Source organism: Pseudomonas sp. GL_103, from assembly GCF_057835175.1.
This window is the reverse complement of record NZ_CM174420.1, coordinates 3,764,874-4,687,619: the sequence shown is the minus strand read 5'-3', so window position 1 is coordinate 4,687,619 and position 922,746 is coordinate 3,764,874. Positions and strand designations below refer to the sequence as shown.

The window sequence follows — 922,746 nt, the reverse complement described above, 5'->3', positions numbered from 1 at the left end:
GGGTGTCGGCCAGCGGGCCGACGATTGGCAAGTAGTCGGGGCTGGTGCAGCGAAAGGCAGCGCGACCCTGGAGACTTTCAGGCGCAAGTTTATCGGCCTGTAAACGCTCGACCAGATCGTGGGAAATTTCTTCGAGCATGGCCAGGTTGCCCTGGTGTTCTGCCGTAGTCGGCGTCAGGTCATCGCTCTTGAAATCGAAACTGGCCCCCAGAGTGTGTTCGCCCAAACGGGCGGGGGCGACATAGCCTTCGGCACATACCACGGTGCTCAGGGCCTGGCTTTGCGGGGTTTGCGCCAGGCGGGTGATTTGCCCGCGAATGCGCTTGAGCGGCAACTCGGCACTCTCGGGGAAACGCCGGATTTCGGCGGCCCCGGCGAGCACCACCACGGGGGCGTCGGCAAGCAATCGCTCGCCATCCCAGGCTTGCCAACGGCCTTCAACCTTGCGCAGTTCCAGCGCATCGTGATGGGTGAGCAATTGAATCTGTGGATGCGCAGCCTGCCACTGGCACAGCGCCGGTGGGTGGACCCAGCCGCCTTCGGGATAGAACAGGCCCCCCTGTGCCAGCCCGATACCGGCCACGGCCTCTGCCTCGGATTGATCCAGCAGGTGCAGCAAGTCCGCTGGAAACGCCGCGGCCAATTGCACCTGGCGTTCGGCTTCCTTGGCGTTGAAAGCCAGTTGCAACACACCGCAATCGTCCCAGTCGCGGCCCCGTTGCAAGTGTTCGAGCAGGCGTCGGGTGTAGCCGAATCCGCTGACGATCATTTGCGACAGCGCCGTGCCATGGGCGGATAACTTCAGGTAGAGCACGCCCTGCGGGTTGCCCGAGGCTTCCCGGGCGATGTCGTCGTGGCGCTCCAGCACTGTCACTTGCCAGCCCCGCGCGGCGAGGCTGGCGGCGCTGGCACAACCGGCCAGACCGGCACCGATTACCAGTGCCTGGCGCTCGCCGGTCAGCGCTGCCGGGCGGGCGAACCAGGGTTTATCCAGGGCCGGGGCCGGCGTTTCCTGGGGCCAGCCGAGGAACTCACCGCGCAGGATCTCCCATTTGTGGCCGATGCCGGGGGTGCGTTTCATCTTGAAGCCGGCGGCGTTGAGCAGGCGCCGCACCCACCCGGTGCTGGTGAAGGTGCTGATGGATGCACCGGGAGCGGCCAGGCGCGCCAGCTCGGCAAACAGTTCGGCGGTCCACATGTCGGGGTTCTTCGCCGGAGCGAAACCGTCGAGGAACCAGGCGTCGATTCGGGCATCGAGTTGCGGCAGTTGCTCCAGTGCATCGCCGATCAGCAGCGTCAGGGTCACGCGGCCGTGGTCCAGCGTCAGGCGCTGAAAGCCCTGGTGGATGGCCACGTATTGCTCAAGCAGTTGATCGGCAAACACCTTGAGTTCCGGCCACAGCGCCAGGGCCCGTTGCAAGTCGTCGGGGCTCAACGGGTACTTCTCGACGCTGACAAAATGCAGACGCGCACCGGCCGCCGCGTGTTGCTCGAACACCTGCCAGGCGCACAGGAAATTCAGCCCGGTGCCGAACCCCGTTTCCCCGATGACCAGCCGCCCGCCCTCGGGCAAGGCCGCAAAGCGCTCGGCCAAACGGTTCTGTTCGATAAAGACATAGCGGGTTTCGTCCAGCCCCGACTGGTCGGAGAAATACACATCGTCGAACACTCGCGAATACGGGCGACCTTGGTCGTCCCAGTCGAGCTGGGCGTGGGTCAATACAGGTTTCATGGCAGGCTCGGCAACGGCAAGGCCGCCATTCTAGCTGATCGACGGCGTGGTGCTTGATCCGTGGCAAGGCATGCATTGGCCGAGACCGGGAGAATCTCTGCTGGCCTTCAGTTCAATCCGCTAGTCTTGCTCACATCTGGAAGGGAGCCGCTCATGTTTGAATCTGCCGAAATCGATCACGCCATCGACAAAGAAACCTACGACGCCGAAATCCCGGCCCTGCGCGAAGCGTTGCTCGAAGCGCAATTTGAGTTGCAGCAGCAACGCCGCTTCCCGGTGATCATTTTGATCAATGGCATCGAAGGTGCGGGCAAGGGTGAGACGATCAAGGTGCTCAACGAGTGGATGGACCCGCGCTTGATCGAGGTCCGCACCTTCGATCAGCAAACCGACGAAGAACTGGCGCGACCGCCGGCCTGGCGGTACTGGCGGATGCTCCCGGCCAAGGGGCGCATGGGGATTTTCTTCGGCAACTGGTACAGCCAGATGCTGCAGGGACGGGTCCATGGCGAGTTCAAGGATCCGCGACTGGACCAGGCGATCAATGCCGCCGAGCGCCTGGAAAAGATGCTCTGCGATGAAGGTGCGCTGATCTTCAAGTTCTGGTTTCACCTCTCCAAGAAGCAAATGAAGGCACGCCTCAAGGCGCTGGCCGACGACCCGCTGCACAGCTGGCGCATCAGCCCGCTGGACTGGCAGCAGTCGCAAACCTACGACAGGTTCGTGAAGTATGGCGAGCGGGTGTTGCGCCGCACCAGCCGCGACTATGCACCCTGGCATGTGATCGCCGGGGCGGATGCGCATTATCGGAGCCTGGCCGTGGGGCGGATTCTGCTGGCGGGCCTGCAGGGCGCATTGAAGCGACCGACGATCCATCCGGAAAAGGTCAGCGCCGCGCCAGTGTTCCCCAGTGTCGATCAAGTGAACCTGATCGACAGCCTGGACCTGACCCTGCACCTGGACAAGGATGATTACGAAGAACAGCTGATCACCGAGCAGGCGCGGTTTTCCGGATTGATGCGTGACAAACGCATGCGCCGCCACGCGCTGGTGGCGGTGTTCGAAGGCAACGACGCGGCCGGCAAGGGCGGGGCGATCCGCCGGGTAGCGGCAGCGCTTGATCCGCGCCAGTACAGCATCGTGCCGATTGCTGCGCCCACCGAGGAAGAACGGGCGCAACCGTATCTGTGGCGTTTCTGGCGGCACTTGCCGGCCCGGGGCAAGTTCACCGTGTTCGACCGCTCCTGGTATGGCCGGGTGCTGGTGGAGCGCATCGAAGGTTTTTGCAGCCCGGCAGACTGGCTGCGTGCCTACGGTGAAATCAACGATTTCGAAGAACAGCTCACCGACGCCGGTGTGATCGTGGTCAAGTTCTGGCTGTCCATCGACAAACAGACGCAACTGGAGCGTTTCGAGGAGCGCGAGAAGATTCCCTTCAAGCGCTTCAAGATCACTGAAGACGACTGGCGCAACCGTGAAAAATGGGACGACTATCGCGCGGCGGTCGGCGACATGGTCGACCGTACCAGCACCGAGATTGCGCCATGGACCCTGGTGGAAGCCAACGACAAGCGCTGGGCACGGGTCAAAGTCTTGCGCACCATCAACCGGGCACTGGAAGAAGCGTTCGAAAAATCCGACCAGCATGAACGCAAGCGTAAGGACAAGAATTGAGGCGATGGTTACGCATACGCGAGGTGAATGATCGTCGCGGTCGGTGAAGCGCTGGACTTATGCTCGGTCCACTCTCAACCGACAACAACAATGAGGTATGTCATGCGTGAAGTGGTGATCGTCGACAGCGTGCGGACCGGCCTGGCCAAATCCTTTCGCGGTAAATTCAACATGACCCGCCCGGACGACATGGCGGCACACTGTGTCGATGCACTGTTGGCGCGCACCGGTATCGATCCGGCGAGCGTCGAGGACTGCATCGTCGGCGCCGGCTCCAACGAGGGTGCCCAGGGTTTCAATATCGGTCGCAATGTCGCGGTGCTGTCGCGCCTGGGTATCGGCACGGCCGGCATGACCCTCAACCGGTTCTGTTCCTCGGGCTTGCAGGCGATCGCCATTGCCGCCAACCAGATCGCTTCGGGTTGCAGCGACATCATCGTCGCCGGTGGCGTCGAGTCCATCAGCCTGACCATGAAAAGCGTCAACACCGACAACCTGATCAACCCGTTGCTCAAGGAACAGGTGCCGGGCATCTACTTCCCGATGGGCCAGACTGCTGAAATCGTCGCGCGTCGGTACAGCGTCAGCCGCCACGAGCAGGACCTGTACGCGCTGCAAAGCCAGCAGCGCACCGCAGAGGCTCAGGCCGCCGGGCTGTTCAATGATGAAATCGTGCCGATGGCGGTGAAGTATCGCGTCGAAGACAAGGCCACAGGTCAGGCACAGATCCTCGACGGCATCGTCGACCGCGATGACTGCAACCGCCCGGACACCACCCTGGAAAGCCTGGCCGGGTTGAAACCGGTGTTCGCCGAAGATGGCTCGGTCACGGCGGGCAACTCTTCGCAGCTGTCTGACGGTGCGTCCATGACCCTGGTGATGAGCCTGGAGAAAGCACTGGAACTGGGGCTCAGGCCGAAAGCGTTCTTCCGCGGTTTTACCGTGGCCGGTTGCGCGCCGGACGAGATGGGCATCGGCCCGGTGTTTTCGGTACCGAAACTGCTCAAGGCCAAAGGCTTGCAGATTGACGACATCGACCTGTGGGAACTCAACGAAGCGTTCGCCTCGCAGTGCCTGTACAGCCGCAACTGCCTGGAAATCGACAACGCCCGGTACAACGTCAACGGCGGCTCGATCTCCATCGGTCACCCGTTCGGCATGACCGGCTCGCGACAGGTCGGGCATCTCGTTCGTGAGTTGCAGCGACGCAATCTGCGGTACGGCATCGTCACCATGTGCGTGGGTGGCGGGATGGGGGCAACCGGGCTGTTTGAAGCGGTGCGTTAATTTTCATTGTTTTGTGTGACTTTTCAGATCGCATTCGCGAGCAAGCCCGCTCCCACATTCAACCGTATATACCTTGAGTACTCGGTCAAATGTGGGAGCGGGCTTGCTCGCGAATGCAGACGACGCGGTTTACCGGCTCATCCATAGCCCCCTCAAAGATTACGACCCGCACAGTTTCATTCGCGGCCAGACTGAAACTGTGCCTGTGTACGTCACGGCCGCGGGCCTAGAATGACGGCTCCTGTCAGTTGGCGTTGGGGTTCACATGCACATTTCATCGGGTCGCTGGGGTTACGGTCTGTTCCTGGCCTTGTTGACCGCGTTGTTGTGGGGAATCCTGCCGATCAAGCTCAAACAAGTGTTGCTGGTAATGGACCCGGTGACGGTGACCTGGTTTCGCCTGCTGGTGTCCGGCGGCTGCCTGTTCATTTACCTGGCGGCCACCAGGCGTCTGCCCAGCCGCAAAGTGCTCGGTCCTCGTGGCGGCTGGCTGGTGCTGATGGCGGTGCTCGGCCTGGTCGGCAACTATGTGTTGTATCTGATGGGCCTGAACCTGCTCAGCCCCGGCACCGCGCAACTGGTGGTGCAGATGGGCCCGATCATGCTGCTGATCGCCAGTCTGTTTGTGTTCAAGGAGCGTTTCAGCCTGGGGCAGGGGATTGGCCTGCTGGTGCTGCTGATCGGCTTTGCGTTGTTTTTCAATCAGCGCTTGAGTGAGTTGCTCACGTCGCTGACCGACTACACCGCCGGCGTGCTGCTGGTGCTGCTGGCGTCCACGGTCTGGACCTTCTATGCCCTGGGGCAGAAGCAATTGCTGACGGTGTGGAATTCGCTGCAGGTGATGATGGTGATCTACCTGTTCTGCGCGGCGCTGTTGACGCCGTGGGTGCATCCGCTCGAAGCGTTGCAATTGAACCCGTTACAGGGTTGGTTGCTGCTGGCGTGCTGTCTCAACACCCTGATTGCCTATGGCGCGTTTGCCGAGGCCCTGGCCCATTGGGAAGCCTCCCGGGTCAGCGCGACGCTGGCCATCACGCCGTTGGTGACCTTTGCCGCGGTTGCCATGGCTGCGTGGCTGTGGCCCGACTATGTGCATGCCGAGACGATCAATGGTCTGGGTTATGGCGGCGCGGTGCTGGTGGTGCTGGGGTCGGCACTGGTGGCGTTGGGGCCTTCGTTGATTGCCGGGCTGAAGGCGCGGAAGTTACGGATGGCCTGAAGATCAAAAGATCGCAGCCTGCGGCAGCTCCTACATGTAAATGCCTATCCCTGTAGGAGCTGCCGCAGGCTGCGATCTTTTCGCTTCACTGCAAATCTCAGCCCTTGGCCCCAGCCTCCAGCATATTCTCCGGCCTCACCCACGCATCGAACTCTTCGTCAGTCAGATACCCGAGCTGCAACGCCGCCTCGCGCAAGGTCAGGCCTTCGCTATAGGCCTTCTTGGCGATCTCCGCCGATTTGTCATAGCCAATGTGCGGGTTGAGCGCCGTAACCAGCATCAGACCGCGCTCCAGGTGTTCAGCCATTTTTTCCGCATCCGGCTCCAGACCGGCCACGCAGTGCTGCTGGAAGTTGCTGCAGCCATCAGCCAGCAAACGGATCGATTGCAGCAGGTTATGGATGATCACCGGTTTGAACACGTTCAACTGCAAGTGGCCCTGACTGGCGGCAAAACCGATGGCGACGTCGTTGCCCAACACCTGGCAGGCCAGCATCGACAGTGCTTCGCACTGGGTCGGGTTGACCTTGCCCGGCATGATCGAACTCCCCGGTTCATTGGCCGGCAGCCTGACTTCGGCGAAGCCGGCGCGCGGGCCGGAACCCAGCAGGCGCAGATCGTTGGCGATTTTCATCAGCGTCACGGCGAGGGTTTTCAGCGCGCCGGACAGCGTGGTCAGCGGCTCATGACCGGCCAGTGCGGCGAACTTGTTCGGCGCGGTGATGAACGGCAATCCGGAGAGGGCGGCCAATTCTGCGGCGATGGCCTCACCGAAGCCGTGGGGTGAATTCAGCCCGGTGCCGACGGCCGTTCCGCCCTGGGCCAGCTCGCAGACCGCGGGCAGCGCGCTGCGGATCGCCCGCTCGGCGTAATCGAGTTGCGCGATAAAGGCCGAGATTTCCTGGCCGAAGCTGATCGGTGTCGCATCCATCATGTGCGTACGGCCGGTCTTGACCAGTTTCATATGGCGGGCGGCCAGTTCGGCCAGCCCGCCGGACAGTTCGCTGATCGCCGGCAGCAAGTGCTGTTGCACCGCCTGGACGGCGGCGATGTGCATGGCGGTGGGGAAGCAGTCGTTGGAGCTCTGGGAGCGATTGACGTGATCGTTGGGGTGCACCGGGGACTTGCCGCCACGGGGGTTGCCGGCCAGCTCGTTGGCGCGACCGGCGATCACTTCGTTGACGTTCATGTTGCTCTGGGTACCGCTGCCGGTTTGCCAGACCACCAGCGGAAACTGGTCGTCGTGGTCGCCGGCGAGCACTTCGTCGGCCGCCTGCTCGATCAGGCGCGCGATATCGGCGGGCACGTCGCCGTTGCGATCATTGACCCGTGCCGCGGCTTTCTTGATCAGCGCCAGGGCATGCAACACGGCCAGCGGCATGCGTTCGTTGCCAATGGCGAAGTTGATCAGCGAGCGTTGCGTCTGAGCGCCCCAGTAGGCTTCATCCGGGACTTCAACCTGGCCGAGGCTGTCGGTTTCGATACGGCTCATCTTGCTCACTCCTGTAGGTCCGATTGCGCAGTTTAGGCCGTGATCGACGGCTGTGGTTCCATCAGTCTGAAATTGACCATTCAACCCCTCTAAATCAGGTGCGACAAGGCTTGGGGTTGAGCGACACACTTTTTTAGGCGCAGAATGGACGCCCTTGGGGTCTTACCTCGCCAGCTAGAAAAGGAAACTCGATGACTCGTCTTCGTGCCATCTGTACCGCCGTTGCTTTGGTCTGCGCCAGCGGCCAGGTTTTTGCCGACACCGCCAGCCATAACGCCAGTGCCGAGGCTTTCCTGACCATGGCGCACGCTGACAAACTGGGCACCCCGGTGTACATGCAAGTACAGCAGATGTTTGCCCAGCGTTTCGAACAGACCAAAGCCCCTGAGTCGAAAAAAGCCGTGCTGGAAACCTACCAGGCCAAGGCCAACGCCGCTTTGGACCAGGCCATTGGCTGGAACAAGCTGAAACCGGACATGGTCAAGCTCTACACCACCAACTTCACCGAATCCGAGCTCAAGGACCTGGTTGCGTTCTACCAGTCCCCACTGGGCAAGAAAGTCCTGGAAAAAATGCCTCAGCTGACCCAGCAATCGGCCCAGATGACCCAGGCCAAGCTGGAAAGCGCGGTGCCTGTGGTCAACAAGCTGCTGGCTGACATGACCGCCGAGCTGACGCCGAAAGACGCGGCCGCGCCAGCCAAGAAAAAGCCTTAAACGGAGTTCGGTATGACCATGCAACAACGCATCGAATCGACGCTGGCCCTGCTTCAGCCCGAGCATCTGCAAGTGCTGGATGAAAGCCACATGCACAGCCGTGGGCTGCAAACCCATTTCAAGGCTGTGGTGGTCAGCGCGCAGTTCGAAGGCCTGAACCGGGTCAAGCGCCACCAGAAGGTCTACGGCACGCTCGGCGAGCTGATGGGTGAGTTCCATGCGTTGGCGCTGCATACCTACACGCCGGAGGAATGGGCACAGATCGACGCGGCCCCTGCCTCGCCGACCTGTGCCGGCGGCAGCAAGCATTAAGCTCAAAAGATCGCAGCCTGCGGCAGCTCCTACAGGAATACGCACTCCCATGTAGGAGCTGCCGCAGGCTGCGATCTTTTTTGTTAGAATGCCCAACGCGCCGCTAACCCGGCGCGTTTTTTTTCGCATCCGGTTCACCCCTTACGAGGGTAGCCACCTGGAGATTTACCCATGACACAACAGATTGTCGTGGCGGCACTGTATAAGTTCGTCACCCTGGAAGATTACGTCGCCCTGCGCGAGCCCCTGCTGCAAGCGATGGTCGACAACGGCATCAAAGGCACCCTGCTGATTGCCGAAGAAGGCATCAACGGCACCGTGTCCGGCAGCCGCGAAGGCATCGACGGGCTGATGGCCTGGCTCAAGAACGACCCGCGCATGGACGACATCGACCATAAAGAGTCGTACTGCGATGAACAGCCGTTCTACCGCACCAAGGTCAAACTCAAGAAAGAAATCGTCACCCTCGGCGTGGAAGGCGTGGACCCGAACAAAAAGGTCGGCACCTACGTCGATCCACAGGACTGGAATGCGCTGATCAGCGACCCGCAAGTGCTGTTGATCGACACCCGTAACGATTACGAAGTCTCGATCGGTACCTTCGAAGGCGCCATCGACCCGAAAACCACCAGTTTTCGCGAATTTCCCGATTACATCAAAGCCAACTTCGACCCGGCCGTGCACAAGAAGGTCGCGATGTTCTGCACCGGCGGCATCCGCTGCGAGAAGGCCTCGAGCTACATGCTCAGCGAGGGCTACGGTGAGGTTTTTCACCTCAAGGGTGGCATCCTGAAGTACCTCGAAGAGGTGCCGCAGGAAGAAACCAAGTGGCAGGGCGACTGCTTTGTGTTCGACAACCGCGTGACCGTTCGTCACGACCTGAGCGAAGGCGACTACGATCAATGTCATGCCTGCCGCACGCCGGTGAGCGTGGAAGACCGCGCGTCCGAGCATTACGTGGCCGGCATCAGTTGCCCGCATTGCTGGGATAAGCTGAGCGAGAAGACCCGTCGCAGTGCGATCGACCGGCAGAAGCAGATCGAACTGGCCAAGGCTCGTAACCAGCCTCACCCGATCGGCTTCAACTACAAGCAAGCATCCTCCGAGGCCTGAACCATGTCTGCGCGCCTGCTCTATGTGATGGACCCGATGTGTTCCTGGTGCTGGGGGTTTGCCCCGGTGGCCAACGCACTGGTCGAGCAGGCGCAAGCCGCGGGTGTGGATGTGCATCTGATCGTGGGTGGTTTGCGCACCGGTAGCGGTGCGGCGCTGGAGCCGACCACCCGCCGCTACATCCTTGAACACTGGCAGGCGGTCACCGAGGCCACCGGCCAGCCCTTCGAGTTCGAGGGCGCGTTGCCCGATGGCTTTGTCTACGACACCGAGCCTGCCTGTCGGGCGCTGGTGACGGCGCGCGCACTGGCGCCGGATTGTGCCTGGACGCTGCTCGGGCTGATCCAGCATGCGTTTTATGTCGAAGGCCGGGATGTCACCCGCGCCAGCGTGCTGGTGGAACTGGCCGAGCAAGCCGGCGTGCCGCGCATCGAGTTCGCCGCCGCTTTCGACCGTGCCGACATGCACACTGCGACTGATGCCGATTTCACCTGGGTCCAGGACCTGGGCATTGCCGGTTTCCCCACTCTGCTGGCCGAGCGTAACGGCCAACTGGCGTTGTTGACCAATGGCTATCAGCCGTTGAGCGAGTTGTCCCCGCTGCTCGGCCGCTGGCTGGAGCGTGCTGCCTGTGCATGACCTGCCTGATGATGTCGCCCCCGCTAGACGTGTCGACCGTCTGAGCTGGGCGGAAATCCGCCGCCTGACCCTGCATCACAAGAAGTCCCTGTGGATCGCCAACGGCGTGGCCGTGCTGGCGACCTTGTGCAGCGTGCCGATTCCCTTGCTCCTGCCATTGCTGGTGGACGAGGTGTTGCTGGGGCATGGTGATGCCGCGCTGAAGATCATGAACCACGTGCTGCCCGAAGACTGGCAGAAGGCCGCGGGCTACATCGGCCTGATGCTGGTGGTGACCTTGACCCTGCGTTGTACGGCGTTGCTGTTCAACGTGGTGCAGGCGAAATTGTTCGCCGGGTTGGCCAAGGACATCGTCTACCGCATTCGCATACGCCTGATCGAGCGTCTCAAGCGTATCTCCCTGGGCGAATACGAAAGCCTGGGCAGCGGCACGGTGACCACACACCTGGTCACTGACCTGGACACGCTGGACAAGTTCGTCGGTGAAACCCTCAGCCGTTTCCTCGTGGCCATGCTGACCCTGGTCGGCACGGCGGGCATTCTGATGTGGATGCACTGGAAACTGGCATTGCTGATTCTGCTGTTCAACCCGCTGGTGATCTACGCCACGGTGCAGTTGGGCAAGCGGGTCAAGCACCTGAAGAAACTCGAGAACGACAGCACTTCGCGCTTTACCCAGGCGTTGACCGAAACGCTGGATGCCATCCAGGAAGTTCGCGCCGGCAACCGCCAGGGGTTTTTCCTCGGCCGCCTGGGGCAACGCGCACGGGACGTACGTGACTATGCGGTGAATTCGCAATGGAAAACCGATGCATCGAACCGGGCCAGCGGTTTGCTGTTCCAGTTCGGCATCGATATTTTCCGGGCCGCGGCGATGCTCACCGTGCTGTTTTCCGACCTTTCAATCGGCCAGATGCTCGCGGTGTTCAGCTACCTGTGGTTCATGATCGGTCCGGTTGAACAGCTGCTGAACCTGCAATATGCCTACTACGCTGCCGGCGGTGCGCTGTCGCGGATCAACGAGCTGCTGTCCCGAGCCGACGAGCCAGAATACCCGGGCGGCGTCGACCCATTTGTCGGTCGTGAGACGGTCGGGCTGGAAGTACAAGGGCTGAGCTTCGGTTACGGCGATGAACTGGTCCTGAACCAGATGAACCTGTCCATAGCCCCCGGCGAAAAGGTTGCGATCGTCGGCGCCAGTGGTGGCGGCAAGAGCACGCTGGTGCAACTGCTGCTGGGCTTGTACACGCCGTTGGCCGGAACCATTCGCTTCGGCGGTTCGACCCAGCAGGAGATCGGCCTGGAAACCGTGCGGGAAAATGTTGCGGTGGTCCTGCAGCATCCGGCGCTGTTCAACGACACCATTCGGGCCAACCTGACCATGGGCCGCGAGCGCAGTGACGAGGCCTGCTGGCAGGCACTGGAAATCGCCCAATTGCACGGCACGGTCCGGGATTTGCCCAATGGCCTGGACAGCATCGTCGGGCGCTCCGGGGTGCGGTTGTCCGGCGGGCAACGTCAACGCCTGGCCATTGCCCGGATGGTACTGGCCGAGCCCAAGGTGGTGATCCTCGACGAAGCCACCTCCGCGCTGGACGCCGCCACCGAATACAACCTGCATCAGGCTTTGGCGCGGTTTCTGAGCAACCGCACCACCTTGATCATCGCCCACCGTCTTTCGGCGGTAAAACAGGCCGACCGCGTGCTGGTGTTCGACGGCGGGCAGATTGCCGAGGACGGCGATCATCAGCAACTGATTGCCGACGGTGGTCTGTACGCCAAGCTTTACGGTCATTTGCAACGGTTGTAGCGAGATGACATCAAGGTTGCGGGGCGCCACTTCAATACTATAAAAAACATCATCGCGACCGAGTTCAGTGGCCGCGATACTCCCTCCGGGCATAGCTTGTCGCTTGCCGGGATCGGAATCGCAACCTAGTCTAGCTAAAGCGATTTCGTCCGGAAGACGAGCAAGCAGTGCTAATGCAAGGGACCTCATGAATCAAACGCGGACTCTCGGAACGCCACGGTTGTTGGGCATCGTCTGGCCATTTATCGCCGTTGTGGTGTTTCAAGCCTTGCTGGGCGGCGTTAGCCTTTACGTGCTGTCGGCGGTTCGCGGCTATGTTGCCGGCGAAAGCCTGTGGTCCAAGGGCCAGAAAGACGCCATCTATTACCTCAACCTCTACGCCGACAGCGGCGACGAAGCGATTTTTCATAAATACCAGAACGCCATTTCCGTGCCTCAGGGCGGGCATGAGTTACGTGTGGCGCTCGATCATCGGCCGCCGAACATCGAGGCGGCACGTGTGGCGATCCTCAAGGGTGGCAACCATCCGGATGACATCACCAGTGTGATCTGGCTGTACCTGAATTTCCGGCACTTCAGTTACCACGAGAAAGCCATCGACCTTTGGAGGGTGGGTGACGGGTATCTGGTGCAACTCGATGCCATTGCGCAGGAGATGCACCAGCGCATCACTACCAGGCAGGCCACCGATGCCGATATCAAGCGCTGGAAGGATCAGATATTCGTCATCAACGAAAGTGTGACACCGGCGGCGAAGGCCTTCAGCGATGCCTTGGGCGAAGGCTCGCGGATGATCCTGCGACTGTTGCTGGTGACCAACCTCGCCACCGCCCTGGGCTTGATTGCATTGGCCTTGATGCGCACCCATAAACTGCTAAAGCAGCGCCATGCCTTCGCCGATGCGTTGCAACTGGAGAAAGAACGGGCGCAGATCACCCTGCAATCGATTGGCGACGGAGTGATCACCACGGATGTTTCCGGTGCGATTGCCTACATGAATCCGGCGGCCGAGGCGTTGACCCACTGGAAGGCCGAGCAGGCGACAGGGTTGCCGCTGGCGGCGCTGTTCAACCTGCTGGACGAAAATGCCCAGACCGATGGCTTTACCCTGATCGAGCATATTCTCAGCGGCCAGCTCAGTGGCGGCAGTGAACACTCCAAATTGATTCAACGCCTGGACGGCAGCACGGTCTCGGTCACGCTGGTGGGCGCGCCAATCCGCAATGCCGGCAAAGTCAGCGGGACGGTGCTGGTGCTGCATGATATGACCCAGGAACGGCAATACATCGCCAACCTGTCGTGGCAGGCGACCCACGATGCCTTGACCGGCCTTGCCAACCGCCGCGAATTCGAATATCGCCTGGAGCAGGCGCTGCACAACCTGACCCGCTACTCGGGTCGCCATGCCCTGATGTTCCTCGATCTGGACCAGTTCAAGCTGGTCAACGATACCTCCGGCCACGCGGCGGGCGATGAGCTGTTGCGACACATCTGCGCGCTGTTGCAATCCGGGCTGCGCGAAGGCGACACCCTGGCGCGCCTGGGGGGCGACGAGTTCGGCATCCTGCTGGAAAACTGCGCACCGGAAGCGGCGGAGAAAATTGCCGAAAGCCTGCGCCAGACTGTGCAGAATCTGCATTTTGTCTGGAAGGGCCGGCCTTTCGTCACCACTGTCAGTATCGGGCTGGTCCATGTCGCGCAGAATCCGACAACGCTCGAAGCCTCGCTGCGTGCTGCCGACATGGCGTGCTACATGGCCAAGGAAAAGGGTCGCAACCGGGTCCAGGTCTATCATCCGGATGACTCGGAATTGTCCCTGCGCTTCGGCGAAATGGCCTGGGTGCAGCGTTTGCACATGGCGCTGGAGGAAGACCGCTTCTGCCTGTACGCCCAGGAAATTGTCCCCTTGGGTCATGTCGATCAGGACGGCGGACATATTGAAATTCTGCTGCGATTGCATGATGAAGCCGGGCGGATGATTTTGCCCGACAGCTTCATTCCGGCAGCCGAACGCTATGGCCTGATGAGCTCGCTTGATCGTTGGGTGGTGCAGAACGTGTTCAAGATCATCGCCCAATGCCGGGCCGAGCAAGGCAACGGGCCGCTGGCCATGTGTGCGATAAATCTGTCAGGCACGACGATCGGGGATGAGGCGTTCCTGGACTTCTTGCGCGAACAGTTTGTGACGTATTCGATTCCGCCTGAAATGATTTGTTTTGAAATTACTGAAACCAGTGCTATTTCAAATCTTGGCAGCGCCATTCGATTCATTAATGAACTCAAAGGCTTAGGCTGCCATTTTTCCCTGGACGATTTTTGTGCCGGAATGTCCTCGTTCGCGTACCTGAAACATTTGCCTGTAGACTTCCTGAAGATCGACGGGAGTTTCGTAAAGGATATGCTGGACGACCCGATTAACCGCGCCATGGTCGAAGTGATCAATCACATTGGCCATGTGATGGGTAAGCGCACGATTGCCGAGTTTGTCGAAACGCCCCAGATCGAGCAGGCATTGCTGGAGATCGGGGTAGATTACGCTCAAGGGTATGTGATTGAACGCCCGCAGTTGTTTACCTGCGATAGCTTGTTGAGTCGCCCTGCCAGGCCTCAGCCGCTGTTGTTCAAGGCGCCTGGCACGTTCCGTTGAAACTCCTGCCGGTCTGACAATCACAATCAAAAGGAGCTCGACAGTGATCGATACATTCAACCGAACCGGACCGCTCATGGAAGCTGCAAGTTACCCTGCCTGGGCCCAGCGCCTGATCCAGGATTGCAGCGAGAGCAAGCGCCGGGTTGTCGAACACGAACTGTACCAACGCATGCGAGACAACAAACTCAGTGCGAAGACCATGCGCCAGTACCTGATCGGTGGCTGGCCGGTGGTCGAACAGTTCGCGTTGTATATGGCACAAAACCTGACCAAGACCCGCTTTGCCCGTCATCCCGGCGAAGACATGGCCCGTCGCTGGCTGATGCGCAACATCCGCGTCGAACTGAACCACGCCGATTACTGGGTGCACTGGAGTCGCGCGCACGGTGTCAGCCTGGGAGAGCTGCAGGCGCAGCAGGTTCCCCCTGAGCTTCACGCCCTGAGCCATTGGTGCTGGCACACCAGTTCCGCCGACTCGCTGATCGTCGGGATTGCCGCCACCAACTACGCCATCGAAGGGGCGACCGGGGAATGGTCGGCAGTAGTGTGTTCCAACGGTATCTACGCCGCCTCGTTTCCCGAGGAAGATCGCAAGCGGGCGATGAAGTGGCTGAAGATGCATGCCCAGTACGACGATGCCCATCCATGGGAAGCCCTGGAGATCATCTGCACATTGGCCGGCACCAACCCCAGCAAATCCCTGCAGGTGGAGCTACGTCAGGCTGTTTGCAAGAGCTACGACTATATGTACCTGTTTCTCGAGCGTTGCATGCAAATGGAACACGCAGAGCGGGCACCGGTCGTGCGTGAGCGGATGGCATTGGCCGAAGGCTGATCCAGCTATTACGCAATAAAACTGTGGGAGCGGGCTTGCTCGCGAAGACGGGGTGTCATTCAGCTCAGATGTCAGCTGATACGCCGCCTTCGCGAGCAAGCCCGCTCCCACATTGGTTTGTGTCGTGGCTGAAAAATCAGCCCGCCATCTCCAGCCGGTTACGACCTTCGCGCTTGGCCACATACAGCGCGCTGTCTGCCCGTCGCAACAGGCTTTCGGCAGACTCGCCGGGCAACAGGGTCGAACAGCCGAGGCTGACCGTCAGCAGGATCCTGTGACCATCGGCCAGATACTCTTCAGACTGCGCTGCAAACCGCAGCCGCTCACCGACCATGGCCGCGGCCTCGCGACAGGTATTCGACAGCAGGATCAGGAACTCTTCACCGCCATAGCGGAACACCATGTCCACGTTGCGCAGCTGGTTTTTGATCGTGGCGGCGACCGCCTTGAGCACGTCATCGCCTGTGCTGTGGCCATGGGTGTCATTGACCAGCTTGAAATGGTCGATGTCCAGCATCAGCACCGACAGCGGTTGCAGATGGCGCCGGGACAGTTCGATTTCCCTTTGCAGCGTCTGGTCCATGGCGATGCGGTTACCGGCGCCCGTCAGCGGGTCGCGCAGTGCGCTTTGGGTGGCGGTACGGTAAAGCAGCGCATTGCGCATCGGGAAAAGCAGCGTGGCCAGCAGTGATTCGAGATGGCCCTGTTCCTGTTCGCTGAAACGCTGATTGCGACGGAAGATCAGCTCACCCAGGTGTTCGCCTTCGTGGCTGAGGCTGTAACTGATGGAGTGGTGGCCGCGCTGGCCGAACTCCAGGCGCAGGTCGCTGCTCTTGTGCAGGTAGCACAAGGCGTCCAACGGCACCAATCGCTGAATCTCGCGATAGAAAGTCCCAAGAATGCGTTGCGGCTCCAGACTGGTTTGCAACTGCAGGCTCAGTTGCTGGCGCAATTGCGCAAGGCTGACAGGTCTTTCCAGAAGGGGCGGTTGCTGACCAAAGCCCAGGCGCTGCAATTTGGCGCTATCGAAGTCAATTGCGTTGGTCTGGGAAGGTGGTTTCATAAGGCGTGCGCCCCTAAGCAGTAAGGCTGTCTTACAAGCTGGGTGAGAGCGGCTTAGGGCTGCGCGTCGTACTGGTCCGTCAGTCCCGTAGGACATTTCGTACAAGTTTAATCCGCTTTGTAGAAGATGAGTAATCTCTGCACTCAAGCTTCACCCCCGTCTGCTTTCACGTTACGTGTCTGAGCAAACTTAGAGCGAAAGTCGTGCCATTCGGTTCATCCGAATAAAAACTGTATTAAATCAAACGGTTGATGTTCATCTGCTACCTGTGTAGTGCAGGGAGTGACGTTTGTTTGACAGATGCCTGGTTCGAATCCGAGAGCCTTCGAGTGCCGCGACAGGAAGCTGGCGCGGCACCAGAAAGCGACGTACGGTCGTTACTGGGCGTTGAACGCCTGGCCATTGATACCAGTGCTGTCCGGGCCCATCAGGTAGAGGTAGACCGGCATGATCTCTTCGGGCGTCGGGTTGTTCAGTGGGTTTTCACCCGGGTAAGCCTGGGCGCGCATGCTGGTGCGGGTGGCACCCGGGTTGATGCTGTTGGAACGTACCGGGGCCACGGTATCGACTTCGTCAGCCAGGGTTTGCATCAGGCCTTCAGTGGCGAACTTGGAGACGCCGTAAGCGCCCCAGTACGCACGTCCCTTGCGACCGACGCTGCTGGAAGTGAACACCACCGAGGCATCCTGCGACAGCTTGAGCAGCGGCAGCAGTGTGCTGGTGAGCATGAACATGGCATTGACGTTGACTTGCATGACCCGCATGAAGTTTTCGCCGGAAAGCTGCTCGATCGGCGTACGCGGGCCGATGATCGAGGCATTGTGCAGCAGGCCGTCGAGATGCCCGAATTCGCTTTCGATCATCGCTGCCAGCTCATCGTATTGATGGGGCAGGGCGGTTTCGAGGTTGAAGGGGATGACTGCCGGTTGTGGATGGCCGGCGGCTTCGATTTCGTCGTAGACCTGGGTCAGGTTGGCTTCGGTCTTGCCCAGCAGCAGCACGGTTGCGCCGTGTGCCGCGTAGGTTTTTGCCGCTGCGGCGCCGATGCCGCGTCCTGCGCCGGTGACCAGAACGACCCGATCCTTGAGCAGTTCGGGGCGGGCGGAATAATCAAACATAAAAAACCTCAATCCATTACAAAGCTGGAAAAGATCGCAGCCTGCGGCAGCTCCTACGTCGATCGCGGTCCCCTGTAGGAGCTGCCGCAGGCTGCGATCTGTTGACTTTAATCAGCAACTGCAAAGCGCGCTATCAAGCACCTTGCGCAACTCCAGCGGATGATCGACCACCACGTCCGCACCCCAATGCCGCGGATTATCATCCGGGTGGATATAGCCGAAGGTCACCGCGGCAGTCTTGGTGCCGGCATCGCGGCCCGACTCGATGTCGCGCAGGTCATCGCCGACGAACAGCACGCTGGCCGGGTCCAGGTCGAGCATCTTGCAGGCCAGGATCAGTGGTTCCGGGTCCGGTTTGCTGTTCTTCACATGATCCGGGCAGATCAGCAGCGCCGAGCGTTCAGCCAGCCCCAGCTGTTGCATGATCGGCTCGGCGAAGCGCAGCGGCTTGTTGGTGACCACGCCCCAGATCAGGTTGGCCTTCTCGATGTCCGCCAGCAGTTCGCCCATGCCGTCGAACAGCTTGCTGTGGACGGCACAACCCACGAGGTAGCGTTCCAGGAACTCCAGGCGCAGTTCCTCGAACCCCGGCGATTCCGGGTCCATGGCGAAGGTCACTGCGACCATCGCCTTGGCGCCGCCGGAAATCTCGTCGCGAATGTGCTTGTCGTTCATCGGTGGCAAGCCACGGTCGGCACGCATCGCCTGGCAGATCGCAATGAAGTCCGGCGCGGTGTCGAGCAGGGTGCCGTCCATGTCGAAAAGAACTGCTCTGATTGGCATCGCCTTACTCCTCGCGCAGGGTCTGGATCATGTAGTTGACGTCCACGTCGGAGGCCAGTTTGTAGTGCTTGGTCAGCGGGTTGTAGGTCAGGCCGATGATGTCCTTGACGGTCAGGCCGGCCATGCGGCTCCAGGCGCCAAGTTCGGAAGGGCGGATGAATTTCTTGAAGTCGTGGGTGCCGCGCGGCAGCAACTTCATGATGTATTCGGCGCCGACGATGGCGAACAGGTACGCCTTCGGGTTGCGGTTGATGGTCGAGAAGAACACCTGGCCGCCGGGCTTGACCATACGGAAGCAGGCACGGATGACCGATGACGGGTCCGGCACGTGCTCAAGCATTTCCAGGCAGGTGACCACGTCGAACTGCTCGGGCATTTCCTCGGCCAGGGCTTCGGCGGTGATCTGCCGGTATTCGACGCTCACGCCCGACTCCAGTTGATGCAACTGCGCGACCGCCAACGGCGCTTCGCCCATGTCGATGCCCATCACGGTCGCGCCGCGCTGAGCCATGGCTTCGCTGAGGATGCCGCCGCCGCAACCGACGTCGAGGACCTTCTTGCCGGCCAGGTTGACGCGCTCGTCAATCCAGTTGACCCGCAGCGGGTTGATGTCGTGCAGCGGTTTGAATTCGCTTTCGCGGTCCCACCAGCGATGGGCCAGGGCCTCGAATTTGGCGATTTCGGCGTAGTCGACGTTGCTCATGGTTTAAGTCCTCTAAAACTTGAAAAATCCTGTTGCCCCGGATTGTGCTCCAGGGTGCTTACGATTCGGTGCGGCCGCTGATGCGCTGGCCCCAGGCCTTCGCGACAGTACTTAGCTGTTGTTCATCCAGGCGTGTCAGGCGACGGTCGTCGAGCAGCTGCTTGCCGGCAACCCAAAGGTGTTTCACGCAGTCCCGGCCGGTGGCGTATATAAGCTGCGAAACCGGGTCGTAGACCGGTTGCTGGGCCAGGCCGGAGAGATCGAAAGCCACCATGTCCGCCGCCTTGCCGATTTCCAATGAGCCGACTTCGGCCTCGATACCCAGCGCCCGGGCACCGTTTAGGGTGGCCATGCGCAAGGCACGATGGGCATCCAGCGCGGTGGCCGAGCCAGCGACAGCCTTGGCCAGCAGGGCCGCGGTGCGGGTTTCGCCGAGCAGGTCCAGGTCATTGTTGCTGGCCGCGCCGTCGGTGCCGACCGCAACATTGACCCCGGCCTGCCACAAACGCTCGACCGGGCAGAACCCACTGGCCAGCTTCAGGTTCGACTCCGGGCAATGAATCACATTGCTGTTGCTTTCTACCAGCAGCGCCAGGTCTTCTTCGCTGACCTGGGTCATGTGAACCGCCTGGAAGCGTGGCCCCAGCAAGCCCAGCCGCGCCAGTCGGGCCAGCGGTCGTTCACCGCGCTGCTCGACCGATTGCTGCACTTCAAACGCCGTTTCATGCACATGCATGTGGATCGAAGCGTCCAGTTCTTCGGCGATCACCCGGATTTTTTCCAGGTTTTCGTCGCCTACGGTGTAGGGTGCATGGGGGCCGAAGGTGACTTTGATGCGTTCGTGGTGCTTGAGATCGCCAAACAATTCGACGCCCTGACGAATGGCTTCGTCCGCTGTAGCGGCGCCCGGAATGGGGAAATCGAGGATCGGAATCGCGATCTGCGCGCGAATGCCGCTGTTGTGTACGCGCTCGCTGGCAACCTTCGGGAAGAAGTACATGTCAGAGAAACAGGTGATGCCGCCTTTGATTTGCTCGGCGATGGCCAGGTCCGTGCCGTCGCGCACGAAGTCCTCGTCGACCCACTTGGCTTCGGCGGGCCAGATGTGGTTTTCCAGCCAGGTCATCAATGGCAGGTCATCGGCCAGGCCACGGAACAGCGTCATCGCCGCGTGCCCGTGGGCATTGATCAGGCCGGGGCTGAGCAGCATGTCGGGCAATTCGCGGGTTTCGGTTGCGTTAAGCTTCAGTGCGGCGGAACGTGGGCCGATAAACACGATGCGTCCATCACGGATGCCCACGCCATGTTCCTTGAGGACAACACCAGCGGGTTCGACGGGTACCAGCCAGGTCGGCAGCAATAACAGGTCGAGCGCAGCGGCAGTGTTCGGCATCGAAGGTCGGTTCCAGTGCTTTTGTATAGGATGGCGAAGTATACCCGAGCGTCTTCGCGGGGGGATCGCTATAATCGGCGGCTTTTGTTCATGAGTGCGGGGTGAGGGATGCGCGATCGACTGTTGGCTGCGGAAAAGGTAAAGGCCATCGATTGGCGTGATGGCGCTCTCCATCTGCTGGATCAGCGTATTTTGCCGTTCGAGGAAACCTGGATTGCCTACACCAGTGCAGCGGGTGTGGCCGAGGCCATTCGCTCGATGGTGGTGCGCGGTGCTCCGGCGATTGGTATCAGTGCGGCTTATGGCATCGTACTGGCTGCCCGTGCCCGTATTGCCGAAGGTGGTGACTGGTACGCTGCACTGGAAGAGGATTTCATGCTGTTGGCCGATTCCCGTCCTACCGCCGTCAACCTGTTCTGGGCGCTGGGCCGCATGCACGACCGGCTTGATCGCCTGAAAGGCAATGCCGATCCGCTGGCGGTGCTGGAGGCCGAAGCCATTGCCATTCACGAAAGTGATCGCGAAGCCAACCTGACCATGGCGCAACTGGGTGTCGACCTGATCCGCAAGCATCAGGGCAACGCCCAGGCGATCCTGACCCACTGCAACACCGGCGCGCTGGCCACGGGCGGCTTTGGCACGGCGCTGGGGGTGATTCGTGGCGCTTTCATCGAGGGCATGGTCGAGCAGGTCTATGTCGACGAAACCCGCCCATGGCTGCAGGGCTCGCGGCTGACCGCGTGGGAACTGGCCAATGAAGGCATTCCCGTGACCCTCAATGTCGATTCCGCCGCGGCGCATATCATGAAGACCAAAGGCCCTACCTGGGTCATCGTCGGCGCTGACCGGATCACCGCCAATGGCGACGTGGCCAACAAGATCGGCACCTACCAACTGGCGGTCAACGCCATGCACCACGGCGTGCGCTTCATGGTGGTGGCGCCGAGTTCGACCATCGACATGAACCTGGCCAGTGGCGATGAGATCCCGATTGAAGAGCGTGATGGTCGCGAGTTGCTGGAGGTCGGCGGCAAGCGCGTTGGCGCTGATGTCCATGCCTTTAACCCGGTGTTTGACGTGACGCCGGCGGACCTGATCGATGCGATCGTCACCGAAAAAGGCATTGTCGAGCGCCCGGATACGGCGAAAATGGCGCAGTTGATGTGCCGTAAGCGTCTGCATTAATTATCTTTGGCGTCTATTCAAACGCTATCGCGGGCAAGCCTGCTCCCACAGTGATTGCGGTACGCACAAAACCTGTGGGAGCGAGCTTGCTCGCGATGGGGCCGTCAAACCTGATGAATCAGCCCGAATCAGCCACAAATTCTCCATTCAACACAGCTCTAAGCCCCTCTCGTCCCCTTCAAGCCTGTCACCGGTCAACTAACTACTCTCCATGCGCATCTGGGGGATAGGTGCGTGGCGGCTCTTGTGATAACATCCGGCGGTTTCCAGGGTTGCCCGAAGGGGCGACCCGTACTGCGCAGATCCATGGCATAACTCGTTGATTTGTCGTAAGTCGGTGCATGGCACTCAGCCTGTATCGGCGAGCTTCGTTGGTCCCATATGGATGTGACGAAGTTTCACCAGAAAAAGGAATCAGGCTTCTCATGGGCGAACTGGCCAAAGAAATCCTCCCGGTCAATATCGAAGACGAGCTGAAGCAGTCCTACCTCGACTACGCGATGAGCGTAATTGTCGGGCGGGCACTGCCGGATGCGCGCGATGGCTTGAAGCCCGTGCACCGGCGCGTGCTGTTCGCGATGAGCGAGCTGGGCAACGACTTCAACAAGCCGTACAAGAAATCTGCCCGTGTTGTCGGTGACGTGATCGGTAAGTATCACCCGCACGGTGATACCGCGGTGTACGACACCATCGTTCGGATGGCGCAGCCATTCTCCCTGCGCTACCTGCTGGTAGACGGCCAGGGCAACTTCGGTTCGGTGGACGGCGACAACGCTGCGGCCATGCGATACACCGAAGTGCGCATGACCAAACTGGCGCACGAGCTGCTGGCTGACCTGCATAAAGAAACCGTGGACTGGGTGCCGAACTACGACGGCACCGAAATGATCCCGGCGGTCATGCCGACCCGTATTCCCAACCTGTTGGTCAACGGCTCCAGCGGTATCGCCGTGGGCATGGCGACCAACATTCCGCCGCACAACCTCGGTGAAGTCATCGACGGTTGCCTGGCGCTCATCGACAATCCCGAGCTGACTGTCGACGAGCTGATGCAATACATCCCCGGTCCGGACTTCCCGACCGCCGCGATCATCAACGGTCGCGCCGGCATCATCGAAGCCTACCGCACCGGTCGCGGCCGCATTTACATGCGTGCCCGCTCGATGATCGAAGACATCGACAAGGTCGGTGGCCGTCAGCAGATCGTCATCACCGAACTCCCTTACCAGCTGAACAAGGCGCGTCTGATCGAGAAGATCGCCGAGCTGGTTAAAGAGAAGAAGCTTGAAGGCATCACCGAACTGCGCGACGAGTCCGACAAGGACGGTATGCGCGTCGTGATCGAGCTGCGTCGCGGTGAAGTGCCTGAGGTCATCCTCAACAACCTCTACGCCCAGACCCAGCTGCAAGCGGTGTTCGGTATCAACATCGTCGCGCTGATCGACGGCCGTCCGCGGATCCTGAACCTCAAGGACCTGCTGGAAGCCTTCGTCCGTCACCGTCGCGAAGTCGTTACCCGCCGTACCGTGTTCGAACTGCGCAAGGCGCGCGAGCGTGGTCACATCCTTGAAGGTCAAGCGGTTGCCCTGTCGAACATCGACCCGGTCATCGCCCTGATCAAGGCGTCGCCAACGCCGTCGGAAGCCAAGGAAGCGCTGATCAGCACGCCTTGGGAATCCTCGGCCGTGGTGGCGATGGTTGAACGTGCCGGCGCCGATTCGTGCCGTCCGGAAAACCTCGATCCGCAATACGGTCTGCGCGACGGCAAGTACTTCCTGTCGCCAGAACAGGCGCAAGCCATTCTGGAACTGCGTCTGCACCGCCTGACCGGTCTGGAACACGAAAAACTGCTGGCCGAGTATCAAGAGATCCTCAACCAGATCGGCGAGCTGATCCGCATCCTCAACAGCGCCACGCGCCTGATGGAAGTGATCCGCGAAGAGCTGGAAGTGATCCGTGCCGAATACGGCGACGTGCGTCGTACCGAAATCCTCGATGCCCGTCTCGACCTGACCCTGGGTGACATGATCCCGGAAGAAGAACGCGTCGTGACCATTTCCCACGGTGGCTACGCCAAGACCCAGCCGCTGGCTGCGTACCAGGCCCAGCGTCGTGGCGGCAAAGGCAAGTCGGCCACCGGCGTCAAGGATGAGGACTACATCGCTCACCTGTTGGTTGCCAACAGCCACACCACGCTGCTGCTGTTCTCCAGCAAGGGCAAGGTGTACTGGCTGAAAACCTACGAAATCCCGGAAGCGTCCCGCGCTGCCCGTGGTCGTCCGCTGGTCAACCTGCTGCCGCTGGACAGTGATGAATACATCACCACCATGCTGCCGGTCGAGGAATACACCGAAGGTCACTTCATCTTCATGGCTACTGCCAAAGGCACCGTGAAGAAGACCCCGCTGGAATCCTTCAGCCGTCAACGCAGCGTCGGCCTGATCGCGCTGGAGCTGGATGAAGGTGACGTACTGATTTCTGCCGCCATTACCGATGGCGAGCGCGAAGTCATGCTGTTCTCCGACGGCGGCAAGGTCACTCGCTTCAAGGAAACCGACGTTCGCGCCATGGGCCGTACCGCTCGCGGCGTCCGCGGCATGCGTCTGCCGGAAGGCCAGAAGCTGATTTCCATGCTGATCCCGGAAGAAGGCAGCCAGATCCTCACCGCTTCGGCGCGTGGCTACGGCAAGCGCACGGCGATCACCGAGTTCCCTGAGTACAAGCGTGGCGGTCAGGGCGTTATCGCCATGGTCAGCAACGAGCGTAACGGCCGTCTGGTCGGTGCGGTCCAGGTGCTCGACGGCGAGGAGATCATGCTGATTTCCGACCAGGGCACCCTGGTGCGTACCCGTGTCGACGAAGTGTCCAGCCTGGGTCGTAACACTCAGGGCGTGACCCTGATCAAGCTGGCCAACGACGAAACACTGGTCGGGCTGGAGCGGGTTCAGGAGCCGTCGGAAGTCGAGGGTGAAGAGCTCGAAGGTGAAGAGGGTGAAGGGTTTGTCGGGGAAGTCGTGATCGACGACGTTGCCGAAGACCAGCAACTCGACGCCGCCGCTGACGAAGAACCACAGGAATAAGCGGGTAAGCAGGGGGCGGATGAAAATTCGCCCCCTTGTTGTTTGTCCTCAAGGAACTGTGGAATTGATTTTAATGTAGGAGCTGTCGAGCGAAGCGAGGCTGCGATCTCTTGATCTGGCTCTTGCTATCACTTGGCATTAAAAGATCGCAGCCTCGCTCTGCTCGACAGCTCCTACAGATTTACTGCGTGATACCACCAAATCAGAGCGAGATTGGATGTGAGCAAGAGAGCCTATAACTTCTGTGCCGGTCCTGCGGCGCTTCCCGAAGCTGTCCTGCAGCGCGCCCAGGGTGAACTCCTCGACTGGCACGGCAAGGGTCTGTCGGTCATGGAAATGAGCCATCGCAGCGATGAGTTCGTGTCCATCGCCACCAAGGCCGAGCAGGATCTGCGTGATCTGCTGAATATCCCCTCGAACTATAAAGTGCTGTTTCTGCAAGGTGGCGCCAGCCAGCAATTCGCTCAGATTCCTCTGAACCTGTTGCCGGAAAACGGCTCTGCCGACTATATCGACACCGGTATCTGGTCGCAGAAAGCCATCGAAGAAGCGTCGCGCTACGGCCATGTCAACGTTGCCGGCACCGCCAAGCCTTACGACTATTTCGCCATCCCGGGCCAGAACGAATGGAAGCTGTCGAAAGACGCGGCCTACGTCCACTACGCGCCGAACGAAACCATCGGCGGCCTGGAATTCCAATGGATTCCCGAGACCGGTGATATCCCGCTGGTCGCCGACATGTCCTCGGACATCCTGTCGCGCCCGGTGGATGTTTCGCGTTTCGGCATGATCTACGCCGGCGCGCAGAAAAACATCGGCCCGAGCGGTATCGTGGTCAACATCGTTCGCGAAGACTTGCTGGGCAAGGCCCGCTCCCTGTGCCCGACTATGCTCAACTATAAGGTCGCGGCCGATAACGGTTCGATGTACAACACCCCGCCGACCCTGGCCTGGTACCTGTCCGGCCTGGTGTTCGAGTGGCTGAAAGAGCAGGGCGGCGTCGAGGCCATCGGTAAGCTCAATGAAGTCAAGCAGCGCACGCTGTACAGCTTCATCGATGCCAGCGGCCTGTACAGCAACCCGATCAACAAGTCGGACCGCTCTTGGATGAACGTGCCGTTCCGCCTGGCTGATGATCGTCTGGACAAGCCGTTCCTGGCCGGTGCCGACGAGCGTGGCCTGTTGAACCTCAAGGGCCACCGTTCCGTGGGCGGCATGCGCGCCTCCATCTATAACGCCGTCGACATCAACGCCGTCAATGCGCTGATTTCGTACATGGCAGAGTTCGAGAAGGAACACGGCTAATGTCTGAGCAAGAACTCAAGGCACTGCGCCTGCGCATTGATGCCCTGGACGAAAAGGTCCTGGAGCTGATCAGTGAGCGTGCGCGCTGCGCCCAGGAAGTCGCGCGAGTAAAGATGGCCTCGCTGGCCGAAGGCGAAGTGCCGGTGTTCTATCGTCCTGAGCGCGAAGCTCAGGTGCTCAAGCGTGTCATGCAGCGTAACCAGGGGCCGCTGGGCAACGAAGAGATGGCGCGGTTGTTCCGTGAAATCATGTCTTCGTGCCTGGCGCTCGAGCAGCCGCTGAAAGTGGCTTACCTCGGCCCTGAAGGCACCTTCACCCAGGCAGCGGCCATGAAGCACTTCGGCCACGCGGTGATCAGCAAGCCGATGGCGGCGATCGACGAAGTGTTCCGTGAAGTGGCGGCGGGGGCGGTGAATTTTGGCGTGGTGCCGGTGGAAAACTCCACCGAAGGTGCGGTCAACCACACCCTCGACAGCTTCCTCGAACATGACATGGTGATCTGCGGCGAAGTCGAGTTGCGTATCCACCATCACCTGTTGGTCGGTGAAAACACCAAGACCGACAGCATCAGCCGCATCTACTCCCACGCCCAGTCCCTGGCTCAGTGCCGCAAGTGGCTGGACGCCCATTACCCGAATGTCGAGCGCGTGGCGGTGTCCAGCAACGCCGAAGCGGCCAAGCGGGTCAAGGGTGAGTGGAACTCGGCGGCAATTGCCGGCGACATGGCGGCCGGCCTGTACGGCTTGACCCGTCTGGCCGAAAAAATCGAGGACCGTCCGGATAACTCCACGCGCTTCCTCATGATCGGCAACCAGGAAGTGCCGCCGACCGGCGACGACAAGACCTCGATCATCGTTTCGATGAGCAACAAGCCTGGTGCGCTTCACGAGCTGCTGGTGCCGTTCCACGACAATGGCATCGACCTGACGCGAATCGAGACTCGTCCGTCGCGCAGCGGTAAATGGACCTACGTGTTCTTCATCGACTTCGTCGGCCACCACCGCGACCCGCTGGTCAAAGGTGTGCTGGAAAAGATCAGTCAGGAAGCAGTGGCACTCAAGGTGCTGGGTTCCTACCCGAAAGCAGTTCTCTAAGGGGCGGTAGCAAATGAGTGGCAATTTCCTCGCTCTGGCACAGCCGGGCGTGCAACAACTTTCGCCTTACGTTCCGGGCAAACCCGTGGACGAACTGGCGCGTGAGCTGGACCTTGATCCAGCCAGCATCGTCAAGCTGGCAAGCAACGAAAATCCGTTGGGCGCCGGTCCCAAGGCGCTGGCGGCGATCCGCGATGCGCTGGTCGAGCTGACCCGTTATCCGGACGGCAACGGTTTTTCCCTCAAGAGCCTGCTGGCTGAGCAGTGCCGCGTCGAGCTCGATCAGGTCACGCTGGGCAACGGTTCCAACGACATCCTGGAGCTGGTTGCGCGTGCCTATCTGGCGCCGGGCCTGAATGCCGTGTTCAGCGAGCATGCGTTCGCGGTCTACCCGATTGCCACCCAGGCGGTCGGCGCACAGGCCAAGGTAGTTCCGGCCAAGGATTGGGGGCACGACCTGCCCGCCATGTTGGCGGCAATCGATGCCAACACCCGCGTGGTGTTCATCGCCAACCCGAACAACCCGACCGGGACCTGGTTCGACGCCGAGGCGCTGGACGAATTCCTGCAGGATGTGCCGGAGCATGTGCTGGTCGTGCTGGACGAGGCTTACATCGAATACGCCGAAGGCAGCGATTTGCCGGATGGCCTGGACTTCCTGGCGGCTTATCCGAACCTGCTGGTTTCCCGCACCTTCTCCAAGGCTTATGGCCTGGCAGCGCTGCGCGTGGGTTACGGCTTGTCCACGGCGGTGGTCGCAGACGTGCTGAACCGTGTACGCCAGCCGTTCAACGTCAACAGCCTGGCTCTGGCCGCAGCCTGTGCAGCGTTGAAGGACGAAGAGTATCTGGCGCAAAGCCGTCAGTTGAACGAGTCCGGCATGCAGCAACTGGAAGCTGGTTTCCGTGAGCTGGGGCTGAGCTGGATTCCGTCCAAAGGCAATTTCATCTGCGTCGATCTCGGTCAGGTCGCGGCCCCGGTGTTCCAGGGCTTGCTGCGTGAAGGCGTGATCGTGCGTCCGGTGGCCAACTACGGCATGCCGAACCACCTGCGCATCACCATTGGCCTGCCGGCAGAGAACAGCCGCTTCCTTGAAGCGCTGACCAAGGTTCTGGCTCGTGGTTGATGTCACTGCGCTGCAATCTGCTGAACCTATGATCGGTCGCCTGGTGGTGGTCGGTCTCGGGTTGATCGGCGGTTCGTTTGCCAAGGGTTTGCGTGAAAGCGGTCTGTGCCGCGAAGTGGTCGGGGTCGATCTCGATCCACAATCGCGTAAGCTCGCGGTCGAGCTGGGTGTGGTGGATCGCTGCGAGGAAGACCTGGGCGTTGCTTGTCAGGGCGCCGACGTCATCCAGCTGGCGGTGCCGATCCTGGCCATGGAGAAAGTGCTCGCGCGTCTGGCGGGCATGGATCTGGGGCAGGCGATCCTGACCGATGTCGGCAGTGCCAAAGGCAATGTGGTGCGTGCTGCCACCGAAGCATTTGGCAAGATGCCGTCATGCTTCGTGCCGGGGCACCCGATTGCCGGTTCCGAGCAAAGCGGGGTGGAAGCCTCCAACGCCGAGCTGTTCCGTCGCCACAAAGTGATCCTGACGCCGCTGGATCAGACCGATCCTGCTGCCCTGGCGGTAGTCGACCGTTTGTGGCGCGAACTGGGCGCCGATGTCGAGCACATGCAGGTCGAGCGTCACGACGAAGTGCTGGCCGCGACCAGCCATCTGCCGCACTTGCTGGCGTTCGGCTTGGTCGATTCCTTGGCCAAGCGCAATGAAAATCTTGAGATCTTCCGTTACGCTGCGGGCGGTTTCCGCGATTTCACAAGAATCGCCGGAAGCGACCCGGTCATGTGGCACGACATCTTCCTCGCCAACCGCGAAGCTGTCCTGCGCACACTCGATACATTTCGCAGCGATCTCGACGCCTTGCGCGACGCGGTCGATGCAGGGGATGGGCACCAATTGTTGGGCGTTTTCACTCGCGCCCGGGTTGCCCGCGAGCATTTCAGTAAAATCCTGGCCCGCAGGGCCTATGTGGACGCTATGAATTCCAACGATCTGATTTTCCTGGCTCAACCTGGTGGCCGCCTGTCCGGTCGGATTCGCGTACCGGGTGACAAATCGATTTCCCACCGTTCGATCATGCTTGGCTCCCTGGCCGAAGGCGTCACCGAAGTCGAAGGCTTCCTCGAGGGCGAAGATGCCCTGGCGACCTTGCAGGCTTTCCGTGACATGGGTGTCGTGATCGAAGGTCCGCACCATGGTCGCGTGACCATTCACGGTGTTGGCCTGCATGGTCTGAAGCCGGCGCCGGGCCCGATCTACCTGGGCAACTCCGGTACTTCGATGCGCCTGCTGTCCGGCCTGTTGGCTGCGCAGAACTTCGACAGCACCTTGACCGGCGACGCTTCGCTGTCCAAGCGCCCGATGAATCGCGTGGCCAATCCGCTGCGTGAAATGGGCGCGGTGATCGAAACCGCCGCCGAAGGTCGTCCGCCGATGACCATTCGCGGTGGCAACAAGCTCAAGGGCCTGACCTACACCATGCCAATGGCCAGTGCCCAGGTTAAGTCCTGCCTGCTGCTGGCCGGTCTGTATGCCGAAGGCAAGACCACGGTTACCGAGCCTGCTCCGACCCGTGACCATACCGAGCGCATGCTGCGAGGCTTCGGCTACCCGGTAACGGTCAACGGCGCGACCGCATCGGTCGAGTCCGGCAACAAGCTGACCGCGACCCACATTGAAGTGCCGGGTGATATCTCGTCCTCGGCGTTCTTCCTGGTGGCGGCATCGATCGCCGAAGGTTCGGAACTGGTGCTGGAACACGTCGGCATCAACCCGACCCGTACCGGTGTGATCGACATCCTGCGCCTGATGGGCGCCGACATCACCCTGGAAAACCAGCGTGAAGTGGGTGGCGAGCCTGTAGCAGACTTGCGCGTACGTGCAGCTAAACTCAAGGGTATCGAGATTCCCGAGGCGCTGGTCCCGCTGGCGATCGACGAGTTCCCGGTGCTGTTCGTCGCTGCCGCCTGTGCCGAAGGGCGCACCGTGTTGCGTGGCGCCGAAGAGCTGCGGGTCAAGGAGTCGGATCGCATCCAGGTCATGGCCGATGGTTTGCTGGCGCTGGGTGTCAAGTGCGAGCCAACCCCGGATGGCATCATCATCGACGGCGGCCAGATCGGCGGCGGTGAAGTGCACGGTCATGGTGATCACCGTATTGCCATGGCGTTCAGCGTTGCTTCGCTGCGCGCCAGTGCGCCGGTTCGCATTCATGATTGCGCCAACGTCGCGACGTCGTTCCCGAATTTCCTGGCGCTGTGCGCACAGGTCGGTATTCGCGTGGCACAAGAGGCACAGTCGTGATCAACATTGCACCGGTCATCACCATTGATGGGCCAAGCGGTTCGGGCAAGGGCACGGTAGCCGGGATTCTGGCCAAGCGCCTGGGCTGGAACCTGCTGGACTCCGGTGCGTTGTACCGACTGCTGGCGTTCGCTGCGCATAACCACGGTGTCGACCTGACCAATGAAGAGCTGCTGAAGAAACTCGCCGCTCATCTGGATGTGCAGTTCATCGCGGCGACGGACGGTCAGTTGCAACGCATCATTCTGGAAGGTGATGAAGTCAGCGATGTCATTCGCACCGAAAGCGTCGGTTCCGGCGCTTCCCAAGTGGCTGCGCTGCCCGCTGTACGCGAGGCGCTGCTGCAGCGCCAGCGGGCTTTTCAGGAGGCGCCGGGTCTTGTGGCGGATGGGCGCGACATGGGTACAGTGGTTTTCCCTGACGCGCCGCTGAAGATTTTTCTGACCGCCAGCGCCGAGGAACGGGCACGCCGTCGATATTTGCAGTTGAAGGGCAAGGTCGAGGGTGTTAGTCTGTCGAGTCTGCTAGATGAGATACGTGCGCGCGATGAGCGTGACACCCAGCGAGCGGTAGCCCCGCTCAAACCGGCGGCTGACGCCATACAGCTGGATTCCACGGAATTATCCATCGACCAGGTGCTGGAACGCATCATGAGCGAGATCGCCATTCGCGATATCGCCGGGTGACCAAGAAGGCCGCAGGGGACCAGTCATAGTCCTGCGGTGGCTTCTTTTAAATGAAACTAACCCACACCGTCTGGGGTGTGGAGATGGGCGTATTCTTCGCCCTCATCGACAGGAATTAAAATGAGCGAAAGCTTTGCGGAACTCTTTGAAGAAAGCCTAAAAACCCTGAACCTTCAGGCAGGCTCCATCATCACCGGTGTTATCGTTGATATCGATTACCAGGCTCGCTGGGTAACCGTTCACGCTGGCCTGAAGTCTGAAGCACTCATCCCGCTTGAGCAGTTCTACAACGACGCTGGCGAACTGAACATCAACGTCGGTGACGAAGTTCACGTTGCTCTGGACTCGGTTGAAGACGGCTTTGGTGAAACCAAGCTGTCCCGTGAAAAAGCCAAGCGCGCTGAATGCTGGATTGTTCTGGAAGCAGCCTTCGCAGCCGAAGAAGTGGTCAAGGGCGTTATCAACGGTAAGGTTAAAGGCGGCTTCACTGTCGACGTTAACGGCATCCGTGCGTTCCTGCCAGGTTCTCTGGTTGACGTCCGTCCAGTGCGCGACACCACGCACCTGGAAGGCAAAGAGCTGGAATTCAAGGTCATCAAGCTGGACCAGAAGCGCAACAACGTTGTCGTTTCCCGTCGTAGCGTCCTGGAAGCCGAGAACTCCGCCGAGCGCGAAGCTCTGCTGGAATCCCTGCAGGAAGGCCAACAAGTCAAAGGTATCGTCAAGAACCTCACCGATTACGGCGCATTCGTCGATCTGGGTGGCGTCGATGGCCTGCTGCACATTACCGACATGGCTTGGAAGCGTATCAAGCATCCTTCCGAAATCGTCAACGTTGGCGATGAGATCGATGTCAAGGTTCTGAAGTACGATCGCGAGCGCAATCGTGTTTCCCTGGGCCTGAAGCAACTGGGCGAAGATCCATGGGTTGCTATCAAAGCTCGTTACCCGGAAAGCACTCGCGTTACCGCGCGTGTAACCAACCTGACCGACTACGGCTGCTTCGCTGAGCTGGAAGAAGGCGTTGAAGGTCTGGTACACGTTTCCGAAATGGACTGGACCAACAAGAACATCCACCCTTCGAAAGTCGTACAAGTCGGCGACGAAGTGGAAGTCATGGTTCTGGACATCGACGAAGAGCGTCGTCGTATCTCCCTGGGCATCAAGCAGTGCAAATCTAACCCATGGGAAGATTTCTCTGGCCAGTTCAACAAGGGCGATAAAATCTCCGGCACCATCAAGTCGATCACCGATTTCGGTATCTTCATTGGTCTGGACGGCGGCATCGACGGTCTGGTTCACCTGTCCGACATCTCCTGGAACGAAGTGGGCGAAGAAGCCGTTCGCCGCTTCAAGAAGGGCGACGAGCTGGACACCGTTATCCTGTCGGTTGACCCAGAGCGCGAGCGCATCTCCCTGGGTATCAAGCAACTGGAAAGCGATCCGTTCTCCGAGTACGTTCAAGAGAACGACAAAGGCGCCATCGTTAAAGGCATCGTGAAGGAAGTTGACGCTAAAGGCGCCATCATCACTCTGGCCGACGATATCGAAGCGACTCTGAAAGCCTCCGAAATCAGCCGTGACCGCGTTGAAGACGCGCGCAACGTTCTGAAAGAAGGCGAAGAAGTAGAAGCCAAGATCATCAGCGTTGACCGCAAGAGCCGTGTAATTCAGCTCTCGATCAAGTCGAAAGACGTTGAAGACGAGAAAGAAGCAATCCAGAGCCTGCGCGACAAGCCAGTAGCTACTGATGCTCCTGTGGCCACCACTCTGGGTGACCTGCTGCGTGCACAAATGGAAAAACAGAACTAAGTTCTGACTTTCTGTAAAAAAGGGCGACTTCGGTCGCCCTTTTTTGTGCCTGGCGTTTGGTGAATTACGTGCGGATGTAGTTGCTTGGTTCGTGAACCAAAAACGTCGAATGGAGGTCTGATTGTTTAGTCGGATCAAGCGCTTATTTGCAGCTAGTCTTTAGCCTGAGGCTAATGATCGCTCGGTAGGCTTTCTGGCAAAGGGATGTGAATGAACAAGCTCATTGTCGCAGTAGCAGTGCTGGCATTGGCGGGTTGTACCACCAACGCCAAAACTCACGTAGTGCGTGGGGTTAGCGGTATTGAGATCGATTGTTCGGGGCTCGGTTCGAAATGGGAGAAGTGTTACAAGCGTGCGGCCAGGGAATGCAAGGGGGTGGGCTACAAGGTTGTGGCAAGGTCTGATGATCTCAAGGAAGAGGAGGAGGGGGAGCTTTTTGGGTTCAATCCGGCGGGTTTCCTGACGCGCACCATGTTGGTGATTTGCCGATGATACAGTGATAGTCCAGAGTCTTCCTGTTCCAGGAATCAAGCATCTTGGGGGGCTGGGACGGATGGAAAAACTCAGGCTGTTCAAAATCATGCGGGCGTGCTAAAACCTTTGAAGCGCTGACCTAGCTGCTTGAAAAAGAAGGGAAAAATATGACGAAGTCGGAGTTGATCGAACGAATTGTCACCCATCAAGGGCTGCTCTCATCCAAGGATGTGGAGCTGGCCATCAAGACCATGCTTGAGCAAATGTCCCAATGTCTGGCTACCGGGGATCGTATCGAGATCCGGGGGTTTGGCAGTTTCTCTCTGCACTACCGCGCACCACGGGTCGGCCGTAATCCGAAAACCGGCCAGTCTGTCAGTCTCGACGGCAAGTTCGTTCCGCATTTCAAGCCGGGTAAAGAACTGCGGGATCGGGTGAATGAGGATGAGGAGGGTTTAGGTGGCGATGAGTTGGCAAGATAAGAGTCGCATCAAGCGATTCATGATCACTGGGCTTGTCTTGTTAATATCAATTACATGCCTTCTCTTCGTACTGGAAAACCAGCAGCTTGTGGTCGTTTCCTTCCTCGGTTTTTCTTCGCCCCAGTTACAAATCTCGATGTTCGGAGTTGCTTCGTTCTTGGTGGGGATGATTTTTGGGGGGGGGATTATGGCAGTTCATTTCTTGGGAGTGAGGAGGCGCGGACGATAGTCTGAGCATAGACTCGCTTGGTGTTTTTTAATTCGCTCGTCCGAGGATTTAATACGGTATTTTGCGTGGGTTGAGAAAGGGGGGCGTTACAGTTTTCTTTATCAACTTGGACTTACGTTGATGATTCTCAAGTGGTCTGGCTTATGTAGTTAACGTAACCGTTTAAGTGAAAAAAAAGGCTAACATTATATGCGTGTCGATTCAAAAAAAGATAATGCTCTGGAAGATTTTGAGTTTCAGAGATTTGTTCGTGCTGTTTTTCGGCAAAAACTTGTTGTTATCGGCTTTACTATTGTAGGTGCTGTTCTCGCAGCGAGCTATGCTTTTCTTGCTACTCCCGTCTATGAGGCGAGGGCTTTTGTGATGCCACCGACTCAGAATGATATATCCAACTTTAACTATGGTCGAATGAGAGAGTCAGAGTTGGTTCCTTACACCGTTAAGGATGTCTATGATATTTACACGCGACATTTACAGGCAGAGTCGCTCCGCATGGATTTTTTTAGCAAGGTTTATTTGCCGAGTTTGTCCTCGGACGAGCGGAAAAAATCCCGAGATGTCCTGTATTCGAAGTTTTCTCAGGTGCTGCGTGTGGTTCCGCCGCTTAGGGAGGCATCTGACAGGTTTTCGGTTGTCGTGCAGATAGCCGATCCTCAGAAGGCCAAGGACTGGGTTACTGAATATGCGGCTCAGGCTGGTGAATTGGCCAAGAGGGAAATGATCAAGAACCTTTCAATTGAGTCTGAGGTTCGGGCTCGTAATTTGGAGCAGCAGATCAGCTCCGCCAGAGAGAAGAGCAGCAGGGCCCGAGAAGATTCGATTGCCAGATTGAGTGAGGCGCTACGGATTGCTGAATCAATCGGTCTGGAGAAGCCGCCTGCGATCACGGTGAGTCAATCAATTATTGCGGGTGGGGAGTCTGGTCAGCTTACGTACATGCGCGGCTCGAAAGCGCTAAAGGCGGAAATTGAGAGTTTGCAGGCTCGCAAGTCCGATGATCCTTTTACGGACCGTTTGCGCGATCTCCAGGACCGATACTATTTCTTTAAAGGACTGAAAACAGAGGCGGCATTGGTATCTGTCTATCGGCAGGATGGGGCGGTGGAGTTGCCAGACAACCCATTGAAACCAAACAAGACCCTGATCCTTGTATTAGGGGTTATTGCTGGCTTGATCACAGGTGTTGCTTTCGTGCTGCTTCGTGGGTTCTTTGCAGTGAGGCCGGAATAGCTGAAATTCAGTTCTTTGTCTGATGTGCATAGGTGGCATATCGCCCAAGGAGGGGTATTTCTACTCTTGGGCTAAGGGTACGGTCCTTAGCAGGTTAGTCGAAATAGATCGGATTTTTGTTGGGACATTGGTGCCAATGATCTCTCTGCTGTCAGTTCTGACAAGAATTTGCTCGAGTGGGAACTCCTTCTCCCAAGCTTCGCATATTTTTCAGGTGTATGGTTGAATGTGTGCAAATGTCGTGATAGGCGAATCTCGATCAGGCATTGGCTGTTGTGTTGCGGCGACTGGCTTTGCAGCTATGGCTCTCAGTGTGTGAGCAACCGAGTGGCGTTCGAGCTCTTCCTTGACTTTCTGGAAATTGTTATGGCTCCTTTAGACGCTTTCGGTATAATTTATGGTTTACACAGCCGTGATGTTCGTTTCTAAAACGCAGGTATTTGAGCGCTTTTTATGAACGACTTAATATTGATGAATGGCAAGGAAAAACAATGCTTAAACTCGAAGATGTAAAGTTGGCCATAGTGGGTCTCGGTTATGTGGGCTTGCCGCTGGCAGTTGAGTTTGGCAAAAAAATGCAAGTGGTCGGATTTGATATCAGTCAGCGTCGAATCGAAGCACTAAAAGCAGGTCATGATGCTACTCTCGAGGTGTCTGATTGTGAGTTGCTCTCTGCATCGGGTTTAAGTTTTAGCTCTGTGCTGGACGAATTGTCTGCATGCAATATATTTATTGTTACCGTTCCAACCCCGATTGATGAACATAAGAGGCCGGATCTGTCTCCTTTGGTGAAAGCCAGCGAGTCGATTGGTCGTGTTTTGAAAAAGGGTGATATCGTTATTTATGAGTCAACGGTCTATCCTGGCGCTACTGAGGAAGACTGTGTTCCTGTGCTGGAAAAAGTATCCGGACTGAAATTCAATGTTGATTTTTATGCAGGCTATAGCCCTGAGCGTATAAATCCTGGCGATAAAGAGCATCGTGTTACTACTATCAAAAAGGTAACTGCTGGGTCCACTCCTGAGGTCGCTGATCTAGTCGATGCTCTGTATAACACAATTATTATCGCCGGAACTCATAAGGCCAAGAGCATCAAAGTTGCTGAGGCAGCAAAGGTTATTGAGAACACGCAGCGCGATTTGAACATTGCCCTGATCAATGAGTTGGCGCTTATTTTTAATAAGATGGGTATCGATACTCAGGCGGTTCTGGAGGCGGCGGGGACGAAGTGGAACTTCTTGCCTTTCCGTCCGGGACTGGTTGGCGGTCACTGCATTGGTGTAGATCCCTATTACCTCACTCATAAAGCTCAGTCCATTGGCTATCATCCTGAGATCATTTTAGCGGGTCGTCGTTTGAATGACAGCATGGGGGCCTATGTGGTCTCTCAACTTGTCAAGGCGATGCTGAAACGTAAAATTCATGTTGATGGTGCTCGTGTCTTGATCATGGGGTTGACGTTCAAAGAAAACTGCCCGGACCTGCGTAACACTAAAATCATCGATATTGTTAATGAGCTCGCAGAATTCAATATTGTTGTTGATGTTTATGATCCGTGGGTAGATGCGGCAGAAGCAATGCACGAGTACTCAATCACTCCAATCGGCCAGCCACAGGTTAATTCTTACGACGGTATAATCCTGGCTGTCGCACATAATGAATTCTCTGCGATGGGGGCCGAGCAAATTCGGAGCCTGGGGAAGGCGGAACACGTTCTCTATGATCTCAAGTACCTGCTGGATGCCTCTCAATCAGATCTGCGTCTCTGAATATTAGGGTCCGTAAGGACCCTGATTCGTTACTGCCAGAAAAAACCAAGTCGAGAATTACATGATCCGTTTCGAAGAAGTTAAAGCTGAAATTCAACAATCCCCAAAGGTTTGGTTGGTTACGGGGGTGGCCGGATTTATTGGCTCCAATTTATTGGAGACACTGCTGCAATTAGATCAGCGGGTTGTAGGTCTTGATAACTTTGCAACAGGGCATCAACGTAATCTCGATGAAGTGCAATCGGTAGTGAGTCCTGAGCAATGGGCGCGCTTCGTACTGGTAAACGGCGATATCAGAAATATTGACGATTGCAGGAGTGCAATGACTTTCCCTGCGTCCACGGATATTTCAGTGGACTACGTTTTGCATCAGGCAGCATTAGGCTCTGTTCCTCGCTCCATCAATGATCCTATTACAACCAACAGCACCAATATCGACGGCTTTCTGAATATGTTGGTTGCGGCGAAGGATGCGAAAGTAAAAAGCTTTACTTATGCAGCCTCCAGTTCTACCTACGGCGATCACCCCGGACTTCCCAAGGTTGAAGGTGTGATTGGCAAGCCTCTGTCCCCTTATGCGGTCACCAAGTATGTAAACGAATTGTATGCTGAGGTTTTTTCCAGTACATACGGTTTCAATACCATTGGGCTTCGCTATTTTAACGTCTTTGGCAAACGTCAGGATCCTAATGGCGCCTATGCAGCCGTGATTCCTAAGTGGACGGCGGCCATGATCAATAACGAAGAGGTTTTCGTAAATGGTGATGGTGAAACTAGTCGGGACTTTTGTTTCGTAGAGAACGCAGTTCAAGCCAATATACTGGCTGCCTGTGCCGGTCCGGAAGCAAAGAATAATGTTTACAACGTCGCCGTTGGTGACAGGACAACATTGAACCAGGTTTTTGCCTGTATCAAGGATGCTTTGGCTCGCGTTGATGTCAAGTCTACTTCGGATATGGTCTATCGGGATTTTCGCGCTGGTGACGTAAGGCACTCGCAGGCGAACATTGATAAAGCAAAGAATCTGTTGGGCTACAAGCCGCTTTTCAATGTTGGTGAAGGTATGTTGAAAGCGGCAGGTTGGTATGTCTCGTTCTTTGCAAGAAGTTAAGACCAGTGATTAAGGAAATCTGCGCAATCACTGTCCTTGCAAACAAACTTTGCATGTTTGCATTGTTGTTCAGTTTGGCGCGAATTTTAGGCGTCGAACTGTACGGGGTATTCTCTTACCATTACGCGATCGTAACAGGTATCGCGACGGTGGTAGGAGAGTGCCTGAGCGTGGCGTTGAGTCGTTATGCGGTCCTAAATGCCGAAAAAGTAAATTACAAGACTTCCTTGGGGCTCATGTCGTGGGGGGGCATCATTGTCGGAGCCCTCTGCGTTATCGTATTTTTAATTTTTCCGGCGCCTGCTTCTTCTTACGAAGTGAACTCTGGTTACTTGCTGATCGGAGCATTTTTTCTAGGTTTCGCTTGTGTTTGCAATTTGACTATAACCGGGCTGATGTTCTCCCTTAATACCTCAGGGAGGTGGGCTGCTGCGCTGGCGGTTCATGGTCTGCTTGGATTGCTGCTGGTAGTTTCCATTGCGAAGATTGGGGGGAGGATAGAGGGCGTAATTCTAACCCTCGCAATTTGTACGCTAATCGCCCCAGCATTTGGGTTTTTTACCATAAAGAAAAGTAAGTTCAGCCACGAGGGGAAGGAGGGAGGGAAGCCTTCTTCGCTTCAACAAATGATGGAGCTGCTTTCACGCTCAGGGGCTCCAACTATCGCCGGTAGTATGCTTCTCGGGGCGCCCGTTCATATTGTTTGCCTGATGATATTTGCCAACTCAAGTTTGAACGTGTCTGAGGTTGGCTATTTTAATCTATTTTTTCTTTTTTATATTTTGGTGACTGTTCTACCTAGCTCGCTTGCATCCTATGCCATAGTAAAGCTGGCAGGGCGCGGAAATAGCTCCAGCAATTTGTACTTGATGCTCGGGCTAGCAATTTCAGTTTGTTTGCCTGTGTTTTTAGTATTGTCACAGAGCTATTGGTTGTGTCTGCTTGGTAGTAATTTTTGCAGAAAATACGATCTTCTGATTTACGCAGTATTGGCGGGTGGCATAGGGCTTATGACTACAATTGTTACTCAAATACTGCATAGTAAAAACATGACCAGAGTTGTTTTTCTTGGCAGTTGTGTCTATGCGTTTGCTTATTTGTCACTCACGCTTGTCGCAGGGTTCAAAGGCGATATGTTGGCGGTAGATCTTTTCAGGTCTTTTGTGTTGGCGCTGGCAGTTCAAATTGCTGTGCTGGCGGTCCTGGGTGGCCGTAAGTTGGTTCTATGATAAGTATTCTTGGTATGAGCTATATTGGTACAGGATGCATGGCTGAAAATAATAATGGGGCCAGTATTGAGTCTGGTTTGCAGTTCAGTTGCTTTGCTTTTGTTGGTCAGGGTTAATGGTTATATTACTGGTTTCAACGTGCTTACTGATTTTGCTCACGCAATGCATTCTGTGTCTGATATCCAAAAAATATCTGGTCGCGCTATACTCCGTCTGTTATTCGGTGCCTTTCCTTGGCCTTGGCAGTTGCCTGTGGGATGACACCGTTACTCTTTGGCCCATTGGGGACTACGATTTTTATCTGGATGATTTGTTTGTATTCCGACTTTCGCTCGTCTGGTTCCTTGGTGTCGCCGGCGCTCTCATTGCCTATCTCCTTTCACTTTTTGTACCGCCCAGAAGTTTGTATCCGCACCGGGAATCTTTTTTTTCTCCGTTGGAATTTAAATTAGCAGGTGTGATTTTTTTTGCGCTGTCCGTTTTTTTTATTAGCTTCAGGCTTGTCAACGCGGACGCAATGCTTGAAGTGTTCGCGGGTATTGAGTCCGTGGTGGTTTTTTCCATTATTGCGATTATTGCTTTGGCGTTTTCCTATCCATCCCGATTGATGTTTTTGGTGTCTGTCACTCTAGTAGTCTCTTATTGTGTCGCCAACGCAATGACAGGGGATCGGGATTTTGTTGTACTGGTTGTCGCTGCCATTCTTGGGTTGATGTTTCGCTATAATCAGTTTATTAAGTTTAAAACAATATTGTTTGTTGCTGTATTCATGGTTTTTCTGCTTGTCAGTGGTGTTGTTGTTTCAATGAGTCGAATGGATGTGGACTTGACGTCGGATAATATTGCACAATATTTTTTGTTTAACTCTTGGAATGCGATAATTTTACCGCTAGTTCAGCAGTTAACCAATTTCTGGGATGGGGAGCACCTACGTTACGGTCAGACCTATCTCGACATGTTTCTTTCGCTAGCGCCATCGCCTTTCTATTCGGCTTTCGGAATGGAAAAACCCATCATGGTGGATAATCCGGCCCTCTGGTATTACATTACCGGACTCGGTGGGATTCACGTTGCTGGCGTGGCTTTTGAGAATTTCGGATTATTCGGTGTTTTTCTGAACGGATTCATCAGTGTTTGTTTCTTGCGATTGATCGACTCACGATGCCGCGAGGATGATTTTTTACGAATTTTCTTATATATGCTATGTGCCGCTTCGGTTATGCACTGGGTTTGGTACGGTGAAATATACTTGCTGAACTCATTGGTTTTTTATGTGATGGCATTAGGATTATTCCTCACTATGAAGCTCGTTCGGGTTTTGAAGTGAGCTTAAATACTTTTACTGGATTGAGAGAATAGGTATGTGCGGAATTGCGGGAGTTGTCGGGTGGAAGTTGAATCAGCAAAACGCCGTTGCCGTTGGCAAAATGGTGGATGCGCTGATGCATCGTGGTCCCGACGATGGAGCAGTTTGGTCAGATGCCGATAGTGGAGTTTCGCTGGGGCACCGACGGCTTTCGATCCTGGAACTTTCGGTACATGGAAGTCAGCCGATGATTTCCGATGACGAGCGCTTTATTATTGTTTTCAATGGTGAAATATATAACTTCAATGAGTTGCGCGAAAAGCTGATTGAGTCAGGTTTGACTCGTGTTTGGCGTGGGCACTCTGATACAGAAGTGTTGTTGGCTGCAATCGGTGCGTGGGGTGTACAAAAAACCCTTGAAAACCTGGTAGGCATGTTTGCCTTTGCTGTCTGGGATAAAGTTTCCAAAACGGTTACCTTGGCCCGAGACAGAATGGGGGAGAAACCACTCTATTACGGTATTGTGGGCGACCGTTTTGTCTTCTCCTCTGAATTGAAGGCAATCAAGGCAGCATTTGGCCGCGATCTGAGAATTGATCGTCATGCGTTAGCGAAGTTCGTAAGGTATGGCTATGTTCCGGCTCCGGAATCTATCTACGAAGGTATTAAAAAGTTGCAGCCGGCGCATTACTTGAGTGTTGGCTCATTTTTCAGTGCGCCAGAACCCGTTTCTTACTGGTCGCTACCGGCGGCTGGCGAATTAAGAGACGAACTGTCGCAGGCCAGCGATAAGGAAGTTGTAGACGTTGTCGGTGAAAGATTGTCTGCTGCTGTAAAGTCGCAGATGATCGCCGATGTTCCACTTGGGGCATTTTTGTCGGGCGGCGTCGATTCAAGCTTGATAGTTTCGTTGATGCAGTCGCAAAGCTCTACCAGCATCAACACTTACACGATCGGCTTTAATGAACCTGAATTTGATGAGGCACCTTACGCTAAAGCTATTGCTAAGCACCTGGGGACTAACCACACCGAATTTTATCTGGGCGCCGACGATGCTGTTTCTATAATTCCGCACCTGCCAGAAATATACGACGAGCCCTTTGCTGACTCCTCTCAAATCCCGACAATCCTGGTCTCCAGGATGACAAAGCAGCATGTATCCGTAGCCTTGTCCGGTGATGGCGGAGATGAGCTTTTTGCCGGATATCCCCGCTATCAGATCACAGCAGGACTATGGGCGCGCATAGAAAAACTGCCGTTGCCTGTACGCCAGGTCATGGCCTATTCACTTCGCTCGCTTTCGTCCAAAGGTTGGGACAACGTCTGTTCGGTTTTGCCTGGCAGCCTTCGAGCCAAAGTTAATGGTCGGCGTATCTACAGAATGTCCGAGTTGTTGGGCTCTGAAAATCTGGCGCAGATGTATACCGGTTTGATGTCGCAGTGGCAGTCAACCGACAATGTGGTCCTAGGTATCGATGCTCAACATCAAGGCGTTGCTTCCTGGGAGTCGGCAGTGGATTACGTCGAGGAAATGCGTCGCTGGGACGTCTCTCAGTATTTGCCTGATGATTTGCTGGTTAAAGTGGACCGTGGCGCGATGAGCGCAAGCCTGGAAACCCGCGCTCCATTGCTTGATCATCGAGTTGCAGAGCTCGCGTTTTCCCTGTCGTCAGACCAACTGATAAAGAACGGTGTGGGGAAATGGCCACTTCGCGAGCTTCTTAAGCGATACGTACCGACTTCATTCTTCGATAGGCCGAAGGCGGGCTTCTCTATTCCACTGGCGCAATGGTTGCGTGGGCCGCTGAAAGAGTGGGCGGAGGAGTTGTTAACGGAGGAGCGACTCAAGAGAGAGGGCTACTTCGATTGTCAGAAAGTTCGCTCGGCATGGCTCCAGCATCAGAATGGAACATACGATCGGAGTCTTCATTTGTGGAATATTCTAATGTTCCAATCCTGGCTCGATAAAAATAGCCACTAATTTAGATTGAGCAGGAGGTTCTCCATGAAGATAGTTTTCAACGCGCTCTCTGCCCGTCTTGGTGGAGGTCAGACATACCTGATTAATCTTTTTCAGTTCGTGCCTGACAATGCGGATCTTGAGATTCTGGTTTTTGCCCCAGCGTCACTCAAACTGCCGGATCACCCGAGGATCAACCGGGTCGAACCAGCCTGGCCCACTGAAAACCCGATTGTGAGAGCCGTGTGGGAGCGGTGGGTGCTGCCCGGTATTTTGAAGGCCGAGAAGGCTGACGTCCTGTTTTGTCCCGGTGGCGTAGTGGGCACCTCTGTACCAGCAGGTTGCAAGGTTGCGACGATGTTTCGGAACATGATTCCATTTGACTTGCGAGTACGCAAAAGCATTCCGCTTGGGTTGCAGCGTCTGAGAAACTGGTTGTTGAATCGTATTATGCTCAAGAGTATGCGCGATGCTGATTTGACGATATTCATTTCCAATTACGCGCGAAGTGTCATTGAATCACTAACCAGGATTAAAAATCCAGTTACGATTCCTCACGGAATTGGCTCGGTATTTCGGACTCACGGTGATGCTGCCGTTCCTAGACCGGATTTTTTGCCAGTGGGTGAATATGTTCTGTACGTGTCGAGATTTGATGTTTACAAACACCATTATGAAGTGGTTAGCGCTTATGCAAACTTGCCAACTGAACTTCGTGAAAAGTTTCCCTTGATTCTTGTTGGCGAAGTAAACCTGCCCGAAGCCGAGCGGGTAAAGTCTCTGATTGCAACGCTAGGCCTCGAAACGCAAGTGCTGTTGCTGGGGGCGATTCCCTATCAGAGTCTTCCTCCTCTTTATCATCACGCCTATCTGAATCTCTTTGCTTCATCGTGCGAGAACTGCCCTAATATTCTGCTCGAGGCTCTTGCTTCTGGCCAGCCGATGATATGTTCGAACGTAATGCCGATGCCGGAATTCGGAGCAGATGCAGCCCTGTATTTTTCTCCGTTTGATCCAAAAGATATAGGGCGCGTACTGTCTGAGGCGTTAACGAGTCCGGATCTTTTGAAGAAACTGTCCTTAGCGGCAGTGACGCAGAGCGATAAGTTTGACTGGGAACAAACCTCAAGAAAAACATGGTCAGAGTTGTTGGCGCTGGCCGCGTGCCCGAAAAAAGGTGTTTGATAAATGAAGGTTCTTGTGGTGTCGCAATATTTTTGGCCAGAATCTTTTATTATCAATGATTTGGTCAAAACTTTATCTGCTCAAGGCCACGTCGTAAAAGTTCTTACCGGAAAGCCCAATTACCCGGATGGCGTAGTCTTTAGCGGCTATAGTGCTTCCGGGGCCCAGGAAGAGAAGTTCGAGTCCACTGTCAGTGTTTTCCGTGCACCACTCAGACCTCGTGGTGCTTCGGGTGCAAAAAACCTCGTGTTGAATTATTTGTCATTTATCCTGAATGGCTTGAAGTACTACTCCCGTGCAGTAAAAGGGGAGGCTTATGATGCGATTTTTGTATTTGCGCCATCTCCAATTACATCGGTAATCCCGGCGATTTATTTGAAGTGGAAACTCAAGAATCATCTGGCTGTGTGGGTTCAGGATCTCTGGCCGGAGAGCTTGAGTGCGACCGGGTTCATCAAGAACAAAGCAATATTGCGCGCTGTGGGCTGGATGGTGAAAGGTATTTATGCCTTCGTCGATACGCTTCTTGTTCAGTCGAGGGCATTTCGAGAGCCGGTCGCCCGTTACGCCAATCCTGGCAAGGTTGTGTATTACCCCAACTCATATCAGGACGTACCGCCGAGTATCGAGGAGACCCGGATTCCCGCACCCTTGCTCGCGGAGCTAGACAATCATTTCTGTCTGGTTTTTGCTGGAAACCTGGGGACCGCCCAGTCGGTCGAAACCCTCGTTGAGGTAGCTGACAAGCTTCGCCATTTGTCGGAACTCAGGATTGTTTTGGTCGGAAGCGGCAGTATGTCGAGCTGGATCGAAACCCAGAAGAAATCCCGAGGTCTGGACAACCTTATCCTCGCCGGACGCTTTGCAGCCACTGAAATGCCGCATTTTTTCAGCCGTGCCGAGGGATTGTTGGTGACGTTGAAGCAGGATGAGGCGTTCTCCTATACCATCCCTAGTAAAGTTCAGGCTTACCTGGCGGCGGGGAGGCCGATTATCGCCGCGCTGGACGGGGAGGGCGCGCGCGTCATTCAAGAGGCGGGAGCCGGTCTGACCACTGCGGCGCAAGACGCCGAAGGTATGGCCAATTGCATTGAGCAGCTCTTTCGCATGACTTCGGATGAGCGGGAATCGTTGGGGCGGGCAGGTCGGGTGTACTACCTCGAGCATTTCGAAATGGAGCGGCAAAGTCAGCGTCTGGTCGAAATCCTCAGTAGCAGGATCAATGAATTAAAAGGTAGCTCAAAATGAAAGTTCTCGTGTTAGGGGTCACCGGAATGCTGGGTAGCACAGTGTTCAGGCAATTCCATGGAAACCCGCATTACGAGGTGTGGGGCACTTTGCGCAATCCCGGTGGCGCAAGATACTTTTCTGAGGACATGCACAGTTCGTTGATCAGCAATGTCGACGTGCTTGACCAGGATTCGCTGGTTTCGGTGCTGGCACGGGTCAAGCCGGACGTCGTCATCAACTGCGTCGGGCTGATCAAGCAATTGGCCGATGCCAAGGACCCCCTTTCCGCGCTCCCTATCAATGCCATGTTGCCGCATCGCATCGCCAAATTGTGCGCGTTGTCCGGTTCTCGCCTGATTCATATCAGCACCGATTGCGTGTTTTCTGGCCGTAAAGGCATGTACACCGAGGAGGATATCTCCGACGCAGAGGATCTCTACGGTAAGTCCAAGTACATCGGTGAGCTTCACACGGACCTGAATGCCATCACTCTGCGGACCTCGATCATTGGTCACGAACTGGGGAGCCAGTATTCGCTGGTGGACTGGTTCCTGTCCCAGAACGGGCCGGTCAAGGGTTATGAGAAGGCCATTTTTTCTGGGCTTCCTACCGTAGAATTGGCGCGTGTCATTCGCGACTACGTGATCCCGAATCCAGAGCTCAACGGCCTTTATCATGTGTCAGTGGCGCCGATTGACAAGCTGTCGCTTCTGAAACTGGTAGCGGAAGTTTACGAAAAGAAAATCGATATCATCGCCGATAGTCAAGTTTCCATAGATCGCTCACTGGACTCCTCGAAGTTTCAGGCTGCAACCGGTTACGTTCCACCTACATGGTTGGAATTGGTTAAATCGATGCGCGCGTTGCGTTGATCATTAAATTCAATCAGGTTTGGGAAGGTCTTTATGTTCGATAATAAAGTTTTGATGATCACGGGCGGCACGGGCTCGTTTGGCCATACGGTGTTGAAGCGTTTCCTGGATACCGATGTAAAGGAAATTCGCGTATTCAGCCGTGACGAGAAAAAACAGGAAGATATGCGCATTGCCTTGTCGAATGACAAAGTGAAGTTCTATATCGGTGACGTCCGTGATCGCGATAGCCTTGATCAGGCTATGGTGGGGGTGGATTACATTTTCCACGCCGCAGCCCTGAAGCAGGTGCCTTCCTGCGAGTTCTACCCGATGGAAGCCGTGCGTACCAATGTCATGGGTACCGAAAACGTGTTGAATGCGGCCATTGCTTCGGGAGTGCAGCGCGTTGTCGTGCTCAGCACCGACAAGGCTGTTTATCCGATCAATGCGATGGGTATTTCCAAAGCCATGGCTGAGAAGCTGATGGTTGCCAAGTCGCGGATGATTCCGGCGACAGGTCCGGTGATTTGCGCAACGCGCTACGGTAACGTCATGGCATCCCGTGGTTCGGTGATCCCGTTGTTCATCAATCAACTGCAGAGCGGTGAGCCGCTGACCGTCACCGACCCGAACATGACACGCTTCCTGATGTCGCTCGAGGATTCTGTTGACCTGGTTCTGCACGCGTTCGAGCATGCCGAGCAAGGTGATATTTTCGTCCAGAAAGCACCTGCCTCGACAGTGGCGGACCTGGCGCAAGCGCTCAAGGAACTGTTCGCTCGTGACAATGCCATCAAGGTCATTGGTACCCGTCACGGCGAAAAACTCTACGAGTCGCTGATCTCCCGTGAAGAAATGGCCAAAGCCGAAGACATGGGGCGCTACTACCGTATTCCTTCGGACAATCGCGACCTTAACTACAAGAAGTTTTTTGTTGAGGGCGAACAGGAGATTTCCGATCTCGACGACTACACCTCACACAACACCGAGCGCCTCGATGTAGAAGGCGTAAAGAAAGTTCTGTTGAATCTGGAATACATTCAGGAGCAACTTGATGCTTAAGGTCATGACGCTGGTTGGTACGCGACCAGAACTTATCAAGATGAGCCGTGTTATTGCCGAGCTTGATAAGCAGGTTAATCATGTACTGGTTCACTCGGGTCAAAACTACGACTTCGAATTGAATCAGGTTTTTTTCGATGATCTTGAAATTCGTAAGCCTGATTACTTCCTGGGTGCTGCCGGCGATACCGCTGCCAAGAGCATTGCCGAAGTAATTTCCAAGGCGGATGAAGTATTTGAAGCCGAAAAGCCTGATGCGCTTCTGCTCTACGGCGATACCAATACCTGTCTGGCCGTGATCGCCGCCAAGCGCCGCAAGATTCCGGTATTCCACATGGAAGCCGGCAACCGCTGTTTTGATCAGCGCGTCCCTGAAGAGCTGAATCGCAAGGTGCTCGATCACCTCAGCGATATCAACATGGTCCTGACCGAGCATGCCCGGCGTTACCTGATCGCTGAAGGGATTCGTCCTGAAACCATCATCAAGACCGGTTCGCACATGGAGGAGGTACTCGACTATTACATGCCGAAAATCCTCACTTCCGACGTGCTGGCGCGAGAAGGCCTGGAGCAGGACAAGTTCTTCATCGTCAGCGCTCACCGTGAGGAAAACGTCGATACGCCGGAGAATCTTCGCGACTTGCTCAAAACACTGCGAGCCCTGGCCGACAAGTACCAATACCCCATCATCGTTTCCACGCATCCTCGTACCCGCAAGCGTCTGGAAGCGATCGGTGAATCGCTGGACCACCCTCTGATTCGTTTCTCGAAGCCATTCGGTCTGCTCGATTACATCAAGTTGCAGATGTCGGCGTTCTGCGTGCTGTCCGATAGCGGCACCATCACCGAGGAAGCCTCACTTCTGAACTTGCCTGCCATTACCATTCGTAATGCGCACGAGCGTCCAGAAGGGATGGATGAAGGCACCCTCATCATGAGTGGCCTCAAAGTGGAGGGCGTTCTGGATGCCGTACGTGTGGTAACCAGCCAGCATGATCGTACCCAACGCGTTATCCCGGTCGTGAGGGACTACCAGGCAGGTCCTGTGTCGAAGCAGGTAGTTCGGGTCGTTTTGAGTTACACCGACTACATCAATCGTACTGTCTGGTCGAAATCCTGAGCGTCGTCGAGGTTTGAAAAATGCGTGTTTTATTGACGGGTGCTACGGGTTTCGTTGGTCGTGCGGTATTGGAGCGTTTGGCGGCCTCTGACGATCTGGAACCAGTGGCAGCCATTCGTGGGCACGCCCTGCCTGACTGTCCTTCGCGCGTTACTACTGTTCGAACCGCAGGGCTCAGTGCGGATACCGATTGGTCGCAGGCGCTGGATCAAGTGGAGGTTGTCATTCATGGCGCGGCTCGCGTTCACGTCATGAATGACACCGAATCAGATCCGCTGGAGGCGTTTCGCAAGGTGAATGTCGAAGGCACGCTAAGCCTCGCTCGGCAAGCAGCCTCTTTGGGTGTTCGTCGCTTCGTGTTCATCAGTTCGATCAAGGTGAATGGCGAAGGCACGCCGCTCAATCAGCCTTACTTCGCCGACGCGACACCCGCGCCTGGCGATCCGTACGGCATTTCGAAAATGGAAGCCGAGCAGGGGCTGCGGGACATTGCGAGCGTCACCGGGATGGAAGTAGTGATCATCCGTCCGGTGCTGGTTTACGGTCCGGGTGTTAGAGCCAACTTTCTGAACATGATGCGTTGGCTGGACAAGGGCATTCCCTTGCCATTCGGGGCTATCCATAATCGGCGCAGCCTGGTCGCGCTCGAAAATCTTTCTGATTTGATCGTGACCTGCATCCGTCATCCGGCCGCCGCCAATCAGACCTTCCTCGTTAGCGACGGGGAAGATTTGTCCACGACACAATTGTTGACGCGGATGGCACGGGCGCTGGGTAAACCTGCACGCTTGTTGCCTGTGCCGAGCGTGTTGCTTGAGCGGGGCGCGCAGCTTCTGGGCAAGCAGGCGTTGTCGCAACGACTGTGTGGTTCGTTGCAAGTCGATATAAGCAAAACTCGAGAAATGCTGGGCTGGGCTCCACCGGTCAGCGTTGATGAGGCGCTTGTGTCGGCTGCCAACTACTACAAGGAAAGGCAGCGCTAAGCTGGCTTATGACCGGGTTGGTTCAATTGCAGAATTGATTTTGGCTGTTTCAGGAAGTTGACCTTTGAACACAATTTGGTTGTTGGCGTTGGTAGTGGGTGTTTCATTCTTGGGCACTGGTGCATTGCGCAAATACGCGTTGGCACGCAGCTTGATAGATGTTCCTAATGCGCGTAGTTCACATACGGTCCCGACCCCCCGGGGTGGTGGTGTGGCTATCGTCCTGAGCTTTCTGATTGCTCTGCCTGTCCTGGTCTGGACAGATGCCCTCGCCTGGCCGATGGCGCTGGCTCTGCTGGGGGCCGGCGCCTGGATTGCTATCGTTGGTTTTCTCGACGACCATGGGCATATTGCCGCGCGTTGGCGCCTGCTTGCGCATTTCGCTGGTGCCATCTGGGCATTGTTCTGGATTGGAGGGATGGCGCCGATCAATCTGTTCGGCCACGAGTTCAGTCTCGGCTGGTTCGGTTATGTCATCGCAGCGTTCTATCTGGTCTGGATGCTCAATCTCTACAACTTCATGGATGGTATTGATGGTTTGGCCAGCGTCGAGGCTATTTGCGCCTGTGTCGGTGCTTGCCTGGTCTACTGGGTCGCAGGCCACAGCAACCTCGCCATTGCTCCGCTTGTACTGGCCATGGCTGTCTTGGGTTTCCTGGTCTGGAACTTTCCGCCGGCGAAGATCTTCATGGGCGATGCCGGCAGTGGTTTTCTGGGCATCATGTTGGCGGTGATGTCGCTCTATGCGGCATGGACGAACCCACTGTTCCTCTGGGCCTGGCTCATTTTGTTGGGCGTCTTTATTGTTGATGCCACCTTTACCCTCATTCGGCGGCTGTTGCGAGGGGATAAGGTCTATGAGGCCCATCGCAGCCATGGATACCAGTATGCTTCACGAAAATATGGCAGTCATAGGACGGTCACGCTGGCAATAACGGCGATCAATTTGTTGTGGTTAGTGCCAGTGGCTATATTGGTCGTAATGCAGTATCTCGACGGCGTGGCGGGATTGGTCCTGGCCTATGTGCCTCTGGTGTTGCTGGCTTTCAAGTTTCACGCAGGCGAGTTGGAAATCGCTGGCAAGGCGTGATGGACGCATTGGTTTCTGAGTATTGCTTTGTCGGTAAGTGAGTTACCTAAAGCTGTAGTTGCTGTATCAATGCTAGGAGCTTCGAGAGGTGTTTAGAGGGGTTATGGATAAGATTCGGGCAAAGTTGTTAAGTCTGCCAAGGCGACATAAACGCATTCTGCAGGTTCTGACTGATATTTCGTTGGTCTGGTTTGCCCTGTGGATGGCGTTTGTCGTGCGTCTTGGGTTGGACGAATTGGTCAACCCGTTCACTCAGCACGTCTGGCTTTTTGTCAGTGCACCTGTCATCGCCATTCCTCTTTTCATCCGCTTTGGCATGTACCGTGCCGTCATGCGCTACTTTGGAAATGACGCGCTTATTGCCATTATCAAGGCGGTGACACTGTCATCCTTGATACTTGGGGTTGTGGTGTATTGGTACAGCAACCATCAAAACGTCGTTCCTCGCTCGATCATTTTCAACTATTGGTGGTTGAGTCTGATCATGATCGGCGGGCTGCGCCTGGCCATGCGTCAGTACTTTATGGGCGACTGGTTCAGCGCTGCCCAGCACGTGCCCTTCACCAGCCGGGATGACGGCTTGCCGAAAGTGGCTATCTACGGCGCAGGGGCGGCGGGTAATCAACTCGTTGCTGCATTGCGGATGGGACGCGTCATGCGGCCTGTTGCTTTTATCGATGACGATAGCGGAATCGCCGACAGGGTGATCTCCGGGTTGCAGGTGTACAAGCCCAAACATATCCAGCAGATGATCGACAACACTGGCGCTCAGGAAATCCTCCTCGCTATACCTTCGTCCAACCGTGGGCGTCGTCGCGAGATTCTCGGGTTTCTCGAAGGCTTTCCGTTACACGTTCGAAGCGTCCCGGGTTTCATGGACCTGGCCAGCGGCCGGGTCAAGGTTGATGATATCCAGGAAGTAGATATCGCCGACCTGCTCGGGCGTGACGCAGTCCCGGCCCAGGCTGATTTGCTCGAACATTGCATCACTAGGCAGTCTGTGTTGGTCACGGGCGCCGGGGGATCCATTGGCTCCGAGCTTTGCCGGCAAATTCTGGCGCTGCGCCCGACGACGCTTTTACTGTTCGAACACAGTGAGTTCAATCTTTACTCCATCTTGTCCGAACTGGAACAGCGGGTCGCTCGAGAGTCACTGTCCATCCGTCTTTTGCCGATTCTTGGGTCGGTTCGTAACCCGGAGAAGTTGCTGGATGTCATGAAAACCTGGCGAGTAGACACGGTGTATCACGCCGCGGCCTACAAGCATGTCCCCATGGTCGAACACAACATTGCCGAAGGCGTGCTCAATAATGTGATAGGCACGCTTAATACGGCCCAGGCCGCGCTCCAGGCAGGAGTGGCCAACTTCGTCCTGATTTCCACCGACAAGGCCGTGCGACCTACCAATGTCATGGGCAGTACCAAGCGCCTTGCCGAGTTGACACTGCAAGCGCTGAGTCGTGAGTTGGCTCCGGTATTGTTCGGTGATACGAGCAATGTCTCGCGTGTGAACAAAACGCGCTTCACAATGGTTCGGTTTGGTAACGTCCTGGGATCGTCGGGGTCGGTCATTCCGTTGTTTCACAAGCAGATCAAGTCAGGTGGTCCGCTGACGGTCACGCATCCGAAGATCACTCGATACTTCATGACCATCCCTGAAGCGGCGCAGCTGGTGATTCAGGCGGGTTCCATGGGGCAGGGGGGGGATGTTTTTGTCCTGGACATGGGCGAGCCCGTGAGGATCGTCGAACTGGCCGAGAAGATGATCCATTTGTCCGGCCTGAGCGTTCGTTCGGAAAAAAACCTGCATGGTGACATCGCTATCGAGTTCACCGGGCTGCGTCCGGGCGAAAAGCTTTACGAAGAGCTACTGATCGGTGACAACGTGGCAGCCACACAGCATCCGATGATCATGACGGCCAACGAGGATCACCTGCCCTGGGATTTGCTGAAGGGCAAGTTGACCGAGTTGCTCGCCGCGGTGGATCAGGACGACTATACGCGCGTCCGCCAGTTGTTGCGCGACACTGTCAGCGGCTACACCCCGGACGGTGAGATTGTCGACTGGATCTACCAGCAACGCCGCCTTGAGCCCTGATTGTTTCATATGCAGTAACGTACACATTTTTGACAGCCCCATGGCATAGCCTACGTTTGGAAAGCAGCTTCGGAAAAGCTGCTTTCTCAAACGACGGCATGGAGCTTCACTTATGCGTACAAGTAGTTTCCACTCTTTGGTTTTCGCCCTTCTCACCAGCGCCTCTCTTACGGCAATCGCCGCGCCTGTCAAGGCACCTGAGGTGACAAATGCGCCTCTGGTGCAGGATGTGGCCGTCAAGGCGCCATCCGGCAAAGTCGATCTCAATAGTGCTGATGTACCTACGCTGCAACGTGAGCTGGCTGGAGTGGGCGAGGCCAAAGCGAAAGCAATTGTTGCTTATCGTGAAAGTAATGGCGCGTTTGCGTCAGTTGACGAATTGCTGGAAGTGAAGGGTATCGGCAAAGCGCTTCTGGATAGAAACCGCGACAGGATCGAGGTGAACTAAGGGTGTGATTGAACGAAAAAGGCCGATCATTGATCGGCCTTTTTCTGTAGCGAGACTTATGCCTGGTGGGACAGTCGTCGGTACTTGTACAGTTCGATGTTGTCGGTCACCCGAGTTCAGCCAAAATACAGGTCGGCATCATTCAGCAAGGTGGTCTGCCCAAGTAGCGTGATGTTGCCACCGTGAGCACCATCTCCGGCTGTGTCGAAAGTCACAACCAGCCCATTGTCTTGCAGCGTTTGCGTCACTGCCTTGGTAGTCGTCCAGCCATAGGTATACAGGGTGTCCTCACCTTGTTTGAAATCCTGGATGCTGTCCGAGCCTGAGCCCGCGTTGAATACGAAAACGTCTCGCCCTTTTCCGCCAATCAACAGGTCGTTACCAGTGCCTCCGACGATGAAGTCGCTGCCGTTTCCTCCAGCCAACACGTCGTTACCATCTTGACCGTACAGCGAGCAGTTTGCATCCGAGTGAGACTGGATGACGTCATTGCCGCTGTTTACTCCGTTGGCGCTGCCAGCCAGTTCTGCGCCCCGCGTGCCGAGGTAGAGGATTTTGTCTGCCGCAGTGCCACCGTAGATTTTATCGGCGTACCCGGAACCAGGATTGCCTGCGACAGCAGTTGTGTTGAAGCCTTTGAGCGGGTCGGCGTTGAAAATAAAAGTAGCGTCGTTGGTGGTGAGCAGCGTCGTACGGCCTTCGATCAACATTCCGCCATCCAAACGTGCATCGCCATCGGTGTCATAGCGAAGATAGACGCCGTCCGAGGTCAGCTTCTGGTCAATCCTGAAATTGAACTCTTTTTCCGAAATTTGCGTACGGCCTGCACCGCCGGTCCCGCTAACGCCGAGGAAAACAAGTTGATCGGCAGCTACACCGAAACTGTCGATGGTGTCGTTAAAACCTTCGCCCTTCGAAAACGCATACTGGTCTGCACCTCCTCCGCCAGACATGTAGTCATCACCTGTACCACCGACCAGGAGATCTGAACGCTGCCCGCCAATCAGGACATCATTGCCCTCATTACCGTACAGTTGACCGCCGGAAAGACGTAGCGCGAGCGTGTCATTGCCCGCTCCACCGGCCAGCGTGGCAAAAACCGGGCTGATTGAACTGCCATCATATGAGATGAAGTCCGTGCCCGAAGTTCCGGTGATCGTGGCTCTCCCGTTGTTAGTGATGGCGTCGCTATCTGTAAGGTGCGTGAGGGTTAGATCGCTAATAGCGCTGTCTACCGTATAGTCAAAAACTCCACTAAGCGAATTGGAAATGCTGTCCAGTAAGGTATCACTCAGACTGTCATTACTGGTATAGAGCTTATGCTCCGAAGTAATCATTTGGGCCGCATAGAGATTGGCCAGGCGCAAGGCATCTGCGCCTGTTTCTATCCATCCGGTTTCATTTGCATTGTTAGGGATAAAACTTTCAACATCGTCTGCGTTCATCATGTCCATGACACCGACGCGTTCACCCGTGCGAACATCGGTGTAATAGACGTTATAGTCCGCGTCCTGAATTTCCCACTTGTTGGTTGTGGTATTGAAAATTTCCAGGTACGTATGTCCCTGAAAGAAACCCTGGGAGTCTGAATACGTCCAGATGCTGCGTTTTTGCAGGCCTAGCTCTGCGCAGAGGCCGCTGAACACGTTAACCATGTTGCCGCACAGTAGTTCTGCGCGTTCGGCGGTAGGGTCGCCTGTGACGGTTTTATAAATTTGCTCGGCGGTATAGAAGGGGTCATTGCCGTGGGTAGCCCACCAGGTACCATCCGAGTGAGTTGTATTGGTGGCCAATAGTTCGCGGGCGACGTCTTGAAGCAACATGCCGGTTGCAGCCGCTTCTTCCCGGACGATATCGGCGAGTAAAGAAAAATAATTGATCAAAAGTGACTCCGTACTGATTGGGTGGCCGCTCCCGATATCCGAATCGTTCTGCAAACGGCGTTGCTGGCCAAAATTTCACATATGTTACAGTCCTTTGGTCGGTGTGTTAAAGAATCATTATCAACTATAGCGGAATTACCAATCCTCAGTGAGTTACGACCAGCACTGCTCGTCGGTTGCCTTGCAAAGCCAGGGTACTGGCGATTTCATGCTGCAAACGGTGCTCAGGTGGTACACTCGCGCGCCCCGCAATACCCGATCAATACACCAGGTTGTCAGTCCCGAGATGATACGCAGTACACCCGAAAACAGCTTGCAAGTAGCCCTGAGGGCCTGCAGGAACAGTTTCATGTCGGTGGGTTTTTTTAGTCTGTTCATCAACGCGCTGATGTTGGTCCCGACCTTCTACATGCTTCAGGTCTATGGGCGGGTAGTCACGGGCGGTAGCCTGACGACGCTGGCCATGTTGACCATTATCCTGACCTTCCTGCTCGTGACGATGGGCCTGCTGGAGTGGGTACGCTCGCGGATCATGGTTCGTGTCAGCACCAGGCTCGACGTGTTGCTTGGCTGCGATGTCTACAGGGCCAGTTTCAAACGGGCCTTGGACAGCGGTGGCATGGATGCGTCGGCCCAGTCGCTCAGCGACCTGACCGGGCTGCGCCAGTTCATGTCCGGAAACGGTCTGTTCGCGTTTTTTGACGCGCCATGGCTGCCGATTTATGTGGCGGTGCTGTTCCTGTTTCACCCCTGGTACGGCTGGACGGCAATCGGTTGTGCGGTGATCTTGCTGGCGCTGGCCAGTATCAATGAGCTATCCACGGGCAAAATTCTGGCTGAGGCCAACAAGCAGAGCATTGGTGCAACACTGCATACCACCAAGAATTTGCGCAATGCCGAAGTGATCGAGTCCATGGGCATGCTTGACTCCCTCATGTCACGCTGGAGTCTGCGTCAAAAGAATGTGCTGCTGTTGCAGTCCCGAGCCAGCGATCGCAGCGGGATCATCACATCGATATCAAAGACTTTCCGTTTGCTCGTTCAATCACTGATTCTTGGCCTTGGCGCTTATCTGGCGGTCAGCCATGAGATTAGCCCCGGGCTGGTGATCGCAGGTTCCGTGCTGTTGGGTCGAGCGTTGGCGCCTCTGGACTTGATGATCGGCAGTTGGAAAGGATTCATCGCTGCCCGTTCACAATATGCGCGTCTGAACAGCGTTCTCGACCAACAAAGTGCCGAGCCTGAGCGGATGCAATTGCCCGCCCCAATCGGCCATGTGACGGTAGAGAACCTCACGCTGGGTGCTCCGGGATCAAGGACCCCGATCATCAAAGGCATCGGTTTCAACGCGCCGGCAGGCGCGATGATCGGTGTTGTCGGCCCAAGCGCCTCGGGCAAGTCGACGCTTGGCAAGGCCTTGATGGGTGTGTGGAAGCCACAGCATGGGGTCGTTCGTCTGGATACCGCCGATATTGCCAATTGGGACAAAAGCCAATTGGGATCGCACCTCGGGTATTTGCCGCAAGACATTGAATTGTTCGAAGGCACTATCAGCGACAACATCGCGCGTTTTGGTGTCGTTGATCCGGACAAAGTGGTGCTGGCAGCCAGGACCGCCAGTGTCCACGAAATGATTCTGATGCTACCCAATGGCTACGATACGGTCATTGGCGAGGGGGGCATCAATCTGTCGGGTGGGCAACGTCAGCGTATCGGGCTGGCCCGGGCACTATATGGCAGCCCGCGGCTTATCGTTCTGGATGAGCCGAATGCTCACCTGGACGAGATCGGCGAACGTGCGCTGGCGTTGGCGCTGCAACAGTTGAAACTCACGGGGGCGACGGTCTTCGTCATCGCCCACCGGACCTCGATCCTGGCCCAACTCGACCGCTTGCTGGTGATGAAGGCCGGCACCATCAGCCTGTATGGCCCGCGGGATCAGGTCCTCGCGCAACTCAATGCGCCACAATTGGCCGCCCAGCAAAAGCCGGCTGCCCGAGCCGGCACAGACGTCGCGTCGGCCGACGTTTGACAGGAAACCATCGATGAACCGCACGCTCACTACTCCTGCCGATACTTTCGCAGATCTGCCCACGTCCGACATATCTGTACGCCGAACAGGTTTTTTCATTGTGTTGGTGACGTTCGGCCTGTTCGGTGGGTGGGCGACCTTTGCTCCACTCGACGGTGCGGCCTACGCACCGGGCGTCGTTACCGTGCAAACGTATCGCAAGACGGTGCAGCATCTGGAGGGCGGCATCGTCAAGGACCTGCTTGCCCATGATGGCGATGTCGTTAAGAAGGGCGACCCGATCATCGTGCTTGATGACGCTCAACTGCGCTCCGAATACGAGATGACCCGTAGCCAGCTGATCGCTGCCAGGACGATGGAAGCGCGCTTACTCGCTGAGCGGGATAACCTTCCGACGATTGCCTTTCCGAACGATATCAATTCCGACAGTCGGCGCAATTCTGAGGCGCGTTACGGCGAGACTCAGGTGTTCAACGCGCGGCGTAGCTCGCGACTTGGGCAAGTCTCGGTCCTGCAAGAACGTATTGGCCAGCTGAATCAGCAAATCAAGGGAACCGACACCATGATCGGTACCAAGACCAGCTTGCAGGAATCCTACAACGGCGAAATTGCTGAGTTGAAAGAGTTGCTGGCCCAGGGTTTTGTCGACAAACAGCGGATGCTGGAACAGGCGCGCAAGTTGGACTTGCTCAAGTCTGAGGTGGCGGAACACCGCTCGACAAACATCAAGACCAGGTTGCAGATCAACGAAACCCAGCTGCAGATCCTGCAGATCGACAAGGACTTCAACGCCGACGTTACCAGGCAGTTGGCAGAGACCCAGACCAGGGCCTACGACCTGCAGGAAAAAGCCTCGGCGCTGGAGGATCGTCTGAGCAGGGTGGTTATTCGCGCTCCGGAAGACGGGATGGTGATTGGCATGACGGTTCACACCATCGGTGGCGTTGTGCGACCCGCAACGCCCTTGCTGGATATCGTTCCATCCGTTTCCGATCTGGTGGTCGAGGCGCAGGTCTCGCCCAATGACATCGACCGAATCGCTATAGGCAAGTTGGCGGACATTCGCTTCAGCGCCTTTAACACGGCCACGACACCGGTCATCGAAGGTCGAGTGACGAGTGTATCCGGCGATCGCTTGATCAACGAGAAAACCAGTGCACCGTACTACCTGGCCCGCATCAGTGTGACGGGGGAGGGCGCGCGGAAACTGGGAGATCGCAAGCTGTTGGCGGGCATGCCGGCAGACGTATTGATCAACACCGGAGAGCGCACCATGCTGCAATACTTGATGCAGCCGGCACGTGACGTTATCGCCCAGTCAATGATCGAGGAGTGATCGTGCGTCTGTTTCCCTGCCTGGTTTTGGGTTCGATGGCATTGCCTGTCCACGCCGCTGAAGCTCCCATAGCCCGACCCTCAATCACTACGCCGCAAACAGCTTCGGTCAGTAAACAGAGTTACTCGGTCGACTTGATGCAGTTGTACCGCGAGTCGCGCCTGGAAGACCCTCGGGTGATCTCCTCTTACTCCAAGGCTCAATCCGGGGTCGAGCAGCAAAACCAGGCGTTTGGCAGTCTGTTGCCCTCGGTGACGGCCAACGCGGGTTTCAACCGGATCAAACAGTCCAACCTTCAAATCGACGAGGCCTATGACAGTCGCAATTATTCAGTGGGGTTGACCCAGCCTTTGTATAACAAGGCTGCCTGGGAAAACTACCAGCGCTATAAAAGCCTGGCAAAGCAGGCTGACTCCGAATCAAAAGAGGCTCAGGCCGAGGCCACGGTGGATCTTGCACAGCGATATTTCGCTGCGCTGGCTGCCGATGATGAACTTGAATTGGTGCGGGCCGAACGCAGGGCTACCCAGAAGAACCTCGACAGGGTCAGTGCGCTTTACAGCAAGCAGTTGGCGATGGTTACCGATTTGCTGGATCTTCAGGCCCGAGTCGATTCGCTGGCTGCCCAGGAAGTCGAGGCGCGTAACCAGTCCAGCCTGAGCCGTGTTGCGTTGTCGGAAATTATCGGACGACCGGTCAAAGAGAAACTGAGTCGTGTGCGTAATGACGTCGAATTGAAGGTGTCCGCCGAAAGCCTGGAGAGTTGGGTCAATTTGGCGATCGCCGACAATCCGGCGATCAAGGCCAGTGAAAATGCACAGGAAGCAGCAGAGGCTGCCCTGCGCGAAGGTAAGGGCGGGCACTATCCCACGGTCAATCTGAACCTGAGTGCGCAGCAGACCAACGAAGGCTACAACAATTCGTTGGCGCCACAGACCGACAGCTATGTTGCGGGTGTGGGAGTACAGATTCCGATCTATAGCGGTGGCACGACGTCCGCGCGGGTAAGGCAGCTGTATCAGGATCAGCTCACCGCAGAACAACAATTGGTTGCGACACGTCGCCAGGTGGTCAAGGAAACGACAAACGCGTATTTGACTGCAGACTCAAGCGTGGAAAAGATCCACGCCAACCGCAATGCACTGGCCTCGGCCGAGCAATCGCGCATTGCGGCTGAAAAGGCATTTACCTATGGTGTGGTTAATGCCGTGGATGTTTTGACCGCTGTGCAGAACGAATTCAAAGCACGTCACGATCTGCTCAAGACTCAGTACGACTTTATAACCAACCTTTTTATCCTGAATCGCTGGGCCGGAAAGTTGTCGGGAGAAAGTGTCGAAAGCGTCAATCTCTGGTTGAGTGGAAATGATCAAGCGATCACTTCACCAGAGACGCTGCGGGAATAAGTTGTCGTCCGTTAAGCGTTTTTTGCGTAGCGGGATTGACAAGCTGTATCCCCCAAAAAAACGATTTTTGTTTTTTGAGGGGGATACAGGTCGGCACTAAAGCCATTGGTCAAGTCAGACTGCGCTTGAAGAGCAAGCGCAGCCCTCGACAATTAACGACGAGATGAATGCAGTGACAGAACGGCGCGACGAATGATGGCGACACCCAGGCCGAGCATGAATCAAAAGATCAGGAAAAATCCAACGATCAGGGCGTTCTTCGGTTTTATGGGCGCTTGAGGTTCCGTCGCATCTTTATCAAAATTGACCAGTTTTAATTGATCGAAGTTTACATTCAGTTGCTTCAGGTGAGTCAACTCACCGCTGATGTCCGCGAAGTCCTTGAGAAACAACTCAGGATGATTCCGCTCTTTGAGAAGTACTACTTCGCGGTTGGTAGCCAGCAGGCTGAGTTCTTTTTGAATCTCATCAATGCGCGGCTCGGTGAAGTCATCGGAATGACGAGCTACCAAGGTGGCACGCTCTGCTTCCAGTGCTGCCTGTCCCAGGAAGTACAGGGGTATTTTCTGATTGTTGACTTTCGTGCGGATCATGTTGCCTTGATGTACTTGCTCTCAATCTCCCAGCGCCGAGGGAGTGGTGGGTTTACAGTTCCGAGTTTCTTGGCGATGACGATGGCTTCATCAAGTTCTTTGATGCGGTTTTGCAGTTGTTGACGCAGTGCTTTGAGTTCGTCTTGAAGTACTTGCTTTTTTAGCTGGTCTTTTTCCAGCAAGTGGGAAATTTTGGAGTCTTTCTCTGCCTCATAAGCGGACTTTTTTGACTCCAGCTTCTTTTCAGCCTGGTCGATGCGGTTGGCAATCAATGTTTTCAAGTTTGAAGTAACTTTTTCCTTTTCGCCTTTGACAACGAAGTCGGTAAAGTCTCTCAAGATGCCTGCGCCATCTACACCCTGAGGATATCTGAGGCTAAGGTCAACGGCTTCCGAAAGAAGGCTGGAGCTTTTTAGGAACATTTTTTCAAGCGAAAATACTCTTTCGTTTAACTTCTCAAGTGTGTTTTCAATGGATTGCCCAAGCGCCTGCAATGGCGCAAAGTACTCGGATTGGCCTGGAAGAACTTCAGGCGGACATCATAAGACTGCATTGATGAGCCAATGTTGTTCAGTGCTTCTTTTGGCTGGAGTTTGTTAAGTCCGGACTCATTCAGTTCATCCGCCCCGCCATTTATCGGTCGGCTCGCAATACCGTTCGCTCCATCCCATAGGCTCGGCGCGGTTTCATGTTCATTCTGGGGCTACTCTCATTCTGGTCAGGCCACCGACGAGAGCCGACCGCTTCGTGGATATTGAAAATTACGACTATCATATTTCGTTTGGATTATGCCTATAATAAATAATGCTTGCGCCGAAATGCCTTGGCGTCAGGCGTCCTTCAGCATTCTTCAGGAGCACCGTCATGAATTCAGTTCAGTCCCAAGGTACGGCCCTCGTCACCGGTGCGTCTTCCGGTATCGGGGCGGTGTACGCCGAGCGGTTGGCAGCCCGTGGTTTTGATTTGTTGCTGGTGGCTCGTGATGAGCAGCGACTGGAGGCCGCGGCGAGCAAGCTGCGCTCGGAGCATGGGATCAAGGTCGAAGTGCTGAAGGCGGATCTGACCCAGAAAGAAGACGTGCTGCAGCTCGAACAGCGGCTACGCAGTGATTCGAGTATCAGCCTGTTGCTCAATAACGCCGGTGTGGCGGCGGATGGGCTATTGGCCAATGCCGATACCGACCAACTGGAGCGAATGATTCAGTTGAATATCACCGCTGTCACGCGATTGGCCTCCGCGGCAGCGGCCAGCTTTACCAAGGCCGGGCGCGGCACAATCATCAATATCGCATCGGTGGTGGCGTTGTTTCCCGAGCGTTTCAACGCTACGTACAGCGCCAGCAAGGCCTATGTATTGAGCTTGACTCAATCGTTGAACACCGAGCTGGATGGCACTGGAGTGAAGATCCAGGCAGTGCTGCCCGGTGTGACGCGAACCGAGATATGGGAGCGCTCCGGTATCGATGCTTCGCAAATTCCTGCGGAGATGGTGATGGAGGCGGGTGAGATGGTCGATGCTGCGTTATCGGGTCTGGATCAGGGTGAGTTGATCACTATTCCTTCGTTGCCCGATGCGGCGGATTGGGATGCGTTCGTGGCGGCGCGTCATGTGATGGCGCCTAATCTTTCCAAAAGCAAGGCCGCTGCCCGTTATCGGTAAGCGCCATCAATCGGCTTGAGGTGTGTTTGGTATGAGTGATCGTCGAGTGGTTGTAACGGGCATGGGCCTGGTGTCGCCGCTGGGGAGCGGTGTCGAAGCGGTCTGGGCGCGGCTGCTGGCCGGGCGTTCCGGGCTGCGCAATTTACCGCAAGAGGTGGTTGCCGATCTGCCGGCCAAGGTCGGCGGTGCAGTGCCTGCGCTGGCGGATGATCCGGAGGCGGGGTTCGATCCTGACCGGGCAACTCCACCCAAGGAACAGAAAAAGATGGACCGCTTCATCCTGTTCGCCATGGAAGCGGCGCGTCAGGCACTGGAGCAAGCCGGCTGGCAAGCGCTGGATGCCAATGCCCAGGAGCGCACAGCCACCATCATCGGTTCAGGTGTGGGTGGTTTCGGCGCGATCGCCGACGCTGTGCGTACCACCGATAGCCGTGGTCCGAGACGTTTGTCTCCATTCACTATCCCTTCATTTCTGGTCAACCTCGCGGCAGGTCATGTGTCGATCCAGCATGGCTTCAAGGGGCCATTGGGCGCGCCGGTCACGGCATGCGCCGCCGGGGTTCAGGCGATTGGCGACGCAGCGCGGTTGATTCGTGCGGGTGAGGCGGACATCGCAGTATGCGGCGGCGCGGAAGCGGCGATCGATCGGGTCAGCCTTGCCGGGTTTGCCGCTGCTCGCGCCTTGTCCAGCGCTTACAACGAAACGCCTGAACGCGCTTCGCGACCGTTTGACAGTGGTCGAGATGGCTTTGTCATGGGAGAAGGGGCCGGGCTGCTGGTCATTGAGTCTCTTGACCATGCGCTGGCACGGGGCGCCCAGCCCTTGGCGGAGCTGGTCGGCTACGGCACCAGCGCCGATGCCTTTCACCTGACCGCCGGGCCCGAAGACGGCAACGGCGCGCGGCGGGCGATGTCGTTGGCATTGGCACAGGCCGGTGTTTCACCGGCCCAGGTTCAGCATCTGAATGCTCATGCAACCTCGACTCCGGTGGGGGATCTGGGCGAGCTGGCGGCGATCAAGGCGTTGTTCGGTGCGCAAAACGGCATTGCCGTGACATCGACCAAGTCGGCGACAGGGCATTTGCTCGGTGCAGCGGGGGGAATCGAGGCGATCTTTACGCTGCTGGCGATCCGTGACCAGATCGCGCCAGCGACCCTCAATTTCGAGAACCCGGACCCTGCCACTGAAGGAGTGGATATCGTTCATGGAAACGCGCGGCCGATGGCCATCGAATACGCATTGTCCAACGGCTTCGGATTTGGCGGGGTCAATGCCAGTGTACTGTTCAAGCGTTGGCAGGGTTAATCCTGCGAGTGCTTGAGATGTTCGCGTGCGACGTCGAGAATCCGTTGGCCAAACTCGGCGTCGGCCACGCTGCGCGATAACAGCAAGGCGCCGACCAGCGTAGACATGATGACGATGCTGCGGTCGGCGGTGTGCTCACCATCAAGGTTGTGCTGGATTTGATCGAGTCGCGCCTGGAGCACGACGTCGCTGGTCGGGCTCGGTTGACCACGCAGCCCCAGTTCCGAGGAAATGGTCAGCAGCGGGCAGCCTTCGTGGGGTGAGGTTTGATGCCATTCGGACAGGTAAGCGTCGATGAAGGCTTCGAGTGGCTGTTCCTCGGCGAAGATTTGCGCGCACAACTCGTCGACTTGTGCGCCAGCCTCCTGCAAGGCTTTTTCTACCAGTTCGTCTTTGGACTTGAAGTGCGAGTAAAAGCCACCGTGAGTCAGGCCCAGTGCTTTCATCAGGGGTTGCAGCCCGGTCGCGCCGATACCGTCGCGTCGAAATCGCGCTGAAGCTTCCTTGATTATGCGTTGGTGGGTCTGGGCTTTATGGTCCTGCGAGTAACGCATCTGATATCTCCGCATCAATGCGGCCATATTAACCAATGAAAATTGCATGGTGACTGTACTTCTACTTCTAAAAAACATGCAGATGCTTCGATATGGGTGCAAAGCGGCGTGATTTCGGGAGATTTCACGCAAAAATAAACCCCGCCGTTCCAGGCGGGGTTTTCAGTCAGCGGTCCTGCGCTTCCTTGGCGTCCATTTCCGCATTGCGTTCGGCGACGCGCTTGCGTTGCTCTTCGGTCAGTTCGACCTTGTTGGCGGTGTCGCGCAGCAGCATCAGACCACCAACGATCGAGCCGATGGCAACGACCAGAATCAACCAGGCATACCAGGGCATAGGACTCTCCTTGAAAAGCAGGCGGTCGGCGAGGATTCGCCAACCGATCGTGCATACCACTTTGAGTGATGGGGTTTCATCGCAGTTCCATCGCTATCCCCCATTCTATGCCGGTTGTTCAAGGTTCACCCGAACGCTTTCAATGTCCGGTCAGCATCGCATCTGCCGGCGCTTCGGCGCGCAGTTGTGCGGTGAGCATGAAGTACACGAAACCTGCCGCCATGAAACCCAGGAAGATCAGGCCGATCAACGTGTTGAACCAGGCCATCGCCACCAGGCATACCACCGCCAGCATCAGTGCAATGAACGGCACCAGCGGGTAGCAAGGAGCGCGGAAGGTGCGTTCCAGGTTCGGCTCGGTTTTACGCAGTTTGAACAGGCTGAGCATGCTCATGATGTACATCACGATGGCACCGAACACGGCCATGGTGATCATTGCGGCGGTCAGCGTCATGCCGCCGAGGTTGATCAAGCCGTCGCTGTAGATGGCTGCAATGCCGATGACACCGCCGGCGATGATCGCCCGGTGCGGGGTTTGAAAGCGCGACAATCTGGCCAGGGACGCCGGCAGGTAACCGGCCCGGGCGAGGGCGAAGAACTGCCGCGAGTAGCCGAGGATGATCCCGTGGAAGCTCGCCACCAGGCCAAACAGGCCGATCCACACCAGCATGTGCAGCCAGCCCGAGCTTTCGCCGACCACGGTTTTCATCGCCTGGGGCAGCGGGTCGTTGATGTTCGACAGGGAGCGCCAGTCGCCGACGCCACCGGCGAAGAACATCACGCCCATCGCCAGCAGCACCAGGGTCAGGATACCGCTGATGTAAGCCTTGGGAATCGTGCGTTTCGGGTCCTTGGCTTCTTCGGCGGCCATGGCTGCGCCTTCGATGGCGAGGAAGAACCAGATGGCAAAGGGGATCGCCGCAAACATTCCGGCAATCGCCGGAGCACCGAATACATCGGACCCGGCCCAGCCATTGAGGGCGAAGTTACTGAAACTGAATGCCGGGGCAACCACGCCCATGAACACCAGCAATTCAGCAACCGCCAACACGCAGACCACCAGTTCGAAGGTGGCTGCCAGTTTCACGCCGAGAATGTTGAGGCCCATGAATACGATGTAGGCACCGACTGCCGCGTGTTTCGGGTCCAGGGCTGGAAACTGGACATTGAGGTAGGCGCCGATGGCCAGGGCAATCGCCGGTGGGGCGAAGACGAATTCGATCAGTGTCGCCAGCCCGGCGATCAATCCGCCTTTCTCGCCAAAGGCGCGACGGCTGTAGGCAAAGGGACCGCCAGCGTGGGGAATGGCGGTGGTCAGCTCGGTGAAACTGAAGATGAAGCAGGTGTACATGGTGGCGACCATGAATGAGGTCACCAGAAAGCCCAAGGTCCCGGCCACGCCCCAGCCATAGCTCCAGCCGAAATATTCTCCGGAAATCACCAGCCCGACCGCAATGCCCCACAGGTGCAAGGTACCCAGCGTGGGTTTGAGTTGTGTGTTCATGGGTTTGCTCCCTGAGTGGTTTGGAAAGCTCAGGAAAGGCCAGTGCAGTGGGCGTGCCATTTCACGATTTCGCGTCGTAATGGGCTGAAAGCTGTCGTATCGGGGATGTTCGCCACTGGATGCGCGAATGTTGTGCGTCAGTTAGGGGCGCGCTTGATTCAAATGCGGCTTTCGCGAGCAAGCCCGCATATCCGCCTCCAAACACCGCTGCACCGCGCAGGTTTGGTATTTCAATAATGCGGGTGCGGACAGCGTTTGATGCTCAGGCTTGTTCAGTAAGGCACTCGCGCAACGCCATTTGCCAGTCAGGTTGAGTGACGCCCCAATCGCGTTGCAAGCGACTGCAATCCAGGCGCGAGTTGAGCGGCCGGGCTGCGGGTGTCGGGTAATCACTGGACGGGATAGGTAGCAGGTCGGCGCAGGGTTTGCCTTGTTGTCGCAGCGCTTCTCCGATCGCCTGGGCGAAGCCGAACCAGGAGGTCTCGCCTTGAGCGGTCAGGTGATAAGTACCCCAGCTGGCAACCTGGCTCGTCTGCCAGCGTTCAATCAGGGCAAGGGTGCTGTTGGCGATTGTACCGGCCCATGTAGGTGCTCCGATTTGATCGGCGACTACACGTAACTCCGGTTTCTCTTGCAGCAAACGTTGCATCGTCAGTAGAAAGTTGCGGCCATGAGTTGAATAGACCCAGCTGGTACGCAGGATCAGGTGTTTACCTTGTACGTCCCTGATGGCCTGCTCACCGGCCAGTTTGCTCTTGCCGTACACCCCGAGCGGATTTGGCGTGTCGTCCTCGTTGTAAGGTCCGGCTTTACTCCCGTCGAATACATAGTCCGTGGAGTAATGTATCAACGGGATGTCGAGAGCCAGCGCTTCTTCGGCAAGGATGCCGGGAGCTACCGCGTTTATGGCAAAGGCTGATTGCGGCTCGCTTTCTGCCAGATCAACCGCTGTATGGGCCGCGGCGTTGATGATCAGATCGGGCCGGACGTTTTGCACCTGGCGGCGAATCTGATCGGGTTGTGCGAGATCGAGCTGATTGCGACCCAATACGATCAGTTCGCCGACAGCCCCCAGTCGCCGTTGCAATTCATGTGAAACCTGACCGTGTCGGCCATTGATGAGTATTTTCACGGGAACAGTCCAGTCTCGTTACCGGGCAAACCGGGCTCGCACAGGGTCATTGCTCTTCCCCCGCCAGTTTGGCCAGGTACTGGCCATACCCGGTTTTGCCAAAGTACCGGGCACGCTCCAGCAACTGTTCGCGGTCGATCCAGCCATGTTCATAGGCTATCTCTTCGAGACAGGCGACTTTGAGGCCTTGGCGGTGTTCGATGGTTTGCACGTACTGAGAGGCTTCGAGCAAGCTATCGTGGGTGCCGGTGTCGAGCCAGGCGAATCCTCGACCAAAACGCTCGACCTGCAGATCGCCACGTTGCAGATAGGCATTGTTGACGTCGGTGATTTCCAGCTCGCCGCGAGGCGAAGGCTTCACCGCCTTGGCAATCTCGATCACATCGTTATCGTAGAAATACAGGCCGGTAACGGCATAGCTGGATTTCGGCTTTTTCGGTTTCTCTTCGATCGAAAGCGCACGGCCATCTTTGTCGAAATCGATCACGCCGAAGCGCTCGGGGTCTTTGACCCAATAACCGAACACGGTGGCACCGCAAGTGCGTTTTGCCGCGTTCTGCAATTGTTCGCCAAAGTGCTGACCATGGAAGATGTTATCGCCGAGGATCAGGCACACAGGGTCATCGCCAATGAACTCTTCGCCAATCAGAAAAGCCTGGGCCAGACCGTCCGGTGAGGGTTGCTCGGCAAAGCTGAAATTCACCCCGAACTGACTGCCGTCACCCAGCAGATTGCGATACTGGGGTAGATCCTGCGGGGTGGAGATCAGCAGAATATCCTTGATGCCGGCCAGCATCAGCACCGAGATCGGATAGTAGATCATTGGCTTGTCGTAGACCGGCAGCAGCTGTTTCGACACTCCAAGCGTAATCGGGTGCAGGCGTGTGCCCGAGCCACCCGCCAAAACGATGCCTTTCATCATGCGAGCAGCTCCTTGGGATTGATGGCGCCAAGGCGTTCACCCTGATAACTGCCGTCTTGAACACGGCGGCACCATTGCATGTTGTCCAGATACCATTGAACGGTTTTGCGCAGGCCGGTTTCGAAGGTCTCTTCGGGTACCCAGCCCAGTTCGCGTTCAATCTTGCTGGCGTCGATTGCATAGCGCAGGTCATGACCAGGGCGATCCTGGACGAACGTGATCAGGTCGGCGTAATGCGCAACGCCCTCAGGCTTTTGCGGTGCCAGTTCTTCAAGCAGGGCGCAGATGCCACGCACCACGTCGATGTTCTTTTGTTCGTTGTGCCCGCCGATGTTGTAGGTCTCGCCGACGCTGCCGGTGGTCACCACTTTGAGCAGTGCCCGGGCGTGGTCTTCGACGAACAGCCAGTCGCGCACTTGCAGGCCATTGCCATACACCGGCAGCGGCTTGCCGGCCAAGGCATTGAGGATGACCAGCGGGATCAGTTTCTCGGGGAAGTGGAACGGCCCGTAGTTGTTCGAGCAATTGGTCAGCAGCACCGGCAGGCCATAGGTTCGCTGCCAGGCGCGGACCAGGTGGTCGGACGCTGCCTTGCTGGCGGAGTAGGGCGAGCTCGGCGCGTAGGGCGTCGTTTCCGTAAACAGATCGTCGACACCGTGCAGGTCGCCGTAAACCTCGTCGGTGGAAATGTGATGAAAGCGGAAGGCGCTTTTCTCTGGCTCTGGAAGAGCCTGCCAATAGGCGCGGGTGGCTTCGAGCAGGCTGTAGGTGCCAACGATGTTGGTCTGGATGAATTCCGATGGGCCGTCGATGGAGCGATCGACGTGGGATTCCGCTGCCAGGTGCATGATCGCGTGAGGCTGGAAACGCGCCAGCACTGCACTGACGGTCGCCTGATCAACAATATCGGCCTGAACAAACTCGTAGCGAGTGTCATTGGCAATGCTGGTCAGCGATTCGAGATTACCGGCATAAGTCAGTTTGTCCAGGTTGAGCACTTCATGCTCAGTGTGTTGAATCAGCTCGCGGACAAGGGCCGAGCCTATGAAACCGGCTCCGCCGGTAATAAGGATACGCACGTTGGGCCAGCCTTCTTCAGTAATGCGGATAGCGGTAGCTTGCAGGCGCGAGCGGGGAGGTGCAAGAGTTCTTGACCCCATTCGGTTGCGTCGCGCCAATCGGGCGGGATTATCCACGACTTGCAGCAGTCACTCACTACTCGCGCGCACAATTTAGAGTTCTACCTGCGACACTCCCGGTTTTTCCGCACCGGAGCTCCTCCCCCGCACCCTGTAACCCCGGCGTAAACCCACTCTTTACGCTTTTTTTATGCCTCTCCCGCACCCTCGGTCTCGTTCCTTTACAGCCTCCTTTCCGACAATGACTCCACACGCGGCAATACGCCGTAACACGGAGAACTTCCATGAGCGTTCTGGACGGGGTGTCGCTGCTGCTGGCAGTGGGGCTGTTCATTTATCTGTTGGTTGCGCTGCTGCGCGCGGACCGGAACTAGGAGCGGCTATGCACAGTTATGACTATTGGCTGATCCTCGGTTTTTTTGCCCTGGTTTTGGTCCCGGCGCCGTTTCTCGGGCACTTCTACTACAAGGTGATGGAAGGGCAACGCACCTGGCTGACGCCGATTCTCGGTCCGGTCGAGCGCGGTTGTTATCGTCTGGCCGGCGTCGATCCGCAAGCCGAACAGAGCTGGCAGAAATACGCCCTGGCCTTGCTCGCCTTCAACCTCGCGGGTTTCCTGCTGCTGTTCACGATCCTGTTGTTCCAGGACCACCTGCCGCTCAAACCGCAGAACCTGTCGGGTCAGGAGTGGACGCTGGCGTTCAACACCGCCGTCAGCTTCATGACCAACACCAACTGGCAGGCCTACAGCGGCGAAGCGTCCCTGAGCTACTTGAGCCAGATGGCTGGCCTCACCGTGCAGAACTTCGTCAGCGCCGCCACCGGCCTGGCGGTACTGGTCGCGCTGTGTCGAGGCATCGGTCGTAAATCCACCCGGACTCTGGGCAATTTCTGGGTCGACATGACCCGCGCCACCCTCTACGGCTTGCTGCCGCTGTGCCTGCTGCTGGCGCTGTATCTGGTCTGGCAGGGCGTGCCGCAAACCTTCGCGCAGTACGTGAATGCGGTGACGATGCAGGGTGTTGACCAGGTGATCCCGCTGGGACCGGCTGCTAGTCAGATTGCGATCAAGCAGTTGGGCACCAACGGTGGCGGTTTCTTCGGCGTGAACTCGGCGCATCCGTTCGAGAACCCTACGGCGTGGAGCAACCTGTTCGAAATGGCCTCGATCATTCTGATCCCCGTCGCGCTGGTGTTCACCTTCGGCCATTACGTGAAGGACCTGCGCCAGAGCCGCGCGATCATCGCCTGCATGCTGGCGCTGTTCCTGATCGGCGGCGCCACCTCGCTGTGGGCTGAATACCAGCCGAACCCGGCCCTGAACAATGTCGCCGTCGAACAGACTGCGTCGCTGGAAGGCAAGGAAGCGCGCCTGGGCACCACTGCCACGGTGCTGTGGTCGGTGACCACCACGGCCGCGTCCAACGGTTCGGTGAACGGCATGCACGACAGCCTCAACCCGCTGAGCGGCATGGTGGCCATGGTCAACATGATGGTGGGCGAAGTGATCTTCGGCGGCGTTGGTGCCGGGCTCTACGGCATGTTGCTCAACGTGCTGATCGCGGTGTTCCTCGCCGGGTTGATGATCGGCCGTACCCCGGAATACCTCGGCAAGAAACTGCAAGCCAAAGAAGTGCAATTGCTGGTGCTGACCTTGATGGTCATGCCGGTTGGCGTGCTGGTGCTCGGCGCGATCGCTGCCAGCCTGCCCGGTCCGATGGCCGCGGTGAGCAACCCCGGTCCACACGGTTTCAGCCAGTTGCTCTACGCCTACACCTCGGCCAGTGCCAACAACGGTTCGGCATTCGCTGGCTTCGGCGCCAATACCGCGTTCCACAACCTGATGCTGGGCCTGGGCATGTTGATCGGTCGCTTCGGCTACATCCTCCCGGTTCTGGCATTGGCCGGCAGCCTGGCGATGAAGAAAACCGCACCGATCGGCCAGAACAGCTTCCCGACCCACGGCCCGCTGTTCGTGACCCTGTTGACCGTGACCATTTTGCTGGTGGGCGGCCTGACCTTCCTGCCGACTCTGGCTCTGGGTCCAATCGCCGAACATTTGAGCATGGGCTTCTGAGGACTATTTGATGAATATACCCGTAACCAAAACCGTCGCCGCCAAGGCGCTGGAACAACCGAAAACTGCATTCTCGGCCCTATGGCGCCCGGCGCTGGTGCAAGCCTTCGTCAAGCTCGACCCACGGCAATTGCAGCGTGCGCCAGTGATGCTGGTGGTCGAACTGACGGCGATCCTGACCACCGTGCTGTGCTTCATTCCCGACACGGCGGTGCCGACTTTCGTCGCTGCGCAAATCGCGGTGTGGCTGTGGTTCACCGTGCTGTTCGCCAACTTCGCCGAAGCCCTGGCCGAAGGTCGCGGCAAGGCCCGCGCCGATAGCCTCAAGGCTGGCAGCGAAGGCCTCAGCGCCCGGCGTAAAACCGGCAACGGCAGCTTTCAGGTGGTGCCTGCCGCCAACCTGCGCAAAGGCGATGTGGTGCGCGTCGAAGCAGGGGAGATGATCCCCGGTGACGGCGAGGTGATCGAAGGCATCGCAGCGGTCAACGAAGCGGCGATTACCGGTGAATCGGCCCCCGTGATCCGTGAGTCCGGTGGCGACCGTTCGGCCGTCACCGGCAACACACGGCTGGTTTCCGACTGGCTGCTGGTGAAAATCACCGCCAACCCCGGCGAGTCGACCCTGGACCGCATGATCGCTTTGGTCGAAGGCGCCAAACGCCAGAAAACCCCGAACGAAGTGGCGCTCGATATCCTGCTGATCGGCCTGACCCTGATCTTTCTGCTGGTGGTCGTCACCCTGCAACCGTTCGCCCACTTCGCCAACGGTAGCCTGCCGCTGGTGTTCCTGGTGGCGCTGTTGGTCACGTTGATTCCGACCACCATCGGCGGTTTGCTGTCGGCCATCGGTATCGCCGGGATGGATCGTCTGGTGCGCCTGAACGTGATCGCCAAGTCAGGTCGTGCGGTGGAAGCGGCGGGGGACGTGCACGTCCTGCTGCTGGACAAGACCGGTACCATCACCTTCGGTAACCGTCGTTGCTCGGCGGTGTATGCCGCGCCTGGCGTGACAGCCAGGGAGCTGGCCGAAGGCGCATTGCTGGCTTCGCTGGCCGACGACACGGCTGAAGGCAAGTCGATCGTCGAGTACCTGCGCGGCACCCATCCGCAACCGGAGCCGTCCGCTGACGTGCTGACAGCCGTGCCCTTCAGTGCCGAAACCCGCTTGTCCGGTGTCGACTACCAGGGGCGCGTGTACCGCAAGGGCGCGGTGGATTCGTTGCTGGCGTTCGTCGGCCTGAAACGCGCCGACCTGGCACCGGCCTTGTCCCGTGAAATCGACAAGATCGCCCAAAGCGGCGGCACCCCGTTGCTGGTGTGTGCCGACGGCAAGTTGCTCGGTGCGATCCATCTCAAGGACGTGGTCAAGCCCGGTATCCGCGAGCGTTTCGCCGAGTTGCGCAAACTGGGGATCCGCACCGTCATGGTCACCGGCGACAACCCGTTGACCGCTGCTGCCATCGCCGCTGAAGCAGGTGTGGACGATGTGCTGGCCGAAGCCACGCCGGAGAAAAAACTGGCGCGCATTCGTCACGAGCAAAACGACGGTCGTTTGGTCGCCATGTGCGGCGACGGCGCCAACGACGCCCCGGCCCTGGCCCAGGCGGATGTCGGCATGGCGATGAACGACGGCACGCAAGCGGCCCGTGAAGCGGCCAACATGGTCGACCTCGACAGCGACCCGACCAAGCTGCTGGACGTGGTGCAGATCGGCAAGGAGTTGCTGGTCACCCGCGGTGCGCTGACGACCTTTTCCATCGCCAACGACGTGGCCAAGTACTTCGCGATCCTGCCGGCGCTGTTCGCCGCGATCTACCCGCAACTGGGCGTGCTCAACGTGATGCACCTGAGTAGTCCGCAGAGCGCGATTCTCTCGGCGATCGTGTTCAACGCCCTGATCATTGTGGTGCTGATTCCGCTGGCGCTGCGCGGTGTGCGGGTTCACGCGGCGAGTGCGGCGGCGTTGTTGCGACGCAATCTGCTGATCTATGGCCTGGGCGGGATCCTGGTGCCGTTCGTGGGCATCAAGGCGATCGACATGCTGTTGACGGCGTTGCATCTGGTTTGACTGCGTGGTGTGCCAGATAAGCCGCCATCGCGAGCAAGCTCGCTCCCACAAAAGCACCTCATACCCTGTGGGAGCGAGCTTGCTCGCGATGGATGCGCCACGGTGTACCTGACTTGTGAATTAGAGGATTTTGAAATGTCCACATTGATACGCCCGGCCCTGAGCCTGCTGGTCCTGATGACGCTGATCACCGGCGTCGCTTATCCACTGGTGGTCACCGGCGTGGCCCAGGTCGCGTTCCCGGATCAGGCCAACGGCAGCCTGGTGCGGGATGCCGAGGGCAAGGTCCGCGGTTCCTCGCTGATCGCCCAGGATTTCGTCGGCGACGCCTGGTTCCACCCGCGCCCTTCGGCCGGTGCCTATGCCACCGTGTCGAGCAGTGCCAGCAACCTGTCGCCGAGCAACCCGGCGCTGGCAATGCGGGTGATCGACGATGCCAGCAAACTGCTGGTGCCAGGCCAGGGGCCGGTGCCCCTGGCGCTGGTCACTACCTCCGGCAGCGGTCTCGATCCACACTTGCCACCGGCGGCGATTGCCTATCAACTGGCGCGTGTCGCGGCGGCGCGCAACTTGCCGGTCGCGACACTGCAGCAACTGTTGGACGCCCACATCGAGCAACCACTGATAGGCCCGCCGGTGGTCAATGTGCTTGAGTTGAATCGGGCGCTGGAAAACCTGTAGATCAAAAGATCGCAGGCTTCGCCAGCTCCTACAGGATGTACGCCATCTGGCGTAGGAGCTGCCGCAGGCTGCGATCTTTTAATGCCACTCCCAAATATCAAGTCAAACAAGGCAATGAAAATGAGCAACTCCGGCCGCGCCGACGCGCTGTTAGCAGACCTGCCCCGCGATGGCCGTGGCCGGCTCAAGGTATTTCTCGGTGCCGCGCCGGGTGTCGGCAAGACCTACGCAATGCTGCAAGCGGCCCACACCCAGTTACGCCAAGGGGTGAAAGTGATCGCCGGCGTCGTCGAAACCCACGGCCGGGCCGAAACCGAAGCACTGCTCGGCGGCTTGTCACAGCAGCCCTTGGTACGTTCCGAGTACCGTGGCGTGTTGCTCGAAGAAATGGACCTCGACGGTCTGCTCCTCGCCAAACCGAAACTGGTGCTGGTCGACGAACTGGCGCACACCAACGCACCGGGCAGTCGTCACGAAAAACGCTGGCAGGACATTCAGGAACTGCTCGCCGCCGGCATTGACGTGTACACCACGGTCAACGTCCAGCATCTGGAAAGCCTCAACGACCAGGTGCGCGGCATCACCGGCGTGCAGGTCCGCGAGACCCTGCCGGACTGGGTGTTGCAGGAAGCCTACGAACTGCTGCTGATCGACTTGCCGCCACGGGAGCTGCTGGAGCGCCTGCGCGATGGCAAGGTCTATGTGCCGGAGCAGGCGCGGGCGGCCATCGACGCGTTCTTTTCCCAGACCAACCTCACGGCCCTGCGCGAACTGGCGATGCAAACCGCGGCGGCGCAGGTCGATAACGATCTGGCCCAAGGGTATCGCCAGTTGGGGCAAGCGGCGCCGGCCGTGCGCGGGCGTTTGCTGGTAGGGGTTGACGGCGATGCCCAGGCCGAGCGTCTGGTGCGCCATGCCAGTCGCGTGGCCCAGCGGCGGCACCTGCCCTGGAGCCTGGTGCACGTGGACAACGGCCGCGTGCGTGACGAGCAGTCCCGCCTGCGTCTGCAGAGCGCCCAGCAACTGGCCGAGCGCCTGGGCGGCGAAGTGGTGTTGCTGCGCGCCGGTGAAGTGGCGAAAACCCTGATCCAGCATGCCGCCGAACGCCGCGCCAGCCTGGTGCTGGTTGGCCAGTCCCGGCCGCGGTTGCGCCGACGTCTGTTCGGGGGCGGGCTGGCGGCACGGTTGCTGCGTAATGCACGCGGACTGGAGATCAATGTTCTCGACAGCGATCATCAACAGCTTCAACCCCATCAGCGGTCGATGCATTCGCTGGTCTGGTTCGACTACGCATTGGCGGTTGTCGCGACGGTTCTGGCCAGCGCCCTGGCCTGGGCCGTGGTGAGCGTGCTGCCACTGCCGAACATCTCACTGGTGTTCCTTGCAGCGGTATTGCTGGTGGCGGTGCGCAGCAGTCTCGGGCCGGCGCTGGCCTGTGCGGCGCTGTCGTTCCTGACCTATGACTTTCTGTTCATTCCGCCGACTTTTTCCTTCAGGATCCAGCGCGAAGAAGACGTGCTGACCCTGCTGTTCTTCCTGTTGATGGCGGCCCTCACCGGCAACCTTGCGGCGCGCCAGCGCAGGCAATTGCAGGCATTGCGCGATACCCAGGAAGAGACCACCGAACTGCTCGACCTGTCACGCAAACTCACCGCCGCCACCGACCGCCAGGCCGTGGTCAGCGCGGCCGCCCAGCACCTGGATGGTTGGAGCGATGTGCAACTGTGCCTGCTCAATCGTGACGGGCAAAACGGCTGGAAAGTCGAAACCGGTGGCCCGCTGGAGTTCAGCGAAGCCGAGCGCGCCGCTGCCGATTGGGCCTGGCAACACGATCAACCGGCGGGTGCGGGCACCGGTACTTTGCCGTTCGGCCGCTGGTGGTGGTGGCCTTTGTCGGTGGAGGACGGTCCGCTGGCCTTGCTTGGCGTGTGCGCCAGGGAAGGCCAGACCCTGAGCGGCCAGCGCCGCCGCTTGTTGACCGCACTGAGCCAGCCGCTGGCCCAGGCACTGGCCCGGGCGCAACTGGCCGATGATCTGGAGGCGGCGCGGCTGCACGGCGAAACCGAGCAACTGCGCAGTGCCTTGCTGGCGTCGGTATCCCACGATTTGCGCACTCCGCTGACGTCCATGCGCGGCAGTATCGACAGCCTGCTGGCCCTGGGTGAAGCGATCCCGCTTGAGGATCGACGTGAGTTGCTTGAAGGCACCCGCGATGAAGCCGAGCGCCTCGACCGCTACATTCAAAACCTGCTCGACATGACCCGCCTCGGCCACGGTGCCTTGAAGCTGGCGCGGGACTGGGTGTCGCCGGCAGACATCGTCGGCAGTGCGCGCAATCGCCTGCGGGCAGTCCTTGCGCCGTTGCAGGTCAGCACCGACGTACCGGCCGAGTTACCGCTGCTGTATGTGCATGCCGCGCTGATCGAACAGGCACTGATCAACGTGATGGAAAACGCCGCGCGGTTTTCACCGCCCCACGGGCGCTTGCAATTGCGCGCCGGGGCCGATGACACTGAGCTGTTTTTCTCGGTCAGTGATGAGGGTCCGGGGATACCGGAAGAGGAACGAGCGAAGATTTTCGACATGTTCTACACCGCGGCGCGGGGTGATCGCGGCGGGCAGGGTACCGGGCTGGGGCTGGCGATTTGTCTGGGCATGGTCGGTGCCCATGGCGGGCGCATCAGCGTCGCCGACGGCGTCGAGGGGCGCGGCACCTGCATCACGTTGCACCTGCCGCTACAGGCTCAACCGGGATACGAAAGTGAAGCCTGATCGCACTTGCGCTACTCTCTTGCCACTTCTTTGTGTTGATGTGAATTCATGAGCCAGACCTCGACCATTTTGGTCATTGACGACGAACCGCAGATCCGCAAATTCCTGCGCATCAGCCTCGCTTCCCAAGGCTACAAAGTGCTGGAGGCGGGAACCGGCAGTGAAGGATTGGCGCAAGCGGCGTTGAACAAGCCGGACTTGCTGGTGCTCGACCTCGGCTTGCCGGACATGGACGGCCAACAGGTATTGCGCGATTTTCGCGAGTGGTCGACGGTGCCGGTGCTGGTGCTTTCCGTGCGCGCCGGGGAAGGGCAGAAAGTCGAGGCCCTGGATGGCGGCGCCAATGACTACGTGACCAAGCCGTTCGGCATTCAGGAATTCCTGGCGCGGATTCGTGCGCTATTGCGCCAGGCACCCGCAGGCGAGGTGCAACAGGCGGCGCTGAGCTTCGGTCCGTTGACGGTCGACCTGGCGTATCGCCGGGTGCTGCTCGACGATGTCGAAGTCGCGCTGACCCGCAAGGAATACGCGGTGCTGGCGCAACTGGCGCGGCATCCCGGGCGGGTGATCACCCAGCAGCAATTGCTCAAGGACATCTGGGGACCGACCCACACCGAAGACACTCACTACCTGCGTATCGTGGTCGGGCACTTGCGCCAGAAACTGGCGGATGACCCGACCCAACCCAGGTTCATCGTCACTGAGGCTGGGGTGGGGTATCGGTTGTTGAGTGAGGGTAGCCTTTAGTTTTGTGCTGAATGATCCGGCCCCATCGCGAGCAAGCTCGCTCCCACATGGGATCCTGGTCAGACACAAACTTTGTGTACGCCAAAGATCCACTGTGGGAGCGAGCTTGCTCGCGATGAGGCCCTTACATTCAATCGAGGGTTTTCAGGCGTTCAGTTCTGCTCATTTTCATACCGGTCCAGCGTATCCCGCGCAATCTCCCGTCCCAGCGCGATCAGTTCCGGCGCCTTGTAGAACTCGAAAAACCGACACACGCGTTTGGGCACGTTGATCAGGATGTCCGGCGGATACCCGGCAATCTTGTACTGCGCCAGCGACGTCTGCATCACCTCGAAACTCTGGTTGATCAAATCCAGCAAGGACGCTGGCCCGACGTTGTCGATGATGAACGAACCGGTGGCGGAGCGGGGTGCGCCACTGGCTTGCGGAGCGGCCGCGGGTTGCTGCGCCTCGGGCTCGGCGGATTCGATCCACGGGTTGAGCTCCGCACCTTCGGCCTTCAAGGCTTCCTGTTCCAGAATCAACAATTGCTCGGCCTGTTTGCGGCGGAACGGCAACTTCGAGCCGACGGAGTTGATCAGGCTGTCGAAGCGGGTCTTGAACGCGGCGGGACGCTGGATGACCGGCAATTGATAGTGGCGCTGGTTGGTGGAGTTGAGGTTGACCGCGATGATCAAGTCGCAATGGCTCGACACCACCGGCACGATTGGCAGTGGGTTGAGAATGCCGCCATCGACCAGCATGCGGTTGCCCTGCATCACCGGGGTAAACAGGCTGGGAATCGCTGCCGAGGCGCGCATGGCCTGATGCAGGCAACCTTCCTGGAACCAGATTTCCTGCTGGTTGGTCAGGTCGGTGGCAACCGCGGTGTAGGGGATACGCAAATCTTCGATGTTGACCTCACCGACGATCTTACGGATCTGCCCGAAGACTTTCTCACCACGAATCGCCCCCAGACGAAAACTGACGTCCACCAGGCGCAACACGTCGAGATAGTCCAGGCTCTCGATCCAGTCGCGGTAATCATTGAGTTTGCCGGCGGCGTAGATCCCGCCCACCACCGCGCCCATGGAGCAACCGGCGATACAGGCAATGTCATAGCCGCGCCGTTCGATCTCTTCAATGACCCCGATATGTGCATAACCCCGGGCTCCGCCCGAGCCCAATACCAGTGCGACACGCTTTTTCATGAATCGCCCTCGTTTCAATGGTTCAACAATGCACCCATCGAGGGCCATGCTTCAATCGCCATGGTCGTTCGATGCAGCAAGAGCGTCGTATTTTCGACACTCCATGGCGGCACATGGTTATTCTCGTCAGCGCTATAGTTTGCACAGCGGACCAACGGCACTTTTCAGGTGCCACAACGTCTTACCTGCACGACTGTTGACCTATTTTTGAGGAGTGAGTGATGAAAGCCTGGATCTGCGTGCCATTGATTGCCCTGGCGCTCGCCGGTTGTGCCGGCAAAACCGCTTATCGCGACAGTTGCGGTAGTAACCTGGATGCGGCATGGCATGAACTGGATCTGGCCAAAGCCGAAGGTTTCGCCGGGACCGTCAGCTACTCCAAGGCCCTGTCGCTGTTGACCGCGGCCAAGACCCAGCAGCAATTCGAGGGGTTCGAAGGCTGTACCAAGAAAGCCGAGAAGGCTCGTTTCTATATTCGTGAATCGCGCGCGGGGCGTTAAAAGCGAAAAGCGGTTACAAGCTCTAAGCTGCAAACTGCAAGACCCATCGAGCTTGCAGCCTGGAGCTTGTAACCTGGCGCTGTTTACGGAGTAACCCCCCATGATCGATCGGTTGGTGGCTCAGGTTCTGGGCCTGGAAGTTCGTCTGCTGGCCTGTCAGGCCCGCCTGAAAGAGCGTACTGACCCTGAAGCGTTACACGATCTGCGCACAACCATGCGTCGGTTGCGCAGCCTGCTGCGACCCTTGCGCGGGCTGCCAGGCGTCGAACAACTGGAAGCGGCAGCTTCTCGGGTGGGCGATCTGACCACGCCATTACGTGATCGCGAAGTGCTGGCGGCGTACCTGCTCCAGCACCATCAACCCCAAGCCGCACAGTGGCGCGTGGCGCAAATGGCCGAGGCCTATCCGGCTGTGGCGACCAGTCCCGAGCTCGCGCAAATGCTGATCGTCCTCGATGCGTTTCCGCGTTTTCTGCGTGCCGCTCAGCGCCAGGGATTGCTCAAGGGCTTGCGCAAGCGCATCGAAAAGCGTCTGGGCAAACAGTGGAAAAAACTCGACGAGGCACTGCACGACCCGGCCCACGACCGTCATCGGCTGCGGCTGCTGATCAAGCGTGTGCGCTATGGCATCGACGCTTACCCCGAACTGGATCGTTTGCCGAAAGCGGCCATGCCTCGGTTGAAATCGGCCCAGGGCGCGCTGGGCGACTGGCACGATTGCGTGCAATGGCTGGCCATGGCTGAAAGGGAAGCGGATTTGCAGCCCTGTGTTGCGGTCTGGACAGCCACCATAGCCGAGGCTGAACAGCGTGCGGACCGGGTGCTGGAAAAACTCAGTCGCGATTGCTTCAAATCCTGATATCACCCCTGCTCCCACAGGGTTATGTGTTCGGCACGAGATCTGTGCGGCTCTTCTGTCAGTACTTTTGGCCGGAATGGGTGCTGTATAGCCTTCGCTGGCTGGTTAAGATCCCTTCATCTTTTTCCGATCCCAGAGGTTTTCATGCGTTTTTCCGAACTGCTCGACGCTGTCCGCAGCCAGCCGCTGGAGCTGTCTATCCCGGCCTCCTGGGCCCAAGGGCGGGCCAGTTTCGGTGGCCTGGTGGTCGCTTTGCAGTACGAAGCCATGCGTGCCCGGGTTCCGGCGGATCGTCCGGTGCGTTCGTTGGCAATCACCTTCGTCGGCCCGGTTGAGCCCGAAGTACCGGTCAGTTTTGAAGTTGACGTACTGCGCGAAGGCAAGGCCGTCAGCCAGGTGCTGGGCCGGGTGGTGCAGAAGGGTCAGGTGGTGACGTTGATCCAGGGCAGCTTCGGCGCCTCGCGACCTTCGGAAGTGGCGGTGGCCGCTGAGCCGGCACCGGAAATGAAGCACTGGGACGAATGCCAGGAATTGCCTTTCGTCGAAGGCGTCATCCCGGAGTTCATGCGGCATCTGGCGATGCGCTGGAGTGTCGGCGGGTTGCCGTTCAGCGGTAGCACATCCCGGTATATGGGTGGCTGGGTACGCTTGCGCGGCGACGTAAAGGAAGAGGCTATCGGCGAGGCGCATATCCTGGCGCTGGTGGACGCCTGGCCGCCGGCCCTGATGCCGTTTTTGAAGAAACCGGCAATGGGCAGCACGCTGACCTGGACCATCGAATTCGTGCAGCCGCTGCTGGAACTGAACACCCTGGACTGGTGCAAATACCTCGTCGAAACCGAATACGCCGCCGACGGCTACGGGCATGCCGCCGCAAAAATGTGGAGCGCGGATGGCCGGTTGATCGCCATGAGCCGGCAGACGGTGACGGTGTTCGCCTGATCAGTGACGGCGGTGGCGCTCACGCCAGGCGCGCCACCAGCCGCCGCTGAGGAAGAACCGCGGAAACGTCAGGAACTGCTCGACCAACAGGCGCGATACCGCATCCTTGCGATCACTGAAGGGCTCGGAGGCTTGGATCTCCAGGCTGTGGCCGTGGCGTTGCAAGGCCAGCGCCGCAATCACACCGATCACGCCGATGGCGATGTTTGCCAGGCTCAGGCTGAACACCCCGGACACAATCAGCAGAAATGCCACGATGAACAGCGGCACCGCGATCAGGTGCAGCACCAGATTGGTCGGGTGCTGATGATTGTTCGGGTACGCTCGCCATTGCCAGGCGGGAAGGTTGGGGTGACGTTTGCCCATGATGCCGATCCTCGATCCATGTTGAACACATGTGATTAAGAATAGGCCCGGTCTATGCTGGCGGCGAATCAAGGCTGGCTATTGGCTTGATAGGTGTCATGACTGGAATAGATGGTGCCGGTTCTGACGCCTTCGCGAGCAAGCCCGCTCCCACATTTTGACCGTATTCCAATGAAAGAACGCGGTCACCTGTGGGAGCGGGCTTGCTCGCGAAGAGGCCCTCAAAGTTTGAGCTGACCGATAGCCTTGCTCAACTCCCCGGCCAACGCCGCCAGTTCATTGCTGGTGGTCGCCGAAGTCACCGTCTGCTGCACCGTGTTCTCGGTCACGTCACGGATGCTCACCACCGCCCGGTTCATCTCTTCCGCCACCTGGCTCTGCTGCTCGGCCGCCACCGCGATCTGCGTGTTGCTTTCACGCATCTGCGCCACCGCGCCGGTGATCTCGGCCAATGCCGCGCCGGCCTCTTGCGCCTGTTGTACACAGTCGTCGGCCTTGAACGAGCTCTCTTGCATGAAATCCACGGCGTCCCGCGTGCCGGCCTGCAACGCCGAGACCATGAGGGTGATTTCATCCGTGGAGGCCTGCACGCGTTTGGCGAGGTTGCGTACTTCATCGGCGACCACCGCGAAGCCGCGACCCATCTCGCCGGCCCGGGCCGCTTCGATCGCGGCGTTCAGCGCCAGCAGGTTGGTCTGCTCGGCGATGCTGTGAATCACGTTGACCACGCCATTGATCTTCTGGCTGTCTTCGGCCAGACGTTGAATCATCTCGGCGGTCTGCTGGACGCCGGTGGACAGTCCGGCAATCGACCGCTGCACCCGTGTCACGACCTCCTGCCCGCTGCCGGCCAGGGAATTGGCCGATTGCGAAAGGTCACGGGTGGCACCCGCGTGTTGGGCGATGTGATAGACCGTGGCGGTCATCTCATTGATCGCCGTGGCGGCCTGATCGGTTTCGCTTTGCTGGCCCAGCATGCCGTGGCGCACTTCATTCATGCTGGCCGCCAGCCGCGCGGCGCCGATGTCCAGCTGCCGGGCGGTGCTGGCGACGGTGTTGACCACCCGTTGATAACCGGCCTGCATGGCGTTGAAGGCGTTGGCCATTTGCCCGACTTCGTCGCTGCAAGCCAGTGGTACGCGGGCCGACAGGTCGCCGGTTTTCTCCACGTGCAACATGACGTCTTTCAAGGTATTGAGCTGGCTGAGCAGGAAGCGGATCAATAACTGCGATGCGCCGAGCATTGCCAGCATCAGGATGAACACCGCCAACGCGTAGTTGGGGAAGCGTTCGCTGAACACTTGGCTCAGGCTTGGACCATGGGCAATCACAGCGACCCGCTGGCCGTCGGCACGGGTAAACACTTCTGCACCCATCAACGGATTGTCACCGAACAGCGGCATCACGTTGATCTCGACCCAGCCGTTTGCATTGATGAGTTCGGGAATGGGTTGTTCATTCAGCGACGGCGCCTGTCCGCGATTGAACGTCAGCAGGTTGTCGGCGTGGGGCAGCGGTTGCCCGGCGGGCCAGGTTTCGAGCAATCGCGCCTGGGCCTGGGCCGAGGCCTGGGCGGCGTGACTGCGGGCCTGCTGTTCGAGTTGCACCGCGTACAGCACCAGCAACAGGGTGGTGACGAAAGCGACGGCGTTGACCGCCCAGAATTTGTATTTCAGCGAGATATTGCTAAGCCAGGCACCCATGGAGGTCTTCTCTGATAGCGGAAACAGTTTTGGCAAGGTGCCATTATTGTGCCGCTACTCAGGTGGCTGATTCTTGATGCAGATCAACTTCAAACCTGTGGTTACTGGGGGATTGATGGCAAGCCGTAGAACTCCCGTGCGCACGCGGTGGTGTGCGCCGCCAGATCTTCCTGGCTTTCCCCGCGATGCAGCGCCACTTCGCGCAGTACTTCGGTCAGGTACGCCGGCTCGTTTCGCCCGTTTTTCGGCTTGGGGCGCAGGCTGCGCGGCAGCAGGTACGGCGCATCGCTTTCGAGCATCAGGCGCCCGCGCTTGATCTCCTTGACCAGCGGATGCAAATGCGTGCCCCGGCGCTCGTCGCAGATCCAGCCGGTAATGCCGATGTGCAAGTCCAGGTCGAGATAGCTGAACAGTGCCTTCTGTTCACCGGTGAAGCAGTGCACCACGGCGGCCGGCAGTCGGTCGCGGAAGTCGCGCAGGATTTCCAGCAAACGCTGGCTGGCATCGCGTTCGTGGACAAAAACGGGCAACTGCAATTCAACGGCCATGGCCAGGTGTTCTTCGAAGACCTTTTCCTGCTGCGGGCGCGGCGAGAAATCACGGTTGAAATCCAGCCCGCATTCACCCACGGCCACCACATTCGGTTCCATGAGCAAGCTGCGCAAACGTTGGGCGCTGTCGGCGTTCCAGTCGCTGGCGCAGTGAGGGTGAATACCGGCGGTGGCGAACAGGCGCTGAGCGCTTTCGTCCAGTTGTTGGCACAGCTCAAGAGCCTGTTCACTGCCCTCGACACTGGTGCCGGTCAGCACCAGTTGGCACACGCCGGCCGCGTAGGCACGGTCGAGTACGGCCTGGTGTTTGTCGGCAAAACTGGCGTTGGTCAGGTTGACGCCGATATCGATGAGTTGCATGGTGCTACCTCGGCCCAAAGGCCGGAAAGCATATCAGAGCCGTGGATTTATAAGAAAAACCAAGAACTACAACGGGTTAACGCTGTCTCTTGAGCCGCGGACCAGGCCGGGTTGGTAGTTTTGCCATCATTGTGCCAGTCTTTCGCACTTTGCCAGCGCCTTGGGCGCTCTGTTTTTGTCGCCGCGCTTGATGGTTTTCGTCATTGAAGCGGGCCTCATATTCTTTCCGGAGAGTGGATGATTCGTCCCTCGGTTTTGCTACTGCTGTGTTGTTCGCTGCTACTGCCGATGTCGGCGGTCGCGCGTCTGCCCGGGCCGCTGCAAGCCGTACCGGCCAGCAAGGTGCGCGACCTTGTGGAAATTCGCAGCAGTCGTGTGCTGCGGGTGTTGGTCAACCAGAGCCGCAACAGTTCCGGCGAAGTCCAGGGGCAGGCGATCGGGGTCGAATACCATCGCCTGAGAGCGTTCGAGCACTACCTCAACGGCCACGCCCGTGACGGCCAGGAAATCACCCTCAAGATCATTCCCAAGGCCAAGGATCAACTGCTCGGCGCATTGCAGCGCGGCGAGGGAGATCTAGTGGCGCCAGGCGAGTTGCTCGATCTGCAACCGGGCTTCGCCGTCAGCACCAGTGAGCCGATTGCCAGCAACATCCCGTTGGTCCTGGTGGGCATCAAGGGCGAACGCCGCTACACCAGGCTTGAACAGCTTTCCGGCAAGACCCTGGCATTACCCGCCGGCAGCGCCGCCGGGGATGCCGTCAGCCAGATCAATCAAAAGCTCGCCTTGCACAAACTGCCACCGGTCACCATCGAATGGGTCGATCCGACCCTTGCCGTCGAGGACGTGCTGGAAATGGTGCAGGGGGGGATCTTCCATCTGACCATCGTCGAGCAGCCGATCGCCGAGCGCTGGGGCAAGATCCTGCCCAAGCTGCGTTTCGACAAGCAGGTACTCATCAGCGAGCCGGGAGAAGAGTTCTGGTTCGTGCGCCGTGATGCGTCGATGCTGCGGGCCAGCATTGATCGCTTCCTCACCGTCTACAAAAAACCATCGGATCAGGACGCCGCGTTCCTGCGGATCTATCGTCGTCTCTATCAAGTGCACTATCCACTGGCCAAGGCGGACCGGCAGCGCCTGGAAAAACTTCGCCCGGTGCTGCAGAAACACGCCGATGCCCAGGGCATGGACTGGCTGAACCTGGCGGCGCTGGCCTTCAAGGAGTCAGCCCTGCAACCCGCCGCCCGCAGTGGCGGTGGCCCCACCGGTCTGATGCAGATCACGCCTTCTGCGGCGCAGCGAGTGGGAGTCAACAATATTCAGGACCTTGACGGCAATGTGCAGGCCGGGGCCAAGTACCTGGCGATGATCCGGCGCAAATTCTTTGCCAGCCCCAAACTCAACGAGCGCGAACGCATGGCCTTCGTGCTGGCGGCCTACAACATCGGGCCGGAGCGGGTGCAAGGCATGCGCGCCGAAGCCCGGCGGCGAGGCTTGAATCCCAACCAGTGGTTCTTCCAGGTCGAACGCGTGGCCATGGAGCAAGTGGGTATGGGGCCCGTCAGCTATGTTAATAGCGTGAACAAGTATTACTTGGCATTCGACCGGGAGCGGGAGTCGTTGGAGCCCCAGGGGCAAAAGATTGCCTCACGCAAATGATCAACTAATCTGATTGTTATTACGGGTTTTTTGCGCTTTTAATATGTGAATTACTGATTAATATAGCGGCCAACCAACACACACACTTACAAGGAATGAAACAGCATGAGCACTCTGATCAACAAGGTAGTGTCTACCCGCGCCGGCTACGGCCTGACCGTTCTGCGCATCGTGGTCGGCATTGTTTTCGCCGCTCACGGCTCGCAGAAACTCTTCGGGGCATTCGGTGGCTATGGTTTGGCTGGAACCGCGCAGTACATGGAAAGCATCGGACTGACGCCGGGTTACCTGATGGCGGCACTGGCGGGCGGCACCGAATTCTTCGCCGGCCTGGCCCTGATCATCGGCTTGCTGGTTCGCCCGGCCGCGCTGGGCCTGATCTTCCTGTCACTGGTTGCGATTTTCTCGGTGCACATCAGCAACGGTCTGTTCATGGCCAACAACGGTTATGAATTCGCCCTGGCGTTGCTCGGTGGCAGTATCGCGGTATTGATCGAAGGTGCGGGCAAACTCTCGGCGGACCGTGCCATCGCCGATTGACCGCTCTGGTTCAACAAAAAAGGCCCGCATTGTGCGGGCCTTTTTTGTTGAGCGTCATTCTTGACACTGTCCAGTCAGCTTCTCTAGGATGTTGCTCATGCGCCGATTTAAACAGCTACTTGCGGGGCGCCAGGTGACTCATCCAGTTGCCGATAGAAGCCGGAACAGGCTTCGAAATACCGCTAAAGCGCTGGTTCGGTGTTGCCTCTCACCTGCCATGCAGACTTTTGAGGCAGAGACACGACACAATGAATGCACTAAACGCCGTTGTACGTCCCGCGCCGATCACGGCACATTTGACCCAGCGCAATCCAAAAATCCTGCTTGGCGGCCAACATCAGCCGACGCTCTTGCGTTATCTCGATGGCTGGCCACGTCGTACCGGCGGTCCTGCTGCCTTCCTGATCCAGTTTGTCGAAGACGGTGAGTCCCTCGCTCGTTTCGCCGACGACAGTTTTGATCTGGCAGTGATTCAGTCCCCCTGCCTCGAAGATGCGCCTGAAGTGATCCGGCAACTGACCCGTGTTGCCCGGCAAGGGCTGATTACCCGGCGTTAAAGCTCACGGGTAGTCGATCGCCACGATGTAGACGCACTGCTCACCGGTCGGTGTCTGGACCCGGACTTCGGCGTCCAGTGCCTTGCCGATCAGGGCGCGGGCCAAGGGCGAGTCAATGCTGATCAGGCCCTGTTTGAGGTCCAGTTCATCCGGCCCGACAATGCGGTAGCGCGACTCTTTGCCGTCCTCGTCTTCGATCGTGACCCAAGCGCCGAAATAGACCTTGTTCGGATCGCTGGGTTTTTCGCTGACAACCTTGAGCGCTTCCAGGCGTTTGGTGAGAAAACGCACGCGGCTGTCGATCTCTCGCAGCATCTTTTTGCCATAGGTGTATTCGGCGTTCTCCGAGCGATCACCCTGGGCCGCGGCTTCGCTGACGGCCTGGGTAACCTGGGGCCGACGTACATGCCACAGTTCATGGAACTCGGCGCGCATCCGCGCTTCACCCTCGGGGGTGATCAGCGCGGTGCCTGCGGTGCGGGGAGGGCGGTAACGGCTCATGACAGCTTCTTGTGGTGAGGATGGCAGGAGTCTATCAACCCTCGCGCAGGACTGTCAGCGGGCTGGCGTTCAATGCCCGACGGGTGCCGAACACTCCGGCACCACCAATGAGCACGGCGCCCACCAGTGGCAGCACCAACAGCCACGGGTGCGGATGCCACGGCAGGTCAAAGGCATAGCGGTAGAGCACCCAACTCACCACTTCCGAACCCAGCGCCGCCAGCAAGCCACTGACTGCACCCAGCAAACCGAACTCGATACGTCGAGCCTTGACCAGCAATTGTCGCTCCGCCCCCAGCGCACGCAGCAACGCACCCTGGCGAATGCGTTCATCCAGCGTCGCTTGCAGGCCGGAGAACAGCACCGCCATTCCCGCCGCCAACACGAACAACAACACGTACTCCACCGCCAGGGTCACCTGGGCGAGGATGCTGCGCAGTTGCTCCAGCAAGGCTTCGACCTGCAGGATGGTCACCGCCGGGAAGGCGCGGGACAGATCGACAATCTGCTGATCGTGACCCGGTGCCAGATAGAAACTGGTCAGGTAGGTCGCCGGCAGATCCTTGAGGGTGCCGGGCTGGAAGATCATGAAGAAGTTCGGCTGGAAGTTGTCCCAGTTGATCTCCCGCAGGCTGGTGACCTTCGCCTCGCGATTGACCCCGCCAACGCTGAAAACCAGATGGTCGCCGAGCTTGATTTTCAGGCTTTCGGCGACCTTGCCTTCTACCGACACGCCGGGAACATCGTCCGGCGTCTGTTCGCTCCACCAATTGCCGGCCGTGAGTTTGTTGCCCGCCGGCAGGTCCGCGGCCCAGGTCAAGCTCAGGTCGCGCTGGATTGCCCGATCACCTGCCGACTCCTTGGTGACGATTTGCTGCACCGGCTCGCCGTTGATGTTGATCAAGCGCCCCGGCACCACTGGGTAAAGCGGTGCCGATTGCGCCGACACGGCAATCAGGTGATCGGTGAAGGCCTGTTTGTCCGCCGGCAGGATGTTCAGGGCGAAGTAGTTCGGTGCGTTTTTCGGCAGCTGGTTCTGCCAGGTGTCCAGTAACTCGCCGCGCAGCAGCGCAATCAGCGCCATCGACAGCAGAATCAGGCCGAACGCCAGGGACTGGCCCGCCGCAGCGAGCGGATGGCGCAGCAGTTGGCCGAGTCCCAGGCGCCAGGGCAAGGACGCACGCGCAAGCATGCGCCGCAGACTCTTCAACAGCAGCAACAACAAGCCGCCCAGCACCAGCGCTGCAATCACGCCGCCGCCGAGCAGGGCAAAGGTCAGCACCAGGTCCAGGCTCAGGCGCCACATGATCAGGGCGAGGGCGCCCAGCGCGGCGCCGTAGACCATCCAGGTGCTGGAAGGGATCGGCAGCATGTCCCGGCGCAGTACGCGCAATGGCGGAACCCGGCCCAGAGCCGCCAGAGGTGGCAAGGCGAATCCGGCCAGCGCCACCAGTCCGGTGCCGATCCCGGCAACAGCCGGAAACAGCCCGCCCGGAGGCACGTCGGTCGGCAACAAGTCATGCAGCAGGGCAAACAACCCCAGTTGGGCTAGCCAGCCGAGCAGGGCGCCGCTGATGCTGGCCAGCAGCCCGAGTACGGTCAGTTGCAGGCTGAACAACACCATGGTTTCCCGGCGCGATAGCCCGAGGCAGCGCAGCAAGGCACTGGCATCGAACCGGCGGGTGGCGAAGCGGGTTGCCGACAGCGCCACCGCCACGCCGGACAGCAACACCGCCACCAGGCTGGCCATGTTCAGGTAGCGTTCGGCCTTGCCCAGGGCGCCGCCGATCTGCCGATTGCCGTCGCGTGCGTCCTGCAAGCGCTGGTTGGCGGCGAGCCCCGGTTTGATCAGTTGCCGATACGTCTCAAGTGCCTGAGCGTTGCCTCGCCATAATTCGCGATAGCTGACCCGGCTGCCGGGCTGCACCACGCCGGTGGCCGCAAGATCGTCGAGGTTGATCAGCACTCGGGGTGTCAGGCTGTAGAAATTGCCGGCGCGATCGGGCTCGTAAGTCAGCACCCGCGCCAGTTTCAGGGTTTTCATGCCGACATCGATGCTGTCGTCGATCTTCAGGTCCAGGGCGGTCAGCAGGCGTGCCTCGACCCAGGCTTCACCGGGTTGCGGTCCGCCCCCGACTGTTTCCGTGGCGAAGGGTGCGGGCGCGCTTTTCAATTCGCCGCGTAGCGGGTAGGTGTCATCGGTCGCCTTGATGCTGGACAGCTGGATGCTGTTGTCGGTGGCGATGACGCTGGAGAACTCCACCACTTGAGCGTGTTCCAGGCCCAGTTCGGTGCCGCTTCTTATCTGTTCGGGGCGCGCAGGCGAACTGCCTTCGAGCAGCAGGTCGGCACCGAGGAATTCGGTAGCGCGCAACATCATGGCGCCGTTCAGGCGCGCGCCAAAGTAACCGATGGCGGTGCTGGCGGCCACGGCCACCAGCAAGGCGAAAAACAACACGCGCAATTCACCGGCGCGGGCATCGCGCAGCAATTGGCGGATGGCGAGACTGAACAGGCGCAACAGCGGCAGACGTGCCATCAAGGCTCCAGAGGGGCGACCAGCAGGCCGGCTTCAAGACGGATCAGGCGCCGGCAGCGATGGGCCAGGCGTTCATCGTGAGTCACCAGTACCAGGGTCGTGCCGCGTTCCTGGTTGAGCTCGAACAGCAAGTCGCTGATGCGCTCGCCGGTGTGGCTGTCGAGGTTGCCGGTCGGTTCGTCGGCGAACAGTACATCGGGCTCGGCGGCAAACGCGCGGGCAATCGCCACGCGTTGTTGCTCGCCGCCGGAGAGCTGGCGCGGCGAGTGAGTCAGGCGTTGGCCCAGTCCCACCCGCTGCAGCAATTGGGTGGCGCGTTCGCGGGCGTCTTTGCGGCCATCGAGCTCCAGCGGCAGCATGACGTTTTCCAGGGCATTGAGACTGTCGAGCAGCTGAAACGATTGAAAGACAAAACCCACGTGCTCGGCGCGGATGCGCGCACGCTGGTCTTCATCGAGGTTGCTCAGGCCTTGCCCGGCGAGAGTGACTTCGCCGCTGCTCGGCAGGTCGAGGCCGGCGAGCAGGCCCAGCAGGGTGGACTTGCCGGAGCCGGAAGCGCCGACGATGGCCAGGCTATCGCCCTTGTTCAGTTCCAGGCTGAGTTGGTGCAGGATGGTCAGTTCACCTTCCGCGCTGGGAACCACTTTGCTAAGGTCCTTCGCGATGAGAATGCTTGCGCCCATGGAGAGTCCGATGCGTGTCTGGTTTTTGAGTGCTGGCCTGGCCTTGATGTGCATGGCCCAAAACGCAGCGGCGGGTACAGTCCTGATCGTTGGCGATAGTATCAGCGCCGGTTTCGGGCTGGATACCCGGCTGGGGTGGGTGTCGCTGCTTGAGCAACGGCTCAGGCGCGAAGGTTTCGACGACAAAGTGATCAATGCGTCCATCAGTGGCGACACCAGTGCCGGAGGCCAGGCGCGCCTGCCCGCGCTGCTTGCAGAGCATAAACCGGAACTGGTGATCCTCGAGTTGGGCGGCAATGACGGGCTGCGCGGGATGCTGCCAACTCAATTGCAACAAAATCTTGCTTCGATGATCGACAGCTCCCGGGCCAGCGGCGCCAAGGTGTTGCTGCTCGGCATGCAATTGCCACCCAATTACGGTGCGCGTTACACAAAAGCCTTCGCCGAGGTCTACAGCAACCTGGCCGATGAGAAAAAGATCCCGCTGGTGCCGTTTTTCCTCGACGGCGTGGGCGGCCATCCGGACTTGATGCAGGCTGACGGCATTCACCCGGCGGCCGGGGCCCAGGACAAGTTGCTGGAAAATGTCTGGCCTACTCTAAAACCGCTGTTATGACACTTTTCTAGAAGCAGGCTTTCGGCTAAGGTGGCGCCCCCGATTTGGAGCCCCCGATGCCGCGTCCCGCCTGGTCACTATTTGCCTATCAACTGATCGAGCCTGACGAACAGCTGGATCTGTTCGCCTGCCAGGAAGTGCGGGTGCATCTGGTGACCCGTCAACTGGAGTTGGGCGGTTCGGCGGACCGGACCCTGTGTGGCAGTCTGTTGCCGGCGCAACCGCGCTGGTCGAGTGTTGATCGCCGGGTGTTTCAGGATCAGCGGCTGTGTTCGTTGTGCCGGGCCATTCTTGAGTCGCAGAAGCGGGGTACGTCGCCGATCTGGCCTGAATTGCGGTTCGAGCTTTGATCCGTCAGGAGTCGAGGCGGCCTGATAGCCGGCCTTTGCTTTGTTGACTGAGTACATATCCATTCCTGCGGTCACGGCCACCTATGGTTTCGCCCTTACGGCGAGTCCCTTTTGGCAAACGCCCCAAAAGGAACCAAAAGGTCTCGCCGGTATGACTCACCCACATAGGTAACAAAACAGTTCAAGCACATAGGTAACAGTTTTTAACTGGCACTGGTCGATTCCGAGGATCTGACCATGCCGCGCCGAGGCGTCAATGCGCCACGGGGGCAGTCTAAGAAGCCATCGCGAGCAAGCTCGCTCCCACACCGGATCGAGGCTAATCGCAAAATCGACTTGCACTGCCTGCAATCGGGCCATCTCCCCGAAATAACGGACAGCGGTGTACAATCGCGCTCTTATATCTCTGTTGATCATGCGAAGGATTTTCCGGATGTTGCCGCGCTTTCCTGCCGTCACCCGCTGCCTGACTCTTGCCGCCCTCTTTGTGGCCGGTCCAGTCGCAGCATTGGAGCTTCCCCTGCCACCGCCCGGTGAGGACATCATCGGCCAGGTGCAGGTGATCAAGGCCAAGTACGAAGATACCTTCGCCGACCTTGGTACCACCTACGATCTGGGCTACACGGAAATGGTCGCGGCCAACCCGGGTGTCGATGCCTGGTTGCCAGGCGTCGGCACGGAAATCATCCTGCCGACCCGCTTCATCCTGCCACCAGGCCCGCGCGAAGGAATCGTGATCAACCTGGCCGAGTACCGCCTCTACTACTACCCCAAAGGCAAGAACGTGGTGTACACGTTCCCGCTGGGTATCGGTCGTGAAGGCTGGGGCTCGCCGATTGCCCACACCAACATCACCGCCAAGACACCGAACCCTACCTGGACGCCTCCGGCTTCGATCAAGGCCGAGCACGCAGCAGACGGTGATCCGCTACCCAACGTCGTGCCGGCCGGCCCTGACAACCCGCTGGGGCCGTTCAAGTTCACCCTGGGCACACCGGGCTACCTGATCCACGGTTCGAACAAGAAGTTCGGCATCGGCATGCGCACCAGCCACGGTTGCTTCCGCATGTTCAACAACAACGTGCTGGAAATGGCGGGCATGGTGCCGGTCGGTACGTCGGTGCGGATCATCAACGACCCGTACAAGTTTGGCCTGAGTGGCGGCAAGGTCTATCTGGAGGCGCATACGCCGCTGGACGACAAGGGCAACCCGTCGGTGGTCGACAAGCACACCGCGGTCATCAATGCGATGCTCAAGCGTGAAGACATCACCAACAACCTGCGCATGAACTGGGATGTGGTGCGTGATGTGGTCGCCGCTGAAGACGGCTTGCCGGTTGAGATCGCTGTGCCGGGCAACGGCGTTGCGCCGATGGTGTCCAGCATGCCGATCGACCCGCTGCAGTAACGATGGCAAAGAACCCGTCGGCGCGGACCGCGTCGACGGGTTTTTTATTGCCTGGAGAAACGCCGGGCAATAAAAAAGCCGACCCAAAAAATGGGTCGGCTTGATAACAATCCCGAAGGATTATTACTTGCGGCTAGCTTTGTCCAGCATGCGCAGAGCACGCTCGTTAGCTTCGTCAGCAGTCTGTTGTGCTTTTTGAGCAGCAGCCAGAGCTTCATCAGCTTTACGGTAAGCTTCGTCTGCACGAGCCTGGGAGCGAGCAGCTGCGTCTTCAGTAGCGGTCAGACGTGCTTCGGTTTCTTTCGATGCGCTGCTGCAACCGGTAGCCAGAACTGCGGCCAGAGCCAGAGCAGAGAATTTCAGAACGTTGTTCATCGTGTTCCCCTTCAAGGACTTTCTATTAAGTAGCTATCTCCTCCGATTGAGGAAATAGCCGGCGTACATACTACCCATTACTTGTAGTAAGTAAAACTGACGTGACGCAAGAAGCAAAAAAAATTGTAGGCGTTGATTCTTTTTCGAGCAACTTTTAACTGAATTGTTTAAAAAATATCCAGCTGCAAGGCCCGTGGCTGAGCGAGCTGACAAGAAAAAGTTCCTGCGGCACGGCGCTGTTTTTCAGTCTGGCTAAAGTCCGCCTACATGGATTCGTCTACACTTTTGTTCGGCTTTTGTGTGGCGCCTCTCAATATCTTTCACGATGTTCAGGTGACTTTAACAACGGGCGCTCGTCTTAAGTCTCAACATCCGGCAATGTACAGGCTATCGACCCGGAGTGATCTTCGGTCGAGCCAATCCTGCGTGATCCGGAGCAGCACCCGCCAACCCGCACGATGACGAGCGCACCTTGAGCATTTCTGCCAATGGTGCCTACTATTTGTACGTGCTCGGTAGCGCGAGATCGGTGCAGCTCTTCTCGGTGTCCATTCAGGCACGGGGTGGCGTAGATGTTCCTTCGCCGGAAAAACATCGGTAAGGTAGGGGTCGGAATTCCAGACCCGCGAGGAGTAGTGATGAGCGAGGCGTTGTCCATCCACCATGACCAGGCTGGTCATCAGTTCGAGACCAATGTGGACGGTCATCGTGCCTATCTGACCTATATGGATCTGGGGAAACAGACCCTGGATATCTATCGCACCTTCGTGCCCAACGCATTGCGTGGTCGCGGTATTGCGGCAGCCTTGACCGAGAAGGCGCTGGAGTACGCTGACGAAATGGGCTACACCGTCATTCCATCGTGCTCCTACGTCGAGCGCTACATGGAGCGTCACCAGCGGCATGCGGCCAAGCTGAGCCAGTGACCTTCAACAAAACGAACGCATAAAAAAACGCCGGGTTAAGCCCGGCGTTTTTTTGTGTGCGCTTTTTGCGGCGCCAACCAGGCGATCAGCTGCGATCGCGTTTAGGCAGCACATCCTTGAGCTTGGCATGCATGCTGCGCAAGGTGTTTTCGGTCGCGGTCCAGTCGATGCAGGCGTCGGTGATCGACACGCCGTACTGCAGGTCGGCAAGGTCTTTCGGGATCGCCTGGGCGCCCCAGTTCAGGTGGCTTTCTACCATCAGGCCGATGATCGACTTGTTGCCTTCGAGGATCTGGTTGGCGACGTTCTCCATCACCAGCGGCTGCAGGGCCGGATCCTTGTTGGAGTTGGCGTGGCTGCAATCGACCATGATGTTCGGCTTGATCTTCGCCTTGTTCAGCGCCTGCTCGCAGAGCGCAACGCTGACCGAATCGTAGTTCGGCTTGCCGTTGCCGCCGCGCAGCACCACGTGACCGTAGGCATTGCCCTTGGTGGTCACGATCGACACGCCACCTTCCTGGTTGATGCCCAGGAAGCGGTGCGGGCTGGAAACCGACTGCAGGGCGTTGATCGCCACGGTCAGGCCGCCATCGGTGCCGTTCTTGAAGCCGACGGCCGAGGACAGGCCGGAGGCCATTTCACGGTGAGTCTGGGATTCGGTGGTGCGCGCGCCGATGGCCGACCAGCTGATCAGGTCCTGCAAGTACTGCGGGGAGATCGGATCGAGGGCTTCGGTGGCGGTCGGCAGGCCTTTTTCGGCCAGGTCGAGCAGCAACTGGCGACCGATGTGCAAGCCGTCCTGGATCTTGAACGAGTCGTCCAGGTACGGGTCGTTGATCAAGCCTTTCCAGCCGACGGTGGTGCGTGGCTTTTCGAAATACACGCGCATGACCAGATACAGGGTATCGGACACTTCGGCGGCGAGAACCTTCAGGCGCTCGGCATATTCGTGGGCGGCCTTGATGTCGTGGATCGAGCAAGGCCCGATGACGACGAACAGGCGATGGTCGGTGCCATCCAGAATGTTGCGAATGACTTCGCGGCCCTTGGTGACGGTGCGCAGTGCTGCGTCGCTCAAGGGAATATCGCGCTTGAGCTGATCGGGAGTGATCAGTGTCTCGTTGGAGGCGACGTTTAGGTCGTTGATCGGTAAATCAGCCATCGTTTACTCGTCAGGTCACGGGTGCCGGCCGCCAGCGAACCCGCGCGGCGGAGCACAGCAAATTAAGCGCGTCGGGGAGCCGAACCTTAGCGCGTTACACCGTGGCTCGACAATGGGCAGACGCCGGTTTGGTGGGCTTTCGCAGTCAGTTTCCCTGCCGCGAGGGGCAAACCGATCAAGAACGCCTCTATTCCAGCACCGGTTGCGCAAAAGCCTTGCGTACCGAATCGTGAGAGAACTCGTCGGCATGCTCCTGGACCCATTCGAGGGCCAGGGCCTGAATATCCTGCAAGTCTTCTTGGGCGTCATGCAGGCGGCAGTAGCGTTCGATCTGGCACACCTGCTCGCCCATTCGGGCGCTGAACAGCGTTTGTTCGTCGACGAAGGCGATACCCACCAGATAACCGCGTTTGCGTCGCAGGCACCAGGCGACATAGCCCAGATAGCGCATGTCCGGGTTCACGGTCGGCATGCGTACCTCCAGCGCCGTGCCGTGGCGCCACGCGCGGTGATAATTGCAAGCCATGCCCCCGAGACTGATAGTGTGCAGCTGTCGTCGCGAAATACACTCAGGTTTCAGCAACGTTAACTCGACGGGCACATCGTCAGGGTGAGGAATGAATCGTCCCATGAACACAGACTCCATGTGTCGGCCATCTGACATTGTTCTCCCCAGTATAGTGGTCGAATTGGAACTGACCGATTTTGACGCCGACCAACGGCTGCTGGCGATGAGCGGTGTATCGCTGGTCATTTTCACCAGTGTCGGCTGCGCCAGTTGCCGTTTTGCCCGCGAGCAATTGCCGACACTCGACCTGGCAGTCGATCGACTGTGCTGGATCGATGCCGGCAACAACGGCGGGGTGGTCGAGCGTTATCAGGTCTTTCACTTGCCGGCGCTGTTTGTCGTTCGCGACGGCGAATTCTTTGGAGCACTGAAATCACGCCTGACCGACACCGAGCTCAATCGAGCCGTGCGCCAGGCGCTGAGTCGAACAGCAGAGGAGTTGCCATGATGGGAACAGTTGCCAGGCCGACGATCGGCATTATCGGGACCGGCGCAATCGGCGGTTTCTACGGAGTGATGCTGGCGCGTGCCGGTTTTGATGTGCATTTTCTGCTGCGCAGCGAGTTTTCCGCTGTGGCCGACCACGGGTTGCAAGTCGATAGCGCGCCCCACGGTGCGTTGAAACTGAATCCGGTGCAGGCTTATTCAAGCGCTGAAGACATGCCGCCCTGCGACTGGCTGCTGGTGGGGGCGAAAACCACCAGCAACGCCGACCTGGCACCCGCCATCCTGCAAGCGGCGGCACCGAACGCCAAGGTATTGCTGCTGCAAAACGGCCTGGACGTCGAAGACAGCCTGCGCGCGTTGCTCCCCGATTCGCTGCATGTGCTCGGAGGGCTGTGCTACATCTGCGTCCATCGCGAGGCGCCGGGCGTCATCACCCATCAGGCGCTCGGCGCGGTGCATGTGGGTTATCACAGCGGTCCCGCCGAAGGGCCGACACGCAGCGCAATAGTCGAAGAGGGCGTCGGGCTGTTTCGCAGCGCCGGCCTCGACTCCCAGGCCATGGCGAATTTACATCAGGCGCGTTGGCAAAAACTGGTCTGGAATATCCCTTACAACGGTCTCTCGGTTTTGCTGGGGGCGAGCACCACACCGTTGATGGCCGATGCCGACAGTCGCGAGCTGATCAAGGCGCTGATGGCTGAAGTGGTGCAAGGCGCAATCGCCTGCGGGCACGACGTACCGGCTGGGTATGCCGAGCATTTATTCATGGTGACCGAGAAAATGCCCGACTACTGGCCGAGCATGTACCACGATTACTTGCACAAGCGCCCGCTGGAACTGACTGCGATCTACGCCCGGCCTTTGGCGGCGGCGAAGGCAGCCGGATGTGAGATGCCACGCATCGAGGCCTTGTATCGCAGTTTGAGTTTCATTGATCGACGCAACACCTGAGTAGACCGACCTGAGGGGGAAGGGCATGCCAAAGGCAATTGACGACAAGCTGGTGCTGGCGATTTCTTCGCGGGCGCTGTTCGACCTGAGCGAAAGCCACAAGGTCTACCTGTCGAGTGGCGTCGAAGCCTACCGGCAATATCAGATTGAACATGAAGACGAAATCCTCGAGCCCGGCGATGCCTTCCCTTTGGTGCAGAAACTCCTGAACCTCAACAATAGCCTCGGCCGCGCCCGGGTCGAGGTGATTCTGGTGTCGCGCAACAGCGCCGACACCGGGCTGCGGGTGTTCAACTCGATTGACCATTACGGGCTTGCCATTTCCCGTGCGGCCTTTGTCGGCGGGCGCAGTCCGTATCCCTACCTCAAGGCCTTTGGCTGCGACCTGTTTCTCTCGACCCACGCCGAAGACGTACGCAATGCACTGGACGCCGGGTTCGCGGCCGCGACCATTCTGTCGGGTGGTGCCAGCCGTGCGGCCAGCGACGAGTTACGCATTGCCTTTGACGGAGACGCGGTGCTGTTTTCCGATGAGTCGGAGCGCATTTATCAGGCCGGTGGTCTGGAGGCGTTCCAGGCCAGCGAGCGTGAGTCCGCCCGCGAGCCGTTGCGCGGAGGGCCGTTCAAGGGCTTTCTCGCGGCCCTCAACCTGTTGCAGCGTGAGTTCCCGGAGGACACCTGTCCGATCCGTACCGCGCTGGTCACGGCGCGATCGGCGCCGGCCCATGAGCGGGTGATCCGCACGTTGCGCGAATGGGACATCCGTCTCGACGAGTCGCTGTTCCTCGGCGGCCTGACCAAGTCGGCCTTCCTCGAGGCCTTCGCGGCCGACGTGTTTTTCGACGATCAGGCCGGCCACTGCGAATTGGCCCGTGAAGTCGTCGCCACCGGTCATGTGCCCCATGGCATAAGCAACGAGCAAAAGGTTTAAGCCCGCCGTTCAATGCGTTGCGCCGGACGCCGTAGTCGCCACGGCACTGCTAAGCTGAATCAAATCTCCGCCATGTTGGCAGTCGAGGAGGTCATATGATTCGTACGATGCTGTATGCCACTGACCTTGGCCTGTACGCGCCCGTGGTGATGCAGCATGCCCTGGAACTGGCCAGGACCTTCAATGCCGGTTTGTATGTCGTGCATGCGGTTGAACCCATGGGGTTGTTTGCCGAATCGGTGCTGCAAAGTTATCTCGATGAACAGGCGCTGAACGAGTTTCACAGCCAGGGCCTGAATACAGTGATCGCCAGTATCGAGCAGCGGGTGCTCGACAGTTTTCGTGAGGAGTTGGGGGATGAAGGGGAGCACGACCTGGAGCGGATTCAGGCAGTACGGGTGCTGCAGGGCGATCCGTCGCAGGTGATTCTGGACCAGGCGCAGAAACTCTCCGTGGATTTGTTGATCGTAGGTAGTCACAGCCACGGTGCCGGTGCGGAAACGCCTTTGGGGCGAACCGCCGCCCGTGTGTTGCAACTGTCCAAGGTGCCGGTCTATCTGGTGCCGCTGGTGCAACGTCGTCGCCAAGGGGACCGCTAGGACACGAATAGTGGCAATCTGATAAAAAAGTTCTAGATTTATTCTTCGTGCCATTAATATAGTTATATACCGTCGCTGATGCCCGTGGCGTCTACCTGCTTTGAGGGATTCATATGAAGCTTCAACAATTGCGCTACATCTGGGAAGTGGCGCACCACGACCTCAACGTTTCCGCTACAGCCCAAAGCCTTTACACCTCTCAACCCGGCATCAGCAAGCAGATCCGTCTGCTGGAAGACGAACTGGGCGTCGAGGTTTTCGCTCGCAGCGGCAAGCACCTGACCCGCGTTACCCCGGCCGGCGAGCGCATCATCACCACCGCTGGCGAGATCCTGCGCAAGGTTGAAAGCATCAAGCAGATCGCCCAGGAATTCTCCAACGAGAAGAAAGGCACCCTGTCGATTGCCACCACTCACACCCAGGCGCGTTATGCGTTGCCGCCGGTGATCAGCAATTTCATCAAGCAATACCCGGACGTGGCCCTGCACATGCACCAGGGATCGCCCATGCAAATTGCCGAAATGGCCGCTGACGGCACCGTGGATTTCGCCATCGCCACCGAAGCGCTCGAGCTGTTCGGTGACCTGGTGATGATGCCGTGCTACCGCTGGAACCGTTGCGTGGTCGTGCCTCAGGGCCACCCGCTGACCAAGCTGTCGAAACTGACCCTCGAAGCACTGGCCGAATACCCGATCGTAACGTACGTGTTCGGTTTTACCGGCCGTTCGAAACTCGACGAAGCCTTCAGCCATCGCGGCCTGACGCCGAAAGTGGTGTTCACCGCTGCTGACGCCGACGTGATCAAGACCTATGTTCGCCTGGGACTGGGCGTGGGCATCGTGGCGAAAATGGCGGTCGATACCAAGCTCGATAGCGACTTGGTAGTACTCGATGCCAGCGAATTGTTCGAGTCCAGCGTGACCAAGATCGGCTTCCGTCGCGGCACCTTCCTGCGGGGTTTCATGTGCGACTTCATCGAGAAGTTCGCACCGCACTTGACCCGCGAAGTCATGGCCAAGGCCATTCAATGCCACAACAAGCAGGAATTGGAAGAGCTGTTCGAGGGCGTCGAACTGCCCGTTCACTGATAGCGTTTGCTACCGGTCAAACCACCTCGGTGACAGCGAACTGTTGCCGAGCGCCCGCCACCATGATCTCCACCTCGTCACCTTCGAACTTGCCCAGCAGGCTTTTGCCCAGCGGTGAGCGCGGGGTGATGACGGTAATCAGTTGCCCCACCAGATCGACCTTCAGCCCGGCTGCATCGGGGGCCAGAAACAGCCATTGTTCGCGCCCCTTTTCATCCTCCAGTCCCAGCAGCGCGCCCACTTCGATGCCCCGCTGATCGTCATAAGGGCGCAGGGCGAGGTTCTGGCAGAGGTTCAGTGACTGGCGAATTTCCTCGCCCCGCCTGGCTTGCCCGGCCGCGAGATAGGACGCTTCCAGCCCCAGGGTGTCGTACTTGTTCTCGGCGATGTTTTCTTCGTGGGTCGCCGTTTCGTAGGCGGTTTGCGCGGCCCGCTCGGCAATGTCGAGATCGATCCGCAGCTTGTCGAGAATCAGTTGGTGGACGGTTTGCTTATTCATGATCAGTCGCAGAATTGCAGGACGTTGGCGCGGCTTTTTTCGCTGGGTGCAGTCCGGTCCTGTTGCAGCCAGAACTGACAGTTCGGGTTGGCCAGGTTGCGACTGCTGCTGCGTGCCTGATCGAGCCGTTGCTGCTGCTCGTTCTTGCGCAGGTTTTCTTCATATTGCTCGAACAGCGGGCTCTGTGGCGGAATGCTCGGCACCGGTTGAGTCACCGCGGGTGGTTGGGCCAGTTGCTCTACTGCCGCCGCGACCGGGGCGAGTTGCTCGCTGAAAAGCAGGCGCGACGCGAGCCAGCAGGTCAGCACAATGGCAATGAACCCGAGCCACATGCCAAGGGCGATGCTGCCGGTCAGTTGCAGGGCGTTGAGGCTGATCGGGAAGGATCGGCGCGGAGTGGGGCGGTGGGGCATGGATGCCTCCTGGCGAAAGGTCACTGGCGGATGGCGATTGTCGCATGAAGAATAATCGCCGTCGGCTCTTCTGCACGGGGTAATTTATGCGGACAATCGGCGCCTTTGCCAACGGGAGCCTGGAATGCCTGAAATGAAAACCCGCTGGGATATTTTTTGCACCGTGGTCGACAACTTCGGCGACATCGGCGTGACCTGGCGACTGGCCCGGCAACTGGTGGCCGAACATGGACTGGCGGTGCGTCTATGGGTCGATGACCTGCGAGCGTTCGAGCGCCTGTGCCCGGAAATCGACATCCACGCTGCACAGCAGTGGCAGCACGACGTCGAAGTGCGCCAATGGCCCGCCGAGTGGCAGCCGACCGAAGCCGCCGATGTGGTGATTGCTGCCTTTGCCTGCCAATTGCCGAGCGCCTATATGGACGCCATGGTCGAACGGGAAAAAACGCCGCTGTGGATGAACCTCGACTATCTGAGTGCCGAGGACTGGGTGATCGGCTGCCACGGTTTGCCCTCGGTGAAGTACAAAAGCGTGCAGAAGTTCTTTTTCTTCCCGGGATTCCAGAAGGGCACCGGCGGACTGTTGCGTGAGCGAGGGTTGCTGGAACGGCGTCGGCAATTTCAGCAAAATCCGCAGGCTCAAAGAGAGTTCCTGCAAGGTATGGGGATTGATCCTGCGCCCGGCGCGCAGCTGATCTCATTGTTTGCCTACGAAAACAGCGGTCTGGCCAGTTGGCTCGATGCAATGGCTGGCGATTCTACGGCCACTCATCTGCTGGTGCCGGAAGGGCGGATTCTCGGCGATGTCGAGCGCTGGCTCGGTGTGCAGGGGCTGGCGGCCGGTGCCGTGCATGTGCGTGACGCCTTGACCGTGCAAGTGCTGCCATTCGTCCGCCAGGACCAATACGACCGGTTGCTGTGGTGCTGCGATTTCAATGCCGTGCGCGGCGAAGATTCCTTCGTGCGCGCTCAATGGGCGGGCCGGCCATTTCTCTGGCACATTTACCAGCAGGAAGAAGACATCCACCTGGACAAGCTCGAAGCCTTCCTCGAACTCTATGTAAAGGGGTTATCTGCGCCTGCGCGGGAGGCGATCAGCGGTCTCTGGCGGGCGTGGAACGCCGGTGAAAAAATAGCCGACCACTGGCAATTCACCCGTAAACACTGGCCAGAGCTGGAAAAACACGCCGAGGCGTGGTGTCAGGAACAGGCCTTGCAGGCCGATCTTGCCACGGCGCTGGTACAGTTTTATGGAAATTGGATATGATACGCGGCCTAGATTTTTGTAAATCCCATCCAAATTCGGATATTCGCAATGAAAACTGGTAAAGAACTGAAACCCGGGACCGTGATTCGTCTCGAAAACGATCCTTGGCTGGTTCAGAAAGCTGAATTCACCAAGTCCGGTCGTAACAGCGCGATCATGAAGACCAAGCTGAAGAACCTGCTGACCGGTTACAAGACCGAGATCGTTTACAGCGCCGACGACAAGCTGGACGACGTAATCCTCGACCGCAAAGAAGCGACCCTGTCCTTCATCAGCGGCGACACCTACACGTTCATGGACACCACCGACTACACCATGTACGAGCTGAACGCTGAAGACATCGAAGCCGTTCTGCCTTTCGTTGAAGAAGGCATGACCGATGTTTGCGAAGCGATCTTCTTCGAAGAGCGTCTGGTTTCCGTAGAGCTGCCGACCACCATCGTGCGTCAGGTTGACTACACCGAAGGTTCCGCTCGCGGCGACACTTCCGGCAAGGTAATGAAGCCTGCCAAACTGAAGAACGGTACCGAGCTGTCGGTTGCTGACTTCATCGAAATCGGCGACATGATCGAGATCGATACCCGCGAAGGCGGTTCCTACAAAGGCCGTGCCAAATAAGCACAGCTTCAGGAATGAAAAAGCCCGACCATTGAGTCGGGCTTTTTTGTGCCTGCGATTTCGGGTTCAACCAGAAACCCTGTGGGAGCGAGCTTGCTCGCGATGGCGTCTTTACATTCGATGTTTATGTCGACTGACACACCGCCTTCGTCGGAACGCCGCCCGGAGCAAGCCCGCTCCCACATGTTGTTCTGCGCTATTTCTTCAGGTGTTGCTTGAGTTCTTCAGACGCCTGCAGCATTGCCGAACGCACCGCTGGCACCTGGCTCACCACATTGAGCAAACCGTAGTCGTGGATCATGCCGTTGTAGCGAACCGAGGTCACCGGCACACCGGCTTCATCGAGTTTACGGGCGTAGGCTTCACCTTCGTCGCGCAAAACGTCGGCTCCGGCGGTCTGCACCAGCGCTGGAGGCAATCCTTTCAACTGGGCGCTGGTCGCACGCAGTGGCGAGGCGTAGATCTCGTTCCGCTGATTGGCGTCGGTGGTGTAGTTGTCCCAGAACCACTTCATCATGTTTTTGGTGAGGAAGTGCCCCTCGGCAAACTGGTTGTAGGACGCCGTTTCGAAGTTGGCGTCAGTCACCGGCCACAGCAGCACCTGGAACCTGATCGCCGGTGTGCCCTTGTCCTTGGCCATCAGCGCAACCACCGCCGCCATGTTGCCACCGACACTGTTGCCGGCTACCGCCAGGCGCTTGCCATCGACGTTGATCTCTTGACCGTGTTCGGCCACCCATCGGGTTGCCGCGTAAGCCTGGTTGATCGCCACCGGGTAATGCGCTTCCGGCGACGGCGTGTAGTTCACGAACACGGCCGCGGCACCCGAGCCCGTCACCAGGTCACGCACCAGCCGCTCGTGGGTCGGGAAGTCCCCCAGCACCCAGCCACCGCCGTGGAAGAACATGAACACCGGCAGCTCACCCTTGATCCCGGCAGGCCGGACGATGGTCAGGCTGATCGGTTGGCCGTCGACTTGAATGGTCTTCTGGCTGACATCGGCTTTTGGCAGTGTCAGCTTCACCCCGGCCTGCGCGCCTACCAGAACGGCGCGGGCCTCGGCGGGCGTCATTTGCTCCATCGGCTTGCCGGTGCCGGCATTCAGCGCATCGAGGAACGCCTGGGTGTTGTGTTCAACCCCGGTACTTGCGAACGCGTTCCCGATGGACAAGGCGAGAAGGGTACCGGTCAAGACTTTGCTGAAAGTGTTCATGTTCGTTTCCTGTTCGGGCCTGGGTAGTCAGCGCTTAGACGGTTACGTGCAGACGCACATCGACATTGCCACGGGTGGCGTTGGAGTACGGGCAGACCTGGTGGGCCGCATCGACCAGTGCTTGTGCGTCGGCCTGTTCAAGGCCCGGCAGGCTGATGTGCAGGTCGATGTCCAGGCCGAAGCCGCCAGGGATCTGGCCAATGCCGACGTGGGCGGTGATCGAAGCGTCGTTCGGGATGCTGCGCTTGGTCTGGCTGGCCACGAATTTCAGGGCACCGATGAAGCAGGCGGAGTAGCCGGCAGCGAACAGTTGCTCAGGGTTGGTGGCCGCGCCGCCGGCACCGCCGAGCTCTTTCGGCGTGGCGAGCTTGACGTCGAGGATGTTGTCGCTGGAAACCGCACGACCGTCACGGCCACCGGTGGAAGTTGCGATTGCGGTGTAGAGAGTTTGCATGATGAAAGCCTCGTTCAGGGTTTGGTTTATTTGCGCTAAATGTTTGCGCGCTAAGTAAGTGCGAGGTGAATGTATCGCGCAAATATTTAGTGCGCAATATAATTTTTCAAAGAAATTTGAAAAAAGCGAAAAGGCAGCGGGGGCGTTTTGGTTATAAGTGTTGAGTTAGAGCTATCGAGGGGGGATTTTTCAGTGGGAATTTTTTTCAGGAAGAGGTGGCAAGCCCAATTTTCTGGTGGGCCGCAGAGCTACTGTGGGAGCGAGCTTGCTCGCGATGGCGGTGTGTCAGTCAGCATCATTGCTGAATGTGACGCTGCAATCGCGAGCAAGCTCGCTCCCACAGGGGGATGTGCTGGCCTTGAAACTACAGGCTGTCTTGCAGGTGGCGACGCAGCTCCTGCAGCTCCGCTTGCAGCTTTTGCAGGCGCTCCACGGTCATCCCGCTGGCGCCGAGGATGCACTGGGGAACATCACGGGCCTTGTCGCGTAAGGCCCGGCCCTGTTCGGTGAGTTCGACGATCACCACCCGCTCATCTTCGCGGCTGCGGGTTCTGCTGAGCAGGCCTTCGGCTTCCAGGCGCTTGAGCAGTGGCGTCAACGAGCCAGGATCGGTCAGCAACCGCGTGCTGATTTCACCTACGGTCAAACCGTCCCTTTCCCACAGCACCATCATCGCCAGGTATTGCGGATAGGTCAGGCCCAGCGCTTGCAGCAAGGGTTTGTAGACCTTGGTCATCATCAGCGAAGTGGAATGCAGGGCAAAGCAGGCCTGATTGTCCAGCAGCAGGTTGTCGCAGTTGTCCGGGGTGTTGCGCTCGGTGGTCATGTCGAAGCCTTGATCTGTGATCTCAAGAATCTAGCGGGCGAATCTTTCATGCGCCAGATAATTTTGATCAGTGCCGTTGCAAATGGGTTTGCAGCACCAGATCCCAGGGTGGAATCGGGCTGAAGCGGGTTTTCAGGTACTCCAGCAACAAGCGACTGCGGGAGTTGGGCTGCTGTTCCAGGCGCAAGGCGTAGATGCCGGCGCTTTCCGGTTTCGGCAGGCCGCTGTCGCAGAACAGAGGCAGCAGCTCACCCCGCAACAGGTACTCGCTGGCCAGCCAGGTCGGCAAATGCGCGATACCCAGTCCGGCCAATGCGCCGCACACCAGCGCCTCGGCATTGTTGGCGCTCATGCGGATCCGCGCCGGCCGGTGCAACTGCATTTGCCCGTCGCGCTCGAAACGCCAGGCGAAGGGCGGGGCCAGGCCATCCCAGTCGAGTCCGTCGTGTTCAATCAGCTGTGTCGGCTCGGTCGGCACGCCGCGACGCCGCAAATAATCAGGGCTGGCGCAGGCGATACGCACCATGCTCGCCAATGGCGTGGCCACCAGCCGGGTATCGGCCAATTGCCCGGCGCGCAACACCAGATCGACCTTGCCGAGGTTCAGGCCCTGCATGTCGACGAAGCTGTCGATCAAGTGCAGTTGCACATCGAGCCCGGGGTAGAGCATCAGGAAATCGGCAATCACCGGTGCCAGGTGCCGGCGACCAAAGGCTGCCGGCGCATCGATACGAATCAGGCCTTCCGGCGCGCTGCTCAGGGACACGGCCTCGGCCCGGGCCAGGCGCAACTCGGCGACGATCCGCCGTGCGCGTTCGGCAAAGGCCAATCCCGCCGGGGTGGCACGTACCGCATGCGTGCTGCGGATGAACAGCTGACTGCCGACCGCGCTTTCCAGGCTGTCGATACGCCGTGCCACGGCCGAAGGGGTCAGCGGATGACGGCGCGAGGCGGCGGAAAAACTGCCGGTTTCCAGCACGTCGAGGAACAAGGCCAGTTGGTCAGTCAGTTGATTGGGGTTCATGGCAGGATTGCGCCTGTGCGAATTTGGCACAGCCATTGTGCGTTGCTGTGCGTTTCCGTGCCAGAAGCAACTGCGTAGGATCAAAGGCCTGACGGAAACGGGGAAAATGCTGTGATTGAGTTCTTGATGTATCTGGTGTTCGGCGCTGCGTTGGGCACGCTCGGCGGTTTGTTTGGCATCGGCGGCGGCCTGATCGCCATTCCGCTGCTGGGCGTGCTGTTCGGGCTCGATCAACAGATAGCCCAAGGCACGGCGCTGGTGATGGTGGTGCCGAACGTGATGCTGGCGCTGTGGCGCTATCATCAGCGCAACCGGATCGAACTGCGCCACGCGCTACCGCTGGCCATCATGGGGTTCTGCTTCGCCTGGCTCGGGTCGATCTGGGCGGTGGGCATTGATGCGCAAACCATGCGCATAGGTTTTGTCGCGTTTCTAATCGCACTGTCGGCGTACAACTTGCTTCGCATGTTCGCCGCCAGCGCCCCGGCGGCTTCGCAGATGAACTACTCATGGCCCTGGCTGGGCCTGCTTGGCGCTGCATCCGGCACGATGGGCGGGTTGTTCGGCGTGGGTGGCGCGGTGGTGGCGACACCGGTGCTGACCAGTCTGTTCGGCACCAGCCAGGTTGTTGCGCAGGGGTTGTCGTTGGCACTGGCCTTGCCGAGTACGGGGGTGACGTTGGTGACTTACGCCGCGCACCATCAGGTCAGCTGGGTGATCGGCTTACCCTTGGCGGTCGGTGGGTTGATGAGCATCAGTTGGGGCGTGAAGGTTGCCCACGCATTGCCGGAGCGGATGCTGCGCGGGCTGTTTTGCGGGTTCCTGGTGTTCTGTGCGGTGATGCTCGCCTTCAAAGTTTGAAGCCTTCGATGATGTGCTCGGCCAGGCACTCGGTGATGGGTGACGGGTTATGCAGGTTGCGCACGAGCATGATGCTGGCCTCGGGCAGCAGCGGCAGGTCCTCGGCTTCACCGAGGATGCGCATGTCCGCGGTGATCAGGCTTTCAAGTTGCGCCGTGACGGCCAGGCCGGCGCTGACCACCGCCATGATCGCCGACAGGCTGTCGCTGTTGTACGCCACCCGGTAATCGCGCCCCCGGGCATCCAGGGCGTTGCAGGCCCACAGGCGGCAGAAACAATCACTGTTGAACATCGCCAGTGGCAGCGGCGTCTGCTCATGAGCGCTGTAGCATTGCGCTTCGGCCCAGACAAAACGTTCCTTGCGTAACAACTGGCCGATTTCGCTGCCCGGTTCGCGGGTGACGATGGACAGGTCGAGGTCCTGGCGCATCAACAGTTGTTTTGATGATTCGCAGTGCACTTCTATCTGAATCAGCGGGTAAGACTGGGCAAACCGGCGCAGAATCCCCGGGAGGAACCGCATCACATAATCGTCCGGCGTGCCGATGCGCACCGTTCCGACCATGTCGGGCTCACGCAAGGTATTGAAGACCTCGCTGTGCAACTTGAGGATTCGCCGCGCATAGCCGAGCAACACCTGGCCTTCGGCCGTCAGCCGCACCTGCCGCCCGTCGCGCTGGAACAACTGGCGCTGCAGCACATCTTCTTCCAGTCGTTTCATCTGCATGCTGACGGCTGACTGGGTGCGGTTGACGATTTCGCCGGCGCGGGTAAAGCCGCCCTGGTCGGCGATGGCGACGAAGGTGCGCAACACTTCGGTATCGATACTCGGGTAGGCGGACATCCATCAATCTCCGAGATATGTGACATCAGAAACATTCGTTGGATTGATCTTAGACCCGGCGCGAGACTGGAGCCATCCAAACGGAGGGCAACAAGATGAAAGGTCAACACGAGTTCCAAGGATCAGAAAAACACTCGATTCACGTGATATCCGATCTGCTGCACAAGGTCGGCCGCTGGTACGAACTGCATCGCGAGCGCGAACTGCTGGCGAGCTTGAGCGACGAAGCACTCAAGGACATCGGCATGAGCCGTGCGGATGTGGAGAACGAGTCGATCAAACCGTTCTGGAATGACCCGATGCATAAATGATGAATGCCACGCTACACAAACCCCTTACCGGTGAGGTAGGTTGCGAGCAGACAAGGAGGCACCCATGCCCGCAACGTTGTCCTTTACCCTCAAACAGGCTCGGCGTCTGGCGCTGGCCGCCCAAGGGTTCAACGGGCGGTCGCCGCCAGCGGCGATCAAGGCTGTTGCGCTCAATCGCCTGATCGAACGGCTGGGCATTCTGCAGATCGATTCGGTTAATGCATTGGTGCGTTCGCACTACCTTCCGCTGTTTTCCCGCCTAGGCAATTATTCCTCCGATTTGCTCGACCAGGCTGCCTGGAGCCAGGGCCGGTGCCGTACGTTGTTCGAGTATTGGGGCCATGAAGCCTCGTTGTTGCCACTTTCCATGTACCCCTTGATGCGTTGGCGCATGCAGCGTGCGAGCCGTGGCGAAGACATTTATCAGCAATTGGCGCGCTTTGGCCGTGAACAGCAAGACACGATTCGCCGCGTGCTGGCTTCGGTCGAGGAGCAGGGCGCGTTGGGTGCCGGGAGTCTGTCGACCCGTCAGGAGCGGGCCGGCCCCTGGTGGGACTGGAGCGCGGAAAAACACGCGCTGGAATGGTTGTTCGCTGCCGGTGAAGTGACCGTTGCCGGACGGCGCGGATTCGAAAGGCTCTACGATCTGCCGGAGCGGGTGATTCCCCGGGCGGTTCTTGCGCACCCCGTCCTGAGTGAAGACGACGCCCAGCGCGGCCTGTTGCGGCATGCGGCAACGGCCTTGGGGGTCGGCACAGAGAAGGACTTGCGTGACTATTTCCGCTTGAACCCTGCGGACAGTCGTCCACGTTTAGCCGAGTTGGTCGAGGCCGGTGAATTGCAGACCTGCGAAGTCCAGGGCTGGCGGCAACCGGCCTATTGTCTGCCCGAGCCAAAAGTGCCGCGCAAAGTCGCCGCCAGTGCATTGCTCTCGCCGTTCGATTCGCTGATATGGGAGCGCAGCCGGACCGAGCGGCTGTTTGATTTTCGCTATCGATTGGAGATCTACACGCCGCAGGACAAACGGGTGTATGGCTATTACGTCCTGCCGTTTTTGCACAACGAGCGGATTGCTGCGCGGGTCGATCTGCGCGCCGAACGGACGGCGGGCCGTTTGGCCGTGCATGCGGTGCATGAAGAGGACGCGGGGCTGGATGGGGAGGGGATGCTGGCGTTGGCGGTCAATCTGCGGCAGATGGCGGATTGGCTGGGGCTGGCGCAGGTTCAGCTCAATTGCCCGCGGGCGAGTGCGGCAAGGTTGCGGGTGGCATTCACACAAGTAGGCGGTGACTGAGCTGGCCTCTTCGCGGGCAAGCCCGCTCCCACAATGACTGCGCCGGTCACAATTCATGTGTACGACGCGTACCCTGTGGGAGCGGGCTTGCCCGCGAAGGCGGACTATCAGGCAGCAAAAAGGTTACTGACTCACCGCCGAACCTGCTTCAGAGTTTCAGCAATCAAAAACGCCAGCTCCAGCGACTGATCGGCATTCATCCTTGGGTCGCAGTGGGTGTGGTAGCGATCCGACAAGCCATCCTCGGTGATCGGCCGCGCACCACCGATGCACTCGGTCACGTTCTGCCCGGTCATTTCGATGTGGATACCCCCGGCATAACTGCCTTCGGCTTCGTGCACCTGGAAGAACTGCTTCACCTCGCCAAGGATCTGCGCGAAGTCGCGGGTCTTGTAGCCGCTGCTGGCCTTTATGGTGTTGCCGTGCATCGGGTCGGAACTCCACAGCACCTGTTTGCCTTCACGCTGGACGGCGCGGATCAGTTGCGGCAAGTGATCGCCGACCTTGTTCGCGCCCATCCGCGCGATCAGGTTCAGGCGACCCGGATCGTTCTGCGGGTTGAGCACATCGATCAAGCGAATCAGGTCGTCGGGGTTCATGCTCGGGCCGACCTTGACCCCGATCGGGTTGTTCACCCCGCGCAGGAATTCGACGTGAGCGCCGTCGAGCTGGCGGGTGCGGTCACCGATCCACAGCATGTGGGCCGAGCAGTCGTAGTAGTCGTTGGTCAGGCTGTCGCGACGCACGAAAGCTTCTTCGTAGTTCAGCAGCAGCGCTTCGTGGGCGGTGAAGAAACTGGTTTCGCGCAACTGCGGCGAACTGTCCATGCCGCAGGCGCGCATGAACGCCAGGGTTTCATCGATTCGGTCGGCCAGGTGGCTGTACTTTTCCGCCAGCGCCGAGTTGGCAATGAAGTCCAGGTTCCACTTGTGCACCTGATGCAGATCGGCAAAACCGCCCTGGGCGAATGCGCGCAACAGGTTCAGGGTGGCGGTGGACTGGTGGTAGGACTGCAGCAGGCGTTCCGGGTCCGGCACGCGGCTTTTTTCGTCGAAACCGATGCCGTTGACGATGTCGCCACGGTAGGCGGGCAAGGTCACGCCATCGATGGTTTCGTCATTGGCCGAACGGGGTTTGGCGAACTGCCCGGCCATGCGCCCGATCTTGACCACCGGGCAGCCGGCGGCAAAAGTCATCACGATCGCCATCTGCAACAACACCTTGAAGGTGTCGCGGATTTTCGCGGCGGAGAATTCGGCGAAGCTTTCGGCGCAGTCGCCACCCTGCAACAGAAACGCGCGGCCCTGGGTCACCTCGGCAAACTGACGGCGCAACTCCCGGGCTTCGCCGGCAAACACCAGCGGCGGATAGCTGGCCAGGGTCTGCTCGACCTGCTGCAAATGCGCGGCGTCGGGGTATTGGGGTTGTTGCTGGATCGGCAGGGCGCGCCAGCTGTCAGGGCTCCAGGGTTGGCTCATCACGGTCTCTAGTGTTTTCGCTCGGACGTCCATGTTATCAGCAAATTAGTGCGTGACCTGTTCCTGTCGCTTCGCCGACAATCTCGCCTTTGCCGCTCTCTACACGCGGTGTTATTGCGTTGCCGGCCCCGGTGACGATCAGGAGATGAAATGACTGAGGAGCGCGTCGAGCATCTGCTCGCCGAGGTACAGGACGAGTTCGGCGTGATTCGTGTGTTGGAAGTGGCCGATTACCGTTTTCTCGAGTTCGGTGATGCCATCGAACAAAGCTGCGTGTTCACGGCCGATCCGAGCTGGCTCGAGTACGACTACACCCGGGCGATGCTGATCGGTGCGCTGTGCCACGAGCAACCGGAAAGTGCGCTTTTTCTTGGACTTGGCGCCGGAACGCTGACCCAGGCCTGCCTCAAGTTCCTGCCGCTGGAAGATGTCGAAGCCATCGAACTACGTCCGGACGTACCGCGCCTGGCCATCGAGTACCTGGGGCTGGATGACGATCCGCGCCTGTACATCCGCGTTGGCGATGCGCTGGAGCTGCTGGACACCGCTGAGTCGGCGGACCTGATTTTCGTCGACCTTTATACCGACGTCGGTCCGGGTGTCGGGCATCTGGCCTGGAGTTTTCTGGAAAACTGCCAGAAGCGATTGAATTCGGGTGGCTGGCTGGTCATCAACCAGTGGGCTACCGACGATGGAAAACCCCTGGGCGCCGCCTTGTTACGCGGTTTGTACCACCGACATTACTGGGAACTGCCGGTGAAGGAGGGCAACGTGATTCTGATCGTGCCGTCGGAGCTGGATCAGGAACTGGACATGGACGGCCTGATCGCCCGCGCCGAAGCGCTGGCGCCACGGTTGGGGTATTCGCTGGATTCGTTGATCAAGTGCATTCGTCCGGCGACTTGAGTTGTCTCTGATGGCCCCTTCGCGGGCAAGCCCGCTCCCACAGGTTTACGCAAATCCCTGTGGGAGCGAGCTTGCTCGCGATAGCTTTCCAACTGGCGATACAAGGCTAAAGTCCTTTGAAGACTCCAGGTCGCCGCTCCACCATCGACCGCACACCTTCCTTGACGTCCTCACTAGCCATCAACTTCTTGACCAGCAGAGGCAACGCCTGTGCCGCGGCGGTTTCCCCTTCATACCGGGCCTGTCGCGCAGACATCAGCGTCGCCTGCACCCCAAGCGGTGCCTGACGGGCGATCCGCTCGGCCAGTTCAATCGCCCGGGGTAGCAAGTCCTCACTGGCCATGACCTCTTGCACCAGACCCAAGTGCAAGGCATCACGGGCGTCGAATTCATCACCGGTCAACAACCAGCGCATGGCGTTCCCCCAACCGGCGACTTGATGCAGGCGCAGGGTGGCGCCGCCGAACGGGAAGAGCCCGCGTTGCACTTCCATTTGTGCGAACCGGGTATTGCTGGCGCACAGGTTGATGTCGGCGGCCAGCATCAATTCGATGCCGATGGTCAGGCAATAGCCTTGTGCGGCGACAATCACCGGTTTGCTGACCCTGGGACCTGCGAACACCGCCCACGGATCACAGCCGCCGGACGGAACCTGCCAGCCATCTGCCAGTGTGACGCTGGCATTGACCAGGTCGAGCCCGGCGGTGAAGTGCTCGCCATGAGCGAACACCACCGCCACCCGCGCCTCGCTGTCGGCTTCGAACTCGCCATAGGCCAGGCTCAACGCGTTGAGCAGGTCGAGATCGAAGGCATTGCGCTTGGCCACCCGATCCAGACCGATCAGGAACACATGACCATGCCGTTCGCGGCTGACTCGACTGGAACTGGGCTGATTCATGGAGCGGTCCTCGGGGTGGGAAAGGCGTGCCAGACCGGCGGTCTGCACGGCAAAGGGTGAACCGTTTTAGCGCCGTCACCCGCATGGCCGGGCCTTTGAAAAATAGACGGCTGATCGATTATTCGCAAAGCCTGTGACACAACGGTGTATCCGGTGAATTTTAGATAAAAAAAGCTCCCTTTTTGGGCAAATTCCGGTATAGTGCGCGCCGGCCTTTAACCGGGCCGCGTTTAGGTAGCGCAATTCCCCGAAGCCAGCTTCGGCTGCACGTCCGCCCAGCGGACTCTTCCTTGACGATTCTTTTCATTCATTCGTTTTCGCAAATCCCCGCCGACAAAGCTGCCAGGGCGACTCTTGAGTCTCAACACGGCACGCGCAGCTTTGGAGCATGGGTCTTTGCGGATGCACTTAGAGGCAGACCCATGACCCAGGAAACCGGCGGCTTCGCCGCTTTTAATCTTAATCCGAATATTCTTGCAGCCGTCACCGCGACTGGCTACGAAGAGCCATCGGCTATTCAGCAGCAATCGATCCCGATCATCATGGCCGGTCACGACATGATTGGTCAGGCGCAAACCGGTACGGGTAAAACCGCTGCGTTCGCCCTGCCGATCCTGCATCGCATCGATCCTGCAAAGCGCGAACCGCAAGCCCTGATCCTGGCCCCAACTCGTGAGTTGGCGCTACAAGTTGCAACCGCTTTCGAAACCTACGCCAAGCAAATGCCGGGCGTAACTGTTGTGGCTGTCTACGGCGGCGCGCCGATGGGCCCACAGCTGAAAGCAATCCGTAATGGCGCACAGATCGTTGTCGCCACTCCGGGCCGTCTGTGCGACCACCTGCGTCGCGACGAAAAAGTACTGGCGACCGTGAACCACCTGGTTCTCGACGAAGCCGACGAAATGCTCAAACTGGGCTTCATGGACGACCTGGAAGTTATCTTCAAGGCCTTGCCTGTCACCCGTCAGACCGTATTGTTCTCGGCCACCCTGCCGCAGTCGATCCGTGCCATTGCTGAACGCCACCTGCGCGATCCGCAACACGTGAAGATCCAGACCAAGACCCAGACCGTTACCGCGATCGAACAGGCTCACCTGTTGGTTCACGCTGACCAGAAGACTTCTGCCGTTCTCAGCTTGCTGGAAGTGGAAGATTTCGACGCCCTGATCATGTTCGTGCGCACCAAGCAAGCGACCCTGGATCTGGCCAGTGCCCTGGAAGCCAAAGGTTACAAAGCCGCTGCGCTGAACGGTGACATCGCCCAGAACCAGCGTGAGCGCGTGATCGATTCCCTCAAGGATGGCCGTCTGGACATCGTTGTGGCGACCGACGTTGCCGCTCGTGGCCTGGACGTTCCACGCATCACTCACGTGTTCAACGTTGACATGCCGTACGATCCAGAGTCCTACGTTCACCGTATCGGACGTACCGGCCGTGCCGGTCGCGAAGGTCGTGCACTGCTGCTGGTGACTCCGCGTGAGCGCCGCATGCTGCAAGTGATCGAGCGTGTAACCGGTCAAAAGGTTGCTGAAGTTCGCCTGCCAGACGCTCAAGCCGTTCTGGATGCGCGCATCAAGAAACTGACCAACAGCCTGTCGCCGCTGGTGGCTGATGCCGAATCGACCCACGGTGATCTGCTGGATCGCCTGACTGCCGACATCGGTTGCACCCCGCGTGCACTGGCCGCAGCCCTGCTGCGCAAGGCAACCAACGCTCAAGCGCTGACCCTGGCTGCAATCGAGAAAGAACGTCCACTGGTGCCGAACAACGCACCGCGTGGCGATCGTCCAGAGCGTTCCGGTGATCGTCCAGAGCGTGGTGACCGCGAGCGTCGCGCTCCGATGCCACTGGGCGAAGGCCGTGCACGTTGCCGTACCGCGCTGGGCGCGCGTGACGGTATCGCTGCCAAGAACCTGCTGGGCGCCATCCTCAACGAAGGTGGTCTGGCGCGTGAAGCCATCGGTCGCATCCAGGTGCGTGACAGCTTCAGTCTCGTCGAGCTGCCGGAAGATGGTCTGGAGAAGTTGCTGACCAAGCTGAAGGACACTCGCGTTGCCGGTAAGCAGTTGAAGCTGCGTCGCTACCGCGAAGATTAATCCGCTCTCGGGCTGATTGAACGAACATGAAAAATCCCCGACTGGTTCGGGGATTTTTTTTGCCTGCTGTTTTTTTGGGAGAGAGGGGGTTCGACGCTTGAGTCCTGTGGGAGCGAGCCTGCTCGCGATGGGGGCAACTCGGTCCATGGGCTAGCCGAAGCGATAGATGTCCATGCCCAATGCACCCATGGCGAACCCCTGATGGGCAATGCTGAACGGCCCGCCGGCGGCCCGGGCAAAGTACAGCGGCAACAAGTGTTCGTCGCTGGGGTGGTTGCGCACGGCATTCGGTGCTTGCGCGCGATAGTCGTGCAGCGCGGCTTCGTCGTTCGCGGCGAGTTTCTCGATCATCCAGTCGCGAAATGCCCGGGCCCAGGGCTCAACGCTCTCGGGGCCGGCATGCCAGTCCAGTTCCCGCAGGTTGTGAGTGATGCTGCCGGAGCCGATCAGCAGGACGCCATGCTCGCGCAGGCTGGCCAGCGCGTGGCCAACACGGGTCTGCAGGGCGGGGCCGGCACGGGTGGGCAGCGAAACCTGGACAATCGGGATGTCTGCCTGCGGATACATCAGCGATAACGGCACCCAGACGCCATGGTCGAAAGGCCGATTGCTGTCGATACGTGCTGCAAAGCCAGCGAATTTCAATAATTCGGCAACCTCTGCGGCGAGTGATGGGTCGCCGGGGGCCGGATACTGCACCTCGAACAGGGCTTTGGGAAAGCCACCGAAGTCATGCCAGGTTTCCGGTTGTGGATTGCCGCTGACCAGCAGCTCATTGCTTTCCCAGTGCGCGGAAACAATCACGATGGCTTTGGGCTTGGGTATCTCGGCGGCCAGACGGGCGAGTGCCGGCCCGCTGGCGCCGGGTTCCAGGGCGAGCATGGGGGAGCCGTGGGATATGTACAGGCTGGGGAACATGAACGAGCTCCTGAGAGTTAAGATGCAACATCTTCAGTCAGATCATTAATCTAAATCTAATATAAGTTTTAGGGTGTTTTGATCGAATTTTCGGGGTTATTTATGCAGCCGGAGTTTTGGCACAAAAAATGGGCGGCGAACCAGATCGGCTTTCATCTGCCGCAGGTGAACCCTTATCTGAAGCGGTTCTGGCCAGCGTTAAGCCTTGAAGAGGGCGCACGCGTGTTGGTGCCGTTATGTGGAAAAAGCCTGGATTTGCTATGGCTCGCCCATCAAGGCCATGAGGTCTTGGGAGTCGAGCTGTCGGAAAAAGCCGTCGAGGAGTTTTTCAGCGAACATGGCTTTGATCCGGCCGTCAGTGAGCAGGGGCCGTTCAAGGTGTATCGGGCAGGTTCCATTGAGCTGTGGTGCGGCGATTTCTTCGAGCTGACGGCAGGCGATGTTGCCGATTGCTCCGCACTTTATGATCGCGCGGCGTTGATCGCGTTGCCGGCGGAAATGCGAGAGCGCTATGCCGCCCATTTGAAGCGGATACTGCCGAAGGAGTCCCTTGGCCTGGTGATTACCCTGGACTATGACCAGGCGCAAATGCCCGGCCCGCCGTTTGCCGTACTCGATGATGAGGTGCGGCAGTTGTTCGGGGACTCATGGGCGCTGAAGATCCTGGAGGATCAGGATGTGTTGAGCGAGAGCGGGAAATTCCTGGAGGCGGGTGTTACGCGGCTGGAGGAGCGGGTGTATCGGGTTTCCACTCGCTAACAGATGTGTTGTTTTTGCTGGCCTCATCGCGGGCTTGATCGCGAAGAGGCCAGAATGAGCGCCGTGCCAATCTGCAGACAAAAAAAGGCCCGCATCACTGCGGGCCTTTTGCTTTGCTGTGGAGTGTATTAGCTGCGGCGACGAGCCAGAGCATCGATACGCTCTTCCAGCGGCGGGTGGCTCATGAACATGCGAGCGAACCCTTGCTTGATGCCACCGTTGATGCCGAAGGCGTTCAGGGTGTCGGGCATGTGCACCGGCAGCCCTTGTTCCGCCCGCAGGCGTTGCAGGGCGCCAATCATCGCGGCGGTGCCGGCCAGGTTTGCACCGGCTTCGTCGGCACGGAATTCGCGCTTGCGCGAGAACCACATGACGATGGCGCTGGCCAGGATGCCCAGTACCAGTTCGGCGAAGATGGTTGCCACGTAGTAGGCAATGCCCTGGCCTTCTTCGTTCTTGAAGATCACTTTGTCGACGAAATTGCCGATGATCCGTGCGAAGAACATCACGAAGGTGTTCACCACGCCCTGGATCAGCGCAAGGGTAACCATGTCGCCATTGGCTACGTGGCCGATTTCGTGGGCCAGGACGGCTTTCACTTCATCCGGCGAGAAGCGCTCGAGCAAACCCTGGCTGACCGCGACCAATGCGTCGTTCTTGTTCCAGCCGGTGGCGAAGGCGTTCGCCTCGTAGGCCGGGAAGATACCGACTTCGGGCATCTTGATCCCGGCTTCGCGGGACAGTTGCTCGACGGTTTGCAGCAGCCATTGCTCGTGACGGGTGCGTGGCTGGGTGATGATCTGGGTGCTGGTGCTCATCTTCGCCATCCACTTGGAGATGAACAGCGAGAACAGCGAACCGGCGAAACCAAAGACCGCACAGAAGATCAGCAGCTGATTGAGGTTAAGGTCAACCCCATTGGCCGCCATGAACCCGTTGAAGCCGAAAAGGCTCAGGGTGATGCTGGCAATCAGCACGACCGCCAGGTTAGTGGCCAAGAACAGCAGGATGCGCATCATGGTTGTAGAAATCTCCTCAAGCTAAAGATGTAGCGTACTGCGGGGTATATAAGGTGCTGCACCGGGGTATTCAACCGGGTGACTATTTCAAACTGTGTCCTACGGCAACAGTCTAGCTGCTTGCAGGGCATTTCCGACAAGTATGCGGGAAGTGTTTGTCAGTCAATTCGTGTCGAAGGCCCCGCCTTTGCTAGGCGAGAGCAGGCACGGCGCTGTCCGGCAGCGACAAAGCGACTGCCAGTGGCGCAATGCAAACAAATGTTGCCGGATGAATCACCGTGCGACCTGCGGGAACGTCGCACGGTGACAGATCGCTTACTGGCGGTAGGACTTGAGGAAGCCGCCGATGCGTCCGATGGCCATCTCCAGGTCATCGACACGGGGCAGGGTCACGACGCGGAAGTGGTCTGGCCATGGCCAGTTGAACGCGGTGCCTTGAACCACCAGCAGCTTCTCGGAGAGCAGCAGGTCGAGGACGAATTTTTCGTCGTTATGGATCGGGCAGACCTTGGGGTCGATCCGCGGGAACGCATACAACGCCCCCATCGGCTTGACGCAGCTCACGCCTGGAATGTCGTTGAGCAACTCCCAGGTGCGGTTGCGTTGCTCCAGCAGGCGGCCCTGCGGCAGCACCAGGTCATTGATGCTCTGATAGCCACCCAGGGCGGTCTGGATCGCGTGCTGGCTCGGCACGTTGGCGCACAGGCGCATGTTCGCCAGCATGTCGATGCCTTCGATGTAGCTCTGGGCGTGGTGTTTCGGGCCGGAAATGGCGATCCAGCCGGAACGGAAACCGGCCACGCGATAGGATTTGGATAGACCGTTGAAGGTCAGGCACAGCAGGTCCGGCGCCAGGGAGGCGGTGCAGATGTGCACGGCGTCGTCGTAGAGGATCTTGTCGTAGATCTCGTCGGAGAACACCACCAGATTGTGCTGGCGGGCCAGTTCCAGCATGCCCAGCAGGACTTCTTTGGAGTACACCGCGCCGGTCGGGTTGTTCGGGTTGATGATCACCAGGGCCTTGGTGTTCGGGGTGATCTTGGCCTTGATGTCGGCCAGGTCCGGCCACCAGTTGGCTTGCTCGTCGCACAGGTAATGCACCGGATTGCCGCCGGACAGGCTCACGGCTGCGGTCCACAATGGATAGTCCGGCGCTGGCACCAGCACTTCGTCGCCATTGTTGAGCAGTGCCTGCATCGACATCACGATCAGTTCGGAAACGCCGTTGCCCAGGTAGATGTCTTCAATGCCGACGCCTTCCACCTGCTTTTGCTGGTAGTACTGCATGACGGCCTTGCGCGCACTGAACAGGCCCTTGGAATCGCTGTAGCCCTGGGCGGTTGGCAGGTTGCGGATCACGTCCTGGAGGATTTCATCCGGTGCTTCGAAACCAAAGGGCGCCGGGTTGCCGATGTTCAGCTTGAGGATGCGATGGCCTTCCTCTTCCAGGCGCTTGGCGTGCTTGAGCACCGGGCCGCGAATGTCGTAGCAGACGTTGGCGAGCTTGTTCGATTTGCTGACCTGCATGGCGATGTGTTCCCGAAAATGAACGATCCAGACGGCGTTTGGGCAACCGTGCTGGGAATCCTGCGTATTCACACAGGCCTGACGCCTTGAGATGCAGCACCCATATTTCCGTTTGAATGCGCGTGGTCTGGCTGCCAGACTGGCGTTTGACGAGGCGCAATCATACGTGCCGCCCGATCCGTGGAAAAGGTACAGATCGGGCTTTTTCAGCCGCTGAGGTGTGATGATGGAAAAGTTGGAAAAAACCCTGGAAGAATGGAAGGCGATGCTCGACCCAGAGCAATACAACGTGTGCCGCCTCAAAGGCACCGAACGTCCGTTTTCCGGCAAATACAACGCCACCAAGACCGACGGTGTCTACCACTGCATCTGCTGTAGCGAGCCGCTGTTCGACTCCAGGACCAAGTTCGATTCCGGCTGCGGCTGGCCGAGTTTCTACGCGCCGATCGGCGACAGCGCCATGACCGAAATCCGTGATGTCAGCCACGGCATGATCCGCACCGAAGTGGTCTGCGCCAAATGCGACGCGCACCTGGGCCATGTATTCCCTGATGGTCCGCCGCCGACGGGCCTGCGTTATTGCATCAATTCGGTGTGCCTGGACCTGGTACCGCGGTAGGAGCTGCCGAAGGCTGCGATCTTTTGATCTGGCCTTTCTTGAGGCTGCCCGAAGGTCAGGATCATAAGATCGCAGCCTTCGGCAACTCCTGCAGTTGGTCAGCGTTTTGATTAATTAAATTGCACACAATTCAATTGCTCGCTATTTTGTTGATTCTTCCATTCATTCGGAACCTCAAACATGAGCGACAACCTGCTGAGCATCCCTTGCACCACGATCAAGGGTGAGCAAAAGACGCTGGCGGATTTCGCCGGCAAGGCCGTGCTCGTGGTCAACACGGCCAGCAAGTGCGGTTTCACTCCGCAGTACAAGGGCCTGGAAGAGCTGTGGCAGACCTACAAGGACCAGGGGCTGGTGGTGCTCGGATTTCCCTGCAACCAGTTCGGCAAGCAAGAGCCGGGCAACGAAGGGGCGATCTCCGAGTTCTGCGAGCTGAACTTCGGTGTCAGCTTCCCGCTGTTCAAAAAGATCGACGTCAACGGTGCCGACGCCCATCCGCTGTTCGTGCAATTGAAAAAGCGCGCACCGGGGGTACTGGGTTCCCAGGGTATCAAGTGGAACTTCACCAAATTCCTGATTGGCAAGGACGGGCAACTGGTCAAGCGTTTCGCTCCGGCGACCAAGCCGCAGGACCTGACCCGCGAGATCGAAGCCCTGCTCAAATGAACACCTTGTCAGTCGATTCCCTGAAGCTCGACAGCCAGCTGTGTTTCAAGCTGTACGCGGCTTCCCGAGCGGTGATTCGCGCCTACAAGCCCATGCTCGATCAGTTGGGCCTGACTTACCCTCAGTACCTGGCGATGCTGGTGCTGTGGGAGTGGCAGGAAGCGGCCCCGGAGCAGCCGACCGTCAAGGCGCTGGGCGAACGTTTGGCCCTGGATTCCGGCACGCTGACCCCCTTGCTCAAGCGCCTGGAACAACTGCAACTGGTGCAGCGTCAGCGTTCGGCGCGCGATGAACGTGAAGTGCACTTGAGCCTGTCGCCAGCCGGCACGGCCTTGCGTGACCAGGTCGGGCCACTCAAGGCGCGCCTGTTGTGCGACAGCGGGGTCGATCTGAATCGTCTCAACGACTTGCGCGATGGCCTCGATCACCTGTTGGGGCAGATCAAGGCGTTGTCGTAGCGGGGATCCACAGGTCCAGCAGGGCGGCCAGTTCTTCGCGCCGGAAGGGTTTGGCCAGGTAGTCGCTCATGCCCGCGGCACGACAGCGTTCGCGCTCCTCCGACATGGCGTTGGCCGTCAGGGCGACGATGGGCAGTTGGGGCCAGCGTCCGCTGCGGCGGATTTGCCGGCTGGCTTCATAGCCGTCCATTACCGGCATGTTGCAGTCCATCAGCACCAGATCGAATTCCCGTTGCTCGAGTTGATCCAGAGCCTCGCCACCATGAGCCGCGGTGGTGACTTCGCAGCCGAGTTTGCCGAGCATGCCCTTGGCCACCAACTGGTTGACCGGATTATCTTCCACCAACAGCACGCTCCCGCGGCGTTGCGGGCATTGCGTGTCGAGCCGGGCCTCGTTGATCGGGTGGGTCTGTGGTTGCAGGATCCGCCGCAATGTCTGAAGCAGCGTGTTGCGGGCCAAGGGGCGGGCCTGCTGTTGCAAGGGGGCGAGGGCGTTGACCTCTTCGCCGGGCATGAAGTTGCCATACGCGGTAATCAGCAGGATCGGCGCGCTGAGGGTGGGGCGCAGATTGAACAGGCATTCGGGGCAGTCGGTGATGAGCACGTCGGCTGCCAGGCCAAGCAGTGGGTCATCCATGGAACGCCGTTCATAGTCCAGCCCCCAGACAGGCAACAGGCTGTTCAACATTTCCCCCAGACCGCTGCTGGCGGCTGTGATGGCGATGACTTTTCCCTTGAGCGAAACGGCAGGCATTGCACGGGTATGGCTGGGCAAAGGCAAGTCCGCGCAGAACTGGCTGCCAAAACCCGGCTCGGAGCTGATCGTCAGGCGCCCCTGCATGGCTTCGCAAAGGTTGTAGGTCAGGGCCAGGCCCAGCCCGGTGCCGCCAAACTGACGGGTAATACCGGCGCCGGCCTGGGTGAAAGGCTGGAGGATCTTGACCTGGGCATCTTGAGGGATGCCGATGCCGGTGTCGCACACTTCGATCCTGACGCCGTCGCCGAACGTCGACAGGCGCACGTCGACCCGCCCGAAACGGGTGAACTTGAGGGCATTGGACAGCAGGTTACTGACGATCTGCCGCACCCGGGTCGGATCGCCGAGCACCAGTGCCGGGAAATGCGGATCGATCAGGCAGGTCAGTTCGACGCTGGGGGCGGCGTTCTGCGACAACAGGTTGGCGGTGTCTTCGATCAGCGAACCGAGGTCGAAGGGGATGTGTTCGAGTTCGAGTTGGCCGGCATCGAACTTCGACAAATCGAGAATATCGTTGAGCAATTCCACCAGCACTTTGCCCGAGTCATGGGCGATCGACAGTTGCTGCTGTTGTTCGGCATTCAGCGGCCCGTCGAGGGACAGCGCGATCATCCCGAGCAAGCCATTGAGAGGCGTGCGGATTTCATGGCTCATGTTGGCCAGGAACACCGAGCGGGCTTCGGCCATGTCGAGGGCGGTACTGCGGGCGACTTCCAGCTCCTCGTTGGATTGGCTCAGCCGGGCGTTGATCGCCTTGAGTTCGGCAGTGCGGGCCGAGACGATGTTTTCCAGTTGGCCCAGATACTCGGTCAGGCGATTTTCTGCGTTGCGCCGCTGCTGGATTTCGGTGGCGATGCTCTTGAATTGCTGGTTGGCAACCTTGACCAGCACACCGATCTCATCGTTGGCGTGCCCGGTGGGACACTCCAGTGAGGTCGATTCGGTGCTGCTCGGGTCGCGACCGCTGAGTTCACGGATGACCCGTACCAGGGGTTTGGTCAGCATCACATAGAACAGCGCCAGCAGGATGCCGGACAGCAGCAGGCTGCGGGCGAAGCCATTGAGCAGGGTCACTTCGGCCCGGCGCAGGAACCGGTCGCCGAAGGCGTAAGTGTCGACGCTCAGCCGCAGCGTACCCAGGGATTCGTTGGGCATATGATCCAGGTAAAGCCGGTCTTCGAACTGTCGGTTGGCGCCGAACAGGAAGTCACTGAGCATCCGGTAACCGTTTTCCACACCGGGTCGTTTGACGTTGGCCAGCACGGTGCCGTTGTTGTCGGTCAGTTTTGCGTTGATGATCGCCGGCGAGCGCAGCAGGCCCTGGGTCAGTTCCTTGGCGAGTTCGGCGTCGATGTTGTAGGCGATTCGCGAGGCCGGGTTGTGGCTGATTTCCAGCAATGAAAGGATTTCACGATTGATGGAGGCGTCTTCACTGGCATAATCGATGCCTATTTGCAGCAGGCTGAGCAGCGTGCCCAGAATGAAACCGACCAGCACGGTAAGCCGGGCTTGCTTGAATGACAGCCGGTTGGTGAATTTGATGTCCATGGGGGGGTGAACCACTTCCGTTTCCTTTCGCTGCTCAAGCATAGTCGATCATGCCTGCCTGCTGATGTTCTCGCGAGACCTGTACTGCGGGGCAGCCGCTTGTGTGACGCTGTGTTTCGTCGCTGTATCACCATCATTACTGTGAACGTGCCCGAGGAGAAGTCGTGGATTCCCGATTGAATGCTTTTCTTGAACGCGCCGATGCCGTTCTGGCCCGTATCGAGCCGTTGCTGCCGGCGCCACGGCCAGTCATCGACTGGACGCAATGCCTGGCCGCGCGCTGGCAGCGTGAGTCGCGCGGCGGTTATCTGATGCCGCTGGAGGTCAGCCTCGACATGCGTTTGTCGGACCTGATCGGCGTCGACCGGCAAGTCGAGCAGCTTGGGCGCAATACCCGGCAGTTCCTCGACGGCATGCCGGCTAACCACGCCTTGCTCTGGGGCTCGCGCGGCACCGGCAAGTCGTCGCTGGTGCGCGCCTTGTTGGCTGAGCACGCTCAAGCCGGTTTGCGCTTGATCGAGATTGAACGTGATCACCTGGCAGACCTGCCGCGAGTGGTCGAACAGATCGGTAAATTGCCTCAGCGTTTCGTGCTGTTTTGCGATGATCTCTCGTTCGAGTCGGGCGAGGGTGATTACCGGGTGCTCAAAAGCGTCCTCGATGGCTCGCTGGAACAGGCGCCGGACAACGTATTGCTGTACGCAACGTCCAACCGTCGCCACCTGGTGCCGGAAAAGGAAAGTGACAACGAAAACTGGAAACGGGTTGACGGCGAACTGCATCCGAGCGAGGCGGTGGAAGACAAGATCGCGCTGTCGGACCGCTTCGGCCTGTGGCTGTCGTTCTATCCGTTTACCCAGGAACACTTCCTCGACGTCGTCGAACACTGGATCGGCCAGTTGGCCGGCAAGGCCGGACTGGCGTGGCAGCGCACCGAAGAACTGGACATTCTGGCGGTACGCTGGGCCACGGGCCGAGGCAATCGCAATGGACGTTGCGCCTATCAATTTGCCCGTTACTGGGTCGGGCTGAAGCTGTTGGAGCACAAGGCATGATCGATTTACAAAAGAGCGGCCAGGGCCTCGAAGGCTACGGCATGCTGCACGCGCAGCTGGAATCATTGCTGGCGGACGAGCGGGATTTCATCGCCAATGCCGCACAGTTCTCGGCGTTTCTGTTCAACCAACTCGATGACTTGAACTGGGCCGGTTTCTACCTCAACCGTAATGAAGAACTGGTGCTGGGCCCGTTTCAGGGGCAGATCGCCTGCGTGCGGATTCCGTTCGGCCGTGGCGTTTGCGGGGCGGCGGCAGCCACCCTGCAGACTCAACGAGTCGAAGATGTGCACGCGTTTCCCGGTCACATTGCCTGCGACAGCGCCTCGAACAGCGAACTGGTGGTGCCGCTGGTCAAGGACGGTCGATTGATCGGCGTGCTCGACCTCGACAGCCCGGAGCTCGCGCGCTTCACCGCGCAGGACCAGGCTGGAATCGAACAGCTGGCGGCGATTTTCCTGCGCCTGACCGACTGCTGATCAAGACGCCAGACCGGCCTTGGCCAGCAGGCCAGAGGCGTCCACCGCATCGATCTGTCCGGGGGCGAGGAAGCGCCTGGCGTACTGCAAATAGATCTGTGCCTTGATGAACAGCCCGAACAGCTCCGGGTCGATGTGGGCATCACGGCACATGAACGCCATGATGCCCAGCGCCTCGCTCAAGGTCTTGGCTTTTTTGTAGGGGCGGTCGGCGGCCGTCAACGCTTCGAAGATATCGGCAATCGCCATCATCCGCGCCGGCAGGCTCATTTCTTCTCGCTTCAAGCGTTTCGGATACCCGGTGCCGTCCATTTTTTCGTGGTGCCCGCCGGCTATTTCCGCGACGCTGCGCAAGTGTCCGGGAAACGGTAGATGGTTGAGCATCAGGATCGTCTGAACGATGTGGTTATTGATGACATAACGCTCCTCGCTCGTCAGTGTGCCGCGGACAATGCTCAGGTTGTACAGCTCGCCCCGGTTGTATTTGTGGGGCGGAACGTCGAATTTGAAGCCCAGGGGATTGTCTTGCGGTATCACTTCGTTTTCGCTGCGCTCGAACAAGTGCTCGGGTTTGTCCGCCAGTAACGGTTCGCTGACGGGCAGGGCGGGGGCGGGCGTTCGGGCCTGACGCCGGTTTTCTTCCCAGGACACGCCCAACCGGTCATCCAGGGTTCGGGTCCAGGTGCGTTCAGCCAGTTGGCGCAGGCGTTGCAGGTCAGCGTCGGCCATGGCTTCGCCACCGAGATTGCAACGGGCCACGAATTCGAAATCATCATCCAGTCCGGCCAGGCTGGCATTGCGCAATTCTGCCAGCGCTTGCTCGTCACCACCCAGGGCGATGGCCTGCCAGTAGCTGATCCAGACGTCGCGCTTGAGTACCTCGAAACGGGTACGGATTTCGTGGATGCGATCGGTCAGGGTTTCCAGTTTCGTGGCTTTGTCGACGACGTATTCCGGGGTGGTGACCTTGCCGCAATCGTGCAGCCAGGCGGCGATGTGCAGTGCCTCCCATTCATCTTCGGTCGGCTGATAGGCGCTGAAGGCGGGCTCCTGGCTGTCTGCCGCCGCTTGGGCAAGCATCAGGGTCAGTTCCGGTACGCGCTGGCAATGGCCGCCGGTGTAGGGGCTTTTGGCGTCGATGGCACCGGCCAGCAGTTGAATGAAGGCGTCCAGCAGCTGTTTTTGCCGGGCTTGCAGGCGCTGGCTTTCGATACATACGGCGGCCGCGCCGGACACCGCCTGGAGAAACGCAATGCGGTCCGGCCGCAGTTTGTCCAGATCGCACTGCTCGCCGCTGTCGGCTAATAACAACACCAGCAGGCCCACGGTTTCGTTGTGGCGATTGTGCAGGCGGATTCCGATCAGATGGACCCGAGGACTTTCCAGCGCGAGCAGGATTTTCTGCAGGTCACCTGCCTGCTCGAAACCCAGGTTGCTGACAACATTGTCGACGTTGGCCAACTGGTGCAGCCATGGGGGGCTATGCGGGTTCTTGAGCGAGTGTCCGCGGATATCGAAGGCTTGCAGGTTTTCGGCGGTGTTGTTGATCACCAGTCCGTGGGGTTCCATGTGCTCGCCATCACCTTCGCGCAGATAGATCAGGCCGGCCTGGGCCTGACCGATTTTCACGGTTTCAAACAACACCCGTTCCAGCAGCGGGGCGAAACGGGTTTCGGCGCTGAGGCTGTCGGTGATCTGGAAGAAACTCGCCAGGGTGTCTTTCATCCGTGCCATCGACACACTCAACTGGTCGACTTCGAGCACAGGCGAGCGACGGGAAAGCGGAAAGTTGAAATCGAAACTGCGAATCGCGTCGGCTTCCTGCACCAGGGCGCGTAAGGGTTTGACCAGGACTCTCGACGTCAGCCAACCCAGTGGTACGCATAACAGCAGGGTTGCCAGGGTAATGAGTGCACCTTGCCAGCGCATCCGGTACGCGTCGACGAGCAACTCGTCTTCCGGTACCAGCAGCGCCAGTTGCAGGCCTTGGGGGCCGCCTTCCTGCATGCTGCTGCGGGCCACGATCCACTGCCGGCCGCTGGCGCTCAGGCGACTGCCCTGAGGGGGGCTGTTGAGCAAAGCACCCAGGCTGGGGCTCAGATCCGCCGCCTTGATCAGGCGGGACGTCTGATCATCGATGATCAGCCTGCGGCTGTCGGGGTAGGCAATGGCATTGCCTTCGGCATCGAACAGCACGATTTCGGTATTGGGGGTCACAACGTGCTTGGCCAGGGTTGCGCTGAGTTCGGCCAGGGTCAGGTCAGCGGCCAGGATTGCCTTGTCGCTGCTGCGCCGTGCCAGCGTCGTGCCGATGTTGTGGGTGGAAAAGAAGATATAGGGTTCGGTCGTGATCTGGTCATTGTCGCCGCGGGCGCTGGTAAACCAGGCACGATTGCGTGGGTCGTACGTGTCGTTCAGGTTGTCCTGACGGCTGACAAGTACCAGGTTCCGGTCGAAAAACAACGACTGGGAGTGGGCCTGGCCGCTGCTGTCGTGCTCAATGCTCCAGACTTGGAAAACCGCCGTGTCCGGTGCCTTGACCAGGGCTTTGACCTCTGGGGTGCGCAGCGGGCGGACCATGAAAAAGTCACCATTGTCGTAGCCCAGGTACAGCGAAGCCAGGTTGGGGTTGTCCTCGAGTGACTGGCTGAACGGTTCGAGCAGTGCCAGGCGTTGTTCCAGATCTTGGGACTGGCCCGCCGGATTGAGTGCCAGCAGGCTCAACAGATGGCGAATGGGGTCATAGGTCGCGTGCAGGTCCAGCCGGACATCCTGCTCAATGCGGTTGAAGAGTTTTTCACTGCTGGACAGTATGATCTGTGTGGTTTGTCGGTAGTTGAAAAGCCCCAGCACCGCCCCGGTCAGCAACAGCAAAAAGGTGAACATCACGCTGATATGGACATGCAGCGGAAACCGGCGTGGATCCGTGCGCAGTGGGTCAGGCATTGCGGGTTTCTCCATGATGGTCAACACACTGCCGAGGGACCAAGCATAGTTAAGGCTCTGGCATTTTGCCTTGGTCGTAATGCTCGATCTGACGTAGCAACGCGTCCTCCAGCTCAAGCATGGCGCGCTCCATGGATTTGCAGCATCCAGCCACTTTTTCGCGATCGAAATCCTCATGGCAGGCGGCTTCGAGTGCCTCGCAGCGGTCGATCAGACGGGAGGCCTGTACTATCCGGGCTGCGCCTTTGATTTTGTGGGCAATGTCCCGCAGCGCTTGCGTATCCCCAGAGCTGGATAGCGACAGCAGCGTTGGCAGATCCTGGCGGTTGCTTTTCACCAACTCGTTCAGCAATCGTCGGTTCAACATCGGGTTGCCCCCGGTCAGCAGCTTCAACCCGTGAAGGCTGAACGCCGGGGCTGCATGGGTTGGTTCAATGCCTTGCACCCATTGACTCAAGGCCCCGAGGCTGAGGGGTTTGAACAGGCAGTCATCCATTCCGGCCTGTTTGCAGCGTTGTATTTCTTCCGGTTGGGCGTTGGCGGTAAAGCCGAGAACGGTGCAGGAAGGGCGATGGAGTTGTCGCTCATGCTGGCGAATGGCACGGGCCAGCTCATAACCGTTCATGACCGGCATGTTGCAATCGGCGATCACCAGATCAAAAGGCTGGTCTTTCCATGCATCCAACCCCTCCTGTCCATTGGCCGCGACGGTAAATCGATGCCCAAGAAACTCCAGTTGCTGGCACGTGAGCAATCGATTGGCCGAGTGATCGTCGACGACCAGAACATTCAATGGGGTTGTCGCGACGACGACTTGCGTTTCGACCACTTGGGCTGACTGTTGCAGCGGCAACGTTTCCAGTTGCAACAACACCTCCACTTGGGTGCCGGTGCCCGGCTCGCTGCGCAATTGCAGGCTGCCGCCCATCATCTCGCAGAGATTGCGGCTGATCACCAGCCCCAGTCCTGCGCCTCCCCTGGCCGATTGCATGGCGTGGTCGGCCTGAGCGAAGGGTTCGAACAGGCGTTGTTGATCCTGTTCGTTGATCCCGATACCACTGTCGTGAACCTGCACCCGCATCTGCACACGCTCAGGTTGCGTTGCCGGGTGCAGGTCGACAATGACCCGGACCTGGCCTTGCTCGGTAAACTTGATGGCATTGCTGATCAGGTTGGACAGCACCTGCTTGAAGCGCAACGGGTCCAGCAACACATCGAAGGTCGGGTTCGCCGATGAAAACTCCAGCACCAGTTCGAGTTCCTTCTGTCGGGCCAGGCCTTCGAAAATCCGCACGACCGAGGTCACAAGTTCACCCGGATTAACCTGCTCCGGGCTCAGGCTCAAGCGTCCTGATTCGATTCTGGCGATGTCGAGAATGTCGCCGATCAATTCCAGCAACCCTTTCGCCGAGTTGTACGCGACATCGATGGCCGGACGCTCCGGGTGCTGATGATCAAGACGCTTGAGTGTCAGTTCAAGCATGCCGATGATTGCATTCATCGGCGTGCGAATCTCATGGCTCATCGTTGCCAGAAACGTGCTTTTGGCACGGTTGGCGTTATCGGCGCGTTCTTTCGCGCAACGCAGATCATCGAGCAGTTGCCGCCGTTCGCTGATGTCGATCCAGCCACCGATAATGCCTTGCACTTTTGCGCTGGAGTCCCGATAGGGAAGAATCCAGTGATAGATCGTCAGCCGCCGGCCACCAATGTGCAGCTCGCGATCGACGATCAATGGTCTGCCCTCGGCCACCACGCGCTGGTAGTCGGCCTGGTACTCCCGGGCTTCGAACACATTGCTCATCGATCCCTGCATGACGCTTTTGCCGATGACATCTTCACGCCGGGCGCAGAAGGCTTGCAGGTAACTGTCGTTGCAACTTTGCAGCAGCCCCTGGCGATCACGCACGTAGATCGGATGGGGCGTGCCATTGACCAGCGATCGCATGAACTCGAATTGGTCGTTCAGCGCACGCTCGGCGGCCTTGCGCTGCTTGATCTGGCGTCGCATGTAGTCGTTCCACGCAATGGAAATCAGCAATAGCACGCCTGCACCGATGACGATTTGGTAGAACAGTCTTTGATAGTTGCGCCAGGTACTTTGCGAGGACGCCGAATAGCCGCGCCAGCGACTGTTGATGATGCCCAGCTCTTCTGGCGAGATGCTCAGCAACGCCTTGTCGAGAATAGCGTTCAGCTCTTTGGCGCCCAGAGCGGTGGCAAGGGAAAACGCCGCCTGCTCGGTGCCGATGGTGGTGCTGATTTGCAATGTGTGCTCGAACAGCCGCGAGGAAATAAAGTAATTGGCAATGACCAGTGAGTTCACCGCGCCCTCTGCCTGGCCTTCGGCGAGTAACTCTACGGCGCTGAAGGTGTCCGGGGTTTCGATCAACTTGATCCGGGGAAACTCTCTGCGCAGGTAATCCATGAGTGGATTGCCGCGGGCAATGGCCAGGCGCTTGTCCTGTAACTGCGCGAGGTTGGTCGGGCTGTCGGCGGCTTTGCGGGTCAGCAGGACGTAGGAATTTTCCAGAAAGGGGCGGGTAAAGTTCAGCTGGGTTTGACGTTGTGCACTGGGAAGCAACGCGGCGATCACATCGGCCTTGTTGTCCTTGATCTGTTTGATCATCTCGTCATCGCTTCGACTGCTCCGGATGTCAAAGCGCAAGCCGGTACGCAGCCTGATCAGCTCAAGCAAATCCGCGGTGACCCCGCGAAAGTTGCCATTGCTATCGAAAAACGTCAGTGGCGCAAAGGCTTCGTTGACGACAACGCGCACAATCGGGTGGTGGCTCAGCCAGCGTTCTTCCCGGTCAGTGAGTTGCAGCTTTTGATCGGTCAGCAGAATGTCGCTGCCGGCGCTCCAGCGTTTGGCGATGTTTTCTCGTTCACTGGAGGGGATGGCCGTGATCATCGCGTTGATGATGCCGAGCAGCTCGGGGTTGTTCCGGTTAACGGCGAAGCTGAAACCAAAGGCTTCATGTTTGCCGAAGTTGGCCATGCGGATGTTGTTCAGGTACCCCTTGTTGATCATGTAGTGAGTTGAAATGGTGTCACCGAGAAACACATCCGCCTGATCGAAAGCAACGGCATTGATCGCATTCTGGTAGGACGGATAGGACGTGATGTTCGCCTTCGGGTACAACGCCTTGACTTCCGCCAGCGGCAAGTAGTGATACACCATGCTCAGGCGCAATCCGGCCAGGCCATCGGTGAGGGATCGGGTTTCCCCTTCGCGGGTCACCAATACGGGTTGGTCGACGGCATAGGGTATGGACAGTGCAATGTCGGCATTGCCGGCTTCGAATCCATTGGCGGTGCCGAGCAGATCGACTTCGCCGTTCTCCAGCGCAGCGATCGCGGCCCCTCGGGAATCGAAACGCTGAACCGTGACGGGCAGACCAGTTACTTTTTCCAGGAGACCGGCGTAATCGGCGGTAAACCCTTCATAGTCCTGGCCACTGGTGGTCAGGTCGAATGGGGGATAGTCCGGGGCCGACGTACCGAGCGTCAGTTGATTTTTTTGTGTTATCCATTGTCGCTGGGAGTCATCCAGTCGAACTTCCAGCGACCCGGCCTTCGAGCGGCTGAGCAGCGTGTAGTGTTCATTGCCCGGAGCCCCGAACAACGAGGTGCTCACGCATAGACCTGCGGTCAATTGAATCAGATAGACCTTCAAACGGCTGGGCATCCAGGTTCTCACACGAGTGCGTTACGTTTTGCCATCTCGATCAGTTCAACCAGGGATTTGGCTTTGAGTTTCTGCATGAGGCGCTTTTTGTAGGTGCTCACGGTCTTGTTGCTCAGAAACATGCCCTTGGCGATTTCCTTGTTTGTGCGACCTTGGGCAAAAAGTTGCAAGACCATCAGTTCCCGGTCATTTACCGATTTGAACAGTTCCAGTTCGATGCAGCGTGTTTCATCTCCGCGGACGGGGTTCAAGGCCTCGCTCGGGAAATAGTTGTAACCTGCAAATACCGCTTTTATGGCGCTGACCAGTTCACTGATGTCCTCTTGTTTGCAGACATAACCCGATGCCCCCGATTGCATGCAACGAATACCGAATAGTGTCGGGCATTGTGCTGTCAGTACCAATGTTTTAAGAGGGGTGCTCATTGCGTTGAATCGGGATAGCACTTCCAGGCCATCCAGTTTTGGAATGCTGATGTCGAGAATGACCAGGTCCGGCATGCATTCGCGAACCATCTGCATGGCGTCGACCCCATTGTCAGTTTCGCCGACGACTTTGTAACCTTCATGTTCCAGTAACATTCGAACGGCAAGGCGGATAACCGGGTGATCGTCGACAATAAAAACGGAGTTCATAATCAAGTCCCATGCGAGCTCAAATAAAGCGCGCACCATAGCTCAGATACTTGAAGGGACGCATGAACTGACCGACCTGTAGCAGCAATATAGGAAAAATCCTACAGATTAAAAAGAATGGGACTACGTATTAACTAGGTCTCTTATTAGGAAAGCTGAAAAAAGTCCAATGTGTGGGTGTGCTTTAAAAGGAAGTTGTTTGTAAGTTTTTCACTGTGTAATTGTCAAAATTTATATGTTTTTTTCTATAGCGGTGCTGAGGTCAACAAATCTCTAAATTCAGATTGTTTCAGTGGTTTTATCAAGTAACCCAATAATGGCAGCCCGTGTTCAGTGGCTGTTTTTTCAAGCTCATCCAGTTCAGACGTCGTCAGGCTGCTCAGAATAATCGCCTGCCTGATCAGCCCTCGCTGGCTGGCGAACCGGACCAGATCGAGTCCCGTCAGACCGGGCAGGCATTGATCGCATAAAAGGATGTCGAACGGTTGCTCGGCCCCGAGCAGTTGCAGCAAGGCGCCTTTGGCGCTGTCGGTGGTCGTCAGTCGGGTGAAACCATAACTTTCCAGCAGGCATTGAGTGGCTATTAGTTGGAAGGGATGGTCTTCCACCACAAGGATGCGTAGATCGTCTTCGGCCATGGGGCGCACTTCATCTGTCGAACAGAAGGGAGGGCGATTGTTTCGCGAGAGTATCGGGCAAGCGATCAGTTTGCTCGCCATGTGCTGTAGGGCGATTCGACGAAACTTGAGTGCTTTTGGATGTTGAAGGGGGGATCAGCCATAACGAATGTCGTAATGGCTGACCAACCGATTCACTTCAGTGACTGGCGCGGCCGGTCATTTCCAAAGCCATGTCACTGGCATAGCTGTCGGTCATGCCGGCGATGAAATCAATCATGCGCAAAAACGAAGTGTGCAACGGGCCGTGAGGATCGGGTGCATTGTTGCCCAGCAGATCAAGGATGCGGCGGCTCTTGAATGACGGGGTTCGACCGTTGTGCTGCTCCAGCGCTGCACCACAAAAGGCGTTGAGCAGGATTTCCAGCGTGGTGTAGGCGCCGATCTCGTGCAGGGTCTTGCGCTTGTCCTGGAAGATTTTCTTGCGGGCCATGTCCTTGGCATTCAGCACACAACGCTTGGCGGGACCGTGCATGTGCTCCACCAGATCGCCGGGCAGCGTACCGGCCAGCAGCGCATCCTGTTGCTCGACGAAGGCGCGGGCCGCGGCATTGGTCAAGTGCTCGATGGCTTTACCGCGCAAGATGGCCAGTTTGCGTCGGCGCGAATCGTCGGGACCGAGCTGGCGATAGGTCTCCGGCAAGTCATCGCCCACCAGGCCCAGCAGCAGGGATTCGACTTCGGCGTATTCCAGCAATTCCATTTCCAGGCCGTCTTCCAGGTCGATCAGCGCATAGCAGATGTCGTCGGCGGCCTCCATCAGGTACACCAGCGGGTGCCGCGCCCAACGCTGCTCCTCCAGTTGTGGCAGGCCGAGTTTATGGGCGATCTGCTCCAGCAGCGGCAGCTCGCTCTGATAACACCCGAACTTGTGTTTCTTGTAGCCCAGCGAGTCGGCGTGCCTGGCCGTCCATGGATACTTCAGGTACGTGCCCAGCGTTGCATAGGTCAGGCGGGTACCGCCGTCGAACTGGTGATACTCCAGTTGGGTGAGTACCCGAAAGCCCTGGGCATTGCCTTCGAAATTCAGGAAGTCATTGCGCTCGGCTTCACTCATTGCATCCAGCCAGCCACGGCCGGCGGCTTGCTGGAACCAATGGCGGATCGCGTCTTCACCGGAATGGCCGAACGGCGGGTTGCCGATGTCGTGTGCCAGGCAGGCCGATTGCACCACCATTCCCAGGTCGCTGGGTTCGCACCATTCGGGCAGCGTCCTGCGGATGGTTTCGCCGACCCGCATGCCCAGTGAACGACCCACACAACTGACTTCCAGCGAGTGGGTCAGGCGCGTATGAATGTGATCGTTGCTGGACACCGGATGGACCTGGGTCTTGCGCCCGAGGCGACGGAAAGCCCCCGAGAAAATGATGCGGTCGTGGTCTTTGTGAAAAGGGCTGCGGCCGAGTTCTTCAGGGCTGTGCAGAGGTTTTCCGAGGCGTTCGCGGGTAAGCAGGGTGTGCCAATCCAAGGCGGGTCTCTCCGTCAGGTTTCTGATGTCCTAGCTTCCCGTTTCGCGCCATGACCTGCAAGCGGAACTACAACCTGGCGGCGTCGATATCGAGACCTTCTTGCAAGATCTTTTTTTGGAGGGTGCCTGTTGACCGGGTAGGCGCACAGGATTGCACCTCTCGATAGAGGGGCGCATCCCGTCGACATTGCAAGAGTGCAAGCCAGAAAGAAACTGATCAGTCTTTGCGCGAAGAGCCCTGCATGATCAGTTTGATCAGCGGCCCCAGTGTGGTGCCGAGGCGTATCAGCCGGGTCAGGCTGCTGAGGCCACCGCCATTTTTTGCACCCTTGCCGGTCAGAAAGCCCAGCAGGGTGACGGCGGCCACGCCCCAGAGTGGAGCGTGCTTGATGCCGAAGCCGTCCTGCAGGTTTTGCGTCATCCCGCGCACCCGTTGCAAGGGCTGCAGCAGTTGCGCGGATTCGTGGCGGATTTCCTGACGATGCATTTCCATGCGCAGGCGGATCAGGGCCTTGCGCATTTCCGCGCGCGAGCTGTTTTGTGGCAATTCAGGCAGGCTCATGGCAGCAGGCGCTCCCGATCGTTGGCCAGCTCTTCCAGGGTGCCATGGAAGGGCGAGGACTCATCGAAAATCGCCGCTCTCAAGCGCATTCCACAGAATATGGCGGCGAGGGAGTAGAACACGCAGAGCCCGATGATGGCGGTCAGGCGATACGTGTCCCAGAACACGATAAGCACCAGCGTCGACAGCCCTACCAGCAGCAGCAACGCAAACACCAGCGCCAGACCGGCAAACAGCAACAGGCTGACGGTGCGGGCTTTTTGTTCCTGCAATTCGATGCCGAACAGTTCGACATGGCTGTGCAGCAACCCAAGGAAGGCAGCACCCAGGCGCCGCGATGAGGAGCTGGTTCCCGTCACGGACGGGCCGGATTCGCCGATCGACATATCAGCGCCGGCTGGCCAGCAGACCGATCAGGAAACCCACGCCGGCCGCGATCCCGACGGATTGCCAAGGGTTGGCCTGGACATAGTCTTCAGTGGCGGTGACAGCAGCCTTGCCGTGTTCGCGCAGGGAGTCTTCGGTGAGTTTCAGGGTTTCACGGGCACGCAAGAGACTGTCGTGGATCTGCTCGCGCAACTCGTCGGCCTGATCGCCGGCCAGGTTCGCGGTGTGCTCCAGCAAGCGTTCGGTGTCACTGACCAGTGTCTGAAAGTCGTTCATCAGGATTTCTTGAGCAGTCTTTGCCTGGGGGCGGGCCATGGTGGATCTCCTTAAGTGGCTATCTGATGCGTTCGAGTATGAGCCTTCGGCGAAGGTTCAGTACAAATGACTGGTACAACTTTTGCTGGGTCGTGGTGCGCCGGTCCGCACCATTGCGCTATTGCCGGGCATGATTTCAGTAAAACCGTAGGACCAACAATCAAAAACTCGCGTAAACGTCCGGGGCGCGTTTTTCCTGGGCGGCGTCCGTGCGCCAAAGTGGTTCAGCGGGATCAGTCCGCTGATGCCTTGAAGCTGCAACTTGGTGCATGGGCGGTCATCGCGAACTGCTTTGGTGCTTTTTTCTGCCATAAGGTCTGCCCATTCCATGGAAAATCTGCAAAGCGCTGTGGACACCCTGGTCCATAGCTCCAACACGCTGTTCATTCTGATCGGTGCGGTCATGGTTCTGGCCATGCACGCCGGTTTCGCCTTTCTCGAAGTCGGAACCGTGCGACAGAAAAACCAGGTCAATGCCTTGTCGAAAATCCTCAGCGACTTCGCCGTTTCGACAATGGCCTACTTCTTTATAGGCTATTGGATTTCCTATGGCGTGACGTTCATGCAGCCAGCGGCCGTGCTCAATGCCGACCATGGCTATGGACTGGTGAAGTTTTTCTTCCTGCTGACTTTTGCCGCGGCGATCCCGGCGATCATTTCCGGAGGGATCGCCGAGCGCGCCCGGTTTGTTCCCCAGCTGTGTGCAACCGCGTTGATCGTCGCGTTCATCTATCCGTTCTTCGAAGGCATTGTCTGGAACGGCAACCTGGGGTTGCAAGCCTGGTTGCTGGAGCGCTTTGGCGCTGGTTTCCATGATTTCGCAGGCTCCGTGGTGGTGCATGCCATGGGCGGCTGGCTGGCACTGGCGGCGGTGCTGTTGCTCGGGCCGCGTAATGGCCGCTATCGCGACGGTCGGCTGGTCGCGTTCGCGCCATCGAGCATCCCGTTTCTGGCACTGGGCTCGTGGATCCTGATTGTTGGCTGGTTCGGCTTCAACGTCATGAGTGCGCAAACCCTGCAAGGTGTCAGCGGACTGGTGGCGGTGAACTCGTTGATGGCCATGGTTGGCGGTACGGTAGCGGCGCTGATTGTCGGGCGCAACGACCCCGGCTTTTTGCACAACGGCCCGTTGGCGGGGCTCGTGGCAATCTGTGCCGGTTCCGACCTGATGCATCCTATGGGGGCACTGGTCACCGGTGCCGTCGCGGGGGCGCTGTTTGTCTGGTGCTTTACCGCGGCCCAAGGCAAATGGCGCATCGACGATGTCTTGGGTGTGTGGCCGTTGCATGGCTTGTGCGGCGTGTGGGGCGGCATCGCCTGCGGCATTTTCGGCCAGACCGCTTTGGGCGGGCTGGGCGGGGTCAGTCTGATCAGCCAGTTGATCGGCACTGCGCTGGGCGTCACTGTGGCGCTGGCCGGCGGATTTGCGGTGTATGGCGTGATCAAGGCGTTGCATGGACTGCGCCTGAGCCAGGAAGAGGAGTATTACGGCGCGGACCTGTCGATCCACAAGATCGGCGCCGTGAGCCAGGACTGACTCGGGTCTCTTTATCTTCGGTGGCATCAGGGCAGGGACCTCAATGGCTCGACGGTTTTTCGGGGCAGGCCTAGAATGGTCACTTCATTTTCTGGTTGAGCGCTCATGCTTCCCGAATGTCAGCTGTTCGGCACCCTTGGATGCCATCTCTGTGAAGTAGCCGAAGCCATGTTGATGGAGTTCGTCGAGCGCGGTCTGCTGGTGGAACTGGTGGATATCGCTGAGGATGAAACATGGTTCGCAGCCTACAGCCTGCGTATTCCGGTGTTGCGGCGAGTCGATACCGGTGCTGAACTGGGCTGGCCGTTCAGTGCCGATCAGGTGGTGGCGTTCCTGCATTGAGCGGTTCTTGCGCTGACGGCATGTCCCGCCTGTCGAACTTTGCGATTGATCCCCTTGGCTTATTCGGTGTTGATCGGATACTGTATGCGTATACAGTTATTCGCGGTGCCTGCCTTGCCGTTCCTGATTTTCGGGAGTGAGCAGGCAAGCCCGGGCGTCAGAGGGATGAATCGTGGTCAATGTCGAACAGTTGAAGAACAGCGTGAACCGGATGTCCGCGGACGTCGTGCGCGAGGCTGTCCTTGAATTGCGTCTGGATGGTCTGGTGACCGAGGGGAAAACGCCCTTCAACAAAACGCATTTCAATACCTGTTTCGCAGAAATCGAGGCCTTGTTTCAGCGTGCGGGTTATCACCGGCAACTCGATGTCGTGGGTTATCAGGGATTGTTGTACGCCCTGTATGACCCCGCCCGCTGGGAGGCGGTCGATGTACTGCGCTGGCTCAAGGAGTACACCGAAGCGGCGGCACGCGCACAGATCCCGGCTTGAGGAATCTTAGGGGGCGTTCTCAATTAGTTTTCACGCCGCGCCGGGCCTGCTGTTGTGCAGGGCAAGGCGCGAGAAGCGTGGTTTGGTCATTCCAAATAAGCTTCGAGCAACGCAGCCCTGCACAACAGCAGGCCCGGCCCTTCGGGTTGTGCCTTAAAACGGGCCAGGCTGCGTTGCAGGCCTTGGAAAGGGAACAACCATTTCCAGCGGCCTGCGCCTTGCCTGGCCCGCTTTAAGGCGACAACGCGACGGGAAAACTAATTGAGAACGCCCCCTAGGTTCATTCCCCTTGCTGTTGGATAATGCCGCTCTGCAATGAGGTTAGAGCTTTCGTATGTCCACTTCTTCTTTTTCCGCGGCACACAGTCAGGCCAGTACGCTCTACTTGCCACCTGGCCCGTGGCAGACCGTTGTCGATTGCCTGTGTGAGCATTTCAGCGCCATCGGTCGTGAACAATGGCTGGACAGAATTGCCCGTGGCCGGGTCCTCGATGGGCAGGGCATGCCGATTGCCCTCGACCTGGCCTACAGGGAAGGATTGCGGATTCATTATTTTCGCGAAGTGCCGGATGAAAAGCCAATCCCGGTGATCGAGTCGATTCTGTACGCGGACGAGCATCTGGTGGTGGCCGACAAACCGCATTTCCTGCCGGTGACGCCGGCTGGCGAATACGTCGAACAGACGCTGCTCAGGCGCTTGATCCGTCGCCTGGACAATCCGCACCTGGTGCCATTGCATCGCATCGACCGACATACCGCAGGGCTGGTGCTGTTTTCCGCCAATCCGCAGACTCGTTCGGCTTATCAGTCATTGTTTCCAACCCGGCAGATCGACAAGCGCTACGAGGCCATCGCAAAGGCATTGCCTGGCCTTTCTTTCCCGTTGGTGCATAAAAGCCGACTGGTCGATGGCGAACCGTTCTTCCGCATGCAGGAAGGTCCGGGGGCCAGCAATACCGAGACGGCGGTCGAAGTCAGGGAAAAGCAGGGGGATCTCTGGCGTTATGGTCTTTACCCGGTGACGGGCAAGAAACATCAGCTGCGGGTACATATGGCGGCGTTGGGCGCCGCTATCTGCAACGACCCGTTTTACCCCGAGGTGCTCAAGGATGCGCAGGATGACTACGCCAATCCTTTGAAGCTGCTGGCTCAGGGGCTGAAATTTATCGATCCGGTCACGGGCCAGACGCGTGAGTTCGAGAGTGAAATCACCCTGCAATGGTGATCAGGAAACGATCCTGAAACGCTGTTCTCCAGGCATGAAAAAGCCCGCATCAAGCGGGCTTTTCTGTATCCGGTGGCACCAGGATTACAGCTCCTTGACGGTACGAACCTGATCTTTGTTGATGCGGGTCTGTTTGCCATCGAGCTGTTCGAATTCGTAGAAACCGGAATCCTTGTCGAATTGTGGCGTGTCGACGGCCTGGATTTCGCGACCGTCATTCAAGGTGATCACCGTAGGCGATGCGCAACCGGCGAGGGTGGCGAGGCCCAGTGCGAGCATGAAAGTGGCGAGGGTCCGTTGAGTCATGAGTTGTGTCTCCGAATAAGAATTCTTTGGTTGCTGAACTTGAGACGTGCACCGACCGCGCAAGTTCCTGATCAATATCAGTCTGACACAGTGTCATGACCGCTTAAAAGTTCCGGTGTGTTGAGGTTGGCCAGTCGAGGGTCCTTGTCGGGGCATTGCAGCGCGGTCGCACCGAGTTTGCGCATCAACCGGCCAGGGCTGCGCTCACCCTCGATCCAGGCATTTTCAAATGCTGCCCTATGTAGCACGGGAATCACACACAGCAACGGCTCCCAGTGGTCATCATGCCGCACCATCAGCGGCTTGTCCGGATGCAGGTTGGCAGCCTCGCGCATACTGCCGATCAGCGCCACATCGATGCCCGGAACGTCACAGGGTATTACCAGCAGATGGCTATGGCGAGCAGCTTTCAGGCCTGCGCGGATACCGGCCAGCGGCCCGGGGAAGTCACCTTCATCATCGTGGACCAACTGGTCGGCGTAGGGTGCGTATTTCTCAAGGTTGCGATTGCACGAGATGATCAGGTCATCGCTCAGCGGGCGGGTCTTGCGATGCAGATGCGCAATCAGGGGTTCGCCGTGCCAGTCCAGCAACCCTTTGTCCCGACCACCCATGCGTTGGCCGCGACCGCCCGCCAGGAGCAGAATGGAGCAGGGTGGCAATTGTGAATTCGTGGTCATGGCAGGCCTCCATGGGGGCGGCGAAAAAACGGAGCGCTGTGATATAACACCGGGCTGTTTCTCCTACAACTGGACGAGCCTATGAAAGCCAAGGCTGATGTACCTTTCGCACCGCTGAATATTGCAGTGCTGACTGTCAGCGATACCCGCACACTGGAAACCGACACCTCAGGTCAGGTCTTTGTCGACGGCTTGACCGCTGCCGGTCATTACCTGGCCGCCCGGGTGTTGCTCAAAGATGACCTCTACAAAATTCGCGCGCAAGTCGCTAACTGGATTGCCGATGATGTCGTGCAGGTGGTGCTGATCACTGGCGGCACCGGTTTTACCGGACGTGATAGCACGCCGGAAGCCGTCGGTTGCCTGCTGGACAAACAGGTTGATGGATTTGGCGAGCTGTTCCGCCAGATATCGGTAGCCGATATCGGTACCTCGACCGTTCAGTCCCGGGCGTTGGCAGGTCTGGCCAACGGCACGCTGGTTTGCTGCTTGCCGGGCTCGACCAATGCCGTGCGCACCGGTTGGGACGGCATACTGGCCGAGCAGCTGGATTCGCGGCATCGGCCGTGCAATTTCGTGCCTCATTTGAAACAGGCAGCGCCTTGTGAATCCCGTGGGTAAGCCTGGCAAGTCTGGCAGTCTGATGCCTGTCGAGCAGGCGTTGGCGCGCTTGCTGGAAATGGCCGAGGCCTCGAGGATTGTCGAGCGTGAACGCTTGCCGTTGGCGCAGGCACAGGGGCGCGTACTGGCTGAAGATCTGGTGTCGACGCTTGATCTGCCGCCATGGCCCAACAGTGCCATGGATGGATATGCCCTGCGCATGGCCGACTGGACGGGAGAGCCGTTGCTGGTCAGTCAGAAGGTGTTTGCCGGCCAGGCCCCCGATCCGTTGCAGCCAGGCACCTGTGCGCGCATTTTCACCGGGGCGCCTGTTCCCGCCGGTGCCGATTGCGTCGAGATGCAGGAAAACGCCGAGGTTCAGGCCGATGAGCGAGTACGTTTCACGAAAGCCTTGACCCAAGGCCAGAACATTCGCCCGCAAGGCCAGGAAACCACCGTCGGCGAGTTGATTCTGCCGGCGGGTACGCAACTGGGGCCGATCGAGCAAGGATTGGCGGCCTCGTTGGGATGCGCTGAGCTGGAGGTGGTTCGCAAGGTGCGTGTGGCGGTGCTATCCACCGGCGACGAATTGATTGAGCCGGGGCAGACGCTGGGGCCAGGACAGATCTACAACAGCAACCGGGTGTTGTTGTGTAGCTGGTTGCAGCGTTTGGGGTGTGAGGTCGTCGATGCGGGAATTCTGCCGGACAATCTGGAAACCACTCGCTCCCGATTAGGTGAGTTGAAGGATGTCGACCTGATCCTCTCGACCGGTGGCGTATCGGTGGGGGAAGCCGATTTTCTGGGCATCGCCTTGCGCGAAGAGGGCGAACTGACGCTGTGGAAACTCGCCATCAAACCCGGTAAACCGCTGACGTTCGGGCATTTCCGCGGTGTGCCGGTGATTGGCTTGCCGGGCAATCCGGCGTCGACCCTCGTGACCTTTGCCTTGTTGACCAGGCCCTATCTCCTGCGCCGTCAGGGTGTAATAGAAGTTGAGCCGCTGAAGGTGCAGGTGCCGGCAGGGTTTGACTGGCTCCAGCCTGGTAATCGGCGTGAGTATTTGCGCGGGCGGCTGGAAAGCGGCAGGGCGACGATCTACAAAAACCAGAGTTCCGGTGTGCTGCGCAGCGCTGCATGGGCTGATGGGCTGGTAGAAGTCCTGGAAGGTCGCACGCTGGTTCAGGGCGATAGCGTTTTCTTCATTCCGCTGAGCGAAGTCCTGGGCTGATAGCTTCAGCGGCTTTGTCACACAAGACCCGGTTGATTGAACCGGGTCTTGTGTGAGTGGCCACTCAATGCGCCAGAAGCAATGAAATGACCTGCTCGAAACGGCTATTGGCGATCCAGCCAAGGAGGCCGAGGATCACGGCTGTTCCGCAGGCGGAATAGACAAGTCGGTGCTTGATGGATTTGACGTCATCCCGGGCTTCTTCCATGTCCCTGCGTATGCACTTGAGGTGTGTTTCCAGCTCGGTGACGCGAGGTTCCATATCAACTTCTCCCGTGGCTTTTGTGCTGTTGCGGCATTCAGTTCGATGGCCTGCATTTTTATTATCTGTGAGCGGCAAGACCGAAATGGTCGGTGATGCGAGGTTTTGGCGTTGCATGGCACGTCCTTGTGATGTCCAGCAGGCTCCTAAAACTCTATCAATTCAGATTTCCGGTCAATTGAGCCGATTCCTCATGTTTTGTAAGAAAAGTCCTGCCGTGTGGGGGGCAAGACTTTCCGGCTGGAAATAATTCGATTTCTCGCGACTTTTACCGGAGCCTTCGCGGTCAACATCTCCCAGATGCCATTCAAACCGGGAGTGAGTAATGAGCGATCGCAAGGCGCTATTGATTCTGCATGGCAAGCAAGCGCTCAACGAGGCGGTCCGCGCCGCCGTCGACAGCCAGCGCGAGCGAGGTTGGGAGCTGGCTGTTCGATTGACCTGGGAAGCCGGCGATGCGCAGAGGCAGGTGGGCGAAGCGTTGGCGGCCGGGTATCGATACATCATTGCCGGTGGAGGCGATGGCACCCTGCGCGATATAGCCGAAGCCATGGCGGAGCATCCGAAAAAAGCCAGTCTGGTCGTGATGCCGCTAGGTACCGCCAATGATTTTGCGCGTGCGGCGGGTGTGCCCCTGGAGCCCGATCAGGCGCTGGAGCTGCTTGATAACGTGCCGACTGCCATTGATCTGGGGGAGGTTGATGGGCAGATATTCCTGAACATGGCGACCGGTGGGTTTGGCAGTCATGTCACGGCGAACACCCCGGAGGATCTGAAGAAAATCCTCGGCGGTGCGGCGTATCTGTTCACCGGCTTGTCACGCTTCAATGAGCTGCATACCGCCTATGGTGAATTGCAGGGACCGGATTTTCACTGGAGTGGCGACCTGCTGGCTCTGGGCATCGGCAATGGCCGGCAGGCCGGTGGTGGGCGGGCGTTGTGCCCGCAGGCACTGGTTGATGACGGTTTGCTGGATATCAGCATCCTGCCGGCACCGCAGGAGGTGGTCGGGACATTGAAAAACCTGCTGACCGAAGGCTTTGGCATCGACAGCATGTTTGTCCGGGCGCGCCTGCCCTGGGTCGAGATCAAGGTTTCGGAAGGGCTTTACATCAACCTTGATGGTGAACCGCTGGAAGGGGACAACCTGCGTTTCTCGGTTCGCCCAGCGGCGTTACTCGTGCATCTGCCTGAGAATTCGCCGCTGTTACGTGCCGGTGAAGTGCCTAGTCATCAAGGCTGATGATTTGTTCGCGCACGGCAAACAGCACCAGGCCGGCCACATCGTAGATCTGCAAGCGTTTCATGATCTGCGAGCGGTGGGTTTCGACGGTCTTGACGCTCAACCCCAGGCCGTTTGCGATCTCTCGGGTGGATTTTCCGCGAACGATCAACCGCAGGATTTCCAGCTGACGTGCCGTCAGGTTGTGCGAGTCGGCAGGTTCGGATGGGTGCTTCTGGTTCCGGGTCAGCGCCTGGTTGATCACCGTGTGGGCAATGGCCGGGCTCAGGTAGCGCTCGTTGTTGCGCAAGGCTTCCAGCGCGTGCTCGAGTTCGGTCGCCGTGGTGTCCTTGAGCAGGTAGCCATGGGCTCCGGACTCCAGCGCCTGCATGATCAGGGCCGGGTCGGTGTGCATCGAGAGGATCAGGACCTTGCTCTGCGGGCGCACTCGCTTGAGCTGTTGCAGGGCTTCGAGGCCGCCGGTCTGGCGCATCGAAATATCCAGCAGGACAATGTCCGGGGACAGACGAACGACCATTTCCAGCAACTGCGAGCCGTCACTGGCCTCACCGATGACGGCATAGCCGGGCAGATCCATTACCAGGGCGCGCACGCCAGCCCTGATCAGCGAGTGGTCATCCACCAGTAGTAAATTACAAGTCAATGCATAACCTTATTCGAACTGGCCCGTTCGAGCGCACGGGGCGCCCAGGGAAAAAGAGCTTCGATTTGAGTGCCTTTGCCCGGCTCGCTGGTAACGGTCAGTGTGCCGCCCAGTTGATCGATCCGTTCCGACATCCCGGCCATACCGCGCTGCCCTTCACGACCAGGGTCTGTTGCGGGCGCGAAGCCCTGACCATCATCCCTGATCTGCAACTTCAGGCCTTGGGGCAGTCGCTGCAGGCACACTAGCAGGTTCTTGGCCTGGGCATGTCGCAGGATGTTGGTGACCGCTTCCTGGGTAATACGGAAAGCTGCCACGGCCATTTCCTCCGGTATGCCGGTCAGGCGCTGTTGGCATTCCAGGCTCCAGTGCACCGGGGTATTGGCCAGGGTCTTGAGCAGGTGTGCCCGCAGACTGGCTTCCAGCCCAAGGCTGGTCAACTGCCGGGGATTGAGAATGGCGGATACGTCACGAACTTTGGCCAGGGTTTCTTCCAGCGTGTCGCAGAGGACCGTGCATTGTCCCTGGAGCTCTTCGGGCATCCGGCGTTTGAGCCAGTCGCTTTGCAGTTTGGCGGCGGTCAGCAATTGACCGATGTCGTCATGCAGTTCGCGGCTCAGTCGGTGACGCTCGTTTTCCTGGACCTGCAACAGCCGGTCGGCCAGTTCCTGAGGCTGGAACTTGATGGATTTACGCGAGAGGCAGTACTGCACGGCAACACTGGTCAGCGCCGCAACGTTGAGTACCAGCAATGACAGGGGCAACGGGATGGACAAGCCATAGACCAGTAGACTGCCGAGGGTTGAGCAGGCGCATAGCGACAGCGTGAATGTGCGTGCATTTTCCCGGGAGGGTGGCCACTTGGCGATTGACTTGAGGCTGGCGTGCATAGCGGATGGAGCCAATGGATGTTCGCTGCGGGCTGACCGGTCATGCTGGCTGACAGGCCCCTGTTTTTTTATGTGGAGCGCCGACGAGTTCAGCTGCGAACTACAGCGAGCTGTATCCGGCTGCAATTCACACTGCCATTAATTGGCGTCAACTAACAGGCGGCATAGTAGCACTTAAGATACCGTTGGTCGCGTTCGTATGTTTGTCCGAAAAGTCAGGAGTCCGGTCGTCTGGACGATGATTCCATAATGGGACAGGTTGGTTGTTGCCGCCGCAAAATGCCGATTACCCCGGGTTCTTTTGTTGATATCAGGCAATACCCGGGTCAAGGCAGGAGCGCAATTGTCGATGGGCAAGAGTGGTTGTTTAAAGATGTCGCTTATAGCTATGAAATATTCATTTGCGACATGTGCGCACTCAAGTTACAGCGCGGAATTGATAACCAGGACACGCCATACGGCATGGTTTGGCAAGTTCAGGCCTGTCGCTCCGAATAGGATACGAGGGTGAAGGGCCTGGCGTTGACAGGTGGTTGAAACCGGCTTTGCCCGACCTGAAAGGCAAAGGCTTCGATCAGGGTGACCTGCTCGCTGTCGTCGAGACTGAGCTGTCCGGTGGTCTGGTCGATGAGTTCGAGTTGCCAGGCAATCAGGGTCAGGCAGTCTTTCAGGGCACTCAGCGCCTCGTCGTGCAGGCTCATGGTGTTCTGTGCGTGGTTCAGCAGGCCATGAATATGCAGAGAGAACTCAGACACGGCCGCCAACGCCAGGGCATCGGCCTTGTTGGCGAGCTTGAGCAGTGTGCTGAGCAGACAGTCGATGGCGTCCTTGTCATTGCTGATCAACTGCAGATGACTCAGGCATTCCTCGGTTTTAGCCAGGAGTGTTTCTGCCTCGACAAGAAACTCCGGGAGCCGCTGGGCCCACTCTTTACGGTCGTTCGGCATACTTATCTCCACAACGTCATGTCAAATGAGGGGATATCGTGTGTGTCGACGAGGGCGGTCGGGACCCCGGCATTGCCGAGTCGTCGGGTGAACGAACTGCGGCTGGCCCGAAGGCAGGCTGGGGAACACGAGAGGGTGGTTGGCCACTGACTTGCGATCGCACACAAAAGCCTGACTCCGTTCATGCAATGAGAATGGCGTCACATTAATGGCTATTGGATTTTGCGAATATCAGGTTGCACCTGATTGTTGATAGGGGAATCCCTTACGCAGGGGAACCTTTCACGCAAACAAGGGTCGCGCGGCGTAGAAGTTCAGCGGATGTAATCACGGCGCCAGTAAAGCATGATGTTAATGTGACATCAATGGCCGGGCGTGGCATTTTAGAGAGGGTCAAGCTTCGGCAAAAACAGCCGATAACCTTCCTTGAGTGAATTCATCCGAACAAGACCTGGAGTCATTGATGGCCGGCATTCTCGACACGGTAGACCAACGCACGCAACTGGTGGGTGAGAATCGCCTGGAAATTCTCATGTTCCGGCTCGCCGGACGGCAATTGTTCGCGATCAACGTCTTTAAAGTACAGGAAGTCCTGCAGCTGCCAAAGTTGACGCTGATGCCGCAGCGCCATCCTTTTGTGTGCGGCGTCGTTAACCTGCGTGGCCAGACCCTGCCGGTGATCGACCTGTCCCAGGCCATTGGCATGCGCCCGTTGGTGCCGGGGCCTGGCAGCACGATTATCGTCACCGAATACAACCGTTCGGTTCAGGCCTTCCTGGTTGGTGGCGTGGACCGGATCGTCAACATGAACTGGGAAGCCATTCTGCCGCCCCCGAGCAGCGCCGGCCGCCAGCACTACCTGACGGCCATCAGCAAGGTCGATGATCAACTGGTGGAAATCATCGACGTCGAAAAGGTCCTGGCCGAAATCGTCCCGTACAACGCCAAGGTCTCCCGCGACAAGCTCGAAGATCCGGTGCTGGAACGGGCCCGTGGCCGTGAGGTGCTGCTGGTGGATGACTCCAACGTGGCCCTGGCGCAATTGCGCGATACCCTGGGACAGCTCGGCGTGAAGATGCACATCGCCAGCGACGGGTTGAAGGCCTTGAACATGCTCAAGGCCTGGGCTGATACCGGCGTGGACATGACCGAAAAACTGCTGATGGTCTTCACCGATGCGGAAATGCCGGAAATGGATGGCTATCGCCTGACCACCGAGATCCGCAACGACCCGCGCCTGCGTGGCTTGTACGTAGTGCTGCACACCTCGCTGTCCGGCAGCTTCAACGACTCGATGGTGAAAAAGGTCGGCTGCGACAATTTCCTCTCCAAATTCCAGCCGGACAAACTCGTCGACGTGGTGCGCCAGCGCCTGATGCTTGACGAAGTACCGGCCTAAGCGGGTCTGCACAACTGTGGGAGCGGGTTTGCGGTGTCTGATCGTCAGTCTTTGATTCGGTCGTAAAGCTCGTATAGGGTGGCGTTTTTACCTACCAGGGAGCTGGCCATGTTGCGTCTGAGCGCGCTGTATCGTTATCCGTTGAAGTCCGCCAAGGGCGAGACCTTGCAAGCGATCGGTCTCGATAAACTCGGACTGGACGGCGATCGCCGCTGGATGCTGGTGGACGAGGCCAGCGGGCGCTTCCTGACCCAGCGTGCAGTGGCGCAGATGAGCCAGTTGTCGGCGCTGTGGAATGCCGAAGGCGGCTTGACCCTCAGCGCGCCCGGCCATTCGCCGATCGACGTAGCCTTGCCCGGTAACGATGCAGAACTGCGTGGCGTGACGATCTGGCGCGATACCTTGCGAGTCCCCGATGCAGGCGATGAAGCAGGGGCCTGGGTCAGCCAGTTCATCGGCAAACCGACACGCCTGGTGCAAGTGCCGCTGGATCGGGCGCGGATGACGGAGGCTGGCTACGGCAAGGATGACGACCAGGTGGCGTTCGCCGATGGTTATCCGCTGTTGCTGATTGGCCAGGCCTCTCTCGAGGACTTGTCGCAACAGGTTGGGCGTCCGTTGGAGATGCTGCGTTTCCGGCCGAACCTGGTGATCGAAGGCAGTGGGGCGTTCGCCGAGGACGGCTGGAAGCGTATCCGTATCGGCGAGGTGGAGTTCCGCGTGGTCAAGTCCTGTTCGCGCTGCATCCTGACCACCATCGACCCGCAAACCGGGGAGCGCAGCGACGATCGCGAACCCTTGGCCACCTTGCAGAAATACCGTTCCCAGGCGGACGGCGCAATGTTCGGCCAGAACCTGGTCAACGACGGCAACGGTCGACTCGAAGTCGGCATGCCGGTGGAGATCCTGGAGTAATTTTGCGCAGAATAAAAAATGCCCGTGTCAAAAAACACGGGCATTTTTATTGTGGCGACTATTTTGGTTGAGGCCCCGCAGGCTTAGCCGCGGTATTCGCACAGGTAAGCGGTGTCGACGGCGACTTTCAGCTGGAACTTGCTGTTGGCCGGCACGTTGAACTGGCTGCCGGCGGCGAAGGTTTCCCAGTCGCTGCTGTCTGGCAGCTTGACGGTCAATGCGCCGCTGACCACGTGCATGATTTCACGCTGGCTGGTGCCGAATTCGTATTCGCCCGGAGCCATGACGCCGATGGTCGCTGGACCTTCTGCGGTGCCAAAGGCGATCGACTTGACGGTGCCGTCGAAGTACTCGTTGACTTTAAACATGGGCGATTCCTCGAAAAGGGCTAAAAAGGGCCGGCCAGTATGCACAAGGCCCCGGGAGTCGTCACCTGTCTAAAGCGGAAGAACCAGCGGCAGCAGGCGTGCGGTATTGCGCGCATCTTCCAGCGCCCGGTGTTGCTGGCCGGTGAACTGCAGGCCGGCCAGTTGCAGGGCGCCGTTGAGCCCCAGCGGGCGTTCCAGGCGTCGGGCCTTGGCAAAGCGCTGTTTGAGGTTCATGTGCGGCACGTTGGCCAGCATGCTGGCGAGTCCCAGCTGCTGCCAATCCTGAAGCAGTTGTTTGCGATCGTAATCGCCCCAGCTGGCCCAGCCTTCAAGTCGCGTGTGGTGTTGGCCGAGCCAGCGTTCAAACGCCGGCCAGACTTCGCCCAGCGGTTGCGCGGCATCGATGTTGGCTTGGGTGATGTGCGTCAGCTCGCGGCAAAACGGCGTCAGCAACGGCCGCCGCAAAGGCCGGACGAAGCGCTGGAACTGGTCCAGTTCGCGTCCCTTGCGGTCCACCAGGGTGGCACCGATTTCAATGATTTCCATATCCGTTACGGGCCAACCCCCCTCATCGGTGGTGGCCTCCAGATCAATAACCAGCCAGTGAGGCATTGCAGGTTTCCTGGTATCCGCGTCCTGATAGGCTTTGAGCGTAGCCAAACCCGGCGGTTCCGCCTAGCGGCTTATTCGACCTCCAAAAGAATCTGCCGGTTTTTCACCTGATCCCCGATTTTGACTTGCAAGCGTTTCAGAACACCGTCGATGCCCGATTTCAACGGGTGCTCCATTTTCATCGCCTCCAGTACCACCAGCAGTTGGCCCTTGGTCACCTGGCTGCCTTCGTTGACGAGGACGTCGACAATTGCCCCGTCCATCGGTGCCTTGAGGGTGCCGGAGCTGATATTGGCCTGGCTGCGGACCTGCGCCTGAGTGCGATCCACGAACTGCAGACTCCCCGGCCGGGTAAACAGCCAGAGACGCCCGGCCTCCAGGCGATAAGCGTGGCGCTGGCGAACGCCTTCGATTTCGAGGGTGGCCCAGCGTCCGTCGCAGTGGATGATCTTCAGTTCGAGGCTGCGCTCGGCGACCTGAATGCGCAACGGCTCGCCCGGGATCGCCTGCAACGCTACCGGCCAGTCCTGATCTTCAAGGCCGATGCGATAGTGCAGTGGCACGCTGGCGTTGTTGCGCCAGCCGCCAAGCGGGGCCGGGTGAGCCTGCGCTGCAGCCTGATAGAACAGGGCGGCGGCGATGGCCAAGTGGTGCGCGCCTGGGGTTTCGCGATGCAGGCAGGCGTGGTCGGCGAAATGCTGCGCGATGAACCCGGTGCTGAAATCTCCGCCAGCGAACTGCGGGTGTTCCAGCAGGCTGGCAAGCAGGCGTTGATTGCTTTGCAGCCCCAGCAGCACGCTGTCTTGTACCGCCCGCAGCAGTTTGCGCCGGGCCTCTTCGCGGGTGGTACCGTGGGCGATGAGCTTGCCGAGCATCGGGTCGTAGAAAGGACTGATGACCTGACCTTCGATCAGGCCGTGGTCGATCCGTACGCCGTCCTGCAATGCCGGTTCCCAGGCCACGACGCGCCCGGTTTGCGGCAGGAAACCCTGGGCCGGGTCTTCGGCATACAGGCGCACTTCCATGGCGTGGCCCGTGAGTTGCACCTGTTCCTGGCGCAAGGGCAGCGGTTGCCCTTCGGCGATGCTCAACTGCCAGGCCACCAGGTCCAGCCCGGTGATCAGTTCGGTCACCGGGTGCTCCACTTGCAGTCGGGTGTTCATCTCCAGGAAATAAAACTGCCCGCGCGCATCCAGCAAAAACTCCACGGTGCCCGCGCCGACGTACTTCACCGCTCGTCCGGCCTTGAGCGCCGCTTCGCCCATGGCCTGGCGCAACTCAGCGGTCATCACCGGGCAGGGCGCTTCCTCGATGACTTTCTGATGCCGGCGCTGCACCGAACAATCGCGCTCGCCGAGGTAAATCAGGTTGCCATGCCTGTCACCGAACAACTGGATCTCGACGTGACGGGGTTCGACCAGTGCCTGTTCGAGGATCAGTTCACCGCTGCCAAAACCGTTCAGGGCTTCGGAGCGCGCGGTGCGAATCTGTTCCAGCAAGTCGCTGGTGTTGTGCACCAGGCGCATGCCACGTCCACCGCCGCCAGCGCTGGCCTTGATCATCAGCGGATAGCCGATGCGCTCGGCCTCGCGGCTCAGGGTGGCGTCGTCCTGCCCGGCGCCTTGATAACCGTTGATGCAGGGCACGCCGGCTTCGATCATGGCGATCTTCGACAGGCGCTTGCTGCCCATCAGTTCAATGGCCTCGGGGCTGGGGCCGATGAAGTTGATGCCGGCATCCCGGCAGTCAAGGGCAAACCCGGCATTTTCCGAGAGGAAACCGTAGCCCGGATGGATCGCATCCGCGCCCGTGCGCCGGGCCGCGTCGAGGATGGCCGGGATGTTCAGGTAAGACTGTTGCACCGGGGCCGGGCCGATGTTGACCGCCTCGTCGGCCATCCGCACGTGCAGTGCATCGGCGTCGGCGTCGCTGAACACGGCGACCGTGCGATAGCCCAGCGCCTGGGCCGTGCGCTGGATGCGGCAGGCGATTTCACCGCGGTTGGCGATGAGGATTTTTTTGAGTCCGGGCATGGGTAGGCTCTCTGATTTTTAGCGGTGTCTGGTCGGGCCTCATCGCGAGCAAGCTCGCTCCCACAGGGTTTATGAACGACACAAATCCAAGGTGGGAGCGAGCCTGCTCGCGAAGCTTTTAAATGGCCCACCCGGGTTTGCGTTTTTGCACGAAGGCCATCGTTCCCTCGATGCCTTCGGCTCCAGTCACCGCTTCGCTGAACCATTCAGCCGCTTGATCCAGCAGCGCATCCGAGGGCTGACCCGCACTCGCCAGCAAGAGTTTCTTGGTCGCCGCATTCGCCCCCGGGGCACAACACAGCACATGGGCCAACACCTCATCGAGACGTTCGGCCAGGGCCTGCGGATCATGCTCGACAAAATGCACCAGCCCCATGCGCCGTGCCTGGTGACCATCAAAACGCGCGGCCGTCAGGGCCAGGCGCCGAGCCTGGGTCAAGCCGATGCGTTGCACCACGAACGGCGCGATCTGCGCAGGCAACAGGCCGAGGCTGGTTTCCGGCAGGCCGAATTGCGCCTGGTGATCGGCCAGGGCGATATCGCTGACACAGGCCAGGCCGAGACCGCCGCCGAGCACCGCGCCTTGCAGCACCGTGATCACCACTTGCGGAGCGTGTTGCACCTCTTGCAATAGCGCGCCGAACACCCGGTTCAGATCCCGGTGCGCAGTCGAGCCCTGAGCGCGGGCGTTGGCCATGTCCTTGATGTCACCGCCGGCACAGAAGTGCCCGCCGACGCCGCCGATCACCAGTGCGCGAACCCCTGGTTTATCGCGTACCGCGGCCAGCACCGAGCGCAACTCGGCGACCATCTGCAAGCTCATCGCATTGCGGCATTCCGGGCGGTTGAGGGTGATGTGCAACACGCCGTTGTGCAGTTCCAGCAGCAAGGTCTGGCAAACCGGCAGGTTGTTCATTTCTTTTTCCCCGGCAGAATACCCATGAGTTTGCAGATGATCCCCAGCATGATTTCGTCGGCGCCGCCGCCAATCGACACCAGCCGTACATCGCGGTAAGCCCGGGCCACCGGGTTGTCCCACATGAAGCCCATGCCGCCCCAGTATTGCAGGCAGCTGTCACTGACTTCGCGGCCCAGTCGCCCGGCCTTGAGCTTGGCCATGGAGGCCAGGCGCGTGACGTCCTGGCCTTTGATGTATTGCTCGGTGGCCTGATAGACCAGCGCCCGCAGGCATTCGATTTCGGTTTGCAGTTCAGCCAGGCGGAAGTGGATCACCTGATTGTCGATCAGCGCGTTGCCGAAGGTTTTGCGCTCCTTGCAGTATTCGATGGTGCTGTCGACGCAGTACTCCAGGCCCTTGATCATGTTGGCCGCGCCGAACAGGCGTTCCTCCTGGAATTGCAGCATCTGCATCATGAACCCCGCGCCTTCATGACCGATGCGGTTGCGCTGCGGTACGCGCACGTTGTCGAAAAACACCTGGGCGGTTTCCGAGCTACGCATGCCGAGCTTGTCCAGATGCGAGCTCAGGCTGATGCCCGGCGTGTTCATCGGCACCATGATCAGCGACTTGTTGATGTGCGGTTTGTCGTCCGAGGTGTTGGCCAGCAGGCAGATGAAGTCGGCGCTCGGCGAGTTGGTGATCCACATCTTGCTGCCGTTGATCACGTAGTCGTCGCCGTCCTTGCGCGCCGTGGTTTTCAGCCCGGCGACGTCAGAGCCGGCGCCGACTTCGGAGACGCCGATGCAGCCAACCTGCTCACCGCTGATGGCCGGGCGCAGGAATTCCTCGCGCAATTCATCGGAGCCGAATCGGGCCAGCGCCGGGGTGCACATGTCGGTCTGCACACCGATGGACATCGGGATGCCGCCGCAATGAATAGTGCCGAACTCTTCGGCAGCGACGATCGAATAGCTGTAGTCGAGCCCCATGCCGCCGAATTTTTCCGGTTTGGAAATGCCCAGCAAACCGAGGTCGCCGGCCTTGCGGAAGATTTCGTGGATGGGGAAGCGCCCGGCCTTTTCCCATTCCTCGACATGCGGGTTGATCTCGTGCTCGACGAACTGGCGTACGGTGCGGCGCAGTGCTTCGTGTTCCTGGGTGAAGATCATTTTTATTGTTCTCCTTGAGCCAGCCTAGAGCCGGGCTACGCCAAAACTGTTGGCTTGCAATGGCCGCACCTCGGCCTCGTGACAGATATCCAGCAGATAACCAAGCAAGGTCCGGGTATCGCGCGGGTCGATCAAACCGTCGTCCCAGAGATTGGCGCTGCCGTAGAGCGCCGTGGACTGGCTGTCGAGTTTCTGCGCGGTGACCTGTTCGAGCATGTCGAGCATTTTCGGATCGGGCACCAGGCCGTCCTTGGCCTGTTTGGCCTCGGTGACGATGCGCAGCACTTTGCCCGCTTGCGCGCCGCCCATCACGGCGGTGCGGCTGTTGGGCCAGGCGAAGATGAAACGCGGGTCGAGACCGCGCCCGCACATCGCATAGTTGCCGGCGCCGTAGGAACCGCCGACGACGATGGTCAGTTTCGGCACCCGGGCGTTGGCCACCGCTTGAATCATCTTCGCGCCGTGCTTGATCACGCCTTGCTGTTCCGATTCGGTGCCGACCATGAACCCGGTGGTGTTGTGAAAAAACAGTAGCGGCGTCTGGCTCTGGTCGCACAGCTGGATGAACTGGGCGGCCTTGCTCGCACCTTTTGGCGTGATCGGGCCGTTGTTGCCGATGAAGCCACAGGCGCGGCCCTGAATTTTCAGATGACCGCACACAGTCTGCTGATCGAACTCGCCCTTGAATTCAAGAAAGTTCGAAGCATCGGCGAGACGGGCGATGATTTCGCGCACGTCGTAGGGTTTTTTCGGGTCATCCGGGATCAGGCCCAGCAGTTCGTCGATGGGGTAGAGCGGCTCCTCCCAGCGACGTTCGGGGAGTGGGGGCAACTGCTCGTTCCACGGTAGCAAGGCGATGATCTCGCGCACCTGGCGTACACCGTCGGCGTCGTTTTCAGCCAGGTATTCGGCGGTGCCGGCGGTTTGTGCGTGCATCTCGGCGCCGCCCAGTTCTTCATCTGTCGCGACTTCGCCGGTGGCGGCCTTGAGCAGTGGCGGACCGGCGAGAAACAGCTTGGCCTTGCCGCGCACCACCACCACGTAATCCGACAATCCCGGCTGATAGGCACCGCCCGCCGTGGCCGAGCCGTGCACCACGGTGACCTGCGGCAAGCCCATGGCCGACATCCGTGCCTGATTGGCAAAGCTGCGCGCGCCTTCGACGAAAATCTCCGCCGCGTAATTGAGGTTGGCGCCGCCGCTTTCGGCGAGAGTGATCACCGGCAGTTTGTTTTCCATGGCGATCTGTTGCAGGCGCAGGGATTTCTTCAAGCCGCTGGGGGAGATGGTCCCGCCCCTGATCGCGCTGTTATTCGCCACCACCAGCACGCGCACGCCGGACACGTAGCCGATGCCGGCGATCAAGCCGCCACCGGCGGAGCTGCCATCCTTGTCGTCATGCAGCTTGTAGCCGGCCAGGCTCGCCAGTTCGAGAAACGGCGCGCCGGGGTCCAGCAGCAGATTGAGGCGTTCCCGGGGCAGCAACTGGCCGCGTTTTTCGAACTTCGGCCTGGCTTCGGCAGCCTTGTTCAGCAGGTTCTGTTCGAGCACGCGAACTTGCTCGATGGCGCTCAGCATCGCCGCACGGTTCCGGGCGAACGACTCGCTGTGGGGGTCGAGTAACGACTGAATCACCGGCATGGGTTATTCCTTGTCCTTCAACACGTCTGGTATGTAGGCGCGGTGGAAACCGTTGTACGACTCGCTGTTGGTCGCTTTATGGATCGGCCAGGCGCGGCCGCCGAGGCTGGCCGCGCCGTCGATGCGCAAGGTGCTGCCGCTTACAAACGCCGCTGCCGGACTGAGCAGGAAAACAATCGCCGCGCTGACTTCCGATTCGGTGCCGATGCGCTTGAGCGGCACGTGTTCGCGCAAGGTCGGAATCGCAGCCTTGAACGCGCCTTCGTAGGTGTCCATGCCGCTGGAGGCAATCCACCCCGGCGCCACGGCGTTGACCCGCACCCCGGCATGACCCCATTCGTACGCGGCGGTCTTGGTCAGGTTGTCCATGCCCGAACGTGCCGCGCCGGAGTGGCCCATGCCCGGCATGCCGCCCCACATGTCGGCGAGCATGTTGACGATGGCGCCGCCGTGCTTGCTCATGGACTGGTTGAACACTTCCCGGGCCATCAGGAAACCGCCCACCAGATTGGTGCGCATCACGGTTTCGAAACCCTTCTGATTGATTGAGGCCAGGGGCGACGGGTACTGCCCGCCCGCATTGTTGACCAGGCCGTGAATGGGGCCATGCTTGCGGATCAATTCGCTGACCAGGTGCTGTACCGATTCTTCCTCGCGGATGTCGCAAACCGCCCAATCGGCCTTGCCGCCGTCGTCGGCGATCTCCGCCGCAACGGTTTTCAGCTTGTCGGCCTTGCGCCCGACCAGCAGCACATGGGCGCCGAGGGCCGCCAGTTCGTGGGCGGTGCAGCGGCCGATGCCACTGCCGCCACCGGTGACGATGATGTTTTGACCGGCAAACAAATCGGCTTTGAAAATCGAATCGTAGGCCATGGCGGCAATCCTCTAGTTGAACTGGTCGGCGATGCGCTGCGGCACCGGGATCTGGATTTCCAGCAGTTGCTGGGCGAAGGCCTTGCCTTGCGGATCGATGCGCAGGCTGGCGACACCGCCGCCGCCGAGGGCGTTTTCCAGCAGGAAATTCAGGCTGTGGCTGGCGGGCAAGTACCAGCGCTCGACCCGCCCGTGGATGGGATCGAGGACGTGGCCCATCCAGTCGACTATCACTTCCGGGGTCAAGGCCTCTGCAATCCATGGCAGGAATTCCGGCTCGCGGGCCATGACGCCGATGTTGCTGTGGTTGCCCTTGTCGCCCGAGCGGGCGACCGCCAGTTTGACCAGGGCCACACTGGCATCGGCCAGGCCAAGCGGTTTCGGTGGCGCGAGCGGGGCTGGCAGGTCCAGCGGGTCGAGCACGTCGAGGGCGGGCAGGGCACACGGGTGGCGCTGACCCATGAAATCAATGTCCAGCGTGCAAGCGGTTTTGTCGATCAGAAACGAGAACAGCCGGATCAGCGGATACACCGTCGGCCGGCCACCGACAATGCCGGTCAGCCCCGGCGCCATGCCGGTGGCGGCCTGGGCGATTTCCCGGGAGAACACGATCAATGCCTGCTTGTCCGGATGGCGTACCGCAAGTTTGATCACCACTTCGCGGCTGTCCTGGCGCTGGCCGTGAGGGCCGTAGGTGGCCTCGCTGCCCAGCAACTCGATACTCACATCGCTATATGGCGCCCAGCCGCGCTGGCGGAACATTTCCGAAGTCTTGTTGATGATCGCATCACCGACTCGCCGCGCCTTGTCGACGGCATCGATGCCGGCGATCAGGCAACTGGCGGTGCAGCGAAAACCATCGGGGTACGTGGCGCTGACCTTGTATTGAGCGGTCGGCGGCAGGCCTTTGGCTCCGTGCACCTGCACCGCGTTCTTGCCCTGTTGCAGCAGTTTGACCTGAGTGAAATCGCATACGACGTCGGGCAGCAGATATGCGCGGGGGTCGCCGATTTCATACAGCATCTGTTCGCCCACCGTCAGCGGCGTGACCAGCCCGCCCGTACCTTCGGGTTTGCTGACGATGAACTGGCTGTCGGCGCTGACTTCGACGATGGGAAAACCGATGTGTTCGTAGTCGGGCACGTCGCGCCAGTCGGTGAAGTTGCCACCCGTACACTGGGCGCCGCATTCGATGATGTGCCCGGCCAATGCTGCCTGGGCGAGCTTGTCATAGTCGTGCCACGACCAGCCGAACTCATGCACCAGCGCGGCGCTGACCACCGCGCTGTCGACCACGCGCCCAGTGATCACGATGTCCGCCCCCAGACGCAGGGCTTCGACAATGCCGGGTGCGCCGAGGTAGGCGTTGGTCGAGACGCACATCGATGGCAGGGGCGCGCCGCTGAACATTTCATGAATGCCCAGGTTGCCCAGCTGTTTGAATTGCGGCTGCAGGTCGTCCCCCAGCAGCACGGCGATCTTCAGCGCCACCCCGGCCTTGTCGCAGGCCGCTTGCAGGGCGGCGGCGCAGGCTTGGGGATTGACCCCGCCGGCATTGCTGATGACCCGGATGTTTTGCTGCGCGAGTTGCGGCAGCAAGGGCGCGAGCACTTCAATGAAGTCACCCGCATAGCCGGCCCGGGGATCTTTCATCCGTGCGCCGGCCATGATCGACAGGGTGATTTCGGCCAGGTAATCGAAGACCAGATAGTCCAGATGCCCGTGTTCGACCAGTTGCGCGGCAGCGGTCGAGGTATCGCCCCAGAAGGCGCTGGCGCAACCGATGCGAATTGTTTTAGGCGCAGTCCATTCCATAGCCACCTCCAACCGAAGTGCGTCGACATTACCAAGCAAGCGCTTGGTTTGTAAATGACTTGATTATCTTCTGCCCAAGCGCTTGCTTGGTTGCATCCATGCGCTTAAATTGCCCGCGCAACCCCGCTGTTTTCGGGGGGATCGGCGTTATTGATTGAACGACTGTAGGAGAGAACGGGTGGACGAGCAAAAAGCCCTGAGGGTGATGCGCCAATTGGTCGACGACGGCCAACTGACCGACCCGGACAGCGCCCGTGGCAAGCTGCTGCAAGTGGCGGCCCACCTGTTCCGCAATAAAGGCTATGAACGCACGACCGTGCGCGACCTGGCCGGCGCCGTGGGCATTCAGTCCGGAAGCATTTTTCATCACTTCAAGAGCAAGGACGAAATCCTGCGCGCCGTGATGGAAGAAACCATTCGCTACAACACCGCGTTGATGCGTGCGGCCATCGGCGAGGCCGGCAGTGTGCGCGAGCAGGTGCTGGCGCTGATCCGGTGTGAGTTGCAGTCGATCATGGGCGGCAGCGGCGAGGCCATGGCCGTGCTGGTCTACGAATGGCGCTCGCTGTCCGAAGAGGGCCAGGCCAAGGTCCTGGCGCTGCGGGACATCTACGAAGACATCTGGTTGCAAGTACTGGGCGAAGCCAAGACCGCCGGGTTTATCCGCGGAGATGTGTTCATCACCCGCCGCTTCCTGACCGGCGCATTGTCCTGGACCACCACCTGGTTTCGCGCCGGCGGCAGCATGAGTCTCGATCAGTTGGCCGATGAGGCGTTGATTCTGGTGCTGGAAGACCGGCAATAAACTTGTGTTGGCCAGCATTAAACTGGCTAACTGGACAAAACCGCCTAGCTTGAATGCATTGGTATCGTTTTATTGGGGAGTGGGGGCGTTTTGATGGATTCGTCAATTCGGACAGCCTCGCAGCTTTTGCTGGCGATGCTTGCGGCGTCAACGATGATGTCGTCCCAGGCTGCGCAACTGGTACGCATTGGTGCCGCGCACTTTCCGCCCTACACCGTGCGCCCGGAATCCGGGGCCGATACCGGGTTGCTGCCGCAACTGGTCGAGGCCCTGAACGCATCGCAAACTGACTACCAGTTTGTCCTGGTGCCCACTTCCATTCCCCGGCGCTTCGGTGACTTCAAGCAGGGCCGGGTCGACATGGCCATTTTCGAAAATCCAGCCTGGGGTTGGGAAGAGATCCCCCACACAGCCGTCGACATGGGGCTGGAGGACGCCGAGATTTTTGTCGCGCAACGCCTGCCCGATCGACAGCAAAGCTATTTTGCCGACCTGAGCGGTAAGCGCTTGGCACTGTTCAGCGGCTATCACTACGAGTTCGCCAACTTCAATGCTGACCCCCAGTACCTCGCGAAAAACTACAACGCCTCGCTGACCTATTCCCATGACAGCAATCTGCTGATGGTATTACGCGACCGGGCCGACATTGCCCTGGTCACGCGCTCTTACCTGAGCGATTACTTCCTGCGCAATGAAAAAGTCGCCGACGAGTTGCTGGTGTCCCGGCGCGTCGACCAGATCTATCACCACTACGCCATTCTGCGTCCGACCGCGCCCATCAGCGGCGAGGCCTTCGGCAAGTTGTTGCAAGGCTTGCGGGACAACGGCCAGATGCTGAGGATTTTCGAACCGTACAAGATTGCGCTGGTGCCGGTTCCGCGCAAAGCACCGGAACCACAAGTCGCCAATTGACGGTCTTTTGCTAAATTTCCCACCCTGGCTCACGTCACTTCGTTGAACTGTCGACGAATATCGTGAGCCCGACCCATGCCCAATCTGAATGACCTGACTGCCTTGTGTCTGCCGACAGGCAGTCGTCTTGCCGCTGATGAAACCGATTGCCGCCTGAGCCTCAGCCTGGAGGGGCAACCGTTGCCTGCCCTGCGGCTCAGTCGTGGCCCCGAGTTGCACGTGCAGCCGGAGGAGCGTTTCAGTCGCCCTGAAGGGCAGGCACTGTGGGCGGCCTGTTACTGGTTGTTCGCTCGAGCCCCCGACTGTCAGCGTCTGATCTGGCAACTGCAAGACGTGCCGGACGAAGCCGTATCCAGCGGTCTGCTGATTCCGACTCCCGTCAGCGGCCAGTATCACTGCGAGCGCACCGTGTTCTGGCAGTTGCCGCTGCCGTGGCTGGGGCATTCTCTGGCCGGCAGCTACCCACAGCAAATGCTCATCACCGACGGCAAGCGTCATCCACGGCGGCCGGTCAAGCCTCGTGGTGAAGTGTATCGACGCTTCGATGCGCGGCTGGGCGCCCGGGTTTCCCTGCGCACGCTGGACATCGAGCAAGACCTGGCACGCTTCAACCGCTGGCAGAACAACCCGCGTGTCGCGAGCTTCTGGCAGGAGGAGGGCAGCCTCGAACAGCATCGCCAATACCTGAGAAAACTCGAAGCCGACCCGCACACGCTGACGCTGATCGGTTGTTTCGACGATCAGCCCTTCGCTTATTTCGAGGCCTACTGGGCCAAGGAAGATCGCATTGCACCGTTCTATGAGGCCGGCGATTACGACCGTGGCATTCACATGCTGGTGGGCGAAGAAAACCATCGAGGTCCGCACAAGGTGGCGAGCTGGTTATCGGCGCTGGTGCATTACCTGTTTCTCGATGATCCGCGCACCCGGCGCGTGGTGGCCGAGCCGCGTGCCGATAACGCGAAGATGATCGGGTACATGCAGGAGCAGCGCTTTCACTGCGAGAAAGAGTTCGACTTCCCGCACAAGCGCGCGGCTCTGATGGTGTTGGGGCGGGAGCGGTTTTTTGACCGGTGCAGACTGGCTTGATAGGTAAGGCTCAAGCTCTGTATTGACCTTGAGTCCGCTATCGTCGGAACGCCGCCCGGAGCAAGCTCGCTCCCACAGGGGCCTGCGAACACAGGGCAAATGTGGGAGCGAGCTTGCTCGCGATGGGCGCGATGCAGATTTCAGAACTTAGTGGCGAGCAGCCATATCGCCACGGTTGCCCGAGACTTTGCGGCAGTGCACCAGCGCATCACGGATCATGAAGTTCACCAGGGTCGGCGAGACGCCGAGTTCCTTGGCGATGTCTTTTTGCGGTACGCCGTGCAGGCGATACATCTCGAAGGCGTAGCGGGTGCGGCTCGGCAACTCGGTCAACGCATCGGCAATGTGCTCCAGCGTCGAGAAATTGATGTGCGACGTTTCCGGTGACGCACCCTGGATCACCACATTCAGCCCTTCCTCTTCAGGACCGGAATACTTCTGTTCCAGCGCCTGCTTGCGGTAGTGGTCGATCGCCAGGTTGCGCACGATCTGGAACAGGTAGCTGAGCTGAGCCTTGATCGAACTGGTGATGGGCGGGGCCGATTGCAGCCGGAAGAAAGCATCCTGCACAACATCTTCGGCACGTGAGCGGCAACCGGTAATTCGGGCTGCGATCTTCACCAGAATCAGTCGATTGTCGACGAATGCCTGAAGTAGCGGTGTATCGCACCTGCTTGTGGATACTGGTTCCATCATGGAAATCACCCTGCTGCCAAAAGGTTAGTGGGACGGCGAAAAATCGGGGGGCCGTCCTACACATCGAGCGACAAATTAGGCTTAATGATAATGATTGTCAAATGAGAAAAAGAACTAATGCGCTGCAAGGGTAAAGAGTGAGAACTGCGACACGCTGACCCACTTCAGACCGCTTTGTGTTCCAGGCTGGCGATTAATTATTTCCAGACGTCATCCGTTCTCATTGGTGAATGGAACAGCGCAATCCTCATAACCCTGTAGGCGCGAGCTCGCTCGCGATGCTCGTCAACGATGGCGATGGGCGCCTGACACTCCGCGGCGTTCTCCTTTTTTTCGCGAGCAAGCTCGCTCCTACAGCCGAATTCAGGCAGGAAACCTCATGACCGACGCGTTCGAACTCCCCAGCACAATGGTCCAAGCCCTTCAGCGCCGTGCGGCCCTGACGCCGGATCGGGTGGCCCTGCGCTTTCTCGCCGAGACCCCGGATCAGGCAGTGGTGCTCAGCTATCGCGAACTGGACCTGCGGGCGCGGACGATTGCCGGTGCATTGCAGGCCCAAACGGATGTCGGCGACCGCGCGGTGTTGCTGTTCCCCAGCGGCCCGGATTATGTCGCGGCGTTCTTCGGTTGCCTGTATGCCGGGGTGATCGCAGTGCCGGCCTACCCGCCGGAGTCGGCACGCCGTCATCACCAGGAACGCCTGCTGTCGATCATCGGCGATGCCCAGCCGCGCTTGCTGCTGACCAGCGCCGGGCTGCGCGATGGGTTGCAGCAAATCGAAGGGGCGCCGCCGCTGCTGTGTGTCGATATTCTCGACGGTGCACTGGCCGAGCGCTGGGCCGCGGTGGACTTGCAGGACGATCACATCGCCTTCCTGCAATACACCTCCGGCTCCACCTCGCTGCCCAAAGGCGTGCAAGTCAGCCACGGCAATCTGGTGGCCAACGAACTGCTGATTCGCCACGGTTTCGGCATTGACCTGAACCCTGACGACGTCATCGTCAGCTGGCTGCCGCTGTACCACGACATGGGCCTGATCGGCGGCCTGCTGCAGCCGATTTTCAGCGGCGTGCCTTGCGTGTTGATGTCACCGGCGTACTTCCTCGGCCGGCCGTTGCGCTGGCTGGAGGCGATCAGCGAATACGGCGGCACCATCAGCGGCGGGCCGGATTTTGCCTATCGCTTGTGCAGCGAGCGGGTCAGTGAGTCAGCCCTGGAACGGCTCGACCTGAGTGGCTGGCGCGTGGCGTATTCCGGTTCCGAACCGATTCGCCTCGACACCCTGGAGCGTTTCGCCGGGAAGTTCGCGACCTGCGGCTTCACCGCGGACAGTTTCATGGCCTCCTACGGTCTGGCCGAAGCCACCTTGTTCGTGGCCGGCACAGCGCGCGGCCAAGGCATCGGCAACCTGCGGGTGGATGATCAGGCCCTGGCGCAGAACCGTGTCGAAGCGGGCGAGGGCAGCCCGATCATGAGTTGCGGTCTCAGCCAACCGGCGCACTCGGTGCTGATCATCGACCCAGTCTCGCTCAACGAACAGGCCGACAACGTCGTCGGCGAAGTCTGGGCCAGCGGGCCAAGCATCGCCTCAGGCTACTGGCGCAACCCCGAGGCGTCGGCCAAGACCTTCGTCCGGCACGCCGGCCAGACCTGGTTGCGTACCGGGGACCTGGGCTTCCTGCGCAACAGCGAGCTGTTCATCACCGGGCGCCTGAAGGACATGCTGATCGTGCGCGGGCACAACCTGTACCCGCAGGACATCGAGCAGACCGTCGAGCGCGAAGTGGAAGTGGTGCGCAAAGGCCGGGTTGCCGCCTTTGCCGTTACGGTTGATGGTCAGGAAGGTATCGGCATCGCTGCCGAAATCAGCCGCAGCGTGCAGAAAATCCTGCCGCCCGAATCCTTGATCAAAGCCATTCGCCAGGCCGTTGCCGAGGCGTATCAGCAAGCACCGAGCGTGGTGCTGCTGCTCAATCCGGGCGCGCTGCCCAAGACCTCCAGCGGCAAATTGCAACGCTCGGCATGCCGCAGTCGCCTGGCGGATGGCAGTCTCGACAGCTACGCGATGTTCCCGTCGGCCGCCACCGAAAGTGCAGGCCGGATCGAGTCGGGCTCCGAGCTGCAAAGCCTGATCGGCCGGATCTGGTGTGAGCAGTTGCAGGTGGGGCAGGTGAGCGCCGATGATCATTTCTTCTTGCTCGGCGGCAACTCCATCGCGGCGACGCAAGTGGTGGCGCGCCTGCGTGAAGAGCTCGGTCTGGAGTTGAACCTGCGCCTGCTGTTCGAAGCGCCGACCCTTGGCGTATTCACCGATGTCGTAGCCCTCCAGCAACAGGACGGTGGCCTGGCCCAGGGCGCGATCACTGCGCTGTCGCGCCAGCAACCGATGCCGCAATCGCTGGCACAAAACCGCCTGTGGATCACCTGGCAACTCGACCCGCACAGCAGCGCCTACAATATTCCCGGTGCCTTGCGCCTGCGCGGCGAGCTGGATGAGGACGCCTTGCGCGCCAGTTTCCAGCAGTTGATCGAGCGCCACGAATCCCTGCGCACGCGATTCTTCGAACGTGACGGCGTGGCGCTGCAACAGGTCGTTGCGGCGGCCGGGTTCAACCTGCAACTGATCGATATCAGCGACCTGCCGGCCGCCGAGCGAGAGACCCGGGCGCAGCAGATCCGCGAGGACGAAGCGCGGACTCAGTTCGATCTGGAAAAAGGCCCGTTGATGTGGGTGACGCTGGTTCGCCTCGACGACGAAGACCATCAGTTGCTGGTGACGATGCACCACATCATCGCTGACGGCTGGTCGCTGAATGTGTTGATCGACGAGTTCTCGCGCTTGTATGCGGCGGCTGCCCAAGGCCAGCAAGCGCTGCTGGCGCCATTGCCGACGCAGTACGCTGATTACGGCAGCTGGCAGCGGCAATGGCTGGCGCAAGGGGAAGGCGAGCGTCAACTGGCCTACTGGAAAGACCGCTTGGGTGATGAGCATCCAACCCTGAGCCTGGCCAGCGACCATCCACGCTCTGCACAACAACGACACAGCGCCGCTCGCCACACCGTGCGTCTGGGCGCGGCCCTGAGCGATGCGATTCGGCAGACCGCCCAGGCCCATGAATCGACCGCCTTCATGCTGTTGCTGGCTGCGTTCCAGACCTTGTTGCACCGCTACAGCGGCCAACGAGATATTCGCATCGGCGTGCCCAATGCCAACCGTCCGCGCCTGGAAACCCAGGGCCTGATCGGTTTCTTCATCAATACCCAGGTGCTGCGTGCCGAGGTGGACTCGCGTCTGCCATTCGTTGAGCTGCTGGCGCAGACCCGGCAGGCCGCGTTGGGTGCGCAAGCGCATCAGGACCTGCCGTTCGAGCAACTGCTGGAAGCATTCCCACAGGCCCGTGAACAGGGTCTTTTCCAGGTCATGTTCAACCATCAGCAACGGGACCTCAGCGCCTTGAAGCGCCTGCCGGGGCTGCTGGCCGAAGAGCTGCCATGGCATAGCCGCGAAGCCAAGTTCGATTTGCAACTGCACAGTGAAGAAGACCGCAACGGTCGCCTGACCTTGTCCTTCGACTACGCCAGCGAATTGTTCGAGGCCGCGACCATCGAGCGCCTGGCCGAGCATTTCAGCAACCTGCTGCGCGCTGTCTGCGAGCAAGCGGACACCGCCATCGGTGACCTGCCACTGTTGACGGCTGCCGAGCACCTTCAGCAATCGGACTGGGCCAGCGCACCCTGCGCAGCGGCCAGCCAATGGCTGCCTGAGTGGCTCAACCAGCAAGCCCGCCTGACACCTGAGCGCCCGGCGTTGATGTGGGACGGCGGCCAGATGGACTTCGCCGAACTGCACACCCAGGCCAACCGTCTGGCCCATTACCTGCGCGACAAAGGCGTCGGACCGGACGTCTGCGTGGCCATCGCCTGCGAGCGTTCGCCGCAACTGCTGATCGGTCTGCTGGCGATCATCAAGGCCGGTGGCGCCTACGTGCCGCTGGACCCGGATTACCCGGCCGAACGCCTGGCCTACATGCTCAGCGACAGCGGTGTTGAATTGCTGCTGACGCAAACCCGATTGCTTGAGCGCCTGCCAGAGACTGACGGCGTCAGTGTGATCGCTATGGATGCCTTGCATCTGGACAGCTGGCCAAGCCATGCGCCGGGGCTGCACCTGCACGGCGACAACCTCGCCTATGTGATTTACACCTCCGGTTCCACCGGCCAGCCCAAAGGCGTCGGCAACACCCACGCCGCGCTGGCCGAGCGCCTGCAATGGATGCAGGACACTTATCGTCTGAACGAAACCGATGTGCTGATGCAAAAGGCGCCGATCAGTTTCGACGTGTCGGTGTGGGAGTGCTTCTGGCCGCTGATCACTGGCGCACGTTTGCTGATCGCCGCGCCCGGTGAACACCGCGATCCGCATCGCATCGCGCAGCTGGTGCAGGCGTATGGCGTGACCACGTTGCACTTCGTGCCACCGCTGCTTTCGTTGTTCATCGACGAACCGCTGAGCGCTGAATGCACCAGCTTGCGCCGGGTATTCTCCGGGGGTGAAGCCTTGCCGGCGGAGCTGCGCAACCGGGTGCTGGCGCAGCTGCCGGCGGTGCAACTGCACAACCGCTACGGTCCGACTGAAACCGCGATCAACGTCACCCACTGGCATTGCTCCAGCGCCGATGGCGAACGTTCGCCGATTGGCCGGCCATTGGGCAATGTGATCTGCCGCGTGCTCGACAGCGATCTGAATCCCGTTCCGGCCGGCGTGCCGGGTGAGCTGTGCATCAGCGGCGCTGGCCTGGCCCGTGGTTACCTCGGCCGCCCGGCGTTGACCGCCGAACGCTTCGTGGTCGATCCGTTGGGCGAGCCGGGCGCACGGCTGTATCGCACCGGCGACCGGGCGCGCTGGACGGCGGATGGCGTGATCGAATACCTCGGCCGTCTCGATCAGCAGGTCAAGTTGCGCGGGTTCCGCGTTGAACCGGAAGAAGTCCAGGCGCGGCTGCTGGCTCAGGACGGCGTTGCGCAAGCCGTGGTGCTGGTGCGCGACACCGTGGCCGGGGCGCAGTTGATCGGTTACTACACCGCAGCGAACAATTCCGAGGACGAAGCCGAGCAAACCGCGCGCCTGAAAAGCGCATTGGCTGCCGAACTGCCGGAATACATGGTGCCGGCGCAACTGATGCGCCTGGAACAAATGCCCCTCAGCCCGAGCGGCAAGCTCGACCGCCGCGCCTTGCCGGACCCGCAGTGGCAGGTGCGCGAACACGTCGAGCCCGTGACAGGACTGGAACAACGCATCGCCGGTATCTGGCGCGAAGTGCTGGGCCTGGCGCAAGTCGGCCTGCGCGATGATTTCTTTGCCCTCGGCGGCCACTCCCTGCTGGCCACGCAAATCATCTCCCGCACCCGCCAGGCCTGTGACGTCGAGTTGCCGCTGCGGGCGCTGTTCGAACACAGCGAACTCGGTGCGTTTGCCAAACAGGTTCGCCTTATCAAGGCCAGCGGCAGCACCAATAAACAGCCGCCGATTGAAAAAGTCGACCGCAGCCAGCCGGTGCCGCTGTCCTATTCCCAGCAGCGCATGTGGTTCCTCTGGCAGATGGAGCCGGACAGCCCAGCCTACAACGTCGGCGGCATGGCACGGCTGCGCGGCGTGCTCGATGTGGCGCGTTTCGAGGCGGCGCTGCAAGCCCTGATCCTGCGTCACGAAACCCTGCGCACCACGTTCCCGAGTATCGACGGCGTCGCCCGCCAGCAAGTACACGCGCAAACCGGCGTGCGCATGGCGTGGAAGGATTTCACCGCGCTGGATGCCGAAGTCCGCGAATGGCAGGTCCAGCAACTGGCCGACGACGAAGCGCACCAGCCGTTCGATCTGGAAACCGGACCCTTGCTGCGCGCCTGTCTGGTCAAGACCGCCGAACAGGAACACTACCTCGTCCTGACCCTGCACCACATCGTCACCGAAGGCTGGGCGATGGACATTTTTGCCCGGGAACTCAGCGCGCTGTACGAAGCGTTCGTCGATGATCGTGAATCACCGCTGGCGCCGTTGCCGGTGCAGTACCTGGATTACAGCGTGTGGCAGCGTCAGTGGCTGGAGTCCGGTGAGCGTCAGCGCCAGCTCGATTACTGGACCACGCAACTGGGCCGCGAACACCCGCTGCTGGAGTTGCCGGCCGACCGTCCGCGTCCGCCGGTGCAAAGCCATCAGGGTGAGTTGTATCGTTTCGACCTGAGCGACGACCTCGCGGCAAAGGTCCGCGCCTTCAACGCGCAAAACGGCTTGACCCTGTTCATGACCATGACCGCCGCCCTGGCTACGCTGCTGTACCGCTACAGCGGCCAGACCGATCTGCGCATCGGCGCGCCGGTGGCCAACCGCATTCGTCCGGAAAGCGAAGGGCTGATCGGTGCGTTCCTCAATACGCAAGTGCTGCGCTGCCGGCTCGACGGGCAGATGTCTGTCGGCGAGTTGTTCGAGCAGGTGCGCCACACGGTGATCGAAGGCCAGTCCCATCAGGACCTGCCGTTCGATCATCTGGTGGAAGCCCTGCAGCCGCCACGCAGCACGGCCTACAACCCGTTGTTCCAGGTAATGTGCAACGTGCAGCGCTGGGAGTTCCAGCAAAGCCGCAGCCTGGCCGGCATGACGGTCGAGTACCTGGCCAACGATGCCCGCGCGACCAAGTTTGACCTCAACCTGGAAGTCACCGACCTCGATCATCGCCTGGGTTGCTGCCTGACCTACAGCACCGATCTGTTCGACGAGCCGCGCATTGCGCGCATGGCCGGGCATTGGCGCAACCTGCTGGAGGCGCTGATTGCCGATCCGCAGCAACGCTTGAGCGAGCTGCCGCTGCTGGCGTGCGGCGAACAACAACGCCTGCTCGACAGCCTCGGCGTCGAGCCGGGCGAGCATCGACTGGATCAATGCATTCATCATTTGTTCGCCGAGCAAGCCTTGACGCGCCAAGACGCTCCGGCCCTGACCTTCGCCGGGCAGACCCTGAGCTACGCCGGACTCGACAGCCGCGCCAATCGCCTCGCGTGGATGCTGCGCGAGCGCGGTGTCGGTCCGCAGGTACGCGTGGGCCTGGCACTGGAGCGCTCGCTGGAGATGGTCGTCGGCCTGCTGGCGATCCTCAAGGCCGGTGGCGCCTATGTGCCGCTGGATCCGGAATACCCGCTGGACCGCTTGCATTACATGATCGAAGACAGCGGCATCGGTTTGCTGCTCAGCGATGCGGCGATGTTCAAGGCCCTCGGCGAGTTGCCGGCGACTGTTGGCCGCTGGTGTCTTGAAGAAGACGCCGCTGCACTGGCCAGCTACCCAGCCACCGAGCTGCCGTTGATCAGCCTGCCGCAGCATCAGGCCTACCTGATCTACACCTCGGGCTCGACCGGTAAACCGAAGGGCGTGGTGGTGTCCCACGGCGAAATCGCCATGCACTGCCGCGCGGTGATCGAGCGCTTTGGCATGCGCCCGGACGATTGCGAACTGCACTTCTATTCGATCAACTTCGACGCCGCTACCGAGCGTTTGCTGGTGCCGTTGTTGAGCGGGGCGCAAGTGGTGCTGCGTGCACAGGGCCAATGGGACGCTGAAGAAATCTGCGGATTGATCCACACCCATCAGATCAACGTTCTCGGATTCACCCCAAGCTACGGTAGTCAGTTGGCGCAATGGCTGGCAACGCAAAATGAAACCCTGCCGGTGCGCATGATCATCACCGGCGGCGAAGCGCTGACCGGTGAACACCTGGCGCGCATTCGCGCAGCCTTCCAGCCGAGCCAGTTCTTCAACGCCTACGGCCCGACCGAAACCGTGGTCATGCCGCTGGCCAGTCTTGCCCCTGAAGTACTGGAAGAGGGCGCCGGCAGCGTACCGATCGGCAGCGTGATCGGCGACCGCGTGGCCTACATTCTCGACGCCGACCTGGCGTTGGTGCCGCAAGGCGCGACGGGCGAGTTGTACGTCGGTGGCGCGGGTCTGGCCCAGGGTTATCACCAGCGTCCGGGCATGACCGCGGAGCGCTTTGTCGCCGATCCGTTTGCCGCCAGCGGCGGGCGCATCTACCGCACCGGCGACCTGGTGCGCCAGCGCGCCGACGGCCAGGTGGAATACCTCGGGCGCATCGATCATCAAGTGAAGATTCGCGGCTTCCGTATCGAGTTGGGTGAGATCGAAACCCGTTTGCTGGAGCACGAATCGATCCGTGAAGCGGTGGTGCTGGCGCTCGATGCCCCGAACGGCAAGCAACTGGTCGGCTATCTGGTGACGGACGTCGCCGAACAGAACGAAGCACAGCAATCGGTCTTGCGCGAAGCCCTCAAGGCGCATCTCAAGTCGCAACTGCCAGACTACATGGTGCCCACGCACCTGATCCTGCTGGCGAGCATGCCGTTGACCACCAACGGCAAGCTCGATCGTCGCGCGCTGCCGGCGCCGGACCCGGAACTGAATCGCCAACACTACGTAGCGCCGAGCAACGAGCTTGAAGTCACCCTCGCGCAGATCTGGTGCGAAGCGCTGAACGTCGAACAGGTCGGTCTCAAAGACAACTTTTTCGAACTGGGCGGCGACTCGATCCTGTCGATCCAGGTGGTCAGCCGGGCGCGGCAGCAGGGCATCCACTTCAGCCCTCGCGACCTGTTCCAGCACCAGACCGTGCAGACCCTTGCCGCCGTGGCCACCCGCAACGAGCTGGTCAGCGCCGAGCAAGGCTTGATCATGGGCGAGTCGCGTCTGACGCCGATCCAGCACTGGTTCTTCGACACCGACATCCCGCAACGCCAGCACTGGAACCAGGCGTTGTTGCTGCAACCGACTGTCGCCCTCGAACCCCATCGCCTGGAGCAAGCGCTGCTGGCGGTGATCGAACAGCACGACGTCTTGCGCCTGCGTTTCAGCAAGGTCGCCGGCCAATGGCAGGCCACACACCAGTCGATTTCCGATGCGCCGGTGTTGTGGCAGGTACGCGTTTCGTCCATGGACAAATGCGCGGTCTTGTTCGCCGATGCCCAGCGCAGCCTCGACCTTGAAGAAGGACCGTTACTGCGCGTGCTGCTGGTCGATGGTCCCGAAGATCAGCAACGGCTGTTCATCGCGATTCACCATTTGGTGGTCGATGGCGTTTCATGGCGCGTGCTGCTGGACGATCTGCAAACCGTGTATCGCCAACTGGACGCGCAGCAGTCGGTGAAACTGCCGGCGAAAACCAGCGCCTTCAAGGACTGGGCCGCACGCCTGCAAGCCTACGCCGGCAGTGAGTCCCTGCGCGAAGAACTGGGCTGGTGGCAGGCGCAACTGGCCGGGGCCACCGTCGATCTGCCCTGCGATCACCCGGGGGGCGGGCGGCAGAACCGGCATGCGCAAAGCGTCAGCGTGCGCCTCGACAGCGAGCGTACCCGGCAGTTGCTGCAACAGGCACCGAGTGCCTATCGCACCCAGGTCAACGACTTGCTGCTGACCGCATTGGCCCGCGTGCTGTGCCGCTGGAGCGGTCAGCCATCGGCGCTGATTCAACTGGAAGGCCACGGCCGCGAAGCGTTGTTCGACGACATCGACCTGACCCGCACCGTCGGCTGGTTCACCAGCGCCTATCCCCTGCGCCTGACCCCGTTGAACATCGAAGAGACCGCCGGGCAGGGCGCGTCGATCAAGGCGATCAAGGAGCAATTGCGTGCGGTGCCGCACAAAGGCCTGGGCTATGGCGTGCTGCGCTACCTTGCCGATGAGCAGAGTCGCCAGCGCATGGCCGGGTTGCCGGTGGCGCCGATCACCTTCAACTACCTCGGCCAGTTCGACCAGAGCTTCGGGGCGGACGCGCTGTTCCATCCGCTGGATGAAGCCATTGGTGCGGCCCACGATGCCAATGCCCCGATGCCCAACGAGCTGAGCGTCGACGGTCAGGTGTATGGCGGTGAACTGGTGCTGCGCTGGACTTTCAGCGCCGAACGCTTCGATGGGCAAACCATCAACGAGTTGGCCGATGCCTACCTCGGCGAGTTGAACAGCCTGATCGAGCATTGCCTGCGCGACGACGCGGGTGGCCTGACGCCGTCGGACTTCCCGCTGGCGAATCTCAGCCAGACGCAACTGGATGCGCTGCCGGTCCCGGCCGCCGTCATCGAAGACGTCTACCCGCTGACCCCGATGCAGGAAGGCATGCTGCTGCACACCTTGCTGGAGCCGGGCACTGGCCTGTACTACATGCAGGACCGTTACCGCATCAACAGCGAACTCGACCCGCAGCGTTTCGCCCAGGCCTGGCAAGCGGTGATCGCCCGCCACGAAGCGTTGCGCGCGTCGTTCTGCTGGAACGTCGGCTCAGACATGCTGCAAGTGATCCACAAACCGGGCAACACGCCGATCGAATACCTTGACTGGCGCGATCTCGACGAAGCCGAACAAGAACCGAAGCTGCAAACCTTGCTCAAGACCGAACGCGAGGCCGGGTTCGATCTGCTCAACCAGGCACCCTTCCACTTGCGTTTGATCCGTGTAGGCGCGGCGCGCTACTGGTTCATGATGAGCAACCACCACATCCTCATCGATGCCTGGTGCCGTTCGCTGCTGATGAACGATTTCTTCGAGATCTACAGCGCCCTCGGCGAAGGCCGGGAAGCGCAGTTGGCGGTGCCGCCACGTTATCGCGACTACATTGGCTGGCTGCAACACCAAAGCCTGGCCGAAGCGCGGCAGTGGTGGAAAACCAACCTGCAGGGTTTCGAACGGACCACACCGATCCCGAGCGACCGGCCATTGCTGCGCGAACATGCCGGCGACAGCGGCGGCATGATCGTCGGCGACCGTTATACAAGGCTCGATGCCCGTGACGGTGCGCAATTGCGCGAACTGGCCCAGGCCCATCAGTTGACCATCAATACCTTCGCCCAGGCGGCGTGGGCGCTGGTGCTGTGGCGCTTGAGCGGTGATCGCGACGTGCTGTTCGGCGTCACCGTGGCTGGGCGTCCGGTGGACATGCCGCAGATGCAACGCACCGTCGGCCTGTTCATCAACAGCATCGCGCTGCGGGTGAAAATGCCCGAGGACGGCCAGCGTTGCAGCGTGCGCCAGTGGCTCAGCGGTCTGCTCGACCACAACATGCAACTGCGTGAATACGAATACCTGCCGCTGGTGAACATCCAGGAGCAAAGCGAACTGCCCAAGGGTCAGCCGTTGTTCGACAGCCTGTTCGTGTTCGAAAACGCCCCGGTGGAAGTCTCGGTGCTGGACCGTGCGCAGAGCCTCAACGCGACCTCGGATTCGGGTCGGACCCATACCAACTTCCCGCTCACGGCCGTGTGCTATCCGGGGGATGACCTGGGCTTGCACCTGTCCTACGATCAGCGCTACTTCGATGAGGCCACGGTCGAGCGCATGCTTGGTGAGTTCAAGCGTCTGCTGCTGGCGTTGGTGGAAGGTTTCCATGGCGACATGGCCGACCTGCCGTTGCTGGGGGCTGAGGAGCAGGATTTCCTCATCCATGGCTGCAACCAGAGCGAACAGGATTACCCGCTGGAGCAGAGCTACGTTGCACTGTTTGAAACCCAGGTCGCCCGATATCCGCAGCGGATTGCCGCCAGTTGTGTTGATCGGCAGTACAGCTACCTTGAGCTGAACCAGCGCAGTAACCGCCTCGGTCATGCGTTGATCGCCGCCGGTGTCGGGCGCGATCAACCGGTAGCCTTGCTGGCCGAACGCAGCCTCGATTTGCTGGGCATGATCATCGGCAGCTTCAAGGCGGGGGCGGGTTACCTGCCGCTGGATCCGGGTTTGCCGAGTCAGCGTCTGAGCCGGATCATCGATCTGAGCCGCACGCCATTGCTGGTGTGCACGCAAGCGTGCCATGCACAGGCGCAGGCCTTGCTCGACGAATTCGGCTGCGTCAGCCGGCCACGGCTGCTGGTCTGGGAGGAAGTCCAGGCCCTTGCGCTGTCGGCGGACAATCCTGGTGTCTACAGCGGCCCGGACAACCTCGCCTACGTGATCTACACATCCGGCTCCACCGGTTTGCCCAAAGGCGTGATGGTCGAACAGCGCGGCATGCTCAACAACCAGTTGAGCAAGGTGCCGTACCTGAACCTGAGCGACACCGACGTGATTGCGCAAACCGCGTCGCAAAGCTTCGATATTTCGGTCTGGCAGTTCCTCGCCGCGCCCTTGTTCGGCGCCCGGGTGGACATCGTGCCGAACACCATCGCCCACGATCCCCAAGGCTTGCTCGCCCATGTGCAGAGCCAGGGCATCACCGTGCTGGAAAGCGTGCCGTCGCTGATCCAGGGCATGCTCGCCCAGGAGCGCATGAGCCTTGACGGCTTGCGCTGGATGCTGCCGACGGGTGAGGCGATGCCGCCGGATCTGGCGCATCAATGGCTGCTGCGCTATCCGCAGATCGGGCTGGTGAATGCCTACGGTCCGGCGGAATGCTCGGATGACGTGGCGTTCTTCCGCGTCGATATGGCGTCGACTCGCGGCAGCTACCTGCCGATTGGCACGCCGACCGACAACAACCGTTTGTACCTGCTCGACGGAGCGCTGGAACTGGTGCCGCTGGGCGCGGTGGGTGAACTGTGCGTGGCGGGGACCGGGGTCGGTCGCGGCTATGTCAGCGATCCGCTGCGCACTGCCCCGGTGTTTGTGCCGAACCCGTTCGGCGCACCGGGTGAGCGCCTGTATCGCACCGGCGACCTGGCCCGCCGTCGCAGTGACGGTGTGCTGGAATACGTCGGTCGGGTCGACCATCAGGTGAAGATCCGTGGTTATCGTATCGAACTGGGTGAAATCGAGGCTCGCCTGCATGAACAACCGCAAGTCCGCGATGCGGCGGTGGGTGTGCAGGAGGGTGCGAACGGCAAGCATCTGGTTGGCTATCTGGTGGCGGTCGATTCAGCGCTCAATCCCGCTGAACGCCTGGAGCGCATCAAGCAGCGCCTGCGTGCCGAGTTGCCGGAATACATGGTGCCGCTGCACTGGCTGTGGCTGGACAAGCTGCCGCTCAACGCCAACGGCAAACTGGACCGCAAGGCCCTGCCGGTGCTGGAGATCGGCCAGATGCAAAGCCAGGATTACCAGGCGCCGCGCAATGACCTGGAGCAGACCCTGGCAGGCATCTGGGCCGAGGTGCTGAAGGTCGAGAAGGTGGGCGTTCGCGACAACTTCTTCGAGTTGGGCGGGCATTCGCTGCTGGCCACGCAAATCGCCTCGCGGGTGCAGAAAACCCTGCAACAGGAGGTGCCGCTACGGGCAATGTTCGAGTGCAGCACGGTGGAAAAATTGGCCCGGTACATCGACGGGTTGGCGGCCAGCGAGCTCACCGAGGAGAAGGTGGATCGCTTGAATGACCTGATGGCGGAGTTGGAGGGGTTTTGATTCCCTGGCGTCAGTAATGGCCCCATCGCGAGCAAGCTCCCAGTGGTTTGTGGCGATCACATCATCTGTGATCAGCATGAATCCCTGTAGGAGCGGCGGTGCGGCGATCCGACTTGCCCGCGAAGGCGGTGGCACAAACGCACACACTCCAGCGATTGACGAGGGACTACCTGCCGCTCAGTCTTCCGGCTCCATTTTTACTCGCGGAGACAGTCGATGCCCTTCGTAACGATAGACGGACAAGCCCTTCACTACATCGATCAAGGCACCGGCCCGGCGGTGCTGCTGGCCGGTAGTTACCTGTGGGACCAGGCCATGTGGGCGCCGCAGATTGCCGCGCTGTCGCAACAGTATCGTGTGATAGCCCTGGACCTGTGGGGGCACGGCCAATCCGGGCCATTGCCTGTCGGTACGACGTCGCTTGATGACCTGGCGCGTCAGGCATTGGTCCTGCTCGACCATCTGGACATCGAGCGGATCACGCTGGTCGGCCTGTCGGTCGGTGGCATGTGGGGCGTACGCCTGGCGTTGTCGGCAGCGCACCGGCTCAATGGCCTGGTGTTGATGGACACCTACGTCGGCGCCGAACCGGAGCCGACTCGCCAGTATTACTTTTCACTGTTGAAGCAGATCGAAGAGGCGGGTGTCATCACTCCAGCGCTGCTGGATATCGTGGTGCCGATTTTCTTCCGGCCGGGCATTGATCCGCAGTCGGCGCTCTACCGGGAATTTTATGCTTCCCTGGCGGCTCTACCCGCGGATCGCCTGCGTGAAAGCATCGTGCCGATGGGGCGGATTACATTTGGGCGGGATGACCAGTTATCGCGTCTGGGCGAACTGGACGCAGCGAATACACTGGTAATGTGCGGCGACCAGGACAAGCCTCGGCCGCCGAGTGAAGCCCGTGAAATGGCTGAGCTGATTGGCTGCCCGTGGGTACTGGTGCCGGAGGCGGGGCATATTTCCAATCTGGAGAATCCTGGGTTTGTCACCCAAGCGCTGCTGGCATTTTTGGCTGGGCGCAATCCGGCGTAGGGTTTGCGAAAAAGATCGCAGCCTTCGGCAGCTCCTACAGGAGTCGAGTGGTCTCTGTAGGAGCTGCCGAAGGCTGCGATCTTTTGATCTTGCTTACTTCGGTCCGAGAATCTTCGCCAGTTTGTCCGGCGACGGCGCGCCTTGCTGCTGTTGCAGATTGCCCTTGTCGTCCATGTAGAAAATCGCTGGCGTCGCCTGCAACTCCAGCTCTTCCATCAATTGCATGTTGGCCGCGAACTTTGCCTGAATCGCCGGCGGCACTTCCTTCAAGGCCTTGAGCGAACTGTCCTTGCCAGCGGCTTCGTGATCTTGCAGGGCTTTTTCCGGGTCTTTGGCTGCGAGCAGTGCGGCGGATTTCCCAGGGCTGTCTTCACGGATGATGCCCACCATGATGTGGCGCAACTGCACCTTGCCAGCCTTGACCCACGGCCGGGCCTGCTCCCAGAACACATTGCAGTACGGGCAGTTCGGGTCACTGAACAGGTACACCACGCGGGGCGCATCCTTCTTGCCGTCGCCGATCCAGTTGCTGGTTTCGAACTTGGCCCAGACTTCCTTGGCCATCGGGGCATACACCAGTTTCTGCAATGGCGCGCTGCTCAGGTCATTGCCCTCGGCGTCATACAGGTTGCCCAGCAACACGTGTTTGCCATCCGGGGTCAGGTACAGCGCCATGCCGCGGTTCTGGTATTGCGCGGCATAACCGCGCAAGCCGTCGGGAGCGTCGAACTGGCCGACGATTTTCGCGCCCTTGGCCTCGATTTTCTTGATCGCATCGGGCAACTCTTCGGCCTGCACCGATGGCAGGTGCAACAGGGCAGCACCGAGGCTCAGGGTCAGCAGGTGGCGGAGGCGGGGCATGGCAATTTCCTTGAAGAGGTGGCGGGTACGGTGTCGAAGTTTTCCAGTGCGCGGGCCAGGCTGGCTTCCGACAGCTCGCCCAGATGGCTGCCCAGCAGGCGACCCTCGGGGTTGTAGAACAGCGTAGTCGGCAACGCCATGGAACCGACGGCCTGGCTCAGACGCCCGCTGCCGTCGAACAGCACGTTGGACAGGCTCAGGCCCTGGGTTTCCAGGAATATCGCGACGCTTTGCATGCTTTCCGCCTGATTGACGAACAGGAACGTCAGGTCCGGCCGTTGTTGCTGGGCGTTTTCCAGCACCGGCATTTCCCGGCGGCACGGCGGGCACCAGGTGGCCCAGAGATTGATCACCAAGGGGCCGCCCTTGTAGTCGGCCAGTTGCACGGTTTCGCCGGCGGCGTTGCGCAAGGTGATTTCCGGCAGGCGTGTGCCTTGCTCGTAAATCGACAGGGAGAACGTCGCCAACAGCCAGAACGCCAGGCCACTGGCCACGCCAAAGCCCAATGGACGGCGCAGACCCGGGCGACGCCAGCCGCGATACAGGGTGGCGAGCAAAACCACAACTACCCCCGGCCAGGCGAGAAAACCGCCATCGCGCAGGTCGATGACCTGCCACGGATCATTGCGATAGTGCACCCAATAGGCCGCCACGAAACTGATTCGGGCTGCCAGCATGCCCAGCAGGAACAGGCTGAACAGCACCGATTCGGGGTTTTCACCACCACGCTTGGCAACCCGCCAGCCGACAAAAGTGGCCAGCGCCAGCGCACTGATCAGCAGCAGGTGATTAAGCGCGATGGCAAAGGTGCCGAGGGTGAAGGTCAGCATTAACGGGCGTCTCGGGTGATGGTCCAGCGTTGCAGGAAAGTATCGGCATCGACCTCGCCGGTGATGCGCTGGCTGCGCCGCTCTTCACCGTCCACGCCAATCCACAGCAGGCTCGGCGGCCCTGGCACTTTGTAACGGCCGAGCAGTTCGCGGCTGGCGGCATTGTCGGCGGTGACGTCCAGTCGGAGCAAGCGCACATCGCTCAAGGTTTCAAGGACACGGGCTTTGCCGAAGACCTGTTTTTCCATGACCTTGCACGACACGCACCAGTCGGCGTAGTAGTCCAGCAGCACCCACTGGCCCTGAGCGTGTGCGGCGTCGAGTTCCCGTTGCAGTGCCTGCGGATCCTTGACGGTGGTGAAGGCATCGTGGCCAACCGGCACGGCGGCCACAGCCTGGTTCGAGGCACGGTAGACCTGCAATGGCTTGAACGGATCATCGCCGCCACCGGCCGCACCGATCACCAACAGGCCACCCCACAAACCGAGCAGCAATGAGCTGGCGCCAAACAGATGCGCAATACGGCCAAAACCTTCCGACTGTTTCCAGGCGCTGTAGGCCGCGATCAACAGCAGTGCACCACACAAGCCCACCCATAGGGATTCGTCCAGCACCGGGCGCAGCATCAGCAATGCAGTGGCGAGGAACAGGAAACCGAAAATGCCTTTGACCAGGTTCATCCAGGCGCCGGGCTTGGGCATGAAGCGATTGCCGACGGTCACCAGCAGCAACAGCGGCACACCGATGCCGATGCCCATGACAAACAGAATCAATCCGCCATGCAACGCGTTGCCGCTTTGCGCGATGTAGAGCAGGGCGCCGGCCAGCGGTGCGGTCATGCACGGGCCGACCAGCAGACCGGACAGCGCCCCCAGCACCCCGGCGCCGATCAGGTTACCGCCGCGTTGATTGCGCGAGACGTTTTCCAGGCAATCACGCACGGCCACTGGCAGTTGCAGTTCGAAGAAGCCGAACATCGGCAGCGCCAACAGCACGAAAATCGCCGCGAAACTGCCCAACAGCCAGGGGTTCTGCAACCAGGCTTGCAGGTTCGCCCCGAGGGAGGCAGCCAGTACACCCATCGCCGCATACACCAGCGCCATGCTGATTACGTAACTGCTGGCCAGGGCAAATCCACGTTTGGGCGTGGCGCCGCTGCCGACGATCAACCCGGCCAGAATCGGCAGCATTGGCAATGAACAAGGCGTGAAGGCCAGCAACAGGCCCAGGCCGAAGAACAGCAAAAGGCTCCAGCCCAGTGCCCGTTGTTGCAGCCCGCTGGCCAGCGCCTGGTCCGGTGCTTCAGTTGCCGCATTCAGAGCATTGGTATTGCCCAGGTCCACGACTCTGGTTTGTGGCGGATAACACAAACCGGCATCGGCGCAGCCTTGGTAACTGACCTTGACCTGACCGCTCGCGCCAGCCGGAATCTTCAGTTCCAGGCCCTGTCGGTAGACTTGCTGCTCACCGAAAAACTCGTCGCTGTGGGCTTCACCTTCCGGCAACGCAGGATGCTGCCCGACAGGCAATCCGTCGAACTTCAAGCGCTTCTGGTACAGGTAATAGCCGTCGGTGATCTGCCAATAGAGCTGGGTTTCACCGGATTCCAGACGTTCAGAGGTCAGCGTGAAGGCTTTATCAACCGGGAGAAATTCAGGTTTGGTGTCGAACGGATTGGTTCCCGCCTGGGCCAGGCCCGCGATCAAGAGGGTAAAAAGTAAAAACAGACGACGCATGGATAAGCCTTTGCCCTGTGCTAATGAGGTGCACAGTGGCGGGTGGCGATTAACCGATGATTAACCGCCGCGGCCTTGTGGCGGTGGCGCTTGCGGCATAATGTCGACTTAATCGGTCAACGGCTTAATAGGCTTTATTTCTACGAGGCTCCCCATGCACGTACTGGTTTGCGAAGACGATGAATTGATCGCCAGCGGTATCGTCGCCGGCCTGACCGCCCAGGGCCTGACCGTGGAGCACGTCGCCACGGCGTCCGCCGCCCGGGCGATGCTCAAGGTCGCGGAGTTTGATGTCATGGTGCTCGACCTCGGCCTGCCCGATGAAGATGGCCTCAAGTTGCTGCAGCAGTTGCGTCACCATGGCCTGGAAATCCCGGTGCTGATCCTCACCGCCCGGGACTCGGTCACTGACCGCGTCGATGGCCTGCAAGCCGGCGCCGACGATTATCTGCTCAAGCCGTTCGACTTGCGCGAACTCGCTGCACGCTTGCACACGCTATTGCGGCGGGTGGCGGGGCGCAGTGTCAACCTGATCGAGCATGGTGCCCTGACCTACGACCCGAGCAGCCGCGAAACCACGCTCGCGGGACAGCCGGTGGATCTGTCGCGTCGCGAGCAGTCATTGCTGCAGGCCTTGCTGCATAACCGTGGCCGCGTGTTGTCCACCGAGCAGCTCAAGGACAGCGTCTACGGTTTCAACGACGAACTGGAAAGCAACGCCCTCAACGTCCATATCCATCACCTGCGGCGCAAGCTCGGCAACGGCATTGTCGAGACGGTGCGCGGCCTGGGCTATCGCCTGGGGCCGGCTGATGGGGGAGAAGAATCGAAGTGATGAGTCTGCGTTTGCGCCTGAGCCTGACGCTCGGCGCCGCATTTGCCTTGATCTGGGCCCTGGCCGCGGCCTGGATGCTCAGCGATTTGCGCAATCAAATGATGTTTTCCCTCGACCAGCGCCTGGTGGCGTCGGCGCGCATGGTCGCCGGCCTGATGGAGCAACTGCCGCCCGTGCCGAGCAAGGGCGAGGGCACCCATTTCAGCGCCGAACAACTGAACATTCCGGGCGGCATGGCCTGCCAGGTCAGCTCGTTGCGCGGTGAAATCCTCGCCCGCAGTCACACCGAGCCGCAGCAAACCCTGGAGGCCGAGAAACTCGGTTTTCACGATCAGATGATCGACGGCGCACCGTGGCGCAGTTTCACCTTGGCCCGGGGCGATCTGCGCATCACTACCGCCGACCGGCAGATCGAGCGCGAGGCGTTGAACATGTCGATCCTGCTGGCCGCTTCGGTGCCGGTGGGCGTGGCCTTGCTCGGATGCCTGTGCCTGCTCTGGCTGGGCATCGGCCAGGGTCTGGCGCCGCTCAACCGCATGCGCGACGCCTTGATGCGCCGCAGCGCCGATTCCCTCGAACCCTTGCAGATCCAGCCACTGCCCAGCGAGCTGCAACCCTTGCTGGAAACCCAGAACCAGTTGCTCCAGCGCATCGGCAAGACCATCGAGCGCGAACGTCGCCTGACCGGTGACGCGGCCCACGAACTGCGCAGCCCGTTGACCGCGATCAAGACCCACCTGCAAGTGGCGCGGATGACAGAAGGCAGCGCCCGGGATCAGTCCCTGGCCCGGGCCGAAGAGGGCGCCGACCGCATGCACCGGACCCTCGAACAATTGCTGTTGCTGGCGCGCGTCGAGGGCAGTCTGTCGTTTGACGACGGTGTGCAATGCAACGCCGAGCAAGTGGCGAAACTGGCGATCCAGGACGCGGCGAGCGGCGATCGCCAGCGCATCAGGTTTCAGGCACCGGGCAAGGTTTCCGCCGCGCCGGTACAAATGCCCGCCGTGCTGTCGATTGCCGCGCTGCGTAACTTGCTCGACAACGCACTGCGCCATACCCCTGCCGACAAAACGGTGGAGTTGAGCCTGGAAACCACCGGCAATCGTGTGCAGTTCGTGGTGCGCGATCATGGGCCGGGGATTGCCGAAGAAGATCTGCAACACCTGACCCAGCGCTTCTGGCGCAACGGCCAGAGCACCGGTTGTGGTCTGGGGCTGGCGATTGTCCAGGCCATCGTCCAGCGTTGCGGTTGCACGCTGCAATTCGATAGCCGACCGGACGGCTTGCGGGTTGAGCTGACGATGCCGTTGCAACCGGTCTGAAATACACCACCATACCCTGTGGGAGCGGGCTTGCTCGCGAAGAGGCCATCACATTCAACATCTATGTCGACTGTTACGCCGCCTTCGCGAGCAAGCTCGCTCCCACAGGGGAACTGTGACTGCCGTCGACTGTAACTTCTCTCGATCCGCCTAAATCCTTCCAGCGCTGATGCGTTTCCAGAACAGGAAAACCTGACAAGTGCGCCCCGTGACCGGAGCGCGTACCTGCCCGGTGTGCAGTTTTGGTCACTATCCACAGCGTATTGAGGGGTCGAGAGATGTCAGTCGCTACCAGCCTTATCGAAGAGCAGTCGGCGACGCCCGCCGAGACGCTTTATCAATTCAACGAATCGCCGCTGCTGGCCCGTCAGAGCCGGCAGGAATCCAACGCCCGCAGCTATCCACGGCGCATTCCCCTGGCACTCAAGCGCGCCAAGGGCCTGTATGTCGAAGACGTCGAAGGCCGAACCTTCATCGATTGCCTGGCCGGAGCAGGAACCCTGGCCCTGGGGCACAACCACCCGGTGGTGATCGAAGCCATCCAGCAAGTGCTGGCCGATGAGCTGCCGCTGCACACCCTGGACCTGACCACGCCGGTCAAGGACCGGTTTGTCCAGGACTTGTTCGGCTTGCTGCCACCAGCCCTGGCCGCTGAAGCGAAGATCCAGTTCTGCGGCCCGACCGGCACTGACGCCGTGGAAGCCGCACTGAAACTGGTGCGCACCGCCACCGGCCGCAGCACTGTGCTGTCGTTCCAGGGTGGCTATCACGGCATGAGCCAGGGCGCCTTGAGCCTGATGGGCAGCCTCGGGCCGAAAAAGCCCCTGGGCGCCTTGCTCGGCAGTGGCGTGCAGTTCATGCCGTACCCTTACGACTACCGCTGCCCGTTCGGGCTCGGCGGCGCGCAAGGGGTCAAAGCCAACCTGAGTTACCTGGAAAACCTGCTCAACGATCCCGAGGCCGGCGTGCAATTGCCGGCGGCGGTGATCGTGGAAGTAGTGCAGGGCGAGGGCGGGGTGATCCCGGCGGATCTGGACTGGTTGCGCGGTGTGCGGCGGATCACCGAGCAGGCTGGCGTCGCGCTGATCGTCGATGAAATCCAGAGTGGCTTTGCCCGCACCGGAAAGATGTTCGCCTTCGAGCATGCCGGGATCATTCCCGATGTCGTGGTGATGTCCAAGGCCATCGGCGGCAGCCTGCCGCTGGCGGTGGTGGTCTATCGCGACTGGCTCGACACCTGGCTGCCGGGCGCCCATGCGGGGACGTTTCGTGGCAATCAGATGGCCATGGCCGCCGGTTCCGCGGTGATGCGTTATCTGGTGGAGCACAAGGTCTGCGAGCATGCCGCCGCGATGGGCGAGCGCCTGGCCGAGCACCTGCGCATCCTGCAGCGGGATTTCCCGCAACTGGGTGACATTCGCGGGCGTGGCTTGATGCTCGGCGTCGAACTGGTGGACCCGACAGGCGCGCTGGATGCCCAAGGCCATCCGCCGGTCTTCGCCCGCCTGGCACCCCTGGTGCAGCGCGAATGCCTCAAGCGTGGCCTGATCCTGGAGCTCGGTGGCCGCCATGGCGCGGTGGTGCGCTTCCTGCCTCCGCTGGTGATTACTGCTGCGCAAATCGATCGCGTGGCCGAAATCTTCGGCCGGGCCCTGGCCGCCGCCACCGCCAATCCTTAAATTTTCCGCCCTGCGGAACGTTCTTTCTACATAACGGCTGCGCACACAGCGCAGCCCGCCCGAAAACGATGGAGAGACACCATGACGTCAGTATTCGACCGCGAGGACATCCTCTTTCAGGTCGTGGTCAACCACGAAGAGCAATACTCGATCTGGCCCGACTACAAAGCCGTGCCACAAGGCTGGCGCACAGTGGGCAAAAGCGGGCTGAAAAAGGAATGCCTGGCTTATATTGAAGAGACCTGGACCGACATGCGTCCGTTGAGTTTGCGGCTGAAGATGGACGAGCAGGCGGCTGTGGCGCACTGATCCGTCATGCAAAAAGAAGCCCGCTGGACTGGTGACAGTCGGCGGGCTTTTTCATGTCGTGCATTTGTGTTGTCTGTCCGGCCGCCTTCGCGAGCCTGCTCGCGAAGAACGATAACGCGGTCCAACCGAGGTTACACGCCACTAAGCCCCTTGATGACCAGATCCACATTCCCCTCCAGCTCCGCCACCGGATCCTCGGCATCGGTACTCAACACCACCAACCGGCTACCCGCTCCGGCAATCACCGCTTTCAGCGCATCTGACGGCTGCCGGTGATGCAGCACCACCGCGATGTCATTGTCCTTGAGCGTTGTGCCCAACTGCTTTAGCGCCTCCGGTGTCCACTCGGCATCGGCGCGTGGGTCCTGGCCGATCAATTCCAGATTGAGGCCGCCGATCAGGTAACCAAAGTGATCGCTCAGGCTCATCACACTCAGGTTGTCCGCATTGGCCAGCCGCGCTTCGCTGTCGGCGCTGAGCTTGAGCAAACGCTGCTTGAGCGCTGCCAGGTTGGCGTCGATTTTTGGCTTGGCCTCGGGGGCCAGGCGTACCAGGTCCGCCGCCATCACATCGGCCATGCGTCCCATGTTATTGCTGGAGAACCACGGCTGACTGTTCAGCCCGTCGACCTTGTTGTCGGGTTGCACGGCTATGCCGGGCAGGGCGCCGTCCACCGGGCGGGCGGCGTCGACTTCGACGATGCGGATATTGCTGCGCCGGGAGATCGGGTACAGCGGGTCATCCGGCCACAGTGAGCGCAGGCCGATCACCGCATCGGCATCGTTCGCCAGCTTGGCCAGCGCCGGGGCGCCACGGCCGGTGAAGTAGGCGGTCTGGCGGCTGCCGGGCAAATTGGCCGGGGCCGCGCGTTCGAGGCTGACATCGGTGCCCTTGAGCAAGACCTCACCCAGCCCATAGGTAATCGGCAAGGAGGCCAGCACACGCAGCGGTTTGCCGTTGTCGGCGGCGATGGCCGTTGTCGCCAGCCCGCACAGTGCAACGGCGAGGGTCAGTTGGCGCAGTGAAAAAGTCATTTATCCAAGGTTCCCTTTCAGGCTGGGGACGACGCCGCGCGCGAGGGCGGCCAGGGCGAAGGCGATACCGGCCACGAGGATGATCGCGGCGCCGGACGGGATCGGCAGGTCGAAGACGATCGGCGCGAGAATCCCGCACAGGGTGCTGACGGTGGCGATCAGCACCGAACACCAGAAAAAGCCCTTCAGCGATTGGCTGAGCAGGCGTGCCGCGGCGGCCGGAATCACCAGCAGGGCGCCCACCAGAATCGCGCCGATGACCTTCACGGCGGCAACGGTGATCAGCGTCACCAGAATCACGAACAGATAATCCAGGGTTTTCACCGCCACCCCGCGTACCGCCGCCAGTTGCGGGTTGAAACTGGCGAGCATGATGCGGTTGTACAAAGGCAAGGCCAGGGCCATGACCAGCGAACCGACGATGGCCAGCACCAGCAGGTCATTGCCGTTGACTGTCAACACTGAGCCGAACAGTACGTTTTCCAGAATGTGCACGTTTATCTTGCCCGCCAGAATCAGCAGCAGGCTCGCGCCCAGGGCAAGCGACACCGAGAGAAACACACCGATCAAGGTGTCCGGCGCCAGGCCGGTGCGGTTGCGCAGGTAGTTGAGCAGGATGCCGAACAGCAGACAGTAGCCGAACAGGCTGCCGTAAGGCCCGGTGTAGGGTTCGCCGAGCAGGATGCCGATGGCCACGCCGGTCAGCGCAGCATGACCGACCGCCTCGGAGAAAAACGCGAAGCGCTTGACCACCACCAGCGTGCCCAGGCCACCCAGCACCGGGCCGATCAGCAGCCCGGCGATCAAGGCGTTGACCACGAACCCATAGGCCAGCGCCTCGGGCAGATAACCCGACGACGCCCAGCCCTGGACCATCAAGCGAAAAGCTTCGTAACTCATCAGGCAAGGCTCCGTGGGTGGGTCGAGAACAGGGTCAGCAGACGCTCCGGTGTCAGCGCCTGTTGCGGCGTGGCGTCGAACAGCACCCGGCGATTGAGCCCGGTGACGTGATCGGCCAGGCGCCCGACCGCTTCCAGGTCGTGCTCGATCCACAGCACGGTGATGCCCGTTGCTCGCCAGTCGCCGAGCAAGCGTTCGAACACCCGGATGCCGGCCTCATCGAGGGCGGACATCGGTTCGTCGAGCACCAGCAGCTGCGGAGACGGAATCAGCCCCTGGGCGAGCAACACCCGCTGCCGTTCGCCGCCGGACAGTGCGCCCATGCGGCGCTTGCGTTTGTCCTGCATGCCGACCCGCTCCAGCGCCTCGCCAATCGCCGCCGCGTAGTGTTTGCTCAAACCGAGAAAGGCCGGGCGTCGCTGGCACATGGCGGCCATGAAATCGTCGACGGTCATCGGCAAGCCTCGGTCGAACTCCAACGCCTGTGGCACATAGCCGATGGTCCCAGGCACCGCGGGCCATTGCAGGCTCAAGCGACCCTGGTGCGGCATTTGTCCGAGCAGGGTCTTGATCAGCGAACTCTTGCCGCCGCCGTTGGGGCCGACCAGGGCGTGTACGCTGCCGGGGCGGACCTGAAAGGTTACGTTGTCGAGGATCGTCGTGCGGCCAAGGGTCAGGCTGACGTCAGCAAAATCCAGCGTCGGCCCCGAAACCTGTAGGAGCGAGCCTGCTCGCGATTGCGGTCTGTCATTCAATGATGATGTCGCCTGACTGGCCGCCTTCGCGAGCAGGCTCGCTCCCACAGGGGATTCTGCATCGGCCAGGATGGCTTCTTTCGATGTCATTGGCCGGATTCCTGAATCGCCCGCACCACGGTATTGAGGTTGCCGGTCATTTCCTTTTCATATTTGTCGGCGGTGTATTCGCCGTAGGAGATGTGCGACAGCGGATACAACTTCACCCCGGACTCGCGCTGGATGGTGTCGACGTAAGTGGAAGGAAAGTCCATTTCCGAGAAGATCACCTTCACGTCCAGATCACGCAGTTGATCGATGGTTTTCTTCAGCTGGCTCGGGCTCGGTTCGATGCCATGGGCCGGTTCGACCACGGCTGTCACTTCCAGGCCGAATTCGCGCAGCAGATAGTCGTAGGCCGCATGCACCGTGGCCACCCGCAGTTCAGCGTTCGGTGCCTGGGTCAGTTTGGCCAGGGCGTCGGCGCGCATCTTGCGCAGGCGCTTGCCATAGGCGCGGGCGTTCTCGGTATAGGTCTTGGCATTGGCCGGATCGAGCTTGCCCAACTCCCGGGCAATGTTGTTGACCTGGGCGATGGAAGCACTGATCGACAGGAAGGTGTGCGGGTTCACCACCTTGCCGGCACCGCGTGCGGCCACGCCGGTGGCGGCCAGTAGCGGCACGTTTTCGTTGGCTTCGATCACCGGGACGTTCGGGGTTTCGCTGGCGGCGATCATGCGGTCGGCGAAGTCGTCATGGCCGACACCATTGAGGACGATCACGTCCAGCCCGCTGATGCGCTTGATGTCTTCGGCGCGGGGCTCGTAGGCATGCGGGTTGAAACCGGCCGGAATCAGCGGCACCACCTCGGCCTTGTCGCCGACGATGTTCGCCACGTAGCTGTAGTAAGGATGCAGGGTGATGCCGATGCGCAGGCGCTTGGCTTCGTCGGCGCTGGCCAGTGAGGGCAGCAGGCAGGCGAGCAAGCCGACCAGCAGCAGGCGCAAAAAACAACGGTGAGATGAATTGGGCATGGGAAAGCGGTCTTCTCTCGGAAAAAGGCGAGGGTTCAGTGCCGGTGCTGGCGGGTCACGCCGGCATCGAATTGCGCGACGACCTGCTGCCAACCGGCGCTTTCGAGCGCGGCGTCGCTGAGGTCGGCAGGGGCCGTGAGCTTGCTGGCGCGGTTGAGCCAGATGTCCGGTGCATCATTGGCTGCGGCCAGGCGCATCAGGAACGAACCGGCAACCGTCGGTGTCTGGCTCTGGCCGAAATAGGCCTTGGCGTCGAGCAATTGCCAGGCATGGCCGCCCCGGCTGACGGAGCTGGCGTCCCGGGCAAACGGCGCAAACCCTTCCTCGGACAGCGCCTCGGGAGTTGGCAACGTTTGCTGCTCCTGGCGCATCAGGTGGATCTCGTCCAGCGTCACCCGCAGATCGGCGTAGATACCTTGTTCGGATGCACTGAGGTCGCGGCGCGCATCCAGTTGATGGCTGTCGACACTGCTTACCTCATGGGATTCACCGCGCCAGAGCACCACCGAGCCGGCCACCGCCAAGATCATCAGGCACAGCAGCAGAACATAGAGGGTTTCGTGACCGGCCCCGGCCGGGCGCACGACTTGGATCGTTGGAGTGCTCATGGCGCCTCGATGTCCGCTTGGTCGATTTCCACGACGTGACCGGGGCCAGCGTCGAACAGCACATAAAACTCGGCGCCGGGCTTCTTGAAGGTCAGGGTCGAATCAGGCCCGAGCTTGCCCGGCACCAGAATGGTTTCGTCGTAGCCGATCACATCGAGGGTCACGCCCGGAGCGCCGCTGCCGTCGGAAAAACCGCCGGTGCACTTGATCTGTTCGGCGTCGATGGCCTTGCATTCGCACATCGGGTTGTGGGCCAGGGCGCTGGCGCTGAAGCCGGCGCAGAGCACCAGCAACACGACTTTGAGCGGGCGAAGAGGGTTGATCATGGTTTGCCTCCTTGTTTGTTCAACCAGGCGATGGTGGCGGGGGAGGCCTGGCTCAAAGGAATGGATGCCTGATGCATGGCGCCGTCCCAGCCTTCCATGGTGATCCACAGTTCGGCGTCGGCCCTGGTCTTTTCCGGGACGGGCAGCGACGCGCCCATGCGGTACGGGGCGCCGAAGAAAATCACCCCGGCGGCGCGCAGGCTGCGGGGCTTGCCGATGCGCAGGTAAGTGGCCTTGACCTGGCCGATACAGGCCTCGCACAGTGCGGCGTTGAATCCCTTCATGTAGCCGGCGGGGCCTTCGAGCATCGGAGCTGAATTGCGCAACTCCGCCAGGCGCAGGCTCCAGGGACCGACCCGGACTTCGCCGACTTCCCGTTCGCCAAGGCCACTGTCGCCGCGCATCAATGCCTCGTCGGCGAAGTACTTGGGCATGAAACCGAGTGGGATCAGCAGCAACAGGACGTTCAGGTGAAAGCGCCATTTGTGCCAGAACACGCTCAGGCGCGAAGGTTGCGGGGCTGCAATGTCTTTGCTCACAGATCGACCTCCGACACTTCGTGGTTCGTGGCCGGTTGCGCCGCAGTGTTGCGCTGTTTCCTGTTGCTGCGTTTGAAGGCATTGGCCGTGGCCAGCGCCGTGCGCTTGGTCCAGATCAGCAGGCCGCTGAGCACCATCATGCTCAGCAACAGGCCGAAGAATGCCCAGATCAGCTTGATCCACAGTCCGCCGAAATCGCCGGTGTGCAGCGGGCGCATGGACTCGGTGAAGAACTCCAGGGCCGAACGGTCCGAGATCAGGCGCGAAGCGGCGATTTCGCCGTTGTACGGGTTGATCGTGGCGGTCTGGAACATCAACGGATACCAACCGCGCCCGCCGACATCCATGTGGCTGTAGGCATTGCCCGGCAGGCTGACGAAACTGGCCTCCAGCCCGGAGATTTTCTGTGTGGCGATTTCAACCGCGCGGTCGAGGTCGATACGCGGCGGGGGCGAGCCATCGGCTGACAGTGGCACCGCTTCGCGGGACATCGCCGGGATGATCTTTTCCGTGGAAATGGAAATCTGGTTATCGGACAGCAAGGCCTGGATCAGGAACCAGGTGCCGGTAATGGAAATCACCGCGATGAACCAGATCGACCAGATGCCGCTCAAGCGATGAAAGTCGCCCCAGAAAATCCGCGCGCCGTGGCGAATGCGCAGGGTCGGGCGCAAGAAGCCTTTCCAGAAGCGTTTGTAGACCACCAGCCCGGTAATTAGCGACGCCAGCAATGGCAAGCCGAGAAACGACACCAGGTACCAGCCCCAGCTGTAGCCATTGGTAAAAGGCACCAGCCACCAAGCGTGCAGGGCACGGGTAAAGGCGCGGAAGTTGAATTCCGGCGCGACACCCTGGATCACGCCGCTGTACGGATTGACATAAATCACCACCGAGCGCCCGTCGGGGTAGCTGACTTCGACATCCAGTGCGAAGTGCGACTCGTCGGGGCGGCTGATGCTCTGCACCACGGTCTGCGGTTCGGCCCTGTTGATGGCTTCAAGGACCTGCTGATAGCTGAGTAGTGGTGAATCGTCCGAGGGCTGGCTGGCGCGCATTGGCGGGTTGGCCAGCCAGACGATTTCATGGCTGATCACCGCCAGGGTACCGGTCACACAGACGATCAGCACGAAAAACCAGATCGGCAATGCCAGCCAGCTATGGACCAGGAACCAGATTTTTGAACGGGACTTCTTTGACATGTTGGAGGTCTTGGCTCGATGAGAGGCCGCTCGGCTGCGGGCTTCGCAGGGATGAGCGCCCTGAAGGTCCAGTCGTGGCTTTTGCCTACGCGAAGGGACTGCATCTATGTAGGACGGATGAGCAGGGGAAATCCCGAAAGGGGAAATGAAAGAAAATGTTTCTCATTGCCGACAGGTTAGGGGCGGGCATGCTTGCGCAAGTGATTAGCAAGTCGGCGGTGCTGTTGAAGGCGGGGCCCTGTGGGAGCGAGCCTGCTCGCGAAGAGGCCCGCTCCAGCACCAAGGATTTCAACCCTGGGCAAACATCTCCTTCGCCCGTTGCTCGATCTGTTCCTGGGTCAGGTCTTCCTTGCGTGTGGCCAGGAACCACAGGTGCCCGTAGGGATCTTTCAAGGTCCCTGAACGGTCGCCGTAAAACTGATCCTTGACCTCCGATACAACGGTTGCGCCGGCATCGATCGCCTGTTTGTAGGACTTGTCGACATCCGTCACGTACAAATGCAGACCCACGGACGGCGAATTGTCCGGGTTGCTCAGCGGTCCTTGATCACACGGTGTGCCCAGCATGATCGGGCAATCGCCGATGCGCAGTTCAGCGTGGCCGACACTGCCACCGGGCATGTCCAGGCGCATGATTTCAATGGCGCCAAAGGCTTTTTTGTAGAAGGCGATGGCTTCGGCGGCTTTGTTGATGCCCAGATAGGGGGTGACGCTGTGATACCCCTCTGGAATGGGTTTGACGCTCATGATGGATCTCCCTGTTGTTGTTTTGTGAATGGAAAGTACCTGTGCCGTTGTACGACCGAATAAATATAGGCCAGCCTCTTTCGCCTCACCGAGTGCCCGACGAGCAGCAGCGCCACTCAATTGCCATCAAGTCGGCTCCAACCAGTGCGCTCCCGGCCCGCGTTCCCCCAGCACATCGACAATGATCGCCATTCCTTGATAGCCACTATTGAAAGCGTTGATTTCTGCTACCCGGGAGGCACGGGTAGCCTGTGTTCATTGCCTCGAACCCAGTCGCCAGGACGCCAAAATGAAACCGATGATTGCCACTTTGCTGATGCTCGCCATCTCCGTACTCGCCGGATGTGCCAGCCATGTTTCCCCGGAGCTTCGGCCTTACACGGCTGAAGAAAGCAAGGAACTGGCACTGGAGGCGCTGAACCGCCGCGGATTGTCCTTCGACGAATACCACGCGAAAAAAGCTGAACTGCTCGGCCAGCCGCAAAAGTCGTTCAACTTCGACAACCAGGGTGAAATGAACGCCGGGCGATCTGTACAGCTTCACGGTCGTTCAAGCTGAAGCGAAACTGTACTGCTCCAAGTTTCGCGTAACTGTCCATGGGTTTCATCCAGGGTGTGCGATAGGGTCAACACCTGACCGACCCTGACGGACTGCCACCCATGACGCTCTCACTCGACCTGCTGCTGGGCTTCGCCCTGTTTGCCCTCGTCACCTCGATCACACCCGGCCCGAACAACACCATGTTGCTGGCATCCGGGGTGAACTTCGGCTTCAACCGCACGATTCCGCACATGCTCGGCATCACTTGTGGCTTCTTCGTACTGGTGGTGGCGGTCGGCTTTGGCCTTGGCGCGGTGTTCCAGACTTACCCTTTGCTCTACACCGTGCTGCGTTATGCGGGGGCGGCGTATCTGCTGTATCTGGCGTGGAAAATCGCCCATTCCGGGCCCATGTCGGAGACTAAGCAGGGCGAGGCAAAACCGATCAGCTACCTGGGCGCCGCCGCGTTCCAGTGGGTCAATCCCAAGGCCTGGATCATGGCCATTGGCGCCATCAGCACCTACACGCCGATGCAGGGTTATTTCACCAATGTGATCGTGATCGCGGCCGTCTTTGCGATCATCAACCTGCCGAGCGTCGGTGTCTGGGCCGCTTGCGGCACGCTGTTGCGCAATGTTCTGAAGGATCGCCGCTGGCTGCGCCTGTTCAATTGGGGCATGGCCGCGCTGCTCGTGGGTTCGCTGTATCCGCTGTTGCTCGAAAGCTTTAGCTGACGCATTGCTTCAACCGGTTGCCCGATGCCTGTTAAGCTGACTTTTCAGGAGCGTTCCTACGCACTTTTAAATGAAGTAATTCTTCTTTAACGGCATCCGATCAGGTATTGGTAGCGTTCTGAAAACAGCGCGCAGCTCACAAGGCTGCGTTTTGCCGTTTGCAGTCACGAGCTTCCTGATCCCGGAACACGCTCTGCGAGTCTTTTATGAATAAACGTCCGTTGTATTTCGATTACGCCGCCACCACGCCGGTGGATGAGCGGGTCATCAAGGTGATGGTCGAGTGTCTGGGCTTTACCGGCAATTTCGGCAACCCGGCCTCCAGCTCCCACGTCTTCGGCCAGCAGGCCCGGCAATCGGTCGAACAGGCGCGACACCAGGTCGCCGAACTGGTCGGCGCGACGCCCGGGCAGATCGTCTGGACCTCCGGCGCCACCGAATCCAACAACCTCGCGCTCAAAGGCGTGACCCAGGCCCGCGGCACTGGCGGCGGCCATATCATCACCAGCCAGATCGAACACAAGGCCATTCTCGACACCGCCAGGCAATTGCAGGATGCCGGTGTCGCGGTGACCTATCTGGTGCCGGACGCCGAGGGCCTGATCACGGCGCAAGCGGTCAGCGAAGCCATGCGCGAGGACACCTTCCTGGTGTCACTGATGCTGGTCAACAACGAACTGGGCACCCTCAACGACATTCCCGCCATCGGTCAGGTCGTGCGTGATCGCGGCGCGTTGTTCCATGTCGACGCCGCACAGGGCGCGGGCAAAGTGGCGATTGATCTCGGGCAGTGGCCGGTGGACCTGATGTCGTTTTCCGCGCACAAGCTCTATGGCCCCAAGGGCATCGGCGCGTTGTACGTCGGTCCGCGTGCACAACAGCGTTTGCAGGCGCAGATCCATGGCGGCGGGCATGAGGGCGGTTTGCGTTCCGGCACGCTGGCGACCCATCAGATCGTTGCCATGGGCGCGGCCTTTGCACTTGCGGCGGCTGGGTTCGATGAAGAGAAAGCCACCATCGTGCGTTTGCGTGAACGCTTGCTTGAGCAATTGCAGAGCGTTCCCGGCGTGCGTCTCAACGGCAGCCCGACCCGGCGCATTCCCCATACCCTGAGCCTGACCTTCGACGAAGGCGAGTTCAACCCGGCGGCGTTGCTGGCCTCGATCGCGTTTTCCGCGACCTCGGCCTGCAATTCCGCGAGCAATACCCCATCCCATGTACTGCTCGCCCTGGGGCACGATGCCCGCTCGGCTAGCCGCACCATCCGCTTGAGCCTCGGGCGTTTCACCACCGAGCAGGACATCGACAAGGCGGTTCAACTGATCAAGGCAGCCTGCGCCAGTGCTCCGGCATTCTGGCAATAGGGCGACGAAGCGCCGACATTGATCGGCACTCAACAATAATGATGAAGTGGTTAGCAGGAGACACGATGAATACGCAGCTTTCGATCAATGGATCGGTGCCCCAGCGCCTGGCGCAAACCCGCGAACTGATGAGCCGGGAGGGCATTCACGCCTTGCTGGTGCCGTCGGCCGACCCGCACCTGTCCGAATACCTGCCGGGTTACTGGCAGGGGCGCCAGTGGCTGTCGGGTTTCCATGGGTCGGTCGGCACCTTGATCGTGACCCCGGACTTTGCCGGCGTCTGGGCCGACAGCCGTTATTGGGAGCAGGCGACCAAGGAACTCAAGGGCAGCGGCATTGACCTGGTCAAGCTGCAACCGGGTCAACCCGGGCCGCTGGAATGGCTGGCCGAGCAAACCCCCGAGGGTGGCGTTGTCGCGGTCGATGGCGCGGTCATGGCCGTGGCTTCGGCACGTACCCTGGGCGGTAAACTGGAAGAACGTGGCGCTCGCCTGCGCACCGACATCGACCTGCTGAGCGGCGTCTGGAGCGACCGTCCAGGCCTGCCGAACGAACCGATCTATCAGCACTTGCCACCACAGGCGACCGTCAGCCGTGGTGAAAAACTCGCCAAACTGCGTGAAACCCTTCAGGCGCGGGGTGCCGACTGGCATTTCATCGCCACCCTGGATGACATCGCCTGGCTGTTCAACCTGCGTGGCGGCGACGTGTCGTTCAACCCGGTGTTTGTTTCTTTCGCCTTGATCAATCAGCAACAGGCCACGCTGTTTGTCGCCTTGAGCAAAGTCAGCACGGAGTTGCGCGCCATCCTTGAACAGGACGGCGTGACCTTGCGCGATTACAGCGAAGTCGCCGCCGCTCTGCGCGCCGTGCCGAGCGGCGCGAGCCTGCAAGTCGACCCGGCGCGGGTCACGGCAGGGTTGCTGGACAACCTCGACAGCGGCGTGAAGCTGATCGAAGGTCTGAACCCTACCACCCTGGCCAAATCGCAAAAAAGCCTGGCCGATGCCGAGCACATCCGTCAGGCCATGGAGCAGGACGGCGCAGCGCTGTGCGAATTCTTCGCCTGGCTGGACTCGGCGCTGGGGCGTGAGCGCATCACCGAACTGACCATTGATGAAAAACTCACCGCCGCCCGTGAGCGCCGTCCGGATTATGTGTCGCTGAGCTTCAACACTATCGCCGCGTTCAATGCCAATGGCGCGATGCCGCACTACCACGCCACCGAAGAAGAACACGCGGTGATCGAAGGGGACGGTCTGCTGCTGATCGACTCCGGCGGCCAGTACCTGGGCGGCACCACCGACATCACGCGCATGGTTGCGGTGGGCACACCGACCGATGAGCAAAAACGCGATTGCACCCGCGTGCTCAAGGGCGTGATTGCCTTGTCCCGCGCGCAGTTCCCGAAAGGCATCCTGTCGCCGCTGCTCGATGCCATCGCCCGTGCGCCCATCTGGGCGGAAAGTGTCGACTACGGTCACGGCACCGGTCATGGCGTCGGCTACTTCCTGAACGTCCACGAAGGTCCGCAAGTCATCGCTTATCAGGCCGCGCCTGCACCTCAAACCGCGATGCAACCCGGCATGATCACGTCCATTGAGCCGGGCACCTATCGTCCGGGTCGTTGGGGTGTGCGGATCGAAAACCTGGCGATGAACCGTGAGGCAGGCAAAAGCGAATTCGGCGAGTTCCTCAAATTCGAAACCCTGACCCTGTGCCCGATCGATACGCGCTGCCTGGAAACCTCGCTGCTGTCGAACGAGGAAAAGCAGTGGTTCAACGCCTACCACGCCGAAGTGCGCGAGCGCCTGAGTCCATTGGTCGAAGGCGCCGCGCTGGAGTGGCTCAATACCCGCACCGCGGCGATCTGATTGGCTGTAGCCGGGCGCTGTCTCCGGCGCCTGGCTCATTTAGTCGACAAAGGCTCTGACCCTGGCGAGTTGGCGACGATTCGCCGGGGCAAACAGCAGAAACCGCCCATCTACTGCTCTTTTCGGGAGCAGCAAAGGGGCGGTTGGTGGTCGGGCCTTAACTCAAGGCTTCGAGCACGAAGTCCAGTCGATCCTGGCCGAAATACAGCTGCTTATCGACAAACATGCTTGGTACGCCGAATACGCCGCGCTGCACCGCTTTCTCGGTGTTGTCCTTGAGTGTTGCCTTGACTGTTTCGTCGGCGGCCAGTGCCAGCACCTCATCGGGATCGAAACCGTTGCCGCTCAGCACCGCCGCCACGGTTGCCGGGTCATTGAGGTTGCGACCGTCGACCCACAGGGCCTTGAACAGGCAGTCAATGAAGGCGACAAAACGCTCGGGATGGTGCAGCTGAATGCCGGTCACGGCACGCATCAGCAACAGGGTGTTGATCGGGAAATGCGGATTGAACTTCAGTGGCACGCCGTAGCGCCGGGCATAACGGTCGAGGTCAAGAATCATGTGGCGGCCCTTGGCCGGAATGGTCGCCGGTGAGGCGTTGCCGGTGGCCTTGAACACACCGCCGAGCAGGATCGGGATGTAGATCAGCTGGCTGTCGGTTTGCTCACAGATTGCCGGTAGCTGTGTATAGGCCAGGTAAGTGGTGGGGCTGCCCAGGTCAAAAAGGAATTCCACGGTTTTGCTCATGTTCGGTGCACTCTGCTTATTGTTGTAGGGGGGGCTTACCAGCGTTCGCTCCAGGGGCGCAGGTCCAGTTCGAAAGTCCAGGCGTCGCGGGGCTGGCTGTGCAGGTACCAGTAATTCTCGGCAATGTGTTCGGGGTTGAGGATGCCGTCCTGATCCTTGGTCGCGTATTTCTCGGGGAAGCTGTCGCGGATGAAATCGGTATCGATGGCGCCGTCGACGACGACATGGGCAACGTGAATATTCATCGGGCCGAGTTCTCGGGCCATGCTTTGCGCCAGCGCACGAATGCCGTGCTTGGCACCGGCAAATGCGGCGAACCCGGCTGCGCCACGCAGGCCTGCAGTGGCACCGGTGAAGAGGATCGTGCCCCGCTGGCGCCTGGCCATGCGTTTGGCCACTTCACGCGCATTGAGAAAACCGGAAAAACAGGCCATTTCCCAGATCTTGAAATACTTGCGGGCGGTTTCTTCGAGAATGCTGCACGGCACATTGGCGCCGATGTTGAATACAAATGCCTCGATGGGGCCGATCTCTCTTTCGATCTGCTCGACCAGTGCTACCACATCGTCTTCCTTGCGGGCATCGCAGGCAAAACCGTGGGCCTCGCCACCATCGGCCTTGATGGCATCCACCAGTGGCTGGAGTTTGTCCGCACTGCGGCGGGTGACGCAGGCGACAAAACCCTCCCGGGCAAAACGCTTGGCAATGGCGCCGCCCGTGGCATCACCTGCGCCGACGACCAGTACGACCTTCTTGTTATTCATGGGTAGATCTCTGTTTGGTAAACGATCGTTAACTAAACGAACGTTATGCTATGATTCGACAGACGTCAAGGCGAGCAATCCAGGGGGGAAGGACAATGCGTTATTCGGCCAGTCACAAGCTGGAAACCAGGCAAAGGCTGCTGGAAAGCAGTGCGGTATCGGCCAAGAAGTCCGGATTTTCAACGGTGGGCGTGGACGGCCTGATGAAAGCGATTGGCTTGAGTGGCGGCGCCTTCTATAGCCACTTCTCGTCGAAAGACGAGTTGTTCGCAAGCATCGTCGAGCGTGAGTTGGGGCAAAGCCTGACGCGACTGGGGGAGGGGCAGGACCGTGACAAGCTTGAACGCTGCTTGAAGCAGTACCTGAGCATGTCTCACGTCGAGAATCCGGAAACCGGTTGTGCATTGCCGGCATTGGGGGCGGAAATTGCCCGTTCCGATGTGACTGTCCGCCAACAGGCAGAGCACTGGATTTGTCGGCTTCAGGAACGTTGGGCGGGTATTCTGCAAAGCGACAGCCTGGCGTGGGCGATTCTGTCGCAATGTATTGGCGCGCTGGTCGTAGCGCGCATGCTGGCTAGTCCGGATATCCAGCGCACTGTGCTGAAGTCCAGCTACGAGGAAATTGGCCGTCAGATCGCAAGTCCGAGAACCTGACGCGACGGCCCTGCCTATTTGCAGATGACAATCATGCTGCGGCTGGTATAGCCCGCAGGATTGAGGCCAAACAGGTAGTCGCCGGGCTCTTCCACGGCATCTCCCGACTTGGCGATGACCTTGTATCCCTTGGGGGCGCAGGAGTTGGCTGCGCTGGCGTAGCATTTGTCCCAGGATGAAGATAGTCCGGAACAGTTGATGTGTAGCCCTTTCTTGCCGTGCTTGATCTGTGTTTCCGAGGTCGCTGCGCAGCCCGCAATTGCAAGTACGGCGACCAGTATCAAAAATCGGTTCATTACTGTCCTTATAGCGTCCCCGGATCTTGTGCCCGGGTCTGGCTGCATTCGCTTTCGCTTGACGCGTACCGATATCCCTATCTGAAATGGTCCATGGCGTGACTCTGGATTGCGGAGCTAAACATGGCCTAATTGAGCGGCAAATACCAGACCCGTGTCACATCAGCTCTCAATCTGCTGCTACTGCTGGTCTGGCGGAGGTGCTCATGGTCATGGTTGCGCCGACGGAAGCCAGAATAATGCACATGATTGCCATCCATTGTGACAGCGAGAGGTATTCATGAAGGAACAGCAAGCCAGATAGCGCGCCGAAGGCTGGCTCGATACTCATCAGTGTGCCGAACGTTCTGGCCGGCATGCGGGTCAGCGCGACCATCTCCAGGGTGTAGGGGAGGGCCGTGGACAGGATGGCGACGCCGAAGGCTATAGGGATCAATGACGGGCTCAGCAGAGCGGAACCTGCATGGACAATACCGATGGGGGCTACGAACAGCGCAGCGATCATTACCCCTAGTGCGGCGGTTTGCACGCCATTGTCGGCCCCGGCTTTTTGACCAAACAAAATGTACAGTGCCCAGCAGACCCCTGCACCCAAGGCATAACCGGCGCCTACCAGATCGATGCCGGAGGTCGCTTCCCCCGTCGGTATCAGTAACAGTAAGCCGACGGCAGCCAGGGCGATCCACAAAAAGTCGATCGCGCGACGCGAGGCGTAGATCGCCACCGCCAGTGGGCCGGTGAATTCAAGCGCCACCGCGATGCCCAGCGGGACGGTTTGCAATGACATATAGAAGAGGAAGTTCATGCCGCCCAGCGCCATGCCGTAGACGATGACGGTGCGCAGGGATCTTGCGGTGAGTTTTGCCCGCCATGGACGCAATATCAGCATCATGATCACGCTGGCAAAAATCAGTCGTAATGTTGTCGTCCCCTGAGGGCCGACAACCGAGAACATGCTTTTGGCCAGGGAGGCTCCGGACTGGATCGACGCCATGGCTATGAGCAGCAGCCCAACCGAGAACAGGGTAGAGGCTAGGCTGCGAGGTTGGTCATTCATTACGTGGCATCGTCCGAAATGTAGGAGTCAAGGGTATTTCTATTTGTGTTGGGCAATATACTGCGCATTCCCTGCAGGCGCGTCTATATATAAGCAGTGTTTTTGCACATTTCGGTAGAAACCCGAATCAGTGCTTGACGGCAGATTCTGGAAGCCTATAATTCGCCCCACTTCCGGCGCAGTCGAAACGGAAAACTCCTTGGTAAACAAAGAGTTACGCAGGTTTCGGCAGCAGGTCGCTTCAGTTCATCGAAGCCGAAAGGGAGTTGAAAAAGAGGTGTTGACAGCAGCGTGTAACGCTGTAGAATTCGCCTCCCGCTGACGAGAGATCTGAAGCGCAAGTGGTTGAAGTTGTTAGAGATTTCCAAGCGAAACTTTGAAAACTTCTGAAAAATACCACTTGACAGCAAGTGAGGCTGCTGTAGAATGCGCGCCTCGGTTGAGACGAAAGATCTTAACCAACCGCTCTTTAACAACTGAATCAAGCAATTCGTGTGGGTGCTTGTGGAGTCAGACTGCTAGTCAACAGATTATCAGCATCACAAGTTACTCCGCGAGAAATCAAAGATGTAACCAACGATTGCTGAGCCAAGTTTAGGGTTTTCTCAAAACCCAAAGATGTTTGAACTGAAGAGTTTGATCATGGCTCAGATTGAACGCTGGCGGCAGGCCTAACACATGCAAGTCGAGCGGATGACAGGAGCTTGCTCCTGAATTCAGCGGCGGACGGGTGAGTAATGCCTAGGAATCTGCCTGGTAGTGGGGGACAACGTTTCGAAAGGAACGCTAATACCGCATACGTCCTACGGGAGAAAGCAGGGGACCTTCGGGCCTTGCGCTATCAGATGAGCCTAGGTCGGATTAGCTAGTTGGTGAGGTAATGGCTCACCAAGGCGACGATCCGTAACTGGTCTGAGAGGATGATCAGTCACACTGGAACTGAGACACGGTCCAGACTCCTACGGGAGGCAGCAGTGGGGAATATTGGACAATGGGCGAAAGCCTGATCCAGCCATGCCGCGTGTGTGAAGAAGGTCTTCGGATTGTAAAGCACTTTAAGTTGGGAGGAAGGGCATTAACCTAATACGTTAGTGTTTTGACGTTACCGACAGAATAAGCACCGGCTAACTCTGTGCCAGCAGCCGCGGTAATACAGAGGGTGCAAGCGTTAATCGGAATTACTGGGCGTAAAGCGCGCGTAGGTGGTTTGTTAAGTTGGATGTGAAAGCCCCGGGCTCAACCTGGGAACTGCATTCAAAACTGACAAGCTAGAGTATGGTAGAGGGTGGTGGAATTTCCTGTGTAGCGGTGAAATGCGTAGATATAGGAAGGAACACCAGTGGCGAAGGCGACCACCTGGACTGATACTGACACTGAGGTGCGAAAGCGTGGGGAGCAAACAGGATTAGATACCCTGGTAGTCCACGCCGTAAACGATGTCAACTAGCCGTTGGGAGCCTTGAGCTCTTAGTGGCGCAGCTAACGCATTAAGTTGACCGCCTGGGGAGTACGGCCGCAAGGTTAAAACTCAAATGAATTGACGGGGGCCCGCACAAGCGGTGGAGCATGTGGTTTAATTCGAAGCAACGCGAAGAACCTTACCAGGCCTTGACATCCAATGAACTTTCCAGAGATGGATTGGTGCCTTCGGGAACATTGAGACAGGTGCTGCATGGCTGTCGTCAGCTCGTGTCGTGAGATGTTGGGTTAAGTCCCGTAACGAGCGCAACCCTTGTCCTTAGTTACCAGCACGTCATGGTGGGCACTCTAAGGAGACTGCCGGTGACAAACCGGAGGAAGGTGGGGATGACGTCAAGTCATCATGGCCCTTACGGCCTGGGCTACACACGTGCTACAATGGTCGGTACAGAGGGTTGCCAAGCCGCGAGGTGGAGCTAATCCCACAAAACCGATCGTAGTCCGGATCGCAGTCTGCAACTCGACTGCGTGAAGTCGGAATCGCTAGTAATCGCGAATCAGAATGTCGCGGTGAATACGTTCCCGGGCCTTGTACACACCGCCCGTCACACCATGGGAGTGGGTTGCACCAGAAGTAGCTAGTCTAACCTTCGGGAGGACGGTTACCACGGTGTGATTCATGACTGGGGTGAAGTCGTAACAAGGTAGCCGTAGGGGAACCTGCGGCTGGATCACCTCCTTAATCGACGACTCAGCTGCTCCATAAGTTCCCACACGAATTGCTTGATTCATTGAAGAAGACGATATAGAAGCAGCCCGAAATTGGGTCTGTAGCTCAGTTGGTTAGAGCGCACCCCTGATAAGGGTGAGGTCGGCAGTTCGAATCTGCCCAGACCCACCAATTTTGTGTGGGAAACGCCTGTAGAAATACGGGGCCATAGCTCAGCTGGGAGAGCGCCTGCCTTGCACGCAGGAGGTCAACGGTTCGATCCCGTTTGGCTCCACCACTAACTGCTTCTGATTGTATAAAGCTTAGAAATGAGCATTCCATCGGTGCGATGGTGAATGTTGATTTCTAGTCTTTGACTAGTTCGTTCTTTAAAAATTTGGGTATGTGATAGAAAGATAGACTGAACGTTACTTTCACTGGTAACGGATCAGGCTAAGGTAAAATTTGTGAGTTGCTCTTTATGAGCAAGAATCGAATTTTCGGCGAATGTCGTCTTCATAGTATAACCAGATTGCTTGGGGTTATATGGTCAAGTGAAGAAGCGCATACGGTGGATGCCTTGGCAGTCAGAGGCGATGAAAGACGTGGTAGCCTGCGAAAAGCTTCGGGGAGTCGGCAAACAGACTTTGATCCGGAGATGTCTGAATGGGGGAACCCAGCCATCATAAGATGGTTATCTTGTACTGAATACATAGGTGCAAGAGGCGAACCAGGGGAACTGAAACATCTAAGTACCCTGAGGAAAAGAAATCAACCGAGATTCCCTTAGTAGTGGCGAGCGAACGGGGACTAGCCCTTAAGTTGATTTGAGATTAGCGGAACGCTCTGGAAAGTGCGGCCATAGTGGGTGATAGCCCTGTACGCGAAAATCTCTTATCAATGAAATCGAGTAGGACGGAGCACGAGAAACTTTGTCTGAATATGGGGGGACCATCCTCCAAGGCTAAATACTACTGACTGACCGATAGTGAACTAGTACCGTGAGGGAAAGGCGAAAAGAACCCCGGAGAGGGGAGTGAAATAGATCCTGAAACCGTATGCGTACAAGCAGTGGGAGCCCACTTTGTTGGGTGACTGCGTACCTTTTGTATAATGGGTCAGCGACTTATTTTCAGTGGCGAGCTTAACCGAATAGGGGAGGCGTAGCGAAAGCGAGTCTTAATAGGGCGTCTAGTCGCTGGGAATAGACCCGAAACCGGGCGATCTATCCATGGGCAGGTTGAAGGTTGGGTAACACTAACTGGAGGACCGAACCGACTACCGTTGAAAAGTTAGCGGATGACCTGTGGATCGGAGTGAAAGGCTAATCAAGCTCGGAGATAGCTGGTTCTCCTCGAAAGCTATTTAGGTAGCGCCTCATGTATCACTGTAGGGGGTAGAGCACTGTTTCGGCTAGGGGGTCATCCCGACTTACCAAACCGATGCAAACTCCGAATACCTACAAGTGCCGAGCATGGGAGACACACGGCGGGTGCTAACGTCCGTCGTGAAAAGGGAAACAACCCAGACCGTCAGCTAAGGTCCCAAAGTTATGGTTAAGTGGGAAACGATGTGGGAAGGCTTAGACAGCTAGGAGGTTGGCTTAGAAGCAGCCACCCTTTAAAGAAAGCGTAATAGCTCACTAGTCGAGTCGGCCTGCGCGGAAGATGTAACGGGGCTCAAACCATACACCGAAGCTACGGGTATCACTTAGGTGATGCGGTAGAGGAGCGTTCTGTAAGCCTGTGAAGGTGAGTTGAGAAGCTTGCTGGAGGTATCAGAAGTGCGAATGCTGACATGAGTAACGACAATGGGTGTGAAAAACACCCACGCCGAAAGACCAAGGTTTCCTGCGCAACGTTAATCGACGCAGGGTTAGTCGGTCCCTAAGGCGAGGCTGAAAAGCGTAGTCGATGGAAAACAGGTTAATATTCCTGTACTTCTGGTTATTGCGATGGAGGGACGGAGAAGGCTAGGCCAGCTTGGCGTTGGTTGTCCAAGTTTAAGGTGGTAGGCTGGAATCTTAGGTAAATCCGGGATTCTAAGGCCGAGAGCTGATGACGAGTGTTCTTTTAGAACACGAAGTGGTTGATGCCATGCTTCCAAGAAAAGCTTCTAAGCTTCAGGTAACCAGGAACCGTACCCCAAACCGACACAGGTGGTTGGGTAGAGAATACCAAGGCGCTTGAGAGAACTCGGGTGAAGGAACTAGGCAAAATGGCACCGTAACTTCGGGAGAAGGTGCGCCGGTGAGGGTGAAGGACTTGCTCCGTAAGCCCACGCCGGTCGAAGATACCAGGCCGCTGCGACTGTTTATTAAAAACACAGCACTCTGCAAACACGAAAGTGGACGTATAGGGTGTGACGCCTGCCCGGTGCCGGAAGGTTAATTGATGGGGTTAGCTAACGCGAAGCTCTTGATCGAAGCCCCGGTAAACGGCGGCCGTAACTATAACGGTCCTAAGGTAGCGAAATTCCTTGTCGGGTAAGTTCCGACCTGCACGAATGGCGTAACGATGGCGGCGCTGTCTCCACCCGAGACTCAGTGAAATTGAAATCGCTGTGAAGATGCAGTGTATCCGCGGCTAGACGGAAAGACCCCGTGAACCTTTACTATAGCTTTGCACTGGACTTTGAATTTGCTTGTGTAGGATAGGTGGGAGGCTTTGAAGCGTGGACGCCAGTTCGCGTGGAGCCAACCTTGAAATACCACCCTGGCAACTTTGAGGTTCTAACTCAGGTCCGTTATCCGGATCGAGGACAGTGTATGGTGGGTAGTTTGACTGGGGCGGTCTCCTCCTAAAGAGTAACGGAGGAGTACGAAGGTGCGCTCAGACCGGTCGGAAATCGGTCGTAGAGTATAAAGGCAAAAGCGCGCTTGACTGCGAGACAGACACGTCGAGCAGGTACGAAAGTAGGTCTTAGTGATCCGGTGGTTCTGTATGGAAGGGCCATCGCTCAACGGATAAAAGGTACTCCGGGGATAACAGGCTGATACCGCCCAAGAGTTCATATCGACGGCGGTGTTTGGCACCTCGATGTCGGCTCATCACATCCTGGGGCTGAAGCCGGTCCCAAGGGTATGGCTGTTCGCCATTTAAAGTGGTACGCGAGCTGGGTTTAGAACGTCGTGAGACAGTTCGGTCCCTATCTGCCGTGGACGTTTGAGATTTGAGAGGGGCTGCTCCTAGTACGAGAGGACCGGAGTGGACGAACCTCTGGTGTTCCGGTTGTCACGCCAGTGGCATTGCCGGGTAGCTATGTTCGGAAAAGATAACCGCTGAAAGCATCTAAGCGGGAAACTTGCCTCAAGATGAGATCTCACTGGGACCTTGAGTCCCCTGAAGGGCCGTCGAAGACTACGACGTTGATAGGTTGGGTGTGTAAGCGCTGTGAGGCGTTGAGCTAACCAATACTAATTGCCCGTGAGGCTTGACCATATAACACCCAAGCAATTTGCGCTTAAAAGCCAGATTGCGGTGTGTGAAGACGAAACGAACCGAAAGTTCGAGATACTCACAAAACACCAAACTATCGCATACCCAATTTGCTGAAGCGAGGCCATCTGGTCACGACTCAGTACCCGAATTTCTTGACGACCATAGAGCGTTGGAACCACCTGATCCCATCCCGAACTCAGCAGTGAAACGATGCATCGCCGATGGTAGTGTGGGGTTTCCCCATGTGAGAGTAGGTCATCGTCAAGATTAAATTCCGAAACCCCAATTGCGAAAGCAGTTGGGGTTTTGTTTTTGTCCGCAGAAAAGCAGGGGCTAGCTGGCTCGTCCGCTCAAGTTCAATTGTAAAAAAAATCACACGAACATGACTCCACGGTTTTGCTAAGGTGCAGCTCATTTTTAATGGACTGAGTTTGCGCCCACGGATCGGCATTCTTTTCAAAGAGTTGCTGCACAAGTGCCTGAACCAATACCGATCAAGGACCACGAAAAAGAGACAAGCCTGGTCAACAAGAGACTCATGGCCTGCGCCTTGTTCGTTGCTGCCGTTACCTGTGCTCTGGTGGTACGCCTGTACGTCCTGCAAGTAGTCGAGTTCGACTATCACTCGACCATCTCCGAAAACAATCGCGTACATGTCCTGCCGATTACACCGACCCGCGGGTTGATCTATGACCGCAACGGCGTACTCCTCGCGGATAACCGCCCCAGCTTCAACCTGACCATCACCCGCGAACGTGCTTCTAACGTAAACGAAGAACTGGACGAGGTAGTCAATCTCCTGCACTTGCCCGCTGAAGATCGCACGCAGTTCGACAAGGCGATGAAGCAGGCACGTCACCCCTTCGTACCCGTGACGCTGTTCTATGAGCTGAGCGAAGAACAGATTGCCGTACTCGCCGTCAACGAGTTCCGCCTGCCGGGCCTGGATGTCGAGCCGCAGTTCGTTCGGCACTATCCATTGGCCGAGCACTTCGCTCATTCGGTCGGCTACGTCGGACGTATCAACGAGAAAGAGTCAAAGGCTCTGGATACCGTCGAGTACCGAGGCACCCAATCCATCGGCAAGACCGGGATTGAAAAATTCTACGAGTCGCAGCTGCACGGCCATGTCGGTTACGAGGAAGTCGAAACCAATGCCCAGGGCCGCGTGTTGCGAGTGCTCAAGCACACTGACCCGGTGCCCGGCGAAAACATTGTCCTGAGTCTCGACATCAAGCTTCAGGAAGCCGCCGAGCAAGCCCTGGGGGATCGCCGTGGCTCGGTGGTCGCGCTGGATCCATCGACCGGTGAAGTGCTGGCCATGGTCAGCAACCCGAGTTTCGATCCGAATCTGTTCGTCACCGGTATCAGTTCCAAGGAGTACTCCACGCTACGGGACTCCATTGACCGACCGCTGTTCAACCGTGTGCTGCGCGGTCTCTATGCGCCGGGTTCGACCATTAAGCCGGAAGTGGCAATCGCCGGCCTCGATGCCGGTGTCGTCACGCCACAGACACGTGTGTTCGACCCCGGTTATTACCAGCTGCCGGATTTCGATCACAAGTACCGCAACTGGAACCACAGCGGCGACGGCTGGGTGGATATGGACGCGGCGATCATGCGTTCCAACGACACCTACTTCTATGATCTGGCACACAAGCTCGGTATCGATCGCCTGCACGACTACATGGCCATGTTCGGACTGGGTGAGAAAGTCTCCCTGGACATGAATGAAGAATCCCCCGGCCTGATGCCATCCCAAGCCTGGAAACGCGCCACCCGTCGTCAGGCCTGGTTCCCGGGCGAGACGGTGATTCTCGGTATCGGCCAGGGCTACATGCAGGTCACTCCGCTGCAGTTGGCCCAGGCGACGGCGCTGATTGCCAACAAAGGCGTGTGGAATCGCCCGCACATGGCCAAAACCGTGGACGGTGTCGCGCCAGTGGATGAGCATCCGATGCCGAACATTGTGCTCAAGGACCCTCGCGACTGGGAGCAGGTCAACCACGGCATGCAGATGGTGATGCACGATGCCCGTGGGATCGCCCGGGCCGCAGCCGCGGGCGCGCAGTACCGTATCGCCGGCAAGAGTGGTACCGCGCAAGTGGTGGCGATCAAGCAGGGCGAGCGTTACAACCGGGAGAAAACCCGCGAGCGTAACCGCGACAATGCCTTGTTCGTCGGTTTCGCCCCGGCCGAGCAACCGAAGATCGTGATTTCGGTGATGATCGAAAACGGCGAGGCCGGTGGTCGCGTCGCCGGTCCTGTCGTGCGGGAGATCATGGACGCCTGGCTACTCGATCAGGACGGGCACCTCAAGCCGCAGTACGCCGCGCCAAGCAAGGCACCGGACGATCCTCACGCCTGAACCCCCATGGCTTCACAGCACAGGCTCACGGATGCTGAGCATGTGCTGGAAGCTCTCGAGGAACACGGTTTCGGCCTGGCTCATCTTCTGTTCGCGATTCCACAACAGCTGGATATCGAAATCCACCACCCCGTCTTCCGGCGGCAAGCGCCAGAGCAGACCTTGCTCGACATCCCGGCGCACCAGGTGGGTGGGCAAGGCGCCGATGCCGTAACCCGCGCAGATCAGGCGGTAAATTTCTTCGAAACTGGTGGAAGAGGCGACGATCTTGCCGGTGAAACCTTGTTGGTCGCGGAACAGCGTCAGGGGTGAAAGATTGCCGCCCAATTGATCACTGGTGAAGCTGACAAAGTTTTCCGCCGCCAGTTGTTCCAGGGTCAGGTTCTCTTGCCCAAACAACCGGTGACGCTGGCCACAAAAGTAAGCATAGGTCTCTCGAAACAGTACCCGTTGCTCCAGCCGCGGCTGTGGCAAGCGGCACAGGCCGACGCCGATGGTTGCGGTCTTCTGCAGCAGCGAACTGATGATGTTCGAACTGCCCATCACCTCGACTTCCAGCTCGATTTTCGGGTGGGTTTCATGGAAATCCGCGAGGAAGTCATCGTAATGGCGCGCCTGCACGCCGCTGACGGTAAGGATGCGGATCTTGCCCACCACGTCGTCGTGACGGCTCTCCACCACCGTCCCCAGGCGTGAAATGTCCCCGTAGATATCCGCCGCTATGCGCAGGACTTCTTCCCCGGTTTCCGTCAGCTCAAAGCGTCGTCCGCTGCGGGCAATCAACACGCATTCCAGTTGTTCTTCCAGCCGTTTCAGCGCCTGGCTGACCGCCGACTGGGTGATGTGCAGTCGCGCGGCGGCGCGGCTCATGCTGCCTTCCTGGCCGATGACCAGATAGGTGCGCAGCAGGTTCCAGTCGAGGCGGTCATTGAGAAAGCGCCGGCCGACCCACGGGTTGGAAGTGGAAGGCATAAAACCTCATGCAGTAGCAGAGCTAATAGTAAAGATAAGAATTTGAAAATTGACTAATCCTGGCATGGAAGCGATAAAGCCCACAAGCGCCACAGAGCGCAACCGTCATCAGCCTTAACACCTGCCCAAAAACTATAAGTACACAGGGTCCTTGCATGCACACTACTCCCCAACCGCGCCGAGCCGCGGCCGCTGCCTTCATTGGCACGACCATCGAGTTCTACGACTTCTACATCTACGCCACCGCGGCGGCGCTGGTCCTTGGGCAAGTGTTCTTCCCCAGCAGCGACCCGGTCATGAGTACCCTCGCGGCATTCGGCAGTTTCGCGGTCGGCTTCATTGCCCGGCCCATGGCCGGTATGGTGTTCGGTCATCTGGGCGATCGTCTCGGGCGCAAGAAGATGCTGTTGGTGACCATGGCCCTGATGGGGATCGCCACCGCCGGTATTGGCTTGCTGCCGAGCTACGCCAGCGCCGGCATCTGGGCACCCATTGGCCTGATCGCGCTGCGTTTGATCCAGGGCATTTCGGTCGGTGGCGAGTGGGGTGGGGCGGTGCTGATGGCCAGCGAGCATGCGCCGGCCAGGCGCAAGACGTTCTACGCGTCGTTCGCGCAACTCGGCAGCCCGGCCGGTTTGTTGCTGGCTCTGATTGCCTTTCGACTGGTGACGTCCCTTGAGCCAGAGGATTTCCTCGCCTGGGGGTGGCGCCTGCCGTTCCTCGCCAGCGGCGTGTTGATGATGGTCGGCCTGCTGATCCGCTCCGGCGTTCACGAGTCGCCGGAATTCGCCAAGGCCAGGGACAACAACGAGACCGCCAAATACCCGGTGATGGACGTGATCCGCACCTGCTGGCGGCAGATCCTGTTCGCCGCCGCTGCCGTGACCATTGGCTCGGCCGGGTTCTTCTTCACCAACACCTTCATGATCACCTACGTCACCCAATACCAGGGCATTGCCCGCTCGACGATTCTCGATTGCCTGTTTCTGGTGACCGTCATCCAGTTGCTCTCACAACCGCTCTCGGCGCTGATCGCCGAACGTATTGGCGAAGATCGTTTTCTCAAATGGGTCGCGCTGCTGTGCATGGTCACGCCATACCCGATGTTCCTGCTGGTAGGCACGCAGAACATTGTGTTCATGACAGCCGGTATTGCCCTGGCGGTGGTGATTCTCTCGGCGCTGTACGCGGTGATCGCCGGCTACATGACCCAGGCCTTCCCGGTGCACCTGCGCTACTCGGGCATTTCCATCGCCTACCAATTGGCTTGCGCCGTGGCCGGTGGCACCACGCCGCTGATCGGCACCCTGCTGGCCAGCAAGTTTTCCGGACAATGGTTGCCGCTGGCGGTGTTCTTCACCTTGCTCTCGGCCCTGTCCCTGATCGGTGTTTGCGGCCTGGCCCGCCTGCGCGCCAACCCGGTCGTCACCCAAGCTGCCAAAGAGGTGTATTCGTGAGTAAACCTGCACACATCGACCCGGTTGAATGGCAAGCCCGTTGCGAACTGGCTGCGCTGTATCGACTGGTCGCGCACTTTCGCATGACCGACCTGATCGACACCCACATCACCCTGCGGATACCGGGGCCCGAGCATCACTTTCTGATCAACCGCTACGGAGTGATCTTCGACCGCATGCGCGCCTCGGACCTGGTGCGCATCGATCAGGAAGGGCGGGTGGTCGACCCGGAGTACGCAGGCCATCGGGTCAACGCCGCCGGCTTCGTGATTCACTCGGCGATCCACATGGCGCGCCCGGACCTGAACTGTGTGATCCACACCCACACGGCGGCCGGCATGGCGGTCGCGGCGCAGAAACAGGGCTTGCTGCCGATCAGTCAGCACGCGCTGAAGTTCTACGGCAAGCTGGCCTATCACACCTACGAGGGCATCGCGCTGTCGCTGGATGAGCGCGAGCGCTTGATCGCCGACCTCGGTCCGCACCGGGCGATGATCCTGCGCAACCACGGTTTGCTGGTCGGTGGTTCGGGCGTGGCCCAGGCCTTCCAGGAAATCCACTTCCTGGAGCGCGCCTGTCAGGCCCAGGTGCAGGCGCTGGCCGGTGGTTCGGCACTGCATTACCCGGCGCCGGAAGTGTGCGCACACACCGCCGAACAGTTTGACCGTGATGAGCAGGACAATATTATCGACCTGGCCTGGGAGGCCGCCCTGACGTTGATCGAATCCCAGCGCGAGTCTTATTTGTCATGAACGCCGTCATCAATACCGTGGTTCTGCTGTCCCGCGACACCTTGCTGCTCAAGCAATTGCAGGCGGCGTTCGCCCGCAGTGCGCCGCAGCTCACTGCCGTGCTGGCCGATGATTCCCGGGCCGCCAATGCGCAGATGGCGGCGTGCTGGTTTCCCTTGCCGGGCAGTCTCGGCGCGTTGCCGAACCTGCAGGTGATTCACTCGGTGGCCGCCGGTATCGATCACCTCGATCACGATACGTCATGCCCGGACCTGCCGATTTGCCGCGTGGTCGACCCGGGCCATCGCCAGGGCATGACCGAGTACGTGCGCTGGGCGGTGATTCACTATCACCGCGGTTTCGACCAGGTGTTGTCGCAACAGCGGGAGCAACGCTGGGAGCGGCCGCTGCAACGGGCGGCGGGGCAGTTCAAGGTCGGTGTGATGGGGCTCGGATCGCTGGGCAGCGCGATAACTCTGGACCTGGTCGCAGCCGGTTACGACGTGCGCGGCTGGGCACGGCGCGGCAAGGACTTGCCGGGTGTGCGCACCTTCGCCGGGGCTGATGCGTTGCATCCGTTTCTCGACGGCGTCGAGTTGCTGATCAACCTGCTCCCGCTGACCAGCGAAACCCGCGGCATCCTCGGGCGAGCCACTTTCGAACAACTCGCCAACGGCGCGGCACTGGTCAACTGTGGGCGCGGCGGTCATTTGAACATCGATGACCTCGAACAGGCCTTGGCGAGCGGGCACTTGCGCGGCGCCTTGCTGGATGTCTTCGAACAGGAACCGCTGCCGGTCGAACATCGGCTATGGAATATGCCCGGTGTCACCATCACCCCGCACATGGCTTCGGCGGCTTCCCATGACTGTATTGCCGAACAAGTGGCGGAGAACTTTCGTCGATTGAATATCGGTGAACCGTTATTGAACTGTGCCGACCGATTACTGGGTTATTGAACCCAGCGCTATTCAACCAATAAAAAGTGCCCTGCGAACTCTCCCGCTCAGTTGGGCGAGCCATAACAACAACCTTCGCCTCAACCGTTTTACTGCCAGTCAAAACAATTAAATAACGAGTTCTTGAAGAATTCCTGGAGACAGTGATGAGCGATCTATCGTCCGCAGAAAAGTCCGGCGCACCACCAGAAGTTGCAATCAGCATGAAAAAAGTCGCGGTGGCCAGTGTGATCGGCACCACCGTGGAGTGGTACGACTTGTTCGTGTTCGCCACGGCTTCGGCGCTGGTGTTCAACAAAGTGTTCTTCCCGGATTTCGTGCCGCTGATCGGAACGCTGCTGGCGTTCGGCACGTTCGCTTCGGCGTATCTGGCGCGGATTGTCGGTGCGGCGTTGTTCGGGCATTTCGGTGATCGCCTGGGGCGCAAGTCGATGTTGTTGATCTCGCTGCTGACCATGGGCGCGGCCACCTTCGCCATCGGCTTGTTGCCTGACTTTGCGACCATCGGCATCTGGGCTCCAATCCTGTTGTTGCTGCTGCGGGTCGTGCAAGGCCTGGCACTGGGTGGCGAGTGGGGCGGGGCGGTGTTGATGGCGGTGGAGCATGCGCCGGCCAACAAGCGCGGCTTGTACGGTTCCTGGGTGCAGATCGGCGTACCGGCCGGGACCATGATTGCCAACCTGGCCTTTCTGTTGATCGCGGCGTGGCTGTCCCCGGAGGATCTGTTGGCATGGGGTTGGCGCGTTCCGTTCCTGGCCAGCGTGTTGCTGATCGCCGTCGGCTTGTACATCCGCTTGAACATCTCGGAAACCCCGGCCTTCAACAAGGTCAAGGAAGCCGAAGTGCAAGTGAAAATGCCGCTGGCGGAAGTGTTCCGCAAGTACTGGAAGCAAGTGGTGCTGGGCGGTATTGCCACCATGTCCACGGGTGCTTCGTTCAACATTATCGTGGCGTTCGGCTTGACGTATGGCACGCAGAATCTCGGCTTCAGCCGCAGCGTGATGCTCGGTGTGGTGCTGCTGTCCTGCGCCTGGTGCATCGTCATGTTGCCGGTGTTCGGCGCGCTCTCGGACCGCTTCGGCCGCAAGCCGATCATTGTCGGCGGCATCATCGCCGAAGCGCTGGTGGCGTTCCCGATGTTCTGGCTGATGGACACCAAAGAGCTGTCGATGGTGGTGTTCGGTTACCTGTTGTTGATGACAGCGTTCGCCGCCAACTACGGGCCGATCGCGACCTTCCTCGCCGAACTGTTTGGCACCCGGGTGCGTTATTCCGGGTTGTCCATCAGCTACATGTTGTCCGGCCTGCTCGGCAGCGCGGCGACGCCCATCGTCACCACCGCATTGCTGGCCGCGACGGGCAAAGGTTCGTCGGTGGCCTGGTACATGATCGGTGCGGCACTGATTTCCCTGGTGGCACTGTTGCTGTTGACCGAGACCTTCAAGAAGGACATCAGAGAAATCCCCAGCGTCGTCCCGACAGACGATCCAGTCCCCGGCAAACCCTTCAAATCGGCTACGGCCTGACATCTGGAGTTCTACAACATGCGCAGAGTTCAATCGGCCCCGGGCTACATCGGCCCGGTCGGCCCTTACTCCCAGGCCGTGGTCAGCGGCCACCTGGTGTTCACCGCCGGGCAGATTCCAGCCCAAGGCAGTCTCGACGAACAGCCCGCTGATTTCCCCGAGCAGGTACGGCAAACCTTGCGCAACCTCGAAGCGATCCTGATCGAGGCGGGCTCCGGTTTCAGTCACGTGATCAAGGTCAACGCCTACCTGACCGATCCCGCGCAACTGGAGCCGTTCAACGCCGTGTACCGCGAGTTCCTCGGCCATGCGCCACCGGCGCGCACCACGGTGTGCGTGGCGCTGTGGGGCGTGTCGCTGGAGATCGACTGCGTTGCCGAACTGATTGCCGGGGAGCCGCAACATGGATGAGTCGCAACTGATCGAACAGCTCAAGGCGGTGAGCTTTCCGACCCTCGGGCACTTTCTCGAAGAGGGTTTTGCCGATCCGCAACTGCGGGCCATGGTGCCCAATGTCAAAGTCGTTGGCCGTGCATTGACCCTGAAACTGCTGGGCGCCGATGCCATCGCCGTCAACCGGGCCCTGGCGCAAATCAGGCCGGGCGACGTGCTGGTGATCGACACCGGTGGCGATCATCGGCACGCGGCGGTCGGTGCGGTGACCAGTTGCGCGGCGCGCTGTGCCGGGGCTGTGGGTATTGTAGTGGACGGTGCGGTGACCGATCTTCTGGAACTGCGGGAGGCCGGTTTGCCGGTGTTCGCCCGAGGCACCAGCCTGTTGACCACCAAGCTGCACGGTCGCGAGGACAGCGCCATCAATCAGTCCATCCACTGTGCCGGGGTAACGGTGCAACCGGGGGATTGGGTGCTGGCGGACGACAACGGCGTGTTGTTTCTCGACACGGCATCGGCGGTGGCTGTGATCGAGCAGGCGCTGGCCTCGGATCGCGCCGAGCCGCGCTTGCTCGAACGCTTGCAGGCCGGTGAGTCGGTGGCGCAGGTCTTGCGCGTTTAGTCCGTCAGCCGTTGCTGCAGGCTTTCGAGAAAGATCGTCTCGGCCCGGCTCATGCGCTGTTCGCGGTTCCACAGCAAATGAATGTCGACATCGGCAATACCTTCGTGGGGCGGCAGGCGCCAGAGCAATCCGGCGTCGACGTCCGCCGCCACCACGTGCTCGGGCAGGCAGCCGATACCGAAGCCGGCGATCACCAGTCGCCGGACTTCCTCCAGGCTCGGTGAGGACGCGACGATGCGGCCACTGAAACCCTGCTGATCGCGGAAAATCGTCAGCGGCGAGAGCATGCCGCCGATCTGGTCGCTGGTGAAACTGACGAAATTCTCCCGCTGCAAATCCCCTTCGGCGACGTCCTGTTGACCGAACATTCCATGGTGCTTGCCGCAGAAAAACGCATAGCGCTGACGCAGGAACAAGCGCTGCTCCAGGCGTGGCTGCGGGCGCCGATTGAGGCTCAGGCCAAGGGTCGCGGTTTTTTCCTGGAGGGCGCTGACGATGTCGGAACTGCGCATCACATCGACTTCCAGATCCACTCGCGGGTACTGGCGATGGAAGTCGGCGAGGAAGTCATCAAAGCGCTCGGAGAAGATCCGGCTGATGATCAGCAACCGCACTTTGCCGATCACTTCGTCGGCCGGTTGTTCCAGCACGCTGCTGACCTGGGACATTTGCCCGTAGATTTCCCCGGCCAGGGCGAAGATCTGCTCGCCGACTTCAGTCAGGGCAAAACGTGGCCCGCGACGGGCAATCAGTTGGCGGCCCAGTTGTTCTTCCAGGCGCTTGAGTGCCTGGCTCACTGCCGGTTGCGTCAGGTGCAGGCGGGCGGCGGCGCGGCTGATGCTCTGCTCCTGGCCAATCACCCGAAAGGTGCGCAGCAGGTTCCAGTCCAGGCGGTCATTGAGCAGGCGTTGCATAGGCGGTCAGCAGAAAGTCAGGGGCCAATAGGGAGAGTCGACGGCTTGCACACATCGTGCGCAAGCCATGGAAAATCTGCAGTCGCGGGATCGTAACACTGTTGGAGCGCAGCAGCAGAGGCAACTCGGATCTGCAAAAAAATCTCATGCGTAGGCGAGGGCTTTTTCGTCCAGCAGTTCCTCATACAGCGCTGCCCATTTGCGGCCCATTTCGTCCGCCGTAAACAGATGTTGATAACGGGCCTGCGCTTTCTCGCCCATTTGCGCCGCCAGCGCCGGGTTTTCCCAAAGCGTGCGCATCGCCTCGCGAAACGCCGATGGATTACTCGGTGGCACCACCAGCCCGGTCTCGTTATGGATGTTGATGTAGCTGGTGCCAGTGCCAATTTCACTGGAGATCATCGGCTTGCCATACATCGCGCCCTCCAGCAGCGAAATGCCGAATGCTTCGGAGCGCAGGTGCGATGGGAACACGATGGCGTAGCTCAGTTGCAGCAGCGCCACTTTGTCCTCGTCCCCCAGACGCCCGAGGAAGTGAACATTGCGTAAACCCAAGGCGGCCGCCTGGGCATGCAGCTCTACTTCCAGTGGGCCGGCACCGACAATCACTGTCGGGTAATCCAGGTCCTTCAGGGCGTCGAGCAGGATGTGCAAACCTTTGTAGTAGCGCATCACACCCACAAACAGAAAAAACTTGTCGCCGAGTTTTTGCCGCCAGTGGGCCGTTCGATCACTGTCAGGCTGTGGGTAACCTGCCTTGTTCAGTCCATAGGGAATCACTCGGGTCTTGTCCTGAAACTGTTGCAGCACATCACTGGTGTGCAGGTAATTGGGCGATGCAGCGACGATCCGGTCGGCGCTGTGCAGAAAGCGATTCATCAGCGGCCGGTAAAGTTTGAGCAGGTGTTTCTGGCGAATAATGTCCGAGTGGTACGTCACCACGCTGGGTTTGTTCAGGCCGTTGGCGAAATGCACCAGGTCCATGAACGGCCATGGGAAGTGGTAATTGACCACGTCGGCCTCGGCTGCCAGCTCGCGAAACTGTTTGAAGACGCTCCAGGAAAACCCTGTGGAGGCGAACTGAATGTCGAGTCTGGCTCGATGGACTTCATGTTGGGCGATCTGCATCACCGGCGGTGTCGGATCGGCACTGAGTGTCAGTACCTTGCCTTCAACGCCGTGCAGGGCACCGCTTTCGCACAACTGGAAAATCACTTGTTCGATCCCGCCAACCGAGTCAGGCAGGTACGTCTTGAAAAAATGAAGAACTCGCATTCAACCTCCCATTGCCTGGCGGTAAGCGCTGGCCGTGACTTGCGCGCAGCGTTCCCAGGTAAAAAGCCTTGCCTGTAGCAATCCGGCTTCTCGGCATGCCTGCCAATGCGCTAGATCCTCGATCAGACGACTCATTGCATCGCGCAAGCCGTCGGTTTCATCCGGTTCAACATAGTTACCCGCAGAGCCTGCCACTTCGGGCATGGCCGAGCGTCTGGTCAGAATGACCGGCGTGCCGCAGGCCATGGCCTCCAGCACCGGCAGGCCAAAACCTTCGTAAATCGACGGAAAAATCAATGCCCGGGCACCGGCCAACAGCTGCGCAACGTGCTCGTCAGGCAGATAACCGAGCAAACAGACATGACCGCAGGCCAGCGCTTGATGCAATTCTTCGCTGAATTGCTCGCGCTGCCAGCCGGCCATGCCGACGATCAGCAATGGAAAACGCTGACGGACTGATTCCGGCAATCGGGCGTGGGCGCGCAGGGCCAGGGTCAGGTTCTTGCGCGGTTCCAGGGTGCCGACACAGAGGAAGTATTCCCGCGCTTCGACGCCATGGGTCTTGAGTACGGCGTCGATAGCCTCGGGGGACCGCGGGTGAAAACGCGCGGCTACACCCAGCGGTGCGACGACAAATCGCTCGGCCGGTAACCCGAAATGCATCTGGGCTTCGTCAGCAATGAACTGTGAGTCGGTAAGAATCAGGCTTGCCTGTCGCACGCCGTCGGCCACGCGCCGTTCGATTTCTCGCAAGCGCGCCGGTGGCTGCGTTTCGGGATAGTGCAGGTGAGTCAGGTCATGCAGGGTGATGACTGTCGGGCCGTCGAACGACAGCGGCCACAAACTCGGTTCGTGGTAGAGGTCGATGGCTTGCGCGCGGCCTTGATCGAAGCGTTTCTGCTCCAGCCACCGTCGGGCCTGATAGGCCCCCGGAATCTGCCGCAGCAATGGCGTCAGTCGGGAATAACCGGGCATGGCCGCTTCAGGCAGCACAGCACTCCAGCCCCAGCCATGAAACAGCACCAGTTCAATATCCGGTTCACCCGCCAGGGCGTTCGCCAGTTCGGCGACGTAGTGGCCGATGCCGGTGCGCGGCGCCTGGAGGATGCGGGCGTTAAGGGCAATGCGCATGTTGCCTCTCTTGTACGAGCGGCACGTCCGAGAGATTGCGCAGGGTGCGTTCGGCCAATTGCGCACTGGCTTCACGCCAGCCGATCCAGCGCCAGTCCGCGACGTCGCGAGTGGCCGGGAATTGACCGCTGCTCTCGAAACGAATGACCAGATCAGCCAGGCTTTGTGGCTCGGCCAGATCGAAGTACGCCATGAACTCGCCGCCGATTTCGCGAAAGACCGCAATGTCGCTGCCCATGGCCGGCAGTCCACGCTGCATGGCTTCTACCAGCGGCAGGCCAAAGCCTTCCACAAAAGACGGAAACACCAGTGAGCTGGCATGGGTGTAGGCATGTTCGAGGCTGGTGTCGCTCAGGTCATTGAACATGAACAGTCGTTGGTTCAGCTGTGGGTGATTACGGACCCGGGCCAGCAGTGCATCGCATTTCCAGCCGACTCGTCCGGCAATGCACAGCCGGGCATTTGAGCCTGCCGCCCAGGCCCGTTCGAAGGCATCCAGCAGGTAGTCGTGGTTCTTGCGCGGCTCGATGGTGCTGACCATCAGAAAAACAGGATCCGGCGTTTTGAAAATGCGCGTCAGGCGCGGCTCGACGGCGGTCGTGGCTTCGCTCAGGTCCAGTTCGGAGCCGAGGTGGAAATAGTCGAACCACAATTCACTGGCCTTGGCAGGACCCAGGCGGCGCTGCAATTCATCACGCACCTGATCGCGCACCGTGGCGGAAATGGCCACATAGCCATCGGCGGTTTTGGTGATCCAGTCAAACCACTCGTTGAAAACCTGCACCAGCCGCGTGTCGTAAAACTGCGGATGCGTCACGGGAACCAGGTCGTAAATCACCGAAACGATGCCCACGCCTTCACGTTTGAGTTGTTCGGCAAACGGGAAAAAATCGGTGTGCCAGGATGAATCCAGCAGCACCAGTTGATCCCCCGGTTGGTGCTGCAGCGGCGTGCAGCGTTTGGGCAGTTGATACTGGTTGATGCCCTCGATCGCACGCAGCGGAAGGCTGAAACAGGTGACCGCTGTCACCCGGTAGGCCACGTGCAGCAAACGCTTGATCACCCGCGAGTTGCTTCGGTTGTGCAAGCGCTGATGCAGTTGCCAGAAGCGGTGGGCCAAGCGCCCAAGTCGTCCACCAAAGATCATCAAGGCATCGAAAAACGGAATGTTCAGCGCACCGAGTTTCAGTACCCGATAGAGTTTGCCCTTGAGCATCACAACCGGGATGCATTCAACACCGTCGACCGATTCCGGTAGCTGGTTGACGACGTTGCGCACCACCCGCTGAATGCCCGAATTGACCTTGGGGTGCTGGAATACGTGCGTGCATTCCACCAAAAGACGCGTCATGGCGTGCTCCCCGAGGTGACCGGCGCGCTCGAGCGCGTGACGGTGGTCTTCGCGCCGAGCCACGAGCAGCCGACAAAATCTTCCTGGCGGTTGTTGATCACATGGAACACCAGCCCGTAATCGCGCCACTCGAAGTTGCGGTCCAGGTGCGAATCCAGGCGTGACAGGCTCAACGCCACGGAATAGTTACCCTTGCCCAGCCCCATGACGAAAGCAAAGCGATAGGTCACGCGCTCGCCAGCCTGCAAGTCGGTCAGCGCCTGATCCTGGCGATGGGTGTTGATGCCGTACATGGCCTGGCCCAGGCGATCCTTGATCATGAAGCCCAGTACCAGCCGTTCGATGTCCTGGCGAACCTCGACATTCACCTCCAGCACGACCGGCTGGCCGACTTCGGCGGCGTCGATGGAGCGTTCATGCTTGTCGAGCAAGCGCACGGTCAAAATTCTGGCTTCACCCGTTCCCGAAATGGTACTGACCTGGCCGCCTGCGAGCGCTTCTTGGCGCACGGTCTGGCCTTCACGCTTGGCGAGCAGGGCGTTGTAGTAATCCATGACGGTTTCGGGTGTGTCGTGCATGGCCATGTGGCCGTTTTCCAGGAGGATCGCCGAGTCGCAGATCGACTGAATCGCCGAGCGGTCATGGGAGACGATCAACAGCGTGGTACCGGCTTTGCGAAAACTGCGGATGCGGTCGAAACTTTTGTGCTGAAAATAGGCGTCGCCCACCGACAGTGCTTCGTCGACGATCAAAATGTCCGGGCGCCGCGCGGTGGCCACGCTGAACGCCAGACGCATTTGCATACCGCTGGAATAGGTGCGTACCGGATGGTCGATGGCGTCGCCTATTTCCGCGAAACGTTCGATTTCCGGCATCAAGGCTTGTATTTCTTCGACCTGCATACCCAGCAGTTGCCCGGCCATGACCGCATTCTGGCGGCCGGTAAAGTCCGCATGGAAACCCATGCCCAATTCCAGCAGGGCGGCGACGCGGCCTTCGAGCTCAATGGTGCCGCAGGTGGGTTGGGTGGTGCCGGTGATCATCTTCAACAAGGTGCTTTTGCCGGCGCCATTGACCCCGACGATACCCACCGATTCTCCGGGGGCAATCTGGAAGGCCACGTCCTGCAGCACCCAGTGCTGGTGATGGCGGATCGGCGAGAACGGGACCAGCCATTCAACCAGTCGACTCCAGCGGGTAGGGTATTGTTTATAGGCCTTGCCCAGGCCGGTGACGCGTATGTGCCCCATCAGAGTTCATCCACCATTTCACCGACCCTCTGCCGAAACAGCCGCAGGCCGATGACGAAGAGCAATACGCTGGCGACCATGATCGGCAGCAGCGAACTCCAGACGGGCCATTGGCCGTACAGGAAGATGTTCTGGTAGCTGGTGATCAGGTTGGTCAGGGGGTTGAATTGCAGCAAGCGCTGCACCCAGTCGGGCAGGATGCTCATCGGGTAAACGATTGGCGTCAACCAGAACCAGAATTGCAGACAGATGGCGAAAAATTGCCCGACATCGCGAAAAAACACATTCAATACGCCAAGAATAATCCCCAACCCGGCACAGAACATCACCTGTAACGCCAACAGAGGAATGAGCGCCAACAGTGCCAGGCCAGGTAGTCGACCGGTGACCAACAGAAAGCCGAGGAACAAGCCGATGATGATTGCGAAGTTGATACCGGCATTCAACAGCACGATCACCGGCAGGCAGATTCGTGGAAAGCTGATTTTTTTCAGCAGGTTGGCGTTATCCAGAAACATGTTCTGGCTGCGCACGGTGATTTCTGCGAACAAGCCCCAGGTCAGCAACCCGGCGCAGAGGTAGATGCTGTAGGCCATGCCGTCATCTACCCCTGGCAAACGCGCGCGCATGATCTGGGAAAAAATCACGGTGTAGACAATGATCATCGACAGCGGATTGAGCACGGTCCACAGGGCACCGAACAACGAATTGCGATAACGCGCCTGAAACTCTCGCTGGACGCTACCGAGGATGAACCCTCGATAGCTGCTCAGCGTGCGGTAAAGGGAAAGCAGCATTCAATCCGTCCTGCCGTATTGATCTTCGAAGCGGACGATGTCGTCCTCTCCCAGGTATTCGCCGCTTTGCACTTCGATGATCACCAGGTCAATCACGCCGGGATTCTCCAGGCGATGCTTGTGACCGGCAGCAATGAAGGTCGATTCGTTCTTGGCCACCAGGTGCGTGCCGGTGCCATTGTTGGTGACCTTGGCCATGCCTTCGACCACCACCCAGTGTTCATTGCGATGATGGTGCATCTGCAGCGACAACTTGGCGCCGGGCTTGACCACGATGCGTTTGATCTTGAAGCGCGGGCCTTCCTCGAGCACGGTGTAGGTGCCCCATGGCCGGCTGACCGTACGGTGCAGGCGATAGGCTTCGTGCTCTTTGTCCTTGAGTTGCCTGGCCACCCGGCGCACATCCTGGGCGCGGTCGGCGTGGGCCACCAGCACCGCGTCGGCGGTGTCGACGATGATCAGGTTATCCACGCCCACGGTCGCGACCAGACGGTTATCGCTCTGGACGAAATTGTTGTGGCTGTCGATGAAAATCGACTCGCCGACGGCGCGGTTGTTTTGTGCATCCGCCGGTACCAGCGCAGCCACCGCACCCCAGGAGCCGATGTCGCTCCAGTCGAAACGGGCCGGCACGACGACCACCTTGTCGGAGCGTTCCATCAACGCGTAGTCGATGGAAATCTCCATGATTTCGCCAAACAGGGCCGGTGACAGTTCCTGTTGCAGGCTCCCGGCGTTTTCCACCGCAGCGCTGGCGGCCATGCAGGTCTGCGTCTGCTCCAGCAAGGCGGGCGCATGGGTTTGCAGTTCGGCCAGCAGGCTGGCGACCGAGAAGCAGAACATCCCGGAGTTCCACAGGAAGTTGCCGCTTTCCAGGTAATGAGTCGCGGTTTGCAGGTCGGGTTTTTCGACGAAGCGCCGCACGCTGGCAGCGCCTTTATCGTCCAGCGATGTGCCGGCTTCAATGTAACCAAAACCGGTTTCCGCAGCGGTCGGCACGACACCGAAGGTCACCAGGTGACCGCGCCTGGCCAATGTCACGGCATGCTCGACTGCGTCCTTCAGCGCGTCGACATTGACGATCAGATGGTCGGCGGGCATGACCAGCATGATCGCGTCATCGCCATGCAGGGCCTGGAGGGAGAGGGCGGCGGCGGCAATGGCCGGCGCGGTATTGCGACCCGTCGGCTCCAGCAGGAAGTGCCCGCGATGACGGCCCAGGTGCGCGTCCCGAAAGTGATCCTTGCTCTGGAAGTAGTACTCGCGGTTGGTCACCGTGACGATATCGCCCCAGCCGTCGAGCAGGTCCGCGGCACGCCGATAGGTCTTGCCCAACAGCGACTGGCCGTCAGGCAAGGCCATGAACGGTTTGGGATGGCCTTCACGCGACACCGGCCACAACCTGGTCCCGGCACCGCCGGAGAGAATCACGGGAATCAGCATGGCCTACTCCTTGGCGACGCGTTTCATGTCCGCATCCATCATCATGCGGATCAAGGTATCCAGATCGGTTTTTGGTTTCCAGCCCAGCACACGCTGGGCCTTGGCCGGGTTGCCGAGCAGCACTTCGACTTCGGCCGGGCGGAAGAACGCCGGGTCGATCTTCACGTAATCGCGGTAGTTCAGGCCCACGTGATCGAAGGCGATCCGGCACATCTCGCGCACGGTGGTGGTGACGCCGGTGGCCACCACGAAGTCGTCGGGCTTGTCCTGTTGCAGCATCAGCCACATGGCTTCGACGTAATCCCCGGCAAAGCCCCAGTCGCGTTTGGCGTCGATGTTGCCCAGGCGCAGTTCCTGCTGCTTGCCCTGCTTGATGCGGGCGGCGGCGTCGGTGACTTTGCGCGTCACGAATTCGATGCCGCGCAGCGGTGATTCATGGTTGAACAGAATGCCGCTGCTGGCGTGCAGGTTGAAGCTTTCGCGGTAGTTCACGGTGATCCAGTGGCCGTACAGCTTGGCCACGCCATAAGGGCTGCGTGGATAGAACGGCGTGTTCTCGTCCTGCTGCTCGGCCTGGATCAGGCCGAACATTTCGCTGGTCGACGCCTGGTAGAAACGCGTGTGCGCACTGAACTGACGGATCGCTTCGAGCAGGTGGGTAACGCCCAGGCCGTCGACGATGCCGGTGGTCACCGGTTGATCCCAGGAGGCCGCGACAAAGCTTTGCGCAGCGAGGTTGTAGACCTCGTCCGGCGCCGACTTGATCACCGCGCGCTGCACTGAACAGGCATCGGCCATATCGCCGTCCAGGTAGACGATGTCCGCCTCGACTCCCATCTCGCGCAGGCGCCAGCGCGAGTCGCTGCTGCGACGCGCCACCAGGCCGTGGACTTTGTAGCCCTTGTCGAGCAACAGTTTCGCCAGATAAGCGCCATCCTGGCCGGTGATACCTGTGATCAATGCACTTTTAGTCATTCTTGTCGTACTCGCTTCTCCCAGTCGGACAGGATCGCCCGCAGGGATTGTTGTGTTGTGATTTCAGGCTTCCATTCGGTGGTTTGGGCCAGCCTGGCAGGGCTGCCACACACCCGACGCTGATCCGCGCGGCGAAGGCGCGCAGGGTCCTGGACCAGTTGCAGGTCGACCTGGGCAAGATCTGCCAGCTGTTCGATCAAACTGCGAATGCTTTGCTCGCGTCCCGAGCAAATGTTGTAGACCTGCCCCGGCGTACCTTTTTCCAGCAAGGCCAGGTAGGCCGAGACCACGTCCCCGACATCGAGGAAGTCGCGCGTGACGTCGATGTCCCCGACCTCCAGTTGTGGCCCTTGCAGGCCTTGCTTGATCCGGCAGATCTGACGTGCGGCGCTGGCGATGACGAAGCTGTCTTTCTGCCCGGTTCCGATGTGGTTGAACGGGCGGGCAACCAGTACGGGCCAGTCTTCGCTCAGGCCCCATTGCAGGCTCAGGAACTCTGCCGACAGTTTGCTTACGGCATATGGGTTGCGCGGGCAGGGTGGTTGCAATTCAGTGATGGGCAAATCGGCTTCAGTGACCTGGCCATAGACATCACCGGAGCTGACGTACAGGAACGTGCCGGTGAATCCGCGCGCCTTGAGGGCTTGCAGCAGGTTCAGGGTGCCCAGCAGATTGATGTTCAGGGTGCGCGCCGGATCACGAAAGGCCTCCGGGACGAAAGTCTGGCCCGCCAGGTGAATCACCGCATCGGGCATTTGCGGCCACAAGCCTTCGAGGCTGTCCGGCGCGGCGAGATCGTAGCGGCAAGGAACAGGCAGAAGCTCCCATTCCGAGGCATCGGCCTGCAAACGCGATTGGATGTGTTGCCCTGTGAATCCAGTCAGGCCCGTGACAAACAGACGTTTTTTCAACAGCGACCCCCCGGTCATACATTTCATCCAGTCCTATAGACCTGATGGAAGGGTCTCACGAATCAACAGGATCGCTCGCAAAGACAGATGAAATGTTTGTTGTAGTTGTTTGGTGGTCAATCTGTGCCATTTGCTCGGCAATTTCAACAGGTCCAATCGTGACCGATCAGTTCTCGTCAGCGTAGCCTGATTTATTCTCGTCGGGCGGTTCACGAATCCTCAACGGATGTGGTTAGAATGCCCCTCGTCACGATTACCCGGGGTTCGGCAGCGTCGTTTCGAAACTGCGAGAAACTGACCACTAAAACAAGAACGAAGACGGGCAGCAAGACGATGGGCGAGCGCCAGTAAACACTGACTCGAACCGTATCCTCCCCGTCATAGCGTGAGGCTGCCGGGATGGCGGCGTCACCGTGGGATGCCATGAATTTCATTCTTTACTCCGACGTCAACGACAGCTCCATCAGCCAGAGTCTCGGCCGTCCCGAGTACAGTTACTACTTCGTGCTCAAGGCGTATCGCCCTGTACTCGAAAGCCTTGGGCGAGTGCATGTGGTGTCCTCCACCGCCGAGGTCGATGCGCTCTACAAACAATTATTGGCCGCTGGCGAAGACAGTCTGTTCCTGTCGTTTACGCCGCCGCAGAAAACCCCGAACGACCTTGAGTGCCCGACGATCTGCGTGGTGGCCTGGGAGTTTGATTCGATTCCCGATGAACAATGGGATAACGACCCGCGCCAGGACTGGACGCAAATGCTGGCGCGGCAGGGCCGGGTGATCACACTCTCCAGCCATACCGCCCGGGCGATTCGCCGGACGATGGGCGAAGACTTTCCGGTGTTGGTGTTGCCGACGCCGTTGTGGGAAAACTTCGCCGACATTCGTAGTCGCCACACCAGCGTCCCGATCAGCGCCGGCTCGACCCTGGACATCAAGGGTTGCATCTTCGATACGCGCACACTCGGGCTGAGTGCCGATGCACTGATTCCCGTCGTGCCGAGCGCCGAGGAACTGGCGGCGCTCGAGGCTGAGCTGGAGGCATTGAAGCCACCGCCGCTGACGCTCAAGCGCCGCTTGGTGATTGCTCGCCACTACCTGCATATGTGGCGCCTGGACAAAGGTAAATCGCTGCCGGTCCCGGTGCATCGCACGCATTTTCTAAGCCAGTGGTATTGGGAAGGCATTCGCGACTTGTTGTCGCAAGCCGCCCATGAGCGTCTCGCCGACTGGTTGCCGGCCATCGCCGGCCCGCAGACGATTGCAGTACCCGAGCCAGAACCGCGACAGTGGCCGGATACCACCGCCCAGGTCGAAACACAGGTTGACGGTGTGGTGTACGTCACCGTGTTCAACCCGCGTGACGGTCGCAAGAACTGGCATCAACTGATCACCGCTTTCTGCTGGGCGTTCCGCGAAACGCCTGACGCGACACTGGTGCTGAAGATTACCCAAAGCGATCTGTCGTCCTACCACGACGAACTGATGACGTTGCTCGCACAGCTTTCGCCGTTCGCCTGTCGGGTGGTGGTCATGCACGGCTACCTGGACGACCCGCAATACGCCCGGCTGTACGAAGCCGCCAGTTACTACGTCAATGCCTCGCGCTGCGAAGGGCTGTGCCTGCCGCTGATGGAGTTCATGGCCAGCGGTAAACCGGTGATTGCCCCGGATCACACGGCCATGGAGGACTACATCGATGAACGTGTGGCGTTTGTGGTCAAGTCCAGCGAAGAGCTGACCATCTGGCCGCAGGATACTCGCATCATCTACCGCACCCTGCGTTACCGGCCGGATTGGGGTTCGCTGAAAAGCGCTTACGAAAACAGCTACCGCCTGGCCAAGGAACAACCCCTGGAATATCAGCACATGTCCGGCGCCGCCGTCGAGCGCATGCACGATTACTGCTCTTTCGCCCCGGTGCAGAAACGCATGGCGGATTTTTTCGGGCTGGCGCCACAGGCTTTGCCGACAGCAAATGTGACGGATACCGCCTCATGCTGATCATCATTCATTCGGAAACCAACCAGCACACTATTGCCCAGAACCTTGGCCGCTCGGAGTACAGCTATTACTTCGTGCTCAAGGAGTATCGACCCGTGCTGGAGCGGTTGGGGCGAGTGGTAGAAGTCAGCGACCCGCAGACCGAAGTCGATGCCTTGTACATGGACTGTTTGTCCCGTGGTGAAGCGTGCGTGTTCCTGTCGTTTTCACCGCCTCATCGCACGCCGGTCAATTTCACCTGCCCGACGCTGCCGGTGTTCGCGTGGGAATTCAGCACCATCCCCAACGAACCCTTTGCCGGTGATCCGCTCAATGACTGGCGCACGGTGTTGCGGGCAGCGGGGGCGGCGATTACCCATTCCAGCTACACCGTGAATGCGGTGCGCGAGGCGATGGGCGCCGACTATCCGGTCATCGCGGTACCGGCCCCGGTATGGGACCGGTTTTCCGAGCGCGGCGCCCACTTGCAACGTCAGCCCTTGGCCAGTCAGGTGCGGTTGACGCTCAGGGGGTTGCTGGCAGACAGCCGCGAACTCGACTTGCGAGCCTTCGGACCCGTGGCCACTCGCGAAGGTGTGGGTATTGATTTCGAGGCCCCGCCGAGTGAACACGAGTTGGTCCTCGACGGCGTGATTTACACCTCGGTGTTCAACCCCGGTGACGGGCGCAAGAATTGGGAAGACATGCTCAGTGCCTTTTGCGTGACGTTTCGCGAGGTGGAAGACGCAACGCTGGTGCTCAAATTGACGCACCACGATGCCGAAGAAGCGCTGACCGACATCCTTCACCACTTGTACAAAAACCAGTCTTACCGCTGCCGGGTCGTGCTGATTTACGGCTATCTGGCTGACGCGGACTATGAGCAGCTGGTGCAGGCCACAAGTTACGTGGTCAACACGTCCTACGGCGAAGGCCAATGTCTTCCGCTGATGGAGTTCATGTCCTGTGGCAAACCGGCGGTGGCGCCACGGACCACGGCGATGATCGACTATCTGGATGCCGATAATGCTTTCCTGATTGACTCCACCGATGAGCTGACGGCCTGGCCTCATGACCCGCGCAGGGCGTTTCGTACCTTGCGCTACGTCACCAATTGGGCGTCGTTGTGCAGGGCTTACCAATCAAGCTATGACGTGGCCAAGGGTGATCCCGGGCGTTATGCACAGATGTCCGTGCACGCAGTAGCCAGCCTCAAGAAGTTCTGCAGTCAGGCCACTGCCGAGCAGCGGCTTGACGTATTTTTTGAGCGCCTGTTCGAGAACCGTGTCGTGGAAACCCCTGAGGCATGATTCGCGCATTGGTCAGACGTTTCTTTCCAGAGACGAAACCCGAGCCCCGGCCCGCGCCGTCGCCGGTCGAGCAATCCCGTGTGTCGCCAAGAGATGTGGGCTTGCACGATGCAATGCATGACGGCTGGTTTTCGGGCGGCAGCGGCGAATTGCTCAAGGGGTTTGCCATCACTGCCGACGACACCTTGCTGGATGTCGGCTGTGGCGAAGGGGTCGCGACCTTGTTTGCGGTGCGTCAAGGCGCGTCGGTGATCTTCACCGACAGTGAGCACGACAAGGTCCGCGAGCTTGCCCGGCAAGTGGCGGCTCAATCGGACAAACCGAACCTGGGGCTGGTCAGCAACAGTTTGCCGCTGCCATTGGCCGACGGCTGCGCCAGCAAAGTCGTGTGCATGGAAGTGCTGGAACACATCGATCAGCCAGAACCCTTCATGGCCGAACTGGTGCGCATGGGCCGCCCCGGCGCGCTGTACCTGCTGAGCGTACCGTCCCCGGTGGGCGAGCATCTGCAGAAAGGCATCGCCCCGGCCAGCTATTTTCAATCGCCCAATCACGTGCAGATTTTCAGCCCCGAGCGATTCGCCGCGCTGGTGGAAGACGCGGGCCTGGTCATTGAACATCGCCAGGCCACCGGGTTTTTCTGGGTCATGGGCATGATTTTTTTCTGGGCCAGCGAGCGGGCTGCCGGGCGTGAATTGGGTGGTGCGGTTCGCGACCGGATTCAGGCGCCGTATCCGCCGCTGATGGAGAGCTGGGCGAAAACCTGGCAGGACTTGCTGGCCCAGCCCGACGGGTTGGCGATCAAGCAGATGCTGGACCGGTTCATGCCCAAGAGCCAGGTGATCATTGCTCGCAAACCTCATGTCCAGGAGGGCGCATGAGCAACGAAAAACGGATCATGGACATCGAGTTGCTGCGTGGGATTGCGGTGCTTGGCGTGCTGTTTCATCACCTGCAGGACAGCCTGTTCGCGGTGGCTGTGCCGTTGTTCCAGGCCATCACGCTGTACAGCCAGCCGTGGTGGGGCGTGGATCTGTTTTTCGCGATCTCGGGCTTCGTCATTGCCCGCAGCCTGATCCCGGCCTTGCGCCGTTGCACAACGCGTCAAGAGTATTGGCAACAGACGCGCAATTTCTGGTTGCGACGGGCCTTTCGATTGCTGCCGTCGGCCTGGTTATGGCTGGCGCTGATGTTGCTGGCGTGCCTTTTTCTCAACCGCTCCGGCGCGTTCGGCGCCCTGCACGCGAACCTTCAGGCGACCCTGGCCGGCATCGCCCAGTACGCGAACTTTCGCTTTGCCGACAGTTTTTATCATTACGAATACGGCACCAGTTTCGTGTACTGGAGCCTGTCGCTGGAAGAGCAGTTCTACCTGCTGTTTCCGTTGATGATCGTGCTGTTTCGCAAACACCTGGTGTGGGCGTTGCTGGCGCTGGTGGCGGTGCAGTTGTTGACCTTGCGCACGCCGATCCTGATGGTGGTACGCACCGACGCGCTGGCCCTTGGCGTACTGTTGGCGATGTGGAGCGTGCAGCCTTCGTACCGGCGCTGGGAGCCGACCTTCCTGCGGCGCCCCTGGGCCGGCTTGTCGGCACTGGTCGGGATTGCACTGGTGCTCGGTTTCATGGCGACGGACCGTTTCACCTTTACCCATTACCGAATCGGTGTGATTGCGCTGTTGTGTGCGCTGCTGGTGTGGATCGCGTCCTACAACCGCGATTACCTGATGCCCAAAGGGGCGTTCAAGAACCTGATGATCTGGGTCGGCAGTCGTTCCTACGGGATTTACTTGATCCATATCCCGGCCTACTTGCTGGTTCGTGAGTTCATTTTCCGTTTACAGGCTGCCGGGCTGCCCAGTCCGGCTGGCCATCCGATTCTGATGTTGCTGATGGCTGGCGGCCTGATCGTGCTGCTGAGCGAACTCAACTATCGCTTCATTGAAATGCCCATGCGCAACCGCGGCGCCTCGCTGGTCAAACGCCTGGGCACCTCCCGAACAGCCGTCCCATCCTCTGGAGCCACCTCATGCTGAGCCTTTTGAAGAAACTCACGGCGGGCACGCCCGCGCCTGTGCAGCCAGAGACACCGCCCGCGGCGCCAGTGGCGGAGAAAGTCGACCCCTACATGCTCGGTCTGCACGACGCGATGCTCAGCGGTTGGTTCAATCAGCAAACCGGCGAACTGTTCACCGGCTTCCCGGTGACCCCCGAGGACACGCTGCTGGATGTCGGCTGTGGCGACGGCGGCAACGTGCATTTCTGCGGGATGCGCGGGGCGAAGATCATCATCGCCGATATCGATGCGGCCAAGGTCGAAGCGACCCGACTGCGCCTGGGCGATACACCGGCCCGCGACGTGGAATGTCATGTCACCGATTGCAACCCGCTGCCGATTGCCGATGCGACCGCCACGCGGGTGGTGTCCACCGAGGTCATCGAGCACGTGGACGATCCGGCGCAGTTCCTCGCAGAGCTGGTGCGCGTTGGCAAACCGGGCGCGTTGTACCTGCTGAGCGTCCCGCATCCCAGCTCCGAAGACCTGCAGAAAGATATCGCGGCGGCCGAGTATTTCCAGAAGCCCAACCACATCCGCATTATCAGCGAAGAGCAGTTCAAGGCGATGGTCAGCGATGCGGGCCTGGAAGTGATCAGCCACAGCCAGTACGGATTCTACTGGTCGATGTGGATGCTGTTGTTCTGGGAAGCCAAGGTCGATTTCAGCAACCCGGACCATCCGTTGCTCAACCACTGGGCGGATACCTGGCAGGCGATCCTGGCCTCGCCACGGGGCACGCAGATCAAGCAGGCGCTGGATGCGGTGGTGGCGAAAAGTCAGGTGATCATTGCGCGCAAACCCTGATTAGCCAGATGTGGGAGCGACGGCCTGCAACAGGACGTCCGGCACCGCCATGCGGTGCCGATCCGGTTGGCGGCCCATCATTGACTGGAGCGAACGGCCCCTCCATCAATCAACAGGTTCTGCCCGGTCAGGTAGCCCGCATGGCTGCTGCAGACGAAGGCACACAGAGCACCGAATTCCTCGGGTGAGCCGAAGCGTTTGGCAGGGATTTCGCTGCGGCATTGGTCAAGGAAGACCTCGCTGTCTTGCCCCGACTCCCGGGCCGCAGCGACCAGGTTGTCACGCAGTCGATCGGTGTCGAACGAGCCCGGTTGCAGGTTGTTGATCGTCACATTGCGACTGGCAATGTTTTCTTGCCGGGCGAGCCCTGCGACAAAACCCGTCAGGCCACTGCGCGCGCCATTGGACAGACCCAGGCTTTCGATAGGGGACTTCACGGCACTCGACGTGATGTTGATGATTCGACCAAATCCACGTGCCGCCATGCCGTCTACCGTTGCCTTGATCAACTCGATAGGCGTCAGCATGTTGGCATCCAGCGCCTTGAGCCAGGCGTCGCGATTCCATTCGCGAAAATCCCCGGGGGGAGGGCCTCCAGCGTTGTTGATCAGGATATCGAAATGCTCATGGGCCTTGAGCGCTGCCGCTCGACCCTCGGGCGTCGAAATATCTCCGGCGACGGCGATGACCGTCACTTCAGGGTTTATCGCCCTGAGCTGCCGGGCTGTTTCATTGAGCGTGTGTTCGCCCCGTGCGGTGATCACCACGTTCACGCCTTCGTTAACGAGTGCCTGCGCACAGGCTTTGCCCAGACCTTTGCTGGCGGCGCACACCAGTGCCCAGCGTCCTGCTATTCCCAGATTCATGTACGTTTTCCTGAAAGAAGGAAGTTCGAAGAAAGTGGTTGTCTGTTCACGCATGATCCAGCGTTGCAGACAGGTTCGGCGATCGGGTACTGATGCCCATGAAGCGCCGCACGCGTTCTCCTTCGGCATCGCATCGTATGGTTTGCGGTGCGGCATCCAGTTGGATATTACCGTTCTCCATGAATACGACCCGGTCGGATATCGACATGGCAAAGTCCATTTCGTGGGTCACGATCAGCATGGTCATGCCTTCCTTGGCCAGGTCGCGGATCACGTTCAGCACGTCGTTGACCAGTTCCGGGTCGAGGGCCGAGGTCGGCTCGTCGAACAGCATGATCTGCGGCTCCATCGCCAGGGCTCGAGCGATCGCCACGCGCTGTTGCTGCCCGCCGGAGAGCTGGTGCGGGTACTTGTGGGCATGGGCCAGCAGGCCGACCTTGTCCAGTAGCGCATAGGCACGATGCTCACTCAGCTCGCCCGGCTGGCCGTGGTAACGCGGCGCCAGGGTGACGTTGTCGAGAATGGTGCGGTGCGGGAACAGGTTGAAGTTCTGGAACACCATGCCGATGTGCCGCACGCCTTTGCGCAGGCGGGAGCTGTTGGGTTTGTCCGACGCTTCGATGAATTTTTCGCCGAACAACAGAATGTCGCCGGTATCGATGGTTTCCAGGCCGTTGACCGTACGGATCAGCGAAGTCTTGCCGGAGCCGGATGGCCCGATGATCGAGACCACCTGGCCATATTCGACATTCAGGTCGATACCCATCAGCACCTGGTGGGTGCCATAGCTCTTCTGGATGTTCTTCAGTTGCAGGATGGGCGTCGCGTTGTTGCCGGCGGCTTTGCGCGCAGTGTCGGGCAAGGCTTCGGCGCAGGCCTTGAACCTGGCGATGGCGGCCGCGTCGAGTGTGTGGGGCTTGCGGAAGTTCAGGTCCAGATAGCGCTCAAGGCGCTGCAGGAAATAGCCGAACACGGTGACGATCAACACGTAATAGACGCCTACCGCCGCCAGGGTTTCCATGACCAGGAAGTTGGTGGCATAGAGGCGTTGGCCGACCGTGAGGATTTCGGTCAGGGAGATGACCGAGACCAGCGAGGTCAGCTTGACCACCGTGATGTATTCGTTGATCAGCGTGGGCAGCGAAATACGGAACGCCTGGGGGATCACGATCAGGCGTTGCATGCCGAACAGGCCGACACCCAGCGCGCGCCCGGCTTCCTTCTGGCCCTTGGCCACGGAGATCAGGCCGCCACGATGGATTTCCGCCATGTACGCAGCTTCAGTGACCACCAGGGCCAGCAACCCTGCGTAGAAGGGGTTGGACAGAATCGGTCCGCTACCGGGAAACAATTGCGGCAGGTTGTAGACGAAGACCACCAGCACCAGCAACGGGATGCTGCGGAAGAACCAGATGTAGACCGCTGCGGGAATGCGCAGCAAGGGCGATTGGGACAGCTTGGCCGAGGCCAGGACAAAACCCAGCAGCATGCCGATGAACCAGGCCAGGGCACTGAGCTGGACCACCGTGACGCAGGCCTTCCAGAAGTCCGGCAGGGAGAACAGGGATAAGAAATACGACCAATCGAATTGCATGGGGCACCTCGATCTGCCGCCCCGGTGCAGGGGAGGCAGATGACCAGACTACAAGGACAGGTTCTTAGTTGGCGGTCGGTTCTTCCAGGCCATATTTCTGGAGAATTGCCGCGTATTCACCGCTCTTTTTGCTCTCCTCGAAGGCCTTTTGCACGGCCTGGTAGGTTTCGTCGTTACCCTTCTTGACGAAGATCCCCAGGGTTTGCTGATAAATCGGATGCTCGGTGGTGATCACTACCCGGCCGTTGGTCTTTTCCGCGATCATTTTTGCCGCGCCAGCGATTTCGACCTGGGCCTGAATGTTTTTGGACAGCAGGGCCTGGGTCACTTCGGGTGCCGAAGGGTACTCGCTGACGGTGATGGCGCCTTTGTTGTTCGGCACGCAGTAATCATCGGAGAGCTTCTTGAATTCCTTGACCCAGGTGGTGCCCTGTTCCAGGCCCAGTTTCAGGCCGCACAGGTCTTCAGGCTTCTTCGCGTTGATCTCGCTGCCCTTGGGCACCATGACGGCGGCACCGGTGTTGGCGTAGGCGATGGTCTGGGCCTGGGTCTGGCGCTCCGGTGTGATGTACATGCCGGAAATGATCGCGTCGTACTTGCCGGAGTTCAGGCCCAGGATCAGGCTCGGGAACTTGGTGTCGACAAACTCCACCTTGGCGTTCATGTGCCTGGCCAGTGACGTTGCCAGTTCGGGGTCCGAACCCACCACATTCTTGTCCTTGTCATAGGACTCGAAGGGCGGGTAGGTGATCTCCATGCCGACCTTGAACGTGTCTGCCGCGGCCATGCTCACCGAGGCACCGAACATACCGGCTGCCAATACAGCCAGGCTCAAAAGGTTTTTCTTGTTGTTTTTCATGATGTGCTGACTCCGGCGTAGTAGGGGTTTAGCTGAAAACTTCAATCAGGACGGTTGCGCCTGATTTTTCAAATGTCCGAAACTGGCGGGCTTGCGTGCCTTGCCTGGCAGTTGAACGTCCCCGTTGGCCACCCTTTGGCGCAGATACTGATAGGTCTGCAGCGCCTGACCATACATATGTTCGCCGATGGTGATTTCTTCGTAGTCGTTGCCTGCCTGGGCGAAACCGGGCAGCGGTCTGATCTGGGTGTGATAGTCGCAGGCATAAAACAGCGGGAAGGAATAACGCTCCTCCTTCACGCTGCGCACCCGGTGCGCGGTGGCAACGAAAGCGCCTGCCGTCATCACTTCCAGCATGTCGCCGATGTTGACGACAAAGGCATCGGCGATCGGTGGTGCATCGATCCATTGACCAAGATTGTTCATCACCTCAAGGCCCGGTTTGTCGGCCAAAAGGATGGTGAAGCACTCGTAGTCAGTATGGGCTCCAAGACCCGGTGCGTCATGGGCGGCGCCGTCGAAGGGATAGTGGATAAGGCGCAGCTTGGACGGCGGACGGGTCACCAGGCTGTCGAAATAGTTTTCTTCCAGTCCTAGGGTCAGGGCGAAGCCGCCGAACAGGCGCCGGCCCAAGGCGAAGATGGCTTCATAGTAGGCCTGCACCGACGCCTTGAAACCTTGCAGCTGCGGCCAGTCGTTGGGCCCCAGCAATGGGGTGTTGGCCAGCACCAGCGGGTCATCGGCCGGGACTTCGAAGCCGACGTCGAAGGCTTCCTTGTGGTCCGGCTTGCCCTTGGAATAGACCTCTTCGCCTTCGGGTACAAAACCCTTGTGGGTTTGCGAGGTGCCGATGTAGTGCCGCATCTTGGTGTCGATGGGCTGGTCGAAAAAGTCCTTGGCAGCCTTGCGCAGGTTGGCGATCAGTTGCGGGTCGATACCGTGATCGGTGATGTAGAGGAACCCTACCTCACTGGCGGCACGCCCCAATTGTTCGGCCACGGCCAGGCGGTGTTCCAGTTCAAAGCTGAACAGACCGGCGATGTTGACCACCGGGATGCTATTGAAGTTGGCTTTATGTGTGTCAGTGCTTGCGCTGTTGTTTTTGTTGTCAGGCATGACGCATCGGCTCCCTAAGGATTGCTTGAGTGGCTGAAACGGTCGAAGTGTTCACGCTCGGTCTGGCCCATCCACACGTTCAATGACCACAGGTCGGCGACCGGGACATTGGTGAAGGGCAAATGATGCAGGTAGCCGTCGGCGCCGAATTCCGGGGTCAGGGTGCTGACCTGGTAACCGCGGGCTTGCTGCGAGCGCCAGATGCTTTCCCAGTGCTGCTGATGGAAGGCCAGTTCCCTTGCATATTCGGGAGCCGCCGGGTGCGGAACCTGCGGTCCCTGGTCATAACCGACCCGGGCCTGGATATGGTGAACCCGCTCGATGAAAGCGCTCAGGTCATCGGCCGGGTCATTCAACAGGCGCTCGCAGGTCACCACCCAATGGCTGATGTCACTGGTGAACAACAGATCGGGCAGTTGCCGGATCAACTCCAGGGTCACCCAGGGGTTGAATAGCGAACGCGAACGGTGGGTTTCGAAACTGCAGACCTGGCCGTGCTTGCGCGCCAGATCCAGCGCCTGGCCGAAAAACTCCACTTGTTGTGGCAAGGACCAGCGATCATTGCCCGCCAGCACGTTGACGAAGCACGGGCCGAGTTCCGCGGCCCAGGCGAGTTTCTGGTCGAGGTCATTGAGGTGGATGGCAGGCGTTGCCGACTGCTCCGGCAGCACGTCGTACGCGGTGAAGACTGTGCTGATATAGCCCAGGCGATTGGCCTGCAGAAAAGCGCCAAACTCGGCCCGTTCCCGGGCGTCCAGTGGCAGGCGCGCTTCCATGCCATCAAAGCCCGCTTGCAGCAACTCCTCGAGCGCTTGAGCCTTGCTGGCGGTGTAACCCCACAGCGTGCGGAAAATTTCCAGCTTCATCGGTGATCCTCAAAAATCCCAAGGCCTACTGCAAATGCACTTCGACGGCGCCAGGCTGCCAAGAGGCTGGTTCGCTGTGGAGCCGATGTTAGGCACAGGCCGCGCGCTGAAAGAATCTGAAAGTTCAAATGAATACTTCAGACTTTCATCAATAAATAGCTTGCTACTTATAGCGCTGGCCAGGAGGAGTTTTATGGGCGAGAACGTGTCTACGTTGGCTATTAGCGAGAGATGCCATTATTACGGCATCATTTTGAAGAGTCCCAAGCGACACCAGGTCGACGAAGTTCCAGGCTACTTGCCATTCCTGGCATGCGCTACCTTCGCTCGAATGCCATCAAGATATTGGGACTTCAGCTCTGTCGTTAACGGCCCAAGGATGGGGTTTGCCTTGAACCGGGCCAACAGATGCTCAATCACCCGATCTACCTTGGCGTAGGCGGCGGTGACGCTTGAAGGAACCAGCGGATCAAACTGAATCCCTTCCATCTCGATATCGAGTCGTTTCAACACGGGTTGTGCGTCCAGGATCTGGTGGCGTATTTCATCCAGTGAACATTGCATTGTCGACCTCCTTGTAATGCCATAAGTACAGGCACGCCTATCGTTGACTGCATGTCGGATGACGCAGTCAGGGAATGGCAGTTGCTGTCTTAAAAATGAAACAAAATTGTCGCTTAGAAATATTGCTGAAATGTTTCAATCCTATGATCGAGGGAGATCTTTTTCAGGTTATCTCCCCCATGCGTCGAGTTGTGTTCAATCAAAAAGGAGGCGTTGGCAAATCAAGCATCGCCTGCAATCTCGCGGCTGTCAGTGCTGCCGAAGGCTACAGGACGCTGCTGGTGGATCTCGATCCCCAGGCTAACTCGACCCACTACCTGACAGGGCTGACAGGCGATGATATCCCCATGGGGATTGCCGATTTTTTCAAGCAAACCTTATCCAGCGGTCCGGCCAGCAAAAAGAATCGGGTGGCCATCACGGATACTCGCTACGACAATCTGCACCTGGTCACCGCTAGCCGCGAGCTTGCCGACCTGCAGTCAAAGCTTGAGTCGAAATTCAAGATCAATAAGCTGCGCCGCTTGTTGGTGGAGCTTTCCGAAGATTACGAACGCATTTATATCGATACGCCACCGTCCCTGAATTTCTATACCTTCAGCGCACTGATCGCCGCCGACCGCGTGCTGATTCCATTCGATTGCGACAGCTTTTCCCGTCAGGCGCTCTATAGCGTCATCGCGCAAGTGGCCGAGTTGCGGGCTGACCATAATGAGTCGTTGATCGTGGAAGGTGTGGTGGTCAACCAGTTTGTGGCGCGTGCCAGCGTGCACCAGATGCTGATCGACGAGTTGCTGGCCGAAGGCTTGCCCGTGTTGCCGGATTATTTGAGCAGCACGGTCAAAATGCGTGAGTCCCATGAAGCGTCGGTGCCCATGATCCATCTGGCGCCACGCCATAAGCTGTCATTGGAGTTCGTCAGCCTGTTTTCCGCTTTGGAAAGAGCCGGTTGATCCGTGCGCTGAACATAAAATTGCAATCGAAATGCCAGTACGATAACTCGCGCGCAATCGCTAGCTCCTGCTTCGAATCAACACCTGTTTTCCTGGCCGCCTTTGGGGCGGCCTTTTTTTTGCCAGAGATTTTTGGACGCAGCATTTTCAGTTTTTGCATTTCGTCCTCGGCTTGTCGAAGTTCACAGGTGGATGCTGCTCTCTATTATAAGTTGTAGTAATACTTCGAATAATAAATAGAAAATTGACTAATCATGGTCCCGGAACGAAAAATCATCCCCAGACCGGCGCCGCCAGAGCGCCGCGGATTTGCCGTTTCTCTCCTGCCAGAAAAATAACCAAAGGAGTCCCCCATGAAGCCTCCCGCTTCGTCCCAGCCGCGCCGTGCTGGTGTTCGGCGCGTTGTTCTTTCCCTCCGACGACAAACTGTTCAGCACCATGGCCGCTTTCGGCACGTTCGCCGTGGGTGGCGAGTGGGGCGAGGCGGTGTTCTACAGCCTGATCGCCGCGACTTCGCTGCTGTATGTGCTGTCCCTTGCCCGTCGCCATGCCAGTGCTGAACGCCTGGAACTGGCCAAGGCCTGACCCCTGAATTTTCCTGGAGAAACACATGTTGAAGATCAATGGTGAACGCCTCTGGGCGAGTCTGATGGCGATGGCCGAAATCGGCGCCACCGCCCGTGGCGGCAGCTGCCGACTGGCCTTGAGCGACGAGGACAAGGCCGGTCGCGAACTCTTTGCCCACTGGTGCCGCGAAGCCGGCATGACCCTGAGCGTGGATGCCATCGGCAACCTGTTCGCCCGCCGCGCCGGCACCGATCCTGATGCGGCACCGGTGATGATGGGCAGCCACCTCGACACCCAGCCCGAAGGCGGGCGGTTCGATGGCGTGTACGGCGTGCTCGCCGGCCTGGAAGTGGTGCGTTGCCTGAACGATCTGGGCATCCAGACCCGCAAGCCGCTGGAAGTGGCGGTGTGGACCAACGAAGAAGGCGCACGCTTCACCCCGGCGATGTTCGGCTCGGCGGTGTTCACCGGCATCATGGCGCTGGACGCCGCGCTGGCGGTGCGCGACATCGAAGGCATCAGCGTCGCCGAGGCGCTGCAACGCACCGGTTATGCCGGCGAGCGCCCGCTGGGTGGCGCGGTGGATGCGTACTTTGAAGCCCACATCGAGCAAGGCCCGATCCTCGAAGACAACGCCAAGAGCATCGGTGTAGTCAGCGGCGGCCAGGCGATTCGCTGGCTCGACGTACGGGTCGAAGGCATGGCGGCCCACGCCGGCACCACGCCTATGCCGCTGCGCAAGGATGCCTTGTACGGCGTGGCGCAGATGATCCAGGCCATCGAAGGCCTTGCGGCGGACTTCGCTCCGGAAGGCCTGACCACGGTCGGTGAATTGAGCATCAACAAGTCGTCGCGCAACACCATTCCGGGGCTGGTGAACTTCACCGTCGACCTGCGCCATCACCGCGATGAAACCATCGAGGCGATGGAGCAACAGGTCCGTGCGCGGCTTCAGGCGATAGCCGACGCTCGCGGTTTGAAACTGGCGATCACCCCGCACTGGATCAGCCCGGCGACGCCGTTCGACGCGGACTGCGTGGCGGCGGTGCAACAGGCCGTGGATGGCCTGGGCTACGCTCAGCAATCGATTGTCAGCGGCGCCGGGCATGACGCGATCCACCTGGCGCGGTACTGCCCGACGGCCATGGTGTTCATCCCGTGCGTGGGCGGCCTGAGCCACAACGAAGCCGAAGACGTGCTGCCCGAAGACGTGCGCCAGGGCACCGATGTGTTGCTCAACGCCGTGTTGGCCCGCGCAGTAATCGTTGAATAAACACAATTCCAATGTGGGAGCGAGCCTGCTCGCGATTGCGGTGGATCAGTCGCCTTCAATATTGAATGTGCTGACCTCATCGCGAGCAGGCTCGCTCCCACAGTGGGTCGCGTCCGGTTTCAAGATTTTCGTTAACTGACAGGAATTCATCCCATGCGCAGTTTTTTCCACCCAGAACAATTGCTTCACTATCCACGCAGCTACTACTCCCGTGGCCAGATGCGCACGCCGCAGGAAGTGCCGGAGCGTGCGCAGCGCCTGGTGCAGGCGTCTCATGCATTGGGTTTCAATGTCGAGCAACCGGCCGATGCCGGGCTCGATCCGCTGCTGGCGGTGCACGGCGCACCGTACCTGAGGTTCTTGCAGGAGGCCTATCAGCGCTGGAAAGAAATTCCCGAGGATTGGGGCGACGAGGTGATGTCGAACATCTTTGTCCGCGAGCCCAATGCCCTGCGCGGGATTCTCGCGCAAGCGGCGCGCTATCTGGCCGATGGCAGTTGCCCGGTGGGCGAGCAAACCTGGCGTTCGGCCTACTGGTCGGCGCAAAGCGCCATCGCCGGGGCCCGGGCGTTGCTCGATGGCGAGCCGGCAGCCTATGCCCTGTGCCGTCCACCGGGTCACCACGCCCGGGCCGAAGCGGCGGGTGGTTTCTGTTATGTGAACAACGCGGCGGTGGCGGCGCAGGTATTGCGCGCCGGGTTTTCGCGGGTAGCGGTGCTGGATACCGACATGCACCACGGCCAGGGTATTCAGGAGATTTTCTACGACCGTGATGACGTGCTCTACGTCTCGGTGCACGGCGATCCGACCAACTTCTATCCGGGTGTCGCAGGTTTTGCCGATGAGGGCGGCGTCGGGGCGGGCGAGGGTTTCAACCTCAACCTGCCGATGGCCCATGGCGCCAGCGAGGCGGATTTTCTCGGGCAATTGGATGTAGCGCTGAAAGCAGTGACGGACTTTGGCGCCGAGGTGCTGGTGCTGTCCCTGGGCTTCGATATTTTCGAACTGGACCCGCAAAGCAAGGTGGCGGTGACCCGGGAAGGGTTTGCCGTGCTTGGTGAGCGGATTCGCAGTTTGGGGTTGCCTTGCCTGATCGTGCAGGAGGGCGGGTATCACCTGGAGAGCCTGGAGGATAATGCGCGGGCATTTTTTGTCGGGCCTGAGGTTTGGCAGCTCTGAGTTTGACGGCGTCTGAGAGATTGCTATCGCGAGCAAGCCGCTCCCACACTGGTCGGTGTTGAACGCAAATATGCGGTTCACCTCGGTCAAGTGTGGGAGCGAGCTTGCTCGCGATGAACGATAACGCGGTCTGTAAGCGCCCTACGGCACTTGCCATAGCCCTTACGTTAACGTAAAGATTGCTCCAGGGCGCCGACGTATGAAGGCGCAGGGCGGACGACCCGGAGCGCTTGATGACGCTAATAAAAACAAACTCCCCCAAACTGCATCGCGAAGCCCGGCTGGCCCGGGAAAAGCTGCACCTGGAAGGCGAAGTGCCGGATGGCGTCCTGCGTGCGGAAATCGATGCCTCGTGGCGCCGCAGCCTCAGCCATGGCGTGCATTTCAACGCCAAGCACGAGCTGGCGCTGGAATCGAGTGCCAGCCTCGACGTGTTGCTGGCCAGCAACCGCTTGCTGATCGACGCCGCGCTGCCGGCCATCGATTACCTGGCCGAGCGTCAGGGCAAGGAAGGGCTGATCATCCTCGCCAACTCCGACGCCACCATCCTCGCCGTCGAAGGCCGCGCCGACCGTCTCAAGGGCAGTGGCCTGCAGGACATCACCCTCGGCGCCTGCTGGAGCGAAGCGGTTCGCGGCACCAACGCCCTCGGCACGGCACTGGTGGAAGCCCGGCCGACCCTGATCGATTGCGGCGAACATTATCTGGATCGTCTCAGTGATTTTTCCTGCACTTCGGTGCCGATCCATTGCCCCCAGGGCGACATTCTTGGCGTCCTCGACCTGACCCGCGAAGGCCCCCTCGGCCGCGCCCACGACAGCACCGCGCTGCTGGCCATGGCGGTCAGCCAGATCGAAAGCCGGGTGTTCAACGCCAGCTATCCGGACGAAATCGTCCTGGCCTTCCACAGCCGCAGGCAATACCTGGAATCCCCGTGGCAGGGTCTGCTGGCCGTGAGCCTCGGCGGGCAGATCCTGGCGGTCAGTGCCCAGGCCTGCCAGTTGCTCCACGCCGAGCGTTCGGCCCTGGTCGGTCGGCGCTGCGAAGAATTTCTCGGCGTCGACGGCCTGCAGTTGTTGGCGCGTCTGCATCAAGGTGGGGCCGGCAGTCTGCAAACCGCCAAGGGCGAGTTCTTCTACAAAACCCTGCGCGCGCCGCAACGCTCGATCAATGTCAGCAGCCCGCCGCGCACTGTCGCGAAACCGACCAAGGCGCAACCGGATCTGGAAGCGCTGGCCGGCAGCAATACCCGCTACGCCCGTGCCTTGCGCATGGCCCGTCAAGGCCTGGCCAACGAGTTGCCGGTGTTGTTGCTGGGTGAAACCGGCACCGGTAAAGAGGTCATCGCCCGCGCCCTGCACATGGCCGGAAGCCGCTGCGACAAACCCTTCGTGGCGGTGAACTGCGCGGCCATTCCCGAAGGCCTGATCGAGTCCGAACTGTTCGGCTACCGCGAAGGCGCGTTCACCGGTTCACGCCGGGGCGGCATGGTCGGGCGCTTGCAACAGGCCCATGGCGGCACCTTGTTCCTCGATGAAATCGGCGACATGCCATTGACCTTGCAGGCCCGGCTGTTGCGGGTGTTGCAGGATCGCAAGGTCGCGCCGCTGGGCGCCGGCGAAGAACAGGAAATCGACGTCGCGCTGATCTGCGCCACCCACCGCGACCTCAAGCGTCTGGTGGAAGAAAAACACTTTCGCGAAGACCTGTTCTACCGGGTCAACGGCATCAGCGTGATGCTCCCGGCCCTGCGCGAACGCGAGGATTTCGGCGCGCTGGTCACTCGCATGCTGACGACACTGGGCGCACCCGCCGTGGTCCTGCACGACGATCTCGATCGCTTGCTCAGCGGCTATCACTGGCCGGGCAACATCCGCCAACTGGAGATGGTCCTGCGCACCGCGCTGGCCATGCGCGAACCGGGTGACACCGTGCTGACCCTCGACCACTTGCCCGACAGCATGCTCGACGAGTTGACCGCCAGCGAACGGCCCCAGGCCGGCAGCATCCGGGAAAACGAACTGGAGCTGATCCGTCAGTCCCTGGACACGCACCAAGGCAATGTCTCGGCCGCCGCCGACGCTCTGGGCATCAGCCGCGCGACCCTGTATCGCAAGCTCAAACAGTTGCGTTCGTGATGCAGCGCTTGATCGTTCGGCTGATCGACAGCCAGAACCCCGAGGTCCTGCAAGCGTCACTGCGCTGGCTGTACAGCTTTGTGCGACCCCATCGCCTGGCGATTGCCGGGCTGTTGGGCCTGTCGGTCTGCGCCTCGGCGCTGGTGCTGGTGCAGCCGTGGTTGACCAAACTGCTGATCGACGATGGCCTGTTGGCGCGCAACTTCCCGATGCTGGTGTTGATTGCCGGGCTGATGATCGTTGCCGGGTTGTTGGGCACAGCGCTCTCGGGCATCAACCGCTACCTGCACACACGACTGTCCGGGCGCATGCTGTTTGCCTTGCGCGACGACCTGTACCGGCATTTGCAAACCCTGTCGCCGGGCTTTTACGGCCAGCGGCGCATCGGTGACCTGATGTCGCGCCTCGATGGCGACGTCGCGGAAATCCAGCGTTTCGCCGTGGACTCGCTGTTTTCGGCCGTGTCGAGTGTGATCGGCCTGGTGGTGGCCGTGGCGATGTTGCTGACACTGTCCTGGAAACTCTCGCTGCTGGCCCTGGTGCTGATTCCCCTCGATGTCCTCTGGCTGCGCTGGATGCGGCGCAAGGTCGAGCGCGATGTGCGGCAGTTGCGCGAGCGTTCGGCGGACATGTCGTCGTTCATGGTCGAGACATTGCCGGTGATGAAGTTCATCCAGTCCGCCGGCCAGCAACAGCGCGAAGCGCGTCGCCTCGAGACGCTGGGGCAGGGCTACATGAGCCAGTTGCTGCGCCTGCAAGTCACCGAGTTTTTCACCCAGGCGGTGCCCGGTACCCTGACCTCGCTGTCCCGGGCCTGCGCATTCTTGATCGGCGGTTACTGGGTGGTGCAGGGCACCTGGCAACTCGGCGCCCTGATTGCGTTTTCCACCTACCTGGGCATGGCCGTGGGGCCGGTGCAGAGCTTGCTCGGGCTCTACGTCGCCATCCAGCGGATGACCGTCAGCCTCGGCCGGGTCATGGAGTTGCGCGGCGAACAACCGACCGTGTTGACACCCTCCACGCCACGGGCGATGCCCACTGGCGGCGATCTGTGGTTCGACAACGTGCACTTCGCCCATCCCGGCCGCCAATCGACCCTGCGCGGCATCGAAGCGCGGATTCCCTACGGTATGAAAGTGGCCCTCAGCGGCGGTTCCGGCGTGGGTAAATCCACCCTGATCGACCTGCTGCAACGTCATCACGATCCGCAATCGGGCCGGGTACTGCTGGGCGACGTCGATCTGCGCGAGCTGGATCTGTTCCAGTTGCGTCGGCGCATCGCCATCGTCAGCCAGGACATCGTGCTGTTTCGCGGCAGCCTCGCCGACAACCTGGCCTACGCGGTGCCGGACGCCAGCCGCGAGGCGATTGCCGACGTGGCGCGACTGGCGCAACTCGATAACCTGATCGAGTTGTTGCCCGAAGGCCTCGACAGCCCCCTGGGCGAGCGGGGCCAGCAGTTGTCCGGCGGGCAGAAGCAACGCATCGCGATTGCCCGGGCGCTGTTGCAGGACCCTTTGATCCTGGTACTGGATGAAGCCACTTCCGCGGTGGATGAGGCCACAGAGCGCGAAGTCATCGACGCCATCGACCGCTTGTTTGCCGGACGTACGCGCATCCTGATCAGCCATCGCCCCTCAACCCTGGCCGATGCCGATCTTCGGTTCGAGTTGCTTGACGGCGTGCTGACCTCGAAGACGGTGCTGCATGAAATCTGAACTGCGCATTGGTGTGGTGGACAGCGGACACTCGGCCGCGCAACGGGTGCAAGTGATCGCCGGTCGGCGCTTTTCATTGCTCGAAGACGGCCTGGCCGAGGGCGACTTGCGCGAAGACCCGTTGGGGCATGGCAGTGCGGTGATCGAGGCAATCGGCCGGCGTGCACCCTCGGCGCTGTTTTGCGTGGCACAGGTGTTCGACCAGCGGGGTGTCACCAGCGCCTTGCAGATCGCCACGGCGATTGACTGGCTGCTGACGCAGGACGTGCGACTGATCAATCTGAGCCTTGGCCTGCGCCAGGATCGCAGCCTGCTGCGCGCGGCCTGCGCGGCGGCGGTGGCGCGGGGCGTGCTGCTGTGTGCATCGAGCCCGGCCCAAGGGGAAGGGGTGTTTCCGGCGAACTATCCGCAGGTGTTGCGGGTGACCGGCGATGCGCGGTGCGCCGAGCAGGAATGGTCGTGGCTCAACAGCGCCCAGGCGGATTTCGCCGCCTGTGTCCATGGCACCTACCCGGGGCAATCCGGGGCGAGCCTCGGTTGTGCCGCATTGAGCGGGCACATCGCCGGGTTCCTCGCTGAACAGCCTGACGCCAGCAACGAGCAAGTCATCGAGTGGTTGCGCGAACATGCGCGTTACCGTGGCCCGGAACGGCGTTTCGGGCCATGACCGACATCGTCATCCTCGGTGCCGGACCGGCAGGGGCCGCGGTCGCGCTGGGGTTGCGGCGGCTGGGCCACAGCGTCACGCTGATCAGCGAGTGGCGCCGGTTTGCCGCGCTCGAAGGCGTCTCGGTGCGGGTGCTGGAGGCCTTGCGCAGCGCAGGTTTGCAGCACGCACTGGCGGATGCGACGTTACCGTCCCAGCGCCAGGTTTCATGGAATGGCCAGCAGCATGCGCAGAACATTGAATACTTGCTCGACCGGCCGGTGTTTGACCGCGGCCTGCGCGAGGATTTGCGCCTGGCGGGGGTTGAGCTGATCGAAGGCCGGGTGCTGACGGTTCACTCATCGGCCACTGGCCATCGAATCGAAATCGACGGACGCGAACCGCTGTTCACACCATTTCTCGTGGAAGCCCGAGGACGTCAGGCCCCCGCTATCGGCAAGGGCATGCGTGGCCCCGAGACCGTCAGCTTGCTCAATCGCTGGCAGGGTTCGCCGGGCAACACCGCCAGCGCCGTGGAAAGTCTCGAGGACGGTTGGGCATGGATGGCGCGGCGCGCCGACGGCCAGTGTTACTGGCAATGGACGGTGGACGTGGCCAGCGCCGGGTTGCCGGGCAAGGCCATGTTGCTCGATTACTGCCGGCAGCGGCGCCAGGGTTCGAAGTTGGCCGCCGCATTTTTTGCTGACGAAGCAGAAGATGATCTACAGCTGCACGCCCGCAGCAGCACGGCGATTCTGAGCTCGCAGGTGTGTGGCGAAAACTGGATTCGGGTCGGCGATGCGGCAATGGCGGTAGACCCGCTGTCGGGCAACGGGATCTTTCAGTCCTTGTCTTCGGCGTTGCAGGCGCCGGCGGTGATCAACACGCTGCTGTGCAAACCCGAGCGGGCGGCTCTGGCCCAGCGTTTTCACAAGCAGCGAGTGGAACAGTTGTTTTTGCGTTTTGCGCGGATCGGCCGGGATTTTTACGCCGATGAGCAGCGTTGGCTGGATCAGCCGTTCTGGCAGGCACGACAGAACTGGCCGGACGCCGAGGTGGCTCATGCCGAGGCGGATTTCAATGCGCTGAGGATTGAGCGGGCGCCGGTGTTGCGTGATGGGCTGGTCGATGAGGCCGAGGTGGTGATCACGGTGGATCAGCCGTTGGGGATCTGGCATGTGCATGGGGTTGAGGTGGCGGCGTTGGTGCGGCGGTTAAAGCAGGGCGAGCCGGCGGATCAGGTGTTGGCCGGTTTGACGGTGGAGCAGGGAAGGATGGTCAGGAGTTGGTTGTTGGCTCAGGGGTTCAAACCCTGAGATTTGAGCTGTCTGGACCGGCCTCATCGCGAGCAAGCTCGCTCCCACAGTGGTTTTGCGTCGTACACAAATCCCCTGTGGGAGCGAGCTTGCTCGCGATGGCGGCCTGAAGAACGCCGCTATTACAACTTGATCAACACCGACTTCAACTCGGTGTAATGCTCGATCGCCGCATACCCCATCTCACGCCCGACCCCGGACATCTTGTAGCCGCCGAACGGCAGCGCCGGGTCCAGGGCGCTGTGGCAGTTGACCCACACCGACCCTGACTTGATCCGCGGAATCATCCGGTGCACCGCCGCCAGGTCGTTGGACCAGATACTCGCGCCCAATCCATACGGACTGTCATTGGCCATGCGCAATGCATCGGCCTCGTCATCGAACGGAATCGCCACCAGCACCGGCCCGAAGATTTCTTCCTGCACCAGTGAGTGCTTCTGATCGACGTCGACAATCACCGTCGGCTTGACGAAGAACCCCGGGCCGAACTGCTCACCGCCGCAGGCGATGGTCGCGCCGCTTTCCCGGCCCTTTTCGATGTACCCGTAGACGCGCTCCTGCTGACGCGCCGAGATCAACGGCCCCATGTCGACGCTCGGGTCCAGACCGTTGCCGAGTTTCATGGCGTTGGCGATGTTGCTGATGTCCGCCACCACATTGTCGAAGTGCTTGCGCTGCACATACAGCCTGGAACCTGCGCAGCAGACCTGGCCCTGGTTAAAGAAAATCGCGCTGGCAGCCCCGGCTGCGGCGGTTTTCAGGTCGGCGTCGGCCATGACGATGGTCGGCGATTTGCCGCCCAGCTCCAGGGTGACCCGGGTCATGGAATCCATGGCGATCTTGCCGATCTGCTTGCCCACGGCGGTGGAGCCGGTGAAGGTCAGCTTGTCCACCAGCGGGTTGTGGGTCAGGGCCGAACCTGCGGTGATGCCGGTGCCGGTGACCACGTTGAACACGCCTTCGGGATAACCGGCCTCCAGCACCAGCTCGGCGAGTTTCAGCGCGGTCAGCGGGGTTTCGTCGGCGGGCTTGAGTACCACACTACAACCGGTGGCCAGGGCCGGACCGAGTTTCCAGCAGGCCAGCAACAGCGGGAAGTTCCAGGCAACGATGGCGCCGACCACGCCCACCGCTTCGCGTCGAATAAAGCTGTGGAACTGGTCGTTGGGCATCAGCGGTGCCGACACGTCAACCGTAGAACCTTCGATCTTGGTCGCCCAACCAGCCATGTAGCGCAGGAAATCGATGGCCAGTTGCACGTCCATCACCTGGGCGACCGCCGCGCTTTTACCGTTGTTCAGGCATTCCAGCTGCGCTAGCAGTTCGGCGTCGCGCTGCATCAGGTCGGCGAGTTTCCACAGCAGGTTCTGTCGCTCCCGGGGGCGGGTGCGGGTCCAGGCCGAATCGTCGAACGCCTGGCGGGCGGCGAGCACCGCGCGGTCGACATCTTCCGGGGTTGCCCGTGGTACCACGCACAACACCTCACCGGTGGCCGGGTTGTGCAGGGGCATGGTCTGGCCGTCGGCAGACTCGACCCAGTCACCGCCGATAAGCATGCGCGGGGCGCGCTGGATGAATGCCGAAGTGGCGGGAAGCAGGTTTGGAAGCGACATGATGAAACCTCGTCTTGTTCGTGTGGCGAGGTCTATCGCAACGGTTGTGCCAGTTATGTTTATTGGGAGGCAAGAGCCGGATTAGCGGGGCTTGCGGGTTATGGACCCAAGGTAAAAAAAACGGGGCGGGCGTCGCAAATTGCGACGCAGTGAGACGCCGGTGACGCATGGTGAAAATCAAAAGATCGCAGCCTGCGGCAGCTCCTACAGAGGGAGCAACGTTCACCTGTAGGAGCTGCCGCAGGCTGCGATCCTTTGATCTTGATCCTATGCTTGTCTCAGGGTGAAACAGTTGTCGCGAAATTGAACGTGCCGCCGCGATGACATGACAGGAAAATCTCCTGTCGATTCCGGCAAATCATTGATTCATTGAGGTATTCATAAGCTGGCACGCTCTGTGTATTGCTCATCGCAGACGTTTCTCTTGCCTCCGTCAGCGGTTCACCGCCGGCGGCAGAAACCATAAAAACGATAAGCCACAACAATAAGAACGCACCGTGCGAGGTTCGACGTTGATGAAGAGAAAACTCCGATCAGGCATGAGCGCCAGCCTGCTGGCCGTAGCCGCTTGCGTAGCGCTGCATTCGCCTCATAGCCTGGCAGCCCGCGACGCCCAGACCATCCTCAAGGAAACCTGTCAGGGCTGTCACACCCCCGAAGCCGATAACGCTCTCAGCCGTATCAGCCACCAGCGCAAAACGCCGGAAGGCTGGCTGATGAGCATCGCCCGCATGCAGACCATGCACGGTTTGCAGATCAGCGATGACGACCGTCGCACGCTGGTCAAGTACCTGGCCGACACCCAGGGCCTGGCGCCGAGCGAAACCGACGGCGTGCGCTATGCGCTGGAGCGCCGGCTCAATACCGTCGAGCAGTTCGACGACCAGACCAGTCAGATGTGCGGCCGCTGCCACTCCGGTGCGCGGGTCGCCCTGCAACGGCGTCCGGCCCAGGAGTGGGAACGCCTGGTGAACTTCCACCTCGGCCAATGGCCGTCGCTGGAATACCAGGCGCTGTCCCGGGACCGCGACTGGTTCGATATGGCCCGCAAAGAGATGGTGCCGCTACTGGCCAAGCGTTATCCGCTGGACAACCCGGCCTGGAAAAAATGGCAGGGCGCCGCGCCGAAAGCCGAGACCCTGGTGGGCGACTGGAGCTTCAGCGGCCACTTGCCGGGCAAGGGTGAACTCGCCGGTGTCATGACCGTGAGTGCCGATGGCAGCGACACCTTCAAGGTCAGCGTCAAAGGCCAGTACGCCGACGGCAGCCCGTTCAATGGCGACGGCAGTGCGATTCTCTACACCGGCTACGAATGGCGCGGCAACGTGACCATCGATGGCGTGACCATGCGCCAGGTGTTCGCCGCCCAGGGCAATGCGATGCAGGGCCGGATGTTCGAGGCCGAGCATGACGAGCGCGGCCTGGACTTCGTCGCCGCCAAGCAAGGTTCCAGCCGTTTGCTGGCAGTGCAGCCGGGTTATCTGAAGGCCGGCAGCGAAACCGAAGTGACCCTGATCGGCAGCGGCCTGACTGGCAAGCCGGACTTCGGCAAAGGCGTGGAGGTGGTTGAAGTCATCGAGCAGAGCCCCGAGCGGATCAAGGTCAAGCTCAAGGCGGCGGCCAATGCCCAACCCGGCGTGCGCGCGGTCAGCGTCGGCACGTTGAAAGGCCCGAGCCTGTCGGTGTACAGCAAGATCGCCTCGGTCAAGGTGGTGCCGGAATTCTCGGTGGCGCGGATCGGCGAGGGCGGTGGTTCGACGCCGAAAGTCCAGGGCCGTTTCGACGCGGAAGCCTGGGGCAAGGGCGCTGACGGCAAGCCGTATCGCATCGGCGTGTTCCCGGCGCAGTGGAAGGTCGAGGCCTTCGACGATCGCGCCAAGGAAGACGAAGACGTCAAGTTCGCCGGCACCATGCAGGCCGACACCGGCGTGTTCACCCCGGGCGATGCCGGGCCGAACCCGGCACGCAAGATGTCCACCAACAATGCCGGCAACCTCAAGGTGATCGCCGCCGTCGACGACGCAGGGAAATCCCTGACCGGCGAAGGCCACATGATCGTGACCGTGCAACGCTGGAACAATCCACCCATTCCATGAGTTGGCTGACAGCACAGGCTTCAGACACTTTTCGGAATGATCGCAAGCCCCGCCAAGCGGGGCCTGCACAGGAGGTTGGTTATGGGCGCTATCTTGAATCTGGTCGAACGCAACCTGCACGAAGTACAGGTCGATGCCGATCGCATGCTGTTTCACATCCCCAGCAGTTCGCTGTTTGCCAGCGATGAACTGACGGGCACCATCATCGACACCTTGCGCGGGCCCGGTTGTTCCTCGGACGACCTGATCCAGCGCCTGGCCGCGCGCTTCAACGGCGAGGAAATCACCGAGACCCTGCGCGAGCTGATGGCCCTGGAACTGGTCAGCGACGGTTCGCCGCTGACCCCGGACATCGCCACCAAGCGCGTCGAGCGCACGGCGATCAATACCGTGGTGCTCAACGTCAACACCGGCTGCAACCTGAGCTGCACGTATTGCTACAAGGAAGACCTCGACAAGCCGTCGGCGGGCAAAAAAATGGACGTCGAAACGGCGATTGCCTCGGTGGAAATGCTGTTGCGCGAATCCCCGGACGAAGAGCGTTTCACCGTGGTGTTCTTCGGCGGCGAACCGCTGAGCAACCGCAAGCTGATCGAGTACATGGTCGACTACTGTGAGAAGCGTTTTCGCGAGGCGGGCAAGTTCGTCGAATTCGTCATGACCACCAACGCCACGCTGCTCACCGAAGAAACCGTGGATTACCTCAATGCCCACCGCTTCGGATTGTCGGTAAGCATCGACGGGCCGAAGACAGTGCACGACCGCAACCGCATCACCGTGGGCGGGCAGGGCACGTACGACGTGGTGCGGCGCAAGGCCGAGATGCTGCTGTCGCGCTACAACAGCCGCCCGGTCGGTGCTCGCGTAACGCTCACCACCGGCGTGACCGACGTCGAAACCATCTGGGATCACCTGTTCAACGAACTGGGTTTTGCCGAAGTCGGCTTCGCCCCGGTGACCTCCGGCGACATCAGCAGCTTCAACCTCACCAGCGATGAACTGGTGCAGGTGTTCGCCAATATGAAGGCGCTGGGTCGTCGTTACCTGGAAGCGGCGCTGGAGCACCGCAACATCGGTTTCTCCAACCTGCACCAGCTCATCACCGACATCCACGAAGGCCACAAGAAAGCCCTGCCATGCGGCGCGGGCCTGAAGATGCTGGCGGTGGATCACAAGGGCGAGCTGAACCTGTGCCACCGTTTTACCGGTTCGAGCCTGCCGACCTTCGGCAACGTCCATAGTGGTGTGAAACAGGTGGAGTTGAACGACTTCCTGTCCCAGCGCCTGGACCGCACCAACACTGGCTGCGAAGACTGCCAGATCCGCAACCTGTGTTCCGGCGGCTGCTACCACGAGAGCTACGCCCGCTACGGCGACCCGACCCACCCGACCTATCACTACTGCGAACTGATGCGTGACTGGGTCGACTTCGGCATCGAGGTCTACACCCGGATCATGGCCAACAACCCTGCGTTCATCAGCAGTTACATCACTCCGCGCAAGGCTCACTGATATGAAACATCTCAAGGCAATCAATAATAAAGCGTTGAAACTCGATGTGGCCGCGGCCGAAAATCGCATCGAAGAAGTGGTGGCGATGAGTTCCGTGGCGGGCTGTGCCTCGACCACCGACCCGGGCTGGGAAATCGATGCGTTCGGCGGTGTGTCGTCGCTGTGCCAGCCGATGGAAGCCGACCTCTACGGTTGCTCCGACCCCTGCTGGTGGCCGGCCCAGGTGCCCGACATGATGAGCACCTACCCGGACTGGAACAAGGATGCCCAGGCGTCCAACGACAACTGGCGCAACCTCGGCACTGTCTTCCCCAAAGACAAGTGATCACAGAAGAAGGATTCCAGCATGCGTAACATCAAAGCCTGCGGCCTGGCCGCGTTCGCCGTCCTGAGCAGCTGTTCTGTCAGTGTTCTGGCCGATGAAAACACCGCGCTGCAAGTCGGTCACGAATACATGGTGACCACCAACTACCCGAACAACCTGCACGTGATCGACCTGGCCACCGACACGCTGTTCAAGACCTGCAAGATGCCCGACGCCTTCGGCCCCGGCACCGTGCAACTGTCGCCGGACCGCAAGACCGCCTACGTGCTGAACAATCACTATGCGGACGTCTACGGTGTCGAACTGGACAACTGCAAGCAGGTGTTCCACGCCAGCATCGCCCAGAAGCCGGGGGAGAAAGCGCGCTCGATGTTCGCCTTCACCCTCAGCCACGACGGCAAGGAACTGTACACCGTCGCCAACCCGACGCTGATGATGAACGATCGCTACGAAGTGCAGCAGCCCCGGCTCGACGTGTACAAGACCGACGCTGGCATGGACGCCAAGCCGCTGCGCAGTTTCCCGGCGCCGCGCCAACTGACCATCATGCAGAGCGGTGACGACGGCACCTTGTATGTAGCCGGGGCGGACGTCTACAAGGTCAATGTGCAAACCGGCAAGTTCGATGTGCTGATCCCCAGCCGCCACTGGAAGCGCCCGAACTACAGCGCGCCGGACGTGCTCTACGTGTGGAACCAGCAGACGTATCGGCATGACTTCTCGCTGCTCTACACCGCGGCGAAGTTCAAGGACAAGAAACAGGACCCGGCCACCGCCGAATACCTGTATGGCCTGTTCAGCGTCGACCTGAAGACCGGCAAGACCGAAACCACCGACTTCGGTCCCTTGACCGAAATCTACTTCAGCGGCATGCGCTCGCCCAAGGACCCGAACCTGATGTTTGGCGTGCTCAACCGCTTGGCCAAGTACGACATCAAGCAGAAGAAAATGCTCCAGTCCGCCACGCTCGATCATTCCTACTACTGCATTTCCTTCAACAAGGATGGCAGCAAGATCTACCTGGCGGGGACCTTCAACGACGTGGCGATCTTTGATGCCGACAGCCTGAAGCAGACGGGCAGCATCAAGTTGCCGGGCGGGGACATGGCGATTACCACGGCGCAGATTTTTGTCCGGTAATTGCAGCGCCTGAACTGACGCTATCGCGAGCAGGCTCGCTCCCACAGTGGATTTTCAGTGTGACCACTATTGTGTGAACACCGCTGAACCCTGTGGGAGCGGGCTTGCCCGCGAAGAGGCCCTCAAAAACACCACCAAAACAGCAAAAATCAAACCCCCGGCACCGGACAACTCAAATCCCCCTCCTGACACTTCAAGTACTGCTTGAACGTCTGAACCCGTGCCTTGGTCAGCTCCGTGGTGCAGTTGCTGTAGATCAGCGGATACACACTCCCGCCTTCCACCCCGGACGCCGAGAACTTGCACTCGGCATCGCGGAACGCAACCCACGCCCGCTGCGCACCCACCAACTGCTTCCTGCTGTCCGGGTTGCTCTTGAGTCGCGAAGTGATCTGCTGGTACAGCGCATTCAATTCCTTGTCGGCGGCCGCATTCTGCTGCGCCGCGCACTGGTTCATCGTCGCCTGGTCGCTGGCATTGTCGCAGTCCACGGCGAACGCCATGGAGGTGAACATCAGGGGCATCAGCGCCAATAGTAAGCGTGGGTTCATGCTGGAGTGCTCGTCGTGACCGAAAGAGAGGGGCAGTGTAGCGCCGAGGGGCACAGGCAACTGCCGCGCAGGTTTTTCATGTCGCTATCCTTTTCGATGCTGTTTCGAGGCAGAACGTTAGCAGTTTCGACCCCCTGACTTTGCGATAGCCCCAGAACTTATCCGCGCAAATGCAACCGAATATCTCAGGCATGGTTGATTACACATCCCCATTGGTACAACTTTAAAGTTGGTCTTGTGGTCTTACTGACCTACTGTTCATGTACAGGAGGTGACTTATGAACCCAGCATCTGATCGCATCGAAAGGAAAGTCCTGCTCAAGGCCAAGCGTTCGCAGGTCTGGCGTGTGCTGGCCAATGCCGAAATGTTCGGACAGTGGTTTGGCGTGGCGCTGGAGGACAAGCGTTTTGTGGCAGGCGAATGGACCCAGGGGCAGATTACCTATCCCGGTTATGAGCATTTGCGCTGGAATGTACTGGTAGAGCGGGTGGAGCCGGAGCGGTTGTTTTCGTTTCGCTGGCACCCGTATGCCGTGAACCCTGAAGTCGATTACTCCCAGGAACCCACCACACTGGTGAAATTCGAGCTCGAAGACATGGACGACGGCACGTTGCTCAAGGTCTCCGAGTCCGGTTTCGATCACGTTCCCCAGGCCCGTCGCGAAAAGGCTTTCCGCATGGACAGTCGTGGCTGGGAAGAGCAAATGAACAATATCGAGCAGTTTTTGATCGACAACGCCAAGTCCCACGAGCAACAGAGTGGCTGAAGTTGGCTCGAAACCTGAGGCGTCTAGGGGTTTTCGGAAGGTGGTTTATAGCGAATGTCTTACACGCGATGGTAGCGATATCGCCTGTTACAAATTGGATCCGAAGCGTAATCTGGCCTTACCCACTGAAGCACAGGATGTGCTCAGGATCATGGATGATCGACCATATGCAAGGAACGCTACGACAAGGAGTCGTCATGGTCTTGGAAAAACCCGCTTCGGCGGGTTTTTTTGTGGTCGCATGAAAGGTCGTGGTGGCAGGAACCGGGTTCCCGCCACCATTTTTTCACTGTCGGTCGAGTTTCGCCGCCGCGCGCTCGGTGATCTGCGCCCGCAGTTTCAACGAGCCGGCAGCCCGTTGGCGAGCCTCCTCCAGCACACTGGCCGGGGCCGTCTCCGGGCTGCCCGCGGCAAAAGGCGGGGCCGGGGCGTATTCCAGCTGCAACTGCACCAGCTCGGCGGTGGCCTGGTCGAACAGCTCGGCGGCCAGGGTCAGGGCGAAGTCGATACCGGCGGTGATGCCGCCACCGGTCAGCAGATTACCGTCACGAACCACTCGGTCTTGCACCGCGATTGCGCCCAGCGGCTTGAGCAATTCGTGATACGCCCAGTGAGTGGTGGCGCGTTTGCCCTTGAGCAATCCCGCCGCGCCCAGCACCAGCGAGCCGGTGCACACCGACGTGACGTACCGGGCGTTGGCGGCCTGGGCCTTGAGAAACTCCAGGGTCTGGTCATCTTCCATCAAGGGGCCGACGCCACTGCCTCCGGGAACGCAGATCACGTCCAGTGCCGGGCAATCATCGAAGGTGGTGGTCGGTTTCAACAGCAGGCCGGTACTGGCGGTGACCGGCATCAGGTCTTTCCAGATCAGATGCACTTTCACATCCGGCAGCGAGGCCAGTACGTCATAAGGGCCGGTCAGGTCCAGTTGCTGGACCTGTGGAAACAACAGAAAGCCGATCTGCAACGTCATGGTGTTTTTTCTCGTGAAGTGGGTGGACGGTTTGACTCTAGGCTCGTAGGCTTTGGCGCATACGCCAATATCCCCACGAATTACGCCAAATGTCGAAAACCATCCATGTGCTCGCTTTCGCCAACGTGCAATTGCTCGACGTCACCGGGCCGTTGCAGGTATTCGCTTCGGCCAACGACATTGCCCGCCAGCAAGGCCTGCCGCCACCCTATGCACCGACGGTGATTGCCAGCGGCGGCGGAGCGGTGATGTCGTCGGCGGGGTTGGCGCTGTTGGCCGAACCGTTACCGGATGACGGCACTGATACCCTGATCATCGCTGGTGGCTGGGGTGTCTACACAGCGGCGGAAGATGCGCCGTTGGTCGCCTGGGTGCGCGAACATGCCCGTGGCTGCCGGCGGGTTTCCTCGGTGTGCACCGGCGCGTTCCTGCTGGCGGCCAGCGGCTGGCTCGATGGCCGGCGGGTGGTCACCCACTGGACCCGTTGCGAGCAACTGGCGCAGCAGCACCCGCGACTGCACGTCGAGCCCAACCCGATCTTCATCAACGACGGCCCCGTCTGGACCTCGGCCGGGGTGACCGCCGGCATCGACCTGGCGCTGGCCATGGTCGAAGAAGACCTCGGGCGCACCATGGCCCTCGAAGTCGCCCGGCAACTGGTGGTGTTTCTCAAGCGTCCGGGTGGCCAGTCGCAATTCAGCGTGACCCTGTCACTGCAACAGGAAGGCAACCGTTTCGACGAACTTCACGCCTGGATCAGCGAAAACCTGACCCACGACCTTGGCATCCCGACCCTGGCCTTGCAGGCCGGCATGAGCGAACGCAGCTTCGTGCGCCACTACCGCGCCGACACCGGCCAGACCCCGGCCCGGGCCATCGAACTGATCCGCGTCGAAACCGCGCGGCGTTTGCTCAGCGATACCGGCGTGCCGATCAAACGGGTGGCGGTGCAATGTGGTTTCGGCAGCGAAGAAACCCTGCGCCGCAGCTTCCTGCGGGCCATGGGCGTGACGCCACAGGCTTATCGGGAGCGGTTTTCGGTCAGTGTTGCAGCAGATCCGGTGTCCAGTTCACGTCAGGTTTCCGCTTCCGCCACCTGATTGAAATATTGTCGCGAAACTCCGGGAACCAGGGGGCCTAAGTAGCTGACTGGTTTGGGTGGCCGAGAGTTCACTTGGTGGGCGAGGAGAGGTGTCTGTGAAGGCCCCTTCGCGAGCAAGCCCGCTCCCACATTTGAGTGGTGTACGCCGGCTATTGTGGGAGCGGGCTTGCCCGCGAAGGGGCCTTCACATTCAACCAACAATTCCACGCTTCCCCGGCAATCAGCCGTTATGGCAACGTGCAGTCCCCTGATGAGACCCGTCCCATGGCAAACCCCTATCGCGAGTTGTTCAAAGCCCCCGGCAGCGGCGCATTCGTGCTGGCCGCAATGATCGCGCGCATGCCGATTTCCATGACCGGCATCGGCCTGATCACCATGCTCTCGCAGTTGCAGGGTGGCTACGCAATGGCGGGCGCGGTGGCGGCGACGTTTGCCCTGGCGACGGCCTTTTGTGCGCCGCAGGTCTCGCGGCTGGTGGATCGATATGGCCAGGGGCGGATTCTGCCGGTGGCGGCGTTGCTGGGCGGTGGGGCGCTGTTGCTGCTATTGCTGTGCACGCGGTTGCAGGCGCCGCACTGGACGCTGTTTTTCTTCGCCGCGCTGGCCGGTTGCATGCCGAGCATGTCGGCGATGGTGCGGGCGCGCTGGACCGAGGTGTATCGCGGCCGCCCCGAGTTGCAGACCGCCTACGCCCTGGAGTCGGTGCTGGACGAAGTCTGCTTCATCGTCGGGCCGCCACTGTCGGTGGGGTTGTGCGTGGTGGCATTCCCCGAGGCCGGGCCGCTGGCGGCCTTGTTGGCGCTGGCCATCGGCGTCACCGCGTTCGTGTTGCAGCGCAGCACGGAACCGCCGGTGCATCCCCATGAAACCCATCACCAGGGCTCGATCATTCGTTCCCGCGACATTCAGTTGCTGATGCTGTTGATGGTGGCCATGGGCACCATCGTCGGCGTGGTGGACGTGGTCAGCGTCGCCTTCGCGCAACATCAGGGCCAACCGGCGGCGGCGAGCATCGTGCTGTCGGTGTATGCCATCGGCTCGTGCATGGCCGGGTTGGCGTTCGGCGCATTGCGCTCGAAAGTGCCGCTGGCGCGCCTGTTCCTGTACGGCGGGGTAGCGACGGCGGTGACCACCTTGCCGTTGCTGCTGGCGACGAACATTTTCGGTTTGTCCCTGGCGGTGTTTGTCGCCGGCCTGTTTTTCGCCCCGACGCTGATTGTCGCCATGGCCCTGGTGGAGCAGATCGTGCCGCCGGCCAAACTCACCGAAGGCCTGACCTGGCTGGTGACCGGCCTGAGTATCGGCGTGGCGATCGGCGCCGCCGGCTCCGGCTGGCTGGTGGACGCCTTCGGCGCACGCAGCGGGTTCTGGCTGGCGATTGCGGCGGGGGCGGTGGTGCTTGGTTCCGCGATCCCGAGTTACCGCCATCTGAAATGAAGATCCAATGCTGGAAGCAGCCCCCTGTGGGAGCGAGCTTGCTCGCGATAGCGGAGTATCAGTCGAAATCATCAGTGCCTGACACACCGTCATCGCGAGCAAGCTCGCTCCCACAGGGTTATTCATATGGCTAATTTTTTGGGCACCTCGTCCGTTCTCCAAACAGGCAACTTTCGAGGAAAGCCGGTGACCCCGCTGACATTGCTGTGCCTGCCCTATTCGGGCGCGAGTGCCATGGTCTATAGCCGTTGGCGGCGCAAGCTGCCGCAGTGGCTCACGCTGCAACCGGTGGAACTGCCGGGGCGGGGCGCGCGGTACGGCGAGCCCTTGCACACCGACATGCGCCGCCTGGCGCTGCAATTGGCCCAGGAACAAAAAGCCACGCTCAAGGCGCCGTACGCGCTGTTCGGCCACAGCATGGGCGCGTTGCTGGCCTGCGAGATGGCCCACGCATTTCGCTCGCTGGGTTGCCCGGAACCGGTAGCGCTGTTCGCCTCGGGCACCGCCGCGCCGACCCTGCGCGCCGACTACGACCGGGGTTTTGCCCAGCCCAAGACCGACGCCGAACTGATCGAGCAACTGCGCACCCTCAACGGCACCAGCGAAGAGATCCTGGCCAACGAAGAGTTGATGAGCCTGACCCTGCCGGTGCTGCGCGCGGATTTCCTGCTGTGCGGGCGGTTCGAGCCAGTGCAGCGGCCCTTGCTCAAGTGCCCGGTGCACGTGCTTGGCGGCAAGAGCGATCGCGCCACCGCCGAACAGTTGATCGGCTGGAGCCAGGAAACCCGTGGCAGTTTTTCGGTGGACATGCTGGCGGGCGGGCACTTCTTCATCCATGAGCACGAAGCGAAGGTACTGCGGGTGATCAAGGATCAGCTTGAGGTGCATCATCGGCGGCTTTCCATGGCTGCCGTGGGTTAACACCACTCCAAAATTTCACCCGATCCCACAGGTTTTTCATTGTTCTGTATTCCGCGTTTCACCTCCCGCCTGATCCACTAATTTTTCCCGCCTGCATTCGTTTTATAGGGACGACGCGCCCTTGCGCCTGCTGCCTACTGATGCGGATGCCGATAGATGAATGCTGAAGACTCCTTGAAACTTGCTCGCCGGTTTATCGGGCTGCCCCTGGAAAAGCGCCAGATGTTCCTTGCGGCCTTGCACAAGGAGGGCGTGGATTTCGCCCGTTTTCCGATTCCGGCCGGCATCGAGGCCGAGGATCGCCAGGCGCTGTCGTACGCCCAGCAACGCATGTGGTTTCTCTGGCAACTGGACCCCCACAGCGGTGCCTACAACCTGCCGGGCGCGGTGCGGCTGACCGGGCGTCTGAACCTGTCGGCGCTGGAACAGGCGTTCGCCAGCCTGGTGGCGCGGCATGAAACCCTGCGCACGGTGTTCCAGCGTCAGGCCGATGACAGCTTGCTGCAAGTGCCGGCCGCTGCGCCGCTGCGGATCGAACACGAGGATTTCAGCGCATTGCCTGCCAAGGAGCGCGAACGTGCCGTGGCTGAAACCGCCGAGCAGCAATCGATACTGCCGTTCGATCTGTCGACGGGGCCGCTGCTGCGGGTGACCTTGCTCAAGCTCGCCGAGCAGGAACATGTCCTGCTGCTGACCCTGCACCACATCGTCTCCGACGGCTGGTCGATGAACGTGCTGATCGACGAATTCATCCGCTGCTACGACGCCTTCGATGCGGGCACACAACCGCAGCTGGCGTCATTGCCGATCCAGTTCAGCGACTACGCCCTGTGGCAGCGCCGCTGGCTGGAGGCGGGCGAGCAGGCGCGGCAACTGGCGTACTGGCAGGCGCAGTTGGGTGACGAACACCCGGTGCTGGAATTGCCCCTGGACCATTCGCGCCCGGCGATGCCGAGCTATCGCGGCACCCGCTACGAATTCGCGGTCGAGGCGCAACTGGCCGAGCAACTGCGCAGCACCGCGCAGAAACACAACATCACCCTGTTCATGCTGTTGCTCGGCGCCTTCAACGCTTTGCTGCATCGCTACACCGGGCAAACCGACATCCGCGTCGGCGTGCCCATCGCCAACCGCAACCGCGCGGAAATCGAAGGCCTGATCGGCTTCTTCGTCAACACCCAGGTGCTGCGCACCCAACTGGACGGCCAGACCCGGGTCGACGACCTGCTGCGCACCATCAAGGAAACCGCCCTCGGCGCCCAGGCCCATCAGGACCTGCCGTTCGAGCGCCTGGTCGAAGCGCTGAAACTGGAGCGCAGCCTCAGCCACACGCCGCTGTTCCAGGTGATGTACAACCACCAGCCGCACGTGGCCGACATGGCCTCGGTCAGCACCGCGTCCGGCCTGGAGCTGGGCAGCATCGACTGGCAAAGCCGCACCACCCAGTTCGACCTGACCCTCGACACCTGGGAGAAGGGCGGCAAGCTGCACGCCGCGCTGACCTACGCCAGCGACCTGTTCGAGGCCGATAGCATTGCGCGCATGGCCGGGCACTGGACGCGCCTGTTGCAGGCGATAGTCGACGACTCGACGCAAAAAATCGGCGAGTTGCCGATGCTGACGGCGGATGAGCAGCAAGTGCTGGTGCAGGACTGGAACCGCACCGCCGAGACCTATCCGGTCGAGCAGTGCATGCATCAGCTGATCCAGGCCCAGGCCCGACGCACCCCCGACGCGCCGGCGCTGGTGTTTGGCGATCGTCAGCTCAGCTACGCGCAACTCGATGCCCGCAGCAATCAACTGGCGCACTGCTTGCGTGAGCAGGGCGTCGGCCCGGATGTGCTGGTGGGGATCTGCGTCGAGCGTTCACTGGAAATGGTCATCGGCCTGCTGGCGATTCACAAGGCCGGTGGTGCCTACGTACCGCTGGACCCTGAGTACCCGGCCGAACGCCTGGCCTACATGATCGAAGACAGTGCGATCGGCTTGCTGCTCAGCCAAAGCACCTTGCTCGGCGCACTGCCCACCGAGGGCGTCAAGGTCATCGCCCTGGATCAGGAACAGGACTGGCTCGACGGCTACAGCGAGACCTGTCCGCAGGTTGAAGTGCATCCGCTGAACCTGGCCTATGTGATCTACACCTCCGGCTCCACCGGCAAGCCCAAGGGCGCCGGCAACAGTCACTCGGCGCTGGTCAACCGCTTGTGCTGGATGCAACAGGCTTACGGGCTGGATGGCAGCGACTCGGTGTTGCAGAAAACCCCGTTCAGTTTCGATGTGTCGGTATGGGAGTTCTTCTGGTCGCTGATGGCCGGTGCGCGCCTGGTGGTGGCACCACCGGGGGCCCATCGTGAACCGGCGCAGTTGATCAGGATCATCGGCGACCAAGGCATCAGTACGCTGCACTTTGTGCCGTCGATGCTCCAGGCGTTCATCCATGAGCCGGGTGTCGAGGCATGCACCGGTCTCAAGCGCATCGTCTGCAGCGGTGAAGCCTTGCCGCTGGATGCCCAATTGCAGGTGTTCAAAAAGCTGCCGGGCGCCGGGTTGTACAACCTGTACGGCCCGACCGAGGCGGCCATCGACGTCACCCACTGGACCTGCATCGACGAAGGCGCCGACAGCGTGCCCATCGGCCGGCCCATCGCCAACCTGCGCACCCATGTGCTGGATGCGCAACTGCTGCCGGTTCCGGCCGGCGTAGCGGGGGAGTTGTACCTCGGTGGCGCCGGGCTGGCGCGCAGTTATCACCGGCGTCCGGCGCTCAGCGCCGAGCGTTTCGTGCCGTGCCCCTTCCATGACGGCGCGCGCTTGTACCGCACCGGCGACCGCGTGCGGCAGCGTGCCGACGGTGTGATCGAATACCTCGGGCGCCTCGACCATCAAGTCAAATTGCGTGGCCTGCGCATCGAGCTGGGGGAAATCGAAACCCGCCTGATGCAGCATGCCCTGGTGCGCGAGGCCGTGGTGCTGGTGCAGGGCGGCAAGCATCTGGTGGCCTATCTGGTGCTGGAAAATTCCGATGCCGATGAGCAGTGGCCACAAACCCTCAAGGCCTGGCTGCTCGGCAGCCTGCCGGAATACATGGTGCCCACCTACCTGATGCCACTGGACGCCTTGCCGGTGACCGCCAACGGCAAGCTCGACCGCAAGGCCTTGCCGCCACCGGACGCCGCGCCGCAACAGGCATTCGTCGCGCCGCAGGATGCGATGCAGACCGCGCTGGCGCAGATCTGGCAGGACGTATTGGGCGCCGGACCCGTGGGCCTCGAAGACAATTTCTTCGAACTCGGCGGCGACTCGATCATTTCCATCCAGGTGGTCAGCCGTGCCCGCCAGGCGGGTATTCGCCTCAGTCCGCGGGATCTGTTCCAGTACCAGACCGTGCGCAGCCTGGCGTTGATCGCGGCGTTCGACAGCCGCAGCACTGTCGATCAAGGCCCGGTCAGTGGCGAGGTGATCCTGACCCCGGCGCAGCATTACTTCTTCGAACAGGCCATCGCACAGCGTCAGCACTGGAACCAGTCGCTGCTGCTGACACCCAGGGAAGCGTTGAGTCCTGAGGCGTTGGAGCGGGCGTTGGTTACCGTCATCAACCACCACGACGCCTTGCGCCTGCGCTTCATCGAGGGGACCGACGGCTGGCAGCAGCGCCATGCAGCGCCGGTCGAGTCCGCGGGGCTGTGGTTGCGCAATGCGTCTTCAGCCGAAGCCGTGACCGCCCTGTGCGATGAAGCGCAGCGCAGCCTCGATCTGGCACACGGGCCGCTGCTGCGTGCCTTGCTGGTCAGCCTCGACGATGGCAGCCAGCGCCTGCTGCTGGTGGTCCATCACCTGGCGGTGGACGGGGTGTCGTGGCGGGTGTTGCTCGAAGACTTGCAACAGGCTTATCGGCAAGTGGCGTTGCCCGAGAAAACCAGCGCCTACCAGGCCTGGGCCGCGCACCTGCAACAGCATGCCGGCACCGCGCCTGGGCAAATGCCGTACTGGCAGGCGCAACTGGCGGATGCCCGGGACCTGCCGTGTGACAACCCCCGGGGCAGTTTGCAGCAGCGCCACGGGCACAAGATCGAGTCGAAACTGGACGCCGAACTGACCCACCTGTTGCTGCAACAGGCCCCGGCGGCCTATCGCACCCAGGTCAATGATCTGTTGCTCACGGCGCTGGCGCGGGTCGTCTGCCGCTGGAGCGGGCAGGGCTCGACGCCGATCCAGCTGGAAGGCCACGGCCGCGAAGACCTGTCCGACGACCTCGACCTGAGCCGCACCGTCGGCTGGTTCACCAGCCTGTTTCCAGTGCGCCTGCAACCCGAGGCCGAGGTGGCGAATTCGATCAAGTCGATCAAGGAGCAACTGCGCGCCATTCCCGACAAGGGCCTGGGCTACGGCTTGCTGCGCTACCTCGGTGAACCGGCACAGCGCCAGGCCCTGCAAGACCTGCCGGCGCCACGGATCACCTTCAACTACCTGGGACAGTTCGACCGTCAGTTCGACGACGCTGCGCTGTTCGTCCCGGCCCCGGAAAGCGGCGGTCAGGCCCAGGGCGACGATGCACCGTTGGCCAACTGGCTGACCGTGGAAGGCCAGGTCTATGGCGGACAGCTCTCGCTGCAATGGGGCTTCAGCCGTGACCTGTTTGCCGAGTCCACAGTGCTACGACTGGCCGCTGCCTACACCGAAGAACTCAAGACGCTGATCGAACATTGCTGCGCGACAGCGGCAGGCCAGGTCACGCCGTCGGACTTCCCGTTGGCGCGCATCACCCAGGCACAACTCGATGCCTTGCCTGTTGCGGCACCGGCCATCGAGGACGTTTACCCGCTGACGCCGATGCAGCAGGGCATGCTGTTCCACACCCTGTACGAACCCCAGGCCGAGGCCTACATCAATCAACTGCGCCTGGACATTCAGGGCCTGGAGCTGGCGGCATTTGGCCGGGCCTGGCAGGCGGCGATCAACCGGCATGACATCCTGCGCAGCAGCTTCCACTGGCTGGGGCTCGAGTGCGCGCATCAGGTGATTCATCGCCAGATCGACCTGCAACTGCAAGTGATCGAAGCGGCCGACATCGACCTCGATGCACTGGCCGCCGAGGAGCGCAGCCGCGGCTTCGAACTCAGCGCCGCGCCGTTGTTCCGCCTGCTGCTGGTGCGTCGGGGCAGTGAAGACTGGCACCTGATCCATACCAGCCATCACATCCTCATGGACGGCTGGAGCAACGCCCAGTTGCTCGGCGAAGTGATCCAGCACTATGCCGGCCAGACGTTGGCCAGGCCGTTGGGGCAATACCGCGATTACCTGGGCTGGATTCAACAGCAGCCGCTGCTGGCCGCCGAGCAGTTCTGGAAACAGGCGCTGGCGCCGCTGGAAACGCCGACGCTGCTGGCGCAAGCCTTGCCGACGCCCGCCGAAGGGCACGGCATGGGCGAACATCAATTGACCCTTGAAAGCGCCGCGCTACAGCGCCTGAGCGATTTCGCCCGCCAGCAGAAAATCACCCTCAACACCTTGCTGCAAGGCGCCTGGGGCCTGCTGTTGCAGCGCTACACCGGCCAGTCCTGTGTGGCGTTCGGCGCAACGATTGCCGGACGCTCCGCGCCGTTGCCGGGCATCGAGCAGCAGTTGGGGCTGTTCATCAACACCTTGCCGATCATCGCCGCGCCGCAGGCAGGGCAGTCGGTGGGCCAGTGGCTCAACGACCTGCAAGCCTTGAACCTGAGCCTGCGCGAATTCGAGCACGTGCCGCTGTATGACATTCAGGGTTGGGCCGGGCAACAGGGGGCGCTGTTCGACAGCCTGCTGGTGTTCGAGAACTTCCCGGTGGCCGAAGCCCTCAAGCAAGGAGCGCCGGCGGGCCTGACCTTCGGCGCGCTGCACAATCACGAAATCACCAGTTATCCGCTGACCCTCGGCATCGAAGTCGGCGCGAGCCTGCGTCTGGATTTCAGTTTCGACCGCACCCGGTTCAGCGCCGCGCAGATCAGTCAGTTGGGCGCCAGCCTGTTGCAGGTGCTGGAGCAGTTCGTCGCACAGCCACAACAGGCATTGGGCGCGGTCAGCTTGCTGGATGCACAGGCCCGAGCAAAGGTGTTGGCGTATTCCCGTCCGCCTGCGCCGCCAATCGACAGCCCGTTGCTGGCCCATCAGCGTTTCGAGCAACAAGCTGCACGCACCCCCGATGCGCTGGCGGTGATGGTCGGTGACGAGCGCCTGACCTACGCCCAGCTCAATGCGCAAGCCAACCAGCTCGCCCATCGCCTGCGCGCCCTGGGTGTGGCGCCGGGGCAGCGGGTTGGCCTGTCGGTGCGGCGCAATGCGCAGATGATCGTCAGCCTGATGGCGATCCTCAAGTCCGGCGCCGGGTATGTGCCGCTGGACCCGGATTACCCGGCCGAGCGCCTGGCCTGCATGATCGAAGACAGCGGCATGGACCTGCTGCTGGCGCAACCGGGGTTGCTGGCCGATGTCGCACTACCGCAAGGTTTGCCACGTCTGGCGCTGGAGCCAGACGCAGGCACCGGGTATTGCACCGACAACCTGGTCAACCTCGCCAGCGCCGAAGATCTCGCCTATCTGATCTACACCTCCGGCTCCACCGGGCGGCCGAAAGGCGTGTGCCTGGCCCACGCCGCGCTGCGCGAGTTTTGCGTGATCGCGGCGGACTATTCACAACTCACCCCGCAAGACCGTGTGCTGCAATTCGCCACGTTCAGCTTCGACGGCTTTGTCGAACAGTGCTACCCGCCACTGTGCGTGGGCGCGGCGCTGGTGATGCGCGGCGATGAGTTGTGGGACACCGACACCCTCTATCGCCAGATCATCGAGCAGGGCGTGACCCTGGCGGATTTGCCGGCGGCCTACTGGTTCCTGCTGGCTCAGGAGTGGGCCGCGCATCCGCAGCGGGACAAGGGGCGCTTGCGTCAGGTCCACGTCGGCGGCGAAGCCATGTCGCTGGAGGGCCTGAAGCTGTGGCACGCCGCCGGTTTGGGCGATGTGCGCCTGCTCAACACCTACGGGCCAACCGAAGCCACGGTGGTGTCCAGCACCCATGAGTGCACGCTGGCCGATACCCGCAATCACATTGGCGTGCCCATCGGCAAAGCGCTGCCGGGTCGTGCGCTGTATGTGCTGGACAGCGAAGGGCACCTGCTGCCGACCGGTTGCGTCGGCGAATTGTGCATCGGCGGCGACGCCGGCCTTGCCCAGCGTTATCACCGGCGACCGGGCCTGAGCGCCGAGCGCTTCATCGCTGATTCGTTTTCCAGCACCCCGGGGGCACGGCTGTACCGCAGCGGCGACCTGGCGCGCTATCGCGAAGACGGTGCGCTGGAATACCTGGGGCGCATCGATCATCAGGTGAAAATCCGTGGTTTCCGGGTCGAGCTAGGTGAGCTGGAAGCGCATCTGCAAGGCTTGCCGATGATCAGCGAAGCCGCGGTGCTGGTGCACGAAGGCGTCGGCGGCAAGCAATTGATCGGCTATGTGGTGCCGGCCGATGCCGGGCTGCTGGCGGCGGATGCGCGTCAACTCACCGACAGCGTGCGCCGTGCCCTGGGCGAGCGCCTGCCGGACTACATGCTGCCGGCGCAACTGGTGTTGTTGGCCGCATTGCCGCTCAACCGCAACGGCAAACTCGACCGCGCCGCGCTGCCGGCCCCGCAAGTATGGGAAGCTGAAGCCGGCAGCGCACCACAGGGTGCACTGGAAACCGAACTGGCGCAGATCTGGCGGCAGGTGTTGCAGGTCAGTCGCGTCGACCGGGAAAACAGCTTCTTCGAACTGGGCGGGCACTCGTTGCTGGCGACGCAAATCGTCTCGCAGATCCGCCAGCGCCTGGGCCTGTCGGTGAGCCTGCGCAGCCTGTTCGAACACCCGCGCCTCGAGGATTTCGCCGCTCAGGTGCAGACCCTGCAACACAGCTGTGAGCGCCCGGCACTGGTGGCGGACACCTCCGGTGAACGCCAGCCGTTGTCCTTTGCCCAGCAACGCTTGTGGTTCCTGTGGAACCTCGAGCCGGACAGTTCGATGTACAACATGCCGGGTGCCTTGCGCCTGCGCGGCGAACTGAACCTCGACGCCCTGCGCCTCACCTTCGAAAGCCTGGTGCAGCGTCACGCCGTGTTGCGCACCACCTTTTACGAAGAGGATGGCCAGGCCTGGCAGCGGGTGCACGGGCAATTGCCGTTGAGCTTCGAGGCCAGCGACCTGCGGCATCGGCCGGCGCCGGACGTCGAAGCGCAGCAACTGGCCCGCGAGGAAGTCGCCCGGCCATTCGACCTGCGCCACGGTCCGTTGCTGCGGGTGCGGGTGCTGCGGGTCGCGGATGACGAGCATGTGCTGTTGCTGACGGTGCATCACATCGTCGCCGATGACTGGTCGTTCCGCGTGCTGATCAATGAATTCGTCACGCTCTATCCAACCCTCAACCGTGGCCAGACCCCGCAACTGCCGGCGCACAGCGTGCAGTACGCCGACTTCGCCAGATGGCAGCGCCAGTGGCTGGAGCAGGGCGGCGAGTTGCAACGCCAGCTCGACTACTGGCAGCAGCGCCTTGCCGAGCCACAAGCAGTGTTGGAGTTGCCCGCCGATGGCGACCGGCGCACGGCGCAAGAAGGTGCCAGCGCCCATTTCACCTTCAGCGGCGAGCTCAGCCAGCAGTTGCGCGATTTTGCCCAACAGCGCGATCTGTCGCTGTTCATGCTGCTGCTGGCCGGTTTCACCCTGGTCCTGCGCCAGCGTACCGAGGTCAGTCGGGTGCGCATCGGCACCGATATCGCCAACCGAAATCAAGCCGAGCTTGAAGAAATGGTCGGCTTCTTCGTTAACCAATTAGTACTGCAAGTGGAGGTCGATGCCGAACAGTCGGCGGCGCAGTTGCTGGAGGCCTGTCGCCGGGCGGTGCTGGAGGCTTCGGACCATCAGGACCTGCCGTTCGAGCGCCTGGTGGAAGCCTTGCGCCTGCCGCGCCGGGCCGGCCGTTCGCCGCTGTTCGACATCAAGCTGATCTACCAGGAAGGCGTCGGTCGCGTGCCGTCGATGGAGGGCCTGCAGGTCGAGGACTTCCCGTCCGGGCGTCAGGCCGCCGAGATCGGCATGGTCGCCGCGTTCTACAACGATGCACAGCACATTCACTTGAGTTTCGAAACGCCGGTGGGCCAGTACCTGCCGAGCACGCTGGAGTCTTTGTTCGAGCAGATCCGGGCGGTGCTCGAAGCGCTGATACGCGCTGATGGGGTTCAGGTCGGTGAGTTGCTGGACCTGGCCGCCGAGGTGCAACGCCGTGCCGATGCGCGCTTGAACGAGCAGCGCAAGGCCTTGCTCGGCGGCGCCATGGCGATCAAGCGTCGCTCGGCGAACCGTGGCGCACCTGCAGCGCAATCTGCGGCGGACTGATTCAGTCGGCGGCGCCCTTGAGCGCCGCCGTCATTATTTTCTGGAGGGGTTTATGACCGTTTCAACGACCAAGTCCATTCCCAAGATGGGTCGTGGTGCCCGCAAAAGCCTGTCCACCGATCCGACGCGGCTGGTGAGTTTTGCGCCGCTGTTCGAAGGCCTGAGCATGCCGCTGGTGTGCCGTCCGGCCGTGTCCGGCGTTAGCCTGGCGGAATGGGCGACCCAGAATCGCACGCTGATCGAAAGCAAGCTGCTGGAACACGCGGTGATCCTGTTCCGTGGCTTCCAGGTGGCCGATATCGGCGAGTTCAACCGCTGCGTCGACGGCATTTCCGGCGGTGCCCTGGAGTACCTGTTCCGCGCCTCGCCACGGACCCAGATCAGCGGTCAGTTCAAGATCTACAGCTCCACCGATTACCCGGCGCCGGAAAAAATCTTCCCGCACAACGAACACTCGTATTCGCCGGTGTTCCCGCGTCACCTGTATTTCTACTGCGACACGCCGTCGGCCACCGGCGGCGAAACGCCGTTCGGCGATACCCGCCAGATTCTGGCGCGGATCGACCCGGCAGTGCGCGAGGAATTCCAGCGCAAACGCATTCAGTACGTGCGCAACTACGGCGACGGCATGGGCCTGCCATGGCAGACCGTGTTCCAGAGCGAGGATCGCGGCGAAGTCGAGGCCTACTGCGCGAAAATCGGCATCCAGGCCGAGTGGAAACCGGGCAACCGCCTGCGCACCCGGCAGAACGGCCCGGCCATCGTGCGTCATCCACTGAACGGCGAGCGCATCTGGTTCAACCACGGCACCTTTTTCAACGCACTGACCCTGCCGGACAGCATCCGCGACAACCTGCTGCGTGAATTCGGCCCGCAGGACCTGCCGCAAAACACCTTCTTCGGCGACGGCTCGCCGATTCCCGACGATGTGATTCGCCACCTGCAAGGCATCTACCGCGAGGTGATGGTCGAGTTCGCCTGGGAGAAGGGCGACGTGGTGCTGCTCGACAACATCCTCAGCGTGCATGCGCGCAACGAGTTCACCGGCTACAGAAAAATCCTCACGGCCATGGCCATCGCGCAGAAAAGCGCCGACCTGGATCAGGAATAAGGACACCCGACATGAACACCACCGCCCTCGAACCTTCGGTAGACGTATTCCAGACTTCGGCCCAGCAGGCCTTTTATTTGCGTGCCCAGGAACTGGGCGCACGGCCGCTGTTCGCCACCCTGACGCTGCCGGTCGCCAGGCCAGTGGACGCTCAGGCGTTGCGCAGGGCACTGGAAACCCTCGGCCAGCGCCATGAAATCCTGCGCACGCTGTACCGCCGCCTGCCGGGCATGAAGTGGCCGGTGCAAAGCCTGTGCGATGCGCTACCGGTCACGCTGCTGGGCAACCAGCCTTCGGTGGCCGAGGCCTTGAGCCGCAGCCGTGAAGTCATGGTTGAAGATTCGAATCAGGCGCTGGTGGTGGCGCAGGTCGAAGACGGAGCAGGGCAGACTTTCATCTCCTTGCTGGCCCCGGCATGCAGCTTCGACGAGGCATCGTTGCGGGTGCTGGCGAGTGAACTGGGCAGTCTGCTGCGTGGTGAAACCCTGGGCGACGACGAGGACGCGTTGCAATACCTGGACTACAGCGCATGGCAGGAAGAACTGCGCGAGGAAGACATCGGCCACCAGGGCGCGGCGTTCTGGCGCAACCTGCAACAGCAATTCGCGGTGGCCCATCGCTTGCCGTTCGAACGAGCCGTCGAGGTCACACTGGCTCGTCGTCAGGCAAGGTTGATTGACGCCCCATGGTTGGCGGGCGTGCAACGGGTCGCTGCCGAAACGGGCGTTGAGGCAGAGCAATTGGCGCTGTTGCTGTGGACTGCATTCGTTGCGCGCATCGGCCATCAGGAAAAGCTGCTGATGGGCTGGGAGGTGGAGGGTCGCAACGAACAAACCATCGCCACCCTCGGACGCTTCGCCCGACGCTTGCCGGTGGCCTTCGAGCACCGCAGCCAGCAGACCCTGGCGCAAGCGCTGGTGGCGTTTGCCGCCAGCGTCGAACAGTCGCTGTCGTGGCTCGATTGCCTCAATGAATTCGAACTGAGCGCCGAAGGCACCGCGCCGCTGCGTTACGGCTTCGTCTATCAGGCCGTGATTGAAAGCGCTATCGAGGTGGACGACGGCAACCCCGAAGTCCTGCGCCTGCGGGTGCAGGGTGATCAGTTGCAGTTGTCGTGCCTTGACGGTGCGCTGCCGGAATCGATGCTGGCCGAATGGCTGGAGCAGTTTGTCGAGTTCAGCCGCCAGCTACTGGCGTCGCCCGAATTGACCCTGGGTCAGGCTGATCTGTTGAGTGCTGCGCAACGGACTCGCCTGATCGAAGGCTTCAACCCGGACGCGACCGAACAGGCATTGCCGTGCCGCTTCCTGCAAGAATTGTTCAACGAACAGGCGCGTTTGCATCCGCAACGCATCGCCGTAAGCGTCAACGGTCAGCGTCTGACCTACGCCGAACTGGATGCGCGTTCCAACCAGGTGGCCAATACCCTGCGTGTTCAAGGCGTGGCGCCGGACCAGATCGTGGCGGTCTACGGCCAACGCTCGCTGGAAATGGTCATCGCCCTGTTGGGCACGCTCAAGGCCGGCGCTGCGTACTTGCCGCTGGACCCGAACTACCCGATCGAACGTCTGGCGTTCATGCTCGCCGATACCGGCGCGCGCCATGTGCTGGCCTGCCAGGCGCTGCCGGATGCATTACGCAGTGAGCGGACAATGTCCCTGATGCCTGGGGCCGAAGTCTGGTCCGCCGCGCCAAACCGGCCTGAGCCACAGGGCGACAGCGCCAACCTGGCCTACGTCATCTACACCTCCGGTTCCACCGGCAAGCCCAAGGGCGTGATGATCAGCCATGCCAACGCCGTGGCCTCGACCCTGGCGCGCAACGCTTTCTATCGCCAGCCGCTGCGGGCATTCCTGATGCTCTCGTCGTTCTCTTTCGACAGCTCGGTGGCCGGGGTTTTCTGGGCGCTGGGGCAGGGCGCGACCCTGTGCCTGCCGGATGAAGACAGCTACAAGGATCCGGCCCGACTGGCCGAGTTGATCCAGTGCGAAGAGATTTCCCATTACCTGACCCTGCCGTCCTACCACGCGCAGATTCTCGAGCACCTCGACCGTCAGGCGTTGGCCTGTGTGATCGTCGCCGGCGAAGCCTGCGGCAATGCACTGGTGCAGCGACATCGCGAGGCATTGCCGGGGGTGGCGCTGGTCAACGAATACGGTCCGACCGAAGGCACCGTGTGGTGTTCGGCCTGGGAGCTGCCGCTTGATCAGGACGATGACAGCATCCCGATCGGCCAGCCGATTGCCGGCATGCGCCTCCACGTGCTCGGCCCGGACCTGCAACCGGTGGCCGTGGGCGTCGAAGGTGAGTTGTACGTCGGTGGTGCCGGCATTGCCCGGGGTTATCTGCAACGGGCCACGCTGACCGCCGAGCGTTTTGTCCCGGACTTGTTCGCGAAGGCGGCGGGCCAGCGCCTGTACCGCACCGGTGACCTGGCGCGTTATCGCGCCGATGGCGTGCTGGAGTATCTGGGCCGGGTCGATCACCAGGTGAAAATCCGTGGCTTCCGCATTGAGCTGGGGGAAATCGAGTCGGCCATTCGCAACGCGCCGGGCATCGAAGACGCCGCCGTGATTGCCCGGGAAACCCCGACCGGCCCGCAATTGCTGGGCTTCGTGGTGTCCCCGACCGACACCGCCGACATCCGCCTCAACGAATTGCGCAGCCATCTGGCCGAAGCGCTGCCCGAGCACCTGCAACCGGCGCGCTTGCAGGTGCTGGAGCGTTTCCCGCTGATGCCCAACGGCAAACTCAATCGCCAGGCCTTGCTCGATCTCGATGTGCGCCGCAGCGTCTTCATCGCGCCGCGCAACGACCTGGAAAAAACCCTGGCGGCGATCTGGGCCGAAGCGCTGCACGTCGAGCGCGTCGGCGTGCACGACAACTTCTTCGAACTCGGCGGGCACTCGCTGCTGGCCACGCGCATTCGTGCGCGGATTCAGGAAGAACTGAACCTGGCGATCCCGCTCAAGCTGTTTTTCGACGGTGACACCCTGGAACGGCTGGCGGCGCAGATCGAGCAGTTCCGTGAGCACAGTGAACATAAAGAAAACGATGTAGACGCCCTCGAAGCGTTGTTCGATGAAGTGGATGAGGAACACGCGCGATGAGTGCTGCACCGGACAGAATGATGACCCTGGCCCAGCGTTTCTGCGGCTTGAGCGCGGACGCCCGGCGTGCGTTGCAACAGAAGATGCACGCCCAGGGGCTGACCCTGGAACTGCTGCCGATCCCGCCCCGGGACCGCGGCGTCGACACGCTGCCGGCGTCCTACGCGCAGCAGCGCTTGTGGTTCCTCTGGCAGATGCAGCCCCAGGCCACGGCCTACAACCTGACCGGTGCCTTCCGCCTGAACGGCGAGCTCAACCCTGAGGCGCTGGCGCAGACCCTGGACGCGCTGGTGCAGCGTCATGAAGTGCTGCGCACCACCTTCGTTTTCGATGAGCAGCAAGTGCTGCAAAAGATTCACCCACGGATGGATGCGCCGCTGGTTGAAGTCAGCGCTGGCGACGAGGTCGACCTGCAACGGCAGATCGCCCTCAATGCCGAGCAACCGTTCGACCTGCAGCACGGCCCGTTGATGCGCTGCCGCTTGATCCGCCTCGATGCGCAGCAACATGTGCTGGTGCTGACTTTCCACCACATCGTCACCGACGGCGGCTCGCTGCCGATCCTGTTGCAGGAGTTCACCCGGCTCTATGCGCAGCTCAGTGCCGGGCAGGCCCCGCAACTGCCGGAACTGGACATTCAATACGCCGACTTCGCCCGCTGGCAGCGCCTGTGGCTGGAGGCCGGCGAGGCCGAGCGCCAACTCGATTACTGGCGCGAACAGTTGGGCCGCGAGCATCCGCCACTTAACTTGCCGACTGACCGTCGTCGCCCGGCGATCCCGAGTCAGCAGGGTGCCAGCGTCGAGCTGGATATCCCTGCCGCGTTGACCACTCAACTGCGTGATCTTGCCCGCCGCGAAGGCTGCACCCTGTTCATGCTGTTGATGGCGGCACTGCAGACGCTGTTGCACCGCTACAGCGGCGAGCAGGACATCCGTGTCGGCGTGCCGATTGCCAACCGCACCCGCCAGGACGTGGAAAACCTCCTGGGCTTTTTCGTCAACACCCAGGTGTTGCGCAGCCAGCCACGGGCCGACCAGCCGTTTGGGCAATTGCTGGCCGAGATCAAGGCCGCGGCACTCGGCGCACAGGCCCATCAGGACCTGCCCTTCGAGCAACTGGTCGATGGCCTGGGCGTGGAGCGCAGCCTGAGCCACACGCCGCTGTTCCAGGTGATGTTCAACCACCAGCGCGACAGTGGCGGCCCGCAACGCTGGGGCCTGCCGGGGCTGGGCGTCGAACCGCTGATCTGGGATGAGAAAACCACCAAGTTCGACCTGATGCTCGACACCGTCGAGGGCGACGAGGGCATCCACGCGTCGTTCGTCTACGCCACCGAACTGTTCGACGCCTCGACCATCGAGCGCCTCGGCCGGCACTGGCTGAACCTGTTGCAGGCGATTTGCGCTGACAGCACGGTTGCCCTGGCGGACCTGTGCATGCTCGACGCCGCCGAACTGCAGGCGACCTTGCTCGACTGGAATAGCACTGCCGGGTTGAACAGCGATCAGGCGAACCTGTTGTGCGCCCATCAACTGATCGAGGCCCAGGCCGCCGCGCACCCGAACAACATCGCCGTGACCTGCGACGGCGTCACCCTCACTTACGCCGAACTGAACCGCCGCGCCAACCGCATCGCCCATCGCCTGCGCGAGCGCGGCGTCGGGCCGGACGTGTTGGTGGGCATCGCCCTGGAGCGTTCGCTGGAGATGATCGTCAGCCTGCTGGCGATCCTCAAGGCCGGCGGCGCCTACGTGCCGCTGGACCCACAATACCCGCAGGATCGCCTGGCCTATATGCTCGCCGACAGCGGCACGCGCTTGTTGCTGACAGATTCCGCACTGTTGCCGCGCCTGCCATTGAACGAAGGCATCGAAGTGATCTGCCTCGATCACGGCAGCGACTGGCTGTCCGAGGCCAGTGCCGACAACCTGCCGAACCTGACCGCTCCAGAAAACCTGGCCTACGTCATCTACACCTCCGGATCCACCGGCAAACCGAAAGGCACGCTGCTGCCCCACAGCAACCTGACGCGGCTGTTCAGCGCCACCGAACATTGGTTCGGTTTCAATGAGCAGGATGTGTGGAGCCTGTTCCACTCCTATGCCTTTGACTTTTCCGTGTGGGAAATCTTTGGCGCGTTGTTCTACGGCGGCAAACTGGTGGTGGTGCCCCACGCGGTCAGCCGCTCCCCGGAGGACTTCGCCCGCTTGCTGCGTGACGAGCGCATCACCGTACTCAACCAGACTCCCTCGGCCTTCCGCCAGTTGATGCCGTTCGCCTGCGCCAACGCGCAAGGCATGGCCCTGCGCTGCGTGGTGTTCGGCGGCGAGGCGCTGGACGTGGCCAGCCTGCGTCCGTGGTACGACGCCTTCGATGACCGGCAGCCGTTGCTGATCAACATGTACGGCATCACCGAAACCACGGTGCACGTGACCTATCGACCGCTGTCCCGCGCCGACCTCGATGGCGCCAACAGCTCGCCGCTGGGGGAGCCGATCGCCGATCTGCGCTGGTACGTGCTCGACCCGCGCCTGAACCCGGTGGCCAAGGGCTGCGTCGGAGAGTTGTACGTCGGCGGTGCCGGCCTTGCTCGCGGCTATCACCAGCGTGCCGACCTGACCGCCACGCGGTTTGTCCCGGACCTTTTCGCCGCCGAGTCGGGCGCGCGCCTGTACCGCACCGGCGATCTGGCGCGGTACTGCGCCGATGGCAGCATCGAGTACGCCGGTCGTATCGACCATCAGGTGAAGATCCGTGGTTTCCGCATCGAACTGGGGGAAATCCAGGATCGCCTGCAAAGCCATCCGGCCATCGAACAGGCGCTGGTGCTGGCGCCCGAGGTCAATGGCAGCCAGCAGTTGGTCGCGTGGTTCACCGCGACCGGCGACGACAGCGATCTGCGCCAGTCCCTGCGCGAACATTTGCAGGCCGGTTTGCCGGATTACATGGTGCCGGCGCACCTGATCAAACTCGACCAATGGCCGCTGACCGGCAACGGCAAACTCGATCGCGCTGCATTACCCAAGCCCGACGCAGCGCTGGCGCAGCAGGCGTACACGGCACCAATGGATGAGCTGCAAACCGAGCTGGCGGCGATCTGGCAAGACGTGCTCAAGCTTGAGCGCGTGGGCATCGACGACAACTTCTTTGAGCTGGGCGGCGACTCGATCATCTCGATTCAAGTCGTCAGCCGCGCGCGTCAGGCCGGGATTCGCATCGCCCCCCGGGATCTGTTCCAGCACCAGACCGTACAGAGCCTGGCGAAGGTCGCGGTACGCAGCGCCGGATTGGTGATCGATCAGGGGCCGGTGCGTGGCGAGGTACTGCTGACGCCGATCCAGCACTGGTTCTTCGAGCAGGACATCGAAGCCCGTCATCACTGGAACCAGTCGTTGCTGCTGGAACTGCGCGAGCCGCTGGACAGCGCCAGCCTGCAACTGGCCTTGGCTGTGTTGGTGGAGCATCACGATGCATTGCGCCTGCGTTTGCGTAATGTCGACGGCGTCTGGCAGCAGGCTCAAGCCGAGCAGTGGAACAGCGACGAGGTGCTGTGGCAGCGCCAGGCCGCCAATACCGATGAATTGCTTGAGCTGTGCAACGCCGCGCAAGCCAGCCTGAATCTGCAGGACGGCCCGCTGTTGCGCGCCTTGCTGGTGGACATGGGCGCGGCCGGTCAGCGGCTGTTGCTGGTGGTGCATCACCTGGCGGTGGACGGCGTGTCCTGGCGATTGCTGCTGGAAGATTTGCAAACCGCGTATCAACAAGCGCAGCAAGCTCAACCCCTGCGTCTTCCAGCGAAAACCAGCGCCTATCAGGCCTGGGCCGCTCGTCTGCAATCTCATACGCAAAGTGCTGAGCTGGTCAGCCAAGCCGCTTACTGGCAAGACCAGTTCCGCGACGTGCAAGTTGAACTGCCCGCCGACAACCCCCAAGGCAGTCTGGCCAGCGAGCATGCCGTGAGCGTGGAAACGCTGCTCGACAGCACCTTGACCCGGCAGCTGTTGCAGGACGCTCCCGCGGCGTACCGCACCCAGGTCAACGACCTGTTGCTGACGGCGCTGGCGCGGGCGCTGGGCCAATGGACCGGTCAAACTTCGACCCTGGTGAAACTGGAAGGCCACGGCCGCGAAGACCTGTTCGACGACATCGACCTGACCCGCACCCTGGGCTGGTTCACTTCGATTTTCCCGGTGAAACTCACCCCGGCCACTGATCTGGCCGGCAGCATCAAAGCGGTCAAGGAACAGCTGCGCGCCGTGCCCGACAAAGGCATCGGTTTCGGCATCCTGCGCTATCTGGCCGACGCAGGCCTTGAGGATCTGCCGTCGCCGCAGGTCACCTTCAACTACATGGGCCAGTTCGACGCCAGCTTCGACGAACAGGCGCCATGGCGCCCGGCCCGGGAAAGCGGTGGCGCCGAGCAGGGCGCATCGGCCGAACTGGACCGGGGCCTGAGCATCAACGGTCAGGTCTACGCCGGGCAACTGCGCCTGAGCTGGACCTTCAGCGGTGAAGTGTTTAACCCGCAGACCGTGCAGCGTCTGGCCGATGCCTACGCCCTGGAACTGCAACAGCTGATCGAACATTGCCTGAGCGGTGCCGGCGGGTTGACCCCGAGCGACGTGCCGCTGGTGCGCGTCGATCAGGCACAGCTGGATGCCTTGCCGCTGGCGGCCAGCCAGATCGAAGACATCCTGCCGCTGTCGCCGATGCAGCAAGGCATGTTGTTCCACAGCCTGTTCGCCCCGGATGCCGGGGCCTACGTGCCACAGATGCGCGTGGATGTGCAGGGGCTCGACGTCGAGGCGTTCCGCGATGCCTGGCAGCAGACGCTGCAGCGCCATGAAGTGCTGCGCGCGGCGTTCTTCAACGAAAGCAACGGCTCGCGGCCGTTGCAAGTGATCCTGGCCGACGCCACGTTGCCGTTGACCGTGCTCGACTGGCGCGATCAAACCAAGGTCACTGAAGCGCTGGATCGCCTGGCCGAGGACGACCGTTTGCGCGGTTTCGACCTGACGGCGGCGCCATTGCTGCGCCTGACCCTGGTGCAGACCACCAGCGACACTCATCACCTGATCTTCACCAACCACCACATCCTGCTCGACGGCTGGAGCACTTCGCAGTTGTTCGGCGAAGTGCTGCAGCGGTATTCCGGCGTCATACCCGCGCCGAGTGTTGGCGGTTATCGCGATTACATGACCTGGCTGGGCAGCCGTGATCGCGCCGCGTGCGAAGCGTTCTGGCTGGAGCAATTGCAGTCGTTCACCGAGCCGACCCGTTTGGCCGGGGCCTTGCCGGGACCGGTTGCAGGGCAAGGCGATGCTCATCGCACCCTGCACCTGAGCCTGGACAGTGCGGCCACCGAGCGTCTGAGCGGCTTTGCCCGTCAGGCCCGCGTCACGCCCAACACCCTGCTGCAAGCGGCGTGGCTGTTGCTGTTGCAGCGCTACACCGGGCAGCAGACGGTGGCGTTCGGCGCCACGGTGTCGGGGCGTCCGAGTGAGTTGCAGGGGATAGAGCAGCAGATCGGTCTGTTCATCAACACCTTGCCGGTGATCGCCACACCGCACCCCGAGCGCACGGTCAGCCAATGGATCGATGAAGTCCAGGCGCTCAACATCAGGTTGCGCGAAGTCGAATACACGCCGCTGGCGGATGTGCAGCGTTGGGCCGGTCACTCTGGCGAAGCGCTGTTCGACACGCTGCTGGTGTTCGAAAACTATCCGGTGGCGCAAGCGCTGGAGCAGGGTAACGCCAGCGCGTTGAAGTTCACCGGCATCAGCAACCACGACCAGACCAGCTTCCCCCTGGCCATCGCCGCCGAGCTGGGTGAATGCCTGGATTTGCGTTTCAACTACGACACGGCGCTGTTCAGCGCCGAGGCCATCGAAGGCTTGAGCACACGTCTGCTGGCGTTGCTCGATGCCATGGTCCGTGCGCCGCAGCAGCCATTGGGGCGCTTGAGCCTGCTCGATACCGCACAAACGGCGCAGCAGGTCGAAGGCTTCAACCGCACCGCGCAGGCCTGGCCGGATGTGCGCCCGGTCTACCAGTGCTTCGAAACCCAGGTGCTGCAAACCCCCGAGGCCCCGGCCCTGGTGTTTGCCGGCCAGACCCTCAGCTATCGCGAACTCAACCAACAGGCCAACCGGCTGGCGCACTACCTGCGTAGCCAGGGCGTCGGCGCCGAAGTGTTGGTGGGCATTGCCGCCGAGCGTTCGCTGGAACTGGTGATCGGCCTGCTGGCGATCATGAAGGCCGGTGGCGCCTATGTGCCGCTGGACCCGGACTACCCGCGCGAACGCCTGGAACACATGTTCGACGACAGCGGCGTGCACTTGCTGTTGACCCAGCGGCATCTGCTGCAACAGTTGCCGATTCCAGCCGGCACAACAGCAATTTGCCTGGACGACATGGCGCCATTGCTTGAAGGCCTGAGCGAGGAGAACCTGCCCTGCGTGGTCGAGCTGCAATCGCTGGCCTACATGATCTACACCTCCGGTTCCACGGGCAAACCCAAGGGTGCGGCCAACCGTCACGATGCCTTGTACAACCGCCTGGCGTGGATGCAGGGCGCGTACCCATTGGACGGGCGCGACACCGTCTTGCAGAAAACCCCGTTCAGTTTCGACGTGTCGGTCTGGGAGTTCTTCTGGCCGCTGATGACCGGCGCACGCCTGGCCGTGGCCGAACCGGGCGCCCATCGCGATCCGGCGCAACTGGTCGGCCTGATCGAGCAGTACCAGGTCAGCACCCTGCATTTCGTGCCGTCGATGTTGCAGGCATTTGTCCAGGGCGAAGGCTTCGAGCGTTGCGCCAGCCTGCGGCAGATCCTGTGCAGCGGCGAAGCCTTGTCGGCGGACTTGCAGCACAGCCTGTTCCGCGTGTTGCCCAACGTTGGCCTGTACAACCTCTACGGCCCGACCGAAGCGGCCATCGACGTGACCCACTGGACCTGTGTCGACGACGGAGGCTTCAGCGTGCCGATCGGTTATCCGATTGCCAACCTGGTGACCTACATCCTCGACGAGAGCCTGCAACCGCAGGTCCAAGGTTGCGTGGGTGAGCTGTATCTGGGCGGCATCGGCCTGGCCCGTGGTTATCACAACCGCCCGGACCTGACCGCCGAGCGCTTTGTCGCCAGCCCCTTCGGTGAGCCGGGCGAGCGCCTGTACCGCACCGGCGACCTGGCGCGTTACCGCGAGGACGGCGTGATCGAATACGTCGGGCGCATCGACCATCAAGTGAAGATCCGTGGCTTGCGCATCGAGCTGGGGGAAATCGAGGCCTGCCTGCTGGAGCATCCATCGGTGCGCGAGGCGGTGGTGATCGCCCTCGACGTTGGCAAGTCCAGGCAACTGGTGGCTTACGTCACAGGTGATGCCGCACTCGATCCACTCAAGCAACACCTGCGCAACGCGCTGCCCGAGCACATGCAGCCGAGCCACGTGCTGCTGCTCGATCGGTTGCCGGTGACGCCCAACGGCAAGCTCGACCGCCGCGCATTGCCGCAACCGGATCAGCAAGTGCGTGAATACATCGCGCCGCGCAATGCCGTGGAAACAGCGCTGCAAGCAGTGTGGCAAGCATTGTTCGAAGTGCCGCAGATTGGCATGCAGGACAACTTCTTCGAACTGGGTGGCGATTCCATCGTCTCGATCCAGGCCGTCAGCCGCGCACGCAAGGCCGGGTTGAGCATTTCCCCCAAGGACGTGTTCAGCCACCCGACCATCGCCGAACTGGCCACGGTCGCTCAACCGCTCACGGCGGATCAAGCCGTACCGGCTGTGGTTGAACCGGCAGCAAAAATCGAACTGAGTGAAGCGCAGTATCAGGCGCTGGAACTGACGGCGGACGAAGTCGAGGATGTTTATCCGCTGTCGCCGATGCAGCAGGGCATGCTGTTCCACTCGGTGCAGGACGGCGATTCGGGTCTGTACGTCAACCAGATCGAAGTGGGCGTGCGCGGGGTTGATGGCGCGCGTTTCCGCGAAGCCTGGGCCGATGCCGCCCGACGTCACGGGATTCTGCGCACCGCATTCCTCTGGGAAGGCGACAAGGAGCCGCTGCAAGTGGTGCTGCGTGATGCGCCGTCACTGCTGACCGAACTGGACTGGCGTGGTCTGGATAATCAGCCCGGGCGCGTCCGCCAACTGGCCCTCGAGGAGCGCGAACGCGGCTTCTCGCTGAACCGCGCGCCGCTTTTACGCCTGTTGCTGGTGCGCCTGGAGGACGACCGCTATCGCCTGATCTGGACCTACCACCACATCCTCATGGACGGCTGGAGCGTGTCGCGCCTGATCGGTGAAGTGCTGCGCCATTACAGCGGTGAGGAGCACGAGCCGGTGGCCGCCTATCGCGACTACATCGACTGGCTCGGCCAGCAAGTCGCCGAGGCCAGCGAAGCGTTCTGGAAAGACAAACTCAATAATCTCGAAGGCGCCACCCACCTGGCCCGCGCACTGCCGGTCAAGGCGCCGCAAGCGGGTTATCACGCGATCTACACGCACCTGAGCGCCGGGCAGACTGCGGGTTTGCAGGCGTTTGCCCAGCAACAGCAAGTGACCCTCAACACTCTGGTGCAAGCCGCGTGGCTGCTGCTGTTGCAGCGCTACACCGGCCAGCGCACGGTGGCCTTCGGCGCCACGGTGTCCGGCCGCCCGGAGACTCTCAATGGCTCGGAGAACATGCTCGGGCTGTTCATCAACACCTTGCCGGTGGTCAGCACGGTGCCGACCGAGGCCAGCGTCGGTGACTGGCTGCGGGAGATCCAGGCTTATAACCTCGACATCCGCGACTTCCAGCAAACCCCGCTCAGCGATATCCAGCGCTGGGCCGGGCAGGGCGGGCAGTCGTTGTTCGACAGCATCATCGTGTTCGAAAACCAGCCGGTGGACCGCACCCTGCGCGAGTGGAACGGCGATTCGCTGCGCTTCGAGGACGTCTCCGATTTCGGCCTGACCAGCTTCGCCATGGACCTGATGGTCAGCCTCGACGAAGGGCTGCGCATCGAGTACATGCACCAGCGCGATCAGTTCGACCTGGCCACCGTCGAAGTGCTGCGCAACCACATGGAAAGCCTGATGCAGCGCCTGTGCGACGACGCCGGGCGCGCCGTCGGTGAGCTGGGCCTGCTGACGCTGGACGAAGGCCGGGCGCTGGACGGCGAACTGCCGGTGGTGGCTGAGGGTGACGAGACGCCGGTGCATGAACTGATTCGTCAGCGAGCGCGACTGCAACCGGAGCACACGGCGCTGGTGCTCAGTTATGCCGATCGCGACGCCGAGCAGTTGAGCTACGCCGAGCTGGACCGGCGCTCCGATGCTTTGGCGATGCATCTGCTTGAGCAAGGCGTGCAGGCCGAAGACGTGATCGGCGTGTTCATGGAGCGCTCGCTGGAACTGGTGGTGTCGCTGCTGGCGGTGATGAAGTGCGGGGCCGCCTACGTGCCGCTGGACCCGCAATACCCGCAGGAACGCCTGCGCTACATGATGGCCGACAGCGACATGCGCCTGTTGCTGACCCAGGAACGGCTGTGCGATAGCGCGCAACTCAACCCGGGCACGGCGATGGTCGCAGTGGATCGCCTGAACCTAGACGTCGAGGTGCCGGCACCGCAACGCGCAGTGCACGCCGAGCAACTGGCCTACCTGATCTACACCTCGGGCTCCACCGGCAAGCCGAAAAGCGTCGCCGTCGCCCATGGGCCATTGAGCATGCACGTGCAAGCCATCGCCGAGCTGTACGAGATGGACCCGGACAATCGCGAGCTGCATTTCATGTCGTTCGCCTTCGACGGTGCCCATGAACGCTGGATCACCGCGCTGATCAGCGGCTCGACCCTGGTGATCCGCGACAACACCTTGTGGACCGCCGAACAGACCCTGGCGGTGCTGCACCGCCAGCGCATCAGCGTCGCCTGCTTCCCGCCGGCGTACCTGCTGCAACTGGCCGAGCACGCCGAATTGCAGGGCGGTGATCCGCCGCCGGTGCGCATCTATTGCTTCGGCGGCGATGCAGTGCCGGACGCAACCTTCGAGCGGGTCAAGCACACACTCAGGCCGCAATACCTGGTCAACGGCTACGGCCCGACGGAAACCGTGGTCACGCCGCTGCTGTGGAAAGTCGCCGCCGACGGCCACTGCCAGGCGATGTACGCGCCGATTGGCCAACGCGTCGGCGCCCGCAGCCTGCACGTGCTGGACATGGACCTCAACCCGCTGCCGGTGGGCATGGTCGGCGAGTTGTACATCGGCGGACGGGGTGTCGCGCGCGGCTACCATCGCCACCCGTGGCAGTCTGCCGAGCGCTTCGTCGCCGACCCGTTCAGCACCGAGGGCGGGCGCCTGTACCGCACCGGCGACCTGGTGCGCCGTCGCGAGGATGGCGTGTTCGATTACGTCGGGCGTATCGACCATCAGGTCAAAGTGCGCGGCTTCCGCATCGAACTGGGCGAAATCGAAGCCCGTTTGCGCGAGCAGGCCGGGGTCAACGATGCGCTGGTGGTGGTGCGTGACAACGGGCAGGGGCCGCAATTGGTGGGCTATGTGGTGGCGGAGCAAGACGATGGCCTCGGCCCGCGTTGCCAGGCGGCATTGCGCGAAAGCCTGCCCGACTACATGGTGCCGACGCAGGTCGTGGTGCTGCCGCGCTTCCCGCTGACCCCCAACGGCAAGCTCGACCGCAAGGCCTTGCCGGACCCGGCCTTCACCGGTCGCGACTACGTGGCCCCGCGCACGCCGCTGGAATGGGCGCTGGCGGACATCTGGCAGCAGGTGCTGGGCATCGAGAAAGTCGGCATCACCGACAACTTCTTCGAGTTGGGCGGTGATTCGCTGCGCACCCTCAAGGTGATCTCGAAAGTCCGCGCCCTGAATGAGCCTGGCTTCCAGCTCAAGCTGCGGGACATGATGGCCAAGCCGACGATTGCCGGGTTGTCCGGTGTCGATGAACAGCCCGTGCGGCAGAGTCCACAACCACTGTTGCTGCTCAACCAGCTGGTGAATGATCAGCCGCCGCTGTTCTGCCTGCACGCCGGCTTCGGCACAGTGTTCGACTACGAGCCATTGGCCCGGCGCCTGGAGGGCGAGCGCACGGTGTACGGCGTGCAATGCCGGATGCTGCTCGACCGGCAGTGGCACGACACCTCGCTTGCGCAGATGGCCGCCGACTACGTCGAGGCGATCCGCGCCCGGCAACCCCAGGGGCCGTACCACCTGCTGGGCTGGTCGCTGGGCGGGGCGTTGGCGTTGATGGTGAGTGACCTGTTCGAACAACAGGGCCAGCGGGTGGCATTCGTCGGTCTGGTGGACAGCTTTGTGCCGACCCAGGCCAATGCCGTCGCCAGCCCGGATGAGTGGCGCGCCGATCTGGCCGAGTTCCTAGGTGCAACTTTGGGCATGGACGACGCAGTGATCGCCCAGGCATTGAATTCCGAGAGGGCGGGGGACCACGACGCCGTGACGCGGATCATTCGCATGGTGATCGATAGCCAAAGCGATCAGGCCAGCGGTTACGCGCTGCTCGGCGCCGACGAGTTGGCCCAGACGTTCATGGTCAGCACACGGTTGAAGGCGCTGTCGCGGCAGGTCGAAAGCCTGCCGATTCCTCAGGCCGAACTGCATTGCTGGTGGGCCGATGGCAACCCGACGGCCGAACGCGCGACCCTGGAGCGTCAGCAACCACGGCTGCGCAAGGTGCAAAGGGTAACGGCCGGCCACTTCGATATCCTGCAGCAGGATGAGTGCCTGGACGCTGTGGTGGCGGCGCTGGGTCGGGAGGTGGTGCCGCAGCTCTAGGGCTAACCCGCGACAAAAACAGGCTCGCCCTAATGAACGGCCCTCACGGTTCGTTTATTGGGCGAGCCTGTTTATTTTTGGAGACTACCGCCCATGGCACTGCACCCGGACATCGAAGGATTTCTAGAGCTGGCCGAGTTCGGCCGGCTCAGCGGCAAAAGCCAACCCATGCATGGGCTGAGCCCTGGCGAAGCACGGCAGCAGTTCGAACAGACTTCGCAATTGCTCGATGCGGCGCCAACGGGCGCGTTGACGGTGAAGTCGGTCAGCATTCCTGCGCGGGACGGTCATGTGCTCAACGCGCGGCTGTACGCCAAACCGCAACCGGACGGTGAGTCGCGCCCGGTGTTGCTGTACTTCCATGGCGGCGGCTACGTGGTGGGCAGCCTCGACTCCCACGACACCCTGTGCCGGCGCCTGGCGCTGGCGGGGGAGTTTGCCGTGTTGTCGGCGGATTATCGCCTGGCGCCGGAACACCGTTTTCCCACCGCTTACCACGATGCCGAAGACATCACCCGTTGGCTGGCCATCACCGGAGCCAAGGCCTTGGGCCTCGACGCCAGGCGCATTGCGCTGGCGGGGGACAGCGTCGGCGGCAGCCTGGTGGCATCGCTGTGCATCGCCATCGCCCAGGACCCATTGGGCTGGCCGCTGGTGCCGCGCTTGCAAGTGCTGCTGTACCCGGTGATCGACGCGGTAAAAAAACGCCCGTCCCTTGAGCGATTCGCCGAAGGCTACCTGCTGGAAGCCACCACGCTGGAGTGGTTCTATCAGCAGTACCAACGCACTGAAGCGGACCGCGCCGACTGGCGTTTTTCGCCGCTGTACGCCGAGCACCTGCAACGGCTGACACCGACGGTGCTGTGGCTGGCCGAGTACGATCCGTTGCTCGATGAAGGCCTGGCCTGGGCCGAGAAACTGCGCACGGCGGGGCAACCCGTGGTGCTGGAGGTCAAGGCCGGCATGACCCACGACTTTGCGCGCATGGGCGAGATGGTCCAGGAAGTGCCGGGGATGCTGGTGCAACTGGCGGCGCAGATCAGCGAGAGCCTGGCCTGACATATTAGTGATCAGCGACGCCGTACCCCTGTGGGAGCGGGCTTGCTCGCGAAAGCGATATTTCAGCCGACACATAAGTTGCCTGACACACCGCCTTCGCGAGCAAGCCCGCTCCCACAGGTCTATCGGTGATCTGGAGATTGTGGTCAGGGCGGATCAAGCCGATCCAGCGCCCGATTCACCGCCAGTTCCCCCAACATGATCACCTGCGCAATCACCAGCAGCGCATTGCGACTCGTCCCCTCCAGATGATCCACCAGATCGTTGGCCATGACATTGGCCGACGCAAGGGATTCGCAGGCATGCACCAGCAGGGTTTCGGTACTGAGTTCGGGGTTGACGATGAACATGGTGCTGGGTGTGCGCGGGGTGGCCATGATGTTGGCGCCCGGGTTGAGGTAATGATTGAGCGCGCGTTCGGCGGCTTCGTGGAATTGTTTTGAGTCGGGGCTTTCGTACGGGGAAGCCGGGTCGGAGTCCGGCGGATTTGGAGTTACTTTGAACATGATTTGGGTCCTGTAAGTATGAGCTACCACCGCTTCTCTACTAATAAGAAGGGTGGTAGCTGTGCGCAGGTTAGTAGACCGGGGACCCAAGGAGCCGGCGCGCCCGAGGGCGCCCTGCACACAGCCACCATAAAGTGCAGGGATGGGATACCTGACTGTTTGATGGGCTATGCGCCTTGAGTAACCACGGGCTACTAAACCCGATCACTGACAATCAGTGACGGACTCAAGTTACCGACGACCCCCAAGGCGCACAAGCCAGCGGATTCTGGCGTACCTGTAGGCAACGGCGCAAGGCGTTGTGGCTTTCACGAAGTAACCTGTAGTCCACTTAAACAGGCACTATCGAGTGGTTTTTAGCCTGCTGTCATGCCTTGTCAGAGAGCGTGAAATCCTCGGAATCGGCAGGAAGAATCCTACGAAAGATTGCGGTTGGCCGTCGGAAGTACAGCCCTTACGATCTGACGCGACGCAATGGCCGGCCAAGCCAATGACATTCATCATTGCCAATGACGACAGCGGCTCTGGAGGCCATTATGAGCGCCGAACTTTCCCCCATCGTTTCAGGGCTTGAGACCGAAGAGCAGGCCGCCAGCCATGACCGTTGGTTCCGCGCCAAGGTGCAAGCTTCGATAGACGACCCGCGCCCGAATGTCCCACACGATCGGATGATGGCTGATATGCGAGCCCTCATCGAACGGAGCTCTGAAAAAACCAAGGACGATTCAATGATGGATCTTAAAAAAAACCTCATCAGTTGCCTGATATTCCCCATCGCTCCTGTCGCAGTCATTTATCTGATTTTCGCCCTGTGCAGGGACATCTGGACAGAAAGCTTCTACACGCCCGGCGAGGACGGCGGAGAAGTCGAGCCCATGCTGGCTCTCTTTATCATTCCACTCTTGTTGGTCATTGCCGCATGTTTGCTTGCAGGGCTGACAGCGTTGACTCGATGGGGAACGCGGCGCTTTGAACCCGGTGCCTGGTGGCGATGGCTGATGGCGATTCCACGCATCGCCCTTGCAGCCGTCGCATTGTTTCTGTTTCTGCTTTCAAACGGTTTTCTGATGGGAGACGTGCTCGGTCCGCTCAGGCATTGGCAGGTGGCTTGCGCATGGGCAGCCAGCGCGGTGACCGTCGGGGCATTTGTGGTTCAGCAACTTTCACGCCTGAAGGAATAGTCATCAGGCCTCGGACAGGGTTCTGCCGAGCCATCTTCCGCATCCCCTATCGGCTATGTATCATCGACATCGGTCTGATGCTGCCCGCCGCTCGCTCCCGTTGGGAAAGGTGAAAGCATCTCCTTCTTGTACGACCCCTGTCACCTCTCTTGACGGTCGAGGTTTGGCAATGCGAGCACCAAAGCATCTCGGCTACAGGAGCAGTCATGTTTTCAATTGAGCAAGCCAAGCAAATGGCCAAACAGTTGCGCGCCTCGCTGGAGGAGCGCAATCAGGCGGTGACCCATTCCACCGCGCTGGAACTGGTCGCGCAACAACTGGGCTACAAGGACTGGAACACCGCGTCGGCGATGCTTTCCCAGGCAAGTACGCCGTCCACGCCTGCTGTGACTTTCGACAAACCCATTCCAATCCTGCGCAGTTTCGACGAAGCCAAGGCGCGCGAGTTCTATCTGGATTTCCTCGGGTTCAGCGTCGAGTTCGAGCATCGTTTCGAGGCTGATCTGCCGCTGTACCTGGGCATCAGTCGCGACGGCCTGCAACTGCACCTTTCCGAGCATCACGGTGATGCCAGCCCGGGCTCGACGGTGTTCGTGCCCATGCAAAACATCGAACTGCTCAGGGACGAATTGCAGGGCAAGCGCTACGGGTATGGACGCCCTGATATTGTCCAGCAGGGCTGGGGTAAAGAGCTGCAAGTCTACGACCCGTTCGGCAACCGGATTCGCTTCTGCCAATATTGATCAGGCGCTGCGGGCCGGGGTGACCCGGTCCGCTTTCAACCACCCGGTATTAAGGATGGACACGGTATGACCACGCAGGACACTTCGCTTCAAGACATCGCCGCGCCTGAAGGCGTTTGTTATGGCTGCGGCAGCCAGAACCCGCACGGGCTGCACATCAAGAGCTTCTGGCACGAAGACGGGGTGCATGTCATGGCGCAGCATATGCCGGATGAAAAGTACTGCGGCTGGCCGGGTCTGGTTTACGGCGGTTTGATCGCGATGCTGGTCGATTGCCACTCCAACTGGGCGGCGATGGCTTATCACTACCGGGCAGAACAGCGCGAGGTGGGCAGCCTGCCCCACGTTACGTGCGTCACCGGTAACCTGGGCATCAAGTACATCAAGCCCACCCCGATGGGTGTCCCCCTGACACTGCGTGCAAGAGTCGAGGGCGAGGTCGGGCGCAAAAGCCGTGTCATCTGCGAGGTCTTCGCCGGGGATGTCCTGACCGCTGTCGGGGACTCCACGTTTGTCCGCGTCGATACCGAGCAACTCAGGGCCGACGCGCACGAGCGCAAGGTCGACTCCTGAACCCGGCGCAACAAACGCGCATTACCTTTGCGGTTCGTCAGCGAATCAGCACCGGGCCGCAAGCGGCCCGGTGGGGTGTGGCTGTTGACGCTGCCGACAATCAGTACTGCGCGCGCAGGCTCAGGGTCAGGGTGCGCGGGTCGCCGTAGAAGTTGGTGCCCCAGGAGGCATCGACGCGGTCGTAGTACTTGCGGTCGAACAGGTTGTTGGCGGTCAGTGTCGACGAAAGGTGTTCGTTGAACTTGTAGCCGACCTGCGCCGAAGTAACGGCATAGCCGCCTTGTTTGAACTTCACGTCACGCTGGTAGTAGGTGTCGCTGACCACACGCACGCCACCGGCGACGCTGAAGTCCTTGAGCGCACCGTCGGTGAACTCGTACTTGGTCCACAGGTTGTAGTTGTGCTTGGGCGTGATGGTGCTGAAGGTCTTGCCTTTGTTGGCCTGATCGCCGTCCAGGAACTTGGTGGAGGTGTAGGCGTAACCGGTGACGATGCTCCAGTTGTCGGTCAGGTTGCCGCTCAACTCGGTTTCCCAACCCTGGCTGCGTGCCTTGCCTTCGGTCATGTAGGCACCGGAGGTGTTGTCGTATTCGGCGCGGTTTTCATCGTAGATGCGAAAGGCGGCGAGGCTGGCGTTCAGGCGACCCTCGTAGAACTCGCGCTTGAGGCCGATCTCGTACTGCTTGCCTTCGCGCGGGCCGACCGGCTGGCCGTCTGTGCCGATTTCGCTCTGCGGCTTGAACACGCCGGTGTAGCTGAAGTAGGTCGACAGTTCAGGGGTGATCTTGCCGATGATGGCGCCGTACGGCACGACCTTGCGGTTGATGCTGGTGTGGGCTTCGCCGAAGTTGTTGAAGAAAGCGTTGGCGTTCTTCGCATCGCTTTCGTACCAGGTGACGCGGCTGCCGCCGATGACATCGAGCCAGTCGGTGACGTTGAACTTGGCGCGGGTGTAGACGCCGTACTGATCGGACTTGGACCAGTTGCCGTTGACGTGTGCATAGTCGTTGCGGGGAATGTCGATGCTGTCCGGATCGTACACGTTGATCGGGAAATACTCGCCGCCACCGTAGGTGAAGTCCTTGTCCAGGTGCTGGTACTCGGCGCCCACGGTGAACTCGTGCCGGCGATCGCCGAACTCGAACGGCGTGGTGACGAAGCTGTCGACGCCGATGGTCTTGATATGGGTGTAGTAGTCGTAGGCCACGGCCCAGCTGTCACCGGTGGCCGGGTCGACCGCGCCGTCGGCCCAGGTGAAGTTACGCTCCGGGGTTTCGGCATCGCGGTAGGTCAGGGTGGTCTTGAACTGACCGCCGTTGTCCAGTTCATGGTCGAGTTCGGCGAAGGATTCCCAGACTTTTTCGTTGAGGGTGTTCCACTTGGCATCGACGAAGGTCGAGCGCGACACGTCGAGCAATGAACCGTCGGCGTAGGCCGGCAGGCCGAAGGCCGGGGTGGAGTTGTTCTTCTGGTAAGCGCCGCCGACCGACAGGGTTGTGGCCGGGTCGAGGTCGAATTCCAGGCGACCGTAGACCATCGGACGTTCGTTCTGCGCGTAGTCGACGAAGGACTGGTTGTTCTCATAGGCGGTGATGAAACGACCGCGCACGGTGCCCTGTTCGTTCAACGGGCCGGTAACGTCCACCGAAGAACGGTAGCGATCGTAGGAGCCTGCGGCCAGTTCGCCACCGAGGGCGAATTTGCTCAGAGCACGCTTGCGCACCACGTTGATCGTACCGCCGGGTTCGCCAGCGCCCTGGTACAGGCCCGACGGGCCGCGCAGCACTTCGATGCGGTCGTACATCGCCAAATCGAAACTGGTGGCCATGTCGCCCTGGCCGGTGGGCTGCGAGACGCCGTCGACCTGCACCTGGTCGACGAGGAAGCCACGCATGTAGACATCGTTGAGGCTGGAGCCGGAGTTGTAGGTCTTGATGGTCACGCCGGTGACCTGGCGCATGGCGTCCTGCAGGCTGTTGAGGTTCTGGTCGTCCATACGCTGGCGCGTGACGACGGACACCGACTGCGGGATGTCCTTGACCTTGATGTTGCCTTTGCCGATGGTCACTTCATCGCTGGTGTAGGAGTGCGTGCCTTCGGTGGTCGGCCCCAGCGCCACGCCGGTGATGGACGTCGCACCCAGTTGCAGTGCGCTGGAGTCACCGGCCGATGGCACCAGCGACACGGTGTTGCCATTCAACTGAAAATTGATGCCGCTCCCCAGCAGCAAGGTTTTCAGTGCCTGTTCCGCTTCCATGTTGCCGGACACCGCCGTGGACTTGATGCCGTTGACCATGTCCTGGCTGTAGAGAATCTGCAGGTTGGTCTGCTGGCCCAGTTGGCGCAATGCGCTGGCCAGCGACTGAGCCGGTACATTGACGTTCACCGGGGCTGCCTCGACCTGGGACGTACCCAGCAACAACAGGGTCAGCAGCGCGCCCGGCACGACCGTTCGGAATTTCTTTTGCCGTTCGATGGCTAACGCCAAGGGTGCGCGGGACAGAGTAAGGCTTTGCATTGCTCGAATCGCTCCAGAATGGTGTGTGCAGTTTTTTAGTTAATGATAATTATTATTAGACGGACCACTTTGGCTAAACCGGAAAACAAACTTCAAAAAACAATGATTTGCGTGCGGCAACGGCACTCAGGCGGTTGCGCGCTCGGTGACGACCCGGCCCGATTCCATGCGCACCAGTTGATCGGCCATGTCGAAATAGCGGTCGTCGTGGGAGATGACGATGATGGTCTTGCCCAGGCGTTTGAGGTCCGGCAGCAGCTCGGTGTAGAAGATGCGGCGGAAGGTCGGGTCCTGGTCGGCGGCCCATTCGTCGAACACCAGCACCGGGCGTTCTTCCAGCCAGGCATTGACCAGCGCCAGGCGCTTGCGCTGGCCGGTGGACAGGTCGGTGGTGGTGAAGCTGCCGTCCCTGACGCTGACCTTGTGCGCGATCTCCAGCCGTTGCAGGTATTTGTTGGCATCTTCGGGGATGTGCTGGTCGCCCTGGACCACGTCATCGAACAGGTAGTAGTCGGCAAAAATCGTGGTGAACAATTGGCGGTAGTCGTCGCGATTGTGCGCATCGATGCCTTGGCCGTTGAGCAGGATCGAACCCTGCTGCGGCGCGTAGAGGCCTAGCAGCAACTTGATCAGGGTGGTCTTGCCGCAGCCGTTTTCGCCGACGATGAAAATGATCTCGCCTTGCTCGATGGTCAGGTTCACCGGGCCCAGGCGAAACGCGTCGCTGCCCGGTGCGGCGGGGAAGGCGTAGCTGACGTTGTCCAGTTGCAGGCGGTTGACCACGGTCGGCGAGGTGCCTTTGTCATTGAGCAGCAGGTGCGGCTCGGGCGAGGAAAACTGGCTGGACAGTTCGGCAATGCGGCGAAAGGCAATACGCGCGCGACTGACGATCGGCAAGGTGCTGACCAGGTGCTCGATCGGGCCTTTCATGTACAGCAACACCAGCACGAATCCGCTCATCACCGCCTGGTCGGCGCTGGGCCAGAACGATTGCAGGGCCAGCGCCAGGCCGATGACCACGAAGAACAGCATCGAGCCCAGGGTCTTGGCGATCACGAAAGTGTTGATCGAGCGCACCTGGGTGTTACAGATGAAATCGGCGGTGCCCTGGATGCCCGATTCGAACATTCGCTGGCGGCGCGGGCGGTGGATGCGCAACTCCTTGGCGCCACCGGCAATGGCGTTGTAGTGTTTTTGCAGATCGTCCTCGGCGTCGCGGGCGGCCATGAAGCCCTGGATGCCCTTGCCCTGGGCGTAGAACTGGATGCCGCTGCCGATGGCAATCGCCAGCACCATCATCAGGAACATCGGCCACGACAGCATTGCCAGGTAACCCATGCAGCCGAGGGTCACGGTCAGGGAAATCGCCAGCGGCGCGAAGGCGAAGGCAAAGTCGCTGATGGTGTCGACATCGTGGGTCAGTACCGGGATCAAGCGGTGGCTGCGGTAGCGCTCGATCTGTTCGATGGGCGCCGAAAGGACTTTCTCCCCCAGCGTTTTGCGCAGCCTGGCGATGATGTGCTGGCCGACGTAGTTGGTGCCGATGTCCGAGCAGATTGAACTGCCCAGGGCCAACAGACACAGGCCGCCGAACAGCGCGACCACGCCTTGGGTCAGGCCGTCCGGCGAGTGCAGCGCGTTGTTGATGGTGGCCAGCAACACCGTCACGCTCAGGCCACCCACCATGCCCAAAAGGATCGACAGACTGACGACGAGCCGGAACGGTTTGAGGAGGGTGAACAATTCATGAATTGCACCGCGCGTTGGCTGGGTCATGAGCAGAGGGTTCCTTGGGTCTTGAGGCAGATACCCAGTAGAACGTGCGGTCAGGCGTTTAATTTAGACGGCCACCGACTGGCGGTGGCCGCTGGAGATGCCTTTGAGAAAGGCAGTCAGAGGTTGGGTGTCAGGTCGCGCACGACGCGAAATCCGATCCAGTCGCCACGGGTTTGCGGGTCGATGTCATTGCGGTTGCCCGAGCGGGAAAACACCGGTGCTTCGCCCCAGTCGTTGCCACGGATGCGCAGGGTGTCGCAGTTCGGTTCGGTCCAGGCGCTGCCGTCGGTGGGCGCGCCGACGTAGTCCGGGTGGTAGCAGTCGGCGATCCACTCGTAGACGTTGCCGTGCATGTCGTACATGCCGAAGCCATTCGCCGGATAGCTGCCCGCCGGTGAGGAATAGCTGTAGCCATCGGTGGGGCCGTAGGTGTTGGCGTGGGTGGCGATGCTGTACTCGGTGCCCGGGTCGAACGGGAAGGGGAACGCTCCCTTTGACCCGGCACGGGCCGCGTACTCGCGCTGGGCCTCGCTGACGATGTGGTAGTGCTGGCCGGTTTTCATCGACAGCCAGGCGACGTAGGCGCTGACTTCGGCGAAGTTCATGCACACCGCCGGCTGGCGCGGGCCCTGTGGATAACGCGGTTTGCTGTTGATGCACTCGCGGCCGGGGCGGGTGTCGCCATCGGGCAGGGTGATTCCGGTTTCCTTGAGGTACTGGTCCCATTCGCCAGCGGTGACCTGGTAGCGGCTCATGGCGAACGGCTGGTCGAACGTCACCTCATGCATCGGGCCTTCATCAGGTTCGCGGCCGACCTCGTCGTCCGGGGTGCCCATGGTGAAGGTGCCGGCGGGCAGCACGACCATTTCCGGGCAGTTACGGCAATCCTTGAAGACCTTGCCGAGCAATGGCGCGGTGTAGGCCTGGGCGAGGCCGGGCAAAGCGCTGCCGAGTACGGCCAACAGCGTCAGGGCGCCGAGTTTTTTCAGGGGGCTTTTCATAATGGCTCTCGCTCAGTCAGACCTGGTTGGCCAGCAGTTCCATCAGGCGGTCGATATGCGCTTGGGTATTGAGCAGACCCGGCGACACACGAATGATCGGCCCGACATCACGGTCCACGGCGTCACACACCACGCGCTGATCCATCAGGTAATTGGCGACTGCTTCGCAATCCCGGTTCTTGATGCGGAAGAAGGTGAAACCGGCGGAATACTCCGGCGACAGCGGCGTGACCAGCTCCACCGACGGGTGTGCCTGCAAGCGTTTTTTCAAGTAGCTGTTGATTGCGTGAATGCGCGTCGCGACCTCGGCCTTGCCCAGCTCCAGATGCAATTTGAAGGCTTCGGTCAGTGCCCAGCGGTGTTCGAACGAGTGGTAGCCGCCGTAGGTCATCACCGTGGAGAACTGGGTGGCTTCGGAGAAGGTCGGGATGGTCGGGGTCACGTCCTTGAGCTCGTCGGAACGGGCGCAGATGATCCCGGTGCCCCGTGGGCCGAACATCCATTTGTGGGTGCCGGCGATGAAGAAGTCGCAGTGCATGTCCGGAAAGTCGACGTTTTCCACGCCGAAACCGTGTACGCCATCGATCACGTAGAGGATGCGGTCCTTGTCGGCGCGGCCACGGTTTTTCTCCTCCACCAGTTTGCCGATCTCGCCGATGGGCAGCTTCACGCCGCTGCCGGAGTGCACCCAGGTCATGCCCACCACGCGGGTTTCGGGGCGGATGTTGCGTTCAATCGCGGCCAGCACTTCGGCGGTCGAGACCTTGTACGGGTCTTCGAACAATTTGATCTTGCGAACCCGGGTGCCGTCCTTCTGGGTGCGGTACTCGAACACGCTGTTGGCGGCGTAGTGCTCGTGTTCGCTGGTGAGGATTTCCTGGTCCGGGCGCACGTGGATGCCGGCGTAGATCATCGCCAGGCCTTCGGTGGTGCTGCCGGTCAGGGCGATCTGCGACGGCTTGGCCTTCAGGTAACGGCCGGCCCACACGCGCACCTCTTCTTCGCGGCGTTCGGTTTCGCCGCGATGCCAGTCCATGGCCAGGCCTGGGTTGCGGTCCAGATTGGCGCGGTGCATCTCGATGGCTTCACGCACGGGAAGCGGGTGCGAGGTCACCAGGAAGTTGGCGAAGTGCAGGTAGTTCGGGTCTTGGGTGAAGAGTTGGCGCAACTGGTCCCATTTGTCCTTGGGCAGTGGCGCGGGGCTGGCGGCCCGTGCCGGCAGGCTCACGGCGGAGGCCAGGGGGATGCCGGCCGCGAGGATGCCGGCCTGCTTGAGGAATGAACGACGGTTGGTCATGGATTCGGTTCGCTCTGGCAATAGATAGGAATCAGTTCTGGACCACAGGCCGGGAAGACTTCTGCACCTGGTCCCAGACCCGCAGGAAGTTGCCGCCCCAGAGCTTGGCGATGTCGGCGTCGCTGTAGCCGCGGCTGATCAGTTCGGCGGTCACGTTGCGGGCCTCGCTGACGTCTTTCCAGCCGTCCAGGCCGCCGCCGTCGTTGAAGTCGGAACTGATGCCGACGTGGTCGATGCCGATTTTTTTCACTGTGTAGTCGATTGCATCGCCGTAATCCTTGAGGGTGGCCTTGGGTTCTTCGTCGAGGATCGAATAGAGCTGGCTGGCGTATTCGCCGAAACGCTGCTCGGGCCAGACGGTGATCACCGGGTCGCCGGGCATCAGGGCCATCTCCAGGCCTTGCAGCGGTTGCAGGTCGAAACGGGCGCGCAGGGCGTTGAGCTTGTCCTGGGTGGCCTGGCTCAGCGGGCGGATGTAGGTCGGGAAGCCGACAATCTGCACCACGCCGCCGCTGTGCTTGATCAGTTGCATTTCCGGGTCGCTGAGGTTGCGCGGGATGTCCACCAGGGCGCGCGGCGCCGAGTGGGAGGCGACCATCGGCGTGCGGCTCAGTTGCGCCACTTGCTCCAGGGCCTTGGTCGACATCTGCGATACATCGATGATCACGCCCAGGTCGTTGAGGCGATGCACCGCTTGCTTGCCGATGTCCGACAGCCCGCCCAGGGCATCCCGCGAATCGTTGAAGAACGGCAGCGGCCGCGACGAGTCGGCCCAGGCGTTGTTGCCCACGTAGCTGAAGCCGAACATGCGCATGCCGCGCGCGGCCCACTTGTCCAGGGCGTTGAGGTCATTGCCCAGCGGGTAGGCGTTGAGCATGCTGATGAACACCGCGAACTTGCTTTCGCCGTGCAGGCGGCGGAAGTCGTCGGCGGTGTAGGCGATGGCCACCTGGTTGGGGAAGTCACGGACCATCGCGCTGATGATTTTGTAGCGGGTTTCCTGCTCAAAGCGGGCCTCGTCGACGAAACCGGCGGTAGGGCGATGGGGGGCGTTGGGACCGTTCCAGATTTCCGGCCAGCCGAAAATCGTCAGCGCCGCCCCGGACAGGCGTCCGCGACCGGTCTTGACCAGGTCGAACTGGCCTTCACCGTCCTTGTCGACTTCGTTGCCGGCGGTGCCGAAGTCCATGGGCACGGTGATGTGGCTGTCGAACGAGAGGATGCGTTCCTGCAACTGATCGGCCTGTTTCATCACCTTGACCGGGTAGCCGGGGTTGTCCCTGAACCAATAGTCCCAGACCGCGAAGCCTGCCCCCGCGCTGATCGCCAGGGCCAGCGGCAGGCCGATGAAAAGAGCCTTTTTCGAACGTGGTTTTGTCATTGCCGTCTCAGTCAGGTTCGCCGTCGAGGATCAGGCGCGGGGGCCTTTGCTATCTGGGGGGAACGAGTGGCTGGCCATGGAATTTAGGTTGATCCAAAAAGATCGCAGCCTGCGGCAGCTCCTACATTGGATCGGCATACACCCGTAGGAGCTGCCGAAGGCTGCGATCTTTCAAAGCACCATAAATTTGTCGGCGCAACAAACGTTCTAGCTTGGATAAAGCCTGCTCCATGGCTGACACAGGTAGGGCAATGACGATTTCTCGACGATGGTTCCTCGCGGGTCTGGCGCTGACCGGTGCCGCCGTGCCGGCGGCGTATTACGGGCATCGCGAACTGACCAGGCCGGACCCGACCATCACCCCCGGTGAAGCCTCGTTCGACGTGGCCGATGTTGCCGGTCAACGCTTGGCGGATACCTTGCGCGGGGTCTGGCAGATTCGTTTCGAAGGTCGTGACGCCGGTATCGAAGGCTTGCCCCTCGAAGGCCTGGAGGTGTTCCTCGACATCGGCCACAAGGGGCGCGGCTTCAGTGGTTATCTCGACACCGCCGAGCGTTTGCGCTCTACCGAAGAGCCCCGTTACCGGGTGCTCGGCGATCTGTCCGGGGCCAACCCGAAGCAGCTGGCCTGGCGACTGCTGGGTGCCAGCGGCTGTTGCGAATACGAATTCGACATGACCCTGGACGAAGTCTGGGCCGGTTTCGGTAACGCCGGCAGCGGCAGTCTCAGTGGGCGCGTGCTGGACCTGAAGCGGCCGCTGATGCTGACGGCCCAGGACAATCGATTCATTGCCGTCAAACGGGTGTTCCCTGAAGCCCGCGAGCGCGCCGGCCTCAATCCGACCTTGCTCGCCTGGCTGGTATCACCGGAACATCGGCTGTTCCACCAGCTCTGGCATGCCTCCCGGGACAAGTGGCACAAGCTGTCCGAAGACCAGCGCGGCGCCTTGCGCGGCGTCGGCTGGCAGCCCGGCCCGCGGGACCAGGAGCGCGATGCTCGTGGCGAGCGCAAGGATCGCAACGGCTCGGGCGTGGACTTTTTCTTCATGCACCGGCACATGCTCGGCACCGCGCGATCGATGCAGGATCTGCCGTCCTGGACGCACTTCCCGTTGCCGCAGCCGGAGCTGGCGCGGGACCGGCTCGGCTTTGCGCGTTACTTCGACAACCACGACGGCACCGCTTTGCCGCCGACCTGGCTGGCCGAGGACGATGACGAGTACACGCAATGGGTCAGCGACATCAAGACTGGCGAGACGTATCACAGCAATTTCCAGGTCTGGGAATCCCGCTATCGTGATCCGCGTTACCTGTCGACGCTGACCCTCGGCCAGTTCGGCTCAGAGGTCGAACTGGGCCTGCACGACTGGCTGCACATGCGCTGGGCTTCGGTGCCCCGTGATCCGTCCAACGGTCAGCCAGTACCGTTCGCCCGGGATCCTGCGGACTTTTCCGCACGCTGGTTTGCACCGGAAAACGATTTTCTCGGCGACCCGTTTTCTTCCCATGTCAGCCCGGTGTTCTGGTATTTCCACGGCTGGATCGACGATCGCCTGGAAGACTGGTTCCGCGCCCACGAGCGCTTCCATCCGGGGCAGGTCAGTCGGCTGCAGGTCAACGGCGTGCAATGGTTCGCGCCCGGGCGCTGGGTCGAGATCAATGACCCCTGGCTCGGCCCGACCACCCATGGCTGCAGCACCACGCCGGGGTTGCAGGCGGGCAAGTCAGTGGAAATGGACCCGGAAACCATGAAGCTGGCGCTGCGCATCACCTTTGGCGAGGACGAGAAGAAGCTGAAGGATTTGTTCCGCAAAGTGCCGCAGCGACCGTGGTATGCGCGCAATCTGAAGGCTAAGCAGAACCAGGCTTGATACCGCGTTATCGTTCAATCGCGAGCAAGCTCGCCCACAGGTCATGCGTCGTGCCCGGATCATGCGGCAAATACAAAACCCTGTGGGAGCGAGCTTGCTCGCGATGGCGTCCTGACAGGCACCACAACTAAAGGACCTGCCACCCCCCACCCAACGCCTTGTACAGCGCAATACTCGCCTGCATCCGCGACAACCGCAGTTGCACGTTCAAATCCTGCGCCGCATACAGCGTGCGCTGGGTCTCCAGCACCGTCAGCAGATCCTCGGCCCCGGCCTGATAACGGCTTTGCGCGATGTTGAACGCGGTCTGTGCCTGGCTCAGTTCTTCACTCTGCCACCCGCGCTGTTCATCCAGTCCGCGAATGCTGTTGAGGGCTTTTTCGACGTCGGCGAAGCCATTGATGATCGCGCCGCGATAGGTCTCCAGCAGTTCTTCCTGGCGCGCCGTGGCCTTGTCGCGCTGGGCGCCGAGGCGGCCGTTGTTGAACACCGGCGCGAGCAGCCCGGCGGTGAGGTTGTAGAAGGGGCTGCGCAGAATGTCGTCGGCCCGGTCGGCGCCGGAGCCGATTTCGGCGGTGAGGGTCACGGTCGGCAGCATCGCGGCCCGGGCGACGGTGACGTCGGCCTGGGCGGCGGCCAGTTGCGCCTCGGCCCGGGCAATGTCCGGGCGGCGGCTGAGCAATTGGCTGGGTACCCCGGCGTCAATCGCAGGCCAGGTCAGTTGATCGAAGCGTTCCTGACCCAACGACAGCGCCTGAACCGGGCGGCCGAGCAGGGCGGCGAGGCTGATCCGTGCATCCTCGGCCTGTTGCTGCACCAGCGGCAGCTGGCGTTGCTGCGCCGCCACCAGGCTTTTTTGCTGCGCGAGCTCCAGGGCCGTGGCCGAACCCGAATCGAAACGGGTCTGCACCAGTTTCAACACGCTTTGGGCATTGGCCAGATTCAACTCGGCGATGCGGCTCTGCTCCTGCAATGACAAGGCTTGCGCGTAGCCGTTGGCCACACCGCTGAGCAACGTCAATTCCACCGTGGCCTGATCGAACTCGCTGGCTTTGAGACTGAATTGCGCGCTGTCGCGGCTGGCCCGTTGGCCACCCCAGAAATCGATTTCGTAGCTGGCAACCAGGTTCGCCGTGAAGTAGTCGACGGCGTCGTTATTGCTGTCGGCATCGAGCTGACTGTAGCCGCTGCCGCGCAGCAGCTTCTGGCGATTGGCGTTGACCCCGGCCTTGACCTCGGGCAATTGCGAGCCGCCGGCAATCACCGTGTCGGCCTGGGCCTGGCGCACTCTGGCGATGGCGGCGGCCAGGTCGTAGCTGCCGAGCCGCGCCTGTTCGATCAGGCGACCCAGTTGCGGGCTGCCGAAGCGGTTCCACCATTGCTGGTTGTCATGGACAGCGCCGGCGGTGTGCGGCGATTGCCAGGCGGCCGGCGGCTGGATGCCGCTGTCGGGGCGCTGGGCCGGGGTGCCGCAGGCGCCGAGCAACAGGCACAGGGATAACACACTGAGTGGCGGCTTCATCAATCGATCATTCACTGGTAAGGGCCGTGACCGGGTCGAGTCGGGCAGCCTTGCGGGCCGGCATGTAGCCGAAAACGACACCGGTGACCAGGGCGCAGCCGAAAGCGCCCAGCACCGCTATCAGGGAGAACGCGACAGCGACTTCGCTGAAAATCAGCACGCCACCGACGATCAACGCCAGGGCAATCCCGGTGAGGCCGCCCACCACCGAAAGCATCACCGCTTCGGTGAGGAACTGGCGCAGGATGTCGCGCTGGCGGGCACCGGTGGCCATGCGGATACCGATCTCGCGAGTCCGCTCGCGCACGGTCATGAGCATGATGTTCATCACGCCGATCCCGCCCACCAGCAGCGAAATCGCCGCAATCGAGCCGAGCATCAGCGACAGGGTATTTTGCGTGCGCGCCTCGGCCTGGATCATCGCCGCGTTGTTGGTCAGTTCGAAATCGTGCTTGCCGTCGTGCAGGCGCAGCATCAGTTGCTCGATGGCTTTTTCGGTCTCCTTGACCTTGCGCGCATCGGCGGCGGCGATGGCGATGTACTCGGGATTGTGGGTGCCGAACAGCCGAACGCTGGCGGCGGAGTAGGGGATGGCGATACGGTCGTCGCTGTCGGAGTCGCCGGAGCTGGCGCCTTTTTCCGCGAGCACGCCGACCACCTGGAAGGGCACGTTTTCGATCAGGATGTACTGGCCGATCGGGTTGGCCACGTCCTTGAGCAATTTGCTCCGCACCTTGTGCCCGATCACCGCGACCGCCGCGGCGTTCTGTTCATCGGCGTGGGTGAAGTAGCTGCCTTCGACCACCGGCCAGTTGAAAATGGCCGGGAAGTTGGTGTCGTTGCCACCGACGTAGCTCAAGTGGTCGAGGTTGCCAAAGCGCACCCCGGCCTCCTGGCCGTTGACCGGCATGATCCGCATCACCTGGGGCAAACTGGCAATCGCCGCGACCTCATCGAGGGTGACGATGCCCATGGGCGTGCGCGGGTTGGGCGCCGAGCCGCTGAGGTAAATGATGTTGGAACCGAACGCGCCCATCTGCGCCATCACCTGGCGCTTGCTGCCTTCGCCGACGGCCAGCATCACCACCACCGAGGCCACGCCTATGATGATCCCGAGCAGGGTCAGCGCGGTGCGGAACTTGTTGATCCACATCACTCGCCACGCCGCGTGCACGGCATCGACCAATTCACCTTTCCAGGCGCCGGTGGCTTCGGCGCCTTCGCTCAGGCGCTTGCGCAAATCGACGGCTTGCAGGGCGCCGGGGTTGGCCGAGTTTTGTGCGGTCGGGTTTTCGTCGGCGCTGTCGCTGATGATCTCGCCGTCGCGAATTTCGATGATGCGTTTGGCCCGGGCCGCCACTTCGCGGTCGTGGGTAATGAGGATCACCACGTGGCCCTGGCTCGCCAGTTCGTCGAGCAGGGCCATGACCTCGGCGCCGCTGTGGCTGTCGAGGGCTCCTGTGGGTTCGTCGGCCAGGATGATGTGGCCGCCATTCATCAACGCGCGGGCTATCGACACCCGTTGCTGCTGCCCGCCGGAGAGTTGATGGGGGCGGTTGCCGGTGCGCGAAGCCAGGCCGAGGCGCTCGAGCAGGGCGGCGGCGCGGGCGTGGCGTTCGGCGGCGGGTAAGCCTGCGTAGATCGCCGGCATCTCGACGTTTTCCTGGGCCGAACCGGAGGGAATCAGGTGGTAGCCCTGGAACACAAACCCGAAGGCTTCACGCCGCAGCCAGGCCAGTTCGTCACTGTCCAGCGCAGCGACGTTTTCCCCGGCGAAGCGGTATTCGCCCGAGGTCGGGCGGTCGAGGCAGCCGAGGATGTTCATCAGCGTCGATTTGCCGGAGCCGGAAGCACCGACAATCGCGACGAACTCCCCGGCATGGATCGACAGGTCGATGCCACGCAGCACGTGGACTTCAGGCGCGTCGCCACCGCCGTAGGCTTTGCGGATGTCCGAAAGGTCGATCAGGGGCGTGTGCATTCAGCCGCCACTCCCGTCGACCGGGCCGATCAACAGGTGATCGCCTTCTTGCAGGCCGTCGAGGATCTGTACCCGCAGGCGGTCGCTGATGCCTGTGCGCACGTTGCGCTGCTCGATGCTGCCGTTACTGGCGACCACTTGCGCGGTCTGCTGGTCTGTCTGCGTACCGGCCTGCAGGGCGGCGATGGGTGCGGTGAGTACGTTCTGCGCCTGATTGGCGACGAAAAACACCTGGGTGGTCATTTCCGCCATCAGCGCGTTGTCGGCGTTGTCGACGTCCAGCAACACGGTGTACAGCACCACGCGGGCACTCCCGCTTTTGCTGGTGCTGGCGGGGCTGCCGCCGCCCTGGCTGGTCTGGTCCAGCGGCTTGGGCGGGACGGGGAGAATTTGCCGCACGGTGCTGGTCCAGCGCCGGGTGCCGCCGCTCAGGGTGGTGAACCAGGCGTGCATGCCGGGTTTGACGTGGCCGATGTCGGCTTCCGAGACCTCGGCCCACACGGTCATCGGCGACAGTTTGGCGATGCGCAGGATCAGCGGTGTCTGCTGCTGGGCGTTGAGGGTCTGGCCTTCCCGGGCATCCAGCGCCACGACGGTGCCGGCCATTGGTGCATAGATCCGCGTGTAGCCGAGCTCCGCCTGATCACTGCGCAGGCTGGCTTCGGCCTGGCGGATCTGCGCCTGGAACATGTCGACCCGTGCCTGGGTGGCGCGCAGTTCGGCCTGGGCGGTCTGCACGTCTTCCTCACGGGTGGCGCCGCCGGCGGCGAGGTTCTGTTGACGCTGGTATTTCTGCCGGGCCAGGTCGTGTTGCGCCCGCTGTTCCTGCAGCTGCGCCTTGAGATTTTCGACGGAGAAGCGCCCTGCATCGAGTTTGGCCTGTTGCGTGGACGGGTCGATTTCCACCAGCAACTGGCCTTCCTTGACCACGTCGCCGACTTCCACGTGGATTTTCTGAATCTGCCCGGAGGCCTGGGCGCCGACGTCGACATAACGCCGCGGTTGCAGGGTGCCCAATGCGGTGACGCTGCTTTCAATGTCGGCGCGGCTGACCTGGACGGTGGCGAACCCGTCGCGGCCCGGCGGGATGAACTGCCAGGCGGCGACGGCAACCACGGGGATCAGACAAAGTGCTGCAAGCAGGGCGCGTCGGGTCTGTCGGGGACGTTTCATGCAGGGTTCCGGCCTAGGAAAATCGGCCCGTCGTGCAGCCGCGGGACGATGGCTGAACGCTGTCGGCAGGGCCGGACAGGGACGGGGAGCTGTCCTGTAAACGATGAACCGGGCGGGAAATTTAACCGGCGACACAAGGTGTAACACCTGTAGGAGCTGCCGAAGGCTGCGATCTTTTGATTTTCGACGTAGCTGAAAACGCTGAGGATCGCAGCCTGCGGCAGCTCCTACCCTCAGAGCGGTGCACAGCCGCTAGACCATGACTATTTATCGGGCAAGGCGACGCAGTACTTTAAATCTATATGAGAATTACTATAAATTACGCGACTCGAACTGCCACTATCGTGCCACTGTGTGATTCAGCAGTCGCCGAAACGGCTCAAGGACAGAAACCGCACCCCCGTGCGGACGGGAGTCATGTTGGAAAACTACTATCGCGAACTGGTGTGTTTCCTGAACGCCAGGCTGGGCAACCGTCAGGTGGCCGAAGATGTGGTGCATGACGCTTACCTGCGGGTCCTGGAGCGTTCCAGTGATACGCCGATCGAGCAGCCCCGGGCATTCCTTTATCGCACCGCCCTCAACCTGGTTATCGACGACCATCGACGCAACACCCTGCGCCAGGCCGAACCCCTGGACGTGCTCGACAATGAGGAGCGCTATTTCACCCCATCGCCGCAAAACGTGCTCGATCAAGGCCAGCGCCTGGAAATGCTCCAGAGTGCCCTGGCGGAGTTGCCGAGGCTGTGCCGCGAGAGTTTCCTGCTGCGCAAGATCGAAGGCCTATCCCATCCGCAGATTGCCGAGCAACTGGGCATTTCCCGGGCAATGGTCGAGAAGCACATTGTCAACGCCATGAAGCATTGCCGTATACGGATGCGACAGTGGGACGCCCAGTGATCCTGCGCGGTTAAATTTTTTTTCACGGTCCTCGTTCCTACTCAACAGACGACCTGTTGTGCGGCCCTTGGCGGGTCAGGTCACTTAGGTTCAATGCCCCCGCCTTTGAGGGGAACATCCAGAGGACACTGGAAATGACACAGGCAATTGCTTCGCCCCTCGTTCACGACCTGATCGGCGTCGGTTTCGGCCCGTCGAACCTGGCACTGGCCATCGCGCTGCAAGAGCGCGGGGCGAGCCAGGGCAACCTGGATGTGCTGTTCCTCGACAAGCAGGCCGACTACCGCTGGCACGGCAACACCCTGGTGACCCAGAGCGAGTTGCAGATTTCCTTCCTCAAGGACCTGGTGACCCTGCGCAATCCAACCAGCCCTTACTCGTTCGTCAATTACCTCAAGGCCCACGGGCGCCTGGTGGACTTCATCAACCTGGGCACCTTCTATCCGTGCCGCATGGAGTACAACGACTACCTGCGCTGGGTTGCCGGGCAGTTCACCGCGCAAAGCCGCTACGGCGAAGAGGTGCTGACCATCGAGCCGGTGCTGCACAACCATCAGGTCGAGGCGTTGCGGGTGATTTCCCGCGATGCGAGCGGGCATCAACAGGTGCGCACCACCCGTTCGGTGGTGGTCAGCGCCGGTGGCACGCCACGCATTCCCGAGGTGTTCAAGGCGCTCAAGGATGACGGCCGGGTGTTCCATCACTCCCAGTACCTGGCGCAGATGGCCAAGCAGCCGTGCGTGGACAACCGGCCGATGAGCATTGCGATCATCGGTGGCGGGCAGAGCGCGGCGGAGGCCTTCATCGATTTGAACGACAGCTTCCCGTCGGTGCAGGTGGACATGATCCTGCGCGGCTCGGCACTCAAGCCGGCCGACGACAGCCCCTTCGTCAACGAAGTGTTTTCGCCGGAGTTCACCGACCTGGTGTTCCAGCAGCCAGACAGCGAGCGCGAGCGGCTGGTGAACGAGTACCACAACACCAACTACTCGGTGGTGGACATCGATCTGATCGAGCGCATCTACGGCATCTTCTATCGGCAGAAAGTCTCGGGCATCGCCCGTCATGCGTTCCACACCCTGACCATGATCGAAAAGGCCACCGCCAACGAACGGGGCATCGAACTGGTATTGCGCAACAACGCCACCGGCGAAGTCTCGGTGCGTCACTACGATGCCGTGGTGCTGGCCACCGGTTACGAGCGGCAGATGCACCGCAAGCTGCTGGCACCGCTGGAAGAGTACCTGGGCGATTTCGAGGTCGATCGCCACTACAAACTGATCACCGATGAACGCTGCAAGGCCGGCCTCTACATGCAGGGCTTCTGCCAGGCCAGCCATGGGCTGAGCGACACCTTGCTGTCGATCCTGCCGATTCGTGCCGATGAGATTGCAGGCTCTTTGTATGAGCATGGCAAGCATCGCGGGCAGGGGCGGTCGGTGGTGGATTTGTTGTTGGCGACGGCGAGCTAGGATCTTCAGCGCCTGTCAGGCCGCCTTCGCGAGCAAGCCCGCTCCCACATTTTGACCTGTGTTCGCAGATCAATTGTGGGAGCGGGCTTGCTCGCGAAGGGGCCATCACAAACACCACCAAACTTGAATCCTGAACCCTTCCTGAAGAACCCCGCGATTCCCCCTGCAAGCTTTTGTAACGGGTTTACTCTCCAAACATCGGGGCGTAAGCTTCGCGCGTTTTCATCCATTACGGAGACCCACAGTGGGTACTTGTTCGAGTGACAGTTGTCGGCCGGTCTCGGTAACCGGCATTTTCTCGGCAAGATAACGCGCAGTCTCCTGTGCCGTTGTCTCGCCGACAAGCGAGCAGCGGCATCCCGATCATGGCCCGTCCCGGCCGTGTCCCGACGTCCCTCTCATCGACGCTGAACAGTGCGTGGTTTCGACTTTTTGTCGTGGCCGCCGCTCTATCGACACGCCTGTCATTCGTGACCGGCGTGCCAGGCCTTGCTTTGCCGGTTGTTCCGGCGGCAGTGGCGTGGACCTGCCTGCTCGACGGTTTCCCGGCTGACCAAAGGGGCACCAGCCATGAAACTTACCCTCAAGGAATTCTTCGCAGGTTTCCTGCGTAACCGCCACATCGCCCGGCACTTTCGTCGCCTGGCGTTGCTGGAAACCTTCACCGACACTACGGTCAGCCGTGAAGTCCCGCCCACCCTGGCGCAAACCCTGGTGGCCGCTGCCGGCAGCGACACCGGTCAATTGCTCAACACCCTGGGCAGTCACACCGACGGCTTGAGCGAACTCGAAGCCGATGCCCTGCGCGAGCAATTCGGCCTCAATGAAGTCGAGCACGAACAACCGCTGCCGTGGTGGACGCACCTGTGGCACTGCTACAAGAATCCGTTCAACCTGCTGCTGACGTTGCTGGCGGTAATCTCCTGGCTGACCGAAGACATGAAAGCCGCCATCGTGATTTTCTCCATGGTGGTGCTCTCGACCTTGCTGCGCTTCTGGCAGGAAACCAAATCCAACCAGGCCGCCGATGCCCTCAAGGCGATGGTCAGCAACACCGCCACGGTAATGCGCCGGGACCTTGAGGACCGCGGCGCGCAGCGTATCGAATTGCCGATCAGGCAACTGGTGCCGGGCGACCTGATCGTGCTGTCGGCCGGTGACATGATTCCGGCCGATTGCCGGGTGCTCAGCGCCAAGGACCTGTTCGTCAGCCAGGCGGCCATGACCGGTGAATCGATGCCGGTGGAAAAGTTTCCCCGCCAGCAGGACCGCGACACACTCAACCCCCTGGACCTGGACAACATCCTGTTCATGGGCACCAACGTGGTGTCCGGCACGGCCATGGCGGTGATCCTCACCACCGGCAACAGCACCTATTTCGGTGCCCTGGCCCAGCGCGTGGGTGCAACCGACCGGGCGCCGACTTCGTTCCAGACCGGGGTCAACAAAGTCAGCTGGCTGCTGATCCGCTTTATGTTCGTGATGGCGCCGCTGGTGTTGTTCATCAACGGTTTCACCAAGGGCGACTGGACCGAAGCGTTGCTGTTCGCGCTGTCGATTGCCGTGGGCCTGACCCCGGAAATGCTGCCGATGATCGTCACCTCGACCCTGGCCAAGGGCGCGGTGTTCCTGTCGCGCAAGAAAGTCATCGTCAAACGCCTCGACGCCATCCAGAACTTCGGCGCCATGGACGTGCTGTGCACCGACAAGACCGGCACCCTGACCCAGGACAAGATCTTCCTGGCGCGCAACGTCGACGTCTGGGGCAACGACTCGGATGACGTGCTGGAAATGGCCTACCTCAACAGCTACTACCAGACCGGCCTGAAAAACCTGCTGGATGTGGCGGTGCTCGAACATGTCGAGATCCATCGTGAGCTGAAAGTCGGCACGGCGTTTCGCAAGGTCGACGAGATTCCGTTCGACTTCACCCGCCGGCGCATGTCGGTGGTGGTCGCCGAGCGCGATCAGCCACACCTGCTGATCTGCAAGGGCGCGGTGGAGGAAGTGCTGGCGGTCTGCTCGCGGGTGCGTCACGGCGAAGTCGATGAAGTATTGACTGAAGAACTGCTGGCGCGCATCCGCCAGGTCACTGCCTCGTTCAACGCCGAGGGCTTGCGGGTGGTTGCGGTAGCGGCACGGCCAATGGCCAAAGGGCGCGACACCTACAGCCTGGCCGATGAACAGGCACTGACGCTGATCGGTTACGTGGCGTTTCTCGATCCGCCGAAAGAAAGCACCGCGCCCGCCCTCAAGGCTCTGGCTGCCCATGGCGTGGCGGTGAAAGTGCTGACCGGCGACAACGAACTGGTGACGGCGAAAATCTGCCGCGAAGTCGGCCTGGAGCAGCAAGGCCTGCTGATGGGCAACGACATCGAACGCATGAGCGATGCCGAGTTGGCGAAGGCGGTGGAAACCACCAACGTCTTTGCCAAGCTGACGCCATCGCACAAGGAGCGCATCGTCCGGCTGCTCAAGGGCAACGGCCATGTGGTCGGTTTCATGGGCGACGGCATCAACGACGCCCCGGCCCTGCGCACCGCCGACATCGGTATTTCGGTGGACAGCGCGGTGGACATCGCCAAGGAAGCGGCCGACATCATCCTGCTGGAAAAGAGCCTGATGGTGCTGGAGGAGGGCGTGCTGGAAGGGCGCCGGACCTTCGCCAACATGCTCAAGTACATCAAGATGACCGCCAGTTCTAACTTCGGCAACGTGTTCTCGGTGCTGGTGGCCAGTGCGTTCATTCCGTTCCTGCCGATGCTGCCGATGCACCTGCTGGTGCAGAACCTGCTCTATGACATTTCGCAGATCGCCATCCCGTTCGATAACGTCGATGACGAAATGCTCAAGCAACCGCAACGCTGGCAACCGGCGGATGTCGGGCGCTTCATGCTGTTTTTCGGGCCGATCAGTTCGATCTTCGACATCACCACGTTCGCCTTGATGTGGTACGTGTTCGATGCCAACACCCCGGATCACCAGACCCTGTTCCAGTCCGGCTGGTTCGTGGTCGGGCTGCTGACCCAGACACTGATCGTGCACATGATCCGCACGCCGAAGATCCCGTTCCTGCAAAGCCGCGCGGCCATGCCGTTGCTGGTGATGACGGGATTGATCATGGCCGTGGGGATTTTCCTGCCGATGGGACCGCTGGCCCATTACTTCAAATTGCAGGCGTTGCCGTCGCTGTACTTCGTGTTCCTGCCGGTGATCCTGCTGGCGTACATGGCGCTGACCCAGGCGGTGAAGGGGTTCTACATTCGCCGGTTTGGCTGGCAATAAAGCCACAAGGCTGGCCAATCAACGCAGCCCCTGTGGGAGCGAGCTTGCTCGCGATGACTGAGTGTCAGTCGATATCCATGTCAACTGATACACCGCTATCGCGAGCAAGCTCGCTCCCACAGGGGATCGTGTGTTTTTCAAAGGATTCATCATGCAAGCACTTAACAACCTCAACCTGACTTCGCTGCTCGACACCCTGGTCAGCCTCAGCGCGGCCTTCATCCTCGGTGGCCTGATCGGTTTCGAACGCCAGTACCGGCAACGCACCGCCGGCCTGCGCACCAATGTGCTGGTGGCGGTGGGCGCGGCGATTTTCGTCGACATGGCCAACCGGCTTGCCGGTGCCGAAGGCGCCGTGCGGGTCGTAGCCTACGTGGTTTCCGGCATCGGCTTTCTCGGTGCCGGGGTGATCATGCGCGAAGAGGGCAATGTGCGCGGCCTCAATACGGCTGCCACGCTCTGGACCTCGGCGGCGGTCGGTGCCTGCGCCGGTGCCGACCTGCTGGCCGAGGCGCTGCTTGGCACCTTGTTTGTACTGGCGGCAAACACGCTGCTGCGGCCGATCGTCAACAACATCAACCGTCAGCCGCTGGATGTGATTTCGGCGGAAGTCACCAACATCGTCTATGTCATCGCTCGGCGCACCCAGCAGAAAACCGTGCTGGCCTTGCTCGAAGCCGAGCTGGAACGCAGCAACTACCCGGCCAGCGATGTCGATGTGCACGCCTTCGGCACGGATGAAATTGAAATCGAAGCCACCCTGGCCACCACCTCGGTCGATGGTGATGAACTGGATGCGCTGGTGGCACGGATTTCGACCTCGACCCTGGTGGTGCAGGCGTTCTGGAGTCCGAGTACCACGGAGTAAAGTCAGATTGACCGGCATTTATTTAGGAATATTCCTACATAAACCTAGGAAGGTCTTCCGTAGGCTTTGCGACCTCTTGAAACCGACATCCTTTTGGAGGTCACCATGCCGAACAAATCCTTGCGCATCCTGATCGCTGATGCGCAGCACTTCAACCGTCTGCGGATCGAGCGGCTGTTCAATCAGCTCGGCTACTTTCGCGTGGCACCGGTGCAGAGTCTCGACGAGCTCCTTCCACTGGTGGAGTACGGTTGCGAGCCTCTGGACCTGGTGCTCATCAATGGAGCGATGGCCAGCGAAGGGCTGGACCTGTTGAATTTCCTTGGCGACAACCCGCAGGTTCATCACGCGTTTATCTTCAACGGACAGCAGGCGTCGTTGTCGCCAGTCGCGGGCAATGTCCAGGTCAGCCAGGCCGCCCTGCCTGACCTGGCGTGCATCACGCAGTTGATGAACGTCGTCGATTGTCGGCTACCGTTCGTCGGAACTGTCATTTCTGTCAGGTAGTTCTTTCCAGCCTTCCATGCAAAAGTCTATGCGCAGCGTTGTGCCCAACCGCTGCGGTGCCTGGAGGGCATTTTTTGCCCGATCGTGTTGTTTTGCACGGGAGTTGTCATGAAGTCAGCACTGATTGTGGAAGATCATCCGGTGGTTCGCTCCATGATCAAACTCGTACTCAAGGGCGAGGGGTTCACGCAGATTTACGAGGCCTCTCGTGGCGATGAGGTCCTGGCGTTGATCCGGGAGCATCAACCGGATGTCGTGCTGCTTGATCTGGGCCTTCCCGGTGTGGCGGGGCTTGAGGTGATGGACCGTATCAAGGCCGAAAACACGCGATGTCGCGTGGTGGTGTTCACTTCACTGGAGGCCCAGTTCTATCAGGACCGCTGCATGCGTGCCGGGGCCGTTGCCTATGTTTCCAAGAGCAAGGACCTGGATGACTTGAAGGCGGCGGTGAATTCCGTGATGGCCGGCTATACCTATTTCGCCCAGATTCCCTCGAGCTCCGTGTCGATGGGGGAGTTGCAACGCAGCGAAAAGCAGTTGATCGAAAAGCTCTCCAATCGTGAGTTGACCATTTTGCAGTACCTGGCCCGGGGTTCGAAAAACCTGGAAATCGCCGAGATCATGCACCTGAGCTACAAGACCGTCAGTACCTACAAGACCCGGCTCACCCTCAAGCTCAATGTGAGCTCGTCGGTGCACTTGAGGGATTTCGCCCTGCGCAATCATCTGATCTGAATGAACGCACTCCGACGACTGGCAGGTGGGGTGCTGATCGGCCTTTTTCTCTGGGCATCGACGGTCTGTGCACAACAGTCGTTGACCCTGTTGGGGCGCTCGAGCGTCGAAGGCCTGAGCGTCAGGTTGTCGCAAACCGAGTTGCGCTGGCTACAGCAAAAGGGCCGATTGGTGCTGGCTGTCTCGGCGCCGGACTATCCCCCCTTTGAGTTCAACACGGCGGGCAAGGTATTCGAAGGCGTGACCGCCGATTACGCCGGGTTGCTCGAACAATTGTTGAACATCGTCATCGAGGTCCGACGTTATCCGTCGCGGGCCGACGCGGTGCAGGCCATCAAGGAAGGGCAGGCAGACCTGCTGGGAACGGCCAATCGGTTTGAAGCCGAAGATCCACAGCTACAGATGTCCAGTGCCTATGCGGTCGATCAACCGGTGCTGGTCACCCGCACCGATTTCCCTCCGGTGCTCGACCCGACACTGGCCGGCAAGCGGCTGGTGATGCTCTATCACTACCTGCCCGAATACAGCGTGCAACAGTTCTATTCCAGGGCGCAGGTCCAGTTGTTTCCCTCGACACTGGCGGCGATGGGCGCCGTGGCTTTCGGCCAGGCCGATGTCTATCTGGGGGATGCGATCAACGCCCATTACCTGATCAGCAGGAATAACCTGAACAACGTGCAACTGACGGACTTCTCGCCCATGGAGTCCGGGCGTTTTGCCTTTGCGATGGCACGCGACAACGAATCGCTGTTGCGCATCGTCAACAAGGCGCTGGCGGCCATCACCACCAATGAACAAATGAACATCCTGCGTCGTTGGGGGGCAAACGGGGTGTCAATCCCCGGCACCCAATCATTGCAATTGAGCGTGGCCGAACAACACTGGCTCGAACGCCACCCGCGGGTGAAGGTCGCGATCAACGAAAATATCCCGCCGATTTCTTTTATCGACAGCGAAGGCAAGTTCCGCGGTATTGGCGTCGATGTGCTGATGAAAATCAGTTTGCGCACCGGCTTGCAATTTGACATCCAGGGCATGAAGTCGGTGGCCGAGATGATGACCGCCATCAAGAGCGGGCAGATCGATGTACTGGCCGGTATCGGACTCAGTTCCCAGCGTGAAGATGAATTGCTGTTCACCCGCGCGTTCCTGAGCAGCCCTTCGGTGCTGGTGACCCGCGTGGATACGGACAGCCCCAGGACGCTGGAAGACATGGCGGGAAGGACGTTGGCGCTGACCCGGGGCAACATTGTTGGCGAGTACCTTCGCCAGCATTACCCGCAGATCCAGTTGGTGGATGCGCCCCTGTCGACGGACGCTATGGAAATGGTCGACCAGGGCAAGGCCCAGGGCGGCATCAACTCCTTGATCAGCGCCCGTTACCTGATTTCCCGGCAGTATCGCGATCGCCTGCAAGTGACCAGCACCGTGGGCACCGACCCTGCACGAAGTACCCTGGCGACCAGTCGCGAGGCCACTGAGCTGCATTCGATCCTGGACAAGGCGCTGTTGAGCATCCCACCCGAAGAAATTGACGAGCTGACCCAACCCTGGCGCTATGACGCGATGGTCGAGCAAAGTTACTGGCTGCGACACCGGCAGGCGATCGTGCAGGCGTTTGCGGTGGCGGGTGTCTTGCTGTTGCTCGCGTTGGCCGGGATCGTCTGGCAGCGGCGGCAGATTCGCCAGCGTCAGCAATTGCTCGGGCAATTGCAGGAAGCCAAGGACGCGGCGGACGACGCCAACCGGGCCAAGACCACGTTCCTGGCCACCATGAGCCATGAAATCCGCACGCCGATGAACGCGTTGATCGGCATGCTCGAACTGGCGCTGAAACGGGCCGATGAGGGGGAGACCGACCGCGCCGCCATCGAGGTGGCGTCCAACGCCGGGCAGCAGTTGCTGGATTTGATCGGCGACATTCTGGACGTCGCCCGGATCGAGTCCGGGCATTTGTCGCTGGCGCCTGAGCGGGTCAATCTGCACGCGCTGGTGACGTCGGTCTGCCGGGTTTTCGAAGGGTTGGCGATACAGAAGAATCTGCAGTGGCGGGTCGAACTCGACGAGCACAGTGACCGCGACGTGATGCTCGATCCCACGCGCTTCAAACAGGTGCTGTCCAATCTGCTGAGCAACGCGATCAAGTTCACCCGAGAGGGCCAGGTGAGCCTGACGTTGCGAGTGCGACCTCAAGCCCTGGCGCACCTCGCCGTCAGCGTACAAATCGAAGACAGCGGCATCGGCATCAGCGCTTTCGACCAGCAACGCCTGTTCAGCCCGTTCGTGCAGGCCGGCAACAACCAGCAGAGCGCCCGGCAAGGTTCCGGCCTGGGCCTGGTGATCAGTCGTACCCTGTGCGAAATGATGGGCGGTCGGTTGCAACTCGACAGTGAGCTCGGGCGCGGGACGCGGGTGGACATCAGCCTGGTGCTGCCTGCCCTGCAAGCGTTACCCGCGGGGGGCAAGCCCCTGGAGCCGGCGCAACTCACGACCCGGGCGTTGTCGATTCTGGTGGTCGACGATTATCCGGCCAATCGCCTGTTGCTTTCGCGGCAGCTGAGCTACCTGGGCCATCGCGTGGTGCTGGCTGAAGACGGGGTGCAGGGGCTTGAACAGTGGCGCGGGCAAGGGTTCGATCTGGTCATCACCGACTGCAACATGCCGCAGCTCAGTGGTTACGAATTGGCGGGTGCGATACGCGAGCAAGAGCGGGTGCAGGGGTTGTCGTCGACGCTGATTCTGGGCTTTACCGCCAATGCGCAGGCTGAGGAGAAGGCCCGGTGCCAGGCGGCGGGCATGGACGATTGCCTGTTCAAGCCCATTCGCCTGGTGGATTTGCAGGCGTGGCTGGCCCAGCGGTTTTCCAGCGCACCCTCAACGGCTATCGACGACCATGGCGTCGCCGAGTTCGATTTGAGTGGGCTGGAACGCTATGCGGATGCGGACCGTGAGCTGATCGATCAACTGTTGCACGACCTGGCGCTGACCAACCGCGAGGACCGCGTGCATTTGCTGGCCTTGCACGCCGGCGGCAATCGCCCGGGCTTGCAGGAGCTGGTACACCGGATCAAGGGCGGGGCGCTGATGGTGCGAGCACTTGCCCTGGTCGAGTGTTGCGAACAACTGGAGCGGGCGTGCAATGACGGCCGCGCGGCACTGATCGACGACGCCGTCGACCAGTTGCAGCAAGCCATGGCCCGTCTGGACCAGCGTCTGGGGCAGGATTGAGGCTCAATCCCAGTTCGGTGCGATGCCTTTGGGACTGGTCAACCGGTGGCCGCGATCCAGTGTTGCGATCAAGGCCATGTCGGCCTCACTCAAGGTCAGCTCGCGAGCCTTCAAGTTGCTTTCGAGGTTGGCCCGACGCGTGGAAGACGGGATCACCGCGTAACCCGATTGCATGGCCCAGGCCAGGGTGACCTGCGCCGGAGTCGCGTGCAGGCGTTCGGCGATCTGCTGGATGAGCGGGTCCTTGAGGACTTCGCCGTAGGCCAGGGTCATGTACGAGGTGATGCCGATGCCCTGGCTTTTTGCGAAGGCGACGACGTTGCGGTTTTGCAGGTACGGGTGCAGTTCGATCTGGTGGGTGGCGATGTGCTCGGCACCGATGGCCGCGATCGCCTGTTTCATCAGGTCGATGGTGAAGTTGGACACGCCGATCTGCCGGGTCAGGCCCAGGCGTTTGGCTTCGAGCAGGGCGCCCATGAACTCTTCGACCGGCACTTGATCGTCCGGCGACGGCCAGTGGATCAGGGTCAGGTCCAGGCAGTCGGTCTGCAGTTTGCGCAGGCTTTCTTTCAGGCTGTCGATCAGGCGATCACCGGCCAGGTTGGCGACCCAGATTTTGCTGGTGATGAACAACGCTTCCCGGGCGATGCCGCTGGCGGCGATAGCCTCGCCGACATCGGCTTCGTTCTCGTAGATTTGTGCGGTATCGATCACCCGGTAGCCGAGCGCCAGGGCGGTGCTCACCGAATCGATGACCACCTGGCCTTGCAAACGAAAGGTACCCAGGCCGAAGGCGGGAATAGACATCAATGACTCCAGAGGTTGCAGTGGGAATGGACGGCAGTATCCGTGCCTGCATCCGTGAGAAAAACCGCTGGATCGGCAAAGCAATGTTTACCGCAAGTCATGAATCGGGGCAGGAAGATGTGTTGATGGTGTTTGTACCGGCCTCATCGCGAGCAAGCTCGCTCCCACAGGGGATTTGTGGCGCATATAGATCCAATGTAGGAGCGAGCCTGCTCGCGATGGTCTGCCTTCAGGCAATATCACTGCGACTGAATTCTTCCCCGAGAAAATCGATCAACGTGCGCACCGAAGGCAGCAAGCCCCGGCGTGAGGGGAAGATCGCATGGATGACTCCGCTCTTCGGTGTCCAACCCGGCACCAGTTCCACCAGTTGCCCGGCAGCGATTTCATCGCGCACCACCACACTGGGCAGGTGCACGATGCCGATCCCGGCGAGTGCCGCATGGCGCAAGGCCAACAGGTCATCGGTGACCATGCGCGGTGCATGCCGGATCATCGCGGTGCTGCCGTCGGCCCCGAACAGTTCCCATTGATACTCGCGCTGCGCCGCGCCCCAGTGCAGGCTCGGCAAGCCGCTGAGGTCGGCCGGGGAGGCCGGTGTCGACAGGTGCGGTAAAAAGCTCGGGCTGCCGACCACGCTCTGGGTGCTGTTGCCCAGTACCTTCATCACCATGTCGGTGTTTTCCAGCGGCGGAAAACGTACCCGCAGGGCAATGTCGAAGCCTTCGTGAATCAGGTCGACCCGGCGGTTGGTGCTCTCGATGAACAACTCCACCAATGGGTACTTGAGCATGTAGCGGGTCAGCATCGGCCCGACCCAGGAATTGAGCAGCGCCGTCGGGCAACTGACACGCACCAGGCCTTGGGGCTCGGAGCGGTTGCGCTCGATCAGTTCGGCGGCGCTTTCTGCCTCCACCCGCATGGCCAGGCAGCGCTGGTAATAGGCCTGGCCGATTTCCGTCAATGAACAATGCCGGCTGGTGCGGTGCAGCAGGCGCACGCCGAGGCGTTCTTCAAGCTCGGCAATGCGTCGGCTGAGCTTGGACTTGGGCATGTCCAGTGCCCGGCCGGCCGCGGCGAAACCGTGATGCTCCACCACCTGGGTGAAGTAGTAGAGGGTGTTGAGGTCTTCCACCATCGTTCTCCAAATAGAACGCTAAAGCTGATTTTTGCAGTCTAGCGCACCAATGGTCACGGTTTTAAGCTTTGTCCATGGCTTCACTCACCTCATCAGGAGACACCATGAAAAACATCATCGGTATCTACACCAGTCCACGGACCCATTGGGTTGGCGACGGTTTTCCGGTTCGCACGCTGTTTTCCTACGACAACCTGGGCAAACACATCAGCCCGTTCCTGTTGCTGGATCACGCCGGCCCCGCTGAATTCACCCCGACCGGCGAGCGACGTGGCGTTGGTCAGCATCCTCACCGTGGCTTCGAAACCGTGACTATCGTTTACAAGGGCGAACTGGAGCACCGGGACTCCACCGGCAGCGGCGGCAAGATCGGCCCCGGCGATGTGCAATGGATGACCGCGGCCTCGGGGATCCTGCATGAAGAGTTTCACTCCGAAGGTTTCGCCAAGAGCGGTGGCACCCTGGAGATGGTGCAACTGTGGGTCAACCTGCCGGCCAGGGACAAAATGGCCGAGCCCGGCTACCAGACGATTCTCGACCGTGACATCCCGAGCATCGCCTTGCAGGACAACGCCGGCAGCCTGCGCCTGATCGCCGGTGAGTTCGACGGTCACAAGGGCGCGGCGCGCACCTTTACCCCGGTCGACGTGTGGGACATTCGTTTGAATGCCGGCAAGTTGCTCACCCTTGATCTGCATGAAGGGCGCAACACCGCACTGGTGGTACTGCGCGGCACGGTTCAGGTCAACGGCCTGGAATCGGTGCGCCAGGGGCAACTGGCCCTGTTCGACCGCAAGGGCGATCAGGTGACCCTCGAAGCCAGCGAAGACGCGGTGGTGCTGTTGCTCAGCGGCGAACCGATCGACGAGCCGATCGTCGGTCACGGCCCGTTCGTGATGAACACCGAGCAAGAAATCCACCAGGCCTTCGCCGACTTCCAGTCCGGTCGCTTCGGCCGGATGCACGGTTAATTCGCAGCGCTTTTACACCCGACTCTACACAGGATGAGTAGGCCGGTTTTCAGGCCAGGGATGGCTGTTGCCCAAAAGAAAGAGGAAACGCACATGAACACTGTCTACGCGGCCAACTTCAACGGCCAGAAACCGACCATCGACCCCAATGACAGCGCGATGCTGTTGATCGATCACCAGAGCGGACTGTTCCAGATCGTCAAGGACATGGACGTGCCCCAATTGCGCGCCAATGCCATTGCCCTGGCCAAGGCCGCGACCCTGCTGAAGATGCCGGTGATCACCACCGCTTCCGTTCCCCAGGGGCCGAACGGGCCGTTGATCCCGGAAATCCACGAGGCCGCACCCCATGCGCAGTACGTGGCGCGCAAAGGTGAAATCAACGCCTGGGACAACCCGGAGTTTCACGCGGCGGTCAAAGCCACCGGCAAGAAAACCCTGGTGATCGCCGGCACCTTGACCAGCGTGTGCCTGGCGTTCCCGTCCATCGCCGCCGTGCATGAAGGCTACAAGGTGTTTGCGGTGGTCGACGCCTCCGGCAACCACTCGAAACTGGCCACTGATCTGACTGTTGCCCGTTTGGCCCAGACCGGGGTGGTGCCGATCGACATCATGGCGACGCTCTCTGAGCTGCAAGGCTCGTGGAACCGTCCGGATGCCGAGCAGTGGGCCGCTGTCTACGCCCAGGCCATGCCGCATTATCAATTGCTGATCGAGAGTTACCTCAAGGCTCAGCAAGTGGCGAACGAACACGAGGCGCTGGACTCCCAGCGCTGACCGGTGACCCCACGCCGATTTCCATTCGGCATCGATAACACGCGAGGACTACTGCAATGACTACTTCCTATAAGCGTCTGGACAAGGACAATGCCGCGGTTCTGATGGTTGATCATCAGGCGGGCCTGCTGTCACTGGTGCGCGACATCGACCCGGATCGATTCAAGAACAACGTGCTGGCCCTGGCCGACCTGGCCAAGTACTTCAAGCTACCGACCATCCTCACCACCAGTTTCGAAACCGGTCCCAACGGACCGCTGGTGCCCGAGCTCAAGGCACTTTTTCCGGACGCGCCGTACATCGCTCGCCCGGGTCAGATCAACGCCTGGGACAATGAAGATTTCGTCAAGGCGATCAAGGCCACCGGCAAGAAACAACTGATCATCGCCGGTGTGGTAACGGAAGTGTGCGTGGCGTTCCCGGCGCTTTCGGCCCTGGCCGAGGGCTTTGAGGTGTTCGTGGTCACCGACGCGTCCGGCACTTTCAACGAACTGACCCGCGAATCGGCGTGGAACCGTATGACCGCTCAGGGCGCGCAACTGATGACCTGGTTCGGCCTGGCCTGTGAACTGCACCGCGACTGGCGCAACGATATCGAAGGGTTGGGCACATTGTTCTCCAACCATATTCCGGATTACCGCAACCTGATGACCAGCTACAGCACGCTGGCCAATAGCAAGTAACTTCGGCATCACGCATCCCCCCTGTGGGAGCGAGCTTGCTCGCGATAGCGGCCTGACAGTCAGAACATCAGTGACTGTTTTGCCGCCATCGCGAGCAAGCTCGCTCCCACAGGTTTTTTGGGTGTCCAGCAAGACGTGTTCATCCCGCCAAATCAATTGCTCCTACACTATGGCCAATCCATGCGATCTTCGCGTAATTGGCCCTGGCTGGAGTTGCTAGATGCTGTCATTGCTCACTGAACACCCGCTGATTTGCGCGATGGCGCTGATCCTGATCGATCTTGGGTTGTGGTACTTGCTCAGTGCCTTTGGCAGCGCCTGGCGGCTGTTGGTGCGGGTGGTGATTTTTTCGTTGTTCAGCCTCCTGTTGTTCAACGAAGGCCTGAACCCGATGGAGCCGCCGCCCTGGCCTGACAACGTACCCTTGCATCTGGCGGCCACCGGCTTGCAGATCGGCTGGTGGTTGTTCGGTGCGCGGACCCTGACCGTGCTGATCGGCGCGGTGATGATGCAACGGGTCGGGCATACCGGGCGATTGCTTCAGGATTTGCTCGGTGCAGTGATTTTCCTGATCGCGGTCATTGCCGCCCTGGCCTATGTGCTCGATCTGCCGGTCAAGGGCGTGCTGGCGACGTCCGGCGCGTTGGCGATCATTGTCGGCCTGGCCTTGCAAAGTACCCTCAGCGACGTGTTTTCCGGAATCGTCCTGAACACCACCAAGCCCTATCAGCTGGATGACTACATCTCCATCGATGGCATGGAGGGCAAGGTGACCGACATCGACTGGCGCGCCACGCGCCTGCAGACCTCCCAGGGTTGCATGGCGGTGATTCCCAACTCCCTGGCCGCCAAGGCCAAGATCATCAATTTCAGTCGGCCGAGCGATATGTTCGGCATCTCCGTTTCGTTGGAAGTGAGCCCCCACGCGCGGCCGAACACGGTGATCGAAGCCCTGGAGCGGGCCATGCAAGGTTGCCGCTTTCTGCTGGACACACCATCGCCAAATGTCGGCATGAAAAGTGCCAGCAACACTGGCGTGGTCTATGAAATCAGCGGATTTGTCGCGCAGATGGACCAGAAGCGTTCGGTGCGCAATCAACTGTTCGACCTGGCCTACCGGCACTTGCAGGCGTCCGGCGTGAACCTGCTGTCGAGCGTGGAGCCCAATCCGCCAGGCAACCTGTCGCGGGCCCGGGCGTTGCTCGACAGTTCGCCGATTTTCTCCACCCTGCGCCAGGAAGAGAAAGACACCTTCAGCCAGAACATGACCTTGCAATCGTTCCGCGCCGGGGAAACGATCCTGGAGGCGGGGGAGGTCAGTGATCACCTGTTTATCATCGAGTCCGGGGTGGTCACGGTGACGCTGACCCGGCACGGCGAACCTTTCGAATCCGGGAGAATGGGACCGGGGGAAGTGATAGGCGAAGCCGGGATCCTGGACGACAGCTCGGTGCCTGCGCAGTTTACCGCCAAGACTTTCTGTGGCCTGTACCGCATCGAAAAGTCCTACCTCAAGCCATGCCTGGATGCCCGTCACGACATCAGCGATGCAATGAAAACCTTGCTCGATTACCGGCTGCACAAGGCGAAAACCCTGACTCAGGACCTGCCGGTGGCGGTGGCGAAAAAGGGCTTTTTGCAGTGGTTGCGCAATCGGGTGTGAATGGCCGCTGCGCGGTTCGCGAGCAGGCTCGCTCCCACAGGGAAATGCGGTCAAATGTGGGAGCGAGCTTGCTCGCGATGACGGCAGTGAACTCACCAAAAGTGAAGAGTGAAACCCATCACACCCACGCCAATGGCCTCCTCGACTTCTGAAAGATTGGCTATTTGTGCAGACCGGTCGTGGGACTAACGTAGTGACACACCCACTTGCCCTGGAGCACACCATGAAACCCCGTATCGATTTCTACACCGCTTCCCCTGATGCCCTCAAAGCGATGATCGCCCTGGAAACAGCGGTGTCGAAGCTGCCGCTGGAAAAAAACCTGATCGAACTGGTCAAGCTGCGCACCTCGCAAATCAACGGCTGCGCCTTCTGCCTGGACATGCACAGCGCCGATGCACGCAAGGGTGGTGAGTCCGAGCGTCGCCTGGCGACACTGTCGGCCTGGCGCGAAACGCCGTTCTTCACCGAGCGTGAACGCGCCGCCCTGGCCTGGACCGAATCCCTGACCCTGATCAGCCAGACTCATGCCCCGGACGAAGACTATGAGCTGGCTACTGCCCAGTTCGATGCCAAGGAATTGGTCGACCTGACCGTCGCCATCACCACCATCAACGCCTGGAACCGCCTGGCCATCGGCTTTCGCAAAATGCCCCAGGCCTGACCCGCACAAGCATCAATGAGCATCGGCGCTCGGCGCGGCCGGTGGTTGCACCTTGCGCATCAGGGGCACCATCGCCGTGGCGATAATGAAGCAGACCATGATCATCAGGAACGCGTCGCCATAGGTTTGCGTCTGGGCTTCGCGGTAGGTCAGCAACCATAGCTGATGCAGGCTGGCGGTGACCCCGGCGTCACCGCTCTGGCCGAGGGCGGCGAAGTTGTTGCTGACCTGGGACAGCCATTGGTTGAGCGCCTCGTTGGTGCTGTTGAGGTTCTCCGCCAGCCGGGTGAAATGCAGGTTGGTGCGGTCGTTGAGGATGGTCGCGCACGCGGCGATGCCGATGGCCCCACCCAGGTTGCGCATCAGGTTGAACAACCCCGACGCATGCTTGAGCCGTGCCGGCGCCAGGCCGCCGAGGGTCAAGGTCACCGTCGGCGGCACCGCCAATTGCTGGGCAATCCCGCGCAGGGCTTGCGGCAGCATCAACTCTTTGGCCCCCCAGTCATGGGTGATCGGGCTGAAATCCCACATCGACAAGGCGAACAGCCCAAGGCCGGTCATCATGATCCAGCGCAGATCGACGCGGTTGGCCAGAAAGGCATACAGCGGAATCGCCATGATCTGGAACACCCCGGTGGAAAAAACCGCCAGACCAATGTCCAGCGCTCCGTAGCCGCGCACCCGGCCGAGGAACAGCGGCGTCAGGTAAATGGTGGCGAACAGGCCGATGCCGGTGACGAACGAGAAGAAACAGCCGAGGGCAAAATTGCGGTCCTTCAAGGCGCGCAGATCGACAATCGGGTTGGCCACATGCAGGGTCCGGCCGATAAACGCCAGCCCGGCCAGGCCGCTGATCCACGCGGTGGTCAGGATCGTGCGGTCGCTGAACCAGTTCCAGCGCGGGCCTTCTTCGAGGGTGTATTCCAGGCAGCCGAGGAACAGCGCCAGAAACACCATGCTCAAGTAATCCGCGCCTTTGAGCAGCGACAGTTCCGGCTGGTCGATTTTCACCAGCATCGGCACGGCCACGGCGACAAAGATGCCGGGGACCAGGTTGATGTAGAACAGCCAGTGCCAGGACGATATGTCGGTGATCCAGCCACCGATCACCGGTCCCAGGGTCGGTGCCAATGAGGCCACCGCGCCGATGGTCGCGGCGGCGATGACCCGTTGTTTGCCGGTGAAGAACACGAAGGCCGTGGTGAACACCAGTGGAATCATCGAGCCGCCCAGAAACCCTTGCAGGGCGCGGAAGGCGATCATGCTCTGGATGTTCCAGGCCAGGCCGCACAGCAGGCTGGTCAGGGTGAAACCCACCGCCGATGCGCAGAACAGCCAGCGCGTCGAAAATACCCGTGACAGCCAGCCCGACAGCGGGATCACGATGATTTCGGCGATCAGATAACTGGTTTGCACCCACGCGGTTTCGTCGGTGCCGGCGGAGAGCCCGCCGCCGATGTCACGCAACGAAGCCGAGACAATCTGGATGTCCAGCAGCGCAATGAACATGCCGATGCACATGCTGGCAAAAGCGAAGACCTTGGTCGCCGTCGCCATGTTCGCGGCATTGAACGGTTGTGCCGGGGCGGCGAGGGCGCTGCTCATGGCGCGCTGGCCACGGCTGGCGCTTCAGGCTCCTTGCGGGTGTCCACTTCTGCGGTCACCGACAACCCCGGACGCAGGTGGCCGAGCACACTGTCGGCCGGGTCGAGGTGAATCCGTACCGGCACCCGTTGCACGATCTTGGTGAAGTTGCCGGTGGCGTTTTCCGGTGGCAACACACTGAATTGCGAACCGCTGGCGGGGGCGAGGCTGTCCAGGTGACCGTGGAATTCCTGCCCCGACAGCACGTCGGCACGGATCACCACCCGTTGCCCCGGCACCATGTGTGCCAGTTGGTCTTCCTTGAAGTTGGCATCGACCCACAGACCGCTGGTCGGCACCACCGAGAGCAATTGCGAGCCGGCCTGGGCATAGGCGCCGACCCGTGCCCGGCGATTGCCGATCACACCGTCGACCGGTGCCTTCAGTTCGGTGTAGCCGACATTCAATTGCGCCAGGTCGCGCTCGGCCCTGGCCTGGATCAAGGCGGCCCGGGCTTGTTGTTTCTGGGTGTCGATCACATTCAACTGGCGCTGCGCGGCCAGCAATTCAGCCTGGGCGCGGTTGCTTTGGGCCTGGGCCGTCTTGAACGTGGCGTTGGCGCGCTGGGCGCTTTCCACCGAGACGGCGTTTGTGGTGACCAGTTTTTTGTAGCGGCTATCGTCGTCCCGGGAGCGGGCGGTTTCGGCACCGGCGGCGTCGATGCCGGCGCGGGCCTGGCCGATGACGGCCTGTTGCAGTTGTTCGGTGGCGTCGAGGTTGGCCAGCAGGGCTTCTTCGGCGGCCACCGCGCCTTCGGCCTTGGCCAGGTTGGCGCGGTAGTCGCGCGAATCGAGACGGATCAGCACGTCGCCAGCCTTGACCTTCTGGTTGTCGGTCACCAGCACTTCGTCGATGTAACCCGCCACTTTCGGCCCGATCACCGTTACGTCGCCGCCGATGTAGGCGTCGTCGGTTTCCTCGATGAAACGTCCGGCAGTCCACCAATGCGCGCCATACATACCAGCCAGCACCAGTGCTGCGATGCCCACTGTTGGCAACAGCAGGCGTTTGAGCAGGGGAGGTTTTGCCGGTTTCACCGGGGAGTCCAGATCGGGTTCTACGGTGGACATGCTGGTCATGGAGGGATACCTGTCAGGGCGGCGGTTAATTATGATAGCTGTAATATGATGTATGTAATATTTTGTGGCAAATGGTTTTTGCTGCCGGTCGTCAGGTGGAGTTCTGATCAGGAAGACTCATTCATGGCCGTTGTCGAGATGCCGAGGATTCTTTTGCTGTTGTAGGTAGAGTCTTAGGGCGTTGTGGCCTGCTGCATTATTCGGAAATACCCTACACGCTTATTAGAAGCGTCCTATATCAACCATTGTCAGCTTCTTGAAAGCTTCCCAGCGCTCGAGCGAGGGTGGCAACGAAGCCTCCCCGTCCGCTTCAAAAGCCAAGGGAGGCCTGATTTTGTCCAACACACCGCGCACCTTCTTCGACCACAGCCGCCACAAACTACAGATCGATGGCCTCGACACCCACCTCGACGTCCTCACCTTCGAGGGCCATGAGTACCTTAGCCAACCCTACCGCTACCGCATCGAATTCACCGCCAGCGACCTCGACATCGGCGCGGAAAAATTCATCGGCCAGTACGCCGAGTTCAGCCTGTACGACGCACCGTCCAACGTGCCCGTGTTCGACTGGGAAGTGCCCAGGCCGCCCAAGCCCCTGCGCACCGTCTATGGCCGCATCACCGCCTGCCAGCGCCTGTCCGGCTCAATCGACGAAGCCCGCTACGAAGTCACCCTGCAACCGCGCCTGGCCCTGCTCGATCGCGGCCAGCAAACGCGGATCTATCAGCACCAGTCCGTGCCAGACATCGTCAAAAGCATTCTGCGCGACCGCCACGGTCTCGACACCGGGCACTTTCGCTTCAACCTCAAGCGCGAGTACCCGCAGCGCGAGCAGGTGATGCAGTACCAGGAAAGCGACCTGGCTTTCATCAGCCGGATCCTGGCCGACGTCGGCATCTGGTACCGCTGCATCCAGCACGAAGAGCTCGCCTTCGACGTCGTCGAGTTCTGCGACGACCAGCGCTGCTACCAGTTCGACGTCGAACTGCCGCTGCGCTCGCCGTCGGGCTTCAGCAACAGCGAGCAGGACAGCGTCTGGGCCCTGAAAACCCGGCACCGGGTGGTGGAACAGCAGGTCAGCGTACGCGCCTATCACCCCGACGACAGCCGCGCCTACCTCGACGGCGAGGTCGACCAGACCCTCGGCGAGCCCACCACCCACGGCGTGGCCACGACCCGCGGCGTCGCCGACAACACCTACGGCGAGGCCTACCACTACGCCGAACCCTACCGCGTGCTCGGCAAGTCCCACCTGCGCGACGAAGACCTGCAAAGCGAAAGCGGCTTTTTCTATGCGCGTCTGCGCCACGAACGCTACCTCAACAACCAGACCCACCTCAGCGGCACCAGCAGCAGCGCCACCCTGGCCCCGGGTCAGGTCCTGAGCATCAGCGGCGGCGCCCCCAAGGCCTTCACCTCCCGCGTGGTGATCACGAAGATCACCACGCGGGCCGCCCGCGACCGCAGCCTGACCTGCGATTTCGAAGCCATGCCCTACGCCTTGCGCTTGTGCTTCCGCCCAGAGGTCCCGCCCAAACCACAAATCGCCGGCACCCTGCCGGCGCGCATCACCCACCCCCAGAGCAACCCCCTGTACACCGAAATCGACATGCAAGGGCGCTACCGGGTCAAGTTTCTCTTCGACCGCGACACCTGGCCCACCGGCCGCGAAAGCAAATGGCTGCGCCAGGCCCGCGCCTACGCCGGCGACACCTACGGCCTGCACCTGCCGCTGATCGCCGGCACCGAAGTGGCGATCGCCTTCGAACAGGGCGACCCGGACCGCCCCTACATCGCCCACGCCCTGCACGACGACCAGCACCCCGACCTGGTGACCCAGCGCAATGACCACCGCAACGTGCTGCGTACGCCGGCCAACAACAAGTTGCGTATGGACGACACGCGGGGGCAGGAGCACATCAAGCTCAGTACCGAGTATGGCGGCAAGAGCCAGTTGAATCTGGGGCATCTGGTGGATGCCGAACGCAAAAAACGGGGGGAAGGGTTTGAGCTGCGCACCGATGACTGGGGCGCCATTCGTGGCGGAAAGGGTCTTTTCATCAGCGCGGACAAACAGGAGAAAGCTCAGGGTGTGCAACTCGACATGGATGCTGCCGTCGCCCAATTGGAAAGTGCCTTGTCGCTGGCGCGCTCCCTGGCCGATGCGGCTCGCGCGGCCAAAGCAACCCCCGGCGACACCGCCAGCCAGGAACGGCTCAGACAAGTCCTCGATGGCTTGAAGCAACCGGGTCTGTTGCTGCACGCCCCGGCAGGTATAGGCATGGTCAGCCCGGAGGCGGTGTGCCTGTCCTCGGGAAGCGAAAGCGTGAGCGCCGTTGCCGCGCACAACGTCGACCTCAGCGCCGGGCAGAACATCACCGCCACCGCCGAGGACGGCATCAGCCTGCTCGCTCACAGCGCGGACATGCAGCTCAAGACGGCCAAGGGCAACATCGATTTGCATGCTTTGGAGGGCCTTCTGCACGCCCTGGCGAAGGGCGACATCAAGATTGAGAGCGTGGATGGCCGGGTGCACATCCGCGCTGAGAAAGAGCTGATATTGGAATGCGGAGGGGTCTTTGTCCGCTTGAAAGACGGCGACCTCGATCAGGGCGCCCCCGGCAATATCTATCAACGGGCCAAGCATGTTCAAAAGTTTGGCAGCGCCAGGCTGGATACGCCGGCAACACCGTTACCCGGAGGTTACTCCGCGAAATACGTCCTGAAAGATGAGGCCCAGGCACCGCTGGCGTTTACCCGCTACCGGATCACCACTGAACAGGGCGAGGTGTTTAACGGCGTAACCGACAAGGAAGGGCGAACCATGAGCGCTCATACCTTGTTGCCGGGTGGGCTGAAGATTGAGTTTCCGAACACCACCTCTTATGACGAACAACTTCGACTGCTTGGCCCGGATGGCGAATTGGCAAGCAACATCAAGTACTCGGCCACACTGGCTGACGGCCGAATCCTCGATGGCGTGACTGATGAGCAGGGTTACACGCAGCGGTTGGTGACCCAGAAGCCGACGCAGATCACCCAATTGCTGCTGTTTCCACCGGAGGGTGCGCAACCGCTTTGTTGTGCGGCGCAAAACGCCCAAGCGCCGATGCAGGTTGACCTGACCTCCAATGATGTTTCGACTAACGATACGGATGTTGGCCACTCGACTAAAGATGTTCGCCTGCCCAAAGGCAAGAAGCGTTCCCTGACGTCCGGCGAAATCGCCATGGCGCAAACCGTCTTTAAAGATGCAGTCAATTACAGCAAGGTCAAAGTGCATCACGGCGGATGGTGGTTGTTTGCCGGATTCCAGAATACGGCGGTGACGCCGAATGGGGAGATGTATTACCCGGCAAGCACTAATTACTACAGAGATGATTTTTCCAATACCGCTGATGATCGACATAAGGCGTTATTCATGCATGAGATGACTCATGTATGGCAGCACCAACTGGGTTATCCGGTAAAGAAACAGGGTCTGGCGGTTAGTAGTCGAGGTGCTGAGGCGTATGAATACACATTGTTTAATGATGGTAAGTTTTCAAATTACAACATGGAGCAACAGGGGGAGATAATTTCGGACTATTATATAATTTGTGTAATTGGAAATCCTCTCGGAGTGTGGGATTGGAAGAATGAAGGGAAAAGTCCAGAACTTCTTTCTGCTACGCTTGAAAGCTTCCTGAAAGATCCCTTCAGCAAGAAAAACCTTCCAGGATAAAAGTGCCCATGAAATCGATTTCATTGTTGCTGGTTGCGCTACTTTGCTTTGTGGATGAGGCGAACGCTACGTCTTTTGGCTTGCTTGGTGAGGGCAAGATTGTTGCTATCAATAATAAGCCGGCTATTTGTTTGCCGAATGATGCAGGCAAAAGTTTTGCAGTTGGCTGGATATCAGTGTCCGAAAGTTATGTGCGAAATGCCCCTGGCTGGAGTGTTGCGTTGAAATCGGATGCCAAGCCTCTGGTGTTGCAGCCTGGGGAGTGCATTGAATTTGGTATCGTTCCAAATGGTTATGAGTTATACGATGGGAAAATAAAAATACCTTCACTTAAGTTTGAGGAAAATAAAACCTACATCTTTGGGCTGAGTGATGCATACAGGACTACTGACACTTATCGGGCTGCTTTTTGCGTGAAGAAAGCCGTGAGTGGCATTTTTGAATATCTTCAGTACGAGCGCCTTCCTGATGGCACAGAAATAACTCCAGCCTGTGGTCGGGGAAAAGCATGATCAAGTCTAATACTTCACAGCTAAAGCTTGAAATCGCTGTATTGGAAAGTTGCCATGAAAAATACAGTGCGTTTTAGTCTTGGGTTAATCTTTTTTTCCAGTTTGGCTCAGTCCACTCCATGGGGGCTGCCTGGGAACGCTGTTATTGCTTCTGAATATGGGCGATTATTAATTTGTGTTCCGCAAGAAATATCAGAAGCTGTGGGGGTAAATTCTATATCGGTATCTGAAAGTAAACCCTTGGTCGGTAGAGGGTTAACCATGTGGAAGTTGGAACTTGAAAATACTGGGGAGACCATGCTGCTCGAATCAGGTGGCTGCATTTTTTATGGGGAAAATCCTTCCGGGTATCGACCTGTAGTAGATGCAAAGCCCTTGAGTGCTGGGGGTGTTTATTACACGAGAATCAATATAGCCGTTACGAATCCAACACGACAAAGCATCTTATTCTTCGATGCGGTTTTTTGTGTGGCCAAGAAAAGTAACGACGGGCCTTTGTATCTGCAATACATATATGATCAAGCCGGAAAGGAAGTCAGGCCTTCACTTTGTCTGGTGTCAGGTGAAGGAAAATGAAAATGAACGTAAAGTGGCTTTACTGGTTCTGGGGTGCGATGGATTTCTTTTATATTATCCAATTCGGCTACCTCAATTTTTCCCAGGGCAAGGTGCCGTTTTATAGCGATATTCAATCCTATGTTCAGTTAAGGTCAGAGCATGGGGTGAGTTCGGATGTGCTCTTATTGTTGTCAGTTCTTCTGAACGTGTCGATAGTTGTTTCAATGGTTTTGTTTTTCGTCGGTTCGCGAACGATTCCGTATCTAATTTACGTTCAATTACCACTTCGGTTATTGCTTGTTGTGCCTTCGCTATCGATTTTTTTATGGCTTTCGAAAGCGGCAGGCGCAACGTCAGTTATATGGTTGATTACCCTGCTGTTGTTTTCTGAGGCTATTAAATTGTTTTCCATTTTATTCAGGGGGAAATGGTGTGTTTAGTTGTTTTGTGCAGATCAATTGCTGGCGACTTGCGGCGGTTTCAGAAAAAATAACTAACAGCATTAAAGGACTAACATGAACAATAGGTTGCACCGTACGGACACACTGGGCTCCTGCAAGACTGTGGTCTGCGGCAAACAGAAAATGCAATGGATCGAGTTCCAGTTGCTCGATGAACAGGGCGAACCCCTGGCAAACCTGCCCTATCGCGCGTGCAACGAGGCGACCCGCAGCGACTTCATCCCGGAGTACAGAGGCCGCACCGATGCCGAGGGAGTGATCCGCCTGGACGGCCTGCACCCGTTGGCCATCACCTTGCTGATAGACGCCGAGCTCTTGGCGGAGATACTGCAAAATCGCCGCCTGCGTGCCCAGCGAGCCGAACCTGCACGCCCCGGCTTCGCTGATCGCACGCCGCTGTATGGTCCGCAGCGTTCGGGCTTCTCGCCCATCGAACAGCAGGCGGTCGCAGCCGGGCATGGCTATCACTACCTGCGTATCGGCCAATTGTGCGATCGGCTGCCGACATTCGACCCGCCCTTGGCGGACGCCAGGCAACCCCCGGCCTACCATTTTCCAGACCCGAAGTTTGGCGGGTTCACCATTGGCGACGATCAACTCGATCGCCGGCATGTGCTGGAAGTCTGCCCGTTGCGCGCCTGGTCGCTGACGTTGCATCACCATTCGGAGTACAGCCTGGTCAATGCTTATAACCTGGCTCTGATGAGTATTCTGGCGTACAGCACGGAACCCGAGAATGCGTTGGGTTCCGTCAAGGAGTTCTTCGAGCAGCAATGCCTGGACTTATCTCGTACACCGATAGTTTTCGACAGCAGGCAGAAATTGCCGTGCGTAGTTACCGATGTTCCCTTCGATGGTCGCTACACCATCGCCAAACCATTAGACACAACACAAGCACGACCTCCAGAGGGCGACACTCAACTTTTTTATGCCATCAGTGCCATCCAGGTACTCGTAGCTTGGCGAGGCACGGAATTAAACAAGAAAGCAGATCTCGTTACAGATGCGACTTTCCGCCCGGTAAAACCGCAAGTGCAGGCCTTGTGCGAACCCAAGGTGCCCTGTGACGATCTGACCCCGGAGGGCCGCGTGCATTTGGGGTTTCGCGAGTCGTTCGATTTGGCCTGTAGGATTTATGCCAAGGAGCTTGGCGAGATAATTCCTGAAAAAGCCGCTGATCGAAAGGTGTTCATTTGTGGTCACAGCCTAGGGGGCGCCCTTGGGTTAGTTCATGCAGCTTCACTGAAAGCACAGAACCCGCTGCTATACACCTACGGCATGCCACGCACCTTCACTCTTAAGGCCGTTAAATGCCTCGACGAGATCGTGCATTTCCGTCACGTCAACGACATCGATCCAATCCCCAGCGTGCCACCTGAAGCGGCGTTGGATAACTACCTTTACGACCTCTATGGCCCCCTGGGCACTACTCTAGGGGTTGGCTGGTCGATGCTGCAGTTGACCGCCAATCAGTTGTTCCGCCATGGCGACCCCTTCTGCCACCACGGCGAAATCGCCATGTTCTTCAGGGCCGAACAGCACACCCGCCAGCGAGGCTCGTCATACCCCGCCTACCGCAACAAGGACGGGCTAGGCGCGCCTTACCACACAATCATCGCTTATCGCCTATCGGAGAAAGTCAAATTTTACCTGGTCCCGAGTCTGAGCCCTGACGACGACCAGCAGGCCGAGCAGGCACAGCAGCGCCTCACCACCTCCTTGACCGCCGAGAGTCGGGCGAGGTTTTTCCCACCCTTCAGCAATCCCAAGACAGGCCGGTTTGTGGGCTTGGGCAACCACATGATGGGCAATTACCAGCCGTACATCTATGGCCAGTTGCTGGAGTCAATCAACCCTGAACGCTCGCCGTTGTTGAAGCGGCAACTGGATCGACAGAATTTCGAACAGCAGACCAAGGACAACTACGCAAGCCTTGTCGAAGACGAGCTGGAACGCAACAAAGTATTCCTCGATTTGCAGAGTCGTCTTGGTGAAACCCTGCGGGTGACGCAACAGGCCGATGGCGGCGCCGAGGCGTTGCAACGCTTCGACGCCGCGGCCGACCCGAGCGCCTGCTACGAAAGAGCCCACTGTTGAGCCCGGCCAGCGCCGGCAAGGATCCGAGAATGATCAAGAAAATGCCCATCGCAATACTCACTCTGTGCGCCAGTCTCATTGGTTGTGCCAAGGATCAGAACATGGCACCTCCGCCGGGTGGCGAGTCAATTACCGTGACTGTGAAAGTGCCAAAGGAACTGGTCGCGGAGACCTTGCAGGTGGTGTATCGCTCAACCCTGTGTACCTTTACTGATCGCTCCGCCTTCGGCGAAACCTATCAACGCGATGGCTATCAAAGTACCGATCTGCAACTCGTGCGTGAGGGACAAAGCGATCTTTATGTGGCCAAACTGCCAATCGATGGTGGCGGTGCATGCCAGTGGCGATTGAGCAACGTGACTTTTGGTGTCGCTTATGGTCGCCCTGCCAACTTTGGTGAAAACGTGACTTATGGAGCAGGCGGTGGAGTGGTGGTGATCTTCGATCACAACAACTCGCCACGTGGAGGCGCGGACATCAAGGTCGAAGGTGATTTGACGATCAAGAAGGACTATTACCCGTGGTTGAGTGAATCCTTTCTTGGAAGCTATAGAAAAAGGATCAGCTTGGCAGGTGAAGGCCATATCTACTTAATGTATCAGGCCCTGCAAGCCCGGCAGGTATATTTCGAGCCCATCTTGCATCCTGATTTTGTCGTGTATTCGGCCGGGCCAAAGGTAAAGAAAGAAGGCAACCACACTGTCATTACCTATCCCGATGGCAGTATCGAACCGGATGGCCGTTGGGGACCGAATTTCCGTAAGCTGCAAGCAATCCGCCAAGCAGCGGAGAACCAACAATGAGCCTTTTTTCTCTTGCCCAGATCAACCCCTTCGAACTGGCACGCAACCAGGCGTTGCTCGATTTGCAAAATCGTCTCGGCGAAACCTTGCAGGTAACGCAACGGACCTATGGCGGTACCAAACGGCCGCTGCGCAAGCGTCCCGCATTGAACTCGGCCCACGACCTCAAGGTACCGGCCATGATCATGAAAATGCCCGTAGCGTTACTCAGCCTGTTCGTGAGCCTCAGCGGGTGCGCCAAGGATCGAAGCTTGTCGCCACCGCTAGATAGCGAAAAGATGACCATCACAGTGAAAGTGCCTCTGGAACTCGAAACGGAAACCCTGGAGGTGATGTACCGCTCGGCAGTGTGCAAGAACATCACCCACGGAGCGAGCGGTGTGCGCATCGAGTTGGAGGGTTATCACGGTATTGATGTGCAATTGCAGCGTCTGGGGGGGAGTGATCTCTTCCAGGCCAAGTTGCCAATTGATGGCGGCGGTGCTTGTCAGTGGCATCTGAGCAACGTGATGTTTGGTGTCGCCTATCGCAATCCCGCGCGCTTTGGCGAGAACGTTACTTATGGCGCAGGCGGGGGAGTGGTGGTCATGTTTGACCATAATCGGCCCTCCAGAAGTTCTGGATTACCGATAAAAGTAGAGGAAGATTTGACGATCAAGAAGGACTATTATCCTTGGGTTGATGAAGAATTTATAGGCCCCTACAAAAAAACTGTCAGCTTAACAAGCGAGGGCGATATTTATGTGATGTATCAGGCCCTGCAAGCCCGGCAGGTATATTTCGAGCCCGTCTTGCATCCTGATTTTGTCGTTTATTCGGCCCGGCCAAAGGTAAAGAAAGAAGGCAACCACACTGTCATTACTTATCCCGATGGCAGTGTCGAACCGGATGGCCGTTGGGGACCGAATTTCCGTAAGTTGCAAGTGATCCGCCAGGCAGCGGAGAGCAAACAGTGAGCATCGCTTCTCCTGCCGCGCACAGCCCTTTTACTCAGGTACGCAACCAGCTGTTCCTCGATCGGCAGAGTCTTTTCGATCATATCTTGCGAAACCCAACAGCCCTTCAGGTCACGAATAGGAGACTGTTTCCGTAACAATGACTGATACCCATAACGAGTGTCGCTGTTGTCCGTGTTTGGTCAGTGTCTTGAATGTAAAAAATCAATGTTGGAGTTGAGTTAATGAAGATGTTTGTTTTTACTCTGTCTGGTTTGTTTGTGCTTTCCATTTCAGGGTGTGGATCTATTGGGGCGGGACTTGCGTACGGACCAAACTGCCCTTATCAGGGAGTTCAGTTTGATTTCAAAGCTGCGACTAGTTGGAACTTTATTAAGGAAACGTATGGGTTTGTTATTCCTCTAGCTATTATCGACTTACCATTTTCTTTCGTTTTTGACACATTTGCACTCGAGCGCGCCCTGGAGCGCACCAATGGCGGTGACAGTTGTCCTCGAAAATTCGAGTTTTAAAGGGCGGGCGTCAAAGAGCATGGGGAGCGTGTTCGTTAATTACTCTGTTGAAGGAGAAGATGCTTCATCAAGTAATTTGGTTGCTTGTTCCAGTTTGTAATCCAGGGCTGATTTTGGAGAAATTAATATGTACCAGGGATTTGTGTTGTTGGGTGATAGCACCACACACGATGGAGAAGTGATATCCGCTTCGTCCACCACATTTGTTAATGGCAAGCCCGTGGCTTTGGTGGGGGATGAGGTCAGTTGTCCAGCCCATGGCACCAATCCCATCGTTGAGGGCTGTTCCGACTGCTGGGAAGATGGCCGGGCAATGGTGATCGATGGCTGTCGCAGTGAATGCGGATGCCAGGTGATTTCCAGCGCGCCTGACTGTGGGGTGGGTTGAGCCATGGGCTGGGATAGAAAGGCACCCTTTGTGGTGCAAGCTCCGGTGCCGCCGATGCTGGGTCGTTGGGTACTGGCGGCCGTCGTCGCGGTGGTGGTGGGTGTGCTGTTGTTTCTGTTGCACGCCTCAATGCAGTTAGCGCAACTGCAGGCGATCAATGTCTGGTTATTGACTGGCTCGCCACTGCTGGTCTGGGTGTTGCTGTTCGGTACCCGTGCCTATTTCTACGGTGGGGCGCTCAGTCAGCATCAATTTCTCGAGGAGGAAGCGGTCAATGCGCAGCTGGCCTGGCAAGACTGGGCGCAACGCTATCTGGCCGTGCATACCAGCTGTGTGCTGCTGCCGGATCAGGTATCTGCCAGTGGGCTGCAAGGTCGGCGAGATATGCCACTGCGTACAGGGCACGCCAGGCGCATAGCCGCTCTGCCCGAGCAGGGCGATCGCGCGCAGGCGGGGTTGCAGTTGTTATTGCCAGTGCTCGCGCCGGCCTTGCAGGCCTTGCCCGCTGAACAGGCGTTGCGAGTCACGCTGTTGAGTGATGTTGAGCCTGATCAATACGCTGCACTGCGCGACGTCTGGCAGCAGTGGCAAACCGCCCAACTAACACAACCTGCAACGGTCACCCTGACCGATGAATTGTCGTGCCAATGGATCGACGACACGCTGAAGTCTGCCCGCGCAGCCCTCGACTTGATTTTGGTCGTGCAGGTAAACGGCGGGGAGGCGTACTCCGATGGGCTGGCGGCCTTGTTGATATGTCCAGACCAGTTGGCCTTTGCTTGGGACCTTCCTGTGCAAGGTCGCTTGTTGCGCCCGATGCCTTTGGACGTCGCCACATTGAACAGCGAGCTGGTGCTGTTCCTGCAAACCCAGACGATGGCGCTTCAGGCTACGGGGGTGTTGGCGGACAGCGCTGACTGGCAGCCGCTGACCGGCAATGTCTTCGCCACTATCGGTGCTCAGGCTGTCTCGTTGAGTGCGCAGCAGCTGTGGGTTCAGGAGCACCTGTGCGGACTGCCGGGACCTTTTGGGCATTGGTTGGCAGCCGCCTTCGGGTTGGAAATGGTTCAACACCAGCAGCAGCCAGTGCTGCTGCTCGCCAAAGAAGAGTCACGGTATTGGATCAGTACCGTTAGCGCGGGAGAGCTGGCATGAAAGCATGGAGCAACCCATGGCGTCGCGCGGGTGCGGCGGTGTGGATCAGTGTATTGATGGCGGCCCTGGCCTGGATGATACAGGCCTATGGTGAGCGGATGGGGCTGGTGGAAAACCATCACCGGATGCTCGCTTTCTTGTTGATCGTTCTTATTGCGGCTATCGCGCAACTTGCCCCCCGGTTGTTGATGCAGTTGAAACAGCGAAGTCATCGCGATCAGGGACAGGTAGACAAAGTGCTCCCACGGGCGGACGCGGGTTTGATACTGCCTAAGTCTACTGAATTGGATAGCTGCAGATTGCATGCGTACTTGCGCCGCAATTATGGCTCGCTGTGGCACCGCAAAGTACGCCTCCTGCTCGTCGTAGGCGAACCTCAGCAGATCAAGGCCATTGCCCCCGGCCTGGGCACCGACCATTGGCTGGAAGACGAGGGCACTGTGCTGCTGTGGGGTGGCAGTGTGCAGCAAGAGCTGGACGACAAGGTGATCGTTCAGTTCCGCCGCCTGACCCGCTGGCGTCCCCTCGACGGCGTGATTTGGGCGTTGAACGCCGAGCAAAGTGCCGATGGCTATCATATGGGTAAAGGCGCGCGGCACCTTCAAGACCTCGCTCGTAGGCTGGGCTGGTCGCTGCCGCTGCACCTCTGGCAGGTTTGCGCCAGTCACTGGTTGCAGGAGAAACGCCCGAGTCAGGCGGTTGGCTGCGCACTGTCATCTCGTCTTACCGCCACAGACCTGGAAACGTCGCTGCACAGTCTACTGGGCCCCATGCGTCAGGAAGGCTGGGCGCAGATGAACCTGACGATGGCGCATGATTTTCTGGTGCGCCTGGCGCGGGACCTGCAAGTTGAAGGCGTGGCCCGCTGGCGTAAGGCACTGACGCCGTGGTTCGGCAGTTCCAGGCAGGATGTTCCGTTGCGCGGCCTGTGGTTCAGCCTGCCGTTGTCCAATACAACGCAGAACAAGGAAGAGCACTTCTGGCCCATGGACCCTGCCTGGCAAGGCGTGCTCGGCGAGCCAAAACGGCGGAACCGTCGCCTGGGCTGGAGCGCCCCGCGCGTCGCTTATGGCTTGGTGTTGGCCGTGGCCCTGGTCTGGAGCGCAGGCCTGCTGCTGTCGTTCCTCAGCAACCGCGTGCAGATTCACCATTTGCAAACCTCGCTGACCGCACTGCAGCAAGCCACCCCCGGCGACGCGCAACTGAGCGCTCTCAACGAACTGACCCGCGAACTCGGCCGCCTGGATTACCGCGCCAGCCACGGCTCACCATGGCATCAGCGTTTCGGCCTGAACCAGAACGACGCGCTGTTGGCTATGCTGTGGCCGCGTTACGTCGAGGCCAATCAGCGCCTGTTGCGTGACCCGGCAGCGGCCACCCTCAAGGCCCGCCTCAACGCCCTGGTCAAGCTGCCACCGGACAGCCCCGAACGCGCCAAGCGCGCCCCGGCCGCCTATGCGCAGCTCAAGGCTTACCTGATGCTGGCGCGCCCGGAAAAAGCCGATCCGGCCTTTCTCACCCAAGCCTTGGTGGAAGCCGAACCGCAAAGCACCGGCTACTCACCAGGCCTCTGGCACGCGCTGTCACCGACCCTGTGGGCCTTTTACGCCGAACAACTGGCCGCCCACCCAAACTGGCGCATCGACGCCGATCCCAAGCTGGTCGCCCAGGTCCGCCAGGTCCTGATCAGCCAGCTAGGCCAGCGCAACGGCGAAGCCAGCCTGTACCAGACCGTGCTCGACAGCGCGGCCAATCACGCGCCGGCGCTGGCCCTGCAACAGATGGTCGGCGACACCGAGGCATCGGCGCTGTTTGCCACTTCAGCCGAGGTGCCGGGCGTGTTCACCCGCCAGGCCTGGGAAGGCCAGGTGCGTCCGGCCATCGACGCCATCGCCGAGGCGCGACGCGAGGAGATCGACTGGGTGCTCAGCGACAACCCGGCCCGTCTTGCCGCCGACCTGAGCCCGGAGCAGCTCAAGCAACGCCTGACCGAACGCTACTTCCAGGACTACGCCCACGCCTGGCTGGATTTTCTCAACCAACTGCGCTGGCAACCGGTGGACAGCCTCGGCGAGGTGATCGACCAGTTGGCGCTGATGAGCGATGTGCGCCAGTCGCCGCTGATCGCCCTGATGAACACCCTGGCTTATCAGGGCCAGGCCGGCACCCGTCGTCAGGCGCTGGCCGACTCGCTGGTGCAGTCGGCGCAGCAGTTGCTCGGCAAGGAGCCAGTGCCGGTGATCGATCAGGGCATGCCCGGCAGCGGCAGCCCGCTGGACGCCACCTTTGGCCCGCTGTTGACCTTGCTGGGCAAAGACGTCGACAGCCAAAACGACAACGAACGCCTGAGCCTGCAAGCCTTCCTCAACCGCGTCACCCGGGTGCGCCTGAAGCTGCAGCAGGTGAGCAACGCGCCCAACCCCCAGGCGATGACCCAGGCCCTGGCGCAAAGCGTGTTCCAGGGCCACAGCGTCGACCTCACCGACACCCAGGCCTACGGCAGCCTGCTCGCCGCCAGCCTCGGCGCCGAATGGGACGGCATCGGCCAGACGCTGTTCGTGCAACCGCTGGAGCAGGCCTGGCAGCGAGTCCTGCAACCCTCGGTGGCCGGCCTCAACAGCCAGTGGCAGCGGGCGATCGTACGCGACTGGCAGGGCGCGTTTGCCGGGCGCTACCCCTTTGCTGCCACCGGCAGTGACGCCTCGTTGCCGATGCTCGGGCAGATGATCCGCGCCGACGCCGGGCGCATCGACCAGTTCCTCCAGCAGCAATTGGGCGGTGTGCTGCGCAAGGAAGGCAGCCGCTGGGTGGCCGACGCGCGGCACAGCCAGGGTCTGCACTTCAACCCGAAGTTCCTGACGGCGATCAACCAGCTCAGCCACCTCGCCGACGTGCTCTACACCGACGGCGGCATGGGCCTGAGTTTCGAGCTGCGCGGCAAGCCGGTGCGCGACGTGGTGCAGACCACTTTCATCCTCAACGGCGAAAAGCATGAGTACTTCAACCAGAAGGAACGCTGGCAGCGCTTCAGCTGGCCGGGCTTCAGCCAGCACCCGGGCACGCGCTTGCTGTGGATCAGTGTGCTGGCCAATGAACGCCTCTACGGCGATTACGAAGGCACCTGGGGCCTGATCCGCCTGCTCGAACAAGCGAAAGTCACCGCCCTGAACGACACCGATAGCCAGTACCGCGTGCAGCTTCGGGCCCCGGACGGCCTCGACCTGACCTGGCACCTGCGCACTGAACTGGGTGCAGGGCCGCTGGCGTTGCTCAAGTTGCGCGGCTTTGAATTGCCGGCGCAGATATTTCTGGACAAGGGGGAAAAGGCGCCGCTTTGATTTTGATTGGTGGCCGTAGGAGCCGGCTTGCTGGCGATGGCGGCCTCAGGGTCGTGTTGTCCTTGAGGTCGTCATCGCTGGCAAGCCAGCGCCTACAGTTTTGCGTAAGGCAGGGTGATTACACGCGTTCAAAAATCGCCGCAATCCCCTGGCCACCACCGATGCACATGGTCACCAGCGCGTAACGGCCGCCGGTGCGGTGCAGTTCGTGGATGGCCTTGGTGGCGATGATCGCGCCGGTTGCGCCCACCGGGTGGCCCAGGGCGATGCCCGAACCGTTCGGGTTGACCTTGGCCGGGTCGAGGTCCAGTTCCTGGCTGACGGCGCAGGCCTGGGCGGCGAAGGCGATGTTGGCTTCGATCACATCCAGGTCGGCGACGGTCAGGCCGGCGCGCTTGAGCGCCAGACGCGTGGCCGGGATCGGGCCCAGGCCCATGAACTCCGGTTCGACGCCGGCGTGGGCGTAGCTGACCAGGCGGGCGAGCGGTTTCAGGTTATTGGCCTGGACCGCGTTGCCGCTGGCCATGACCAGAGCGGCGGCGCCGTCGTTGAGGCCCGAGGCGTTGCCGGCGGTGACCGAGCCGTCCTTCTTGAACGCAGGCTTCATCGCAGCCAGTTGTTCCAGGGACGTGGCGCGCGGATGCTCGTCGACGCTGAACAGTTTGACGCCCTTGCGATCCTGGATTTCCACGGTCGCGATCTGCTCGCTGAAGTAGCCGTTGGCAATCGCGTGGGCCGCGCGTTGCTGGTCTTCGAAAGCCAGGGCGTCCTGCATTTCGCGGGTGATGCCGTTGCGCGCGGCGACGTTCTCGGCGGTGATGCCCATGTGGATGCCATGGAAGGGGTCATGCAGGATGCCGAGCATGTAGTCGATGACCTGGGCGTTGCCCATGCGCGAACCCCAGCGGGCGCTCGGCATCAGGTACGGGCCACGGCTCATGGATTCGACACCGGCACCGACGACGATGTCGGCATCGCCGAGCATCAGGGTCTGGGCGGCGTTGATGATGGCTTGCAGGCCCGAACCGCACAGGCGGTTGACGTTGTAGGCCGGGGTTTCCTTCGGGATGCCGGCGTTCATCGCCGCGACGCGGGAGATGTAGGCATCGCGGGTTTCGGTCGGGATCACGTTGCCCATCACCAGGTGGCCAACGAGCGCCGGGTCCACGGCGGCTCGCTCCAGGGCGGCTTTCACGGCCGTGGTCGCGAGGTCGGCCAGTGGCACGTCCTTGAGCGAGCCACCGAACGTACCGATGGCGGTACGGGCGGCGCTGACGACGTAGATTTCTGGAGTGTTCATGGCTGGTTTCCTTTCGGTGGATTCTTATCTGTACTGCGATTGAGCAGGGCGTTCAAGGCGGTTTTCGCCTCGTCGGTATTCAGGCGTTGAATGAACAGCGTGTTTTCTTCGCGCAGGGTGGCTTCCAGTTCGGCCAGTGAAGCCTGTTTCATCAATTGCCGGGACTGGCGCAAGGCTTGCTGGGGCATGGCCAGGAAGCGCTGGGCGATTTTTGTCGCCGCCGCCAGGCATTGTGCGCCGTCATCGAAGGCTTCGTTGGCCAGGCCCCAGGCCACCGCTTCATTACCGTCCAGGCCGTTGCCCAACAGCAGCAGGCTCGCGGCGCGGGCATGGCCGAGGCGGCGTGGCAGCAACAGGCTGGCGCCGAATTCGGGGCACAGGCCGATGTTGACGAACGGCATGCGCAGCTTGGCGCTGCGGGTCACCAGTACCTGGTCGCAATGCAGCAGCAACGTGGTGCCGATGCCGATGGCAGCCCCGCAGACTGCCGCGACCAGCGGTTTTTGCAGGCGCGTGACGACCTTCATCAGGTGGAATGCCGGGGCGTCCAGATGAGTGGGCGGATTCTGCAGGAAATCCACCAGGTCATTGCCGCTGGTGAAGCACGCCGGGCCACCGGTGAGGATGATCACGCCGGTCTGCGGGTCTTCGTCGGCGGCCAGCAACAGCTCGGCCAGTTGCGTGTACATGGCGTTGTTCAGCGCATTGAGCTTGTCTGGGCGGTCGATGGTCAGCGTCAACACGCCGTCGCGTTGCTCGTGTTTGATCAGGTCGGTCATCACAGGCTCTGCAGGGTCGGTTCAGGGCTGCCACTTTAAGCGCCGGACAAACTCCGGATCTATGGCAAAACGGGTCAACTGCACTGCCGCTTTTTGCCATGCCGGTGTGCCAAAAAGCGACACACACCCATTCGGGGTATGGCTGCGCCCGGCGAATCGACCAATAGTGGGGGCATCCGCTCATCCAGAGCCGAACTCGCTATAAGGTGCATTTGCTATGGGCAAGACGCTGCTTAAGGTGATTTCCAGTCTGTTTGTTGTACCGCTGACATTGAATGCCTACGCCGCTCAAGTGGACGACAGCAATACGCTGCGGTTGTACAACTGGGCGGATTACATCGGTGAAAAAACCGTGGCCGACTTCGAAAAGGCCACCGGCATCAAAGTCATCTACGACACCTTTGATGCCTACGAAACGGTGCAGGCCAAATTGCTCACCGGCCACTCCGGTTATGACCTGATCGTGTTGAACGCGTCCCTGGCGCCGCCGCTGATCAAGGCCAAGGTGTTCCAGCCGCTGGACAAGAAACAGCTGCCGGGCTGGACCAACCTGGACCCGAAAGTCCTGGAGGATCTGCAAGGGTATGATCCGGGCACCCAGTACTCGGCGCCTTATACCTGGGGCAGCAACGGCGTCACCTACAACGTCGACAAGATCAAGGAACGCATGCCGGACGCGCCGATCGGCTCGCTGGCGATGATCTTCGATCCGAAGATCGTCTCGCGCTTCGCCGATTGCGGCGTGACCCTGCTCGATGCCCCGACCGAAGTCATTCCCATGGCCCTGAAGTACCTGGGACGTGATCCACGCAGCGCCGCACCGGAGGATCTGAAAGCCGCCCAGGACTTGCTGCTGTCGGTGCGGCCGTACATCCGCAAATTCGACTCGGTCAATTACCTGACCAGCCTGCCCAACGGCGACGTGTGCATGGCCATGACCTGGTCCGGTGACTACGCCACCGCCATGGCCCGCGCCGCAGAAGCCAAGAAGAAGATCGACCTGGCCTACTTCATCCCCAAGGAAGGTTCGCTGATCTGGTTCGACAACATGTACATCCCGGCCGACGCGACACACGTCGCCAACGCGCACAAATTCCTCGAATACCTGATGCAGCCGCAGGTAATGGCCGATGTGAGCGATTACATCAATTACGCCAACAGCAACGCGGCGGCCACGCCCTTGTTGAACGCCGCTGTGCGTGACAACCCGGCGATCTACCCCGATGCACAGACCCGCGAGCGCCTGTTCCCGCAGAAGACCCAGGACGCCAAGGACATGCGGGCGATCACCCGGGTCTGGAGCACCGTGAAAAGCGGCATCTGATTTGTTTCGATCGTTAGTCAATTTCGGTTAGAGGTTTATTTATGGCGACGCCAACACGCAGCGTTTTTTCCCCAGCGGACGAGTCCCGGCTGGTCAAGGCCGACAAGGCTCACCATATGCATGGCTATCACGTGTTCGACGAACACGCCGAGCAGGGCTCGCTGAACATCGTCGCCGGTGATGGCGCCTACATCTACGACACCCAGGGCAACCGCTTTCTCGATGCGGTGGGCGGCATGTGGTGCACCAACATCGGCCTGGGCCGTGAGGAAATGGCCGAGGCCATCGCCGATCAGGTGCGGCAACTGGCTTATTCGAACCCGTTTTCCGACATGTCGAACAACTTGGCGATTCAGCTGTGCGAAAAACTCGCCAGCCTCGCTCCCGGCGACCTCGACCATGTGTTCCTGACCACCGGCGGCTCCACCGCCGTGGACACCGCCTACCGGCTGATCCAGTACTACCAGAACTGTCGTGGCAAACCCGAGAAGAAGCACGTCATTGCGCGGTTCAACGCCTATCACGGCTCCACCACCCTGACCATGTCGATTGGCAACAAGGCCGCCGACCGGGTGCCGGAGTTCGATTACGCCAACCCGCTGATCCACCACGTGTCCAACCCGAACCCGTACCGCGCGCCGGACGGCATGGACGAAGCGCAGTTCCTCGAGTTCCTGGTCAAGGAATTCGAAGACAAGATACTCTCGATTGGCGCGGACAAGGTCGCCGGGTTCTTCGCCGAGCCGATCATGGGCTCGGGCGGGGTGATCATTCCGCCACGGGGCTATCTCAAGCGCATGTGGGACGTGTGCCAGCGCTACGACATTTTGTTCGTCGCCGACGAAGTGGTGACCTCGTTCGGGCGCCTGGGCAAGTTCTTTGCCTCCTATGATGTGTTCGATGTGCAGCCGGACATCATCACCACCGCCAAGGGCCTGACCTCGGCCTACCTGCCGCTGGGAGCGTGCATCTTTTCCGAGCGCATCTGGAAAGTCATCGCCGAGCCGGGCAAGGGCCGCTGCTTCACCCACGGCTTCACCTACAGCGGGCATCCGGTGTGCTGCACGGCGGCGCTGAAGAACATCGAGATCATCGAGCGGGAAAACCTGCTGGCCCATGTCGACACGGTGGGCGCTTATCTGGAAGAGCGCCTGGCAACCCTGCGGGACTTGCCGCTGGTGGGGGATGTGCGCTGCCAGAAACTCATGGCCTGCGTGGAGTTCGTCGCCGATAAACGCACCAAGGCGCTGTTCCCCGACGAGATCAACATCGGCGAGAAAATCCACGTGCGGGCCCAGGCCCGGGGCTTGCTGGTGCGGCCGATCATGCACCTCAACGTCATGTCGCCACCGTTGATCCTGACGTTTGTCCAGGTCGATGAAATCGTCGAGACCCTGCGCGAGTGCATTCTGGAAGTGGCCGCCGAGCTTGAAGCGAGCGGACAGTACGCGGGCCAATGATTTCGTCAGTCAGGCTGTTACCAAGGGCGTGTCCAGCCGCTAGACTGCGGGGCATGAGCAAACCAGACGACGATACGCTGATCGCGGTGCCCTTCGGGGCATTGCACAAATGGCATGGGGGAATGCGCGAGGCATTCGCCCATATCGATGAGCCCGACGCCCTGCAACACCTGGCGTCGGCGTTGGCGCAGCTGGTGTCCGTCGAGTCGATGATGATCAGCCTGGAGCGCAAGGACCGTGCGCCCCAGTTGCTGCATCAGCGCGGGATTGCGCAGGAGTATCAGGTCTCGATCCTGGAGCGCTATTTTGCCGGCGGCTATTTGCTCGACCCGTTTTGTCTGGCGGTGGAGCAGGGCTTGGCGCAAGGCTTCTATCACCTGGAGGAAATTGCCCCGGACAATTTCTTCGACAGTGACTACTACAAATCCTATTACCTGAAGGCGGGCTGCTCGGAAGACAGCTACTACATCGTCGATACCGGCAATGACACGAAGATTTCCGTCAGCCTCTATCAGGGTTTCGGCGGTGAATGCCTGAGCGCCGAACAGCTGAATCTGCTGCGCGCCGTGGAACCGCTGGTGCGCGAATTCATCAGTGAGTTCAGTCAGCGTGGATTGCTGCGCAGTGGCGAGATCCAGTGCGATAAAGACCAAGGCGTGCGCGATGATCTCAAGCACCGGGTGCAGTCGGCTTTCGAGCATTTCGGCAGCGACTTGCTCACCGAGCGTGAGCGGCAAGTGGCGCATATGGTGTTGCGCGGGCATTCGGTGAAATCCACGGCCAGCCAGATGAGCATCTCACCGGAAACTGTACGCATGCACCGCAAGAACCTGTACCTGAAACTGGAGGTGGGGTCGCAGTCGGAGTTGTTTGCGCTGTTTATCGAGTGGTTGCGCAGGCACTGAGAGGTGACCACAGGCCTTTAGCCAGCAGAGATCAAATGTGGGAGCGGGCTTGCTCGCGAAAGCGGTGTGTCAGTCAACATCAATGTTGAATGTCAGTCCGCTTTCGCGAGCAAGCCCGCTCCCACAGTAGTTAAAGGTTGACCACAGGTTCGTGATCAATCCTCGCGCTTGACCACCAAAGTCAAAATGTCATAGCTCGCCACCAGTTCTCCCAACTGGTTGGTCACTTCCACATCCCACGCCACCACCCCTTGCGGGATGCCCTGCGGGCTCTTCTTGCCCTGGTCGATCTTGCGCTTGCAGGTCAGGCGCGCCTGGATGGTGTCGCCGATGCCCACCGGGTTGATGAAGCGCAGGGTGTCGAGGCCATAGTTGGCCAGTACCGGGCCAACGCCGGGGGACACGAACAGACCGGCCGCCGCCGACAGTACGAAGTAGCCGTGGGCGATGCGCTTGCCGAACTGCGATTCCTTGGCGGCGATGTCGTCGAAGTGCATGTAGAAGTGGTCGCCCGACAGGCAGCCGAAGTTCACCAGGTCCGCCTCGGTGACGGTGCGGCGGTGAGTCAGCAGCGATTCGCCGATCTGCAGGTCCTGGAAATGGCGACGGAATGGATGCACGTCGGTTTCGATGACCTTGGCGCCGCGCACGTATTCGCCGGTGACCGCCGCCAGCATAGTCGGCGAACCTTGCACCGCCGCGCGTTGCAGGTAGTGCTTCACCGCGCGCAGGCCGCCAAGTTCTTCACCACCGCCGGCACGCCCGGGGCCGCCGTGCTTGAGTTGTGGCAGCGGCGAGCCGTGGCCGGTGGATTCGCCGGAGCAATGGCGATCCAGTACCAGCAAACGGCCGTGCCAGGCAGCCGCGACCGGGATGGCCTTGGCGGCGATTTGCGGATCCTTGGTCACCAGGCTGGCCACCAGGCTGCCTTTGCCGCGGGCGGCCAGGGCCAGCGCTTCGTCGAGATCGTCGTAGGCCATCAGGGTGCTGACCGGGCCGAACGCTTCGATGTCGTGGGCGCCGCCCTCGGCATTCGGGTCGCGGGCCTGCAACAGGGTCGGGGCGAAGAACGCGCCTTTGTCGACATTTACACCACGGGGTTCGAAACCGTCGCGGGCGCCGAACAGCATGTCGCTGCTCTGCAACAGTGCTTCCAGGCGCTCGGCCACGTCTTTCTGCTGATCGTGGGAAGCCAGTGCGCCCATGCGCACGCCTTCCACCGACGGGTCGCCGACCACCACTTTGGCCAGGCGATCGCGCAGGCGGGTAGCAACGGCATCGATGTGCTTGGCCGGGACGATGGCGCGACGGATGGCGGTGCATTTCTGTCCGGCCTTGGTGGTCATTTCCCGGGCGACTTCCTTGATGAACAGCTCGAACTCTTCGTCATCCGGGGTCACGTCCGGGGCAAGGATTGCGCAGTTCAGCGAGTCGGCTTCGGCATTGAACGGCACCGAATTGCGGATCAGGTTCGGGTTGACCCGCAGCTTGGCCGCGGTGTCGGCGGAACCGGTGAAAGTCACCACGTCCTGGCCTTGCAGGCGGTCGAGCAAGTCGCCGGTGCTGCCGATGATCAGTTGCAGACTGCCCGCTGGCAGCAGGCCGGATTCATCCATCAGGCGCACCACGGCTTCGGTCAGGTAGCTGGTGGCGCTGGCCGGTTTGACGATGCACGGCATGCCGGCGAGGAAGCTCGGGGCGAACTTTTCCAGCATGCCCCAGATCGGGAAGTTGAAGGCATTGATGTGTACCGCGAGGCCACCGCGAGGCACCAGAATATGGGTACCGGCGAAGGTGCCCATTTTGCTCAGCTGCATCGCCGGGCCTTCGTGGACGATGTTGCCCGACGGCAGTTCGCGGGAGCCGAGGCTGGCGTAGGTGAACAGCGTGCTGTTGCCGCCTTCGATATCGATCCAGCTGTCGGCACGGGTCGCGCCGCTGTGGTGGGAAATCGCGTACAGCTGTTCCTTGCGCTCGCTCAGGTACAGGGCCAGGGCCTTGAGACGCTGGGCGCGCTGCTGGAAGTCCAGCGCCATCAAGCCGCTGATGCCCTGGCGACGGCCGTGTTCGATGGCCTCGGCGAAGTCCGGGCGCTCCTCATGGGTGCGGGCGATTTCATGGCCGTCGATGGCACTGCGCAGCACTTGTGCGCCCTGTTGGCCGATCCAGCGACCGGCGATGAAACTCTGCAGGGTAGGGGCATGCAGTGTAGGTGAAGAGGACATCACGATTGCTCCTGGTTATGAAAGGTTGTGGCGCGGCCTCGACCGCGCCATTCAGGGATTACCAAAGCGCCAGGGTGTAGCCGACGATCAGCCGGTTCTCATCCAGGTCGGTCGTCAAGCCATTGCCGGAACGGAAGGTCACGTTGCGCCAGCGCAGGCTGACGTTCTTCAACACACCGCTCTGGATGACGTAGTTGATATCGGTGTCGCGCTCCCATTCGCTTCCGTTGTCGACGCTGCCGGCCTTGACATGGCTGCCGTCGGTGTAGCGAGTCATGAAGGTCAGGCCGGGAATGCCTAGCGCCGCGAAGTCATAGTCGTATCGCAGCTGCCAGGAATCCTCCTCGGCGCGGGTGAAGGTGTTGAAGGTCACCAGGTTGACCACGTACGGATCGCCGCCGTTGAGGAACGGAAAGGCGCTGTCGCCGGACAATTGCTGGTAGGCGGCACTGACCTTGTGGGCACCGTGGGACACCGTGAACATGCTGTTGAAGTTGCGGTTGTCGATGCGCCCGGCCCGTTCGGCGCCGTCGCCCCGGCTGTCGAAATAACGCAGGTCGCTGCGCAGGTTGAAACCGTTGCCCAGCGGTTGCGTATGCACCAGTCCGGCGTATTGCTGGCGATAGATCTGGTCGAGCTTGCCGTAGTAGTAGCTCAGGCTCAGTTGCGGATTGAACGCGTAGCTGCCGCCACCGAAGTCGAAGCTATCGCTGGTGGCGGCGCCGAAGCCGATGTCATCGTTGCTGGAGGAATCCCGCAGGTTGGCCTTGGTCAGGCGTCCGGCATTCACCGTCAGGCCGTCGATTTCCTGGCTGGTCAGCAAGCCACCTTCAAAGGTCGAGCTCAGCAAGCGTGTGTCGTTGTAGGTCGCCACTGGCAACAAGGGTTGCAGGGTGCCGAGTTTCAACACGCTCTTGGAGACCCGCAATTTGCCGGTCAGGCCCAGTTCGCTGTAATCGTCGTCGGGCTCATGGCTTTGCGGGCCAAACGGCAGCAGCCCGGTGCCACGGCGGTCCGGGCTGGAGTCGAGCTTGAGCCCCAGTTCGCCCAGTGCGTCGAGACCGAAACCGAAGGTGCCGTCGGTGAACCCGGACTCGATGCGCGCGGTGAATCCCTGGGCCCATTCTTCGGCCTTGGATTGCGGCGCGTTGTCCTGACGGAAGTCGCGGTTGATGTAGTGGTTGCGCATATCAATACGTGCCTTGCTGTCGCCGATGAAGTCGGCCATGGCGCTAGGGGCGATCATGGGCAGACTCAATGCGGCGGCCAGCGAAAACAGTGATGGGTAAGACGTGGTACGTGCGGGTGTCATTATTTTTGTTCCCTGCCAACTGTTCGGTCGTCGTTTAGTGTTTGCTGGCGCCGGTGGCACCGATGCCGGTCATCGAGCGGATGAACTGCGCCAGATAACGGCCACGCTCAAGGGCTGCACGGGGCGAGGTGTCGGTGACGGAAAACAGCCATGCACTAAAGAACGCCAGGCTCATGGAAAACAGCGCCGGGTTGGAGTACGGGAACAGTGCCTTGTCGTGATGCATCACGTTGACCCACACCGCCGGGCTCAGCACCAGCAACACAATCGCCGAGACCAGTCCGGACAGACTGCCGAGGACTGCGCCACGGGTGGTCAGGCCTTTCCAGTACATCGAAAGGAACAGCACCGGGAAATTCACCGACGCGGCGATGGCCAGCACCAGCCCCGAGAGGAAGGCGATGTTCTGCGATTCGAACAGCAGACCGAGGATGATCGCCAGCACACCGATGCACAGGGTGGCGATTCGCGACACGCGCATCTCCTGTTGCTCGCTGGCCTGGCCCTTGCGCATCACGCAGGCATACAGGTCATGGGACACCGCCGAGGCGCCGGACAGCGCCAGCCCGGCAACCACCGCCAGGATGGTGGCGAAGGCGACCGCCGAGATGAAGCCGAGGAACAGGTTGCCGCCTACCGCGTGGGCCAGGTGTACGGCGATCATGTTGCCGCCGCCGATGATCGCGCCGCTGGCGTCACGGAACGCTGGATCGGTGCCGACCATGACGATGGCGCCGAAGCCGACGATAATCAGCAGCAAGTAGAAGTAGCCGATGAAACCGGTGGCGTAGAACACGCTTTTACGCGCTTCCCTGGCATCGCTGACGGTGAAGAAGCGCATCAGGATGTGCGGCAGGCCGGCGGTGCCGAACATCATGCCCAGCCCCAGGGAAATCGCGTCGATCGGGTTGGACAGCAAGCCGCCGGGGGCCATGATCGCGTTGCCCTTGGCATGCACGGCGGTGGCACCGGCAAACATCGCTTCAGTGCTGAAGCCGAAGTGCTTGAGCACCATGAACGCCATGAAACTGGTGCCGAACAACAGCATCACCGCCTTGATGATCTGCACCCAGGTGGTGGCGAGCATGCCGCCGAAGGTCACGTAGAACACCATCAACACGCCGACCAGCATCACCGCATAGAGGTAGTCGATGCCGAACAACAGTTCGATCAGCTTGCCGGCACCGACCATCTGCGCCACCAGGTACATCAGGGCCACGGTCAGGGTGCCGAAGGCCGAGGTCAGGCGCACCGGGGTCTGTTCCAGGCGATAGGAAACCACATCGGCAAAGGTGTATTTACCGAGGTTGCGCAGGCGTTCGGCAATCAGGAACAGGATGATTGGCCAGCCGGCCAGCACGCCCAGGGCGTAGAGCAAACCGTCGTAGCCATTGAGGAACATCATCGCCGAGATGCCGAGGAACGAGGCTGCCGAGATCATGTCGCCGGCAATCGCCAGACCGTTCTGGAAACCGGTCATGCCGCCGCCAGCGGTGTAAAAGTCGCTGGTGGAGCGGGTGCGAAGTGCCGCCCAGCGTGTCACGCCAAGGGTGAACAGCACGAACACCAGGAACATGCCGATGGCATTCCAGTTCAATGGTCGGGACGCGCCGTCGGCGGCCATCGCAAAATCAGTGACGGCCGCCAGCGGCAGCAGGAACAGCGCGATAAGGCGGCTCATCGGGCGCACTCCTGCTTGAGTTTTTCATTCAGCGGATCGATCACGTTGTTGGCGCGATAGACATAGAAACCGGTCAGCGCAAAGGCCAGCCCGACGATGACGACACCCACCAGCATGCCCACGGTGGTCACGCCGCCGCTCAGGGATTGGCCGAGGGTAGAAGGGGAGAAAGCCACCAGCAGTACGAAGCCGTAGTAAATCACCAGCATGGCCAGGCTCAGTGACCAGTACAGCTTCTGTTTACGACGAACCAGCTGGATGAAATCCGGGTGCTGGCGAATGAGTTCTACTTCCTGGGGTGTCATGACGCGCGCTCCTTTGTTGTTTTTGTTTTGGGTGAAACGGTTGAAAAGATCGCAGCCTGCGGCAGCTCCTACACAGGCATCCGGGCAAGCACATCCCCTGTAGGAGCTGCCGAAGGCTGCGATCTTTCAGAGCTGATCGAAATCCAGCACTACCTTGTCGCTGATCGGGAAGGCCTGGCACGACAGCACATAACCGGCGGCCACTTCGTAGTCTTCCAGGGCGTGGTTGCTGTCCATTTCCACTTCGCCCTCGATGACCTTGCACTTGCAGGTCGAGCACACGCCGGCCTTGCACGAGTAGGGCAGTTCCGCACCTTGCTCGTTACCCGCTTCGAGGATGCTCTGGCTGTTGCGCGGCAGGTCGAACGCCAGGGCGCGGCCGTCGCTGATGACGGTGATCTGGCTGACCGCCGCATCCACTTGACGGGCGGCTTCGCGGGCGGCGCGTTTCTGCTCGCTACCGGCGGCGGCGAACAGTTCGAAATGGATGCGCTCAGGTTGCATGCCCTTGGCCTTGAGGCTGTCGCGCACGGTCTCGGTCATTTCCTGCGGGCCGCAGATGAAGGCGGCGTCGAGGGCCTTGACGTCGAGCCAGCGGCTGAACAGTTGCTCGCATTTCTCGGCGTTGATCCGGCCGTTGTACAGGTCGACGTCCTGCTGCTCGCGGCTGAACACGAAGATCAGGTTCAGGCGTTGCAGGTAGCGGTTTTTCAGGTCTTCCAGCTGCTCGCGAAACAATGCGCCGGAGCTGGAGCGGTTGCCGTACAGCAGGGTGACGCGGCTGTGGGGCTCGGTTTGCAGGGTGGTCTTGATGATCGACAGGATCGGCGTGATGCCGCTGCCTGCGGCCACAGCGAGGTAATTGCCATGGCGCGCCGGGTCGAGTTCGACGCAGAAGTGCCCGGCCGGTGGCATCACTTCCAGGGTGTGCCCGGCTTTCAGCTGTTCGTTGGCAAACGCCGAGAAACGTCCGCCGGTGACACGCTTGACCGCGATGCGCAGTTCACTATCGTTGACCCCGGTGCAGATTGAATAGGAGCGACGCACTTCTTCGCCGTCCAGTTGGGTACGCATCACCAGGTGCTGGCCCTGGGTGAAGTGGAAGCTGTCCTGCAAGTGCTGCGGAATCTCGAAGGCGATGGACACCGCGTCACGGGTTTCGGTGCGCACGTCCTTGATGGTCAGGCTGTGAAATTTGCTCATTGTTGTTCTCCAGCTGGGACGGCCGATTCGCCGCTCAGATGCACTTGAAATAGTCGAACGGTTCCCGGCAATCGACGCAGCGGTACAGCGCCTTGCAGGCGGTGGAGCCGAACTCGCTGAGGACCTCGGTGTGGGCGCTGCCGCATTGCGGGCACACAACCTGCGGGCTTTCGCCGAGCAGGCTGCGCTTGCTGGTGCTGCCCTCGGGCGGTGCGATGCCATAGGCGCGCAGGCGTTCGCGACCGCTGTCGCTGATCCAGTCGGTGGTCCAGGCCGGGGTCAACTTGCGCTCCAATTGCGGCGCCTTGAATCCGGCCAGTTCCAGGGCTTCGCGGATGTCGCTCTCGATCACTTCGGTGGCCGGGCAGCCGGAGTAGGTCGGCGTGACCACCACGTGAAGGTGACCGGCCTGCCAGCCCAGATCGCGGACGATGCCCAGGTCAACCACGCTGACCACTGGCACTTCCGGGTCCATGACCTCTGCCAAAATCGCCCAGGCGGTAGCCAGGTCGGTCGGTTGTGCCGGCCGGGCGCCGAGGTCGCTGGCGATCAGCTCACCAGGTTGCATCGGGGTACGCTCGTGGCAGGAACTGCATTTCGGCCAGCAGGATGCCCAGGTGTTCGGTGTGCAGGCCCTTGCGAGCATTCAGGTAGAAATAGCTCGGTGCGGCAGGCACGGGCAGGGTGGCGCTGCTGAAGATCTGCTCGACCTTGGCCTGCCACTGCGCGGCGACGCTGGCGATGTCCGGGATGATGCCGGCTACGTTCAAGCGCTGTTCGCTGTCATCGGCGGCGATCAGTTCAACGGTGAAGCGCCAGACTTCGGGGGTGGCCGCGAGCATGCGCTTGTGGCTTTCCTCGGTGCCGTCGCCCATACGCTCGATCCACTCGCCGGAGCGGCGCAGGTGATAGGTCACTTCCTTTACCGCCTTGGCGGCGATCCCGGCAATGCGTTCGTCGCTGGACTGGCTCAGGCCCTGCAGCACCGGCAAATGCCAGGCGTCGTAGAGGAACTGCTTGAGCATGGTCACCGCGAAGTCGCCGTTGGGTTGTTCCACCAGCAGCAGGTTGCGATAGGCGCGCTCGTCGCGACGGAACGCCAGGTGATCGGCATCGCGGCCGTCGTCCAGCAGTTCGGCGGCGTACCCCAGCCAGTTGCGTGCCTGGCCCACCAGGTCGAGGCCGACGTTCATCAACGCCAGTTCTTCTTCCAGCGCCGGGGCCTTGCCGCACCATTGGCACAGGCGCTGGCCCTGGATCAGGGCGCTGTCGCCGAGGCGCAGCAGGTATTCGATCAGATCAGTCTTGTTGTCCATGGTCGACCTCACATGTGCCCGACTTCGGCCGGCAGCTCGTAGAAGCTGGCGTGGCGGTAGACCTTGTCGTCCGACGGATCGAACAGCGGGTCTTTTTCATCCGGCGACGAGGCGGTGATCAATGCCGAAGGCACCACCCACAGGCTCACGCCCTCGCTGCGACGGGTGTAGAGCTCGCGCGCGTTCTCGATGGCCATGGTGGTGTCGGCGGCATGCACGCTGCCGACGTGCTTGTGGTTGAGGCCGTGCTTGCTGCGCACGAAGACTTCGAAGAGGGTCCACTCGGACATTTCAGTTACTCCACATCGATTGCTTCTGTAGGAGCTGCCGCAGGCTGCGATCTTTTGGCGGCTTCGAAACCGCTGAAGATCAAGATCAAAAGATCGCAGCCTTCGGCAGCTCCTACAGGGGGTCGGATTGCCTTATGCGGCGTTCTTGTTTTGTTTTTTGCGGGCGTGGGCGACGGCGGCTTCACGGACCCAGGCACCGTCTTCAATCGCCTTGCGGCGGGTGGCGACGCGTTCCTGGTTGCACGGGCCGTTGCCCTTGAGCACTTCGTAGAATTCGTTCCACTGGATGTCGCCGAAGTCGTAGTGACCGCGCTCGGCGTTCCACTTCAGGTCCGGGTCGGGGCAGGTGCAGCCCAGCAATTCCAGTTGCGGAATGGTCTGGTCGATGAAGCGCTGGCGCAGTTCGTCGTTGCTCTGGCGCTTGATTTTCCAGGCCATGGACTGGGCACTGTTCGGCGAGTGTTCGTCGCTCGGGCCGAACATCATCAGCGACGGCCACCACAGGCGGTTGATCGCGTCCTGGACCATGTCTTTTTGCGCCTGGTTGCCGTGGCGCATCATGGTCAGGAGGATTTCGTAGCCCTGGCGCTGGTGGAAGCTCTCTTCCTTGCAGATGCGCACCATGGCCCGGGAGTAGGGGCCGTAGGAGGTGCGCTGCAGCACCACCTGGTTGACGATCGCCGCGCCATCCACCAGCCAGCCCACCGCGCCCATGTCGGCCCAGTTCAGCGTCGGGTAATTGAAGATGCTCGAGTACTTGGCCTTGCCGCTGTGCAGCTTGGCGACTTCTTCATCACGGTCGGCACCGAGGGTTTCCATAGCGCTGTACAGGTACAGGCCGTGGCCGGCTTCGTCCTGGATCTTGGCCATCAGTTGCAGTTTGCGTTTGAGCGACGGCGCGCGGGTGACCCAGTTGCCTTCGGGCAGCATGCCGACGATTTCGGAGTGGGCGTGCTGGGAAATCTGCCGGATCAGGGTCTGGCGGTAGGCATCTGGCATCCAGTTCTTGGCTTCGATCTTGATTTCTGAATCGATTTTTTCCTGGAAGGCGCGTTCCTGTTCGGACATTTCCGAGAGGTCCTTGATGCGCTTTACGCCGGTTTCTACGAGCTGTGCGTACATTTTTGAGTTCCCGCCTTGAATCTGTTCTGGGGCATGGAGAACTTTATAAGCGATACAGAATTTAATATCAAACACAAAATGACGTGTCGCATTTGTTTTTTGTATCGCTTTGGGTGTGGGGAGCAGTTTTGGGTGTGCAGGGTGGTCGGTGTACATATCCATTGCTGCGGTAACGGCGACTTATGGTTTCGCCCTTACGGCGAGTCCCTTTTGGCAAACGCCCCAAAAGGAACCAAAAGGTCACGCCCCGAACGTACGGCCCCTCGCTTAGGCTCGGCGTTCCTTCGCTCCGGCATTCATCCGGGGGCATTGCCCTCCGGTCGGCTTCGCTTCGACCTACATGCAATGAGTTCGACTGCGTCGAACGGCGCTGCGCGCCAATCCCCGGATGAACACCTCCACTCAGCCTCCCGAGGGGGCGGGTGGATCAAGATCAAGAGCTGCAGGCGAGCTAACGCTCGACCTGATGAGTGGTGAGACGCGTGGGGGTACGCCGATCAACTGTAGGAGCTGGCTTGCCAGCGAAGGCGGCCTGACAGCCGACCAATTTCTCTCAGATATACGCCGATCCCCTGTGGGAGCGGGCTTGCCCGCGAAGACGGCCTGTCAGCCGATCAATCTCTCGCAGGCATATCCGGATCAACTGTGGGAGCGAGCCTGCTCGCGAAGGCGGCCCGACAGCCGACTGGAACTTTGTGGATGTATCACCTCTAAAAGATCGCAGCCTCGTTGCACTCGACAGCTCCTACAGGGGAACGCGCACGTATCAGAACCAGGCCGGCCGGTAGGCCGCCTCGGACGCTTTTGCGGTGTACGCCCCCTCGTGAGGCCGAGTGGAGGTTCTGCGCAGTGGGCAACCCGGCATGGATGCCGGGTTAGCCGCCCCCGGCCATGGATGGCCGATGGCGGCGGGCCCACGGAGCAGGACCGGAGCGAGGGAATGCCGAGCCACGGCGAGGCACCGAATGTCAGGGGCAAGAGCCCTTGGTTACTTGGGGCTTTTCCAAGTGACCCGCTGTAAGAGCGGAACCCTAAGTGGCCGTTACCGCAGAAACGGATATGTACACCTACAAAATACTCATCGCCTGATACAAAGCCTTCGCGAGCAAGCCCGCTCCCACAGGGATTGTGCTCGGCTCCAGAGTCCCGGCAAAAAAAAGCCCCGCAAAAAGCGGGGCCATAAAGGGTGCAGCAGTCATGCTTTAGGACGTTTATCCAACACGTGGCAAGCCTTGCCCTCCGACCGTTTGATCGAATGAAACGGCTGCAAAACAATCCGCGAACTGATCCCGATGTACGTCTTGATGTGCTTGCTCAACTCCCCGCAAACAGCCTTCTGCTGTTCATCGCTAAGGTGCTGGTGCTCAGCCTTGAGCTCGACATGCACATCAACGCTGTCCAGGTTGCCATTGCGATACAGATGAATCTCATAACACTCGGCAAGTTGTTTGACTTTCAGAACCTGCTCCTCGATCTGCGTCGGAAACACGTTAACGCCGCGAATGATCAGCATGTCATCGCTACGTCCGGTGATCTTGTCGATGCGCCGCATCGGCCGTGCGGTGCCCGGCAGCAGGCGCGTCAGGTCGCGGGTGCGGTAGCGGATCATCGGCAGGGCTTCTTTGCTCAGGGAGGTGAACACCAGTTCGCCCATCTGCCCGTCCGGCAGCACTTCGCCGGTGACCGGGTCGATGATTTCCGGGTAGAAGTGGTCTTCCCAGATGGTCGGGCCGTCCTTGGTTTCGGCGCATTCCATGGCGACGCCCGGGCCCATGATTTCCGAGAGGCCGTAGATGTCCAGGGCGGTGATGCCCAGGCGCGCCTCGATGGCGCTGCGCAGTTCGGCGGTCCACGGCTCGGCGCCGAAGATGCCCAGGCGCAGGGCCAGTTTGTGCGGGTCGATGCCCTGGCGCTCGATTTCATCGGCGATGTTGAGCATGTAGGACGGCGTGACCATGATGATGTCCGGTTGGAAATCCTTGATCAGCTGCACTTGTTTTTCGGTCTGGCCACCGGACATCGGAATCACCGTGCAACCCAGGCGTTCGGCGCCGTAGTGCGCGCCGAGGCCGCCGGTGAACAGGCCGTAGCCATAGGAAATGTGCACTTTGTCGCCACGATGGCCACCGGCAGCGCGGATCGAGCGGGCGACGACGTTGGCCCAAGTGTCGATGTCATTCTGGGTGTAGCCGACCACGGTCGGTTTGCCGGTGGTGCCGCTGGACGCGTGCAGGCGCACGATGTCGTGCATCGGTACGGCAAACATGCCGTAGGGGTAGTTGTCCCGCAGGTCGGACTTGGTGGTGAAAGGGAATTTCGCCAGGTCGTCGAGGGACTTGATGTCATCGGGGTGCACGCCCAGCGCATCGAAACGCTGGCGGTACAGCGGCACGTTGTTGTAGGCGTGGTTCAGGCTCCAGCGCAGGCGCTCCAGCTGATGCTGGCGCAACTCGTCGATGCTGGCGGTTTCCAGCGGGTCCAGCACGGGATCCAGCACGGCTTTGGCTATTGGCATGTTCATGTGTTCACTCGAATTGTTTTTGTGTTCCAGCCCTTTTGCACAAGGGCTTTGAGTGCATGCCCCAAGGATACCTCTCGGCTCCTTGGGAATCGCGATTCTTTAGTGGGATAGACGCTCGATGATCAGCGCGATCCCCTGGCCGACACCGATGCACATGGTGCACAGGGCGTAGCGGCCATTGCGTTCCTCAAGCTCATGCAGGGCGGTGGTGACCAGGCGTGCGCCGCTCATGCCCAGTGGATGGCCCAGGGCGATGGCGCCGCCGTTGGGGTTGACCCGTGGGTCGGTGTCGCTCAGGCCCAGTTCGCGCAGCACCGCCAAACCTTGTGCGGCGAAGGCTTCGTTGAGTTCGATCACGTCCATGTCGGCCAGGCTCAGGTTGGCCACCTCCAGCACCTTGCGCGTGGCCGGCACCGGGCCGATGCCCATGATTCGGGGCTCGACGCCGGCGGTGGCCATTGCTACAACGCGGCCCCGGGCGGTCAGGCCGTGGCGCTTGGCGACTTCCGGGCTGGCCAGCAACAGTGCGCAGGCCCCGTCGTTGACCCCGGAGGCGTTGCCGGCGGTGATGCTGCCGCCTTCGCGGAACGGCGTGCCCAGTTTGGCCAGCTGTTCAAGGGTGGTGTCACCGCGCGGGTGTTCGTCGTGCTCGACCACTTTGGCCGGGCCTTTGTGCTGCGGAATTTCCACCGCAACGATTTCCCTGGCCAGGCGTCCGTTGGCCTGGGCGGCGGCAGCGCGTTGCTGGCTGCGCAGGGCGAACGCATCCTGATCTGCCCGAGAGATGTTGAACTGTTCGGCGACGTTCTCTGCCGTTTCCGGCATGGAGTCGATGCCGTAGGCCTTTTTCATCAGCGGATTGACGAAGCGCCAGCCGATGGTAGTGTCGAAGATCTCCGCCGAGCGGGAAAACGCCTGTTCGGCCTTGCCCATCACCAGCGGCGCGCGGGACATCGATTCGACGCCGCCGACCAGCATCAGCCCGGTTTCGCCGCTGCGAATCGCCCGGGCGGCGGTGCCGATGGCATCGAGCCCGGAGCCGCACAGGCGATTGAGGGTGGTGCCTGGCACGCTGACCGGCAACCCGGCCAAAAGCGCCGACATGCGCGCGACGTTGCGGTTGTCTTCGCCGGCCTGGTTGGCGCAGCCGTAGATCACGTCGTCGACGCTGTTCCAGTCCACTTGCGGGTGGCGGCGCAGCAGTTCGCGAAGCGGCACCGCACCGAGGTCGTCGGCGCGCACGCCGCTCAAGACACCGGCGTAACGGCCAATCGGGGTGCGGACGGCGTCGATGATCAGGGCGTCATTCATTGGGGGTCTCCTGCGCCAGCACCGGGCCGCGCACTTTGTAGGATTTGCCGTGGAACAGGGCGATCAACTGGCCCTGCTGGTTTTCGATGCGCACGTCGTAGTTGCCGGTGCGACCGGAACGGCTCTGCTCGATGCAGTCGGCGTTCAGCGTGTCGCCCAGGCGTGCCGGGGCGATGTAGTCGATGCTGCAACCGATGGCCACGGTGGCTTCGTTGTAGCTGTTGCAGGCAAAGGCGAATGCCGAATCGGCCAGCGCGAACAGGTAGCCGCCGTGGCACGTGCCGTGGCCCTGGACCATGTCGGCGCGCACGGTCATGCCGACCCGGGAGCAACCGGGGCCGGCCGAGAGCAGGCGCATGCCCATGGCCTGGCTGGCGGCGTCGCGCTGGAACAGCGATTGCGCGCATGCACTGGCCAGGGTCATGGCTTCATGGTTAGTCATGGAATGTTCTCCCTTCGGCGACGTGACGGCGCAGCAGCAGCGACGGCCGGTAGCGTTCTTCGCCATAACTGGCTTGCAGGTTTTCCAGCGTTTCAAGAATGTGCGCCAGGCCAAAGGCATCGGCCCAGGCCAGCGGCCCTTGCGGATAATTGACTCCGGCGCGCATGGCCAGATCGATGTCGGCGGCCGAGGCCACGCCTTGCAGCAGGGCGTCGGCGGCTTCGTTGGCGAGCATGGCCACGGTGCGCAGGACGGCGAGGGCCGGGCTGTCGCTGAGCAGGCTGACCTTGAGGCCGGCCCGTTGCAGCAGGGCAACGCCTTGTTCGAGGGCCTGCGGATCAATGCCAGCCGCATGGCTGATGGCGATGCGTTTGGCATTGCCGTAATCGAACGCCAGATCCAGCAGGATCAGGTTGCGCAGCCCGTCTTCGCGAGCCCGCTGGCAGGCCATGCGGCCGTCGCTCAAGGCCAGCACGGCATCACCGACCCGCAGCAAGCCTCGACCATCGCGCTGGATGATCTCGACGCCTTGTTCATGCAAACGTGCGAGCAAGCCTTTGGCGATACCGAGGTCGCCTTCCACGGCACAAACCTCGACCTTCGCAGCGCTGCTGATTTCAGCGGCTTGCGGGCGCTCCGCACCTTGGGCGTAGCTGTAGAAACCCTGGCCGCTCTTGCGTCCCAGGCGCCCGCCGTCCACCAGTTCTTTCTGGATCAGCGACGGCAGGAAGCGCGTGTCCTGGTAATAGGCGTTGAACACCGAGCAGGTCACGGCGTAGTTGACGTCGTGGCCGATCAGGTCGGTCAGCTCGAACGCGCCCATGGCAAAGCCGCCGGCCTCGCGCATCAGCGCATCCAGTGTCGGGCAGTCGGCCGCGCCTTCCTGGAGCATCCGCAGGCTTTCGGCATAGAACGGCCGGGCCACGCGGTTGACGATAAAACCGGGCGTCGAACGGGTGTGCACCGGTTTTTTGCCCCAGGCCTTGGCCGTGTCGTACAGGCACTCGGCGAGTGCCGGATCGCTGGCCAGGCCGGAGACGACTTCCACCAGCGCCATGACCGGTGCCGGGTTGAAGAAGTGCAGGCCGAGCAGGCGCTCTGGATGATCAAGCTGCGCGGCGATGCTGGTGATCGACAGCGACGAGGTGTTGCTGGCGAGGATGCAATGCTTGCCGCAGATGCCTTCGAGCTGGCGGAACAGCGCGCGCTTGACCTCCAGGTTTTCGATGATGGCTTCGATGATCAGATCGCAGTCGGCCAGGGTTTCGATGGCTTCCGCTGCTTGCAGGCGGGCAATCGTCGCGCTGCGCGAGTCGGCGGACAGTTTGCCGTTCTCGACTCGCTTGCCCAGTTGGCGGTCGATGCCTTCAATCGCTTGAGCTGCAGCGCCGGGACGATTGTCCAGCAGCAATACCGGATGGCCAGCCTGGGCCGCGACCTGGGCGATACCGGCACCCATGGCCCCGGCGCCAATCACGGCGATGCGTGCGTTGGTGTTCAGTGCGGTCATGACTCAGCGTCCCTTGAAGCTTGGGGTGCGTTTTTCCATGAAGGCGCCGACGCCTTCGCGATAGTCCTCGCTGCGCCCGGCCAGGCGCTGCAGGTCTTTTTCCAGCTCAAGCTGTTCGTCGAAGCTGTTGCTCAGGCTGGCATTGAGGCTGCGCTTGATCAGCGCCAGACCGTAGGTCGGCTGGGTCGCCAGATGGCGGGCCAGTTTCAGCGCTTCGTCGCGCAAATTGGCGTCGTCCACGCACTGGTAGATCAAACCCCATTGCTCGGCTTGTTCGGCGCTCAGGCGATTGCCGAGCAGTGCCAAAGCCTTGGCCCGAGCCATGCCAACCAGGCGCGGCAGGGTCCAGGTGCCGCCGGAATCGGGGATCAGGCCGATCTTGCAGAACGCCTGGATGAAACTGGCCGAGCGCGCCGCCAGTACCAGATCGCAGGCCAGCGGAATGTTGGCGCCAGCCCCGGCGGCCACGCCGTTGACCGCGCAGATCACCGGCATCGGCAAGTCACGCAATTGGCGGATCAGCGGGTTGTAGAACTTCTCGATGGACTCGCCCAAATCCGGCACGGCGCTGCCTGGCGCGACATTGCGGTCGCTCAGGTCCTGGCCGGCGCAGAAGCCGCGGCCTTCACCGGTCAACAGCAGCACGCGCACGTCCGGGTTCTGCCGCACTTGCTTGAGCGCTTCCTTCACTTCGCCATGCATCTGGGTGTTGAAACTGTTGAGCTGGTCCGGACGATTGAGGCTGAGCAGGGCGACGCCAGCGTCGATGGAAAACAGGATGTGTTCGAAGTTCATGGTCTTGGCGTTCTCTTGGCAGTCGTTCGAATTCGGATGTCAGTGGCCGCTTTATTGCCCGGTGAAAGTCGGGCTGCGCTTTTCCTGGAAGGCCGCGATGCCTTCGTCGCGGTCTCGGGTGCCGGCCAGCACGGTGAAGGCGTGGCGCTCGAAACGCAGGCCGCTGGCCAGGTCGGTGTCCATGGCCTTGAGCAGCGCTTCCTTGGCCAGGCGCACCGCGAGCGGTGCTTTGGCCGCAATGCTGCGGGCGATGTGCAGGGCGCGCTCGACGGTGAATTCCGGTTGGGTCACTTCACTGACCAGCCCTGCGCGCTGGGCCTGGCGGGCGTCGATCGGCTCGCCGGTCAGCACCATCTGCATGGCCATGGATTTGCCGACGGCGCGCAACAGGCGTTGGGTGCCACCGGCGCCGGGCATGATCCCGAGGTTGATTTCCGGCTGGCCGAAGCGGGCGTCTTCACCGGCAATGATGATGTCGGCGTGCATCGCCAGTTCGCAGCCACCGCCGAGGGCGAAGCCGTTGACGGCGGCGATCAGCGGTTTGCTGAAGCGGGTAATGGTTTGCCACGAGGCCTGGCGCGGGTCGTCGAGGATGCCGACCAGGTTGCGTTCGGCCATTTCCTTGATGTCGGCACCGGCGGCGAAGGCCTTGCGGCTGCCGGTAAGGATCACGGCGCGGGTGTCGGGGTCGGCTTGCGCGATGTTCAGTTCAGCGGCCAGTTCGCCCAGCAACTCGGTGGTCAAGGCATTCAGGGCTTGCGGGCGCTGCAGGGTAATCAGGCGGACGCCAGGCTCGATCAATTCGACGGCAAGGGTCAGAGGCATGGCGGATGCTCTCACGGTGCACGCTCGGCGTGGTGCCGGCTCGTTATTGGATCGGCCGCAGGGGCCGGTTTTGCCCAAGTATAGCTATAATGTGATACGTAAATGCAATACTAAAATAGATTTAATGTGTCTTATTGGTGTTGGTTTCGATTTTTTGGCGTTCTGGTGAAGGGGTGCTTATGGCGGGTTTTGCCCCGAATATATTGGGTTTTATAGCGATTTTAGAAGCGCATTGACATTCGTCGGAAAGGTGCATTTCAAGTGATACGGTTTTTAGTCTTTGTGCTGTTAAAATTGATGTGATACAAAATGAGCCATTATTTGCATCGCTTTGTGAAGGAAGCTTCCATGACCTGCTACAGCCTTGATGGCCTGACTCCGGTGGTTGATCCGAGCGCTTATGTGCACCCGTCCGCCGTATTGATCGGTGACGTGATCATCGGCCCCCATTGCTATGTCGGTCCGCTGGCCAGCCTGCGCGGGGACTTCGGGCGGATCGTGCTGGAGGAGGGCGCCAACCTGCAGGACACCTGCGTGATGCATGGTTTCCCCGACAGCGACACCGTGGTCGAGCGCAACGGCCACATCGGCCACGGCGCGGTGCTGCACGGTTGCCGGATCGGCGCCGATGCGCTGGTGGGCATGAATGCGGTGGTGATGGACAACGCCCGGATCGGCCCGCGTTCATTCGTTTCGGCAGCGGCTTTCGTCAAGGCCGGTTTCGAATGCCCGGAGCAGTCGCTGGTCATGGGCGCACCGGCCAGCATCAAGCGCAGTCTCAGCGATCAGGAAGTTGCGTGGAAACAGGCCGGCACCCGGGAGTATCAGCAACTGGCCCAGCGTTGCCTGACGCAGATGCAGGTCTGCGAACCGCTGAGCGAACCGGAGCCGGATCGCCCGCGGATCAGTGACAGCGGGTTGCGGCCAAAGGACAGTACCTCATGAACACCACCCCCTGTAGGAGCTGCCGAAGGCTGCGATCTTTTGATCTTGATCTTTCAAAAAACAAAATCAAAAGATCGCAGCCTTCGGCAGCTCCTACGGAGTTTCGGTATATTCCTTTTCTTTTTTCGCACGGAACGCCCATGTCGTCCCTGACTCCCTTGAACCATCTGATTACCCGCTTCCAGGAGCAGACGCCGATCCGCGCCAGTTCCTTGATCATCACGTTGTACGGGGATGCCATCGAACCCCATGGCGGCACCGTCTGGCTGGGCAGCCTGATTCAGTTGCTCGAGCCCATCGGCATCAACGAACGGCTGATCCGCACCTCGATTTTTCGCCTGACCAAGGAAGGCTGGCTGACCGCCGAGAAAGTCGGTCGTCGCAGCTACTACAGCCTGACCGGCACCGGCCGCCGCCGTTTCGACAAGGCCTTCAAGCGGGTCTACAGCACCACGATGCCGGCCTGGGATGGTTCCTGGTGCCTGGTGATGCTCTCGCAACTGACCCAGGACAAACGCAAACAGGTGCGCGAAGAACTTGAGTGGCAAGGCTTCGGCGCGATTTCGCCGGTGGTGCTGGCGTGTCCGCGCAGCGACCGTTCCGACGTCAACGCGACCCTGCTCGACCTCGGTGTCCAGGAAGACACCATCGTCTTCGAAACCACCGCTCAGGACGTACTGGCCTCCAAGGCCCTGCGCCTGCAAGTGCGTGAGAGCTGGAACATCGAGGAACTGGCCGCGCACTACAGCGAGTTCATCCAGCTGTTCCGGCCGCTGTGGCAAGCCCTGCGCGAGCAGGAAAACCTGCAACCGGCCGACTGCTTCCTGGCGCGGGTGCTGCTGATTCACGAGTACCGCAAGCTGCTGCTGCGCGACCCGCAACTGCCGGACGAGTTGCTGCCCGGCGATTGGGAAGGCCGCGCCGCCCGCCAGTTGTGCCGCAACATTTACCGTTTGATCTACGCCAAGGCCGAAGAATGGCTGAACGCCGCACTGGAAACGGCCGATGGCCCGTTGCCGGATGTGGGTGAAAGCTTCTATCGGCGTTTTGGCGGACTGAAATAGCACGTCATGGTTCAGGGAGTGGTGCGGTTCAGGAGACTCGAAGCATCCGATGTCGTGTGGAGTGACGTAGACAATAAAAATAAGCCTGCGTGAGGCCTGACATGATTTCTACAACAGCACAGCGCCATGATGGGTTCGACCAGTGGATCCATCAGATCAACCAGATCTGTGGTGCCTTCAACGCACAACCCCTGGGCAGCGAATTTGCCGGGCGCATCCGCGAATACCAGAGCGATGCGCTCAAACTCAGTTTCGTCGACGCGTGCCAGGCGCGGCTGTTCCGCACGCCCCAGGAAGTCGCGGCAGGCGAGGGCGGCAAGTATTTTGCGGTGTTCCAGCTCGACGGCACGGCGGGCATGGCCCAGGGCGACGACAAGGTCTTGCTGTCCCCCGGCGACATCACGCTGATCGATGCCGCGCGGCCCAGCGACTTCACCTACGGCGAAAACTCCCGGCAATTGTCGCTGATCCTGCCGTATCAACTGGTCGAGCAAACCCTGCGCTTCAATCAGGTCAAATGCGGCCACCGGATCGCCGCCACATCGCCCATTGCGATGCTCTCGCACCGCCTGATCCTCGATGCCACCCGCCAGCAGCACCTGACCCGCCAGGAAAGCGAAGCGACCCTGGAGGCGATTGTCAGCCTGCTGCGCCCGGCGATCAGCCAGGCCGACGACAGCAGCGACTCCCATGAGCGGATCTTCCGCAAGACGCTCACCTGCATCGACGACAACATTCGCTCCGAAGACCTGTGCCCGGAATGGCTGGCGCGGGAAGTCGGCATGTCCACCCGTGGCCTGTACCGGATGTTTGCCAAGAAGGGGTTGGTGGTGGCGCGCTACATCAAGAACCGTCGCCTGGACCTGTGCGCCGAATCCCTGCGCCGCTCAGGCAGGGAGGAGAAGTTGTCGGTGCTGGGTTACTCGTGGGGGTTTTCTGATTCGAGCTATTTTTCGACGGCGTTCAAAACGCGCTTCGGCATTGCGCCGGGGGAGTATCGCAAGCAGTACGCTTGAAGCTTAAAAGATCGCAGCCTTCGGCAGCTCCTACATTGACGGTGTGTAAACCCGATCCTGTAGGAGCTGCCGAAGGCTGCGATCTTTTTGTGGTTACTTCGGTGTGCTGAGGTTCAACGTCGGCGTTTCATCGAAGAAGTTCCACGGCTTGAGCAGCACATGCACCCACTCGGTCGGCATGATCGGCCATTCCTCGGCACGGGCGATGTGGGTGGTGCCGGTGGTCAGCCAGACCACGTCGTCGGTGTTCTCGATGGAGTGGTTGTCCTGGGTGAACTGCCCCAGGCCCGAGTCCTTGTCCGAGCGGTTCGGGTACTTGCCTTCCGGGTATTTTTCCTCAGGGTTGTATTGCGTCACCCACAGCTGCTTGTCCATGAAACTCAAGCGGTGGTAGAGCCATTCGTCCTTGCCGAAGTTGGCGCCCTTGGCCACCGGGTGCGTGCCGCCGGCGTAAGGAATCAGCTGATAGGAAACCGGGTTGCCGACCTTGTTTTCCTTGCTGAAGTTGGTCAGCAGGCGCACGGTCGACGGGTCGAATTTCTGCGCCGCCTGTTGCTCGGTTGTGACGACTTTGGTTTCGGTCTGCATGGTGCTGGTGCGCGGGCCGCCACGGTCGTTGGGCAGCACCACCGGGTTCACTTCCACCAGTGAGTTCTGCTCGCCGTCCACGTCCATATCGAGGCGGAAGTTGTAGATGTGCTGGTGCGTGGTGCCGACGATGTTGTGGTCCAGCAGGGTGCCGTAGCGCGTGTCTTCCTTGGCGGTGTCTTCGTGCATGGTTTTGGATTTCACGCCCTTGACCGCTTCGATGCCGGTGGCGCCGGCGTCGATGCCGATGGTGCCGTTCTGCTGGAAGACCCAGTCGAAGATGTAGTCGTAGTTGCCCACGGTGCTGATCCAGCGCACCACCAGTTCACGACGCTCGGTGCTGAGGTTGGGCTGGCCCATTTCCTGGTGTTTGTATTCGGGGCCGGCGTAGCGCTCGAACACCGCCATGGCGCGCGGGATCGCGGTGGGTGCGCCGGTGTAGTCGGCGATGGTGGCGTCCAGCAGCACGGCGTTTTGCGGGGCGTCTTTGCCACGGGCAATCGGCGAAGTCAGGGTGCCCATGCCGTAGTCGCCGGAGTCGAGGTAGGCCTTGAAGTACCAGCCGATGTCCGGGTCGCCGTAAGGCACGATCATGCCGCCCAGCGAGCCTTCGTACATGATCTTGCGTTTCTTGCCCTTGTCGTCGTAGGTGACGGTGGACAGGATCGGGCCGACCCGCGAATCGAGGCGAACGTGGAAGTCCCAGTTCTGCCAGTGAATGCTGTTGCCGCTGATGGTGTAGTTCTTGCCCTCGGGCTCGATGATTTCCAGCGGTTTGACTGCGACGCCCTGGCGCCCGCGCCCGTCATAAGGCGTCGGTTTCATCGGTACCGGAATGAGCGCTTCGTCTTCGATCTTGATCAGCTTCTTCTGTTCCAGGTCGACAATCGCCACCAGGCCCTCGATCGGGTGCGCCCAGTAGTTGCCGTCACCGGTGTTGAGGTAGCTGACGATTTTCAGCAGGCGCTTGTCCTGCGCCAGGCCGTCCTTGCCGTCGAAGTAACCGACGGTCAACGGCGTGGCCACAACCTTCTTCACGTCATTGATGCCGCGCTTGGCCAGGGCCTGGGCGTATTCCGGGCTGGTTTCCACAGCCGTCTGCACCGTGGCGAAATCGTCCAGCAGCACCATGCCGTGGGCGCCTTCGATCGGCTTCCAGGACTTGAGTGCTTTGGTATCGAGGTCGACCAGGGCTTCGATCACGTGCTTGCCGTCGAGCACCACGATTGAGGCCTCACGCGCCTGGGTGACGTTCTGCCCGGTGAAGACGAAGTTCCACACCTGATCCTTCGGCGGCTCCTTGACCGAGACTTCGGTGAAACGGAAACCGGGCTTGTAGTTTTCCGATTTCTTGACGATGTCCACGGCCGTGGTGATTTCGACAGCGCTCAGGGGGTTGAGCGGGTTGGGGCGGGTCTCGACGACGAAGGTCTTGTCCAGCCCGGACTGGAACACCTGGTTGATAAAGTCCTTGGGCATGAACGCCGTGTGGTCCTTGAACACCACCGGCACCGTCAGCTCGATACGCTTGCCGTTGAGCATCGCCACTTTGCTGTCGGGCTTGACCTTGAGATAGACCCCGTCCTTGGCGATGGTGAACAGATTGGCGTAGTCGTCCCATTTCACCGTGGCGCCAAACTCCTCAAGGCCCGCTTGCAGCGGCACCATGTCGGCGTGACCGCCGTGGGCCTGGGCATTGCCTGCCCAGAAAGGCAGGCCGAGGGCGCTCAGGGTGATGGCCAGGGCCAGGCGGGCAAGCGGGGTTCTCTTGGGCGATGCTTTGGGGCTGAACATGGGTGAATTCCTGGGGAAAAGCCGGGTACGGGCATTCCTGCACTTTGTTACAACCCGTCAATGGATGCTTTTGAATGCCTGCCAGATTTCTTTGGTTCCGTGCCGCGATCCAGCTTTCCTGACGAAATGCACTATGGCAAGGGGATAAAGTGCCCGGTGTGGCGGCCGTAAACCATTGCTTCAAGTTAATAGGAAGCATTACTATTCACGCCCCGTCTCCACAGCACACCGCAATGACCCTCAAGCTGCCCCGCAGACACGGCTTTTTCGAGCATTACGAAGAGTTGGTTGGCACCTGGACCCGTCGCCTGAGGAATCGTCAGCAGGCCGAGGACCTGGCCCACGATACCTTCGTGCGGGTGCTTGAGTCCGATTCGGCGGTGGTGCAGCAGCCCCGGGCGTACTTGCACCAGACCGCGCGCAACATTGCCGTGGATGGTTATCGGCGTGAGGACCGGCGGGGTGCCATGGAGTCAGAGGCGATTGATCTCAGTGAGTCGCCGACCGGCGACCCGGAGCATTTCATGCACGCGATCCAGTTGGCGGATTCCATCGAACGGGCGCTCACCGAGTTGCCGGTCAACTGCCGCAAGGTGTTTGTCTGGCAGAAAATCGAGGGCCTGACCCAGGCAGAAATCGCCGAACGCCTGGGGCTGTCCAAGAACATGGTGGAAAAGTATATGATCCGCACGCTTCGGCACCTGCGTGATCGCCTTGAAGGACAGCAATCATGATGTGTGGTGGCTTGCGTAGGAGCTGCCGAAGGCTGCGATCTTTTGATCTTCAGCAGTCTCAAAGCCGCCAAAAGATCGCAGCCTGCGGCAGCTCCTACACCAAGACGCGGCATGAATTCTCCTCCCCGGCCAAACAGGAACTTCCATGATGGATACTCGTGATTGTGCGTGCGGGCAAACAGCGGTTCGCGATGATGCGGCGCAGTGGTTTGTGCGTTTGCAGGAGCCTGTTGCGGATGTCGAAGTGCGGCGCCGGTTTCAGGCCTGGCTGGACCAGCACCCCCAACACCGAAACGAATTCGAAGTACTCCAGGGCTTGTGGAGCGCCGCCGACCTGGTGCCGGCGACGCGTTTGCGGGCCCTGTGTGAAACCCCGCCAGCCCTGAAAAAACGTCGTCCGGTGCTGCGTTACGCAGTGGCCGCCAGCGTGCTGGCCGTGGCGCTTGGCCTGGGTTTGTTCAGCGTCTCGAATCATCCGGCGCCTTACACCGCCGAGTTTTCCACGGCGCTGGGGGAGCGGCGGCATGTGGAGCTGCCGGATGGCTCGGTGGTGGATCTGGACAGCCGCAGCCGGATCCAGGTGCGCTTTGAAACGGATCAACGCAACGTTGAGCTGAGCGAAGGCGAAGCGATGTTCAGCGTCGAGCACGACACCAGCCGACCCTTTGTGGTCGCGGCGGGCAGCGGCAAGGTCACGGTCACCGGCACCCGATTCGACGTGCGCCATGGCGCCAGCGAAACCCGGGTGGTGGTGGAGCAGGGCACCGTCAAGGTTCAAGGACGCGATGCCGCCGATAATGATTTCATCAATCTGACGGCAGGCCTTGGCACCCACGTCGATGCCCAGGGCAAAGTTGTCGCCGCCTATGCCGTCAACCCGGCGGAAATGACCGCCTGGCGCAGCGGCAAACTGGTGTTCAACAACGCCAGCCTGGCCGATGTCGCCGAGCAGGTCTCGCGTTATCGGGAGAAGCCGCTCAAGGTCGCCAGCGCAGCGGTGGGCGATCTGCGCCTGACCAGCGTGTTCAAATCCGACAACACCGATGCGCTGCTCAAGGCCTTGCCGAGCATCCTGCCGGTGGCCGTGCGCACCCTTGGCGATGGCAGCCAGGAAATAATTTCAAAATAAAATTCAGGTTTTTTTCGAGTTCATCGTCTTCCTGTTCAACTGCAACTGGTTTGCATTAACAAGCGCACACTCTTGCGATCCACAGGATTACGTTCGACGTGAAAAACTCCACCGCTAAAAACAACAAACTCCCCTGGTTGCCGCTGGCCCTTGCGCTGGCGGTCAATATTGCGCTGCCCCAGGCCTTTGCCGCCGACGGCATCCGCATCCCGGCGCAACCTTTGGGGCAAGCCCTGAGTCAGTTGGGCCAGCAAACCTCGCTTCAGGTGTTCTTCAGCCCTGAACTGGTCGCTGGCAAGCAGGCTCCGGCGGTGGATGGCAACCTTTCCCCGGAAGACGCGCTGCGCCAGTTGCTGCAAGGCAGTGGCCTGCAATACCAGATCGATGAAGGTTCGGTGACGTTGATGCCGGCGCCGAGTTCGGCGGCCAACGGCCCACTGGAACTGGGCGTGACGGATATCAAGGTGGTCGGCGACTGGCTCGGCGATGCCGATGCCGCTGTGGTGCAGAACCACCCCGGCGCACGAACGGTGGTCCGCCGTGAAGCCATGATCGAGCAGGGTGCAATGAACGTTGGCGACGTGTTGAAACGCGTTCCTGGCGTGCAGGTGCAGGACGCCAACGGCACCGGTGGCAGCGACATTTCCCTGAACGTGGGCGTGCGCGGCCTGACTTCGCGCCTGTCGCCACGCTCCACCGTGCTGATCGACGGCATCCCGGCAGCGTTCGCGCCTTACGGTCAGCCGCAACTGTCCATGGCGCCGATTTCCTCCGGCAACCTCGACAGCATCGACGTGGTACGCGGTGCCGGCTCCGTGCGTTACGGACCACAAAACGTCGGCGGCGTGATCAACTTCGTGACCCGCGCGATCCCGGAAAAAGCCTCGGCTGAAATCGGCACCACCCTGGAAACCTCCCAGCACGGTGGCTGGAAGCACATCGACACTGCGTTCATGGGCGGCACCGCCGACAACGGCATGGGCGTGGCGCTGTTGTACTCCGGGGTGAACGGCAACGGTTACCGTGAAAGCAACAACGGCAACGACATCGACGACGTGATCCTCAAGACCCATTGGGCGCCGACCGATGTCGACGATTTCAGCCTCAACTTCCACTACTACGACGCCAAGGCCGACATGCCCGGCGGCCTGACCCAGGCGCAGTACGACGCCGACCCGTTCCAGTCCGTGCGCGACCATGACAACTTCAGCGGCCGGCGCAAGGACGTGTCGTTCAAGTGGGCGCGGCAGATCGACGATCGCACCCAGGCCGAAGTGTTGACCTACTACACCGACAGTTTTCGTGGCAGCACCATCGCCTCGCGGGACCTGAGCACACTCAACTCCTATCCGCGCAGCTACTACACCTACGGTATCGAACCACGTGTGTCCCATGTGTTTGATGTGGGCCCGACCACCCAGGAAGTCAGCGTCGGTTATCGCTACCTGAAAGAGGCCATGCACGAAGAGGCCAGCCGTGTGGCGCTGGTCAACAACGAGCCAGTGGTGCGTCCGGGGTCTGACGGCCATGTCTATCAGGACCGCACCGGTGGAAGCGAGGCCAATTCGGTCTACGTCGACAACAAGATCGACGTTGGCAACTGGACCGTTACCCCGGGTATTCGCTTCGAGCACATCAGCACCGACTGGCATGACCGCCCGGTGCTCGACACGGCCGGTAAACGGGTGCCGGAGAAAAAACGCAGCATCGAGAGCAACGAGCCGCTGCCGGCCCTGAGCGTGATGTATCACATGTCCGATGCCTGGAAACTGTTCGCCAACTACGAAACCTCGTTCGGCGCGCTGCAGTATTTCCAGCTGGGGCAGGGCGGTATCGGTAATGAGCCCGCCAACGGCCTGGAGCCGGAAAAGGCCAAGACCTACGAAATCGGTACGCGCTACAACGATGATGTGTGGGGCGGGGAAGTGACGCTGTTCTACATCGACTTCGACGACGAACTGCAATACATCAGCAATGACGTGGGCTGGACCAACCTCGGCGCGACCAAGCACCAGGGTATCGAAACCTCGGTGCACTACGACATGGCCGCGCTGAACCCGATGCTGGACGGCCTGACCGCCAACGCCGGCTTCACCTACACCCGTGCCACCTACGAAGGTGAAATCCCGGGCTTCAAGGGCCGTGACCTGCCGTTCTACTCCCGTCAGGTGGCCACCGCCGGCCTGCGTTACGACATCAACCGCTGGACCTGGAACCTCGATGCGTTCGCCCAGTCCAAGCAGCGCTCGCCGGGCACCGGCGTGAACGCCGATGGCAGCTTCAACGGCAACTACATCACCGAAGGCACCGCCGACGGCCAGTTCGGTGATATCCCGGGTTACGTGCTCTGGAACGCACGTGCCGGCTATGACTTCGGTCCGCAGGTGTCGAACCTGAAACTGGGGGCGGGGGTGAAGAACATCTTCGACAAGCAGTACTTCACCCGTTCCAGCGACAACAACTCGGGGATGTACGTCGGTGCGCCACGCACGTTCTTTGTGCAGGCCAGTGTCGGGTTCTGATAGACCGAGGTGAATTCATCGCAGGCAAGCCCGCTCCCACAGGGATCACACGGAACCTGTGGGAGCGAGCTTGCTCGCGATGCTTTTCAGATTTTCAGACTTTCAGCACCTTCCCGCCAATCGCCACCGCCACCAGCAGCACCGCCATCAAGGCAAAGGCAAAGCTCAGGCTGCTGCCATGGGCGACGAAGCCGATGACGGCGGGGCCTGCCAGGATGCCCGCATAACCCAGGGTGGTAATGGCCGGCACGGCGATGCTTTCGGGCATGACCGTCTGTTTGCCGACAGCGGTATACAGCACCGGCACAATGTTCGAGCAACCGGCACCCAGCAGCGCATAACCCACCAGCGCCGCCTCCCAACTTGGCGCGAACGTCGCCAGAAACAAGCCTGAAGCGGCTGCCAGCCCGCCGAACACAATCACCCGCGTCGCGCCCAGTCGTCGTACGATTTTGTCACCGGTCAAACGCCCGGCCGTCATGGTCAGGGCAAACGCCGCATAACCAAGCCCCGCATACGCCGTGTCGATGCCACGCTCCTGTGTCAGGAACACCGCGCTCCAGTCCAGTGCCGCGCCTTCGGCGAGGAATACGATGAAGCACATGCCGCCGATGAACAGGACGATGCCGTGGGGCACCGCAAACGCCGGCCCCGAACTCTCGCTGCCGTAGGGCAGCAGATGCGGCACGGCCCTGGCCAGCGCGATCAGCAGCAACACGATTACCACCAGCATGGCCCCCAGGGGTGAAATCCCCAGGCCAAGCAAGCCGCTGACACCCGCCGCACCGACAATCCCGCCCAGGCTGAACAGGCCATGGAAACCCGACATCATGTTTTTGCCGCTGGCGCGCTCGACGATCACCGCTTGCAGGTTGACCGTCGAATCCACGGTGCCGAGCCCCGCGCCGAACATGAACAATGCGGCGATCAGCGCCGGAATCGACGACACCGTCGCGAGCAGCGGCAGGGCGGTACAGATCAGCAAAGTACCGCCGGTCGTCACCCGCCGGCAGCCGAAACGTGTGGCCAGGATCCCGGCCAATGGCATCGCCAGGATCGAACCCACCCCCAGGCACAGCAGCAACAATCCCAGGGTGCCTTCATCCAGCCCGGCCCGGGCCTTGGCATAGGGCACCAGCGGTGCCCACGCGGCGATGCCGACCCCGGCGATGAAAAAGCCGATGCGCGTGGACATCTGTTCCAGGCGGCCGGGAACGAAGGTGGTTTGGCTGTTGAGGCTGGTCATAACAATCCTTGGCAATAAGCGTCGCGTCCTCAACGGACAGTGACCGGCCTGTGAGGGTTCGATCAGTGCCCGGAAAGTTTTACGGTCAAACAGGGCGACATCCTTGCACAACGCCGTTGTTTTTCGCGATATGTTGAGCCATTCCAATGACACACGGAGGGCGCCATGGCGCAGCGGTACGATGCACGGGGCAACATTTACATCGTGGTAGCGCCCGAAGAACTGCGCCGCCAGGGCATCGACCTGCCCGATCAGGCCAGCCAGGCAGCGCAAACCCTCGACGCCTGGGCGGTGGCCGCGATCGAGGCTTGTTGCAGTTGGGCTCCAGGCACTCAACCGCCCGGCAGCAAGGATCATCGCAGCGACGGTTTGCTGGTCGGACCGTTTCAGTCGTCGCCACCCTTTGATCTGTTGATCGTCAACACCGACGGTACCCTGGCCGAGCGCAGCGGCAACGGGCTGACGATTTTTTCCCAGGCCCTCAGCGATCAAGGGCTGTTGCCGCAGAACGAAGCCTGTCTGCTCAGGGTTCACCACGACAAGGCTGATACGCCTTCGCCGGGGCAGACTTCAGTGAAAGCCTCAGAGGTCGAGGGCGTGAAGGGTTTCTGGCTCGACCTGGGCCAGCCGGGATTCGGACCGTCGGCGGTCAGTGCTCACGGGGTTGCAACGGCGATGTTCAACGGTCGCGAACTCAGCCACGTTGAACCATTGTCGGCACTCAATAGCGCATGGTCGCGCAGCCAGTTCGTGCGGGTCGGCAATCCCCATTGCGTGACGCTGGTGGAAAGTGCCGGGGATCTGCCGGGCAACGAGCAGATGCGCGAGCCGGCGCTGGGTGAGGGGCTGACGCGAATCGCCTACGCCATGCCGGTCGGCGCAGGCAAACCTTGTCCGGCGGGAATCAATCTGCAATGGGCATTGCGCGTGTCCGAAGGACAGATCGCCGCGCGGGTATTCGAGCGGGGCGAGGGGCCGACGGCGTCGTCGGGGACCAGTGCCAGCGCAGTGGCCTGTGCGGCCTGGCGGGCAGGTTGGGTCCGCGCCGGGGAGGTGAAGGTGACGATGCCAGGTGGCACGGCGCCGATCTTGCTGGAAGAGGAGTTGGGGGCATTGAGTCGGGTCAGCCTGTTTGGTACGGCTCGAATGATCGATTGATTTTGATATCGCCATCGCGAGCAAGCTCGCTCCCACAGTTGATCTTCAGTGAATACAGCGTCTGTGTACGACAAAGATCCAGTGTGGGAGCGAGCTTGCTCGCGATGGGGCCAGTCCAGTCAGTGCAAGTTTCAGCTCTGCCCACTGAACTCCACCACCGGCATCGTCCGCTTCATCAACACCTTGCCCTCGCGCACCGAGTACAGCGGCAACCCCTGGCTGCGGATCATCTCGTAATCACTCTCCGCCGACAGAATCAGCAGGTTCGCCGGTCGCCCGCGCTCCAGGCCATAGCGATCGCCGAGGTTCATGGCTTTGGCGCTATTGTCCGTCACCAGGTCCAGCGCACTTTGCAGGTTGCGATAACCGAGCATGTGGCAGATGTGCAGGCCGGCTTCGAGCACCCGCAGAATGTTTCCATTGCCCAGCGGATACCACGGATCGACGATGGAATCCTGGCCGAAGCACACGTTCATGCCCGCTTCCAGCAGCTCGTTGACCCGGGTCACGCCTCGGCGTTTCGGGAAACTGTCGAAGCGACCTTGCAGGTGGATGCTTTCGGTGGGGCAGGAGACAAAGCTGATCCCCGAATGCCCGAGCAAGCGAAACAGTTTGGCGCAGTAGGCGTTGTCGTAGGAGCCCATGGCCGTGGTGTGGCTGGCCGTGACCCGCGAACCCATGTCGCGGCTGCGGGCCTCTTCGGCGAGCACTTCGAGAAAGCGTGAATGCGGGTCGTCGGTTTCGTCGCAATGCACGTCCACCAGGCAACCGCTGCGCTCGGCCAGGTCCATGAGGAACTTCACCGAGCTGACGCCCTGATCGCGGGTGTACTCGAAATGCGGAATGCCGCCCACCACGTCGGCGCCCATGCGGATGGCTTCTTCCATCAGTTCGCGACCATTGCGGTAGGACTCGATGCCTTCCTGGGGGAAGGCGACGATTTGCAGGTCGACCAGGTGCCGGCTCTCCTCGCGCACTTCGAGCATGGCCTTGAGCGCGGTCAGTTGCGGGTCGGTGACGTCGACGTGGGTGCGCACATGCTGGATGCCGTGGGCGGCGAGGGTCTGGATGGTTTTCTTGGCCCGGGCCTTGGTGTCTTCCTCGGTAATGGTCGCCTTGCGCTCGCCCCAGCACTCGATGCCTTCGAACAGCGTGCCGCTCATGTTCCAGCGCGGCTCGCCGGCGGTCAGGGTGGCGTCGAGGTGGATGTGCGGCTCGACAAAGGGCGGCACCACCAGATTGCCACCGGCATCCAGATCGTCAGGGCCCAGGGTCGGGGCTTCGATCTGGCGGCCGATGCTGCTGATCAGGCCGTTTTCCAGGTACAACTCATGCAGGCCTTCCTGGTTGCGCAGACGGGCGTTGATGATGTGCATCGGGCGAGTCCTTTTGGTGAATCGTGTAGGCAATATCCTTACGTTAGCTCGCCTGTGGCGAATCCCGCCAGTGACATTGATCACCACAATCCAAATGTGGGAGCGGGCTTGCTCGCGAAGGCGGTGTGACTGTCAGCATTGATGGCGACTGACACGGCCTCTTCGCGAGCAAGCCCGCTCCCACAGGGGATCGGGTTTGTTCAGGAGGATTTTTGCAGGGGTAAAAATCGCATAAGAGCCGCGACTATGGCTTCGGGCGCGTCTTCCTGAACCAGATGACCAGCGTTGGGTATCGGATAAAACTGCGATCCGGGAATCATCCGATGCAGCGCCCGCCCGCGTTCGATGGGAATCCACTGGTCGTCTTCACCCCAGAGAATCTGCACCGGGCAGCGAATCGTCGGGTATAGGCCCTCCGCCTCGCAGGTATAGCGCTCGTCCATCTGCGCGATCTGCCGGTAGAACGCTGCTTGCCCTGGCTCTCCCAACCAGGGCTGAACGTAGGGGGCGAGTTCGGCGTCGGGAATTTCCCGCTGGATGGCCCCGCGAATATAGGTCGGCACGATGGCGCGCTGGATGTGATCGGGCAGCCCGCTGAAGGCCGCTTCATGCTGGCGCACATGCTGCACAAACGGTGAACCCCAGGGCGTGAGCGCCACCGGGTCGATCAGCGTCAGGCTGCGGTAGTCCTTGCCATTGAGCAGGTGCGCGCGCAGGGCCGTGGCACCGCCAAAGTCATGGGCCACCACGTCGGGGCAGTCCAGGCGCCAATGCTCCAGCAACTGCGCCAACAACAGGTTTTGCACGCCGAGCGAGACATCGTCGTCGGGTTGTGCCGACTGCCCATAGCCCAGCAAATCGAAGTAGTGGACGCGGTGAGTCGTCGTGAAATATGGCGCGATCCGGTGCCACACACAGGAAGAAAATGGCGTGCCATGCACGAACACCAGCGGCGGGCCGTCGCCGCGTATGGCGTAGCGCACTTGATGTTCGTTGAAGTCGAAGACCTGATCCAGCGGCCAGTCAGTCATGGGCTTGTCCTCTTGGCGGGGGAAGAGGCAAAAAGCTTAGGCATAAAAAACAGCCGATGAAGGCTGTTTTTCATGTCACTGACGAAACGCATTCCCTTGTGGGAGCAGTGTTGTCTGAAGATTACTCGCCGCGATAGATGCAACCGCTGGTGCAGGTCTCGTGGATACGGATCGAGCTGAGCTCCGGCAGCAGAGGCTTCATTTCCTGCCAGATAAACTTGGCCAACACTTCGCTGGTCGGGTTTTCCAGGCCGGGAATGTCGTTCAGGTAGTTGTGGTCCAGGCGTTCGTACAGCGGCTTGAAGATCGCCTTGATTTCCGAGAAGTCGCGGATCCAGCCGGTGTGCGGGTCGAGGTCGCCGCTCAGGTGGATCGCCACTTTGAACGAGTGACCGTGCAGGCGCCCGCACTTGTGGCCGTCCGGTACGTGGGGCAGGCGGTGGGCGGATTCGAAAGTAAATTCCTTGAAAATTTCCACAGTGATTTCAGCTCTGTTCAGGTGGCGTTCGCCGCAGCGATTCGGGCAGGCGGCGAGTTTACCAGTTTGTCCTGACTAAAGGGTCAGCAAGCGCTCGCCGAGGCGACCGTTGGCGGCCAGTTCGAGGAATTCGTCGCCCAGGCGGCGGCTTTCGTCCATGGTTGTGCGCCAGTATTTCTGCCGGCTCGGGGCATCGCCCATGAAGCGCTTGAAGTCGTTACGGTCCGGCAGCTTGCCGTAGGGCAGGCGCGCCAGGTATTCCTTCGACGGCGCCAGCAACAGCACATTCTGCAAGCGAGCCGGACAGGCGCGGCGCCACGGCAGGGTCTTGTCGAACCAGCCGGGAATCACCCGGTCGGTGAAGTGCGGGTACAGCACGATGTCGTTGCCGCTGTAGGGCAGGTCCAGGTGGTAATCCAGCAGACCGCCGTCGCGGAACGTCCCGGCGCCGGCGCCCGGCAGGTCGCGCACGCCTTCCATCACCATCGGGATCGAGCCCGACGCCAGCAGGGCCTGGCGCAAATTGCCGGCATTGAGGGCGACGAAGCGCGACGGAAAGTCAGTCAAGGCATCGACCGGCGGCGCCAGGCGCGGGTCGTGGATGATCAGGCGTTCGAAATGCCGCGCCAGCCGCGCCCGGCCGCGCAGGTTGTCGGCGATGACCGATGACAGGCCCAGCCCCAGGCGGCCGCGATGATCGTCGGCCAGCAGGCCGTGGCTTTTGACCACCATGATGTTCAGGCGGTAATCGTTGTTGCCGAGGATCGAGGCATCGCGACCGTCGAGCAGGTCATTGAGCATGCGCTGTGAGCTCTGGCTGATCTGCGCCATGGTCACGCCCTTGGCGAAGTGTTGCTCGGTGTACAGCTGCCCGAGGCGCCGGATGCCCTCGGCGGCGTCCGGCAGGCAGGCGCTGGCGAAGCGCCAGGAACCCACCGATGCGCCAATCAGCGAGCGTTCCCGCGGTGCCGCCGGCAGCCACTCACCGAACAGCGCCAGGTCCAGCCCCTGAATCCCCAGCGCCTTCGGACCGCCAGCCGCGCCAGGCAAGGTGCCGACGTCGGCGGCGCTCAAGCCGTTGTCCCGGATGCGCGCAAAGGCTCGTGGACCGGCCTTGAGGGTCAAGGACGGGAACTTGATGTGGATGGCGGTCATACCGGTCTCGATTGGTGTGTAGGAGCTGCCGAAGGCTGCGATCTTTTGATCTTTTGCCTGGCGACTCAAGTGAAAGTGAGAAAGGATCGCAGCCTTCGGCAGCTCCTACGGGGTTGCGGTGTCAGCAATGATGGCAATTCAGTTTCAATTAAGTTCAGCGGGTTAAGGTGGCTCGCCTGGACCCCGACGCAACGCTGGGATAGCGCATCGCTGGTACCATTGTGGCTTTCGAGAAGCTCACACCACTGGCACTGGGCATGGATTAGACCCGGTCAGCGGGCAGTGACTCAAGGATCATCAGGATTGGTAATGAAGGTGTTTCTACTCAATCGATGTTTCGCACGCAGGATGGCGCTGTTGCTTCTGGCGTTTTGCTCGGTGGCGATGGCCCGCGACCTGGATCAGGATGAAGCCCTGCGCTTGCGTCAACAGGGTGTGATCCTGCCGCTGGAGCAACTGCTGCAGCAAGCGATGGATCGCTACCCCGGCGCAAAACTGCTGGAAGCCGAACTCGAAGAGAAGCACAGCATCTACCTTTATGATGTCGAATTGCTGACCCCCGAAGGCGTGGTTCGTGAGCTGCACATCGATGCGACTGACGGCCGAGTATTGAAAGACAAGGAAGACTGATCCATGCGTTTGCTCCTGGTGGAAGACCATGTGCCCCTGGCCGACGAACTGCTGGCCGGCCTCAACCGCCAGGGCTATGCGGTGGACTGGCTGGCCGATGGTCGCGATGCGGTGTATCAGGGCAGTACTGAACCTTACGACCTGATCATCCTCGACCTCGGTCTGCCGGGCGTGCCGGGGCTTGAGGTGCTGGCGCAATGGCGTGCGGCGGGGCTGGCCACGCCGGTGCTGATCCTGACAGCCCGGGATTCCTGGGCCGAACGCATTGAAGGTCTCAAGGCCGGCGCCGACGATTACCTGACCAAGCCATTCCATCCCGAAGAGTTGTTTTTGCGCATCCAGGCGTTGCTGCGCCGCTCCCATGGCCAGGTCAACCAGCCAACGCTCAAGGCCGCCGGGCTGCATCTGGATGAAGGTCGCCAGTGCGTTGTGCGCGACGGTGCGGACATTCAGCTGACCGCCGCGGAGTTTCGCCTGTTGCGTTATTTCATGCTGCATCCCGAGCAGATCCTCTCCAAAAGCCACCTCGCCGAACATCTCTACGACGGTGAAACCGAGCGCGATTCCAATGTGCTGGAAGTCCACGTCAACCACTTGCGCCGCAAGCTCGGTAAAAGTGTGATTGAAACCCGTCGCGGCCAGGGTTATCTGTTCGGCGGGCAGGCCCGGTGAGATCGATCCAGCGCCGCTTGAGCCTGGGCCTGATCAGCGTGATGGTGGTCGTTGGCCTGGTGCTGGCGCAAACCAGCCTGTGGCTGTTCGAAATGGGGTTGCAGCGCTACCTCGAAGCCGGGTTGCGCAATGACAGCGAGAACCTGCTGGCGGCGCTGGTGCGCGGGCCGCAAGGTTTGCAACTGGATGAGCGACGCCTGTCACCGGCCTATCAGCGGCCGTTCTCCGGGCATTATTTCCGCATCGATTTCGCCGACGGCCACTGGCGTTCCCGTTCCTTATGGGATCAGGAACTGCCGGTGCTCGATCAACCCGGCCTGCACGGGAACCTGCAACTGGGGCCGGAAGGGCAACAGTTACTGGTGCTGCGTACGGACTATCGACGTTCGGGGTTGCCGATCTCCATCAGCGTCGCCGAGGATTACACGCCGATACGCGAAAGCTTCCGGCGCATGCAACAGCTCGGGTTCGGCCTCGGTTTGACAGCGCTGCTGCTGATTCTGCTGCTGCAACGGATTACCGTGCGCCGGGCCTTGCGTCCGCTGGAGCAGGCCCGCGAGCAGATTGCGCAGTTGCAACAGGGCCAGCGCTCGCAACTCGATGATCAGGTGCCGGTGGAACTGGAGCCACTGGTGGCGCAGATCAACCATTTGCTGGCCCACACCGAGGACAGCCTCAAGCGCTCACGCAATGCCCTGGGCAACCTCGGCCACGCCTTGAAAACCCCGCTGGCGGTGCTGTTGAGCCTGGCTTCAAGCGAGCAACTCGACGCGCACCCGCAACTGCGCAAAGTCCTCAAGGAGCAACTGGAGCAAGTCCAGCAGCGGCTCAATCGCGAACTCAATCGTGCGCGGTTGTCCGGCGATGCGTTGCCGGGCGCACTGTTTGATTGCGATGCCGAGCTCCCCGGATTGCTGGCCACCCTGAACATGATCCATGGCGAACACCTGGCGCTGAGCTACCGAGCACCCACCGGCCTGCAATTGCCCTGGGATCGTGAAGACCTGCTGGAACTGTTGGGTAACCTGCTGGATAACGCCTGCAAGTGGGCGGATGCCGAGGTTCGCCTGAATGTGGCCGAGACTGCAGAGGGCTTTGAACTCAGCGTGGAAGATGACGGCCCGGGCATTCCCGAAGAGCGTCGCGATCAGGTGTTCGGTCGAGGGACGCGGTTGGATGAGCAAACCCATGGGCATGGTTTGGGGCTGGGTATCGTGCGCGACATCGTCGATAGCTGGGGCGGCAAACTGTCGTTGCTGGAAAGCGAGTGGGGCGGGCTGAAGGTCGTCATCGAATTGCCCAAACACACTTGAAGTCACACCCGGAACTCTGTGGGAGCGAGCTTGCTCGCGATGGCGATCTGTCTGTCACATTGATGTTGAATGTGCTGATGCTATCGCGAGCAAGCTCGCTCCCACAGGTATTTTGTTCGACTTGCAAGGCTTAGACGCGGAACTGATCCATCAAACTCTGCTGCTGGTTCGCCAGGCTGTTGAGCGACTGGCTGACCCGCGCCGATTCATTGGCCTGGCCCGACAGCGACTCGGTCACGTCGCGGATGGTCGCCACGTTGTTGTTGATCTCCTCGGCCACCGCGCTTTGCTCTTCGGCGGCACTGGCGATCTGCATGTTCATGTCGTTGATCACGGTCACCGCGTCGCCGATCTGGCGCAGCGCCGTCACGGCCTGGCCAACCTGCTCGACACTGCCCTGGGCCTGACGATGGCTGTTGTTCATCGAACCCACCACCTCCTGGGTGCCGTTTTGCAGTTGTTCGATCACCAGACGGGTTTCTTCGACGGATTCCTGGGTACGCCGGGCCAGGTTGCGCACTTCATCGGCCACCACGGCAAACCCGCGTCCCGCTTCACCGGCACGGGCCGCTTCGATCGCGGCGTTGAGGGCCAGCAGGTTGGTCTGTTCGGCAATCGCACGGATAACTTCCAGTACCGTGCCGATCTTTTCGCTGTTGGCGGCCAGGCCTTCGACCTGGACCATGGCCGCGCTCATGTCGGCGGCGAGGTTGTCGATGCTGGCGGTGGTGCGGTCGATCACGGTCAGGCCCTGACGGGTCGCCTGATCGGCATCCCGCGCGGCATGGGCCGCTTGCGCGGCGCTGCGGGCGACATCCTGGGCGGTGGCGCTCATTTCGTGGGAGGCGGTCGCCACCTGGTCCACCTGACGGTACTGCTGTTCCATGCCGGCGCTGGTCTGGGCGGCGATGGCGGACGACTGGTCAGCCGTACTGCGGGCGTCCTGCACCGAGCGTTTCACTTCGGCAATGATCGGTTGCAGCTTGTCGAGGAAACGGTTGAACCAGCCGGCCAGCTGGCCCAGCTCATCCTTCTTGTCGTAGGCCAGTCGGCGGGTCAGGTCACCTTCGCCGCTGGCGATGTCTTCGAGCATGTGCGCCACGCCGAGGATCGGTCGGGTGACGCTGCGGGCCATCAGCCACACCAGCACCAGGCCGAGCAGCGCGGCGAGTCCCCCCAGGCCGAGTTCGACTAGCGTACCGGCGGTGTTGCTGTCATCGAGTTGTTTTTTCAGGGCTTCGGCGGGGCCGACCAGGACTTTCTCCGGCACGTCGAGCAGCACGCCCCAGGATTTACCGCCGGGGATCGGCTGGAAGGGTGCCAGCACTTTCAGTTGCTGATGGCTGTGCAGGCTGGCGGTTTTGCTGCTGGCGGCGAGCATGCGCAGCAGTTCGGCGCCACTGGCCTTGTCCACGGCGTCCAGGCGCTGGCTGAGTTTGCTGGCGTCCGGGCTGTAGCCGGCGAGCAGGCCGGCCGGGCTGATGATGCTGACGCTGGTCTGGCCGTCATAGAGCTTCTTGCTCGCGCCCAGGCTGACCGCTTGCAGGCTGTTGAGGTTGATGTCCACCGACAGCGAGGCGATGACCTTGCCATTGACCATCAGCGGGAAAACGATGCTGGTCATCAGCACGTTCTGACCGTCGATCTCATAGAAGTAGGGTTCGATCACACACGGCTTGAGCGTGGTGCGCGGACAGGTGAACCAGGTGTTGGCCGCTTCGCCGCTGGGGCCGGTGCTGGTATCGGCCATGTCCTTTTCCGGCAACGCCATGGACGTTACCTTACCCGGCGTCGGCTGCGACCAGTAGAGCGCGAAACGGCCCTTGTCGTTGCTGCCCAGTTCGGCCTGACCGGCGAACAGTTCGTCCTTGCCGTCCAGCCCATTGGGTTCGAACACCAGGGACAGGCCGAGCAGGTCCGGGTTGGCTTGCAGGGCCGACTTGACCTGGCGGGTCAGGTCTTCGCGCAGGTCGAAGGCATCGAGAAAGCGCTTCTCGGCCTGGTCACGCAGGAACAGCACCTGCCGCGAGAAGCCGTGGCCGTACTGATAGGCGTCCATGAACTGCTGGCGAATCACCAGCGCCTGGTTTTCGCCCTGGGACTCGATCCGGGCCTGGGCCGCTTCGGTCAGCATCTCCATGCTCGAGGCTTTCACCAGCTCGGAGCTGTGCTCCATGCGGTACAGCGAAAGACCCACCAGCAGGGTCACGATGCCCGCCAGGCACAGCCCGGCCAGCAGGGTGATTTTCCATTGAATGGAAAGTTGTCTGAGCGACATGGAGACGTCCTTATTCGATAAATATCTGAGACTTTGCACTGTAGCGGCCGTGATTCGGCTTTCTTTATGCTGAGCCAATGAATATCGAATACCCCCGCGTAGGAGCTGCCGCAGGCTGCGATCTTTTTGCTTTTCATTGCCTTGATGCCGTTGAAGATCAAAAGATCGCAGCCTGCGGCAGCTCCTACCGGGAATTGAGTTGGCTTTGACAAGGCAGCAGCGGTCCGGCAAAGTGCGCGCCCTCTAATAAAACCCATTCCTTTTATCCGCTGGCGGCTCTCGCAGACTGCCGGCCGGACTCTTTTCGCTTGCCCAGAGGTATGACAATGAATGCAGTAATTGCCGCGGTCGGCATCATGCTGATCCTCAGCCTGTCCCGCGTGCATGTGGTGATCGCCCTGATCGTCGGTGCGCTGGTCGGTGGCTTGACCGGTGGCCTGGGGATCGAGGCGACGCTCAAGGCTTTCAACAGCGGCCTCGGCGGCGGGGCGACGGTGGCGTTGTCCTACGCCTTGCTCGGCGCTTTCGCCGTGGCCATTGCCAAGTCCGGCATGGCCCATGCGCTGGCCGACAAGGCCCTGGCCATGGTCGATCGCCAGCACGCCAGCGGCGGTGGCCAGGTCAAGTGGCTGCTGATCGGCCTGCTCTGGGTCGTGGCCATCGCCTCGCAGAACATCTTGCCGATACATATCGCGTTTATTCCGTTGCTGGTGCCGCCGCTTCTTTATGTGCTGACCAAGCTGCAACTGGACCGTCGCCTGATCGCCTGCGTCATGACCTTCGGCCTGATCACGCCCTACATGTTCCTGCCGGTGGGCTTCGGCAACATCTTCCTCAATGAGATCCTGCTGGCCAACGTCGCCCGCAGCGGCGTGGACATCAGCGGCATCAATGTGACCCACGCCATGGGCATTCCGGCCCTGGGCATGGTGGCGGGCCTGCTGATCGCGTTCGTCAGCTACCGCAAGAAGCGTGTCTACGACCTGGCGAAGATCGAACAGGTCGAGCAAGTGGCGGTGCAATACAACCCGCTGAGCCTGATGGTGGCCGGCGTGGCCATCGCGGCGGCGTTCATCATTCAGTTGTTGCTCGATTCGATGATCATCGGTGCACTGGTCGGCTTCCTGATCTTCTCGGTGTCGGGCATCGTCAAGTGGCGCGACACCGACGACCTGTTCACCGAAGGCATGAAAATGATGGCGATGATCGGTTTCATCATGATCGCCGCCTCCGGGTTTGCCGAAGTGATGAAGGCCACCGGTGAGGTGCAGACGCTGGTCGAGTCGTCGGCGTCGTACATTGATCACAGCAAAGGCATTGGCGCCTTGCTGATGTTGCTGGTGGGGTTGCTGGTGACCATGGGCATCGGCTCGTCGTTCTCCACCGTGCCGATCCTGGCGGCGATCTTCGTGCCGCTGTGCGTGCAACTGGGCTTCAGCCCGTTGGCGATCGTGTGCATCGTCGGCACGGCCGGTGCCCTGGGCGACGCCGGTTCGCCGGCTTCGGACTCGACCCTGGGCCCGACCTCCGGCCTGAACATCGACGGCCAGCACCATCACATCTGGGACACCGTGGTCCCGACCTTCCTGCACTACAACCTGCCGCTGCTGGCGTTTGGCTGGGTGGCCGCGATGGTGCTGTGATCTAACAAGCAAAAGATCAAAAGATCGCAGCCTTCGGCAGCTCCTACATGGGAAGGGTGTTCACCTGTAGGAGCTGCCGAAGGCTGCGATCTTTTTGGGGCGTTCAACTTTTGACCCGGGGTGCCGTTAAAGCTTTTAACCACGCCAACAAAATCAAAAGAGTGAACGTCATGCGCATGAGCCTCAAGGCCAAAGTCCTGTCCCTTGCCGTCCTCCCGGTGTTGCTGTTTGCGCTGGTCATCAGCCTGACCACGCTGTTCATTCTGCAGGATCAGGCGCGCAAGGAAGTCGAGCAGACCCGCGAGCGCTTGCTCAGCGATGCCAAGTCGACCTTGCAAAGCTACGTGGCCGTGGCCCTGACCACGATCAAACCGCTCTATGACGCGGCCGCCCCCGGCGATGGGGCGGCGCGGGCCCAGGTGATCAAGCTGCTGTCGAGCATCACTTATGGCAAGGACGGCTACTTCTTCGGCTACGACTCCAACACCGTGCGCCTGTTCAAGGCCAACAGCCCCGAAGGCGTGGGCCAGAGCTTCAAGGACAACCGCGACCCGAACGGTGTCTACGTCAACCGCGACCTGGTGAAAGTCGCCAAGGACGGTACGCACTACCTGCAATACAGCTCGCCATTGCCCGGCAACACCCAGGTGCTGGTGCCCAAGCTCGGGTACACCGAATACCTGCCGAAGTGGGACATGGCGGTCGGCACCTCGGTCAACCTCGACGGCATCGAAGCACAAGTGGCCGTGGTCGAAGCCAAGGTCCAGGAGCGCATGCAAGGCATGGTGCTGAGCATCGTCGGCGTGGCGGTCGTGGTGCTGCTGGTGATTGCTGCCGCCGGGATGCTGCTGGCCAACACCATTCTGCGTCCGCTGCATTTGATGAAGGCCAACCTCGACGACATCGCCGCGGGCGAGGGCGATCTGACCCGCCGCCTGACCATCACCAGCCAGGACGAACTCGGTGAACTGGCCGGCTCGTTCAACCGTTTCGTCGACAAGATCCACGGCCTGGTGCGGCAGATCACCGAAATGACCTCGCAACTGACCGGACTGGTGAATCAGGTGTCCGACCAGGCCAACCGTTCGGATCAGGCCATGGAACGCCAACGTCACGAAACCGATCAGGTGGCTACGGCGATCAACGAAATGTCGGCCGCCGCCCAGGAAGTGGCCAAGAGCGCGCAGAACGCCGCGGTGGCAGCCCAGCAGACCGACGAAGAAGGGCAGGCGGCTAAGCGCGTGGTGGCCGGCAGCATCGAGAAGATCCATGCATTGGTGGACGACATCCGCAGCAGCGGCGTGTCCCTGGACAGCCTGCAAAAAGACGTGTCGTCGATTGTCAGCGTGCTGGGGGTGATCCGCTCGATTGCCGAGCAGACCAACCTGCTGGCGCTCAACGCGGCCATCGAAGCCGCCCGCGCCGGCGAGGCCGGGCGCGGCTTTGCGGTGGTGGCCGATGAAGTGCGGGCGCTGGCCAGCCGCACGCAAATCAGCACCCAGGAAATCCAGGGCATGATCGACCGCTTGCAGGCCGGCACCCGGTCGGCGGTGGAGGCGATGCGCCGCTCCAGCGAAGCCGGCGACGGCACCTCGGCCCAGGCCAACGAGGCGGGGGCTTCGCTGGACACCATGGCCCAGCTGATCGCGACCATCAACTCGATGAACGCGCAGATCGCCAGTGCCGCCGAAGAACAGACCGCCGTGGCCGAAGAGATCAATCGCAGCGTGCACCAGATTGCCGTGGCGGTGGACAGCGTCGCCGACGAAACCCAACTCGGCGCACAAACCTCCCGCAGCCTGGCCGACCTCGGTCAGCGCCTGGGCAGTCTGGTCGGGCAGTTCCGGATCTGACAGAACAACTTTTTGTGGCGAGAGGACAAGCTTCCTCGCCACAAAAGATCGCAGCCTGCGGCAGCTCCTACACTTACGGTGTGCATTTGAGCACTGGCGACCACACAAGAGGAGTCAGACCCATGATTGACCGTGAAAGTATCTGCGATTGTCCGAAATGTACCTGCAAACTCGGTGAACATCCGATTGCCCGTCACGGCAAGCACTATTGCTGCGAAGCCTGTGCCAAGCATCACGAGCACGGCGAGGAGTGTGCTTCCCAAAGCTGCAAGTGTGCCCACTGAAAACCACGGCACACGCAAAAGTGGAGCCTAATCCGGCTCCACTTCCAGCCTGAGGCTGTCATCTTCCAGGCGTTCGCTGTGGCGCACGGTGCCTTGCAAGCGCCGCCCTTCGACCCGCAGCACCAGGGTCTTGGCCTGCTCCAGATCTTCCGGCAGTGGTGCCGGGACGCGTATGGCGAAGCAGAATGGGTCATTTTCGACCTGTTCCAGCCCGATCCGGCACTCGGCGCTCCTGGTGATGCGGCCGAACAGCGTGTCCAGACCGTAGTCCAGCTGCGCAGGGCTGTTGACGGGTGTTGCGCTCATATCCCTTCCCCCGAACCTGATGGTTACCGGATACTAGTTCGCCGGCCGCCACTTGACGTTTTCCACGCCGAATTTTTCAGCCATCGGCTTGCTGGTCTTTTGCACCTTCTCGCGTCCGAATCGGGGGATTCGCCCCACCCCCGCATCACAGCTCGCCCAATGCCAGGCTTCTGCGTTATCCAATTTTTCCAGGCGGATGATGAATGACTTCGCAGCGCCATGGAGGGTGTACTCGATGACGAATAATTTTGCACTGTTCATAAAGCCCCGATTCCTCCCTGTTGTACATAAAAGGATCGCGCGCCATCAGGAAAATTCATTCGGATTGTCGGACGGCCGCGGTTGCTGGCGACAAATTCGGCGCCCCGTTACCATTGGGCCATCCCGCACCCCAATGAACATTGACCATGGCCCTCGCCGCACCGCCTGACCTGAGTGACACCGATGTGCCTGTGCAACCGCTGGCGCGCACCTATCCGCGCGGGTTGTACATCGAGCCTCATGAGCACGTCTGGGGCCAGTTGCTGTATGCGATGAGCGGAGTGATGTGGGTCGAGACGCCGCACGAGGCACTGGTGGTGCCACCGCAGCGGGCGGTGTGGTTGCCACCCGGTGTGCCCCACGGGATTCGTGTGGTGTCCGACCTGCAAATGCGCAATATCTACCTGCGACCTACTTTGGCGGCGACCCTGGATGACAGCGTTCAGGTGATCGAGGTCGGCGGCTTGCTGCGCGAACTGATCGTCGGTCTGGTGGAGCAGGGCAACGACGGGGCGCCCGAGTACTACGACGCACTGGTGGGCCTGGCGTTACTGGAACTCAAGCGGGCCAGGCGCTCGTTGCTGAAAATCCCGCTGCCGGACGATTCCGACCGGCGATTGATGAGTTTGTGTCAGGCGGTCATGGCCGCGCCTTCACTGGACATTCCTTTCGAACAACATGCGGATAACGCCGGAGCCAGCGTGCGCACCCTGGCGCGGCTGTTCAAGGACGGTTTGGGCATGGGCTTCGCCGAGTGGCGGCGTCAGGTGCAATTGGCGACGGCGGTGGCCGAGCTGATCCAGGGCGTACCGGTCAGCGCGATTGCCCGGGAGCTGGGCTATTCTCCGAGCAGCTTCAGCGACATGTTTCGTCGTGAACTGGGCGTTGCCCCTTCGCAGTTTCCTGCGGCGCAACGCCAGGACTGAATTCGTCGAGGCCGGGCTTTGGCCGAAATTCAGAAGCACTTGGCCGATGCTCGCAAGCGTCGCCCCCTAGACTCAGCGCATACCTCAATTGCCCCCGGAGTCTGCCATGAAAGCTCTGCAATTCGATAAAACCGGTGATCTCTCGGCCCTGCGCTACGTCGAGGTGCCTACGCCTGTGCCAGGCGCCGATGAAGTGCTGGTCCAGATCAAGGCCGCCGGCCTCAACCCCAGCGATGTGAAGAACGTGCTGGGGCGTTTTCCCTACACCACCTTGCCGCGGATTCCCGGTCGTGACTTTGCCGGTGTTGTCGTGGCCGGCCCGCAGGCGCTGATCGGTCAGGACGTCTGGGGCACGGGCAAGGAACTGGGCTTTTTCGCCGACGGTTCCCACGCGCAATTCGTCAAGCTGCCGGCCAACGGCGTGGCGCTCAAACCCACGCACCTGAGCTTTGCCCAGGCCGCCAGCCTCGGCGTGCCGTACACCACGGCGTGGGATGCTCTGGAGCGCAGCCTGGTGACGGCCGAAACCCGATTGCTGGTCATCGGTGGCGGAGCGGTCGGCAGCGCCGCGCTGGCCTTGGCCAAGGTGCGCGGTGCCCGGGTGCTGGCGGCCGCGCGACGTCCGGAACAGGTCAAGGACTTGCAGGATCAGGGCTATCAGACCCTGCAGCTGGATAAACCCGAAGACCTCGGGGCTCAGGTCAACGCAGTCTATGCCGGCGGTGCCGACGTGATTTTCGACACCACCGGTTTCTGGCTGCCGGCCTCGGTACCTGCCTTGGCCGCGTTCGGCCGCATCGCGATCATCGCGGCGCCCGTGGACGGTCACGTGCAGTTGCCGGCCCTGGCGTTGTATCGCAAGGGCGGCTCGGTGGTGGGGATCAACTCGTTGCTGTACGGGGTACAGGCGTGTGCGGTGATGCTTGATCAGTTCGGCAGGTTCTTCGATCAGGACCTGCTGCCGTTGCCGCAGGGACTGTTCGAATCACCATTGGCCGAAGGCCTGGAGCGTTATGCCGAGGTGAATCAGGGCAGTGGCGACAAGGTGATTCTGCTGCCCTGACCCAACCCCTGTAGGAGCGGGCTTACCCGCGAAAGCGGTCTGTCAGTTACGTTGATGCTGGATGGACCGGCCTCTTCGTCGGAACGCCGCCCGGAGCAAGCCCGCTCCCACAAAGTCCGTGGCTGTGCAACGCCTGCGCATGCCTCGCTCTGCTAGAATCGGCCCCATTGACCCAATGAGGTACCCCTATGAGCGAGCCGATTCGCCTGACCCAATACAGCCACGGCGCCGGTTGCGGCTGCAAGATCTCCCCCCAGGTGCTGGAAGTGATCCTGGCCGGCAGCGGGGCGCAGAACCTCGACCCGAAACTCTGGGTCGGCAATGCCTCGCGCGATGATGCAGCGGTGTATGCCATCGATGAAGAACGCGGTGTGGTCTCGACCACCGACTTTTTCATGCCGATCGTCGACGATCCCTTCGATTTCGGCCGAATTGCCGCCACCAACGCCATCAGCGACATCTATGCGATGGGCGGCGATCCGTTGATGGCGATTGCGATTCTGGGCTGGCCGGTGAACGTGCTGGCGCCGGAAGTTGCCCGGGAGGTGATACGCGGCGGCCGTGCGGTGTGTGATGCGGCGGGTATCCCGTTGGCAGGCGGGCACTCCATCGACGCGCCGGAACCGATCTTTGGCCTGGCTGTCACCGGCCTGGTGGAAAAACGCCACATGAAACGCAACGACACCGCCACTGCCGGTTGCCTGCTGTATCTCACCAAGCCTCTGGGGATCGGCATCCTTACCACGGCTGAGAAAAAGGGCAAATTGCGCAACGCCGACATCGGCCTGGCCCGGGACTGGATGTGCACCCTGAACAAACCCGGCAGCCGTTTCGGCAAGCTCGACTGCGTGACCGCGATGACCGATGTCACCGGTTTCGGCCTGCTCGGGCACCTGGTGGAAATGGCCGACGGCAGCCAGCTCACGGCGCGCATTGAATACGACCGCGTACCGCGCCTGCCGGGGGTCGAGTATTACCTGGAACAGGGCTGCGTACCGGGCGGGACGCTGCGCAATTTCGACAGCTATGCCAGCAAGCTCGGACGCCTTCAGGAGCTGCACAAACGCGTGCTCTGCGACCCGCAGACCAGCGGCGGCCTGCTGATTGCCGTGACGCCGCAAGGCAACGAGCAATTCCTCTCGGTGGCCTCGGAACTGGGCCTGAGCCTGGAACCGATCGGTGAACTGGTCGAGCGACAGAGCAACGCAGTTGAGGTGTTCTGATGTTCGTCGACTGCACTGATTACCGCGACATTTTCCTTAACGACCGGCCAATGATGGACGCCCGCGCGCCCGTCGAATTTAACAAAGGCGCGTTTCCCGGCGTGATCAACCTGCCGTTGATGAATGACCATGAACGCCAGCGGGTCGGCACCTGCTACAAGCAGCACGGCCAGCAAGCGGCCATCGTGCTGGGGCATCAACTGGTGTCGGGCGCGGTCAAGGCCGAACGCATCCAGGCCTGGGCCGATTTTGCCCGGGCGCATCCGGATGGCCTGCTGTATTGCTTTCGCGGCGGCCTGCGCTCGCAGATTGTCCAGCAATGGCTCAAGGACGAGGCCGGCATCGACTATCCACGGGTGGGCGGCGGCTACAAGGCCATGCGTACCTTCCTGCTGGACACCCTTGATCAAGCCGTGACCCAGTGCGATTTCGTCCTGTTGGGCGGGATGACCGGCACCGGCAAAACCGAGGTGCTCACGCAACTGGGCAACGCCGTGGACCTTGAAGGTCATGCCAACCACCGCGGCTCCAGTTTCGGCAAGCGCGCCACGGGCCAACCCTCGAATATCGACTTCGAAAACCGCTTGGCCGTGGACGTGCTGAAAAAACGCGCCCGGGGTATCGAGCAGTTCGTATTGGAAGACGAAAGCCGTGCGGTGGGCAGTTGTGCGCTGCCGTTGCCGCTGTACCAGGGCATGCAGCAGTTCCCGATGGTGTGGCTGGAAGACAGCCTGGAAGGTCGGGTCGAGCGGATCCTGCGCGATTACGTGGTGGATCTGTGCGCCGAATTCATCGACGTGCATGGCGATGACGGGTTTGCGTTGTTTTCCGAGCGGTTGCTGGCGAGCCTGAACAATGTGCAGAAGCGCCTGGGTGGCGAACGTCATCGGCGCATGCTGGTTTTGATGGAGGATGCATTGGCCGAGCAGGCCCGCAGTGGCGCGGTGGATCTGCATCGGGGCTGGATCGAAGGGCTGCTGCGCGAGTATTACGATCCGATGTATGCGTTTCAGCGGGAGAAGAAAGACGCGCGGATCGAGTTTGCCGGGGAGCGGGGGGCGGTTCTCGAGTATCTGCAGGAACGAGTGAATCAGAAGGGTTGAAGGTATTTTTGCTGGCCCTATCGCGAGCAAGCTCGCTCCCACATTGGATCTGCGTTGTACAGAGTATCTGTGTTCATTGAAGATCTACTGTGGGAGCGAGCTTGCTCGCGATGAGGCCCAATCAAACAATGCACAACGTCAGGTCGGGCAAGTTTCAGCGCCATTATCCAGGCCCTGCTTGTACACATGGCTCTGCAAGCTGGCCTTGCCGTTGTGCCAGGTCAGGGTCAGCACATACAGCGAGTCGTAGTCGCTGGACTCCCAGTCATCCGTGATGGTCATTTTCTTGCCGGTGGCGTCGCCGGCCACCTTGTTGATCAGCTCCGGCAAGTAGCCGTGGGACCAGGCCGTGTAGATGACCGCGTTGTGATACTTGTCGTGGATCAGTTCATTCGCCAGGTCACTGGTGTCATTGGCGGAAAAATTGATGTTCACCGGCAGGCCCAGCTTGATGGCGCTGGGGCTGATGGTCATCAGTGGGCGGATGTAACTGTAGGAATTGTCGAGCTCGCCTTCCTCGACGTTACGGGTCGGGTTGGCCGCGAACACATAGTTGGCCTTGCCGAACTTTTCCGGCAGGAGCGTGGCCAGGTCGATGGCGCGGTTCAGTCCCTGGCAATTGAGCTGGCCCAGGCCACCGTCGGGTTTTTCCCCGTGGCGCAGGAAAACCAGGGTCTGGGTGCCATCCATCGGCTGGGCGCGACTCAGGCCGGACTCCAGCAACAGAAACACCGCGCTGACCACCAACAAGGCGGGCAACAATAGGTAAGCGCGATGTTTGAAGCGTTTGGCAAAATTGAACAGGTTCATGAGTAAAGGGTCTTCAGCGCAATTCGATTAAGGCTGACAAACCTTTACACCACGATTGTCCTGCGTCGGGTGTTTTCCATGTCATTGAAGCCGGTCCGTTTCCAAAGGGGTGGTGCTCAGAGTCCCCTGAACCCGTTTGGTTCGATTCCGGCCGAGTGCGCGGCAATTTACCGGTAACCTTCATGGGTTTGCAGCGAAGGTTATCGACAGGATGTTGCACAATTGTGGACACGCTACACCGGATGGCGTTCAAACAGTCGTGATCTCTTTTGATCTCGCCTATCAGCGAGATTGATGGCTTCAAGGGCTCGCTGAGCCGATATCTACATTATGATCGTCGCTCTCAATGTCTTCGTGGATCCCGCCCATGACCGATTTGTCCGCATTCCCCATCACCGGCAAATGGCCTGCCCAGTACCCGGAGTGGATTCAGCTGTACTCCTTGCCGACCCCCAACGGCGTCAAGGTCTCGATCATGCTCGAAGAGATCGGCCTGCCGTATGAACCTCACCGGGTAGGCTTCGACACCAACGACCAGATGTCCCCGGAATTTCTTTCACTCAATCCCAACAACAAGATTCCGGCGATCCTCGACCCCCACGGTCCGGACGACCAGCCGCTGGCGCTGTTCGAATCCGGGGCGATCCTGATCTACCTGGCCGACAAGAGCGGACAACTGCTGGCCCAGGAATCGGCAGCGCGCTACGAAACGATCCAGTGGCTGATGTTCCAGATGGGCGGCATCGGTCCGATGTTCGGCCAGCTCGGGTTTTTCAACAAATTCGCCGGCAAGGACTACGAAGACAAGCGTCCCCGTGACCGCTACGTCGAGGAAAGCAGACGCCTGCTCAAGGTGCTGGACGGCCGGCTGCAAGGGCGCGACTGGATCATGGGCGAGCGCTACACCATCGCCGACATCGCCACCTTCCCGTGGGTGCGCAACCTGATCGGTTTCTACGAAGCCGGCGATCTGGTGGGCATCCAGCACTTCCCTAACGTCACGCGGGTGCTGGAACGCTTCCTGGCGCGGCCGGCGGTGGTGCGCGGGTTGCAGATTCCGAGCCCGGTCTCCAACTGATCCACTGCAAAACCTGTGGGAGCGAGCTTGCTCGCGATGGCGTAGTGTCAGGCAGCATTTGTATCGACTGACCCAACGCTTTCGCGGGCAAGCCCGCTCCCACAAGGGGATATGGTGTTCTCAGGAAGCGCCAAAAAACGGCCGGATCCCGTGATCGCGGAAATACCGTTCGATCACTTTCGGGTCCGCACACGTCTCGGCAATCGCCACATAGGTATCGGGCCGCAACAGATAAAAGCCGTTGCGCCCCAGGCCCGCGGCTTCGAACGCCGGCCGCCAGTCGAACACATGCAGTGGTAGATGGTGCTCATTACACCAGGCGATCATCTCGTCGCTGGTGTCGCCATAGACATGCACCTGCCAGGTCAGGCACTTGAGCGACTCAAAATTATCCCCCTCACCGTCATGGGCCCAGGGCAGGCGATCACCACCATGCACGTGCCCGGCAACGCCCGTGCTCAGCGGCATTCCACGATAATTCAGGGTGATCTGCGACACCGTGCGAAACATGAACTCGCGGGAGGTTTCGAACGAGGTTATTTTCGGTATCAAGAAGGGTGCCAGGCGGGTACGCAGCAAATCGGCAATCGGCCCGTCGGCGGTGACGAAAGTGAAGACCCGGTCGGTGGTGGCCACCAGTTTGCGGGCAAACGCGATGCGCTCGGTTTCATAGGTGTCGAGCAGCCTGGCCTCGGCACCGCCGCTCAATACGGCCGCCAGTTTCCAGGCCAGGTTGATGGAATCGCCAATCCCGGTGTTCATGCCCTGGCCGCCCGCCGGGCTGTGCACATGGGCGGCATCGCCCAGCAAAAACGCCCGGTCCTTGCGGAAGTGATCCGCCACCCGATGATGCACGCGGTAGGTCGAAAACCAGTTCAGTTGCTCGATCTTCACTTTCATATGCTCGATGGCCCGGCTGCTGACGTCCTCGAAGCGCAGGGTCTCGGCGTGTTCGGCGCGCTCGTCGCGCACCGTGCCGATCAAGCGCGCGCGACCACTGGCGGCCAACGGGAATACGGCGAGGAAGTCCGCCTCGTCGAGATCCACATGCAGTTCGCCGTTGAATGCCGGGCCGCTGGCCTGCACGTCGGCGACGTAGAAAATCTGCTGGTAGGTCCCGCCGGGAAATCCGGTATCCAGAGTCTTGCGCACAATCGAGCGGGCACCGTCGCATCCGGCCAGGTAACAGGCCTGGCAGATTTCCTGCTGGCCGTCGGGCAGGTGCAGCGTGGCCGTGATGCCGTCTGCGGTTTGCTCGAAGCCTGCCAGTTCGGTGTCGCGTTCCACCGTGATACCGAAGGATTCCAGGCGCTCGATCAGCAGCCGTTCGTGTTCGTCCTGAGGGAATATCTCGAGAAACGAGTAGGGGGTCAGGCCCTCACCGATCTGAGACAGGGGCAGGCGCGCCACGGGCTCACCCTTGACCCAGAAGTTGCCGGCCGCCACTTGATGGCCGTGTTGCACCACGGCGGCGTCCAGTCCGAGCTGGCGATACAGCTCCAGCGTCCGTGCCTGGACGGCCAGCGCCCGGGACGTAGTGCCGGGGGCCGAGGTTTTGTCGACGATCCGCACGCGCACGCCCAGTTTGCTCAGCCACAACGCCAGGACCAGCCCGGTCGGGCCGGCACCGATGATCAACACATCGCTGCGGTGCATGAACCTGTCCTCCTCGCTGTGTGAATCAAGTATGGTCCAGTCGGGGAGGGCGGCAACCGTCGGACTGCCACGGACGTAGCCGCTGACCTGCCATTGGTCGTATGGTTGGCCCGGACCAACGGATTAGATGGAACGACATGCAAATCAGATTGATCACAAGCGTCGCCGTGTTGCTGGTATTGGCCGGTTGCGGCAGCCAACGGACCCAGGAACCGGTGGCGCGCAGCCCGGCCGAAGTGAAGGCCGAGATTGTGCGTTTGCTGCCGGCCAAGGCCGCCGATCCCCAGGGTTGGGCCTCGGATATCCAGGTGGCGTTTACCGCGCAAGACATCTCGCCGACCACGCAAAACCTGTGCTCGGTACTGGCGGTGACTGAACAGGAGTCGACCTTTCAGGTCGATCCGAACGTACCGGGCCTGGGCAAGATCGCCCGCGACGAGATCGACCGCCGTGCCGCCAAGGCACACATTCCCGGCCTGCTGGTGAGCGGTGCGTTAATGCTCGATTCGCCCAACGGCAAAAGCTACAGCAACCGCCTGAATGCCGCGCGCAGTGAAAAGGAGCTGAGCGCTGTTTTCGATGACTTCATCGGCATGGTGCCGATGGGCAAGAAGCTGTTCGGCGGCTTCAACCCGGTGCATACCGGCGGGCCGATGCAGGTCAGCATTGATTTTGCCGAGCAGCAGGCCAAGGGCTATCCGTACCCGGTGAAGGGCTCTATTCGTCATGAAGTGTTCACCCGGCGCGGCGGAATGTATTTCGGCATCGCGCATCTGCTCGGGTATCCGGTGAGTTACCCACAGCCGTTGTACCGCTTTGCGGACTTCAACGCGGGTTGGTACGCCAGCCGTAACGCCGCGTTCCAGAACGCGGTGAGCCGGGCTTCCGGTATCCCGTTGGCGCTGGATGGCGACCTGGTGCGCTACGGTTCGATCATGCCGGGCACCACGGAACTGGCCGTGCGTACCCTCGGCAAGCAACTGGACATGCGCAATCCGACGATCCGCGCGCAACTGGAAGAGGGGAATACCCTGGCGTTCGAAGACAGCAAACTCTATCGGCGGGTTTTCGAACTGGCCGAACGGGCCGAGGGCCGGCCGTTGCCCCGTGAAGTGTTGCCGGGGATCGTGCTGCAAAGCCCGAAAATCACCCGCAAACTCACCACCGCGTGGTTTGCCAAGCGAGTCGATGAACGCTACCAGCGCTGCATGGCGCGGGCAGGGAAGTAATCGCGGTGCAAAAAAGCATAAAAAACCCGGCGGATGAGGCCGGGTTTTCATTGAGTCCTGCGGTAAAGCACCGCATTCAGACAGCGCGGCTTTCGATCAGACGGTCCGAGCCACCTTCGGCGACGCGGTTTTGCAGCAGTTTGTCGGAACCGCCTTCAGCGACGCGGTTTTGCAGGAGCTTGTCGGAGCCACCTTCGGCAACACGTTTTTCCAGCAGGCGATCCGACCCACCTTCAGCCACACGATTTTCGATCAGGCGATCGGAACCACCCTCGGCCACACGGCTTTCAATCAGACGATCCGAGCCGCCTTCAGCGACCACAGGTTGAGCAGACGTTGCGGCGAAAGCGTTAACTGCGAAAACCGAGAAAGCGATGCTGAGGAGGGTCTGGCGTTTCATGATGGTGTGCTCCGGGGTGCTTATGGGTTGGTATGGAGCAGATGTTACGCCGGGGATTTTTTAAGAGAACTTCATTGAGGTGATGGTGAACATCGACGGCAATGATAGGACTTTCGCCACACCCCTGGTGAGGGTGATGGTGCGATCGTCGGATGATCGCTGTGTGGCGGGTGGTGGCTTCTACACTGGATAGCTGGCGCGTTCCTCTACCGCGACGGAGACGTTTATGTACCAGCTCTACGGCCATCAGAACTCCGGGGCGGCGGCCATCGAGGCCGCCCTTGAGCTCTGTGATGTTCCTTATCGCTTCATCGATGTCGAGACGTCCGCGGAGGCGGCCCAGGCGCTGGAGAAGCTCAACCCGCTCAAACAGATTCCGACCTTGCAGCTACCCGATGGCGCTGTCCTGACCGAGAGCGCGGCGATCCTGATCCACCTCGGGCTGACCTTTCCCGCATCGGGATTGTTGCCGCAGGATCCGGCCGAGCGAGGCCAGGCCATTCGCGGCATGGCGTACATCGTCAGCAATTGTTATGCGGCCATCGGCATCATCGATTACCCCGAACGCTGGCTGGCCGAGGCGGATGAGTCGTCCAGGCAGAACCTCATGGAGGGCGCCCGCCGACGCCTGCACTGGAGTTGGGAGGTGTTTGCCGATCAGTTCTCGGGCGAGTTGTACCTGGGCAGCGAGAAGCCAGGGGCCCTGGATGTACTGGCGGCGGTGATCTCGCGGTGGGCGGGCAGTCGGGAACATTTGCGCAACGCCCGGCCGGGGTTTTTCGCCTGGCTGGAACGCATCGACCGCCACCCGGCACTGGCACCGGTGTTCGCCCGGCATTGGCCGGCCTGAAAACCCTGAAAACCAAATGTGGGAGCGAGCAGGCTCACTCCCACAGGAGGAAAGCAAGGTGTCCGGGTTTATTCCCCGCGAATGTACTGTTCCAGCTGCTTGATCAGTTCCGCCTGTTCGGCAATGGCTTCCTTGACCAGGTCACCGATCGACAGCAGGCCGATCAATTTGCCGCCTTCGACCACCGGCAAGTGACGCAGGCGTCTATCGGACATGATGCCCAGGCAGGTCTCCACGGTTTGATGGGTGTCAACGGTAATCACCGGCGATACCATGATGTCGCGCACCGGCGTGCCCACCGAAGAGCGGCCGTGCAGCACCAGTTTGCGCGCATAGTCCCGTTCGCTGATGATGCCCAGCACTTCATCATTCTCCACCACCAGCAAGGCGCCGACGTTTTTCTCGGCCATCTTCATCAGTGCTTCGAGCACCATGTGATCGGGTTTGATCTGGTGCACTTCCTGGTTTTTCTGATCTTTGAGCTTGAGCAGTTGGGCGACGGTTTTCATGGTGGTTACTCGGGTGTTGTCGTTGTTCTTGAAGAATCGTAGACGCGAGCCTTCAGGGCAAGGGCGAATGCGGCAGATAACACGCAAAAAACGTCATTTGGCGGTTTTTTTCGGCAAACCTCACATTTCCGGTCCGGCACACCTCCCACAGGATAGGTGTCTGCCTGATAGACCGGCGACGAACGCGCTATCGCGACTGATGACGGGTAGAATCACCCTCTGAATCAGTTTCGAGGTTTGCAGTGGTGGATCTACAGCAGGGCTTCGTCCTGACCCGGCATTGGCGCGACACCCCGGCCGGTACGGAAGTCGAGTTCTGGCTGGCGACCGACAGCGGTCCCCGGCGTATCCGCCTGCCTCATCAACCGTCGGTGGCGTTCATCCCCGCTGCGCAGCGCCAGCCCGCCGAAAGCGTTTTGCATGACGAGAAGAGCGTCGAGCTCAGGCCTCTGGCCCTGCAGGACTTCGAACATCGCCCGGTCCTCGGGCTTTACTGCCAGCAACATGGCCAGTTGATGCGCCTGGAAACCGCGCTGCGCCGGGCCGGTGTCGAGGTGTTCGAGGCCGACGTGCGCCCGCCGGAACGCTACATGATGGAACGCTTCATCACCGCGCCGGTGCGCTTCAGTGGCACGCCGAATGCCGAGGGCTTGCTGCTCGACGCCCAGATGAAACCCGATGCCGATTACCGTCCGAGCCTGAAACTGGTGTCCCTGGACATCGAGACCACGGCCCAGGGCGAGTTGTACTCCATCGCCCTGGAAGGCTGCGGCGAGCGTCAGGTGTACATGCTCGGTCCACCCAATGGCGACGCCAGTCAGGTGGATTTCCAGCTTGAATACTGCGATTCGCGGACCCTGCTGCTGAAAAAGCTCAACGACTGGTTTGCCCGGTTCGACCCCGACGCGATCATCGGCTGGAACGTCGTGCAGTTCGACTTGCGGGTGCTCCACGAGCACGCCCGACGCCTGGCGGTGCCCTTGAAACTGGGGCGTGGCGGCGAGGAAATGCAGTGGCGTGAACACGGCAGCGGCAACCATTTCTTCGCTTCAGCCGCTGGCCGCTTGATCATCGACGGTATCGAGGCCTTGCGTTCGGCGACCTGGAGTTTCCCCTCGTTCAGCCTGGAAAACGTCGCGCAAACCTTGCTCGGCGAGGGCAAGTCCATCGACAACCCGTACCAGCGCATGGACGAAATCAATCGCATGTTCGCCGAGGACAAACCGGCGCTGGCCAAATACAACCTCAAGGACTGTGAACTGGTCACGCGGATTTTCGCCAGGACCGAGTTGCTCACCTTCCTGCTGGAACGGGCCAGCGTCACCGGTTTGCCGACCGATCGCATGGGCGGTTCGGTGGCGGCGTTCACGCACTTGTACATGCCGCTGATGCACCGTCAGGGTTTCGTTGCGCCGAACCTTGGTGGCAAGCCACCGCAAGCCAGCCCCGGCGGTTTTGTCATGGATTCGCAGCCGGGGTTGTACGAGTCGGTGCTGGTGCTCGACTACAAAAGCCTCTATCCGTCAATCATCCGCACCTTCCTGATTGACCCCGTGGGGCTGATAGAAGGGCTCAAGCACCCGGACGACAGTGAGTCGGTGCCGGGTTTTCGAGGTGCGCGCTTTTCTCGCACCCGGCATTGCCTGCCGTCCATCGTCGCCCGGGTGGCTGAAGGCCGGGAAACCGCCAAGCGTGAACACAACGCGCCGCTGTCCCAGGCGCTGAAAATCATCATGAACGCCTTCTACGGCGTACTCGGCTCCAGCGGTTGTCGCTTCTTCGACACGCGCCTGGCGTCGTCCATCACCTTGCGCGGGCACGAAATCATGCTGCGCACCCGCCAGTTGATCGAAGCCCAGGGGCATGCGGTGATTTACGGCGACACCGACTCGACTTTCGTCTGGCTACGTCGCGCCCATGGCCAGCAGGAGGCGGCGCAGATCGGCCATGCGCTGGTGGCGCACGTCAATCAGTGGTGGCGCGAGCACGTGCAGCAGGAATACGGCTTGCAAAGTGTTCTCGAATTGCAGTTCGAAACCCACTACAAGCGTTTTTTGATGCCGACCATTCGCGGCGCCGAAGAGGGCAGTAAAAAGCGCTACGCCGGACTGGTCACCCGTGACGACGGCAGCGATGAAATGATCTACAAAGGCCTGGAAACCGTGCGCACCGACTGGTCGCTGCTGGCCCGGCAATTCCAGCAGGAGCTGTATTCGCGGATCTTCCTGCGCAAGCCCTACCAGGATTATGTGCGTGACTACGTGCGCAAGACCCTGGCCGGTGAATTCGATGACCGGCTGATCTACCGCAAACGCCTGCGCCGCACCCTTGATGACTATCAGCGCAACGTACCGCCCCATGTGCGCGCGGCGCGCCTGGCCGACGAGTACAACGACCGGCAGGGTCGCCCGCGCCAGTACCAGAACGGCGGCTGGATCAGCTACGTGATCACCGTCGCCGGCCCTGAACCGCTGGAAGTGCGCAGCGCGCCCATCGATTACGACCACTACATCACCCGGCAGCTGCAACCGGTGGCGGACGCGATACTGCCGTTTGTCGACGACGACTTCTCAACCCTGATTGGTGGGCAACTGGGCCTGTTTTGAGTCCATCAGCGACAGGGTCCAGTCATCCAGGATGCCGTGGAAGTACTGGTTCAAGGCTTGCTGGAAAAGACTGTCGGCGGCGGTGACTTGCGCAAACAGGGTCATCGAGGAGTGAAACTTCAGGTCGTCGGGATGGCCGAAAATCCCGGCTACCGAGCGCTCCCTGATGTTCAGCACTTCCTGGGTGCAGGTACGTAGCCGGGCGCCCAGCAACGGATGCTCAAGGTAGGCCAGGGCTTCCTCCCGCGAGCGGATGGCAAAGCGGCGCGACATCTCGCTGTCGCCGAGCCCGGCAAACTGCGGAAAAATGAACCACATCCAGTGACTGCGCTTGTGTCCGTTGTTCAGCTCGTTTTGCACCCGGTCGAATACCGGGTCCTGAGCCTGGAGAAAGCGTTGCAGATTGAACGGGTCCAGGTGGTCGGTGCTTCTCATGGCGAAGCTCTCTGACTGCGGTGGTTCAGACCATGGCCAGCCGCTGTTTGCGTTGTGGCGCGTGAAACGCTTGGTCCAGCGCCTCCAGATCCCCGGGCTCAAGCTGCAACGTGGCGGCCTGGGCGTTGAGGCGTACATGTTCGAGTCGGACCGCCTTGGGGATGGCGATCACTCCGTCCTGACGCAGTATCCATGCCAGTGCTACCTGTGCAGGTGCGACGCCGTGATGGGCGGCTACCTGCTTGAGCGTGGCATCGAAGAGCATTTTACCGCCCTGGCCAATCGGGCAGTAAGCCATGACCGGCAACCGCCGTTGCTGGCTCCAGGGCAGTAAATCAAATTCTATGCCCCGTTGTTCCAGGTTGTAGAGCACCTGATTGGTGGCACAGGCCGGGGCGTCCAGTTCCAGCAAGTCGTCGAGGTCGAAATTGGACACGCCCCAACGGCCGATCTTGCCGGCTTCGCGCAGGCGCTCGAAGGCGTCGACGGTTTCCTCCAGGGGATACTGGCCGCGCCAATGCAGCAGATACAGATCGATGTAATCGGTGCCAAGCCTGCGCAGGCTTCGCTCGCAAGCCAGGGGAATGCCCTGGCGACTGGCGTTGTGCGGGTACACCTTGCTGACCAGAAAGACCCTGTCGCGCTGGCCGGCGATGGCATCGCGGACCACTTCCTCGGCGCCGCCTTCGGCGTACATCTCAGCGGTGTCGATCAGGGTCATGCCCAGTTCGATACCCAGGCGCAGTGCCGCGACTTCTTCCGTGTGCCGTGAACGGTCTTCGCCCATCTGCCAGGTCCCCTGGCCGATGACCGGGACCCTGGTGCCAGCCAGTTCAAGCGTGCGCATGCAAAGCCTCCTGTGTGTATTCGGTGAATAGTGTAGGAGCTGCCGCAGGCTGCGATCTTTTGACTTTGATTGTTCAAGATCGAAAGATCGCAGCCTGCGGCAGCTCCTACAGGGAGTGTGTACCGTCCCCACGATTTTCTGATCCGTTTTTACTTTGAACATTCCCCTGCCAGTGATCGATTGGTACCGCCCGATACTGCACTTTTTCTAAATGTCCGGCTCTATCCATGGCAGCCTGCGGCGATCCCCACCGCCGGCCCATGCCCAAGTCCAAGAACCCATGGCTCGAGTTTCACCCGCGATCACCACTAAAATCCGCCGTCATTGCCTGCTGCTGGCAGGTCTGTCGATGTTCTTCGTCACCGGTTGCAGCCAGCAGCAGGGCGGCGACATCATCAATCAGATGCGCGAAGGCAAACCCCAGGAGTTCCTGCAGACCAGCGTCGACCGCATGGCCACCCTGACCATGCGCGACAACCTCAACAGTCTTTACCTGCTGATGAGCAAGCTCTACCTGCGTAACCCCGATGAGCTGAAAAAGTCCGGCTTCCTCGATGCCCGCACCGCCGGCAAGCAAGTGCGCATGGCCATTGAGCTGCAGCAGCCATTACCGACCCTGGGTGGAAAAAAGGACCTCGCGGCCCTGCGTTTTGCCATGAGCCCGGAGTTTCTCGGCGACCGGGTCGGGGCGTTCATCTATGCCATCGGCAGCATGCTGGTGACCGCCCATGGCAATCGCCTCGAGTTCTACATGACCGATACGATCAACCCGGTATTCGTCAGCAATGCCGCGCGCAATATCGAGATCGCCACCTGGATCCTCAGCCAGCGACAGAACAAAGAGGGCCAGCCCTTGCTGTTCTCCAACGAGATCTCGGAGGAGGGCAGCAACCTGAGCTTTGCCGTCGAGTTCGGCAAGATCGTCGCCCGGCTGGACCTGCTGACCCAGATGCTCGACGAACGCTACCGGCGCATCGGCCTGAACTATGCCCAGAGCCTGCTGTTCCTGAATTTCCTGCCAGTGCAGTGAATCCAGTAGAGAACCCTGTGGGAGGGGGGGCTTCTGGTATAAAGATAGATCGCATCGATATAGATGGTTATAAGAAATGCCGCTATGCTGCGGTCCGGATTTCCCCTGCGATCGTTGTGGACGTATTCATGGATTTACTGAACATCGGGTTGGTCGTTGCCGGGCTGGTTGTCGGCTTCATCGTCGGCATGACTGGCGTAGGTGGCGGGTCGCTCATGACCCCGATCCTGCTAGGGTTCGGCATCAACCCGGCGACGGCGGTCGGTACCGACCTGCTGTACGCCGCCATCACCAAGTCCAGCGGCGTACTGGTTCACCGCAAGAACAACAACATCGACTGGGCGATCACCGGCTGGCTGACCTTGGGCAGCGTGCCTGCGGTGGCGTTGACGCTGTGGTTCCTCAGTACCCTGCACAGCGCCCCCGAGGCGATGAACGCGATCATCAAGCAGGCCCTCGGTTTTGTGTTGTTTGCCACGGCACTGGCGATCCTGTTCAAGAAGCGCCTGCTCGACTTCGCCCACAAACGTGCGGGCGGCAACTACAACCCCAGCGGACTGCGCTTGAACGTGATGACAGTCATCACCGGGCTGGTCCTTGGCACCATGGTCGCGCTGACGTCCATCGGCGCCGGTGCACTGGGCACCGTGGCACTGTTCATTCTCTATCCGATGCTGCCGACCCGCCGCCTGGTGGGGACTGAAATCGCCCACGCCGTGCCGCTGACCCTGGTCGCGGGCCTTGGCCATGCCAGCATGGGCAACATGGATTGGCACGTCCTGGGTTACTTGCTGGTGGGCTCGTTACCGGGGATTTACCTGGGCAGCCACCTGACCGGGCGCATCTCCGACGAACTGCTGCGCCCTTGCCTGGCGACCATGCTGTTGCTGATCGGCTACAAGCTGGCGTTCTGATTCAAGCCGCCACGCCAGCTTCATTCGCGGGTGAATATTTCCAGCAGATGCCCGTCCGGGTCATCGAAATACACCCGCCGTCCTCCCGCGTAATCATTGATCTCCCTCAGTCGCTGCTTGCCCGGGTCGGCCCACCACGGCTGACCGTTGGCTTGCAGGCGTGCGAAGGCTGCATCGAAATCCTCGTCGCCCACCAAGAATGCGTAGTGCTGAGACGCAATCGGCGGGTCGTTGTCGTAGAAATCCAGTGACACGCCGTTATCCAGTTTGACGATCAGCATGGGCCCGAAGGGCTGCGGGGCGGGCAGGCCAAGGAGGCTGGCCAGGAAATTCGCCGAAACCTGCTTGTCCCGGCACCAGACGATGGTGTGGTTCAACTGAGTGCTCATGGGCCAGTCCTCGCGACGGATCAGGCGGGTTGTCATGAGTCTTCAGATTAGCCCAGCCTGTTGCGCAATGACCGCCCTGACCTAAGCTTGGGGCAAGGCGAAAAATATTTGCGGTACGTCACCCGGAACGATCGCCGCGATGCGCAATCATTAGAGCGTGGATATCAAAAGGAGATGCGCATGCTCATCAGGTCACTGACCCTGGCTACTTTGCTGGCGATTGCCGGCACCTCGTTCGCCGCCGATGGCGACTCACCGCTGGACATGGACAAAGGCAGGGCCCGGCCACTGATTGTCATCGCTCCAAGCACCGTTGATCCCAACTGGGTCAGCCTGAAAAAGTCCCTGGATGAGCCGGCCAATCGCAAGGGATTCACTGACCGCAACATGGTGCTCTACACCGTACTCAACCTGATGGGCCAACGCGACGGCAAGGACCTGGGGCCGCAGGACACCGCGGCGCTGATCCGCTCGCTCAAGCTGGGTGCCGGCGCCAAGACCAAGGTGATTCTGGTCGGCAAGGACGGCGAAAAGAAACTTGAACAATCGGATACCTTCAAGCTGGACGAGATTTTCAGCGCTGTCGATCAGTTGCCGGCGGCCGAGAAAGAATTTACCGCGACCGTGGCTGTTCCCGTCGCGGAAGCGGAGCCGGCGGCCAAAGGCGCCAAAGGTACAAAACCTGGCAAACCGGCCAAGCCCGCCAAGCCGCCTGAAATGCCGGATGATTGATCCGACACTGAGTTCGGGCGGGGAGCAGACGAGACAGGAACTATTGGGCAAGGGCACTCAAAATCCGATGAGCAATCCTGACCCGCTGCGCATTCGGGTAGTTCTTGTTGGCCAGCATCACAATACCGATGTCCTTCGCTGGCACGTACGCCACGTAAGCACCAAAGCCACCGGTTGAACCGGTCTTGTTGATCAGCACGTTCTCTGGCTGCGCTTGTGGCGGGTTCAGCCATTGGACCTTGTGCACCTCCATGGCCATCGGCGTGGAGTTGCCGTCCAGCAAGCGATCCAGTGTAATCGGGTAGCGATACATCTCCCAACCGAGGCCCTGGGTCATATTGCCGACGGTGTAGTAACCGCTATGGGTCAAGGCGATAGCTTGCTGCAACGGCTTTTCCAGGGACGCCGGCTTCATGTTTGCGCCGACGTAGGCCAGTAAGTCGGCGGCGCTGGTTTTCACCCCATACGCCTCGGAGTCCAGCGCACCCGGGGTGACACGTACCGGTTTGCCGTCCTTGTTGTAGCCCTGGGCGTACAGCGCCATCTGATCCTGCGGCACATGCACATAGGTGTGCTTGAGGCCCAGTTTCGGCAGCAGGGTTTTCTCCATCAGTTCATCGAACGGCTGGCCCATGCTTTGCGCGGCGAGGTAGCCGAAAAGGCCAAGGCTGGGGTTCGAATACAGTCGGTGGCTGCCGGGGGCGTAGAGCGGTTTCCATTGTTTGTAGTAGCCGAGCATTTTGTCGGCCGAATCATATTCAGCGGGGAATTGCAGCGGCAAGCCGCCAGCGCTGTAGGTGCCCAGTTGCAGTACGCTGATGTGGTCGAACGCACTGCCGCGCAAGGCCGGCAGGACCTGGCTGGCCTTGTCCGACAGCGACAGCTTGCCCGTGGCCTGGGCGTAGGCGGCGAGGGTGGCGGTGAAGGTTTTGCTGACGGAGCCGATTTCGAACAGGGTGTCTTGCGTGACGGGGTTGCCGGTTTCTATCGAGGCGACGCCATAGTTGAAGTAATGCGCCTGGCCGTTGACGGTGACTGCCACGGCCATGCCGTGAATGCCCTCGGCTTGCATCACCGGTTGTACAGCGGCGTTCACCAGTGTCTCGATTTGATCCTGCGCCACGCATTGACCTGCGGCGAATATCGCCATGCAAGCGGCGATGGTTTTCAGCCTGTCCATGTTGGTTTCATCCGTCGTTGATTCAGTTGCGCGTCATTTTAGGGTGTGAAGCGCCATGCTCCGAGCGCTTTTTAAAATAGGCGGCCAACAGGCGGCCACGCGCAACCGTTGATTCAACGCACCAGGCAAGGCCGCTTGTTATTGAACTTCCAGCCGGGAATCAGGAACTGCATCGCCACGCTGTCATCCCGCGCCCCCAGGCCCATGCCTTTGTATAGCTCATGGGCCTTGGCCAGTTGATCCATGTCCAACTCGACCCCCAGCCCCGGTTTCTGCGGCACCTGCACGCAGCCGTCGACGATTTGCAGCGGGGCCTTGGTCAGGCGCTGGCCGTCCTGCCAGATCCAGTGGGTGTCGATGGCGGTGATCTCGCCCGGCGCGGCCGCCGCAACATGGGTGAACATCGCCAGGGAGATGTCGAAGTGGTTGTTGGAGTGCGAACCCCAGGTCAGGCCCCATTCGTGGCACATCTGCGCTACGCGCACCGAGCCTTGCATGGTCCAGAAGTGCGGGTCGGCCAGGGGAATGTCGACTGACTGCAACTGGATCGCGTGGCCCATCTCCCGCCAGTCGGTGGCGATCATGTTGGTCGCGGTCTTCAGGCCCGTGGCCCGGCGGAATTCAGCCATGACTTCGCGTCCCGAGTAACCGTTTTCCGCCCCGCACGGGTCTTCGGCATAGGCCAGCACGCGGTGCTGATCGCGGCACAGGCGGATGGCTTCTTTCAGCGACCAGGCGCCATTCGGGTCGAGGGTGATGCGCGCATCGGGGAAGCGTTCGGCCAGGGCCGTGACCGCTTCGATTTCGGCGTCGCCGCTGAGCACGCCGCCCTTGAGCTTGAAGTCCTTGAAGCCATATTTGGCGTGAGCCGCCTCAGCCAGGCGCACCACCGCATCGGCGGTCATGGCTTTCTCGTGACGCACGCGGAACCAGTCGTTGTCTGCGTCCGGTTCGCTGCGATAGGCGAGGTCGGTTTCGTTGCGATCGCCGACATAAAACAGATAGCCGAGCATCTTCACTTCATCGCGCTGCTGGCCTTCGCCGAGCAGGGCGGCCACTGGCACATCCAGGTGCTGGCCGAGCAAGTCGAGCAACGCGGCTTCCAGGCCGGTGACGGCGTGAATGGTGATGCGCAGGTCGAAGGTCTGCAAACCGCGGCCACCGGCATCGCGGTCGGCGAAGGTCTGGCGTACCTGATTGAGAATCTTCTGATAAGTGCCAATCGGGCTGCCGACCACCAGGCTTCGCGCGTCTTCGAGGGTCTGGCGGATGCGCTCGCCCCCCGGCACTTCGCCGACACCGGTGTGGCCGGCGTTGTCCTTGAGGATCACGATGTTGCGGGTGAAAAACGGGCCGTGGGCGCCGCTCAGGTTGAGCAGCATGCCATCATGGCCGGCCACCGGAACAATCTGCATGCTGGTGATGGTCGGGGCCTTGGCGATTTCTTGTGCAGTCATTTTTTTATCCTTTCAAGCGTGGCGTGGCGCAGCTTTGGCCGATTCGACGGCAGGCGCGGACTTGGGTTTGTTGCGGGCGGCAAACACGATGATGGCGGCAATGATCGAGGTCGCGGCCAGGCCGTACAGCCCGCCTTGAATGGAGCCGGTGCGCTCTTCCAGCAGGCCGAAAGTGGTCGGCGCAACGAAGCCGCCGAGGTTGCCCACCGAGTTGATCAGCGCGATGACGCCAGCCGCGATTCGTGCGTCCAGGTAGGCCTGGGGAATCGGCCAGAACAGCGACGAGGCCGATTTGAAGCCCAGTGCGGCAAAGCAGATCGCAACGAAGGCGAAGACCGGCCCGCCGGTGGTGGACATGAACATCCCGGCCGCGGCGATCAGCAGGGCAGTGGCGACCCAGGCTTGCTGGTGTTTCCATTTGGCCGACAGGGAGGCGAAGGCGTACATGCCGACAATCGACAGCAACCACGGAATCGAGTTGAACAGCCCGACCTGGACATCGCTCAGGTCGCCCATCTTCTTGATGATGCTCGGCAGCCAGAAGGTCGCGGCGTAGATGGTCAACTGGATAAAGAAGTAGATCAGGCAGAACAGGATGATCTGGCGATCCTTGAGCAATTTGCCCAGCGACGGCTTGATCGGCGTGGCGGCTTCCCGGGCCAGTTGTTCGTCGTCGATGGCCTTGACCAGCGCGTCCTGCTCTTCGCGGCTCAGCCATTTGGCGTCGTGGGGCCTGGAGTCCAGCCAGAACCAGACGAACACGCACAACCCCACCGAAAACATGCCCTCGATGAAGTACATCCACTGCCAGCCGTGCAGGCCCAGCCCTTCGATTTGCAGGAGCAAACCGGACAGGGGGCCTGAGATCAGCGACGCGAACGCCGAGCCACTGAGGAAGATGGCAATCGCCTTGCCGCGCTCCACACCGGGCAACCAGCGGGTGAAGTAGTAGATCACTCCGGGAAAGAACCCGGCTTCGGCCACGCCCAGCAGAAAACGCAGGATGTAGAAGTGGGTTTCGTTCTGGATGAACGCCATGCCCGCGGCGACCAGGCCCCAGGTCAGCATGATCCGGGTCAGCCAGATGCGTGCGCCGACTTTCTGCAGAAGGATGTTGGAGGGCACCTCGAACAGTGCATAACCGATGAAGAACAGACCGGCACCCAGGCCGTAGGCGGCCGCGCCAATGCCCAGGTCGTGTTCCATGTGGGCGCGGACGAAACCGATGTTCACGCGATCAATGTAATTGACGATGAACATGATGACGAACAGCGGCAAGACGTGTCGTTTGACTTTGGCGATGGCGGACTTCAGCGCTGAATTGGCGTCGTCGTGCATCCCGGGGATGGATGTATTCACTGCGTTTTTCTCCCACTCGTTATTTTTATGCGGGGTGAAGCTGGGTGCTGCGTTGTTGCTAGACATCATACAACTAGATTTTTTGATCTTGCAACCACGATTATTCAATGAAATGGCGTGTTGCCAGAGGTTTTTTATTCTATTGGTGGTGGTTGATGGCCTTTGAAATGAATCAATATGGGCTGGTTGTTGAGTGTTGTCATACAAGTTGAGCGATGTTTTTCAGGATTCCCGCCCGGCACGGTGCTACGATTCGATAGCCCTGATTTCCGGACACCCTCATGCAAGAAGACCTCGAAGTACCCGCCCGCAAGCGCAGCCACAACCTGGCCCATGACCTGGTGGAGAAACTGACCCAGCGCATCCTGCTCGGCCAGATGTTGCCCGGCGACAAGTTGCCGTCGGAAAACACCATCGTTCAGGAACACGGGGTCAGTCGCACGGTGGTGCGCGAGGCGATCTCGAAGTTGCAGGCCTCGGGGCTGGTGGAGACCCGGCACGGAATTGGCACGTTCGTGATCGAGCGCGCACCGGAGCAGGGGCTGCGGCTGAATGTCGATACCGCGTTGGGGGTGCGCAGCATTCTGGAGTTGCGCATGGGCCTGGAAACCCAGGCGGCGGCGCTGGCGGCAGCTCGCCGCACCGATCTGCAACTGGCGCAGATGCGTGAAGCGCTGGATGACTATCAAAGTCTGTTGGCCAACAACGACAGTTGTGTCGAAGCGGACCGGCGTTTTCATCTGCTGATCGCCGAAGCCACCGGCAACCTGTGTTTCACCGAAATCATGCAGCACCTGGGCAGTGCGATGATCCCGCGCACCCGGGTCAATGCCGCCGAGCGTGGCGCGGTGGACTTGAGCAAGCTCGGCCAGTTGGCCAACCTGGAGCACGAGGCGATTCTCAACGCCATCAAGCGCCAGGACCCGGACGCGGCGCGGGCGGCGATGTGGCTGCACCTGACCAACAGCCGTGACCGGTTTTCGGCTAGCTGAGGTTGTCTGTTTTTCAGTTGCACCGTGTCATCGTTCTTCGCGAGCAGGCTCGCTCCCACATCGATTGTGTGAGCACTGCAACTCCCCTGTGGGAGCGAGCTTGCTCGCGATAGCGCCAGACCTGACAGCGAAAAACATGGATCAGACCCTGACAGCTTGAACAACCACAGCCCGCCGCTCCAGATTCAACGCCAGCACACTCGCCAACACCACCAGCCCGCCGATCACGATCATCAATGTCGGCCGCTCGCCAAGCGCATAGGACGCAATGACCATCGCCGTCGGCGGCGTCAAATACAGGGTCATCGTCGCCCGGCTCAAATCGACATGCGCCAGCACATAGGCCCAGGCCAGGTACGCCAGGGCGCTGGGGAATATCCCCAGGGCAATCACCGCAAACTGCACGCGCATCGGTGCCAAGGCGACTTGATCCAGCAGGCCGGGCAAGAAAACCAGCAACAGCGCCGTTCCGGACCACACCGTGTAACACACCAGCGTCAAGCCGTCGTAACGCCCGGTGTGATGCTTTTGCAGGGCAAAGTAGAGACTCCAGGACACCGCCGCCAACAGGATCAGCAGGCCGTGGGCATCGATGCTGCCCAGGCCATGATCGCCCGCCACCACAATCACCACGCCAAACAACCCGAGCAGCACACAACCCCAGCGCCACGGGCTCACCTGATCCTTGAACACGAAGCGCGCGATCAATGTGCTGAACAGCGGCGTGGTCTGGGCCAGGACACTCGAAGCGCCAGCGCTGACACCCTGCTGCCCGAAGTTGATCGCCACGTGGTGCAGGCTCACGGCAAAGAAGCCCAGGCCAAACATCAACGGCAAGTCTCGAATATTCGGCAGGCAAATGCCCTTGAACATCGCGACCACGGCCATGAACACGGAAGCCAGCAGGAAGCGCAGGAGCGCCAGATGTACGGGGTCGTAGGCCTGCAATCCGATATGGATGCCGGTCGGGGAATAGCCCCAGCACGCCACGACAAACGCCATGGCCAGGATGATTTTCCAGGGGGAAACGGGGGAGGGTGTGAGCGGCGTCATGGTCGTGCACCTGTGGGTGGATGCACCGAGTATCAGAAAGCGGATCGTTCGCCACAACTGACTTATACTGCGCTAATCGTTCACTGTGGGTGATGTATGGAGCTGGCACAGATTCGCATGTTCAAGACCGTCGCCGACGTCGGCAGCATCGCTCGCGCGGCCGAGCTGTTGCACTGCGTGCCGTCGAACATCACAGCACGGATCAAGGCCCTGGAGGCCGAACTGGGTGTCGCGCTGTTTCTGCGTGAGGGCCGAGGGTTGCGCATCAGCCCGTCGGGGCAAACCTTCCTGGCCTACGCCTCGAAAATTCTTGCCCTCACCGCCGAGGCCAAGCGCGCGGTCGACCCGTCGGCCGAACCCTCGGGGCCGTTGCGCATCGGGGCCATCGAGTCGTCCGCCACCGGGCGATTGCCGCGCCTGCTGGCGAAATTCCACAAGCGTTTCCCGCAGGTGGCGCTGGAGCTGACCACCGGCACCTGGGCCCAGTTGCTCGACGACACGCTCAATCACAAGCTCGACGGTGCAATCGTCGCGGTCGACGTCGAGCGTTCGCACCTCAAGCGCACGCCGATGTACCGCGAGGAGTTGCTGTTGATCGCCTCAACCTCCCTCGGGCCGTTGCGCGACGTGACGGACCTGCATGACAAGACGATGTTCCTTTGGCCTCAGGGCTGTCCTTACCGGGCGGCGATGGAGCATTGGTTACTGCGCAATGGGTTGGCGCTGCCGATTGTCAGCCTGGCCAGCTATGGCGCGATTGTCGGTTGCGTCAGCGCCGGGGCTGGTGTGGCGCTGGTGCCCAAAGGCGTGTTCGACCAATACGCCAAAGGCGCGGGGTGCGCGGGGTTTGAATTCCCCGATCTGACCGCCGTCGACAACCTGTTTTACTGGCACGAAAACGCCGGGGTGCACCCGGCGCGGGAGGCGTTTGTGGCGATGCTCCGCGAGGAATTCGCCTGACACCGTACCTGTGGGAGCGAGCTTGCTCGCGATAGCGGTGTATCAGTCAATATTGTTAGCGACTGACACTCCGTCATCGCGAGCAAGCTCGCACACAGGGTTTTGTGTGTATTTGAAGATCAGTTCACGTTCACATCCCGCATTAGCAACCCAAACTCCAGATCCACCGCATCCGGTATCGGCAAATACACCGTATGCCCATCCCCCGGTGCAACCTCGATCACTTCACCCTTGGCGTTTTGCAGCTGATGCAGATCGAAGTGGAAGTTGCCCTTGGGCGTCATCAACTCCATGTGATCGCCCAGGCCGAAGCGGTTCTTCACCTTGACCTCGGCCAGTCGATCTCGCCGCTGCCCGGTCAACTCACCGACAAACTGCTGGCGCTCCGACACCGAGCTGCCGTTCTGGTAGTTCTGGTATTCGTCATGCACGTGCCGGCGCAGAAAGCCTTCGGTGTAGCCGCGCTGGGCGAGGGATTCCAGGTCGGTCATCAGGCCGCGGTCGAAGGCTCGGCCTGCCACGGCGTCGTCGATGGCGCGGCGATAAACCTGGGTGGTGCGCGCGCAATAAAAGTGCGATTTGGTCCGGCCTTCGATTTTCAGGGAGTGCACGCCCATGTGGGTCAGGCGTTCGACGTGCTGCACGGCGCGCAGGTCCTTGGCGTTCATGATGTAAGTGCCGTGTTCGTCTTCAAAGGCCGGCATCTGTTCGCCGGGACGATTGGCCTCCTGCAACAGGAACACCTGTTCGGTAGGCGCGCCGATGCCCAGGGTCGGTTCGGGATCGAATGCCTGCACGATCTCGCCGAGATTGTTTTCCGTGGCCGGTTGCGCCGAATATTTCCAGCGACAGGCATTGGTGCAACTGCCCTGATTGGCGTCACGCTTGTTCATGTAGCCCGACAGCAGGCAGCGCCCGGAATAGGCCATGCACAACGCGCCGTGCACGAACACTTCCAGTTCCATGGCCGGCACTTGCTCGCGGATCTCGGCGATTTCTTCCAGGGACAGCTCCCGGGACAGGATGATCCGGCTCAAGCCTTGCTGTTGCCAGAACTCGACGCTCGCCCAGTTCACCGTATTGGCCTGCACCGATAGGTGGATTGGCATCTGCGGGTAGTGTCGGCGCACCAGCATGATCAGGCCGGGGTCGGACATGATCAGTGCATCCGGGGCCATGGCGATCACCGGTTCAAGGTCCTTGAGGAAGGTCTTGAGCTTGGCGTTGTGCGGCGCGATGTTCACCACCACGTAGAAGCGCTTGCCCTGGGCCTGGGCCTCGCGAATGCCGAGGGCCAGGTTGGCGTGGTCGAATTCGTTGTTGCGCACCCGCAGGCTGTAGCGCGGCTGGCCGGCGTACACGGCATCGGCGCCGTAGGCGAAGGCGTAGCGCATATTTTTCAGGGTGCCGGCGGGGGCGAGTAGTTCTGGCGCGGAGAGGTTCATGGCGGTGTCGGTCGCAAAAGCCGCGCAGGGTAAACGTTCGGTGGCGAGGGTTTATTGACCTGGATCTATGCTTGTTCAACAAACCGATGGCACTCGCGCGAGCCGTAGTGGACTAAACATCAGGGCGGAAGTCTTTCGTCCTCTCTGGCACGGATCGGACATGAACGAAACGCCCCTACAAGACAAATCACTGACGGTTTTGCTGGTGCTGGTGAGCGCTGCCTTCATCTGGATCCTGCTGCCGTTTTACGGCGCGGTGTTCTGGGCGGTGATCCTCGGCATCGTCTTTGCGCCACTGCAGGGCCGACTGCAACTGAAGTTCGGCTGGCAACGCAACCTCACGTCGCTGTGCACATTGAGCATTTGCCTGGTGATCGCGATTCTGCCGGTGATCATCATCAGCGCCTTGCTGGTTCAGGAGGGCTCGGCACTCTACAAAAGCATCGAGAGTGGCGAACTCGACATTGCCGGGTACGTGTCGCAGTTCAAGCACAGCCTGCCGCCGTATTTCCAGCTACTGCTGGATCGCTTCGGCATGGGTGAGTTGAACGGGCTACGGGAGAAAATCGTCAAAAGCGCGATGACCGGCGGTCAGGAGCTGGCGGCTCAGGCCTTCATTTTTGGCCAGGGTACATTCGAGTTCATCGTCAGCTTTTTCATCATGCTGTACCTGCTGTTCTTCTTCCTGCGCGACGGTGCGGAACTGGCGCGCAAGGTGCGTGCGGCGGTGCCATTGCAGGAGCAGCAGAAACGCCGTTTGCAGCTCAAGTTCAATCGTGTGGTGCGGGCCACGGTGAAAGGCAACCTGCTGGTGGCGGTCACCCAAGGCGCGCTGGGCGGTCTGATTTTTTGGTTTCTGGACATCCCCAGCGTTTTGCTCTGGGCGGTATTGATGGCGTTTCTGTCGCTGCTGCCGGCGGTGGGGGCGGGAATCGTCTGGGTGCCGGTGGCGGCGTTTTTCCTGCTCACCGGGGCGATCTGGCAGGGCGTGGTACTGGTATTGTTCGGGGTCTTCGTGATCGGGCTGGTGGACAACCTGCTCCGGCCGTTGCTGGTGGGCAAGGACACCAGGATGCCGGACTACATGATCCTGGTCTCGACCCTCGGCGGCCTGGCGATTTTCGGGCTGAACGGTTTTGTCATCGGCCCGTTGATCGCGGCCCTGTTCATGTCGAGCTGGGCCATTTTCGTTGAAACCAAACCGCGGGTGCAGCTGCCTTAGGCGCTGAACCTGCCGGACTGGCCGGTGCCGATGCGTTGTGACAGCTCCCGGGCAGCGGGTAGCGAAGTGAGCGGGCCGCTGATCTGCACGCCATCCTGCACCAGATACCAGCAGGCGAGCATGCCCAGCTCCCTGAGCTGTGCGGGGACGGCGCTGCCGATAACGGACATGATCTGAACCTTGGACATGACAAGTATCTCCATCAATCTGTGGAGTTACTTTAAGGTCCGGGTGCCTTGAGGGGTAATCAACGCTTTCGATAGTGGTCATTGATGCCAGAGGGGGCAAACGACCGTTGGTCGGTCAGCTGACCACCTGATCGAGCATATGAACCACTTCCTGCTCGTTGAGCAGGCCCTTGCGCACCAGGCTTTGCGTCAGCAACGAGAGAAACTTGGCGCTGCGATGACCTTCCAGGTGCTTGAGTTCGGTCAGTGCGTTGTAGACCTTGCTGGAGGTGCACAGACCGACGATGCGGTGCGGGTTTTGCGTTGGCATGTGGTCGTCCTTGTTGTTTTCAACTGTTATCGACGGACAGCACCGAGCTTGCGGAACTGTCATGACAAAAATATGACCGTTTTTTGCCACACGGCAGAAAACAGGTCGAGTCCATCTTGCCCGTTTCAGCCACGGGCACTGTCCCGATAGCGACCTTGGCGAGATTTATCCAGACCAGCACCGACAAACGGGCATAAAAAAGCCCCGCTGTTTCAGCGGGGCTGGATGAGTTCGTTACCAGCGACCGTGGCCGTGGCCGTAGTAGCCCCGTGGCGGGCCATAGTAACCACGGGGTGGACCGTAGTAGCCACGGGGTGGGCCGTAGTACACCGGGGCCGGCTGGTAGTAAACCGGAGGCGGTGGTGCGTAATAAACCGGCGCGGGCTGGTAGTAGACCGGTTGCGGAGCGACATAGACCGGGCGGTTGGCGTTGATCAGAGCCGAGCCGACGATGGCAGTACCGACGATCGCTCCAAATACCGCCGCATCATTACCACCACCACCATGGGCTTGCGCCTGACCTGCGATAGCGAGGGCGCCGATCAGCAAGGCTACTGTGGGGACTTTACGGATCATGATAGTTCCTCGGTTCTTCAACCCGGCGCTTGTGTCTGCAATAGACCCAAGGATTGTCGCGGGGATACTTCTAAGACAGCGTTTTTCTGAAAAACAGCACGGCCGCGAGGTAAATTTTGTGTAAGGTCTGTACCGACTTTCTTACCGACCCGTGTAAGGCCGCGCTAACACACTTACATGATCGATCAGAACCCGATGGAGGGCTAATCCCGTCCATCCGAAAAGTGCACTTGAAGGAGCTTGCCCATGCAGATGAACCCCAACAAAGACACCCAGCTGTGCATGTCCCTTTCAGGACGCCCCGGGAACTTTGGTCTGCGTTTTCACAATCATCTGTATGAACAGTTGGGCTTGAATTTTTACTACAAGGCCTTTGCCAGCCAGGACCTGACGGGGGCCGTTGCCGGCATTCGCGCCCTGCGGATTCGTGGTTGTGGCGTGTCGATGCCGTTCAAGGAAGCCTGCATTGCCCTGGTGGATGAACTCGACGCGTCTGCAGCGGCCATTCAATCGATCAACACCATCGTCAACACCGACGGACATCTCAAGGCCTACAACACCGATTACATCGCCGTGGCCCAGTTGCTGGAAAAACACCAGGTGCCCAAGGACTCGACCTTTGCCTTGCGCGGCAGTGGCGGCATGGCCAAGGCCGTGGCGAGCGCCTTGCGCGATGGCGGCTATGAAAACGGCCTGATCGTGGCCCGCAACGAGCGCGCCGGGCAGGCGCTGGCGCAGTCTTTGGGGTATGAGTGGCAGGCCGAGCTGGGGAGTCGTCGCCCGCAGATGCTGGTCAACGTCACCCCGATCGGCATGACGGGAGGACCGGAGGCCGAGCAACTGGCCTTTGAGGCTGACGTGATCGAAAAGGCGGAAACTGTCTTCGATGTGGTGGCGATTCCCTCGGAAACACCACTGATCGTGCGTGCTCGTGCCGAAGGCAAGCGGGTCATCACCGGGCTGGAAGTGATCGCGATCCAGGCACTGGAGCAGTTTGTGCTCTATACCGGTGTACGGCCGACGGACGAGCAATTCCAGAAGGCCGTGGCGTTTGCCCGCAGCTAGGAGGTGTCCATGCATCCCCCGATTCTCAATCTGGATTCGGTCGAACTTGAACCGCTGCCCGAAGCGTTTGCGCCGAGCGGTGAAACCGCCGGTCGCTATCAACAGCGCCTGGCCCGTGTCGGTCAGCAACTGGGGGCGCAAAAGCTGGGTTATCGCCTGTATGTGCTGGAGCCAGGCATGCGCGGCAGCCCGTTTCACAGTCATCGGGTCAATGAGGAAATGTTCTACGTCGTGGCCGGGGAAGGGCAAGTCCGCCTGGGAGCCGAACGTTTTCCGATCCGCGCCGGTGATGTGATCGCCTGTCCACCGGGCGGCCCGGAAAAGGCGCATCAGATCATCAATACCAGCAACGGCGAGTTGCGCTACTTGGCCGTCAGTACCCAGCAATCACCGGAGATCTGTGAATACCCGGATTCCGGTAAATACGCCGTGATGGATGACTTCAAGGTGGATGCCGAGGGTAATGCTTCGGGTTTTGTTGCGGTGGCCCGGCAGGCGGATGGGGTGGATTACTGGGACGGTGAATAGGCGCAAACACCGCAAAACCCCTGTGGGAGCGGGCTTGCTCGCGAAAGCGTCGGCCCATCCGGCATTGATGTGACTGACAGTCCGCCTTCGCGAGCAAGCCCGCTCCCACATTGGGATCTCTGTAGCCTGATTATTCGAGCCGAGCGAGTCTTTCTTCCAGCGCCGCAATCCGCGTTTCCAGTTCTTCGATCCGTTCAACCGAAACCCCGTTGCTGCCACGCTCGGTCGGGTTGTTCCGTGCCGCCATGATCGCTTCGATATCCGCCGGGTCCCCCAGGGCGTGGGTGTACCGGTCTTCGCGCTGGCCGGCCTGACGCGGAATCAGTACCGCCAGGCCTCGGGCAATCAGGCGTTCGAGTTGATGCACCACCTGTTCGGCATCTTCGAATTCATGCATGCGGCCGCTGCGGGTCAGTAGTTCATTGACGGTCTGCGGGCCGCGCAGAAACATCAGCCCGGACAGGATGACCTGCGCCGGCACCAGTTCCAGGGCTTTGTCGACCTTGTGTTCCCAGCGGTCGGCGCGGCTGCCCATCACCAGTCTGGCAAAGCCGCGTCCTTCGAGGGCGCGCAGGCTCTGGCCGACCTGGCCCGGTGTCAGGTTCATCACTGGCTCGCGGCTGGTTTTCTGGTTGCAGGCAATCACCAGGGCATTGAGGGTCAGGGGATAGGTTTCCGGGCTGGTGGCCTGTTTCTCGATCAGCGAACCCAGAATGCGGATTTCCGTACTGTTGAGCCGCGGCTCGTCGAACGTCGTCTCTTGCTCAGTGCTCATGGTTCTGCATCCTTAGCCGATTCATGTTTTTCACTTGCGTAAGCGCACTTTGACATCGCCCGTTCGGACTAGGCAAGGCTAACGATTCTGCCGCGTCCGACCGGCGCCAAACTTCATGCTCAAAGGGGTGTTGCACCACGCGCGCCCCGCCAAACGAGCAGAAGGCGCCGCGATGGAGTTTGCATTCAGCGACGAACAGGAAATGATCCGCGCATCGGCCGAGGGCTTCCTCGCCGATGTCTCGGATTCTGCCGCCGTGCGCGCGGCAATGGTCAGCGAACGGGGTTTCGACGAAGCCCTGTGGCAGCGTCTGTGCCAGGAAATGTACTGGCCGGCCATTCATATCCCCGAAACCTATGGCGGCCTGGGCCTCGGCTTTGTCGAGTTGACGATCCTGCTGGAACAGATGGGCCGGCGTTTGTTGTGCTCGCCGTTTTTCGCCACCGCCTGCATGGCCACCCCTGCGCTGTTGCTGGCGGCCAATGATGAACAGAAGCAGCGTTGGTTGCCGTCGATTGCCGATGGCAGCGTGACCGCAACGCTGGCGTTCAGCAGTGCCAATGGCTGGTCCGCCGACGATGTCCAGGCAACGGTGGTGGCCGAAGGCGACGGGTTTGTCCTCGACGGCACCCTCAAGCATGTGCTCGATGGCCATGGCGCCGACCTGTTGATCATTGCCGCACGACAACCCGGAACCACTGGCGAAAAGGGCATCAGCCTGTTTGCAGTGAACGCCGTCCGCGCAGGCATCGAGCGGCAAATGCTGCCGACCATGGACCAGACCCGGCGCCAGGCGCGGATCCAGCTCAAGGGCCTGTACCTTGAAGCCGACTGCCTGCTGGGTGAGTTCGGTAACGGCTGGCCGCACCTTGAGCGAGTCCTGCAACTGGCCTGCATTGGCCTGGCTGCCGAGCAGACCGGCGGCGCGCAGCAGGTGCTCGACCTCAGCGTGGCCTACATGCAGGAACGCCAGCAGTTCGGTCGCCCGATTGCCAGTTTCCAGGCCCTCAAACACCGCGCCGCCGACATGATGCTGCAAGTCGAATGCGCCCGTTCGGCCAGTTACTACGCTGCGTGCGTGGCCCAGGAAGTCCTCGATCCCCAGGGTGATCCCCAGGTTGCGGCCGAACTGCCGCTGGCGGCGGCGCTGGCCAAGGCGCAGTGCTCCGAAACCTACTTCTATTGCGCGTCCGAATCGATCCAGTTGCATGGCGGTGTCGGTTTCACCTGGGAGTACGACCCGCACCTCTACTTCAAGCGCGCCCGCGCCAGCGAGAGTTTCCTCGGGCTACCGGCCTGGCATCGCGAGCGCATTGCTTCGGTGATTCTGGGAGAGCAGCCATGAAAATCAGTTTCAGCGAGCAGGACGAACGCTTCCGTCGGGAAGTCGCCGACTGGATGAGCGCCAACCTCTGCGGCGAGTTCGAAGCCCTGCGTTTTCGCGGTGGCCCGGGCGACGAGCACATGTTTCCCGAAGAACGCAAAGCCTGGGAGCGCAAACTCGCCGAAGGCGGCTGGACCTGCGTCGGCTGGGCGCCGGAGCATGGCGGGCGCGGCCTGTCGATCACCCAGCAGGTGATCTTCAACGAGGAGTACGCCCGTGCCGGCGGCCCAGGCCGCATGGGCCATATCGGCGAAGGCCTTGCCGGGCCGACCATCGCCGCGTTCGGCACGGTCGAACAGCAACAGCGCTTTTTGCCGGGGATCGTCAGCGGTACGACGTTCTGGTGCCAGGGCTATTCCGAGCCTGGCGCCGGTTCCGATCTGGCCAACGTCAAGACCCGTGCAACGCTGGATGAAACGACCGGCCAATGGCTGATCAACGGGCAAAAAGTCTGGACCTCCCTGGCCCACGAATCGGACTGGTGCTTTGTGATCGCCCGCACCGAACCGGGCAGCGTCGGCCATCGCGGTCTGTCGTTCCTGCTGGTGCCGATGGCCCAGACGGAAATCACCGTACGGCCCATCGAACAATTGACCGGCACCTCGGAATTCAACGAAGTGTTCTTCGACGATGCCCGCACCGACGCCACCAACATCATCGGTGCGCCGGGTGAAGGCTGGAAGATCGCCATGGCGCTGCTGGGTTTCGAGCGGGGAGTCTCGACCCTCGGCCAGCAGATGCAGTTCCAGAACGAACTCAACGAAATCATCGCCAAGGCCCGCGCCAACGGCGCCGACCGCGACCCGATCCTGCGTCAGCGCCTGGCCGAAGCCTGGAGCGGGCTGCGGATCATGCGCTACAACTCGCTGCGCATGCTCTCGGGTAGCCAGGACGGTGCGCTGCGCAAAGAGGCGACCATCTACAAGCTGTTCTGGTCGACCTGGCACGCCAGCCTCGGCAAGTTGGCGATGGACGTCCTTGGCGCCGAGGCGGAATTGCTCGAAGCCGCGCCTTACCAACTGACCCGATTGCAGTCGCTGTACCTGTTCAGCCGCGCCGACACCCTGTACGGCGGCAGCAACGAAATCCAGCGCAACATCATTGCCGAGCGTGCCTTGGGCATGCCCAAAGAGCCGCGTCCGCGCGCCTGAAAGGAGAGAGTTCATGTCTGTACCTCAATATGTTGAAGGTCGCGGCCTGTTGCGCGGCAAGTCGGTACTGATCACCGCCGCCGCCGGCGCCGGGATCGGTTTTTCCGCCGCCGTGCGCGCTGCCGAAGAAGGCTGCCGCGCGCTGATGATCAGCGATATCCACGAAGGCCGGTTGGCCGAAGCGGTGCTGAAGATCCGCGAAACCACCGGGCTGCAACAAGTGTTCGGCCAGGTCTGCAACGTTGCCGACGAAGCCCAGGTGCAGCAGTTGATCGCCAGCGCCGAGCGTGACCTGCAAGGCGTCGATGTGTTGATCAACAACGCCGGCCTCGGTGGTTCGCGCTTGCTGGTGGACATGGCCGACGAAGAGTGGAATCGGGTCATCGACGTGACGCTCACCGGCACCATGCGCATGACCCGCGCCATGCTGCCGAAAATGATGGAGCGGCGTGCCGGGGTGATCGTCAACAACGCCTCGGTACTGGGCTGGCGCGCGCAGAAAGAACAGGCGCACTACGCCGCCGCCAAGGCTGGCGTGATGGCGCTGACCCGCTGCGCAGCGGTCGAGGCCGCCGACTACGGCATCCGCATCAACGCGGTCAGCCCGAGCATTGCCCTGCACGATTTCCTGCGCAAATCCGCGCCCCAGGCGGTGCTCGATCAACTGGCCGCCAACGAAGCATTCGGCCGTGCCGCCGAGGTCTGGGAAGTGGCCAACGTGATGATGTTCCTGGCCAGCGACTACAGCTCCTACATGACCGGCGAAGTGTTGTCGGTGTCCAGCCAGAGGGCGTGACCATGCCACGTATTTTCGACACGCCGATGGCCTTGTTCGATGCCGTGGGCGAATCGCTTGGCGCCAGTGACTGGCTGTTGCTGGAACAGGACCGCATCGACCAGTTCGCCGACGCCACCGGCGATCACCAGTGGATTCACGTCGATCCAGTCAAGGCCGCCAGCGGCCCGTTTGGTACCTGCATTGCCCATGGCTACCTGAGCCTGTCGCTGGTCAATCTGTTCTTGCCGCAGATCGTCGAGGTCCGTGGCCTGGCCATGGGCGTCAATTACGGCTGTGAGCGGGTGCGCTTCCCTTCGGTGGTGCGCGTCGGCTCGCGGGTGCGCGGCAGTGCGCAATTGATCGCGGTCGAGGAAGTGAAAGGCGGCGTGCAGGCGACCATCCGCGTCAGCGTCGAAATCGACGGCGAGGAACGACCCGGCTGCGTGGTCGACACCATCAGTCGCTATTACCCGGCCTGACCTTCAACAGCATTTTCGAGGAATCCAGCATGAAAGAAGCCGTCATCGTTTCCACCGCCCGCACTCCGATCGGCAAAGCCTTTCGCGGTGCGTTCAATGACACCGAAGCGCCGCAACTGGGCGGCCACGTGGTGCGCGAAGCCGTGCGCCGTGCCGGCATCGAGCCGGGTGAAGTGGACGACGTGATCATCGGCGCCGCGGCACAGCAGGGTACGCAGTCCTATAACCTGGGCCGCCTGTGCGCGATCGCCGGCGGCTTGCCGACATCGGTTGCCGGGATGGCCGTCGAGCGCCAGTGCTCTTCGGGCCTGATGAGTATCGCCATGGCCGCCAAAGGCATCATGTGCGACGAAATCGACATCGCCGTGGCCGGTGGCCTGGAGTCGATTTCCCTGGTGCAGAACAAGCACAAGAACCTGTATCGCAACCAGTCCAGCCTGGTGCTCGACCTCGATCCGCACGCTTACATCCCGATGATCGAAACCGCCGAGATCGTCTCCGCGCGCTATGGCATCTCCCGCGACGAGCAGGACGAATACAGCTACCAGAGCCAGCTGCGTACCGCACAGGCCCAGAGCGCCGGGCGCTTCGACCGTGAACTCGCGCCGCTGGCCAGCCGCAAGGCACTGTTCGACAAGGCCACCGGCGAAACCAGTTATGAAACCGTCACCTTGCTGCGTGACGAGTGCAACCGCATCGACACCTCTCGCGAAAGCCTGAACGCCCTGGAACCGGTATGGCCGGGTGGTCAATGGAGCGAGAAGGGCCGCTTCATCACCGCCGGCAATGCTTCGCAGCTATCCGATGGCGCATCGGCCTCGGTGTTGATGAGCGCCAAAATGGCCGAGAAGCGTGGCCTGGAGCCGCTGGGGATCTATCGCGGCATGGCCGTCGCCGGCTGCAATTCCGACGAGATGGGCATCGGCCCGATCTACGCCATTCCCAAGCTGCTCAAGCGCCACGGCCTGACCATGGACCACATCGGCCTGTGGGAGTTGAACGAAGCGTTCGCCTGTCAGGTGCTGTACTGCCGCGACACCCTGGGCATTCCGGCCGAACGCCTGAACGTCAACGGCGGGGCGATCTCCATCGGCCATCCGTTCGGCATGTCCGGGGCGCGGATGGTCGGCCACGCGTTGGTCGAAGGTCAGCGTCGCGGCTTGCGTTACGTGGTGGTGAGCATGTGCATCGGTGGCGGCATGGGCGCTGCTGCTCTGTTCGAGGTGGTCTGAATGATCAGCGCACAACAGATTCAGGCCACCATGGCCCGCTACGTGGAGCTGGTGGATGCCAGCGACATCGACGGTATCCTCGCGCTCTACGCCAAAGACGCCTCCGTTGAAGACCCGGTCGGCCAGGCGCCGTTGCAGGGCATCGACGCCATCGCGCGCTTTTACCGTGAAGGGCTGGGGTCGATGAAGGTCTCCGCAACCCAGACCGGCCCGGTGCGCGCGACACTCAACGGTTACGGCGCGATGCCATTCCGGGTCGACATGGAGTGGGGCGGGCAACCGTGCTCGCTGCATGTGATCGACGTGATGGAGTTCGACGTCGACGGCAAGATCCGCTCGATGAAAGCCTTCTGGAGTGAGGTCAATGTGACGACGCGAGGTGCAGCATGAACCTGGAACAGCGGATCGCTCGCCTGGAAGCGCTGGAGGACATCCGCCAGCTCAAGCATCGCTACCTCAATGCCTGCGACCTCAAGCAGGTCGAGGTGATTGCCGACTGCTTTGCCGAAGGTGAAGTGCTGATCGATTACGGTCCGTTGGGGATCTTTCGCGAGCGCGACAGTTTTGTCGCGCTGTACCGCGAACTGGCTTGCCATGAGCGGGTGATCGACCTGCATCACGGCGCCAACCCGGAAATCGAGGTGCTGAACGAGGATCAGGCCCAGGGCCGTTGGGCCCTGTGGTATTTCAACCTGGATGGCGAGAGCGGGGCGACGCGGCAGTTGGGTGGGTTCTATCAGGACCGTTACCAGCGTATCGCCGGGCAATGGAAGATCGTCGCCACCCGTTTTACCGCTCACTCGGAAGTGGCGCGTTCCTGAAGGCGGGTTTCGATCCGGTCGGGGTTCTGTGTCCGGCCGGTTTCGTAGAAGGCCTTGAGGTTCTCGGCAATCTGCTGCACGACCTTGTTGAAGGCTTTTGCCAGCAACCATTCAAACAGCCTGCCACCGCGCAGGCTGTAATTCATTTGCAGGGTGATACGGGTCGCATTGCCTTCGGCTTGCAAGGCATAACTGAAACTCGCCTCGCGAAACGGAAAGGGCGAGTCATTGCCGCCCTTGTGCAACCGCAGCACGAACCCCGTGCCTTCCTGCCACTGCACCACGCTTTCATCCAGATACTGACCGCCCTTGCGCAACACCCGGCGGCTGGCGCCCAAGCCTTCGATTGCGCCAGGATGAAACTGACAGCCAGTAAGGCCCGGCACGTAGTGCGGGGCCAGGCTCAGGTCGCGCAGTTTGGCCCAGGCGGCTGGTGGTGGGAGATCGAGCAAAACACTGTGGCTGGCGATTGCGGGCATGTCGGAAATCCTCTTGTTATTTGACTGCTTGAAAGATCGCAGCCTCGTTTCACTCGACAGCTCCTACAGAGATTGAGGTTCAACCGTAGGAGCTGTCGAGTGAAACGAGGCTGCGATGTTTTCAGGATTGGGCTGCGTCGAGAAACGCTGGGCGTTCGCCCGCGCCATGCACCGCGATGTCCGCGCCGCTGACGTAACGGGCCAGTTTCGAAGCCAGGTACAGGCAGGTGTCGCCAATGTCCTCCGGGGTCGCCAGACGTTGCAACGGAATGGTCGCCGCCACCCGGGCAATGCCCGCGTCGTCACCATAATGCATGGCCGCCTGCTCGGTGAGAATCAGCCCGGCAGTGACGGCGTTGACCCGCACCTTCGGCGCCCATTCCACCGCCAGCGAGGTGGTCAGGTTCAGCAGACCGGCCTTGGCCGCGCCGTAAGCGGCGGTGCCGGGGGAAGGGCGGGTGGCGCTGACGCTGCAGATGTTGATGATCGCGCCGCCGTCGGTCTGGGCCTGCATCACCTGGTTGGCCTGCTGGCACAGGTTCAGCGGTGCGATCAGGTTCAAACGGATGATTGCCTCGCTGAAACGCGGCGAGGCGGTGGCTGCGTCGGCATTTGGCGAGCCACCGGCGTTGTTGACCAGCACATCGAGGCGGCCGAAGCGCTCGACGATTTGTGCGATCAAGCGCCCGGACTGCTCGACATCCCGCAGGTCACAGGGCAGGAACAGCGCCTCGCGTCCGGCGCTGGCAGGCAAGGTTTGGGGTGCTTCGCGACCACAAATCACCACCTCGGCGCCGCAGTCGAGGAAGCGCTGGCTGATGCCGCGTCCGACACCTTTGCCACCGCCGGTGACCAGTACCACTTTGCCGTGAAAGTCCGTTGGATCAAGCATGGGAGTTCTCTTTTTGTCGCTCGGGAATGCCGTCGATGCTAGGTCCGCAGCCTTGCGCAGGCCAACGTCCAAAGGGACTAGGTAGTCTTGTCGGACGATGTTGCGCACCCGGCCCCTCGGAATAATCCGGCTACAACAACAGGCCGGGAGGACACCTTATGGGCGCTTCAGCGCAAGGGCACTTCGTTACGCTGCCGGATGGTTTGCAGCTGCACTACAAAGACATCGGCGGGCAAGACACCGGCAACGGCGAGCCGGTGATTTTCATCCATGGCAGCGGGCCGGGCGCCAGCGGTCACAGCAATTTCAAGCAGAACTACCCGGTGTTCGCCGAGGCTGGATACCGGGTGATCGTCCCGGATCTACCGGGCTACGGCGCTTCGGACAAACCCGACACCCTCTACACCCTGGACTTCTTTGTCGCAGCGCTGAGCGGTTTGCTCGATGCCCTCGACATCCAGCGCTGCGTGCTGGTCGGCAACTCCCTGGGCGGCGCGATCGCGATCAAACTGGCCCTCGACCAACCGCCGCGTGTCAGCCGTCTGGTGCTGATGGCGCCCGGTGGCCTGATGGAAAAGGAACAGTATTACCTGCAGATGGAAGGCATCCAGAAAATGGGTGCGGCTTTCGCCAAGGGTGAGTTGAACGATGCGGCGGGTATGCGTCGTCTGTTGGCCCTGCAACTGTTCGATGAAAGCCTGATCAGCGACGAAACGGTCAACGAGCGCGTCGCCGTGGTGCAACAGCAGCCGGTGTGCGTGCTGTCGACCATGCAGGTGCCGAACATGACGTCGCGCCTGGGCGAATTGCAGTGCCCGATCCTCGGTTTCTGGGGCATGAACGACAAGTTCTGCCCGTCCTCCGGTGCCCAGACCATGCTTGAAAACTGCTCCGGCATCCGTTTCGTGATGCTCAGCGAGTGCGGGCATTGGGTCCAGGTCGAGCACCGTGACTTTTTCAACCGCCAGTGCCTGGCGTTTCTTCAGGAGGCCCGCGGATGAGCGTGCAATTGCGCCGTGAGTTCGGCGAAGAGCTTTATCAGGCGCTGCTCAGCGGCTCCACCCTGGCGCCGCTGACCGAGCGCTGGCCGTCGATCAGCATCGAAGACGCCTATCACATTTCCCTGTACGCCATTGAGCGTCGGGTGGCGGCCGGTGACCAGATCGTCGGCAAGAAAATCGGTGTGACCTCGGCGGCGGTTCAGCAGATGCTCAACGTGCATCAGCCGGATTTCGGCTTCATCACGCGGCAGATGTCGTTCGATGACGATGCCCGGATTTCCCTGTCCGCCAACAAACTGATCCAGCCCCGTGCCGAGGGCGAGATTGCGTTCAAGCTCAAGCATGATCTGGTCGGCCCCGGTATCACCGAAGCCGACGTGCTGGCCGCCACTGAATATGTGATGCCATGCTTCGAGATTGTCGACTCGCGGATTCATGACTGGCGCATCCGCATCCAGGACACGGTCGCAGACAACGCTTCTTGCGGCGTATTTGTGCTGGGCGATAGCCAGGTCGACCCGCGCGAGCTGGACCTGCCGAACTTGCGCATGCGCGTGTTCAAGAATGGCGAGCCCTTGAGCGAAGGCCTGGGTTCGGCGGTGCAGGGCAATCCGCTGACCGCCGTGGCCTGGCTGGCCAACACCCTCGGTGCCTTCGGCATTCCGTTCAAGGCCGGGGAAATCATCCTGTCCGGCTCGCTGGTGCCGCTGGAACCGGCCCGCGCCGGCGACTGTTTTGAACTGACTATTGATGGCCTGGGCAGTGCCCGGGTGTCTTTCTGCGCCTGACTTTTGGAGTTTGACCCAATGAGCAAAAAACTCAGAGCGGCCATTATCGGCCCGGGCAACATCGGCACCGATCTGCTGATGAAAATGTGCCGATCGGAATGGATCGAGCCAGTGTGGATGGTGGGTGTCGACCCTGAATCCGAGGGCCTGAAACGTGCTCGGGAAATGGGCATCAAAACCACCGCCGGTGGTGTCGACGGCTTGCTGCCCCACGTCCTCGACGATGACATTCGCATTGCCTTCGATGCCACCTCGGCCTACGTGCATGCGGAAAACAGCCGCAAGCTCAACGAACTGGGGGTGATCATGATCGACCTCACGCCGGCGGCCATCGGCCCGTTCTGCGTGCCGCCGGTCAACCTCAAGGAGCATGCGTCGAGCCTGGCGATGAACGTCAACATGGTCACCTGCGGTGGCCAGGCGACTATCCCGATGGTGGCAGCGGTGTCGCGGGTGCAGCCGGTGAGCTACGGCGAAATCGTCGCGACGGTTTCTTCCGGTTCGGTCGGCCCGGGCACGCGGCAGAACATCGACGAGTTCACCCGCACCACCGCCGGTGCGGTGGAGAAGATCGGCGGCGCCCGACGCGGCAAGGCGATCATCGTGATCAACCCGGCCGAGCCTCCGTTGATGATGCGCGACACCATCCACTGCCTGACCGATGACGAGCCGAACCAGGACGCGATCCGCACCTCGGTGCTGGAGATGGTCCGCGAGGTGCAGCGCTATGTGCCCGGCTACAAGCTGATCAACGGGCCGGTGTTCGACGGGCGCAAGGTGTCGATTTTCATCGAGGTCGAAGGCCTCGGCGATTTCCTGCCCAAGTCCGCCGGCAACCTCGACATCATGACCGCTGCCGGTTTGCGCACCGCCGAGATGTTCGCCGAAGAAGCCCACAAGGGCACCCTGCAACTGCCTGCCCGTTGAGTGGAGAATCTCTATGAATTTGCAAGGTAAGAGCGTCCGTCTGCATGACATGAGCCTGCGCGACGGCATGCACGCCAAACAGCACCAGATCAGCATTGAACAAATGGTCTCGGTGGCCACCGGCCTCGATGCGGCCGGTGTGCCGCTGATCGAAATCACCCACGGCGATGGCCTGGGCGGTGCTTCGCTGAACTACGGTTTCCCGGCCCACAGTGACGAGGAGTATTTCGCCGCGGTGATCCCGCAGATGAAACAGGCCAAGGTTTCGGCCCTGTTGTTGCCGGGGATCGGTACTCTCGACCATCTGAAAATGGCCCACGAACACGGTGTGTCGACCATTCGTGTGGCGACCCACTGCACCGAGGCTGACGTGTCCGGCCAGCACATTGGCATGTCGGCGAAGATGGGCCTGGACACCGTCGGCTTCCTGATGATGGCGCACATGGTCAGCCCGGAGAAACTGCTGGAACAGGCGCGATTGATGGAGAGCTACGGCGCCAATTGCATCTACTGCACCGACTCGGCCGGCTACATGCTGCCCGATGAAGTGACGCAAAAGATAGGGGCCCTGCGTGCCGGACTGAATGCCGGGACCGAAGTCGGTTTCCACGGCCACCACAACATGGGCATGGCCATCGCCAACTCCCTGGCCGCCATCGAGGCCGGTGCTGCGCGCATCGACGGTTCGGTCGCGGGCCTTGGCGCGGGGGCGGGCAATACGCCGCTGGAAGTGTTCGTCGCGGTGCTGGAGCGGATGGGTGTCAACAGTGGTATCGACCTGTACAAGATCATGGACGTGGCCGAGGACCTGGTGGTGCCGATGATGGACCAGCCGATCCGCCTCGACCGCGATGCCCTGACACTCGGTTACGCCGGGGTCTACAGCTCGTTCCTGCTGTTCGCCAAGCGTGCCGAGCAGAAGTACGGGATTGCTGCTCGCGAGCTGCTGGTGGAGTTGGGCCGACGCGGTACAGTGGGTGGTCAGGAGGACATGATCGAAGACCTGGCGCTGACCCTGTCGCGGGCCAGGGGTGTACTGCCTACCTGATTATTACGGCAACGAAAAAACCACCGATGATTCGGTGGTTTTTTATGCCTGGTGTACTCCTCGCTCAGGGCAGCAAGTTGCGCACCAGTGGCGGATAGCAGTTGATGGCCGTGCTCGCACAGCTGAAGTACGCCGTGGTCGGTCGGTAGGCTTCGTTCTTGAACAGCTGGCACAGACTGGTGGAAGCACCCGCACAGAGGATGATGAACAGAGCACAAGTAGATTTGCGCATGATGAGTCTCGACACGGTTTTATTGTTGTAGAGACAGGGTATGGCGACGATTCGCGAATGGCTTCGTCCGAATGGACTAGCTGATGACATTCCATTGTTCTGTGATCAATTGTGGCGAGGGAGCTTGCTCCCTCGCCACAGGTGCGGCAAGTCATTCGAGACTGGCATCAGTCGCGGCGGGCGAGGGCGCCCATGGCCATGAACAGCGCCGCAATCGCCCTGGCTTCATGCAGGTCGCCACGGGCCACCAGTTCGGGGATCTGCGCCAGAGGTACGCGAAGGCATTCCAGGGGTTCGGGTTCGTCGCCTTGCAGTTGGCAGGGGCTCAGTTGTTCGGCCAGTACCACCCGGTAGCGATGGCACAAATGCCCTGGTGCCAGTGTCAGCTCGCCCAGTTCGGTGAGGCGGGCGGCGCGCATGCCGACTTCTTCGCTCAGCTCGCGCTGCGCCGCCTGCAAATAGTCTTCATCGGGCTCGGCACCGCCCTTGGGCAGGCCAAGAATGGTTTTTTCCACACCGACCGCGTATTCGCGCACCAGCAGCACATGCTCTGGGTCGGGCATCGCCACCAGCATCACCGAGCGATAACCGGTGCCGCGCAGGCGTTCGTAGACCCGCTGCTGGCCGTTGCTGAATTGCAGGTGCAGGGCTTCGATCTGAAAGTGGCCGCTTTGCGCCAGCAGTTCAGTCTTGAGGATGGTTGGGCAGTTGCGCATGGGGCAGTCCCCTGTTTGGGATAAAGACACTGTGCGCCGTACAACGGGAGCCGCCATCGTCCGAGCGGACGAGGGCGGCAAGGAGGGTTAGCCGAGGGTCGCCACGCTGCGCAGGATCAGGCGCACCAGCATGGTCTGGCGGGTCACGCCGGTCTTGGAGAAGGTCGAGCGCAGGTGTGCCCGCGAGGTGTTACGGCTGATGCCCAGCTCTTCCGAGGCTTCGTCGAGGGTCAAGCCGTTGGCCAGCAGCATCGCCAGCTGGGTTTCCGCCGGGGTGAAGTCGAACAGTGCGCGAACGATTTCCTGCGGTGCGGTGGATTGCTGCTCCGGGTCGCTGATGAAAATCACCACGGTCGGGCACTGCTTGCCTTCGCTCCAGTCGGTCAATGGCACCGAGCGCACGATGATACCCAAGTCCGCTTTCCCGGACGGTCGCTGCACACGCAGGGCTTCGACCACCGACGGGTTGCTGCTCTTTTGCGACAGCAGCGACTGCTTGACCAGTCGGCGGAACTCCTGGGTATCCCGGGCCGTACCGACCTGCAGGCCATCGTTGACCAGTTTGATGCCGTCCTTTTCCTGGATCAGCCGGTCGGCGACCTGGTTGGTCTGCAGCACCTTGCCGGATTCGTCGAGGATGATCGTGCCGACCGCCATCTGGTTCACCGCGCCGGCGTACAGGTTGCGCTCGGCTTCGATGCGGTTGAGTTGCATGTGGATCTTGATCGAACGTTCCAGGTGCGGAATGAAATGCGTGAGCATGGCCTTTTCTTCATTGCCGAAAGGCTTGTCGTCACGTCCACGGCTGATACGAATGCGGCACTGGGCGCCGTCGACGGTGTTGATGTCGGCACCGAGGATGTGGAACACGTCCACCGGTTCAAGGAAGTTCTTGTAGAACTCGGAATTCTGCCAGTCGTCGTTGGAGACGAACTCGGCGAGGGTCACGACCTGGCGGTTGGGCAGGTCGACAAACGGATCCAAGCTGAAAAAGTGTTTGTTGTACGACGCGGTCGCCTCGGTCGAGGTGCCGGTGGTGTTGACCATCAGGCCGTCCACGTGGGCGCTGGGCGGACGCAGGATGAAGGTCACGTACTTGCTGTTCAGATGCACATTGAGCTGATTGAGAAAAGTAGCCCAAGGAATGGTTTCCAGCGGCCCCTGATAGAGGTTGCCGATCAAATCACTGAACGTATCGAGGCTGAGGCTCTGCTGCATGGGGAAAAACCGTTTTTATTATTAGCATTGGCGGTGGCCGAGAATAAGCGCCGGTATCGACTCCTTGCAACGCTTGGGCTCAGGGCCTGACAGGCGGCTGCCGGTCAGGCCCGGGGCGGGCGAAAAGCCGCTGACGTCAGACCCGTTCGCTGGCCCGCACGACAAACTTTTTGTGTTCGGCAACGTCGGCCGACAGCGCTTCCACATCGGTGTAGAACTGCTCGTACCAACGACGCAACTGGTAGACCGGACCGTCGCCGTCACACAGCAGCGGGTTGTCGACGCGGGTCTTGCTGTGCCAGATGGCCACGTCTTCGTAGAAGGCTGCCTGCGCCTGCGCCACGTAGGCCTTGGCCATCGCCTGGTTCTGCTCTTCGCTGAGCCCCGGGATCTTCTTCACCAGCACGCCGTAGCGCAGGGTGAAGCTGTCCAGATCGATCGGTACGTGGCAGTTGAGCAGGATCGAGTGGATCGGCTGGCCGTTCATAGCGCCGTTCATTTCGGTGATCTGATAGGCCGGGCCGAAATAGGTGGCTTCGGTGGTCAGCACGCTGTCGCCGGACAGGCGCTCACTGCGGGCTCGCATGATCTGGGTGGCCAGGTGGCCGTGGAAAATGTTGATGAACTCGTCGACCGGCGCGCCGTGAACGGTGCCGAAGTGCGCCATGTCGGCGATGTTGTCGATCAGTTCGCGGCAGTTGGTGCCAATCTGCAGTTCGGCGACTTCCCACGCCGCCCATTCGTCGCTGTAGCAGGCATCGATGCGTGGAATGCACTGTTCCGGCAGCGGCGGGTTGCCTTCGGGGTCGTTCCAGACGAACAGCAGCTGGTTCTCTTCCATGATCGGCCAGCTCTTGATCTTGGCTCGTGGCGGGATGCGCTTGGCATAAGGGATGTCATCGCAAACACCATCGGCGCCCCAGCGCCAGGCGTGGAACGGGCAGCGAATCGAGTTGCCTTCAACGCAACCGGTGCTCAGGTCGGCGCCCATGTGCGGGCAGTAGCCATCAAGAATATGCAGTTCGCCGTCTTCACCCTGGAACGCCACCAGGCGGGTGCCGAACACCTCCAGGCGATGGGCCTTGCCGTCGCGGTATTGCGCGGCCAGGCCCAGGCAATGCCAGCCGCGGGCGTAACGGTCTTCCAGCAGTTTGGCTTCGATGCGGTGCAGGGTACTCATCTTATTATTCTCCCAAGGGATCACGGGTTTGGCGCATGTAACGGATTCTGCCGCCCCTGTAAAAGCGGGCATCGTCTGAATGGACGATGGCTGCTTTTGGCTGGCCCGCTCTACTGGCGACATTGGACCCATGGCAGGAGTAGGCGATGAGTAATGAACAAGGGCCGGTAGCGGTGATTACCGGAGCCGCCAGTGGTATTGGCCGAGGCTTGGCCGAACACGCGGCGAAACTGGGCATGCGCCTGGTGCTGGCGGATCGGGATGCAGCGGGCCTGCAAGCCCTGTGCGACGAATTGAAGACCAGCGGTGCGCAAGCGATTGCCTGCGTCACCGATGTCGGTGATGTGAAGCAGGTCGAGCGCTTGCGTGACCGGGCTGTCGAGCACTTTGGCGGGGTCGACCTGCTGTTCAACAACGCCGGGGTGATGCAAACCGGCTTCAGCTGGGAAATCACCGAGGCGCAATGGCAGCGCATACTGAACGTCAACCTCAATGGCGTGATAAACGGCATTCGCAGCTTTGTGCCGCTGCTGCTCAGTCAGGGCCGGGCAGCCCATGTGATCAACACGGCGTCCCTTGCCGGACTGGTCAGCAGTCCGTTGATGGCACCGTACAACGTGACCAAGCAGGCCGTGGTCGCGCTCTCGGAAACCCTGCATTACGAACTCGCCATGATCGGTGCACCGGTGTCGGTTTCGGTGCTGTGCCCGGGGCCGGTGGCCAGTGAAATCATGGCGTCGAACCAGGTGGCGGGTACCGCCGGATCCGACTTCAATCAATTGCTCGACAGCACCGTTCGCCTGGGTATGACCCCGGCGGAGCTGGCCGCGCAAGTGTTCGACGCCGTCGCGCAAAAGCGTTTCTGGATCCTGCCCCACAAGAGTTTCAAACCGGCCCTTGAACGCCGTCTGCAAAGCATCCTGGAAGAAACCAATCCGCAGTTTCAAATGACTGACGTAGAGGACGATGTCCATGCCGCTCGATAAGCAGATCGCTGGAGTACTCCAGCAGTTTCGCGACATCCCGGAGCCCGATTTCAGTCAGGTCGATGCCGCACAGTACCGGCAGTTCTCCGACAACCTGCTGCCTGCCATCCCCGGCGAACCGATGAGCGAGGTGCGTGACCTGCGGGTGGCCGGCGCGGACGGTGATCTGGACGCACGGCTGTACCGGCCATCGGAAGAACCCAACCTGCCGTTACTGGTGTTTTTCCATGGCGGCGGATTTGTCATGGGCAATCTCGATACCCACGACAATCTCTGCCGCTCGCTGGCCCGCCAGACCGAAGCGGTGGTGGTGTCGGTGGCCTACCGACTGGCTCCGGAAAACAAGTTCCCGGCTGCACCGCTCGATTGTTATGCGGCCACTTGCTGGCTGGTTGAGCACGCGGCTGAACTGCGCGTCGATGGCAGCCGGCTGGCCGTGGCCGGGGACAGTGCGGGGGGCAATCTGGCGCTGGCTGTCAGTCAGTTGGCGGCACGACGCCAGGGGCCGAAGATCAGCTATCAGTGCCTGTTTTATCCGGTCACTGACGCAGGTTGCGACTCTCAGTCCTTCGAAGACTTTGCCGAGAGCTATCTGCTTTCCGCCGGGATGATGCGCTGGTTCTGGCAGCAGTACCTGCAAGACGTCGGACAGGCGGAAGATACATTGGCCTCGCCGTTGCGCGCCGAGAGTCTGGCGGGATTGCCGCCGACGACCCTGATGACCGCCGAATTCGACCCGTTGCGCGATGAGGGCGAGGCAATGGCCGAGTGCTTGCGCGAGGCCGGTGTGCCTGTGCGGGTGCAGCGTTGTGACGGCATGATCCACGGCTTTATCAGCATGGCGCCGTTTGTCGAAGGGGCGGCGCATGCCTTGTCCGATGCGGCGGCCGACTTGCGTGGGGCGCTCAAATGAGCGGCCTGGCTTTCAACACGGTGCCGCAACTGATCGAGGCCATTGGCGCAGGTCACATGGTGGTGATCACCGACGACGAACACAACGGCGAAGGCTCGTTGCTGATGGCCGCCGAACAGGCCGGGGCCGAGGCCGTCACCTTCATGGCGGTGCAGGCACGCGGGCTGATTTGCCTGGCCCTGACGGAGCAGCGCTGCCGCGCGCTGGGCCTGGACCTGATGGTGCCCAACTCCCGGGCGCAACATGGCGTGGGTTTTACCCGCTCGATCGAAGCCGCTACCGGGGTGTCCACGGGTATCTCGGCGGCAGACCGGGCGCGGTCGATCCAGGTGGCGGTCGACCCGGCCAGTGTTCCGACGGACCTGGTGCAACCGGGGCATATCTTCCCGGTGCAAGCCTTGCCCGGCGGCGTGATGCAGCGGGCCGGACATGTCGAGGCCGCTTGCGACCTGACGCGACTGGCGGGGCTGCAACCGGCGGCAACCCTGGTGGGCATTCTCAACGAAGACGGCGAACTGGCCCGTGGCGCCGAGTTGCATGACTTCGCCCAGCGCCATGGCTTGCGGATCGGCACCATTGCCGACCTGATTCACTACCGGATCCTGCATGAAGGCACGATCGAGCGCGGCGGCGAATATCCGTTGTATACCCGCCACGGCGAGTTCCAGGTGACCACCTATCAGGACACCTACCAGGGCTCGTTGCACCTGGCGCTGGTCAAGGGCCGGATCGACAGCACGCAACCGGTGCTGGTGCGGGTGCAAAGCATCGAGACGTTGCGTGACGTGCTGGGGTGTGAAGGCGAAGGCGGGCCGCAACAGTGGACCCTGGAGCGTTCGCTGGCCAGTATCGCGGCGGCCGGTAGCGGTGTGCTGGTACTGCTGGCGAAAAAGGAAACTGCCGAGGGCGTGCTTGAACAACTGCGTCAGCGCAATGGAGGAAAACACCTGGCGTCACAGTTTCCGCAACGGACCCTGGGCATCGGCGCGCAGATCCTGCGCGACCAGAACGTGCGCAAAATTCGCCTGATGAGCTCGCCTGTGCCGTATAAGGCCGTTTCCGGGTTTGATCTGGAAGTGACGGAGTTCGTGCCGTTCCAGCCGGCAAACTGAAGCAAACACAAAACCTGTGGGAGCGAGCTTGCTCGCGATGGCGGAGTGTCAGGCGCCATCGATGTTGAATGGGCCGGCCTCACCGCGAGCAAGCTCGCTCCCACAGGGTTAAAGGGTGTATGCAATATCTGCGAGCAGCCGAAATCATTGTGGGAGCGAGCTTGCTCGCGATAGCTATCGATTGGTCACATCCAGTCAAAAGCTTACCCAACGCTCAAGCATCTACCGGTCTAGCCTTCCTCCTGAATTCACCATGGAGAGGGCAAAGGAATGCCGGATTTACCCGCCTCACATCGCCTGCGCACAGGCCGCTATCCTGAACCGAACAGGATTTACCTGCTGACGAGCAACACGCTGGACCGAGAACCGGTTTTCAAGGATTTCGGTTTGGGCAGGCTAGTCGTCAATCAATTTCAATATGCACAGGAACAATACTGGGCGAACTCTTTAGCCTGGGTCGTCATGCCCGATCATTTTCATTGGTTGATCGAGTTGCAGCAGTGCTCACTCAGTCAGCTGATGTAAAAAACCAAATCATTGAGTACGCGGGCCGTGAACATGTCCGTCGGACGTAAAGGCAGTCTTTGGCAGCAGGGCTATCATGATCGGGCGTTGAGGCGTGATGAGGACCTGGTAAAGCTTGCTCGATATGTCGTCGCCAACCCGTTACGTGCTGGATTGGTGGAGAAGCTGGGCGATTATCCGCTGTGGGACGCGATATGGGTTTGATCCGTAACCGCGTTGCCACCATCACGAGCAAGCTCGCTCCCACAATGATTTTTGGATAGCCGCAGATGTTGCGCACACCAGATAACCCTGTGGGAGCGAGCTTGCTCGCGATGGCGGTCTGTCAGGCGACATCGATGTTGGATGTGCCGGCCTCTTCGCGGGCAAGCCCGCTCCCACAGGGATTTGGGTGGTTCACAGAAGTTGCGTACACCCCATCTGCATTGGCTTAAGGCTTGATCCCGCGCAACATCTTCTTCGCCTGGTCCTGCATCGCCTGCGGCGCGGTCATGTTGCCGTCGATCACGGTGATCACCGCGTGGCCTTGCCACAGTTGATAGGCATCAGCCTTTTGTTGGGCTTCGGTCGGTGTCGACGGTGGGGCCAGGTTGACGTGGACCACGCCGTCGGCGCCGCGCTGTGAGGTGAAGTTCACCCGATCCCAGTTGCCGATAGGCGCAAAGCTCACGCCTTTGACTTCTTCGGGTTTCAGGGGCGGGTAGTTGAGGTTCAGGCCGCTGACACCTGGCAGGCCGAGCACGTTCAGTGCGCAGTCATGTTTGTTTTTGGCGCAGGATTTTTTCGCTTCGGTACCGGCCAGGCTCGCCTGTTCTATGACCTTCACGGCAAAGCGCGCCGTGTCGTCCATGGCACCGAGGGTCTTGCGATACCCGGCTTGCTGATCGCGGATGATCAGGTCCATGTCGATGGCCGTGGACACCGCTACCGCCGGAATCCCTTTGAACATCGCGCGCACCGCAGCGTTGAGGGTGCCGGACATCTGCGTCAGCGGACCTACGTTTTCGCCGAAGTTGCTGCCGGACACCACCAGGTCTGGCGGCGAATCCTTGAGGATCACATCAAGGCCGACATTCACCGCATCCACTGGCGTGCCGATGGCAGAGGTCTTGCCGGCGGGCGGTGTATAGCCATCCGGCGGGCCGACACAAAACCGGCCCGGCGCTAGCTCGGTCACCGCCAGGGCCTGGCCGGGTACGACCACGCTGGCGGCACTGATGCCGCTGCTGTCGTTCAACGGGCCGACCAGGGTGACCTTGTGCCCGGCAGCGGTCAGGGCGCGGTACATCGCATCGATGCCGGGCGCGCGGCAGCCATCGTCGTTGGTCAGCAAAATGTTCAGGGCGTTGGCTTGCATCGACAGGCCAACGCTGGCCATGGCGATGATGCCGGTGAGGAGTTTGTTCATGGCGGAGTCTTCCGTGGAAGGAGCGGATTTTACAAAGCACAACGCCCCGACCGAATGATTCGGTCGGGGCGCGGTGAGTTTAGCGGGTGCCGAGTTTGCGCAGGTTGCCAGGGGTGAATTCGTCTTCGGTGAAGGCGGTGGCGTTGAGCTTGGCCGGTTTCTGATCGACCAGCATCCGGTCAACCAGGTAGGAGCCGGCGATCAGGTCATGGTAGATCCCGAGGCGAGCGTGGTAGCGCTGTATCTCGTAGGCGTAGATCGAGGTCTGCATGTTGGTGCGCCACAACTGGCCGCGGCTGTCGTAGTTGTCGGCCATGGTTGCGGACCAGCTGTCCTCATCCAGGTACATCACTCGCTTGGCGTACACATGGCGGGCACCTTCCTTGAGGTTGGCCTGCAACACCCAGACGCGGTGCTTCTCGTAGCGCATGTACTGCGGATCGACGTGACCGGTGCTGGCCAGGATCTGGTCGGCCGTTACGCTCGGGTCGTCGATCTTGTAGTTGTGGTACGGAATGTAGATCTCTTTCTTACCGACGATGGTCCAGTTGTAGCGGTCCGGCGCACCGTTGAACAAACGGTCTTCGTCGTACACGCGAAAACCGCCAGCACCTGTCGGCGAGTCGTAGCCGACGGTCGGAGCGCGACGTACCCGGCGTTGACCGGGGCTGTACTGCCAGGCCTGGCGCGGGGAGGCGGTCGGGTTGATGAACTCGTGACCGACCACGATCTCGCCTTTCTTGCGCACCGGTTCCAGGGTGGTGATCAGGAAGTTGGTGAGCACGCCGTTGGCCGTCTCCAGGGATTTGTCCGGACTGGACCAGATCGAGAAGATCTTGTAGTTGACCTCTTCGAGCACCTTTTCCTTGTTGGAGTACACCACCGCCTGGCCGTAGTTGGCCTCTTCAGTGTTGGCGCGTGACTGCAAGGTATGGTTGAACATCAATTCGCTGCCGTTCTTCGGGATCGGGAACGGAGAGGCACCCCAGGCGTTTTTCGTGTCGTTGTTGTCATTGTCGAGTTCGGCAGTGACGGCGTTTTTCTTGACCAGGTCTTCCATGCGCTGTTCGAGGCGGAAGTCGCGGTGGCTTGGGTACACCGGGATCTTGAAGGTATCCGGGTAACGCTTGAGCAGCGCTTTCTGGCCATCGGTCAGGTTGTCGGCGTACTTGTCCATGTTCTTCGAGTCGATCACGAACAGTGGTTTTTCCGCGGCGTACGGATCCGGGTACGGCGTACCGGGGCCGGCGTATTTGAGACCTGGTGGCAGGCCGCGCCATTTGCCGGACCAGGCCGGGATGCTGCCATCGGCGTTGCCGGCTTTTTCGGCGCCCATCGGGGTCAGGTCCTGGCCCAGGCGGGCGGCTTCTTCGGGGCTGACCTTGGCGTAGGACTGGCCGCTGCCGAGCAGACCGACGGTCAATGCCGTGCTCAGTAAGGTTTGGGTGAATCTGGACATGCTGTGCTCCTCCGACAGGGGAATCAGAACCGGTACTTGAAGTTGAGCGCGACGTTGTCGCGGTCGGCCAACGGGCTGTTGTTGGCACTGGCGAGGTAGGCGTTGTAGCGGGCCTCGACGGTGAAGTTGCCCAGGTAGCGCCACGAACTGCCGATGCTGGCGCGGTTATCGTTCTGGCCGGCGTTGATCGAGCCGACCATCGAGCTGTCGCCGTGGGCGGCGGCGCTGAAGGTGACAGGCACCGACATGTCCCATCCGCTGAACACGTCGTTGTAGTCAAAGTTCGCCTGCACCGTGTAGCCCCAGGCATCGCGGTCATAGACCAGGCTGTCGGTTCCCGGCAGCGCGAAGCCCGGCGCCAGGGTCACCGGCTGCGACTCGTCGTTGCTGACCACGGTGTTGTAGACCAGCTCGCCGGTCAGGCTGGTGTTGTCGGCGAAGGCGGTCGGGCCGAGCACGTAGATCATCGACGTTTGCGCTTGTATGGTTTTGCCACGCACGGGGCTGGAGAAACCGTTGTCGACCATCACCGGCGTGCCGTCGCGGTAGCTGACTTCACCGGCCCAGCTGACGTCGCCCAGCACGGTGGCGAAACTCGCGCCGAACAAGTCGATGTTGTCGAAGTAGCGCACCTGGTAGCGGCCCAGGGTCGATGCGAAGTCCAGCGACGGCGTCTTGTCGTGATAACGCGAGTAGTAGATGCCGAACTCGGTGTTGTTCAGCGACTCGGCGGCGTAGGTGAAGGCCAGACCGTACTGGCCGCTGTCGCTCGGTTTGTCGTCCTTTAGACGGGTGACGAAACCGGAGGCGTCGTTGAAGCCGCCCTCGTCGATGAAGTCGGTGGTGGAGAAGTAGCTACCCACGCCGAACAGCTCGGTCTTTTCCCACTTGTATTGGTAGTAGGCCTGGATACCCAGGCTTTCAGTCAGGGCGAACTGGGTGAACAGTTGGCCGACCGGCAGCAGGATTTCCTTGACCTCGACGCCCGGGGTGGTCGCCTTGGTCGCGTCCACCGGGCTCTGGGCCGCGGAAATACCCGGGTAGAACAGGCTTTCACCCCAGCTCACCACCTGGTTACCCAGGCGCGCGTTGAGGGCATGGCCGCCCACGTCCCAGGTGCCATAGGCGTAGTAATCGAGCATGCGCAGTTCATTGCGGTGCTGGTCGATGGTGTCCTGGGAGAAACGGTCGGGCTTGCTGCAATGGCCGCCGGCGAAGCAGTTGGAAGTGCCGGTGGTGTTGTCGTTGTCCTGATCGTAGACGTTGTCGTAGAAGCCCGTTGCCCGGACGAACACGCCGTAGTCGTCTTGCCACTTGATGTTGGCTTCGGTGAGAAAGCCACTGCGGTTGTTGATCAGGCTGCCTTTGTCGAATGCGTTGTCGCCGTCGTTGCCGTTGGCATTGGCGGTCAGTTTGTGATCGCGAGACTCGGTCCGCCAGGCGAGGCTGTACGTCAGTGTGGTGTCCCAGTCGATGCTCAAGTCTTCGCTTGGCTGAAAGCTCATGGCGTTAACTTGTGCGCTAAGTCCGCCAGCCAGCATCAGTAGAACAAGCTGTGTGCGAGGGTGCTGTGTTGGTGGGGCGATTATTGTTTTTATCATGTCGTCCTCATGGCCCAGGTCAGACCTGCCCGACCTGCATTTCAGGGGGGTGATTGGTGTTGTGGGCGACTATGGAGTCACGACTTGCGCGCAACATCGTCCAAGCGGACTAAGCGATTTGTACGGCACAGCGGTTGCTGTAGGAGCTGCCGAAGGCTGCGATCTTTTGACCTTGCTTTGAAAAATAAAAAGATCGCAGCCTCGTTGCACTCGTCAGCTCCTACAGGAGAATTGGGGGGCGGCCTTCGCCTTAGTCCCATCGGACGATGAACACCCGGCGCGTGCGGCGAACAATCCCGAGACCGACTGCACCGGGCGAAGATCCGGCGGTGGCGGTTTCTGCCTGATGGGCGCTGAACAAGGGTGATCGCATGAACGCTGCCGGGATCAAATGGGACGAGTGCTGTGATGTGTTGGTGATTGGCTCGGGAGCCGGGGGCATGACCGCTGCGCTGCGCGCCCACGACCTGGGGCTGAATGCGCTGCTGATCGAAAAGAGCGGCGAGTACGGCGGCACCTCGGCGGTGTCCGGCGGCGGCATCTGGATCCCCAACAACCACCGGATCAACGCGATCGGCGGCAGTGATTCGGCGGCCGAAGCGATTGCCTACATCCGCGCCGTGACCCATGGCGAGATCGACGACGGACGCATCGAAGCCTATGTCGAGCACGGCCGGGAGATGGTCGAGTACCTGGAACAACACACTCGCGTGCGCTTCGAGGCGCAACCGCGCTACGCCGATTACTACCCGGAAGTCGAGGGTGGCAAACCGGGCTATCGCTCGATGGATCCGCAACCGTTCGATGCCGCCGAACTCGGCGAAGAATTCTTGCGCATGCGCGCACCGTCCCCCGGCACCCTGATGATGGGGCGCATGGCGATGACCATGAAAGAGGCGCAAGTGCTGCTGTGCCGTGGCCCCGGCTGGTTGCGCCTGACCCTGCGGGTGATGTGGCGCTACTGGCGTGATCGCGAGGGGCGGTGTTTGTCCCGTCGCGACCGTTTCCTGACCCTGGGCAATGCCTTGATCGGTGCCTTGCGCTGTTCGTTGCAGGATCGCGGCAAGTCGCTGTGGCTCGACTGTGCGCTGGAAGAACTGCTGCTGGTCGGCGATCGGGTCGGCGGGGCGCGGGTCAATCGCAACGGTCAGTTGCTCAACGTCAAGGCACGCTACGGGGTGATCATTGCCGCCGGTGGTTTCGAGCGTAACCAGGCGATGCGCGAGCAGTACCTGCCGCAGCCGTCCCAGGCCAACTGGAGCGCCACGCCACCGAACAATACCGGCGACGGCATCCGCGCCGGCCAGGCCCTCGGCGCGCGGACCGCGCTGATGGAGCACAGCTGGTGGGCGCCGACCACTTACGTCAAGGGCGAAGAAAAACAGCGCGCGCTGTTCGTTGAACGCACCTTGCCGGGGTGCGTGATGGTCAACGCGGCGGGGGAGCGTTTCGTCAACGAAGCCGCGCCCTACACCGATATCGTTTACGCGATGTACGCCAACAACCGCGAAGGTGCAGCAAGCGTGCCGTGCTGGATGGTGTTCGACGCCGAGTTCCGCCGCAAATACCCGTGCGGCGCCTTGCTGCCGGGCTATGCCCAGCGTGATTGGCAATTGCCCGAGCATTTGCGTGATTACTTCCAAAAGGCGTCGAGCCTGGAAGAACTGGCGACGAAAATCGGCGTCGACGCTGGCGGGCTGGTGCGTACCGTGCAGCGCTTCAACGGCATGGCCGTGCAGGGTGTCGACGAGGATTTCCACAAGGGCGAATCGCTGTTCGACCGCTACTACGGCGACCCCAACGTGCAACCCAATCCGTGCCTGGCGCCGTTGCTCAAGGGGCCGTTCTACGCCGTGCGCATCGACGCCGGCGACATCGGCACCAAGGGTGGCCTGCTGACCGACGTGCACGCCCGCGTGTTGCATGAAGACGGCGAACCGATCAACGGTCTGTACGCCATCGGCAACAGCGCCGCCTCGATGATGGGCCGCACCTATCCGGGTGCCGGTTCGACCATCGGCCCGGCCATGACCTTCGGTTACCTGGCCGCCAATCACATCAAGCGCCAGAGCGAAACCGCTTCGGCGAAAACCTTGTTCGGGAGTGTCGAATGATCAGTCAGCATCCACAGATCGCCGTAGTGACCGGCGCCAGTCGCGGAGTCGGGCAGGGCATTGCCCTGGCCCTCGGGGCGGCGGGCATGACGGTGTATGTCACCGGTCGTGCCCCGGCGCAGGGCGGGTCGAATCTGTATGGGCATGCCTTGCGCGGTTCGCTGGAGGACACCGCTGCTGCGATCACCGCCGCCGGTGGGCGCGGTATCGCGGTGGTCTGTGATCATGCCGATGACGCCCAGGTACAGGCGCTGTTTAGCCGTGTGGAAGATGAGTGCGGGCATCTGGATCTGCTGGTGAACAACGCCGCGTTCATCCATGACCGGTTGATCGAGCCGGGGCCGTTCTGGGCCAAGCCGCTGGAGCTGGTGCGCATTCTCGACGTCGGTCTGCGCTCGGCCTACATCGCCAGCTTCTACGCCGCGCCGCTGTTGCTGAAAAGTGCCCAGGGGCTGATTTGCTTTACCTCGTCGTTCGGTGCCGGGTGCTACATGCATGGCCCGGCGTACGGCGCGCAAAAGGCCGGGGTCGACAAACTGGCGGCGGACATGGCGATCGATTTTGAAGGGCCGGGCGTGGCGGCGTTGTCGCTTTGGCTCGGCCCGCAACTGACCGAACGCACGAAGATTGCCGGTGAACAGCATGGCGAGCAGTACCAGGCGTTTCTGGCCCAGGCCGAGACCCCGCAATTCAACGGGCAGGTGATTCATGCCTTGCTCAATGATCCGCAGTTGATGGCGTTGTCCGGGCAGACCCTGATCACCGCTGAAATCGCCCCTGGCTACGGCATCAGCGAAGCCGAAGGCCGCCAGCCACCGTCCCACCGCGCCATGCTCGGCGACCCGCGCCAGCAGCATCCGGCGCGGGTGGTCTGAAACAAGCAAAAAATCGCAGCCTTCGGCAGCTCCTACAGGGATCGGTGTACACCTGTAGGAGCTGCCGAAGGCTGCGATCTTTTTTGAGGCCCCGGTCTTAATTGACTGGCTGCAGCGCCCACTCGCGCAACACATTCTTGGTTACTTTGCCCGCCGCATTGATCGGCATCTTCTGCAGCACCTGCACCCGGCGCGGAACCTTGTAGTTGGCCATCTGCTCACGGCACCAGGCGAGGAACCGTGCCTGTTCGATTTCCATCCCGGGAGCAGGCAGCAGGAACGCCATCGCCACCTCACCCATGCGCTCATCGGGAATACCGATCACTGCTGCCTGGGCCACGCCCGGATAGGTCAGCAGACACTGCTCGATCTCCGCCGGGTACACATTGAAGCCGCCGGTGATGAACATGTCCTTGAGGCGGTCGGTGATGCGCAGGTAACCCTGTTCGTCGAGCATGCCGATGTCGCCGGTGTGCAGCCAGCCGTCGGCGTCGAGAATCTCCTGGCTGGCTTCGGGGTTGTTGAGATAACCCTGCATCAGGTTGTAGCCGCGAATCTGCACTTCACCGGGAATGTTCGCCGGCTGGCTGCGACCGTTGTTGCCGACACAACGTACTTCCACCCCCGGCATCGCCCGGCCGCTGGTGTTGGCGACCAGTTCCGCAGAATCACCGGAGCGGCAGATCGTGGCGAAACCGCAGACCTCCGTCAGGCCATACGCGGTGACGATGGTGGCGAACCCTAGTTCGTCGCGCATGCGGTGGATCATCTCCACCGGGATCGCCGCCGCCCCGGTCACCGCCACGCGCAATGAGCTCAGGTCGAAGTCACTGCGTTGCGGATGGGCAAGCAACGACTGGTACAGCGTCGGCGGCCCTGGCAGCACGGTAATGCGTTCGCGTTGCACGCATTCGAGCACGGCCTGCACGTCGAACACTTGCTGCGGCAGGAGGGTGCAGCCACGCATCAAGGCTGCCAGCCAACCGGCCTTGTAGCCGAAGGAATGGAAGAACGGATTGACGATCAGGTAGCGATCGCTCTCGCGCAAACCGACGATATCGCTCCAGTCGCGCACGATGCGCAGGTTCTGGCCGTGGCTGGTCATCACACCTTTGGGTTTGCCGGTGGTGCCCGAGGTGAACAGCACGTCGGACAAGGCTTGTGGGCCAACGCTCTGTTCGCGGGTGCGCAGGGCCAGGTGCGGCACGTCGGTCCCCAGGTCCATAAACCGTTCCCAGGCCAAGGTGCCCGCATTGGCGCTGCGCAAGCTGACGATGTGGCGCAGTTCAGGCAGGTCCTCGGACGCCAGCATGCCGGGGTAGTCCGCGCCGAGGAATTCGCCGATGGCAAACAGTACGCAGGTGCCGCTTTCGCGCAGGATGTAGCCGGCCTCGCTGCCCTTCATCCGGGTATTGAGCGGCACCAGGGAGGCGCCGACACTTTGCAGGGCGCCGGCGGCGACGATCCATTCCCACACGTTGGGCGCCCAGATCGCCACACGGTCCCCGACCTGTACGTCGAGGGCCAGCAGTGCGCGGGCAGCCTGGCGACGCAGTTGGTCCAGTTGTCGGTAGCTGATGGCGTGGCCCGCGTCCTCGATGGCCGGGCGGTCGCCGTAGGCCTGGGCTGCGTTGGCAAACAGTTGAGCGATGGTCAGTGCGGTGGCGACAGGCGGCATGGGGCCTCCCCGGTTAGAAGACAAGTACGAAAAAGGGAGTAGGCCGGGCAGGGCGCCCGGCCGGATTGCGAGTTACTGGGCGGGCGGGGCGAAACGGCGACCGGCGGAGAAACCACCGTCCACGGCGATCATCTGGCCGCTGACAAAGGACGCTTCGTCCGAGGCCAGGAACAGCGCGACGTTGGCCACTTCTTCCGGTTGCCCGGAGCGGCTGAGCATGTGCTGCGAGGCGAAAAACGCGTGGAACGCGTCATTGTCACGGACCATGCTGGTCATCGGCGTTTCGATCAGACCCGGGCACAGACCGTTGACACGAACGTTGGCGTAGCCGTAGTCGATGGCCATCGAGCGGGTCAGCTGGTTGATGCCGCCCTTGGATACGTTGTAGGCGACGTTGCCGTCGCAGCCTTGCAGGCCGAAGATCGAACCGACGTTGATGATCGAGCCGCCGCGTTGCGACACCATCGATTCCAGCGCGTACTTGCTGGTGAGCATGCTGCCGGTCAGGTTGATGTCCATCACCCGTTGCCAGTTGGCGGTGGTGGTCTGGGTCACGCTGCCCTGGTCGGCGACGCCAGCGGCGTTGACCAGTACATCGATGCGCCCGAGGCGGCTGATGACTTCTTGCATGACCTGCTGCACCTGCGCTTCGTCGCGCACGTCCAGGGTCATGAACAGGCCGGGAAAGTCAGCCGGTGCGCTGCCGATGTCCAGCCCGACCACTTGCGCACCTTCGGCAGCGAAACGGCGCACGCAGGCCAGACCGATACCCGAAGCGCCGCCGGTGACCACCGCGACCTTATTCTGCAAACGAGCCATAACTGTACCTCTTTTATTGTTGTGGGCTAATGCTGGGGCCGAGTCTAACCGCAGACCGGGCAGGACATGATCGTCCGTTGAGACTATGGCGACAGAGCGTCTCGATCGACCCCTGTAGGAGCTGCCGCAGGCTGCGATCTTTTGATCTTGCTTCTAAAAAATCAAAAGATCGCAGCCTGCGGCAGCTCCTACAAGGGGGGAGGCGAAGCCTCAATCGGGGAATTTCAGGCGTACCCGGGCTCCCGTCGGTCGACTCTGGCAGGCCAGTGTCCAGCCGTCGGCGAGTTCCTTGGGGGTCAGCACGTCGTTGCGCGCCAACTGAACCTCACCTTCCTTGACCACGCACATGCACGCCCCGCAAAAACCTTCTTCACAGGACGACGGCACGTCAAGGCCGGCGGTCTTGCAACTTTGCAGCAGGGTGTCGCCGGGTTTACAGGCAATTTCGTGTTGCTGGCCATCGAGTTCGACGATCAGTGCTTCACAGTGCGAATCCATGGCCGCCGCTCGTGCCACGGCGTCTTCGGCCAACAGCTCGTCGGGGTCCGGCGGCGAGACGAAACGTTCGACATGGATCCGCTCGGCCGCTTCGCCCAGTGCCAGCAGCGTGCGCTCCACGGTGTCCATGAACGGTCCCGGCCCGCAGATGAAGTAGTCACCGTCGGCCGAGCCGCGCAGCAGATGACGGACCTGATGGTCCGTCAGGAAACCCTGCACCGAATCGAGGACGTGCACCACGTGCAGTTGATCAGGATGCGCCTTGATCAACTGACACAGCTCGTCCTTGAAAATCACCGAGGCCTCATCGCGGTTGGCGTAGATCAACTTGATCGGCCGCCGACTGCTGTGCAGCACCGATTTGAGAATGGAAAACACCGGGGTGATGCCAGAACCGCCACCGAACAAGACCAAGGGCTTTTCGGTGTCCGCCTGCGGGTCCAGGCAGAAATGACCGGCCGGTGGCAGCACTTCCAGCCAGTCGCCGACCTGCACTTCGTTCATCCAGTTCGACACCCGGCCGCCGTCGACCCGTTTCACCGTGACCTTGGGCAGCGCGTCCGCGAGGGGCGAGCTGGCCATGGAATAGCAACGGGTCAACAGTTTGCCGGCCAAGGGCACGCGAAAACTCAGGAACTGGCCCGGTTTGTAGCGAAAGCGCTCACGCAGGGTTGGCGGTACGTCCAGCACCAGCGAGCGCGCATCGGCGGTCTCGTCGATCACCGCGCACACTTGCAATGAGACACTTCCCGTCGTGTGTTCGGCCGGGGTCAGGTTCTGTTGTTGCGTGCCCATGTTCACCTCGGCCTCAGAGCCCGCTGATCAGTTGGGCGTTGTCGACGCGGACCTCGGCACCATTGACGAATCGCGACTCGTCGGCGGCGAGGAACAGCACCACGTTGGCAATGTCCCGCGGGGCGGCCATGCGGTTCATCGGGTCCTGGTCCAGCGCTTCCTGCGGGATTGGCTGACCACCGGCCAACGCCTGGGTCATCGGCGTGTTCACGCCATCGGGGTGCACGCTGTTGCAGCGGATGCGGTAGCCCTGCTGCTTGCAGTGCAGGGCAATGGAACGGGTCATCGCCGCCACCGCGCCTTTGGACGCCGAGTAGGCGCAGAACATCGGCATCGCGCCCAACGCGGCCACCGACGACATGTTGATGATCGAGCCGCCACCGGTTTCCTTCATGGCCTGGATCGCGTACTTGCAGCCGAGGAAGTAGCCTTCGCCGTTGATCTTCTGCACCTTCTGCCACAGCTCCAGCGTAGTGTCTTCGATGCTGCCCAAGGCCAGGATCGCGGCGTTGTTGACCAGCACGTCGAGACGACCGAAGTGTTCGACGGTGGTTTTAACGACGTGTTGCCAATCGCTTTCGCTGGCGATGTCGTGGCGGATGAACAGCGCGTTGGCGCCGATTTCTGCAGCCACCTGGCGACCGGCTTCTTCGTTGAGGTCGGTCAGTACCACTTTGGCGCCTTCGCGGGCCAGCAGCAGGGCGTCTTCGCGACCGATGCCGCTGGCGGCGCCGGTGATGATGCAGACTTTGCCTTCTACACGTTGCATTGTTGTTCTCCTGATCGTGCGGTTTGAAGTGCGAATTGGTCGGCCACATGGGCGGCAGCCCGGCGACCGGAGTAAATGCAGTCGGCCAGGGACAGGCCGGAGACATACAGGTTGGAAGCGACCCCGACCGCATTGCGGCCGGCGCTGTAGAGACCGTTTATTGGCTGGCCGGCGTGGTCCAGCACCCGGCCGCTGCCTTCGCAGACCTTCAGCCCGCCCAGGGTGATGACCGGGCAGGGGAAGAGTTTGCTGTCGAAGGACAAATCGAGGGCGTACCACGGGCCTTGGTCGAGGTCGGTGAGCATCGCGGCGGATTTGCCGAACTCGTCGGCGACCTCACCCCGTGCAGCGCGGGAATAGCGTTCGACGCTCTGGCGCAGCAGTTCCGGCGGCAGATTGCAGCGTTTGGCCAATCCGGCCAGGCTGTTGCTGCGTTTGGCGTTGAACAGCAGATTGAGCAGGACCGGCAGGCGCTGGAAATTCCAGACTTTGCCGGGGCCGACCTGACTGAGTGCCTCTCGAACCAGCGCCCGATTGAGAATCAGAATGGCGCGGCCGTCCTGTTCTTCGACCATGGCGTGGCCGAGGGTTGCGCCGTAGATTTCTTCGTTGGCGTAACGCTGTCCGCGAGCATTGACGATCAGCCCGCGAGCCCAGGCCAGTGGCGGGTTGATGAAACGCCAGGCGCTGACCTTTTCCATCCGCGCCACGCTGCCACCGGCGCTCTGGCCCAGGGCGATGCCGCTGCCATTGCACCCGGTGGCGCCCAGGGGCAGACCGGCCAGGTACTGCGGCGCGTGTTGGCGCACCAGATCGCGATTGAAGATAAAACCGCCGCTGCTCAACAGCACCGCCTGTTCGGCGCGAATCAATTGGCGAATGGCGCTGGTCTGTTCGATGCGGCGCTGACGGGCGCGCAAGCGGTCGGCCAATGCCGGGGCGTACATATGAATGGCAGCGGCCCAGCGTGACAGACGCGCATGTTGTTTGGCCGCGCGGCTACCCGACGGCAACTGCCAGGCTTCGACGCCAATGACCTTGTCGTCGAGGTCGAGCACCAGTCGCCGCACTTCGCACTGGCTGCGCAGGCGTGCGCCATGACGCAAGGCGCTGGCCTTGAGCGGGGCGAACAGGCTGGCGCCGGACATGCCCGGACCTTTGGTGCGGTGGCCGCGGGGTGCCGGTTTGGCGCTGGCGGCATAGACCGGCACGGCTTCGTTGCCGGAGTAATAGAGGTAGTACTGGTCACTCGGGTACGAGGTTTTATGCGGCGGCACGCTGGCTTCGAAGGCCGCGCCTTGTCGCTCCAGCCAGGCCAGTTGCTCGCGGCTGCCGTCGCAGAAATTGCGCAATGTCTCGTGGCTGACCGCTTCGCCGACTTCCTGGCGCAGGTAATTGAACATGGCTTCGCTGGTGTCTTCATAGCCAGCCTGACACTGATACGGCGTACCGCCGCCGGCATACACCACGCCGCCGCTGAGTGCCGTGGCGCCGCCGCCTTCGAAGCGATCCAGTGCGAGCACCGACAGGCCGCGAGTGCTGGCTTCGATGGCGGCACAGGCACCGGCTCCGCCAAACCCGACGATCAGCAAGTCGCAGCGGTCATCCCATGGCAACTGGTCGGCGCTGTTCACTCGCAACGCCGTCAACCGGTTCAGGCTGTCCATGTTCGGGCCTCAGCCAGCAGCAGCGAGAGAAGGTGCGGGTTTGGCGGTGGTGGTGTAGCTGCCGTCGAGGTAGACCAGCGGGGTGATGGCGTCAGTGGTGTGAATCTGCAGGATGCGCCCGATGAACACGGTGTGGGTGCCGTAGCTGAAGTGGCCGTCCTGGCGGCAGAGGATCGCCGACTGCGCGTCACCCAGGTAGGGAATGCCGCCGGGGCTGGTCAGCCAGTTGCCACGGTCGAAGCGCGCTTCGCCCTTGATCGCGCCGCTGCACAGGTTGGCCAGGTCTTGTTGTTCGACGCCGAGGATGTTGACGCAGAAGTCGGCGCCGGTCGCCAGTGCGGCATGGGGCGAGGCGGTCTTGTTGACGCAGATCAGCAGCGATGGCGGCTCGGTGCTCAGGGAGTCGACCGCGGTGGCGGCCATGGCGAAGCGTTCGGAGCCGTTGCTGGTGCTGATAATGGTGACTGACTTGGCCAGGCGGCGCATGGCCTGGAGCATGTCGGCTTTGAGATTGACGTCGTTCATCGCACTGGGCCTTTTTGTTGGTTGGGGAGTGCGATGGATTCTTGCTCTGGCTCTTGTCTGGGGCATCGTCCGAGGGGACTAGGCCTTGGCGGCCTCTGGGCCGACCAGGCTGGTTGTTTGAGTTGAGTACATATCCGTTTCTGCGGTAACGGCGGCTGGCGGTTTCGCCCTTACGGCGAGTCCCTTTTGGCAAACGCCCCAAAAGGAACCAAAAGGTCTCGCCCCTTACGTACGGCCCCTCGCTTAGGCTCGGCGTTCCTTCGCTGCGGTATTCATCCGGGGGCATTGCCCTCCGGTCGGCTTCGCTTCGACCTACATGCAATGAGTTCGACTGCGTCGAACGGCGCTGCGCGCCAATCCCCGGATGAACACCTCCGCTCAGCCTTCCGAGGGGGCGGGTGGATCAAGATCAAGAGCTGCAGGCGAGCTAACGCTCGGCCTGATGAGTGGTGAGAAACGGCGCGGTGTGGGCTGCTCTGCCTTTGCTCTTCTGTGGGAGCGAGCTTGCTCGCGAAGGCGGCCTGCCAGCCGACCGAAGTCTTGCAGATGTACTGAGTACCTGTGGGAGCGAGCTTGCTCGCGATGGCGGCCTGCCAGCCGACCAGGTACCTCACAGACGAACGAACCCAACAAACAGGCCGGCCGGTAGGCCGCCTCGGGCGCTGTTGCGGTGTACGCCCCCTCGTGAGGCCGAGCGCAGGTTCTGCGCAGTGGGCAACCCGGCATGGATGCCGGGTTAGCCGCCCCCGGCCATGGATGGCCGATGGCGGCGGGCCCACGGAGCAGGACCGGAGCGAGGGCATGCCGAGCCACGGCGAGGCACCGAATGTCAGGGGCAAGAGCCCTTTGGTTACTTTGGGGCTTTTCCAAAGTGACCCGCTGTAAGAGCGGAACCATCAGTGGCCGTGACCGCAGCAACGGATATGTACACCCACAAAACACTCGTCGCCTGACACAAAGCCATCGCGAGCAAGCTCGCTCCCACAGGGATCTTCAGTGGCCACAAGTCCCGAGTAAAACCGGGGGGCCAATGTGGGCCTGCCCGCGAAGACGGCCTGCAAGCCAACACATCACTTTCTGATTCACCCCCCAGATACCTGTTCCCCAAAACCACATGGTCCGTTTGAGGGATGCCCGCCGCTTTGCGCATTGTTTGAATGCCAGTGTAGGGGCGCTACACCCGCCCCGTTGCACGCGCGCCCCGGCGGATGGGGTGAACAAAGGAGAACAATAAAAATGCTCAACCAAGACCTGATTCGCCAGCGTCTGAGCCAACGTGCCCGCGAGTTGGTGCCGATCCTGCGTGAACGCGCCCTGAATGCCGCGCAAGCAGGCCAGTTGCCTGAAGAAACCCTGAAGGATTTCCACGACGCCGGGTTCTTTCGCATCCTGCAACCGTCCCGTTGGGAAGGTTATGAACTGGAGCCCAAGGATTTCTTCGACGTACAGATGACCCTCGCCGAAGGCTGCATGTCCTCGGCCTGGGTACTGGGGGTGGTGGCGATCCACAACTGGCAACTGGCGCTGTTCGACGACCGCGCGGCCCAGGATGTCTGGGGTAGCGACTCCAGCGTGCTGATCTCCTCTTCCTATATGCCGGTGGGCAAGGTCGAGCGGGTCGAGGGTGGCTTCAAGTTGAGCGGACGCTGGGGCTTTTCTTCCGGCAGCAAGCATTGCGACTGGGCGTTTCTCGGTGCGCTGGTGCCGCCGGCAGAGGCGGGCGGGGCGCCGGATTATCGGACCTTCCTGGTGCCGCGCAGTGACTACCAGATTCTCGACAACTGGAACGTCATGGGCCTGGAAGCCACCGGCTCCCACGACATCCTGGTGGAAAACGCCTTCGTTCCCGAGTACCGCACCCATCGCGCGTTCGACGGTTTCATGCAGAACAGTCCGGGCAACGAGGTGAACACTGCGCCCTTGTTCCGCCTGCCGTTCGGGCAGATTTTCGTGCGAGCGGTTTCGTCCTCGGCCATCGGTGCCTTGCAAGGCGCGGTGGATCAGTTTGTCGAGCACAACCGCGCCCGGGTCGGGGTCAATGACGGTCGCAAAATGGTTCAGGACCCGGCCGCGCAATCGGCGCTGGCCAACGCCATGGTCTGCGTCGACGAGTGCAAGACCGTGCTGCATCGCAACTTCGCCCTGATGCTGGAGCGTGCGCAAAAAGGCGAGCCGTTGAGCATGCCCGAGCGGGTGAAGATGCGTTACGACTCGGCGCTGGTGGCCGACAAGTGCGCCAAGGCCGTTGGCGACCTGATGTTCAACAGCGGTGCTTCGACGATCTTCCGCAGCCATCCGATCAACCGTGCGTTCCGCGACATTCACACCGGTCGCGCCCACGTCGCCAACAGCCCGGCCAAGTACGCCTGGAACCTTGGCGGCGTGAGCATGGGGCAGGACAGCAACGACTTTTTCCTCTGATTTTTTAACCGAATCGGCTAGTCCGTTTGCGTGATTCGAGCGCCCTGCCAATACCTGAGCATGGGCGCAAGGCGTAGGTCTCTGGCGCCGACTGCGCATCCAAATAAGCACAAGGATCAACCATGAAATTTTCCCTGATTTACGAAGCCCAGACGGTGGACTCCAGCCGCGAAGGCGACCGCAAGATTTTCGAAGACACCGTCGAGCAGGCCGTGCTCGCCGACAAGCTGGGCTTCGACACCTTCTGGTGCGTGGAACACACGGCGCTGAGCAACTACTCGCACATGTCCGCGCCGGAAACCATGTTGGCGTTCGTGGCCGGTAAAACCGAACGCATCGGCATCGGCCACGGCGTGGTCTGCCTGCCGCCGGCGATGAACCACCCGGTGAAAGTCGCCGAGCGCATCGCCACCCTCGACCTGCTGTCCAAGGGCCGTGTGCACTTTGGCGTGGGCAAGGGCGGCACCCAGCAGGAGGCCGGCACTTTCGGCTACGACCTGGCGACCTTGCAGCCGCAGATCGACGAGATGATGTACCTGATCCCGAAAATGTTCGTGCAGGACGAGATCGAGCACAACGGCGACTTCGTGCAGATCCCGAAACGTCCGATCCATCCAAAGCCTTACCAGGATCCGCACCCGCCGATGTACCTGGCGTGTACCAACACCGAGTCGCTGAAGAATGCCGGCGGTCGCGGCATGGGCGCGCTGGTGCTGGGCTTCGGTGGCCCGGAAGAGATCGCCAAGAAGGTCGAGGTGTATCACACGGCCTACGACAGCCGCGATGAGAAGAAGCAGGTCGGTTTCCGCCCTAACCGCCACATCGCCGCGCTGTGCCCGGCCATCGTGCTGGACGACAACGAAGAAGCACGCCGCATCGGTATCCGTGGTCAGCGCTACTTCATGGAGTCCCTGGGCTACTGGTACGGCGGTGGCGAGCGTCCGGACCCGGAGAAGTGGAAGGACGACACCTTCGTCGATGGCAACGGCCAGAGCGTGATCAAGTCGCGCTTCGCCTCGGAAGAAGTCAGCGTCGACTTCTCCGACCCGACCATGGCGATGATGAACCCGAACCACGCCTACGGCACCGTCGAGGATTGCATCGGCTACGTGCAGCGCCTGATCGATGCTGGCGCCGACGAAATCCTGTTCATCTGCCAGATGGGCACCGTGCCGCAGTGGGCGCAGCTGGAGACCCTGAAGAACATTGGCGAGAAGGTGATTCCGCACTTCCGCAAGGGTTGATTTGAGATAGCGCAAAACTGTAGCAGCTGCCGAAGGCTGCTACAGGTTTATCAGGCCTGGCACGGACGTCAGGCCAACTTTCCAACGGGTCCCCAAGGCCCGTTTTTTTATGCCTGCCGATTTCTCCCCGGTCGATTTACCTGTGTATAGCTGCCCCTTGTTTAACTCCGAGAACATCGCAGTCAGCGATAATTCCTACAGGGATTTCCGAGTCTTTACGAAAAGACCCACGTGCCCATTATTTCGTCGGCCTTTATTGGAAATAACTACTGCTGCAATTGTTGCAAATATATACCAGGGTATTGTGAGTGACTGATATCGGTCCTATATTCCATCCGCTGATCGCAGTGATCAATTTCCACGACAACAAAAAACAAGCGTCACCTCTAAACTCATCGAGGAATTATTCCATGCGAAAATACAACTCAATGTTTATAGGTTTGCTCCTCGCTGGACTACTCTGTCCGCTTGTCAGTCATGGAAAACAGATGGAGGATAAGTCTGATATTCAAGCATTGGCCTCATCTCCTCAATGGCTGACAACCAAGGTTTATGTAGAGGGGGTCCCTGAAGTAGATGTGAAGGAAAAGTATCCGGGTGTTGTTGGAATTTCAATGTGGGATTCCGGACGTAATCGCTATGAATTTTTTTATACCGAAACCGGGCGATCAAAGTATGACAATGGTGGCGGCGGTTACTTCCTTGTCACCGGTGACAAAACAACGCATATCCTGGTACCTGATAAAGGAGCGGTCAGAACTGTGGTCAGAAGACTGGAAAAATTGAATGACGAAGAGTTCACCTATTCGAGAGAGGTGCCTCGCGACATGGTAGATACCAATGCCCTTGTCCGGATTTATGTGGTCCATGCACCCTACAGAGGCCCTATAAAGACCTCGATGTCACACTAAATACGTCCTGCAGTCTTTTCAAACCACTGTTTCGACATTTTAATGCGTCCACGTTATTGACTCGGCCCTGAAATAACATTCATAGAAATCCAAAAATTAAAGGCACAACATGAGTATTAAATTCAGAACACTATTAATGTCTACGTTACTGCTGGCTGGAATATACTCGGCTGGCGCCAATGCACAGCCGACAACGCCTTCGGTTTCAAAAGAGGCTATCGCCACACCAGATAATGCACTCATGTTGACTGTTTTCCTGAAGCACGATCAGTCACGCCCATTAGGTGAGTTGAAAGCGCAACTCGCCAAACAGGAGTTTTACAAGGTGTTCCCTCCTGCCGGGGTGGAGGTTGTCAGCTGGAATATAACCATGGGTATAGGACAGGTCATCGTCCTACGCTTACCTGCCTCGCGTCTCGCAGCGGTAAATCTCGCACTCGAAAACACCGCGTGGGGAAGTTACCGGACAGAATTCTTTCCTACCTATGATTTCAAAGAAGTAGCTTTGGCAGAGCAAAACAAAGTGCGAGAAGCCAAATCTACTCAGTAACTACAGAGCAGACGTGCAACGCCATGTCTCGCGCTACAATATCAGCAGATTTCACAGCTACAACGACTACCGGTCGCAAGTCGTGAAGGAGAGACTGGCGGCGTAAACCTTAACGGATGTCCAAGATTACTTGACCAGTTCAAGCCCGCTCCCACAGGTTCAGTGTCATGCCCTGATGCCTCAATTTTTTAAGGCCTGGCGCGGACGTCAGATCTACTTTCCAACGGGTCCCCTAGGCCCGTTTTTTATGCCTGCACCAATCTTGACCGCCACATATTCCCTGTGGGAGCGAGCTTGCATTCAACATCGATGCTGACTGTTGTGGCCTCATCGCGAGCAAGCTCGCTCCCACAGGTTTTGGGGACAGCTCCAACCACCGATTTGGCCTTTGAATAGAGCCTGTTTAACGGCTGTCAGTGTTACTTGATGAAAGCTACAGCGCCTTGCGTCGTTGCCTACAGGTACGCCAGAATCCGCCGGCTTGTGCGCCTTGGGGCCCCTCGGTAACTTGATTCGTGTCACTGACTCCCAGTGATCGGGTTTAGTAGCCCGTGGCTTAATCCGAGACGTACGACGCATCAATCAGGTTTTGTGCCTGCATTTTGATGGTGGCTGTACGTAGGGCGCCCTTGGGCGCGCCGGCTTCTTGGATTCCCCGGTCTACTAACCTGCGTACAGCTGCCACCCCTTCTTTTAGTAGAGAAGTGGTTTCCAGCCCACATCAGGAATCCACACTATGTTCAAGGTCACACCCAACCCGCCGGATACCGATCCAGCATTCCCGTACGAACCCGATTCAAAAAAACTGCACGAGGCCGCCGAGCGTGCCCTCGCTTACCACTTCCCCTCGACAGCCGACATCAAAGCCACCCCTCGAACAATCAGCACGCTGTTTACCGTCGACCCGGAGGCCACGACCAAAACCCTGGTGGTTTATCTGGTCGAGACGCTGGCCTCGGTGGATGTGATGGTGCATCAACTGGTGGATCATCTGGAGGGCGGTGACCGCAATGCCCTGCTGGGTATTTCCAATAGCGTCATGCTGGCCGAAATCACGGCGAACCGTGTGCTCGATCAAATCGAACCATCTGAGTAACGCCCCCTGTAGGAGCTGCCGCAGGCTGCGATCTTTTGATTTTGTTTTTCAGATAAAGATCAAAAGATCGCAGCCTTCGGCAGCTCCTACAGGGATTGCGTTCTGCCTGTTTTCCGCTAGTCCCATTGGACGATGTTGCCCCTCCCCGAACCCGTTTGAATAGGCCCTACATAAAGTCTCCCCCGGCAGTCGCCGAAGGGCGGCACCGCCTGAGAAAAACGAGGAGTGCATCCATGGATATCCGTGGTCTGGGTTACGTCACCCTGTTATCCAGCGACCTGGCGCAATGGCGCCACTACGCAAGCCAGGTGCTGGGCATGATGGTCATCGGCAACGATGACGACGGCCACCTGTACCTGAAGATGGACGAGCGCCACTACCGCATCCTGGTGCAGAAAACCGCCGAGAACAGCTTCGGTGCCTGCGGCTGGGAAGTCGCCGGCAAAGCAGCGCTGGAACAGGCGGTCAGCGAGCTGCAGCAAGCCGACGTGCAAGTGACCCGTGGCACCGCAGCCGAAGCCGAGTTGCGCAAGGTCCAGGAGCTGGTGCACTTCAGCGACCCGGATGGCAATCGCCACGAACTGTTCTGGGGCCCGTTGCAGGACTTCGCCCGCTTCGTCTCGCCGGTGGGCGTCAAAGGTTTCGTCACCAACGACCTTGGCATGGGCCACGTCGTATTGCCGGCACCGGCCTTCGAACGCTGCCGCGATTTCTACGAGCAGGTGATGGGCTTTGGCCTGTCCGACCTGATGAAAGTCCGCTTCACCCCGGACCCTGCCGAGCCGCAAAAGCGCATTCACTTCCTGCACTGCAACAACGGCCGGCACCACTCGCTGGCGATTTTCGAGTGCCCGATGCCCCACGGTTGCGTGCACATGATGGTCGAGGTCAATGCGCTGGACGAAGTTGGCCGTGCGCTGGACCGCGTCCACGCCAACGGCGTGAAGCTGTCGGCCACCCTCGGCCAGCACACCAACGACCAGATGATTTCTTTCTATATCAAGACCCCGTCCGGGTTTGACCTGGAGTACGGCTGCGATGGCCTGGTGGTCGACTGGGACCGCCACACGCCGTTCGAAAGCACCGTGGTCAGCCACTGGGGCCACGACTTCAGTGTCGGTCGCCAATGAGGAACAAGACGATGGACAAGCAAATGACCCCCTTCGAGATCGTCGGCCAACTGCGTGACGGCATGACCATCGGTATCGGTGGCTGGGGCCCGCGCCGCAAGCCGATGGCGCTGGTACGCGAGATTCTGCGCTCGGACCTCAAGGAGCTAACTGTTGTTGCATACGGTGGTGCGGACGTCGGCATGCTCTGCGCGGCCGGCAAGATCAAGAAACTGGTGTTCGCCTTCGTTTCCCTGGATTTCATTCCGCTGGAGCCGTACTTCCGTAAGGCGCGCCAGGAAGCGGCGCTGGAAGTGATGGAGATCGACGAAGGCATGCTGCTGCTCGGTCTGCGGGCGGCGGCGATGAATGTGCCGTTCATTCCAACCGCTGTGGGCTTGGGCACCGATGTGCTGCGCCACAACCGCCAGATCAAGTTGATCGCCTCGCCTTATGCCGATGGGAAGGATTGGGTCGCCATGCCGGCGCTCAAGCTCGACGCTGCGCTGGTCCACGTTGACCGTGCCGACAAACGCGGCGTGTGCCAGATCAGCGGTCCCGATCACTACATGGACGACCTGTTCGTGCGGGCCGCGACCCACAGCTACGTGACCTGCGATGAGCTGGTCGACAGCGAGTATTTCCATCAGGACAGCGCCCACGCCCATCAAGTGTTCTGGGAACGCAACCTGACCACCGCCGTGGCCCACGTGCCGGGCGGGGCGCATCCGTCGTCCTGCGCGCCGCTGTACGGTTTCGATGTTGCGCACTTCAAGGCCTACAACGCCACGGTCCAGGCGGCCGATGGCTGGGAAGGCTATGTGCGCGACTACGTCGACTGCACCCACGAACAGTATCTGGAAAAGGTCGGCGGCCTGGCTGCGATCCGTGAACTGCCGTTGCCGATTTTCTAAGGAGCCTTTCGATGAGCACTACTGATTTCAGCCTCGCTGAGTTGATGATCTGCGCGGCCTCCGAAGCCTGGCGCGAAGACGGCGAAGTACTGGCCTCCGGCATCGGCGTGATCCCGCGTCTGGCGGCGTCGCTGGCCATGTTGACCAGCAACCCGCAACTGCTGATGACCGATTCCGAAGCCTACATGGTCGCCGAGCCTGTGCCGTTGGGCGCGCGCAAAGGCTATGAACCCAAGCGCGACAGCTGGATGGGGTTCTCGCGGATTTTCGACAACGTCTGGGGCGGCAAGCGCCATGCTCTAGTCGGCCCGACCCAGATCGACCGTTACGGTCAAGCCAACATTTCCTGCATCGGCGACTACGCCAAACCCAAGGCGCAGATGCTTGGCGTACGCGGTTTCCCCGGCAACTCGATCAGCCACGCCAACTCGTTTTGCGTGCCGAGCCATAACCGCCGAGTGTTCGTCGAAGGCGAGGTCGATATGGTCGCCTCGGTCGGCTACAACCCGGCGCGCCTCGCTCGGGGCTGGTCGCTGGACGACATCGACATCCGCCTGATCATCACCGACCTCTGCGTCCTGGATTTCCAGGGCCCGCAGCGGCAGATGCGCATCCGTTCGCTGCACCCCGGCGTGACGGCGGCGCAAGTCCAAGACAACACCGGTTTCGAGCTGCACGTGCCGGATGACTGCCCGACCACGGCAGCACCGACGGCCGAGCAGTTGCAGCTGATCCAACGTCTGGACCCGCACAACCTGCGCGCCCTGCAACTCAAAGACAACCCGCCAGGCCAACGCTGAGCAACGCGTTGCGGAGAAAAGTGATGGCTGAACATAACGATAACAATCAGGCCGAGGTGGTGCTGTACGAAGTGCGTGGCGCGGTGGCCCTGGTCACCATGAACCGCCCCGAGTTCCACAACGCGCAGAACTCGCAGATGACTTATGCGCTGGACGCGGCGTTTCGCCGGGCCTGCGATGACGATGAGGTGAAGGTCATTGTGCTGCGTGGCGCCGGCAAGCATTTCTCCGCCGGGCATGACATCGGCACCCCGGGCCGCGACGTCGACAAGACCTTCGACCGCGCCAGTCTGTGGTACGACCATGTGAACAAACCGGGCGGCGAGTTTCTCTATGCCCGGGAACAGGAGGTTTATCTGGGCATGTGCCGCCGCTGGCGCGAAATGCCCAAGCCGACCATCGCCATGGTCCAGGGCGCGTGCATTGCCGGTGGATTGATGCTGGCCTGGGTCTGCGACCTGATCGTCGCCAGCGAGGATGCCTACTTCGCCGATCCGGTGGTGCGCATGGGCATTCCCGGTGTGGAGTATTTCGCCCACGTGCATGAACTCAATCCGCGCATCGCCAAGGAGTTCCTGTTCCTCGGCGAGCGCATGCCGGCGCCGCGTGCCTATCAGATGGGCATGCTCAATCGGGTGGTGGCTCGCGACGAGCTGGAGCAACAAACCCTCGACATCGCCGGGCGCATCGCCCAGATGCCGCGCCTGGGCCTGCAGCTGAGCAAGCAAGCGGTGAACAACGCCGAAGACCTGATGGGTAAGCGCGCAACCATGGACATGGTGTTCGGCCTGCATCACTTCGCCCATGCCCACAATGAACTGGTGTCCGGGGACCGTCTCGGCGGCTACGACGCCAAGGCCATGGCCAGTTCCCAGCGCAAAACGGGCGAGGCGTGAGCATGGCGATCTCGTTGAATACCCGTTTGACTGAACTGCTCGGTTGCCGCTATCCGATCATCCAGACCGCCATGGGCTGGGTCGCCGACCCGAAACTGGTGGCGGCCACGGGCAATGCCGGTGGTTTCGGTTTTCTCGCCGGGGCGACCATCGAACCGCAGCAGATGGAAGCGGCGATTATCGAAACCCGACGCCTGACCGATCAGCCGTTCGGGGTGAATTTCCACATGTACCAGGCCAATGCCGGCGAGATCGTCGAGCTGGTGTTGCGCCACAAAGTCCGGGCGGTCAGCTACAGCCGTTCGCCGGGCAAGCAAATGATCAGCCGCCTGAAGGATGCCGGCGTGGTGTGCATCCCCACGGTGGGCGCGCTCAAGCATGCGCAGAAAGCCGTGGAAATGGGCGCCGATGCGGTGACCGTGCAGGGCGGCGAGGGCGGGGGACACACCGGTTCCGTACCGACCTCGATGCTGCTGGATCAAGTGGTCAATGCCGTTTCGGTGCCCGTGGTGGCGGCCGGTGGTTTCAAGGATGGCAAAGGTTTGGTTTCGGCGCTGGCCTACGGCGCCGAAGGCATCGCCATGGGCACGCGTTTCCTGATGTGCGCCGACAGCCCGGTGCCCCAGGCGACCCTGGCCCGTTACCTGGCGGTCAAGGACCCGGCGGCGATCATCATCAGCCGCGCCATCGACGGCATGCCGCAACGGATGATCCGCAACGAATTGCTTAACCAACTGGAAAACAGCGGGGGCCTCAAGCGCCTGTTGCTGGCGTTGCAGAGTGGCCTGGCCTACCGCCGCCACACCGGCATGAGCCTGACGCAACTGCTGACCAGCGCGCTGAAGATGCGCGGCAGCGGAGAACTGACCGCCGCGCAAAGCATCATGGCCGCCAACGCGCCGATGGTGATCCAGAAAGCGATGGTCGACGGACGTCCGGCCGAGGGCGTGTTGCCTGCCGGACAAGTCGCTGCATCCATCGACAGCTTGCCCAGCTGCGCCCAATTGATTGAACAGATCGTCCGCGACGCCGAAGCGCGCCTGGGCGAGCTGTGCCGCCGTGTGTCGTAAGGGGCCATGCATTGTGAAGGAAGGAAACCATGAAACCATTTAGCGTCAGCATCGAACACGGCATTGCCGAACTGGTCTTCAACCGACCACCGGTCAACGCTTTCAGCTGCCAGGGCTGGGCCGATATCGCCAGCGAGATCGAAAGCCTGGGCCGCAACAACGACGTGCGGGTGATCGTGATCCGTGCCGAAGGTCGCGGCTTCTGTGCCGGGGTCGACATCAAGGAACTGGCCGCCGACGGCAACCTGATCGTCGCGGTGAACAAGGGCAACTACGACAGCTTCAAGGCCATCCATCGCAATCCGAAACCGGTGATCGTCGCCGTGCACGGCTTCGTGCTGGGTGGCGGCATCGGCATCTGCGGCGCCGCCGACATCATCGTCGCGTCCGAGTGCGCCACCTTCGGCGTGCCGGAAGTGGATCGCGGGGCCATGGGCGGCGGCGCGCATTTGCAGCGTCTGTTCCCGGTGCAGAAAGTCCGCCACATGTACTTCACCGGCGAGGCCATCGACGCCGCCGAAGCCTACCGCCTGGGCGCGGTGGAGCGGGTGGTCAAGCGCGAAGACTTGCGCGAAGCCGCGTTGCAAATCGCCCGCACCATCGCCGCCAAGAGCCCCGGCATGATCAGCTTGGCCAAGGAAGCGTTGAGCGGCATCGAAGACGGCAATCTGGAAGACAAATACCGCTGGGAGCAGGGCTTCACCCTCGAAGCCTACCGCTCACTGGACTCTCAGGAAGCACGCGACTCGTTCGTCGAGAAACGCGATGCCCGATTCAACGGCTGAAGGCATATCCATGGACCTGACCTATACCCCGGCCCAGCAGGCCTTTCGCGCCGAGGCGCGGACCTGGCTGGCGGCCAATGTACCAAGTGAACCGCTGCAATCGTTCGACACCGAACAGGGCTTTGCCCAGCACCGCGCCTGGGAAGCCAAGCTCAACGAAGGCCGTTGGGGCATGGTCACCTGGCCGACCGAACTCGGCGGACGCGGCTGCGACCTGATCGAGTGGCTGATTTTCGAAGAGGAATACTACCGTTCCGGGGCGCCGGCACGGGTCAACCAGAACGGCATCTTCCTGCTCGGCCCGACCTTGATGGAGTACGGCACCCCGGAGCAAAAGGCGCGCTTTCTGCCGCGCATGGCCACCGGCGAAGACATCTGGGCCCAGGCCTGGTCCGAGCCGGGCGCCGGTTCCGACATGGCGGCGATCCGCTCCAAGGCTGAACGGGTGGGTGACCACTACGTGATCAATGGCCAGAAAACCTGGTCGACCCGCGCGGTGTGGGCCGACTGGGCGTTCGGTATTTTCCGTACCGACTCGCAGTCCCAGCGTCATCACGGCCTGACCTTCATCCTGCTGCCGCTGGACACGCCGGGGATCACCGTGCGGCCGATTCCGCAGCTCAACGGTTTGCCGGGCTTTGCCGAAATTTTCTTCGACGACGTCAAGGTGCCGGTGGAGAACGCCCTCGGTGGCGAAGGCATGGGCTGGCACGTGGCGATGTCCACCGCCGGTTTCGAGCGTGGTTTGTTGCTGCGTTCACCGGCGCGCTTCCAGGAAACCGCCAAGCGTCTGGTGCAGTTGTACCTGGCCAACCGTGAGCACGCCGACCGCGACCCGGCCATTGGTGAGGCCGTGATGCGCGCCTGGCTCGATGCCGAGGCCTACACCCTGAGCACCTACATGACCGCCTCGCAACTGGTGCAGGGCGGCAAGATCGGGCCGGAGTCGTCGACCAACAAGATCTTCTGGTCCGAACTCGACCAGCGCATGCACGACACCGCCATGAGCATTCTTGGATTGCGCGGTGAACTGTTGCCGCATGCCCCGGCCGCCGGTGACGTCGGTCATTGGCTGGAAGGTTTCCTGTTTGCCCAGGCCGGGCCGATCTACGCCGGCACCAACGAGATCCAGCGCAACATCATTGCCGAACGCATGCTCGGCATGCCGCGTGCCTGAGGAATAGACCATGGACTTTAGTTTCAGCCGCGACCAACTGCTGTTTCAGGACAACGTCCGCAGCTTCCTGATCAACGAAGTCACCCCGGAACGCATTCGCGAACTGTGGCAGAGCGACAGCGGGCGCAGTGAACAACTCTGGGCGCAACTGGTGGAGCTGGGCCTGACCGCCCTGACCGTGCCCGAGGCGCAGGACGGCATGGGCATGAATGAGCTGGACTTCGTGCTGATCGCTCAGGAATGCGGTTACGCCGGGCTGCCCGAGCCGCTGGTGGACACCATGCTGGTTGGCGTGCCGTTGCTTGCCGCCCTCGATGAGCAACACGCGCCGCTCAAACAAAAATGGCTGTCACGCGTTGCTGAGGGCCGTGCACGTCTCGCAGTTTCCGAGCCGGGTAATCCGCTGGTCAGCGATGCCCATGTCGCCGATCTGCTGTTGCTGGCCAATGGCGATGAAGTGCACGCCCTGGAGCGTGACGCGGTGCGCCTGACCCGCAACGAGTCGGTCGACCCGAGCCGTCAGCTGTTCCAGGTCGAATGGACGCCAACACCCGCTACTTGCGTGGCCAGCGGCGAACAAGGACGGCGCTTGTGGACAGCCGCCTTCAACCGTGGCGCCCTCGCCAGTGCCGCGCAACTGCTGGGGCTGGCCAAACGCATGGTCGACCTGGCGGTGGACTACACCTTCGAGCGCAAACAGTTCGGCAAGCCGGTGGGCTCGTTCCAGGCGGTCAAGCATTTGATGGCCAACGTCGCGGTGCAGATCGAGTTCGCCAAAGGCCCGCTCTACCGCGCTGCTTATGCGCTGGCCGAGCAGCAACCCGGGCATGACGTGCTGGTGTCCCACGCCAAGCTGGTGACGGCGGAAGCGGCGATGCTCGCCGCGAAGAACACCATCCAGGCCCACGGTGCCATGGGGTACACCTGGGAAGTCGATTTGCACCTGTTCATGAAACGCGCCTGGGCGCTGGACAAGGTCTGGGGCGATCGCGGTCTGCACAAAGGGCGGATTCGTGCGGCCCTGTTTGACGGCAACCCAGAGCTGGGTGCGGGCAGTACGTTCTAATCAGTCAGTAAGGGTGACTAAATCCCTGTGGGAGCGAGCTTGCTCGCGATGAGGCCGGCACATCCAACATCGATGTTGACTGACACTCCGCCATCGCGAGCAAGCTCGCTCCCACAGGTTTTTCGGCGCTCTCAATACCAGATTTCAATTTTTTACCGAGGTAGACCATGCCTGAAGCTTATATCGTCGACGCCCTGCGTACGCCCACCGGGCGGCGCAAGGGTGGTCTGAGCCAGATCCACGCCGCCGACCTGGGCGCCCATGTGTTGCGCGCGCTGGTCGAGCGCAACGCCATTCCCGACGAGGATTACGACGATGTGATCTTCGGCTGTGTCGACACCATCGGCCCGCTGGCCGGTGACATCGCCCGCACCAGTTGGCTGGCGGCCGGCCTGTCGCAAGCGGTGCCGGGCACCACCATCGATCGCCAGTGCGGTTCGTCCCAGCAAGCAGTGCACTTCGCCGCGCAAGCGGTGATGAGCGGCACTCAGGACGTGGTCGTCGCCGGTGGCGTGCAGACCATGACCCAGATCCCGATTTCCTCGGCGATGATCGCTGCCGAACCCTTGGGCTTCACCGATCCATTCAGCGGTTCCGAAGGCTGGGTGCGGCGCTATGGCGCTCAACCACCGACGCAGTTTCGTTCTGCGCAGATGATCGCCGAGAAGTGGGACCTGTCCCGGGCGCAGCTTGAAGCCTATTCGCTTGAGTCCCATCGACGTGCCTTGCAAGCCATCGAGCAAGGCCGCTTCAATCGCGAAATCGTGCCGCTGGCCGGTGTGCTGCATGACGAAACCCCGCGCCAGACCAGCCTGGAAAAAATGGCCGAGCTGGAATTCCTGTTCGGCTGCGATCGGGTGACTGCTGCGGTATCGAGCCAGACCTGCGACGCGGCCAGCGCGATGCTGATCGTCTCGGAGGTGGCGCTCAAGCGTTACGGCCTGACGCCACGGGCACGCATCCATCACCTGAGCGTGCGCGCCGAAGACCCGATCTGGATGCTCACCGCGCCGATCCCGGCCACCGCCTACGCACTCAAGCGTGCCGGCATGAAGCTCGAAGACATCGACCGGGTGGAGATCAACGAAGCCTTTGCCGCGGTGGCCATGGCCTGGTTGAAAGAGACTGGCTATCCCCATGAACAGACCAACGTCAACGGCGGCGCGATTGCCCTCGGTCATCCATTGGGCGCCACCGGCACCCGCTTGATGTGCACCTTGCTCCATGAACTGGAGCGCAGCGGTGGTCGCTACGGCATGCAGACCATGTGCGAAGGCGGCGGCCAGGCCAACGTGACGATCATCGAACGTTTGTGACTCCAGGACGTGCACTGAACCTGTGGGAGCGAGCCTGCTCGCGAAGGGGCCATCAGATTCAACATTGATGATGACTGACCCACCGCTTTCGCGAGCAGGCTCGCTCCCACAAGGGGATGTGTCGACTAGTAATGAATTTGAAGGAATAGCCTGATGAAAATCTGTGAAAACCGCGTCGTGATCATCACCGGTGCCGGCGGTGGCCTGGGCCGCGCCTACGCGCTGGCCTTCGCTGCCGAAGGCGCGAAAGTGGTGGTCAACGACATCAACCGCGAAGCGGCGCTGGCCGTGGTCGGTGAAATCCTCGGCCAGGGCGGCAGTTCCGTGGCCAACAGCGACGACATCACCCGCTACGACTCGGCGGGCCTGATCGTGCGTCAGGCCATCGAAACCTTCGGTGATCTGAACGTGGTGGTCAACAACGCCGGCATCTGCCGCGACCGCATGTTCGCCAGCCTCAGCGAAGCCGACTGGGATGCCGTGGTCGCCGTGCACCTCAAAGGCCACTTCTGCATTTCCAGCCACGCCGTGAAGTACTGGCGCGAGCAGGCCAAGGGCGGTGCCAAGGTCGATGCGCGGATCATCAACACCAGCTCCGGCGCCGGTTTGCAGGGCTCCATCGGTCAGTCCAACTACGCGGCGGCCAAGGGCGGTATTGCCTCGCTGACCCTGGTGCAGGCGGCTGAACTGCGCCGCTACGGGATCACCGCCAACGCCCTGGCGCCGGCCGCGCGCACCGGGATGACCGAGCAAGTGTTCGCCGACACCATGAAAAAGCCGGAAGAGGGCTTCGACTACTTTGCCCCGGAAAACGTCGCGCCGCTGGTGGTGTGGCTGGGCTCCGAGGCTTCCGCCGAGGTGACCGGGCAGATGTTCGAAGTCGAGGGCGGCAAGTTGTCCATCGCCGACGGCTGGCGCCGTGGTCCGCAACTGGATCGCCAGGGCCGTTGGGCGGTCGGCGAGATGGGTGATGCCGTCGCACAGCTGGTGGCTCAGGCCGTTCCGGCGGCCAAAGTGTACGGCAGCTGAAAAAGTCCGGTCTCGGGAGGGCGGCGCGCGGCTATAATCGGCCGACGTTTCCCTCTGTCACCACACGAGACCTGCCATGACCATTTCCCTGTACGACGCTTCGGTGCCTGTTTTCCAGCAAATGCTCAACGCCCTGAGCGATGTGCTGAAGAAAGCCGAAGCCCACGCCACCGAAAAAAACATCGATCCTAACGCCTTCCTGCAAGCGCGCCTGTTCCCGGACATGTTCCCGCTGGTGCGTCAGGTGCAGATCGCCGTTGATTTCAGCAAGGGCGTTACCGGTCGCCTGGCCGAAGTCGAATTGCCGAAGTACGACGACACAGAAACCACCTTCGCGGATCTGCAAGCGCTGATCGCCAAGGCCCTGGCCTTCATCGGCAGCATCAAGCCAGAGCAGATCAACGGCAAGGAAGGCATCGAGATCGTCACCCGTCCGGGCACGCCTAAAGAGAAGCGCTTCAGCGGCCAGTCCTACCTGCTGACCTACGGCCTGCCGCAGTTCTTCTTCCACGTCACCACCACTTATGCACTGCTGCGCCACAACGGCGTGGAAGTGGGCAAGCGCGACTACATGGGCGCGTTCTAAACCGTCCAGGTACAAAAAAGCCCGCCAAGGTTTGCGCCTTGGCGGGCTTTTTCGTTGGTGGAGCAAGAGATCGCAGCCTTCGGCAGCTCCTACAGGGTGTACGGCGATCCAATGTAGGAGCTGCCGCAGGCTGCGATCTTTTGATCTTCGTTAGGCCAGGCGTTCTGCTTTTGCCTCTTCACGCAGGCAGGCCGCCGCGGTGAACAGCACATCGGTGGAGGAGTTCAGCGCGGTTTCCGCCGAGTCCTGCAGCACGCCGATGATGAAACCGACCGCCACCACCTGCATGGCGATTTCGCTCGGGATGCCGAACAGGCTGCACGCCAGTGGAATCAGCAACAGCGAACCACCGGCCACACCCGAAGCGCCGCAAGCACAGATCGCCGCAACGACGCTCAGCAGGATCGCGGTGGGAATGTCCACGGCGATGCCGAGGGTGTGCACGGCCGCCAGGGTCAGCACGGTGATGGTGATTGCCGCGCCGGCCATGTTGATGGTCGCGCCCAGCGGGATCGATACCGAGTAGGTGTCTTCGTGCAGGCCCAGACGCTTGCTCAACTCCAGGTTGACCGGGATGTTCGCCGCCGAGCTACGGGTGAAGAACGCCGTGATGCCGCTTTCGCGCAGGCAGGTCAGCACCAGCGGGTATGGGTTGCGACGCAGTTTCCAGAAAACGATCAGCGGGTTCATCACCAGCGCCACGAACAGCATGCAGCCCAGCAGCACGGCCAGCAGGTGCGCGTAGCCGATCAAGGCGCCGAAACCGGAAGTGGCCAGGGTCGAAGCCACCAGGCCGAAGATGCCCAGCGGGGCAAAGCTGATCACCAGGCGCACGATCACTGTCACGCCGTTGGACAGGTCGCCCAGCACTTCACGGGTGGTGTCGCCGGCGTGGCGGATGGCAATGCCCATGCCGATGGCCCACGCCAGGATGCCGATGAAATTGGCGTTCATCAGGGCGCTGACCGGATTATCGACCACGCTCAGCAACAGGCTTTGCAACACTTCGCCAATCCCGCCCGGCGCTGTGACCGCGACGTCCTGGGTCGACAGCACCAGGCTCGACGGGAACGTCATGCTGGCAACCACCGCGACCACAGCGGCGGCGAAAGTGCCCAGCAGATACAGGAATAGAATCGGCCGTATATGGGTTTCCTGACCGTGCTTGTGGTTGGCAATCGACGCCATGACCAGCACGAACACCAGAATCGGCGCGACGGCTTTCAGTGCCGAGACAAACACTTTGCCGATGAACGCCGTGGACTTCGCCATGTCGGGGGCAAACAGCGCCAGGGCAATACCGGCGATCAGGCCGATCACGATCTGTGTGACCAGGCTCAGGCGTTTAAGGCGTTGCAATAGAGAAGGGGATGAAGCAGTCATAAAACGGCATCTCTGATTTTTTATAAGTGCAAGGTTTCGCCGCGCGTGCAGCCCGCAGGAAACCGAAGAGGATCGTGTCATCGACGCCAAAAATGGCCGATAAACACAGGGTGTACGTTTTTCAGGGCGCGGACTTTATCACAGCGCAGGATCGATCTTTCAGACCTGTGACGAACTGCCACCCTGGTATTCAACGTCAATTGCAGGTTCGTGCAACCGCATCCGAAAACACTCTGTTAAGATTCGCCATCCTCATTTTCATGTCTGCCAGTGGGCCTTCGGGCTATCGCTGGTGTTTTCGTTTTCTGGAGTTTTGCATGCTGTTGCCCATTCTTCTGTTGTCCGCCGCCGGCTTCACGGTGCTGACCACGGAATTCATCATCGTTGGCCTGTTGCCAGCTATCGCCAGGGACCTGGAGGTCAGCATCCCGCAGGCCGGTTTGCTGGTGACCCTGTTCGCCTTCACCGTGGCCGCGTTCGGGCCGTTCCTGACGGCATACTTCGCCCGCTTCGAGCGCCGCAAGCTGTTCATCTCGGTGTTGATCATGTTTGGCCTGGCCAACACGCTAGCGGCGCTGGCGCCGAACATCTGGGTGATGGCGTTCGCGCGGTTGATCCCGGCGCTGGGGCTGCCGGTGTTCTGGGCCTTGGCCAGCGAAACGGCGGTGGACATCGTCGGGCCGGAGTACGCCGGTCGCGCCATCGCCAAGATCGGCTTCGGCATCGTTTGCGCCACGGTGTTCGGCATTCCCGTGGGCACGCTGATTTCCGATGCGTTCGGCTGGCGCAGTGCCTTCGCGATTCTGGCGGTCATCGCCTTTGCCAAGGCGTTACTGCTGTTTATCTATCTACCCAGGACCAACCTGCACCAGCATCAGGTGAGTTTCCGGTCGCAGTTCAAGATCCTGCGCAGCCCGCTGATGCTCGGTCACGTGCTGCTGTCAGTGATTGTGTTCAGCGGCATGTTCACCGCCTACACCTATCTGGCGGACATCCTTGAGCGCCTGGCCGGCTTCAACGGCACTGTGGTCGGTTGGTGCCTGATGGGCTTTGGCGCGGTCGGGCTGATCGGCAACTCCCTGGGCGGCCGGGCGGTGGATCGTCACCCGCTGATGGCGTCGATGATGTTCTGTGCGTTCATGATCGCCGGCCTGGTGGCGCTGGTGCCGAACATTCATTCGCCACTCGGTCTGGCGGCGGCGATGGGCATCTGGGGCGTGACCCAGGCGGCGTTGTTCCTGGTCAGCCATGTGCGCCTGATGAAAGCGGCGCCCGAAGCGCCGGCCTTCGCTGCGTCGCTGAACATCGCCGGGGCCAACCTCGGTATTGGACTGGGCGCGATGATCGGTGGTCGGGTGATCGACAGCGTCGGCCTGCAAGGCCTTGGCTTTGCAGCCGCCGCTTTCATTCTGGCTTCGATCCTGTTGGCCATCGCGCTGATGACCTTCAAGCCCCGGGAAGAAATCACAGCGCTGTAAACAGCTCGCGTCGGGCACCTTCGGTAATGGCGACAATGCCGGGGTGCTTGACCTTGCGTTCCACTGAGATGGCGTAGAACGACTCGCTCACCGCGTCGGTCTGGCCAATCACCTCCACGCCGTATTGGCGTTGCACTTCATCGGCAATCACGCTCGGGCTGATGAAGATCCCGCTGCCGGATTGGCCGAAGGCCTGCATCAGGGCGCTGTCGTCGAACTCCCCGACAATTTTCGGCTGGATCTGTTGCTCGGCGAACCAGCGTTGCAAGCGGCTGCGAACCACGGTTTCCGGGCCGGGAATCAGCAGCGGCGCGCCGTGCAGATTGCGCGGAAAGTCCCGGCCGTAACGGGCCGCCAGCTCAGGGGTGGCAAAGAAGCTGATCCCGCACTCACCGAGTTTCTGGCTGTAGCCCTTGATGTCCAGGTGCGACGGCATCGGGCTGTCGGAGATCACCAGGTCCAGGCGCTGGATCGCCAGGTCGGCCAACAAACGTTCAAGCTTGTCTTCGCGGCACGTGATGCGCAGCGGTTCGCTCAGTTCCATGGTCGGTGCGATCAGGCGATAGACGATGGACTTGGGCACCACGTCGGCCACACCGACGCGAAACAGGATCTGCTGTTCATTGGGTTGTGCCCGCAGCATCAGTTCCAGTTCGCCACCCAGCTGAAACATTTGTTCGGCGTAGGGCAGGGCCTGGCGGCCGGCCTCGGTCAGTTCGAGTTGCCGTCCGACGCGCCGGAACAACTCGATGCCAAAGGTTTGTTCCAGCAATGAAATCTGCCCGCTGATGGTTTGCGGCGTGAGATTGAGCTGCTCGCAGGCGCGCACGATGCTGCCGGTCTTGGCCACCACCCAGAAGTAATGCAATTGCCGATAGTTCAACATACACGGTCCCCTGTAGGAGCTGTCGAGTGAAACGAGGCTGCGATCTTTTGATCTGCCCGTTAAAAACAAAATCAAAAGATCGCAGCCTTCGGCAGCTCCTACATTCGTAAAAACCGAAGTATACATGGCAAAAATACGAATTTTCCTGAAGTATCCGCTTCCCTAGAATGCCTCGCTATCAACGGGCCATCGTTTCGGTCTCGTTCGTTATATCGAGGGAAGCATCATGAAAATTAAAGCCACGGCGTTGTTGATCACATCTTTACTGGTATTGGCCGGTTGCGACCAGGCCGAGAAAAGCGCGCAACAATTGATGGGCAAGGCTGCCGAAAGCGCCAAACAGGCGATTGACGATACCCACAAGGCCGCCGAGCAAGCACTCAGTGACGCCACCAGCGGGTTGATCAGCAAAAAAGAATCATCGGAAAAAGAATCGGAAAAAACCGAATCTTCCTCCCAGGAAATCTAAACCGTATTACAACGAGTCAGGACTGACCCATGGACTACCTTTTACAACTTGCCGCCAGCCCCACCGCCTGGGTCGCCCTTGCTACCCTGATTGTGATGGAGATCGTGCTCGGTATCGATAACCTGATCTTCATCTCGATCCTGACCAACAAGCTGCCCTTGCACAATCGCCAGCGGGCACGGCGCATTGGTATCGGCATGGCGTTGATCCTGCGTCTGGGCTTGCTGAGCACCATCGCGTTCATCGTCCAGTTGACCAATCCGGTGATCGAGATTCTCGGCCACGCGTTTTCCTGGAAGGACATGATCCTGATTGCCGGTGGCCTGTTCCTGTTGTGGAAGGCGACCACCGAGATCCATCACAGCATGGACCCGGCACCGGAAGATCCGAAGTCGGCGACCTCGACCGTGACCCTGGGCTTCGCTGCCGCGATCGGTCAGATCCTGATGCTGGACATGGTGTTCTCCATCGACAGCATCATTACCGCTGTCGGCATGACCGAGCATTTACCGATCATGGTCATCGCGGTGGTGGTGTCGGTACTGGTGATGTTGCTGGCGGCTGATCCGCTGGCCAAGTTCATCAACGACAACCCGACGGTGGTGATGCTGGCCCTGGGCTTCCTGATCATGATCGGCATGACGCTGATCGCCGAAGGCTTCGGCGCCCATGTACCGAAAGGCTACGTCTATGCGGCCATGGCATTCTCGGCTTCGATCGAGGTGTTGAACATGATGTCCCGCCGGTCCAGGCAGAAACGGGTAGCCACTGAGGCTTAACCCACGCTAAAAGAAACGGCCGTCTGAACTCCATGGAGTGCAGGCGGCCGTTTTTGTTGGTCTCGTGTAAAGGTGTGGTCAGTGAGCGTTGGCGTGTTGGTTCGGCGTATTGTCCGCTTCCGGCGCAGGGGTCGGCTGGACAGGGTGATGGTGGCGGCGAGTAATGCGCAGTACGCCCCACAGCATGGCGGCGGCTACCGCCAGCCAGCCGCAAACCAACATTACAATGATCATGGTCAGGCTCATCTGTGCCTCCTCTTTGCCCTTCTTTGGGCACTCACGCTTCGCTGTCGTCTCTTCAGGGAACAGTCTAGCCCTTGCTGCATTTCAGGCTATTGACCGAAAGTCGTCTGTCACCAACCAGTTCGCTCTATCGAATGCACGCGACTACCGTTTAGAGCTATACCGTAGCGGCGCGGCGACCTATGATCGACGCCCAAGCCGGGAATGGGATTGCCTGGCGTCTGAACCTGAACAAGAGAGAGATGATGGTGCGGGTATTTTCTCGAATTTTGTCGACCATGCTGATCGCCGGTTGCGTGGCAAGCCTGGCGGGCTGTGCCGGGAGCGTTGCGCCCGAGATCAAGCGCTTGCCGGAGCGTGTCGAACTCAGCGGCCGGTTCTACCGGGGCGATGCGTATCAAAGCGGGCCGCAGGTGCTGGCCAGCATGCTGTCCCAGCAGGGCATCGTAATTACCCCGGGGCTGCTCGACAAACCCTTGCATTTGCCGGGGGGCGAAGCCCAATTACAACAGAACATGCAGAACCTGGCCCGCGATTACGGGATGGTCGTTTACCCCCTCGATAGCAACCTTGCGGCCTTGTTGACCCAAGTCGCCGCCGGTTATCCGGTGATGGTGCGCTTTACTGAAGGCTCGGCCATGTGGGCCGAACCGCGATACGCCATTCTTGCCGGCTATAACCGCCAGAAGCAGACGGTCCTGCTGCGGGCCGGGATGAATCGCCGCGAACTGATGAGCTTCAGTTCCTTCGAGTCGGCGTTCAAGGACGCCGGTGGTTGGGCGGTGCTGATCCAGAATCCGACGCAAATCCCGGCCCAGGTCGATCAGCAGCGTTGGCTCAAGGCCGCCAACGATCTGGCCCAGGCCGGTCAGGAACAGGCCGCCGCCAGGGCGAAAAAGGCCTTGGCCAGCCAGTAAGTCCGTTGGTCACCCGTCGGGCACCTTCGCCCATCGCCAGCCTCTGATCTTTAAGGGCCCGGAACATTACTCGGGCCGAGATCAGGAGGCGCCCATGGCTCATTCCACAACGCCCGTCGGTCCGCACTCGTCTGAACATTCCTCCGGTAATGAGTTGGGGTTCGACCCGGATTCCCCGGACCTTGCCGATCCTCAGGTCGACCCGATCGGGCCCGCCAAGGCACCGAGGGACGTGAAACCGGGTGATAACCCCAAGGCTCCCGCCAAGCCCTACGATCCACTGGGTGACCTGAAGCCTTAGGTCCAATGGAGGTGTGTATGTCTACCGATTCCAGTTTCGACGACAAACGTCCGGAAACTGTCCCTACAACCCCCGAGCAAAGCACCGATCCGGTGATGGATCCCGACAGCCCGTTGAGGGATCCCCTGGCGCGACCAACGGTGGTGCCCACTGAAAAGCCGAAGGGGTGGAGAGATCCAAGTGTCGGCGACGGCATCCCGGATGACGACCAGATGCCGCTGCCCAACGACTGAATGTCGGGCGAAAAAAAGCCCCGAATGTTCGGGGCTTTTTCATGGGTTTGCAGCAAGGTTACTTCGACGCTTCAACCACGCCGCTTTGGCGCTGCTTGAGGTTCTTGTCTGCCTTGTACTGCAAGGCTACGGAAGGCACGTCCGCGCTCTTTCCGCTCTCTACCCAATTACGCATGCGCGTGGCATCGGCAAAATGGGTGTACTTGCCATAGGCGTCAAGGATCACCAAGGCCACCGTGCGGTTACTCATTCGGGTCACCAGCACCAGGCAGTGACCTGCTTCGTTGGTGAAACCGGTTTTTGTCAGCTGGATGTCCCAGTCCGGCTTGCGGACCAAATGGTCGGTGTTGCGGAAACCCAGGCTGTAGTTCGGTTTGCGAAACGAAACGGTCTTTTCCTTGGTTGTACTCAACTCGGTCAGCAGCGGGTACTTGTGCGCGGCGATCAACAGTTTGCTCAAATCGCGAGCGGTCGAAACGTTGCGCGGCGAGAGACCTGTCGGCTCGACGAAATGGGTATTGGTCATGCCCAAGGCCCGGGCCTTGGCATTCATTGCAGCAATGAACGCGACATAGCCACCCGGATAGTGGTGGGCCAGGCTTGCAGCGGCTCGGTTTTCAGATGACATCAGGGCAATCAGCAGCATTTCCCGGCGCGGCAGTTCGCTCTTGAGCTTGACCCGGGAGTACACACCTTTCATTTCCGGTGTGTCGCTGATGTTGATGTTGATGTACTCATCCATGTTTTGCCGGGCTTCAACCACGACCAGGCCGGTCATCAGTTTGCTGACGGACGCGATGGGGACGACGACGTCCGGATTGCTGGCATAGATGACTTTGTTGGTCTGCATATCCAGCAGTAAAGAGCTGCCGGAAGCGAGCTTGAGTTGCGAGGTATTTCGAGGCGCTGCGGTGGTTTCGCCAGCGTTGGCGATTGGCGTGATGAAAGTCCCTGTAACTGCAAAAAATAGGCTCAGGATGGAAAGACGGATTTTCACGCTGGCAGACTCATAAAGTGTTGATAAGCCGTTTTGTAACGGGCTATTCCGTAAAAAGCGCGACATTCTGGAGTATGGCTGAATAACTGTCGATGGTTGATCAAGTAGCAGGTGAAAGTCCTGAGAAACATGAAAAAAAAATCATTTTCCGTCGGGTGGTCGAGATCGTTTCGCAGGCAAAAAAAACCCCGCCAAGGGGGGCGGGGTTCTTCGTCACGCTGTCAGCGTGCGCAGTGAAACTCAGCTGTGCAGGGTTTCAGCGGCGTACAGGGTGTTTTCCAGCAGGCAGGCACGGGTCATCGGGCCTACGCCGCCCGGTACCGGAGTGATCCAGCCGGCGCGGGGCAGGGCGGTTTCGTAGATCACGTCACCGACCAGCTTGCCGTCGTCCTGACGGTTGATGCCGACATCGATCACGATCGCGCCTTCCTTGATCCATTCACCCTTGACCAGGCCTGGCTTGCCGGCGGCGACGACGACCAGGTCCGCACGACCGACATGGCCGGCCAGGTCCTTGGTAAAGCGATGGGTGACCGTCACGGTGCAACCGGCCAGCAGCAATTCCATGGCCATCGGGCGGCCAACGATATTGGACGCGCCGACAACCACGGCATTCATCCCGTAAAGGTCGACACCGGTGCTTTCCAGCAGGGTCATGATGCCTTTGGGGGTGCATGGGCGCAGCAGCGGGATGCGCTGGGCCAGGCGACCGACGTTATAAGGATGGAAGCCGTCGACGTCTTTATCCGGACGAATGCGTTCCAGCAGCCTGGAGGCGTCCAGGTGTTCGGGAAGCGGAAGCTGAAGCAGAACGCCGTCGATTGCAGGATCGTCGTTCAGGCGATCGATCAGCTCGGTCAGCGCTTCTTGAGTGGTTTCGGAAGGCAGGTCGTAGGCTTGGGATAGAAAGCCTACCTCTTCACAGTCTTTACGCTTGTGCGAGACATAAACCTGAGAGGCAGGATCGCTGCCGACCAGGATCACCGCAAGGCCGGGCGTGCGCAGGCCTTGCTGGCGACGCTCGGTGACACGTTGGGCGATCTGCTGGCGCAGGCTGGCGGCGATCGATTTGCCGTCGATAAGTTGTGCAGTCATTGCGCGTGATTAACCATCGAGAGGGGAAAAAAAGAGAACGCATTCTCGCATGTCATGCGGTGAGGGCAAAGGCGCTTGGTCTGCAAATTCCCCTAACTCCTTTAATTAAATGAATTTTTTTTAAAAAGGATTTGACGACCTTCGGGTGGCTCTATACTATTCGTCGCACTTGTCGGGCACAGCCTAGCACTGGTTAGGAAGGTTGAGCGGGATTACGATTCTGCGAGACTGGAAAGCACTTAGTTTGTAGTCCTCCAAGGTTACAGCTAACAAGGCGCCCGTAGCTCAGCTGGATAGAGCATCCGCCTTCTAAGCGGATGGTCGCAGGTTCGAGTCCTGCCGGGTGCGCCATTAGGCAGCTTTGGCACAAGTAGCGCGATATGGTGGGCGTAGCTCAGTTGGTAGAGCACGGGATTGTGACTCCCGTTGTCGTGGGTTCGATCCCCATCGTCCACCCCATATTTAGAAAGGCGCCAGATTAACAGTCTGGCGCCTTTGCTTTAAAGGCTTCACCCGCGGATGTGGTGGAATTGGTAGACACACTGGATTTAGGTTCCAGCGCCGCGAGGCGTAAGAGTTCGAGTCTCTTCATCCGCACCAATTAAAGCTTCACTCAGGCTGCTGGCCTGGCTGGAGCTTGATAAAGAAGTTGTTTGGCTTCTTTAACAGGCAATATGGTGGGCGTAGCTCAGTTGGTAGAGCACGGGATTGTGACTCCCGTTGTCGTGGGTTCGATCCCCATCGTCCACCCCATATTTCGAAAGGCGCCAGATTGAAAAGTCTGGCGCCTTTTTTGTTTCAGCGGCCGCAGGTTCCGGGTCGCAGGGGCAGGGCGTTTCGTCGTATTTATGTTTCTCGATGATGCGGTCCTGCCCGCCGGCCTTGCTTGCGAGTTCGGGTGTCAGGGAGATGATTGGCGACCTCCTCTATATATGGAAAGGTTGGCGCAGAGCCCTGGCGTGATTGGTTGTATTTGCCATCGGGGCGAGGTGCATTCGTGCATTCGCACCTATAAATTGCCTGCTGCGTTTTTACCCGTTTTCAGTAGGGTGACTTCTTGAGTTTGACCCACTAGAATGCATGCCCTTGGTGCGACACGCGTGGCGTGTCTCCTAAACTTCGAGGTGTAGAGTCATCTTGAAGGGTTCTCGAAAGAGAGCCGAGAGCTTGGGTACCCAATCCCAAGAAACAAAACCCTCCCAGAAGTCCAATGCCTTCAAGGACTTGCCGCAGCGGCGGTGGCAAACTCAAGGTCGATTAGCGCTCGGTGGCTCGACCGCAGTACTGGATTTCCGGTATTGGAGTGCCTACTACACATCAGCCCTATTCAGGGCTAAACCCATGCGGGAGAGAATCCCCGCTGGGGTTCCCTCCTGCTTTTGAAACAGGAGGTAACAATTCTTTGAGCATGCTGCCTCGGCAGTCCCTGTTCACATCAAACCGGAGACATGAGCGAAAGCTCTGTCTGTCATTGTCCAACCATTGCCTGTTTGGAGTGGCAGCGGACTCGTTGTGCGACCAACGATAGCCTAGGAAGTCATGCGTCACTGGTAACGGTGGGGTGTGAAGCTCTTCCAACAATGTAGCCCCCGTATGGGTGCGTCTTCGCCGTGAGGCGGAGCGCAGATGCTCGGAGCAGTACCGGGTTGAGGCGCTAGGCTGGCTGGTATGGGTAACACAAGTGAACTGCTAATAAACGTCGTCAGCATTACGGTGCCTAATCTGCTGATAGGCATTAACCAAAAAGGTGATGCGACCGGTTGTTCTGGTCAAGGGTCGGAACACGTCGTCACATAAGGTCGCCGGCGAATAGGCAGACTCTAACCCAGTCGTGTGACAGGCAGGGAACGTGGTAAGCCCGTATAGCTGCCTTCGGGCAGGTGAACCGCAAGGTGATCCGTTGGCTGTGCGGGTATGGGATCGCAGAGAAAGCGAAAGCCGGGCTGTAATGGCCCGGATAGGGGCTGGAACATTGCTCCACGGGAAACCGGGCAGACTTCTGCGTGGTCTTTCGTCGCATGAACTCTGATTGAACCTGTCTCAATGAGACTAGAGGTCCAGCTGTAACGGATCTTTTATTAATCTAACCCTGACGGGAGCGTCCATTCCCGTCAGGGGATGCGTGCGTCTTTCGCTTGGGGAAACTTGAGAGGAAGGCAGCATGTTAGAACATAGCCAAATGGCCGTGTCTGCGCCTTCCGGCGCTCCGCAGCACTGGCATGACATCGATTGGTGGCGTGTCCAGCGGAATGTCCGGGCGATGCAGATACGGATTGCGAAGGCTTGTCGGGAAGGCAACTGGCGCAGGGTGAAAGCCCTGCAACGGATGCTGACCCGCTCTCGCTCGGCCAGATACTTGGCTGTACGGCGAGTCACTGAAAACCAGGGTAAGCGCACGGCGGGAGTCGACCGCGTGCTCTGGGATACACCCGATGCCAAATGGAAGGCGGCAAATGGGTTGAAGCGCCACGGATATAAGCCGCGGCCTTTACGGCGTGTGTTTATTCCGAAGTCAAATGGAAAGGAGCGTCCTCTGGGCATTCCAACCATGACGGACAGGGCTATGCAGGCGCTATATCTGCTGGCTCTGGCGCCTATTGCAGAAACCACGGGTGATCCAAATAGCTACGGCTTCAGGATCGAACGCTCTACGGCGGATGCGATGGGACGGCTGTTCGTTTGCCTATCCAAGAAGGTTTCGGCCCAATGGGTTTTGGAGGCGGACATCAAAGGCTGTTTTGACCATATCAATCATGACTGGCTAATTGCCAACGTCCCAACGGACAAAGTGGTTCTCCGGAAATGGTTGAAAGCTGGTGTGATTCATAAAGGCCAGCTACAGGCAACGGATGCCGGTACGCCACAGGGCGGGATTATCTCGCCCACCTTGGCAAATTTGGTGCTGGATGGGCTGGAGTCACAACTTAAGCAACATCTGGGTGTGACCAAGGCCAAGAAGCTGAAAATCAATGTGGTGCGTTACGCGGATGACTTTGTGATAACCGGAACCTCGCGAGAGGTGCTGGAAACTGAAGTCAGACCTTGGGTAGAGCAGTTCCTAGCAGTGCGGGGGCTGCAGTTGTCACTCGAGAAGACGCGTGTCGTCCATATAAAGGAAGGCTTTGACTTTCTAGGTTGGAATTTCCGCAAGTACGATGGGAAGCTTCTGATCAAGCCAAGCAAGAAAAACGTGAAAGCGTTCTATAGCAAGGTAAGGGAGGTCATCAGCACCAGCAAGACGGTAAGGCAGGAGGATCTGATCCGACAGCTGAATCCGATACTGCGTGGTTGGGCGTTTTATCACCAGCCAGTAGTCGCCAAGAAAGCGTATAGCCGCATGGATCACATGATCTTTCTGGCTTTATGGCGTTGGGCGAAACGGCGACACCCTAAGAAAACGCTCCAGTGGATCGGAGCGAAATACTTTAGACCCATGAAGGGGCGCAAAGGGGTGTTTGCCACCGCGACGATGAATGACAAGGGAGAGATGCGAACGATCGAACTGTACTCGCTAGCGAGCACTCCGATCGAGCGACACAAGAAGGTGAGTGGGGAGTACAACCCCTTCGACCCTTCTATGGAGGAAATGGGCGAGAAAAGGCGTATGGAACAGATGCTCAAAAGGCTGGCGTACCGTAAGCAAATCTTGAGCCTTTTCCAGAGTCAGAAAGGATTGTGTCCAATGTGTAAGTTACCGATTACGAAGGAGACGGGGTGGCATGATCACCACATTCTGTACCGCACAAAAGGCGGTGGAGACTCCCTAAATAACCGGGTACTATTGCACCCCCTTTGTCACCAGCGGCTACACGCTCGCGGATTGACAGTGAACAAACCGGCTCCCCTTACCGGGGGTTTTGATTAGGCCCGAGCCGTATGCGAGGAAACTCGCACGTACGGTTCTTAGGGGGAGGTGGGCCAGTAATGGCCCATCTCTACCCGACATTCTGGGGTCGGAAACGGCCGGCTAACGTCTGTGCAACGAGGAATATCCATGCAAGTTTCTGTTGAAAATACTACTGCTCTTGAGCGCCGCATGAGCGTCACCGTGCCGGCTGAGCGCATCGAGAGCCAGGTCAACAAGCGTCTGCAGCAGACCGCCCAAAAGGCCAAGATTGCTGGCTTCCGTCCAGGCAAAGTGCCAATGAGCGAAATCAAGCGCCGTTTCGGTGCTGACGCTCGCCAGGAAGCTGTAGGTGACGTGATCCAGTCTTCCTTTTACGAAGCTGTGGTTGAGCAGAAGCTGAACCCGGCTGGTCAGCCTTCGATCGAGCCAAAATCCCTGGAAGCGGGCAAGGACCTGGAATACGTAGCCGTATTCGAAGTGTTCCCTGAGTTCACCGTTGCCGGTTTCGAAGGTATCACCGTAGAGCGCCTGAGCGCTGACGTGTCTGATGCCGATCTGGACAAGATGCTGGACATCCTGCGCAAGCAGAACACCCGTTTCGAAGTGGCCGATCGCGCTGCCCAGAACGAAGACCAGCTGAACATTGACTTCGTCGGCAAGGTCGACGGTGAAGTGTTCGCTGGCGGTTCCGCCAAGGGTACTCAGCTGGTTCTGGGTTCCGGTCGCATGATCCCTGGTTTCGAAGATGGTCTGGTTGGCGCAAAAGCCGGTGAAGAACGCGTTCTGAACCTGACTTTCCCAGAGGACTATCAGAACCTGGACCTGGCTGGCAAAACCGCCGAGTTCACCGTGACCGTCAACACCGTTTCCGAGCCAAAGCTGCCAGAACTGACCGAAGAGTTCTTCGCTCAATTCGGCATCAAGGAAACCGGTCTGGAAGGTTTCCGCGCCGAAGTTCGCAAGAACATGGAGCGTGAGCTGCGTCAGGCGATCAAATCCAAGGTCAAGAATCAGGTAATGGACGGTCTGCTGGCCACCAACCCGATCGAAGTGCCAAAGGCCCTGCTGTCCAACGAAGTTGACCGTCTGCGCGTGCAGGCTGTTCAGCAGTTCGGCGGCAACATCAAGCCTGACCAGCTGCCGGCCGAGCTGTTCGAAGAGCAAGCCAAGCGCCGTGTAGTGCTGGGCCTGATCGTGGCTGAAGTGGTCAAGCAATTCGACCTCAAGCCTGACGAAACCCGCGTTCGCGAGATGATTCAGGAAATGGCTTCGGCCTACCAGGAGCCTGAGCAAGTTGTGTCCTGGTACTACAAGAACGACCAGCAACTGAACGAAGTTCGCTCGGTTGTGCTGGAAGAGCAAGTTGTGGATACTGTTCTGCAGAAAGCTAGCGTGACCGACAAATCGGTCTCTTACGAAGAAGCGGTCAAGCCGGTAGAAGCTCCACAAGCCGACTGATTGTTTTTGCGGTAAGAAGCAAACACCATAAGCCAGCCTTCGAGCTGGCTTATGCGTATTCAAGACATAACTATTTGGGAGTGACTGCAGAGCATGTTCCGTAATTCGTATATTCAGCAGAACTCTGATATCCAGGCCGCAGGCGGCCTGGTCCCGATGGTTGTCGAGCAGTCCGCTCGTGGCGAGCGCGCCTACGACATCTACTCGCGTCTCCTCAAGGAGCGGGTGATCTTTCTGGTTGGTCCGGTAGAGGACTACATGGCCAACCTGATCTGTGCGCAATTGCTGTTCCTTGAAGCGGAAAACCCGGACAAGGACATCCATCTCTATATCAACTCCCCGGGCGGTTCGGTGACGGCGGGCATGTCGATCTACGACACCATGCAGTTCATCAAACCCAACGTATCGACCACCTGTATCGGTCAGGCGTGCAGCATGGGCGCGTTCCTGCTGACGGCCGGTGCACAAGGCAAGCGTTACTGCCTGCCGAACTCGCGTGTGATGATTCACCAGCCACTGGGCGGTTTCCAGGGCCAGGCGTCGGATATCGAAATCCATGCCAAGGAAATCCTCTTCATTCGCGAGCGTCTCAACACGCTGATGGCCCTGCATAGCGGGCGTACTCTTGAAGAAATCGAGCGCGATACCAACCGCGACAATTTCATGAGTGCAGAAGCCGCGCGTGAGTACGGGTTGATCGACGAAGTGATCAGCCAGCGCCCTGCTTAAAATAAGCAGCTCAAAATAGGGTTGGTCGGCGGGTCCGATCACCAGCGGGCTTGAAAAAGCCCGCAATAGCCTTCATCTTGTGTTGCAAGCCTATCGGATTTGGATCGAACGAATGACTGACACCCGCAACGGCGAGGACAACGGCAAGCTGCTCTATTGCTCCTTCTGTGGCAAAAGCCAGCATGAAGTACGCAAATTGATTGCCGGCCCCTCGGTCTTTATCTGCGACGAGTGCGTCGACCTGTGCAACGACATCATCCGCGAGGAGGTGCAGGAAGCACAGGCCGAAAGCAGCGCGCATAAATTGCCTTCGCCTAAAGAAATCAGCGGCATCCTTGATCAGTATGTGATTGGTCAGGAGCGTGCGAAAAAGGTTCTGGCCGTAGCGGTGTACAACCACTACAAACGCCTGAACCAGCGTGACAAAAAGAATGACGACGTCGAACTCGGCAAGAGCAACATCCTGCTGATCGGCCCGACAGGCTCGGGTAAGACCCTGCTTGCCGAAACACTGGCCCGCTTGCTGAACGTTCCGTTCACCATCGCCGACGCAACCACCCTCACCGAGGCGGGTTACGTGGGTGAAGATGTCGAGAACATCATTCAGAAGCTGTTGCAGAAGTGCGATTACGATGTGGAAAAAGCCCAGATGGGCATTGTCTACATCGATGAAATCGACAAGATTTCGCGCAAGTCTGACAACCCGTCGATCACCCGGGACGTTTCCGGTGAAGGCGTGCAGCAGGCCCTGCTCAAGTTGATCGAAGGCACGGTCGCTTCCGTTCCACCACAAGGTGGTCGCAAGCATCCGCAGCAGGAATTCCTGCAGGTCGACACCCGTAACATCCTGTTCATCTGCGGTGGCGCGTTCTCTGGTCTTGAGAAGGTCATTCAAAACCGTTCCACCAAGGGTGGCATCGGTTTCAACGCAGAAGTGCGCAGCAAGGAAGAAGGCAAGAAAGTCGGTGAGTCCCTGCGTGAAGTCGAGCCTGACGATCTGGTCAAGTTCGGTCTGATCCCGGAATTCGTCGGTCGTCTGCCGGTACTTGCCACGCTGGACGAGCTTGACGAGGCTGCGTTGATGCAGATCCTCACCGAGCCGAAAAATGCCCTGACCAAGCAGTATGCCAAGCTGTTCGAGATGGAAGGCGTGGATCTGGAATTCCGGACCGACGCTCTGAAATCGGTCGCCAAGCGTGCCCTGGAGCGTAAAACCGGTGCCCGTGGCCTGCGTTCGATTCTCGAAGGTGTATTGCTCGACACTATGTATGAAATCCCCTCGCAATCCGAGGTGAGCAAAGTAGTGATCGATGAAAGCGTGATAGAAGGCAAGTCCAAGCCACTGTATATCTACGAGAACAGTGAGCCGACCGCCAAGGCCGCGCCAGACGCTTAAGCGTCACGCAGCTTGAATAAAGAAGGGGCCTTCGGGCCCCTTTGCTATTTCGGGACCTGGCCTGCAGGCGTTGGCTTGCCAGAGATGGCGGTCCTCGAAGACGTATCCGGCCGATCCCGGCAGCTTTCGTAAGCTGCAATCTTTCAAGTGGTTCTTTTATCCGCTTGTTTTTTTCCAAGGCAGCCCCCATCTTGGTTTCAAGCTTACTTCCATCTGTTTACGGCCTTACGGCCGCCGTAGAGGCGAAATCATGAAGACAACCATCGAATTGCCTCTCCTGCCATTGCGTGATGTCGTGGTTTATCCGCACATGGTTATCCCGCTGTTCGTGGGGCGCGAGAAATCCATCGAAGCCCTCGAGGCTGCGATGACGGGTGACAAGCAGATTCTTCTGCTGGCCCAGAGAAACCCGGCTGACGACGATCCCGGTGAAGATGCCCTGTACCGCGTTGGTACGATTGCCACTGTTCTGCAGCTGCTGAAGCTGCCTGACGGAACGGTCAAGGTTCTGGTCGAAGGTGAGCAGCGGGGCGCCGTTGAGCGCTTCAGCGAAGTGGATGGCCACTGCCGTGCCGAAGTCTCCCTGATCGACGAAGTTGAAGCACCAGAGCGCGAGTCGGAAGTATTCGTTCGCAGCCTGCTGTCTCAGTTCGAGCAATATGTGCAGTTGGGCAAGAAAGTCCCGGCTGAAGTCCTGTCGTCGCTCAACAGCATCGATGAGCCAGGCCGCCTGGTGGACACCATGGCCGCGCACATGGCCCTGAAGATCGAGCAGAAGCAGGAAATCCTCGAAATCATCGATTTGTCGGCCCGGGTCGAGCACGTTCTGGCGTTGCTGGATGCCGAGATCGATCTGCTGCAAGTCGAAAAGCGCATTCGCGGCCGCGTCAAGAAACAAATGGAGCGCAGTCAGCGCGAGTACTACCTGAATGAGCAGATGAAGGCCATTCAGAAAGAGCTCGGCGACAGCGACGAAGGTCACAACGAAGTCGAAGAGCTGAAAAAGCGTATCGATGCCGCCGGCCTGCCGAAAGACGCGCTGGCCAAGGCGACGGCCGAGCTGAACAAGCTCAAGCAGATGTCGCCGATGTCCGCGGAAGCGACCGTGGTGCGTTCGTACATCGACTGGCTGGTTCAAGTGCCGTGGAAGGCCCAGAGCAAGGTGCGCCTGGACCTGGCGCGTGCAGAAGACATTCTGGATGCCGACCACTATGGTCTGGAGGAGGTCAAGGAACGCATCCTCGAATACCTCGCCGTGCAAAAACGCGTGAAAAAAATCCGTGGTCCGGTGTTGTGCCTGGTCGGTCCTCCCGGGGTGGGTAAAACGTCCCTGGCGGAGTCGATTGCTCACGCCACCAACCGCAAATTCGTGCGCATGGCCCTCGGTGGTGTGCGTGACGAGGCGGAAATTCGTGGTCATCGCCGTACCTACATCGGTTCGATGCCAGGAAGATTGATTCAAAAGATGACAAAAGTGGGTGTCCGCAACCCGCTGTTCCTGCTCGATGAAATCGACAAGATGGGCAGCGACATGCGTGGCGACCCGGCATCGGCGTTGCTGGAAGTGCTCGATCCCGAGCAGAACCACAACTTCAACGATCACTATCTGGAAGTCGACTACGACCTGTCCGATGTGATGTTCCTGTGCACCTCTAACTCGATGAACATCCCGCCGGCGTTGCTGGACCGGATGGAAGTGATCCGTCTGCCGGGCTACACCGAAGACGAGAAGATCAACATCGCCGTCAAATACCTTTCGCCAAAGCAGATTACGGCCAACGGCCTGAAAAAAGGCGAGCTGGAGTTTGACGCAGACGCGATCCGCGACATCATCCGCTACTACACCCGTGAAGCCGGTGTGCGTGGGCTGGAGCGCCAGATTGCCAAGGTCTGCCGCAAGGCGGTCAAGGAGCATGCGCTGGAAAAACGCTTCTCGGTGAAGGTCACCGCAGACATGCTGGAACACTTCCTGGGCGTGCGTAAATTCCGCTATGGCCTGGCCGAGCAGCAGGATCAGATCGGACAGGTGACCGGGCTGGCGTGGACTCAAGTGGGCGGCGAATTGCTGACCATCGAAGCCGCTGTCGTGCCGGGTAAAGGCCAGTTGATCAAGACCGGTTCCCTGGGTGACGTGATGGTCGAATCGATCACCGCGGCCCTGACCGTTGTGCGCAGCCGCGCGAAGAGCCTGGGGATTCCCCTGGACTTCCACGAGAAGCGTGACACTCACATCCACATGCCGGAAGGGGCAACGCCGAAAGACGGTCCTAGCGCCGGTGTAGGCATGTGCACGGCGCTGGTGTCGGCATTGACCGGCATTCCGGTGCGCGCGGATGTGGCCATGACCGGTGAAATTACCTTGCGTGGTCAGGTGCTGGCGATTGGTGGTTTGAAGGAAAAACTGCTCGCTGCTCACCGTGGCGGAATCAAGACCGTGATCATTCCTGAAGAGAATGTGCGCGATCTCAAAGAGATTCCGGACAATATCAAGCAGGATCTACAGATTAAACCGGTTAAATGGATTGACGAGGTCCTGCAAATTGCGCTGCAATACGCGCCGGAGCCCTTGCCGGATGTGGCTCCGGAGATAGTCGCGAAGGATGAGAAACGCGACGCAGATTCTAAGGAAAGAATTAGCACGCATTAGTACGTATTTGCCTGGGGGGCTTTCTTGACAGCTTTTTAGAGCCCTTGTTATAAAGCGGCTCTTAAGTGTCTGTAGGCCATTCAGCACTCGTTTTTGCTTTCACCAAAAAAACTTAGAATCATACTCAAATAGATATAAGGGGACTTAGAGTGAACAAGTCGGAACTGATTGATGCTATCGCTGCATCCGCTGATATCCCGAAAGCTGCTGCTGGCCGTGCGCTGGACGCTGTAATCGAATCCGTCACTGGCGCTCTCAAGGCTGGCGACTCTGTTGTTCTGGTTGGTTTCGGTACCTTCTCCGTAACTGATCGCCCAGCTCGCATTGGTCGTAACCCACAGACCGGTAAGACGCTGGAAATCGCAGCAGCCAAAAAACCAGGTTTCAAAGCCGGTAAAGCACTGAAAGAAGCTGTCAACTAAGTTCGATTCAGGTTTTTACCCATCCGGGTCGGGGTCATGCCTGACTTGGCAGCGGAGCGGCAGTCCTGACTGCAGGTCGCCGGTTCAAGACACCGAGGGTCGCCAGTTCGAGCCCCTCGATCCGCTCCGCCAGTTACGAGAAGGCGCATCCTCGGATGCGCCTTTCTTCTATCCGGATTCTACCCACGCTCCACGGTTGCCTAATTTTTGAAGTTCAACCGTTTCTGGGGGACGCATGCTGCAGAATATCAGGGACAATTCACAAGGCTGGATTGCCAAGACTATTATCGGGGTCATCGTTGCACTGATGGCTTTGACCGGTTTCGACGCCATTTTTCAGGCCACGACGAACAAGAATGAAGTGGCGAAGGTCAATGGCGAAGAAATCAGCCAGAACGAGCTGAGCCAGGCGGTCGATATGCAACGCCGCCAGCTCATGCAACAGTTGGGTAAGGATTTCGATGCTTCCTTGCTGGATGAAAAAATGCTGCGCGAATCGGCTCTCAAAGGCCTGATCGATCGCAAGCTGTTGCTGCAAGGCGCAGAAAACTCGAAATTCGCTTTTTCCGAAGCGGCTGTGGATCAGGTCCTTCTGCAAACGCCTGATTTTCAGGTGGATGGCAAGTTCAGCTCCGAGCGTTTCGATCAGGTCATTCGTCAACTCGGCTACAGCCGCATGCAATTCCGCCAGCTGATGGCTCAGGAAATGCTGATTGGTCAGCTGCGTGCCGGTCTGGCCGGTAGCGGTTTCGTGACCGATGCACAGGTGCTGGCGTTTGCCCGTCTGGAAAAACAGACCCGCGATTTCGCCTCCCTGAACATCAAGGTCGACCCGGCAGCAGTGAAGTTGACCGACGATGAGGTCAAGGCCTACTACGACGAGCACGCCAAGGAGTTCATGACGCCGGATCAGGTGGTCATCGATTACCTCGAACTGAAGAAGGCTTCCTTCTTCGATCAGGTCAGCGTCAATGACGAAGACTTGCAGGCGGCCTATCAGAAAGAAATCGCGAACCTGTCCGAGCAACGCCAGGCGGCGCACATTCTGATTGAAGTGAACGACAAGACCACCGAGGCGCAAGCCAAGGCGAAGATCGAAGAGATCCAGGCCCGTCTGGCCAAGGGCGAGAAGTTCGAGGCGCTGGCCAAGGAATTCTCCCAGGATCCGGGTTCGGCGAACAACGGCGGTGACCTGGGTTATGCCGGTCCTGGCGTCTACGACCCGGCGTTCGAGAAAGCCCTGTATTCGTTGGCCAAGGACCAGGTTTCCGCGCCGGTTCGCACCGATTTCGGGTTCCATCTGATCAAGCTTCTGGGGGTGGAAGCGCCTGAAGTACCGACATTCGCCAGCCTGAAAGACAAGCTGACCCGCGAATTGAAGACCCAGCAGGTCGAACAGCGTTTTGTCGAGGCGACCAAGCAACTGGAAGACGCCTCGTTCGAAGCCTCCGATCTGGCTCAGCCAGCACAGGACCTGAAACTGACTGTCCACACGTCCAAGCCGTTCGGTCGTGAAGGCGGCGAGGGAGTTGCGGCCAACCGTGCCGTGATCACTGCAGCGTTCAGCCCGGAAGTCCTGGATGAGGGCGCGAACAGCACCGCCATCGAGCTCGATCCGGAAACCGTGGTCGTGTTGCGTGCCAAGGAGCACCTGAAGCCTTCGCAATTGCCGCTGGAAAGTGTCTCTGCCGCGATCCGTGTGCAATTGGCCAAGGAGCACGCCAGTGCCGATGCCAAGACCAAGGCTGAGGCCCTGATTGCTAGCCTGCGCGACGGCAAGACCCCGCTGGATCAGGCGATCGACGGCCAGGCCTGGAAAGTCACCGAAGCGGCGACCCGTGCTCAGGAAGGGGTCGACCCTGCGGTGCTGCAAGCGCTGTTCCGCATGGCGAAGCCTGCGGCCAAGGACAAGCCGACCTTCACCAGCGTGACGCTGACTGATGGCAGCCTGATGATCGTGCGCCTCAATGGCGTGAACGAAGCCGCGGCGCCGACCGAAGAAGAGAAAGCACAGTATCGTCGCTACCTCGCTTCCCGCATCGGCCAGCAAGACTTTGCGGCCTACCGCAAGCAGCTGGAAAGCCAGGCGGAGATCAAGCGTTACTGATGCCTGAACAGGTTTAGCGCTGCACATGAGACCCCGGCCGCAAGGCCGGGGTCTTTTTGTTTTGCCGTACGTCATTTACCGCGGTGACTTTTGCGCAAAACCGGGGTCAATCAGCCTGTAACCGTTTTAAGACACGATCGATGCTCCGCTAAGCATCGATCTGTTGCACAATACGCCCCGAACCGTTTTCCTCAGGATGTTCAATGTTTAAATCACTTCCCATGCGGGTTGTCGGGCTGGCAGCCGTGCTTGCCACTGCGGCCGGTTGTTCATCGAACAAGACCGCCATCTATGAGCATGAGAATTTCGACGACTCCGGTACCTTTTCCCGAAACTACCCGGTCACCGATACCCAGAGCTGCGAAGCCGCCCGTCGCGCCTTGCTCAGCCAGGGTTACATCATCACCAGCAACGATCCGAAGCTGGTCAGCGGTCACAAGAGCTTCCAGCAGACCGGCGAGAATCACATGGAGATCAGCTTCAATGTGGTGTGTACCGATGACGGCAGCGAAGGGCACCGCGCGACCGTGTTCGCCAATGCCCTGCAGGATCGTTATGCGCTGAAGAAGACCAACAACTCCGCCAGTCTCGGTGTGGGTGTGTTGGGCTCGGTGTCGATGCCGATCGGCTCCTCCGATGACTCGATGGTCAAGGTCGCCAGCGAAACCGTATCGTCTGCAAAGTTCTACGAGCGTTTTTTCGCACTGGTCGAGCTGTTCCTGCCGCCGGAAGCGAAAAAGGCTGCGCACATCCCCGAAAAGCCGAAAACCGACCTGGGCATGCCTGAAGCCAAGGCTGCACCGGCTCCTCTGGCGCCAACCCCGACCGCCGCACCGGCCGCAGAGCCAACCTCGGCCGCCCCGGCACCTGCTCCAGTGGAACTGGCTCCAGCGGCCTCTGAACCGGTTGCTCCGCCGCCTGAAGCGGCACCGATTACCCCGGTTCAGAACACAGAGCCGGCACCATTGGCAGAAACCATTACGCCACCGACGAACCCGACGGACATGCCGCCGCCGAGCGAGCCGATTCCGGCGATTCCTGTCTCTGGCCAGTGATCGATCGCGTTACGGGATCGGCCAACGAGTAACGATCCCGTAGCGGGCGCAAAGATTGACCCTCATCAACAAGGTCCGCTGTTCTGCGACCTTGCGCGAAAAAAACCAATGATAAATTCCTGACCAGCTGCTACGTTTTATTCAGTAGCGACAGAGTGTCGTGTCCGCGTCATTTTTCCTTCACGCGGGCACTTTATGCTCAGGGAATTGGTTATTTATTCAGGCGGTTGGGGGATTCAAAAATGGACGATTATCAAGAAGAGCTGCTCGAGTATCAGGCTTTCGAACTGGACCCACTGGAGCCGGCGGAAGACGCTACCGAGTTGTAGGCATCAGGCGGATTGGCGATGACTGCGGCGAAATTCGCCGGGTGTCTGCCCGTTCCAGCGTTTGAATGCGCGTTGAAAGGCTTCGGCTGAGGCAAAGCCCAGCAGGTAGGCGATCTCTCCGAACGCCAGTTCGGTGTCGCGTATGTAAGTCATGGCCAGGTCGCGACGGGTGTCGTTGAGAATCGCACGAAACTGCGTGCCTTCTTCGGCGAGCTTGCGGCGCAAGGTCCAGGTGGGCAGCTTCAGGCGTGCCGCCACCTCTTGCAGGTCGGGCTCCCGGCCACCATTGAGCAAGGGTCCCAGCAGCGCGATGATGCGTTCACGCAGGCTGCGGGTGCGTGTCAGTTGCTCCAGTTCCCGCTCACACAGTTGCAGTAAATGCCGCCAGGTACTCGGGCAATGCTCGGGGTTGCGCTGGGCGAGACTTGCCAGGCTCAAGCGCAGTTGATTGCGTTCGCCGCCAAACTGAATCGGACAGTCACCCAACACGTCATAGGCCGCGCGGTAGCCGGGCTCCTCGAATTCGATCTCGATGCGTTCGGCGCGCAGTGGGGCAGGGCTGACACTGGACAAATGCTGCAACCAGCCAGCGATGATCGAATCCACCACAAAGCGGTTGTAGGCGTTATAGGGGCTGATCGAATAGAAGCGCAGCCAGGCACCCTGGGCGTCTTCGTGAAAGCTTGATTGACCCCGATAATTGGAGCCGTACAAGGCTTCGAATCGAATCAGGCAGCGCGCGGCTTCTCGTACCGTCGGCGCCTGAGCCGCAGTGACGCCGGCAAGGCCGATCTGGCTCAGGCGACTGAGCTGACCCATGCGCAAGCCAAGGGCCGGGTTGTCGGTCAGTTGAATGGCGCTGTGGCCCAGGCGCATGTAGCGCGGTATCGACAGTCGGGCACCCGCTTCGCTCAGGCGCGCGGCATCGAGACCGTATTGATCGAGCAGTGGCTGTGGATCGACGCCATGACTGCGCACGGCATCGGCCAGGCTATGAACAAACCCCACCGACAGATCGCCGAGGCGCATCGGCTGTGGATTCATGGCTTACAACCAGAGGTTCAGCAAGCGCGCACCATGGGCGTTGCCATCGGCAAAGTGCTGGCCGTTGCTGCTGAGGAAACTGCGTCCGGCGCTGCCCTGGTCCCAGAACTGACCCCGCAGGAACACGCTCATGCCAGCGACAGCCTGACTGGTCGGCATCCGGGTCGTGAGGGTCAGGTGCTGCCAGGCCTGGCCTTCACTGACTTCTCCAGGCTTCAAGTTGACCGATGTCGGCGCCGAGGCCCCCCTGTAGCCGCGCCAAGGTTGATCCCAGGTGCCACGGCCGGCAACAAAGGCCGGTACCGCAACCAGCTGTACGCTTTGGTCGTTGAGCTTGAGGTAGTTTTCCGGGTACCAGCTGTCGTGGCCAATCAATACGCCCAACCTTCCTGCGGGGGTATCAACGACGTTGAGCGAGCGCTCGCCGTTGGCCTTGATCCCGTTCTGATCGGCGAAGAACGGGTGCATCTGGCGCTGGGGCTGGCCGATCGGCAGGCCTTCGCTGTTGAACACCACGCTGCTGTTGTACAGCGCGCCGCGGCCGATTTTCAATGTGCCGTCGATGATGCTCGGTTCGGGCAGCACGATGGAGCCCGCCACCAGCGTTACGTGGAATTCCCTGGCCAACCCTCCGAACAAGGCCTGGTAGTCCCTGGCCATTGCCTTGGCTTTCATGCGCAGGTGGGCATCGTCCAGACGGTTGCCGCCCTCGGCGCTGATCAACGCCTTGGCGAACTTCAGGGGATTGCTCACCGCCAGCCAGTTCATGGCCTCCTTGAGGGTGCTGGCCTGATACAGCTCATCCTTCTCGCCGCTGACCATCAGCCAGGTACCGACGTGCTCCGGCAACACGACGACGGTCTTGCCGTTCAGCAAACCCTGGTCCCGGGCTGCTTGCAGATAGGCCGCGAGCTTGCGGTGCAAACGCTCGGGACTTTGATAGTCGGTAGGAAACAGTTCGGGCTGGATGCCCAACAGATTGCCACGGTCCGCAGGCGTGCCCTGGTCGACAGCCAGGCTGATCCGCAGGTCCGAAAGGTAATGACCCGCCGGCCGGTCTGCGGCCCACATCGCGTAGGTCGTGAGGGCGGCGAGCAATGCCATGGAAAATGTCAGGTACAAAAGTTTGCGCATGGGGAAACAGTTTACAGCCTGGAGCTGGGCGTTGCTTTTGATTTGGAGCTGGATCGAGCATAAAAGGAATCAAGGGCTTAGCGGGCAACTGTCAGCGTTGACTGTTTTTTCGCTGGCGGCTGCCTTTCTGCGCTCAGACACGGCAATGAATGGCTGGGTGGGGATCATGGGAGGAGGGGCGCCGGTCAGCCATCATTTTGCGCGACCGGCCGGCAGGTGAGCGTCAGTTGGTGACCAGCAGTTCCGGGCCGAGGTAGTTGTTGATCTGGTCGATATCGTCGTCGCCCAGGCTGCCCACCGAGGAGGCAAGGCGCAGGCGCGACATCAAATAGCGCAACTTGGCATCGAACAGGTCGTGGCGCGCCACGAAGAGCAGCTCTTCGGCATTGAGGACATCCGAGTTGGTGCTGGTGCCGCCTTCCTTGAAGCCCTTGCGTGACGATGCCAGTGAGCGTTCGTTGGACGCTACGGCCTTCTCCAGCGCGCGAATGCGTTTGGCGCCGCTCAGGATGCCTTGATACTCGCGGGTGGTTCCAGTGATGACTTCCTGTCGTGCAGCGTCCAGTTCATCCGTGGCCTTGTCGCTGTTGGCACTGGCCTGGCGTGTCAGCGCGCTGACGCCCCCACCGGCGAATAACGGGATATTGACTTCCAGTCCCACCGAACCGTAGCGGTTGCGTTGATTCAGCTCGGAGAGTGATTGGCTCTCACCCGCGGTGTAGCCGGCAACGAAATCCAGGGTTGGCCAGTGGCCAGCCCTGGCACGGTTCACTTCTTCTTCAGCGAGGTCGCGGCTGTACCGGCGTGCATGGAGCAGCGGGCTATCGACCTGGGCTTTGACCAGCCAGTCCTGCAGGTTGCTTGGTACCAATGGTGGTGTATCGAAACTCGGACGCAAGGTGGTCAGCGATTCGGGGGTTTCACCGATGTATTCCTCGAGCTTGCGGCGCGCGTTGACCAGGTTGTCTTGCGCTTCGATCAATTCGGCTTCGGCGAGGTCGCGGCGAGCGGTCGATTCGTCGACGTCGGTAACGGTGCCGGCCCCCAGTTCCAGGCGCCGTTTCGCCGAGGCGAGTTGTTCGTCGAAGGCGGTGAGCTTGGACTTGGCCAGGGTGATGGTTTCGCTGGCCAGGAGCACATCGAAATAGCTTTCGGCCAGGCGCACTGCGGCGTCCTGGCTCTTGGCATCGAATACCGCGTTACTGTAGTCGGCACGCTGCTGACCCTGGCGGTATTCGGCCATTTTCTGTTTGTTGAACAGCGGTTGGCGCAGGCGCACGTTTGCGCCCTTGGAGTCGTAGTCGAGATCCCTTTCGATGCCACTCTGGCGTTGTGTGCCATTGACCTTGTTGTCGTAGGCCGAGGCGTTGATCTGCGGTAGCAGTCCGGCCGTGCCGATGGCGCGGTTTTCCCCGCCGGCCTCTTTCTCATGCATGGCGGCCTGGTAGATAGGGCCCTGGAACTGCAACAGATCCCAAGCTTGCTTGAGGTCCATTGCGTCGGCCGGCAAGGCCAACCCCATCAGGCAGAAGAGCAGGCAATGACGGTCCATTTCATTGTTCCTTGAATGAGCTGTCCACACGTTCGAGCATTGGTTTAAGAAGATAGCTCAACATATTGCGTTCGCCTGTCTTGATGGTGACGCTGGCGGGCATGCCGGGGCGAATATGATTGGTTCCAAGCAGGCTCATGCCATCGGGGGTGACCTCCACCTGGGCCAGATAGAACGGCTGCTTGCTTTCCTCGTCCATCAGGCGGTCGGCGGAGATGGTCATCACGCGACCGGGGATGTTTGGCGTCTGGGCATGGTTGAAGGCCGGGAAGGAAATGTCCACGGGCAGGCCGGGGACCATCTTGTCGATGGCCTGCACAGGAATCATCGCGTCGACCTGCAAGGGTTCGTTGAGCGGAACGATTTCCATGATCTTGAACCCGGGCTGAATGATCCCGCCGACGGTGGCGATGCTCAAAGCCTGGACCATGCCATCGATCGGCGACCGAATCACCGTGTGGGTCACTTCGTAGTCGAGCGCGCGCAAGCGGTCGGCCAGGGTGGTGTTTTCCTTGGCGGTTTCCGTCAGTTGCGACTCGACTTCCTTCAGGTAATCGTGCTGGCGTTGCAGGATGCGCAGCTTGATTTCGGTGGTCTGGCTACGCACGCGGGCGATGTTGTTGAGGTTCTCGGCCTGGCCGGCGGAGAGGTCGGCATTGCTGCGTTCCAGCTCAAGCAGGCGGTTGCGTGGCACATAGCCTTCGGCCGCCAGCACGCGGGTGCCTTGCAGTTCCTGGTTGAGGAAGCTGATCTGCGAGGCACGGGCGCCATAGACCTGCTGCAGGCCCTTGAGCTGCACGGCCGACGCCGCCAGGTTCTCCTGCAGGATGCTGATTTCGCCAGCGAGACCGGCGCGCCGGGTGTCGAGCAGGCGCTGTTGCAGGTCCATGGCGGCTTCCAGGCGGTAGTCATCCTTGAAGCGCTTGAGCAGTTCAGGGTCGAATTTCACCACGTCGCGGTTGTCACGTTCCGCTTCCAGACGGTTTTCCACCGTCTTGCTGACGATGTACTGGGCGCTGACCGCACCCTGTTCGGCAAGGGCACGCAACGAGTCGAGGCGGACCACCTCCTGGCCTTTTGTCACCAGATCGCCTTCGCGAACGAGAATGGCGTCCACGGTACCGCCGCTCAGGTGCTGCACGGCTTTGCGATTGCTGGTGACCTTGACCGTGCCTGTCGCTACCACGCCGGCATCCAGCGGCGCCAGCCAGGACCACAGGAGGAAGCCGCCGAAGCCGGCAAGCACCAGCCATACGCCCCACCGTGCGGGTTTGCCGACGTCCAGATCTACCACGCTCCTGGAATCGGCTGTAATCATCTCGGTATGTTGGCTCATTTGCATGATCGGTCACTCCCGTGCTTTGACGGAGGCCAGCGGAGTCGACGCGCCTGCAGGGATCACACTGGCCTTGCGCAGCGCTGCGAATACTTCATCGCGCGTGCCGAGCATCTGCACGCCGCCGTCGCGCAGCATCAGCACCTTGTCGACGGCACAGAGTACGTTGGGACGGTGAGAAATCAGAATGACGGTGGCGCCACGGCCCTTGAGCTCGGCCAGGGCATCGACCAAGGCCTTTTCGCCGACGTCGTCGAGGTTGGCGTTCGGCTCGTCCAGCACGATCAGATTGGGCTCGCCATACAACGCGCGGGCCAAGGCGATGCGCTGCTTCTGGCCGCCGGATAGCGGGCTGCCATCGGTGCCCAGGCGGGTGTCATAACCCTGTGGAAAACGCAGGATCATCTCGTGCACGCCAGTGATCTTGGCGGCGCAGATGACCGCTTCGCTGTCCACTTCGCCAAAGCGCGCAATGTTGTCGGCGATGGTGCCCTCGAACAGCTCCACATCCTGTGGCAGGTAGCCGAGCCAGGGGCCAAGTTCGCCCTTGTTCCAGTTGAAAATGTCCGCGCCGTCCAGGCGCACCTTGCCGGCCTGCGCCGGCCAGACGCCAACCAGCAGGCGGGCGAGGGTGGATTTACCCGAGGCGGACGGACCGATAATGCCGAGGCTTTCGCCGGGGACGAGGCTGAAGCTCACCCCGCGCAGAATCGTGTTGTTGGTACCGGGGGCACCGGCATACACATTCTCCACCGCCAGCATGCCCATTGGCCGCTGCAGCGACATGCTCGGTGGCCGGCGCGGAAAGTCTTGCAGCATCTCGTTGAGCCGGCCCCAGGCCGAGCGGCAGCCGAGCAATTGCTTCCACGACGCGATGACCTGTTCCACCGGACCCAGTGCGCGGCCGGTGAGGATCGAACAGGCAATCATCATCCCCGGAGTGATCTTGCCTTCAATTGCCAGCAGCGCACCGGCGCCGAGGATCAGCGACTGCAACGTGATCCGCACGAAACGCCCGGTGCTGCTGATCAAGGCAGCGCGGTCGGAGGCCAGGGTCTGCATTTCCAGAATACGCAAATGGCTTTGGAACCAGCGCTTGCTGATTGACGGCAGCATGCCCATGGCCTCGATGACCTCGGCGTTGCGCAGGTTGTTGTTGGCGTACTGGGAGGAGGAGAGGGCGGCCTGATTGGCTTCGGCCAGCGGCTTCTGCGTCGCCTTTTCAGTGAGCCAGGCCAGGGCCACCAGGATCAGCGAGCCGATCAGCGTGATCAGTCCGAGTATCGGGTGGATCAGATAGGCGACCAGCAGGTAGATCGGCGTCCACGGTGCATCGAAGAAAGCGAACAGGGAGTTGCCGGTGACGAACTGACGAACCTGGGCGAGGTCTTGCAGGGCCTGGGCCGGGTTACCTCCAGCGCGATTCAGGTTGCGCTCGAATGCAGCGGTGAAAATGCGTCGGTTGAGGTCCATGTCGAGGCAGTTGCCCACCCGGATCAGCACGCGGGTGCGGACCATCTCCAGCGTGGACATCAGCAGGAACAGACCCACCACCAGGACCGTCAACATCGCCAGCGTCGTGACGTTGCGACTGACCAGGGCTCGATCGTAGACCTGCAGCATATAAATAGCTGGCGTCAACATCATGACGTTTATGACGCCGCTGAACGCTGCCAGCGAATAAAAACTGCGGCGCAGGCGAAAGAGCGCGTCGGCCAGTTCGGAACGGATGCTCGACTGCTTGGGCATGTTGGTCCTCCCACTGCGAAAAGCCGATTGCCCTTGGGGCGCAACAGCTAACAGTAAATGTAGTCCTGTAAACAGCTTATGGACACGCAGGCTGGTCGCTCTATGGATGGCGAGTCTTCCGAAATCGCTGCGTTGCTCCCTTATGCAGCAGCGTAGGTGGCAGTTAAACAGTCCGAAATAACATTTCGCTCTATACCAGCACACAACTTTCTATATGTCTTTTAAAAACAGTCACTTGGGATTGCTACCACCAGTCGTCTGTTTTAACGACGTAATATTGACAAAGATTTGCTATGGAACTTTAGTCTTAGTTATCGGGGGGCCCGCCCGCCTGAAGCCTGCCAGCGCTTTGGCAGTGCAAGGCGCGGTGATTCTCCTGAGAGGAGCCGAATCATGTCGATCATTTCGTTCTTTTGCAGAGGGAAGGGGCTTTCCAGGACGTTTGCCTTCACTTCCAGATTCCATGGCCCGCCCAGGGCTCGAATCCGCTCTGCCTGATCGCCCGGCGAGCAATTCATATCGCGAATTCCAGGCGCGAATCCCGGGTCCCGGGTAACGCCAGCTCTCGCAAAAAAACATAACCAACAAACTGCGCAAGCCAGCACTTGACTTGGCGCGGGAGGATTTTCTCGTCCCGTGCCTTTACCCAGACATATCGAGGGCAATTCAAAATGGCCAATTTCAGCAAGTCGGACCTGGAGTTCATTCTCAAGCAAATCTTTATCGCAGAAGCGAACGCCGACGGCGCCAGCCTCATTGATTTGCTTCCCAATACCCAGGTGCCGTTCGGCCTGCGTACCGTCGATGGCAGCTTTAACAACCTGGTCACCGGCCAGAGTGAGTTTGGCGCCGCGGACAGTGCCTTCCCGCGCCTGCTCGATCCTTCCTTCCTATCGGCGGCATACGCCGGAACAGGGACGGTGATCGACCCGCAACCACGAATTATCAGTAACCTGGTCGTCGACCAGACCGCCAACAACCCGGCGGCCTATGCCTCAGCGTTCGACCCGGGCCTGGATGGTGTGCTCAACTTCGGCACTGTGGGTAATGACGACGTACTCAAGGATGGCGTACAGATAGTCACCAGCCCCGGACTGGATGGAGTGTTCGGCACGGCTGATGACAAGGACGTGTTCTTCATGCCCAACGTGTCGCCGGACGTCGGCCTCACCGCCAGCTTCAACTCGTGGATGACCTTCTTCGGCCAGTTCTTCGACCACGGTCTCGACCTGGTCACCAAGAGCACTACCGACGTCGTGTTCATTCCGCTGCAGGCGGACGATCCGCTGTTCGTACCGGGCAGCCCGACCAACTTCATGGTGCTGTCGCGTGCAGTGCATACTGCCGGCGCGGACGGCGTAGTCGGCACGGCCGATGATGGCCAGACCAATACCACCTCGCCGTTCGTCGACCAGAGCCAGACCTACAGCTCGCACCCGTCGCATCAGGTGTTCCTGCGTGAATACGTACTCAACGCGGCAGGCGATCCTGTTGCAACGGGACGCTTGATTACCAATCGCGACCTCGGCCCGGATGGCCGGTTCGGCACGGCCGATGATGGCGACGGCGAAAATGGCGGCATGGCGACCTGGGCAGTGGTCAAGGCCCAGGCCCGTGACATTCTGGGCATCAACCTGACTGACGCCGATGTGCACAACGTGCCATTGCTGGCAACCGATGCGTACGGCAACTTCATCCGCGGGCCGAACGGCATGCCGCAGGTGGTGATTCGCATCAGTAACGGTGCTGACGGCATCGCCGGGACGGCTGATGACGTCACTCAACTGGTCGAAGGCAACCTGGCAGCTCCCATCAGTCTGGCCAGTGCCGTGAGCACCGGGCATGGTTTCCTCGACGACATCGCCCACAATGCCGCGCCGGTAGTCGTCGGCGGGGTTCTGCAGGCGGATGCTGACATCGCTATCGGCAATGCGCAGCCTGTTGGCCCTGGCGGCAACAACCTGACCTATGACAATGAACTGCTCGATGCCCACTATATTGCCGGTGATGGCCGGGCGAACGAGAACATTGGCCTGACCACCGTGCACCACGTGTTCCACTCCGAGCACAACCGCCTGGTCCAGCAATCCAAGGACACCATCATTGCCTCCGGCGACCTGGCCTTCCTCAATGAGTGGCTGGTGGACGACGTGGCTGCAATTCCGACTACACCTGCCGAGATTGCGGCATTGGTGTGGGATGGCGAACGCCTGTTCCAGGCCGCCAAGTTCGGCACCGAAATGCAGTACCAACACCTGGTGTTCGAAGAGTTCGGGCGGACCATTCAGCCGCAGATCGACGAATTCCTTGCACCCAGCGGGTATGACACCTCGATCAATCCGGCAATCCTCGCCGAGTTCGCCCACGTGGTGTACCGCTTCGGTCACTCGATGTTGACCGAAACTGTCGATCGCTTCGATCCCGCATTCAATCCGCTGCTCACTGACCCGACCAACCCGGACTCGCAACTGGGTCTGATCGCGGCCTTCCTCAACCCTCTGGCGTTCGCCAGCAGCGGGTTGACTGCGGACCAGGCGGCAGGGGCGATCATTCGCGGTGTAACCCGCCAGGTCGGCAACGAAATCGATGAGTTCGTCACCGAAGCGTTGCGCAACAACCTGCTCGGTCTGCCGCTCGATTTGCCGGCCCTGAACCTGGCACGTGGTCGCGACACGGGCATCCCCACCTTGAATGAGGCACGCCGGGAGTTCTACGCATCAACCGGTGACAGCCAACTCAAGCCGTATATCAGCTGGGCTGACCTGGCAGACAGCCTCAAGCACCCCGAGTCGCTGGTCAACTTCATCGCGGCCTATGGTACGCATAGCACGATCACGGCGGCGCTCACACTGGCAGACAAACGCGCTGCAGCCCTGGCGCTGGTATTGGGTGGTGTGGGTTCGCCGGCTGACCGCCTGGACTTCCTCAACAGCACCGGTGCCTACGCCAACGTAACGCAGGCCGGCGCAGATGGGGTACTGGGTACTGCGGACGACCTGACCGGTGTGACGGTCACGGGTGTCGACGACATCGACTTCTGGGTCGGTGGCCTCGCCGAACAGAAGATGCCGTTCGGCGGCATGCTCGGCTCGACCTTCAACTTCGTGTTTGAAACCCAGATGGAGGCGTTGCAGAACGGCGACCGCTTCTACTATCTGTCGCGTACCGCGGGCCTGAACTTCGGCACCGAGTTGGAAAACAACTCCTTTGCCAAGCTGATCATGCTCAACACCGATGTCACCCACCTGTCGAATACCGTGTTCCTGACGCCGACGTTCACCCTCGAGGTGGATCCGACCGCTCAGTTCACCGGCCTTGGCGTGGACGGCCGCGCCGATCCGACCGGCGGCATCATGATCAACGGCGTGGAAGTCGTGTCGCTGGTGATTCGCGATAACCCCGACACCGTGGGGCCGGACGCCAATTATCTGAAGTACACCGGTGAAGACCATATCGTCATGGGCGGCACCGCTGGCAATGACATCATCATTTCCGGTGAAGGCGATGACACCCTTTACGGCGACGCCGGTAACGACCTCCTCGAAGGCGGTGCCGGTAACGATGCGGTACTGGGCGGCGCGGGCGATGACATCATCAGCGACTCGTTCGGTGACAACCGTCTGGAAGGTAACGACGGTAACGATGTGATCGTGGCTGGCAGCATGCTGGTTGGTGGCAACCTGATCCTGGGTGGCGATGGCCAGGACTTCATCATCACCACTGAAGACATCTCCCTGACCTTCGGCGGTCAGGGTGACGACTTCATCCTGGGTGCCAAGACCAACCTGCCGGCTACCGGTGGTGAAGGTGATGACTGGATCGAAAAGGGCACCCAGGACGGTGCGCCTGGCGATAACGCCTCGCCGTTGCTCAATGACGATGTGATCGGCAACGACATCTTTACTGGTGGTGGCGGCTTCGACGAAATGCTCGGCGAGGGTGGCGATGACATCTTCGTTGGCAGCGATGCCCAGGACAAGATGGACGGCATGTCCGGCTTCGACTGGGTGACCTACAAGAACGACAGAGTCGGCGTGACCGCCGACCTGAGCATGGCCGCGCTGGCGCAGCCCCACGGCAACACGCCAAACCAGAATGCCGGCGTATTTAATCCGGTCGGTGCCTCGCCTGCCTCGATTCTTGACCGTTTTGCCGAGGTCGAGGGCTTGTCCGGTTCGAGCTTCGGCGATGTGCTCAGGGGCGATAATGTCAATGCGGACACCATCATCAACCACGGTGGTACCACGGGCAGTGCGCTGACCAATGTCGCATTGATCCGCGGACTGGACCAGTTCCTGGCCGATGCCGGTCTGCCGGTCACCGGCTTTGCCACTGGCAACATCATCCTCGGCGGTGATGGCAGCGACCTGATCGAGGGCCGCGGTGGCGATGACCTGATCGACGGCGACAAATGGATCAACGTCAGGATTGCCGTTTATGACCCGGCTGACGTCAACCATGTCGGCCCCGAAATCGCCTCCTTCGACAGCATGGTCGATATGATCCCGCTCATGCTGGACCGCACCTATAACCCTGGTCAGCTCAAGGCCGTGCGGGAAGTCATGCCCGGCACCTCGACTGGCGGGGCGGCCTTCGACACCGCCATTTTCTCCGGGCTTGAAGCCGAGTATGCGGTGACTGTCGACGACCGTGGCACGGACGATGTGACGGACGATGTCTGGACAGTGGCAGATAGCGTGGTGGGTCGCGACGGCACCGATACCCTGCTGAATATCGAACGCCTGCAGTTCGCCGATAACCAGCAAGTGCTGGTGGCGGGGCTCAATGCCCAACCGGATGGCAGTCCGACTGTTGCGGATGGCAACGGCGGCGCGATCACGGTGGGCGATATACTGACTGTCAGTGTTGCCGGGGTGACCGATGACGACAACGTCGCGGCGGGTAATCCGCAGGGGTTGATCACCAACTCCTCGGTATCCTACGTCTGGCAGTTCGAGGCCGATCCAGGCACTGGCGTATTCGAGGACATCATCCTGTTGCCGGCAGGCGACCTGGCGTTCCAGAGTGCCGACGGCACTGCGTTCAAGGTCTCTCCTGACCTCGCCGGGTTGTCGTTGCGGGTCAAGGCGATCTATCAGGACGGTCACGGTACCACGGAGATCCTGTTCTCCACGCCGACGGCTGCGATCGTTGCCGGTGCACCGGTTACGCCAACGGCGCAGGTACCTGTTGTCGATGCCACTGCGGGTGGCGCAGGCCTGCATATGGTCCGCTCCGACCTCAACTTCATTCTTGACCAGATCAAGATTGCCGAGGCGGATGCGGCCGGTCAGGACATCCTCTCGCTGATCCCGAATATCCGCGCGCCGCTGGGCCTGCGTACGGTCGACGGGTCAAACAACAACCTGATGAACCTCAACGGCATTAACAACACCGAGTTTGGTGCCGCCGATAACGTCTTTCCACGCTTGACCGATCCGGTCTTCAATCCGGCGGAAGGGGGAACGTCGTATACGCAGAACAGCGGCCTTGTGATTGACTCGCAGCCGCGCACCATCAGTAACCTGATCGTCGACCAGACGGCGAACAACCCGGCGGCCTATGCCACGGCTTTCGACCCGGGCCTGGACGGTGTGCTCAACTTCGGCGCGGTGGGTAACGACGACGTGCTCAAGGAAGGCGTACAGATTGTTGCCAGCCCCGGGCTGGATGGTCAGTTCGGTACTGCCGATGATCACGATGTGTACTTTTTCGAGAACACCACGGCAGATGCGGGATTGTCCGCGCCGTTCAACGCCTGGATGACGTTCTTCGGGCAGTTCTTCGATCATGGTCTGGACCTGGTCACCAAAGGTGGTTCGGGCACCGTCTTCATTCCGCTTCAGCCGGATGATCCACTCTTTGTTCCAGGTAGCCCGACGAACTTCATGGTCCTGACCCGGGCGACCAACCTGCCAGGGGCGGATGGCGTTCTTGGCACCGCCGACGACATCCATGAACACACCAACACCACCTCGCCGTTCGTGGACCAGAACCAGACCTATAGCTCGCATCCGTCGCACCAGGTGTTCCTGCGCGCTTATCAGATGACCGACAGCGGCCCCGTAGCGACCGGCAGGCTGATCACCAACCGTGATCTGGGTGTGGATGGCACGTTTGGTACCGTGGACGACGTCGAAATTGGTGGCATGGCGACCTGGAAGGTGGTCAAGGCGCAAGCCCGCGACATCCTGGGTATCAACCTTACCGATGCCGATGTCGACAACGCCCCGCTGTTGGCGACTGACGCCTATGGCAACTTCATCAAGGGGCCGAACGGCTTCCCGATGGTGGTGATGACAGGGGATGACGGTATTGGTGGCACGGCGGATGACGTCCTTGTCGAAGGCAATCCGCTTGCTCCACTTGACCTGACCAATGCTGTGCGCACCGGTCACCAGTTCCTCGTCGACATCGCCCACAATGCCGTGCCGGTAATCGTCGGCGGGGTTCTGCAGGCGGATGCCGACACCGCTGTCGGCAATGCGCAGCCCGTTGGCCCGGGGGGCAACAACCTGACCTATGACAACGAACTGCTCGACGCTCACTACATGGCTGGCGACGGCCGGGTCAACGAAAACATCGGCCTGACCGCGGTGCATGCGATCTTCCACTCCGAGCACAACCGTCTGGTCCAGCAAACCAAGGACACCGTGCTCGATTCGGGTGACGTGGCCTTCCTCAACGAGTGGCTGCTCACTCCGGTGGCTGCATTGCCAACCACCCAGGCCGAGTTCGATGCGCTGCTGTGGAATGGCGAGCGCTTGTTCCAGGCTGCCAAGTTCGGTACTGAGATGCAGTACCAGCACCTGGTGTTCGAGGAGTTTGCGCGGACCATCCAGCCCAACATCGACCTGTTCTTCGCACCGACCCAGGTCTACGACGTCGACCTCGATGCCTCGATCGTCGCCGAGTTCGCCCACACCGTGTACCGGTTTGGCCACTCGATGCTGACCGAGACCGTCGATCGCTACGATATCGACTTCAACGTGGTGAGCGATCCGAACAGTGCTGATCCTACTCAGCAGTTGGGCCTGATCGCGGCGTTCCTCAACCCGTTGGCGTACGCCGCCAGTGGCGTGTCGCCAGAGGATGCGACCAGTGCGATCATACGTGGGGTGACTCGGCAAGCCGGTAACGAAATCGACGAGTTCGTCACCGAGGCGCTGCGCAATAACCTGCTCGGCCTGCCGCTCGACCTGCCGGCGATCAACATCGCCCGTGGCCGCGACGTGGGGATTCCCTCACTCAACGCGATCCGCCGCGACATCTACAGCCAGACCGGTGATACCCAACTCAAGCCGTACACCAGCTGGGTCGATCTGGTGCAGTACCTCAAACATCCGGAGTCGTTGATCAACTTCATCGCGGCCTATGGCACGCATGACACGATCACGGCGGCGACCACGCTGGAAGGCAAACGCGCTGCAGCTCTGGCGCTGGTATTCGGTGGTGTGGGGGCGCCGGCTGACCGCCTGGACTTCCTCAACAGCACCGGTGCTTTTGCCAACGTAACGCTGGCCGGCAGCGATGGGGTACTGGGTACTGCCGACGACCTGAGGAACGTGACGATCACGGGCGTCGATGCCATCGACCTCTGGATCGGCGGCCTGGCCGAACAGAAAACCCCGTTCGGCGGCATGCTCGGCTCGACCTTCAACTTCGTGTTCGAGAACCAGCTGGAAAAACTGCAGGACGGCGACCGCTTCTACTACCTGGAGCGTACCGCTGGCCTGACGATGAATGCCGAGCTTGAAAGCAACTCGTTCGCCAAGCTGATCATGGCCAACACCTCGGCCACTCACTTGCCGGGCCTGGTGTTCTCGGATCCGGGGTTCTATCTGGAAGTGGACCAGGGCAGGCAATTCAACGAAGGTCTGCTCTCCGTCGATCCGCTCGGCCCGAACGGCGAGCAGGTGGTGTTCCGCGACAACCCGCTGACCGTGGGGGCGGACACCAACTACATCAAGTACACAGGTGACGAGCACATCGTGCTGGGTGGCACCGACAACGCAGACATCCTCATCTCCAGTGAAGGCGATGACACGGTCTGGGGTGATGGCGGCAACGATCGCATCGACGGCGGTGCCGGCAACGACCAGCTGCGCGGTGGCGCCGGCGACGACATCATTACCGACACCGGCGGCGACGATAACCTCCAGGGTGGCGACGGCAATGACGTGCTGCACGGAGGCAACGGCGTCAACCTGCTCATTGGCGGGTTCGGCAACGACTTCATCATTACCGGTGAGGACGCCTCCGAGGCCATTGGTGGCCAGGGCAATGACTTTATCCTGGGCAGCAAAGCCAACGAACAGGACATGGGTAACGAAGGCGACGACTGGATCGAGAAGGGCACCTCGGACGGTGCGCCTGGCGACAACTTCGATCCGCTGGGCAACGACCCGGTCATCGGTCACGATGTCTACATCGGCGCCAGCGAGAACGATAAGTTCAACGGCGAAGGCGGTGACGACATCATGGTCGGCAGTCTCGGCTTCGGTGATCGCTATATCGGCGGCTCGGGCTATGACTGGGCGACCTTCAAGGGGCTGGCCCAAGGCGTGAGCGTCGATTTCAGCGACCGCTTCTTCGATGTGCCACCGATGCCGGGTTCAGGAGCCTCGGCGCTGGTGCGTTTCGACATCATGGAAGGTCTGTCGGGCTCGTCCCACGGTGACTTCCTGCGCGGCGATAGCACAGATGCGACATCGCTACCTACCGCGGGTGCAACCGGCAGTGTGCTGACCAACATCAGCCTGATCAACGGTCTGGCGGCTCTGCTGCCAGCCGGAGCGACGTTCTTCGACGGCGGTAACATCATCCTCGGTGGCAGCGGCAGCGACCTCATCGAAGGTCGCGGTGGTGACGACATCATCGACGGTGACAAGTGGCTGAACGTACGCATCAGCGTACGGGCAAACGCTGATGGCACCGGCGCGGAAATCGCCACGTTCGACAGCATGGAACCGTTGGTGCCGTTCATGCTCAACGGTACCTACAACCCGGGCCAACTGGTCATCGTGCGGGAGATTCTGACCGGCACTGACAACTTCGATACTGCGTTGTATTCCGGTAATGCGTCGGAGTACACGGTCGCTGTCGAAGGCAACGCCGTCATCGTGACCGACCTGGTGGCCGGGCGTGATGGCGTCGATCGCCTGACGGGCATCGAGCGCCTGCAGTTCGCTGACCAGGCGCAGGCCTCCGGTGTTGGCACCGTCTTGAACAGTGCTCCTGTGGGGCGTCTGGCGATCCTCGATGCTACCACTGGTGCGCGTGAAGAGACTCCTGTCGCCGGCCAACTGCTGCGCGTCAGCAGTCAGTCGATACGCGACGCGGACAGCGTCAGTGCGGCCAATCCGACCGGCGCGGTTACCGGTCCCGTGTCTTACTACTGGCAGGTCGAAAACATCCCGGGTTCGGGCGTCTTTGAAGACATCACCGTTATCGCCGCCGGTGAGGCATCGCGGGCGACGGGCACCACCTATCGGGTGGCGGATGATGTCGCCGGTCTGAACATCCGCGTTCGCGCGGTGTATCAGGATGGCAATAGTACGCTGGAGTTCGTCGACTCGTCGGGGAACAACGCACCGACCGCTGGGCCGGGGATCCTCGGGCTTCCGGTGCAGAACCAGGTGTTGACCGCCGACCTGTCGACCATCGTCGACGTCGATGGCCTCAGCAATCCGCAGTTCACCTTCCAGTGGCAGGAGACCAATGGGGTCACCTTCGTCGACATCGTGGGAGCCACCGCCAGTACGTTCACGCTTGGCCAGGCTCAGGTCGGCGATCAGGTGCGCGTGGTGGTCAGTTACGTGGATGACTTCGGTGCGGCCGAAAGCGTTGCGTCCGACGCCACGGCGCCGGTGGGCAACGTCAACGATGCACCGACAGGCGCATTGCTGGTCAGTGATACGACACCGACTCAAGGGCAGGTGCTGACCGCGCTGACGGCCGGGATTGCCGATCCGGACGGGTTGGGCACATTCAGCTATCAATGGCAGCAAGGTACCGGGACTACCTTCACCAACATCGCTGGCGCAACGGGCGTGAACTTCACTCCTGGCGCGGCGCAGATCAACCAGCAAATCCGGGTGATCGCGCGCTACACCGATGGCTTCGGCACACTGGAATCGGTGACCTCTGCGGCGACGGCGCTGGTAGTGCTGCTGGGGGCGGTGCAAACGGGCGACGCCTTGGCGAACACCCTCAACGGTACCGCGGGTAGCGATGTGCTGTTTGGCCTGGGCGGGAACGATACGCTCAATGGCCTGGGCGGTGTCGACCAGTTGTTTGGCGGCACTGGCGACGACGTTCTTAATGGCGGGGACGGCGACGACTTCCTCAATGGCGAGGAAGGCAACGACGTGCTCGATGGCGGAGCGGGTAATGACCAGATGCTGGGCGGAATCGGCAACGATACCTACCGCATCGATTCAGCCGGCGACGTGCTGGTCGAGTTGACGGGTGAGGGTCAGGACTCCATACAGACCTCGCTGGCCAGCTTTACACTGGGCGCCAACGTCGAGCATCTGCTCTACCTTGGAGCGGCCAACTTCGCCGGCACCGGCAATGCGTTGAACAACGTCATCACCGGTGGGGCGGCTAATGACACCCTCAACGGCGGTGATGGCAACGACACATTGATGGGTGGCGCCGGCAATGACGTTCTCATTGGCGGTGCGGGTAATGACGCGATGGTCGGCGGAGCCGGCAACGATACCTTCCGCGTCGATTCAGCCGGGGACCTGGTGGGCGAGGCGGCGGGTGAGGGTGCGGATTCCGTACAGACGACGCTGGCCAGCTACACACTGGGCGCCAATGTCGAGCATCTGCTCTACCTCGGAACCGGCAATTTCGTCGGCAACGGCAACGCGTCGAATAACGTCATGACTGGTGGGGTGGGTAATGACACCCTCAACGGCGGTGACGGCAACGACACCTTGGTGGGTGGCGCCGGCAACGATGTCCTGACTGGCGGTGCGGGTAATGACGCGATGGTCGGCGGAGCCGGCAACGATACCTTCCGCGTCGACTCAGCCGGGGATCTGGTGGTCGAGTTGGCGGGTGAGGGTGCGGATTCCGTACAGACCACGCTGGCAAGCTACACACTGGGCACCAATGTCGAGCATCTGCTCTACCTCGGAACCGGCAATTTCGTCGGCAACGGCAACGCGTCGAATAACGTCATGACTGGTGGGGTGGGTAATGACACCCTCAACGGCGGTGACGGCAACGACACCTTGGTGGGTGGCGCCGGCAACGATGTCCTGACTGGCGGTGCGGGTAATGACGCGATGGTCGGCGGAGCCGGCAACGATACCTTCCGCGTCGATTCAGCCGGGGACCTGGTGGGCGAGTTGGCGGGTAGCGGTGCGGATTCGGTACAGACGTCGTTGTCCAGTTACACACTGGGTGTCAATGCCGAGCATCTGCTCTACACCGGCGTCGGCAACTTCGTTGGCACCGGCAACGCGTCGAACAACGTCATCACCGGTGGGGTGGGTAATGACGCCCTCAACGGCGGCGCCGGCAACGACACATTGCTGGGTGGTGCCGGCAACGACGTCATCAATGGCGGTGCCGGTAACGATAGTGTTGCCGGCGGTGCTGGCAACGACACGTTGGTTGCCACTGCTGGCGACGATGTCTTCGTGTTCGCAGCGGGCTTCGACAACGATCGGATCATCGGCTTCGATGCCAACGCGGCGGGAGGTCAGGATCTGCTCAATTTCACCGCGCTCAACATCACGGCTGCGACCTTTGGCAGCAGTGTCAACCTCGTTGATCTCGGTGCGGATACGTTGCTCAACTTCGGTGCTGGCTCCATCACCCTGGTAGGTGTGGGCGATCCAAACACCGTCTCGGCCTCAGACTTCATTCTGGCCACTTGAGGTCCTGGTCAGTACTGTCGCAAGGAGCGTGGACAGCGGAGGGGAGGGCAATGGATGCCCTCCCTTTCTCCTTCCATTCAATTGCCCATTGGCTATCGGGGTGCCAGCAGCGTACTGGAACTCATCAAAGCAGGTTGGAACCGAACTGCGAAATCAAAGAATCAATGGAAAAAGGAAACCCGGCCTTGAACATTTCAGCCATCTGCCTCTTGAGCAGCCTATTGGTTTCGGTCACGGCTTCTGCTACCGGGGTTAATCCGGTGTTCGACCTGGATTTCACCAGGTCAGCCACGGAAACGCTGAAAAAACTGGACATCAACGACGCTTGTATTATCGCCATCTCAAGTCCTGCTGCGTTTACGTTCTGCCGAGAAGGATCATCAACGCTCTGGAAGTATCAGGCGCTGGATCTGGAGCAACAGGCGCTGATCCAGATTGGCCAAAAGCGGTCTTCGGCGGACTATCAGCAAATAACCCTTGTGGAAGTCGATAGCGTTGCTTGCGAACAGGATCACCTTGTGGAAATGGTTAAACCGGCTATCAGGCATGGACTTGTCCTCGGTCTGATCACCCTGTTTCTGCTGGCCGGCCTGCGATATACCTACCGGGCAATCATGCATAGCTTTTATGGCCAGGCCGGTTTTTCGAAGCCCGGTTTACAGCGATTGGGCGAATCCCGGTCAATGCAAAATTCAACGGTAATGGCGTTGGCCGCATGGGGTATCGTGGCAGCCACGGCATTTGTTTACTTCGGTTTTTGAACATGATCACAATTAGTGGATGTGTCGTTTCAAGGCGTTCGCCATTCGATGTACTTTGACTGCATGCAGTTTCATTCGCTGACGACTGATTGACTTGGTTAATATCCTGTTAGTTTCAGTTGATCCTGCGTTGCTGTCTGCCTGAAAGGGTGGCTGGATCACCGCGAAATCCGCAGTTGAAGTTTGCTCTGGATGAGAGTCGCTCGCTATTGCGCGGGTTGTGAGATGTATAACAACTAGCGGATCCAATATGCAATTGTCGAAGTGCAACTAGTCAAGCAGGCCAGTTGTCGTGGGCAATAGCGCGGAAGTTGACTCATTACTGTCGCGTCAGGCGAACTTGCGCTACGCACCGTTTGTCGGTGGCTTGTGCGAAAAATGAACATTGTAGCGTCTGTGGCCTCTGATCATTGAGCACGTCAGCCATGACCTGCCCCCGCGATTGCAAAAAAAGAAGTGGAAATAGAATCTCAAGTGCAGTGAATGCAAATGGGGGTTTTATCTGAAACTCAGGGAGGTGATAAACCAGTCGGTCATTGATTCGCAAGGTGAGTCAATGAGGTTTACAGTGCCGAGTCCATGATTTGGCTTATCTTTTAGAAGTAAGGTCGTACAGGATTTTTAATAATTAAAGATTCTGTCAAGTGGTCGATCCGTACTCTCGAATAAGGTGGAGAAAATACCGTGGCGATAAATACCATTATGAGTCTGCTGGAAAATAAGGAATTCCTGGAGTTTTTGCGTCTGGGTGTTATTTACGTTCATTTGGTGGCGTGTTGTGTGGCCATCGGGCTGGTGTTGACCAGTGATGTTGCGATGGTCAGGGATCTTTTAAAACGGAAAGTATTTACTGAGCATGATAATGCTCACATGGAAAGTCTTCAAAGGTCTGTCATCGTTGCACTAATAGCGCTGTGGGTAACGGGCATCGCTGTCGTCGGTATCGATTACCTGGAAAAAGGTGTCGAGTACTTCATGAATCCAAAGCTTCAAGCCAAAGTCATTATTGTGGCGTTGCTGACTTATAACGGCATCTTGCTGCATCGCCTGGTATTGCCGGCCCTGCAAAAGGCAGGCTCCTTGCTCAATCTCGGATTCAGTGCACGAATGCTGGCGTTGGCCTGCGGGTCGTTGTCGGCAGTTTCCTGGATGTATGCCGCCCTGCTGGGTGTCGGGCGTCCTTTGGCCTGGAAGTATTCCCTTTCCGAACTGTTGATGGCTTATCCGGTGCTGATTGCGTTCGGGTTCCTGACGATGCTGGTGCTGACTCAGCGAGCGAAACAACAGGACGACTACGTTGCGCCTGCGCGGGCAGTAGCAAGCGCATGCTAAGCCGGTTCTGCGCGTAAATCTTGCGGGCTTGTCCAGAGCCCGAAAGGAAGCGGCCTTCTGGGTGCAGATTTCAATCCGGACCTGCACCGCAAGGTCGTTTTTGTTTTGAATCATTCCCGGTTGGCCAAAGTTTCTGCACATTTCGATCAATAATTTGTCAGTTACGGTCATTGAGGGATGGCGGTGCGACTCTTAGTCTGTCGAACATGACTGATGGGGGCCGTAGAGCTCCTGCACTTTTCGTGATCGCTCGATGTGGAGTTACCGATGACCGCCGCTCAATACCCGCACCTGCTGGCTCCGCTGGACCTGGGGTTCACCACGCTGCGCAATCGCACCCTGATGGGGTCGATGCACACTGGCCTTGAAGAAAAACCGGGTGGTTTCGAGCGCATGGCGGCGTACTTTGCCGAGCGTGCCCGTGGCGGTGTCGGCCTGATGGTCACCGGCGGTATCGGCCCGAACGAAGAGGGTGGCGTGTATTCCGGCGCGGCCAAGCTGACGACCGAAGAAGAGGCGCTCAAGCACCGTATCGTCACCCGTGCCGTGCATGACGCGGGCGGCAAGATCTGCATGCAGATTCTCCATGCCGGTCGTTATGCCTACAGCCCGAAACAGGTTGCGCCCAGCGCGATCCAGGCGCCGATCAACCCGTTCAAGCCAAAAGAGCTGGACGAGGAAGGCATCGAGAAGCAGATCAGCGATTTCGTCACCTGCTCGGTACTGGCGCAAACCGCCGAGTACGACGGCGTGGAAATCATGGGCTCCGAAGGTTATTTCATTAACCAGTTCCTCGCCGCTCACACCAACCACCGCACCGACCGCTGGGGCGGCAGCTACGAAAATCGTATGCGCCTGCCGGTGGAGATCGTCCGTCGCGTGCGTGAAGCGGTAGGCCCGAACTTCATCATCATTTTCCGCCTGTCGATGCTCGACCTGGTCGAAGGTGGCAGCACCTGGGAAGAAATCGTGCAGTTGGCCAAGGCCATCGAGCAGGCCGGTGCGACCATCATCAACACCGGTATCGGCTGGCACGAAGCGCGGATTCCGACCATCGCCACCAAAGTGCCGCGCGCGGCCTTCAGCAAGGTCACGGCCAAGCTGCGTGGTTCGGTCAATATTCCGCTGATCACCACCAACCGTATCAATACCCCGGAAGTCGCCGAGCAGATCCTGGCCGAGGGCGATGCCGACATGGTGTCCATGGCGCGGCCGTTCCTCGCCGACCCGGATTTCGTCAACAAGGCCGCTGAAGGTCGCGCCGATGAAATCAACACCTGCATCGGTTGCAACCAGGCCTGCCTCGATCACACCTTCGGCGGCAAGCTGACCAGTTGCCTGGTCAACCCGCGTGCCTGCCACGAAACCGAGCTCAACTATCTGCCGGTGCAGCAACTGAAGAAAATCGCCGTGGTCGGTGCCGGCCCGGCCGGTTTGTCTGCCGCGACCGTGGCCGCCGAGCGTGGCCATCAGGTGACGCTGTTCGATTCGGCCAGCGAAATCGGCGGTCAGTTCAACATCGCCAAGCGCGTTCCGGGCAAGGAAGAGTTCTACGAAACCATTCGCTATTTCAACCGAAAATTGCAGACCACCAACGTCGAGGTGTGCCTGAACACCCGAGTCGACGTGGCCAAACTGGTCGAAGGCGGCTACGACGAGATCATTCTGGCCACCGGCATTGCGCCGCGCGTGCCGGCAATTCCAGGGGTGGAAAACGCCAAGGTGCTGAGCTACCTGGACGTGATCCTGGAGCGCAAACCGGTTGGCAAGCGCGTCGCGGTGATTGGTGCCGGGGGAATCGGTTTCGACGTCTCCGAGTTCCTTGTGCATGAAGGCGTCGCCACCAGTCAGGATCGCGCCGCGTTCTGGAAGGAGTGGGGCATCGATACGCACCTTGAAGCACGCGGCGGTGTCGCTGGTATCAAGGCCGCGCCCCATGCCCCGGCCCGCGAGGTATTCCTGCTGCAACGCAAGAAATCCAAGGTCGGTGATGGCCTGGGCAAGACCACTGGCTGGATTCATCGTACCGGCCTGAAGAACAAGCAGGTGCAGATGCTCAACAGCGTTGAATACCTGAAGATCGACGACGAAGGCCTGCACATCCGCATCGGCGAAACCGGCGAACCTCAGGTGCTGCCGGTGGACAACATCGTGATTTGCGCCGGGCAGGATCCGCTGCGCGAGTTGCATGACGGCCTGGTGTCGGCAGGGCAGAACGTGCACTTGATCGGCGGCGCGGATGTCGCGGCAGAACTGGATGCCAAGCGGGCGATCAATCAGGGTTCGCGGTTGGCGGCGCAGTTGTAACTCACATCGTTTGGGTTCACAGCACAAGTCGGCTGTTAAGATGCCGGATCTTTCCATAGATCCGGCATCATGCTTTCTCCTTCAGACAATTGGCTTCTTCAAGCCCCCCTCGACCCCCTTCGCCTCGACTGGCTCACTCAATCCGGCATCGAAGTGGCGGTCCTGCGGCTGGACCAGATCGACCCGCTGATCAGCGGCAACAAATGGTTCAAGCTCATCGAACACTTGAAGACCGCCGACCGCCTGGGTGCCGAAGGCATCATCAGCCTGGGTGGCGCGCACTCCAATCACCTCCACGCGTTGGCGGCGGCGGGCAAGCGCTTCGGCTTTTCCACCGTCGGCCTGTTGCGCGGGCATCCTCAGCAAACCCCGACGGTCAAGGACTTGCAGGCGTTCGGCATGCAGTTGCACTGGCTGGGCTTCGCAGGTTATCGAGCGAGGCATGAAGCAGGCTTCTGGCAACCCTGGCAATCCCGCTACCCGACGTTGCATCCGGTGCCTGAAGGGGGAGGCGGTTTGCCTGGCGCCCTTGGTTGCATGCAACTGCGGGCCGGCGTTTGCGCGCAATTGGAGGGCTTGGGCTGGCGCGACTACGACGGCTGGTGGCTGGCCTGCGGAACCGGCACGACCCTGGCCGGCCTGGTGCTGGCCGAAGCGGGGGATCATCCGGTGTACGGTGCCCTGGCGGTGCCTGATAACCACGGGGTGGCGCAGCAGGTCGAGAGGATCGTGCAGGAAGCGGGTGTGATCGATGCGGCGTATGAGCTGTTCGAGGCCAGTCGCGGCGGTTTTGCCAAAGTTGACCCACTGCTGCTCGACTTTATCGAAAAGACAGAGCAGACCGGGAATATTCCATTGGAGCCGCTGTACACCGGTAAGGCACTCATGGCCCTCAAGCAACAAATCGCGGCGGGCAAGTTCGCCCGGGGTACGCGGCTGATCTTCGTCCACACGGGCGGCTTGCAGGGGCGGCGGGTATTTGACTCACAAGCCTGAAACGCACCGCAAATCAATGTGGGAGCGAGCTCGCTCCCACATTGGAATTCATTGGTCTGAGGAGTCGCGGTTCACGCGCTTGGGCATCATCCGCAGCAAGGTGTTATCGCCCACCACATAATGGTGATACAGCCCGGCTACGGCATGCAGGCCGATCAGCCAATAGCCGATAGTGCCGCCGAGCTCGTGCCAGTCCTGGAGTTGTTTGGCCAAGTCCTTGTTTTCCGCTACCAGCATCGGCAGGTCGATACCGTAGAACATCACCTGATTGCCTTTGGCGCTGGTGACCAGCCAGCCGAGAATCGGCGTGACGATCATGAAAATGTACAGCGCCCAGTGCATCAGCCTGGCCAGCGTCGTTTGCCAGTGCGGCGAGGCCGGGAAGATCTGCGGCGCCGGGCCGAGGCTGCGCGCGAACAATCGCAGCCAGACCAGAACGAATACGGTCAGGCCGAGCATGAAGTGTGATTCGACGATCAGCGTGCGCCCGCCACTGCCCTTGGGAAAGAGCCCGCGAAACTCGATACAGGCATAAACCAGCACCAGCAGGACCAGCATCAGCCAATGCAGCGCGATCGATACGGTGCTGTAGCGCGACTCGGAGTTTTTCCACGGCATAGGGTGTTCCTCAGAGGTCCGGTTTAAAGCCACCGTTCTTGTCCGACGGTGTGTTCTAACTGTAATCCTGTTTCACCGGGATTGCCTGAGGCGATTGGTCGCTGGATGCTCTGATTCGGGTAATGGACAGAGAAAAAACCTGTGGGAGCGAGCTCGCTCCCACAGGTGTATTACGGGGATTTATCAGCTCGACTGAGGCATTTCGCCGTTGGCCAGGCGCTTGTTGATGTCGGCGATCACTTCCGGCAGATCAGTGATGGTGTCGATCATGTAGTGCGGGCGCGAACCTTCGAACATCCCGTGGATGCGCTTGCGCTCGCTGTCCAGTTGGTCGCTGCCCAGGGCGCGATAGCCTTCGTAGTCCAGGCCCAGGGCGTTGCCCGAGCAGATCAGCGCCACGGTCCACATGCCCGCGCGGCGACCCTCGAGAATGCCTGGCACCGTGTCATCGATCTTCACGCACGCGGCGACATCGTCGATGCCCAGGGCGATGACGTTGGCCAGCGCCTGGGCGGGCCATGGGCGACCATTCGGGACTTCATCGGTGGCAACCACGTGATCGGCCACGTAGCCGTTGGTGGCGGCCAGTTCGACCACTTTGTCCATGACCTGTTTCGGGTAACCGGAGCAGGAGCCGATCCTGATCCCTTGCTGGCGCAGGTTGGCGATGGTCTCCAGCGCCCCGGGAATCAGCGCCGAGTGTTCGGCGATTTTTTCGATCTGCAGCGGCATGAAGCGCTGGTAGATGGCGGTCACGTCATCGTCGGTCGGCGTGCGGCCGAACACTTTACGGTAACGCTCTGCAACTTGCGGCTGATCGCACAGGGTACGGATGTGGTCCCACTTGCCCATGCCCATCGGGCCACGGGCCTCTTCGATGGACACCTGGACGTCGAACTCGGCGAAGGCCTCGACGAAAATCTGCGTCGGGGCGAAGGAGCCGAAGTCGACCACGGTGCCGGCCCAGTCGAGGATGGCGGCTTGCAGTTTGGTTGGGTTGGAGTAGTTCATGGCGTTTGGATTCCTGTGATATCGATCGATTCGGATATTCAGCTTTTCTGTGGGAGCGAGCTTGCTCGCGATAGCGGTCTTGCATTCAACATGTGTGTCGACTGACCAGGCCTCATCGCGAGCAGGCTCGCTCCTACAGGGGGATTGCGGTGTGGATCAGATTTCCAGCACTTCCATCTCGCGCAGTACTTCGCCAATCGCCGCCACGGCTTCGCGCATTTCGGCCGGTTGGACATGGCCGATGCAGCCGACGCGGAAGGTTTCGACCTGGGTCAGTTTGCCGGGGTAGAGGATGTAGCCCTTGGCCTTGACCCGCTCGTAGAATTCCTTGAATGCGTAGCGCGGATCTTTCGGGGCGTGGAAGGTGGCGATGATCGGCGCCTGAATCGCCGCTGGCAGGAAGCTGCGCAGCCCCAGTTTGCCCATCTCCTCCATCAATGCCTGGCAGTTGGCGGCGTAGCGTTCGTGTCGCGCCGGCAAGCCGCCTTCTTCGTTGTATTGCAGCAGGGCTTCGTGCAGCGCGGCGACCACATGGGTCGGCGGGGTGAAGCGCCACTGGCCGGTCTTGGCCATGTAGGCGTGCTGGTCCTGCAAGTCCATCGCCAGCGAATGCGAGTTACCGGCGGCGCTGGCCAGGGATTCTTTGCGAGCGAAGACAAAACCCATGCCCGGTACACCTTCCAGGCATTTGCCCGAGGCGGCGATCAGTGCGTCGAACGGCACTTGCTGTGCATCTACTGGCAGGGCACCGAAGGAGCTCATGGCGTCGATGATCAGGCGTTTGCCGTGATGCGCAATGACCTGCGCGATCTCCGGCAGCGGGTTGAGGATGCCGGTGCTGGTTTCGCAGTGAATCAGGGCGACATGGGTAATGTCTTGATCGGCACGCAGCAGGCGGTCGACGTCGGCGGCGGTGGTCGGCTCATCTTCAGCGGTTTCGAAGGTGCTGAAGGAGCGGCCCAGCACTTCGCAGATTTTCGCCAGGCGTTTGCCGTAGGCGCCGTTGATCAGTATCAGGATCTTGCCGTCCCGAGGCACCAGCGTGCCGATCGCCGCCTCGACCGCGAAGGTGCCGCTGCCTTGTAATGGCACGCAGTGGTGAGTGGCGGCGCCGTTGATGATCGCCAGCAGTTGCTCGCAGAGGCTGGCGGTCAGTTGATTGAAGCGGTCATCCCATGAACCCCAGTCAACCATCATTGCCTGACGGGTGCGGGCCGACGTGGTCAACGGGCCGGGGGTGAGCAGGATGGGTTCGGCAGTACTCATTCTCGTGTCCTCGCAATCGATGGGATGAAGCGTTGGTGCCTAAATTGCAATTTGCCGAGCTATCAATCAAATTGTTTGTTGTTATGCCAGCCATCAGTGAGGGTTATTAATGAACCTGTTTCAGCTCCGCGCCTTTGATGCCGTGGCCCGGGAAGGCAGCTTTACCCGGGCGGCGGCGCGGCTGTTCATCAGCCAGCCGGCGGTCACCGGGCACATCAAGGCCCTGGAGGAGCACTACCAGATCACCCTGCTGCGCCGCACCGCCCGACGCGTGGAACTGACGGAGGAGGGCACCAAGCTGGCGGCAATCACCCGGGCGATGTTCGGCCTGGCCGAAGAGGCGCAGGTGATGCTGGAGGCCAACCGGCAATTGCTGACCGGGCGCCTGGAGGTGGCGGCGGACGGTCCGCACATGGTCATGCCGATGCTCGCCAGCCTGCGTGCGCGCTATCCCGGGATCACGGTGAACCTGCGCCTGGGCAACGCTCAGGAAACCCTGGCGGCGCTGCTGTCCGAACATGCCGACGTGGCGGTGCTGACCGAGGTCGAGCCGCGCAAGGGCTTGCATCTGCAGGCGCTGAACGAATCACGGATTTGCGCGCTGGTGCCGGACGGGCATCCTTGGGCGCAGAAGACCAAAGGTGTGCAGCTCAAGGAGCTGGATCAGGTGATCATGGTGCTGCGCGAACCGAGTTCGATTACCCGGCGCACCTTCGATGAGGCGTGCGCCCAGGCCAGGGTCAATCCACGGGTGTTGCTGGAACTGGACAGCCGCGAAGCGGTGACCGAGGCGGTAGCCGCCGAACTAGGGGTGGGGGTGGTGTCATCGGTGGAGGTCAGTCACGATCCACGGGTGGCGGCGGTACCGATCATTGGCGAGGGGTTGGTGAATCGGCACATGATTGGCTGTATGGAACGGAGGCGGGATTTGCGACTGATACAGGCGTTTTTTGGGTTGGCACCGGTGTAGGAGCTGCCGAAGGCTGCGATCTTTTGATCTTCGCTTTTAAAAACAAGATCAAAAGATCGCAGCCTTCGGCAGCTCCTACGGGGGGATGCGGTCAGTTAAGGCTCTCACGCACCATCTCAAGAAACGTCGCCACCACCCGCCGCGAACTCTGCTCACGCAAACACACCAGGGTTTCAGTCAACCGTCGCTTGCAATCAGTAATCGGCAACGCACACACTCGCGAATCCGCACCAAACTCGGCAGCCGACACCACGCCCACCCCAATCCCGACCACCACCGCCTCACGCGCTGCCTCGCGACCTTCTACCTGAATCGCCGGCCGAATGCGGAACCCGGCCCCGGCCATTTCCTCTTCCAGGGTCTGTCGGGTCACCGAACCGATTTCCCGCAACACCAGCGGCGTGTCGTCGAGGTCGGCGAGGGTGATGGATTCGCGCTCGGCCCACGGATGATTGCGCGACACGAACGCCACCATCGGGTCGTTACGCAGGGGCAGGGAAATCAGGCGTTCATCGCTGACGTCACGGCCCAGCAACGCCAGGTCGGCCTGATAGTTGAACAGTCGAAACAGCGATTCATCGGTGTTGCCGGTTTCGATCTTCACGCTGATCCCGGGGTAGCGCTCGCAGAATCGGGCAATCTGCGGCAGCACGTGGACCGGTGCATCCACCGCCAGAATCAGGCTGCCGGTCTGCAAGGCCTGGGAATCCTGGAGCAGTTCCTGGGCCTCGGCTTCGATGACAAACAATTTCTGCGTCACGCTCAACAGGCGCTCACCCAGGTCAGTCAGGCGCACGGAACGCTTGTTACGGTGAAACAGCAAAACCCCATAGCGCTCTTCGAGTTTGCGCACCTGGTCGGAAATCGCCGGTTGCGTCAGAAACAGGCGCTCGGCGGCCTTGGTAAAGCTTCCATGCACTGCCACGGCATGGAAAGCTTTGAGCTGGGCGTGGGACACCGACATGGGAATCTCCAGTAACAATCTGAACTTATATTTGAAATACGATAAATCGATTTCACTTATTAATCAGTAATTGTTTTTATCCACCTCAGCCCCGGTGACTGGTCAGTCGAACAGCAGCGGGTGCCATGAGCCTGTGCGTGTGAATGCAGGACTCATCTGACCGGTATCCGCCGTAAGGACAGGGCGATATCGAAGTGCTCAACAATAAAAACACAGGCGTTTTATTCCAATTCTGCCGGCACACTCACACCCTGAGGTCAGAACCACAATGAACAAGCACATCGGCACCATCAAGCGTTGGCGCGTGCAGATCTTCGCGATCACCTGGCTCGCCTACGCCGCGTTCTACTTCACCCGCAAAGCCTTCTCGGTCGCCAAACTCGGTATTGGCGAAGACCCGACCTTCATGCTCGACAAAATGGCCATGGCCAACCTCGACGCCATCTACCTGACGGCCTACGCCTTTGGCCAATTCACCTGGGGCATCCTGGCCGACCGCTTCGGGCCGCGGGTGGTGGTGCTCGGCGGGTTGGTGATTTCCGCCGCCGCGGCGCTGGTGATGGGCAACTTTGCAACGATACCGATTTTCGCTACCTGCATGCTGATACAAGGCCTGGCGCAGTCCACCGGTTGGTCGGGGCTGTGCAAGAACCTCGGCAGCTTCTTTCCCTCCGAGCAACGCGGACGGGTATTGGGCCTGTGGAGTTCGTGCTACGCCTTTGGCGGTCTGGTAGCCTCGCCGTTTGCCGGTTGGTGGGCGTACACGCTCATCGGCAGCTGGCATGCGGCGTTCATTTCCAGTGCGGCGGTGGTTGGGCTGGTCGCCGTGCTGTTTTTTATTTTCCAACGCAACAAACCGGAAGACGTCGGCTTGCCGGCGGTGGAGCCGGAACCCGAGCTGACCGCCGAAGAGGCTGACGCGCAAAGCAAAATCAGCATGTGGGAGCCGTTGAAGGAAATCCTGCGCAACCGCACGGTGCTGGTGCTGGGGTTGGCGTACTTCATGCTCAAGCCGGCGCGCTACGCGATTCTGCTGTGGGGGCCGGTGATCGTCTTCGAACAGATGCCTTCGGTGGGCAAGGTCGGCGCGGCGATCATCCCGACCGCGTTTGAGCTGGCCGGGTTGCTCGGGCCGATCCTGATTGGCCTGGCCTCCGACAAACTGTTCGGCGCCCGGCGCATGCCGGCCTGCGTGATCAGTCTGTTGGCGTTGACGGTGTCCCTGGCATTTTTCATGGGCGCCCTGCATACCGGCAGCGTGCTGCTGGTGGTGGCGCTGCTTTTCGTCATGGGTCTGACCCTCTATGGGCCGGACTCGATGATCAGCGGCTCGGCCGCCATCGATTTCGGCACGGCCAAGGCCGGCGCCACGGCAGCCGGTTTCGTCAACGGCTGCGGCTCGGTCGGGGCGATCCTCGGCGGGCTGCTGCCGGGCTACTTCGACACCGTTACCGTGTTCATCGTCTTCGCCGGCTGCGCCATGTTCTCCGCGATGGTGTTGATCCCGCACTGGAACAGCCGCCCCGGTGGCCTGGGTACACACTTCGCCTATGTGCCCAATCAAGCGATGACCATCAAACCCCTGCGTACCTGAATCCTGTCCCTCGTCGCCTGCTGCACCTGCGGCAGGCTGGCGTGTGGGCCACTGATCGGAGATTGACCCCATGAGACCCTTTTGGCTGGACCAGGCCTTGAAGGCTGATACATCCGAAACCTGTCCGCCACTGGAAGGCGACACCCGCGCCGACGTCTGTATCGTCGGCGGTGGTTACACCGGGTTGTGGAGCGCGATCATGCTCAAGGAGCAGAACCCCGAGCTGGACGTGTTGCTGATCGAAGCGGACATCTGCGGTGCCGGAGCCAGTGGACGCAATGGCGGTTGTGCATTGTCGTGGTCGGCCAAGTATTTCACCCTTGAGCGTTTGTTCGGCGTCGAAGAGGCCGTGCGTCTGGTCAAGGAGTCCGAAAGCAGCATCCATGCCATTGGCGCCTTCTGCGAACAGTATGGGGTGGATGCCGATTACCATCTCGATGGCACCCTCTATACCGCGACCAATCGCGCTCAGGTCGGCTCGACCGACGCGGTAATCGCGGCGCTGGAGCGCAACGGCATCAACTCATTCACCCAGCGGCCGGTGGCCGATGTGCAGCGCATGGCCGGTTCCAGCAAGCACCTGGAGGGCTGGTTTTCCCCGGCCGCGGCCAGTGTGCAACCGGGCAAACTGGTGCGTGGCTTGCGCCGGGTAGCCCTGCAGTTGGGGGTGAAGATTCATGAGAATACCGCGATGACCGGACTGGAGGAGGGTCGGCCAGCGGGCATTCAAACCCCCAGCGGCACCATTCGCGCCGACCGCGTGGTGCTGGCGATGAACGCCTGGATGGCCCGGGCGTTCCCGCAGTTCGAACGCAGCGTGGCGATCGTTTCCAGCGACATGCTGATCACCGAGCCGCGGCCGGATTTGCTCGACGAAATCGGTCTGACCAGCGGCGTCACGGTGCTCGATTCGCGGATTTTCGTGCACTACTACCACAACACCCCGGACGGCCGGATCATGCTTGGCAAGGGCGGCAACACCTTCGCCTATGGCGGGCGCATGCTGCCGGTGTTCGACCAACCATCGCCTTACGCCGGATTGTTGCAGAGCAGCCTGGCGGATTTTTTCCCGGCGTTTGCCGACGTCAAGGTCGAAGCAACGTGGAACGGTCCGTCGGATCGTTCGGTGACCGGGCTGCCGTTTTTCGGGCAGATGAGTGCCAGCGGCAACGTGTTCTACGGTTTTGGTTACTCCGGCAGCGGCGTCGGGCCGTGCCACATGGGCGGACAGATCCTGGCGTCGATGGTCCAGGGCCTGGACAACCCCTGGACCCGTTCGCCGTTGGTCAACGGACCGCTGGGGTTTTTTCCGCCGGAGCCGATTCGCTATATCGGCTCGCTGATGGTGCGCAACGCCATCCGCCGCAAGGAGCGCGCGGAGGATCACGGGCATCGGCCACGGCATCTGGACGTGCGCCTGGCGAAGTTCGCTGCGGCGGCCGGCAAGGCTGACAAGGGCTGAGCATCAGGGCGCAAGCTCCGAGCGGGTGAGCAGCCAGTCGAACAGCAGGCGGGTATCGCCACGGGGTTCACGCGGGCGAGGGCGGTGAGGTTGTGGCCGAGGACCCATGGCCGTACATAGCACCGGGCGATCCGGGTCACTGTCGAGGAAAACCACCAGCACGTCGCTGCCAGCCACGGGCAGGCGGGCCGGATCGATCCAGTCCTCGGCGGTGGTCAGCGCCAGCGGTAGCCACAGGCCGTCGGCCCCCTCTGTGGCTGATGGTGTGGCGGGCCAGAGGTTCACCTGAACCCGGCCATCTTCGTCCACTGTCGCCGGTTGCCCGATCGGGCCACACACTTGGCCGGGCTGATACCCGGGGATACTCGGCCTGGGTTGTTTGAGTTCGGGCCTGAACACCGTCGACCAGGGGATGGCGCTGAATTGATTGCGGTATCCCGGGGCCATGCCCGGTGTGTCATCGAGCAGAATGGATGAATGACGGCCCTGATGGCGGATTTCGGTAACCAGCCATTGATCATTGAAATTCGCCAGCGGGTGCTCTGCCACCTGCAGGATCCCGCCACTGCGCAATGCCCCCTGGTTACTTTGCCCGTGGATCTGCAGGTGTCGGCAGCGCAGGCGTTCCAGTTGTCGACGGCTGAGCTGGTCGCGATGTTGTTGTTCGCCAGCGGGACAGTGCCTCGCCGTGGCGAACGAGTGATTGGCCGCGCCTTCGCTGATGTCCGCTGCACCCGGATTCCTGGTGCCTGGGCGCACAGGCGAGAGCGGGGCGTCATGGCGCTGGAACAGTTCGCTGATCACCGGTTCCTGGTGTTCGCCTGGGGCGTCGCTGCTCATCGACATGAGCAGCGGGGCCTGGGGAAAACTCAGGCTGTCATCGGCCAGCACCAGCACATGGCCGTCGCGTTGATGCTCGAAGTGATAGTGGATGCCTTCCTCCTCGCACAGCCGTTGCAGCAACGCCAGGTCGGTTTCTTCGTACTGAATGCAAAAAGGTCGCAAGGGATAGTGCCCGGTTGCCAGTTCAAAGCGATAGCTGCTGGCGGGCAACCCATTTTCCTCCAGCAACTGGCGCAGGATCATGGGCACGCTGGCGCGCTGGAAAATACGTCGGCATCGTTGCTGATCCAGCGCCAGGACACGGGGTACCAGCACCAGCTTGTAAGCGACCCGGTGTCCGCTTCGATGTTCACAACTGGCGCTGTGCAGCACGCCATGAATGCCTTGATCGTGGCCAAATTCGAGCAGCGCCGGTTGGTGCAGCAATCGCTCAAGGCTCAGGGCCGGTGCCAGCCCGATCACCTCGATGTCGAATCGATAGGTCTGGTTGAGAGCTTCATGACCACTGAACCGGACCACCTGGAAGCCCAGGTCGTCGTCGAGAAGCGTCAGGGTGGTGGGACTTTCCTTGTCGTTGTGCATCGAACGCGCTACCGCCGTGGAGTAGGGTGCAAAGCGTACGAAACCCCAGAGCATTGCGGGCACGCTAAAGCGACATTTCCGAATCGCCCTACAACCGCTGGTGAAGATGTCGATGCAAGTCGGGATTTTTTGGTCGATTGCCAACTTTAGGCCGTATAAACTTGCGCAAAGCGTCGGCCAATAGATGTCTCGGCGCCACAGATGCCACAGATAAGAGAGTGAGAAATGGGCGCACAGTGGAAGGTTAAACACAAAGAAGCGGCAGCCAATGCCAAGGGCAAGATCTTCGGCAAACTGGTGAAGGAAATCACCATTGCTGCGCGCAACGGCGCTGATATTGCTACCAACGCGCACTTGCGCCTGGTGGTTGAACAGGCCAAGAAAGCTTCGATGCCCAAGGAAACACTGGATCGCGCCATCAAGAAGGGCGCGGGCCTGCTGGGCGAAACCGTGCAATACCATCGCGTGACCTATGAAGGTTTCGCCCCGCATCAGGTACCGTTGATCGTTGAGTGCGTGACCGACAACATCAACCGCACCGTCGCCGAGATCCGCGTAGCGTTCCGCAAGGGCCAGTTGGGGGCTTCCGGTTCGGTGGCCTGGGACTTCAACCATGTCGGCATGATCGAAGCGTCGCCGGACACCCCGGACGCCGATCCGGAAATGGCCGCCATCGAAGCCGGTGCACAGGATTTCGAGCCGGGTGAAGAAGGTGCAACCCTGTTCCTGACCGAGCCGACCGACCTCGACGCGGTACAGAAAGCCCTGCCGGAACAAGGCTTCACCGTGCTGTCGGCCAAGCTGGGCTACCAGCCGAAAAACCCGGTCAGCGGCCTGAGCGATGAGCAGATGGCGGAAGTCGAAGCGTTCCTCGAAGGCCTCGATAACCATGACGACGTGCAGGACATGTTTGTCGGCTTGGCGGGTTAAGTCTTTGTGTCAATGACGGCTCTGTTGTCTGGCAGGCCGTCATCGCGAGCAAGCTCGCTCCCACAGGTTTAGCGCTACCCTTGTGGGAGCGAGCCTGCTCGCGATTGACCGCGCAGCGGTCACAGACTCTCCAATTGCCGCACGACTTCGCCAAACCCCGGCCGCGCCAGCACCTGCGGCTGACAGCAACGCCGCTCCAGATCCTCCAGCACCCCACGCTGTTCAGCGCTCAAACCCGAATCAACTCGCTCCAGCAATTCCCCCAACAACACCCCGAACGCCCGCACCTCAATCCGTTGCAAGGCACGGCTTTCCAGGCTGTCGGAAATCCCGTGGAACGACGCCGCGCCAAAATCCCCCAGCAAGCAGTCACCCTGTTCATTCCACAGAATATTGTGTCCGTAGAGATCGCCGTGGGTGATGCCATGGCCGTGCAAGTGCTCTGCCACCGAGGCAATGCCCGAGGCAATGCGTAGCGCCACCACGGCACTGAAACGCAAATCGTCTGGGTAGATGTCGCGGCTGCATGACGCCAGGCTCGGCAGGCTGGCGAGGTTGCGAAAACTCGGCGGGATCAACTGCATGACCAGTCCGGCGGTTTGCTGTGGGTGATCGACAATCAGCCCTTCGACGCGAATCAGGTTCGGGTGCAGCCCGGCGGTGATGCAGGCGTTCATCTCGTGCAGCGGTGAGCCATCGCTGGTCATTTCGCCTTTGTAGAGCTTCACCGCAACTGGCGCGGCCGGTTGGTCGGCCGGTTGCCAGACGGCCTGATGAATCACCCCGGACGCCCCTTCGCCGAGTTTTTTCTCCAGGTGCAATGCCGACCAGTCAATGCGCGGTGTGGCGTCGAGGGCGGCGGCATCGGCTTCGGTTTCCAGCGGATTACCGGCGTAGGCCAGCCAGGTCAGGCTCGGCAGCGTCAGTAGCCATTGTGGCAAGTCGGTGAGCTGGTTGGCGGCGATGCGGATCAGCTCCAGCCGATGACAATTGCCCATCGACTCCGGCAACGCCTGCAGGCGGTTACCGGCAAGCATGAGTTTTTGCAGGTATGGCCGCTCTCCCAACTCGCTCGGCAGCGTCTCGATGCAATTATCGGTCAGGATCAGCCAGCGCAGCAGCGGTGGGAGTGCCGCTGCGGGCACGTGGGCAATACGGTTGGCCTTGAAGCCGATCATCGTCAGTGCGGTGCATTGGCCAACACAGGCCGGCAACTCGGTGAAACGGTTGTCGGAGCAGAACAGCACGCGCAAACGGGTCAGGCGATGCAAATCCTCTGGTAGCGCGCTCAGAGCATTGCCGCTGAGGTTGAGCACTTCCAGCGAATCCGCCAGATCGAAGATCTCCCGGGGAAACTCGGTCAGGCCTTCGGCCAGATCCAGCCGCGTGATGCCCGACAACTCGCCGGCGCGCAATTGAGCAAGGGTGTGCATGAACAGATTCGCCATTAACCAAGGGGAGGGCGCGGGGGCCCTGGAAATGGGCGACATGATAGCGGGAAAGATGTGGCGACTGTCAGGCCGCCTTCGCGAGCAGGCTCGCGAAGAGGCCCTTCAATACAGCAAAAAGCTATCGATCAGACCGGTTCGCTGACTTCGACCAGTTGCCCCAATCGGCTGCGCGTGCGCGCCAGATCAATGGCATCGCCACCCAGGCTTTCGTGCAATGAGTGCTGCCCGAGCAACGTCAGGTGCTTGTCCTGGTCGTACAGCACGTCGATGAGATTGATAAAACGCTGCTGGGCGGCAATCGTGCAATCGCCCAGCAGTGGCAGTTCATCGATGATCCAGCGGTCGAACTGGCGGCACAGCTCCAGATAATCCATCACCGCCGTGGGCTGATCGCACAACTCGGTGAAGGTGAAACCGATGCCGCGCCCTTCGCACAAATGCGCTCGCAAATGCCGGGTGCCCACCGGCAACGAAACAGGCGTGGCATTGCGCCTGGGCAGGTTCAGCGATTGTCGTTGCGCCACGCTCGCCGGCCAGATGTAGTGACCTTGAGTGAACAACTGATGCGCATGGGGTCGGGCCTGACTGCGGTAGTCATGAGGCCCGCCGACTTCCATCACCTGCATGCGCGCATGGATCAGGTCGATCACCGGTTTGAAGCGTGCGTGGTACAGCGGATTGGGCAGCAGGCCTTCGGGCGGGTAATTGGAGGTGACCAGCAACAGGATGCCGCGCTGGAACAGTGCCTTGAACAACCGGGTGATGAGCATCGCATCGCCGATGTCGTGCACATGGAACTCGTCGAAACACAGCACCCGGCAATCGCTGAGCAGTTCATCGAGGGTGATCGCCAGGGCGTCGGCCTGTTCGCGGTGCTTGAACATGCCCTGGTGCAGTTGGGCGAAAAACTGATGGAAGTGCAGGCGTTGTTTCTGCGCGAGGGGTATGGCCCGGAAAAACCCGTCGAGCAGCCAGCTTTTGCCGCGCCCCACGGCACCATGCAGGTAAAGGCCGGGAAGGGGTTTGGCCGCTGTGCCCATCAGCATGCAGGCATGTCGGGCCATGCAGTCGATCACCCGCTGTTGGCTGTGACTGAGGGTGTAGCCCTGGGCATGGGCCTGGTGGCGAAAGTAGTCGTGGATGACTTGGCCTGCCACGGCGCTGCCGGCAGCCGGTACCTTGCCAAGAAGGCGACGCAACGTTTGCCAGCGCGATTTGATTGGCGAACGGTTGGGCGGTCGAACGGCCACTGGAATATCACCTCTGGTGTGCGGGCAGGCTCTTTGTGTTGCGGCGCCATAGTGTAACCAGAGCAGGGAACCCGCTTCCAGCAGTGTCGGCATATCCGGGCCACCGTCACGGGGTTCTAAAGGAACACCGCAAACCCTGTGGGATCAGAACTGAGTGGTCTGTTTGAGCATCCGCGCCGCCGCTGTATCCGCCGGGCTGACCATCGCATAGTTGTAGCCACTTCCCGACCAGTACTCGGCCTGCAACTCGCCATCACTGCGACTGCCCCTGGGCAGCAGGAAGTTTTTCGGCCCTGGCGGGCGCACATAGAAGCTGATTTTCTGCCCGCCCTGATCCTCGTAGACCACCATCGCCGCCGGGCCTTGCTCGGTACTCAGCAAACGCCCGCTGACCGGTTTGAATCCGGCATCGGAAAGGTCGGGCAGGCGATTGGCCCGGGTGAAGTAACGGTCGAGCCAGCCTTGCATATCGCCGTCGTCAGCGACTTTGTAATCGGCCGGCAGCATGCCTTGCTGGGCGATCAGGCGATACGCCTGCAGGGCATCGGTCATTGGCAGCTGGGGATTCGCGAGTGTCATCTCCCGCGCTTGCCAACCGCTGAATCCGCCGACGCTGACGGCGATGAGTAACACTGCCGCACTGGCCAGGTGTCGACGGGATTGGCTTTTGAGGTGCTGGCGAATCACGGCCGGATCCAGGTCCGGGTTCGAGGGTTGTTGCAAGGCACCACCCAGGGCTGCGCGCAGTGTCTGGGCATCCTGCTGCCAGGCACGCACTTGCGCGGCCACCTGCGGGTTAGTGGCCAGAAAAGTCTCCACCAGGCGTCGGTCGGCGTCGCTCAGTTGGTGGTCGACGTAGGCGTGCAAGTCTCGCTCACTGGGGGGCATGCTGATCATTTGAGTCTCCGCAGGGAAGGGCGATTGATTTCGCCTTCGCTGAGTTGGCGCAGGGCCTGGCGAGCCCGGGACAGGCGGGACATCACGGTGCCGGTGGGAACGTCGAGAATCTCGGCGACCTCTTTGTAGCTCAAGCCTTCCACCGACACCCAGAGCAGCAGCGCGCGTTGCTCGGTGGGCAGTCGGTCGAAGGCGTTGAGGGTCGATTGTGCAATCACGGTGCGCTCCACCGAGGGCTGGGCATCGTCACGCCCGGTGAAGAATTCGAGCATGCGCGCATAGCGCCGGGAGCGGCGGTGCGCGTCGAGAAACTGCCGATAGAGAATCGAGAACAGCCAGGCGCGCAAGTCGCCCTCGGCGCGTTTGCCGGCCCAACTCGACAGCGCCCGCTCCAGGCTCGCCTGCACCAGGTCGTCAGCGCTGCTGGTATTGCGCGTCAACGACACGGCAAACCGCCGCATTCCGGGAATGATTTCCCTGAGTTGTTCGTCGATATCGTTCATGAAGTTCTGGCGAGTCACTACGCTGGACTGTGGACCAGGAAGACGCCCGGCATTCGAGGTTATTCCACGTCAGAAAAAATAAAAACCGCATGTGGGAATAAACCTGTGTGCGGCTCGTCTGCTTGATTCTTCTCATTTGTGGCCGATGGCCCTGGAGTCTTTCATGGTAGATCGATCATCACCGCCAACCCGGCCTCCCTTGAGTGCGGCGAGCCTGACGTTGCGTCTGGCCGGCATTGCCGTGGTCGTTGCCGTCGTGGCAGGGGCGTTTGCCTACGTCAACGGCACCTTCGACCCACAACGCCTGACCCCGAAGAAACTGATCAACGTGCTGGAAACCAACAACGGCGTGCATCCGGGTTTCCGTCGCAACCATTCCAAAGGCGTGTGCGTGATCGGGCATTTCGAGAGCAGCGGTGAGGCACGCAGCTATTCCACCGCTCAGGTGTTCAACGAAGCGCGGACGCCGGTGGTCGGGCGTTTCGCCTTGCCGGCCGGTAACCCCTATGCGCCGGACAGTGCCGTGCCGATCCGCAGCATGGCCTTGCGCTTCACCCAGGCCAACGGCCAGCAGTGGCGCACAGGAATGAACAGCATGCCGGTGTTCCCGGTGGGCACGCCCGAGGCGTTCTATCAATTGCAGCAGGCGCAGTCGCCAGACCCGGCCACCGGCAAGCCGAACCCCACCGCGGTTCCGGCGTTTTTCGGTGCGCATCCGGAAGCCGCACCGTTCCTGGCCTGGATCAAGACCGCCAAGCCGTCAGCCAGTTACGTCACCGAGACCTATAACAGCGTCAACGCGTTTTATCTGGTGAGCGCCACCGGCCAGCGCCAGGCCGTGCGCTGGAGCATGGTGCCGGTGGCTCAAGATGCGCCGGGGGCTACGGCGCCGCAGGGGAGCGACTTTCTGGAGAAAGACCTGGTTCAGCGCATAGCCGCAGGACCGTTGCGTTGGCAGTTGAACATCATCCTGGCCAATCCTGGCGATCCGGTGAACGACGCCAGCAAAGCCTGGCCTGAAGGGCGCAAGGTGCTGAACGCGGGCACGCTGGTGCTGGAAAAAACCCAGCCGCAGCTCAATGGCGAATGCCGTGACATCAACTACGACCCGCTGGTTTTACCCGTCGGCATCGAAGGGTCCGACGACCCATTGCTCGCCGCTCGCTCAGCCGGTTACGCCAATTCCTACCTGCGTCGCACCAGCGAAGTCAGTCAGTTGCCCGCCGCCAAACAGGAGGCCCAGCAATGAGCACTCAACCGAACCACTTCGCACCCTTGGCGCGCCTGCTGCACTGGCTGATGGCGCTGATGATCATCGCCATGCTGTTTATCGGCGCCGGTATGGTCGCCTCGGTGTCCGAGCGGCATGAATGGCTGATTCATCTGCACAAACCCTTGGGCGTCGCGATCTTGCTGCTGGTGATCGTGCGGCTGGTGGTGCGTTTCTCCACCACGCAACCACCGCTGCCGGCGGATCTGCCAGGTTGGCAAGCGCTGGCGGCCAAGGCCTCGCATGTGTTGCTGTACGCCTTGATGCTGGTCTTGCCGCTGCTGGGCTGGGCGATGATTTCGGCCTCCGGCGAACCGGTGATGCTCAGCAGCTCGCTGCAGTTGCCATCGATTGTGCCGGCCAATGCGCAAGTGTTTGCGTTTCTGCGCAAGGCCCATGGGTATCTGGCGTACCTGCTGTTTCTGACGGTGTTGCTGCATTTGGCGGCCGCGTTGTTTCACGGCTGGGTGCGTCGGGATGATGTGCTGGACAGCATGTTGCGGGGCAAGGATCGCGGCTAGTTACAATGGAGAAAAAGATCGCAGCCTGCGGCAGGCGGCGATCTTTTGATCTTGAAGGGTGATCAGCGCAGGGTATCGACCATATCCGCAATGGTGGTGAGTACATCCTTGCCCAACTGCTTCGACCGCTTGCCCGACCAACCCGTCAACGGATTCGGATGATCGTCGTGGTCCTTGAACGGCATTTCCAGGGTCAATGACAGGCAGTCGTACTTCTGCCCCACACTGTTGCAGGCCAGTGTCATGTTGGCCTGGCCCGGTTCGTCGCGGATGTAGCCGTGCCTGGTCTGGAAGTCTTTGGTGGTGTGCTTCAAATGGCTGCGGAAATGTTCTTCGAGCTTTTCGATCCGCGACGTGTAACCCGGATTGCCTTCGCAAGCGGCGGTGAACACGTGAGGGATTTCCTCGTCACCGTGCACGTCGAGGAACATATCGACGCCATACTTTTCCATCTGCTGCTGTACGAAAAAGACTTCCGGGCTGATTTCCTGGCTGGCGTTCTGCCAGGCGCGGTTCAGGTCCTGGCCCATGGCGTTGGTGCGCAGGTGACCGTGGAAAGCACCATCCGGGTTCATGTTTGGCACCAGGTACAGGTCGGCGCTGGCCAGCAGCTTGTTCAGCACCGGGTCGTCGTGCTTTTCCAGGCGTTCGATCACGCCTTCCATGAACCACTCGGCCATGTGTTCGCCCGGATGTTGCTGGGCGATGATCCACACTTTGCGCTGGCCTTCGGCGCCGGTGCCTTTGCGCAGTAACTGGATGTCGCGACCTTCGACACTCTTGCCGGTGGCCAGCAGTTCGGTACCGGCCTTGGTCAGCGCCTGCTCGATCAGCCAGTCGTGGCGACCACGGCTGTAGGGTTCGAAGTAGGCGAACCAGGCATGGGTCTGCTCGGCTTCGAGGCTGAAGCGCAGGCAGTCGCCTTCGAAGATGGTGGGTATGCGGAACCAGTTGACGTGATCGTAGGACGCCACCGCCTGATAGCCGGTCCAGGCCTTGTTATAGGAGGATTGGCTGGCATTGTTCAGGCGAAACCAGTGCTCCTGGCCGACATGCAGGCCGCTGGCCTTGAAGTGGAACCATTGGAAATGGTTGCTTTTGGTATCGGGGCGGATCGCCAGCAGGGGCCTGAGTGGATCGCTGACGTCGATCACCTGGATGTTGCCGCTGTCGAAGTTGGCACTGATGTCGAAAGAGGATTTAGCCACGGCCATAATCGGGTCCTGAATATGATTTTTATGGTGGCTACTTTACACGCAAGAGTGGGGTGAAACCGAGGGGAATTGCGGGGTGTGAGGGTGGGGGCGTCCTCCTTGACGCCGCCGCAGCTTAGAGACTGTGCGACTGATTCTCAAGTGCTATCTGTCGCTGGTTTGAACCAATGATGCCGGGCTTCTCTTGCCAACTGGAATTCTTTTGATATCATCCGCGCCATCGAATTTGCGGTACCCAAAGACTTCATTAGCCTGAAGCCAAAGCCAGGAAAAACTGGCAAAAAAAAGACCCGGCAAAAAGCCGGGTCAAAAACCGTGATTAGCCTGATGAGGAGATAGTCCAGGAGACCGACCTAAGGTCACCTGGTCCATCGACTGATCTCGCGATCAGTTGATGAAATAATAATCATTCTCGTTTACAGGTCAAGCGTTTTCACCTGCGCGACAGGAAAATTCTTTCCTGTCCTCTCGATTCGCCTTCTCGCCTCAACCGTTTTCATACTTCTCCAGCGATCGATCGACCATCGCCTTGGCCATGTCGATCATGTGCACCGTCGAAAACGCCAGGTCGCGGCTTGCGCCTTGCAGGTGACTGGCGGACTCGTACGCGGTGGCGGCAGCACAGCGCAACAGGTCCAGGGCATGGACCAGCGCCTCTTCGCCGCTGATATTGCGATTCACATCAAAAAAGCGCGGCTCGGTCACTTCCTCCGAAATAGCTGGTTTCAAGTAATAGTCCAGCGCGCGTTGTGCCGCCGCAGAGTCCAGGGGCGAGGTGAAGGTATTGTCGATTTGCATGTCCGGGCGGTCATTGGTGGGTTGGTTCATGGCGATGGCAAGCTCCGTGTTAGATTCAGATCCGTGGATCGATCCTAATACGAACTGTATTTGTGACGACAATTTAAATACTACATTTTGTGTTTTGATGGCTGGAGTCGCCCACGTATCGTGCCGCACATGGATAAATGGATTGAATTGGTCAAGGCCAAAATGAGTGAACTCAAAATCACTCAAGAGATACTCGCCGAGCGCCTCGGGATGTCCCAGGGCGGTATCGGCCACTGGCTCAATAAACGTCGTGAACCCGGCATCGACGACATGAACCGTGTGCTGCGGGCGCTGGGCCTTGAGTTTCTCGAGGTGGCGCTGGTGATCCGGGAGCCGCAGGCGTCAACGGACGACGAAATTCCCCTGACACAGAAGTACAACCCGTACTTTCGCTACCCAGTCAGTGACTGGCGAGAACCTGCCGTAGTGCGCGACGGCGAGGTCCCGGCGTACGGAAAAGGACACTTTGAACTGTCCGATTACCACGCCCGGGGGCCGGCATTCTGGTTGAGAGTGGCAGGCGATGCGATGACCGCACCCAATGGCATCAGCATCCCGGAAGGCATGCTGATTCTGGTGGACCCGGCGGTGGACGCCGAGCCTGGAAAACTGGTCATTGCCCAGTGGCCGGGCAGCGCCGAAGCCACGTTCCGCAAGCTCATCGAAGAGGGCGGGCAGCGTTATCTGGTCCCGCTCAATCCGACGTATCCGAAAGCCTTGTACGCCGAAGAATGTCGAATCATCGGCGTAGTGGTTCAGGCAACAGCCAGGTTCTGATCAGATCGGTCCTCGCGACGCGTAGGACCGATCTTCATTTCACGCTTCTTCCAGTTCGACCAGCGCACTGCCTTCGCTGACCATCTCGCCTTCCTGGCAATACAACGCCTTGATCACCCCGGCGTGGGGCGCGCGGATACTGTGCTCCATCTTCATGGCTTCCAGTACCACCAGTTGCGCCCCGGCTTCGACCGATTGCCCGGCCTCCACCAGCACCCGGACGATGCTGCCGTTCATCGGTGCGGTCAGCCCGCCCTGATGGCTGTGGCTGGCCTCGACAGCGCTGATCGGGTCGTAAGTTTCGATGCGATGCAACTCGCCATCCCACTGCAAATACACATGTTCGCCACGGCGTATTGCGCGGTGTTGACGACGCACACCCGCCTGCTCGGTCAGCAGATGCTCGCCCTTGAGCAGAGCGCTTTGGGCATTGATGTCGCCCAGGGTCAGCGCCCGGTCCTGGCCTTCACAGCTCAGGTGAAGGGTGATTTCTCTCGGCAAGCCAGCACGCAGCCCGTTACCCGCCGCCCATGGCGAACTCGGGTCATCGGCGCGGGTGGCAGGCGGCTGGCTCTGGGCAAACGCCTGGGCGGCGGCTTGCCAGAAATCATCGCTGAGTTCCGCAGGGGCCGGCAGCAACTGTTCCTGATAGCGCGGAATGAAGCCGGTATCCAGTTCGGCAGCGGCAAATGCCGGGTGGCCGATGATGCGCCGCAGGAAACTGATGTTGGTCTTCAGTCCGCCGATGGCGAATTCGTCGAGCATGCTCAGCAGGCGCAAGCGCGCCTGTTCACGATCTTCGCCCCAGGCAATCAACTTGCCGAGCATCGGGTCGTAGAACGGCGAGATCTCGTCGCCTTCTTCAACGCCGCTGTCCACCCGACGTCCCGGCCCCTGGGCGGATTCGCGATACAGCTCCAGGCGACCGGTCGCCGGCAGGAAATCATTGCCCGGGTCTTCGGCATACAGCCGCACTTCGATCGCGTGGCCCACCAGCGGTACCTGGTCCTGAGTCATCGGCAATGCTTCGCCGCGTGCCATGCGAATCTGCCAGGCCACCAAGTCGAGACCGGTGATGGCTTCGGTGACCGGGTGTTCCACTTGCAGGCGGGTGTTCATCTCCATGAAGAAGAACTCGCCGCGCGCATCCAGCAAAAACTCTACGGTGCCGGCACCGACATAACCAATGGCCTGCGCCGAACGCACGGCGGCTTCACCCATGGCCCGACGTAACTCCGGGCTCAGGCCAGGCGCCGGGGCTTCTTCGACGACTTTCTGGTGGCGGCGCTGAATTGAGCAGTCGCGTTCGTTGAGGTACAGGCAGTTGCCGTGTTGGTCGGCGAACACCTGGATTTCCACGTGACGTGGCTTGAGCAGGTATTTCTCCACCAGCATCCGCGAGTCGCCGAACGACGATTGCGCCTCACGCTGGGCCGAGGCCAGGGCTTCGGCCAGTTGGCTGACGTCCTCGACCACTTTCATGCCTTTGCCGCCACCACCGGCGGTGGCCTTGAGCAGCACCGGGTAGCCGATGCGCTCGCAGGCACTGCGGAAGGTCTCGAGGTCCTGGGCTTCGCCGTGATAACCCGGCACCAACGGCACACCGGCGGTTTCCATCAGGGCTTTGGCGGCGGACTTGCTGCCCATGGCGTCGATGGCCGAGGCGGGCGGGCCGAGGAAAATCAGGCCGGCGTTTTCAATGGCACGGGCGAACCCGGCATTCTCCGACAGAAAACCGTAGCCGGGGTGAATCGCCTGGGCCCCGCTGGCCTTGGCGGCGGCGATCAGTTTGTCGATCTGCAGATAGCTGTCGGCGGCCTTGCTGCCACCGAGGTCGACCCGAATGTCGGCTTCGCGGCTGTGCCGGGCGTCACGGTCGGTGGCGCTGTGCACGGCCACGGTGGTCAGGCCCAGGGCCTTGGCGGTACGCATCACCCGGCAAGCGATTTCGCCACGGTTGGCCACCAGCAGGGTGGTGAGGACAGGTGCGCTCATCAACGGGGCTCCTTGGTGGTTTCGGCTTGCCAGCTCGGCGGACGTTTTTGCAGGAAGGCGCGCAGGCCTTCCTGGCCTTCGGGGCTGACGCGGATGCGGGCGATGGCGTTTTCGGTGTAGCGGCGCAATGCCGGGGTCAGTGAGCCGTCGCCGACTTCGCGCAACAGGTCCTTGCTGGCGCGCATCGCGGCCGGACTGTTGAGCAGCAGATTGTCGATCCACTGCTCGATTTTCTGTTCCAGCTCGGCACTTGCATAACTCTCCGACAACAAACCGATTTCCCGTGCCCGTTGCCCGCCGAAGCGCTCGGCGGTCAAGGCATAACGACGGGTCGCGCGCTCGCCGATGGCTTGCACCACGAACGGGCTGATGACTGCCGGCGCCAGGCCGATGCGCACTTCCGAGAGGCAGAACTGTGCGTCATCGGCGCCGATGGCCATGTCGCAGCAACTGATCAGGCCCAGCGCGCCGCCAAAGGCTGCGCCTTGTACCACCGCCAGGGTCGGGACTTTCAGTTTGGCCAGGTTGTACATCAACTCCGCCAGTTCCCGGGCGTCATCGAGGTTGGTGGCGTAATCGAGCTCGGCCGATTGCTGCATCCAGGCAAGGTCGGCGCCGGCGCTGAAATGCTTGCCGCGACCGCGCACGATCAGAAACCGCAGGCTGGCATCGCTCGCGACTTTGTCGAGGGCGAGGATCAGTTCGCGGATCATTTCGGCGTTGAAGGCGTTGTTCTTTTCTTCACGGCTGAGCCACAGCGTGGCAAAACCACGGGGGTCGGTCAGCAGTTCGAGGGTGTTGAAGTCGCTCATGTTCTTCTCCCGATCACATCCGGAACACGCCGAAGCGGCTCGGTTCGATTGGCGCGTTCAACGACGCGGACAAGGCCAGGGCCAGTACGTCGCGGGTCTGGGCCGGGTCGATGACACCGTCGTCCCACAGGCGCGCGCTGGAATAGTAGGGGTGACCCTGTTCTTCGTACTGGTCGAGGATCGGTTGCTTGATCTCGGCTTCCTGCTCGGCGCTGAAACCATGGCCACCGCGTTCGGCCTGTTCGCGTTTGACCTGCACCAGCACGCCGGCCGCCTGTTCGGCACCCATCACGCCGATGCGCGCATTCGGCCACATCCACAAGAAGCGCGGATCGTAGGCGCGACCGCACATGCCGTAGTTACCGGCGCCGAAGCTGCCGCCGATGATCACGGTGAACTTCGGCACCTTGGCGCAGGCCACGGCGGTCACCAGTTTTGCGCCGTGCTTGGCGATGCCGCCAGCTTCGTACTTCTGGCCGACCATGAAACCGGTGATGTTTTGCAGGAACAGCAGCGGGATGCCGCGCTGGCAGGCCAGTTCGATAAAGTGCGCGCCTTTCTGCGCCGCTTCAGCGAAGAGGATGCCGTTGTTGGCGAGGATCGCGATCGGGTAACCGTGCAGGTAAGCAAAACCGCAGACCAGCGTGGTTCCGAACAGCGCCTTGAACTCGTCGAACACCGAACCATCCACCAGCCGCGCAATCACTTCACGCACGTCAAAGGGTTGCTTGGCATCGGCCGGTACCACGCCGTACAACTCGTCGCTGCTGTAGAGCGGGGCGATGGGTGTGCGCTGCTGAACCTCGCCCTGCTTGCGCCAGTTGAGGTTGGCGATGCTGCGACGGGCCAGTGCCAGGGCGTGTTCATCGCTCTCGGCGTAATGGTCGGCCACACCGGAAACCTTGCAGTGCACATCGGCCCCGCCGAGTTCCTCGGCACTGACCACCTCACCGGTCGCGGCTTTCACCAGCGGCGGGCCGGCGAGGAAGATCGTCGCCTGTTCGCGGACCATGATTGCTTCATCGGCCATCGCCGGTACATAGGCGCCGCCAGCGGTGCAGGAGCCCATGACCACGGCAATCTGCGGAATGCCCATGGCGCTCATGTTGGCCTGGTTGAAGAAGATCCGCCCGAAGTGCTCGCGGTCCGGGAACACTTCATCCTGGCGCGGCAGGTTGGCGCCGCCCGAATCCACCAGATAGATGCACGGCAGGCGGTTCTGCTGGGCGATGGTCTGGGCGCGCAGGTGTTTTTTCACCGTCAGTGGGTAATACGAGCCACCTTTCACCGTGGCGTCATTGGCGACGATCATGCACTCGACGCCTTCCACACGGCCGATCCCGGCAATCACGCCAGCAGCGGGGACGTCTTCGCCATACACCTCGTACGCCGCCAGTTGGCTGATCTCCAGAAACGGCGAACCCGGATCGAGCAAGCGATTGATGCGCTCGCGCGGCAGCAGTTTGCCCCGCGAGGTGTGACGTTCCTGAGCCTTCGGGCCGCCACCTTGCGCCACTTGGGCGAGCAGGGTGTGCAACGCGTCGACCTGCTTGAGCATCGCCGCGCTGTTGGTCGCGAACTCCGCTGAACGGGGGTTGAGCTGGGTATGCAGGGTAGCCATGGACAGCTCCGTTTAGCGGGTTTCGTTGAACAGTTCGCGACCGATCAGCATGCGACGGATCTCACTGGTGCCCGCGCCGATTTCGTACAGCTTGGCGTCACGCAACAGACGACCGGCCGGGAATTCATTGATGTAGCCGTTGCCACCGAGAATCTGGATCGCGTCGAGGGCCATTTGCGTGGCGCGTTCGGCGCTGTAGAGGATCACCCCAGCGGCGTCCTTGCGCGTGGTTTCGCCGCGCTCGCAAGCCTGGGCCACGGCGTACAGGTAGGCGCGGCTGGCGTTGAGTTGGGTGTACATGTCGGCGACTTTGCCCTGGATCAGCTGGAATTCGCCGATGCTTTGGCCGAACTGTTTGCGGTCGTGGATGTACGGCACGATCAGGTCCATGCAGGCCTGCATGATCCCGGTCGGGCCACCGGACAGAACGACGCGCTCGTAGTCGAGGCCGCTCATCAGCACCTTCACACCGCCGTTGAGTACGCCGAGGATGTTTTCTTCCGGCACTTCGACGTCATCGAAGAACAGCTCGCAGGTGTTCGAACCACGCATGCCGAGCTTGTCGAATTTGTTGCTGCGGCTGAAGCCTTTCCAGTCGCGCTCGACGATGAAGGCGGTGATGCCGTGGGGGCCCTTTTCCAGGTCGGTCTTGGCGTAGATCACGTAGGTGTTGGCGTCCGGACCGTTGGTGATCCAGGTCTTGCTGCCGTTGAGCACGTACTTGTCGCCGCGTTTTTCGGCGCGCAGTTTCATCGACACCACGTCGGAACCGGCATTCGGCTCGCTCATGGCCAGGGCGCCGATGTGCTCGCCGCTGATCAGCTTGGGCAGGTATTTGGCTTTCTGCTCGTGGTTGCCGTTGCGGTTGATCTGGTTGACGCAGAGGTTGGAGTGAGCGCCGTAGGACAACGCCACCGATGCCGAGCCACGGCTGATTTCTTCCATCGCCACCACGTGGGCCAGGTAACCCAGGCCGGCACCGCCGTACTCTTCCGGCACGGTAATGCCCAGCAGGCCCATGTCGCCGAATTTGCGCCACAGGTCGGCGGGGAACAGGTTGTCGATGTCGATCTGAGCGGCGCGCGGGGCGATCTCCTTGGCGACGAAGGACTGGACCTGATCGCGCAGCATGTCGATGGTTTCACCGAGGGCAAAGTTCAGGGATGGATAGCTCATGGGTCACCTTTTGGCTTTTTTGTCGGTTGGTGAGACTGTCAATGGGTTCTCACCTTTACGTTAACGTAAGCCTGTGACGAATGGCTGTCAATCACCCTTTACGTTAACGTAAACTTGAGCGAGAGTAGAGCCAGTTCAAGATAGAACGCGGACCACGCCTGTGGGACCGCCGGTAGCCCATAAATAAAGACAATAGGGGTCGTCATGGATCAACCCAGTGCAAGCCCGCAACGCAGTTACACCCGTGGTTCCCAGGACAAAGCCTTGCTGGCGATGACCATTGGCCAGGCGTTCGACAACACGGTTGCGCAGTACCCGGACGGGGAGGCGCTGGTGGTGCGCCATCAGCAGCTGCGTTACACCTGGCGGCAATTGGCCGAGGCCGCGGACCTGCACGCCAGAGCTCTGCTGGCGCTGGGGCTGCAAGCCGGGGACCGCCTCGGCATCTGGGCGCCGAACTGTGCGCAGTGGTGCATCACGCAGATCGCCACCGCGAAAATCGGCGTGATCCTGGTCAACATCAACCCCGCGTATCGCAGTTCCGAACTCGAATACGTGTTGAAGCAGTCCGGCTGCCAATGGCTGGTGTGTGCCGGGGCCTTCAAGTCCTCGGACTATCACGCGATGCTGCAAGGCCTGGTGCCGGAGTTGGCCGAGCAATCCATTGGCAAGTTGCAGAGTGAGCGGTTGCCGGAGTTGCGTGGCGTCATCAGCCTGGATGCGCAGCCACCGTCAGGGTTCCTGCCATGGTCGCAACTGGCCGATCTGGCGGGCAGCGTGACAGTCGAGCAACTGCATGAGCGTCAGGACAGCCTGCATTTCGATCAGCCGGTGAATATCCAGTACACCTCCGGTACCACCGGTTTCCCCAAGGGCGCGACCCTCAGTCACTACAACATTCTCAACAACGGCTACATGGTCGGCGAAAGCCTGGGCCTGACGGCGGCCGATCGCCTGGTGATCCCGGTACCGCTGTATCACTGCTTCGGCATGGTCATGGGCAACCTCGGCTGCATCACCCATGGCAGCACGATGATTTACCCGAACGACGCATTTGATCCGCTGCTGACCCTCAGCACCGTCGCCGAAGAAAAAGCCACCGCGTTGTACGGCGTGCCGACCATGTTCATCGCCATGCTCGATCAACCTCAGCGTGCCCAGTTCGACCTGTCGAGCCTGCGCACCGGGATCATGGCGGGCGCAACCTGTCCTATCGAGGTGATGCGCCGGGTCATCAGCGAAATGCACATGAGCGAAGTGCAGATTGCCTACGGCATGACGGAAACCAGTCCGGTGTCGTTGCAGACCGGTCCTTCAGACGACCTGGAGTTGCGCGTGACCACCGTCGGCCGCACCCAGCCGCAACTGGAAAGCAAGATCATCGACGAAGCGGGCAACCTGGTACCGCGCGGCACCATCGGCGAGCTGTGCACCCGTGGTTACAGCGTGATGCTCGGCTATTGGAACAACCCCGAAGGCACGGCGGACGCCATCGATCAGGCCGGGTGGATGCACACCGGTGACCTGGCGAGCATGAACGACGAGGGTTATGTGTGCATTGCCGGGCGCAACAAGGACATGATCATCCGTGGCGGTGAGAACATCTACCCACGGGAGCTGGAAGAGTTTTTCTTCACTCACCCGGCCGTTGCCGACGTGCAGGTGATCGGTATTCCATGCTCGCGCTACGGCGAGGAGATCGTCGCCTGGATCAAGTTTCACCCCGGCCACAGCGCCACCGAGCAAGAGCTGCAAACCTGGTGCAAGGAGCGCATCGCGCATTTCAAGACGCCACGTTACTTCAAGTTCGTCGAGGAGTTTCCGATGACGGTGACTGGCAAGATCCAGAAATTCAGGATGCGCGAGATCAGTATCGAGGAGCTCAAAGCGATACGGTAGGAGCTGCCGAAGGCTGCGATCTTTTAGGGTTGGCGAAGGTCAAGATCAAAAGATCGCAGGCTGCGCCAGCTCCTACAAGGTTGTGATTCTCTTGGAGATCTCAAACGCCAGACAGCACAAAGGGGAGCCGAAGCTCCCCTTTAATTTTCGTTGCGCGTGCTCTTTTTTTATTATTGAGGGTCGGTCTGTTGTTGTTTTTGGCAACCGTTGCCCTTTACCGCTGTTTTTGGCGATCCCCATCCGGGATCAAGAGCAAACGTATTTTTTTGAGCGCTGATCTACTTTCTCGCTGAGCGATCCAACCAGTACGGGAGCTACCTGAAGGTAGTTTTATTATTCTCTGTCCGGTTGCGGGTAACTCCGAAAAGCACCCTGAAAAGCACATCTTCTCCAAAAAAATCTGTTAGCTGCGTCTCTGCCGTGTTGTTTTTGTTATGTCAGAGTCGTTACGTCTTGTTTTTATTAGGTTTGCCGCAATTTTTTTATTCTTGTTGTGCGATAGAGATAGCAGGAGGCGTGCCAACTTTTTAAAATCCTTTAAAATCAATGGTTTGCAAATTTGTAGGGTTTTGCGCCTCAGGCAAAGCCCTACAATTTGTTTCCGTGTTACTCGCTTCGGCCCACGTTTCAGACACGGCGGTAACACCCGGACACACTCCGCGCACTCACTGTGCGCTGCGGGCCCTGGCTACGCGGGAACCGGTAGGGCGACCCAATACCGTGCAAATCTGCTGGCCGGCGAGCATCAAGGCGTCGAGGTCAATTCCGGTGTCGATGCCCAGGCCGTTGAGCAGGTAAACCACGTCTTCGGTGGCGACGTTACCGCTGGCGCCCTTGGCGTAGGGGCAGCCGCCCAGACCGGCGATGGAGCTGTCGAACACCGAGATGCCTTCCAGCAGACTGGCGTAGATGTTGGCCACAGCCTGACCGTAGGTGTCGTGGAAGTGCCCTGCGAGTTTCTCCCGGGGCACATACTTCGATACCACTTCAAACATCTTGCGGGTTGCGCCAGCGGTGCCGGTGCCGATGGTGTCCCCCAGCGAAACCTCATAGCAGCCCATGGCATACAACTCGCGGGCGACCACGGCGACCTGCTCGGGGGCGACGTTACCTTCATAGGGGCAGCCCAGCACGCAGGACACATACCCGCGCACCGTCACCCCATGTTGTCTGGCGGCGTCCATGATCGGCCCGAAACGCTCCAGGCTTTCGCTGATCGAGCAATTGATATTGCGTTGGGAAAACGCCTCGGACGCCGCGGCGAATACAGCCACCTCCTTGACCCCGGCGGCGAGGGCATCTTCGAAACCGCGCAGGTTGGGGGCGAGCGCGCCGTAGACCACGCCCGGTTTGCGCTGGATCTGCGCGAAGACCTCGGCGGAGCCGGCCATCTGCGGCACCCACTTGGGCGAAACGAAACTGCCGACTTCTATATAGCCGAGCCCGGCTGCGGTCAGCGCATCGACCAGTTGTACCTTGTCGGTAACACTGATGGGCCGGGCTTCATTTTGCAGGCCGTCGCGTGGGCCGACTTCGACAAGGCGTACGTGGGTGGGGAGGGACATAAGGTTCACCTGAAGCAATGGGTGAGTGGTGATCTACTGTGGGAGCGGGCTTGCTCGCGAATGCAATTGTTCATTCAATGCTTGTGTTGACTGACCCAACGCCTTCGCGAGCAAGCCCGCTCCCACAAATGATTTGCGTAGTTTACTGAACCGATTCCTGGCTTTTGAGCGTCTGCTCCAGCGCCTGCACGCAGCGCTCTTCGGCGGTATCCAGCTCCAGTTTCATCTGTTCGATGTCCAGCATTTGCTGTTCAAGCTGTTCACGGCGCTCGCTGATTTTCGCCAGCATGCTGTGCAACTGTTTGGTGTTACCGCTGGACGGGTCGTAAAGCTCGATCAGCTCGCGGCATTCAGCCAGGGAGAAACCGATGCGTTTGCCCCGCAGGATCAGCTTCAGGCTGACCTTGTCGCGGGGCGAGTAAATGCGTTCCTGGCCACGGCGCTCGGGGCTGAGCAGGCCTTGCTCTTCATAAAAGCGAATGGCGCGGGTGGTGATGTCGAGCTCGCGGGCGAGGTCGGAAATGCTGTAGGTCTGGCTGCTCATGGGCGCGCTCGCAAAAGGTCATGGCGCTAAGCTAATGGCAGGTTGACGTTTACGTCAAGGGGCAGAGGTTTTCGCTGTTCTGACTGGCCTCATCGCGAGCAAGCTCGCTCCCACAGGGATTGATGTCGTACACAAGTATTGTGTTCGCTGGATACCTACTGTAGGAGCGAGCTTGCTCGCGATGGGGGCACCTCGGTATCAAGTCCTACACTTTTTCGAGCTTTTTCTCCTGCGCCGTCACCTGCTGGCACAACTCGATCATCTGCTCGCGCATCCAGCGGTTCGCCGGGTCCTGGTCAGTGCTTTCGTGCCAGTAAAGGTGGGTTTCCACCGGCGGTACGTCGTTGACCGGCAGATAAAATGCGTGCAAATCGTTACGGCGGGCGAAGCGTTCCGGCACGGTCATGACCATGTCGGTTTGCTGCAACACTTGCGAGGCCATCAGGTAATGCTGGGAGCGCAGGGCGATCTTGCGCTGGATGCCCATCTTGCCCAGGGCCAGGTCGACATAGCCGAGGCCGCTGCGACGACTGGAAATATGGATGTGGGTCAGGCCCAGGTAATCATCCAGCGTGAGTTTCTCCTTGCCCGCCAGCGGATGTCCCTTGCGCATGGCGCACACATAGCGATCCTCCATCAATTTGACGTGACGCACCTGCGGGTCGGTGTTGAGCGGCGCATCCACCGCGAAGTCGAGACGACCGGCCGCCAGTTCCTTGGTGGTTTCGCGACGCTTGGACAGGAAGCTTTCGATGATCACCGCCGGCGCCAGGCGGCGCAGGCGCTGGAACAGCGGCGGCAGGATCACCGCTTCGGTGAGGTCGGTCATGCTGATGCGGTAGGTCTTGACCGCTTGCTGCGGGTTGAAAATGCGGCTTTCCTGCACCGACACGCGCAGCAGCGAGAGCGCATTGCGCACCGGGCCGATGATGTTCTGCGCCATGGGCGTGGGCACCATGCCCTGGGCCGTGCGCACGAACAGCGGGTCGTTGAAGGTTTCGCGCAACCGGGCCAGAGCGTTCGACACCGCTGGCTGGGTAATGCCCACAATCTGCCCGGCACGGGTCAGGTTGGCTTCGGTGTAGATCGCGTCGAAGACGATGAAAAGGTTGAGATCGACCTTGCTCAGATTCATTACGCGGCTCTCTTATTGTGTGGGCGGGCTGACCGTGACGATCAGTCGATCATATATCGGTGATGAATGTTTATACACGCCGAGAATAGGCTAGGTAAATTATCAACGCTGTTCTAGCATCGATACATGACCTAAACAACCTCCCCCAAGAAGGTATCTCGCTCATGGATTTCGCTTATTCGCCCAAGGTTCAGGAACTGCGTGAGCGCGTAACAGCGTTCATGGACACCTACGTCTATCCCGCCGAAGCCGTGTTCGAGCGCCAGGTCGCCGAGGGCGATCGCTGGCAGCCGACCGCGATCATGGAAGAACTCAAACTCAAGGCCAAGGCCGAGGGCCTGTGGAATTTGTTTCTGCCTGAGTCTGAACTGGGTGCCGGGCTGACCAACCTCGAATACGCGCCGCTGGCGGAAATCATGGGCCGCTCGCTGCTCGGACCAGAGCCATTCAACTGCTCGGCACCGGACACCGGCAACATGGAAGTGCTGGTGCGTTACGCCAACGAAGAGCAGAAAAAGCGCTGGCTCGAACCCTTGCTGCGCGGCGAGATCCGCTCGGCATTCGCCATGACCGAGCCGGACGTTGCGTCCTCCGACGCCACCAACATGGCCGCCCGAGCCGTGCGCGATGGCGACGAGTGGGTGATCAACGGCAGGAAGTGGTGGACGTCGGGTGCTTGCGACCCGCGCTGCAAGATCCTGATCTTCATGGGCCTGAGCAATCCGGATGCGCCACGTCACGCCCAGCACTCGATGATTCTGGTGCCGGTGGACACCCCCGGGGTAAAAATCCTGCGTCCACTGCCAGTGTTCGGCTATGACGATGCTCCTCACGGTCACGCCGAAGTGCTCTTTGAAAACGTGCGGGTGCCGTACGAAAACGTCCTGTTGGGCGAAGGACGCGGCTTCGAAATCGCACAAGGTCGCCTCGGCCCTGGCCGGATTCACCACTGCATGCGTTCGATCGGTATGGCCGAGCGCGCACTGGAACTGATGTGCAAACGCTCGGTGAACCGCACGGCGTTCGGTAAGCCTCTGGCACGCCTGGGCGGCAACATCGACAAGATCGCCGACTCGCGGATGGAAATCGACATGGCACGCCTGCTGACGTTGAAAGCGGCGTACATGATGGACACCGTCGGCAACAAAGTGGCGAAAAGCGAGATCGCGCAGATCAAGGTCGTCGCGCCGAACGTGGCGCTGCGGGTGATCGACCGGGCGATCCAGATCCATGGCGGGGCAGGGGTTTCCAACGATTTCCCGCTGGCCTACATGTACGCGATGCAGCGCACCCTGCGCCTGGCCGACGGCCCGGACGAAGTGCACCGTGCGGCGATCGGCAAGTTCGAAATCGGCAAATATGTGCCGAAGGAGATGATGCGCAGCGGGAATTAAGAAAAGCTAAAAGTTCGCAGCCTTCGGCAACTCCTACAGGATATGCGTACATCTGTAGGAGCTGCCGAAGGCTGCGATTTTTTCAATACACCCAAACCTCAACCCGCCGATTCTTGATCCTTCCCTCATCGGCGCTATTGGCCGCCACCGGCATTTCGGCACCGAATCCGCGAATTTCGCGAAACACCACGCCGCTCTTCACCAACTCCCGCCGTACCGCCATGGCCCGCAGCTTCGACAACAGATCGGCGCGCGCTGGGTCGCTCTTGGCATCGCCAAACCCCACCAGCGTCACTTGCCCAGACATTTTGTCTTGCTGCTTTATATAGTCGAGCACGCGCGTCAGGTCTTGCCGCGCCTTGTTGTCCAGGCTGGCACTGCCTTCTTCAAAGCGAAAATTCACCGACAGCCGCTGGGCATGACGACTGAGGGACTGGTATCCCTCGGGCATCAGCGCATTCGGCGTGACGGCCATGGCCTGGACGGTCTGGGCAATAAACCCGTTGGCGGCGACAATCGCTTGCCCTTTGCTGCTTTGGGCGTAGGCCACCAGCGCTTGGGCCCAGGGATTTTTCCCCGTCGGTGGCAGGTAGAAGAACAGCCGACGGGACAGCGGATAGTCCTCAGTGGCAATCAGGCTGTTGAGCGGCAGCATGGCTTGCGATTGACCGTCGACAATGGCCACCGCTTTGGCCTGGCGCACGTAGGGCAAACCGATAAAACCGATGCCTTGCGGGTCGGCGCTGACCGCATCGGACAGTTGCTCGCTGGACTCGAAGCGTTTCGCTGCACTGCCGAGGGTTTTCCCACGGCCGCTGAGGACCAGTTCCTTGAAGGTGTCGTAGGTCCCTGACTGATCATCCCGCGCATACAGATGAATCGGCCCGCCGCGACCGCCGATGTCTTCCCAGGTCTTCACCTCGCCACTGAAGATACGCGCCAGTTGCACAGTGTCGAGCTGGTTCAGCGGATTGTCCGGGTGAAGGATGATCGCCAGGCCATCGATGGCAATGACCTGTTCGGCGCTAGGGCTTTTCAGGTCACCGAGGGATTGCAGGCTGGCCAGTTCGCTGTCCTTGATCGGGCGCGACGAGGCGGCAAGATCGGCACTGGCGGTTTTCAGCGCGGTGAAACCGGTGCTGGAACCATGGGCCGCCACCTCCACCACGACCCGATGGCCTTGAACGGTTTCGCCGACGATGCGCAGTTCGTTGGCGGTGTCCGGGGTTTCGCGGTGAATCTTGCGCAGGCCCTGTTCACTGAGCAGGCCCTCGACCAGCGCCGGTCCCAATGCCGCGCCGATGGTGTTGGAACCCTGAATCCGCAGCACCGTGCCGTGTTCGGGTGTCGGCAAGTCGCCGGCCGAGGCCGCCTGCGGCAAGCCCGTGCACAGCATCAACAGGAACAACACGCGCAGCATCATGCCGGCACCTTACATAACCAAAGGAGGTGTCGGGAGATTAAGTCAGTAAGGTTTCCGAAAGATGACAGTCAAAAGATCGCAGCCTGCGGCAGCTCCTACAAGTATATGTAGGAGCTGCCGCAGGCTGCGATCTTGTGCTTTTTAGCTCAACTCAAGCCAGATCGGCGCATGGTCCGAAGGTTTCTCCATGCCACGCAGTTCGTAGTCCACACCGGCGGCCTTCACCCGTGGCAGCAAGCCGTGGGAGGCGAGGATCAGGTCGATGCGCAGGCCACGCTTGGGCTCGTCTTCGAAGCCACGGCTGCGGTAGTCGAACCAGCTGAAGGTGTCGGTCACGTCCGGGTTCAGGTGGCGGAAACTGTCGACCAGGCCCCAGTTCTTCAGGCGGGCCATCCACTCGCGCTCTTCCGGCAGGAAGCTGCATTTGCCGGTTTTCAGCCAGCGCTTCATGTTGTCCGGGCCGATGCCGATGTCGCAGTCTTCCGGGGAAATGTTCACATCGCCCATCACCACCAGCGGCTGGTCGTTCTTGAACTGGCTTTCCAGCAATTGCTGCAAGTCACCGTAGAAACGCTCCTTGGCCGGGAACTTGGTCGGGTGGTCGCGGCTTTCACCCTGTGGGAAATAACCGTTCATGATGGTCACCGGCACGCCGTTGGCGTCGGCGAAGGTGCCCCAGATGAAGCGCCGCTGGGCGTCTTCTTCGTCGGTGGCGAAACCTTTATGCAGGGCCAGCGGCTCCTGGCGCGAGAGCAGGGCGACGCCGTAATGGCCTTTTTGCCCGTGGAAGTACACGTGATAACCCAGGGCCTGCACCTCGGCCAGCGGGAACTGTTCGTCGTGGACCTTGGTTTCCTGCAAGCCGATCACATCGGGCTGGTGCTTTTCGATCAGCGCCGCCAGCTGATGGGGACGGGCGCGCAGCCCGTTGATGTTGAAGGAGACGATCTTCATGGTCGGCAGTCCTGGCAAAAGGGCGATGCTAGCTGACATGTGGGAATCGGGCCAGTGTGGGGTGAGGGGATTCGGTTTTGCCTGTCAGTTGTGTATGGGCAGTGATGGCCCTTTCGCGAGCAAGCCCGCTCCCACAAAAGCAAAGGCCGGCTCATTAACTGTGGGAGCGAGCCTGCTCGCGAAGGCGATTTCATTGCCTACACTCATTTCGGATCTGTAGGGGACTGTGTCAGTGCCGACAGGCTCGTAACGACAAGAGCGCAGCCACCCGAGCTGTGCCGGGGAGATCAACCGTCATGCCCGAAACCTCGACCGCCATCGCCGATATTCACATGCTCGACAGCGGCTACGCCCGCGAAGCACGTTCGCTGCTGTACCAGGCTTATCGACACGAGCCGACCTTCGGCTATCTGTTCGAAGCCGAGCGCCCCGGCTACGAACAGCGGGTTCGCGCCACCGTGCGTGAACTGGTGACCCAGCACTTTTTTCAGGACCTGCCGGCCATCGGCCTGCTGGTCAACGACCGCCTGATCGGCATCGCCCTGATCGCGCCGCCGCAACGTCGCCTCGGCGTCACCGAAAGTTGGGCCTGGCGCCTGCGCATGGTGCTCAGCACGGGATTTCGCTGCACCCGTCGCTACCTCGAGTATCACGCCGCCGTGGAGGCCTGCGTGCCGAACGAATCGGTGCACGTCCTGCCGTTGCTGGGGGTTCATCCGCAGTTCCAGGGCAAACATTTCGGCGAACAATTGTTGCAAGCCGTGCACAACTGGTGCGCGGTGGATGAAAACTCACAGGGCGTGATCCTCGATACCGGGAACCCTCGCTATCTGGAGTTCTATAAGCGTCAGGGCTACGAGGAAATCGGTGAAGTTGCCGTAGGACCGGTTCGCGAGCACGTGTTTTTTCACCCCAATCCCCAGGTGTTACATACTGCAACGGCTTGAGCAGAGAACTTTCCGGGCATGTCAGGCTCTATCACGCTCTCAAGCTCGTGATAGCATCCGCGCCTATGAAGTTTCCAGGAAGAATTACCAGCGGTGTGCTGATGCTGATGACCAGCTGCGCAGCGCTGGCACAAAGTGAATTGGATGTACGGATCAAACCGTCCAATGACGAGCTGAAAGCCAATATCGAAGGCTATATCGGCAGCCTCGGCGATCGCGATGAAGAAGCGCTGCTGCGCTTCAGCCGTGGCGCCGAAGAACAGGCGCGCAAGGCCGCCCAGGCCCTGGGTTATTACCAGCCGCACATCGACAGTGAAGTGAAGGGCGGCGAAAAGCCGCGCCTGGTGCTCACGGTCGACCCCGGCGAGCCGGTGCATCTGCGCAATGTCACGGTGCGTGTCGACGGTCCGGCGGCTTCCCTCAAGGCCTTTCGAATCCCCAAGAGCGACGCGCTCAAACCCGGTGCCGTGCTCAATCATGGGCATTACGAGGACGCCAAGCGCCTGATCCAGAATCAGGCTTCGCGTTATGGCTTTTTCAGCGGCAGGTTCACCCGTTCAAAACTGTCGGTCGACCCCCGTGCCGGCGTCGCCGATATCGAGCTGATCTATGAAAGCGGTCCGCGCTATACCTTGGGCAAGGTCAGTTTCGAGGGGGATACGCCGTTCGATGACGAGCTGCTGCAACGCATGGTGCCGTTCAAGACCGGCACGCCGTATGACTCGGAACTGATCGCCGAACTCAATCAGAACCTGCAATCGAGCGGCTACTTCGAAGGCGTGCGCGTGGACGCGGCACCTGCGGCGTCCAGGGACGAGGCGATCCCGGTGGACGTCAAGCTCGAAACCCGCAAACCACGGACCATGGGCCTGGGCCTTGGCTTTTCCACCGACGTCGGTCCACGGGCCAAGGCCAACTGGACCCGGCACTGGGTCAACGCGCAAGGGCACAGTTATGGCTGGGAAACCGAAGTCTCGGCACCTCGGCAAAACGTCGGGCTGTTCTACGACATTCCGCTGGACCCGCCACTGACCGACAAACTGCGTTTTGCCGGTGGCTACCAGAATGAAGAAATCGCCGATAAGGAAAGCCACAGCAAGCTGCTGACCCTCGGCCCCGAGTGGCACAGCAAGTTGCCCAGCGGCTGGCAACGGGTGGTGTCGCTGAAGTGGCAGCGCGAGGACTACCAACTGGGCGACGACTCGGGACTGAGTACCTTGCTGATGCCAGGTGTGAGTTATTCGTACCTCAAAAGCGACAACCGCATCGACCCGCACAACGGCTATCGCCTGCAATTCGAATCCAAAGTGGCCAAGGAAGGTTTGGGTTCCGATAGCAACCTGCTCTACGGCACGGCATTGGTCAAAGGCTTGACCACGGTGTTCGATAAACACCGCTTCCTCGGGCGGGTGCAGGTCGGCGGCAGTGCCACCAACGGCTTCAAATCGGTACCGCCATCGTTGCGCTTCTTCGCCGGTGGCGACCAGAGCGTGCGTGGCTACGACTATCAGAGCCTGTCCCCGGAAAACTCCGACGGCGACCGCATCGGTGGTCGCTACATGGTCGCCGCCAGTGCGGAATATCAGTATTCCGTCGCCGAAAAATGGCGGGTCGCGACCTTTGTCGATCAGGGCAACTCCTTCAACACTCTCGAACTGCCGAACCTCAAGACCGGGGTCGGTATCGGCGTGCGCTGGGTATCGCCGGTGGGGCCGATCCGCCTCGACCTGGCCCACGCGCTGGACGACGATGGCGGCATTCGACTGCACTTTTCCATGGGGCCTGAGCTGTGAAGCGTGGTTTGAAAGCAACACTGCTGACGATCGCGGCGCTGGTGGCAGTGGTTGTCCTGACACTGGCCATGGTGCTGGGCACGGCGACGGGCAGCCGCTGGGCGTTGGGCTTCGTACCGGGCTTGACCCTGGAAAACTTCCAGGGCCGGTTGGGTGGGCAGTGGAGTGCCGAGCGGGTGCTGTGGCAGCAGGACAGCAGCCGGGTTGAACTGAGCAAGGTGATTTTCGCCTGGTCGCCGTTGTGCCTGACCCGTATGACCCTGTGCATCGAGCAGTTGCAGGCCGATCAGGTCAGCCTGACGTTCCCGCCGGGTGCCGAAGAGCCGGACAGCGGCCCGATCACGCTCCCGGAGCTCAAGTTGCCATTGGCCATCGAACTGGGGGAGATCAAGGTCGGCAGCCTGTTGTTCAACGGCAGCGAAGAGCTCAAGGGCTTGCAACTGGCGGCGCACTGGACGACGGCCGGTTTGAAGATCGACGCGGTGTCGATACAGCGCGATGACCTGAGCCTGAGCCTGTCCGGCCTGCTGCAACCCTCCGGCAACTGGCCCCTCAGCGCCTCCGGCAAGCTGACCCTGTTGTCGACGCCTGAGCCTCTGGCGCTGGCGCTGAAGGTCGACGGTGACCTGCTCAAGACCCTGAACCTGAAAGCCGACAGCAGCGGTTACCTCAACGGGCAACTGACCGGCGAACTGCAACCGCTGGTGGAAAACCTGCCGGCCAAGGTGCGGATCACCGCCGATGGCTTCAAGCCCAGTGCCGATTTGCCGGACACCCTGCAATTCAATCAGCTTGAACTCACGGGTGCGGGCGACCTGAAGAACGGCTACGCTCTGCTCGGCAAAGCCACGTTGCCCGCCGAGCAAGGGCCAGTCGCCCTGGCGCTGCAAGGCAGGGTCGACGCCAAGGGCGCGCAGATCGCCGCGCTGGACCTGACCGCCAACGACAAGCAAAGCCTCAAGCTCACCGGACAGCTGGATTGGAGCAAGGGCCTGAGCGCCGAGGCGAAGATCGACTGGCTGGACTTCCCGTGGCACAGGCTCTATCCGCTCATCGACGAACCGCAAGTAGCGCTTCGCACGTTCACCGGCGAAGTTTCTTACACCGATGGCAAGTACCTCGGTCATTTTGACGCCGCGGCGGATGGTCCGGCTGGCGCCTTCACCCTGGCCAGCCCGTTCGCCGGCGACCTGACGAAAATCTACCTGCAACAGATTCAACTCCAGGCCGGGCAGGGCAAGGCCGAAGGGCACCTGAACCTGCAATTCGCCGACGGCATCGCCTGGGACACCGCGCTGGACCTGTCGGCGATCAACCCGGCGTACTGGGTCGCGGAGCTGCCGGGCACACTGGCCGGGCCGTTGCGCAGCACGGGCGAGATGAAAAACGAAGTGCTCAGCCTCAATGCCGACCTGGACCTCAAGGGCAAACTGCGCGGTCAGCCGGCGGTGATCCAGGCCAAGGCCGATGGCCGTGGCGAACAATGGAACCTCAACGCCCTGCAAGTTCGCCTCGGCGATAACAGCATCAGCGGCAAAGGCAGCCTGCAACAGAAACTCGCCGGCCAGATCGATCTCAAGCTGCCGCGCCTGGCCCAGCTCTGGCCGCAACTGCGCGGCCAGCTCAATGGCCGCGTGGATGTCGCCGGCACGCTCAAGGCGCCCCAAGGCAAGCTTGACCTGCAAGGCTCGCAACTGGCTTTCCAGGACAATCGCCTGCAAAGCCTGAACCTGGACGCCACGCTGGACAGTGCACAACGGGCGAAAATCGACCTCAAGGGCAGCGGCATCCGGGCCGGCGACACTTCACTGGGAACCCTGACCGCCAGCGGCCAGGGCGACATCAAGAACCAGAAGTTGAGCCTCGACCTGCAAGGGCCGAAGCTGAAACTGGCGCTGGGGCTGGACGGTGCGCTGGACAAAGGCAATTGGCGCGGACGCCTGGCCAGCGGTGATATCCAGGCCGGTGGCCAGGACTGGAAGCTGCAAGGGCCGGCGAAACTCGAACGCCTGGCGGACGGCAAAATCAACTTTGGCGCCCATTGCTGGGCATCCGGCCAGGCCAGCCTGTGCGGTGAAGACTCGCGCCTGATGCCCGAGCCGAAGCTGCGTTATCACCTCAAGCAATTCCCGATCGACAGCCTGGCGCAGTGGTTGCCGAAGGATTTCGCCTGGCAGGGCCGGCTCAACGCCGACCTGCAACTGGACCTGCCGGCCAGTGGCCCGAACGGCCAGGTCAGCGTCGATGCCGGCGGCGGCACGTTGCGCATCAAGGACAAGGACCAGTGGCTGGACTTCCCGTACCAGACCCTGAAACTCACCAGCAAACTCACGCCCAAGCGCATCGACACCGAGCTCAATTTTGTCGGCGGCAAACTCGGCGAGCTGATGGTGCAGGCGCAGCTCAATCCGTTGCCAAAGAACAAACCGTTGAGCGGCTCGTTCCGCTTGAGCGGGCTGGACCTGTCGGTGGCGCGACCGTTCGTGCCGATGGTCGAGACACTGACCGGGCGCTTGAATGGCAGCGGCACGATTTCCGGCGGGCTGCTGGCGCCGCAGGTCAATGGCAGCCTGCAACTCAGCGACGGTCAGATCTCCGGGCCTGAATTGCCGATGGAGCTGAAAAACCTGCACGTTCAAGCGCTCATCGCCGGTGAAAGCGTAGAACTGAAAGGCGGCTGGAACAGCGGCAAGGCCGGGCAGGGCAGCCTGAACGGCAACATCGCCTGGGGCCAGGCGCTGGTGGTGGACCTGGCGCTCAAGGGTTCGCAGCTGCCGGTCACCGTCGAGCCTTACGCCAAGCTTGAAGTCGCACCGGACCTGAAAATCTCGATGAAGGGCGACGAGTTGGCCATCGCCGGTAAAGTGCTGGTGCCCAGGGGCGAGATCACCATTCGCGAGTTGCCGCCATCGACGGTCAAGGTCTCCGATGACACGGTGATCATTGGTCAGCAAACCGAGGAGGGCAAACCGCCGCTGGCAATGAAGATGGACATCGAAGTGCTGGTCGGCGAGGACAAGCTGAGCTTTGCCGGATTTGGCCTGACCGCGAATGTGCAGGGGCATGTGCACATCGGCGACAACATGGACACCCGCGGCGAGCTGTGGCTCAACGACGGGCGCTATCGCGCCTACGGCCAGCGGCTTTCGGTGCGCCGGGCGCGCTTGCTGTTTGCCGGGCCCATCGATCAGCCGTATCTGGACATCGAGGCCATTCGCAAGACCGACGACATCATCGCCGGCATTCGTTTGAGTGGCAGCGCCGAGCAGCCGACCACACAGATCTTCTCCGAGCCGGCCATGAGCCAGGAGCAGGCCCTGTCCTATCTGGTGCTCGGGCGTCCGCTGAGCAGCAATGGCGAAGACAACAACATGCTCGCCCAGGCGGCCCTTGGTCTGGGCTTGATGGGCAGTTCCGGTGTGACCAGCGGCATCGCCAAGAACCTGGGCATCCAGGACTTCCAGCTCGACACCCAGGGCAGTGGCGACGCCACCAGCGTGGTGGCCAGCGGCAATATCTCCGAGAAGCTCAGCCTGCGCTATGGCGTTGGCGTGTTCGAACCGGCCAACACCATTGCCCTGCGCTACAAGCTGAGCAAAAAGGTCTACCTCGAAGCCGCCGGCGGCGTGGCCAGTTCGCTGGACATCTTCTACAAGCGGGATTTCTAGGCCCGCTTAAATCAAAAGATCGCAGCCTTCGGCAGCTCCTACGGGTGTACATAAGACCCTGTAGGAGCTGCCGAAGGCTGCGATCTTTTTTGCATTATCCGACGCCATTGATCAACTATTTACCAAGCATGCTAACTATTGCGTTGACATTCGCTGCCTAGGCAGTAACATCTCGACATACATTCACTGCCTAGGCAGCTAATTGGTGGTCAGATGAAACATTTCTCTCCAGAAGATTTCCAGAATTGCCATCTCGGCCTGTTGCTCGGGCGTGCCGCGCTGCTCAAGGACCGGATCATCGACACCCACATGGAACCCCACGGCATCACCGCCGCGCAGTTCAAGGTGTTGATCATCATTGCCCAGTTCGGCGTCGATTCGCCGGGCGAGCTGTGCCGGCACCTGTCCCTGGACAGCGGCTCGATGACGCGCATGCTCGATCGTCTGGAACAGAAAGGTTTCCTCGCCCGCCAACGCTCCGAGGCGGATCGCCGCCAGGTGCAACTGGTACTCACGGAAGAAGGGCAGAGGCTGGCTGATCGCTTGCCGCACATCGGCGCCGAAGCCATGAATGAACTGGCCGGTGCCATCACTCCGGACGAACTGAAAACCCTGGAGTTGATCCTGAAGAAAATTCTGGTGGCAGCCGGTGACGCGATCACCCTGCTGCGGGTAGGTGACAAATGAGCAGTAACTCCTTGCGTACCGGCCTGAGCCTGGTGCTGTTGGCCATGAGCGTCGCCGGTTGCGCCAGTTACAGCGGCCTGAAAACCAAAGGTGTCAGCCTCGACGCGAAGAGCCTCAAGGCCGGGCAATCCCTCAGCGGCGTGACTTTGTCCCCTGCGGCCTGGCCGAAAAGTGACTGGTGGAAAAGCCTCGGCGACCCGCAGCTCGACGGCCTGATCCGTGAGGCCCTGCGCGACAGCCCGGACATGCAGATCGCCGACGCCCGTGCCCATCAGGCCAGCGCTGCCGCTTCCGCCGCCGACGCGGAGCGGATGCCGACCCTGGATGCCAGCGCCGGTGTCAGCCGCTCGCGCCTGGCCCGGGACCAGGACCCGCGCGGGCAGGGCGACACGTACGCCACCGTGCGTAACATCGGCACCAGTTTTAATTACAACTTCGACCTCTGGGGCGGTCAGCGCGATGCCTGGGAAGCGGCCTTGGGCCAGGCCCGTGCCGCCGAAGTCGACCAGCAGGCTGCGCAACTGACCCTGGCCGCCGATGTCGCCCGGGCCTATAGCGATCTCGGTCAGGCACACATCGTCTACGACCTGTCCAGTGAAGACCTCAAGCGCACCCGGCAAATGCTCGACCTGAGCCAGCGGCGCCTGACTGCCGGGATCGACAGCCAGTACCAGTTTCAGCAGACCGAAAGCCTGGAAGCCACTTCCCAGGCCAACCTGATCGACGCCGAAAAACGCTTGAACAGTGCGAAAATCGCCCTGGCCGTTCTGCTCGGCAAAGGCCCGGACCGCGGCAATGAAATTGCCCGCCCGAACATTCTTCAGCCGGGTGCGGTAGCGCTACCTTCGGTGCTGCCGGCCGAGTTGCTCGGGCGTCGCCCGGACCTGGTGGCCGCGCGCTGGCGGGTCGAAGCGGCGAGTAAAAGCATCGACGCCGGCAAGACCCGGTTCTATCCCAACCTGAACCTCAGCGCCGCTGCCGGCGCCGAATCCTTGCTGGGCGATGCGATGTTTGGTTCGGCCAGCCGCTTCTTCAACATCGCACCGACGATCTCTGTGCCGATCTTCGACGGTGGCCGCTTGCGCGCCGACCTCGATTCCCGCGACGCCGATTACGACCTCGCCGTGGCGCAGTACAACAAAAGCCTGGTCAAGGCGCTGGGAGATGTCAGTGACAGCATCAACCAGCTGCGTGATATCGGCCAGCAGATCGCTGCCCAGCAGCACGCCACCGACATCGCCCAGGATTCCTACAACACCGTGGTCCAGCGTTACGGTTCCGGCATCGGCAACTACCTGGACGTGCTCAGCATCGAGCAGCAATTGCTCCAGGCCCAGCGTCAGCTGGCCAACCTGAATGCCGAGCAGATCGACCTGTCGATCCAATTGATGCAGGCGCTGGGCGGCGGTTTCCAGCCTGAGGCCATCGCCTCGGCCAACGCCACGCCAGCCACGCTGACCCACTAATTCAAGGTACTTGTCATGGCCACTGCCGATACAACTCAACCTCCTGAAAACACCCAGGGCAACCCCAATTCGGGCAAGCGCAAGTTCATGCTGCTGGTCCTGGCTGCCGCCGTCGTGCTGAGCGGCGCGGGCGTCTGGGCCTACCACGAGTTCTACGGGCGCTGGAGTGAAAGCACCGACGACGCCTATGTGAACGGCAACGTGGTGGAAATCACGCCGCTGGTCACCGGCACCGTGGTCAGCATCGGCGCCGATGACGGCGATCTGGTCCATGAAGGCCAGATACTGGTGAACTTCGACCCGAACGACGCCGAAATCGGTCTGCAAAACGCCCAGGCCAATCTGGCGCGTACCGTGCGTCAGGTGCGCGGCTTGTACAGCGATGTGGATGGCATGAAGGCCCAGGTCAACGCCCAGAAAGCCGAAGTGCAAAAGGCCCAGGACAACTACAGCCGCCGCAAGAATCTCGCCGCCGGCGGGGCGATTTCCCAGGAAGAGCTGTCCCACGCCCGCGACGACCTGACCTCGGCGCAAAACGCCCTCGCCAACGCCGAACAAAAGCTCAAGACCACCAGTGCGCTGGTCGATGACACCGTGGTTTCATCGCACCCGGACGTGATGGCCGCCGCCGCGCAATTGCGTCAGGCCTATCTGAACAACTCGCGCAGCGTCCTGATTGCGCCGGTGACCGGTTACGTGGCCAAGCGTTCCGTACAGCTTGGCCAGCGTGTACAACCGGGTACCGCGCTGATGGCGGTGATTCCCCTGGATCAGCTGTGGATCGACGCCAACTTCAAGGAAACCCAGCTGCGTGACATGCGCATCGGCCAACCGGTGGAGATCGAGACGGACCTGTACGGCAGCAGCGTGAAATACAGCGGCACCATCGACAGCCTCGGCGCCGGCACCGGCAGCGCCTTTGCCCTGCTGCCGGCGCAGAACGCCACCGGCAACTGGATCAAGATCGTGCAGCGCGTGCCGGTGCGAGTCCACGTCGATGCCGAGGAACTGGCCAAACATCCGCTGCGGGTCGGTCTGTCGACCATGGTCGATGTGGACCTGCACGACCAGAGCGGGCCGGTGCTGGCGCAACAGCCACCGCAGAAGGCTTCGTTCAGCACCAACGTCTACGACCGTCAGCTGGCCGAGGCCGACGCGATGATCACCCAACTGATCCACGACAACAGCGCGGCGGTCAGCAAGACCGCGCAACGCTGATTCGCCAATCCGTCAGCTGCGTCGACAACCGGCGCAGCGCCAGCCCCGCTCCAAAAAATTCAGCTCCAAAGGATTCGCGATGAGCAATAACGCGTCTTTCACACCGCCCAGCCTGCTGCTCAGCACCATCGGCCTGTCGCTGGCGACCTTCATGCAAGTGCTCGACACCACCATCGCCAACGTGGCGCTGCCGACGATCTCCGGCAACCTCGGCGTGAGTTCGGAGCAGGGCACCTGGGTGATCACCTCGTTCGCCGTGAGCAACGCCATCGCCTTGCCGCTGACCGGCTGGCTCAGTCGGCGTTTCGGCGAGGTGAAGCTGTTTGTCTGGGCGACACTGCTGTTCGTGCTGGCTTCGTTCCTGTGCGGGATTGCCACCTCGATGCCGGAACTGGTGGGCTTCCGGGTGCTGCAAGGGGTAGTGGCCGGGCCGCTGTACCCGATGACCCAGACCCTGCTGATTGCGGTTTACCCTCCGGCGAAACGGGGGCTGGCGCTGGCGCTGTTGGCGATGGTCACGGTGGTCGCGCCGATTGCCGGGCCGATCCTCGGCGGCTGGATCACTGACAGCTACAGCTGGCCGTGGATTTTTTTCATCAACGTGCCGATCGGTCTGTTCGCGGCATGGGTGGTGACCCAGCAGATGAAAAAGCGCCCGGTGGTCACCAGCCGCCAACCGATGGATTACGTCGGTCTGATCGCGCTGATCATCGGCGTCGGCGCTTTGCAGATCGTGCTCGACAAGGGCAACGATGCCGATTGGTTCGAATCCAGCTTCATCGTGATCGGCTCGGTGATTTCGGTGGTGGCCCTGGTGTTCTTCGTGATCTGGGAAATGACCGACGAGCACCCGGTGGTCAATCTGCGCCTGTTTGCCCATCGCAACTTCCGCTACGGCACCATCGTGCTGATCCTGGGCTATGCCGGTTTTTTCGGGATCAACCTGATCCTGCCACAGTGGCTGCAAACGCGGCTGGGCTACACCGCGACCTGGGCCGGTTTTGCCGTGGCCCCGCTGGGGATCCTGCCGGTGCTGCTGGCGCCGTTTGTCGGCAAATACGCACCGAAATTCGATATGCGCCTGCTGGCGGGCGGGGCGTTCCTGGCCATCGGCCTGAGCTGTTTCATGCGCGCCGGATTCACCAATGAGGTGGACTTCCAGCACATCGCCATGGTGCAACTGTTCATGGGGATCGGCGTGGCGCTGTTCTTCATGCCGACCCTGACCATCCTGCTCTCGGACCTGCCACCGAGCCAGATTGCCGACGGGTCGGGGCTGGCGACATTCTTGCGGACCCTGGGTGGTAGTTTTGCAGCATCGTTGACCACCTGGATCTGGATTCGTCGGGCGGATCAGCATCATGCCTACCTGACTGAAAGCATCACCCCCTTCGATCCGGCGACCCGCGAAGCGCTGACCAACCTGGGCGGGGCAGGGGCCAAGGCCTATACGCAACTGGATCAGATGGTGATCAGCCAGGCGTACATCATGTCCACGGTGGATTACTTCACCTTGCTGGGCTGGATGTTCATGGGCTTGATACTGATCGTGTGGCTGGCCAAGCCGCCGTTTACGGCCAAGGCCGGGCCTGCTTCGGCAGGGCACTGATTAGCCAGGATCGCAGCCTTCGGCAGCTCCTACAGAGGCATGTGTACACTCTGTGGGAGCTGCCGAAGGCTGCGATCTTTTGATCTTTAAGGCGCTGCGAAATCAAACGGCGCCAACGCAAACCCTTGCTCATCCACCTGCAACGCCCACCCCTGACGATCCCAATCCCCCAGCACAATGCGCCTGGCCGCTTGCTCGCCAAGCTGCAACTTGTGAATCGCGGGACGATGGGTGTGCCCGTGGATCAAGGTCTTCACGCCGAATGCCTGCATGATCCGCGGAATCTCCTCAGGCGTGACATCGACGATATCGTTGGCCTTCATCCGCGTTTGCGCGCGGCTTTCACTGCGCAGCTTGCGCGCCAGCTTGTGCCGGGTGCGCAGCGGCAGATGCCGCAGGATGAACAGGGTGATCGGATTACGCAGGTAGCGGCGCAGCTTCATATAGGCTTCGTCGCGGGTGCACAGGCTGTCGCCGTGCATCAGCAGTACCGGCTCGCCGTTGAACTGCACGACACTCGGATCTTTCAGCAAGGTGCAGCCGGCTGCTTTGCAGAAGGCCTTGCCGAGCATGAAGTCGCGATTGCCGTGCATCAGGAAAATGGCCGTGCCGCTGTCGCTGAGGTCGCGCAGGGCCTGGCAGATGGAGCGCTGGAAGGGTGTCATGGCGTCGTCGCCAATCCACACCTCGAAGAAGTCGCCCAGGATGTACAACGCACTCGCCGAACGGGCGCGTCCGGCGAGCAAATCCAGAAACGCCCGGGTAATGTCCGGGCGCTCCTCTTCCAGATGCAAATCTGAAATCAGCAATATCACTCAATGATCTCGGCTTTCTCGATGATCACGTCGTCTGCTGGTACGTCCTGGTGGCCGGACTTGGAGGTGGTAGCTACGCCTTTGATCTTGTCGACAACGTCGGTGCCGGCAGTCACTTTACCGAATACCGCGTAGCCCCAGCCCTGAACGTTCTTGCCGCTGTGGTTCAGGAAGCTGTTGTCCGCCACGTTGATGAAGAACTGCGCGGAAGCCGAATGCGGCTCCATGGTGCGGGCCATGGCGACGGTGTACTTGTCGTTGGAAAGACCGTTGTCAGCTTCGTTCTGGATGCTTGGGCGCTTGTCTTTCTTTTCTTTCATGCCTGGCTCGAAACCGCCGCCCTGGATCATGAAGTTACCGATGACACGGTGGAAAACGGTGTTTTCGTAGTGACCGGCTTTAACGTACTCGACGAAGTTGGCCACGGTGATCGGGGCTTTGTCGGCGTTCAGTTCGAGGACGATGTCGCCATGGTTGGTAGTCAGTTTGACTTGGGTCATGATCGGTACTCTTTTGAGATGAAGCATATCTAAGGAATTCGTGGTGCTGGAACATCTCGTCCCGCCACCGGTTCAGCCTTTTTGGCCAAGGTGCGCAGTTTAGCGTGCCAGACGCGAATTTCGAGGCTGTTTTTTCATTTACGGCCTATTAAATGCGACGGTTTACAGAGTGCGCTCTGTCAGGTACTTGACGGCATCGGCTATGATAGCGGCTTTGTTTTGTCCGGCCTTCATTACGGCCACGCACTTGTACGTTCAAGGATCCTATGAGCAAGCCCACTGTCGACCCTACCTCGAATGCCAAGACCGGCCCTGCCGTGCCGGTCAACTTCCTGCGGCCGATCATCCAGGCAGACCTGGACTCGGGCAAGCACACGCAGATCGTCACCCGTTTCCCGCCTGAACCCAACGGCTACCTGCACATCGGCCACGCCAAGTCGATCTGCGTGAACTTCGGCCTGGCCCAGGAGTTCGGCGGCGTCACGCACCTGCGTTTCGACGACACCAACCCGGCCAAGGAAGACCAGGAATACATCGACGCGATCGAAAGCGACGTCAAATGGCTGGGCTTCGAGTGGTCCGGCGAAGTGCGCTACGCCTCGCAGTATTTCGACCAGTTGCATGACTGGGCGGTGGAGCTGATCAAATCCGGCAATGCCTACGTCGACGACCTGACCCCGGAACAAGCCAAGGAATACCGTGGCAGCCTGACCGAGCCGGGCAAGAACAGCCCGTTCCGCGACCGCAGCGTCGAAGAGAACCTGGACCTGTTCGCCCGCATGAAGGCCGGCGAGTTCAAGGACGGCGCCCGGGTGCTGCGGGCCAAGATCGACATGGCCTCGCCGAACATGAACCTGCGCGACCCGATCATGTATCGCATCCGTCACGCTCACCACCACCAGACCGGTGACAAGTGGTGCATTTACCCGAACTACGACTTCACCCACGGTCAGTCGGACGCCATCGAAGGCATCACCCATTCGATCTGCACCCTGGAGTTCGAAAGCCACCGTCCGCTGTACGAGTGGTTCCTCGAGCACTTGCCGGTGCCGGCCAACCCGCGCCAGTACGAGTTCAGCCGCCTGAACCTGAACTACACCATCACCAGCAAGCGCAAGCTCAAGCAACTGGTCGATGAGAAGCACGTCAACGGCTGGGACGACCCGCGCATGTCCACGCTGTCGGGTTTCCGCCGCCGTGGCTACACGCCGAAATCGATCCGCAACTTCTGCGAAATGATCGGCACCAACCGTTCCGACGGCGTGGTCGACTTCGGCATGCTCGAATTCAGCATCCGTGACGACCTCGACCACAGCGCCCCGCGCGCCATGTGCGTGCTGCGTCCGCTGAAAGTCGTGATCACCAACTACCCGGAAGGCCAGGTCGAGAACCTCGAACTGCCATGCCACCCGAAAGAAGACATGGGCGTGCGCGCATTGCCGTTCGCCCGTGAAATCTACATCGACCGTGACGACTTCATGGAAGAGCCGCCGAAGGGCTACAAGCGCCTGGAACCGGCCGGTGAAGTGCGTCTGCGTGGCAGCTATGTGATCCGCGCCGACGAAGCGATCAAGGACGCCGATGGCAACATCGTCGAACTGCGCTGCTCCTACGATCCGGACACCCTGGGCAAGAACCCTGAAGGCCGCAAGGTCAAAGGCGTGGTGCACTGGGTGCCGGCCGCCGCCAGCGTCGAGTGCGAAGTGCGTCTGTACGATCGTCTGTTCCGCTCGGCCAACCCTGAGAAGGCCGAAGACAGCGCCAGTTTCCTGGACAACATCAACCCTGACTCACTGCAAGTCCTCACCGGTTGTCGTGCCGAGCCTTCGCTTGGCAACGCACAGCCGGAAGACCGTTTCCAGTTCGAGCGCGAAGGTTACTTCGTCGCCGATCTCAAGGACTCGAAACCAGGTCAGCCGGTATTCAACCGTACCGTGACCCTGCGTGATTCGTGGGGCCAGTGATTTAGCGTCAAGGAACTAACGTGCTAACGATCTACAACACGCTCACCAAGAGCAAAGAAGTCTTCAAGCCGCTCGATGGCAACAAGGTGCGCATGTACGTGTGCGGCATGACCGTGTACGACTACTGCCACCTGGGCCACGGCCGCAGCATGGTCGCCTTCGACCTGGTGACCCGCTGGTTGCGCTTCAGCGGCTACGACCTGACTTATGTGCGCAACATCACCGACATCGACGACAAGATCATCAATCGGGCCAACGAGAACGGCGAGTCGTTCGAAGCGCTGACCGAGCGCATGATCGCGGCGATGCACGAAGATGAAGCGCGCCTGAACATCAAGAAGCCGGACATGGAGCCGCGCGCCACGGATCACATCCCTGGCATGCACGCGATGATCCAGACCCTGATCGACAAGGGCTACGCCTACGCCCCGGGCAATGGCGACGTGTACTACCGCGTCGGCAAGTTCATGGGCTACGGCAAGCTGTCGCGCAAGAAGATCGAAGACCTGCGCATCGGCGCGCGCATCGAAGTCGACGAGTCCAAGCAGGACCCGCTGGACTTCGTGCTGTGGAAAGCCACCAAACCGGGCGAGCCAAGCTGGGAATCTCCATGGGGCGCCGGGCGTCCGGGCTGGCACATCGAATGCTCGGTGATGTCCACCTGCTGCCTCGGTGAGACTTTCGATATTCATGGCGGCGGCAGCGATTTGGAGTTCCCGCACCACGAAAACGAAATCGCCCAGAGCGAAGCGGCCACCGGCAAGACCTACGCCAACGCGTGGATGCATTGCGGCATGATCCGTATCAATGGCGAGAAGATGTCCAAGTCCTTGAACAACTTCTTCACCATTCGCGACGTGCTCGACAAGTACCACCCGGAAGTCGTGCGTTACCTGCTGGTGTCGAGCCACTACCGCAGCGCCATCAACTATTCGGAAGACAACCTCAAGGACGCCAAGGGCGCCCTTGAGCGTTTCTACCACGCGTTGAAAGGCCTGCCGGCCGTGGCGCCTGCTGGCGGCGAAGCCTTCGTCGAGCGTTTCACCCAGGTGATGAACGACGACTTCGGTACGCCGGAAGCCTGTGCGGTGCTGTTCGAGATGGTCCGCGAGATCAACCGCCTGCGCGAGAGCGATCTCAATGCAGCGGCCGGTCTGGCAGCCCGTTTGAAAGAACTGGCCAGTGTGTTGGGTGTGTTGCAGCTGGAAGCCGATGACTTCCTGCAGGCCGGCGCCGAAGGGCGCGTGGATGCAGCCGAAGTCGAGGCGTTGATCGCAGCGCGCCTGGCGGCACGTGCCGGCAAGGACTGGGCCGAATCCGACCGCATCCGCGACCAGCTCTCCGCCATGGGCGTGGTGCTGGAAGACGGCAAGGGCGGCACTACCTGGCGTCTGGCTGACTGATTGCTTGATCCGCTGTAAAACAAAACCCGCCTTGTGCGGGTTTTTGTTTTTTTAAAGTCAAGAGATCGCAGCCTTTGGCAGCTCCTACAGGGAGTGCGTCGTACCAATGTAGGAGCTGCCGAAGGCTGCGATCTTTTGATCTTCGCTTTCAACCTTCCAACTGCCGCAACCGCTTGTAAAGGGTATTGCGGCTCACCCCCAACCGCCGGGCCAGATACGAAATATTCCCCCCCGCCGCCTGCAACTGCCGGTTCAAATCCTCGGCATCATTCAGGTCCACGGCGAACGGTTCCGGCGTATCGACCGGCTCCATCTCCAAATCGACAAAAAAATCATCCGGTAAATGCTCTGGCCTTATCGGTTGTTCCTCGGCCATCGCCAGCGCTACCTGCATCACACTGCTGACCTGGCGTAAATTCCCCGGCCACGGGTGGCGGTCGAACAGTTCCAATACTTCGCGGCTCAGTCCAGCCCATTGGCTGGGTTCGCGATGCTGTTCCCACAGGCGTTTGAACAGTGCCTCTTTGTCGCTGCGCTCTCTTAACGGCGGCAGTTCCAGGGTCAGGCCGCCGATACGGTAATACAGGTCTTCACGAAACCGCCCCAGTTGTACCTGTTCGCGCAACGAGCGATTGGTCGCAGAAATGATGCGCAAGTCCACAGGAAACAACTCGCTGCTGCCCACCGGCTGCACGCAACGCTCCTGCAACACCCGCAACAGGCGCGCCTGGGTCGGCAGCGGCATGTCACCGATCTCATCAAGGAACAGCGTGCCTTTGTCAGCCTTGCGGATCAGCCCGATGCTGCCTTTCTGGTTGGCGCCGGTAAATGCGCCTTTCTCATATCCGAACAACTCGGATTCCACCAGTTCGGCGGGAATCGCTGCACAGTTGACGGCGATGAACGCTTGTTTGCTGCGGGAGCTGGCCTGATGCAGGGCTTTGACGAACACTTCCTTGCCGACCCCGGTTTCACCGTGGATCAGCAAGGGAATGTCTTTTTCCAGCAAGCGCTCGGCCTGACGCACGGCTTTTTCCACGCGACTGTCGCCGAAATGCAGAGAGTTGAGGCTGATGGACGCGGGTGCAGCTACAACCGGCTCCGCGAACACTCGGGGTTGAATTGATGCCTGTTTCGGCCGCTTCAACAGGCACTGAAAGCGGTTGCGCCCTGAGGTTTGCAGGGCGAAGGGCAGGCCGTCGGGCTGGTTCAGCAACTCCAGCAGCGAGACCTTGAACAGGCTTTCGACACTGACCCGCGACAGGCTGATGCCCAGCAGATTGTCGGCCCGGCGATTGGCCGACAGCACCTGTCCGGTCTCATCGAATATCAGCAACCCGGCCCACTGACTGTCGAGGTTGTTCAGCCCGGTGTTGAACGTCAGCTGGAAATGCTGGCCATGGAACAGGTTGAGGATCAGCCGGTTTTCCACGGTCTGGCTCATCATCTTGACCATGCCCAGGGTGTGGGAGGGCGGCAGGTAGCTGTCGCTGGACACGTCCAGCACCGCGATGACTTTGCGTTCGGCATCGAAAATCGGCGCGGCGGAACCGGTCATGAAGCGGTTGGCCTTGAGATAGTGTTCATCGTGCTCGATGTGCACCGCTTGTTCGCAGGCCAGGGCGGTGCCGATGGCGTTGGTGCCGGTGCAGCGTTCCATCCAGCTGGCGCCGGCGCTGAAACCCCGGGCCAGTTTCGGTTCGATAAAGCGCTGGGTGCCCCAGGACGTGAGCACCTGGCCCTGGTGGTCGGCGAGCATGATCAGGCAATTGGAGTTGCTCAGGATGTTCTCGTAGTAGGGCAGCACTTCCTGATGGGTGGTTTGCACCAGTGAATGCTGGCTCTCCAGCAGTTGCGCGATGCCCGCGGCTGGCAATTGGTCGAATGCCGGCGTGCTCTGGTGACTGAGGCCGAACGCGCGGCAGCGGGACCAGGAGTCCTGGATGATGGCGTCGTGGGACAACGGCGATGCGGGTGCGGCCATGGCAGTCGATCTCTGAACAAGCTTTTATTGTTGTTATGGGGTAGTGCCGATCCCGGTAGGAGCTGCCGAAGGCTGCGATCTTTTGATCCTGCTTTTGAAAGCAAAATCAAAAGATCGCAGCCTTCGGCAGCTCCTACGAAGGACGTGAACAGTCCATAGAGTGTTGTTCACTATTGTTCACTGTCAATGGGTGAACTGTTCAATTGTTCATTTCAGATTGTTCATTTGTGTTCAGCAACGAACGCGGTTTTGCCGTCTTGTTCGGGAATTTCTAGCTGAATCAACAGCTTGATATTTTTGGCACGGATGTCGCTTTAGAGCTCCGGTCGCTTGACTCCAATAATAAAAAGGCCGAGCCATGTCACTCACCCTGGAGCACGTCAGCCGCACCGTCGAGGGCCAGACCTGGATCGACGATGCCAACCTGAGTTTTGAACCCGGTTCCTTCAACGTTTTGCTGGGGCGTACCTTGTCCGGCAAGACCAGCCTGATGCGCCTGATGGCCGGTCTGGACAAGCCCGACAGCGGCCGCATCCTGATGAACGGCGTCGACGTCACCCAACGCCCCGTGCGCTTGCGCAATGTGTCGATGGTCTATCAGCAGTTCATCAACTACCCGACCATGACGGTGTTCGACAACATCGCCTCGCCGCTGCGTCAGGCCGGTGCATCCAGCGAAGTGATCCAGAACAAGGTGCTGGAAACCGCGAAGATGCTGCGCATCGAGAAGTTTCTCAAGCGCTATCCGCTGGAACTTTCCGGCGGTCAGCAACAACGCACGGCCATGGCCCGGGCGCTGGTCAAGGATGCCGAGCTGATCCTGTTCGACGAACCTCTGGTCAACCTCGACTACAAGTTGCGCGAAGAACTGCGCCAGGAAATGCGCGAGCTGTTCAAGGCGCGCCACACCATCGCGATCTACGCCACCACCGAGCCCAACGAAGCCCTGGCCCTGGGCGGTACCACGACCATTCTTCACGAAGGCCGGGTGATCCAGAGTGGCCAGTCCGCCTCGGTCTATCACCAGCCGCAAACGGTGCTGGCGGCGGAGCTGTTCTCCGAGCCGCCGATCAACTTGATGCCGGGACGCATTGCCGGCAACGAGGTGAGTTTCGCCAACTTCGTGCACTTCCCGCTGAACGTCGATCTGCGCCCGGTGGGCGAAGGCGAGTTCCGTTTCGGCGTGCGGCCCAGCCATATCTCGCTGGTGCCGAGCAACGACGATGACCTCGAATTGGCGGTGACGGTCGAAGTCGCGGAAATCAGCGGCTCGGAAACCTTTCTGCACGTGCGCAATGAGCATTTCCTGCTGGTGCTGCACTTGCCGGGTGTCCACGAATACGACGTCGATGCGCCGATCCGCATCTACATCCCGACCCATAAACTGTTTGTGTTCGATACGCAGGGGCGGCTGGTCCAGGCGCCGGGCCGACGTGTCACGAGGGTTGCCTGATGGCCGAAATCCGTTTGCAGAACCTCGCCCACAGCTACACCAAGACCCCGGCGGGACCGGAAGACTACGCGATCCGCGAGATGGACCACATCTGGGAGCAAGGTGGCGCCTATGCCTTGCTTGGTCCATCGGGCTGCGGCAAATCAACCTTGCTCAACATCATTTCCGGGCTGCTCAGCCCGTCTCAGGGCCATGTGCTGTTCGACGGCAAAGCGGTCAACAACCTGACCCCGGAAAAGCGCAACATCGCCCAGGTTTTCCAGTTTCCGGTGGTCTACGACACCATGACGGTGTTCGACAACCTGGCCTTCCCGCTGCGCAATCAGGGCATGGCCGAGGCGAAGGTCCATAGCAAGGTGCAGGAAATCGCCGAAGTCCTCGACCTGCAGAACCTGCTGAGCAAAAAGGCCCGCAACCTCACCGCCGACGAAAAACAGAAAGTTTCCATGGGTCGCGGGCTGGTGCGCGACGACGTGTCGGCGATCCTCTTCGACGAGCCGCTGACGGTGATCGACCCGCACCTGAAGTGGAAACTGCGGCGCAAGCTCAAGCAGATCCACGAGCAGTTCAACATCACCATGGTCTACGTCACCCACGATCAACTGGAGGCCTCGACCTTCGCCGACAAGATTGCGGTGATGTACGGCGGACAGATCGTGCAGTTCGGCACGCCAAGGGAATTGTTCGAGCGCCCGAGCCACACCTTTGTCGGCTACTTCATCGGCAGCCCCGGGATGAATCTGATCGAGGTGCAGCCGCAACCGGGTGGTGTCGGTTTCGCCTCGACGCACCTGCCGCTGTCCGAGGCGATGCAGCAGCGTATTGCTGAATCGGAGTGGAAAACCCTGAAGGTCGGCATTCGTCCGGAGTTCGTCCATGTGTGGGACGAAGCCTTTGATGACGCGCTGCGGGCAAAGGTCGTACACGTCGAAGACCTGGGCACCTACAAGATCATGAGCCTCGACCTCGATGGCGCGCCCCTGAAAGTGCGCCTGGCCGAAGACAAGCCGGTGCCGCAAGGCACGGCCTACATCAGCTTTCCGGCGCAGTGGCTGATGGTCTACGCCGATGAATTCCTGCTCGAAGCCAATGCCAACCAAGAGGCGCAGCCATGAACAAGGTGCAGAACAACAAGGCCTGGTGGCTGGTGCTGCCGGTGTTCCTGCTGGTGGCGTTCAGTGCGGTGATCCCGATGATGACCGTAGTCAACTATTCGGTGCAGGACATCTTCGACCAGTCCAGCCGCTACTTCGTCGGAGCCGACTGGTACAGGCAGGTGCTGCTCGATCCGCGCCTGCACGACTCGTTGCTGCGCCAGTTCATTTACTCGTCCTGCGTGCTGCTGATCGAAATCCCCCTGGGGATTGCGATTGCCCTGACCATGCCGACCAAGGGGCGCTGGTCGTCGGTGGTGCTGATCATCCTGGCGATTCCGTTGCTGATACCGTGGAACGTGGTCGGCACCATCTGGCAGATCTTCGGCCGCGCCGACATCGGTCTGCTGGGGGCGAGCCTCAAGGCCATGGGCATCAGCTACAACTATGCGGCGAACACCATGGACGCCTGGGTCACCGTGCTGGTGATGGACGTCTGGCACTGGACCTCGCTGGTGGCGCTGCTGTGCTTCTCCGGCCTGCGGGCGATTCCGGATGTGTATTACCAGGCGGCGCGGATCGACCGGGCCTCGGCCTGGGCGGTGTTCCGGCACATCCAGTTGCCCAAGCTCAAGAGTGTGCTGCTGATCGCCGTGATGCTGCGCTTCATGGACAGTTTCATGATCTACACCGAGCCGTTCGTGCTCACGGGCGGCGGTCCGGGTAATTCCACGACCTTCTTGAGCCAGACCCTGACGCAAATGGCGATCGGGCAGTTCGACCTGGGGCCGGCTGCTGCATTCTCGCTGGTGTACTTCCTGATCATCCTGTTGGTGTCCTGGCTGTTCTACACCGCCATGACTCACTCCGACGCCAACCGCTGAGGCCCGCCATGAGCAAGAGAAAGCTTGTTCCACTGCTGCTCTACATCCTGTTCCTGCTGGTGCCGATCTACTGGCTGCTGAACATGTCGTTCAAGAGCAACAGCGAAATCCTCGGCGGCCTGACACTGTTCCCCCAGGATTTCACCTTCCACAACTACAAGGTGATCTTCACCGACCCGAGCTGGTACACCGGTTACCTCAACTCGCTGTACTACGTGAGCCTGAACACGGTGATTTCCCTGAGTGTGGCGCTGCCGGCGGCCTATGCGTTTTCGCGCTACCGCTTCCTCGGCGACAAGCACCTGTTCTTCTGGCTGCTGACCAACCGCATGGCGCCGCCGGCGGTGTTCCTGCTGCCGTTCTTCCAGCTGTATTCCTCGATCGGCTTGTTCGATACCCACATCGCCGTGGCCCTGGCCCACTGCCTGTTCAACGTGCCGCTGGCGGTGTGGATTCTCGAAGGCTTCATGTCCGGCGTGCCCAAGGAAATCGACGAAACCGCCTACATCGATGGCTACAGTTTTCCCAAGTTCTTCGTGAAGATTTTCATCCCGCTGATCGGCTCCGGCATCGGTGTCACGGCGTTCTTCTGCTTCATGTTTTCCTGGGTCGAACTGCTGCTGGCGCGAACCCTCACCTCGGTCAACGCCAAACCGATCGCAGCCGTGATGACCCGCACCGTCTCGGCATCCGGTATCGACTGGGGCGTGCTGGCAGCGGCGGGGGTGTTGACCATCCTGCCGGGGATGCTGGTGATCTGGTTTGTTCGCAACCACGTGGCCAAGGGCTTTGCCCTGGGCCGGGTATGAGGAACTGATGATGGAATGGATGAGCTGGACCGTCCCCACGGCGGCATTCTTTAGCGTGATCGCCTTGATCCTGGTGGTCATGACCACTTGGGAATTACGTTCGCCGAGCATCCTTCGGCGTGGTTTTTTGCCGATTGCCACCACCCGTGGCGATCGGCTGTTCATCGGTCTTCTCGGCAGCGCCTACCTGCACTTGCTGGTAATCGGCGTCACCGACTGGAGCATCTGGGTCGCGTTCGCGATGTCCCTGGTGTGGCTGTTGGCTGTGATGCGTTGGGGCTAGTCGAATCGCTCGGCAATGTTGCTCCGAAACTTAAACAGGAGGTCTCTATGTTCGACAAAAACAATAAGCTGCGACATAGCATTTCATTGGCAGCCATGCTGGCACTCAGCGGTTTGAGCGCTTCGGCCTGGGCCGATGCCTATGAAGACGCCGCAAAGAAATGGATCGGCAGTGAATTCAAGCCATCCACCTTGACGGCCGATCAGCAACTCGAAGAGCTGAAGTGGTTCATCAAGGCGGCCGAGCCGTTTCGCGGGATGAGCATCAAAGTGGTGTCGGAAACCATCGCCACCCACGAGTATGAGTCCAAGGTGCTGGCCAAGGCCTTCACCGAGATCACCGGGATCAAGCTGACTCACGACCTGCTGCAGGAAGGCGACGTGGTGGAAAAGCTGCAGACCCAGATGCAATCGGACAAAAACATCTATGACGGCTGGGTCAACGACTCGGACCTGATCGGTACGCACTTCCGCTACGGCAAGACCGAATCGATCACTGACCTGATGGCCAACGAGGGCAAGAACTTCACCTCGCCGACCCTCGATATCAAGGACTTCATCGGCATCTCCTTCACCACCGCGCCGGACGGCAAGATATATCAATTGCCCGACCAGCAGTTTGCCAACCTGTACTGGTTCCGCGCCGACTGGTTCGAGCGCGCGGACCTGAAGGCCAAGTTCAAGGAAAAGTACGGCTACGAGTTGGGCGTACCGGTGAACTGGTCGGCCTATGAAGACATCGCCAAGTTCTTCAGCGAAGACGTCAAGGAAATCGACGGCAAGCGCGTCTACGGGCACATGGACTACGGCAAGAAAGACCCGTCGCTGGGTTGGCGTTTCACCGACGCCTGGTTCTCCATGGCCGGCGCTGGCGATAAAGGCATACCCAACGGCTTGCCGGTGGACGAGTGGGGTATCCGCGTCGAGGATTGTCATCCGGTCGGCTCCAGCGTGACCCGCGGTGGCGATACCAACGGCCCGGCAGCAGTGTATGCGACCACCAAGTACGTGGACTGGATGAAAAAATACGCGCCACCGGAAGCGGCGGGCATGACCTTCTCCGAATCAGGTCCCGTGCCGTCCCAGGGCAACATCGCCCAGCAGATCTTCTGGTACACCGCGTTTACCGCCGACATGACCAAACCGGGCTTGCCGGTGATGAATGCCGACGGCACGCCGAAATGGCGCATGGCGCCTTCGCCGAAAGGTCCATATTGGGAGGAGGGCATGAAACTCGGTTATCAGGACGCCGGCTCCTGGACGTTCATGAAATCCACGCCTGAGAAGCAGAAACTCGCGGCCTGGCTGTACGCGCAGTTCGTGACCTCGAAAACCGTGTCGCTGAAGAAAACCATCGTCGGCCTGACGCCGATCCGCGAATCGGACATCAACTCGCAAGCCATGACCGACCTGGCGCCTAAACTCGGTGGCCTGGTGGAGTTCTACCGCAGCCCGGCCCGCGTGCAATGGACCCCGACCGGGACCAACGTGCCTGATTATCCTCGCCTCGCGCAGTTGTGGTGGAGCCACATTGCCGAAGCCGCCAGCGGCGAGAAAACCCCGCAAGAGGCGCTGGACGGCCTGGCCAAGGATCAGGACGCAATCATGACCCGTCTGGAACGCTCGAAGGCACAAGCCACCTGCGCCCCGAAAATGAACCCCGAGCGCGATGCGCAATACTGGTTCGACCAACCGGGGGCACCGAAGCCGAAACTGGCGAACGAGAAGCCTAAGGGCGAGACCGTGAGCTACAGCGAACTGCTGAAATCGTGGGAGGCGGCGCGTAAGTAAAATGGGTGTAATTTGAAAGGCGAACGGCACCGGAAGGTGCCGTTTTTGTTTGTGTCGGGACCAAAAACGAACTCCCGCTTTTCTACATAAAACTCTATTGAAGGGCTGTTGTAGGAAAAGGATATTTTCATTTGGCGAAACTTCTGAATCATTCTTTTGACCCTGCCGTGAGGGTCGCGACGCTGATAGCGTCCGCCGCATTATTTTTGAACACCCTTCCAAAGCTAAGGATTTTGAAATGAATGCACCCTTGCACCCCTTGCACCCCTTGTACACCAACGATGTATCCCCAGAGTATCTACGCAGTCTGGACATCCCGCATTTCACTGAGCAGCAAATTGCGCAATTCGATGAGCAAGGCCGGACGGCTGTTTGTGAGCAGCAAGCTTACATTGACGCTCATCCCGCTATTGCCATCTACCTATGCGCAACGGAGGGGAGCCAAACCCGAATGGGTGGGGTGATCCAGCGAGGGACAGTGCCGCATGAGTTCGAACTGGAAAATGGTCGGTCAGTGCGCATCGCGCGCAAAGGCGATTACGTACTGTATGCCGATGGCAGTACGGCGCAGATCGTCACAGGCGCTGGGCAAGCCAACAGTGATGTGGCGCTGGTCGGCAGCTTGCTCAGCAATGGTGACGAGATCATCAATACGCCGCAAAGCGGATCTGTATTTGTGATGCGTGAAGGGGTGCCAATGGCCGAGGATTTTTTGCCATCTATCGCGCAGAGCAATGGAGAAACAAACCAATGAAGGAAGGACATTTCATCGGCTTGAATGACAAAACCTCCTGTGGTGGCAAAGTCCTGGATGGCGATACCCGGATCATGATGTATGGCATTGCCCATGCTCGCGATGGTGATCGAGTCACCTGTGGCCAGGACGGCAAGATTTACAAAATCGTCGGTGGCATTTCGCACATGATCAGTCATGGCAAAGCCATGGCGGGCACGCTGGATAGCCATAGTGGTTGCCCCTGTAAAGCCCGACTGATTCCTTCGGTGTTCACTGCGACCTATCAAAACGAGACACGCCCCGCGCCGCGTGCGACCAGCGGCGTCGGCTTACTGGCGCCCCAAACTGATAACAGGTTTGCATCGAGACAGCAGGTGGCTGATCCGAAACCTGCAACGAAGGCCACGGCCTTTCTCGTCGATCCAGCTTCCTGCAATCATCCGGACCGAATGGAAGAACTGGCTTGGTACATCGCCAACGAGATGAACCGCAACATCACGCACCCTTCGGTTCTGAAAATGAAGGAGCTGAACAGCTACAGCCCGGAGGCTGAAACAAATAAATATATGGAAATCCCGTTTTATCTGCGACTCGGCCATCAACCCAACTTCCACAGCATCGCCCTTGTCAAGCGAGCCGAGGCGTTTGCGCTGTGGACAGAGCGCGTTGGGCAGAATCGGCCTTGGGATCATAAGCCGAAGATAAAAGTTAATTTTGGGGGCGATGTTCGTCACAAGCAGGGAAAGTATGACTATTTTTACGATATTTGGTCGAATATTCATTACGGATATATAGGAATGGCTGCGGGTTTTTCGGAACAGGTGTTATTGGATGGTGCAGGTGCTGAGCAGATCATTTCCGACACGGTACGTAAGCTTCAAGATTGGGAAAATAGGCCCGGACCTCATCGCTCTGAGGACATAGAGGGATTAAGGGCGTGGGATGACATACCGGACAGGAAGTCCATTGCTATTGGCGTCAACCTCTTCATCACTTATTCAACCGGTGGAGTCAGCGCCAAGACTATTATGGATGAAGTGCTTGCGGGTGATCCGTCTGATTGGGGGAAAGGTATAAGTGTCCACAAATGCGGATAAAAGGTGCCGTTTTTATCTCAAGCGCAGACTGCTAACACTATTGCTACTGATATATCTTGTCTGGTATGTCGCTGTCCCGAGGGTCAAAGTCTATTTCTTAGAAGATGGAAGTGGTAAATTAGAATTTGTTCTAAATACTCAGAATGATATCTTTAGAGGGGAGATCTTTCCCGGCGAATCTACAGGAGGACCTGGTCATCTTTTTTCCGATGGTGATTTCTTTATGCGGCTTGACTGGACTGCCTCAAATAAAAGTCATTGTATAATGATAAATCCTAGCTGGCCGACGACCAATATCTACATTGCAGCAGATGGAACTCTCGACAAAAGCTCTAGCAGCGGAACAGATTTAGAGCAATTAGATAAATGCCCTTAGTCAGCGGGATGCGCAGTATTGGTTTGACCAGCCGGGTGCGCCGAAGCCGAAACTGGCGGACGAGAAGCCCAAAGGGGAGACCGTGAGCTACGCCGAAGTGCTGAAATCGTGGGAGGCGGCGCATAAACGGCTGAGGCTGTGAAAGGCGAACGGCACCGAAATGTGCCGTTTTATTGGCGGCTGTTTTATCGCCTTCGCGAGCAGGCTCGATCCCACAAGTAATTGAAGGCGCTCCCAGTTGCGTTTAAAAGAGAATCACTGTGCGATATTGGTATTTTGTCAAATTTTTCCAATGAGCAAGAGTCAATACTTATATAGTCCTATGTCCAAAAAACATAGAAATTAAATATAGAAACCAGCCAGTGCAAAGACTGTATATTATTGTTCTCATGTATACTTTTGAGTAAGGTCGGTTCTTGTGGTGTGCTATAGATATTGCTAACAAGCCTATTGATAACAAAGTCAGGATCAGTATGGGGATGATCATTTCCATTTTAGTGAATTCGTACCATACTACTGGGCTACCCTTCATGAGATAGGGGAATGCTATGTGCTGGTTATAAATTGATTTAGCTGAGATCAAGGTGAAAGTGAAAGCAGTCGTGCTGAGTATTAAAGTTAATCGCCAGCGTGGTGCTTTTTTTGTAATTATGGGGTGCGCTTTTTTTCTACACGAATAGCAATTTCCGTGTTTGATTCTGGATGCTCCTGTGTTGTTTGGCGCGTGGCAGCTGTTACATCTATTTGTTTTTGACTTCATTGATCAGTGTTGTCCATTCGTCATTATTTCAGCCAATCCACTAGCGTCCGAAGTGGTCGTACAGCTGTGGCGAGGGAGTTTGCTCTCGCCGTCCGGTCAGCGCTCGGGAGAAGTAGGCGCCAAAAACTTCAGTCTGCTGCTGTTTTCCGAGCACACCGGCCTCACCGGGATTGGGACTTCTGCGTAGTCCAGCGGAAGCGAGGTCCCTCGCCACAGACGTGTGTTGTTGACGCTCTTTGGCCGTGGACTCAAAGCCCTCGACCAACTCAGACATAACACTTCGCTTCATTGTCTACACCTGAAAGCCGGCCACTAGCTTAGAAGCAACTGCGCCGGTTGTATGTCAGTTGCATCCGGTCTCCTTGCAGGCACTTTCCGAGAAAGGGGAGAGCAATCCCCCAAACGCAAAAACGGCACCCGAAGGTGCCGTTTCTGTTTACTACCGAGAGTCGCTCAAGCGATCAACCCGCCAGGCCCGACTGTTGAACCAGGTTCAGCAGCGGTTGCGGATACAGGCCGAGGAAGAACGCCAGTACCGCGATGGCCAGCAGCATCACGCCGCCCGCACGTTGTTCCCAGTGCAGCTGTGCGTCGACGCGACGCAGGTTTGGCTCGATCAGGAACAGGGTGACCATGACGCGCAGGTAGTAGAAGACGCCGATGGCGCTGCCCAGTACCAGCGAACCGACCAGCCACCATTGGTGCGATTCGACACCGGTGGCGATGATGTAGAACTTGCCGATGAAGCCCGCGGTCAGCGGGATACCGGCCAGGGACAGCATCATCACGGTCAGTACGGCGGTCAGGTACGGACGGCGCCAGAACAGGCCGCGGTATTCGTACAGGGCGTCTGCGTCACGGCCTTTGTACGGCGAGGACATCAGGGTGATCACACCGAAAGCGCCGAGGCTGGTGATCACGTAGGTGACCAGGTACACGCCGATGGCTTCCACGGCCAGACCCTTGCTCGCCACCAGGGCGATCAGCAGGTAGCCGAAGTGGGCGATGGACGAGTAACCCAGCAGACGCTTGAGGTTGCTCTGGGTCAGGGCCAGCAGGTTACCGAACAGGATCGACGCGATGGCGATGATGGTCAGCACGTTGCTCAGCACGCCGCTGCTCGCCACTGGCGAGATCTGGAACAGTCGCACCATCACCGCGAACACAGCCACTTTGGAAGCGGTAGCCAGGAACGCTGCGACCGGCGCCGGAGCACCCTCGTAAACGTCCGGAGTCCATAGGTGGAAGGGTACCAGCGACAGCTTGAACGCCAGGCCGATCAGCATCATGCCCAGGCCCAATTGAGCCAGCGAGCTTGGCATGCCGGTGGCCGCCAGAGCCTGACCGATGCCGACGAAGCTCAGGGAGCCGGAGTCAGCGTAGAGCAAGGCCATACCGAACAACAGGAACGCGGAACCTGCCGCCGACAGCACCATGTACTTGATGCCGGCTTCCAGCGAACGCTTGTTGAAGAAGGCATAGGCCACCAGACCGTAGACCGGTACCGAGAGCAGTTCCAGACCGACGAACAACCCGGCCAGGTGCTGCGCGCTGACCAACACCAGGCCACCGGCAGCGGCCATCAGGATCAGCAGGTAAAGCTCTTCACGGTTGCCCGGGTAACCCGTGCCGCCATCGCCGAGGTAGGCGTGGGCGAGGGTTACACAAGCGAGGGTGGCGACCAGGATCAGCGCCATGTACAGGCAGGCGAACGAGTCGATCTGCAGCAACGGAGTCACAGCCAGGGGCGCGACTTTCAGGGCCGGCAGGATCGACAGCAGTGCCAGGTTCAGACCCGCCACCGACAGCAGGAAAGTCTGGGAGTGGTTGCGGCGCCAGGCAATCGCCAGCATCACCACGATGATCGTGGCGCTGGTAATCAACAGCGGCGCTAGCGCGATAAAGTGTTGAGTCGTGAATTCCATAGCGCTCTTACCGGGCCGAAGCGAGTTGAGTGAAGGCGGTGCCGATCCACTGCTGCACGCCATGCATCGTAGCGGCAGAGGTGTCGAGGAACGGTTGCGGGTAAACACCGATGTAGATCACCAACGCCGCAAGACCGGCTACCATGATCAGTTCGCGACCGTCCATGCCATGCAGCACCGCGTCCGATTTGGACGGGCCGAAGAAGGCACGGTGGATCATGATCAGCGAGTAGACCGAACCGAACACCAGGCCGGACGTCGCGATCACGGTGACCCAAGGAGCGCTGGCGAAGGTGCCGATCAGGATCAGGAACTCACCGACAAAGTTACCGGTCGCCGGCAAGCCCAGGGACGCGGCGGCGAAGAACAGGCTGAGGGCTGGCAGGTAAGCGATCTTCGACCACAGGCCACCCATTTCACGCATGTCGCGGGTGTGGGTGCGTTCGTACAACTGGCCGCTCAAGATAAAGAGTGCCGCGGCCGACAGGCCGTGCGCCAGCATCTGCATCACCGCGCCCTGCAGCGCCAGTTGGCTGCCGGAGTAGATGCCGATCAGAACGAAGCCCATGTGGGAAACGGACGAGAAGGCAATCAGACGCTTGATGTCAGTTTGCGCGAAGGCCAGGAATGCACCGTAGAAGATCCCGATCAGACCCAGGGTCATGGCGATCGGCGCAAACTCGGCCGAAGCATTCGGGAACAGCGGCAGGGCGAAACGCAGCAGACCGTACGCAGCAGTCTTCAGCAAGATACCGGCGAGGTCGACGGAACCTGCGGTCGGCGCCTGGGCGTGAGCGTCAGGCAGCCAGGAGTGGAACGGTACGACCGGCAACTTGACCGCGAAGGCGATGAAGAAACCGAGCATCAGGATGTACTCGGTGGTCAGCGACATCTTGGTTTTCAACAGATCGGCGTAGTTGAAGGTAATCACGCCGGTGTCGTTGAAGTTGACCAGAACCAGGCCCAGGATCGCCACCAGCATGATCAGGCCGGAAGCCTGAGTGAAGATGAAGAACTTGGTCGCCGCGTAGATCCGGGTTTTCTTGCCGTCCGAAGAACTGTGACCCCAGAGCGCGATGAGGAAGTACATCGGCACCAGCATCATTTCCCAGAAGAAGAAGAACATGAACAGGTCGAGGGCGAGGAACACGCCGACGACACCGCCCAGGATCCACATCAGGTTCAGGTGGAAGAAGCCCACGTGACGCTGGATCTCTTTCCACGAGCAGAGTACCGAGAGCACACCCAGCAAGCCGGTCAGCAGGATCATCAACAGCGACAGGCCGTCGAGGGCCAGGTGCACGTTGATGCCGAAGCGCTGGATCCAGACATGCTTGAACTCAAGCACCCAGGTCGGATCGGCGCCTGGCGCCGGGGCAAATGAATAGTCACCGTTGGCCCACAGCCAGAGGCCGAGGGAGAGCAGCAGGGACATGGTGATCAGCGCAATCCAGCGCGGGAGGGTGGCGCCGAAGCGCTCACCCATCCAGCACAGCAGGCCGCCGATGAAGGGGATCAGGATTAGCCAGGGCAGAATCATGACGGGCTCGTTTCCTTTCGCAAATTCGCAAGGTTCATATCAGACCGCTACCAGCACGACGGCGCCGATGACCAGCACGGCACCAGCAGCCATCGAGGCGGCATACCAACGCAGTTGACCGGTCTCGGTACGGCTCAGGGCGGTGTGACCGCCTTTGGCCATGCGCGGGATCAGACCGATGGTCTGGTCGAGCGGGTCTTTGCGCAGTACATGGATGATCGCAAGGTAAGGCTTGACGAATAGTTTGTCGTAGATCCAGTCGAAGCCCCAGGCAGCGAACCACCAGGCCGAAAGGAGGCGGCCGATACCGCTGTTGGCGACGGCAGTGACGAAGCGACGCTTGCCGAGGAACAGCAGCGCGGCCAGCAGGATACCGGCCAGGGCGATGGCGCCCGAAGCGATTTCCAGGCTGTGCTTGGCTTCGCCGCCAGCATGGCCGACGCTTTCCGGCAGTACGCCGTGCAGCGGTGGAACGATCATCGCGCCGATGGCGGTGGACAATACGATCAGCACCGACAGTGGCAGCCAGTGGGCAATGCCGTGACCGGCGTGGGCTTCGGTCTTCGCTTCACCGTGGAACGCGATGAAGATCAGGCGGAAGGTGTAGAGCGAAGTCATGAACGCGCCGACCAGACCTGCATAGAGCAGACCGTTGTTGCCGCTGGCGAACGCTTCCCAGAGGATTTCGTCCTTGGAGTAGAAGCCCGCAGTCACCAGAGGCAGGGCCGCCAGGGCCGCGCCGCCGACGATGAAGCTGGCGTAGGCCAGTGGCAGCTTCTTCCACAGACCGCCCATCTTGAAGATGTTCTGCTCGTGGTGGCAGGCAACGATCACCGAACCGGACGCAAGGAACAGCAGGGCCTTGAAGAAGGCGTGGGTCATCAGGTGGAAGATCGCGCCATCCCAGGCACCAACGCCCAGGGCCAGGAACATGTAGCCGATCTGGCTCATGGTCGAGTAGGCGAGGATACGCTTGATGTCGGTCTGAACCAGAGCCGCGAAGCCTGCGAGAACCAGGGTCACGCCTCCGACGATGCCGACCAGGTGCAGGATTTCCGGCGCCAGGGTGAACAGGCCGTGGGTACGGGCAATCAGGTAGACGCCAGCGGTTACCATGGTTGCGGCGTGGATCAGTGCCGAAACCGGAGTCGGGCCGGCCATCGCATCCGCCAGCCAGGTTTGCAGCGGCAGTTGTGCGGATTTACCGACAGCGCCGCCCAGCAGCATCAGGGTGGCCATGACCATCCAGAAGTCGCCGGACTGGAATTTCTGTGGAGCCAGCACCAGCAGCTCCTGAATGTTCAGCGTGCCCAGTTGGGCAAACAGAATGAACAGGCCGATGGCCATGAACACGTCGCCGATACGGGTCACGATGAAGGCCTTGAGTGCGGCGTTACCGTTGTTGCGGTTGCTGTAGTAGAAACCGATCAACAGGTACGAGCACAGGCCCACGCCTTCCCAGCCGAAGTACACGAACAGCAGGTTGTCGGCCAGGACCAGGAACAGCATGCTGGCGATAAACAGGTTGGTGTAGGCGAAGAACCGCGAATAGCCGTCTTCACCGCGCATGTACCAGGAGGCGAACAGGTGGATCAGGAAGCCCACGCCCACCACCACACCGAGCATGGTCACGGACAGACCATCTAGGTGCAGGGCGAAGTTCGGCGTGAAGCCTTCCACCGCCATCCATTGCCACAGTACCTGGGTGTAGTGACCACCCTCGGGTGGGGCGACGTTGAATTGCCAGATCACATAGGCCGCGACGATCGCCGACAGGCCAATGGAGCCGACGCCGATCAGCGCCGAGAGGTTTTCCGAGAGGCGTCCCCGGGAGAACGCCAGCAGCACAAAACCGATCAGGGGGAACAGGAAAGTCAGATAGAGAAGGTTCATCCGCGCATCTCACTGGCAGCGTCGATATCGAGCGTGTGGAAGCGGCGATACAGTTGCAGCAGGATCGCCAGGCCAATACTGGCCTCGGCGGCTGCCAGGCTGATCACCAGGATGAACATGATCTGTCCATCCGGCTGCGCCCAGCGGCTACCGGCAACGATGAACGCCAACGCGGAGGCATTCATCATGACCTCCAGGCTCATCAGCACGAAAAGGATGTTGCGGCGGACCATCAGGCCGACCAGACCGAGGCAGAACAGGATGCCGGCGACCGCCAGACCATGCTCCATGGGGATAGCAGGCATCGTCATTGCTCCTTGGCTTCGTTGCGGCCCAAGTGGAACGCCGTGACGGCTGCGGCGAGCAGCAGCATCGAGGCGAGTTCGACCACCAGCAGGTAAGGACCGAACAGGCTGATGCCCACGGCCTTGGCGTCTACGGTGGTGTGGCCGATGGCTTCACCGGTCTGGTGGGAGAACAGCACATACAGCAGTTCCACCAGCAGCAGCGCGGCGAGGAGGACCGGGCCGCCCCAGATACCGGGCTTGAGCCAGACGCGCTCTTGCTGAGCCGAGGCCGGGCCCAGGTTCAGCATCATCACCACGAACACGAACAGCACCATGATGGCGCCAGCGTAGGCGATCACTTCCAGGACACCGGCAAACGGTGCGCCGAGGGCGAAGAATGTCATCGCCACGGCGATCAGCGAAATGATCAGGTAGAGCAGGGCGTGCACAGGGTTGGTGTTGGTGATCACGCGAAGCGTGGACACCACAGCGATACCCGATGCGAAATAGAAAGCGAATTCCATCTTTCTTCCTTAAGGCAGCAAGCTCTTCACGTTGATCGGCTGGGCTTCGTTTTGCGCGGAGCCTTTCGGCTTACCGGCAATCGCCATACCTGCAACACGATAGAAGTTGTAATCAGGGTTTTTGCCGGGGCCGGAGATCAGCAGATCTTCTTTCTCGTAAACCAGGTCCTGACGTCTGAACTCGGCCATTTCGAAATCCGGCGTCAGCTGGATCGCGGTGGTCGGGCAAGCTTCCTCGCAGAGGCCGCAAAAGATGCAGCGCGAGAAGTTGATGCGAAAGAACTCCGGGTACCAGCGACCGTCTTCGGTTTCAGCTTTCTGCAGTGAGATGCAACCGACCGGGCATGCCACGGCGCACAGGTTGCACGCAACACAACGCTCTTCGCCGTCGGGATCACGGGTCAGGACGATACGCCCACGAAAGCGCGGCGGCAGGTACACCGCCTCTTCCGGATATTGCAGCGTGTCGCGCTTGCGGAAGGCATGGCTGAAGATCATCACCAGGCTGCGAAGCTGGGTGTAGAAGCCATGCACGATGTCAAATATGTACTTCATGATTCTCTATCCTCACTGAGCCGCGACGGCGGGCGTGTTGAGCAACACGATCGCAGCGGTCACCAGCATGTTGATGAGGGTCAGCGGCAGGCAGAACTTCCAGCTGAAATCCATCACTTGGTCATACCGTGGGCGCGGAATCGAGGCGCGCAGCAGGATGAAGAACATGATGAAGAACGCGGTTTTCAACGCGAACCAGATGAACGGGATCTGCGGCAGAATGCCGAACGGACCGTGCCAGCCACCGAAGAACAGGGTCACCAGCAGCGCCGAGATCAGCACGATGCCGATGTACTCGCCGACGAAGAACATGCCCCATTTCATGCCGGCGTATTCAATGTGGTAGCCGTCAGCCAGTTCCTGTTCCGCTTCCGGCTGGTCGAACGGGTGACGGTGAGTCACGGCCACGCCAGCGATGAAGAAGGTCAGGAAACCGAAGATCTGCGGAATGACGAACCACAGGTTCTGCGCTTGATATTCAACGATATCGCGCATGTTGAACGAGCCAACCTGGATCACGATGCCCATCAGCGACAGGCCCATGAACACTTCGTACGACACGGTCTGCGCCGAGGCACGCAAGCTGCCCAACAGGGCGAACTTGTTGTTGCTCGACCAGCCGGCGAACAGCACCGCGTAGACCGACAGGCCAGCCATGGCGAAGAAGAACAGGATGCCGATGTTGATGTCCGCGACACCCCAGGTCGGGGTGATCGGGATGATTGCGAAGGCAATCAGCAAGGCGCTCATGGCCACGACCGGCGCCAAAGTGAAGATCACTTTGTCGGCGAACGGCGGGGTCCAGTCTTCCTTGAAGAACATCTTGATCATGTCGGCGGCGATCTGGAACGCGCCGAACGGACCGACGCGGTTCGGACCGTAACGGTCCTGCCAGAGGGCGAGCAAACGACGCTCGACCCAGCTCAACAGGGCACCGCAAACCACCACGGCGAGCAGAATCACCACGGCCTTGAGGACCGCGATGATCACGTCGATCACTTCAGGAGTGAACAAGGTCATTGAGCTGCCTCCTGCAGACCGTCAACGGATTTGCCAAAGATCGCTGGCGGAATGCCGGCGATGCCCGCAGGCAATGCCACCAGACCAGCACCCAGCTCTTCGTTGATGCGCAGCGGCAGACGCAGGGTCTGGCCAGCCACGTTCAGGCTCAGCATGGCACCGTCATTGACACCCAGGCGGTCGGCTTCAGACTTGGCCAGTGCAACATAAGCAGCCGGAATGCGTTCCTGAACCGGAGCGGCTTTCGAAGAGTTCTCTTCGCTGCCGAACAGGTGGAAGAACGGCACGACCTGCCAGGTGCCCTGGGCCGGGTTGAACGCGCGTGGAACACTGGCGAACCAGTTCAGCGAATCACCGCTGCTTTCGATCAGACGGGTGCCCGGGTCGCCAGCGCGGATGTGGCCACCGACTTCGTCCTGGAACTTGTTCCAGGCTTGCGGCGAGTTCCAGCCCGGAGACCAGGCGAATGGCACTTGCTGACGCGGTTCGGCCGAGCCCGAGTAACCTTCCATGGAGAAGGCGAACGCGGTGTCCTTGTCCTGCGGGGTACGTGGCTCGTGCACGCTGATGTCGGCGCGCATGGCGGTACGACCGGAGTAACGCAGCGGTTCGCGGGCCAGTTTCATGCCCTTGATGCGGAACGCAGCGGACGGTGCGGCATCGACGATGCGGTTCAGGATCGAGGTGCTGGAAGCGACGGCGGCGGTGGCGTGGTCCAGTTGGGTCCAGTCAATCGGCTGGTTCAGCAGGGTTGCGCGCAGGGCGTGCAGCCAGCGCCAGCCTTCGTGAACCAGGATGCTCGCATCCATGTACTTCGGATCGAAGACCTGGAAGAAGCGCTGGGCGCGGCCTTCCTGGCTGACCAGGGTGCCGTCGCCTTCAGCGAAGCTGGCGGCTGGCAGAACCAGGTGCGCGCGATCGCTGGTGGCAGTCTTCTGATGGTCGGCGACGATCAGCACTTTCGCAGCGCTCAGGGCAGCATCGACACGGGCCTTGTCGGTACGGGTGTACAGATCGTTTTCCAGCACGACGATGGCGTCGGCTTTACCGTCGATCACCGCTTGCAGTGCGGCGTCGACCGATTCGCCACCGAGCATGGCCAGGCCGAGGCTGTTGGCCTCTGGCACGATCAGGCTGATGGAACCGTTCTTCTCGCGCAGCTTCAGAGCCTTGGCGATGTTCGCGGCGGCTTCGATCAGGGCTTTGGAGCCCAGGGAAGTACCGGCGATGATCAGTGGGCGCTTGGCCGCGAGCAGGGCGTCGGCGATGCGCTTGGCCAGTTCGAGCGCTTCAGCGTCCAGGCCTTCGACGGCTGGAGCGCTGGCGTCGAGGGCGTGAGCCACGGCGAAACCGATGCGGGCCAGGTCGTCCGGAGCGGCGTGCACGCACTCTTCGGCGATGTCGTCGAGTTTGGTTTCAGCCAGGCTGGCGATGAACAGCGGGTTCAGTGCGTGCTGACCGATGTTCTTCACGGCGGCGTCGAGCCAAGGCTGGACGCGCATGGCGTCGGCCATGTCTTCGGCCTTGCCCTTGACCGATTGACGCAGGGACAGGGCCATGCGCGCAGCAGTCTGGGTCAGGTCTTCACCGAGGACGAACACGGCGTCGTGGTCTTCGATGTCGCGCATGTTCGGCACTGGCAGCGGGCTGTCTTTGAGCACTTGCAGGACCAGGCGGATGCACTCCAGCTCGGCAGCTTCGATACCCGAGTAGAAGTGCTCGGCGCCCACCAGTTCGCGCAACGCGTAGTTGCTTTCGAGGCTGGCACGTGGCGAACCGATACCGACGATGTTGCGACCGCGCAGCAGGTCGGCGGCTTTATCCAGCGCTTCGTCGAGGCCCAGCTTGGTGCCATTGGCCAGCAGCGGCTGACGTGGACGGTCTTCGCGGTTGACGTAGCCATAGCCGAAACGGCCACGGTCGCACAGGAAGTACTGGTTCACCGAACCGTTGAAACGGTTTTCGATGCGACGCAGTTCGCCGTAACGTTCGCCCGGGGAGATGTTGCAACCGCTGGAGCAGCCATGGCAGATGCTCGGCGAGAACTGCATGTCCCACTTGCGGTTGTAGCGCTCGGAGTGAGTCTTGTCGGTGAACACGCCGGTCGGGCAGACCTCGGTGAGGTTGCCGGAGAACTCGCTTTCCAGGGTGCCGTCTTCAACGCGACCGAAGTACACGTTGTCGTGGGCGCCGTACACACCGAGGTCGGTGCCGCCGGCGTAGTCTTTATAGAAGCGCACGCAGCGGTAGCAAGCGATGCAGCGGTTCATCTCGTGGGAAATGAACGGGCCCAGTTGCTGGTTCTGGTGGGTACGCTTGGTGAAGCGGTAACGGCGCTCGTTGTGGCCGGTCATTACCGTCATGTCTTGCAGGTGGCAGTGACCGCCTTCTTCACAGACCGGGCAGTCGTGAGGGTGGTTGGTCATCAACCATTCGACAACACTGGCACGGAAGGCCTTGGATTCTTCATCTTCGATGGAGATCCAGGTGCCGTCGGTGGCAGGCGTCATGCAGGACATCACGATACGACCACGGGTGTCGTTCTCGTCGGTGTACTGCTTGACCGCGCACTGGCGGCAAGCGCCAACGCTGCCAAGGGCAGGGTGCCAGCAGAAATAAGGGATATCGAGGCCTAGCGACAGACATGCCTGTAACAGGTTGTCTGCCCCATCGACTTCGAGCTCTTTGCCGTCTACGTGGATAGTGGCCATGGTTCAAAGTTCTTCGTTGGCCCGGTGTCAGCGGGCGTGGCTAATGGAATCTTGTTATCCGCGTGAATCAACACAGCCGTTAAAGGCGTCATCACACGAAAAGCGAAGGGCACGGACCCTTCGCCTTTTTTAAGCGTTTACGCGCCGACTACGATCGGCCTTGCCAGAGGCGGGACGGCGGCGCTGACAGGCGCGATACCGGCTTCGAACTCTGGACGGAAGTATTTGATTGCGCTGCCCAACGGCTCCACGGCGCCCGGTGCGTGAGCACAGAAGGTCTTGCCTGGGCCGAGGAACCCGACCAGACCCAGCAGGGTCTCGATGTCGCCTGGCTGGCCTTCACCGTTCTCGATGGCCATCAGGAGCTTGACGCTCCATGGCAAGCCATCGCGGCACGGGGTGCAGAAGCCACAGGATTCGCGGGCGAAGAACTGCTCCATGTTGCGCAGCAGGGACACCATGTTGACGCTGTCGTCCACCGCCATGGCCAGGCCGGTACCCATACGGGTGCCCACTTTGGCGATGCCGCCGGCGTACATTTGTGCGTCCAGGTGTTCCGGCAACAGGAAGCCGGTACCGGCGCCGCCAGGCTGCCAGCACTTGAGCTTGTAACCGTCGCGCATGCCGCCGGCGTAGTCTTCGAACAGCTCGCGACCGGTGACGCCGAACGGCAGCTCCCACAGGCCCGGGTTCTTGACCTTGCCGGAGAAGCCCATGAGCTTGGTGCCCATGTCTTCGCTGCCTTCGCGAGCCAACGATTTGTACCAGTCCACGCCGTCGGCGATGATCGCCGGCACGTTGCACAGGGTCTCGACGTTGTTCACGCAAGTCGGCTTGCCCCACACGCCAACGGCGGCAGGGAAGGGCGGCTTGGAGCGCGGGTTGGCGCGGCGGCCTTCCAGGGAGTTGATCAGTGCGGTTTCTTCACCGCAGATGTAACGCCCGGCGCCGGTGTGGACGAACAGCTCGAAATCAAAACCCGAACCCAGGATGTTCTTGCCCAGCAGGCCCGCTGCCTTGGCTTCTTCCACGGCACGGTTCAAGTGCTTGGCGGCGGTGGTGTACTCGCCACGCAGGAAGATGTAGCCACGGTAGGTTTTCAGTGCGCGGGCACTGATCAGCATGCCTTCGATCAGCAGATGGGGCAGTTGCTCCATCAGCATGCGGTCTTTCCAGGTGTTGGGCTCCATTTCATCCGCGTTGCACAGCAGGTAGCGGATGTTGATGGACTCGTCCTTGGGCATCAGGCCCCACTTCACGCCAGTGGGGAAGCCTGCACCGCCGCGACCTTTAAGGCCGGAATCTTTCACGGTCTGGACGATATCGTCCTGGGCCATGTCGGCGAAGGCCTTGCGCGCAGCGGCGTAACCGTTCTTGGCCTGGTACTCGTCGAGCCATACGGCTTCGCCGTCGTCACGCAGACGCCAGGTCAGCGGGTGAGTCTCGGCCGAACGCTTGATGAGGTTGGCCGGACCGAAGGAAGTCAGGGTCATACGTAGCCCTCGAGCAATTTGGCAACGCCTGCTGGCTGCACATCACCGAAAGTGTCGTCGTCGATCATCAACGCCGGCGCCTTGTCGCAGTTGCCGAGGCAGCAGACCGGCAGCAGGGTGAAACGACCATCGGTGGTGGTCTGACCCAGGCCGATGCCCAGCTTGCTCTGGATTTCGCTGACCACGGACTCGTGGCCGCCGATGTAGCAGACCATGCTGTCGCAGACGCGGATGATGTGACGGCCCACTGGCTGACGGAAGATCTGGCTATAGAAAGTCGCCACGCCTTCAACGTCGCTGGCCGGGATACCGAGGATCTCGCCGATGGCGTACAAGGCGCCGTCCGGCACCCAGCCACGTTCCTTCTGGACGATCTTCAGGGCTTCGATCGACGCCGCGCGCGGGTCTTCGTAGTGATGCAACTCGTGCTCGATGGCCGAGCGCTCGGTTTCACTCAAGGTGAAACGGTCTGTCTGGATAAGCGTGCTGTTCATGCTTAGCGGTCCACGTCGGCCATAACGAAATCGATACTACCCAGGTACGCAATCAAGTCCGCGACCATGCTGCCTTTGATCACCGAAGGGATCTGCTGCAGGTGCGGGAAGCTTGGGGTGCGAATCCGGGTGCGGTAGCTCATGGTGCCGCCATCGCTCGTCAGGTAATAACTGTTGATGCCCTTGGTCGCTTCGATCATCTGGAAGGATTCGTTGGCCGGCATGACCGGGCCCCACGAAACTTGCAGGAAGTGCGTGATCAAGGTTTCGATGTGCTGCAGGGTGCGCTCTTTCGGCGGCGGCGTGGTCAGCGGGTGATCCGCCTTGTACGGGCCTTCCGGCATGTTGCGCATGCACTGGTCGATGATCTTGATGCTCTGGCGCATCTCTTCGACGCGCACGATGCAACGGTCGTAGGCATCGCCATTGGCGGCCAGAGGCACTTCGAACTCGAAGTTCTCGTAGCCGGAGTACGGGCGCGCCTTACGCAGGTCGAAATCGCAACCAGTGGCGCGCAGGCCGGAACCGGTGACGCCCCATTCCAGGGCCTCTTTGGTGTTGTAGTCGGCGACGCCGATGGTCCGGCCGCGGAGGATGCTGTTGTCCAGTGCGGCTTTCTGGTATTCGTCCAGACGCTTTGGCATCCACTCGACGAAATCCTTGACCAGTTTTTCCCAACCGCGCGGCAGGTCGTGGGCGACGCCACCGATGCGGTACCAGGCCGGGTGCAGACGGAAACCGGTAATGGCCTCGATCACCGTGTACGCCTTCTGGCGGTCGGTGAAGGTGAAGAACACCGGGGTCATGGCGCCGACGTCCTGGATGTAGGTACCCAGGAACAGCAGGTGGCTGGTGATCCGGAAGAACTCGGCCATCATGATGCGGATGACGTCGACCTTCTCCGGCACCTTGATCCCGGCCAGCTTCTCGACCGAGAGCACGTACGGCAGGTTGTTCATCACGCCGCCGAGGTAGTCGATACGGTCGGTGTACGGGATGAAGCTGTGCCAGGACTGACGCTCGGCCATCTTCTCGGCACCACGGTGGTGGTAACCGACGTCCGGTACGCAGTCGACGATCTCTTCACCGTCCAGCTGCAGGATGATGCGGAACGCACCGTGTGCGGACGGGTGGTTCGGGCCGAGGTTGAGGAACATGTAGTCCTCGTTCGGGCCGGAACGCTTCATGCCCCAGTCTTCAGGCTTGAAGCGCGCGGCTTCTTCCTCGAGCTGTTGCTTGGCCAGGGTCAGGCTGAACGGGTCGAACTCGGTGGCGCGGGCGGGGAAGTCCTTGCGCAGCGGGTGACCTTCCCAGGTCGGCGGCATCATGATGCGCGACAGATGCGGGTGGCCTTTGAAGTCGATGCCGAACATGTCCCAGACTTCACGCTCGTACCAGTTGGCGTTCGGCCAGATGCTGGTGACGGTCGGCAGGCTGAGGTCGCTCTCGGACAAGGCGACCTTGATCATTACGTCACTATTACGTTCGATCGACATCAAGTGATAGAACACGGAGAAGTCGACGCCGTTCGGCAGCCCTTGACGCTTGGTGCGCAGGCGCTCGTCCACGCCGTGCAGGTCATAGAGCATGACGTACGGCTTGGGCAGGTTACGCAGGAACGTCAGGACTTCGACGAGTTTGGCGCGGGCAACCCAAAGCACCGGCATGCCGGTGCGGGTTGGCTGGGCGGTGAACGCCTCCGGGCCAAAACGGTTGTTCAGTTCGACGACCACATCCTGGTCGTCTGCCTTGTAAGGCGGGATGTACAGAGCACTGCCTGTAGTCATGGTTATTTTATCGCTTTCGGTCAACGTAAAGAATGAAGCCAGGTTCTCGTTCTATTAAAGAAGCAGATCTGGATCAGACTTCGTCGGGGCTGCGCAGGTTGGTGACTGCGATTCGCTGTTCGCGGCGCTTTTCCTTCTCGGAAGGCATCTCGGCGCGGTACACGCCTTGATCTCCAACGACCCAGGAAAGCGGACGACGCTCCTGTCCAATCGACTCCTGCAACAGCATCAAGCCTTGCAGGAAAGCTTCAGGACGGGGCGGGCAGCCAGGCACGTAGACGTCCACAGGCAGGAACTTGTCCACCCCTTGAACGACGGAGTAGATGTCGTACATGCCACCGGAGTTGGCGCACGAACCCATGGAGATGACCCATTTAGGCTCGAGCATTTGCTCGTAGAGACGCTGAATGATCGGCGCCATCTTGATGAAGCAGGTACCGGCGATAACCATGAAATCCGCCTGGCGCGGCGATGCCCGGATAACCTCGGCGCCAAAGCGCGCGATGTCGTGGGGCGCCGTGAAGGCGGTGGTCATTTCCACGTAGCAGCACGAAAGACCGAAGTTATACGGCCACAGGGAGTTCTTGCGCCCCCAGTTGATCGTGCCGTTAAGCACGTCTTCGAGCTTGCCCATGAAAATGTTTTTGTGGACTTGATCTTCTAACGGATCGGAAACGGTTTCCCGCTGGCCAATCGGATACTGCTCGTTAGGAGCATCGGGGTCGATCCTGGTGAGATTGTATTGCATTGCCAAAGCCTCATTGTTTCAGCTTCGCTTGTCGCTTGCGCCGAGCTTCCGGAGCCCAGTCAAGGGCGCCCACTCGGAATAGGTAGACAAGGCCTGCCAACAGAATTGCTATGAAAACGAGAGCTTCGACGAATCCGGTCCAGCCGCTTTCGCGGACGGACACAGACCATGCAAAGAGAAAGAGGGCTTCGATATCGAAGATCACGAAGAGCATCGCGACCAGATAGAATTTGGCTGAGAGCCGCAAGCGGGCGCCACCTGTAGGTAGCATGCCGGACTCGAACGGTTCGTTTTTGCTGCGGCCCCAGGCTTTTGACCCAAGGAGGCTGGAGACGCCCAGCATGAAGGCACAGAGGCCGACGACGCCTAGAAGGAAAATGGCAAAGCCCCAGTTGTGGGCCATGAGTCCTGTCGCTTCGGGCATGCTGGTAATCCTTAACAGAGAGCAAAGGTCTCTGAGCTTGAAAAGAAACAAAAGCAGTGACGATATGTCGCAGCAATCAATCCCGCTGATTTTATGGCTAAACACCCGGCAAGTAAAATTCCTATAGCGAAATTTATTATAGGAATAAGGACATAGCGCGCTTCAAAACCCCCGCAGGCCTTGCGCCTTGGGCATTAGCCGGCATTTCGTCAATTATGTTTTGTAGGGAATGTAACGAACATTGTTGCCGCTAAATGATAATCAGTATTGTTTGTCTCGGTTTTTAAACTGCTTGTCCTTCGGGTGCTCGGGAAGTTGTCTTATATGGGCATTACTGCAAGTAGCGGCGGAGTGCGTTTTAGCGGATTTTTCTGACAGTCGTAGCGCTCTGGATCAATGATTTGCTACAAGCGCCACCACCTCCCACAGGGTTTTTCTGTGTTCATGAGAAAACACGCACAAAAAAACGCCCCGAACCAGTCGGGGCGTCAGATGTGCAGCGCTGCGGTTAGCTTTCTATTCGGCCCGCAGCGGCTGGTGTCTCAGGCGAAGCAGATCAGTGGAACTGTTCTTCTTCAGTCGAACCGGTCAGTGCGGTTACCGAGGACGAGCCACCCTGGATCACGGTGGTCATGTCGTCGAAGTAGCCGGTGCCCACTTCCTGCTGGTGCGCCACGAAGGTGTAACCCTTGGAAGCGTCAGCGAATTCCTGCTCTTGCAGCTTCACGTAGGCAGTCATGTCGTTGCGGGCGTAGTCGTGCGCCAGGTTGAACATGCTGTGCCACATGTTGTGAATGCCGGCCAGGGTGATGAACTGGTGCTTGTAGCCCATGGCGGACAGTTCGCGCTGGAACTTGGCGATGGTCGCGTCGTCCAGGTTTTTCTTCCAGTTGAAGGAAGGCGAGCAGTTGTACGACAGCAGTTGGTCCGGGTATTCCTTCTTGATCGCTTCAGCGAAGCGACGAGCCTCGTCCAGGTCTGGCTTGGCGGTTTCGCACCAGATCAGGTCGGCGTACGGAGCGTAGGCCAGGCCACGAGCGATGGCTTGATCCAGGCCAGCGCGAACCTTGTAGAAGCCTTCCTGGGTACGTTCGCCAGTCACGAATGGTTGGTCGTACGGGTCGCAGTCGGACGTCAGCAGGTCAGCGGCGTTAGCGTCGGTACGGGCCAGGATGATGGTCGGAGTACCGGCAACGTCAGCAGCCAGGCGAGCGGCGGTCAGCTTCTGTACGGCTTCCTGGGTAGGAACCAGTACCTTGCCGCCCATGTGGCCGCATTTCTTCACGGAAGCCAGTTGGTCTTCGAAGTGAACGCCGGCGGCGCCTGCTTCGATCATGCTCTTCATCAGCTCGTAAGCGTTCAGTACGCCGCCGAAACCGGCTTCAGCGTCAGCCACGATCGGTGCGAAGTAGTCGATGTAGCCGTCGTCGCCCGGGTTCTTGCCGGCTTTCCACTGGATCTGGTCGGCACGACGGAACGAGTTGTTGATGCGCTTGACCACGGTTGGAACCGAGTCCACCGGGTACAGCGACTGGTCCGGGTACATCGATTCGGCGGAGTTGTTGTCCGCAGCAACCTGCCAGCCCGACAGGTAGATCGCCTGGATACCGGCTTTGACTTGTTGTACAGCCTGGCCGCCGGTCAGGGCGCCCATGCAGTTGACGAAATCTTTCTCAGGACGGAAGGCTGGCTTGGCACCCTGGGTCACCAGGTTCCACAGCTTCTCGGCGCCCATTTTTGCAAAGGTGTGCTCAGGTTGAACCGAGCCACGCAGGCGGACGACGTCAGCAGCGGAGTAAGTGCGTGTCACGCCTTTCCAGCGCGGGTTTTCAGCCCAGTCTTTTTCGAGGGCTGCAATTTGCTGTTCGCGTGTCAGTGCCATGGGAGATAAACCTCGTCGCGTCTTTATGAAAAGTTGTTCTGCGGTGGAAAATTCCTGCGCTCGCTGACCAGAAGCTTAAGCGGTCAAGTCGGATTCGGCGGGGAGGGCGACGGGATGAACGATCGGCTCGAGGGGAAGTGAGCAGGTAAAGGCGAACTGCGGGCGCATTCGGGCGTCGTGGGCCTTGGTGCGAACATCAGTGTGGTGCCGGGTTACCTATTACGCTTCCGTCCCTCGGGACAACTTCGTTCCAGTCGACAACCTCGTCAAACACACCTTGTGGGCGGTACAGACACGAAGCGGTTCGCGGGGGTAGGTGCGAACATCGCCTCGAAGGCCCTTGCCAGGGCCTCTGATTAGCGGGAGCGAGGCCATCATGCCTTTGCTTTTTTGGCTCGTCAAACGTTTTGTAGTGCTTTTTTTCAGGCACTACATCTTTGGTCTAATACGACTCGTCAGTCAGTTTTTGGTGCTTTAGTCCAGGGTGTCGACTTTCACCCGCAATGTCATGTCGTTGCGGCTCTGGGTCGAGTAGCTGCGGGTCTGGCCCTGTTTGTCGGCCTGGGTCTGGCCGTTGACCCCGGCCAGCAGGATCCATTCACCGAGGTGGCCGGTGACGGTTGTGTCGGTACTTTGTACATTCACTACATCGGGGCGTTCCTGGCTCATGCGGTCACGGTTGGTACTGATCGACAGGTGAACGATGTCGCCGGTGACGTTTGCCGTGACGTAGAAACCCTGGGTGACGTTGCGGTATTCGGTCTGGCTGCGCAGGTCGCCGTAGGAATCGGTCTGCGAGCTGGTCAGCGGCACGCTCTGGCCGACCTGGATCAGCGCTGGCGCGCCTTCGCTGGCCTGCACTTGCTGGATGCCGCCGTCGCGGCTATCGGTGCTGTAGTTGATGATGCGGGTCTGGCTTGGCTTGGCGCCGTTCACCGAATAACCCTGGTCGCCCTGGAAGTTGTTGTCGCTGGTGTCGACGGTGATCAGCAGGCGCTTGGGAGCGGTGTCGAGTTGCGAAAGAAGGGCTTTAAGTTCGTCGATCTTGCGCTGATCGGCGTTGACGATGAGTTGATTGCCGTAGGCGCTGACCTGTCCGTCCTTACCGACGAAATCCTGCGCCACCGGCAGCAGGTCGGCGCTGGTGCGGTAGTTCAGGGGCACGATTTCGGTGGCTGCCATGACCGAAAAGCTGCAGGCCACCAGCAGGGTGCTGAGCAGGGTGCGTAGGGACATATCCGTTATCTCCGCCAAATAAACAAAGCCCGTAGGAGCTGCCGAAGGCTGCGATCTTTTGATCTTGCCCTTGGATTTTTATTGATAGTGCCACTTTGTCGGCCCGGGATGGGGCAAGTTGAATGGTAGACAGCAAAACGCCCCGGTATCCGAAGATAGCGGGGCGTTTTGCTGGTGTTCTTCAGGCCGCCATCGCGAGCAAGCTCGCTCCCACAGGGATCAATGGTGTTGCCAGAATCTTCAGCAACTCACAAATCTATTGTGGGAGCGAGCTTGCTCCGGGCGGCGTTCCGACGATGGAGGCACCTGGGTCTCAGGCCGAATGGCGAACCATGTCCACATGCGGAATCCCGGCTTCCAGGAACTCCTCACTGACCATGTGAAAGCCCAGGCGCTCATAGAACGCCGTGGCTTGGACCTGGGCGCTGAGCATCTGCTGCTTGAGTCCGCGCTCTTCGGCTTCACCGATTACCGCTTGCATCAGTGCATCGCCGACTTTCAGGCCGCGCCAGTCTCTGAGTACCGATACCCGGCCGACGTGGCCGTCGGGCAACAGGCGGGCGGTGCCAATCGGAAAGTCGCCTTCGTAAGCGAGGAAATGCACTGCATCAATGTCATCGGCGTCCCATTCCAGTTCTGGCGGAACGGATTGCTCGGCGACGAACACCGTCTCACGAATGCGCCGGATCTCGGCGTTGTCCTTCTGCCAGTCTGCGACACGTACGTGAATCTTATTCATCGGCAAACCCCAGGCTTCCTTGCTTGACCAGTTCGCACAGCAGGCCGCGACCGTCTTCGTCGCTCAGCCAGTCGCCAAGGTTGTCGACGTGCAGTGCGTCGGCGGCGCAGATCATCTTCAGCAGTTCGCGCAGTTTGCCCGGCAGATAACGGCTCTGGCCGCTGGCGAACAGCAGCAGGTCGTCATCGACTTCCGACCACGCCAGGCGCGCGCTCGGGTTGCGAACCAGGATCGCGCCTTGTTCCAGGGCGGACATGAAGTCCTCTTCTTCGACGTCTTCCGGGCCCACCACTAGTTCCGGGTAGCGTGGCTCGGTCATGAACTGGCCGAACCAGGTCAGCAGCAGGCGCTCGTCGCTCATGTGCTCGGCCAGCAGGCCTTTGAGGCGGTCGAGTGCGTCGCGCTGGATCTGGTGAGGATCGGCAGTCGGCAAGGCGTCGGCGTCGGTGTAGCGCTCTTCGTCCGACAGGAACTGGCTGAGGAAGTCAGTGAAGTGGGTCAGCACTTCGGCAGCGCTCGGTGCGCGGAAGCCGACCGAGTAGGTCATGCATTCATCAACGGCAACGCCGCAATGGGCCAGGCGCGGTGGCAGGTAGAGCATGTCGCCCGGTTCCAGCACCCATTCATCGGTGGCTTCGAATTCGGAGAGGATGCGCAGGTCGGCGTGGGCCAGCATCGGGCTCTCGGTGTTGCACATCTGGCCGATCTTCCAGTTGCGCTTGCCGTGGCCTTGCAGCAGGAACACGTCGTAGTTGTCGAAGTGCGGACCAACGCTGCCACCCGGCGCGGCGTAGCTGATCATCACATCGTCGATGCGCCAGCTCGGCAGAAAGCGGAAATTTTCCAGCAGTTCGCTGACTTCCGGGACGAACTGATCCACGGCTTGAACCAGCAGGGTCCAGTCAGTTTCAGGCAGCTTGCTGAATTCATCTTCGGCGAACGGGCCGCGACGCAGTTCCCATGGGCGCTCGCCATTCTCGATGATCAGGCGCGATTCGACTTCTTCTTCCAGCGCCAGGCCGGCCAGTTCGTCGGCGTCGATCGGGCTTTCGAAATCAGGAATTGCCTGACGGATCAACAGCGGCTTTTTCTGCCAGTAGTCGCGCAGGAATTCCCGTGCCGTGATGCCGCCCAGAAGTTGAAGAGGAATATCAGGATTCATGTGTAACCTATTGAAAAAATGCACTTTTCAGACGGGAATAAAAACGCCCGGCGCGGCCGGGCGTCTTAAAAGGGTCTTGCGGTCGATCAGATGCGCTTGGCTTGTTCTACAGCGTTGCCGATGTAGTTCGCCGGGGTGAGCAATTTCAGCTCGGCCTTGGCGGCGGCTGGCATGTCCAGGCCGTCGATGAAAGTCTGCAGCGCTTGCGGGCTGATGCCCTTGCCGCGGGTCAGTTCTTTGAGCTTTTCGTACGGGTTTTCGATGTTGTAGCGACGCATCACGGTCTGGATCGGCTCGGCCAGGACTTCCCAGCAGGCGTCCAGGTCAGCGGCAATCTTCTGCTCGTTGAGCTCAAGCTTGCTGATGCCCTTGAGGCTGGCTTCGTACGCGATCACGCTGTGGGCGAAGCCGACACCGAGGTTGCGCAGTACGGTGGAGTCGGTCAGGTCGCGCTGCCAGCGGGAGATCGGCAGTTTGCTCGCCAGGTGCTGGAACAGTGCGTTGGCGATACCCAGGTTGCCTTCGGAGTTTTCGAAGTCGATCGGGTTGACCTTGTGCGGCATGGTCGACGAACCGATTTCGCCAGCGATGGTGCGCTGCTTGAAATAACCCAGGGAGATATAGCCCCAGATGTCGCGGTCGAAGTCGATCAGGATGGTGTTGAAGCGGGCGATCGCGTCGAACAGCTCGGCAATGTAGTCGTGCGGTTCGATCTGCGTGGTGTACGGGTTGAAGCCCAGGCCCAGTTCGTCTTCGATGAAGGCGCGGGCGTTGGCTTCCCAGTCGATCTCAGGGTAGGCCGACAGGTGGGCGTTGTAGTTGCCGACAGCGCCGTTGATCTTGCCCAGCAGCGGAACGGCAGCGACTTGAGCGATCTGGCGCTCCAGACGGTAAACCACGTTCGCCAGTTCTTTGCCCAGGGTGGTCGGCGAGGCCGGCTGACCGTGGGTGCGCGACAGCATCGGCACGTCGGCGAAACGGATCGCCAGTTCGCGGATGGCGTTGGCGGTCTGGCGCATCAGCGGCAGCATCACGTCATCACGGCCTTCGCGCAGCATCAGGGCGTGGGACAGGTTGTTGATGTCCTCGCTGGTGCAGGCAAAGTGGATGAACTCGCTGACCTTGGCCAGTTCCGGCAGCTTGGCCGCTTGCTCTTTGAGCAGGTACTCGATGGCCTTGACGTCGTGGTTGGTGGTGCGCTCGATCTCTTTGACGCGCTCGGCGTGCTCCAGAGAGAAGTTTTCCGCCAGGGTGTTGAGCACAGCGTTGGCTTCGGCGGAGAACGCCGGTACTTCACTGATGGCAGGGTGAGCGGCCAGGCGCTGGAGCCAGCGCACTTCAACCAGAACGCGGGCACGGATCAGGCCGTACTCGCTGAAAATTGGGCGCAGGGCCTGGGTTTTGCCGGCGTAGCGGCCGTCAACAGGGGAAACCGCAGTGAGCGAAGAAAGCTGCATGGGGTGTTCTCGGACAGTCGGGCAACGAAATGGGGCGCGTATCATACATGAAAAAATCCACCGGTCCGTCGCCAACTGACCGGCGTATTACGCGTATTACTGAGTTCTGTTCTGTCGATGCGGGTTATTCGTTACGCATCAAGGGGTAAAGCTCTTTGAGCAATTTGCGGCGGCTGATCACCAGCTGCCAGCGATGACCGCCCAATTGCCGCCACAGGCGCGCCGAACGAATGCCGGCCAGCAGCAGGGCGCGGATTTTCGAGGCGTTGCTCGGTTGTTGCAGGTTGCGCATGTCGCCGTGCACCTGGATGCGTTGGCGCAGGGTGCTCAGGGTGTCCTGATACAGCGCGCCGCAGGCGGCGACCACGTTTTCGTGGGCCGGGCCGAAGTGTTCGACCTGGGACTGAATCTGCGGCAGGCGCTTGCCGATCACGTCGAGCATGTCGTTGCGCTTGGCCAGCTGACGCTCAAGGCCGAGCATGGCCAGGGCATAGCGCAGCGGTTCGCGCTGCAGGGCGCTCGGGTCGCGTTCGAGGGCGCCGATCAGCGCGCGGTAGCCTTCACGCAGGTTGATGTCGTCGCCGCCATAGACTTCCAGGGTGTCCTTGGGGTCGCGAATCAGCAGGCTGCCGAGCATGCAGGTCAGGCCGGCTTCGTTGGTCTGGCCGGTCTTGGCGATCCTGTCCACCAGCACCGCGGCGAGAAACACGCCGCCCAGTGCCGTCAGTTGCTCCTGAATCGGGTTCATAGGGCCTGGCCCTTGCTCGTCCACGGCTCGGCTACTTCAATCACGCCGCCGCCGAGGCAGATTTCACCGTCGTAGAACACCACGGACTGGCCTGGAGTGACTGCGCGTTGCGGGTCATCGAAGGTCGCGCGATAACCGGTGGCGGTTTTTTCCAGGGTGCACGGCTGGTCGCTCTGGCGATAACGAACCTTGGCGGTCAGCTTGCGTGGCTGGCTCAGGTCGATCGGGTTGACCCAGTAGATGTCGGAAGCGAGCAGGGCGCGGGAGAACAGCCACGGGTGATCATTGCCCTGGCCAACGATCAGCTCGTTGTGTTCCAGGTCCTTGATCAGCACGTACCACGGTTCATCGCTGGCATCTTTCAGGCCGCCAATACCCAGGCCCTGACGCTGACCGATGGTGTGATACATCAGGCCGTGGTGGCGGCCGATGATTTCACCTTCGGTGGTCTTGATCTCGCCCGGTTGCGCCGGCAGGTACTGCTTGAGGAAGTCGCTGAAGCGGCGTTCGCCGATAAAGCAGATCCCGGTGGAGTCCTTTTTCTTCGCGGTCGCCAGCTCGTACTTCTCGGCAATGGCGCGCACTTGCGGTTTTTCCAGTTCGCCGACCGGGAACAGGGTCTTGGCGATCTGTTCACCGCCGACGGCGTGCAGGAAGTAGCTCTGGTCCTTGTTCGGATCCAGGCCCTTGAGCAGTTCGGTGCGGCCATCAATGTCGCGGCGACGCACGTAGTGGCCGGTGGCGATCAGGTCGGCGCCGAGCACCATGGCGTAGTCGAGGAACGCCTTGAACTTGATCTCGCGGTTGCACAGGATGTCCGGGTTCGGCGTGCGTCCGGCCTTGTATTCGGCCAGGAAATGCTCGAACACGTTGTCCCAGTACTCGGCGGCGAAGTTGGCGGTGTGCAGCTTGATGCCAATCTTGTCGCACACGGCCTGGGCGTCCGCCAGGTCATCCATGGCGGTGCAGTATTCCGTTCCATCGTCTTCTTCCCAGTTCTTCATGAACAGGCCTTCCACCTCATAGCCCTGCTCGATCAGCAGGAGGGCGGAAACGGAAGAGTCCACGCCGCCGGACATGCCGACAATGACGCGCTTCTTTTGTGTGTCAGAAGGGGCTGGATCACGCATAGGGATTCAATGAGTGTCTTGAAAAAGGACGCGATTCTATCAGGCTCGGGCCTGCATGGCTAAAGAGAAGGACGGATCAATTCGAGGCCGAAGTGTTGGCCTGTCAGATAGTCGTCGATGCAGCGGATGATCAGCTCGCTGCGCCAGTTGTCGCGCTGCTCGATTAATTCCTCGCGGGTCAACCACTTGGCGCCGACGATGCCGTCGTCCAGTTGATAATCCGGGTGGTGTTTCAGTGGTTTTGCGATGAAGCAGACCCGCTGGTAGGTCACGCCGTTGCTCGGGGCGGTGTAGAGGTAAATGCCCACTACGCCGGTCGGTTCGACATCCCAGCCGGTTTCCTCGAGGGTTTCACGCACGGCGGCTTCGGTCAGGGTTTCGTTCGGGTCCAGATGACCGGCGGGCTGGTTGAGTACGTTGCGACCGGCCTTATGCTCTTCGACCATCAGGAAGCGGCCGTTGTCTTCGACGATGGTGGCGACGGTGATGTGGGGTTTCCAGTCCATCAGTTTTCCTCGGTAAGGTCTTCGGTGTATTCGGAATTGCCAAGATCGCAGCCTTCGGCAGCTCCTACAAGGATCGGTGTAGGAGCTGCCGAAGGCTGCGATCTTTTGATCGTCGCCAGAAACACAAACCCCGGCACAGGGCCGGGGTTTGTGATGTTCCCTTACAACCTTAAACCAGCGCAGCAACTGCCGCGTTGAAGGTTGCGCTTGGGCGCATGGCCTTGCTGATCAGCTCGGCATCGGCGTGGTAGTAACCGCCGATGTCCACTGGCTTGCCCTGAACGGCGTTGAGTTCGGCAACGATGGTCGCCTCGTTTTCGGTCAGGGTCTTGGCCAGGGTCGCGAACTGCGCTTGCAGTGCAGCGTCTTCGGTCTGGGCAGCCAGGGCCTGGGCCCAGTACAGCGCCAGGTAGAAGTGGCTGCCGCGGTTGTCGATGTTGCCGACTTTGCGCGATGGCGACTTGTTGTTGTCCAGGAACTGGCCGGTGGCCTGGTCCAGGGTCTTGGCCAGAACCAGCGCCTTGGGGTTGTTGTAGGTCACGCCCAGGTGTTCCAGGGACGCGGCCAGGGCCAGGAATTCACCCAGCGAATCCCAGCGCAGGAAGTTTTCTTCCAGCAGCTGCTGAACGTGCTTCGGAGCCGAACCGCCGGCGCCGGTTTCGAACAGGCCACCGCCGTTCATCAGCGGTACGATCGACAGCATCTTGGCGCTGGTGCCCAGTTCCATGATCGGGAACAGGTCAGTCAGGTAGTCGCGCAGTACGTTGCCGGTCACCGAAATGGTGTCCTTGCTGTCGCGGGTGCGCTGCAGGGTGTACTTCATCGCGTCGACCGGCGCCATGATCTGGATGTCCAGGCCGGCAGTGTCGTGATCCTTCAGGTAAGCCTGAACTTTCTCGATCACTACGCCGTCGTGGGCGCGCATCGGGTCCAGCCAGAAGATCGCCGGGGTCGCGCTTGCGCGAGCACGGTTGACGGCCAGTTTGACCCAGTCCTGGATCGGCGCGTCTTTGGTCTGGCACATGCGGAAGATGTCGCCGGCCTCGACAGCCTGTTCCATCAGCAGGGTGCCCTTGCTGTCGGTGACGCGAACAACGCCGTCAGCCTTGATCTGGAAAGTCTTGTCGTGGGAGCCGTACTCTTCGGCTTTCTTCGCCATCAGGCCAACGTTCGGCACGCTGCCCATGGTGGTCGGATCGAACGCACCGTTGGCTTTGCAATCTTCGATCGCAGCCTGGTAGATGGTGGCGTAGCAGCGATCCGGGATCACGGCCTTGGTGTCGTGCAGCTGGCCGTCGGTGCCCCACATCTTGCCGGAGTCACGGATCATCGCCGGCATCGAGGCGTCGACGATGACGTCGCTCGGCACGTGCAGGTTGGTGATGCCTTTGTCGGAGTTGACCATCGCCAGGGAAGGGCGAACGGCGTAGACCGCCTGGATGTCAGCTTCGATGGCCGCTTGCTGTTCAGCAGGCAGGGCCTTGATGCGAGCGTACAGGTCGCCGATGCCGTTGTTCAGGTTGAAGCCGATCTGTGCCAGCACGTCAGCGTGCTTGGCCAGTGCGTCTTTATAGAACTCGGCAACGATCTGGCCGAACATGATCGGGTCGGAGACCTTCATCATGGTGGCTTTCAAGTGAACCGACAGCAGCACGCCTTGTGCCTTGGCGTCTTCGATTTCGGCCGCGATGAAGCTGCGCAGGGCGTTTTTGCTCAGTACCGCGCAATCGAGGATCTCACCGGCTTGTACGCTGGTCTTTTCTTTCAGGACGGTGGCGGTGCCGTCTTGAGCGATCAGTTCGATCTTCACGGCGTCAGCGGCGTCGATCAGGGCGGCTTTTTCGCTGCCGTAGAAATCGCCGGTGCTCATGTGCGCGATGTGGGACTTGGAGTCCTTGGCCCAGGCGCCCATTTTGTGCGGGTGCTTGCGTGCGTAGTTCTTGACCGACAGCGGAGCGCGACGGTCGGAGTTGCCTTCACGCAGAACCGGGTTTACGGCGCTGCCCTTGATCTTGTCGTAGCGCGCCTTGGCTTCTTTGTCGGCGTCGCTGGTGACAGTCTCAGGGTAGTCCGGCAGTGCGAAGCCTTGAGCTTGCAGCTCTTTGATCGCGGCTTGCAGTTGCGGAACCGAGGCGCTGATGTTCGGCAATTTGATGATGTTGGCTTCAGGCGTAACGGCCAGGGCGCCCAGTTCGGCGAGGTGGTCGGCTACGGCTTTGTCACCCAGTTGCTCGGGGAAGCTGGCCAGGATGCGCCCTGCAAGAGAGATATCGCGGGTTTCAACGGCGATATCAGCCGAGGCGGTGAACGCCTCTACGATAGGCAACAGTGAATAGGTGGCGAGGGCAGGAGCTTCGTCGGTGAAGGTATAGATGATCTTCGAGCGGGTGGGCATATTCGGATTAACTCTCTCTTCTTTGCTAAAGCGTGCGCAGAAACTCGAGGGCGCCGGGTAAGCGCGTTCGTTCAAAGTCATCCATGAGCCGAATATCGAGGTTTCGTTGCTGTGATGTTGGGTGCATCAGTAGGGCGTCAAGTGGCCGGACTGCGATAACAGGCCGGCCTGCCAGGCGGAAAGTCTCGTCGTAGAGCACTTCAACCGTCGTGACCCTGTGGTCAGCGGCGGCATTATACATAGGTAGCTGGCAATCTGCCGATGGTTCATACGCAACGAATGTCGTCCATTGGTCTAAAGGTCGCAGGGGCAAGTCGGGCGTAGAGTCATTCGTCGTGCTTGGTTTTGGCACTTTTCCCTTTGCTTTCAGGCTTGTAGCGCACGAGTTGCAAGGCGTTGCGCCAGATCGATGGAACATAGGGTTTGCGCGCCGATTCAACTGGGTTACGCTCGAACCAAGCCAGATGTTCAATCCAATCAATGGAGTTCAGCATGGGTTACAAGAAGATTCAGGTTCCAGCCGTCGGCGACAAAATCACCGTCAATGCAGACCATTCTCTCAATGTTCCTAATAACCCGATCATCCCCTTCATCGAAGGCGACGGCATTGGTGTCGACATCAGCCCGGTCATGATCAAGGTTGTCGATGCTGCTGTTAAGAAGGCTTACGGTGGCGAGCGCAAGATTTCCTGGATGGAAGTGTACGCCGGGGAGAAAGCGACTCAGGTTTACGATCAGGACACCTGGCTGCCTCAGGAAACCCTGGACGCGGTCAAGGATTACGTGGTTTCCATCAAGGGCCCGCTGACCACCCCGGTCGGTGGCGGCATCCGCTCGCTCAACGTGGCCCTGCGTCAGCAACTCGACCTGTACGTCTGTCTGCGCCCGGTGCGCTGGTTCGAAGGCGTGCCTAGCCCGGTCAAGAAGCCAGGCGATGTCGACATGACCATCTTCCGCGAGAACTCCGAAGACATCTACGCCGGCATTGAGTGGAAGGCCGGTACGCCGGAAGCCACCAAGGTCATCAAGTTCCTGAAAGAAGAAATGGGCGTTACCAAGATCCGTTTCGACGAGAACTGCGGTATCGGCGTCAAGCCGGTGTCCCTGCAAGGCACCAAGCGCCTGGCGCGCAAGGCCCTGCAATATGTGGTCGACAACGATCGCGATTCGCTGACCATCGTGCACAAAGGCAACATCATGAAGTTCACCGAAGGTGCCTTCAAGGAATGGGCCTACGAAGTGGCGGCTGAAGAGTTCGGCGCGACCCTGCTCGACGGCGGTCCGTGGATGCAGTTCAAGAACCCGAAAACCGGCAAGAACGTCATCGTCAAGGATGCCATCGCCGACGCCATGCTCCAGCAGATCCTGCTGCGCCCGGCCGAGTACGATGTGATCGCGACCCTGAACCTGAACGGCGACTACCTCTCCGACGCCCTGGCGGCTGAAGTGGGCGGTATCGGTATTGCGCCAGGTGCCAACCTGTCCGACACCGTGGCCATGTTCGAAGCCACCCACGGTACGGCACCGAAGTACGCCGGCAAGGACCAGGTCAACCCGGGTTCGCTGATCCTGTCCGCTGAAATGATGCTGCGCCACATGGGCTGGACCGAAGCGGCCGACCTGATCATCAAGGGCACCAACGGCGCGATTTCCGCCAAGACCGTGACCTATGACTTCGAGCGCCTGATGGAAGGCGCCAAGCTGGTGTCGTCTTCCGGCTTCGGCGATGCGCTGATCTCGCACATGTAAGAAAACGCAGGCACACAAAAACCGCCTGATTCAAGAATTTGAGTCAGGCGGTTTTTTTATGACTGGTTGACGCTGCGGTGTTAAACCGCAACGGTATCTTCAGTTGTGGGTGTCGTGGCTTTCGAGGTATCTACCGGGTTACCGATGTTGACCGCGTGCAGGCCTTTGGGGCCCTGGATGATATCGAATACGACAGCTTGCCCGGCTTTCAGGGTTTTATAACCATCCATTTTAATGGCTGAGTAGTGGGCAAACAGATCTTCTGTCTTGCCTTCCTCGTTGATGAATCCGTAACCCTTGGCATTGTTGAACCACTTCACCTTGCCGACAGCCATACCCAACTCCCTCTGCAACAGACTCCATCACTGGAGTATCATCCAGTACATCCGCAGTCGAATCTGTAAATAAGATTGACTCCGCGGACCTTTTTTACCCACTGTGGGCTCTATTGGTTGTAACACCCTTTTGCCGATAGTCAAGCTGACCCGGCAGTCGGAGTTGAAATCGCTGATAGCCGCCCCCACCACTGTATTTGAACAACTGACGAACCTTTCTTTCCATGCATGCAATCAGCCAGATTCGACTAACATTCAATCAGGATCGCCCTGATTCACACGACGACGATTCCGCAGGCATTGCTGTTCAGGAGGCAAAGCCTGCACTTCAGGCGCCGCCGATGTACAAGGTGGTTTTGTTCAATGATGACTACACACCGATGGATTTCGTCGTCGAAGTGCTCGAGGTGTTTTTTAACCTGAATCGCGAGCTGGCGACCAAGGTCATGCTGGCCGTTCATACAGAAGGACGGGCAGTATGTGGAGTGTTTACCCGCGACATCGCGGAGACCAAGGCCATGCAGGTCAACCAGTACGCCAGGGAAAGCCAGCATCCGCTACTCTGTGAAATCGAGAAGGACGGTTAATCGCCGACCACTTGGGTATGAGGTGAAGCTATGTTAAACCGCGAGCTCGAAGTCACCCTCAATCTTGCCTTCAAGGAAGCTCGTTCGAAGCGTCATGAGTTCATGACCGTCGAACACCTCTTGCTGGCCCTATTGGACAATGAGGCTGCCGCCACCGTTTTGCGTGCCTGCGGCGCGAACCTCGACAAACTCAAGCATGATCTGCAGGAGTTCATCGACTCCACCACGCCATTGATCCCCGTGCATGACGAGGATCGCGAAACCCAACCAACCCTGGGCTTCCAGCGTGTCCTGCAGCGTGCTGTGTTTCACGTACAGAGCTCGGGCAAACGCGAAGTGACTGGCGCCAACGTGCTGGTCGCGATCTTCAGTGAGCAAGAGAGTCAGGCAGTGTTCCTGCTGAAACAGCAGAGCGTTGCCCGTATCGATGTCGTCAATTACATCGCCCACGGCATTTCCAAGGTGCCAGGGCACGGCGATCACTCTGAGGGTGAGCAAGATATGCAGGACGACGAGGGCGGTGAGTCTTCTTCTTCAGGCAATCCACTGGATGCTTATGCCAGCAACCTTAATGAACTCGCACGCCAGGGTCGTATCGATCCGTTGGTAGGTCGTGAGCTGGAAGTCGAGCGCGTCGCGCAGATCCTGGCGCGTCGTCGCAAAAACAATCCGCTGCTGGTGGGCGAGGCAGGCGTGGGTAAAACCGCGATTGCCGAAGGCCTGGCCAAGCGCATTGTCGACAACCAGGTGCCGGACCTGCTGGCCAACAGCGTGGTTTACTCCCTCGATCTGGGCGCCTTGCTGGCTGGTACCAAGTACCGTGGCGATTTCGAGAAGCGCTTCAAGGCGTTGCTCAATGAGCTGAAAAAACGTCCGCAGGCGATCCTGTTCATCGACGAGATCCACACCATCATTGGTGCGGGTGCCGCGTCCGGTGGCGTCATGGATGCCTCGAACCTGCTCAAGCCGCTGCTGTCGTCCGGTGATATCCGCTGCATCGGTTCCACAACGTTCCAGGAGTTTCGCGGGATCTTCGAGAAGGACCGTGCCTTGGCCCGGCGCTTCCAGAAGGTCGATGTGTCGGAGCCTTCGGTGGAAGACACCATTGGCATTCTGCGCGGCCTGAAAGGGCGTTTCGAAAGCCATCACAATATCGAATACAGCGATGAAGCCCTGCGTGCGGCTGCCGAACTGGCTTCGCGTTACATCAATGATCGACACATGCCGGACAAGGCCATCGACGTCATCGACGAGGCGGGTGCCTACCAGCGCCTGCAACCGGTCGAGAAGCGTGTGAAGCGCATCGAAGTGCCGCAAGTCGAGGACATCGTCGCGAAAATCGCGCGCATTCCGCCAAAACACGTCACCAGTTCCGACAAGGAACTGCTGCGTAACCTCGAGCGTGACCTGAAGTTGACCGTGTTCGGTCAGGATGCCGCGATCGACTCCCTGGCAACCGCGATCAAGCTGTCCCGTGCCGGCCTCAAGTCCCCTGACAAGCCTGTCGGTTCGTTCCTGTTCGCAGGGCCTACCGGTGTCGGTAAAACCGAGGCGGCGCGTCAGTTGGCCAAGGCCCTGGGTGTCGAGCTGATTCGTTTCGACATGTCCGAGTACATGGAGCGCCACACCGTATCGCGACTGATCGGTGCGCCTCCGGGTTATGTCGGATTCGATCAGGGCGGTCTGCTGACCGAAGCCATCACCAAGCAGCCTCACTGCGTGCTGTTGCTCGATGAGATCGAGAAGGCGCATCCGGAAGTCTTCAACCTGCTGCTGCAGGTGATGGACCACGGTACGTTGACCGATAACAACGGGCGCAAGGCGGATTTCCGTAACGTGATCGTCATCATGACGACCAACGCCGGTGCCGAAACCGCAGCCCGCGCTTCGATCGGTTTCACCTATCAGGATCACTCGTCCGATGCGATGGAAGTGATCAAGAAGAGCTTCACGCCGGAATTCCGCAATCGTCTGGACACCATCATCCAGTTTGGTCGCCTCAGTCATGAGGTCATCAAGAGCGTGGTGGACAAGTTCCTTACCGAGCTTCAGGCGCAACTGGAAGACAAGCGTGTATTGCTTGAAGTCACCGATGCAGCCCGCAACTGGCTGGCCGAAAGTGGCTACGACGCGGCGATGGGTGCTCGCCCAATGGCTCGCCTGATCCAGGACAAGATCAAGCGTCCGCTGGCGGAGGAGATTCTCTTTGGCGAACTGGCCGAGCATGGCGGTGTGGTACACATCGACATCAAGGACGGCGAGCTGACCTTCGAGTTCGAGACCACGGCCGAGATGGCCTGACGTTCAGAAGCAAAACAAAAAGGCGCCGAGAGGCGCCTTTTTGTTTTCTGTAGGAGCTGCCGAAGGCTGCGATCTTTTGATTTTGTTTTTAAGATCAAAAGATCGCAGCCTTCGGCAGCTCCTACAGAGGCGGTGTTTCTGTGGGTATCAAATCGCAGGCAAACAAAAACGCCCGGCATAAGCCGGGCGTCTTGTATTGACTTGATTAGCGAGCGCGGTAAGTGATGCGCCCTTTGCTCAAGTCATAGGGAGTCAGCTCTACGCGCACTTTGTCGCCGGTAAGAATACGGATGTAGTTCTTGCGCATCTTGCCGGAGATGTGCGCGGTTACGACGTGCCCATTTTCCAACTCCACACGAAACATGGTGTTGGGCAGGGTGTCGACGACAGTGCCTTCCATTTCGAAGCTGTCTTCTTTCGACATGCAGTAAAGCCCTCGGTGTCCAATGAATGGCCCGGTGCAACTGCGCCAGGCAAAAGCGGCGTGCATTGTGCCCGAAAAGTGGGGTTTAAGCCAAGGGGTTTAGGGCCGGCTCTAGTTTAGAACCACCCAGCGCTGATTAATCAGCAACTCAATAGGGCGATATTGAGTCTTGTAGTTCATTTTTTTGCAGTTTTTGATCCAGTAGCCGAGGTAGACCGCATCCAGCCCCAGCCGCCTGGCCTCGGCGATTTGCCAGAGGATTGCGTAGCGCCCAAGGCTGCGGCGCTCTTCGGCCGGTTCGTAGAAGGTGTAGACCGCCGAAAGACCGTTCGGCAGTAAATCGGTGACGGCGACGGCCAGCAGCCGGCCGTTCAGGCGGAACTCGTAAAATCGTGAAAACGGCAGGTCCCGCACCAGGAATGTCGAAAACTGGTCGCGACTCGGCGGGTACATGTCGCCATCGGCGTGACGCTGTTCGATATAGCGCTGGTAAAGGTCGAAGTACTCTTCGTTGAAGCCGGGCCTGGCCGGGCGCACCTGCAAATCCGTGTTGCGCTTGAAGATGCGTTTCTGTTGCCGGTTGGGCGTGAACTGCCCCACGGGAATGCGCGCCGGAACGCACGCATTGCAATTCTGGCAATGCGGCCGATAGAGATGATCGCCACTGCGACGAAACCCCATCTCCGACAGGTCTGCATAGACATGCACATCCATGGGCTGGCTAGGGTCGAGGAACAGGGTTGTGGCCTGCTCATCGGGCAGATAACTGCAAGAGTGCGGCTGAGTGGCATAGAACTTCAAACGCGCCAACTCGGTCATGATCAACCCTCGGGATAATGCTTTTGAATAAGTGTAAGCCACCTGCGCAAATGTCGCTCAGCAAACCCAGGTGGCGGTGTTGGGTTGGTCCAGGTGCCTGGCCAGATAGCTCGCAAATTCACGGCGGGGAATGGCTCGGGCGCCCAGACTGTGCAAGTGATCCGTGGGCATCTGGCAATCGATCAGCACGAAGCCTGAGTCTTTCAGATGCCGCACCAGTGTGGCAAAGCCGAATTTCGAGGCGTTGTCAGCGAGGCTGAACATGGACTCGCCGAAAAACAACTGGCCCATTGCCAGGCCATACAATCCGCCGACCAGTTCATTCCCGTCCCACACTTCCACCGAGTGCGCGTGTCCGCGTCTGTGCAGTTCGATGTAGGCGTCCTGCATGGCCTCGGTGATCCAGGTGCCATCTGCGTAATCCCGGGGCGCGGCACAGGCACGGATGACGGCCGCAAAGTCCTGGTCAAGGGTCACTTGATAGCGTTGCTGGCGCAGCAGTTTGCTCAGGCTGCGCGAGACGTGCAATTCGTCGGGAAACAGAACCGTGCGCGGGTCCGGAGACCACCAGAGGATCGGCTGGCCTTCGGAAAACCATGGGAAGCAGCCGTGGCGATAAGCCGAGATCAGCCGATCGGCGGACAGATCGCCACCGGCAGCCAGCAGCCCGTTGGGGTCGCGCATGGCCTTTTCCAGCGGTGGGAAATGCAAGGTATTGCGTTGTAACCAAGTCAGCATGGCATCCGGGCTTGCAGAAGGGGAGGGCAGTGGCGGGTGTTGGCCCGCCATAAAGTTTGCCTTTAAACGGCAGGAATGTCGTCGAGGTATTTTTCAGCGTCCAGCGCCGCCATGCAACCGGCCCCGGCAGACGTAACGGCCTGGCGATAAACGTGGTCGGCCACGTCACCGGCGGCAAACACTCCGACAATCGCCGTAGCGGTGGCATCGCCTTCGCTGCCACCCTTGACCAGCAGATACCCGTCGCGCATTTCCAGTTGGCCCGTGAACAGGTCGGTGTTGGGTTTATGGCCGATGGCGATAAACACCCCGGCCAAAGGCAGCTCTTTGGTTTCACCCGTTTGGCTGTCCCGCAGGCGGGCGCCGGTCACGCCGCTGGCATTGCCGAGCACTTCGTCCAGATTCTGGTTCCAGTGCAGGCGGACATTGCCGTTGGCGGCTTTTTCGAAAAGTTTGTCCTGGAGGATCTTCTCCGAGCGCAGTTTGTCGCGCCGATGGATCAGGTGCACTTCCTTGGCGATGTTCGACAGGTACAAGGCTTCCTCGACCGCCGTATTGCCGCCGCCGACCACTGCAACCACCTGATTGCGATAGAAAAACCCATCACAGGTCGCGCACGCCGACACCCCTTTGCCGGCAAACGCTTCCTCCGACGGCAGACCCAGGTATTGCGCGGAGGCGCCGGTGGCAATGATCAACGCGTCGCAGGTATAGGTGCCGCCATCGCCGATCAGCTCGAACGGCCGTTGTTGCAACTTGGCGGTGTGGATGTGGTCGTAAACGATCTCGGTGGCAAAGCGTTCGGCGTGTTTTTGCATGCGATCCATCAGCACCGGTCCGGTCAGGCCTTCGACGTCCCCTGGCCAGTTATCCACTTCGACGGTGGTGGTGAGCTGGCCACCTGCCTGGATGCCGGTAATGACAACGGGCTTGAGGTTGGCGCGGGCGGCATAAACGGCCGCGCTGTAACCGGCGGGGCCGGAGCCCAGGATAATCAGGCGTGAATGCTTCGCTTCGCTCATAAAAACACCTCATAAGCCTTTGTCACAAAAGAGAATGCATGCTCAAATTGAACAGCATGTCATGTGCTGTTGACTATGCTACACCCAAGGGTCTCAAGCATGGCGTCGTGCGTACAAACCCGTACAATGCCCTGCGTGTTACATATATTCAGTGCGCGCCATGTTTATAAAAACCGGGGCGCAGTGTTAAAAGTAGTCCCGGTAACGCGTGTTAACTCTTTTACCTGCCTGGATTGGGCAGTTTTTCGGCAGTTTTTATAGTCATTCAACAGATGGACGCGCCCATGGCGCAGGAATAGAAGCGTTTTGAAGAAATCCACCGCAGCACCTAAACCAGCCGTCGTACCGCTCTGGCGCCAGCACTTGCACTACCGACTCAAGGAAGGTGCGCTGATCGCCATCGGTGCCTTGTGCCTGTTCCTGATGATGGCCTTGTTGACCTACGGCAAGGACGATCCGGGCTGGAGTCATAACAGCAAGATCGACGACGTGCAGAACTTCGGCGGGCCAGCGGGCTCCTACAGCGCCGATATCCTGTTCATGGTGCTGGGTTACTTCGCCTACATCTTCCCGTTGCTGCTGGCCATCAAGGCGTACCAGATCTTCCGCCAGCGCCACGAACCGTGGCAGTGGAGCGGCTGGCTGTTCTCCTGGCGCCTGATCGGCCTGGTGTTTCTGGTGCTGTCGGGCGCCGCTCTGGCCCATATCCATTTTCATGCCGCGACCGGTCTGCCGGCCGGTGCGGGCGGTGCGCTGGGGGAAAGCCTCGGCGAACTGGCCAGGAACGCCCTGAATATCCAGGGCAGCACGTTGTTGTTCATTGCCTTGTTCCTGTTCGGCCTGACCGTGTTTACCGACCTGTCGTGGTTCAAGGTGATGGACATCACCGGCAAGATCACCCTCGACCTGTTCGAGCTGTTCCAGGGCGCCGCCAATCGCTGGTGGGCGGCCCGTACCGAGCGCAAGCAACTGGTTGCCCAGTTGCGTGAAGTCGATAACCGTATGGATGAAGTGGTCGCGCCGAGCGTCACCGACAAGCGCGAGCAGGCCAAGGTCAAGGAGCGCCTGATCGAACGTGAGCAAGCCCTGAGCAAGCACATGTCCGAGCGCGAGAAGCAGGTGCCGCCGGTGATTGCGCCCGCGCCGCCAAAGCCCGCCGCACCGAGCAAACGCGTCGAGAAAGAGAAGCAGGCGCCGCTGTTCGTCGACAGCGCCGTGGAAGGCACCTTGCCGCCGATTTCGATTCTCGACCCGGCGGAAAAGAAACAACTCAATTACTCGCCTGAATCCCTGGCTGCGGTCGGCCACTTGCTGGAAATCAAGCTCAAGGAATTCGGCGTTGAGGTCGCAGTGGATTCGATCCACCCGGGCCCGGTGATCACCCGTTACGAAATCCAGCCGGCGGCCGGGGTAAAAGTCAGCCGAATCTCCAACCTGGCCAAAGACCTGGCCCGTTCCCTGGCCGTGACCAGCGTGCGCGTGGTGGAAGTGATTCCGGGCAAGACCACGGTCGGTATCGAGATTCCCAACGAAGATCGGCAGATCGTGCGTTTCTCCGAGGTGTTGTCGACTCCGGAGTACGACAACTTCAAATCCCCGGTCACCCTGGCCCTTGGCCATGACATCGGCGGCAAGCCGGTCATCACCGACCTTGCGAAAATGCCGCACTTGCTGGTCGCCGGTACCACCGGTTCCGGTAAGTCGGTGGGTGTGAACGCGATGATCCTGTCGATCCTGTTCAAGTCTGGCCCGGAAGACGCCAAGCTGATCATGATCGACCCGAAAATGCTCGAACTGTCGATCTACGAAGGCATTCCGCACCTGCTGTGCCCGGTTGTCACCGACATGAAGGACGCCGCCAACGCCCTGCGCTGGAGCGTTGCCGAGATGGAGCGACGCTACAAGTTGATGGCCAAGATGGGGGTGCGAAACCTGTCGGGCTTCAACGCCAAGGTCAAGGAAGCCCAGGACGCCGGCGAGCCGTTGAGCGATCCGCTGTACAAGCGCGAAAGCATCCACGACGAAGCGCCACTGCTGCAGAAGCTGCCGACCATCGTGGTCGTAGTCGACGAATTCGCCGACATGATGATGATCGTCGGCAAGAAGGTTGAAGAACTGATCGCCCGTATCGCGCAAAAGGCTCGTGCGGCCGGTATCCACTTGATCCTTGCGACCCAGCGTCCGTCGGTGGATGTGATCACCGGTCTGATCAAGGCCAACATCCCGACCCGCATGGCGTTCCAGGTATCGAGCAAGATCGACTCCCGGACCATCATCGACCAGGGCGGCGCCGAACAACTGCTGGGTCACGGTGACATGCTCTACATGCCGCCGGGTACCAGCCTGCCGATTCGCGTTCACGGTGCTTTCGTGTCCGACGAAGAGGTGCACCGCGTGGTGGAAGCCTGGAAGCTGCGGGGCGCGCCGGAATACAACGACGACATCCTCAATGGCGTCGAAGAGGCGGGCAGCGGCTTTGAAGGCAGCAGCGGTGGCGGCGACGGTGACGATCCCGAGGCCGACGCGTTGTATGACGAAGCGGTCCAGTTCGTGCTGGAAAGCCGTCGCGCCTCCATTTCCGCGGTACAGCGCAAACTGAAGATCGGCTACAACCGCGCCGCGCGCATGATCGAAGCCATGGAAATGGCCGGGGTCGTGACGTCCATGAACACCAACGGTTCGCGTGAAGTCCTGGCCCCGGGCCCGGTGCGCGACTGACCCGAGTATGAAAAGGGTGGTGCCTTTGGCGCCGCCCGCACTCCCACGAATGTTATGAGGACTCCCATGCGTCTGATCCGCATGCTGTTGCTGCCGGTACTGGCCTTGACCACGCTCCAGGCTAACGCCGATGACAAGGACGTGGCACGCCTGACCCAACTGCTGGAAAAATCCCAGACCCTGACTGCACGTTTCTCGCAACTGACCCTCGATGGCACCGGCACCCGGTTGCAGGAAACCGCCGGTGAGATGTCGCTGCAGCGTCCGGGTCTGTTCTACTGGCACACCGATGCGCCGGCCGAACAGACCATGATCTCCGATGGCAAGAAAGTCACCCTGTGGGACCCGGACCTGGAACAAGCCACCATCAAGAACCTCGACCAGCGCCTGACCCAGACCCCGGCCTTGCTGTTGTCCGGTGACGTGTCCAAGATCAGCCAGAGCTTCGACATCAGTGCCAAGGAAGCCGGCGGCGTGATCGACTTCACCCTCAAGCCGAAGACCAAGGACACCCTGTTCGACAGCCTGCGCCTGTCGTTCCGCAATGGCCTGGTCAATGATATGCAACTGATCGACAGCGTCGGCCAACGCACCAATATCCTGTTCACCGGGGTGAAGGCCAACGTGCCGATCCCGGCTTCCAAGTTCAAGTTCGACATCCCTAAAGGGGCTGACGTAATTCAGGAATAAGACACATAACCTGTGGGAGCGAGCTTGCTCGCGATAGCGGCGGGTCAGTCAGCATTTATGTTGAATGCAATGCCGCCATCGTCGGAACGCCGCCCGGAGCAAGCTCGCTCCCACAGGGGGTTAAAGTGTTAAGTAGAGTGAGGTTTTGTAGGTAGCCATGGACCTGTTTCGCAGCGCCCCGATCTCTCAGCCCTTGGCCGCCCGCCTGCGTGCGGCCAATCTGGACGAGTACGTCGGTCAGGAGCACGTGCTCGCTCGCGGCAAGCCCCTGCGCGAAGCGCTGGAGCAGGGTGCCCTGCATTCGATGATTTTCTGGGGCCCGCCGGGCGTGGGCAAAACCACCCTGGCGCGATTGCTTGCGGAAGTCTCGGATGCGCACTTCGAAACGGTCTCGGCGGTGCTGGCCGGGGTCAAGGAGATCCGCCAGTCGGTGGAAATCGCCAAGCAGCAGGCCGCGCAGTATGGCCGCCGCACCATCCTGTTCGTCGACGAAGTGCATCGTTTCAACAAGTCCCAACAGGATGCGTTCCTGCCCTATGTCGAGGACGGCACGCTGATTTTCATCGGCGCGACCACGGAAAACCCCTCGTTCGAACTCAACAACGCCTTGCTCTCCCGGGCACGGGTCTATGTGCTCAAAAGCCTCGACGAAGCGGCCCTGCGCAAACTGGTGCACCGCGCGCTGACCGAAGAGCGCGGCCTGGGCAAGCGCAACCTGACCCTCAGCGACGAAGGTTTCCAGATGCTGTTGTCGGCCGCCGATGGCGATGGCCGGCGCCTGCTCAACCTGCTGGAAAACGCCTCGGACCTGGCGGAAGACAACAGCGAAATCGGCACCGAACTCCTGCAAAGCCTGCTCGGTGACACCCGCCGTCGGTTCGACAAGGGCGGCGAGGCGTTCTACGACCAGATCTCCGCGCTGCATAAATCGGTGCGCGGCTCCAACCCCGACGGAGCCTTGTATTGGTTCGCACGGATGATCGACGGCGGTTGCGACCCCTTGTACCTGGCCCGGCGCGTGGTGCGCATGGCCAGCGAAGACATCGGCAATGCCGACCCGCGTGCCCTGAGCCTGTGCCTGGCGGCCTGGGAAGTGCAGGAGCGCCTGGGCAGCCCAGAAGGCGAGCTGGCGGTGGCCCAGGCCATCACCTATCTGGCTTGTGCACCAAAGAGCAATGCAGTGTACATGGGCTTCAAGACCGCACTGCGCGCCGCCGCCGAGCACGGCTCGCTGGAAGTGCCGCTGCACCTGCGCAACGCGCCGACCAAGCTTATGAAGCAGCTGGGTTACGGCGATGAATACCGTTATGCCCACGATGAGCCGGACGCCTATGCCGCTGGCGAAGACTATTTCCCGGAAGAACTCGACCCGATCCCGTTCTACCAGCCCGTGCCCCGTGGCCTGGAATTGAAGATCGGCGAAAAACTCAATCACCTGGCGAAACTCGACCGTTTAAGCCCAAGGCAGCGGAGAAAATAGTGCTTCCCTTGATCGTTGCGGTTTCCGTCGGCGGGATGGCCGGCACTCTGTTGCGCTTCGCCACGGGCAACTGGATCAACGCGAATTGGCCGCGGCACTTCTATACCGCGACGCTGGCCGTTAATATCGTGGGCTGTTTGCTGATCGGCGTTCTATACGGTCTGTTTTTGCTACGCCCGGAGGTGCCCATCGAGGTGCGTGCCGGGTTGATCGTCGGCTTCCTCGGGGGGCTGACGACTTTTTCATCCTTTTCACTGGATACGGTGCGCCTGCTGGAAAGCGGGCAAGTGCCGCTGGCCCTGGGCTATGCGGCGCTCAGCGTATTCGGCGGGCTGCTTGCCACCTGGGCCGGCCTGTCCTTGACCAAACTTTGATAAACGAGAAACCGACATGCTCGATTCCAAACTGTTACGTAGCAACCTTCAGGACGTAGCGGACCGCCTGGCATCCCGTGGCTATACCCTGGATGTTGCGCGCATCGAAGCGCTGGAAGAACAGCGCAAGACCGTCCAGACCCGCACCGAAGCACTGCAGGCTGAGCGTAATGCGCGTTCCAAATCCATCGGTCAGGCCAAGCAGCGCGGCGAAGACATCGCGCCGCTGATGGCGGACGTCGAGCGCATGGCGGGCGAATTGAGCACCGGTAAAGTCGAACTGGACGCGATCCAGAGCGAACTGGACTCGATCCTGCTGGGTATCCCCAACCTGCCGCACGAATCCGTGCCAATCGGTGATGACGAAGACGGCAACGTCGAAGTGCGTCGCTGGGGTACCCCGACGGCGTTCGATTTCCCGGTTCAGGACCACGTCGCCCTGGGCGAGAAATTCGGCTGGCTGGACTTCGAAACCGCCGCCAAGCTGTCCGGCGCCCGTTTCGCCCTGCTGCGCGGCCCGATTGCCCGTCTGCATCGCGCCCTGGCGCAGTTCATGATCAACCTGCATGTCACCGAGCACGGCTACGAAGAGGCCTACACGCCTTATCTGGTCCAGGCCCCGGCGCTGCAAGGCACCGGCCAGTTGCCGAAGTTCGAAGAAGACCTGTTCAAGATCGCGCGCGAAGGCGAAGCCGACCTGTACCTGATCCCGACCGCCGAAGTGTCGCTGACCAACATCGTCGCCGGCGAAATCGTCGACTCGAAACTGCTGCCGATCAAGTTCGTCGCCCACACTCCGTGCTTCCGCAGCGAAGCCGGCGCATCGGGCCGCGATACCCGCGGCATGATCCGCCAGCACCAGTTCGACAAGGTTGAAATGGTGCAGATCGTCGAGCCGTCGCAGTCGATGGAAGCGCTGGAAGGCCTGACCGCCAACGCCGAGAAAGTCCTGCAACTGCTGGAACTGCCTTACCGCACCCTGGCGCTGTGCACCGGCGACATGGGCTTCAGCGCGGTCAAGACCTACGACCTGGAAGTGTGGATCCCGAGCCAGGACAAGTACCGCGAAATTTCGTCGTGCTCCAACTGCGGCGACTTCCAGGCCCGTCGCATGCAAGCGCGTTTCCGCAACCCGGAAACCGGCAAGCCGGAACTGGTGCACACCCTGAACGGCTCCGGTCTTGCAGTCGGTCGTACCCTGGTGGCGGTGCTCGAGAACTATCAGCAGGCCGACGGTTCGATCCGTGTGCCTGAGGTCCTCAAGCCGTACATGGGTGGCCTCGAGGTTATCGGCTAAATGAACTATCTGCCGCTGTTTCACAGCCTTCGCGGCAGTCGTGTGTTGGTCGTCGGCGGGGGGGAGATTGCCTTGCGCAAATCCCGTCTGCTGGCCGATGCCGGTGCGCTGCTGCGGGTGGTTGCACCTGAAATCGAAGCGCAGCTGCGCGAACTGGTTGCCGGCAGCGGTGGCGAGTGCCTGCTACGTGGCTACGCCGAGGCGGATCTGGACGGTTGCGGGCTGATCATTGCCGCCACCGACGACGAAGCGCTGAACGCACAAGTCTCCGCCGATGCCCATCGACGTTGCGTACCGGTCAACGTGGTGGACGCGCCAGCCCTGTGCAGCGTGATCTTCCCGGCCATCGTCGACCGTTCTCCGTTGATCATTGCAGTGTCCAGCGGCGGCGATGCGCCGGTGCTGGCGCGTTTGATCCGCGCCAAGATCGAAACCTGGATTCCTTCCACCTACGGTCACCTGGCCGGGCTGGCGGCGCGTTTCCGTCATCAGGTCAAAGGCCTGTTTCCGGATGTGCAGCAGCGTCGGGCGTTCTGGGAAGATGTTTTCCAGGGACCGATTGCCGACCGCCAGCTCGCCGGGCAGGGCGGTGAAGCCGAGCGCTTGCTCCAGGCGAAAATCGATGGCGAAGCCCCAGTGGCGACCGGTGAGGTCTATCTGGTGGGCGCAGGGCCAGGTGACCCCGACCTGCTGACGTTCAAGGCATTGCGTCTGATGCAGCAAGCCGACGTGGTGCTGTACGACCGTTTGGTGGCGCCAGCGATTCTCGAACTGTGCCGTCGCGATGCCGAGCGGGTTTACGTCGGCAAGCGCCGAGCCGATCACGCGGTGCCGCAGGATCAGATCAACCAGCAATTGGTGGACCTGGCCAAGCAGGGTAAGCGTGTGGTGCGATTGAAGGGCGGTGATCCGTTCATCTTCGGTCGTGGTGGTGAGGAGATCGAAGAACTGGCGGCCCATGGCATCCCGTTCCAGGTCGTGCCGGGGATCACGGCGGCCAGTGGTTGCGCGGCCTATGCCGGGATTCCGCTGACTCACCGCGATTATGCGCAGTCGGTGCGCTTCATCACTGGCCACCTCAAGGACGGCTCCAGTGATTTGCCATGGGCCGACCTGGTCGCGCCAGCGCAAACCCTGGTGTTCTACATGGGGCTGGTGGGCTTGCCGATGATCTGCGAACAGTTGATCAAGCATGGTCGCGCCGCCGATACCCCGGCGGCACTGATCCAGCAGGGCACCACAGTCAACCAGCGGGTGTTTACCGGCACCCTGGCGGACCTGCCACGTCTGGTGGCGGAGCATGAAGTGCATGCGCCGACCTTGGTGATCGTTGGTGAAGTGGTGCAACTGCGCGAGAAACTGGCGTGGTTTGAAGGGGCTCAGGGGCAGGTCTGATTACTGCGTTCGCTGTTGCAAAAAGATCGCAGCCTTCGGCAGCTCCTACATGGGTAAGGTGTACACCCTGTAGGAGCTGCCGAAGGCTGCGATCTTTTGCTTTTAACGCTTTTTCCAAACCCCTTTCCCGCTCAACCGCTCCCGATCATGGGCCGCGGTAAAGTCCTGCTCCGGCCCTTTCGGCACCACACCCGTCGGATTGATAGTGCGGTGGCTGGCGTAGTAGTGGTTCTTGATGTGGGTGAAATCCACCGTCTCGGCAACCCCCGGCCACTGATAAATCTCCCGCAGCCAGTTCGACAGGTTCGGATAATCCGCGATCCGCCGCAGGTTGCACTTGAAGTGCCCGTAGTACACCGCATCGAAGCGAATCAGCGTGGTGAACAGGCGGATGTCCGCTTCGGTCAGGTACTCGCCAGCCAGATAGCGGTTGGCGCCCAGCAGCAGCTCCAGGCGGTCCAGTTCGGCAAACACCTCATCGAAGGCTTGTTCATAAGCCTGTTGCGAGGTGGCAAAGCCTGCGCGGTACACGCCATTGTTGACCGCCGGGTAAATCCGCTCGTTCAACGCATCGATCTCTCCGCGCAGTGGCGCCGGGTAGAAGTCCAGGTCGTTACCGGTCAGATCGTCGAAGGCGCCATTGAACATGCGGATGATTTCCGATGATTCATTGTTGACGATGCGCTTGTGCTGTTTGTCCAACAGCACCGGTACGGTGACGCGGCCGGTGTGGTCGGCGGTGTCGGCGGTGTAGCGCTGGTGCATGAAGTCGAAGTGATCGAGCTTGTCGCCGGTCGAACCGAGGGTCTGGTCGAAGGTCCAGCCGTTTTCCAGCATCAACCAACTGACCACCGAAACGTCGATCAGGTTTTCCAGACCCTTGAGTTTGCGCAGGATCAGCGTGCGATGAGCCCACGGACAGGCCAGGGACACGTACAGGTGATAGCGTCCGGGCTCGGCTGCAAAACCGCCGACGCCGGTCGGTCCCGGCTTGCCGTCAGCGGTCAACCAGTTGCGACGTTGCGCCTGTTCACGCTGGAACGCGCCGTCCTTGCTGCTTTCGTACCACTTGTCCTGCCAGCGGCCATCAACTAACAAACCCATGTTCAAGACTCCCGAAACCCATAATCGATGGAGTCGAGTCTATTCCGATGAGTTCGAACAAAAAGCGCAAAGATCGGGCGAGAATGATCGATTAAATCGATTTGTCCCGCGCAGCCCAGTATTTTTCAGCGGTTTCGAACGCCTGTTCGCGGCTCTGTCCCAAGCCACGAAGGGCGAGGGCCATGGTCGAGATCAGGGCCATTTGCGGGTAGCTGTCGACCACATCGCCACGCCAGACCGCTTTCAAATGTTCAGGATCAAGCGAGGCAGGTTTGACGTGACGCTGCGCCGACAACTGCGGCCATTCCTCGTCCCAACTAACGCCGCCGGTGGTGCCGTACAGGTGGCTGTCGGCGTCCGGGTTGATCTCGATCTCGCCGCCATCGCCCTTGATCACGATGGCGGTGTCACCCAGCAGGCCGCTGGCATCGCGGTGCACCGTCTGATAACCCGGGTGGAAAATGCTCTGCAGGCCACAACGGGCGCCCAGCGGATTGAGAATCCGCGCCAGGGAGTGGATCGGCGAGCGCAGGCCCAGGGTGTTGCGCAGGTCGATCATGCGTTGCAACTGGGGCGCCCAGTCCATCAATGGCATGAAGGCCAGGCCGCCGTTATCCAGCGCCGAACCCACCTGTTGCCAGTTGCGGCACAGCGGGATGTTCAATTCGCCCAGCAGTTGTTCGCTGTACAAGCGACCGGCCGTGTGGGCGCCGCCACCGTGCATGAAAATCCGCACACCGTTTTGCGCCAGGCACTTGGCTGCCAGCAGATACCACGGCAAGTGCCGCTTCTTGCCGGCATAGGTCGGCCAGTCCAGATCCACCGCCAGAGCCGGAGGATTCAGGCGTTCGCGCAAGGCTTCGGTGAAGCCTGCCATTTCCTCGGCGCTTTCTTCCTTGTGCCGCAACAGCATCAGGAATGCGCCGAGTTGGGTTTCCTCGACCTTTTCATCGAACACCATGCCCATGGCTTCGCGGGCTTCGACCCGGGTCAAATCGCGGGCGCCGCGCTTGCCTTTGCCAAGGATCCGCACGAACTGGGCGAACGGATGCTCGGCGGGCGTTTCGAGTGTCAGTGCTGGGTAATCGGTCATAAGCAATTCGTCGGTTTGGGCAGGCCCGCCAGTTTCGCGGCGAGTTTGGCGGGAGTGCCTTTGAACAGTCGGTTCAGGTGCAGGCTGTTGCCTTTTTCCGGGCCGAGTTTCAGGGCGGTGTACTTGATCAACGGGCGGGTGGCCGGTGACAGCTGGAATTCGGCGTAGAAACTGCGCAGCAGTTCGAGGACTTCCCAGTGTTCGGGCGTCAACTCGATGTCTTCAGCAGCCGCCAGGGCACTGGCCACATCGGCGGACCAGTCACTTAGTTCGACCAGGAAACCGTCCTTGTCCAGCTCGATGGCGCGGGCGCCGACCGTCAATGCATTCATAGCCAACTGTTGACCTTGTCGTAGTGAATCGACAGTTCGACGAAGGCCGGGTAATCGATGGCTTTGGCCCAGTCTGGAACCGCAAGCGCGCGGGCCTGGGCATCTTCAGCCAGGACGAACAGCTTCAGGCCACGTGCGCTGAGCGCCGTGAACGGCGCGGTGCCTGGCTGCAACGCATAGGCTGCATCTCCGGACAACAGCAACCCGTCGTTGGCGCCGATCACGCGCAGGCAACTGGTCAGGCGTTCGTCGCCGAACGGGGAATGAGACAACACATGCAAGGTCGACATCAGAGGGTGATCACCTGGTCGTAACGGTCAATGAGGGCGGTGATTTCGTGGGCGGCCAACACCTGGGCTTCTTCCAGCGACAGGTCGCTCGGGTCCAGGCCGCGCTGGGCGATGCTGTCGCCGCAGGCAAACAGTTCCTCGACACCGAACATCGGCAGGGCTTGCAGGTTGGCGCTCAGGTCTTTCTGTTGCAGGGCCTTGGCGTTCTGACCGGCGGCCAGCTGGAACACGCCGTCATCGAGAAACAACAGGCCGATCGGCAGATCGAAGGCGCCGCCGGCGAGTACGATATCCAGCGCTTCCCGCGCGCCCGGGCCGGACCATGGCGATTGGCGGCTGATGATCAACAAGGATTTGGCCATGTCATGCGCCTCCGAAACAGATCAGACGGTCGGCATCCTGCGCGGCGTCATGCAATTGGCCGAGGCCGGACAATTCCCACGGCGCACCGACGGCAACCGCCTCGCGCTGATAGCGCTTGGCTTCTTCTTCATTCAACACGCCACGACGCAGGGCGGCGGCGATGCACACCACGCCATCGAGTTGATGGTCGCTGACGAATGCCTGCCATTGCTTGGGCAAGTCCAGTTCATCCTGGGGCGTGACCACGCTGCCGGACGCGTTGTAGACGCCATCCTGGTAGAAAAACAACCGGACAATCTCGTGCCCGCCGGCCAGCGCGGCCTGGGCGAACAGCAGGGCGCGGCGCGAGGAGGGCGCATGGGCGGCGGAAAATACGGCGATGGCGAACTTCATGACGGACTCGATCAGCGAAACTGCGGCCATGATAATGCTTTATCGGCGGGGCGGCGAAGGGCGTTTTCCGATCCAATCGTAGGAGCTGCCGAAGGTTGCGATCTTTTTACGATGCTTATTTGAAACCAGATCAAAAGATCGCAGCCTTCGGCAGCTCCTACACAGACCGAGGCATTAACGCGGCATATACCCCAACTGCCAGCGCCGCGGGATCTTCAACGACAACACCCCGAGCCCGGCAGCCAGCAGGCCACTGGCAAACAACGCCTTGAGCCCCAGGTGATGTTCCAGCACGGCACCGAGTACCGCGCCGGCGAACATGCCGGTCCAGGGGATCAGTTGCACGCGCCAGCCGTTACGGCGCTCACCGAGCATCCAGCGGCCCAGTCCGCGGCCGAAACGCGACAGGGCACCGGTGACGTAGGTCAGGCCCACCGGCAGGCCGTTCACTTCTTCCACGGCGGCATTGAGCATGCCCATTGCAATGATCGCCGCCAGCAGAGCTGGCAGCTGCGCGTCATAAGGCCAGGCCGCGGCGGCGCACAGCAGGGTGGCAATGCACAACAGCAGCGGCAGGGCCCGGCGGCCACCCAGTCGGCTGACGATAATACCCAGCGCGTTACCGACGATGAAGGTGGCGACGAGGATCACCAGGCGCAGAGTCAACCCAAGGTCGCCAGCACTGATGGCGACCGCCATCCGGGTGGTATTGCCGCTCATGAACGAGACGAAGTCGCCGCTGGCCATGAAGCCGATGGCGTCCGTCATACCGGCGAGTACCGAGAGCATGGCCACCAGGCTCAGGCCTATGCGCCCGCGCCATTTCTGCGTGTGCAAGTGACCGGGGCTGGCGTGGGTCCTGGCGGTGTTGGGCAGCATCGGCGATGGTATCCCTGAACAGTGATTACGGTTTTATCCCATTCAACTCGCAATATTCCTGCCAGTCCATGCCGGCCATTTCCGCCACTTCCCGGTGCACTTCAATGCGCTGCGCCTCATAGTCCCCGGGTGTGGCAGCGGTTAACTGCAACGTCAGTTCCCAGGCGAACAACTGCTGGCGTTCTGCTTCAGCTTCAAACGCTTCGTGCAGCCGTTCCTCACGATACTGTGCCGCCGTTACACCCTTGGCCTGAGCCAACAGCGGGTTGAGGTGGTCGAGTTCTTCGCGCAACTCGGGGCGCGTATCGAGAAACCTCTTGAGTGCTTGCTCATGCTGCAGTTCGGTTGCCGCCATGGTCGCTCCTTGAGAACGGATTACGAGGATTGCTTCTTGCTGGCCTTGGCCGCTGCCGCCAGGCATTCGAGGGCAAACTGTTCGGTGTAGGTCATCTGGATCGGCGTGGTTTCGCCTTTGACGGTTCTTTCGCCGTCGAGGATGTAGCGAATCCGCTTGTCGGTGACACCGATTCGCTTGGCAATCCAGGAAGGCGTCTGACCGATCTGGCTGATCAGCTTGTCGGCATATTCAGTGCTCGGTTTGTAGAACTCGGCATTAGGTGTCATCAGATTTCCAGTCAGGAGTGCGATGGGGCGTTATTGGCGCGACAGGGTGCGCGAATCGTTGCGCGCTGTCGCGGTATAAATGCAGTAAAGCAGAACGATACGGGCTGCCGGGGTGATAAAGTCCGCTTTTTCTCGATGAGTGAATGCAATGCGAATTCTGATGGTGGCGCTGGCCCTGACGTTGCTGGCGGGATGCGCCGGCTCGGTGATGAACGACGCCCGCACCAAGGCCCCGTACAAGACCCTGAACTCGGAAAAGCCGGGAAAAGACGTCGCCCAGTGCGTGCAGTTTTCCTGGCAGGACGAGACCGTGTTCGGCGTCGATGCCGCTGCCTATTTGCAACCGGGGGAGAAGGGCGGCACGACGGTTTACACCCGTTCGGCGGAGTCCTTCGTCGACGTGTCCACCGATGCCTCGGGCACGGTGTTGAGCTACTACGCACAGAAGGACGATTTCGTGGCCAGGCGCCGGTTGGCGGCGTTGGCGACTTGCCTGTGATTTGAAGGCATGTTGCATTACCCCTGTGGGAGCGAGCCTGCTCGCGAAGACGTAGTGTCAGTCGCTATCAATGTTGGCTGATATACCGCTTTCGCGAGCAGGCTCGCTCCCACAGTGGTTCTGTGTGTTGGTCAGTAGCTCAGGCGCTTCTGGAAGAAGAAGTGCTTGTGGCCCGGCGGGTAATCGGCAATGTGCCCGATCTCGCTGTAGCCGCATTTCTTGTAGAACTCCGGCGCCTGGAATTCGAAGGTGTCGAGCCACAGCCCGACGCAGCGCCGTTCCCGCGCCAGGTCTTCGGCCATCTGCATCAGTTTCGAACCCAGGCCCTGTCCCCGGGCCTGTTCCGGCACCACCAGCAAGTCGATGTACAGCCACTGGTAAAACAATCGGCCATGCAGGCCGCCGAGGATCTCGTCGTTGTCGTCGCGCACCAGCAAGGCGATGTGCTCAGGCACGTTACCTTCGGCCTTCGAGCCGTTGTAGGCGCGCAGCGGTTTGAGGATGGCCTGGCGTTGTTCATCCGTGGGGTTATGCGACAGTTCGATACGCAGGTTCATGGCTATATCCTTATGGCATTGAAGCCGCAGCCTATCCCGGTTGCAGCGATTGTTCCATCCCCGGAAAAGTTGAACCGTCACCAACGCGCAGCTTGCCTGAGGGGGCAAAGGCTGTCCTTTTTCACTTAACATATGGACCCTCAGACAAATAACAGGACGCGTTGTCATGTCGAACACAGCCGAGCGGGTCAACATCCTTGAGTCTCAGGTGTTGTCCCACGACTGGTACCTGCTCAAGAAAATCACCTTCGATTACCAACGCAACAACGGCGAGTGGCAACGCCAGGTCCGGGAGGTCTACGACCGAGGCAATGGCGCGGCGATTCTGCTGTACAACCGCGAAAAGAAAACCGTGGTGCTGACCCGGCAATTTCGCTTGCCGGTGTTCGTCAACGGTCACGATGGGCTGTTGATCGAAGTGGCGGCGGGGCTGCTGGAAGGCGCGGCGCCTGAAGACCGCATCCGCGATGAAGCGGAGGAAGAGACGGGTTACCGCGTGCACCATGTGCAGAAGGTCTTCGAGGCGTACATGAGCCCCGGTTCGGTGACGGAAAAACTGCACTTCTTCATTGCCGAATACGATGCGAAGTCGAAAGTCAGCGACGGTGGCGGGCTGGAGGCGGAAACCGAAGAGCTGGAAGTGCTGGAGTGGGCGTTCGAGGACGCGCTCGAAGCGTTTTACCGCGGCGAAATCTGCGACGCCAAGACCATCATGCTGTTGCAGTATGCGGCGATGAAAGACCTCTTCAATTAAACGAAAACTTCCGTAGGAGTTGCCGCAGGCTGCGATCTTTTGATCTTGCTTTTGAAAAGCACAGATCGCAGCCTGCGGCAGCTCCTACAAAATCAAAAGATCAAAAGCCTGGCAGGCGTGCCGTGCCGGGCCATTGCCCACCCTCCAGCGTCAGTAACAACTCCTTCGCCTCAAGCCCGCCGGCAAACCCGGTGAGCTTGCCCGACGCGCCGATCACCCGATGACAGGGCGCGACAATCGAAATCGGGTTCTTGCCATTCGCCGCACCCACCGCCCTGACCGCCGCCGGGTTGCCGATCTGTTCGGCGATCTGGCTGTAGCTGCGGGTCTCGCCGAACGGGATGGTCAGCAGCGCCGCCCAGACCTTCTTCTGAAATGCCGTGCCGGCAAAATCCAGATCCAGTTCGAAGCGATCGCGGGTGCCGGAAAAATATTCGCGTAGCTGCGCAGCCGTGCGCACCAGGATCGGATTGTCCGGCACTTCGCTCATCGGTCCCAGGCGCACCCGGCCGGGTTTGTCGTTTTCCCAGAGGATGGCCGCCAGTCGTGAACCGTTCGCGACCAGCTTCAACTGGCCCACAGGTGAAGCCACAGTGGTGCAGGTATAGGTCATGCCAGGGCTCGCGCAAAATTGCTGAACAGGCGTTAAGGATACTGTCTCGACGGGGAGGCGCAATACGTAATCCCGACCATACTTGGCAACGGCTTTTGAAACGTTTCCCTGTTTAATAACAAGAAGAGACCGACTCATGAAGTACGAACCTTTTGCCAAATCGCTGATTGCGACCTCGTTGGCGCTCAGCTGCCTGACCGCCCACGCCGCCTCCGTGGCCCCGGCTACCGGGGAAAACGGCATGGTGGTCACGGCCCAACACCTGGCCAGTCATGTCGGTGTGGATGTGCTCAAGAACGGCGGCAACGCCGTGGATGCGGCGGTCGCGGTCGGCTATGCGCTGGCGGTGGTGTACCCCGCGGCAGGCAACCTCGGCGGCGGTGGTTTCATGACCATTCAACTGGCGGACGGGCGCAAGACCTTCCTCGACTTCCGTGAAAAAGCCCCGTTGGCCGCTACCGCCAACATGTACCTGGACAAGGAGGGCAATGTCGTTCCCGATCTGAGTACCCGTGGCCACCTGGCCGTGGGCGTGCCGGGCACCGTTTCGGGCATGGAACTGGCGCTGTCCAAGTACGGCACCAAGCCGCGTAAGGAAATCATCGCCCCGGCCATCAAGCTGGCCGAAGACGGTTTCGTGCTGGAGCAGGGGGATGTCGATCTGCTGGACTACGCCACTGACATGTTCAAGAAGGACATCAAGGATTCCGGCTCGATCTTCTTGAGCAACGGCGAGCCGATGCAGGTCGGCCAGAAACTGGTACAAAAGGACCTGAGCAAGACCCTGCGGGAGATCTCCGAGAAAGGCGCCGACGGTTTCTATAAAGGTTGGGTGGCCGACGCCATCGTCACCTCCAGCCAGGCCAACAAGGGCATCATCACCCAGGCCGACCTCGACAAATACAAGACCCGTGAACTGGCGCCCATCGAGTGCGACTACCGTGGCTACCACGTGGTTTCCGCACCGCCACCGAGCTCCGGCGGCGTGGTGATCTGCGAAATCATGAACATCCTCGAAGGCTATCCGATGAAGGACCTGGGCTACCACTCGGCCCAGGGCATGCACTATCAGATCGAGGCCATGCGCCACGCCTATGTGGACCGCAACAGCTACCTGGGCGACCCGGATTTCGTGAAGAACCCGATTGCCCACCTGCTGGATAAAAACTACGCGACCAAGCTGCGCGAGGCGATCAAGCCACAAAAAGCCGCGGTATCCAGCGAACTCAAGCCCGGCGTAGCGCCCCATGAAGGCAGCAACACCACCCATTATTCCATCGTCGACAAGTGGGGCAACGCGGTGTCGGTGACCTACACCCTCAACGACTGGTTCGGTGCCGGCGTAATGGCGAGCAAGACCGGGGTCATCCTCAACGATGAAATGGACGACTTCACCTCGAAGATCGGCGTACCGAACATGTACGGCCTGGTGCAGGGCGAGGCCAACGCCATCGCGCCCGGCAAGGCGCCGCTGTCGTCCATGAGCCCGACCATCGTCACCAAGGACGGCAAAGTGGTGATGGTGGTCGGCACTCCGGGCGGCAGCCGCATCATCACCGCGACCTTGCTGACCATGCTCAACGTGATCGACTACGGCATGAACATCCAGGAAGCGGTGGATGCACCGCGTTTTCACCAGCAGTGGCTGCCGGAGGAAACCAACCTGGAAGCCTTCACCACCAGCCCGGACACGGTGAAAATCCTCGAAAGCTGGGGCCACAAGTTCGCCGGTCCACAGGATGCCAACCACCTGGCGGCGATCCTGGTCGGCGCGCCCTCCCTGGGTGGCAAGCCGGTAGGCAAGAACCGTTTCTACGGAGCGAACGACCCACGGCGGAACACCGGGTTGTCGCTGGGTTATTGAGGCTTGTGTCCGGAGGGGGACGGGCTTATGTTCGTCCCCTGATCCATCGACGATTCAAGGAAGGAAATCATGACCACCGCGTTGTTAATCATCGACGTCCAACAGGCTTTGTGTTCCGGTGAGTACGAGTGCTTCGAGATTGGACGAGTCATCAACACCATCAATGACCTGTCTGCCCGGGCGCGTAAGGCCGCAGTGCCCGTGGTGCTGATCCAGCACGAAGAAGCGGGCAGCCCACTGGCGCATGACGCTGCTGGTTGGCAACTGGCCGAAGGGCTGGAAACTTCGCCCAAGGACCACCGCGTGCGCAAGACCACCGGGGATTCTTTCTACCAGACCAACCTGCAAAAACTGTTGCCGAAGGAGGACTTCGAGCGCCTGGTCATCTGCGGCCTGCAGACCGATTATTGCGTCAACGCCACCGTGCGCCAGGCCCTGAAACTGGGCTACGACGTGGTGCTGGCGGGCGATGCACACTCCACCGTAGACAACGGCAACCTGACCGCCGAAGACATCATTGCCGAGCACAACAAGGACCTGAAGCGCCTGACCGGTTCCGTGGCGCGGATTGATGTGATACCGGCCAAGGACATCCATTTCTGAACCCACCACATCCCCCCTGTGGGAGCGAGCCTGCCCGCGAAAGCATTGGGTCAGTCAACATCAATATTGACTGTGGCGACGCCTTCGCGAGCAAGTCGGATCGCCGCACCGCCGCTCCCACAGGACCTACACCGCTCCGAAAATCTCGATCAGCTCGTTCAGGAACGCACTCACCAGATCCCGCTGCCGCGCCGAATGCCGCACCGCCGCGTGAAAGCTGACTTCATAGCGCAACAGATCCGGGTTCAGCGGGTGTAACTGTCCCAGCTGTTTTGGCCCGACGGCCCGCGACGGCAAACCGAGCGCCCGGCCGAAGTGCTGCGGGTGCAGGCCAACGCCTCGGTCAACCGCATGTTCATCGCCGCCTGTGATCGCTATGGCCATGAACGCGGGGTCGGCTGGGTCCAGGGTTCGGTCATCGTCGATGCCGACGGCTACCCATTGGCCGGGCCGGCGGAGCAGGGCGGCGAGCAGATGTTGCTGGCCACCCTGAACCTCGCCGAGGCGCGCAACAAACGCATCAGTGCCCGCAACGACCTGCATCAGGACCGCAGGCCACAGCTGTACGGGCGCTGCACAGCACTTTGTAACCGATGATGTCATTGCGTGCTGGACGCCCGTCACGGGCCTATGGCATCGTCGAAACCAAAGGCCATGAAGTGAACGGGATCGCAATGATGGGGGAGGGAAATAGAGTCGACGGTGACGCGACGATGGTCACGCTCAAGGCGTTCAATCATTGCGTATTGCACCTTGGCCAGCTGGCGCGGGAGAGCGGGGCGTCGCGATTCATCGCCGACGGCCTGCAGGCATTCGGTCAATTGGTGCCCTTCGCGTCTGCCTGGTGGGGCGAGATGTCGACGCCAGGCCCTGATGTTCCCCTCCAGAGCTGGATGCACGGCAGCATCAATCTCCCCGAATCCTTTGCCGCCGAATGGCATCCGGTGGCGGCAAACGATCAGTTCTCCCACGCCACGCTCAATCGTCCTGGTGAGGTGGTGCGCGACAACGGTTTCAACGACCCGTGCGAGGCGGTCAACGATTTCGCCCGGCGCTACGATCTCTACCACTTGATGAGCATCACCTATGAGCTGCCCGAAAGCGGCCTGATGTTTTTCGTCTGCCTCTACCGTGGCCTGGAGGAACAGGCGTTCAAGGAGAGCGAAGCCGAGCTGTTTTCGGCATTTTGCGATCACCTGTTCCAGCTGTGGCGGTTCCAGGTGCAGGACATGATCCGTTTCGATAGCGAAAACGGCGCGAGTGATTTTGGCGTCGCGCGCATGGACGGCAGCCTGCTGTATGTGGGCGCCAGGTTGTGCGCCGCCATTCAACGGGAATTACCCGGCTGGAGTGGTTCAATGCTGCCGGGCGAGGTGATCGCGCAACTGTCTAAGGCGCCCTGCGTGATCCGCCTGGGCCGCTGCGCCCTGACCCTGAGCCCCAACGCCGGACACGTCATCCTGTCCCTGGAAGCACCCTCTGGTGGGGACGGCCTGGCGCCACGGGAACGCACGGCAGCGATGCTGTTCGCCGCCGGCCACTCCTACAAGGAAATCGCCAAAATGCTCGCCCTGAGCCCCGCGACCGTGCGCACCTATTTGCGTAACTGCTACTTGCAGCTGGGTGTGAAAAGCAAGGTGGAGCTCGGTTCGGCCCTACGTTCGCCGGGTGCGCTGGCGGAGTCCGTGCGCCGGGATTAATCCCAGCCGTTTCAATTATTTGCCTTACCCCTCCTCATTTGCAGAGGTCCATTCGAACGCTGCGCCCTATAGGGTAGGCCCTGTCTATCAGGGGCTGGCGCAGTCGCTTCGGGCCGCTTCAAAACAATAAGAACAGGGGTGAGGCATTTGAGACTTTCCAGGCTTTTTGTCGCCGTTGCGGCGACGACGGCATTTTCCGGCATGGCGTTGGCGGCGACACCCGCCGACACGGTCATGCGCAATGGCTACGTCTACACCGTCGATGGCCAGGATTCCGTGCAGCAGGCCATTGCCATTTCGGGCGGCAAGATCGTCTATGTCGGCAGCGATGCCGGGGTCGACGCCTACATCGGCAAGCAAACGCAACTGATCGACCTGGCCGGGCGCATGTTGATGCCGGGCTTCGTCGATGCGCACATGCACCCGGGGGATGGCGGTCGCGCCATGACCTTGTGCGACCTGAAATACCAGACCATGACCCGCGCGCAGTTTCAGGCGAGCATCCAGGCCTGCCTCGATGCCGAAAAGGACAAGGGCCCGGACGTGTGGCTGGAAGTCGGCAGCTGGGACCGCATGGGCATGACCGGGCTTGACGGCGACGCGGACAAATCGACCCTGGACGCGCTCAAGACCAAGCGTCCGATCCAGGTGCGTTCCACCGACTTCCATACCGTGCTGACCAACTCTCGCGGCCTGGAACTGGCCGGCATCAACAAGAACACCGCCGACCCCGAAGACGGCAAATACCGACGCGACAGCGCCGGCAACCCGAACGGCATCTGTGAAGACGGCGCCGCCGAATCGTTGGCCGCCGTGGTGCCGCCTGCGACCGACGCGGAAAAACTCAATCAGGTTCGTGCAGCCCTCGACGCCATGCGCCGGCAAGGCATCACCAGTTTCATGGATGCGCTGTCCGGTCCGGAAAACGGCAAAGCCTTCACCAGCCTGCAAAAGTCCGGCGAACTCACCGCCCGGGCCTTGCTGGCGATCAAGCTGGACCCGGCCGCCGCTGCCGCCGATCCGGTGAAAACCATCGCCGAGGCCAAGGCCCTGGCCAGCACCTATGACCAGGGCGAGGTGAACGTCGCGCCGGGCGTGAACATGCGCCACGTCAAACTGTTCATGGACGGCATCATCAATGCCCCGGCGGACACCGGCGCCATGTTGACCCCATACCTGCACAACAGCGGCACCGACAAGGCGCCGAAGTGGACGCCGGGCAAGAACCTGGGCGAACTGTACTTCCCGCCGCAAGTGCTCAATCCATTGTTGCTGCAAGCGGTCAAGGCCGGTTTCGATCCGCACCTGCACGCCACCGGCGAGCGCGCGGTACGCGATGCACTGGACAGCGTCGCCTACGTACGCAAGGAACTGCCCGGTCAAGACTTCCGCCCGGCCATCGCCCACGCCGAGTCAGTCGATCCTGCCGACTATTCACGCTTCAAGGCACTGGACGTCACGGCCACCATGTCGTTCCAGTGGGCACAGCAGGCACCGTCCACGGTCGACGGCACCAGTGATCACCTTGGCGCCGAGCGATTCGAACGCATGGAGCCCTCGGGCAGCATCGCCCATGCCGGCGGTCGAGTGGCGTTTGGTAGCGATTGGCCGGTCGATCCGCTGGATGAGTTCCTGGCGCTGAAAGTCGGTGTCACCCGCTCCGGCGACCCGACCAATCCGCACAGCTATGGCCCCAAATATGCCGGGCGACTCAACGCCGATCCGACTCTGTCGCGAGCCGAAGCGCTGCGCAGCATCACCCTCAGCTCCGCCGAACAGCTGAAGCTGGATGCGGTGCTGGGTTCGGTCGAAGTCGGCAAGTTCGCTGACCTGATCGTGCTCGACAAGAATTTCATGCAGGTGCCCGAGGAGGAGCTGGGCCGCAATGACGTGCTGCTGACGCTGGTCGGCGGCAAGGTCGTGTGGGCCAAGGCGCCGTTCCTGGGGCTTGCGCCACACGTGGTTTCCCAAGCGGTTACTTCCCGATCCGCCCCATAAAAACTAGAGAGCGTTCCGATGCGATTGATTCCAAACCTGTTGGCCGCCGCGCTGGCCTTGTCGTCGGTGCAGGCCATGGCCGCCGCTGACCTGGTGTTGTTCAACGGCAAGGTCTTTACCGCCGAACCCGGCCAGGCGCTGGTGCAGGCTGTTGCGGTGCAAGACGGCAAGATTCTGAAAGTGGGCAGCGATGCCGAAATCAATGCCCTGGCCGATGCCAAGACCCAGCGCATCGACCTGGCGGGCAAAGTGTTGATGCCGGGCATGATCGACACCCACAGCCACCCGGTCTCGGGCGCTTTCGACAGCATGAAGGCCAACCTGCTGGACGAGGTCAAACCCTTGCCGGAACTGGAGCAATGGTTGATCGAAGAAGACAAGGCCGGACGTGCCCGGTCTGGTGATGTGATCAGCGTGGCCGGGGTCAGTTCGGCCTACTGGGAGAAGAGCCGTGAACTGGGCAAGGTGTTCAACCAGGGACGCTGGGCCGATCAGCCTATCGTCTTCAGCGGCATTGACGGGCACACCGGTTGGGCCAACAACGCGATGCTCAAGCGGCTGAACATCGACGCGGCACTGGTCAAGAGCCTGCCGGAGAAAGAGCGCAGCTTCGTCGGCCATGAAGCGGACTTCACCCCTAACGGCTACTTTGCCGAATCCCGCTGGGACGTGGTGCGCAACGGTATTCCGGCGCCCAGCCCGGAGGCCATGCTCAAGGCCGCTCGCGAGGCGGTGAAGATCAACAATCAATTCGGCGTCACCGCCTGGATGGACGCGGCGGCGAACGGCGGCAGTGAAGATTCGCTGTTCGATTTCCATGCCACCGCCGAAAGTGTCGGCGTGCTGCCGCTGTACAAGGAGCTGGCGCAGAACGGCGAACTCAGCGCCCACGTCGCCGCGTTGATGGTCACCAACCCGAAGAGCAAACCCGCCGACCTGGAGGTGATCGCCACGGTGATGAAGCAATTCGAGGGCGTGCCTAACCTGACGTTCCCCGGCGTGAAGATATTTGTCGACGGTATTCTCGAGTTCCCGGGACAAACGGCGGCGGTCGTCGTGCCGTACAAGAACAGCCACAAGGACGGTCAACTGCTGACCGACCCGGCGCACTTCGGTGAACTGGTGGTGGCGGCGGAAAAACGCGGCTGGATCGTGCACATGCATGCCGTCGGTGACCGCGCGGTGCGTGAAGCGCTCAATGGCGTGGCGTATGCGCGCAAGCTCAGCCCGACGCCCGTACCCCACAGCGTCGCGCACCTGCAACTGGTCAATCCCAAGGAGTTTCCACGCTTCAAAGAACTGGGCGTGATCGCTTCGATGCAACTGCTGTGGGCCACCGGCGAGTCCTACACCGTCGAACTGGTCAAGCCTTACATCAGCGCCTTTGCCTACGGTTACCAGTATCCCGCGCGGTCCCTGCATAACGCCGGCGCGACGATTGCCGGTGGCAGCGACTGGCCGGTGTCGAGCGCCAACCCGTTCAACGCGATTGCCCAGGCCAGCACACGCAAAGGTCCGTTGGGCGTACTCAATGCCAAGGAAAGCATCGACCGCCAGACCATGTTCTACGCCTACACCATCAACGCGGCGAAAACCCTGCGCCTGGAGCAGCAGATCGGTTCGCTGGCACCGGGCAAGCAGGCCGACCTGATCATCCTCGACCGCGATGTGTTCAAGGTCAGCGATGACGAGCTGTTCGAAACCAAAGTCCTGAACACCTTCTTCGCCGGCAAGCAGGTCTACGCCCCCGCGTCCTGACCTGCGTACACCCAGCACACGCAAAAAATTGCCAGCCCCTCGTAGCGCGAGGGGCCTGGCTTCGCCATGCCTGAAATTCCCCGTACGCCATAACAACAAGAGAACTGTATGAACGCACTTTCAGCATTGACCCTCGCGACACTGGCACTGATCCCCCTGACCAGCCAGGCCCTGACCCTCAACGATGATTTCAGCCTGGAGATGACCCTGGGCGTCGTCAGCGATTACCGCACCCGGGGCATCTCGCAGACCCTGGGCGATCCGGCGGTGCAGGGCGGCGCAACGCTGCTGCACAGCAGCGGCCTGTACATCGGTGCCTGGACCTCCAACGTCGATTTCGGCGGCGGCTTCGACACCCGGCAGGAGCGTGAGTACTACGCCGGTTACTACTGGCAGGCCACGGACGCCATCAGCCTGGACCTGGGCTACATCAAGTACGACTACCCGAAAAATTCCGAATTCAACCTCAGCGAGGCGTACGCCGTCCTCGACCTGTACGGCGTGAAGCTGGGTGCCTATTACTCCAAGGACACACCGAACTTCTTCGGCGAGGACCAGGACACCCTTTACACCTACGTGGGCTACAAAATCGATTTGCCGGCCGAAGTCGGCCTGGATTTGCGCTTTGGGCGCAACGATGTGAATGACCCCGCGTTCTGGTCCGCCAATGGCGATAGCCGTGAGTCTTACTACGAGTGGGAAGCCAAGCTGACCCGCGACTTCGTCGGCGTGACCTGGGGGCTGAGCTATGTCGACACCGACTTGTCGAAAAGCGAGTGCAGCAGTTGGTACGGCTATGACGACCTCTGTTCGGCGACAGTTGTAGCCAGCGCAACCAAGACCTTTTGAATTCCGTCCCTGACAACAAAAACAGTTCCACAAAGGAAACACCGTCATGAGTGCGCAACGCAGTCCCCTGATCGAGACCCGCTCGATCGATTTCATTCCCGAGGCTGAGCGACACGGCAGTCTCTACAGCCAGTTCACCCTGTGGCTCGGCGCCAACCTGCAAATCACCGCCATCGTCACCGGCGCCCTGGCCGTGGTGCTGGGCGGCGATGTGTTCTGGTCGCTGATCGGTTTGCTGATCGGGCAAGTGCTCGGCGGTGCCGTGGTGGCGCTGCACGCGGCGCAAGGGCCGAAGCTCGGCTTACCGCAGATGATCTCCAGCCGCGTGCAGTTCGGGGTGTATGGCGCGGCGATCCCGATTGTCCTGGTGTGCCTGATGTACCTGGGTTTCAGCGCCACCGGCGCGGTGTTGTCGGGGCAGGCGATCGCGCAGTTGATCAGTGTCAGCGACAGCACCGGCATCCTGATTTTCGCGGCGTGCATCGCGTTCCTGACGATCTTCGGTTATCGGGTGATTCACCTGGTCGGGCGGGTGACCAGCGTGCTGGGCATCATCGCCTTCGCCTACCTGTTCACCCGGTTGATGACCCTCAACGACATCGGCCTGCTGCTCGACAATCGTCACTTTGGCTGGAGCACCTTCCTGCTGGCGGTTTCGCTCTCGGCGTCCTGGCAGATCGCCTTCGGCCCTTACGTTGCGGACTACTCGCGCTACTTGCCGAGCAAGACTTCGTCGTGGAAAACCTTCACCGCCGTGGGCCTCGGCACAGTGCTGGGGGCTCAGACTTCGATGGTGCTGGGGGTGTTCGCCGCGGCACTGGCCGGGGCCAATTTCCGTGGGCACGAAGTGGCGACCATTGTCGGCCTGGGCAGTAGTGGTGTGATCGCGTCCTTGCTGTACCTGAGCATTGTGTTCGGCAAGGTCACGGTGTCCACCCTCAATGCCTACGGCAGTTTCATGTGCATCGCCACCATCATCAGTGGCTTTCGTCGTCGCCTGGAAATCACCGCCCGCCAGCGCATGCTGTTTGTGCTGCTGATCGTCGCGGCGTCCACCGCACTGGCATTGCTGGGGCAGTACTCGTTCCTCAACTCGTTCAAGTACTTCATCCTGTTTTTGCTGACGTTCTTCACCCCGTGGAGTGCGATCAACCTGGTGGATTACTACTTCATCAACAAGGAGCGTTACGACGTTCCGGCACTGTCCGACCCGAACGGTCGCTACGGTCGCTGGAACGTGCTGGGGATCAGCGTCTATGTGATCGGCGTGTTGATCCAGTTGCCCTTTGTCGACACCCATTTCTATTCCGGGCCGATGGTTGCGCAGTTGGGCGGCGTGGATATTTCATGGATCGTCGGGCTGCTGGTGCCGGGTGTGATCTATTACGCGCTGGCCAAGCCGTCGATGAGTGCGGTGGTGGTTGAGCGGGGTTAATAGCGGCATTTGTGGCGAGGGAGCTTGCTCCCCCGCCACAGGTTCAGCGTTCACTAGCGCTCAGGCAGTTTCCAGCGCTCGCGCAAATGCTCGTACTGCGCTTCGGGCAGTTGCACCAGCACCGGGGATTTGCTCGGGTCCAGCCAGTCGAGCAGTCGCGCGATGTTCGCCGGGTCCATGGCTGTACAACCACGGGTCGGTGCACTGGGGCCGCGCCAGATGTGGAAGAAAATGCATGACCCGGCGGCGGGAGAGGCCGGAGTGTTGTGCTGGATGACGATGCCCTGGCGGTACAGCTCATCCGAGCGGCGCATCCGTTCAGAGCTGTTCCAGCCTTTTTCGACGACTGCTCCGTCGACCAGTTCGTTGTAACGCGTGGACTGGCTGTCATCCACGCATTCGATGGTCGGCGTCAGCGACAGATAGGGCAGGCGGGTTTCGGCCGAAGGCGCGTAGCCGAACGCCGTGCCCAGCTTGAACATTCCGGCCGGGGCCTTGCCATCGCCTTCCTGTTTGACCGGCCCTTCAGGTTGCCCGAGATCGAGCAGCCCCTTGCCCCAGCCCATGCCATTCTTGCCGAGCACCACTGCAAAGGGTGCTTCCAATTTCCGGAAGGTTTGCCCGTGCCGTTCATAGCGCTGGGCAGTACCCTGGATGTCATCCCAGCCTTTACTGGTGACCACGATCAGTTGGTCGCTGCCGTCGAGTCCCTGGGCCATTGCGGCCAGCGGAAACAGCGCCACCAACAGGGTTTTGATCAGTGTGTTCATGGCGCCAACGGCGTAATGGGGAAATCCATGACGTCCGGCTTCTGCGCATTCCCGCTGTACGTGAAGTGCCACCACTCGGCCGAATAACCGACAAAGCCTTCCTTGGCCATGGCACTGGTCAGGCGCTGGCGATGGGCTTTGGCCGTGGCGTTGATCAGCGCCGAGTCGGTGTGCGCCCGCTCATCGAAGCAGTCAAAGCCGGTGCCCATGTCGAGCGCGCCGTCGTGCCAGCGCTGGCCGTAGGGGGCGGTGCAATCCACAGGCGTGACCGAAGGTATCCAGGTGTCGGCGGGCAGGGCGTCGGGGCCGGTCATCGTCAGGTCGACGGTGTTACCCCGGGAATGATTGGACACCCGGGCCACATAACCCAGGCGCCAGAAGTCCTGCTTGTCGACCCGTGGATAGAACTCGGTCTTCAGCGGGTCGCCGGGTTCGGTGGCGAAGCGGCCCATGTCCGCCACCGCGCGGGTCGGGCGATAGCAGTCGAATACTTTCAAGCCGTAGCCTTCGGCTTTCAGTGAGCTTTGCACTCGGGCCAATGCCTTTGCAGCGTCCTCCGACAGCAGGCACTCCGCCGCCTGGTAGCCGTCGAGCGGGTGCCCGGTGAAATTGTGCGCGCTGGCGTAGCGGATGTCCTGCTCGATGCCCGGGGCGACGCTGCGCACATACACCATGTGCCCGGGTCTCGATTCGTCGGCCATGCACGGCGTGGCAAGGCTCAGGCACAGCAACAACAGACAGGGTGAACGCGACATCGGAAACGGCTCCATGCATGACCAGTCATTCCATCATGGCTTGAAACCGTCCGTACCTCCATGAAGTTGTTGATCGGCGTGATAGGACGAACGCACCAGCGGCCCGGACGCCACGTTCTTGAAGCCCATGCGCGTACCTTCTTCGGCGAACCAGGCAAAGGTGTCCGGGTGCACGAAGCGCTGTACCGGCAAGTGACTGCGCGACGGTTGCAGGTATTGGCCGAGGGTCAGCATGTCGATGTCGTGCTCGCGCATGCGCTGCATGACCTCGATGACTTCCTCGTCGGTTTCGCCAAGGCCCAGCATCAGGCCGGATTTGGTCGGCACATGGGGCACCGCTTGCTTGAATTTCTGCAGCAGGTCCAGCGACCACTCGAAATCCGACCCCGGCCGCGCGGCCTTGTACAGGCGCGGTACGGTTTCCAGGTTGTGGTTGAACACATCCGGCGGCTCATTGGCGGTGATCGCCAGGGCCACGTCCATGCGCCCGCGATAATCCGGCACCAGGGTTTCCAGTTGAATGCCGGGGGACAGCTTGCGGATTTCCCGCAGGCAATCGACAAAGTGTTGGGCGCCGCCGTCGCGCAAATCGTCGCGGTCCACCGAGGTGATCACCACGTACTTCAGGCGCAACTCGGCAATCGCCACGGCCAGGTTCATCGGCTCGTTGGCGTCCAGCGGCTTGGGCCGGCCATGGCCGACATCGCAGAACGGGCAGCGGCGGGTGCAGATGTCGCCCATGATCATGAAGGTCGCGGTGCCACCGGAGAAGCACTCGCCGAGGTTCGGGCAGGACGCTTCTTCGCAGACGCTGTGCAGCTTGTGCTTGCGCAGCAGTTGCTTGATCCGGTCGACCTCGGGAGAGATCGGCATGCGCACGCGAATCCAGTCGGGTTTGCGCGGGAATTCATCCGTGGGAATGATCTTCACCGGGATCCGCGCGACCTTTTCCGCGCCGCGCAGTTTGGTGCCGATTTCTACTTTGGCCGGGCTCTTGCCGGTCGATTCGACAATGGCATTCATCGTTATTTCCTTGTGCAACAGCCGCAGAACCTGTGGGAGCGGGCTTGCTCGCGAAGGCGGCGTGCCAGTCAATACTGATGTCGACTGACACGGCCCCTTCGCGAGCAAGCCCGCTCCCACAAGGGGAGGTGTGTTGTGTGGTCAGTCGCGGTAGACCGGGAAGTCGGCACACAGGGCAGCAGCCTGCCGGGCGACATTGGCCTCGATATCGGCATCGCCCAAGTGATCGAGGATGTCGCAGATCCAGCCGGCCAACGCGATGCTCTGCGCTTCCTTGAAGCCACGGCTGGTGATCGCCGGGGTACCGATGCGCAGGCCGGAGGTCACGAATGGCGATTGAGGATCGTTGGGCACGGCGTTCTTGTTCACGGTGATGCCGGCGCGACCGAGGGCGGCGTCGGCGTCCTTGCCGGTCAGGCCCTGGCGGATCAGGCTGACCAGGAACAAGTGGTTATCCGTGCCGCCGGACACCACGTCGTAACCGCGCTCGATAAACACCTGCGCCATGGCCTGGGCGTTGCGGATCACCTGCGCCTGATAAGTCTTGAACGCCGGCTCCAGCGCTTCCTTGAAGCACACGGCCTTGGCGGCGATCACGTGCATCAGCGGGCCACCTTGACCACCAGGGAATACCGCGGCGTTGAACTTCTTCTCCAGTTCCGCATTGGCCTTGGCCAGAATCAAACCGCCACGCGGGCCGCGCAGGGTCTTGTGGGTGGTGGTGGTGACCACGTCGGCGTAGGGCAGGGGATTGGGGTACAGACCGGTCGCCACCAGGCCGGCGACGTGGGCCATGTCGACGAAGAAGTACGCGCCGACCTTGTCGGCGATCTGGCGGAAGCGTGGGAAGTCCAGGGTCTTCGAATAGGCCGAGAACCCGGCGATGATCATCTTCGGCTTGTGCTCGACCGCCAGGCGCTCGACTTCGTCGTAGTCGATCAGGCCCGTGGTGGTGTCGATGCCGTACTGCACGGCGTTGTACAGCTTGCCGGAAAAACTCACCTTGGCGCCGTGGGTCAGGTGACCGCCATGAGCCAGGCTCATGCCGAGTACGGTGTCGCCGGCTTGCAGCAGGGCCAGATAAACCGCTGCGTTGGCCTGGCTGCCGGAGTGCGGCTGGACGTTGGCATAGTCGGCGCCGAACAGTTGCTTGGCGCGATCGATGGCCAGTTGCTCGACCACATCGACATGCTCACAGCCGCCGTAGTAACGCTTGCCCGGATAACCTTCGGCGTACTTGTTGGTCAGGCCGCTGCCCTGGGCTTGCATCACCCGCTGGCTGGTGTAGTTTTCCGAGGCGATCAGTTCGATGTGGTGTTCCTGTCGCGCATCCTCGGCGTTCATCGCCGCCAGCAGTTCGTCGTCGTAGCCTTTGATCTGGTCGTGCTTGCTGAACATGGTGTGGTCCTTTTGCGGATTCGGGAAATGCCCAGAGGGCTTCAAGCGTCGGCGTGTTCTGCGGTCAGGCGTTCATAGGCGTCTTGATCCAGTAGATCGCTCAACGCCAGGGCATCGACCGGTTTGAAGCGAAAGAACCAGCCTTCGCCCAATGGGTCTTCGTTGACCAGTTCCGGAGTGCTCTCCAGCGTCGCGTTGATCTCGACCACTTCACCGTCCAGCGGCATGCCGATACTGCTGGCGGCTTTCACCGATTCCAGCACCGACACTTCCGCGCCTGTATCGAAGGCACCCAGTTCAGGCACCTGAACGAACACCACATCCCCCAGCGCCTGTTGGGCAAACACGGTGATGCCGACGGTGACCAGGCCATTGCTCTCAAGGCGCAACCATTCGTGATCGACGGTAAAACGCAATTGGCTCATCTCAACTCCTTATTGTTTTAAGGCTCGTGGCGGGGCGACGAGCGGGGTTGGATGAGTGATAGCAAGGGCGGTGCCAATGTTTTTTATTTGTTTTAAATCAATGGCTTGAGGTGATTTTGTGAAGTGCGGGAGATTTCATCCGTATTGAAATCAATACAGACAAGCAGGGCTGTGGGCGCAGACGCCGTAAATGCGGGTGGGAAGGGTTTTGTCTTGATTTCGCTACGCTGTATCGATTTAAAGACGCTGACGTCGCGCATCGGGGTAGGAGCTGCCGAAGGCTGCGATCTTTTGATCTTGATCCGTTCAAGATCGCTGAAAATCAGGATCAAAAGATCGCAGCCTTCGGCAGCTCCTACGATGAGCCGTTAACGGTTTCAGGGCTTAGCTGGAATGCCGTACTTGCGCAAGCGAATCGCAATCGCGCTATGGGACGTCTGCAACCGCGCCGCCAGCAAGCGGCTGGACGGATAGCTGCGATAAAGCTGTTCCAGCAGGTTCTTCTCAAAGTCGCCAACCGCCTCTTCCAGGCTGCCGACTTCGCCGTCGTTCTGCCGCTCCACCGCCGTGCGGGCGATGTCCAGGTCGTCGATGTCCACCAGCGGGTTTTCGCAAATCGCCGCCGCGCGAAAGATCACGTTTTGCAGTTGCCGCACGTTGCCTGGCCAGCGGTTGCCGAGCAGGGCGCTGAAGGTGCTCGGTGCCAAACGACACGCCGGTCGCTGGATCTGCGCGCAGGCCTGTTGCATGAAGTGATTGGCCATCAGCAGGATGTCGTGACCGCGCTCGCGCAGCGGCGGCACTTGCAGGTTGAGCACGTTGAGGCGGTAGAACAGGTCTTCGCGAAAACGCCCTTCGGCGACCATTTTTTCCAGGTCGCGGTGGGTGGCGCTGAGCACCCGCACATTGACCTGTACTTCTTTGTCGCCACCGACCCGACGGAAGCAGCCATCGCTCAAGAAACGCAGCAATTTGGCTTGCAGATAGGGCGACATTTCCCCCACTTCATCGAGGAACACCGTGCCCTGATCCGCCAGTTCCAGCAGGCCGAGCTTGCCGCCCCGTTGCGCGCCGGTGAAGGCGCCGGGGGCGTAGCCGAACAGCTCGCTTTCGGCCAGGCTCTCCGGCAGTGCCGCGCAGTTCAGGGCCAGAAACGGCGCATCGTGCCGTGGGCTGATGGCATGGCAGGCGCGGGCCACCAGTTCCTTGCCGGTGCCGGTTTCACCCTGGATCAGCAGCGGCGCATCGAGGGCCGCCACCCGTTGCGCCCGGGCCTTGAGCGCGCGGATCGGCGGCGACTCGCCGAGCAGCGCATCGAAGCCTTCGGCATGGTCATGGTGCAGCGCCGACAGGCGTTCACCAATGCGGTTCGGTTGATACAGGGTGAGCAGGGCGCCGGCGTCGGTGATCGGCATCGCGTCGAGCAGCAGCGTCTGGCCGCCGAGGCTGACCTCGTGCATCGGCAGGCGGAAATGCTGAGCGATCAAGGTGCGTTGCAAATCGGCATCGTCGAACAGCGTGGTCAGCGATTCACCGGCCGGTTCGCGCCCGCAGAGGGCGATCAGCGCCGGGTTGGCCAGCAGCACATGGCCGCGGTCATCCACCGCCAGCACCGGGTCGGAACTGGCTGCCAGCAACGCGTCCAGTTGCAGGCGCCGGCGTTGCCCCGGAAGGATGTCGACCATGGTCACCGCTTGCACGCCGTGCACGCCGAAAAGTGCCTCGCGCAGCTCCTCCAGCACCTCGGTTCCGAGGGTCGGGGCATCGATGTAGACGTTCGGCGGCACCATCTCCACTGCGTCCAGATTGAAACTGCGTCCACCGAGCAGGGCCAGCACTTCCTGGGTGATGCCGACGCGGTCGATGAAGGTGACGTGGATGCGCATGACGGGCCTGCAAGGTTGGCGAACCGAATCAGTATGCCCGGCAAAATTTGAATTTGGCGAGTGTCACATCACGGCTTGCCGGTTTTACGGGCGCTGGCGGCCAGGTCCTCGAGGAACGCCTGGAGGATCGGTGGCGGTGCCGCGCCGCGACGGGTGATCACGTCGAACGGCGATTTCAAACGCAGGCTCGCGGGGGCCAACTGGTGCATCTCGCCACTCTTGACCCACTGGGCGGCGAAGTGCTCAGGCAGAAAACCCAGGTAGGCGCCGGAAATGATCAGGATCGCCGTGGCTTCGATGTTGTCCACGGTGGCGGCCGCCTTGCTCACGCCCAGGTGTTCGAGGTCGTATTGCTGCATGTAGCCGCGCACGACGATCCGCCCGGCAGCGACTTCTTCGAGCAGCTCCGCACCTTCGGCGTGGCTGCCGTACAACGGGTGGCGCCGGCCGCAATACAAGCCCAGGGCTTCCTGGTACAGCGGCGATTGCAGCAACCCAGGCACATGGATCGGAAAGTGCCCGATGGCCAGGTGCAGGCGGCCGTCGAGCACCCGCTCTTCGAGTTCCGCCGGGGTGCCGACGTACACGTTCAGGTGCACGTCATGGCCCCGTGAAACGAAGCGCTGGGTGGTGCGCGGGATCGGCGAGTCGGGGTCAGTGATCGTGGTGTCGATGATCCCCAGGTTGAGCTTGCCGCTGATGTGCTGCTTGAGCACGTCGGCGTCCATGCAGAAGTTTTCCACCGCCGACAGCAGGCGCTGGGTGGCTTCATGAATCGCCACCCCTTGTTCGGTCAGACGAAAGCCGCTGCGCCCGCGCTGGCAGAGTTTGACCCCGAGGCGGGTTTCCAGGTGGGTCATCTGTTCGCTGATGGTCGACTGCCCGGCATTGAGCGCCGCCTGCGCTGCGGAAAAGCCGCCGCAGCGGACAATCGTGGCAAACACCCTGAGCAGTTTCAGGTCGACATCGTGCAGCTGGATCATCTTGGGCCTCCGGCATAGGGACGCATCGGGAATGCCGATATGAGTATCTGATGTTTAGCATTTTTTCCACGAAAACCTGCGCCCATAGTCTTTCCAACGGCGGTCGCCTTGCAGTCCGCCAAGCCGATAACAAGAAGTGGAGAGGCTAGAAATGTCGAACAACGGTTATGAATCCGGTCGCCTGAACCTGCCATTCGTGGGTCATTGCACCTTTGGCAAATCCCCGGTGTGCACCGATTGGGATGCACTGGATGCCGACGTCGCGGTGCTCGGCGTGCCCAACGACATGGGCACCCAGTGGCGCTCCGGCGCACGCTTCGGACCACGCGGGATTCGTGAAGCATCGACGCTGTTTTCCTTCGGCCACGCCGGCGCCTACGACCACGAAGATGACGTGATGTACCTCACCGCATCGGACGTGCGCATGGTCGACGTCGGTGATGCCGATATCGTCCACACCGACATGGTCACCAGCAACAAGAACACCGAATACGCCGTGCGCAAGATCCTCGACGCTGGCGTCATGCCGGTGGTGCTCGGCGGCGACCACTCGGTGCACGCACCAGTGATCAAGGCCTTCGAAGGCCGCGGCCCGATCCACATCATTCACTTCGATGCGCACCTGGATTTCGTCGACGAACGCCACGGTGTTCGCTACGGCCACGGCAACCCGCTGCGCCGCGCTTCGGAAATGAACCACATCGTCGGCATGACCCAGATGGGCATCCGCAACGTGTCGTCGTCCAACCGCGACGACTATGAAGCGGCCCACGAAGCCGGCTCGAAAATCCTCTCGGTGCGTGACGTGCGTCGCCTTGGCGTCGAGGGTGTGCTGGCGCTGATCCCGCAGAACATCAACTACTACATCACCATCGACATCGACGGTTTCGACCCGTCCATCGCCCCCGGCACCGGCACCCCGAGCCACGGCGGCTTCCTCTACTACGAAGTGCTGGAAATCATCCAGGCCCTGGCCAAGCGCAGCAAAGGCAACATCGTCGGCATGGACCTGGTGGAAGTGGCGCCGGTGTACGACCCGACCGGCATGACCTCGATCCTGGCCGCGCAACTGCTGCTCAACAGCATCGGTTTCATCTTCCACGAACGGGGCAAGGTGCGGGCGGCCGCCGAAAGCGAAACCGCATCAGCCTGATCATCGAAACCAGTGACCCGGCAGGTTCTGACTGCCGGGCAGAGAGAATAAAAATGGACACGATCGTCAAGAGTTACCTGCAGAAATTCGGCGTCAGCGAAGCCACCCAGACCTTCCTCGGCAAGGTCCAGAAAATGTTCATCGGCGGCGCCTGGGTCGAAGCCAGCGACGGCCAGACCTCCGATGTGATCGAACCTTCGACCGAAGGCCTGATCACCCGCATTCCCATGGGCACCACCGATGACCTGGACCGCGCCGTGCAAGCCGCCCGCGCGCAGTTCGACGGCGGCGCCTGGCGCCAGGCCAAACCGGCCGAACGCGAGCGCATGATGCAGCGCCTGGCCGACCTGATCGAGCAGAACGCCGCGGAGCTGGCGGAAATCGAATCCATCGACATGGGCAAATCGGTTGCCTTCGCCAAGGACGTGGACATCCAGGGCACCGTGGATACCCTGCGTTACTTCGCCGGCTGGGCCACCAAGCTGCACGGCCGTACGGTCGAACCTTCGCTGCCGGGCAACTACCTGGCCTATACCCGCAAGGAAGCGGTAGGCGTAGTCGGCGCCATCGTGCCGTGGAACTTCCCGCTGCAAACCATGGCCTGGAAGCTCGGCGCGGCGCTGGCCACCGGTTGCACCGTGGTGGTCAAGCCCGCCGAACTGACTTCGTTGTCGGCCCTGCGTTTCGCCGAACTGGTGCAGGAAGCGGGCATCCCTGACGGCGTGATCAACATCGTCACCGGGCGCGGCAGCGTGGTCGGTGCGGCCATGGCCACCCATCCCGGTATCGACAAATTGACCTTCACCGGCTCGACCCCGGTCGGCCAGACTGTCGGCCGCGCAGCGCTGGATGACATGAAGCGCCTGACCCTCGAACTCGGTGGTAAATCACCGGTCATCGTCTGCGCCGACGCGGACATCCCGGCCGCCGCCCAAGCAGTCGCCAACGGCGTGTTTTTCAACTCCGGGCAGGTATGCGACGCCGGTACACGGGCCTATATTCATAGCAGTGTCTACGACGAGTTCCTGCGTGAACTGATTGCCTACACACGCACCCTGAAAATCGCTCCGGGCCTGGATCCGGATTGCTTCATCAGCCCGCTGGTTTCTGCCCTGCAAAAGCAGCGCGTGACCGAGTACATCGAAACCGGCAAGGCCGAAGGCGCCGAACTGGTCTACGGCGGCCAACCAGTCGATGGCCCTGGCTTCTTCGTCGAGCCGACCATCTTCGCCAACTGCCGCAACGACATGCGCATTGTCCAGGAAGAAATCTTCGGCCCGGTGCTGGTCACCGCACCGTTCGACGACGAGGAAGAAGCGCTGGCCCTGGCCAACGACTCGCCTTACGGCTTGGCGGCGGCGCTGTATTCCAACGACCTGGGCAAGGTACACAGCCTGATTCCACGCTTGAAAGCAGGCTCGGTCTACGTCAACGCCCACGGCACCCTCGATCCGTCGATGCCGTTCGGTGGATACAAGCAGTCCGGGTTCGGCAAGGACCTGGGCGCCGAGCAGCTCGATTACCTGCTCGAAACCAAGGCGGTGTGGATCACGCTGCCTTGAGTCAAGGCTGACTCAATCCCTGTGGGAGCGAGCTTGCTCGCGATGACGGTTGCACATTCAACATCTGTGTTGCCTGACCCTCCGCTATCGCGAGCAAGCTCGCTCCCACAGGTTTTCGGTTCCAGCAACAACGCCAGGTAGGCACGGGCAACACTGAACCTGTGGCGAGGGAGCAAGCTCCCTCGCCACAGGGGAGTCGTTCACCCGAAAGAACGCGGTTATCTCGTCATGATCTTCCAACAATAAGAGTCCATCATGAACACTAACGCCAAGTCCGCCCCGAGCGTGTCGAGCCTCGACGAAAAATCCGTCGTCGAGGGGCATTCGATTGACTTCATCCCCGAGAACGAGCGCACCGACAAGCTGGCCAGTCAGGGTCCGTTCTGGTTCCTCGGCAATTTCACCTTCTTCACCATGACCATCGGCTTCGTCGGCCCAAGCGTCGGCCTGACCGCGCTCTGGACCACGCTCGCCGGCACGCTGGGCATCATGTTCGGCACGCTGTTCATGGCGTTTCACGGCTCCCAGGGCCCGCACCTTGGCCTGCCGCAGATGATCCAGTCCCGTGCGCAGTTCGGTTATCGCGGGGTGATCCTGGTGCTGCTGGCGACGCTGTTCGTGTTCGCCGGCTTCAACATCGTCAATCTGGTGCTGATGATGCAGGGGCTGCACACGCTGTTCGGGTTCAACCCGGCGGTGATCGCGGTGGCGGTGACCATACCGGCGGCGGTGCTGGCGATCCTCGGCCATGACTGGATGCACCGCAGCTTCAAATGGGCGTTGTACCTGTCGTTGCCGCTGTATGGCCTGGTGACCGTGGCGGTGGTGATGGGCTGGGTGCCGGATGCGGTGCTGCCGGCACTCGCGGAAGGCGAAGTGGCCCGGGAGCCGCTGGGTTTCAACTGGACCGGTTTCATCGCGCAGTTTGCGGCGGCCGCCAGCTACAACATTGCCTACGCCCCGTACGTGTCGGACTATTCGCGCTACCTGCCGAAAAACACCTCCAGCGGCAAGCTGATCGCCGTGGTGTTCCTCGGGGCTTCGTTGTCCGGTGCGTGGATGATTTCCGTGGGTGGCTGGCTGGCCGATCACCTGCACTCCACTGACGTGCTGGTGGCCCTCGGGCAAGTTGGCAACACCGTGTCGCCGCTGGTGGGCACGGCGGTGGTGGTCGTCACCATCCTGGCGTTCCTGCCGGTGATCGCGATGAACATCTACAGCGCCAAGCTGACCACGCTGACCTGCGTCGACTCGATCAGGCACATCGAACCCACCCGCAAGGCACGCATCCTGGCGATCGGCTTCGTGATCCTGCTGCAACTGGGCGTGGCCCTGAGCATCCAGAGTTCCGGCAAAGGCCTGTCGGTGCTGGGGATCTACCTGGTGGTGATGCTGTACTTCCTGGTGCCCTGGACCTCGGTCAACCTCACCGACTACTTCTTCGTGCGCAAGGGCCGCTACGCCATCCCGCACTTCTTCATGCCCCACGGCAACATCTACGGCAGCTGGGGCCTGCGCGGCATCGCCGCCTATGCCATCGGCTTCATTTCGATGATCCCGTTCTTCTACATCTACGACGGTGTTGAACAGCGCGAGGTGTATGTCGGCCCGCTCGCCAAGGCGCTGGGCAGCATCGACATCGCCTGGCTGGTCGGGCTGATCGTGTCGGGCCTGGCCTACTACTGGCTGAGCCGCTCGATCGATCTCAAGCGCGAAGAAACGGTGATCCAGCAGATCGAGAAAAACTCCCCGCAATACACCACTGGCGACACGCTGACCCACAAACAGCAGCCACTGCCGGTATTCACTGAATCGACGGTCGGGAGATGACCATGGCTACGCAAAAATACGACTACATCATCATTGGCGCAGGCTCGGCAGGTTGTGTGTTGGCCAACCGCCTGAGCGAAGACCCGGCCACCTCGGTGCTGGTCCTGGAATTCGGCGGCAGTGACAAGAGCGTAGTGATCCAGATGCCGAGCGCATTCTCGATCCCGATGAACACCAAGAAGTACAACTGGCGCTACGAGACCGAGCCGGAGACCCACCTCAACGGCCGACGCATTCACTGCCCACGGGGCAAGGTGCTGGGCGGTTCGTCGTCGATCAACGGCCTGGTGTACATCCGTGGCCATGCGCTGGACTTTGACGAGTGGGAATCCCTGGGTGCCGAAGGCTGGGGTTATCGCAACTGCCTGCCGTACTTCAAGCGTGCCGAGAGCTACGAGTCGGGTGGCGACAGCTATCGCGGGCAGACCGGGCCGCTGCACACCACCAACGGCAACCACATGAAAAACCCGCTGTACGGTGCCTGGGTCGAAGCCGGCGCGGAAGCGGGCTACATCAAGACCGAAGACTGCAACGGCTATATGCAGGAAGGTTTCGGTGCCATGCACATGACCGTGAAGAACGGCGTGCGCTGCTCCACGGCCAACGCCTACCTGCGCCCGGCCATGGGCCGTCCGAACCTGACCGTGATCACCCACGCGATGACGCGCCAGATCATGCTTGAAGGCAAGCGTGCGGTGGGTGTCATGTATGACCACGGCGGCCAGACTCACCAGGTGTATTGCAACCGTGAAGTGCTGATCTCGTCCGGCCCGATCGGCTCGCCGCACCTGCTGCAACGCTCGGGCATCGGCCCGGCGGACGTCCTGCGCAAGGCCGGGATCGGCGTGCGCCACGACCTGCCGGGAGTAGGGGAGAACCTGCAGGATCACGCCGAGGTGTACATCCAGTTCGGCTGCAAGGAACCGGTGACCCTCAACAACAAGATGGACCCGCTGAGCAAGCTGATGATCGGTCTGCGCTGGTTGCTGTTCAAGGACGGCCTGGGCGCCACCAACCACTTCGAGGCCGGTGGTTTCATCCGCTCCGAGAAGGGCCTGCGCTGGCCGGACATCCAGTTTCACTTCCTGCCGGCGGCGATGCGCTACGACGGCAACAAGCCGATCAAGGGCCATGGTTTCATGGTGCTGACCGGGCCGAACAAGCCGAAAAGTCGTGGTTATGTGCGGGTGCGCTCGGCGGATCCGTACGAGCATCCGGAAATCCGCTTCAACTACCTGGAGCGGGAAGAGGACCGTGAAGGTTTCCGCCGCTGCATTCGCCTGACCCGCGAGATCATCGGCCAGAAAGCCATGGACCGCTTCCGCGACGGCGAGATCGCCCCGGGCGCCCAGGTGACCAGCGATGAAGACCTCGACGCCTTCGTGCGCGACAACCTGGAAAGCACCTACCATCCGTGCGGTTCGTGCCGCATGGGCGAGGACGACATGGCGGTGGTCGATTCCGAATTGCGCGTGCGCGGCATCGCCGGCCTGCGGGTGATCGATTCGTCGGTGTTCCCGACCGAGCCGAACGGCAACCTCAATGCGCCGACCATCATGCTCGCCGAGCGGGCTTCGGATCTGGTGCGTGGCGCGCAGATGCTGCCGTCAGCGGATGTGCCGGTTGGGTTGGTCGAGGGCTGGGAGAGCAACCAGCGTACGTCGCTGCCAGGGCGTAACGTGCGGGTCTGATCCAAAAGCAAAGATCGCAGCCTGCGGCAGCTCCTACAGGGAAACACATTCCAATGTAGGAGCTGCCGCAGGCTGCGATCTTTTGATCTTGCTTTGAAAAAATCCTTCTCGGCTTCACCTCCATTGCTAGTCTGTAATTCCTTGAGACCGCAATGGAGCACCCTCATGGCTATTCAGGCCCTGCGCGCCGACGCATCGCACATCGACCAGATCGCCCCCTTGTTTGACGCCTACCGGATGTTCTACCAGCAGCCGTCGAACCTTGCGCAATCGCGCGCCTTCATCGCCGAGCGACTCGCCCGGGATGAATCGGTGATTTTTCTTGCCCGGGACAGCGACGGTGAAAACCTGGGTTTCGTCCAGCTGTTCCCGACCTTTTCCTCGATCGACGCCCATCGCACCTGGCTGCTCGGTGACCTGTTCACCACGCTCGCCGCCCGGGGCAAAGGTGTCGGCACCTTGCTGATGAACACCGCCCGGGATTTCGTGAAGCTGGCCGGCGGCAAAGGCATGACCCTGGAAACCGCCACCGACAACCTCACCGCCCAGCGCCTGTATGAATCCCTGGGCTGGGTGCGCGACCCCGGTTACTACACCTATTGCCTGGATCTGAAAAAAGACTGAGTCAGCGATCCTGTCAGCCAAACACCGGCCGCATGAATGAACGCTCGTAGCTGAGGATGAATTTCTTCTCTTCGGCGTACTTGAACGCCGCGATGCACTGCGGATCGTTCATCGACTGCTGCCGGTAATGCTCGTACGCCGCCAGGCTGGGGAAGGTGAACAGCGCCAGGGCGATGTTGTTGGCGCCCTCCGACGGCAAAAAGTAGCCGTGGTGCTGACCGCCGAACTTTTCCACCAGGGGAATCCACAACTTGCCGTAGTGTTCGAATGCGTCGAGCTGGTAGGGATCGAGCACGTATTTCAGGTAGCAGGTCACCATTGTTTCGTTCCTTGATCAGGTTTTGAGGGCAGTCGCCACTGTAATCAACCGTGGGCGCCCGGCACAGCCGCTTGTTCGACATTGACCGGTAAGTTTGCGCCAGAGGCAGGCGCTGGCGCCGCCGCACTATTGGTTCAGTCAATAGTCACCATCAAGAATCGCAAGTTCTGTTTTTTGCGCAAAGGCGGAAAATTGCCTGCATTGAACACGCTGCTCAAGGAACCTGCGCGATGAAAATCTTGACCCGACTGGCTGTGATTGCCCTGTTGCTGGGCAGCGTTGCATCCACCGCATCGGCCTTTGCCGAAGACGCAAGCTGCCATCTGCTGCCCATCACCGCTGGCCAGGGCGGGCTGCAATACGGGCAGACGGTCGGGGTGCTGTACAGCGAAAACACCGTGGAAAATCTGCAATACCTTGAGCAATACCACTCGGTGGCCGTCAACGGTGCGAAAAACGCACTGGATGCGCGGATTCGCCAGGCGTTCGTCAACAGCTCCGATCCGCAACTGGCTATCGACTGGTTGATAGGGTCGTTGCATCACACCTTTCTGTCGGTGACGGTCTACGACAATCTCGATGCCCTGGTGCAGGCCCATCCCGATGTGGTGGTGATGCTCGATACCCACAACCAGTTGCTGACCCAGCGTAACGACCGGGTCGAGGCGCGTTTCGCCGCGCGGTTCTACGACGCCAGCCTGCAGTACATCGGCAAGGCCGAAGGCGCAGTGGAAAAACAACTGCCGTCGGTGTGGGTGCATGACAAGACCGCGCCCGAGATCGCCGCGCAAATCGAACAGCAACGCGACCTGCAACTGACCGCACTGAAACAGTTCGATGCGTCGCTGAAGGCGCTGGTAACCGCCGGATTGACTGCTACAACAAATTAATCAGCCCGACGCCCATTGAGCGGCGGGCAACCCGATCCACCGTGGATTTCTTTTCAGGACCCGATTCATGCGCACTGTTTTTGCCCCGAGCCTGGCCTTCGCCTCGCTGCTGCTGGCCGGTTGTGCCACGCCGAACAATCCGACCATGACCCTGCAGACCAGCAAGTCGCCCGAGGAATACACCCATTGCGTGGTGCCGAAGTTGCAGCACGATGCACTGGCGCCCAGGGTATCGCAGACCCAGCGCAGCTACCGGATCGTCGTATCGAGCAAAGTGTCGGCGGACAATGTGCTGGAAACCTATAAAGCCTCGAACGGCGGCAAGGTGTTCCTGTACGAGCGCAAGCTGCTGGCCTCGGCGTTCGTGCCGTCGACGTTTGAACGTGCGGCGCAGGAGTGTTTGTAAGGGTAATTCCAGGCAAAAAAAAGCTGCCGGGACTGGCAGCGGAAAGTTAAAGCACGCATTGGATGACTTGAGTATGGCGCCCGGTTCATGACGATTCGATGACGAATGAACAATTGTGGCGAAAGTCAGATCTCCAGGCGGTGTCATCTGGGTGTCATCGAAGCAATGGCAAGATCCTCGCAATCCGTCTTGAGTGCCCGACGGCCGCCAGTCCGCCGGCAGATGAATGTGCAAGGAACCCCATATGAAAGACGCCCCGCTGTTTGCCGCCATCGACCTGGGTTCCAATGCGTTTCGCCTGATGATTGGCCAGTCGGTAAGACGGAACCAGCAGATGGTCATCCAGGAAGTGAAAACCCTGCGTGAGCCGGTACGTCTGGCCGAAGGCCTGCAGGGCGGGGCGCTCGATGAGTTGGCGCTGGACCGGGGCTGGCAGGCGCTGGCGCGATTCGGCAAGAAACTGCGCGGTTTTGAGGCCGGGCGCGTGCGGGCGGTGGCCACCAGCGCAGTACGCGAAGCGGACAACGCGCCGCTGTTCCTGGCCAGTGCCGAGCGGCACCTGGGTTTTCGCATCGACGTCATTTCCGGCCACGAAGAGGCACAACTGGTCTACGCCGGCGTGGCCCACACCTTGCCGGCGCAAACCACGCGGCTGGTGGTGGATATCGGCGGTGGCTCCACGGAGATGATCATCGGCCGTGGCGACCAGCTGCTGGTCACCGAGAGCATTGCCATCGGCAGCGGCACCTTCGGTGCGCATTACTTCCACGGCGGGCGGATCGTGGCCGAAGCGTTGCTGGAGGCCGAACGCGCGGCCACCGTGCAATTCGAGCGCATTGCCCGCCGTTACCGCGCCATGGGTTGGCAGCAGGCGGTCGGTTCTTCCGGGACGGCGCGGATGCTGGCCAAGGTGCTCAAGGCCAATGGCCTCAATGATGACGGCCAAAGCGGCATCACCTACGGCGGCCTGTTGCGCCTGTCGTTGCGCCTGCTGGAAGTCAAACATGTGAAACACCTCAAGTTGGCCGGTTTGCCAACCCACCGCCTGAGCATTTTGCCCGGCGGCCTGGTGGTGATGCTGGCGGCGTTCAAGGTGTTCGGGATCACACATATGATTGCGTCTGAACCGGGTTTGCGGTTCGGCGTGCTGCATGGATTGATGAGCAAACACTAAAGTCCGCCAGCCGAGGTAAACCCATGACCGACCCCCGTCGCGTGCTGTTCGTCTGCGCCAGAAACGATGTCCGCTCACCCATGGCCGAAGCCTTGTTGCGTCACATCGATCCTGCCGACTTCCAGGCCTTCAGTGCCGGGCTCGAGGCCAGCGAAATCGATTCGCGCACGTTCGAATCCCTCGATCACATCGGTATCGATGCCAGCGGCTTGCGCAGCAAGTCCCTCGAAGATTTTGAAGGCCTGGCATTCGACTACGTCATCACCCTGTGCGACAAGTCCTCCGAAGAGGCCTCACGCATGCCGTTTACCGGTGAAGTGATGGTCTGGAGCTTCGAAGACCCGACCACCAGCGAAAGACACGACCCGTTCCGCCATACCCTCCAGGAAATCGGCGACCGCATCAAAATGTTCGTCACCGTGAAAACCCGCCCCGTGCCCCAGGTGCCGTCAGTCAGCGATTCCTGAAAACCTTCGAACACCGTCTACCCTCATCGGTCACAACCATCATGATGAGGGTCGAAACGGTGATGAAAACGGACAAGGTTGACTCAAACGAAGCTTCGGCGCTGATCGACGAACGAATCCGGGAACTGGCTGACTGGCGCGGCGAAACCCTGGCCCACGTCCGCCAGATCATCCGCCAGGCCGACCCAGAAGTGATAGAAGAGTGGAAGTGGGGTGTGCCGGTGTGGTCCCATGCCGGCATCATTTGCACCGGCGAGACCTACAAGCAAGTGGTGAAACTGACCTTCGCCAAGGGCGCTTCGCTGGATGATCCGTCGAAGCTGTTCAATGCAAGCCTTGAAGGCAATACCCGGCGTGCCATCGATATCCGCGAGGGTGAGCAGATTGATGAAGCGGCGCTGGCGGTGTTGATTCAGGCGGCCATCGAGCTCAATACCTCGCGAACCAAACCCGGAAAATAAGCCCGTACACAGAACCCCTGTGGGAGCGGGCTTGCTCGCGAAGAGGCCTTCACATTCAACATCGTAGTTGGCTGGACTACTGCTTTCGCGAGCAAGCCCGCTCCCACAGGGATTGCGTCCATTTGACCAATTGGGATATCCCCGGCCACCGTGTTCCAATAGCCATCCGGCAACACCCGACTGGAAACGCAACATGAAGAAAATCGCCGCCCTGACCCTCGCCCTGGCGCTCACCGCAGTCCTGTTCAGCATGCCCACCCTTGCTGCGGGCGATGTCCAGGCCGGGGAGAAAGTGTACAAGCGCCTCTGCAGCGGCTGCCATCAGATCGGCGAATCGGCTCGCGCCTTCTTTGGCCCGCAGCTCAATGGCGTGATCGGTCGCCATTCCGCCGTCACCACGGACTACGTGTATTCCGATGCGATGAAATCAGCCAACCTGGTCTGGGACCGCGAAACCCTGATCGCCTACCTCGAAGCGCCGAAGAAGGTCGTCCCCGGCACTCGCATGATTTTCTGGGGCCTCAGTGACCCGGAAAAAATCGAAGACCTGCTGGCCTACCTGCAAACCTTCCCGGCGCAATGATCACGCCGTGGTCTGCTGCTCGGCCACCAGGTTGTCGACCAGCCACTCGGTGAAGGCACGCGCCATCGCGATGTTTTCGCTGTCACGGTGGGTCAGCAGCGCCCAGTTCGGGCCGCGGATGGTTTGCTCCACCATCGGCTGCAACAGCCCGGTGGCCCGCGCCTGCCGACTCAGCAACTGGCTCACCAGCGCAATGCCCAGCCCGGTGCAGGCCGCGTCCAGCAGCAAACCCGGATCGGAAAAATTCAGCCCCTGATCCATCTGCCCCACATCAATGCCCGATTCCACCGCCCAGTGGCTCCAGTCCATTTCCCGCTCGCCATGCAGGGTGGTGCGCTGTTCCACCGGCACGGCCAACAGGCTCGGGTGACACGCCGGGTAGAGGCGGTCGGCGTGCAGCACCCTGAAACTGCATTCGGCCTGGGAACTGATGTCGTCGCGCACCGCCAGGTCGATGGTCTGGCTGGCCATGTCCGGCACTTCATCGGTGCTGAAAATCCACAAATCGACCTGTGGATGCTGGCGACGGAAATCCCCCAGGCGCGGCAACAACCAGTGCCGGGCGAACGCCGGGGTGGTGTTGAGCACCAGTTGATTGGGTTTCTGGTATTGCCCCAACCGGCGAATGCCCACGGCCAGTTGCTGCAGCAACGCCTGGGTGGTGCTCAGCAGATCGTGCCCGGCATCGGTCAGGCTGACGCTGCGCCCGCTGCGATGGAACAGCGGTTGTTCCAGGTAGGCTTCAAGGCTGCGGATCTGCTGGCTGATCGCCGATTGGGTGAGGTGCAACTCATCGGCGGCCTTGTGAAAACTGCCCAGCCGGGCGGCGGCTTCGAAGCCGCGCAGGGTGCTCAGGGGTGGCCAGTGTTTGAGCATATCGATAAGTTCCTCTAATCAGTTATCTGCAAAATCCATCGTTTGTTTGCCCGTTTTACCAGTCGTAGCATGCATGCCAAGACCGCCAAGGCCGTTTTCATTGAACACAATGACTTAACTCAGAGGTGCTTGTCATGCAGCAGAACGTTATTCAAAACAGCGGTTGGACGATGCCGGCCGAGTGGGCCACCCACGCCGCCACCTGGATGGTCTGGCCGCACAACAAGACCCTGTGGGAGTCAGGCTGGCGGGTGACACTGCCCCAGGTTCAAGAAGACTTCGCCCGGGTAGCCAACGCCATCGCCCGCTTCGAACCGGTGAAGCTGGTGGTCGATCCTTCGGCCGTCGCCAGCGCCAAGGCCTTGTGCGGGCCGAACATCGAGTTGATCGAACTGGCGGTCAACGACAGCTGGTGCCGCGACTCCGGCCCGAGCTTCGTTTGCCACCCGCAGCAAGGCCTGGCCGGTGTGAGCTGGCGCTTCAATGCGTGGGGCGGCAAGTCGGCCCACGATCTGGACGAAAGCCTGGCCCGTCGTGCACTCAATCATTTGGGGCTGGAGTGTTTCGGCACGGCGCTGAGCAACGAGGGCGGCGCGATTCATGTGGACGGCGAGGGCACGCTGATCACCACCGAGTCGGTGTTGCTCAACCCCAATCGCAACCCGGGCGTGACCAAGGCCGAGATCGAAGAGATCTTCACCCGCCTGCTGGGCGTGAAGAAAACCATCTGGCTGCCGGGCGATCCGGACTACGTGACCGGCGACATGACCGACGGCCACGTCGACGGCGTGTGCGCCTTTGCCCGTCCCGGTGTGCTGCTGGTGGACGCCACCCATGACCAGAACTCGGTGTACGCCCAAGTGGCCAAGGAAAACCGCCGCGCTCTTGAACTGGCCACCGATGCCCAGGGCCGCAAGTTCGAGCTGATCGAACTCTATGAAGCCTCCGATGCAGTGGACACCGAAGCCGAAGTGTTCTGCGCCTCCTACACCAATTTCTACATCGCCAATGGCGCGATCATCATGCCGGCCTACGGCATCGATGCCGACAAGGTCGCTGCCCAAGTGCTGGCGCAGGCATTCCCCGGGCGTGAAGTGGTGCCGGTGCGGATCAACCATCTGGCCCATGGCGGCGGCGGTGTGCATTGCATCACCCAGCAACAGCCGGCCTGGCCGGTGCGGGGTTGATGCCATGACACTGCTGACCATCGCCACCACCCAGATGCCCTGCACCTGGGACCTGAAACACAACCTCGACCAGGCCGAGCAACTGGTCCGCGAGGCTGCGGCCAACGGCGCGCAGGTGATCCTGTTGCAGGAACTGTTCGCCACGCCGTACTTCTGCATCGAGCAACACCACAAACACCTGGCACTGGCCGAGGAGTATCGCGACAGCCATGTGCTCCAGCGCTTTGCCGCATTGGCGAAAGAGTTGGGCGTGGTGCTGCCGCTGAGCTGGTACGAGAAGGCCGGCAACGCCTACTTCAATTCACTGAGCGTGGCCGACGCCGACGGGCGCCTGTTGGGCGTGTACCGCAAGACCCACATCCCCAACGCCATCGGCTATCAGGAGAAGGAATACTTCAGCCCCGGCGACAGCGGTTTCCGGGTCTGGGACACCGCGTTCGGGCGCATCGGCCTGGGCATCTGCTGGGATCAGTGGTTCCCGGAAACCGCCCGCTGCCTGGCCTTGATGGGCGCCGAGGTGCTGCTGTTCCCGACCGCCATCGGCTCCGAACCGGGTTGCGCCACCCTCGATTCCCGGGATCACTGGCAGATGACCATGCGCGGCCACGCCGCCGCCAACCTGCTGCCGGTGGTGGCGGCCAACCGTGTCGGCCGGGAAGCGGCGACCACCGACCCGACCCTGCAAATGAACTTCTACGGCTCGTCGTTCATCTGCAACCACAAGGGCAAATTGCTCGCCGAAGCCGACCGCGACAGCACCGGTGTGCTGGTCCACAGCCTGGACCTGGCGGCCATGCGCGAAGACCGCCTGACCTGGGGTATCTACCGCGACCGCCGTCCGGAAATGTACGGAGCCTTGTTGACCCAGGACGGTCGTCAGATCCACTCACGCTGGGCAACCCAAGGGGTGTGACATGAACACGATCAACAAGCTGTGCCTGGCCATGGCGCTGGCGCTGGGCTGTGCGGTGCCTGCGTTGCACGCCGAGGAGAAAACCCTGCGGCTGTACAACTGGGCCGACTATTTTGCCGAGGACACCCTCAGTAAATTCACCGCCGAAACCGGGATCAAAGTGATCTACGACGTCATGGAAGGCAGTGAAACCCTTGAGGCCAAGATGCTGGCCGGCGGCAGCGGTTACGACCTGATCTTCCCCGGCGACACCGTGGCTGAACGCCTGATGCGTGCCGGCAGCCTGCAACCGCTGGATCAGTCAAAAATCGCTGCGATGGCTGATGTTGAGCCCGGGTTGCAGAAACTGCGCTCGCGTTATGAATATTCGAGCAAGGCGACGGTGCCATACACCTGGGGCACCATCGGCCTGACCTACAACGCCGAGCAGATCGCCCAGCGTGCGCCGGACGCGCCGGTCAATAGCCTGGACATGCTGTTCAAGCCGGAACTGGCGGCAAAGTTCGCCGACTGCGGAATCTCGATGATCGACTCGCCGGACGAAGTGCTGGCGGTGGTGCTCAACTACCTGGGTCGCGATCCACGCAGTGCCAAACCGGCGGACCTGGCGGCGGCCAGTGACTTGCTGATGAAGCTGCGGCCGTACATTCGCAAGTTCCAGTCGCAACCGGTGACCGACCTGGTCAACGGCAACCTGTGCGTGTCCCTGGGCTACAGCGGCGACATGACCCAGGCGCAGCGCGCGTCGGACAGCGCCGGCAAGAAAAGCACCTTCCACTACCGCATTCCCCGGGAAGGCACCACGGTGTGGATGGACACCATGGCCATTCCCGTCGACGCCCGGCACCCGGAGTATGCCTACGCGTTCATCAACTTCGTGATGCGCCCGCAGAACATGGCGGCCATCAGCAACTTCACCGGCTACCCGACCTCCAACGCCAAGGCTCGCCCGGATGTCGATGCCGCGATGCGCAACAACCCGGACATCTACCTCGATGAAGCCACCTACGCGCGGCTGATTCCCGGCAAGGACATTCCCCAGGCCGACATGCGGGCACGCATGCGCACCTGGACCAAATTCAAGACCGCTACAGTCAAATGATCACCGGCCGGCCCGAGGGCCGGCCAAACCTCGATTTCAGGAAAACACATGCCGACACGTCGAACATTCATCAAGCAGGTATCGGTCGCCGCCGGGCTGGGCGCGGTGGCGTCCATGGGATTGGGCTTTGCCTGCCTGCCGGTGCGAGCGGCCGGCAACGGCAAGTGGTACATGCCCGATGAAGGGGACAAACACCAGCGAGCCTTCATCGCCTTCGGCGCACAGGCCGCGATCTGGGAGGACTTCACGCCCCACGTGCAAGACGCCCTTGGCCGGATCGCCCGCAGCATTGCCGAATACGAGCCGGTCACCGTGTTCTGTCGCCAGAGCGAACGGCGCCTGGCCGAAGCCAAATGCGGCAGCCACAACACCACCTTCGTGATCACCGAACTGGACGACATCTGGATGCGCGACATCGGCGCCAATTTTGTCGTCGACGGCAGCGGCGGCCTCGGCGCCGTGGACTTCAACTTCAACGGCTGGGGCAACAAACAGCAGCATGCAGACGATGCGCAACTGGCCGCCCAGGTCGCGGAAAACGCCAAGGCCGATTACCTGCGCAGCGAACTGGTGGGCGAGGGCGGTGGCATCGAAGTGGACGGCCACGGCACCGGGATCATGACCGAAAGCAGCTGGATCAACCGCAATCGCAATCCCGACTGGAGCAAGGCCGACGTCGAGGCAGAACTGAAAGAACGCCTGGGGCTGCGCAAAATCATCTGGCTGCCGGGCATCAAGGGCAAGGACATCACCGACGCCCATGTCGACTTCTATGCGCGCTTCGTCAAGCCCGGCGTGGTCATCGCCAACCTCGACAACGACCCCGAGTCCTACGACTACAAGGTCACTCGCGCCCATCTGCAGATCCTGGAAAACGCCACGGATGCCGATGGCCGCAAGTTGCAGGTGCATACCGTGTCGCCGCCACTCAACCCGCGCAACAGCCAGTTCAGCAAAGACAATCAGGACTTCGCCGCCGGCTACATCAACTACTTCGTGATCAACGGCGCGATCATCGCACCGCAATTCGGCGACGAAGAAGCCGATGCCAAAGCCTTCGGCCTGCTGTCCGAACTCTACCCGGACCGCAAGGTGGTGCAACTCGACATCGACGCGATCTCCGCCGGTGGTGGAGGGATTCACTGCGTGACCAGTCACCAGCCGATGGTTTAACACCTGACATTTGAAGCTGTACACAAAACCTGTGGGAGCGGGCTTGCTCGCGAAGGGGCCGGCACATTCAGCATCAATGTCGCCTGATACTCCGCCTTCGCGAGCAAGCCCGCTCCCACAGGGTTATTTGCTGAGTCAGGCTTTTGTGGACTTCAGATATGCCCCCAACCGCCGTCCCATTTCCTCACCCAACGCCTGCAATCCACTCAACGGCCGCACCATCACTTCAAGCTCGACAATCTTGCCCTGTTCGTTGAAGCGGATCATGTCGATGCCCTTCAGCTCTTTCCCGCCGACCCTGGCGCTGAATTCGAGAATCACATTCAAGCCATCCGCGGTCGCCAGTTCGCGGTGATAGGCAAAGTCCTCGAACACGTTCATGACCGTGTTGAGAATCATCGACACCACCGGCGCCCCCGGATACGGCGTATGCGCCATCGGCGAACGGAACACCGCCTGCGGATCGAGCAGTTCTGGCAAGCCGCTCAAGTCGCGGTTGCCGATCATCGCGTGCCACTGCTTCAGGGACGCTGCGACGTTGTGGTTCAGGTTCAGCTCGGACATCTTCAACTCCTGTTTTTTATTGTTGTGGTGCGAAAGCGTTGGTCGATGACCCTGGCGGCATCGTTGGCCCATTGACGGTAGAGAAGCGGTCCCGGATGAAAACCATCGCTGGCCATCAGGCCCGGTTCTGGTGCCAGCGGGGTGGTCAGCATCGTACATTGATCCAGGCGTGCGGCCAGATCCGCCAAATGTGCATTGAAACGCCGCGCCCTGAAACCCAGAAACCAGCGCAAGGGTTGCGGCAGCGCAGGGAACAAATGCATCGGCGGAAGCGGCGACACCACGATCTGCCTCACCGCGAACTTGTCGCACAGCAGCGCCATCAAACGCCGTTGCCGAGCGAGCCACTGATCCAGGGTGAGTGAGCTGGTGACATCGTTGACGCCAATCGACAACAGCGCCACATCGAACGGCTCGGGGGCGTGCTGTTCGAGCAACTCCAGCAACCCTTGGGAATCCAGACCCGAGCGCGCCCAGAGTTTCCAAGCCACCTGATAATCATCGGCCAGGCGCTCGACCAGCCGACCGCTGAGGGCTTCACCTTGCGTCGCCGCACCCACGCCTGCAGCGGCGCTGTCGCCGACAATCAACAACCGTAGAACGTCGCCGCTGCCGACCTCGCCCTGGCGTTCACCTTCGGCCTCGGGCAACTTGGGCGTCACGCGCCGCGTGTACAGGCCCTGCGCCAGCAACAGCGGGCCGAGCAGGATTTTGGCGAGGGTTTCAGTGTGGCTCATTTGAGGTTATCGCCCCGCAACACACAGCTCCCCGGTCGCACGAATCATCGCCTGACCATGCAGGTAATCCTTGATCAGCGCGGAGCGTTCGGTGGCCAGCCATTGCGGGCAGTTCGGGTCATTGCGGTAGGGCAGGAACGCGGCGTACTGCGTGAGCAGCAGGTTTTGCAAGGTGTCGAGCTTGGGCCGGATGTCGTTGCCCAGGTCCGGCCGTGGCGTGTCCGGAGCCTTGTGCGCCGCTTGCCATTGCGCGATTCGGCCGTATTGCACCAGTTTACTGGCTTCGATCTGGGCGGCGATCAGGTCGGCGACATCGTCGGGGTCGAGTTTGCGCTGGGTGGCTTGCGCGCGCGCATTCGCGATGACTTGCGCTTCCCGGGCGTTGTCCTGGACCGGTTTGCCGCTGTCCCACTTGGTCAACGCCACCAGCTCGCTGATGTACAACCGCTCATTCATCGTCGCCAGCAAGGGTTGCAAGGCATCGGGCGCCGGGGGCGTCGTGGCGGCCTGGGCGCCGGCAGCGAACAAACCGAGCAGGGCGCAGGCCAGCCAGTGCGGCAGGCGTGGGGAACGGGGCATGGCAGAACCTCCTTGGACGCGAAAATCACTCCGGCTTGTTTATCATAAGTGCGGCCAGGGAACGACAGGTTGCGAAGGATTCAGGCCAGCAACCGTTCAATCTGCGTCAGTTCCCAGGTGCTGAGCAGACTCACCGGGTCGGTGCCGAAGCGTTGCCCGTTGTCGAACACATATTCACGTCCATCGGGGCTTTGGCCGTGCAGGCAGTGGCGCAAGTGGCCGGCATCGACCTCCAGTGTCAGGCGCCAGCCGTCGATGTCGATCCGAACATGGCCGGATTCGCAGGCGTCGTCGACTCGCTGGAAGGTGCAAATGCCCTGGGCGGCATCGCGCAACGGCTGGTAAACCTCGCGGGCGGTGAGGGCGTGCACAGGTGTCTCCGGGGTGAAGTCGGAGGCACAGGATAAATCATCACCATACAAAAACGCCCGGCAGATGCGGCTAATGCCAGTCAGCCAAGCGTTGGAACACCACAAACCTTGTGGGAGCGAGCTTGCTCGCGATGACGGTTGGACAGTCACACAAGGGGTGTCTGACACGCCGCCATCGCGAGCAAGCTCGCTCCCACAGGTTACTCATTGCTCGCTCTATTTGCGGTTTAATTCCGCCTCCGCTGCAGCAATTTCAGCCTGGCGCTTGACGATCATGTCGCCCACCGGCGGCCCCTGGAAGCGCCGGGCTTCAAAGCCGAACCAGACGATGGCCGTCAGCACCAGGAAGCCGATGGTGATGTACAGCGCCCAATCGTTCGGTGGCTGGATGCCGATGACGAAAATGATGAGCATCGACAGGATCGAGAGAATGGCGAACACCGAGTACCAGAAACGCCCCATGTTCCACGGTCCCATGGTCGGCCACTTCGACGTCCCAAAGGTAAACAGGCCGAGCGCGATGGGAATGGCGAAGGAGAAGAACAGGAAGATCACCGTGCAGGACACCACGATGGTATAGACCGGCGTTGTCCCGATCGAGATCACCGACGATCCCCAGACGAACAACACCGCGAGGGTGGCACCGGTCCAGATGGCCGCGACCGGGCTGCGATGGGTCGATGAGACCGAGGAGAGCGCTTTTGAGCAGGGCAGGCCTCCGTCCCGGGAGAACGCGAAGATCATGCGTGAAACCGAGGTGACGGTGGCCAGCCCGCAGAGGACCTGCGAGATGAAGATCGCCACGAAAAGCACCAGTTTAAGTGTCGGGTTGACCTGGGTGTTCATGGCCCAGAAAAACACGTTCCAGCCTTGCTTGGCCGCCTCGTCCATGTTCGGCAGCATCAGCACGAACGCGCTGAGCATCAGCCAGCCGAACAGCAACGACCAGACCACCGACATGACCATGCCGCGCGGCACCGACATGGCCGCGTTGCGGGTTTCCTCGGAGGTATGCGCGGAGGCGTCATAGCCGGTGATGGTGTAGATAGGCAACAGCAGGCCGAGCATGAAAACCCAGCCGTTGGAGACCTGCGGCCAGACGCCGCCGCCCGCCTCGCCGGAGTAGTTGCCGAAGGTCCACAGCCGGGCGAATTCATAGCTGGGTGCCGATATCAGGCAGACGATGGTCAGGGCCAGCGCCGTGGCGAAGATCAGGTAGCCGGAGAAGTCGGTGAGCTTTGCCGTCAGGCCGATGCCCAAGTGGTTACACAAGGCCTGCAGGCCGGTGAGGATCGCCAGGAAAATCACCCTGACCGTGGTCGTGTCTTCCATGCCCAGTGCCGGTCCGAAGGCGCCGAAAAAGAAGTAATAGGTGCCGACGTTGATCGCGCCCAGCACCGTGACCAATCCCAGCAGGTTGAACCACGCGGTCAGCCAGCCAGTGAAGCGGTTACCGAGGATCGAGCCCCAGTGGTACAGGCCGCCAGCGGTGGGGTAGGCCGAGGAGATCTGCGCCATGGCCATGGCGAATACCCCGGAGATCAGGCAGCCGATCGGCCAGCCGATGCCGATGGATATCCCACCCGCGCCCGAGGTGCCCTGGGCCAGGGAGTTGATGCCACCCGAGAGGATGCAGATGATCGAAAAGGAAATGGCGAAGTTGGAGAAAACCCCCATTCGTCGTGAGAGTTGCTGGGCGTAGCCCATGCTGTGCAGCACCTTGACGTCATCGTCGTGCGTTTCGGTGCCCGGCTGGCTTGCTGGGTTCATGATGTGTGCCCCTTCAGGTGTTCATACGCAACCATCCGGCTGGCCGGATGGGCTGGCTTTCAACCCCTTGTCGTACTGCTCCTGTCGCTATCGGATCACACCTGTCCATGCGCAGTGCTGGCCAGGCGACTGCTCTACAGGCGGCCGTGAAACGCCGCGTCGAAAATCTTTGCCACGCCGTCCCGGGTCAATGGCAGCGGGTTGCCGCTGGCGGAAGGGTCGACAATCGCCATGTCGGCGATCAGGTCGGCCTGCCGGTCATCCACGCCCAGTTCAACCAGGGTATGGGGCACGCCGATGTCCTTGCGCAGCTTGAGGACGAAGGCCAGGAAACTGTCGAACCCCGGGGAGGGCAGGCGCAGGTACGCCGCCAGGCGGGTGATGCGCTCCTCGATGGCCGAGCGATTGAACTGCAGGACATAGGGCATGAAGGTGGCATTGGTCATGCCGTGATGGGTGTCGTACAGCGCACCCACCGGATGGGAGAGCGCATGCATCCCGCCCAGGCCTTTCTGGAATGCCGTGGCGCCCATGGCCGCCGCCGCGAGCATTTGCGCGCGGGCCTCAAGGTCCGATGGCGTGTGTACCGCCTTCACCAGTGAGTTGGCCACCAGGCGCATGCCTTCCACGGCAATGCCATCGGCCAGGGGGTGAAAACCGGGGGCGCAGTACGCTTCCAGGCAATGGGATAAAGCGTCCATGCCAGTGCCAGCGGTGATTTTCGCCGGCATGCCGACGGTGAGGGCCGGGTCGCTGATCACCACGCGCGGCATCATTTTCGGGTGGAAGATGATGCGTTTGGTGTGGGTGCGCTCGTCGATGATCACCGCCGCACGCCCGACTTCGGAACCGGTTCCCGCTGTGGTCGGCACGGCAATGACCGGGGCGACGCGGCTGTCGTCGGCGCGAGTCCAGTAGTCGCCGATGTCTTCGAAGTCCCAGACCGGGCGGGTCTGGCCGCTCATGAAGGCAATGAGCTTGCCCATGTCCAGGCCACTGCCGCCGCCGAACGCGATCACGCCATCGTGCTGGCCGGCACGCCAGGCGTCGAGCCCGCCGGCCAGGTTGGCTTCCACCGGGTTGGGCTTGAGGTCACAAAACAGCGCCACGCCAAGACCCGCGGCGCGCAATGCGTCGAGCGTCGCCGTGGTGATCGGCGCGCGCGCCAGGCCGCTGTCGGTCACCAGCAAGGGGCGCTGGATACCCTGGCTGCGACAGACCTCCGCCAGTTCGGCGATGCGCCCGACACCGAAACGAACGCTCGTGGGGTAGTTCCAGTTTCCTGTCAGGTTCATGGTCTACACCTCGTGACGCAGATGAAAGGATTTGGCCCGGGTCAGGTGCTCGTAGCCCAGTGGCGACAGGGTGACGCCGCGCCCGCTGTTTTTCACGCCGGTCCAGGCCAGTGCCGGGTCCAGGTAGTCGCAGCGGTTCATGAACACCGTGCCGGTGGCGATCTCGTTGCCCAGGCGTTCGGCCGCGGCGAGGTCCTGGGTCCAGATGGATGCGCTGAGCCCGAACTCACTGTCGTTCATCAAGGCGATGGCTTCTTCATCACTGGCCACCGGCATGATGCCGACCACCGGGCCAAAGCTTTCGTCGCGCATTACCGACATTTGATGGGTCACGTCCACCAGCACTTGCGGTGCCAGGTAGGCGCTGCCCGGTACGTCGGCGGGAAAGGACTTCGGATCGATCAGCGCCGTCGCGCCCTGGGCCAGCGCTTCGGCGATCTGGCCACGAACGAAGAATGCGGCGCCCGGTGTCACCAGCGGACCGAGGGTGGTGGCTTCGTCCAGCGGGTTGCCCAGCACGTACTGGCGGGTCAGTTCGGCGAAGCGCTCGACAAACACCGGGTAGATTTTCTGGTCGACATAGATGCGTTCCACGGCGCAGCAACTCTGCCCGGAATTGAAGAAACTGCCGTCCACCAGATTTTCCACCGCCTGTTCAAGGTTGGCGTCTGCCCGGACATAGGCCGGGTCTTTTCCGCCGAGCTCCAGGCCCATGCCGAGAAATTGTCCGCTGGCGGCGCTTTCCATGACTTTGCCAGCCTCCACGGAACCGGTGAAGTTCACTTGCTGCACGCGCCCGTCAGCAATGATCGCCCCGGTCGACACATGGTTGAGCAGCAGATTCTGGAACAGCCCCTCGGGCAGTTTTGCGCGACGCATGGCCTCGGCGAAACGCTCGCCCACCAGCAGGGTTTGCGACGCGTGCTTGAGGATTACGCTGTTGCCGGCCATCAGAGCCGGGATGATCGTGTTAACCGCGGTCAGGTAAGGGTAATTCCACGGGGCGACCACCAGCACCGTGCCCAGCGGTTCGCGTTTGATATAGCGGCGAAAGCCCGCCTTGGGCGCCGGCTCTATAGCGGCCAGGGCCTGCGGTGCGATGGCGATCATGTGCCGGGCGCGTTCGGCAAAGCCGCGCAGTTCGCCGGCGCCGTAACGCACCGGGCGACCCATCTGCCAGGCCAGCTCCGGCACGATGTCCGCCTGCATCGACAGCATCGCGTCCACCGCGGCACTGCAATAAGCCGCACGTTCGCTCAGTGAGCGGCGTTGCCATGACGCCTGCGCGCTGGCAGCCGCCGTCAGCGCCTGCTCGATCTGCGCCGCATCGGCAATATCGCGTTCGACGTACACCCGGCCATCGACCGGAGAGATCAGTTGCACCTTCGCAGTCATGATGTTCTCAGTAGCGCTCGAAGCCGCGCTGCAATTCCCAGTCGGTGATTCGCCGGTCGTATTCCTTCTGCTCCCACTCGGCGGTGTGCACGTAATGGTCGACCACCTCGTCGCCGAACGCCTCGCGCAACATGCTTGAGGCCTTGAGGGCGGCGCTCGCCTCACGCAGGGTCTTGGACACTTCCGGCAAATGCTCATCCAGGTAGGCGTCACCTTCGAACGGCGGCGCGAGGTCGAGTTTCTCGTCGATACCCTTCAAACCTGCCGCGATCAGCGCGGCGAAGGCCAGATAGGGGTTGAGGTCGGCACCGCCGATGCGGCATTCGATGCGGATGGCCTTGCTGCCTTCGGCACACAGGCGAAAGCCGGCGGTGCGATTGTCGCGGCTCCAGACCGCCCGCGTCGGCGCAAAAGTGCCAGCCTGGAAGCGCTTGTAGGAGTTGATGTAGGGCGCGAGAAAACAGGTGATGTCGTTGGCGTACTTGAGCTGCCCGGCGACCCAGGCCCGCATCAGTTTTGACATGCCGAACTCGGCTTTCGCGTCGAAGAACAGCGGCTTCTTGGCGTTCTTGTCCCACAACGAATTATGGATATGGCTGCTGGAGCCGGCGGCGTCGTAGCGCCACTTGGCCATGAAGGTGATCGCCTTGCCCTGCAACTGCGCGATCTCCTTGCAGGCGTGCTTGATGATGACGTGGTGGTCGGCCATGGTCATGGCGTCGGCGTAGCGGATGTTGATCTCTTCCTGCCCAGGGCCCCATTCACCCTTGGAGTTTTCCACGGGAATGCCCGAGGCCTGCAAGTGCTTGCGGATCGCCCGCAGCACCGGCTCTTCGCGGGTGGTCTGCAGGATGTTGTAGTCCTCGATGTAATGGCCGGCGGTTTTCGGTTTGTGATAGTTGCGCTGGTGGATCGCCTCGTAGCTCTCATCGAACAGATAGAACTCGAGTTCCGAGGCAAACATTCCCGTATAGCCGCGCTCGCGCAGGCGCTCGACCTGCTTTTTCAGAATCGCCCGCGGGCTGTGGGGCAGGTCCTGGCGATGGTGATGATCGAGTACGTCGCACAGCACCAGCGCCGTGCATTCAAGCCAGGGCACGCGCCGCAGGGTGGACATGTCGGGCTTGAGCACGAAATCGCCATAACCCTTGCTCCAGCTGGCCGCGGCGTAACCCGGCACCGGCTCCATGTCGATGTCATCGGCCAGCAGGTAGTTGCAGCAGTGGGTTTCTTCGTGGCCGCTGTCGATGAAAAACTCGACCTGGAAGCGCTTGCCGACCAGGCGTCCCTGCATGTCGACCATGCAGACCAGAACGGTATCGATTTCGCCGGCAGCCGCGGCATGCTTGAGTGCATCAAAGCTGAGGAGGGGCTCTGTCATCACGGCAATCCTGCGTGAAAGGTTTGGGCCAGTCTGGGATAGCTGTTGCAGACGCTCTCCAGAAAAACCCAAAACCTGCAGAACCGAGCATCGTGAGCAACGAGTTGATCAAAGCTTAGCCTACCCTTGCAAAGTGCAAGTTTTGCCAGGTGAAAGTCGTGTTCAGCGACCCCATCACTCCGGCAATCCTGCCAGCCGCAGTCCATCGACGAAACGGGCGAAATCCTCAGGCCGTTGAATGGGCAGCCAGTCCTTGAGGGTGCAAAGACGCAAAGTGGAATCCAGCTTTTGCAGACGCTGCATCGCCAGATTGGCTTTTTCCATTCGACCGCCGAGCGCATGACTGGCCGCCACCAGAGCCGCCGCGATCAGCAGACTGGGCAGGTTGCCCAGCGCTTTTTCCGCCCAGTCCGCAGCGGCATCAAAGTGCCCTGCGAAGAAATGCGCGAGCGCCATCCCGACCTGCATCCTGAACATTTCCGGATCCAGCGGGCTCAAGCGAACGGCGTGGTTCAAATTCTCGATGGCGGCGTCTGTTTCGCCGTGCAGCGCCCGCAGGATACCGCCCAGAAACCAGGCGGGGGCGAGGTTGGGATTGAGCAGGCGCGCCCTGTCGAGCAGTGCAATGCCGGCGTCTACTTCGCCGGCGAGATGAGCAAGCGCATGTCCGCCCCGGGTCAACGCGACGGCATCGTCGCGGCCGAGGGTCACCGCCAGACGCGCCAACCGTATGCCCTCGGCGATTTCCGCGGGCCGATCAATCATCCAGCCATTGAGCTTGCGCCAGAAGTGGCACCAGGCGGCCATGCCATAGGCCGAGGCAAACTCCGCATCGAGTTCGATGGCCTGGTAGAACATCGGCAGCGCCTGCTCGATGGCTTCCCGGCTGCCGCTGTGCAGTTTTGCCATGGCCCGCAGATAGTAGTCGTAGGCGTCCAGGCTTTCTGTCGGCTTGCGTTTGGCGCGTTCGATTTCTGCCCGTTCCAGTTGCGGCGCGATGGCACCGACGACGCTTTCGGTGATTTGGTCCTGTAGCTCGAAAATGTCGTCAAGCAGGCCTTCGAAGCGCTCCGCCCAGATGTGCGTCCCGCTCGTCGCATCGATCAGTTGCCCGGTAATGCGCAGCCTGTTCCCGCACTTGCGCACGCTGCCTTCGAGCACGTAGCGCACGCCCAACTCCTGGCCGACGCCTTGGGCGTCCACCGCCCGGCCCTTGTAGGTGAAGCTCGAATTGCGTGCGATGACGAACAGCCAGCGGATACGCGACAGGGCGGCGATGATGTCCTCCACCACGCCATCGGCGAAATACTCCTGCTCCGGATCGCCGCTCAGGTTCTGGAAGGGCAGGACGGTGATCGAGGGTTTGTCCGGCAGGACGAGCGCAGGAGAGGGGATTTGCTTCGGGGCAGCGGTCGGGCGTTCATCGCCATCGGGCTGTCGCGCTTCCCCGGTCAAGTCGCCGTTGATCCGGCCAACGAAGCGGTAGCCTTTGCGGGCGACGGTGCGTACCAGACGCTGCTCCTCGCCGGTATCACCGATGGCCTTGCGCACGGCATTGATGTGGCTGGTGATCGTCGATTCCGACACGATCTTGCTGCCCCACACCGCCTTGAGCAATTCGTCCTTGCTGACGACGCGGTCGGGATTGTTGACGAACAGCAGCAACAGGTCGAAGACCTGCGGTCCGACGGCCACGACCTGCCCGCGCAGGGTCAGCTCCCGGCGCTCCTGATCGAGTACGTAGTCTTCAAACGTGAATGGCAAGTTGAGCATCCCCTGGCGAAGCGCCCTCAACTCCGTGTCCCAGGCGGCTGGCGGTTGGTAACTGAGGCAGATGATACGGCAGCTCGACACCCGCTGCACCGTCAGCGGCAAGGGAGACTGGAAGAACCTCAGTAGCCTTGGACATAAATCCAAGCGCTCGCCAAGGCAAACCCAAGCCCGGCGCAAGGACTTGCCTGGTGCGCGCAGGCAATCTCTCTACACCGACGCAATAGTTGCAGTCGACAAGTGGAGAAAAGCCATGAAGATCGTCGTCATCGGAGGCTCCGGCCTCATTGGATCGAAACTTGTGAACATCCTGCGCGAGCGCGGCCATGACGCGCTCGCCGCGAGCCCCAGCACAGGCGTGAACAGCATCACCCGCGAAGGCCTGGCCGAAGCAATGGATGGTGCTGATGTGGTGGTCGACGTGGCGAACGCGCCGTCGTGGGAAGACCAGGCCGTTCTCGATTTCTTTGAAACGTCGAGCCGTAACCTGCTGGCCGCCGAAGCCGCTGCCGGGGTTTGTCATCATGTTGCCCTGTCGATTGTCGGCAGCGAACGGCTTCCCGATACCGGCTATTTCCGGGCCAAGGTCGCGCAGGAGGCCCTTATCAAGGCATCCAGCGTTCCCTACACCATTGTGCGTGCCACGCAGTTCTCCGAGTTTGCTGGTGGCATTGTCCAGTCGTTCGCCGTTGGCGAGGAAATTCATGCTTCGCCGGCGCTGATCCAGCCGATAGCGTCCGACGACGTGGTGGCGGTGTTGGCCGATGTCGTGCTGGCTGCACCGCTCAATGGCACCGTTGAAGTCGGCGGCCCGGAAACCATGCCGATTGATGAGATGGCCAGGCGCTATCTGCGGGCGACCCAGGACAGCCGCAAAGTCGTGCCGGATGTACATGCACGTTACTTCGGCGCCGTGCTCGACGATCAATCGCTGGTCACGGGCAAGAACGCACGCCTGGGGGCGATCCGCTTCGACGACTGGCTGGCCCGGTCGACGGCGCAGTAACGGATCGCACCCTCACATTTCCCTACGAATCCAGGAGAAATCCCATGGTTACCCGATTGTTGATGGCCGCTTTCTTCGCCGCGCTCTCTATCAGCGCCGCATCGGCCGCCGAGCCGCCCCCCGGCAATGTGACGGTGGTGTTCGACCGTCCCATTCCCAACATCCCCGGCAAGAGCATGAGGGGCGTGGTCGTCGAGTATGGGCCGGGTGCCGCGTCGCCGGCCCACACCCATCCGAAAACGGCCTTCATCTATGCAACGGTGCTGGAGGGCTCGTTTCGCATCGAGGTCAAAGGCGAACCGGAAAAGATCTACAACGTCGGTGAAAACTTCGTAGAGGAGCCGGGTTCCGTGCACCTGGTCAGCGCCAACGCCAGCGACACCCAACCTGCACGCCTGTTGGCGGTGTTCGTCCTCGATACCGAGGAAAAGGTACTCGTAACACCTCTCAAGAAGTGAGCCGGTCAACGCGCTCATGAAGGCTCGACCGCCGGGCGGCAGACCCTGTCGCCCAGTGGCTGAGTCAGTACTTGGCACTGAACAGGAAATGAAAAAATGAACTCGCTCCTGGACAAGGCCGCCATTGCCACCAGTGCAAGTAGCGAAACGCCTGTGGTCGTGGTGCGGCGCAGCAAGCGCAAGACCATCGGCCTGCTGCTGTGTGTCGCGGCCTTGATGGTCGTGGCGGTTTGGGGAGCCCTGGCGTTTTCAAGTGGCGTGACTTCGACCGACAACGCCTATGTCCGCGGGGACGTCACCTCGCTCGCCGCCAAGGTGGCCGGCTATGTCACGGCGGTAGAGGCCCGGGACAACCAGGCTGTGCGTGCCGGTGATGTGCTGTTTCGTATCGATGACCGCGACTACCGCGCCAGACTTGCGCAAGCCGAGGCCAATGTCAGCGCCGCCCAGGCGCGCCTGACTCATGTCGACGCGCAGATCCGGCTCCAGCATGCGCTGATCAGGCAGGCCGAAGCACAAAGGCGCTCGGCCAGCGCCGACATGAGCCTGGCGGCCAAGACCCACGACCGCAGCCGCAAATTGATCGTCAGCAATGCGGTGAGCCAGGCCTTGGTCGATGAAACCGGCACGGCGCAATCCAGAGCCGTGGCCTCGGTGTCGGCCGCTTCGGCAACGGTCGAGGCGCAGCAGCAACGCATCGCGGTGTTTGTGGCCGAGCGCGAGGCTGCCGTGGCCGCCGTGACGCAAGCACAGGCCGCGCGAGATCTCGCCCGGATCGATCTCGATCACACCGTGGTGCACGCACCGGTGGATGGCGTGGTCGGTAACCGTCAGGTTCGCCTCGGTCGTTTCGTCACGCCGGGCGTCTCCCTGCTCGATATCGTGCCGGTCAACGATGTGTGGATCGTGGCGAACTTCAAGGAAACCCAGCTCGAACATATTCGCCCCGGACAGACCGTGCGCGTCACGGTCGATGGCTACCCCGATGCGGCACTGGAAGGCGTGGTTGACAGCTTTGCACCGGGCAGTGGCTCGGCGTTCAGCCTGTTGCCGCCCGACAACGCCACCGGGAACTTTGTGCGTGTCGTGCAGCGCGTGCCGGTGAAGATCCGCCTGGCCCACAATCCGCTACCGGGGCGCATCGTGCCGGGCCTGTCCGCGCGGGTTGAGGTTGCGCAAGGGGCCGGCTCATGAACAGCGATGCCTGCGCCACGCCGGGCAGCATCAGAACCAGGACCGGCGTCCTGCTCATGTTGGGCATCGTGCTGGCGACGTTGACGGAAGCGATCGCCAGCACCGTGCTGGCCCTCGGCCGTGGCGACATCATCGGCGACACCTATGCCACGCCTGACGAATTCGCCTGGCTGGATGTCGGCTACATCGCGTTCAAGCTGATCGGGTTCATGCTCGCCCCTTGGCTGATGCAGCGGTTTTCTGCGCGCAATGTGATCATCGGCGCCACCCTGGTCATGGGCCTGGCGTGCTGCGTGGCTGCCGTTACCGCCCGGCTGGAGCTGCTGATTGCACTGCGCATCCTGCAAGGCTTCGCTGGCGGTGCTTTGCTGGTGGCGGGCCAGGCGCTCATTTTTCGCGGCTATCCGCGGGCCCTTCAGCCGATCCTGCAAGCGCTGTTCGCCATGGGCTCCGTGGTCGCGCCCGGCACCTTCGCGCCAGCCCTGCAAGGGTGGTTGATCGACAGCCAGTCCTGGGCCTGGATTTTCTTCAGTGTGGTGCCGCTGGCCCTGGCCGCGATCGGCCTCTTGCTCATCGCCGACCACCCCATGCCCGCCAAGGTCCGGCAACGTTCGTTTGACTGGCTCGGCTGTGCACTGATCGGTGCCGCGCTGTTCTGCTTCACCTACGTACTCAGCCAGGGCAGCCGCTGGGACTGGTTCGAGGAACTGCGCATTCTAGTGATGACGATGATCGGCGGCGCCGCACTGCTGGCCTTTCTCGGCCAACAGGTTTTGGCCAACGGCCAGGGGCTGTTCGATTTCAGCCTGTTCAAATCGAGCGATTTCACCTTTGCCTTTTGCGTCAGTTTCGTCGCCGGTGCCGCGCTGTTTGGCAGTGCATACCTGATTCCGGCGTTCGCCCTGTCGGTACTCGCGCTCACACCGACCGATGCCGGCCTGCTCCTGTTGCCCAGTGGCGGTTTTTTTGTCGGTTCGCTGCTCATCGCCGCCTGGCTGTTCAAAGTGCGCCGCGTGCCACCGGTGGCGACCGTGCCCTTGGGCATCCTGCTGATCATGGGGGCGATGTGGATGCTGTCCGGTTCTACCAGTGAAAGCGGCAGCGACGACATGATGGCGGCTATCCTGCTGCGTGGCCTGGGCCTTGGCTTCCTGTTTCTGTCGATCACGCTGATCGCTTTCAGCCATCTCAACAGCCGCAACTTGGCCAGTGGCATCGGCCTGTTCAATACGGGGCGGCAATTGGGTGGCTTGATGGGCGTCGCCGGGCTACAGACCTTGATCGACCATCAGGTTGTCAGCAATGGCATGGTCCTCGGCGCCAACGTCACCCCAGGGGGCCACGCGGTCATCGAACGGCTGATGACCACAACCGCGATGCTGGCGGGGAAGGGCATGGATCAAGTGGCCGCTGGCCGGTCAGCCACTAGCCTGCTGGGCAAAGCGGTGTCAGGTCAGGCCACGGTGATTGCCTTCGATACGGCGTTCTTCGCCGTGGCCCTGCTGTTCGTCTTCGCCGCGCCCATCCTGGTTGGCATCAAGATCGGCCTCTCGCGATCCGCGAAAGTGCATGAACAACGGATGAATTGATGGCCCACACGAAAAAGCCCGGCTGTTTAGGCCGGGCTTTTCGTTGAGTCCTGCGGTAAAGCACTGCATTCAGACAGCGCGGCTTTCGATCAGACGGTCCGAGCCACCTTCGGCGACGCGGTTTTGCAGGAGCTTGTCGGAGCCGCCTTCGGCGACGCGTTTTTCCAGCAGACGATCCGAACCACCTTCGGCCACACGATTCTCGATCAGGCGATCGGAACCACCCTCGGCCACACGGCTTTCAATCAGACGATCCGAGCCGCCTTCAGCGACCACAGGTTGAGCAGAGTTTGCGGCGAAAGCGTTAACTGCGAAAACCGAGAAAGCGATGCTGAGGAGAGTCTGGCGTTTCATGATGGTGTGCTCCGGGGGTGCTTATGGGTTGGTATGGAGCAGATGTTACGCCGGGGATTTTTTAAGAGAACTTCATTGAAATGATGGTGACTATCGACGCAGTCAATGGATGACTCGGTGATCCCTTGTGGGAGCGGGCTTGCTCGCGAAGGCAGTTTCATATTCAACCTATGTGTCGATTGACACACAGCATTCGCGAGCAAGCCCGCTCCCACAGGTTTTCATGTGCCTGACAACGGGGCTCAAGCCTCACTGATCTGACTTACACTGGTGATCTGCCCATTCCAGACCATCTCGTAATGCGCCGTCTGCACAATCGACGAAACCGGCCTCGGCGTCATCAACGCCCAGCAATGACTGCCCGGCATCCGCACCGAGTGATAACGCAAACCGGGACAACCGGCATCCCGCACCGCCCGTCCCAGCACACGGGAATGGCTGTAGTCGTCCGGGGCATACACCGGATCGTTCATCGGCAGGGTCGCGGCGTCCTTCATCCCGCCATCGCCAAAAGCACAGGCCAACCCCCGAAACACAAAGCGCTCATAGTTCAGACTCGGCACCTTCGACCAATACAGAGCCTGGTGATGCCGCACCTCGGCCAACGCTGCTTCCATCGAATCCGCCAGGTACAACACGCCAAAACTGCCGTCACTGAAGCGCGAACCCGCCGGATTAACGTGGGTAAACGGCGCAATAGCATAAGAGCAACCCGCAATCCCGAACGGAATCTCGTTGCGCGCAATCAACTCCAGCTGACCCAGCTCATTCTTCAACCGCGGATTGGTCAGCGCCTGAATCTCGAACAACAGCTCAAACTCATCCGCATCCGCCACATCATCAAACAACGCAATGGGCGGAAACTTCGAATTGACCAGGCGATAAGCCTGCAACGACTGACCGGCAAACACCGCCAGCTCACTCGCCCTCACCATTGCGCACCCCGCAGCATGTCGATGCGGCGGAAGGTTTCATACAGCGAGATCATGTCGCCCTGCGCCATGATCTCCAGCGGCGAACGCCCGTTGAAAAACTCGTTGTCATTGGCCATCGAGGCAAAGCCATAGACGTTATCCGGGTTGTCGAACACCAGCCGCAACGTCGCGTGAATGTTCAGCACAAAGCTGATGCGCTGCATCTGATCCGCATCCAGCGCCACCGCCCAATCCGGGTCCCGCTGCCGGGCGCGGGTGTAGGTGCTGCGGGAGATGCGCAGGATGCGACAGGCCTGATCACTGGTGGCTTTCCACTTTTCCAGAATGCTCACCGCGGCGCGCAGGCCGGTGACGCATTGGTTTTTGCTGAAGGATTGAGGTTGCAGGGGGACGGCCATGATCCAGTCCTTGTATTGCGTCTATAGATTCAAATGTAGATAGATTGAATCTATAGAGCAATGCTGGTGCGACGGATGGGCCCGGCATGCCAATGCAACGAAGAGTTCAGCTGGCGGTGAGGGACCGTCTGCCGGCCAAACTCTGACTGAAGGTATCCCAGCATCGCCTCGACAGCTGAAGAGTCAGGTCAGACTTTGCCTTCACATTTTATTTCACATGACTAATCGCTTAAAAAGCCTGATTTTGTTGGTTTTTATGTAACTTTGTGGAGCTTTTTAACTGAGCTGCCTTCACGTTTTGTTTCACAAATTTGTTTGAAAAAACTCCAAGATTCTGAAGATTCAATCGCCAACAAATACAAGACGGGCTCCGGTATTCAATTACTTCGCTGCGGCGTCCTCAAGTATCGCCTACAACTAGCACGGCCACCGGGTTACCCGCCGTTTTTTTCCCATTGCGAATAAACGCAGCGCCCACGGCAGCCTCACTGATGAAACGTGCGCCCCAACGCATCCAGCCGAGTCGCAATCGGCGGCAAGCGCCGACTGCTCAGCGCCAGCGTCTCCACATCATCCGCCGTGTTCTGCGCAATGCTCTGCACCGACTGCAAGCGCCCGACAATCTCGAAACTCGCCGTGGACTGTTCGCGGGTCGTCGTGACAATTCGCCCATTGAGTTCATCGATCTGCGAGATGTCGCTGCCGACGGCCTGCAACATCGCTGCCGCCAACTGACTGTCCTCGACACAGCGCTCTACACCTTCGCGACTGTCCTGCATGGCCTCCACGGCTTTGCGGCTGCCTTGCTGCAACGCCTCGATGATGGTCCGGATTTCCTTGGTGGACACCGCTGTGCGTTGCGCCAAGCTGCGCACTTCATCGGCCACCACCGCAAAGCCCCGGCCTTGCTCGCCGGCGCGCGCCGCTTCAATGGCCGCGTTGAGCGCCAGCAAGTTGGTCTGCTCGGCAATGCTGCTGATCACCTCCAGCACCGTACCGATCTGCTGTGCCTGCCCGGCGAGCACCTGCACGGTCTGGTTGGTGCCTTCCAGGCGTGAGGCCAGCTGAGTGATTTCCTGCCGCGCACGGTTCACGCTTTCCTGCCCGCGGGTGACTTGCGCGCTGGCCTGGCCGGCATGTGCAACGGCATGCTCGACATGCACCACGATGTGCTCCATCGCATCGCCCATACGCTGCATCGAGCCGGTCATCTGCGCGATTTCCGTCAACTGATGCTTGGCGCCTTTCTCCAGCGTGTTACTGGCCTTGGCCAACTCCTGGCCCAACTGACCCAAACCCTGAGAGTCACGCACCACGCCGTCCACCAGCACGGTGATCTGCATCAAAAACTGATCGAAGCGTTGCGCCAGCGACACATGCACCCGCGCCTTGTCACCCTGGCCGGCACCAGCGGTGAACTGGGACGTGGTGGCGAGCATCTTGTCCAGCATGTCCTGGCTTTCCACCGCATCGGCCTGGCTGTGCAGCGCCAGATAGAGCAGCGCGACCGTCTCCATCACCACATAAAAGGCGTGAACGAACACCATCGTCCAGCCACCGTGATGGGCCATCACAAACACCGGAAAACCCTGATGCTGCAGCACATGAAACACCACGTGATGCAGCGCAATCGTCACCGCCGCCACCAGAATCGGCAGCCAGTCCCGATAAAACGTCAACACCGCCAACAACGCAAAAATCCCGAAGTGCGACTCAATGACCCCCTCGGCCTGATTGATATGCAACGCCGCCATCACCATCAAACCCACGCCCAGCAAACAACGCATCAACCGCGACCCGCCGATGGCGCGATACAACAGCGTCAACAACACACTGGTACCACCGCCCACCAGCAACGCTTGCTTGAACGTGTCGTGCCAGAACGCCAGGCCAATAGCGAAAGCGAACATCAGCCAGATCAGGCCCAGCATGATGCGGTCGGCTTTGCGGTAGTGGTCGAGGAAACGAGGGGGGAAGGGCATGTACGCTTACTCCATGTATTCGAACCGGAAAAACCGAGGTAGGACTGATACCGGAAGAAAAGTCTGACACTGTGGCGAGGGAGCTTGCTCCCGCTGGGCTGCGAAGCGGCCCCCCAAAAAAAAATGGGACTGCTATGCAGTCCAACGGGAGCAAGCTCCCTCGCCACAGGTCTTTTATCGCTTGAGCCATTGAGGCAAATCGGTTGGCGGCATGGTCGAGGTGAACTTGAGACGCCGTGGAGAGCGTAGCCCTTGGCCATCATTCTTGATGGGCATAGCGTCGCTCGTGGAAAACAATGTCCGATATAGAGGCAAGTAATGCTGAAGTGACCGGGAGTACGACAGACTCCGTTGCAAAGCCTGTCGTGCACCCGAGGTCCTTACGACTTCTTCGGCGGATAGTTACCGCGCAAGCCGCCGGACTTGTTGCCGGTTTTGCTCGGCAGGTTCGGCAGATTCGGCACCAACGGACGGGATCTGGGCTGGGGGTTGGAGCGGCTTTGGGGTTGAGGTTGCTTGCTCATGGTTCGCCTCCTGATTTTCAGGGATTCGCGAAGTGGTTTACAGTTGAAGTTTAGCTAATGGACTATGGGCTGGGTCGTTTGGCACTTGGGGAGTGTGTTGTGAGCGATCAGCTTTTCTTTTTCGACTCCATTGATAGAGCCCCTTACGCAATTCTCGGATTTTGCCTACGATTTTGGCAGGATTTACCCGCTATTCCAAAGATGAAAAACGGGAAATATTGACGACGAAAAAGGGGGCACCGGCTGTTCGGGGAGAACTATTTGAACAGCAAAGCTCGAAAGGATGAGCCCAACAGGGGCTCAGGTAGCAGACACGACTCGTGACTCACACAGGAAGTAGCAGCATGTCCACACAACCTACGAATCAAGCCAGCATTGAACAACTGCACCGCGACGTTGCAGCTTTTGCCGAAGAGATGCGTAGTCCCGCCCCGAGCGCGATCCGCTCTGCTGTGGTGCCGTTCAGCATCGGTGCCGCGCTGGCACTGGCAATCTTTGTTGTCGTCGCCCTGGTAGTCCGACTGATCTAGTCTCTTAGCCTCGCGCCGATGGTTGGGGCGCTTGGGTGAAACAGGTGTAAATCTGTTTCAGGACTAGACCAAAAGAAGAACACAGGCGCCTTAGGCGCCCAAATGTAGTCACTCTCTCACCTGCGCCTGCAACTGCCGCTCATCATCTTCCGCGCGCGACGTATGCAGTAAATATTGAAGTGTTGGAATTGCTACGTTGTTGCGGCATAACTTTTGTGCTGTCTATTTTATGGAATTGATAATGTTGCATGGAGTGCTATATGCAAAAACCAATTACACATTATTCATCTTTAATAACGCCTGAGTCTCGACAGGTTCAAGCTACAGAAGCCCAAGTTTTTCCTTCAAGCTTCGATAGTATTTTGTTTTGGGATGGGACTGTCCCGGCAGTTACTACGCCCCATAGTATTGAAAGTACCAAAAACCCCAGTAACGCATACCAAAAGTTGGAGGCGATAGGGCTTTCGGTGCACGATCAGATAACGAGTGTTTTTTCTGGTGCTACACCGAATGTTCGAGATTATCTAGAAAAACGCATAGTCGCAGCCATTGACGGGCAGGAGTTCAATGCATTGGAGGCTGCCTTAAAAAAGAAAGCGATCATCGTAGAGCTTCTGCAAAGGGCCAGAATCCATAGAAGTTGGCACGAAGCACTACTATATAATGGTTTAGACGCATTGTCGCTAGACAGGAAAATGAGTGCCGCTGTATTTGCATCGAATGCGGATGCAGAAGACGATATGGCAGTGCGACAAAGCTTTTATGAAGAATACCTATTATCGCTAACTGCCGCCTACGTGAAACGAATCCTGGTCGAAGCCATCCCCATTCTGGCGGACGCTTCCACAACTGCAGACACTGAAATCCATCGCGCCCTGGCAAGGGGCGAAGTTGCTTACACCTATAGGTTACCCATTGGTAATGGTGCGGAGGCAGGAACTGTGGCGGGTGCCATTGCCATCCATGTCGCCGATGGTTGGACCTTCAGGGCAGTGATCCATGAAGGCATTCAGTTGTTGGCAGGTTTGGGGGAAGCACTTATCAGTCGGGCCACTGCTGTTGGGATCGGGGCCTTGTTCTATTCACCTGCTCTTGCTAACGGCGAACGCTTTCCTCAAACAGTTCTCACACTGTCCGGTAGCACTTTTTTACCAGAGCTGCCGTCAAACCTGAATGAAATCGCCGCTACCGAAGGAACCATTGACCTTCCTTATCGGATTTTTGGCGACCTTAACCAATACACACTTGTTGCAACCCCGGCTGGAGGGAGTGTCTCGGCAGAAGTGCCAGTGCGAGCATTGGCATTCGATCCAACGACCAGCAGCTACAGTTTCACGTCAAACGATACACCGCCCAATATCCTCAGTTTTCCCATTATTCACTTGGGAAACGGATCGACAACTTCGCCCGCCCGACCTGCGCAAGTACCGACTTACACTGGAGTTACGCTGTCGCCATTGCTTGTGCAGCCTGAAACCTTACCCGCGTTCGAATTGCCTGATTTCAGGGATTGCATTTACTGCTTTCCGATTGAAAGCGGTCTGCCGCCAATCTACGTTGTTTTTAATAGGCCTTATGAGGGAGCAACCACCAAGGGAAAATACAGCGGTCGATTTTTCAATCCTGCCAAAGCTGGAGGCCCAATTCTCGATCTCGATTGGACAAGTGCTACCGTGAGCCAAACGGGTATTGACCTGGTCAAATTACATACGGGACGTTTCAGGTCTTCGGATGCCAATGCCATCATGATTGATCGCTTGAAAAAAATTCTGCTGGGTGAATTGGTAATCACAGATGTGGACAAACGCTTCTATACTCATGAAATCAGAGAGCTCGAACGTTTCAGAGCATTAGGTGTAGCTGACGGTGTAAACTCGGATGACGGTGTTATTTGGAACAATACTCACGCCGCGACGCTGGAGGACTACAAAGTCAAAGATGCTTTTGAACTGCTCTATACGCCTGATGCTATAGAAGCGGATCGAAAACAAAGTGAACGAGAGTACAAGGAACTTGGAGGGGTAAAATAATGAGCGTCATTGCAACCATCGTACTTAACGAAAAACCTGAAGAGGTAATTCTATTTCTTACCAAAAATGAATTAGGTATCTCCTTTCCTCGGCTTGATGGCCTTTATAATCTGGCTAACTGGGCGCATGTGGAGAACAACATAGGGTTATTGAACCTTGTCCATAAAATGTGTGATGCCGGTTTTATCAAATATAGTGGGGGCGGAGTTGTGAGAGGGCCCAACTGGAGAGAGCCGGCATTCATGCTCGAAGGCAAATATACCTTTGATTGACAGCACCAAGTGCCCGAACTCAGGTGCCAGAGAACGGTGGCAGTAGCCATCATTTCGTGGTCGTCCGGTTCCCTTGTCCAGTCGTTTAGATCATCGAAGGTTTACCAGGTTGAGCCGCTGTCGCAGCGGCTCTTCTCTTTGTTACGGGTATATTGAGTATCTTCGCCTGATTGGTTTTTCGCGGCCTCGAATCAAGCTGACGGGTAACCCCTTTCTGGAGTAGCAATAAAATGGGCGCAAGAGCACCCATTTTCATTTACTCCGCAGCCTGCGCCCGCAACCGTCGCCCAATCACATCCATCAAATCACAACCATCGCGCAACGGAATGACCAGCAGCTTGGAAAAGTCCTCCAGCACCACCGTGTCGCAACCGAGTTCGGATCGGTAGGCAATGTTTTCCAGCACCTGTGTGACTGTCCGAATACGGTAATCCGCCATGGCTTGCAGGACGTCGAGTGGGGCTTGGGTGTCGATGAGCAGGGAGGCCGGAACCAGGTCGATTCCGGTAAGAGGCATGTATCGATTCATTGTGAAGATCTCTATTTGATTGGCTCAAGGCCGTCACGCAGTCGTCGCCAAACGAATGGGTGGCAGCTGTGCGCAGGTTGGCGAACCGGCAACAGAGAAAACCGGCAGACCCGAAGGTCTCCCGCGCACAGCCGCCATAACAGCGGCTTTGCGGGTGCGATGATACCTGCAATGAAGCGGATAGCCTTCGCATTCTCTGTAATCAGGTCGCCAAACCCGAATCGCCATTTGGGCGACGGCGCTGACTATATGCCGCATGAGATCAGCGCGGGAAGGTGAGAGATTCCGAGCTTTGTGTAGGACCGGTGACGATGAAACTTCAGACCTTTCACCTCACGTCGCTGGAAATATAAACACAGACCTGAGATGTTCACGGCCCCTTGGATTCAGCCACCCACGCTATCCTTAATCATCGCTCACGCCGTCGAGATGGACCTTCCCGAATGCAAACCCCGAACCCCCAACGCCCCCTCTGGAAAACCTACCTGTTTTTCCTCGCCCCGATGGTCCTGTCGAACTTCCTGCAATCCATGTCCGGCACGGTCAACAGCATCTACATCGGCCAGATGCTCGGCACCCAGGCGCTGGCGGCGGTGTCGGGGATGTTTCCCATCGTGTTTTTCTTCATCGCCCTGGTGATCGGCCTTGGTGCCGGCGCGGGGGTGTTGATCGGGCAGGCGTGGGGGGCGCGGGAGACGCATCTGGTGAAGGCGATTGCCGGGGCGACGTTGTTGTTGGGGGTGTTGATCGGGTTGGTGGCGGCGGTGGTGGGGAGTGTGTTTGCGCAGTCGGCGTTGGTGGGGTTGGGGACGCCGGCGGATGTGCTGGACGATGCGGTGGCGTATGCCCATGTGATGTTGTGGATCATGCCGTCGCTGTTGGTGTTTGTGTTGTTCACGCAGTTGCTGCGCGGGGTGAGTGATACCTTGTCGCCGTTGTTGGCGCTGGTGGTGTCGACCTGTGTCGGGCTGGCGCTGACGCCGGCGTTGATTCGCGGGTGGTTGGGTTTTGCGCCGATGGGGATTCAGAGTGCGGCGGTTGCCGGGCTGGTGGGTAACCTGGTGGCGATGGGGCTGCTGGCGTGGCGCTTGCTTGGCAAGGGCCATCCGCTGGCGCCGGACCGCGAGTTCTTTGCGGCGATGAAGCTGGATATGGCGATCCTCGGCAAGGTGCTGCGCATCGGTTTGCCCACCGGGTTGCAGATGGTGGTGTTGTCGTTGTCGGAGCTGGTGATTCTGGCGCTGGTGAACCAGCACGGGTCCCAGGCGACGGCGGCGTATGGCGCGGTGACGCAGATCGTCAATTACGTGCAGTTCCCGGCGTTGTCGATTGCGATCACGGCGTCGATCCTCGGGGCCCAGGCGATCGGGGCGGGGCGCATCGAGCGCATCGGGCCGATCCTGAAGACCGGGCTGATGATCAATGTGTGTTTGACCGGTGGTCTGGTGGTGCTCGGGTACTTATTGTCGAGCTGGTTGCTGGCGTCGTTCCTCACCGAAGAGGCGACGCTCAACATGGCCGAGCACCTGTTGCACATCATGCTCTGGAGCCTGTTGGTGTTCGGTTTCCAGGCGATCATCGGCGGCATCATGCGCGCCAGCGGTACGGTGATGGTGCCAGTGGCGATTTCCATTGTGTGCGTGGTGGGGGTTCAGTTGCCGGCGGCGTATCTGCTGGATGCGAGGTTCGGGCTGCAAGGGGTGTGGATGGCGTTTCCGGTGGCGTATCTGGGGATGCTGGTGTTGCAGACGCTGTATTACAAACTGGTGTGGCAGCATCAGAAGATTGAGCGGTTGGTGTAGGCCATTGCGCTTGATGTCGGCCTGCATGAGGTCGACAATTTGGGAGCTGTGAGCCGACAGGCGCCATCGCCTGGGGAGGTTTTCAAATGAGCCCCTTGTCCCATTCCATCCTGCAAGACCGGCCGGCAGCCGGGCGGCGTTTGATTGAGCCGTTGCTGCCTTACGCCAATCGCTCCGATGTCATTGTTCTGGCCTTGCCCCGTGGCGGCGTGCCGGTGGCTTATGAGGTGGCCACGGCGCTGAAGGTTCGCCTGGACCTGATGCTGGTACGCAAGCTGGGTGTGCCGTCCCACCCGGAGTACGCCATGGGCGCAATTGCCAGCGGCGGCATCCAGATTCGTAATGAACAGGCGCTGCGGGTGCATCCGATTGCCAAGGCCGCATTCGACGCCGTGGTCGAACGGGAAAGCCGCGAGCTGTTGCGCCGCGAACAGGTCTACCGCGGCACGCGGCCGGCGGTGCAGCTCAAGGATCAGGTGGTGATCCTGATCGACGACGGCCTGGCCACCGGCGCTTCGATGAGGGCGGCGATCCAGGCGCTGCGGGTGCAGGCGCCATCGCGCATCGTGGTGGCGGTGCCGGTGGCGCCGATCGAAACGCTGCAGGCGCTGCGCAGTGAGGTGGATGAGTTGATCTGCCCGCTGATACCCGAGTGGTTCATGTCGATTGGCCATTGGTACATGGATTTTTCCCAGACCTCGGATGCCGAGGTGATCGACCTGTTGCAGCGGGCGTGGCAACGGGGGGAGTGCGGGTAGCACTGGCGGCCAGCGGCAGGTGGTCGCAAATCAACGGGTGAGGTGGAATAAACGCCGGTTGTTTGCTTTAGTCCATTTGATGCCACCCGACCTGTGCGGCACGCCAACTCAAGACGGGAGCCCTCCCGGAGAGTGCCATGAACCTTCGATCCGCGCGTTGCGTCGCTCTGGCCGGCACGTTGGTGTTCGGCCTGGTGTCGTTTGCTGGAGCCGTGGAATACAAGGATGTGAACGCCAGGGCCAGCACCTTGAGCTTCACCTATGAGCAGATGGGGTCGAGAGCCTACGGCACCTTTGGCAAGTTCAAGGCCAAACTCGACTTCGACACCGATAACCCCGGCGCCGCCCATGCCGCGCTGACCATCTACCTGAAGAGCATCGACGCCGGCAGCAGCGATGCCAATACCGAGCTGCAAAAACCGGCGTGGTTCGACACGGCGACTTATCCGGTGGCGACCTTCGAGTCGACGTCCATCAAGGCCCTGGGCAATAACCGCTACACCGTCACCGGCAAGCTTTCCCTGCGGGGACTTACTCGGGAAGTGAGTGTACCGGTGCTGCTGAAATCGGAGAGCGCCATCGGCATCTTCGAGGGCCAACTGGTGCTCAAGCGTGACGACTTCAAGATCGGCGAGGGCGAGTGGGCGGACAGTGTGGTGTCCAACGAGATCAATATCCGCTTTCGGATGGTAGCGCCGCAGCGGTGACTGCCAGGCACTTTGCCGATAGAACCGATAGTCAACAAACCCCAACCTCGGTCCCACCTTACGCCGCACAAAAGAAAAACGCCCGATCCACATTGCATGGACCGGGCGTCGATCAATCCGCTCTAGTTCGCCTTGATCGGCACTGTAACGGTTTTGCCGAAGGCCGATTTGATGGTCGCTGTCGGGCTAGGCGACGGGCCACTGCCGGCGGTTGTCACCGCTATGTTCCAGCGCGCGCCTGTAGCCGTAGGCGTCAGGATGGCGGCGCCAAGGTTCACCGTACCGGTTGTGGTCGTGGCAGTCGCCGTGATGGTATTGCCCGTGCCACGCGAGGTGGTACCGGACAGGACCCAATACCAGCGGCTGTTGCTGCGGGCGGTGACGGTAGCGCTGGTGACGATCAGGCTCTCGTTGACCGCTGCCGAGACCGCCACGGACACCGTCGCCGGTGCCGACTCCGCACCCTTGGCATCGCTGGCCTGATAGCTAAAGGTCGCGGTGAACGGCGAGGGGACCGTGGCCGGTGGTGTGTAGGTCACGCGCGTACCATCGGTGCTGACCACACCCTTGCCGGAATCCGGTTGCTCCAGCCCCACCACTTTAAGTGGCACGTTACCGTCAGGGTCGGTGTCGTTGGCCAGCACGTTGATGATCACCGGTTGGCCGGTGTTACTGATGGCGCTGTCGGGGTTGGCGACCGGTTTTTGGTTATCGACGTCCTCGACACGTTTATCGCCAGTGCGGAAAGTCGGCAGCGCGGCGGAGTTGACGTAGGTGACGCCGTCCCAGCCGGGTATGGGCGCTGGCATCAACTGGAACTGGCCGGGGTGCTCGACATCCCAGCGCAGCAGCATCGAGGTGTCCTCGTGCTGGGTGTTGTGGCAGTGCTCCATGTAGGTCCCGGCGAACTCGCGGAAGCGGATCGCTATGTCCACGTCCACCGAACTGTCGATGCCCTGGCCGATGATATAGACGTCCTTGCGCGCCCATTTTTCCCATTCCGGCGGCGCCTTGCCGTCGCGGTTGAGGACGATGCCTTCTTCGAAGTGCACGTGCACCGGGTGGCTCCAGCCGTTGCCGCCGTTCCTGATTTTCCACACTTCCAGGGTGCCGTCGCCGGAGAACCCGGCAGGGGTCGGGCCGTTGGCCAGTTGCGGAGCGGCGCTGATGATTCGAGGGTCCATCTGGAAGCCGAATCCACCGTCGGTCTTGATCGTCCAGGGTTCTTCGTCGGTGCCGTCGGAGCGGCCGAAAGTGAACTCGCGATGCCGCGCCAGTTTCAATTTGGCCTGCACTGTCGGGTCGTCACGGTTAAGGGTCAGCGCAATCATGGTTCTACCCGCCGCCTTGCCCGGCTTGGCGGGTTCGAAGTCGGCGGGGTTCATGCTCACGTCCTGGCCGGCATAAGGCTGGACCACCATCTGCATGAACTTGCCCACCGCCGGGTCGCCGGCGTCCCACTCCAGCCCTTTGCTGCCAAGCTTGAGTACCGCCTTGTACTTGCCGGACAGGACATCGGCCAGGCTCAGCGGCAGACTTTCCGGACCCTTGCCGTCGTGGTGCTCCATCAGGTTGACAAAGTACAGCTTGTCGCCGGTGCTGATCCCGTTTTTCGCGAAGTTGACGATGATGTCGAAACGCTCGGCGATGCCCTGGCTGGGAAGGATGGCGTTGTGGTCCTGCACATCGCCGTCGGCGTCCAGGTCCATGCTGCCGTCGAACGGCACGGCGTGTTCCATGAGGTTGCCGTCGTTGGCGATCAAGTGGAACGGCACGCGGGTATAGGACAGGCCGGAACCTGTCGGGCCGGGGAATTCGCCACCGGTGCCGACGATTTCCCGCACCAGCGCGATCCTGAAGAAGCGCGACACCGAGCCATTGAGGATGCGGAAGCGATAGCTGCGCGCGCGCACGTTCAGGCGCGGCTGGTACTGCCAGTTGACCAGGATCTGATCGCCGAGAAAGCCGTCGGTGTTGAACGGGTTGAACCACAGCTGGCCAGTGGCGTCCCAGGACTTGTCGGCCACCATCAGGTTCACATCGTAGTCACGGTTGCCCCAGGGCAGTGCCGAACCACTGGGCAGGCGCAGGTTGACGCCGTCTTGCAGCGCTTCGTTGCCACGATCCAGGGCGCTGTAGTAGTTCATCATCACCGCGCTGCCCTTGTAGACGTTCTGTGCGGTGAAATCGTTCATGTGGTCATGGAACCAGTGGGTGCTCATGGTTTCGCGCCAGTCGCCACGGATCTTGATGGTGCCGTTGTTGCACGTCTTGAGACCCGGAGTGGCATCGTTGACATACAGGGTTTCGCCCGGGGCGCAGGGGAACGCCGCGCGCGGATCCTGAGCGCTGGTGTTGATGGTGTCGTAACCGGCCAACTGGATCGGCCAGCGATAGTCGTAGTACTGCCCCGGAAAGAAAAACGCATTGGAAAAACCATCGCTTTCGGCCGGGGAGTGGCCGTTGTGTTCGTGGGTGCTGAGGGTGTGCAGGCCAAAACCCATGTTGGCCGACGGATCGATCGGCAGGGCGTTGTAGTGACGCATCAGCACGGCTTGGCCGTACCGCACCATCAGCAGTTTTGGCGGAAAGGTGCCGTCGAAGGTCCAGAGTGCCTTGTGGTTCTGAATCGGCATGTTGGGGTGAAAACGAACATTTATGCCTTTGGTGGTGCCCGCAATGACCGGGGTGTTCGAGGTCTGGTTGTAGAGCCCGCCAGGCCCGAACTCACCGACGGCGTAGTTGTGCAACTGTCGACGGTCGCGCATGCCGCCGTTGAGCTTGGCGCCCGCTTGAGCGGTCTTGAAGGCGACCTGTGGGTAGAACTCGTTCCAGCGCTGGTGCGACCAACCTTTTCCTGGCGGACGACCTTCGGCCGGCGAGCCGACCGGGTGGCGGTTGAGGAAGGCTTCGATCTGCGCTTTCCACGGGTTGCGGTCCAGCACGTTGGAAAACTGCGACGGAAACGGGTACAGCCCCGGCTGGCGCATGAAGGCTTCCAGCGCCGCGGCCGAAGGGCCGCTGCGGGCGATGTTGTTCGGGTCCTGGGTGGGCGCCGGGCCGACGAGCGGAACCGGGAAGGTCAGGGGCGGTGCCGGCAGTGTCGGGTCGAGTTTTTCCGTGCCGAATTCTTCGAACAGCAGCAGTTGCTGAGTGTACGGCTGAGCCCCGAACAATGGGCTGGGCTTGCCATTGGTGGGGATTTTGAAGGATGTCTGCAGGGCTGGCGGCAGCACGTTGTCGGTCGTTGGCGTGGTGCGGGTGCCAAAAACGCCATTGGGCAGGGCGAAGGCGCCCGTGTTGGCGGGTGGCATGGCCTCTATGGCATCCACCGCGGCCTTGGGGTCGGCCGGCGGGTTGGTAAACGCCGAGGGGTCCGTCGGAGGGGGCGGGCCGAAATCATCCAGCGGTACGGCGTTGACGGTACCGAGGCTGACGTTGATCAGCATCACAGCGGCGATGCCCGGTTTGTTGAAAAAACCGAGCGATTTGAGGCCTGGCATTTTTATCATGTTGTTCCCCTCGGGGCGCGCCGGTGTGGCTGACGTTCGCCATTCGCTCATTGCAAGAGGTGCGCCAATCGTGGGGAAAAGCGGGGGAGACGAAAAGTTGTTTGATATCAAAAGGCTGGCGGTTTGGACTTTAGTCGTAGTGGCACTGTGGGTGGGAATCCTCAAAGTTGGGGGCCTTCACCCACCCATCCCCCCCCAATTCACACCACAGGCCGTTGTGGTGGTGGACGCTTTCGCAAGCAGGCGAGCTTCCACAGAAGATCGAGGAGTGGGCAAAACCGCGGTCCCCGGTGGGAGCGAGCCTACTCGCGAAGAGGCCAGTTCATCCAGCACAAAGTGTGCCTGACTCACTGTTGTCAGCCTTGAAAACGCAACCAGGCGTCCGCCGGCGATGCGCATGGCCCATCAATGGGGATGTCTGTCCATCACCCTTCGGACCACAGGTGCCAGGCGCGCTATGATAGGCGGCCCTTGCCTCCCGGAGCCTGTCACCGCAATGCCCCCGATCAGCCACTTCAAGACCCCGTGCCCCGAGCACATCAATAGCCAGATCCTGCAGATGGTGGTCGACAACCTGACCGACATCAGCATGGTCGCGATCCCGCCCAGCAACCTGCTGTACAACCTCTATCAATACGCGATCGGCTATGAGGTGCACCTGTATCTGGAGGCGCTGAACGGTGAAAAAGGCATTGCCGTGGAGTTGATTGTCGCCACGGACGAAGACGACCCGCAAAAGGTGACGGGCTTTGTACTGTACCTGCCGGTGCAGGACGACCCCGAGGCCTGCGGCGTGGCTTACATGGCGGTGCAGGCCGAGTATCGTCGCCAGGGCGTGGCCCGGCGGATGCTGCGGGAAATGGTCGGCCGCTATCCCCATGCCGAGCTGACTTGCGCGGTGGCCAAGGTGCCGTATTTCGAGGCGATGGGCTTTGAGGTGGTGGGCGTGCGTGCGACCCAGGTGTTGATGAACACCCGCGACCACGCCACCGACGGCTTGATGGCGCTGCTGGATGTGGCGTCGATCTACAGTTCGCTGGAAGTGCGGCAGATTCATACCTACCTGTTGCAAAAACATGGCAAGCGGGCCATGACCGACGCGGAAAAACAGCGCGACCGGCATCTGGACCAGTTGACGCGCAAGGCTCAGGCGTTTGTGCGGGGGCGGTTGGGTGACGACGCGGTGCCAGCCGTCGGCCCTCGGTTGCGCCTGGTCTGACCGTACTCTCCCAAACACCACAAATCCCCCTGTGGGAGCGGGCTTGCTCGCGAAGGCGTAGTGTCAGTCGCCATAAATGTTGACTGATGCACCGCTTTCGCGAGCAAGCTCGCTCCCACAGTTGACCGATTCGCCTGCGAAAGCTTTGTCAGTCTTCAGGCCAGCTTCACATTCATGGTAATCCGCGCCGTGAACACCTTCTTGCCCTCGGCATCGTGAATATCCACCGGCACGATCTTGTCGCCTTCGCAGGTCCAGTCCACCGCATCCCCCTCGGCCACGGCCGTCACATCGCTCTTGGCCTTGGCCAGGTATTCCACGGTCATGCCTTTGGGAATCCAGCGTGCGCCGGCGGGAATGGAGACGTCGGTCATCATTCCGGCAGCCAGTTCGGCGGCGTTGCACATGGCAATCGCATGCACCGTACCCAAGTGATTGGTGATCTCCCGGGCGAACGGCACGTGCACGGTGGCGCTGCCTTTGCGCAAATCCTTGACCAACGGGTTGATGGTGGAGAAGTAGGGCGCCACCTGGCAGGCCATTTTGCTGAATGCTTGCGGGCCTGCGCTGTTGAACATGCTGAGGAACTGACTCATTTTTTTGCCTCTTGAGGATGACGGTTTGCAGAATAATATTCTTTAACAGAATAATATTCTGTGACGGAACAGTATTCTGTCGAAGGGAAATCTGTCAACCTAGCGCCACTTGTTCGCTGGCCACCGCCAGCCTCCACCTATGACTTTTCCGGACTGTCTTTGCGCATGGAAACCGCCAATCTGCTCGAACGCTGCTACCCCGGACGACGCGCCGAACTCAAGCGCGACATCTTCAGAAAGGCCCTGGGCCTGTTCAACGAACAGGGGATCGAGGCCACCACCATCGAAATGATCCGCGCCGAATGCGACACCAGTGTCGGCGCGATCTATCACCATTTCGGCAACAAGGAAGGCCTGGTGGCGGCGCTGTTTTTTACCGCCCTCGATGATCAGGCCCGCTTGCGCGACAGCTACCTGGCTGAGGCCAAAACCACTCAAGCGGGGGTGCATGCGCTGGTGCACAGCTATGTGGACTGGGTCGACAGCCAGCCGGAGTGGGCGCGGTTCCAGTACCACGCGAGGTTTGCCGTCACCAAGGGGCCGTTCAAGGACGAGCTCGCCACCCGCAACAAGACGCGCAACAAGCAGTTGCTGGAGTGGCTGGGGGCGCAGGGTAATGAACTGGGGAGTTTGCCGGCGGAGTTGATTCCGTCGTTGATCGTCGGCCAGGCAGACAGTTACTGCCGCGCCTGGTTGTCGGGCCGGGTCAAGGGCAGCCCGAAGGCGTACCGGGACATGTTGGCGGAGGCAGCGTGGCGGTCGTTGTGCATAGTCGAAACACAATGAAAATCCCCCCTGTGGGAGCGGGCTTGCTCGCGAAGGCGTCGTATCAGTCACCTAAAATGTTGGCTGACACACCGCCTTCGCGAGCAAGCCCGCTCCCACATTGGAGATGTATTGATAGGTAGATGGTTTTCGGAGGTAAAAAAAGAGCCTCAAAGCTCTTGATGGGGAGGAAGTGGAGCCGTGAGGCTCAAGATGCGCGTGAAACAAGCGGTGAGCTTGATAGGGGTTCAGTGCACTCACCACCTACGCAGCGGCTTGCACAAACAAGCGGCTGCGTAAATTCATCCTAAAAAGACCTAGTGTTTTACTCAAGTACCGCTAGTCGCATCCCCCGGCCAGCCGGCGCGGCGCAACGCCTTGAGCAGGGTTTCGGCATCCAGCCCCTGCACCCCATGCCCGTTGCCTTCGGCCGTTTCGGCGGCGAGGAGGGCATTGATGATGGCTTCTTCCACGGCTTCCGTGGCGGCCAGGAACAACTCGCTGATGTGGTCGTTGTTGACCATGCTCAGGTTGTCGGTGGTCGGCGCTTTCTTGCTCTCGTAGGCAGCCGGTGGCACGTGATCGTTACCGGTGGCGAAGGCGATGAAGATATCGCCACTGTGGTCTTCATTGCCGCCGCCGGTGCGGGCCAGGCCGAGGCTGGCGCGCTGGGCCAGGCGGGTGCACTGGTGTGGCAGAAGCGGCGCATCGGTGGCCAGGCAGACCACGATCGAACCCATCCCCGGATGGGGCAATGAGGCCTTGAGGAACGGCGAATCGACCTGTTCCATGTAGCGCCCGACCGGGTAGCCATCGACGCGCAATTCATTGCGGATGCCGTGGTTGGCCTGGACAATCGCCCCCACCGTCCAGCCACCCTGGGCACTGCTCAAACGGCGCGACGCAGTGCCGATGCCGCCCTTGAATTCGTGGCAGATCATGCCGCTGCCACCGCCGACATTGCCTTCGGCCACCGGGCCACCCGTCGCCGAACGCACGGCCTGGGCCACGTGTTCAGGTTTCACGTGAAAACCGTTGATGTCATTGAGCAAGCCGTCGAAGGTTTCCAGCACCACCGGCATGTTCCAGTACAGGCGCCCGTCATCCGGCTGCAGCTCGCGGTCGAGCACAATCAGCGCGTCGCGCACCACGCCCAGGCTGTGGGTGTTGGTGAAGGCGATGGGGCTGGTCAGCAAGCCGGCCTCGCGTATCCACTCCAGCCCCGTGGCATCGCCGTTGCCGTTGAGCACATGCACGCCGGCAAAGCAGGGTTGCTGGCTGGTGGAGCCGGCGCGCGGTTCGATGACGGTGACGCCGGTGAGGATGTCGCGGCCATTGGCGGTGCGGCCTCGTACATCGCTGTGGCCGACCCGTACGCCGGGGACGTCGGTGATGGCATTGAGCGGGCCGGGTTGCAGTTGGCCGATGGGGATGTTCAGGTCACGGGCGCGTGGTTTCATGGTTTTCTCATTTTCAATTTTTGGCAGTAAAAGATGGCTGACCCTGTGTAGGAGCTGCCGAAGGCTGCGATCTTTTGATTTATGTCAGCTGCTGAAGACCAGGATCAAAAGATCGCAGCCTTCGGCAGCTCCTACTGGCCGTTTTTGACCTTGCTCCAGATCCGCGTGCGCACGCGCTCGGTAGCCGGCGGCAGGGGCTGGAGGGTGAACAAGGTGGCCATGGCTTCGGCGGGTGGATAAACCGCCGGGTTGCTGCGGGTCGCTTCGGCCACCAGCGTGGTCGCGCTGCGGTTGCCGTTGGGGTAATTGAGGTGGTCACTGACGGGTGCGATGACTTCAGGGCGCATCAGGTAGTCGATGAAGGCCATGCCTTGTTCCGGGTGCGGGGCGTCCTTGAGCAGCACCAGCGTGTCGAACCACACCGGCGCGCCTTCCTTCGGCAAACTGTAGGCGATCTTCACGCCGTTGCCGGCCTGCTCGGCGGTGGTCTTGGCTTCGAGCATCGCGCCGGACCAGCCGACCGCCACGCAAATGTTGCCGTTGGACAGGTCGCTGATGAACTTCGACGAGTTGAAGTAGGCAATGTGCGGACGCAGCTTGAGCAGCAGCGCTTCGGCCTTCTTGTAGTCCTCGGGGTTGGTGCTGTTGGGCGGCAGACCGAGGTAGTGCAGGGCGACCGGCAGCATCTCCGACGGCGAGTCGAGCATGGCCACGCCGCATTCGCCGAGTTTGGCCAGGTTCTCTTCCTTGAACACCAGGTCCCAGGAATCCACCGGCGCGTTGTCGCCCAGCACAGCGCGGACTTTGTCGATGTTGTAGCCGATGCCGTTGGTGCCCCACAGGTAGGGTACGGCGTACTGGTTGCCCGGATCGTTGTTGGCCAGTTTTGCCAGCAGTTCGCTGTCCATGTTCTTGAAATCCGGCATCTGCGCACGGGGCAGGGGGGCGAGGGCACCGGCCTTGATCAGCGTGGGCAAACTGAAGTTGCTGGCCACCACCACGTCGTAGCCGCTGCGGCTGGTGAGCAACTTGCCTTCCAGCACTTCGGCGCTGTCGAAGGTGTCGTAGACCGGCGCAATCCCGGTGTCACGCTTGAAGTCCTGCAAGGTGGTGGGGCCGATGTAGTCGTACCAGTTGTACACGTGCACCGTCGGGGCCTCGACCGCAAAAGCCGACAGCGAAACCGCCAGACAGGCGCCAAACCCCAGATTGAAATACAAGCGGTGACGACTCATGATGCGGCACTCCTGGCCTGTGGCGGCCGGTGGTAATCAGGAGTTTGCAGCGTACCGACCGGGGTGGCCTTCACCCATTCCCATCATGGGTTACTCAAAAGGGGTAGTGCGTGGACGCGTTGTTGAAAGAGTTGCCGGTGCACCAGGGGCTGGCGCGGGTCTTCACGGCGGTGGGGCAGGACGGTTTCTGGCGGGCGCTGGTGGATACCTTGCGCTTGCTGGTGCCGCTGGACAACGCGCTGGTGGCGCTGATGCGCCCGGGCCATGTGCCGCGCCTGCTGATTGATTTCGATGCCAAGGGCAACGCTGATGAGCAGGAAGAACTGGCGGACTACCGCGCCGGCATGTACCTGCTCGACCCGTTCTATCAAGCCGCCTGTGCGGGCATCGCCGACGGCTTGCACAGCCTCGAATCGGTGGCCCCCGACCAGTTCCAGCACAGCGAGTACTACCTGAGTTACTTCAGCACCGTGGTCGGTGGGGACGAGTTGCAGTTCATGGTCAACATCGACGGCGCCGTGCTCGGCCTGTCCCTGGGGCGTTCGACACGCTTCAGCCTCGAGGAACAGGGCCGCCTGCTGTGCGTGCGTGACTGGGTGCTGGCAGCGATGCGCCGACACCTGCAATTGCTACCACCGGAAGGACAGGTCGCCGAACCACCGGCAGGCGATCTGGCGACCTTGCTCGATCGCTTCGACGCACGCCTGACCCTGCGGGAAATCGAAACCGCGCGCCTGATTCTCCAGGGCTTCTCCAGCAAGGCCATCGCCCAGCAAATGGGCATCTCCCCGGAAACGGTGAAAGTGCACCGGCGCAACCTCTACCACAAGCTCAACGTGAACGGGCATGGTGAGTTGTTTGCGCTGGTGTTGCGGCCGCGTTGAGATCCAAGTCAAAAAGATCGCAGGCTTCGCCAGCTCCTACAGGGGTATGCACAGGCCCGTAGGAGCTGCCGCAGGCTGCGATCTTTCAGCTCTGCAGCTTGAACACCAACGCCTTCAACCCACATTCCACATCCGCATCCGGAAACTCAGGCGGGTTCTCCAGCCGCTGTTCGAACCGCAGGCTCGGCGCTTCGCGGGTCACGCCCTCGATCAGGAAGTCGGCGCCAAAGGCCGGGTCGTTCATGCACGCCAGCACGGTACCTTGGGGGCTGAGCAATTCCGGCAACCGGCGCAGTACGCGCTGGTAGTCCTTGGTCAGCAGGAAGCTGCCTTTCTGGAACGACGGCGGGTCGATGATCACCAGGTCGTACGGCCCCTTGCCGATCACCTTGCCCCAGGATTTGAACAGGTCGTGACCGAGGAAACCGACCTTGCTCATGTCGTGGCCGTTGAGCCGGTGGTTGTCACGGCCACGGTTCAAGGCGGGGCTCGACATGTCGAGATTGACCACGTGGATCGCGCCGCCCTCGATGGCCGCCACCGAGAAGCCGCAGGTGTAGGCGAACAGGTTCAACACCCGCTTGCCCTCGGCATTGGCGCGGACCCAATCGCGGCCGTAGCGCATGTCGAGGAACAGCCCGGTGTTCTGCTTGCGGCCCAAATCGACCCGATACTTCAACCCGCCTTCGGTGATGGTCATTTCCTCGATGACGTCCCCCAGCAGCCACTCGGTGGTGCTTTGCAGCAGGTAGCGATGTTGCAACAGCAGCGTGTGGGCGCCGGATTTTGCCCATTGCTCAGACCGGGTGATCGCCATCAGCAACTGCTTCAGGTCTTCCAGTTGCGCAGCCTCCGGTTCCTTGAACAGCGCCACCAGCACCACGCCCTGCAACCAGTCCACGGTCACTTGCTCCAGCCCCGGCCAGCAGCGGCCACGGCCGTGGAACAGGCGACGGGTTTCGGCGGGGGCGGTTGCCAGGGCGGTCAGCAGGTGCTGGTTGAGGGTGGCGAGGGCTTCAGGGTTCATCGGGTCGGGTCGGTCATTTGTGGGGGCGGCATTTAACCATAATTGCGCAATGGGCGGAGCACCACAGAACCCTGTAGGAGTGACAGGCCAGTTATCACGTTTAATTTAACTTTACGTGAGGATTTGGCGATCTTCCGGCTCCCATACTCGGCTCCAACGAACAACAACAAACGGGAGCCGGACATGTCGCAGAGCACTGCTTCACCCAAGTCCAGTCATCCGCGCTGGCTACGCCTGACCCATTGGCTCAACGCCCTGGCGGTGCTAGTGATGGTCACCAGCGGTTGGCGCATCTACAACGCCTCGCCGATCTACGATTTCAGCTTTCCCAATTCGATCACCCTCGGCGGCTGGCTGGCAGGCGCGCTGCAATGGCATTTCGCGGCGATGTGGTTCCTGGCGATAAACGGCCTGATCTACCTGGCCTTCAATCTGTTCAGCGGACGCCTGAAGCGGCGTTTCTTCCCGGTTTCACCCAAAGGCGTGCTGCATGACCTGTGGGCCGCCTTGCGCGGAAAACTCGGGCACGCCGACCTCAGTCATTACAACCAGGTGCAGCGGGTGGCGTACCTGTTCGTGATGGTCGACATCCTCCTGCTGGTGCTCTCCGGGCTGGTGTTGTGGAAGTCGGTGCAGTTTCCGCTGTTGCGTGAGTTGCTGTTCGGCTACGAGGGCGCACGCCGCGTGCACTTCTTCGCCATGGCTCTGCTGGTGGCCTTCGTGGCGGTGCATCTGGTGATGGTCGCACTGGTTCCAAAAACGCTGTTGGCCATGATCGTCGGCCGCAAGGAGCAGGTATGAAAAAGCGCATTCAGGTACCCGGGCTGGACGAGGCGTCGATCCTGACCGACGCCCGCAAGATCCTCGCCCCGCAGATCGAAGACCGCTCGCGCCGCTCGTTCCTGTTGCGTGGCCTGACCCTTGGCGGCGTGGCGATGTTGTCCGGCTGCAACATCACCGACAACGACAGCGTCGAGACCGCGCTGTCGTCCATGTCACGCTTCAACGACCGGGTGCAGGGCTGGCTGTTCAACCCCAACGCGATGGCGCCGACCTATCCCGAATCGATGATCACCCGGCCGTTTCCGTTCAATGCCTTCTACGGCATCGACGAGGCGCCGACGGTGGAGGAGGAGGGCTATCGCCTGGAAGTCACCGGCCTGGTCGCCGACAAGCGCAGCTGGCGCCTCGAAGAGCTGCGGGCCATGGCCCAGACCGAGCAGATCACCCGGCACATTTGCGTTGAAGGCTGGAGCGCGATCGGGCGTTGGGGCGGCGTGCGCTTCAGCGATTTCCTCAAGCGCATCGGCGCCGACACCGATGCCAAATACATCGGCTTCAAATGCGCCGACGACTACTACACCAGCATCGACATGGCCACCGCGCTGCATGCGCAGACCCTGCTGGCACTGACCTGGGACGGCGCGGTGCTGCCGCGCGAATACGGCTTCCCGATGAAGCTGCGCATGCCCACCAAGCTTGGTTACAAGAACCCCAAACACATTCAGGCGATTTTCGTCAGCAACACCTACAGCGGCGGCTACTGGGAAGACCAGGGCTACAACTGGTTCGGTGGCAGCTGACGGGTGCCTGGCCATTTCACACCTCCACAACCCACGCTCCAAGGAGTTTCATCATGAAAAAGTTGACCACTGTTGTTCTGTCCATGTGCCTGGCCGTTGGTGCTGCCTCTGTGTTCGCCGCTGACACCATGAGCAACGACAGCATGAGCAAGGATTCGATGTCCAAGGACGCCATGTCCAAAGATGCGATGAAGAAGACCGATTCGATGTCCAAGGACGCCATGTCCAAAGACAGCATGTCCAAGGATGCAATGTCCAAGGACGCGATGAAAAAAGACGCAATGTCCAAGGATGCGATGAAAAAAAGTGAAATGTCGCAGTAAGTCCAGCCACCGCAGACCCTGTGGGAGCGAGCTTGCTCGCGATGAGGGCATGGCAGTCGACATCTATGTTGACTGATCCACCGCCATCGCGAGCAAGCTCGCTCCCACAGGTTTTTCCTATTGTCGATCTGCTGCATCAAAAATGAATTTCCGCCGAGTCCGCTGCTCATACCTTTTAGGTAGCGGATCAGAACCCGCGAAATCATTGAGGCAATCAGGGAGCGGCACGGTCATGAGTCGAGTACCGACGGCGGGTGGGGATCTTCCTGGCGGGTTGATTCTGGTGGTTGAGGACGACCCGCTGATCCTTGAGTTTCTCTGTGAGATTCTTCAGGAGGAAGGTTTTGTCGTCGAGCCGAAAATCAGTGCGGACGCGGCAGCGATTTATCTGGAACAGCATGCGCCGCAGGTGGGCATGCTGCTGACAGATATCACCATGCCCGGCACGCTCAATGGCGCGGACCTGGCCAACCAGTTCGGCGATCGCTGGCCGGACAAGCCGATCATGATCATGTCCGGTTTCGAAACCCCTGAAAGCGCAGGTGTGCGGCACGCGGTCTCCTTCATCAAGAAGCCCTGGATGATTGGCGGGCTGCTCGATTGCGTGGGCCAGACCTTCAAGTCCAAACGACTCAACTGAGCTGCGCGCAGATGCTACATTGCCGGGCAAATCCGTCCGGCACCTGCGAGGCTCCTTTCCTTGTCCGATCACTCTGTTTTCAACTCGACTTACCGTGCCTTTCTGTTCGACATGGACGGCACCGTCCTGACGTCCATTGCCGCCGCCGAGCGGGTCTGGACCACCTGGGCCGTGCGCCATGGTGTCGATGTCGACAGCTTTCTGCCGACCATTCACGGTGCCCGCGCCATCGACACCATCAGGCGCCTGTGCTTGCCCGGGGTGGATGCCGAGGCCGAAGCCGCGTGGATTACCGAAGCGGAAATCGTCGACGTCGACGGGGTCCTGGAAGTGGCTGGCGCGGCGAAATTCTTGCGGTCCTTACCAGCCAGCCAATGGGCCATCGTCACTTCCGCCCCGCGGGAACTGGCGTTGCGGCGGATGGCCGCGGCGGGGATTCCCGAGCCTGCCGTCATGATCACCGCCGAGGATGTGACTGTCGGCAAACCGGACCCCGCGGGTTATCGCCTCGCGGCCCGGCGCCTGGGTGTCGAGCCTGGGCAGTGCCTGGTTTTTGAAGACGCCACGGTGGGGATTCTGGCGGCCGAGGCGGCGGGGGCGGACTTGATGATTGTCACGGCGACTCATGAGCAGCCTGTTGAGACGTCGCATGCGACGTTGGCAAGTTATGAATCGGTGCGGGTTCTGGTGGATGCCGAAGGTCTGCGCCTGCACGCCGTCTAATGTGGGATCAGTGTTCCTGTCAGTAAAGTCCCGGGATCAGCCGCCAGCTGCGGGCGCAATAGGCCTCGTATTCGCTGCCGAACTGCGCCCTGAGCAAGGCCTCTTCCGAGTGAATGCGCGCAATCAGCGGGATCAGCGTCAGCGCCACCAATATCAGCCCGACACCAGAACGAAAGGCCAGCGCCCAACCCATGCCGATGATCATCATCCCCAGATAACTGGGATTGCGCAGGTTGCGGTAAATCCCATCAGTGACCAGTCGATGGCCCGGCTGAATGGCCACCAACCCACTGAAGCGCTTGCCCAGCACAAACACCGGCCACAACCGCAGCGCGCCGCCGACGATGAACAACAGCGCCCCAAGCCAGCGCACGCCTTCACCGCCAAAAGTGCAGAAATCGATGCGGTCGGTATAGGCCGGCAAAAAACCGCTCAGCACACCGATCACGCCGAAAGCCGGGAGGACCCAGCGATTGGCCCGGTCTTCGCGTTCGCCCGAGCTCAGGTTGACTTCGGTGAACAGAGACGCGACAGCCATGATCAGGGTGGCCAGGGCAACGACGACCAGTGAACCGTGGCTGAAATAGGCTGCGAAACCACCCAGTCCCCAGATCGCCAGGGCGAGGTAGGCGAGGGTGCTGACGATGGCGAAAAACGCCAGTTTGGCCGAGATTTTCATGGTGCCTCCACGAATTGGCTTACGTAGGAGCTGACGTAGGCTGCGATCTTTTGATCGTTCTTTGGCCTTCGAGTTTCCATGGGTAAAAGATCGCAGCCTGCGCCAGACCGCTGAGACGGTCGCCCCGAGGCCGGGTGAACTAAACTTGCATGAGAGGACCGCTCACCGCCGGCTCGCGCAAGCTCGACGAGCCGGTGGCGTGAAACAGGAGCCCGTATGCTTCACATCCGCACGCCTTTGATCCTGCACCCAGGCCTCTCGACCCCGACCCGCCGTATCTGGCTGAAACTGGAAAACCTGCAACCCAGCGGCTCGTTCAAAATACGCGGCGTTGGGTTGCTGTGCAGCCGGGCGGCGCAGCAGGGCAAGCGCAAAGTGGTCTGTCCCTCCGCCGGTAACGCGGGACTGGCCACGGCCATGGCCGCTGCATGCCTGGGGCTCAAGGCATGCATCGTGGTGCCGCACACCACCCCGCAAAGCACCCGGGCGCGGATCAGCAATACCGGCGCCGAGGTGATCGTCCACGGCAAGGTCTGGGACGAAGCCAATCAACGGGCACGGGAACTCGCCCAGGACCCACGCAGTGAATTCGTGCCGGCCTTCGACCACCCGCTGTTGTGGGAAGGGCACAGCACCATGGTCGATGAAATCCTTGAAGACTGCCCGCCAGTGGATGTGCTGGTGACATCGGTGGGTGGCGGTGGCTTGCTGGCGGGGCTGCTCACCGGACTGATTCGTCATCGGCACACCGATTGCCGCATCGTAGCCTGCGAAACCGAAGGCGCGGCGTCGTTCGCCGCGGCGGTGGCGGCCGGGCACCCGGTCAAACTGGCGAAAATCGACACCGTCGCCACGTCCCTGGGCGCCGCGCAAGTGGCCGCCTGGCCGGTCAGGCACATCGGCGATTTTTCCCATGAGTGCGTGGTGCTCAGTGATGATGAGGCGATCATGGGCGTGGTGCGTTACGCCAATGATTTGCGTCAGCTGGTCGAACCGGCGTGCGGGGTTTCATTGGCGATTGCCTACCTGGATCACCCGGCGATTGCCGACGCCAATGACGTGGTGATCGTGGTATGCGGCGGGGTGAGTATCAACGCGCAACTCGTGGCCGGGTGGGCACGCTTGTCCACCGGCACGCATGCGAGGTAGGGCTGGAAACGCTATCCCGGTGTCACAAGCCCCACCGCTGGCGATGATGATCTTCAGTGATCGGTGGCAACGCCTTCCTGGACGAGAATGGCGCGGGCCAGGTCCTCGTCGCTTGCGTTGTTGAGGGCGGGATTGTCCTGGCGGATCTTTTTCAACACCGACTCCAGGTAAGCACCACGAATCGCACCGCCGCTGGCGACGAAGCTGGATGCGTCATCCCGGGCGGGAATCATGAGTTTGTCGTCTTTGAACGTCGAGTACAGCGACGCGGAAACCCCGGCGGAAGTGGCGACGTCACCCGCATCCACTTTGGCCAGAGCCGAGCCGAAGGGTAAACAAAGTACCAGGGAAGAAATGATAAACATGCGGCGCATGACGGTGTCCTCCGACAGCATGAAGCATAAGGGAAGTACCACATAGTTTAGGATGCGTGGCGGTCGCCGAGAGTTCCCTGGCATTAGCAAGGAACGGGGTGAGAGGGAGGCAAGGTCGTTGAACGTCGATATTCAAAGCGTGGTGGTCGGGGCCGGCGTGGTCGGGCTGGCGGTGGCCAGGGCCCTGGCCATGAGCGGGCGGGAGGTGCTGGTGGTGGAGGCCTGCGGGGGTATTGGGACGGGCATCAGTTCGCGTAATTCAGAAGTGATTCACGCCGGCATCTATTACCCAGGCGGCAGCCTCAAGGCGCGGCTGTGTGTGGAAGGCAAGCAGCGTCTCTACGCCTATTGCGATGAGCACGGTGTCGATTACCGGCGCGTGGGCAAGCTGATCGTGGCCACTGATGAGCAGCAGCGCGCGGCTTTGCAGCGCCTGTTGCAGCAGGCGCGTGTCAATGGTGTCGATGACCTGCAATGGCTGGATGGCCCGCAGGCCCGGGAGCTTGAACCGGCGTTGTCCTGCGTCGCGGCGCTGTGGTCGCCGTCTACCGGTATCGTCGATTCCCACGGGCTGATGCTGGCGCTTCAGGGCGATGCCCAGAGGTTTGGCGCCACGCTGGCCTTGCACACGCCGCTGCTGTTGGCCCGTTGCATCGAACAGGGTTTCGAACTGCACATGGGCGGCAGTCAACCCATGACGTTGTGCTGCCGCGAACTGATCAACTGCGCGGGGCTGTCCACTCCCGAGGTGGCGAGCAGCATCGTCGGATTGTCTGGGCAATTCATTCCCCAGGCGCATCTGTGCAAGGGCAGTTATTTCAGTTTCAGTGGCCGGGCGCCGTTTCGCCATCTGGTGTATCCGGCCCCGGAGAGCGCGGGACTGGGTGTGCACATGACGCTGGACCTGGGCGGGCAGGCGCGCTTCGGGCCGGATGTCGAATGGGTCGAGCACATCGATTACCGCGTCGAGCCCCACCGGGCCGAGGGCTTCTATCAGGCGATCCGCCGCTATTGGCCGGGTTTGCCGGACAACAGCCTGCAACCGGCCTACAGCGGCATTCGCCCGAAAATCAGCGGGCCGACTGAACCGGCCACCGACTTTCTCATCAGCGCTCGCGCCGAACATGGGGTGGCGGGGCTGGTGAATCTGTTCGGCATCGAATCACCGGGGCTGACCAGTTGCCTGGCGCTCGCCGAATACGTGGTGAAACGCCTGGACGACCGATGATCAGGGCTGGCGCTGCTTTGCGGCCATCGGGTCTATGCTAGGGGGTGCGCTTACCGCCATCGGAGAACTCTGATGATCACCGTACGCACTGCCTGCCTGCTGGCCGATTACAAACGCTGGGCCAATCAGCGCCTCTTTGACAGCCTCGCGGCACTCCCTCCGGGCGAAGTCAAAAAAGAACGGGTGTCGGTGTTCAAAAACATGATCGGCACCCTCAATCACGTCTACGTGGTCGATTGCATCTGGCAGGCGCACCTTGAAGGCCGGGGGCATGGCTTCAAGACCTCACACGACCTGCTGCATGCCGACCTGTCCGAACTGCGCATGGCGCAAAAAGCCATCGATCGCTGGTACTGCGACTGGAGCGCCCGGCAAACCGATGCCTCCCTGGACAAGCTCCTGGAATTCACCTTTGTCTCGGGCGAAAGCGGCACCATGAGCGCCGGCGCGATGCTGATGCACGTGGTCAACCACGCCAGCTATCACCGTGGCTGGGTGGTGCAGATGTACTTCGAGATTCCAGCCATGCCACCGGTGACCGACATGCCGGTGTACCTGCGCGAGTCCGAGCCGGTGATCCTGCAGTCGATCAATGCCCCGATAGTGGCGCCGCCATGTGCTGTGCAATTTTCGAGCGCAACCAGCGTTCTGCCGGATCGTTATCGTTGAGCCCGTTCGAGACTATTGGCAGTTCGGACAGGTTGATATCTAACGGTGCATCGTTCGCTCTCACTGGCGTTGATTGGGTTACCCGCTAATCGGTTGGGTCGAGACGATCCAGCGCCCGGTTCACCGCCAGTTCACCGAGCATGATGACCTGTGCAATGCCCAGCAGGGTGTTGCGATGCGAGCCCTCCAGAAAACCCGCCAGATCATTGGTCATCACGTTGGCCGAGGCCAGTGATTCGCAGGCGTGGGCCAGCAGGGTCTCGGTGTCGATGTCGGGGTTGATGGTGAACATCGTGGACGGTTTGTGGGGCGTGGCCATGATGTTGGCGGCGGGGTTGAGGTAGTGATTGAGGGCGCGTTCGGCGGCTTCGTGGAATTGCTTTGAATCGGGGCTTTCGTAGGGGGAGGCGGGATCTGTTACCGGGGGATTGGGTGTGGGCTTGATCATTGATGGAACTCCTAATTGAAATCATGGAGCCTTCAGCCCTCGCTACCAAACGAATGCAAGAACCCGTGAATGCGATTTATCGTTTGAGTCCGATGGCCTACCAACGCCTCCCGAAGACGGTGCTGGGTCGATAGCACTTGCTGTTCCACGGTTTTGATGGCGACGTAACGTGTTTTAGGACGGGATGCGGCTTCGCAGATTGCCTCAGCGTCGATGTAGTCGTTTTTGTTGCCGGTGACGTAGGGTTTTACATGCTGCGGCGCGATCAATTTCACTTGATGACCGAAGGACAAGAGCTTCCTGGCAAGCCAGTGTGAACCGCCACAAGACTCCATCGCTATGGTGCAGGGCTTCAGCCTTGCGGCAAACTCAAGCAAGCGGCTGCGATTGAATTTCTTGCGCAGTACTTCCTTGCCTTTGGCGTCGTGCCCTATGAGATGAAAAGTGCTTATTCCAATATCCAGGCCAAGCAAGTCCAAGATGTCCATGAGAGGTCTCCGCAAGTCAGTGAGAACCCCGGTAAGTTTAGATTTACCGATGCTCCCGTACTGGGCTGACCATCTCATTAGGGTGGCGGCCATACGCGGGTTGGTAGACCGGTAATTAGGAACCCGGCGCTCCCGAGAGAGCCCTGCGCATGGCCACCATAAAACAGAGACCTGAAAGGTCTGCAAACGGTGCGCTATGCGCCTAATTAGTCCGGGCTACCAAACCCGATCGCTGTTTTTCAGCGACCGGCTAACGATAAAGCCCGGGCCCAAGACGCGTAAGCCGGCGGATTCTGGCGTAACCGTAGGCAATGACGCAAGGCGCTGTAGCTTTCATCAAGTTACGCTGACAGCCGTTAAACAAGGGCGGTCAGTCGATGTTTAATGTGCGACTGTCACGACAAAAAAACATGGCTTTGGGCTGAGCGCGAAACCTGTGGGAGCGGGCTTGCCCGCGATGGCGGAGTGTCAGCCGACGGTTTTGTTGACGGGTAGATCGCAATCGCGGGCAAGCCCGCTCCCACAGTGTTATGTGGTGGATTCAGACTCCGTCAGCACCTTCCTGAACGTCTCCACCAGCGGCCGCAGGTTGATCCGGTGCCACGCCGCCCACAGCGGCGTGGTGAAGGAAATCCACGACACTTCCCGCAGCACCACACCCGGCGGTGCATTGCGGCTCAGACCTTTCTGGATCATCGCGATACCCAGTCCCGACGCCACCAACCCCAGCGCGGTGAAAGGCTCGGTGGCTTGCATGCGGATGTCCGGGGTGAAGCCGGCCCGGATGCAGGCGCTGACGAATTCGTCGTGGCAGCTGGCGTTCTGTCGGTGCTGCACGCCGATCCATTCCTGGTCGGCGAGGTCCGCCGGGGTCAGCACAGTCTGCTGCGCCAGCCGATGGTGCTCGGGCAGGGCCAGCAGCATCGGGTCGTCCAGCACCTGGAAACCCAGCAGGTCCGGGTCGTCATCGCTCGGTGGTTCGCTCACCAGGGCAATATCCAGGCTTCGCTGGCGCAAGCCTTCGAGTTGTTCGGCCGAGCTGAGGTTGTACAGCGCCACGTGTACGTTCGGCCGGTCGACCCGCAGCACGCGCAAGGCATTGGGCAACACGCCGGCGTGCATGGCATTTTCGATGTAGCCAATGCACAGGCCGCCTTCTTCGCCACGCCCCAGACGCTTGCCGAGGGATTCCAGTCGATTGGCGTGGGTCAACAGGGCGCGGGTTTCGGCGAGGAAGGTCTGGCCGTCGCGGGTCAGGCGGATGCGTTGCTGGCTGCGCTCGAACAGGGTCAGGCCCAGGCGTTCTTCGAGCTGGGCGATCTGCCGGCTCAGGGGTGACTGGGAAATGTGCAGGCGTTCGGCGGCGCGCCCGACGTGTTCTTCCTCGGCGACGGCGACGAAGTAGCGCAATTGGCGGATGTCGATCATGTCAGACCTGTAGGGACTCAAGTTCTACATATTATGTCTTGGACGGTCCGATCCTTGCAATCTAGGATCTGCTCAACGGTCACTGCACTACTCAACAAGAGATGGCCACTGACACTCAAGAGGATCAATCATGAGCTTGAAAGACAAACTGCCCGGCGCGCTGGGTTTCGGTACCGCGCCGTTGGGCAACATGTTCCGCGCCATCCCGGAAGAAGAAGCGCAAGCGACTGTCCATGCCGCCTGGGATGCTGGCGTGCGCTACTTCGATACCGCGCCGTTCTACGGTTCGGGTCTGTCGGAGATTCGCCTTGGCGCCGCACTGTCGCGCTACAACCGTGACGACTTTGTACTCAGCAGCAAGGTCGGCCGGGTGATCCTCGATGAAATTGAAGACGCCGCCGCCCGTGACCTGGGCGAGAAGAACGGAGTGTTCGAGCATGGCCGGCCGAACAGGATCGTCAACGACTACAGCGCCGATGCAACGATGCGTTCGATCGAAGACAGCCTCAAGCGCCTGCAAACCGATCGCCTGGACATCGTCTGGGTGCACGATATCGCCCAGGATTTCTACGGCGATCAATGGCTGGAGTACTTCAACCAGGCCCGTACCGGTGCCTTCAAAGTGCTGACACGTTTGCGCGAAGAGGGCGTGATCAAGGGCTGGGGTCTGGGGGTGAACAAGGTCGAACCGTGCGAGCTGACCCTTGATCTGAGCGAAGCGCAGCCGGACGGTTTTCTGTTGGCCGGCCGCTACACTCTTCTCGACCATGATCGTGCCTTGCAGCGTCTGATGGATGCTGCCCTGGCGCAGAACGTCGAGATCGTGGTCGGTGGCCCGTACAGCTCGGGCATCCTCGCCGGTGGTGCGCACTTCGAATACCAGAAGGCCAGCCCGGCGATCATCAACAAAGTCGAGCAGATCAAACGCATTGCGGCGGTCCACGGTGTCGACGTCAAAGCCGCTGCATTGCAATTCTCGTTGGCCAACCCGGCAGTGGCCGCGGTGATTCCCGGTTCCAGCCGGCCGCAGCGGATTGCCGAAGATGTGGCTGCGTTGTCGGTGGTGATTCCCGCTGCATTCTGGCAGGCGATGCGTGAGGCGAAGCTGGTTTCCGAGCGCGCACCCTTGCCCCTCATTGGAGCTTGAGCATGAAAATCGATTTGAGCGGAAAACTCGCAATCGTCAGCGGCAGCACCGCCGGCATTGGCCTGGGCATCAGCAAGGCACTGGCCGAGGCGGGCGCCACGGTGGTGGTGATCGGCCGCGACACGGCCAAGGTCGAGCAGGCAATGGCGAGCATTCGCCAGCGTGTTCCTGCTGCGCAATTGCGTGGGGTGACCGCCGACCTCGGCACCGCCGAAGGTGCCGAAATATTGTTCGCCGCCGAACCTCGGGCGGACATCCTGGTGAACAACCTCGGGATCTTCAACACGGTGGATTTCTTCGACGCCCCGGACAGTGAGTGGACACGCTTCTACGAGGTCAACGTGATCTCCGGCGTGCGCCTGTCCCGGCATTACACACCGGACATGGTCAAGCAGGGTTGGGGGCGGGTGATCTTCCTGTCTTCGGAATCCGGCGTGGCGACCCCGGCGGACATGATCAACTACGGCGTGACCAAGAGCGCCAACCTGGCCGTGTCCCATGGCCTGGCCAAACGCCTGGCCGGCACCGGCGTGACGGTCAATGCGATCCTGCCCGGCCCGACCTTTACCGATGGCCTGGAAGACATGCTCAAGGACGCCACGGCCGAATCCGGACGCAGCGCCCGGGACGAAGCCGACGCGTTCGTGCGCAAGGCCCGGCCGACGTCGATCATCCAGCGTGTGGCGGACGTCGAGGAGGTCGCCAATCTGGTGGCCTACATCGCTTCGCCGTTATCCTCGGCCACCACCGGTGCTGCCTTGCGGGTCGACGGCGGTGTCGTCGACAGCCTGGCCATCTGAACCTTACTGATTGGAGAGCGTATTTCATGGCAACTGCATCAGCCTTCATCGACATCCCGGCTTCGGCCGATCAGGTCTGGCAATTGATTGGCGGTTTCAACTCGCTGCCGGACTGGCTGCCGTTCATTCCCAGGAGCGAACTGAGCGAAGGCGGGCGCGTGCGCAGCCTGCAAACGGCGGACGGCGCAGTGGTGATCGAACGCCTGCAAGCCTTCGACAACGCGAGCCAAACCTACAGCTACTCGATTTTGCAGGCACCGTTTCCGGCGACTGATTATCTGGCGACGATCAAGGTTCAAGCGCAAGGCGAGGGCGCGCGGGTGACCTGGTCCGGGAGGTTCGAACCGGTGGGAGTGAGCAACGAGGAAGTGGAGGCGCTGTTTACCGGCATCTATCAGGGCGGGCTTGAAGCGCTGCGGGCCAATTACCCGGCCTGATCCAGCCAGCGGAAAACACCACCACCCCCCTGTGGGAGCGAGCTTGCTCGCGATAGTGGAGTGTCAGGCGAAACATTTTTACCTGATACCCCGCCATCGCGAGCAAGCTCGCTCCCACAGGTACTGTGTCCGCTCAGGCGGATTTGTATCAGGCTTGAGGAATCAAACTCTCCCGACAATCAAGCACCAGCCGCGCGCCACCCAACTCGCTGCTGGCCACTTCCAGGGTAAAACCGTGCAGGCTGACAATCGCCGCGACGATGGACAGCCCCAGCCCGAAGCCGCTTTTGTGATTGCCCGCCTCGGCGCGATAGAAGCGCTGGAACACCGCTTCACGTTCCGCCTCGGGAATGCCCGGGCCGGAGTCGAGCACTTCGATTCGTGTGTGCCCGCCGTCATTGACCCCGCGCAGGATCACCGCGCCGCCGGGCGGGGTGAATTTGATCGAGTTGCTGAGCAGGTTCGCCACCGCTTCGAACATCAGCGCACGGTCGCCATTGAGGGGCGGCAATGACGCGGGCAGGTGCAGCTGGAACACCAGGCCGTCGTCTTCCGCCAGAGGCAGGTAGAACTCATGCAGCTCTTGCAGCAACGCTACCGGGTCCACTTGTACGAAACCGGAGCGACGCTGGCGGTCTTCCAGTTCGGAGATCCGCAGCAACCCGCGGAAACGCGCCATCAGCGTATCGGCCTCGGCCAGCACCAGGTCCAGTTGCATGGCCTGCGGCGAGCCTTCGCCGGCTTGCTGCTGCATGCGGTAAAGCTGCGCGCGCAGACGGGTCAGGGGCGTGCGCAGGTCATGGGCGATGTTGTCGCACACGCCCTTGACCTCGTTCATCAAGCGCTCGATGCGTTCGAGCATGGCGTTGACGATGGCGGCGAGCATGTCCAGTTCGTCACGCCGATTGGACAGTGGCAAGCGCCGGCTCAGGTCGCCGGCGACGATGGCTTCGGCACTGGCCTGTATCCCGCGAATGCGCCGCAACGGGCGCCGGCGCAGCAAATACCAGCCGACAATGCCCGGCACGATGGTCAGGGTCATCCCCCAGAGCAAGGCGTGAAGGATGATCCGGGTCACGGCGAACAACGAACCGTTGTCGCGCACCAGTACCAGCCAGCGGCCGTCGACGGTGCGGGTCGCCACGGCGTCGCAACTGTCGGCGGGCAGCGTCTGCTCGTCGCTGTCGTCGGAGGCATCGCAGTCGCGCAGCATGTGGATCTTGCCATCGAGCGGCAAACCGTCCGGAATGTAGCGCAGGGCGCCGCTGAGGTAACGGTGCTGGGCATCGAACAGGCCATAGGCGTCGATGCCGCGGATGTCGAAGGTCATGCTGACGGCGAGGGCGTCCACCAGTTGCTCGTCGGAGAAACGCGAAAACAGGTGCTGGCGTTGCATCAGCGAATGCTTGGCCAGGTTGTCCAGGTAAGCGGAAACCTCGTAGTACATGACCCCCATGAGGATCCCGCTCCAGATCACGAACAGCGAACTGTAGAGCGCCAGCAGACGGCTGCTGGAAGAACGCCAGCCTTTAGACGGATTCGGCAATGACATAACCCGAGCCTCGCACGGTCCGAATCAGTGGGGCATTGCCAGGCGGGTCGATCTTCTTGCGCAGACGGCCGATGTGTACGTCGATCAGGTTGGTGCCGGGGTCGAAGTGGTAACCCCAGACTTCCTCGAAAATCATCATCCGCGAGAGGATTTGCCCGGTATTGCGCATCAGGAATTCCAGCAGTTTGTATTCGGTGGGCAATAGCGTCAGCAGTTGACCGTCGCGGCTGGCTTCGTGGCTGATCAGGTTCAGCTCCAGATCCGCCACCCGCAGCGTGGTGGCCTGGGCGGTCACGGTGTTCTGCCGGCGCAACAGGACTTCGACCCGGGCGGCCATTTCATCGGTGGCGAAGGGTTTGGTCAGGTAGTCGTCGCCACCGGCGCGCAGGCCGCGCACGCGCTCATCGACGTCGGACAGGGCGCTGATCATCAGGATCGGCGTGGCCACGCCCATGCTCCGCAGCGTGGTGACGATCGCCAGGCCATCGAGCTCGGGCAGCATGCGGTCGAGGGTGATCAGGTCATAGTTGCCGCTGACCGCACGCTCCAGCCCTTCGCGGCCATTGTCGACCCAGTCGACGTCCAGGCCGTGGCTACTCAGTTCGGCGACAATTTCCCGGGCGGTCACGGCGTCGTCTTCGATGGTCAAGATGCGGGTCATAGGGCTGGCCTGATAAGCAGTTCATTACGAAGTTGCGAGCATTTTGCCAAGAATTGCCCGCGACTTAATAAATTAACTTTCATCTAGCTCGCGATAGCGGGCTGACAGGCAATTCATGTGTCGACTGACACGACGCCATCGTCGGAACGCCGCCCGGAGCAAGCTCGCTCCCACAGTGGATTGATGTCGAGCACGAAGTCCGCGTACGACGAAAATTACTGTGGGAGCGAGCTTGCTCGCGATGACGGCAGAACAGGCAGAGTGAATCTGTCAATCAATCGGCGTACTGACAAACACCTCAAGCCCCTCGGCGTACGCCGTGAATGCGGCGATCCGCGGAAACTGCGCCGCACTCACCTGGTCCGGCACCACCAGATTGGTGAAGCTCCAGGCTACGGCGAGGGTAATGCCATCCTGCTCAATCGAACCGTCAGTCTTCAGCGGCTGCTTTTCCAGCTCCCGCTCCAACGCCGAATAGGCTGCCGTCAACTGGCCTTCGACCCGCTGCACCCAAGGTTCGAATTGAATCTCCTGCGGCCGCAGGTTGCGCTCGTAATAAAGCTGCACGGACTTTTCACTGGCGGCCAGCGCCAGGCCGATCAGGCGCAACGCGCGCAGGCGCTGACCCGGTTTGACGGGCATCAGGCTGTTATCGGCCAGGGTTTCCAGGTAGTCGATGATCAGTGTCGAGTCCATCAACACCTCACCATCATCCAGCACCAGGGTGGGCGCCTTGACCACCGGGTTGATCTGCTGGAATTGTTCGAGGTGGCGGAACACCGAGACCGATCGATGTTCCAGTGCGATTCCCAGGCATTTGGCAGAAATGGCGGCGCGTCTTACATAAGGCGAGTCCAGCATACCGATCAGCTTCATGGTCCTTTCCTTTATATGGCCATTTCGGGAGGGACAACCTTAGCTGAGGTTCGCGGGCCTGCAAATGACCGTGAATAATGCCCGGTGCCAGCCGTTTGTCTTCTATATACAGCCGCTCGATTGAATTTCTTGCTATAAACGCACTCCGATTACCGCCTCAAAGCCTGCCTTAGAGCATTTTCAGGGCTTTGTCGGACAAATTCGCAGTCTTTTCAGTTGCTGAGGCCTCAAGTCGGCCGTAGACTGCCGCCCCTCGTAAATTGAGTGCCGGGTGGCGCTTGGAACAAACGGCGCCTTTCCGATGGCCTGACCAGGTCTGCCGGAACGCTCCCTTATTCGCCTTAATGCACGTTTTTTTATAGAGATATCAATGACCAAGGACAAGTTGCTGGCCATGCCGGCGGATGACTACATGAATGCCGAGCAACATGCTTTTTTCTCCGAGCTGTTGCAGAACATGAAAGTCGAAACCCATGAGCGCATCGAACAGAACCGCATCGCCATCGAAAGCCTGGACACCCCGGCCGATCCGGCAGACGCGGCTTCGGTCGAAGAAGAGCGCACCTGGCTGGTGAACGCGATCGATCGCGACCAGCGCATGCTGCCTCAGTTGGAACAAGCCCTTGAGCGCATCAAGGAAGACAGCTTCGGCTGGTGCGACGACAGCGGCGAGGCGATTGGCCTCAAGCGCCTGCTGATCAGCCCGACCACCAAGTACTGCATCGAAGCTCAGGAACGTCACGAGCAAATCGACAAGCACCAGCGTCAGGCCTGATTCTGTGAGGCAGCCCTGTTAATCCGGGCTGCCTTGAAAAGATCGCAGCCTGCGGCAGCTCCTACGCAATTGAAGTAGGGCGCTGCTGCAGGCTGCGATCTTTGTTTTCTGCCGTCTTCGATTTCCCGGTTCTTCTATTGATCTGCTGCAACGTTCGCGACTAAAGGCTCATGGATAATGGCTTTATGGTGGCGTTTAATGCGAAGACAACAATTAGAAGCTTTCCGGGGTGACGATGATGACGAGAGACGGGTCTCTGGTTGCGGCAGTGCCCGCACCCGTGCTGTTGCCGAAAAACCGCTGGCTGACGCCAACGCTGCAAAGCATCGCCCTGATGCTGTTGTTATGTGGCATGACGCTGGGCGACGGGGCGCTCTACCTTGGCCTGCCCCTGGCCGTATTGATTATCTGGCTGCCTCGCCTGCGTTCGCGCGCGTCCCCTGAGGCTGCTTGCCCCGACAACCCCGATGCCATCGGCGAGTTGACTCGCGATCTTTCCTGCACCACCAGCCATAACGCGCTGTCAGCCGCCGGTGTGGCGTTTTCGGTTCGGCAACTGGCGGACAAACTGCAATCACAGCTCACGGCGGCGGCACAGATCGTCAGCAATGCCGAGGTCATGATCACCACCGAACAGGCCACCTCGACGCTCAGTCGCCAGGCGCTCAGTGCCGCCAGCGAAGCTCATCAAAGCGGAGTGGTCGGGCGTACGGAATTGATCGAGTCCATCGCGCGCATGCATCAGCTCAGTCAGCGCGCCAGCAACAGCCGTGAACTGATCGAAGCCTTGAGCCTGCGCAGCGATGATATCCAGCGAGTGACCCTGGTGATTCAGTCCATCGCCAGCCAGACCAATCTGTTGGCGTTGAACGCCGCGATAGAAGCGGCGCGGGCGGGGGAGCACGGTCGCGGGTTCGCAGTGGTGGCCGACGAGGTTCGCGGGCTCGCCGCACGCACGGCGACTGCCACGGGGGAGGTGGGCGAAATGGTGGCCGACATCCAGCATCGCACGGCGCAGGTGGTGGAGCAGATCCGCCAACTGTCCAGCGACCTTGACTCCGGCGTCGAGCAGGTCGAGCGCACGGGGCAGCACCTGGAGAACATTGCCCGACTGGCGGCCAGCGTCGAGTCCCAGGTCGGAGAAATCGCCCAAGGGGCCGACACCAACCGCGAACAACTCGACAGCCTGTTTCACGCCATCGAACAGATGCGCAGCGATCTGGTGGTCAGCGACCAGCAGACTCAGCGTCTGGCCCAGGCGGCGGTGCAAATGGAAGGGCAAGCCGAAACCATCAGCGAGCGTCTTGCCGAAGTTGGGCTGGATGACTATCACCAACGGATCTATGACCTGGCCCGGGAAGGCGCGGGTCAGATTGCCGCGCGTTTCGAGGCGGATATCGATGCCGGTCGAATCAGTCTCGACGATCTGTTCGACCGCAATTACCAGGTCATCCCCAATACCAGTCCGACCAAGTACCAGACGCGTTTCGACCGCTACACCGATCAGGTTTTGCCAGCGATTCAAGAACCGTTGTTACCGCGTCACGAAGGATTGGTGTTCGCCATCGCCTGCACCCAGCAAGGTTATGTGCCGACCCACAACAAGGCGTTCAGCCAGCCGCTGACGGGGGACGCACAGGTCGATGCCTTGCAGAACCGGACCAAACGCAAATTCGCTGACCGCACCGGAATCCGCTGCGGCAGCCATCAGAAGGCCGTGCTGCTGCAAACCTATACCCGTGATACCGGCGAGTTGATGCACGATCTTTCGGTGCCGATCATGCTCAAGGGCCGGCATTGGGGGGGCTTGCGGCTGGGCTACAAACCGGAAAAACCTCGCTAGAAGCGCCGGGCTGCCGAATGATTGTTGCAAATTCTGCAATTAACCTGTGCAGGGTTTTGCTGTTTCCTCGCCGGAAAACTAATTAACATACCTACTAATTAGGTTGCTAACTAAGTTCGGGAGGTCAGCATGCAAGGCAAAGTTGATGTCGCGGTCATGATCGGCAGCGGAGTACCTGCCAATCTTCGCTCTATGGGGCGCAAGGTTTGCTGGGTGGTGTTGCTCAATGGCGAGCGCCGGGGCACGGCGTTCTCCAGTCGCGACGAAGCGGAGGAGTGCAAGGCTGCCTGGGTGGCGCAATTGAGCGCCGAAAGGTCTGGCAGCCTGCATTGAGGTTGTCAGTGGGTCTGGTGCATGCGCAGGTTCAGGTCGTCGACCACCCGCGCCCAGTCAGCGTCTTCGCGTAGTTGTTCCTTGAGGAAACCGGCCTGTTGCGGTGACCAGAACTCGGCATCGATGAGTTTCTTGTCGTCAGACAGGAAGTGGCCGGCAATGAAGTCGTCGATCGCTTTCTGGCTGGAGTCCAGGCCGAGCTGGTCGAACAGGCCTTTCAAGTCGTGGGTCGGTGATTCCATCTTCATCTCCTTGCAGGTCATCAGTCGGGTCGAGGGATGAGGCGCACCCCGGATTCGAGGGCGCCGCAGCGGTGGAGTTCGATCGCGATGTTCAAGTGCAACAATGAGCATAGACGGCCAACCCGACCATCAGGCGTTCAATGCACCCGCATCGACCGCGGCCTTGAGTTCCCTGGCCGACTCCTGGGCCGCGATGGCGGCGACATCCGGGGTTTTGAACCAGCGATCCTTTTCGACCTGGTGATACGTCACGGTCTTGAGCGGTGGTTTGGCGCGCATGACAATCACGGCCTGGAATTCACCTTCGACTTCTCTGGCTTCACCCCGGATAAAAAACTCGCCGATATCAAATTCCGTCACGTTGCAGACTTCCCTTGGAAATACATTGTTGTTGTCAACGCAACCCGATTTTTGCGGATCCGTTTTATTGGGCGGGCAGTATGGCAGTAGTTGCCCGTCGACGGCTGAGATAAGTCGACGGGCAGACGAAACGTCGATAGAAGCGAGCGCGGTGGGATGTCAACCGTGTGATTCAAGAAGCCGGGCGAGGGCACAGGCTTCGTTATGATTGGCTCGGAAACCTCTTACACAGCCTGTAGAAATATCCTTGATGTGAAAGAAGGCAATGCCCGCCATTACCACCTGAAATCGCGGGCGGGGCGGGGCATCAGAAGCTGGTTCATGGAGGCAGAGCCGTGTCGGGCGTGGGGCCGGAGCTGTTTCCGAGTCAGGCAGCAAGGGATAGGCAAAGTGTGTCAGCGTGCACATATGAAGTCCTTTTCATTGTTTTACCGACGTATGTACGTCGTTTTGGCTAGTCGCCAAGAGCATCGCTGCTCTAGAATCACCCTCACTGGTGGGTGAATGATGTTTATCTAAAGCAATTTTTTGCGGACGATATGTAGGAAAAGTTTTTTTCTTGATGAGATTTTTCCCCGAAGTTGATAGTCCATAATTTTCTGGCAGCAGGAAGGGTGTTTTCCTTCAGCCTGTGACGAACACCCGTCAGGACGACGCGAGTGACGTTCCAGTAGTCTTCTCAAGCTTCGTGGTGAATGAGTGCACTGCTCATTCAGGACTTCAACCCGGGTTCTTTGGCTACACCTTCGGCATTGCCGCTTTTTTGGCTGTGCGTTCATTTTTCGCGCACGGCACCATTATTCAGATGTGGGGATGTTTCCTTGGCAGTAAGTAATCTCGATATGCATGCTTTGTTCGTGCTGGGTGATTTGCGCGCAAAGCTGGTCAAGCAGTTTCAGTCACGTTTCGTTTACATCACCGAACAGAACGCTGAAGGCATTTACATTGCCGAAATCGACACCGAATCAGCCCTGGTGGTGGACGACAAGCCCGGACTCAAACTCAAGGTCGGCGACCATTTCAGCGCGTCCGTGCTGCCCAGTCGCGAAGGCGGCAAGCTGGACATCAAGTTCCGCGACATCAAGCTGACGGTTTACGGAATAGGCGACTACGCCTTCGTGACCACGGCCGACGGCCAGGGGATCGTGTTCAAGGAAGGTCACAGCGTGGTGATGGTGTTCGCTGCCCATCAACAGTTGCAGGAAGGCCTGACCAAGACTCTCAAGGCCGTGACCGCCAAAGCGGCCAAGTGGCGCAAGGGCGAGCTGGTGACCTTCAAGGCCAGCGAGTGATGACCCTGACCCGCGCCGACTTCCACGAACAGAACCTGGCCAGCGCTCAAGACGAAGCGCGGCGGTTGTTCGGGCAGAAGACCATTCTGCAGGGGGGCTGGCTGAACTGGGTGGCGTCACGGCTTTACCAACTGCAACCGGCGGAGTACGCCAGCATGGTCAGACGAGAACTGATGCGTTTGCAGGAAACTTGCGAAAACTGATCCACGCACCTCGAAAGCAGCAACCTCTACTACAGTCATTGGACTGAGTATTCAGAGGCTTCGCGGTCTACTGCCAGGCCATCCTGCTATTGCTGTGAACAGCACGAGGTGCAAAAGCATGAACGGATTTCGACGGTTGCTGGCCGCTGTCCTGGCCACTTTCGGTTTGCTGGCGACACCCGCCCTGGTGTCTGCCGCCCAGACACCGATCCACTTCGCCGACCTGAACTGGGAAAGCGGCAGCCTGATTACCGATGTCCTGCGCATCATTGTCGAGAAGGGCTACGGGCTGCCGACCGACACCTTGCCGGGCACCACCATTACCCTGGAAACCGCGCTGGCCAATAATGACATCCAGGTCATTGGCGAAGAGTGGGCCGGTCGCAGCCCGGTGTGGGTCAAGGCGGAAGCCGAAGGCAAGGTCGTCAGCCTCGGCGACACAGTCAAGGGTGCTACCGAAGGCTGGTGGGTGCCGGAATATGTGATCAAGGGCGACCCGGCCAAGGGCATCAAGCCGCTGGCGCCGGACCTGCGCAGCGTCAGCGACCTGCCGAAATACAAAGACGTGTTCAAGGATCCGGAAGCCCCGACCAAAGGACGTTTCCTCAACAGCCCTATCGGCTGGACCTCGGAAGTGGTCAACAAGCAGAAGCTCAAGGCGTATGGGCTGGACGACAGCTACGTTAACTTCCGCAGCGGTTCGGGCGCGGCACTGGATGCAGAGATCAGTTCGTCGATTCATCGTGGCAAGCCGGTGCTGTTTTACTACTGGTCGCCCACGCCGTTACTTGGCCGCTTCAAGCTGATTCAACTCGAAGAGCCACCGTTCGACGCCGAAGCCTGGAAGACCTTGACCGACGCCGACAACCCCAATCCTCAGCCGACCCGTTCCCTGGCCTCCAAGCTGTCGATCGGTGTGTCCACCCCGTTCCAGAAGCAATATCCGCAGATTGCCGAGTTCTTTGCCAAGGTCGAGTTTCCGATCGATCCGCTGAACAAAGCACTGGCCGAGATGAGCGAGAAACATACGCCGCCGCGCCAGGCGGCAGAGGCGTTCATGAAGGCCCATCCGGACGTCTGGCGGGCCTGGCTGCCCAAGGACGTGGCGGATAAAGTCTCCGCCGCCCTGTAGGAGCTGCCGCAGGCTGCGATCTTTTGATCTTGTCTAAAAAAAGCAAAATCAAAAGATCGCAGCCTGCGGCAGCTCCTACAATGTTCTGTTCATATCCCTTTCAAGGATCTCTGAACCATGACTTTGCTGTTGGCTCAATCGCTGGTGACGATCTTCGCCGTGATCAGTCTGGTGCATGTGTATTGGGCGTTGGGTGGCGAATGGGCGGCGGTGGCGGCGGTCCCGCAAGTACCGCAGGAGGGCAGTGCGCAACTGAGGCCGGCGTTCAAGCCACGAGGCTGGATCACACTGGTGGTGGCCGGGCTGTTGCTGTTGATTGCCGTGCTGGTGTGCTTGCGGGTGGGTTGGTGCCTGCCACACTTGCATCACTGGTCGTTGCAGTGGGTGATCAGCGCGATTGCGATTTTGCTGTTTGCCCGGGCCATTGGCGATTCGGAACTGGTGGGGTTTTTCAAAGAGGTCAAAGGCTCGGAATTTGCCCGGCTCGACACCTGGGTTTACTCACCGTTGTGTGTGGTGCTGGGGGCGGGGTTGTTGGCGGTGGCCTGGGTCTGAGACAGGCCGGTCCAGTCAATACAAATCCTTGGTCTAACTACCGCTCTCCGTCCGCCGGCTGCTCACCTCGGCCGGCACATCATCCCCGGCCATGCGTTTGCGAAACAGCGCCGCCCGGGCCAGCAGCAAGGTCGTCACCGGCACGGTAATCGCCAGCAGGATCGGAATCAGCCAGGCGTGCAATACCGGCGCGGACTTGAGCGCCGAAAAATAGATGATCGAAGCCAGCGCCACGCACCAGGTCCCGAGCGTCGAGGCCAGGGCCGGTGGGTGCATGCGCTGGAAGTAGTCCTTCATGCGTAGCAGGCCCGTGGCGCCGATCAATGCAAACAGGCTGCCGAGCACCAGCAGGATCGCCACCGGGATCTCCACCCACAACGACAATGGCGTATTCATTCGATCACCTCACCACGCAGCAGGAATTTCGCCAGGGCGAACGAACCGACGAAGCCGAACAGGGCGATCAGCAGCGCCGCCTCGAAGTAGGTGTCACTGGCATAGCGAATGCCCAGCGCCAGCATCATCAGCATCGCGACGATGTACAGGTAGTCCAGCGCCAGGACCCGATCCTGGGCCGACGGCCCCTTGAACAGGCGGAGCAGGGTCAGGATCATCGCCAGGGAAAAAAAGAACAGGCTCAGCATGATCGCGTTCGACAGCAGCGGGCTCATTCGAAGATCTCCATCAACGGACGTTCGTAGGTCGCCTTGAAGTGCTGGATGAACAGCTCCTCGTCGTCCAGGTCGAAGACGTGCAACAGCAGAATGCTGCGGTCCAGCGCCAGCTCCGACCAGACCGTACCGGGCACCACCGTGGTGATCATCGACAGCGCGGCCAGGCCGTTGGCGTCACGCAAGTCCAGCGGCACCTTGATGAATTGCGAGCGGGGCGGGCGGCGCCCCGCATTGAGCACGCTCCAGGCCACGGCGAGGTTGGACACCAGCACATCGCGCCCGACCAGCAGGACCAGGCGCAGGATCACCCAGGGACGACGGATGCGCACCGGCAGCGGACGCAGCCTGCGCATCATCAATGGCGCACAGAACCCCAGCACCGCACCCAGCAGCAGGTTGCCGGGGCTGATCGACAGGTTCAGCAGCAGCCACAGCAGCCACAGGGCCAGCGACAGCAGCGGTGCAGGAAACAGGTGCTTCATGGTTGCACCTCCTGCGGGGCTGCTACGGCCGACGGGTTCGGTACAACGCGCGTGTCGAGCACTGCCATCACGTATTGCTGCGGGTTGTACAAGGCATCGGCGGCGGCCTGGGTGTAGCGCAGCAGCGGATCGGCCTTGAAGGTCAGCGCAATGCTCAAGCCCAGCAGGGCGAAGATCGGTATGCATTCCAGGCGTCGCAGCAGGGGCGATGGCCGTTCCGCTGGCGTCCAGAAGCGCTGGACTCCCAAGCGCGAGAACGCGATCAGCGACGCCAGCCCGGACACGATCAACAGCACCAACAGGCCCCACGCGGCGTTGGAAATCGGCGTGTCGCCGCTGTTGCCCAGGCCGAGCGGATTGAGCAGGGCACCGATCAACCCGAGTTTGCCGATAAAGCCGGAGAGCGGCGGCATGCCGATGATCAGTAAGGCGCAGGCGATGAAACTCAGGCCGAGAAACGCCATGGTCCAGGGAATCACCTGGCCGACCACGGCTTTCTGGTCGTCGTCGAGGTTGGTGCCTTTGGGCGGATGCAGGGATTCCAGAGGACGGGGCAACAGTTCGGTTTCATCTTCGAGCAGGATTTCGTTGGCCGAGCGCGAGCGCTCGATCAGTTCGGCCAGCAGGAACAGCGCGCTCAACGCCAGGGTCGAGCTGAACAGGTAGAACAGCGCCGCGCCAACCAGGTTCGGCTGGGCGAAACCGATGGTCGACAGCAGAATGCCCGCCGACACCAGGATGCTCAGGCTGGCCATGCGCTCCAGGCGTTGCGCGGCGAGGATCGCAATGGCGGCGCAGACGATGGTCGCCATGCCGCCGTAGATCAGCCAGTCACCGCCAAAGAACGCCGATGACCCGGCTTGGGCAGAGAACAGCAGCGTCCACAGCCGCAGCAAGGTGTAGACGCCAACCTTGGTCATGATCGCGAACATCGCCGCCACCGGCGCGCTGGCCGAGGAATAGGCCGGCACCAGCCAGAAGTTCAGCGGCCACATGCCGGCCTTGGCCAGGAATGCGATGGCCAGGATCCCCGCACCGGCGTGAAGCAAGCCGCGATCGGCTTCGGACACCAGCGGGATTTTAACCGCCAGGTCGGCCATGTTCAGCGTGCCGGTGACCCCATAGATCAGCGCCGCGCCAATCAGGAACAGCGATGAGGCCAACAGGTTGATCGAGATGTAATGCAGCCCCGACGACACCCGCGCCGGGCCAGAGCCGTGGAGCATCAACCCGTAGGACGCGGCCAGCAACACCTCGAAGAACACGAACAGGTTGAACAGGTCAGCGGTGAGGAACGCGCCGTAAAGGCCCATCAACTGGATCTGGAACAGCGCGTGAAAACTCGAACCGGCGCTGTCCCAGCGTGCCATGGCAAACAGCAGGGCACTGACGCCGATGATGCCGGTCAGCACCAGCATCAGCGCCGACAGGCGATCGACCACCAGCACCAGGCCGAACGGCACTTGCCAGTTGCCTGGCAGGTACACACCGATGGAGCCGGGCACGCCGGTGGTTTGTGTCCATTGCAACAATGCCACGGCAATGCCCAGCCCGAGCAGGCTGGAGAACAGATTGATCTTCGCCTTGAGCGGCCGGTGCTTCTCGCCGAGCATCAGCATGATCGCGGCGGTCAGCAGCGGCAGCAGAATGGGCGCGACGATCAGGTGAGTCATCGCCATCATTCCCTGGGCTCCCGGCCATCGACATGGTCGGTGCCGGTCAGGCCCCGGGAGGCCAGCAGCACCACCAGGAACAGCGCGGTCATGGCAAAGCTGATGACGATCGCCGTCAGCACCAGTGCCTGCGGCAACGGGTCGGTGTAGTGCAGCAGATCCTGCGGCACGCCGTCCTTGATGATCGGTTCCTTGCCGATGAACAGGCTGCCCATGCTGAAGATGAACAGATTGACGCCGTAGGACAGCAGGCACAGGCCCATGACCACCTGGAACGTCCGTGGCCGCAGGATCAGCCAGACGCCGGACGCGGCCAGTACGCCGATGGCGATTGCGATGACTTCTTCCATCAGACGGCTCCCTTGGCGGCAACGGATTTGGGCTGGGCAGCGGTTTTGTGGCCCCGCACCGATTGGTGGGCGAGGGCGGTGAGGATCAACAGGGTCGAACCGACCACCACGCCGTACACACCGATGTCGAAGAACAGCGCGCTGGCCAGGTGAATGTCACCCAGTAGCGGCAGCGAGAAATGCCAGGTGTGGGTGGTCAGGAACGGATAGCCGGCGACCATCGCGCCCAGGCCCGTGGCCGTGGCAATCATCAGGCCCGTGCCCATCCAGCGCAGTGGCCGCAGGCTCATCTGCGCCTCGACCCACTGCGTGCCCGCGACCATGTATTGCAGGATGAACGCCACCGACATCACCAGCCCGGCGACAAAGCCGCCGCCCGGTTGATTGTGCCCGCGCATGAACAGGTAGAACGACACCACCAGCGCCACCGGCAACAGCAGGCGCACCAGCACCGCCGGCACCATCATGAAACCGAGCGCGGTGTCGCTGGCGTGACGCGGGTTGACCAGGTCGGTGACCACGTCGGGTGCAAGCAAGCGTTGCTGGGCCGGCAGTTGCAGGCTTTCTTTCGGCGGACGGAAGCGGCGCAGCAGGGCGAACACGGTCAGGGCCACGGCCACCAGCACGGTGATTTCACCGAGGGTGTCGAAACCACGGAAGTCCACCAGCATCACGTTGACCACGTTGCTGCCGCCGCCTTCGGGCAAGGCGCGACTGAGGTAGAACGAGGAAATATCGTTGGGGGTCTGGCGCGTCAGCATGGCGTAGGCCAGCAACGCCATGCCGACACCGACCGCGGTCGACAGCAGCAAGTCGCGGATACGCCGAACCCGCGCCCGGCGCAGGCTGCCCGGCAACGGCGAGACCTCCTCGATCCGTCGTGGCAGCCAGCGCAGGCCCAGCAGGATCAGCACCGTGGTCACCACTTCGACCGCCAGTTGGGTCAGGGCGAGGTCCGGCGCCGAAAACCAGACGAAGGTGACGCAGGTCATCAGGCCGCAAACGCTGACCATGGTCAGGGCCGCGAGGCGGTGATACTTGGCTTGATAGGCCGCGCCAAGGGCGCAGACGATGGCCAGCAACCACAAGGTGACGAACACGATCGACCCGGGGATTTTCGGTCGGTCACCCCAGTGAAGGCTGCTGTGCAGCATGGGAATCAACCCCGCCAGCACGGCGGCGAACACCACCAGGAACAACTGCATTTGCAGGCGTTTGGTGCCAATCCGCGGTTCCAGGCGACGGGCCAGGCGCATGCTGGCGACCAGCGCGTATTCGAACAGGTGCTTGCCGTCCAGGCGCCCGATGACGGGCGGACGGTCGAAACGCCCGCGCTTGAATTGATTGCGCAGCAGCAGATACAGCACGGAGCCGCAGGACAAGGCGATCAGGCTCATGATCATCGGCGCGTTCAGGCCGTGCCAGATGGCCAGGCTGTACTCGGGCAGCGTGCCGCCGACCACCGGTTGCGCCGCCGCCGCGAGCAGCGGGCCGACTATCTGGGCCGGGAAGATCCCCACCAGCAGGCAGGCGAACACCAGCAACTCGACCGGCGCGCGCATCCAGCGCGGCGGTTCGTGGGGGGTGTGGGGCAGGTCGGTCGCGGGCGGGCCGAAGAACACATCCACGGTGAAACGCAGGGAGTAAGCCACGCTGAAGGTACCGGCAATGGTTGCCACGATCGGCAAGCTCAGTTCGATCCAGCGCGTGGCATTGATGAACACGGTTTCGGCGAAGAACATCTCTTTTGAAAGGAAGCCGTTTAGCAACGGCACGCCGGCCATCGAGGCGCTGGCGACCATGGCCAGGGTGGCGGTAAACGGCATCAGCTTGTACAGGCCGCTGAGTTTGCGGATATCGCGGGTGCCGCTTTCGTGGTCGATGATGCCGGCGGCCATGAACAACGAGGCCTTGAACGTCGCGTGGTTGAGGATGTGGAACACCGCGGCGACGGCGGCCAGCGGGCTGTTCAAGCCAAGCAACAGGGTGATCAGGCCCAGGTGGCTGATGGTCGAGTAGGCCAGCAATCCCTTGAGGTCGTTCTGGAACATCGCGCAGTACGCCCCGAGCAACAGGGTGCAGGCACCGGCGCCGCTGACGATGTAGAACCATTCTTCACTGCCCGACAGCGAAGGCCATAGCCGCGCGAGCAGGAAGACCCCGGCCTTGACCATGGTCGCCGAGTGCAAATACGCCGACACGGGCGTCGGCGCGGCCATGGCGTGGGGCAGCCAGAAGTGAAAGGGAAATTGCGCACTTTTGCTCAGTGCGCCGATCAGGATCAGGGGCAACAGGATCGGGTAGAGGGCATGGGCGCGAATCAGGTCGCCGGCGGCCAGGACCTTGTCCAGGTCATAGCTGCCGACCACATGGCCGAGCAGCATGACCCCCGCCAGCAGGCACAAGCCGCCTGCACCGGTCACCATCAGCGCCATGTAGGCACCGCGCCGGGCATCGGCGCGATGGTGCCAGTAGCCGATCAACAGGAAGGAGAAGAGACTGGTCAGCTCCCAGAAAAACACGATCTGGATCAGGTTGCCGGAAATCACCAGCCCGAGCATGGCGCCCATGAAGGCCAGGAAAAACGCGAAGAATCGCGGCACCGGATCGTTCGGCGACATGTAGTAGCGGGCGTACAGCGAAACCAGGGTGCCGATGCCCAGCACCAGCATGGAGAACAGCCAGGCGAAACCGTCCATGCGCAGGACGAAGTTCAGGCCCAGGCTGGGCAGCCATGAAAACTCTTCGCGAATGACGCCGCCATCGGCGATCTGCGGGTACAGGAAGGCGACCTGAAGGGTGCCGATCAGGGCGATCAGGCCAGCCAGCAGGGATTCGGCGTTACGGGCATTGTGCGGCAACACGGCCGCCAAACAGCTGCCTATGAAAGGCAGAAGCAGTAGAACTATCAGGGACATAGGCTTCTAATCTGCGGAAGTTTGTGAAGCATCATACGTGCCAGCTCCCGGATCACCAAACGCCAAGCTGTCGCAGAATCCTACACGGTAGACGGAAATGCCCTGTTTAACATTGTTTCATTGGGAGGCAAAAAAGATCGCAGCCTGCGGCAGCTCCTACAAAGTACGCATTTCAATGTAGGAGCTGCCGCAGGCTGCGATCTTTTGATCTTTAATGCTTCAGTTGCCGCTTTCGCTTTCCAGCAGTTCGTCAACCGCCGTAGCCTTACCCTTGGTCCTCAACTCACTGACTATCACCGCCGCTACAATCAACCCGGCCCCGACCAGGGCAATCGCCGGCAAGCGCTCCCCGGCAATGCGCCCGACAATCCCGGCCCATACCGGTTCGCCGGCATAGATCAGCGTGGCGCGGGTCGGTGAAACGCTTTTCTGTGCCCAGTTCATCGCCACCTGAATCGCCGCACTCGCCGCCCCAAGACCCAGTGCACTGCACAGCAGCAACCAGGAGAAGTCCGGTATCGCCTCGTTGGTCGGCACCACCATCAGGAACGACAGCACCGAAGTGACTGCCAGTTGCACCGTCGTCACCCGGCGCACATCGACCTGGCCGGCATAGGTGCTGATCAGGATGATCTCGGCCGCAATGGCCACGGCGCTGATCAAGGTGGCGATTTCACCGGGGCTGAAGTTGAACGACGCACCGGACGGCCCGGACAGCAGCATCAACCCGGTAAAGGCCAGCATGATGCCGATGCTCGGCATCAACCCCGGACGCCGCCCCAGCACCAGCCATTGCAGTAACGGCACAAACGGGACGTACAGCGCGGTAATGAATGCCGATTGGCTGCTGGGAATGCTCTGCAACCCGACCGTTTGCAAGCCGTAGCCGAGCATGATCGCCACACCGATAAACGCCCCGGCCTTGAGTTCGAACAGGGTCAGGTCGCGCAGGTGACGCCAGGAAAACAGGGCGACGATGCTCGCGGCGGCGGCAAAGCGCAGGCCGACGAAAAACATCGGGCCGCTGACGGTCATCGCATGCTGTACCAGCAGGAAGGTACCGCCCCAGACCATGGTGATCAGCACCAGCACGCATTCGGCCTTGCTGAATCTTGTAATACGGGAGGAAGCCTTTGAGGAGTTCACCGACGTCATGACCTTGCACGCTACTGGAGGGGGACGCACAATGCGTCGAATGTTGCGCAGTATACTGCCCAACCCCACTCAGTGAGCAATATAGTGCACAAAGATTCTACCCAACGGGCTTCGGTCCTCCAGCATGTCAGTCAAAACGTCCGTCGTTTGCGTCATGCCGCCGACCTGAGCCAGACGGCGCTGGCCGAAAAGTCCGGTGTCAGCCGTCGAATGCTGGTGGCGATCGAGGCAGGGGAAAAGAACGTCAGCCTGACCACCCTCGATCGCGTCGCCGAAGCCCTCGACGTCGCCTTCAGCGATTTGATCCAGGCGCCTGACGCCCGCGATCCCAGCCGTATCAATGAGCTGGCCTGGACCGGCACGATCCCCGGCAGCAGGGCGGTGTTGCTCTCCAAAGCCCAGGCCAGCCGCGAAGTCGAACAGTGGGAGTGGTGCCTGCAACCGGGCGAAGTGTATCCGTCGGAGCCGGACGCCGATGGCTGGAGCGAGCAGATTTATGTCTTCGAAGGTTGCCTGACCGTTATGCTCGGCGACCAGGCGCAAAATATCGCGGCGGGTGAATTCTTCATGTTCGCCAGCAACCAGCCGCACTGTTATCGCAATGACGGGGCGGTGGCGGCGAAGTTTGTGCGTAATGTGGTGATCTGAACAGGGAGTGAACGATGGGCCATAGCTTGACCAATGACGCCGACATCCTGATTGTCGGTGGCGGCCTCAGTGGCGCGATGCTGGCGGCGCAGTTGATGCGTTTGCCGGGCCGGCGCCGGGTGCTGGTGATCGAGCCCCGGGCCGAGTTGGGCCGGGGCGAAGCCTACAGCGCGGTGGAACCGGGTCATACCCTTAACGGCAACGCGGCGCGGATGAGTGTCGACCCGGACAATGCCGACGACCTGACCCAATGGTTGACCGGGTACATCGAGGCGGGCGGCTGGCCGGAATCGGATCAGCAGCACGTGCCGATCAGCGAACTGTTTCCGCCACGGGGCGTTTTCGGCCTGTACGCCCGGCAACGCCTGGCAGAAGCGCAGGCGCTGGGCGCCTTGAACGGTTCGACGGTCGAGCATGTACAGGCCGAAGTGGTCGACTTGCAAGCCGATGCCGATGACGTACGGTTGACCTTGAGCGACGGTCGATGCGTGCAGGGCGCTTATGCGGTCTTGGCCACGGGGATGTTTCCCGCCGCGCGCACGCCACAAACCCGCTCCAGCGGCTTGAATGCGGCGGCCCTCGATCCGTGGGACGTGGCGGCCATGCAGCGGCTCGATCCGCAATCGACGGTCATGATCATCGGCTCGGGCCTGACCATGGTCGATGCCGTGGTGTCCCTGGAACAGGCCGGACATCGCGGGCCGATCGAAGTGTTTTCCCGTCATGGCCTGCTGCCCCATGTGCGTCGCCAGCCACCGGCCTGGGTGGACTTTCTCGCCGAGGATCAGCGCATCCGCACACCTCGCCAGTTGATGCGTGAACTGCGTCGACACTGCCGGGACGCCATCGCCCAGGGCATCGATTGGCAGGCGCCACTGGACACGGTGCGGGCACATATCGGCCGCTTGTGGCATCAGGCGACGGACATACAGCGTCGGCAGTTCGTGCGGCATGTGCGGCCGTGGTGGGAAAGCCATCACCACCGCTCGCCACCCTTGAGCGCCGAACTGGTGGAGCGCTTGTATAAAGAAGGGCGGTTACGTATTCACGCAGCCTCTTACCAGGGCCTCGAGTCCTCGCTGAACGGCGAGGTGAGTATTCGCCTTCGACGGCGCGGCGAGGCGCAGACCTGCGTGGTCAGCGGTGCCGCCCTGATCAACTCCAGCGGTATCGAATACGACTGGCGCCGGGTCGCGCGGCCGTTGCCCCGGCAACTGCTCGCCCGTGGCCTGGTCCGGCCCGGACCGCTGGCCTTGGGCATCGCCGCAGAGGTCGATGGCGCGGTCCTGAACGTCGAGGGTCATCCCGCCAGCCGCCTGTTTGCCATGGGCCCGCCGTTGCGCGGCATGTGGTGGGAAAGTACCTCCGTCACCGATGTGGTGAGCCAGGCCAAGGCGTTGGCCGAACGACTGGTGCGCTAGTCGTCCATTGCCAACGGTCCCCACCGGCTGTACTGGCCGGTGGGGCAAGCGGTTACCGCACGGTGACGGCGACGCTGCGCACCGAGCCTTGGGACGAGGTGATCGTGGCGGTCGGGTTCGCCGATGGAACGACCGTGGTGGTGTTGTTCACCGTCAACCGCCAGCGACCGTTCCCCGATACGGTGGTGGTGCCCAGGGTGACCAGCCCGGTCGGCGTGGTGACCTTGATGGTGATGGTGTTGCCGGTGGTCACCGATGAAGTGCCGGCAAAGTCCCAGGTGAAGCGGTTATTGGAACGGGCACTCACCGTTGCGGTGGTCACGGCGAAGGTTTCCGCAGCAGGCCGTGGCGAGACCTGCACCGTGACTGTGGCCGGCGACGTCGACTGGGCGCCGAAGCTGTCCCGGGCGATGTAGGTGAAGGTCGTGGTGAAGGCCGTGGTGATGGTGGCCGGAGGGGTATAGGTGAGCACCGTGCCGTTACTGCTGACGGTGCCGCGATTTGCCGGTGGCTGAGTGAAGCTGGCGACCGCGAGTGGCACATTGCCTTCTGGGTCGGCGTCGTTGGCCAGCACGTTGATTGGAATCGCCACACCCAGTGTCGTAACGGCATCGGCGACTGCCACCGGAGGCCGGTTAGGCGCCACGGTAATGGTCACGGTTGCCGCTGTCGTCGAGGCCAGGCCTTTGACGTCTTGGGCCTTGTAGGTGAAGGTCGTGGTCAGCGGCGCGTTGACGACAGCGGGAGGGGTGTAGACCACCGCCGTAGTGCCGCTCAATGCCACGGTGCCCTGGTCGGTGGCCGGTTGGGTCAGCGCGGTAATGCTTAGCGGCGTATTGCCGTCCGGGTCCCTGTCATTGGCCAGCAGGTTGAGGGTGATCGGCACGCCGAAGCTGGTGCCGCCGGTATCGGCGACGGAGATCGGTGCCTGGTTCGCCCCGGTGTCCGGTGCAGTGCCGACGACTACGACCGGCTCGGTGTCATTGCCGCCTGCGGCGGATTTGACCGTAACGGTTGCAGGGGGTTGGGTCAGGTCAGCCACCGTCAGGCGTTGCAGGGTGCCGGTTTTCGACAGCCGTCCGTAACCTTCGGCGACCATGTCCGGAACCACCACTTCGTCTGTGGAAGTGGCCTCGATCAGCAGGCTGTGGTTGCTCCAGCTATAACGGGCGGTCTGGATTTTCACCACGTCCGAGAGCTTGCTCGACACCGCGGTCGGGCGAGTGGTCCCGGCGGGGTTGGTGGCGGTGACCACCACGACTGGAGGCACCGTCCCGTTGGCCAGCAGATGCTGGGCGAAGAACACGCCGTTGTTATCGCTCACCATGTTGGTCTGGCAAGGCGACACAGGCGGGCCGGGGACCAGGGCGATGCTTTCGCGAAAGCACAGGGTCGAGCCGTTGGCGGCTTTGGCAAACACTTCGACCCGGGTGTTGTTGCCGCCGGTGCCGGCTATGCGGCGGTAGGTGGCACGAGTCATGTCCACCGCGGTTTGTGCGCGGTTGTCGAGCACCTTGCCGGACAGGGTGAAGAGGTTGGTCTGGAGGGTCCCGGCCGGACCCTGGATGCGCACGAAGTTGGTGTTGTTGGGGCTGCCGGTCACGGCTTCGGTGAGGTTGGGGTCGCCGACGAAGGTTTCGACGGCGCCGGTGTCCGGGTTCACCTCGGTGTAGGGGCCGTTGACGCTGCGCAGGAACGGCCCGATCGCACCGTTGACCGCACCGCTGAAAACTCCCGGCGCGCCGATGCCGATGTCCCTGGTGATGTTGATCGCACGACGCCCGGTGGTGGTGACGTTGACCGTTTCCACGCCATAGGGGTGGGTAATGGTGTAGGTCCCGGCGACGGGAATGTTCACCCGCATGCGAATCCGCGCGAAGCTGACCTGGTCGCCATCGAGCGGGTTGCCACCGGCGAATGCAGCCTCGATCCCGGCGACATAGACGTCCATGCCATAGCCGGCGGTGTTGTTGGGGATGCTGGTCTCGGCAAGGAACCAGAAGGCTTCGTCCGGCCAGTTATCCGGGAACACCATCGGCAGGGTGTCGTCGAAAATGCCCGGTGTCGGCAGCAGGGTGCACATGTAGGCCGGTGGCACGCTGGCGGCCACCCGTGAGCTGGCGGCGCGGGACTGGCACAGCTCCATCGACAGTAGATTGTTGTCCTGATACCAGATCGGGAATTTCCCGGTGGCAAAGGTGTAAGGTCCGGGATCGACGGCGGCGAGTTGCGCCAAAGCACTGCCGATCAGCGATAGAGTCAGTCCCAGGGCTTTGAGCGCCAGGCGTGGCCATTTGTTCATGATGCCTCCTGATGAGGATCCGGGCATGTGGGCGTTCATTGCACGATGACCACTTCTTCGGTATCGCTGCCGCCATTGGAAGACGACACACGAACCTGGGCTGGCGGAATCGGCGAGATGCCGGTGGCCAGGCTTTTCACGGCGCCGTCACCGCTCAGGGCGCCGATGGCGATTCCGGTGCCGGAGGTAGCGGTGAGCACCGGTGGCGACGTTTCATCGCTGGTCGAGGCCACGATGGTGATTTGCCCGGTGCTCAGGCTGTACTCGGCGCGCGAGATCGTCACCAGGTCGGTCAGCGGCATGGGCAAGATGGTCGGCGTGCTGCTGGCGATGGCCAGGTGGTTGTCGGCGGTCACCTGCAAGGAGCTCGGCAGCGTCGGATTGTTCGGCGACTGCGCATACCAGTGGCCGGTGGTGTTCGCTTCGGTGAAGTTCAGCACCGGGTTGTTGCTGTCCAGGGTCACGGTGGCCGGTGGCGGCGGGGCCATCACGAACACGTCCTGCTGGGCCACCGGGGCGCTGGTGCCGGCCTGTCGAGAGTAAGTGCTGCGCTCGGCGATCACCGGAGTCGGCCGGACTACCTTCGACAACTTGCCGGATACGGCGAAGAGGTTGGTGCGCAAGTCCAGGCCATTGGGGCCTTCGATGCGCACGTAGTTGGTGTTGAACGGGCTGCCGGTGACGGCTTCGGTGAGGTTCGGATCGCCGACGAATTGTTCAGCCTGGCCAGTGGTCGGGTTGGTCTCGGTGTAGGGTCCATTGACGCTGCGCAGGAACGGCCCGACGTCGCCCTTGAGCGCGCCGTTGTAGGTTTTTGGCGCACCGATGCCGATGTCCCGGGTCATGTTGATCGCCCGCCGGCCGGGGGTATCGACGTTGAACACCTCGACGCCGTAGGGGTGGGTGATGACGTAAGTGCCGGCGGTGGCCACGTCGATGCGAATACGGATACGGGCGAAGCTGATCTGGTCGCCCTCCAGTGGATCCCCACCACTGAAGGCTGCTTCGAGCGCCGAGACATAGGTCAGGTCGATGCCTCGGGCGGCATCGACGACGGAGGTTTCGCCTGTAGCCCAGAACGCTTCGTCGGGGAAATTGGTCGGGAAGACCAACGGTTGGGTGTCATCGAAAATGCCGGGATTAGGGATCAGCGAGCACATGTAAGTCGGGGCGCCCGGCGCGCTTGCAACCCTGGAACTGACAGCCTTTGATAAACACAGGTCTAGGGTTCGGCCGTGGCTGTCTTGATACCAGGCGGCGAAATTGCCATTGGCTGGCAGGTAGGGTCCGGGGTCTACGGCAAACAGCGCTGCCTGGGCCATGCCTTGGGCTAGAGCGGTCACAACCAGGGCGCACGCGGTTTTGCACAGTAACGGGTGCATGAGTATTCCCTCTATCGAAGTACCTGCCCCTTGGGGTGGGCCAGTTGGCAGGATGTTTGGCAACTTCCATACCAATCGGCGAAAACGCCCGTGAGACGCCCGCAGTAAAGGCGTTGGCGCAGTCGCTGGCGGCAGACCGGGAAGTTATGGCGCGGGCAGTTGTCCCCTACTTTGGGGGGGACGGAGCCGCTGGGCGGGGGTGGTATCGCAGTCCCCGGGTTCGGGCAAACGGCCATGGCTGGGCTATAAACCTATAGGGGGTTTCCGGGAACCGTGTCCATGAACACAATCGCCAAAGTACTTGCGACCGAAAGCGAAGTTCGCTTGAACACGCGCAAGGAGCCGTTCGATCTGCTGCGCTGGTTTTCACTGATCAGCATGGTGGTGATCGGCACGGTGGCGGTGGCGCTGGGGGCGGTGTCCTCGCGGTTCGTGATTACCGAAAGCGTGCAGCGCGATGCGCTATTGACCTCACAATTCATACAGGCGATTGCCTCGACCGAGGTGCGCCATGTGTCGATTCCCAAAGTCCGGACCATGGGCGAGTTGCTCGACCCACGAAAAGACAAGGACTTTCCTGACGTCGACCCGCTGTCCCGTGCCAGTGCCCGTGATGATTTCCTCGACCATATCGAAAATTTGCCGGACGTGATCCTGGCCAATATCTATGCCCCCGACCGCATGGTGATCTGGTCGACCAACCCGGCCTTGATGGGCACCACGATCCATGGCGATGAAGACCTCGACCGGGCATTCAATTCGAAAATTTCCGTGTCGACCAGTTACCACGATGTGGACAAATCCCGCATGGAGCAAAAGTTCCTGGAACCACCCAAATACACCTTCATCGAAAACTACATTCCCCTGTTCGACGCCGATGGCAGCACCGTCACGGCGATGGTCGAGATCTACAAGGAACCGCAGGACCTGATCAACCGCATGGAGCGCGGCCTGGTGCTGATCTGGCTGGCGACCGCCCTGGGCGGCGGTCTGATTTACCTGGGGCTGTACTGGATCGTGCGGCGGGCGGCGATCCTGCTGGCGACGCAGCAGAAGCAATTGATCACCAACGAAACCTTTGTGGCGCTGGGGGAGGTGTCCTCGGCGGTCGCCCACAGTCTGCGCAATCCGTTGGCGAACATCCGGTCCAGCGCCGAGCTGGCGATAGAGTTCGACAGCGGTCCGGCACACGGGAACATCAACGACATCATTGGTCAGGTCGATCGCATGTCGACATGGGTACGGGAGTTGCTCCAGTCCCTGCGACCGCTCAATGACGAGGCGGAACCGGTGAACCTGGTGGCGGCCCTGCATGACAGCCTGATGGCTTACGAGCACCAGATCGGCAAGGCCAAGGTCAACGTGGTGTTCGAACCGGACCAGACGCCCATGGTGCTGAGCCAGCATGTGCAACTGACCCAGATCCTCAACAGCCTGCTGTCCAATGCGGTGGAAGCCATGGACGGCGGCGGCACGCTGACCATCCGGATCGAACCGCGCGATGCCCAGCGCGTCAGCGTGAGGGTGAGCGATACCGGCAAAGGCATGAGTGAAGAACAGCGCACCATGGCCTTCCGGCCGTTCTTCACCACCAAGCAGGGCGGGCTGGGAGTCGGGCTGGTGCTGGTCAAGCGGATCATGGAGCGATTTGGTGGTGCGGTGACACTCGACAGCAGTGAAGGCGAGGGCACCACTGTGCGCCTGTCGTTTGTTCTGGCCCCCTGAAAACGGGGATGAACTACCCCCAATATCGGGGATCAATCCCCGGTCATTTCCCCGGTCATCGCCCATTGATTTCGATAAATCATTGTTTTGTCGAGTGTTAGTACTTTTTTATAGAAAAACACATGATTGGCGAGGTCCTTGCAAAACCACCATTACCCCCTTCACCACATCGAGGCGGCTGGTGATGGAAAAAAAAGAGATGCATTCACCACACGCACGAGCCTTGGGCATGCACCTTGTGCTGATGCTGGTGACCGGTTTGCTGGCCAGCCAGTTGCTGGTCGCCAGCCAGCCGACGTCGACGCCCGCACCTGCTCCGGCATCCACTGTCGAATCCGCTGTCGTTGAAGCCGACACCCCGTGGGGTCGCGACTATTTCCCCAACACCCTGCTGACCGACCAGGACGGACAGCAGCTGCGTTTTTTCGATGACTTGATCAAAGACAAGGTAGTGGTGATCAACTTCATCTTCACCTCGTGCAGCGACTCCTGCCCCCTGGAAACCGCGCGCCTGCGCCAGGTGCAGAAACTGCTGGGGGATCGGGTCGGCAAGGACATCTTCTTCTACTCCATCAGCATCGACCCCTTGAGTGATACCCCCGAGGTACTCAAGGCCTATGCGCAACGCTTCCAGGTCGGTCCCGGGTGGAAATTCCTCACCGGGGAATTCGCCGACGTCACCGACCTGCGCAAAAAACTGGGGCTGTTCATCGAAGGCGTCGATAACGGGCGCAACAAGGACCACAACCTGAGCCTGATCGTCGGCAACCAGGCAACGGGCCGCTGGATGAAAGCCTCGCCGTTCGAAAATCCGTGGATTCTGGCCGACCAACTGGCCAATACCCTGCATAATTGGAAACAGCCCAGTGTGGAGGAAAGCTACGTCAACGCACCGGAAATCCGCCCGCCGAGCAATGGCGAAGAGCTGTTTCGCACCCGCTGCGCGTCTTGCCACAGCCTTGGTCCGCTGGACGGGCAGGGCATCGGCCTGCACAGCATCGGCCCGGACCTGATCGGCGTGACCTATCAGCGCGATCCGGCCTGGCTCAAGCGCTGGATCCGCGAACCTGACCGCATGCTCGCGGAAAAGGACCCGATTGCGATGGAACTGTTCGAGCGCTACAACAGGATCTCGATGCCCAACTTGCGCCTGGATGCGAATTCCGCCCAGTCCATCATCGATTTCCTGCAGGAAGAAACCGACCGTCAGCATCCGCCAGCGGCGCCATTGGCCATTGGTGACGAGGAGCCTGAACAACATCATTCAGTCGCGCAACCCGAGACACCCCGCGTGCAATAGTGTCAAAAAAATTACGCAGGCCAGTCAATGGCTATCAATGCCACCTACACTGATCCTGAAAGCGGCTGAACAGGCTCGATTTCAAGCACCCAGGACACCGCCATGCAGATACTCGAACAACAAAAAGTAGCTGCGCCGCAGGCCCCGGTAGCACAACGCAAGGGTTGGCGGCCGCAGTTCAACTTGCTGCGCTGGTTCTCCCTGGCAAGCTTTCTGATCATCGCTGTGGTGGCGCTGGGGCTGGGTTACATCTCCACGCGCTTTGTGGTCGATGAAAGTATCGAGCGTGATTCGATGCTGACCGCGCAGTTCATCCAGTCCATTGGCGAGGCCGAAATCCGGCACGCCGGCATTGCCCCGGGCCGGACCATGGGTGAAATGCTCGATCCGCGCATGGACGATGCCTACCCCGACGTCAACCCCGTATCCCGGGCCGCCGCGCGCGTTGAGTTTCTCGACCATGTGGAGCATCTGCCGGACATCCTGCTGGCGACGGTGTACGCCCTGGACCGCACCGTGGTCTGGTCGACCAACCCCGAGTTGATCGGCGTGCGCATCAAAGACGACTTTGAGCTGGACGAATCCTTTGAAATGAAATCGCCGGTGTCCACCAACTACCACGAAATCGATGAGGAGCGCCCCGAGCAGCGCCTGTTGCGCGAACCGGAGTATTTGTTCGTCGAGAACTACATTCCGATGTTCAACGCCGACCGAAGCAAAGTGGTTGCCATGGTGGAAATCTATAAGGAGCCACTGGATCTGGTGGAGCGCATCCAGCGTGGCTTCAAGGCGATCTGGCTGGCCACGCTGATCGGCGGGGCGGCCATTTACCTGGGGCTGTTCTGGATCGTGCGACGCGCGGCGACGCTGTTGCAGAGCCAGCAGAAACAATTGATTGCCAACGAGACCTTTGTCGCCCTTGGCGAGATGTCCTCGGCGGTGGCCCACAGCTTGCGCAACCCTCTGGCCAATATCCGTTCCAGCGCCGAACTGGCCCAGGACATCGCCAGCCAGACCGCACAGAAAAACATTGGCGACATCATCAGTCAGGTCGACCGCATGTCGCGTTGGGTTCGTGAATTGCTGGTGTCGTTGCGGCCGATGAATGACGACTGTGAAACGGTCGACCTGGTGCTGGCCCTCGAAGACACCCTGAGTGCCTTTGAGTCCTTGATCAAACGTTCGGACGTCGAAGTGCGTTTCTCCCCTGTCAGCGTGCCACCGATCGTCAGCCAACAGGTGCTGCTCACGCAAATACTCAATAGCCTGTTTGCTAATGCACTGGAAGCCATGCCCAAGGGTGGCGTGCTGACGATCGAGATCGATTCCTCGGTGCCCGGCGACTTGAGCATGACCCTGACCGACACCGGCAAGGGCATGTCCAAACAACAGCAACAAATGGTCTTCAAGCCGTTTTTCACCACCAAGCAAGGTGGGTTGGGCGTGGGCCTGGCCCTGGTCAAAAGAATAATGGAACGGTTTGACGGCTCGGTTGAACTGACCAGTCGGGAGCAGGAAGGAACCCGCGTTTGTCTCAACTTCAAAGTGGCAACGGGAGGGGAATATGGAGCACAGCATTCTGCTGGTCGAGGATGACGAAATCCTCGCCGAGAATATTCAGACTTACCTGGAGCGCAAGGACTTCGAGGTGACCGTCTGCCACTCGGCTGAAGATGCACTGGAGCAATTGGGTTCTTTCGCGCCCGACGTGGTACTGACCGACAACTCGTTGCCGGGCATGAGTGGTCACGACCTGATCCAGAAGCTGCGCATCAGCGCGCCGGATCTGAAAGTGATCATGATGACCGGCTACGGCAACGTCGAAGACGCCGTGGTGGCGATGAAAGAGGGCGCCTTTCACTACGTCACCAAACCGGTGGCCCTGCCAGAGCTCAAGCTGCTGCTGGACAAGGCCCTGGCCACCGACCGCATGGAGCGCACGCTGTCGTTTTACCAGGAGCGCGAGGCCCAGAAGTCGGGGGTGCAGGCACTGATTGGCGAGTCGGCACCGATGGTGTACCTCAAGAGCACCATCACCCAGTTGCTCGACGCCGAGCGGCGCATGGCCAACAGCGACCTGCCGCCGGTGCTGGTAGAAGGCGAGACGGGCACTGGCAAGGAACTGGTGGCCCGGGCCTTGCACTTCGACGGCCCGCGCGCCAAAGGCCCGTTCATTGAATTCAACTGCGCTTCGATCCCGTCCAACCTGGTGGAGTCGGAACTGTTCGGCCACGAGAAGGGCGCCTTCACCGACGCCAAGGATCGTCGCATGGGGCTGGTGGAAGCGGCCGATGGCGGCACGCTGTTCCTCGATGAAATCGGTGAAATGGACCTGCTGCTGCAAGCCAAACTGCTGAAATTGCTGGAAGACCGGACCATTCGCCGGGTCGGTTCGGTGAAGGAGCGCAAGGTCGATCTGCGGGTGATCAGTGCCACCAACTGCAATCTTGAACAGATGGTCCAGCAAGGCAAATTCCGTCGCGACCTGTTTTTCCGCCTGCGCATCATTTCCATCAAGGTGCCGCGCCTGTATGCCCGTGGCGCCGATATCCTGCTGCTGGCCCGGCACTTCCTGGCGCTACATGGCAAGCGCTACGGCAAGCCGAACCTGCATTTCAGCGACCAGGCCGAAGATTTGCTGCTCAGCTACAGCTGGCCGGGCAACGTGCGCGAATTGCGCAACATGCTGGAGCAAACCGTGTTGCTGGCGCAAAGCGACACCATCGCCGCCCATCAGTTGAACGTCTGCCTGAGCCTGATGGATGAGCCACCGATGTTTCATCACGAGCCGCCACATTTCAGCGAACCGCGTCCATCCTTCAACGGCAGCGATTCCATGAACCTGCCGGAAGTGGAGCGCGACATGGTGCGCAAGATGCTCGACAAGACCGACTGGAACGTCACCAAATCGGCACGTCTGCTGGGTCTGAGCCGTGACATGTTGCGCTACCGGATCGAAAAACTCGGCCTCGCCCGTCCGGACAAGCGCCAGTGGTAGGGGGTGTTCTCAATTAGTTTCCCTACCGCGCCGGGTCTGCTGTTGTGCAGGGCAAGGCGACAACGCGGTGGGGAAACCAATTGAGAACGCCCCCTAGTGCTCACTGCAACACTGGGCCCTGCCTCAGGCAGGACATCATGCAACTGGGGTTCTCGACTTCCTGGTTCACATACACGCCTCGCTCCGGATCGTAGGAGCGGATAAACACCCGGACCGTGGCGTCGGCCACTGTCGGCAGGCGTGAGTCGGAAAACACGTGCTCGCTGGAAACCGGAATGAATTCCCCAGGCGCGGTCGGGATGTACGAGCCCGGCGGCACGATGTTCATGGACGGTGGCACGGGATGGGCGAAGGGTTGGTCGGCGCCGTAATAGTTGAATTCGCTGCTGTAGTTGGTGGTGGGCAAGTCGTCGGCGTGGGCGACAGCGGGCGCGCCAAGGCAGAGGGCAAGCAACAGCGTCAGGTCGGTCTTTTTCATGGCAACACCTGCTAAATCGGTTTAACCACATCTCCCCCAAGGTTATTAACTATAGCTGCCGCCGTGGACAGCCGTCGGTGCTGCGCGGATTACAAGTTCGCAACACCTGCCAGGATGGGGTTGATCTAGACTTCGGCCGGTCAAATCGACGACCCGGACCCTGGAGCGTGCAATGGAACTGCCGACAAAAGAACAAGCCATCGCCAGTAACCGCGAGGCCTGGAATGACTCCGCCCGTCACCACAAAGACTCCTGCGAATGGCAAGCCTTGTTGAAGGGCGTGGAACACGCGGATTTTTCCTGCCTGGACGACACCCTGACCGCTTTGCTGACCCAGACAGGTGTCGACGGCAAGGACGTGGTGCAACTGGGCTGCAACAACGGTCGTGAAAGCCTGTCGCTGTTCGCCCTGGGCGCGCGCAGCGTGGTGGGCGTCGACCAGTCAGAAGCCTTTCTCGGGCAGGCACGGGAACTGGCGTCCCGCTCGCCCCATGCGCCGCAATTCATTGAAGCGGACATTCACCACTTGCCTGCTCAATTGCAGGAGCGCTTTGACCTGGCGCTGATCACCATCGGGGTCTTGAACTGGATGCCGGACATCGGCGAATTCTTCCGCCATGTGGCGCGTACGCTCAAGCCAGGCGGCGCGCTGGTGGTGTACGAAACCCACCCGTTCCTGGAAGTGTTCGACCCCGAGGCAGCCGATCCCTTTCGCCCTGATAGCTCATACTTCCGTCGCGATCCGTTCGTGCAGCACGAACCGATCGTCTACGAAGGCAGGATCGAACAGCCGGCCGCGCCGTCCTACTGGTTCGTCCACACCCTGGGCGACCTCTTCAGCGCGGCCATTGCAGCAGGGCTGCAGATTCGTCACTTCAGGGAATACCCACACTCCAACCGTGAAGAACTCTATGACCGCTATCAACAGCAGGTGGCGCAGTTGCCGTTGTGTTTTACGTGGGTGGTGGTGAAGAGCTGATGTCCTGGGCTCAATAGTGTGCGGGTCCTGCGGGCCCCATCGCGAGCAAGCTCGCTCCCACAGGTGTTCGGTGTCGTACATTGGTCTTGCATTCGGCAAAATGGGGGGATGCAAAAACCAAAGGCACCCGTGGCGCACGAGGGTGGTGTTCTATTGACCTTGCCGGGTTCGCCAGGCACCCGGCGCGCACCCCAGCCACCGCAGGCAGGCACGGTTGAAGCTTTGCACATCGCTGTAGCCCAGGCGGTCGGAAATCTCCACCAGCTCCAGGTCCGTTCCCTGCAAAAAGTCTTCGGCCCGGTAGCGGCGGTATTCGTCGAGCAACTCTGAAAAACTCCAGCCCAACGCCTTCAAGCGTCGGGCGGCGGTGCGCTCGAGCAAGTGCTGGGTGGTACAGAATTGCTGCCAGTTGGCCTCGGCGAGGTCGGTGATCAAATGGTCGCAGACTTGCTCCAGCAAGGTCGGTTCACTGTTGCGTCGGGTCTGCTCAAGCAGCTCGACCAGCGTGTGTTCCAGGTCATGATTGCCCGGTGTCAACGGGATGACGAACAGCTGTGGATCGAGGCGGATCGAGTGCTGCGCCTGCCCCCATTGCACCGGTGCGCGAAAGGCTTGTTGATGTTCCTGCGCACTTGTCGTGCAAGCACCGGCCAGCCCGACGCCCAGAACCGGATCACGCTCCAGGCCGCTGGCGAGGAATTTGCGCCGCAACATGCTGCACAGGCTGATGAGGATGTAATCGGTGGTGGCCGCGCTGGTTTTCACGCTGCCGCGGTCGAGCAGTTGCAATTCGACGCTGTCGTCGCCACGCACGATCCGCGCCTGGAAGTGCCCGTTGAAAAACGGAAAGAAGCGCACGAAATACTGGCAGGCGCTGTCCAGTGAGGCGGCCACGTCGAACAGGTACGTCAGGCCATTGGTGGCGGTGGAAACGAAACGCCGACCGGCCGCCAGGCCGATCAGCGGGTCGCCGGTCTGCTCCAGGGCAAACGCCCAGAAGCGCCGCGACATGAACAGCGGAATGCGCATGAATGGCGTGCGCAACTCGAACAGGCTGCGACGAAACAGGCCTTCGATGCTTTCCCGGTCCACGCCACGGGCCAGCAACTCTTCGATGGCCGGCAGCAGGGTCGGCGCGTAGAACGCATTGGGTATCGATTGATCGTGCAGTGGCTGATCGCTTTTTGTCATGTAGGGCTCACAGCTTGTTCCGGAACACTGGTTAGGCTGCCCGACGTTAAGCGATTTGCCGGAGCAAGACCATGCTTGATTTACGCCAGCTCGATTTGAACCTGTTGCTCGCCTTCGATGCGATTTACCAGCAGCGCAGCGTCACCCGTGCGGCCGAGGTGATGTGCCTGTCGCAACCGGCCATGAGCAATGCGTTGCGTCGCCTGCGGGAATTGTGTGGCGATCCGCTGTTCATCAAGAGTCGCCTGGGGGTGACGCCGACACTGGTCGCCCATCGTCTGGCCGACTATGTGCGTGCCGCGCTCGAGTCATTGCGCGATGGCTTGCGCATGATTCCCGCCGCGCGGCAGAGCAATCCGCTGCTGCGCATCAGTTGTCTGGATTGCCTGCAACCGGTGTTGCTCGATGCCTTGCTCGAGTCGCCTCACGCCGATTGGCAGGTGCGTTATTTCCAGCCCCGGCGCCGCGACGCCTTGCAGGACCTGGCCAGCGGCAAGCTGGATATCCTGATCGACCTCGACCAGCCGCTGGCCGGGCTTGCCGGTCTACACAAACAGGCACTGCCCGCTGACCATTATGTGTTCGCCTATGGCGCTGCGCTCAAGGAACCGCCGCGCACCCTGCAGGAATATCTGGAACAGCCGCAGATCCAGGTGTCGAGCCGCCGCGACGGACTCAGTCCGGTGGACTTGCAGCTTGGCTTGAAAGGCCTGCGCCGGAATGTGGCGATGAGCACCCAAAGCACCCTGGCGGCAAAGCTGATCGCCGACCGCCAGCCGTTCGGCATCAGCCTGCCAAGCCGGGTCGCCAACGTGCTGGGCTTGCAACACGTGCCGCTGCCCCTGGACGAACCGGTGGAGTTGAAACTGGCGCTGTACATCGAGTCGCGCTATCGCTTCGAGCGCAGCCGCGAGGAGGCGATGCACTGCCTGCTGCGCGCCCTCGGTGAGCCCCGGGCGTTGCAGGCGCTGGCGCGGCGTGCGTGATGTGGAGGCAGCAACGCCAAACCCTGTGGGAGCGGTGGTTGCTCGACTAATTCGACGCCAGCAAGCGCCGGTCAACCGACAGTACCGCATCGACCATCGCCAGCGCGGCCGGTGTCAGGGAATGGCCGGCGCGGCTGACGATGCCGTAGTGCAATTGCAGACCGGGGTCTTCCTTGGGCACGTCGGCAAACTCCAGCAGGCGGATCAGGCCCTGGTCGACCAGTTCGGCCAAGGCCTCCACGGTGGCGATGCCCACCGCGTCGGAACGCATCACCACGCGGCGGATGGCATCGAATTGCGCGCATTCCACGCTCGGGTTGAAGTCCGCCTCGCCCTGCACGTCGGCGAGGATCTTGCGGATCATCGGCGGTATTCGCGTGCCGACCACCGCGTAGTCGAGCAGGGCGCGCAGGGACAGGTTCTGCTGCTGCACCAAGGGATGACCGACACGGCAAAAGAACCGCCCACGTCGAGGGCGCAGCAGTTGCACCTGGTATTGCGGGTCACCGGTGAAGTACCGCGCGTCGGCCACGAGGAATTCGATCTGCTGTTCGCGAAGCCAGACCGCCAGTTGCTCCCAGTCGCCCTGGTGGAAACTGATGCGGATCGCCGGGTGGGCCTGGATGAATTCGGCCAGCGCCTCGGGCACCAGCACCTGGGCCGGGTACGGGCCGCAACCGAAGTGCAACTCGCCACCGGTCAGGCCGTTGTATTGCATCAGTTCGTTGTGCAGGGCCTGGCTGCCGGCGAGCAGGCGCCGGGCATGTTGCAGCACCAGTTCACCCTGGCCAGTCAGGCGGAATTCGCGGCTGCTGCGTTCTACCAGCGCGCAGTCGAGGTCGCGCTCCAGGGTCTGGATGCTGCGACTGAAGGCCGGTTGACTGAGGTTGATCGCCTCGGCGGCACGGCCGAAGTTGCGGTAATCGGCCAGGGCGACAAGGTGGCGGAGTTGTCGTAGGTCCATCATGCGTCTCCTGCATTCGGCGGATACTTTTAATGCATTGGATCGATAGCACAGAGGCTGGCATAAGTACACGCCTGTCTTCTCGCCGTAACTTGCCATGACCAGCCAGCCGTTCATTTCCAGCGCCTTCACCCGCACCATTCTCAGCCATGCCCGGCAGTCCGGACTGTGCCAGGACCAACTGCTGCAACGGGCCGGCATCTGCCTGTCGTTGCTCGAAGGGCAGGACCTGCATGTGCCCGCGCACCTGGTCGAACGCCTGTGGAGTGAATGCGAACGTGCGGGCGCGGGGGTGTCGTTTGGCTGCGATCTGGTCAATGGCATGGCGACCACTACGCTGCGAGGGTTGAACATTCTGCTGGACTCCGCCGCGACCCTGCGGGCGAGCCTTGCGTGTTTCACTGATTTCCTGCCACGGGTGACCAACTACGTGGTGGCGGAACTGGAGGAGGGTGACGGACAGGCCCGCTTGCACTTGCGCAGTGTTGACCGGCAGCCGCATTTTTTCGGCCTCGATGCGGCGACCCTGACGTTGGTGCGCAATATCGCCCGACGTTTGGGGCGAGCGCCGGCCGAGGTGTTCGTCGCGGTCCACCTGACGCCGCAACAGGCTGCCGGGCAGTGGTTGCGCAGTGTTGGTATCGAGGTGCAAACCGGTGGGCATCCTTGCCTTATCTTGTCGGCGGGCAGTCTCGATGAGCCTTTGCTCGGGGCCAACGGGTTTTTGCATCAGAGCATGTTGCGGCACTGGCAGACTGCGGCGGCGCAGCATACCCGCAGTGACAGCCTGGAGTTGGCGCGGCACTGGTTGACGGCGGGTGATCAGCCGATCGAGCGGATTGCCGAGCGGTTGGGGTATCGGCAGCCGAGTAATTTTATTCGGGCGTTTCGTAAGCAATTCGGGATTACGCCTAAGCAGTTTCGTCTTGGTTTGTAGTTTTGGTTGAGTACATATCCGTTGCTGCGGTAACGGCGGCTTATGGTTTCGCCCTTACGGCGAGTCCCTTTTGGCAAACGCCCCAAAAGGAACCAAAAGGTCTCGCCCCTTACGTACGGCCCCTCGCTTAGGCTCGGCGTTCCTTCGCTGCGGTATTCATCCGGGGGCATTGCCCTCCGGTCGGCTTCGCTTCGACCTACATGCAATGGGTTCGACTGCGTCGAACGGCGCTGCGCGCCAATCCCCGGATGAACACCTCCGCTCAGCCTTCCGAGGGGGCGGGTGGATCAAGATCAAGAGCTGCAGGCGAGCTAACGCTCGGCCTGATGAGTGGTGAGGAGCGAGGGTGTACGCCGACCTGCCTTTGCTCTTCTGTGGGAGCGAGCTTGCTCGCGATGGCGGCCTGCCAGCCGACCGAAATCTTGCAGATGTACTGAGTACCTGTGGGAGCGAGCTTGCTCGCGAGAGCGGCCTGCCAGCCGACCAGATACCTCACAGACGAACGACCCCAACAAACAGGCCGGCCGGCAGGCCGCCTCGGGCGCTGTTGCGGTGTACGCCCCCTCGTGAGGCCGAGCGCAGGTTCTGCGCAGTGGGCAACCCGGCATGGATGGCGGCGGGCCCACGGAGCAGGACCGGAGCGAGGGCATGCCGAGCCACGGCGAGGCACCGAATGTCAGGGGCAAGAGCGTTTGGTTACTTTGCGCTTTTCAAAGTGACCCGCCATAAGGGCGGAACCCTAAGCGGCCGTTACCAAAGAAACGGATATGTACACGGTCAAAACCCGCAGCATCAGCGAATAAAGTGAATCTTCCCGCTGTCGTCATTGCCCATGTAAATGCCATACACCCCAGCCTGACGCTCCTCGATATAGCGCTCAAGGATCTGCCGGATCGCCGGGTAGTAGATGCTGTCCCAAGGAATGTCCTCAGGCGCGAAGAATTGGTAGTCGAGGGTTTCCGGGCCGTACTGCCCGGTAATCTCCAGCGCGATGGCGCGGAAGATGATGTACACCTCGCTGATCTGCGGCACGCTGAAAATCGAATAGGGCGAGACGATTTCCGCGCGCACGCCGCTTTCTTCCCAGACCTCGCGCAAGGCCGCCTGCTCGGTGGTCTCGCCGCTTTCCATGAAGCCCGCCGGCAGGGTCCAGGTGCCCGGGCGTGGCGGGATGGCGCGCTGGCACAACAGGTACTTGCCGTCCTGCTCGATGATGCAGCCGGCGATGATTTTCGGATTGATGTAATGGATGTAGCCGCAGCCGCGGCACATCAGGCGCTCGTGCGTATCGCCCGGCGGCAACTGTGACCTAAGGTCTGCGCTGCCGCACTTGGGGCAAAAGCTCGGGCTGAACATTTCAGCGACCTATGCGCGGTTCTTTCAGCGCGATGGGCTGGGTGATCGCCGGGATGTCGCCGGTTTCTTCCTGCTTGCGCTTGAGGTAGTCCAGGGCCACGGCCGCGGCCGCACGCACGTGGTCGACGCAAGCCTGGTGGGCGGCCAGCGGGTCACCGCCCTTGATCGCCTCGACCATGCGTTCCATTTCCTGGTTGCTGGCGCCGCGACGGTTTTCCTGGGACACCGAGGTCGCGCGCAGGTAGCTGATGCGAGCCTGCAACTGGCGCAGCTGAGTGGCCGCGACATGGTTGCCCGAGCCTTCGAGCAGCACGTCGTAGAAACCCTGCACCGAGTCGATGACCTGTTGCAGCTCGCCGTCTTTCAGCGCCTTGCGGTTTTCTTCGAGGGCTTTTTCCAGGGCCTTGATGTCCTTGGCCTTGGCCCGCAGGGTGAACAGTTGCACGATCAGCCCTTCGAGTACGCAGCGCAGCTCGTAGATGTCCACGGCATCGGCCAGGGTGATGATCGCGACACGCGGGCCCTTGGCGTCGGCGAATTCCACCAGGCCTTCGGATTCAAGGTGACGCAAGGCTTCGCGCACGGAAGTACGGCTGACGCCCAGGCGATCGCACAGATCGCGTTCGACCAGACGGTCTCCCGGCAGGAGCTGGAAGTTCATGATGGCGCTTCGCAGTTTATCCAGCACGATTTCGCGCAGGGTAACGGGGTTGCGATTGACCTTGAAGCTGTCGTCGAGTGGCAGGCGTTTCATGGGGTCCGCTCTGATTGTGGCTGTCCATGCAAAAAGAACACTTCGATTACGGGAATCTGGGTGCCCGGTCAGATCAAACAGCCAAGGGTTAACTGGAGGCCTCGGCATCGGCTTCGGCGAAGGCTTCACGGGCGAGCCGGAAACTGTCTACGGCAGCGGGGACACCGCAGTAAATGCCGACCTGAAGCAGTATTTCGCGTATTTGCTCACGACTCAGGCCGTTACGCAAGGCGCCGCGCACATGCAGCTTGAGTTCATGGGGTCGGTTGAGGGCCGAGATCATCGCCAGGTTGATCATGCTGCGCTCCTTGAGCGACAAACCCTCACGGCCCCAGACATGCCCCCAACAATATTCGGTGACCATTTCCTGCAACGGTCGGGTGAAGTCGTCGGCGTTTTCGATGGAGCGGTTGACGTAGGCCTCGCCCAGCACCTGGGTGCGGATCTTCAGGCCTTTTTCGTATTTTTCGTTGTTCATTTGCGTAGCTCCCGTGGGCTCAAAGGCCGCCCATCAAGGTGTATTTGAGTTCCAGGTAATCCTCGATGCCGTATTTCGACCCTTCGCGGCCCAGGCCCGAGGACTTGATGCCGCCAAATGGCGCGACTTCGGTGGAAATCAGCCCTTCGTTGATCCCGACCATGCCGTACTCCAGCGCCTCGCTCATGCGCCAGGCGCGGCCCAGGTCGCGGGTGTAGCAGTAGGCGGCCAGGCCGAACTCGGTGTCGTTGGCCATCGCGACGGCCTGGGCCTCGGTGTCGAAACGGAACACCGCTGCCAGTGGGCCGAAAGTTTCTTCCTGGGCGACTTTCATTTGCGGGGTAACGCCTGCCAACACGGTTGGCTGGAAGAACCCATTGCCTAACGCATGACGTTCGCCGCCGCACAGCAATTGTGCGCCGTTTGCCAGGGCGTCTTGCACATGGTCTTCCACCTTGGCCACGGCACGCTCGTTGATCAGCGGCCCTTGGGTGACGCCATCATCGAAACCGCTGCCGACCTTGAATTGCGAAACCCGCTCGGCCAGGCGCGCGACAAAGGCGTCGTGGATGCCGTCTTGCACCAGGAAACGGTTGACGCAGACGCAGGTCTGCCCGGCGTTGCGGAATTTGGCGATCAGCGCGCCGTCAACGGCCCGCTCCAGATCGGCGTCATCGAAGACAATGAACGGCGCGTTGCCGCCCAGTTCCAGCGAGACTTTTTTCAGGGTCGGCGCGCACTGGGCCATCAGCAGCTTGCCGATGGCGGTGGAGCCGGTGAACGACAGTTTGCGCACGAGAGGGCTTGAAGTCAGCTCGCCACCGATGGCGATGGCGTCGCCGGTAATCACGTTGAAAATGCCCGCGGGAATCCCGGCCTGCTCCGCCAATGCGGCCATGGCCAGCGCGGAGAATGGCGTTTCCGGCGCAGGCTTGACAATGCACGGGCAACCGGCCGCCAGTGCCGGGCCAGCCTTGCGGGTGATCATCGCCGCCGGGAAGTTCCATGGCGTGATGGCCGCGACAACGCCAATCGGCTCCTTGCTGACCACGATGCGCGCATCGCCCTTATGGCTGGGAATGGTGTCGCCGTAGATGCGCTTGGCCTCTTCGGCGAACCACTCGATGAAGCTCGCGGCGTAGAGGATTTCACCCTTGGCTTCGGCCAGTGGCTTGCCTTGTTCGAGGGTGAGGATTTCAGCCAGGGCGTCGGCGTTTTCCAGCATCAAGGCATGCCAGCGCTTGAGCGTGTTGCTGCGCTCCTTGGCGGTCAGTGCGCGCCAGGCCGACCAGGCCTTGTAGGCGGCGTCGATGGCCAGGCGCGCGTGCTCGGCGCCAAGGTTCGGCACCCGGCCGATGAGTTCACCGGTGGCCGGGTTGAAGATGTCCTGACAGGCGCCATTCGGCGCGTCCAGCCACTGGCCATTGATGTAGGCCTGTTGGCGGAACAGTTGCGAGGCTGCTGGGCTCATGCCGGCTCCTGGAAAGAATGAAGACTTATCTGTCTGGTGCAGTAACCTGTGGGAGCGAGCTTGCTCGCGATGACGGACTGACATTCAACATGTATGTCGACTGAAACACCGCTATCGCGAGCAAGCTCGCTCCCACAGGGGATTGGCTCCCACAGGGGGATTGTGTAGATTCATCAGGCCAAGGTGGGCAACGGGCCCAGCTTGCCTTTGTGGTAGATCATCGGCGTGACCGGTTGCGCGGGCAGGATCAGGTTCTTCACCGCGCCGACGATGATCGCGTGATCACCGCCGTCGTATTCGCGCCACAGTTCGCACTCGATGATCGCCGTGGCCTTGCCAAGAATCGGGTTACCCAGATCGCTCAAGTGCCACTCGATGCCTTTGGCCTTGTCCTTGCCTTTACCGGCGAAGGCATAGGCCTCGGCGGTCTGCTCGGCGGACAGCAAATGAATCGCGAACTGCTTGCTGTCGCGCAGCACCGGGTAGGTGTCGGAGCCGTAGTTGGGGCAGAACAGCACCAGTGCCGGATCAATCGACAACGCACTAAAGGCGCTGGCGGTGATGCCGACGATGCCGCCGTCGGGACCCAGGGTGGTGACCACCGTGACCCCGGACGGGAACGAGCTCATCACGTCTTTGTAAATGCCGGGTTCGATCATTTCTCAGGACTCCTAGCGCATCACGAAGGGATCAGGCATCGGTGCCTGGGACAGGTTGATCCACACCGTTTTCAGCTCGGTGTAGGCCAGCACCGAATCGATGCCGCTTTCGCGTCCGTAGCCGCTGTTCTTGAAGCCGCCGATCGGCGCCATGGCCGAGACGGCGCGGTAGGTGTTGACCCAGATGATCCCCGAACGCACGTCCCGGGCCAGGCGATGGGCACGGCCCAGGTCGCGGGTCCAGATGCCGGCGGCTAGGCCGAACTGCGAGTCGTTGGCAATTGCCAGGGCTTCGGCTTCGTCCTTGAAACGGATGACCGACGCCACCGGACCAAAGACTTCTTCCTGCATGATCTTCATCGAGTTGCGGTCGCACTCGAACAGCGTCGGTTCGTAGAACCAGCCGTCGCCCAGATTCTCCGGACGTTTGCCGCCCAGACGCAGGCGCGCACCTTCGGCGATGGCATCGGCCACCAGGCCTTCGACCACGGCCAGTTGCTGCGCGGTGGCCATCGGGCCCATTTCGCTGCTGTCGTCCTGGGGGTTGCCGATGCGGATGCGCTGGGCGCGTTCCACCAGGCGAGCGACGAACTCGTCGTAGATTTCATCTTGCACCAGCAGACGCGAACCGGAGACGCAGCTCTGCCCGGAGGCGGCGTAGATCCCGGCGATGGCGCCGTTGATCGCGCTGTCGAGGTCGGCGTCGGCGAAGATGATGTTCGGCGATTTGCCCCCCAGTTCCAGCGACAGCTTGGCGAAGTTCTCCGCGCTGCTGCGCACCACATGCCGCGCCGTGGCCGCGCCGCCGGTGAAGGCGATCTTGCGGATCAGCGGATGGCGGGTGAGGGCGGCGCCGGTGCTCGGGCCGTAACCGGTGACGACGTTGACCACCCCTGGCGGAATCCCGGCTTCCAGCGCCAGGCGTGCCAGTTCGAGGATGGTCGCCGAGGCGTGTTCCGACGGCTTGATCACGATGGTGTTGCCCGCGGCGAGGGCCGGCGCAAGTTTGATCGCGGTCAGGTACAGCGGGCTGTTCCACGGAATGATCGCGGCAACCACACCCATGGCTTCGTGCACTGTGTAGGCAAACAGGTCCGGCTTGTCCAGCGGCAGGGTGCCGCCTTCGAGCTTGTCCGCCAGGCCTGCGGTGTAGTGGAAGAACTCCGGCAGATAACCGACCTGGCCACGGGTTTCGCGGATCAGCTTGCCGTTGTCGCGGCTTTCCAGCTGCGCCAGTTGTTCTTTGTTCTCGGCGATCAGGTCGCCCAGGCGTCGCAGCAATTTGCCGCGAGCGGTGGCGGTCAAACCGCGCCAGGCCGGGCTGTCGAAAGCGGTTTGCGCGGCTTGTACGGCGCGCTCGACATCGGCTTCGTCGGCATCGGGCAGTTCCGCCCAAGGCTCGGCCAGCGCCGGGTTGAGGCTTTCGAAGGTCTTGCCGGACAGGGCATCGACCCATTCACCGCCGATGCACATCTGGAAGCGTGCGAGTGTCATGCAACGATCCCCTTGATCTGGTTTTGTTTTGAATGCGCGGTCTGCAGAAACTCCAGCAACAGCTGGTTGACCAGGCGCGGCGACTCTACGGGCATCATATGCCGTTGCTCGGCGAGTACGGCAACGGTCGCGCCGGGAATGCGTTCGGCCAGTTGCCGGGCCATTTCCGGGGTCGAGCCGGGGTCCAGCTCGCCGGTGGCGATCAGCGTCGGCACCTGGATGCTGGCCAGGTCGTCGGCGCGGTACATGTCCTGGGTGGCGAACAGTTCGTAAGTGGTCAGGTAACCCTGCGGGTCATTGCCGGCCAGGGTCTGGCGAATCGCGGCGATCTGCGCCGGGTTGGCGGCCTGGTATTCACGGCTGAACCAGCGCGACAGCGCCGCTTCGGCATTGGCGTCCGGCCCGTGTTCGGCGGCCTGACTGGTGCGGGCGATGACCCCGGCGCGCTGTTCGGCGCTGCGGTTGAACACACTGTTAAGCACCACCAGGCCCTCCAGGCGTTGCGGGTAATGCAGGGCAAAGGCCCGCGCCACCAGCCCGCCCATGGAAAAACCGATCACCGTTGCCTTGGGCAATTGCAGGTGGTCGAGCAGCTCCAGCAACTGGTCGGCATAGCCGAGCAGCGGCGTGCCGCTTTCCGGGCGCGGGCTGGCGCCATGACCGAGCATGTCGTAGGCGATGACGCGGTACTTCGTGGCCAGGCCAACGATCTGGCCGCCCCACATTTCTTTGTTCAGGCCCACGCCGTGGATCAAGACCACGGGCTGGCCTTGGCCGGTCGCCAGGTAACTGGTGCCAGCCGGGGTGAGTTCAGCGGTGAGCCGAATCATGGAGCGCTCCTGCAATGCCTTCTTGTTGTCGTTCTGCTGGCCGGTTACTGGGCTTTTTCGGCAGCCAGTTCTTCCAGATCGATGTAGCGGTTGCCGATGCGCGGGTGCAGGCGGCCGCCGTCGGCGCAACCCAGGACCACGACGATCTCGTCGGCACGGGGGGCGTCTTCGATCTTCATTTCCAGGGTGATGTAGTGCGAACGCAGGCCTTCGTCGTCCTTGTGCATCATCGGGATCTGGATCGAGGTGCCCGGGCCGCCGCGCTTGTTGGTGAAGCTCAGGTAGCTCTTGGCCTTGACCGCTTCGCGGTAATGGTTGCCGAAGCGCAGGGTGTGGATCACCGCCGAGGCGTGTTCGATTTCGCCATCGGCACCGACCACCGCAGCCTTGCCGTAAGCCTCGATTTTCTCGGCACCGCCAATGATGCCCACCAGGCGTTCAACCATCAGTGCGCCGAGGTCGGAGCAGTTGGCGCGGATCTGTGGTTTCAGGTCTTCGACGAAACCGTTGCCCAGCCAGGGGTTCTTCATCACCACGGCCAGACCGACCATGGTCACGGGCTTATCGGCGGCTTTGCCGCCTTCAATAAAGGTTTCTTCGACATAGCTGACGATCTTGCGGATTTCGAAACTCATGAGCTGCTCCGTAGAGGTTTGGGTGTCTGTGCGTCTGATGGTATACCATAATACCGGAAGCACAAGTCCCCGAACGGAGTTTCTGGCTGGATGGCACGCAAAAATGTGCGCCACGGGCAGCAGCGGACAAACGGCAGGCACGGGTTTACGCCGGGCACAGGCCCGGCATGGGAGAGGAGAGAAGGGTAAGGAAGGGGGTCAGCGGTGAAGCGGGGTCAAGCGGTGCGTCGGGTTTGCTACCGGTTGTCCATCAAGACTTCGCTTCCTTGGTCCCCAGAACATCACGGATGTTGTCCACCACATTGCTGTCCTTGATCACATCATTCAGCCAACCCTCGAGCGGCATGTTGCCCCATTTGATCGCCCGTTCGATCAGGTAGGGGACGGGGCTCTGGGGTTCGGTCTGCTTGAAGAACTGCGCGATACCCGCGAGCAGGGTGAATGCCTCGTCGCGGGTCTGCGGCGTGGTGCGCAGCGGCGCAGCTGGGATGTCTTGCTGGGTCTGGGTCATTGCGGCACCTGCAGGTTGTGCGCCAGCGTTTTCGGAGACGGTCGGGGTGGGAGCGACAGGGGCCGAGTTCAGTTCGATGCCACGATCCTTGAGCAGTTTCTCGGCCAGTTGCCCGGCGCGGGACAACACGTCATGGAGCCCGGCAAAACTCGGCGCGTCGTGGCCGAACAGCCTGTCGGCAGTGCTCTGCAATTGTTGGCAGGCGTTCAGGCTGGCGGCGATTTCGCTGGCTTTCTGGCGCAGGTGATCGGAGTCGGTCAGCACCACCGAACGCTGGAACGCCTCGGCGTTGATCTTGCCTTCGTCGAGGGCCGCGCGCATGGCCTGGGGGTTCTGCAAGCCAAGGTTTTCGACGTGCCGGGATTCGTCATAACGCAGCAGGCCGTACTGTTGGCCCTGGGTGATGGGCAGTCCGCCCACCACATCCGCCAGCGACGTCTTCATCCACGCCAGGCGGGCAGCGCGTTCATCGACCCCATCCTCGAGGGAAGGGAAGAGGCCGGTCCAGAAATTGTCCAGTAGGCGTTCGGCCAGGGTCAGGCCGAAGGTGATACCGGTGAAATGGTATTTGTGCGCCAGGGCTTCGCTGAGCCAGGCGACGAGCATCAGGTCCTTGCTCTGTCGAGCCAGGCCTTGGGCAGCCAGGGTGAGGGTCAGATCCCAGTCGGATGACTTCAGATCGGTTTGCCAGTCACCCTGGGTCAGGTAATCGGGGTCTGCTCGCCGTGCTTCTTTCACCTGATCGAACAAGGTGGAAAAGCTCAGGTCTTCGCCGCTCCCCTCATTGATGGGCGCGGTCAGTTCGGCCAGCGAAAGGTCGTTGAGAAATTCAGACATGGGAAACTCTGATCAGACTAAAAGAACACCGCGCCCGCCGGGCAGGCACGGTGCCGAAAACGAGCCGCGTGCGCGGCCCGTCATTACTACGGTGTTATGCGAAAACCTTGTTCGCGGTGCGATCCCAGCCACCGGTGACGTTACCGCCGCCCTGGCCATCCGCACGGCTTTGCTGGGTGTAGGTGGTCTTGATACGAGCGAAGTTGAAGCTGATTTCTTCGATCGGCAGATCGCCAACCGCTTTGTCTTCGCCGTTCTGGTTGCCGCCAGCGACCGCTTTCACGGACGACACCACGACTTCTTCCAGGTTGATGGTCAGGTAGGTCACCTTGTCGCCACCAGCGCGGTTCACGTTCAGCTGGATCTTGCCAATGTGCTTGCCATTGCAGCAGTGTTCGAACAGCTTGGCAGAAGCCTTGTCCACGGCTTTGCGGATTTTGAAGTCGCTCAACGCTACACGCTCCGACGAAGCACCGCCCGACGAGCTGGCCGTCGCGGAGGTCGCTTGGGTGGCGCCGTACTCGTAGCCCAGCACTTCGATCCAATCCTTGTGTTTGTCGTCCAGCACTTCGCCTGGAATACCTTCGATCTGGATGTATGCGTCAAATGCCATTTCTATTTTCTCCTTACCTTCATTTAAAGGGATGTCACCTGCAAACAGGTCGCAGCCCTTCGTTTTAACCTCTTTGAAACAATCAACAGAGGTGTCTTATGCCGGCCCGGGCCTCTCGTCGAGATGACCCGGATGCCGGTATTTCTTCACAAGGCGCGCATGCTCAGTTGAGTGCCCGCACTTCGATTTCTACCCGCCGGTTAGGCTCAAGGCAGCGGATCAACTGGACCCTTGGCTGCTGCATATCGCACTTGACCAAGGGCTTGTTGCTGCCTTCGCCGACGGCTTCGACCAGCTCGCCGGGTACGCCTTTGCCCACCAGGTAGGTCTTGATGGTTTGAGCCCGCTGTTTGGAAACCTGCAGGTTGCCCTGGGGATCGCCGAGTTGATCGGCGTGCCCGGCGATGATGATTTTTCCGATGTTGGGCGTACTGAGCAGCTTGCCGGCGATCGCGCTGAGCTGGCTTTGGCCTTCAGTCTTCAGGCTCTGGAAGTCGGCACGGGCGAAAGCGAACAGGGTGTCCGACTCCAGCGTGATGGTTTCGATCGAGCGCAACGACTGGGTCAGCAGGCTGTTGATGTAGTTGCGCGAGCTGGAGATCAGGAACGCGTTGTCGAGGATCCGTGGCACGTCCGGCTCGTGAATCTGGTCGCTGTAGAAATTGATCTGGCGGCTGGCGAATTCATAGTCCGAGGCGGCGACACTGGCGTTGCCGACCTGGCGAGCAATCGCCGGGTACCAGTAATCCGGGATTTTCGCTTTCAGGAACCCAGGGTCGGCCTTTTCACGTTGTGCACGGGACAACATGACGTAGGTGTCCAGCGTCGCCTTGCCAAAACCTGCGATGGACTGCGCCCGGTTGTCATTGGGCAGCGCCTTGGGTTCGACGCTGTCCACGCCGGTCACGGGCATCAACTCTTTGGCGTTGCGCTGATAGACCTTGAGGGTGGTCAGCAAGTACAGCGAGCGGGTCAGGTTGTCGGCCGTGGGCTTGAGCATCACGCTTTCCAGGCGGTCGAAATAGCGGCTGCGCACCAGTGGTTCTACCTTGTGGCCTTGATAGAGCCCCAGACGCATGCGCAGCGGCACGCCTTCGTCGTGGTGTTGCGCGTAGTAGTGCGCAGTCCAGAAGCGCAGGCGATCGAGGGTTTGCCAATCGGTGTACTGAGCGGGTACTGAACGGTCGTCGACGCCAGCCTGAGTCAGTTCTGCCGAGAGACTCTGCAAGGTGCTCCTGTTGTTCACATACGACCAGCCCAACAGGCTGCACAGCAGCACCGCAACTACTGCGGCACCGCCGATCCAGGTCGCCCGACGCCGACGCTCGCGGTGGTTGGTGGTGTACTGCGCCACCAGGTGCTGGTCGGGAATGATCACTTTGCGGAACAGACTGTTGATGAACAAGGGGCGCGGTTGCGCGTGACCGTTGGCGATCTCCTGATCACCTTCCAGCGAAAAGCGCTCTGTCACCTGCCGTGCGTGTCCACCCAGTTCCGGCTGGTCTGCGTCCAGTGCGCTGGTGAAATAGAAGCCGCGCAGTAGTTCTGCACTTTGGTAAGGGTTGGCGCGCAACAGGGCATCGACGAACAGTTGCAGCCGCGGTTTGAGGGCCGCCAGTTCCAGCGGGAACCGATACACCGCCGAATCCTGCCGGGTGATCTGGATGTCCTGGGTGACCAGCTGCTGGCTCGCCACTTGTTGCCAATAGCTGACCAGTTCGTCCATCGCGACGCCGAAACGCTGCCCCCAGTCGGCCTGCTCATAGCCCTTGTGGGAGAAAGTCTTGCCCATGACTTCGCCGCGTGCGGTTTCATCGAGTTGGCGATAGAAGGGCGCAAAACCCGGCACCAGGTCGCACTTGGTGAACACCAGGTAGACCGGCAGGCGCACTTCCAGCAGGGCATGGGTTTCCTGAATGCGTTCGCGCAGGCGTTTGGCGATGCGCTCCTGATCTTCGAGCGAGGCCTGCAGGATGTCGTGGATGCTGACGGTGACGATCAGGCCGTTGAGTGGTCGGCGCTGGCGATGCTGGCGCAGCAGCTGGAGGAACGCGCGCCACTTGCCGGCCTCTTCCTGGTTGTTCATGTAGCGGCCGGCAGTGTCCAGCAGCACGGCCTCTGAGCTGAAGAACCAGTCGCAGTTGCGGGTGCCACCCAGGCCTGCGACGCGCACGCCTTCGCGCTCGGCATAGGGGAAGTTGAGACCCGACTGGTAGAGCATGGTGCTTTTACCTGCCGCCGGCTGACCGACCACCAGGTACCAAGGCAGCGCATACAGCGCATCCTTGGGGTTGCTGCCCCGTGGCTTGTTGCTGTGCAGGCGTTCGATGCTCTGCAGCAGACGTTCGCGCAACAGGCTGACTTCCTCGCGATCCGCCGGGCTCGCGTTCAACACGGCCTGATCGGCATCCTCGCGCAGCAGTCCTTCAAGGTTGTGATGCCGCGACACGCCCCGATAGAGCAGCAGCACATAACCGGCGGACAGCACAAGGAACACAGCGATGCCGGTCAGCAGGCTGTTGAGCGAACTGAAGCCGAACGCCCGCCCGATGCCCCACACCACGAAGATCGTGAGGAAAAAGCACACCCCCAGGATGTAGGGTTGATAGCGCAAGAAGTAATACTTGATCTTGTTCATACAGGCTTCGAATCCAGGGCATCGACAAAACGGTCGATAACGTCACCCAGCGGGCGGTCGATTTCGGGAAAGGCGTGTGTGCGGTGGTGCTCGTCAAAGGCATCGAAGGACGCCAGCACGTCATAGCTCTGCGAACGGTCACCGATACCCGTCAGCACGCGGTAGGCGTCGCTGGTCTGGCGCGATGCAAAACAGATCAGCCTGGGGCGCATGAAGTCGTCCGCCAGCAGACTGATCTGCGGCACAGCACGTTCCGGTGTCATCTGCGTCAGCCAGGTGACCCACAGATCGGCGGTCGGATTCTTCAAACCCCGTTCCGCCGGCAAGGGCAGGGAGATGCCGATTGGCGTTGCCTGATCGAGGTGCCTTCTCAGGGCCTGGAGACGGGTCAGCACGGCGTTGGTGACGAATTCCGGGTAGGTGCCCTGGAGCGCGCAAGCGATGTCCCGCAGGTTGAAGTTCACCAGGAACTTGTCATGCACGCGCCGGAACAACTCGAAGTCCTGGCCTTGCAACGGGCGCAGGGACTTGATGCGTTCGAACAGCACCGAGGTGCTTTCGCCCTGGACGGCCATGTGCAGCAGCGGCCTGATCTGCCCGCTGAACAGTTCGCCGAGGGTGAACGGATTGACCAGAGGCTCGGCTTCGCAGGCCTTGAGGGTCTGGAAAATGAAGAACGGATAGCGTCGTCCACTCGAATCCCTCGAGCTGATCAGCCCGCCCAGCAACCAGTTGCCGCTGCGCGCGCGGTAGCTGAAAAAGCACAGCGGCAACCCGTCGAACAGCTCGCGCCAGTCTTCGCGATGCTGCAGGGCGGCCAGCGCCCCTTGCAGCCAGCTATCGAACTCGCAGACGTCGTCGCCCGCGCCTTGCAGGCTGACGAAGTCCGGGCTCGCGGGCACCTTGCCGAAGCAGCCGATCATTGGCCGGTTCCCAAGCTCAAGGTTCGGCGGCTCACAGCGCTTGACCTTCTTTGGCGTTGAGCGCGCTCAATGCCTTGACGTTGGCCAGGTCCGTCAGCTTGACGCCGCCGTAGTTGCGCACGGCGAGGCTGACCGGGCCACTGCTGGTGTTCCAGCTGAAACGTTGCTGGATACCGTCCAGATCGCTGACCCGTGCGCTGTCGTTCATCCGCAGCAGGCCCCAACGCCCCGGGTAGTCGAACACCGTGATGCGCTCGCCGGTCAGGGTGACCACATCCAGGCGTGCGCCCGGCGTGGTGGTCGTGCCCGGCCACGAGAAGCGGCTCCAGCTGGTCTTGCCATTGCGGTAGTGCTGCACCTGGCCATCGAGGGTGAAGATGATGTCGGTCAGGTTGGCGGAGGGTTCGAGCATGATCTCGAAGCCGTTGTCGCGGTCCGACAGGCTGGCGATCACCTGGCCCAACGAACTGGCCTTGTCGATGCTGTTGACCATGTTCGGGTTGACCAGCGGCGTTGCCTTGCTGTTGCTGCTCATCCCCAGGCCTTCGCCACCGGACAGATTGCCGATTTCGTTGCGTTTGAAGTTCGGCAGCAACCCGGATTCCGGGTCGACGAAACGTTGCAGATCCTTGACCGAGGCTTCATTGCGGCTGCCGGGCGCAATCGGGTAACGGTGCGCCATGACCTGCTCCCAGGGCTTGGCAATCTGCTGCGCCCAGGCCTTGGCAATCTGTTGGCCGGCCGGGTCGCGCAGGGTTTCCCAGGCAAACTGGATCGGCAGGCTGAACAGGCCCTGCAACGAATCGGACAGGCCGCCCTGGCTGGTGTCGACGGTGGTCTCGACATAGTTGCGCACGCTGGTCACTTCGCTTGGCAGCCCTTCGAGGGTTTCACTGATCAGCTGCTTGCTGCTCTTGCCAACGTCCTGGGAGCGCTGGATGTTGTTCATCCGCACCTTGAGTTTGCGCAGGGCCGCGAGGTAGCGGTCCATGATCGTGCTGTCGGCGCCTTCGGCGTTCTGCACCGCAAACACCCGCGACACAGGTTCGAAGCGCTTGGCCAGGCTGCCGTCGTCGACCGCCGGCAACGGCGAAATCAACGCGCCTGGCGAGGTGTTCTTGCCATCGAAGATCCCGGTGACGCTGCTCCAGAATCCGTCGTCGGGCTTGATGCCCGCTGGCAGGGTTTCGCGGGGGGCAGGGACGTCCCATTGGGTGTTGTCGTTGACCGCCGCCAGGAGGGTTTTCACCGGCGAGTTCTGCACGTCGCTGAGCAGCGACAGTTGCTGGGTCGCATTGGCCATGTCGGTGAAATGACGAACGCCGACGCTGTCGATGAAGGTGTACCAGGCCTGGGTGTAGTCGCGTTTGTAGCGCGTCATGAACTCACGGATGAAGTTGGCTTTCTGCACGATGCTGTCGCCGCCTTCGCCGTCGAGCACCCAGTCCGATTCGTTTTGCAGGTTGCCCGACACCAGCTTGATCAGCTCGGGCTTGACGAACTGTTCCCAGCCCTGGCGGGTGAAAATCGCCGGGACCGCCTCGGTGCCGTACAGCAACTGACGGCCTGGCAAAGGCACCAGGTCGCCCAAGCCAACGGCCGGGAACTGACGGCTGGATTCGAGTTGCAGACGCAGGTATTCGCGGTCCACCAGCGAGCTGGAAATCATGAAGGACTTGAGGCTGTTGCGGGTTTCGCTGATCAGCTGCTCGTTACGCGACAAGGTCGGTGCCTGGCCATTCTTGAGCAATTGCACGTAGACCGGCGAGTTGTCCTGAATCACCGCCGTGCTGACAGGATTGTCGGCACTGGCGGTATTGGCCCAGGCCACCGGCAATGCAGCGCCGACGAACTCCGGGTCTGGATGGGTGCCCGGTTGCGTGAGCATCAGGTAAAGCTTCAGCGCGTTATAGGACTCGATGATGGACGCGACTTGCCGCTCATCCAGCCGGCCGAGCATTTCTTCGGACAGCGAAAGCCCGCCGGTGGTCGCCGACAAATCCGCGGCATCGCTTGCGGTGGCAGGGTTGCGCAGTGCCGTCAGCGCTTCGCCCCGTGCCTTGTTGGCGGCACCCTTGGCGGCACCGGTCAGGCGACTGGCGACATCACCGCTGCTGCGCGGCAGGTTGTTCAAGCGGATCGGCAGTTTCTGGCCCTGCGCGCGGGCTTTCACCGAGTCGGCTTTGTTTGGCACAGGCGCAAAGCTGTTCTGCGCATCCATGGTCTTGGCGAACTCATTGAAGGCGCGCATCTGCAATTGCAGTTGCAAGGTGACAGGCTCCAGCGCCTGGGTGCGCAGTTGCTGCAAGTAGGCGGCCTGCGCGACGCGGTAGATGTCGTCACCACGATAGAGGCCTGCGCCGAGTTGCAGCGGCACACCCTTGGCACGGTGCTTCTCGATGGCCGAGAGTTGGTCGCGCAGCAGTTCCAGGCCTTGGCCCGAGGCGAGTAACCCGGCACGGTCCGGGGACTGTTGCAGCTCGGTCAGTTGCTCGCGCAACGTAGCCAGCCACTGACGGTTGTTCTGGAACGACAGGGCTTGCCAGCCAATGAACGCAACCCCGGCCAGTACCGCCAGGCCCAGCAGGGCAGGGCTGGCGGAGGTGTTCTTGCCCAGGCGCGACTGATAGAGGGTCAGGTCGCGATCCGGGAAGATCACCCGACGGAACGTATCGGTGATGAAGTAGCTGCGGTCGCTGATTTTCCTGCCGCTGCTTGGCTCAGGTTGTTCATGCTCCGCTTGCAGGGCGAACGACTCGGCCAGGTCGTCTTCATACACCTGGCTCAGTTGCTGGTCGGTCTGCAGGGCGCTGGTGAAATACAGCCCGCGCAGCAACAGCGGCGCACCACTGCGACTGGTCTCGGCGAAGTGCTGGAGAAACTGCTCCAGCACCCCCGACAGCTCGGCGAAATAGTTCGGGAAGTTCAGCAGGGCGCTATTGGCATCGGCGCCCAAGGCAATCATCTGGGCGTCGACGTGACGGCGAATATGGCCGTGCAGGTTGGCCAGCTTGGCATCCAGCACCGGGCGCAGCCCCTGGTTGCGGATCTCGGACAAACCGAAGGTCATGCCCAGCGGTTGCTGGCGCTCGTTCAGGTCCAGGCCTTCAAACGCCTGGCTGAAGCCCGGCAGTTGATCGGTCTTGCTCAGCATCAGGTAGATCGGCGGACTGGCGTCCAGGCACTCGTTGTATTCCTCGATGCGCGACACCAGTTGGGCGGCCCGTTCGTTGCGCTCGGCCGCGCTGCACGCCAGCAGTTCCGGCAGGCTTACCACCAACACCAGACCGTTGACCGCGGCCTTGCTGCGCTGCTTTTTCAGCATGCGCAGGAAGGCGGCGAATTCGCTGGCCGACGGGTCGTCCCGCAGGTAACGGCCGGCCGTATCGATCATCACGGCCTCGGGGCTGAAATACCAATCGCAATGCTGGGTGCCGCTTTCGGTGTCGTTGGCGCTGCTGGCAATGCTTGCGGACAGGCCGGAGCGGGTCAGCAACGAGGTCTTGCCCGCTGCCGACATACCGATGACCAGGTACCACGGCAAATCATAAAGCGCCGACGAGCCGCCGCCACCGGCCGAGCGGTCGGCGCGCAGCATCGCGATGGCGTGCTTGAGGCGTTCGCGCAGCACTTGCTGATCGCGGAATTCACCGGCGGATTTGAGCGAACGATCGACTTCGATCTGCACCAGGTTTTCAAGGTTGTGTTCGGCGCGGATGCGCTTGTACTGACGCAGCACAATGATCAGCAGGTAGAAGGCGCTGACGATCGCCATCGCCTCCAGCGCATAACCGCGCAGCCAATTCACGTGCGGGGCCACGAACCAGCAGACCGCCAGGCTCGCCAGCCACAGGACGGGGACGAGGAACCAAAAACTTTTTAACGAGCGCAATAATGTCTTCATGTCTTCCTGACTCGATTACCTGACCTGTTTTCAGGCACTGAACAGCTGGCTGATTTGTTCGGACAATGCGGCCAGGTCTTTGGCCAGCAACCAGTCCAGCGTCAGGTAGACACCCGCGCAGACCAGCGCAATCAGCGCCAGGTAGAGCCAGAGGGGTACCTCGTGGCGCAGCATCTGCGAGACCTGGTCGGGCAACGCCCAGTCAGGCGAGAGCGCCTTGGGCGTCTTGCGAAAACGCGCGATGTCCTGGCCCAGGGTATTGGCCAGGTAGCGCAACTGGTCCTTTTGCCCGAGGCTGAACTTGCCTTCGAAACCCAGGGCCAGGCACAGGTGGTAAACCTCGAGCACATCGAGGTTCTGTTTGACGTCGCCACGCAGTGCATCGATCTTTTCGAAGAAGCCTTCGCCGGCCAGGTGCACGCCGAAATAGCGGAACTGCAAGGGCTGCAATTCAAAGTGGCGACGCAATTCGTTGTCCCCGGAGCGCAACACGCTTTCATCGAGGAAGGCACACAGGGCGTACTGGGTGTCCTTCACCTGTTCGACGCTGTAGTTGGCGCCACGGGCATCGCGCTCCAGCGCCTTGAAGAAGGTGTCGACGCTCGCCTCGAAGGCGCTGACCGAAGTCACCTGGCGACCCTTGCGCACGATCAGCGCCATGCTGATGAAATCCTGCACCAGGTCTTTGAGGGTCGGTTTTTCACGGGCGGCCGCAACGGCGCCTTGCAGTACGGCTTCGGTCATTTGAGTACCGCCATCAGTTCAAGCTTGAGGTTGGTGAACGCGCTGGGCGCATAGAAAGAGATGGCCTGGGCACTCATCATTCGTTCATACACCCGGCCATGGGGCTCGATGGAGAAGTAGTGATTGTCCAGTCGCACCGGAATCGCATTGGGCAGGCGGGTCGAATGATTGAGGGTGACCCCCGGCATGGCGCTGTTGACCACCACTTCGATGTCTTCCGGCGAGCCGACCTTGAACGCCCGCGGCACCAGTTCCAGCAGGCTCGCGCCCGGCATGTCGGCGTGCACGGAGATATAGAAGTCCGCCTCCGCCAGCCGTGGGTCGTGCAACTGCCCTTGCCAGTACGAAGGTTTGGTCTGGGTCAGGTTGATCACCACACACTGGTTCGGCACGACGTTGTCGAGCAGCACGCGAATCATTTCGTCGAGCTTGACCAGCGACGCCGCCGGGTCGTGATGGTCGTACTCGGGGATGTCGTTGAGCTGGGTGTCGAGCGAGAACGTCAGCAAGCCGCCGGCGAGTTCGGCCAGGAACAGATACAAGCGCTCGGGGTGCAAGCGCGGGTGCGCAAGCAAATGCGCCAGGGCCGGGTGGGCACGGTTCACCGTGTTCAACAGCCAGAACAGGGTCACGTCGCTGGAGCCGAACTCGGCGATCTGGTCCGCACGCTCGCGACGACGGCCGGACAGCGCCTTGCTCTTGGATTGCAAGGCACCGAGCAAACGCTTGCCCAGCCCGATCAGGGTGTCGTGGGTGCCCAGGTGCAGCGTCGGGTGCACGAAATGCCCGTCGAGGTTGAAACCGCCGATGTTGTTGCGCGACAGCCGGGCAATCGGACACCAGGTGTAGCCATCGAGGTTGTCGCCGTCGATCAGCATCACCACGTTCAGGCGCAGGCTGGTGATTTCGTTTTCCAGGTCGCCTTCGTTGAGGTCCGGTAAGGTGTCGAACTGCTTGCGAAAGCGCCGCCCGGTCTTTTGCTCCTGACCGTCTTCGACGTAGTTCAGGCCGAATGGCTCTGGCAGTTTCAGCGCGGCATAGACCTTCAGGTCATTACCCTTGAGCAAATCCTTCAAGTCACGAGCCGCCGGCAGTGGGTCGTGCTGCGGTGCGTCGAACAGGCTGCCATCGGGAAACACCAGTTTCAGCCGTTTGAGCTGCAGGGAACCGGTGGCGAGGGCTTCCTCGTCCACCTCCAGCAACTGCACGCCCCAATGAAAGGGCGTGTTGCGCAGCGTCGCCTGCGCCAGCTGATGCTGGTGGAACTCATCCTGATACTGGAAATGTTGTGGCAAAAGGAACATGCCTTCGGACCACATCACCCGGCTTTGCTTACTCATTGAGCGCTTTCCAATAATGAATTCAATTTCGAGTCGACGGCTTTTTGCGCGGAGCCAACGGCTTTGTCCTGGACCTTTTGCACCACGGCGTCCTGAACACGTTCGGTCAGTGTCGGTTCGGCAGACGGGTCGGGCTGGGCGGCGGCCTTGGCCAGTTGCTCCTGGGTCTTGGGTTTGTCCAGCACGTCGACACCGCTGACGGCCGACACGGTGTTGTTGTCCACCAGCACCCGCAGGCCGTCGGAGGAGAACCAGATGCCGTCCTTGCGCAGGGAGTTGGCGTCAAACGCGACCTTCCAGTTGCTGTTCTCGTCAGTGCGGAAAAAAGCCGCGACGCCGACATAGCCGGCTGCTTTGTTCAGCGGCCACTTGTCGACTTGCCCCATGCCCGGCAACAAAGTGATTTCACGGTTTTCGATCAGAGTATTGCCGAGGGCCTTTTGCGGGTCGTCCCACAGCGAGTCGGCATCCACCGAGGCAAAGCGCTCCAGCGATGTCAGCTGGTACACCCGCAGCACCACCGAAAGCGGTTTGCCGGACGCGTCGGGATTGAGCTGGTTGCCGCCGTCGGACGTCAGGATGACTTTCTCGTTGTCGTCGAACAGCATGTCGCCGGCCCACGTGTCGTCGACCCGCTTGCCGACCCGGTCGGTGACGCCACAGGCGCTCAGTACCGCCATCATCGCCACTGCCGTCAGGCACTTAGCCAACGCCGTCTTTTCGGGACGCTTCCCTGAATATCTCTTGTCCATGACCACTACCTGTAAATGCCCGATCAGTTCAGGCGATAGGCGAAATCGCCGTCGCTGCCCAACTCGATGTTCAAACTCTGGATCGGTTTGTCCTGCGCCATGCGCTCCAGGACCCGCTGGGCCAGTTCCGGCATCAGGGTCTTGGACAGAATGTTGTCGATGTTGCGGGCGCCGCTGTCGACTTCCGTGCAGCGCGAGGCAATGGCCTTGACCAGCGCCTCGTCGTAGCTCAGGACGGCCTGGTGATTGCGCTCGAAGCGCTGGCGAATGCGCTCCAGCTTGAGCGCGACGATGCGCTCAAGGATCGCGTCCTTGACCGGGTAGTAGGGGACGATGGTCAGGCGGCCGAGGAAGGCCGGCTTGAACACCTGGTTCAACTCGTCACGCAGCCCTTCGACGATGTCTTCCGGCGTCGGTTGCGGCTGAGCATTGAGGCACCACTGCATGATGCGGTCGGTGCCGGTGTTGGACGTGAGGATGATCACGGTGTTGCGGAAGTTGATCTCGCGACCTTCGCCGTCATCCAGCACGCCTTTGTCGAACACCTGAAAAAACAGTTCGAGCACGTCCGGGTGGGCTTTTTCCACTTCATCGAGCAGCACCACGCTGTACGGCTTGCGCCGCACGGCTTCGGTCAGCACGCCGCCCTCGCCATAGCCGACGTAACCCGGTGGCGAACCCTTGAGGCTGGAGACGGTATGGGCTTCCTGGTACTCGGACATGTTGATGGTGATGACGTTACGCTCGCCGCCATACAGGGTGTCGGCCAGCGCCAGTGCGGTTTCGGTCTTGCCGACGCCGCTCGGGCCGAGCAACAGGAACACGCCGATGGGTTTGTTCGGGTCTTCCATGCGTGCGCGGGAAATCTTGATGCGCTTGCCGATTTCCTGCAGTGCGTGGTCCTGGCCGAGTACCCGCTCGCCCAGCAACGCCGGCAGGCGCTGCACTGTGTCGATTTCGTCGCGCAGCATCTTGCCCAGCGGGATGCCGGTCCAGCCGGAAATCACTTCGCCGATGGTGCCGCCATCCACCAGGGCATGTACCAGCGGTTGCTCACCCTGGACGCTGGCCAGTTCGGCGCGCGCCGCGGCAATCTCCTGGGTATCCGGTGCCTGGTTCTCCGGGTGACTGAGGGCGCCGAGTTTTTCCACCAGTTGCAGCTCGCGTTGCCATTGCTGTTCGAGGGCATCGCGGGTTTGCTGTTCGCTCAGCAGCTCGGTATTGAGGGTGGCCAGGCGTCGGGCATGGTCGCTGCCTTTGGCGGCTTCCTGCAGCAGTACCGAGATTTCCGCCTGCAGGTTGTCGATCTGGCGCTTGCAGTCTTCCAGCGGCCCCGGCTGCGCCGATTGCCCCAGGGCGACCCGGGCGCACGCGGTGTCCAGCACGCTGACGGCCTTGTCCGGCAGTTGGCGACCGGTGATGTAGCGATTGGACAGGCGCACGGCCTGCACCAGCGCTTCGTCCATCACCGTGACCTTGTGATGCTCCTGCATCTTGGCCAGCAGGCCGCGCAGCATGTGGATCGCCTTGTCTTCGTCCGGCTCTTCGACCTTCACCACCTGGAAGCGGCGGGCCAGGGCGGCATCCTTCTCGAAGTACTTCTTGTACTCGGCCCAGGTGGTCGCCGCGATGGTGCGCAGTTCACCGCGAGCCAAGGCTGGCTTGAGCAGGTTGGCGGCATCGTTCTGCCCGGCCTGGCCACCGGAGCCGATCAGGGTGTGCGCTTCGTCGATGAACAGGATGATCGGGTGCAGGCTGCGCTTGGTTTCTTCAATCACCGACTTGAGGCGGTTTTCGAATTCGCCTTTCACGCCCGCACCGGCCTGCAACAAGCCCAGGTCCAGAGTATGGATGGCAACGCCCTTGAGCACCGACGGCACGTCCCCTTGCACGATGCGCAGGGCCAGGCCTTCGACCACGGCGGTTTTGCCGACGCCGGCTTCACCGGTGAGGATCGGGTTGTTCTGGCGGCGGCGGGTGAGGATGTCGACCATCTGCCGCACCTCGAACTCGCGACCGAGCACCGGATCGATCCGGCCTTCGCGAGCGCTTTGCGTGAGGTTGATGGTGTATTGATCGAGGGCCGGTGTCTTGCCGTTGCCTTTGATCGGGCTGGTGCTGGCGACGTCCGCAGTACCCAGCGGTTTGGCCAGGGCCGATTCGGCGCTGCCTTCCACCAAGGCGTTGAGGTTCACGCGCAAATCGTCGGCGTTGATCTTCTCCAGCTCGGCCGCACCCGCGATCACCACCCGGCGCAGTTCGTCGTCATCGAGCAGGGCTTGCAACAGATGGCCGGTGCGGATCTGCGTCTGGCCGAACTCGATGGAGGCCAGGACCCACGCCTGTTCGATCATGCGGGTCAGGTGCGGTGACAGTGCCGGGGTGCGTGTATTGCCCTTCTTGAACGTCCCCAGTGCCGTCACCAACTGCGCCTGCAAGCGCTCAGGCACCACGTCGTAATGACGCAGGATGGCCGGCAGGTCGTTGTCGTGGCTGCCCTGCAATTGCAACAACAGGTGCTCGATTTCGACATCGTAGTGGTGTTCCGACAGGCACAGCGCCGCAGCGCTTTCGGTGGCGGTACGGCTGGTGTCGTTCAGCTTGGCGAACAGGGACTTCAGGTTCACAGGGAGACCCCATCAAAAGGAATGTGGAAGAGCGCGCAACGGGAAGGCTCCACGTCGACGCCTGGTCGTTTGAGCCAGCCGAGCCGGCCCAGCGAAAGGTTGCCCTGGCGACCCAGGCGGGCGACGGGTACGGACTGCGGTTTGAGCTTTGGCGCCAATTGGAAGTCGAGTTCCGCGCCGACGTAGAAACGCACCAGTTCCAGCAGCTTCTGGTAGTCCTCGGTGCCTGGCTGGAAGCGTTGATAGTCGGCCAGTTCCAGCGGGCCCATCTCGATGCGCACGCACGACTGGTAGTCCCAGACCCGATTGCCGGCGACGGCGCTTTGCCCGAGCACGGCGTTCTTGCGCCCCAGTTGCGTGCATTGGCTGGCGTCGAGTTTCAGCCAGCGACCGGCAAACGGCTTGACCTTGAATGGCAGAGAAAAATAGAAGCTGAGCATCACTTCCAGGTTCAAAGCGTTGCGCGGCTTCTGGGCGAACAGGCCGGAGAAGTAGCTGAACAATTCACGGCGCAGGGGCGAACCTTGCCTGTCGAATTTCTGCTTCTGCGCCTCGGGGCCGAAACCCACCAGGTTGAGCAGGTAGCGGTCGAAATCCGAGGTGCCGTTGCGTTCGTACTCGATGTAGAACTTGTACTTTTGCCAGGCCTCGTAGAACAGCGTGGTCATGCGGTGCGAAAAAATGTCGAGGAACGCGTGGGCCGCATCATCCCGGTACTGGATGTGCCGCTCGATCAACAGCTCGGTGTACGGGCGCGGCAATACGCCCGACGGCCCGACCAGCCCCATGAAGGTGACTTGCATCTCGGACAGCGGCAGTCCGGCCACGGACACCTTGCCTTCACGCTCGAACTGCAGATCGCTGACTTCACTGGCCGGGAAGTTGAGCGACAGCTGCGAGCGAAAACGCAGAGGGTCTTCGTGCGGTCGGGTTTCCAGGTCCATGCGCCCGGTTCTGCTGTAATGCAGGCGAAGCAAGCGCACCAACTGGAAAAACTCGAATCGGTGCGGCTCAGCCCGTGCCTGGTCGATCAGACCAGGGGTTGATCGCCGGTTCGCGGTGGCCATTGGACGACTCTCTTTTCGCGCTGCAAGGTGCGAAGGGTTAATTGGGTAAAGCTGTTCATCGAGCAGTACTGACCAAAGAAGTGATCGAGCACCATGCCGAACAAAAACACACCGCTGCCGGTGTACTGGCTTTCATCGAAATTGAGGGTGATGCCGACGCCGCGAACGAAGTTCGGCCGCGGGTGGCCGATGCGTGCGACCACAGGTTCGCTGCTCACCGAAACGATGCCGTTGATCTGTTTGCGGATCGCCGACACGTTGCGGTAGTTGTAGAGCGACAACAGTTCCAGCAGCACCTCGCGCCCACGGGACACCAGCGACATGTGGTTCAGCGACAGGTGCGAAATCAGCCGCCAGATCACGCCGTTGCCCAACGGCACGCGGGCGGTGGCAGTGGGCTTACGCAGGCAGCGGATGTCCTTGATCACCGAGTTACCGGGGATATTGAAATCGCCGCGCTCGCCACCGAACGGCAACATCAGGGGCAGGTCACGGTTGCTGCAGGTCAGGCGGATGCTCAATGCATCGTTGTTGGACTCCATCAGCCCCAGCTCACGATCCACCACCCGGATAAACACCTTCGAGCCGTCGCGCTGGCCGCTCTGTACCGCACGGCGCCGGGCAATCCAGAAGCTTTGGCCGGGACCCTGATCGCCACGGGGTTCGAAAAACGGGTGGCAAGTGCCGACCTGGTCGATGCCGCCGACCTTGCGCACCCTTCGTACGCGATCGATGGACACCACTTCGGCCGAGCCTTGCAGGCGCACATCCGGTGTCACTGCGTATTCGTGCTGGGCGTGGGTCAACTTGATCGGTTCGGCCTGCTGGCGGAACAGGTTGATGATCGGCGTGCAATTGAGCTTGAAGTTATTGCGCCCGATGTTTTGCGTCAGGCGCGCCAGGCGGTCGCTCAGGTCGTAGTCGGAAAAGTAGAAATTGACCTCGACTTTCTCGACGTCCTTGCCCGCCAGAATCCGCGCAAAACCCGACAGGTCGAAGAACATGAACTTGTCGGGAAAGGTGAAGTACTCGTGCAGCAGGCGGTAACCGAGGAACGAGCGCTCGGAGTAGTCCACCAGGCCTTCGTCCAGACCGTAACCGACGGCTTTCAAAGCGTTGGTCGGCAAGACGACCTCGCGCGTACGCCCCTGATCTTCGAAACTCAGTGTGGCCTTGGCCAGGTTGTTGAACAGCAGTTCGTACAGTTGCAGCATCAACGTGCTTTCGCCGTCGAGGAAAAACCGCAGGCTGTCCAGTTCCAGCTTGCCGAACATCACGTCGGAGGTCGCCACCAGGCCGATGCGCAAACGCGCGACCAGATCAGCGCTGTGGCCATTGAACGCCGAGCGTTCCATCTCGATGAATGATGCCTGTTGCACCGCCACCGGCCACAGCTCGACCGGGTAGCAGGTGCGGAATTTACACACCACGCCATCGATCGGGTTGGCGCTGAGTTCGGTATGCCGGGGCACACGGAAGGCTTCGGTGACTTTTTCCTGCTTGCCCAGGTTGAACTCGACGATCGACATCGACGGGGTAGGGCGCAGGTAATGCGGGTACAGCACCTCGAGAAACGACTCGACGATTTCCGGCAGCTCGTCGTCGAGTTTTTTGTGCACCCGCGCCGACAGGAACGAGAAGGCCTCGATCAAGCGCTCGGTATGCGGGTCTTCGCAGTTATCGCCCTCGATGAGCAACCGCGAAGCGATTTTCGGGTACTGGCTCGCAAACTCCTGGCCCAAAAAGCGCAGGTGCGACAGTTCCTTTTCGTAATAGGGCAGCAGATCGTCGAGCATCAGTTGAGGTTCTGCACTTTGTATTCCTGGGTGTTGACCTGCAGCACCGCGTCGAAGGACACCTGACGAGTGACGTCTTGCAGACGCAGGACCGCGTCCACGCGAAAGGTCAGCATGCGTTGGCCGGTCTGTTGGGCGAGCAGTTGCACTTTGACGCCGCGAAAGCGCCGGTCGCCGACCGTGATCGCTTTCTCCAGTTGCCGCTGGATCAGCAGGCGATCCTTTGGGTCGAGCACGCTGCGGCTGGTGAAATCCGGCATGCCGTAATCGAGGATGCTCCCGCTCAGGTTGACGAAACCGTCCAGCTCGTTGGCGACCAGGGACTGGCGGGTGTTGACCAGGATTTCCAGGTCGCGAACGATGCTGGCCTTGTAATCGGCCAGCGAACACAAGCGCTGCGATGACGCTTCGATGGACTGATGCGGACGATCGTCCAGCAATCGGTCCAGCAGTGATGGCAACAGCTTGTGTTGACTGGTCATGGTGCCTCCCTGGCAATGTGCTCGATCAGCCGCGGGTCGATTGCGGCAATTCAGCGACCAGGCGCAACGAAGCGGTCAGTTCGTCCAGTTGGTAGTGCGGGCGCAGGTAGGTCACGGCCTTGTACACCCCCGGCTTGCCCGGCACCTCGAACACCTCGGCGCGGGCTTCGCGCAACGGGAACTTGGCCTTGGCTTCCTGGCTCGCGGTGTCGTCCAGCAGCACGTAGCTCGACAGCCACTTGTTGAGGAACAGTTCGACGTCCTTGCGCGAGGCGAAGCTGCCGATCTTGTCGCGCATGATCGCCTTCATGTAGTGGGCGATGCGCGAAGTGGCGAAGATGTACTGCAACTGCGCGGAAAGCCGGGCGTTGGCGTTGGCGATGTCGGTGTTGTACTGCTTCTGCTTCTGCGCCGACTGAGTGCCGAAGAACGCGGCGTAGTCGGTGCCTTTGCAGTGCACCAGCGGAATGAAACCGAGGTCCGACAGCTCTTTTTCACGACGGTCGGTGATGGCGATTTCGGTCGGGCACTTGAGGGCGATTTCACCGTCATCGGTCTTGAACGTGTGGGTCGGCAGACCTTCAACCAGGCCACCACCCTCGACACCACGGATCGCCACGCACCAGCCGTAGCGGGAAAACGCATCGGTGACCCGGGTGCCCAGCGCGTAGGCGGCGTTCATCCACAGGTACTTGTTGTGGTCGCGGCCATCGACGCTTTCGACGAAGTTGAATTCCTCGACCGGCGTGGTATCCGGGCCGTAAGGCAGGCGCCCGAGCACGTGGGGCAGGGTCAGGCCGACATAACGCGAGTCTTCGGAGCCGCGGAACGACTTCCACTTGGCGTATTCGACGGTGTCGAAAATCTTCGCCAGGTCCCGTGGGCCGGACATGTCGGTGAACGAATCCCAGCCGAACAGCTCAGGCGAGGCCGCCGAGATGAACGGTGCGTGGGCAGCCGCGGCGACGTGGGAAATCTCTTCGAGCAGGTACATGTCTTCCGGGCTGCGGTTGAACTCGTAGTCACCCAGCAGCATGCCGAACGGTGCACCGCCGAAGGTGCCGTATTCTTCTTCGTAGATCTTCTTGAACAGCGCGCTCTGGTCGAATTCGGAAGCGGCCTTGAGGTCGCGCACCAGGTCTTTCTTCGACGCATTGAGCAGGTGGATCTTCAGCGTGGTGCTGGTCTCGGTCTGGTCGACCTGATACTTCAGGCCGCGCCAGGACGCTTCCAGCTGCTGGAACTCGCTGGCGTGCATGATCTCGTTCATCTGCTCGGAGAGCATCGCGTCGATCTCGGCGATGCGCGCATCGAGCACGGCGATCAGGTCCTTGCTCGGCGTCATTTCGCCTTCCAGGATCTGGTTGACCAATTCACCGATCAGATCGCGGGTGCGGGTGCGCTCGGGCTCGGAACGGGCCACGCGGCTTTGCGAAATGATGCTGTCGAGCAACGAGGATTGCGCGGTGAAGCTGTCCACTTCAACCAGCGTGCTGTCCTGTTGAGTCACGGTTTGCTTGTCGTTCATCGTCAGGCTCCTACGCTTTGCCGTCGGTGGCTGGAACGGCGGCTTCACGGCCGAATTCCTTGCCCAGGGTTTTCAACTTCTCGGTGTTCTGCAACACGTCCATGAGCAGCTCTTCGAGCTTGTCGTTGCCGCCCATCTTGTTGCGCAGGTCCGCCAGCTTGTTGCGCACTTCCAGCAGCTTGCGCAGCGGCTCGACCTGCTTGACCACGTTCTGCGGTTCGAAGTCTTCGAGGGCGTTGAAGTTGAGCTCGACACCGAGCTGCGTGCCGTTCTTGGCCAGGGTGTTGTCGACGCGGTAGGTCAGGCGCGGCTTGATGCCCTTGAGCACGCCGTTGAAGTTGTCGCGGTCGATGAAAATGAACTTGCGGTCCTTGAGCTTCGGCAGCGGCTCCAGCGGGTTGCCGGAGAAATCGCCCAGCACACCGACGACAAAGGGCAGCTCTTTCTTTTCCTGAGCGTCACCGATATCCACGTCGTAGGTGATGTGGACCCGAGGCGCGCGAACGCGGTCGAGTTTGTGCTGGGTACTTTCCTTCTTCGCCATCGTGATCTCCTGTGCGAACAATTCGCTGCAAGTCGTTTGCGTGTCGGTTCAATGGGTGGCCGAGCGCGTTACATTCCTTCGATCGTCAGCAGCAGGCGCTGACGGATTTCATCGTTCATTTCCATGATGTTGGCGTGGCCCACCAGCTCTTCGAAGCTGGTGTTGCCGGCGATCTGGGTGCTGCTGCGGATCACGGCCTCGTCGGGCAATTGCGAGCGAACCGGCGAGCTGATGACGCAGAAGGGCAGGTCGCCGAATTCCTTCAAGCGTTCGAAACTGAGGGGAAAACGCAGGCCTTCGAGCAGGCGGCTGATGCCGGGCGACTTGCTCAGGCAGTAGAACAGCACCAGGTAATGCACCACGAAGCGGTACAGCTCGGCGCTGCTGCGATCGGGGTCCTTGATCACGCTGCGAAAGCGCGCCAGGTCGAACGAACTGAACCCAACCACCCAGCGCACCGGGCTGGTGATGCGAATGGATTGGCCGCTTTGCGACAGCACCTTGTCGTACTCCAGCGCAAACAATTGCGGGGTGGTACTGAGCAGGTTGAGGGGCACTTCGAGTTCGTTGACCAGCTGGAACGGGGCGCCCGAGCCGATGCGGTCGTAGAGCTCCTTGAGTTCCTTGAAGTGGTGCTGGGTCTCGCGCCCGCTGCTGCGTTGCGCACCCTGCAGGTATTCACCGAAAAACGCCTGTGGACGGATCAGCAAAGCCAGGGTCGCCAGATAATCCGAGGCCTGCGCCTTGAGCGCATCGGAAATGGCCCGGGTCTGGCTTCGCAGCTTGATCAATGCTTCAACATCAAAAAACGTCTGGGTCATCGGTACATCGTCCTTGAACACTCCATGCCTTCCTGGATAAAAAAACCGGGGCATGTCGAGTGACTGATTTCTCGAATGAACACGCGTCCACGAGAGGTGATTGCTATTGTTCGACATCAAAAAAAACACACTGCCGGGAATAACCGAGAGTGTGATGCTGGCATATGGATATTGAGTTGCCAGTAACGTCGTGTATGGCAACACGTTGTGTAGGAAAGTTCCTACGAGGCGCGGATTTTTTCTCGTTTTTGTTACATGTCGCAATGATGTCGGCTTGCCACTACTTGTGGGAAGTGTCTGTCGGATAGTTCCGAAACCCAGTCAATTCAATGGTTTCAGGCAGGTTGTGGATCCAATTTTTAATTGAAAATAATTTGAAAAAGGTGAACCGGTTCACCCAAATCCGGATTGATTGGTGTTTACGGAATTATTGCAGTGCAAGTGTCATATTAATCGGGAGGGATGATGGCATTGGCGCGTGGCGGGAATGCGGCAGGCGTTCTTTTCGCGGATTTTGTCAGTCAGTTCCGGACGACCGAGCTATCTGGGCTTTCAGTCGGAGTAGCGTCGGGGATTCTCCGCCAGTCAGTTCGATTTTAAACTCGGCAAAAGCCAACTCAAGTTCTGCGTATTGCTGCAAGCCTTCTTCAGTGAACAGAAAGCGTCCAGGAATATCTCGCCACTCCAGAGGCGTGCGGATTTGACCACGATCAGCCCGGTCCATCAGGGGCGCCAGCTCTTGATCCAGTCTAGTTACAGCAGGGTCCATTGCCTTCAATGCATCGATGGCCGACCGTAGCTTCAGGGTTTTTTCTTTCAGTTTTTCGGTATTCATGGGAACGGATTTTTCTGGGTTTTATTACTTGCCACAATGATGTCTGCTTGCCACTACTTGTGGATGTGTCTGTCAGGTAGTTCTGAAACTCCGCCAATTCAATGGTTTCGGCAGATGATGGATTCCTGAATAAAAAATACCGGCTTGACACTTGGTGTTGCATAGGTGTTTCCTTTCGCACGTGCTCAGGTGGCGATTAAAAAATGTGACGCAGATCTAATTTTGTTGAATTCCTTCGTCACTTTTACCTCATGGTGGCTGTCGCACCCACGGGTCATTTTCCGCCGTTTGTGATTCAGGAAGACAATCGCAACAGCGGTTTTTTTCGTGATGGTTGAAGGGGCAATGCTCTTTGAACGGAGCATGGCTCATGAAAAGTTGGTCGGTTGTTGCACGGAGTTGGTTTTGCCGAAGATCTTTTCGGGAAGGCGGTATCAGGAGAAAGGAACATGGATGAAAGATTTTTACCCTGCACAGTGGCCAACCCTCGTGGAACGCGCCAGCAAGCCGGATTGATTGCTGGCGGCAATTTTTCATTTCCCAGCGAGATCGCCTCGCGGTCTTTTCCGACGCCACAAAATTTTGCCGGTTACTACGCAACCAGCGATTACAACGCGGCGATGTTTCTTGCCCATGAACTGGCTTCGCCCGAACTGGACATGTCGCCGAGTGAGGCGCAAGAGTCCTTACAGTTGCTGCGTTCGTTAATCAGGAACCTGGGTACGGCAGCGAATGTTTCCGTTGAGGCGCTGAAAGAACTGCAAAAAGCCGCCCAATCAATCCCGGAGATAGGGGACTTGATGTTTTCTCCGGCGAACTTGCCTGGGACCTTGGTCAGTGCCGGTACCAGCGTGGCAGCATTTTCCAAGTCGAAGTCGGTTGTAGACTTGCTGGATCTCTCCGCGGCCGACAAGAAAAAGCTGATCAAGTGGGCCAATAGTCGTGGAACAGCGAGCTCGACCTCGGCTAAAAAAGCCTTCAAGGGCCGGATAAAACTGATTCGGGTTGCGGGGCAGTTGCATTTTGAAGTGCCGATTACTGCTCAGGCACAAAGTTACAAGGTGCTGGGGAAAGTTGGGCAGCAAGTTGCTCATGTTCCAGCCTATGGAACAAAGACTGCACTGAATAAGCGTGCAATGTTGCATGCCGAAGGAGCGGTAGGCGGGCTCAAATTTATGACGGGGAATACAGTGGGGGTGGCGTTAGCCATTGGGCCGCAGGCTTATCTTGATTATTCAAGCTCGACAACGATGGATGAGTTTTATAGGAAGTCTGCATATAGTCAGCCTACGAATGTTGCGGCGTTTGCAGCTGGGGTAGTTGGTGGGGGATTGGTTACCATCGCGTATGGTGTTGCAGCTGTTGGGGCTGCACCTCTCGTACTAATTCTTGCTGTTGGCTGGGGATTTGGATTGGTGGCGCAGAAAGGTATGAGTTACACAGGCGTTGATCAAAAAATTGGGGATTATCTAACGAAATGAAATTCAATCATGATTAATTCTCAAACTATAGCAAAGGGAAGTTGGGTGGTGTTCTTCTCTCTTGTATTTCTAAGTGCTTTAGGGCCTTCAAACTTAGACTATTATTGGTGGGGTTACTGGGTCTTTTGTGCTTTATTTTTTGTCTGGACATTGTATTTGGTTTATGTGTGCGAAAGATATGTTGTGTATTTAACTACAATCCTGACCGCTACGGTGAGCATATTTGCTTTTCTCGCTAGCGGTTTGGCGTACCTTTCTGCTTCAAATTTTTTAGGTGAGGCAAGGGTGCTGCCTATTGTGATTGGGTCGAGTCCGGCGATTTTTGTTTTTGGTGTATTTGCTGCGGTGTTCTTTAGTAAACCGTCGTTTTTTCCTTTTGAATGCATAGGTAATAAAATATCTATACGTGCGGGTGAGCGAAAAAAGCCGAAGTATAATATTGGCATTATTGCAGGTATCGCAACGTTGACGGGAGGGGTGTTTCTTAAGTCGGTTGACGCACTTACAACCGATGTGGTTGCTGTTTTGATTTGCACAGGTTGTGCTGCCGCTATCTTAATTCAGCTACGGCACACCATCCGAGGGCTTCGCACGCTCCGCATTCAAGAACACGGTATGGATGTTTCTTACACCTTCATGGAAATTGACGAAATACGTGAAGCTCGCAGCGGGTGGCTGCTGAGTAAGTTGTTGAAGTGGTTAGTTTCCCTACGTCCTTCGGCGTGATATGGGTGGGTTGTATGGAGTGAAGTTGCCATGGTTGATGCAAAGAATATAAAAAAGCAAATTTTTTTGATGTTTATTGTGGTTGCCTTTTTTGGTGTTTTTGGACCCTTTACTTTGGAGTATTTTTGGTGGTGTTATTTATTTGTTGTTGTTGTTTATTTTGCTTTTAGTTTGTATTTGATTTATAGCTGTGAGAGGTTTATTTTATTTTTATCAACGGTATTTCTAACTGGGTTAGTTGCTTTTCCTTATATTTCCGGCAATTTGGCGTACTTGATCGCTTCAGATTTTTTTGGTAAGGGGAACTTCAGGTCTGTAGCCGTTGGGATAGCACCGATCACCATCATATTTTTGATGTTTCTAGTGATTTTTTATAGTAAGGCATCGTTTTTTCCTTTCGAATGCGTAGGCAATAGGGTTGCAGCCCGGCCAAAAAAAGTTGTGAATGCCAAGAGCTATAACCTCGGATTAATTTCCGGTGTGACGACGCTCACAGGCAGCGTGTTTCTGAAGTCTGTGGGTGCAGACACGGGCGGCATGGTTGCGGTGGTACTTTGCACGCTGTGTTCTGTAATTATGTTGTTTTACTTACGCCACAGCATCCGCGGTCTCCGAACCCTACGTATCCGAGAGCGCAAAATGCCCACGCCCTACACCTTCATGCAAATCGACGAAATACGCGAAGCCCGCAGTCGTTGGTGGCTGGGTCGATTGTTTAAATGGATGAGTTCCCTGCGCCAGTCGACAGGTTCCTGATGGCGCCAGACGGTATTGCGGCAGTAGCCCGAACATTGATTTCCAGGAGTTACACATGACAATGGACCTTTCATCACTGTTTACCGCGCAGAACCGGCGCCTGTTCAAACTGAATATGCCGCTTAAAAGTGGCCAGGAGCTCCTGCTTGAGTCCTTCGTCGGGCATGAAGGCTTGTCGATGGAGTTCGGCTTCCAGTTGGACCTGTTGTCTGATGATGCCAGCGTAAAGCTCAAGACCGCCATGGGGCAGTCGGCGACGATCGAGATCGAACTGGCCACGGGCGCAAGTCGATACATCAACGGGCATGTACTGCGATTCGGCAGTAATGGCAGCGACGGTGGAATGTGTCGTTATTCGGCGCTGATTGGTTCCTGGCTCAGTTTGCTTGAGCAGCGGTTCGACTCGCAGATTTTCCAGGACCAAACGGTCGAACAAGTGATTACCAAGGTGTTCAGTCGTTATGAAGGGCTGGCCAAGTTCGAGTTTCGCATCAACCGCACGCTCAAACCCCATAGTTACATCACTCAATATCGGGAAAGTGATCGCCATTTCGTGACGCGCCTGCTGGAGCACGAAGGACTGTTCTTTTACTTCGAGCACACCGCCGATAGTCACACGTTGATCATCATGGATGATTCAACGCAGTTGCCCGCGCTACCAGAGCAGCCGCAAGTGCGTTTTCATACGGCGTCCATTACTGAAACAGCGGATTCGATCACCCACTGGAACGCAGAACGGGAGCTACAGTCGAGCAAGATAGCGGTTCAGACCTTCGACTACCGTCAGCCTCAAAACCGTCTGCCAGTGGCCATGAACAGTCTCAATCAGCAGGGTGATGTACCGGTTTACGAGATTTACGATTTCATGGGGCAGTACACCCATGGAAACTACGACGACGGCGAAGTGCTGGTGCGCAATCGAATCGAGGCACTGGAACTCAAAGGCAAGGAGTTTTCCGGTGCTAGCAACTGCCGGGCGATGCGCCCCGGCTACACATTCGAACTCACACAGCACTATGAACACGACAGTGGCTCAGTCGAAGATCGCCAGTTTTTGTTGATGAGCATTCAGCACCGGGGCAGCAATAATTATCTTTCGGGCGGGCAGGCGGGTTATGCGAACAACTTCTTTTGCGTACGCAAGAAAATCAAGTTCCGACCGCAGCTCGACACTCTGACGCCAACGATTTCCGGCCCGCAAACTGCCATTGTCGTCGGCCCGCCGGGAGAGGAAATCTACACTGACGAACTCGGCCGGGTAAAAGTGCAGTTCCACTGGGACCGCTACGGCGAGTTCAACGACAAGAGTTCCTGCTGGGTCCGTGTCGCGCAGTCCGGTGCCAGTGGCGGTTTCGGCAGTGTCTTGATCCCTCGCGTTGGCGACGAGGTGGTCGTGGCTTTTCTTGATGGAGATCCAGACCGCCCACTGGTCATGGGCAGCCTCTACAACAGCCAGAACACCCCGCCGTGGTCGTTGCCGGCGAACAAGACCCAGAGCGGGTTTTTGACGCGGTCGATGAAGGGTGACGGCGGTACGGCGAACTTCTTTCGCTTCGAAGACAAGGCCGGTGCCGAGCAGATCATCATGCATGCCGAGCGCAACATGGACACCGAGATCGAGGTCGATGAAATCCACACCGTCGGTAGCAACCGCACGATCAAGGTCGGTGGCACGCACACCGAAACGATCAAGAAAGACACGGTGATGAATGTCCAGGAAGGCTCGCTGACGATTCAGGTCGATAACCAGTTCATTCAGGTCAGTGCCAATCAGCACATCATTCTTCAGGTGGGGGACAGCAGCATCACCCTCACGCCGGACGGCATCGAGATCAAAGGCAAGGCGATCACCACGACGAGCACCGGCACGACACAGATCACCGGCTCCGAGGTTAGGGTCAATGACTGAGGTAGCGGCGCCATGATCAGAACCAGCCTCTACGATCGGATTTCCGAAAAGCGCATGGCGCAGGAGGAAGCTGCACGCGTTGAGCTACAGAACGCGCCGGTCATTGAACCCGAGCCGGAACCCGAACCCGAACCTGTGGTGGCGCTGCAAGACACGCCCAGCAGTTTCAGCTTCGGTGGCTTCAACCTGGCGTTCCCGACGGGGTTCAATTTCCGCGAGGTCCAGACCACCCTCGAACACCAGGGCGAGCCGGTCAGCCTGACGATCAAGCGTCGTGATGTGCAACAGGGGCAGACCCTGGAGCAGCTTTTCGAAGCGTCGGTGCAGGGGTTTCGCAAGGACCATCCGGACGTGCGCATCATCCGTCAGCGCGATGTCAGCGTGGCCGGCAGTGCGGCGAAGTCGGTGGACCTGCATTTCAAGTCCGGTCATGCCGAACGTCACGCGCGCCTTGTCGGTGCCCTGGTACCTGTCGCCGGGCGTGACGATGCGCAATGGCTGAGTATTGCTTGCGAGATTGATCCGGCCCGGCCCGCGCTCAGTCTGTGGCTGGTTGATTTTGACGGCATGCTCGACGGTCTTGCCGGCCGCTGAACGCCTGATTTTTTTTGATTCAAGGAAGTTACCCAAAATGGATTATGAGTTGCAGGAAGGCAGCATCGTGTTGCCGCAAGGTTTTCAGGACCGCACGGTAAACATGTTTGTGTTGGGGGCGAGTATTCCAGCGCCGTTGAGCATCACCATTTCTCGGGACACTTTGCTGCCCGGCGAGGCGCTCAAAGCCTACGTCGAGCGTCAGATCAAGATGCTCGCGTCCAAGCTGCGCGGCTATACGCTGCTGGGCAAGAAGGCCGTTGCATTGTCGACCACGGCGCCGATCGAGGGCGTGCAGATCGATGCGTATTACATGACCGATGGCCGACCCTTCTATCAGCGCCAGGCGGCGTTTCTGATCGAGCCTGGACGCGCGATCATTTTTTCCACCACAGCCCAGGCTGACTTCAGCAGCGAGCAGAACCAGAACTGGATTGACCTGCTGGCGAGCTTTCAGCCTCGCCAGCCCGGCGGCCCCAAGACCGACTCCAGCGCGCAGGAGTAACGGCCATGTTCGAAGCCGCAAGGTTTGGCGATGAACTGTCGCATACCAGCGCCCTGGGCGGGTTTCTCATCGGCGCGGCGCTCGGTATTGCGCTGATTGCCACGGTGGCGATCGCGACGTTCACCTGTGGGTTTGGCGTGGCTTTGTTGGCAGGTTTACTGGCAGGCGTCGGAGGTAGCCTGCTCACCGCGGCCGGGGAGAAGATAGGCAGTATGTTTTCTTCACCTGCGGGGACCATCGTCACCGCGTCGCCCAACGTCTTCATCAACAGCCGCAAGGCTGCCCATGTCGAAAAAAGTACGGGCGCCTGCGACAAGCATCCCGGTCCGGTAAAGGTCGCCGAAGGCTCGACCAACGTCTTCATCAACGGCACGGCCGCCGCCCGCAAGGGCGACAAGATGACCTGCGGCGCGACACTCTCCAGCGGTTCGGACAATGTCTTCATCGGTGGCGGGACCCACCGCTATCTGCCAGTGGACGACGAGATCCCCGGTTGGCTGCGGACCACGGTCGACATCCTCATGGCGGTCGCCGGTGCGGCCGGTGGTATCGCCCAATTGATCAAGGCGGGGACCCAGGCCGGCATGAAAGCCGTCATGCCCTGCGCACTGAAATTCACCGCCGGGTTCGTCGCCGGTGAGGTTGCCTCGCGTTATGTCGTGGGGCCGGCCATCGAGCGTGCAGTGGGAGGCTTGATCGGCAATCCTGTCGACGCCACTACGGGCCGCAAGGTCATTACCGACGAAACCGACTTCAGCCTGCCGGGCCTGATGCCGATCCAATGGTCCCGCTTCTATGCCAGCGACCTGACTGTAGACAGCGTGCTCGGCAAGGGCTGGGTCTTGCCCTGGGAGCAAAGCCTGCGTCGCAGTGGCGCCTTCGTTTACCTCACCGACAATCAGGGGCGCAGCGTTCCGTTCGTGGACGTGCAGCCGGGGGAGCGCATCTACAACCCCCATGAACAGGTGCATCTGGTCTGCACCGAGGGCGGCCACTACCTGCTGCAAACCCTCGACAATACGTTTTTCTACTTCGGCGAAGTCGCGGACGACAACATCCCGGTACCGCTGCAACGCATCGAAAACGCCCTGGGCCACTTCCTGCATTTCACCCACACCGCCGAAGGCACGCTCACCGACATCAGCGCCACCGGTGGCGTGCGGGTACACCTGCATTACGACAACCCGCTGGGCCGCCTGACCGACGTCAGACGCGTGGTCGACAACGAGGCCGTTGAAACCCTGGTGCAGTACCGCTACGACGATAACGGCCAGCTCGCTGAAGTCATCAACCGCAATGGCGATTCGCTGCGCCGTTTCAGCTACATCGACGGCGTGATGGCCAGCCATAGCAACGCCCTGGGCCTGACCTGCAACTACCGCTGGGAACACCTCGACGGCCAGCAACGCGTAGTGGAACACTGGACCAGCGATGGCGAGCGCTTCCAGTTCCGCTACGACATCAAAGCGCGCACCACACAAGTCACCGACGTTCTCGGGCGCGAAGCCGAGATTCACTACAACGCCGATCATCGCGTCACCGCCAGCCGCGACTTCGGCGGCGAGCACTACGTCATCGACATCGATGACACCGGCAACATGACTGGCCTGACATTGCCCGACGGCAACAGGCTCCAGCTCAAATACGACGAGTACTCACGCCTGCTCGAAGAGACCGACCCGCTCGGGCGCGCGATCAAATACCGCTATCACCACCTGACCCCGCTGGTCTCCCAGGTGGATTACCCCGACGGCAGCACCTGGCAAGCGCGCTACGACGACAAGGGCAACCTCATCGCCGAAGTCGATGCCCTCGGCCACACCACCGAATACCTCAACGGCGATGACGGCCTGCCGCACACCATCATCGACGCGACCCGCAAGTCCAAATACCTGTGGTGGAACACCCTGGCCCAGGTCGAGCGCTTCCAGGATTGCTCGGGTAAAAACACCACCTACCGCTTTGACGAGCGCCAGCATCTGGTCGCCGTCACCGACGCGCTGGGTCAGACCACCACGCTGGAACGCAAGCCCGATGGCGAAGTACTGCGCATCCATCATCCGGACGGCAGCGCCGAGTCCTTCACCTACAACGCCCTCGGCCAGGTGCTGACGCACACCGACGGCAAAGGCCAGACCACCCGGCTGCTACGCACCGCCCGCGGCCTGCCGAGCAGCCGCCAGGACGCCAAGGGCCAGCGCATCCGCTACGAATACGACCCGGCGATTCGCCTGACCGCGCTGATCAACGAAAACAACGCGGCGTACCAGTTCGCCTACGATGCGTCCGACCGGTTGATCGAAGAAAAACGCATCGACAACCTGACCCGTCGCTTCAGCTACAACCTCGGCGGGCATCTGACCCAGGTCGATGAAACCGGCTACGGTGAACGTGGCGAGCGGCCACAACGGCGCACCGAATTCGAGCGCGACAGCATTGGTCGGCTACTGGCCAAACTCAATGCCGATGCCCGTCAGAATTACCTGTATGACGACAGCGACCGCCTGCTGTCGATCCAGCGCCTGCCGACCGCGCAGGGCAAGCAAATTGGCGTCAGCGAAGAAACGCTCGAATTCTCCTACGACCTGCTCGGCAGGCTGGTCCAGGAGACGACGCCGCAAGGCGCCTTGTCCTACGAATACGATCCACTGAGCAACCTCACCACCCTGACGTTGCCCACCGGCCAACACCTCAATCACTTGTATTACGGCAGTGGCCACCTGCACCAACTCAACCTCGACGGCCAGCTCATCAGCGACATCGAGCGCGACGACCTGCACCGCGAAGTCCTGCGCACCCAGGGCACGCTCACCAGCTGCTTTGGCTACGACGCCATGGGCCGCAAGAGCTGGCAGTTCGCCTCGCGCCTGCCGGCGGAAAAACTCTCGCGCCTGCACAACCCCGGCATCCAGCCCGACCTGCTGGTGGAGCACGCCTACAACCCGATCCACCGCCGTCACCAGTACGACCCGGCCGGCGAACTGACCCGCACCCTCGACAAACTGCGCGGTGAGATCAAGTACGAATACGAAGCCAACGGCCAGTTGCACAGCCGCGACACGGGGCAGTTGATCGACAGCGAAGAATTCCGCTACGACGCCGCGACGAACCGGTTGAACTTCAACACCAGCCAGTTTGACCACGTCAAGGACAACCGCCTCAAGCACTGGCGGGATCAGGAATATGCCTACGATGCGTGGGGCAACCTGATTGAAAAACGCAGCGGCATGGGCAAGCTGCAGACGTTTCGTTATGACTGTGAAAATCGCTTGGTGCGGGCCGAGACGTTGGTCAATGGCAAGCTGGAAAGTACCGGTGCGTATCGGTATGACAGCCTGGGGCGGCGGGTTGCCAAGGTTTCAGAGGTCAAGGGCAAGACCGAGCAGAAGCACTTTTTGTGGCAAGGCCTGAGGATGCTGCGTGAGGAGCGTCCGGGGCAGAGCAGTCTGTACCTCTATGAGCCGGGGAGTTATGCACCCTTGGCGCGGGTGGATCAGGCAGAAGGTGAAGAGCAGAAGCTTTACTACTTCCATACCGACCAGATTGGTACGCCGCTGGAGATGACTGACGCGGACGGGAGCATTGTCTGGCAGGCGACGTACAAGGCGTGGGGGGCGGTTGAAAAGCTGGCGGTCAATGACATCGTGCAGAACCTGCGGTTTCAGGGGCAGTATTTCGACGACGAGACGGGGCTGCACTACAACACGTTTCGGTATTACGATCCGCAGGTGGGGCGGTTTGTTACGCAGGATCCGATTGGGTTGTTGGGCGGTGGAAACCTTTATCACTACGTTCCTAACTCAATGGGCTGGATTGACCCGCAAGGATTATCAAGTGCTGATTTGCGTGTAGAGCTAGGAATGCGCACTGGAGATATGCATGCTGCTCACCATATCATTCCAGAAGAGGTAATGAAGAAATACCCGCAAATGTTTGATAAAGCGAAATCGATAGGGTTTACGCCTGATGGTGCCTCAAACGGTATCGAACTGCCACGAACAAAAGAATTGGCAAAAACACTCGATCTCCCCGGGCACTGGAGTAATCACGTAGATTACAGTGCTCTGGTTGAAAGCGATGTGAGTAAGCTCAATACTGCATTTAGAGCTGGCCGATTGTCGGATATGGATCTGGCGTTGGGGTTAAAATCTATCCAGAACAAATGGCGTTCTAATATTTTAGCGAAAAATGTCCCTATTAATGCGAAGGGGCGACTATGCTAAGTGCTATGGAGAAAATCATGTTTGCGATTACCTATAAAGGTGGTGAAAGCGGTTGTCCGGAAGGAGGGGTTTACGGAGAGTTGGTTGGGTATAATTGGAACTCAAATAATTTTGAGGATGATAAATTTCCACCTGAAGGCGCGATTCTAGATTTTTACGCACAACATAAAGCTGTGGCGACGGACTTCTTTTATTTTGGTAGTGAATTTATTTGTTCCGGTGATTTTCTTGCATTGATTAAATCATCTAATTGTGGCGTTGTGGATGTCAGGGAGATTCGACTCCATCAGGAGAGTAAAGTCTCCCCAGTTTCATCAAAAAAATACTATTTGGTGCGTAGTAGAGAAATTCATAAGATTTTGGATATGGAAAAATCGAAATACGAGTTACGGCTTGATCCGGTTACTAAAGATCCAGAAGAGGATGTGTTTCATCCAGGTAGAGTGATTTTTGACACAATATCCGATATTAGTATAAAAAAAGACGTTTGTGATTTAGATTTTTTTATTTCTTCTGAGATGCTGAGAGAGGAGTATGTTTTTTCAGCCGAACTTGGAGAGAAAATTATTAGACTTGATATGAAGGGTGTGATGTTAATGCCATTGTCTGAGTTGGTGTATGATGCAAAATTAGATTTTTAGTGTTAGGTGGTTTTTTCTTGGTGGTAATTAGGTTTGGAGAGTGTGCATCTAAAGGCGGCTTTTGACAGTGGCTGGCTCCTAATTGGTTGCGGCGTTCTTTAATAAGTTGGTTTTCGGAGGGGCTGAGATAATAACTCGGCCTCTAATGTTTACACTGTTATTGCGAACAATAAAGCACGCAGCACACGGGGCACCGACCCGCTCGGGCGCGCGATCAAATACCGCTATCACCACCTGACCCCGCTGGTCACACAGGTGGATTACCCCGACGGCAGCACCTGGCAAGCGCGCTACGACGACAAGGGCAACCTCATCGCCGAAGTCGATGCCCTCGGCCACACCACCGAATACCTCAACGGCGATGACGGCCTGCCGCACACCATCATCGACGCGACCCGCAAGTCCAAATACCTGTGGTGGAACACCCTGGCCCAGGTCGAGCGCTTCCAGGATTGCTCGGGTAAAAACACCACCTACCGCTTTGACGAGCGCCAGCATCTGGTCGCCGTCACCGACGCGCTGGGTCAGACCACCACGCTGGAACGCAAGCCCGATGGCGAAGTACTGCGCATCCATCATCCGGACGGCAGCGCCGAGTCCTTCACCTACAACGCCCTCGGCCAGGTGCTGACGCACACCGACGGCAAAGGCCAGACCACCCGGCTGCTACGCACCGCCCGCGGCCTGCCGAGCAGCCGCCAGGACGCCAAGGGCCAGCGCATCCGCTACGAATACGACCCGGCGATTCGCCTGACCGCGCTGATCAACGAAAACAACGCGGCGTACCAGTTCGCCTACGATGCGTCCGACCGGTTGATCGAAGAAAAACGCATCGACAACCTGACCCGTCGCTTCAGCTACAACCTCGGCGGGCATCTGACCCAGGTCGATGAAACCGGCTACGGTGAACGTGGCGAGCGGCCACAACGGCGCACCGAATTCGAGCGCGACAGCATTGGTCGGCTACTGGCCAAACTCAATGCCGATGCCCGTCAGAATTACCTGTATGACGACAGCGACCGCCTGCTGTCGATCCAGCGCCTGCCGACCGCGCAGGGCAAGCAAATTGGCGTCAGCGAAGAAACGCTCGAATTCTCCTACGACCTGCTCGGCAGGCTGGTCCAGGAGACGACGCCGCAAGGCGCCTTGTCCTACGAATACGATCCACTGAGCAACCTCACCACCCTGACGTTGCCCACCGGCCAACACCTCAATCACTTGTATTACGGCAGTGGCCACCTGCACCAACTCAACCTCGACGGCCAGCTCATCAGCGACATCGAGCGCGACGACCTGCACCGCGAAGTCCTGCGCACCCAGGGCACGCTCACCAGCTGCTTTGGCTACGACGCCATGGGCCGCAAGAGCTGGCAGTTCGCCTCGCGCCTGCCGGCGGAAAAACTCTCGCGCCTGCACAACCCCGGCATCCAGCCCGACCTGCTGGTGGAGCACGCCTACAACCCGATCCACCGCCGTCACCAGTACGACCCGGCCGGCGAACTGACCCGCACCCTCGACAAACTGCGCGGTGAGATCAAGTACGAATACGAAGCCAACGGCCAGTTGCACAGCCGCGACACGGGGCAGTTGATCGACAGCGAAGAATTCCGCTACGACGCCGCGACGAACCGGTTGAACTTCAACACCAGCCAGTTTGACCACGTCAAGGACAACCGCCTCAAGCACTGGCGGGATCAGGAATATGCCTACGATGCGTGGGGCAACCTGATTGAAAAACGCAGCGGCATGGGCAAGCTGCAGACGTTTCGTTATGACTGTGAAAATCGCTTGGTGCGGGCCGAGACGTTGGTCAATGGCAAGCTGGAAAGTACCGGTGCGTATCGGTATGACAGCCTGGGGCGGCGGGTTGCCAAGGTTTCAGAGGTCAAGGGCAAGACCGAGCAGAAGCACTTTTTGTGGCAAGGCCTGAGGATGCTGCGTGAGGAGCGTCCGGGGCAGAGCAGTCTGTACCTCTATGAGCCGGGGAGTTATGCACCCTTGGCGCGGGTGGATCAGGCAGAAGGTGAAGAGCAGAAGCTTTACTACTTCCATACCGACCAGATTGGTACGCCGCTGGAGATGACTGACGCGGACGGGAGCATTGTCTGGCAGGCGACGTACAAGGCGTGGGGGGCGGTTGAAAAGCTGGCGGTCAATGACATCGTGCAGAACCTGCGGTTTCAGGGGCAGTATTTCGACGACGAGACGGGGCTGCACTACAACACGTTTCGGTATTACGATCCGCAGGTGGGGCGGTTTGTAACGCAGAATCCGATTGGGTTGGATGGGGGTAGTAATCTCTATCGCTACGTACCTAGTCCTACTGGGTGGATTGACCCATGGGGATGGGAGTGCTGGAGTTCGGCAAGAAAGAATTATTGGAAAGCGGAGGCTAAAGCACCGAGTCAAGTATATTCACCCGCCAATTTGGCTAATATGGCCGAAGGTAAAGCTCCTAGAATGACCGTGGAAGTCATGAATCGCAAAACGTTTGAAGTTACGAGAAAAGATGTCGCAATGGAGCTTCATCATAATGATATTCCACAGCGGGTCGGTGGTGCCGGTGTTCATGAGACTTCGAATTTACTCTCATTAACTCCGTGGGAGCATGAAGCTGTAGATGCATTTAGACATGTCGGTTCAGATCTGATTAGAGTAGTGAAAGGGGTTGATGTATGGTAGGTGAAAGTTTGGGTGTCGCGAAAAAAATAATCAGCTCCCAGGGTTATAGAGATTCGGTCGAAGAATTAAAGAAGGCTTTAGGTATTGCTGTTATGGCGAACTATGAGGATGTGTTCGCGCGCTTGGACGCTGCTGCAATTACTAGGTCCGGGCTGAGCGGTGATGAAATTGAATTCTTAATTTCTCAGTGCTCCAGTGAGTTGAAGGCCTACTCAGTTAAAAAGCATAGGGCGTTAAATGGCTTACCTGACGAGCAGGAGTATCCGGTTGGTGAAGAGCCGAGTGAAGAGGATAAAGATTCAAATATCGTTAGCAAAGGTTATGCGCCAGGTTTTTTGTTAGCTAATGCAATTGAATTTTTACTCGCTCGTAAAGGAGTGGAGTTTCTGCAGAAATACCTAAAAGAGTCAAAAATTCCTAAGGCAAATGCTTATTCTAAACAAGTAATTAAATTCTGTGAGAGTGTCGGGTGACTCGTGCGCTTATAAATTTATCTGCTGAGGTGTCGTTATTTTAGATAAATAAGCACGATCCTTGGGGGGCGGGAGTGCCGACGCAACTGATAGAGGCGAATCTACTGAAATAGCAGTGAGAGGGCGACTAGATGAATGGGCGTGACTTAGACAGTCGCGTACTTTCAACCTCGACGGCGAGCTCATAGTTCGACGACCTGCACCGCGAAGTCCTACGCACCCAGGGCACGCTCACCAGTTGCTTCGGCTACGACGCCATGGGCCGCAAGAGCTGGCAGTTCGCCTCGCGCCTGCCGGCGGAAAAACTCTCGCGCCTGCACAACCCCGGCATCCAGCCCGACCTGCTGGTCGAGCACGCCTACAACCCGATCCACCGCCGTCACCAGTACGACCCGGCCGGCGAACTGACCCGCACCCTCGACAAACTGCGCGGCGAGATCAAGTACGAATACGAAGCCAACGGCCAGTTGCACAGCCGCGACACGGGCCAGTTGATCGACAGCGAAGAATTCCGCTACGACGCCGCGGCGAACCGGTTGAACTTCAACACCAGCCAGTTTGACCACGTCAAGGACAACCGCCTCAAGCGCTGGCGGGATCAGGAATATGCCTACGATGCGTGGGGCAACCTGATTGAAAAACGCAGCGGCATGGGCAAGCTGCAGACGTTCCGTTATGACTGTGAAAATCGGTTGGTGCGGGCCGAGACGCTGGTCAACGGCAAGCTGGAAAGTACCGGTGCGTATCGGTATGACAGCCTGGGGCGGCGGGTTGCCAAGGTTTCAGAGGTCAAGGGTAAAACCGAGCAGAAGCACTTTTTGTGGCAAGGCTTGCGGATGTTGCGTGAGGAGCGTCCGGGGCAGAGCAGTTTGTACCTCTATGAGCCGGGCAGTTATGCGCCGTTGGCGCGGGTGGATCAGGCAGAAGGTGAAGAGCAGAAGCTTTACTACTTCCATACCGACCAGATTGGTACGCCGCTGGAGATGACGGACGCGGACGGGAGCATTGTCTGGCAGGCGACGTACAAGGCGTGGGGTTCGGTTGAGAGACTGGACGTAAACGAAGTCGAACAGAATCTGCGGTTTCAGGGGCAGTATTTTGACGATGAGATGGGGCTGCACTACAACACGTTTCGGTATTACGATCCGGAGGTGGGGCGGTTTGTTACGCAGGATCCGATTGGGTTGGATGGAGGGCTCAACCTTTACCGTTACGCCCCTAATGCGAACGTATGGATTGACCCGTGGGGCTGGGCTTTCAAGGGGGTTGATTTTACGGGGTCCCCTGATTTGTTTCCTGTGACCGGCAATCAAAAAAATATCGTTTCAATCACAATGCAGGGTGCGAGAGGGCGGGACTTCACTCAAGCCTACAAAGAGGCAGGTATTAAAGCTTCGGCAGCCGATGATTATACTTGGCATCACGTTGATGACTTTGATCCGAAAACCGGTAAGACCACTATGCAGTTAGTAAAAACTGCAGCACATGAAGCGACGTTTCCACATGGCGGCTCCGTTGCTCAGTTTGAAAAGCATTTCGGCCTACCCTCTGGGTCATATGGCAATGCTGATGCTGTGGGCATATCGAATTCTAAGGGCTGGCTGAAAGGGCGAGCCCCTAAGGCCGCCTCCACAACTTGTTAGTAAGGAGCCAAAGATGGTTGCATTGCAGATGTCGAAATCCGATCCGAAAGTGGCTAGCTCTGATCTAGAGTCGCTGGAAAACGAAATCGGGCATACGTTACCTGAAAGTTTCAAGGTTTTTTATCTGACTCATAACGGTGGAGTTGCAGATAGAGATTGGTGGGATAGTGGAGATGAATATGAGCCTATCCGAGTAAAAAAATTTAAAGCAGTTGCGGCTAGTGGTGCATTGGATGCAGCTGAAACTAAGTATTTGAACGGTTGTTTTACTGTGATGGTTTCCAAGAAGGTGATACCTAACACCTTGCTGCCGTTTGCAATTGATGATGGTGGTAACTTTTTCTGTCTGGATTTGACCGATGGCAATGTATGTTTTTACGCAACTGATTCCTTTGATTCGGATAGCAGTTTTGCCGCTAATCATGCAAAAGCCTATCGATGGCTTGCAAGTTCGTTTGCCGCTTTTGTTGAGGGTCTAAAAGACGAATCAGAGATTGATCTGTAAATTCAAATTTGAGGGTCATATGAGCTGTGATTGGGGACTTGTTGGCCTGAGCAGCGAGGCGGACAACGATTGTCGTTTTCCGCTTATTCACTAAAACCCATCTGGAATACGGTGTTATTTAAAACCAACTACTAGGGAAGTAACCGTCTTATGCAGCAATCACCCACAACCGCTCCAACGGTGACAGGTCAACTGATCTCCACCTTCCGCCACGGCAAAGGCTTTCTGGTTTTCATGCTCTTGTTCGCAATCGTCTTGTTGTGCCTGGCGGGATTTGTGCTGTACTTGGGTACCATACTGCCGGTGGCCAGTTCCGGGGCGAACACCAGTCGTGGTTCCAGCCCGCAGTTGCTGATCTATTCCGTCAGTGGCTTGCTGGTCGTCATTTCGGTGGTCCTGTTCGGGCTTTATACGTGGCAGAAGAAGTTGCGCGGGACCCATTATGAGGTTTACGAGCACGGCATTGTTGCTGTCAGTGGAAAGCAGCAACAATTTACGGCGTTTGCTGAAATGGAAGACCTGTATCTGTTCGGCTCGGGGCAGGCGGCATTCACCGGGCTGATCACTAACCTGGCGTATCGGCGTAATGAAAGTGAGCCATTTCATCGCATTATCGAGTCGCTGAAAGGCTTTCAGGATTTTCAGCAGTTGGTGCGTGAGTTGCACGTCCGCGAGCGTTTGCCGGTTGTGATGAACAAGCTTGAGTCTGGCGCTGCAGTGACTTTCAAGTATGTGCCGACCGGGCAGGTTTGGCGTAAACGGATCGCGGGGGACTTCCTGAATGTCGTCACACAAACAATTATTGTGACACGCGAGTTTCTGGAAGTTGACGGACGTAAAGTCCCGGTATCGGCCCTTTCTTCAGTCGATTTAAATGCCTGGAGTGAGAAGGTCACTCTAAAAGACGAGGCGGGGAATCAGATTCTATCGACGGTGTGCACCGGCATCATGAGCCATGACCTGTTCCTCACGACGCTGGATGTGCTGCTGGATGCTCAACGGGCAAGCAGCGGTGAGACTGTCGAGAGCCTGGCCTGAGGATCTCAGGGCACTGTCAGGCTGACCAATACAAAAAAACCGGCTGATCAGGCCGGTTTTTTTGTGGGGCGGTGGTAGAGCAACTTATTCAGGCAGTGCGATTCTGGATCAGATGATCCGAGCCACCTTCGGCAACACGGTTCTGCAGCAGTTTGTCAGAGCCACCTTCAGCGACGCGGTTCTCCATCAACTTGTCGGAACCATCGGCGGCGACGCGGTTTTCGATCAGGCGATCGGAACCACCCTCGGCCACACGGCTTTCAATCAGACGATCCGAGCCGCCTTCAGCTACCACTGGTTGAGCGGAGTTTGCGGCAAAAGCGTTAACTGCGAAAACCGAGAAAGCGATGCTGAGGAGGGTCTGGCGTTTCATGATCGTGTGCTCCGGGGTGCTTATGGGTTGGTATGGAGCAGATGTTACGCCGTGGATTTTTTAAGAGAACTTCATTGAGTTGATGGTGACTATCGATGCAGTCAATGGCGGATTCGGTGATCCTTGTGGGAGCGGGCTTGCTCGCGAAGGCGTCGGCATTGCCAGCAATGTTGTCGACTGACACAACGCCTTCGCGAGCAAGCCCGCTCCCACAGTGTTCGAGGCATTAGCGGGAAATGAGCCCATGATCAAGGGCGTACTTGACCAGCGCTGCCGGCTTGTCGATGTTGAGCTTGCGCCGGATGCTCAAGCGGTGTGTCTCCACCGTGCGCACGCTGATGTCCAGTTCCCGGGCCATTTCCTTGTTGTTCAAGCCTTGCGCCATCTTCGACAAAACCTGGCTTTCCCTCGGGGTCAGTTCGTTGTCGGTGTTCCTGTCGGCGATCAGCCGTTGGGCGATTTCCGCGCTGTAGAAGGTTCCGCCGCTGCTGATGGCTTCGATGGCCGCGATGATTTCCCGTGACGGGGCGTTTTTCAGCACGTAGCCGCTGGCGCCGGAGCGCACCGATTCACTGACGTACTCGTAATTGTCGTACATGCTCAGCACCAGCACCTTGAGCGACGGGTATTGGCTGCGCAGCACGCGGGTCAGTTCCAGGCCGTTCATGTCCGGCAGGCTGATGTCGACCAGCAGCAGGTCCGGTTGGCAGCGTCCGACCATCTCGATGGCCTCGGCGCCGTTTTCCGCTTCGCCGACCATTTCCAGGGGCGACATCACGGCTAGCAGCGCCTTGATGCCGTCGCGGACCAGGGAGTGATCGTCGACCAGGGCGACGCGGATCGGGGAGGGCAGGTTCATGCAAGGTTTCACTCTTGTAGTTTTGCGCCAGGTTTCATCGGCAGCCGTACGTCCAGCTCACTTCTGCCCGGCATCGAGATCAGATCGAAGCGCCCGCCAAAATGTTCGACGCGTTCGCGGATGTTACGCAAGCCAATGCCGGCCTGACGACGTTCGACCTGGGCGACGTTGAAACCGATACCGTCATCGACCACCGTCAGCCGCACGGACTCGTCGCAGCCGCGCAGTGTAATGGACACGTTCTGCGCCTGGGCGTGGCGTTCAATATTGGTCAGGCCTTCCTGGACGATGCGGAACAGCGACACAGCCGCGCCGTCGACCAGTTGGCAGTCGAATTCATTTTCGTCATAGGTCACGGTCAGCCCGCTGCGCTGCTCGAATTCGGCGGCCAATTGGCCGATGGCCGCCGGCAGGCCGAGGGTGTCGAGCAAGGATGAGCGCAGGTCGTGGGAGAGGCTGCGGACCTCGCCGATGGCATCGCCCAGGCGCTCGGTGGCGTCTTTCAGCGTGTTCAAGCCCTTGTCGTGGGCTTGTCCGCGTTCCAGCAGATGGCTGGCCAGTTCGAACTGGAACTTGATCGAGACCAGCACCTGGCTGATGCCGTCGTGCAACTCGCGGGACACCCGGGATCGTTCTTCCTCCTGCAGGCTGACGATGCGCTGGGTCAGGCGCTGCAGTTTTTTGTCCGCGAGCCGATGTTCGCTGACGTTGAGGGTCATGCCGGTGGCGAACACAAACAGCACCGCGACCAGGGCGACCACGGCGATGGCCATCATGGTCTTGCGGATGCCCATGGCCACTTCGGCACGGGCCTGTTGGGTGGCGCGTTCGACGTCTTCGAGGTAGATGCCGGTGCCGAGCATCCAGCCCCAGCGATCGAGCATCACCACATAGGCGAGCTTGTCGGTCACCTGACCGGAGGAGGGTTTGTTCCAGGCGTAGCGTTGAAAACCTTCGCCGGATTGCGCGCTTTTGAGCAGCGCCTGGATCACCGGCAGGCCGTGCGGGTCTTTCATGTCCCACAGGTATTGGCCCACCAGTTCCGACTGGCGTGCGTGCATCAGGCTGCGGCCTTCGTGGTCGTAGACGAAGAAGTAGCCGTTGATGCCGAAGCTGAGCTTGCGCAGTTCTTCCAGCACTTGTTGCTGGGCGTGGGCGTCGCCGTGACCGTCATCGTAAAGCGGCTCGATCAGGCTTTTCGCCATTTCCACGTAGTTTTTCAGCTCCGCGCGCTTGCTCGCCAGAATGCTGTCTTCGATCAGTTGCGCCTGTTGATCGCCCAACTGGCGGTTGAGGGAAATCACCAGCGCGCAGATGACGGCAATGGCCAACACCAGCGGCAGAATCCCGAGGGCGACGATCTTGTGTTTGAGCTGCATGTTGACTCCTGCCCGCGCGAAGGCTCGGGATCATATGCCAAAGAGAGGTCCGGCCAGTAGCGCTGCTGGACGGAATGACCGGTGGCCGGGGTGAAATGCAAAACCAGTGTGGGAGCGGGGATGGTCCCGGATCCAGTGTTCGATACACATCCCCTGTGGGAGCGGGCTTGCTCGCGAAAGCGGTGGGTCAGCTGACATCAATATTGACTGATCCACCGCCTTCGCGAGCAAGCCCGCTCCCACAGGGAGATCGTGGTGTCTACGTAGTACTACGTAGACACCACGTACGTAGTAACGCGGATTTATTTGTGGACGACATGCGCAGATATTGGGCCAGCTCCGCACCGCGGACACAATTATAAAAATTACCGCCGCAGTCACTGGCTGTCGGCAGGAGACACGCTATGCCCCGTCTGGCTAAACACCTCGCCTGGTTTGCCGTGGCTGTCCTGGGAGCGATTGCGCTGAGTGTCGTGGCCCTGCGCCGCGGCGAAGCGATCAACGCCCTGTGGATCGTAGTCGCAGCCGTCGCCATCTACCTCGTTGCCTACCGTTACTACAGCCTGTTCATCGCCAATAAAGTGATGCAGCTCGACCCCAATCGGGCCACACCCGCTGTGCTCAACAACGATGGTCTGGACTACGTGCCGACCAACAAACACGTACTCTTCGGTCACCACTTCGCCGCCATTGCTGGCGCAGGTCCGCTGGTCGGCCCGGTATTGGCGGCGCAGATGGGCTACCTGCCCGGTACGCTGTGGCTGATCGCCGGCGTGGTGCTGGCCGGTGCGGTTCAGGATTTCATGGTCCTGTTCATGTCCACCCGCCGCAACGGCCGCTCCCTGGGCGACATGGTCCGTGAGGAAATGGGCCGTATTCCCGGGACTATCGCGCTGTTCGGCTGCTTCCTGATCATGATCATCATCCTCGCGGTGCTGGCGCTGATCGTGGTCAAGGCCCTGGCCGAGAGCCCGTGGGGCATATTCACGGTGATGGCGACCATCCCGATCGCGATGTTCATGGGCATCTACATGCGCTACATCCGCCCGGGTCGCATCGGCGAAATCTCGGTGATCGGCGTGCTGTTGCTGCTCGGTTCGATCTGGCTCGGCGGGCAGATTGCCGCGGATCCGGTGTGGGCCAAGGCCTTTACCTTTACCGGTATCCAGATCACCTGGATGTTGATCGGCTACGGTTTTGTCGCGGCGGTATTGCCGGTGTGGCTGATCCTGGCGCCCCGTGACTACCTCTCTACCTTCTTGAAAATCGGCACCATCGTCGCCCTGGCCATCGGCATCCTGGTGACCATGCCCGAGCTGAGAATGCCGGCGTTGACCCAATTCGTCGACGGCACCGGTCCGGTTTGGAAGGGTGGTCTGTTCCCGTTCCTGTTCATCACCATCGCCTGTGGCGCGGTCTCCGGTTTCCACTCGCTGATTGCTTCCGGCACCACGCCGAAATTGCTCGCCAGCGAGGGGCATGCCCGTTACATCGGTTACGGCGGCATGCTGATGGAATCCTTCGTGGCGATCATGGCCATGGTCGCGGCTTCCGTGATCGATCCGGGCGTGTACTTCGCCATGAACAGTCCGGCAGCCGTAGTCGGCGGTGATGTGGTGGCCGTGGCGCAAACCGTCAGCAGCTGGGGCTTCGCCATTACCCCGGAAGCCTTGCAAGCCGTAGCCCATGACATCGGTGAAACCACCATCCTGGCCCGTGCCGGTGGTGCGCCGACGCTGGCGGTCGGTATCGCGCAGATCCTGCACAGCGTCCTGCCGGGTGAAAACACCATGGCGTTCTGGTACCACTTCGCGATCCTGTTCGAAGCGCTGTTCATCCTGACCGCGGTCGACGCCGGTACCCGCGCCGGTCGCTTCATGCTCCAGGACTTGCTCGGCTCTTTCGTGCCGGCGCTCAAGCGCACCGAATCCTGGACCGCCAACCTGGTGGCAACCGCCGGTTGCGTGGCCATGTGGGGTTATCTGCTGTACCAGGGCGTGATCGATCCATTGGGTGGCATCAACACCTTGTGGCCGCTGTTCGGCATCTCCAACCAGATGCTGGCCGGTATCGCGCTGATGCTCGGCACCGTGGTGCTGATCAAGATGAAGCGCCAGCGTTATGTGTGGGTGACCTTGCTGCCGGCCGTGTGGCTGCTGATCTGCACCACCACCGCGGGCTTCATCAAGCTGTTCGACGCCAACCCGGCGATCGGCTTCCTCGCCCTGGCGAAGAAGTACAGCGATGCGCTGGCCAATGGTCAGGTGCTGGCCCCGGCCAAGAGCATCGACCAGATGCAGCACGTGATCTTCAACGCCTACACCAACGCAACGCTGACCGCTTTGTTCCTGTTCGTGGTGTTCAGCATCCTGTTCTTCGCACTCAAGGTCGGCATCGCTGCCTGGGGCACCAAGGAACGCACGGATAAAGAAGCGCCATATCAAGCGCTGCCGGATGCCTGATCATGTTCAATGACCTGAGTCGCCTCGGTAAATACCTCGGTCAGGCCGCGCGCCTGATGGTCGGCATGCCCGACTACGACAACTACGTCGAGCATATGCAGAACAAGCACCCGGACAAACCGGTGATGGACTACGAGGCGTTCTTCCGTGAGCGCCAGGAAGCCCGTTACGGCAGTAAAGCCGGACCGAAGTGCTGTTGAGTGACATAAAAAAACCGGCTGAAAGGCCGGTTTTTTTATTGCGTGCAGGAAAGGCCTGAATATTTCAGGCCCCATGGCGATTCGAATCGTCGCCGCCACTTTTGCCCCGGGTCATGGAAGCATTGCCAACCTCCTGACTGATTTGAACTGTTTATCGGCTATCTCCCCCAGATGAAGCGACAGTTTCCCCGTCCGGTACTTTAATGGATGGTCTGGAGCGACTGATCACTGGGCCGTCATAGCCTCAAGGCTATGGATCCCATACCGAAAAGCTATTTCTTCAATCGGTGATCCGGATCCACGCTTAAGGATGGTTAGCTGAAAACAAAATCAAGAGGAGATGCCATGTCAACTGAATCGAAATGCCCGTTCAATAACGCCGCTGGCGGTGGCACGACGAACCGCGACTGGTGGCCGAACCAACTGAACCTGAAGATCTTGAGTCAACACTCGCCCAAGTCTGACCCGTTGGGGGGCGACTTCAACTACGCCGAAGCCTTCAAGAGCCTGGACTTCCAGGCGCTGAAAAAAGACCTGACTGCGCTGATGACCGATTCCCAGGACTGGTGGCCAGCGGACTTCGGTCACTATGGGCCTTTTTTTATCCGCATGTCCTGGCACGCCGCAGGCACCTATCGCACCGGTGATGGCCGGGGTGGCGCCGGTTCCGGCCAGCAACGTTTTGCACCGCTCAACAGCTGGCCGGACAACGTCAGCCTCGACAAGGCCCGTCGGCTGCTCTGGCCGGTCAAGCAAAAGTACGGCAACAAAGTCTCCTGGGCCGACCTGATCGTCCTCGCCGGCAACGTTGCACTGGAGTCCATGGGCTTCAAGACCTTTGGTTTTTCCGGTGGCCGCCCGGATGTCTGGGAACCGGACGAAGACGTCTACTGGGGCTCGGAAAGCACGTGGCTGGGTGGCGACGTACGTTATGGCAAAGATGCCGGGCAAGCTCCCGTAGAGCGCAATCTGGAAACCCCCCTCGCAGCCGTGCAGATGGGCCTGATTTACGTAAACCCCGAAGGCCCTGAAGGCAACTCTGATCCGGTCGCCGCCGGGAAGGACATCCGTGAAACCTTTGCGCGCATGGCCATGAACGACGAGGAAACCGTCGCGCTGATCGCGGGCGGTCACGCCTTTGGCAAAACCCACGGTGCTGGTCCTGTCGACCATGTCGGGCCTGAGCCCGAAGGCGCCGGCCTCGAACTGCAGGGCCTGGGCTGGAAGAGCACGTTCGGTACCGGTAGCGGTGCCGACGCCATCTCCAGTGGTCTGGAAGTGACCTGGACGACCACGCCAACCCGGTGGAGCAACAACTACCTGGAAAACCTGTTCGGTTACGAATGGGAACTGAGCAAGAGCCCGGCGGGGGCAAACCAGTGGAAGCCGAAAAACGGCGCTGGCGCCGGCACCATTCCAGATGCCTTTGATACGTCCAAACGGCGTGATCCGACCATGCTGACCACGGACCTGTCGCTACGCTTCGACCCGATCTACGAGCCGATTTCCCGGCGCTTCCTGGCCAATCCAGACCAGTTGGCCGACGCCTTCGCCCGTGCCTGGTACAAGCTCATTCACCGTGACATGGGCCCGCTCTCGCGTTACCTCGGCCCGGAAATGCCGAATGAAGAGCTACTGTGGCAAGACCCGATCCCTGCTGTCGATCATCCGCTGGTCAATGACAGCGATGTTGCCGTGCTCAAAGGCAAAATTGCGGCCTCGGGGCTGTCAGTTTCGCAGCTGGTATCTACGGCCTGGGCGGCGGCTTCGTCTTTCCGTGGCTCCGATAAACGCGGCGGTGCCAACGGCGGGCGTCTGCGCCTGGCGCCACAGAAGTCCTGGCAGGCCAACCAGCCCGCGCAATTGGCGACGGTGCTGGCGAAACTTGAAAGCATCCAGAACGAGTTCAACAGTGGCGGCAAGAAAATCTCCCTGGCCGACCTGATCGTGCTCGCCGGTGCCGTGGGCGTGGAACAGGCGGCGAAAAATGCCGGTCATAGCGTGACGGTGCCTTTCACGCCTGGACGCATGGACGCCAGTCAGGAGCAGACCGATGTCGACTCCTTCGGTTTCCTTGAACCGATTGCCGACGGTTTCCGTAACTACCTGAAGCAACAGTACCGTGTGCCGGCCGAGAAATTGCTGATCGATAAGGCGCAGCTGTTGACGCTCAGCGCGCCGGAAATGACGGTATTGCTGGGTGGACTGCGGGTGTTGAACGCCAATGTCGGGCAAAGCAAACACGGTGTCTTCACCTCACGGCCGGAAGCCTTGACCAATGACTTCTTCACCAACCTGCTCGATATGGGGGTGGAGTGGAAGCCCGTGTCGGATGCCCAACAAGAGTTTGAAGGGCGTGATCGTAAAACCGGTGCCGTGAAGTGGACGGGGACCCGGGTTGACCTGGTCTTTGGTTCCAATGCGCAGTTGCGTGCCTTGGCCGAATTCTATGCCACCGCCGATGCGCAACAGAAGTTCGTCAAGGACTTCGTCGCTGCGTGGACCAAAGTGATGAATCTGGATCGATTCGATCTGGCGTAGTCAAAAAGCCTGAACTTGCCGCGACCCGGGTGGGATCGGGTCGCGGTCACTTCTTCTTCGGCCGTTGCGGGTTTGTATCCGCAGGTATCCGCAACGCCCGCCGTTACCCGGGCATACAAAACCGCCGTTTCCCGACACCCGGGCGATACACGGCGGCCTTCAAATGGAACCACCGGCATCGCGCCACTTTCGGCGCGGCCTGGCGTGGTTCAACTGGAGGAAAGACAATGTTGCGTATCCACCCCCGTCACACCCTCGGCAAGCTTGGTCTGGTCTTGGCCGCCGCAGGGCTCGCCACCGTTGCGAGCCTCTCTCAAGCCCAGGAAGCACAGCCGGCCCCGGCGATGAAAAGCTGGCAGCAGGGCCTGCATCGCACCGACCTGGTACGCGAAGACCTGGGCGCCGCCAACCGTGAAGTCCTTCAGGTGCTCGTGGACTTCGATCCTGGCGTGACGTCGCCCAAACATGCTCACCCCGGTGTCGAGGTGGCGCACGTGATCAGCGGCACCTTCGAGTATCAACTGGAAGGGCGGGCACCGGTGACGCTCAAGGCCGGCGATTCGTTGTACATCCCCGAAGGCGTCGCCCATGTGGCGAAGAACGTGGGCCAGGGCAAGGCTTCGGAACTGGCGACCTACATCGTGAAAAAAGGCGAGCCGCTGCTGATCCTGAAGGAGTAGGCGAGGGCTACCGGGTCATTGCGAACTGCAAACCTCCCACACACAACCGCGCAACCAGCGATGAGCCGGGTCGGCTTCCATGCGCGGGTGCCACAGCATCGAAACCGTGATCGGCGGCGTGGGGAACGGCAGGGCAAAGCAATGCATCCCCTGGCACAGGTTGCCGACGTGCCGCTGCGGTACGCTGGCGACCAGGTCCGAAGCCCGTGCCAATGCAATCGCCGAAGAGAAACCGGCGACAATGGTGGCGATGTCCCGCTTCAGTCCCAGCTCATTCAAGGCGTCGTCCATGACGCCTTTTTCGTGGCCCCGGCGCGAGACCAGGATGTGCCGGGCGTCGGCATAACGAACAGGTGTCATCTCGCCTCGAGCCAGTGGGTGGCCCTTGCGCACGACGCCAATGAACCGGTCGCGAAACAGCATCCGGGTGCGCACTTCCGGGCTGGTGGATTCGCCGATCACACCGGTTTCCAGATCCACCGAGCCTTCACGCAGCAGGGTGCTGTCCTTGTTCAGTTTCTGCACGAAATTCAGGCGGACACCGGGTGCCTCCTGGTGGATGCGGGCGATCAGTGGCGGTCCGAAATTTTCCACGAAGCCATCGCTGGTGCGCAGGGTGAAGGTGCGCACCAGTTGATTGAGGTCCAGTGCCTCGGCGGGGCGCAGGACGGCTTCGGCGTCCTGCACCAGCGCGCCGACCCGTTCACGCAGCTCCAGCGCCCGGGGCGTGGGAACCAGTCCGCGACCGGCCCGCACCAAAAGTGGATCGCCCGTGGTTTCGCGCAATCGCGCCAGCGCCCGGCTCATGGCCGACGGGCTCAGGCGCAAACGCTGCGCGGCGCGGGCCACGCTGCCTTCTTCGAGCAACACGTTCAGGGTGATCAACAGATTCAGATCGGGCATTAAGTGAATCCTTGTGGGAGCGAGCTTGCTCGCGATTGCAGAGTTTCAGTCGACATCAATGGTGACTGGCGGGGCCCCATCGTCGGAGCGCCGCCCGGACCAAGCTCGCTCCCACATTTCTGAGTGTGGCGTTGTATGCACGTATAAAGTGCAAATGCTGCGTCTTCCGCCATGTTATGGCCGGGCTTAGGCTTCGGACAACCTGTTTACGGAGTCGCGAGAAAATGAAGTCCATATCGATTCGAGGTGCCTTGGCCAGCCTGTCGTTATCCATGCTGCTGTCGTCCCTGGGCACCAGCATTGCCAACGTGGGTTTACCGACACTGGCCGAGGCGTTTTCAGCGTCGTTCCAGGCCGTGCAGTGGGTGGTCCTCGCCTATTTGTTGAGCATCACGGCGCTGATCGTCAGCGTCGGCCGGCTCGGCGACCTTCTGGGACGGCGGCGATTGTTGCTGATCGGCATTGCGGTGTTCACCGTCGCCTCGCTCCTCTGCGCCCTGGCGCCCAATCTGTGGTTGCTGATTGCCGCCCGGGCCTTACAGGGCGTCGGCGCGGCGACCATGATGGCGCTGACCATGGCGCTGGTGAGCGGGGCGGTGCCCAAGGAAAAAATGGGCAGCGCGATGGGCGTGCTCGGCACGATGTCGGCAATTGGCACCTCACTGGGGCCGACGCTTGGCGGCGTGTTGATCGCCCAAGTGGGCTGGCAGGGGATTTTTCTGCTGAACGTACCCTTGGGTGTCTTGGCGATGGGACTGGCCTGGCGCTTTTTGCCGCAGGATCGCCACGAGATGACCTCCACTCGACCCGATTTCGACGCGCTTGGCACCCTGGTATTGGTCCTGACCCTGTTGGCTTACGCGCTCGCAATGACCCTTGGGCGCGGCAGCTTCGGCCCGCTCAATACGGCGCTGCTGCTGGTCGCGGTGATCGGCTTGATGCTGTTCGTGTTCGTCGAGCAGACCGCCGCGTCGCCGCTGGTCAAACTGGCGATGTTGCGCAATCCGCTGCTCAGCGCAGGGTTCGCCATGAGCAGCCTGGTGACCACGGTGGTCATGGCCACCCTGGTGGTCGGCCCGTTCTATCTCTCGGGTGCACTGGGTTTGAGTGCGGCGAGTGTCGGGCTGGTGATGTCGGCCGGTCCGCTGGTGGCGGCATTGGCCGGCGTGCCCTCCGGGCGGCTGGTCGACCGATGGGGCGCACAGCGTTCGAGCACGGTCGGGCTGATTGCCATGTTGACCGGCGCTTGCATCCTTCCCGTCGTACCGATGAGCGTCGGCGTACTCGGCTACCTCGCGCCGCTGGTGGTCCTCACGGCCGGTTATGCGCTGTTCCAGGCGGCGAACAATACCGCCGTGATGGCGGACATCGCGCCGGACCAACGTGGCGTGATGTCCGGTGTGCTCGGCCTGTCTCGCAACCTGGGGCTGATCACCGGCGCTTCGGTGATGGGCGCAGTGTTCGCCTTCGCCACGGTCAGCCGCGACATCCTGCAAGCACAACCGCTAGCGCTCGCCCAGGGGATGCGGGTCACGTTCGCCATCGCGGCGGCGTTGATCGTCGTGGCGCTGGTCATCGGCACGCTCGGTCAACGGGTTGCACGGCGCCTGGCACCCTCGTGCTGAAAACGGCGCGACTGTCGTGAAAACGACCTGTTTGCGCTGAACGCGAAGCCTCGCGAGTTTTCTATTGAACGAGTGTTCAGTCTGGACTATGTTGGGGGCCACCTTCCCCCGGCTGGTTGCGGGCTTGCGTTTCTTCAATTCGAACGAGGCACTGGCATGCGGTTTTCACCCTTTGTTGAACGGATCAGTGGCCAAGGCGTTGCCGCCTGGGATATTCACTACGCAGCCAGCGCGGCACAGCGCAAAGGCGAGGACGTGATCATCCTCAGCGTCGGCGACCCGGATTTCCCCACCCCCGATTTCATTACCGATGCCGCCATCCACGCCTTGCGTGAAGGGGATACCCACTACACCGAAATCGCCGGCCGCCAGGCCTTGCGCGAGGCCATCGCCGGCCGCTACAGCCAGTTGATCGACCGCGAACTGCAGGCGTCGAACGTCATTCTCACGGCAGGTGCGCAGTACGCCTTGTTCGCCACCTCGATGTGCCTGCTTGGTGCCGGCGACGAAGTGATTGCCTTCGATCCGATGTACGTCACCTACGAAGCGACGCTCAAGGCGTCCGGCGCCACGCTGGTGCGGGTGCCCTGCGCGGCGGACTCGGGTTTCCGCCTCGATGCCGCCGTGTTGGCCAAGGCCATTACCCCGCGCACCCGGGCGATTTTCTTCTCCAACCCGAACAACCCCACCGGCGTGGTACTCAATCGCGAAGAGCTGCAAGCCATCGCCGAACTCGCCATCGCCCATGACCTGTGGGTGGTGGTGGACGAGGTCTACGAGAGCCTCGCCTACGAGCGTGAACACCTGAGCCTGGCGGCGTTGCCGGGCATGGCCGAGCGCTGCGTGGTGATCGGCAGCCTGTCCAAATCCCATGCCATGACCGGTTGGCGCATCGGCTGGGTCGTGGCCAATGAAGCCTTGGTCAACCATGTCGAAACCCTGGTGCTGAGCATGCTGTACGGCTTGCCCGGGTTTGTCATGGAGGCGGCGCTCAAGGCCGTGCAGTCCCATGACGCAGTCACCCACGGCATGCGCGAGATCTATCGTCGGCGCCGCGATCTGGTGGTGTCCGGCCTGGCGAATTGCCCGGGCATCAGCGTGCTCAACCCCGATGCCGGCATGTTCGTGCTGGTGGACGTGCGCGGCACCGGACTGACCTCGCTGGAATTCGCCTGGCGCCTGCTGCGCGAGGCCGGTGTCTCGGTGCTGGATGCGGCGGCATTCGGTGAGCCGGCCCAGGGGTTTGTGCGGCTGTCGTTCACCCTCAGTGACGAGCGCCTGGCCCAGGCCTGCCAGCGCATTCGCGGCTTTGTCCAGGTGCTCAATGGTGAAGCGCCGAGGCCGGTGATCGGCACGGTGACCAGCACCGCGACCGTCGAACCGGTCGCGGTCAAGACCATGATCGAGGTCGATGGCCTGCACAAACGCTTCGGCAATATCGAAGTGCTCAAGGGCGTTTCCCTGACCGCCCGCGAGGGCGACGTGATTTCCCTGATCGGTGCCAGCGGCTCGGGCAAAAGTACCTTGCTGCGCTGCATCAACATGCTCGAAGTGCCGGACCAGGGACGCATCCTGGTCGATGGCGAAAGCATTCACCTTAATCAGAATCGTCCCGGTGCACCGCTGGTGTCGGACGCCAAACAGCTTGTGCGCATAAGGTCCAGCCTGGGCATGGTGTTCCAGAACTTCAACCTCTGGCCCCATCGCACGGTGCTGGAAAACCTCATCGAAGCGCCGACCCAGGTCCTGCGTGAAAGCCGTGCGGAGGCCACTGAACGGGCCGAAGCCCTGCTCGAACGCGTAGGCCTTGCGGCCAAGCGCAACGAGTACCCGGCGTTTCTCTCCGGGGGACAGCAACAACGGGTGGCCATCGCCCGGGCCCTGGCCATGCGGCCCAAGGTCATGCTGTTCGATGAACCCACCTCGGCACTCGACCCGGAACTGGTCGGGGAAGTGCTGCGGGTGATCCGCTCCCTCGCCGAAGAAGGCCGGACCATGATCCTGGTGACTCATGAGATGGCTTTTGCACGCGATGTCTCTTCCAAAGTCGCCTTTTTGCATCAAGGGCTGATCGAGGAAACCGGTTCGCCGGACGAAGTGTTCGTACACCCACGCAGCGAGCGTTGCCGGCAATTCGTCAACGCTCATCAGACTCGCTAACTCATCATAAAAAGACGGGAAAACAACATGGGAAATCGACGTTTTGCAAACTGGTTGACCGGTGCGGCCTGCGTAATGCTGGCCGGCATGAGCGCAGCTCAAGCACAGCCGATCAGGTTCGCGGTGGCAGCGGAACCTTATCCGCCGTACACCGAGAAGCAGGCCAACGGGGTGTGGAAAGGTTTTGAAGTCGACCTGATCCACAAACTGTGCAGCGAAATGAAAGCCGAGTGCGAGATCAAGGAAGTGGCGTGGGACGGCATCATTCCGTCGCTGCTGGCGAAGAAGATCGACGTGATCTTTTCCTCGATGTCGGTGACCGAGGAGCGGGAAAAGCAGATCGCCTTCAGCAAGGCCTACTACGACTCGGTGATTGCCGTCGTCGGCCCGAAAGAGGCGTCGGTGAAGAAGTACCCGGATGACCTCAAGGGCAAGATTATCGGCGTACAGAACTCGACCGTGAGTGCCAGCTACCTGAAGACCTACTACGAAAAAATCGCCGACGTTAAGTACTACGACACCCAGGACTCGGCCAACGCCGACCTGATTGCCGGGCGCATCGACCTGATGATGGCCGACGGCACCGCCATGGCCGCGTTCATCAAGACCCCGGATGCCAAGGACCTGGCCTACCTAGGCACCGTGCCTTACGACCCGATTTTTGGTAAAGGCGTGGGGGCCGGCCTGCGCAAGGACGACACCGAACTCAAGGCCAAGCTCGACAAGGCCATCCAGGAATTGCTGGCGAGCAAGGACTACGACGAGCTGTCCCAGAGTTACTTCGGCACCAGCGTGAAGCCTGCGTTCTGATGGCTGGCTAAACGCAACACCTGCGCAGACGCAAATCTCCTGTGGGAGCGGGCTTGCTCGCGAAGGCGGCATCACATTCAGCAATGATGTCGACTGACACACCGCTTTCGCGAGCAAGCCCGCTCCCACATGGGAAGGTGCAGATTCGCCAACTGGAGAGTGAAATGCCGGCAATGTTCGATCTGATCAATTTCACCGAGCAGGGATGGGGCAGTGCGCTGTTGAAGGGGCTCTGGATGACCCTGCAGATTTCCGCCGGGGCCTTTGTGCTCGGGCTGGCCATCGGGCTGGTGGTGGCGTGCCTCAAGCTGGGCGCGCCAAAGCCGATTGCAGCGCTGATGCGCGGCTACACCACGGTGTTCCGGGCGGTGCCGGAATTGCTGCTGATTCTGTTGCTGTACTACGTCGGCTCCATGCTCCTCAACTCGCTGATGACCCACCTCGGCTACGGCGTGGTCGATGTCAGCGGTCCGCTGGCGGCCATCGTGGTGCTGGGGCTGGTGCAGGGCGCCTACGCCTCGGAAATTTTCCGCGCGGCGATCCAGGCGATTCCCTTCGGCCAGATCGAAGCGGCCAAGGCGTTCGGCCTCAACGGTTTCGGCCTGTTCCGCCGGGTCACGCTGCCGATCATGGCGCCGTATGCGATGGCCGGGATGGCCAACCTGTGGATCAACCTGATCAAGGACAGCGCGCTGATCAGCGTGGTCGGCACCAACGAGTTGTTGTACACGGCCAAACAGGCCGCGGGCTCGACGCGCCACTATCTGTTGTTCTACCTCACGGCTGCCGCGTTGTATTACGCGGTGACGTTGGTGTCCAACTACCTTTCGGGACGGTTGGAGCGACGCATTCGTCGCTGGATGCCTCTTGTTGACTGAACCGGCAGAGAGAATGAAATGATTCCAGCGTGGATAGTTGAATACGCGGCACTGTTGGGCCGGGGGCTGCAAACCACCCTCACGATCCTGTTGATCTCCAGTGTGTTCGGTTTTGTCCTGGCGGTGTTGGTGGCGCTGGCGCGGATCTCGAAAAACAAGGTGATCGCCAAGGTCAGCCTGTTCTACACCAGCGTGACCCGCGGGACGCCGTTGCTGATCCAGATCTACATTTTCTACTACGGCCTGGGCAGCCTGTTTGCCCAGTTCCCGCTGATTCGCGGCAGTTTCCTCTGGCCGTACCTGCGCGACGGTTATTGGTACATCGTGTTTGCCCTGGTGGTGTCGGTGGGGGCCTATGTCGGCGAAGTGATTCGTGGTGGCCTGCTGGCGGTGCCCAAGGGTGAAATGGAAGCAGCGTCGGCCTTTGGCATGACGGCGCGCCAGTCCTTGCTGCGGGTACGCTTGCCCCGGGCGATGCGCCTGTTGTTGCCGACCCTGGCCGGGGAAACCGTGATGCTGCTCAAGTCCACGGCGCTGGCCTCGACCATTGCCGTGATCGATCTGCTCGGCGCCGCCAACGTGGTCCGCGCACAGACCCTGCAGGTGTACGAACCCTTGTTGCTGGTGGCCGGGGTGTATGTCTGCCTGACCTTCCTGATCGAAGCGCTGTTTGCCTTTGCCGAGCGGCGCGGGACGCCTGTGCGCAGGTCGGCCTGATGAGATCGCCAGCAGTTGACCGCTCGCTGCAGGGCATTGGCCTGTGCACCTTGGGTTACGCATTCCTGTCGTTGCAGGATGCGGTCATCAAGTGGCTGGTGGCCGACTATTCGGTGGTCACCATTCTGTTCTGGCGCGCCGCCGTGGTGGTCGTGGCAGTGCTGCTGGCGGGGCGCCTGCGCCTGATCCAGCGGGCCTGGCGCTCGCCGAGCCGGCGCTTGCTGGTGGTGCGCGGTTTGCTGTCGATTGTCGCCTGGGTGCTGTACTACACGGCGGCCCGGGACCTGACCCTGGCCGAGATGACCACCTTGTATTTTTCCGCGCCGATCATGGTCACGGTGCTGGCGGCGGTGATTCTCAAGGAGCGCGCCAGCGGCTGGCAGTGGTTCAGCCTGATCATCGGTTTTGTCGGGGTGGTCATTACCTGTCGCCCCGACAACATGAGCGATCCGTTGCCGATCGTCCTGACTCTGCTGGCGGCGATGTGCTGGGCGTTCACCTATATCCAGCTGCGGCAAGTGGATGAGCAGACCTCAGTGCTGGAGCAGATGCTGATCACCAACGTGGTGTTCGTGATTTGCATGGCGGTCGCCTTGCCCTGGACCCACACGCCATCACCGACGCCCGCCTGGCTGGGCATGCTCGGCGCCGGCCTGGTGGGCGGCATCGGCCAGTTCCTGTTGTTCGCCAGTTTCCGCCGCGCCACCGCGACCTTGCTCGCGCCGTTCGAATACACCGGGCTGATCTGGGCGTTCGCGCTGTCGAGCCTGGTCTGGGGCACGCTGATGGACATGTCGCTGATGATCGGCGCCGGGCTGATCGCGGTCAGCGGCACCCTGGCGATGATCTTCGGCCGGCACCCGTCACAAGACGTCGTCGGTGCTGAATGCTCCGTGACGCAACCCCTTTATCCAGCAGCGGCAGATATGCAGCCCGTTGGCGGCGCTGAAGGTCTCGGGGTTCAGGCACCACTCGAGCCAGAGACCGTCGAGCATCGCCGATAAGCCGATGGCGGCCAGGCGTGTGTCGTGAATCACGAAGCCTTCGCTGGCGGCCAGCCCGTCGAGCAACTGGCGAATCAGATCGAGGTAAGCGCGGTAGCTTTTTTCGTGGGACTGGCTGACGTGTTCGGAGTGACGGATCAGGCTCCAGAACACCACCCACACGCCGAGCAGTTTCGGGTCCATGACCCTGGGCGAGAACGAGCCTTCGAGGAAGGCATCGATCTTTTGCGCGGGTGTCTCGGCCTGCTCGATTTCCTGGAGCAGAGCGGTGGTCAGTTCGCTCGCGAGCCGCTGGTAGGTGTCGGCAATCAGTACCTCGATGCTGCCGAAGTGATGGTTGAGCAACCCCACGGAGACCCCGGCCTCGGTGGCAATGCGCCGTACGGAAATCCCGGCGTGACCGTCGCGGCCCAGGCAGCGCAGGGTGGCAGCCACCAGCATTTCGCGACGGTCATCGGGTTCGGCGCGGCGGTTTTTCGGGGCATCGGTTGTCACAAGGCTGTCCTTGGGTGAGGTTCCACGATGCCGAGCTTAGTTGAACGTCTGTTCAATCACCAGCTTCGGCAGCAGCGATACAACGTTTTTCAAGGTTCATGATGGGAGGGAAAGCCAATGCCGCAGGATATTTCGTTCAGTGTTCGCAACAACAACGGTGATGCCGTGCGGGTCGGTGCCTGGCGCTATGCAGGCGACGGCAGCGGGCCAAACGTGCACCTGCAGGCCGGCGTACATGCTGATGAAATCGCCGGGATGCTGGTCCTGCACCTGCTGATGCAACGACTGCAAATCGCCGAAACCCAGGGCCGGCTCAAAGGCAACATCACCGTGGTGCCGCAGGCCAATCCGCTGGGCATCGGGCAGTTTCGCCAAGGGCGGATTCTTGGCCGTTATCACGACGCCACCGGGCATAACTTCAATCGCGCGTTCGACCAGTCGGCGGCCATGGCGCGACCTTCGACCTGCGTTCAGCAATGGCAAAAGCAACTGGTGCAACTGGCCGCCTCGGCCGATGTGATGCTCGACCTGCACACCGATGACGAGGCCTTGCCGTACCTCTACGTGCACCGCAGTTTCTGGCCCCGTGGCCGCGAACTGGCGGCGGCGATGAAGATGGACGTGGCGATCATCTGGGATGACGGCGGCGATGGCTCCTTCGAAGAAACCATCATTGCCCCGTGGATACGCGACGGAGTCACTGCAGGGCGCATGGCCGCGACCCTGGAGCTGCGCGGGCAGGGCGATGTCAGCGACCGTTTTGCCGAGTCCGATGCCGAAGGGCTGTACAACTGGCTGTGCGGTTGCGGCGTCATCGATGAGTCAGTGGCGCCCGCTGACTGGCCCGTCGAAGCCGTGGAAATGGGGCACATGGAAACCATCATCGCCCCGCAACCCGGGGTGTTGATCTTCGAAAAAGAGCTGGGGGATTTCGTCGAGGAAGGCCAGCGCTTTGCACGGATTCTCGGGCGGCCGGGTGATCCGTCGTCCGAAGTGGTACTGCATGCCGAACAAGCGGGGCGCCTGGTGACGCGCTATCGCGATCGCCTGATACCCCAAGGCATGGGGGTGGCGAAATTCACCGGTAGCCGGGTGTCGCGTAATTGGAGTGGTGGGTTGCTGGATCCGAATTAAGGGATTGAGTTTCAGGTCTGAAGATATTTGGTTGCGGCTGCTGAGTTAGAAGGCTTCATGAGCAGCCGCTTTACCCTGTTACTTAGTGCATGGCGACGTCGGTGAACTTGAGCATTAGATACTCACTGTTTTTATCCTGAAAACCCAGTTTGATCGCCGGGGTTTTGCTCAACTTGCTGTTGCTTTGCTGAAACAGCAAGGTCACTCGTGTCGGTACGTTGCGAACCAGCTGAAACTGTCTGTAGTAGCTATCTTCGACTTGACCGACTCGTATCGATTCCGGTTTGAGCGGACCGCCAGATTCGTCGAACATCCGTGTGCCATCTTCGAATCGAAAGCTGCGGTCCACATTAAGGTTGGTGAGTTCGAAGGTGCAGGTTGGCAATCGCCCGATATTCTCGCAACCCAGCAGCTCAAAGCGGACGTTGTCCAAAACTTCCATGCGTTTTCCGAGCAGGTTGTTGCCTTCGTTTTCAACCATTTTGGATTGAACCTTGGCAAACTCGAACGACGGTTTGGCGTATTCAGTGCCCAGAATGAAGAAGCCAAAAGATAAACCTACCACCATGCAAAACTGCAGCACCCCTCTGATTACTGGCGCGAAGTTGCGAATCTGCCAGCCAATGGAAACGGCGCTCAAAAACAGGAAGGTACTGACCACCAACACCACGCTTTTCCAGCTGATGAAGCTGAAGCCGAACACGCTTGGGTCCGGAACGGCGTAAGTGATCAGCCCCCACAGGCCACTCAGTACAACACCGAGGCCTGCCATGCCACGGGTGATCAGCGAAGTGATTTTTTGCGTGCGAGTAACGGGTGCGAGTAAATCCTGCTGAGGCATCAACGGTGCCAACTCCTTGTTTTGTAGCCGGATCAGCCGTCCTTGAGGAGCGGCGGGCTATTGCAGTAGAAATCCCTGGGATGCCAAGGCAGGCGCCAATTGTGGCATGTTGCCATTATCTAGTCATCGGCTCAGCCCTTTTTTACTGGACCACCCATATCCCTGTGGGAGCGAGCCTGCTCGCGATGGGCCGCGCAGCGGTCCCAAAAAATGGCAGCCGCACAGCCCAACGCGAACAACATCACTCGTCGCAGCAGGCGACTACTACTCAGGTGGATCAATCTGGTCCAGCACCCGATTCGCCGTGATCTCCGCCAACATCACACTGTTGGAAATCCCCAGCAGGGCATTGCGCGATCCGCCGTCCAGATGATCCACCAACTGATGCACCATCACATCGACCGAGGCCAGCGTTTCGACCAGATAAACCACCAGGGTTTCGGTCGTAGCTTCGGGGTCAACGGTAAACAGGTGGCTGGGTCTGCGCGGTGTGGCTTTGATGTCGGCAGTCGAGGGGAAGTGGAAGGCGAGCGCGCGTTCGGCGGCCTCGTTGAGCTTGTTTGAATCGGGTTCGTATGGGGATGTCGGATCGGTGTCTGGCGGGTTGGGGGTGACTTTGAACATATGCTTGCTTCTCTGATTGGGTGCCAACCCTCTTGCTGCTAAACGAGAAGGAGGCAGCTGTGCGCAGGTTAGCAGACCGGGGAAGCTAGCAAAGCCGGCGCGCCCGAAGGCGCCCTGCGCACAGCCACCATCAAATGCAGGCATGGGAATACCTGACTGACAGGAGCATGTGCACCTTGCTTACAACCCCGGGCTGCTAAACCCGACCACTGATGGGCAGTGGCGCGGAAACGATAGAGACCAGGGGCAGGGCGCACAAGCCGGCGGATTCTGGCGTAACCGTAGGCAACGACGCAAGGTCTTGTAGTTCGCAGGAAATAACCTACAGCCTTTTTAAACAAGCGCTTTCACGCGATACAGGCGTTCTGCGCGGACCTCGTTCTCAAGGCATGCTGAGGGTAATCAGGTAGCTCCCCGAGCGGACAGGCGAGCCTGCATCATCCACCAGTACATACTGCTGATCGAAATAGCGACCTTCTTGACCACTGTCAGCGAGCAGTTTGACGTGGGTTCGGGATTGACCGACAGCGCTCACACTGGCGGTTGGCGCGATGGTGTTTGCCTCAATCCCCATCGCACGACTCTGGGCAGAGCATTGGTAAAGTTCGAATGTGCCATCCGTCCCTACGCGTGACTGACAGCCCGGCTCGACAATGCTGCCTTGAAACCTGATGGTGCCCGGCGCCGCCAGGCACGCACCACTGAGTGCGAACAAAAGACTCAATCCCGCTGCTATACGTTTACCGTTCATGTCTGACGCTCCTTGAGTTGTAAGTTCTAGGTCGTCAATGAAGGGTAGTAGCTTGAGGTATTTGTTGTATCGCCGTGTATCAAGGCACGACATCTTCGTACAGCCATACAAAACCAGCGCTTTACGGATACAGCCGGGATACACCACCGGGGCCAAATAGACCTGCCAAAGCGAGATGCACAACGTAGCTCGCAACCAGGTTTACCAACCCTTGCGGTACGACCAATGGTGGTCCAGCCGCGCACATGCTCCGGAGTATCAACATGTCTCGTATCCAGTCGAACAAAACCCGTATTGGCCTGATCGCTGTTGCACTGGTCGGCGGTATCAACTTCGCTTCCACCGCGTTTTCGGCCGAAGCCTTGCCTCAGGGCTATCAGCTGGCTTCCGCGGAAAAGACCAGCGAAGGCAAGTGTGGCGAAGGCAAGTGCGGTGCCGAAGCCAGCGCGCAAAAGACCCAGGCCGAGGGCAAGTGCGGTGAAGGCAAGTGTGGCGATGCTTCTTTTGCGCGCACCGACACCGATGATGACGGCCGCGTGTCGCTCAAGGAATTGCTGGCCGTGGCGCCCAAGGGCACTGAGGAATTCAAGGCGATGGACACCAACGGCGACGGTTTCCTGTCCGAAGGTGAGGTGTACAAGTTCCGCACCAACCAGTTCATCTCCAACGGCAAGAAAGTGCCGACCGAGCTGTTCACCAAGTTGAGCCAGGCTAAAGACTGATCGGCGGTAAACAAAAAACCCTTCCTGTGTTGTAACGCAGGAAGGTTTTTTTGCGTGGGCAGTACTGGTTTGGTCTTCAGGCGCGAAATTGCACTTCACTTGACCACCGATTGCATCGGATTTGACCAGCTGGCTTTGTAACCATGACCGGTAGAGAACGGCCAGAAGCAGTCATTGAATGTCTATTAGAGCCAAGCAATACCGGAGCAGACGACCCATTCCTCCATGAAGTAGGCCCCTGCATCGGGTGGCATCCCGATCACAACTTTTCCGAGAAAACGGAACCACTCGACTAGTTCCTTGCTCACCTAGTCGAGCAAAACGAGACATCCCCAGCCGGAGAGCGCCTGATCTTGCGTTTTGCGACAGTCGAGAAAGGCCTGAAGCTTCACCATTACTGGATTGCCACGGTTGCGTGTGGATAGATCAGCGCTCACAGAGCGCACAGCGGCGGGTGAGTCGCTGGGAATATGAGTCGATGCTTGACGTCGCCTCCCAACACGTACGCTCCCTTGCGTGCGGTTTTACTCAAGTGCCTAGCTGCTAACGATATCGCCAACGAGGCCAAGACCAGCCTCTACGGCTTGGCCAACAATAAACTCGCTGATTACGTCTGTCAGGTCCCCGGTAACGCGATCCTTCATGCACTCACCGATCATGTCTGCCACAAGCTCGGCATTCTCATCAAAGAGCTTTTCAGCAAGCGCCTGAATCACTGCATCCTCCGCCTGCCCTTTAATCTCGTCCTTAACAAGTTCAAACACCTTTTCCGATAGCGCCGATGCCTTGGAAAGCTGATTGCCTTTTTTCTTCGCAATCAGGCTTTCGTAAGGGATGCCAAGAGTTTTTGAGTAGAAGATGGCAAGGTCTTGTGCTGTCTTGGTATTTACAGTCAGCGGCTCTATTCTATCCACCATAGCAAGAGAAGAACTAATTAGTTCGTAACCAATATACTTTTTGTACTCGCTCGCCAGGCAAACCCTTAATACAGCCGGCTGGTCAATTAGGTAGATACCATCACTTCGTTTATGGCAGGAGACGAAAGCAAATTGGCTAATACAGCCGCGTTCTGCAATTATCTCCAGCCCGTGTTCGGCCTCAAAAAAAACCGACTCTCCTATAACAGAGTTCATTACGCCAAGAATTTTCTTTAAGCCTACGTCGTACTTTTTATAATCTTCGACGCTTTGGAAATATTCATATTTTCCAATATCTTCTTCTTTTAAATTTGACCTAGGCTTTGCTTTAAAAGCACTTTCGTCGTAATCGTCAGATTTAAAATCTAATGCTTTGTAGAGGTTTCTGTAAATGGCATCCGTGGAATCCAAATCACGGAATTGGAATTTAACGCCATGCTGGCCAACTAAAAGATTTTTAGCAGCAGTTTTGAATATCGAGGAGTAGTAGCTGGTGCTGGGGGCTAGTGCGGCAATCTCAAGAGACAGAGCATATGCGGCACGGCGCTCACGGATAGCGGAAAATAAAAGTTCGCTCGACTTAGGTAGAGCCTGCTTGTCTAGCTTTTCGTAAGTCATTTCCATCGCAACCAGCCGACCGGTCGCGATGACCTCTTTCGTCCTGTTTAGTGCTGCCACCTCATTCTTGTCCAGTAACCACGAAATTGCAGCTGCAACAGCTGCGACATATACCAAACCGGTAATTAAGGGGGTTCCCATTATCCGGCCAGCCACTTCGGCCACAATCGCACCAGCGAGAATCACGGTGGAGATATGCCACTTATTCAGCTGATTAATTTCACTTGCCTTGGTTGCCGCCCAGTCCAGCCACCCCGTGCCGGGATTGCTCCTGTTCTTTAGATAGCTGGAGACACAAATCATCATCAAGGCAACGAGTGGCAACCAGTTAAGGCAAGGTACACCGGCAACCCCCAGAAGCCAAGCAATGCCTAGCCCCAGTATTACAGCTTTATCCTTGGCGACTCCTATAAAGGTATCGGCTTGAGTTGTGCCGCCCCTCTTAACACTAAGGGCTTTGAATATCGAAGGTTTTATGAAAGAAACAAACATACCGACTGCAAGACCAACTGAAACCCCCCAACCTCGTAATTCTTGATAATCAAGCTCTAACCCTGCGCCTGCTACTGCATAGACAATTAAGTTTGCAATGAAAAACAATGCATCTACAAATAGCCCAGCTAACTGCATTACCCAATCCCCGTAGTGATTTTGGCATTCTTGCCTGGCAAAATTTTAACATAGTGGCCACTTGACATGCGCTAAGGTCAAAACAGGTCCTTCGACTATAACGGCTTACTGCTCCACGGATTTGTCCCTGGCCTCCCTCCCATGATTGGACCTGGCGATTTGGGGGGGCGTGATTGGCAGGTCAATGACATAGGTTTGAGCATGTGCTGAAGGCGGCCCATTGAGCGGAAGAGTGCGGCGGGAGAGTAAGGTCCGTTACCCGAGTGACTGCTTCTGGCCGGCTGTTGCCTTTCGCGATGGGCTGAAACCGACCCATTGCGGCCGTTGGTCAAAGGCAAAAATCAGACGATATCTGACTGTCACCAAGGGCTGTAATCGGCTGGTCAAGTCACCTACCGTAAGAACACGCAGTGCGCGAAGCGGGCGTCATCCCGGAGGAAATCCGAAGCAGCCAAAAGAGCTGAGTCAAACTGCATAGACAGGACGCTCAACGACTCCCATAGCAACAACCAGTACTGCAAGCTAGAATCGGGGCCTCAGGCATTCCAATGCCTTTGCAACGCACGCTCTTGCAAGCGGCAATTACCGTCTTCCTTTCGCCTTAGCGGGCAGGAGATGCTTAAGCAGTCCGACCCCATGAAACACATCAAACTACTCGCCATATTCGCCTTGCCAACCTTCCTAAGTGCTTGCCAATCGGGAGAAGATGATGCGCTTGTTGTGCTCGATCAGCATGGCCGTGCGACCATTTCGTCCTCCGTCAGTGACGAGCAAGTCATGTTTTTTGGTACATACAAAATTGAGCCAATGAGCCATGGCCATTTTGTAGTGATAACGGCGCAGTGCGGTACCTTGAGGTTCATCTATCAGCGCCCCCAGGGTTTGCGCATACTGGAAGACGAGGTGACCAACGAGTCTGCCTATCTGTGTGGTCTAGGCACACAGACGAGTAGTAAAGTTTGGCATTTGGCCTTGAAGCCTTTGACTGGCCCATCCATTATGCCACCAAGCGACTGGCCTAATTAGCTCGGCGATTCCCAAGGTCAAATTACTAAAACAGGCAACCAAAATCTGGTTGTAGTCCTGTATTGGCACAAAAATAAGAGAGATAGATGAACCTTAGAAAAAATATTGAAATTGAATATTTGCGCGGGATTGCCATCGTTATGACGGTAGTAACGCATTCAAATCTGCTCTTGCCGTTCCATGCAGGATTCATGGAGAAGCTGTTTAACGTCTATTCTCCCTGGACAGGAGTAGATTTGTTTTTTTGCATATCAGGGTACGTCGTCAGCAAGGCATACCTTGACTACTTCGACAAAAGTAAAGCTCTAGGCAAATTTGGAATCGCGGCGGCATCCTTCTGGATCAGGCGTGCTTACCGTCTTCTTCCTACTGCATGGCTATGGGTGCTTATCCCCCTCGTTTTTTCGATATTTTTCAATCAGTCGAATGCGTTTGAGTCTTGGTTTTACAATCTACGCAGTTTCACAGCCGTCGCTACATTTAGCGGTAACCTCGCGAACCAATACGGCTTACTTCTAGGCCCTAACTCAGTTTATTGGAGCCTGGCGCTTGAGGAGCAGTTCTACTTCGTTTTCCCCCTTTTTCTGCTATTGATAACTTCCACTCGATGGAGGGTAATTGCCTTGAGCGCGCTAATAGCTGCCCAGTTTTGTCTAGATCGAAATGCCTTCGCCCCTCCTCCAGCAGGTATGCTTTTCTCATTTCGCCTAGATGCCATGATGTGGGGGATTTTGTTGTGCTTATTTACGCGCACGACCTTGTACAAGGATATTGAGCCCACTGCACTCGGCACTAGTCTACTCAAGCGTTTTACTTTGACCGTGTTTCTCCTTTACATGCTAGGCGCTATTGCTGGCCAACTAATGGCGGTCCCCATAGTCGTAGGTCTGATTGCGATAAACGCTTTGATCCTAGTTTGGCTTGCAAGCTACCAAAAAGGCTACATTTACTGCCCGTCGATGCTGAGCGGCCTACTTCAATGGCTGGGTTCGCGCTCCTACGCTCTATATGTCATCCATATGTTTGCGTACCACTTAAGTACGGAAATTTGGAGCCGGGTAGCCGTGAAAGAAGGGGTGACGCTTGCCCAAGGCTACACTGCTGAACTTTTGCTCACATCAGTAACCATCATGATTGTGCTCAGCGAATTGAACTACAGGTTTGTCGAGGCTCCATTGCGACGGAAAGGTGCCGAGATAGCACGTCAGAAGATGGAGAGCGTTTTCACCGATGGCGTGGCCAGCAACAACCACGCAAAAACAAGGACGCCGCGGAAAGAATTTTCGTAATCAGAACAGTGAAAGGATTATTTATAGACGACTAATGGAATAGTCGAACACTACTGACAAAATAAATCCCGCTTCGGCGGGCTTTATGCGTTTTACATATTTGTTCTGATTGCGAATGTGGGAAACGCAATATTGAGAATGGCTGCTTTTGGCCGATTTCTGCCTGTCGCCACCGGCGGCAGTCGACCCTTTACGGCCATTCACTGCTGACAGGCACCTGCCACGTTCCATGAGCGACTGGCCCCGTTGCGCGAACTACAGAGTGGTCAGGGCGAGCACGCCCAACACCGGCCAGATAGACGAATGCAATCGCACTGACGACAGGGTTGGAAAGCATTACTCACCACATGTGGGGAGAGTCCATATACGACTTGTTAGCCGCTTTAGAACCCCCCGAAACCGACAAACCAGGGAATCAATGCCCTGCCTTTATGCCCTTCATACTCCGATTCACTTTCAAGCTGCTTTCGACAATAAAACAAACTGATAGTGGCCGGGATAAATAATAGGCTGAACAACCATTGAAACAAATCTGGTGATTTTGAGGTGATCGCCACAAGTAAATTAATCAGAGTAAGGCCAATGATTAAAAGGTTATATCTGATATGTCGATGCTTCATTAAGGCAAAGCTTTCCCAGTCATAAATCAGCCAGTCGTGGGAAAAATTGTCGCAGTCAGGACACCTGAGGCTTGGCGGGAGTTTGTTTGCGATACAACCACAGCTAGGGCATCGAACTTTCATGGCGCTATCCTGACACTCTCTCATTAGGTGGACATGCCATGTCGCGTTTCTTGTCGCTGTAAGCGCGATATCTATCGAAGGGAAACGCGACAGGGGTGACAGCAAGCCCGACTAGGTAAAGAGGGTAGCAGGACAGCATCTATTTGCCACTAGTCTGTCCACCGACTGCTTTTGGCCGTTTTCTGCCTATCGCGAATGACCGGTTTGGGTTTTCTGCCGGTCATAGCCATAAAACGCGGTAGTCAACTTCATTCAAATAGTTGCTCAGGCCAAATGCAATCAGCTGAGCAAATCCATCCAATCCCCCATCACGCCTTAACCCACCGCTGCCGACTCCAACTGCTCAACCCATCAACAGCAAACACCAACAGCAACATGGCCAGGATCACCGTACTAGCCTGAGCCTCCTGAAACAGGCTAAGACTCACATAGAGCATCTGCCCCAAACCCCCAGCACCAACAAAGCCCAGCACACTGGCCATACGAATGTTGTTTTCCCAGCGGTACAGGATGTACGCCAACAGCTGCGGAAACAGGTTGGGCAGGGTGCCGTAACAGAAAGCCCAGACGACGTTGCCGCCCTGCAAGCGGATGGCTTCGGCCGGTTGCGGCGGGGTGTTTTCCAGTGCTTCGGCGAACAATCGACCCAGCACCCCGGTGGTGTGCATGGCCAGTGCCAGCGTGCCAGCGTTGGGGCCGAGTCCGGCGGCCAGCACCATCAGCGCGGCCCACACCAGTTCGGGAATCGCGCGCAGAGCGTTAAGCACGAGACGTGATGCACTCTGCAACGGCCAGCCGAAACGCCCGGCCGCCGGCAGTGCCAGCACCAGGCCGAATACCGCCGCGAGCAGGGTGCCAAGGGCCGACATGGCCATGGTTTCCACGGCGCCCCGGCCGATGGCTTGCAGATGGCTGGCGCTCAGGTCCGGGCTGAGAAAACGCAGCACGTAGGCGCCCATCTGCTTCAGGTTACCGCTGCCCGTCAGTTCGCCGAGATCGATCCCCAGATAGCGGAACGAAGCGACGACCGCCGCACCGATGCACAGGATCAGCAGCAGGTTGATCAGGCGATTCATGCGAACCTCCAGCGCAACAGGCGGCTGATCTGATCGGCGAACAGCACCAGGACGAAAAAGGTCAGCAACATGCTCGCCACTTCACCACCGGCGAACATGCGCAACGACAAGTCGATCTGCTGGCCCAGCCCGCCGGCACCGACGAAGCCCATCACCACCGACGCGCGGATCGCGCATTCCCAGCGGTACACCGTGTACGACAGCAACTCCGCCGCGACATTGGGCAGGATGCCGTAGCAGAACGCCGCCAACCGGCCACTGCCGGCTTGCAGCAGTGAGTGGGCCGGACGCTGGTCGACCGACTCGAAGATTTCCGCGTAGACCTTGCCCAGCATGCCGCTGTAGGTGATGGCGATGGCCAGCACCCCGGCCGTCGGGCCAAGGCCGACGGCGCGCACGAACAGCAAGGCCCAGACGATTTCCGGCACGCTACGCAGGAAGATCAGCAGCCCGCGCACCGGCCAGCGCAACAGTCGGCCGAGAGCGCTCGGGCGACCGCTGCGAGAGGCGGCGGACAACGACAGCGCTCGACTGGCCAACAAGCTGGCGGGCACGGCCAACAGCAAAGCCAAAGCCATGCCGGCGGTGGCGATGGCCAGGGTTTGCAACGTGGCTTGCCACAGCAGCTGGAGGAACTCTTCGCCATGGGCCGGTGGCCAGAAGGCTGAGACAAACCGGCCCATCTCACTCTGGCTGTCGGCCTTGAGCAGCACACCCAGGTCCAGTTCGCTGAAATGAATACCGGGCCACAGCAGCGCAAGCGCCAGCAGACTGAGCAGCAGGCGGGGCAGGGTGGCCGGGTCTCGTGTATCGCGCGTCAGCATCGTGGAATCTGCAGGCTCAAGGGCGCCACCGGAACGGGTGGCGACAGCAGTTGTTCGTTGGCGTAGAGCTTGTCGAGTAAATCGTGGTCGACGTCGCTGGCGGGAAGGTCGAACAGGACCTGGCCGTCGCGCAAACCGATGATGCGTGAAAAGTGCGTCAGGGCCAGTTCCACCGCATGCAGGCTGGCGACCAGTGTCACCTTGTGTTCCCGGGCGTGGCGGCAGAGGACTGACAGGGTGTGCCCGGCCAGCACCGGGTCCATCGCCGACACCGGCTCATCGGCCAGCAGCACTTCGGGCGCCTGGTACAGCACGCGGGCAATGCCCACACGCTGCAGTTGGCCGCCGGACAATTGCTGGCACTGGGCGAACAGCTTGTCACCCAGGTCCAGCTTGACCAATGCCGCCCGCGCGCCCGGAACATCCACCGGATGCAGCAGGCTCAGCAGGCTTTTGGCAAAGCTCCACTGGCCGAGCTTTCCGGCCAGCACCGCGGTGACCACCCGTTGCCGCGGTGGCAGGGGTGGTGCCTGATGCACCAGGCCGATGCGCGCCCGCAGTTGCTGGCGTCGATGGGCGCCAAGTTGCCAGGCGTGCTCGCCGAGTACCTCGACCGCGCCGTCGTCCGGGCGCAGGGCGGTGGCCAGCACGTTGAGCAGGCTCGACTTGCCGGCACCGGACGGACCGATGATTGCGACCTGCTCACCGGCGCCGATGTGCAGGTCGATCTCATGCAGCGCACGCACGCCGTTGCCGTGAGTCAGGCTGACCCGGTTCAGGTGCAAGGTCATTTCAGCAGGTCGGCAGCGCGCGCGGCTTCCTCGATGCCCTTGTAGTTCTCAGGCTTGGTCTCGATGAAGCGGCTGGCGGCTTGCAGGTCCAGAATGGCCTTGTCTTCAGGTTTTGCCGGGTCGAGCGCGAGGAAGGCCGCCTTGATTTTCGCGGCCAGGGCCGGGTCGAGGGTGCCGCGCACGGTCCAGTTGTAGTCGAAGTAGGCTGGCGTGGTAGCGAAGACCTTGACCTTGTCGGTGTCGACCTTGCCGGCCTTGACCAGTTTTTCCCAGACGCTGGCATTCAGCACGCCGGCATCGACCTTGCCAGCCTGAACCCAGGCGACGGTGGCGTCGTGGGCGCCGGAGTAACCGACACGGCTGAAATAGGTTTCCGGCTTGATGCCGTCCTTGAGCATGAAGTAACGCGGCATCAAGCTGCCCGACGTCGACGAGACCGAGCCGAAGGCGAACGATTTGCCCTTGAGGTCGGCCAGTGACTTCACGGCCGGGTCGGCGGTGATGAATTTGCTGGTGAACTGCGCATCCTGCTCACGCTGTACCAATGGAATGGCATTGCCGGTTTTCAGCCGCGCCTGCACGAAGGTGAAGCCGCCCAGCCAGGCCATGTCGATACGGTCTGTGGCCAGCGCCTCGACCACCGCCGGGTAGTCGGACACCGGTACGAACTCGACCTTCATGCCCAGTTGCTTCTCCAGATACTCGCCCAGGGGCTTGAACTTGCGCTGCAATTCGGTGGGGGCTTCGTCGGGGATGGCGCTGACCTTGAGGGTCTCGGCGGCCTGTGCCAGCAGGGTGGAAAGGGACAGGGTCAGGCCAATGGCCATTGCCAGGGTACGTTTGAGCATGGAAGTTCTCCGGTTCAATAGCGGAAAAATGTCGATGCGCCCCGCACAAGCTGATTGCTGCACGACGCTTCGTGAGGGTAGACGAAAACGCCGCGATTATAGGGACTCCTGTGCGCCAGACCAGCAAAACCTGTAGGAGCGAGCTTGCTCGCGATGCACGCTAACGATTACGCGTGCAGGCTGAAAAAATACGGTTTGCTTCACAGTTTTCGCCGGAAGACCGCAGCAGCAAGCCATTGAGCCTCCATTTCCTACGCGTATCTCGGAAACGTCCCATTTACGTTCATTTCCCCTGCGTTAACTCTGTGCGCCGCACTTTGCCCTGCCCCCATTTTCACTCGGGAGCAGACGCAATTTGCTGGTTGGCGGGCGCACTGGAGCTGCTCGCTCAAGACGCCAAAAGACAGGAGTTAGTGCATTGGCAAAGGGATATTTCATTCGCAAGGGTGACAAGACCAGCTGCGGCGGTGAGGTGCTGGAGGCCGATACCCGCATCATGATGTTTGGCTTCGCTCATGCTCGTGCAGGGGACCCGGTGTCCTGCGGCAAGGACAACAAAACCTACGAAATCATGGGTGGCGTCTCATTCATGAACAGTCACGGAAGGCTGGTGGCCGGCACATTGGACAGTGTCAGCAGTTGTCCCTGTAAAGCCACACTGAAGCCCTCACTTTTCGATGCCAGTTATGTCGGGAAGGAATTACCTGCCCCCCGGACTGCCAAGGCAGCCGCTCAACCCGCACCACCACCCGCCCCCAGTCATCCGGTCACGCCTCGCCCATCCGGGTTTACTTCAGCACCGAAGACTGCCACGCCTTCCTTCGGCGAACGACCGGGAACGGTCTGCGAGAACCTCTGGCGCGGCTACCAGCAACGGGTCGAAAACGTCGTGGCGCCGGGCGGCAAGCTGATTACCGACCCGAAAGCACGCAACAAGGCGATCAACGCCGCCTACGCTCAACTGTGGCGCCTCGATCAGCGTTTTCAGTGGGCGGGGCTTGCGGCCTTTGCCTCGAAACAGGTCGGCTGTGGTCTGCTGCACGCGGCTGAATCGGTCGAGAAGATGCAGGCTGAAACAGAGGCGATGCAGCAGTTGAGGGACAGCGCCAGGCAAGGGCTGGTGGGCTTGCTCAGCCCCAGTGAGAGGGAAAAGCGGGCGACGATAAAGGAGTTTGAGCAGCGTCAACGCGACTACGAACAGGCCAACCGTGACAACCCGGTGTGGGGCTTCACCCATTGGGGTGTCGACAGTGCGTTGCCCCTCGCGCAACGGATGTACCGGTTCGTGCACGAGATGCTGGCCATGGGCAATACCACGCTGTTCCTGGATGTTTATCCGTTGCATGTTTTTTATGCGGAGCGGGGGTTGGCGGCGTTGAAGGATTGTCTGGCTTCACGGAAGAACATCTATGGCACTGGTGAGCATCCGGTGCTGTGGCCGGTGGGGCAGGAAACGCTGAAGTTTGGGACTGAACACGATGAAATCCTGCAAGCCTTCGAGGCCATCGAGGCCGGCAACATCGCCGAAAGCGTTGAGCATTTGGCTTGGCACGAACAGAAGAATATCTTGCAACCAGCGATGTATAGCGACTGGCGGCTCAATTCGTTGCTGCTCGGTAACCATTTTTCTTACGTCATCGGTATCCCGTCCGGTGCTGCTGAGGCCATTGAACTAACCCTGGCCAGTCAGTGCCGCCGCATTGATGACGGACGCACTATTGGGTTTGGCAACAACCCCGTTGCGGATCTGTCCGACATTCGTCAGCGCATGCCATTCGTTCTCAGGGCCGCAGCGCAGTTTGACGAGTTTTTACAGGGCAGCAATCGCCATCAAATGGAGCAAGCGATTAAGGATATCGCTGCTGGACTAGGCGTGAGATGAGCCTGCTTCGACGTACAGGCTGGCAACGAGTCTGGTTGATTATTGTCGCGCTCTTGGCAGTGGTAGTTCTCCGTGCCTGCGCAAGTGAACCGGAAATCGCACTGGTGATTGGTGAGCCTTGGGAAACTATGAGAGAACGCTCCAGTGCGGCCATTGATCCAGCCATCCCTGGGCATTTCTGGGGTAGATTGCCAAAGTCGGATGCTCGCCTTCGTCTTGCTGACCCTCAATATGGCTTTATAACTCCACTAGCGCGCTACTTCACCATTAGCTTCAAAGGTGATGAGTCAGTCAACGTTGTCCATATGTCTCCGCAGGTCGAACCGCTGCCGCTAGACGATACGCTCAAGGTCGTGCTGGACCTGCAGGAGCAATGGCGCAAGGGTGGCTGGACGCCGAATCGGGTCAGGGAGTTTCCATCGTTCGCCGATACGCCCCAATGGCGCGCCCAACTGCGGGACGTCAACAAAGGCGGCACTGCCTACTGGCTTGCAAGCGACAAGTACCAAGTGATGCTGGTGGTTAATCGCTTTAAGGATAAAAATCGCCCCACAGAAGAGCGTTATCTCATCACGCTGGAGCTTAGTAAGTCACGGGGCGTGCGTTGAGCCTGATGCATCGCTTGGGTTGGCGACGCGGTGTCGTGGTGCTCGCAGTCACGGTTCTCCTGACAGTGGCGATGATTCAAGTGCTGTCGGATGAGCCAGAAATCGCGCTGGTGATTGGCGAGTCTTGGGAAGAGATGCGCCGTCGCTCCAGTGCGGCGATTGATCCAGCCATTCCCGGACATTATTGGGGGCGGATGCCCAAGTCTGATGCTCGCCTGCGCTTCGTAGACCCTCAATACGGCTTTGTGACCCCATTGGCGCGCTTTCTCAGCGTAAGTTTCGATGATGAGCGAGTCGGCAACGTCCGCATGTCCCCGCAGATCGAGCCGCTGTTACTCGACGACACCCTCAAGGTCGTATTGGATTTGCAAGAGCAATGGCGTAAAGCCGGCTGGATACCCATTCGGGTCAAGGACTTCCCATCGTTCGCCGACACCCCGCAATGGCGAGCCCAACTGCGCGACGTCAACAAAGGCGGTACAGCCTACTGGCGAGTCGGTAACAAGTATCAACTGATGCTGCTGGTCAGTCGCTTCAGGGACAACAAGCGTCCCATCGAGGAACGCTACCTCATCACATTGGGAATCCACCGATCACGGGGCGTGCAATGAGTTTGTTGCAGTGCATAGCCAGCCGTTGCCAGTGCAGAACTTCCCAAAACGCCTGAAATAACACCACTCCTGTGGGTGAGCTTGCTCCGGGCGATGTTCCGACGATGGCGGCGGGTCAGTCAGCGTCATTGCCGACTGATCCACCGCTTTCGCGAGCAAGCCCGCTCCCACAGGTTTTTGCGGTGTCCCACAATTCAGGTGAATTACATCCGCGCCAACGCCTGCGCCAAATCCGCGCGCAAATCCTCCACATCCTCAACCCCCACCGACAACCGCACCAACCCGTCGCCGATCCCCAGTTCTGCACGGGTAGACGGTGGAATGGTGGCGTGGGTCATGATCGCCGGGTGTTCGATCAGGCTTTCCACGCCGCCCAGGCTTTCGGCCAGGGCGAAGATCTGCACGCTCTCAAGGAAGCGTTTGGTGCCGGCCAGGTCGCTGTTGAGGTCGAGGGAGATCATCCCGCCGAAACCGCGCATTTGCCGTTGGGCCAGTTCGTGTTGCGGGTGCGACGGCAGGCCCGGGTAGTAGACCCGTGAGACTTGCGGTTGGCGCTCCAGCCACTGCGCCAGCTCCAGTGCGTTGCTGCAATGCCGTTCCATGCGCAGGGCGAGGGTCTTCACGCCGCGCAGGGTGAGGAAGGCATCGAACGGGCCGGCGATGGCGCCGACGGCGTTTTGCAGGAAGCCCAGGCGCTCGGCCAGTTCGGCGTTCTGCCCGACCACGGCGATGCCGCCGATCACGTCGGAGTGACCGTTGAGGTATTTGGTGGTCGAGTGCAGCACGATGTCGAAACCCAGCTCCAGCGGGCGCTGGATCCACGGGCTGGCGAAGGTGTTGTCGGCTACGCAGATGATGCCGCGGGCGCGGCAGGTGCGGGCGATGGCGGCGAGGTCGGTGAGGCGCAGCAGCGGATTGCTCGGTGTCTCGACCATGACCATGCGGGTGTCGTCTTGCAGGGAGGCCTCGAACGCCGCCAGGTCGGTCAGGTCGACGAAGCTGAAGCGGTGCCCGGCGCTGCGCTGGCGCACCTTGTCGAACAGGCGGAAGGTGCCGCCGTACAGGTCGTTGCCCGAGACGATGTGCGAGCCGGCGTCGAGAAGCTCCAGCACTGTGGAAATGGTCGCCAGCCCCGAGGCGAAGGCAAAGCCCCGGGTGCCGCCTTCAAGGTCGGCCACGCAGCGCTCCAGCGCCCAGCGCGTCGGGTTGTGCGAACGCCCGTAATCCAGGCCCTTGTGCACCCCTGGGCTCTGTTGCAGGTAGGTGGAGTTGGCGTAGATCGGCGGCATCAACGCCCCGGTCGAAGGGTCCGGCACTTGCCCGGCGTGGATCACGCGGGTGGCGAAGCCCTGTGGCGGGGCGTTTTTGTCCTGTTGACTCATGGCAGGGATCTCCGCAAATGGTTGAGCATGTCGGTTCGGGTAATCAGGCCGTGGAAGCCCGAGGCGTCCTGGATGATCGCCACCAGCCCACGGCCCAGTTCTGCCTCCAGATCCGCCAGTGAGGCGCCGGGGGACAGGGTTTGCAGTTTGTCGGTCATGGCGCTGGATACGGCCTTGCGAAAGTGCGCCACGTCTTCGTGCACGCCCAGCAGGATGTCGGACTCGTCGATCACGCCGACCAATTGCTGCCCCTTCACCAATACCGGTAGTTGCGAGACATCCGCCAGACGCATGCGTTGAAAAGCCGTCAGTAGCGTGTCATCCGGGCCGACGCTGATCACCCGGCCATCTTCGAAGCGCCGCGCGATCAGGTCGCGCAGGTCGCCGTAGTGCTTGCGCTGCAGCAGGCCCTGATCGTTCATCCACTGGTCGTTGTAGACCTTCGACAGGTAACGCGTACCGGTGTCGCAGACGAAGCTCACCACCCGTTTCGGCTCGGTCTGTTCGCGACAGTAACGCAACGCCGCCGCCAGCAAGGTGCCGGTCGACGAGCCGCCGAGAATGCCTTCGGCGCGCAGCAGTTGGCGGGCGTGGTCGAAGCTTTCTTCGTCGCTGATCGAATAGGCGTGGCGCACGCTGGACAGGTCGGCAATCGACGGAATGAAGTCTTCGCCGATGCCTTCCACCGCCCAGGAGCCGGGGGTGGGAAGGGTGCCGCCGCGGCTGTATTCGGCCATCACCGAACCGACCGGGTCGGCCAGGACCATTTCCAGGTCCGGCTGTACCCGTTTGAAGAAGCGGGTCAGCCCGGTGAGGGTACCGGCCGAACCGACGCCGACGACGATGGCGTCCACATCATGCTGGGTTTGCGCCCAGATCTCCGGCGCGGTGCTGCATTCGTGGGCCAGCGGGTTGGCCGGGTTGTTGAACTGGTCGGCGAAGAACGCATCGGGAATTTCCGCCGCCAGCCGCGCGGCGACATCCTGGTAATACTCGGGATGACCCTTGCCGACGTCGGAGCGGGTGATGTGCACCTCGGCGCCCATGGCCTTGAGGTGCAAGACCTTCTCGGTGGACATCTTGTCCGGCACCACCAGCACCACGCGATAGCCCTTGGCGCGGCCGACCAGGGCCAGGCCCAGGCCAGTGTTGCCGGCGGTGGCTTCGACGATGGTGCCGCCGGGCCTGAGGCGACCATCGCGTTCGGCGGTGTCGATCATGGCCAGACCGATGCGGTCCTTGATCGAACCGCCGGGGTTCTGGGATTCGAGTTTGAGAAACAGCGTACACGGGCCGGTATCGAATCGGCTGACGCGTACCAATGGGGTGTTGCCGATCAGTTCGAGCACGGCAGGACGGGAATTGTCGGGCATGTCATCACTCCTTGCGTGAATCCGCACTGGATGGACAGCAATCCGCGCCGGGTCTTCGCGCCGGTCGCGGGCAATGCATCGCTTGGACCATAGGCCGGGATCGGGTCGACCGCAACCTTGCACAGCCAGTCGGTCGGCTCGACGCTTTTTCCTCGCCAGCGACCACAAAAAACATAATTTCGCTATTTCCCGGCTCCGAACAGAATGCGGCCAACACCCTGACACCGATAGCCGTAGCAGAAGAACAACAATGATCAGAATCGAGGCGGCAGCCATGACCGACCTGAATCAAACCACCTTTCAGAAGTGCACAGCCATGACAGTTGATAAAACCGCAATTGATACGCTTGTTGTTGGCGCCGGCCAGGCCGGCGTGGCCATGAGTGAACACCTGAGCAAGCTCGGTGTGCCTCACCTCGTTGTGGAGCGCAATCGTATCGCCGAAGCCTGGCGCACCGGTCGCTGGGATTCGCTGGTAGCCAACGGCCCGGCCTGGCACGACCGTTTCCCGGGGCTGGAATTCGACGGTCTGGACCCGGATGCCTTCGCCGGGAAAGAGCAGGTGGCTCAGTACTTCGAAGCCTATGCCCGCAAGTTCAACGCGCCGATCCGCACCGGCGTGGACGTGAAGAAAGTCGAACGTAACACCGACCGTCCAGGCTTCACTGTCGAAACTTCCGATGGCGTGATCGAGGCACGGCATGTAGTGGTCGCCACCGGTCCGTTCCAGCGTCCGGCCATTCCGCCGATTGCTCCCGAAATCGCCGGCATCAGCCAGATTCACTCCGCCCAATACTACAACCCGCAGCAACTGGCCGAAGGCGCGGTGCTGGTGGTGGGCGCCGGTTCCTCGGGCGTGCAGATCGCCGATGAACTGCAACGTTCCGGCAAGCAGGTCTACCTGTCGGTGGGCGCCCACGATCGTCCGCCGCGTGCCTATCGCAACCGTGATTTCTGCTGGTGGCTGGGGGTGCTTGGCGAGTGGGATGCCGAGGCCATGCAGCCCGGTAAAGAGCACGTGACCATCGCCGTGAGCGGCGCCCGTGGCGGCCACACCGTGGACTTCCGTCGACTGGCTCACCAAGGCATGACCCTGGTCGGCCTGACCCAGGCGTTCAACGGCGCGGTGGTGAGCTTCGAAGACAACCTCGCCGACAACATCCAGCGTGGCGATGAAAACTACCTGGCGCTGCTCGACAAGGCTGACGCCTATATCGAACGCAACGGCCTGGACCTGCCGCTGGAACCCGAAGCACGGGCCATGCTGGCCGATCCGGATTGCGTGACCAATCCAATTCTGGAGCTGGATCTACTCGAGGCCGGCGTCACCACCATCATCTGGGCCACCGGTTATTCCACCGACTACAGCTGGCTGAAGGTCGATGCCTTCAAGGAAAACGGCAAGCCGCAGCACCAGCGCGGCGTGTCGGCCGAGCCGGGGGTGTATTTCGTCGGGTTGCCTTGGCAGTCCCGTCGCGGCTCCGCGTTTATCTGGGGCGTTTGGCACGACGCCAAGCACATCGCCGATCACATCGTTAAACAGCACACCTATCTCAACTATCGGGATGCGACCCAGCGTCAAGCCGAAGCCGCCCGTGCACCTCTTCAGAAAGCCAGCCTCATGGGAGTTCGTTAATGCCTACTCATACCCGCATCCGCATGTTCAACACCAAAGACACCTACCCGAACCAGACGCTGGACAACGATTTGTGCCAGGCCGTGCGCGCTGGCAACACCGTGTATGTGCGTGGTCAGGTCGGCACCGATTTCAACGGCCAACTGGTGGGCCTCGGTGATCCGCGCGCCCAGGCCGAGCAGGCCATGCGCAACGTCAAGCAACTGCTGGAAGAGGCGGGCAGCGACCTGAGCCATATCGTCAAGACCACCACCTACCTGATCGACCCGCGCTATCGCGAGCCGGTGTACCAAGAGGTCGGCAAGTGGCTCAAGGGCGTGTTCCCGATTTCCACCGGCCTGGTGGTCAGCGCCCTCGGCCAGCCGCAGTGGCTGATGGAAATCGATGTGATCGCTGTCATCCCTGAATAAGGAATTCGCCATGACTTTTTCCATCGTGGGTCGCTGCGCCGAGACCGGCCAGCTGGGCATTGCCATCAGCTCTTCGAGCATTGCCGTCGGCGCGCGCTGCCCGTGGCTGCGTGCCGGTGTCGGCGCGGTGTCGAGCCAGAACATCACGCTGCCGGCCCTCGGCCCGCAGATCCTCGATGAACTGGCCAATGGCTCGGCGCCGCCCCAGGCGCTGGACCACTCATTGACCCGCAATGGCTACAGCCAATACCGCCAGGTGGCGGTGGTGGATGCCCATGGGCGCACGGCGGTGTTCAGCGGCAACCATGCCCTGGGCATCAACAACGCGGTGGCCGGTGACCAATGCGTGGCGGCCGGCAACCTGCTGGCCAACAGCGGGGTGATCGAGGCGATGGTCGCGGCGTTCGAAAACAGCGAAGGCTGTCTCGCCACCCGGCTGATGAACGCCTTGCAGGCCGGCCAGGATGCCGGTGGCGAAGCCGGCGCGGTGCATTCGGCGGCGCTGTCGGTGGTCGGTGACCTGACCTGGCCGATGGTCGACCTTCGGGTGGATTGGGCCGATGAAAACCCGATTGGCGAGCTGGGCAAACTGTGGACGGCCTACGAGCCGCAATTGCAGGACTACCTGACCCGCGCCCTCAACCCGACCCTGGCCCCAGCGTATGGAGTGCCCGGTGATGAGTGAGTTGCGCAGCCGCGCCATGCTCGCGCGGTTGATCGGGTTCGCCACGGTCAGCCGCGATTCGAACCTGGAGCTGATTGAGTTCGTGCGCGACTACCTGCACGAACTGGGCGTGGAGTGCGAACTGATCTACAACGCCGAGCGGACCAAGGCCAATCTGTTGGCCACGGTCGGCCCGCGCGTGGCCGGCGGCATCGTGCTGTCCGGGCACACCGACGTGGTGCCGGTGGACGGCCAGGCCTGGACGGTCGAACCGTTTTACCTGAGCGAGGCGAACGGCAAGCTATATGGGCGCGGCACCGCGGACATGAAGGGCTATCTGGCTTCTGTGCTGGCGGCTGTGCCGATGTTTCTCTCCAGCCCTTTGAAGCGCCCGGTGCATTTGGCGTTTTCCTATGACGAAGAGGTCGGTTGCCTCGGCGTGCGCGGTTTGCTGGAAGTGCTGCCCCAACGCATCCCGGCGCCGGCGTTGTGTCTGATCGGCGAGCCGACCGAACTCAAGCCGGTGCTCGGCCACAAGGGCAAGCTGGCGATGCGTTGCCACGTACGCGGCGCAGCCTGTCATTCCGCCTACGCGCCTTACGGGGTCAATGCCATCGAGCAGGCCGCACGCCTGATCGCTCGGCTGGGCGACATCGGCGCCACCCTGGCCCGGCCACAACTGCATGACAAGCGCTTCGATCCGGCGTTCTCGACCGTGCAGGTCGGGGTGATCCAGGGCGGTACGGCGCTGAACATCGTGCCAGCGGACTGCCGTTTCGATTTCGAGATCCGCGCCTTGCCCGACTTCGCCCCGCAAGTGGTGGTCGACGAACTGCAGGACTACGCCGAGCAGACGTTGCTGCCGGCCATGCAGGCCGTGGACACCGAAACCGGCATCCGCTTTGAAAAAATCTCCGCCTATCCGGGCCTTGCGACACCCGCCGACAGCGCGGCGGCCCGGCTGATTGCCCGGCTGTGCGGCAGCGACGAGTTCAGCACCGTGGCCTTTGGCACCGAAGGCGGGCTGTTCGATCAGGCCGGCATTCCTTCGGTGGTCTGCGGCCCCGGCAGCATGGACCAGGGGCACAAGCCCGATGAATTTGTCAGCGTTGTTCAGATGGCGGCCTGTGACCGCTTGATGGATCGCCTGGCGGCTTACTTGAGTGAATCCGAACACCCATAACAACAACGGGCCGACAAGCCCCGAGGAAGTGATCCATGTCCAGATCCTTGCGTTGCAGTGTTCCGTTTGCCCTGGCGTTGTTGAGTGCCAGTGTGTGGGCGGCCCCCCAGGACCTCACCGTGATTTCCTTCGGTGGTGCTACCAAACAGGCCCAGGATAAGGCCTATTTCCAGCCCTTCAACGCCAGCGGCGCGGGCAACATCATCGCCGGTGAATACAACGGCGAACTGTCGAAGATCAAGGCCATGGTCTCTGCCGGTCACACCAGCTGGGACGTGGTGGAAGTCGAAAGCCCCGAACTGTTGCGCGGCTGCGAGGAGGGCCTGTTCGAGAAGCTCGATCAAGGACGCTTCGGTGATTCGGCGAACTTCGTGCCCGGTGCGTTGACCGAGTGCGGGGTGGCCACTTACGTCTGGTCGATGGTCATGGCCTACGACCAGAGCAAGCAGGCCAAGGCGCCGCAGTCCTGGGCGGACTTCTGGAATGTCGCCGACTTCCCGGGCAAGCGCGGCCTGCGCAAGAGCGCCAAGTACACCCTGGAAATCGCGTTGCTCGCCGACGGCGTCAAGGCGGACGACGTGTACAAGGTCTTGAAAACCCCGCAAGGCGTGACGCGGGCCTTTGCCAAACTCGACCAGATCAAGCCGAACATCCAGTGGTGGGAGGCGGGCGCCCAGCCGGCGCAATGGCTGGTGGCCGGGGACGTGGTAATGAGCGCGGCCTACAACGGCCGGATAGCCTCGGCGCAAAAGGAAGGCATGAAACTGAGCATCGTCTGGCCGCAGAGCCTGTACGACCCGGAATACTGGGCGGTGGTCAAAGGCACGCCGAACAAGGCACTGGCGGAAAACTTCATCGCGTTTGCCAGCCAGCCGCAGACGCAAAAAGTCTTCTCGGAAACCATCCCCTACGGGCCGGTGCATCGCCAGACCCTGCCATTGCTGCCCAAGGACGTGCAGGAGCAACTGCCGACCGCCGAGGCCAACCTGGCCGGCGCCCGGGCCGTGGACGCGGAGTTCTGGGTCGACCATGGCGAAGAGCTTGAACAGCGCTTCAATGCCTGGGCTGCGCGGTAACACAGGCTCCGCAGGCCCCCTGTGGGAGCGAGCCTGCTCGCGAAAGCGGTATTTCAGCCACATCAATGTTGGATGTGCCGCCGCCTTCGCGAGCAGGCTCGCTCCCACAACGTCGGCGCCAGAACATGGCGGGTCTGATGCCGACCAACAGTTGATCGGGCCTGTGGCACAGGCGTACCGGGTTGAAATGATTGTGTAATTCGGGATGGTCGTTTGCCGGGCGTATCGCTATGCTCAGCGAGTTTGCCAAACGCCAATGATAACAATCACAGTGAAACCATGAGCCAATCAGACACGCGTGCGACTGTTCTAGCGCTGTATCCAGAAGACTCCCGCGAGGCCGCGGCATTGCTCAAGCAGGCAGTGCCGCTGATGGTTCGTCACAACATTCCGCCCAACCCGGTGCATTACGCGCTCTGGTACACCTACAGCAAGGGCCAGGAGCCGGAGCTCAATCGGCACCTGGACCGGGTGGTCAACGACTTCGACTGTTTTCCGCCGGAGTCGGCCGCCAAACTGTTTCGCGAGTACATCATCCGCGATGAGCTGGCAGACGCCCGCTCCGGGCAGCAGGACGCGATCAACCTGGTCGATGACATGGAGCGCGATGTTTCGCGCAGCGTGAGAGGTAACCAGAACTTCCAGGCCAGCCTTGGCCAATACCTGCAGATGCTCGAAGAGCCCGCCAACGAGCGTCTTCCGAGCATCCTGACCCAGCTGCAACAGAGCACCCGGCTGATGCAGGGGCAGCAGGAGCATTTCCTCGCCCAGTTGCAGTCGGCGCAGCATGAAATCAAAAGCCTGCGGGACAAACTCGAACGCGCCCAACTGGCCGCGACCCTCGATGGCCTGACCGAATTGCTCAACCGCGCCACCTTCAATCGCCAGCTTGAGCAGGCCATGGGCAACGTGGCGACAGGCGTGGCGCTGGTGATGCTGGATATCGACCACTTCAAGCAGTTCAACGACCAGTACGGCCATCCCTTGGGCGACCGCGTGCTTCAGCATGTCGCCCGGGTGTTGCGCGATTCGCTGCCCGAAGAAGCGTTCGCGGCGCGTTATGGCGGTGAGGAGTTTTGTGTGGTGCTCAAGGATTGCCCGGATCTGGCCGCCGCAGGCGCTTTTGCCGAGCGCCTGCGCCTGAAAGTCCAGGCGCTGCGGGTCAAGGCCCGGGGCACCGACACCGTGCTGGACACCATCACTGCGTCGTTCGGCGTGGCCCATGCGCAAACTGGCGACACACCGGAAAGCCTGTTGACCCGCGCCGACGATGCGCTGTACCAGGCCAAGCGCAACGGGCGCAATCAGGTGCGTCAGCAGCCTGATGTAGCGGTCGGGGCCGTTTAGCCGAGGATGAAGTAAACCTTGCGCACCGTCGTGAGGTTTTCCCAGGTGCCATTGAATCCGCTGGCGACCACGAAGGAATCACCGGGGCCGAACGTGCGCGCGACGCCCTCGGCATCGGTCAGGCGCACGCTGCCTTCAAGGATGTGACACAGCTCGTCGTAATCGCACTGGCAACGCTCCCGGTGCGGTCCCGCCTCCCAGATGCCGGCCACGGCGTTTTTCCCGGGTTGCACAAAGTGCCGCCAACTCTTGCTGCGGTAAGGCGCGTCGACCACGGCCGGGTCGTTGATTTCCGTTTCACGGGGGGCAAGGTCGCTGGCGAAGTCGATGACGTGCCGGGGCAGGGCTGTGGACATGGTGGTCTCCGGATCAGGAATCGAAACCGATGCCAAAGGCATCGAAGGTCTTGAGCAGCAGGTCGCGGTGACCGTCGCGGTCCTCCCGCGCCAGTGAACGCTGGGCCAGTTTCACGCCGACGTAACGCAAGGGTTCGGGTGGAAAGCGGAAAGGCGCCTTGGAAGTCATCAGCAGTTCGGTGCGTTCGGTGCGCTCGCCGGCCAGCAGATCCAGCATGTTCAACGCAGCGAAGCGGCTGGCGGACACCCCTTGCCCGGTGAAGCCCAAGGCATAGGCGACGCGGCCCTGGTGCTCGCAACCAGTGAACATCGTGGTGCGCGCGGAGGTGTCGATGATGCCGCCCCAGGCATGGCTGAAACGCACACCGCGCAGGGCCGGGAAGGTCTGCCGGAACTGTTCGGCCAGACGCTGGAAGCTTTGCGGGCGTTGGGTCAGGGCTTCGTCGCGGCGCCCGCCAAAATGGTAGATGGCGTCATAACCGGCCCAGAGAATGCGGTTGTCGGCGGTCTTGCGCAGGTAGTGGAACTGGTTGCCGGCGTCGGCTATGCCGTAGCGGCCGGTCCAGCCGATGGCTTGCAGCTGCGCATCGCTCAAGGGTTCGCTGACCAGGCTGTAGTCGTAGACCGGGATCACGCTCGAAGCCAGATGGCCGAGCAGCGGCGGGGCGATGTTGGTGGCGAGGGCGATTTTGCCAACGGTCACTTCGCCGCTTTCTGTACGCAGGCGCACGTGGTCTTTGTCCGCGTTCAGTTGCAGGACCGGGCTGTTTTCGAACAGTTGAATCCCTTGTTCAAGGCAAACACGGCGCAGTTCGGCGGCCATTTTCGCTGGGTTGAGCAGGGCGTAATTGGGCTCTAACAGGCCGGCCACATACGCGGGTGAATCAAGCTTGTGTGCCAGGTCGCTGCCTTCCAGCCACTGGCAGTCGATGCCGAATCGCGCATAGTTACGCTGCATCGAGCGCAGCCCGTCGACCTGCCACGGCTGGCTGGCGACGTTGAGTTTGCCCTGGCGTTCGAACTCGACCTGCATGCCAAAGCGTTGCAGGTCGGCGGCCAGTTCATCGAGGTTCTGCCGACCCAGGCGGATCAGTTGCTCTGCTTCATCCGGCCAACGCTTGAGTGCGTTGGAGACTCCATGGGAAATGCTCGGCGCGCAGAAACCGCCGTTGCGCCCGCTGGCCTCGCCGCCGCAGCGCAGCGCCTCGATGATCGCGATGCTCAGCCTGGGGTTGCGCTGGCGTGCCAGTAACGCCGTCCACAATCCGGTAAAGCCACCGCCGACCACCGCCAGGTCGCACTGCACCGTTCCGGCTACGGAAGGTGCGGCGGGCGGTGGGGTGACGGTGTCCTGCCAGAAGGGATGGGGCAGGACGTGGTCGAGGGAATCGAGACGCGGTGGGGCATTCATGCTGAAACTCCGGCGGTGTGTCGGGCAGCGACGATTGCGTTCGGTTGCCCGACAGATTTTTTGTTATGGCTAGAGATCGGGTAACGCAAGTATTGCGCGGGCGGCAATGTCGGTGCCGCGGGTCGCCTGCATGCGCTCGCTGAACGTTTTGAGGCGTTGTTTCATCGCTTGGTCGGCCAGCAGCTGTTCGAGGGCGGCGGGCAGGGCGGCCAGGGGATCGGCAAAGCGCGGCAGGTAGCGGCCGACGCCGACTTCCTCGGCGCGGGCGGCGTTGTCGTGGCCGTCCCAGCAATAGGGAATGATCAGCGATGGCAGGCCGAAATACAGCGCTTCGCAGAAGCTGTTGTTGCCACCGTGGTGGATGAACAACTGGCATTCCTTGAGCACCGCCGGCTGGGCAAACCAGCTGTCGAGGTACACGTTGTCCGGCACGGTGGTGTACATGTCGCGGTAGGCGCCGACGTTGACCAGGAAGCGGTACGGCAAGGTTTCGATAGTGCTGATCAGGCGCTTCATCATCCCGGTGTCGGCTGCGCCGAGGCTGCCGAAGCTGAGGTAGATCAGCGGCGCGTCGTTGTGCCGTGGAAAGTCCGGGACGATGTACGGCGCTTCGCGGCGCACGCAACCGTCGAGGTACACGTAGCGTTGCGGGTCCAGCGGTTGCTGGCGCTCATAGCGTACTGGCGTCGGCGACAGCAGCAGGTTCAGCCATGGCGAGTCGGTGAGGAACTGCCCCGCAGGGCAAGGTGCGGTGCCGTTGCCGAGGAGAAATTGCGAAAAGCGTTCATGGGCTGGTGCGACAGCCTTCAGGTACTGCTCGGTGTAACGCTCGCAGGCCTGGGTGTCACTGGCCAGGCACCCGGACAGGTAGGGTGGAACGGCCGCATCCGGCAGTTCGGTTTCGGCGCAGGACACCACTCGCACCCACGGGCAACCGGCGTTGGCGATGGCCGGGAACATCACCACGTTGTCGAGCACGATCACGTCGGGCTTGAGGCGGCCGAGCAGCTGCTGCAAGGGTTTTTCCGCTTCGATGGCGGTGTCGATGATGGCTTCCCAGGCTGGCGCCACGTAGCTGTCGATCTGCGCCAGCGGGGTCTGGTCGAAGTAGGGAATGCTGCGCTCGATGAAGCGCTCCCAGTAGTGCTGGTGTTCCTCCGCCGACAACGGGCTCGCTTGCGGAATCGGGTACTCGTCGAAACCGTATTCGGCGAACAACCCCTGGAAATGTTCATGGCAGATGAACACCGGCCTGGCGCCCAGCTCGCGTAGCGACTGAGCGATACCAATGCAGTTCAAGGCCGCACCGAAACTGGCTTCCGGAAACAGGGCGATCAGTTTTTGTTTTTGCATGGCGAGGGACTGTCCATGGCGGGTCAGACCCGCCGCTCCTGAAGATGTTTTTGATGCTGTCTTATTTTCAAAAAAAAATCATCATGTTTTTACGAGCCGGTTAGCGACGCCCGAACAGATGACTTTGCGGGATGCCACGGTTGGCGGTTTGCGGGCGTTGCGCGGCGCTAAGGCGCAGGTGCAGGCGCAGCAGGTCGGCGGCGATCTCCATCTGCCCGCGTTCGATCTGCGCGATGATTTGCAGGTGTTCGCGCAGCGCCTCCTGCAGGCGGTGCACGCTCACCGATGGCAGCAGGTTCGGCAGGCGCCGCAGGCCCTGGTGCTGGAGCAGGGCGTCGCTGATGAAACGGTTGCCACAGCTCTGGGCCAGCAGTTCGTGGAAGCTGATGTCCAGTTCGCGAAACTGTTGGATGTCGAAGTCTTCCACGGGGCGGGCGAGCAGGCTTTGCGTGGCGCTGCGCAACAGTGCCAGGCGTTGCGGGTCGGCGTTGAAGCTGGGGCTGAGCAAGGCTTCCGGCTCAAGAATCAGGCGGAATTTCAGGCTTTCTTCGAGAGCGGCCAGGCTGTTCAGCGACGGGCGAAACAGCCAGGACTGGCCGGGGCCGCGCTCGATCGCCTGGTTTTCGCTCAATTGCTGCAGGGCCTTTTGTGCCGCTGGCCGGCCGATGTCGTAGCGGCGCATCAGTTCGCTGATGCTGATGCTGTCGCCCAGGCGCCCAGCCATGCGGTCGCGCAGTACCGAAGCGGCCAGTTCTTCTTCCTCGGCCTGGGGCAGGGCGGCGTTGAATGCCTGGCCCGCCGGCGAGGCCAGCAATCGGTAACCCTTGCCGGCTTCGTGGCTCAGCAGGTTTTCTTCCAGCAGTACTTTCAGTGCGCCGCGAATCAGCGTGCGTGAGACCTGGAAGGTCCGGGCCAGGGCCTGTTCGGCCACCGGGTCGCCGGCCACCATGCCGCTTTCCTGGGTGTGCTCGAGTATGCGCCGGGCCAGTTCCAGGTGATTGGTGCGCGGTTTTTTTTCGGCTGTCGTGCTCAAGCGTCTTTTCTCGTTGTGATCCGCTGTCGGACTCAGTTGCCCATCTTATGTCATGCGCTGGTCAATCGTCAGGCTGGAAAAAATGCGTTGACATCTTTTGATACTGGTCCTAATTTCTAAAAAAAAACACCAGCAATCGTTTCTCGTTTTGCCGTACTGCCTTCGAACACAACAATAAACAATCGTCGGGTGAGTATTTATGAGCAAGCTGAATGATCTTCTGTGCGTGGGATTGGCCGTTTCCCTGGCGATCGCTTCACAGGCTGCAAGTGCGAAAGACATGGTGATTTCCATCTGGGACGGCTACATGGCCCCGGATGCGCTGGAGAAGTTCAAGGCTGCCAGCGGTGTGGACGTCGACAAGGCGCTGCACGCCACCAACGAAGAAGTCATGGGCAAGCTGATGGCGTCCGGTGGTGAAGGGTACGACGTGGTGTTCGTCTCCTCGCCTTTCGCCGAAGTCTTGCACAAACAGGGGCTGCTGGCGGACATCGATCCGGTCAAGGTCCCCAACCTGAAAAACCTCTACCCCGAAGCCACGCACCTGGAATATGACCAGGGCAACCGGTTCTCCGTGCCTTACACCTGGGGCACCACCGGCATCTGCTATCGCTCCGACAAGGTGACGCCGGCGCCACAGAGCTGGAACGAGTTGCTCAATCCGAGCGATGCCCTCAAGGGCAAGGTGACGATGCTCGCCACCGACCGCTGGATGCTCGGCGCCGGTTTCCTCGCCAAGGGTTGGTCGGTCAACGACAGCGACCCTGCGCAAATCGCCGCGGTTCGCGACCAGTTGATCGCCACCAAAAAACGCATTCTCTCCTTCGACGACACCACCTTCTATTCCAAGCTGGCCTCCGGCGAATCGCTGATGGCCCACGCCTGGGACGGCTGGTGCAACTACGGCACCCAGGCCAACGCGGCGATCAAGTTCGTGGTGCCCAAGGAAGGTTCCGACCTGTGGGTGGACACCATGGTGGTGCTCAAGAGCTCCAAGCATCAGGACGAAGCCTTCAAGTTCATCAACTTCATGCTGGCCAGGGAAAACCACGCCTGGGTCGCTGAAAACATCCTCTACAAAGTCCCCAACCAGGCGGCAATGGCCGGGTTGTCCGCTGACTTGCTCAAGCAATACCCCAATTTGACCATGACGCCGAGCGAGCTGGTGAAGATGGAGCAATTGCGCGACCTGGGCGGCACCACGCAAAAGGCCTACACCCGCGTCGTCACCGAAATCATGGCGGCGCAGAACTAACGCCACGTCGATCCGAGGCATGCCCGGCATGCCTCGCCACGCTCGCAAGCCGCCTCTGTCCTGAGGCGGGAGGATATGGGTAATGAGTGCTTTGCATGCTGACAGGCGTCTGTCAGCCTGGCTTCTTGCGCCCGGCTTCGGCTGGCTGCTGATGTTCCTGGTGATTCCGTGCCTGTTGGTGCTGGTCTACAGCTTCGTCGAACGTGGCGCGTATGGCGGCATCGACTGGTTGTTCACCTGGGAAAACTACCAGCGCGCGTTCGATCCGCTGTACCTGGGCATCCTGCTCAAATCGGCGAAAATCGCCGGGCTGGCCACGGTGTTCGCGGTGTTGATCGGCTACCCCGCGGCCTATGCGATCGCCCGGGCGCCACGGCGGCGTCAGGCGGTGTACCTGTTTCTGGTGATGCTGCCGTTCTGGAGCAATTACCTGATCCGCACCTACGCCTGGATCGTCCTGCTCAACCGCGAAGGCCTGATCAACCGCCTGCTGCAATTGTTCGGCTACAGCGGCGAACCCATCAGCCTGCTGTACACCGAGTCGTCCGTGGTGCTGGGGCTGGTCTACAACTACATCCCCTTTGTGATCCTGGCGATTTTCTCGTCGCTGTCGCGGATCAACAATGAACTGTGGGACGCCTCGAAAGACCTCGGCGCCTCGGGCTGGATGACCTTCCGCCGGATCATCCTGCCGCTGAGCGTGCCGGGTATCGCGGCGGGTGCGGTGTTTGTCTTCGTGCTGAGCATCGGCAACTTCATCACTGCCGACCTGCTGGGCGGCAAGCAGGTGCAGATGGTCGGCAACCTGATCTATTCGCAGTTCCTCACGGCGCGGGACTGGCCGTTCGGTGCGGCGCTGAGCTTCTTCCTGATCGCGATCATGTTGATCCTGCTGTTCATCCAGGCACTGGTGGCCCGTCGTGCAGAAGGGGCGCGCTCATGAGTCAGTCTCGTTCTGTCAGCGGCACCGTGCTGGGTTCGCACCTGGGACTGGTGTACGCCTTCCTTTATATACCGATCCTGGTGTTGATCCTGCTGTCGTTCAACAAGTCCGGATTGCCCACCGCCTGGGGCGGCGTATCGCTGAAGTGGTACGCGGCACTGGCGCACAACACGGCGATTCTGTCGGCGGCGCTCAACACCCTGGTCGTTGCGTTGTCGGCGACCTTTATTGCCTGCGTGCTGGGCACGTTCCTGGCGCTCGGCATCGAATTGCGCCGCAAGGGCAACGACAAAGGCCAGGTGGTCGACACCTTGCTGATGGCGCCGATGATCATTCCCGACATCGTGCTGGCGATTGCGCTGCTGAGCTTTTTCAACCTGCTCAAGGTCGGCCTGGGGCTGCACTCGATCATCATCAGCCACGCGGTGTTCAACATCGCCTTCGTCTGCGCGGTGGTGCGCACGCGGCTCAAGCACTTCGACTATTCGATCCTCGAAGCCTCGATCGACCTCGGTGCGAGCTGGGTCACCACCTTCCGCCGGGTGCTGCTGCCGGTGATTTTCCCCGGTGTGCTGGCGGGCGGTTTGCTCTCGTTCACCCTGTCGGTGGACGAATTCATCATCGCCTTTTTCAACTCAGGCTCCGGCCAGGCTTCGACCACGTTGCCCATGCAGATCTACGCCATGATCCGCTTCGGCGTCACCCCGGAAATCAACGCTCTGGCGACGCTGGTGATGCTGGTCAGCATCACCGCGCTGCTGGCTTCGCAGCGTCTCAACAAGGCTCCTCGCACCCATGAATAACTCTTCCGCGGTACTGATCCTGGATAAGGTCAGCAAGTCTTATGGCAACGGTCTGGCGGTCAACGAGGTGTCGCTGAGCATCCGCGAGAACGAGTTCTTCGCGCTGCTCGGGCCGTCCGGCTGCGGCAAGACCACGCTGCTGCGCATGCTCGCCGGTTTCGAGACCCCCAGCGGTGGCTGCATCTACCTGGACGGCAACGACATCTCGCCGCTGCCGGCCAACAAGCGTCCGCTGAACCTGATGTTCCAGTCCTACGCGCTGTTTCCCAACATGACCGTGCGCAAGAACATTGCCTACGGCCTGGAAATGGAGCGCCTGCCGGAAAGCGAAATCCGTCGCCGGGTCGATGAAGTGCTGAGCACCGCGCAACTGGGTGAGCTGGCCGAGCGCAAGCCCGATCAACTGTCCGGCGGCCAGCGCCAGCGAGTGGCGCTGGCACGGGCATTGGTCAAACGCCCGCGAGTGTTGCTGCTCGACGAGCCTTTGGGCGCCCTCGACAAGAAACTCCGGGAAAAGATGCAGCTGGAACTCAAGCGCCTGCAACACGAGAGCGGCATCACCTTCATCATCGTCACCCACGACCAGGAAGAAGCCCTGGTGATGTCCGACCGCATGGCGGTGCTCGATGGCGGCAAGGTGTGCCAGTGCGGCAGCCCGACCGAACTCTACGAAAACCCCAACAGCCGTTTTGTCGCCAACTTCATCGGCGTCAGCAACCTGCTCGAAGGTGTGCGCTCGGGCCAGCACTCGGTGCGGGTCAATGGCCAGGAGCTGAGCGTTGAAACCGACGCGCCGCTGGTGACCGGCCAATCCGTCGCCGTGGTGGTTCGCCCCGAACGCCTGCAAGTGCTGACGGAGCAGGGCGGCGATTGCGCCAATCAGGTCAGCGGCAAGATCGTCGAAGTCGCCTACCACGGCCTCGACACCAACCTGCACGTGCAGACCCCCCTCAGCGACAAGCCGCTGATCGTGCGCGTGCCGTCTTCACAGTTCGAATTCGCCCATTTTGCAATCGACACGACCATCCGGCTGGGCTGGCAGGCCCGGCATGCCCGCGTATTGACGCGCTGAACAATAAAAAGACCAGGCAGGAGCAGCACTCGATGAAACAGAAAGTGATCGCATTCTTCCCCGAAGCCGCCTACGGCCCGGCGCTGAACTCAGTGGGTATCGCCCAGGCCTGTGAAGCCCTGGGGCATAAAGCGGTGTTCCTCACCGACCCGGGCATGAGCGGTGTCTACGCCGGTTATGGTTTTGAAGAACACATGGTCAACATGTCGGCGCCGATGCCGGCCGAAGAAATGGCCCGCTACTGGGTGGATTTCATCAATGGCCACATTCCGAATTTCCGCAAGTCGCCGCTGGAGCAGATCGACAACTACGTCAAGGAATGCTGGGCGGCCATCGTCGAAACCGCCAAGTGGGCGCAAAAGGACCTGCCGGCGGTGCTGGACAAGGTCAGGCCCGACCTGATCTGCGTCGACAACGTGATCCTGTTCCCGGCGATCAAGCAATACGGCAAGCCGTGGGTGCGGATCATTTCCTGCTCGGAAAACGAGATCGAAGACCCGGATATCCCGCCGCACCTGTCGGGCATGAGCATCGACGACAAGGCCGGCCACGCGCAATTCCGCCAGCGTTTCGAGGAAGTGGTCGGGCCGATTCACGACGACTTCAACCAGTTCCTCCAGGCCCATGGCGAGCAGCCCTATCCGCTGGGGACCTTCTTTGAAGCGTCGCCGTTCATGAACCTGCTGCTGTACCCGGATGCGGTCAAGTTCGACCGGCATCATCCATTGCCGGCCGAGCGTTTCCATTACCTGCAGGGTTGCGTGCGCCACGACACGCCCTACGAGATTCCGCAGTTCCGCGCGAACAACGACAAGCCGTTGCTGTACGCCAGTTTCGGCAGCCTCGGCTCCGGCGATGTCGAGCTGCTCAAGCGCCTGATCGAGGCGGTGGGCAAGCTGCCTTACCGGGCGCTGTTCAACGTCGGCGAGCACCTCGACGAATACCCGGACCTGCCGGACAACGTGCAGATTTCCAACTGGTTCCCGCAGCCCTCGGTGATTGCCCAGGTCGACGCGGTGATCCACCACGGCGGCAACAACAGCTTCACCGAGTGCCTGTTCTTCGGCAAACCGGCGATCGTCATGTCCTACGTCTGGGACGGCCACGACAACGCCATGCGCGCCGAAGAAAGCGGCCACGGCTTCAAGCTCGATCGCTATGAGTGGAGCGAAGAACAGCTCGCGGAAAAACTCCACGCGTGCCTCCACGACGAGGCGATGCGCCAACGCCTGCAGCGCACCAGCGCGCAGATGCAATCCCGCAAGGGGCCGCAAGACGCGGCCGCGATTCTCGACAAGGTGCTCAACGATGCCTGATTCATCCACCACGGCGGGTATCACGCCGTACCTCGAAGCCGTCAGCAGCCGCACCGACCTGGTGGACTGGGGCGTGCAGAGCGATGCCGTCGAAGGCGTCTCGCATTCCAGCGGCCGCTTGCTGTTCAAGGGCCCGAACAACAGCCCGGAAAGCGGATTGTGGGTATGTACTCCCGGGCGCTGGCGGCTGTCGATTCCCCGGGACGAGCTGTGCCACTTCATCGCGGGGCACGCCACTTACCGTAACGACAACGGCGAAGTGATCGAAGTGCGGCCCAACACCCTGGTGCTGTTCCCGGCCGGCTGGACGGGCGAATGCCATGTCCGGGAGACCCTGCGCAACGTGTACATGCTGGCTTGAACCTGATGCTGAACGGTTAAAAGGCGAAACCTGTGGGAGCGAGCTTGCTCCGGGCGGCGTTCCGACGATGGCGCAATAACATTCAACATCAATGTTGACTGACCCGCCGCCATCGCGAGCAAGCTCGCTCCCACAAGGATCGCGGTGTTCCAACCCTTATCTGATCGGCATTGGGCCAACGGAATTTTTTGGAGAAGATGAATGACTACCCCGTTTCTGTACGACCCGCTGAGCATCACCGACGTCAAGGATTGGGGCGTGATCCCGACCATGCTCGAGGGTCAATCCCGTGTCTCCGGCGTGGTGCTGCACAAAGGCCCCGAAGGCCAGTCCGAATGCGGTATCTGGATCTGCACCCCGGGCAAGTGGTTCTGCCATGTGACCAGCGACGAGTTCTGCCACTTTCTCGAAGGCCGCTGCACTTACGTCCACGAGTCCGGCGAGGTGATCGAGATCAAGCCGGACACCGCCGCCTTCTTCGGCAAGGACTGGAAGGGTGTGTGCACCGTCCACGAGACCATCAAAAAGGTCTACATGATCCGGTGACTGCCATGACAGATGCACTGGCGTCATTGCCAACCCGTGAAGACCAGCGCGCCGCCTTTCTGGCCCGCGCCGGTTACGCCGGGGCCTTGCTGGTCGCCTTGCCGGCGGACGCTTCGACCCGGCGTTATTTCCGCCTGGACGGCGCCGGCCTGTTGCTGATGGATTCGCCCCCCGACAGTGAGCCGATCGGCCCGTTCGTGCGGATCGCCCGGCAGTTGCAGGGGCTGGGCCTGTCCGCGCCGGCCTTGCTGGCGGTGGACGAGGCAGCGGGGCTGGCGTTGATCGAGGATTTCGGTCACGACACCTACACCCGGCTGCTGCTGGCCGGGCATTCGGAGTCGGCGTTGTATCACCTGGCGGTCGATACGCTGGTGGCCTTGCATCGCGCAGCGCCAGCCACGGAACTGGCGCCTTACGACGGGCAGCGACTGGCGGACGAGTACGCGTTGTTTATCGACTGGTACGTACCGCTGCTGATCGGCAAGGACGCGGCGCAAGACCTGCGCAATGAGTATCTGGCGCTGTTCGCCGACGCCTGTCGCGATGTCGCAAAACGCCGCGAAGCCCTTGTGCTGCGCGACTTTCATGTCGACAACCTGATGCTGCTGCAAGGCCGTGAAGGTGTCGCCGCCTGCGGCTTGCTGGATTTCCAGGACGCCCTGGTCGGGGCGGCGCCCTATGACCTGATGTCGCTGCTCGAAGACGCCCGGCGCGATGTGCCTGAAGCGCTGCGGGCGGCACTGATCAGCCATTACCTGTTGCAGCGCCCGGAGCTGGATGCGCCGGGTTTTCTCGAAGACTACCGGCGCCTGGCCGCCCAGCGTCACGCCAAGGTGCTGGGGATTTTTGTGCGCCTGGCCGGCCGTGACGGCAAGCACGGTTACCTGGCGCACCTGCCGCGCACCCTCGGTTTGTTTGTCCGCGCCCTGGACGCCGAGGCCTTTGCGCCGCTGCGCCAATGGCTCGACCGGCAGGTGCCGGGCTGGCGTGATCAACTGCCCGCCGAGACACTGGCGACGTTGCGTGAAACCCCTTATCGATTGGTTCAAGGATCATCCCATGGCCACGTTCAACACTGACACCGCATTGCGTTTCATCAATTCTGAATTCCTGCCGCTGACCGATGGCCGTGTGCGCGAAGTGCTCGACCCGGCGACCCTGCAACCGGTCGGGCAAGTCGGCGTGTGTGGCGAAGCCGATGTGCAAGCCGCCACCGATGCCGCCACCGCCGCGCAACACCAATGGCGCCTGATCGACGCGAAAAGCCGCGCCGCGCGCCTGCATCAACTGGCCAACGCCATCGAGCAGAACCTGGCCTGCAACCGTGAAGTCGCACGCCTGATGACCCTGGAGATGGGCAAGCCGTTTCCCGAAGCCATGGGCGAGCTGGCCAACTGCGCGCCGATCTTTCGCTACTACGCGGAGATGGCCCGGGACGATGCTGGCAAGGTCGCCGGCACCACGCAGATCGGCTCGTTCCAGCATGTGCGTTACGAGCCGTGCGGTGTCAGCGTGCACATCATGCCGTTCAACTTTCCGATCCTGCTGATGTGCTGGACAGTCGCCGCGTCTTTGGCGGCGGGCAATGCCTGCATCATCAAGCCGGCGGAAGCCACGACCCTGTGCACCCTCAAGTTCATGGAGCATTTCACCGCATTGTTGCCGGGGCTGGTGTCTTGTGTGCCGGGCGATGCGCTCACCGCGCAGTTGCTGGTGCAGTCGGCGCAGACCCACGCGGTGGCCTTCACCGGTAGCGTGGCGGCAGGCAAGGCGGTGGCCGTGGCTTGCGCCGAACGGATGAAACCGTGCGTGATCGAGGCCGGTGGCAGCGATCCGCTGATCATCTCCAGGCATGCACCGCTGGACGTGGCAGCGGCAGGGGCGGTGACGGCGGCGTTCCATTTGAGCGGGCAAATCTGCACCTCGGCGGAACGCTTCTACGTCGTCGACGAAATCCATGACGAGTTTGTCGCCAGGTTCGCCGAACGCACCCGTGCCTTGCGCATTGGCCATGGCCTGGAACGCTCGGAGATCGGGCCGATGGTCAGCGAGGCGGCGCGCAACAAGGTCATGCGCCTGGTCGATGACGCCGTGGCCAAGGGCGCGACAGTGGTGTGTGGCGGGCGGATTCCACCCGAGCACAGCGTCGGCTGGTTCTATGAGCCGACCATCCTCACCGGCGTGACCGGCGACATGGCGATTCTGCAGGAAGAGTGCTTCGGCCCGGTGGCGGCGATTTGCCGGGTCAGCGATTTCGATGAGGCGGTGCGGTTGGCCAACGACTCGCCGTTCGGCCTTGGGGCCTCGCTGTTTTCCACGGACCTGGCCGAAGCCATGGAAGCCGCCGAGCGTCTGGAGGCGGGGATGGTCTGGGTCAACAATCCGCTGATCGACAACGATGCGCTGCCGTTCGGTGGCTGGAAGATGTCCGGGCTTGGGCGCGAACTCGGGCGTCAGGGGCTGGAAGCGTTCCGCCGCTCGAAAATGGTCATCATCGACCACCAGCCGAAGATCCAGGATTGGTGGTATCCCTACGCCGACGACGTGTTCTATCGCGATCCGGCCTGAAGCCGGGATGCACACAGGAGGATCGCGATGAGCGACAACATTGGCTGGCCGACCCTGGCGGTGATTCTCGCGGCCGGGCAGGGCACGCGCATGCGTTCGCCGCTGCCCAAGGTCTTGCACCCGGTGGGCAACCGGCCGCTGCTCGGCCATGTGCTGGCGGCGGTGGAGGCGGCGAGCATCGAGCAACGGGCGGTGGTGGTGGGCGCTGGCGGCGGGCAGGTGGCCGAGTACCTGCAACAGGTGGCACCGACGGCGCAGGTGTTTATCCAGCACGAACAACTGGGCACGGCCCATGCTTTGCTGGCGGCCCGGCCTGCACTGGAGGCTCACGAGCAGGGTTGTGTGTTGGTGCTGTTTGGCGATTCGCCGTTGATCACCCCGCAGACCTTGAACCGTTTGCGTCGGGCGCTGATAGACGGCGCAGCGGTGGCGGTGGCGGGTTTCCATACCCAGCAACCGGGACCCTATGGGCGATTGCTGGTGAAGGACGGTCGTCTGCGGGCCATCCGCGAAGCCAAAGACGCCAGCCCGCAGGAGCTGGACATCAACTTCTGCAACGGCGGCGTCATGGGCCTGCGCGCCGACACCTGCCTGTGGTTGCTGGATCGTATCGGCAACCGCAACGTTCAGGGTGAGTACTACCTCACCGACGCGGTGGCGGTGGCCAACGAGGCGGGGCTGACGGTGACGGCCGTGGAAGTGGATGAAGTCGACGTGCTCGGGGTCAATGACCGCGAGCAATTGCAGGTCGCCGAACAGCTGTACCAGCAGCGCCGGCACCGCAGGATCAAGGAGTGTCCCATGGGTGACTATCAACGGTTGTACATCGGCGGTGAGTGGGTCTCACCCGTCCAGCGCGGTGTTTTTGAAACCCTCGATCCGAGTGACGAGTCGGTTCTGGCGCGGGTTGCCTCGGCGACCGCAGAGGACATCGATCTGGCCGTGGCGGCGGCGCGCAGGGCATTTGATGAGGGTGACTGGCCACGCTGGTCCGGTGCACGACGGGCGCAAGTGCTGAGGAACATTGCCGAGGGCATCCGCGCTCGCCAGGACGAACTGGCGGCCATCGAAGTGCGCGATAACGGTAAACCGTTGCCGGAAGCGTTGTGGGACATCGCCGATACCACCGGGTGCTTCGACTTCTATGCGGGACTTGCCGAGCAGTCGGACCCACACAATGAGCAGTCGATCGAGTTGCCGGATGCGCGCTTCACCTCCTCGGTGATCAAGGAACCGGTGGGTGTGGTCGCGGCAATCATCCCGTGGAATTTCCCGATGCTGATGGCCGCATGGAAAGTCGCCCCGGCACTCGCGGCGGGTTGCACCCTGGTGCTCAAACCTTCAGAACTGACACCGCTGACTGCCCTCGAACTGGCCGGCATCGCCGACCAGGCCGGGTTGCCGGCCGGGGTGCTGAATGTGGTCACCGGCCTGGGACGCGAAGCGGGAGCGCCGTTGGCCGAACACCCGCAGGTCGACAAGATCGCCTTCACCGGCAGCGTGCCGACCGGACGCAAGATCATGCAGGCCGCCGCCAACGAGATCAAAAACATCAGCCTGGAACTGGGCGGCAAATCACCCTTCGTGATCTTCGCCGACAGTGATCTTGAAGCGGCGGTAGAGTGGATTCTGTTCGGGATTTTCTGGAACCAGGGACAGGTCTGTTCAGCCACTTCGCGGGTGTTGGTGGAACGCGCGTTATACCCGGCGCTGCTGGAGCGCCTGATTGCCGCCGCCGAGCAGATTCAGATTGGCCAGGGCTTCGAGGAAGGGGTGAAGCTCGGGCCGCTGGTCAGCCGGGGGCAACTGGACAAGGTGCTGGCGGCGATTGCAGCCGGTCAGCAAGAGGGCGCGCGGCTGGTTTCGGGCGGTGTGCGGCCGGGTCATCTGGAAAAGGGTTATTATCTGACGCCGGCGATTTTCGCCGATGTCCCCGAGGACAGCGCCGTGTGGCGCGAGGAGATTTTCGGCCCGGTGGTGTGCCTTCGCGCCTTCGACACGGAAGCCGAAGCGATCCGTCTGGCCAATGACTCGCCGTTCGGGTTGGCGGCGGCCGTCATGTCCCGGGATATCCCGCGCTGCGAACGGGTCGCTCGCGGGTTTCGCGCGGGCATCGTGTGGGTCAACTGCTCGCAACCGACCTTCGTCGAGGCACCCTGGGGCGGCTACAAGCAGAGCGGCATTGGTCGCGAACTGGGCGAATGGGGCTACAACAGCTACCTGGAAACCAAGCAGATCACCCGTTACAACGGCGAGCCTTGGGGGTGGTATCTGAAGTGACGTGAGTGCCGGAACGGCCTGCCTGCGGACAGGGGCAGGTCATTGTTCCCGAATTGTACGCCTGTGGAACTGCAAAGCATTCTGGCAATCGAAGCCTATACGGGCGAGACGGACGTCGTAATGGTTACGCGTTGGCATTGAACGCCCTGTATGGCTGTAAAGCCGGGAGGGTTGCATGGAAAGGGACGCGATGTTCAAGTTCCTTGCGGGCTACCTGTTGATGTGTGCCCTGTTGGCATGGGGGGTGGTCCAGGCGTCTCACTGGATTGCTTCTCGCCTGCTGCTGTATTGGATTATTTAGCGTCGACCCTCGCTGCCACGCTCCTTCTTGTCGATTCTTCCAGCACCACAATGGTGCGACCCACTGTTTGGCCTTCTTCCTCTGACCCTCAGCCTGCGAAATCAGTCCGGTTCGCTGAACCGGCAACTGACCCAATTCAAGGATTGAGCCAGTTGCCGATGGTGCCGGGTTAGTGGAACGGAAAGATGTAGTTCATCCAGGCGGCCATGCGCAGGAGGATTTTGCGCATCATCGCGATGTGATGGAAATGCTGGCTGTACAACGCCGCCTGGCCGTAGGCGCCGCCGGGCATCTGGCCGGCGTACTGGGCATAGTCGGGATCGGTGATTTCAATGATCACCGGAACCCGGCCGGCCGGTGGTGAACCGGTGAAGCCGATCAGCGTGCCCGACGGTTGAACCTGGCCTTCGGCGATGACCGAAACGACGGTCTTGACCTTGCCTTCGAAAACCTTCCCGGGAATGCCGTCAAATGCGACTTCGGCCTCGTCGCCTTCTGTCAGGCGCAACAGGCTGTTCTGCCGCATCCACGCCGCGAAGTAATGCCCTTCGGCGGGAATGAAGACCATCGAAGGGCGCAGTGGCAACTTGGTCGCCATCATGCCCGGACGCAACGAAACGTGGGTGACGAAGCCTTTGCTCGGCGCGCGGACGGTGGTGTTGTCGAGTTCGTACTGCACGTTGTCCAGTTGTGCCTTCAGGTCATCACTGCGCGCGACCACAATGTCCAGTTCCCGTTGGGTGGCGAAATTACGCTTGATCAGCTCGGTGATCCGCGCGCGATCGGCCTGGGCGGCAATCAGCTGTGCCTTGAGGGATTTGAGCCGGTATTCGAAAGGCGCCGGGTCGATACGAAACAGCACATCGCCTTTTTCCAGGGGCTGGTTGGTCTTTACCGGTACATCGATTACCTGGCCGCTGACCACGGGTATCACCGGAACCGATACGAAATAGGAACGCGCCACCTCGGAGTAGGGGTGGTTGTAGTTCATCGTGAAAATCAGCGCGCCGATAATCACGATCCCGCCCAGCACCGCCGTGGGCACCGTCCATTTGTTCAGGGGGATGCGGAAGATCTTGAAGATGGCTATGCAGAGTGCCGCATACGTCAGAATGAGTAAAAGATCCATGGCTCAAAGGCCCTCGCCGAGATTGTCCGTTGGTACCCGGTTCTGGGTCGTGCCCGTTGCTGCCTCCAGGCGCTCGATCCGGCCTTGCAGCTCGGCGACCTGTTGTTCGAGGTGAACCACATGACTTTTTGCTGAATGTCCGTCACTGAAACCCCAGCCCCGGTCCTCTCGATAGGCCATCGCCCAGATCCACAGGAACGGCCACAGCGCGTGCAAGGTGAAGAGGCTGACCCAGCCGGTGGCGTGGATCGCATCCTGGTGAGGGTGGTTGCGGTGGACAGCAATTTCATAGGGGATGTCGTGGAGCAGGATGATCCCGTAAAACAGCACAAGCCCGACAAAGACCAACAGGCCCAGGGCGAAGTAATCAAGCATGAATCACTCCTCTTGAAGCAGATAACGTGTGCGCCTGAGTGTAGCTGTTCAATCTACACTTGACGGGGATGCGGATTCCCAGCCGGAACAACCGGTGCCTGGCCGAAGCGTCGATTGATATCGTGCAAGCACACTCCGACGAGGTGAATTCATGCCAACCAATGGTCGATTCGAGAGGGCGCCTGTACTTGACCCTGTCGAGCGCATTACCGAGGTGATCTTCGGCCTGCTGATGGCCATGACGTTCACCGGCACCATCAGCGTGGCCACGGCAGACCAGGCAGCCGAACGCACGATGATGATTGCCGCACTCGGCTGCAATCTCGCCTGGGGACTGGCCGATGCGGTCATGTACCTGTTGCGCGCATTGGTCGAGCGCACGCGCAGGATCAAGCTGTACATGGCCCTGCGCAATGGCGCGGACGCCGCGGCCGGTCAGGCGCTCGTTGCGCAGGTGTTGCCGTTGCAGTTCGCGACGGCGGCCGGCAGCGAGGGCCTGGAGTTGTTGCGCCTTCGGCTGCTCGAGCAGCCCCCCTTGCCGACCAGGGCCGGCCTCGGCTGGAACGACTTCAAGGGCGCCCTCGGTGTTTTCCTGTTGGTCGTGTGCTCGACATTTCCGCTGGTGGTGCCGTTCATACTGCTCGATCAGACGGCACTCGCCATCCGCCTGTCCAACCTGATCGGGCTCGTGGTGCTGTTCATCGCAGGCTGGATGCTCGCCAGATACGCTGGCGCCACGCAATGGCAGGGCGGGGTGATCCTGGCCGCCACCGGGGGTGTGCTGATCCTTGCAATCATTGCGCTGGGCGGCTGACAACCGGTCATAATTCAACACACAAAAGACTCATTCTCATTTACTATTGCCCTTCCATTTACGTCGGGCAGCCCGGTATGGATGTTCTTGCCACAATCCATCTTTATTTATCCCAGTGGGTGATCGAGCCGGTCACCCGGCAGTTCCTGGGCATTTTCGACTTCAACGGCAGACTCGGTCTAGCCTTTCTCTGCATGTCTTACGGCGTCGCCTACTGCCTGTTCCGCTACCGAAAATCCCGGGGCCTGACCGACGCGCGCTCATTCGGGCAGTTCATCGGCGGCCGCCGGGTGTACCTGCATCGCTCGGCGCTGCTCGACTACCGCTACTACTTCGTACTCGCCATCCTCAAGGTTGCCCTGGTGCTGCCCATCGTCGGTCTGGTGGATCCGTATGTCTTGCGTTCAGCGGACTACATCGCGTTCTTCACCAATCTGTGGGGCGCGCGTACGCAAGTGGAGGAGCACGTGGCGCTGACCCTGCTCTATGGGCTGGGCGTATTTCTGGTCAAGGACTTCAGCCATTACTGGGGCCATCGCGCTTTCCATTCGCGGTATCTGTGGGCCTTCCACAAAGTCCATCATTCGGCGCCCGTGCTGGTGCCGGCGACGGCCAGCCGCGTGCACTTTCTGGAAGAAGTGGTCGAAAAGCTCACGGACATCATCTGCGTCGGCGCGTTTGCCGGTGTCTTCTGGTACGCCTGCGGCGGAGAGATCAGCCGCTACACCTTGTTTGGCGTGACCTACATGGTGCTCATCTTCAATGCCCTGGCGGCCAACCTGCGTCACAGCCACGTCTGGTTGTCCTTCGGGCCGGTGCTGGAGCGGGTGCTGAGCAGCCCGGCGCAACACCAGATTCATCACAGCGATGCGCCGCGACACTTCAACAAGAACTTCGGCATCAACCTGTCACTGTGGGACTGGATGTTCGGCACGCTGTACGTCACCCGGTCCACACCCGAGGTCATCCATTTCGGTACCGGGGAACAGGATCACGAGCGATACCTGACGCTGAATGGGTTGATCGTCACGCCTTTCGTCGACATCGCCCGCAAACTCTTTCCTGGAAAACCCCCGAAAGCACAGCCTGAAAGCGGATCTGATCCGTATTTTTCAGCGCAATCTGCCTCTGTAACGGATACAGCCGCCAGCCCACAATAAGTCTTCGGTACGCCGTTCGGGCAGCACACGCCGCCCCTGTACCGCCAATTCATAGTGTGGGAGGCCCCATGGCCAAGATGACGATTTTTCTCGGCGGTTTTCTGCTGTTGACCATTCTGATCGGTATGCTGGCGACGATTCCGCCGGCGTGATTACACACCGCAGATCACTCTGATTGCCTGGCGTGCCAGCTCAATACTCATGGAGTGTCGACCCTCCTTCATTCCTCCAGTGTTCAAGCGGTGTTTGGCGGGTGGCGGCAGCCAGTGACGTCGTTGGCGTGGCTTACCCGCGATCCGGAACCTGGCCACACCGCCTCCGCGCTCACCGGTACTCATCATGCCGGCGCCACCAGGGTCCCGTTTCATTGCGGCCCTTGGGCGCGCGGTCGAGCCATTGGTACATGCTCCACAATCCGTCCAGGCCCCGCGCGTAGGTGGAGTAGGTGTGATAGATCTCGCCGTCTTCCAGCACAAACGTACTCAGCCCTGGCCTGTCGCGGGTATAGGTCGGCGCATCGGTGCCACAGGTCGCGGCGAACTGTTTCACCGGTTCCGGTATTTCACTGGCATCCATGGCATGGCCGCCGCGCTGGTAGTTGTACTCGACCAGTCCTTCGCGCTGCTGGGCTTCGGTGAAGTAGACGTTGAAGTCGGCAGTGAAATCGCAGTCGGCGGCCGAGGCCCATGGGAAGGTCCAGCCCATTCGGCGCTTGTAGGCCTGCAGTTTCGCCAAGGGCGCGCGGGAAATCGCCATCAGGGTCACGTCGTGGTTCGCCAGGTGGATAACGACGGGGTCGAAGCCATCGGCGATGGCTGAGCAGGACGGGCAGCCGGCCGTGTAGTCGGGGCCGAACATGAAGTGGTAGACCAGCAGCTGCGAGCGCCCTTGAAAGAGTTCGGCCAGGGTGGCGCTGCCGTTGTCGGTATCGAAACGGTACGCCTTGTCGAGGCGGACCCATGGCAAGGCCTGGCGTTGCCTGGCCAGTTCATCGCTGCGTCGGGTCAGGGCCTTTTCCGCTTCGAGCAGTTGCAGGCGTGCCGCCAGCCATTGGTCCCGGGACGCGGTTTTGTGGGTGTTCATCGTTCTACGCTCCTGGTGAAAGGTGGTGATTTAGACTAAACCCGGGTATCGAATGATGGGAGTGACAAGCGTGGCGGGATTTCCATGGACTCGATGATCACGGCAGCCGCACAGGCGCTGGCGGCGGGCAATCCGCTGGGCGCACTGGACCGCGTGGCCTTGCGCGACGATGCGCCAGCGCTGGCCCTGCGCGGTATCGCCATGGCGCAACTGGGCGATCTGGTGCGGGCCAGGGCGCTGGTCAAGCGTGCGCAACGGGCCTTTGCGCCCAAGGAAGTGCTGGCCCGGGCGCGCTGTGTGGTGGCCGAGGCCGAAATCGCCCTGGCTTCGCGGGAGCTCGGATGGCCGGTCAAGGCGCTCGAAACGGCGCGGGTCACCCTTGAACACCACGGTGACCGGGTCAATGCCGCCCATGCGCGCTATCTGCAAATCCGCCGTTTGCTGTTGATCGGGCAGCTCGACGAGGCACAGCAGTTATTGGCCGAACTCGACCCCGACCCGTTGCCGCCAGCCTTGCGGGCAACCCATGAACTGGTGCTGGCAGGTATCGCCATTCGGCGCGTGCAATCGCACGCAGCGCGGGAGGCGTTGAACAGGGCCGGGCAGGCTGCCGGGCAAACCGGGATTGCCGCGCTGATCGCTGAGGTCCAGCACGCTGCGTATCTGCTGGATGCCCCCGCCGCCCGCCTGATTACCCAGGGTGAAGTACGGCCGCTGTTGCTCGATGACGTTGAAGCGTTGTTCTGTTCAACGTCCCTGGTGGTGGATGCCTGCCGGTACGTTGTGCACGGCTGTGGCATGTCGGTGTCGCTCGCTACAAGGCCGATCCTGTTCGTACTCGCCCGCGCATTGGCCGAGGCGTGGCCCGCCGACGTTACGCGGGAAACGCTGATCGCCCGGGCGTTCCGTTTGAAACTCTCGGATGAATCCCATCGAGCCCGGCTTCGCGTGGAAATCGGCAGGCTGCGTAAGGCACTCAAGCCGTTGGCCGGCGTCATCGCGACGGCACGCGGTTATGCCCTGCAATCGCCGGTGTGTACGGAGGTGGTGACACTGGCGCGACCGGTCGAGGAAAAATTTGCCGCGGTATTGGCCTGCCTCGCCGACGGAGAGTCGTGGTCGAGTTCCGCCTTGGCACTGGCGCTGGGTACCAGCCAGCGTACAGTGCAACGGGCACTCGATACGCTGGCGGAGCAGGGCAAGGTGCAGTGGTTTGGCCGTGGTCGCGCGCGGCGCTGGATGACGCCGCCCGTGCCGGGATTCGCGACGACCTTGTTACTCCCGGCACCGCTGCCCGGTGGCTAGGATGAACGCCACCAACCCCCATCGAGGAATGCCAGATGAAACACGCAACTGCTGAAATCATTCGTGAATATGGCCCGTTTGCCGATGTCGATCATGTGTGCGGCGTCACCTGGGACGGCAAAAAGGTCTGGTTCGCAAGCAACAGCAAAATCAACGCCCTGGACCCGGAAAGCGGCAAGGTGCTGAGCTCGATCGATGTCGCTGCCCATGCCGGCACCGCGTTTGACGGGGAGCACCTGTTCCAGATCGCCGAAGACCGCATCCACAAGATCGACCCCTGCACCGGCCGCATCCTCTCGACCATTCCTGCCCCCGGCGCGGGCACCGATTCGGGTCTGACCTGGGCCGAAGGGACGTTGTGGGTGGGCCAGTACCGCGAGCGCAAGATCCACCAGATCGACCCCGAGAACGGCAAGATCCTGCGCACCATCGAATCCAACCGTTTCGTCACCGGCGTGACCTGGGTGGACGGCGCGCTGTGGCACGGTACGTGGGAAGGCGATGAAAGCGAGCTGCGCCGCATTGATCCGCAATCGGGCGAAGTGCTGCAGAGCCTGAAAATGCCCGAAGGCGTGGGCGTGTCGGGGCTCGAGTCCGATGGCGGTGAGCGGTTGTTCTGCGGTGGCGGCGATAGTGGGAAAGTGAGGGTGGTGCGCCGGCCTTCGTGAGGCGCTGCAGCCAGGTCACCAGGTACAACCTTTGTGGGAGCGAGCCTGCTCGCGATTGCAGAGTGTCAAGCAACATCGATGTTGACTGATTTGACGCTATCGCGAGCAAGCTCGCTCCCACAATGGATCTTCAGTGGCCACGAGAGATGCATACGGCTCAGCTCCCACAGAGGCAACTGCCTCGGTGAAACTCATCCATGTAAAGTCATCCCTGGATCGATAGTATTTTTCCGTCCTGCCATGTTTTCCGCTGGTCAAAATCGGTCTAAAAGCCCGGTTGGCAATCGTGCCTGTTTTGCTATCCTCAATCTTGTAGGTGAAGACGCAGACTGATGCGCAAAAGGATAGCAAGGAGACGTGGGGCGCGTTCCGAAGGGTACACGGTTAGAAAGATCCCCGCGCTGGGATCCAGCCCTTATGCCGTGTGAAGCAGAAGAGTTCCATTACAGTTTCACGACTCTTTTGTGGGAGGCCTGATAAACCTTGTAAGCCGGAGACCAGCACCGGCCACCTACTTGTTACATTCACCCACAAAGCCCGCCCAGTGCGGGCTTTTTAATGCCCGCAAGGTGGGTCCGGTCAGCGGCTCAGGGCGCGCCAAACAGCATCGTCCAGTAGACACCGTTGTCGCTGCGCGCGTTGGCGGCGTAAGCGGCACCGACCTGGGTGAACATCGGGTTCATCAGGTTGGCGCAGTGCCCGGGGCTGGCGAGCCAGCCGGCCATGGCCTTGCTGGGCGATCCTTGCCCAGCGGCGATGTTTTCACCGATTTGCCGGCCACGGTAGCCAGCGGCCCTGGCGCGGTCGGAGGGCATGTCACCGTCGGGGTCCTGGTGGGCAAAATAGTTGCCGTAGGCCATATCCTTGCTATGGCTTTGTGCTGCGGAGCCCAAGGCTGCACTCCAGGACAGCGGCCGCGCGGCGGCGAACCGCTGGCGACCGCACAGGCGCGGCTTGGCCCGGGCGGCGTTGACCTGCGCCAGTAACGCCTGCGCGGCGCTGCGTGGATCGCCGGTTTTCCCATCGAGCACCGGTCGTGCCAGCACCACTTGCCACTCACTTCCGGCGCGGCTGACGCCGATGTCGGCGTATTGGTTGTCGAGCAGCGCGGCGCAGTGCTCGTCCTGGAACATATCGAAGGCTTCTTCGGCATCCCGTGCACCCACCACGCGGATCGACCGCACCATGGTTGCCTGATAGCCGGAAGCCTTTAACCGGTCCCGCAACCCACCGCCATAGCCAACGGGCAGGGCCAGGTTCGACTTGAGTGTCAGGGGTGATAAGCGTTGCGACGGCCGCCGGTCGCAGCGTTGCGGATGGGCGCGATAGTCGTTGATAGCGTCTACCAGTTGCCGTTGCCCATCGGCGTGGGCGGGGCTGGCGAAAGCGGGGAGCAGGGAAAACAGGCACAGCGAAGAAAAGCGCAAGGCAACGACGGTTTGGCGCATGGACGGACAACTCTGATGAGATGACAACGAAGAAAGTGGGGAAAAGCGCTGGGCTATGACTGGTGCCTTGAAACAAGGTTCACGGCGGACAGCTGTCTATTTGCGGGCGTAGCCATGAGTCCGACGAAGGGGGGGGGCGACGGGTCTGTATGATGGAGCTTTTTCGCCCCAGACAAGGATCAACCCATGGGTTTGAGCAAACGCGATCAGGCGCATATCGAACGGCGTCTGGTCGCCACCCTGACCGAGGCGTGCGAGACGGCCAAAGCGGAAATCGTCGGCTTCCAGTGGTTGACCCATATCGTCGATTACGCCCGGTTTCCGGCCAGCCTCAAGGTGGTTTGGGTCTTCGATACCTTGGCCAACAGGGAGCAGGCGCTGGCCAAGGGGCAGGGTGAACGCATGGTCGAATTCACCGCCATGGCCCTGGGTGAGGCGCAGGTTCAGCTCAGCCCGGTGGCGGCCCATGTGCTGTTCGACTCTGAAGAAGCCTGCCAGCGGGACAACGCCGGAAACTGGCAGCAACGGCTGTCACGCAGACGCTAGGCTGGCTGATCGGTATTGTCTGGAGCAGCCTCTGTCGCAACGTCCGGGGTTTCCCTCGGTCGCAGCCTGAAGCGACAGACATGCCCGCCGCGCACCATGCACTCGCTGTGTTCGACTTCACCGCCGCCCAACGCGCCGATCAAGGCCAGGTCCAGTTCGCAGACCACCGGGTGCTCGGCGGCCAGGCGATGGAACACGCAGTTATGCGCGACGATTTCCGGGGTACCGCCTGAGCGAAAAAACACCTCGGCTTCGTAGCCCGCCTGGTTCATGTGCTGCACGATCCTGGCTTCATCCACGACCTGTTGTTCTCGGTCCAAAGCCAGTTTTCGACCCATGCTGCGCATCAGCGAGGCCATGGCTTCAGGACCGATGATGGCGGCGACTTCATCAATCAATACGCTGGCCAGTAGCTGATAGTGGCGAGGGAACTGCTCCCGCGCGTGGTCGGTGAGCCGATACAGCTGCTCCGGACGACGGCCCGTCGGCCGGGTGTCGCCGCGCAGCACCAGACCGTCACGCTCCAGCGCCGCCAGGTGTTGACGGATCGCCGTGCGCGTGACGGCCAGGTGCTCAGCCAACTCGTCAATGCTCATGCCGCCCCCATGGTGCAGCAGTGCATTGAGCAGGTCCTGCTGTGTTCGGCCCAGTCCTTCCAGCATGGTGTGCCCTCGCGCGATATCAGAACTTGTCCGGGAATTGCTTGACCAGCGCGCCGGTCAAGGCGTCGGCCAAGGCCAGGATGTGCGTGCGCATCATCGCCCAGGTGCGGGCTTCGCCGGCGTAATCGTGTGCGGCAAACTCATCGATCTGGGCGACGTGGTGACCGCCATGGGCCGACAACATGTTGACCAGTGTGGCTTCAGGCAGATTGGGGTTGGCGGTGGCCAGAAACGCCGCAATCGCCTTGGCATTGCTGGTCAACTCGGTGACGGCGGCCTGCTTGCCCTTGGCGTCTTTGGCGACGGTGGCATCGCTGTAGTGTTTCACCGCGCCCCAATGGCCGGCAAGCAACTTGAGCAGTTGATCCGCGGCCGGTTGGCCGTAGAGCGGGGCGATGCTGTTGGCGATTTTGGTGGCGTTGTCGACCACCTGGTCCGCCGCGACTTTGGCTTGCTTTTTGTCGGCGGATTGATTGGCCAGCGCGTAGTTTCTGATCCAGAAAATGTGTTCGACCCAAAGGTCACGCTCGGCCAGGCGCGTGGTCAGCGCGGGGCTGTCGGCAGCGGCGGGTGAGGCGGCAGGCGTCTGGCTCCAGACCGGTTGCGCACACAAAGCCAGCAGGAGCAAAGCCAGGGTTTTGATATTCATGACGGCACCCTCTGAGAGTGGGAACGTTCGACAATATCAATATAGGCATAAAAATATGTTTTTATTGGGCGAAGATATAATCTCGGACCAATGGTCGCGACTTAAGGGCTTGCCTGTGGCGAAGTATGTTCTACCTTGCTGGCTACAACCCACCCCCCAGCGCCTTGAGGTATTCAGGGCTTTCGCTGATCGAGTTATGCCCCGTCCCCGGTATCACCTGCAGTGACGCCACGCCTTTGGCGAAGTGTGTGTACAAACGCTCGGTGCTCGGGCGCGGAATCACTTCGTCTTGCTCGGCCGCGATCAACAATGTCGGCACCGTGATGCGGGCGGCGTACTGCCAGGACGGGTATTTGTCCTTCAACAACCAACGCACCGGAAACCAGCGGAACTGGCGGGCGGCGAGCCCTTCGAGGCTGTTGTAGGGCGTGATCAGCACCAGTCGCGCGGCCGGGCGTTCGCTGGCCAGGCGCACGGCAACCCCGGAACCCAGGCTGCGTCCGACCACAGCCACATGCGGATGGCTGGCATACACCTGGTCGAACAACGTGACGGCATCGCGGGCAATGGCCTCTTCGGAAGGCGAGCCGGAACTCCCGCCATAACCACGGTAATGCAGCAGGTACAGCGCGTAGTCAGGGAAGGCTTGGGTGAACTCGGGCAGGTTGCGTGAGACGTCTTCGGCATTGCCGCCAAAATAAATCAGCGCGTTGGGACCTTCGTGCGGTCGAACGGAGACCAGCACCTGTGCGTCGGCGACCGGCAGGGTGAGCAGCGTTGCGGCTGTCCCGACGGCGCGCGGTTGCGGGTAATAGATCAGCGCCCGTTGAAACACGAACAACGTGACGCACAGCACCAGGTACAGCGCAGCGATGACGACGACGAGTAACACCAGGGTGCGCGACATTCGACTAACGTTAGTGGGCGGCATTGACGGCTCGGGGTTTGAAAGTGGTTGGCGCCGCAAGGCTTCCTGAGTGTAGTCAATCGGCTCTTGGCGCGGGTAATCCGGGTTGTCGGCGCAACAGGCCGGCCCCCTGCGACTGGTGAGAAACGTTTTATGAGCCATCCTGAGGGTTACACCCGTAGAGAAGTACTCACGCTGGCTGCCGGTGCTTCGGCGGTCTTCACGTTCGGTCCGGTGGGTGCACAACCCGCGCCGTCGACGGGAACAGGAGGCAAGACCATGCAGACCCGTGCCATTCCTTCCAGCAACGAGTCCTTGCCGATCGTAGGGTTGGGCACTTACCGCGGATTCGATGTCGAGCCTTCGCAACCAGCTTACAAGGACTTGCCCGCGGTGCTGGATGCCTTGTTCGACAAGGGTGGCAAGCTGATCGACAGTTCGCCGATGTACGGTCGCGCCGAACAGACCATCGGCGAGTTGCTGTCGATCCATGAGCCGCGCTCGCCGGCCTTCCTGGCCACCAAGGTGTGGACCCGGGGCCGCGAAGAAGGCATCGCGCAGATGGAACAGTCCTTCGCCCTGTTGCAGACCGACCGGATCGACCTGATGCAGATCCACAACCTGCTGGACTGGCAGACGCACCTGCCGACCCTGCGCCACTGGAAGGAAGCAGGGCGCATCCGCTACATCGGCATCACCCATTACACGGCGTCGGCCTATGAAGAAGTGGAAGCGGTACTCAAGGCCGAGCCCCTGGATTTCTTGCAGATCAACTACGCCCTGGATGATCGCGGCGCAGAGAAACGCCTGCTGCCGTTGTGCCGCGAGCTTGGGGTGGCGGTGATCTGCAACCGGCCGTTTGGCGGTGGCGGCTTGCTGGCCAAACTCAAGGATAAGCCGCTGCCAGGCTGGGCGGCGCAAGTCGGGGTCAAGAGCTGGCCGCAACTGGCACTGAAGTTCCTGCTGTCGCATTCGGCGGTGACCTGCGTGATTCCGGGCACCGGCAACCCGCGCTACATGGCGGAAAATGCCCGGGCCGGTTTCGGCCCGATGCTCACCGATGCCCAGCGTCAGCAACTGATTGCGCTGGTGGGCTAACGACTTGTTCCAAGCGTTGCGGCGAGTCGTCGAACCTCTCCTATACTGTCTCGCGTCCATGCCGTTTAAAGCGCATTCGTTGCCATGACGGCGTCCCTGTCCATCACTGCAAGGAGATCGAACATGGCTATCCGCATTGGCGACGAAGCACCGGATTTCACCGCCGACACCACCGAAGGCACCCTCAACTTTCACCAATGGATCGGCGATGGCTGGGCCATCCTGTTTTCCCACCCCAAGGATTTCACCCCGGTATGCACCACCGAACTGGGTTACCTGGCCAAACTCAAGCCGGAATTCGACAAGCGCAACACCAAGGTCCTGGGCCTGAGCGTCGACCCGGTCAGTGACCACAACCGCTGGGTCGGTGACATCGCCGAGACCCAGGGCGCGGCGGTCAACTATCCGCTGATCGGCGACGAAAACCTGGTGGTGGCCAAGCTCTACGACATGATCCACCCCAATGCCAGCGGCGGCGCGCGCACGGCAGTGGACAACGCCACGGTGCGTTCGGTGTTCATCGTCGGCCCGGACAAGAAGGTCAAGGCCATGCTGATCTACCCGATGAGCGCCGGGCGCAACTTCGATGAAGTGCTGCGCCTGCTCGATTCCTTGCAACTGAACGCCAAACACACCGTCGCCACGCCAGTGAACTGGCGGCCGGGTGAAGACGTGATCATCCCGACCTCGGTGTCTGACGAAGACGCGAAGAAGAAATACCCGGATGGCTTCACGACCCTGAAGCCGTATCTGCGGACGGTGGCTCAGCCGAAGTAGTCGCCAGCAGTGAGACCGCCATCGCGAGCAAGCTCGCTCCCACAGGTTCCTGAGTCGTTCACAGATATGTGCTTCGACGCGGACCCTGTGGGAGCGGGCTTGCCCGCGAAGGGGCCGGAATTGCTGGCCGAGTAAGTCCTGTCAAACCAGATACTTTTTAAACCACCCCAACGTCCGCTCCCACGCCAGTTTCGCCGCCGCCTCGTCATAACGCGGCGTCGAATCATTGTGGAAACCATGGTTGCAGCCAGGGTAGATATAGGCCTCATAGGTCTTACCCCCGGCCTTCAACGCTTGCTCATAGGCGGGCCAGCCTTCGTTGATCCGCGTATCCAGTTCGCCGAAGTGCAGCATCACCGGGGCCTTGATCCGGGGCACTTCCTCGGCTGTCGGTTGACGGCCGTAAAACGACACGGCGGCCCCCAGTTCCGGATAGGCCACGGCGGCGGCGTTGGTCACACCACCGCCATAGCAGAAGCCGGTGATGCCGACTTTTCCAGTGGAGGCAGGGTGTTTCATCATCCACTCGACGGCGGCGAAAAAGTCGTTCATCAGCTTTTCCGGGTCGACCTTGGCCTGAAGCTCGCGGCCCTTGTCGTCATTGCCGGGATAACCGCCGACCGAACTCAGGCCGTCCGGGGCCAGGGCGATGAAACCGGCCTTGGCCAGACGCCGGGCCACGTCTTCGATGTAGGGGTTGAGGCCGCGGTTTTCGTGCACGACCACCACTGCCGGCACTTTGCCGGTGGCCTTGGCCGGACGTACCAGATAACCGCGAACCTGGCCGTGGCCCTTGGGCGAGGGGTAGGTGATGTACTCGGCAACAATGTCCGGATCGGTGAACTCGACCTGCTCGGCCAGCGCATAGTTTGGGCTTAGCGCGGCGAGCAGGGCTCCAGCGGTCAAACCGCCGAAGGTAAACAGCGCCGCACGGTCGAGAAACTCCCGGCGGTTGATCTTGCCGTGGGCGTAGTAGTCGTACAGTTCCAGCAGTTCAGGGGCGAAGTCTTTGGCAGTTAGGCGGGTCATTGCTGCAACTCCTCTCGACTGGTTTAACACGGACCCTTGTGGGAGCGGGCTTGCTCGCGAAAGCGGTGTGTCAGATGCATGGATGTTGGATGAGCCACCGTCTTCGCGAGCAAGCCCGCTCCCACAGGGGGGAATGGTGATGCCAAAATCTCATTTCAGGCTCTGCGCCCCGGCCTTGGCCACTTGCGCATCCTGCCCGGGCTTGACGCCCGACACACCGATGGCACCAATCACCTGGCCATCGAAGACAATCGGCACGCCACCCTCCAGCGAAGTCAGCAAGGGTGCTGAGAGGAAAGCGTAGCGCCCGGCGTTGACCATGTCCTCATAGCTTTTCGATTCGCGTCGCCCGAGGGCTGAGGTACGCGCCTTTTCGGTGGCGATATACGCGCTGGCGGGCGCGCAGCCGTCGAGACGTTCGAGGGCCAGCGGGTGGCCTCCGTCATCGACCACCACGATGGTCACGGCCCATTGATTGGCCTGTGCTTCGGCGCGGGCGGCGGTGAGGATCTGGCCGACTTCGGCCTGGCTCAGGACAGCTTTGCGGTTCATGGGCATCTCCAGGGTTCGGTTAAGGCAAGTTGGCTTCGACCAGTTCGATCCAGTGCCGCACCGGGGTTCGGCCCGCACCATCGAGGTGCGACTGGCAGCCGATGTTGGCCGTGACAATGACCTCGGGATGGCCGCTTTCCAGGGCGTCGAGCTTGTTGTCGCGCAGTTGTCGCGACAGTTCGGGCTGGGTCAGCGAATAGGTGCCCGCCGAGCCGCAGCACAGGTGCCCGTCGGGGACGGACGTCAGGTTGAAACCGAGTCCGGTCAGCAGCGCTTCCACGGCACCGCCGAGTTTCTGCCCGTGCTGCAAGGTGCAGGGGCAATGGAAGGCCAGGCGTTGCGAGGCGTGGATGCCGAGTTGCTCCAGCGGTTCGTCGCGCAACACTTCCACCAGATCCCTGGCCAGCGCACTGACCTTTTTCGCCTTGTCGGCATAGGCCGGGTCGCTGGCGAGCAGGTGGCCGTAATCCTTGATGAAGGCGCCGCAACCGCTGGCGGTCTGCACAATCGCCTCGGCGCCTTTTTCCAGGCTCGGCCACCACGCGTCGATGTTGCGCCGGGCACGATCGAGGCCGGCGGCCTGGGCGTCCAGGTGGTAGTCCACGGCGCCGCAGCAACCGGCTTTGCGGCTCGCGATGACGCTGATCCCCAAGCGGTCCAGCACCCGCGCCGCCGCGGCATTGGTGTTGGGTGACAGACTGGGCTGCACGCAACCTTCGAGCATCAGCACCTGACGCTCGCGCAGGGTCATGGGTCGCGGCTTGGCCGGGTAGACATTGCGCGGCAACTTGCTTTGCAGGTTGCCGGGCAGCAGCGCGCGGAACACCTGACCGCTATTGACCAGGCTCTTGAACAGCTCTGGATGCGGCACAGTCTGCCGCAAACCCTCGCGCAACAAGCGCTGACCGAGCGGGCGTGGCACCGCCGCATCGACCACCGCCCGCCCGATGTCCAGCAGGTTGTGGTAGTCGACGCCCGACGGACAGGTGGTTTCACAGTTGCGGCACGACAGGCAGCGGTCCAGGTGCTGCTGGGTCTTTTGCGTGACGTCGTTGCCTTCCAGCACCTGCTTGATCAGGTAAATGCGACCCCTTGGTCCGTCCAGTTCATCGCCGAGCAATTGATAGGTCGGGCACGTGGCATTGCAGAACCCGCAGTGCACGCAGGTGCGCAGGATGCTTTCGGCTTCTGCGGCGCGGGGCAATTGGCTGGCGCGTTCACTCAAGGTCGTCTGCATGGTTCAAAGCTCCGCGTACAGGCGTCCGGGGTTGAAGATACCCCGTGGATCGAGCTGTTGTTTCAGGTTGCGGTGATAGCGCATCAGGGCCGGGGGCAGAGGCTGGAATGGAGTGTCGGTCAGGCCGTGGCTGAAGCAGGTGGCATGGCCACCGACCTCGTCGACGACCTGACGGATGTACGCCGCTTCGGCATCGGATTTCAGCCAGCGCTGGGCGCCCCCCCAGTCGATCAACTGGCGCCCCGGCAACGACAGAAGCGGCGTGTTGTGCGGCAGTGACAGGCGCCAAAGCGGTTGGTCTTCATCGAAGAAACTCAAGCGCTGTTCGTTGAGATCGTCCCACCAGCAAGCCTCCAGCCGTTCGCCCCCGAGGCGCTCATGGGCTGCCGATACCGAACCTTCACCGCCCTCAAGCCGCAGGTGCAGACGTGAACCGTCGTGACAAGCCGCGCTGATCGGCAACGGCTGCTGGCCCCATTCCGCCAGGCGCAACAAGGCCCGTTCGGCGTCCATTTCCAGGCTGATACTGAGGCACTGCCGGGGTTTGGGCAGCACTTTGAGGGAAACTTCGGTAATCAGCCCGAGGCTGCCGTAACTGCCGGCCATCAGGCGCGACAGGTCGTAGCCGGCGACGTTTTTCATCACCTCGCCACCGAAGCGCAACAGCTTGCCTTGCCCTGTGATGACCCGCGTGCCGAGGACGAAATCGCGCACCGAACCGGACCACGGGCGCCGTGGCCCGGACAGCCCGCAGGCGATCATGCCGCCGACGGTGGCGCCGTCGCCGAAGGATGGCGGTTCGCAGGGCAGCATCTGTTGCGCGGCGTCCAGCACCTGCGCCAGGTGCGACAACGGCGTGCCGCAACGGGCGCTGATCACCAGTTCAGTCGGGTCGTAGCTGACGATGCCCCGGTGCGAGCGGGTGTCGAGAATTTCCCCGGCCGTGGTGCGCCCGAGAAAGGCTTTGCTGTTGGAACCCTGGATGCGCAACGGCGTGGCGTTTTCCAGCGCCTGATTGACCTGTTCCAGCAGTGACGGGCTGTCATCGAAATCTTCAGGGCTGCGCATCAGAAACGCTCCAGCTCAGGGAAGGGCAATTGACCGCCATGTATGTGCATGGCACCGAATTCGGCGCAGCGGTGCAGGGTCGGAATGTTCTTGCCGGGGTTGAGCAGGCCGCCGGGGTCGAAGGCGGCCTTGATGGCATGGAACAGGGTCAGCTCATCGCTGTTGAACTGCGCGCACATCTGGTTGATCTTCTCGCGGCCCACGCCGTGTTCACCGGTGATGCTGCCGCCGACTTTCACGCACAACTCCAGGATCTTGCCGCCCAGGGCTTCGGCTCGGTCAAGTTCACCGGGTTGATTGGCATCGAACAGGATCAGCGGGTGCATGTTGCCGTCGCCGGCATGGAAAACGTTGGCCACCCGCAGGCCGTATTCGTTCGAAAGCTCGGCGATGGCCTTCAGCACGCCGGGCAGTTCGCGACGGGGAATGGTGCCGTCCATGCAGTAGTAGTCCGGGGAGAGGCGGCCCACCGCCGGGAAGGCATTCTTGCGCCCGGCCCAGAAGCGCACGCGCTCAGCTTCGTCTTTGGCCTGGCGCACCTCGATTGCGCCGGCCTGTTGCAGCACCTGGCGCACCCGGTCGCAGTCATCTGAGACATCGGCTTCAACGCCATCGAGTTCGCACAGCAGAATGGCCTGGGCATCCACCGGATAACCGGCGTGGATGAAGTCCTCGGCGGCGCGGATGGCCAGGTTGTCCATCATTTCCAGGCCACCGGGGATGATGCCGGCGGCGATGATGTCGCCGACGGCGCGCCCGGCTTTTTCCACGGAATCGAACGCCGCCAGCAGCACTTTGGCGGTCTGCGGTTTGGGCAGCAGTTTGACAGTGACTTCGGTAATCACCCCGAGCAGGCCTTCGGAGCCGGTGAACAGCGCCAACAGATCGAAACCGGGGGCGTCGAGGGCGTTGGAGCCCAGGCTCAGGTGCTCGCCATCGACGGTGAGGATGTCGACCTTGAGCACGTTGTGCACGGTCAGGCCGTATTTCAGGCAGTGCACGCCACCGGCATTTTCCGCGACGTTGCCGCCGATGGAGCAGGCGATTTGCGAGGACGGATCCGGCGCGTAATACAGGCCGAAGGGTGCCGCCGCCTGGGAGATCGCCAGATTGCGTACGCCGGGCTGAACCCGCGCAGTACGGGCGGCAGGATCGATGTGCAGGATGTTGTTGAAGCGCGCCATCACCAGCAGCACGCCTTTCTCCAGGGGCAGCGCACCGCCGGACAAACCGGTGCCCGCGCCACGGGCCACGACGGGGACGCGCAGTTCATGGCAGACCCGCAGCACCCCCTGGACTTCGTCGATGTATCGGGGCAGCACCACCAGCATCGGCGTGGTGCGATAGGCCGACAGTCCGTCGCATTCGTAGGGCTTGAGTTCCTCGCGCTGATGCAGGACTTCCAGGTTCGGCAAGCGGGTTTGCAGGGCCCGCAAAAACGCCTTTTTGTCGACGTCGGGCAAGGCGCCGTCAACGCGTTCATCGTAGAGAATGTTCATCGGTTCACGACTCTCGCAGGAGGCCACTGACCTTCATCATTGGCCTGATACAGCCAACTGTCCATGGTGTATTTGTCAGCCTGAAGCGGGCAATCATTCAATGATTTTGCGCAGAAAATGCCAACGCCCGGGCGACGGAGCCCGGGCGTTGCAAGCGTTGGGAGCAGGGTGCGCAGACTCAATGCCCGCCTACCACCATATGGCTGAACGGCGCGACGTAGGCCTGCAGCGTCACCAGGCCGCCGACCAGGATCGCCAGCACAATCGAGTGGAAGAACACGTAGCGCAGGATTTCCCCTTCATGGCCGTACCAGCGGGTGGCCGTGGAGGCGACCACGATCGACTGGGCGTCGACCATCTTGCCCATGACCCCGCCGGAACTGTTGGCGGCGGCCATCAACACCGGGCTGATGCCCAACTGCTCGGACGTCACCCGTTGCAAGCCGCCGAACAGCACGTTGGACGCGGTGTCCGAGCCGGTCAGCGCCACTCCGAGCCAGCCCAGCAGGGTGCCGAACATCGGGTAGAAAATGCCCGTCGCGGCGAAGGCCAGGCCCATGGTCGCATCCAGGCCCGAGTAGCGCGTGAGAAAGCCCAGCGCGAGCATCGCCGCAATGGTGATCAGCGAGTAACGCACCACCCACAAAGTGCGCAGGTACTGGTGAATCAGTTGCGGGATCGAATAACCCATCAATAAGCCGCCGATAATCGCCGCCAGCAGAATGCCGCTGCCGGTGGCGGTGAACCAGGTGAACTTGTACACCGCCTCCTCGGTTTTCGGCGCGGCCACCACGGGCGGGACTTTCTCGACCTGCAAGTGCAGGGTGGTGAAGGTCACGGCCGGCGCAAACAGCGGGTTCGCCTCGCGCATCGGCTTGCCCTGGGGATCGAGCTTGGCGGCACTGGTTTGCGGGTCGATGGCGGGGCGGGTGTCGAAGGTGTTCTTGAAGCCCTGGGTGCCCCAGATGAACACGAAGACCGTCAGGATCAGCCACGGCATCCACGCCCGCATCACTGCCGGTTTTGCCTCGTTGGCAAAGGTTGCAGTGGGTACAGGCTTTTCGTCGTGCTCGGCGTCGATCTTCGAGTCGTCGTCCCGGCCGGACAGGGCGGCGGAAGTGTGCACCGTGGCCGGTTTCCACACTTTGAGGAAACCGGTCAGGCAGGCCATGGAAATCAGCGCGGCGATCACATCCACCAGCATCGGCCCGTGATAGTTGGACACCAGGAACTGCGGCACGGCAAAACTGACCCCGGCCACCAGGATCGCCGGCCAGATTTCCACCATCTTGCGCCAGCCGGCAAAGGCCCAGATCAGCCAGAACGGCACCAGTACCGAGAAGAAAGGCAACTGCCGGCCGACCATCATCGACAGCTCCATTTCATCCAGCCCTGTGACCTTGGCCAGGGTGATGATCGGCGTGCCGAGGGCGCCGAACGCCACGGGGGCGGTGTTGGCGATCAGCGCCAGCCCTGAAGCGGCGAGCGGCGAAAACCCCAGCCCGATCAGGATCGCCCCGGTCACCGCCACCGGTGTACCGAAACCGGCCGCGCCTTCGAAAAACGCCCCGAAGCAGAAGGCGATCAGCAGCAATTGCAGGCGCCGGTCATCGGTGATGCGCGCCAGGGAGTCTTGCAACACCTTGAACGAGCCGTTCTCGGTGGTCAGGCGGTGCAGGAAGATGATGTTCAACACGATCCAGCCAATCGGCAGCAAACCGTTGGCTGCACCGAACAGTGCCGCGGAACCGGCCATGTTCGCCGGCATGCCGAAGGCGAAGATCGCGATCAGCAAGGCCGAGACCAGGGCGAGCAACGCCGCCAGGTGCGCCTTGATATGGAAAAACGCGAGGGACGCCAGCATCACCACCACCGGCACAGCCGCCATGAGCGTTGAAAGCACCGGGTTACCGAACGGATCGTAGACTTGCTGCCAGACCATGTTCCACCTCTGCTTTTTATTGTTGGACGTGCAGATCCCCTGGGGGGAGGTGGCCTTCAGTATAGGTGGCATTACGCCGCTGTCAGGGCAGGCCCTCCGGTCCAGCGGGTCGGCGCAGTTCCGGGGGCTGAGCTAGCATGGCCAGTAGGGTTTGAATTCAGTCAGGGGAGCAATGCAGTCATGACCGAGCGCCATCTGGAGCACAAGGAAACGCTATCGAACGGATGCAGCATCAAAGTCACAGCCGAGATATTGAAAGACGGTTCGTTGGGCATGTTCATCGGCATCTATCGGCCGGACGGCACGGCCATCGATGAAAACCACGACCCACGGCCGCACATGCTGGACATGGAAGCGGCGATGGATTGGGGGATCGATATTGCCAAGGGGATCGGCAATAGCCAGCGAACGTTGTGAGCGGTGCCGTCCGTGCCCGGGCGACCGGCGGTCGGTGTCAGAACCCGAACGAACGGGCCGAGCCTTTTGTCAGTTCGACATCCAGCAAATGCTCGACCAGCACGTCATTCAAAAACCGGAACTGATCATTGAGCCCGACCACTTCGTTGCTGAAGTGATGATCGGCTGCCGGGATCAGCAACGCCTCGAAATTTTTGTCGAACATCAGAGTCAACTCTTTACGTGACTCGAATTCCTGCGCGTAGAAATTGTTGCCGAACACCGGAAAACGTACGGCGAGGGTGACAGTGTGAATCATGATGTTTGTTCCTCGCTCAGGACGTACCAGGCAAACACACTCAATGTGAACGCCGTCAGGGCCAGGCAGGTCAGCAGATGGATCAGCATGAGGTTCCCCTCCGATTCGGGGTTTCGTGTTGGCTTGGGATCGATCCTACGCTGACGGCGTTCAAGCGGAAGGCAATCGCGGCGATGGTGAATATCGACGCAAGTGATGGTGGTTGTTGTGCTGTTGCTGCGGGCCCATTCGCGAGCAAGCCCGCTCCCACAAACCGCTTTCCTGTGGGAGCGAGCCTGCTCGCGAAGGCGGCCTGCGGAGCACCGCCACCTATACTTAAACCGAGGGTTTCGCGTGTCGGGCATTCCGCCCGGTGCACACTGCAGGAAGTCGCAATCTTGAGCCTGCGTTCGCTGATCATTACCGTGCTGGTGGTGTTGGCAGGGTGCGCCACACCGCCGCGTGCGCCGGTGGAAGTGGCGCCGGTCATCGTTTCAGCGAGTACCTGGCAACAAGTGGACCGGGAGATCGTCGCCGCGTCGCAGTCGGCCACCGAGCAGACCAGAATCTACGCCCGCGGCGCCATGGATTACTGGCGCACGCGGGTCTATGAACTGACCGAAGAGAACTTCATTCCGTGGTTCAGCAGCTACTGGACCCAGGAGTGGCTGTCGATGAAGGTCAGCTGGTACACCATCAGTGCCAAGGGCGAGCAGGATGTCTCGGCCAAGCGCCTGGCGGCGTACCTGCTCGAAGCTTATCAGGAGAAGGTCCTGGCCCCGGTGGCGGCGGAAATCGATCCCGATGCGATTCTTGGCCTGGCGGCGGCATTTTATGTCGACATCCTCAAGGAAGAGCTGCAGAAAATATCCACTCGCCACGGCGTGCCAATGGCCCAGCTCAACGGGCGCATCCAGAAAATCCCGGCCATCGCCCTCGGGCCGCCGCCGGCGCGGGACGCCTCGTTGTACCAGATCGTCCACAGCGAATCGCTGAACTCATTGCCGGCCTACGCCGCGTTGATCGACAAAATCCATAAGGCCGGTGGTGACAAGGGCGTGGGTTCGACCGACACCGCGATGGCGCCTGTGGCCAAGCGCGCCAGCCAGCGCATGGAAGCCGAGATGGCCCCGCGCGGGGCCGCCAGCGCAGTGGCCGCCGCCGCCGGGAAACTCGCTGGCGGATTGATCACCGTCGGTGTAGCGGCGATTCGCGCAATCATCCAGGCCAATGACCGGCCGGACAGCGAGGCGCTGATTCGCAGCAGTCTGGGCAACACCTTCGACAAGGCCTGGATGAAACTGGTGCAGAACCCGACCACCGGTGTCATGGCCGGCACGCTTTACATGGCGGGGCAGATCGAGGGCAGTCTGGGCGGCGGCGCACAACCGCCGGTCGGTTTGAGCGCCGGCACTGTCGATTGGACGCCAGCGCAACCGACTACCCAGCAGAACACCCCATGACCCAAGGAGAAATACTCATGTCTTATGTCGATGGTTTTATCGCTGCCGTACCCACCGCCAACCGTGAGCAATACCTCAGACACGCCAAAATCGCCGCCTCGGTCTTCAAGGAAAACGGTGCCTTGAGCGTGGTCGAATGCTGGGGCGAGGATGTCCCGGAAGGCAAGGTCACCTCGTTTCCAATGTCGGTGAAGCTCAAGGAAGGCGAAACCGTGGCCTTTGGCTGGATCGTCTGGCCGGACAAGGCCACCCGCAATGCCGGGATGGACAGGATGATGCAGGACCCGCGCATGAAGCCGGACGTCAATCCGATGCCCTTCGATGGCCAGCGCATGGTCTACGGCGGGTTCGAAATACTCCTCCAGGCCTGACGCCGCACCCGGGATCACTCCGGCGTCGGGGTGATCCTGCAACTCTTGCGCTGGCGGATCTCGTCGTCCGTCGGTCGCTCGCGGATGAATTCGAAGCGCGGCTCGCCTTCGCTGTAATGCACCAGCCAGCCCCACTCCAGCTTGAGTTCATCCTGGCCGGGCTCGGGCGGTCTGGCCCACCATGGTTCCTTGCTGATGATCTGTCGCATGGCCCCTCCGGTTTCTCGGGATGCTAAAACTATAACTCGCATGCCCGGCGGCGCCAGAAATGCGCTGGCCGGCAATCGGGTGTTGAGTACACTCAGGCAGTCTTCCCAAGAGGTGCCCGGCATGAACGACGAATCCCGCGAGCCGTTCAAGCGGCTGTTCTTTGCGCTGAACTGTGCCCCGGCCCAGCGCCGGGAGATAGCGCAGTGGCGCAGTGCGCTGCAACTGCGCAACGGACGGCCGGTGCCGGCGGAAAATTTTCACCTGACGCTGAAGTTTCTGGGGGCGGTGGGCGTGGCGCAGATTGCGGAGATCTGCACCGCTGCGGCGTCAATCCGCACACCGGGCGAGCGCTTGACGGTGGTGCTGGACCGGCTTGACGTGTGGCGCAGGGCAGGGGCGCTGATACTCGCGCCGCAGCAGGCACCCCCGGCATTGCTGCGCCTGGTGTACGCCCTGGAACAGGCGATGTTGCCGTTCGGCCTGGAACAGGCCCCAAGGGAATACCGTCCGCACCTGACCCTGGCGCGAGACTATCGGGCGCCGGTGCCGGAGTCCGCAACGGCGCCGGAGTTCTTCCTGCGTGCCGACCGGTTCACCCTGTTCGAATCCCACAAGGGACGCTATCGGGCGCTGGCCGAATGGCCGCTGCTTGATTTTGAGCGCTCATAAAAAAGGCGCCCGAGGGCGCCGAAATTCACCTGAACCGAGGGAGCCAGGTGAGGCCGTTCTACTTGCAGGAGAGGCAGCGGTGGTAAGGCGCTGCGTGAACGGAAAAGGTTTGAACATCGTACTTGATCGAACACATCACTCCGTAGGAGCTGCCGGAGGCTGCGATCTTTTGATTTTGCTTCGGCACGAACTCTCAAGATCAAAAGATCGCAGCCTCCGGCAGCTCCTACAAAAGCAGGTGAATTACTGGCCGAGTTTCACCTTGGTCCAGCCACGGGTCATGACCCGCTGGACGGCAATCGGCTGGTCCGGCACGGCATAGAGCGTCGCCATCACTGCTTCCGGCGGGTAGGAGCCCGGATCGTTGCGGATCGCTTCGTCGACCAGTGGCGTCGCCGCCGCGTTGGCGTTGCTGTACCCGATGTTGTTGGTGATGTCGGCAATCACGTCGGGGCGCATCAGGAAGTTCATGAACAGGTACGCGTTCTCGACGTTGGCGGCATCGCGGGGGATGGCGAGCATGTCGTAGAAACTGGCGGCGCCTTCTTTCGGGATGCTGTAGTCGATCTTCACCTTGTCCCCGGCTTCCTGGGCGCGGGCCTTGGCCTGCAGCACGTCGCCGGAGTAACCGACGGCCACGCAGATGTTGCCGTTGGCCAGGTCCGAGATGTATTTCGACGAATGGAAGTACGCCACGTTCGGGCGAATCTTCATGAACAGCGCCTCGGCTTCGGCGATGTGCTGTTTGTCCTGATCGTTCACCGGGTAGCCCAGGTAGTGCAGGGCGGTCGGGATCATTTCAGTCGGCGAGTCGAGGAAACTGATGCCGCAGGCTTTGAGCTTCTCGGCGTTTTCCGGTTTGAACAGCAGGTCCCAGGAGTTGGTCGGGGCGTTGGCGCCGAGCACTTCCTTGACCTTCTGCGGGTTGAAGCCGATGCCGATCGAGCCCCACATGTACGGGATGGCGTGGGCGTTATCGGGATCGCTGGCGGAGGCGTTTTTCAGCAGCACCGGGTTGAGGTTTTTCCAGTTCGACAGCTTCGACTTGTCCAGTTCCTGATAGACGCCGGCCTTGATCTGCTTGGCCAGGAAGCTGTTGGACGGCACGACGATGTCGTAGCCGGATTTGCCCGCCAGCAGGCGTGCCTCAAGGGTTTCGTTGCTGTCGAAGACATCGTAGGTCACCTGGATGCCGGTCTCGTCCTCGAACTTCTTGACGGTATCCGGGCCAATGTAATCCGACCAGTTATAGACGCGCAGAACCTTGTCATTGGCCTGGGCGCCAGTGGCGATTGCGCCCAATAAGGACAGTGTCAGCAGAGTCCTGCCAAACATTTTCATCGGTACAACTCCATTTCTTTTTTATTCAAAAACACAAAGCAAAATTGCAATCAACATAAAACCTGTGACGAGGGAGGGTACCCATCATCCTGTAGGCGCTGTGTAGGAGCTGTCGAGTGCAACGAGGCTGCGATCTTTTGAAGGCAAGATCAAAAGATCGCAGCCTGCGGCAGCTCCTACATTAGGCGGTGGTCCCTGCCATTTGTTTTTGAGGTTGCTGCCAGGATTCGCTGGCGGTCTGGTCCATGGCTTCCTGGATCGCGCGCTTGCGGGTGGCTTCGGCACGGCGGCTGAAGTACCAGACCATGAAGGTCACGATCGACACTGCCAACAGGATCAGGCTGGCCACGGCGTTGATCTCGGGCTTAACCCCAAGGCGCACCGCCGAGAACACTTCCATCGGCAAGGTCGTCGAGCCCGGGCCCGATACGAAGCTCGCCAGTACCAGGTCATCCAGCGACAGAGCGAACGACATCATGCCGCCGGCCGCCAGTGACGGCGCGATCATCGGAATGGTGATCAGGAAAAACACCTTGAAAGGCTTCGCTCCCAGGTCCATGGCCGCTTCTTCGATGGACAGGTCCAGTTCGCGAAGGCGGGCGGAGACTACCACCGCCACATAAGCGGCACAAAACGTGGTGTGGGCGATCCAGATCGTGACGATGCCACGCTCCATCGGCCAGCCGATCAACTGCGCCATGGCCACGAACAGCAGCAACAGCGACAGACCGGTGATCACTTCAGGCATCACCAGCGGCGCGGTGACCAGGCCACCGAACAGCGTGCGGCCTTTGAAGCGCGTGACGCGGGTCAGGACGAACGCGGCTAACGTCCCTAGTGCGACTGCTGCGATGGCGGTGTAGCAGGCGATTTCCAGCGAGCGCCCCACCGAACCCATCAGTTGGCTGTTGTCGAGCAAACCGGCGTACCACTTGATCGACCAGCCACCCCACACCGTCACCAGCTTGGAGGCGTTGAACGAGTAGATCACCAGGATCAGCATCGGCAGGTAGATAAACGACAGGCCGAAAATCAGCATGAACTTTGAAAATCCGAAGCGTTTCATCCCCGTGCCTCCATCTCTTTGGCCTGGCTGCGGTTGAACAGCAGAATAGGCACAATCAGGATCAACAGCATCACCACCGCCAGGGCGGACGCCACCGGCCAGTCGCGGTTGTTGAAGAACTCTTGCCACAACACACGGCCGATCATCAGGGTTTCCGGGCCGCCCAGCAGTTCCGGAATCACGAACTCACCGACCACCGGAATGAACACCAGCATGCAGCCTGCGATGATGCCGTTCTTGGCCAGCGGCACGGTGATTTTCCAGAAGCTGTTGAAGGTGCTCGAACCCAGGTCCGATGCAGCTTCCAGCAGGCTCTGGTCATGCTTGACCAGGTTGGCGTACAGCGGCAGCACCATGAACGGCAGATACGCATACACCACGCCGATATAGACGGCGATGTTGGTGTTGAGGATCTCGATCGGGTGCGACGTCAGCCCGGTCCACATCAGGAACCCATTGAGCAGACCGTTGTTGCTGAGGATGCCCATCCACGCGTAAACGCGGATCAGGATCGCGGTCCAGGTCGGCATCATGATCAGCAGCATCAGGACGTTCTGCGCTTCCTTGCTGGCCTTGGTGATGGCGTAGGCCATCGGGAAACCGATCACCAGGCACATCACGGTGCTGAAAAACGCCACCTTCAACGAACCCAGGTAGGCGGACAGGTACAGCTCATCCTGGCCCAACAGGGAGTAGTTGCCGATGTTGAGCAACAGCTGGAATTTCTGCTCGGCGAAGGTGTAGATCTCCGAGTAGGGCGGAATGGCCAGGGCCGCTTCCGAGAAGCTGATCTTCATCACCAGGAAGAACGGCAGCATGAAGAACAGGAACAGCCAGATGAACGGAATCCCGATGACCAACTTGCGCCCGCTGGGGACCCACCTCAGGAACTGCTGATTGAAGGTTTTCATGCGCGCAGTACCACGCCGCTGTCGTCTTCCCACCACACGTAGACCTGATCGTCCCAGGTCGGTCGTGCACCACGGCGTTCGGCGTTGGCCATGAACGACTGGACGATCTTGCCCCCTGGCAGCTCGACGTAGAACACCGAGTGGCCACCGAGGTAGGCGATGTCATGCACTTTGCCAGCGGACCAGTTGTAGCGGTTCTCCGGCTTGACGGTGCTGACCAGCAGTTTTTCCGGGCGGATCGCGTAAGTGATCGACTTGTCCTGCACCGACGTGCTGACGCCGTGACCGACGTAGATCTTCTGCTCCAGGTCCGGGCTGTGGATGATCGCGTGACCTTCCAGATCCTCGACCACGGTGCCGTCGAAGGCGTTCACGTTGCCGATGAATTCGCAGACCATGCGGCTGACCGGTGCTTCATAAATGTCCACCGGGCTGCCGATCTGGGCGATCCAGCCCAGGTGCATGATCGCGATGCGCTGGGCCATGGTCATGGCCTCTTCCTGGTCGTGGGTCACCATCACGCAGGTCACGCCGACGCGCTCGATGATTTCCACCAGCTCCAGTTGCATCTGCGAACGCAGCTTTTTATCCAGGGCGCCCATTGGTTCGTCGAGCAACAGCAGCTTCGGACGCTTGGCCAGGGAACGGGCCAGGGCCACGCGCTGACGCTGGCCGCCGGACAGTTGGTGCGGCTTGCGCTTGGCGTACTGGGTCATGTGCACCAGGCGCAGCATCTCCTGCACCCGGGCATCGATTTCGGCCGCTGGCAAACGGTCCTGCTTGAGGCCGAAGGCGATGTTCTGCGCCACCGTCATGTGCGGGAACAGCGCGTAGGACTGGAACATCATGTTGATCGGTCGTTCGTACGGCGGCATGTCGGTGATGTCGACACCGTCGAGCAGAATCCGGCCTTCGGTCGGGCGCTCGAAACCGGCGAGCATGCGCAGCAGGGTCGATTTTCCGGAACCGGAACCACCGAGCAGGGCGAAGATTTCACCCTGGTGGATTTCCAGGGACACATCGTCCACGGCGGTGGTTTCGTCGAACTTCTTGGTGACGCGATCGATTTTCACCAACACCTTTTTCGGTGCCTGGTGACCCTCAAGAGCCTTCCTGTAGATGCTGGAGGCGTTTGCCATGTGAAACTCCCAACAGGTTTCAGTCGCCCGGCCAACACGGCCCGGCTTAATAGTGGATTGCAAACCCGTATCGGCGGGTTTATTCGGCGCCGCCATCCTGGCTGCCTGGTCGTACTTGTTGTTATTGCAGTGTGTTGTTTTCGCGAGCGGGGCACGCAAAAGCGCCTGCCCGCTCGCGTTGGGCAGTTAATCGTTGAATGTGGGTATCAGTTCGTCAGCTCGAGTGACGCAGTGCCGCCCGTTGCCGGCAGGCTTCGCCGAACGCCTGGAAAATACTCAGATAAGGAGGGTTGTTCAGCACCTGCCATTCCGGGTGCCATTGCACACCGAGGGCGAAGGCCTCGCTGTGTTCGACCGAGATCGCCTCGATCAGGCCATCGGGCGCGACGGCTTCGGCGTGCAGGCCGGGCGCGAGGCGGTCGATGCCCTGGCTGTGAATCGAATTGACCTGGAACACCGCAGGCAGGTCCAGCGCTTCGAACACGCCGCCCGGCTGCACATTCACCCCGTGAGCGGGAGCGTATTGCACGGCCAGGTCCGGGTGGTCGGCCTCACGATGGTCGAGGAAGCCAGGCAGTTCATGGACCTTCTGATGCAGGCTGCCACCGAACGCCACGTTCATCTCCTGGAAGCCACGGCAGATGCCGAGCACCGGCACGCCCGCTGCAATAGCGGCACGGATCAGGGGAAGGGTGGTGGCATCCCGCGCCGGATCGTGATCCGTGCCGGGGGCGCTGTCGGGGCCTTGATAGTGGAAGGGTTCCACGTTCGACGGCGAGCCGGTCAGCAACAGACCGTCGAGCTGCGGCAGCAGGTCATCGATTTCGGTCAGGTCGCCTAAGGAAGGAATAACGACAGGCAGCCCCAGCGCCGCAACGCTGACAGCACGCAAGTACTTGTCACCGCTGATGTGGTAGGGGTGCAGGCCAATCTGTTTGACGCATGCAGTAACGCCGATCAATGGCTTGAATGCCATTTTTATCACCTCGAAGTTTCACACTTGAACGAGCTTTTCTGGAGCTTAGCCTTGTTGATTTTAATTAACAACTCTCATGTAAAAAATTCTAAACGCCGCACGTCCGATCTTCAGGATTAACGGGTGTTTTTGGGAGTATCTGGCACTCTCGTGCCTCGGAAGTGCCCGAAAATAAACGCTGAACGGCCAGGTGTTCGCTATTGACTTCACTTTGCCTTTCGGATTGACTGGGCTCGTGAAAGGGCAGTGAACATAATAATTAACAGCTAAATAGGTGCAACATGTCGGTCCCTCTGCGTACCGTTCAACTCAACGAAGCAAACGCATTCCTTAAGAAATATCCTGAGGTTTTGTACGTCGACCTTCTGATTGCGGATATGAACGGTGTGGTGCGCGGCAAGCGCATCGAGCGCACCAGTCTTCATAAGGTTTACGAGAAAGGCATTAACCTGCCGGCGTCCCTGTTTGCTCTGGACATCAATGGTTCCACGGTGGAAAGCACCGGCCTGGGTCTGGACATCGGCGACTCCGACCGGATCTGCTACCCGATCCCCGGAACCCTGAGCATCGAGCCATGGCAGAAGCGCCCGACTGCGCAACTGCTGATGACCATGCACGAACTCGAAGGCGAGCCATTCTTCGCCGACCCGCGTGAAGTGCTGGCCAATGTGGTGCGCAAGTTCGACGAAATGGGCCTGACCATCTGCGCTGCGTTCGAACTGGAGTTCTACCTGATCGACCAGGACAACGTGAACGGTCGTCCGCAATCGCCACGTTCGCCGGTATCCGGCAAGCGTCCGATGTCGACCCAGGTGTACCTGATCGACGACCTCGACGAATACGTCGATTGCCTGCAGGACATCCTCGAAGGCGCGAAAGAGCAGGGCATCCCGGCTGACGCCATCGTCAAGGAAAGCGCCCCGGCGCAATTCGAAGTCAACCTGCACCACGTGGCTGACCCGATCAAGGCGTGCGACTACGCGGTCCTGCTCAAGCGTCTGGTGAAGAACATCGCCTACGACCACGAGATGGACACCACCTTCATGGCCAAGCCATATCCGGGCCAGGCGGGCAACGGTCTGCACGTGCACATTTCGATTCTCGACAAAGAAGGCAACAACATCTTTGCCAGCGAGGATCCCGAGCAGAACGCCGCGCTGCGACACGCGATCGGCGGTGTGCTCGAGACCCTGCCGGCGCAGATGGCGTTCCTTTGCCCGAACGTCAACTCGTACCGTCGTTTCGGCGCGCAGTTCTATGTACCGAACTCGCCGAGCTGGGGCATCGACAACCGCACCGTAGCGGTACGTGTGCCGACCGGTTCGCCAGACTCGGTGCGCATCGAACACCGTGTAGCGGGCGCCGATGCCAACCCGTACCTGTTGATGGCTTCGGTGCTGGCCGGCGTGCACCACGGCCTGACCAACCAGATCGAACCGGGCGCCCCGGTGGAAGGCAACAGCTACGAGCAGAACGAGCAGAGCCTGCCGAACAACCTGCGCGACGCACTGCGCGAGCTGGACGACAGCGAAGTCATGGCCAAGTACATCGACCCGCTGTACATCGACGTGTTCGTGGCGTGCAAGGAAAGCGAGCTGGCCGAGTTCGAGAACTCCATCTCGGACCTTGAGTACAACTGGTACTTGCACACGGTCTGATTGGCAGCTACCCGCCACACCCTTGATGGCGGGTGACTACCCCTGTAGGAGCTGCCGAAGGCTGCGATCTTTTGACTTTTGCTTTCAAGATCAAAAGATCGCAGCCTTCGGCAGCTCCTACAGGGATCGGGTTTCAAGTTTTTGATTGAGGGCATTCGGCCCGACGATCACCTATTCCCCTGCGTCGAGTCACAACCATGACAAACACTCGCAGCGACTGGGAGCAACGCTTCCAGTCCCTCTCTATTGAAGGTCGCGCATTCATTGACGGCCAGTACTGCGCAGCCGCCAGCGGCGCCACGTTCGAATGCATCAGCCCCGTGGACGGTCGTTTCCTGGCGAACGTCGCCAGCACCGACGAAGCCGACGCCAATGCCGCGGTCGCCGTCGCGCGCCGCACCTTCGAATCCGGCGTATGGGCCAACCTCGCCCCGGCCGAGCGCAAGCGCATCCTGATCCGTTTCGCCGATCTGATCCTGGCCAACCAGGAAGAACTGGCCCTGCTCGAAACCCTCGACATGGGCAAGCCGATCAGCGACTCCATGAGCATCGACATTCCGGCGACCGCCAACGCAATCCGCTGGACCGCCGAAGCCATCGACAAGATCTACGACGAAGTTGCCGCCACGCCCCGCGATCAGCTTGGCTTGGTGACGCGCGAAGCGGTCGGCGTGGTCGCGGCCATCGTGCCGTGGAACTTCCCGCTGATCATGGCCAGCTGGAAATTCGCCCCGGCCCTGGCGATGGGCAACTCGTTCATCCTCAAGCCTTCGGAAAAATCCCCGCTGACCGCGATCCGCATCGCGCAGCTGGCGCTGGATGCCGGCATCCCGAAAGGCGTGTTCAACGTCCTGCCGGGCTACGGCCACACCGTTGGCAAGGCGCTGGCGTTGCACATGGACGTCGACGTGCTGGCCTTCACCGGCTCCACGGCAATTGCCAAGCAACTGATGATCTACGCCGGGCAGAGCAACATGAAACGCGTTTGGGCCGAAGCCGGTGGCAAGAGCCCGAACGTGGTATTCGCCGACGCGCCGGATTTGCGCGCGGCAGCACAGGCAGCGGCCAGCGGCATCGCCTTCAACCAGGGCGAAGTCTGCACCGCCGGTTCGCGCCTGCTGGTGGAGCGTTCGATCCGCGAGCAGTTCATTCCATTGTTGGTGGAAGCCCTGCAAGCCTGGAAACCGGGCCACGCGCTGGATCCTGCGACCACCGTTGGTGCGGTCGTCGACCAGCGTCAACTGGATAACGTGCTGCGTTACATCGGCATCGGCAAAGAGCAGGGCGCCCAACTGATCGCCGGCGGCAGTCGCACCCTCGAAGACACCGGTGGCCAGTACGTGGAACCGACGATTTTCGACGGCGTGACCAACGCCATGACCATCGCCCGGGAAGAAATCTTCGGCCCGGTGCTGTCGGTCATCACCTTCGACACCTTCGATGAAGCCCTGGCGATTGCCAACGACAGCATCTTCGGCCTGGCCGCCGGTGTATGGACCAGCAACCTGAGCAAGGCCCACACCTTCGCCCGCGGCCTGCGTGCCGGCAGCGTCTGGGTCAACCAGTACGACGGCGGCGATATGACCGCGCCGTTCGGCGGGTTCAAGCAGTCGGGTAACGGTCGGGACAAATCGCTGCACGCGTTCGACAAGTACACCGAACTCAAGGCGACCTGGATCAAGCTCTAATAACAATAAAGCGGCGGTCGCCGGCTCTGTCGGCGGCCATCGGAGAAACGTATGAAACAGACACATGTGAATAGCTACTACGCCGCCACCCGCAACTTCACCGGCGATTTCCCGGTGCTGGAAGGGGCGGTGGACTGCGACGTCTGCGTGATCGGCGCCGGCTACACCGGCCTGTCCTCGGCCCTGTTCCTCGCCGAAGCGGGCTACAGCGTGACCGTGCTCGAAGCGGCCAAGGTCGGTTTCGGCGCCAGCGGTCGCAACGGCGGCCAACTGGTCAACTCCTACAGCCGCGACGTCGATGTCATCGAAGAGCGCTACGGCGACAAGACTGCCGAAATCCTCGGCAGCATGATTTTCGAAGGCGCCGACATCATCCGTCAGCGCATACAGCACTACGACATCCAGTGCGATTACCGTCCCGGCGGTATCTTCGCGGCGATGAACAAGAAGCAGCTCAAGGGCCTGGCCGAGCAGAAGAAGAGCTGGGAACGCTACGGCAACAAGAACCTGAAGATGCTCGACGCGGCCGACATCAAACGCGAAGTCGGTTCCGATGCCTACGTCGGCGGCCTGCTGGACATGCAGGGCGGCCACATTCACCCGCTGAACCTGGCACTCGGCGAGGCTTCGGCCATCATCGGCCTGGGCGGCAAGATCTACGAGCAATCGGCGGCGGTGGAAATCACCTACGGCGAGCCCATCACCGTGCGCACGGCAAAAGGCCTGGTGAAGGCCAAGTACCTGCTGATCGCCGGTAACGCCTACCTGCCGCAGGGCCTGGACAACCGCGTGACCAGCAAGAGCATGCCGTGCGGTTCGCAGATCGTCGTCACCGAGCCGCTGTCGGAGCAGCAGGCCCGCAGCCTGATCAAGAACAACTACTGCGTCGAAGACTGCAACTACCTGCTCGACTACTACCGCCTGACCGCCGACAACCGCCTGCTGTACGGCGGTGGCGTGGTCTACGGTGCGCGCGAGCCGGACGACATCGAACAACTGATCCGCCCGAAAATCCTCAAGACCTTCCCGCAATTGAAGGACGTGAAGATCGACTACCGCTGGACCGGCAACTTCCTGCTGACCATGTCGCGCATGCCGCAATTCGGCCGTATCGAGAAAAACGCCTACTACATGCAGGGCTACAGCGGCCACGGCGTCACCTGTTCGCACCTGGCCGGCAAACTGATCTCGGAAATGATCCGTGGCGACGCCGAGCGCTTCGACGCGTTTGCCTCGCTGCCGCACATGCCGATGATCGGCGGGCGCACCTTCTCGGCCCCGTTGACCGCCCTCGGCGCCGTGTACTACTCGCTGCGTGACCGTTTCGGCATCTAAGCTTTACCTCGCCGGCGGCATCTCCCCAAAGGGTGTCGCCGGTTTTTTTAATACCAGAAACACCGCGGTCCCCTGTGGGAGCGAGCCTGCTCGCGAAGAGGCCATATCAGCCAAAAAGGATGTCGCCTGACACACCGCTTTCGCGAGCAGGCTCGCTCCCACAGATCGTTTTTTTCTGCCGTTTATCGAACCTGCTGAGCATTACGAACAAACGTGATTTAATAGCCGCCTTTCACGTTTCCGGGACCGGAAAACGGCGTGATCCGCGCCTGCACTCCACCCCCATTACCCTTAAGTAGCACGCACATAAGGCTGTCATGGACACGGGCTCACGACTCAAATTAGTACGCGAAAGCTACAAAATGTCCCAGCGCGAGCTGGCCCGGCGTAGCGGCGTCACCAATGCAACCATCTCCCTGATCGAACAGAATCGGGTCAGTCCTTCCGTCAGCTCCCTGAAGAAATTGCTGGAGGGCATCCCCATGTCCCTGGCCGACTTCTTCACCTTCGATCAGCCACCGCGCGAGCACCAGTACGTCTTCCGCGCCAACGAACAGCCCGACCTCGGCCGCCACGGCCTGCGCCTGCTGCTGATCGGCGCGTCCGTGCCAAGCCGGCAGATGCGCTTGCTGCGCGAGCAATACGCACCGGGCGCAAGCTCCGGCGAAGAGCCGATCGTGCATTCCGAAGGCGAGGAGTGTGGGTTGGTGACCCGGGGTACCGTGGAGTTGACCGTGGATGGCCAGGTGAGCGTGCTCAACGCCGGGGATGGCTATTACTTCCCGACGACCTTGCCGCACCGGTTTCGCAATATCGGGGCAGATGAGGCGGAAATCATCAGTGCCAACACACCGGCGAACTTCTGATAACCGCTTTGCGGACAGGGTTCATCAGGAGCCAGTCGTTAAAACCCGCATCTGATGCGGGTTTTTTTATCATTCGAATCTGGTGACTGCCAGGCATCTTGAAGTGCAGCGTTGGTCATTCCCGCGGCTCAAGACGAAACACTGCACCCTTTGCGGGTTATCTCGATCTGTTGGTAGTCGGCGCGGTTTTCTTTCTGCAGGGTGGCCAACAGAGACAAAGTGGCTTGCGGATCATTGAGCGGTAATGTCTTGAGTACCTCGACATCGACATCCCACCACTTGCTGTTGATCAGCGCCTCAATCAACTCGGGTGTGTGCCGATACTTGACGACTTTTGCCGGGGTGCCGGCAACAATGGCGTACGGTGGCACGTCATGGGCAACCAGGGCGCGGGTTGCGATGACAGCGCCAGTGCCTATGGTCACGCCTTCCAGGATCATCGCGCTATGGCCGATCCAGACGTCATGCCCAATCGTGATGTCCGCAACCTCCGGGTCGTAAACCAGCGCCGTGTCGGTATATTGGAAGGGATGTGAACTGAGCCAGTCCAACGGATGCGAGCTCTTTTGCTGGCCGATAAAACAGCTGCTACTGATGGAACAAAACCTGCCAATGGATGAGACCGCCGAAAGGAAGCAGTCACTGCGGATATAGGTATGGGCACCGATTTCCAGCTTTTTCGACTCTATGACCACATTCCCAAGGGTCACGCCTTCTTCTATGGTCAGTGACGTTCTTTTGTGCAGTGACAATAAACCGCCCGCCACTTTGCATTTGTGTTTGCGAATCCATCTTTTCCAGTAACTATTTCGCAAATAACTGATTATTTTTTTCATGAAAGGCTGTCTTGGATATCCGTTACAGGGCAGGGCCTGGCCCCATGAGCCAACAGCCGAGTCTAAATGAATCGGCGGGGGAGATGAATTTTTTAGACGTTATTAAAAAACAGTCTGCTGATGGCTTCTGCAACCGGCCTGTAGGACGCTAAATGCCCCTGTGGTGAGGGAGCAAGCACCCTCGCCACAAAGGGGCAAGTCCTACAAATTTTTCAGACGTCAAGATTGAACGTTCGTCGGATGGCGGGTTGCTACCATCGCAATTGCCTGCCGATATCAACACGGCTGCTACGCTTGGTCGTTGCAGTGCCCGAGCCCCATTCCTGCTCACGCTGCAAGGGTTATCACGGAGTGCGACATCCATTCCTGTCGGCAACCTGCACGGAGGCAGGCGATGGTGATCAAAAGCATGGCCGATCCGACTGCGGCGGGGGTTCCCGAGCCGCTCGATCGGGAAGAAATCGAGCGGGTGCTGGCGCTGTTGCTGGTCAGCCCGTTGTTTGCCAAGTCCAGGCGCATGGGCAGCCTATTGCGCTTTCTGGTCGAGCACGACCTTCAGGCTTGCAAAACGCCGCTGACCGAACACGCCATCGGCATCGCGGTGTTTCGTCGTGACCCGGCAGTGTATTGCACGGGCGACGATCCGGTGGTGCGAGTGCAGGTGGGGCGCTTGCGGCGCAAGCTCGCAGCGCATTACGCCGGCAACGGCCAGCAGGACCCGGTGCGTTTGTGCATTCCACCCGGGTGTTATCGCTTGACCTATCAGCGGCTGCGGCCCAAGGGCGTCGGCACTCGCCATCCTGTGGTCCAGATCCAGCCGTTTACCTGCCTCACCCGCGATGGCGATGATTTTACCCGGGGCTTGTGCGAGGAGTTGAGCTGCCGACTGTTCGAGTCGTTCGAGCAGACGCAGACCGGGACCAATCATGTGTTGATGCGGGTGGCACGCAGCAGCGAGCCGGTACCGGACTTCAAGCGTGGCGGGCGTTACAGCTATTGCCTGGAGGGCAGCGTGCGGGTCGAGCCTTCGCGGGTGCGAGCGTCATTGCGCCTGGTGGATGTGGCGCAGGGGCGGATTCGCTGGTCGGCGCAGTTCGATCGTGATCGACCCTATGGCATCGCCACCCAGGAGGACCTCGCGCAGTCGATCTGTCGCTCGCTGACGGGCTACTTCGCCACGGCGGGCAAAGAGGAGTGAAAGGGCAACCGCAAGGTTGCCCCGGCATGACGGTTACACGGTTTTCCACTGACCGCCTTCGTAAAGGCGACCTGCGGTGTTATCGAACGTCAAGTCGATTTCGATCGCCTTGGAGCGTGAGGTACTGAACATGGTGCTGGTCTGTACGTTCTGTTCGAACCACACGAGGATGGTTTCCACCGGCGTCAGCACGGTTTCACCGGTGACCACCTGATCCACCGCAACGTAAATGGGGGTGCTGACCTGAGTGCCATCAATGCCGGTAGATAGCTGGTTGATACCCGGATGGATGGGGGCGTAGTCGTTTACAAAGGTCATGGAAATGTTCGGCCCCCCGGTAACCGCCGAACTCAGCAGACCGTGCTCATCGAGTGTCGATGTTTGCCCCAGGCCGATATTGACGATGTTGGTCGAGACTTTGACCTGCACATTTGCCTTGAACAGGTTGGACGCAAACAGTTGATATTGAGGCGTCCAGCTGAACTCGTTGTTACTCAGGTAAGCGTCATAGGACTGCCAGACCACGTTGTAGTCGGCGTCACCCACCTTCTTGGCAAAGCACAGCTTGTAGCCGGACTTCTTCAGCTGCGACAGGTCGCCGGCGGCGATTTCGATGGTGACGGTTTTTTGCGAAGCTGCCAGGGCTGACCTCAGTACCCGGCCGTAATCTGCCGCCTTCAGTTGCGTTGCACCCATGATCGACTTGACGGCTTCTTGCACATCATTGTGAAGCTGCTGGCTCTGTTGGCTGACAGCGATTGATTTGCTCATGGTTTCCCTCTTCCTTGGTGGTGTGTTGGACAATCAATGGGTTGCTGGCGCCTGGCGCAGCAGTCCATTGACGGCTTCACTCTAGGGGCGAGGGGCAGGGCGGCTAAGTGTCGTGGTGTTACAAGCGGGTATCGGGGTTGTATCAGGGGCTGAGTCAGCGGGGCAGCCGATCGGCCGCCCCGCCTTGACCTCAGGCGGCCTTGGCATCGGCCCAGACGAAGTTCCAGCTGGTGCGTTTGCCCTTGGCGATCTCGATCAGCTTGTTCTCGTACACCGTGTGATTGACCACGCCGGTGTAGGTCAGGGTGCGGGCGGCATTGGTCCCGGTGACCTCGCCCGGCTTGCCGCCCGACTCGACCATGGCTTTTTTCATGTCGACATCCGACGGGGCGCTGCTCTGGTTTTTTTCCACTTTGACGAAACTCATGATTCACCTCTTCCGTGATGGGGGGATCGGTGCCAGCGCGGGCCGACAAGTCGACGACCCTGTTCGACACCGACGGCCATACTCTATTGGCCAGTTCGGCAGCGCAGAAGTGACAACTGCGGCGCTGAGGTAACAATCGGGAAACAGCACCACGCATTGAAGTATCTGCGACGTATCAAGCGTGGATTCACATCGAAGAAGGTTGCGGCGAGTATCTGGGCGCTCAGCAGGGGTGGATGACAGATGGTGGCTCGATGGAACCAACTTCGTCTATAAAGTCTAAATTTCAGGGACTATTCCCCACCACGAAGGAATGAATCATGTTCAGGACTCGATCATTGATTGCAGCTGTTACCTGTTTGACTCTGGTCTACGGCTCGGTGACTGCCCTGGCCGATCCCGGTAACGGCCAGGGCAACGGGAAGGTCAACCATGGCAACCAGGGCGGTCATGGCAACAAGAACAAGAATTCCGGCGGCGGCGGGGACTGGAGCAATGGCCCGAGCATCAACCGCAGCAGCGTACTCGAGATCATTGGCGTGAATACCGGCTACTGGAGCCCCGGGCCCGATTTGCCACCGGGTATTCAAAAGAACCTTGCCCGAGGCAAGCCACTTCCACCCGGCATCGCCAAAAAGCTCGATGGCCGACTGGTCGGCAGGCTGCCCCACTATGATGGCTACGAATGGCAGCAAGTCGGTACGGACCTGATCCTGGTTGCGCTGGCCACCGGGCTTGTCTATGAAATTCTCGACGGTGCGTTTGATTAACCTGTGGAAGGTAGCCTTCCCGCTGATTCAAGGTGTTCAATCCGTCTGTCGTGGTACTTGAACTGTTGGAGGGATATCGCGTCATACGTCACGCGATATCAACCTCCTACGGAAGCAATCATGCTTTTTAAAAACAAGAGTCTCGTTGCTGTAATGTCATGCGCCATGATGCTTGCAGCCGCCCCGTTACTCCCTGATGGCCTGTCGATCATGGGTTCCGCATACGCGAAGGACGGCGGTGGCGGTGGCGGAGGTGGAAACGGCGGCGGAAATGGTGGTGGAAATGGTGGTGGAAATGGCGCAGGCCACGGCGGCGGTATGGGTGGCGGACACGCCGGCTCAGGCCACTCCGGCAGTAACGGCCGCGGCAACGGACTGGACAGCGACCATGCCGGCAAGTCCGTGCGCGACCGTGGCCTGAGCGGGAACCACTACGGTAGTGAGCGCAATGATGATAACGGTCATGGCACCACGACCTCAGGCCTCGCCCACTCCGATACCCGCGGCATCTCCAAGGCCAGGGCTATTTCGGCCTCGACGCCGGGTGAGCACAACACCAAAGGCTTGAGTAAAAACGGGCTGTCGAGCTCGAAAAAAACCCATTGAGTTCGCGACGCCAGATCGGTTTCTGAAAAGTAAAAAAACCCGCTGGAAGGCGGGTTTTTTTATGCCTGGAAATTGATCGCCGACCACCGCGCATCTTGTTCCCCGCCAGTCATCACTCACAACCTTGGCCGCACAACGGGCATTACACGGACAGAAAACGAGCCAGCTGGACACATCGCGCAGTGATTTGCGTTTGCAGGCGATTTGTCATGTTCAGCGCCATTTCAATGTAGATATTAGTCAGCCCAACGCGATTTCAATGAGGCTGCACTGTGTTCCAACGACTTGTGTGTTCGCTGTCTGTTTTGAGCCTGTCCATCGCTGCCGCCCAGGCTGCCGAGACTGTCCCCCTCAACACCCCACGCCTGAAGAGCATCGACAATTTCCGCGATGTCGCCGGTCTCACCACCGCGTATTCCACCGGCAATGACGGCACCATGCGTGGCGGGGTGTTTTACCGCTCCAACGCGCTGACGCCGTCGGCGGCGGATCTGGCGACCCTCAACGGCCAGGGCATCAAGGCGGTCTACGACCTGCGCACGCCCAGCGAGATCGCCGCCACGCCCGACAAGATGCTCACGGGTGCGACGTACACCAACATCGACATCATCGGCGGCTCCACGTCGGGTGCGAACGTCACCAACATCGCGTTCCACAGCGCCGCTGAAGCCACTGCCATGATGCAGGACACCAACCGTGATTTCGTCCGCAACCCTGGGATGCGCAGTGAGTTCAACCAGCTGTTCAATGAGCTGGCCACGGTTGATGGCGCCGCGCTGTTCCATTGCACCGCCGGCAAGGACCGCACGGGCTGGACCGCCGCTGTGCTGCAAAGCATCGCCGGGGTCGACGATGCCACCATCATGAGCAACTACCTGGCGACCAACGACTACACCGCCGCTCGCATCAAGGCGACCATGGCGGCCTTGCCACCGAGCCTGGCGACCATCTATGGGCCGCTGATCGGTGTGGAGGCCAGTTACCTGCAAGCCGGCCTGGACGAGGTGACCGCGCAATACGGCACGATGGATAACTACCTCAAGGAAGGCCTCGGCCTGTCCCAGGAAACCATCTACGTGCTGCGCGGCAAGATGGTGTTCTACAACAGCCTGCCGGGCGCGGCGGACCTGGCCGGCAACGCCGCGGCCGGCGCGCAGTTGTTGCAGCAACTGCAGAACAGCAACCTGTCGGGCACCTACAGCGCCTACAACTACTACCTGCAGTCGGCCATCGATGCCCGCAGCCTCGGGGGTGTGGAGTCCACCGTCGGCGGTCAGGTGCACGCCGACGCCGCCAGCTACCTGCTGCGCCAGGGCGCGATGATCGAGCAGGCCGCCGCGCCGTTCACCAGCGGCATCGACCTCAAGGCCGGGCAATATCGCCTGTGGAGCACTGCCCTGGCGGGGTATCTGGGCACCGATGGTTCGTCCCAGGCCTCCAGCAGCAACGAGCATAGCCAGGGCATGATGATTGGCCTGACCCAGCGCTTTTCCGAACAGCTCAGTGCCCATGCCGGCTTCGGCTACAGCAGCGGCAATGTCGGTGGTGCAGGTGGCGAGGCCGATACCGACCTGACCTTCTTCAGCGTCGGCGCACGCTTTGCTCCGAACGGTCTGGAGCGCGGCCTGTTTGTGGATGCCGATGCCAGCGCCGGCTACCTCGATTACGAGAGCAAGCGCGAACTCGGCGGCGGTCTGGGCACGGCCAAGGGCGACAGCCATGGCAACCTCACCGGCGCGACCCTGGCGCTCGGTTACCGTGTGCCGGTGAACGGCGTGACCCTCGAGCCGAGCCTCGGCGTGCGGATCAGCCACGTCAACCTGTCGGGCTTCCAGGAAAAAGGCAGCGAACTGGCCCTGGACGTCGACGGCATCCACGAGACCCGCAAGAGCGCGGTGGCCAACCTCAACGCATCCTTTGCACCTGTCAGCCTGGGTGCCTGGCAAGTGGTGCCGGGGGTGCAAGTGGGCTACGAGCATGTCTTGGGCGACCCTGAAGTCGACAGCGAAGGGCAACTGCTGGGCCTGGACATCGAACAGCAAGCCGCCTTCGAAAACCGTGACCAGTTCACCGGTGGCGTCAACGTCATGGCCAATCTTGGTCCGTGGAGCGTGGGGGCGGAAATCGGCGCCAGTGGTGGCGGCGACAGCCACGGTTTCAATGGCGGGCTGAAGGCCAGTTATCTGTTCTGACGGTCAGTTAAGGCAATCTGTGGGAGCGGGCTTGCTCGCGAAGAGGCCGTGTCAGTCGACGTAGATGTTGAATGTCACTCCGCCTTCGCGAGCAGGCTCGCTCCCACAATTTCTCAATTGATCGCCATTGGCCGCGTTCGCAGGCCCTTTCTCACGTCTGCGGGACTGATGCCGTAGGCACTCTGGAAATACTGGCAAAACCGGCCGACATTGCTGAAGCCGTGTTGCAAGGCCACGTCTGTCACCGATGGCGACACCCCCTGGGACAGCGCGGCAAAGGCGCGCTCCAGGCGTACCTGGCGCTGATAGGCAACGATCGAAGTGCCCATGAAACGCTGAAAACCTTCCTGCAATGCGCGCAGGCTGACGTTGGTCAATTGCGCCAGCTCGGTGCCGCTGGCCAGGTGGTCGGGGTGCTCCTGAATGTACTCGACGGCCAGCTTCACATGTCGCGGCGCTATCAGTGGGGAAGGGCGCCGGAGGGCTTCGGTGAAGTTGTGCGGCCAGGCTTCCAGCACCGCATCGACCAGCATTTCGCGAAGGCGCGAAGGCATCAGCGAACCGGTGTTGATCAGCAGGTCGAACTCGGTGCCCGTGGCCAGTTCAATCAACGCCCGGATGCCCTGCAAGGCCGACACATTCAGGTCCACCAACGGCTCGAAATGCACTTTTTGCAGGATAGGTTTGCCCAGCAGTGTCGACAGGCGCTCGGTGATCAGCCGGCGGCTGATCGAAATCCCGTGCTGTGCGTGGTTGTCGACAAAGCGCGCCGAGCGGACTTCGGCCTTGTCGATCGCCAGGCCGATCCGGGCGAAACCGACCGACTCGGTGACGTGGTTGAAAATGATCTTGCCGGCGGTGGGGATGACGAACGTGATTTCATCAAGGGGGGCGGGAAAAGCCACCGTGAAGTCACCGCGATAGTGCATGCGCCGAAAACTGACACCTTCGTGCCGGCCGTAGACCCCGCCGATGATGATGTTTTTCGGCAGCGGTGGAGAGTCGGAATAGAGGTTGCCGAACAGGTTCGAGAACAACGCGCCAAAGTCGTCGCAGCTCATGTCGTCGGACCTGATGATGATTTGCTTGCGCGTCGTGCTTGCGTACACCTGAAGTGGCACCTTGAGCGGATGGGCAAAGCCCTGGTACAGGGAACTGGGCGATCGGAGATCGAGCGGATGCGGTTCGGGAAAGCGCTTGGACGTTATCAGTGAGTAATGACAGGTTTGTTACCGGTTGTTGCCGCCGGCCCCGTTTCCGTCCATCCGACGCCACCGCTCGCACCGGACAACCGGTGGCGCGAGCGGTACTCGGGCGTGGGCCAACCTGAATCGGCCGCGGCTATTTCACCGGCTCTGTTGCCTTGATATCCCCGCAAAAGATATCGACGTTGCCATCGGTTGAAGCCGTTCGCACGACCACCGAATACTTGCCGTCGAGCAGGGTTTGCAACGGCACAGGCGCGGTTCTGGTAAAAGACCAGCCGCGTACGGGTTGGGCTTCGGTGTTGACGGTGTCGTTCATCGCGTAGGCGACTGACCCGGGTTGCTGGCAGGTGCCGTTATTGATGAACGAGTAAAGGCGCAGGGGCAGGGTAACCCCCATTGGAGCACCGCTGATGAAGAAACTGAGCCCGGTTTTCTTGTCCCAGTCGGTCAAGGTGACGGTGCCGATCTGACCGGCGTTTTGCCGGGTGGCGACCAGGTTGACGTTCACGCCGTGGGTCGATGAAGTGGTGCAGCCGAAAAGGCTTGCCGCAACCATAAGTGCTGCCAGTGAGGTTTTGAGCTTCATTGCCAAACTCCTGAGTTGAAGAACTGCAATGGGGAGAATTAGCGGGTATAGCTCATTTATCGCTTTCATGACGTCGTCCATACGAGGTTTTCCCTTTCAGGAAGGACGTGATGGATGTTTTCGAGCCTGCATCAACGAATCCCTTCATCGCCGCGCAAACCGGCTACATTTGTAATCTACCGAGCCCGATTGCCCGGACGTTTGCCGGTGTATTCAACCTCAGTTGCCATGCCCCACCCTTTGAATTTCCCGAGCCTGAGCTGATCGCCTGCTGGCACACGCGCTTTGATGCCGATGAGGGTTTGCAATGGCTGCGCGTGCAGTTAAAGGATTGTGCGGTCAGTTGAGCCCACTCATCATCCGCATGGAAAATTTTCCACTGGAGTGACTGATGAATCAACAAGGCAGCCATCCGCAAGAGCGGATTGCAGGCGCTCCACAGCGGAGAACCTTGCGCAGCCTGTTGATCCCGGAGTGGCTCGGCAGCTACCGGCCAGACTGGCTGCGCAGCGATGTGGTCGCCGGGTTGACGGCAGCGGCCGTGGTCATTCCCAAGGCGCTGGCGTACGCCACCATTGCCGGCCTGCCGGTGCAGGTCGGGCTGTACACGGTGCTGGTGCCGATGGTGATCTATGCCGTGCTCGGCACATCGCGCCCGCTTAGCGTCAGCACCACGACCACCCTGGCCATTCTTGCTGGCTCCGCGTTGGGCCAGCTCAGCCCCGATGGCGATGCGGCGACCTTGCTCGCCGGTTCCGCCACGCTGGCCCTGATGGTGGGCGCGATCCTGATTGTCGCGGGGCTGCTGCGCCTGGGCTTCGTCGCCAATTTCATTTCCGAGCCGGTACTGGTGGGTTTCAAGGCCGGCATCGGCGTGGTCATCGTGCTCGACCAGTTGCCCAAACTGCTGGGCACTCACATCGACAAAGGTGGCTTCCTGCACAACCTGGTGGCCACGGTCCAGAGCGTCGGCCATGCCTCGCTGCCGACCGTGGCGGTCGGTGTGTTCATGGTCCTGCTGCTGGTGGGCATGAAACGATTTACACCACGACTGCCCGCACCCTTGATTGCGGTGGCGCTTGGCATCATCGGCATGAGCCTGTTTGGCCTGGAGCGCTTTGGTGTATCCGCCGTCGGCGTGGTGCCGATCGGGTTGCCCGCGCCGACCCTGCCGGTATGGTCGATGGCCGAGACCCTGTGGTCCTCGGCGATGGGTATCGCGCTGATGAGTTTCACCGAAACCATCGCGGCGGGGCGCGCGTTCGCCCGCAGTGACGAGCCCGCGCCACTACCGAACCGGGAGCTGCTGGCCACCGGCGTTGCCAACATCGGTGGCGCGTTTCTCGGGGCCATGGTCGCCGGTGGCGGCACCACCCAGACGGCGGTGAACCGCCTGGCCGGCGCCCGTTCGCAACTGGCCGCACTGGTCACCGCCGCACTGGCACTGGGCACGTGCCTGCTGCTGGCGCCGCTCATTGGCCTGATGCCCAACGCCACGCTCGCCGCCGTGGTGATCGTGTATTCGGTGGGCCTGATCGAGCCGACGGAATTTCGCGAGATCCTGTCGGTTCGCCGTACCGAATTTGCCTGGGCCGTGGTGGCCATGATCGGCGTGATACTGCTGGGCACGCTGCAAGGGATCGTCGTGGCGATTATCGTCTCGTTGCTGGCCTTGGCCTATCAGGTCTCGGACCCGCCCGTACATGTCCTGGGACGCAAGCCTGGCACCAATGTGTACCGACCGCAGTCCGCCGAGCACATCGATGACGAACACTTTGACGGGCTGCTGTTGCTCAGGCCCGAAGGGCGGGTGTTCTTCGCCAATGCCGAGCGCATCGCCGACAAGATCCGGCCGCTGATCGACGAGGCGACACCCAAGGTCGTGGTCCTGGACCTGCGCAGCGTGTTCGACCTGGAATACACCGCGCTGAAAATGCTCACCGGGGCGGAACAGCAACTGCAGGAGAAAGGCATTTCATTGTGGCTGGTGGGCATGAGCCCGAGCGTATGGGAAATGGTCATCAAGGCCCCCCTGGGCCATGCGCTGGGCGAGGCGCGCATGTTCTTGAACCTGGAACAGGCGGTTGAACATTATCAGCGCAGTCGACGCTGAATGAACGCGGCCGGAGGCACTCCGGACGCTATGTGACGCATTGAAGGAGTTAACGGGCATGGCGAAGAAGAAGGCGGCAAGCAAAAGCAAACCGGTAGAAAGCGGCAAGCTCAAGAACAAGCTGTATCTCGAGGAACTGGCGCGGCTGCATGTCGAGATGGTCAAGCTGCAGGAGTGGGTGCAGCACACGGGCGCGAAGGTTTGCATCATCTTCGAGGGCCGCGATGGCGCTGGCAAGGGCGGGACCATCAAGGCGCTCACCGAGCGGGTCAGTCCGCGGGTGTTCCGGGTAATGGCGCTGCCGGCGCCGACCGAGCGGGAAAAAAGCCAGATGTATGTGCAGCGTTATCTGCCGCACCTGCCGGCGGCTGGCGAAGTGGTGATCTTCGATCGCAGCTGGTACAACCGCGCCGGAGTCGAGCGGGTCATGGGCTTTTGCAGCGAAGAACAGGTGCGCAATTTTCTCACCTCGGTGCCGCGCGTCGAGCAGGCACTAGTGGAATCGGGAATCATCCTGATCAAGTACTGGCTCGAAGTGAGCCAGGAAGAGCAGACCCGACGCCTCAAGGAGCGTATCACCGACGGGCGCAAAATCTGGAAGCTGTCACCCATGGACCTCAAGTCCTATAACCGCTGGTACGACTACTCCCGTGCCCGGGACGACATGTTCGAGGCTACCGATACAGACTTCGCCCCGTGGCGGGTCGCCAACTCGAATGACAAGCGACGGGCGCGACTGAACATCATCAGCGATGTGCTGAGCAGCATTCCCTATGTGGAAGTGCCGCGGGCGAAAGTGACGCTGCCCAAGCGCCAAAGTCCCGGCAACTATCGGGATCCGAACTATCCGTTCAAGTACATCGCAGAGAAATTCTGAAGTCTGCCTGGTCTGTGCTACCTGTTCCCGGTCCTGGATCGGGCGCAGGCAGTCCTGACATCCCACCCCCCCCCCCGTGGTTTTCCTGGAAAACCGTATCGACTGGTTTCACCGCGACTGCATTGGGTCGCCTTCAAAGCACGCTAACAGGCTATTTGTAGGACGTTTCTTGTATGGCGTAGGGAAATTACTTTTTATAGTGAGAGTAAGTTCCCGGTGCGGTGTGCGTTTGGTCTTTATATGCTTGTCGTGGGTAGTATGACTTCGTACGATAGTTCACCATTGCCTCCTGAAAGTTTTAAGCTTTTGTTTCATTAATTGCACTTTCACTTCAAAAGGTTCATTTTTTTGCGGCCGAGACAAGGTCGCGAGCGATGGCTGTTAGTTTATCTGGATATGTCAATGCAATGGCTGAACCAGATTTTTGTAGTTGATTATTTGTAACTGTGCATGCAGTTACAAATATCCAAGGAGGATTTATGGCTTCTGGTAGTTTTCAAAACGAAGTGCCAAAGGCACGAATCAACATCAAACTCGATTTGCATACTGGCGATGCCCAGAAAAAAACCGAATTGCCGCTCAAGTTGATGGTGATGGGCGACTACAGTAACGGCAAGGAACAGCGCCCTTTATCCGAGAGAAGCAAAGTCGCCATCGACAAGAACAACTTCGATAGCGTACTGGCCGAATTTTCTCCCGAGCTCAAGCTGGCGGTGGCCAATACCCTGGTGGAGGATGCCAGCGAAGCGGAGGTCGTTCTGGGTTTCCAGAGCATGAAGGATTTCGAGCCAGAGCAGGTGGCCCGGCAAGTTCCGCAACTGCGCGCACTGCTGGCAATGCGCAACCTGCTGCGCGACCTCAAGTCCAACCTTCTGGACAATGCCAGGTTTCGTCTGGAGCTGGAGCGAATCCTCATGGACGAGGCACTGACTGACGAACTGCGAGGCGAGTTGGCTGCATTGGCTCCGCAAGCCGTTCGTTAATTAACCTCGGTCTGTTTAAAAGGAAGTTTTCACAATGTCTATCGAACATTCTCACACGCAATCGCGTGGCACTACGGTGTTGCCTGAAGAAAGCCAGGGTGTGTATGGCGCACTGTTTGGCAAGATCAATCTCAATCCGGTAAAAGCGTTGGGCGAGATTGAAATGTTTCAAAGCTCCGAGGCACTGTCGGACGTTTCTGTCGATGAGCGTGTTACCGCTGCGGTCAGTGTTTTCCTGAAGTTGATAAAGCAGTCTTCGCGCAAGGTCCGGCGTCTGGACAGGACACTGCTGGATGAACATATCGCATCGCTGGATGCGCAAATCAGCCGCCAATTGGACGCTGTGATGCATCACCCGGATTTCCAGCGGGTCGAGTCCACCTGGCGCGGTGTGAAATCGTTGATCGATCAGACCGATTTCCGCCAGAACGTGCGGATCGAATTGCTGGATATCAGCAAGGATCACCTGGTCCAGGATTTCGAGGATGCACCGGAGATCGCGCAAAGCGGTCTGTACATGCATACCTACACCCAGGAGTACGACACACCGGGCGGTGAGCCGATCGCCGCTGCCATTTCCAACTTCGAATTCGACCGCAGCCCGCAAGACATTGCCTTGCTGCGCAACATCTCCAAAGTCTCGGCAGCCGCGCACATGCCTTTCATTGGCGCCGTCGGCCCGGCCTTCTTTGGCAAGCGTTCGATGGAAGAAGTCGCCGCGATCAAGGACATCGGCAACTACTTTGACCGTGCCGAATACCTCAAGTGGAAAGCGTTCCGCGACAGCGATGATGCGCGATACATCGGTTTGCTCATGCCCCGTGTGCTGGGCCGCCTGCCGTATGGCCCGGACACCGTTCCGGTGCGCAGCTTCAACTACATCGAAAGCGTCAAGGGACCGGACCACGACAAATACCTGTGGACCAACGCCTCGTTCGCCTTCGCTGCCAACATGGTCAAGAGCTTCATCGCCAACGGCTGGTGCGTGCAGATCCGCGGTCCGCAGTCGGGTGGCGCGGTCACCGACCTGCCGATCCACTTGTACGACCTGGGCACTGGCAATCAGGTGAAGATCCCTTCGGAAGTGATGATTCCCGAAACACGCGAGTTCGAGTTCGCCAACCTCGGTTTCATCCCGCTTTCGTACTACAAGAACCGTGACTACGCGTGCTTCTTCTCGGCCAACTCCGCGCAGAAACCGGCGTTGTACGACACCCCGGAGGCCACCGCCAACAGCCGGATCAATGCGCGACTGCCATACATATTCCTGCTGTCGCGCATTGCCCATTACCTGAAGCTGATCCAGCGCGAAAACATCGGCACCACCAAGGATCGCCGTTTGTTGGAGCTGGAGTTGAACAAGTGGGTCAGCGGGCTGGTCACCGAGATGAACGATCCGGGCGACTCGCTGCAGGCTTCGCACCCGTTGCGGGCTGGCCGGGTCACCGTCGAAGACATCGAGGACAACCCGGGTTTCTTCCGCGTCAAGTTGTATGCCGTGCCGCATTTCCAGGTGGAAGGCATGGACGTCAACCTGTCGCTGGTTTCGCAGATGCCCAAGGCGAAAGCCTGAGTCCTTTTCACATCCACGCCATTTCGTAGGGATAGGATCTCATGAAAATCGACCGCCCCTTGTGGGCCGCGGGGGCATTGCTGTCCCCACAGCAATTCCAGCAGCAGGCGCGCTGGGAGGCCTGGGCCAACGAGTGCCTGGCTCGTCTGTGCCTGGTGCACCCTTGGGGCGTTCGCAGTGTCGCCTTCGACCTGGAAGCTCTGCGCCTGGGCACGCTCAAGGCCACCCGGCTCAATCTGCGGATGCCGGACGGTACCCTGATCGACAGCGATCAAGTGGATCGGCTGCCCCCCGGTCTCGACCTGTCGCGCCTGCAGACCGGTGACAGCCAGACAGCTACCTTGCTGCTGGCCCTGCCGCTGGAGCAGGCCAATGGCAATAACTGCCTGTTCGATGGCGGGCAAGGGGATCGGCCTACCCGATATCGCCAGGACTGGCGACGGGTGCAGGACATCTACACCGATGAGGTGCAATCGGTCGGCGTGCTGGAACAGGTGCTGAGCCTGCGCTTCGAGCACGACGAGAACGGCGATTACCTGACCTGTCCCATCGCACGGTTGATGCGCGACGGGCAGGGCGCCTGGAGCCTTGACCCCGATTACATTCCGCCGTTGCTCAGTTTCGCCGCGCACCCGGGGTTGCTGACGCAATTGGATAACCTGTTGAGCCAGCTGTCCTCCAAACGCCAGCGACTGATGGGCATGCGCCGCGAAAGCAATCAACGCATGGCCGACTTCGCCGTTGCCGACGTGTCATTGTTCTGGCTGCTCAATGCCTTGAACACTTACCAGCCGGTGTTGGCCGATCTCAAGGCCTGGCCTGCGCGACCTCCCGAGCAGGTCTATCTGGAGTTGACGAAACTGGCCGGCAGCCTGCTGACCTTTTCCCTCGAACACGATGTCGAGCAGATTCCGCCTTACCGCCACGAAGACCTGGAAAGTGTGTTCCCGCCACTTTTGCGCATGATTTCCACCTTGCTGGAGGCCAGCCTGCCTTCGCGGGTCATTGCCCTGGACCTTGAAGAAAGTTCGGCCAATCGCTGGCAGGTGCGCCTCGATGACCATCGACTGCGCGAGCCAGACAGCGCCGACTTCTACCTGTCGGTGCGTTGCCGCCTGCCAGCGGTGCAACTGCAGAGCCAGTTCCCGCGCCTGTGCAAGATCGGTACACCGGACGAAGTCGATCAACTGGTCAACGCCGCCCTCGACGGCGTGCCGTTGCAGTCCCTCAGCCATGTGCCGGCGGCCATTCCCCTGCGCCTGGAAAACCAGTACTTCGCCCTCGACCTCAACCATGTCAAGGGCAAAGCCATCCTGGCTCAGGGCGTTTGTGCCTTCTACGTCCCGAGCACCCTGGCCGACGTCAAACTTGAACTGTTCGCGGTACTACGTGCATGAACCTGATCGAAACGAAAAAACACGACGCGGTTGATATCGACGCATTGCTGCAGGACAGCTATCTGCTGGTGGTCGAGTTGCGGCAGGGGGCGTCGGCGCAGAACAGCGATGAAGTCAAAGCGCTGTGCGTGCAGCAGGTTGAGCGCGTTCGCCAGTCTCTCGAAGAGGCCGGCCTGGCGCAACGCAGCATCGACCATATCAGCCATGCGCAATGCGCGTTGCTGGATGAAACCATGCTCAACCTCACCCGCGACAATGCCCATTCGCGCTGGGCCAGCGAACCCTTGCAAACGAAGTTTTTCAATCGCCATCAGGCCGGGGTGTTCCTTTATGAGGACATGCGTGAGGTGCTGCGCGAACCCGCAGCGGACCTACTTGTGCTGACAGCGTTCCAGCGGGTACTGACCCTGGGTTTCAAGGGCCGTTATGCCGATATCGGTGACCCCGAGCGCGAGCAATTGCTGACCGCCCTGAATGAGCGTGTCGCGCCTTTGAAATTGCATCGGCGCTCGACCGCAACGGCCAGCGGCAGTCGGGGCATGACGCTGTTCCCTGGATTGCGCTCGCCCCTGGTCAATGCCCTGGCAGCCGGCCTGTTGCTGGTCGCTCTCTGGTACGGGCTCGATCAGTGGCTGGGTGGCTTGGCGGCGACCCTGTTATCCGCGGGCGCCTGAGGTGGGGTCAATGACGCTCAAACTCAAACAGGGGCTCTGGCTGTGGGCCGGTGTACTGGCCCTGACGCTGCTGGCGATCATCCCGTTTGGCGGATGGACGCGCGGGGTTGGCGTTTTGATTGTTGTCGGCAGCGTCGCGCTGGCGTGGGTGCGGGCGGTGCGTCAGACAGCAAAGCAACAGGAACTGCACGGTTCCCTCGATGATTTCACGCTGCCACCGGCGAGCTTCCGCCAACCCGTTGTGCTGGTCTGTGGCGATGGCCTGTCCAATCTGTTTGGTGAAGCGGGCGCCGATCATCCGGCGCAGCGTTTGACCCAGCAGGGGTGTTACCTGCGGGTTTCCAGTACGGAGCAACTGCCGGGGCTGGTCGACCGCATCATAACCATGCGCCCCCAGTGGGGCGGACAGCTCGGGGTAATGCTCATCGTCAACCCGGGCGAGCACACCAATGCCGGGGTGTTGGCCGGGCAGGTGCGCACCTTCAATCATCAGGTCGCGCTGACGCGCAAGCGCGGCTTTAGCTTGCCGTTGATGCTGGTCAGCTATCTGCAGTCCCCTGCAGCCAAAGGGGCCTGGTTCAGTTGGGGCGCCGGCCAGGACCGCTGCAACATTCTGCAGGCGGGGACCAGCTTCAGCCCGAACGACTGGTACCGGCAGTCCGCTTGCAGTGAAGTCCATACCCAACGTTTGCAGGCCGGCATCCAGCTCAACAGTGCAGCTGCCTGGCTGGACGAACATGTCCTGGCGCACTTCACCCGCCGTGAAGGTCGCCACGCTATCGGCCTGCCGCTGGTGTGGGCCTGCACCCTGGTGCCGACACTGCCCGGTTATGTGCCCGGCAACTTGTGGCGGCAATGGCAGCGGGACAAGACCGCGCTGCTGGACGCCGATGGCGCTATACAGGAAACGGGGGAGCCGTTGCCGTTTCCTGACCCTCTGCTGAGTCTGCTGCCCCGGCAGCCTCAACCATCGCCCAAGCGTGGCGCAATCGTGATCGCCGTATGGCTGTTCACGTTTGCCACCGTTGTCGCCCTGATCAGCTCGACCTGGCAGAACACCATGCTGCTGCGCCAGGTCAGTGACGACCTGCGGCGCTACACATCCATTGCCCCGCCGACGCGTCTTGAGCAAGCCGAATTCGCCCGGCGCGAGGATGCGTTGAACGTGCTGCGCGAGGACGCGGTTCGCCTTGACGCCTACTACCGCCTGGGCGCGCCCCTGGCGCTGGGGCTGGGCCTGTATCACGGCGAGCGCCTGCGTGACCGGGTGTTGACGACCATCGCCGATCACAAGCAACCGTCGACCCGCCCGCTGGTGGCACGTACCGCGCGAACGGTGCGCCTGGACAGTCTGTCGCTGTTCAGCAGCGCCAGCGCCCGGCTCAAGCCTGAATCAACCAGGGTGCTGATCGATGCCCTGGTCGGCATCAAGGCCCAGCCTGGCTGGCTGATCGTCATCGCCGGGCATACCGATGCCGTGGGCAGCGACGAACACAACCTGCACTTGTCCCGTGCCCGCGCGGCAGCGGTACGTGAGTGGATGCAACGCATGGGTGGCATCCCCGACAGCTGCTTCGCGGTGCAGGGCTTTGGCAAGAGCCAGCCGATCGCGAGCAATGACACCGAGGCGGGGCGTCAAGCCAACCGTCGCGTCGATATCCGTCTGGTGCCGGAAGCGGGGGCCTGCGCGCTACCCACGGCCGGGACTGACATACAACCCCCTGTCGCAAACGCGGCATCAGTGTTCTGAGAGAAGGAGCTTCACATGGCAATTCCCGTTTACCTGTGGCTAAAAGATGACGGTGGCGCGGACCTCAAAGGGTCAGTGGACGTACAAAAGCGCGAAGGCAGCATCGAGGTCGTCGCCCAAGACCACAGCGTGTACATCCCCACCGACAACAATACAGGCAAGTTGACCGGCACGCGGATTCACACTCCGTTCCTGTTTACCAAGGCGATCGATGCCTCCAGCCCGTATCTGTACAAAGCAGTCACCACCGGTCAGACGCTTCAAAGTGCTGAGTTCAAATGGTATCGCATCGACGACGCCGGCCAGGAAATCGAGTACTTCAACACCAAGCTTGAAAACGTCAAGGTGGTGAAAGTCGCGCCGAAAATGCATGACGTCAAGGACGTGAGCAAAGAGCGGCACAACCATCTGGAACAGGTTGAGTTGCGGTACGAGAAGGTCACTTGGACCTATGTAGACGGCAACATCACTCACCCGGATTCCTGGAACGAACGCCCAAGCGCATAACCCTGAACAACCAGCAGGCAGGCACCTGCCTGCTGGTTCCGGTGTTCTGGGTTGAGCGTCTGCTCGCGGACGCTCAACCCAGCCCATCCCGCCCTATATCGCCCCGACCGACCACCCGCTGAATCGTCAGCACAAGGACGTACCACCATGCCCCACAACTCCACGCGCCTGCTTCGCCGCCTCAACCCTTATTGCGCCCAGGCGCTCAGCGCGGCGGCCTCCTTGTGTCAAAGCCGAGCCCATGGGCGAATCAGCATCGAACACTGGCTGCTCAAGTTGCTTGAGCAGGGCGAGGGCGACCTGACCCTGATCGCCCGTCGTCATGAATGGGACATGGACGCACTGTGGCGCGGTCTGCTTGACCATCTCGACACCCTGCCGCGCAGCGTGCAAGGCAAGCCGCAGTTGTGCGGCAAGTTGCACAAACTGATCGAGAGCGCCTGGTTGCGCGCGTCGCTGGAAGGGCATGACAGCTTGCGATCGGCGCACCTGCTGGGCGCGTTGCAGGACAGTCCGCAGCTGCTGGCTTGCGATGCGGCCTGGCCCATGCTGAGCCTCAGTGAAGTCCAGTTGCAGCAGTTGTCGACGCTGCTCGATCAACACTCCGAGGAACGCCCGCAAGTCCAACAGCAAAGTGCGTTGGACCAGCCCCCGGCACTGCCCATCTCCGGTGCTGCCGCGCACGATGCCCTGCAAGCGGTGCTCGACAAATTCACCCAGGACATCACCGCCAGGGCGCGGGCAGGGCAGGTCGACCCGGTGTTCGGGCGTGACGATGAAATCCGCCAGGTCATCGACATCCTCAGCCGGAGGCGCAAGAACAACCCGATCCTCGTCGGCGAGCCCGGCGTGGGCAAGACCGCGCTGGTCGAAGGCCTGGCCCTGCGCATTGCCGACGGCAACGTGCCGGACAGCTTAAAGGCGGTCAGCGTGCGCACCCTGGACCTTGGCCTGCTGCAAGCAGGCGCCGGGGTAAAAGGCGAATTCGAACAACGCCTGAAAAACGTCATCGACGCCGTGCAGCAGTCGGCCAACCCGGTGCTGCTGTTCATCGACGAGGCTCACACCCTGATCGGCGCCGGTAACCAGGCGGGCGGGGCGGATGCGGCGAATCTGCTCAAGCCGGCCCTCGCGCGAGGCGAATTGCGCACCATCGCCGCGACCACCTGGAGCGAATACAAACAGTACTTCGAGCGCGATGCCGCCCTGGAGCGGCGCTTTCAGATGGTCAAGGTCGACGAGCCGGACGATACCAGCGCCTGCCTGATGCTGCGCGGCCTCAAGGCCCGTTACGCCAGCCATCACGGCGTGCACATCCAGGACGCGGCGGTGCAGGCCGCGGTCAGCCTGTCGCGGCGCTACCTCACGGGCCGCCAGCTGCCGGACAAGGCCGTCGACCTGCTCGACACCGCCAGCGCGCGGGTGCGCATGAGCCTCGACTGCGAGCCCCAGGCACTGGTGCGGCTCAAGGCCCGGCATGCAGCGCTGGAGCTGGAGCGGCGTGCACTGGAACAGGATGTGCAACTCAATGGCAGCGACTTGAGCGAACGATTGACGCTGATCGCCGGGCAGCAGGTCGAGCTGCAACAACAGCAGGATGACCTGCTGCGCCAGTACCGCTACGAACTCGACCTGACCCGCCAATTGCTCGATGCGCGTCAGGCCGAACCGGCCCGCAGCGATCTCTGCGCGAAACTGCAGGAGCAATTGCTGCGGGCCCAGGGCTGCCAGCCAATGCTGTCCCTCGACGTCGATGCACGCAGCGTTGCCGAAGTGATCGCCGACTGGACCGGCGTGCCCCTGGGCAGTTTGCTCAAGGATGAACAGGCCAGCCTACTGGACCTCGAACAGCAACTGGCCGCGCGAGTGATTGGCCAGGACCATGCCCTCGGTGCCCTGGCCCAGCGACTGCGCGCGGCCAAGACCGGCCTGACCGAAGAGCAGGCGCCGCTCGGGGTATTTTTGCTGGTCGGCACCAGCGGCGTCGGCAAGACCGAAACCGCCCTGGCGCTGGCGGACTGCCTGTTCGGTGGCGAAAAATCCCTGATCACCCTCAACCTGTCCGAGTACCAGGAAGCCCACACCGTCAGCCAGCTCAAGGGCTCGCCACCGGGTTACGTCGGTTACGGCCAGGGCGGCGTGCTCACCGAAGCGGTGCGCCAGCGGCCCTATAGCGTGGTGCTGCTGGATGAAGTGGAAAAGGCCCACCGCGACGTGCTCAACCTGTTCTACCAGGTGTTCGACCGCGGCTTCATGCGCGATGGCGAAGGACGCGAAATCGACTTCCGCAACACTGTCATCCTGATGACCTCCAACCTTGGCAGCGATGAGCTGCAAAACGGTCTGCGCGAACAGCCCGAAGCCAGCGACAGCGACTTGCACGAATGGCTGCGACCGCTGCTGCGCGAGCACTTCCAGCCGGCGTTGCTCGCCCGCTTCCAGACCCTGATCTACCGCCCGCTGCTGGCCGACGCGCTCAAGCATATCGTCGCCTTGAAACTTGCCAAGGTCGCCAGGCGCCTGCACAGCCATTACGGCCTGACCTGCCAGATCGAGGATGGCCTGCACGATGCATTGGTCGCCGCCTGCCTGCTGGCCGACACCGGTGCGCGCAACATCGACAGCCTGCTCAACCAGCAGATTCTGCCGGCGCTCAGCCAACAGCTGCTGCAGCGTCAGGCCGCCAAATACAAAACCCTTGGCGTGACCCTGGGCTGCAGCGATGAGGAGGGCATCACGCTGCAATTCACCGACGGACCTTCAGTCGTTGCACCGGAGGGCCGAGCATGAACCCGGTCTTCGGCCACAACCGCTACACACTCCAGGTCGACAAACTCGACACTCACCTCGACGTCCTCGCCTTCGAGGGCCATGAGTACCTTAGCCAACCCTACCTCTACCGCATCGAATTCACCGCCAGCGACCTCGACATCGGCGCGGAAAAATTCATCGGCCAGTACGCCGAATTCAGCCTGTTCGCCGCCCCCTCGACCCTGCACGTGGCCTCCTGGGAAGTGCCCAAGCCGCCCAAGCCCATGCGCACCGTCTATGGCCGCATCACCGCCTGCCAACGCCTGTCCGGCTCGGTCGACGAAGCCCGCTACGAAGTCACCCTGCAACCGCGTCTGGCCCTGCTCGATCGCGGCCAGCAAACGCGGATCTATCAGCACCAGTCCGTGCCGGACATCGTCAAAAGCATCCTGCGCGACCGCCATGGTCTGGACACGGGGCACTTTCGCTTCAACCTCAAGCGTGACTACCCGCAACGCGAGCAGGTGATGCAGTACCAGGAAAGCGACCTGGCTTTCATCAGCCGGATCCTGGCCGACGTCGGCATCTGGTTCCGCTGCATCCAGCACGAAGAGCTCGCCTTCGACGTCGTCGAGTTCTGCGACGACCAGCGCTGCTACCAGTTCGACGTCGAACTGCCGCTGCGCTCGCCGTCGGGCTTCAGTAACAGCGAGCAGGACAGCGTCTGGGATCTGCAAACCCACCACCGGGTGGTGGAACAGCACGTCAGCGTACGCGCCTACCACCCCGACGACAGCCGCGCCTACCTCGACGGCGAGGTCGACCAGACCCTCGGCGAGCCCGCCACCCACGGCGTGGCCACGACCCGCGGCGTCGCCGACAACACCTACGGCGAGGCCTACCACTACGCCGAACCCTACCGCGTGCTCGGCAAGTCCCACCTGCGCGACGAAGACCTGCAAAGCGAAAGCGGCTTTTTCTATGCGCGCCTGCGCCACGAACGCTACCTCAACAACCAGACCCACCTCAGCGGCACCAGCAGCAGCGCCACCCTGGCCCCGGGCCAGGTCCTGACCATCAGCGGCGACGCCCCCAAGGCCTTCGCCTCCCGCGTGGTGATCACAAAGATCACCACCCGCGCCGCCCGCGACCGCAGCCTGACCTGCGATTTCGAGGCCATGCCCTACGCCCTGCGCCTGTGCTTTCGCCCAGAGGTCCCGCCCAAACCACAGATCGCCGGCACCCTGCCGGCGCGCGTTACCCACCCCCAGAGCAACCCCCTGTACACCGAAATCGACCTGCAAGGGCGCTGCCGGGTCAAGTTCCTCTTCGACCGCGACACCTGGCCCGCCGGCCGCGAAAGCAAATGGCTGCGCCAGGCCCGCGCCTACGCCGGCGACACCTACGGCCTGCACCTGCCGCTGATCGCTGGCACCGAAGTGGCCATCGCCTTCGAACAGGGCGACCCGGACCGCCCCTACATCGCCCACGCCCTGCACGACGACCAGCACCCGGACCTGGTGACCCAGCGCAACGACCACCGCAACGTGCTGCGCACGCCGGCGAACAACAAGTTGCGACTGGACGACACGCGGGGGCAGGAGCACGTCAAGCTCAGTACCGAGTATGGCGGCAAGAGCCAGCTGAACCTGGGGCATCTGGTGGATGGCCAGCGGAAGAAGCGTGGGGAAGGGTTTGAGCTGCGCACCGATGACTGGGGCAGTTTGCGTGCAGGGAAGGGCGTGTTCATCAGTGCCGATGCGCAGGCCAAGGCGCAAGGCGCGGTGCTGGACATGGACGCCGCCGTGGCCCGCTTGCAACAGGCCGGTGAACAGCTGCAACAACTCTCCAGCGACGCCCAGACCGCCACTGCCGAACCGGCGGACGTGGCCGCGCAACTGAACCTGTTGCGCCAGGACCTGGAACAGCTCAAGTCCCAGGTCCTGCTGCTCAGCGCCCCGCAGGGCATCGCCCTGACCAGCGGCCAGCACCTGCAACTGGCCGCCGAGAAAAACCTGATGCTCAACGCCGGCGGTGAAGCCGACCTCAGCGTGGTCAAGCGTCTGTTCATCGGCGTGGGGCAGGGGGTGAGCCTGTTCGTGCGCAAGCTCGGCATCAAGCTAATCGCCAATCAGGGCCCGGTGAGTGTGCAGTCGCAGAACGACAAGCTGGAGCTGATCGCCCGGCACGGCCTGGACATCACCAGCACCGAAGATGAAATTCACATCACGGCGAAAAAGAAAATCGTCCTCAATGGCGGCGGCAGTTACCTCAGCCTGGATGAGTGTTGCATCGAGTCCGGCACAGCGGGTGATCACAACGTCAAGGCCGCGCACTTCGACTACAGCGGCCCGGCAAGCATGAAGGCCACGCACCCGGACTATCCGCAAAGCCTGTCCCGAGAGACCTTACGGTTCAATTTGCCTCCAGCTGCCAATGTTTCCCGTCATAACTGGGCGGGCATGCCCTACACGCTGTACGCCGACGGCGCGGTTCTCAAAAAAGGCGTGCTGGACAAGACCGGGCAACTGTCGATCGACCATCAGGTCGTCACCCGAGGCTATCGGTTGGTGATGGCCAACGGCGTGGCTTACCAGATCCCGGTACCCACCGAATACCGCAACGCCGAACAGGCGGAACTCGCCAATCGCGGCCTGCACAACCACCCCTCACAAGCCGATGCCGAGGTGAGCCAACCCGCCTCGCACACCGATCACCGCGCGCAGTACGCCGCGCAGATGGACGCCACCGACCAGGAAGGAGAAACCCAATGAGTAGACCCGACATCGTTGTGCCGGTCGCGTTTCAGCACACCAATGAGGTGACCTGCACCCCGCCGTGGTACGTGCAGGACACCGAATACCCGCCTGCCAAGGCAACCTATGAGCCCTTGATCAACGGCGAAGAGGCGTTCAAGGCCGTACATAAGGCCATCTCAGCGGCTGTCAGAACAGTCGACATCATCTGCTGGGGGTTCCAGCCATCGATGTATTTCATTCGCGATGGCGAGGCACCGTGCATTGGCGAGTTGCTCATGCTCAAGGCTCGGGAAGGCATCGAGGTTCGGCTGCTGGGTTGGGAGATGCCGTTCAACAGCGCGGGCTATGGCGGCGAAGCCAACCTGCCCGGAAAAGGCCCCTACCGGTTGCGTAATCGGGCGTTGCAACCGTCCACAGACGAGCAATATGCCTATGACCGCCAGTGGTTTGCCCGATGTGCGTTCAGCGACACCGTGGCGGCTGCGATGCGAGAGGCGCGCAGGGTGCCGGTGTTCGTCAGTCGGGGCTTCAGCGCGTATGAACGCGCCGAAATTGCCCATCAGGTGAAATACCACAGCTTTGATCGACAACTCAGCCCCAGCACGCTGGCCACGTTGAGCGCGACAGCGACTCACCATCAGAAAATGGTCCTGGTCGACTACGAAATATCTGATCGCGCCGTCGGCTTCGTCATGGGCCACAACATGCTCGATGAGTACTGGGACACCAGTGATCACTCGGCCCTGAACCGTGCCAAAGGCCGCAAACCAGCAGCCGATCGAGGCCCGCGTGGCGATACACCACGACAAGACATTTCCAGCCGAGTCAGTGGACCGATTCTCGAGCACCTGCACCACAATTTTGCCAAGGCTTGGCGCAAAGAAACCCGCGAAGACCTGTTCGCCTTGCGCCGTGCCGTGCAGGTAGGCCCGACACTTCAATGCGCGCCGGCCGCCACCGGGCAAATGGCCCAGTTGCTGCGCACCCAGCCGCAGGACGGCAAGCGCGACATCGAGAAGCTCTACCTGCAAGCCGTCAACAACGCGACCCAGTTCATCTACATCGAGAACCAGTATTTCCGCTGGCCACCCTTGGCTGAACTGATCAAGGAAGTTGCCGCCGCCCAAACCAAGGGCGGTCGCGATCCCGGCCTGCACGGCAGCCTGCATCTGTTTGTGATCACCAATGACGAGTACGACGCCATTGGTGCCGGCATGGTGAATACACAGCGCATGCTCGAAAGCCTCGGGCGGGCTGAAACCATGCCCCAAGTCACCAAGTTACGGCGCATCGAGGCGGTAAAAGCGCAGGCTGCACCGCTGGCGCCAAGTTTGGGTGAGCTAGTCGAACAGCGCGCCTTGCTCATGATGACAAGTCTCACCGATACGATGGGCGGAACCGATCTCAGTGAAAAAGCCAGAGAAGCTCAGCGGGAAGCCGCCAAAGCCAATCGTTGGCGACTGGAAGATCTCAACGACAAAATCAGTGCAATCGAGCGCAGCGAAGTTGAAGCGAATCTGAATATACCTGGCCTGAAAGTCCACGTGTGCTCGCTGGTCGCGTCCAACTCGCCGCCCGGTAAATGGATGCCGGTGTATATCCACTCCAAGCTGATGATTGTTGACGATGTCTTCACCACTCATGGTTCGGCCAACATCAATACCCGCAGCATGCAGGTGGACAGTGAGCTGAACATTGCTCATGAGTGGGCGAGTGTGACCCAGGAAATGCGGCGGCAGTTGTGGGATATGCATACGAATAAGAAAGGGGCGCAGGATGATGCGGATACAGCATTCAAGGCTTGGCAGGAGATCATCAAGGACAACAAAGATCGACGGGAAGATAAGTACAACGGCGTGCCGGACGCCCCTCTTGTTGAGTTCTATTACGACAAAGACACCATGCAGGACCTCGACTGATGGGTCATTTGCTTTTGTTTTCTTGCCTGCTGCTCGTCGCCTGTGACAGCCCCAGTGCCTTTAACTCTACGAAGAAGGATCCTCAATTGAACCCGCTCACCGAGATCAAAGCCAAGTTGGCTTTTACCTGCGCTCATGAGCAGATACCTGAAGCCTCAGCCGAGTCCGACGTACTGTTCCAGTACGCCCGCTGGTTGCAGAAAAATAATCAACTCAAACAGGATAAGAGCGTCGATGTGGAAATCGCGCGGTTGTACCGCGTTGCCGCCGAGAACGGTCATTACAAGGCCAACATCAATCTGCAAAATGGGGCGATGCGTGGCCAGTTCACGCTCCGAGGTGAGGAGCATTTGAGGATGAGCCAGGATCTCATCGACGTCGGTGTCGCGACGGGATACTACTTTGTTGGCATTTTCCTCAAGCAGGGCTCGGCGGGGCTGAAGCAGGATGCGCAAATGGCCCTGCGTTATTACCGCAAGGCCGCTGACCAAGGCAGTGCGCAGGCACAGTACTATGTAGCCAACAAACTAGCGCCTAGCGATGTTGCTCCGGACATTGCCCGGCAAATGCGCCGTTGTGCCGCTGAACAGGGTCACGGAGAGGCGGCTACAGAATTAGGGGTCAATCTCAAGAGGAGGGGGCAATATCGAGAAGCGCTTGAGGCATACCAACTTGGAGTGGCCGCCGGGGATGATACTTCAGCCGGTTTTATTTGGGAGGGATTTCGAGGTCCAGAACCTACGAATCGATTGCACTATCTTGGTCAAAAGGAAGATACGGAGCGCGCAGAACGTTACGGAAAAATCTGGAAAGTGCTCTCTGGCTATTCCTACGCCAACCCCAAAGTCCCGGAAATAAACGAGATTGCTCCCCTCCCACCGGCCAAGCTCCCAGCCTGGGACGGCAAACTGCAATGGCTCGAAGAACGCCTGGCCAACGTCCCCCCAGAAAAGCCCAGTGAAGCCCTGATCCGGCAGCTTGCCAAGGCCAAACTCCTCGATCCCGCCTCCGGCCGGCCGCTGCCAAGCTCTCCCGATTTCATTCAGGCGTCATTCCCCAAGCCGACCTGCAACAGTGGCCAAGCTTGCCCACAGTCCGGCTACTGGGAAGCTGTACGGGTAGCCGATACGGACTACTCCATCCTCAAAGACGCAGAGCCTCGCCGTTTTGAAAAAGGCGAGGTCATGCCAACCCTGAGAGTCCAGAGTCGCCATACCCGCTTCTTGCTCGCTGATCGAATTACCGTCCAGGAGGAAAACATTGAATGGAGATTGCTCGGTGAAGCCTGAAATATCGGCGTCCACTTGGGCTGATTACAAGCAGTACTTTGAGCGCGATATTGCCCTGCAGCGGTGCTTCCAGTTCGTCAAGGTCGACGAGCTGGACGATGCCCGTGCCTGCCTGATGCTTCGCGCAATGATTATTGACGACGTGTTCACCACTCATGGTTCGGCCAACATCAATACCCGCAGCATGCAGGTGGACAGTGAGCTGAACATTGCTCATGAGTGGGCGAGTGTGACCCAGGAAATGCGGCGGCAGTTGTGGGATCTGCATACGGATAAAAAGGGGGCGCAGGATGATGCAGGCAAGGCATTCAAGGCCTGGCAGGAGATCATCACGGAGAACAAAAAGCGTCGGGGGGACAAAGTAAAGGGTGTGCCGGACACTTCTCTCGTCGAGTTTTATTACGACAAAGACACCATGCAGGACCTCGACTGATGCGCTGTTTAATCCTGCTTTCCTGTTTGCTACTGGGGGCTTGTGACAGCCCCGGCGCCTTTAACTCTACGAAGAAGGATCCTCTATTGAACCCGCTCACCGAGATCAAAGCCAAGCTGGCCTTTACCTGCGCTCATGAGCAGATACCTGAAGCCTCAGCCGAGTCGGATGTATTGTTCCAATACGCCCGCTGGTTGCAGAAAAACAATCAACTCAAACAGGATAAAAGCGTCGATGTGGAAATCGAACGGTTGTACCGCATTGCCGCCGAGAGCGGCCATTACAAGGCCAACATAAACTTGCAGAACGGTGCGATGCGTGGCCAGTTCAAGCTCCGGGGTGAGGAACACTTGAGGATGAGCCAAGAGCTCATCGACGTCGGTGTCGCGACGGGATACTACTTTGTTGGCGTTTTTCTCAAGCAGGGCTCGACGGGGTTGAAGCAGGATGCGCAAATGTCGCTGCGTTATTACCGCAAGGCTGCCGATGAGGGCAGCGCGCAAGCGCAGTACTATGTGGGTGACAAACTGGCTCCTAGCGATATTGCTCCGGACATTGCCCGGCAAATGCGTCGATGTGCCGCTGAGCAAGGTCACGGCGAAGCAGCTGTCATGGAATCGCTTTACTTAAGAGACGAACAAAAATATAGCGAAGCAATTGAAGTCTTGCAGATGGGGGTGGCGGGGGGGAGTGACAGCGCTGCCGGCCGCTTAGAGGCAGCATTTCGCGCGCCGCCACCCTCTAATACGATGCATTACATCGGGCAATTGGAAGACATTGAACGAGCCGAACGCTACGAAAAAATCTGGAAAGTGCTCTCTGGCTATTCCTACGCCAACCCCAAAGTCCCGGAAATAAACGAGATTGCTCCCCTCCCACCGGCCAAGCTCCCAGCCTGGGACGGCAAACTGCAATGGCTCGAAGAACGCCTGGCCAACGTCCCGCCAGAAAAACCCAGCGAAACCCTGATTCACCAACTGGCCAAAGCCAAACTTCTCGATCCCGCCTCCGGCCGGCCCCTGCCAAACTCTCCCGATTTCATCCAGGCGTCTTTCCCCAAACCGACCTGCAACACTGGCCAAGCTTGCCCACAGGCCGGCTACTGGGAAGCTGTGCGGGTAGCCGATACAGACTACTCCATCCTCAAAGACGCAGAGCCCCGCCGTTTTGAAAAGGGCGAGGTCATGCCAACCCTGAAAGTCCAGAGTCGCCATAGCCGCTTCTTGCTCGCTGATCGAATTACCGTCCAAGAGGAAAACATTGAATGGAGATTGCTCGGTGAAGCCTGAGATCGTTACGACTACTTGGAGCGGATACAAGCAATACCTCGAGCGCGATGTTGCGCTGGAGCTGCACTTACAGATGATCAAAGTCGACGAGCCGGACAATGCCAGCGCCTGCCTGCTGCTGCGCGATCTCATGGCGCGTAACGCGAGCCACCACGGCGTCCATATCCAGGAAGTGACAGTGCAGGCCGCTGGCAGCCTGTCCCGACACTACCCTAGGCCGGCAGTTGCCGGACAAGGCCGTCGACGAGTGGGACACGGTTCTGTGTTCTGGGTGACAAAGAAAAATCTTCTCTGCGATACCAATACCGGAAATATTGGCTGGTCGATGGATAAAAAAATAACAACAAAAAAATGCAGGTGCAATTACGAGAGAGGGGTAAGGAGACCTATTCGAAGTGTATGAAAGGGCGGGCGGAAGATCATCCATTGCAATATTTTTAATTGCGCTCTGCAGATCGTGTGCGGGGTAAATAAAAGCGCGAAAACGCTATTTTGTTTGCTGCTTTGTTTGGCGTCGACGGATTATTCCAATGCCGACATAAAACAGGCAATAACTGACGGTGGGCAGGCACAACTGCAAATGGTAGGCGGCGCGAACTTTCGACTGAAATTATTGGTAGATGTCGATGCCGCTCTTTATGACGACGACAAGCACAAGTTAGGGGCGAGTGAGTATGTTTCGTTATTTCAAATTTTATCCTCGAACACTGCACAGACTTCAGGTTTATGCGGCGCGGGAAGCGAAGTCTGGCTTTACGTGTATCAAGTCAAGAGTGCCAGCCTCATTGAAAAAACCAAGGTGTTGGTGAGCAGCTGTTTGCGATCGATTTCGCTGGAAAGTCAGAACTCCGGAGCGCAGCAGCAAGACCTGGATTTCTCTTCGGTGCAGTGGAATACCGAGGGGTTTTCCATTCAGTGGTTCGAACATGCAGGTGCTGACGGTCGGTCATTGCAGCGTTCGAACTTTGTCCTGCATGAGGGGGCTTTCTTGCGACAAGACGTATCGATTGAAGAGAGTCCGAGCAACGGGTCATTAAAAAGGGAGAGGAAATGAAAGGCATCATTCGTATTGGCGATAAAACCACCGGTGGCGGCGAGGTGCTTTCAGGTTCCGCCGTCATGCGGTTCGACGGGATAGGTGTGGCGCGTGAAGGAGATCCGGTGCTTTGTCCGGTTCCAGGTCACGGTCGCACCGTGATCACCGAGGGGCATCCGGCGTTTCGTGACAACGGTGTTCCGGTTGCATTTGACGGACATCGCTGTGCGTGCGGGTGTGTACTGATTTCCTCGTTACCTGTAGCGGGTGCGAGCTAAGCCATGCCGGTCAGATTGGATAAGGTCCCTGCACAGGCGGTGAGACCCACACGGCCCCGTGCCTGGCTTTGGGCCGGCTTGTTGCCTCTCTTGTTACTGTTGGGGGCGGGGTTGGCATGGTTGTCCAGCACGGTGCCGTTGGGCCAGCAGTCAGTCGATTTCTGGGCGCTGACCTTGGGCGTGCCCTTGGGTGGCTGGTGCGTGCTGGGGTTCGGCCGGGCATTGCTTTACATAGGCCAACAAAGTGCTGCTGATGGTTGGGATGAAGCACGGGAAAACGATGTGTTTTGCAAAACCCGCCAGGGGCGCCGCACTCAGCAATTGTTGGGTGCCAGTCTGTACACCGCGCTTTGGGAGCCCGGTGATAAGCCGGCCATCCAGCTTGATGCTTTGTTGAACGGCGCTGTCGCCCTTGAGGCTCGACCAGTGCGCGAGGGTGCACCGCCACTTCGCCACACTCATTTTCCAGGCGACAGGGAAGACCCCGAGCACCTGCTGCTGGAGGTGTTGAAGCAGGTGCTCGGCGATTTGGCACCCACCTTGGCGCAGTTGCCGGACAGCAACCCACTGGCGATGTCGCTGGAGATCGAAAGCGGGTTGCCAGAGGGTGTGTTGCGGCGTGTGTGGCGAGAGGCGTGGCGTCTTTCTGGTATCCGTCAATCGACCACACCCGTCGAGGGCAGTGGGTTGGCGGCGGTGGATTGCTGGCTCGATCAGCGCATAGACGATCAGGCGTTGCTGCTGGTGGTGGCGTTGCACTTCGCTCCGGAGCAGCCCGAAGGCACGGCGGAAGTCGCCGTTGGCTTGTTGTTCGGCAATCGTCTGACGCAATCCACCCTGGCGCCAATGGCGTACCTGCATCGCCCTGAACAGGAGCGCGCACCCACCGACGCCGCATTGCTATATGCCGTGCGTCAGGCCCTCGCATGGGTACCGCTGCCAGCAGAGTCCATCGAACAGATCTGGAGAGTGGGTATCCATGCGCAACGCCGTGCCGCCTTGTCGACGGTGTCGGTTGACGGGGCTCTGCCGGCCAGACCCAACCAGGGATGTTGCAGTCTCGATGATTTGCTCGGACATCCCGGTCAAGCCGCCCCGTGGGTGGCGATCGCCGCCGCTGCGCAGACCATCGAACACGGCGCGGGGCCGCAGTTCATTTTCAGTGGCGGCGCTGTCGCCGATGGACTCTGGAGCACGGTGTTGATGCCCGTGTCACCCCTTTCGGAATAGGAAATCTGGAATGCAGTTTCGACGCTCTATAGGAATAGGTGGGCTGGTGAGCATGCTGGTGCTGGCCGGTGTGGTGTTGGGTGTACTGCTCTGGCGTCACCCGGAGTCACTGGGGATTGCCGCCGACAGTGTTCAGCAAACGATGTGGCTTTCGGTGACCTCGGTGATCACCTTCATCGCATCGATATTCCTGGGTGGATATCATTTGTTGGGAAGGCAGATGGGCCACTCGGCATTTAGCCGGCGCGAAAAGGATGATGTTGCTGTACCTGCGCGAGCCCTCCGACCTGATTCCAATGACGTTCAAGCCAGGCCATGGGTGGCCAGGGTTAAAACCTCTTTGCGGGCACGCCCAGGCCTCTTATGGCGTAACAATGTCCGCCTGCTGATCATCATCGGTGAACCCGAACAAATCCAGGCTATCGCGCCCGGCCTGACCCGGGACCATTGGCTGATAGATGATGACACCGTGTTGCTCTGGGGCGGCAGTGTGCAAGACAAACTGGACGATATGGTGATCGAGCGCTGCCGCCGCCTGACCCGCTGGCGTCCCCTCGACGGCGTGATTTGGGCGTTGAACGCCGAGCAAAGTGCCGATGGCTATCATATGGGTAAAGGCGCGCGGCACCTTCAAGACCTCGCTCGTAGGCTGGGCTGGTCGCTGCCGCTGCACCTCTGGCAGGTTTGCGCCAGTCACTGGTTGCAGGAGAAACGCCCGAGTCAGGCGGTTGGCTGCGCACTGTCATCTCGTCTTACCGCCACAGACCTGGAAACGTCGCTGCACAGTCTACTGGGCCCCATGCGTCAGGAAGGCTGGGCGCAGATGAACCTGACGATGGCGCATGATTTTCTGGTGCGCCTGGCGCGGGACCTGCAAGTTGAAGGCGTGGCCCGCTGGCGTAAGGCACTGACGCCGTGGTTCGGCAGTTCCAGGCAGGATGTTCCGTTGCGCGGCCTGTGGTTCAGCCTGCCGTTGTCCAATACAACGCAGAACAAGGAAGAGCACTTCTGGCCCATGGACCCTGCCTGGCAAGGCGTGCTCGGCGAGCCAAAACGGCGGAACCGTCGCCTGGGCTGGAGCGCCCCGCGCGTCGCTTATGGCTTGGTGTTGGCCGTGGCCCTGGTCTGGAGCGCAGGCCTGCTGCTGTCGTTCCTCAGCAACCGCGTGCAGATTCACCATTTGCAAACCTCGCTGACCGCACTGCAGCAAGCCACCCCCGGCGACGCGCAACTGAGCGCTCTCAACGAACTGACCCGCGAACTCGGCCGCCTGGATTACCGCGCCAGCCACGGCTCACCATGGCATCAGCGTTTCGGCCTGAACCAGAACGACGCGCTGTTGGCTATGCTGTGGCCGCGTTACGTCGAGGCCAATCAGCGCCTGTTGCGTGACCCGGCAGCGGCCACCCTCAAGGCCCGCCTCAACGCCCTGGTCAAGCTGCCACCGGACAGCCCCGAACGCGCCAAGCGCGCCCCGGCCGCCTATGCGCAGCTCAAGGCTTACCTGATGCTGGCGCGCCCGGAAAAAGCCGATCCGGCCTTTCTCACCCAAGCCTTGGTGGAAGCCGAACCGCAAAGCACCGGCTACTCACCAGGCCTCTGGCACGCGCTGTCACCGACCCTGTGGGCCTTTTACGCCGAACAACTGGCCGCCCACCCAAACTGGCGCATCGACGCCGATCCCAAGCTGGTCGCCCAGGTCCGCCAGGTCCTGATCAGCCAGCTAGGCCAGCGCAACGGCGAAGCCAGCCTGTACCAAACCGTGCTCGACAACGCGGCCAATCACGCGCCGGCGCTCGGCCTGGCGCAGATGGTCGGCGACACCGAAGCCGCGGCGTTGTTTGCCACTTCAGCGGAGGTACCGGGCGTGTTCACCCGCCAGGCCTGGGAAGGCCAGGTACGCCCGGCCATCGACGCCATCGCCGAGGCGCGTCGCGAGGAAATCGACTGGGTGCTCAGCGATAACCCGGCGCGTCTCGCCGCCGACCTGAGCCCGGAGCAGCTCAAGCAGCGCCTGACCGAACGCTATTTCCAGGACTACGCCCACGCCTGGCTGGACTTCCTCAACCAACTGCGCTGGCAACCGGTGGACAGTCTTGGCGAGGTGATCGACCAGTTGGCGCTGATGAGCGATGTGCGTCAGTCGCCGCTGATCGCCCTGATGAACACCTTGGCTTATCAGGGCCAGGCTGGCACCCGTCGTCAGGCGCTGGCGGACTCGCTGATGCAGTCAGCGCAGCAGTTGCTCGGCAAGGAGCCAGTGCCGGTGATCGATCAGGGCATGCCCGGCAGCGGCAGCCCACTGGACGCCACCTTTGGGCCATTGTTGACCTTGCTCGGCAAAGACGTCGACAACGCCAACGACAGCGAGCGCCTGAGCCTGCAAGCCTTCCTCAATCGCGTCACCCGGGTGCGCCTGAAGTTGCAGCAGGTGAGCAACGCGCCCAATCCCCAGGCGATGACCCAGGCCCTGGCGCAATCAGTTTTCCAAGGCCACAGCGTCGACCTCACCGACACCCAGGCCTACGGCAGTCTGCTCGCCGCCAGCCTCGGCGCCGAGTGGGACGGCATCGGCCAGACCCTGTTCGTGCAGCCGCTGGAGCAGGCCTGGCAACGGGTGCTGCAACCTTCGGTGGCCGGCCTCAACAGCCAGTGGCAGCGGGCGATCGTGCGCGACTGGCAGGGCGCGTTTGCCGGGCGCTACCCCTTTGCCGCCACCGGCAGTGACGCCTCGCTGCCGATGCTCGGGCAGATGATCCGCGCCGACGCCGGGCGCATCGACCAGTTCCTCCAGCAGCAATTGGGCGGCGTGCTGCGCAAGGAAGGCAGCCGCTGGGTGGCCGACGCGCGGCACAGCCAGGGCCTGCACTTCAACCCGAAGTTCCTGACGGCGATCAACCAGCTCAGCCACCTCGCCGACGTGCTCTACACCGACGGCGGCATGGGCCTGAGCTTCGAGCTGCGCGGCAAGCCGGTGCGCGACGTGGTGCAGACCACTTTCATCCTCAACGGCGAAAAGCATGAGTACTTCAACCAGAAGGAACGCTGGCAGCGCTTCAGCTGGCCGGGCTTCAGCCAGCATCCGGGCACGCGTTTGCTGTGGATCAGTGTGCTGGCCAATGAACGCCTCTACGGCGATTACGAAGGCACCTGGGGCCTGATCCGCCTGCTGGAACAAGCGAAAGTCACCGCGCTGAACGACACCGACAGCCAGTACCGCGTGCAGCTCAGGGCACCTGATGGCCTCGACCTGACCTGGCACCTGCGCACCGAACTGGGCGCAGGGCCGCTGGCGCTGCTCAAGTTGCGCGGCTTTGAATTGCCGGCGCAGATTTTTCTCGGCGAAGGCACTCAAGCGCAGCCTTATGCGCAGAATGGAAGTTATCCATGAGCCTGCTCAAACTGATCACCCGTTGCCTCGGCGAACGTGACCCGCTGGCCCTTGCCCGTACCCAGGCCGACTGTTGGCAATCCTGGTTGCAGCCCATCAGCGCGCAGTCGCCGGTCGGTGAAGACCCGGGTTATGACGATGACTTCCAGCGCATGCGCGAAGAGGTCAACAAGCTCTCCGGCGCGAACGTCGACGAGGTGATTCAGCTGGCGGAGAAGTTGCTCGGCCAGCGCTGCAAGGATCTGCGCGTCGCCACTTACTACCTGTGGGCACGCCTGCAGAAGGACGGTGAGACAGGGTTGGCCGATGGCCTTGGTTTATTGGCGGCGCTGGTTGAGCGGTACGCCGGCGATGTGCTTCACGTGAGGGCCAACAGCCGCAAGATGGCCCTGGAGTGGTTGACCGGCGCCAAGGTGCTGGACAGCCTGTCGCTGTACCCGGAGGTGGTCAAGACCGAGGCGGAACGCACGGTGGCGGCGCTGGCCTGGCTTGAACATGGGTTGCAAGCCTGGCCCGAGGATCAGCGGCCGCAGCTGGATGCGTTGCATGGGGCGTTGTCGGCGCGCCTGGCGCAGTCTGGTGGGGTCGATGCGGTGGTGCCGCAACACAGCGCCAGCCACGAGTCCGTCGGCCAGGCCAGCGCGCCGGACAGCCTGGCCATCAAGTCCGGGCGCGACCTGCTGGACAGCGGCCGGAAGCTGGCCGACTACCTGCGTGACCAGCCCCTGGGCTGGCTGGCGGCGCACCGCCTGATGAAGAGTTTGCGCTGGGATACCTTGCACGAGCCGCCGCTACAGGACGCCAGCGGCACGACGCGTATTTCACCGCCCAGGGGAGAATCCAGGGCGAAACTCAAGCGCTTGTATCAGCAACAGAACTGGAGCGAATTGCTTGTTCAGGTCGAATGGATATTCGCCGAGGGGGTCAACCATTTCTGGCTGGACCTGCAGTGGTACCTGGTCCAGGCCCTGAGCAAACTACCGGCGCCTCACGACGGCTGGGCCGACATCGTCAAGCGCGACCTGGGTATGTTCCTCGAGCGGCTGCCGGGCCTGGAGGCGCTGGGGTGGAACGACGGTACACCGTTCGCCGACGAGACCACCCGTGAATGGATCGCTCAGCACGTAAGCTCGCAACAGTCGCGCCAGCTCCTGCCCGCAGCGGCCCCGGCAGCGGTCATGGCCGATGGCGAGATTCTGTCCCTGGAAAGCGAGGCGCTGGCCCAGGCCGACAGCGACGGCGTCGAACATGCACTGGCCTGGCTGGCCGCGCGCCCGGACATCCACAGCGGTCGCCAGCGCTGGCTGCTGCGCCTGCTGATGGCGCGGGTGGCCGAGCAATGTGGCAAGAACGACCTGGCCCTGCACCTGCTCGGTGAACTGGATGCCACGGCCGAGCGCCAGGCCCTGGCGGACTGGGAGCCGGAATTGAATTTCGAGGTCAAGGCCCGCCTGCTCAAGCTGACCCGCCTGAAAGCGCAGCGCAACGACGCCGACAAGCCGGCCCTGAACCGGCGCATGGAGACGTTGCTGGCGGCGCTGGTTGCCATCGATCCGGTACGCGCCGCCGTACTGTGCGGTTGAACCCCATTTATCAGGATTATTTACAGCATGGACAATCTGACACTGCGATATTACGACGCCGAGATGCGCTACCTGCGCGAAGCCGGGCAGGAGTTTGCGCAAGCGTTTCCCGACCGCGCGGCGCAGTTGAACCTGGACAAACCCGGCGCCCGCGATCCCTATGTGGAGCGTCTGTTCGAGGGCTTCGCTTTCTTGATGGGGCGCCTGCGCGAAAAGCTCGACGACGACTTGCCGGAGTTGACCGAAGGCCTGGTCAGCCTGTTGTGGCCCCATTACCTGCGCACCATTCCCTCGCTGTCGATCGTCGAGTTCCAGGTGGAACTGGCACAGCTCAGGCGCAGCGAGCTGATCGCCGCCGGCCAGGAGGTGCTCTCGCAACCCATCGGGCCGCAGCGTACCGTATGCCGTTACACCACCACCCAGGACCTGCGGCTGCAACCCATCGAATTGCAATCCTTGCGCCTGGCCCATGAGCCCGACGGCCGCTCGCTGCTGCGCCTGCGGTTTGCCTGCGCAACGGCGATCGACTGGAGCCAGATCGACCTCAGCCGCGTGCCGATGTACCTGAACGCCGATGCCCCTCTGGCCAGCGCGCTGCATCAGGCCCTGACCCTGCATGCCCAGGCGTTGTATGTGCGCCTGCCGGGCGAGGCGCAACGAGTTGCACTGGCAGGTCATTTCGCGCCCAAGGGCTTTGCCGACGAGGACCGTTTGTGGCCAAAGGGCGACAGCGCGTTCAGCGGCTATCAGTTGCTGCTGGAATATTTCACCTTCCGCGAGAAGTTCATGTTCGTCACCCTCCATGGCCTGGAGCAGGTGAACATCACTGCGGATATGCCCTGGTTCGAACTGGAGGTGGTCCTGCGCGAGTCGTGGCCGCAGGCATTCAACCTGAGCGCCGAACACCTTCGCCTGCATGCGGTACCGGTGATCAATCTGTTCACCCTGGAAGCCGATCCGATGCCGCTGGATCCATTGCAAACCGACTACCTGTTGCGTCCCATGCGCCTGCAGGACGGTCACACGGAAATTTACTCGGTGGACCGGGTCACCGCATCGAAGAACACCGAGCGTCTGGACTATGTGCCGTTCAGCAGTTTTCGTCACAAGGGCGGAATGTTGCGCGACGAGGCGCCCGAGCGTTACTTCCATACCCGCCTCAAGCGAGGCGCCATTGGCCTGCACGATACCTGGCTGATTCTCGGGGGCGACGGCTTCGATCAGGATCGCTTGCAGGGCAGCCAGAGCCTGTCCCTGCAACTGACCGGGACCCACGGCCTGCTGCCACGCAAGGCGCTGCAAAGCACCCTGCTTGATGGGCTGGTCAACACCGCCTTGAGCGGCTTGCGCGTGCGCAATCTGAGCGCCCCGACCTTGCCGTGCTATCCGCCGAACCGCGATCGTTTCCACTGGCGCGTACTCAGCCACCTGGGCTCCAACTTCCTGCCGATGCTCGATAACGCCGAAGTGCTGCGCGGCACCCTGGCGCTGTACGACTGGACCGGCAGCGAACTGAACCGCCGTCGCCTGGCGGCCATCGTCGAAGTCAGGCACCACCTGGTGCAGCGGTTCGAAAAGGGCTTTCTGCTGCGCGGCGTGGACATCGAAGTGACCCTCGACGCCCATGGTTTTTGCGGCGAGGGCGACATCAGCCTGTTCGGCGAAATGCTCCATCGCTTCTTCGCGCTGTACGCCGACATTCACCTGTTCAACCAGCTCACGCTGATCCTTCAACCTACTGGAAAGTGCCTGCGATGGAACGAGAACCACAGTCAGCGTATTCCCGGCTGAAAGCCTGCGGATTGCTCGAGGTGCTGGAGGGGCGGGTGGCCGAGGCCAGTCTGTATCGGTTCTGCCAGCTGCTGGAGCAAGCCCTGCCAGGCCATCCGCCGCTGGGCAGCACCAGCCATCCGGCAGACGACCCGGTACGGTTTCGCCCGGACCCCGGCATGGGCTTTCCCGCCGGTGAGCTGAAGTACATCGAGATCGATGACCGGCAGCCGCTGCGTCCGGCGACGGTGCGTACGCGGCTGTTGGGCTTGTACGGCGTGGATTCGCCATTGCCGACGGCTTTTGTCGACGACATTGCCCAGCGCCGCGACGGGCATGAGGCGCTTGAGGCGTTTCTGGATATTTTCAACCACCGGATCTTCACCCAGTTCTATCGGATCTGGCGCAAGTATTCCTACCCGGCCACCTTCGAAGCCGGCGGCAGTGATGCGACGTCGCAGTGTCTGCTGGGTCTGGTCGGTCTTGGCATTCCCGGCACGGCCAAGCGCATTGCCACGCCGGTTTCGCGGTTTCTCGCGCTGCTCAGTGTGATGCGCATGCCCACCCGCAACGCCGAGGGCATCACCGCTCTGGTGTCGCTGCTGGCTCCAGAGACCCGGGCCAGGATCACGCCGCACTGGCCACAGAGAATCCCCCTGGCCCATCCGGCGAGTCTGTCCGCGAGTCGTCCGGTCAGCCTGTCCCAGGGCACGCCGCTGGGGAGCAACGGATTCGACGCCAACAGCCAGCTGCACTTGGCGCTGTTCACCAGGGACCGGGACGAAGCACGGGGCTGGTTGCCCGATGGCCAGTTGTATAACGATCTGCTGGTGTTGCTGCGGGTCTACCTGGGCTGGCGCTGCACCGCCAGGCTGCAGTTGTCGCTGCCGGTGCGCAGCTTGCCGCAACCGGTGCTGGGGCGGGCGCCGATCCGCCTGGGCATGACCGGCATGCTGGGTTCGGGCAGTGACACCTGGCAGGGCGCGGAACACGACACCATCACCATCAATCTGGGCCGCTACCAGGGCCTGTCGAAAAACACTCGGAACAGGGAAGCACAGCATGTCGCGTACCGTTGGTAATTCATTGATCCTGACGACGCTGGCGGTAGTGCTCGCCGGCTGTGGTGTCACTCAGACTGTCTCGGAAGGCACGGCATCTGCCACCCGCTCGATTTTCTACAAACAGGTGAAAGACCTGCGCCTGGATTTCAGTGCCCGCACGGCCATCAACACTGATGTTGCGGACATGAATGCGATGTCGGTCCCGACGCTGGTACGGGTCTATCAACTGAGCGACAGCAAGGCGCTGCAGAGGGCTTCCTACGATAGCCTGCTCGGTGGTGACGAGCAGGCGCTGGTCGGCGAATTGCTCGATACCCGGGCACTGGTGATCAAGCCGGGCGAGGGCGCGAAACTGGATGTGCCGCTGGACAAGGACGCGCGTTTCGTCACGGTGGTCGCGCTGTTTCGTAACCCCGATGTGCAGATGAATACTTGGCGCCTGACCTTGAACCGCGACGATCTCGACCCGGACCGGGCACGGGTCATCGAGCTGGGGGACAACCAATTGACCCTGCGCGCGTTGGCCCGGGACTGACCATGCCTGACCTCAATCCTTCGCTTTACGAAACGCTGCTGCAGAATTTCGACGGTGAGCTGGACCTGCATCAAGTCAATGAAGAAGACCAGCACACGCTGTCGGTACTGGACAACCTGCAACGTATCCTCAACAGCCGGGCAGGAACCCTCGCGCACTTGCCCGATTATGGTCTTCCCGACATGGGCCAGATCCTGCAGGGCCTGCCGGGCTCGGCGCACGTGCTGATGAGGGCCATGCAAAACACCCTGGTCAAGTACGAGCCGCGCCTGGCGACGGTGCACATCGCGTTGCTCGAGCAGGCTTTGCCGGGCCATCTGGAGTACAGCCTCGATGTCCAGCTCAAAAGCGGCCGGCAGGTGACCTTCGGTACCACCCTGGCAGCGGAGGGCAAAGTCCTGGTGCGCCATCTGAAACGACAGCAATGGCTGTCGAAACCCTGAACCTGTAAAGCAACGGAGGCTGACGGTGCTATTTGAAATGCGTATTCGGCTGGGCGGTGATCCGCGCGGTCATGGTGAGTTTATTGCGCTGCGCGAAGAGCTGGCGAAGTTGGGTCACCCGGCCTGTCCCGATGTGGATTGGGCGAAAGTGGAGCAGTGGTGCCTGGCACTGTTCGAACACAACGGCGCAGACCTGCAGACGGCCGCCGCGTTTGCCTTGGCGCGCAGCCAGCGGCATGGTGTGGAAGGTATGAGCCAAGGCGTGACACTGATCGAAACCCTGTGCGGCCAATGGGCAGCCTGTTGGCCACCCATGGCGTCGGTGCGCCTGGATATCCTCGTCTGGCTGTGCGTGCAGTGGCAGGCGTTGTTGCGCAATCTGGCGCCGGGAACACAACACTTCCCCGAGTTGCTTCAACTGGACAGCGGGCTGGCGCGTTTGCAGCAGCGCCTGGAGCTGCAGGCACAAGCGCCGGTGGTGGCCCTGCATGCCTTGCGCCAGCAGATCGAGAGCCTGATCCGGCGCATGCAGCGCAGCAGCGTTGTGGTCGGCACGCTATCGCCGCCTGCAAGGGAGCCGGCGCCGGCTGTGATGATGCCCGTGGTGATATTGCCGCCCAACCCCTTGCCCATGCCTGAAATGCCGCCGGCGAAGCGTCCCCTGGCCCGGTGGCTTTGCGCTGCAGCCGTTGTGACGGGCCTGGTCAGCGGAGCCTGGTGGCTGGGCTCGACCGGCGTCGCCGAGCAACGCCTGGCGCATCTATTGCAGCCGCCACCGACTATTGTCGCGCCGGTGCGCCTGGACAGCCTGTCGTTGTTCGAGGCCGGCAGCGCCGAGCTCAAGCCGGGCTCGACCAAGATCCTGATCAGCGCCCTGGTCGACATCAAGGCCCAGCCCGGCTGGTTGATCGTCATTGGCGGGCATACGGATGGTCGAGGCAGTGCGCAGCACAATCAGCAGCTTTCCCGCGCCCGGGCCTCGGCCGTGCGTGACTGGATGCAACGCATGGGTGATATTCCTGACAGTTGCTTTGCGGTGCAGGGGTTTGCCGCCAGCCAGCCTGTCAGCAGTGATGACAGCGAAACCGGGCGTGCGGCGAACCGACGGGTTGAAATCAGCCTGTTGCCACAAGCGGGTGCATGCGGGCAAACGGCGTCAGGGGAGCGCCCCGTGTAGGCGAGGGGGGAGGGAAATACAGGCGTAGCCGCGGTCCGTGCCCGCGGCTACGCCTGCACAGGGGTCAAGCCTTGATCACATATCCATAAGCGCGAATACGCCCCTCATGCTCCTTCAGATAAACCCCCTGCAACTCCGGTGTGAAACCGGGCAAGCGGTTGATGCCTTCCTCCAGGGCCAGGAAGTACTTCAACACCGCGCCGCCCCAGATTTCACCCGGCACCACGCACAGCACCCCCGGCGGATAAGGCAGCGCGCCCTCGGCGGCAATGCGCCCGTCGGCGTCCGCCAGCGCCACCAGTTCGACGTTGCCGCGGATGTACTCGATCTGCGCTTGCTGCGGGTTCATCGCCTTTTTCGGGAAGTGCTCCTTGCGGAACATGTCCTTCTGCAATTGCTGCACGTTGTGGTGGCGATACAGGTCGTGCATTTCCTGACAGAGCTGGCGAATGCTGTAGTTGCGATAGCGCTCCTGATGCTGCGCGTAGATCGCCGGCAGCACCCGGCTCATCGGCGCGTCATCGCTGATGAAGCGTTCGAAGCGGGCGATCTGTGCGGCCAGGTGGGTCATCTTCGCCCAGTCTTCGGCCGGGGTGAGCAGGAACAGGATCGAGTTGAGGTCGCACTTTTCCGGGACGATGCCGTTCTCGCGCAGGAAGTTGGCCAGGATGCCGGCGTGAATGCCGAAGTCGGTGTAGCTGCCGTCCACCGGGTCGATGCCCGGCGTGGTGAACAGCAACTTGCACGGGTCGATGAAGTACTGCTTCTCGGCGTAACCACCAAAGGCGTGCCAACGGTCCTTGGGATGGAACTCGAAGAAGCGGATGTCGTTGGCGATTTCTTCCGTCGGATAGTCTTCCCAGGCGCGCCCTTCAATGCTGTAGGGCACGAACGGGCGGACCATGGTGCAGGCTTCGAGGATCAACTTGCGCGCCTCGATGCCGAACTTCACGCAGTCTTCCCACAGGCGCAGGCCGCTGCGGCCGGAGTGAATGCGCGCATTCACATCCAGCGAGGCGAACAGCGGGTAGAAGGGGCTGGTGGACGCCTGGGCCATGAACGCGTTGTTGAGCCGGTGGTGGTTGCAATAACGTGCCTGACCTTTGATGTGGCGGTCCTTCTTGTGCACCTGGGAGGCCTGGGAAAAACCGGCCTGCTGCTTGTGCACCGACTGGGTGACGAAGATGCCCGGGTCGTTCTCGTCCAGATCCAATAACAGTGGTGAGCAGTCCTTCATCATCGGGATGAACTGCTCGTAGCCGACCCACGCCGAGTCGAACAGGATGTAGTCACACAGCTTGCCGATGCGGTCGACCACTTGCCGGGCGTTGTAGATGGTGCCGTCGTAAGTGCCCAGTTGAATGATCGCCAGGCGGAACGGCCGCGGCAGCTGGGCCTTGTCCGGGGCGACTTCGGCGATCAGTTCGCGCAGGTAGTCTTCTTCGAAACAGTGGGCGTCGATGCCGCCGATGAAGCCGTAGGGGTTGCGCGCGGTTTCCAGGTAGACCGGCGTGGCACCGGCCTGCAACAGCGCGCCCTGGTGGTTGGACTTGTGGTTGTTGCGGTCGAACAGCACCAGATCGCCGGGGGTCAACAGGGCGTTGGTCACCACCTTGTTCGAGGCCGAGGTGCCGTTGAGCACGAAGTAGGTCTTGTCGGCGTTGAACACCTGCGCGGCGTGTTTCTGCGCCAGCAGTGCCGGGCCTTCGTGGATCAGCAGGTCGCCGAGCTTGACGTCGGCGTTGCACATGTCGGCGCGAAACAGCGTCTCGCCGAAGAAGTCGAAAAACTGCCGGCCCGCCGGGTGCTTGCGAAAGAACTGGCCGCCCTGGTGGCCGGGGCAGGCAAAGGTGGCGTTGGCCGCCTCGGTGTAGTGTTTGAGCGAATCGAAGAACGGCGGCAGCAGACTTGCTTCGTAGGCCTTGGCCGCGGTTTCCAGTTGGTTGCCGTGGTATTCGACGTTGCTGGGGGACAGGTCGAAGATGCCGTTCACTTGCAGCAGCACGTCATTGAGGTGTTTGTAGACTTCCCGGGGGTGGGTGCTGGTGCCGGGGGATGCCACCAGGAAGATCGGGATATCAAAACCGGTGCGCTGAATGACGTCGAGGGATCCGGCCAACACATCATTGACCGACACCACGGCCACGGCGACATCGGTGAAGTCGGTGTGACCGAGCGGGACCACCTCCCGGGCATTCAGGAAACAGACTGATGCGCCTTCACTGGCGGCGATTTTCAGGGCTTTCATCGGTGGCGTCTCCTGGCGGGCACTCAATTGTCCGCAGCTTTTCTAGAGATCAACTTCCGGGGGAGCCTTCCAGTTCCCCTGTTCGGAAATCGTGTCACCACTGGTTATAGAGCATATTCCTGATCTGTCAGGCTTTTTACCGCGACCTTGCACATCTTGACTCGTGGCGCCTCACGACCTGTCGGTCAGGCGTGAACCAGCGCAATGGTGAACGAGACCACGATCATGCAGGCAAAAGCAAAATTGATATTCATGAGGTTTCCATCCGAAACATGAGTGACGGCGCCATCTTGAACAGGTCAGGGGAAAATCAAAAATTCGGCGTAATGATTTGAAAGATCGAAAAAAATGATACCTGGCCGGTTCGTTGTTTTTGCTCCGGGTTACGGATACTCTCGTGTAACACGCAAATGCATGCATAAACGAGCAAAAACATGCACGACAATCATTGCGCTGCGGAACTTCCGTCAGTGCGCCGGCAAAAAATCCTGTTGATCCTCGAACGTGACGGCAAGGTCATGGCCTCGGAGTTGAGCCAGCATTTCGCGGTGTCCGAAGACACCATCCGCAGGGATCTGGCGGAACTGGCCAGCGTCGGCCTGGTGCAGCGGGTGCATGGCGGGGCGTTGCCGCGGCCCAAAGACACCGGCAAGGACTATTTCACCCGGATCAGCGAAACCGACGAGGTGAAAACCCATCTGGCGCAACTGGCCGCGCAACGGGTGCAGGACGGTCAGATCGTGGTGTTCGATTCCGGCACCACCACCTTGCAGATCGCGCGTTCGCTGCCGGTGGATATCGCCATTACCGCGATCACCGCGTCGCCGATGACGGCCATTACCTTGTCCGAATACAAAGGCATCAAAGTGATTCTGGCGGGCGGCCAGCTCAACCCGGCGACGATGTCGGCCAGCGGTCACGAAACCTTGCGGCTGCTGGCGGGGATCAAGGCCGATCTGCTGTTTACCGGGGTCTGCGCGATTCATCCGCAGGTGGGCTTGAGCTCACTGCATTTCGATGAGGTGCCGGTGAAACAGGCGATGCTCGACTGTGCCTCCCACGTGATTGCCGTCACAACGGCGGACAAGCTCGGTGCGGTGGAACCCTTTGTCGTCGCGCCTTGTAGCCGCGTGCACACGCTGATCACCGAACGGCATGTGGCGTCCGGCAATGTCGAGGACTATCGGGCGCTGGGGATTGAGGTGGTGCAGGCTTGAGTGGGGCTCTGTGGGAGCGAGCTTGCTCGCGATGGCGTACTTTCAGCCGACATCGCTGCTGAATGACACACCGTCATCGCGAGCAAGCCCGCTCCCACAGGGATTGATGTCGACCATAAATATCGAGGCCGGCAAACAAACCTTGTGGGAGCGGGCTTGCCCGCGAAGAGGGCGGCACAAACAACATCAATGCTGGATGTGCAACCAATGGCTCAGCGCAATCGCTCAAGCATCTGGTAGTACCACATGCCGGCGGCCAGCATCGGGTTGCCCAGCAGGTCGCCCATGGGCACGCGGATGTGCTGGCAGGCGGCGAAGGTGTCGAACTGCTGCATTTGTCCTGTGATCGCGCGACCCATGATTTCACCCATGATGTGGGTGGTGGCGATGCCGTGGCCGGAGTAACCCTGGCAATACCAGACGTTGTCCGATAGCTTGCCCAGTTGCGGGATGCGGTTGATCACGATGCCCATCGCGCAGCTCCACTGGTAGTCGATGGCCACGCCTTTGAGCGCCGGGAAGGTCTGTTCGATGCACGGCCGCAGCTCGGCGGCGATGTCGCGCGAATCCTTGCCGCTGTAGTTGGCGCCACCACCGAACAACAGGCGACCGTCAGCGGTGAGGCGGTAGTAGTCGAGCACGAAACGGCAGTCGTAGACCGCCAGGTCTTCGGGGTTGATCTGTCTGGCCAGATCGCCCAGGGGCGCGGTGGTGACAATGCCGCCCATGGCCGGGAAAATCTTGCCCTTGAGCTTGCCCGGTTCCAGTTTGTGGTAGACGTCGCCGGCCAGCAGTACCTGGTTGGCGTCGATCTGCCCGTGGGCGGTGCGTACTCCAGGCGTGTCGCCGTGAATGATCCCCAGCACTTCGCTGTTCTCGAAGATCAATGCACCCAGGCTCTCGGCTGCCCGTGCTTCACCGATGCACAGGTTCAACGGGTGCAGGTGCATGTTGCGGGTGTTCTTGATCGCGCCGTGGTAGAGCTCGCTTTGCAGCAGGTCGCGCACCTGGCTGCGGTCGAGCAGGCTGACCTCGTCGCCCATGCCACGGTGTACCGCCTCTTCGTAATCCTTGCGCAAGCCGACCATGTGCGCGGGTTTGTACGCCGCGTGCAGGTGGCCGTGCTTGAGGTCGCAGGCGATGCCGTACTTTTCCACGCGCTGCTGGATGATCTGGTGCCCGCGCCAGCGCAGGTTCCAGATGAAATCGTCGACGTCATCACCGATGGTGCGGCGCATCTGTTTGCGCATCGCCTCGTCGCCCGACAGGCTGCCGGTGACCTGGCCGCCGTTGCGCCCGGTGGCGCCCCAGCCGATCTTGTGGCTTTCGACGATGGCGACCTTCAGGCCTTTTTCCGCCAGCTCGACGGCGGTGGCCACGCCGGTGAAACCACCGCCGATGATCACCACGTCAACCCGGTGCCGGCCTTGCAGCGTCGGGTAATCGGTGTCCTGGTTGAGGGTGGCGGTGTAGTAGGAATTGCAACGTTGAGTCATGTCGGTGTCCAGGCAGAATTGGGAGAAACCAATGCCGGTCACGCAAGCGCAGTTCTTGTGGGAGCGGGCTTGCTCGCGAAGGCGTACTTTCAGCCGACATCAGTGCTGAATGACACACCGCTTTCGCGAGCAAGCCCGCTCCCACAGGTTCTGTGTATGGCTGAGCTTCACGCGGACCGGGATAGCGAAGGAGGGGGCTCGCCGATCAGGCGAGCAGGG

783 protein-coding genes, 6 tRNA genes, 3 rRNA genes and 16 pseudogenes (1 of these 808 cut by a window edge) are annotated in these 922,746 nt (G+C 60.6%); 444 read left to right on the top strand and 364 right to left on the bottom strand.

Features of this window, described 5'->3' with window-relative positions:
- Positions 1-1,732, bottom strand: the 5' portion of a protein-coding gene (gene mnmC, locus AC3IP0_RS20925; RefSeq protein WP_489325789.1) for a bifunctional tRNA (5-methylaminomethyl-2-thiouridine)(34)-methyltransferase MnmC2/FAD-dependent 5-carboxymethylaminomethyl-2-thiouridine(34) oxidoreductase MnmC1. Its footprint begins 248 nt before the window's first position; the window shows 1,732 of its 1,980 coding nt (coding positions 1-1,732); it begins with the start codon at positions 1,730-1,732; its stop codon lies off the left edge, out of view.
- A 153-nt stretch (positions 1,733-1,885) separates the two neighbouring features.
- On the opposite strand from mnmC, the gene pap reads away from it, so the two are divergent.
- The 3 genes from pap to AC3IP0_RS20910 all read left to right on the top strand — a co-directional run bounded on the left by pap (position 1,886) and on the right by AC3IP0_RS20910 (position 5,912).
- Complete coding sequence (pap, locus tag AC3IP0_RS20920) at positions 1,886-3,406, top strand: polyphosphate:AMP phosphotransferase (RefSeq protein WP_489316848.1); 1,521 nt, start codon at positions 1,886-1,888, stop codon at positions 3,404-3,406.
- 102 nt (positions 3,407-3,508) lie between these two features.
- Positions 3,509-4,693 (top strand): thiolase family protein, encoded by a 1,185-nt coding sequence (locus tag AC3IP0_RS20915; RefSeq protein WP_489316847.1) that lies wholly within the window; start codon positions 3,509-3,511, stop codon positions 4,691-4,693.
- 265 nt (positions 4,694-4,958) lie between these two features.
- Entirely contained in the window at positions 4,959-5,912 is a 954-nt protein-coding gene (locus AC3IP0_RS20910; protein WP_223541102.1) for a DMT family transporter, read from the top strand.
- Positions 5,913-6,009: 97 nt separating this feature from the next.
- On the opposite strand, the gene AC3IP0_RS20905 is transcribed toward AC3IP0_RS20910, so the two are convergent.
- Positions 6,010-7,404: a class II fumarate hydratase gene (locus tag AC3IP0_RS20905; RefSeq protein ID WP_223502422.1), complete on the bottom strand. Its 1,395-nt coding sequence runs from the start codon at positions 7,402-7,404 to the stop codon at positions 6,010-6,012.
- Positions 7,405-7,595: 191 nt separating this feature from the next.
- Here AC3IP0_RS20905 and AC3IP0_RS20900 point away from each other — a divergent pair, with 191 nt between their 5' ends.
- From AC3IP0_RS20900 to AC3IP0_RS20870, 7 genes are all read left to right on the top strand, one after another.
- Positions 7,596-8,120, top strand: coding sequence for a DUF2059 domain-containing protein (locus AC3IP0_RS20900; RefSeq protein ID WP_046042584.1), 525 nt, complete (start codon positions 7,596-7,598; stop codon positions 8,118-8,120).
- A gap of 12 nt (positions 8,121-8,132) precedes the next feature.
- Positions 8,133-8,432 carry a BolA family protein gene (locus tag AC3IP0_RS20895; protein ID WP_218427580.1) on the top strand — a complete coding sequence of 100 codons (300 nt, stop codon included), beginning with the start codon at positions 8,133-8,135 and terminating at the stop codon, positions 8,430-8,432.
- A gap of 171 nt (positions 8,433-8,603) precedes the next feature.
- Positions 8,604-9,545, top strand: coding sequence for an oxygen-dependent tRNA uridine(34) hydroxylase TrhO (gene trhO, locus AC3IP0_RS20890; protein ID WP_489325787.1), 942 nt, complete (start codon positions 8,604-8,606; stop codon positions 9,543-9,545).
- A gap of 3 nt (positions 9,546-9,548) precedes the next feature.
- Complete coding sequence (locus AC3IP0_RS20885; RefSeq protein WP_489325786.1) at positions 9,549-10,184, top strand: DsbA family protein; 636 nt, start codon at positions 9,549-9,551, stop codon at positions 10,182-10,184.
- Positions 10,177-11,994, top strand: coding sequence for an ABC transporter ATP-binding protein (locus AC3IP0_RS20880; protein ID WP_489316844.1), 1,818 nt, complete (start codon positions 10,177-10,179; stop codon positions 11,992-11,994). Before AC3IP0_RS20885 ends, AC3IP0_RS20880 begins: the two co-directional genes overlap by 8 nt.
- Before the next feature lie 187 nt (positions 11,995-12,181).
- A complete protein-coding gene (locus AC3IP0_RS20875; protein ID WP_489325785.1) occupies positions 12,182-14,641 on the top strand; it encodes an EAL domain-containing protein in 2,460 nt (819 codons plus the stop codon).
- A 76-nt stretch (positions 14,642-14,717) separates the two neighbouring features.
- On the top strand, positions 14,718-15,479 hold the full coding sequence (locus AC3IP0_RS20870; protein WP_489325784.1) for an iron-containing redox enzyme family protein: 762 nt from the start codon (positions 14,718-14,720) through the stop codon (positions 15,477-15,479).
- Between the two features lie 136 nt (positions 15,480-15,615).
- On the opposite strand, the gene AC3IP0_RS20865 is transcribed toward AC3IP0_RS20870, so the two are convergent.
- The 5 genes from AC3IP0_RS20865 to AC3IP0_RS20845 form a co-directional block, all read right to left on the bottom strand.
- Positions 15,616-16,542 (bottom strand): GGDEF domain-containing protein, encoded by a 927-nt coding sequence (locus AC3IP0_RS20865; RefSeq protein WP_489316841.1) that lies wholly within the window; start codon positions 16,540-16,542, stop codon positions 15,616-15,618.
- Positions 16,543-16,919: 377 nt separating this feature from the next.
- On the bottom strand, positions 16,920-17,660 hold the full coding sequence (locus AC3IP0_RS20860) for a YciK family oxidoreductase (RefSeq protein WP_489325783.1): 741 nt from the start codon (positions 17,658-17,660) through the stop codon (positions 16,920-16,922).
- A gap of 111 nt (positions 17,661-17,771) precedes the next feature.
- Positions 17,772-18,443 (bottom strand): N-acetylmuramic acid 6-phosphate phosphatase MupP, encoded by a 672-nt coding sequence (gene mupP / locus AC3IP0_RS20855; RefSeq protein ID WP_056727168.1) that lies wholly within the window; start codon positions 18,441-18,443, stop codon positions 17,772-17,774.
- Positions 18,444-18,447: 4 nt separating this feature from the next.
- Positions 18,448-19,146 carry a bifunctional 2-polyprenyl-6-hydroxyphenol methylase/3-demethylubiquinol 3-O-methyltransferase UbiG gene (gene ubiG, locus AC3IP0_RS20850; protein ID WP_033055822.1) on the bottom strand — a complete coding sequence of 233 codons (699 nt, stop codon included), beginning with the start codon at positions 19,144-19,146 and terminating at the stop codon, positions 18,448-18,450.
- A 58-nt stretch (positions 19,147-19,204) separates the two neighbouring features.
- Positions 19,205-20,539 (bottom strand): TRZ/ATZ family hydrolase, encoded by a 1,335-nt coding sequence (locus AC3IP0_RS20845; RefSeq protein ID WP_489325781.1) that lies wholly within the window; start codon positions 20,537-20,539, stop codon positions 19,205-19,207.
- A 108-nt stretch (positions 20,540-20,647) separates the two neighbouring features.
- Here AC3IP0_RS20845 and mtnA point away from each other — a divergent pair, with 108 nt between their 5' ends.
- The 25 genes from mtnA (at position 20,648) to AC3IP0_RS20720 (ending at position 52,923) form a co-directional block, all read left to right on the top strand.
- Entirely contained in the window at positions 20,648-21,724 is a 1,077-nt protein-coding gene (mtnA, locus tag AC3IP0_RS20840; RefSeq protein WP_489316838.1) for an S-methyl-5-thioribose-1-phosphate isomerase, read from the top strand.
- 425 nt (positions 21,725-22,149) lie between these two features.
- Positions 22,150-24,804 (top strand): DNA gyrase subunit A, encoded by a 2,655-nt coding sequence (gyrA, locus tag AC3IP0_RS20835; RefSeq protein WP_218427600.1) that lies wholly within the window; start codon positions 22,150-22,152, stop codon positions 24,802-24,804.
- 219 nt (positions 24,805-25,023) lie between these two features.
- Positions 25,024-26,109 (top strand): 3-phosphoserine/phosphohydroxythreonine transaminase, encoded by a 1,086-nt coding sequence (gene serC, locus AC3IP0_RS20830; protein ID WP_489316837.1) that lies wholly within the window; start codon positions 25,024-25,026, stop codon positions 26,107-26,109.
- On the top strand, positions 26,109-27,203 hold the full coding sequence (gene pheA, locus AC3IP0_RS20825) for a prephenate dehydratase (RefSeq protein WP_102700283.1): 1,095 nt from the start codon (positions 26,109-26,111) through the stop codon (positions 27,201-27,203). Before serC ends, pheA begins: the two co-directional genes overlap by 1 nt.
- A gap of 13 nt (positions 27,204-27,216) precedes the next feature.
- Entirely contained in the window at positions 27,217-28,329 is a 1,113-nt protein-coding gene (gene hisC / locus AC3IP0_RS20820) for a histidinol-phosphate transaminase (RefSeq protein ID WP_489316836.1), read from the top strand.
- Positions 28,330-28,357: 28 nt separating this feature from the next.
- Positions 28,358-30,565 (top strand): bifunctional prephenate dehydrogenase/3-phosphoshikimate 1-carboxyvinyltransferase, encoded by a 2,208-nt coding sequence (locus tag AC3IP0_RS20815; protein WP_489327824.1) that lies wholly within the window; start codon positions 28,358-28,360, stop codon positions 30,563-30,565.
- Positions 30,562-31,251: a (d)CMP kinase gene (cmk, locus tag AC3IP0_RS20810; protein WP_007985391.1), complete on the top strand. Its 690-nt coding sequence runs from the start codon at positions 30,562-30,564 to the stop codon at positions 31,249-31,251. The genes AC3IP0_RS20815 and cmk overlap by 4 nt, the downstream gene beginning before the upstream one ends.
- 120 nt (positions 31,252-31,371) lie before the next feature.
- A complete protein-coding gene (gene rpsA, locus AC3IP0_RS20805) occupies positions 31,372-33,063 on the top strand; it encodes a 30S ribosomal protein S1 (RefSeq protein WP_007973639.1) in 1,692 nt (563 codons plus the stop codon).
- 210 nt (positions 33,064-33,273) lie between these two features.
- On the top strand, positions 33,274-33,555 hold the full coding sequence (locus AC3IP0_RS20800) for a hypothetical protein (protein WP_489325779.1): 282 nt from the start codon (positions 33,274-33,276) through the stop codon (positions 33,553-33,555).
- Between the two features lie 149 nt (positions 33,556-33,704).
- Entirely contained in the window at positions 33,705-34,019 is a 315-nt protein-coding gene (gene ihfB / locus AC3IP0_RS20795; RefSeq protein ID WP_322616235.1) for an integration host factor subunit beta, read from the top strand.
- A 418-nt stretch (positions 34,020-34,437) separates the two neighbouring features.
- Positions 34,438-35,478, top strand: coding sequence for an LPS O-antigen chain length determinant protein WzzB (locus AC3IP0_RS20790; protein WP_489325777.1), 1,041 nt, complete (start codon positions 34,438-34,440; stop codon positions 35,476-35,478).
- Between the two features lie 491 nt (positions 35,479-35,969).
- On the top strand, positions 35,970-37,247 hold the full coding sequence (tviB, locus tag AC3IP0_RS20785; RefSeq protein WP_489325775.1) for a Vi polysaccharide biosynthesis UDP-N-acetylglucosamine C-6 dehydrogenase TviB: 1,278 nt from the start codon (positions 35,970-35,972) through the stop codon (positions 37,245-37,247).
- Between the two features lie 61 nt (positions 37,248-37,308).
- On the top strand, positions 37,309-38,358 hold the full coding sequence (locus tag AC3IP0_RS20780; RefSeq protein WP_489325774.1) for an NAD-dependent epimerase/dehydratase family protein: 1,050 nt from the start codon (positions 37,309-37,311) through the stop codon (positions 38,356-38,358).
- 5 nt (positions 38,359-38,363) lie between these two features.
- Positions 38,364-39,587, top strand: a complete 1,224-nt coding sequence (locus AC3IP0_RS20775; protein WP_489325772.1) for an oligosaccharide flippase family protein — start codon at positions 38,364-38,366, stop codon at positions 39,585-39,587.
- Positions 39,588-39,702: 115 nt separating this feature from the next.
- The gene (locus AC3IP0_RS20770) at positions 39,703-40,914 is read left to right on the top strand and encodes a hypothetical protein (protein WP_489325770.1); all 1,212 of its coding nucleotides are present in this window, start codon (positions 39,703-39,705) and stop codon (positions 40,912-40,914) included.
- A gap of 34 nt (positions 40,915-40,948) precedes the next feature.
- Complete coding sequence (gene asnB / locus AC3IP0_RS20765; protein WP_489325768.1) at positions 40,949-42,874, top strand: asparagine synthase (glutamine-hydrolyzing); 1,926 nt, start codon at positions 40,949-40,951, stop codon at positions 42,872-42,874.
- Positions 42,875-42,898: 24 nt separating this feature from the next.
- Positions 42,899-44,038 (top strand): glycosyltransferase family 4 protein, encoded by a 1,140-nt coding sequence (locus AC3IP0_RS20760; protein ID WP_489325766.1) that lies wholly within the window; start codon positions 42,899-42,901, stop codon positions 44,036-44,038.
- 3 nt (positions 44,039-44,041) lie between these two features.
- Complete coding sequence (locus AC3IP0_RS20755; protein WP_489325764.1) at positions 44,042-45,286, top strand: glycosyltransferase family 4 protein; 1,245 nt, start codon at positions 44,042-44,044, stop codon at positions 45,284-45,286.
- Entirely contained in the window at positions 45,283-46,140 is an 858-nt protein-coding gene (locus tag AC3IP0_RS20750; RefSeq protein ID WP_489316825.1) for a dTDP-4-dehydrorhamnose reductase family protein, read from the top strand. The genes AC3IP0_RS20755 and AC3IP0_RS20750 overlap by 4 nt, the downstream gene beginning before the upstream one ends.
- A 33-nt stretch (positions 46,141-46,173) precedes the next feature.
- A complete protein-coding gene (locus AC3IP0_RS20745) occupies positions 46,174-47,184 on the top strand; it encodes a polysaccharide biosynthesis protein (protein WP_489316824.1) in 1,011 nt (336 codons plus the stop codon).
- Entirely contained in the window at positions 47,177-48,304 is a 1,128-nt protein-coding gene (gene wecB / locus AC3IP0_RS20740; protein ID WP_489316823.1) for a non-hydrolyzing UDP-N-acetylglucosamine 2-epimerase, read from the top strand. The genes AC3IP0_RS20745 and wecB overlap by 8 nt, the downstream gene beginning before the upstream one ends.
- Before the next feature lie 20 nt (positions 48,305-48,324).
- Positions 48,325-49,287, top strand: a complete 963-nt coding sequence (locus AC3IP0_RS20735; RefSeq protein WP_489325762.1) for a UDP-glucose 4-epimerase family protein — start codon at positions 48,325-48,327, stop codon at positions 49,285-49,287.
- A 64-nt stretch (positions 49,288-49,351) separates the two neighbouring features.
- Positions 49,352-50,377 (top strand): MraY family glycosyltransferase, encoded by a 1,026-nt coding sequence (locus AC3IP0_RS20730; RefSeq protein ID WP_489325761.1) that lies wholly within the window; start codon positions 49,352-49,354, stop codon positions 50,375-50,377.
- Positions 50,378-50,480: 103 nt separating this feature from the next.
- Positions 50,481-52,475 (top strand): polysaccharide biosynthesis protein, encoded by a 1,995-nt coding sequence (locus tag AC3IP0_RS20725; RefSeq protein WP_489325760.1) that lies wholly within the window; start codon positions 50,481-50,483, stop codon positions 52,473-52,475.
- Positions 52,476-52,587: 112 nt separating this feature from the next.
- Complete coding sequence (locus tag AC3IP0_RS20720; protein ID WP_489325759.1) at positions 52,588-52,923, top strand: ComEA family DNA-binding protein; 336 nt, start codon at positions 52,588-52,590, stop codon at positions 52,921-52,923.
- 116 nt (positions 52,924-53,039) lie between these two features.
- On the opposite strand, the gene AC3IP0_RS20715 is transcribed toward AC3IP0_RS20720, so the two are convergent.
- Positions 53,040-54,806: a calcium-binding protein gene (locus AC3IP0_RS20715; protein ID WP_489325758.1), complete on the bottom strand. Its 1,767-nt coding sequence runs from the start codon at positions 54,804-54,806 to the stop codon at positions 53,040-53,042.
- A gap of 289 nt (positions 54,807-55,095) precedes the next feature.
- On the opposite strand from AC3IP0_RS20715, the gene AC3IP0_RS20710 reads away from it, so the two are divergent.
- Genes AC3IP0_RS20710 through AC3IP0_RS20700 form a run of 3 tightly spaced genes read left to right on the top strand, consistent with a single transcriptional unit; the run spans position 55,096 to position 59,580 of the window.
- Positions 55,096-56,838 (top strand): type I secretion system permease/ATPase, encoded by a 1,743-nt coding sequence (locus AC3IP0_RS20710; protein WP_489327822.1) that lies wholly within the window; start codon positions 55,096-55,098, stop codon positions 56,836-56,838.
- A 13-nt stretch (positions 56,839-56,851) separates the two neighbouring features.
- Complete coding sequence (locus AC3IP0_RS20705; RefSeq protein WP_489325756.1) at positions 56,852-58,174, top strand: HlyD family type I secretion periplasmic adaptor subunit; 1,323 nt, start codon at positions 56,852-56,854, stop codon at positions 58,172-58,174.
- A gap of 35 nt (positions 58,175-58,209) precedes the next feature.
- On the top strand, positions 58,210-59,580 hold the full coding sequence (locus AC3IP0_RS20700) for a TolC family outer membrane protein (protein ID WP_489327821.1): 1,371 nt from the start codon (positions 58,210-58,212) through the stop codon (positions 59,578-59,580).
- 221 nt (positions 59,581-59,801) lie between these two features.
- Here AC3IP0_RS20700 and AC3IP0_RS20695 read toward each other — a convergent pair whose 3' ends face one another.
- Positions 59,802-60,173 carry a hypothetical protein gene (locus tag AC3IP0_RS20695; RefSeq protein ID WP_489325755.1) on the bottom strand — a complete coding sequence of 124 codons (372 nt, stop codon included), beginning with the start codon at positions 60,171-60,173 and terminating at the stop codon, positions 59,802-59,804.
- On the bottom strand, positions 60,170-60,667 hold the full coding sequence (locus AC3IP0_RS20690) for a hypothetical protein (RefSeq protein ID WP_489325754.1): 498 nt from the start codon (positions 60,665-60,667) through the stop codon (positions 60,170-60,172). The genes AC3IP0_RS20695 and AC3IP0_RS20690 overlap by 4 nt, the downstream gene beginning before the upstream one ends.
- Positions 60,668-61,037: 370 nt before the next feature.
- Here AC3IP0_RS20690 and AC3IP0_RS20685 point away from each other — a divergent pair, with 370 nt between their 5' ends.
- Together AC3IP0_RS20685 and fabF are read left to right on the top strand one after the other, a co-directional pair.
- Entirely contained in the window at positions 61,038-61,832 is a 795-nt protein-coding gene (locus AC3IP0_RS20685) for an SDR family NAD(P)-dependent oxidoreductase (RefSeq protein WP_489316818.1), read from the top strand.
- Positions 61,833-61,863: 31 nt separating this feature from the next.
- Complete coding sequence (gene fabF / locus AC3IP0_RS20680) at positions 61,864-63,138, top strand: beta-ketoacyl-ACP synthase II (protein WP_489316817.1); 1,275 nt, start codon at positions 61,864-61,866, stop codon at positions 63,136-63,138.
- On the opposite strand, the gene AC3IP0_RS20675 is transcribed toward fabF, so the two are convergent.
- The 6 genes from AC3IP0_RS20675 to rfbB form a co-directional block, all read right to left on the bottom strand.
- Positions 63,135-63,692, bottom strand: coding sequence for a TetR/AcrR family transcriptional regulator (locus tag AC3IP0_RS20675; RefSeq protein ID WP_489316816.1), 558 nt, complete (start codon positions 63,690-63,692; stop codon positions 63,135-63,137). The two genes, fabF and AC3IP0_RS20675, sit on opposite strands and share 4 nt — an antisense overlap.
- A 166-nt stretch (positions 63,693-63,858) precedes the next feature.
- Complete coding sequence (locus tag AC3IP0_RS20670) at positions 63,859-64,026, bottom strand: DUF2897 family protein (protein WP_007985427.1); 168 nt, start codon at positions 64,024-64,026, stop codon at positions 63,859-63,861.
- 139 nt (positions 64,027-64,165) lie between these two features.
- Positions 64,166-65,530, bottom strand: coding sequence for an ethanolamine permease (gene eat, locus AC3IP0_RS20665; protein ID WP_489325753.1), 1,365 nt, complete (start codon positions 65,528-65,530; stop codon positions 64,166-64,168).
- A 262-nt stretch (positions 65,531-65,792) separates the two neighbouring features.
- Entirely contained in the window at positions 65,793-66,662 is an 870-nt protein-coding gene (gene rfbD / locus AC3IP0_RS20660) for a dTDP-4-dehydrorhamnose reductase (protein ID WP_489325752.1), read from the bottom strand.
- Positions 66,663-66,708: 46 nt separating this feature from the next.
- Positions 66,709-67,584 (bottom strand): glucose-1-phosphate thymidylyltransferase RfbA, encoded by an 876-nt coding sequence (gene rfbA / locus AC3IP0_RS20655; RefSeq protein WP_477798166.1) that lies wholly within the window; start codon positions 67,582-67,584, stop codon positions 66,709-66,711.
- A complete protein-coding gene (gene rfbB / locus AC3IP0_RS20650; protein WP_489325751.1) occupies positions 67,581-68,663 on the bottom strand; it encodes a dTDP-glucose 4,6-dehydratase in 1,083 nt (360 codons plus the stop codon). Before rfbB ends, rfbA begins: the two co-directional genes overlap by 4 nt.
- Before the next feature lie 344 nt (positions 68,664-69,007).
- Here rfbB and kdpF point away from each other — a divergent pair, with 344 nt between their 5' ends.
- The 6 genes from kdpF (at position 69,008) to AC3IP0_RS20620 (ending at position 77,068) form a co-directional block, all read left to right on the top strand.
- Positions 69,008-69,097 (top strand): K(+)-transporting ATPase subunit F, encoded by a 90-nt coding sequence (gene kdpF, locus AC3IP0_RS20645; RefSeq protein ID WP_007899818.1) that lies wholly within the window; start codon positions 69,008-69,010, stop codon positions 69,095-69,097.
- 8 nt (positions 69,098-69,105) lie between these two features.
- Positions 69,106-70,800 carry a potassium-transporting ATPase subunit KdpA gene (gene kdpA, locus AC3IP0_RS20640; protein WP_489325750.1) on the top strand — a complete coding sequence of 565 codons (1,695 nt, stop codon included), beginning with the start codon at positions 69,106-69,108 and terminating at the stop codon, positions 70,798-70,800.
- 10 nt (positions 70,801-70,810) lie between these two features.
- Entirely contained in the window at positions 70,811-72,868 is a 2,058-nt protein-coding gene (gene kdpB / locus AC3IP0_RS20635) for a potassium-transporting ATPase subunit KdpB (protein WP_489325748.1), read from the top strand.
- A 135-nt stretch (positions 72,869-73,003) separates the two neighbouring features.
- The gene (gene kdpC, locus AC3IP0_RS20630) at positions 73,004-73,549 is read left to right on the top strand and encodes a potassium-transporting ATPase subunit KdpC (RefSeq protein WP_489316809.1); all 546 of its coding nucleotides are present in this window, start codon (positions 73,004-73,006) and stop codon (positions 73,547-73,549) included.
- 120 nt (positions 73,550-73,669) lie between these two features.
- Positions 73,670-76,321 carry a DUF4118 domain-containing protein gene (locus AC3IP0_RS20625; protein WP_489325747.1) on the top strand — a complete coding sequence of 884 codons (2,652 nt, stop codon included), beginning with the start codon at positions 73,670-73,672 and terminating at the stop codon, positions 76,319-76,321.
- Between the two features lie 48 nt (positions 76,322-76,369).
- Positions 76,370-77,068 carry a response regulator gene (locus tag AC3IP0_RS20620; protein WP_489316807.1) on the top strand — a complete coding sequence of 233 codons (699 nt, stop codon included), beginning with the start codon at positions 76,370-76,372 and terminating at the stop codon, positions 77,066-77,068.
- A gap of 152 nt (positions 77,069-77,220) precedes the next feature.
- Here AC3IP0_RS20620 and AC3IP0_RS20615 read toward each other — a convergent pair whose 3' ends face one another.
- Complete coding sequence (locus AC3IP0_RS20615) at positions 77,221-78,258, bottom strand: patatin-like phospholipase family protein (RefSeq protein ID WP_150753915.1); 1,038 nt, start codon at positions 78,256-78,258, stop codon at positions 77,221-77,223.
- 221 nt (positions 78,259-78,479) lie between these two features.
- Here AC3IP0_RS20615 and AC3IP0_RS20610 point away from each other — a divergent pair, with 221 nt between their 5' ends.
- The 3 genes from AC3IP0_RS20610 to AC3IP0_RS20600 all read left to right on the top strand — a co-directional run bounded on the left by AC3IP0_RS20610 (position 78,480) and on the right by AC3IP0_RS20600 (position 80,559).
- The gene (locus tag AC3IP0_RS20610; protein ID WP_034150181.1) at positions 78,480-78,758 is read left to right on the top strand and encodes a hypothetical protein; all 279 of its coding nucleotides are present in this window, start codon (positions 78,480-78,482) and stop codon (positions 78,756-78,758) included.
- 100 nt (positions 78,759-78,858) lie between these two features.
- Positions 78,859-79,617 (top strand): CHAD domain-containing protein, encoded by a 759-nt coding sequence (locus AC3IP0_RS20605; RefSeq protein ID WP_489316806.1) that lies wholly within the window; start codon positions 78,859-78,861, stop codon positions 79,615-79,617.
- A gap of 144 nt (positions 79,618-79,761) precedes the next feature.
- A complete protein-coding gene (locus AC3IP0_RS20600; RefSeq protein WP_489316805.1) occupies positions 79,762-80,559 on the top strand; it encodes an acyl-CoA thioesterase in 798 nt (265 codons plus the stop codon).
- Here AC3IP0_RS20600 and AC3IP0_RS20595 read toward each other — a convergent pair whose 3' ends face one another.
- The 3 genes from AC3IP0_RS20595 to AC3IP0_RS20585 all read right to left on the bottom strand — a co-directional run bounded on the left by AC3IP0_RS20595 (position 80,560) and on the right by AC3IP0_RS20585 (position 83,539).
- Complete coding sequence (locus AC3IP0_RS20595) at positions 80,560-80,925, bottom strand: terminase (protein WP_489316804.1); 366 nt, start codon at positions 80,923-80,925, stop codon at positions 80,560-80,562. It lies immediately after the preceding gene.
- 221 nt (positions 80,926-81,146) lie between these two features.
- Complete coding sequence (locus AC3IP0_RS20590) at positions 81,147-82,628, bottom strand: methyl-accepting chemotaxis protein (protein ID WP_489316803.1); 1,482 nt, start codon at positions 82,626-82,628, stop codon at positions 81,147-81,149.
- A gap of 101 nt (positions 82,629-82,729) precedes the next feature.
- Complete coding sequence (locus AC3IP0_RS20585) at positions 82,730-83,539, bottom strand: TatD family hydrolase (protein ID WP_489316802.1); 810 nt, start codon at positions 83,537-83,539, stop codon at positions 82,730-82,732.
- 237 nt (positions 83,540-83,776) lie between these two features.
- Between AC3IP0_RS20585 and AC3IP0_RS20580 the strand changes: the two genes are divergently transcribed.
- The 3 genes from AC3IP0_RS20580 (at position 83,777) to AC3IP0_RS20570 (ending at position 86,295) form a co-directional block, all read left to right on the top strand.
- Entirely contained in the window at positions 83,777-85,198 is a 1,422-nt protein-coding gene (locus AC3IP0_RS20580) for an MltF family protein (RefSeq protein ID WP_489325746.1), read from the top strand.
- Positions 85,199-85,303: 105 nt separating this feature from the next.
- Positions 85,304-85,738 (top strand): DoxX family protein, encoded by a 435-nt coding sequence (locus AC3IP0_RS20575; RefSeq protein WP_489316800.1) that lies wholly within the window; start codon positions 85,304-85,306, stop codon positions 85,736-85,738.
- A gap of 248 nt (positions 85,739-85,986) precedes the next feature.
- On the top strand, positions 85,987-86,295 hold the full coding sequence (locus AC3IP0_RS20570; RefSeq protein WP_489325745.1) for a class I SAM-dependent methyltransferase: 309 nt from the start codon (positions 85,987-85,989) through the stop codon (positions 86,293-86,295).
- Between the two features lie 3 nt (positions 86,296-86,298).
- Here AC3IP0_RS20570 and greB read toward each other — a convergent pair whose 3' ends face one another.
- From greB to AC3IP0_RS20555, 3 genes are read right to left on the bottom strand one after another with little or no spacing between them, the layout of a single operon-like run.
- Positions 86,299-86,796: a transcription elongation factor GreB gene (gene greB / locus AC3IP0_RS20565; protein WP_007973570.1), complete on the bottom strand. Its 498-nt coding sequence runs from the start codon at positions 86,794-86,796 to the stop codon at positions 86,299-86,301.
- Positions 86,797-86,830: 34 nt separating this feature from the next.
- Positions 86,831-89,335, bottom strand: a complete 2,505-nt coding sequence (locus AC3IP0_RS20560) for an ABC transporter permease (protein ID WP_489316799.1) — start codon at positions 89,333-89,335, stop codon at positions 86,831-86,833.
- The gene (locus AC3IP0_RS20555; RefSeq protein WP_046043370.1) at positions 89,335-90,018 is read right to left on the bottom strand and encodes an ABC transporter ATP-binding protein; all 684 of its coding nucleotides are present in this window, start codon (positions 90,016-90,018) and stop codon (positions 89,335-89,337) included. The genes AC3IP0_RS20560 and AC3IP0_RS20555 overlap by 1 nt, the downstream gene beginning before the upstream one ends.
- A gap of 10 nt (positions 90,019-90,028) precedes the next feature.
- On the opposite strand from AC3IP0_RS20555, the gene AC3IP0_RS20550 reads away from it, so the two are divergent.
- From AC3IP0_RS20550 to AC3IP0_RS20540, 3 genes are all read left to right on the top strand, one after another.
- Positions 90,029-90,634 (top strand): arylesterase, encoded by a 606-nt coding sequence (locus AC3IP0_RS20550; RefSeq protein WP_008049055.1) that lies wholly within the window; start codon positions 90,029-90,031, stop codon positions 90,632-90,634.
- A 56-nt stretch (positions 90,635-90,690) separates the two neighbouring features.
- Entirely contained in the window at positions 90,691-90,984 is a 294-nt protein-coding gene (locus tag AC3IP0_RS20545; RefSeq protein ID WP_003226812.1) for a hypothetical protein, read from the top strand.
- A 433-nt stretch (positions 90,985-91,417) separates the two neighbouring features.
- Positions 91,418-92,392, top strand: coding sequence for a L,D-transpeptidase family protein (locus tag AC3IP0_RS20540; RefSeq protein WP_489316798.1), 975 nt, complete (start codon positions 91,418-91,420; stop codon positions 92,390-92,392).
- A gap of 123 nt (positions 92,393-92,515) precedes the next feature.
- Here the strand turns inward: AC3IP0_RS20540 and oprI are convergent, their stop codons facing one another.
- On the bottom strand, positions 92,516-92,767 hold the full coding sequence (oprI, locus tag AC3IP0_RS20535) for an outer membrane lipoprotei OprI (RefSeq protein ID WP_003199355.1): 252 nt from the start codon (positions 92,765-92,767) through the stop codon (positions 92,516-92,518).
- 638 nt (positions 92,768-93,405) lie between these two features.
- Here oprI and AC3IP0_RS20530 point away from each other — a divergent pair.
- Positions 93,406-93,693, top strand: coding sequence for a GNAT family N-acetyltransferase (locus AC3IP0_RS20530; RefSeq protein ID WP_007973562.1), 288 nt, complete (start codon positions 93,406-93,408; stop codon positions 93,691-93,693).
- A gap of 85 nt (positions 93,694-93,778) precedes the next feature.
- Here the strand turns inward: AC3IP0_RS20530 and AC3IP0_RS20525 are convergent, their stop codons facing one another.
- Entirely contained in the window at positions 93,779-94,855 is a 1,077-nt protein-coding gene (locus AC3IP0_RS20525; RefSeq protein ID WP_007973561.1) for a 3-deoxy-7-phosphoheptulonate synthase, read from the bottom strand.
- A 187-nt stretch (positions 94,856-95,042) separates the two neighbouring features.
- A complete protein-coding gene (locus tag AC3IP0_RS20520; protein ID WP_489316797.1) occupies positions 95,043-95,486 on the bottom strand; it encodes a PilZ domain-containing protein in 444 nt (147 codons plus the stop codon).
- Here AC3IP0_RS20520 and AC3IP0_RS20515 point away from each other — a divergent pair.
- From AC3IP0_RS20515 to cysB, 5 genes are all read left to right on the top strand, one after another.
- Positions 95,485-95,871: a thioredoxin family protein gene (locus AC3IP0_RS20515; RefSeq protein ID WP_033052386.1), complete on the top strand. Its 387-nt coding sequence runs from the start codon at positions 95,485-95,487 to the stop codon at positions 95,869-95,871. The two genes, AC3IP0_RS20520 and AC3IP0_RS20515, sit on opposite strands and share 2 nt — an antisense overlap.
- Positions 95,868-96,821, top strand: coding sequence for a putative 2-dehydropantoate 2-reductase (locus AC3IP0_RS20510; protein WP_489316796.1), 954 nt, complete (start codon positions 95,868-95,870; stop codon positions 96,819-96,821). The genes AC3IP0_RS20515 and AC3IP0_RS20510 overlap by 4 nt, the downstream gene beginning before the upstream one ends.
- 25 nt (positions 96,822-96,846) lie before the next feature.
- Positions 96,847-97,752, top strand: a complete 906-nt coding sequence (locus AC3IP0_RS20505; RefSeq protein WP_489316795.1) for a 5'-nucleotidase — start codon at positions 96,847-96,849, stop codon at positions 97,750-97,752.
- A gap of 95 nt (positions 97,753-97,847) precedes the next feature.
- Positions 97,848-98,351, top strand: a complete 504-nt coding sequence (locus AC3IP0_RS20500) for a universal stress protein (protein WP_046043379.1) — start codon at positions 97,848-97,850, stop codon at positions 98,349-98,351.
- Positions 98,352-98,464: 113 nt separating this feature from the next.
- Complete coding sequence (gene cysB, locus AC3IP0_RS20495; RefSeq protein ID WP_015094029.1) at positions 98,465-99,439, top strand: HTH-type transcriptional regulator CysB; 975 nt, start codon at positions 98,465-98,467, stop codon at positions 99,437-99,439.
- 16 nt (positions 99,440-99,455) lie between these two features.
- Here the strand turns inward: cysB and AC3IP0_RS20490 are convergent, their stop codons facing one another.
- Both AC3IP0_RS20490 and AC3IP0_RS20485 read right to left on the bottom strand, forming a co-directional pair.
- Positions 99,456-99,938 (bottom strand): GreA/GreB family elongation factor, encoded by a 483-nt coding sequence (locus AC3IP0_RS20490; RefSeq protein ID WP_489316794.1) that lies wholly within the window; start codon positions 99,936-99,938, stop codon positions 99,456-99,458.
- 2 nt (positions 99,939-99,940) lie between these two features.
- A complete protein-coding gene (locus AC3IP0_RS20485) occupies positions 99,941-100,351 on the bottom strand; it encodes a hypothetical protein (protein WP_489316793.1) in 411 nt (136 codons plus the stop codon).
- Positions 100,352-100,475: 124 nt separating this feature from the next.
- Here AC3IP0_RS20485 and earP point away from each other — a divergent pair, with 124 nt between their 5' ends.
- Both earP and AC3IP0_RS20475 read left to right on the top strand, forming a co-directional pair.
- Positions 100,476-101,618, top strand: coding sequence for an elongation factor P maturation arginine rhamnosyltransferase EarP (earP, locus tag AC3IP0_RS20480; RefSeq protein ID WP_489316792.1), 1,143 nt, complete (start codon positions 100,476-100,478; stop codon positions 101,616-101,618).
- 48 nt (positions 101,619-101,666) lie between these two features.
- Positions 101,667-102,236 (top strand): elongation factor P, encoded by a 570-nt coding sequence (locus tag AC3IP0_RS20475; RefSeq protein WP_007943632.1) that lies wholly within the window; start codon positions 101,667-101,669, stop codon positions 102,234-102,236.
- Between the two features lie 196 nt (positions 102,237-102,432).
- Here AC3IP0_RS20475 and AC3IP0_RS20470 read toward each other — a convergent pair whose 3' ends face one another.
- From AC3IP0_RS20470 to AC3IP0_RS20455, 4 genes are all read right to left on the bottom strand, one after another.
- The gene (locus AC3IP0_RS20470) at positions 102,433-103,449 is read right to left on the bottom strand and encodes an alpha/beta hydrolase (RefSeq protein WP_489325744.1); all 1,017 of its coding nucleotides are present in this window, start codon (positions 103,447-103,449) and stop codon (positions 102,433-102,435) included.
- Between the two features lie 34 nt (positions 103,450-103,483).
- Complete coding sequence (locus AC3IP0_RS20465) at positions 103,484-103,903, bottom strand: organic hydroperoxide resistance protein (protein ID WP_046031808.1); 420 nt, start codon at positions 103,901-103,903, stop codon at positions 103,484-103,486.
- Between the two features lie 364 nt (positions 103,904-104,267).
- Positions 104,268-104,729, bottom strand: coding sequence for a MarR family winged helix-turn-helix transcriptional regulator (locus AC3IP0_RS20460; protein ID WP_095944948.1), 462 nt, complete (start codon positions 104,727-104,729; stop codon positions 104,268-104,270).
- A gap of 67 nt (positions 104,730-104,796) precedes the next feature.
- Complete coding sequence (locus tag AC3IP0_RS20455; RefSeq protein WP_489316790.1) at positions 104,797-105,753, bottom strand: LysR family transcriptional regulator; 957 nt, start codon at positions 105,751-105,753, stop codon at positions 104,797-104,799.
- Between the two features lie 126 nt (positions 105,754-105,879).
- On the opposite strand from AC3IP0_RS20455, the gene AC3IP0_RS20450 reads away from it, so the two are divergent.
- The gene (locus AC3IP0_RS20450) at positions 105,880-106,614 is read left to right on the top strand and encodes a sulfite exporter TauE/SafE family protein (protein ID WP_489319809.1); all 735 of its coding nucleotides are present in this window, start codon (positions 105,880-105,882) and stop codon (positions 106,612-106,614) included.
- Here AC3IP0_RS20450 and AC3IP0_RS20445 read toward each other — a convergent pair.
- Positions 106,604-107,458: a LysR substrate-binding domain-containing protein gene (locus AC3IP0_RS20445; RefSeq protein WP_489316789.1), complete on the bottom strand. Its 855-nt coding sequence runs from the start codon at positions 107,456-107,458 to the stop codon at positions 106,604-106,606. The genes AC3IP0_RS20450 and AC3IP0_RS20445 overlap by 11 nt on opposite strands.
- 95 nt (positions 107,459-107,553) lie before the next feature.
- Between AC3IP0_RS20445 and AC3IP0_RS20440 the strand changes: the two genes are divergently transcribed.
- Positions 107,554-107,769, top strand: coding sequence for a DUF1127 domain-containing protein (locus tag AC3IP0_RS20440; protein WP_008049076.1), 216 nt, complete (start codon positions 107,554-107,556; stop codon positions 107,767-107,769).
- A 64-nt stretch (positions 107,770-107,833) separates the two neighbouring features.
- The gene (locus tag AC3IP0_RS20435; protein WP_489325743.1) at positions 107,834-109,063 is read left to right on the top strand and encodes a winged helix-turn-helix domain-containing protein; all 1,230 of its coding nucleotides are present in this window, start codon (positions 107,834-107,836) and stop codon (positions 109,061-109,063) included.
- Positions 109,064-109,194: 131 nt separating this feature from the next.
- Here the strand turns inward: AC3IP0_RS20435 and AC3IP0_RS20430 are convergent, their stop codons facing one another.
- Positions 109,195-110,541: a class II 3-deoxy-7-phosphoheptulonate synthase gene (locus AC3IP0_RS20430; protein ID WP_489325742.1), complete on the bottom strand. Its 1,347-nt coding sequence runs from the start codon at positions 110,539-110,541 to the stop codon at positions 109,195-109,197.
- A 150-nt stretch (positions 110,542-110,691) separates the two neighbouring features.
- Between AC3IP0_RS20430 and AC3IP0_RS20425 the strand changes: the two genes are divergently transcribed.
- The gene (locus AC3IP0_RS20425) at positions 110,692-111,447 is read left to right on the top strand and encodes a spermidine synthase (protein WP_150756009.1); all 756 of its coding nucleotides are present in this window, start codon (positions 110,692-110,694) and stop codon (positions 111,445-111,447) included.
- A 106-nt stretch (positions 111,448-111,553) separates the two neighbouring features.
- On the opposite strand, the gene AC3IP0_RS20420 is transcribed toward AC3IP0_RS20425, so the two are convergent.
- Entirely contained in the window at positions 111,554-112,345 is a 792-nt protein-coding gene (locus AC3IP0_RS20420; RefSeq protein ID WP_489316786.1) for a crotonase/enoyl-CoA hydratase family protein, read from the bottom strand.
- 422 nt (positions 112,346-112,767) lie between these two features.
- On the opposite strand from AC3IP0_RS20420, the gene AC3IP0_RS20415 reads away from it, so the two are divergent.
- Positions 112,768-114,441, top strand: a complete 1,674-nt coding sequence (locus AC3IP0_RS20415; RefSeq protein WP_150726297.1) for a DEAD/DEAH box helicase — start codon at positions 112,768-112,770, stop codon at positions 114,439-114,441.
- A 150-nt stretch (positions 114,442-114,591) separates the two neighbouring features.
- On the opposite strand, the gene AC3IP0_RS20410 is transcribed toward AC3IP0_RS20415, so the two are convergent.
- Positions 114,592-115,359 carry a DODA-type extradiol aromatic ring-opening family dioxygenase gene (locus AC3IP0_RS20410; RefSeq protein ID WP_489325740.1) on the bottom strand — a complete coding sequence of 256 codons (768 nt, stop codon included), beginning with the start codon at positions 115,357-115,359 and terminating at the stop codon, positions 114,592-114,594.
- Positions 115,360-115,461: 102 nt separating this feature from the next.
- On the opposite strand from AC3IP0_RS20410, the gene AC3IP0_RS20405 reads away from it, so the two are divergent.
- Positions 115,462-116,118 (top strand): thiopurine S-methyltransferase, encoded by a 657-nt coding sequence (locus AC3IP0_RS20405; RefSeq protein WP_489319808.1) that lies wholly within the window; start codon positions 115,462-115,464, stop codon positions 116,116-116,118.
- Positions 116,119-116,246: 128 nt separating this feature from the next.
- Here AC3IP0_RS20405 and htpX read toward each other — a convergent pair whose 3' ends face one another.
- Positions 116,247-117,137 carry a protease HtpX gene (gene htpX / locus AC3IP0_RS20400; RefSeq protein WP_046043402.1) on the bottom strand — a complete coding sequence of 297 codons (891 nt, stop codon included), beginning with the start codon at positions 117,135-117,137 and terminating at the stop codon, positions 116,247-116,249.
- 315 nt (positions 117,138-117,452) lie between these two features.
- Entirely contained in the window at positions 117,453-118,664 is a 1,212-nt protein-coding gene (locus AC3IP0_RS20395) for a pyridoxal phosphate-dependent aminotransferase (protein WP_007973513.1), read from the bottom strand.
- 226 nt (positions 118,665-118,890) lie between these two features.
- Here AC3IP0_RS20395 and msrB point away from each other — a divergent pair, with 226 nt between their 5' ends.
- The 3 genes from msrB (at position 118,891) to AC3IP0_RS20380 (ending at position 120,407) form a co-directional block, all read left to right on the top strand.
- Positions 118,891-119,283, top strand: coding sequence for a peptide-methionine (R)-S-oxide reductase MsrB (msrB, locus tag AC3IP0_RS20390; RefSeq protein ID WP_150759481.1), 393 nt, complete (start codon positions 118,891-118,893; stop codon positions 119,281-119,283).
- A gap of 180 nt (positions 119,284-119,463) precedes the next feature.
- Positions 119,464-119,949 (top strand): glutathione peroxidase, encoded by a 486-nt coding sequence (locus AC3IP0_RS20385; protein WP_056727098.1) that lies wholly within the window; start codon positions 119,464-119,466, stop codon positions 119,947-119,949.
- Positions 119,946-120,407, top strand: coding sequence for a MarR family winged helix-turn-helix transcriptional regulator (locus tag AC3IP0_RS20380; RefSeq protein ID WP_046043405.1), 462 nt, complete (start codon positions 119,946-119,948; stop codon positions 120,405-120,407). Before AC3IP0_RS20385 ends, AC3IP0_RS20380 begins: the two co-directional genes overlap by 4 nt.
- On the opposite strand, the gene AC3IP0_RS20375 is transcribed toward AC3IP0_RS20380, so the two are convergent.
- Positions 120,391-122,754: a hybrid sensor histidine kinase/response regulator gene (locus AC3IP0_RS20375; protein WP_489316784.1), complete on the bottom strand. Its 2,364-nt coding sequence runs from the start codon at positions 122,752-122,754 to the stop codon at positions 120,391-120,393. The two genes, AC3IP0_RS20380 and AC3IP0_RS20375, sit on opposite strands and share 17 nt — an antisense overlap.
- A gap of 122 nt (positions 122,755-122,876) precedes the next feature.
- On the opposite strand from AC3IP0_RS20375, the gene AC3IP0_RS20370 reads away from it, so the two are divergent.
- Entirely contained in the window at positions 122,877-123,767 is an 891-nt protein-coding gene (locus tag AC3IP0_RS20370) for an ATP-binding protein (protein ID WP_489325739.1), read from the top strand.
- The gene (locus AC3IP0_RS20365) at positions 123,764-124,246 is read left to right on the top strand and encodes a GAF domain-containing protein (RefSeq protein WP_489325738.1); all 483 of its coding nucleotides are present in this window, start codon (positions 123,764-123,766) and stop codon (positions 124,244-124,246) included. The genes AC3IP0_RS20370 and AC3IP0_RS20365 overlap by 4 nt, the downstream gene beginning before the upstream one ends.
- Here the strand turns inward: AC3IP0_RS20365 and AC3IP0_RS20360 are convergent, their stop codons facing one another.
- From AC3IP0_RS20360 to AC3IP0_RS20325, 8 genes are all read right to left on the bottom strand, one after another.
- A complete protein-coding gene (locus AC3IP0_RS20360) occupies positions 124,247-127,192 on the bottom strand; it encodes an HD domain-containing phosphohydrolase (RefSeq protein ID WP_489325737.1) in 2,946 nt (981 codons plus the stop codon).
- A gap of 49 nt (positions 127,193-127,241) precedes the next feature.
- The gene (locus AC3IP0_RS20355) at positions 127,242-130,883 is read right to left on the bottom strand and encodes a transporter substrate-binding domain-containing protein (RefSeq protein ID WP_489316782.1); all 3,642 of its coding nucleotides are present in this window, start codon (positions 130,881-130,883) and stop codon (positions 127,242-127,244) included.
- An 8-nt stretch (positions 130,884-130,891) separates the two neighbouring features.
- Positions 130,892-131,518 carry a response regulator transcription factor gene (locus AC3IP0_RS20350; RefSeq protein WP_008002663.1) on the bottom strand — a complete coding sequence of 209 codons (627 nt, stop codon included), beginning with the start codon at positions 131,516-131,518 and terminating at the stop codon, positions 130,892-130,894.
- A 245-nt stretch (positions 131,519-131,763) separates the two neighbouring features.
- Positions 131,764-132,156 carry a response regulator gene (locus AC3IP0_RS20345; RefSeq protein ID WP_489316781.1) on the bottom strand — a complete coding sequence of 131 codons (393 nt, stop codon included), beginning with the start codon at positions 132,154-132,156 and terminating at the stop codon, positions 131,764-131,766.
- Between the two features lie 178 nt (positions 132,157-132,334).
- Entirely contained in the window at positions 132,335-133,663 is a 1,329-nt protein-coding gene (locus AC3IP0_RS20340) for a deoxyguanosinetriphosphate triphosphohydrolase (protein ID WP_008049102.1), read from the bottom strand.
- 217 nt (positions 133,664-133,880) lie between these two features.
- Positions 133,881-134,225, bottom strand: a complete 345-nt coding sequence (locus AC3IP0_RS20335) for a hypothetical protein (RefSeq protein WP_489316780.1) — start codon at positions 134,223-134,225, stop codon at positions 133,881-133,883.
- On the bottom strand, positions 134,222-134,611 hold the full coding sequence (locus tag AC3IP0_RS20330) for a phage holin family protein (RefSeq protein ID WP_057713835.1): 390 nt from the start codon (positions 134,609-134,611) through the stop codon (positions 134,222-134,224). Before AC3IP0_RS20330 ends, AC3IP0_RS20335 begins: the two co-directional genes overlap by 4 nt.
- A 1-nt stretch (position 134,612) precedes the next feature.
- On the bottom strand, positions 134,613-134,927 hold the full coding sequence (locus AC3IP0_RS20325; RefSeq protein ID WP_489305461.1) for an ElaB/YgaM/YqjD family protein: 315 nt from the start codon (positions 134,925-134,927) through the stop codon (positions 134,613-134,615).
- A 328-nt stretch (positions 134,928-135,255) separates the two neighbouring features.
- Between AC3IP0_RS20325 and AC3IP0_RS20320 the strand changes: the two genes are divergently transcribed.
- The 4 genes from AC3IP0_RS20320 (at position 135,256) to AC3IP0_RS20305 (ending at position 138,521) form a co-directional block, all read left to right on the top strand.
- On the top strand, positions 135,256-136,464 hold the full coding sequence (locus AC3IP0_RS20320) for an ammonium transporter (RefSeq protein ID WP_489325736.1): 1,209 nt from the start codon (positions 135,256-135,258) through the stop codon (positions 136,462-136,464).
- A gap of 105 nt (positions 136,465-136,569) precedes the next feature.
- Positions 136,570-136,806 (top strand): glutaredoxin family protein, encoded by a 237-nt coding sequence (locus AC3IP0_RS20315; RefSeq protein WP_489316778.1) that lies wholly within the window; start codon positions 136,570-136,572, stop codon positions 136,804-136,806.
- Between the two features lie 172 nt (positions 136,807-136,978).
- The gene (locus AC3IP0_RS20310; protein ID WP_095946326.1) at positions 136,979-137,296 is read left to right on the top strand and encodes a transcriptional regulator; all 318 of its coding nucleotides are present in this window, start codon (positions 136,979-136,981) and stop codon (positions 137,294-137,296) included.
- A gap of 334 nt (positions 137,297-137,630) precedes the next feature.
- Complete coding sequence (locus AC3IP0_RS20305; protein WP_489316777.1) at positions 137,631-138,521, top strand: pseudouridine synthase; 891 nt, start codon at positions 137,631-137,633, stop codon at positions 138,519-138,521.
- An 84-nt stretch (positions 138,522-138,605) separates the two neighbouring features.
- Here the strand turns inward: AC3IP0_RS20305 and AC3IP0_RS20300 are convergent, their stop codons facing one another.
- Both AC3IP0_RS20300 and mobA read right to left on the bottom strand, forming a co-directional pair.
- Positions 138,606-138,827 carry a YgdI/YgdR family lipoprotein gene (locus AC3IP0_RS20300; RefSeq protein ID WP_007994800.1) on the bottom strand — a complete coding sequence of 74 codons (222 nt, stop codon included), beginning with the start codon at positions 138,825-138,827 and terminating at the stop codon, positions 138,606-138,608.
- Positions 138,828-138,904: 77 nt separating this feature from the next.
- Positions 138,905-139,507, bottom strand: coding sequence for a molybdenum cofactor guanylyltransferase MobA (mobA, locus tag AC3IP0_RS20295; RefSeq protein ID WP_489316776.1), 603 nt, complete (start codon positions 139,505-139,507; stop codon positions 138,905-138,907).
- Between the two features lie 81 nt (positions 139,508-139,588).
- Between mobA and moaB the strand changes: the two genes are divergently transcribed.
- Positions 139,589-140,128, top strand: coding sequence for a molybdenum cofactor biosynthesis protein B (gene moaB, locus AC3IP0_RS20290; RefSeq protein ID WP_223456911.1), 540 nt, complete (start codon positions 139,589-139,591; stop codon positions 140,126-140,128).
- Positions 140,112-141,338: a molybdopterin molybdotransferase MoeA gene (locus AC3IP0_RS20285; RefSeq protein ID WP_489316775.1), complete on the top strand. Its 1,227-nt coding sequence runs from the start codon at positions 140,112-140,114 to the stop codon at positions 141,336-141,338. The genes moaB and AC3IP0_RS20285 overlap by 17 nt, the downstream gene beginning before the upstream one ends.
- Before the next feature lie 64 nt (positions 141,339-141,402).
- Here the strand turns inward: AC3IP0_RS20285 and AC3IP0_RS20280 are convergent, their stop codons facing one another.
- Complete coding sequence (locus tag AC3IP0_RS20280; RefSeq protein WP_489325734.1) at positions 141,403-141,717, bottom strand: hypothetical protein; 315 nt, start codon at positions 141,715-141,717, stop codon at positions 141,403-141,405.
- 208 nt (positions 141,718-141,925) lie between these two features.
- Between AC3IP0_RS20280 and yegS the strand changes: the two genes are divergently transcribed.
- Complete coding sequence (yegS, locus tag AC3IP0_RS20275) at positions 141,926-142,843, top strand: lipid kinase YegS (protein WP_489325733.1); 918 nt, start codon at positions 141,926-141,928, stop codon at positions 142,841-142,843.
- Here the strand turns inward: yegS and AC3IP0_RS20270 are convergent.
- The 3 genes from AC3IP0_RS20270 to AC3IP0_RS20260 form a co-directional block, all read right to left on the bottom strand.
- Positions 142,827-143,486, bottom strand: a complete 660-nt coding sequence (locus AC3IP0_RS20270; RefSeq protein ID WP_489316772.1) for a response regulator — start codon at positions 143,484-143,486, stop codon at positions 142,827-142,829. The two genes, yegS and AC3IP0_RS20270, sit on opposite strands and share 17 nt — an antisense overlap.
- Positions 143,483-144,376: a sensor histidine kinase gene (locus tag AC3IP0_RS20265; RefSeq protein ID WP_489319807.1), complete on the bottom strand. Its 894-nt coding sequence runs from the start codon at positions 144,374-144,376 to the stop codon at positions 143,483-143,485. Before AC3IP0_RS20265 ends, AC3IP0_RS20270 begins: the two co-directional genes overlap by 4 nt.
- A 476-nt stretch (positions 144,377-144,852) precedes the next feature.
- Positions 144,853-145,323 carry a hypothetical protein gene (locus AC3IP0_RS20260; protein WP_489316771.1) on the bottom strand — a complete coding sequence of 157 codons (471 nt, stop codon included), beginning with the start codon at positions 145,321-145,323 and terminating at the stop codon, positions 144,853-144,855.
- 463 nt (positions 145,324-145,786) lie between these two features.
- Here AC3IP0_RS20260 and AC3IP0_RS20255 point away from each other — a divergent pair, with 463 nt between their 5' ends.
- Entirely contained in the window at positions 145,787-146,722 is a 936-nt protein-coding gene (locus AC3IP0_RS20255; protein ID WP_007973464.1) for a chemotaxis protein CheV, read from the top strand.
- Between the two features lie 108 nt (positions 146,723-146,830).
- Positions 146,831-147,637 (top strand): MOSC domain-containing protein, encoded by an 807-nt coding sequence (locus tag AC3IP0_RS20250; RefSeq protein WP_489316770.1) that lies wholly within the window; start codon positions 146,831-146,833, stop codon positions 147,635-147,637.
- 83 nt (positions 147,638-147,720) lie between these two features.
- Here AC3IP0_RS20250 and ppnP read toward each other — a convergent pair whose 3' ends face one another.
- The 8 genes from ppnP to AC3IP0_RS20210 form a co-directional block, all read right to left on the bottom strand.
- Positions 147,721-148,005 carry a pyrimidine/purine nucleoside phosphorylase gene (ppnP, locus tag AC3IP0_RS20245; RefSeq protein ID WP_007940055.1) on the bottom strand — a complete coding sequence of 95 codons (285 nt, stop codon included), beginning with the start codon at positions 148,003-148,005 and terminating at the stop codon, positions 147,721-147,723.
- Positions 148,006-148,074: 69 nt separating this feature from the next.
- Positions 148,075-148,617, bottom strand: a complete 543-nt coding sequence (locus tag AC3IP0_RS20240) for a 3'-5' exonuclease (RefSeq protein ID WP_223456895.1) — start codon at positions 148,615-148,617, stop codon at positions 148,075-148,077.
- A gap of 71 nt (positions 148,618-148,688) precedes the next feature.
- Positions 148,689-150,650, bottom strand: a complete 1,962-nt coding sequence (locus AC3IP0_RS20235) for an acetyl/propionyl/methylcrotonyl-CoA carboxylase subunit alpha (RefSeq protein ID WP_489316769.1) — start codon at positions 150,648-150,650, stop codon at positions 148,689-148,691.
- Between the two features lie 118 nt (positions 150,651-150,768).
- Positions 150,769-151,566 (bottom strand): enoyl-CoA hydratase/isomerase family protein, encoded by a 798-nt coding sequence (locus AC3IP0_RS20230; RefSeq protein WP_489316768.1) that lies wholly within the window; start codon positions 151,564-151,566, stop codon positions 150,769-150,771.
- Positions 151,563-152,720, bottom strand: a complete 1,158-nt coding sequence (atuD, locus tag AC3IP0_RS20225) for a citronellyl-CoA dehydrogenase (protein ID WP_008049124.1) — start codon at positions 152,718-152,720, stop codon at positions 151,563-151,565. Before atuD ends, AC3IP0_RS20230 begins: the two co-directional genes overlap by 4 nt.
- A 24-nt stretch (positions 152,721-152,744) precedes the next feature.
- Positions 152,745-154,361: a geranyl-CoA carboxylase subunit beta gene (gene atuC / locus AC3IP0_RS20220; protein ID WP_489316766.1), complete on the bottom strand. Its 1,617-nt coding sequence runs from the start codon at positions 154,359-154,361 to the stop codon at positions 152,745-152,747.
- Positions 154,362-154,364: 3 nt separating this feature from the next.
- Positions 154,365-155,234 carry an SDR family oxidoreductase gene (locus AC3IP0_RS20215; protein ID WP_489316765.1) on the bottom strand — a complete coding sequence of 290 codons (870 nt, stop codon included), beginning with the start codon at positions 155,232-155,234 and terminating at the stop codon, positions 154,365-154,367.
- A 12-nt stretch (positions 155,235-155,246) separates the two neighbouring features.
- Positions 155,247-157,049, bottom strand: coding sequence for an acyclic terpene utilization AtuA family protein (locus AC3IP0_RS20210; RefSeq protein ID WP_489316764.1), 1,803 nt, complete (start codon positions 157,047-157,049; stop codon positions 155,247-155,249).
- Positions 157,050-157,227: 178 nt separating this feature from the next.
- Between AC3IP0_RS20210 and AC3IP0_RS20205 the strand changes: the two genes are divergently transcribed.
- The 3 genes from AC3IP0_RS20205 to AC3IP0_RS20195 all read left to right on the top strand — a co-directional run bounded on the left by AC3IP0_RS20205 (position 157,228) and on the right by AC3IP0_RS20195 (position 159,855).
- Entirely contained in the window at positions 157,228-157,854 is a 627-nt protein-coding gene (locus AC3IP0_RS20205) for a TetR/AcrR family transcriptional regulator (protein ID WP_489316763.1), read from the top strand.
- A gap of 93 nt (positions 157,855-157,947) precedes the next feature.
- The gene (locus AC3IP0_RS20200) at positions 157,948-158,766 is read left to right on the top strand and encodes a substrate-binding periplasmic protein (protein WP_489316762.1); all 819 of its coding nucleotides are present in this window, start codon (positions 157,948-157,950) and stop codon (positions 158,764-158,766) included.
- A 75-nt stretch (positions 158,767-158,841) separates the two neighbouring features.
- Positions 158,842-159,855 (top strand): GNAT family N-acetyltransferase, encoded by a 1,014-nt coding sequence (locus tag AC3IP0_RS20195; RefSeq protein WP_489316761.1) that lies wholly within the window; start codon positions 158,842-158,844, stop codon positions 159,853-159,855.
- A gap of 147 nt (positions 159,856-160,002) precedes the next feature.
- On the opposite strand, the gene AC3IP0_RS20190 is transcribed toward AC3IP0_RS20195, so the two are convergent.
- Complete coding sequence (locus AC3IP0_RS20190) at positions 160,003-160,551, bottom strand: RNA polymerase factor sigma-70 (RefSeq protein ID WP_489316760.1); 549 nt, start codon at positions 160,549-160,551, stop codon at positions 160,003-160,005.
- A 379-nt stretch (positions 160,552-160,930) separates the two neighbouring features.
- Between AC3IP0_RS20190 and AC3IP0_RS20185 the strand changes: the two genes are divergently transcribed.
- Both AC3IP0_RS20185 and AC3IP0_RS20180 read left to right on the top strand, forming a co-directional pair.
- Positions 160,931-173,929 carry a non-ribosomal peptide synthetase gene (locus AC3IP0_RS20185; protein WP_489316759.1) on the top strand — a complete coding sequence of 4,333 codons (12,999 nt, stop codon included), beginning with the start codon at positions 160,931-160,933 and terminating at the stop codon, positions 173,927-173,929.
- Between the two features lie 216 nt (positions 173,930-174,145).
- The gene (locus tag AC3IP0_RS20180; protein ID WP_489316758.1) at positions 174,146-174,964 is read left to right on the top strand and encodes an alpha/beta fold hydrolase; all 819 of its coding nucleotides are present in this window, start codon (positions 174,146-174,148) and stop codon (positions 174,962-174,964) included.
- A gap of 93 nt (positions 174,965-175,057) precedes the next feature.
- Here the strand turns inward: AC3IP0_RS20180 and dsbG are convergent, their stop codons facing one another.
- From dsbG to dsbD, 3 genes are read right to left on the bottom strand one after another with little or no spacing between them, the layout of a single operon-like run.
- Positions 175,058-175,825 carry a thiol:disulfide interchange protein DsbG gene (dsbG, locus tag AC3IP0_RS20175; protein ID WP_489316757.1) on the bottom strand — a complete coding sequence of 256 codons (768 nt, stop codon included), beginning with the start codon at positions 175,823-175,825 and terminating at the stop codon, positions 175,058-175,060.
- Positions 175,801-176,655, bottom strand: coding sequence for a TlpA family protein disulfide reductase (locus AC3IP0_RS20170; RefSeq protein WP_489325731.1), 855 nt, complete (start codon positions 176,653-176,655; stop codon positions 175,801-175,803). Before AC3IP0_RS20170 ends, dsbG begins: the two co-directional genes overlap by 25 nt.
- Positions 176,655-178,391 carry a protein-disulfide reductase DsbD gene (gene dsbD / locus AC3IP0_RS20165; protein ID WP_489316755.1) on the bottom strand — a complete coding sequence of 579 codons (1,737 nt, stop codon included), beginning with the start codon at positions 178,389-178,391 and terminating at the stop codon, positions 176,655-176,657. Before dsbD ends, AC3IP0_RS20170 begins: the two co-directional genes overlap by 1 nt.
- A 154-nt stretch (positions 178,392-178,545) precedes the next feature.
- Between dsbD and AC3IP0_RS20160 the strand changes: the two genes are divergently transcribed.
- From AC3IP0_RS20160 to AC3IP0_RS20145, 4 genes are all read left to right on the top strand, one after another.
- Positions 178,546-179,226 carry a response regulator gene (locus tag AC3IP0_RS20160; RefSeq protein ID WP_489316754.1) on the top strand — a complete coding sequence of 227 codons (681 nt, stop codon included), beginning with the start codon at positions 178,546-178,548 and terminating at the stop codon, positions 179,224-179,226.
- Positions 179,223-180,548, top strand: coding sequence for an ATP-binding protein (locus tag AC3IP0_RS20155; protein WP_347907934.1), 1,326 nt, complete (start codon positions 179,223-179,225; stop codon positions 180,546-180,548). The genes AC3IP0_RS20160 and AC3IP0_RS20155 overlap by 4 nt, the downstream gene beginning before the upstream one ends.
- Positions 180,549-180,826: 278 nt before the next feature.
- Positions 180,827-182,227 (top strand): aspartate aminotransferase family protein, encoded by a 1,401-nt coding sequence (locus tag AC3IP0_RS20150; protein WP_489316753.1) that lies wholly within the window; start codon positions 180,827-180,829, stop codon positions 182,225-182,227.
- A gap of 81 nt (positions 182,228-182,308) precedes the next feature.
- Positions 182,309-182,536 (top strand): MbtH family protein, encoded by a 228-nt coding sequence (locus tag AC3IP0_RS20145; RefSeq protein WP_489316752.1) that lies wholly within the window; start codon positions 182,309-182,311, stop codon positions 182,534-182,536.
- A 131-nt stretch (positions 182,537-182,667) separates the two neighbouring features.
- Here AC3IP0_RS20145 and AC3IP0_RS20140 read toward each other — a convergent pair whose 3' ends face one another.
- The 9 genes from AC3IP0_RS20140 to AC3IP0_RS20100 form a co-directional block, all read right to left on the bottom strand.
- The gene (locus AC3IP0_RS20140) at positions 182,668-183,570 is read right to left on the bottom strand and encodes a metal ABC transporter substrate-binding protein (RefSeq protein WP_489316751.1); all 903 of its coding nucleotides are present in this window, start codon (positions 183,568-183,570) and stop codon (positions 182,668-182,670) included.
- On the bottom strand, positions 183,571-184,470 hold the full coding sequence (locus AC3IP0_RS20135) for a metal ABC transporter permease (RefSeq protein WP_056727050.1): 900 nt from the start codon (positions 184,468-184,470) through the stop codon (positions 183,571-183,573).
- Positions 184,470-185,315: a metal ABC transporter ATP-binding protein gene (locus AC3IP0_RS20130; RefSeq protein WP_489316749.1), complete on the bottom strand. Its 846-nt coding sequence runs from the start codon at positions 185,313-185,315 to the stop codon at positions 184,470-184,472. The genes AC3IP0_RS20135 and AC3IP0_RS20130 overlap by 1 nt, the downstream gene beginning before the upstream one ends.
- Entirely contained in the window at positions 185,312-186,238 is a 927-nt protein-coding gene (locus AC3IP0_RS20125) for a metal ABC transporter substrate-binding protein (RefSeq protein ID WP_489316748.1), read from the bottom strand. The genes AC3IP0_RS20130 and AC3IP0_RS20125 overlap by 4 nt, the downstream gene beginning before the upstream one ends.
- Before the next feature lie 35 nt (positions 186,239-186,273).
- Complete coding sequence (locus tag AC3IP0_RS20120; RefSeq protein WP_489316747.1) at positions 186,274-186,846, bottom strand: DUF6162 family protein; 573 nt, start codon at positions 186,844-186,846, stop codon at positions 186,274-186,276.
- Positions 186,843-187,172, bottom strand: a complete 330-nt coding sequence (locus tag AC3IP0_RS20115) for a hypothetical protein (RefSeq protein ID WP_489316746.1) — start codon at positions 187,170-187,172, stop codon at positions 186,843-186,845. The genes AC3IP0_RS20120 and AC3IP0_RS20115 overlap by 4 nt, the downstream gene beginning before the upstream one ends.
- A complete protein-coding gene (locus AC3IP0_RS20110; RefSeq protein WP_489316745.1) occupies positions 187,169-187,711 on the bottom strand; it encodes a thiamine pyrophosphate-binding protein in 543 nt (180 codons plus the stop codon). The genes AC3IP0_RS20115 and AC3IP0_RS20110 overlap by 4 nt, the downstream gene beginning before the upstream one ends.
- Entirely contained in the window at positions 187,708-188,910 is a 1,203-nt protein-coding gene (locus AC3IP0_RS20105) for a PepSY-associated TM helix domain-containing protein (protein WP_489316744.1), read from the bottom strand. Before AC3IP0_RS20105 ends, AC3IP0_RS20110 begins: the two co-directional genes overlap by 4 nt.
- Positions 188,911-189,198: 288 nt before the next feature.
- The gene (locus tag AC3IP0_RS20100) at positions 189,199-189,657 is read right to left on the bottom strand and encodes a VOC family protein (protein WP_489316743.1); all 459 of its coding nucleotides are present in this window, start codon (positions 189,655-189,657) and stop codon (positions 189,199-189,201) included.
- 289 nt (positions 189,658-189,946) lie between these two features.
- Here AC3IP0_RS20100 and AC3IP0_RS20095 point away from each other — a divergent pair, with 289 nt between their 5' ends.
- The 4 genes from AC3IP0_RS20095 to AC3IP0_RS20080 all read left to right on the top strand — a co-directional run bounded on the left by AC3IP0_RS20095 (position 189,947) and on the right by AC3IP0_RS20080 (position 194,170).
- Entirely contained in the window at positions 189,947-190,216 is a 270-nt protein-coding gene (locus AC3IP0_RS20095) for a hypothetical protein (RefSeq protein WP_489316742.1), read from the top strand.
- A 101-nt stretch (positions 190,217-190,317) separates the two neighbouring features.
- Positions 190,318-190,932: a LysE family translocator gene (locus tag AC3IP0_RS20090; protein WP_489316741.1), complete on the top strand. Its 615-nt coding sequence runs from the start codon at positions 190,318-190,320 to the stop codon at positions 190,930-190,932.
- Positions 190,933-191,138: 206 nt separating this feature from the next.
- Positions 191,139-192,296 carry a cysteine desulfurase family protein gene (locus AC3IP0_RS20085; RefSeq protein WP_489316740.1) on the top strand — a complete coding sequence of 386 codons (1,158 nt, stop codon included), beginning with the start codon at positions 191,139-191,141 and terminating at the stop codon, positions 192,294-192,296.
- 65 nt (positions 192,297-192,361) lie between these two features.
- Positions 192,362-194,170, top strand: a complete 1,809-nt coding sequence (locus AC3IP0_RS20080) for an aminopeptidase P family protein (RefSeq protein WP_489316739.1) — start codon at positions 192,362-192,364, stop codon at positions 194,168-194,170.
- A gap of 157 nt (positions 194,171-194,327) precedes the next feature.
- Here AC3IP0_RS20080 and AC3IP0_RS20075 read toward each other — a convergent pair whose 3' ends face one another.
- Together AC3IP0_RS20075 and AC3IP0_RS20070 are read right to left on the bottom strand one after the other, a co-directional pair.
- The gene (locus AC3IP0_RS20075; RefSeq protein ID WP_489316738.1) at positions 194,328-194,918 is read right to left on the bottom strand and encodes a 2-hydroxychromene-2-carboxylate isomerase; all 591 of its coding nucleotides are present in this window, start codon (positions 194,916-194,918) and stop codon (positions 194,328-194,330) included.
- Between the two features lie 35 nt (positions 194,919-194,953).
- Positions 194,954-195,682 carry an SDR family oxidoreductase gene (locus AC3IP0_RS20070; RefSeq protein ID WP_489316737.1) on the bottom strand — a complete coding sequence of 243 codons (729 nt, stop codon included), beginning with the start codon at positions 195,680-195,682 and terminating at the stop codon, positions 194,954-194,956.
- Positions 195,683-195,777: 95 nt separating this feature from the next.
- Here AC3IP0_RS20070 and AC3IP0_RS20065 point away from each other — a divergent pair, with 95 nt between their 5' ends.
- A complete protein-coding gene (locus AC3IP0_RS20065) occupies positions 195,778-196,338 on the top strand; it encodes a TetR/AcrR family transcriptional regulator (RefSeq protein WP_489316736.1) in 561 nt (186 codons plus the stop codon).
- Between the two features lie 14 nt (positions 196,339-196,352).
- Here AC3IP0_RS20065 and AC3IP0_RS20060 read toward each other — a convergent pair whose 3' ends face one another.
- Positions 196,353-196,634 carry a hypothetical protein gene (locus tag AC3IP0_RS20060; protein ID WP_489316735.1) on the bottom strand — a complete coding sequence of 94 codons (282 nt, stop codon included), beginning with the start codon at positions 196,632-196,634 and terminating at the stop codon, positions 196,353-196,355.
- Positions 196,635-196,803: 169 nt separating this feature from the next.
- Complete coding sequence (gene rhtA / locus AC3IP0_RS20055) at positions 196,804-197,691, bottom strand: threonine/homoserine exporter RhtA (protein ID WP_489316734.1); 888 nt, start codon at positions 197,689-197,691, stop codon at positions 196,804-196,806.
- Positions 197,692-198,315: 624 nt separating this feature from the next.
- Between rhtA and AC3IP0_RS20050 the strand changes: the two genes are divergently transcribed.
- The 6 genes from AC3IP0_RS20050 to mrdA all read left to right on the top strand — a co-directional run bounded on the left by AC3IP0_RS20050 (position 198,316) and on the right by mrdA (position 205,627).
- Positions 198,316-199,852, top strand: a 16S ribosomal RNA gene (locus AC3IP0_RS20050).
- An 82-nt stretch (positions 199,853-199,934) separates the two neighbouring features.
- Positions 199,935-200,011 (top strand) — tRNA-Ile (locus AC3IP0_RS20045).
- A 30-nt stretch (positions 200,012-200,041) separates the two neighbouring features.
- A tRNA-Ala gene (locus AC3IP0_RS20040) sits at positions 200,042-200,117 on the top strand.
- Positions 200,118-200,367: 250 nt separating this feature from the next.
- Positions 200,368-203,259, top strand: a 23S ribosomal RNA gene (locus AC3IP0_RS20035).
- Between the two features lie 151 nt (positions 203,260-203,410).
- Positions 203,411-203,526, top strand: a 5S ribosomal RNA gene (gene rrf / locus AC3IP0_RS20030).
- The 16S, 23S and 5S rRNA genes sit together here with 2 tRNA genes alongside, the layout of an rRNA operon.
- A 208-nt stretch (positions 203,527-203,734) precedes the next feature.
- On the top strand, positions 203,735-205,627 hold the full coding sequence (gene mrdA, locus AC3IP0_RS20025) for a penicillin-binding protein 2 (RefSeq protein ID WP_489316733.1): 1,893 nt from the start codon (positions 203,735-203,737) through the stop codon (positions 205,625-205,627).
- Positions 205,628-205,639: 12 nt separating this feature from the next.
- On the opposite strand, the gene AC3IP0_RS20020 is transcribed toward mrdA, so the two are convergent.
- Complete coding sequence (locus AC3IP0_RS20020) at positions 205,640-206,599, bottom strand: LysR family transcriptional regulator (protein WP_489325729.1); 960 nt, start codon at positions 206,597-206,599, stop codon at positions 205,640-205,642.
- Positions 206,600-206,754: 155 nt separating this feature from the next.
- Between AC3IP0_RS20020 and AC3IP0_RS20015 the strand changes: the two genes are divergently transcribed.
- From AC3IP0_RS20015 to AC3IP0_RS19990, 6 genes are all read left to right on the top strand, one after another.
- The gene (locus tag AC3IP0_RS20015; RefSeq protein WP_489325728.1) at positions 206,755-208,056 is read left to right on the top strand and encodes an MFS transporter; all 1,302 of its coding nucleotides are present in this window, start codon (positions 206,755-206,757) and stop codon (positions 208,054-208,056) included.
- A complete protein-coding gene (locus AC3IP0_RS20010) occupies positions 208,053-208,808 on the top strand; it encodes a class II aldolase/adducin family protein (RefSeq protein ID WP_489325726.1) in 756 nt (251 codons plus the stop codon). The genes AC3IP0_RS20015 and AC3IP0_RS20010 overlap by 4 nt, the downstream gene beginning before the upstream one ends.
- On the top strand, positions 208,805-209,746 hold the full coding sequence (locus AC3IP0_RS20005) for a 2-hydroxyacid dehydrogenase (RefSeq protein WP_489316730.1): 942 nt from the start codon (positions 208,805-208,807) through the stop codon (positions 209,744-209,746). The genes AC3IP0_RS20010 and AC3IP0_RS20005 overlap by 4 nt, the downstream gene beginning before the upstream one ends.
- 146 nt (positions 209,747-209,892) lie before the next feature.
- Entirely contained in the window at positions 209,893-211,272 is a 1,380-nt protein-coding gene (locus AC3IP0_RS20000) for an MFS transporter (protein ID WP_489325724.1), read from the top strand.
- 18 nt (positions 211,273-211,290) lie between these two features.
- Positions 211,291-211,683 (top strand): RidA family protein, encoded by a 393-nt coding sequence (locus AC3IP0_RS19995; protein ID WP_489325722.1) that lies wholly within the window; start codon positions 211,291-211,293, stop codon positions 211,681-211,683.
- The gene (locus AC3IP0_RS19990; RefSeq protein WP_489325720.1) at positions 211,676-212,287 is read left to right on the top strand and encodes an RraA family protein; all 612 of its coding nucleotides are present in this window, start codon (positions 211,676-211,678) and stop codon (positions 212,285-212,287) included. The genes AC3IP0_RS19995 and AC3IP0_RS19990 overlap by 8 nt, the downstream gene beginning before the upstream one ends.
- Here AC3IP0_RS19990 and AC3IP0_RS19985 read toward each other — a convergent pair.
- The 9 genes from AC3IP0_RS19985 to AC3IP0_RS19945 all read right to left on the bottom strand — a co-directional run bounded on the left by AC3IP0_RS19985 (position 212,284) and on the right by AC3IP0_RS19945 (position 222,334).
- A complete protein-coding gene (locus AC3IP0_RS19985) occupies positions 212,284-213,201 on the bottom strand; it encodes a LysR family transcriptional regulator (RefSeq protein WP_046043224.1) in 918 nt (305 codons plus the stop codon). The genes AC3IP0_RS19990 and AC3IP0_RS19985 overlap by 4 nt on opposite strands.
- A gap of 144 nt (positions 213,202-213,345) precedes the next feature.
- A complete protein-coding gene (locus AC3IP0_RS19980) occupies positions 213,346-214,476 on the bottom strand; it encodes a glycosyltransferase family 4 protein (RefSeq protein ID WP_489316726.1) in 1,131 nt (376 codons plus the stop codon).
- Positions 214,477-215,607 carry a glycosyltransferase family 4 protein gene (locus tag AC3IP0_RS19975; RefSeq protein WP_489316725.1) on the bottom strand — a complete coding sequence of 377 codons (1,131 nt, stop codon included), beginning with the start codon at positions 215,605-215,607 and terminating at the stop codon, positions 214,477-214,479.
- Complete coding sequence (locus AC3IP0_RS19970) at positions 215,591-216,958, bottom strand: glycosyltransferase family 4 protein (protein WP_489325718.1); 1,368 nt, start codon at positions 216,956-216,958, stop codon at positions 215,591-215,593. The genes AC3IP0_RS19975 and AC3IP0_RS19970 overlap by 17 nt, the downstream gene beginning before the upstream one ends.
- Positions 216,955-218,208 (bottom strand): ABC transporter ATP-binding protein, encoded by a 1,254-nt coding sequence (locus AC3IP0_RS19965; protein ID WP_489325716.1) that lies wholly within the window; start codon positions 218,206-218,208, stop codon positions 216,955-216,957. Before AC3IP0_RS19965 ends, AC3IP0_RS19970 begins: the two co-directional genes overlap by 4 nt.
- Entirely contained in the window at positions 218,208-219,005 is a 798-nt protein-coding gene (locus AC3IP0_RS19960; RefSeq protein WP_489316722.1) for an ABC transporter permease, read from the bottom strand. The genes AC3IP0_RS19965 and AC3IP0_RS19960 overlap by 1 nt, the downstream gene beginning before the upstream one ends.
- The gene (locus AC3IP0_RS19955; RefSeq protein WP_489316721.1) at positions 219,006-220,448 is read right to left on the bottom strand and encodes a mannose-1-phosphate guanylyltransferase/mannose-6-phosphate isomerase; all 1,443 of its coding nucleotides are present in this window, start codon (positions 220,446-220,448) and stop codon (positions 219,006-219,008) included.
- Between the two features lie 3 nt (positions 220,449-220,451).
- Positions 220,452-221,423 (bottom strand): GDP-mannose 4,6-dehydratase, encoded by a 972-nt coding sequence (gene gmd / locus AC3IP0_RS19950; protein WP_429392502.1) that lies wholly within the window; start codon positions 221,421-221,423, stop codon positions 220,452-220,454.
- The gene (locus AC3IP0_RS19945) at positions 221,420-222,334 is read right to left on the bottom strand and encodes a GDP-mannose 4,6-dehydratase (RefSeq protein WP_489319806.1); all 915 of its coding nucleotides are present in this window, start codon (positions 222,332-222,334) and stop codon (positions 221,420-221,422) included. Before AC3IP0_RS19945 ends, gmd begins: the two co-directional genes overlap by 4 nt.
- Positions 222,335-222,757: 423 nt before the next feature.
- Between AC3IP0_RS19945 and AC3IP0_RS19940 the strand changes: the two genes are divergently transcribed.
- Genes AC3IP0_RS19940 through AC3IP0_RS19920 form a run of 5 tightly spaced genes read left to right on the top strand, consistent with a single transcriptional unit; the run spans position 222,758 to position 228,486 of the window.
- Positions 222,758-224,335 (top strand): glycosyltransferase, encoded by a 1,578-nt coding sequence (locus AC3IP0_RS19940; protein ID WP_489316720.1) that lies wholly within the window; start codon positions 222,758-222,760, stop codon positions 224,333-224,335.
- Positions 224,329-225,624: a glycosyltransferase gene (locus AC3IP0_RS19935; RefSeq protein ID WP_489316719.1), complete on the top strand. Its 1,296-nt coding sequence runs from the start codon at positions 224,329-224,331 to the stop codon at positions 225,622-225,624. Before AC3IP0_RS19940 ends, AC3IP0_RS19935 begins: the two co-directional genes overlap by 7 nt.
- Complete coding sequence (locus AC3IP0_RS19930) at positions 225,621-226,505, top strand: class I SAM-dependent methyltransferase (RefSeq protein WP_489316718.1); 885 nt, start codon at positions 225,621-225,623, stop codon at positions 226,503-226,505. The genes AC3IP0_RS19935 and AC3IP0_RS19930 overlap by 4 nt, the downstream gene beginning before the upstream one ends.
- Positions 226,502-227,659: an acyltransferase family protein gene (locus AC3IP0_RS19925; protein WP_489316717.1), complete on the top strand. Its 1,158-nt coding sequence runs from the start codon at positions 226,502-226,504 to the stop codon at positions 227,657-227,659. Before AC3IP0_RS19930 ends, AC3IP0_RS19925 begins: the two co-directional genes overlap by 4 nt.
- Positions 227,653-228,486, top strand: coding sequence for a class I SAM-dependent methyltransferase (locus AC3IP0_RS19920; RefSeq protein ID WP_489316716.1), 834 nt, complete (start codon positions 227,653-227,655; stop codon positions 228,484-228,486). The genes AC3IP0_RS19925 and AC3IP0_RS19920 overlap by 7 nt, the downstream gene beginning before the upstream one ends.
- Positions 228,487-228,563: 77 nt before the next feature.
- On the opposite strand, the gene AC3IP0_RS19915 is transcribed toward AC3IP0_RS19920, so the two are convergent.
- The 6 genes from AC3IP0_RS19915 to AC3IP0_RS19890 all read right to left on the bottom strand — a co-directional run bounded on the left by AC3IP0_RS19915 (position 228,564) and on the right by AC3IP0_RS19890 (position 234,351).
- Positions 228,564-229,352: an SDR family oxidoreductase gene (locus AC3IP0_RS19915; protein WP_489316715.1), complete on the bottom strand. Its 789-nt coding sequence runs from the start codon at positions 229,350-229,352 to the stop codon at positions 228,564-228,566.
- Between the two features lie 46 nt (positions 229,353-229,398).
- A complete protein-coding gene (locus AC3IP0_RS19910; protein WP_489316714.1) occupies positions 229,399-230,946 on the bottom strand; it encodes an amino acid ABC transporter permease/ATP-binding protein in 1,548 nt (515 codons plus the stop codon).
- Between the two features lie 64 nt (positions 230,947-231,010).
- Positions 231,011-231,805 carry an ABC transporter substrate-binding protein gene (locus AC3IP0_RS19905; protein ID WP_489316713.1) on the bottom strand — a complete coding sequence of 265 codons (795 nt, stop codon included), beginning with the start codon at positions 231,803-231,805 and terminating at the stop codon, positions 231,011-231,013.
- Between the two features lie 45 nt (positions 231,806-231,850).
- Entirely contained in the window at positions 231,851-232,921 is a 1,071-nt protein-coding gene (locus tag AC3IP0_RS19900) for an isopenicillin N synthase family dioxygenase (RefSeq protein WP_489316712.1), read from the bottom strand.
- A 14-nt stretch (positions 232,922-232,935) separates the two neighbouring features.
- A complete protein-coding gene (locus AC3IP0_RS19895; RefSeq protein ID WP_489316711.1) occupies positions 232,936-233,787 on the bottom strand; it encodes a sugar phosphate isomerase/epimerase family protein in 852 nt (283 codons plus the stop codon).
- Positions 233,788-234,081: 294 nt separating this feature from the next.
- Positions 234,082-234,351: a hypothetical protein gene (locus tag AC3IP0_RS19890; protein WP_008051067.1), complete on the bottom strand. Its 270-nt coding sequence runs from the start codon at positions 234,349-234,351 to the stop codon at positions 234,082-234,084.
- Between the two features lie 179 nt (positions 234,352-234,530).
- Between AC3IP0_RS19890 and AC3IP0_RS19885 the strand changes: the two genes are divergently transcribed.
- The 8 genes from AC3IP0_RS19885 (at position 234,531) to qhpG (ending at position 244,141) form a co-directional block, all read left to right on the top strand.
- Positions 234,531-235,304: a ParA family protein gene (locus AC3IP0_RS19885; RefSeq protein ID WP_489319805.1), complete on the top strand. Its 774-nt coding sequence runs from the start codon at positions 234,531-234,533 to the stop codon at positions 235,302-235,304.
- Positions 235,305-235,706: 402 nt separating this feature from the next.
- Positions 235,707-235,889 carry a hypothetical protein gene (locus AC3IP0_RS19880; RefSeq protein WP_489316710.1) on the top strand — a complete coding sequence of 61 codons (183 nt, stop codon included), beginning with the start codon at positions 235,707-235,709 and terminating at the stop codon, positions 235,887-235,889.
- A gap of 25 nt (positions 235,890-235,914) precedes the next feature.
- The gene (locus AC3IP0_RS19875) at positions 235,915-237,144 is read left to right on the top strand and encodes a Zn-dependent hydrolase (protein WP_489316709.1); all 1,230 of its coding nucleotides are present in this window, start codon (positions 235,915-235,917) and stop codon (positions 237,142-237,144) included.
- Positions 237,145-237,297: 153 nt separating this feature from the next.
- Complete coding sequence (locus AC3IP0_RS19870) at positions 237,298-238,323, top strand: histone deacetylase family protein (protein ID WP_489316708.1); 1,026 nt, start codon at positions 237,298-237,300, stop codon at positions 238,321-238,323.
- A 233-nt stretch (positions 238,324-238,556) separates the two neighbouring features.
- A complete protein-coding gene (locus AC3IP0_RS19865; RefSeq protein ID WP_489325714.1) occupies positions 238,557-240,461 on the top strand; it encodes a sigma-54-dependent Fis family transcriptional regulator in 1,905 nt (634 codons plus the stop codon).
- The gene (locus AC3IP0_RS19860; protein WP_489325713.1) at positions 240,461-242,179 is read left to right on the top strand and encodes an ABC transporter ATP-binding protein; all 1,719 of its coding nucleotides are present in this window, start codon (positions 240,461-240,463) and stop codon (positions 242,177-242,179) included. The genes AC3IP0_RS19865 and AC3IP0_RS19860 overlap by 1 nt, the downstream gene beginning before the upstream one ends.
- The gene (gene qhpE, locus AC3IP0_RS19855) at positions 242,169-242,846 is read left to right on the top strand and encodes a subtilisin-like serine protease QhpE (RefSeq protein ID WP_489325712.1); all 678 of its coding nucleotides are present in this window, start codon (positions 242,169-242,171) and stop codon (positions 242,844-242,846) included. Before AC3IP0_RS19860 ends, qhpE begins: the two co-directional genes overlap by 11 nt.
- Entirely contained in the window at positions 242,843-244,141 is a 1,299-nt protein-coding gene (gene qhpG / locus AC3IP0_RS19850; RefSeq protein WP_489325710.1) for a flavin-dependent monooxygenase QhpG, read from the top strand. The genes qhpE and qhpG overlap by 4 nt, the downstream gene beginning before the upstream one ends.
- Before the next feature lie 122 nt (positions 244,142-244,263).
- Here qhpG and AC3IP0_RS19845 read toward each other — a convergent pair whose 3' ends face one another.
- Positions 244,264-245,754, bottom strand: coding sequence for an aldehyde dehydrogenase family protein (locus AC3IP0_RS19845; protein WP_489325709.1), 1,491 nt, complete (start codon positions 245,752-245,754; stop codon positions 244,264-244,266).
- Positions 245,755-246,269: 515 nt separating this feature from the next.
- Between AC3IP0_RS19845 and peaA the strand changes: the two genes are divergently transcribed.
- From peaA to peaD, 4 genes are all read left to right on the top strand, one after another.
- Positions 246,270-247,850, top strand: a complete 1,581-nt coding sequence (peaA, locus tag AC3IP0_RS19840) for a quinohemoprotein amine dehydrogenase subunit alpha (RefSeq protein WP_489325708.1) — start codon at positions 246,270-246,272, stop codon at positions 247,848-247,850.
- A gap of 81 nt (positions 247,851-247,931) precedes the next feature.
- Entirely contained in the window at positions 247,932-249,362 is a 1,431-nt protein-coding gene (peaB, locus tag AC3IP0_RS19835) for a quinohemoprotein amine dehydrogenase maturation protein (protein WP_008056152.1), read from the top strand.
- A gap of 1 nt (position 249,363) precedes the next feature.
- Positions 249,364-249,687 (top strand): quinohemoprotein amine dehydrogenase subunit gamma, encoded by a 324-nt coding sequence (qhpC, locus tag AC3IP0_RS19830; protein WP_489316701.1) that lies wholly within the window; start codon positions 249,364-249,366, stop codon positions 249,685-249,687.
- 21 nt (positions 249,688-249,708) lie between these two features.
- Positions 249,709-250,827, top strand: coding sequence for a quinohemoprotein amine dehydrogenase subunit beta (gene peaD, locus AC3IP0_RS19825; protein WP_489316700.1), 1,119 nt, complete (start codon positions 249,709-249,711; stop codon positions 250,825-250,827).
- Between the two features lie 149 nt (positions 250,828-250,976).
- Here peaD and AC3IP0_RS19820 read toward each other — a convergent pair whose 3' ends face one another.
- Positions 250,977-251,378 (bottom strand): lysozyme inhibitor LprI family protein, encoded by a 402-nt coding sequence (locus AC3IP0_RS19820; RefSeq protein ID WP_489316699.1) that lies wholly within the window; start codon positions 251,376-251,378, stop codon positions 250,977-250,979.
- Positions 251,379-251,656: 278 nt separating this feature from the next.
- On the opposite strand from AC3IP0_RS19820, the gene AC3IP0_RS19815 reads away from it, so the two are divergent.
- A complete protein-coding gene (locus AC3IP0_RS19815; RefSeq protein WP_489316698.1) occupies positions 251,657-252,145 on the top strand; it encodes an SRPBCC family protein in 489 nt (162 codons plus the stop codon).
- Between the two features lie 286 nt (positions 252,146-252,431).
- On the opposite strand, the gene inhA is transcribed toward AC3IP0_RS19815, so the two are convergent.
- On the bottom strand, positions 252,432-253,118 hold the full coding sequence (gene inhA / locus AC3IP0_RS19810; RefSeq protein ID WP_489316697.1) for an isonitrile hydratase: 687 nt from the start codon (positions 253,116-253,118) through the stop codon (positions 252,432-252,434).
- Between the two features lie 89 nt (positions 253,119-253,207).
- Here inhA and AC3IP0_RS19805 point away from each other — a divergent pair, with 89 nt between their 5' ends.
- From AC3IP0_RS19805 to AC3IP0_RS19770, 8 genes are all read left to right on the top strand, one after another.
- Positions 253,208-254,218 (top strand): GlxA family transcriptional regulator, encoded by a 1,011-nt coding sequence (locus AC3IP0_RS19805; protein WP_489316696.1) that lies wholly within the window; start codon positions 253,208-253,210, stop codon positions 254,216-254,218.
- A 266-nt stretch (positions 254,219-254,484) separates the two neighbouring features.
- Entirely contained in the window at positions 254,485-255,657 is a 1,173-nt protein-coding gene (locus AC3IP0_RS19800; protein WP_489325706.1) for an MFS transporter, read from the top strand.
- A gap of 186 nt (positions 255,658-255,843) precedes the next feature.
- Positions 255,844-256,578, top strand: coding sequence for a thioesterase II family protein (locus AC3IP0_RS19795; protein ID WP_489325704.1), 735 nt, complete (start codon positions 255,844-255,846; stop codon positions 256,576-256,578).
- 156 nt (positions 256,579-256,734) lie between these two features.
- Positions 256,735-265,971, top strand: coding sequence for an amino acid adenylation domain-containing protein (locus AC3IP0_RS19790; protein ID WP_489325703.1), 9,237 nt, complete (start codon positions 256,735-256,737; stop codon positions 265,969-265,971).
- Between the two features lie 52 nt (positions 265,972-266,023).
- Positions 266,024-267,082 carry a TauD/TfdA family dioxygenase gene (locus AC3IP0_RS19785; protein ID WP_489316692.1) on the top strand — a complete coding sequence of 353 codons (1,059 nt, stop codon included), beginning with the start codon at positions 266,024-266,026 and terminating at the stop codon, positions 267,080-267,082.
- Positions 267,083-267,093: 11 nt separating this feature from the next.
- The gene (locus AC3IP0_RS19780) at positions 267,094-270,192 is read left to right on the top strand and encodes a non-ribosomal peptide synthetase (protein ID WP_489325701.1); all 3,099 of its coding nucleotides are present in this window, start codon (positions 267,094-267,096) and stop codon (positions 270,190-270,192) included.
- Positions 270,189-281,993 (top strand): amino acid adenylation domain-containing protein, encoded by an 11,805-nt coding sequence (locus AC3IP0_RS19775; RefSeq protein ID WP_489325699.1) that lies wholly within the window; start codon positions 270,189-270,191, stop codon positions 281,991-281,993. Before AC3IP0_RS19780 ends, AC3IP0_RS19775 begins: the two co-directional genes overlap by 4 nt.
- Before the next feature lie 93 nt (positions 281,994-282,086).
- Positions 282,087-283,052, top strand: coding sequence for an alpha/beta hydrolase (locus AC3IP0_RS19770; protein ID WP_489325698.1), 966 nt, complete (start codon positions 282,087-282,089; stop codon positions 283,050-283,052).
- Between the two features lie 146 nt (positions 283,053-283,198).
- Here the strand turns inward: AC3IP0_RS19770 and AC3IP0_RS19765 are convergent, their stop codons facing one another.
- Positions 283,199-283,558, bottom strand: coding sequence for a DUF6124 family protein (locus AC3IP0_RS19765; RefSeq protein ID WP_489325697.1), 360 nt, complete (start codon positions 283,556-283,558; stop codon positions 283,199-283,201).
- A gap of 536 nt (positions 283,559-284,094) precedes the next feature.
- On the opposite strand from AC3IP0_RS19765, the pseudogene relB reads away from it, so the two are divergent.
- The 3 genes and pseudogenes from relB to AC3IP0_RS19750 form a co-directional block, all read left to right on the top strand.
- Positions 284,095-284,271 (top strand): annotated as a pseudogene (gene relB, locus AC3IP0_RS19760) (type II toxin-antitoxin system RelB family antitoxin); the annotation flags it as partial.
- Positions 284,272-284,945: 674 nt separating this feature from the next.
- On the top strand, positions 284,946-285,482 hold the full coding sequence (locus AC3IP0_RS19755; RefSeq protein WP_008049764.1) for a glyoxalase superfamily protein: 537 nt from the start codon (positions 284,946-284,948) through the stop codon (positions 285,480-285,482).
- A 66-nt stretch (positions 285,483-285,548) separates the two neighbouring features.
- Complete coding sequence (locus tag AC3IP0_RS19750) at positions 285,549-286,055, top strand: PaaI family thioesterase (protein WP_489316686.1); 507 nt, start codon at positions 285,549-285,551, stop codon at positions 286,053-286,055.
- A gap of 100 nt (positions 286,056-286,155) precedes the next feature.
- Here AC3IP0_RS19750 and AC3IP0_RS19745 read toward each other — a convergent pair whose 3' ends face one another.
- The 5 genes from AC3IP0_RS19745 to pvdM all read right to left on the bottom strand — a co-directional run bounded on the left by AC3IP0_RS19745 (position 286,156) and on the right by pvdM (position 294,028).
- Positions 286,156-288,573, bottom strand: coding sequence for a TonB-dependent siderophore receptor (locus AC3IP0_RS19745; protein WP_489325696.1), 2,418 nt, complete (start codon positions 288,571-288,573; stop codon positions 286,156-286,158).
- 126 nt (positions 288,574-288,699) lie between these two features.
- The gene (locus tag AC3IP0_RS19740; protein ID WP_489325695.1) at positions 288,700-290,349 is read right to left on the bottom strand and encodes a cyclic peptide export ABC transporter; all 1,650 of its coding nucleotides are present in this window, start codon (positions 290,347-290,349) and stop codon (positions 288,700-288,702) included.
- Between the two features lie 116 nt (positions 290,350-290,465).
- Positions 290,466-291,350, bottom strand: a complete 885-nt coding sequence (gene pvdO, locus AC3IP0_RS19735) for a dihydropyoverdine dehydrogenase (RefSeq protein ID WP_489325693.1) — start codon at positions 291,348-291,350, stop codon at positions 290,466-290,468.
- A 16-nt stretch (positions 291,351-291,366) separates the two neighbouring features.
- On the bottom strand, positions 291,367-292,647 hold the full coding sequence (gene pvdN, locus AC3IP0_RS19730) for a pyoverdine-tailoring periplasmic protein PvdN (RefSeq protein ID WP_489325692.1): 1,281 nt from the start codon (positions 292,645-292,647) through the stop codon (positions 291,367-291,369).
- Positions 292,648-292,678: 31 nt separating this feature from the next.
- Positions 292,679-294,028 carry a pyoverdine-tailoring dipeptidase-like protein PvdM gene (pvdM, locus tag AC3IP0_RS19725; protein WP_489325690.1) on the bottom strand — a complete coding sequence of 450 codons (1,350 nt, stop codon included), beginning with the start codon at positions 294,026-294,028 and terminating at the stop codon, positions 292,679-292,681.
- Between the two features lie 251 nt (positions 294,029-294,279).
- Here pvdM and pvdP point away from each other — a divergent pair, with 251 nt between their 5' ends.
- A complete protein-coding gene (pvdP, locus tag AC3IP0_RS19720) occupies positions 294,280-295,899 on the top strand; it encodes a pyoverdine maturation tyrosinase PvdP (protein WP_489325689.1) in 1,620 nt (539 codons plus the stop codon).
- Between the two features lie 127 nt (positions 295,900-296,026).
- Here the strand turns inward: pvdP and AC3IP0_RS19715 are convergent, their stop codons facing one another.
- From AC3IP0_RS19715 to AC3IP0_RS19705, 3 genes are read right to left on the bottom strand one after another with little or no spacing between them, the layout of a single operon-like run.
- Positions 296,027-297,421 (bottom strand): efflux transporter outer membrane subunit, encoded by a 1,395-nt coding sequence (locus AC3IP0_RS19715; protein WP_489316679.1) that lies wholly within the window; start codon positions 297,419-297,421, stop codon positions 296,027-296,029.
- A 7-nt stretch (positions 297,422-297,428) separates the two neighbouring features.
- Positions 297,429-299,402 carry a MacB family efflux pump subunit gene (locus AC3IP0_RS19710; protein WP_489316678.1) on the bottom strand — a complete coding sequence of 658 codons (1,974 nt, stop codon included), beginning with the start codon at positions 299,400-299,402 and terminating at the stop codon, positions 297,429-297,431.
- On the bottom strand, positions 299,403-300,575 hold the full coding sequence (locus AC3IP0_RS19705) for an efflux RND transporter periplasmic adaptor subunit (protein ID WP_489316677.1): 1,173 nt from the start codon (positions 300,573-300,575) through the stop codon (positions 299,403-299,405). It abuts the gene before it with no gap.
- 417 nt (positions 300,576-300,992) lie between these two features.
- Between AC3IP0_RS19705 and AC3IP0_RS19700 the strand changes: the two genes are divergently transcribed.
- From AC3IP0_RS19700 to AC3IP0_RS19670, 7 genes are all read left to right on the top strand, one after another.
- Positions 300,993-301,475 carry a sigma-70 family RNA polymerase sigma factor gene (locus tag AC3IP0_RS19700; RefSeq protein ID WP_489316676.1) on the top strand — a complete coding sequence of 161 codons (483 nt, stop codon included), beginning with the start codon at positions 300,993-300,995 and terminating at the stop codon, positions 301,473-301,475.
- A 134-nt stretch (positions 301,476-301,609) separates the two neighbouring features.
- The gene (locus tag AC3IP0_RS19695) at positions 301,610-302,947 is read left to right on the top strand and encodes a lysine N(6)-hydroxylase/L-ornithine N(5)-oxygenase family protein (protein WP_489325688.1); all 1,338 of its coding nucleotides are present in this window, start codon (positions 301,610-301,612) and stop codon (positions 302,945-302,947) included.
- 570 nt (positions 302,948-303,517) lie between these two features.
- Positions 303,518-306,232, top strand: a complete 2,715-nt coding sequence (gene mgtA, locus AC3IP0_RS19690) for a magnesium-translocating P-type ATPase (protein WP_489325687.1) — start codon at positions 303,518-303,520, stop codon at positions 306,230-306,232.
- A 151-nt stretch (positions 306,233-306,383) separates the two neighbouring features.
- Complete coding sequence (locus AC3IP0_RS19685) at positions 306,384-307,100, top strand: MgtC/SapB family protein (RefSeq protein ID WP_102672669.1); 717 nt, start codon at positions 306,384-306,386, stop codon at positions 307,098-307,100.
- Between the two features lie 105 nt (positions 307,101-307,205).
- The gene (locus tag AC3IP0_RS19680; protein ID WP_489316673.1) at positions 307,206-307,607 is read left to right on the top strand and encodes an ANTAR domain-containing protein; all 402 of its coding nucleotides are present in this window, start codon (positions 307,206-307,208) and stop codon (positions 307,605-307,607) included.
- Positions 307,608-307,715: 108 nt separating this feature from the next.
- On the top strand, positions 307,716-308,342 hold the full coding sequence (locus AC3IP0_RS19675) for a response regulator (RefSeq protein ID WP_489316672.1): 627 nt from the start codon (positions 307,716-307,718) through the stop codon (positions 308,340-308,342).
- Complete coding sequence (locus AC3IP0_RS19670) at positions 308,343-311,570, top strand: transporter substrate-binding domain-containing protein (RefSeq protein ID WP_489325685.1); 3,228 nt, start codon at positions 308,343-308,345, stop codon at positions 311,568-311,570.
- A gap of 3 nt (positions 311,571-311,573) precedes the next feature.
- On the opposite strand, the gene dkgB is transcribed toward AC3IP0_RS19670, so the two are convergent.
- Both dkgB and AC3IP0_RS19660 read right to left on the bottom strand, forming a co-directional pair.
- Positions 311,574-312,377 carry a 2,5-didehydrogluconate reductase DkgB gene (gene dkgB, locus AC3IP0_RS19665; RefSeq protein WP_489325684.1) on the bottom strand — a complete coding sequence of 268 codons (804 nt, stop codon included), beginning with the start codon at positions 312,375-312,377 and terminating at the stop codon, positions 311,574-311,576.
- 229 nt (positions 312,378-312,606) lie between these two features.
- Entirely contained in the window at positions 312,607-313,515 is a 909-nt protein-coding gene (locus tag AC3IP0_RS19660; protein ID WP_489325683.1) for a LysR substrate-binding domain-containing protein, read from the bottom strand.
- Between the two features lie 104 nt (positions 313,516-313,619).
- Between AC3IP0_RS19660 and AC3IP0_RS19655 the strand changes: the two genes are divergently transcribed.
- The 5 genes from AC3IP0_RS19655 to AC3IP0_RS19635 all read left to right on the top strand — a co-directional run bounded on the left by AC3IP0_RS19655 (position 313,620) and on the right by AC3IP0_RS19635 (position 318,273).
- The gene (locus tag AC3IP0_RS19655; protein ID WP_489316669.1) at positions 313,620-314,486 is read left to right on the top strand and encodes a pirin family protein; all 867 of its coding nucleotides are present in this window, start codon (positions 313,620-313,622) and stop codon (positions 314,484-314,486) included.
- Positions 314,487-314,579: 93 nt separating this feature from the next.
- The gene (locus AC3IP0_RS19650; protein ID WP_489325681.1) at positions 314,580-315,263 is read left to right on the top strand and encodes an isochorismatase family protein; all 684 of its coding nucleotides are present in this window, start codon (positions 314,580-314,582) and stop codon (positions 315,261-315,263) included.
- A gap of 56 nt (positions 315,264-315,319) precedes the next feature.
- On the top strand, positions 315,320-315,946 hold the full coding sequence (gene ycaC, locus AC3IP0_RS19645; protein WP_095942550.1) for an isochorismate family cysteine hydrolase YcaC: 627 nt from the start codon (positions 315,320-315,322) through the stop codon (positions 315,944-315,946).
- A 220-nt stretch (positions 315,947-316,166) separates the two neighbouring features.
- Positions 316,167-317,609, top strand: a complete 1,443-nt coding sequence (locus AC3IP0_RS19640) for a cyclic nucleotide-binding domain-containing protein (protein ID WP_489325680.1) — start codon at positions 316,167-316,169, stop codon at positions 317,607-317,609.
- A gap of 223 nt (positions 317,610-317,832) precedes the next feature.
- The gene (locus AC3IP0_RS19635) at positions 317,833-318,273 is read left to right on the top strand and encodes a carboxymuconolactone decarboxylase family protein (protein WP_489316667.1); all 441 of its coding nucleotides are present in this window, start codon (positions 317,833-317,835) and stop codon (positions 318,271-318,273) included.
- 12 nt (positions 318,274-318,285) lie between these two features.
- On the opposite strand, the gene AC3IP0_RS19630 is transcribed toward AC3IP0_RS19635, so the two are convergent.
- Both AC3IP0_RS19630 and AC3IP0_RS19625 read right to left on the bottom strand, forming a co-directional pair.
- Entirely contained in the window at positions 318,286-319,878 is a 1,593-nt protein-coding gene (locus tag AC3IP0_RS19630) for a DHA2 family efflux MFS transporter permease subunit (RefSeq protein ID WP_489325678.1), read from the bottom strand.
- Positions 319,875-320,996: an HlyD family secretion protein gene (locus AC3IP0_RS19625; RefSeq protein WP_489325676.1), complete on the bottom strand. Its 1,122-nt coding sequence runs from the start codon at positions 320,994-320,996 to the stop codon at positions 319,875-319,877. The genes AC3IP0_RS19630 and AC3IP0_RS19625 overlap by 4 nt, the downstream gene beginning before the upstream one ends.
- 334 nt (positions 320,997-321,330) lie before the next feature.
- On the opposite strand from AC3IP0_RS19625, the gene AC3IP0_RS19620 reads away from it, so the two are divergent.
- From AC3IP0_RS19620 to AC3IP0_RS19585, 8 genes are all read left to right on the top strand, one after another.
- Positions 321,331-324,720: a type VI secretion system Vgr family protein gene (locus AC3IP0_RS19620; protein ID WP_489325675.1), complete on the top strand. Its 3,390-nt coding sequence runs from the start codon at positions 321,331-321,333 to the stop codon at positions 324,718-324,720.
- A gap of 8 nt (positions 324,721-324,728) precedes the next feature.
- Positions 324,729-325,232: a hypothetical protein gene (locus AC3IP0_RS19615; protein ID WP_489316663.1), complete on the top strand. Its 504-nt coding sequence runs from the start codon at positions 324,729-324,731 to the stop codon at positions 325,230-325,232.
- Positions 325,233-325,286: 54 nt separating this feature from the next.
- Positions 325,287-325,808 carry a hypothetical protein gene (locus AC3IP0_RS19610; RefSeq protein ID WP_489316662.1) on the top strand — a complete coding sequence of 174 codons (522 nt, stop codon included), beginning with the start codon at positions 325,287-325,289 and terminating at the stop codon, positions 325,806-325,808.
- Entirely contained in the window at positions 325,805-326,230 is a 426-nt protein-coding gene (locus AC3IP0_RS19605) for a hypothetical protein (protein ID WP_489316661.1), read from the top strand. Before AC3IP0_RS19610 ends, AC3IP0_RS19605 begins: the two co-directional genes overlap by 4 nt.
- Before the next feature lie 75 nt (positions 326,231-326,305).
- Positions 326,306-328,348 (top strand): lipase family protein, encoded by a 2,043-nt coding sequence (locus AC3IP0_RS19600; protein ID WP_489316660.1) that lies wholly within the window; start codon positions 326,306-326,308, stop codon positions 328,346-328,348.
- 29 nt (positions 328,349-328,377) lie between these two features.
- Complete coding sequence (locus AC3IP0_RS19595; RefSeq protein WP_489316659.1) at positions 328,378-329,151, top strand: hypothetical protein; 774 nt, start codon at positions 328,378-328,380, stop codon at positions 329,149-329,151.
- Positions 329,148-330,107 (top strand): hypothetical protein, encoded by a 960-nt coding sequence (locus AC3IP0_RS19590; protein WP_489325673.1) that lies wholly within the window; start codon positions 329,148-329,150, stop codon positions 330,105-330,107. Before AC3IP0_RS19595 ends, AC3IP0_RS19590 begins: the two co-directional genes overlap by 4 nt.
- 224 nt (positions 330,108-330,331) lie before the next feature.
- Positions 330,332-330,619 carry a YceK/YidQ family lipoprotein gene (locus AC3IP0_RS19585; RefSeq protein WP_489316656.1) on the top strand — a complete coding sequence of 96 codons (288 nt, stop codon included), beginning with the start codon at positions 330,332-330,334 and terminating at the stop codon, positions 330,617-330,619.
- A 39-nt stretch (positions 330,620-330,658) separates the two neighbouring features.
- Here the strand turns inward: AC3IP0_RS19585 and AC3IP0_RS19580 are convergent, their stop codons facing one another.
- Positions 330,659-331,012 (bottom strand): hypothetical protein, encoded by a 354-nt coding sequence (locus AC3IP0_RS19580; RefSeq protein ID WP_489316655.1) that lies wholly within the window; start codon positions 331,010-331,012, stop codon positions 330,659-330,661.
- A gap of 49 nt (positions 331,013-331,061) precedes the next feature.
- On the opposite strand from AC3IP0_RS19580, the gene AC3IP0_RS19575 reads away from it, so the two are divergent.
- Both AC3IP0_RS19575 and AC3IP0_RS19570 read left to right on the top strand, forming a co-directional pair.
- Positions 331,062-332,162: a hypothetical protein gene (locus AC3IP0_RS19575; RefSeq protein ID WP_489316654.1), complete on the top strand. Its 1,101-nt coding sequence runs from the start codon at positions 331,062-331,064 to the stop codon at positions 332,160-332,162.
- Complete coding sequence (locus AC3IP0_RS19570) at positions 332,159-335,500, top strand: ImcF-related family protein (RefSeq protein ID WP_489316653.1); 3,342 nt, start codon at positions 332,159-332,161, stop codon at positions 335,498-335,500. Before AC3IP0_RS19575 ends, AC3IP0_RS19570 begins: the two co-directional genes overlap by 4 nt.
- A 118-nt stretch (positions 335,501-335,618) precedes the next feature.
- Here the strand turns inward: AC3IP0_RS19570 and AC3IP0_RS19565 are convergent, their stop codons facing one another.
- Together AC3IP0_RS19565 and AC3IP0_RS19560 are read right to left on the bottom strand one after the other, a co-directional pair.
- Complete coding sequence (locus AC3IP0_RS19565) at positions 335,619-336,800, bottom strand: acetyl-CoA C-acyltransferase family protein (protein WP_489316652.1); 1,182 nt, start codon at positions 336,798-336,800, stop codon at positions 335,619-335,621.
- Positions 336,797-337,579: an enoyl-CoA hydratase-related protein gene (locus tag AC3IP0_RS19560; protein WP_489325672.1), complete on the bottom strand. Its 783-nt coding sequence runs from the start codon at positions 337,577-337,579 to the stop codon at positions 336,797-336,799. Before AC3IP0_RS19560 ends, AC3IP0_RS19565 begins: the two co-directional genes overlap by 4 nt.
- Positions 337,580-337,796: 217 nt before the next feature.
- On the opposite strand from AC3IP0_RS19560, the gene AC3IP0_RS19555 reads away from it, so the two are divergent.
- Genes AC3IP0_RS19555 through AC3IP0_RS19545 form a run of 3 tightly spaced genes read left to right on the top strand, consistent with a single transcriptional unit; the run spans position 337,797 to position 341,268 of the window.
- Entirely contained in the window at positions 337,797-338,903 is a 1,107-nt protein-coding gene (locus AC3IP0_RS19555) for a polyamine ABC transporter substrate-binding protein (RefSeq protein WP_489325671.1), read from the top strand.
- Between the two features lie 41 nt (positions 338,904-338,944).
- Positions 338,945-340,363 carry an aminotransferase gene (locus AC3IP0_RS19550; RefSeq protein WP_489325670.1) on the top strand — a complete coding sequence of 473 codons (1,419 nt, stop codon included), beginning with the start codon at positions 338,945-338,947 and terminating at the stop codon, positions 340,361-340,363.
- Entirely contained in the window at positions 340,360-341,268 is a 909-nt protein-coding gene (locus AC3IP0_RS19545; protein ID WP_489325668.1) for a helix-turn-helix domain-containing protein, read from the top strand. The genes AC3IP0_RS19550 and AC3IP0_RS19545 overlap by 4 nt, the downstream gene beginning before the upstream one ends.
- Before the next feature lie 155 nt (positions 341,269-341,423).
- Here AC3IP0_RS19545 and paaZ read toward each other — a convergent pair whose 3' ends face one another.
- The 15 genes from paaZ to paaF form a co-directional block, all read right to left on the bottom strand.
- A complete protein-coding gene (gene paaZ / locus AC3IP0_RS19540; RefSeq protein WP_489325666.1) occupies positions 341,424-343,493 on the bottom strand; it encodes a phenylacetic acid degradation bifunctional protein PaaZ in 2,070 nt (689 codons plus the stop codon).
- 58 nt (positions 343,494-343,551) lie between these two features.
- Positions 343,552-344,805: an OprD family porin gene (locus AC3IP0_RS19535; RefSeq protein WP_489316646.1), complete on the bottom strand. Its 1,254-nt coding sequence runs from the start codon at positions 344,803-344,805 to the stop codon at positions 343,552-343,554.
- Positions 344,806-344,839: 34 nt separating this feature from the next.
- Positions 344,840-346,486, bottom strand: coding sequence for a cation acetate symporter (locus tag AC3IP0_RS19530; protein WP_489325664.1), 1,647 nt, complete (start codon positions 346,484-346,486; stop codon positions 344,840-344,842).
- Complete coding sequence (locus tag AC3IP0_RS19525) at positions 346,483-346,791, bottom strand: DUF485 domain-containing protein (RefSeq protein ID WP_046042846.1); 309 nt, start codon at positions 346,789-346,791, stop codon at positions 346,483-346,485. Before AC3IP0_RS19525 ends, AC3IP0_RS19530 begins: the two co-directional genes overlap by 4 nt.
- A 126-nt stretch (positions 346,792-346,917) precedes the next feature.
- Positions 346,918-347,994, bottom strand: coding sequence for a 1,2-phenylacetyl-CoA epoxidase subunit PaaE (paaE, locus tag AC3IP0_RS19520; RefSeq protein ID WP_489325663.1), 1,077 nt, complete (start codon positions 347,992-347,994; stop codon positions 346,918-346,920).
- Positions 347,995-348,028: 34 nt separating this feature from the next.
- The gene (gene paaD / locus AC3IP0_RS19515; RefSeq protein WP_489325662.1) at positions 348,029-348,562 is read right to left on the bottom strand and encodes a 1,2-phenylacetyl-CoA epoxidase subunit PaaD; all 534 of its coding nucleotides are present in this window, start codon (positions 348,560-348,562) and stop codon (positions 348,029-348,031) included.
- Entirely contained in the window at positions 348,549-349,310 is a 762-nt protein-coding gene (gene paaC / locus AC3IP0_RS19510) for a 1,2-phenylacetyl-CoA epoxidase subunit PaaC (protein ID WP_489325661.1), read from the bottom strand. Before paaC ends, paaD begins: the two co-directional genes overlap by 14 nt.
- 8 nt (positions 349,311-349,318) lie before the next feature.
- A complete protein-coding gene (paaB, locus tag AC3IP0_RS19505) occupies positions 349,319-349,600 on the bottom strand; it encodes a 1,2-phenylacetyl-CoA epoxidase subunit PaaB (RefSeq protein ID WP_007943393.1) in 282 nt (93 codons plus the stop codon).
- Between the two features lie 132 nt (positions 349,601-349,732).
- Complete coding sequence (paaA, locus tag AC3IP0_RS19500; RefSeq protein ID WP_489325660.1) at positions 349,733-350,722, bottom strand: 1,2-phenylacetyl-CoA epoxidase subunit PaaA; 990 nt, start codon at positions 350,720-350,722, stop codon at positions 349,733-349,735.
- Positions 350,723-351,917: 1,195 nt separating this feature from the next.
- The gene (gene paaK, locus AC3IP0_RS19495; RefSeq protein ID WP_414928526.1) at positions 351,918-353,243 is read right to left on the bottom strand and encodes a phenylacetate--CoA ligase PaaK; all 1,326 of its coding nucleotides are present in this window, start codon (positions 353,241-353,243) and stop codon (positions 351,918-351,920) included.
- Between the two features lie 99 nt (positions 353,244-353,342).
- Positions 353,343-354,554 (bottom strand): 3-oxoadipyl-CoA thiolase, encoded by a 1,212-nt coding sequence (gene pcaF / locus AC3IP0_RS19490; RefSeq protein ID WP_489316641.1) that lies wholly within the window; start codon positions 354,552-354,554, stop codon positions 353,343-353,345.
- On the bottom strand, positions 354,547-354,996 hold the full coding sequence (gene paaI / locus AC3IP0_RS19485; protein WP_489316640.1) for a hydroxyphenylacetyl-CoA thioesterase PaaI: 450 nt from the start codon (positions 354,994-354,996) through the stop codon (positions 354,547-354,549). Before paaI ends, pcaF begins: the two co-directional genes overlap by 8 nt.
- Positions 354,989-356,506 (bottom strand): 3-hydroxyacyl-CoA dehydrogenase PaaH, encoded by a 1,518-nt coding sequence (gene paaH, locus AC3IP0_RS19480; RefSeq protein WP_489316639.1) that lies wholly within the window; start codon positions 356,504-356,506, stop codon positions 354,989-354,991. Before paaH ends, paaI begins: the two co-directional genes overlap by 8 nt.
- Positions 356,507-356,509: 3 nt before the next feature.
- The gene (gene paaG / locus AC3IP0_RS19475) at positions 356,510-357,301 is read right to left on the bottom strand and encodes a 2-(1,2-epoxy-1,2-dihydrophenyl)acetyl-CoA isomerase PaaG (RefSeq protein WP_489316638.1); all 792 of its coding nucleotides are present in this window, start codon (positions 357,299-357,301) and stop codon (positions 356,510-356,512) included.
- Positions 357,302-357,352: 51 nt separating this feature from the next.
- Positions 357,353-358,126: a 2,3-dehydroadipyl-CoA hydratase PaaF gene (paaF, locus tag AC3IP0_RS19470; RefSeq protein WP_489316637.1), complete on the bottom strand. Its 774-nt coding sequence runs from the start codon at positions 358,124-358,126 to the stop codon at positions 357,353-357,355.
- Between the two features lie 348 nt (positions 358,127-358,474).
- Here paaF and paaY point away from each other — a divergent pair, with 348 nt between their 5' ends.
- The 3 genes from paaY to feaR all read left to right on the top strand — a co-directional run bounded on the left by paaY (position 358,475) and on the right by feaR (position 361,151).
- On the top strand, positions 358,475-359,071 hold the full coding sequence (paaY, locus tag AC3IP0_RS19465; protein WP_414912794.1) for a phenylacetic acid degradation protein PaaY: 597 nt from the start codon (positions 358,475-358,477) through the stop codon (positions 359,069-359,071).
- A 140-nt stretch (positions 359,072-359,211) separates the two neighbouring features.
- Positions 359,212-360,135, top strand: coding sequence for a phenylacetic acid degradation operon negative regulatory protein PaaX (paaX, locus tag AC3IP0_RS19460; protein WP_008003007.1), 924 nt, complete (start codon positions 359,212-359,214; stop codon positions 360,133-360,135).
- Between the two features lie 101 nt (positions 360,136-360,236).
- Positions 360,237-361,151, top strand: coding sequence for a transcriptional regulator FeaR (gene feaR / locus AC3IP0_RS19455; protein WP_489316636.1), 915 nt, complete (start codon positions 360,237-360,239; stop codon positions 361,149-361,151).
- 93 nt (positions 361,152-361,244) lie between these two features.
- On the opposite strand, the gene tynA is transcribed toward feaR, so the two are convergent.
- On the bottom strand, positions 361,245-363,533 hold the full coding sequence (gene tynA / locus AC3IP0_RS19450) for a primary-amine oxidase (protein WP_489316635.1): 2,289 nt from the start codon (positions 363,531-363,533) through the stop codon (positions 361,245-361,247).
- Between the two features lie 233 nt (positions 363,534-363,766).
- Between tynA and AC3IP0_RS19445 the strand changes: the two genes are divergently transcribed.
- The 3 genes from AC3IP0_RS19445 (at position 363,767) to AC3IP0_RS19435 (ending at position 367,918) form a co-directional block, all read left to right on the top strand.
- Complete coding sequence (locus AC3IP0_RS19445) at positions 363,767-364,267, top strand: sigma-70 family RNA polymerase sigma factor (RefSeq protein WP_489316634.1); 501 nt, start codon at positions 363,767-363,769, stop codon at positions 364,265-364,267.
- A gap of 145 nt (positions 364,268-364,412) precedes the next feature.
- Positions 364,413-365,396: a FecR family protein gene (locus tag AC3IP0_RS19440; RefSeq protein WP_489316633.1), complete on the top strand. Its 984-nt coding sequence runs from the start codon at positions 364,413-364,415 to the stop codon at positions 365,394-365,396.
- A gap of 98 nt (positions 365,397-365,494) precedes the next feature.
- Positions 365,495-367,918: a TonB-dependent siderophore receptor gene (locus tag AC3IP0_RS19435; RefSeq protein WP_489325658.1), complete on the top strand. Its 2,424-nt coding sequence runs from the start codon at positions 365,495-365,497 to the stop codon at positions 367,916-367,918.
- A 94-nt stretch (positions 367,919-368,012) separates the two neighbouring features.
- Here the strand turns inward: AC3IP0_RS19435 and AC3IP0_RS19430 are convergent, their stop codons facing one another.
- Positions 368,013-369,164 (bottom strand): MFS transporter, encoded by a 1,152-nt coding sequence (locus AC3IP0_RS19430; protein ID WP_489316631.1) that lies wholly within the window; start codon positions 369,162-369,164, stop codon positions 368,013-368,015.
- A gap of 165 nt (positions 369,165-369,329) precedes the next feature.
- Between AC3IP0_RS19430 and AC3IP0_RS19425 the strand changes: the two genes are divergently transcribed.
- Positions 369,330-370,322 (top strand): diaminopimelate epimerase, encoded by a 993-nt coding sequence (locus AC3IP0_RS19425; protein ID WP_489325656.1) that lies wholly within the window; start codon positions 369,330-369,332, stop codon positions 370,320-370,322.
- A 131-nt stretch (positions 370,323-370,453) separates the two neighbouring features.
- On the opposite strand, the gene codA is transcribed toward AC3IP0_RS19425, so the two are convergent.
- The 4 genes from codA to AC3IP0_RS19405 all read right to left on the bottom strand — a co-directional run bounded on the left by codA (position 370,454) and on the right by AC3IP0_RS19405 (position 374,362).
- On the bottom strand, positions 370,454-371,698 hold the full coding sequence (gene codA, locus AC3IP0_RS19420) for a cytosine deaminase (protein WP_489316629.1): 1,245 nt from the start codon (positions 371,696-371,698) through the stop codon (positions 370,454-370,456).
- 200 nt (positions 371,699-371,898) lie between these two features.
- Positions 371,899-372,729, bottom strand: a complete 831-nt coding sequence (locus AC3IP0_RS19415; RefSeq protein WP_489325655.1) for an alpha/beta fold hydrolase — start codon at positions 372,727-372,729, stop codon at positions 371,899-371,901.
- 121 nt (positions 372,730-372,850) lie between these two features.
- Complete coding sequence (gene queD / locus AC3IP0_RS19410) at positions 372,851-373,207, bottom strand: 6-carboxytetrahydropterin synthase QueD (RefSeq protein WP_489316627.1); 357 nt, start codon at positions 373,205-373,207, stop codon at positions 372,851-372,853.
- Positions 373,208-373,282: 75 nt separating this feature from the next.
- The gene (locus AC3IP0_RS19405; protein ID WP_489316626.1) at positions 373,283-374,362 is read right to left on the bottom strand and encodes a patatin-like phospholipase domain-containing protein; all 1,080 of its coding nucleotides are present in this window, start codon (positions 374,360-374,362) and stop codon (positions 373,283-373,285) included.
- 309 nt (positions 374,363-374,671) lie between these two features.
- On the opposite strand from AC3IP0_RS19405, the gene AC3IP0_RS19400 reads away from it, so the two are divergent.
- Genes AC3IP0_RS19400 through AC3IP0_RS19390 form a run of 3 tightly spaced genes read left to right on the top strand, consistent with a single transcriptional unit; the run spans position 374,672 to position 376,977 of the window.
- Positions 374,672-374,992, top strand: a complete 321-nt coding sequence (locus AC3IP0_RS19400; RefSeq protein WP_489316625.1) for a PepSY domain-containing protein — start codon at positions 374,672-374,674, stop codon at positions 374,990-374,992.
- Positions 374,993-374,995: 3 nt separating this feature from the next.
- On the top strand, positions 374,996-375,664 hold the full coding sequence (locus AC3IP0_RS19395; RefSeq protein ID WP_150725790.1) for a response regulator transcription factor: 669 nt from the start codon (positions 374,996-374,998) through the stop codon (positions 375,662-375,664).
- Positions 375,661-376,977 carry a sensor histidine kinase gene (locus AC3IP0_RS19390; protein WP_489325653.1) on the top strand — a complete coding sequence of 439 codons (1,317 nt, stop codon included), beginning with the start codon at positions 375,661-375,663 and terminating at the stop codon, positions 376,975-376,977. The genes AC3IP0_RS19395 and AC3IP0_RS19390 overlap by 4 nt, the downstream gene beginning before the upstream one ends.
- Positions 376,978-377,107: 130 nt before the next feature.
- Here AC3IP0_RS19390 and AC3IP0_RS19385 read toward each other — a convergent pair.
- Together AC3IP0_RS19385 and AC3IP0_RS19380 are read right to left on the bottom strand one after the other, a co-directional pair.
- Positions 377,108-377,701, bottom strand: a pseudogene (locus AC3IP0_RS19385) (methyl-accepting chemotaxis protein); the annotation flags it as partial.
- 264 nt (positions 377,702-377,965) lie between these two features.
- Positions 377,966-379,036, bottom strand: a pseudogene (locus AC3IP0_RS19380) (methyl-accepting chemotaxis protein); the annotation flags it as partial.
- A gap of 545 nt (positions 379,037-379,581) precedes the next feature.
- On the opposite strand from AC3IP0_RS19380, the gene AC3IP0_RS19375 reads away from it, so the two are divergent.
- The 4 genes and pseudogenes from AC3IP0_RS19375 (at position 379,582) to AC3IP0_RS19360 (ending at position 383,035) form a co-directional block, all read left to right on the top strand.
- Positions 379,582-380,898: a Na+/H+ antiporter family protein gene (locus AC3IP0_RS19375; protein WP_056722503.1), complete on the top strand. Its 1,317-nt coding sequence runs from the start codon at positions 379,582-379,584 to the stop codon at positions 380,896-380,898.
- A gap of 47 nt (positions 380,899-380,945) precedes the next feature.
- Positions 380,946-381,893: pseudogene (locus AC3IP0_RS19370) on the top strand (cache domain-containing protein); the annotation flags it as partial.
- A gap of 36 nt (positions 381,894-381,929) precedes the next feature.
- Positions 381,930-382,751, top strand: coding sequence for a methyl-accepting chemotaxis protein (locus AC3IP0_RS19365; protein ID WP_477756704.1), 822 nt, complete (start codon positions 381,930-381,932; stop codon positions 382,749-382,751).
- A 122-nt stretch (positions 382,752-382,873) separates the two neighbouring features.
- Positions 382,874-383,035 carry a metallothionein gene (locus AC3IP0_RS19360; protein ID WP_489316623.1) on the top strand — a complete coding sequence of 54 codons (162 nt, stop codon included), beginning with the start codon at positions 382,874-382,876 and terminating at the stop codon, positions 383,033-383,035.
- Between the two features lie 27 nt (positions 383,036-383,062).
- On the opposite strand, the gene AC3IP0_RS19355 is transcribed toward AC3IP0_RS19360, so the two are convergent.
- Both AC3IP0_RS19355 and AC3IP0_RS19350 read right to left on the bottom strand, forming a co-directional pair.
- A complete protein-coding gene (locus AC3IP0_RS19355; protein ID WP_489316622.1) occupies positions 383,063-383,341 on the bottom strand; it encodes a hypothetical protein in 279 nt (92 codons plus the stop codon).
- Between the two features lie 33 nt (positions 383,342-383,374).
- Positions 383,375-383,602: a DUF6555 family protein gene (locus AC3IP0_RS19350; RefSeq protein WP_489316621.1), complete on the bottom strand. Its 228-nt coding sequence runs from the start codon at positions 383,600-383,602 to the stop codon at positions 383,375-383,377.
- 146 nt (positions 383,603-383,748) lie between these two features.
- On the opposite strand from AC3IP0_RS19350, the gene AC3IP0_RS19345 reads away from it, so the two are divergent.
- From AC3IP0_RS19345 to mnmH, 4 genes are all read left to right on the top strand, one after another.
- Entirely contained in the window at positions 383,749-384,528 is a 780-nt protein-coding gene (locus AC3IP0_RS19345; protein ID WP_489316620.1) for an AraC family transcriptional regulator, read from the top strand.
- Positions 384,529-384,634: 106 nt separating this feature from the next.
- Positions 384,635-385,591, top strand: a complete 957-nt coding sequence (locus AC3IP0_RS19340) for a quinone oxidoreductase family protein (RefSeq protein WP_489316619.1) — start codon at positions 384,635-384,637, stop codon at positions 385,589-385,591.
- 188 nt (positions 385,592-385,779) lie between these two features.
- Positions 385,780-386,814 carry a selenide, water dikinase SelD gene (gene selD / locus AC3IP0_RS19335; RefSeq protein WP_489325652.1) on the top strand — a complete coding sequence of 345 codons (1,035 nt, stop codon included), beginning with the start codon at positions 385,780-385,782 and terminating at the stop codon, positions 386,812-386,814.
- The gene (gene mnmH / locus AC3IP0_RS19330) at positions 386,814-387,917 is read left to right on the top strand and encodes a tRNA 2-selenouridine(34) synthase MnmH (RefSeq protein ID WP_489316617.1); all 1,104 of its coding nucleotides are present in this window, start codon (positions 386,814-386,816) and stop codon (positions 387,915-387,917) included. Before selD ends, mnmH begins: the two co-directional genes overlap by 1 nt.
- Before the next feature lie 138 nt (positions 387,918-388,055).
- On the opposite strand, the gene AC3IP0_RS19325 is transcribed toward mnmH, so the two are convergent.
- On the bottom strand, positions 388,056-388,727 hold the full coding sequence (locus AC3IP0_RS19325; RefSeq protein ID WP_489316616.1) for a histidine phosphatase family protein: 672 nt from the start codon (positions 388,725-388,727) through the stop codon (positions 388,056-388,058).
- 367 nt (positions 388,728-389,094) lie between these two features.
- On the opposite strand from AC3IP0_RS19325, the gene AC3IP0_RS19320 reads away from it, so the two are divergent.
- Positions 389,095-389,805: a glutathione S-transferase family protein gene (locus tag AC3IP0_RS19320; protein WP_489316615.1), complete on the top strand. Its 711-nt coding sequence runs from the start codon at positions 389,095-389,097 to the stop codon at positions 389,803-389,805.
- Between the two features lie 120 nt (positions 389,806-389,925).
- Here AC3IP0_RS19320 and AC3IP0_RS19315 read toward each other — a convergent pair whose 3' ends face one another.
- Entirely contained in the window at positions 389,926-391,461 is a 1,536-nt protein-coding gene (locus tag AC3IP0_RS19315) for an FAD-dependent oxidoreductase (RefSeq protein ID WP_489325651.1), read from the bottom strand.
- 137 nt (positions 391,462-391,598) lie between these two features.
- On the opposite strand from AC3IP0_RS19315, the gene AC3IP0_RS19310 reads away from it, so the two are divergent.
- Positions 391,599-392,690, top strand: coding sequence for a DUF1615 domain-containing protein (locus tag AC3IP0_RS19310; protein ID WP_489316613.1), 1,092 nt, complete (start codon positions 391,599-391,601; stop codon positions 392,688-392,690).
- 76 nt (positions 392,691-392,766) lie between these two features.
- On the opposite strand, the gene AC3IP0_RS19305 is transcribed toward AC3IP0_RS19310, so the two are convergent.
- Positions 392,767-393,090: a hypothetical protein gene (locus AC3IP0_RS19305; protein WP_429392882.1), complete on the bottom strand. Its 324-nt coding sequence runs from the start codon at positions 393,088-393,090 to the stop codon at positions 392,767-392,769.
- Positions 393,091-393,316: 226 nt separating this feature from the next.
- Here AC3IP0_RS19305 and AC3IP0_RS19300 point away from each other — a divergent pair, with 226 nt between their 5' ends.
- Complete coding sequence (locus tag AC3IP0_RS19300) at positions 393,317-393,940, top strand: glutathione S-transferase family protein (RefSeq protein WP_489316612.1); 624 nt, start codon at positions 393,317-393,319, stop codon at positions 393,938-393,940.
- 68 nt (positions 393,941-394,008) lie between these two features.
- Here the strand turns inward: AC3IP0_RS19300 and AC3IP0_RS19295 are convergent, their stop codons facing one another.
- A complete protein-coding gene (locus tag AC3IP0_RS19295; protein ID WP_007987990.1) occupies positions 394,009-394,449 on the bottom strand; it encodes a CBS domain-containing protein in 441 nt (146 codons plus the stop codon).
- A 245-nt stretch (positions 394,450-394,694) separates the two neighbouring features.
- On the opposite strand from AC3IP0_RS19295, the gene AC3IP0_RS19290 reads away from it, so the two are divergent.
- The gene (locus AC3IP0_RS19290; RefSeq protein ID WP_489325650.1) at positions 394,695-397,055 is read left to right on the top strand and encodes a DNA polymerase II; all 2,361 of its coding nucleotides are present in this window, start codon (positions 394,695-394,697) and stop codon (positions 397,053-397,055) included.
- On the opposite strand, the gene AC3IP0_RS19285 is transcribed toward AC3IP0_RS19290, so the two are convergent.
- Both AC3IP0_RS19285 and AC3IP0_RS19280 read right to left on the bottom strand, forming a co-directional pair.
- Positions 397,020-397,490 carry a DUF1810 domain-containing protein gene (locus tag AC3IP0_RS19285; RefSeq protein WP_489325649.1) on the bottom strand — a complete coding sequence of 157 codons (471 nt, stop codon included), beginning with the start codon at positions 397,488-397,490 and terminating at the stop codon, positions 397,020-397,022. The two genes, AC3IP0_RS19290 and AC3IP0_RS19285, sit on opposite strands and share 36 nt — an antisense overlap.
- A gap of 25 nt (positions 397,491-397,515) precedes the next feature.
- Positions 397,516-398,337: an aldo/keto reductase gene (locus tag AC3IP0_RS19280; protein ID WP_489325648.1), complete on the bottom strand. Its 822-nt coding sequence runs from the start codon at positions 398,335-398,337 to the stop codon at positions 397,516-397,518.
- A 280-nt stretch (positions 398,338-398,617) separates the two neighbouring features.
- Here AC3IP0_RS19280 and AC3IP0_RS19275 point away from each other — a divergent pair, with 280 nt between their 5' ends.
- Positions 398,618-399,367 (top strand): hypothetical protein, encoded by a 750-nt coding sequence (locus AC3IP0_RS19275; protein ID WP_489316608.1) that lies wholly within the window; start codon positions 398,618-398,620, stop codon positions 399,365-399,367.
- A gap of 128 nt (positions 399,368-399,495) precedes the next feature.
- Positions 399,496-400,281: a sulfite exporter TauE/SafE family protein gene (locus AC3IP0_RS19270; protein ID WP_489316607.1), complete on the top strand. Its 786-nt coding sequence runs from the start codon at positions 399,496-399,498 to the stop codon at positions 400,279-400,281.
- A 20-nt stretch (positions 400,282-400,301) separates the two neighbouring features.
- On the opposite strand, the gene AC3IP0_RS19265 is transcribed toward AC3IP0_RS19270, so the two are convergent.
- A complete protein-coding gene (locus AC3IP0_RS19265) occupies positions 400,302-400,670 on the bottom strand; it encodes a VOC family protein (protein ID WP_489316606.1) in 369 nt (122 codons plus the stop codon).
- Positions 400,671-400,850: 180 nt separating this feature from the next.
- Here AC3IP0_RS19265 and AC3IP0_RS19260 point away from each other — a divergent pair, with 180 nt between their 5' ends.
- A complete protein-coding gene (locus AC3IP0_RS19260) occupies positions 400,851-401,402 on the top strand; it encodes a DUF4174 domain-containing protein (RefSeq protein WP_489316605.1) in 552 nt (183 codons plus the stop codon).
- Positions 401,403-401,442: 40 nt separating this feature from the next.
- Here the strand turns inward: AC3IP0_RS19260 and ampC are convergent, their stop codons facing one another.
- The 3 genes from ampC to AC3IP0_RS19245 form a co-directional block, all read right to left on the bottom strand.
- Entirely contained in the window at positions 401,443-402,552 is a 1,110-nt protein-coding gene (ampC, locus tag AC3IP0_RS19255; RefSeq protein ID WP_489327819.1) for a class C beta-lactamase, read from the bottom strand.
- Between the two features lie 143 nt (positions 402,553-402,695).
- Positions 402,696-404,039, bottom strand: coding sequence for a glucarate dehydratase (gudD, locus tag AC3IP0_RS19250; RefSeq protein ID WP_489325647.1), 1,344 nt, complete (start codon positions 404,037-404,039; stop codon positions 402,696-402,698).
- A 12-nt stretch (positions 404,040-404,051) separates the two neighbouring features.
- Positions 404,052-405,398 (bottom strand): MFS transporter, encoded by a 1,347-nt coding sequence (locus tag AC3IP0_RS19245; protein WP_489325646.1) that lies wholly within the window; start codon positions 405,396-405,398, stop codon positions 404,052-404,054.
- Between the two features lie 281 nt (positions 405,399-405,679).
- Here AC3IP0_RS19245 and AC3IP0_RS19240 point away from each other — a divergent pair, with 281 nt between their 5' ends.
- On the top strand, positions 405,680-406,390 hold the full coding sequence (locus AC3IP0_RS19240) for a FadR/GntR family transcriptional regulator (RefSeq protein WP_489316602.1): 711 nt from the start codon (positions 405,680-405,682) through the stop codon (positions 406,388-406,390).
- Positions 406,391-406,531: 141 nt separating this feature from the next.
- Here AC3IP0_RS19240 and AC3IP0_RS19235 read toward each other — a convergent pair whose 3' ends face one another.
- A complete protein-coding gene (locus tag AC3IP0_RS19235) occupies positions 406,532-407,443 on the bottom strand; it encodes a DMT family transporter (protein ID WP_489316601.1) in 912 nt (303 codons plus the stop codon).
- 96 nt (positions 407,444-407,539) lie between these two features.
- Between AC3IP0_RS19235 and AC3IP0_RS19230 the strand changes: the two genes are divergently transcribed.
- Positions 407,540-408,403: a LysR family transcriptional regulator gene (locus AC3IP0_RS19230; RefSeq protein ID WP_489316600.1), complete on the top strand. Its 864-nt coding sequence runs from the start codon at positions 407,540-407,542 to the stop codon at positions 408,401-408,403.
- Between the two features lie 119 nt (positions 408,404-408,522).
- Here the strand turns inward: AC3IP0_RS19230 and trhP are convergent, their stop codons facing one another.
- Positions 408,523-409,848 (bottom strand): prephenate-dependent tRNA uridine(34) hydroxylase TrhP, encoded by a 1,326-nt coding sequence (trhP, locus tag AC3IP0_RS19225; RefSeq protein WP_489316599.1) that lies wholly within the window; start codon positions 409,846-409,848, stop codon positions 408,523-408,525.
- A 160-nt stretch (positions 409,849-410,008) separates the two neighbouring features.
- Between trhP and AC3IP0_RS19220 the strand changes: the two genes are divergently transcribed.
- A complete protein-coding gene (locus AC3IP0_RS19220; RefSeq protein ID WP_489316598.1) occupies positions 410,009-411,070 on the top strand; it encodes an AI-2E family transporter in 1,062 nt (353 codons plus the stop codon).
- On the opposite strand, the gene AC3IP0_RS19215 is transcribed toward AC3IP0_RS19220, so the two are convergent.
- From AC3IP0_RS19215 to AC3IP0_RS19205, 3 genes are all read right to left on the bottom strand, one after another.
- Positions 411,067-411,258, bottom strand: coding sequence for a hypothetical protein (locus AC3IP0_RS19215; protein ID WP_489316597.1), 192 nt, complete (start codon positions 411,256-411,258; stop codon positions 411,067-411,069). The genes AC3IP0_RS19220 and AC3IP0_RS19215 overlap by 4 nt on opposite strands.
- A gap of 115 nt (positions 411,259-411,373) precedes the next feature.
- Positions 411,374-411,568 (bottom strand): hypothetical protein, encoded by a 195-nt coding sequence (locus AC3IP0_RS19210; protein ID WP_008052996.1) that lies wholly within the window; start codon positions 411,566-411,568, stop codon positions 411,374-411,376.
- A 234-nt stretch (positions 411,569-411,802) separates the two neighbouring features.
- Positions 411,803-412,144: a hypothetical protein gene (locus AC3IP0_RS19205; RefSeq protein ID WP_489316596.1), complete on the bottom strand. Its 342-nt coding sequence runs from the start codon at positions 412,142-412,144 to the stop codon at positions 411,803-411,805.
- A 246-nt stretch (positions 412,145-412,390) separates the two neighbouring features.
- Between AC3IP0_RS19205 and AC3IP0_RS19200 the strand changes: the two genes are divergently transcribed.
- Both AC3IP0_RS19200 and AC3IP0_RS19195 read left to right on the top strand, forming a co-directional pair.
- Positions 412,391-413,209 carry a shikimate 5-dehydrogenase gene (locus AC3IP0_RS19200; protein ID WP_489316595.1) on the top strand — a complete coding sequence of 273 codons (819 nt, stop codon included), beginning with the start codon at positions 412,391-412,393 and terminating at the stop codon, positions 413,207-413,209.
- Positions 413,210-413,218: 9 nt separating this feature from the next.
- Positions 413,219-413,737 carry a cupin domain-containing protein gene (locus tag AC3IP0_RS19195; protein ID WP_489316594.1) on the top strand — a complete coding sequence of 173 codons (519 nt, stop codon included), beginning with the start codon at positions 413,219-413,221 and terminating at the stop codon, positions 413,735-413,737.
- A 130-nt stretch (positions 413,738-413,867) separates the two neighbouring features.
- Here the strand turns inward: AC3IP0_RS19195 and AC3IP0_RS19190 are convergent, their stop codons facing one another.
- Entirely contained in the window at positions 413,868-414,512 is a 645-nt protein-coding gene (locus AC3IP0_RS19190) for a YceH family protein (protein ID WP_489316593.1), read from the bottom strand.
- A gap of 172 nt (positions 414,513-414,684) precedes the next feature.
- Here AC3IP0_RS19190 and AC3IP0_RS19185 point away from each other — a divergent pair, with 172 nt between their 5' ends.
- Genes AC3IP0_RS19185 through AC3IP0_RS19155 form a run of 7 tightly spaced genes read left to right on the top strand, consistent with a single transcriptional unit; the run spans position 414,685 to position 420,357 of the window.
- Positions 414,685-415,857, top strand: coding sequence for an acyl-CoA dehydrogenase family protein (locus AC3IP0_RS19185; protein WP_489316592.1), 1,173 nt, complete (start codon positions 414,685-414,687; stop codon positions 415,855-415,857).
- Positions 415,854-417,047, top strand: coding sequence for an acyl-CoA dehydrogenase family protein (locus tag AC3IP0_RS19180; RefSeq protein WP_489316591.1), 1,194 nt, complete (start codon positions 415,854-415,856; stop codon positions 417,045-417,047). Before AC3IP0_RS19185 ends, AC3IP0_RS19180 begins: the two co-directional genes overlap by 4 nt.
- A 13-nt stretch (positions 417,048-417,060) precedes the next feature.
- Entirely contained in the window at positions 417,061-417,843 is a 783-nt protein-coding gene (locus tag AC3IP0_RS19175; protein WP_489316590.1) for an SDR family oxidoreductase, read from the top strand.
- A gap of 2 nt (positions 417,844-417,845) precedes the next feature.
- Complete coding sequence (locus AC3IP0_RS19170) at positions 417,846-418,304, top strand: MaoC family dehydratase (protein ID WP_489325644.1); 459 nt, start codon at positions 417,846-417,848, stop codon at positions 418,302-418,304.
- Positions 418,305-418,333: 29 nt separating this feature from the next.
- Positions 418,334-419,536, top strand: a complete 1,203-nt coding sequence (locus AC3IP0_RS19165; RefSeq protein WP_489325643.1) for an acetyl-CoA C-acyltransferase — start codon at positions 418,334-418,336, stop codon at positions 419,534-419,536.
- Entirely contained in the window at positions 419,537-419,926 is a 390-nt protein-coding gene (locus tag AC3IP0_RS19160) for a nuclear transport factor 2 family protein (RefSeq protein ID WP_489325641.1), read from the top strand.
- Positions 419,923-420,357 carry a nuclear transport factor 2 family protein gene (locus tag AC3IP0_RS19155; RefSeq protein WP_150753078.1) on the top strand — a complete coding sequence of 145 codons (435 nt, stop codon included), beginning with the start codon at positions 419,923-419,925 and terminating at the stop codon, positions 420,355-420,357. Before AC3IP0_RS19160 ends, AC3IP0_RS19155 begins: the two co-directional genes overlap by 4 nt.
- Here the strand turns inward: AC3IP0_RS19155 and AC3IP0_RS19150 are convergent.
- Both AC3IP0_RS19150 and AC3IP0_RS19145 read right to left on the bottom strand, forming a co-directional pair.
- Positions 420,333-420,836, bottom strand: a complete 504-nt coding sequence (locus tag AC3IP0_RS19150; RefSeq protein ID WP_489316586.1) for an SRPBCC family protein — start codon at positions 420,834-420,836, stop codon at positions 420,333-420,335. The two genes, AC3IP0_RS19155 and AC3IP0_RS19150, sit on opposite strands and share 25 nt — an antisense overlap.
- A gap of 121 nt (positions 420,837-420,957) precedes the next feature.
- Positions 420,958-421,728, bottom strand: a complete 771-nt coding sequence (locus AC3IP0_RS19145) for an SDR family oxidoreductase (protein WP_489325639.1) — start codon at positions 421,726-421,728, stop codon at positions 420,958-420,960.
- A 158-nt stretch (positions 421,729-421,886) separates the two neighbouring features.
- On the opposite strand from AC3IP0_RS19145, the gene AC3IP0_RS19140 reads away from it, so the two are divergent.
- Genes AC3IP0_RS19140 through dmpG form a run of 4 tightly spaced genes read left to right on the top strand, consistent with a single transcriptional unit; the run spans position 421,887 to position 425,492 of the window.
- Positions 421,887-422,729, top strand: a complete 843-nt coding sequence (locus AC3IP0_RS19140; protein ID WP_489325638.1) for an alpha/beta fold hydrolase — start codon at positions 421,887-421,889, stop codon at positions 422,727-422,729.
- The gene (locus tag AC3IP0_RS19135) at positions 422,726-423,517 is read left to right on the top strand and encodes a fumarylacetoacetate hydrolase family protein (RefSeq protein WP_489325637.1); all 792 of its coding nucleotides are present in this window, start codon (positions 422,726-422,728) and stop codon (positions 423,515-423,517) included. Before AC3IP0_RS19140 ends, AC3IP0_RS19135 begins: the two co-directional genes overlap by 4 nt.
- Before the next feature lie 18 nt (positions 423,518-423,535).
- On the top strand, positions 423,536-424,444 hold the full coding sequence (locus tag AC3IP0_RS19130) for an acetaldehyde dehydrogenase (acetylating) (RefSeq protein ID WP_046042760.1): 909 nt from the start codon (positions 423,536-423,538) through the stop codon (positions 424,442-424,444).
- A gap of 13 nt (positions 424,445-424,457) precedes the next feature.
- The gene (gene dmpG / locus AC3IP0_RS19125) at positions 424,458-425,492 is read left to right on the top strand and encodes a 4-hydroxy-2-oxovalerate aldolase (RefSeq protein WP_223462637.1); all 1,035 of its coding nucleotides are present in this window, start codon (positions 424,458-424,460) and stop codon (positions 425,490-425,492) included.
- Positions 425,493-425,556: 64 nt separating this feature from the next.
- Here the strand turns inward: dmpG and AC3IP0_RS19120 are convergent, their stop codons facing one another.
- The 4 genes from AC3IP0_RS19120 to AC3IP0_RS19105 all read right to left on the bottom strand — a co-directional run bounded on the left by AC3IP0_RS19120 (position 425,557) and on the right by AC3IP0_RS19105 (position 428,838).
- Positions 425,557-425,724: a hypothetical protein gene (locus AC3IP0_RS19120; RefSeq protein WP_489325635.1), complete on the bottom strand. Its 168-nt coding sequence runs from the start codon at positions 425,722-425,724 to the stop codon at positions 425,557-425,559.
- Between the two features lie 167 nt (positions 425,725-425,891).
- Positions 425,892-426,440, bottom strand: a complete 549-nt coding sequence (gene nudE, locus AC3IP0_RS19115) for an ADP compounds hydrolase NudE (protein ID WP_489325634.1) — start codon at positions 426,438-426,440, stop codon at positions 425,892-425,894.
- Between the two features lie 87 nt (positions 426,441-426,527).
- Entirely contained in the window at positions 426,528-427,658 is a 1,131-nt protein-coding gene (locus tag AC3IP0_RS19110; RefSeq protein WP_095967425.1) for a helix-turn-helix transcriptional regulator, read from the bottom strand.
- Between the two features lie 136 nt (positions 427,659-427,794).
- Positions 427,795-428,838, bottom strand: a complete 1,044-nt coding sequence (locus tag AC3IP0_RS19105) for a 3-ketosteroid-9-alpha-monooxygenase, oxygenase component (RefSeq protein ID WP_489325633.1) — start codon at positions 428,836-428,838, stop codon at positions 427,795-427,797.
- 146 nt (positions 428,839-428,984) lie between these two features.
- Between AC3IP0_RS19105 and AC3IP0_RS19100 the strand changes: the two genes are divergently transcribed.
- The 4 genes and pseudogenes from AC3IP0_RS19100 (at position 428,985) to AC3IP0_RS19085 (ending at position 432,578) form a co-directional block, all read left to right on the top strand.
- Positions 428,985-429,824: an SDR family NAD(P)-dependent oxidoreductase gene (locus tag AC3IP0_RS19100; RefSeq protein ID WP_489325632.1), complete on the top strand. Its 840-nt coding sequence runs from the start codon at positions 428,985-428,987 to the stop codon at positions 429,822-429,824.
- Positions 429,811-430,737, top strand: a complete 927-nt coding sequence (locus AC3IP0_RS19095; protein ID WP_489325630.1) for an alpha/beta hydrolase — start codon at positions 429,811-429,813, stop codon at positions 430,735-430,737. Before AC3IP0_RS19100 ends, AC3IP0_RS19095 begins: the two co-directional genes overlap by 14 nt.
- Positions 430,734-431,849 (top strand): 3,4-dihydroxy-2-butanone-4-phosphate synthase, encoded by a 1,116-nt coding sequence (locus AC3IP0_RS19090; protein ID WP_489325629.1) that lies wholly within the window; start codon positions 430,734-430,736, stop codon positions 431,847-431,849. Before AC3IP0_RS19095 ends, AC3IP0_RS19090 begins: the two co-directional genes overlap by 4 nt.
- Positions 431,850-432,119: 270 nt before the next feature.
- A pseudogene (locus tag AC3IP0_RS19085) lies at positions 432,120-432,578 on the top strand (REP-associated tyrosine transposase).
- Positions 432,579-432,804: 226 nt separating this feature from the next.
- Here the strand turns inward: AC3IP0_RS19085 and surE are convergent.
- The 3 genes from surE to AC3IP0_RS19070 form a co-directional block, all read right to left on the bottom strand.
- On the bottom strand, positions 432,805-433,782 hold the full coding sequence (surE, locus tag AC3IP0_RS19080; RefSeq protein ID WP_489316577.1) for a 5'/3'-nucleotidase SurE: 978 nt from the start codon (positions 433,780-433,782) through the stop codon (positions 432,805-432,807).
- 79 nt (positions 433,783-433,861) lie between these two features.
- Positions 433,862-435,241: a DUF1329 domain-containing protein gene (locus AC3IP0_RS19075; RefSeq protein WP_489316576.1), complete on the bottom strand. Its 1,380-nt coding sequence runs from the start codon at positions 435,239-435,241 to the stop codon at positions 433,862-433,864.
- 23 nt (positions 435,242-435,264) lie between these two features.
- Positions 435,265-436,782 (bottom strand): DUF1302 domain-containing protein, encoded by a 1,518-nt coding sequence (locus tag AC3IP0_RS19070; protein WP_489316575.1) that lies wholly within the window; start codon positions 436,780-436,782, stop codon positions 435,265-435,267.
- Positions 436,783-437,213: 431 nt separating this feature from the next.
- Between AC3IP0_RS19070 and AC3IP0_RS19065 the strand changes: the two genes are divergently transcribed.
- Together AC3IP0_RS19065 and AC3IP0_RS19060 are read left to right on the top strand one after the other, a co-directional pair.
- Positions 437,214-438,956 (top strand): FAD-binding protein, encoded by a 1,743-nt coding sequence (locus tag AC3IP0_RS19065; RefSeq protein ID WP_489316574.1) that lies wholly within the window; start codon positions 437,214-437,216, stop codon positions 438,954-438,956.
- Entirely contained in the window at positions 438,953-439,831 is an 879-nt protein-coding gene (locus tag AC3IP0_RS19060; protein ID WP_489325627.1) for an SDR family NAD(P)-dependent oxidoreductase, read from the top strand. Before AC3IP0_RS19065 ends, AC3IP0_RS19060 begins: the two co-directional genes overlap by 4 nt.
- Positions 439,832-439,928: 97 nt before the next feature.
- On the opposite strand, the gene AC3IP0_RS19055 is transcribed toward AC3IP0_RS19060, so the two are convergent.
- The 6 genes from AC3IP0_RS19055 to AC3IP0_RS19030 form a co-directional block, all read right to left on the bottom strand.
- On the bottom strand, positions 439,929-441,509 hold the full coding sequence (locus AC3IP0_RS19055; protein WP_489316572.1) for a FadD3 family acyl-CoA ligase: 1,581 nt from the start codon (positions 441,507-441,509) through the stop codon (positions 439,929-439,931).
- 72 nt (positions 441,510-441,581) lie between these two features.
- Positions 441,582-442,328, bottom strand: a complete 747-nt coding sequence (locus AC3IP0_RS19050) for an SDR family NAD(P)-dependent oxidoreductase (RefSeq protein ID WP_489325626.1) — start codon at positions 442,326-442,328, stop codon at positions 441,582-441,584.
- A 210-nt stretch (positions 442,329-442,538) separates the two neighbouring features.
- Positions 442,539-443,621, bottom strand: a complete 1,083-nt coding sequence (locus AC3IP0_RS19045; protein ID WP_489316571.1) for a 2Fe-2S iron-sulfur cluster-binding protein — start codon at positions 443,619-443,621, stop codon at positions 442,539-442,541.
- A 13-nt stretch (positions 443,622-443,634) separates the two neighbouring features.
- Complete coding sequence (locus tag AC3IP0_RS19040) at positions 443,635-444,390, bottom strand: glucose 1-dehydrogenase (RefSeq protein WP_489316570.1); 756 nt, start codon at positions 444,388-444,390, stop codon at positions 443,635-443,637.
- Positions 444,378-446,057: an FAD-binding protein gene (locus AC3IP0_RS19035; protein WP_489325625.1), complete on the bottom strand. Its 1,680-nt coding sequence runs from the start codon at positions 446,055-446,057 to the stop codon at positions 444,378-444,380. The genes AC3IP0_RS19040 and AC3IP0_RS19035 overlap by 13 nt, the downstream gene beginning before the upstream one ends.
- A gap of 9 nt (positions 446,058-446,066) precedes the next feature.
- Positions 446,067-446,582, bottom strand: coding sequence for a flavin reductase family protein (locus AC3IP0_RS19030; RefSeq protein WP_046042741.1), 516 nt, complete (start codon positions 446,580-446,582; stop codon positions 446,067-446,069).
- Between the two features lie 1,236 nt (positions 446,583-447,818).
- Between AC3IP0_RS19030 and AC3IP0_RS19025 the strand changes: the two genes are divergently transcribed.
- The 16 genes from AC3IP0_RS19025 (at position 447,819) to AC3IP0_RS18950 (ending at position 463,552) form a co-directional block, all read left to right on the top strand.
- Positions 447,819-449,003 carry an acyl-CoA dehydrogenase family protein gene (locus AC3IP0_RS19025; RefSeq protein WP_489316568.1) on the top strand — a complete coding sequence of 395 codons (1,185 nt, stop codon included), beginning with the start codon at positions 447,819-447,821 and terminating at the stop codon, positions 449,001-449,003.
- A 122-nt stretch (positions 449,004-449,125) separates the two neighbouring features.
- Entirely contained in the window at positions 449,126-450,247 is a 1,122-nt protein-coding gene (locus tag AC3IP0_RS19020; RefSeq protein ID WP_489316567.1) for an LLM class flavin-dependent oxidoreductase, read from the top strand.
- Positions 450,248-450,657: 410 nt separating this feature from the next.
- Positions 450,658-451,158: a DUF4822 domain-containing protein gene (locus AC3IP0_RS19015; RefSeq protein ID WP_489319803.1), complete on the top strand. Its 501-nt coding sequence runs from the start codon at positions 450,658-450,660 to the stop codon at positions 451,156-451,158.
- 109 nt (positions 451,159-451,267) lie between these two features.
- Positions 451,268-451,708 (top strand): hypothetical protein, encoded by a 441-nt coding sequence (locus tag AC3IP0_RS19010; protein ID WP_489316566.1) that lies wholly within the window; start codon positions 451,268-451,270, stop codon positions 451,706-451,708.
- A 736-nt stretch (positions 451,709-452,444) separates the two neighbouring features.
- Positions 452,445-452,804, top strand: coding sequence for a DUF6124 family protein (locus AC3IP0_RS19005; protein ID WP_489316565.1), 360 nt, complete (start codon positions 452,445-452,447; stop codon positions 452,802-452,804).
- Positions 452,805-453,037: 233 nt separating this feature from the next.
- On the top strand, positions 453,038-453,934 hold the full coding sequence (locus AC3IP0_RS19000) for a VOC family protein (protein WP_489316564.1): 897 nt from the start codon (positions 453,038-453,040) through the stop codon (positions 453,932-453,934).
- A gap of 11 nt (positions 453,935-453,945) precedes the next feature.
- Entirely contained in the window at positions 453,946-454,827 is an 882-nt protein-coding gene (locus AC3IP0_RS18995; RefSeq protein ID WP_489325624.1) for a CoA transferase subunit A, read from the top strand.
- Positions 454,828-454,838: 11 nt separating this feature from the next.
- The gene (locus tag AC3IP0_RS18990; protein ID WP_347911611.1) at positions 454,839-455,627 is read left to right on the top strand and encodes a CoA-transferase subunit beta; all 789 of its coding nucleotides are present in this window, start codon (positions 454,839-454,841) and stop codon (positions 455,625-455,627) included.
- Positions 455,628-455,650: 23 nt separating this feature from the next.
- Positions 455,651-456,523, top strand: coding sequence for an enoyl-CoA hydratase (locus tag AC3IP0_RS18985; RefSeq protein WP_046043072.1), 873 nt, complete (start codon positions 455,651-455,653; stop codon positions 456,521-456,523).
- Between the two features lie 2 nt (positions 456,524-456,525).
- Complete coding sequence (locus AC3IP0_RS18980; protein WP_489316562.1) at positions 456,526-457,593, top strand: NAD(P)H-dependent flavin oxidoreductase; 1,068 nt, start codon at positions 456,526-456,528, stop codon at positions 457,591-457,593.
- A gap of 29 nt (positions 457,594-457,622) precedes the next feature.
- Positions 457,623-458,378, top strand: coding sequence for an enoyl-CoA hydratase family protein (locus AC3IP0_RS18975; RefSeq protein WP_489316561.1), 756 nt, complete (start codon positions 457,623-457,625; stop codon positions 458,376-458,378).
- A 10-nt stretch (positions 458,379-458,388) separates the two neighbouring features.
- On the top strand, positions 458,389-459,555 hold the full coding sequence (locus tag AC3IP0_RS18970; protein ID WP_489319802.1) for an acyl-CoA dehydrogenase family protein: 1,167 nt from the start codon (positions 458,389-458,391) through the stop codon (positions 459,553-459,555).
- A 10-nt stretch (positions 459,556-459,565) separates the two neighbouring features.
- Positions 459,566-460,621 (top strand): acyl-CoA dehydrogenase family protein, encoded by a 1,056-nt coding sequence (locus AC3IP0_RS18965; RefSeq protein ID WP_489325622.1) that lies wholly within the window; start codon positions 459,566-459,568, stop codon positions 460,619-460,621.
- Between the two features lie 167 nt (positions 460,622-460,788).
- A complete protein-coding gene (locus tag AC3IP0_RS18960) occupies positions 460,789-461,937 on the top strand; it encodes an acetyl-CoA C-acetyltransferase (protein WP_489325620.1) in 1,149 nt (382 codons plus the stop codon).
- Positions 461,938-462,090: 153 nt separating this feature from the next.
- Positions 462,091-462,966: an SDR family oxidoreductase gene (locus tag AC3IP0_RS18955; protein ID WP_489316558.1), complete on the top strand. Its 876-nt coding sequence runs from the start codon at positions 462,091-462,093 to the stop codon at positions 462,964-462,966.
- Between the two features lie 76 nt (positions 462,967-463,042).
- A complete protein-coding gene (locus tag AC3IP0_RS18950; protein WP_489316557.1) occupies positions 463,043-463,552 on the top strand; it encodes a DUF1993 domain-containing protein in 510 nt (169 codons plus the stop codon).
- Between the two features lie 150 nt (positions 463,553-463,702).
- Here AC3IP0_RS18950 and sstT read toward each other — a convergent pair whose 3' ends face one another.
- Complete coding sequence (gene sstT / locus AC3IP0_RS18945) at positions 463,703-464,935, bottom strand: serine/threonine transporter SstT (protein WP_489316556.1); 1,233 nt, start codon at positions 464,933-464,935, stop codon at positions 463,703-463,705.
- A gap of 317 nt (positions 464,936-465,252) precedes the next feature.
- On the opposite strand from sstT, the gene AC3IP0_RS18940 reads away from it, so the two are divergent.
- Positions 465,253-466,413, top strand: a complete 1,161-nt coding sequence (locus AC3IP0_RS18940) for an MFS transporter (RefSeq protein ID WP_489316555.1) — start codon at positions 465,253-465,255, stop codon at positions 466,411-466,413.
- Here AC3IP0_RS18940 and nhaR read toward each other — a convergent pair.
- Positions 466,400-467,299: a transcriptional activator NhaR gene (gene nhaR, locus AC3IP0_RS18935; RefSeq protein WP_489316554.1), complete on the bottom strand. Its 900-nt coding sequence runs from the start codon at positions 467,297-467,299 to the stop codon at positions 466,400-466,402. The genes AC3IP0_RS18940 and nhaR overlap by 14 nt on opposite strands.
- Before the next feature lie 226 nt (positions 467,300-467,525).
- Here nhaR and AC3IP0_RS18930 point away from each other — a divergent pair, with 226 nt between their 5' ends.
- Together AC3IP0_RS18930 and AC3IP0_RS18925 are read left to right on the top strand one after the other, a co-directional pair.
- A complete protein-coding gene (locus tag AC3IP0_RS18930) occupies positions 467,526-467,768 on the top strand; it encodes a hypothetical protein (RefSeq protein ID WP_489316553.1) in 243 nt (80 codons plus the stop codon).
- Between the two features lie 29 nt (positions 467,769-467,797).
- The gene (locus AC3IP0_RS18925) at positions 467,798-468,547 is read left to right on the top strand and encodes a TerC family protein (protein WP_108219136.1); all 750 of its coding nucleotides are present in this window, start codon (positions 467,798-467,800) and stop codon (positions 468,545-468,547) included.
- 78 nt (positions 468,548-468,625) lie between these two features.
- Here the strand turns inward: AC3IP0_RS18925 and AC3IP0_RS18920 are convergent, their stop codons facing one another.
- The gene (locus tag AC3IP0_RS18920; RefSeq protein WP_489327839.1) at positions 468,626-468,781 is read right to left on the bottom strand and encodes a hypothetical protein; all 156 of its coding nucleotides are present in this window, start codon (positions 468,779-468,781) and stop codon (positions 468,626-468,628) included.
- A 191-nt stretch (positions 468,782-468,972) separates the two neighbouring features.
- Between AC3IP0_RS18920 and AC3IP0_RS18915 the strand changes: the two genes are divergently transcribed.
- The 3 genes from AC3IP0_RS18915 to AC3IP0_RS18905 all read left to right on the top strand — a co-directional run bounded on the left by AC3IP0_RS18915 (position 468,973) and on the right by AC3IP0_RS18905 (position 470,241).
- Complete coding sequence (locus AC3IP0_RS18915; protein ID WP_489316551.1) at positions 468,973-469,707, top strand: C39 family peptidase; 735 nt, start codon at positions 468,973-468,975, stop codon at positions 469,705-469,707.
- Positions 469,708-469,801: 94 nt separating this feature from the next.
- The gene (locus tag AC3IP0_RS18910) at positions 469,802-470,008 is read left to right on the top strand and encodes a DUF6021 family protein (protein WP_057714089.1); all 207 of its coding nucleotides are present in this window, start codon (positions 469,802-469,804) and stop codon (positions 470,006-470,008) included.
- 17 nt (positions 470,009-470,025) lie between these two features.
- Entirely contained in the window at positions 470,026-470,241 is a 216-nt protein-coding gene (locus AC3IP0_RS18905; protein ID WP_489316550.1) for a hypothetical protein, read from the top strand.
- 58 nt (positions 470,242-470,299) lie between these two features.
- Here the strand turns inward: AC3IP0_RS18905 and pbpG are convergent, their stop codons facing one another.
- On the bottom strand, positions 470,300-471,238 hold the full coding sequence (gene pbpG, locus AC3IP0_RS18900; RefSeq protein ID WP_489325619.1) for a D-alanyl-D-alanine endopeptidase: 939 nt from the start codon (positions 471,236-471,238) through the stop codon (positions 470,300-470,302).
- Between the two features lie 240 nt (positions 471,239-471,478).
- Positions 471,479-472,333 carry a bifunctional methylenetetrahydrofolate dehydrogenase/methenyltetrahydrofolate cyclohydrolase FolD gene (gene folD, locus AC3IP0_RS18895; RefSeq protein ID WP_008001570.1) on the bottom strand — a complete coding sequence of 285 codons (855 nt, stop codon included), beginning with the start codon at positions 472,331-472,333 and terminating at the stop codon, positions 471,479-471,481.
- Between the two features lie 274 nt (positions 472,334-472,607).
- Between folD and AC3IP0_RS18890 the strand changes: the two genes are divergently transcribed.
- The 12 genes from AC3IP0_RS18890 to AC3IP0_RS18835 all read left to right on the top strand — a co-directional run bounded on the left by AC3IP0_RS18890 (position 472,608) and on the right by AC3IP0_RS18835 (position 485,994).
- A tRNA-Arg gene (locus tag AC3IP0_RS18890) sits at positions 472,608-472,684 on the top strand.
- Positions 472,685-472,716: 32 nt separating this feature from the next.
- Positions 472,717-472,792, top strand: a tRNA-His gene (locus tag AC3IP0_RS18885).
- A gap of 56 nt (positions 472,793-472,848) precedes the next feature.
- Positions 472,849-472,933: transfer RNA gene (locus AC3IP0_RS18880), tRNA-Leu, on the top strand.
- Positions 472,934-473,010: 77 nt separating this feature from the next.
- A tRNA-His gene (locus tag AC3IP0_RS18875) sits at positions 473,011-473,086 on the top strand.
- Positions 473,087-474,494: 1,408 nt separating this feature from the next.
- Positions 474,495-476,198 carry a group II intron reverse transcriptase/maturase gene (ltrA, locus tag AC3IP0_RS18870; protein ID WP_489325618.1) on the top strand — a complete coding sequence of 568 codons (1,704 nt, stop codon included), beginning with the start codon at positions 474,495-474,497 and terminating at the stop codon, positions 476,196-476,198.
- Between the two features lie 129 nt (positions 476,199-476,327).
- Positions 476,328-477,638, top strand: a complete 1,311-nt coding sequence (gene tig / locus AC3IP0_RS18865; RefSeq protein WP_057714092.1) for a trigger factor — start codon at positions 476,328-476,330, stop codon at positions 477,636-477,638.
- A gap of 93 nt (positions 477,639-477,731) precedes the next feature.
- Positions 477,732-478,367 carry an ATP-dependent Clp endopeptidase proteolytic subunit ClpP gene (gene clpP, locus AC3IP0_RS18860; protein WP_223532307.1) on the top strand — a complete coding sequence of 212 codons (636 nt, stop codon included), beginning with the start codon at positions 477,732-477,734 and terminating at the stop codon, positions 478,365-478,367.
- A gap of 112 nt (positions 478,368-478,479) precedes the next feature.
- The gene (gene clpX / locus AC3IP0_RS18855; protein WP_008048848.1) at positions 478,480-479,763 is read left to right on the top strand and encodes an ATP-dependent Clp protease ATP-binding subunit ClpX; all 1,284 of its coding nucleotides are present in this window, start codon (positions 478,480-478,482) and stop codon (positions 479,761-479,763) included.
- A gap of 250 nt (positions 479,764-480,013) precedes the next feature.
- The gene (gene lon, locus AC3IP0_RS18850; RefSeq protein WP_489316547.1) at positions 480,014-482,410 is read left to right on the top strand and encodes an endopeptidase La; all 2,397 of its coding nucleotides are present in this window, start codon (positions 480,014-480,016) and stop codon (positions 482,408-482,410) included.
- 149 nt (positions 482,411-482,559) lie between these two features.
- A complete protein-coding gene (locus AC3IP0_RS18845; RefSeq protein WP_002552737.1) occupies positions 482,560-482,832 on the top strand; it encodes an HU family DNA-binding protein in 273 nt (90 codons plus the stop codon).
- 235 nt (positions 482,833-483,067) lie between these two features.
- Positions 483,068-484,939 (top strand): SurA N-terminal domain-containing protein, encoded by a 1,872-nt coding sequence (locus AC3IP0_RS18840; protein WP_489316546.1) that lies wholly within the window; start codon positions 483,068-483,070, stop codon positions 484,937-484,939.
- A 203-nt stretch (positions 484,940-485,142) separates the two neighbouring features.
- Positions 485,143-485,994, top strand: coding sequence for a DUF2242 domain-containing protein (locus AC3IP0_RS18835; RefSeq protein WP_489316545.1), 852 nt, complete (start codon positions 485,143-485,145; stop codon positions 485,992-485,994).
- Between the two features lie 332 nt (positions 485,995-486,326).
- On the opposite strand, the gene AC3IP0_RS18830 is transcribed toward AC3IP0_RS18835, so the two are convergent.
- From AC3IP0_RS18830 to AC3IP0_RS18810, 5 genes are all read right to left on the bottom strand, one after another.
- Positions 486,327-487,367, bottom strand: coding sequence for an AraC family transcriptional regulator (locus AC3IP0_RS18830; RefSeq protein WP_489316544.1), 1,041 nt, complete (start codon positions 487,365-487,367; stop codon positions 486,327-486,329).
- 3 nt (positions 487,368-487,370) lie between these two features.
- Positions 487,371-488,501: a nitrilase-related carbon-nitrogen hydrolase gene (locus tag AC3IP0_RS18825; protein ID WP_489316543.1), complete on the bottom strand. Its 1,131-nt coding sequence runs from the start codon at positions 488,499-488,501 to the stop codon at positions 487,371-487,373.
- 223 nt (positions 488,502-488,724) lie between these two features.
- On the bottom strand, positions 488,725-490,053 hold the full coding sequence (locus tag AC3IP0_RS18820) for a TolC family outer membrane protein (protein ID WP_489316542.1): 1,329 nt from the start codon (positions 490,051-490,053) through the stop codon (positions 488,725-488,727).
- Between the two features lies 1 nt (position 490,054).
- A complete protein-coding gene (locus AC3IP0_RS18815) occupies positions 490,055-491,395 on the bottom strand; it encodes an HlyD family type I secretion periplasmic adaptor subunit (protein ID WP_489316541.1) in 1,341 nt (446 codons plus the stop codon).
- A 6-nt stretch (positions 491,396-491,401) separates the two neighbouring features.
- Positions 491,402-493,138, bottom strand: coding sequence for a type I secretion system permease/ATPase (locus tag AC3IP0_RS18810; protein ID WP_489325617.1), 1,737 nt, complete (start codon positions 493,136-493,138; stop codon positions 491,402-491,404).
- 671 nt (positions 493,139-493,809) lie between these two features.
- Between AC3IP0_RS18810 and AC3IP0_RS18805 the strand changes: the two genes are divergently transcribed.
- The 5 genes from AC3IP0_RS18805 (at position 493,810) to AC3IP0_RS18785 (ending at position 510,431) form a co-directional block, all read left to right on the top strand.
- Complete coding sequence (locus tag AC3IP0_RS18805; RefSeq protein WP_489325616.1) at positions 493,810-505,035, top strand: peroxidase family protein; 11,226 nt, start codon at positions 493,810-493,812, stop codon at positions 505,033-505,035.
- Positions 505,036-505,085: 50 nt separating this feature from the next.
- Entirely contained in the window at positions 505,086-505,796 is a 711-nt protein-coding gene (locus AC3IP0_RS18800) for a hypothetical protein (protein ID WP_489325615.1), read from the top strand.
- A 684-nt stretch (positions 505,797-506,480) separates the two neighbouring features.
- The gene (locus AC3IP0_RS18795; RefSeq protein WP_489316537.1) at positions 506,481-507,128 is read left to right on the top strand and encodes a hypothetical protein; all 648 of its coding nucleotides are present in this window, start codon (positions 506,481-506,483) and stop codon (positions 507,126-507,128) included.
- A gap of 267 nt (positions 507,129-507,395) precedes the next feature.
- Positions 507,396-509,435 carry an oxidoreductase gene (locus tag AC3IP0_RS18790; RefSeq protein ID WP_489325614.1) on the top strand — a complete coding sequence of 680 codons (2,040 nt, stop codon included), beginning with the start codon at positions 507,396-507,398 and terminating at the stop codon, positions 509,433-509,435.
- Between the two features lie 69 nt (positions 509,436-509,504).
- Positions 509,505-510,431, top strand: a complete 927-nt coding sequence (locus AC3IP0_RS18785) for a 1-aminocyclopropane-1-carboxylate deaminase/D-cysteine desulfhydrase (RefSeq protein WP_489316535.1) — start codon at positions 509,505-509,507, stop codon at positions 510,429-510,431.
- Positions 510,432-510,479: 48 nt separating this feature from the next.
- On the opposite strand, the gene AC3IP0_RS18780 is transcribed toward AC3IP0_RS18785, so the two are convergent.
- The 3 genes from AC3IP0_RS18780 to AC3IP0_RS18770 all read right to left on the bottom strand — a co-directional run bounded on the left by AC3IP0_RS18780 (position 510,480) and on the right by AC3IP0_RS18770 (position 513,326).
- On the bottom strand, positions 510,480-511,049 hold the full coding sequence (locus AC3IP0_RS18780) for a cytochrome b (RefSeq protein WP_489325612.1): 570 nt from the start codon (positions 511,047-511,049) through the stop codon (positions 510,480-510,482).
- Between the two features lie 183 nt (positions 511,050-511,232).
- Positions 511,233-512,060 (bottom strand): phosphonoacetaldehyde hydrolase, encoded by an 828-nt coding sequence (gene phnX, locus AC3IP0_RS18775; RefSeq protein WP_489325611.1) that lies wholly within the window; start codon positions 512,058-512,060, stop codon positions 511,233-511,235.
- Positions 512,061-512,216: 156 nt separating this feature from the next.
- On the bottom strand, positions 512,217-513,326 hold the full coding sequence (locus AC3IP0_RS18770) for a 2-aminoethylphosphonate--pyruvate transaminase (RefSeq protein WP_489325609.1): 1,110 nt from the start codon (positions 513,324-513,326) through the stop codon (positions 512,217-512,219).
- 109 nt (positions 513,327-513,435) lie between these two features.
- Here AC3IP0_RS18770 and AC3IP0_RS18765 point away from each other — a divergent pair, with 109 nt between their 5' ends.
- The gene (locus AC3IP0_RS18765) at positions 513,436-514,296 is read left to right on the top strand and encodes a LysR substrate-binding domain-containing protein (protein ID WP_489325607.1); all 861 of its coding nucleotides are present in this window, start codon (positions 513,436-513,438) and stop codon (positions 514,294-514,296) included.
- A gap of 91 nt (positions 514,297-514,387) precedes the next feature.
- Here AC3IP0_RS18765 and AC3IP0_RS18760 read toward each other — a convergent pair whose 3' ends face one another.
- Entirely contained in the window at positions 514,388-515,260 is an 873-nt protein-coding gene (locus AC3IP0_RS18760; protein ID WP_489316530.1) for a LysR family transcriptional regulator, read from the bottom strand.
- Between the two features lie 268 nt (positions 515,261-515,528).
- Between AC3IP0_RS18760 and AC3IP0_RS18755 the strand changes: the two genes are divergently transcribed.
- Positions 515,529-516,854: an MFS transporter gene (locus AC3IP0_RS18755; protein ID WP_489325605.1), complete on the top strand. Its 1,326-nt coding sequence runs from the start codon at positions 515,529-515,531 to the stop codon at positions 516,852-516,854.
- A 70-nt stretch (positions 516,855-516,924) separates the two neighbouring features.
- Positions 516,925-518,316 carry an FAD-dependent oxidoreductase gene (locus AC3IP0_RS18750; protein WP_489325603.1) on the top strand — a complete coding sequence of 464 codons (1,392 nt, stop codon included), beginning with the start codon at positions 516,925-516,927 and terminating at the stop codon, positions 518,314-518,316.
- Positions 518,317-518,319: 3 nt separating this feature from the next.
- Here the strand turns inward: AC3IP0_RS18750 and AC3IP0_RS18745 are convergent, their stop codons facing one another.
- The gene (locus AC3IP0_RS18745) at positions 518,320-519,741 is read right to left on the bottom strand and encodes a type VI secretion system Vgr family protein (protein WP_489327817.1); all 1,422 of its coding nucleotides are present in this window, start codon (positions 519,739-519,741) and stop codon (positions 518,320-518,322) included.
- 225 nt (positions 519,742-519,966) lie between these two features.
- Between AC3IP0_RS18745 and AC3IP0_RS18740 the strand changes: the two genes are divergently transcribed.
- Positions 519,967-520,671 carry a YebC/PmpR family DNA-binding transcriptional regulator gene (locus tag AC3IP0_RS18740; RefSeq protein WP_008051121.1) on the top strand — a complete coding sequence of 235 codons (705 nt, stop codon included), beginning with the start codon at positions 519,967-519,969 and terminating at the stop codon, positions 520,669-520,671.
- Between the two features lie 119 nt (positions 520,672-520,790).
- Here AC3IP0_RS18740 and AC3IP0_RS18735 read toward each other — a convergent pair whose 3' ends face one another.
- The 4 genes from AC3IP0_RS18735 to AC3IP0_RS18720 all read right to left on the bottom strand — a co-directional run bounded on the left by AC3IP0_RS18735 (position 520,791) and on the right by AC3IP0_RS18720 (position 524,772).
- Entirely contained in the window at positions 520,791-522,104 is a 1,314-nt protein-coding gene (locus tag AC3IP0_RS18735; protein WP_489316527.1) for a leucine-rich repeat-containing protein kinase family protein, read from the bottom strand.
- Between the two features lie 143 nt (positions 522,105-522,247).
- On the bottom strand, positions 522,248-523,372 hold the full coding sequence (zapE, locus tag AC3IP0_RS18730) for a cell division protein ZapE (protein WP_489325601.1): 1,125 nt from the start codon (positions 523,370-523,372) through the stop codon (positions 522,248-522,250).
- 144 nt (positions 523,373-523,516) lie between these two features.
- Positions 523,517-524,269, bottom strand: a complete 753-nt coding sequence (locus AC3IP0_RS18725) for an anti-sigma factor family protein (protein ID WP_489325600.1) — start codon at positions 524,267-524,269, stop codon at positions 523,517-523,519.
- The gene (locus tag AC3IP0_RS18720; protein ID WP_046037786.1) at positions 524,266-524,772 is read right to left on the bottom strand and encodes a sigma-70 family RNA polymerase sigma factor; all 507 of its coding nucleotides are present in this window, start codon (positions 524,770-524,772) and stop codon (positions 524,266-524,268) included. Before AC3IP0_RS18720 ends, AC3IP0_RS18725 begins: the two co-directional genes overlap by 4 nt.
- A gap of 163 nt (positions 524,773-524,935) precedes the next feature.
- On the opposite strand from AC3IP0_RS18720, the gene AC3IP0_RS18715 reads away from it, so the two are divergent.
- Both AC3IP0_RS18715 and AC3IP0_RS18710 read left to right on the top strand, forming a co-directional pair.
- Positions 524,936-526,021 (top strand): catalase family peroxidase, encoded by a 1,086-nt coding sequence (locus AC3IP0_RS18715; RefSeq protein ID WP_489325598.1) that lies wholly within the window; start codon positions 524,936-524,938, stop codon positions 526,019-526,021.
- A complete protein-coding gene (locus AC3IP0_RS18710) occupies positions 526,018-526,563 on the top strand; it encodes a cytochrome b (RefSeq protein WP_095943348.1) in 546 nt (181 codons plus the stop codon). The genes AC3IP0_RS18715 and AC3IP0_RS18710 overlap by 4 nt, the downstream gene beginning before the upstream one ends.
- Before the next feature lie 62 nt (positions 526,564-526,625).
- On the opposite strand, the gene AC3IP0_RS18705 is transcribed toward AC3IP0_RS18710, so the two are convergent.
- Positions 526,626-527,777 carry a M14 family metallopeptidase gene (locus tag AC3IP0_RS18705; RefSeq protein ID WP_489316522.1) on the bottom strand — a complete coding sequence of 384 codons (1,152 nt, stop codon included), beginning with the start codon at positions 527,775-527,777 and terminating at the stop codon, positions 526,626-526,628.
- Between the two features lie 486 nt (positions 527,778-528,263).
- Complete coding sequence (locus AC3IP0_RS18700) at positions 528,264-528,605, bottom strand: DUF6124 family protein (protein WP_056724057.1); 342 nt, start codon at positions 528,603-528,605, stop codon at positions 528,264-528,266.
- A 129-nt stretch (positions 528,606-528,734) separates the two neighbouring features.
- Between AC3IP0_RS18700 and AC3IP0_RS18695 the strand changes: the two genes are divergently transcribed.
- Positions 528,735-529,382 (top strand): LexA family protein, encoded by a 648-nt coding sequence (locus AC3IP0_RS18695; RefSeq protein WP_489325597.1) that lies wholly within the window; start codon positions 528,735-528,737, stop codon positions 529,380-529,382.
- 39 nt (positions 529,383-529,421) lie between these two features.
- Here the strand turns inward: AC3IP0_RS18695 and AC3IP0_RS18690 are convergent, their stop codons facing one another.
- Genes AC3IP0_RS18690 through AC3IP0_RS18675 form a run of 4 tightly spaced genes read right to left on the bottom strand, consistent with a single transcriptional unit; the run spans position 529,422 to position 534,986 of the window.
- Positions 529,422-531,377, bottom strand: coding sequence for an acetyl/propionyl/methylcrotonyl-CoA carboxylase subunit alpha (locus AC3IP0_RS18690; RefSeq protein WP_489325596.1), 1,956 nt, complete (start codon positions 531,375-531,377; stop codon positions 529,422-529,424).
- On the bottom strand, positions 531,377-532,189 hold the full coding sequence (locus AC3IP0_RS18685; protein ID WP_489325594.1) for a gamma-carboxygeranoyl-CoA hydratase: 813 nt from the start codon (positions 532,187-532,189) through the stop codon (positions 531,377-531,379). The genes AC3IP0_RS18690 and AC3IP0_RS18685 overlap by 1 nt, the downstream gene beginning before the upstream one ends.
- Positions 532,190-532,202: 13 nt before the next feature.
- Positions 532,203-533,810, bottom strand: a complete 1,608-nt coding sequence (locus AC3IP0_RS18680; protein WP_489316517.1) for a carboxyl transferase domain-containing protein — start codon at positions 533,808-533,810, stop codon at positions 532,203-532,205.
- A gap of 12 nt (positions 533,811-533,822) precedes the next feature.
- Complete coding sequence (locus tag AC3IP0_RS18675; protein ID WP_489316516.1) at positions 533,823-534,986, bottom strand: isovaleryl-CoA dehydrogenase; 1,164 nt, start codon at positions 534,984-534,986, stop codon at positions 533,823-533,825.
- A 204-nt stretch (positions 534,987-535,190) separates the two neighbouring features.
- On the opposite strand from AC3IP0_RS18675, the gene AC3IP0_RS18670 reads away from it, so the two are divergent.
- Positions 535,191-536,885: an AMP-binding protein gene (locus AC3IP0_RS18670; RefSeq protein ID WP_489325592.1), complete on the top strand. Its 1,695-nt coding sequence runs from the start codon at positions 535,191-535,193 to the stop codon at positions 536,883-536,885.
- A gap of 665 nt (positions 536,886-537,550) precedes the next feature.
- Here AC3IP0_RS18670 and AC3IP0_RS18665 read toward each other — a convergent pair.
- The 3 genes from AC3IP0_RS18665 to AC3IP0_RS18655 all read right to left on the bottom strand — a co-directional run bounded on the left by AC3IP0_RS18665 (position 537,551) and on the right by AC3IP0_RS18655 (position 540,129).
- Positions 537,551-538,450, bottom strand: coding sequence for a hydroxymethylglutaryl-CoA lyase (locus tag AC3IP0_RS18665; RefSeq protein ID WP_489325590.1), 900 nt, complete (start codon positions 538,448-538,450; stop codon positions 537,551-537,553).
- Between the two features lie 142 nt (positions 538,451-538,592).
- On the bottom strand, positions 538,593-538,994 hold the full coding sequence (locus AC3IP0_RS18660) for a MerR family transcriptional regulator (protein WP_046037804.1): 402 nt from the start codon (positions 538,992-538,994) through the stop codon (positions 538,593-538,595).
- Between the two features lie 205 nt (positions 538,995-539,199).
- Positions 539,200-540,129 carry a LysR family transcriptional regulator gene (locus AC3IP0_RS18655; protein WP_489305040.1) on the bottom strand — a complete coding sequence of 310 codons (930 nt, stop codon included), beginning with the start codon at positions 540,127-540,129 and terminating at the stop codon, positions 539,200-539,202.
- Between the two features lie 164 nt (positions 540,130-540,293).
- On the opposite strand from AC3IP0_RS18655, the gene AC3IP0_RS18650 reads away from it, so the two are divergent.
- Positions 540,294-541,523, top strand: coding sequence for an acyl-CoA dehydrogenase (locus AC3IP0_RS18650; RefSeq protein WP_489316513.1), 1,230 nt, complete (start codon positions 540,294-540,296; stop codon positions 541,521-541,523).
- A gap of 82 nt (positions 541,524-541,605) precedes the next feature.
- On the opposite strand, the gene AC3IP0_RS18645 is transcribed toward AC3IP0_RS18650, so the two are convergent.
- Positions 541,606-542,946 carry a substrate-binding domain-containing protein gene (locus tag AC3IP0_RS18645; protein ID WP_489325589.1) on the bottom strand — a complete coding sequence of 447 codons (1,341 nt, stop codon included), beginning with the start codon at positions 542,944-542,946 and terminating at the stop codon, positions 541,606-541,608.
- A gap of 141 nt (positions 542,947-543,087) precedes the next feature.
- Positions 543,088-543,900, bottom strand: a complete 813-nt coding sequence (gene xthA / locus AC3IP0_RS18640; RefSeq protein WP_007970500.1) for an exodeoxyribonuclease III — start codon at positions 543,898-543,900, stop codon at positions 543,088-543,090.
- A 296-nt stretch (positions 543,901-544,196) separates the two neighbouring features.
- Here xthA and AC3IP0_RS18635 point away from each other — a divergent pair, with 296 nt between their 5' ends.
- The 7 genes from AC3IP0_RS18635 to AC3IP0_RS18605 all read left to right on the top strand — a co-directional run bounded on the left by AC3IP0_RS18635 (position 544,197) and on the right by AC3IP0_RS18605 (position 555,288).
- Positions 544,197-544,847, top strand: a complete 651-nt coding sequence (locus AC3IP0_RS18635; RefSeq protein ID WP_347911678.1) for a GNAT family N-acetyltransferase — start codon at positions 544,197-544,199, stop codon at positions 544,845-544,847.
- Between the two features lie 65 nt (positions 544,848-544,912).
- Positions 544,913-546,640 carry an autotransporter assembly complex protein TamA gene (locus tag AC3IP0_RS18630; protein ID WP_489316510.1) on the top strand — a complete coding sequence of 576 codons (1,728 nt, stop codon included), beginning with the start codon at positions 544,913-544,915 and terminating at the stop codon, positions 546,638-546,640.
- Positions 546,637-550,308 carry a translocation/assembly module TamB domain-containing protein gene (locus tag AC3IP0_RS18625; protein ID WP_489316509.1) on the top strand — a complete coding sequence of 1,224 codons (3,672 nt, stop codon included), beginning with the start codon at positions 546,637-546,639 and terminating at the stop codon, positions 550,306-550,308. The genes AC3IP0_RS18630 and AC3IP0_RS18625 overlap by 4 nt, the downstream gene beginning before the upstream one ends.
- A 213-nt stretch (positions 550,309-550,521) precedes the next feature.
- Positions 550,522-550,995, top strand: a complete 474-nt coding sequence (locus AC3IP0_RS18620; protein WP_489316508.1) for a MarR family winged helix-turn-helix transcriptional regulator — start codon at positions 550,522-550,524, stop codon at positions 550,993-550,995.
- Complete coding sequence (locus AC3IP0_RS18615) at positions 550,992-552,461, top strand: efflux transporter outer membrane subunit (RefSeq protein ID WP_489325587.1); 1,470 nt, start codon at positions 550,992-550,994, stop codon at positions 552,459-552,461. Before AC3IP0_RS18620 ends, AC3IP0_RS18615 begins: the two co-directional genes overlap by 4 nt.
- A gap of 15 nt (positions 552,462-552,476) precedes the next feature.
- Entirely contained in the window at positions 552,477-553,679 is a 1,203-nt protein-coding gene (locus AC3IP0_RS18610; protein WP_489325586.1) for an EmrA/EmrK family multidrug efflux transporter periplasmic adaptor subunit, read from the top strand.
- Between the two features lie 79 nt (positions 553,680-553,758).
- Complete coding sequence (locus tag AC3IP0_RS18605; RefSeq protein ID WP_489325584.1) at positions 553,759-555,288, top strand: DHA2 family efflux MFS transporter permease subunit; 1,530 nt, start codon at positions 553,759-553,761, stop codon at positions 555,286-555,288.
- 86 nt (positions 555,289-555,374) lie between these two features.
- On the opposite strand, the gene lpxH is transcribed toward AC3IP0_RS18605, so the two are convergent.
- Entirely contained in the window at positions 555,375-556,103 is a 729-nt protein-coding gene (gene lpxH, locus AC3IP0_RS18600; RefSeq protein WP_477806589.1) for a UDP-2,3-diacylglucosamine diphosphatase, read from the bottom strand.
- Positions 556,100-556,603 (bottom strand): peptidylprolyl isomerase, encoded by a 504-nt coding sequence (locus tag AC3IP0_RS18595; RefSeq protein ID WP_046037821.1) that lies wholly within the window; start codon positions 556,601-556,603, stop codon positions 556,100-556,102. Before AC3IP0_RS18595 ends, lpxH begins: the two co-directional genes overlap by 4 nt.
- Before the next feature lie 266 nt (positions 556,604-556,869).
- Between AC3IP0_RS18595 and AC3IP0_RS18590 the strand changes: the two genes are divergently transcribed.
- Positions 556,870-558,567 (top strand): glutamine--tRNA ligase/YqeY domain fusion protein, encoded by a 1,698-nt coding sequence (locus AC3IP0_RS18590; protein WP_489316503.1) that lies wholly within the window; start codon positions 556,870-556,872, stop codon positions 558,565-558,567.
- A gap of 20 nt (positions 558,568-558,587) precedes the next feature.
- Positions 558,588-559,970: a cysteine--tRNA ligase gene (gene cysS, locus AC3IP0_RS18585; RefSeq protein WP_489325582.1), complete on the top strand. Its 1,383-nt coding sequence runs from the start codon at positions 558,588-558,590 to the stop codon at positions 559,968-559,970.
- A gap of 148 nt (positions 559,971-560,118) precedes the next feature.
- Here the strand turns inward: cysS and AC3IP0_RS18580 are convergent, their stop codons facing one another.
- Entirely contained in the window at positions 560,119-561,954 is a 1,836-nt protein-coding gene (locus AC3IP0_RS18580) for a sigma-54-dependent Fis family transcriptional regulator (RefSeq protein ID WP_489325580.1), read from the bottom strand.
- Between the two features lie 358 nt (positions 561,955-562,312).
- On the opposite strand from AC3IP0_RS18580, the gene AC3IP0_RS18575 reads away from it, so the two are divergent.
- The 8 genes from AC3IP0_RS18575 (at position 562,313) to AC3IP0_RS18540 (ending at position 570,100) form a co-directional block, all read left to right on the top strand.
- Complete coding sequence (locus AC3IP0_RS18575) at positions 562,313-563,407, top strand: ABC transporter ATP-binding protein (protein ID WP_489316500.1); 1,095 nt, start codon at positions 562,313-562,315, stop codon at positions 563,405-563,407.
- Positions 563,407-564,522 (top strand): ABC transporter ATP-binding protein, encoded by a 1,116-nt coding sequence (locus AC3IP0_RS18570; RefSeq protein WP_489325578.1) that lies wholly within the window; start codon positions 563,407-563,409, stop codon positions 564,520-564,522. Before AC3IP0_RS18575 ends, AC3IP0_RS18570 begins: the two co-directional genes overlap by 1 nt.
- Entirely contained in the window at positions 564,519-565,385 is an 867-nt protein-coding gene (locus tag AC3IP0_RS18565; protein WP_489325576.1) for a carbohydrate ABC transporter permease, read from the top strand. Before AC3IP0_RS18570 ends, AC3IP0_RS18565 begins: the two co-directional genes overlap by 4 nt.
- An 8-nt stretch (positions 565,386-565,393) precedes the next feature.
- Positions 565,394-566,194: a carbohydrate ABC transporter permease gene (locus tag AC3IP0_RS18560; RefSeq protein ID WP_046037828.1), complete on the top strand. Its 801-nt coding sequence runs from the start codon at positions 565,394-565,396 to the stop codon at positions 566,192-566,194.
- 10 nt (positions 566,195-566,204) lie between these two features.
- A complete protein-coding gene (locus AC3IP0_RS18555; RefSeq protein ID WP_095943787.1) occupies positions 566,205-566,477 on the top strand; it encodes a DUF2160 domain-containing protein in 273 nt (90 codons plus the stop codon).
- A gap of 47 nt (positions 566,478-566,524) precedes the next feature.
- Entirely contained in the window at positions 566,525-568,267 is a 1,743-nt protein-coding gene (locus tag AC3IP0_RS18550) for an ABC transporter substrate-binding protein (protein ID WP_150758930.1), read from the top strand.
- Positions 568,268-568,505: 238 nt separating this feature from the next.
- Entirely contained in the window at positions 568,506-569,021 is a 516-nt protein-coding gene (locus AC3IP0_RS18545) for a hypothetical protein (protein ID WP_489316498.1), read from the top strand.
- Positions 569,018-570,100, top strand: a complete 1,083-nt coding sequence (locus tag AC3IP0_RS18540) for a polymorphic toxin type 44 domain-containing protein (protein ID WP_489316497.1) — start codon at positions 569,018-569,020, stop codon at positions 570,098-570,100. The genes AC3IP0_RS18545 and AC3IP0_RS18540 overlap by 4 nt, the downstream gene beginning before the upstream one ends.
- Positions 570,101-571,697: 1,597 nt before the next feature.
- Here AC3IP0_RS18540 and nuoN read toward each other — a convergent pair.
- The 23 genes from nuoN to AC3IP0_RS18425 all read right to left on the bottom strand — a co-directional run bounded on the left by nuoN (position 571,698) and on the right by AC3IP0_RS18425 (position 598,386).
- Complete coding sequence (gene nuoN / locus AC3IP0_RS18535; RefSeq protein WP_458371031.1) at positions 571,698-573,161, bottom strand: NADH-quinone oxidoreductase subunit NuoN; 1,464 nt, start codon at positions 573,159-573,161, stop codon at positions 571,698-571,700.
- Positions 573,162-573,168: 7 nt separating this feature from the next.
- Complete coding sequence (gene nuoM, locus AC3IP0_RS18530) at positions 573,169-574,701, bottom strand: NADH-quinone oxidoreductase subunit M (protein ID WP_489325575.1); 1,533 nt, start codon at positions 574,699-574,701, stop codon at positions 573,169-573,171.
- 39 nt (positions 574,702-574,740) lie between these two features.
- Entirely contained in the window at positions 574,741-576,594 is a 1,854-nt protein-coding gene (gene nuoL / locus AC3IP0_RS18525; RefSeq protein WP_489316494.1) for an NADH-quinone oxidoreductase subunit L, read from the bottom strand.
- A complete protein-coding gene (gene nuoK, locus AC3IP0_RS18520; RefSeq protein ID WP_007946416.1) occupies positions 576,591-576,899 on the bottom strand; it encodes an NADH-quinone oxidoreductase subunit NuoK in 309 nt (102 codons plus the stop codon). Before nuoK ends, nuoL begins: the two co-directional genes overlap by 4 nt.
- A 2-nt stretch (positions 576,900-576,901) precedes the next feature.
- Positions 576,902-577,405 (bottom strand): NADH-quinone oxidoreductase subunit J, encoded by a 504-nt coding sequence (gene nuoJ / locus AC3IP0_RS18515; protein ID WP_489316493.1) that lies wholly within the window; start codon positions 577,403-577,405, stop codon positions 576,902-576,904.
- A 9-nt stretch (positions 577,406-577,414) separates the two neighbouring features.
- Positions 577,415-577,960: an NADH-quinone oxidoreductase subunit NuoI gene (gene nuoI / locus AC3IP0_RS18510; RefSeq protein ID WP_489316492.1), complete on the bottom strand. Its 546-nt coding sequence runs from the start codon at positions 577,958-577,960 to the stop codon at positions 577,415-577,417.
- Between the two features lie 12 nt (positions 577,961-577,972).
- Positions 577,973-578,980, bottom strand: coding sequence for an NADH-quinone oxidoreductase subunit NuoH (gene nuoH / locus AC3IP0_RS18505; protein ID WP_150725932.1), 1,008 nt, complete (start codon positions 578,978-578,980; stop codon positions 577,973-577,975).
- Positions 578,977-581,691, bottom strand: a complete 2,715-nt coding sequence (nuoG, locus tag AC3IP0_RS18500; protein WP_489325573.1) for an NADH-quinone oxidoreductase subunit NuoG — start codon at positions 581,689-581,691, stop codon at positions 578,977-578,979. Before nuoG ends, nuoH begins: the two co-directional genes overlap by 4 nt.
- Before the next feature lie 137 nt (positions 581,692-581,828).
- A complete protein-coding gene (nuoF, locus tag AC3IP0_RS18495; RefSeq protein WP_056723837.1) occupies positions 581,829-583,184 on the bottom strand; it encodes an NADH-quinone oxidoreductase subunit NuoF in 1,356 nt (451 codons plus the stop codon).
- Positions 583,181-583,678 (bottom strand): NADH-quinone oxidoreductase subunit NuoE, encoded by a 498-nt coding sequence (gene nuoE / locus AC3IP0_RS18490; protein ID WP_008053447.1) that lies wholly within the window; start codon positions 583,676-583,678, stop codon positions 583,181-583,183. Before nuoE ends, nuoF begins: the two co-directional genes overlap by 4 nt.
- Positions 583,679-583,680: 2 nt before the next feature.
- A complete protein-coding gene (nuoC, locus tag AC3IP0_RS18485) occupies positions 583,681-585,465 on the bottom strand; it encodes an NADH-quinone oxidoreductase subunit C/D (protein ID WP_489325570.1) in 1,785 nt (594 codons plus the stop codon).
- Between the two features lie 73 nt (positions 585,466-585,538).
- Complete coding sequence (locus tag AC3IP0_RS18480; protein WP_046037844.1) at positions 585,539-586,213, bottom strand: NuoB/complex I 20 kDa subunit family protein; 675 nt, start codon at positions 586,211-586,213, stop codon at positions 585,539-585,541.
- Positions 586,214-586,223: 10 nt separating this feature from the next.
- Positions 586,224-586,637 (bottom strand): NADH-quinone oxidoreductase subunit A, encoded by a 414-nt coding sequence (locus tag AC3IP0_RS18475; protein WP_003223812.1) that lies wholly within the window; start codon positions 586,635-586,637, stop codon positions 586,224-586,226.
- A 556-nt stretch (positions 586,638-587,193) separates the two neighbouring features.
- Positions 587,194-588,519: an isocitrate lyase gene (gene aceA / locus AC3IP0_RS18470; protein ID WP_034146910.1), complete on the bottom strand. Its 1,326-nt coding sequence runs from the start codon at positions 588,517-588,519 to the stop codon at positions 587,194-587,196.
- A 474-nt stretch (positions 588,520-588,993) separates the two neighbouring features.
- Entirely contained in the window at positions 588,994-589,755 is a 762-nt protein-coding gene (locus AC3IP0_RS18465) for a secretin N-terminal domain-containing protein (RefSeq protein ID WP_489316489.1), read from the bottom strand.
- A 313-nt stretch (positions 589,756-590,068) separates the two neighbouring features.
- Entirely contained in the window at positions 590,069-590,494 is a 426-nt protein-coding gene (locus tag AC3IP0_RS18460; RefSeq protein ID WP_223453966.1) for a GNAT family N-acetyltransferase, read from the bottom strand.
- On the bottom strand, positions 590,487-591,656 hold the full coding sequence (locus AC3IP0_RS18455; protein ID WP_489316488.1) for a ribosomal protein uL16 3-hydroxylase: 1,170 nt from the start codon (positions 591,654-591,656) through the stop codon (positions 590,487-590,489). The genes AC3IP0_RS18460 and AC3IP0_RS18455 overlap by 8 nt, the downstream gene beginning before the upstream one ends.
- A gap of 86 nt (positions 591,657-591,742) precedes the next feature.
- Entirely contained in the window at positions 591,743-593,113 is a 1,371-nt protein-coding gene (gene purB / locus AC3IP0_RS18450) for an adenylosuccinate lyase (RefSeq protein ID WP_008053453.1), read from the bottom strand.
- Positions 593,114-593,237: 124 nt separating this feature from the next.
- Positions 593,238-593,861 carry a high frequency lysogenization protein HflD gene (hflD, locus tag AC3IP0_RS18445; protein WP_008053455.1) on the bottom strand — a complete coding sequence of 208 codons (624 nt, stop codon included), beginning with the start codon at positions 593,859-593,861 and terminating at the stop codon, positions 593,238-593,240.
- Positions 593,858-594,991, bottom strand: coding sequence for a tRNA 2-thiouridine(34) synthase MnmA (gene mnmA, locus AC3IP0_RS18440; protein WP_116581356.1), 1,134 nt, complete (start codon positions 594,989-594,991; stop codon positions 593,858-593,860). The genes hflD and mnmA overlap by 4 nt, the downstream gene beginning before the upstream one ends.
- A gap of 59 nt (positions 594,992-595,050) precedes the next feature.
- The gene (locus AC3IP0_RS18435; RefSeq protein ID WP_489316487.1) at positions 595,051-595,497 is read right to left on the bottom strand and encodes an NUDIX hydrolase; all 447 of its coding nucleotides are present in this window, start codon (positions 595,495-595,497) and stop codon (positions 595,051-595,053) included.
- A 169-nt stretch (positions 595,498-595,666) separates the two neighbouring features.
- Positions 595,667-597,892 (bottom strand): NADP-dependent isocitrate dehydrogenase, encoded by a 2,226-nt coding sequence (locus tag AC3IP0_RS18430; protein WP_489325569.1) that lies wholly within the window; start codon positions 597,890-597,892, stop codon positions 595,667-595,669.
- Between the two features lie 326 nt (positions 597,893-598,218).
- On the bottom strand, positions 598,219-598,386 hold the full coding sequence (locus AC3IP0_RS18425) for a hypothetical protein (protein ID WP_489316485.1): 168 nt from the start codon (positions 598,384-598,386) through the stop codon (positions 598,219-598,221).
- Here AC3IP0_RS18425 and icd point away from each other — a divergent pair.
- Positions 598,385-599,641, top strand: a complete 1,257-nt coding sequence (gene icd / locus AC3IP0_RS18420) for an NADP-dependent isocitrate dehydrogenase (protein ID WP_007972065.1) — start codon at positions 598,385-598,387, stop codon at positions 599,639-599,641. The genes AC3IP0_RS18425 and icd overlap by 2 nt on opposite strands.
- Positions 599,642-599,721: 80 nt before the next feature.
- Here the strand turns inward: icd and cspD are convergent, their stop codons facing one another.
- A complete protein-coding gene (gene cspD, locus AC3IP0_RS18415) occupies positions 599,722-599,976 on the bottom strand; it encodes a cold shock domain-containing protein CspD (protein ID WP_489316484.1) in 255 nt (84 codons plus the stop codon).
- Positions 599,977-600,200: 224 nt separating this feature from the next.
- On the opposite strand from cspD, the gene clpS reads away from it, so the two are divergent.
- Together clpS and clpA are read left to right on the top strand one after the other, a co-directional pair.
- Positions 600,201-600,563, top strand: a complete 363-nt coding sequence (gene clpS / locus AC3IP0_RS18410) for an ATP-dependent Clp protease adapter ClpS (protein ID WP_046032480.1) — start codon at positions 600,201-600,203, stop codon at positions 600,561-600,563.
- A 30-nt stretch (positions 600,564-600,593) separates the two neighbouring features.
- A complete protein-coding gene (gene clpA / locus AC3IP0_RS18405) occupies positions 600,594-602,864 on the top strand; it encodes an ATP-dependent Clp protease ATP-binding subunit ClpA (protein ID WP_489316483.1) in 2,271 nt (756 codons plus the stop codon).
- A gap of 205 nt (positions 602,865-603,069) precedes the next feature.
- On the opposite strand, the gene infA is transcribed toward clpA, so the two are convergent.
- The 4 genes from infA to trxB all read right to left on the bottom strand — a co-directional run bounded on the left by infA (position 603,070) and on the right by trxB (position 605,867).
- Positions 603,070-603,288 (bottom strand): translation initiation factor IF-1, encoded by a 219-nt coding sequence (gene infA / locus AC3IP0_RS18400; protein ID WP_002553999.1) that lies wholly within the window; start codon positions 603,286-603,288, stop codon positions 603,070-603,072.
- A gap of 111 nt (positions 603,289-603,399) precedes the next feature.
- Entirely contained in the window at positions 603,400-604,107 is a 708-nt protein-coding gene (locus AC3IP0_RS18395; RefSeq protein WP_489316482.1) for an arginyltransferase, read from the bottom strand.
- Positions 604,108-604,164: 57 nt separating this feature from the next.
- The gene (gene aat, locus AC3IP0_RS18390; RefSeq protein WP_489316481.1) at positions 604,165-604,845 is read right to left on the bottom strand and encodes a leucyl/phenylalanyl-tRNA--protein transferase; all 681 of its coding nucleotides are present in this window, start codon (positions 604,843-604,845) and stop codon (positions 604,165-604,167) included.
- Positions 604,846-604,907: 62 nt separating this feature from the next.
- Positions 604,908-605,867 carry a thioredoxin-disulfide reductase gene (gene trxB / locus AC3IP0_RS18385; RefSeq protein WP_489316480.1) on the bottom strand — a complete coding sequence of 320 codons (960 nt, stop codon included), beginning with the start codon at positions 605,865-605,867 and terminating at the stop codon, positions 604,908-604,910.
- A gap of 306 nt (positions 605,868-606,173) precedes the next feature.
- Here trxB and AC3IP0_RS18380 point away from each other — a divergent pair, with 306 nt between their 5' ends.
- The 6 genes from AC3IP0_RS18380 to cysG all read left to right on the top strand — a co-directional run bounded on the left by AC3IP0_RS18380 (position 606,174) and on the right by cysG (position 613,821).
- On the top strand, positions 606,174-608,585 hold the full coding sequence (locus AC3IP0_RS18380; RefSeq protein ID WP_489316479.1) for a DNA translocase FtsK: 2,412 nt from the start codon (positions 606,174-606,176) through the stop codon (positions 608,583-608,585).
- 66 nt (positions 608,586-608,651) lie between these two features.
- Complete coding sequence (gene lolA, locus AC3IP0_RS18375) at positions 608,652-609,275, top strand: outer membrane lipoprotein periplasmic chaperone LolA (RefSeq protein ID WP_489316478.1); 624 nt, start codon at positions 608,652-608,654, stop codon at positions 609,273-609,275.
- Positions 609,276-609,432: 157 nt separating this feature from the next.
- The gene (locus tag AC3IP0_RS18370) at positions 609,433-610,755 is read left to right on the top strand and encodes a replication-associated recombination protein A (RefSeq protein ID WP_489316477.1); all 1,323 of its coding nucleotides are present in this window, start codon (positions 609,433-609,435) and stop codon (positions 610,753-610,755) included.
- On the top strand, positions 610,755-611,129 hold the full coding sequence (gene crcB, locus AC3IP0_RS18365) for a fluoride efflux transporter CrcB (RefSeq protein ID WP_489316476.1): 375 nt from the start codon (positions 610,755-610,757) through the stop codon (positions 611,127-611,129). The genes AC3IP0_RS18370 and crcB overlap by 1 nt, the downstream gene beginning before the upstream one ends.
- A 16-nt stretch (positions 611,130-611,145) precedes the next feature.
- The gene (serS, locus tag AC3IP0_RS18360; protein ID WP_489316475.1) at positions 611,146-612,426 is read left to right on the top strand and encodes a serine--tRNA ligase; all 1,281 of its coding nucleotides are present in this window, start codon (positions 611,146-611,148) and stop codon (positions 612,424-612,426) included.
- Positions 612,427-613,821, top strand: a complete 1,395-nt coding sequence (gene cysG, locus AC3IP0_RS18355; protein WP_489316474.1) for a siroheme synthase CysG — start codon at positions 612,427-612,429, stop codon at positions 613,819-613,821.
- A gap of 102 nt (positions 613,822-613,923) precedes the next feature.
- Here the strand turns inward: cysG and AC3IP0_RS18350 are convergent, their stop codons facing one another.
- The 9 genes from AC3IP0_RS18350 to AC3IP0_RS18310 form a co-directional block, all read right to left on the bottom strand.
- On the bottom strand, positions 613,924-614,925 hold the full coding sequence (locus AC3IP0_RS18350) for a glutathione S-transferase family protein (RefSeq protein WP_489316473.1): 1,002 nt from the start codon (positions 614,923-614,925) through the stop codon (positions 613,924-613,926).
- Positions 614,926-615,016: 91 nt separating this feature from the next.
- Positions 615,017-616,018 (bottom strand): glycosyl transferase family protein, encoded by a 1,002-nt coding sequence (locus AC3IP0_RS18345; RefSeq protein WP_489316472.1) that lies wholly within the window; start codon positions 616,016-616,018, stop codon positions 615,017-615,019.
- Positions 616,015-616,350 carry a TusE/DsrC/DsvC family sulfur relay protein gene (locus tag AC3IP0_RS18340; protein ID WP_046037873.1) on the bottom strand — a complete coding sequence of 112 codons (336 nt, stop codon included), beginning with the start codon at positions 616,348-616,350 and terminating at the stop codon, positions 616,015-616,017. The genes AC3IP0_RS18345 and AC3IP0_RS18340 overlap by 4 nt, the downstream gene beginning before the upstream one ends.
- Positions 616,347-616,640 carry a sulfurtransferase complex subunit TusB gene (gene tusB, locus AC3IP0_RS18335; RefSeq protein ID WP_056723797.1) on the bottom strand — a complete coding sequence of 98 codons (294 nt, stop codon included), beginning with the start codon at positions 616,638-616,640 and terminating at the stop codon, positions 616,347-616,349. The genes AC3IP0_RS18340 and tusB overlap by 4 nt, the downstream gene beginning before the upstream one ends.
- Positions 616,640-617,002 (bottom strand): sulfurtransferase complex subunit TusC, encoded by a 363-nt coding sequence (gene tusC / locus AC3IP0_RS18330; RefSeq protein WP_489316471.1) that lies wholly within the window; start codon positions 617,000-617,002, stop codon positions 616,640-616,642. Before tusC ends, tusB begins: the two co-directional genes overlap by 1 nt.
- A gap of 1 nt (position 617,003) precedes the next feature.
- A complete protein-coding gene (gene tusD, locus AC3IP0_RS18325; protein ID WP_489319800.1) occupies positions 617,004-617,396 on the bottom strand; it encodes a sulfurtransferase complex subunit TusD in 393 nt (130 codons plus the stop codon).
- A 174-nt stretch (positions 617,397-617,570) separates the two neighbouring features.
- A complete protein-coding gene (locus AC3IP0_RS18320; RefSeq protein ID WP_429369037.1) occupies positions 617,571-618,275 on the bottom strand; it encodes a YoaK family protein in 705 nt (234 codons plus the stop codon).
- Between the two features lie 25 nt (positions 618,276-618,300).
- On the bottom strand, positions 618,301-618,630 hold the full coding sequence (locus AC3IP0_RS18315; RefSeq protein ID WP_489316470.1) for a DUF6388 family protein: 330 nt from the start codon (positions 618,628-618,630) through the stop codon (positions 618,301-618,303).
- Between the two features lie 20 nt (positions 618,631-618,650).
- Entirely contained in the window at positions 618,651-618,899 is a 249-nt protein-coding gene (locus AC3IP0_RS18310) for a hypothetical protein (protein WP_008015571.1), read from the bottom strand.
- Positions 618,900-619,047: 148 nt separating this feature from the next.
- Between AC3IP0_RS18310 and AC3IP0_RS18305 the strand changes: the two genes are divergently transcribed.
- On the top strand, positions 619,048-619,398 hold the full coding sequence (locus tag AC3IP0_RS18305) for a hypothetical protein (RefSeq protein WP_489316469.1): 351 nt from the start codon (positions 619,048-619,050) through the stop codon (positions 619,396-619,398).
- Between the two features lie 131 nt (positions 619,399-619,529).
- Here the strand turns inward: AC3IP0_RS18305 and AC3IP0_RS18300 are convergent, their stop codons facing one another.
- Positions 619,530-619,955 carry a GNAT family N-acetyltransferase gene (locus AC3IP0_RS18300; RefSeq protein ID WP_489316468.1) on the bottom strand — a complete coding sequence of 142 codons (426 nt, stop codon included), beginning with the start codon at positions 619,953-619,955 and terminating at the stop codon, positions 619,530-619,532.
- 166 nt (positions 619,956-620,121) lie between these two features.
- Here AC3IP0_RS18300 and AC3IP0_RS18295 point away from each other — a divergent pair, with 166 nt between their 5' ends.
- Positions 620,122-620,709, top strand: a complete 588-nt coding sequence (locus AC3IP0_RS18295; RefSeq protein ID WP_489316467.1) for an NUDIX domain-containing protein — start codon at positions 620,122-620,124, stop codon at positions 620,707-620,709.
- 100 nt (positions 620,710-620,809) lie between these two features.
- Here AC3IP0_RS18295 and AC3IP0_RS18290 read toward each other — a convergent pair whose 3' ends face one another.
- Positions 620,810-621,322 (bottom strand): methylated-DNA--[protein]-cysteine S-methyltransferase, encoded by a 513-nt coding sequence (locus AC3IP0_RS18290; RefSeq protein WP_489316466.1) that lies wholly within the window; start codon positions 621,320-621,322, stop codon positions 620,810-620,812.
- Positions 621,323-621,458: 136 nt separating this feature from the next.
- Between AC3IP0_RS18290 and ggt the strand changes: the two genes are divergently transcribed.
- Positions 621,459-623,186, top strand: a complete 1,728-nt coding sequence (gene ggt / locus AC3IP0_RS18285; protein ID WP_489325567.1) for a gamma-glutamyltransferase — start codon at positions 621,459-621,461, stop codon at positions 623,184-623,186.
- Between the two features lie 69 nt (positions 623,187-623,255).
- Entirely contained in the window at positions 623,256-623,789 is a 534-nt protein-coding gene (locus AC3IP0_RS18280) for a cysteine hydrolase family protein (protein WP_489325565.1), read from the top strand.
- A gap of 126 nt (positions 623,790-623,915) precedes the next feature.
- Here AC3IP0_RS18280 and AC3IP0_RS18275 read toward each other — a convergent pair.
- Positions 623,916-624,125, bottom strand: a pseudogene (locus AC3IP0_RS18275) (hypothetical protein); the annotation flags it as partial.
- Between AC3IP0_RS18275 and AC3IP0_RS18270 the strand changes: the two are divergent.
- The 6 genes and pseudogenes from AC3IP0_RS18270 to AC3IP0_RS18245 form a co-directional block, all read left to right on the top strand.
- Positions 624,063-624,386 (top strand): annotated as a pseudogene (locus AC3IP0_RS18270) (carbon-nitrogen hydrolase family protein); the annotation flags it as partial. The pseudogenes AC3IP0_RS18275 and AC3IP0_RS18270 sit on opposite strands and share 63 nt — an antisense overlap.
- A gap of 80 nt (positions 624,387-624,466) precedes the next feature.
- Positions 624,467-625,489: a helix-turn-helix transcriptional regulator gene (locus AC3IP0_RS18265; RefSeq protein WP_489319799.1), complete on the top strand. Its 1,023-nt coding sequence runs from the start codon at positions 624,467-624,469 to the stop codon at positions 625,487-625,489.
- A 201-nt stretch (positions 625,490-625,690) separates the two neighbouring features.
- On the top strand, positions 625,691-627,487 hold the full coding sequence (locus AC3IP0_RS18260; RefSeq protein WP_489327816.1) for an amidohydrolase: 1,797 nt from the start codon (positions 625,691-625,693) through the stop codon (positions 627,485-627,487).
- An 18-nt stretch (positions 627,488-627,505) separates the two neighbouring features.
- Positions 627,506-629,245 (top strand): amidohydrolase, encoded by a 1,740-nt coding sequence (locus AC3IP0_RS18255; RefSeq protein WP_489316464.1) that lies wholly within the window; start codon positions 627,506-627,508, stop codon positions 629,243-629,245.
- A gap of 108 nt (positions 629,246-629,353) precedes the next feature.
- Complete coding sequence (locus AC3IP0_RS18250) at positions 629,354-630,094, top strand: TorF family putative porin (protein WP_458371049.1); 741 nt, start codon at positions 629,354-629,356, stop codon at positions 630,092-630,094.
- A 46-nt stretch (positions 630,095-630,140) separates the two neighbouring features.
- Positions 630,141-631,529: a purine-cytosine permease family protein gene (locus AC3IP0_RS18245; protein WP_489325563.1), complete on the top strand. Its 1,389-nt coding sequence runs from the start codon at positions 630,141-630,143 to the stop codon at positions 631,527-631,529.
- Between the two features lie 53 nt (positions 631,530-631,582).
- Here AC3IP0_RS18245 and AC3IP0_RS18240 read toward each other — a convergent pair whose 3' ends face one another.
- From AC3IP0_RS18240 to AC3IP0_RS18210, 7 genes are all read right to left on the bottom strand, one after another.
- On the bottom strand, positions 631,583-632,299 hold the full coding sequence (locus AC3IP0_RS18240; RefSeq protein WP_489325561.1) for a L,D-transpeptidase family protein: 717 nt from the start codon (positions 632,297-632,299) through the stop codon (positions 631,583-631,585).
- Positions 632,296-633,054: a M15 family metallopeptidase gene (locus AC3IP0_RS18235; RefSeq protein ID WP_489325559.1), complete on the bottom strand. Its 759-nt coding sequence runs from the start codon at positions 633,052-633,054 to the stop codon at positions 632,296-632,298. The genes AC3IP0_RS18240 and AC3IP0_RS18235 overlap by 4 nt, the downstream gene beginning before the upstream one ends.
- Positions 633,055-633,087: 33 nt before the next feature.
- The gene (lipA, locus tag AC3IP0_RS18230; protein WP_223464512.1) at positions 633,088-634,077 is read right to left on the bottom strand and encodes a lipoyl synthase; all 990 of its coding nucleotides are present in this window, start codon (positions 634,075-634,077) and stop codon (positions 633,088-633,090) included.
- 141 nt (positions 634,078-634,218) lie between these two features.
- The gene (gene glyA, locus AC3IP0_RS18225) at positions 634,219-635,475 is read right to left on the bottom strand and encodes a serine hydroxymethyltransferase (protein WP_489316460.1); all 1,257 of its coding nucleotides are present in this window, start codon (positions 635,473-635,475) and stop codon (positions 634,219-634,221) included.
- A 41-nt stretch (positions 635,476-635,516) separates the two neighbouring features.
- Complete coding sequence (gene gcvH / locus AC3IP0_RS18220; protein ID WP_489325558.1) at positions 635,517-635,900, bottom strand: glycine cleavage system protein GcvH; 384 nt, start codon at positions 635,898-635,900, stop codon at positions 635,517-635,519.
- Positions 635,901-636,277: 377 nt separating this feature from the next.
- Entirely contained in the window at positions 636,278-637,786 is a 1,509-nt protein-coding gene (locus AC3IP0_RS18215) for a sigma-54-dependent transcriptional regulator (RefSeq protein ID WP_489325557.1), read from the bottom strand.
- A 68-nt stretch (positions 637,787-637,854) separates the two neighbouring features.
- Positions 637,855-638,769, bottom strand: coding sequence for a LysR family transcriptional regulator (locus tag AC3IP0_RS18210; protein WP_489325555.1), 915 nt, complete (start codon positions 638,767-638,769; stop codon positions 637,855-637,857).
- Between the two features lie 151 nt (positions 638,770-638,920).
- On the opposite strand from AC3IP0_RS18210, the gene speB reads away from it, so the two are divergent.
- The 5 genes from speB to AC3IP0_RS18185 all read left to right on the top strand — a co-directional run bounded on the left by speB (position 638,921) and on the right by AC3IP0_RS18185 (position 645,629).
- On the top strand, positions 638,921-639,922 hold the full coding sequence (gene speB / locus AC3IP0_RS18205) for an agmatinase (RefSeq protein ID WP_095151590.1): 1,002 nt from the start codon (positions 638,921-638,923) through the stop codon (positions 639,920-639,922).
- 53 nt (positions 639,923-639,975) lie between these two features.
- Positions 639,976-641,484: an aldehyde dehydrogenase family protein gene (locus AC3IP0_RS18200; RefSeq protein ID WP_489316456.1), complete on the top strand. Its 1,509-nt coding sequence runs from the start codon at positions 639,976-639,978 to the stop codon at positions 641,482-641,484.
- Positions 641,485-641,739: 255 nt separating this feature from the next.
- The gene (locus AC3IP0_RS18195) at positions 641,740-643,314 is read left to right on the top strand and encodes a purine-cytosine permease family protein (protein ID WP_489316455.1); all 1,575 of its coding nucleotides are present in this window, start codon (positions 641,740-641,742) and stop codon (positions 643,312-643,314) included.
- Between the two features lie 2 nt (positions 643,315-643,316).
- Positions 643,317-645,005 (top strand): choline dehydrogenase, encoded by a 1,689-nt coding sequence (betA, locus tag AC3IP0_RS18190; protein WP_489325552.1) that lies wholly within the window; start codon positions 643,317-643,319, stop codon positions 645,003-645,005.
- Positions 645,006-645,170: 165 nt separating this feature from the next.
- The gene (locus AC3IP0_RS18185) at positions 645,171-645,629 is read left to right on the top strand and encodes a GNAT family N-acetyltransferase (protein WP_489325550.1); all 459 of its coding nucleotides are present in this window, start codon (positions 645,171-645,173) and stop codon (positions 645,627-645,629) included.
- Positions 645,630-645,642: 13 nt separating this feature from the next.
- Here the strand turns inward: AC3IP0_RS18185 and AC3IP0_RS18180 are convergent, their stop codons facing one another.
- Entirely contained in the window at positions 645,643-645,948 is a 306-nt protein-coding gene (locus AC3IP0_RS18180; protein ID WP_489325549.1) for an NIPSNAP family protein, read from the bottom strand.
- A 230-nt stretch (positions 645,949-646,178) separates the two neighbouring features.
- On the opposite strand from AC3IP0_RS18180, the gene AC3IP0_RS18175 reads away from it, so the two are divergent.
- The 6 genes from AC3IP0_RS18175 to AC3IP0_RS18150 all read left to right on the top strand — a co-directional run bounded on the left by AC3IP0_RS18175 (position 646,179) and on the right by AC3IP0_RS18150 (position 649,929).
- The gene (locus AC3IP0_RS18175; RefSeq protein ID WP_489325548.1) at positions 646,179-646,838 is read left to right on the top strand and encodes an ATPase; all 660 of its coding nucleotides are present in this window, start codon (positions 646,179-646,181) and stop codon (positions 646,836-646,838) included.
- Positions 646,839-646,905: 67 nt separating this feature from the next.
- A complete protein-coding gene (locus tag AC3IP0_RS18170) occupies positions 646,906-647,244 on the top strand; it encodes a YgdI/YgdR family lipoprotein (protein WP_489325546.1) in 339 nt (112 codons plus the stop codon).
- 244 nt (positions 647,245-647,488) lie between these two features.
- Positions 647,489-648,418, top strand: coding sequence for a Ppx/GppA phosphatase family protein (locus AC3IP0_RS18165; protein ID WP_489325545.1), 930 nt, complete (start codon positions 647,489-647,491; stop codon positions 648,416-648,418).
- Between the two features lie 23 nt (positions 648,419-648,441).
- A complete protein-coding gene (locus tag AC3IP0_RS18160; RefSeq protein WP_489325543.1) occupies positions 648,442-648,885 on the top strand; it encodes an arsenate reductase ArsC in 444 nt (147 codons plus the stop codon).
- A gap of 62 nt (positions 648,886-648,947) precedes the next feature.
- Positions 648,948-649,346 carry a DUF1801 domain-containing protein gene (locus tag AC3IP0_RS18155; protein WP_489316447.1) on the top strand — a complete coding sequence of 133 codons (399 nt, stop codon included), beginning with the start codon at positions 648,948-648,950 and terminating at the stop codon, positions 649,344-649,346.
- 193 nt (positions 649,347-649,539) lie between these two features.
- Positions 649,540-649,929: a c-type cytochrome gene (locus AC3IP0_RS18150; RefSeq protein ID WP_489325541.1), complete on the top strand. Its 390-nt coding sequence runs from the start codon at positions 649,540-649,542 to the stop codon at positions 649,927-649,929.
- On the opposite strand, the gene AC3IP0_RS18145 is transcribed toward AC3IP0_RS18150, so the two are convergent.
- Complete coding sequence (locus tag AC3IP0_RS18145) at positions 649,930-650,805, bottom strand: LysR substrate-binding domain-containing protein (protein WP_489325539.1); 876 nt, start codon at positions 650,803-650,805, stop codon at positions 649,930-649,932.
- A 134-nt stretch (positions 650,806-650,939) separates the two neighbouring features.
- Here AC3IP0_RS18145 and AC3IP0_RS18140 point away from each other — a divergent pair, with 134 nt between their 5' ends.
- The 4 genes from AC3IP0_RS18140 to AC3IP0_RS18125 are packed head-to-tail and all read left to right on the top strand — an operon-like array spanning position 650,940 to position 655,180.
- Positions 650,940-651,992 carry an agmatine deiminase family protein gene (locus AC3IP0_RS18140; protein ID WP_489325537.1) on the top strand — a complete coding sequence of 351 codons (1,053 nt, stop codon included), beginning with the start codon at positions 650,940-650,942 and terminating at the stop codon, positions 651,990-651,992.
- 4 nt (positions 651,993-651,996) lie between these two features.
- Positions 651,997-652,905, top strand: a complete 909-nt coding sequence (gene aguB / locus AC3IP0_RS18135; RefSeq protein ID WP_489325535.1) for an N-carbamoylputrescine amidase — start codon at positions 651,997-651,999, stop codon at positions 652,903-652,905.
- Between the two features lies 1 nt (position 652,906).
- On the top strand, positions 652,907-654,007 hold the full coding sequence (locus AC3IP0_RS18130) for an extracellular solute-binding protein (protein ID WP_489325533.1): 1,101 nt from the start codon (positions 652,907-652,909) through the stop codon (positions 654,005-654,007).
- Positions 654,008-654,055: 48 nt separating this feature from the next.
- The gene (locus AC3IP0_RS18125) at positions 654,056-655,180 is read left to right on the top strand and encodes an agmatine deiminase family protein (protein ID WP_489325531.1); all 1,125 of its coding nucleotides are present in this window, start codon (positions 654,056-654,058) and stop codon (positions 655,178-655,180) included.
- Between the two features lie 135 nt (positions 655,181-655,315).
- On the opposite strand, the gene AC3IP0_RS18120 is transcribed toward AC3IP0_RS18125, so the two are convergent.
- From AC3IP0_RS18120 to AC3IP0_RS18080, 9 genes are all read right to left on the bottom strand, one after another.
- Positions 655,316-655,744 carry a nuclear transport factor 2 family protein gene (locus AC3IP0_RS18120; RefSeq protein ID WP_489325529.1) on the bottom strand — a complete coding sequence of 143 codons (429 nt, stop codon included), beginning with the start codon at positions 655,742-655,744 and terminating at the stop codon, positions 655,316-655,318.
- A gap of 2 nt (positions 655,745-655,746) precedes the next feature.
- Positions 655,747-656,481 (bottom strand): SGNH/GDSL hydrolase family protein, encoded by a 735-nt coding sequence (locus AC3IP0_RS18115; protein WP_489325527.1) that lies wholly within the window; start codon positions 656,479-656,481, stop codon positions 655,747-655,749.
- Positions 656,482-656,487: 6 nt separating this feature from the next.
- Positions 656,488-657,060, bottom strand: a complete 573-nt coding sequence (locus AC3IP0_RS18110) for a chorismate mutase (RefSeq protein WP_489325526.1) — start codon at positions 657,058-657,060, stop codon at positions 656,488-656,490.
- Positions 657,061-657,140: 80 nt separating this feature from the next.
- Complete coding sequence (locus AC3IP0_RS18105; protein ID WP_489325524.1) at positions 657,141-657,431, bottom strand: DUF7693 family protein; 291 nt, start codon at positions 657,429-657,431, stop codon at positions 657,141-657,143.
- A gap of 216 nt (positions 657,432-657,647) precedes the next feature.
- A complete protein-coding gene (locus AC3IP0_RS18100; RefSeq protein WP_489316438.1) occupies positions 657,648-659,201 on the bottom strand; it encodes an amino acid permease in 1,554 nt (517 codons plus the stop codon).
- A 134-nt stretch (positions 659,202-659,335) separates the two neighbouring features.
- Positions 659,336-660,496: an iron-containing alcohol dehydrogenase gene (locus AC3IP0_RS18095; protein WP_489325522.1), complete on the bottom strand. Its 1,161-nt coding sequence runs from the start codon at positions 660,494-660,496 to the stop codon at positions 659,336-659,338.
- A 3-nt stretch (positions 660,497-660,499) separates the two neighbouring features.
- Entirely contained in the window at positions 660,500-661,891 is a 1,392-nt protein-coding gene (locus AC3IP0_RS18090; protein WP_489325521.1) for an aldehyde dehydrogenase family protein, read from the bottom strand.
- A gap of 7 nt (positions 661,892-661,898) precedes the next feature.
- Positions 661,899-663,272 (bottom strand): glutamine synthetase family protein, encoded by a 1,374-nt coding sequence (locus AC3IP0_RS18085; RefSeq protein ID WP_489316436.1) that lies wholly within the window; start codon positions 663,270-663,272, stop codon positions 661,899-661,901.
- Between the two features lie 174 nt (positions 663,273-663,446).
- Positions 663,447-665,036: a winged helix-turn-helix domain-containing tetratricopeptide repeat protein gene (locus AC3IP0_RS18080; RefSeq protein WP_489316435.1), complete on the bottom strand. Its 1,590-nt coding sequence runs from the start codon at positions 665,034-665,036 to the stop codon at positions 663,447-663,449.
- Between the two features lie 259 nt (positions 665,037-665,295).
- Here AC3IP0_RS18080 and AC3IP0_RS18075 point away from each other — a divergent pair, with 259 nt between their 5' ends.
- The 4 genes from AC3IP0_RS18075 (at position 665,296) to AC3IP0_RS18060 (ending at position 669,289) form a co-directional block, all read left to right on the top strand.
- The gene (locus tag AC3IP0_RS18075) at positions 665,296-666,048 is read left to right on the top strand and encodes an SDR family oxidoreductase (protein ID WP_489325518.1); all 753 of its coding nucleotides are present in this window, start codon (positions 665,296-665,298) and stop codon (positions 666,046-666,048) included.
- Positions 666,049-666,092: 44 nt separating this feature from the next.
- Positions 666,093-666,506: a cupin domain-containing protein gene (locus AC3IP0_RS18070; protein WP_489316433.1), complete on the top strand. Its 414-nt coding sequence runs from the start codon at positions 666,093-666,095 to the stop codon at positions 666,504-666,506.
- Positions 666,507-666,602: 96 nt separating this feature from the next.
- Positions 666,603-667,700, top strand: coding sequence for an HlyD family secretion protein (locus AC3IP0_RS18065; protein ID WP_489316432.1), 1,098 nt, complete (start codon positions 666,603-666,605; stop codon positions 667,698-667,700).
- A complete protein-coding gene (locus AC3IP0_RS18060) occupies positions 667,697-669,289 on the top strand; it encodes a DHA2 family efflux MFS transporter permease subunit (protein WP_489325516.1) in 1,593 nt (530 codons plus the stop codon). Before AC3IP0_RS18065 ends, AC3IP0_RS18060 begins: the two co-directional genes overlap by 4 nt.
- A gap of 78 nt (positions 669,290-669,367) precedes the next feature.
- Here AC3IP0_RS18060 and AC3IP0_RS18055 read toward each other — a convergent pair.
- The 5 genes and pseudogenes from AC3IP0_RS18055 to AC3IP0_RS18035 form a co-directional block, all read right to left on the bottom strand.
- Positions 669,368-669,643: pseudogene (locus AC3IP0_RS18055) on the bottom strand (hypothetical protein); the annotation flags it as partial.
- Positions 669,644-669,885: 242 nt separating this feature from the next.
- Positions 669,886-670,578 (bottom strand): RES family NAD+ phosphorylase, encoded by a 693-nt coding sequence (locus AC3IP0_RS18050; RefSeq protein WP_489316430.1) that lies wholly within the window; start codon positions 670,576-670,578, stop codon positions 669,886-669,888.
- Complete coding sequence (locus AC3IP0_RS18045; RefSeq protein ID WP_057714235.1) at positions 670,572-670,976, bottom strand: antitoxin Xre-like helix-turn-helix domain-containing protein; 405 nt, start codon at positions 670,974-670,976, stop codon at positions 670,572-670,574. Before AC3IP0_RS18045 ends, AC3IP0_RS18050 begins: the two co-directional genes overlap by 7 nt.
- A gap of 485 nt (positions 670,977-671,461) precedes the next feature.
- Positions 671,462-672,958 (bottom strand): methyl-accepting chemotaxis protein, encoded by a 1,497-nt coding sequence (locus AC3IP0_RS18040; protein ID WP_489325515.1) that lies wholly within the window; start codon positions 672,956-672,958, stop codon positions 671,462-671,464.
- 380 nt (positions 672,959-673,338) lie between these two features.
- Entirely contained in the window at positions 673,339-673,482 is a 144-nt protein-coding gene (locus AC3IP0_RS18035; RefSeq protein WP_489316428.1) for a hypothetical protein, read from the bottom strand.
- Between the two features lie 344 nt (positions 673,483-673,826).
- Between AC3IP0_RS18035 and AC3IP0_RS18030 the strand changes: the two genes are divergently transcribed.
- The 3 genes from AC3IP0_RS18030 to AC3IP0_RS18020 all read left to right on the top strand — a co-directional run bounded on the left by AC3IP0_RS18030 (position 673,827) and on the right by AC3IP0_RS18020 (position 676,314).
- The gene (locus AC3IP0_RS18030) at positions 673,827-674,012 is read left to right on the top strand and encodes a hypothetical protein (protein ID WP_489316427.1); all 186 of its coding nucleotides are present in this window, start codon (positions 673,827-673,829) and stop codon (positions 674,010-674,012) included.
- A gap of 260 nt (positions 674,013-674,272) precedes the next feature.
- On the top strand, positions 674,273-676,042 hold the full coding sequence (locus AC3IP0_RS18025; protein WP_489325513.1) for an S-type pyocin domain-containing protein: 1,770 nt from the start codon (positions 674,273-674,275) through the stop codon (positions 676,040-676,042).
- Positions 676,042-676,314 carry a hypothetical protein gene (locus tag AC3IP0_RS18020; RefSeq protein ID WP_102670468.1) on the top strand — a complete coding sequence of 91 codons (273 nt, stop codon included), beginning with the start codon at positions 676,042-676,044 and terminating at the stop codon, positions 676,312-676,314. Before AC3IP0_RS18025 ends, AC3IP0_RS18020 begins: the two co-directional genes overlap by 1 nt.
- A gap of 256 nt (positions 676,315-676,570) precedes the next feature.
- On the opposite strand, the gene AC3IP0_RS18015 is transcribed toward AC3IP0_RS18020, so the two are convergent.
- Positions 676,571-676,843 carry a hypothetical protein gene (locus tag AC3IP0_RS18015; protein WP_095946406.1) on the bottom strand — a complete coding sequence of 91 codons (273 nt, stop codon included), beginning with the start codon at positions 676,841-676,843 and terminating at the stop codon, positions 676,571-676,573.
- 443 nt (positions 676,844-677,286) lie between these two features.
- Between AC3IP0_RS18015 and AC3IP0_RS18010 the strand changes: the two genes are divergently transcribed.
- From AC3IP0_RS18010 to AC3IP0_RS18000, 3 genes are all read left to right on the top strand, one after another.
- On the top strand, positions 677,287-678,645 hold the full coding sequence (locus AC3IP0_RS18010) for an MATE family efflux transporter (protein WP_489316425.1): 1,359 nt from the start codon (positions 677,287-677,289) through the stop codon (positions 678,643-678,645).
- 86 nt (positions 678,646-678,731) lie between these two features.
- A complete protein-coding gene (locus AC3IP0_RS18005) occupies positions 678,732-679,403 on the top strand; it encodes a phosphoribosyltransferase (protein ID WP_489316424.1) in 672 nt (223 codons plus the stop codon).
- A 137-nt stretch (positions 679,404-679,540) separates the two neighbouring features.
- On the top strand, positions 679,541-680,110 hold the full coding sequence (locus AC3IP0_RS18000) for a YceI family protein (protein ID WP_489316423.1): 570 nt from the start codon (positions 679,541-679,543) through the stop codon (positions 680,108-680,110).
- Between the two features lie 122 nt (positions 680,111-680,232).
- Here AC3IP0_RS18000 and AC3IP0_RS17995 read toward each other — a convergent pair whose 3' ends face one another.
- Positions 680,233-683,622 carry an Ig-like domain-containing protein gene (locus AC3IP0_RS17995; protein ID WP_489325512.1) on the bottom strand — a complete coding sequence of 1,130 codons (3,390 nt, stop codon included), beginning with the start codon at positions 683,620-683,622 and terminating at the stop codon, positions 680,233-680,235.
- 496 nt (positions 683,623-684,118) lie between these two features.
- On the opposite strand from AC3IP0_RS17995, the gene AC3IP0_RS17990 reads away from it, so the two are divergent.
- The gene (locus AC3IP0_RS17990) at positions 684,119-684,841 is read left to right on the top strand and encodes a GNAT family N-acetyltransferase (protein WP_489325510.1); all 723 of its coding nucleotides are present in this window, start codon (positions 684,119-684,121) and stop codon (positions 684,839-684,841) included.
- Between the two features lie 155 nt (positions 684,842-684,996).
- On the opposite strand, the gene AC3IP0_RS17985 is transcribed toward AC3IP0_RS17990, so the two are convergent.
- On the bottom strand, positions 684,997-685,437 hold the full coding sequence (locus AC3IP0_RS17985; protein ID WP_489316420.1) for a hotdog fold domain-containing protein: 441 nt from the start codon (positions 685,435-685,437) through the stop codon (positions 684,997-684,999).
- Between the two features lie 165 nt (positions 685,438-685,602).
- Between AC3IP0_RS17985 and AC3IP0_RS17980 the strand changes: the two genes are divergently transcribed.
- A complete protein-coding gene (locus AC3IP0_RS17980) occupies positions 685,603-686,223 on the top strand; it encodes a TetR/AcrR family transcriptional regulator (RefSeq protein WP_489325508.1) in 621 nt (206 codons plus the stop codon).
- Positions 686,224-686,531: 308 nt separating this feature from the next.
- On the opposite strand, the gene AC3IP0_RS17975 is transcribed toward AC3IP0_RS17980, so the two are convergent.
- Positions 686,532-687,662, bottom strand: a complete 1,131-nt coding sequence (locus AC3IP0_RS17975) for a DmpA family aminopeptidase (protein WP_489316418.1) — start codon at positions 687,660-687,662, stop codon at positions 686,532-686,534.
- A 131-nt stretch (positions 687,663-687,793) separates the two neighbouring features.
- A complete protein-coding gene (locus AC3IP0_RS17970; RefSeq protein ID WP_489316417.1) occupies positions 687,794-688,897 on the bottom strand; it encodes an extracellular solute-binding protein in 1,104 nt (367 codons plus the stop codon).
- Between the two features lie 110 nt (positions 688,898-689,007).
- Between AC3IP0_RS17970 and AC3IP0_RS17965 the strand changes: the two genes are divergently transcribed.
- Positions 689,008-689,781, top strand: coding sequence for a helix-turn-helix transcriptional regulator (locus tag AC3IP0_RS17965; RefSeq protein WP_489316416.1), 774 nt, complete (start codon positions 689,008-689,010; stop codon positions 689,779-689,781).
- An 85-nt stretch (positions 689,782-689,866) separates the two neighbouring features.
- On the opposite strand, the gene AC3IP0_RS17960 is transcribed toward AC3IP0_RS17965, so the two are convergent.
- Positions 689,867-690,808 (bottom strand): class I SAM-dependent methyltransferase, encoded by a 942-nt coding sequence (locus tag AC3IP0_RS17960; RefSeq protein WP_489316415.1) that lies wholly within the window; start codon positions 690,806-690,808, stop codon positions 689,867-689,869.
- 183 nt (positions 690,809-690,991) lie between these two features.
- Between AC3IP0_RS17960 and AC3IP0_RS17955 the strand changes: the two genes are divergently transcribed.
- From AC3IP0_RS17955 to AC3IP0_RS17935, 5 genes are all read left to right on the top strand, one after another.
- Entirely contained in the window at positions 690,992-691,609 is a 618-nt protein-coding gene (locus tag AC3IP0_RS17955; RefSeq protein WP_489316414.1) for a cytochrome b/b6 domain-containing protein, read from the top strand.
- The gene (locus AC3IP0_RS17950) at positions 691,606-692,391 is read left to right on the top strand and encodes a molybdopterin-dependent oxidoreductase (RefSeq protein ID WP_489325507.1); all 786 of its coding nucleotides are present in this window, start codon (positions 691,606-691,608) and stop codon (positions 692,389-692,391) included. Before AC3IP0_RS17955 ends, AC3IP0_RS17950 begins: the two co-directional genes overlap by 4 nt.
- Before the next feature lie 53 nt (positions 692,392-692,444).
- Entirely contained in the window at positions 692,445-692,714 is a 270-nt protein-coding gene (locus AC3IP0_RS17945; protein WP_085729164.1) for a pentapeptide MXKDX repeat protein, read from the top strand.
- A gap of 232 nt (positions 692,715-692,946) precedes the next feature.
- Positions 692,947-693,354 (top strand): response regulator, encoded by a 408-nt coding sequence (locus tag AC3IP0_RS17940; RefSeq protein ID WP_489316412.1) that lies wholly within the window; start codon positions 692,947-692,949, stop codon positions 693,352-693,354.
- 60 nt (positions 693,355-693,414) lie between these two features.
- A complete protein-coding gene (locus tag AC3IP0_RS17935; protein WP_489325506.1) occupies positions 693,415-694,077 on the top strand; it encodes an HAD-IA family hydrolase in 663 nt (220 codons plus the stop codon).
- A 19-nt stretch (positions 694,078-694,096) separates the two neighbouring features.
- Here the strand turns inward: AC3IP0_RS17935 and AC3IP0_RS17930 are convergent, their stop codons facing one another.
- Positions 694,097-694,756 (bottom strand): methyltransferase family protein, encoded by a 660-nt coding sequence (locus AC3IP0_RS17930; RefSeq protein ID WP_489325505.1) that lies wholly within the window; start codon positions 694,754-694,756, stop codon positions 694,097-694,099.
- Between the two features lie 216 nt (positions 694,757-694,972).
- Here AC3IP0_RS17930 and AC3IP0_RS17925 point away from each other — a divergent pair, with 216 nt between their 5' ends.
- Positions 694,973-695,905 carry a pyridoxal-phosphate dependent enzyme gene (locus AC3IP0_RS17925; RefSeq protein ID WP_489316409.1) on the top strand — a complete coding sequence of 311 codons (933 nt, stop codon included), beginning with the start codon at positions 694,973-694,975 and terminating at the stop codon, positions 695,903-695,905.
- A 53-nt stretch (positions 695,906-695,958) separates the two neighbouring features.
- Here AC3IP0_RS17925 and AC3IP0_RS17920 read toward each other — a convergent pair whose 3' ends face one another.
- Positions 695,959-696,279, bottom strand: coding sequence for a DUF2388 domain-containing protein (locus AC3IP0_RS17920; protein WP_477777995.1), 321 nt, complete (start codon positions 696,277-696,279; stop codon positions 695,959-695,961).
- Between the two features lie 118 nt (positions 696,280-696,397).
- Here AC3IP0_RS17920 and AC3IP0_RS17915 point away from each other — a divergent pair, with 118 nt between their 5' ends.
- Positions 696,398-697,507: an NAD(P)/FAD-dependent oxidoreductase gene (locus AC3IP0_RS17915; RefSeq protein ID WP_489316407.1), complete on the top strand. Its 1,110-nt coding sequence runs from the start codon at positions 696,398-696,400 to the stop codon at positions 697,505-697,507.
- Between the two features lie 72 nt (positions 697,508-697,579).
- A complete protein-coding gene (locus AC3IP0_RS17910; protein WP_489316406.1) occupies positions 697,580-698,176 on the top strand; it encodes a DinB family protein in 597 nt (198 codons plus the stop codon).
- An 85-nt stretch (positions 698,177-698,261) separates the two neighbouring features.
- Here AC3IP0_RS17910 and AC3IP0_RS17905 read toward each other — a convergent pair whose 3' ends face one another.
- The 3 genes and pseudogenes from AC3IP0_RS17905 to AC3IP0_RS17895 all read right to left on the bottom strand — a co-directional run bounded on the left by AC3IP0_RS17905 (position 698,262) and on the right by AC3IP0_RS17895 (position 700,540).
- Positions 698,262-698,624, bottom strand: a complete 363-nt coding sequence (locus tag AC3IP0_RS17905) for a DUF6124 family protein (protein ID WP_489316405.1) — start codon at positions 698,622-698,624, stop codon at positions 698,262-698,264.
- 38 nt (positions 698,625-698,662) lie between these two features.
- A pseudogene (locus AC3IP0_RS17900) lies at positions 698,663-699,112 on the bottom strand (IS110 family RNA-guided transposase); the annotation flags it as partial.
- A gap of 528 nt (positions 699,113-699,640) precedes the next feature.
- Positions 699,641-700,540, bottom strand: a complete 900-nt coding sequence (locus tag AC3IP0_RS17895) for a LysR substrate-binding domain-containing protein (RefSeq protein ID WP_489325503.1) — start codon at positions 700,538-700,540, stop codon at positions 699,641-699,643.
- Between the two features lie 130 nt (positions 700,541-700,670).
- On the opposite strand from AC3IP0_RS17895, the gene AC3IP0_RS17890 reads away from it, so the two are divergent.
- Genes AC3IP0_RS17890 through AC3IP0_RS17880 form a run of 3 tightly spaced genes read left to right on the top strand, consistent with a single transcriptional unit; the run spans position 700,671 to position 702,924 of the window.
- Positions 700,671-701,687: an aldo/keto reductase gene (locus AC3IP0_RS17890; RefSeq protein ID WP_489316403.1), complete on the top strand. Its 1,017-nt coding sequence runs from the start codon at positions 700,671-700,673 to the stop codon at positions 701,685-701,687.
- A 2-nt stretch (positions 701,688-701,689) separates the two neighbouring features.
- Positions 701,690-702,487, top strand: coding sequence for an SDR family NAD(P)-dependent oxidoreductase (locus tag AC3IP0_RS17885; RefSeq protein ID WP_223444439.1), 798 nt, complete (start codon positions 701,690-701,692; stop codon positions 702,485-702,487).
- A gap of 26 nt (positions 702,488-702,513) precedes the next feature.
- The gene (locus tag AC3IP0_RS17880; protein WP_489316402.1) at positions 702,514-702,924 is read left to right on the top strand and encodes an SRPBCC family protein; all 411 of its coding nucleotides are present in this window, start codon (positions 702,514-702,516) and stop codon (positions 702,922-702,924) included.
- A 148-nt stretch (positions 702,925-703,072) separates the two neighbouring features.
- Here the strand turns inward: AC3IP0_RS17880 and AC3IP0_RS17875 are convergent, their stop codons facing one another.
- From AC3IP0_RS17875 to AC3IP0_RS17865, 3 genes are all read right to left on the bottom strand, one after another.
- Complete coding sequence (locus tag AC3IP0_RS17875) at positions 703,073-704,476, bottom strand: sensor histidine kinase (protein WP_489316401.1); 1,404 nt, start codon at positions 704,474-704,476, stop codon at positions 703,073-703,075.
- Complete coding sequence (locus tag AC3IP0_RS17870; protein ID WP_489316400.1) at positions 704,454-705,137, bottom strand: response regulator transcription factor; 684 nt, start codon at positions 705,135-705,137, stop codon at positions 704,454-704,456. The genes AC3IP0_RS17875 and AC3IP0_RS17870 overlap by 23 nt, the downstream gene beginning before the upstream one ends.
- A gap of 270 nt (positions 705,138-705,407) precedes the next feature.
- A complete protein-coding gene (locus AC3IP0_RS17865) occupies positions 705,408-706,013 on the bottom strand; it encodes a glutathione S-transferase (protein WP_489316399.1) in 606 nt (201 codons plus the stop codon).
- Positions 706,014-706,383: 370 nt separating this feature from the next.
- On the opposite strand from AC3IP0_RS17865, the gene AC3IP0_RS17860 reads away from it, so the two are divergent.
- The 3 genes from AC3IP0_RS17860 (at position 706,384) to AC3IP0_RS17850 (ending at position 708,964) form a co-directional block, all read left to right on the top strand.
- On the top strand, positions 706,384-706,788 hold the full coding sequence (locus AC3IP0_RS17860; protein WP_007907888.1) for a TraR/DksA family transcriptional regulator: 405 nt from the start codon (positions 706,384-706,386) through the stop codon (positions 706,786-706,788).
- 235 nt (positions 706,789-707,023) lie between these two features.
- Entirely contained in the window at positions 707,024-708,631 is a 1,608-nt protein-coding gene (locus AC3IP0_RS17855; RefSeq protein WP_489316398.1) for a methyl-accepting chemotaxis protein, read from the top strand.
- Positions 708,632-708,760: 129 nt separating this feature from the next.
- A complete protein-coding gene (locus AC3IP0_RS17850) occupies positions 708,761-708,964 on the top strand; it encodes a hypothetical protein (RefSeq protein ID WP_489316397.1) in 204 nt (67 codons plus the stop codon).
- A 5-nt stretch (positions 708,965-708,969) separates the two neighbouring features.
- Here AC3IP0_RS17850 and AC3IP0_RS17845 read toward each other — a convergent pair whose 3' ends face one another.
- The 3 genes from AC3IP0_RS17845 to AC3IP0_RS17835 all read right to left on the bottom strand — a co-directional run bounded on the left by AC3IP0_RS17845 (position 708,970) and on the right by AC3IP0_RS17835 (position 709,974).
- Positions 708,970-709,206 (bottom strand): DUF2789 domain-containing protein, encoded by a 237-nt coding sequence (locus tag AC3IP0_RS17845; RefSeq protein WP_489316396.1) that lies wholly within the window; start codon positions 709,204-709,206, stop codon positions 708,970-708,972.
- A gap of 129 nt (positions 709,207-709,335) precedes the next feature.
- A complete protein-coding gene (locus AC3IP0_RS17840) occupies positions 709,336-709,566 on the bottom strand; it encodes a hypothetical protein (protein WP_008052572.1) in 231 nt (76 codons plus the stop codon).
- A gap of 159 nt (positions 709,567-709,725) precedes the next feature.
- Entirely contained in the window at positions 709,726-709,974 is a 249-nt protein-coding gene (locus AC3IP0_RS17835) for a hypothetical protein (protein ID WP_489316395.1), read from the bottom strand.
- 413 nt (positions 709,975-710,387) lie between these two features.
- Here AC3IP0_RS17835 and AC3IP0_RS17830 point away from each other — a divergent pair, with 413 nt between their 5' ends.
- From AC3IP0_RS17830 to AC3IP0_RS17815, 4 genes are all read left to right on the top strand, one after another.
- Positions 710,388-710,858 (top strand): hypothetical protein, encoded by a 471-nt coding sequence (locus AC3IP0_RS17830; protein ID WP_007986246.1) that lies wholly within the window; start codon positions 710,388-710,390, stop codon positions 710,856-710,858.
- The gene (locus AC3IP0_RS17825; protein ID WP_489316394.1) at positions 710,858-711,061 is read left to right on the top strand and encodes a hypothetical protein; all 204 of its coding nucleotides are present in this window, start codon (positions 710,858-710,860) and stop codon (positions 711,059-711,061) included. The genes AC3IP0_RS17830 and AC3IP0_RS17825 overlap by 1 nt, the downstream gene beginning before the upstream one ends.
- 118 nt (positions 711,062-711,179) lie before the next feature.
- Positions 711,180-712,193 carry an ABC transporter substrate-binding protein gene (locus tag AC3IP0_RS17820; RefSeq protein WP_489316393.1) on the top strand — a complete coding sequence of 338 codons (1,014 nt, stop codon included), beginning with the start codon at positions 711,180-711,182 and terminating at the stop codon, positions 712,191-712,193.
- A gap of 117 nt (positions 712,194-712,310) precedes the next feature.
- Positions 712,311-712,748 (top strand): DUF3995 domain-containing protein, encoded by a 438-nt coding sequence (locus AC3IP0_RS17815; RefSeq protein WP_489316392.1) that lies wholly within the window; start codon positions 712,311-712,313, stop codon positions 712,746-712,748.
- A 33-nt stretch (positions 712,749-712,781) separates the two neighbouring features.
- On the opposite strand, the gene AC3IP0_RS17810 is transcribed toward AC3IP0_RS17815, so the two are convergent.
- From AC3IP0_RS17810 to AC3IP0_RS17780, 7 genes are all read right to left on the bottom strand, one after another.
- The gene (locus AC3IP0_RS17810; RefSeq protein ID WP_090456437.1) at positions 712,782-713,144 is read right to left on the bottom strand and encodes a Na+/H+ antiporter subunit G; all 363 of its coding nucleotides are present in this window, start codon (positions 713,142-713,144) and stop codon (positions 712,782-712,784) included.
- Positions 713,141-713,419: a K+/H+ antiporter subunit F gene (locus tag AC3IP0_RS17805; RefSeq protein ID WP_489316391.1), complete on the bottom strand. Its 279-nt coding sequence runs from the start codon at positions 713,417-713,419 to the stop codon at positions 713,141-713,143. The genes AC3IP0_RS17810 and AC3IP0_RS17805 overlap by 4 nt, the downstream gene beginning before the upstream one ends.
- Positions 713,416-713,904 (bottom strand): Na+/H+ antiporter subunit E, encoded by a 489-nt coding sequence (locus tag AC3IP0_RS17800; RefSeq protein ID WP_489316390.1) that lies wholly within the window; start codon positions 713,902-713,904, stop codon positions 713,416-713,418. Before AC3IP0_RS17800 ends, AC3IP0_RS17805 begins: the two co-directional genes overlap by 4 nt.
- A complete protein-coding gene (locus AC3IP0_RS17795; protein WP_489316389.1) occupies positions 713,901-715,586 on the bottom strand; it encodes a monovalent cation/H+ antiporter subunit D in 1,686 nt (561 codons plus the stop codon). The genes AC3IP0_RS17800 and AC3IP0_RS17795 overlap by 4 nt, the downstream gene beginning before the upstream one ends.
- Positions 715,583-715,927, bottom strand: coding sequence for a Na+/H+ antiporter subunit C (locus AC3IP0_RS17790; protein ID WP_007973781.1), 345 nt, complete (start codon positions 715,925-715,927; stop codon positions 715,583-715,585). Before AC3IP0_RS17790 ends, AC3IP0_RS17795 begins: the two co-directional genes overlap by 4 nt.
- Positions 715,927-718,845, bottom strand: a complete 2,919-nt coding sequence (locus AC3IP0_RS17785; RefSeq protein ID WP_489325501.1) for a monovalent cation/H+ antiporter subunit A — start codon at positions 718,843-718,845, stop codon at positions 715,927-715,929. Before AC3IP0_RS17785 ends, AC3IP0_RS17790 begins: the two co-directional genes overlap by 1 nt.
- Positions 718,846-719,064: 219 nt before the next feature.
- Positions 719,065-720,069 (bottom strand): DMT family transporter, encoded by a 1,005-nt coding sequence (locus AC3IP0_RS17780; protein WP_489316387.1) that lies wholly within the window; start codon positions 720,067-720,069, stop codon positions 719,065-719,067.
- Between the two features lie 15 nt (positions 720,070-720,084).
- On the opposite strand from AC3IP0_RS17780, the gene AC3IP0_RS17775 reads away from it, so the two are divergent.
- Together AC3IP0_RS17775 and AC3IP0_RS17770 are read left to right on the top strand one after the other, a co-directional pair.
- Entirely contained in the window at positions 720,085-720,648 is a 564-nt protein-coding gene (locus AC3IP0_RS17775) for a helix-turn-helix domain-containing protein (protein WP_489316386.1), read from the top strand.
- Positions 720,649-720,662: 14 nt separating this feature from the next.
- Positions 720,663-722,069 carry an FAD/NAD(P)-binding protein gene (locus tag AC3IP0_RS17770; protein ID WP_489325499.1) on the top strand — a complete coding sequence of 469 codons (1,407 nt, stop codon included), beginning with the start codon at positions 720,663-720,665 and terminating at the stop codon, positions 722,067-722,069.
- Positions 722,070-722,121: 52 nt separating this feature from the next.
- On the opposite strand, the gene AC3IP0_RS17765 is transcribed toward AC3IP0_RS17770, so the two are convergent.
- Positions 722,122-724,371: an Ig-like domain-containing protein gene (locus tag AC3IP0_RS17765; RefSeq protein ID WP_489325498.1), complete on the bottom strand. Its 2,250-nt coding sequence runs from the start codon at positions 724,369-724,371 to the stop codon at positions 722,122-722,124.
- Between the two features lie 35 nt (positions 724,372-724,406).
- Entirely contained in the window at positions 724,407-725,753 is a 1,347-nt protein-coding gene (locus AC3IP0_RS17760; protein ID WP_489316383.1) for a hypothetical protein, read from the bottom strand.
- A 279-nt stretch (positions 725,754-726,032) separates the two neighbouring features.
- Here AC3IP0_RS17760 and AC3IP0_RS17755 point away from each other — a divergent pair, with 279 nt between their 5' ends.
- The 4 genes from AC3IP0_RS17755 to AC3IP0_RS17740 all read left to right on the top strand — a co-directional run bounded on the left by AC3IP0_RS17755 (position 726,033) and on the right by AC3IP0_RS17740 (position 731,776).
- Positions 726,033-727,478, top strand: coding sequence for a sensor histidine kinase (locus tag AC3IP0_RS17755; protein WP_489316382.1), 1,446 nt, complete (start codon positions 726,033-726,035; stop codon positions 727,476-727,478).
- Between the two features lie 184 nt (positions 727,479-727,662).
- Entirely contained in the window at positions 727,663-728,778 is a 1,116-nt protein-coding gene (locus AC3IP0_RS17750; RefSeq protein ID WP_489325497.1) for an SCO family protein, read from the top strand.
- A gap of 102 nt (positions 728,779-728,880) precedes the next feature.
- Entirely contained in the window at positions 728,881-730,374 is a 1,494-nt protein-coding gene (locus tag AC3IP0_RS17745; protein ID WP_489325495.1) for an ATP-binding protein, read from the top strand.
- Complete coding sequence (locus tag AC3IP0_RS17740) at positions 730,343-731,776, top strand: sigma-54-dependent transcriptional regulator (protein WP_489316379.1); 1,434 nt, start codon at positions 730,343-730,345, stop codon at positions 731,774-731,776. The genes AC3IP0_RS17745 and AC3IP0_RS17740 overlap by 32 nt, the downstream gene beginning before the upstream one ends.
- A gap of 100 nt (positions 731,777-731,876) precedes the next feature.
- Here AC3IP0_RS17740 and AC3IP0_RS17735 read toward each other — a convergent pair whose 3' ends face one another.
- Positions 731,877-732,254, bottom strand: a complete 378-nt coding sequence (locus AC3IP0_RS17735) for a hypothetical protein (RefSeq protein ID WP_489316378.1) — start codon at positions 732,252-732,254, stop codon at positions 731,877-731,879.
- A 172-nt stretch (positions 732,255-732,426) separates the two neighbouring features.
- On the opposite strand from AC3IP0_RS17735, the gene AC3IP0_RS17730 reads away from it, so the two are divergent.
- Positions 732,427-733,233, top strand: a complete 807-nt coding sequence (locus tag AC3IP0_RS17730) for a class I SAM-dependent methyltransferase (RefSeq protein ID WP_489316377.1) — start codon at positions 732,427-732,429, stop codon at positions 733,231-733,233.
- Positions 733,234-733,383: 150 nt separating this feature from the next.
- Here AC3IP0_RS17730 and AC3IP0_RS17725 read toward each other — a convergent pair whose 3' ends face one another.
- Positions 733,384-734,424, bottom strand: coding sequence for an AraC family transcriptional regulator (locus tag AC3IP0_RS17725; protein ID WP_489316376.1), 1,041 nt, complete (start codon positions 734,422-734,424; stop codon positions 733,384-733,386).
- A gap of 71 nt (positions 734,425-734,495) precedes the next feature.
- Here AC3IP0_RS17725 and AC3IP0_RS17720 point away from each other — a divergent pair, with 71 nt between their 5' ends.
- A complete protein-coding gene (locus AC3IP0_RS17720; protein WP_489316375.1) occupies positions 734,496-735,410 on the top strand; it encodes a LysR family transcriptional regulator in 915 nt (304 codons plus the stop codon).
- A gap of 46 nt (positions 735,411-735,456) precedes the next feature.
- Here AC3IP0_RS17720 and AC3IP0_RS17715 read toward each other — a convergent pair whose 3' ends face one another.
- Entirely contained in the window at positions 735,457-736,374 is a 918-nt protein-coding gene (locus AC3IP0_RS17715; RefSeq protein WP_489325493.1) for a LysR family transcriptional regulator, read from the bottom strand.
- A 97-nt stretch (positions 736,375-736,471) separates the two neighbouring features.
- On the opposite strand from AC3IP0_RS17715, the gene AC3IP0_RS17710 reads away from it, so the two are divergent.
- On the top strand, positions 736,472-737,311 hold the full coding sequence (locus AC3IP0_RS17710) for an AraC family transcriptional regulator (protein WP_489316373.1): 840 nt from the start codon (positions 736,472-736,474) through the stop codon (positions 737,309-737,311).
- 792 nt (positions 737,312-738,103) lie between these two features.
- Here the strand turns inward: AC3IP0_RS17710 and AC3IP0_RS17705 are convergent.
- The 24 genes from AC3IP0_RS17705 to AC3IP0_RS17590 form a co-directional block, all read right to left on the bottom strand.
- Positions 738,104-738,667, bottom strand: coding sequence for an NUDIX hydrolase (locus AC3IP0_RS17705; protein ID WP_489316372.1), 564 nt, complete (start codon positions 738,665-738,667; stop codon positions 738,104-738,106).
- Position 738,668: 1 nt separating this feature from the next.
- Positions 738,669-739,421 (bottom strand): GntR family transcriptional regulator, encoded by a 753-nt coding sequence (locus AC3IP0_RS17700; protein WP_046042558.1) that lies wholly within the window; start codon positions 739,419-739,421, stop codon positions 738,669-738,671.
- 88 nt (positions 739,422-739,509) lie between these two features.
- On the bottom strand, positions 739,510-739,899 hold the full coding sequence (locus AC3IP0_RS17695; RefSeq protein WP_007991919.1) for a carboxymuconolactone decarboxylase family protein: 390 nt from the start codon (positions 739,897-739,899) through the stop codon (positions 739,510-739,512).
- Positions 739,900-739,918: 19 nt separating this feature from the next.
- On the bottom strand, positions 739,919-741,370 hold the full coding sequence (locus AC3IP0_RS17690; protein WP_489316371.1) for an NAD-dependent succinate-semialdehyde dehydrogenase: 1,452 nt from the start codon (positions 741,368-741,370) through the stop codon (positions 739,919-739,921).
- 173 nt (positions 741,371-741,543) lie between these two features.
- Positions 741,544-742,029 (bottom strand): flavin reductase family protein, encoded by a 486-nt coding sequence (locus tag AC3IP0_RS17685; RefSeq protein WP_489316370.1) that lies wholly within the window; start codon positions 742,027-742,029, stop codon positions 741,544-741,546.
- 12 nt (positions 742,030-742,041) lie between these two features.
- The gene (locus tag AC3IP0_RS17680; protein ID WP_489316369.1) at positions 742,042-743,523 is read right to left on the bottom strand and encodes an aldehyde dehydrogenase; all 1,482 of its coding nucleotides are present in this window, start codon (positions 743,521-743,523) and stop codon (positions 742,042-742,044) included.
- Positions 743,520-744,353, bottom strand: coding sequence for an alpha/beta fold hydrolase (locus AC3IP0_RS17675; RefSeq protein ID WP_489316368.1), 834 nt, complete (start codon positions 744,351-744,353; stop codon positions 743,520-743,522). Before AC3IP0_RS17675 ends, AC3IP0_RS17680 begins: the two co-directional genes overlap by 4 nt.
- A 44-nt stretch (positions 744,354-744,397) precedes the next feature.
- Positions 744,398-744,988 (bottom strand): amino acid synthesis family protein, encoded by a 591-nt coding sequence (locus AC3IP0_RS17670; RefSeq protein ID WP_489316367.1) that lies wholly within the window; start codon positions 744,986-744,988, stop codon positions 744,398-744,400.
- 250 nt (positions 744,989-745,238) lie between these two features.
- Entirely contained in the window at positions 745,239-746,336 is a 1,098-nt protein-coding gene (gene tssA / locus AC3IP0_RS17665) for a type VI secretion system protein TssA (protein WP_489325491.1), read from the bottom strand.
- A 94-nt stretch (positions 746,337-746,430) separates the two neighbouring features.
- Positions 746,431-746,949 carry an Hcp family type VI secretion system effector gene (locus tag AC3IP0_RS17660; protein WP_489316365.1) on the bottom strand — a complete coding sequence of 173 codons (519 nt, stop codon included), beginning with the start codon at positions 746,947-746,949 and terminating at the stop codon, positions 746,431-746,433.
- 163 nt (positions 746,950-747,112) lie between these two features.
- Complete coding sequence (gene tssM, locus AC3IP0_RS17655) at positions 747,113-749,587, bottom strand: type VI secretion system membrane subunit TssM (protein ID WP_489316364.1); 2,475 nt, start codon at positions 749,585-749,587, stop codon at positions 747,113-747,115.
- On the bottom strand, positions 749,584-750,510 hold the full coding sequence (gene tagF / locus AC3IP0_RS17650; protein WP_489316363.1) for a type VI secretion system-associated protein TagF: 927 nt from the start codon (positions 750,508-750,510) through the stop codon (positions 749,584-749,586). Before tagF ends, tssM begins: the two co-directional genes overlap by 4 nt.
- A gap of 31 nt (positions 750,511-750,541) precedes the next feature.
- Positions 750,542-754,414: a type VI secretion protein IcmF/TssM N-terminal domain-containing protein gene (locus AC3IP0_RS17645; RefSeq protein WP_489316362.1), complete on the bottom strand. Its 3,873-nt coding sequence runs from the start codon at positions 754,412-754,414 to the stop codon at positions 750,542-750,544.
- Between the two features lie 30 nt (positions 754,415-754,444).
- Positions 754,445-755,158, bottom strand: a complete 714-nt coding sequence (gene icmH / locus AC3IP0_RS17640; RefSeq protein WP_046042544.1) for a type IVB secretion system protein IcmH/DotU — start codon at positions 755,156-755,158, stop codon at positions 754,445-754,447.
- A complete protein-coding gene (tssK, locus tag AC3IP0_RS17635; protein ID WP_046042543.1) occupies positions 755,155-756,498 on the bottom strand; it encodes a type VI secretion system baseplate subunit TssK in 1,344 nt (447 codons plus the stop codon). Before tssK (AC3IP0_RS17635) ends, icmH begins: the two co-directional genes overlap by 4 nt.
- The gene (gene tssJ, locus AC3IP0_RS17630) at positions 756,495-757,250 is read right to left on the bottom strand and encodes a type VI secretion system lipoprotein TssJ (RefSeq protein WP_489316361.1); all 756 of its coding nucleotides are present in this window, start codon (positions 757,248-757,250) and stop codon (positions 756,495-756,497) included. Before tssJ (AC3IP0_RS17630) ends, tssK (AC3IP0_RS17635) begins: the two co-directional genes overlap by 4 nt.
- A gap of 23 nt (positions 757,251-757,273) precedes the next feature.
- A complete protein-coding gene (tssH, locus tag AC3IP0_RS17625) occupies positions 757,274-759,877 on the bottom strand; it encodes a type VI secretion system ATPase TssH (protein ID WP_489316360.1) in 2,604 nt (867 codons plus the stop codon).
- Positions 759,874-760,944, bottom strand: a complete 1,071-nt coding sequence (tssG, locus tag AC3IP0_RS17620) for a type VI secretion system baseplate subunit TssG (RefSeq protein ID WP_489316359.1) — start codon at positions 760,942-760,944, stop codon at positions 759,874-759,876. Before tssG (AC3IP0_RS17620) ends, tssH (AC3IP0_RS17625) begins: the two co-directional genes overlap by 4 nt.
- Positions 760,908-762,740 (bottom strand): type VI secretion system baseplate subunit TssF, encoded by a 1,833-nt coding sequence (gene tssF / locus AC3IP0_RS17615; protein ID WP_489325490.1) that lies wholly within the window; start codon positions 762,738-762,740, stop codon positions 760,908-760,910. The genes tssG (AC3IP0_RS17620) and tssF (AC3IP0_RS17615) overlap by 37 nt, the downstream gene beginning before the upstream one ends.
- Positions 762,740-763,222, bottom strand: a complete 483-nt coding sequence (gene tssE / locus AC3IP0_RS17610; RefSeq protein WP_489316357.1) for a type VI secretion system baseplate subunit TssE — start codon at positions 763,220-763,222, stop codon at positions 762,740-762,742. The genes tssF (AC3IP0_RS17615) and tssE (AC3IP0_RS17610) overlap by 1 nt, the downstream gene beginning before the upstream one ends.
- A 25-nt stretch (positions 763,223-763,247) precedes the next feature.
- Positions 763,248-764,750, bottom strand: coding sequence for a type VI secretion system contractile sheath large subunit (gene tssC / locus AC3IP0_RS17605; RefSeq protein WP_489325489.1), 1,503 nt, complete (start codon positions 764,748-764,750; stop codon positions 763,248-763,250).
- Between the two features lie 10 nt (positions 764,751-764,760).
- On the bottom strand, positions 764,761-765,294 hold the full coding sequence (gene tssB / locus AC3IP0_RS17600; protein WP_007978739.1) for a type VI secretion system contractile sheath small subunit: 534 nt from the start codon (positions 765,292-765,294) through the stop codon (positions 764,761-764,763).
- A 68-nt stretch (positions 765,295-765,362) separates the two neighbouring features.
- Entirely contained in the window at positions 765,363-766,115 is a 753-nt protein-coding gene (locus AC3IP0_RS17595) for a hypothetical protein (protein ID WP_489316355.1), read from the bottom strand.
- Positions 766,116-766,632: 517 nt separating this feature from the next.
- Positions 766,633-766,950 (bottom strand): hypothetical protein, encoded by a 318-nt coding sequence (locus tag AC3IP0_RS17590; protein WP_489316354.1) that lies wholly within the window; start codon positions 766,948-766,950, stop codon positions 766,633-766,635.
- Positions 766,951-767,399: 449 nt separating this feature from the next.
- On the opposite strand from AC3IP0_RS17590, the gene AC3IP0_RS17585 reads away from it, so the two are divergent.
- From AC3IP0_RS17585 to AC3IP0_RS17525, 13 genes and pseudogenes are all read left to right on the top strand, one after another.
- Positions 767,400-768,431: a hypothetical protein gene (locus tag AC3IP0_RS17585; RefSeq protein ID WP_489316353.1), complete on the top strand. Its 1,032-nt coding sequence runs from the start codon at positions 767,400-767,402 to the stop codon at positions 768,429-768,431.
- 9 nt (positions 768,432-768,440) lie between these two features.
- Positions 768,441-769,157, top strand: a complete 717-nt coding sequence (locus AC3IP0_RS17580) for a hypothetical protein (RefSeq protein ID WP_489316352.1) — start codon at positions 768,441-768,443, stop codon at positions 769,155-769,157.
- 30 nt (positions 769,158-769,187) lie between these two features.
- Positions 769,188-769,913 (top strand): hypothetical protein, encoded by a 726-nt coding sequence (locus tag AC3IP0_RS17575; protein ID WP_489316351.1) that lies wholly within the window; start codon positions 769,188-769,190, stop codon positions 769,911-769,913.
- Between the two features lie 55 nt (positions 769,914-769,968).
- Positions 769,969-771,822, top strand: coding sequence for a type VI secretion system Vgr family protein (locus tag AC3IP0_RS17570; RefSeq protein ID WP_489316350.1), 1,854 nt, complete (start codon positions 769,969-769,971; stop codon positions 771,820-771,822).
- A 12-nt stretch (positions 771,823-771,834) separates the two neighbouring features.
- Positions 771,835-772,416: a hypothetical protein gene (locus tag AC3IP0_RS17565; RefSeq protein ID WP_489325488.1), complete on the top strand. Its 582-nt coding sequence runs from the start codon at positions 771,835-771,837 to the stop codon at positions 772,414-772,416.
- A 37-nt stretch (positions 772,417-772,453) separates the two neighbouring features.
- Positions 772,454-772,921: a DcrB-related protein gene (locus AC3IP0_RS17560; protein WP_489325487.1), complete on the top strand. Its 468-nt coding sequence runs from the start codon at positions 772,454-772,456 to the stop codon at positions 772,919-772,921.
- 5 nt (positions 772,922-772,926) lie between these two features.
- Positions 772,927-777,144 (top strand): RHS repeat-associated core domain-containing protein, encoded by a 4,218-nt coding sequence (locus AC3IP0_RS17555; RefSeq protein ID WP_489325485.1) that lies wholly within the window; start codon positions 772,927-772,929, stop codon positions 777,142-777,144.
- A 17-nt stretch (positions 777,145-777,161) separates the two neighbouring features.
- Complete coding sequence (locus tag AC3IP0_RS17550) at positions 777,162-777,785, top strand: Imm43 family immunity protein (protein ID WP_489316347.1); 624 nt, start codon at positions 777,162-777,164, stop codon at positions 777,783-777,785.
- Between the two features lie 255 nt (positions 777,786-778,040).
- Positions 778,041-780,467: an RHS repeat-associated core domain-containing protein gene (locus AC3IP0_RS17545; protein ID WP_489325484.1), complete on the top strand. Its 2,427-nt coding sequence runs from the start codon at positions 778,041-778,043 to the stop codon at positions 780,465-780,467.
- Positions 780,461-780,940, top strand: coding sequence for a hypothetical protein (locus AC3IP0_RS17540; protein ID WP_489325482.1), 480 nt, complete (start codon positions 780,461-780,463; stop codon positions 780,938-780,940). The genes AC3IP0_RS17545 and AC3IP0_RS17540 overlap by 7 nt, the downstream gene beginning before the upstream one ends.
- Positions 780,941-781,131: 191 nt before the next feature.
- Positions 781,132-782,583 (top strand): annotated as a pseudogene (locus AC3IP0_RS17535) (RHS repeat-associated core domain-containing protein); the annotation flags it as partial.
- 13 nt (positions 782,584-782,596) lie between these two features.
- Positions 782,597-783,088: an SMI1/KNR4 family protein gene (locus AC3IP0_RS17530; protein ID WP_489325481.1), complete on the top strand. Its 492-nt coding sequence runs from the start codon at positions 782,597-782,599 to the stop codon at positions 783,086-783,088.
- Between the two features lie 150 nt (positions 783,089-783,238).
- The gene (locus AC3IP0_RS17525) at positions 783,239-784,126 is read left to right on the top strand and encodes a hypothetical protein (RefSeq protein WP_489325479.1); all 888 of its coding nucleotides are present in this window, start codon (positions 783,239-783,241) and stop codon (positions 784,124-784,126) included.
- A 91-nt stretch (positions 784,127-784,217) separates the two neighbouring features.
- On the opposite strand, the pseudogene AC3IP0_RS17520 reads toward AC3IP0_RS17525, so the two are convergent.
- The 3 genes and pseudogenes from AC3IP0_RS17520 to AC3IP0_RS17510 form a co-directional block, all read right to left on the bottom strand.
- Positions 784,218-784,499, bottom strand: a pseudogene (locus tag AC3IP0_RS17520) (hypothetical protein); the annotation flags it as partial.
- 226 nt (positions 784,500-784,725) lie between these two features.
- Positions 784,726-785,358: a response regulator gene (locus AC3IP0_RS17515; RefSeq protein ID WP_046042521.1), complete on the bottom strand. Its 633-nt coding sequence runs from the start codon at positions 785,356-785,358 to the stop codon at positions 784,726-784,728.
- Positions 785,359-785,366: 8 nt separating this feature from the next.
- The gene (locus AC3IP0_RS17510; protein ID WP_489325477.1) at positions 785,367-786,737 is read right to left on the bottom strand and encodes a cache domain-containing protein; all 1,371 of its coding nucleotides are present in this window, start codon (positions 786,735-786,737) and stop codon (positions 785,367-785,369) included.
- Positions 786,738-787,141: 404 nt separating this feature from the next.
- On the opposite strand from AC3IP0_RS17510, the gene AC3IP0_RS17505 reads away from it, so the two are divergent.
- The 4 genes from AC3IP0_RS17505 to AC3IP0_RS17490 all read left to right on the top strand — a co-directional run bounded on the left by AC3IP0_RS17505 (position 787,142) and on the right by AC3IP0_RS17490 (position 792,620).
- Complete coding sequence (locus tag AC3IP0_RS17505; RefSeq protein WP_489316343.1) at positions 787,142-789,199, top strand: carbon starvation CstA family protein; 2,058 nt, start codon at positions 787,142-787,144, stop codon at positions 789,197-789,199.
- Between the two features lie 2 nt (positions 789,200-789,201).
- Complete coding sequence (locus AC3IP0_RS17500) at positions 789,202-789,399, top strand: YbdD/YjiX family protein (RefSeq protein ID WP_046042517.1); 198 nt, start codon at positions 789,202-789,204, stop codon at positions 789,397-789,399.
- A 345-nt stretch (positions 789,400-789,744) separates the two neighbouring features.
- Positions 789,745-791,940 (top strand): catalase/peroxidase HPI, encoded by a 2,196-nt coding sequence (gene katG / locus AC3IP0_RS17495; protein WP_489316342.1) that lies wholly within the window; start codon positions 789,745-789,747, stop codon positions 791,938-791,940.
- Between the two features lie 227 nt (positions 791,941-792,167).
- Complete coding sequence (locus AC3IP0_RS17490; RefSeq protein WP_489316341.1) at positions 792,168-792,620, top strand: cupin domain-containing protein; 453 nt, start codon at positions 792,168-792,170, stop codon at positions 792,618-792,620.
- Between the two features lie 15 nt (positions 792,621-792,635).
- Here AC3IP0_RS17490 and AC3IP0_RS17485 read toward each other — a convergent pair whose 3' ends face one another.
- A complete protein-coding gene (locus AC3IP0_RS17485) occupies positions 792,636-793,523 on the bottom strand; it encodes a LysR family transcriptional regulator (RefSeq protein WP_489325476.1) in 888 nt (295 codons plus the stop codon).
- A gap of 224 nt (positions 793,524-793,747) precedes the next feature.
- Here AC3IP0_RS17485 and AC3IP0_RS17480 point away from each other — a divergent pair, with 224 nt between their 5' ends.
- From AC3IP0_RS17480 to AC3IP0_RS17455, 6 genes are all read left to right on the top strand, one after another.
- Positions 793,748-795,148, top strand: coding sequence for an MFS transporter (locus AC3IP0_RS17480; RefSeq protein WP_489325475.1), 1,401 nt, complete (start codon positions 793,748-793,750; stop codon positions 795,146-795,148).
- A gap of 156 nt (positions 795,149-795,304) precedes the next feature.
- The gene (locus AC3IP0_RS17475; RefSeq protein ID WP_489325474.1) at positions 795,305-797,308 is read left to right on the top strand and encodes an aminotransferase class I/II-fold pyridoxal phosphate-dependent enzyme; all 2,004 of its coding nucleotides are present in this window, start codon (positions 795,305-795,307) and stop codon (positions 797,306-797,308) included.
- A 27-nt stretch (positions 797,309-797,335) separates the two neighbouring features.
- Positions 797,336-798,118, top strand: a complete 783-nt coding sequence (locus AC3IP0_RS17470) for a transporter substrate-binding domain-containing protein (RefSeq protein ID WP_489316337.1) — start codon at positions 797,336-797,338, stop codon at positions 798,116-798,118.
- 164 nt (positions 798,119-798,282) lie between these two features.
- A complete protein-coding gene (locus tag AC3IP0_RS17465; RefSeq protein ID WP_489325472.1) occupies positions 798,283-798,996 on the top strand; it encodes an ABC transporter permease in 714 nt (237 codons plus the stop codon).
- 18 nt (positions 798,997-799,014) lie between these two features.
- Entirely contained in the window at positions 799,015-799,713 is a 699-nt protein-coding gene (locus AC3IP0_RS17460; protein WP_489325471.1) for an ABC transporter permease, read from the top strand.
- A complete protein-coding gene (locus tag AC3IP0_RS17455) occupies positions 799,713-800,717 on the top strand; it encodes a DMT family transporter (RefSeq protein ID WP_489325470.1) in 1,005 nt (334 codons plus the stop codon). The genes AC3IP0_RS17460 and AC3IP0_RS17455 overlap by 1 nt, the downstream gene beginning before the upstream one ends.
- On the opposite strand, the pseudogene AC3IP0_RS17450 reads toward AC3IP0_RS17455, so the two are convergent.
- Positions 800,673-801,158, bottom strand: a pseudogene (locus tag AC3IP0_RS17450) (TetR family transcriptional regulator C-terminal domain-containing protein); the annotation flags it as partial. The gene AC3IP0_RS17455 and the pseudogene AC3IP0_RS17450 sit on opposite strands and share 45 nt — an antisense overlap.
- Before the next feature lie 171 nt (positions 801,159-801,329).
- On the opposite strand from AC3IP0_RS17450, the gene AC3IP0_RS17445 reads away from it, so the two are divergent.
- Positions 801,330-802,346: a M14 family zinc carboxypeptidase gene (locus AC3IP0_RS17445; protein ID WP_489325469.1), complete on the top strand. Its 1,017-nt coding sequence runs from the start codon at positions 801,330-801,332 to the stop codon at positions 802,344-802,346.
- 82 nt (positions 802,347-802,428) lie between these two features.
- Here AC3IP0_RS17445 and AC3IP0_RS17440 read toward each other — a convergent pair whose 3' ends face one another.
- The 3 genes from AC3IP0_RS17440 to AC3IP0_RS17430 form a co-directional block, all read right to left on the bottom strand.
- A complete protein-coding gene (locus AC3IP0_RS17440; protein WP_489325467.1) occupies positions 802,429-803,049 on the bottom strand; it encodes a hypothetical protein in 621 nt (206 codons plus the stop codon).
- A 402-nt stretch (positions 803,050-803,451) separates the two neighbouring features.
- A complete protein-coding gene (locus tag AC3IP0_RS17435; protein ID WP_489325466.1) occupies positions 803,452-803,811 on the bottom strand; it encodes a DUF6124 family protein in 360 nt (119 codons plus the stop codon).
- 382 nt (positions 803,812-804,193) lie between these two features.
- Positions 804,194-804,562, bottom strand: a complete 369-nt coding sequence (locus AC3IP0_RS17430) for a type 1 fimbrial protein (RefSeq protein ID WP_489325464.1) — start codon at positions 804,560-804,562, stop codon at positions 804,194-804,196.
- A gap of 263 nt (positions 804,563-804,825) precedes the next feature.
- On the opposite strand from AC3IP0_RS17430, the gene AC3IP0_RS17425 reads away from it, so the two are divergent.
- Complete coding sequence (locus AC3IP0_RS17425) at positions 804,826-805,284, top strand: HvfA family oxazolone/thioamide-modified RiPP metallophore (RefSeq protein WP_489325462.1); 459 nt, start codon at positions 804,826-804,828, stop codon at positions 805,282-805,284.
- 317 nt (positions 805,285-805,601) lie between these two features.
- A pseudogene (locus AC3IP0_RS17420) lies at positions 805,602-805,789 on the top strand (IS5/IS1182 family transposase); the annotation flags it as partial.
- Between the two features lie 31 nt (positions 805,790-805,820).
- On the opposite strand, the gene AC3IP0_RS17415 reads toward AC3IP0_RS17420, so the two are convergent.
- A complete protein-coding gene (locus tag AC3IP0_RS17415) occupies positions 805,821-807,449 on the bottom strand; it encodes a hypothetical protein (RefSeq protein WP_489325461.1) in 1,629 nt (542 codons plus the stop codon).
- 636 nt (positions 807,450-808,085) lie between these two features.
- On the opposite strand from AC3IP0_RS17415, the gene AC3IP0_RS17410 reads away from it, so the two are divergent.
- A complete protein-coding gene (locus AC3IP0_RS17410) occupies positions 808,086-808,475 on the top strand; it encodes a hypothetical protein (RefSeq protein ID WP_489325459.1) in 390 nt (129 codons plus the stop codon).
- A gap of 86 nt (positions 808,476-808,561) precedes the next feature.
- Positions 808,562-809,764: an acyltransferase family protein gene (locus AC3IP0_RS17405; RefSeq protein ID WP_489325458.1), complete on the top strand. Its 1,203-nt coding sequence runs from the start codon at positions 808,562-808,564 to the stop codon at positions 809,762-809,764.
- A 1,051-nt stretch (positions 809,765-810,815) separates the two neighbouring features.
- Here the strand turns inward: AC3IP0_RS17405 and phnE are convergent.
- Genes phnE through AC3IP0_RS17385 form a run of 4 tightly spaced genes read right to left on the bottom strand, consistent with a single transcriptional unit; the run spans position 810,816 to position 814,046 of the window.
- Positions 810,816-811,583 (bottom strand): phosphonate ABC transporter, permease protein PhnE, encoded by a 768-nt coding sequence (gene phnE, locus AC3IP0_RS17400; RefSeq protein ID WP_489325457.1) that lies wholly within the window; start codon positions 811,581-811,583, stop codon positions 810,816-810,818.
- Positions 811,580-812,407 (bottom strand): PhnE/PtxC family ABC transporter permease, encoded by an 828-nt coding sequence (locus AC3IP0_RS17395; RefSeq protein WP_458548710.1) that lies wholly within the window; start codon positions 812,405-812,407, stop codon positions 811,580-811,582. The genes phnE and AC3IP0_RS17395 overlap by 4 nt, the downstream gene beginning before the upstream one ends.
- Positions 812,401-813,198, bottom strand: coding sequence for a phosphonate ABC transporter ATP-binding protein (locus AC3IP0_RS17390; RefSeq protein WP_489325456.1), 798 nt, complete (start codon positions 813,196-813,198; stop codon positions 812,401-812,403). The genes AC3IP0_RS17395 and AC3IP0_RS17390 overlap by 7 nt, the downstream gene beginning before the upstream one ends.
- Positions 813,195-814,046, bottom strand: a complete 852-nt coding sequence (locus tag AC3IP0_RS17385; RefSeq protein WP_489325455.1) for a putative selenate ABC transporter substrate-binding protein — start codon at positions 814,044-814,046, stop codon at positions 813,195-813,197. The genes AC3IP0_RS17390 and AC3IP0_RS17385 overlap by 4 nt, the downstream gene beginning before the upstream one ends.
- A gap of 418 nt (positions 814,047-814,464) precedes the next feature.
- Between AC3IP0_RS17385 and AC3IP0_RS17380 the strand changes: the two genes are divergently transcribed.
- Genes AC3IP0_RS17380 through AC3IP0_RS17370 form a run of 3 tightly spaced genes read left to right on the top strand, consistent with a single transcriptional unit; the run spans position 814,465 to position 817,147 of the window.
- On the top strand, positions 814,465-815,928 hold the full coding sequence (locus AC3IP0_RS17380) for a PAAR domain-containing protein (protein WP_489316324.1): 1,464 nt from the start codon (positions 814,465-814,467) through the stop codon (positions 815,926-815,928).
- A complete protein-coding gene (locus AC3IP0_RS17375; RefSeq protein WP_489316323.1) occupies positions 815,925-816,536 on the top strand; it encodes a hypothetical protein in 612 nt (203 codons plus the stop codon). The genes AC3IP0_RS17380 and AC3IP0_RS17375 overlap by 4 nt, the downstream gene beginning before the upstream one ends.
- A complete protein-coding gene (locus AC3IP0_RS17370; RefSeq protein ID WP_489325453.1) occupies positions 816,533-817,147 on the top strand; it encodes a hypothetical protein in 615 nt (204 codons plus the stop codon). Before AC3IP0_RS17375 ends, AC3IP0_RS17370 begins: the two co-directional genes overlap by 4 nt.
- Positions 817,148-817,350: 203 nt before the next feature.
- Here the strand turns inward: AC3IP0_RS17370 and AC3IP0_RS17365 are convergent, their stop codons facing one another.
- Both AC3IP0_RS17365 and AC3IP0_RS17360 read right to left on the bottom strand, forming a co-directional pair.
- On the bottom strand, positions 817,351-818,529 hold the full coding sequence (locus AC3IP0_RS17365; protein ID WP_489316321.1) for a trans-sulfuration enzyme family protein: 1,179 nt from the start codon (positions 818,527-818,529) through the stop codon (positions 817,351-817,353).
- Positions 818,526-819,902 carry a pyridoxal-phosphate dependent enzyme gene (locus tag AC3IP0_RS17360; protein WP_489316320.1) on the bottom strand — a complete coding sequence of 459 codons (1,377 nt, stop codon included), beginning with the start codon at positions 819,900-819,902 and terminating at the stop codon, positions 818,526-818,528. The genes AC3IP0_RS17365 and AC3IP0_RS17360 overlap by 4 nt, the downstream gene beginning before the upstream one ends.
- A 274-nt stretch (positions 819,903-820,176) precedes the next feature.
- On the opposite strand from AC3IP0_RS17360, the gene AC3IP0_RS17355 reads away from it, so the two are divergent.
- The 6 genes from AC3IP0_RS17355 to AC3IP0_RS17330 all read left to right on the top strand — a co-directional run bounded on the left by AC3IP0_RS17355 (position 820,177) and on the right by AC3IP0_RS17330 (position 826,218).
- Positions 820,177-821,538 carry a flavin-containing monooxygenase gene (locus AC3IP0_RS17355; RefSeq protein WP_489316319.1) on the top strand — a complete coding sequence of 454 codons (1,362 nt, stop codon included), beginning with the start codon at positions 820,177-820,179 and terminating at the stop codon, positions 821,536-821,538.
- Positions 821,538-821,948 carry a RidA family protein gene (locus tag AC3IP0_RS17350; RefSeq protein ID WP_003201555.1) on the top strand — a complete coding sequence of 137 codons (411 nt, stop codon included), beginning with the start codon at positions 821,538-821,540 and terminating at the stop codon, positions 821,946-821,948. The genes AC3IP0_RS17355 and AC3IP0_RS17350 overlap by 1 nt, the downstream gene beginning before the upstream one ends.
- Before the next feature lie 10 nt (positions 821,949-821,958).
- Positions 821,959-822,633 (top strand): DUF1028 domain-containing protein, encoded by a 675-nt coding sequence (locus AC3IP0_RS17345; RefSeq protein ID WP_423504317.1) that lies wholly within the window; start codon positions 821,959-821,961, stop codon positions 822,631-822,633.
- Positions 822,626-823,795 carry an acetylornithine deacetylase gene (gene argE / locus AC3IP0_RS17340; RefSeq protein WP_489325452.1) on the top strand — a complete coding sequence of 390 codons (1,170 nt, stop codon included), beginning with the start codon at positions 822,626-822,628 and terminating at the stop codon, positions 823,793-823,795. Before AC3IP0_RS17345 ends, argE begins: the two co-directional genes overlap by 8 nt.
- Before the next feature lie 35 nt (positions 823,796-823,830).
- Positions 823,831-824,871: an ABC transporter substrate-binding protein gene (locus AC3IP0_RS17335; protein WP_489316317.1), complete on the top strand. Its 1,041-nt coding sequence runs from the start codon at positions 823,831-823,833 to the stop codon at positions 824,869-824,871.
- Between the two features lie 279 nt (positions 824,872-825,150).
- A complete protein-coding gene (locus AC3IP0_RS17330; RefSeq protein WP_489316316.1) occupies positions 825,151-826,218 on the top strand; it encodes a GGDEF domain-containing protein in 1,068 nt (355 codons plus the stop codon).
- Here the strand turns inward: AC3IP0_RS17330 and AC3IP0_RS17325 are convergent.
- The 4 genes from AC3IP0_RS17325 to AC3IP0_RS17310 all read right to left on the bottom strand — a co-directional run bounded on the left by AC3IP0_RS17325 (position 826,215) and on the right by AC3IP0_RS17310 (position 830,371).
- Entirely contained in the window at positions 826,215-826,574 is a 360-nt protein-coding gene (locus AC3IP0_RS17325) for a cupin domain-containing protein (protein WP_056727362.1), read from the bottom strand. The genes AC3IP0_RS17330 and AC3IP0_RS17325 overlap by 4 nt on opposite strands.
- 13 nt (positions 826,575-826,587) lie before the next feature.
- Positions 826,588-827,985 carry an NAD(P)/FAD-dependent oxidoreductase gene (locus tag AC3IP0_RS17320; protein ID WP_489316315.1) on the bottom strand — a complete coding sequence of 466 codons (1,398 nt, stop codon included), beginning with the start codon at positions 827,983-827,985 and terminating at the stop codon, positions 826,588-826,590.
- A 69-nt stretch (positions 827,986-828,054) separates the two neighbouring features.
- Positions 828,055-829,338, bottom strand: a complete 1,284-nt coding sequence (locus AC3IP0_RS17315; protein WP_489316314.1) for a nucleotide disphospho-sugar-binding domain-containing protein — start codon at positions 829,336-829,338, stop codon at positions 828,055-828,057.
- A gap of 100 nt (positions 829,339-829,438) precedes the next feature.
- Complete coding sequence (locus AC3IP0_RS17310; RefSeq protein WP_489316313.1) at positions 829,439-830,371, bottom strand: GntR family transcriptional regulator; 933 nt, start codon at positions 830,369-830,371, stop codon at positions 829,439-829,441.
- Positions 830,372-830,570: 199 nt separating this feature from the next.
- On the opposite strand from AC3IP0_RS17310, the gene AC3IP0_RS17305 reads away from it, so the two are divergent.
- The 11 genes and pseudogenes from AC3IP0_RS17305 (at position 830,571) to AC3IP0_RS17255 (ending at position 841,515) form a co-directional block, all read left to right on the top strand.
- Positions 830,571-831,626: a polyamine ABC transporter substrate-binding protein gene (locus tag AC3IP0_RS17305; protein WP_489325449.1), complete on the top strand. Its 1,056-nt coding sequence runs from the start codon at positions 830,571-830,573 to the stop codon at positions 831,624-831,626.
- Between the two features lie 82 nt (positions 831,627-831,708).
- Positions 831,709-832,569 carry an ABC transporter permease gene (locus tag AC3IP0_RS17300; protein WP_046042463.1) on the top strand — a complete coding sequence of 287 codons (861 nt, stop codon included), beginning with the start codon at positions 831,709-831,711 and terminating at the stop codon, positions 832,567-832,569.
- Positions 832,566-833,372, top strand: coding sequence for an ABC transporter permease (locus tag AC3IP0_RS17295; protein ID WP_489316311.1), 807 nt, complete (start codon positions 832,566-832,568; stop codon positions 833,370-833,372). The genes AC3IP0_RS17300 and AC3IP0_RS17295 overlap by 4 nt, the downstream gene beginning before the upstream one ends.
- A complete protein-coding gene (locus AC3IP0_RS17290; protein WP_223455675.1) occupies positions 833,365-834,444 on the top strand; it encodes an ABC transporter ATP-binding protein in 1,080 nt (359 codons plus the stop codon). The genes AC3IP0_RS17295 and AC3IP0_RS17290 overlap by 8 nt, the downstream gene beginning before the upstream one ends.
- Positions 834,445-834,476: 32 nt before the next feature.
- Positions 834,477-835,760 (top strand): nucleotide disphospho-sugar-binding domain-containing protein, encoded by a 1,284-nt coding sequence (locus tag AC3IP0_RS17285; RefSeq protein WP_489325447.1) that lies wholly within the window; start codon positions 834,477-834,479, stop codon positions 835,758-835,760.
- Positions 835,753-836,121, top strand: a complete 369-nt coding sequence (locus tag AC3IP0_RS17280) for a cupin domain-containing protein (RefSeq protein ID WP_489316309.1) — start codon at positions 835,753-835,755, stop codon at positions 836,119-836,121. The genes AC3IP0_RS17285 and AC3IP0_RS17280 overlap by 8 nt, the downstream gene beginning before the upstream one ends.
- 201 nt (positions 836,122-836,322) lie before the next feature.
- Positions 836,323-836,667, top strand: coding sequence for a cupin domain-containing protein (locus AC3IP0_RS17275; RefSeq protein WP_007999023.1), 345 nt, complete (start codon positions 836,323-836,325; stop codon positions 836,665-836,667).
- Positions 836,668-836,672: 5 nt separating this feature from the next.
- Complete coding sequence (locus AC3IP0_RS17270) at positions 836,673-837,746, top strand: aminoglycoside phosphotransferase family protein (protein WP_489316308.1); 1,074 nt, start codon at positions 836,673-836,675, stop codon at positions 837,744-837,746.
- On the top strand, positions 837,727-839,235 hold the full coding sequence (locus AC3IP0_RS17265; RefSeq protein ID WP_489316307.1) for an aldehyde dehydrogenase family protein: 1,509 nt from the start codon (positions 837,727-837,729) through the stop codon (positions 839,233-839,235). The genes AC3IP0_RS17270 and AC3IP0_RS17265 overlap by 20 nt, the downstream gene beginning before the upstream one ends.
- A 27-nt stretch (positions 839,236-839,262) precedes the next feature.
- Positions 839,263-839,742 (top strand): annotated as a pseudogene (locus AC3IP0_RS17260) (NTP transferase domain-containing protein); the annotation flags it as partial.
- Positions 839,743-840,036: 294 nt separating this feature from the next.
- Positions 840,037-841,515, top strand: coding sequence for an aldehyde dehydrogenase family protein (locus AC3IP0_RS17255; protein ID WP_489327814.1), 1,479 nt, complete (start codon positions 840,037-840,039; stop codon positions 841,513-841,515).
- 470 nt (positions 841,516-841,985) lie between these two features.
- Here the strand turns inward: AC3IP0_RS17255 and AC3IP0_RS17250 are convergent, their stop codons facing one another.
- Complete coding sequence (locus AC3IP0_RS17250) at positions 841,986-842,945, bottom strand: HlyD family secretion protein (RefSeq protein ID WP_489316306.1); 960 nt, start codon at positions 842,943-842,945, stop codon at positions 841,986-841,988.
- Positions 842,946-842,948: 3 nt separating this feature from the next.
- Positions 842,949-843,320, bottom strand: a complete 372-nt coding sequence (locus tag AC3IP0_RS17245; RefSeq protein WP_489316305.1) for a DUF3302 domain-containing protein — start codon at positions 843,318-843,320, stop codon at positions 842,949-842,951.
- 151 nt (positions 843,321-843,471) lie between these two features.
- Between AC3IP0_RS17245 and AC3IP0_RS17240 the strand changes: the two genes are divergently transcribed.
- Both AC3IP0_RS17240 and AC3IP0_RS17235 read left to right on the top strand, forming a co-directional pair.
- Entirely contained in the window at positions 843,472-844,134 is a 663-nt protein-coding gene (locus AC3IP0_RS17240) for a hypothetical protein (RefSeq protein WP_489316304.1), read from the top strand.
- A 77-nt stretch (positions 844,135-844,211) separates the two neighbouring features.
- A complete protein-coding gene (locus AC3IP0_RS17235; RefSeq protein WP_489316303.1) occupies positions 844,212-845,294 on the top strand; it encodes a sterol desaturase family protein in 1,083 nt (360 codons plus the stop codon).
- Positions 845,295-845,618: 324 nt separating this feature from the next.
- On the opposite strand, the gene AC3IP0_RS17230 is transcribed toward AC3IP0_RS17235, so the two are convergent.
- On the bottom strand, positions 845,619-846,377 hold the full coding sequence (locus AC3IP0_RS17230; RefSeq protein WP_489316302.1) for a DUF899 domain-containing protein: 759 nt from the start codon (positions 846,375-846,377) through the stop codon (positions 845,619-845,621).
- A gap of 84 nt (positions 846,378-846,461) precedes the next feature.
- On the opposite strand from AC3IP0_RS17230, the gene AC3IP0_RS17225 reads away from it, so the two are divergent.
- Together AC3IP0_RS17225 and AC3IP0_RS17220 are read left to right on the top strand one after the other, a co-directional pair.
- On the top strand, positions 846,462-847,682 hold the full coding sequence (locus tag AC3IP0_RS17225; RefSeq protein ID WP_489316301.1) for a helix-turn-helix domain-containing protein: 1,221 nt from the start codon (positions 846,462-846,464) through the stop codon (positions 847,680-847,682).
- A gap of 35 nt (positions 847,683-847,717) precedes the next feature.
- Complete coding sequence (locus AC3IP0_RS17220; RefSeq protein WP_489316300.1) at positions 847,718-848,350, top strand: Vgb family protein; 633 nt, start codon at positions 847,718-847,720, stop codon at positions 848,348-848,350.
- A gap of 587 nt (positions 848,351-848,937) precedes the next feature.
- Here AC3IP0_RS17220 and AC3IP0_RS17215 read toward each other — a convergent pair.
- Positions 848,938-849,798 (bottom strand): CAP domain-containing protein, encoded by an 861-nt coding sequence (locus AC3IP0_RS17215; RefSeq protein ID WP_489325444.1) that lies wholly within the window; start codon positions 849,796-849,798, stop codon positions 848,938-848,940.
- Positions 849,799-849,984: 186 nt separating this feature from the next.
- On the opposite strand from AC3IP0_RS17215, the gene AC3IP0_RS17210 reads away from it, so the two are divergent.
- Positions 849,985-850,344 carry a hypothetical protein gene (locus AC3IP0_RS17210; RefSeq protein WP_489316298.1) on the top strand — a complete coding sequence of 120 codons (360 nt, stop codon included), beginning with the start codon at positions 849,985-849,987 and terminating at the stop codon, positions 850,342-850,344.
- Here the strand turns inward: AC3IP0_RS17210 and AC3IP0_RS17205 are convergent.
- From AC3IP0_RS17205 to AC3IP0_RS17195, 3 genes are all read right to left on the bottom strand, one after another.
- On the bottom strand, positions 850,341-851,006 hold the full coding sequence (locus tag AC3IP0_RS17205) for a helix-turn-helix transcriptional regulator (RefSeq protein WP_489325443.1): 666 nt from the start codon (positions 851,004-851,006) through the stop codon (positions 850,341-850,343). The genes AC3IP0_RS17210 and AC3IP0_RS17205 overlap by 4 nt on opposite strands.
- A gap of 19 nt (positions 851,007-851,025) precedes the next feature.
- The gene (locus AC3IP0_RS17200; protein WP_150752844.1) at positions 851,026-851,655 is read right to left on the bottom strand and encodes a hypothetical protein; all 630 of its coding nucleotides are present in this window, start codon (positions 851,653-851,655) and stop codon (positions 851,026-851,028) included.
- A 142-nt stretch (positions 851,656-851,797) separates the two neighbouring features.
- On the bottom strand, positions 851,798-852,586 hold the full coding sequence (locus AC3IP0_RS17195) for an alpha/beta hydrolase (RefSeq protein WP_489325442.1): 789 nt from the start codon (positions 852,584-852,586) through the stop codon (positions 851,798-851,800).
- Between the two features lie 129 nt (positions 852,587-852,715).
- Between AC3IP0_RS17195 and AC3IP0_RS17190 the strand changes: the two genes are divergently transcribed.
- Positions 852,716-853,660 (top strand): aldo/keto reductase, encoded by a 945-nt coding sequence (locus AC3IP0_RS17190; RefSeq protein WP_489316294.1) that lies wholly within the window; start codon positions 852,716-852,718, stop codon positions 853,658-853,660.
- Positions 853,661-853,783: 123 nt separating this feature from the next.
- The gene (locus tag AC3IP0_RS17185) at positions 853,784-854,437 is read left to right on the top strand and encodes a peroxiredoxin (RefSeq protein WP_150725397.1); all 654 of its coding nucleotides are present in this window, start codon (positions 853,784-853,786) and stop codon (positions 854,435-854,437) included.
- 141 nt (positions 854,438-854,578) lie between these two features.
- On the opposite strand, the gene yghX is transcribed toward AC3IP0_RS17185, so the two are convergent.
- From yghX to AC3IP0_RS17155, 6 genes are all read right to left on the bottom strand, one after another.
- Positions 854,579-855,466, bottom strand: a complete 888-nt coding sequence (gene yghX / locus AC3IP0_RS17180; RefSeq protein ID WP_489316293.1) for a YghX family hydrolase — start codon at positions 855,464-855,466, stop codon at positions 854,579-854,581.
- 150 nt (positions 855,467-855,616) lie between these two features.
- Entirely contained in the window at positions 855,617-856,018 is a 402-nt protein-coding gene (locus AC3IP0_RS17175) for a heme-binding protein (RefSeq protein WP_489316292.1), read from the bottom strand.
- Positions 856,019-856,037: 19 nt separating this feature from the next.
- Entirely contained in the window at positions 856,038-857,255 is a 1,218-nt protein-coding gene (gene glcF, locus AC3IP0_RS17170; RefSeq protein WP_489316291.1) for a glycolate oxidase subunit GlcF, read from the bottom strand.
- 3 nt (positions 857,256-857,258) lie between these two features.
- Positions 857,259-858,323, bottom strand: coding sequence for a glycolate oxidase subunit GlcE (glcE, locus tag AC3IP0_RS17165; RefSeq protein ID WP_489325441.1), 1,065 nt, complete (start codon positions 858,321-858,323; stop codon positions 857,259-857,261).
- Complete coding sequence (gene glcD / locus AC3IP0_RS17160) at positions 858,323-859,822, bottom strand: glycolate oxidase subunit GlcD (RefSeq protein ID WP_489316289.1); 1,500 nt, start codon at positions 859,820-859,822, stop codon at positions 858,323-858,325. Before glcD ends, glcE begins: the two co-directional genes overlap by 1 nt.
- Before the next feature lie 178 nt (positions 859,823-860,000).
- A complete protein-coding gene (locus tag AC3IP0_RS17155; protein ID WP_489325440.1) occupies positions 860,001-861,764 on the bottom strand; it encodes an L-lactate permease in 1,764 nt (587 codons plus the stop codon).
- Between the two features lie 180 nt (positions 861,765-861,944).
- On the opposite strand from AC3IP0_RS17155, the gene AC3IP0_RS17150 reads away from it, so the two are divergent.
- On the top strand, positions 861,945-862,181 hold the full coding sequence (locus AC3IP0_RS17150) for a hypothetical protein (RefSeq protein ID WP_489316287.1): 237 nt from the start codon (positions 861,945-861,947) through the stop codon (positions 862,179-862,181).
- Positions 862,182-862,218: 37 nt separating this feature from the next.
- Here the strand turns inward: AC3IP0_RS17150 and AC3IP0_RS17145 are convergent, their stop codons facing one another.
- A complete protein-coding gene (locus tag AC3IP0_RS17145) occupies positions 862,219-862,479 on the bottom strand; it encodes a hypothetical protein (RefSeq protein WP_489316286.1) in 261 nt (86 codons plus the stop codon).
- Between the two features lie 377 nt (positions 862,480-862,856).
- On the opposite strand from AC3IP0_RS17145, the gene AC3IP0_RS17140 reads away from it, so the two are divergent.
- Both AC3IP0_RS17140 and AC3IP0_RS17135 read left to right on the top strand, forming a co-directional pair.
- Positions 862,857-863,921, top strand: a complete 1,065-nt coding sequence (locus AC3IP0_RS17140; RefSeq protein ID WP_489316285.1) for a hypothetical protein — start codon at positions 862,857-862,859, stop codon at positions 863,919-863,921.
- Positions 863,922-863,938: 17 nt separating this feature from the next.
- Complete coding sequence (locus AC3IP0_RS17135; protein WP_489325438.1) at positions 863,939-864,292, top strand: DUF1428 domain-containing protein; 354 nt, start codon at positions 863,939-863,941, stop codon at positions 864,290-864,292.
- A 14-nt stretch (positions 864,293-864,306) separates the two neighbouring features.
- On the opposite strand, the gene AC3IP0_RS17130 is transcribed toward AC3IP0_RS17135, so the two are convergent.
- Positions 864,307-864,501, bottom strand: a complete 195-nt coding sequence (locus AC3IP0_RS17130; RefSeq protein ID WP_056727280.1) for a hypothetical protein — start codon at positions 864,499-864,501, stop codon at positions 864,307-864,309.
- Between the two features lie 121 nt (positions 864,502-864,622).
- Between AC3IP0_RS17130 and thpR the strand changes: the two genes are divergently transcribed.
- Entirely contained in the window at positions 864,623-865,171 is a 549-nt protein-coding gene (thpR, locus tag AC3IP0_RS17125; protein ID WP_489316283.1) for an RNA 2',3'-cyclic phosphodiesterase, read from the top strand.
- 243 nt (positions 865,172-865,414) lie between these two features.
- Here thpR and AC3IP0_RS17120 read toward each other — a convergent pair whose 3' ends face one another.
- The 5 genes from AC3IP0_RS17120 to AC3IP0_RS17100 form a co-directional block, all read right to left on the bottom strand.
- Positions 865,415-866,512, bottom strand: a complete 1,098-nt coding sequence (locus AC3IP0_RS17120; RefSeq protein WP_489325436.1) for a polyamine ABC transporter substrate-binding protein — start codon at positions 866,510-866,512, stop codon at positions 865,415-865,417.
- A 181-nt stretch (positions 866,513-866,693) separates the two neighbouring features.
- On the bottom strand, positions 866,694-867,578 hold the full coding sequence (locus AC3IP0_RS17115; RefSeq protein WP_489316281.1) for an ABC transporter permease subunit: 885 nt from the start codon (positions 867,576-867,578) through the stop codon (positions 866,694-866,696).
- On the bottom strand, positions 867,575-868,489 hold the full coding sequence (locus AC3IP0_RS17110) for an ABC transporter permease subunit (RefSeq protein ID WP_489325435.1): 915 nt from the start codon (positions 868,487-868,489) through the stop codon (positions 867,575-867,577). Before AC3IP0_RS17110 ends, AC3IP0_RS17115 begins: the two co-directional genes overlap by 4 nt.
- On the bottom strand, positions 868,486-869,628 hold the full coding sequence (gene potA / locus AC3IP0_RS17105) for a polyamine ABC transporter ATP-binding protein (protein WP_046042409.1): 1,143 nt from the start codon (positions 869,626-869,628) through the stop codon (positions 868,486-868,488). The genes AC3IP0_RS17110 and potA overlap by 4 nt, the downstream gene beginning before the upstream one ends.
- Positions 869,629-869,842: 214 nt before the next feature.
- The gene (locus AC3IP0_RS17100) at positions 869,843-870,604 is read right to left on the bottom strand and encodes a gamma-glutamyl-gamma-aminobutyrate hydrolase family protein (protein ID WP_489325433.1); all 762 of its coding nucleotides are present in this window, start codon (positions 870,602-870,604) and stop codon (positions 869,843-869,845) included.
- A 281-nt stretch (positions 870,605-870,885) separates the two neighbouring features.
- Here AC3IP0_RS17100 and AC3IP0_RS17095 point away from each other — a divergent pair, with 281 nt between their 5' ends.
- From AC3IP0_RS17095 to AC3IP0_RS17080, 4 genes are all read left to right on the top strand, one after another.
- Positions 870,886-872,262 (top strand): glutamine synthetase family protein, encoded by a 1,377-nt coding sequence (locus tag AC3IP0_RS17095; protein ID WP_477777934.1) that lies wholly within the window; start codon positions 870,886-870,888, stop codon positions 872,260-872,262.
- 197 nt (positions 872,263-872,459) lie between these two features.
- The gene (locus AC3IP0_RS17090) at positions 872,460-873,950 is read left to right on the top strand and encodes an aldehyde dehydrogenase (protein ID WP_489316278.1); all 1,491 of its coding nucleotides are present in this window, start codon (positions 872,460-872,462) and stop codon (positions 873,948-873,950) included.
- A 51-nt stretch (positions 873,951-874,001) separates the two neighbouring features.
- Positions 874,002-875,285, top strand: coding sequence for an NAD(P)/FAD-dependent oxidoreductase (locus AC3IP0_RS17085; protein WP_489325431.1), 1,284 nt, complete (start codon positions 874,002-874,004; stop codon positions 875,283-875,285).
- A gap of 317 nt (positions 875,286-875,602) precedes the next feature.
- Positions 875,603-876,151, top strand: a complete 549-nt coding sequence (locus AC3IP0_RS17080; RefSeq protein WP_046042404.1) for a cupin domain-containing protein — start codon at positions 875,603-875,605, stop codon at positions 876,149-876,151.
- 128 nt (positions 876,152-876,279) lie between these two features.
- Here the strand turns inward: AC3IP0_RS17080 and AC3IP0_RS17075 are convergent, their stop codons facing one another.
- A complete protein-coding gene (locus AC3IP0_RS17075) occupies positions 876,280-876,987 on the bottom strand; it encodes a CatB-related O-acetyltransferase (RefSeq protein ID WP_489325430.1) in 708 nt (235 codons plus the stop codon).
- A gap of 394 nt (positions 876,988-877,381) precedes the next feature.
- Here AC3IP0_RS17075 and AC3IP0_RS17070 point away from each other — a divergent pair, with 394 nt between their 5' ends.
- Positions 877,382-878,185 carry a hypothetical protein gene (locus tag AC3IP0_RS17070; protein ID WP_489325429.1) on the top strand — a complete coding sequence of 268 codons (804 nt, stop codon included), beginning with the start codon at positions 877,382-877,384 and terminating at the stop codon, positions 878,183-878,185.
- Positions 878,186-878,218: 33 nt separating this feature from the next.
- Here the strand turns inward: AC3IP0_RS17070 and AC3IP0_RS17065 are convergent, their stop codons facing one another.
- A complete protein-coding gene (locus AC3IP0_RS17065) occupies positions 878,219-878,956 on the bottom strand; it encodes a hypothetical protein (RefSeq protein WP_489316274.1) in 738 nt (245 codons plus the stop codon).
- A 190-nt stretch (positions 878,957-879,146) separates the two neighbouring features.
- A complete protein-coding gene (locus AC3IP0_RS17060) occupies positions 879,147-879,383 on the bottom strand; it encodes a hypothetical protein (RefSeq protein ID WP_489316273.1) in 237 nt (78 codons plus the stop codon).
- Between the two features lie 320 nt (positions 879,384-879,703).
- Between AC3IP0_RS17060 and AC3IP0_RS17055 the strand changes: the two genes are divergently transcribed.
- The 3 genes from AC3IP0_RS17055 (at position 879,704) to AC3IP0_RS17045 (ending at position 882,951) form a co-directional block, all read left to right on the top strand.
- The gene (locus tag AC3IP0_RS17055) at positions 879,704-880,153 is read left to right on the top strand and encodes an anti-virulence regulator CigR family protein (protein WP_489316272.1); all 450 of its coding nucleotides are present in this window, start codon (positions 879,704-879,706) and stop codon (positions 880,151-880,153) included.
- Between the two features lie 120 nt (positions 880,154-880,273).
- A complete protein-coding gene (locus AC3IP0_RS17050) occupies positions 880,274-880,759 on the top strand; it encodes a hypothetical protein (RefSeq protein WP_489325427.1) in 486 nt (161 codons plus the stop codon).
- Between the two features lie 272 nt (positions 880,760-881,031).
- Positions 881,032-882,951: a tyrosine-protein phosphatase gene (locus tag AC3IP0_RS17045; protein WP_489325426.1), complete on the top strand. Its 1,920-nt coding sequence runs from the start codon at positions 881,032-881,034 to the stop codon at positions 882,949-882,951.
- A 113-nt stretch (positions 882,952-883,064) separates the two neighbouring features.
- On the opposite strand, the gene AC3IP0_RS17040 is transcribed toward AC3IP0_RS17045, so the two are convergent.
- Together AC3IP0_RS17040 and AC3IP0_RS17035 are read right to left on the bottom strand one after the other, a co-directional pair.
- Entirely contained in the window at positions 883,065-884,012 is a 948-nt protein-coding gene (locus AC3IP0_RS17040) for a helix-turn-helix transcriptional regulator (protein WP_489325425.1), read from the bottom strand.
- 280 nt (positions 884,013-884,292) lie between these two features.
- Positions 884,293-884,745, bottom strand: coding sequence for a hypothetical protein (locus AC3IP0_RS17035; RefSeq protein WP_150725423.1), 453 nt, complete (start codon positions 884,743-884,745; stop codon positions 884,293-884,295).
- A 110-nt stretch (positions 884,746-884,855) separates the two neighbouring features.
- Between AC3IP0_RS17035 and AC3IP0_RS17030 the strand changes: the two genes are divergently transcribed.
- From AC3IP0_RS17030 to AC3IP0_RS16905, 26 genes and pseudogenes are all read left to right on the top strand, one after another.
- Positions 884,856-885,092, top strand: a complete 237-nt coding sequence (locus tag AC3IP0_RS17030; RefSeq protein ID WP_489316268.1) for a hypothetical protein — start codon at positions 884,856-884,858, stop codon at positions 885,090-885,092.
- Positions 885,093-885,136: 44 nt separating this feature from the next.
- Positions 885,137-886,858, top strand: coding sequence for a SulP family inorganic anion transporter (locus AC3IP0_RS17025; protein ID WP_489316267.1), 1,722 nt, complete (start codon positions 885,137-885,139; stop codon positions 886,856-886,858).
- A gap of 58 nt (positions 886,859-886,916) precedes the next feature.
- A complete protein-coding gene (gene ppk2, locus AC3IP0_RS17020) occupies positions 886,917-887,735 on the top strand; it encodes a polyphosphate kinase 2 (RefSeq protein ID WP_489316266.1) in 819 nt (272 codons plus the stop codon).
- Between the two features lie 479 nt (positions 887,736-888,214).
- Entirely contained in the window at positions 888,215-888,718 is a 504-nt protein-coding gene (gene tssB / locus AC3IP0_RS17015) for a type VI secretion system contractile sheath small subunit (RefSeq protein WP_489316265.1), read from the top strand.
- A gap of 34 nt (positions 888,719-888,752) precedes the next feature.
- Positions 888,753-890,291: a type VI secretion system contractile sheath large subunit gene (gene tssC / locus AC3IP0_RS17010; RefSeq protein ID WP_489325423.1), complete on the top strand. Its 1,539-nt coding sequence runs from the start codon at positions 888,753-888,755 to the stop codon at positions 890,289-890,291.
- 41 nt (positions 890,292-890,332) lie between these two features.
- Complete coding sequence (gene tssK / locus AC3IP0_RS17005; protein ID WP_046042391.1) at positions 890,333-891,688, top strand: type VI secretion system baseplate subunit TssK; 1,356 nt, start codon at positions 890,333-890,335, stop codon at positions 891,686-891,688.
- On the top strand, positions 891,685-892,362 hold the full coding sequence (gene tssL / locus AC3IP0_RS17000) for a type VI secretion system protein TssL, short form (RefSeq protein ID WP_489316263.1): 678 nt from the start codon (positions 891,685-891,687) through the stop codon (positions 892,360-892,362). Before tssK (AC3IP0_RS17005) ends, tssL begins: the two co-directional genes overlap by 4 nt.
- 10 nt (positions 892,363-892,372) lie before the next feature.
- The gene (locus AC3IP0_RS16995) at positions 892,373-894,112 is read left to right on the top strand and encodes an OmpA family protein (protein ID WP_489316262.1); all 1,740 of its coding nucleotides are present in this window, start codon (positions 892,373-892,375) and stop codon (positions 894,110-894,112) included.
- Positions 894,113-894,127: 15 nt separating this feature from the next.
- Complete coding sequence (locus tag AC3IP0_RS16990; RefSeq protein ID WP_489316261.1) at positions 894,128-894,619, top strand: Hcp family type VI secretion system effector; 492 nt, start codon at positions 894,128-894,130, stop codon at positions 894,617-894,619.
- 147 nt (positions 894,620-894,766) lie between these two features.
- Positions 894,767-897,409 carry a type VI secretion system ATPase TssH gene (gene tssH, locus AC3IP0_RS16985; RefSeq protein WP_489325421.1) on the top strand — a complete coding sequence of 881 codons (2,643 nt, stop codon included), beginning with the start codon at positions 894,767-894,769 and terminating at the stop codon, positions 897,407-897,409.
- Complete coding sequence (locus tag AC3IP0_RS16980; protein WP_489316259.1) at positions 897,406-900,144, top strand: type VI secretion system Vgr family protein; 2,739 nt, start codon at positions 897,406-897,408, stop codon at positions 900,142-900,144. Before tssH (AC3IP0_RS16985) ends, AC3IP0_RS16980 begins: the two co-directional genes overlap by 4 nt.
- On the top strand, positions 900,141-902,048 hold the full coding sequence (locus AC3IP0_RS16975; RefSeq protein WP_489316258.1) for a phospholipase D-like domain-containing protein: 1,908 nt from the start codon (positions 900,141-900,143) through the stop codon (positions 902,046-902,048). Before AC3IP0_RS16980 ends, AC3IP0_RS16975 begins: the two co-directional genes overlap by 4 nt.
- Entirely contained in the window at positions 902,048-903,337 is a 1,290-nt protein-coding gene (locus AC3IP0_RS16970) for an SEL1-like repeat protein (protein ID WP_489316257.1), read from the top strand. The genes AC3IP0_RS16975 and AC3IP0_RS16970 overlap by 1 nt, the downstream gene beginning before the upstream one ends.
- 1 nt (position 903,338) lies before the next feature.
- A pseudogene (locus AC3IP0_RS16965) lies at positions 903,339-903,770 on the top strand (hypothetical protein); the annotation flags it as partial.
- Positions 903,770-905,059: an SEL1-like repeat protein gene (locus AC3IP0_RS16960; RefSeq protein WP_489316256.1), complete on the top strand. Its 1,290-nt coding sequence runs from the start codon at positions 903,770-903,772 to the stop codon at positions 905,057-905,059. The pseudogene AC3IP0_RS16965 and the gene AC3IP0_RS16960, both read left to right, overlap by 1 nt.
- A 1-nt stretch (position 905,060) precedes the next feature.
- A pseudogene (locus tag AC3IP0_RS16955) lies at positions 905,061-905,316 on the top strand (hypothetical protein); the annotation flags it as partial.
- Between the two features lie 239 nt (positions 905,317-905,555).
- Positions 905,556-906,113, top strand: a complete 558-nt coding sequence (locus AC3IP0_RS16950) for a hypothetical protein (protein WP_489325418.1) — start codon at positions 905,556-905,558, stop codon at positions 906,111-906,113.
- Entirely contained in the window at positions 906,110-906,373 is a 264-nt protein-coding gene (locus tag AC3IP0_RS16945; RefSeq protein ID WP_489316254.1) for a PAAR domain-containing protein, read from the top strand. Before AC3IP0_RS16950 ends, AC3IP0_RS16945 begins: the two co-directional genes overlap by 4 nt.
- 111 nt (positions 906,374-906,484) lie before the next feature.
- The gene (locus AC3IP0_RS16940; protein ID WP_489316253.1) at positions 906,485-907,603 is read left to right on the top strand and encodes a hypothetical protein; all 1,119 of its coding nucleotides are present in this window, start codon (positions 906,485-906,487) and stop codon (positions 907,601-907,603) included.
- A gap of 10 nt (positions 907,604-907,613) precedes the next feature.
- Complete coding sequence (locus tag AC3IP0_RS16935) at positions 907,614-910,994, top strand: ImcF-related family protein (RefSeq protein ID WP_489325416.1); 3,381 nt, start codon at positions 907,614-907,616, stop codon at positions 910,992-910,994.
- Positions 910,991-912,577, top strand: coding sequence for a type VI secretion system protein TssA (gene tssA, locus AC3IP0_RS16930; protein ID WP_489325414.1), 1,587 nt, complete (start codon positions 910,991-910,993; stop codon positions 912,575-912,577). The genes AC3IP0_RS16935 and tssA (AC3IP0_RS16930) overlap by 4 nt, the downstream gene beginning before the upstream one ends.
- Before the next feature lie 27 nt (positions 912,578-912,604).
- Positions 912,605-914,368 carry a type VI secretion system baseplate subunit TssF gene (tssF, locus tag AC3IP0_RS16925; RefSeq protein WP_223456718.1) on the top strand — a complete coding sequence of 588 codons (1,764 nt, stop codon included), beginning with the start codon at positions 912,605-912,607 and terminating at the stop codon, positions 914,366-914,368.
- Positions 914,332-915,429, top strand: coding sequence for a type VI secretion system baseplate subunit TssG (gene tssG, locus AC3IP0_RS16920; protein WP_489325412.1), 1,098 nt, complete (start codon positions 914,332-914,334; stop codon positions 915,427-915,429). Before tssF (AC3IP0_RS16925) ends, tssG (AC3IP0_RS16920) begins: the two co-directional genes overlap by 37 nt.
- The gene (tssJ, locus tag AC3IP0_RS16915; protein ID WP_489325410.1) at positions 915,410-915,946 is read left to right on the top strand and encodes a type VI secretion system lipoprotein TssJ; all 537 of its coding nucleotides are present in this window, start codon (positions 915,410-915,412) and stop codon (positions 915,944-915,946) included. Before tssG (AC3IP0_RS16920) ends, tssJ (AC3IP0_RS16915) begins: the two co-directional genes overlap by 20 nt.
- A 2-nt stretch (positions 915,947-915,948) precedes the next feature.
- Complete coding sequence (gene tssE, locus AC3IP0_RS16910) at positions 915,949-916,389, top strand: type VI secretion system baseplate subunit TssE (protein WP_489325408.1); 441 nt, start codon at positions 915,949-915,951, stop codon at positions 916,387-916,389.
- A gap of 37 nt (positions 916,390-916,426) precedes the next feature.
- Positions 916,427-917,566 (top strand): OmpA family protein, encoded by a 1,140-nt coding sequence (locus AC3IP0_RS16905; RefSeq protein ID WP_489325406.1) that lies wholly within the window; start codon positions 916,427-916,429, stop codon positions 917,564-917,566.
- Between the two features lie 64 nt (positions 917,567-917,630).
- Here the strand turns inward: AC3IP0_RS16905 and speF are convergent, their stop codons facing one another.
- Positions 917,631-919,814, bottom strand: coding sequence for an ornithine decarboxylase SpeF (gene speF / locus AC3IP0_RS16900; protein ID WP_489325405.1), 2,184 nt, complete (start codon positions 919,812-919,814; stop codon positions 917,631-917,633).
- Positions 919,815-920,248: 434 nt separating this feature from the next.
- Between speF and AC3IP0_RS16895 the strand changes: the two genes are divergently transcribed.
- Complete coding sequence (locus tag AC3IP0_RS16895; protein ID WP_489325403.1) at positions 920,249-921,031, top strand: DeoR/GlpR family DNA-binding transcription regulator; 783 nt, start codon at positions 920,249-920,251, stop codon at positions 921,029-921,031.
- Positions 921,032-921,243: 212 nt separating this feature from the next.
- Here the strand turns inward: AC3IP0_RS16895 and AC3IP0_RS16890 are convergent, their stop codons facing one another.
- A complete protein-coding gene (locus tag AC3IP0_RS16890) occupies positions 921,244-922,527 on the bottom strand; it encodes an NAD(P)/FAD-dependent oxidoreductase (RefSeq protein WP_489325402.1) in 1,284 nt (427 codons plus the stop codon).
- Between the last annotated feature and the right edge of the window lie 219 nt (positions 922,528-922,746).

Coding starts and splice junctions, on each gene's coding strand:
- pap (WP_489316848.1), top strand. CDS start 1,886: ATGTTTGAATCTGCCGAAATCGATCACGCCATCGACAAAGAAACCTAC.
- AC3IP0_RS20915 (WP_489316847.1), top strand. CDS start 3,509: ATGCGTGAAGTGGTGATCGTCGACAGCGTGCGGACCGGCCTGGCCAAA.
- AC3IP0_RS20910 (WP_223541102.1), top strand. CDS start 4,959: ATGCACATTTCATCGGGTCGCTGGGGTTACGGTCTGTTCCTGGCCTTG.
- AC3IP0_RS20905 (WP_223502422.1), bottom strand. CDS start 7,404: ATGAGCCGTATCGAAACCGACAGCCTCGGCCAGGTTGAAGTCCCGGAT.
- AC3IP0_RS20900 (WP_046042584.1), top strand. CDS start 7,596: ATGACTCGTCTTCGTGCCATCTGTACCGCCGTTGCTTTGGTCTGCGCC.
- AC3IP0_RS20895 (WP_218427580.1), top strand. CDS start 8,133: ATGACCATGCAACAACGCATCGAATCGACGCTGGCCCTGCTTCAGCCC.
- trhO (WP_489325787.1), top strand. CDS start 8,604: ATGACACAACAGATTGTCGTGGCGGCACTGTATAAGTTCGTCACCCTG.
- AC3IP0_RS20885 (WP_489325786.1), top strand. CDS start 9,549: ATGTCTGCGCGCCTGCTCTATGTGATGGACCCGATGTGTTCCTGGTGC.
- AC3IP0_RS20875 (WP_489325785.1), top strand. CDS start 12,182: ATGAATCAAACGCGGACTCTCGGAACGCCACGGTTGTTGGGCATCGTC.
- AC3IP0_RS20870 (WP_489325784.1), top strand. CDS start 14,718: ATGGAAGCTGCAAGTTACCCTGCCTGGGCCCAGCGCCTGATCCAGGAT.
- AC3IP0_RS20865 (WP_489316841.1), bottom strand. CDS start 16,542: ATGAAACCACCTTCCCAGACCAACGCAATTGACTTCGATAGCGCCAAA.
- AC3IP0_RS20860 (WP_489325783.1), bottom strand. CDS start 17,660: ATGTTTGATTATTCCGCCCGCCCCGAACTGCTCAAGGATCGGGTCGTT.
- mupP (WP_056727168.1), bottom strand. CDS start 18,443: ATGCCAATCAGAGCAGTTCTTTTCGACATGGACGGCACCCTGCTCGAC.
- ubiG (WP_033055822.1), bottom strand. CDS start 19,146: ATGAGCAACGTCGACTACGCCGAAATCGCCAAATTCGAGGCCCTGGCC.
- AC3IP0_RS20845 (WP_489325781.1), bottom strand. CDS start 20,539: ATGCCGAACACTGCCGCTGCGCTCGACCTGTTATTGCTGCCGACCTGG.
- mtnA (WP_489316838.1), top strand. CDS start 20,648: ATGCGCGATCGACTGTTGGCTGCGGAAAAGGTAAAGGCCATCGATTGG.
- gyrA (WP_218427600.1), top strand. CDS start 22,150: ATGGGCGAACTGGCCAAAGAAATCCTCCCGGTCAATATCGAAGACGAG.
- pheA (WP_102700283.1), top strand. CDS start 26,109: ATGTCTGAGCAAGAACTCAAGGCACTGCGCCTGCGCATTGATGCCCTG.
- hisC (WP_489316836.1), top strand. CDS start 27,217: ATGAGTGGCAATTTCCTCGCTCTGGCACAGCCGGGCGTGCAACAACTT.
- AC3IP0_RS20815 (WP_489327824.1), top strand. CDS start 28,358: ATGATCGGTCGCCTGGTGGTGGTCGGTCTCGGGTTGATCGGCGGTTCG.
- rpsA (WP_007973639.1), top strand. CDS start 31,372: ATGAGCGAAAGCTTTGCGGAACTCTTTGAAGAAAGCCTAAAAACCCTG.
- AC3IP0_RS20800 (WP_489325779.1), top strand. CDS start 33,274: ATGAACAAGCTCATTGTCGCAGTAGCAGTGCTGGCATTGGCGGGTTGT.
- ihfB (WP_322616235.1), top strand. CDS start 33,705: ATGACGAAGTCGGAGTTGATCGAACGAATTGTCACCCATCAAGGGCTG.
- AC3IP0_RS20790 (WP_489325777.1), top strand. CDS start 34,438: ATGCGTGTCGATTCAAAAAAAGATAATGCTCTGGAAGATTTTGAGTTT.
- tviB (WP_489325775.1), top strand. CDS start 35,970: ATGCTTAAACTCGAAGATGTAAAGTTGGCCATAGTGGGTCTCGGTTAT.
- AC3IP0_RS20780 (WP_489325774.1), top strand. CDS start 37,309: ATGATCCGTTTCGAAGAAGTTAAAGCTGAAATTCAACAATCCCCAAAG.
- AC3IP0_RS20770 (WP_489325770.1), top strand. CDS start 39,703: ATGGTTATATTACTGGTTTCAACGTGCTTACTGATTTTGCTCACGCAA.
- asnB (WP_489325768.1), top strand. CDS start 40,949: ATGTGCGGAATTGCGGGAGTTGTCGGGTGGAAGTTGAATCAGCAAAAC.
- AC3IP0_RS20760 (WP_489325766.1), top strand. CDS start 42,899: ATGAAGATAGTTTTCAACGCGCTCTCTGCCCGTCTTGGTGGAGGTCAG.
- AC3IP0_RS20755 (WP_489325764.1), top strand. CDS start 44,042: ATGAAGGTTCTTGTGGTGTCGCAATATTTTTGGCCAGAATCTTTTATT.
- AC3IP0_RS20750 (WP_489316825.1), top strand. CDS start 45,283: ATGAAAGTTCTCGTGTTAGGGGTCACCGGAATGCTGGGTAGCACAGTG.
- AC3IP0_RS20745 (WP_489316824.1), top strand. CDS start 46,174: ATGTTCGATAATAAAGTTTTGATGATCACGGGCGGCACGGGCTCGTTT.
- wecB (WP_489316823.1), top strand. CDS start 47,177: ATGCTTAAGGTCATGACGCTGGTTGGTACGCGACCAGAACTTATCAAG.
- AC3IP0_RS20735 (WP_489325762.1), top strand. CDS start 48,325: ATGCGTGTTTTATTGACGGGTGCTACGGGTTTCGTTGGTCGTGCGGTA.
- AC3IP0_RS20725 (WP_489325760.1), top strand. CDS start 50,481: ATGGATAAGATTCGGGCAAAGTTGTTAAGTCTGCCAAGGCGACATAAA.
- AC3IP0_RS20720 (WP_489325759.1), top strand. CDS start 52,588: ATGCGTACAAGTAGTTTCCACTCTTTGGTTTTCGCCCTTCTCACCAGC.
- AC3IP0_RS20705 (WP_489325756.1), top strand. CDS start 56,852: ATGAACCGCACGCTCACTACTCCTGCCGATACTTTCGCAGATCTGCCC.
- AC3IP0_RS20700 (WP_489327821.1), top strand. CDS start 58,210: ATGGCATTGCCTGTCCACGCCGCTGAAGCTCCCATAGCCCGACCCTCA.
- AC3IP0_RS20695 (WP_489325755.1), bottom strand. CDS start 60,173: ATGATCCGCACGAAAGTCAACAATCAGAAAATACCCCTGTACTTCCTG.
- AC3IP0_RS20685 (WP_489316818.1), top strand. CDS start 61,038: ATGAATTCAGTTCAGTCCCAAGGTACGGCCCTCGTCACCGGTGCGTCT.
- fabF (WP_489316817.1), top strand. CDS start 61,864: ATGAGTGATCGTCGAGTGGTTGTAACGGGCATGGGCCTGGTGTCGCCG.
- AC3IP0_RS20675 (WP_489316816.1), bottom strand. CDS start 63,692: ATGCGTTACTCGCAGGACCATAAAGCCCAGACCCACCAACGCATAATC.
- AC3IP0_RS20670 (WP_007985427.1), bottom strand. CDS start 64,026: ATGCCCTGGTATGCCTGGTTGATTCTGGTCGTTGCCATCGGCTCGATC.
- eat (WP_489325753.1), bottom strand. CDS start 65,530: ATGAACACACAACTCAAACCCACGCTGGGTACCTTGCACCTGTGGGGC.
- rfbA (WP_477798166.1), bottom strand. CDS start 67,584: ATGATGAAAGGCATCGTTTTGGCGGGTGGCTCGGGCACACGCCTGCAC.
- kdpF (WP_007899818.1), top strand. CDS start 69,008: ATGAGCGTTCTGGACGGGGTGTCGCTGCTGCTGGCAGTGGGGCTGTTC.
- kdpA (WP_489325750.1), top strand. CDS start 69,106: ATGCACAGTTATGACTATTGGCTGATCCTCGGTTTTTTTGCCCTGGTT.
- kdpB (WP_489325748.1), top strand. CDS start 70,811: ATGAATATACCCGTAACCAAAACCGTCGCCGCCAAGGCGCTGGAACAA.
- kdpC (WP_489316809.1), top strand. CDS start 73,004: ATGTCCACATTGATACGCCCGGCCCTGAGCCTGCTGGTCCTGATGACG.
- AC3IP0_RS20625 (WP_489325747.1), top strand. CDS start 73,670: ATGAGCAACTCCGGCCGCGCCGACGCGCTGTTAGCAGACCTGCCCCGC.
- AC3IP0_RS20620 (WP_489316807.1), top strand. CDS start 76,370: ATGAGCCAGACCTCGACCATTTTGGTCATTGACGACGAACCGCAGATC.
- AC3IP0_RS20615 (WP_150753915.1), bottom strand. CDS start 78,258: ATGAAAAAGCGTGTCGCACTGGTATTGGGCTCGGGCGGAGCCCGGGGT.
- AC3IP0_RS20610 (WP_034150181.1), top strand. CDS start 78,480: ATGAAAGCCTGGATCTGCGTGCCATTGATTGCCCTGGCGCTCGCCGGT.
- AC3IP0_RS20605 (WP_489316806.1), top strand. CDS start 78,859: ATGATCGATCGGTTGGTGGCTCAGGTTCTGGGCCTGGAAGTTCGTCTG.
- AC3IP0_RS20600 (WP_489316805.1), top strand. CDS start 79,762: ATGCGTTTTTCCGAACTGCTCGACGCTGTCCGCAGCCAGCCGCTGGAG.
- AC3IP0_RS20595 (WP_489316804.1), bottom strand. CDS start 80,925: ATGGGCAAACGTCACCCCAACCTTCCCGCCTGGCAATGGCGAGCGTAC.
- AC3IP0_RS20590 (WP_489316803.1), bottom strand. CDS start 82,628: ATGGGTGCCTGGCTTAGCAATATCTCGCTGAAATACAAATTCTGGGCG.
- AC3IP0_RS20585 (WP_489316802.1), bottom strand. CDS start 83,539: ATGCAACTCATCGATATCGGCGTCAACCTGACCAACGCCAGTTTTGCC.
- AC3IP0_RS20580 (WP_489325746.1), top strand. CDS start 83,777: ATGATTCGTCCCTCGGTTTTGCTACTGCTGTGTTGTTCGCTGCTACTG.
- AC3IP0_RS20575 (WP_489316800.1), top strand. CDS start 85,304: ATGAGCACTCTGATCAACAAGGTAGTGTCTACCCGCGCCGGCTACGGC.
- AC3IP0_RS20570 (WP_489325745.1), top strand. CDS start 85,987: ATGAATGCACTAAACGCCGTTGTACGTCCCGCGCCGATCACGGCACAT.
- greB (WP_007973570.1), bottom strand. CDS start 86,796: ATGAGCCGTTACCGCCCTCCCCGCACCGCAGGCACCGCGCTGATCACC.
- AC3IP0_RS20560 (WP_489316799.1), bottom strand. CDS start 89,335: ATGGCACGTCTGCCGCTGTTGCGCCTGTTCAGTCTCGCCATCCGCCAA.
- AC3IP0_RS20555 (WP_046043370.1), bottom strand. CDS start 90,018: ATGGGCGCAAGCATTCTCATCGCGAAGGACCTTAGCAAAGTGGTTCCC.
- AC3IP0_RS20550 (WP_008049055.1), top strand. CDS start 90,029: ATGCGTGTCTGGTTTTTGAGTGCTGGCCTGGCCTTGATGTGCATGGCC.
- AC3IP0_RS20545 (WP_003226812.1), top strand. CDS start 90,691: ATGCCGCGTCCCGCCTGGTCACTATTTGCCTATCAACTGATCGAGCCT.
- AC3IP0_RS20540 (WP_489316798.1), top strand. CDS start 91,418: ATGTTGCCGCGCTTTCCTGCCGTCACCCGCTGCCTGACTCTTGCCGCC.
- oprI (WP_003199355.1), bottom strand. CDS start 92,767: ATGAACAACGTTCTGAAATTCTCTGCTCTGGCTCTGGCCGCAGTTCTG.
- AC3IP0_RS20530 (WP_007973562.1), top strand. CDS start 93,406: ATGAGCGAGGCGTTGTCCATCCACCATGACCAGGCTGGTCATCAGTTC.
- AC3IP0_RS20525 (WP_007973561.1), bottom strand. CDS start 94,855: ATGGCTGATTTACCGATCAACGACCTAAACGTCGCCTCCAACGAGACA.
- AC3IP0_RS20515 (WP_033052386.1), top strand. CDS start 95,485: ATGAACACAGACTCCATGTGTCGGCCATCTGACATTGTTCTCCCCAGT.
- AC3IP0_RS20520 (WP_489316797.1), bottom strand. CDS start 95,486: ATGGGACGATTCATTCCTCACCCTGACGATGTGCCCGTCGAGTTAACG.
- AC3IP0_RS20510 (WP_489316796.1), top strand. CDS start 95,868: ATGATGGGAACAGTTGCCAGGCCGACGATCGGCATTATCGGGACCGGC.
- AC3IP0_RS20505 (WP_489316795.1), top strand. CDS start 96,847: ATGCCAAAGGCAATTGACGACAAGCTGGTGCTGGCGATTTCTTCGCGG.
- AC3IP0_RS20500 (WP_046043379.1), top strand. CDS start 97,848: ATGATTCGTACGATGCTGTATGCCACTGACCTTGGCCTGTACGCGCCC.
- cysB (WP_015094029.1), top strand. CDS start 98,465: ATGAAGCTTCAACAATTGCGCTACATCTGGGAAGTGGCGCACCACGAC.
- AC3IP0_RS20490 (WP_489316794.1), bottom strand. CDS start 99,938: ATGAATAAGCAAACCGTCCACCAACTGATTCTCGACAAGCTGCGGATC.
- AC3IP0_RS20485 (WP_489316793.1), bottom strand. CDS start 100,351: ATGCCCCACCGCCCCACTCCGCGCCGATCCTTCCCGATCAGCCTCAAC.
- earP (WP_489316792.1), top strand. CDS start 100,476: ATGCCTGAAATGAAAACCCGCTGGGATATTTTTTGCACCGTGGTCGAC.
- AC3IP0_RS20475 (WP_007943632.1), top strand. CDS start 101,667: ATGAAAACTGGTAAAGAACTGAAACCCGGGACCGTGATTCGTCTCGAA.
- AC3IP0_RS20470 (WP_489325744.1), bottom strand. CDS start 103,449: ATGAACACTTTCAGCAAAGTCTTGACCGGTACCCTTCTCGCCTTGTCC.
- AC3IP0_RS20465 (WP_046031808.1), bottom strand. CDS start 103,903: ATGCAAACTCTCTACACCGCAATCGCAACTTCCACCGGTGGCCGTGAC.
- AC3IP0_RS20460 (WP_095944948.1), bottom strand. CDS start 104,729: ATGACCACCGAGCGCAACACCCCGGACAACTGCGACAACCTGCTGCTG.
- AC3IP0_RS20455 (WP_489316790.1), bottom strand. CDS start 105,753: ATGAACCCCAATCAACTGACTGACCAACTGGCCTTGTTCCTCGACGTG.
- AC3IP0_RS20450 (WP_489319809.1), top strand. CDS start 105,880: ATGTATCTGGTGTTCGGCGCTGCGTTGGGCACGCTCGGCGGTTTGTTT.
- AC3IP0_RS20445 (WP_489316789.1), bottom strand. CDS start 107,458: ATGTCCGCCTACCCGAGTATCGATACCGAAGTGTTGCGCACCTTCGTC.
- AC3IP0_RS20440 (WP_008049076.1), top strand. CDS start 107,554: ATGAAAGGTCAACACGAGTTCCAAGGATCAGAAAAACACTCGATTCAC.
- AC3IP0_RS20435 (WP_489325743.1), top strand. CDS start 107,834: ATGCCCGCAACGTTGTCCTTTACCCTCAAACAGGCTCGGCGTCTGGCG.
- AC3IP0_RS20430 (WP_489325742.1), bottom strand. CDS start 110,541: ATGAGCCAACCCTGGAGCCCTGACAGCTGGCGCGCCCTGCCGATCCAG.
- AC3IP0_RS20425 (WP_150756009.1), top strand. CDS start 110,692: ATGACTGAGGAGCGCGTCGAGCATCTGCTCGCCGAGGTACAGGACGAG.
- AC3IP0_RS20420 (WP_489316786.1), bottom strand. CDS start 112,345: ATGAATCAGCCCAGTTCCAGTCGAGTCAGCCGCGAACGGCATGGTCAT.
- AC3IP0_RS20415 (WP_150726297.1), top strand. CDS start 112,768: ATGACCCAGGAAACCGGCGGCTTCGCCGCTTTTAATCTTAATCCGAAT.
- AC3IP0_RS20410 (WP_489325740.1), bottom strand. CDS start 115,359: ATGTTCCCCAGCCTGTACATATCCCACGGCTCCCCCATGCTCGCCCTG.
- AC3IP0_RS20405 (WP_489319808.1), top strand. CDS start 115,462: ATGCAGCCGGAGTTTTGGCACAAAAAATGGGCGGCGAACCAGATCGGC.
- htpX (WP_046043402.1), bottom strand. CDS start 117,137: ATGATGCGCATCCTGCTGTTCTTGGCCACTAACCTGGCGGTCGTGCTG.
- AC3IP0_RS20395 (WP_007973513.1), bottom strand. CDS start 118,664: ATGCAGGTCAGCAAATCGAACAAGCTCGCCAACGTCTGCTACGACATT.
- msrB (WP_150759481.1), top strand. CDS start 118,891: ATGGAAAAGTTGGAAAAAACCCTGGAAGAATGGAAGGCGATGCTCGAC.
- AC3IP0_RS20385 (WP_056727098.1), top strand. CDS start 119,464: ATGAGCGACAACCTGCTGAGCATCCCTTGCACCACGATCAAGGGTGAG.
- AC3IP0_RS20380 (WP_046043405.1), top strand. CDS start 119,946: ATGAACACCTTGTCAGTCGATTCCCTGAAGCTCGACAGCCAGCTGTGT.
- AC3IP0_RS20375 (WP_489316784.1), bottom strand. CDS start 122,754: ATGCTTGAGCAGCGAAAGGAAACGGAAGTGGTTCACCCCCCCATGGAC.
- AC3IP0_RS20365 (WP_489325738.1), top strand. CDS start 123,764: ATGATCGATTTACAAAAGAGCGGCCAGGGCCTCGAAGGCTACGGCATG.
- AC3IP0_RS20360 (WP_489325737.1), bottom strand. CDS start 127,192: ATGCCTGACCCACTGCGCACGGATCCACGCCGGTTTCCGCTGCATGTC.
- AC3IP0_RS20355 (WP_489316782.1), bottom strand. CDS start 130,883: ATGCCCAGCCGTTTGAAGGTCTATCTGATTCAATTGACCGCAGGTCTA.
- AC3IP0_RS20350 (WP_008002663.1), bottom strand. CDS start 131,518: ATGAACTCCGTTTTTATTGTCGACGATCACCCGGTTATCCGCCTTGCC.
- AC3IP0_RS20345 (WP_489316781.1), bottom strand. CDS start 132,156: ATGGCCGAAGACGATCTACGCATCCTTGTGGTGGAAGACCATCCCTTC.
- AC3IP0_RS20335 (WP_489316780.1), bottom strand. CDS start 134,225: ATGAGCCTGCCTGAATTGCCACAAAACAGCTCGCGCGCGGAAATGCGC.
- AC3IP0_RS20330 (WP_057713835.1), bottom strand. CDS start 134,611: ATGTCGATCGGCGAATCCGGCCCGTCCGTGACGGGAACCAGCTCCTCA.
- AC3IP0_RS20325 (WP_489305461.1), bottom strand. CDS start 134,927: ATGGCCCGCCCCCAGGCAAAGACTGCTCAAGAAATCCTGATGAACGAC.
- AC3IP0_RS20320 (WP_489325736.1), top strand. CDS start 135,256: ATGGAAAATCTGCAAAGCGCTGTGGACACCCTGGTCCATAGCTCCAAC.
- AC3IP0_RS20315 (WP_489316778.1), top strand. CDS start 136,570: ATGCTTCCCGAATGTCAGCTGTTCGGCACCCTTGGATGCCATCTCTGT.
- AC3IP0_RS20305 (WP_489316777.1), top strand. CDS start 137,631: ATGTCCACTTCTTCTTTTTCCGCGGCACACAGTCAGGCCAGTACGCTC.
- AC3IP0_RS20300 (WP_007994800.1), bottom strand. CDS start 138,827: ATGACTCAACGGACCCTCGCCACTTTCATGCTCGCACTGGGCCTCGCC.
- mobA (WP_489316776.1), bottom strand. CDS start 139,507: ATGACCACGAATTCACAATTGCCACCCTGCTCCATTCTGCTCCTGGCG.
- moaB (WP_223456911.1), top strand. CDS start 139,589: ATGAAAGCCAAGGCTGATGTACCTTTCGCACCGCTGAATATTGCAGTG.
- AC3IP0_RS20280 (WP_489325734.1), bottom strand. CDS start 141,717: ATGCAACGCCAAAACCTCGCATCACCGACCATTTCGGTCTTGCCGCTC.
- yegS (WP_489325733.1), top strand. CDS start 141,926: ATGAGCGATCGCAAGGCGCTATTGATTCTGCATGGCAAGCAAGCGCTC.
- AC3IP0_RS20265 (WP_489319807.1), bottom strand. CDS start 144,376: ATGCACGCCAGCCTCAAGTCAATCGCCAAGTGGCCACCCTCCCGGGAA.
- AC3IP0_RS20260 (WP_489316771.1), bottom strand. CDS start 145,323: ATGCCGAACGACCGTAAAGAGTGGGCCCAGCGGCTCCCGGAGTTTCTT.
- AC3IP0_RS20255 (WP_007973464.1), top strand. CDS start 145,787: ATGGCCGGCATTCTCGACACGGTAGACCAACGCACGCAACTGGTGGGT.
- AC3IP0_RS20250 (WP_489316770.1), top strand. CDS start 146,831: ATGTTGCGTCTGAGCGCGCTGTATCGTTATCCGTTGAAGTCCGCCAAG.
- ppnP (WP_007940055.1), bottom strand. CDS start 148,005: ATGTTTAAAGTCAACGAGTACTTCGACGGCACCGTCAAGTCGATCGCC.
- AC3IP0_RS20240 (WP_223456895.1), bottom strand. CDS start 148,617: ATGCCTCACTGGCTGGTTATTGATCTGGAGGCCACCACCGATGAGGGG.
- AC3IP0_RS20235 (WP_489316769.1), bottom strand. CDS start 150,650: ATGCCCGGACTCAAAAAAATCCTCATCGCCAACCGCGGTGAAATCGCC.
- AC3IP0_RS20230 (WP_489316768.1), bottom strand. CDS start 151,566: ATGAACAACCTGCCGGTTTGCCAGACCTTGCTGCTGGAACTGCACAAC.
- atuD (WP_008049124.1), bottom strand. CDS start 152,720: ATGATCTTCACCCAGGAACACGAAGCACTGCGCCGCACCGTACGCCAG.
- atuC (WP_489316766.1), bottom strand. CDS start 154,361: ATGCCGGTGATTCAGTCGTTACTCGACCCCCACAGCGAGTCGTTCGCC.
- AC3IP0_RS20215 (WP_489316765.1), bottom strand. CDS start 155,234: ATGGCCTACGATTCGATTTTCAAAGCCGATTTGTTTGCCGGTCAAAAC.
- AC3IP0_RS20210 (WP_489316764.1), bottom strand. CDS start 157,049: ATGGAATGGACTGCGCCTAAAACAATTCGCATCGGTTGCGCCAGCGCC.
- AC3IP0_RS20200 (WP_489316762.1), top strand. CDS start 157,948: ATGGATTCGTCAATTCGGACAGCCTCGCAGCTTTTGCTGGCGATGCTT.
- AC3IP0_RS20195 (WP_489316761.1), top strand. CDS start 158,842: ATGCCCAATCTGAATGACCTGACTGCCTTGTGTCTGCCGACAGGCAGT.
- AC3IP0_RS20190 (WP_489316760.1), bottom strand. CDS start 160,551: ATGATGGAACCAGTATCCACAAGCAGGTGCGATACACCGCTACTTCAG.
- AC3IP0_RS20185 (WP_489316759.1), top strand. CDS start 160,931: ATGACCGACGCGTTCGAACTCCCCAGCACAATGGTCCAAGCCCTTCAG.
- AC3IP0_RS20180 (WP_489316758.1), top strand. CDS start 174,146: ATGCCCTTCGTAACGATAGACGGACAAGCCCTTCACTACATCGATCAA.
- dsbG (WP_489316757.1), bottom strand. CDS start 175,825: ATGCCCCGCCTCCGCCACCTGCTGACCCTGAGCCTCGGTGCTGCCCTG.
- AC3IP0_RS20170 (WP_489325731.1), bottom strand. CDS start 176,655: ATGCTGACCTTCACCCTCGGCACCTTTGCCATCGCGCTTAATCACCTG.
- dsbD (WP_489316755.1), bottom strand. CDS start 178,391: ATGCGTCGTCTGTTTTTACTTTTTACCCTCTTGATCGCGGGCCTGGCC.
- AC3IP0_RS20160 (WP_489316754.1), top strand. CDS start 178,546: ATGCACGTACTGGTTTGCGAAGACGATGAATTGATCGCCAGCGGTATC.
- AC3IP0_RS20150 (WP_489316753.1), top strand. CDS start 180,827: ATGTCAGTCGCTACCAGCCTTATCGAAGAGCAGTCGGCGACGCCCGCC.
- AC3IP0_RS20145 (WP_489316752.1), top strand. CDS start 182,309: ATGACGTCAGTATTCGACCGCGAGGACATCCTCTTTCAGGTCGTGGTC.
- AC3IP0_RS20140 (WP_489316751.1), bottom strand. CDS start 183,570: ATGACTTTTTCACTGCGCCAACTGACCCTCGCCGTTGCACTGTGCGGG.
- AC3IP0_RS20135 (WP_056727050.1), bottom strand. CDS start 184,470: ATGAGTTACGAAGCTTTTCGCTTGATGGTCCAGGGCTGGGCGTCGTCG.
- AC3IP0_RS20130 (WP_489316749.1), bottom strand. CDS start 185,315: ATGACATCGAAAGAAGCCATCCTGGCCGATGCAGAATCCCCTGTGGGA.
- AC3IP0_RS20125 (WP_489316748.1), bottom strand. CDS start 186,238: ATGCCCAATTCATCTCACCGTTGTTTTTTGCGCCTGCTGCTGGTCGGC.
- AC3IP0_RS20120 (WP_489316747.1), bottom strand. CDS start 186,846: ATGAGCACTCCAACGATCCAAGTCGTGCGCCCGGCCGGGGCCGGTCAC.
- AC3IP0_RS20115 (WP_489316746.1), bottom strand. CDS start 187,172: ATGATCAACCCTCTTCGCCCGCTCAAAGTCGTGTTGCTGGTGCTCTGC.
- AC3IP0_RS20105 (WP_489316744.1), bottom strand. CDS start 188,910: ATGTCAAAGAAGTCCCGTTCAAAAATCTGGTTCCTGGTCCATAGCTGG.
- AC3IP0_RS20100 (WP_489316743.1), bottom strand. CDS start 189,657: ATGAGCGTCAAACCCATTCCAGAGGGGTATCACAGCGTCACCCCCTAT.
- AC3IP0_RS20095 (WP_489316742.1), top strand. CDS start 189,947: ATGAAACCGATGATTGCCACTTTGCTGATGCTCGCCATCTCCGTACTC.
- AC3IP0_RS20090 (WP_489316741.1), top strand. CDS start 190,318: ATGACGCTCTCACTCGACCTGCTGCTGGGCTTCGCCCTGTTTGCCCTC.
- AC3IP0_RS20085 (WP_489316740.1), top strand. CDS start 191,139: ATGAATAAACGTCCGTTGTATTTCGATTACGCCGCCACCACGCCGGTG.
- AC3IP0_RS20080 (WP_489316739.1), top strand. CDS start 192,362: ATGAATACGCAGCTTTCGATCAATGGATCGGTGCCCCAGCGCCTGGCG.
- AC3IP0_RS20075 (WP_489316738.1), bottom strand. CDS start 194,918: ATGAGCAAAACCGTGGAATTCCTTTTTGACCTGGGCAGCCCCACCACT.
- AC3IP0_RS20070 (WP_489316737.1), bottom strand. CDS start 195,682: ATGAATAACAAGAAGGTCGTACTGGTCGTCGGCGCAGGTGATGCCACG.
- AC3IP0_RS20065 (WP_489316736.1), top strand. CDS start 195,778: ATGCGTTATTCGGCCAGTCACAAGCTGGAAACCAGGCAAAGGCTGCTG.
- AC3IP0_RS20060 (WP_489316735.1), bottom strand. CDS start 196,634: ATGAACCGATTTTTGATACTGGTCGCCGTACTTGCAATTGCGGGCTGC.
- rhtA (WP_489316734.1), bottom strand. CDS start 197,691: ATGAATGACCAACCTCGCAGCCTAGCCTCTACCCTGTTCTCGGTTGGG.
- AC3IP0_RS20020 (WP_489325729.1), bottom strand. CDS start 206,599: ATGCCTTCCACTTCCAACCCGTGGGTCGGCCGGCGCTTTCTCAATGAC.
- AC3IP0_RS20015 (WP_489325728.1), top strand. CDS start 206,755: ATGCACACTACTCCCCAACCGCGCCGAGCCGCGGCCGCTGCCTTCATT.
- AC3IP0_RS20005 (WP_489316730.1), top strand. CDS start 208,805: ATGAACGCCGTCATCAATACCGTGGTTCTGCTGTCCCGCGACACCTTG.
- AC3IP0_RS20000 (WP_489325724.1), top strand. CDS start 209,893: ATGAGCGATCTATCGTCCGCAGAAAAGTCCGGCGCACCACCAGAAGTT.
- AC3IP0_RS19995 (WP_489325722.1), top strand. CDS start 211,291: ATGCGCAGAGTTCAATCGGCCCCGGGCTACATCGGCCCGGTCGGCCCT.
- AC3IP0_RS19990 (WP_489325720.1), top strand. CDS start 211,676: ATGGATGAGTCGCAACTGATCGAACAGCTCAAGGCGGTGAGCTTTCCG.
- AC3IP0_RS19985 (WP_046043224.1), bottom strand. CDS start 213,201: ATGCAACGCCTGCTCAATGACCGCCTGGACTGGAACCTGCTGCGCACC.
- AC3IP0_RS19980 (WP_489316726.1), bottom strand. CDS start 214,476: ATGCGAGTTCTTCATTTTTTCAAGACGTACCTGCCTGACTCGGTTGGC.
- AC3IP0_RS19975 (WP_489316725.1), bottom strand. CDS start 215,607: ATGCGCATTGCCCTTAACGCCCGCATCCTCCAGGCGCCGCGCACCGGC.
- AC3IP0_RS19970 (WP_489325718.1), bottom strand. CDS start 216,958: ATGACGCGTCTTTTGGTGGAATGCACGCACGTATTCCAGCACCCCAAG.
- AC3IP0_RS19965 (WP_489325716.1), bottom strand. CDS start 218,208: ATGGGGCACATACGCGTCACCGGCCTGGGCAAGGCCTATAAACAATAC.
- AC3IP0_RS19960 (WP_489316722.1), bottom strand. CDS start 219,005: ATGCTGCTTTCCCTTTACCGCACGCTGAGCAGCTATCGAGGGTTCATC.
- AC3IP0_RS19955 (WP_489316721.1), bottom strand. CDS start 220,448: ATGCTGATTCCCGTGATTCTCTCCGGCGGTGCCGGGACCAGGTTGTGG.
- gmd (WP_429392502.1), bottom strand. CDS start 221,423: ATGACTAAAAGTGCATTGATCACAGGTATCACCGGCCAGGATGGCGCT.
- AC3IP0_RS19940 (WP_489316720.1), top strand. CDS start 222,758: ATGAATTTCATTCTTTACTCCGACGTCAACGACAGCTCCATCAGCCAG.
- AC3IP0_RS19935 (WP_489316719.1), top strand. CDS start 224,329: ATGCTGATCATCATTCATTCGGAAACCAACCAGCACACTATTGCCCAG.
- AC3IP0_RS19930 (WP_489316718.1), top strand. CDS start 225,621: ATGATTCGCGCATTGGTCAGACGTTTCTTTCCAGAGACGAAACCCGAG.
- AC3IP0_RS19925 (WP_489316717.1), top strand. CDS start 226,502: ATGAGCAACGAAAAACGGATCATGGACATCGAGTTGCTGCGTGGGATT.
- AC3IP0_RS19920 (WP_489316716.1), top strand. CDS start 227,653: ATGCTGAGCCTTTTGAAGAAACTCACGGCGGGCACGCCCGCGCCTGTG.
- AC3IP0_RS19915 (WP_489316715.1), bottom strand. CDS start 229,352: ATGAATCTGGGAATAGCAGGACGCTGGGCACTGGTGTGCGCCGCCAGC.
- AC3IP0_RS19910 (WP_489316714.1), bottom strand. CDS start 230,946: ATGCAATTCGATTGGTCGTATTTCTTATCCCTGTTCTCCCTGCCGGAC.
- AC3IP0_RS19905 (WP_489316713.1), bottom strand. CDS start 231,805: ATGAAAAACAACAAGAAAAACCTTTTGAGCCTGGCTGTATTGGCAGCC.
- AC3IP0_RS19900 (WP_489316712.1), bottom strand. CDS start 232,921: ATGCCTGACAACAAAAACAACAGCGCAAGCACTGACACACATAAAGCC.
- AC3IP0_RS19895 (WP_489316711.1), bottom strand. CDS start 233,787: ATGAAGCTGGAAATTTTCCGCACGCTGTGGGGTTACACCGCCAGCAAG.
- AC3IP0_RS19890 (WP_008051067.1), bottom strand. CDS start 234,351: ATGCAATGTTCACTGGATGAAATACGCCACCAGATCCTGGACGCACAA.
- AC3IP0_RS19885 (WP_489319805.1), top strand. CDS start 234,531: ATGCGTCGAGTTGTGTTCAATCAAAAAGGAGGCGTTGGCAAATCAAGC.
- AC3IP0_RS19875 (WP_489316709.1), top strand. CDS start 235,915: ATGTTGAAGATCAATGGTGAACGCCTCTGGGCGAGTCTGATGGCGATG.
- AC3IP0_RS19870 (WP_489316708.1), top strand. CDS start 237,298: ATGCGCAGTTTTTTCCACCCAGAACAATTGCTTCACTATCCACGCAGC.
- AC3IP0_RS19865 (WP_489325714.1), top strand. CDS start 238,557: ATGACGCTAATAAAAACAAACTCCCCCAAACTGCATCGCGAAGCCCGG.
- AC3IP0_RS19860 (WP_489325713.1), top strand. CDS start 240,461: ATGCAGCGCTTGATCGTTCGGCTGATCGACAGCCAGAACCCCGAGGTC.
- qhpE (WP_489325712.1), top strand. CDS start 242,169: ATGAAATCTGAACTGCGCATTGGTGTGGTGGACAGCGGACACTCGGCC.
- qhpG (WP_489325710.1), top strand. CDS start 242,843: ATGACCGACATCGTCATCCTCGGTGCCGGACCGGCAGGGGCCGCGGTC.
- AC3IP0_RS19845 (WP_489325709.1), bottom strand. CDS start 245,754: ATGTCGCTTCCAAACCTGCTTCCCGCCACTTCGGCATTCATCCAGCGC.
- peaA (WP_489325708.1), top strand. CDS start 246,270: ATGAAGAGAAAACTCCGATCAGGCATGAGCGCCAGCCTGCTGGCCGTA.
- peaB (WP_008056152.1), top strand. CDS start 247,932: ATGGGCGCTATCTTGAATCTGGTCGAACGCAACCTGCACGAAGTACAG.
- qhpC (WP_489316701.1), top strand. CDS start 249,364: ATGAAACATCTCAAGGCAATCAATAATAAAGCGTTGAAACTCGATGTG.
- peaD (WP_489316700.1), top strand. CDS start 249,709: ATGCGTAACATCAAAGCCTGCGGCCTGGCCGCGTTCGCCGTCCTGAGC.
- AC3IP0_RS19820 (WP_489316699.1), bottom strand. CDS start 251,378: ATGAACCCACGCTTACTATTGGCGCTGATGCCCCTGATGTTCACCTCC.
- AC3IP0_RS19815 (WP_489316698.1), top strand. CDS start 251,657: ATGAACCCAGCATCTGATCGCATCGAAAGGAAAGTCCTGCTCAAGGCC.
- inhA (WP_489316697.1), bottom strand. CDS start 253,118: ATGACGTTGCAGATCGGCTTTCTGTTGTTTCCACAGGTCCAGCAACTG.
- AC3IP0_RS19805 (WP_489316696.1), top strand. CDS start 253,208: ATGTCGAAAACCATCCATGTGCTCGCTTTCGCCAACGTGCAATTGCTC.
- AC3IP0_RS19800 (WP_489325706.1), top strand. CDS start 254,485: ATGGCAAACCCCTATCGCGAGTTGTTCAAAGCCCCCGGCAGCGGCGCA.
- AC3IP0_RS19790 (WP_489325703.1), top strand. CDS start 256,735: ATGAATGCTGAAGACTCCTTGAAACTTGCTCGCCGGTTTATCGGGCTG.
- AC3IP0_RS19785 (WP_489316692.1), top strand. CDS start 266,024: ATGACCGTTTCAACGACCAAGTCCATTCCCAAGATGGGTCGTGGTGCC.
- AC3IP0_RS19780 (WP_489325701.1), top strand. CDS start 267,094: ATGAACACCACCGCCCTCGAACCTTCGGTAGACGTATTCCAGACTTCG.
- AC3IP0_RS19775 (WP_489325699.1), top strand. CDS start 270,189: ATGAGTGCTGCACCGGACAGAATGATGACCCTGGCCCAGCGTTTCTGC.
- AC3IP0_RS19770 (WP_489325698.1), top strand. CDS start 282,087: ATGGCACTGCACCCGGACATCGAAGGATTTCTAGAGCTGGCCGAGTTC.
- AC3IP0_RS19765 (WP_489325697.1), bottom strand. CDS start 283,558: ATGTTCAAAGTAACTCCAAATCCGCCGGACTCCGACCCGGCTTCCCCG.
- AC3IP0_RS19755 (WP_008049764.1), top strand. CDS start 284,946: ATGTTTTCAATTGAGCAAGCCAAGCAAATGGCCAAACAGTTGCGCGCC.
- AC3IP0_RS19750 (WP_489316686.1), top strand. CDS start 285,549: ATGACCACGCAGGACACTTCGCTTCAAGACATCGCCGCGCCTGAAGGC.
- AC3IP0_RS19745 (WP_489325696.1), bottom strand. CDS start 288,573: ATGCAAAGCCTTACTCTGTCCCGCGCACCCTTGGCGTTAGCCATCGAA.
- AC3IP0_RS19740 (WP_489325695.1), bottom strand. CDS start 290,349: ATGACCCAGCCAACGCGCGGTGCAATTCATGAATTGTTCACCCTCCTC.
- pvdO (WP_489325693.1), bottom strand. CDS start 291,350: ATGAAAAGCCCCCTGAAAAAACTCGGCGCCCTGACGCTGTTGGCCGTA.
- pvdN (WP_489325692.1), bottom strand. CDS start 292,647: ATGACCAACCGTCGTTCATTCCTCAAGCAGGCCGGCATCCTCGCGGCC.
- pvdM (WP_489325690.1), bottom strand. CDS start 294,028: ATGACAAAACCACGTTCGAAAAAGGCTCTTTTCATCGGCCTGCCGCTG.
- pvdP (WP_489325689.1), top strand. CDS start 294,280: ATGACGATTTCTCGACGATGGTTCCTCGCGGGTCTGGCGCTGACCGGT.
- AC3IP0_RS19715 (WP_489316679.1), bottom strand. CDS start 297,421: ATGAAGCCGCCACTCAGTGTGTTATCCCTGTGCCTGTTGCTCGGCGCC.
- AC3IP0_RS19710 (WP_489316678.1), bottom strand. CDS start 299,402: ATGCACACGCCCCTGATCGACCTTTCGGACATCCGCAAAGCCTACGGC.
- AC3IP0_RS19705 (WP_489316677.1), bottom strand. CDS start 300,575: ATGAAACGTCCCCGACAGACCCGACGCGCCCTGCTTGCAGCACTTTGT.
- AC3IP0_RS19700 (WP_489316676.1), top strand. CDS start 300,993: ATGTTGGAAAACTACTATCGCGAACTGGTGTGTTTCCTGAACGCCAGG.
- AC3IP0_RS19695 (WP_489325688.1), top strand. CDS start 301,610: ATGACACAGGCAATTGCTTCGCCCCTCGTTCACGACCTGATCGGCGTC.
- mgtA (WP_489325687.1), top strand. CDS start 303,518: ATGAAACTTACCCTCAAGGAATTCTTCGCAGGTTTCCTGCGTAACCGC.
- AC3IP0_RS19685 (WP_102672669.1), top strand. CDS start 306,384: ATGCAAGCACTTAACAACCTCAACCTGACTTCGCTGCTCGACACCCTG.
- AC3IP0_RS19680 (WP_489316673.1), top strand. CDS start 307,206: ATGCCGAACAAATCCTTGCGCATCCTGATCGCTGATGCGCAGCACTTC.
- AC3IP0_RS19675 (WP_489316672.1), top strand. CDS start 307,716: ATGAAGTCAGCACTGATTGTGGAAGATCATCCGGTGGTTCGCTCCATG.
- AC3IP0_RS19670 (WP_489325685.1), top strand. CDS start 308,343: ATGAACGCACTCCGACGACTGGCAGGTGGGGTGCTGATCGGCCTTTTT.
- dkgB (WP_489325684.1), bottom strand. CDS start 312,377: ATGTCTATTCCCGCCTTCGGCCTGGGTACCTTTCGTTTGCAAGGCCAG.
- AC3IP0_RS19660 (WP_489325683.1), bottom strand. CDS start 313,515: ATGGTGGAAGACCTCAACACCCTCTACTACTTCACCCAGGTGGTGGAG.
- AC3IP0_RS19655 (WP_489316669.1), top strand. CDS start 313,620: ATGAAAAACATCATCGGTATCTACACCAGTCCACGGACCCATTGGGTT.
- AC3IP0_RS19650 (WP_489325681.1), top strand. CDS start 314,580: ATGAACACTGTCTACGCGGCCAACTTCAACGGCCAGAAACCGACCATC.
- ycaC (WP_095942550.1), top strand. CDS start 315,320: ATGACTACTTCCTATAAGCGTCTGGACAAGGACAATGCCGCGGTTCTG.
- AC3IP0_RS19640 (WP_489325680.1), top strand. CDS start 316,167: ATGCTGTCATTGCTCACTGAACACCCGCTGATTTGCGCGATGGCGCTG.
- AC3IP0_RS19635 (WP_489316667.1), top strand. CDS start 317,833: ATGAAACCCCGTATCGATTTCTACACCGCTTCCCCTGATGCCCTCAAA.
- AC3IP0_RS19630 (WP_489325678.1), bottom strand. CDS start 319,878: ATGAGCAGCGCCCTCGCCGCCCCGGCACAACCGTTCAATGCCGCGAAC.
- AC3IP0_RS19625 (WP_489325676.1), bottom strand. CDS start 320,996: ATGACCAGCATGTCCACCGTAGAACCCGATCTGGACTCCCCGGTGAAA.
- AC3IP0_RS19615 (WP_489316663.1), top strand. CDS start 324,729: ATGAAATCGATTTCATTGTTGCTGGTTGCGCTACTTTGCTTTGTGGAT.
- AC3IP0_RS19610 (WP_489316662.1), top strand. CDS start 325,287: ATGAAAAATACAGTGCGTTTTAGTCTTGGGTTAATCTTTTTTTCCAGT.
- AC3IP0_RS19605 (WP_489316661.1), top strand. CDS start 325,805: ATGAAAATGAACGTAAAGTGGCTTTACTGGTTCTGGGGTGCGATGGAT.
- AC3IP0_RS19600 (WP_489316660.1), top strand. CDS start 326,306: ATGAACAATAGGTTGCACCGTACGGACACACTGGGCTCCTGCAAGACT.
- AC3IP0_RS19595 (WP_489316659.1), top strand. CDS start 328,378: ATGATCAAGAAAATGCCCATCGCAATACTCACTCTGTGCGCCAGTCTC.
- AC3IP0_RS19590 (WP_489325673.1), top strand. CDS start 329,148: ATGAGCCTTTTTTCTCTTGCCCAGATCAACCCCTTCGAACTGGCACGC.
- AC3IP0_RS19585 (WP_489316656.1), top strand. CDS start 330,332: ATGAAGATGTTTGTTTTTACTCTGTCTGGTTTGTTTGTGCTTTCCATT.
- AC3IP0_RS19580 (WP_489316655.1), bottom strand. CDS start 331,012: ATGGCTCAACCCACCCCACAGTCAGGCGCGCTGGAAATCACCTGGCAT.
- AC3IP0_RS19575 (WP_489316654.1), top strand. CDS start 331,062: ATGCTGGGTCGTTGGGTACTGGCGGCCGTCGTCGCGGTGGTGGTGGGT.
- AC3IP0_RS19570 (WP_489316653.1), top strand. CDS start 332,159: ATGAAAGCATGGAGCAACCCATGGCGTCGCGCGGGTGCGGCGGTGTGG.
- AC3IP0_RS19565 (WP_489316652.1), bottom strand. CDS start 336,800: ATGAACACTCCAGAAATCTACGTCGTCAGCGCCGCCCGTACCGCCATC.
- AC3IP0_RS19560 (WP_489325672.1), bottom strand. CDS start 337,579: ATGACCGACCTGATCAAACACGAGCAACGCGACGGCGTGTTGACGCTG.
- AC3IP0_RS19555 (WP_489325671.1), top strand. CDS start 337,797: ATGGGCAAGACGCTGCTTAAGGTGATTTCCAGTCTGTTTGTTGTACCG.
- AC3IP0_RS19550 (WP_489325670.1), top strand. CDS start 338,945: ATGGCGACGCCAACACGCAGCGTTTTTTCCCCAGCGGACGAGTCCCGG.
- AC3IP0_RS19545 (WP_489325668.1), top strand. CDS start 340,360: ATGATTTCGTCAGTCAGGCTGTTACCAAGGGCGTGTCCAGCCGCTAGA.
- paaZ (WP_489325666.1), bottom strand. CDS start 343,493: ATGTCCTCTTCACCTACACTGCATGCCCCTACCCTGCAGAGTTTCATC.
- AC3IP0_RS19535 (WP_489316646.1), bottom strand. CDS start 344,805: ATGACACCCGCACGTACCACGTCTTACCCATCACTGTTTTCGCTGGCC.
- AC3IP0_RS19530 (WP_489325664.1), bottom strand. CDS start 346,486: ATGAGCCGCCTTATCGCGCTGTTCCTGCTGCCGCTGGCGGCCGTCACT.
- AC3IP0_RS19525 (WP_046042846.1), bottom strand. CDS start 346,791: ATGACACCCCAGGAAGTAGAACTCATTCGCCAGCACCCGGATTTCATC.
- paaE (WP_489325663.1), bottom strand. CDS start 347,994: ATGAGCAAATTTCACAGCCTGACCATCAAGGACGTGCGCACCGAAACC.
- paaD (WP_489325662.1), bottom strand. CDS start 348,562: ATGCAACCTGGTGAGCTGATCGCCAGCGACCTCGGCGCCCGGCCGGCA.
- paaC (WP_489325661.1), bottom strand. CDS start 349,310: ATGGACAACAAGACTGATCTGATCGAATACCTGCTGCGCCTCGGCGAC.
- paaB (WP_007943393.1), bottom strand. CDS start 349,600: ATGTCCGAGTGGACCCTCTTCGAAGTCTTCGTGCGCAGCAAGCACGGC.
- paaA (WP_489325660.1), bottom strand. CDS start 350,722: ATGTACGCACAGCTCGTAGAAACCGGCGTAAAGCGCATCAAGGACCTC.
- paaK (WP_414928526.1), bottom strand. CDS start 353,243: ATGAACATGCCAATAGCCAAAGCCGTGCTGGATCCCGTGCTGGACCCG.
- pcaF (WP_489316641.1), bottom strand. CDS start 354,554: ATGAATGACGCCCTGATCATCGACGCCGTCCGCACCCCGATTGGCCGT.
- paaI (WP_489316640.1), bottom strand. CDS start 354,996: ATGACTAACCATGAAGCCATGACCCTGGCCAGTGCATGCGCGCAATCG.
- paaH (WP_489316639.1), bottom strand. CDS start 356,506: ATGACCGCACTGAACACCAACGCACGCATCGCCGTGATTGGCGCCGGG.
- paaG (WP_489316638.1), bottom strand. CDS start 357,301: ATGAACTTCGAACACATCCTGTTTTCCATCGACGCTGGCGTCGCCCTG.
- paaF (WP_489316637.1), bottom strand. CDS start 358,126: ATGCCTCTGACCCTTGCCGTCGAATTGATCGAGCCTGGCGTCCGCCTG.
- paaY (WP_414912794.1), top strand. CDS start 358,475: ATGACCTGCTACAGCCTTGATGGCCTGACTCCGGTGGTTGATCCGAGC.
- paaX (WP_008003007.1), top strand. CDS start 359,212: ATGTCGTCCCTGACTCCCTTGAACCATCTGATTACCCGCTTCCAGGAG.
- feaR (WP_489316636.1), top strand. CDS start 360,237: ATGATTTCTACAACAGCACAGCGCCATGATGGGTTCGACCAGTGGATC.
- tynA (WP_489316635.1), bottom strand. CDS start 363,533: ATGTTCAGCCCCAAAGCATCGCCCAAGAGAACCCCGCTTGCCCGCCTG.
- AC3IP0_RS19445 (WP_489316634.1), top strand. CDS start 363,767: ATGACCCTCAAGCTGCCCCGCAGACACGGCTTTTTCGAGCATTACGAA.
- AC3IP0_RS19440 (WP_489316633.1), top strand. CDS start 364,413: ATGATGGATACTCGTGATTGTGCGTGCGGGCAAACAGCGGTTCGCGAT.
- AC3IP0_RS19430 (WP_489316631.1), bottom strand. CDS start 369,164: ATGACCAGCCTCAACAGCCAAACCACCTTCGTTCCCGGCCGCCTGGAA.
- AC3IP0_RS19425 (WP_489325656.1), top strand. CDS start 369,330: ATGGCGCAGCGGTACGATGCACGGGGCAACATTTACATCGTGGTAGCG.
- codA (WP_489316629.1), bottom strand. CDS start 371,698: ATGCACATCATCAACGCCCGTCTGCGCAACCAGGAAGGCCTGCATGAG.
- AC3IP0_RS19415 (WP_489325655.1), bottom strand. CDS start 372,729: ATGACTGACTGGCCGCTGGATCAGGTCTTCGACTTCAACGAACATCAA.
- AC3IP0_RS19405 (WP_489316626.1), bottom strand. CDS start 374,362: ATGACCGCCATCCACATCAAGTTCCCGTCCTTGACCCTCAAGGCCGGT.
- AC3IP0_RS19400 (WP_489316625.1), top strand. CDS start 374,672: ATGAAGGTGTTTCTACTCAATCGATGTTTCGCACGCAGGATGGCGCTG.
- AC3IP0_RS19395 (WP_150725790.1), top strand. CDS start 374,996: ATGCGTTTGCTCCTGGTGGAAGACCATGTGCCCCTGGCCGACGAACTG.
- AC3IP0_RS19375 (WP_056722503.1), top strand. CDS start 379,582: ATGAATGCAGTAATTGCCGCGGTCGGCATCATGCTGATCCTCAGCCTG.
- AC3IP0_RS19365 (WP_477756704.1), top strand. CDS start 381,930: ATGACCTCGCAACTGACCGGACTGGTGAATCAGGTGTCCGACCAGGCC.
- AC3IP0_RS19360 (WP_489316623.1), top strand. CDS start 382,874: ATGATTGACCGTGAAAGTATCTGCGATTGTCCGAAATGTACCTGCAAA.
- AC3IP0_RS19355 (WP_489316622.1), bottom strand. CDS start 383,341: ATGAGCGCAACACCCGTCAACAGCCCTGCGCAGCTGGACTACGGTCTG.
- AC3IP0_RS19350 (WP_489316621.1), bottom strand. CDS start 383,602: ATGAACAGTGCAAAATTATTCGTCATCGAGTACACCCTCCATGGCGCT.
- AC3IP0_RS19345 (WP_489316620.1), top strand. CDS start 383,749: ATGGCCCTCGCCGCACCGCCTGACCTGAGTGACACCGATGTGCCTGTG.
- AC3IP0_RS19340 (WP_489316619.1), top strand. CDS start 384,635: ATGAAAGCTCTGCAATTCGATAAAACCGGTGATCTCTCGGCCCTGCGC.
- selD (WP_489325652.1), top strand. CDS start 385,780: ATGAGCGAGCCGATTCGCCTGACCCAATACAGCCACGGCGCCGGTTGC.
- mnmH (WP_489316617.1), top strand. CDS start 386,814: ATGTTCGTCGACTGCACTGATTACCGCGACATTTTCCTTAACGACCGG.
- AC3IP0_RS19325 (WP_489316616.1), bottom strand. CDS start 388,727: ATGAACCTGTTCAATTTTGCCAAACGCTTCAAACATCGCGCTTACCTA.
- AC3IP0_RS19320 (WP_489316615.1), top strand. CDS start 389,095: ATGACCGATTTGTCCGCATTCCCCATCACCGGCAAATGGCCTGCCCAG.
- AC3IP0_RS19315 (WP_489325651.1), bottom strand. CDS start 391,461: ATGCACCGCAGCGATGTGTTGATCATCGGTGCCGGCCCGACCGGGCTG.
- AC3IP0_RS19310 (WP_489316613.1), top strand. CDS start 391,599: ATGCAAATCAGATTGATCACAAGCGTCGCCGTGTTGCTGGTATTGGCC.
- AC3IP0_RS19305 (WP_429392882.1), bottom strand. CDS start 393,090: ATGAAACGCCAGACCCTCCTCAGCATCGCTTTCTCGGTTTTCGCAGTT.
- AC3IP0_RS19300 (WP_489316612.1), top strand. CDS start 393,317: ATGTACCAGCTCTACGGCCATCAGAACTCCGGGGCGGCGGCCATCGAG.
- AC3IP0_RS19295 (WP_007987990.1), bottom strand. CDS start 394,449: ATGAAAACCGTCGCCCAACTGCTCAAGCTCAAAGATCAGAAAAACCAG.
- AC3IP0_RS19285 (WP_489325649.1), bottom strand. CDS start 397,490: ATGAGAAGCACCGACCACCTGGACCCGTTCAATCTGCAACGCTTTCTC.
- AC3IP0_RS19280 (WP_489325648.1), bottom strand. CDS start 398,337: ATGCGCACGCTTGAACTGGCTGGCACCAGGGTCCCGGTCATCGGCCAG.
- AC3IP0_RS19275 (WP_489316608.1), top strand. CDS start 398,618: ATGGCTCGAGTTTCACCCGCGATCACCACTAAAATCCGCCGTCATTGC.
- AC3IP0_RS19270 (WP_489316607.1), top strand. CDS start 399,496: ATGGATTTACTGAACATCGGGTTGGTCGTTGCCGGGCTGGTTGTCGGC.
- AC3IP0_RS19265 (WP_489316606.1), bottom strand. CDS start 400,670: ATGAGCACTCAGTTGAACCACACCATCGTCTGGTGCCGGGACAAGCAG.
- AC3IP0_RS19260 (WP_489316605.1), top strand. CDS start 400,851: ATGCTCATCAGGTCACTGACCCTGGCTACTTTGCTGGCGATTGCCGGC.
- ampC (WP_489327819.1), bottom strand. CDS start 402,552: ATGGCGATATTCGCCGCAGGTCAATGCGTGGCGCAGGATCAAATCGAG.
- gudD (WP_489325647.1), bottom strand. CDS start 404,039: ATGACTGCACAAGAAATCGCCAAGGCCCCGACCATCACCAGCATGCAG.
- AC3IP0_RS19240 (WP_489316602.1), top strand. CDS start 405,680: ATGCAAGAAGACCTCGAAGTACCCGCCCGCAAGCGCAGCCACAACCTG.
- AC3IP0_RS19235 (WP_489316601.1), bottom strand. CDS start 407,443: ATGACGCCGCTCACACCCTCCCCCGTTTCCCCCTGGAAAATCATCCTG.
- AC3IP0_RS19230 (WP_489316600.1), top strand. CDS start 407,540: ATGGAGCTGGCACAGATTCGCATGTTCAAGACCGTCGCCGACGTCGGC.
- trhP (WP_489316599.1), bottom strand. CDS start 409,848: ATGAACCTCTCCGCGCCAGAACTACTCGCCCCCGCCGGCACCCTGAAA.
- AC3IP0_RS19220 (WP_489316598.1), top strand. CDS start 410,009: ATGAACGAAACGCCCCTACAAGACAAATCACTGACGGTTTTGCTGGTG.
- AC3IP0_RS19215 (WP_489316597.1), bottom strand. CDS start 411,258: ATGTCCAAGGTTCAGATCATGTCCGTTATCGGCAGCGCCGTCCCCGCA.
- AC3IP0_RS19210 (WP_008052996.1), bottom strand. CDS start 411,568: ATGCCAACGCAAAACCCGCACCGCATCGTCGGTCTGTGCACCTCCAGC.
- AC3IP0_RS19205 (WP_489316596.1), bottom strand. CDS start 412,144: ATGATCCGTAAAGTCCCCACAGTAGCCTTGCTGATCGGCGCCCTCGCT.
- AC3IP0_RS19200 (WP_489316595.1), top strand. CDS start 412,391: ATGCAGATGAACCCCAACAAAGACACCCAGCTGTGCATGTCCCTTTCA.
- AC3IP0_RS19195 (WP_489316594.1), top strand. CDS start 413,219: ATGCATCCCCCGATTCTCAATCTGGATTCGGTCGAACTTGAACCGCTG.
- AC3IP0_RS19190 (WP_489316593.1), bottom strand. CDS start 414,512: ATGAGCACTGAGCAAGAGACGACGTTCGACGAGCCGCGGCTCAACAGT.
- AC3IP0_RS19185 (WP_489316592.1), top strand. CDS start 414,685: ATGGAGTTTGCATTCAGCGACGAACAGGAAATGATCCGCGCATCGGCC.
- AC3IP0_RS19180 (WP_489316591.1), top strand. CDS start 415,854: ATGAAAATCAGTTTCAGCGAGCAGGACGAACGCTTCCGTCGGGAAGTC.
- AC3IP0_RS19175 (WP_489316590.1), top strand. CDS start 417,061: ATGTCTGTACCTCAATATGTTGAAGGTCGCGGCCTGTTGCGCGGCAAG.
- AC3IP0_RS19170 (WP_489325644.1), top strand. CDS start 417,846: ATGCCACGTATTTTCGACACGCCGATGGCCTTGTTCGATGCCGTGGGC.
- AC3IP0_RS19165 (WP_489325643.1), top strand. CDS start 418,334: ATGAAAGAAGCCGTCATCGTTTCCACCGCCCGCACTCCGATCGGCAAA.
- AC3IP0_RS19160 (WP_489325641.1), top strand. CDS start 419,537: ATGATCAGCGCACAACAGATTCAGGCCACCATGGCCCGCTACGTGGAG.
- AC3IP0_RS19155 (WP_150753078.1), top strand. CDS start 419,923: ATGAACCTGGAACAGCGGATCGCTCGCCTGGAAGCGCTGGAGGACATC.
- AC3IP0_RS19150 (WP_489316586.1), bottom strand. CDS start 420,836: ATGCCCGCAATCGCCAGCCACAGTGTTTTGCTCGATCTCCCACCACCA.
- AC3IP0_RS19145 (WP_489325639.1), bottom strand. CDS start 421,728: ATGCTTGATCCAACGGACTTTCACGGCAAAGTGGTACTGGTCACCGGC.
- AC3IP0_RS19140 (WP_489325638.1), top strand. CDS start 421,887: ATGGGCGCTTCAGCGCAAGGGCACTTCGTTACGCTGCCGGATGGTTTG.
- AC3IP0_RS19135 (WP_489325637.1), top strand. CDS start 422,726: ATGAGCGTGCAATTGCGCCGTGAGTTCGGCGAAGAGCTTTATCAGGCG.
- AC3IP0_RS19130 (WP_046042760.1), top strand. CDS start 423,536: ATGAGCAAAAAACTCAGAGCGGCCATTATCGGCCCGGGCAACATCGGC.
- dmpG (WP_223462637.1), top strand. CDS start 424,458: ATGAATTTGCAAGGTAAGAGCGTCCGTCTGCATGACATGAGCCTGCGC.
- AC3IP0_RS19120 (WP_489325635.1), bottom strand. CDS start 425,724: ATGCGCAAATCTACTTGTGCTCTGTTCATCATCCTCTGTGCGGGTGCT.
- nudE (WP_489325634.1), bottom strand. CDS start 426,440: ATGCGCAACTGCCCAACCATCCTCAAGACTGAACTGCTGGCGCAAAGC.
- AC3IP0_RS19110 (WP_095967425.1), bottom strand. CDS start 427,658: ATGCAGCAGAGCCTCAGCCTCGATACGTTCAGTGATTTGATCGGCAAC.
- AC3IP0_RS19105 (WP_489325633.1), bottom strand. CDS start 428,838: ATGAGTACCCTGCACCGCATCGAAGCCAAACTGCTGGAAGACCGTTAC.
- AC3IP0_RS19100 (WP_489325632.1), top strand. CDS start 428,985: ATGAGTAATGAACAAGGGCCGGTAGCGGTGATTACCGGAGCCGCCAGT.
- AC3IP0_RS19095 (WP_489325630.1), top strand. CDS start 429,811: ATGCCGCTCGATAAGCAGATCGCTGGAGTACTCCAGCAGTTTCGCGAC.
- AC3IP0_RS19090 (WP_489325629.1), top strand. CDS start 430,734: ATGAGCGGCCTGGCTTTCAACACGGTGCCGCAACTGATCGAGGCCATT.
- surE (WP_489316577.1), bottom strand. CDS start 433,782: ATGAACAAACTCCTCACCGGCATCATCGCCATGGCCAGCGTTGGCCTG.
- AC3IP0_RS19075 (WP_489316576.1), bottom strand. CDS start 435,241: ATGTCCAGATTCACCCAAACCTTACTGAGCACGGCATTGACCGTCGGT.
- AC3IP0_RS19070 (WP_489316575.1), bottom strand. CDS start 436,782: ATGCTGGCTGGCGGACTTAGCGCACAAGTTAACGCCATGAGCTTTCAG.
- AC3IP0_RS19065 (WP_489316574.1), top strand. CDS start 437,214: ATGAACGCTGCCGGGATCAAATGGGACGAGTGCTGTGATGTGTTGGTG.
- AC3IP0_RS19060 (WP_489325627.1), top strand. CDS start 438,953: ATGATCAGTCAGCATCCACAGATCGCCGTAGTGACCGGCGCCAGTCGC.
- AC3IP0_RS19055 (WP_489316572.1), bottom strand. CDS start 441,509: ATGCCGCCTGTCGCCACCGCACTGACCATCGCTCAACTGTTTGCCAAC.
- AC3IP0_RS19050 (WP_489325626.1), bottom strand. CDS start 442,328: ATGGCTCGTTTGCAGAATAAGGTCGCGGTGGTCACCGGCGGCGCTTCG.
- AC3IP0_RS19045 (WP_489316571.1), bottom strand. CDS start 443,621: ATGGGCACGCAACAACAGAACCTGACCCCGGCCGAACACACGACGGGA.
- AC3IP0_RS19040 (WP_489316570.1), bottom strand. CDS start 444,390: ATGCAACGTGTAGAAGGCAAAGTCTGCATCATCACCGGCGCCGCCAGC.
- AC3IP0_RS19035 (WP_489325625.1), bottom strand. CDS start 446,057: ATGGACAGCCTGAACCGGTTGACGGCGTTGCGAGTGAACAGCGCCGAC.
- AC3IP0_RS19030 (WP_046042741.1), bottom strand. CDS start 446,582: ATGAACGACGTCAATCTCAAAGCCGACATGCTCCAGGCCATGCGCCGC.
- AC3IP0_RS19025 (WP_489316568.1), top strand. CDS start 447,819: ATGCTCAACCAAGACCTGATTCGCCAGCGTCTGAGCCAACGTGCCCGC.
- AC3IP0_RS19020 (WP_489316567.1), top strand. CDS start 449,126: ATGAAATTTTCCCTGATTTACGAAGCCCAGACGGTGGACTCCAGCCGC.
- AC3IP0_RS19015 (WP_489319803.1), top strand. CDS start 450,658: ATGCGAAAATACAACTCAATGTTTATAGGTTTGCTCCTCGCTGGACTA.
- AC3IP0_RS19010 (WP_489316566.1), top strand. CDS start 451,268: ATGAGTATTAAATTCAGAACACTATTAATGTCTACGTTACTGCTGGCT.
- AC3IP0_RS19005 (WP_489316565.1), top strand. CDS start 452,445: ATGTTCAAGGTCACACCCAACCCGCCGGATACCGATCCAGCATTCCCG.
- AC3IP0_RS19000 (WP_489316564.1), top strand. CDS start 453,038: ATGGATATCCGTGGTCTGGGTTACGTCACCCTGTTATCCAGCGACCTG.
- AC3IP0_RS18995 (WP_489325624.1), top strand. CDS start 453,946: ATGGACAAGCAAATGACCCCCTTCGAGATCGTCGGCCAACTGCGTGAC.
- AC3IP0_RS18990 (WP_347911611.1), top strand. CDS start 454,839: ATGAGCACTACTGATTTCAGCCTCGCTGAGTTGATGATCTGCGCGGCC.
- AC3IP0_RS18985 (WP_046043072.1), top strand. CDS start 455,651: ATGGCTGAACATAACGATAACAATCAGGCCGAGGTGGTGCTGTACGAA.
- AC3IP0_RS18980 (WP_489316562.1), top strand. CDS start 456,526: ATGGCGATCTCGTTGAATACCCGTTTGACTGAACTGCTCGGTTGCCGC.
- AC3IP0_RS18975 (WP_489316561.1), top strand. CDS start 457,623: ATGAAACCATTTAGCGTCAGCATCGAACACGGCATTGCCGAACTGGTC.
- AC3IP0_RS18970 (WP_489319802.1), top strand. CDS start 458,389: ATGGACCTGACCTATACCCCGGCCCAGCAGGCCTTTCGCGCCGAGGCG.
- AC3IP0_RS18965 (WP_489325622.1), top strand. CDS start 459,566: ATGGACTTTAGTTTCAGCCGCGACCAACTGCTGTTTCAGGACAACGTC.
- AC3IP0_RS18960 (WP_489325620.1), top strand. CDS start 460,789: ATGCCTGAAGCTTATATCGTCGACGCCCTGCGTACGCCCACCGGGCGG.
- AC3IP0_RS18955 (WP_489316558.1), top strand. CDS start 462,091: ATGAAAATCTGTGAAAACCGCGTCGTGATCATCACCGGTGCCGGCGGT.
- AC3IP0_RS18950 (WP_489316557.1), top strand. CDS start 463,043: ATGACCATTTCCCTGTACGACGCTTCGGTGCCTGTTTTCCAGCAAATG.
- sstT (WP_489316556.1), bottom strand. CDS start 464,935: ATGACTGCTTCATCCCCTTCTCTATTGCAACGCCTTAAACGCCTGAGC.
- AC3IP0_RS18940 (WP_489316555.1), top strand. CDS start 465,253: ATGCTGTTGCCCATTCTTCTGTTGTCCGCCGCCGGCTTCACGGTGCTG.
- nhaR (WP_489316554.1), bottom strand. CDS start 467,299: ATGTTGAACTATCGGCAATTGCATTACTTCTGGGTGGTGGCCAAGACC.
- AC3IP0_RS18930 (WP_489316553.1), top strand. CDS start 467,526: ATGAAAATTAAAGCCACGGCGTTGTTGATCACATCTTTACTGGTATTG.
- AC3IP0_RS18925 (WP_108219136.1), top strand. CDS start 467,798: ATGGACTACCTTTTACAACTTGCCGCCAGCCCCACCGCCTGGGTCGCC.
- AC3IP0_RS18920 (WP_489327839.1), bottom strand. CDS start 468,781: ATGATCATTGTAATGTTGGTTTGCGGCTGGCTGGCGGTAGCCGCCGCC.
- AC3IP0_RS18915 (WP_489316551.1), top strand. CDS start 468,973: ATGATCGACGCCCAAGCCGGGAATGGGATTGCCTGGCGTCTGAACCTG.
- AC3IP0_RS18910 (WP_057714089.1), top strand. CDS start 469,802: ATGGCTCATTCCACAACGCCCGTCGGTCCGCACTCGTCTGAACATTCC.
- AC3IP0_RS18905 (WP_489316550.1), top strand. CDS start 470,026: ATGTCTACCGATTCCAGTTTCGACGACAAACGTCCGGAAACTGTCCCT.
- folD (WP_008001570.1), bottom strand. CDS start 472,333: ATGACTGCACAACTTATCGACGGCAAATCGATCGCCGCCAGCCTGCGC.
- ltrA (WP_489325618.1), top strand. CDS start 474,495: ATGTTAGAACATAGCCAAATGGCCGTGTCTGCGCCTTCCGGCGCTCCG.
- tig (WP_057714092.1), top strand. CDS start 476,328: ATGCAAGTTTCTGTTGAAAATACTACTGCTCTTGAGCGCCGCATGAGC.
- clpP (WP_223532307.1), top strand. CDS start 477,732: ATGTTCCGTAATTCGTATATTCAGCAGAACTCTGATATCCAGGCCGCA.
- clpX (WP_008048848.1), top strand. CDS start 478,480: ATGACTGACACCCGCAACGGCGAGGACAACGGCAAGCTGCTCTATTGC.
- lon (WP_489316547.1), top strand. CDS start 480,014: ATGAAGACAACCATCGAATTGCCTCTCCTGCCATTGCGTGATGTCGTG.
- AC3IP0_RS18840 (WP_489316546.1), top strand. CDS start 483,068: ATGCTGCAGAATATCAGGGACAATTCACAAGGCTGGATTGCCAAGACT.
- AC3IP0_RS18835 (WP_489316545.1), top strand. CDS start 485,143: ATGTTTAAATCACTTCCCATGCGGGTTGTCGGGCTGGCAGCCGTGCTT.
- AC3IP0_RS18830 (WP_489316544.1), bottom strand. CDS start 487,367: ATGAATCCACAGCCGATGCGCCTCGGCGATCTGTCGGTGGGGTTTGTT.
- AC3IP0_RS18825 (WP_489316543.1), bottom strand. CDS start 488,501: ATGCGCAAACTTTTGTACCTGACATTTTCCATGGCATTGCTCGCCGCC.
- AC3IP0_RS18820 (WP_489316542.1), bottom strand. CDS start 490,053: ATGGACCGTCATTGCCTGCTCTTCTGCCTGATGGGGTTGGCCTTGCCG.
- AC3IP0_RS18815 (WP_489316541.1), bottom strand. CDS start 491,395: ATGCAAATGAGCCAACATACCGAGATGATTACAGCCGATTCCAGGAGC.
- AC3IP0_RS18810 (WP_489325617.1), bottom strand. CDS start 493,138: ATGCCCAAGCAGTCGAGCATCCGTTCCGAACTGGCCGACGCGCTCTTT.
- AC3IP0_RS18805 (WP_489325616.1), top strand. CDS start 493,810: ATGGCCAATTTCAGCAAGTCGGACCTGGAGTTCATTCTCAAGCAAATC.
- AC3IP0_RS18800 (WP_489325615.1), top strand. CDS start 505,086: ATGGATGCCCTCCCTTTCTCCTTCCATTCAATTGCCCATTGGCTATCG.
- AC3IP0_RS18790 (WP_489325614.1), top strand. CDS start 507,396: ATGACCGCCGCTCAATACCCGCACCTGCTGGCTCCGCTGGACCTGGGG.
- AC3IP0_RS18785 (WP_489316535.1), top strand. CDS start 509,505: ATGCTTTCTCCTTCAGACAATTGGCTTCTTCAAGCCCCCCTCGACCCC.
- AC3IP0_RS18780 (WP_489325612.1), bottom strand. CDS start 511,049: ATGCCGTGGAAAAACTCCGAGTCGCGCTACAGCACCGTATCGATCGCG.
- phnX (WP_489325611.1), bottom strand. CDS start 512,060: ATGAACTACTCCAACCCAACCAAACTGCAAGCCGCCATCCTCGACTGG.
- AC3IP0_RS18770 (WP_489325609.1), bottom strand. CDS start 513,326: ATGAGTACTGCCGAACCCATCCTGCTCACCCCCGGCCCGTTGACCACG.
- AC3IP0_RS18765 (WP_489325607.1), top strand. CDS start 513,436: ATGAACCTGTTTCAGCTCCGCGCCTTTGATGCCGTGGCCCGGGAAGGC.
- AC3IP0_RS18760 (WP_489316530.1), bottom strand. CDS start 515,260: ATGTCGGTGTCCCACGCCCAGCTCAAAGCTTTCCATGCCGTGGCAGTG.
- AC3IP0_RS18755 (WP_489325605.1), top strand. CDS start 515,529: ATGAACAAGCACATCGGCACCATCAAGCGTTGGCGCGTGCAGATCTTC.
- AC3IP0_RS18750 (WP_489325603.1), top strand. CDS start 516,925: ATGAGACCCTTTTGGCTGGACCAGGCCTTGAAGGCTGATACATCCGAA.
- AC3IP0_RS18745 (WP_489327817.1), bottom strand. CDS start 519,741: ATGCACAACGACAAGGAAAGTCCCACCACCCTGACGCTTCTCGACGAC.
- AC3IP0_RS18740 (WP_008051121.1), top strand. CDS start 519,967: ATGGGCGCACAGTGGAAGGTTAAACACAAAGAAGCGGCAGCCAATGCC.
- AC3IP0_RS18735 (WP_489316527.1), bottom strand. CDS start 522,104: ATGCACACCCTTGCTCAATTGCGCGCCGGCGAGTTGTCGGGCATCACG.
- AC3IP0_RS18725 (WP_489325600.1), bottom strand. CDS start 524,269: ATGATCAGCATGCCCCCCAGTGAGCGAGACTTGCACGCCTACGTCGAC.
- AC3IP0_RS18720 (WP_046037786.1), bottom strand. CDS start 524,772: ATGAACGATATCGACGAACAACTCAGGGAAATCATTCCCGGAATGCGG.
- AC3IP0_RS18715 (WP_489325598.1), top strand. CDS start 524,936: ATGGTAGATCGATCATCACCGCCAACCCGGCCTCCCTTGAGTGCGGCG.
- AC3IP0_RS18710 (WP_095943348.1), top strand. CDS start 526,018: ATGAGCACTCAACCGAACCACTTCGCACCCTTGGCGCGCCTGCTGCAC.
- AC3IP0_RS18705 (WP_489316522.1), bottom strand. CDS start 527,777: ATGGCCGTGGCTAAATCCTCTTTCGACATCAGTGCCAACTTCGACAGC.
- AC3IP0_RS18700 (WP_056724057.1), bottom strand. CDS start 528,605: ATGAACCAACCCACCAATGACCGCCCGGACATGCAAATCGACAATACC.
- AC3IP0_RS18695 (WP_489325597.1), top strand. CDS start 528,735: ATGGATAAATGGATTGAATTGGTCAAGGCCAAAATGAGTGAACTCAAA.
- AC3IP0_RS18690 (WP_489325596.1), bottom strand. CDS start 531,377: ATGAGCGCACCTGTCCTCACCACCCTGCTGGTGGCCAACCGTGGCGAA.
- AC3IP0_RS18685 (WP_489325594.1), bottom strand. CDS start 532,189: ATGAGCGACTTCAACACCCTCGAACTGCTGACCGACCCCCGTGGTTTT.
- AC3IP0_RS18680 (WP_489316517.1), bottom strand. CDS start 533,810: ATGGCTACCCTGCATACCCAGCTCAACCCCCGTTCAGCGGAGTTCGCG.
- AC3IP0_RS18675 (WP_489316516.1), bottom strand. CDS start 534,986: ATGAGCTATCCATCCCTGAACTTTGCCCTCGGTGAAACCATCGACATG.
- AC3IP0_RS18670 (WP_489325592.1), top strand. CDS start 535,191: ATGGATCAACCCAGTGCAAGCCCGCAACGCAGTTACACCCGTGGTTCC.
- AC3IP0_RS18665 (WP_489325590.1), bottom strand. CDS start 538,450: ATGTCCCTCCCCACCCACGTACGCCTTGTCGAAGTCGGCCCACGCGAC.
- AC3IP0_RS18660 (WP_046037804.1), bottom strand. CDS start 538,994: ATGAGCAGCCAGACCTACAGCATTTCCGACCTCGCCCGCGAGCTCGAC.
- AC3IP0_RS18655 (WP_489305040.1), bottom strand. CDS start 540,129: ATGAATCTGAGCAAGGTCGATCTCAACCTTTTCATCGTCTTCGACGCG.
- AC3IP0_RS18650 (WP_489316513.1), top strand. CDS start 540,294: ATGGATTTCGCTTATTCGCCCAAGGTTCAGGAACTGCGTGAGCGCGTA.
- AC3IP0_RS18645 (WP_489325589.1), bottom strand. CDS start 542,946: ATGATGCTGCGCGTGTTGTTCCTGTTGATGCTGTGCACGGGCTTGCCG.
- xthA (WP_007970500.1), bottom strand. CDS start 543,900: ATGAAGATCGTCTCCTTCAACATCAACGGGCTGCGCGCCCGTCCCCAT.
- AC3IP0_RS18635 (WP_347911678.1), top strand. CDS start 544,197: ATGCCCGAAACCTCGACCGCCATCGCCGATATTCACATGCTCGACAGC.
- AC3IP0_RS18630 (WP_489316510.1), top strand. CDS start 544,913: ATGAAGTTTCCAGGAAGAATTACCAGCGGTGTGCTGATGCTGATGACC.
- AC3IP0_RS18620 (WP_489316508.1), top strand. CDS start 550,522: ATGAAACATTTCTCTCCAGAAGATTTCCAGAATTGCCATCTCGGCCTG.
- AC3IP0_RS18615 (WP_489325587.1), top strand. CDS start 550,992: ATGAGCAGTAACTCCTTGCGTACCGGCCTGAGCCTGGTGCTGTTGGCC.
- AC3IP0_RS18610 (WP_489325586.1), top strand. CDS start 552,477: ATGGCCACTGCCGATACAACTCAACCTCCTGAAAACACCCAGGGCAAC.
- AC3IP0_RS18605 (WP_489325584.1), top strand. CDS start 553,759: ATGAGCAATAACGCGTCTTTCACACCGCCCAGCCTGCTGCTCAGCACC.
- AC3IP0_RS18595 (WP_046037821.1), bottom strand. CDS start 556,603: ATGACCCAAGTCAAACTGACTACCAACCATGGCGACATCGTCCTCGAA.
- AC3IP0_RS18590 (WP_489316503.1), top strand. CDS start 556,870: ATGAGCAAGCCCACTGTCGACCCTACCTCGAATGCCAAGACCGGCCCT.
- AC3IP0_RS18580 (WP_489325580.1), bottom strand. CDS start 561,954: ATGGCCGCACCCGCATCGCCGTTGTCCCACGACGCCATCATCCAGGAC.
- AC3IP0_RS18575 (WP_489316500.1), top strand. CDS start 562,313: ATGTCACTCACCCTGGAGCACGTCAGCCGCACCGTCGAGGGCCAGACC.
- AC3IP0_RS18570 (WP_489325578.1), top strand. CDS start 563,407: ATGGCCGAAATCCGTTTGCAGAACCTCGCCCACAGCTACACCAAGACC.
- AC3IP0_RS18565 (WP_489325576.1), top strand. CDS start 564,519: ATGAACAAGGTGCAGAACAACAAGGCCTGGTGGCTGGTGCTGCCGGTG.
- AC3IP0_RS18560 (WP_046037828.1), top strand. CDS start 565,394: ATGAGCAAGAGAAAGCTTGTTCCACTGCTGCTCTACATCCTGTTCCTG.
- AC3IP0_RS18555 (WP_095943787.1), top strand. CDS start 566,205: ATGGAATGGATGAGCTGGACCGTCCCCACGGCGGCATTCTTTAGCGTG.
- AC3IP0_RS18550 (WP_150758930.1), top strand. CDS start 566,525: ATGTTCGACAAAAACAATAAGCTGCGACATAGCATTTCATTGGCAGCC.
- AC3IP0_RS18545 (WP_489316498.1), top strand. CDS start 568,506: ATGAATGCACCCTTGCACCCCTTGCACCCCTTGTACACCAACGATGTA.
- AC3IP0_RS18540 (WP_489316497.1), top strand. CDS start 569,018: ATGAAGGAAGGACATTTCATCGGCTTGAATGACAAAACCTCCTGTGGT.
- nuoN (WP_458371031.1), bottom strand. CDS start 573,161: ATGGAATTCACGACTCAACACTTTATCGCGCTAGCGCCGCTGTTGATT.
- nuoM (WP_489325575.1), bottom strand. CDS start 574,701: ATGATTCTGCCCTGGCTAATCCTGATCCCCTTCATCGGCGGCCTGCTG.
- nuoL (WP_489316494.1), bottom strand. CDS start 576,594: ATGAACCTTCTCTATCTGACTTTCCTGTTCCCCCTGATCGGTTTTGTG.
- nuoK (WP_007946416.1), bottom strand. CDS start 576,899: ATGCCTGCTATCCCCATGGAGCATGGTCTGGCGGTCGCCGGCATCCTG.
- nuoJ (WP_489316493.1), bottom strand. CDS start 577,405: ATGGAATTCGCTTTCTATTTCGCATCGGGTATCGCTGTGGTGTCCACG.
- nuoI (WP_489316492.1), bottom strand. CDS start 577,960: ATGAAGTACATATTTGACATCGTGCATGGCTTCTACACCCAGCTTCGC.
- nuoH (WP_150725932.1), bottom strand. CDS start 578,980: ATGACCTTGTTCACTCCTGAAGTGATCGACGTGATCATCGCGGTCCTC.
- nuoG (WP_489325573.1), bottom strand. CDS start 581,691: ATGGCCACTATCCACGTAGACGGCAAAGAGCTCGAAGTCGATGGGGCA.
- nuoF (WP_056723837.1), bottom strand. CDS start 583,184: ATGACCCTGACTTCCTTCGGTCCGGCCAACCTCATCAAGCGTTCGGCC.
- nuoE (WP_008053447.1), bottom strand. CDS start 583,678: ATGAACAGCACGCTTATCCAGACAGACCGTTTCACCTTGAGTGAAACC.
- nuoC (WP_489325570.1), bottom strand. CDS start 585,465: ATGACTACAGGCAGTGCTCTGTACATCCCGCCTTACAAGGCAGACGAC.
- AC3IP0_RS18480 (WP_046037844.1), bottom strand. CDS start 586,213: ATGCAATACAATCTCACCAGGATCGACCCCGATGCTCCTAACGAGCAG.
- AC3IP0_RS18475 (WP_003223812.1), bottom strand. CDS start 586,637: ATGCCCGAAGCGACAGGACTCATGGCCCACAACTGGGGCTTTGCCATT.
- aceA (WP_034146910.1), bottom strand. CDS start 588,519: ATGGCACTGACACGCGAACAGCAAATTGCAGCCCTCGAAAAAGACTGG.
- AC3IP0_RS18465 (WP_489316489.1), bottom strand. CDS start 589,755: ATGTCCCTACGCACCCTGCTCAGCACCCTGCTGGTGGCCTGCAGCTTT.
- AC3IP0_RS18460 (WP_223453966.1), bottom strand. CDS start 590,494: ATGAATAAGATTCACGTACGTGTCGCAGACTGGCAGAAGGACAACGCC.
- AC3IP0_RS18455 (WP_489316488.1), bottom strand. CDS start 591,656: ATGAATCCTGATATTCCTCTTCAACTTCTGGGCGGCATCACGGCACGG.
- purB (WP_008053453.1), bottom strand. CDS start 593,113: ATGCAGCTTTCTTCGCTCACTGCGGTTTCCCCTGTTGACGGCCGCTAC.
- hflD (WP_008053455.1), bottom strand. CDS start 593,861: ATGAACCCGATTCAGGAGCAACTGACGGCACTGGGCGGCGTGTTTCTC.
- mnmA (WP_116581356.1), bottom strand. CDS start 594,991: ATGCGTGATCCAGCCCCTTCTGACACACAAAAGAAGCGCGTCATTGTC.
- AC3IP0_RS18435 (WP_489316487.1), bottom strand. CDS start 595,497: ATGGACTGGAAACCCCACATCACCGTCGCCACCATCGTCGAAGACAAC.
- AC3IP0_RS18430 (WP_489325569.1), bottom strand. CDS start 597,892: ATGCCCACCCGCTCGAAGATCATCTATACCTTCACCGACGAAGCTCCT.
- icd (WP_007972065.1), top strand. CDS start 598,385: ATGGGTTACAAGAAGATTCAGGTTCCAGCCGTCGGCGACAAAATCACC.
- AC3IP0_RS18425 (WP_489316485.1), bottom strand. CDS start 598,386: ATGCTGAACTCCATTGATTGGATTGAACATCTGGCTTGGTTCGAGCGT.
- cspD (WP_489316484.1), bottom strand. CDS start 599,976: ATGGCTGTCGGCAAGGTGAAGTGGTTCAACAATGCCAAGGGTTACGGA.
- clpS (WP_046032480.1), top strand. CDS start 600,201: ATGCATGCAATCAGCCAGATTCGACTAACATTCAATCAGGATCGCCCT.
- clpA (WP_489316483.1), top strand. CDS start 600,594: ATGTTAAACCGCGAGCTCGAAGTCACCCTCAATCTTGCCTTCAAGGAA.
- infA (WP_002553999.1), bottom strand. CDS start 603,288: ATGTCGAAAGAAGACAGCTTCGAAATGGAAGGCACTGTCGTCGACACC.
- AC3IP0_RS18395 (WP_489316482.1), bottom strand. CDS start 604,107: ATGACCGAGTTGGCGCGTTTGAAGTTCTATGCCACTCAGCCGCACTCT.
- aat (WP_489316481.1), bottom strand. CDS start 604,845: ATGCTGACTTGGTTACAACGCAATACCTTGCATTTCCCACCGCTGGAA.
- trxB (WP_489316480.1), bottom strand. CDS start 605,867: ATGAGCGAAGCGAAGCATTCACGCCTGATTATCCTGGGCTCCGGCCCC.
- lolA (WP_489316478.1), top strand. CDS start 608,652: ATGCGTCTGATCCGCATGCTGTTGCTGCCGGTACTGGCCTTGACCACG.
- AC3IP0_RS18370 (WP_489316477.1), top strand. CDS start 609,433: ATGGACCTGTTTCGCAGCGCCCCGATCTCTCAGCCCTTGGCCGCCCGC.
- serS (WP_489316475.1), top strand. CDS start 611,146: ATGCTCGATTCCAAACTGTTACGTAGCAACCTTCAGGACGTAGCGGAC.
- cysG (WP_489316474.1), top strand. CDS start 612,427: ATGAACTATCTGCCGCTGTTTCACAGCCTTCGCGGCAGTCGTGTGTTG.
- AC3IP0_RS18350 (WP_489316473.1), bottom strand. CDS start 614,925: ATGGGTTTGTTAGTTGATGGCCGCTGGCAGGACAAGTGGTACGAAAGC.
- AC3IP0_RS18345 (WP_489316472.1), bottom strand. CDS start 616,018: ATGACCGATTACCCAGCACTGACACTCGAAACGCCCGCCGAGCATCCG.
- AC3IP0_RS18340 (WP_046037873.1), bottom strand. CDS start 616,350: ATGAATGCATTGACGGTCGGCGCCCGCGCCATCGAGCTGGACAAGGAC.
- tusB (WP_056723797.1), bottom strand. CDS start 616,640: ATGTCGACCTTGCATGTGTTGTCTCATTCCCCGTTCGGCGACGAACGC.
- tusC (WP_489316471.1), bottom strand. CDS start 617,002: ATGGCCAAATCCTTGTTGATCATCAGCCGCCAATCGCCATGGTCCGGC.
- tusD (WP_489319800.1), bottom strand. CDS start 617,396: ATGAAGTTCGCCATCGCCGTATTTTCCGCCGCCCATGCGCCCTCCTCG.
- AC3IP0_RS18320 (WP_429369037.1), bottom strand. CDS start 618,275: ATGCTGCCCAACACCGCCAGGACCCACGCCAGCCCCGGTCACTTGCAC.
- AC3IP0_RS18315 (WP_489316470.1), bottom strand. CDS start 618,630: ATGGCGGCAACCGAACTGCAGCATGAGCAAGCACTCAAGAGGTTTCTC.
- AC3IP0_RS18310 (WP_008015571.1), bottom strand. CDS start 618,899: ATGACACCTAATGCCGAGTTCTACAAACCGAGCACTGAATATGCCGAC.
- AC3IP0_RS18305 (WP_489316469.1), top strand. CDS start 619,048: ATGCGAATTCTGATGGTGGCGCTGGCCCTGACGTTGCTGGCGGGATGC.
- AC3IP0_RS18300 (WP_489316468.1), bottom strand. CDS start 619,955: ATGAACCTGCGTATCGAACTGTCGCATAACCCCACGGATGAACAACGC.
- AC3IP0_RS18295 (WP_489316467.1), top strand. CDS start 620,122: ATGTCGAACACAGCCGAGCGGGTCAACATCCTTGAGTCTCAGGTGTTG.
- AC3IP0_RS18290 (WP_489316466.1), bottom strand. CDS start 621,322: ATGACCTATACCTGCACCACTGTGGCTTCACCTGTGGGCCAGTTGAAG.
- ggt (WP_489325567.1), top strand. CDS start 621,459: ATGAAGTACGAACCTTTTGCCAAATCGCTGATTGCGACCTCGTTGGCG.
- AC3IP0_RS18280 (WP_489325565.1), top strand. CDS start 623,256: ATGACCACCGCGTTGTTAATCATCGACGTCCAACAGGCTTTGTGTTCC.
- AC3IP0_RS18265 (WP_489319799.1), top strand. CDS start 624,467: ATGGGGGAGGGAAATAGAGTCGACGGTGACGCGACGATGGTCACGCTC.
- AC3IP0_RS18260 (WP_489327816.1), top strand. CDS start 625,691: ATGGCGTTGGCGGCGACACCCGCCGACACGGTCATGCGCAATGGCTAC.
- AC3IP0_RS18255 (WP_489316464.1), top strand. CDS start 627,506: ATGCGATTGATTCCAAACCTGTTGGCCGCCGCGCTGGCCTTGTCGTCG.
- AC3IP0_RS18250 (WP_458371049.1), top strand. CDS start 629,354: ATGAACGCACTTTCAGCATTGACCCTCGCGACACTGGCACTGATCCCC.
- AC3IP0_RS18245 (WP_489325563.1), top strand. CDS start 630,141: ATGAGTGCGCAACGCAGTCCCCTGATCGAGACCCGCTCGATCGATTTC.
- AC3IP0_RS18240 (WP_489325561.1), bottom strand. CDS start 632,299: ATGAACACACTGATCAAAACCCTGTTGGTGGCGCTGTTTCCGCTGGCC.
- AC3IP0_RS18235 (WP_489325559.1), bottom strand. CDS start 633,054: ATGTCGCGTTCACCCTGTCTGTTGTTGCTGTGCCTGAGCCTTGCCACG.
- lipA (WP_223464512.1), bottom strand. CDS start 634,077: ATGAATGCCATTGTCGAATCGACCGGCAAGAGCCCGGCCAAAGTAGAA.
- glyA (WP_489316460.1), bottom strand. CDS start 635,475: ATGTTCAGCAAGCACGACCAGATCAAAGGCTACGACGACGAACTGCTG.
- gcvH (WP_489325558.1), bottom strand. CDS start 635,900: ATGAGCCAATTGCGTTTTACCGTCGATCACGAATGGTTGCGCCTTGAG.
- AC3IP0_RS18215 (WP_489325557.1), bottom strand. CDS start 637,786: ATGCGCATCCACGTCACCTTCATCGACCGCGTCGGCATCACCCAGGAA.
- AC3IP0_RS18210 (WP_489325555.1), bottom strand. CDS start 638,769: ATGATCCAGCTGCACGATGTCGACCTGAAACTGCTCAGGGTGTTTGCC.
- speB (WP_095151590.1), top strand. CDS start 638,921: ATGTCGAACAACGGTTATGAATCCGGTCGCCTGAACCTGCCATTCGTG.
- AC3IP0_RS18200 (WP_489316456.1), top strand. CDS start 639,976: ATGGACACGATCGTCAAGAGTTACCTGCAGAAATTCGGCGTCAGCGAA.
- AC3IP0_RS18195 (WP_489316455.1), top strand. CDS start 641,740: ATGAACACTAACGCCAAGTCCGCCCCGAGCGTGTCGAGCCTCGACGAA.
- betA (WP_489325552.1), top strand. CDS start 643,317: ATGGCTACGCAAAAATACGACTACATCATCATTGGCGCAGGCTCGGCA.
- AC3IP0_RS18185 (WP_489325550.1), top strand. CDS start 645,171: ATGGCTATTCAGGCCCTGCGCGCCGACGCATCGCACATCGACCAGATC.
- AC3IP0_RS18180 (WP_489325549.1), bottom strand. CDS start 645,948: ATGGTGACCTGCTACCTGAAATACGTGCTCGATCCCTACCAGCTCGAC.
- AC3IP0_RS18175 (WP_489325548.1), top strand. CDS start 646,179: ATGAAAATCTTGACCCGACTGGCTGTGATTGCCCTGTTGCTGGGCAGC.
- AC3IP0_RS18170 (WP_489325546.1), top strand. CDS start 646,906: ATGCGCACTGTTTTTGCCCCGAGCCTGGCCTTCGCCTCGCTGCTGCTG.
- AC3IP0_RS18165 (WP_489325545.1), top strand. CDS start 647,489: ATGAAAGACGCCCCGCTGTTTGCCGCCATCGACCTGGGTTCCAATGCG.
- AC3IP0_RS18160 (WP_489325543.1), top strand. CDS start 648,442: ATGACCGACCCCCGTCGCGTGCTGTTCGTCTGCGCCAGAAACGATGTC.
- AC3IP0_RS18155 (WP_489316447.1), top strand. CDS start 648,948: ATGAAAACGGACAAGGTTGACTCAAACGAAGCTTCGGCGCTGATCGAC.
- AC3IP0_RS18150 (WP_489325541.1), top strand. CDS start 649,540: ATGAAGAAAATCGCCGCCCTGACCCTCGCCCTGGCGCTCACCGCAGTC.
- AC3IP0_RS18145 (WP_489325539.1), bottom strand. CDS start 650,805: ATGCTCAAACACTGGCCACCCCTGAGCACCCTGCGCGGCTTCGAAGCC.
- AC3IP0_RS18140 (WP_489325537.1), top strand. CDS start 650,940: ATGCAGCAGAACGTTATTCAAAACAGCGGTTGGACGATGCCGGCCGAG.
- aguB (WP_489325535.1), top strand. CDS start 651,997: ATGACACTGCTGACCATCGCCACCACCCAGATGCCCTGCACCTGGGAC.
- AC3IP0_RS18130 (WP_489325533.1), top strand. CDS start 652,907: ATGAACACGATCAACAAGCTGTGCCTGGCCATGGCGCTGGCGCTGGGC.
- AC3IP0_RS18125 (WP_489325531.1), top strand. CDS start 654,056: ATGCCGACACGTCGAACATTCATCAAGCAGGTATCGGTCGCCGCCGGG.
- AC3IP0_RS18120 (WP_489325529.1), bottom strand. CDS start 655,744: ATGTCCGAGCTGAACCTGAACCACAACGTCGCAGCGTCCCTGAAGCAG.
- AC3IP0_RS18115 (WP_489325527.1), bottom strand. CDS start 656,481: ATGAGCCACACTGAAACCCTCGCCAAAATCCTGCTCGGCCCGCTGTTG.
- AC3IP0_RS18110 (WP_489325526.1), bottom strand. CDS start 657,060: ATGCCCCGTTCCCCACGCCTGCCGCACTGGCTGGCCTGCGCCCTGCTC.
- AC3IP0_RS18100 (WP_489316438.1), bottom strand. CDS start 659,201: ATGAACCCAGCAAGCCAGCCGGGCACCGAAACGCACGACGATGACGTC.
- AC3IP0_RS18095 (WP_489325522.1), bottom strand. CDS start 660,496: ATGAACCTGACAGGAAACTGGAACTACCCCACGAGCGTTCGTTTCGGT.
- AC3IP0_RS18090 (WP_489325521.1), bottom strand. CDS start 661,891: ATGACTGCGAAGGTGCAACTGATCTCTCCGGTCGATGGCCGGGTGTAC.
- AC3IP0_RS18085 (WP_489316436.1), bottom strand. CDS start 663,272: ATGACAGAGCCCCTCCTCAGCTTTGATGCACTCAAGCATGCCGCGGCT.
- AC3IP0_RS18075 (WP_489325518.1), top strand. CDS start 665,296: ATGAAGATCGTCGTCATCGGAGGCTCCGGCCTCATTGGATCGAAACTT.
- AC3IP0_RS18070 (WP_489316433.1), top strand. CDS start 666,093: ATGGTTACCCGATTGTTGATGGCCGCTTTCTTCGCCGCGCTCTCTATC.
- AC3IP0_RS18065 (WP_489316432.1), top strand. CDS start 666,603: ATGAACTCGCTCCTGGACAAGGCCGCCATTGCCACCAGTGCAAGTAGC.
- AC3IP0_RS18060 (WP_489325516.1), top strand. CDS start 667,697: ATGAACAGCGATGCCTGCGCCACGCCGGGCAGCATCAGAACCAGGACC.
- AC3IP0_RS18050 (WP_489316430.1), bottom strand. CDS start 670,578: ATGGTGAGGGCGAGTGAGCTGGCGGTGTTTGCCGGTCAGTCGTTGCAG.
- AC3IP0_RS18045 (WP_057714235.1), bottom strand. CDS start 670,976: ATGGCCGTCCCCCTGCAACCTCAATCCTTCAGCAAAAACCAATGCGTC.
- AC3IP0_RS18040 (WP_489325515.1), bottom strand. CDS start 672,958: ATGCCCTTCCCCCCTCGTTTCCTCGACCACTACCGCAAAGCCGACCGC.
- AC3IP0_RS18035 (WP_489316428.1), bottom strand. CDS start 673,482: ATGAGCAAGCAACCTCAACCCCAAAGCCGCTCCAACCCCCAGCCCAGA.
- AC3IP0_RS18030 (WP_489316427.1), top strand. CDS start 673,827: ATGTCCACACAACCTACGAATCAAGCCAGCATTGAACAACTGCACCGC.
- AC3IP0_RS18025 (WP_489325513.1), top strand. CDS start 674,273: ATGCAAAAACCAATTACACATTATTCATCTTTAATAACGCCTGAGTCT.
- AC3IP0_RS18020 (WP_102670468.1), top strand. CDS start 676,042: ATGAGCGTCATTGCAACCATCGTACTTAACGAAAAACCTGAAGAGGTA.
- AC3IP0_RS18015 (WP_095946406.1), bottom strand. CDS start 676,843: ATGAATCGATACATGCCTCTTACCGGAATCGACCTGGTTCCGGCCTCC.
- AC3IP0_RS18010 (WP_489316425.1), top strand. CDS start 677,287: ATGCAAACCCCGAACCCCCAACGCCCCCTCTGGAAAACCTACCTGTTT.
- AC3IP0_RS18005 (WP_489316424.1), top strand. CDS start 678,732: ATGAGCCCCTTGTCCCATTCCATCCTGCAAGACCGGCCGGCAGCCGGG.
- AC3IP0_RS18000 (WP_489316423.1), top strand. CDS start 679,541: ATGAACCTTCGATCCGCGCGTTGCGTCGCTCTGGCCGGCACGTTGGTG.
- AC3IP0_RS17995 (WP_489325512.1), bottom strand. CDS start 683,622: ATGATAAAAATGCCAGGCCTCAAATCGCTCGGTTTTTTCAACAAACCG.
- AC3IP0_RS17990 (WP_489325510.1), top strand. CDS start 684,119: ATGCCCCCGATCAGCCACTTCAAGACCCCGTGCCCCGAGCACATCAAT.
- AC3IP0_RS17985 (WP_489316420.1), bottom strand. CDS start 685,437: ATGAGTCAGTTCCTCAGCATGTTCAACAGCGCAGGCCCGCAAGCATTC.
- AC3IP0_RS17980 (WP_489325508.1), top strand. CDS start 685,603: ATGGAAACCGCCAATCTGCTCGAACGCTGCTACCCCGGACGACGCGCC.
- AC3IP0_RS17975 (WP_489316418.1), bottom strand. CDS start 687,662: ATGAAACCACGCGCCCGTGACCTGAACATCCCCATCGGCCAACTGCAA.
- AC3IP0_RS17970 (WP_489316417.1), bottom strand. CDS start 688,897: ATGAGTCGTCACCGCTTGTATTTCAATCTGGGGTTTGGCGCCTGTCTG.
- AC3IP0_RS17960 (WP_489316415.1), bottom strand. CDS start 690,808: ATGAACCCTGAAGCCCTCGCCACCCTCAACCAGCACCTGCTGACCGCC.
- AC3IP0_RS17955 (WP_489316414.1), top strand. CDS start 690,992: ATGTCGCAGAGCACTGCTTCACCCAAGTCCAGTCATCCGCGCTGGCTA.
- AC3IP0_RS17950 (WP_489325507.1), top strand. CDS start 691,606: ATGAAAAAGCGCATTCAGGTACCCGGGCTGGACGAGGCGTCGATCCTG.
- AC3IP0_RS17945 (WP_085729164.1), top strand. CDS start 692,445: ATGAAAAAGTTGACCACTGTTGTTCTGTCCATGTGCCTGGCCGTTGGT.
- AC3IP0_RS17940 (WP_489316412.1), top strand. CDS start 692,947: ATGAGTCGAGTACCGACGGCGGGTGGGGATCTTCCTGGCGGGTTGATT.
- AC3IP0_RS17930 (WP_489325505.1), bottom strand. CDS start 694,756: ATGAAAATCTCGGCCAAACTGGCGTTTTTCGCCATCGTCAGCACCCTC.
- AC3IP0_RS17925 (WP_489316409.1), top strand. CDS start 694,973: ATGCTTCACATCCGCACGCCTTTGATCCTGCACCCAGGCCTCTCGACC.
- AC3IP0_RS17920 (WP_477777995.1), bottom strand. CDS start 696,279: ATGCGCCGCATGTTTATCATTTCTTCCCTGGTACTTTGTTTACCCTTC.
- AC3IP0_RS17910 (WP_489316406.1), top strand. CDS start 697,580: ATGATCACCGTACGCACTGCCTGCCTGCTGGCCGATTACAAACGCTGG.
- AC3IP0_RS17905 (WP_489316405.1), bottom strand. CDS start 698,624: ATGATCAAGCCCACACCCAATCCCCCGGTAACAGATCCCGCCTCCCCC.
- AC3IP0_RS17895 (WP_489325503.1), bottom strand. CDS start 700,540: ATGATCGACATCCGCCAATTGCGCTACTTCGTCGCCGTCGCCGAGGAA.
- AC3IP0_RS17890 (WP_489316403.1), top strand. CDS start 700,671: ATGAGCTTGAAAGACAAACTGCCCGGCGCGCTGGGTTTCGGTACCGCG.
- AC3IP0_RS17885 (WP_223444439.1), top strand. CDS start 701,690: ATGAAAATCGATTTGAGCGGAAAACTCGCAATCGTCAGCGGCAGCACC.
- AC3IP0_RS17880 (WP_489316402.1), top strand. CDS start 702,514: ATGGCAACTGCATCAGCCTTCATCGACATCCCGGCTTCGGCCGATCAG.
- AC3IP0_RS17875 (WP_489316401.1), bottom strand. CDS start 704,476: ATGTCATTGCCGAATCCGTCTAAAGGCTGGCGTTCTTCCAGCAGCCGT.
- AC3IP0_RS17870 (WP_489316400.1), bottom strand. CDS start 705,137: ATGACCCGCATCTTGACCATCGAAGACGACGCCGTGACCGCCCGGGAA.
- AC3IP0_RS17865 (WP_489316399.1), bottom strand. CDS start 706,013: ATGAAGCTGATCGGTATGCTGGACTCGCCTTATGTAAGACGCGCCGCC.
- AC3IP0_RS17860 (WP_007907888.1), top strand. CDS start 706,384: ATGACCAAGGACAAGTTGCTGGCCATGCCGGCGGATGACTACATGAAT.
- AC3IP0_RS17855 (WP_489316398.1), top strand. CDS start 707,024: ATGATGACGAGAGACGGGTCTCTGGTTGCGGCAGTGCCCGCACCCGTG.
- AC3IP0_RS17850 (WP_489316397.1), top strand. CDS start 708,761: ATGCAAGGCAAAGTTGATGTCGCGGTCATGATCGGCAGCGGAGTACCT.
- AC3IP0_RS17845 (WP_489316396.1), bottom strand. CDS start 709,206: ATGGAATCACCGACCCACGACTTGAAAGGCCTGTTCGACCAGCTCGGC.
- AC3IP0_RS17835 (WP_489316395.1), bottom strand. CDS start 709,974: ATGTGCACGCTGACACACTTTGCCTATCCCTTGCTGCCTGACTCGGAA.
- AC3IP0_RS17825 (WP_489316394.1), top strand. CDS start 710,858: ATGACCCTGACCCGCGCCGACTTCCACGAACAGAACCTGGCCAGCGCT.
- AC3IP0_RS17820 (WP_489316393.1), top strand. CDS start 711,180: ATGAACGGATTTCGACGGTTGCTGGCCGCTGTCCTGGCCACTTTCGGT.
- AC3IP0_RS17815 (WP_489316392.1), top strand. CDS start 712,311: ATGACTTTGCTGTTGGCTCAATCGCTGGTGACGATCTTCGCCGTGATC.
- AC3IP0_RS17810 (WP_090456437.1), bottom strand. CDS start 713,144: ATGAATACGCCATTGTCGTTGTGGGTGGAGATCCCGGTGGCGATCCTG.
- AC3IP0_RS17805 (WP_489316391.1), bottom strand. CDS start 713,419: ATGAGCCCGCTGCTGTCGAACGCGATCATGCTGAGCCTGTTCTTTTTT.
- AC3IP0_RS17800 (WP_489316390.1), bottom strand. CDS start 713,904: ATGAAGCACCTGTTTCCTGCACCGCTGCTGTCGCTGGCCCTGTGGCTG.
- AC3IP0_RS17795 (WP_489316389.1), bottom strand. CDS start 715,586: ATGATGGCGATGACTCACCTGATCGTCGCGCCCATTCTGCTGCCGCTG.
- AC3IP0_RS17790 (WP_007973781.1), bottom strand. CDS start 715,927: ATGGAAGAAGTCATCGCAATCGCCATCGGCGTACTGGCCGCGTCCGGC.
- AC3IP0_RS17785 (WP_489325501.1), bottom strand. CDS start 718,845: ATGTCCCTGATAGTTCTACTGCTTCTGCCTTTCATAGGCAGCTGTTTG.
- AC3IP0_RS17770 (WP_489325499.1), top strand. CDS start 720,663: ATGGGCCATAGCTTGACCAATGACGCCGACATCCTGATTGTCGGTGGC.
- AC3IP0_RS17765 (WP_489325498.1), bottom strand. CDS start 724,371: ATGAACAAATGGCCACGCCTGGCGCTCAAAGCCCTGGGACTGACTCTA.
- AC3IP0_RS17760 (WP_489316383.1), bottom strand. CDS start 725,753: ATGCACCCGTTACTGTGCAAAACCGCGTGCGCCCTGGTTGTGACCGCT.
- AC3IP0_RS17755 (WP_489316382.1), top strand. CDS start 726,033: ATGAACACAATCGCCAAAGTACTTGCGACCGAAAGCGAAGTTCGCTTG.
- AC3IP0_RS17750 (WP_489325497.1), top strand. CDS start 727,663: ATGGAAAAAAAAGAGATGCATTCACCACACGCACGAGCCTTGGGCATG.
- AC3IP0_RS17745 (WP_489325495.1), top strand. CDS start 728,881: ATGCAGATACTCGAACAACAAAAAGTAGCTGCGCCGCAGGCCCCGGTA.
- AC3IP0_RS17740 (WP_489316379.1), top strand. CDS start 730,343: ATGGAGCACAGCATTCTGCTGGTCGAGGATGACGAAATCCTCGCCGAG.
- AC3IP0_RS17735 (WP_489316378.1), bottom strand. CDS start 732,254: ATGAAAAAGACCGACCTGACGCTGTTGCTTGCCCTCTGCCTTGGCGCG.
- AC3IP0_RS17730 (WP_489316377.1), top strand. CDS start 732,427: ATGGAACTGCCGACAAAAGAACAAGCCATCGCCAGTAACCGCGAGGCC.
- AC3IP0_RS17725 (WP_489316376.1), bottom strand. CDS start 734,424: ATGACAAAAAGCGATCAGCCACTGCACGATCAATCGATACCCAATGCG.
- AC3IP0_RS17720 (WP_489316375.1), top strand. CDS start 734,496: ATGCTTGATTTACGCCAGCTCGATTTGAACCTGTTGCTCGCCTTCGAT.
- AC3IP0_RS17715 (WP_489325493.1), bottom strand. CDS start 736,374: ATGGACCTACGACAACTCCGCCACCTTGTCGCCCTGGCCGATTACCGC.
- AC3IP0_RS17710 (WP_489316373.1), top strand. CDS start 736,472: ATGACCAGCCAGCCGTTCATTTCCAGCGCCTTCACCCGCACCATTCTC.
- AC3IP0_RS17705 (WP_489316372.1), bottom strand. CDS start 738,667: ATGTTCAGCCCGAGCTTTTGCCCCAAGTGCGGCAGCGCAGACCTTAGG.
- AC3IP0_RS17700 (WP_046042558.1), bottom strand. CDS start 739,421: ATGAAACGCCTGCCACTCGACGACAGCTTCAAGGTCAATCGCAACCCC.
- AC3IP0_RS17695 (WP_007991919.1), bottom strand. CDS start 739,899: ATGAACAACGAAAAATACGAAAAAGGCCTGAAGATCCGCACCCAGGTG.
- AC3IP0_RS17690 (WP_489316371.1), bottom strand. CDS start 741,370: ATGAGCCCAGCAGCCTCGCAACTGTTCCGCCAACAGGCCTACATCAAT.
- AC3IP0_RS17685 (WP_489316370.1), bottom strand. CDS start 742,029: ATGATCGAACCCGGCATTTACAAAGACGTGATGAGCTCGTTCCCGTCC.
- AC3IP0_RS17680 (WP_489316369.1), bottom strand. CDS start 743,523: ATGACACTCGCACGCTTCCAGATGTGCATCGGCGGTGAATGGGTCGAT.
- AC3IP0_RS17675 (WP_489316368.1), bottom strand. CDS start 744,353: ATGATTCGGCTCACCGCTGAACTCACCCCGGCTGGCACCAGTTACCTG.
- AC3IP0_RS17670 (WP_489316367.1), bottom strand. CDS start 744,988: ATGAGTTTCGAAATCCGCAAGATCGTCAGCTATGTCGAAGAAACCTTT.
- tssA (WP_489325491.1), bottom strand. CDS start 746,336: ATGTCTGAATTTCTCAACGACCTTTCGCTGGCCGAACTGACCGCGCCC.
- AC3IP0_RS17660 (WP_489316365.1), bottom strand. CDS start 746,949: ATGGCATTTGACGCATACATCCAGATCGAAGGTATTCCAGGCGAAGTG.
- tssM (WP_489316364.1), bottom strand. CDS start 749,587: ATGAACAAGATCAAGTATTACTTCTTGCGCTATCAACCCTACATCCTG.
- tagF (WP_489316363.1), bottom strand. CDS start 750,510: ATGATCGGCTGCTTCGGCAAGGTGCCCGCGAGCCCGGACTTCGTCAGC.
- AC3IP0_RS17645 (WP_489316362.1), bottom strand. CDS start 754,414: ATGAAGACATTATTGCGCTCGTTAAAAAGTTTTTGGTTCCTCGTCCCC.
- icmH (WP_046042544.1), bottom strand. CDS start 755,158: ATGACCGAAGCCGTACTGCAAGGCGCCGTTGCGGCCGCCCGTGAAAAA.
- tssK (WP_046042543.1), bottom strand. CDS start 756,498: ATGAGTAAGCAAAGCCGGGTGATGTGGTCCGAAGGCATGTTCCTTTTG.
- tssJ (WP_489316361.1), bottom strand. CDS start 757,250: ATGGACAAGAGATATTCAGGGAAGCGTCCCGAAAAGACGGCGTTGGCT.
- tssG (WP_489316359.1), bottom strand. CDS start 760,944: ATGGCCACCGCGAACCGGCGATCAACCCCTGGTCTGATCGACCAGGCA.
- tssF (WP_489325490.1), bottom strand. CDS start 762,740: ATGCTCGACGATCTGCTGCCCTATTACGAAAAGGAACTGTCGCACCTG.
- tssE (WP_489316357.1), bottom strand. CDS start 763,222: ATGACCAGTCAACACAAGCTGTTGCCATCACTGCTGGACCGATTGCTG.
- tssC (WP_489325489.1), bottom strand. CDS start 764,750: ATGAACGACAAGCAAACCGTGACTCAACAGGACAGCACGCTGGTTGAA.
- tssB (WP_007978739.1), bottom strand. CDS start 765,294: ATGGCGAAGAAGGAAAGTACCCAGCACAAACTCGACCGCGTTCGCGCG.
- AC3IP0_RS17595 (WP_489316355.1), bottom strand. CDS start 766,115: ATGACCCAGACGTTTTTTGATGTTGAAGCATTGATCAAGCTGCGAAGC.
- AC3IP0_RS17590 (WP_489316354.1), bottom strand. CDS start 766,950: ATGAATACCGAAAAACTGAAAGAAAAAACCCTGAAGCTACGGTCGGCC.
- AC3IP0_RS17585 (WP_489316353.1), top strand. CDS start 767,400: ATGGATGAAAGATTTTTACCCTGCACAGTGGCCAACCCTCGTGGAACG.
- AC3IP0_RS17580 (WP_489316352.1), top strand. CDS start 768,441: ATGATTAATTCTCAAACTATAGCAAAGGGAAGTTGGGTGGTGTTCTTC.
- AC3IP0_RS17575 (WP_489316351.1), top strand. CDS start 769,188: ATGGTTGATGCAAAGAATATAAAAAAGCAAATTTTTTTGATGTTTATT.
- AC3IP0_RS17570 (WP_489316350.1), top strand. CDS start 769,969: ATGACAATGGACCTTTCATCACTGTTTACCGCGCAGAACCGGCGCCTG.
- AC3IP0_RS17565 (WP_489325488.1), top strand. CDS start 771,835: ATGATCAGAACCAGCCTCTACGATCGGATTTCCGAAAAGCGCATGGCG.
- AC3IP0_RS17560 (WP_489325487.1), top strand. CDS start 772,454: ATGGATTATGAGTTGCAGGAAGGCAGCATCGTGTTGCCGCAAGGTTTT.
- AC3IP0_RS17555 (WP_489325485.1), top strand. CDS start 772,927: ATGTTCGAAGCCGCAAGGTTTGGCGATGAACTGTCGCATACCAGCGCC.
- AC3IP0_RS17550 (WP_489316347.1), top strand. CDS start 777,162: ATGTTTGCGATTACCTATAAAGGTGGTGAAAGCGGTTGTCCGGAAGGA.
- AC3IP0_RS17540 (WP_489325482.1), top strand. CDS start 780,461: ATGGTAGGTGAAAGTTTGGGTGTCGCGAAAAAAATAATCAGCTCCCAG.
- AC3IP0_RS17530 (WP_489325481.1), top strand. CDS start 782,597: ATGGTTGCATTGCAGATGTCGAAATCCGATCCGAAAGTGGCTAGCTCT.
- AC3IP0_RS17525 (WP_489325479.1), top strand. CDS start 783,239: ATGCAGCAATCACCCACAACCGCTCCAACGGTGACAGGTCAACTGATC.
- AC3IP0_RS17515 (WP_046042521.1), bottom strand. CDS start 785,358: ATGAACCTGCCCTCCCCGATCCGCGTCGCCCTGGTCGACGATCACTCC.
- AC3IP0_RS17510 (WP_489325477.1), bottom strand. CDS start 786,737: ATGCAGCTCAAACACAAGATCGTCGCCCTCGGGATTCTGCCGCTGGTG.
- AC3IP0_RS17505 (WP_489316343.1), top strand. CDS start 787,142: ATGCCCCGTCTGGCTAAACACCTCGCCTGGTTTGCCGTGGCTGTCCTG.
- AC3IP0_RS17500 (WP_046042517.1), top strand. CDS start 789,202: ATGTTCAATGACCTGAGTCGCCTCGGTAAATACCTCGGTCAGGCCGCG.
- katG (WP_489316342.1), top strand. CDS start 789,745: ATGTCAACTGAATCGAAATGCCCGTTCAATAACGCCGCTGGCGGTGGC.
- AC3IP0_RS17490 (WP_489316341.1), top strand. CDS start 792,168: ATGTTGCGTATCCACCCCCGTCACACCCTCGGCAAGCTTGGTCTGGTC.
- AC3IP0_RS17485 (WP_489325476.1), bottom strand. CDS start 793,523: ATGCCCGATCTGAATCTGTTGATCACCCTGAACGTGTTGCTCGAAGAA.
- AC3IP0_RS17480 (WP_489325475.1), top strand. CDS start 793,748: ATGAAGTCCATATCGATTCGAGGTGCCTTGGCCAGCCTGTCGTTATCC.
- AC3IP0_RS17475 (WP_489325474.1), top strand. CDS start 795,305: ATGCGGTTTTCACCCTTTGTTGAACGGATCAGTGGCCAAGGCGTTGCC.
- AC3IP0_RS17470 (WP_489316337.1), top strand. CDS start 797,336: ATGGGAAATCGACGTTTTGCAAACTGGTTGACCGGTGCGGCCTGCGTA.
- AC3IP0_RS17465 (WP_489325472.1), top strand. CDS start 798,283: ATGCCGGCAATGTTCGATCTGATCAATTTCACCGAGCAGGGATGGGGC.
- AC3IP0_RS17460 (WP_489325471.1), top strand. CDS start 799,015: ATGATTCCAGCGTGGATAGTTGAATACGCGGCACTGTTGGGCCGGGGG.
- AC3IP0_RS17455 (WP_489325470.1), top strand. CDS start 799,713: ATGAGATCGCCAGCAGTTGACCGCTCGCTGCAGGGCATTGGCCTGTGC.
- AC3IP0_RS17445 (WP_489325469.1), top strand. CDS start 801,330: ATGCCGCAGGATATTTCGTTCAGTGTTCGCAACAACAACGGTGATGCC.
- AC3IP0_RS17435 (WP_489325466.1), bottom strand. CDS start 803,811: ATGTTCAAAGTCACCCCCAACCCGCCAGACACCGATCCGACATCCCCA.
- AC3IP0_RS17430 (WP_489325464.1), bottom strand. CDS start 804,562: ATGAACGGTAAACGTATAGCAGCGGGATTGAGTCTTTTGTTCGCACTC.
- AC3IP0_RS17425 (WP_489325462.1), top strand. CDS start 804,826: ATGTCTCGTATCCAGTCGAACAAAACCCGTATTGGCCTGATCGCTGTT.
- AC3IP0_RS17415 (WP_489325461.1), bottom strand. CDS start 807,449: ATGCAGTTAGCTGGGCTATTTGTAGATGCATTGTTTTTCATTGCAAAC.
- AC3IP0_RS17410 (WP_489325459.1), top strand. CDS start 808,086: ATGAAACACATCAAACTACTCGCCATATTCGCCTTGCCAACCTTCCTA.
- AC3IP0_RS17405 (WP_489325458.1), top strand. CDS start 808,562: ATGAACCTTAGAAAAAATATTGAAATTGAATATTTGCGCGGGATTGCC.
- phnE (WP_489325457.1), bottom strand. CDS start 811,583: ATGAATCGCCTGATCAACCTGCTGCTGATCCTGTGCATCGGTGCGGCG.
- AC3IP0_RS17395 (WP_458548710.1), bottom strand. CDS start 812,407: ATGCTGACGCGCGATACACGAGACCCGGCCACCCTGCCCCGCCTGCTG.
- AC3IP0_RS17390 (WP_489325456.1), bottom strand. CDS start 813,198: ATGACCTTGCACCTGAACCGGGTCAGCCTGACTCACGGCAACGGCGTG.
- AC3IP0_RS17385 (WP_489325455.1), bottom strand. CDS start 814,046: ATGCTCAAACGTACCCTGGCAATGGCCATTGGCCTGACCCTGTCCCTT.
- AC3IP0_RS17375 (WP_489316323.1), top strand. CDS start 815,925: ATGAGCCTGCTTCGACGTACAGGCTGGCAACGAGTCTGGTTGATTATT.
- AC3IP0_RS17365 (WP_489316321.1), bottom strand. CDS start 818,529: ATGAGTCAACAGGACAAAAACGCCCCGCCACAGGGCTTCGCCACCCGC.
- AC3IP0_RS17360 (WP_489316320.1), bottom strand. CDS start 819,902: ATGCCCGACAATTCCCGTCCTGCCGTGCTCGAACTGATCGGCAACACC.
- AC3IP0_RS17355 (WP_489316319.1), top strand. CDS start 820,177: ATGACCGACCTGAATCAAACCACCTTTCAGAAGTGCACAGCCATGACA.
- AC3IP0_RS17350 (WP_003201555.1), top strand. CDS start 821,538: ATGCCTACTCATACCCGCATCCGCATGTTCAACACCAAAGACACCTAC.
- AC3IP0_RS17345 (WP_423504317.1), top strand. CDS start 821,959: ATGACTTTTTCCATCGTGGGTCGCTGCGCCGAGACCGGCCAGCTGGGC.
- argE (WP_489325452.1), top strand. CDS start 822,626: ATGAGTGAGTTGCGCAGCCGCGCCATGCTCGCGCGGTTGATCGGGTTC.
- AC3IP0_RS17335 (WP_489316317.1), top strand. CDS start 823,831: ATGTCCAGATCCTTGCGTTGCAGTGTTCCGTTTGCCCTGGCGTTGTTG.
- AC3IP0_RS17330 (WP_489316316.1), top strand. CDS start 825,151: ATGAGCCAATCAGACACGCGTGCGACTGTTCTAGCGCTGTATCCAGAA.
- AC3IP0_RS17325 (WP_056727362.1), bottom strand. CDS start 826,574: ATGTCCACAGCCCTGCCCCGGCACGTCATCGACTTCGCCAGCGACCTT.
- AC3IP0_RS17320 (WP_489316315.1), bottom strand. CDS start 827,985: ATGAATGCCCCACCGCGTCTCGATTCCCTCGACCACGTCCTGCCCCAT.
- AC3IP0_RS17315 (WP_489316314.1), bottom strand. CDS start 829,338: ATGCAAAAACAAAAACTGATCGCCCTGTTTCCGGAAGCCAGTTTCGGT.
- AC3IP0_RS17305 (WP_489325449.1), top strand. CDS start 830,571: ATGAGCAAGCTGAATGATCTTCTGTGCGTGGGATTGGCCGTTTCCCTG.
- AC3IP0_RS17300 (WP_046042463.1), top strand. CDS start 831,709: ATGAGTGCTTTGCATGCTGACAGGCGTCTGTCAGCCTGGCTTCTTGCG.
- AC3IP0_RS17295 (WP_489316311.1), top strand. CDS start 832,566: ATGAGTCAGTCTCGTTCTGTCAGCGGCACCGTGCTGGGTTCGCACCTG.
- AC3IP0_RS17290 (WP_223455675.1), top strand. CDS start 833,365: ATGAATAACTCTTCCGCGGTACTGATCCTGGATAAGGTCAGCAAGTCT.
- AC3IP0_RS17285 (WP_489325447.1), top strand. CDS start 834,477: ATGAAACAGAAAGTGATCGCATTCTTCCCCGAAGCCGCCTACGGCCCG.
- AC3IP0_RS17280 (WP_489316309.1), top strand. CDS start 835,753: ATGCCTGATTCATCCACCACGGCGGGTATCACGCCGTACCTCGAAGCC.
- AC3IP0_RS17275 (WP_007999023.1), top strand. CDS start 836,323: ATGACTACCCCGTTTCTGTACGACCCGCTGAGCATCACCGACGTCAAG.
- AC3IP0_RS17270 (WP_489316308.1), top strand. CDS start 836,673: ATGACAGATGCACTGGCGTCATTGCCAACCCGTGAAGACCAGCGCGCC.
- AC3IP0_RS17265 (WP_489316307.1), top strand. CDS start 837,727: ATGGCCACGTTCAACACTGACACCGCATTGCGTTTCATCAATTCTGAA.
- AC3IP0_RS17255 (WP_489327814.1), top strand. CDS start 840,037: ATGGGTGACTATCAACGGTTGTACATCGGCGGTGAGTGGGTCTCACCC.
- AC3IP0_RS17250 (WP_489316306.1), bottom strand. CDS start 842,945: ATGGATCTTTTACTCATTCTGACGTATGCGGCACTCTGCATAGCCATC.
- AC3IP0_RS17245 (WP_489316305.1), bottom strand. CDS start 843,320: ATGCTTGATTACTTCGCCCTGGGCCTGTTGGTCTTTGTCGGGCTTGTG.
- AC3IP0_RS17240 (WP_489316304.1), top strand. CDS start 843,472: ATGCCAACCAATGGTCGATTCGAGAGGGCGCCTGTACTTGACCCTGTC.
- AC3IP0_RS17235 (WP_489316303.1), top strand. CDS start 844,212: ATGGATGTTCTTGCCACAATCCATCTTTATTTATCCCAGTGGGTGATC.
- AC3IP0_RS17230 (WP_489316302.1), bottom strand. CDS start 846,377: ATGAACACCCACAAAACCGCGTCCCGGGACCAATGGCTGGCGGCACGC.
- AC3IP0_RS17225 (WP_489316301.1), top strand. CDS start 846,462: ATGGACTCGATGATCACGGCAGCCGCACAGGCGCTGGCGGCGGGCAAT.
- AC3IP0_RS17220 (WP_489316300.1), top strand. CDS start 847,718: ATGAAACACGCAACTGCTGAAATCATTCGTGAATATGGCCCGTTTGCC.
- AC3IP0_RS17215 (WP_489325444.1), bottom strand. CDS start 849,798: ATGCGCCAAACCGTCGTTGCCTTGCGCTTTTCTTCGCTGTGCCTGTTT.
- AC3IP0_RS17210 (WP_489316298.1), top strand. CDS start 849,985: ATGGGTTTGAGCAAACGCGATCAGGCGCATATCGAACGGCGTCTGGTC.
- AC3IP0_RS17205 (WP_489325443.1), bottom strand. CDS start 851,006: ATGCTGGAAGGACTGGGCCGAACACAGCAGGACCTGCTCAATGCACTG.
- AC3IP0_RS17200 (WP_150752844.1), bottom strand. CDS start 851,655: ATGAATATCAAAACCCTGGCTTTGCTCCTGCTGGCTTTGTGTGCGCAA.
- AC3IP0_RS17195 (WP_489325442.1), bottom strand. CDS start 852,586: ATGCCGCCCACTAACGTTAGTCGAATGTCGCGCACCCTGGTGTTACTC.
- AC3IP0_RS17190 (WP_489316294.1), top strand. CDS start 852,716: ATGAGCCATCCTGAGGGTTACACCCGTAGAGAAGTACTCACGCTGGCT.
- AC3IP0_RS17185 (WP_150725397.1), top strand. CDS start 853,784: ATGGCTATCCGCATTGGCGACGAAGCACCGGATTTCACCGCCGACACC.
- yghX (WP_489316293.1), bottom strand. CDS start 855,466: ATGACCCGCCTAACTGCCAAAGACTTCGCCCCTGAACTGCTGGAACTG.
- AC3IP0_RS17175 (WP_489316292.1), bottom strand. CDS start 856,018: ATGAACCGCAAAGCTGTCCTGAGCCAGGCCGAAGTCGGCCAGATCCTC.
- glcF (WP_489316291.1), bottom strand. CDS start 857,255: ATGCAGACGACCTTGAGTGAACGCGCCAGCCAATTGCCCCGCGCCGCA.
- glcE (WP_489325441.1), bottom strand. CDS start 858,323: ATGCGCAGCCCTGAAGATTTCGATGACAGCCCGTCACTGCTGGAACAG.
- glcD (WP_489316289.1), bottom strand. CDS start 859,822: ATGAACATTCTCTACGATGAACGCGTTGACGGCGCCTTGCCCGACGTC.
- AC3IP0_RS17155 (WP_489325440.1), bottom strand. CDS start 861,764: ATGGTCTGGCAGCAAGTCTACGATCCGTTCGGTAACCCGGTGCTTTCA.
- AC3IP0_RS17150 (WP_489316287.1), top strand. CDS start 861,945: ATGACCGAGCGCCATCTGGAGCACAAGGAAACGCTATCGAACGGATGC.
- AC3IP0_RS17145 (WP_489316286.1), bottom strand. CDS start 862,479: ATGATTCACACTGTCACCCTCGCCGTACGTTTTCCGGTGTTCGGCAAC.
- AC3IP0_RS17135 (WP_489325438.1), top strand. CDS start 863,939: ATGTCTTATGTCGATGGTTTTATCGCTGCCGTACCCACCGCCAACCGT.
- AC3IP0_RS17130 (WP_056727280.1), bottom strand. CDS start 864,501: ATGCGACAGATCATCAGCAAGGAACCATGGTGGGCCAGACCGCCCGAG.
- thpR (WP_489316283.1), top strand. CDS start 864,623: ATGAACGACGAATCCCGCGAGCCGTTCAAGCGGCTGTTCTTTGCGCTG.
- AC3IP0_RS17120 (WP_489325436.1), bottom strand. CDS start 866,512: ATGAAAATGTTTGGCAGGACTCTGCTGACACTGTCCTTATTGGGCGCA.
- AC3IP0_RS17115 (WP_489316281.1), bottom strand. CDS start 867,578: ATGAAACGCTTCGGATTTTCAAAGTTCATGCTGATTTTCGGCCTGTCG.
- AC3IP0_RS17110 (WP_489325435.1), bottom strand. CDS start 868,489: ATGAAAACCTTCAATCAGCAGTTCCTGAGGTGGGTCCCCAGCGGGCGC.
- potA (WP_046042409.1), bottom strand. CDS start 869,628: ATGGCAAACGCCTCCAGCATCTACAGGAAGGCTCTTGAGGGTCACCAG.
- AC3IP0_RS17100 (WP_489325433.1), bottom strand. CDS start 870,604: ATGGCATTCAAGCCATTGATCGGCGTTACTGCATGCGTCAAACAGATT.
- AC3IP0_RS17095 (WP_477777934.1), top strand. CDS start 870,886: ATGTCGGTCCCTCTGCGTACCGTTCAACTCAACGAAGCAAACGCATTC.
- AC3IP0_RS17090 (WP_489316278.1), top strand. CDS start 872,460: ATGACAAACACTCGCAGCGACTGGGAGCAACGCTTCCAGTCCCTCTCT.
- AC3IP0_RS17085 (WP_489325431.1), top strand. CDS start 874,002: ATGAAACAGACACATGTGAATAGCTACTACGCCGCCACCCGCAACTTC.
- AC3IP0_RS17080 (WP_046042404.1), top strand. CDS start 875,603: ATGGACACGGGCTCACGACTCAAATTAGTACGCGAAAGCTACAAAATG.
- AC3IP0_RS17075 (WP_489325430.1), bottom strand. CDS start 876,987: ATGAAAAAAATAATCAGTTATTTGCGAAATAGTTACTGGAAAAGATGG.
- AC3IP0_RS17070 (WP_489325429.1), top strand. CDS start 877,382: ATGGTGATCAAAAGCATGGCCGATCCGACTGCGGCGGGGGTTCCCGAG.
- AC3IP0_RS17065 (WP_489316274.1), bottom strand. CDS start 878,956: ATGAGCAAATCAATCGCTGTCAGCCAACAGAGCCAGCAGCTTCACAAT.
- AC3IP0_RS17060 (WP_489316273.1), bottom strand. CDS start 879,383: ATGAGTTTCGTCAAAGTGGAAAAAAACCAGAGCAGCGCCCCGTCGGAT.
- AC3IP0_RS17055 (WP_489316272.1), top strand. CDS start 879,704: ATGTTCAGGACTCGATCATTGATTGCAGCTGTTACCTGTTTGACTCTG.
- AC3IP0_RS17050 (WP_489325427.1), top strand. CDS start 880,274: ATGCTTTTTAAAAACAAGAGTCTCGTTGCTGTAATGTCATGCGCCATG.
- AC3IP0_RS17040 (WP_489325425.1), bottom strand. CDS start 884,012: ATGAGCTGCGACGACTTTGGCGCGTTGTTCTCGAACCTGTTCGGCAAC.
- AC3IP0_RS17035 (WP_150725423.1), bottom strand. CDS start 884,745: ATGAAGCTCAAAACCTCACTGGCAGCACTTATGGTTGCGGCAAGCCTT.
- AC3IP0_RS17030 (WP_489316268.1), top strand. CDS start 884,856: ATGGATGTTTTCGAGCCTGCATCAACGAATCCCTTCATCGCCGCGCAA.
- AC3IP0_RS17025 (WP_489316267.1), top strand. CDS start 885,137: ATGAATCAACAAGGCAGCCATCCGCAAGAGCGGATTGCAGGCGCTCCA.
- ppk2 (WP_489316266.1), top strand. CDS start 886,917: ATGGCGAAGAAGAAGGCGGCAAGCAAAAGCAAACCGGTAGAAAGCGGC.
- tssB (WP_489316265.1), top strand. CDS start 888,215: ATGGCTTCTGGTAGTTTTCAAAACGAAGTGCCAAAGGCACGAATCAAC.
- tssC (WP_489325423.1), top strand. CDS start 888,753: ATGTCTATCGAACATTCTCACACGCAATCGCGTGGCACTACGGTGTTG.
- tssK (WP_046042391.1), top strand. CDS start 890,333: ATGAAAATCGACCGCCCCTTGTGGGCCGCGGGGGCATTGCTGTCCCCA.
- tssL (WP_489316263.1), top strand. CDS start 891,685: ATGAACCTGATCGAAACGAAAAAACACGACGCGGTTGATATCGACGCA.
- AC3IP0_RS16995 (WP_489316262.1), top strand. CDS start 892,373: ATGACGCTCAAACTCAAACAGGGGCTCTGGCTGTGGGCCGGTGTACTG.
- AC3IP0_RS16990 (WP_489316261.1), top strand. CDS start 894,128: ATGGCAATTCCCGTTTACCTGTGGCTAAAAGATGACGGTGGCGCGGAC.
- tssH (WP_489325421.1), top strand. CDS start 894,767: ATGCCCCACAACTCCACGCGCCTGCTTCGCCGCCTCAACCCTTATTGC.
- AC3IP0_RS16980 (WP_489316259.1), top strand. CDS start 897,406: ATGAACCCGGTCTTCGGCCACAACCGCTACACACTCCAGGTCGACAAA.
- AC3IP0_RS16975 (WP_489316258.1), top strand. CDS start 900,141: ATGAGTAGACCCGACATCGTTGTGCCGGTCGCGTTTCAGCACACCAAT.
- AC3IP0_RS16970 (WP_489316257.1), top strand. CDS start 902,048: ATGGGTCATTTGCTTTTGTTTTCTTGCCTGCTGCTCGTCGCCTGTGAC.
- AC3IP0_RS16960 (WP_489316256.1), top strand. CDS start 903,770: ATGCGCTGTTTAATCCTGCTTTCCTGTTTGCTACTGGGGGCTTGTGAC.
- AC3IP0_RS16945 (WP_489316254.1), top strand. CDS start 906,110: ATGAAAGGCATCATTCGTATTGGCGATAAAACCACCGGTGGCGGCGAG.
- AC3IP0_RS16935 (WP_489325416.1), top strand. CDS start 907,614: ATGCAGTTTCGACGCTCTATAGGAATAGGTGGGCTGGTGAGCATGCTG.
- tssA (WP_489325414.1), top strand. CDS start 910,991: ATGAGCCTGCTCAAACTGATCACCCGTTGCCTCGGCGAACGTGACCCG.
- tssF (WP_223456718.1), top strand. CDS start 912,605: ATGGACAATCTGACACTGCGATATTACGACGCCGAGATGCGCTACCTG.
- tssG (WP_489325412.1), top strand. CDS start 914,332: ATGGAACGAGAACCACAGTCAGCGTATTCCCGGCTGAAAGCCTGCGGA.
- tssJ (WP_489325410.1), top strand. CDS start 915,410: ATGTCGCGTACCGTTGGTAATTCATTGATCCTGACGACGCTGGCGGTA.
- tssE (WP_489325408.1), top strand. CDS start 915,949: ATGCCTGACCTCAATCCTTCGCTTTACGAAACGCTGCTGCAGAATTTC.
- AC3IP0_RS16905 (WP_489325406.1), top strand. CDS start 916,427: ATGCGTATTCGGCTGGGCGGTGATCCGCGCGGTCATGGTGAGTTTATT.
- speF (WP_489325405.1), bottom strand. CDS start 919,814: ATGAAAGCCCTGAAAATCGCCGCCAGTGAAGGCGCATCAGTCTGTTTC.
- AC3IP0_RS16895 (WP_489325403.1), top strand. CDS start 920,249: ATGCACGACAATCATTGCGCTGCGGAACTTCCGTCAGTGCGCCGGCAA.
- AC3IP0_RS16890 (WP_489325402.1), bottom strand. CDS start 922,527: ATGACTCAACGTTGCAATTCCTACTACACCGCCACCCTCAACCAGGAC.